The following is a 922746-nucleotide window of genomic DNA, read 5'->3' on the forward strand; positions in this document are numbered from 1 at the left end:
AATAGAATTAGCTTATGAAGGTAAGCGTTTCTGGGATGTACAACGTTGGATGTTGTATAGTGACGAAGCAGTTTCTGGAACAATTAATAACACTTGTACAAAATTGGATTTACCTCCAATTAATGGAACCCAACGTACAGGTTATAATTTAAGATATAAAATAGCAAATGCTACTACTATCGATCCATTAATAGCACAAAGAGCAGGGATTTCAGTGGATCCTGATGCGGCGAATTTTGCAGCTCAAATAACTGCATTGGCTAATTTTTATACTACAAATTTGGAAGTAGAACCTTTAGATACACCAATGGATAATGTCAATGGTACTGCTGTTCAAATTAAATGGAGACCAAATTACTATATTATGGGATTAAACAATGGTATTTTAAGTCAAAATACTTGGTTGCAACAAACCATAGGTTGGACGGGAGCCACGGGAGGCCCAGGAACTTACAACTATCAAGAATAAATAATTTAAATTAATAATAAACTCAATCACCTGTATTCTATCTCTAAGATGCAGGTGATTTAGTTAAAAATTGCCACAATAATGAAAATTTGTATCAAAAAATCAGTTTTTTTAATGCTCTTTCTATTGCTTTTAGGAAGTACAAAATCCTTTGCTCAATATCCAAAATTGAGTGCCGAGGTGCAAGCCAGAGAAAAAGCCATTAAAGATGAAGCCAACCGACTTTCAGATGAAGCTTGGGAAAAAGCTTTGATTGTTATCGAAAAAGAAGAACGTCAAGGAAAACCTTTTATTCCTTGGGCTTCAAGGCCTACTGATTTACCTCAAGCCGATATTCCTGCATTTCCAGGAGCAGAAGGAGGAGGAATGTACACTTTTGGAGGACGTGGCGGAAAAGTATATACAGTTACTAGCTTAGAAGATAGAGGTACAGGTACTTTACGTGAAGCTTGTGAACAAGGTGGTGCTAGAATCATTGTATTCAATGTTTCAGGAATCATCAAATTAAAAAGTCCATTAATCATTCGCGCACCTTATGTTACTATTGCAGGGCAAACAGCTCCAGGAGATGGGATTTGTGTTTCGGGTGAAACCATTTGGGTAGACACACATGATGTGATTATCCGTCATATGCGTTTTCGTAGAGGAGAAACTTTTGTAGGTCGTCGTGACGATGCTATTGGAGGAAATCCAATAGGAAACATTATTATGGATCACGTCTCAGGAACATGGGGCTTAGATGAAAATATGTCATTTTACAGACATATGTACAATGATGGTACACCTGGTTCTGCAGATAAAAAATTACCTACGGTAAATGTTACTATTCAAAATAGTTTGTTTGCAGAAGGTTTAGATACCTATAATCATGCTTTTGGAAGTACGTTAGGAGGAGAAAATTGCTCTTTTATTCGAAATTTATGGTCTTCTAATACGGGTAGAAATCCGTCAATTGGTTGGAATGGAATTTTTAATTTTGTTAACAATGTTATATTTAACTGGGTAAACCGCTCTATTGATGGTGGTGATTATACTGCTCAATATAATATTATTAATAATTATTTCAAGCCAGGTCCAGCAACTGATTTGAATGAACCTATTAGCTACCGTATATTAAAACCTGAAGCAGGAAGAAGTAAACTTCCGTACTTAGCTTTTGGTAGAGCTTACGTAAACGGTAATGTAGTAGAAGGGAATCCAGTAGTTTCTAAAGACAATTGGAATGGAGGCGTGCAAATGGAAAACAAAAAAGGAGAATTGATGAGTTTTGAAGAAGCTTCAACTTATTTTCCTAAAATGAGAGTTGACGAGCCGATGCCAATGCCTTGGTTTAACAAAATCATGTCTGCTGAAGCTTCTTATGATTATGTCATTAAGAATGCAGGTGCAACATTGCCACAGAGAGATCCTGTAGATACTCGAATTGTAAGAGTGGTCAAGACAGGAAAACCAGAATATGTGGAAGGACTTGACCCTAATTCTTTTTACCAATTTGAGCATAGACGTTTAGGTCCAGATTCTTATAAATTAGGGATTATCACTGATATTTCGCAAGTAGGAGGTTATCCAGAATACAAAGGAACTCCTTATGTCGACACTGACAAAGATGGAATGCCAGACGCTTGGGAGAAAAAAAATCGTTTGAATCCTAATGATGCTTCTGATGCGTCTATTGATTCAGATAAGGACGGTTACACCAATATTGAAGAATACATTAACAATACCAATCCTAAGAAAAAAGTGAATTGGAAAGATTTAAAAAATAATAAGGAGACTTTAACAAAGCCCTTAATCAATTAGTTTATAGTTAGTTTAGTAGTTAGTTTTTACCCAGCATTCTTATTTCACAATGTAAGTTGTGAAGTAAGGATGTTTTTAAAAAAGAGCAAATTCAAAATTTTTAAAAGCATGTTAATAAATAAAAAAATACAGTCTACGTTTTTGCTATTGCTTGTGTTCTGTACATTGCAAGCACAACAGCATTTAGATCCAGAATACATAAAAGTAACCAATGAAAGGGCTGCCAAAATTGTCGAAAAATTAGCACTTAACAATTCTGAAAAAGAAGCGAAAGTGTCTAGTATCATCGCACGGCAATTTCGTAACTTGAGTAAAATTCACGATGCTCGTGATGCTAAAGTCGAGAAAGTAAAGGCTTGTAGTTTATCCAAAGAAAAACAAAATACTAAAATTGAAAAGATTAAAATTAAGGCAGACAAAGCGGTTAGTAAATTGCATAAATCTTATGTCAAAGCCTTAGAAACTCAGTTAAACGAAGCTAAAGTTGTGGAAGTAAAAGACGGAATGACTTATGGTGTACTTCCTATTACTGTTGCGGGTTACAATGATATGTTGCCAAATTTAACTGAGGCGCAAAAAAAATACATTTATGATGCTTTGGTGGAAGCCAGAGAGCACGCAATGGACGGGGGAAGTTCTAAAGAAAAACACGGTTGGTTTGGAAAATACAAAGGAAGAATCAACAACTATTTGTCGGCACAAGGTTATGATTTGCACAAAGAAAGTGAAGATTGGCACAAGCGTGTTGAAGAACGAGAAAAGAATAAATAAAAAACATTAGTTCCTATTGCGAGGCTGTCCCGAAGTTTCGGAAAATGTCATTAAGTTAAGGAAAAACATCCTGCTTTGTCATTCCGAAGAATGAGGAATCACACTAGGTGTTCACGTTATGTGATTCCTCCTTCGTCGAAATAACATAAAATACGCCTGTCTTAATTATAATGAGCTTCGGGAGTCGTAGCCCATTTAAAAAAACGTTAACGGTAAACGTCTTGATATAGAATTTATCCTTGACTATCCTCAACAAAACTAGTTCACAAACACTAAGACTACTTTAAATATTTGTCATCATTATCATGAAAAATAACTTTCGAAATACCGCTCTTAAAAGAACATTTATGTTAGTTTCTTTCTGTTCCGTTTTTAGTTCAGTATATGCTCAATATCCTGAGATTCCACACGAACTGCAAGCAAAGTCAGATTCTCTTTGGGCAAAGGAAGAAAGAAGATTAGATAAAATTTGGGCTGACAATGCTCATATTATTAAAGAGCAAGCCAAGCAAGGACGTCCTTATATTCCGTGGGCGGCCTATCCTAAAGATTTGGTACAAGCTGAAATTCCTGCTTTCCCAGGTGCCGAAGGTGGCGGAGCTTATACTCAAGGTGGTCGTGGTGGAAAGATATTCGTCGTTACAAGTTTAGAAGATAGCGGAAAAGGTACTTTTAGAGAGGCCTGTGAAGCTGTGGGGGCAAGAACAATTGTGTTTAACGTTTCGGGAATTATTCGATTAAAAAGCCGCATCAGTATGCGAGCGCCTTATGTCACCATCGCAGGACAAACGGCTCCAGGTGACGGAATTTGTATTGCAGGGGAATCTTTGATTATTGATACTCATGATGTGATTATAAGACATATGCGTTTCAGACGTGGAGCTACTGATGTTACTCGTAGAGATGATGCCTTGGGTGGTAACGTTATCGGAAATGTGATAATTGACCACTGTTCTGTAAGTTGGGGGCTAGACGAAAATATTTCTATGTATCGTCATCAATTTCAAGCCAATGACAAATCAAAATTAGAGAAAATTCCAACGGTCAATATCACTATTCAAAACACCATTTCGTCTGAAGGTTTGGATACATACAATCACGCCTTTGGTAGTACTATTGGGGGATTAAATTCTACCTTTATGAGAAACTTATGGGCAAATAATATTTCTAGGAATTGTTCTGTCGGGATGTATGGCGATTTTAATTTTGTCAACAATGTGATTTTCAACTGGTGGAATCGTTCGGTTGATGGTGGAGATTATCGCTCCATGTTTAACATCATCAATAATTATTTCAAACCAGGACCAATTACTCCTAAAGATGATCCTATTCGCTACCGAATCTTAAAACCTGAATCGGGATATAGGGTTCCTAAAACTTTTGGAAGAGCGTATGTCAATGGAAATTACATTGACGGCGTGCCTGAAGTGACTGCTGACAACTGGAATGGCGGTGTACAAATTGAGAATTTATCACACGATAAAGCAAAAGACTATTTGGAACTAATCAAACAATCAAAAGCATTTCCTATGCCTACGATTACTATTATGAAAGCAAAGGAAGCATATGAATTTGTGTTGAACAATGCAGGAGCCACTTTACCAAAAAGAGATGCGGTGGATGAGCGTATTATAAAACAAGTACGTACAGGTAAAATTGAGTTTAAAGATGGTTTAGAAAACACTATCGGAAAAGAATTTATCAAAAGAAGATTACCTGCAGATTCCTATAAAAAAGGAATAATCACCAGTCCAGAGCAAGTAGGAGGTTACCCAGATTACAAAGGGAAAGCTTATAAAGATTCTGATAATGACGGAATTCCAGATGCTTGGGAGAAAAAATACGGTTTAAATCCAAAAGACGCTACTGATGCAAATCAGGACAGTAATGGTGACGGTTATACGAATATTGAAAAATATTTTAACGGAATTGATCCTAATCAAAAAGTGGATTGGTCAAAATTAGAAAATAATACAGATACTTTAGCTAAATTGAGCAATGGTTTATTGCAGTAATTTAGTTAACAATCCTTTAAAATGATAGTACCCTTGAATTGTATTTTTCGACATACTAAAAGAATAATTTTTTCAAACAAAGTATTGATTGCTTTGGTGTTGCAACTGTCTGTGCTAACAAATGGTTGGACGCAAAACAGTTTTCCAGATATCATAATAACCAAAGAAGGTAAAGTCATACGGACTTTAGATGCAAAAGGAAACCAAATCCCTGATTTTTCGTATGCGGGTTATAAAGCGTCTTCAGTTGCGATTCCTGATGTGGCTATTAAGGTTTTTGTACCTCATATTGAGGGTGATGCCACGGCCACAATTCAAGCTGCGGTGGATTATATTGCAAAGGCAAAAGCAGATAAAAATGGATTCAAAGGGACAATACTTTTAGACAAAGGAACTTTCAAAGTCTCGGGTGAAGTAAAAATAAATTCTAGCGGAATTGTTTTACGAGGATGTGGAGTTGATAAAACAGTTCTTTTAGGTACTTCAATTAATAGAAAAGCAATTATCAATATTAGCGGGATTAATAACCGCATTTTTAAGGAAACACAAGAATTAGCCAATAATTATACCCCATTGGGAGCAACGGAATTAACCCTAAAAAATGCTGCAGCTTTCAAAAAAGGAGACGCTATTGTTATCAATACGCCCATCACTAAAAAATGGATTGATATTTTGTCAATGAATGATTTTGGTGGTGAAACTGGCTGGATTGGTTGGAAAAGTGATGATTTTGTGATTCGTGCCGATAGAGAAATTACCGCAGTTCAAGGAAATACAATCACAATAGACGCTCCTTTAACCAATGCTTTAGACGAAGAATTATCAAAATCTACTATGGTAAGTTATTCTTGGTCGGGTAGAATTAATCAAGTGGGGATTGAAAATTTGAGTTTGAAATCGGATTATGATACCACAAATCCAAAAGACGAACAACACCGATGGCACGGAATTTCGATAGAAAATGCCGAAGATGTTTGGGTGCGACAAGTGAATTTTGAACAATTTGCAGGTGGTGCGGTTTCAATTTTAAAAACGGCAAAAAGAATCACCGTTGAAGATTGCTTGGCTTTAAATCCCATTTCGGAAATAGCCGCATTCCGCAGAAATACATTTTATACCGAAGGGCAACAAACTTTGTTTCAACGTTGTTATTCTGAATTTGGATATAATGATTTTGTTGTGGGAGGTTATGCCTCTGCAGGTCCCAATGTTTTTTTACAATGTGAAGCGTATTTGCCTTATAGTTTTAGTGGAGCTGTGGGAAGTTGGGCAACCGGAATTCTTTTTGATGTTGCCTTAATTGATGGAAACGCCATTAGTTTTAAAAACAAAGAACAAGACGCAAGAGGCTTAGGCTGGAATGTTGCCAACAGTGTTATCTGGGAAACATCAGCCTCTAAAATCGAAAATTACAATCCGCCAACGGCTAACAATTGGGCCTTTGGTGTTTGGGCACAATGGGCAGGAAACGGACATTGGAAAGACGTAAACAATCACATCAATCCAAGAAGTTTGTTTTATGCGTTACTCGAACAACGTTTGGGTAAATTACCAATGAAACCTCAAATTATGGATTTAGGTTCGGAGCCATCTTCTAGTCCAACTCTAGAACAAGCAGCGGTCTTAACTGCTGAAGCGTATCAATTAAACGAAACTCTTAAAGAATTCATCACTAATGCAGCGACTAGAAATCCGATTGCGATTGAGTATGGGAAAGCGAAACGTATTGATGAAGTTAAAACAGTTGCGGTTTCGACAACAAATACCAACAAAATCACCATCAATAATGGTTTATTAATTGTTGATAATGCAATACTTACTGGCGAAATAGTTGATGTACCTTGGTGGAGAGGAAGCTTGCGAGAATCTGATGTTGCCAAAGAAAGACCACATATTACTCGATTTGTACCTGGACATTACGGTTTGGGTTATACCGATAATTTGTCGGAAACTGTGGATTATTTGGTAGCGAAAAACAAAGCATCGCTAGACCATAATTACGGATTGTGGTACGAACAACGAATGGCAGATCACGAACGCATTCGCAGAATAGATGCCGATGTTTGGGCACCTTTTTACGAGCAACCTTTTGACCGTAGCGGACAAGGATTAGCTTGGGATCAATTGAGTAAATATGATTTGACGAGATACAACGCTTGGTATTGGAATCGATTAAAAACCTTTGCCGAATTGGCCACTCCAAAAAATAAAATATTGATGAATCAACACTATTTTCAACACAATATTTTAGAAGCTGGAGCACATTGGTCAAGTTCGCCTTGGCGTCCAGCTAATAATATTAATACAACAGGATTGCCTGAACCACCACCTTATGCAGGGGACAAACGAATTTTCATAGCTGAACAATTCTATGATGTTAAAAATGCTAACATCCGTAAGTTACACCAAGCATTTATTGAGAAAAACCTAGAAAATTTCAAGGACAATGCTAATGTACTACAACTAACAAGTGCCGAATATACTGGGCCTTTATCTTTTATGGAATTTTGGATAGATGTGATTGCCAATTATGAAAAGTCACATCAAAATGAATCAAAGACTGCGTTGAGTGCAACCAAAGATGTCCAAGACGCCATTTTAAATGATCCAATAAGAGTAAAAATAGTTGATGTAATTGATATCAAATATTGGTATTACAAAGAAGACGGCTCGGTTTACGCACCCGAAGGAGGAAAGAATTTAGCCCCACGCCAACACGCTCGAAAAATGAAAACAGGCAAAGAAACTTTGGAACAAACCTATAGAGCCGTTCGTCAATACCGAGAAAATTATCCTGACAAAGCAGTAATTTGTTCTACTCCTGGGGCAAATAGAATGGGTTGGGGCGTTTTGATGGGTGGAGGTTCCTTAGCGGCGATTCCGAAAATCGAATTATCCGATTTTCATTTGGCTGTTGCCAAAATGAAAACAGTTGCAGGAAGCCATTTTTCTGATTCGGTTTGGAAATTGGAAGAAAAGGGAGAAAACTATTTGTTTTATAAAAATAAAAATGAAGAAATTACAGTGAATTTGACTACGTTCAATGGACAATTTGATGTTTTTGCGATTAATGCGGAGACAGGAATCGTTTCCAAAATAGAAACCATTCGAGGTGGAAAAACAGTGACATTCTCAGATGCTATTACGAAAGAAAAAATACTATTCATACACAAAAAATAAATCCAAATGCTTACCAAAAACAACTATTTGTATCTATTCATTGCCAGTTTTGCTCTGCTTTTTACATCTTGTAAAGAGGATAAAAAGAGCAACGATTCACTTGCTTTAGAAGCGACATTACCCAAGTTGAAAATTTCTGAAAACCAACGTTTTTTCATGTCCGAAGATGGGAAGCCATTTTTTTGGCTGGGTGATACGGGATGGCTGATGTTAGGAAGATTGAATAGAGAAGAAATCAAAACTTATATTGAAGATAGAAAAGATAAAGGTTTCAATGTGATCCAAATTATGATTTTGCATAAATTGGATGTGAAAAATGTATACGGTGATTTGGCATTGACCAATGAGGATGTATCTAAACCTTTAACGACTGAAGGAAACGATTATAAAAACCTTCAGGAATATGATTATTGGGACCATTTGGACTATGCCTTAGAAGTGGCGGAGCAAAACGGAATTTACATGGCGATGGTACCTGTTTGGGGAACTAATGTGGCTAAAGGAAATAAAGTAAACGTAGCACAAGCACAAAAATACGCTCAGTTTTTGGCAGACCGCTATAAAAACAAAACCAATATCATTTGGTTAAATGGTGGGGACACCAAAGGAAATGAATTTCAAGACATTTGGAACGCTATTGGAAGTACAATCAAAAAAAGCAATCCTGACCAGTTGATGACTTTTCACCCCTATGGACGAACGGATTCCTCTGAAAATTTCCAGGAAGCAAAATGGTTGGATTTTAACATGTTTCAATCAGGACATAAAACCTACGATCAAGATACGGTTAAAACTTCTTTCAAAGAGGATAATTTCAAATATGTAAAAAGAGATTATGCACTAAAACCAACCAAACCAACATTGGATGGAGAGCCGTCTTACGAAGGAATTCCACATGGTTTACACGATACTTTACAGCCGAAATGGAATGCCAATGATGTAAGACGTTATGCTTATTGGTCTGTTTTTGCAGGCGCTTCAGGATATACCTATGGACATAGTGCCGTCATGCAAATGTTCAGAAAAGGAGACAATCCAGCTTATGGTAACAGAGAATTGTGGAACAAAGCCATCCATGCTCCTGGAGCTGGACAAATGATATACCTTAAAAAGTTGATGTTAGAATTCCCTTATTTTGAAAGAATTCCAGACCAATCCCTAATAGCCAATCAAGGTGATAAATACGATTATTTAGCAGCCACTCGAGGAAAAAACTATGCGTTGATTTATACCTATAATGGAAAAAAAATAGCTGTAAATATGGGCAAAATAGAGGGAAGCGATCTCGAGGCTAATTGGTACAATCCAAGAAACGGCGAAACAACTAAAATAGGAACTTTTGCGAATAAAGGAACTCAAGATTTTCAGCCTTCTGGCAAAAATGAAGAGGGTAATGATTGGGTATTAATTTTAAAATCAAAATAATCACTTTTTTGTCATTTCGAAAAAGGAGAAATCACATCCTTATAATCCACAATTTTTGTTGATTTTAAATTTGATTTATCCTTCTTTAACAAGGCAATAATAATATTAATAAATCTGCGTAAATCTGCGTGCCAAAACAAGCCTATGAAAATTAAGAATATCATACTAATACTCTGTTTTATAACAGGAATTAATGCTGCTTTCGCAAATGATGGCTGGTTGAATATCCTCAACGAAGGCGGGAACAACAAAGGTGTTATTTGTACGAAAGCCATTCAAGGCGCAATTGATAAAGCTTCTAAAAACGGAGGAGGAACGATATTTTTTCCTGCGGGAGAATACTTGACAGGGGCTTTAAAATTAAAAAGTAATATCACTATTTATTTGGATTCGGGTGCCTTGTTGAAATTCTCGGAGAATTTTGATGACTATTTGCCATTTGTTAAAATGCGTTATGAAGGAATCGTGATGCAAACCTTTTCGCCTTTGTTTTATGCTAAGGACGCTGAGAATATTAGCATCAAAGGTAGAGGTGTTATTGACGGTCAAGGGAAAGCATGGTGGAATGAAGTGTACCGAATTGAAGGTTCGAAAGTGCCTTTGGCTCCAACAAAATACCAAACGATGTGGGTAGAACAAAATAAAGGAATTACCTATGAACCATACTACAAAAGAACAATTGATAAACACTTTTTCAGACCTGCTTTTTTTCAAGCTTATGAATGTAAAAATATTTTAATCGAAGGAGTGACTTTTCAAAATTCCCCTTTCTGGACCATAAACCCAGTGTTTTGTGACAATGTGACCATTACTGGAATTACGATTTTCAATCCACATTCCCCTAATACGGACGGAATCAATCCTTCGTCTTGCAAAAATGTTCGTATTTCCAATTGCCATATCAGTGTAGGTGATGATTGTATTACAATCAAATCGGGTCGTGATGCCGATGGTCGTAAATACGGTCGTCCAACAGAGAATGTAACGATAACCAATTGTACGATGTTGAGCGGTCATGGTGGTGTAGTAATAGGAAGTGAAATGTCTGGTGGAATTAAGAAAATCACGATTTCTAATTGTGTTTTTGATGGAACCGACAGAGGTATTCGCATCAAATCGGCTCGTGGAAGAGGTGGAGTTGTTGAAGAAATCAGAGTGGATAACATTGTTATGAAAGACATCAAACAAGAAGCGATCGTGCTGAATCTTTTTTATGATAAAGATGCCAAAGAAGAACCTGTTTCAGAGCGAACACCTATTTTTAGAAACATTCACATGAGTAATATCACAGGTTCCAATATCAATAAAGCTGGTGCGATTCTAGGAATTAGCGAAATGCCGATTCAAAATATTTCTTTCTCCAATATCAATATGGAAGCCAAAGAAGGTTTTACCCTAAGTACAGCGACCGATGTAGAATTTCACGATGTAAAAGTGAATGCGACTATTGGGGCTTCTTTCAAAATAACAGATTCTAAAAATATCATTTTAGACAACGTCGGTTCTTCATCACCACAAAAAGGAATTCCAGTAATCAAATTGGAGAATGTATCGAATACCATGATTAGCAATAATTTTCCTTTTAATGCAACCGATGTTTTCATTGAAGCAGATGGAAAAGAAACAAAAGCCATTTTTCTGAAAAATAATGTTTTCCATAACGTTTCAACAGTTGTGAAAAGAGGTAAAGAATTAAATAAAAAAGCAATTATTGAATAATTGGGCTCCTGCAAGGTTTTCGAAACCTTGTAGGTGTAATTTTTGAATTTTATAGACCTGCAAGGTCAGGAAAAAACCTTGTAGGAAACGTAGATTCAATTGAGTTGGACTTTAGCTTGACCCATTTAATAATAAAATAATGAAAAAAATAATTTTAATACTAATAGTCATTTTTTTCCTGTTGAGTTGTTCTTCTTCGAAGCAAATCTATCTTTTTACTTCGTTTAGAGAGCCCGCAACAGAAGGGTTGCGTTTGGCGTATAGCAAGGATGGCTACCAATGGGAAAATTTAACAGCTACCTATTTAAAACCAGAGTTGGGTTCGAGCGATTCAAAAATCATGCGTGATCCATCGATTGTTAAAGGCAAAGACGGTGTTTATCATTTGGTTTGGACAACCGAATGGCGTGGGGGTAACGGTTTTGGTTATGCCAGTTCCAAAGATTTAATTCATTGGTCAAAACAAGAATACATTTCCGTAATGAAAAATGAGCCTGAAGTGGTAAACGTTTGGGCGCCTGAAATTTTTTATGATGAGGATGCCGATAACTACATCATCATTTGGGCTTCTACGATTCCGTTTCGCTATGAAAAAGGACAAGAAGAAGAGAAAAATAACCACCGAATGTATTATGTAACGACCAAGGATTTTAAAACTTTTTCGGAGGCCAAATTATTTTTCGAACCTGGTTTCAGTGTGATTGATTGTGTGTTAATAAAGCGTGCCCAAAACGACTATATTTTAGTACTAAAAGACAATACTCGTCCCAACAGAAACATCAAAGTGGCTTTTGGAAAATCGCCTCTTGGTCCGTTCGAAAATATTTCAGAACCCTTTACTGATTATTTGTCTGAAGGGCCAACTGTTTTAAGAAAAAATAAGGATTGGTTGATTTTTTATGACAATTATGGTGCTAAGAATTACAAGGCAGCCAAGACCTCAGATTTTAAAACCTTTGAAGATGTAAGCAACCAAATTACACTTCCAGAAGGACACAAACACGGAACAATTACCACGATTTCAAAGAAAATTTTGAGAGGATTAATTGAAAAAAGATAATTAAGGCTGAACCCTTTGAGAGTTTTATACTCTAAAAGGATTGGCTAAACAAAAGAAAAGAATAATGATTGCACTACAAAACATAAAGAAAAATTTAGCAACGGCATCTGTTATTTTAGTGACCTGTGGAGCTTTGAATACTACATTGGCACAAAATGATACTGTACGGTACGTTGGTAAAACCCTTTCAAATATTGATTACCACCACGGACAACTGAGTCCTGCGGTAGGAGTTCATGCCACACAAATTATGCGCGCCAGTAGAGAGCATCCTGAGAAATCAGATGGATTTGGTTGGACCTACAATCACCAACCCACCATGGCCTATTGGAATAATACCTTTTATTTAGAATATTTAAGTGACCCAACTGGAGAACACATTCCCCCAAGTCAAACTTTTATCATGAGTTCTAAAGATGGGGTTTCGTGGACAATGCCTAAAGTAATTTTCCCAATCTATCGCATACCTGATGGATGGAAAAAAGAAGGCGTTGATGGTGTTGCCAAAAATCTAGACGCTATCATGCACCAACGTATGGGGTTTTATACTTCTCAGGATAAGCGCCTATTTGCATTGGCCTATTATGGAATTGCGATGGATGCTAAAGACGACCCTAATGATGGAAAAGGGATTGGTCGAGTGATTCGTGAAATTAAAAAAGACGGTAATTATGGCGAAATCTATTTTATTCGTTATAATAAATCTTGGGATAAGTCAAAATCAGCTTTTCCATTTTATACCAAATCAAAAGACAAAGGGTTCAAAAAAGCCTGTGAAGAGATACTTTCAGAACCTTTGATTGTGCAGCAATGGGTGGAAGAAGCCGATCGTGATGACGAATTAATTCCCCTTCAAAAGCCTTACAAAGCGTTTAGTTACTACCATTTGCCTAACGGAAATGTAGTCGGTCTATGGAAACATGCTTTAACATCGATTAGTAAAAATGGTGGAAAATCTTGGGAATACATGCCTTTGCGTGCACCTGGTTTTGTGAACAGTAATGCTAAGATTTGGGGACAAAAAACATCTGATAACCGCTATGCAACAGTTTACAATCCTTCAGAATACCGTTGGCCATTGGCAATTTCAACTTCTGATGATGGCTTGAATTATACCGATTTGTTATTGGTACACGGTGAAATCAGTCCGATGCGTTACGGTGGAAACTACAAATCAGCGGGACCACAATACGTTCGCGGAATTACCGAAAACAACGGTACACCTCCTGATGGCAAACTTTGGGTGAGTTATAGTGTGAACAAAGAAGATATTTGGGTAGCCTCGGTTCCGGTTCCTGTGACCAGTGTGGTGACTAAGGATGTGAATGATGTTTTTAATAATTTACCTGATGGAGAAGAATTAAAAATGTGGAACACCTATGATTTGGCATGGGCTTCCACCAAATTGGAGACAAATTCAGACGGTTCGAAATGCTTGATCTTGCGTGATAAAGATGCATTTGATTATGCTCGTGCCGAACGTGTGATACCTTTTGCAACAAAAATGGAAGCGACATTTATTGTCAAACCAGAACAAAACAATCACGGTTTGTTGCAAATTGAATTCCAAAACAAACAAGGATTACCTGCTGTCCGATTGGTTTTTGATGCCGATGGAGAAGTGAAAGTAAAAAACGGGGCTCGTTTTAGTGGTATTGCTAAATACGAAGCCAACAAGGAATATAAAATCACGGTGAATTTAGAAGTCAAGTCGCGTTCTTATACCGTGAAAGTTAATGAAGGTAAAGAATCCACCAAGATATTTTATGCTCCCGTTGATGGCTTTGAGCGCATTATGTTCCGTACTGGTGAGCAACGTTACAGTCCGAATCCAGATACAGCTCCTGATACACCTGATTTTGATGATTTAGAGGATACTGGAAAAGAAATTCCTGAAGCAGTATTTAATATCAAATCATTGGTAACAAAGAAATTGTAAGATTTAAAAATAAAATCTGCGTAAATCTGCAAGATCTGCGTGAAACTAAATTATGAAGAATTTCAAAAACATATTATTCCTCTTTTTTTTCTAATATCGTTCATTTCTAAAGGACAAATTACTGCTGAACATTTAACATGTGAAATGGCCGAAAACCCCGTTGCTGTGGTACTAACACAACCTAGGCTAAGTTGGCAATTAGTTTCCAATGAATTAAATGTTTCTCAAAAAGCCTATCAAATTTTAGTCGCTAGTTCTGAAACCGTATTGCAAAATAATGAAGGAGATATTTGGGATTCGGGCAAAGTAAATTCAAGCCAAAGTCAGTTGGTTTCTTATAAAGGAAAAGAATTAAAAAGTGAGACCAAATATTTCTGGAAAGTGAAAGTTTGGAATCAAAAAAGTAAAGCTTCTAATTGGAGTGAAACGGCTTTTTTTAGAACAATTGCTGATAGAAAAGATTTGAATCCTACTTGGATAGGAGCGATTACCAAAGCCAATAGTCATTTGCCTGAAGGCAGAAATTACCATACCGCAACTTTCAAAAGAGAGAAGAAATTAGCACTAATTAATGCAGCAGATTCTCTAGCGACTCGAAGTATTTTGATGCGAAAGGAATTCGAAATCAAAAAAGAAATCCAAGAAGCCATGGTTTGTATTTCAGGTTTGGGACATTATGAACTGACATTAAACGGAAAGAAAATTGGTAACAGCGAGTTTGCACCTCTGTGGACAGATTATGATAAAACTATCAATTACAATATCTACGAATTAACGGAAGCCGACTTTCAAAGAGACAATGCCATTGGAGTTGTTTTAGGAAACGGGATGTACAATACCTTGGCAGATCGGTACACCAAATTTTATGTAAGTTTTGGTCCACCCACTTTGTTTTTCAAAATGAAAATCGTTTATAAAGATGGTTCGGAGGAAATCATTCAATCCGATGCGAGTTGGAAATACAGCAAAAGCCCGATTACTTTCAACAGTATTTTTGGAGGAGAAGATTACAATGCGAATTTGGAACAAAAAGGATGGGACAGTCCTCAATTTAATGATGCGAATTGGAAACCAGTCGTTATCCAAGAAGCACCAAAAGGAATGTTGAAAGCACAAACAGCTCCACCAATTACCATTCAGAAAAAATATGCTATTAAAGTAACCAAAGAGCTAAAGCCGAATTTCTTTGTTTTCAATATGGGACAAAATCTTTCGGGATTTCCAACACTTAAAGTAAAAGGAAAAAAAGGACAAGTGGTTCGAATGTGGACAGGTGAAGGTTTGAACGATGATGGAACTATTTCGCAAGGAAGATCTGGAAAACCCTATTATTTTCAATATACTTTAAAAGGTGAAGGAGTTGAGACTTGGCAACCTAAATTTAGTTTTTATGGGTACCAATACATTCAAATCGAAAACGTTAATTTTAAAAAAAAAACCAACGCTGATTTACCTACGATAGTCGATTTAGAATCTAATTTTATTTATAATTCGGCAGGTGAAGCAGGGACTTTTGAATGTTCAAATGAGATTTTTAACAAAGCACACAAGTTAATCAATAATGCTATAAAAAGTAATTTTCAGTCGGTGTTGACGGATTGTCCGCATCGTGAAAAATTAGGTTGGTTGGAAGAAATTCATTTGAATGGACCAGGTTTGATGTTCAATTACAACATGGCAACTTATTTTCCAGCCATCATGCAAAACATTGCCGATGCCCAACGCGATAATGGTATGATTCCTACCATTGCTCCCGAGTATGTAGTTTTTGGCGGGGATTTCACCGATTCGCCAGAGTGGGGTGTAACGGGGATTATCCTGCCTTGGATGCAGTATGAACAGTATGCTGATCGCTCTTTATTAGATAAATATTATCCCGTAATGAAGCAATATGTGGATTATTTATCGACCAAATCTAAAAATCATATCGTAGATTATGGTCTGGGTGATTGGTACGATTATGGGGATCATGCTGCGGGATATTCAAAGAATAGTCCGATTGCACTTTCAGCAACCTCGCATTTTTATTATGGTACGAGTCTGGTAGCCAAAGCAGCAAAATTATTGAACAAAGGGGATGATATAGTAAAATATGAAAAGCTAGCTTCAAGTATCAAAAAAGCTTTCAACAAGCATTTTTTTGATTCCAAAACCAAGCAATACGGTACAGGAAGTCAGTTCAGTAATGCTGTTGCTATTTTTATGGATTTAGTAGAACCGCAAAATAAAAAAGTGGTGATGCAAAATTTACTGGCAGACATCAAAGCCAAAGGCGACCGTTTGACAACAGGTGATGTGGGCAATCGTTATTTGTTTCAAGCATTGGCTCAAAATGATGAAAATGAAATGATGTACAAAATGAACAATCACTACGAGGCGCCAGGTTATGGTTTTCAAACTAAATTTGGCTTAACCACTTTGACCGAACAATGGGATCCACGCAAAGGAAATTCTTGGAATCATTTTATGATGGGGCAAATTGAGGAATGGTTTTACCAAAGTTTAGGCGGAATTGTTCTTGACGAAAATCATCCTGGATTCAAGCATTTTTTCATCCAGCCTGAAATTGTGGGTGATATGACTTTTGTGAAATCGAGTTACGAATCGGTTTATGGGAAAATAGTTTCCAATTGGGAAAAAAACGACAGTCAATTAATTTTCACAATTGAAATTCCAGCAAACACGTCTGCAACAATCAAATTACCAACGGATATCATGATGAAAATTAAAGTCAATGCAAAAAGATTGAAACAGTTTGATTTTGACCAAAAAGAGAAAAAAACAGTTTTTAAACTGGGTTCAGGAGTTTATAGGATTGAATGTATAAAATAAGATAAATTCTAATCTCTGCTGCAAGGTTTTCAAAATCTTGTAGGAAATAGAATCTAAAATAATGAAAATGAAGAATATAGTAGTATTGTTAATTTCAGTTTTGACAATAACATTTGCGAATGCGCAAACCCAAAACTCGGATAACGATTATAAAAGGCCATTGACAGAAACCATCAAAAAAATTGAAAGTATCTTTCATATCACCGTGACGGATAATCGTGGTTTGTTGAAAGATAAAGAACTCAATTATGCCGATTGGCGAATTGAGCCAGGGAATTTAGAATTGTCATTGGCGAATGTTTTAGGACCTTTTGAGTTGATGTATTTCAAACAACCTGATGGTTCTTATTTGATTCGAAAATACGAGCATTATAAAATTTCGATGGACAAAGCGGAAGGTAGGTTGAATTATTTGACACATTTGTACCCTAGGTTATCAGATTGGGAAAAACGAAAAGCCGAATTACAATCTTGTATTCGCACTTCTTTAGGATTGGACAAAGCGCCAGACATGCCTAAATCAAAACCTATTTTGACTCCTATTCGAAAATACAAAAATTATACAGTTGAGAATGTCGGTTTAGAAATTCTGCCTGGAGTTTACACAACGGGGTCGATTTACAAGCCGTATCCTTTAAATAAAAAAGCGGCGATTATTGTTACTCCAAATGGGCATTTTGGCGATGGTCGTTACCGTGCCGATGAGCAAAAACGTTGTGCTATTTTGGCACAAATGGGAGCCATTGTTGTCAATTATGATTTGTTTGCTTGGGGCGAATCCTTGTTGCAATTCCCGCCTGAAATGCATCGCAATAGTATTGCCGCTACAGTTCAAGCTTTGAGTGGTATGCGTCTGCTAGATTATGTTTCAACCTTAAAATATGCAGATGTTTCTCGAGTAGGAGTAACAGGAGGATCAGGCGGTGGTTCGCATACAATGTTTTTGGCGGCTTTGGATAATCGAATCAAAGTTTCGGTTCCTGTGGTGATGGTGTCTTCACATTTTTCGGGAGGCTGTCCTTGCGAAAGCGGTCGTGGAATTCATTTATGTGGCAACGGAACCAATAATGCCGAAATCGCGGCTATGGCAGCACCCAGTCCACAACTGATTATCTCTGATGGAGGTGATTGGACGATGGCTGTACCCGAATTAGAGTTTCCTTTTATTCAACGCACTTATAGCTTGTTTGGTAAAAAAGAATTGGTTCAAAATGCTCATTTCCCAAAAGAAGGCCACGATTATGGAACTTCTAAAAGAATGGCAATGTACCCCTTTATGGCCAAATATTTAGGATTGAATTTGGATAAAGTAAGGAATGCTAAAGGAGAAATTGATGAATCTTTAGCTGTGGTCGAACCTTATGAAAAACTATATGTTTTTGGTAACAAAGCAGAAAATTTGCCCAAAAACACACTAAAAGACATTCACAAACTATATGAAATGTTCGGAGAAAAAAATGAAAGAATTTATGAGGTTAAGAAGTGATATAAGTTTTAGATCGAGTTATTTACACTAATTCGGTAATTAGCTTTAAACGTAGTTTACAGAGCTCCGATGAAAATGAAAGTTTAGCTGAAGCAATAACTGACGCACTCAGGTAACTCTTTAATTATCCTGCAAGGTCTATTTTTGACCTTGTAGGTATGTAAGTTAAAAGAAAGGCACCTACAAGGTTTTGAAAACCTTGCAGGAATTCTTGAAATTTTTACGACAATAGAATTGGTGTTAGAAAAATAATTAGGGTCTTTGACCCAAAAACATAAAATATGAAGTTAAGAAATAGAAAACAGCTAATGCGTTTCGGAATTTTAATTGTTTTGGGAAGTCATAATATTTTGGCACAAATCAATAACGATTTAAAACTGTGGTACAATAAACCAGCAGCCATTTGGAACGAAGCTTTGCCTTTAGGGAACGGTCGTTTGGGAGCCATGGTTTTTGGAGATCCTGCTGTCGAACGCTTGCAGTTGAATGAAGAAACGATTTGGGCAGGTTCGCCAAATAGTAATGCACACGACCAATCTATTAAAGCACTTCCTGTAGTGCGTCAGTTGATTTTTGACGGAAAATATAAGGAAGCGCAAGATTTGGCAACCAAAGACATCATGTCGCAAACCAATAACGGTATGCCGTACCAAACTTTTGGTAGCGTTTATATTTCGTTTTCAGGCCATTCCAATTATACCAATTATTATCGTGATTTGAATATTGATAATGCTACGGCTACCGTAAAATATACGGTGGATGGTGTGGATTACAAAAGAGAAATCCTAACCGCTTTTGGAGATCAAGTGGTAGCGGTAAAATTAATGGCAAGTAAACCTGGAATGATTAGCTGTAATGTGATGATGAACAGTCCGTTTGATAAAACCTTTACCAGTTCTGATAAGGGCCAAATCGTACTTTCTGGAGTGGGCGGAACCTATGAAGGTCAAAAAGGGAAAATCAAATTCCAAGGACGTACAGCAGTGAAAAACATAGGTGGTTCTGTGACTTCCAAAAACGGAATTATCAGCATCAATGGCGCCGATGAAGCGACTTTGTACATTTCGATTGCAACCAATTTTGTGGATTACAAAACTTTGGATGAAAATCAAGAACAAAAAAGCAAAGATTATTTAGCGAAAGCTTTGACTAAAAATTATGATGCAATCAAAAAAAGGCATGTAGATTATTACCAAAAATTTTTCCATCGTGTGGCTTTGGACTTGGGGACCACTCCTGTAATGAATCAAACGACTGATGAAAGAATCAAAAATTTCTCCCAACAATTTGATCCACAATTGGCTGCTTTGTATTTTCAATTCGGACGCTATTTATTGATTTCGAGTTCACAACCAGGAGGACAACCTGCCAATTTACAAGGGATTTGGAACGATATGCTTTCACCACCTTGGGAAAGTAAATACACCATGAATATCAATGCCGAGATGAATTATTGGCCAGCAGAGTTGACTAATTTGTCTGAGATGCACGAGCCTTTTATACAAATGGCAAAGGAATTAGCTGCGACTGGAAAAGAAACCGCTAAGATGATGTACAATGCTGACGGTTGGGTATTGCACCACAACACTGATATTTGGCGTATTACAGGTCCAGTAGATTATGCAGCTTCTGGCATGTGGCCTTCTGGTAGTGCTTGGGTTTCACAAGATTTATGGGAACGCTATTTATACACGGGGGATAAAAATTACTTAAAAGAAATTTATCCCATCATGAAAGCTGCGGCAAAGTTCTTTTTGGATTTTATGGTCAAAGACCCTAATTCGGGTTACTTAGTCGTGGTGCCTTCTTCTTCCCCAGAGAACACCCATGCAGGTGAAGATGGAACTTCTACTATTGCGGCAGGAACTACGATGGATAATCAATTGGTTTTTGACTTGTTTACGCACGTGATTGAAGCGTCCAAATTGGTTGCGCCAGATGAAGTTTTTGCTAAAAAACTCAAGGATGCTTTATCTAAAATGGCTCCGATGCATATTGGAAAACACAGTCAGTTGCAAGAATGGTTACAAGATTGGGATGATCCAAAGGATAATCACCGACATGTTTCGCATTTGTATGGCTTGTTTCCGAGTAACCAAATTTCGCCAATCAAAACACCAGAATTATTTGAAGCAGCTAAAAATTCCTTAAATTACAGAGGCGATGAATCTACAGGTTGGTCAATGGGATGGAAAGTGAATCTTTGGGCGCGATTATTAGATGGAAATCACGCTTATAAATTATTGCAAGATCAATTGCATTTGGTAACCCCTGAACAACGCAAAGGTGGTGGGACCTATCCCAATATGCTCGATGCACACCAACCGTTTCAGATTGATGGAAATTTTGGTTGCACTGCAGGGATTGCCGAAATGTTGATGCAAAGTCAAGAAGGAGCAATTCATTTGTTGCCCGCCTTGCCTACGGTTTGGAAAAATGGTAGCATCAGAGGATTGGTTGCTAGAGGTGGTTTTGTGATGGATATGGAATGGAAAAACAACAAAGTTTCGATGTTGAAAATTACCTCTAAACTTGATGGAAACTGTAGATTAAAATTGGAAAATACTTTGAAAGCGGCTAAAGGTGTTGTAATGAAAAAGGCAAAAGGGAAAAATCCAAATCCGTTGTTTTATGAAGTGGAGGTAAAAAAACCAATCATTTCGAAAGAAGCGAAATTACCAAAAGTAAATTTGCCAAAATACAATCAATACGATGTGGAAATGAAAGCAGGTCAGACTTATGTTTTTTATGCCGACTAAATGTTATCCTGCAAGGTTTTAAAAACCTTATAGGTTGAAATTACACCTACAAGGTCAAAAAAGACCTTGCAGGAACAACAGGTAATTGTTTGACGTTTGCGTGAGTGATGGCAGTGGAGCTCTTTTATAGAGTGGCTTTTTTTGCCGCTCTATAAAAAGCGGGAACGAACAGCACGACCCGGAGGGGCACGCCCATATTAAAATTTTAAAATTAAAAACTAGAATATGTTACAACATTTTAAATACAAAATAATTCTTCTAGGTTTATCCATTGCGGCTTTGTCTAGCGGTTGTAAATCGGGAGCGAATTATTCCAAAAGGGAAAAAGGAGTTGTTTTACAGAAGGAAAATTTTAAACATTATGTGGATTATTTCAACAAAATGGAAGATGAAAATATCAAGAAAGCGATTCCAAATGACAGTGCTTGGACGTGGATGGAAAAAAATATTCCGCTTTTTGAATGTCCGCAACAAAATTTTGAGGAGATGTATTATTACCGCTGGTGGACGGCACGAAAACACATTACCAAAACCCCTCAAGGATATGGAATTACGGAGTTTTTGGTAGAGCGTTCGTATGCCGATAAATACAATTTGATTGCTTGTGCGTTGGGACATCACATCAACGAGTTCCGTTGGTTGCACGACCCAAAATACATTGAGCAAAATGTGCATTTGTGGTACCGTGGCAATGAAGGAAAACCCATGGGGAAATTGTATAAATTTAGTAGTTGGACTGCCGATGCGTTGTACAATCGTTATTTAGTGAATAATGATAAAATTTTTTTGATGGATATGATGCCCGATATGCTTACGGATTATGCGGTTTGGGAAAAAGACCGTCAGCGTAAGGATGGATTGTTTTGGCAACATGATGTAAAAGACGGGATGGAGGAATCGTTGAGTGGAGGTAGAAAAGTACAAAATGCACGTCCAACGATTAACAGTTATATGTACGGAAATGCAATTGCTTTGTCGAAAATGGCAGCGATGCAAGGTGATAAAAAATTGGAAGATAAATTCAAAGCTAAAGCAGCGGATTTGAAGCAATTAGTGGAAACCAAATTATGGAATCCAAAATCAGATTTTTTTGAGACATTTACTGAGAAAGATACTTTGGCGCAAGTTAGAGAAGCGATTGGATTTATTCCGTGGTACTTTAATTTGCCATCACAAGGCAAAGGTTTTGAGAAAGCATGGGAACAACTGAAGGACGAAAAAGGATTTTCGGCTCCTTTTGGATTAACCACTGCCGAGCGTAGAAGTCCACGTTTTAGAAGTCACGGAACGGGAACTTGTGAATGGGATGGTGCGATTTGGCCTTTTGCAACAGCGCAAACTTTGACAGCTATGGTAAATGTATTGAATAATTACAGTCAAAAAGTAGTCAATGAAGCGGATTATTTCAAGGAAATGAATCTCTATGTAGAGTCGCAATATTACAGAGGACGACCTTATATAGGCGAATATTTGGACGAAACCACTGGCTATTGGTTGATGGGAGACCGAGAAAGAAGCCGATATTACAACCATTCTACTTTTAATGATTTGATGATTACAGGATTGGTAGGATTACGTCCAAGAGCTGATGAAAAGATTGAAGTGAATCCATTGATTCCGCAGGAAAAATGGGATTGGTTTTGTTTGGATAATGTGTTGTACCACGGGAATATTATTACCATTCTTTGGGACAAAACAGGCGAGAAATACGGAAAAGGAAAGGGATTCCGAGTTTTAAAAAACGGAAAGGTAATTGCGGTTTCGGAAAAATTGGAACGAATAATTTCAGAATAAAAAAATGGCACGCAGATTTAAGTTGATTAAAAAAGATTTCTACAGATTTTAATCTCAATCTCATTAATAGAAAATCAGCCAGAATCAGCTAAATCTGCGTGAAAAAAAATAACGACTCATGAATAAAATAGTACAACATAGTTTCATCCTTATTGCATCACTTTGTTTTTTTATGGCGCAAGCCCAAACTAAAATCAGCGTAAACAATCTACAATGTGAAATGCTCACCAATCCTGAAGGAATTGATGTTGTGCAACCACGATTGAGTTGGTTGATAACTACTTCTAGTTCCAATGTACAGCAAACTAGGTATCAAATTTTAGTGTCTTCGACTAAAGAAAAGTTAAATGCTAATCAAGCCGATTTGTGGGATAGTGGAAAAGTTTCGAGCCATCAATCGATTAATGTTCACTACCAAGGCGAAAAGCTAAAAAGCAAGAAAGAGGCTTTTTGGAAAGTAAAAGTCTGGACAAACAAAGGGGAACTGGATTGGAGTGAAACAGCACATTGGAGCATGGGGATTTTAACCTATGCCGAATGGAAATCGACGCGCTGGATTGGTTACGATTATCCATTTGAAAGCGATAGTGTTGCCATGTACGCTCGATTATCGGCTCGTTATTTTAGAAAAGAATTTGAATTGACTAAAACGATTAAACAAGCTAAGGTCTATTTGATGGGTTTGGGTTTGTATGAGTTGTATATTAATGGGGATAAAATTGGGAATCAGGTTTTGGCTCCAGTTCCAACAGATTATACCAAGAATGTCAAGTACAATGTATTTGATGTGACTTCTCATCTTAAACAAGGTAACAATGCAGTGGGAACGATTTTAGGAAACGGTCGTTATTTTGCCATGCGCCAAGATTATAAGTTATACAAAATCAAAACGTTTGGTTTTCCTAAAATGGCAATGAAGTTAGAAGTCGAATACACGGATGGCACCAAAGAGGTGCTAACCACTGATGACACCTGGAAACTAACCGGAAACGGTCCAATAATTACCAACAACGAATACGACGGCGAGGAATACGATGCCCGAAAAGAAATGCCTAACTGGAACAAAGTAGGTTATGAGGATTCCAAATGGATTCCTGCCACTTATGTCCAAGAACCGGGTGGATTTTTCGAAGCACAAATGACGCCCAACATGCAAATTATGGAGGAGGTGAATCCTGTTTCTGTTAAGAAAACCAAAGCAGGAACTTATATTTTAGACATGGGACAAAATATGGTGGGCTGGTTGCAAATCAGGGTCAAAGGAAAATCGGGAGACAAAATTACCATGAAATTTGCCGAGTCCCTACAAGATGATGGAACGATGTATATTGCCAATTTAAGAGATGCTAAAACTACCGATATTTATACCTTAAAAGGAGATAAAGAAGAAATTTGGGAACCTCGATTTGTCTTTCATGGTTTCCGATTTGTTGAAATTTCAGGATGGCAAGGAACACCAACTTTGGCGGATTTTAAAGGAAAAGTGGTGTATGACAATTTGAAAACCACAGGGACTTTTGAATGTTCAAATCCTACGATGAACCAAATTTTTAAAAATGCCTATTGGGGAATTCGTGGAAATTACAAAGGCATGCCTATCGATTGTCCGCAACGAAATGAGCGCCAACCTTGGTTAGGAGACCGCACAACGGGTGCTTATGGAGAGAGTTTTTTATTCGATAACCAAACTTTGTATGCAAAATGGTTAGACGATATCAAAAATGCACAGACCCAAGACGGTGGAATCCCCGATGTAGCGCCAGCTTTTTGGCGTTATTATGGTGATAATGTGACTTGGCCAGGAACTTATATCACAGTTGCCGATATGTTATACGGCCAGTTTGCCGATGTGGAGGTAATCAAAAAACACTATCCTTCTATGAAAAAGTGGATGGTGTATATGGAAGAAAATTATTTGCAAAATGATTTAATTGGAAAAGACAAATATGGCGATTGGTGTGTGCCACCAGAATCTTTAGAATTGATTTTTGCCAAAGACCCCGCTTTGAAAACAGATGGAGAATTGATTTCGAGTGCCTTTTATTATTATTTGTTGCAAAAGATGAAAAATTTTGCAGAACTTATTGATGCTAATGAAAATGACATTCTGTATTATAATACGCTTTCAACTAAAATTAAAACGGCTTTTAATGCTAAATTTTTCGATAAAGAAAAAAATAAATACAGCAATAATACAGTTACAGCCAATGTACTTCCGTTAGCTTTTGATTTGATTCCTGCGGAAGCTAAAAAAAGTGTTTTCCAAAATATGGTACACGAAATTGAAGTTACCCACAAAGGGCATATCAGTACGGGAGTGATTGGTACACAATTTTTGATGCGTACTTTGTCTGCTTTTGGAAGAAGTGACTTAGCCTTACAATTGGCTTCTAACAAAACCTATCCGAGTTGGGGTTATATGGCCGAAAATGGTGCAACTACCATTTGGGAATTGTGGAACGGAAACACGGCTGATCCTAAAATGAATTCGCAAAACCACGTGATGTTATTGGGTGATTTGATGATTTGGTATTACGAAAATATGGCTGGAATCAAAAGCAATCCCGAGACTCCTGGATTCAAACAAATCATAATGAAACCCGATTTTAATGCAGGATTGACTTATGTAAATGCTTCTTACGAATCCGTTCATGGTTTGATTAAAAGTCATTGGAAAAAAAGTAAAAAAGGATTAGAATGGAATATTACTATTCCTGCTAATAGTTCTGCGTTGGTATATCTGCCAACGAATAATCCTAAAGATATTGTAGTAAATGGTAAAAAGTTAGAAACAACTGGAATAGCCTTTAATAACCAAGAGAACCAGCAAGTTTTAATCTTACCGTCAGGGGTTTATACTGTTAAATTATAAGTGTTAATGACGAATTTTGAGGTAAGAAGGACACTATAATTCAAAATAAGTGTTATATTTACATTTTTAAGTATAATATAAAAAGCGAATTATAATGAAAGTATTAAAAGCAACAGCTTGGCTTCTTGGAATATTGACTTTGGCAAGTTGTCATTCAGCACTTCAAAATAAAACTTGGAAAGAAGGTGTTGTCACAGAAGAGTTTCTATTTGAAGAAGCCCCTTATCCTTCTTGTCATGCTGCAACCATTGTGGAAGCTACTAATGGTGATTTAATAGCTTCTTGGTTTGGTGGAACCCACGAACGTAACCCTGATGTTTGCATTTATGTGAGTATAAAATCCAAAGGGAGTGACAAATGGAGTGAAGGCGTACAGGTTGCTGATGGTGTGATGAAAGAAGGGCCAAGATTGCCTACCTGGAATCCTGTGTTGTATCAAATCCCAAAGGGAGATTTACTACTTTTTTACAAAATAGGACCTAGTCCATCTACTTGGTGGGGGATGTTAATACGTTCTTCGGATAACGGAAAAACCTGGTCGAACCCTGAAAAATTACCAGAAGGTTTTTTAGGGCCAATCAAAAACAAGCCTGTTTTATTAGCTAACGGAACACTTTTATGCCCTTCAAGTATTGAAGGGGATGGATGGCATCTGCGTATGGAATCTACTCCTGATTTTGGTAAAACTTGGCAGATGGGGGATACGGTTTCAAGGGGGAAAGATACCATTAACGCTATTCAACCCAGTATTCTTTTTCACAAAGGCAAAAAGTTGCAAGCTATTGGTCGAACAAGAAACAGACATTTGTTTAGTACTTTCTCAAAAGATAATGGAATCACTTGGTCTGATATCAGCTTATTGAATATGCCTAATAACAGTTCTGGAACGGATGCGGTCACCATGAAAAATGGGCAACATGCTTTGATTTACAATCATGTTTGGCCAAACAAAGACCAAATAAAAGGAATCAGAAGTCCGTTGAATATTGCCATTTCAAAAGATGGAATTAATTGGGATGCCGCATTGGTTTTAGAAGATTCTAGAATTGGACAATATTCGTATCCGTCTATCATTCAGGGTGCTGACGGAATGTTGCATTGCATTTATACATGGAGAAGACAACGCATTAAATATGTCAAAATCGATCCGTCTAAATTAGTGTCGCTTCCTATTGTAAATGGAGTTTGGCCTGGACCAACAAAAGACCGATACAAAGTAGCGGTATGTGATTGGATGATTTTAAAAAGACAAAAACTAAGTGCTTTCGAATTAGCGAAAGAAATTAAATCGGACGGAATCGAATTAGACATGGGCGGTTTAGGGAACAGAGAAACTTTTGATAGCAAATTGGGTGACCCTGCTGAAAGACAAAAATTTATAGATAAATCAAAGGAAACAGGAGTTGAAATCAGTTCGATTGCCATGTCTGGTTTTTATGCGCAATCTTTTGCTGAGCGAGAAACCGTTGAAAAAATGGTAAATGACTGTATTGAAACCATGAAAAATATGAATGTTGAAATTGCATTTTTGCCATTAGGAACACAGAGTGATTTGTTGAAAAATCCTGAATTGCGACCAAAAGTTATTGAAAGACTTCGTTGGGCAGGAGAACAAGTCAACAAAATTGGCGGTGTGATTGCGGTAGAAACTTCGTTAGATGCGGCTGGTGATAAAAAATTATTAGAGGAAATAGGAAACCACAACATAAAAATTTCATTCAATTTTGCCAATGCGGTTGATAATGGAAGAGATATTTCTAAAGAATTGAAAACCTTAGGCAGAGATAATATTGCGCAAATCCACGCCTCCACAACAGATGGGGTTTGGCTACAAAACAATAAAGCAGTTAATCTTCCTGAAATCAAGAAAACCCTTGATGACATGCAATGGAGTGGTTGGTTAATCATTGAACGCTCCAGAGATGTCAATCAAGTTCGTGATGTGAAAGCCAATTTTGGTGCAAACGCTGCTTATTTGAAAAGTATTTTTAATAATTAGTTGAATAATATTAAGAGTTTTTTAAAGCCTTATAAGATTTTACAAGTATTAGATTATTTTAAGATTCAAATTTTTGGAATCAATAAACAATATACAATGCCTACACGGTTAAAAAAGACCCTGAAGGAAAAGTTAAACAACAAAACAATGAAATACCTAAGCTTACTTTTTTTATGTTTTTATAGTACAATCAGTTCAGCACAAAACGTTACGATTGTTCGGGATGCGAATGTACCTAGAATCCAATTTGGAGCCGAAAAATTGTCGAATACATTAACCGAAAAAGGCTATACTGTTACTTTTTCAGATAAAATACCAAGAAAATCAAAAACCAGTGTTATTGTTATTGGTGAAAAAGGAAGTGCGCATTGGAAAAAAAATACAGTCAAAATTTCTTTAGACGAAACTAAACTGACAAAAAAGGAAGGGTACCAAATCAGTTCTCAAAAAAATACTATTTATGTCGAAGGATTTGATGCTTCGGGCGCTTTGTATGGCGCTTTAGAATTAGAAGAGCAAATCAAAACCAAGGGCAAATTACCTTTAGCCATAAATAAAAATGACAGCCCAGAAATGGTGTTGCGAGGGACTTGTATTGGGGTTCAAAAACCTGTGTATTTAGAAGGTCGCGGTGTTTATGAATACCCGTATACTCCTAAAAGTTTTCCCTGGTTTTATGATAAAAAATTGTGGATTGAGTATTTGGATATGATGGTGGACAACCGAATGAATTCTCTGTATTTATGGAACGGACATCCTTTTGCCTCTTTGGTAAAACTAAAAGACTATCCATTTGCCGTTGAGGTGAGCGACGAAGATTTCAAAAAGAATGAAGAAGTTTTTCAATTTTTAACCGAAGAAGCAAATAAAAGAGGGATTTGGGTTATTCAGATGTTTTATAATATTATTGTTTCCAAACCTTTTGCGGAGCATTACAATATTAAAACCCAAGACAGGGAGCGACCTATTGTTCCTTTGATAGCTGATTATACTCGTAAATCGATTGCTGCTTTTATCGAAAAATACCCTAATGTTGGTTTGTTAGTGGCATTGGGTGAAGCTATGGGAAGCACAGAAGATGATGTGGAATGGTTTACAAAGACGATTATTCCAGGGGTTCAAGACGGTTTGAAAGCCTTAAAACAAACGCAAGAACCACCTATTATCTTGCGCTCGCACGATACCGATGCACCTGTAGTGATGGAAAAAGCTTTGCCAATGTATAAAAACTTATACACGATGAGCAAATACAATGGAGAATCCTTAACAACTTATCAACCTCGTGGTCCTTGGGCTGAAACACACAAACAGCTGAGTTCGTTAGGTTCGATTCATATTTCTAATGTACATATCTTGGCTAATTTGGAGCCTTTTAGATACGGTTCGCCTGATTTTATTCAAAAAAGTGTGCAAGCCATGCACAATGTTCATGGAGCGAATGCACTACATCTATATCCACAAGCTTCATACTGGGATTGGCCTTATACTGCTGATAAGACAGATAAACGATTATTAGAAATGGAGCGCGATTGGATTTGGTACAAAGCTTGGGCAAGATACGCTTGGGACAGCAAAAGAGACCGTAGTGAAGAAATTGACTTCTGGGATGCTCAATTTGCAAAAAAATTTGGTACCGATTCTGAAGGAGGAAAAAATATTTTGAAGGCTTATGAAGAAACAGGTGAAATTGCTCCAAAAACATTAAGACGTTTCGGAATTACCGAAGGAAATAGACAAACATTATTGTTGGGAATGTTCGAAAGTCAGTTGGTAAATCCAGCCAAATGGCGTGTGTATCCTGGTTTTCACGAATCTTGTGGACCTGTGGGAGAACTGCTTTTGGAGTATGCCAAAAAAGAATGGAACAAGGAAATTCACGTTGGGGAAACACCTTCGCAAATTATTGAGGAGATTGTACAACACGGAAAATTGGCTGTAGAAGCGATTGAAAAAGCTACTCCAAGGGTAACCAAAGATATAGCCGAATTCAATCGACTTAAAAACGACACCTATTGCTACCATGCATTTGCCAATTTCTTTGCAGAGAAAGTAAAAGCGGCGATGTTGGTTTTACGATACAGTTATTCCAATGATATTACCGATTTAGACAAAGCAGTACCGCATTTGGAGAAAAGTTTGAAGTACTATCAGGAATTAGTCAACTTGACAAAAGGTACTTATTTGTATGCCAATAGTATGCAAACTGCACAACGTCGAATTCCAATAGGAGGGGATGATGGTTTTCATAAAACTTGGGCAGAATTATTGCCACATTACGAACGCGAATTGGCTAATTTCAATCGGAATATTACCCTTTTAAAAGAAGCCAAAGGCGGAAAAGTGAAAGCAAAAGAAGTAACACCATGGAAAACGGCAAAGGTGACTATGGTAACACCAAAAGGAACTACTTATGAAGTAAAAGAAGGGACAAAAGTCTATGGAACCGCTATTTCAGAATTAGTAAAAGTAGCACCTGAACTTCAAAATCTAAACGGAATTTCATTAGTAGAAGACGAGCAAAACACAGAAGGAACAATACTAAAATTCAAAAGCCCTACAGATGTGAAACTGGTAGTGGGGTATTTTAATTCCGACCAAAAACGATTTTTATTGCCTCCAAGTTTGGAAACCAATGCCGCTGGAAACGAATACGGTCAAGCCGAAGTGATTTTGGCCAATGCCATGAATTTAAAAGAATTGCCAAGGGTAAACATTCATACCTACACTTTTAAAGCGGGTGAAAATGAACTGACCTTAGGGAAAGGTAGAGTACTCATTTTAGGATTTATTGATGCGAATCAAAAAATCATTACTCGCGATGTTGGTTTTATCGGTAAGGACGATAAAGAGGCTGTGGATTGGTTGTTTTACTAAAAAAACATAGTTAGTCAACCCTTTGAGAGTTTTAAACTCACAAAGGGTTAAATACATAAAAATGAAGGAATTAATTTATATATTTTTAGTTATCACTACTTTTTCTTGGTCACAAAACTTAGAAAAGGCTGCTTCATTTCGTAAAGAAATTTTGCTTAACGAAGGCTGGAAAACAACTATGATGGAATCCAGTCCAAAGTCGAAATTGGATTTTGTCAATCAATCTGATGCTGATTGGAAAATGGTAAACGTTCCCCACAACTGGGATCAATATTACGGCTTTCGCCAAATAAAACATGGTAATTTACACGGAACTGCTTGGTATTCTAAAAAACTAAAAATTGGAAAACAGGAAAGCGGAAAAAGACTTTTTTTGTTTTTTGAAGGGGTAAGTAGTTATGCCACAGTTTGGGTTAATGGTATAGAAGTGGGGCAGCATAAAGGAGGTCGAACGACCTTTACTATAGATATTACAGATGCTGTAAAATACAAAAGTGAGAACCAAATTCTAGTCAAAGCTGAGCATCCTGCTTTTATTGCCGATTTGCCTTGGGTTTGTGGCGGTTGCTCTGGCGAATGGGGATTTTCAGAAGGTTCACAACCTTTGGGAATTTTTCGTCCAGTGACATTAGTGGAAACTAATGACGTTCGAGTAGCGCCTTTTGGAGTGCATATTTGGAATGACAAATCGGTTTCTAAGGAGCAAGCGATTTTGCATACAACTACAGAAATACAGAATTTCAGTTCATCTGATAGAAAGATTATTGTTTTGAACACCTTTTTCGATAAAAATGGAAAAGAAGTTGTTTCCGTTAAAAAGGAAGTGGTGGTTTCGAAAGGGAACAAAGAAATTAAACAAACCCTTCCCGAAATTAAAAACCCCAATTTATGGTCGCCTGAAAGTCCGTATTTGTATACGTTGGTGACTACTATTTTAGAGAAAAATAAAGTCATAGACAAAATTTCGACGACTTACGGAATCCGTTGGTTCAGTTGGCCAATAGATAGAGTAGGAGAGGACAACCGATTTTTTCTCAATGACCAAGCTGTTTTCATCAACGGAACTTGTGAATATGAGCACCAATTAGGGAATAGTCATTCCTTTTCAGACACGCAAATAAAAGCCCGAATCGAACAAATCAAAGCAGCGGGTTTCAACTCCTTTCGAGAAGCGCACCAACCGCATAATTTAAAATACCAACAATTGCTTGATGAAAGCGGAATTTTGTTTTGGAGTCAGTTTTCGGCTCATATTTGGTACGATACTCCTGAGTTTAAAGAGAATTTTAAAACCCTTTTACGCGAATGGATTAAAGAACGTCGCAACAATCCGTCAGTGGTATTGTGGGGATTGCAAAATGAAAGTACGATTCCGAAAGAGTTCGCTGAAGAATGCACAGCTATTATTCGTGAAATGGACCCTTCGGCTTCCTCGCAACGTAAAGTCACTACTTGTAACGGTGGTGAAGGAACTGATTGGAATGTTGTTCAAAACTGGTCAGGAACTTATGGGGGAAATCCGCTGAATTATCATGTGGAACTTTCAGAGCAATTGTTGAATGGGGAATATGGCGCTTGGCGAAGCATCGATTTGCACACTGAAGGCGAATTTGACCAAAAAGGCATTTTGAGTGAAAATCGCTTTTCGCAATTGATGGAAATCAAAGTGCGTGAAGCCGAAGCGGTAAAAGATAAAGTAGCAGGCCAATTCAACTGGTTGTTTGCCTCGCACGAAAATCCCGGACGTGAACAAAATGGGGAAGGATTTAGAACTATAGACCAAGTGGGACCAGTGAATTACAAAGGGCTTTTTACGATTTGGGGCGAACCTTTGGACGCTTATTATATGTACCGAGCCAATTATGTTTCGAACAAAACCAATCCAATGGTCTATATCGTTTCACACACTTGGCCGAACCGTTGGGGAACAACGGGAATCAAAAACGGAATCGATATTTATTCGAATTGTGATGAGGTAGAATTGTTCAATGACGTGAACCAACAATCCTTAGGGAAATTGAAAAACCCAGGTCGTGGACAACATTTTCAATGGAATAATGTCAACATTGACTATAATATACTGTATGCTGTAGGGTATGTGAATGGTAAAAAAGTAGCTCAGGATTATGTCGTCTTGAACAATTTACCCGAAGCGCCTCATTTAAAAAATTTAAGTTCGAACGAAGAAGTGATTGCTTCTAAATCCAATTACAATTACCTCTATCGGGTAAATTGCGGCGGTCCAGATTTTAAAGATAGTTTTGGAAATCTATGGTTAGCAGATACCCATAAAACCGAAGAAAATAGTTGGGGTTCCTTATCATGGACGGATAATTTTAAAAACCTACCCGCTTATTTTGCGAGTCAACGTACCACTTCTGATTTGGTTGATGGAACTCAAAATGATGCCTTGTTCCAAAATTTCCGCTATGGGATGGATCAGTTGAAATACGAATTTTCAGTTCCCGAAGGCGAATATTTAGTCGATTTGTATTTTTCGGAACCTTGGTATGGAACAGGCGGTGGGTTAAATTGCAAGGATTGGCGCGTTTTTGATATGGCAATCAATGAGGAAGTGGTTTTAAAAGATTTTGATATTTGGTCTGAAGTTGGTTTCTCCAAAGCCATTAAAAAAACGGTCACTGCCAAGAGTAAAAACGGTCAGTTGGTGATTTCTTTTCCCAATATAAAGTCGGGAACTGCAATTGTTTCGGCTATTGCCATTGCTTCCAAGGATAAATCTCTCAAGGAAGTTGCTTCTTTGTACAAAAATATTATAAATACAAGTAGTAAGACTTCCTTCGAAATAGGTTCTTGGATGAATATCAATCAAAAACAATATCGGGATTCGGAAGCGGTTTTCACCTACTTGCCGCCACATTTATATACGGCTGATTATATCTGTTTTTCTAATGAAAATGCGACTTCAGGTTCTTTTGTTTCGAAAGAAAATGCCATGGTTTCTGTTTTGGTGGATTCGAAAATTAAAACGATTTTACCTTGGTTGTCGGATTTCAAAAAAAAGAGGAAACAGCTAAAAATAGCAACGGAATTGTCTTTTCAGTTTTCGAAAAAGAAGTAAAAAAAGGAGCGAAAGTAGTTTTTGGAAATAACGATTCGAATGCCTCTGCCATGTATTCTATTGTTGTGGTGCCAAGTTCAGACTTAGGAAAAACCAAAGATGATAGACCTTCTCTAAAACTAGAAGCTGAAGGCGCAAAAATAAAAGGAGACGGAATAGAAAAAGGAAATTTTAAGTCTGGTGATTATGTGGAATTTACTAAAAACACGGCTAACAGCATTGAGTTTGAAGTCAATCCAGGCGTTGCTAATGTGTACTTGATGCGTTTTAGATACATGAACATGACGGAGGAACCGATAAAAGTCAAATTGATTATTGAAGATGCGTATGGTATTTTGATGCGAAATGACACAATTGAATTTCCTTCACCTACGGAAAAGTGGAAGGTTTTAAACACCACTTCGGGAGGTTATATCAATGCAGGGAAATATAAAATAAGAATAGAATCAGAGAACATGAAAGGATTGCGTTTGGAGTCGTTTGAATTTCAGTAAATTATAGATTTAGTTTGTCACACTGAGCTTGTCGAAGTGTTTATATTGTCTTCGATTTTCTAAATTTTGGCACAGACTGACATTTGCAATGAATAGAATTAAACAAATATTAAATGAATAAAAATATTTTTAAAAAGAGTGTTTTTCTGATTTCGTTATTGTTGTTAGTGGCTTGTAGTGCTGTACAAAAAGAAAGCAGAATAATAGCCGATTTCAACCCCAATTGGAATTTTAAACTAGGTGATTATCCAACTGCGATTCAATCTGATTTTGAGGCTGCTGATTGGCGTACCTTGGACTTGCCGCACGATTGGAGTATTGAAGGGACTTTTGATAAAGAAAGTAAAACGAAACAAGCACAAGGATTTTTGCCTGCAGGAAAAGGCTGGTACCGCAAAGTATTTACAGTACCTGAAAATTGGACCAACAAATCCATTTCGATAGAATTTGACGGTGTTTTTAAAAACAGTGAAGTATTCATTAACGGACATTCTTTAGGAATGCGACCAAACGGTTACCTTTCATTTGCTTACGAATTGACACCGCATTTGATGTTTGGTAAAGAGAATGTTATTGCAGTAAAAGTAGATAATGATGCACAACCCAATTCAAGATGGTACACAGGCTCTGGAATTTACAGAAATGTACGATTGGTAGCGACCGAAAAACTACACGTAGCACAATGGGGAACTTATGTTACCACGCCTGAAGTTTCTAGTGAAAAAGCAACAGTAAATGTTGAAATTACTATTGAAAATAAGACAGTCACTCCAAAAGAATTCAAATTGGTAACTTCTATTGTTGATACACAAAATAAAGAAGTTAGTTATGCTATCACAACCGAAAAAATCGTAGCCAATACTCATTCAAAAAAAACACATAATTTAACTGTGAATCAGCCTAAATTATGGGATACAGAGAATCCGAATATGTACAAAGTGATTACTAAAATCTACGAAAAATCCAAGTTGGTTGATAGTTATGAAACCCCATTAGGATTCCGTTATTTTAGTTTTGATGCCGAAAAAGGTTTTTCATTAAATGGTAAACCAACTAAAATATTAGGCGTTTGTTTGCACCACGATAACGGTGCTTTGGGAGCAGTGGAAAATATTCACGCCGTAAAACGTAAACTGACTTTGCTGAAAACAATGGGCTGTAACGCCATCCGAATGGCACATAATCCACATTCGTTAGAAATGATGCAATTGTGTGACGAAATGGGTTTTATTGTTCAAGATGAATTTACTGATGTTTGGAAAAAGAAAAAAGTAACTAATGACTACCATAAAGATTGGGACGAATGGCACAAACGCGATTTAGAAGATTTTATCAAACGCGACCGAAACCATCCCTCAGTGATGATGTGGAGTATTGGAAACGAAATTCGAGAGCAATTTGATAGCACAGGAATTGCTATTACTAAAGAATTGGCACAAATTGTAAAATCTTTGGACAAGACTAGACCCGTTACAAGCGCTTTGACCGAGAATATTCCTGAAAAAAATTTCATTTACCAATCGGGTGCATTGGATTTATTGGGATTCAATTACAAACACGAAGATTACAAGGAATTTCCGTTGCGTTTCAAAGGACAAAAAATAATTGCTTCCGAAACAGTTTCGGCACTTGAAACTCGTGGACATTACGACCAACCTTCTGATTCGATAAAAGCGTGGCCTGTTAAATACGGCGCTACTTTTGATGGGAATGCCGATTTTACGGTTTCAGCTTACGACAATGTAAAGTCCTTTTGGGGATCCACACACGAAGAAAGTTGGAAAGCCGTAAAAAAAAATGATTTTATAGCAGGCACTTATGTTTGGACAGGTTTCGATTACATTGGTGAACCCGATCCGTATCCCTATCCAGCTCGCAGCTCCTATTTTGGGATTATCGATTTGGCAGGTTTCCCAAAAGATGTGTATTATATGTACCAAAGCGAATGGAGTGATAAGACAGTTTTGCATTTACTACCACATTGGAATTGGAAAGCGGGACAACTAATTGATGTTTGGGCGTACTATAATAATGCCGATGAAGTCGAATTATTTCTAAACGGAAAATCATTAGGGACTAAAGCTAAAAAAGGCGATGATTTACACATTGTATGGAAAGTTCCTTTTGAATCAGGAACACTAAAAGCTATTTCTAGAAAAGCAGGTGAAATAGTTAAAGAAACTGAAATTCATACCGCAGGTGAAGCAACAAGAATCAGTTTGAAAGCTGATAAAACTTTCATTAAAAATGATGGTTATGAATTGGTTTATGTAACGGTAACTTTGCAGGATATAAACGGAAATACATTACCTAATGCTGATAACCTAATTAATTTTAAAGTTTCAGGTGGAGCTAAAATTGTTGGGGTAGATAATGGCTATCAAGCCAGTTTGGAACCTTTCAAAGCTAATTATAGAAAATTGTATAATGGCAAATGTGTAGTGATTTTACAATCGAATAAGAAAGCTGAAAATATTACTTTAGAAGCTGCTACTGCTGGAAAAATTAATCTGGGTACTGTTAGAATCATAGTAGAATAAATAGGTTTAAATTTTTTAAAAATATAAGAATAATGGAAAGAGTTTATGCTGAATACCTAATCGAAACCCCTTATGAAGTAGCTCAAGCGGCTGCAGTTTTGGCGGGTGAACAATCCTCAGGGACCTTTGTGTCGGTGCCTGGAGAGACAGAAGAACTAAAAAAACGTTTTGCGGCAAGAGTAGAGGATATTCAATTATTAGATATTGCAGACGTACCTTCCATTCCAGGTGGAAGTATTCCTGGAAAAAAATACCAAAAGGCAAGGGTAAAAGTAAGTTGGTCCATTGAGAATTTCGGGTACAATTTACCGGTTTTAATCAGTACGCTTCAAGGGAATTTATACGAGATTACCCAATTTACAGGGTTGAAATTAATGGATTTTGAAGTGCCGGAATCTTTTGCTAATCATTTTAGAGGGCCAAAATTTGGAATCAAAGGTTCTAAATTATCTTGTGGTGTAGGAGATCGTCCGATGATTGGAACCATTATCAAACCCAGCATTGGAATGAGTGTAATGGAAACGTCCAGCTTGGTAGAATCTTTAATTGAAGCAGGGATTGATTTTATCAAAGACGATGAATTGATGGGTTCGGCGGCGAACTCTCTTTTTGATGATAGGGTGAAAGCCATTATGAAAGTCATTCGTGACAACGAACAAAAAACAGGAAAAAAAGTAATGTATGCCTTCAATATTAGCGATGAAATTGATGCCATGCAACGCAAATACGATTTAATTCAACAAGAACAAGGTAGTTGCGCGATGATTAGTGTCAACAGTGTAGGCCTTGCTGGTACTAAAAAAATATGTGACCGTGGGGAACTTGTGATTCACGGACACCGAAACGGTTGGGGAATGATGAACAGGCATCCTATGTTGGGAATTGAGTTTTCTGCTTACCAAAAAATCCAACGTTTATCAGGTGTCGATCAACTACATGTAAACGGGATTCAAAATAAATTCTGGGAGTCGGATGATTCAGTGGTGACTTCTATAAAATCTTGTTTGAAACCTTTTATTGGTGAAAATGAAATTTTGCCTGTAGTGTCTTCAGGACAATGGGGAGGACAAGCTGTAGAAACCTACCGAAGAACCCAAACGACCGATTTGCTGTATATGGCAGGAGGTGGAATCCTGGCACATCCTATGGGGCCCAAAGCAGGTGTAAATGCTTTGCAACAAGCCTGGACAGGAGCTGTTGATGGGCTTTCAGTAGTTGAAACAGCTCAAAAATATCCTGAGTTTGCCGCATCCGTTCAAAAATTCTCCAAATAATGAAACAACAAGAGCAATTGTTATTAGTTTATTACGGTGATGATTTCACTGGTTCTACTGATGCGTTAGAATTTTTGACTTTGGCAGGTGTTAAAACAGTTCTTTTTTTAAAACAACCAGAGTCAAATGATGTTGCACGTTTTGCTGGAATTCAAGCCATTGGTTTTGCTGGAAAAAGCAGATCGCTGTCCCCAGTTGAAATGGAAACAGAACTTGTTCCTACTTTTGAAAAGTTGAAGCAATTAAACCCAACTCAGGTTCATTATAAGGTTTGTTCCACTTTTGACTCGGCACCTCATGTGGGAAATATTGGGAAAGCAATTGAAATTGGCAGTCGGATTTTTGACCAAAAAACAGTGATGGTTTCTCCTGGAGCACCTCATTTAGGACGTTTTTTTGCTTTTGGGAATTTATTTGCCAGTATGGGAACAGCGGGAATTGGTGAAATCTATCGCATTGACCAACATCCTTCGATGAGCCAACATCCTGTGACACCTGCTTTGGAGGGTGACCTCAGAGTTCATTTGGCAAAACAAACCAATAAATCAATAGCATTAGTCAATATAACCCAAATCGAAAAAGGGAAAGAAGCAATTCTTACTTCTGTTTCAGAAAATAAAGAAACAGATATTTTGTTTTTTGATGCAGTAAATACGACCCATTTACAAAACATCGGTTCGGTTTTTAATGAATTGGCAAAAGAGAAAACACTTTTCTCTGTCGGTTCTTCCGGAATCGAGATGGCTTTAGGATTGGATTGGAAGCAGAAAGGGACATTGAACGACAAAGAAAAAGTATTTGAAATGGTAAGAGAAGTAAGTCTTTTACTGGTTTTGTCAGGAAGTTGCTCGCCTATTACGGCTAATCAAATCGAATATGCATTGAATAACGGATTTGAACAAATTGCATTGGAAACTAATACATTGAATGAAGATTTTCAGGCTGAAATTATTACGAGAACGGTTGTCCAATTGGTCGAAAATTTCAAACAGGGTAAAAGTACCATTTTGCACACCAGTACGGGTCCATCTGATATTCGAATTGCAGAATCGGAAGCTTATTTTGCACAAAAAGGTTTTGGAAAAAACGAAATTCAAAAACAATGTAGCAAAATATACGGTAAAGTTTTGGGACAAATCACCAAAGAAGTTTTGGCACGATTTCCACTTCCAAGAATCCTTTTTGCAGGGGGTGATACGTCGAGTTATGCGGCATCCGAATTGGATATTATTGCCTTAGAAATGATAGCACCTTTAGCGCTAGGAGCTCCGCTTTGCAAAGCCGTTTCTGATGATGTGTTGGTTGATGGAGTAGAAATGAATTTTAAAGGAGGGCAGGTAGGACCGCCAGATTATTTTATTAAAGTTTTAAAAGGTGAAAAAATATAAATTTTAAATATTATGAAAGCAAAAACATTAGGATTTGTACATACATCAGCCACTTTGGTTCCTTTGTTTCAACAATTGACCACCGAATTTTTAAGTGATGCTGAAACCTTCAATATAGTTGATGATAGTTTAATTAAAGATGTCATCAAAAAAGGAAAATTAATGCCAAATACGGCAGCTCGAGTAGTGAATCACGTTCAAGCAGCGGAAGCAGCGGGAGCAGATGTGATTTTAGTGACTTGTTCTTCAATTGGGGTAGCGATAGAAACCGCAGCTACTTTGGCAACTGTACCCGTTATTCGTGTCGATCAAGCCATGGCAGACGAAGCAGTGCAAATTAGTAACAAAATTGGTGTTATCGCCACCTTGCCTACAACGCTAGAACCTACCAGTGATTTAGTAAGAAGAAGAGCAATAGTAGCTGGCAAAGAAGTGACTATTGCCACCAAATTATGCGAAGGTGCATTTGAAGCTTTAATGGGTGGCGATGCGGCGAAACATGACGAAATGGTCAAGCAAGCTTTAATCCAATTAATGAAAGAAGTAGAGGTAATTGTTTTGGCACAAGCTTCTATGGCTAGAGTGGTAGATGGATTAAGTCCTGAAGAAAAACGAGTCCCCATTTTAGCCAGTCCAGCAATCGCAATGAAAAATTTAGCCGAAGTCTACTTTTAATTCAAAAACCACTATTATGCTTAAATATTTTCTTTGGCTTGCCCTAATTCTTTTTCTGTTTTCTGGGTTTGGCTATTTTCAGGAAATGGATTCTATTTGGAAAACAGGTTTGATTGTAGCCTTTTCTAGTCTGTCCATTGGGGTAGGACATCTGAAGGTATTGAGAGGTTATCAATATACATTTTGGATTATTACGTCCTTTTGTGCTGGGATTTTACATCCTGATTTTTTCTTGCATGTAGGCAGTTTTGATATGCGTAACAAATGGCTGATTTTGATTATTATTCAGTTAGTCATGTTTGGAATGGGGACACAAATGAGTATCAAGGATTTCATAGGCATCCGAAAATCAGGTAGAGGCGTGGCGATTGGCTTATTAGGGCATTTTACCATCATGCCGTTGACGGGTTTTTTAATTGCTAGAACCTTTGGTTTCGAACCCGAAATTGCTGCAGGAATCATCTTGATAGGTTCTTGCAGCAGTGGATTGGCTTCGAATGTGATGACTTATATTGCTAAAGGTGATTTGGTGTTATCCGTAACGGTGACAGCAATTTCTACTTTGGCAGCACCTATTATGACTCCGTTTTTAATGAAACTATTTGCAGGTACTTTAGTCGAAGTTCATTTTTTCAATATGATGATAGAGATAATCAAAATTGTGCTGGTCCCTTTGTCAGCAGCAATGATTCATGATGTGATGAAAACCTATGGGGTTAGTGTTCAACGAAAAATTAAATATTCGAGTGTAGTAGCCCTTTTATGGTTGATTTTCTTGTTGGTCGTAGGTGATTCTTTTGCATTAGAAGCAGGTAGTAGCTCGGCATTATTGATGGAAATCAGTGAGTTTATTGCGGGAGCGATTTTGGTTGGAGTAGGTTATCATTATATATATACCAAATATCCAAAGATAGATGAACACATGCCTCTGTTTTCAATGTTCGGGATTATCTATTTTACCTTGGTTACCACAGCAGCGGGTAGAGATAATTTAATCCAAATAGGGTTTTTATTGTTTTTTGCTTCTATTTTACACAATGGCGCGGGTTACTTTTTTGGTTATTGGTTGAGTCGCTTCAGTGGACTGGATGTCAAGAAAAGCCAAACTATCGCTTTTGAAGTGGGTTTACAAAACGGCGGAATGGCATCAGGATTGGCCGGTTCGATGGGGAAATTAGCAACCCTCGGTTTGGCTTCAGCGGTATTTAGTCCTTGGATGAATATTTCGGGTTCATTGTTGGCGAATTATTGGCGAAAAAGAGATGAGAGAAAGGTGTCAGTGACTTCTACTTAGAATATTTGTACTAAAAAAAAACGCCCCAAATAATCTAAAATTATCTGGGGCAATTCTATTTTTAATTACCTATTATTTAGTCGAAAATTTAAAAGAAGTTTTTGTTTGGTACTTTTCACCGGGTTTTAGAATTGTTGTTGGAAATGATTTTTGATTGGGAGAATCAGGATAATGTTGCGTTTCGAGGCAAAAACCAGTTCTATGAGCATAGGTTTTTCCGTCACGGGTAGGAAGAGTTCCATCTAAAAAGTTGCCTGTGTAAAGTTGGATTCCTGGTTCTGTGGTAAACACTTCCATATAGCGTCCACTTATTGGTTCGTAAGCTGAAGCAGCAAAGCGGAAACCTTTATCTTGATTGTTTAATACCCAACAATGATCGTATCCTTTACCTCTTTTTAATTGTTCGTTATCCGCTTTGATTTCTTTTGCAATAGTTTTTGGTTTTCTAAAATCAAAAGGAGTATTGGTAACGGCTTCCAATTTTCCAGTAGGTATTAAATCGGCATCCACTGGAACAAATTGGTCTGCATCAATGACTACTTCATGGTTGGTAATTGTTTTTGAAAAATCTCCTGATAAATTAAAATAAGAATGTTGTGTCAAGTTTACAACCGTTGTCTTATCAGTGGTAGCTTCGTATTGTACACCTAAAGTATTGTCATTAGTCAAAGTGTAAGTAACATAAACTGTCAAATTTCCAGGGAAACCTTCTTCCATGTCTTTACTAATATACTTTAATTGTAAGCTTGCATTTTGCCCACTTTCTGCTTTTTCTGCGGTCCAAATTACTCTATGAAAACCTTCTGGGCCTCCGTGTAAATTATTAGGACCATTGTTTGCGGCTAATTTGTATTCGATACCATCTATGGAAAATTTTGCTTTTGCAATCCGATTTCCGTATCTCCCAATAAGTGCTCCAAAGTAGGGATTGTCCTTGGTATATTGTTCTAAGTTGTTGAAACCAATCGCAACTTCTTCCGATACACCCGCTTTATTGGGTACTTTTAATGAAGTGATAATACCACCATAAGTAATGATATCGACTTCCATTCCGTTTTGGTTTTTTAATTTATAACTATCGACTTGATCTCCATTTGGAGTCGTTCCGTAAGCTGATTTTTCTATTGACACGGTTTCTGTATTTGTTGAAATAATAGTTTTGTTGGATTCTTTTTTATTGTCTTTGCATTGAGTTGTAAGACAAACTAAACTGAGAATACTGAGTCCAAAAATATAATTTTTTAGTACTTTCATAAGTGGTTTTGGTTAATTAAAAGTTTGAAATGCTTGCTGAAATGATACTTGCAAATGCCTAGGAGATAATTTACAAGTACTAATTAATTTTTTATTTACAAGCCGTGTTGAAAGATATGATAATAAGCTTCGTTAGCATTAATCGTATCTTTAAAATTACGGATGGTAGTATTTTCATCAATTACTAATAATTCAATACCTGCAATATCGGCAAAATCTTCCATATATTCGGTAGTTATGGCTTGGCTATATACTGTATGATGCGCACCACCTGCCAAAATCCAAGCTGTAGCGGCAATCTCTAGATTTGGTTTACAATCCCATAAAACTCTAGCTACAGGAAGTTTTGGTAAATCAGCCATTGGTTTCACAGCTTCTACTTCGTTAACAATTAATCGAAAACGAGTTCCCATATCTACTAAGGAAACATTTATTGCATTTCCAGCTGGTGAGTTGAAAACCAAACGGGCAGGATCTTCTTTTCCGCCAATTCCAAGTGGATGTACTTCACAAGCAACAGCTCCATCAGCAATGGATGGGCAAATTTCCAACATGTGAGAACCTAATACATACGATTTTTGAGGGGTGAAATGGTAGGTGTAATCTTCCATAAAAGAAGTTCCTCCTTCAAGTCCGATGTTCATAACTTTTAAAGCTCTAACCATAGCAGCAGTTTTCCAGTCGCCTTCACCGCCAAAACCATATCCGTCTGCCATCAATCGTTGTGTTGCTATTCCAGGTAATTGTTTCCAAACCCCTAAGTTCTCAAAAGTATCGGTAAAGGCTCCAAATCCGCCTTCTTCTAGGAAAGCTCTCAAACCCAATTCAATTCTAGCAGCATCTACAAGAGAATGTCTTTGATTTCCACCTTCCAAAAGCGAATCAGTAAGGTTATAGGTGGCTTCATAAGTAGCTAATAAATCATTAAGTTGTTTTTCGGTAACTTTTTCCATGTGTTTAGTAACATCTGAAGAATCGTATCCGTTAACAGACATACCAAAACGCAATTGCGCCTCCACTTTATCACCTTCTGTTACGGCTACTTCACGCATGTTATCACCTATACGAGCTACTTTTAGATTCTGTAATTCGTCCCATCCTAAAGCCACTCTTGTCCATATTCCCAATTTGTTTTGTACACGACTATCTTCCCAATGCCCTACAACCACTTTTCTTTTGGTACGCATTCGAGACATGATAAAACCAAATTCTCTGTCACCATGAGCGGATTGATTCAAGTTCATAAAATCCATATCAATTGAGCTCCATGGAATTTCGGCATTGAATTGTGTATGCAAATGGCATAACGGTTTTTTCAAAATTCGCAAACCACTAATCCACATTTTTGCAGGAGAAAAAGTATGCATCCAAGCTATGATTCCAATACAATTTTTATTCGAATTGGCATCCAAACATACGTTTAGAATTTGATCAGGTGATTTTACAACCTCCTTATAAACAATTTTCACTGGTATTTCAGAGGATAAATCTAATCCTTTTGCAATATGTTGTGAATGTTCGGCTACTTTTCTAAGTGTTTCTTCACCATATAATTCTTGGCTTCCTACAACAAACCAAACTTCTTTTTGAGAAATATCTATCATTAGGTATAATTTATTATTTTTTTAATTATTTACTGACCGTAATAAGCGTCTTTGCCGTGCTTACGGTCATAATGTTTTTTTATTAAGGAATCCTTTAATTTGGAAGCTTTTGGATTGATTTGCAATGTCAAATAAGCCATTTCAGCAACAACTTCCAATACTTTGGAATTATAGACAGCTTTGGCTGCATTTTTTCCCCAAGCAAAAGGACCATGATTTCCAATTAATACCATTTCGACTTCTTCATACGAGAGGTTTTTTTCTTGAAAGCAATCCAAAATCTGAATTCCAGTATTGTGTTCGTAATTTCCTTCAATAAGATAATCTGCCATGGGGGGAGCACATGGAATATCAGCTGTTAAGTGATCGGCATGAGTGGTCCCAAAAATGGGTATATCATACTGTGACTGTGCCCAAGCTACAGAATAAGTTGCATGTGTATGTGCCACTCCACCAATTTTTGGCCAATTTTTATATAAATATGCATGTGTTTTGGTGTCAGAAGAAGGACGCATATTTCCTTCGATGATGTTGTTGTCAAAATCAACAATAACGATATCTTCTGGTTTTAATTCTTCATAAGCAACCCCGCTTGGTTTGATGGCAAAAACTCCTTTTTTACGATCCACAGCACTCACATTTCCGAAGGTATAAACCACCAAATTTAGTTCATTGAGCTGCATGTTTGCTTCGTAACATTCTTGTTTTAAATCTTTATATATACTGTTCATGTGGAATGTTTTTTAAGGATGGATCGGCAAAACTGCTTAATTTATCGTATTGCAATAGCAATCTATTGTATGAAGCAACTTTGTCTAATTGCGGTTGGTATTCTGCGTCAAATGGACTTCCCATTTTTTGAATCGCCTCATTTACATTTGGATAAATTCCAGCAGCAACAGCAGCATAAATTGCCGCTCCTAAAGCTGGAGTTTGGTCTGATGCCGCTACTTTTATAGGCTTGTTTAGAACATTTGCTAAGGTTTGCATGATAAATGGTGATTTTCGAGCTACACCACCAATTCCTATAATACTGTCGATTTTTACACCTTCTTCTTCAAATCTGTCTACAATTTTTTTAGAACCAAAACAGATCGCATTTACAAGTGATTTGAATATATGTGGTGCTTTCGTACCTAAGGATAAGTTTGAAATGGCACTTTTAACTTCTTGATTAGCATCTGGAGTTCTTCTTCCGTTGATCCAATCTAATGCAATCGGAATATTTTCAGATAAGGGAATTCGCTCAGCTTCTTCAGTAAGTTGTATCATTAATTGGTCGCTGAGTTCATTTCGTAATTGCTCTTTTTGACTTTCGTCTAATACTTTAGAATTCGTTAAAATATTTTCCGTTGGCCACATTAATAATTCTTTGTACCAAGCTAGTAAGTCCCCAAAAGCAGATTGTCCTGCTTCTAAACCTATAAATCCTGGAATCACAGAGCCATCAACTTGACCGCAGATACCGCGAACACTTTTGTCTCCAATAGCTTCTTTTGAAGCCACAATTACATCACAAGTTGAAGTTCCCATTACGCGAACTAAGGTGTGTTCTTCAATTTTGGCACCTACAGCACCAGAATGCGCATCAAATGTTCCAACTGCTACCAGAGTTTCTGTTGAAAGTCCTAGTTTAGTTGCCCATTCTTTTGATAAATTCCCTGCAACAATATCCGAAGTATAGGTTTCATCGTACAGATTGCCTCTTAGTGAGGCAAGATAAGGGTCAAGTTTTGCTAAGAAATCGGTTGAAGGCAAACCGTTCCAGTCTTCGTGCCACATGGCTTTGTGTCCAGATGCACAACGACTTCTTTTGAATGATTTTAAATCTTTGTTTTCGATTAATAAAAACGTCATCAAATCACAGTGTTCCATCCAGGTATGAGCAGCTTTTTTTACCGTTTCATCTTCTCTAATAACATGTAGTATTTTTGCCCAAAACCATTCAGATGAGTATATACCTCCTACATATTTAGTGAAATTTTCACCGCCCCAATTTTTAGCAAGATGGTTAATTTCATTGGCTTCGTTGATAGCAGTATGGTCTTTCCACAACACCATCATAGCGTTTGGATTGTTTTCAAAACCTTTGGTTAAGGCTAATGGAATTCCGTCTTTGGTTATTGGAATAGGAGAAGAACCTGTGGTGTCCACACAAATCGCTTTTATTAACGAGGGAGCTATTTTACTATTGGAAATAACGTTTTTGATGGTCGTTTCTAAACCTTCTATATGATCCAAAGGATGTTGACGAAACTGATTGATGCTAGCATTACAGTATTCCTTATTTTGCCATCGTTTATATAGACAAACATCTGCTGCCATTTCTTGACCATTTTCGGTGTCAATTAATATTGCTCGTACTGAATCGGAGCCATAATCTAACCCAATAACATAATTTTTCATTCCGATTAATTTTAGTATGGTTACAAATATACTATTTTTTACAACAAGTGTTTAAAAAACACTTAATAAATAATATTGTTTATTTTGTTGTTATTCAGATTGTTATGTTTTGACTGTTTTAAAAGTGTGGTTTTAACGTTTAAAATTTAGTTGAATTATGTCTATTGAAGTGAATTTATTTTTTTTCAAAAATTATAATTTAAGGTGAATTATAATTTTATTAGTTTGCAAATTAAGTGTTACTTAAACACTAATAATTAATAAATTCTTGTAAAAGTTTTCTATATTTACAGTCTAAAAGAGAATAAAATGCTAAATAGTTATAGTAGTGTTGACAAAGTTTTACTTGCCGTAGATTGTATTATTTTTGGTTTTGATAATGAAGGATTGAAGATTCTATTAATCAAAAGGGGATTTGAGCCAGAAATGGGAAAGTGGTCGTTAATAGGTGGTTTTCTTAAAAAGGAAGAAAAATTAGATTCTGCAGCTATCAGGATTCTGGACACCTATACAGGGCTTCATAATGTTTATATGGAGCAATTGCATACTTATAGTGAAATTGATCGTGACCCTGTAGAAAGAACAATTTCGGTGGCTTATTATGCTTTGATTAATATTGAAAATCATAATCAAGAATTAATTAAGAATTATGATGCACAATGGTTTAGTGTAACCGATGTGCCAAAGTTAATTTTTGACCACGATTCAATGTTGCGCCACGCCATACGCAGATTACGTTACAGGACTTCAACAAAACCTGTAGGTTTTGAATTGCTCCCTGAAAAATTTACAATGTTACAATTGCAAAAATTATATGAAGCAATTTTAAGCAAAGAGTTGGATAAAAGAAACTTCATCAGCAAAATTAATTCGATGGATATTCTAATTAAATTGGAGGAAAAGGACATGCAGTCATCAAGAAAAGGGTCTTTTTTGTATACTTTTGATAAGGATAAGTATGACGAAAAATCTTTGAATGATTTTGTTTTAAATCTTTGACATAAGTTTTGAATCTGTATTTTAAGATGGAATAGGTTTAAGAGTTCGATAAAGTTTTATCGGACTTTTTTGTTGATTAAGAGGATCGTTTTTTAAATTTTTATGCTTACACTATTTTTTTATTGGAATAAAAATAAAAAAAAATATACAAATGTTATTTTTACATTTATTTATTTTACATTTGGAAATGAATTTTTAAGTTTAATTTTATAAGGTGTTTTTGGGAATGAGTAAATTTTTAGATTTGTTTTCATTCTATGAAATATTTTAGAATTAATAAAGTTTTAATTCCTATTGGGAAATACACATCAAAAACTGTATTTAAACTTTTTGTAAAATTAACTATTAATAAGGTATACAGGAAAATATTAAAACCAATTAACTAAATAAAAAAACATAAATAATGGGAATGATTTCTTTTATAGGATTTACACTTTTAGTAGCTATTATAGCTTGGTGGTCAACAAGGAATACTGATGAATCATCTTCTGATGGGTATTTTTTGGCAGGAAGAAGTTTAACAGGTCCGGTTATAGCCGGTTCGTTGTTGCTTACTAATTTATCCACTGAACAAATTGTAGGAATGAATGGTGTGTCTTTTAGAGATGGAATACCGATAATGGCATATGAAGTAGTAGCTGCAATTGCGATGGTTTTTACGGCATTTGTTCTTTTGCCTAAATACCTTAAAAGTGGGATAGCCACGATTCCTCAATTTTTAGAGAACAGATACGGAAGGTCAACCAAGACCATTGTGTCAATGCTATTTCTATTAGGTTACGCTATATCGATGTTGCCAACTGTTTTATATTCAGGTGCATTAGCTATTAATACAATGTTCGATGTTCCTCAAATGTTAGGTATGGCTCCCGAACCTGCACTTTGGGTTACTGTTTGGGCTATTGGTATTTTAGGTAGTATTTATGCCATTTTTGGAGGTTTAAAGGCTGTCGCAGTTTCAGATTCCATTAATGCCATAGGTTTAATTATTGGAGGTTCCTTAATTCCTATTTTTGGATTAATGAAAATTGGTAACGGAAATGTTTTTAGAGGTTTAAAAACACTTACAACGACCCTTCCTGAAAAGTTTGATATAATAGGAGGTCCAGATTCTGATGTCCCATTTTGGACTCTTTTTACAGGGATGATTATAGTAAACTTTTATTACTGGGGAACCAATCAAGCTATTATTCAAAGAGCACTAGGTGCTAAGGATTTAAAGGAAGGACAAAAAGGTCTTTTAATTGCTGCATTTGTTAAAATATTAGGTCCTTTTATAGTGGTTCTTCCTGGTATAATTGCGTTCTATATTTTTAAAGGAGATATAGCTAATGCTGATGAAGCATATCCAATGGTGGTTAAGGCGGTACTTCCTGTAGCATTTATTGGTTTTTTTGCAGCTGTGTTGTTTGGAGCTATTTTAAGTTCTTTTAATAGTGCTTTAAATAGTTCAGTAACATTATTTGGTCTAGATTTTTATAAAGAATATGTAAATCGCAATGCGTCTGATTTACTTGTTGTTAGAGCGGGTAAAATTTTCGGAATGATTTTAGCCCTATTTTCAATGGCCATTGCGCCTTTATTATATGGTGTTAAAGGTGGGATTTTTACTTATTTGCAGGAACTAAATGGTACTCATAGTGTGCCAATTTTAGCCATAATCCTTGTGGGAATATTTTCTAAACGCGTTTCTACTAAAGCTGCAAATATTGCAATCTTGTTTAGTGCTGTAACCTACTTAATAACCTTGTATATTATAAAACCTGAAATAAGTTTCTTGCATATCATGGGGATATTATTTGTTTTAACCGTTGTGATTATGTTTGGGGTGAGTAAATTTATTCCAAGAGAAACAGATTATCTTCAAAAATATACTGAACAAGTGGATATAACGGAATGGAAATATATAAAACCAGTAGGGTATGCTATTGTAGCTGCCGTAATTGGTCTTTATGTTGTTTTATCTTAAAAAAAGAAGTTTTCTTATTTAACTAAAGTTGAAAAATCAATACTGTTCTAAATAAAATTAGAACGGGCAAAATCTACCATTTTATTGAGTTAAACAATTAAATGATCTATTTTTTTAAATAAATTCTCTGTACTAGACTGCACCCAAAAGTTTAGACAAATTCATATTAATTTTGATATCCTTTTCTTGTCAATTATCATACTTTATATATGGCTTTGATTGGGCTTTGAAATACATCAACTTACCTTTAATCAACCTTATCGATGATTTGTAAATTTATGAAAAAATATACTTTATCTAATAAGGCATTGTCTGAATAAGTGTTCAGGGATTTTCTGATCTTTTCCATAAAGCTTTTGTATTTGTCAAAAGCTTCTTTGATTTGGAACATATCGAGCATGTGGATTTTTTCTCCAGTTGATGTTCTGTTGATGCATTTGGTGATATACGATAGCTCTCCTGATTGTAAGTAAATTAAACTTGATTAGACCGTATTAATACCAAAAACTTCGGGAATTCGCATGGTAAGATGTTGGTTTTCGGGCATTTTTGCAAAATGTTCTGAGGGTGATTTGAAGATATAGTTTCCGCATAATGCACCAACGACTGTTAATCGCCCTTTGTTTTCATCTTTAATAGTATCGTTTACTAGCTATAATGATAATTTTGGCTGTTCTCCCGGAATTGTGATGCTTCTTTCTACTACATTTTTAGCCAAATCAATCATTTGTTTCAAGGAATGTTCAAATAATGGTTGCTCTTTGCTTTCAAAAAAACAATAAGCTACATTGTTCGTGAAAATCACCAACAGTGTTTTATTCTAGTTTGTTGTAACAATAAAAACAATTTCTATTCTCCATTTTCTTGTAGTGTTGGTTGAGTACTTACAGCTCCGATACGATTTTGGCAGCATGCCAATAGTAATCCCATGCGGTCGTTTTGAATGATTTTCCAATTTTTAGTGGCAATATCTAATAGCCAACCTTCTGGAATTAGTCCTTCAAAAAAAAAAGGAATAAGCACTAGTACGTGTACGGTTTTTTACTAACTGGAATCGTTAATGTGATGCATTTTTTTGGGTGGTCTTTTACATATTTATCATCGTATTGAAATATGTATTCCCCTTCGTCGGTCTCTGTTAGGATTCCTGCCAATAGGTCTCCATAGTATTTGGTTGCTTTTCTCATCCTGTTTTATTTGTTCGTTTAAGATATCTTTATGAAAAGTACTTTGTGAAATTTATAATAGATTGTTCTAATTAAGTGTTTCTTTAAATTTATAAACGTTAAGGCAAATGAGGAATGGCTCATTTTTGATTATAAAATAACTATAGCAATCAATCATTTTCGAAATATATTCTGAAGGATTTGAAGTCTGTTTTAGGTGTAATTGAGTCGTCTATAACATCTCATTCTAGTCAAATTTTAGAATAAAAAAATATAAATACATCTTGAGGTATCACTATGTTTTTCTGTTAAAACAGTGATAAACAGTGTAATCGGTACTTTTGAATACCCTAATCAGTACGTTTTAACTCTGTGTTGTTTTTAAATTGCATTCGGTTTTTGTTTAATATTAAACTTTGAGCATTATGGAAATAATTAACTGTATAGACATTAGTAAAAAATCTATGGTACCGATGTATCAACAAATTGTAGATTCGATAACTAAAAATATTTCAAATGGAAATATAGCGTTAAACCAAAAATTGCCATCAATTAATATGGTTAGTGAAGACTATTATTTATCTCGTGACACTGTAGTAAAAGCATATAATATTCTAAGGGATCGAAAAATCATTGTTTCTATACCAAGAAGAGGAAATTATATTGCCAAAACGCAAGCTACAGATAAGTTAAAAATTTTGTTCTTAGTTAACAAACTAAGTTCTTATAAGATGGAGATTTACAATTCCTTTTTGGCAAAAATAGGTTTGCATTCTAATGTAGATTTAATTGTATATCACTGTGATGAGCATTTGTTTTTAAATACATTAAAAAACAAATTGGAATACGATTATTATGTGATTTTGCCACATTTTAAAAATGATAAATTACAACATGCTAGTTTTACAGATGCTACATCTAAAGCAATCAATGACATCCCAAAGGATAAATTATTAGTTTTAGACAATTTAATACCTAATTTAGATAATGATATTGCTACAGTTTATCAGGAATTTGATGATAATATATACGAAGCTCTGAATCAGGGTATTGAAAGGATTGCAAAATATGAGAAATTTGTTTTAGTGTATCCTGAAAAAACACTTTACCCATACCCTAAAAGTATTATAAATGGTTTTAAGAAATTTTGTTTGGAAAACGCAAAAGATTTTGATGTTATTGATAAGGTAAGTGAAGATTTAGTAATTGAGAAAAGAGATTTATACATTATTATTGAAGAAACAGATTTAGTGGATTTGATTAATAAAATGAGACAAAAGAATTTTAAACTTGGGAAAGATATTGGTGTGATATCTTACAATGACACTGTCTTGAAAGATTTATTTGGAATTACAGTGATGTCTACTGATTTTAAAGAAATGGGTGAATTAGCTGCTCATATGATTATGAATAATCTTAACGAAAGAATTAAAGTGCCTTTTAAATTTAAAGCAAGAAAATCGATATAGATTTTTCTTTTGGATAAAAAGTATTAAGCGTCTCAATGAATTTCATTGAGGCGCTTTTTTGTTTTTTGAATCGTTTTAAATAGTATTTTTTTAAAATTAATATATACCTTAGCATCTTTATGTTTCTTACTTTGTTTATGTTTAAATTTTAGCACCGAATTAATGCGAAAGTTGTTTTTTTTAATTTGTATTTTCAGCTTCATTTGGACTGGATATGCACAAACTGGAATCTATAAATTCAAGCATTTATCTACAGCAGATGGTTTGTCTCAAAATTCTGCAATAACAATTATTCAAGATGATTTAGGTCAAATGTGGATTGGAACCAGAGATGGTTTGAATAAATATGATGGCTCTAAATTTACCACCTATAGACACAATCGAACCAATCCTCAATCTATTAGCAATAGTGATGTTCTTTGTTTAGAACAAGATAGTGAAGGCTATATTTGGGTTGGAACCGCCACAGGTTTAAACAAGTACAATCCTAAAAAGGATTCTTTTAAGCATTATTTTAGTGATGAAGAAAAATTGTCACTTAGAGGGAATACAATTTGGGCAATTAAAGAGTTATCCAATAAAGATTTATGGGTAGGTACTCCTTCAGGAATTTCAATTTATGATAGAACTAAGGACTCCTTTAAGTCAGTATCTGATGAAGGTTTTATATTTTCCATTTTCGAAAATAAAAAAGGAAATGTTTTTATAGGCACTAAGAACGGTTTAAAGCAACTCGTTCATAAATCAATTAAAGGATACCAGTTTAAAACAATAAAAGGCACCGAAAAATTTAATATTCTTGATATAATTGAAAGTCCAACTGGTAGTTTATTATTAGGTACTAGAACCCAAGGGGTTTTAGAGTATAATAGTACGGAAGGAACGGTGAAACCTTATTTAAATGCATTACCAGCTAAGAATAAAAATGTGAGGCAAATGCTTTTGGATGATAAAGGAGTCCTTTGGATAGGAACTTACGGTGGACTTTTAATTGTTGATAAAAATAAAAAAATAAGAACTTTCAATAGTAATATTAATGATGATGAGTCTATCAGTGACGATTTTATTAAATTTTTATTTAAAGATCGAAAAGGATCTATTTGGATTGGGACTTATAATGGTGGTATAGACATTTGGGATAAATCCAATGTAAATTTTATTACTATTACTCAAAAACCCGGCAACTTAGGGATAGGTTTTAAGGTTGTTAGTTCTATTATTGCTTATAAAGATGATTTAATTTTTGGAACAGAAGGGGGCGGTATATCAATAGTAAATAAGAAAACTCGAAAAATTGAACATATTAATACTAAGAGTTTTCCAGCTCTTTTAAGTGATAATATCAAGTCTTTGTATGTAACTGAAGATAATAACCTTTGGATTGGAACTTTTGAAGATGCATTTGTAGTCTATAATTTAGAAACCAAAAAAAATAATACTTCTTTATATTCTAACTTACTTGATTATTTGCAAGGGGTAGGAGTATACGTGATTAAACAAGATGCTGATGGCAATATGTTGATCGGGACTATTGGAAAAGGATTAATTAGGTACAACCTTAATGATAAATCCATAAAAGTAATAGACTCTGAAACAAAACCAAAAGGGTTATTAGTAGGTATTGTTAGATCCATAAAAGTTGATTCTAAAGCTAATATTTGGGTTAGTACTATTAAAGGACTGAATGTTATTGACCCCCAAGGTAGGATAAAAGACTATTTTTACGATAGTAAATTACAAATAGGTTATAACGTAACCTCAGTTTTTGAAGATTCTAAAGGAGGTATTTGGGCAGGAACAGAAGGTGACGGGCTTTTTAAATTTGTCAAGAATCAATTTCAAGCTGTTGATTTAAAAATTAGTAATTCAAGTGCTGTTACCGGAGTGAGACGTATCATTGAAGATTCAAAAGGTAATTTTTGGATCAGCACAGTCAATCAGGGTATTGTTTATTTTAACCCTGTAAATAGTAAAGTTTTAGCAAACTATACCCGAAAAGAAGGATTGCCAAGTAATCAGTTTAATAACAATGCAAGTTTAAGTATTAGTAAATCAAAATTCTTTTTCGGAGGACCGTCAGGTGCTGTTTACTTTGATGCCGATAATTTGGTCAGAAATACCTATTCCCCTCAAGTTATCATTACTGATTTTAAGATTAAAAATAAATCTATTAATGCAAATGATGAAAGTCAGTTGCTATCAAAGACGATTTCTTTTACAAAGGAAATGGAACTTTCCTATGAACAAGGTAATTTTAGTATTTCTTTTTCTATACCAAATTTTATCAATTCTAGTAGCAATCATTATCAGTATCGTTTAAAAGGACTTGACAATGACTGGATTGAGACACATCAAAATTCGGTATCCTATACAATTCAGAACCCCGGTACTTATGTGTTTGAGGTAAAAGGAATTAATAGTGATGGGATTTCAAATGAAGAACCTACCAGTTTACAAATACGTGTTTTTCCTGCTCCCTGGAGGACATGGTGGGCTTTTGTGTTATATGGCATTGCGATTTTTATAGCGCTCTATTATTTGCTAAATATTTTAAAATCAAAAGAAAGACTAAAGCATCAATTAGTATTGGAGCAAAATGAAACCGAACAAACCAAAGCCCTAAATGCTGCTAAATTGGAGTTTTTTACTAATATTTCTCATGAGTTTAGAACACCATTGACTTTAATTTTGGGGCCTTTACATCAAATATTGGACAATTACAAGGGCAGCAGTTTGATGTATAAAAAGTTGAAAGTAGTTGAAAGTAATGCGAATCATTTACTGCAACTCATTAATAGACTGATGGATTTTAGAAAATTAGAAAACAACATTGTTAAGCTCGAAACGGCTGAAGGGAATATAGTAAAGTTTTTACGAGAAATATATTTGTCTTTTTCTGAATATGCTAAAGACGGTAATTATGATTATATTTTTCAAACTTCATCTGAAGAGATAAAAGTGTATTATGACAGGTATAAACTTGAACAGGTATTTTATAATTTGATTTCAAATGCGTTTAGATACACGCCTAAGAATGGTAAAATAGTGGTTAGAGTTACTGAGAAAAAACGTAAAATTTTTATTTCAGTTGAAGATACTGGGGTTGGGATTGCTCCAGAGTACCGTGATAAAATATTTGAACGCTTCTTTGAAGTAGCAATCAATAATAAGCCAAATAATGATTACAATAAAGGCACAGGAATAGGATTGTCTATTGTGAAAAATATAGTTGATTTACACAAAGGGGAAATAACCATTAAAGAAAATGAGAATCAGGTAGGTACTATTTTTATGGTGAAACTTCTTTTAGGAAGAAAGCATTTATCGGACACCGAAATTATTCAAGATTTTAAATTCAGTGATGATGTCTCTCAGTATGTAAATCAATTAGAAGAAAAAGAAGTTTTCTTAGAAGAAGACCTACTTGAGAATTTAACTTCAGAGGATAAGTTGACAGTATTATTGGTAGAGGATAATGTTGAATTGCGTAAATTTATGCGCGATTTATTGATAAAAAGGTACCATATATTAGAAGCCGAAAACGGTAAAGTAGGCTATAAAATAGCGCAGAAAGAACAAGTAGATCTTATTGTGAGTGATGTTATAATGCCAGTGATGACTGGTACTGAATTATGCTCTTTAATAAAGGAAGATATTAAAACGAGTCATATTCCTGTAATTTTATTAACCTCTCGATCCTCCTTGATTTTCAAATTAGAAGGTTTAGAAAGTGGCGCTGATGATTACATTAGCAAACCCTTTAATGTGACTGAATTTGAATTACGAGTAAAGAATTTATTAAATTCCATTTCTCGTTTGAGACAAAAAATGACATCAACTGAAATTGTGCAACCTGATGAAATAGTTTTGTCTTCATTAGATGAGAAATTATACAAAAAAGCCCTTCAAATTGTGGAAGCCAATATAGGAAACGAAGAATTTGATGTTCTTTTTTTCTGTGAAGAATTAGGAGTAAGTAGAACGGTTTTATTCAAAAAGATAAAAGCTTGGACTGATTTTACACCAAATGAATTTATTCAACACATTCGATTAATGAAGGGCGCTCAACTTCTAGAGCAAGAGAAATTGAGTGTTTCTGAAATAAGTTATTCATTGGGTTTTAAAAATCCAAAATACTTCAGTAAATGCTTCAGCAAAAAATTCGGAAAAACACCTACCGAGTACATTAAAAAGTTTAATGACTATTAGTAATTTCTCCACTGTCCTAACCATTCAATTTTATTAATAAATTTTGTTTATCCCCCCTTATTTGGGGGGTTTGGGATTATTGAAGGCCTTTTTGGTACTTTTTTACCCCTTCTTTTGAGTAATTTTGAAATATGACAAAAAAACAAATTTTGTCTTTTCTTTAATAAATGTTTTACGTCATTTTTTAAAGTAATAATTTCTAATTTATGAAAAATAAAAAAAATAACTTCATAGAGTTCGTATTGGTATTTGCGATAGCACTTATGTTATTAGTTGTTTTTTATTTTCTGCCTATTTGATTCACTTACCTTGTGTTTTTACAAGTGGATTTTTACAGTTATTTGAATTAATATTCAGCAAGATAAAATCTTATTGATTGTTGAATTCTTTTCCGAATTCAATTCAAATAAATTTGTTAATTAAAATATCAATTTCCTGTTAATTTTTACTCTTTTCTATTTTAATAGAATGATGGTAGAAATTGATGATTATGTATTTTAAGTCCTTTTTTTTGAATATTTATTTTAAAAAACAACTAAAAAAACGGCATTTAATAATTTTCACGCAGTACAGAGCAGTACAGAAGAACTGTTAATATTTTGTAAAATTGCAATTCTATACTTTTTGTAATTCTATTTTTTTTTATCAAAAAGTAATCTTTACTAATTAAATAATCAATTTTTTAAATTTAAACTACATTCAATTATGAAACAAAAAATTAAGAAACAAAGAACTGTTTCGGGTTTCCCATTTCCGTTGATGCTAGTCTTTCTCTGTTTTGCAATATTTAGTGCAGGAGCTCAAGAAAGAATTTCTGGTGTTGTAAAAGATGTTGGTGGAATGCCAGTTCCAGGCGTGACTATAATTCAAAAAGGAATTGCTGGAGGTGGTGTAACAGATTTTAACGGAAATTATACTATTGAGCTAAAACAAGGTGAAAAAATTTTAGAGTTTTCCTATATAGGTTTTAAAACAGTTCAAATTGTTGTTAAAAATCAAAAAACTATCAATGTAACTTTAAAAGAAGATATAGCAAGTTTAGATGAAGTTGTTGTTGTAGGTTATGGAACTCAGAAAAAAGAAAGTGTTGTGGGTGCAATCGGCCAGATAAAGGGTGAGGATTTACAGAAATTAACCATGGGTATTACTAATGTTGAAGAAGCTTTAGCAGGTCAAATACCAGGTCTTGTAGCTATTCAGGGTAGTGGTGCTCCAGGTCGTAATGATATGCAGATATTTATTCGTGGTAGAGCCTCTTGGAATGGTTCTGGGGGACCGTTAATTCTTGTAGATGGTGCTGAAAGAGATATTAATAATATAGATTTTAATGACATTGAAAACCTTTCTGTACTTAAAGATGCTTCTGCAACGGCGGTTTATGGTGTGCAAGGTGCTAATGGAGTAATTTTGATAACAACTAAAAGAGGTAAAAAAGGAAAAGCACAGTTGTCATTACAGACGAATACAACATTTAAAATTGTTTCGCAATTGCCAGAAAAACTGGATGCTTATGATGCTATTTTACAAGCAAACTCTTCAATTATGCGAGAACTTGCTTATGCTCCAAATTCTTGGGATCGTATTCGTCCGTTAGCAATTGCAGAAAAATATCGTAATCCAGCAAATGAAGAAGAACGTCTTTTATTTCCTAATACAAACTGGAGTGATTTGATTTTAAAGGATTTTGCACAGGACTATCGTGTTAATTTATCGGTTCGTGGAGGAAGTGATAAAGCAAGATATTTTTCTAGTTTAGCCTATCAAAAAGAAACTGATATTTTTGATGGAAAAAGTTTCGATAATGGTAAAGGTTATGCAAGTGAATTTAGTTATGATAGATTCAATTTTCGTAATAATATTGACTTTGATATTACAAGTTCTACAGAGCTTTCAGTAAATCTTGGTGGTTATTATGCAAAACAAGTATCTCCAGGTAACTTAAATTTAGTAACTAATGCTGTATATGAGCTTGCAGCCAATGCCTATTTGCCTGTTTATCCTGACGGCGCTTTCGGTAGGGATTTTAGTGATATTTTTGCCAACACGAATCCTTTGGTGACTTTGTCAAATACGGGTTACACTACTACAAATTATTTTCAGATAAATACGGATTTTATACTTAAACAAAAATTAGATTTTATTACAAAAGGACTAAAGTTTCAAGGTCGTTTTTCTATAGATAATAACTCTAGAAGTGAGCAAAAATTGAATGATCCAGGAGCTGATTCCCAAGAAAATGTTACGTACCGCATATTCAATCCTACTGATCCTTTTACTCCGATTATTGTTTCTCCAAACGGTGTTAACGATTTTGCCTACAGAACATTTCCTTGGACTGTTGGATCTGAAAATATTCTAAATAATTCAATTCGTTCCAATTCTTTGTATGATTTTTCATTGGATTATAGTAATACTTTTGCAAAAAAACATTCTGTAACGGCCTTGGCATTATTTAGACGTCAGAAACGAGGTGTTCCTAATAACTTCCCTATCCATCGTGAAGACTGGGTTTCAAGAATTACTTATGATTATGACAAAAGATATTTTTTAGATATCAGTGGTGCGTATAATGGATCTGAGAAATACGGACCAGGATTTCGTTTTGATCTTTTTCCTGCGGTCGCAGCGGGTTGGACGGTTACTAATGAAACCTTCATGAAAGACGTAAATTGGCTGAATAAGCTAAAATTTAGAGGTTCTTACGGTTTGATTGGTGATGACACAGGTGGTTCAAGATTTGAATATCAGCCAACATGGAATATTGGTGGAGGTGCTTTTATAAATCCAAATGCTGCAAATAATGCTTCCCCTTATGTGTTTTATAGTGAGGATAATGTAGGAAATGCAAATCTTCAATGGGAAACCGCAACAAAGTATAATTTTGGTGCAGAAATAGGATTTCTTAATAATGCAATTACTGCAGAATTTGATATATTTGGAGAGAATAGAAGTAATATTTTAATACCAAGTAGTCAAAGAGCGGTACCAGAATGGTTTGGTGCCAGCCCTCCGCCATTTAACAGAGGGGAAGTTGAAGTAAGGGGTTATGAAATTGTACTAGCAGCAAATCACACTTTTGGAAATGGATTAAATATTTTTGGTAACTTCAATTTTTCACACGCTCAAGATTTAGTAATTGATAGAGAAGATCCTGAATTTACTCCTTTCTATCAAAAAGACGCTGGATATCCTATTGGTCAACCAAGATCTCCAATTCCTGGAAACATCTTGGCAAGTTTAGATGATTTATACAGTTCAACACCAAGAGTTAATGGACAGAGTTTTATCCGTACAGGATATTATGATCAACTTGACTATGATGGTGATGGTGTATATAATGCGTCTTTTGATAATGTTCCTTTTGGTTATGCTAATCGTCCTCAGAATACATGGACGACTACAGTTGGTGCTAAATATAAAGGATGGAACTTGTCAGTACAATTTTATGGTACACAAAATACAAATAGAAATTATTCCAGCAGAACTTTCTCTAATCAATCTGATACTTTTTTTGTACACGAGCTAGATTATTGGTCTAAAGATAATCCAACAGGCACGCGAGTACAACCCGCTTATTCTTTTACACAAGGAAATAGCGATCCAAGATCTAACTTTTGGGATGCGTCTGTAACAAGGTTAAGAGCTATAGCTTTAAGTTATAATGTTAATAAAAAAACATGCGAGAAATTGGGAGTAAAATCACTTACTATTTTAGCCAATGGTAATAATCTATTCTTATGGACAGATTTACCGGATGATAGGGAGTTTAATGGTAGTTTAACTGCAGATTCTCAATTAAGAGGAGATTATCCTAATATGGCAAGATTTAATTTTGGGTTTAATATTGATTTTTAAAAATAAAAATAATGAAGAATTTTAAAATAAAAATAGTTTTACTTCTGGGTTTACTTATGACGTTTTCCTGCGAAGAATATTTAGACATTGCACCGGAATCGGAAATTGATGCTGAACTCGTTTTTTCAAACTTTCAGAACTCTCAAGGCTTTGTAGAAGAAATGTATAATTTGGTGGTGGAATATGGTACTGCTAGTCATTCCTTCCAAGAGTATATTTTAGGTGATGACGCCTTTAATAATCAATCTTCAGGTTTTTTTATGAGTGTCCAATTAGATCAAGGGCGATTGGATCAATGGGTAGGTCAAAAATACAATTATCTTGGTAAAGATACACACCAAGGTCAAGTCGGGAATACTAGTGATGATGAAGCAAGAAAAAGACCCCATGTTTGGAGAGGTAGTATGCTGGGTATTCGTAAGGCAAATCTGGTGATTGCAAATGAAGCTTTAATGGTCGGTTTAAGTCAAGAAGAAAAGAATGTTATTCTTGGTCAAGCTTACTTTTTTAGAGCTTTCTTTCATAACGAAATTATGAAGTTTTGGGGTCGTTTCCCACATATCAAAGAAGTGTATTCAGGTGCTGTTACTACTCCACGTCCAGAAACTTACAAAGAGGTCGCATTATCAATTAACGAAGATTACAAAAAGGCTATAGAATTATTACCAGTGAACTGGGATTCTCAACCTTATGGACAAAGAACCTTAGGGGACAATGCAGGTAGATTAACCAAAGGGGTTGCTTACGCATTTCAAGGTAAAAACTTGCTTTTTGCAGCCAGCCCTTTAATGCATTTTAATAATGAGCCTGGTATTGATACCTATACTTATGACAAAGAACTTGCAGGCATGGCAGCTGAAGCTTTTGCAGAAGTGCTTAAGCTAGAGCAAGCTGGTGAATATTCTTTAGCCAAAAATATGGAAGACTATAAGACTGTGCTATGGAAAACTAAGTCGAATAATGTTTGGCCTGGATTAGAACCTAATGCTAAAGAATTAATATTTGCTGGTGCTGCTGGATCCCATGTAGGTTCCCAAATTGCTTTTATGGCAGCTGGAATTCCTAGACCAATTGGTCAATCTAATTCAGGTAACGCAAGTGCAACTCATAATTTTATACATAATAATTTCGGAATGTCAAACGGTTTATCTATTGAAGACGATCTTAGCGGTGCGTATGGCGCACCATTGTATAATCCGCTTAGGCCTTTTGACAATCGTGACCCTCGTTTTTATGCATGGATATTTGCTGATCGCGATGAGATTGCTGATAGAGGAAGTGTGCCAGCGAATAATAAATTCGCTCAGTTATATTCAACAGATGCAGCTGGTAAGAGTGGTATACACCGTAAGGTTTCGACCGACAATGAAACTGGGTATATGTTTAAGAAATTTTATCCAGAAATTAATGGTGAGTATCATGTGCAAGTAGGAAACAATATTATTAGGAGATTTAACGGTATGCGTATACACATGAGATTAACCGATGTGTACTTAATGTATGCTGAAGCGCTTCATGTGGCAAAAGGTCCAAAAACAGCATCTGCTGGTTTTTCTTTAACAGCAGAACAGGCAATTAATACTTTAAGAACCAGAGCAGGTATTCCAAATGTTAACGCTTCTATTGTTTCAGATAATAATAAATTTATGGATGAATTGAGAAGAGAAAGAGCTGTTGAGTTGTCTTATGAGGGTCATAGATGGATGGATATACGTCGATGGGGTGTTGCTCATCTACCTAAATACAAAGTTAAAACAGCATTAAATTTTGATAAAAATTGGACATTTTTTGAAGAAGTGACATTGGTTGAGAGAGTATGTGAATACCCAAAACATTATTGGTTACCTTTTGAAGTGAATCAAACACAGTTTTATAGCGGTTTCCCACAAAACCCAGGCTGGTAAGGTTTGAACAGATTTGTTTTAATTAATACTAAATATTAAATAAAAAAAAATGAAGATAAATAAATTAAATAGGTTGTATGCTCTCATGTGCTTTACCATGTTATGCTTTTCCAGTATGATAACGGCTCAAACAGCAGGTGTGAAAAAATCTGCAACTATAGTTGATGAACAAGGAAACCCCCTATCAGGTGTTTATATTTATGGTCCAAATGGTGTTAAGTCCTCAACAAATAGTAAAGGACTATTTCAAATAGCCTTATCGAATGAAGAAACTGTAGTTATCGAGAAAAAGGGATATGAATCACAAATAATTAAATTGTCTACCCTTTCGGATTTGACAGGTAACATCACTCTAAAGAAATCTGACTTTTTAGCAACGGAAGATGACAAAATAAATATGGGCGTTGTGGTTAAAAATAGACGTGATATCGTAGGTGCAGTATCGTCAACAAATACTAGTGATAGATTAGTCTATGATAATACTCAATGGGTAAGAGATTATATTAATGGTTTAACTGTGGGGGTAAGAGGCTCGTCTAATATTAGGGGTTTAGGAAATGCTCTTTTTGTAATTGATGGTGTTTTTGGACGTGATCCAAATGTTTTAAACATGGAAGAGGTAGATCAAATCACTGTACTGAAAGATGCGAATGCTGTGGCTCTATATGGTAGTCAAGCACAAAATGGAGTGATTGTTATTAATACGAAACGTGGTAAAATAAATAAGAAAGAAGTGAATGTCAATGTGCGTTCTGGTTTTAGAACGCCAGTGGCATTGCCTAATTATTTAGATGCGGCCACCTTTATGGAACTTCGTAATGAATCTTTTGTAAATGATGGTCTCGACTTGAATGTGGTTGGTTTTTCTCAAGACAAAATTCAAAAGACAAGAGAGGGCTTAAATCCTATCGAGTTTCCAGATGTTGATTTATATGATTTTGTACAACCTTTGGTAAGTACAAACACTATAACTTCTGAATTTTCAGGTGGTAATGATAAATCACAGTATTATGTTAATGTTGGATGGAATTATTTAGAGGATTGGGTTAATATTAACGATGACATTAATGCTGCTAATAACCGTTTTAATGTAAGAGGTAATATAGATTTTAAGGTTAATGATTGGATTACAAGTAGTATTGATGGTGTGGCAATATTTAATAACTCTAAAAGTGCTAGGGCGAATCTATTATCTTCAGGTACTACCTTTCTACCTTTTGATTATGCGCCATTAATACCTATAAGTAGTATTGATGCAACGGGTAATCCTGAGCTTCAGTCTTTGTTAGCTGGTGCTACAGTTTTTAATGGGAATTTATTAGGAACTGCACAACAAATTGGTGTTAATACGCCTATAGCACGTTCTATTGCTGGTGGCTACCAAGAGAATGTTTTTCGTGTAACCCAATTCAATAATGCCATAAATTTTGATCTTTCTAGAATTACAAAAGGTTTAACAGCAAAAAGCTATTTAAGTTTTGACTTTTACGAGGGTTATACCACATCTATACAAAATGAATATAGGGCTTATGCCATAACAGGTATACAAGATGGTAAAGTAACTGGTTTGCAAAGTTTTGGTCAGGATAAAAGGGATTTAAAGGAATCTAATTCATCTAATGGATTTTCCTCTAGAGTAGGTATGTATGGATTGATAAATTATCAAAATACGTTTGCCTCCAATCATTCTATAAATACAACTTTTTTGGGTTATTTTAATTCTCAAAAAGAAGCTGGTACTCTACAAACAAATAAAGATGCGCACTTAGGATTTCAGATGACTTATGATTACAAGAAAAAGTTATATGCTGATTTTTCTGGAGCTTATATACACTCTATAAAATTACCAGAAGGAAACAGAGGTGGTTTATCACCAACAGTAGGTCTAGGATATGTTTTAAGTGAAGAACCTTTTCTAAAAGAAAGTAATTTTGTTAATTATTTGAAACTAAAGGCTACAGGAGGAATTATTAAAACTGACAGTGGGATTGATGGTTATTATTTATATGATGAAAATTATTCCGATGGATCAAACTTTACTTGGGCTGATGGAATATACTCCAATAGAAGACAGAATATTTCGCAAGGTGCGAATCCAAATTTAGGTTTTGAGGAACGTATTGACTTAAACTTAGGTTTTGAAACATATTTAATGAATTCGCTTTGGTTAGAGGCTAATTATTTTACAACGGAAATCGACAAACAATTGGTTTTTTTAGCCGATCAATATCCATCATATTATAATACGTTTCGACCAAGAAATAATTTTAATGCCAATTTAACTAAAGGTTTTGAATTAGGTTTAAATTTCAATAAAACGTTTAATGATTTTTCTATAGGTCTTGGAGCGAATGTTTTATACACGCAAACAGAAGCCTCAAAACGATCTGAAACAAACGAGTTTGATTATCAAAATAGACTAGGTAGGGAAGTTTCTACAATCTTTGGTTTTCAAGACTTAGGTTTTTATAAAGAATCTGATTTTACTACTGACACAGCAGGAGATTTAGTGCTAAATAGTAATTTACCAGATCAGAGTTTTGGAGGTGCTGTGAAACCAGGAGATATCAGATATGCTGATCAAAATGGAGATAACGTTATTGATTTAAATGATCAAGTTGCTATTGGACAGAATGCAAGTCCATGGAATTATGGAGTTAATGTTAATTTAAAATATAAAAGATTTAATTTATTTGTATTAGGTACTGGGCAGACAGGAGGAGATGGTAATAAGTTAACTGGTTTTAGTAATTATTATAGCCCAAATGGGGCGGATAAATATTCTGAAGAGGTATTAGGACGCTGGACACCTCAAACTGCTAATACTGCAACTTTCCCAAGGTTATCTTCAAAAGAGAATCAAAATAACTTTAGAACATCATCATTCTGGTTGTATGATAACAGTTTCTTTCAAATTAGTCGTGCACAATTAACTTACGAGTTTACTGATGCTTTATGTGATAAATTAGGCGTAGAAAACTTTAGTTTGAATTTTCAAGGTACCAACCTTGCTGAAGTAGCTAAAAATAGAGATATTCGTCAGCTAAATGTTGGTGGTAATCCCTTAGCTCGTTCTTATACATTTGGTGTAAGAGTGTCATTTTAATTAAAATATAAATTTAAAGAGATAAAATGAAAAAAATAATAAAATATTTATCAATTATATCGGTATTTGCTGTTATGACTTCCTGTCAGGATTTCTTGGAGCCTATCGATGAAAATAGATTAGACTTTGAATTTGTGAGTACCGATCCAGCTTCTGCCGAAGGCCTGTTGTTAAATGGTTACGCTCGTTTGGAGAATCAGTATACCTTTAATGAAGCTGCTACCGATGATGCCGTAAGTAATATATTAAATAACGGCGATAGGAGAATGGCGACTGGCGAATTGGCTGCGCAGTTTAATCCTGCTTCAGCGCTGGAATAATTATGAAAATGTATTATGGTTAAATCAATTTTTAAAGGTAATTGAAGCTCGTAAAATAGTATGGAGTAAAGATGCCGAGATAAATGAAATGTTCTACCTTCGTATGAAAGGGGAAGCTTTGCGCTACGTGCTCTGCATCATTTTTACATATTGCAAGCACATGCTGGTGTAGGTACTTCTGGTGAATTATTGGGGGTTCCTTACATTACAGATTTTATTGCTGCTGATGGTAATTTTAATATCCCTCGTTTATCATTCGAGGCTACGATTCAAAGGATTATGGCGGATTTTGATGAGGCACTCACCTTGTTGCCAACAGATTATGCTGAAGTTCAGGCTAATGTAGATCCAATTTATCAAAACTTTGATTTTAATAAATACAAAGTAGTTAATGGTAATCGTTATAATTTACGTATGTCAGGAAGAATTGCAAAAGCACTAAAAGCTCGTGTAGCTCTTTTTGCGGCTAGTCCTTCTTTTTTAAATGGTCAAGGCTATTACGAAAAGGCTGCAACAGACGCGAGTGCATTATTAAACACTATTGGAGGTGTTTCTGGTTTGGCAGCTAATGGAGTTGACTATTATGTTGCCTACGATGAAACCAAAAGTGGTGAGATGATTTGGAGAGGTACTATACAGGGGACAAGTTCGAGCATTGAGCGACGCATGTTTCCTCCTTCTGTAAATGGTAGAGGGGAAATAAATCCAACACAGAATTTTGTAGATGCATTTCCTATGTTAAATGGTTTTCCTGCAACAACTGCGAATGGATACAATCCGCAAGCCCCATATGCAAATAGAGACCCAAGGTTAAATAGATTTGTTGTTGTTAATGGATCTTCTTTTGGAGGTAAGACAATCAAAACTGGTGTTGGAGGTAAAATTGATAGATTAGATTCTATTCCGCAATTTTCAACAAGAACAGGATATTACTTAAAAAAATTGTTACGACCAGACGTAAGGCTTAATGATGATGGTTCTACAGTTAATCAAAGACGTTACGATGTGTATTTTAGATATACGGAGTTATTCCTAATTTTTGCCGAGGCAGCTAATGAAGTTGGTGGTCCAGATTATGCTGTGAATGGTATGACACCACGTCAAGTTATAAGTGCAATCAGAAAAAGAGCGGGACTTGGTCAGCCTGATAATTACTTGACATCGATTTCAACAAAAGTAGCAATGCGTGAACTTATTAGAAATGAGAGACGTTTAGAATTGAGTTTTGAAGGGCACAGATTTTGGGATTTAAGAAGATGGGGAGTATCTTTAAACGAGGTGGCAAGAGGTCTTTTCTTCAATGGAACTGATTATATTGAGATTCCAACTGTAGAAGGAAGAAATTATCCATCATATGCTACCTATATGCCAATTCCTAATGATGAAACTTTAAAGTTTCCAAATCTTGAACAAAACGCTGGTTGGTAGGGCGAGCGTACTTTTTAATAGAACTTAAAAAATATTTACCATGAAAATAAAAATAGTATTAATAATAGCCTTAGTTTTTAGTCTAGTGGCTTGTGAAAATCAAGATACGGAAGTTGCTGATTTTGGCTCGACCTCAGTCTTTTTTCCATATCAATTTCCAGTTAGAACTTTGGTTTTGGGTGACTATGACTTAGGGTTTAACGATAACGATAATAATGGTCGGTTTGAAATTGGTGTTTTGATGTCAGGTGTCTTTGAAAATAAGAGTGATAGAGTTGTTAGTTTTGAATTGGCACCAGAGTTGATTGACCCAGCTGCGTTAGGATTATCGGATGTTAATGTAAAAATATTGCCAGCAGCTTATTATAAATTTCTACAACAGAGCCCAATAATAATTCCAGCGGGTTCTACTAACGGACGTGTTACTATACAACTTGAAGATGCATTTTTTGACGATCCACTATCTTTTGCAGAATTTGGTTCGGTAAATTACGTAATTCCTTTAAGAATCACTACCAAGGTGGGAATTGATTCCGTTTTAACAGGAGTGCCTTTAGTGCCTAATCCTATTAAGGTAAGGTCTAGTGATTGGAATCCTTTACCTAAAGATTTTACAATTTTCGGGATAAAATTCATGAACAAGTATCAAGGTAAATATTTACGTCGAGGAGAAGATGTTATGACAAACAATTCCGGAGTGGTTACTACATCATCTTATAAAGCAGAATTTGTTGAAAGAGATGAGTTAGTTGATTTAATAACAACCGGTAGAAATAAAGTCAAATATGTAAATCGTGTACGTAGAGGAGCTCTTTCAAGCCCTGGAGACGTAAATATTGAACTGACATTTAATAGTAATAATACGTGTACGGTTTCTAGTTTTGGTAGCGACACCCATAGTGTCTCTGGTACAGGACGATTCGTTGATAATGGTGATGAATGGGGAGGTAAAAAACGTGATGTAATTTATTTAGATTATCAATATACAGATGCAGTTAATAATGAAACTCATGCCGTTAAAGATACTTTAGTAATAAGAGATAGAGATGTTAAATTCGAGGAATTTAATATTATATTAAATTAATATTATTATAATTCTAAATAAATCGAATAATAGATTTAACTTTTTGGAATATGTTAAGAACAGCTATCTAGATTTTGTAATCTAGGTAGCTGTCTTTTTTTTAGTAAGGCGATATCGAACTTTAAAGTTTTATGAAATTTCGGTTTTGTAATTGAATAGCCATTAATGTTATTTTAGTATTTGTGGTGTGTGTTTTAAAGATTTAATATTTATATTAGTTTAATTTTAGGTAATATTCTTAAGTGCTGAGACTTTAAGAGGAGCTAATTTGATATATTGTGAACTTTTGGTTCTTTAATAATTTTAAGCTACTATTTTTTTTTAAACGGGATAAGGCTTGATGATACAGGTTCTGTTTGGAACAAACATTGTTTTAGGTATGCTTATGAATAACAATATTTTATTTGTATCAGTTTAGCGTAAAAACCTCTTTAGAGTCATTGTTACTATAGTTTTTTTACTTTTTGTATCTATTTTTTTTGTAAAAAGTTGTATTTTAATGGTTGTTTTCAAGAAAAATGTAATTCAAATTTACGGTAGTTTATTCATTAAATTGGTTTTTTTGTAGTCTTTATTATTTTAATAATAGGGTGTTTTTAAAAAAATAACACTGTACCTAACAGACCAGAACAGAAGAGATTTTTATTAGTTGTAAAATTGTTCGTTATATCTTTTGATAAATCTGAAGTCAAATTATATATAACGATTGAACCAATTTATATGTTAAAACTAAACCAATTATGAAACAAAAAATGAAGAAACAGAGAGTAGTTTCGGGATTTGCGTTAATGCTAATGCTGGTGTTAACCAGTTTTTCAGTATTGAATGCACAAGACAGAATTTCAGGGACTGTTAGAGACGCTGAAGGCATTTCACTCCCGGGTGTAAATGTGAAACAAGTAGGAACAACAAATGGAGTTGCTACTGACATGGATGGAAAATTTGCAATAATTTTAAAGCCAGGTCAAAAGAAATTAGAGTTTTCTTATTTAGGATTTCAATCTGTGACTTTGGGCGTTGTTCCTGGTTCTAATATCACTGTAAGTTTGAAAGAATCTCAAAACATTCTTGAAGACGTAGTGGTTATTGGGTATCAAAAGTTTGAAAGAGAAAAAGTTATAGGTTCGACCTCAAGTGTTAAGGCAGAATCTATTTTACAAGCTGCTCCTGTGGATGTTTTACAAGGGGTTCAAGGTAAAGTAGCTGGTGTTCTGGTTACTTCCAATAATGGTCCTGGGGAAGGATTTGATATAAGAATTAGGGGTGTGGGTACCTTAAATGGTTCAACAAGTCCTTTGTATGTTGTTGACGGGCAGCAAACCTTCAATATTGATAATCTAAATCCTAATGATATAGAAAATTTTGAGGTATTAAAAGACGGTGCTTCAACAGCTCCTTATGGTGCTCAAGGTGCTAATGGTGTTGTGGTTATTACTACTGTAAGCGGGAAAAAAGGCAAAGCAAAAATTGCAATATCTAGTGTAACTGGTATGAGTTCTTTACTAGGTCAGGTAACTGTTGCAACAGCTCGCCAACGTGTTTTACAAGATCGTTTTCTGGCTCCAAATGGTCCAACTATGGTAGATTCATTGAGTACAGGATTCAGAAGCAATATAAATACCCAAGAGTTAATATCTCGTGTGGCTTTAAGAAATCAAATTAATCTAGCGGTAAGTGGTGGAACTGACAAGGCAACATATAACTGGAGTACTGGTTTTCAACAACAAGATGGAATTGTTTTAAATAGCGATTTTAGAAGAGTAAGCACCAGATTAAAAGTTGATGTAGTACCATCAAAAAAAGTAAGTTTAGGTACTGTTGTAGGTCTTACTTTTGAAGAAACAAATGGTATCAATTCTAGTCAGGTTTTAGCAAATGCAATTGGGCGTATACCTTATGCTGCAATTTTTGATAACGACGGTTCAATTTTGCCAACAGCAAATGCTGCGGGTACAGGTAATCCATTGCAACAATTATTGTTTCGTAGAATAAATTCAGAGCGTTATAGAATAAATGTTTTTAGTTATTTTCAATATAATATTACGCCTAGTTTGTCTTTTAAATCTACTCTGGGTATCAATGGAGATATTACAAAAGGAGAAGAGTTTGTCCCTTCAATATTGGGTAATGCAGGTACAGGTTTTACTACTGCCACAGAAAATCTTACATTTGATAATAACATTCAACAAGACAATGTTTTTAACTTTAATAAAAAATTTGGTAAACATAGTTTGGGAGTTTTTGCAGGTATGCAAATACAAAAAGGTAGAATAGAACGTATAGGTTTTAATACTCGCTTGGCCGATGATTTAATACCGACTTTTAATAATGCTAATCTAGATTTTCTTGTTCCGTTAAACAATACAGGCAATATAGATAGATCACAATTTTCTCTTTTTTCAGGTTTTAGTTATGATTTTAATAGCAAATATTTAGTAGGTGCAACCATTCGTAGAGATGGTTCTTCGAAATTTGGACCTGATAATAGGTATGGTTATTTTCCTTCCGCATCTGTTGGGTGGAGAGTTAGTAAAGAAAATTTCTTAAAAAATGTTAAAACAATTAATGATCTGAAATTTAGAGCTAGTTACGGTATTGTTGGAAATGATAGAATTAATGATTTCGAATTTTCAGATTCATATGAACCAGGTGCGATCTACAATGGAACTACTGGTTATGCACCAACTACTGTGGGTAACCCTGCAATTAAATGGGAAGAAACGATCTCTACTAATCTAGGTTTTGATTTGTCTATGTTTAAAAGACGTTTAAATTTTACTGCAGATGTTTGGCAAAGGGAAACTAAAGATTTGTTGTTAAATCTGCAATTACCAGAAGAGTCTGGTTTTTCTACTTCTAGAATAAATGCTGGATCGATCAGAAATCGAGGTATTGATTTATCTATAGATGGTACTGTTTTAAAGGCTAAAGATTTCTCTTTAAAAGCAGGCTTTAATATAGGTTTCTTGAAAAATGTAGTAACAGATTTAGATACACCTATTATTTCAGGAGTTTCCCAAATTGAAGAAGGGCAACCAATTGGTAATTTTAGAGGGTATAAAAATTATGGTGTTTTTCAATGGGATGAGTCTAATGCCTATCTTTCAAATGGTGAGCGTTTAAATCCTAATTTTGACAATAACGGGTTGTTTTTAGGTTCTTATACAAAGGCTAATGGTCAAACGTACTCTCAAAGTGCTGATGGTGATATAAGACAATTAACTTATTTAGGAGTTCCATTAAAGGGAGGAGATTATATTTGGGATGATAAAGATAATAATGCTAAGATTGATTCGGATGATATTCAAATTTTAGGGAATGGTTTACCTACTACTTATGGTGGTTTTACTACAGATATTAAATACAAAAACTGGACTATGGGGGTTCTTTTTGATTACAGTTTGAATAACGAAATTTACAGACAATATGATCATCTCCGTAATTCTTTTAGTGCTAATACAAGAACAGCAAGTCCTAACCGTTTGGAATATAGATGGACAAAGCAAGGTGATGTGACTCTTTACCCTAAAATTGGACCTGCATCTGAAACTGTGCAAAACAGATTTGATTACTCTACTAGTACTGCAAATAGTCAATATGTAGAAGATGGTAGTTTTATTAGATGGCGTTATATCAAATTAGGATATGCTTTTTCTAAGGATGCTCTAGATTCAATGAAAATTGGTTTGACAGGTTTTAATTTAAGTTTACAAGCAAATAGTCTTTTAACTTGGACAAAATACTCTGGATACAACCCTGAGTTTGGTACCAGAGGAAGTGTTTTACAGCCAAGTGTGGACAACCTTAGATATCCAAACAGCCGTGAGGTATTGCTTACTATAAATGTTCAATTTTAATTTTAATATTATGAAAATATATAAAAGTATAGTGTTTGCTGCTGCTTTTGCAACACTATCAATAGTTTACTCCTGTGATGATGTATTAGACGTACAGCCAGAGAGTTTTGTTGCTGATTTTAATAGAACACCAGCTGAGTTAGATGCTAGTTTGTTGGGTGTTTATGACGCTATGCAATCGGCCTATAATGAAGCAAATTTTGTATTTGGTGAGTATAGAACCGATAGTTATGATATTGCTGGAAATAACGTTGTAAGGGCTTCTATACAAAACAGTACGATGACTGAAAATATTTCAGAACTGAGTTGGAGAGACTTTTACAGAGTAATAGATAGAGCCAATAGAATTATTATATCTGGCGAAAAACTTCCTGGAGCAGATAAAAATACAATTGCTCAGGCTTATGCTATTAGGTCTAAAGTATATTTTGATTTGATTAGAATTTGGGGAAATGTGCCACTTTTATTAGAGCCAATAAAAACTGCTAGTGATGCATACAAACCCTTATCCTCTTTTGATAAAATAATGAATGAGGTGGTTATTCCAGATATGTTAACCGCCGAAAAATCAATTTCAGCTACTCCTTCGTCTTTTAATTTTTCATTGACGAGTGTTTTAGCACACCAAGCAGAGGTGTATATGTGGCAAAAAAGAGAAGATTTAGCTATTCCAATTCTATTAAAAATCAAGGCTAATGCAGCCTATCGTTTAGCTAATTCTCCTTCAGAATGGCAAGATATGTTCTTAAATCAACCAGTTAATCCACTTTATCCTAACGGCCAAAAAATTCAAAAAGGACCAGAGCTTATTTTTTCTATTGGTTATCAAGATGCTGACCCAACGGCTTCTAGACATTTTATTGCATGGACAGGTGGAGCTAAAATAATGGTTATTCGTAGAGCGGTAGAGGACAAATGGATTGAAAGATTTCCAAATGATGCAGCTGCATGGGATGCAAAGTACCCTGGTGTTACTCCTGCTATTGCTGCAGATCCTACTAATGCGACTAATCCTCGTTATTTTTATGGTGATTGGAGACTTTTTTCAACTAGAGAGACTGGTCTTTTTCAATCTTCTATTGGAACATTTTTAAATAATAGAGCGGTACCTACAAATACTACTGCTTTAGGTTTAGGAACTGCAGCTATTGGAGATGCTAGATTGCACAAATGGAATAAAGAAAGATCTGGTTTTGTAAATAATTTAGACCGTACGGATGTTGTAATGTATCGTTTAGCGGATATGAACTTATTGTTAGCCGAAGCTTATATAAAGACAGATCAGCCAACTTTGGCTCTAAATTTAATTAATGAGCTTAGAACTGCGCGTAAATTACCTGCAGTAATTGTTGCAGAATTTGGAACGACCAAAGATCAACAAATTAATTATTTGTTGGACGAACGCCAATTTGAATTGATGGGCGAAGGAAAACGTTGGTGGGATTTAGTGAGAAATAATAAGGTTTTAGAAATTATGAATCCAATTTTACAACAAAGAGGGGTTCGAGAAATAACACAAGGACGTATTGTGTGGCCAATTTCTAATAATCACATTTTAGAATCACTAGGACAATATGAACAAATTCCTGCTTGGAAATAATAATTAATTACATATATCATGAAAAAAATTAATAAAATAATAGTTGCCTTATTTTTGGTAACAATAAGTAGTTCTTGTAGTTTACCTTTACAAGATCCTTTTGAGTTTGAGGCTGAGGATTATATTAAAGAGGAGCCATTTAAGGATGTGACAGCTTGGGAATTTATTCAGACTAGAACTTCTCTAAGGGATCCTGATAATACTTTTGTATTACGTAGTAATGCTAATGATACTAATGCTTTAAATGCAACTGGTGACAATTTAGATATTTTTATTGCCGCTATTAAAAAATTAGGCATGGAATCGTATTACAATCAAACATCGACTACTAAAAGAACCTATTTATTGCTTAATAATAATGCTTTTACCGGTAATGGTAGTAGAGATGCTTTGAGAGTTATTACAGGTGTTACAACTGCAGATAATTCAAGGATTAATCCTGATACAATTTTTGATAGTTTTACACCAGAGCAACTAAACCAGCTTAGAGCTTTTTTGCTTTATAATATTATTGATGACTATGTTACTTTATTAACTGTTCCAAAAGTTATTGATGTTTTTGTATATCCAACATTGTTACCAGCTATCAATGTTGACGAAAATGGAGTGCCTACAACTGGTTTATCTGGTCTAAAAGCTCAAATGGGTATTAATAGATTAGTTGGGGCTACTAGAGAGAATCTTAATATTAATCCAGTAGGTTCTCCACTACCTAGTTCAGCTGATATAGGTAATGTTGCAATGAGACGTTATCATTATGTTTTTAAAAATGGTGTTGGTCATTTTGTTAATGATATGCGTTGGTTTCAGCCGTATTCATTGTATGCTAATATCACAGTGAATTAATTTTAATCCTTGAATAGATTACTCATTCTTAATTAAAAAATTATGAAAATATTAAAAAATTTAATAAGCTATTGTACAGTTGTTTTTGCAGCTGTATTAATGCTTTCTTGTACTCAACCAGTTGAGGAAGGGATTACTTCATTTGTTCCTGGAGAAGTTGAAAATCCAGTTACGATCTCACAAGCGATTATTAAAGATCCTAACTTTAGTACGTTAGAAAAACTTATGAGACTTATTCAGGATGCTGCTACAACCCCAGAAGGAAGAATACTGGCCAATTTGAATTTGCCAGGAAATACAACGGTTTTTGCTCCTACAGATGCAGCTTTTAAAGCATATATGAATGCAAACAACATTGCAGACATTAGTAAATTACCTATTGCTACAATAACGAACTTGGTGTACAACCATTTATTGACAGGTAAATTTTTAGCAGCTGATTTTTCTAACGGTTTTGTTTCAACACAAGCTTCTAGAGGAACTGGTGCTAGTAAGGTATTTTTAAGCATGTATGTAAATACTACAGATGGAGTACAATTAAATGCTGTTTCAAAAGTAGTGTCATCAAATTTGACTCTTAATAATGGTGTTATTCATACTGTTGATGCAGTAATAAATGTTCCAACTGTTAGAGATTTAATAGCTATGAATCCAGCAACTTCAACTTTTAATACTGCTATAAATCATGGTGATACCAGTACACCTACAAAAGTTATTTCTATTGCACTTTCAAATGCTACAGTTTCAGTAACTGCTTTTGCGCCTACAAATGCTGCATTTTCAAGTGTATTGTTGGAGTTAGACCCAACAGGTTTAACTACAAGTGTTACTCAATTAACTGCTGTTCGAGTTGCTAATATGTCAAGGATGCAAATAGTTAGTACTGCAGCTTCTACTCCACCAATTAGTTCTGATTTATTTGTACCTCGTTCTAATACTGCTTTACAAACATTATTAGCAGGTTCAGTAGGAAGAGTTAATTTTAATGGTACATTAAAAACAATCAAAGACCCAAGAGCTCGTACGGCAAATATTACTCCTTTGGATATTCAAGGTTCAAATGGTGTGGTTCATACCGTTGACAAAGTAATGTTACCAGTTACTTTATAATTTTATTAGATTGACTGAAATCGTTTTATTAAAAATTTGCTTTATGCTGAAATAATTATAAACAATTCAGTGAATCAAAACTCTTCACTATAGGTGCCACTTATAGTGGAGAGTTTTTTTACTATACCTCTCTCAAGAGGTTTCTTCATAATTTATACTATCTTATTAAGAGTTAGTATTTCAATTAAAATATAATTAAAGAAACGTTTCTATGTACAAAAAAAGCTTCTTATTAGTTCTATTAGGTGTATTATCCAGTACGAATACTGTTGTTTCTCAACAGCAAAGTACCCCAAAAAAACCGAACATTATTTTTATTCTAACAGATGATCAGCGCTTTGACGCCATTGGTTATGCTGGAAATAAGTATGTAAGAACTCCTGAGATGGATGAGCTTGCCCAATCAGGAACCTATTTTAAAACAGCCATAGCAACAACGCCTATTTGTGCCGCTAGTAGAGCTTCTTTATTGACTGGATTGTACGAGCGTTCTCATAATTATAATTTTCAAACGGGAAATATCAGAGGTGAATATATGGATAACTCGTACCCAACGCTATTAAAAAATAGTGGTTATCATACCGGTTTTTTTGGTAAATATGGGGTCAAATATGACGGTTTAGAAAAACAATTTGACGAATACGATTCCTATGACCGTAATAATAATTTCAAAGATAAAAGAGGGTATTTTTATAAAACTATCGACAAAGATACGGTTCACTTAACACGTTATACAGGGCAGCAAGCATTAGATTTTATTGATAAATCAACTAAGGAAAAACCTTTTTGTTTATCACTAAGTTTTAGTGCACCACATGCTCATGATGTGGCACCAGACCAATATTTTTGGCAACATTCTTCGGATCATTTATTAGCGGATACAACCATTCCTGGACCAGATCTTGGAGAGGCAAAGTATTTTGATATTCTTCCAAAGTTCGTTCGTGATGGTTTTAATAGATTGCGTTGGACATGGCGATATGACACTCCCGAAAAGTACCAACACAGTTTGAAAGGATATTATAGAATGATTTCTGAAATTGATCAAGAAATTGCAAAGATTCGACAAAAACTAAAAGAAAAAGGAGTTGATAAAAACACCGTGATTATTGTCATGGGGGATAATGGTTATTTTCTAGGAGAACGTCAATTGGCAGGGAAATGGTTGATGTACGATAACTCCATTCGTGTGCCTCTGATTATTTATGATCCACGTCAAGACAAGCATCAGGATATTAATGATATGGTATTGAATGTTGATGTAACGGCTACTATTGCTGATCTTGCTGGGGTAAAAGCACCTTCTACTTGGCATGGTAAAAGCTTGTTGCCATTGGTGAAACAAGAAAAAAAATCTATCGAAAGAGATACCATTCTAATTGAGCATATTTGGGATTTTACCGAAATTCCACCAAGTGAAGGTGTGCGTACTAATGAATGGAAATACTTTAGATATGTCAATGATAAGACCGTTGAGGAATTGTACAATCTAAAAAATGATCCAAAAGAAATAAAAAACCTTATCGGTAAATCAAAATACAGAAAAATCGCAGCGGAACTCCGTGCAAAATGCGATGAGTTAATCAAGAAAAATAGTGACCACTACAGAAATTCTCCAACGGATTTAACGGTTGAATTAATAAGAGATCCTAGCGGTAGCGTTAAGGTGTTGGATACAAAACCAGAATTTGGTTGGACGGTACCATTAGAATCTAAATACCAATCAGGATACCAAATTCTAGTAGCTTCTTCAAAAGAAAATATTGATCTGAATGTTGGTGATGTTTGGGATAGCAAGCAAGTGCGTTCTAATCAATCGACTAATGTCGAATATCCAGGTAAAGCACTCGAAATAAACAAAACCTATTTTTGGAAAGTTCGTATTTGGGATGAAGAAAACCGTTTAGTCGATTATTCACAGCCACAACAATTTACTACAGGCAAGAGTGATACCTATATGCTTTCAACTGAAAACAAATATATAGTGAACAAAATCAAACCTGTGAAATTTGAAAACCGTGGTGATTTCTATTTTATTGATTTTGGAAAAGCGGCTTTTGCGACGATGGATTTTAATTACAAAGCTAAAAAAGCCCATACCTTAACCTTCAGAATTGGAGAAATGGTAGAAGGGAATAGGGTAAACCAAACGCCTCCAGCTAAAAGTAGCATTCGCTACCAAGAAATAAAAGTGGAGGTAGTGCCAGGCAAAACCAAATACCAAATTGCGATAAAAGCAGATAAAAGAAACACCTTGCCAAACAAAGCCATCGCTTTGCCAAAAGGAGTTCCGGTTTTAATGCCTTTTAGATATGCTGAAATTGAAGGCGCTCAAGAACCCATTTTGGCTACTGATGTAGAACAATTGGCTTACCATACTTTTTGGGATGATAAAGCGAGTAGTTTTAAGAGCAACAACGATATTTTGAACCAAGTGTGGGATTTGTGTAAATACTCTATCAAAGCCACTACTTTCAATGGGTTGTATGTTGATGGAGAGAGAGAGCGTATTCCGTATGAAGCAGATGCTTATTTGAATCAGTTGAGTCATTATACCACGGATAGAGAATATGCGATGGCCAGACGTACCATAGAATATTTTATGGAAAATCCTACTTGGCCTACCGAGTGGCAACAACACGTAGCCTTGTTGATTTATGCTGACTATATGTACACTGGAAATACCGAATTGATTGAACGTTATTATGAAAAGCTAAAACATAAAACACTTTATGAGTTATCCAATGAAGAAGGTTTGATTACTTCGACCAAAGTAACGCCTGAGTTCATGTACAAGCTAGGGTTTAAAGAAGGCTATACCAAACCATTGACAGATATCGTAGATTGGCCGTTGGCTAATTTTAATGGAAGTAAAACCAAAGGTGAACATGATGGTTTTGTGTTCAAACCGTATAGTACTGTAATCAATTCTTTCTTCTATGAAAACATGAAGATTATGGCACAATTTGCCAGGCTTCTAGGAAAATCAGAGGAAGCTTTGGATTTTGAATACCGTGCTGCCAAAGTGAAAAAAGCAGTAAACGAACAAATGTTTGATAAAAAACGTGGCGTTTATATAGATGGTATTGGTACCGATCACGCTTCTTTACATGCTAATATGATGCCTTTGGCCTTCGGACTGGTTCCTGAAGAGCATTTAAAAACCGTAGTGGAGTTTGTAAAATCACGTGGCATGGCTTGTAGTGTATATGGTTCACAGTTTTTAATGGACGGCTTGTACAATGCTGGTGAAGCTGATTATGCTTTGAAATTATTAGCCAGTACCGACCAAAGAAGTTGGTACAACATGATTCGCATTGGTTCTACGATTACTTTAGAAGCTTGGGATTTAGAATTCAAAAATAACTTAGATTGGAATCATGCTTGGGGTGCTGTGCCAGCCAATGCTATTCCGCGTGGACTCTGGGGAATCAAACCTAAAACACCAGGTTTTGGAGTGGCTACAATTAAACCACAAATGAGTAATCTAAAAACGAGTACTATCGAAGTGCCAACGGTTTTAGGAACTATTAAAGGAAATTATACTTATAAAGGAGCAAGACTTCAAACTTATGAAATTGAAATCCCAGCTAATATGGTGGCCGAATTTTCATTAAATGATCTGAATGGTAAAGATTTGATTCATAATGGTGAAAAAGTACCAACTGCATTTCAAGTCATCCGATTGACACCCGGAAAACATATCATCGAATTAAAAATAAATTCTTTTTAAAGTGTATACTTTAGCTAAAAACATACTAATCCTACTATTGGTTTTGAATAGTGTGGTGGGAATATCCCAAAGTCAGCAGCGCCCTTTTATTTGGGTGAAACAAGAAGACAAAGCATCTATTTTAAATAAGATGGAAACTCAAGCTTGGGCAAAATCTTTTTACAAAGAGTTTAAACAAAGAGTGGATGGAGATATCCTATTGTATAAAAAATCGCCTGAGGATTTCTTGAATAAAATTCCTTTTGATTGGTCCAAACAAAAAACAGGAACAACTCCGCCATTAAAAACCTTTAAAGATTCTGATGAGTCAAATGCCTCAGATCGATCGTTACAAAATAAATTTTTGCAGATAGGTGTTGATTGTGGTGTCATGTATTTCTTGACTGACAATGAAACCTACGCCCAATGTGCATTGGATATTTTGAATGCTTATGTTCAGGGGCTTATGCCGTTAAAACCATCTGATGAAAAAGGAAATGGTGGTTGGATTTATTCAGACGATCATTTGAGAGAAGCCAGAATTATAGGGGCTCAACTGCCAATCATCTATGATTTTGTAGTCACTTATGCCGAAAAACACAAACTTGCCTACGATCTTGGAAAAAAAGAGTATGCGGCTTTTTCGAACGAAAATGCACAAAAGGTATTTTTGACTTATGCAAGACTAGCCGTAGAACATGGTCATACGGGTTCCAATTGGTCAGTTTTAGAATCGTTTAGCTTGGTTCAGAATGCATTGGCATTGAACGATGAAAATCTGAGAAAAAAATATTTGGATTTTTATTTGGTTAAAGGAACAAACCAACAGGATGCTTTGCCTGATGTGGCTCATAAATATAAAAACGAAGGTGATGTGTATCCCGAGACTTCACAGTATTCGAATGGAGTAGCCGAGTTTACTACCCGAATGTTAATCCTTTTAGACCGCTACAATCCAGATTTAAAATTAGGTCAAAAATATTATAAGATTCCATTTTCGTTAGACCGCTGGAATAGCATTCGTTATCCAAATGGAGAAATTATTCGTTTTGGGGATGGGCATCGTCATTTTGAAGCGCCTTATGATGCCTATGATATGGGGTATTTATTAGGGAAAAATGAAGGGATTCCCCAACTGGTTCAAAAATTTGGTCCCTTAGTAGCAGAGGGTATTCAATCCAATAAATACGATAGAGCTAAAGTTGGCAAACGTTCTGCTGGTATTTCGCCTTATTTCACTCCTTTACAATTATTGTGGTTGAACGATATAAAAGAAAGTTATGATGTCAATCAAACTACTTTACCAAGAACAGATCAATTTTCACATGCCGGTGTTTTTCTGCAACGCAATCTAAGTACTACCAAAAATCCAGAAGATGGACTAATGTGTTTTGTAGGAGGCGGACAAATGGTTCACGGTCATGCCAGTGGTATGGATATGGAATTGTATGGTTTAGGACAAGTATTAGGAGTTGATAATGGACGAGGAGCATACAGAACAGATTTACACGAAAATTATTCTAGACTCTTCGCAGCGCACAATACAGTTGTAGTCAATGGAGCAAGTCAAGGCGAAGGCGGTTGGGTGAACTTAGGAATCAATTCGGCTGAATTAGTTGCAATGGAACCAATGCCATTAGAAAAAGCTATTTCTCCCAATTATTCCTTTTCAAGAACTAATTTTTTGGATGATAAAGGTGATAAAGCCGAGGCAACTCAAGAGCGCACTTTGGCAATTATAAGAACATCACCAACTACGGGTTATTATTTGGATGTATTTCGTTCCAAGTCGGCTTTGCCAAATGAATTTCATGATTATTTGTATCATAATATTGGGGATAAATTGGAATTTTCGAATACAGATTTAAACCTTTCCTCTGACGAAAATCGTTTTAAATCGGAAGTCAAAGGAGAATATCAATACAATAAAAAATATAGAAATCCAGGTTGGCATTTTTTCAAAGAGGTGCAATCATCAGCCGAGTATCATTTAGACGTGAAAGCTACTTTTGAAATCAATAAACTCAAGGATAGCAAGCGCTACATGAACGTATTTGTTTTAGGAAATAAAAACAGAGAATATACAAAGGTAATGGCACCGCTCACTTTTGAAGCGCCAAAACCTTATGATAAATTACCAACGCCTACTGTTGTTATCCGTCAAAAAGGAGAGGCTTGGACCAATCCATTTGCGGTGATTTACGAACCTACTTTTGATAAAAATTCAAAAAACGGAATTCAATCGGTATCGAAATTAGAGGAGAACGGAATCTTTAAAGGTTTTAAAGTTAGTAGTGTCGTGGATGGCAAAGAAGTTATTCAATATATAATTAATCAAGAGCAGGATGGTGTGTATGAAAACAAGTCTTTAGGGTTGTATTTCAAAGGTTCGTTTGCCATTATTTCATTGGATAAAAAAGAAAAACTTCAAAATATTTATATAGGAAAAGGCAATTCCTTACGTTATAATAAGATAAATATTCAATCTAAAGACGCTAAAAGTATTGCAGTTAATGTCGACTTTGATTCGGCAGTTCCTACAATGAATACGCGGGATGTCGTTGATTTTAAGTATTAGGAAATTAGATTAATGAAGCTTTGTTTTTGTACAATAGTTTTAGATTTTTAAAATGTATAAATTATTGAAAGAGGCTAGTCATGGTTAATGTAAAAAAGCAGAACAAGCAGTACAGGACAGCACAGCTAGTTAATATTCAAAATGTATCTTTAGCAATTAAAAAATAAGGATCCAGTCTTTTAATATGTTTAAACCTAATTTATCTTATTCATTCATCATGTTATTCTGTATGGCAGTCAGTTTTTTTGGTTTCGCTCAGAAATCAAAAATCAAGATGCCAAAGGGAAGAATTGCTTTTAGTTCTGACGGAAATTTACATGATTCAGATGATTGGGGAGCTACTGCTTTTTCGTTAGCAATGATACATTATGCTGGATTAGAAAAGCGTTTTGTCCATTATGACTACAACAATCATTTGGGAGCCTCTAGAGAAAGTTGGGAGAGAATTATGGATGATGCTGCCAAAGGTGGGGCAAAACGTTTTGGACTTGATGTGTCAAAAGTATTTGATGATCAAACCCAAAAAGAGGCTGCAATTGCCAATTTTGTAAAAGAAGCCAAAAAAAGCAGTAAAAAAAATCCACTTTGGTTTATTTGTGCTGGACCAATGCAAATGGCATATAGCATGATAGCAGAGACTCCGGAAGATAAACGACAATTTATTTATGCTATTTCTCATAGTAAATGGAATAACGAACACAGTCATGGACTAACTAAAATGACTTGGCTAGATATGAAGAGAGATTTTCCTACTGTTACTTATTATGATATTAAAGATCAAAATAAATCAAACGGCGAAGATGATTTTCAATCTCATATAAAAAATTGGCAATGGTTAAAAAATAGCACTAATGAGAATTGGAATTGGCTATACAACCTAGACGACACTCATTTAGTAGATGAAGAGGAACATTGGAAGTCAGATACTGAAAAACATTTTGATATTTCAGATTCAGGAATGACTTATTGGTTGATCACTGGAGGGCCAAATGGCGGTAATGACCAAGGGGGATGGAAAGAGGTGAAAGCGCTTTTTGAAAATAGACCAATCGAAAATAAGGAGCCAACACCAGAGATTATTTTTAATGCTGATGATTTTATTTTTTTAGAAGCTGAAAATACAAATTCTGATTTGGGTGAATGGAAATTACTAAAATTGGGAGCGACTAATTATGTAAATAAGGCTTCAGGGCTAGCACAATTAGAATTTTTGGGTAACACCCCAACTTTGGGGCCGCCTAATTCTCCCTTAGATTATCATTTTACGGCACCTAAAGATGGTAATTTTAGACTGCTGATGATGACTAGTAAAAGGCTTGAGGGAGTAAAAGGCGATTGGTGTAATGATGCTTTTGTAAAAATGAGCGGTAATTTTAAGTCAGCAACCAATTTATCTAAAGATGATTTAGAACAATATATTAAATTTTTTCAAGAAGGAGATGCTGAAGCTTCCGAGTTAGAATGGCATTGGGCAACACAGGCTGAAAAAGGCAAACATCTGTTTTTTGAATTAATTTATGAATTAAAAAAAGGTGATAACTATAAAATAACCTTAGCGGGTAGGTCACAACGTTTCAGTGTTGACTATTTAGTACTTTACGATTCGGATAAATTTAGTGTTAGGAAAGCTAAAGAAATTTTAAAAAATAATTAATTATGAAATTACAAATAGTATTTAATTGCATCATTACTTCATTGTTTATGTGTACTACATCTGTTGTTCTAGCGGGATGTAGTGCTTCTGATTCTGATCCTATAATTATTAAAGAAGAAGTTAAGGAAGAGGTTAAAGAGGAAGCCCCTGCAGCTTGTACCACAGGCAAATTATATAATGAAAAAGACGGAATTGTTCGTGTAGATCTTGAAAATCCAAGTGCTACGCCAAATGGTTGGACAACAGAAAATACCTTGTCAGGATTTGAAGGGACTGGATATTTGGTTTGGACAGGAAATGATAATTTTAGTACTCCAGGTATTGGAACCATTAAATTTTCTGTAAAAATCACCAATCCAGGAACCTATCAATTTGTATGGAGTTCCAGAATTACACAAGGAACTAGCAATACTGAACACAATGACTCTTGGTTGCGAATTGCTACAGCCGCTGATTTTTATGGTGAAAAAGCCAGTACGGGAGAACGTGTTTATCCAAAAGGAACTGGAAAAACACCTAATCCAGAGGGTTCGAGTTCTAATGGTTGGTTAAAAGCTTATATGAACAGAGTTGGAGAATGGTTTTGGAGAACTTCTACCAATGATAAAGATCCATTTAATGTATTTGCTAAATTTGATACAGCTGGAGTCTATGATATCGAAATATCAGGACGCTCGAAAGGTCATGCCATTGACCAATTTGTTTTGTACAAAACTGATAAAACATTATCTGCAGCACAAACTGCAGTATTGAGTGAAATTACTTGTAAATAGATACTGAAACGGATTTAAATTTAAATCCTTAAATATAAATAGCAACTATAATGAAAAAAATAATAATCGTATCCCTTGTCACCCTAAGTTTTAGTTTACAGACAAACGCACAAACTAAAAAGGGGGGCAATAAATATAAAGATGCTTCTCTTTCTATTGATCAAAGGGTGGAGGCGCTCTTGCCTTTGCTATCCCTTGAAGAAAAAGTAGCTCAAATGCGAATCTTTCATGCCAATATAGGTGTGGATGCAGATAAAAACGGCGCATTAAAACTCTCTAATAAAGTAGTAGAAAAATTAAAATTAGGTATCGCAGGAATCAAAAATCCTGGTGAGCACATGACAGCGCTAGAAGCTGCTAAATTCAATAATGCACTTCAAAAGTACATTATAGAACACAACCGTTGGGGAATTCCAGCTTTGTTTGTAACGGAATCCTACAATGGTGTGGACGCAGAAGGCTGTACTAAATTTGGAAGACCTATTGCCTCGGCAGCGACCTTTAATCCAGCTTTGGTAAACAAGGTTTGGGATGTTGTGGGTAAAGAAGCTCGTTTGAGAGGAATGCACATGTGCCATTCTCCAGAAGCAGATTTAATCCGCGATCCGCGCTTTGGGCGTATGAGTGAAGCCTTTGGTGAAGATACTTATTTAGTTACTCAAATGGTTACCAATGCTATCAAAGGAGTACAAGGTAATTATGATGGTTTAGGTAAAGGAACGCATATTGGAGCGGTGGCTAAACACTTTGCTGGTTACGGCCAAGTTTTAGGTGGTACTAATTTTGCCGCTATCGAAATTTCACCTCGAACACTTATTGACGAAATTTATCCACCATTTGAAGCTGCTGTTAAAGAAGCTAAAACTTTAGGTATTATGGCTTCTCATGGAGATTTAAATGGAGTAGCTTCACATGGAAATCCAGAGTTGTTAACAGGTGTTTTGAGAGATCAATGGGGGTTTAATGGGTATGTAGTTTCAGATTCAAATGATATCGCCCGTTTATTTTATTTTATGAAAGTGGCTGAATCTCCTGAAGCAGCTGCTTTGATGGGGTTAGAAGCTGGAATTGATATCGATTTATATGCTGAGGATTCCTATGCTTATTTGCCAGCTATGGTAAAGAAAAATCCATCAATCGAGAAATTAATCGATCAAGCGGTAAGACGTGTTTTGAGAACCAAATTCATCTTAGGATTGTTTGATAATCCTTATGTGAACATTAAAGAAGTAGAAAAAGGTGTGCGTGCGCAATCTTCCTTAACTCTTGCCAAACAATTTGATTTGGAGTCTGTTATTATGTTGAAAAATAACAACGCTTTACCTTTAGATAAAAACAAATCATTGAAAGTGGCGCTACTTGGACCACTTCTAAAAGAGAATACCAAAGCAATGTTCGAAGCCGTTTCTGGTTCGAAAGTGAAGTTTGTTGCTCAAAAAGGATTTGACTTAACAGATGGAACTAAGGATGTACCCAAATTATTAAAAACAGATCCTAAAGTTTTAGATGCCATGGTAGCAACGGCCAAAGAGGCTGATGTAGCGATTATTTTTGTTGGTGGTGACGAGCATACTTCCAAGGAAGCTTTCTTTAACGGAGCTTTAGGGGATAGAGCGACAATTGATCCTCTAGGTTCACAGGATGAATTGGTAGAAAGAGTAAAAGCAACAGGAAAACCTGTTATTGTAGTTTTAAAACACCGCCGAACTTTGTCTATCAATACAATTGCTGAAAAAGCAGATGCTATATTGGATACATGGGATTTAAGTGAATTTGGTGACGAGTCAACTGCCAAAATAATCTTTGGCGAGGTTTCTCCATCAGGGAAATTACCGGTTACTGTTCCAAGATCTATTGGTCAATTGCCTTTTCATTATAGTATGAAAGAGATCAATAATAAGAAAGGCTATTTGTTTATGGAAAACGGTCCTCTTTTTCCTTTCGGATATGGATTGAGTTATGCTAGTTTTAAATATGCTGATATCCAAGTTTCCAATTCTGAAATCACACCAAACACTGAAATTCAAGTGAGTGTCAATGTTACTAATACTGGAAAAATAAAGGCTAAGGAAGTGGTTCAAATGTACATCAAAGACGAAATAGGTTCAGTTACCAGACCTGATAAAGAACTAAAAGGATTTGAAAAAATCGAGTTGAATCCTGGGGAAACTAGAAAAGTAACCTTCACAATAACACCAAAAATGTTAGAATTTACAGGACTTAAAATGGTTAAAATTTTAGAAGAAGGGGATTATAGTGTTAAAATTGGAACTTCGTCTAACGATTATATTGAAACAAAATTTAAATTAAAAAAGTAAGATAAAATGAAGCATAAATCAATAATTAGTACGGCTGCGGCAGTCGCTATTTTTACTATTTCGATTTTCGAAACTGCAGTTGCTCAAAAGAGCTTGAAAAAAGAAACTATTGAGAAATCAATGATCAAAGCACTAGAGTGGCAAGAAGCGCATCCCATTTTTGCAATTGCCCCAACCGATTGGACAGAAGGTGCTTATTATACAGGTGTTGCAAGAGCGCACAAGGCAACCAAAGATCAAATATACATGGCTGCTTTGAAAAATCAGGCTTATAACAATAATTGGCAAACTTATACGCGTTTGCACCACGCGGATGATATTGCTATTTCATACAGTTATTTATATATTGATATGAATGACGGTAGACCTAATTTTGTTGATTTAAATCCTACAAAAAAATTCATAGATGCTCATTTGTTTGAAGATGATAGATTTAAACAAGGGAAAGACAAGAGTGAAATGGGGCAAACCATCTTATGGTGGTGGTGTGATGCTTTGTTTATGGCTCCTCCAGTATTAAATTTATATGCCAAACATACCAAACAACCTAAGTATTTGGATGAAATGCATAAGTTCTACATGCAAACGTACAAGCAACTCTATGATAAAGAAGAACGTTTGTTTGCCAGAGATATGCGCTTTGTTTGGAAAGGAACCGACAAGGATTCTAAAGAACCAAATGGTAAAAAAGTATTTTGGTCTAGAGGGAATGGTTGGGTAATTTCAGGATTAGCATTGATTTTGGATGATATGCCAAAGGATTATGAGCACCGTCCTTTTTATGAAAACCTTTTTAAAGAATTGTCTGCTAGAATATTGGAACTGCAACCTAAAGACGGGCTTTGGAGAACTAGTTTATTGTCTCCAGAAAGCTATAATCATGGCGAAGTTAGTGGTAGTGGTTTCCACACCTTTGCTTTGGCTTGGGGTGTAAATAATGGTCTGTTGGATAAAGCTAAATATACACCTGCTATCAAAAAAGCGTGGGCAGCATTGGCAGCCTGTCAGCATGAAGATGGTAGAGTGGGGTGGGTACAAAATATTGGAGCTTTCCCAGAACCAGCAACTTATGATAGCTGGCAAAATTTTGGTACAGGTGCTTTTTTATTGGCCGGTAGTGAAGTCTTGAAATTGCAAAAATAATAATCTTACAAGATTATTGAAAACTGCCAAATCTGTGTGCCTAATTGCATGTAGATTTGGCAGTTTTTGTGTTAATAATTGATTGGATATAGATATAAGGGGCAGCTTTTAGGCTAACAGGACAAAGCGGTACAGAGAATTCTTTTTATTTATAGAAATTGTAATCGATTTGTGATTTATGTTAATTATGAGAACTACACATTAACAAGATGACGTTTCAAATGAAATTTATTTAACTCAGAAAATCAAAATTTTATACTAACATGAACAATCTATTTTTTAAAACAGCCGTAGCGATAGTTGTAATTGCTGTTTTTTCTTCTTGTAATACCAAGAAAAATGAAACCCTTATAAGTACAGGAAAAAATAAACCTAATATATTAATCATAGTTACAGATCAATTGAGAGCTCAGGCTTTAGGTTATAGCGGCGATCCTAATATAAAAACACCCAATATTGATAAACTAGCAGCCATGAGTGCTAATTTTACCAATGCGGTTTCGGGGATGCCAGTGTGTACTCCTTTTAGAGGTTCACTCATCACAGGACAACGACCTATTACTAATGGAATGTTTATGAATGATATTCAGCTCGATACAACAGCTTTAACTATGGGGAAAATTTATTCTAAACAAGGCTATGATACTGGATATATAGGCAAATGGCACATGGATGGTAATGGAAGAGAAAAATTCATTCCACCAGGTAACAGACGTCAAGGATTTCAGTTTTGGATGGCTAATGAATGTTCGCACAATTATAACAAGTCTGTTTATTTTGATAATAACGATCCTACACCAAGAATATGGAAAGGCTACGACACTTTTGCCCAAACGGATGCTGCTATTGATTTTATGAAATCAAAAAAAGAAACGAAAAATCCTTTCTTGTTGGTTTTATCTTGGGGAACACCTCACAATCCGTACAATACGGCTCCTAAAAAATACCAACAAATGTTTAGTCCAGAGAACATCAAACTCAGACCCAACGTTCCTGAAAAAATGCACGATGATGTCAAAAAAAACATAGTAGGCTATTATGCGCACGTAGCAGCCATTGATGATATGATTGGTAAATTGATTCAGAATCTTAAAGAAACCAATCAATTGGATAATACCATTATTGTATTTACCTCAGATCATGGAGATTTATTAGGCTCACATTCGGCTTATAGAAAACAACAACCTTATAACGAATCAATAAAAGTCCCGATGTTGGTTTATGTCCCTAAGGCTTTAGGAGTAAAAGCAGGAGTACGCGATGCGATGATTAATTCAGAAGATATTCTACCTACTTTATTAGGTTTGTGTGATATGTCAATCCCAAAGAGTGTTGAAGGTATCAACTATAGAAGATATTTAGAAGGTAAAGACGATACGGTTGGTAAGGAAACCATAATTACCTGTGTACAACCTTTTGGAGAATGGAACGGTGTAACTGGAAAAGGTAGGGAATACAGAGGTTTAGTAACAAGCAAATACACTTTCGTAAAAGATTTAAAAGGTCCTTGGTTGTTATTTGATAATGAAAAAGATCCATACCAAATGAATAATTTAGTTAACAATCCAGAGTATTCTAAAATACAAGTTGATTTGGATAATCGTTTGGTCAAACGTTTAAAAGATAATGGGGATGATTTTTTAGACGGTATGCATTATGTGAAAAAATGGAAGTATCCAGTGAATGAATCAGGGACAGTGCCTTACAATCATAAATAATATATGTTAAAGAAGTTTTTCACCTCATTTTTTGTGTTATTATTTGTGTTTGGAACTGCTCAAATAATTCCTTATGATTTGAAATTAGAATACCGAACCAACCCAGAAGGTGTGGATGTATTAAAACCAAGATTCTTTTGGAAAGTAGCATCAGATCAAAATGGACAATTTCAGACGGCCTATCATTTGATAGTGGCTACTTCCAAAGAAAAACTGGATCAAAATATCGGAGACGCTTTTGACTCTAAAAAAGTTAAAAGTGACCAAACAACGCAAGTGGTTTATAAAGGAAAAAGTTTGCAACCGTCCGCGGACTATTTTTGGAAAATAAAGGTTTGGGACAAAGATGGCAAGGAGTCTAAATGGAGTGAGATAGCTCATTTTTCTACAGGTTTGTTTGCTGCTAAGGATTGGAAAGGGGCACAATGGATAGCTTGGAAAGACCAAGCAGAATGGGAAACCGAGTGGTGGCGTAAAAAAGATGTCGAGTCTCAAGCCTTGCAATTTCAGTTGCCAAGTTACTTTGGTTCTAGTATGACCATGTTTGAGCGGTATCATTTTTTTCATGATAAACCTTACGATGCTGCGCCATTATTGCGTAAAGATTTTAAAGTAAACAAAAAAGTAAAAACAGCCAAAGCCTACATTAGTGGAATTGGTTACTACGAATTATACATCAACGGAAAAAGAATTGGCGACCAAGTCTTAGATCCAGGATGGACAGATTATAGAAAAACAATATTGTATGCTACTCATGATATTACGAAAGAAGTACAAAACGGAGATAATCTAGCGGGAGTAATGCTAGGACGTGGTTTTTATGGACAATTGGCTTATGATCATTGGGGTTTTTATAAAAAAGGTGGTTATGTAGGGCAACCTAAACTCATGTGTCGAATTAAAATCACTTATGAGGATGGAGCTGAAGATAATGTTATTAGTGATTTGAGTTGGAAAATTACTGCTGGGCCAATTATTTATGACGATCCACACATGGGGGAAATTTATGATGCGACCAAAGAAATTCCAAACTGGAACCTTTCTAATTTTGACGCTTCAAAATGGGCTAATGTAGTTTCGTCTCCTCATCCGGGAGGTGCCTTGATATCACAAATGTGTCAACCCATTCGTGTGACTAAAACATTTCAACCTATTGCAATTAAGTCCAAAGGTGCTTATGGGCAATGGATTGATACGGGGACCAACAGTTCGGGTTGGGTACGTCTTCGACTTAAAAATTTACAAAAAGGACAGCAAGTTCTGATTTTTTATGGAGAGCATGAAGACCCAACATCAGGTGGACAGCCTGGTCGTTGGCAACAAATGGGATACATTGGTAAAGGAGAAAAAGAAGAATTTGCCGAATGTCATTTCTCTTATAAAGGCTATCGTTATGTACAAGTTAAAGGGTATGGCAAGCCTCTTACTAAAGAGGATGTAGAAGTTAAGTTTGTGCATTCTGATGTGCCTCGTGTAGGTTACTTTGAATCTTCGGATAAAATAGTTAATGCTGTTGATGCTATTTGTAGAAAATCATTGATATTCAATTTACACAGTATTCCAACAGATTGTCCTAATAGAGAAAAAAATGGTTGGCTAGGAGATGCGGTGACGGGTATGGAATATGGTATGGCTAATTACGATTTGGCTGCTTTGATGACAAAGTTTGTCCGAGATATTTTTGATACGCAAGATACTGCTGGAGGATTGGCTGCTATTGCACCCGCTAATAATTATCGAAACGGAAAATCAACGATGTGGTCTTCAGCTGCAGTTCATTTGCCTTGGTATATGTACACCTATTATGGAGATACCAGATTGTTTGAGCAATACTGGGACAAGATGATGTTATGGGTTGATTATTCATGGAAAAATAACAATGATCCTGAAAAGGATGGTATGTTTAGCGAAACGTATAATGATTGGGTTACTCCTTATGATAATACTTACGAAGGACCGGGGAAACCTGGTGGAAATGAAGTTGTGGCTTCAATGAATTTCTATTTGGTTTTAAAACGCTTGGCTATTATAGCGGATAAACTAGGAAGGAAAGAAGATAAAATACGATTAGAGCAACAGCTAAAACGCATACATAATGGAATTCAGAAATGGGCATTTGATGAAAAGAAAGTGGAATATGCAGGATTAAAATCTTTTAGCGAATTTCTTCCAGTTGTGAATATTATGGCATTAAACTACGGCATTGTTCCTGAAAAATACCGTGCGCAATTGGAGAAAAAAGTAGTGGATAATATTATAAAGGATAAAGATTATCATTTGTGGGGAGGAGTTTTTACGGTACATTCCGCTTTTGAATATTTACCAAAACACGGTTATGGAGATTTAATGCATAAAGTAGTGGTTAATGAAAAGTGGCCATCCTTTGGTTGGATGATAAAAGAAGGGGCAACCACTTTACCAGAAGGATATAAATTCGAAGCTTCGGATATTCATCACTTTATGGGGGCTGTAGATAATTTCTTTTACCGTCATATAGTGGGGATTAATTTTGATGAAAGAATCCCAGGGTTTAAAAGGATTGTTTTAAAACCAAATTTTATCGAAGGAATGAATTTTGCAAAAGCCAATTACAATTCCATACATGGAGAAATAAAAGCAGAGTGGAAGAAAAAGACCGATGGTTCTTATGACTACTATGGTGTCATTCCAGCAAATTGTGAAGCACAAGTAGTACTTCCTAATAAATCGGTTGCTATAAAATCGGGGGCTTTTATGTTTACAGTAAAAAAATAAAGATTTTAATAAGGTTTGTGCTTTCAAAGTAGCAAGTCAAAACTAATAGGTTTTGACTTGCTACTTTTTTTATAAGATTTTACTTTTTGTTGTTAAGTTTTTAGTTATAAGACTGTTAAGATTTTCGTTTGCCATACAAAGCAGCACAGTAAAGTGTTTTTTACATTCTAATTTTGTTGAGTTTTAGTAGCTTATATAAGTACGGTTTTTATGCTGAAAATATTCAGAGTATTAAAATAATTGCATACTTGTTTCATGCTATTGTGCTGATTAACAACTAACCAATTAGATTGATATGATTAAAAAATTACTTTGTATCGTTTTACTTATCGGTGTTTCAATTTCGTCCAAAGCTCAGTTTTTTACACAGAATTTTAGTACTTCAACAAATGTGTCAGATTATATAAGTGCCTCGCCAAATAGCGGGCAGTTTAGTGATATCGTCGCTAATAGTGCTAATTTAACTGCAAGTATTCAAAATGGAGCCTTGCGGTTTAACAGAAATGCTTCTGCTAGTATCTACGCTTACCGAAATTTTAATTTTACTTCAAATCCTACATTTGTACAGCTCAAAATGGATTTTGAAGCTTCGTCTAATTCGGTAGGTACACAAACTCCTATTTTTAGTGTGTATGTAGGTTCTGGTTTTTCATCGGCATCAACAGGAACCAGCTCCGCTTATGCAAGTCGATTTGGAATTTTAGCCCAAAGTACCCCAGGAAATTATAAGGTGGGTACGATAGATAATATTGGAGGTGCTCCTCAATCAGCAGAGTTTTCGGGTAAACAAACCATTACTTTTATTGTAAACAATTCAGGGAGTGACAAAATCTATACAGCTCCAGACGGTACTAATGAATCCATTGCTAATGGAAAAATGGATCTTTGGATAGGTAACACTAGAGGTATTAATGAATTTTCTTTAAAAAACACTACAGGTTCTCTCGCAGATATTTCTGGTTTCAAAATTCAAGCGACATCGGCTTCAGGAACGGGTGTTTATGATTTCGATAACATAGAAATGAGAGATTTGTTAAACGATGCTCCACCACCTCCAACCATAGAATTACCAGATACTCCAACGGAATTTTTGTCTTTAAACCATCCGTTTATTTGGGCTTCTTATTCCGAAAGACAAAAAATAGTTGATAACATTAAGCAATATTCATGGGCGAGTTCATTGTACAGCCAATTAAAATCTCGTGTTGATGCTAAAAAAAATGCACATGCTTTAAATCCTGCTGCAACTTTGAATGCCATCCCACCCATTCCTGGTTTATACACTGATCGCACAGCTCATACAGATATTGTTGGTTCAATGAATGAAGCATCAATATTATATTATTTGACTAATGACGCTAGTTATGCACAATATGCAGCTGATATATTGAATCACTATATGAAATATTTGGTGATTCAACCAGTTCAAAAATATCAGGAGGGAGGACCAGGACTTGTGTTTGATGATGGTTGGTTGGAATCTAGAGCTTTGTTTCCAAGAATTGCGTTAACGTATGATTTTTTATATAACTATGTTAACAATTCCGCTAATAAAGTTTTTGATTTGTCATCGGGAAATAGTGTGCAGTTTAATGATGCTATAGCACAAACCACAGTTGCTAATTTATCGGATATTGTTTTTCAAAGTATTAGGGCACCTCACAGTAATCATTCAGTTCTAGCAGGCAATGGTAATTTGTTTAACATTTTGATGATTAGTGATGATGTAAAAAGAGAGCAATATTTTAATAGATTTTACAACAATACCAACGAATCATTTGACGCTTATACTTGGTCATTGAATAATTTTACTGAAAATGGAGTATGGCCAGAAACCTTTAGTTATGCCAAAGGTTCTCATGAACTTATCATTCAGTCTATGAATGTTATCGATCGTTATAAGCCTAGTTTAAATTTGATACAAAATAATTTAAATATTTTGGATGGATTTATTGGCTATGCCAATTGGTATTATCCATCTGGTGAATTAATGCGTTTTGGAGATAGCGATGATGAGGGAAATATGATTAAAGGGTACCAATGGATCTTAAAAATTGCTGATAGAAGAAATTACCCATCATATCAGCAATTAGCTAAAGAAAATCTAAAGTATAATTATGATAAGGCTGGAGGTTTTAATCCTCAGATCGAAACGGATAGATTAGAGTATAATAGTCCATTACAATTGCTTTGGGGAGAAAATATTGAAAGTACTCAGACGGCTGTTGCTCCCACGGTAGAGGCTTCTTATAATTTGGTTCATGCAGGTCTAATTGCACAAAGAAATTATAATACAGCCGACATAAAAAATGATGGTTTGATGTACTATTCAGGTGGAGCGGCCTATGTACATACCCATTCAACAGGAATTGACATGGAATTGTATGGAAAAGGGCAGGTAACAGGAGCCGAAAGCGGAAGTGCAACTTATGGAACTGATGAACATGAGAATTATAGAGTGCGTCATGCTGCTCATAATACCGTTATTGCTAATGGTTCAGGAAAACGCGGTGGCTCTAATTGGTTGACTAAGGTAGCTAATGTTAGTTTGTTGGCTGCTGAGCCGAAGTCTTATGGAACTCCTATTGCCAGTAATTTTTCATTCTCAACACAATATCTTGATGATTCCTTTAATGATTGTTTGCAACAACGTACCAATAGTATCATACGTACAAGTGCTACAACAGGCTATTATTTTGATATTCAGCGGTCAAAGGGTAAAACGATTAATAATTTTCATGATTATATTTATCATAATGTAGGGGATGCTGTAGCATTGAAATTTTCGGATAATACCAATGTTTCTTTAAGTACATCAACTAAATATGCGACTGATATAACGGGTAATGTGACTGGTTTGCCTTTTTTTGAAAATGTAAATTCATCGACTGCAACCACTCAAGGGGTCAATGCGACTTTTGCTTTGAATACCACTAATAAATACATGAATGTTAGTATTCCATCAGGGATTAGTCGTGAATATGCTACAGCTTTAGCTCCATATACAAAAGGAGCCTTGAATGGTTATGATAAAAAGAAAACACCAGTAATGACCATGCGGAAATATGGCGAAGCGTGGGATGCTCCTTTTGTCGCTATTTATGAACCTTCTAATACTAGTTTGAGTACCATTAAATCAACAACTACTATATACAATAACAATAAAGTAGTGGGTGTAAAAGTAATTTCTGAAATAAATGGTCAGCAAATTTCAGATGTAATTTTGTCAAATGATGCTGACAATGTTGCTCTCAATTTAACCGATTTAAAGATATCGTTCACGGGGAGATTTGCTATCGTTCGTACAGAGGTTAAGAATGGAACAACTGACGTTTCTTTATATATGGGTAAAGGGCAGCAATTGACTTTTATCGATAAAACAATTACTGGTGATGTAGATGGAAAAGCCTATTTAGAATACAACTTGAACTATCCGTTATCGACTTCTAAATTCTCAAAATATCTAGACAATATTACAGCGTTTCCAAATCCTACCAAAGGAACATTTGAAATTAACAATTTGCCTTTATCACTAAGCGTTATCAAACTAGGTATTTACAATAGCATTTCGCAATTAATTGAATCCAAAACTTATAATGTAAGCAATGGTACTGTAAGACTTGATATTAGTGGTTTAGCTAAAGGAATATACTTTGTAAAAGGAGATTCAAATATTCCTTTAGTTGTAAAAGTGATTAAAAAATAATTTAAAAATAGCAGTTTGCTTATTGGATTAGCGCTGTTGATTCTTTAAATGATTATAAAGCAGGACAAACGATTTACGATTTGTAGGTTCTGCTTCCTTTTTAGCAAAAAGTGCAATTGGTCTGTATAGTTTGGTTTTATTGAAAATTTTTAAATAAAGTCTATTTCAAACAGGACAAAGCAGTACAGAGATTGTTGTTTATTTATAGAAATTGCATTCTATTACTAACCTAATAACCTATATTTAAGTTAATTATGAATAAAATTACTCTTAAAAGATCTTTTAGTTTTATGATCTTCTTTTTTGCATTTTTACTTCAAGCGCAAGTTACTCTCGAAAAAGAGGTAAAGATTACTGATTTGGTCATGTATTTTAATGGAGTTAAAGTAGATCTAAACTATACTGCTAATTCAACCACAGGATACGATTATGTTTATGGTCGTTCACTTACGCCTCATGGCGATTGTATTAAAGTGTATGATAAATACGTATTCCTGACATGGTATCGAGGAGGTAAAAATGACCGACATGTGATGCTTACCCGTTACAATACCGAAACAGAAACAATGAAAACTATTGAATTTCCCCATCAGCATACGGGCTATGATGGGAAATGGTGGATTGGGGAAACACACAACACGATTTCAGTAGGGATTAGTCCAAAAAACGGAACTATCCATATGTTGTATGACATGCATAGAAATGCAAATGTACCTTTATTTGTAACAAATGATGATGTTTTAAGATATTCCTACACAGTTCCCGGTGCAGCAACAGTTCCAGATGCTGAATTTACGATTGAAAAATTTGTGCAATCACCCAACAACAATTACAAGCATGCATCCTTTCCGGGTATTAACGACGCAAACACTACAGGTTTACTAACCTACCCTGATTTTTTTACTAATGATCAAGGAGATTTGTTTATGAAAAACAGATTTGGTTATGCTGAAAATGGTAGGTTTTTATTCGCTAAGTATGATGGTACTAGTTGGGTAGGTTATACTGATTTTAATAGAAGTAATGCTTCAAGTTATGACAGTGCATACAACTGGGGACTTTATGGAGATATTAAATTCTTGAATGGGAAAATACGTGTTGGCTTTCAACAAAGAGCTAATCTAAATAATGATAAGTATGAATATCAAAATGGTTTTTACTATGCTTATTCAGATGATCCAAGTGGGCTGACACAATGGAAAGACCATGCAGGGGTAGGTTTTTCAAGACCGCTTTCAAATTCTAACCTTATTAAAATTTCTGAACCAGGTGATTTGGTGGCAACCACAGAAAAAGATAAAGTATATATGGTAAGTGGTTTTGACTGGACTGTTACAGACAATAACGATGTTCATTTTATAGGCAGAGTAAAAGATAACAGTACCACAAGCAGCACTGCTGGACAAACCAAACAAGTACATACTTACAAACCTGCTGGGGCAACGAGTTTTATTACAACAACTGACTTTTCGGGTGCTGAAACCTTGTATGCTTCTGGTAATTTTGTGTATATTATTGGTTTGACTTCTTCAGGCAGACCCTATGTTGAGAGAGCTCCGGGAGGAACAAATTCGTTCACAAGGATTTACGAAGCAAATTCAGGTAAAACTTTTGAAAAAGGACAAGTTTACATTTCTAATGGAAAATTATACTATTACCTATTAGAAAAAAGTGCACAAATAACAGGTGATGCAAGACCTACCTATTTACAAATCATAGATTTAGGAATTAACAATGGTCCTAAACCTTTTGCCGTTGATTTGGTAACACCTACAAACAATCAATCCTTTGAACAAGGGAAAACGGTAGCCTTATATGCGAATGCTACTACTGATGTGGGAGCTTTAACCAGAGTTGATTTCAAAATAAATGATCAAGTGGTGGCATCCGACACTAGTTTGCCTTATTCTTATAATTGGATTCCTCAAACCCCAGGTAACTATACCATTCAAGCAGTAGCCTATAATGATAGTAATGCAAATGTGAGTTCTTCAGTGGTAAATGTTACAGTTACCGTGGTGGATAAAACCAATTTAACAGGAGATGTTTATCGATTAAAAAATGTAGCGACTGGTCAATTCTTGCAAGCGCAAACAGCCTCATCTTCGGCTGTGCTTATGAATAATGCTAGTACAGGTCAGGACAAAGAATGGATTTTTACAAAAACTACAGTCAATAACACTACTTTATATAATATTGATAGCGAGGTTACAGGTATTTTGCGTGCTACAGGTAGTGGTTTTACTCCTGCTTATGCCGTAGTGAATACAACCAAAGCGTCTCCAGCCACTGATTCCGATAAGATTTGGACGGTACATTATATCGAAGCGGATAATACTTATAGATTTGAAGCAGGAACTGGCGGTCGATTTTTGTATCATGACGTGAATGGAAGTGTGAATAATAGTACGGTTCCAGATACTGATGCAAGGAGTAAATGGCAGGTAATTTCAACCACATTAGGGGTGGAAGATTTTGCTAAAAGCAATTCGGTTATAAAACTGTATCCAAATCCAGCAAAAAATGAATTTACCCTCGAATTTAAAGAGCTAGGTAAGGTTACTGTAAACATTTATGATGTGTTAGGGAGATTAGTGTATTCTAAAGTAACTAATGAAAGTAATCTCGTAGTGCCGAATAATGGAGTCTTTAAATCAGGTATCTATCTTGTAAAAGTGGCTACTAATGATAACAAGACCTATTTTACAAAACTTGTAATAGACTAGTTTTTTAATAAAGCAGAGAAATTTCTTTTTCTGCTTTATTTTATTTATCAGGCTGAGCATGTCGATATAGTATTTGATTTTCGAGCGGAGTCTCAATTAAAAGTAATTCTTAAAATAATCCTTTTTTATGAAAAAAAATACATTAAAGTCCTTTTTGTTTGCAAGTTTTTTACTCCTGTCATTTAGTTTGACAGCGCAAACAACAGCACCCGATGAAGATACCGGTCCTTATTCGACCTGTAACCCAGAAGGTGAAAATGCAGTCAGAGAAACAGATATTCCAAACCCTGTAAATGTAGGAACTATTGATGATCGAAGTTGTTATGCAAATTACAAAGAAAGCAGTGTTTATGGTAAAACTTGGGGGGTGTACAACATCACAGCAGGTTCGAATAAATTTGACACAACTTTACAACCTAGAATTGAGCGCTCATTAAGCAGGTCTCAACAGACAGGTGTGGGTAGTTATGCAAGATTTACGGGAATCGTAAGGATTCTTGAAGTGGGTGATACAACAGGGACCAGCAATGATGGGACTTACATAGCACAAGCCAAAGGGAAACATACAGGTGGTGGTGGCTCTGCAGATCCAGCTATTTGTTTGTATCTAGCAATGCCGATATATGGTACGGGGGCCGATGCTGGTAAGCAAGTGTCGTTCGATATTTATGCCGAGCGTATCTTGGTTCGTGGTGGAGAAGGAAGTAGCGGTAGGGAAATTGTTTTCCTAAAGAACATACCAAAAAATGTGGAAACTACTTTTCAACTTGAGGTAGGTTTTAGACAAGACCCGAATGATGCTACTAAGAAAATTCATTATTGTGATGTGATAATTGGAGGAGATGTTTTTAAATGGAACATACCCTCACCTGAAAGAGGTACAGAATCGGGGATTCGATATGGTGCGTATCGTGTAAAAGGGGGAAGAGCTAAATTAGATGGGCAAATACGACCTACCAAAAAGCAGAAGTTGTGGATACTAATCCTCCACCATCAACAGGAGACGTTTACAGATTGAAAAACGTAGCGACTGGGAAATTTTTAACTGATTCCGGACTAAGTGCTACTCCGGTGACGATGAGTGATTCAGGTGTAGAGGATAACAAACAATGGACATTTGTTGATAGTGGAAACTTTTATAATATAGATAGTAAAACCTATGGGGTATTGCGTGCTACAGGAGCTGGATTTGCTGCAGGAGCTTATGCTGTTGTAAGTACAGGAACCGGTCCACCATCAAGTGATGGTGATAAAGTTTGGACGATACATTATGACGAATCTGATGATACGTATAGGTTTGAATCGGGTACTAGCGGTAGATTTTTGTATCATGAAGCCAGTGGAAACGTAACACATATCATCGTGCCAGAGTCAGATACTAGGAGTAAATGGAAAGCTATTCCAATATCAACCCCTCTTAGTGTGGAAGATTTTGCCAAAAGCAATTCATTTATAAAACTCTATCCAAATCCAGCTAAGAATGAATTTACTCTCGAATTTAAAGAGCTAGGTAAAGTAGCGGTAAACATTTATGATATCTTAGGCAAGTTAGTTTATTCTACAACTACCAACCAAACTAACCTATTGGTACAGAATAATGGTGCTTTTAAATCAGGTATCTATCTTGTAAAAGTGAGTGCCAATGATAACAAAACCTATTTTACAAAACTTGTCATAGAATAAACTTTAAATCCCAATTTCAATAAAGCAGAAAGAAACTGTTTTTTGCTTTATTGAAATTTTTTAACGCTAGATTATTTTTTCTTTTTTATATCATTTGAAAAACAGTATTTAAAGACCAAATAGTCCTTTTTTTGAACATTATGTTAAACTAATTTTATTTCTTTTATAAATATAGCACAGCGATATATAAACGATTATAATATTTCATATAATATATAAATTGTAAGTTATTCATCTTACTGATGCATAGATGTTGTTTTGAATAGCCTTCAAAATGGAATTACACTAAAAAATATAACCAATTAACCTTAACTATTAATCAATCACTATTTCTTATGAAAAAAAATACTTTTAAAAACTGCGTTGGTTTTGCAGTCTTCTTTTTTACATTTTTATTGCAGGCACAAGTAACCCTAGAGTCCGAAGTTAAAATTACGGATAAGGCTATGTATTTTAATGGTGTAAGAATACCAATTACTACTACAACTAACTCTACGACAGGTTATGATTATGTGTATGGAAATGCATTATCACCACATGGAGATTGTATAAAAACATATAAGCAATATGTTTTTATGACATGGTATCGTGGGGGAAAAAATGACCGTCATGTGATGTTAACCCGTTACAATACTGTAACAGGAACAATGAAAACTATTGAGTTCCCGCACCAGCACACTGGTTACAATGGGCAGTGGTGGATCGGGGAAACGCATAATACCATTGCTGTAGCTATTAGTCCGTTAAACGGTACAATCCATATGGTTTATGATATGCATGCTTATGGCAACGGTGGCGCTTTTGTCAATGACTATTTTCGTTATTCTTATTCAGTAAATAATACAGCAGAACTTCCAGATGCTGATTTTACTTTGGATAAATTTGTTAAAGATCCATTAGATGGAGATTATAAACATTGTACTATGGATGGAGTTCGCGATCCAGGACATTATTCAAAGTTTTCCTACCCTGAATTTTTCTTAAATGACCAAAATGAACTTTTTTTAACCATGCGTAACGGAACTTCTCATGATGGAGCGCAGGCTTTTATTAAATATGATGCTTCAGCAAAAAAATGGGGACGTTTCAAATATTTTAATGCCTTAAAAGCCCAAAGTAAAGGAGAGACACATGATTGGAGTATTTATGGCAATATAAAATATGTTGATGGGAAGATAAGAATAGGTTTTCAACGAAGGTTAAATGATGGTACTGATAAATACGAAGCTCAAAACGGGGTTTATTATGCCTATTCAGATGATCCTACTGGTGAAACTCAATGGAAAAACCATAAAGGTGAGCCAATAACTTTTCCATTAGTAAAGGCGCAAGAAGTGTTGATTTACGAACCTGGTGATTATGTTCAAGCTACCAGTAGAAACAGTCTTTTTATTTCAAGTGGATTCGATTGGACGGTAACTGACAAAGGAGATGTTCATATTATTAGTAGGGTAAAAGATAAAGTAAATAATATTACCAAAAACATACACAGTTACAAGCCACAAGGTGCAAGCGATTTTATTATTTCAACTGATTTTACGGGTGCCGAAGCTTTATATACATCAGGAGACTATGTATATATTATTGGTTTGAATTCAACGGGAAGGCCCTTTGTTGAAAGAGCCTTAGGAGGTACTAATCAGTTTACAAGAGTTTATGATGCAACAACAGGTAGGCGATTTAGAAAAGGTAGTGTATATATTGCTGATGGGAAGTTGTATTATTATCTTTTAGAGAATAATGCTGCAAATACCACAGATACTCAAACGACTTATTTACAGGTTATAGATTTAAAAATTCAAGAAGGGCCTAAAACATTTGGAGTTAATTTAACCTCACCTACGGATAATCAATCTTTTCAGGAAGGTGAAAACGTGCAGCTATACGCAACTGCTACTACTGATACAGGGTTACTAACAAAAGTTGAATTTTTTATTAATGGTCAAGTTTATAATCAGGATACAACAGCGCCTTATTTATTTGATTGGATTCCTTCAGCTATTGGGAATTACACCATAAAAGCTATTGCTTACAATGATAGTGGTAATAGCATAGCTTCTTCAGAGGTTTCTATAACTGTCACGGCAGTGGATAAAAGCGATTTGACAACAAATAAATATAGATTAAAGAATGTTGGGACAGGAACCTATTTAACTTCACCCGGAACTAATTTAACAATGAGTTCTTCAGGTGTAGGAGATGATAAAATATGGTCTTTTGTTAAAACAACTTTTAATGGAGTAGAGTATTATAATATTGATAGCGAGGTTTCCGGTAGAGGGATTCTAAGGGCTACAGGTGGGGGGTATGTTATACCTTATGAAGTAATAAATACCAATGTATCTGCTCCAAGAGCTGATTCCGATAAAATTTGGACTGTATATCATGATGATGAAGATGATACCTATAGGTTTGAAGCTGCTAGTGGAGGACGTTTTTTATATATTTCGGAAATAGATGGTAAAATTTATAACATGCCAGTTGATGCTTCAGATGACAGGAGTAAATGGGTGTTAGAACTTTCAACAACTCCACTTGGTTTAAATAAAAACAAATTTGATTCTTCATTTTTGAAAGTATTTCCTAACCCTACAAAAGATAAGTTTGTTATTCTTTTTGATGGTTTGAATACAGCACATGTAAAAATAAGTGATATGTTAGGCAGAATACTCTATTCAACATTCACTTCGAAAGGAAGTATTGAGTTGACTAAATCAGATGTTTTTTTACCTGGTATTTATCTAATTCAAGTAATTGGAGATAATGGTGAACAGGCTACTAAGAAACTAATTGTCAATTAGTATATTGATAACTTTAAAGTAAACGATAACTAAAAATCTCAGTCTGAGCCTGTCGAAGTCCCTATTTAAAATACATTTCGACAAGCTAAATCTGATAAAATAGTAAACAATTAACTATTAAAAATAACTCAGTCAACGGGTTAACTTTTTAATATAAAGATTCTGTAAACAACTATTTATATATAGTGGATTATAGAAAAGCACACATGGATTTTGATTAACTAACCACTTATTTTATGAAAATTAATATTCAACTCAAAAATGTAAAAAGCACTGCTTTTTTTATATTTTTTTTCTTTTTTGCTGTTTCTTTTACTAATGCCATTTTAGCCCAAGTCAAATTTTTAGATAGTACCGTAGTAACTAGAGATGCCTTTTATTTCTGGAAGGCTGATGATCCTCAACCTTATCATTATGCAGCCAGTATCAATCCTCATGGGAATTGTGTTAAGGTGTCCAATGGCTATGTGTTTTATACTTGGTACCGTGGCGGATGGACCGATAGGACCTTGATGGTTTCCCGTAAAAAAATAGGTGAAGGCAATTGGGTGCATGTGGCTTTGCCAGCTAAATTAAGTTTGGTAGGAGGGAAAGGGGATACGCATCTCACTACTAATATTGGTATTTGTCCTATTGACGGCACTGTTCATTTGATGTTTGACCACCATAACGAAGATTTGAATTATATCCGCTCAAAGAAAAACATAGCCTTTGGTCCTGACAGTGAATTTACAGCTGCCAATTTTTTACCCCAACAAGATTATCTAATCCCTGGAAAGGTGGTTAGTGGGGTGACCTATCCCGATTTATTCAACAACGACCAAGGGGAGATGTATTTTGAAAGAAGATTGGGGGCGGCTGTAGGAGGTAATATAATAATGACTTATTACAATGGGGATACTTGGTCGCCTGAAACGACCATTATTCAAGGAACGGGAACTCAAGTTTCTCAAGGGGAAAGAAATTTTGCTTATGGTGAGGCGACATTAATAAACGGAAAATTCTATTATACCTACTCTGTTCGATGGGCGGAATCGCCTACAACATTAAATGAAGGGGTTTATTTGATGGAGCTTGGCGCTAGAATGGATAATAAAGCAACGAATATAGCAGGAAAAAGTTACGATTTACCAATTATCGACCACAAGCCCTTTTTGATTGCAGACCCCAGAAGTGTACCCGCAGATGCTGGGTGGTCAGGCGGTCCACGAGTAGCTATTTCGCCTAAAAACGATATTTATTTGTATCAAGCTCCAAAAAACACTACACATTATAATTATTTAAAAAAAGCAGGAGAAACTGAATTTACTGAAGAACGCGGCAAAGGAACTTTAGGGAATTTTTACGGCAACCGCATGTATAAATTTATAGAAAGTGGTGAAGATTTAGTAATTAGTAGTTGTTTGGCAGGTACCTACACTTGGCGTGAGGATTTCAGGATGACGGTAGGTTCACGCTTTAGAAAAAGCATTAAAATAATGAATAACGGAACGATTGTGGCCGTTTATAGTGGTAGAGAAAACAGTGAGAAAGTATCCATTTATTGCTATGTATTCCAAATTGAGAAATCAGAATATACACCGCAAATCATTACTTTTGATGCGATTGGTCAAAAAACAGAGGGCGATGCTGATTTCGCTTTGACTGCAACCGCAAGTTCTAATTTGCCTGTAAAATTTAGTTCGTCAGATACTAATATTGCTCGAATAGTGGAGGGGAACAAAGTGAAAATTATGGGCGTGGGAAGCTGTGAGATTACAGCACAACAAGTGGGGGACGGCACCTTTGATGCTGCACCCGAAGTCAATCAAACCTTAGTGGTCAATGCCAATACCAATAAAACAAATCAAACTATTGAATTTACGTTGTCTAAGTCGGTACATACTTGGGGCGACGCAGATCAAGTCTTGTCTGCTACCGCTACTTCAGGCTTGCCAGTGGTGTTTGAAAGTTCCAATCCAGATGTGGCTGTTATTGTTGATGGAAAATTACAAGCCAAACGAGCAGGAACAACAACGATATCTGCAATTCAAGTTGGTGATGCTATCTATAACGCAGCCCCAATTGTTAGTAGAGAATTTGAAATCCCTATTCGGTCACAACAAATTGTATTCAATGCTATTCCCGAAGTAACATCTGGTGATTCAGTCTTTGAATTAGAGGCAATAAGTAATAATCCAAATGCCAAATTGCGTTATGTACTACCTAACAATCAAGTAGCCATCGTGTGGGATAAGTATGTAACAGATGTTTTAGGGCCAGGAACCGCTACAATTACCGTTTCAGAGGAAGGGGATGATTATTTTACACCTGCTCAGGCTACCAGAACCATAACCGTTAAACCCAAAACGCATGTACTTCCCGCTGAAATTCAGGCTGAATATTTTACTACTAAAAGTGGAGTGAATGTCACAAGATGGAGTAATTCTATTTTTTATCTAAATGATTGGGGGGTAAATGATTTTGCAGAATATACTATTGATGTACCTTTAACGGGTACCTACCAAATTGAAGTATTTGCTGCCTCTCCAACTACTTCAAAGAGAATTGATGTAAAAAGTGGGAATACCACATTAGCAACCATGAATCTAACAGTAACTCCAAGTCTTACCGTTTTTAAAAGTACAAAAGCCACTATTACACTTCAAAAAGGAATTCAGAAAATCAGAATAGTTGGTGTCATAGGTGGGTTTAATTTTGATAAAATGAAGATTACCAGCGATCAAGTTGGCGGTGGAGGTGGGCCACAAGAAAATATTTATAAGTTGAAAAATGTAGCTACCGGAAAGTATTTAACATCCAGTGGTACTAATGTTGTAGGCAGTGATTCAGGTGTAGGAACTGATAAAGAATGGTTGTTTGTCGCAACAGAATTAGATTCTAAGTCCTATTACAACATAGATAGTAAAGTCAATGGAATTTTGCGAGCAACTGGATCAGGATATACGGTACCTTATAATGTAGTAGTTACAACTAAAGCACCTCCGTCACCTGATGTAGATAAAATTTGGACGGTTCATTATGATGAATATGACGATACGTATCGATTTGAGGCTAAGGATAATGGTCGCTTTTTATACCATCAAACAGACGGGTTGTTTTATAATCTTCCTGCAGATGAAAATGATGAAAGAAGTAAATGGCAAGTAGAGACTAATGGAGATCCATTGTTAAAGGTTAAGAATTTCGATTCAAAAGTTTCACGGGTTAAGGTATATCCAAATCCTTCAAATGGCAATTTTACCATAGCAATTGACAGTTCGGGTAAAGCTACAGTCAGTATTTTTGATATTCTTGGAAAAGTAAGGTATAGTGCGTCTACTACTGAAGGCAAACTAGAAGTGGCGGGTAATTTTGAACCAGGTGTTTATCTTATTAAAGTTACTGGAGACAGTCAAAAAAACGATTATGCCAAGCTTATTATAGACTAGGAGATTATGAAGTAATAAAAAAGCAGAGAAATTCAATTTTTCTGCTTTTTTAGATTTCAAAAACTAAGTTTTAGACGAAGTTGGTATTTTTCTACTTCCAATTCCGGTTTTTTGTTTAAAAAGTCAATGGAAATAATAGGTTTCAAATCCCAAATCATAGGTCATTTCATTTATGAGTTGGATTATTTATTAAAATGAAAAGTATTATTTTTTATTAAAAAAAAGATGAATTTATTAAGACATCAATTTTGCCTTCTGTTTTTATTTTTGTTCACTTCAAGCTATAGTCAAAATAACTTTTTTTTTAAAACAAAAATAGAGGGCAAAATTCATTTAGCAGGAAATGATTCCATTGCCAATCGTTATAAATATGATTATTCAAGACTGAGCACCGCTTTAGCTCAAACGTCTAAATCAAAAAATAATAATACTCAAACAACAGTAATAGGTTTTCCAGACAAAAAAGGCAATGTGATTGATTTTTTGATTTCTGAACGCTTTATTCTTGATGAAGAACAACAAAAAAAATATCCCGAAATACGATCGTATTTTGGTTACAATATGAAAAATCCATCAATAAAAATAAGTTTTAGTCTTTCACCATACAAAGGGCTTAGTGGAATTATGATTAATAATGGTGAGTTTGTTGTTTATGAACCCCATGATAACATCGAAGCTTTTAAAGTATTAGAAAAAAAGAACATTGAAAGTATAGATGCTAGTAATTGCTTGGCTCCCATAAAATTAAGCAAACTAAAAAAACAAGCCTATTCCAATAAGCAGGAACTAACTGCGGAAAAAAAGAAATACACAATTGCCATATCCACAACTAGTGAATATTCTAATTTTCACGGAAACACACTTGCTAGTGTAAATGCTGCCATTGTAGCTACCTTAACCAATGTAAATGCGGTTTTTGAAAACGATTTGAATATTAGTTTCCAATTAGCAGCAAACAATGACAGTATCTTATTTTTAGATGGTGATATTGACCCGTATTTAGAAGCAACGGATTTTGGTGAATCATTACAACATATTCTGGATAGTAAGATAGGCGATTCTAATTATTCCATTGGACATTTATTTCGAAGAGGTGGTATTTCAGGAAATTCAAACTGTATTGGTTGTGTCTGTCAATCGGGTTTGAAAGGAAGAGCATATTCATCAAGTAATTATCCAACTGGATATTTTTTTGATTACAATTTAGTTGCTCATGAAATTGGACATCAATTTGGTGCCAATCACACTTGGTCAAACAATGGTAATGAAGGAACAGGAATTCAAGTCGAGCCAGGTTCAGGCTCCACAATTATGGGGTATGCAGGTATCTCTAATTCGGCAAACGTCGAGTTAAATAATGATACTTATTTTCATGGAATTTCAATTAGTCAAATTCAGGAATATTCAAAGCATATTTCTTGCGGTGAATTCATAAACACCGCAAATACAAAACCTATTGTTAAAGATTCTCCAGATATCATTTTGCCTATATCCACTCCATTTAAATTAGAAGGCTTTGCATCAGATAATGAAGGGGATGAGTTAACTTATTGTTGGGAGCAAATTGACAATAGTTTTGGGAGGTATGTTTTTCCTGATCCTCAGGTGACCAACTCAACCGCAGTTTTATGCAGGTCTTATTTGCCTTCCAAAAATAATACAAGGTATATTCCAAATCTTGATGAGTTACGGTATGGCCTTAATGAAACAAAATGGGAAAAAGTTCCTAATGTGGGAAGAAAAGCTAATTTCAGACTGACTGTAAGGGATAATAATCCACAAGGCGGTCTCACAAACTACAATGATGTAGAAGTGGTGTTTGATGCAAATTATGGTCCTTTTGAATTTAGTTCATTTAATACCAAATCCATTTTTTTAATCCCTAATTCAAACCAAACGATTAGTTGGAAAGTGAATAAGACTAACCTACTCCAAGGAGGTAAAAGTCTAAAATTGTTATTATCTACAGATGGTGGAGTAAAATACGATTACGTTATTGCTGATAATATACCTAATAATGGATTGTTCCAGTTTAAGGTACCTAACATCACTGCAAAACAATGCCGTTTTTTGCTGGAAGCTAATGGAGGTTGTTTTTTTGCTATCAACAAAGAAGATTTTTCCATTGGTCAAGAAGTTATTAATACATGTAAAAAATATGAATCAGGTTTAGACTTATCATTGCCAATAGCCTATGAATTGCCTGATTCTAAACAAATAAACAGTATTGTTGTTGAAGATTCCGAAATTATTAGTGATGTTAATATTGCTATTAATTTATCACACGAGCAAATTAAGAATTTAGAAATTTTTATTGAAAGCCCACAAGGAACAAAAGTAGAATTAAAGAGCAATAATAGCTGTGGTCAAGAAAACATTCTAATAGGGGTTTTTGATGATGAGGCTGTTAATTTTGATTGTAAAAATAGTTCTGGCAACTTTACATACCGGCCGCAAAAAGATGCTTTGTCACTCTTTGACGGAGAAGACAAGAAAGGAAAATGGAATATAATTGTTAAAGATAATCAGTATTCTTTTGGAGGTGTGTTGAACTCATGGTCTATAGAATTTTGTAAAAAAATAATCAAAGAAGTGGACGAAAGAAAGGATTACTTTGATACTATTACTGTATTTCCTAACCCTAATAAAGGGACTTTTATTGTAAGTGCTCCAACGTTACATCCGTTAACTAATATAACAATGGAGTTGTTTGATTCATCAGGGAGACTTGTTTTCAAAAAAGAAATTAAAGAAACCAATTATTTAAACGAATCCCTTTCTTTAAATGAGCTACAATCAGGTATCTATATTTTGAAAATTACAGATGGTGATGGAATAATATCCCGAAAAATTAGTATTAATTAGGAGGAGTTCTAAGATACAAAGACTGTACCTTGAATTTCTATTAAGTTATAAGTAATAAAGAAAAACAGTTTACGGAATGTTGGTTACTACTTTTTATTGATCACATAAATAGTTAAAACTATTTGCTTTATTGCATTTTTGTTAGCTTCTAAAAATATTCAACAACAAATTGCTCCAATTTCTGCAAAATAATTTCTGTTCATTTGTAGTTAAAAATGCGCTCTGTAACCCTGCTAACTTTAAGTTTGCAAACCAAATCTATGGACTTTGAATCCATAATGGTTTAGATTGGCAAATATTTAAGTTTGTTTAATTTGTATTTAATCCGTTTGTTTTTTACGTATTAAATAAAAAAAATCTTAAATATGTTTGTAATGTTTAATTTTCCCCTACAGAGCAGTACAGCAGGTAGTTGGATATAGATTAAATTTGGATTATTAATTAACCAAATTTATCATAAAATGAAACCAAAATTAAATCAATTTGCTCTTTTGGGTTTTGGAGGCTTACTCCAAATCGGACTGTTAATGTCTTGTACAAATGATGTTCAAGAAACCAATAATGTAGCTACAAGCGACGAAGAAGTTGTTGTTCCTGTTAGTAATAATTTGACAGCAGCGGACTGTCCTCAGAGTCTTTATTCTTGGACTAATGGTACAGATTATAATGTTGGTGTAAGTCCAACCATTGATGATAGAAGTTGTGCATACAATTATACCCAAAGTACTTATGGTTCTAATTATAACTGGGGCGTGTACCGGATTGCTGCGCCTGATGTCAATGGTACTCTTCAAACCAGAATTGAACGTGAATCCAAAAAAGTAAATAAATTAAAAACGGGTAATAAAGTACGATTCTCGGGTTGGTGTCGTATTTTAAGTGTGGGTACTGTAGAGAGCCATGCAACCAAAAATCCTACTGATACTTCAGATAGAAACGGAACCTATATTTTTCAAGTAAAAGGGAAAGATGATCTTAGTCCAGCTGATAAATCTCCAGCGGTTTGTTTGTTTATTGCTAAAGCTGTAAGACGCCCAACGGGTTCAATAATAAAAGTTAATGGACAAATTGAAAAATTTGATATATTTAGAGAACAAATTGGAATTCGTAATGGTTATGGCGATGCCCAAAGAAGTTTAGTAAAAATAACAACTGTAGGTTATAACCAGGATTTTTATGTTGATGTAACAACTGGTTTTACAGTTAGTGGGACTACAGTGACCAATTATGTTAATGGAACAATCAATGGAGAAAATGTAAATTGGAACGCCCCTAATAATGTTAATCCTAAAGAAACGTTCTTCCGTATGGGGGCTTACCGTTGTTGGGAAGGTTCTGCAACTATTTTATGGAGAGAAGGAACTAAGATTGATGGTTTTGTAAATAACTAAATTATTTTATCTGCTAGTAGATAATGTAGTAAGAGTATATATGGAAACTGCACAGAAAGTAATTTTCGTGCAGTTTTTTTATTTTTAAGTTTCTATCTTTTGCGATTACTACCAAGAAAAAGCAGCTTGTTTTTATGTTGTCTTATTTTTGAAAATTTCTAAACTGCCCAGGTGTCAATCCTGTTTTTTGTTTAAAAAGACGGTTAAAATAAAAATCCGACTCAAAACCCAATTCATAAGCAATTTCTTTTTGGTTTTTATTGGAGTTTAAAAGCAGTTCTTTGGACTTTTCAATTTTAAGTAACAAATAATATTGTAATGGCGATACGCTTGTTTGGGTTTTAAAAATCAATTCAAAATTTTGAATAACTAACACCCAGTTCGGTTGCCATTTTTTCAAGGTCAATGGATTGATTAATGTTCTTATACATCAAACCTTTGGCTTTTGAAATCATAGAGTTGAGGTCTTCGATGTTGTTACCACCCTGTTTGATGTTGTGAAGTTCTGCCATTAGTTGGATGCAAATTCTAGAGGCTAATCTTTGAAAAGCAAAGGTTTCTTGGTAAAATAGTTTGAAAAGAGCATTAAAATGATTTAAAATAGCCTCATTATTACATTTTGAAATAATTGGTTCATTGGCACTGAAAAAACCGTTAGAAAGAAATTGACTGGCAATTTCGCCCGAAAAACCTACCCAAAGTTCTGTCCAGCCTGTTTTTTTTGAGGGTTTGTACCGATGCCAAACTCCGGGGAATAATAAAAATAAATCACCATCCTAAATTTTTTTACCCGTTTGCTCACTTTTAAACACTCCTTCTCATTTGGTGATTAAAACCAAATGAAATTAATTTGTTTTAAAACTATTTGTAAGCAGTACAAAGCAGTACAAAGAGTTGCCTTGACTGTTCTAACTTTAACAACTTATAATGATGGGTATTTGAAAAAAAAATGTAAAATATTTAAAAAGAATAATTGAATCCTAAGGATCTTCAATTAAAATTAATCATAAATGAAAGAATGATTTAATGTTTTAGTTAAACAGATATATAAAAAAAAAAACAGAAACAACCCTAGTTAAGTAAACTAAAACAAACAAAAAACTTCGAAACATGAAAACAATAATTTAATATGTAAGTCCTTCATTTTTTATTTTTAGAAAGACATTATTGGCTCTTTTCCAAGTAAAATAGGGTTATTTATTTGGTTTTAAAGGCGTTAGCTAATATTCAGCTGGACGACTTCCTAATATTACACAAAACTTATAATTGAATAGTTTTTCACTATTTAAACACATTTATTAAAATAAAAATCATGAAAATTTCCTCTATTGTATGCTTTGTATTAAGTATTCAGCTGTTTTTAGTAGGTTGTAAACCTCAAAAAACAGCTGTTGTTTCAGGAAAAAACATACCTGAAACAAGTCTTGAAAAATTAAAAAAAGGTTTTTCATCTCCAGAAATGCAATACCATCCCGAAACTTGGTTTCATTTTAACGGAAATAACATCAGCAAAGAAGGCATTACACTCGACTTAGAAGCAATAAAATATGCCGGTATTCAAGGAGTACATTTATTTAATAAAAACGGACAGGTATTTCCAGGGGTTAAACAAATCAAAGTATTATCACCAGAATGGGAAGACATGGTGCGCCATACCGCCGATGAATGCAAGCGTTTAGGCTTAAAATTTACGATGCAAAACTGCCCTGGCTGGTCCATGACGGGCGGTCCTTGGGTACCTGCCGAAGAAGCGCAAAGAGAAATTGTAGAAACAGTGTACAGATTAAAGGGTGGAGCGAAATTTAATGAAGTTTTATCAATTGATTCTTTGTATAAAACTCCAGATTATGATTATAAAGAGGTGCAGGTTCTGGCATTTCCAACTCCAGAAGGCGACGATACAGCCATACTCAATCCTTCAAAAGTAGAGACTAATAATACCATTGTACCTTGGGAAGATATTTTTAACCCTAATTCTAAAATCATTGTCACAGCCAAAACTACCATGCTTGACAAAGAATTGCCACAATACAGAGCCGAAGGGATTGCCAAAGTAGCTACAAAAAACAGCTGGGTAAAAACGATATTTAATAATCCCGTTACCCTTCGTTCTATTGAGTTGCCACCATTGCGCCATATTATAATGGATTCGCAATACCCAAAAGTAGATGTTACCTTAAAAATAGAAGCACTTATAGAAAATAAATTAACTCAAATTGCATTTATTAAAATACCTGATGGTCACTGGAATGACAGACAAAAATATTTAACATTGGCTGTTCCTGAAACTACAGCAAAAGAATTTGTTTTCACTTTTGAAGGGACTCATGTTATTCAACCAGAATTTATTCATCTAACTTCAAAACCAAGGCTTCATAATCACGAAGCCAAAGCAGCCAAAACCCTGCGTGGTATTAAAGAGGAAATGACCTATCATTATGCCCAAAACACCATTATTCCTGCGGATAAAATTTTAAATATTACAGATAAAATGTCCTCAGATGGAAAACTAAGCTGGGATGTTCCAAACGGAAATTGGACAGTAGTACGTTTTGGTCATATCAATATGAGACTTACCAATAAACCTGCCATGCCAGAATCTACGGGTTGGGAATCCAGTAAATTAGATAAAATAGCCATTGAAAATCATTTGCGCAAGGGGATGATTGGTAAAATGATTCAACCTGGTGGTCCCATTGGTGACGGAAAACTAAAAGGTTTATTGATTGATAGTTGGGAAAGCCATGTACCCACTTGGACGATGAACTCCGAAGATATGTTTCAAGAGTTTGAGCAACGTCGTGGGTATAGCATGAAAAAATATTTACCAGCCACCATGGGATATATTGTTGAAAGTCCTGAGGTAACTACCAAGTTTTTGCGGGATATACGCCAAACCATGGATGATGTGTATGTTGATAATTTTTTCAGCCATTTTGCAAAAGTCGCCCATGAAATGGGAACAGAAGTATATACCGAAGGAGCAGGTGGTGAAGTCTTACCTATTGACCCTATGCGTTATTATGGTGTCAGTGATATACCCATGACGGAGTTTTGGTATCCTACTGCACCTTCGAAGCAAAATGAAAACGATAAACTAGTATTTTCTGCCACCTCTGCCATGCATTTGTATAACAAACCAAAATTAGCCGCAGAAGCCTGTACACAATTAAACGTAAAATGGAACGAACACCCTTTTGATGTCAAATACTTGATAGATTATAATTTTACAAAAGGGATTAACCATTTGGTTTTCCATACATTTTCACATACCCCACAAACCAATGTTACTCCTGGTTCAAGTTTTGGAGGAAATATCGGTTTTCCTTTGGTTAGAAAACAAACTTGGTGGAAGCACATGCCAGATTGGATTACTTATTTGGCACGTGACCAATATATGCTACAACAAGGCGAATATGTAGCCGATGTACTTTGGTATTATGGCGATGATTTTGTACGTCCGCCTTCTGATTTGGATTATTTTCCGAAAGGCTATCGTTTTGATTATTTGAATGAAGAAATTTTACAAACTAAATTATCGGTAAAAGACGGAAAAATCAATGTAAAAGAGGCAGGTGATTACCGAGTTATTTTACTTAGAGATTCTGATGAAATGTTGCTTTCAACGCTTCAAAAGTTAAAAGAACTAGTGCTTCAAGGAGCAGTGATTGTTGGGAATAAACCAATGGGTTCTCCAAGTTTAATGGATGATGAAAACGATTTAATCCTACTCAAATCCATTTCAGATGAATTATGGGGAACTGAAAATAGAGGGGCTAAAAAAGTGGGCTTGGGTAAGGTGTATTGGGGGCAAACTCTTGATGAGGTTTTAAAAGCCGAAACCCTTGCGCCTGATGTTGTAGTGCCTGAAGGTTTGCAAATTCATTGGATTCATCGCCAAACCGCCGATGCGGATATTTATTTTGTGAGTACTACAAGCGATAAACCGGTAGATGTTTCGTTAAGTTTTAGAGTGACTAATACACATCCTCAATTGTGGGATGCTTTTACTGGAGAACAACAAGACGCCTTGGTTTGGTCTAAGGATAAGGAAAGAATTAATGTGGCCTTATCTTTTAGTCCAAGTGGTAGTGCCATAGTGGTTTTTCCAAAAGGAGAAAAGAAATCGAGTTGCTCCAAAATTGTTTTTGAAAACCAAACGATTTTGAGTTCAGAAATGGATTGGTATAGAATTCATAATAACAATAATTTAATAACTGTTTCAAAAACAGGAAATAACATACTAGCTTCAAAATCGGGTACTTATCAATTTTATGAAGGAGAAAAAGTAAATTCAATTCAGTTAAAGGTTGAAGAAAAGGCATTTCAAAATAATTGGAAAGCTGCTTTTGAAAAAGGTTGGGATACTCCTGAAACCATTCAAATACCAAAATTAGAATCATTATCAAACCACGAGAATAATGCAGTAAAACATTATTCAGGAACGATAACCTATACCAAAGATTTCAAGATAGAAAGTATAGGTGAAAATTGTAGCATTGATTTAGGTGAAGTAGCCAACATTGCCGAACTATGGTGTAATGGACAAAAAGTAGGTACACGCTGGGCACCACCTTTTACTTTTAATATAAGCAAATTTGTTAAAAAAGGAAACAATTCACTAGAAGTCAAAGTAACCAATACTTGGCGAAATCAATTGATTTTTGATAACACACGTTCAAAAGAAGATAAAAAAACTTGGACAACCAATCCACCGAAAAAGGATGATACAAAACTGGATTCATCCGGTTTAATCGGACCTGTTACACTAAAGACCTATTTTAATAAATGATTTTTTTTGAATAACAAACAGTCTTTTAAAATCTATTAAATTATAAAATATAAAATAACGATATAACATTTAGAAGTACAGAGAAATTTTAAAAACAAAAACAATCGGAAAAATCCTATTGAAGTAAACATATCAAACAAAAAACTACGAATAATGAAAAAAATAATAATTAAACATGTAAGATTTTTATTCTTTGTTTTTGGAACGACATTATTGGCCCAAGCCCAAGTAAAAGAGAGTTCTTTATGGGGGCCTAATGGTGTTAATTGGGATCCAGCTGGACGACTTCCTGATTTTTCTTATGCAGGATATAAATCATCAAATGAACCTTTGCCAGATATTCCCATAGTTTCTAATCTTAGCACAACAGGAGCAATACCTAACGATGCTATTGGTGATAGTGCTGCAATACAAAGTTTAATTGACCAGCAAGCTTCTTTGCCTAGAAATCAACGTGGGGCTATTTTCATTCCGAAGGGAACCTGGGTTATTGACACCCCATTGTTATTAAATATATCTGGTGTAGTGCTTAGAGGTGAAGTCGATTCAGAAGGAAAACCACTCACTACATTTTATTTTCCAAACGCAACATCTCCAACTACAGCTTATCACATAAACATGAGTGGCAGTTTTAAACGAATTAATATAGGAGGCGTGCAATCTGATGTTTCACAAGGTTTAAATCAGTTTAATGTTACTGCTGGAAATACATTGAGTGTGGGTGATTTTATTCAATTAGAACAAAAAGATCCTACAGATGAGTCTTTATCAAGTTATCTTCATGGTAATATTGATGCTATAGGGGCTAGCACCAAAGATCTTTCGATATATCCTACAGTATTTACCTGGTATGCGTACGTTACAGCAGTAAATGGGAACACGATTACATTTGATAGGCCATTGCCTATAGAAATTAGAACGGCTTGGACTCCATACATTAGAAAAATGAATATGGAAACGACCATTTCAGAAATGGGTATAGAAAACATTTCGTTTGTATGTAATAATAGCGAAGCTTTTGTACATAATATATACAGAGGATTCAAGATTTTACAATTAAATCAAGTAATTAATTGTTGGGTAAAAAATGTTGAATTAGTTGATTTAGAGTATGGTATTAGCATACGAGGAAAAAGCTGTTTTAATACAATAAGTGGTGTTGTAATACGGGATGAAAAAAGAAACATACCCTTACCACCCGTTGAACCAAAAAGTACATTTATTTATAGAATGAAACAACAAGCCGGAGGTGGGCATCACCCTTTAGAAGTATTTCAAGGGTATTACAATCTTTTTGAAAATTTTGAGTTTAAAGAAATTCATTGGCACGAATTATCGGTTGAAGGTACTGCTGCTTTTAATGTTTTTAGAAAGGGTAAAGGAGTTGCAATTGCTTTTGATAATCACAGAAATTTTCCATACGCCAACCTTTGGACAAACATAGATATAGGAAGACCAGAGCGTATGTGGTGGAATAGTGGTTCTAATCAAATAGGGATTCCAGGCAGAGAAAGAGGGCCTAATTGTGGTTTTAGAAACACCTATTGGGGGATTACCTATAAAAATATAGTTCCTGATATCGAAATAGAACCTGCTGAAACAGATGGATTTAGTTATTTAAATTACATAGGGGTTGAAGGTGCTCGTAAACAAAGTTCACCAATAGACAAAGTAAATAGTCAATTAGTCGAAGTTTCGGGTGTTGGAGAGTGGATAGCTCAACCAGATTTATTTTTGGCTCAATTAGAACGAAGGAGATCTCCTTCAGAATCTAATAATTTCTTAATTAAATCTATAGGAGAAACTTGTATAAATAAGAAAAATGGAAGTGTTAATATTAAAGCTGACGAAACTAGAAATTATATAGCAACATTAAAAGGAAACAATTTTAATTATACAGATAGTTTTAAAAACACTTTAAATATTGATAATTTAAGTCCAGGGACGTATGATTTATGTATAGCTGTTGAAGGTGTTACTTTTGAACAATGTTACAAAGTTTCCATAGCTGAAGCTTCTAACTTAAGCGGAAAAATACTTGTAGATAAAAAAACAGCATCTATTTCTATTACCGAAGGAACAGCTCCTTATACGGTTCTTAAAAATGGAAAAACCATTTTAGAAACATATCAAACCGATTTCTCTGTTGAAATAAATCATGGTGATCAATTGCAAATTCAAAGTAAATCAGCTTGTCAAGGTGTGCTTTCAAAAAGTATCGATTTATTAGAAAATGTGCGTGTATATCCTAACCCAACAAATGGTTTGTTTGAGATGTATTTACCAGAAGGTATAAAAACGGCAAACATAGAAATATACAATACACAATTTCAATTAATTTCATCACTAACATACAAAGTTCAAGGTGGTAGAGTTAGTTTAAATATTAGCGACAATCCTGTTGGTGTTTATTTTGTGAAATTGAATTTAGAAAAACCTTTATTTATTAAAGTAATAAAGAATTAAGATGAAAAAAACATATTTATATTTAGTTGTAATTTTAGGATTCATGGTTTCTTGTGGAGGTGGAGATGATAACGCTATTGAAGAAACACCAGAAAATAGACCTCCATCTGTTCCTGTGCAAGTTTATCCGTTAAATCAAACCCTTTGTATTAATAACTTTGTAGATTTTCAATGGAATAAATCACAGGATTTAGACAACGATTTATTGTCTTATAAGGTTGAAATTTCAGAAAACAGTGGCTTTACAAGCATTGTACAAACCAAGACAGTTACTGCATTGAGTACAACAATGTCGTTAGACAAAGGCAAGGTATTTTACTGGCGAGTAAAAGCAATAGATACTAAAAATGCACAAAGTGATTTTTCTTCAGCAAATCAATTTTTAACCGAAGGCGAAGGTGTTACCAATCACTTACCATTTTCACCAGATTTAATCACGCCAGTACATGATGGTATTATAGATGGAACAAGTACAAGTTTAAGGTGGTCTGCAAGTGATGTGGATAATGATTCATTAACATTTGATGTGTATTTAGATACAGCAAGCACCCCTTTAACAAAAGTGTCTGAAAACCAAACAGGAACCACTTACAATGCTTCAAATTTAATTGCAGCAACTACCTACTATTTTAAAGTAGTTGTAAAAGATGGAAAAGGCGGAGAAACGATAGGTCAAGTTTGGAGTTTTAGTACAAAATAACTTGAAATGAATTTGTTTGGTGTAATTGCTAATAATAATTACACCTAATAGGTAATAAATTAATTATTAAAAAATCGAATAAAAAATCATGCGAATTCTACTTTTAGGAGTGTTCAATGCAAGTCAATCAATGAAAATGTTCAAAAAAAACAGGCAGGCTCTGATTTTCAAAAGTTAAGTGAAGGATTTAAATCACCAGAAATGGTATATCACCCTGGAACTTGGTTTCATTTTAATGGTATAATATTAGTAAAGAAGGGATAACGCTTGATCTTGAAGCAATAAAATATGAAGGAATTCAGGGAATTCATTTTTTTTAGTAAAAACGGACGAACTTTTCCAGGAGTTAAGCATACCAAATTAGATTAAGCTGGTTTATTTGGATCGGTTACTATAAGAACAAATTCATATAAATAATTTTATTTTTTGAAATTCTTTTTAAATAAAGAAAAACACAGGGTGGTCAAATAATAAAAAAACAATAAATTTTTCAATAAAGTTAAGAAGTATTAAAAACATTACAATTAGCAAAATTATTATTATTACAATTATAGTTTAAATAAAAAAAATACAAATGATCAGAATAAGTAAAAAAACTACAAAAATTATTGCTTCTTTAGGTTTGATTTTAATGGCAACATTTTCTTTTGCTCAAACACCAAACTGGCAAGGCGCACAATGGATTTGGCAACAAGAAGAGGGGCCATCCAATACCTGGATGAGTTTCAGAAAAACAATAAATATAAATGAAGTACCGAATAAGGTAGAGGCATTTATTTCAGTCGATAGTAAATTTTGGTTATGGATTAATGGCGAAATGGTACTCTTTGAAGGAGGTCTGTCAAGAGGTCCAAGTCAAGCAGGAAATTGGGATAGAAAAAACAAAATAACACCAGCAAATTCGTGGTATGAGACAGTCAATATTCAGCCTTACTTAAAAAAAGGTGATAATACCATAGCAATTCTAGTTTGGTATTGGGGACGTGAAACACACAAAGGAACTCATATTGATAGTAAAAAAGGTGGTCTTTTGTTTTCAGCGAATATTGGAAAACAGAAACTGGTTTCAGATGCTTCTTGGAAAGCAAAACAGCATCCTGCTTATGATAACACCATTCCCCCTGCAAGTGATGCAGTGGTTCAGTATTGCGTTAAATTTGACGCACAAAAAGCCATGAATGATTGGTCAGATAAGGCGTGGTACACTTCAGGTTTTTTAGATAAAAATTGGCCTAAAGCCATTGAAAAAGGAGTGGCTGGGACTGCACCTTGGTATAACTTAGAACCAAATATTGTCCCTCATTTAATCAATCACGGATTACAAGATTATGCGAATTCTGCAGACTTAAAATTACCCTATATCAGTAAAGGCGAAACCATTAAGTGTAAGCTTCCTTTCAATAAACAAATTACTCCTTATTTAGAAATTGAAGCCAAAGCAGGTGACACTATTTTTATCACAACCGATAACCGATTAAATAGAATCAACGCTACTTATATTACCAAAGAAGGAACGCAATCTTTCGAGAGCTTTTCTTGGATGAACGGACACGAAGTGCGCTATACAATTCCAAAAGGAGTTAAAGTGAAAGCCTTAAAATACCGTTGGATGACTGTTGGTGAAATGGCAGGTACCTTTGAAGTTGATGACGCTTTTTATAATCGTTTATGGTCGATGGGAAACAACACCTTATTTGTTTGTGCCCGTGATAATTTCATGGATTGCCCAGATAGAGAGCGTGCTTTATGGATAGGTGATGTAGCTGACCAAACAGGCTATATTTTTTATTCGATGGACAATGCGGGTCGTCAGTTATTAAAGAAGGCTATTTTACAAACCCTGGCATTTAACGAAAATGGAGTGATTGGCGCATTAGGACCACTTAGGGTGCGTGAGTTGGTTGCACAAAGTTTGCAGTTTATTGCACAGTGCGTTTGGCCCTATTATTTAAATACAGGAGATAAAGAAACCTTGGAGAAAGTCTATCCATACATGTATAATTATCTAGCCTTATTCCCTATGAAAGAAAACGGACTGCCAGAATACCGCAAAGGGAAAAGTCCAGATGCTTGGGACTGGGTAGATTGGGGCGTAAAAAACACCATTGATAGCGAACCTATTCAAGCAGCTTTTTATTACCTAGCACTTGAAGAAGCTAAAAAAATGGCTGAAGTCTTAGGTAAACAGGATGATATTAAATGGTATACCAATAGAATGCAAACAATGAAACCTGCTTTTGATAAAGCGTATTGGAAAAATGGTTTTTATAGCACCAATGCTGAAACTTTAAAAGATGATAGAGCTAATGCTATTGCCATTGTTTCGGGTATTGCAAAAACAGAATATTACAATCAAATCGTAGATAATGTATTAATTCCAAACAAATTTTCTAGTCCGCATTTTGAGTGGATTGCCGAAGAGGCCATGTGTATGGCAGGCAGACATAAGGAGTCTTTACAAAGAATGAAAGACCAATATCAAAGTCAAGTAGATAAAAAGGAGATGACCACTTTGTATGAAATGTTTCCAAATGGAGGAAGTTATAACCACGCTTGGAATGCACCTAATACTATTTTATCAAAACACATTGCAGGAGTTGTACCTACTAAAGTGGCATGGAGTGAATATGAAATTATGCCAACATTTCTACATTTTAATCATTTAAAGAAAACCATTCCAACAGTAATGGGTGAAATAAAAATTGATATGAAAAAGACTGATAGCACATATACTTTAAATTTAAAATCTCCTGATGTTTGGAAAACTACGGTAATTGTTGGTATACCAAAGACAGGAAAAGAAATTAGTAAAGTAGCGTTTAATGGTGTTGTGTTGTGGGAAAAAGGGAAAGCAAACAAGGGTATGGATAGTGGGGTGGTGTCTGAGGATGATAAATTTTTAAAGTTTAGATTAACATCGCAAAATTGGCTTATAAAAGCAACTTATAAATAATTAAACATTTATCGAGTTGGGTTTTTTTATCTGAACATTTGAAATATAAAATATAAAATCTGTTCATGATAAACTAGCGATTTTAGGCGGTTTAAAAACTACAAATAGAATGATGAAATTATACATGAGAAAATTAATGCTATGAAAAAAACAAAAAAAAATATACTCTCAACGCTGTTTTTGTTGTTAGTAACCATCCAAGGATTTTCACAATCACTAGAACATCCAATAATATGTACAACAGATGCAGAAAGAACAGAACTATTAACTAAAATTAACAATAACAGTTGGGCGCAAAGCATTGTAACACAATTACGAAATAATGTGGATGCTAGTATGGCATCGCATCAAACCAATCCTAGTGCTGTTTTTTCAGGTTTATCAGACCTTGCAGAAAATGATGAGCTCTCTGAATCAGCCGCTTCAGCAAAGAACGCTGAACATTCCAAAATGCTGCAAAGAGCTTCCTTTTCAGGAATGCTTTATTTTATTACAGAAGATGAGCGGTATGCACAATTTGCTGCCGATATTCTTGCTCATTATTTTGATGAATTAGCAATAAGAACTCCACAAAACACGGCGATAGGAGGTAATTATTTTTATGATCCACGATCCACCTATCCACATTTAGCCATAGCTTACGATTTTGTTTTCGACTTTTTAAAAAAGACAGGAACTAAGGTTTATAGTAGAACAACAGGTACTTATGTGGATTACGACCATGTAAAAGCGCAAAAAGCAATAAAAAACATTGCGGAAAATACATTAGCAGAATATAAGGGTAGCGATAATAGAATTGGTAAACTAATAAGTAATCATCCGGTGTTAACGGCTCCAGGCTCCCTGTTTTCAATTCTTATGATTGATGATGATACCGATAGGGAACGCTTGTTTGATGTGTTTTGGAATAAAGGAACAGGTCGTCAAAACTCATTTACAAGAACCATATTACCCATGTTTGGAGAACAAGGGATTTGGCCAGAATCAGTAAGTTATAGTTTTATGCCAAACATTTCTTTAATATTGAATTTAGTTGATCGTATTAAACCAGAGCTTAATATTACTGTAAATAATATAAATATATTTAATGGAAACTTTTTATTCACTAATTTAAGACATCCCAATAGGCGTTTTGTGCGTTTTGGAGACTCTAAGCGAGATAATGATGCAACCACTACAAGTTTTCAATATGCCTTGGATATTGCAACACGCAGAAATCTTTCAGAACTAAAACAGCAAACTGAAATTGCATTAAATCAGAATTATAAGGCAGATGGCGGTTATAATCCAACCTTATCTAACGGTGTTTTTGAAAATTATTTTGGTCTTGAACTATTTTGGGGGCATCAAATACCTGCTGGTATTACCGAAGTTATTGATTATAAACCAACAGTTATTGTTAAGCATGCGGGCGTTGCTTTACAACGTAATTATGTAGAAGTAAACAATAATGAGTATGGCTTATGCGGAATCATTGGTGGCGCTCATTATGTGCATTCTCATGCTACAGGAATTAGCATGGAATTATACGGTGCTGGATATATCATGGCGGCAAATGGTGGTATGCCTATAACAGTCGCCGAAAGAAAGTTACCTGTGCATACCGATTATTTTCGTTTATATGCTGGTAATAACACGGTGATTGTGAACGGTTCATCACGTGGAACTCAAACTGGCGCATGGAGTAGCGATTCCTATCTTTGGCAGAATACCACTGTAAACATTGCAGCAGAACCAAGTCATCTGGAAGATCCAATAAGTAAAGATATTAGTTTCGCAACCCAATTTTTACCAGATAGAGTTAATAATTGTGATCAACAACGTACTTTAAGCACCATAAGAACAAGCCCAACAACGGCGTATTATTTTGATGTTTTTCGCTCTAAATCGTTAACAGCAAACAATTTTCATGACTATATTTATCATAATTTAGGTGATAATACGCAAATCACGCATTCAGATAATCAAACGTTTTCTTTTACGAGCACCCAACGTTATAATACTGATATTGGGGATCCTGTTGGTTCTCCAGGTTGGAAGTTTTTTGAAAACACACAAGTAACGCCATCAACAAATGCAAATGTTAATGTGCGTTTTGATTTAAATCAAAACAACCGTTACATGCACATGTTAATACCTGGTGGTGTAGATCGTGAATATACTAAAGCGCTTGCACCGCCAACACGAGAAGCCATTAATGGTTATGTTAATAAGAAAACTCAAGTCATAGCAGTACGTCAACAAGGTGAAGCTTGGGACAGACCTTTTATTAACATATTTGAGCCTTCAAATAATGCAATTTCTTCGGTAAAAAATGTTATTAATATTTTTGATGGTGATAAAGTTGTTGGTGCTCAAGTAACATCTGAAGTTGGAGGTGCTAAAATTATTGATTTTATAATTTCGCAAGAGAATGCAACATCTGTATATGATAATCCGCTTTCAAAAATAAAATTTGAAGGTCGATTTGCTTTGATTCGAAAAAGAGAAATTGGTGGGAAAACACAGCTTAGCTTATATATAGGTGATGGGAAAAGCTTAAGTTTTCAAGGCGAAGAACTTGTCGCAGATGGTTCTAATAAAGGATTTAAAGTAGTAGAATTTGATGGAATTTACCCTGATTATATAGCAATAGGAACAAGTCCCATTACAGTACAAACCTTAAGTGAAACTTGTTTAAACAAGGGAAATGGTAAAATTATTGTAGAAGTTATAGGAAATGAAGGTCATAAAGCCACATTAAATGGGGTTAATTATGATTTTAATGGCATGCTAACAATTGAAAACCTAACACCAGGAGTATATAATTTATGTGTAACAAAAAACGGCGGAAGTTTTGAGCAATGCTATGAATTAACTGTTGATGCAGCAAAATCATTAACAGGAAAAATATCTGTTGTGAAAAATAAAGCGACTGTAGATATTGATCAAGGTAATGCACCATTTACGCTAACTAGAAATGGCGAATTAGTCCTGACTACAAATGATACTCATTTTGAAGTTGATATAGCTCATGGTGATAATTTAGAAGTTAAAAGTGCTGTAGTATGTCAGGGTTTATTATCGGAAAAAATAAATATGTTGGATGCTGTTAAAGCTTATCCAAATCCAACAAAAGGTATATTCGATATCTATATTCCTACGGATAAAAAGTTTGTTAATGTAGAAATATATAACATCTATTCGCAGTTAGTATCAAATAAGGAGTATGAAGTAATTGGCGGCAAAGTGCTTATAGACGTTACAAACAAAACACAAGGTGTTTATTTTGTTAAAGTACCAGACATGCAAGGCGTAATAATTAAAGTTGTAAAACAATAAATATGAAATATATATATATAATAATAGTTTTAGGTGTAGTACTGTCTTGTGGAGGAGGTTCCGATGATGGTTTTGAGCCAGAACCAGAAAATATGGCACCTTCTACACCAATGCAAGTGTATCCTTTAAATAATACACTTTGTATTGATAATAATGTGGTTTTTGAATGGGTAGCATCTACAGATCCGGAACAAGGCGCTTTACGATATAAATTAGAAATAGCCGAAAACAATACGTTTTCGCCTTTATTTATTAACGAAACAATAACTTCAACGTCAAGAAATGTAAACCTTACCAAAGGCAAATTATTCTATTGGCGTGTAAAAGCAATAGATAATAAATCTGCAGAAAGTGCTTATTCAAATGTGGCGCAATTTCAAATAGAAGGTGAAGCTATTGTAAACCGTGCACCGTTAGCGCCAACTTTAGTGTTACCCACAATGAATTCGGAAATCCCAGGTTTTGCTACCACTTTAAGTTGGAAGTCCTCAGATCCAGATAATGATTCATTAACTCATGATGTTTATTTTGATACCGTTAATCCACCACTTGTAAAAGTTTCAGAAAATCAGTCAGCTACTACTTTTACTACGGGCTTTTTAACTGCTGCAACTACTTATTATTTTAGAGTAAATGTAAAAGATAATAAGGGAGTTACAACCATAGGACCTGTTTGGAGTTTTAAAACTAAATAATAAAATTATAAATGAACTAGTGCAAGTCCCTATTACCATAACGGAATAGGAAAGAGGTATATCGTAAATAAATTTTATACTTTTTTTGACATTAAATAGAATAAGAAATGAATTTAAAAAGAATAGTTAGCTGTTATTTAAGTGTTTTGTTTATGCTTGTTTTACTGAGTTCCTCTAAAACTTGGAGCCAAATGAGCAAACAAAACTTTCAACAACTAAAATCTAATTTTACCAAACCTGCCAATGACAATACTATTTGGTGTTATTGGTATTGGATTAATGATGATATATCAAAAGACGGTATCACCAAGGATTTGGAAGCCATGAAAAAAGCAGGTATTGGTGGTGCTCTCATTGGAAATATTAATCCAGCTCATAAAGACGGAAAAGTACCCATGCTTAGTGAAAATTGGTGGTCGCACATGGTACATGCTGTGGTCGAGGGCAAGCGTATTGGGGTAGATATTGGTGTTTTTAACTGTCCCGGATGGAGTCAAAGTGGTGGTCCTTGGGTCGATTATACTAAATCGATGCGTTATCTTACGTATAGCGAAACCAAAGTTTCGGGTGGAAAAAAACTTAGCATACAACTTGAGAAACCGAAAAATGAATTTCAAGATACGCACACCTTTGCATTCAAATCTTCGGAGGTCGAAAAAAGAAGTACACAGTTCATTCCCACCAAAGTAACTACCAATTGGAGCGATATTAACGTAAATGTTTTAACCGATGGGAATATAGAAGAAGGTACCAACTTTGAACCCAAGAAAGGAGCTTCTTTAGAAATTAATTTTGAACTTTCCGAGTCAATAACGGCACGTTCTATCGCCATTACACCAAGTAAAGCTTTCAAATGTAATATGACGCTACTTGTTGTGGTTGATGGCAAGGAGAAAATTGTAAAAGAATTTACTTTTGACCGTTTTAAAATAGAACCCAATGTGGCATTCATTAAAACGGGCGCTTATGCTACTGATTTACCAGATGTAAAAGGACAAAAGTTTTTATTAAAATGTACTGATTTTAGAACCAAAAGCGATGGATATGGTTTTGCTGAAATTACTATTTCTGAAGCACCTGTATTAGATAAATATATTGAGAAACAATTAGCAAAAATGAACTCCACTCCCGGTATTCAATGGGATTCGTATATCTATGGACAACAAGAAGCACTGAAAGATAAAAGTTTATGTATTAATCCCGATGCATTGATTACTCTAAACGATAAACTCGATAAAAATGGAGTGTTAAATTGGGACGCACCTGCAGGAGATTGGACTATTATGCGAATGGGAATGACACCTACAGGTACTAAAAACGCTCCAGCAGCGCCACAAGGTGTTGGTTACGAAATTGATAAAATGAGCAGCTCTTTAGCAGAGTACCACTTCGATAATTTTGTTGGCGAGTTGATAAAAAGAATTCCTAAAGAAAGCCAATCAGCTTTTAAATATGTAGTGGCAGATAGTTACGAACAAGGGGCTCAAAACTGGACAGACGGTTATGAACTTAAATTCAAAGAAAAATATGGCTACGATCCTGTGCCATTCTTACCTGTTCTTTCTGGTAGAATTGTGGGTAGTGTAGAGCTATCTGAACGTTTCTTGTGGGATTTGCGACGTTCTATTGCAGATGATGTTGCTTATGAATACGTGGGTGGATTACGCAAAGCCAGTAACAAGCACAACCTTAAAGTTTGGTTAGAAAATTACGGTCACTGGGGATTCCCGGGTGAGTTTATGATGTATGGCGGACAGTCGGATTTGATAGGAGGTGAATTTTGGAACGAAGGCACTCTCGGTAATATTGAGTGCAAGGCATCTTCTTCAACCTCACATACGTATGGTAAACCTATAACTTCGGCAGAGGCTTTTACTTCCTCCCGAAAAGCCTTCCTACGTCATCCTGCCATGCTTAAAAAACGCGGTGATTGGGCACTTACAGAAGGGATTAATCATTTCGTATTGCACCTGTATATTCAGCAACCTGATGATAATCGCAAACCTGGAATGAATGCCTGGTTTGGTACCGAGTTCAACCGTCATAATACTTGGTTTGGTCAGGCCGATACCTATTTTGATTATCTGCGTCGTTGCCAGCATTTATTACAACAAGGTAAATATGTAGCCGATGTTTGCTATTATATTGGTGAAGATGCTCCTGTAATGACTGGTGTTCGTAATCCAGAAATCCCTCAAGGGTATTCTTATGATTACATTAATGCAGAGGTGATTATGAATCGATTAACGGTTCAAGATGGCCGATTTGTATTACCCGATGGGATGTCATACAAAGTGATGGTGTTACCTCCATTCACCACCATGCGACCTGAATTATTGAAAAAAATCGAGGAGTTGGTACAACAAGGGGGCGTTGTTTTAGGTCCAAAACCTCAAAAATCTCCTAGCTTACAAAACTACCCAGCCTGTGATGAACAAGTAAAAGCATTGGCTAGCAAATTATGGAGTGGAACCTACAATCAAGGAAAAATGACCCTGCAATATGGAAAAGGAAAAGTGATGGATGGTTATGAATTGTCAGAAGTATTCGAGACTATTAATCTGTCAAAAGATTTCGAACTTTCTGCTGATGCTCCAGTTCTGTGGATTCATCGAACGATGCCTGATATGGATGTTTACTTCATCAGTAATCAAAGTGATAAAAACATTGAGCTGTCTCCTGTTTTTCGCGTGAATAAAAAACTAAAGCCACATTTATGGGATGCCGTAAGCGGCGAAGTTAGGGCGTTAGCCAACTATGAATTAACACCAACAGGAATAAAAGTACCTTTAAAAATGGAAGCCACTCAAAGTTGGTTTGTAGTCTTTACAAAAGAGGATAGAAATGTTGACAAAAAACAGCTGTATTCAACCAATTTTCCAGCCTTTGCAAAAATAAGTACTGTTAATGGTCCTTTTGAAGTCGATTTCAAAAACAAAGATATTGCACCACAAAAGCCTGTTGCTTTTAATGAGCTAATAGATTGGGCAAATTCAACCGATGAACAAATTAAATATTATTCAGGAACAGCAAACTATACAACAACTTTTCAAATAGATAAACTGCCCAAAAATCAAGATGTGTACCTTAATTTAGGACAAGTTTCGGTAATGGCAAAAGTCAAATTGAACGGAAAAGATATGGGTGGTGTTTGGATGGCACCTTATCGACTAAATGTAACAAATGCTTTGAAAAAAGGAGAGAATAGATTAGAGATTGAGGTGGTGAACTTGTGGCGAAATCAACTCATAAGAGACAAACAACGGTCTGATGATGAAAAATATACTTGGTTAGTTACTGATGACATTAAGCCTGATAGTGACATACAATCATCAGGTTTGTTGGGACCAATTATTATTGAAACAATTAAATAATAGAAGTTTAAAAAGATTATAATGAGAAATGTTTTAGTACTCGTGGGGGTACTTTTAATAGTATCCTGCAAATCAAATCAACAATTAAATCAACCCAATAAAGCCCCCAATGTAGTATTTATTTTAACCGATCAATGGAGAGCACAAGATGTTGGGTATGCTGGAAACCAGCAGGTTATTACACCCGCAATTGATGCATTGTCTAAAGAGGCTGTAGTATTTACAAATGCAATTTCAAATCTCCCTGTTTGTACCCCAGCACGAGCTTCTTTAATGACAGGGAAATACCCTCTTAGCCATGGACTTTTTTACAATGATAAGCCTTTGGGAACTGATGAATATTGTATTGCTGAAGTATTTAAAGAAAACGGATATGCCACAGCTTATATTGGTAAATGGCATATCAATGGTCATCCCCCAGGAATGACAAATTTTCAAGGGAGAGCATTACCTACCCCGGCAGATCGCCGACAAGGTTTTGATTTTTGGAAAGTAAGCGAAAGCTCTCATGATTACAATAATTCTGTGTATTTTGATAAAGACAACGTAAAACATAAATGGGAAGGATATGATGCTATTGCTCAAACAAAAGAAGCTGTCAATTACATAAAGTCGAATAAAGAGAATCCTTTTCTTTTGTTTGTAGGTTATGGTGCACCTCATTCTCCATACAACACAGCTCCTAAAAAATACCAGGATATGTATAAAGATATGGATATAAAATTACGTCCTAATGTTCCAAGTGACAAAGCCGAAAAAGCAAAAGAAGATTTAAAGGGGTATTATGCACACATCACTGCACTTGATGATTGTATTGCCGAATTACAAAAAGAAATTAAAAATTTAGGGCTTGAAGAAAATACTATTTTTGTTTTCACTTCAGACCATGGTGATATGATTTACTCTCATTCACAAGTAAATAAGCAAAAGCCATGGGATGAATCTATTTGTGTACCTTTTTTACTTAAATATCCTGCTAAATTAAAAGCAGGTACACAAATGACCAAAATGTTTTCATTTCCAGATATAATGCCAACATTGTTGGGAATGTCTAATTTACCTATTCCGGAATCGGTAGAAGGACTTAATTATACAGGTCAATTATTAGGTACACAAGAATTGGATGTGGATGCAGCTTTAATTACTTGCCCGGTTCCTTTTCATCAATGGAAATATAAAAATGGTGGTCGAGAGTACAGAGGTGTTAAAACCGAAAAATACACTTATGTAAAGGATCTTAATGGCCCTTGGTTATTGTATGACAATTTAAAAGATCCCTACCAATTGAATAATGTAATAGGTAAAGAAGGATACAAAACTATCCAAGCTGATTTAGAAGTTAAACTGAAAGCTATACTTGATAAACAAGGAGATCAATTTTTGCCTGGTGAAGAATATATGAAAAAATGGAACTATCAATGGGATGGTAGTGATAGTGATAAATAAGAATAAAATCTTTTTTAATGAGATTTTTTTAATGTTTCATTTCTAGTTTGTCTCAAACCTTAAAAATTAAATTTTATATTAAATTCAAATAGAAAAGTTATTTAATGAAAAAAATCATTGGCAATTTATTGCTACTAACATTCATGATTGGTCAATTTATGAATGTGCAAGCACAAGTCACGACAAAGCCTTTAGAATTAATAGTAAGCGAGCAGTTTAAAAATCCAATAGGTTTTTATGATGCTACCCCTTCTTTTTCTTGGAAATTACCTCAAGGTGTACAGTTGCAAACAGCATACAGAATTGTTGCAGCTAGTAGTCCAGATTTACTCTCTAATAAACCTGACATTTGGGATTCAGGTAAGGTAAAATCAAATCAAACTTTATATGTAAAATATGGAGGTTCTGAATTGACATCAAGACAAAAAGTGTATTGGCAGGTGCAATTTTGGGACGAAAAAGGTACTAAATCAGCTTGGAGTGAAGTTGCCCATTTTGAACTTGGTCTTTTAAAAAATGCCGACTGGTTAGGGAAATGGATAAGCATACCACATGATCAATTAGTTGAGAAAGATGATAAAGAATCTCTTTTATTCCATCCACAATACATCCGAAAGGAAATTAAAATTGACAAGGCAATTAAAAATGCACGTTTGTATATCACTGCCAAAGGAATTTACGAAGCTTATATCAATGGAAAAAAAGTAGGTACCGATATCATGCCTCCGGGTTGGGTGCCTTATCGAAAATACATTCCAACTCTTACTTATGATGTTACAGACCTATTGAAAAAGGGAACAAATACTATTGGTTTTGTAGTTGCCGAAGGATGGTATGCTGGTAAAATTTATTTGAGAGGTGGTAAAAAGAAGCAAATAAATACACCTGCTTTATTGTGCCAACTTGAAGTAGAGCATAAATCGGGAAAAACAGTAATCGTTTCAGATGAAAACTGGAAAGTAACTCAAGATGGTCCCATTCGAATTGCAAAAATTTATGACGGAGAAACGTACGATGCCAACTTCGAATTGGGTAACTGGTATAAAAATGGATACCCTGAAACCAAATGGCTCAAAGTACAAACTTCAGCTATTGATAATGCTGTATTATTGCTTCCAAAACGATTTGAAACCGTTAAGGATAGAGAAATCTTGGATGTAAAAAGTATGCATCAACCCCAAGAGAATGTTGCCATTTTTAATATGGGACAAAACAACGTTGGCGTGCCGGTGGTGAAAGTACCCATGAAAAAAGGCGATACGTTAAAAATCCGATTCGCTGAAATGCTTGATCGTGATAGTACAATGTATACTGCTAATTATCGAACGGCCAAATCTACCGATTACTATATAGCAGCGACAGATGGAACTATTGAATACAAGCCCACTTTTACTTTTCACGGTTATCAATATGTTGAGCTAAGTGGTTATGCAAAAGGAGCAAAACCAGAAAAAAGTTGGGTAAAATCTTGCGTACAGTATTCTAATTTCGAGGAGAATGGGACTTTTACATCATCCCATGATAAATTGAACCAACTACAAAGCAATATTAGTTGGGGATTAAAAGGGAATTTTTTAGATATTCCTACGGATTGTCCTCAACGCGACGAGCGTTTGGGCTGGACAGGTGATGCCCAAATCATTGCTCCAACATCCATGTATCATAATAACATGTATGCCTTCTGGGCTGGTTGGTTACAAAGTGTTCGTTACGAGCAATTCGAAGACGGAGGAATTCCTTGGGTAGTTCCCAATAATTTGGGTAAAAGACACTCGTCGGGTTGGGGAGATGCCATTGTAATTATTCCTTGGGAACTGTATTTCAGAACAGGTGATATTGATGTATTAGTAGAAAACTATGATGCCATGGAAAAATGGGTTAACTATTGTACTTCTCAGGCAGTTGAACATATTCCTGCTATTAGTTCTTTTGGCGACTGGTTACAACCTCTTACTAAAAATGGGCGTGCTGCAGGTGATGTGCCAAAAGAATTTATAATGATGGCTTATTATGCTAACAGTGTTGATCTCTTGTCGAAAAGCGCTCATGTGTTAGGCAAAATTCAAGATGCTGAGCACTATGCCATATTGCACGATTCTATCAAGACTGCTTTTGAAAAACGTTGGTTTAATGCCGATGGACGGGCAAATCATAAGGTTGAAACGCAAACACATTATTTAGTGGCTTTGGAATTTGACCTTTTGTCAGATTCTTTGGCCGCAAAAGCAATGGACCATCTAAAACGCCTGATAGCTGAGTGCGATAACCACTTACGCACTGGGTTTTTAGGGACACCTATTCTTCCTTTGGTGCTCGACAAAGCAGGTGAATACGATTTAATGTACGACATTCTCTTTAAGGAAACTTATCCTTCTTGGTTTTATTCCATTAATCAAGGAGCTACTACCATGTGGGAACGTTGGGATAGCTACACGTTAAAAGATGGTTTTCATAAAGACGGTATGAACTCATTTAATCATTATGCCTATGGCGCTATTGGTCGCTGGATGTACGAACGTATTGCTGGTATTAAGCCAATAAAGGTTGCCTACAAAGAAATTGAAATAGCGCCTGTGCCTGGTGGACCATTGACGTCGGCTTCTGCTGCTTATGATAGTCCTTATGGTTTGATTAGCTCTAGCTGGAAATTAGAGAACAAAAAATTTAGGCTTGAGGTATCAATTCCGCCAAATACTACTGCCAAATTGGTTGTGCCTGGCGATACACAAAAAGACTTAACCATTAATGGACAGAATATTAATGACAGTGAAGCTGTAAGGAGGATAGAAAAAACAGAGCAGTCATTTATATTAACTGTTGTTCCAGGTACTTATTCCTTTGTATCTAATTTTTCATTGATAAAAAACAATTAATATAAAACGGCTAAATATGCAAAATTCAACTATAAGGTTATGTTTAATTGGTATTTTGACTTTCTTATGTATAGATTGTATGCAAAGCCAAAAGAGGAACGAGTCTCAGGAGCTTTATCTTGGATTCCAAAATCCACCTGCAGAGGCGCGTCCTTTTGTGCGTTGGTGGTGGAACGGCAACAAGGTAAATACCGATGAGTTGGACCGTGAATTAGAGTTGTTGAAAGAAGTTGGTTTCGGTGGTGTGGAAATAAATCCTATTGCCATGCCAAATCATGCACTAGATAATGGAGACAAGGCATTGGTATGGATGAGTGATGAATGGATAGAGATGCTGGTACATGCCTGTCAGAAAACCAAAGACTTAGGTATGATTGCCGACTTGATTGTAGGCACGGGTTGGCCTTTTGGAGGTGAGTTTCTGGAAAAGGACGAAACCTCTCAGCGTATGCTCAATCATAGCCTCACATTTACAGAAGGAGCTACAATCAATATCGATGAGCAAATGCTTATTTCAAGGCTATATGAAGAGCAAAATATGCATAATTCCAAGAGTACGCACCATACGTTGTATTATCTCCACCTGGTACCGGAGCAATGCAGTACCGTTAGTGAAACGATTGATTTACTCGGTCAGCTAAAGCAAAAGGGTAAACTTATCTACAAAATTAATAAGACAGGGAACTATCGTTTGAGCTATGGCGTGTTGGAGCAGAATTTTAATAAGGTGTACCTGGGTGCTCCAGGTGGTGCCGGCCCTGTGATGGATCATTACAAAAAAGACGTGACCATAGCCTATTTGTCGCGATTGAAAAAAATTTCCGAGAAAACAGGCATTCCTTTAAGTGAGCTTTTGCGGGCTTTGTTTTGTGATAGTATTGAGATTTCGGGTGCTAATTGGACCGATGGTATGGCACAGTTATTTTTTGAAACCTATGGCTATTCTTTAGATGAGTGGCTTCCTTTTGTGTTTTATAGTCATAGAAAAGGGTATCTGGCAGAACAATATGAGCAGCAGTTTACCTCAGGGTTTAAAGACCAATTAAAGCGTGTGCGTTACGATTATAACAACTTATTGGTAAAGACCTTTTTGAAAAATTTCACACAAACCTTTCAAAATTTTTGTAAGGAAGAAAAATTGCTGTGTAGGTATCAAGCTTATGGCACTCCGTTTTTAATGGGCATGTTGGATGGTTATATGATTCCCGATATTCCTGAAAGCAACAACTGGATATACTCGGCTGAAATGAAAGGCGATGAATGGCAGTGGCATCAAGGACACGGTTATATGACGTGGAACATGTATGCAGCTGCAGGAGGTCATTTAACAGGTAAGAAAATCATCTCGTGCGAAGCTATGACCAATACAAAGGGGGTTTTCAAGACCACTTTGGAAGAAATAAAGCAGCATGATGATATGAACTTTATCACGGGGATTAACCATACCATATTACACGGCTTTAATTACTCGCCTTTAGATGTTGAATTCCCGGGATGGATAAGGTATGGTACTTTTTTTAGCGAACGCAATACGTGGTGGCAGCACCTTCATCATTGGGTGGACTATAACGCTCGTTTATCCTATGTATTTCAAAATTCAAAACCTCAGAAAAGCATTGCCGTTATAGGGCCAACAGCTGATATTTGGGGCGACGAGGGGCTGATACGAAGTAGTTTTCATAATAAACCAAACTACCTCTATAAGCTATGGGAGCCGATAAGTCAATTGGGTTATTCCTGCGAATACATTAATCAGGGCATTCTTGAAAATGCCAAGCTTGAAAATGGAACCATAGCTTATGGCGCAATGCAGTACAAATTACTGGTGTTAGCCAGCATGAAATCCATAAGCTCCAAAGCCGCCATGGCGATTAAAAAATATGTTGAAAATGGTGGAAAAGTGATTGTTGTTGACCAATTGCCATCAAAATCATTGGGCTTTGGTAATTATAAAAAGAACGATCAGCTTGTCAACACTACGCTTAACGAAGCTCTTTCAAAATACCCACAATCATTCATTCATACGGATGCTCCACAATCACTCAATGATTTAAGAAAATGGACTTATTCTTTTCTCACTAAATCAGGGCTTGCCCCTGATGTTCACATCAGTGAACCAAGTAGTAAAGTCTATCAAATACACCAAACTACCAGCGAGAAAGATATTTATTTCTTCACCAATATTCACCGTTTTGAGAGCACCCGTTTTGAGACAAAGTTTTCGGTAAAAGGAAAACACCCCTATGTATGGAATCCTGAAACGGGCGAAAGAAAGCCCTTTTATTACGCTTCAAAACCAAATGAATTATCAATCAACTTAGCACCTCTTCAGTCCTTACTTATAGTTTTTGAAAATGACAAACCAGAAGAAATGCCTAAGCCCAAGGCTACAATAATAGCCGAAGCTGAAACCCTTAAAGGCAACTGGAAAGTTGAGAGCATACACATAGACGGTAAAACAATGCACTGGGAAATGGAAAAGCTAATAGACTTTAGTCAGTCAAAAGATCAGTCTCAAAAATCTTTTGCCGGAGTAATCACTTATAAAACAACAATCACCAATTCTGACAACTTTACACATATCGACCTTGGAGAAGTTAATGGAGGAATAACAGAATTGTATATCAATGGAAAAAAGGTAGGGAAACAATGGTATGGAAAAGCGATTTACCCTATTTCCGATTTCCTTAAAAATGGAGAAAACGAAATTGAAGTGCACTATACTACGGTATTGGCCAACTATTGCAAATCCTTAAATAATGCGCAAACGAAAGAGTGGACCAAACACTACAATGACTTTGCGCCTACTGGTTTGCAAGGTCCGGTACAATTAATACGGTATGCTGATTAAAATGAATAAAAAAAAATAATATATGAAAATTAAAGTTCTAAGCATCGCTCTATTTGTAATGTGCGTTTTTCAGCTACAAGCGGCTCAACAGCTCCGCTATACCATTAATGAATCGTGGCAATTTATTAAGGACAATAACATTGCCAATGTAGATGAATTTTTATCACAATTAAAGCGTGCCGAGAGGGTAGATATACCTCATACATGGAACGATAAAGATGTGGTTGATGAAGAAAAGGGTTTTTACAGAGGTGCCGGATGGTACAGTAAAAATGTCCGTATTCCTTCGAGTTATAAAAACAAGCAAGTGTTTTTGTTTTTCGAAGGGGTAGCTACGGCAGCAGAAATCTATATCAATAAGAAACTAGTGCGTACCCACATAGGCGGTTTTACTCGTTTTGTGGTGCCAGTTACTCCGTACATTAACTTTGTTCCTAATACTGAATTTAGCACTTTTAATGTGGTAGTAAAAGCCGACAACTCTCATAATGAAGATTGGCCGGCTTTGCATGCCGACTTTACTTTCTTTGGAGGTATGTACCGCGATGTGAATTTGGTAGTGACCGAAAAAGTACACTTCAATGTGGAGGATTATGCTGCCAATGGGGTGTTTATTACAACTCCGAATGTCTCTGCAGAAAGTGGCGATGTTAATCTGAAATTGCGAATTAAAAATGATGAAGCAGCCACTAAAAAAGTGAAGGTATTGACTAAAGTATATGGCCCAGATCAGAAATTAGTAGCTGAAAAAAGTAAAGCGTTTAAGCTTATTGCCGGAGTATCTAATGAATTTAATTTAGAACTTGATCCGGTATTAAACCCACAACTGTGGAGTCCTGATGCTCCGAACCTGTACCGCGTAGTATGTGAGATTTTTGATGCTAAAACGGGAAATAAATTAGATGAGTCTATAAATCCTCTGGGATTTCGTTGGTTTCGTTTCGATGTGGAGGATGGTTTTTTCTTAAATGGTAAACCTCTAAAACTGATTGGTACCAATCGTCATCAGGATTTTGATAAAATTGGTAATGCATTACCTGATCATATTCACGTGGAGGATATAATGCGTATGAAAGCAATGGGTAGTAATTTTTTACGTATTGCTCACTATCCTCAGGACCCTGCCATTCTGGAAATGTGCGACCGCCTGGGTATAATTACCACAGTAGAGACTCCAATTATTGATACTGTAACTGAATCGGAGGCATTTACTCAAAACTGTATGAGTGCCCAGAAGGAAATGATTCGTCAAAACTTTAACCACCCAAGTCTCATAATCTGGGCTTATATGAACGAAGTTCTTTTACAGCCACGTTACAAAAACAATAAAGAGCGCTACGAAAAGTACACCAAATACATTGCCGATTTGGCACAAAACCTGGAAAACCTTACTCGTGCTGAAGACCCTTACCGTTATACCATGATACCTAACCATGCAGGTTTAGAACGTTACATGGAAGCAGGTTTGTGCGACATTCCAATGATTGTGGGCTGGAATATTTACGATGGCTGGTACGGAGGTGGTTACCAAAATCTACAGTCTAAGCTGGAAAAGTATCACCAGATGGTACGCAAACCAATGATTATTACCGAGTATGGTGCAGGTGCCGATCCTCGTTTACATACGCTTACCCCAACTCGTTTTGATTTTTCACAAGAGTATGCTGTGGAGTTCCATAATCACTATTTGAATTATTTCAAAAAAACACCATGGATAGCCGGTGCCAATGTGTGGAACTACGCCGACTTTAATTCCGAGGGCCGTGTGGATGCAGTGCAGAGTATAAATAACAAAGGTTTGGTGGGGATTAATCGTACTCCTAAAAATGTATTTTATTATTATCAGGCCGCTCTACTCAAAAAACCTTTTGTGGCCATTGCTGCCAAAACCTGGAAGCAGCGTTCATATTTGGAAGATGCTACTGGTAAAGGTATTTCTACAATGAAAGTGGATGTGTTTTCTAATCAGGAGGAAATCGAATTGTTTTTAAATGGAAAAAGCCTGGGTACAAAAAAAATGGATAGCGTATGGATACAGTGGGAAGTACCTTTTGTAGATGGAATTAACAGACTTCGTGCAGTGAATAAAACGACTGATTATTGCGAAGACTTTGCTGAAGTACGTGTGAATGTATTGCCTCTCAGTTTAAAAGAAAAGTTCCCTGCTGGTGGCCTATCAGTTAATCTGGGAGATCAGCGCTTCTTTTATGACGATCAGTTTGATCAAGCGTGGATGTTTGACAAGGAATACGCCGAAGGTTCCTGGGGTAGTATTGGTGGTAAACCTTATGTGCGCCCTGTACAAAATGTGCAGCAACCTTATGGAGCTAAGATGCCTGTCAACGGAACTTTCAAGGATCCAATTTATCAAACTCAATTGATAGGTATTGAGCAGTTTAAGTTGGAAGTGCCTGCCGGGAAGTATGAAGTTACACTACACTTTTCCGAATTAGAAGGAGCAACTGCCACTCATTTGCCTTATGATTTAGCCGGTGAGGATAAATCGATAAAAGGAGTAACTAACCGCACTTTCTCGGTGTCAATCAATGGACAAACAGTTATCGAAAAGCTCAATCTGCTTGCTCAATATGGCGAATATCAAGCTGTGAAAATTAAATCGGAAGTAACCGTCGATGATAAAGGTTTTATCATTGTTGATTTCAAAAAAATGGTAGGCGAACCGGTGCTTAATGCGATTGAAGTATATAAAAAATTATAATGTAATAGGTTGAGATATGAGAAAAATTATTACAACATTTATATTCTTACTTTTGGCAATCACAATGCAAGCTCAAGTAGAATTAATCGATCTTAAATGCGAATACCTAAGTAATCCGGAAGGGATAGATATGGTGCATCCTCGTTTTTTTTGGAAAATGAATAGTGACGAAAAAGGGCAATGCCAAACAGCCTATCAGCTTTTGGTAGCAACTTCATCGGAAAATTTAGATAAAAATATTGGCGATGCTTTTGATTCAAAAAAAGTAAATAGTGCAAGTAGCATACAGATAGAGTATCAGGGCAAACCATTAAAACCAGCCTCTTCCTATTACTGGAAAGTTAGAGTTTGGGATGCACAAAAAAAATTATCAGACTGGAGTAAACCAGCCCATTTCTCAACAGGTTTGTTCTCTCAGGATGATTGGAAAAACGCACAGTGGATAGCATGGCGCAATCAGGATGAATGGGCTAAAGAATGGTGGCGTAAAAAAGATATTGAAGCCGAATGTACCGAGTTTCATTTGCCAAGCTATTTTGGAGCTCGCATGAATATGTGGGAGCGTTACCATTTTCACCATGAAAATCCTTACGATGCAGCACCACTGTTGAGGAAAGATTTTGATGCATCGAAAAAAGTTAAAAGCGCCAAAGCATATATCAGTGGTATTGGTTACTACGAACTGTATATCAACGGACAAAGAATTGGTAATTCTGTATTGGATCCGGGTTGGACCGACTACCGAAAAACAGTTCTCTATGCAACACACGATATTACAAAGGAAGTTAAACAAGGAGAAAATACAGCAGGTGTAATGCTGGGAAGAGGCTTTTATGGTATGCTGTCCTACGATCATTGGGGCTTTCATAATAAAAATGGTTGGATCGGTCAGCCTAAACTCATTTGCCGTATAAAAATTGACTACGAAGATGGCACCAGCAAAGATGTGGTAAGTGATTTGAGCTGGAAAGTAATCGGAGGACCTGTAGTATATGATGGTCCACATTTGGGTGAGGTATATGATGCCACCAAGGAGATTAGCAGATGGAGCGAGCCGGGGTTAGATGTGTCGGCTTGGGAAAAGGTTAATCCTGCTCCAAGTCCAGGTGGTGCATTAATTTCTCAACTATGCCAACCCATCCGTGTCACCAAAACTTTCCATCCTGTTGCTACAGCCAAAAGAGGGAATTATGGTCAGTGGTTTGATGTAGGAACCAATATGGCAGGTTGGGTGCGTGTACGCATCAAAAATTCTCAACCAGGTCAACGTGTAACTATCTATTATGGCGAACACGAAGACCCAACCTCTTCCGGTCAACCCGGACGATTACAGCAAATGGCTTATAAATGTAAAGGCGATAGTGTGGAATATGCCGAGTGTCGTTTTTCGTACAAAGGTTTCCGTTATGTTCAGATTAAAGGCTTAAAAAATAATCCTTTGAAGCTCGAAGATGTAGAAGTAAAGTATGTGCACTCAGATGTGCCGCGTGTGGGGTATTTTGAGTCTTCAGACAAAACAATTAATGCCGTTCACGAAATTTGCCGTAAATCGCTCATATTTAACCTACATAGTATTCCTACCGACTGTCCGCACCGCGAAAAAAATGGTTGGTTGGGCGATGCCGTTACAGGAATGGAATTTGGTATGGCTAACTATGATTTAGCAGCTTTAATGACCAAGTTTACTCGTGATATTTTTGATACACAGAACAAGGAAGGCGGCATCAGTTCTATCGCTCCTGCCAACTCTTATGGCAATGGACGTTCTACCATGTGGTCGTCGGCAGCCGTACACATTCCATGGTATATGTATTCCTACTATGGTGATACACGCTTGTTTGAGCTCTATTGGGATAAAATGATGAAGTGGGTAAATTACTCATGGGAGAATAACAATCTTGCTGATAAAGATGGTATGTTTTCTGAAAGTTTTAACGATTGGGTAACACCTTACGATAAAACCTACCGCGGTGGAGGTAAGCCGGGAGGGAATGAAGCAATTGCTTCGATGAATTTCTACCTGGTGTTGAAACGCCTTGAAGAAATGGCGAGCGTCATTGGAAAGAAAGACGATCAGAAACGCTTGAAAAAGCAAGTGGAGCGTATTTACGCAGGCATTCAAAAATGGGCGTTCGACGAAGAAAAAAAAGAATATGTTGGGCTTAAGCCTTTCGATGAATTTTTGCCCGTTTTAAACATTATGGCCTTAAACTATGGCATCGTGCCTGACGAGTACCGTGCTCAATTAGAGCAAAGAATAGTGGATAACATTGTAAAAGATAAAGATTACCATCTGTGGGGTGGCATATTTGTCGTACACTCGGCATACGAATATTTGCCTAAAAATGGCTATGCCGATATCATGCACAAGGTGGTCGTTAATGATACCTGGCCATCTTTTGGATGGTTAATAAAAGAAGGAGCCACTACTTTGCCCGAAGGGTATGAGTTTGAATCGTCAGACATTCACCACTTTATGGGAGCAGTCGATAATTTCTTTCACCGACATATGGTGGGAATCAATATTGATCCTGCGAAAACTGGATTTCAAAACATCATTCTGCAGCCTAACTTTATAAAAGCCATGGATTTTGCCAAAGGGAGTTATAACTCCATTTATGGCGAGGTAAAAGCGGAATGGAGAAAAACAAACCCCAATACTTATGAATACAAAGTGGTTATTCCTGCTAACTGTGAGGCACAAGTGATATTGCCACAATTTAAAAAAACAGTAAAATCTGGTGAATACACGTTTAATGTGAGTTTGGAATAAATAGATAATAATGTAAATAGTGTCTTAAATGTTAAAAAAAAAATATCATGCTAAAAAAACAATTCTTCATAGCTATTTTGTTGTTTATTACATCGCATCAATTAGTTGCTCAAAAGCTTTCATTCGAATCCCTTACCTGTGATGCGCAAACCAAACCTACTGCTATTGAAAGTGAACAACCTTCTTTTTCTTGGGTAGTAAAAGCGAGTGGTTTTAATAAATCGCAGTCTGCCTATCAGATTTTAGTGGCTTCATCTATTGATAAACTAAATGAAAAAGATGCTGATTTATGGAATTCAAATAAAGTTTCCAGTAGTAAATCGGTGTATGTGAAATATATAGGCAAAGATTTGAAACCTACACAAAAGTATTATTGGAAAGTAAAAATTTGGGACGAAAAAGGTCAGGTTTCAAATTGGTCTTCGGTTACAAGTTTCCAGATGGGATTGATTGATACATCCAATTGGGGAGATTCAAAATGGATTAGTCTTAATAAAGATACTAGAACGTCTCCACACCGTTTTAGAAAATATCAAATTGGTAGAATGAAAGAGCCGGAAATGGTAGCAGGACATGCAGCAGCTTATTTTAGAAATGTGTTTACGCCCAAAAGGAAAATTAAAAGCGCCCAAGCTTACATCTGTGGTCTGGGATATTATGAATGGTATATCAATGGGAAAAAAGTAGGAAATCATGTTTTAGATCCGGCACCTTCGAATTACGATAAGCAGGCCTATTATGTTCATTATGATGTCACAAAGGAGTTAACATCAGGAAAAAATGCTATTGGTATTGTTATAGGGAATGGTTTTTACGGTCAGGACATTTGTTGGAGAACGAATATAGAATCTGAAAATAACTATTCTTATGGACAACCGTCGGTTCGCTTGTTGATTAAAGTGACTTATGATGATGGCAGTCAGGCCAATTTCTATACCGATGAAAGTTGGAAAGAATCTACCGGACCAATAGTGTTTAATAATGTTTACGGAGGAGATACCTATGATGCCCGTTATGAAATAGCCAATTGGAATACAATAAATTTTAATGATGCCCAATGGGGTAAAGTCAAAGTTGTTTCGCCTGAAGTCAATAAAATTAGCGCACAACAATTTCCTCCTATCCGAAAATTAAAAGAACTAGAGCCTCAAAACATTTTTAAAGGTACAAATGGTAATTGGATTGTAGATTTTGGTCAAAATATTGCCGGTTGGGTCAAGATAAATGTAAAAGGTGAAAAAGGACAAGTGATTGAAATTACCACCACCGAAGCCTTGACGCCTAATGGCAAAGATATTTTTCCGGGTACTACTGCCGGAAAAGCCAATGGAATGCGTCAATTTTTCAAATACATATGTAAAGGAGAAGGAGTTGAAACCTGGGAACCACAATTTAGTTACCACGGCTTTAGATATGCAGAATTAAAAGGTATCACAACAAAGCCAGATGCGACTATGATTAAAGCGATCCTGGTTGCTACTGATCTTCAAGAAAATGGGAGTTTTAGTTGTTCTGAGCCTTTGTTTAATAAAATGCACAGCGTTAGTAAATGGACCATTGTAGATAATATGCATGGTATTCCTGAGGATTGCCCGCACCGTGAAAAAAATGGTTGGTTAGGAGATGCACATGCTTATTGTGAGTATGCTTTATATAACTATGATATGCTAAACTTCTATAAAAAATTTATGGAAGATATTCGAACACAAATGGTTCCTGTCAAAGCAAACAATAATAAACAAGTTACGCACAAAGTTCCTACTATGATAGCACCTGGTAAAAGAACATCGGGTATTGCCAAATTAGATTGGGGAGTAGCAACGATGTATTTGCCTTGGTATAATTATTTGTATTATGGTGACGATTTAATTGTGAAGGAGTATTATGAAGAGATGAAAGATTTGACCGAATATTATCTGTCTTTTAAAGATGAAAAAGGAATTATTCAAAACGGAATGGGGGATTGGTGTCCTCCTGCTTGGAGCCGGGAAAAAAATCCATCCGCTATGGAATGTGATCCGATAATCTCTGCAAATGCCTATTTTTATGATGTTTTGGGTATTATGGAGAAATTTGCTGAAATGAATAATGACCCAACTTTCGAGCAAAAAGTTAAAAGTGAAAAAGAAAAATTATTTACCGCTTTTAATACTGAATTTTTAACAACGATTCCATCAACCCAGTTTAAATGGTACGGTAGTCAAACTGCAACGGTAATGGCTTTGCAATTTGGGATGGTGGCAGAGTCTGATATTAGTGCTGTGGTAAATGGTTTAGAATATAACATTAGTGTAATAAAAGGTGGGCATCATGCTACAGGAATTCACGGTAATCGCTATATCTATACTGTGTTATCAAACTATGGGAAAGCCAATTTGGCACATGAAATTTTAACTACACCTATCTTTCCAAGTCAAACTTTTATAATGAATTTCGGTTTTACCACTTGGCCAGAACGGCAAATAGATTGGAATATAAAGTTTGAAGACAATGGTGGCTCTCTAAACCACCCTATGCATAGTGGTTTTGCAGCTTATTTTTATGAGTCGTTAGGCGGAATAAAACCAATCTATTCATCTCCGGGTTTTAAAGAATTCACGGTAAATCCACAGTTTTCAAAAAATATCACTTCTTCTAGTGTTACGGTTCCAACACCTTATGGAAGTATTAACAATAGTTGGAAACTTACTGGTTCTAATTTTTCAATGACACTAGAGGTTCCTTTTAATACAAAAGCAAGGCTGGTACTATCCACAGAGGAACTCAAATCACTAAAAATAAACGGAGAAAAATGGGGTAAATTCCAGCAACAGAATCAAACGAAGATCGGCGATAAGTATTTTGTGCTTGGATCTGGAAATTATTCAATTGAATACCCAAAAACTGAAAACTAAATGTAATACCATTTTGTATGAATAGAATTTGTAAATCATTATTTATCATTCCTGCATTTTTACTAATGGGGAATCTCGTAGCACAGGTCAAGCTCACAGCTGACTTCACGGATGTGAGTAATAATAAAGATGAACTTCATAATTTGTGGAGTGTGGCTAACCGTATCAACACCCAACATGGGGCGGCAGTATGGGATTAAGGTAAGATTCCAGATGGGGACGTGCTGTGGAATGTTAAGGTGCAGATCTTTTTTTAATAGGTGAGATGGGAAAAGCACAAGTTAAGAGTATTCAATCGGCTGGAATGGCTGCTAATGCAAAGCATTTTGCAGCCTACAGTCCGCCTAGTGGAGGACGTTATGGAAATTGTCGTAAGGATCCTCAGGTTTCTTTTCGTGATATGCACGAGATATTATTGACACCTCACTGACTAAACATTACAGAAGCCGTTCAGGTAGGTGAAAATAATCTGGAAATTGAAGTAGTTAATCTATGGCGAAATCAACTCATAAGAGACAAACAACGGTCTGATGATGAAAAATATACTTGGTTAGTTACTGATGATATTAAGCCTAATAGTGACATACAATCATCAGGTTTGTTGGGACCAATTATTATTGAAACGATTAAATAATAAGAATTAGTGATGACTTTTTTTTACTGATTAGCCTGTAAAAGTGAGACAGTGCAGGATAGTATAAATAAATCAACAAATTATATTTACCAGTCATAAAATTCAAAAAACATAATTTAAATAAATGAATACCATCTATCAAAATCAAATAAAACTTCGTTTTGTTATCCTACTAGTTTTTACAATTTTTACAACTATTACCTATGCCAAACCCCCCAACTGGGGTAACGCACAATGGATGTGGCAAGAAGAGGCAGGACCTGCAAATACCTGGGTTGCTTTTCGTAAAACTTTTGACCTTAAAAATGTTCCTACTGAAGCTTTGGCACATTTAGCTGTAGATACCAAATATTGGCTGTGGGTAAATGGTAAAGCGGTTTTGTTTGAAGGTGGTTTGGCTCGTGGAGCGGCACCCAACACCAATTATTATGATGAGGTAGATTTAAAATCATATTTAAAACAAGGTAAAAACACCATCGCTGTTTTGGTTTGGTACTGGGGAAGAACACGAAAAGTTCATGATGATAGTGGCAAAGGCGGTCTCTTATTTCATGCCAATTTAGGAAATCAGATTATAGAATCAAATACAGACTGGAAGCTAAAAGTACATCCAGCTTACGACCCCAATAGCGGTGGCGGTGGCGATTCTGCCAATCGTGTTAATGCTTACAATGTAAAATTTGATGCACGTTTGGCTATGGGAGATTGGTCTGATAAGTCTTGGTACTCTCAAAATTATGATGATAGTAATTGGAGCAGTCCAACCCTAAAAGGATTGGCAAACAGTTTACCCTGGGGTAATTTAGTAAAAAGAGCTATTCCGCAATGGAACGACAGAGGCTTAACTAATTATGAATCACTTAAAATTAGCTCTAATACGGATAAGGTTGATGTTAAGCTACCTTATAAAAACAATACAAATGCTACAGTAATCATCCATGCTAAACTTCCTTTCAACAAACAAATTACACCTTATCTTAAAGTAAATAGTCCAGCGGGTAAAACCATTATTGCAAATACCGACAATCCATTTAATATGTTAAGTGGAACTTATATTACTAATGATGGGGAGCAGGCCTTTGAAAGTTATTCTTGGATAAATGGCCATGTTGTAACCTACAGCATTCCGCCAGGTGTTGAGGTTTTAGACTTAAAATACCGATGGACAGGCGTTGGAGAAATGACAGGTAATTTTGAATGTAATGATGACTATTTTACACGTCTTTGGTGGATGGCACGTAATACCTTGTATATATGTGCCCGTGATGGTTATATGGATTGTCCGGATAGAGAACGTGGGTTATGGATAGGTGATGTAGCCGATCAAACAGGTGCCATTTTTTACACTTTGGATGATGCAGGACGTCAGCTGCTGAAAAAAGGAATTGACAATACGATTACGTATCGCGCTGGTGATACGATTCAAGGGTTGGCACCCGGCTTTGGAGCTTACAGAAGAAAAAGTAGCGAACTTACCTGTCAAAGTTTGCAATTTATTGATCAAGTAGTTTGGCAATATTATTACAATACTGGGGATAAAGAAACATTAGCAAATGCTTATCCTGCCATTTTTAACTATCTAAATCTTTGGAAAATGAAACCAAATGGTTTACCCGAACATCGCAAGGGCTATGCCAATTGGGTAGATTGGGGAGAAGATACAGACCCAACTCCAACGAATGTTTGTTGGTACTATATGGCTTTAAAAGCAGCCAAAAAAATGGCAATAGCATTAAAGCAAGATAAAGATATTGAATGGTATAGCAATCGAATAACAAGTATTGAAAAAAACTTCGCAAATGAGTATTGGCAAGGAACACATTATGGAACAAAAGGGAAACCAATAGAAGAGCGTACCACGTCTTTGGCTATTGTAAGTGGTTTGGCTGACAAAGCCCATTATGACAAATTAGTAGATTCTATTTTACTTCCTGTTCAAAAAGCAAGTCCTCACATGGAATGGATTGCACAAGAGGCTATTATGTTGACAGGTCAATATGATAAGGGCTTGTTGCGAATGAAACAGCGTTATGAATCTCAAGTAAATAATAAAGAACTAACAACGCTTTATGAAAAATTTGATGATAAAAAACCTGGTACCCCTAACCATGCGTGGAATGCGCCTAATTATGTACTCTCTAGATATATTGCAGGGATAAAGGCAACTGATGTAGCTTGGAAATCTTTTGAAGTAAAACCAAATTTAGCGCATCTTACGAATGTAAAACAAATTGTCCCTTCTGTAAAAGGCGATATTTCTGTTGAAGTCAATAAAACAAAAGATATTTATTCAATTGATTTAATTTCTCCTAAAGAAACAACAGCAACCATTTATGTACCTAAAGCAGGTAAAAAGATTAGTAAGATTTTAGTAAACGGTAAAAATATTTGGAAAAATAACAAGAAGCTGAAACAATTGGAAGGGTTTGAATATGTTAGTGAAGATTCAAATGATATGATTTTTAAAGTTACTGCTGGCAAATGGTTAGTGGTTGCTCAATACCGATAGTGGAATGCCAACAAGAGATGAAGGTTTATGTGTTGTAATGCAACAATTTAAAATTCAAATTTATTCATAACTTTTTTATAGTATATTGGAAAAACAAGTTTGCATAAAAAAGAAAAGCGAGGAATTTTTTGAAATTAAATGTACGTCGGATTTGTTAATTTGAGTGTGCGGAAAGTTCAAAATATAGTTTAAGAATCAAGTTAAAAGAAATAGCTAAATGTTCTTATATCTTTAATTATTAATAGCCATTGGTATCTATATGATAAAATACATTTTAAACATTATAATATTAAGTACAATTTGTTCAATTAGTGTTGCTCTGGCTCAACAAAGTCTACCAGCACCAATAAGTCTATCGGTTTCCGAAGGTTTCCATAATCCAATTGGTTTTTATGATAGCAAGCCCACTTTTTCTTGGCAGCTACCACAAGCAAGTAACATAAAAAATCAAACGGCTTATGAAATAGTTGCGGCTTCTAGACCTGAATTATTATTGAAATCACCAGATGTTTGGTCATCAGGTAAGGTGATTTCAAATCAATCAGTGAATGTTTTATTTGGAGGTAACGAACTTAAATCAAGACAAAAAGTTTATTGGCAACTAAGGTATTGGAACCAAGAAGGTCATTCCTCAAGCTGGAGCAAGATAGCCAGTATCGAAATGGGGTTACTATCAAATTCAGATTGGAAAGCACAATGGATAAAAATTCCAGATCCAGACCAATGGAAAACAACTCATTATGGAACACGATTGTTTAAACCACAATATTTAAGAAAACAATTCAAACTGAATTCTAAAATAAAAAAGGCTCGCTTATACATTACCGCCAAAGGTGTTTTTGAAGCGAGTATCAATGGAAAAAAATTAGGGAATGATGTGTTAACACCTGGTTGGACTCCTTACCAAAAACGAATAGAAACCCTTACTTATGATGTTACAGACGCTTTACAAAAAAACAAAAACACTATAGGGTTGATATTGTCAGAAGGTTGGCATTCAGGTCGTTTTGGTCCACAAAGACGATGGGATACCGTAGTGGCTCCACCCCAGATTATTTGCCAATTAGAAGTAGAAGATATAAAAGGGAACTTAAAAACCATAGCGACAGACGGAACATGGAAAGCTTATAATAATGGACCAATTCGCACAGCAGGTTTGTATGACGGTGAAGTGTACGATGCTAATTACGAGATTCCAGGGTGGAATACTCCAAACTATGATGATTGTTTTTGGCAAAACGTATCCGTTGAAAATTTAGATCCAAAAACCAGATTATTTCCCAAAAAACATGCAACAGTTAAAAATAAATTGAAATTACAGGCTCTTAAAATGACTGTACAAGGGAATAGTCGTGTACTATTTGATTTGGGGCAAAATATGGTAGGTGTCGTTCAACTTAACATTCCTGTTAAAAAAGGTGATACCATTAAATTAAGACATGGCGAGATGTTATCAAGCAACGGTGAGCTATTTACTGGCAATCTTGGTTCTGCACCATCTATAGATTATTACATCGCAAAAGAAAATGGTAGCATTTCTTGGCAACCAAAATTCACGTTTCATGGTTTTCGTTATGTTGAAGTGAGTGGGTATATTAAAGAACAGCAACCACAATTAAATTGGGTTACAGGAATGGTTCAGCATTCTGACTTTGATATGTCTGGCAATTTCCATTCATCACATACCAAATTAAATCAATTACATAGTAATATACAATGGGGCTTACGAGGAAATTTTTTTGACGTGCCTTTGGATTGTCCGCAACGCAGTGAGCGATTAGGTTGGACAGGTGACGCTCAGGTTTTTATTCCAACATCTCTATTTCTAGCAGATACCCACGCTTTTTGGGTTGCTTGGCTTACTAGTATGAGAGAAGAACAGTTTGGCAATGGAGGTATTCCCGTAGTAGTACCAAATTTCACAGGCAACTTTGCTCAGGCAGGTTGGTCAGATGCCTGTACAATAATTCCGTGGGAATTGTATTTTAAGACTGGAGATTGTAAAGTACTAAAAGAAAATTACGATATGATGAAACGTTGGTGCGATTATCATGCATCCGAAGCAACAAATTACATTAGCCATATGTCAACTGTAGGGGATTGGCTTCAGCCTTTTTCTCAACAAAAAGATGACCGTAGAGGCGATACACCTAATACACTTATTTCTACGGCTTATTATGCCTATTCAGTCAAATTAACCATGAAGACTGCTGAGGTTTTAGGTTTGAAAGAGGATAAAGCACATTACCAACAACTTTTGGATTCCGTTTCACAGGCTTTTGAAAAAGAGTTTTTCGATGAAAACGGAAAAATAAAATCACCATATACGCCTACACAAACGGGTTATTTATTAGCGCTTGGTTTTGATATCTTATCGAAGAAAACCGCTGAGAAAGCCATTATTCATTTGGTTGAGCTTATTCAAGAGGCCGATACTCATTTGCGCACAGGTTTTATAGGAACACCTTTGTTGGCTAATGTTTTGGATAAAACAGGGAATACGAATCTACTTTACGATATTTTATTTAAGGAAACCTACCCCTCGTGGTTTTATTCCATAAATCAAGGAGCTACAACCATGTGGGAAAGGTGGGATGGTTATACCCATGATAAAGGTTTTGCTGATAGAGCTATATCATTCAATCATTATGCTTATGGAGCTATTGGTCAATGGATGTACGAGCGCATTGCCGGTATTGCGCCTTTAGCACCTGGGTATAAGAAAATATTATTTGCTCCAGTACCCAATCAAATACTATCTGAAGCTAAAGGGGAATATCATTCACCTTACGGAAAAATTTCATCGGAATGGAAGTTTGTTGGTAGTGATTTTATTTACAATATCAATGTTCCAGCAAACACAACCGCTAAAATACGTTTACCATCTTTTGGAATGAATAATCCTGATGTAATGCTTAACTGTAAAAAGTTTAAGGTTACCATTGATGATGACGGATTAATTTTAGACAATTTAGAAAGTGGCATTTACGAGCTTAAAATTTTAAACATAAAATGACATTCGATTAAACCAAAATGAAATATGAAATTAAAAATTTAGGATATGTTGGGTCTGTTGTTTGTTCCTCAGTATTTTTTGGTCAAATCCCAAGCAGAGGTATTGAATAGGCCTTATTCTTTATTTTTTACTCAAAAAAAACAGGAGTACACCACTTTCCAACTTAAAAAATCATCAAAGCTGAATAGGGTACTTTTTTGCCTGATGTTCTGATAGACATAACAGTAGTAGTGGCTATAAGTGTTCAAAACAATCAATTGAATGTACAGGCAACCAGAGACCTTTGCGGGGATGACCCTGCCTACAAAAAAGAATTGCGTATTAAATATAAAGTAGGTAATGTTATCCTGGGAAAAAAGCGTTGGAATGAGAATGGCTGGAAGTTGCTGCGTCTGAGAATGAAAATTAGAAATTCTAAAAGCAATTTTCGGGAAATTTGAACGAGGAATTGAAGGACTTCCTGCAAATAATCAGCTGTATGATGTTACTGAAAAAGTTAAAAAAATGGTGGACTCAGGAGTGTATGAAATTCCAGTAAATGAAAGCTTTCTTGAAGGAAATGAAATCCTGACCAAAAAATCCTTGCGCTTGGAGTATGCTACCAATGATGAGGTAAAAACCATAACGGTTTCTGATGGAGGTCTGCTCAAGTTGACCGAGGCTACAGCAGAACCCCAATTGATTTATAACCAAGAAAAATTAAATTGGATTACTCCTTGGGCAGGAAAGCTAAAGTATAAAACTGCTACGGGTAAAACTAAAACACTAAAGGTGAAATCAGTTCCTGAAGCTATTGAATTAAAAGGGGCTTGGGAGGTAAGTTTTCCGATGAAGAACAAAACGGTTTTAAAAGAAAGCTTCAACAATTTAACATCTTGGGCAACTGCAGCTAATGATGATATTCGTTATTTTTCGGGTACGGCCATTTATAAAAAGCAGTTTGATATTCCAGCGCATTTGCTAAAAGAGGAGTATTCGTTACAACTAGATTTGGGAACTGTAAAGGAAATTGCTGAAGTTCTTGTGAATGGCAAAAATCTGGGCGTTTATTGGAAAGCGCCGTTTAGCATTGATATCAATAAGTTAGTGGTGGCAGGAAATAATACATTAGAAATAAAAATTACCAACCTTTGGCCCAACCGTTTGATTGGCGATGAACAACTGCCTTTGGATTACGAACGAAAAGGGCCTAATGTTTCCAATTGGCCCGATTGGCTTTTGAACAATAGCCCGCGTCCCACAGACCGTTCTACTTTTGCCGCTTTTAAGCATTGGCATAAAGATTCAAAACTGCTGCCATCGGGTTTGCTGGGGCCTGTTAAAATTATAGTTTCAAAAGTGGCAGTGCTGAAATAGGCTTAATTAAAATGGAAATGCTTCTTAACGGCATCCATACAGTACAGGACAGTATTTTTTAAAGTTTGAAATATATTTGATTCTTGACATTTTTTTTGGGTAGTGGTGTCGTTGCTACCCGAAAATTATGTTTCAAACAGAATTAAGATTTTAATGTAAAAACTTTTATATGAAGCATATCCTGTCTATAGCTCTTTTGTCGATTGGTTTGTTTGCATTTGCGCAGCCCAAAAAGAAGATGCCCAATATTCTTTTCATTGCAGTCGATGATTTGCGTCCAGAACTGAATTGTTATGGGGCAAGCCAAATCAAATCGCCTAATCTGGATAAGTTGGCAGCAGAGGGCTTGGTATTTAACAGGGCCTATTGCAATATTCCCGTTTGTGGTGCTTCAAGAGCAAGTCTTTTGTCAGGTACCAGACCTACTCGTTACCGTTTTATTGATGCTTATACCGAAAAAGACAAAGACAATCCTGATGCGATGTCACTGCCTTTATTATTGAAGAATAATGGTTATACCACCATTTCTAATGGAAAAATTTACCACCATCAAAAAGATGACAACAAAGCTTGGGACAGCCGATGGTTTCCAAAAGGAAATATTCGCAATTATCAATTAGCAGAAAATATTGAAAAAAATGCCCAAGCCAATCTTTCAGAAGCGGGAGGGGTTGCCTTTGAAAATGCAAATGTCAGCGACACCGCTTATTTTGACGGCAAAATTGCTCAAAAAGGAATGGCAGATTTGAGCAAATTGAAAGGTCAAAATAAACCATTCTTTCTGGCACTTGGTTTTATGAAACCTCATTTACCATTCAATGCACCTAAAAAATATTGGGATTTGTATGATAGAAATACAATTCAACTTCCAGCAAATTATATGCAACCTGAAACAACTCCCAAAGAAGCTTTTCATAATTATGGCGAATTGCGTCAATACGATGGCATTCCAAAGAAAGGAGACTTGCAAGATGAAATGGCCAAAGAATTGATTCACGGTTATTATGCTTGCGTGAGTTATGTCGATGCGCAAATTGGTTTGGTTCTAGACGAGTTGAAACGTTTGGATTTAGAAGAAGATACGATAGTGATTTTATGGGGAGACCACGGTTGGAATCTAGGCGAGCACAAACTCTGGTGCAAGCATTCTACTTTCGAAAAAGCACTTAAAACGCCCTTAATCATCAAAGTACCAGGAAAAACAAAAGGGACTGTAAGCAATGATATTGTAGAATATATAGATGTCTATCCCTCATTGGTAGAACTAGCAGGTTTGAAAAACCCTACTACTGTGGAAGGCAAAAGTTTTGTACCTATTGTCAACGGAAAGAAAAGCGATAAAAATTGGGCAGTAAGTAAGTTTAAAGATGCCGTAACCTTGATAAAAGACGATTTGTTTTATACCGAATGGACAGATGACCAAGGTAAGGCGTATGCCCGCATGCTTTTTGACCACAAAACCGACCCCTTAGAACTGGATAATTTGGCAGAAAAACCAGTTTATCAAAACACAGTAAAGGAATTAGCTGCTGAATTAAGAGCAAAATGGGGTAAGGATTTTTTAAAAAAGAATTAATTGCCATCTAAATGTCAGTCTGTCCCGAAGTTTCGGGAGTCGAAGACTTCAACAACCTCAATAAGCTAAAATTTTATAAATAGTTACAAATGAAAAAAACGAAACGCTTTACTTTACTACTAATTTCCCTGTTTTCATTTTCAGGAAATGCTCAAAGTCAACCAAAATCAAAACCCAATATTGTATTGATTTTTGCAGATGATTTAGGATGGACGGATGTAAGCACAGGTAATACGAATTTCAATAATGGTTCTAAAATCTATCAAACTCCTGAAATCGCTCAATTAGCTTCCGAAGGAATGTCTTTTACAAATGCGTACACCAATCAAAACTGTGCGCCTTCTCGTGCGGCATTGATTAGCGGTCAGTATGCTACAGGAGTTGATAATGGGGTGTACAATGTTGGTTCGTTAAACAGACCCGACAAGCGTACCAAAGGATTTCCTAATTTACCTATTAAGCCGCACGAACAACAAAATGTTATAGCTGATGTAGGTACTAGTATATTTGATGTGCTAAAAACCCAGGGCTATACTACTGCTTTAATAGGCAAAAGTCATGGTACACCACACCCGCTGAAAGCAGGTTACGGCATTGATTTACCCGCCGATATTCACCATGAAATTAAGGTAATGGTAAACGGAAAAAAAACAGAATCCTCTTATTTGGCTTTAAAATCGGATAAGAATGGATGGACGTTCGATTCAGAATTTGTAGATAAATATGCCAATCCGTATAATCAAGAATATATTGACAAAACTTTATCGCCCTACAAAAACAATAGTGAACAATCGGTTTTAATGGGTACCCCCAAACACCTTACCGATGCCATTGGTGATTATGCTGTAGATTATATTAAAGAGAAAGCAAGGGGCGCAAATCCATTTTTTCTGTATGTGCCTTTTCATGCTGTGCACTCTGATGTGGTTGGCCGCAAAGATTTGACAGAGAAATATTTAAAAAAAGGATTAAGTCCTCGATTGGCCGAATATGGTTCGTTGATAGAACTTTTGGACCAAAACGTGGGTAAAATTAGTAATGCCTTAAAAGACCCTAACGGAGACGGCGATTTATCAGATGATATTACAAACAATACGATATTTATTTTTTATTCGGATAACGGAGGTTTGGTAGATAATGTCCCTCTTAAAGGAAAAAAAGGAAGTCTGGACGAAGGAGGAATTAGAGTGCCGCTTATTTTTAGATATCCAGGGGTAATCAAACAAAATAGTATTTCCAATCAAGCGGTTCATTGTATCGACTTTTTACCTACACTAGCTGATATGGCAGGGGCTTCGCTTTCTTCTATGAACAAAAACAATGGCGAAAAAGCCGTTTATGATGGTGCCTCTTTTGCATCTATTTTAAAAGGAAAGAAAAAATGTATAGACCGAGAAAACTTGTTTTGGCACTTGCCTGGCTACATGGACGAACGATTTAGACCCACCACACTCATTCAAAAACGCATTGGTAAAACCTACTATAAACTGTTTTATTATTATGAAACAGAAGAGTTCACCCTATACAATTTGAATAAAGATTTAGAAGAAAAAAATAATCTTTTGAAAAATCCATCTGCAAAAGACATGAAGATTGCCTTGAAAATGAATGTGGATATGGTCGCTTGGTTAAAAGCAAATAAAGCGCCTACGGGAACTTTTGTAAAAGATGGAGCAGCAGTACCTTACCCAAAAGCAGATGGAGTTAACAAATACAAACAATAATTAGTACAATAAAATGAGAAAAAATAATCTGATATTCTTTGTTTTTGGATGTATCGCTTTAACAATGACTTCTTGTTCGGCTCAAAAGAAAAATGAGCAAGCAAATGTTAAAAACACACAGCCCAACATTATATTTTATTTGGCTGATGACCAAGATGTCTATGATTACGGTTGCTACGGAAACGAAAAAGTAAAAACTCCTGCTGTGGACCGAATTGCCCGAGAAGGGATTTTGTTCGAAAATGCTTTTACCGCTCAGGCCATCTGTGCGCCTAGTCGATCGCAATTATTCACAGGAAAATATCCTTTGAAAAACGGTTGTTTTGCCAATCATTCCAAAGTAAAACCCGATATCGTAAGTATCACAAAGCATTTGCGAAAACTTGGGTATGAAGTGGTTTTGGCAGGAAAAAGCCATGTGAGTCCTGATGAGGTTTTTGATTGGGACAAAGAATGGCATGCGGTAGAAAGACCCGAAGGGCCAAGAGAATACATCCCTATAGACAGTATTCAGAGTTATTTTAAAAAGGCCAAGAAACCTTTTTGTATGCTGGTTACTTCCTATTATCCACATTCAGAGTATTTTAATGTAGAGGGAGCTACTGCAAAGGATATTAAGTTTTATCCTTTTAATGAAAGTAAAAAGAACAATGCTGCTTTTATAAAAGACAAAGCAGGTTATTACAGAAGCATTGAAGAAGATAACAAACAATTAAATCAAGTGCTTACAGCGGCCGACAACTATTTGGGAGATAATACACTTGTTATTTATAGTGCAGACCACGGAGTTTCTGGCAAATTTACAGTAAAAGATATTGGATTGAAAGTGCCTTTTGTGGCTCGTTGGCCAAAGGTGATTAAACCGGGAACCAAATCCAAACAGCTTATTCATTATACCGATGTGTTGCCTACTTTTATGGAAATTGCTGGTGGCAAAGCGACTCCTGATATGGATGGTACTAGCTTTTTGGCTATTTTAAAAGGTACGGACGCTGCCATTCATCAATACGTTTATGGGGTGAGAACCAATCAAAACATTCTTAATTCGGAAGTTTTTCCGTCGCGAATGATTCGTGATAACCGTTACAAATACATCCGAAACTTTAATTCTGTTGATGTGGTAGAACAGAATCTAACGAATAAACCCAATGTTGATTTTTTCATTCGTAGAGGTGCTAATGCTTTTAAAAACGAACCCTTTGAAGAATTATATGATTTGCAAAACGACCCTTTTGAACAGCATAATCTAATAAACAAACCCGAATTAAAAGAGATAAAGGAGCGATTGACAAAAGACTTGTTTGGCTGGATGAAAGCTCAAGGTGACTTTTTAAACGAGCAAGCAGGAACTATGCCTTTGATAAAAGGAAAGGGCAAAGCAGGTTTCAGACTAGACGAAGATACACCTCGAAGAAAAATTCCGGATGCCATAAAAAACACCTTAAAAGAAGAAGATTATTTAATTATTAAGCATTGGTAATTTTAAACGGATTTCACCGATTTTAAGTTTCAAGACAGATTAAAAAATCTGTGTAAATCTGTATAAATCTGTGTTCTAGTGCGGAATCTAAAAATTAAAATCCTGAAATATGGACACTTTTAATGATGAACTGATTTTAGTAGTGTATTTGAATCAATTTAAGTAATATTTTTTTATTCGGACTTAAAACCAGTACAGTGCAGGATAAGCCCCACGCATAATTGATTTATTTTAGCTTTTGGTTAGCTTTTGCTTTTAATGAAATTCAAAATCATTTGTTAGTAGTGTTTTTTCTTTATCCTTATAAACTTTTACAAAAATAAATAGGATTTTAGAGGTGGTCAAACTAATAAGTAATACAATTGAAAGGAACTAAATAACAAATAAGCTTTGGATATGAAATGGTTTCCAGATATAAGTAATAGAATAAATATAAAAAAATGAACATATGAAAAAATATTTAAGTATTAGTTGTTTTGCCCTAGCCGTATTTGGCTGTGTGTCAAATATAAGTCATGCACAAGTCCCTGAAAATAAAGTTACTTCAGAAAATATAGGACAAAAACAGCGTCCCAATATTATTTTTCTATTGACCGATGATCAGCGTTGGGATGCCATGGGGGCAATGGGGAATTCAATCATTCAAACCCCTAACATGGATAAGTTGGCTAATAACGGGGTTTTGTTTCAAAATGCCTATGTAACTACCTCCATCTGTTGTGTGAGTAGAGCCAGTTTGCTTACAGGTCAATACGAATCCAAACACAATATTCATGATTTTAGCACTGATTTGTCTGCAGCTTCTGTTGCTAATTCCTACCCGTCTTTATTAAAAAACGCGGGGTATTATACTGGTTTTATTGGGAAATTTGGGGTAGGTACAAAGCCACCACAACAAATTTTTGACTATTGGTTAAATTCTGAAGAAGGAGGAATAGCACAACCGGAATACATTACGGTAGACAAAAACGGTAAAAAAATCCATGATACCGATAAGTTGGGTAATGCTATTCAGGATTTTCTAACTGTAAACAAAAATAATGATAAACCATTTTGCTTGTCGGTAAGTTTTAAAGCGCCACATGAACAGGATGGAAATCCACCAACCTATCCAATACAACCTAAGTATAAAAATTATTATAAAGATGTTACTATTCCTGATCCCGTAACTGCAGATCCTTTGTATTGGAAACAATTTCCACCGTTTTTTCAAACGGATACCAACTTTGGTAGAGAGAGATGGAAAGGTTTATTTGGTACTCCAGAATTATACCAAGAAAACGTGAAGAATTATTACCGATTAATTACTGGTGTTGATGATGTTATTGGCGAAATGATGGTCAAATTAGAAAAATTAGGTATTGCTGATAATACGATTATTATCTTAATGGGCGATAACGGAATGTTTTTGGGCGAACATGGTATGGAAGGAAAATGGTGGGGTTATGAAGAGTCTGTAAGAGTGCCGTTAGTGATTTACAATCCTAAATTTCCAGATAAAATTAAACAGTATAGAGCGCCTCAAATAGCATTGAATATTGACATTGCACCAACTATTTTGGCAATGGCAAATGTGAAAGCACCAGAAACAATGGAAGGAGTTGATCTAGTTAGTGTGTTAAATAACAAAATACCAGAACGCAAAGACTTCTTTTACCAATATTATTTCCTAGGAGGTCCACAATTGCCTAGACAAGAAGGTGTAGTTACCGGAAGGTATAAGTATATGAATTACATCGAACACAATTACGAGGAATTATTTGATACTCGATTGGATCCGCACGAAACACATAATTTAGCAAAAGACGCTAACTTTAGCCTGACTTTAGAAGAATTAAGAACAAGGTATAAAGAATTGAAAACTTTACATGGCGTTCCTAAAGAAGTATGGGAGAAAAGTAAAAAGATTTTCTAAAATTTAATTTTAACCAAATGAGGCTGTCCAAAAAGGCAGCCTCATTTTTATTTTAAAGGATTAAAATATAGAGTTTCTTTTATCTCTAAACTTCCCTGGAGACAAACCCGTTTTTTGTTTGAATAGTCGGTTGAAATAATAATCCGATTCAAAACCCAGTGCAAAGGCAATTTCTTTTAGCGTTTTGTCGGTTCCCAAAAGTAGTTCTTTGGATTTTTCTACTTTTAGAAACAGGTAGTATTGCAAAGGAGCAATGCCTGATTGTTTCTTAAAATCGAGTCGAAACTTGGAATAGCTAACACCCAATTCATGTGCAATTACTTTTAAGTCGATTGATTTTTCAATGTTTTGATACATCAATCCTTTGGCACGAGCAACCATAGAGTTAAGGTCAGTCCTATTGTTTCCAACTAGCTTGATATTATGCAATTCGGCCATGAGTTGCATGCAAACCCCAGAGGCCAATCGCTGAAACCCAAAAGTTTCTTCATCGAATAATTTAAACAAGTTGTTAAAATGATGCAACACATCTGATGGTTGGCATTTGGAAATAACAGGATCACTAGCATTAAAAAAACCATTAGAGAGCAATTGATTGGCAATCTCTCCAGAGAAACCAACCCAGCGTTCGGTCCACCCAGTTTTTTTTGAAGGCTTGTAACGATGCCACACGCCAGGGAAAAGTAAAAAAACATCGCCATCCGAAATTTTAATTTTACCGGTTTCTTTGCTTTCGAAAACTCCTTTACCACGAGTAATTAATACAATATGAAATTCATCTAAAATCCGTCCTTTATTCCATGAAAAAGTATGGCTATCGGGATGGTCTTTGGAGGGGTATTCAGTGTTTTTATCAATAATCGTTCGTCCTAAATTATTAATGTAAAATCCCCATTTTTTGTCTTGATCGGAAACAAAGAGGTACTTTCGGTATTTATTTTCCATATCATTTTGTGCAACTAATTTATCAATTTGTCAATTGAAAGTATAACTGTTATTATCGAATTTTGTAAAGTTAACTATTTTTATTAGCCAATAAAAGGTTGTCTTATCATTAATTCCTCTGGTTTTATTGAGATGATGAGCTTTGCGGTTAAAGTGATGGATCGAAAATTAATATAAGCAAAAAATACATTTATAAAAAATAAATAGCAATACAATATTATGAACTCAAATTTAAAAATAGGACTTTTTTCCATCGGTTTAGATGCATATTGGGAACAATTCGAAGGACTTAAAGAACGCTTAGAAGGATATACTACCGTTGTTGAAGAAAATCTAAAAAGAACAGGGAATGAAGTTGTCAACCTAGGGCTTATTGATAATAGCAACAAAGCATTTGATGCTGGGTTAAAATTCAAACAAGAAGGTGTCGATATTATATTTCTATACATCAGTACTTACGCTTTGTCATCAACTGTTTTGCCGGTGGTGCAGAGAGCTAAAGTACCGGTGATTATTCTAAATTTAGCGCCCGAAGAAGCGATTGATTATACCGCTTTCAACCAATTGAAAAACAGAAAAAAAATGACAGGTGAGTGGTTAGCCTATTGCTCCGCTTGTCCTGCTCCCGAAATTGCCAATGTTTTTAAGCGTGTTGGAATTCAGTTTCATGAAGTAGTCGGGATTCTTAAAGATGACCCAGAAACATGGAATGAAGTTCAAGAATGGGTAGATGCCGCCAAAGTAGCCAATGTGATGTCATACAATCGATTAGGTTGTATGGGGCATTACTATAGCGGTATGCTAGATATTTACAGTGACTTAACGGCGCAATATGCTGCTTTTGGTGGTCATGTCGAAATTATTGAAGTAGATGAATTATCGGAATTACGAAAAGAAGTGACAGATGTACAAATTGATCAAAAAGTAGCTACTTTTCAAGATGTTTTTGATATTCAAGACGATTGCTTAGAGAGTGAATTAAAAAGAGCAGCCCGCACAGCAGTAGCCTTGGATGTTTTGGTAGATAAATACCAACTGGGATCTATGGCTTATTATTACAAAGGAATGGAGGAAAATGAAAATTATGACACTCTAAGTTCTATAATTTTAGGTACTTCGATGCTGACTGGTAGCGGAATTCCAGTAGCGGGAGAGTACGAAATTAAAAACGCACAAGCCATGAAAATCATGGATAGTTTTGGTGTGGGAGGTTCTTTTACGGAGTATTATGCTTTGGATTTTAAAGATGATATTGTACTTATGGGACATGATGGTCCTGGGCATATTGCCATTGCCGAAGGAAAAACCAGAGTCAAACCATTGGAAGTGTATCACGGTAAAGTAGGGAATGGACTTTCGATTGAAATGACGGTGAAAAACGGGCCTGTAACCTTGCTTTCGATTGTAGAAGATGGAAAAGGAGGATTATTTTTATTGGTCGCAGAAGGTGTTTCTGAACCTGGTCCTATTTTAGAAATTGGAAACACCAACAGCCGTTACCGTTTCTCTATTGGAGCTCGAAAATTTGTACAACAATGGAATAGCCATGGACCAGCGCATCATTGTGCCGTAGGAGTAGGACATATTTCGAGTAAAATTAAAAAATTAGCTTCATTGTTAAATATCGAATGCGTGCAAGTCTGTTAATTTTAATTATTTGTGTCCTCAATATTAATTAGCTATTCCAAATAAACCAATCCAAATGAAATTCATACCATCAAAGTTTAAAAACCTAGTTCACAGTGTTATTGTCGGTCTGCTATTGTTAGTGTTTACAACAACGGGCTACGCTTCGGTTCTGCCTGTTGATTTAAAATGTGAGTACCGCAACAATCCTCTAGGAATCGATAATCCAACACCAAGATTGAGTTGGAAAATAGTAGACAATACAAGTATACGTGGCCAAAAACAAACTGCTTTTCATATAGTAGTTGCTTCTAGCCTTGAAAATTTAAACAAGAATCGAGGGGATTTATGGGACTCTGGAAAAATAACCACAGACCAAACTGTGAATACTGTTTATGCTGGAAAAAAATTAAGAGCCAATCAAAAATGCTTTTGGAAAGTTTGTGTTTGGGATGTTGCAGGTGTCAGATCCGATTGGAGTACAACAGCAGTATTCTCTATAGGATTATTAAAATCAGAAGATTGGAAAGGCGAATGGATTTTTAAAGAAGGTCAAAATAAAAAAGATCATAATTGGTACAGAAAGAACTTTTCTCTTACGAATGTACCCAGTGCTGCATTAGTGTATGTAGCTTCTTTTGGGTATCACGAAATTTATGTTAATGGCCAAAAAGTGGGCGATGGTGTGATGAATCCGGTTATGTCAGCTATGAAAAAACGTTTGCCATACTTAACATATGACATTCAAAAATATTTAAAAAAAGGAAAAAATGTAATCGGGCTATGGCACGCTGGTGGCTGGACTAGATGGGGAAGAATGGTAGAGTATCATGATGCACCTTTTGTATTTAAAGCCCAAGCAGCTATCACAACAGCTAACAAACAGTTATTGTTGGTTTCTGATGCTTCATGGAAATGTAAAAAAAGTTATAGTTCGTATATCGGACCTTGGGATATATTGAATTTTGGAGGTGAAATTATCGACGAGCGTTTAAGAGAAGACGATTGGAATACTGCCGAATACAATGATATAAATTGGGCAAATGCGGTGGTTTTTGACCAATCCACAGCAAAAGAAACGGGTACAACCGATTTGTTTTTAGGATTGAAAGGCGAAGTAGTTGTAAAAAGTACCGATGCCAATCCGCCAACAAGCAAAATTACGGCAACCTTAAGTTCGCAAATAGTGGAGCCTCAAGTGAAGTTTAAAACCGTTACGCCAATAGGGGTAAAGAAAAATGCTAATGGAACCTATCTTATCGACATGGGTGAAAATTATACGGGTTTATTCGAAATGGATTTGTTTAATGGAAAAGAAGGAGATACACTAACTTTTGAAGTTGCCGACCAATTAACAACAACAAGTTCTTTTAAACAAAAAAGTCAATATATATATGGTAAAACAGGTAAAGGACATTTTACCAACCGTTTTAACGTAGCAGGTGGGCGTTGGGTAACCGTTTATGGATTGAATTATTTGCCAGAATTGAAACATATAAAAGGCCACGTTATTACCAATGATCGCAAACAAATTAGCAAGTTTGAAAGTTCTAGTAAACTGTTGAATACCATTTATCAAACCAACTTGAACACTTACATTGCCAATACAATGGATGGTATTTTGGTGGATTGTCCGCACCGAGAACGCCGCGGTTGGGGTGAAGTAACGGTTGCCGCGATGTATGGAGATGCCTTGCCCAATTTTGAAAGTGGTGCTTATATGGAGCAATACGCCCAATTTTTGCAAGATTCACAGGCAGATAGTGGTAAAATGCGCGCCGTAATCAATGGTGACGATTTTAATTTCTTGATGTGGATGGCAAACAGTCCCATTACCATGTGGGAAACCTACCGAATGTTAGGCGACAAGAAGCCTCTTGCAGATCAGTATGCGTCTATGGTAAAATGGATGAACTGGTTGTACGAACATTCAAATTCTAAAACGGGTGGTGCACTTATTATAGGAGAACAAGGCTCTATGGAATTCCCTGGTTTGGGAGATTGGTGTACACCTAGGGGAAATTTTTGGTCGGCAAGTAATTCGCCAGAATCAGCCCATTTTAATAATTGTGCCTATGCTTTTATGCTAGATTGTGCCCTAAATATTGCCAAAACATTAGATAAAATCGAAGATGTAAAAACATATACCGAACGTTTAAAAATACAACGAAAAGCAACTCACGAGCAATCGTACAATCCTGCAACAGGTAAGTATGGCGAAGGACATCAAGTAAACCAAGCCTTGGCTTTATTGGCGGGTATTACCCCAGAGTCAGAAAAGCAAAAGGTGTATGCTAATTTGGTAGATCAAGTGCTTTATAAATTTCCATATTATGACACGGGTAGTTCAGGACAAGGATTGTATACCCGTTATTTTACTGAATCGGGTGAACGTATGGATTTAATTTATGAATTGCTACAGGACAAACACCATCCTAGTTATGGTTACTTTATTGAACAAGGAAAAACGGTTTGGCCAGAGCGTTGGTCTGCTGTTGGGGGCAGCCAAATTCATACTTGTTATACTGGTATTGGTGGGTATTTCGTCAAAGGTTTTGGGGGAATTAGACCCGATCCTGAAAATTTGGGAATGCAAAAGATGCTGATTAAACCTGCATTGGTAGGTGATTTAACTTTTGCCAATACCGAATACGAATCCCTTTATGGAAAAGTAGTGGTGAATTGGACAAAAAAAGACAATACAGCAAGCTTTCATATTGAAATTCCAGTTAATACAATGGCTAAAATTTATCTACCAGCAGTCGCAAAGAATAATATCAAAGAAGGGAAATTTTTAGCCGAAAATGCAAAAGGGGTCACTTATGTGGGAACTGAACAAAGTGATGCGGTTGGAAATTATGTACTATTTAATTTAGAATCGGGTATTTATAATTTTTTAGTAGAGGAGTTGCCAGTTGTAGTCTATCCGATACCAAAAATAATATCTGAAAATTTAGCTACTATAGGTCGAATGAATGCATCAACTATGTATATTGTAAGTGATAAGTTGCCAGGTTTTGAAGCTTTTAAAGCAAATGATGAAAATATCGAAACCTCTTGGCAAGCCAATGAAACAAAAAATCAATATTTGGAAGTGGAATGGGTAAAACCTCAAACTTTTAATAAGGTTATCATTGCCGAATTAGGAAATAACATCACAAATTATAAAATTCAGTATTTTGACAATGCGGTTTGGAAGGATGTTGCAACGGGTACTTCTTGTGGGGCAAATAAGGAGCATAAATTTGATACGATAACAACATCAAAATGTAGAATTTTAATTGAAGATGCAAAGAAAAACCCAACAGTTCAAGAGTTTAAAATCTATAATTCAAAATAACAGCATTTTGTCTTTGAATTCAGCAGAATAAAAAACATTGTTTTTAGTATTTAAACCATTTAGAAATTAAGAATCATCAAGTCTAAAGTTCCTTAATATCTTAATGGTGTTAAACTATTGAAAAGGAAAAGGGTATAAGTAATTAATAAAAATGAGTAATAATTTGAATCGGTTTAAAAAAATATTTTTAAAATTTTCAATATCAATAATTGTTGTGTTAGTCATGTTTAGTTGTAAAACATCATCAACAGTGGTGACTAACGATCTTAAGTGCGAGTATCGTGAAAATCCTTTAGGATTAGACAATACAAAACCACGATTGAGTTGGAAATTGAAAGAAACAAATCAAAGCCGAGGACAACAACAAACGGCTTATCAGATTATTGTAGCCAGTACCTTAGGTAATCTAAATAATAACAGAGGCGATTTATGGGATTCAGGTAAAGTAGAATCCAATCAGTCTGTAAATGTGGAATATTCAGGAAATAAGCTGTCTAAACCTATTTTTATTGAAGAAATAAAAGTTTTTGGAGCTAAATAACAAAAGTTAAGTCAGTAACTATTGTTATTTAAAATACTAATAAAGTCCGTTGCGTACTATTATTAAAAGTCTGTTTTTAATAATAGTACGCAACGTTTTTTTTGTTTTTTTCTGAATAAATTATTACAGCACAGAGCAGAACACAATAGTTGAATTCTTATTGTATTATTGTGGTTACACTAGTTTATAAATTATTAGCTAATTAATCATGTTCAAAATCCGCTTAGTACACTTAGTATTTGTATTGTTATCGTTGCAGTTGTCGACTTTTAAAGTTGTTGCAAAAGAAAAAGATCCTGCTATTAAAATTGAATCACTTAGTTGCGAATCGCAAACCAATCCGTTAGCGATTGAAAGCAAACAACCGCTCTTATCGTGGGTGGTAAAAGCCAATGGATTTAATAAATCTCAATCGGCTTACCAAATCATTGTGGCAACTCGTGCTGATTTGTTAAACGAAAATCTTGCGGATGTCTGGAATTCTAAACCAATAAAAAGTGCACAATCTACCAATGTAAAATACCAAGGAAAGGAATTGGAAGCGATGCAAAAATACTTTTGGAAAGTGAGAGTTTGGGATGAAAAAGGAACTGTTTCTCCTTGGTCAACTACCAATACATTCGAAATGGGACTGATGAACGAAGCCAATTGGAACAATGCCAAATGGATTAGCTTAAACAAAGACACTCGTAAATCAGACTATCGTTTTAGAGAATACAAAGTGGGAAATCTGGCTCCCGAAATGGTGACAAGTAACCCAGCAGGTTATTTTAGAGAAGAAGTAAAAGTAGCAAAGAAAGTCAAATCGGCTCGTGCTTATGTTTGTGGATTGGGCTATTATGAGTTGTATCTTAATGGTAAAAAAGTAGGCGATCACGTTTTGGATCCTGCACCTTCCAATTATGACAAGCAAGCTTATTATGTGAGTTATGATGTCTCTAACCAAATAAAAACAGGAACCAATGCTCTTGGTTTGATTATTGGGAATGGTTTTTACGGTCAGAATATTTCGTGGAAAAGCGATAAAGAATCAGAGAAAAATATTTCTTACGGTGTTCCTGCGGCACGACTGCTCATAAAAGTAACCTATACTGATGGAAGTCGAACAGCATTTTATTCGAATGAAAATTGGAAAGAATCTACAGGCCCCATTGTTTTTGATAACATTTATGGTGGCGATACCTATGATGCTCGTTACGAAATAAATGGCTGGAATCAAGTAGGATATAACGATTCGAAATGGGGGAAAGCCAAAACTATTTCGCCATTAGTTAAAAAAATAAGTGCACAACAAATTCCACCTATTCGAAGATTAAAAGAATTAACGCCTCAAAAAATATTCAAATCGGCATCTGGAAAATGGATTATAGATTTTGGTCAAAATATTGCGGGTTGGGTTCAAATTAAAGTAAAAGGAAAAGAAGGACAGCTAATCGAATTGATTACAACCGAAGCTTTGACTCAAAAAGGCGATGAGGTTTTTCCAGGTTCTACAGGTGGTGGAGCTAACGGAATGAAACAGTTGCTACAATATATTTGCAAAGGAAAGGGAGTGGAAACTTGGGAGCCAAAATTCAGTTACCACGGGTTTAGATATGCTGAGGTTTCAGGATTAACAACAAAGCCCGATAAAAATTCGTTCAAAGCCATTTTAGTGGCTACTGATATTGACGAAAAAGGAAGCTTTCATTCCTCAGATGCGATGTTAAACAAAATGGATGCCGTGAGCAAATGGACCATTGTAGATAACATTCACGGAATTCCAGAAGATTGTCCGCATCGTGAAAAATGTGGTTGGTTGGGTGATGCACACGCTTTTTGCGAATATGCATTGTACAATTACAAAATGGAAAACTTCTATAAAAAATACATGGAAGATATTCGTACCCAAATGCAATCGGTAAAAGGACATAATGACGCTAGCAAACGATACAATGTACCCACAATGATTGCTCCTGGAAAACGAACTTCTAGCATAGCCAAATTGGACTGGGGAGTAGCTACTATCTATTTGCCTTGGTACAATTATTTGTATTATGGCGATGCTTCGATTGTATCTGAGTATTATGAAGACATGAAAGGATTGACGGATTATTACCTTTCTTTCAAAAATGATAAAGGCATTATTGACAATGGAATGGGGGATTGGTGTCCGCCGTTATGGGACCGAAAAGGAAATCCAAGCGCGATGGAGTGTGACCCTATCATTTCTGCCAATGCTTATTTTTATGACATTCTTGGCATCATGGAAAAATTTGCAGCCATGCAAAAAGACAAAACTTTTGAAGATAAAATGAAAGCCGAAAAGGAACAACTATATTCTGCTTTCAACAAAGAATTTTTGAAGGCAATTCCAAATACCAATCACAAATGGTACGAAAGTCAAACCGCAACCGTAATGGCATTACAATTTGGTATGGTTCCTGAAAACGAAATTCAGAATGTGGTGAATGGTTTGGAATACAATATCAACGTAATCAAAGGTGGTCATCATTCGACTGGAATTCACGGAAATCGCTACATCTATACGGTGTTGACGAAGTATGGTAAAGCCAAATTGGCTCACGATATTTTGACTACACCAACATTTCCTAGTCAAGCGTATGTTATCAACTATGGTTTCACCACTTGGCCAGAGCGCCAGTTTAATTGGGACAAAGAAAAAGAATTGAGTAACTCTCTTAACCACCCAATGCACAGTGGTTTTGCAGCTTATTTTTATGAGTCTTTAGGCGGAATCAAACCAATTTATTCTGCTCCAGGTTTTAAAGAATTTACGGTAAACCCACAGTTTCCAAATGATATCACTTCTTCTAGCGTTACAATTCCAACGCCTTATGGTATGATTAAAAATAGTTGGAATGTAAAAAACGCCAATTTTACTATGAATTTGGAAGTACCATTTAATACCAAAGCAAATGTTGTTTTAACGGATAAAGAATTGCAGTCTCTGAAAATCAATGGTGTGCCTTTTGCTGAATTTCAAAAACAAAATACGATTCAAATATTGAATTCTTCTACCTTAATTTTGGGTTCAGGTCAGTATCAAATGGAGTATGTTAAATAAGTTTCAGTAAGTTTCAGAAAAGTAGATACAAATTATTAATTATAAAGATATATGAATATTTTAAAATCAGTTACTCTCGGCCTGCTAATCAGTTGTTTTGGTTGTAAATCAGTGACCGAAAAGAAAGTATCAAATAAAATAGTCCAAGCAAAAAAAGGAAGCTGGGGAGATCAAGGAGATGGGACTTACATAAATCCTATCTTAAACGCGGATTATCCAGATTCTGATATTGAACAAGTAGGAGATACTTATTACATGATTACTTCTAAGCAACACATGTCACCAGGGATGCCTATTTTAGAATCTAAAGACATGGTCAATTGGACAAATGTTGGGCATGTATTCGAGAGTCTGTCTTGGGCGCCAGAATACAATTGGGACCGAATGAATGGGTATTCTTTTGGTGTTTGGGCTGGTGATTTGGCCTTTCATGAAGGTACTTGGTACTGCTATCAAATAGATTATCAACATGGTTTGATGGTTACTACTGCCAAAGATATCAGAGGACCTTGGAGTACTCCTATAATTATGCTTCCAAAATCACAGGTATTAGACGACCCAGGTGTTTTTTGGGATGAGGAAACGCACAAAGCCTATGTCATAATCAATACTGCAGGAAAACAAAAAAAAGCCAGCAATACTATAGAGGGCAACGAAAACAGAATCTACGAAATGAGTTGGGACGGTACCAAAATCCTAGATGAAGGTAAATTAGTTTACACAGGAATGGGTGCTGAGGCTGCAAAAATATATAAAATTGAGGGCACTTGGTATATCTTTTTGGCAGAGTGGACTATGGGAGATACTAGTACCTTACCAGGAGTAAAAAATCCAAAAAATGATAGAAAACAGATTGTATTGCGTTCTAAAGAAAGTATTTATGGGCCTTATGAAAGAAAGACCGTTTTAGAAAAGGGTACAGCATTTAATAATCGCAGCTGCAGCCAAGGTGGCTTAATGCAAGCGCCAGATAAATCGTGGTGGTATATGCATCAATTAATTCAAAATGATGACATTCCATTTCAAGGCAGACCACAATGTTTAGCTCCAGTGACTTGGATTGATGGTTGGCCAATAATTGGTGTGGATGAAGATAATGATGGTGTTGGAGAACCTGTAAAACAATACAAAAAACCAATAAATGGCTTTCCAATTGCAGCACCAAATTCTGATGACGATTTTTCATCAACCAAACTTGGTTTTCAGTGGGAGTGGAATCATAATCCTAGGAACACTCATTGGTCACTAACAGAAAGACCAGGCTGGTTACGTTTGAAAGCTAGTAAAGTTTTGCCAAATAAAACAGGCTATGGTCCAAACAAAAACGAATGGACAAATAATGATGGTTCTGATTCTGATTTTTGGAGAGCATCCAACACTTTGAGCCAACGTATTATGGGCATTACAACTGGGACAGCTGTAGCAAAATTTGATATTTCTGGAATGAAACCCCATCAATTAGGAGGTTTTGTGAGGTATGGTGGTGTGTTTAATTTGTTAGGTGTTATAGTGGATGAAAACGGGACAAAGAACTTGTTTTACATGAATGGAATGGCCCAAAAAACAATGGGGCCTAAAATAAATGGAAATGATTTGTATGTTAGAACATCCAATACTAGCAATCAGGCCAATTATGAGTACAGTGTAGACGGTAAAAATTTTAAAGCCTTTGGACCAACATTCACTATAGAATTTGGGAAATGGACAGGAGATCGTTTGGGTTTCTTTAGTTGGAACGAAAAAGGAGATGCTGGTTATATTGATGTCGATTGGTTTCAATATGATTATGATGGACCTAAAGGGCAAAAGTAATTTTAGGAAGTGCTTAGAAAAATAATCGATAATTCTGTAATTATTTAAGGTTCAGGAGTATATCAGATTGAATATTTAAAGAAAAAATGAAAAACAGTATATATTTAATTGGTCTTTTCCTTTTGTTGGTTGGACCGACTAGAGCACAAGTCAAAATTATTCAAAAAGGAATCACAACAGTAGACGAAAAAGCCTTGACTATTGATGGTAGATTTGGTACCGCTATAAATGGAAGAACCTATCAAAAAGACGCCCTTGCGTCGCATAATGGCTACCAATATATTGCGTATTACAATCAAAACCGACATGTTTGTATTTCGAGACGAAAACTACCCGCGGGTGATTGGAAGACCATTGAATTTTTGGATTATGATTTTAAAAGTGATGATTCTCATAATGTTGTTTCCTTGGGCATTTGCCCCAATGACGGAACGATTCACTTGGCTTTTGATCATCATGTGAGTCCTTTACATTATAGAGTTTCTAAAAAAGGACTCGCAACGCATCCCGAAACAGCGGATTGGAGTGTGGGTTCATTTGGTTCTATAGAATCTGAATTAGAGAAAGGCAAACCCATAAAAATAACTTATCCTAAATTTTGGAAAACTCCTGAAGGGAATCTTCAAATGAATTACAGAAAAGGTGGTTCGGGAAATGGAGACCGAATGTTAGTGGATTATAATGCCAAAACTGGAAAATGGGAAAACACCCGACAAATCGATTCTTCTTTAGGAAGTTTTGAAGATCAGTTAGGGAAAAGTGAAACTCGTTGTTCTTATCCTAATGGGTATGATTATGACCCTAACGGTAGATTGCATGTTACCTGGGTGTGGAGAGAAGACAGCCAAGGGGCTAATCACGATTTAATTTATGTTTATAGTGACGATCGTGGGGTTAGTTGGAAAACCAATGATGGTAAATTGTTAAAGGAAATTCCCAATGTAAATTCGCCTGGTGTCGTGGTAGAATCTATTCCTAGAGTATGGGGATTGATGAACGATCACGGACAAGTAATTGATTCAAAAGGGCGTGTTCATGTGGTAATGTTTCATGGAACAAAGGAGACAATTGAAGCGGCAGGAAGCACCTTGGGAGCAACTCGTTGGGGGCCTAAAGAAGCACAACGCTATTTTCATTATTGGCGAGATGAAAAAGGGAAATGGAATAGTACACAGCTGCCAATGGTAGTGGGAAATAGGCCTAAGATTTTTACCGATAAAAAGGACAATCTCATCATGATTTATGCTGGTACAGCTGATAAAGTTCAAAAAGGGAAAAAAATAAATAATGAAGACTTGATTATAGCCGTAGCAACAGCCAAGAATAATTGGCAGGATTGGCATATTGCACATACGGTAAAAGGTCCTTTTATGAACGATATGTTGGCGGATATTTATCGCTGGAAAAAAGAGGCTGTTTTATCTATCATGCTTCAAGAGGAACCTACTGAGATTAGAAAACCTAGCCCCTTAAAAGTGGTGGATTTAGAAATTGAGTTTAAATAATTAAATATCTATAGGTTGTTTGAGCTATTTACTGTTTAATAAATAGGAAAATTATGAAATTTTTGCAAAAAAAATGCAATTCTGCATGGTTCATGTTCGTATCAATATGTTTTTGTTTTGCTTTAATTTCTTGTTCAAAATCGGATGTTGAGCAGGAAATTGTCACGACACCTTCAAATCCAGAACCTCCTGTTGAAACCATCGACCCTGCTAAAATTGTAACGATTAATACAGGTGCAGTTGTGGGACAGATGTACAATTTTTGGTCCACTAGACCCATGATTAATCAAACTCGATTCAACAGTAGTTCTTTCAGGCAATCCATAGAGGAATTTAAATCCTATGTGGTCAGTTATAACTTAGTGCGAATGCTAGGCGGAAGAACAGATGATTTAAACGAATTCTATAAAGGGGTTGATGCCTCTGGTAATATCATTACCGACTTTAGTGGCTTGATTACTAGTATGCGTAATTTTAGATTGACGGGCTACAAACCAAGAATTGTTCTAGACAATGTGCCTTGGGCTATGAGCGGAACTCGAGTGGAGGAGACTTACGGTAATTCAAAACCTGCAAATGATTATAACCTTTGGCGAAAGTACATCCATGCTTTTATGACAGCACTAGTCAATGAATTTGGCGTGAATGAGGTGAAAACTTGGCGTTTTAGAGTAGGAACAGAACCTAATTATTCACCTGACCATTGGAGCGGTTCCAAAGAAGATTATTTTAAACATTATGACATTACAGTTGATGAGGTGCTAAAGGTGATTCCTGATGCAATCATTGGTCCTGGAAATATGCTTACTGAAACTGTTGCTAAATGGGATACGGATTTGATAGACCATTGTGCAAACGGAATAAACTACGCCACGGGAGCAAGGGGAACTAGAATGTCTTTCTTTTGTATATCGTATTATGAGAAAATAGATCAGAATACGATTAAACTTCCAGAGTTTATAGCCTTGTATAAAAACAAACTAGATAGTTATCCTCAATTTAGAAATATCCCTTTCGATATTCAAGAATTTGGGATGCTGAGGGATGAAAATGCCAAAAGAGGAACGAGCTTAAATGATGCTACGGAGTTAGGTGCCAGTTGGTACGCAGCCATTGCAGATATGGCCTACAAAAACAAAATAACCGAAATATATGATTGGGGGCAAGAAAGTGAAGGTTTGGCTACGGGACGAAGAAATGTGACTACCATGTTTGAAAAAATGAAGGAGGGTAGTAGATTACAAACTGTCACTTCAGTAACAGGTTTTTCTGGAATTATTCCTGTACTTAAAGACAATAAGATTTATTTATTGGTTTACAATCACCATCCAAGTCGGACAAGTACTAATAAAAGAACCCTGTATCCTAAAATTGAAGGAGGCTTGGTTTCGGCTACCAAAAATTGGAAAATGAACGAATGGACGGTAGATAAAACACATGGAGTATTTATGCACGAACTCTACAAGGATGTAAGAACAGCAGGTATTGCAAGCAAAAATGGTAGGATATACGGAAACAATGTTACGGATTATTTTATGGATGGTTGGCAAGCTGTGTTTGATGCGAACAAAGCAAAATACCAAAGTTTATCTACACTTCCGCAAACTCAAGAAAATGTTCTAGTAGAGACAAAAGATGGTAATATTACATTAAAGGTAGATTTAGAACCGCATAGTGTGAAGCTTATCGAATTAATTCCTCAGTAATAGACGAAGTTTGAAAATGATTTAGTCATAGGACACATTTACAAGAAATAATCATAAAATGTTTCTTGTAGATATGTCCTATTTTTTTGAAGTTAACTTGTCATTTTTTTTGTAAAAAGAAAATAATTATTAGTGTAATAATATTCGCTAATTAAATTTTAATTTCAAATTGAAGAATTTTGTATTTACCCCCACAAGCCATAATAGGAAAGTGTTTTATTACTATTATTTTTAACAATCTATTAACTAAATTAATATATAATTATGATTTCAAAAATTAAGTTTAAAACTTGTTTAAGTTTTAGAGAAAGGTATTTGTACCTACTAATGACACTGTTTTGTGTAGTTATCTCAAACGCTCAGACAGTTTCAGGAACAGTATCAGCTGAAGGAATGCCATTGCCAGGGGCTACCGTTTTAATCAAGGGAACTACAAAAGCAACAAATACCGATTTAGACGGTAGGTTTACCATCGCGGCAGATGCTAAATCCACTTTGGTTTTTTCCTATATTGGTTTTGCTTCCAAAGAAATAGTTGTTGGAAATCAAAAGCAAATTAAAATAAGTTTAGATCAAGACAGTAATAATAAACTGGAAGAAGTTGTAGTTATTGGATACGGAACACAACGTAAGTCGGATTTAACGGGTTCTGTTTCTTCTGTTAGTGCTAAGGATTTAAGAGCTGTTCCAGTTTCAAGGGTGGATCAAGCACTTCAAGGAAGAGCTACTGGTGTACAGGTTACTCAAAATAGTGGAGCTCCTGGTTCGTCTACTTCAATTAGAATTCGTGGAGGGAATTCAATAACAGGAAGTAATGAGCCTCTTTGGGTTATTGATGGTATCGTGGTAGGAAATAATTACAACTTAAATAATTTGAATTCAAATGATATCAAATCCATTGAAATTTTAAAAGATGCTTCATCTATAGCTATTTATGGATCACGTGGTGCTAATGGTGTTGTTTTGGTAACAACTAAAAATGGTTCAAGTGTTGGTGGGGGAAAACCACAAGTGAGTGCTGGGGCCTATACGAGTACACAATTAGTACCAGAAAGACCTGAGTTTTTATCACAAGCAGAACAAATTAAGTATACTAACGAGGATGCTCGTTTTAGAGGAGTTGCAGAACCACTTCCTGGAGATCCGTCTAGTTACCCTGACAACGATTATTTTGATCTTTTACTCAATCCAGCATCTATATTCAATGCGGATGTTTCTATTTCAGGAGCTTCTGAGAATGGAAATGTGAGTTATTATAACTCACTCAATTTTTTCAATCAAGATGGTTTAATCGAAAATTCGGGTATTGAAAAATACATTTTTAGGTCTAATATCGATTTTAAGCTAAGTGAAAAATTAAAAGCAGGATTCCGTGTTAATTATTCTAGATTAAAACAAGACAATGGTGTTGTAGGATATGGAGGACTTTTAAATATTTTACCTACACAGCCAGTCTATAATGATGATGGTTCTTACAACGGTTTTAATAACGTTGTTGGGGCACCATTTAACAATCCTGTAGCAACTGCTCAACTAGATACAGATGAAACTACATCAAGTAATCTATTGGGAACAGTATATTTAGAGTATAAACCTATTCCAAATTTAATTATACGTTCTACTTTTAATCCAGATATAACTAATTCCAAAAGAAATCAATTTGATTCTAGTCAAAGACCTGATTTCTTATCAGTTGGACAGACAGGAAATGCTAAAATTTCGAGTGTATCTTCATTTGGATGGAATAATGAGAATACGATTCAATATGATACTAATTTAGGTGATAATCATAATTTTACTTTTTTAGGGGAAGCTTCTTTCCAGAAATATACTTCTGAAGCTTTTTCTGCTCAGGCTTTTGGAATAACTACTGATGCCGTGGGATTTAATAATTTGGAATTAGGTACTGATCCATCAAGAAACTTGATTACTAGTAGTTATCCTAATCCATTTCAATTGGCATCATTTTTTGGTAGAGCTAATTACAATTACAATGATAAATATCTATTTACTTTAGTAGGAAGATATGATGGGACTTCGGTTTTTGCATCAGGAAATCAATGGGGATTCTACCCTTCTGTTGCTGGAGCTTGGAAAATTAGCAAAGAACCGTTTATGCAAAATCAAAAAGTCTTTCATGATTTGAAATTACGTACAAGTTATGGTCAAGCAGGAAATCAAGCCATTGGAGCTTATGCCACAAAAGCGATTTTAGTAGAAGCGAATACAACTTTGAACGGAGTACAGCAACCAGGATTAACTTTAGGAAGACCAGAAAATCCTAATTTAAAATGGGAAACAACAACTTCTTTTGATGTTGCGCTAGAGGCTTCTTTTTTAAAGGGAAGAATATTTACCGAGTTTAATTATTATCATAAAAAAACGAAAGATTTATTATTAGAAGTAACTATTCCTAGACAAACTGGTTTTACTAGTCAGTTACAAAATGTAGGTTCATTGCAAAATAAAGGATGGGAGTTTATGTTGAAGTCAACCAATATTCAAAAACCTAATTTTAATTGGAATTCTACTTTAACATTGTCTTCTAATAAAAATAAAGTATTGGATCTAGGTGGGAAAGAATTTATTGATGTAGTAGTAGATCAAATATTGGGAGCTGGTAATTTGAGAATAATTAAAGGAGAAACAGTTCCTGTATTTACAGGTGTACGTTATTTGGGCACTTGGAAAAGTCAGGATGAGATTAATGCGTCCGGTTTAGCTTCAGGTACTCAGGTTGTAGGTGGGCCTAGATTTGAAGATTTGAATAAGGACGGAATTATCTCAAATGCGGACAATGTTGTTTTAGGAAGTCCGTTTCCAGATTTGATTTTTGGTTTTGAAAACAATGTATCTTACAAAAACTTTGATTTGAGTTTTTATTTTCAAGGTACTGTGGGCAATGAAGTATATAATCTTAGAACAAAATCAGCGTATTTTACAAGAGGAGAGAATACTAAATATGCAGAAGTTGCAAATCGATGGACACCTGAAAATCCAACTTCGAATATCCCAAGAGCAGGTTCTGATGGTGTGACTGCTTCACCTAGTAATTCAGAATTTGTAGAAGATGGTTCGTATTTACGTCTTAAAAATGTAAGATTAGCATATAATTTTCCTGTAGAAAAATTGGGTTTCAAAGGAGTGAAAAATATGTCAATGTATGTGTCAGGAACTAATTTACTTTTATTTTCAAAATTTAGATTAATAGATCCTGAAACAAATAAGTATGGTAAAGATGGATTGGGTAATATTGCTCAAGGATTTTCAGATGGAGAATATCCTAATGCTAAGGTATTGACCCTTGGATTGAATGTAACTTTTTAAATTTAAATTATTATGAAAACAATAAATATATATGTATCTCTTTTTATTTTGATTAGCACTTGCTTTAGTTGCGAGTCTTTTCTAGAAGAGGTTCCACGTGATATTATTTCACCAGACAATTTTTTTGCTTCTGAGGCAGATGCAAGACAAGCCATAAATGGTGTTTATGCAATTTATAAAAATAACTCTCTTTATGGACAGGTAGGACTGGATCATTTTTATGATAATGGAGTAGATATCATAGAACCCAATCGTGTTGCTGATTTTGTTCAGGCCATTGGAAATTATACCATGAATGAGGCGTTAGCAGATGTGTCTATTCAGAAAATGAGTGTTTCTGATACTTGGAAAGACCTGTATAAAGTAATCTTAAACACAAATGTAATCATTGATCGAGTGGGCGGTAATAATGCAATCTCTCAAAATGTACAAACTGATGTTATTGCTGAGGCTCGTTTTTTAAGAGGTTTGGCATACTGGCATATTACCAATCTGTGGGGAGATGCACCGTACTATACTGCGAATCTTACTATTGATGCCATTAAAGTTTTGGGAAGGACTCCTAAGGCTACCATATTAGCTGGTGTTTTAGATGATTTAAAGTTTGCTCAAGACAATTTATCATCCACTTATCCAGCAGCTCAAAGAGGCCGTGCTTCTAAATGGGCAGCAGCAATTGTTACTGCTAAGATATATATGCAACAAAAACAATGGCAACTAGGATTGGATAAATGTCTTGAGATAATCAACCAATCAGGACATCAAATTTTGCCAACTTATGCATCAGTTTTTGATCCTGCCAATGAGTATAATAAGGAAATTATTTGGTCACTTGATTTTGCTAAAGACATTAGAGGACAGTTTGAAGAAGGTGTTGCAGATGCAAATGGAAATTTGAATCCTATTTTTGGAAACGGGAACTGGAGACCAAGTATGTTTAACCCTAGGTTGGGTGATGAGCCTAAAAACACCGCAGACCGTTCGGCATTAAGAAATGCCTTAACTGCCAGAGGTGAGGCTTTTAATGGAACGGGATTGCAAATTGCGTCAAAGGATTTTGCGGAAAAATTCCCAATGAACGACTTAAGAAGACCGTTGAATATCATGGATAATTATTTAGGTTTTGATTTAGCTTTTACCTACATGAGAAAGTTTATGAATTTATCCCTGACCTCTTCTCCTAGATTTAACCACTCAGAAAACAGATTGGTGTTTAGATTAGCAGATGTTAAATTAATGGCTGCTGAATGTGAGAATGAGCGACCAGGAGGAAACCCTACTGCTGCTTATGAGTATATCAAAGAAATACGAAACCGTGCGTATGCAACTACTGCCGAAGCCGAGGCAATTAAAGGACTTACTCAACAGCAGTTCAGACAAGCTATTTATAACGAACGTAAGTGGGAACTAGCTGGTGAATGTATCAGAAGATACGATTTAATTAGATGGGGGATTTTATTAGATGTAGTGCAAAATCTACAATATCGTTTTTGGAATCCAGCAGCAAATATTAGACCATGGCATGTGTTGTTGCCTATTCCATTGCAAGAGTTACAACAAAATCCAAATCTATTAAAGTCAGATCCAACAAATAATGGATATAGAAATAATTAGTTAAGTTTTTAGTTTTTTGTAAAGGCCGGAATATTTTTATTTCGGCCTTTTTTTTATTTTTTACAAATTAACCAGTACAATACAGAACAGGAACTATGTTTGTTTGGTTTAATTTGGTTCACTATTTAATTTATCTTATGGGATATAAAGTGATTTTTTGGTTGTGTTTTATTATATCATTCACAACTTTTGCGCAGATAAAACATGGTTTAAGAGACGAATCAGGTCGGCATATCATTCCAAGAGGGTTTGTAGTGAATACAAATGACGGCAAAGGAGAAGTTTTCTTTGATAGTGATGACTATATGAGAATGGTTCGGATGGGAGCCAATGCACAAGTAATCCGTTTGGAATTAGGGAAGTTAAGCGCTTTTCCTGGAGGGAAATTAGACCCGAATTATCTTTTAAAATTGGACTCCTTAGTGACTTTAGGAAGACAATCCGGTATGAAAACCGTCTTTAAAATGACCGTTTACGGAGTTGATAAATTTGTTTGGGAAGAGTTTTGGCTGAATAAAAAACAGCAATACAATACATACATTGACGCTTGGAAAGTGATTTGGAAAAGATATGCAGATGATACTTCAGTTTTAGGATATGATGTTGTCAACGAGCCAAGAAAATTGACCATGGACATAAGCTATAATGATCTTACTGAAAAATATTTAATTCCCTTGTACCGCCAAATTATCGACGAAAGTCAGAAAATAAATGCTAATAAGATGATATTGGTACAATCTGTTTTTATGAACAAAGGCGAAGCGATTGACAACAATCAATATGCCGAGATAGTAGCTCCTATCAATAGAAAAAATGTCATTTTTGCACCTCATATTTATCAAAACAAACCCGATTTAGTTAAACCTGTAATGGATCGTTTTGATAGAGAATCGGATATGTTAAAAGCACCAATTCTTATTGGGGAATGGGGTTTTCCTACTTTCGCAACTACCGATACCATCATGGACGGCAGAATTGGACAATTAAAATACCAAGAAATGTACATTAAAACGGCTGAGGTATTTGATCGTATGGGTGTTGGTTCTATAAAAGCTTGGTTTTTGGGAAATACAACGATGCAAAATTTTATGCCTGATGGTCCTTCTACTTGGTCCATTTTTAGTGATAAAAAAGCCGTTGGAACCATTGAGCGCAAATACATAACGGATATAATTGCAAGACCTTATCCACAAACTATTGCTGGTGATATTCAAACTTTTCTGTTCCATTTTGCAACTCGAACATTGGATATTAAAATCAATACAGATAACAGCAAAGGAACTTCTACAATTTTTGTGGGAGCCAACAGGCATTATCCTGATGGTTTTTCGATACTAATAGATACTGATGTAGTACTCTTTTACAATCCGTTAAAAAATGTTGGATTAGAAGTGTATAAATGTCCAAAAGATTTTGTCCCTTCTAATATTATTTGGGATGAGAAAACACAAAAAATTACCATATTGAACTGGCCAAAAGACAAAAAAACCACTGCTGTTAAAATTGTTCCCGGGCTAAGAAATTTTAAATAATAAAAGTATAACTCAATTGTAATGAAGAAGTTAATCGTTAAAAAGGCCTTTTTTGCTTTCCTTATTTTGACATCTGTAGCCATCATTAGCTGTAAGTCTCAAAAAGAAAATGCGAGTGGTGCAGTGGTAAATTTGCCCGAACGGCCTAATATTCTTTGGTTGGTTACAGAAGACATTGGGCCCTATTTACCGCCATTTGGAGATAATACGGTTGCGACCCCCAATTTAACACGTTTGGCTAATGAGGGTGTTGTTTACCCCAATTTATATTCAAATTCAGGTGTTTGTGCTCCAAGTAGAGCTTGTATTGCTACGGGAATGTATGCTTCATCAATTGGTGCCAACAATATGCGAACCAATTCATATATGAAAGAAACAGGATTGCCAGCCTATGAAGCGGTTCCGCCATCACAAGTAAAAATGGTAAGTGAGTTGCTTCGAATGAAAGGCTATTATTGCTCGAATAATTACAAAGAAGATTATCAATTCAATGCTCCAGTAACCGCTTGGGACGAGAGTAGCGCCTACGCGCATTGGCGAAATAGAGCCAATGGGCAACCTTTTTATGCTGTTTTTAATTTTACCAATACCCATGAGTCAGGACTTTTTGAGCCTTATGGCTTTAGAAATATAGAAACCAGACATTATCATGCAGGCGATCGAAATTACAAATGGAAGAATGGCAATATGACCGAGGCCGAAACGCCAATTCATTTGCCTAAAGATACGCAATTCAAAATTCCGCCTTACTTGCCAGACAATGCTGTGGTACGCAGAGATATGTGGAAATTGTACAATAACATTGCCGAAATGGATCAGCAAATTGGAGCGGTTTTGAAACAATTAGAAGCCGATGGTTTACTCGAAAAAACCATTATTGTTTTTTATAGTGACCACGGTGGGCCTTTACCAAGAGGGAAACGTTTGGTTTATGATTCGGGGTTAAACACCCCCATGATCATTCGTTACCCAAACAAACAAAAAGCAGGAACCAAAGACAATCAACTGATTAGTTTTGTGGATTTTGCACCTAGTTTACTTTCGATGATAGGCATTAAACCTCCTGAATATTTGCAAGGGCAAGCTTTTATAGGAAAATATAAAGCCAAAGAAGGACGAAAATACATTCATGCAGCTGCAGATCGTTTTGACGAAGTAACCGATGCCATCAGAGCCGTACGCGACAACCAATTCAAATACATTCGAAATTATAGACCCGAACAAGGCTATTATTTACCTTTGTCTTACAGGGAACAAATCCCAACCATGCAAGAATTATTGCGACTGCATAAAGAGGGCAAACTAAATGCCATTCAAGAGCAATGGTTCCGGAAATCCAAACCAAAAGAGGAATTGTTTGACTGTAAAGCCGATCCTTATGAATTGAACAATTTGGCTGATAATCCATTCTATAAAGATAAATTGAATGAATTACGAACCGAAATGGACAACTGGTTGAAAACCATAAAGGATACGCCTAACTTAGCTGAAAAAGAGTTGATTCATACGCTTTGGGGTGGTGATAGCCAGCCAATAACGGCAATGCCTGAAATAATGGAATCGAATGGTAAAATCACTTTGAGTTCTGAAACTAAAGGCGCTTCTTTAGGATACAAAATTATAGGTCAAGATGGCAAAACCCCACCATCTTGGTCTGTTTACCAAAACTCTTTTCCTGTGGAAAAAGGGGATAAAGTAATGGTAGAATCACATCGAATCGGGTATAAGTCCAGTCAACTAATATATGATGTTAAATGATAAGCAAATGAAAAATAAAATTGTTTTCGTATCCATATTATTTCTTTTTGCATGCTCCTTTGTGAAAGGTCAAAATCCGATTATAAAAGATTTTGGGATGGCAGATCCGCATTGTTATATTTTTAATAATAAGGCCTATTTGTTCACCACTAGAGATGAAGATCCAAAAGCCAAAGGTTTTGTGATGCCTGATTGGCAAATATGGTCTTCAGATAACTTGGTAGATTGGAAAATGGAACGCCGTATTTTACCAACCGAAACCTATATGGGAAAATCTACAAAATGCTGGGCAACCGAAACGGCTACCAAAAATGGCAAATATTACTTCTATTTTTCGAATGGTAATATTAATACTGGTGTGATGGTGGCAGACAAACCCGAGGGGCCTTATATCGATGCCCTTGGGAAACCCATGCTTGATGTTGACTTGACTTCTACCAAGGAATACGATCCTACAGTTTTGGTAGATGACAACGGTGAGGCCTATATCGTTTTTGGACATTATAGAGACGATGATAAGAATCTAAATTGGTATATCGCTAAACTAAATGAAGACATGATTTCATTGGCGGAGCAACCCAAAGAAATTGTTCTTAAAAATGTATTGGATTTTATGAAAGCTAACGATAAGCCCAACTTACACAAGCGCAACGGAATCTATTATTTGTCAGCAGGAACGCATTATGCCATTTCAAAAAATGTATATGGTCCTTATACCGTTGTGGGAAGTTCTGGAAATAATAAGTACGGATTGGACAGTAGAGCGCACGGTAATTATTTCACTTGGAACAACCAATGGTTTCATACTTGGTGCCATTTTCATTTAGGGAAAGAAGTGGCTTATTACAGAGAGTCGTACATGACTTATCTTCATTATAAAGACGATGGGTCTATGGTAGATGATGTGGATTATCTAGAGGCTCATTTTGCTACTGGTGTTGGTCAGTACGATGCCAACTGGGATTTCATTCAAGCCGAATGGTACATGAAAGCTTTGGGATTAGAAAAAAAAGAATGTCCTTTAGGAGGTTTTGAAATTCAGAAAATTCAAAATAACGGTACATTAGTTTATCCAAACATTAAAAATTTAGAGAAAAAAAAATCCATCAATTTTTATCTTTCTTCTAAAAATGGCGGAATTATTGAAGTACATGATAAATCAGCTAATGGGAAATTGTTGGGTACTTCCAAAATTCCTAAAACAGGTAATTGGTCAAGCTATCAAAACCTGAATTGTACCCTGAATAATTTGAAAGATGTAAAAGATATTTGTATCGTATTTAAAGGAGATACAGCTGATATAGCCCATTTGGATCGATTTCAATTCAATTAAAGTGATGAACTTTTAAATAAGGTTTAAATTAAAATAAAATCAAGAATATATAAACGCATGAATACCATAAAAAAAATAATGATTTTGGGTTTGACCTTTTTGCTAAACACAATCACAGCGCAATCCCTAAAACATCCAGTAATTTGGGTAACACAGGAAGAAAGACCTAAGGTTTTAGCAGATATCGAAAAATACGATTGGGCAAAAAGTATCTCAGATCAATTACACGAGCAAGTTGATGGCTCCTTAAAAACACATTTGTCTAATCCGAATGCGATTTTAAATGCAATTCCGGTTTTTGCAAAACATGATCGGGAGAACTCAGAGAAAAAAGCCGGTCCGCTCGCCGCAGCACACAATAAGATTTTGACATTGGCTTCGAACTCAGGAATACTTTATTACCTGACAGAAGACGAAAAATATGCTCAGTTTTCTGCTGATATTTTAGCAGCTTATTTTGATGTATTAGCACCATTAACGCCAGAAACTACAACCATTTGCGGGTATGAGTTTTTTGATCCAAGAACCACTTACGGGCCTTTGGCTTTGGCTTATGATTTTACCTATAATTATCTAACCAAACCTGGAGCCACTGTTTATAATAAAGCAGCTGGAAAACGAATTCCGTTTGACAATGCCAAAGCACAAAAAGCTATGGCAAATGTAGTAGGTAACGTATTGCAAGAGTACGGAAAGCCAGATAAACATGGAAAATTTGTTTCTAATCATCCCATTCTTACCGCTACAGGAGCCTTGTTTGGTATATTTTGTATAGATAATGATGCTGAAAGAGAACGTTTGTTTAATGTGTTTTGGGAAAAAGGAACAGCACATCAAAACTCTTTCACCAAAACGATTTTACCTATGTTTGGGGAACAAGGAATTTGGCCAGAATCAACCAGCTATAGTTTCATGCCCATTATCACTTTGACTTTAAATATTGTCGATCGCATCAAACCCGAAATGAATGTCATCGATGGACATAAAAATATTTTAGAAGGCAATTTCCTTTTTGATAACATTAGATATCCAAACCGCAAATTTGTACGTTTTGGTGACTCTAAAAGGAATAATGATATGACAGCCGATTTGTATCGTTATACCTTGAATATTGCCGATAGACGTGGATTAACTGATCTAAAACAACAAGCCTTAGTAGCATTAAGACAAAGCTATGATGCTGTAGGAGGATACAAACCAAAGGTGTCTGACAATATTTTTAATAATTTCGATCCACTCGAATTGTTTTGGGGAATTCCAGTACCTAAAAAAGTAGAAGGAAGTATCGATTTTCAAAAACCAACCGTATTAGTAAAACACGCAGGTTTGGCTTTACAGCGCAATTATGTGGAGAAAAACAACGAATTGTATGGTTTATGCGGAATCATTGGTGGCGCGCATTATGTACATTCACACCTAACAGGAATCTCCATGGAACTTTATGGAGCAGGTTATGTCATGGCTCCCAATGCGGGACTTCCTGCTACGGTGGCAGAGCGACAAATTCCTGTTCACGAAAATTATTACCGTTTGTATGCGGGTAATAATACTGTAGTTGTAAACGGAACTTCACACGGATTAGACAAAGGTTCTTGGAAAGGGGGGGCTTTTGTTTGGCAAAATACAGCAGTAAATATTGCTTCAGAACCTAAGCATTTGAAAGATCCTATTGCTAAAAACTTCAACTTTGCTACCCAATTTTTAAAGGATGAAGTCAATAATGCCGATCAAGAACGAACATTAGGAATCATTCGCACCAGTGAAACTACGGGCTATTATTTGGATGTTTTTCGATCTAAATCATTAGGCGAAAATAAATTTCAAGATTACATCTACCATAACATCGGAGACGCTACAGTTATTACCAATGCTACCGACAAAGAACTTGAAGTTACGCCAACCGATCGTTACCAAAACGATATAGGTGATGAAGTAAAATCTCCAGGATGGCGCTATTTTGAAGATACAAAGGTAACTGCACCAACAGCAGATCCGGTAAAAGTTCGTTTTGAAATTCAATTCGATAATCGATACATGCACCAATTTATTCCGGGTGGTCAAGCGCGCGAATACACCAAGGCTTTGGCGCCTCCTACTCGTGAAGCCGAAAATGGTTATGTGAAAAAGAAAACACAAGTGCTAGCAATTCGTCAACAAGGAGAAGCTTGGGACAGACCATTTATTTCTGTTTTCGAACCGTCTACATCTAAAAATTCATCCGTTCAAAATGTGGAAGAATTGAAAGACGGACAAAAAGTAGTTGGTGTAAAAGTAGTTTCAAAAGTTGGAAAAACAGAAATTACAGACTACATCATCTCACAAGACAAAGCCGATGCAACTTATTCGAACAAAAAATTAGACATTGAATTCAAAGGACGCTATGGTATTGTACGCACCGAACTAACCAAAGGGAAGACAGTAATTAGTTTGTACATTGGAGAAGGGGAGTCGATCAATTTTAAAGGAAACAAACTGACTGCAGATGCTCAAAAAAGAGCGTTCAAAGTTATAAATTAATAATGTAGATTATAACCCTCTCAGGGTTTTAAACCCTGAGAGGGTTGATTTGCAATTTAATATGGAATTTAAAGAATAAATAAAATAATATGATGTATAAAATAATAGTAATATTCCTTGGCATATTGTTGTCCACAACAATAGCATCAGCACAAAAAATACAACCACCAGTAGGTAGAATCGCCATTGTGGCCGACGGAAATTCTCCTGATCCAGATGATCTAGCAGGAACAGCCGTTTCATTAGCGTTGTTGCGTAGCGCTGGTTTAGAGAATCGCTTGGTTCATTATTCGCATAGTTGTGATTTGGTTAGAAATCAAAAAATTTCGGAACAAGCCGAAAGAGAGCGTCATGCCTTAATGCAAGGAAGTTGCGAGGTAACCTCCAGACGTTGGGGCGGATTTGACGGATTGACTTTTTTAGATGCCAAATGGAATCAAAAGAAAACGGTCAAAGATTTATGTAACGCTATCAATGCATCTTCGGAGGCTGATCCGCTTTGGATTGTAGAAGCTGGTGAACCAGATATTATTGGTTATGCCTTAAAAGCGGCCAAAAAAGACAAACGCCAATATGTGAAAGTAATTACCCACCATCCTGCTAATGATGATGCGGGTGATTTTTTCAAATGGAAAGAGATACTTGATTTTGGGGTTGAAGAAGTGCGCATCCCAGACCAAAACGAGAAATTGCAAACACCTCTAGCGGATTGGGATTGGGCAAAGAATCATAATGACCCACGCATACAAGGAATTTGGTTGCAAGGCAAACTAGCAGAAGTGGATAATATCGTAAAATTTCAAAAAGGAAAATTCGATTGCTCTGATGCGGGAATGATACTCTATTGGATTACTGGAGCTACTGCTGGTGGATTGCAATTAGGTACGGTGGATGATGTAAAAACACTTTTGCTAGAGTATGTGGCGCAACATCCAGAAAAATAATAGAAACTTATAAAAATGCTATGCAATAGGATTTTATTTTTAGATATATAATAAAGCTCGTTAACTAAACCCAACCAAACATAAATTAAATTATGATACCTAATTTTAAAACAGCAATAACACTATTGCTAAGTGTAATTCTTTACACGACTTCTATTGCGCAAAGTTTGCAGCATCCCGTACTTTATGCTACAGCCGCTGAAAGGCAACAAATAGTAACCAAAATAAGTACCAACAGTTGGGCTAATAGCATGGTGAATTCGATGAAATCAAACGTAGACTCTAAAATTACCACACATACTACTAATCCCGCTGCAATCTTTAGTACGGTAGATTTTTTTCCTGCTAATGACGCAAATTCAGAGGCCTATGCTTCTCCTTACACTTCAGCTCATGGAAAAGTGTTGTCTACAGCAGCCTATTCGGCGATGCTGTATTATATTACTGAGGATGTCAAGTACGCCAGTTTTTCGGCTGATATTTTAAATTATTATTTTGATAATTTATCGACTCGTACGCTCGCAACGACTACTATTAGTGGTAACTATTTTTACGATCCTCGTACTACTTATGCGCAATTGGCTGTCGCTTATGATTTTGTTTATAATTATCTAAAAACGCCAGGAATAACGGTTTATAACAAGGCTACAAACACTCGTGTTCCGTATGACCATGCCCGAGCGCAAACGGTGATTAGAAACATTGCTGGAAATACCTTAAAAGAATCAGGAGGATTGGATACACAAGGTCAAGTAGTATCCAATCACCCCGTACTTACTGCTCCTGGATCTTTGTTTTCTATCCTTTGTGTAGAGGATGATACCGAAAGAGAACGTATGTTTACTCTATTTTGGGACCGAGGTACCAAGCGTCAAAATTCTTTTACCAAAACCATTCTAAAAATGTTTACCGAACAAGCACTTTGGCCTGAATCTGTAAGTTATGGTTTTATGCCTAATGTTCAATTGATATTAAATTTGGTTGACAGAGTGAAACCGCAACTGAATGCAGGTGCCAATAATATCAAATTATTTGAAAGTGCTTCTTTAATGGAAAATCTGAGGCTTCCTAATAGAACCTTTGTGCGTTACGGTGATTCGCATAGAACTAGTGATGGTACGGATGAAATTAGTAGATACGCGTTGAATTTTGCAAAAAGACGCGGTTATGCCAATATACAAACGCAGGCAGAAATAGCATTAAAACAAAGTTTCCCTAGCACAAATGGTTATAATACTAGTGTTCCTGCTACTGGTTTTGAGAATTATGTTGCTTTGGATCTTTTTTGGGGTGAACCCCTGCCTAATACTTCTGTTGTAGCATTTGATTATAAACCAACAGTTATAATTAACCACGCGGGAGTAGCCTTGCAACGTAACTATGTTACAACGAATAATACGGAATATGGCTTGTGCGGCATCATTGGGGGTGCTCATTATGTGCATGCGCATTGTGCTGGAATTTCGATGGAATTGTATGGAGCGGGTGACGTTATGGCTGCAAACGGCGGCTTGCCTCCTTCGTTAGCAGAAAGACAAACCTTGCCTTTTCAAGGGTATTTTAATAAATATGCAGGTAACAATACCGTTATTGTAAACGGTACTTCTCGTGGGACTTCTAAAACAGGTGCTTGGGGGAATGACAAATTTTTGTACCAAGATCCTGTTGTAAATATAGCGTCAGAACCGAAACATCTAGAAAATCCATTGAGTGCCAATTTTAGTTTTGCGACTCAGTTTATGGATGATAATGTTAACAATTGTGACCAACAACGTACCCTAAGTACGATTCGTACCAGTGCTACTTCAGGTTATTATTTTGATTTATTTCGTTCTAAATCCTTAGCAACTAATAATTTTCATGATTATATCTACCATAATATTGGAGATGCAACCAGTCTTAAAGATGCTTCCAATAATACTCTTGTGGTTACACCAACAACTAAATATCAAATAGTTGTAAACGATACGCAACAATCTCCAGGTTGGCTTCAATATGAAAGTACAGAATCAACAACAGGAATTAGCGATGCCGTTAAAATCCGTTTTGACCTTACGACTACGGGAAAATACATGCACATGCTTATGCCTGCTGGTGTAACAAGAGAATATACGAAAGCGTTAGGACCAGCTACTTATGAGGCTAAAAATGGGTATGTGAGTAAGAAAACGCAAATAATAGCTGTTAGACAAACAGGTGAGGCATGGAACAGGCCGTTTGTATCAGTGTTCGAACCTTCCTCTAATGCCACTGCAACGGTACAATCAGTAGAGAATATTACCGTTAATAATGTAATTGTAGGGGCTATTGTAAAAAGTAAATTGGCAGATAGAGAAACCACAGATTATATTATTTGTAATGAAAATAATACAGGGAATATTAGTCTTCCTCAATTCAATTTAACTTTTAATGGACGTTTTGCTATTGTTCGTACAGAAGTGAAAGCGGAGAAGAAAGATATTACACTTTATATTGGTGAAGGAACACAACTTAATTTTGAAAATTACGCTCTTACAGGTGATGCTGATAAAAAAGGACTTTTGGAAGTAAAAGATGTTGATTTGAGTGTGTCTTCATTTGATAAAATGAATAAAATTGAAATTTTGCCAAATCCAGTTAAAGGTGAGTTTAGAATTCAAACAAAACTTATCGATTGGAAAAGTATAACGATTTATAGTGTTTTAGGAACTAAAGTTTATACAAACACTACTGGATCTGCTAGTGTAGTTGTTTATCCAAATAATCATAACATGAGTGCAGGGGTTTACATTGTCGAACTTATCGACAATCAAAACAATAGATATTCCGAGAAGTTAATAGTTAAATAAAATAATTACAAACTTCTCATAATTGAAACTTTTCACACTTTAAAACAATTAATGCTATACTAAGCAATTAGGTTATTTGTTTTAAAGTGTTTTTCATTAACGATAAAAAAAAAATGGAATTAAAAAAGATACAAAAACTAACAAATATTTTTTTTTACAGCTTTCTATTTTATAGCTTACAATCGTGTATAGGAACCAAGAGTATAGCAACAAATAATTATGCTGGTTTTGTTTCCATTTTTGATGGTAAAACACTTGCGAATTGGAAAGGAGATCCTAAATATTGGACTGTAAATGAGGGCTGTTTAGTAGGAGAAGTCACCCCCGAAACGATTCTAAAGAGCAATACCTTTATCATTTGGCAAGGTGAACATCCAGATAATTTTGAACTTAAATTGGAATACCGTATTTCAGCATCGGGGAATAGTGGTATTAATTATAGAAGTGAAGTTTTAGAAAATAATCCCTTTGCTTTGCGTGGATACCAATGTGATATTGATGGCGCACAAAAGTTTACAGGACAAAATTATGAAGAGAAAAAACGGACGACATTAGCGTATCGTGGTGAAATAGTTACGATCAACACCCAAGTAAAACCAGACCCATCAGGGGATTTAAAATCGAATATAGTTAAGAATTGCTGGCAAACTAGAGAGGTTGTTGGTAAAACAAGTCTTGATTTGGGACCAACAAATAAAGAATGGAATCAAGTGCATATTGTTGCAAATGGAAATAAATTACGACACTTTATCAACGGAATATTGATTAGTGAAGTAATTGATAATGATGTCGTCAATCGTGCAATGAAAGGTTTTATTGGAGTTCAAGTACATGTTGGACCTCCAATGAAGGTGGAGTATAAAAACATATTGTTGAAAAAACTATAATAGAATCATCCAGATTTGTGAATTGATTCTTAGAATTCATCATTATTATAAATAAATTTCATAAAATATATTAAAGAGATACTATGATTTTAAACACAATTAAAATAGTTGCTGTTACATTCTTGACTGCGCTATCTACAAATGCTATGGCAAACCATTTGTCTACAAAACAAGTCGTACACGAAAAAAAATTAACTGCGGTAGACTATGAAAAATTAGACTATGTAAAACAAAACCTAAATTCGCTTCAGTTTTCTTTAGCCTACAAAAATCTTTTGAAAACAGCCGATAAAGCAATGACCGAAGGCAGTTTTTCAGTAATGGAAAAAACGCAAACGCCTCCTAGTGGGAGCAAGCACGATTATTTATCTATAGGTCCTTATTGGTGGCCAGATCCGACCAAAGCAGATGGTTTGCCATGGATTCGTAAAGACGGAAAGGTAAACCCACTAACGAGAGAAGGCAGTACCGATTTTGAAACTGCCACTAAAATGTTCAAAAATACAAGCAATTTGGCTTTGGCTTATTTTTTTACAGATGATAAAAAGTACGCCAATAAAGCAGTCGAATTGCTAAAAGTATGGTTTCTCAAACCAGAAACTAAAATGAATCCCAACCTTAATTTTGCACAAGGAATTCCCGGAATGAATTCAGGTAGAGGAATTGGAATTATTGAATTTGGAGGAATTACCAATATTATTACGGCGATTGAAATTTTAGAAATCAATCACGCTATGGATGCCAAAACAAGCGAAGGATTACGACAATGGTTTGCCGATTATTTACAATGGCTGCAAACCAGTGAGAATGGCGTTTTCGAAAAAAACACCAAAAATAATCACGGTACTTGGTACGATGTTCAAGTGTCGAGTATTCTATTGTTTTTAGACCAAAAAGAAGCCGCTAAACAAGTTTTGGAAGCTGTGAAAACGGAACGTATTGCTAGCCAAATTAATGCCAAAGGCGAACAACCACACGAGTTGGAACGAACCAAAGCTTTGTCCTATTCGATCATGAATTTGAGAGGTTTTACACAGTTGGCTTATTTGGGGAGAAAAGTAGGGGTAGATTTGTGGAATTATAAATCCAAAGACGGTGCTAGTATCCCACAAGCCTATGAATTTTTGAAACCCTACACCAAAGGAGAAAAAAAATGGAATTACAAACAAATCCACGATCTCGATGGAGTTGTTGAAGACTCCAATGAATTGTTTATGATGGCTGGCAGTCTTTTTAATGTCAAAGAATATACTGCCATCGGTGCGCCTAAAGACGGGAAATCAAAATCACTATTCTATTTCGAAAAATAATTTTAAACTAAAAAACATAAAACCATGCAAAGATTAGCTTTCAAAATGAAACTAAACCCAGGACAAAAAGAAGCGTATAAAAAGCGTCATGACGAACTTTGGCCTGAATTACATCAATTATTAAAAGATAATGGAGTTAGTGAATATTCCATTTTTCTGGATGAAGAAACCAGTACGCTTTTTGCTTTTCAAAAGGTGTCAGGAACGGGAGGTTCACAAGATTTAGCTTCCAATCCTATTGTTCAAAAATGGTGGGCTTTTATGGCGGATATCATGGAGGTCAATCCTGATAATTCTCCTATTTCAATACAATTGGAAGAGGTGTTTTATATGGAGTAGTAGTTTTTAGAAACAGAACACCTAAATTTAGTAGTTAACAAACCTCGATTACGAATTAATTCAAGTATTCGAGGTTTTTTGGACTAAAATAAATAGAAAGGTATTTGTTTTAAAAAGCTTAACCTATAAAATTTATTTTAAATGTTTTTTGACATAATTTCCACGAACCAAATTATGCTTAAATTTTACCAATCAAACTAAAATAGATGAAATTGGTGAGAATTTTTTATAACCGTTTAAATTCGTGACAATTCGTGTCTGTTTTAAGCAGACAAACATTAAACACGAATGCCTTATATCAATACTTCCCATACATGAAAAACTACTTTTGTATTGTTCTTTTTATAGGCTATTGCTCCAATAGTTTAGCGCAGTATACTAATGTAAATCCCATCAATTGTAAAATATCAGATCACGAAAAAGAACTGGTAGAAGCAATGGCCAAATATCAAGTTAATTATTATAAAAGAATATTTGATTTCGAACCTACCACTGTTAATATTGATCTCATAGGGAAGCACAAAGATTACCTGAAACTATCGCACTCTAGTACAACAAAGTATAAAACAGCAGGTTTTTATAATCCTTCTGCTCAAAAAGCATTTGTAGATAAAACGAGAAATGCTTACTTGAAAACGATGTACCACGAAACGCAACATGCTATAATTCATCAAGTTTTACCCAATGTGCCTGCTTGGATAAATGAAGGAATGTCGGAACTTTTTGAATGTTTTGAAGTTAGTAAGGACCAGATAAAACCTGATATACAAGGTTACAAATTCTATAAAATGAAAGAATATGCAGGTAAAAACAGCTTGAATTTAAGAACGTTTTTAGGATTGACGCACAGTCAATGGCAAGAACTAAACGGTACTGAAGAAGGCTATTCTTATACGGTTTCTTACTCTTTTGTATCCTTTCTGTTTATGAAATATCCCAATTCAGTCGATATGATTTTGCAAAAATTAAAGCAAGGGAGAAATTCCATTCAAGCCATTGAATACGCTACCAAAAAAGAGTTCAATCAAATTGAGATGGAGTTTATTACGGCCATGAGATAAATTTAATAATTATGAAAAACAGTACAGAGCAGTACAAGAATGATTTGTAAGTAGGATATTTTTGATAATAATAATCAGAATGGGTAAGCTGCTTTTTAGGTTACTTCATTAATACTGTTGTGATGCAATCAATAGTTAGAATTATTATTTAAAAAAAAACAGTAAGCTGATTAAAACCTTTATCCAACACCATAAAATATGAGAATTATAGCTTTTTTCTGTTGTCTTTTATTGAGCACTATTTCCTATTCTCAAGTAAAGAAAGACAATTCCAATTCACAAAAAATTATAAACCTTTTAGGAGATTATTTTAAATTGGATCGTGAGAATTTACACGTACAATTTAATAAAGATGTTTATACAACAAATGAAATAATTGGTTGTAAAGGTTATGTTTTGAGTTTTAACAGTGAGGTTCCACAAAGCAATACCACTAATGTGAATTTAGTTGTTTATGATGATAACAATCAAGTGGTTAGAAAACAATTGATCTATGCTGATAAGGGGACTTTTTCATATTCTTTCAAACTTGATGCGTCTTTTAAATCGGGAATCTATCACTTTCGTTTTTATACCAATTGGATGAATAATTTTAATGAAGATTATTCCTTTACCCAAACCATTGAAATCATTAACCGTGACGAGCCTTATGTTTTTAAATCTAAGGAGCCTTTGTGGAAAACAGCAAAAGTTGCTTTTTACCCAGTATCGGGTAAAATTATAGATAACATTTACAATACTATTGGTGTAAAAATAACAGACTGCAACCAAAAAGGTATTGAAGTTAATGATGTGCTTATTCTGGATTCTAAATCCAATGAAGTAGCGAGATTCAATACCAATAGAGTAGGGAATGGTTCCTTCACTTTTATTGCTGATCAATCAGAAAAATATACTTTGAAGATCAATAATGACAAACTTAAATTAACCCAACCCTTACCTCCAGTTGTAGAAACAGGAATTGCTATAAGTTATAACAATAATCTCCCTAAAAACAAATTAGCGATTTCTATAAAAACGAACGAAAAAGGGATTCCTATATTCAACAATAAAACATACACCTTACTGATTCACCAAAATGAAAAATCGATTTTAAAAGAGTTTAGTTTTGCCAACACAGAAACGGAACATGTTTTGTTCTTTGACAAAATCAACATAGCAAACGGAGTGAACAGCATTCGATTAATAGACGAAAATTTACACCAAGTTTCGGAACGATTACTCTATCACTATGGCTTAGAAAAAACTAGCAATAGTCTTCAAACGATAAGAACAAGAAATGATAGTATTAAGCTATCTGGTAAAAGTGATTTTAAAAATGCCAATCTCAGCGTTAGTGTACTGCCTGCCAAAAACATTTGTAAACTGGAACAAAAATCAATCTTTGGGACATTTTATCTCAATAATTACCTCAAAAATCCAGAACCAAATAATTATTTCTACTTTGATCCCCAAAACAACAATAGAAAACAAGATATGGAGGCGTTAATGCTTGTCCAAAATCAAAATAAATTTTCATGGGATGATTTTAAAACCAAAATTCCTAAAATCGTGTATCCTTTCAACAAAGGAGTAACTGTTAGTGGAAAAATAGAGACAGATACAAATTTAAAATCAAAAGGAAAAATCACGCTAATTTCTACAAAAAACCAAGTTTTTGAAGACGCTATGATTAAACCTAATGGGGATTTTAAATTTGAAAACTTTTTTGCACAAGATTCTACTGTATTTGTTTTGCAAGTAACCAATGATAAAGGTGTGAGAAAGCATTCACGAATAGAAACTCATGTGATTCAAAATGAGTCGGATTTTGTTTTTCCGCTACAAATTCCAAAAAAAGATTGCCCTGTGTTTGTTGAGAGTAAACCTGAAGAAAAATTTACTTTCAGTAAAAACTTCATAGAGCTAGCGTCTGTGTCCATAACATTAGATACCAAGAAAATCTTAGTGAATAAGGATTTGGTTAGTAATATGGCTACAGGTTACAAAATAGACGAAGAGTATGGAACCATTATGGATTATTTGAACGGGGCTGGTTATAGGACAGGTATTGATAATGAAACCGGAGAACCTTTTGTAAGAAGTGTGGGAGGATTCAATAAAGATGTTAGGCCAACATTCAGAATAGACAACAACCCTATAGCCGATTTGAATGAACTCTATTCAATCTACCTTTCAGATGTTGATGAAATTTACTTTGACAACACCAATACTAGATACATAGGTTCACGAGTAGTAATCGATATTTTCTTGAAAAAAGGAATTGTAAGGAAATCCAATTTCAAGGTAAAACATGATTTGTTTATGGTTACTAAAGGCTATGCAAATAACACCAATTTTAAAAATGCCTATTTTGAAACAGATAAAGAATACGCTCTTTTTGGAACCTTAAACTGGAGCCCAACAATTCTGCTAGAAGATAATCCTAATTATGAACTGAGATTTCCAAGAGAAGGTCAAAAGGAAATTCAAGTTTTGATTGAAGGATTCTCTAATGATGGTCAGTTGGTATCTGAAATGCAAAGAATCACTGTAGAGTAAAGTTTTTGCCATTTCAAAAGAAGTGTGGCAGGATGAAAATATCTTAGTTACATTCAAATCTTAATTTTATTATTTTAATACAAATGCATCAATCTTACCAACTAAACAAACTCTTTATATTATGAAAACAACAATTAGCATGTTCATTTGCTTTATTTCTTTATGCTGTAGCGCTCAAAAAAAAGGTGAGACAGCTTTTGATTCCTTATCAGTTTCAGAATTAAATTCCAAAAAAATAGCATTAGAACTAGAAGCAAATTATGTCTTAGTAAACCATTATATGGAACAAATAGAACGTGAGGATGTAACGCACATGGCACTAACCAAAATAGACAAGGACCTGGTTAATCCTTACTGGAAAGTTGGAGTTTTGAAAGCAAGTCATGATAAATGGATGCAGGCAGCATCGATAATATCCGAATTTGAAAAAAAACATGCACCAGAACTATCTAAACTGGGTACACTGTTGCGAAATAAGACAATTACGAGAGACGAATATTTCGAGAAAAATAGGGAGTACAGGGGCAAATTGAGATTGGAGCACCCTTTAGAATATCCGAAACTTTCGGAGAATCATATTTCAAGTCTAAAATCGATGTGGAAATTAGCTGGGCGTTACATGTTGGAAGATTATAAAAATAAATCGATGATTTTTCCAGTAAATTGGATACCTGAAGACGATAGAAAAGATGCTATGAAACAAAAGACGTATAAAATGATAGCTAAGGACTTAATAGCAGTTGATAAAGAATTACTAATGAAAAAATCAAATTAGGATTCTTGCTAATAGACATTGAATAGCGCCGGCTTTAAGACAAACGTCTACCACACCAAAGATTTGAGCGATAGCCTTTAGATTTGTTCATTGAAAATTTGTAATTTTATTATTGTAATATTCGGATAAATATTCATTAAGTTTTTGGCGAAAATTACTATAAATAAATTTCAATTATTTACCGCTACTTATTTTAGATTTTTTTTGAAAATCATCAATATACCAATCATAAGAGGGTGTTTTATTAATTCAACTTGCCCTCTTTTTAGATGACTAAAATCGTTGCCAATTACTCCATCTTTAATAATTTTAGCAATGATTTCGACTAATGAATTATAACTGATTTGAAAACGTGAATTCTCAATTTTCACTTAAAATTACCACCAATTCATAAATTATACAAACCAAATCTTCCCATATCTCCCAAAACTGGGTTGTATTGGAATAGGATTCTTTCTTATAATCTATCCTTTTAAATATATTAAACTATTCTTATAAATAGTGTTTTTGAAAACAAGACATGAATTTTAGACCTGCTGGTTCCGAAGTCTCGGAAGACCCTTTATGGCTTTTTTATGAAGTCCTAAAGCTATAATGTCCCGAGGCGTCGGGATCAGGAGGAAAGGTTCTTGAGTAATCAAAACAGCTTGCTCTTAAAAACAAAAAAGTTGTAACCGTCTAAGGATTACAACTTTCTTTTTTATTAGCATACGCAACGTTTTGGGCAAAAGCTTTCTATCGTTGCTAATTTACTATGATGCTATTTTATAATGCAACAATAGAATAAATTATTATATTAAATGATTCTTAAAATCTTCAACAGTTTCACAATTTAATTGCTCCATTACTTGCTGTAATTCTGTTTTCAATAAAGACATTGTGTGATCTCCTCCTTTTTTACCTAAAGCAGCAACTCCGTACATAAAAGAGCGTCCCATAAAGGTAAACTTAGCGCCACATGCCATCGCTCTTGCTACGTCAGGTCCAGAGCGAACACCACTATCCATCATGATTTCGATTTGGTCACCATATTTTGCAACTAATCTTTTTAAGGAATTGATAGAAGATTCTCCGGCGTCTAATTGGCGTCCTCCGTGATTAGAGACTATAATTCCGTCAATACCCAAACGTATCGCTTCTTCGATATCCTCTTCAGATGCCACACCTTTCAATACTAATTTTCCTTTCCACATATCTCTAATTGGCTTAATTTTAGCCTCATTAAGACGTCCCGAAAAGGTATCGTTCATGAATTTCCCTAATTGTTTCAAGTCTAAACCTTTAGGCATATAAGGTAGTAAGTTTGCAAAACCAGGTTGTCCATGAATTAACGTTTGTAACGCCCATTCTGGTTTCCCCATAACTTGTAGGATATTGGCAACTGACATTTTTGGAGGCATTGCCAATCCATTTCTAACATCTCTTGGTCTAAAGCCAAAAGTAGGAACATCACATAAAATAACCAATACAGGACATTCTGCCGCTGCCGCTCTTTTTATAAGATCGTCTCTTAATTCGTCTTTGGCAGGGTGATACAATTGAAACCAAGATTTTCCTTCCGTTATTTCACTAATACGTTCAATATTACTGGTTGTTACAGTACTTAATACAAAAGGAACATTGTGCTCAAAAGCCGCTTTAGCTAATATTTCTGTTGCATTAGGCCACATTAACCCTTGCAATCCAACAGGCGCTACTCCAAAAGGAGCATCGTATTCAATACCAAAAAGTTTGGTTTTCATACTAGACCCGTTGTGGTCTCTTAGATAATTTGGTTTTAGTTGGACGTCTCTTAATTCAGAAGTATTTCTGTGTAAATTAACATCTTCATTACAACCTCCATCAAGGTATTCAAAGGCGAATTTTGGAATTTTCTTTTGCGCTTTGTTTCTTAAGTCGTCTATCGAAGGGTACCTGGAATCAATTTTTATTGCCATAATATGGTTTTTATATTAGTTAAAATAGAAATGTATTATGCGATTAACATAAATCAGCATACAATATTACAAGGAATACAGAAGCAAAACTTCCTAATATTTGATTAAAGGTAATACTATTTTTGCCTTAAAGTGAGTTTGTGTGGTTTTTTTGCAATTTATCAATGTTTTTATTGAAAAAATCTATTTTTTGTCCCCAATATTTCTCACTTATAAAGTATCATTTTTATGTTCTTTTACATAAAGGGAAGGAGTAGAATTCATGATTAATTTGAACTGTCGATTAAAGTTGGATATATTGTTAAAACCAGCTTCATAGCAAATAGTGGCAATAGTAGATTTGTCTTCCAATAATAATTTACAGGCATACCCAATTCGGATTTCAGATAAATATCTGGAAAAAGTTTTGCGGTTCATTCGTTTAAAAAACCGACTGAACGCAGAAGTATTCATGTGAGCAATCTGAGCTACTTCTTCGAGCGTTATGGGTTGATTGAAATTTTTAAAAATATAGGCATGTACTTTGTCTTGGGTTTCGTTTTTAGTAGGTTTAAAGGAATGTACAAAACCTTGGCTGGCCAAACTTTTGGTTTCCTTATGTTTGGCAAGTTGGTTTAAGATGTTGATAAAAGACATTGTTTTTTCAAAACCATTTTGCTCTGACATATTCTGAATGTCTTGAATCAATTCCGTATTGATATTCAAGAATTTTAAACCTAATCGGGCTCTATTGAATAAATCCCAAATATGGTTCATTTCGGGAGTTTCAAAAAAGGTGGTTCCGAGGTAATCTTTTTTGAAATGAATGGCTATTGCTTTGGCATTTTGATTCGAATTTTGTTGGAAATAATCCTCGTCGTTCAGCCACATATGCGGTAAATTTTCTCCAATTAAAATAATGTCTCCTACTTCAAATTTTTCGATACTATCTCCTACAAAACAGCTTCCTTCACTTTTTAAAATAACGACTAGTTCCAATTCGGGATGGTAATGCCAAATTTTTAAAAAATAAGGATAATCGTTTAATTTAGTAGTAAACGAACGGTTGTTGAGGTTGCTTCTGTCTAATAGATGGAGTTTCATGATTAGATGGTATTATTTTGTACAAAGGTACTTTAAATGGAGTGATTGAGCAAAAATTGTATCATTATGTCAAATGGACTGAGTTGAAAGCCCTCAATGAAAAATTAGCACAACCTATTTGGAAAACTTATCCATCCCCCCTTTAAATAGTGCTCTACTTTAGGTTGTACCCGCACAACACAGGACAACTTATTTTTGATTTTTAATTAATTTTATGCGGTTACAAATACTATTAATTAAAACCAAATTATGAAAAGACGTTCCTTCATCCAGTTATCGGCATTTGGAAGCATGGGATTAATGTTGCCATTGTACAGCTGTGGTGGTACTAAAACTTCTCACTTATTAAATACATCAGAAGGATTTACAGCCTTTGAAACCAATGCTTTCCAATTGTTAACCACTTGGTGCGATGCGATGATTAGGGACCAAATAAACAATCCAAATGATAAAGTGACCCATGGCGCTTTGTATTGTCATGCTTGTGAGAAGATTCATGGGCGATGCCAAGAGTCTGTTTATCCATTTTTGTACATGGCCGATAAAACGGGGGATAAAAAATACTTGGATGCCGCTATCAAAGTAATGGATTGGTCGGTGAACGTTGATTTACCAGATGGCAGTTGGACCAACATGTTAGACCCAAAATCGTGGTATGGTACTACTGTTTTTGGCGTAATTGCTTTAGGCGAAGCCTTACATTACCACGGACATTTGCTGCCCAAAGAGACTAAAACAAAATGGGATAACCGATTGAAAAGAGCAACCGATTTTGTCTATAAAACATTTGACGATCATTTTAGTCATATCAATTACCGCTTTACCGCTATTTATGCCCTTTCTTTTATGGGGGATTATTTTAACGAAGAAAAATATAAAACCAGAAGTAAAGAATTGGCCTTGCTGATTCCGAAATACCTAACAGAACCTAATAAATTATTATTTGGCGAAAATCATCCAGACGATAAAAAAAGTGCCAAAGGATTACTGCCTGTTGACATAGGCTACAATGTTGAAGAGAGTTTAAATGCAGTGGTGCAATATGCAGTACATACAAAAGATGAGGAGTTGTTAAAATTATTGACTCAATCTTTAAATAGTCATTTAGAATTTATGCTGCCTGATGGCGCTTGGGACAACAGTTTTGGAACACGACAAAATAAATGGACCTACTGGGGCAGTAGAACTACAGATGGTTGCCAACCTGCTTTTTCAATGTTGGCGGATAGAAATCCTGCTTTTGGAACAGCAGCGGTTATGAGTACCGAATTATTGCAACGTTGTACCGTCAATGGACTTTTAGCAGGTGGTTTGCATTATCAAACCCATGGCGTAAAACCCTGTATGCACCACACCTTTGCCCATGCCAAAAACCTAGCTTTTGTGATGGACAATGCCAAGAAACTAAAAAAGGTAAACAAAAAAACGCCTCTTCCAAGAAGTTCAAATGATGGAGTAAAGCATTTTCCGGAACTTGATGTTTGGTTAGCAGCCAGAGGACCTTGGCGAAGCACCGTTTCATCCTATGATCAGATTTTTAAGAAAGAAAAATCAGTAGCGGCTACAGGAGGTTCGTTAGCCGTTTTATGGCATGAAAAAGTGGGGCCTATATTCACCGCCAGTATGGTCGAATACTTGTTGGTAGAACCTTATAACCAACAAGAACAAGAAGGGGAAGATTTTTGCCTAACTCCCCGTGTAGAGCGATTTGTCAACGGAATTTGGTACACAAACTTACAGGATTTAAACGCCAAAGTAAACTTCAAAGACGAAAAAGGAATCATTGATTTTGCTATTGAAACAGCCCTGACCAACAATAAAAAAGAAACCCTAGCATCAGGCGGTGATTTCAAACTGAATTATCTTTTTGATAAAAATCAAACGACTATCAAAGCCCAAAGAACTACTTCCGAAGCAAATGGAGATACACTGGTATTGCCTGTTATTTCGCCTACAGGAGAGAAAGTAGTACAAGTTTCGGCTACTAAAATCGAAATTTATAAAAAAGAAGGGATTGTAGTTGTCGAATCGAGTGTGCCACTTACGATTAAAAAAATGGATAAAGAACGTATTTTTAATCAAGTACCCGGAATGGAAGTAGTACCAGTCTTAGTGTCTTTTCCTAAAAACACCAAAGAGGTGATTTGTATAATTTCGGTTGTTTAGAAAAAAGTAGGTTACGTTGATTAAAATAATCAAATTCAATTAAATAAACCGATTTCAAATTTGTTTCTAAAGCTATTGATGACCACAATGTCATTCTTAGCTTGTCGAAGACCTTATAAGATGTCTGTCGACTTCTTAAAATCTTTGATAATGTGATAATTGGGATTAAAATTAACTAAATAAAAAACTAATAGTAAAATATTTTAAAGATGAAAATTCATAAAATAACTGGTTTGCTTGCGTGCTTTGTGATGATGCAAGTATATTGTCAACACACAAATAAAACTGTAAATAAAACCAAACCCAATATTGTTTTTATCCTCACCGACCAATGGAGAGGTTCGGCCACAGGCTACAATGGTGACCCTAATGTAAAAACGCCTAATTTGGATAAACTAGCCAAAGAAGCTGTCAATTTCACCAATGCAGTTTCAGTTACCCCTGTATGTACGCCTCATCGAGCGGCTTTGCTCACAGGGAAATTCCCCACCACGACAGGGATGTTCTTGAATGATATTTATCTACCTTCAGAAGAATTATGTATGGCTGAAATTTTCAAGGCCGAAGGCTACAACACTGCCTATTGGGGCAAATGGCATTTAGACGGCCATGGTCGCGAAAATAATGTAGCACCCGAAAGACGTCAAGGATTTGATTATTGGAAAGGGACAGAATGTGATCACGACTACAACAAGGAACATTATTATGCAAATAACGATCCTGTGAAAAAATTCTGGGATGGCTATTCTCCATTTGCTATTACTAAGGATGCAAACCAATACTTGGCCGATCATGCCAAGGACAAAAAACCTTTTTTAATGCTTATTTCATTAGCAACGCCTCACTATCCGCACGACAGCGCTCCTGAAAAGTATAAAAATATGTATCCTCAAAAAGATTTAGTATTAGCACCTAATATCCCTGAAGAAATGAAGACTAAGGTTCGAAAGGAATTACAAGGGTATTACGGTCATTGTACCGCTACTGACGAGGCTATCGGAACGGTTTTGGAACAAATCAAAAAGCTTAATTTATCTGACAACACTATTATTGTATTTACGGCTGACCATGGTGAAATGATGGGTGGGCATGGCGTAAAACCATTTGTGAAACAATTGGCTTGGGATGAGTCTGTACGTGTTCCTTTTTTAATTTCTTACCCAAATAGTAAGAATAACAAAGGCAAAACAGTTCAGGCGCCTATCACTACTCCTGATATTTTACCTTCCTTATTGGGTTTAACAGATATTGCTATTCCAAAAGGTATTGAAGGTGAAGATATCTCTTCATTAATTAAAAATCCAGATCCAAAAGCGGATCGAGCGGCTTTGGTAATGAATGTTAGTCCTTTTGGGTCTAATTTTAATGACTCAGAGTATCGTGCTATTAGAACCAAACAATATACTTATATACGCACCCCTGAAGGAGCTTCTAATTTGTACGACAATTTAAAAGACCCTTATCAAATGACAAATTTGCTAGATAAATCAGATTATAAAAAGATTCAAATAGATTTAGAGAAGCAACTCAATAATGAATTAAAAAGGATAGGTGACGATTTTAAACCAAGAGAATTCTATATGAAAAAATGGAATTATACACTTGACTCATCTAAGAGAGCTATTGATTTTTGGAGTTGGGATAAAGGCGAAGGCAAGGTGATTTCACCAAAAAAACAAAATTAGTTCAAGAAAAAGGTTTAGTCGATAGCAATAATTAAATAGATGAAATCGCCATTACCTAGAAGTTTGCGCAAGCAAATGAAATTCGCAGAACACATATGAAAAATATAAACTCAGTGAAGCAAACACCAATAAATAAAAGCGATAGCATATATGACCGCAAAAAAATCAAATTTTACACATATGAAAATTAATTACAACAATTGGGTTTGTATGGCCCAATCTTTTCTAGCAGTTATTTTTTTGCTAGTATCCTCCTATACTGATGCTCAAGTTGTGTTAGAAAATGAAATTAAAATAACCGATTTTGGTTTGCATTTTGATGGTGTCGACGTTGGGACTAGTGCTCCTAATACTGGAGACTCAGCTCCCTATGACTTTTATTTTGGTAGAAATATTTCTGCACATGGAGATTGTATAAAAACCTACGGAGATTATGTATTTATGACTTGGTATCTAGGTGGTAAGGCAGAGCGAAATGTGATGCTAACCCGTTATAATTTGAAAACAGGAACATCGGCAACAATCAAATTTCCTCACCGTCATACAGGGTATCAAAATAAATATTGGATTGGCGAATCTCATAATACCATAGCTGTGGGGGTTAGTCCGTTGGATGGTAGTATTCACTTGTTGTATGATATGCATTCCTATAGTAGCACAAGGCCTTCGGATGGCAGTTTAAGTAACGACTATTTCAGGTATTCTTATTCAATCGCCAATGCCGCCAGCTTAGCGGACGCAGATTTTACTTTAGATAAATTTGTTAATAGCTCTAGTGGCGATTACAAACATTTAAGAATGCCTGGAAGCGCCCCTCAGTCAGCATTTGTGGCGTTGACTTATCCAAAATTTTTCTTGAATGATGCAGGAGATTTATTTATGTACATGCGAGAAGGTGGAAATAATAATGGTGCCTACAAATTTTGTAAATACAATGCAACAAATTCCACTTGGTCTAATTTTACCAATTTCAATATACTAAATGCGAAAGGTCAAGGCGAGCCTTATAATTGGGGATTGTATGGAGATATAAAATATGTGAATGGTAAAATGCGAATCGGTTTCCAAAGAAGATCGTCCAATGCAACGGATAAGTTTATATATCAAAACGGAGTATATTATGCCTATTCAGACGATCAAAACGGATTTACAGGTTGGAAAAACCATCAAGGACAAGGTTTTAATTTGCCCTTGATTAATGCCGACTTTATTAAAGTTATGGAGCCAGGTGATTATGTACAGGGCACAAATGTAGATGCGATTTCTATTGTGGGTGGTTTCGACTGGACAGTTACCGATAATGGTGATGTACATATTATTAGCAGTGTTAGGGATAACCAATTTAATGTAACTAAAAACCTCCATACTTATAAACCTGCTGGTGCTACCGATTTTATAACAACAACTGCGTTTTCAGGAGGTGAAGAGTTATATGCATCGGGAACTAATATCTATATTATAGGATTAAATTCGGCTGGACGCGTATTTGTTCAAAAAGCAGAAGGAGGAACCAGTAATTTCACAAAAGTGTACGAAGCTACTTCAGGAAAAGTGTTTGATCACGGTCAGGTGTACATTTCCAAGGGGAAATTATTTTATTATTTAATGGAAAAAAAGACAGGGAATGCTCAGCCGCTATACCTGCAAATTATAGATTTAGATATAGTTCCAAATCCATTTAGAGTTTCGTTGACATCACCTTCTGATGGTGCTAATTACAATATTGGAGAAACAGTACAAATTGCTGCAAATGCGGTGGATGAAAATGGAAATATTGCTAAAGTGGAGTTTAAAGTTAATGGTGCCGTTTTTGGTGAAGATACTACCGCTCCTTACTCAGTAGATTGGACTCCTACCGTTGCTGGGAATTATACCCTTCAAACTGTGGCATACAACGCAACAAACGCAACAGTAAGCTCTACAGAAATCAATGTGAATTTTAAAATATTTGATCCTACCGATTTGTCTGGGGATATCTACCGTGTCAAGAATTTTGTTACGGGTAAATATATGCACTCTGTTGGTTCTGATGTTGTTCAAAGTGATACAGGTACTAATGTAGTGGCGGGTGATAAAGAATGGGAGTTTGTAAAATCTGGTGTTTCTACTTATGTTAATATTGATAGTAGAAGAACAGGGATACTAAGAGCTGCTGGTAGTCCTGTAGGAGATGTTATAAATACTGGTTTTTCTGCGCCAAATACAGATTCAGACAAACAATGGGAAGTGATTTATAACAGTGATGGAACCTATAGTTTTAAAGTAGGTAGTGGTACTCGATATTTATACCATAGTACAAACGGAATCATAGAGCATATTGCCAATTCTGATGATCGTTCCAAGTGGATTTTAGAATCGACAACATTAAGCAATAAAGATTTTAGTACTAAAAAAGCGTCAATTACCATATACCCAAACCCAGTACGTGATTATTTTACCGTAGCCTTGGATGGGGTTACAAATGCAACCATAAGAATATATGATGTTTTAGGAAGACAATTGTATGAAAATAAATTAGAAGAGGGTAAAATTACGATAGAGAATAAAGGTCGATTTAAATCAGGTTTTTATTTAATCAATATACTTTCTGACAAACAAGAGTATTTTTCAAAATTTGTGGTTAAATAATTTTATATACGCACCCCTGAAGGAGCTTCTAATTTGTACGACAATTTAAAAGACCCTTATCAAATGACAAATTTGCTAGATAAATCAGATTATAAAAAGATTCAAATAGATTTAGAGAAGCAACTCAACAATGAATTAAAAAGGATAGGTGACGATTTTAAACCAAGAGAGTTTTATATGAAAAAATGGAATTATACACTTGATCCATCTAAAAGAGCCATTGATTATTGGAGTTGGGAACAAGGAAATGGAAAGGTAATTACACCAACGTTAAAAAATTAAATTAAAATGATAAATAATATTAAACGAATTAAAATTTTTATTAGTGCTATAGTTTTGTTGGTATTAAGTTCATTTACAAATGCTGTTTTTTTGAACACTGCTCCAATAAATTTAACCGTGAGTGAAGGTTTAACCAATCCTATTGGTTTTTACGACAGCAAACCCACCTTTTCTTGGAAACTGCCAGTAGGCGTTGAGTCGCAATCAGCATATACAATTGTGGTGGCTAGTGCGCCAAATTTACTGCCTAATAATCCTGATATATGGGATAGTGGTAAGGTAAATTCAGACCAAACCTTGTATGTGAATTATAACGGAAAAAAACTATCCTCAAGACAAAAAGTGTATTGGCAAGTAAAATATTTTGACAAAAAAGGTAACGATTCTCAATGGAGTGATACGGCTTATTTTGAATTAGGACTTTTACATAATAGCGATTGGAAAGCAAACTGGATTTCGATTCCTGCAACAGAATTAAATGAAATAAGCGTAAAAAAGTCAGTGTTGTTTAGACCGCAATACCTTCGTAAAGAAGTTAACATCAATTCAAATGTTAAGAAGGCAAGGTTGTATATCACAGCCAAAGGTGTTTTTGAAGCCTACATAAACGGTCAAAAAATTGGAACTGATTTTATGACTCCCGGATGGACTCCTTTTGACAAAAATATTAGTACTTTGACTTATGATGTGACAGATATGTTACAAAAAGGGGATAATACCATCAGTGCCGTATTGGCCGAAGGTTGGCATTCGGGTCGTATTCATTTGAGACGCGATGCCAAAACTGAAGATGCCCCTTTTTTATTATGCCAGTTAGAAATTGAAACAAACAAAGGAACGCAAACTATTGTCACAGACAAAAGCTGGAAAGTATCTATAAAAGGCCCTATACGTGCTTCAAATATTTATGATGGTGAAATATACGATGCTAATTATGATTTAGGGAAATGGAAACTAAATAAGTATGACGATTCGAATTGGCTTCAGGTGATTGAACAAAAACCATCGGAAACGGTTTTATTGTTGCCAAAACGTTATCAAACAGTCAAAGACAAAGAGATAATTACCGTTAAAAACATTACAGAACCCGTAGCAGGAAAACCAATTTTTAATTTTGGACAAAATAATGTAGGTGTTCCATTGATTAAAGTACCCATGAAAAAAGGAGATACTTTGACCGTACGATTTGCAGAAATGTTGAATACAGATGGCACTATGTACACTGGGAATTATAGAGGTGCCAAATCTACCGATTACTATATTGCTGCCAAAGATGGCGAAATAGAGTGGCGACCTGCTTTTACTTTTCATGGGTATCAATATATTGAGTTAAGCGGTTATGATGCAAAAGCAAAACCTCAAAAAGACTGGGCTACTGCCATTGTACAATATTCGGATTTTAAATTAAACGGAACTTTTACTTCTTCACATGAAAAATTAAACCAACTACAAAGCAATATTTCATGGGGATTGAAAGGAAACTTTTTTGATGTTCCTACAGATTGCCCACAGCGTGACGAACGTTTAGGCTGGACAGGAGATGCGCAGGTAATTGCGCCGACAGCCATTTATAACGCAGATTTATATGCTCTTTGGGCAGGTTATTTGCAAAGTATGCGAGTAGAACAATTGGACAATGGTGCTATCCCTCATGTGATTCCAAATGTACTTGGGACAGAATCCTCAGCAGGTTGGGGAGATGCTTGTACTGTTATTCCGTGGGAAATTTATTTTAGAACGGGAGACAAACGCGTGCTGGAAGATAACTATGAGATGATGAACAAATGGCTGGGGTATTATGCCTCCAAAGCCAAAGGAAATATTGTGAGCATGATGGCATTTGCCGATTGGTTACAGCCCTATACTGTTCCTAAGGATAATCCAAAAATGACGCGTCGTGGTGATACTCCAGGAGATTTTGTTTCCACGGCTTATTACGCAAGATCGGTGGAATTAACTATGCGCACTGCTGAAGTTCTTGGGAAAACAGACGATGTTCAAAAACTAAAAAAACTTCATGAAGAAATAAAATCGGCTTTCGAGAAAAAATTCTTTGATAATAACGGGCATACAACTAGTAAAATTGAAACCCAAACTCAATATCTCTTAGCGCTTGATTTTGATTTGCTTTCTCAAGAAAATTCAAAAAAAGCAGTACAACATTTAAAACGTGTAATTGCAGAATGTGACAACCATTTGCGCACAGGTTTTTTAGGAACACCAATTCTTCCTTTTGTTTTAGATGAAAAGGGTGAAACTGATTTGATGTACAGCATTCTTTTTAAAGAAACGTACCCGTCGTGGTTTTATTCTATCAATCAAGGGGCAACAACCATGTGGGAGCGTTGGGATAGTTATACGTTGAAAGACGGTTTTCACAAAGACGGCATGAATTCATTCAATCACTATTCTTACGGTGCTATCGGTCGATGGATGTACGAGCGTATTGCAGGTATCAAACCTTTGACAGCAGGCTATAAAGAATTTGAAATTGCACCTATGCCTGGAGGACCTTTAACATCCGCTAGTGCTACTTATGATTCTCCTTACGGTAAAATAAGTTCCTCATGGAAATTGGAAAACGGAAACTTTAATTTAGAGGTAACAATTCCTTCTAATACCATAGCCAAAATTGTGATACCAGCAGATACTAAGAAAGAATTACTAATGAATGGAAGCACTTTTAAAAATAATGCAGCCATACAATTAGAATCTAAAAACGACAAAGCATTTGTACTAAAAGCAGAACCAGGAACCTACTATTTTACATCAAAAAACAAAAAATAAAACCCAGATATGAAAAAGAATTTTAAAATAATTTTCGTTTTTTTATTACATACTATTTGTTGGCAAGTAACCGCACAAATTAAGTACACGGTCAATGATGCATGGCAGTTTGTTCAAGATAAATCGGTTACTGAAATTAACCAACTCAAAAATCATAAAGGGGTAAAAGTCGCTATTCCGCATACTTGGAATGACAAAGATGTGATGGATGAAGAAGAAGGTTTTTACCGTGGTGCCGGTTGGTACACTAAAACCATCAAAATCCCAACGGCTTACAAGGATAAGGAAGTTTTTCTGTTTTTTGAAGGCGTCGCTATGGTGTCTGAAGTGTATATCAATAATAAATTAGCCAATAAACATATTGGCGGTTTTACTCGTTTTGTGGTGCCTGTTTCTAAATTCATCGATTTTGATACTTCCAAAAATGCTACTTCATTTACGGTAGTAGTAAAAGCAGACAATTCGTATGATGATGATGTGCCACCCTTGCATGCCGATTTTACTTTTTTTGGCGGAATCTATCGCGATATCAATCTGGTAGTAACTGATAAAGTGCATTTTAGTATCGAAGAAGATGCTGCCAATGGGGTGTTTATCACGACTCCAAAAGTATCTGCTCAAAAAGGCGAGGTACAACTGAAAGTAAAAATCAAGAACGATGACAAAGCTAATCAGAATGTAAAATTGGTAACCAAATTAATTGGCCCAAATCAGCAATTGGTTTCAGAGAAAGTGCAAACGCTTAAGCTAAAATCAGGTATTGCCAATGAGTTTAATTTTGCGTTAAATTCGGTTACAAACCCCCAATTATGGTCGCCAGATACGCCTAATTTGTACAAAGTGGTTTGTGAAATTTTTGATTCAAAAACCAACCAAAAAATAGATGAATCAACCAATTCCTTAGGGTTTCGATGGTTTGCATTTGATGTTGACAAAGGTTTTTTCTTGAACGGAAAACATTTAAAATTGGTTGGAACCAACCGCCACCAAGATTTTAAAGACATTGGGAATGCCGTTCCTGACCACATTCATGTCGAAGATATTTTGCGAATGAAAGAAATGGGGAGCAATTTTTTGCGCATAGCCCATTACCCACAAGACCCCATTATCCTTGAAATGTGTGACCGATTGGGAATTTTAACTACGGTGGAAACTCCAATTGTGGATACCGTTACCGAGTCAGAGGCTTTTACTCAGAACTGTTTGAGTGCGCAATTGGAAATGATTCGTCAAAATTACAACCACCCAAGTTTAATTATTTGGGCGTATATGAACGAGGTTATTTTGCATCCTCGATATGGTAATGATAAAGAACGTTACAAAAAATACACGAACTATATTGTGGAATTGGCTCAAAAAATTGAAAATCTAACCCGTGCCGAAGACCCATACCGCTATACGATGATTCCGAACCATAATGGACTAGAACGCTATCATGAAGCTGGATTGACTGAGGTTCCAATGATTGTAGGCTGGAATATTTATCTGGGTTGGTACGGTGGTTCTTATGACTTACTGCCTGAGAGAATTGAAAAATTTCATTCGACCATAAAAAAACCAATGATAATTACAGAGTACGGTGCAGGAGTGGACCCAAGGTTGCATACTCTAAATCCGATGCGTTTTGATTATTCACAGGAATACGGAACCGAATTTCATAAATACTATCTTGAATATTTTATGAAACAAGATTTTATAGCTGGTGTCAACGTATGGAATTATGCCGATTTTAACTCAGAAGACCGTATCGATGCAGTGCAAAGTATCAATAATAAAGGTTTAGTTGGTCTGGACAGAAAACCCAAAGATGTGTTTTATTACTACCAAGCTTCTTTATTATCCCAACCATTTTTAGCCATTGCTACTAAAACTTGGAACCAACGTTCGCAAGTAGAAGATAAAGAGGGTTCGGGAGTAGCAACGATGCCAGTGCAAGTTTTTTCGAATCAAAATGAAGTAACACTTTTTATAAATGGAAAAAGTTTAGGAGCCAAAAAAGTAGAAGGTAAAATTGCAATTTTCAATGTCCCTTTTGTTGACGGAATCAATCAGTTAGTAGCAAAAAGTGGCGATATAGTAGAAGATTTTTCGACTATTCGTATCAATATTATTCCAATTTCGTTAAAAAACTTTCCAGCCTCAGGTTTTTCTATAAATGTAGGAGACCAACGCTTTTTTTATGATGACAAAATAGACCAAGCTTGGTTGTTTGACAAAGAATATACCCCAGGAAGTTGGGGGCATATTGGCGGAAAGCCTTATGTACGTCCTGAAAAAAATGTGCAACAACCTTATGGAGCGAAGCAAACCATCAAAGGAACTTTTAACGACCCTATTTACCAAACGCAGTTGGTAGGCATTGAGCAATACCGCTTTGATGTACCGCCTGGACTGTATGAGATAAAACTTCATTTTGCCGAATTAGAAGGTTCAAAAGCGAAGCATCTAGCTTTTGATTTAATTGAAGAATCGAAGGAGGTTACTAAAGTGACTAACCGTAAGTTTTCGATATTGATTAATGATAAAAAAGTAATTGAAAATCTGGATTTATTGGGAGATTATGGCGAATACCAAGCGGTCAAAATTAAATCGGAAGTGAGTGTCAAAGAAGGCGAACCATTGCTAGTGAATTTTAAAAAGATAGTAGGAGAGCCTGTTTTGAATGCAATTGAGATTTATAAAAAAATGTAAAACGAATACTAGTAGCTAAAGATGAATCATAAACCAACCCAGAAATTTTTTCTAATCGTTCATTTATTCCTATTAGGGTTTCTGAACGCACAACGAATAGAATCGAATCTTAACTCAAACTGGCGTTTTATTTTAGAAGATAAAACCCTTTTTTCAGCCAAAGAATTCGATGACAGTTCATGGCAAAATCTAAACATTCCGCACGATTGGTCTTTTGAAAAAGGGGTTCGAAAAGGGGGAGACCAAGGACAAGGTGGTGGTTACCACGATGGAGGCATTGGCTGGTATCGTAAATCGTTTGATGTTACTAAAGAAAGCCTTTCGAAAACAAACTACATCAATTTTGATGGAGTGTATATGAATAGTGAAGTTTGGATTAATGGAAACCATCTAGGAAAGAGACCTTATGGTTACATCAGTTTTAGATATGACATTTCAAAATATTTGAAAGAAGGAAAAAACACGATCGCTGTTAGAGTAGATAATAGTTTAGAACCTTCGGCACGCTGGTACCATCCTTGTGGAATTTATGCGCCTGTAAAATTGATAGAAGTTTCAAAAAGTCATATTAGTCCTAATGGTATATTTATTACTACGCCAAAAATTCAGACTAATCAAGCTCAAGTTAATGTGAAAGTGGATTACATCAATCCATCTAACGGATTACAATATCAGTTTACAGTAGTAACGCCAACAGGTAAAAAGATTCAGTCTAAGATTCAAAAATTAGATGGAAATAAAAGTAATACTAGCCTAACGGTTAATAATCCATCATTATGGAGTCCAGAAACACCGGTTTTATATCAGTTAATCACTCAAGTGATTCAAAACAAAAAAGTAATTGATGAAGTAAAGACAAACTTTGGTTTTAGAACCGTTGAATGGAAAAAAGAAACAGGGTTTTGGCTCAACGGAAAAAATGTGAAGCTAAAAGGCGTTTGCGAGCATTGGGAAGGTGGCCCCGTAGGCGGTGCTTGGACCAAACCGATGTTGCGCTGGAAATTGCAATTGTTAAAAAATATGGGCATCAATGCGATTCGTCCTTCGCACAATCCAACTCCTCCGATGTTTTATGACATTTGTGACGAAATAGGCTTGCTTGTTATGGACGAAATTTTTGACGGTTGGCACAAAAAAGCACCTCAAGATTACGGCAAACAAGCTTTTGACCAATGGTGGAAAGCTGATATGAAAGAATGGATTACTAGAGACCGCAATCATCCGAGTGTTTTTGTGTATAGTTTAGGGAATGAAACCCACAGTACCGTAGCTCCCCAATTAGTGAAATTTGGTAAAAGTTTAGACGATACTCGCTTGTTTTCATCAGGTGCAGGAAATCCTGAGGATATGGATATCACAGGGATAAATGGTGGTTCAGAAACCAAAACATTCTTAGAGTCTGCAAAATTTGATAAACCATTTGTATCCACTGAAGCACCACATACTTGGCAAACACGTGGATACTATAGAACGCAAACTTGGTGGCGTGATAACGAATTGCCAGGAACTTATCCGTTACCGAATTTAACCGAAAAGGAAATCTTTTTTTACGAAGGTTTAGACCCAAAAAAATGGAAGAACAGAAAACAACGTTATAATTCCTCTTATGACAATGCTACGGTTCGTATTTCTGCTCGTAAAAATTGGGAAGTCATGCGTGACACCCCTTGGCATAGCGGGCATTTCCGTTGGACAGGTTTTGATTATTATGGAGAAGCGGGTTTGGTTCACGGTGGTTTGCCTTTTAATTTGTTTATGGGTGGTGCACTTGATGTAGCGGGTTTTGAAAAAGATTTGTATTATTTCTACCAAAGCCAATGGACTAAGGAAACCATGGTACATATTTTGCCACATTGGACACATCCAAGAATGAAAAAAGGAACGGTAATTCCGGTTTGGGTCTATTCAAATGCTGATGAGGTAGAATTATTCTTAAATGGAAAATCTTTAGGAAAAGACAAACCTGGAACTGTTTGGAACGAAATGCAATGCGACTGGATGGTGCCTTATGAAGAAGGAAAACTAGAAGCCGTAGCCTATAATAACGGAAAAGAAGTAAAACGAGTATCAATTGCAACAAGTGGTGTACCTCAATCTTTAAAAAACAGTCTTAATAAGCTAAAAGCTGAGGACGGATTTTCGTCAAGTTATATTTTTACTAGCGAAGCTATAGACAACAATAAAACGCTTTATCCTTATGGAGAAAACAGAGTCTATTATCATATTTCAGGCGATGTTGAAAAAGTGTCTATGGAAAATGGAAACCCAATTGATTCGATTAGTCGCACTAAGTCAGATTTTAGAACCTTATTTTTCGGTAAAGGACGTTTATTTTTAAGAGAAAAAGAAAATGCTAAAAAAGCTTCGGTTATTACAGCTTCTATATTGGGTGACAAAGCATTGTATCTTTCTAACCTGATTTCAATTGATGTACAAGAAATGGGATTGATAGGAAAAACTTCCCCATCAAAATTTCAAATTTTATATACCACTAATGGCGCTGACCCTCAAAAAGAAGGAATTGTTTATACCAAGTCATTCGAAGTAAAAAACAATACTACAGTCAAAGCGATTGTGAAACAAAATGGTAAATTGATTTTACAGTTAGAAGAAACTTTTGGTGCTAACGAAGGATTGTTTTGGGGAGATGAAAAATCAGCTAATATTTGGAATGGTAGAGGAGTGAACATTGCAGCTGAAGAAGCTATTTTAAAAGGAGGTGCAAAAACGAGTAATGAAGCGCAACATTTTAAAGGAACAGGTTTTGTGAAATTTGATAATAAGGAAGGAAGCATCACCTTTTACCAAGAAAATGATGGTGAAGCTGGCGATTTTAGTATTCGATTCAGATACATGCACAACGACAAGGACAAAAAATACCCAATGAAATTATTTGTAAACGATACCTACATCAAAACCTTTGAATTTCCTGCCACAGGAGGCTGGATTCAAAACTGGGAATTTGTAAACACGATTGTAAATTTTAAATCAGGTGCCAATAACATCCGACTGGAAACAACAGGTCAAAGCGGCCCTTATATTGACGAACTTTTTATTGATTAAAATACTAAAATGAGAAAAATAATTTGTTTACTATCATTGGTGATTTTTAACGGCTCGGTTTATAGCCAAAAATCGCCAATTACAAATTTGGAAAGAAATTTTAAAAATCCACCACAAGAATCCAAACCTCGTACCTGGATGCATGCGCTAGATGGCAATATGTCCAAAGAAGGATTGACCAAAGATTTCGAATCCTTAGCAAATGTAGGCATTGGCGGGGTGCTGTTGTTCAACATTTCGTACGGCATTCCCAAAGGAAAAATAACCTACAATTCAACTGAACATAGAAGCTTATTAAAGCATGCTGCCAAAGAAAGCGAGCGTCTTGGACTTACCTTTGGTGTGCACAATTGTGATGGCTGGACTTCCAGTGGTGGACCTTGGGTAAAAGCCGACCAATCCATGAAAATGATCGTTTATCGTGATACGGTTGTAAAAGGAGGTAAATTAAAATTAATGTTGCCAATACCTACTATTAGAGAAAATTATTACAAAGAAGTAGCTGTTTTGGCTTATCCATCTCTATCATCTGAAATAGCCGATGCTCAAAATAAGTACGCAATAACAACTAGTGATAGTGATTTTAATATTTCATTATTAAATGACCATAAAACAAATAGTTCGTCTGTTATTAAAGGTTCAGAAACTAAGCCTGCATTTATAACTTATGCTTTTGAAAAACCGATTCTTTTACGTTCTTTGTTAATTAATACGCTCACACGCGGACCGAAAATTGTCCTATCAGTATCTGATGATGGACAAAATTTTAAAGACATTCCAGAAGCAGAACAAAAAAGAACAGGAAAAAAAGAGTTCAACTTAGAGGCACATTATGATGGTATAACGGCCAAATTTGTTAAACTAAAGGTTTTAAACGAAATAGCAATTCAAGAAATTGAATTAAGTGCTACCCAAACCATTTCTGATCGTTTGGCACGAATTTCTATGGCTCGTGAAGAAGCCTCTAGTTTGGATCGTATTGGCAGTCCAGCAAATGATATGATTATTGATAAAAATAAAATAATCAACCTTTCGCAATTTGTAGATGAAAATGGATTTTTGACTGCCAAATTACCCAAAGGAAATTGGACTATCATGCGTTTTGGCGTTACTTCTACAGGAGCTTTTAACAATCCTGCTTCTGATTCTGGTAGAGGTTTAGAAGTGGATAAGTTTGATAGAAATGCACTCAAATTACACTACGATGCGTTTGTTGCAAAGCTTGTACAAGAGTCTAAACCCGAAGCTCCAAATGCAATGAAGTATGTAGAAATTGATAGTTATGAAATGGGTGGGCAAAATTGGACAAACAATTATCCAGCCCTTTTTCAACAAAAGTTTGGCTACGATTTAACTTCTTTTTTACCCTTATATGCAGGACGTTTTGTAGAAAGTGCCAAGTCTGTCGAGGCGGTTTCTTATGATTTACGCAAATTGAACAGTCATTTGATGGTAGAAAACTATTATGGCTATTTTACAGAGCTTTGTCATGCTGATGGAATTCAAACCTATATTGAACCTTATGGTTTTGGACCAATGGATGATATAGCTGCAGGAGGAAAAGCAGATATACCAATGGGCGAATTTTGGACCGGACAACCCACAATAATGGTATCATCGGCAGTGCAATCAGCAAGAGCTTATGGCAAAAATATTATTTCGGCAGAGGCTTTTACCTCTGGTCCCGATACCAACTGGAAAGGACATCCAGCAATGAACAAAACCTCTGGAGATTATATTTGGACACAAGGGATTAATGAGTATATGTTTCACCGTTTTGCGCACCAGCCCAACACGCATGTAGTGCCAGGAATGACCATGGGACCTTGGGGCTCTCATTTTGACCGTACCAATACTTGGTGGGAAAATGCAGGAAAGGCGTGGTTCAATTATTTAGCCCGTGGGCAATATTTGTTGCGACAAGGTTTTGCGGTTTCTGACTTCTTGATTTTTCCAGGTGATGCTTCGCCAAGTCCTGTTTTTGATGTCAAATTGCCTGTTCAATTTAAGAGTGATGTAACAAATGCAGAGGTGCTTATTAATAGAATACAAGTAAAAAACGGCAAAATTCATACTCCTGAAGGAATTGAATATCGAGCACTTATTATAGGTAATTTAGAGAGAATTGAACTAAATACCTTGAGAAGATTAGACAAACTTTCCTCTCAAGGTGTAGTGATTATCGGAAAAAAACCTCTTGAAATTGCCCAGTATCAAGTGTCGAAAGAGCAACAAAATGAATTTAATGATTTAGTGGCTTCTATCTGGAATCGCAAGACTACATACGAAGTTTTGGATTGGAAAACAATTTTGCCAGAATTAGGAGTTACACCTGATTTTTCTCTAGAAGGTGTTGAAAGTTCTGATTTTATTCATCGTAAAACCGCCACTGAAGACATTTATTTCATATACAATCCCCAAGATTCCACAAAAATAATGCAATGTACTTTTAATGTCAATGGTAAAATTCCAGAACTATGGAATCCTATGACAGGAGAAATAGTCAAGTTAGCACAATTTGAGTCTTTAAATGGTAAAACAAAAGTGGCAATTCCTCTTAAAAGTTTAGAATCTACTTTTGTTGTTTTTAGAGAAAACACCAACAATTGTATTAGCGTAATTCCAACTTCTGAAAATAAATTATTGGGTAAATATAGTTTTGATAAAAACAATACGCTACAGGTTGAAGTCGCAAATAATGGAAGCTATACTACTAAACTCTCTGATGGTAAAGTTTGGAATTTGGAAGTTAATGATATTCCTGAGCCAATAACAATTTCAGGAGAATGGACAGTTCAATTTAGAAAAGAAGATGGTTATGAAGCCCAAGTGAAATTTCCACATCTGACCGACTGGAAAGACCATGCAATAGACAGCATTAAACATTATTCAGGTACCGCTATCTATAGAAAGAGTTTTAGTATAGATGGAAATCAATTAAAATCCGGTACTAAGTTTTATTTAAATTTGGGTAAAGTAAGTATTGCTGCAAAAGTTTATCTAAACGGAAAAGATTTAGGGGTGTCTTGGATAGCTCCTTTTGAAATTGACATTACCCAAGCACTGCAAAAAGGGACTAATGATTTAGTGATTGAAGTTACCAATCTTTGGACAAACCGATTAATAGGAGATGAGTATCTCCCTGATACAAGTGGTTACAAAAAAGAAGCCAATGAAATGCCAAAATGGTATACTGATAATGAACCCCAACCTGTTAGTGAACGAAGAACATTTACAGTGTTTAATTTTTATAAAAAAGAAGAAAGTAAAAAATTAGTTTCTTCGGGATTATTAGGTCCGGTACAAATTAAAGTAGTAAGAAATATCTATAAATAACAACATAATGAAAAAATACTTCTTATTACTACTAACAGTTTTCTTCTTAGTGGTAGTTCAAGCACAAAATGTACCCAATACAAAGCTTGAAAATAATTTTATAATTCCTCCAAAAGAGAGTAAACCACGTACTTGGTACCATATCAACAGTAGTAATGCCTCTAAAGAAGGTTTTACCAAAGACTTAAAAGCCATAAAAGAAGCTGGGATTGGTGGTGTTTTGGTTTTTAATGTTTCTATGGGTTTGCCAGAAGGCGATGTAATATACAATTCACAAGAACATCGAGATATTTTGACACATGCTGCAAAAGAGTGTGAAAAACTTGGATTGAGTTTTGGTGTACACAATTGTGACGGTTGGACTTCTAGTGGTGGTCCTTGGATCAAACCCGAAAACGCTATGAAAGTAGTGGTTAATAGTGAATTAATGGTTAAAGGTGGTAAAAATATAAAAGTAAAATTACCACAACCCTCTACTAGACACAATTTTTACAAAGACATTGCGGTTGTAGCTTATCCATCTTTAGAAACCGAATTAATAGACGCAAATTTAAAACCTATTATCACTTCTTCTAGTCCAAAATTTGATACAAAATTAGCTACAGACAAACAAACTAAAACCTTTGCCGACTTGAAAGCAAAAGATTGGGTGCAATATGATTTTGGAAAACCACAGACCATTCGCTCTATGTCGGTTTTTATTAACCAACGCAAAGGAAAACTAACGTTATTAAAATCAGACGACGGTATTAATTTTACTTTGGTTCACACACCAAATGAAGAGCGTATAGGCAAAGACGAATGTTATTTTCAAGAACCTTTTGATGCTGTTACAGCTCGTTATTTTAGAATAGTGACCGACTTGGATTGTGGGATTTATGAAATGAGTCTTTCAGCCAATCAATCACTAGGCAATGCTCTAGAATTTACGTCTTATCGAAGAAACAAACGCCCAATAGGTAAACCAGATGCAAATGCTTATATCAAAAAATCGGATATCATTGTTTTGACAGACAAAATGGATGCTTCGGGTGTTTTAAAAACAACTTTACCCGAAGGCAATTGGACCATTATGCGTTTTGGTTTTACGGCTTCTGGTGCTACAAACGAACCCGCATCTGAAGAAGGTACAGGACTTGAAGTAGATAAATTTAGTCGTGAAGCCTTAAAAATTCATTACGATGCTTTTGCTGGAAAACTAATCAAACAAGCCAAAAAAGATGCGCCAAATGCACTGCAATACGTAGAAATTGATAGTTATGAGGTAGGACCACAAAACTGGACAGACAATTTAGAAGGCATTTTTAAAGAAAAATATAAATACGATTTTGTACCGTTTTTACCACTTTTTGCAGGTAAGTATATTGAAAGTACCGAAACTGTTGAAGATGTTTTTTGGGATATGCAACGTTTGGTAAGTGATTTAATGGTTACTAATTATTTTGATTATTTTACAGAATTGTGTCATAATGATGGTTTAATATCCTACATAGAACCCTATGGTTTTGTAGGCCCATTTAATAGTTTGGATGCTGGTAGGAGTGCGGATATCCCGATGGGTGAATTTTGGTTAGGTAAAGACAATAATCATAAAATGGCACCCGTATCTTCTGGTCATATTTATGGAAAAAATGTCATTTCTGCAGAAGCCTTTACAAGTACCGAATTAAATTGGGCTTTTCATCCGGCCTTAGCCAAAGAAAAAGGCGATTATGAGTGGACAAACGGTATTAATGAATATATGTTTCACCGCTTTGCGCATCAATCGAATACACACGTAAAACCAGGTATGAGCATGAGTTTTGTGGGTTCTCATATTGACCGTACGCAAACTTGGTGGGAAAATGCTGGGTCAGAATGGTTCAAATACCTCGCTAGAGGATCTTATATGTTGAGGCAAGGAAACCCAGTATTGGATTTATTGGTTTTTGTGGGAGACAAAGCTCCTAATCATATCGTGAGTCCAACTCAGTTTAACCCCAAAATACCAACTGCTTACAAATACGATTGTGTCAATGCCGATGTAATTATCAATAGGCTAAAAGTAGAAAACAATCAATTAAAGTTACCTAATGGTATTACTTATAATGCCTTAGTATTGCCAAAAAATGATGTGATAACGCTTGCAACTTTAAGAGGAATTGCACAATTGGCTCAAAACGGAGCTGTCATAATTGGCGAAAAACCAAAAAAGTTAGGCGGTTATATCAAAACCAAAGCAATGCTAGAGGAGTTTGATGCATTGGTAAATACTATTTGGTCTAGTAAAAAAACATATAGCAAATACAATTGGGACACCATTTTTGAAGAAAACAATATCCAAAAAGATTTGATTGTTGAGGGGCAAGCTGATTTTAACTATTACCACAGACGTACAGATAAGGAAGATATATATTTTGTGTACAACCACAATCAAACCAAAGCAGAAACGCTTCATTGTAGTTTTTTAGTGGACGGAAAAATACCAGAACTTTGGAATAGTGAAACAGGGGAGATTACAAAATTAGCCGAATACAAACATGAAAACGGTAGAACTAATGTTTTAATTTCATTGAAACCACAAGAGTCTGTTTTTGTTGTTTTTAGAGAATCATCAGTAATATATTCAAAAGTAGTTTATCAAGAAAAAAATGAGTTACCAAAACCTGCATTTTCTGTCAATGAAAAAGATAAGCTTGTGATGCAGGTGTATAAAAATGGCAATTATAAAGCTTTTGTAAACAATTTAGAAGAATGGAATGTAAAAGTAATTGATATTCCTAATCCAATCGTAATAAAAGGAAATTGGATAATCGATTTTAGGGAAGAAGACAATTATAAAGCAAGCATCAAAACCGATTCGTTATTTGATTGGACTACCCACAAAGTTGATGAAATAAAGCATTATTCAGGAACGGCAATTTATACAACTACTTTTGATATAGAAAAAAAAGTACTCAAATCAGATAGAAAATTTGAACTCGATTTGGGAAATGTAAATGTTATTGCTAAGGTGATTTTGAACGGAAAAGAAATTGGTGTAAGTTGGTTATCTCCTTTTACTTTGGATGTGACTTCTGCATTGAAAAAAGGAAAAAACAAATTAGAAATTCAAATTACCAATCAATGGACCAATCGTTTAATTGGAGACGAAAAATTACCCAATCAAACGGGTTATGATGTTAGGAGAGGAAATACGGGTTTTGGAGACGAAAATTTTAGAGGAGATATGTATAAAATGCCAGAGTGGTATAGAAAGAACCAACCACTACCCGAAGGCCCAAGAAAAACCTTTAGCACCTATTCGTTTCAAAAAGCAAAAGACAAATTGCTTCCTTCAGGATTACTTGGGCCAGTTGTAATTAAAACCTCCAAAATTGTTGCCAAATAATATTTAATAATGAAAAAAAGCATCTTAGTACTCATTGTGTTTTTCTTTTTTAGCCAAGTGCAAGCGCAAAAAGTACCCAACACAACTCTTGCAAACGGATTTCAAAACCCACCCAATGCTGCCAAAGCCCGTACGTGGTGGCATTGGTTGAGTGGTAATGTTTCTAAAGCAGGTATTACTGCCGACTTAGAAGCCATGAAACAAGTAGGGATCCAAGAAGCGCAAATATTTAACGTGCATATTGATTTACCAAAAGGGGAGCTGAAATACGGTAGCCCGGAATGGTTGGACTTGTTTCATTTTGCAGCCACCGAAGCCAAACGCTTAGGCATGGAACTCGCTTTTCACAACAGTGCCGGTTGGTCTTCTAGCGGTGGGCCTTGGATTACGCCTGAAAATGCCATGCAAAAGGTTGTGTATGCTCAAATTGAAATTACAGGTGGTACAACGATTAAAAGAGAACTGCCAAAACCGGAATCAAAATTGAATTTTTATAAGGACATTAAGGTTTTGGCTTTCCCTAAACCTAAAGATGCTAAAAAAATAAAAGACATTGATTTTAAAAGTTTGTCAGGGCGTATTCGGAATCACTTATTGCCTGCTGTTCAAGAAATCACGACAGCTGCGATGATTGACAAAGCAAGTATTCTCGATATTAGCTCCAAAATGTCTCTTGATGGAGTTTTAAATTGGGACGCACCCAAAGGGGAATGGATTATCCTGCGTTTAGGGCATTCCCCAACAGGGAAAACCAATCATCCAGCCATTGATGGTGGGGTTGGTTTAGAATGTGATAAAATGAGCAAAAAAGCGGTAGATGCACATTGGAAAGGTGGCATACAACCCATTATTGATACATTGGGCGACTTAGTAGGGTCTACAGTAAATAATTGCATAATTGATAGTTATGAGGTAGGAACTACCAATTGGACAAGCGGTTTTGATGCCGAATTTGAAAAATTAAGAGGGTATAATATGGTGTCTTATCTGCCTACTTTGGCGGGTTATTATGTAGATAGTGCCGAAGTTAGTGAGCGTTTTTTATGGGATTTCCGTAGAACAATTGGTGATTTGATGGCGCAGAATTATTACAGTCATTTTGGAGATTTATGCCATAAAAACAACATGAATTTCTCGGTAGAACCTTATTGGGGACCCTTTGATAATATGCAAGTGGGAGCAACGGGCGATATTGTGATGTGTGAATTTTGGAGTGGCGGTTATCCGTTTTTTGATTCGCCTAAATTTGTTTCTTCTATTGCGCATTTGAGTGGGAAACATATTGTGGGAGCCGAATCTTTTACAGGGATCGGCGGATGGGATGAACATCCAGCAGTATTAAAATCGATTGGAGACCGTGCTTGGGCGGAAGGAATCAATCGGTTTATTTTTCATACTTATGTGCACCAACCTTGGAATGTAGGCCCGGGCTTGGCTTTGAGTTATCACGGAACCGATTTTAACCGTTTGAATACTTGGTGGACACAAAGTAAAAGTTATATGGATTACATTGCACGTTCGCAGTTTTTGCTTCAACAAGGGAAAAACGTGGCCGATGTATTGGTTTTTACAGGTGAATCTTCGCCCAATGATGCTTTTTTAATGCCCGAAATTAAGGCTATGGGATATGATTATGATTTAATTGGAGCCAATAAATTAAACGATATCAGGGTCGAAAACGGAAAATTGTACACCTCACATTCGGGTCCTTATGAAGTTTTGGTTTTAACCAATACTTCATGGATGAAGCCTGAAACCATTCAAATCGTAAATAAGTTAGTTCTTGCTGGTGCCAAAATAATTGGTAGTCAACCGCATAAATCGCCTTCGCTTCAAAATTATCCTGTTTGTGATGATGAAGTTGCTACTTTAGGTGTAAAACTTTGGGAGAAAGGTGCTATTCAAGACATTTCAGTGGTCGATTTTTTGAATAAAAAAACAATTCCAGTTGATTTTATTATCGAAAAAGGAGATGCTACCGATATTAATTTTAATCACAGAAAAATAGAGGATACTGATATTTATTTTGTGGCCAATGCCCAAAAAGAGTCGAGAGAAATAACAGCCAGTTTTAGAGCAAAAGACAAACAACCCGAAATTTGGAACGCTCAAACGGGGACAATAACGGAGCTCGCAGTATGGAAAAACAATCCAGATGGAACAGTGAGTATTCCGTTGACTTTAGAATCTGAGGGTGCTTTCTTTGTTGTTTTTAGAAAACCCATTAGTTCTAATATTAATTTGACCAATGTGTCTTGGAAACTAGATAATGTTCCATCTGAACCGCTTTCGAATCTAAAAATCATTAAAGCCAAATATGGTACTTTTTTGCAAGAAGGACTACTTGATATTACGGATAGAGTTCAAGCTGAATTAAAAGAAAACCAATTGGACTTTAGTGCTTCGAGACAATTTTGCGATTGCGATCCTGCTATGGGTTATGTCAAGGAATTTCGATTGGAATACCAATTAGGCGACAAAGTTGAACAAATTACGGCGGCCGAAAGAGAACAAGTTTTGATTAAAGGTGGTGATAAAGAATTGAAAGTCATCAGAGCTTTATTCGGGAAATTCAAACCTGAAACCAAAGGCGTACCCAAGAATTTTAAAACTTATGAGGTAACCGATAAAATAAATACGTTGGTAAACACAGGGAATAGAACAATTTTAGTTAACGATAAATTGATTGAAGGCAAAACAATTGATGGCGATAAGCGTTCGCTAAAAATTACCTTTTCAACCGATGGCGAAGAACGCACGCTCTTCATTCCCGAAGGGCAGTTATTAAATCTTAGTCAAGAAATTCCAAAACCAAAGGTGTTTACAGAGAATGGCAAACAGTATTTTAGTAGCCCGTTTTCTGGAACAATGACTTATACAAAAACTACAGGAGAACAAATTTCGACTAAAATTAAAAATGTTTATGAGCCAATTGTATTAACTGCCGATTGGAAGCTGCGTTTTCTTTTAAAAAATAAAGACGCATTAAATATAAAGTTGGATAAATTGATTTCTTGGCCTGAGTTTTCTAATCCAGAAATTCAGTATTTTTCGGGAACAGCAAGCTATAAGAATGAATTTGTAATTTCTAAAAAAATACTTCAAGGCAATAATTTATTAGAATTGGATTTGGGTAATGTGGCTGTGATTGCTGAGGTGATTATTAATGGCAAGAATGTTGCAACACTTTGGAAAGCACCGTTTAGAGTACCCATTTCTGATTTTGTCAAAAAAGGTAAAAACACAATTGAAGTAAGGGTGAACAACTTATGGCCAAATCAATTAATTGGTGACGAACAATTGCCTTTGGATTTTGAACGAAATAAAGAAGGAGTAAAAGAATTCCCGCAATGGTTGCTCAACAATACGGAACGACCAAGCAAGCGAACGACTTTTTCTTCGTGGAAACATTATAGTAAAGAAAGTCCATTATTACCATCAGGTTTGATTGGGCCTGTGCGCATTTACATAGCTGAGGTTAAGGTTTTGAATTAAAGTAAAAAAAATACGTATATAATATATTGAAAAAGACTAAAATGATAAATAGAAAATTAGCAGCTATAGCAATGCTTTTTACAATAAGTAGTACTGCATTAATAGCACAAAATAAATCGAATGTTACAGAAAACCCCAATGTGTTATTCATTGCGGTTGATGATTTGAATACTTGGTTGGGATGCCTAAATAATTATTCAAATACCAAAACACCCAACATTGACAGGCTGGCTGCAAGAGGAGTTTTATTCTCCAATGCGCATTGCCAAGCGCCTTTGTGTGGGCCTTCTAGAGCCTCTATTATGTCGGGTTTGCGTCCGTCATCAACGGGTATTTATGGGATGATTTCGGATGAGAAAATACGTTCCGAAAATCCTGCTACAAATGAGATTACTTTTCTTCCTGAATATTTTAAAAACAATGGGTATCATACTATGGGAATCGGAAAGCTTTTTCATGATTTTGCTCCCAAAGGCGTTTTTGATGAAGAAGGCGGAAGAGTAAAAGGCTTTGGCCCTTTGCCTGATAAACGTTTTGTTTGGGATGGTTTAGGCCCAGCAGACAAAACCAAATACGGACGCACTAGTACCGATTGGGGCGCTTTTCCTGAACAAGACGAACAAATGCCAGACCATCAATCTGTAAATTGGATTATGGAGCGTTTGGATAAAAAGTACAACAAACCTTTTTTTATGGGACTAGGATTTTTGCGTCCTCATGTGCCGCTCTATGTACCTCAAAAATGGTTTGATATGCATCCGTTGGAAGGCATTCAGGTCGCTCCTTATTTATCAGATGATTTGAAAGATGTGCCTCAAGTAGGATTGGATATCAATGATTTGCCGATGATGCCTTCTACCGAATGGGCGATTCAATCAGGCGAATGGAAGAAAATGATTCAAGCGTATTTGGCTTGTGTTAGTTTTGTTGATTATGAAATAGGTCGTGTATTAGATGCTTTGGATAAAAGTGAATATGCAACTAATACCATCATTGTTTTGTGGTCTGATCATGGCTACCGTTTGGGAGAAAAAGGAACTTTTGCCAAACATGGTTTATGGGATTCGGCTACCAAAGCACCTTTGTTATTTGTGGCACCAAATTTGCCCAAAGGTAAAGTAATTGACAGTCCAGCTGAAATGCTTTCTATCTATCCAACGCTTTTAGAGTTGTGTAGCCTACCTACTTACAGCCGAAACGAAGGAATTAGTTTGGTAGCAACAATGAAAAGTGATAAAGTCAATCATAAATCCTTTGCGCTCACTACTTATGGTGAAAATAATCATTCGGTTAACCAAGGAAGATTTAGATTTACACAATATGAAGACGGAGGACAAGAGTTGTACGATCATAAAATTGATCCTAACGAATTTACCAATTTGGCTAATTTTGCAGAGTATAAAAGCGAAATTAGAAAACTAAAAAAATACTTCCCTAAAACCAATGAAAAATGGGACAAGAATTCATCTTATACCTTCCAACCTTATTTTGTAAAACAAAAAGCGCAAAGCAATGGAGAGGAAGTCAAACCAGTGAATGTAATTGGAGCCGACCAGTAGTTATCTGATGTATTAAATCATTTTAGAACCATTTGGGTGAAATGGTTATTTTTTGGATGTTAGCATATATTTTGTCAGTCAGTCCCAAAATTTCGGGTACAGACTGACATTTTTTTGTCAATTTAGATTTAAATAAATTGAAATTCTGATTTTCATAAGACTAATGTTAATTTCAGCCAACGGTTTGTTAGATTTAATCACAATTGCTGGTGAAAATGTTTGTTATTATTTAAAAACACCTTTAAAACGATTTTATACAAACAGACCAGAACAGATATGTTTTTAGGATTCTGTTATTTTACATTTAAATATTTAACTAAACTTTATAATTTTTATGGAATCAATACTCGGTCTTCTTTTTCACTCCATCGGAGGATTTTCTTCAGGGAGTTTTTACATGCCTTTCAAAAAAGTCAAAGGATGGGCTTGGGAAAGTTATTGGATTGTAGGAGGTTTTTTCTCATGGTTAATAGTACCACCGATTGCGGCTTATTTAACGATTCCAAATTTTGTTGAAATTATTCAAGATGCTTTACCAGCGGTAAAAGCAGTTACTTATTTGATGGGATTAATCTGGGGTGTAGGAGGATTGACCTATGGTCTAGGTGTTCGTTACCTAGGGATGTCATTAGGAAACTCAATAACTTTAGGTTTTTGTTCCGCTTTTGGAGCCTTAGTGCCTTCTATATATTATAATTTTTACCCAACCGAAGGGAAGATTTCCTTTACCGATATGTTATCCACTACAGGAGGGCAATTAGTTTTATTTGGTGTATTTATCTGTATTATGGGTATTGCGGTTTCGGGAAAAGCCGGAATGCTGAAAGAAAAAGATTTCGCTACAGGTCACGAAGACAAAGACAAAGATTTCGACCTTGTGAAGGGATTGATTATTGCTACGATTTCAGGGATATTAAGTTCTTTTTTCAATTACGGAATCGAAGCAGGAAAACCAATGGCTGATGCGGCTGTTGAGTTAGGATCGAATCCGTTGTTTCAAAACAATGTGACCTATATCGTTTTGATGTGGGGAGGATTAACGACCAACTTTATCTGGTGTATGTTTTTAAACTTTAGAAATAGTACTTATTCTGACTATACCAACAAGCAAACACCAATTACTAAAAACGTTTTGTTTTCAGGCTTGGCAGGTACGATGTGGTTCTTACAATTTTTCTTTTACGGAATGGGGGAGAGCAAACTAGGAAATGGAGCAAGTTCATGGATTTTACACATGGCGACCATTATATTAACGGCCAATTTTTGGGGGTTCTATTTGAACGAATGGAAAGGCGTTTCGCAGAAAACCTTTAGAACTTTCCTTTTCGGAATCGGATTGATTCTGGCCTCGATTGTGTTAGTTGGAATTGGGAATTCACTATAAAAAACACCTTAATACAGTATTCATATAAAATTAAAACGATGTCAAATACAAATTCAAATACAATGACTTTTAAACATGTAAGCTACCTATGGGATGATGCTAAAGCTGCTGAACTAGCAGGAGATGAAGTAGCATTATTTATCTATCGCTCTAATTTATTAGGAGCCGATTTAAGATTAACAAACTACGGAGGAGGAAATACTTCTGTAAAAATTACGGACAAAGACCCATTAACAGGGGCTGAAACAGAAGTAATGTGGATTAAAGGTTCAGGTGGAGACATCGGTACATTGACAAAATCAGGTTGTGCAGCCCTTTATTTAGAAAGACTACGTAACTTAGAAAATGTATACAGAGGCATCGAATTTGAAGATGAGATGGTAGAATTGTTCAACCACTGTATTTTTGATTTAGCTTCCAAAGCACCTTCTATTGATACACCATTACACGGATTTTTACCATTTGCACACATTGATCACTTGCATCCAGATGCTGCTATTGCGATTGCAGCAGCCAAAGACGGAGCAAAAATCACCGAAGAATTATTCAACGGAGAGATTGGATGGGTAGGATGGCAACGTCCAGGTTTCGATTTAGGTTTGCAAATGCGTGCTTGCCTTGAAGAAGCTGAAAAGAAAGGGAAAAAATTAAAAGGAGTAATGTTGGGTTCTCATGGTTTGTTTACTTGGGGAGATACGGCTTACGAAAGTTATATCAACACGCTTGAGGTAATCGAGAAATGTGCTGAATTTTTAGAGTCAAACTACGGTAAAAAACGTGCTATTTTTGGAGGTCAAAAAATAGAAAGCCTAGAAGTAGAAGCTCGTAAATTACAAGCGGCTAAAGTAGCGCCAATCTTGAGAGGTTTCTGTTCTTCTGAACGTAAAATGATTGGTCACTATACAGATGATGCAAGAGTTTTAGAATTCATCAATTCAAATGATTTAGAGAAATTAGCACCTCTAGGAACTTCTTGTCCGGATCACTTTTTGAGAACTAAAATCAGTCCATTAGTAATCGAATTGGCACCAAACGAAGATTTATCAGATGTGGATGCTATCAAAGCCAAGTTAACCCCTGCTTTTGAGGCTTACCGTAAAATGTATGCTGATTATTACGATACTTGCAAAAAATCAAACTCACCAGCAATGCGTGATCCAAACCCAGTGGTTATTTTATACCCAGGAGTTGGTATGTTTACTTTTGCAAAAGACAAAACGATGGCTCGTTTGGCATCAGAATATTACATCAATGCGGTAAACGTAATGAAAGGTGCTGAAGCCGTTTCAGAATACACTTCATTGCCACGTCAAGAAGCATTTGATATCGAATACTGGTTGTTAGAAGAAGCAAAATTACAACGTATGCCAAAACCTAAAGCCTTATCAGGAAGAATCGCCTTGATTACCGGTTCTGCAGGAGGAATTGGAAAAGCTATCGCTAAGAAATTTGCTGAAGAAGGAGCTTGTGTAGTGATTAATGATATCAACGAAGAGCGTTTGAACGATGCTACAGCTGATTTTATCAAGACTTTTGGTAAAGATGCTATCTCCAGTACTTTGTTGAATGTAACCGATACCGATAGTACAGTTAGTGCATTAGATGCTGCTTGTTTAGCCTTTGGTGGAGCAGATATTATAGTAAACAACGCAGGAATTAGTATTTCAAAATCAATCGCTGAACATTCATTAGAGGAGTGGGATAGATTGTACGATATTTTAGTTAAAGGACAATTTATTGTTTCTAAAGCGGGTATTGAAGTAATGCGTAAACAAGGATTTGGTGGAGACATCGTAAACATCGTCTCTAAAAATGCAGTAGTGGCAGGACCAAACAATCCTGGATACGGATCGGCTAAAGCTGCTCAAGCACATTTAACTCGTTTGATGGCTGCAGAAGTAGGTGCTGATAAAATCCGTGTGAATACGGTAAACCCTGATGCTGTAATCTCTGATTCTAACATTTGGTCAGGTGGATGGGCTGAAGGACGTGCTAAAGCGTATGGTATTACTGTGGCTGAATTGCCAGCCTACTATGCCAAACGTACTTTATTAAATGAAATTATATTGCCAGACGATATTGCTAATGCATGTTATGCTTTTGTTGGAGGTTTATTAGGTAAATCTACAGGAAATGCACTTAATGTAGATGGTGGTGTATCTATGGGCTTTTATAGATAAGATTAGTTAGTTTTTTAGTTTGTTTAGTTTTTTGGTTAGAACTAGATAGTTTTTTGGTAATCTAACGTTCGATTCTTCGGACGTTAGGTTTTTTTAGCCTAAAAAGTAAACGGATTGAAGCTAAAGAGTTAAAATTAATTCATTGTAAAATCAAGAGTTTTTAGTGTACATTAGAGACTCACTTAAAAAATAAATGTTATGTTAATTGGAAAAAATAATATTGAAGCTCACAATGATGAGTTGTTCAAATCACATAAAAATAAATTGGTTTTCACAGCATCTGAGATTGCTGAATCAGAAAATATCATTGCAAAATTAATCGATTTCCAAATCGCCATTCCATCATGGGCATTGGGAACAGGAGGAACACGTTTTGGTCGTTTCGCTGGAGGTGGAGAGCCCCGTTCATTAGAAGAAAAAATCGAAGATGTAGGTTTGCTACATGCTTTAAATAATTCTTCAGGAGCGATTTCATTACACATTCCTTGGGATATTCCAAGCAATCATAATGCAATTAAAGCTTTAGCAGCACAACACGGTTTGAAATTTGACGCTGTGAACTCTAACACTTTTCAAGACCAACCAGGTAGTGAGTACTCTTACAAATACGGTTCATTACAAAATGTAAACAAAGCCGTTCGTAAACAAGCGATACAACACAATATCGAAGTGATTCAACAAGGGGTAGAATTAGGTTCTGATTCGTTAACCGTTTGGTTGGCAGATGGATCTTGTTTTCCAGGACAATTGAATTTCCGTAAAGCTTATGAAAATACTTTAGAGAGTTTACAAGAGATATATGCAGCCTTGCCATCAAACTGGAAATTATTTTTGGAATACAAAGGGTATGAGCCCAACTTCTATTCTACTACAGTAGCTGATTGGGGACAGTCTTATTCTTATGTGAAAAAATTAGGAGATCAAGCCAAAACATTAGTTGACTTAGGACACCACCTTCCAAATGCTAATATTGAGCAAATCGTTGCTTTATTATTAATGGAGGATAAATTAGGAGGTTTCCACTTCAATGACTCTAAATACGGAGATGACGATTTAACAGCAGGTGCTTTAAAACCATACCAATTGTTCTTAATCTTCAACGAATTAGTAGAAGGAATGGACGCAAGAGGAATGAATCACGCCACAGACTTAGGTTGGATGATTGATGCATCTCACAACGTAAAAGACCCGTTAGAAGATTTATTGCAATCGGTAGAAGCGATCATGATTGCTTATGCACAAGCACTTTCAGTGGATAGAAAAGCATTGGAAATTGCACAAAACGAGAATGACGTTGTCAAAGCACAAGAAATTTTACAAGCGGCTTACCGTACTGATGTTCGTGCCTTAGTTGCCGAGGCGCGTTTGCGTGCTGGAGCGGCTATTAATCCAGTAGGATTGTACCGTCAATTTGGTGTTCGTGAGGGTTTAATTGCTGAAAGAGGACTAAAAACCGTAGCTACAGGCTTATAAAAAACAGCAAAAATGAATGTAGTTGCAATCTTTGATATTGGCAAAACAAACAAAAAAGTATTCTTATTTGATGAGAGTTATCATATTGTTTGGGAAAAATCGGTAAACTTTGAAGAAACAGTAGATGAAGATGGTTTTCCCTGTGAAGACATTGATTTACTTCGAAACTGGATTTTGGATCGAATGGCCGAAATCAAACAATTAAAGGATTACGTACTCAAAGCGATTAATTTTAGTACCTATGGAGCGAGTTTTGTATATGTGGATGAAAATGGGCAACCATTAACTCCTTTGTACAATTACTTAAAAGAGTATCCAGAAGCGCTAAAGAATCAATTTTACAATAATTACAAAGGGGAAGAAAAATTTGCAGTAAAAACAGCTTCCCCTGTTTTAGGAAGTTTGAATTCGGGCATGCAGATTTACAGGCTCAAAGAAGAACAACCAGAATTGTTTGCTCAAGTGAAATACTGTTTGCACTTGCCACAGTATTTGAGTTCGTTGTTTTCAAATGAATATTTTACTGACATTACCAGCATTGGTTGTCATACCAATTTGTGGAATTTCAAAAAAATGAAATACCATAAATGGTTGAAGAAAGAAAATATTCTCGATAAAATCGCCCCCTTGCATTATGGGAAAGATGTTGTCATCAACAAAGAAGGATTGGCAGTAGGAGCAGGTTTACACGATAGTTCCTCGGCTATGATTCCCTACACGATTAACTTTACAGAGCCTTTTGTATTGTTGTCCACAGGAACTTGGAGTATTTCCTTGAATCCGTTTAACAACAAGCAACTGACTTTTGAAGAATTGCAAAACGATTGTTTGTGTTATCTGCAGTATACCGAGCGACCTGTAAAGGCAGCGCGATTGTTTTCGGGTAACGAGCATGAGATTCAAGCCAAGCGGTTGTCAGAACATTTTAAAGTACCTTTTGATAGTTTTAAAACGGTATTTTATGATAAAGAGATAATCAACAAACTAAGGTCTGAAAATAAAAAGCAAAAGAGTATAGCGGATGCAAGTACCCTTTTAAAAGAATGTGCCTTTGCAACACGTCATCTTTCTGATTATGAAAGTTATGAAATTGCCTATCATCAATTGATGATGGATTTGGTAGATCAACAAGTGGTCTCGACCAATTTGGTGATTCATAACAGTCCTGTGAAAAAGATATTTGTAGACGGTGGATTTAGTAAAAACACTATTTTTATGAATCTATTGGCTGAAGTCTATCCGCAAATGGAAGTGTATGCCGCTTCTATGGCGCAAGCCAGCGCTTTGGGGGCTGCCTTAGCCATTCATGAGAATTGGAATCCAAACCCAATTCAAAACGACTTAATCGACTTGAAATTTTACAAACATTAATTTCGTCAAAAAAAATATAGAAAAGCCTCAAATGAAAATTTGGGGCTTTTTGTTTTAATGTAATTGTATTGGTTGTATAGCAGTGAGTTAGCTTTTTTTGGGTGCATAATTTTAACATAATAGTAGGAACCAATACAAGACAGTACAGTTAACTATTTCTATTTATTTACTTTTATTAAAATAGCCATACATAGGTTTAAATTAATTAATAAATCATGAAAGAATTCGAATTTCAAATCGATACAAATAGTGACATTCCAAAGTTTCAACAAATCATAAATACAATAAATGATGCTATTGGTGAACGAATTTTAAACAAAGGCGAATGTTTGCCATCCGTTAATAGTGTTAGCAAAAGTACCGGTCTTTCAAGGGATACTATTTTTAAAGCATACACTGAGCTGAAGGATCAAAGAGTTATTAATGCAGTGCAAAGTAAAGGGTATTTTGTGGCTAGTGATGTTCGAAAAGTTCTTTTGGTATTGGATACATTCAAATCATATAAAGAAGTTTTGTATCATTCATTCAAAGAAAAATTGCCTTCTAATTTTATTGTAGATGTACAATTTCATCATTACAATATTGATAATTTTAGAACGATTATTAATAATAGTATAGGCAAGTATTACAAGTACGTAATAATGTCTTTTGACGACAATAGTATTCCGAAAGTATTGTCTAAAATTTCAAACGACAAGATTTTGATGATTGACTGGGGTATTCAAGTTGATGATAGTTATAATTTTGTTTTTCAAGACTTTGGTGTTTCATTTTATAAAGCACTTGAAAAAGGAAAGCATTTATTAAAAAAGTATCATCAAGTGCATTTTTTATATCCTTCTTATACGAATCACCCAAAAGAAACTTTGGTTTATTTTGAAAAATTTTGTCGGGATTACAACATAAATTTTGAAATCATTACCAAAGAAAATGATTTTAGTATACAGAAAAATGTCGCTTATATCAGTGTGAGTGATCGGATGTTGGGCTTGATTTTAGAACAATGTCAAGAAATGAATTACGAACCAGGACGGGATGTTGGAATTTTATCTTACAATGATTCACCCATGAAACCATTTATTTATAAGGGTATTACGGTGATTTCAACCGACTTTAAACAATTAGGTTATAAAGGTGCCGAGTTTGTTACGGCTATGGAACCTATGAGAATTATGATCAAAACAGATTTAATAATTAGGGAATCTTTGTAGTTATTTTAGCCCCTTATAACTTAGGAACCGTATTTTAAATTTCAAGGTAAAACAATGATAGTTATGATGGAAAAAAATATAAAAAATATGAAAATCCCGTTTCATTTCAATAATAGAAATCAAATTAGTTGTTTCAATTGCATAATTCTAGCTAGGGAGGAGTTTGAAACTTTTGAATAGATTTTCTTTTTTTAACTGATGATTCAATTTGATAGTTTTTTTGAGCAGTACAGTGCGGTATAGTTTTATGATCTTTTTTTCATTATTTTATAAAAAAATGAAATTGCTACTTTTTAATGTGAAATTTCATTGAAAAATAACAGTATAAAAATAAAAAATAATGACTAGGACTAGCTCCCAATTGATGATGTTGTCACTCCTTTTTTTTGTCAAGATAGTGTCAAATGCGCAAACAAATTCTACATCAGAAAGACCCAATATTATATTTATTCTAACGGATGATCAGCGATGGGATGCCATTGGTTATGCGGGGAATAAATTAGCATACACTCCAGAAATGGATAATCTGGCGAAGACTGGAACTTACTTTCACAACACTATTTCTACTACTCCTATTTGTGCAGCAAGTAGAGCGAGTATCTTTAGTGGATTGTATGAGCGTACTCATAAATATACTTTTCAAACGGGAGATATTAAACAAGAATACATGCAAGAGGCCTATCCCAAAGTGCTAAAAGATGCGGGCTATTACACCGCTTTTTTTGGGAAATTTGGCGTAAAATATAAGGGGCTTGCTTCGCTTTATGATAAATTTGACAATTACGACAGAGAGAATCGTTATAAAGATAGAAGAGGGTATTACTACAAAACTATTGGCAAAGATACGGTGCATCTAACGCGTTATACGGGGCAACAAGCTATTGATTTTATTGCGAATGCACCTACCGACAAACCTTTTTGTATGCAATTGAGTTTTAGCGCTCCTCATGCTCATGATGCCGCTAAAGAACAATATTTTTGGGACAAAGAACAAGATTTTGTTTTGGCGAATACGACAGTTCCTGCTGCTAAATTTTCAGATAATAAGTATTATGACGTGTTGCCACAAATTGTAAAAGATGGTTTTAATCGTTTGCGATGGACATGGCGTTATGATACTCCAGAGAAGTACCAACACAGCGTTAAAGGCTATTACCGTATGATTGCTGGTGTTGATATGGAAATAACGAAAATCCGTAAAGAACTGGTGAAAAAGGGATTGGATAAAAATACCGTTATTATTGTAATGGGTGACAATGGTTATTTTTTAGGGGAAAAACAATTGGCAGGAAAATGGTTAATGTATGATAATTCCGTTCGTGTTCCTTTGATGATTTACGACCCAAGAGTTAAAGAGCACAAAGATGTGACCGAGATGGCTTTAAATATTGATATTCCTGCTACTATTTTAGATTTGGCTGGTGTCAAACAACCTAAAAGTTGGCATGGTAAAAGTTTGGTTTCTTTAATAAATGCTAAAAATGTTACAATCAATAGAGATACCGTTTTAATTGAGCATTTATGGGAATTTGAGAATATTCCGCCAAGTGAAGGTGTACGAACAAAAGATTGGAAATATTTCAGGTATGTTAATGACCAATCGATAGAGGAGTTGTATAATTTAAAAAAGGATCCCAACGAGCTGCATAATTTAGCGAAAAATAAAAAGTACCAAAAAGTGTTGGTTAATTTGCGAAAACAATGCGATGCATTAATTTCAAAAGTTAAAGATCCCTTAACAGGAAAGCTTTCAGGATTGGCTGTTTCATTTAATCAAACGGATGTTCCAAATTTTAGTTGGATCATTCCTAAAGAGGCAGGTAAGCAATCGGCCTATCAAATTTTAGTAGCTTCTTCACAGGCTAATTTAGATAAGAATATTGCGGATGTTTGGAATAGCAAACAAGTAAAGGAAAAGGATTTCACCAACATAACTTATAAAGGAAAAGCACTTGAATCTGGGAAGACCTATTTCTGGAAAGTCCGTATTTGGGATCAGATTAATAGAACCGATGATTATTCAAATTGGCAGTCCTTTGTTATGAAATAGTTTGCGTGTTTTCAGAGTATCTCGCTGTAGCTGCTAAAAATAATATTGCCACAGATTAGTTTGATTTAAAAGAATTTAAATAGTGAACCAGAGCGAAAACGAACAGGTGAAGCAAATCTTTTTAATCTGCGGCAAATTTTAAGCATTTTGATATTCCAACATTTCAGATTTTCAGTCTGTACTACTAAATATATTGATTTTCAGTCTTTTGACTTAGGTGAATAGATCAGAATAACAGCTTTAGAATCGTATCGATGCTAAAGCTGTTGTTTTTTATGGTTTTAAGAGTTCGCTACAAGGTAGTTTTTTTCGTTTTTAAAGGATTGTAAATAAATATTTTACGGTTACCCATACAGAGAAGTACAGAGGGAATATTTGTTTGTAATAATTTAGTTTTCACAAAATATTAACTATTTAATTATAAACAATTATGAAAAGAAAATTACAATTTTTAAGTGTTGTTGCTATGACAACATTTTTGGGGACACAAGCGGTTATTGCGCAAACTGGAGGAACATACAATTCTATAGTGCACTTAGCAGGCGATGGTACAACTTCTACTAAAATTAATTTTGTAGACTTTGATAATGGGGCTAATCAAAATACAACTATAAATCCTACAGGTACTGCTCCATTTGGTTATTCTGATTCTAGCGCTGGAAACACCGCTGGTAATGGTACTACATTTTTAAATAACAATTATCGTCCTGGTACTGATGTCGATATAGCGGCTCCTGCTACGGGTCTTTCTGCAGGTGTTATAGCTCTAAATTCCGGAGGTAATGAGTTTTTATACTATACAGTAGAGTTTGCTGATAGTGGAAAGTACCATATTGATGTAAATTATGGTCATAGTAATGCGAATCCTAGAGCTATAAAATTTGAATTACTAGATGTTGCATTTGCCAATATTCCTGTTGTTTTAGCTGATGGTTCTCTTATAAGAACAAATATTACTGGAGTAGGTGGTAGTAGTGTTCTATATTCTAATGCGAATGGTGAAATTATTAACCCTGTTACTGATAGACCTGCTACTGCAGCAAGTGATATTAATGGTAATACTATTCAATTTGATGTAGCCGCTGGTACATATGTTATCAAAGTAACGACAATTAATAATGGTCCTAATTACGTTTGGTTTAAATTTGTAAGAGATGGTAATGCTACAACTCTTGGTGTAAACGACTTTGGAGCTAATAATTCTATTAATGTGTATCCAAATCCAAGTAGTACTGGTGTGTTTAACATTGGAGAATCTGCTAAATGGGAAGCGTATTCTGCTCTTGGGACAAAAGTAGCTTCTGGTGAAGGTTCAGAAGTTAATTTATCAGCTGCTGCTAAAGGAATTTATTTCATTAAAACAGCTAAAGGAACAACTAAAGTTTCTTTCCAATAAATAGTTATAAAACCTGCAATGTCTTTTAAATAAGGGAATTGCAGGTTTTTTAGTTAAGCCACTTAAAGTTTTATAAACATCTTTACGACAATTTAATCTCTGTTTTTGAGAATGAATTTAATAATTAAGATTATTAATTAATTGTTGTAGTTGAGATAAGTATATAAAATTTTTAGTGGTTTTTTTCTTTTTGAAATACTATTATAACGACCCTATAATAAACAGATTATGAAATGAGCATGACTCAAAATTTGGTTGCAAACACCAATGATGATATGCGAATTACATATGACCGATAAAAAAACAATAAATATCAACATATGAAAATGAATAAATACAGCCTTTTGATTTCTTTGTGCATCGGAGGGTTTTCAAATGTGATAGGGCAAACCTATCCATTTACATTACCAGCAACAGTTACTGCTTCTTTAAATGTAACTACAGGAGTAACCGAACCTGCCAATAATTTATTGCTAGGACTTAATTTTAGCCGATTTACTAGCAGCAGTGAAAAAACAATTTTCAGGTATTTAAATCCGGTTACGGTTCGTTTTCCTTCAGGTGTATGGTCCAATTGGTATGATTGGACTATCGATAGATCGACTTATAAAAGAGAAGTCTCGCCTGGGGTTTGGGAACCCTATGATAATTATGATATTGGAGATACGCATAGAAATGCTATGGATACTTGGGAAAGAAGTGACACTAAAACGGGTTTCCCTGGATTAAAGTCTTTATTTGATGAAAAAGCGTTTAATGTGGTTTGGACTTATAATTTGAATTATGATTCGAATGAAAAATCAGTTGCTCGCTTGCAGGATAGTGATGCCAAAGGTTTTAACGTGGGATATATTGAATTAGGGAATGAACAATTTTGGAAAGATCAGCGAAGTGAACGCATTTCCACTCCAGAAAAATATTATCCCATAGCTGTATCCTTATCTCAAGCTTTGAAAGTTGCGAAACCTAGTTTGAAATTGTCTGTACCTTTGAGTTGGAGAGAAAGTCATGCAAGTTACAATAATGCACTTACTCTTACTACTGGTTATTTTGATGCTATATCCTTGCATAAATATGTTGAATATGAAAAAGAGGTTGCAGTAAAAGCAACAGATACTTATAAACACATTTTAACCGCCAGACTTAAAATAGAAAACTCCAAAAACTGGGTACAATCTTATGCACCAGGTAAAAAAATATGGATGACAGAGTGGGGAGTAAGTTGTGATCCTATGGCGGCTTCCTATTTAGGTCAAGCAGATGCTTATTTGTATTTGTTTGAAAAACAAAATGCTTTTGAACGTGCCGAATGGTATGGAGCAACGACCGAATTAAATCCGTTGTATTATTTTACAGACGCTCAATTAGACGGTGGTGGTCGCCCCTTAAAAGTTCTGAGTAATATGCGAAAAACAGGCTTTGGTGCAGTTTATGAAATTTTACGTTCTGTTTTTGAGAATAGTACCTTACTGAAGAGTGATATGACCTGCAACGCAACATTGACGGCGCCTAAAGATACAAATTATGCAGCAACTTTGCCGGTAACAGTTGATGCAGTAAGTGCGAGAGCAGTAACTAAAAATGGTGCTACAGCTGTTTTTGTAGTAAATAAAACGCCAAAATCAGTTGTTTTTGATTTGAAATTGGATAATGTTTCCTATACAGGAACTTTTAAACATGAGGCATTGAGTTTTACCAGTTTGAGTGATGCACCAACCTTTGCTAATAACGAAGATCCATTAACATTGATCAAGTCAGGAAGTGGTGTGATTACTTTGCCTCCTTATTCTGTAAATAAATTATCTGAAATTGCAAGTACTCCACCGCCACCTATATATCCTGGAACGTATAACGGGATTAAAAATGTGCCGGGTCAAATTGAAATTGAAGATTATAATTTAGATAAAAATGTTGGTTTTTATGATACTACTGATGGGAATTCGGGTGGTGCTTATAGAACAGCTGCTACGGATGATGTCGATATTACAACTGGGGGAACAGGTTTTGTTTCTACCGCAATTGCAGGAGATGAATATACGCGTTATACCATTCGAGTTACACAATCAGGAAGCTATCATATGAAGGTGAATTACAAAACATCATCAACGACCTCTAAGCCTTTTTCAGCTTATTTATTGCCAGTTGATTTGTCGTCTTCTACACTATTGTTTACAAGTCCAAGTGGTTCTACAACTGAGGGGATTGTTAAAATAGGTACCACTGCGGTTTTTCAGGATTATCAATCGCCTAATTTTAACTTAATAGCTGGTGACTATGTATTAGAGTTAAAAATTCCAGCTGGAGGTGCGGGGCCTAATTATGATTATGTAACTTTAGTAAGAGATGGTGCTATTTTGGGGGTAAATGATTTTGATTTTTCTCGCTTAAAATTGTTTCCAAATCCAAGTACGGATGGCGTGTTTTACTTAACCGAAGAATTACCATGGGAGGTGTATAATTTGTCAGGTGCAAAACTGTTAGCAGGTAAGGGAATGAAAATTGATTTGTCTGCTTTCACAAAAGGAATTTATTTTATCCAAACAGCTAAAGGTAGCACTAAAGTTTCTTTCCAATAATTCTTCTAACACAAGTATTATTTTAGAATACTATTTTTTATGAACCCCTAAATCAAGTTTTCATGATTTAGGGGTTTAGGTTTTTTTTTTGGGGGCTTTTTATGAAACGATACAGTACAGGACAGTACAGGTTATCATGAGGCAATTAGTAAATTTATCTTTTGAAATAATGAAGCTTTCTAAAATGCTGTATTTGCATCCTTTGTTGGTGGCAAATTCATGGTTTTAAAAAAAAGAAAAGCTTGTCAATTATTTATGATTTAACTAATTCAATACAAACCGAATGAAACATTTTTTTAAAGTACCGCTATTGGTTATTTTTTTAAACTTTAGTGTTTATAATGTAAGTGGTCAAAAAAACACTTATAAAGACCCTAAACTTCCCATCGAGAGCCGAATAGAGCATCTATTAAGTCAAATGACAATGGAAGAAAAAGTGAATCAGTTGGTGAGTAGTTTTCCAAAATATACCAAAGGGCCTAACAATACTTACGTGATTGATCCAGTAATGATGGACCAATTAAAAAAAGGAATGGGTTCCTTGCAATACGTAAACCTTCCTCTTGGAGCAGAAGGGGATGTTCGCTTTCTAAACCAAATTCAGAAATACATTATCGAAAATAGCCGTTTGGGTATTCCAATTTTGGCAGTAACTGAGGCTTTGCACGGTTTTGTTGGAGCACAGGCGACTAGTTTTCCGCAAGCAATTGCATTGGCAGGAACTTGGGATACCGATTTGGTAAACAAAGTCTACACACAAGCAGCACTGGAAGCTCGTAGCCGTGGTTTGCATTTGGCTTTTAGTCCGCTTTTGGATTTGGCTAGAGATGCTCGTTGGGGACGCATGGACGAAACCTATGGAGAAGATGTACATTTGGTAAGCCAAATCGGTTTAGCGGCCATCAACGGATTGCAAGGAGGGGGAGAGACCGTTGGTAAAAACCACATTGTAGCCAGTCCCAAACACTTTGCGGGTTACGGACAATGCGAGGGAGGACGAAATTTTGCACCGACCATTATGTCTGATAGGCAATTTCGTGAAGAAGCTTTAGAGCCTTTCCGTCTAGCTGTTACACAAAGCCATATTTGGGGAGTGATGCCTTCTCATAGCGAGGTGGAAGGTGTTCCTGCTCATGGAAATGAACGATTGTTAAATAGTATTTTAAGAAAAGAATGGGGTTTTAAAGGCATTGTAGTGTCTGATTACAATGATATTGAACGATTGGATCACCTGCATCATGTGGTTCCAAATAGAGAAGAAGCAGCATTGTTAGCATTGAAATCTGGGGTGAATTTAGACCAACCTGTAGGTTCTAGTTATGTGTTGTTGCCAGAAGCTTTGAAGAAAAAACCAGAATATGTAAAAGATCTTGACGAGCGTGTGCGCGAAGTCTTGAGAGTGAAATTCATGTTGGGATTATTCGAAAATCCTTATGTTGTAGAAAAAGAAGCCAAAAAGGTTGCTGAAGATAAAAACAGAGAAGCATTAGCCTTAAAAGCAGCGGAAAAAGCAATTATTTTGTTGAAAAACGAAAAAAACTTATTGCCTTTGGATAAATCAAAATTAAAGAAAATCGCTTTGATTGGTCCGAATATCAAAACGACTGTTTTAGGAGGTTATACGCCTGCCAAAGTTCCTGCAGTTAGTATTTTCGATGGAGTAACCGATTATCTTAAAGGTTCGAAAGTCGAAATTATGTATGCCGAAGGTTGTGGTATTACCAGAGGAAAAACAGAAGCACAATTTGAAATCGGAAAATTACCTGAAGGAGATATTCAAACGATTCCTTACGAAAAAGAAAGAGCGACTATTGAAGCGGCAGCCGACATTGCAAAACAATGTGAAGTAGCCATAGTTTGTGTAGGAGATAATTATGCTACGACTCGTGAAGCGGCAACTTTAGGCGATCATAGAGGAGACCGTGCCAATTTGGATTTGGTAGGAAATCAAAATGCCTTAGTGAAAGCGATTGTAGAAACCGGAACACCGGTAGTAGTAGTGATGATGCACGGAAGGTCCTTGACAATCAATTATATCAAAGACAAAGCGGATGCGATTGTAGACGGTTGGTATTTAGGGCAACAAACAGGAAATGCAATCGCACGTACTTTATTTGGAGACAACAACCCAGGAGGAAAGTTGGCCGTAACGGTTCCAAGAAGTGTAGGTCAGATTCCGGTTTATTATAGCCAAAAGCCAACAGGAACCTTAAAGAAATATTTGTTTGAAGACTCTAGTCCTTTGTTCAACTTTGGATACGGATTAAGTTATGCTCAATTTTCATTAGATGCTATCAAACTATCGAGCACCGAATTAAAAGCTGGAGAATCTGTTGAAGTATCCGTAGATATAAAAAACACAAGCCATGTAGTAGGAGACGAAGTGGTTCAGGTCTATGTGAAAGATGTAGTAGGTACGATTACACGTCCCGTGATGGAATTGAAAGCATTCAAAAGGGTGACGTTGAAAGCAGGTGAAACTCAAACAGTGAAATTAACGTTGGATAAATCGGCATTTGAAATGTTAGACATCAATTTCAATAGAATCATTGAGCCAGGGGAGTTTAAAATCTTCGTTGGAACTTCGTCAAGAAAAGAAGATTTGAAAGAATTGACTTTGAATATGAAATAAAAAAAGGTCTGAATAACTGTTGAAACTGAATAATTAAGTTAAAGAGTTTTTTTCAGGCAATGATTTAAAAAGAAATTAATGTCAAAGGATCTTTTAGCCCATATTAATACTATAACAAAAATGAAAAAGAAAGTAATATTATTTGCCGCAATACTATTTGCGATTGTTAGACCTGTTTCTGCTCAAGAAAAACCCAATGTGGTGATTTTTCTGATAGATGATTTACGCGAAGAATTGGGCTGTTATGGCAATGAAATGGTCAAAAGTCCTAATATTGACAAATTGGCCAATGAAGGAATATTATTCAATAAAGCCTATGCCCAACAAGGAATTTGTGCCCCTTCTCGAATGAGTTTGTTAACGGGTTTACGTCCGGAAACTATTGGTGTTTATGATATTTTTACACCTTTGCGTAAGGTTCGAAAAGATATTGAATCGATGCCACAATTTTTTAAATCCAAAGGTTATAAGACCGTAAGTGTGGGTAAAGTGTTTCATCATAGTACCGATGATAAAGCAGTTTGGGATTTGTATTATCCAAAAGAAGACAACTCCTATGCATGCCAAGAAAATTTAGACTTAATCGAAAATTTAAAGAAAAAAGGCGAAAAGAATACCAACGGTCCTGCTTTTGAAAGTGCTGATGTTGCCGATGAAGCCTACAAAGATGGTAGAGCGGCAAACAATGCTATCGATGCTTTAAATAAGTTGAAAAATGATAAATTCCTGCTGATTGTAGGATTCAGTAAGCCGCATTTACCATTTAATGCACCCAAAAAATATTGGGATTTGTATTCTAAAAATGATTTCAAAGTCCCTTCAAGAGAAGTTCCCGAGAATGTCTATTTACCAGGAATGCCAAAATGGAGAGAGTTAGCAGGGTATTCAAATATCCCAAAAGAAGGGCTTTTGAATGATGATTTAACCAAAGATTTAAGGCATGGTTATTATGCTTGTGTGAGTTATATGGATGCCCAAGTTGGGAAAGTGATGCAAACCTTAGATAAATTAGACTTAAGAAAAAATACCATTATTGTCTTCATGAGTGACCACGGCTATAAAATAGGCGAGTACGGCGCTTGGTGCAAACAATCCAACTTAGAAATTGATGTAAAAGTGCCTTTGATTATTGCCAGAGAAACGGCTTTGAAAGGAAGTGTTAAAAACGTAAAATCGAATTCGATTGTCGAAAACCTAGATGTTTTTCCAACGATTATAGAAGCTATTGGTGAAAATAAAGTAGGATTAGAAGGGAAAAGTTTGCTACCATTGACAGTTAACAAGAAAATAAAAGAAAGTCCTGCGGCATATAATTTATACCCACATGGTAAAAAAGGCATGGGCGTTTCTTGTACTGATGGCATTTGGCGTTACACCGAATGGAAAAATAATGAGGGTAAACTTTTAGGAAAAGAGTTGTTTTTACACTCAGACGACACCAGAATTGCTAAGGCAAATGTAGCAGGAAAAGCAGACTACAAGAAAGTGGAAGAGAAAATGAAAAAGCTATTAGAAATCAAATTTCCAGAAAGTAGAAAGTCGTATTATGATGTAAATCTAAAAGCGACTGATGATGGAACACCTGTAAATTCAGAAGAATAAAATGAGAAAAGCAGTAAGTATTTTAAGTGGTTTGTTTGTAGGATTAACTGTCAATGCACAAGTTCTGCTTTCGACCGACTTTACAAACGTCACTCATAAAAAACAGGAGCTTCAAAATATTTGGACAGTTGTCAATCGCATTAGCCCAGAAAATGGAGTGAATATCGCCAAAGGGATGGAGCTGAATGTGGTGCGAATGATTGGTGGTGTGAATAAAAAGAAAAATGGAAAAAATGTTCCTAATTTAGAATACGATCCTTGTCGGTACGATTCGTTAACGAATACTTATGTTTACAATTGGAAGCCACTACTGTCTCGAATTGACAACATTCGAAAAGACAATATTAAAATTCTACAGCTTGTTCTAGACCAGCCTTCATGGGCTTTTCAGCATGGATATACTTTTATACCAAAAGGGACGACCGATAATATTCATTTTAGAGAAGACGAGAGAGTTTCCATCTATGGGAATTCTTTACCACCAGCAGATAAAAAAGCTTATACTGATTTTATCAAAGCCATGATGGAGAAATTAGTGGATACTTATGGAAAATCAGAAGTAGAATCATGGCGCTTAAGAATCGGTTCGGAGATTGAAACGCCTGACCACTGGAGAGGAACCAAACAAGAGTTCATTGATTATTTTGCTTATACCGAACAAGCAGTACGTTCGGTTTTACCCAATGCCAAAATAGGTATTCATACAAGACCACCAGACTTTTTATATCGAAAAGGAAAGGAGCTAAATTATAAAAGTGAGCCTTTTGCTTCCTTTGCTAAGGATTTAATCGAATATTGTTACGACCATAAGGTGCGATATGATTTTTGGGGAATTTCAGACTATGTGTTGATTAACAATGCAAAGTCTAGAAATCTTTCGACCAAATTTGAGGAATTATTTGCTGATTTGGTGCATCATCCCAAATGGAACAAAGACGCCATAATTGACGTGATGGAATACAGTGTGGTGATCGGGATGGCACCACCTGAACCTGATGGAGGTAATTTTTTGCGTTGTGAAAGTGCTCATTCGGAGTTGATGAATATTGGTTTTACCAATATGTTTTATAAACATGATGCTAGTAATTTACAGAAAATTTATAGATGGGGACAACGTGAGGGTGCTGTTGATCCACCAAGTATCGAAATCCTAAAAACGATGGAAGGAAAAACCAGATATGAAACTTTAATTACAGGAAAAGCCACTATTGACAATAACCAACTGGACGCTATTTTTGCGAAAAGTAAAAAAGACCACGACTATGACGTTTTGGTTTATAATGTCAATCCAAGTACATTAGTGGATCAAAAAGAAGAATTGGTAACCATAACTTTTACAACGGATTTAGCTGTTGGAACGGTACTAAATTGCCGTAATATTGTTTATTCGAAAGAGCAAAATGACTTGCAAACATTTTTGTTAGACGAACCAGCAACAGGATGGGTAAAGCCAAAATGGGATAAAAATGGAGATCCAAGCCGAATCTTAAACAAGGATGGCAAAACAGCTTGGGCGAAATTTAAAAATCCAAATTCCTATGAATTTACAGATTTGAAAAAAGTCGTTACAATGCCTCGAAAAGATGGTTTGAAAGGCTCTGTAGTCGAACTAACAACCACAATGCCTTCCTATAGTTTTAAAAAGTTTGAATTTTCAAAAAAATAAAATAAACGAACTGAAACTTTCCCTGTTTTGAGCAGAAAATTTATAAAGGCTAGTGCGAGCATCGTGATCGTACCCAATGTCATTAAGTTAAGGAAAAAACATCCTGTTTTGTCATCCCGACGAAGGAGGACTCGAGCGATAGCGAACAGGCGAAGCAATCACACTAGTTGCTCACGTTATGTGATTTCTCCTTCGTCGAAATGACACAAAAAACGCTTAACTTAATGACATTGTGCTCGTACCCACAATCAAAAATTCAATTGTACTAGTTCTAATTTTTACTCATATATAAAATTATTTTTTAAGCAATTCTCGTATTTTTAAAACAAAGAAAGTTGTAACCGTTTTAATGATTACAACTTTCTTTTTACTTTGCTTGCTTAGCTTTGTGGGTACGAGTTAGAAACTCGCGCTAGCCGTTGAGCTTATTTCTGCTCGCGCCAGCGGGGGAACGATTGAATACAAGTGCGCCATCGGGGTCAGGCACTAATTACGAAAATACAATAATCTTTTACTAGGCAAAACAAACCATATCAATTCCATTGTTTTAGTATCAGGATAAAAACTTAACTCATACTTATATATATCTTTGGTTTTGTTCTCAACAAGTTGTAAAACCCCTTCTTCTGGAATTGTCCATGTAAAAGTTCTTACTAGGTTACCTTTATAATAATCTTTGCAAATTCCCCCTGCTTCAAAAATTTTTTTTGAATTAGGGCTTCCTTCTGGAGCCCAAGTTCCTATAATTAAGTCTTTTTCATCTGTTTGGAACACAGTGAATTGGCAAAATCCCATAAATAATAACACTCCAAGTATTGCAATTTTAATTTGTTTAAATATATTCATTTATCTACAATTTTTAATATTATTTTTTACATTTTCATATTGTGTTTCTCTGTTTAGAAGACCAGTATCTCCACCATTTACTTTTAAAGTTACATCTAGAACAGTTGTATTCCCCGCTACCGCACGAATCCTTCCTGAAATCCGCATGTCTATGTTGAAAAACCCTGTAAAACTCTGCTTATTAAAACTTTACGGTTAAAGTGTTTTCACCTAAATTGGTGTTTTTACAAGACAAGGAATGAAAACAATAGAAGGATCTAATATCTCGGCATTCGGCGGATTAAATTTCCCCCCGCTACCGCACGAATCCTTCCTGAAATCCGCATGTCTAACATTTATTAATAGTTCTAATTGATTTAACAGTCTTTTTTGTTCTTAAAGATAAGTTATCAAGAAGACGCTAGGTTAAAAAAGTTTTCTATCCTCAAAATTCTCATAGAATTATAAGTAAAACATAAAAAACATCACTAAACTTTTCATTATTAGACACACGTATCCCTTTATAGCATTACTATTTAGATTTTTTTTCGTTAAATAAAACCGCTCTAGGTTACAAAATTTATTTTCCCATATAACTTGAGTTTATTTATTCTGGCTGAACGCACCCATTTAGCAGGAATACATATAAATCTGAAAATAAATTTTTTAATTCTAAATTTTGGTGACAGGAAACTTACCATTTTAGAAAACTTTTCTATGGTATGAGTATACAAGTTTCTGCACATTGCCATCATTAAAAGGTAAACGGCATTTTGTTCAAGTTTTGAAAATGGTAATCTATTCCAACCAAAATCATTTTTTAAAATATCAAATTCTCTTTCACTTGCTCCACGAGCGTTGTAAAACATGACTACTTGGTCGTTTGTCATTTCCATATCATTGGTCATAATCATACTGTAATTGTATGCTTCTCCAGTAAAAACATTAATTTGTCCATCCCTCCTTACTTCTTTAGTAACAATCAATCTATATCTTTTTAAAGATTCAGTTTTTCTTTTATTACCTCTTGCGTGACGCTCAAAAGGGATGAATGTGGTTGCTCCTCTCAATAGCTTAGTGCTATTCGTTGTTATCTCTTTCCAGTCTGTTATTTTAGAAATTGCATTCTCTAAAGTAGCACTCATTCTAGCTCTAACGAAAATTCGTTTTGTAGCTTTCTCCATAGATTTAATAATCTCATAAGTAAATGAAGCTGAGTCAGCTCTTATAGCATCTATGGTAATGCCATTTTGGTTTAACATGTTTACCATTCGGTCAATCGTTTGATGTTGCATAACATGAGCAGTACTGTCACCATTGCGATTTTCCACATAAACAATATGTTCTCCGACTATCCCAACGCCTGGATAGTAACCAGTTTCTTTTTGATAACTTTTTCTGGCATCCGCTTTTGCGGTAAAGATTAAAGTATTGTCGTAATCTAAAATGACATCATCTTTCCTGAATCCTGGCAACTTAGTTAGCATTTTCAGATTTAACTTGTTCATTTTTTCTGCCAAGGAAAATTGATGTTTTTTCTTTCCTCTTTCTGCTGTGTAATATTGCGGAATATCAGATAACCCTTTTATTCGTTCAAGTAATCTATCAGGACTTGGAATTTCAATAAAAGGGTTGTTTTTCAAGTTGTCTTTCAAATTTATATTTAAATCTTCAGCGCAATCACCTCCACAAAAAAATACTGACCAATAAGACATTATCACATCAAACCAATTGTATTTTGATTGACTCGGTAACTTTGGCAGTTCTTCGATTAGTAATTCTTTGATTTTTAAATCAATTGCTTCCTTTATTACGAAATTTAATCCGCCAAATGCTGAGATATTAGAACTTTGTATTATTTTCATACCATGTTTTGTAATAACACTAAACTAAGTGAAAATGATTTCACTGTAAAACATTAATAATTAAAGTTTTACATAGTTTTTTAACATAGACATGCGGATTTCAGGATCCTTTCGTGTGGTTCGTTGTCGTTATATCCCAAACATTTTAAAAACAACGACATCATCAATCAGTCCTTTTTGACTCGAATAATCAATAGCACTACTATAAATATACTCTTCTGCTTTGTAAACTAATCCTGCTTCTACAGGATTATTGTGTACATAATCTATTTTTTGCTGAATAACTTTATTGCTCCAAAGTTCAATAGGTTTGTTATCATGTCTCCAAAATTGATAGTGTTTCACATTAGAATTTTTTTCTGCTTCTTTCTTGAAAAAATCCAACAAAAAATCTTTTCTGCTTTCCCTTGGATTTTCTTGTATTCTTTTAACAATGGACTGACTGGTAAATCTTTTTAAATCTCCAATTAGTAACTCTGGTTTTTGACCATTGACACTCCTAAAAACTAAATGAACATGATTGCTCATAATACACCACGCATGAATTTCTAATCCTTTGTTTTTTTGACAAAATTCTAGACTTTCAATAAACAAGTCTTTATACTCATTTCTAGTAAAGACATCTAACCAGCCCACTACAGCAAAGCTAATAAAATACAAACCTTCAGGATTATGGAATTTGTAATTCCTGCTCATATAATACTATTTTTATCATTGTAAATATAGTAAGAAAAACCTTTGATAAAAAAAATCTGATTAGCAAATGAATGCCAACCAGACTTTTTTAATGTTTCTAGAGTTAGAATATAAAATCCTGACTCTAATTAACGTACCACACGAAAGGATTCGTGCGGTAGCGGGGGGTGCGAAGTCAGAGACGTTCGCATAGCAATCCCAACTTTTATCAACGTTTAGTTATTAAAGAACACTTCGAATAGCTGGGGTTTTTTATCCCATCGTCAACATTTTTTTCTTTTTCAAAACCCAAATATTTTTTTCTTTCACAAAGAAATATATATCCTCAATCATTCCAATTCCTCTTGTTTTTCGCACAATAATACTTGCCTTGTTTTCACTGATTTGTAAATCACAAAATTGTACAAATAATATATTGCTGTCATGATTTTTTTTAGGAACTAATTTAAGTTCATATTTAGATTTAAATTCTAAAATGTCATTAGAATGAATTTTAAGAGGAATAAAATTTTTTGATTTGTTTACATTATTATGTCGATCTTCTACAGTTATTGAATCAATTAAACCAATTGTAAAAATATCCTTCTTTGTCATATATTTACTCATGTCGAAACTTTCAACAGAGTCAATTAATACATTGATATTGTATTTAATAAATTTATGCTCTATTGAATGCGTTTCTTTATTGTTTTTGCAACTGCAAAAAAATATTAATATAATGATAAATTTATAAATTCCATCCATAATTAGAAGCTATTTGAGTTGATCCATTTATTCCTAGAACATGATTAAAAACAGAAGCTTCAAAAACATGTCCAGCTTCATCCCCGTTATGTTTTTGTGGTAAACCATTATGAAATCGACCATAATGTACTAATTCATGTAGTATTGTCATAGCTACAAAAAATGAAGTTCCATTTAGATTCTCTTTATTTCCTAATTTATCATTGTATTCTCCTAATTCTAATTGTGAAATTAAAAATTTATCAATATAAATGACATTTGGAGTTGTATGGTTAAATTCTCCCCGTTCAGGAATTCCATTAGTAACCCTAATCTTATTTATGATATTAGTTGGCTCTAATAGAGCTAATGTTTGTTCTGTATTATAACCAGACAATTGATTGAAGATACTTAATAAGTTTGGATTATTCACTGTATAAGTTTTAATTTTATTTATAGTTTGTATTAAGTTTGGAAACGGTTTGTCTTCTAAAGTTAAAATCTCAATGTTATTTGTTTCACACGGACACATAACTACCCCTGTTTGCTTGGTTACAGTTATTTTGCTAGTTATGCTGGATTGCGTTTCGGTACAAACTTTCATACATGGTTCTTGGGGTTGTTCCGTAGGATTTACTGGGTCTACAGGTTCTTCAATAACAATAATACTCTCTTCTGGAGGACTTATTGGACTAGGGTCTAGTGATATTGGTGTAACTCCAGTTGGGCAATCTTTACCAGTAAAGCCACCTATACCATAAAGTGTGCCAACTAAACTTGTAACAGCCGTATAACTCAAACTTGGTACTTCGATATAATTGCCATGCTGTATTACAATGCTACCACCAATCAAAGTTCCTGCAGTACCAACTCGTGAAGATTTAACCAATGTTTGTGGTATATCATTTATACCTGGGAAATAAAATGGTCCTTTTAAATTTATAATATCTCCTGGGTTAATTGTTAATCTGTTGGTAATGTCTGTTTCAGGCAAACTGTTTTTACAATCATCATCAACTTTTTTTATACAATTACCTTTTATGTCTAAAGTAAAACCTTCAGGGCATCTTATTATTTTTGTGCATTCACAGTTACTACTATCAGCATTAACCAAAACATATCCAGCATCACAAGATGTAATCGTGCAAGGAGGATCTTGAGGGTCCTCAGGTGGTGTTTCATAATCACAACTACTAGGGTCACATTCACAATCATTATGATAAGAACTGTTTGAGTCACAAGGGTCATACGAATCACAAGGATAAGCAGAACTTCTATTGTCTGTACAATCACCATTATCAACGTATTCTTCTTCAGGACAATTTAAGCCCCAATCAGCACACCAATCAACGTCATGATGATCATTAATGATAACAACTTCTTCTAATTCATAAGGGTCCTGCGCATACCCCATCTGCCCGCACAACATACATAAGAACGTAAGTACGAATATATAATAATTTTTTCTCATCACGCTTATTGTTTAATTAAAATAGTTCGTACTATTTGGTTGTTGTAGTATAAGTTCAGGATGTAATTGCCTGCTGGGGCGTTAAAATCGATGTTTTGCTCTTGCAGGCCTGTACCTGTGGTGGTAAGGTTTTGTTGGTGTTTGATTAGCCCCATCATGTCATAAATCTTGATGTTGATAGGGGTTTGCTCGGCTAGGTCAAAACTGAGTTTAAAGCTGTTGGTAGGTACCGGGTTGGGGTATATTACTAGCTTGCTTACTAGTATTTCGCCTGCTTGTTGTGTTGGCTCTTGGTTGTTTTGCCTAGAGAGTATGAGGTACATTGGTTTTTCGTTCTCACGCTCTTTTGTATTGTAGAGTTGGAGGTTGCCTACAATATAGATGTCGTCTTGGTTTTCTACCACTTGCAGTTTGGCGTTTTTGAACTCAAAGTTGTCTATGCTTGTTTGGCGGTCTATGGCTCTGCCTATTTGAGTGTTGTTAAACAAAATTTCGTTTGCTTGGATACTGGCATTAAAACTTATGCTGTCTCCCTCTTGTTCTAGCCAGTTGCCGGTGAGTTCTTTTCCGTTTTGGTCAAAAGATACTTCGATAGGCGTAGTAGTCAGTACGTTTTGCCCGCTCCAGTCGTAACGCAATAGCGTACCGGTATAGTTGCCGCTTAGGTCTCCTTTGGTCAACTTTTGTTTTACAAGCTGTAGCTTTTTTGGGGCTTGGGTAGGGGCGGTATCCAGTTCCTGAGTTGTGGGAGCCGATACGGTTTGTAGCTGGTTTGGTTGCTTGTTTTCTAGTTCTGGGTTTTCTAGGTCTTCTTGAGCACGTTTGAGGCCTTGTTTGGCTGCTTTTTCAAACAGGGTTTTGGCTTTGGCAGCATCCATAGTTACGCCATAGCCGTTTTGGTAGCAGTAGCCTAGCATATAGGTTCCCATAGCATAGTTTTTGGCATCGGCTTGTTCAAAAAGGTCAATGGCTTTGCTGTAATCTTGTGGCACGCCAAAACCTTTGTAATGCAAATAGCCTTGGGCATACAGACAGCCCGCACTGCCGTTTTGTGCACCTTCTGCAAAAATAGTCATGGCTTGGGTGTAGTCTTGTGGTGTGCCTATACCGTCTTTGTGCATTTCGCCCCAGCGTTGGTAGGCAGTAATATAGCCTGCTTGGGCTGCTTTTTGGTAATACCCCAGTGTTTTGGTTGGGTCTTTGGGTATGCCAATTCCTTCTTTGTAATACAAGGCTAGGTTGTAGTAGGCTTGGGCGTAGCCGTTTTGCCCTGCTTTTTCAAACCATTCTACGGCTTGGGTTTCGTTTACGGGTATGCCCATGCCGTTGCTGTACATCATTCCCAAGGCATTCATAGCCTGCGCATTGCCTTCGGCTGCTTTTTGGCTAAAGGTAGCAAAGGCGGCTTGTGGGTTGTACTTGCTCGTACCTTGTAGGAGCTGGATTCTGGCGGTTCGTAGTTGGTCTACTGGTTTTTCTTGCGAAAAACTGTGTATACTGCCTAGTAGCAGTAGTAGGGCAAAGCCCGTTTGGATTGGTTTTTTCATATATGAAAGGGGTTAAGATTGTTTAAAAGGTTAATTGTTTAAGAGTTTAAATTGTTTAATTGTTTAATCGTTCAATTGCTTAATCTTTAATTCTTTGGGGTAAGGCTTTTGTTGCAATGGATGTGTTCCCCCTTTGGGGGTTAGGGGGATTTACCATTTCAAAGCATTTTTGGTGCTTTTGGCGTTGGTTTCGGCGGCTTGGAGTTCGTCTAGTTTTTGGAGCAGTTCTGGTTTTTTGGTTTCTACATCTCTACGGGCAAAAAGGTTGATTTTGTTGTTGTCCATTTTGACTCTTTCATTGGCTACCAAGGAGCGTATTTTGTAGATTCGGAATTCTTTGATGGTGGTGTTTTTGTCTAATCCAGCTGTCCAGTTTTGCTCTTCTAGTTGTTTCCAACTTGCATTGGCATAGCTTTGGGCTTGGTCTTCGTTCTTTTTACTCAAGACCATCAGGAGTTGTTTTGGGGTCAGAATTTCTGAAATACTTTGGTTCACAAAAGGGAACAACCCTATAGGAGTATTGTTTTTTTGTTCGTTTTTCATTTGTTCCACCTTTTTACATTTCACCAGTAATGAATCTACTTGAGCGGGAGTCAATTCTAGTAGTTTTTCATGTCGAACTGCTATAGCAAAAATGCTGTTTTTGTATTCGTTATGCGCTAGTATGTTTTTGTGCATCAAGAACAGGGGTTGCTTGTCAATACTGAATTTCTGTTTTAGATCAGAAAGTATTTTTGACGGAAACTTTTCGGCATCTTCATCTAAGAATACATTACGAGCGGTGTTGTAATTCAGCAACTCGTTGTATGCTTTTTTAGGGTCTTGATTTTTAATGATTTGCAATTGGTTTATTTCTTGCCATTCTTGATTGGTTTGTGCCTTAGACGCATCAGTATATACATAATAGGTAAGTAAACTGTGTTGTTTTTTGTCTAAGATAGAGTCAAGTTTTTGACGGTAATAGGGGATTCGTTTTTCAGGTTTTTTGGTGTTAGAGTTTTCTAGTTTTTCTATTTGTTTTCGGATTGCTATGATTTGGTCTGAATTTAATTTTAATTGTGGCGCTTGAACCAATGCAAGCAACAAGCGATTGGTTTTGTCTTCTTGGTACAAAAATTTTTCTAACTCGGTATAGTGCAACACGCCTTCAAGCAATGCTTTGTTCAGGCTGTAGTATTGTTTTAACTTTTCGGGATCCAGATTGTTTTTTTTGGTATTGGCTATACTGTCATTTACCAACATGCGCTGTCCTATTTGGGTTAGTTTGTCTTCGGTTAATGCTATTCTGGAGTTTAAAGTTCCTAGGTTTGTAACAATATGTGCCGGAAATTGGTTAATTACTTTGGGGCTTAGTTGGGCATGAGTAAATTGTATGAAGCCACAAAGGCAAAGGGTGTGAAGGAGGTTTTTCATGGTTTTTGTTTTTTGTTTAATCGTTTAAGGGGTTAATTGTTTAAATGTTTAATTGTCTAATACCAGGTTCGCTCTCCTTTCTCATCTACCACAAAGGGGCGTTCGTATCCTTTGGAGTCACTGGCTACTAGGAGCAGAAGGGCGTTTTTGGGTACTTTTTCATAAATAAAAGAAGTAGTTGTAGGGGTGGCTTTTTGTGCACTTACTAGTTTCCATTGGTTGTCCCAATAATAAAGTTTGTAGGTTTCATTGGGTTTTATTAATAAATAGCTACCAAAGGAGGTTATGGTTATATCCTGCAATTGGCTGTAATTGGGTGTGAGTACTTTGTTTTCGTTTTCGCCAATAAGTAAGGGAGCTGCGGCAGGAATCATTTTTCCATCGATATAATATTGTGGTAAAACAATTGTTTTTTTGCAAAGGTTTTTAAATTCGACTTGGTTGTTTATCACATCTCCCCACCAATAGGTTCTCCATTTCAAGCCATTAAAAACAGCGGTATAGGCAATTTTTTGCGGTACAATTGGTTTGCGCAAAGCACATTTTACCGTGGTAGTTGCCCAGTAATCAGGGGTTACATCTATGTAATTTTGCTGTCTCAAAAAACTCTCAGGAATCAAATCACTACTTACTTTTGCCGCCAAAGTAGTGGCTTGCTTAGAGTAGGTAATGCGCAATACCTTGGCGGGTTCTCTTTTGAGTGGGCCAACAGCATTTTTTTCGCCATAATCAAACGGAAAAGCTGTTTGAGCATCCATAAAAGTATTGGTAAGATGTCCTCCTGTGGCGGTTGCCCAATAGGGTATGCTGTTTACGGTAGCTGGTATTCCTAGGGAACGCATGGTAAACACACCAAGGTCGGCTAGGTCTTCGCACGGGCCTTGTTTGCGCAGTAAGAGTTGCATACTGCCTAGTCTAGGCAAGGGTTCTTTGCGTCCGCCACTGCCCCAGGAATTTTTGAACCAGGTGTTGGCTTCGTCTTTGATATAAGGTAGCGTTTGGGCAAAGCCTACTTCTTGGATTTTATCGGTTATCCAATTAAATTTTTGGCTATAGGTTGTGTGCCATTCTTGTAGCGGCTCTACGCTTACTCTATAGGGCAAAATGTATTCGCAAAAATTTTCAAAAGATACATTTTTCAAAACCGAATTTTGCCAGGCCGCAAAGGCTTGATCTATGTTTTGAATCAAATAATCGCCTTTGATGGTTTCTAGGTCTGTATACGTTATTGGTTTGGGTTCTATGCCTGGGTTTTGTTCTTTGATGGTCTCAAAAGCCTTGGCTGCTTGGTCAAAATCAGGGTAGTCTAGCTCATTATAAGCTATTTTTTGCCCCCCTTTGTTTTCCCAATAATAGTTTGCGGTTGTGTGAATATCCATATTGGCAATCAAAAAATAGATGGCTTTCAACTTCAAAGGGTCTTTGGCTTTTTGGCAGTAGGTTATCGCTTTTTCAAGCTCAGTTCGGTTTATGCCTGCTTTTTTTAGGTTTTGTTCTACAGCATTTGGATGTTGTGCCAGCATAGGCAACGTACTAATTAATAGTATTGCTAGTGTTTTACAGGCGTTTTTTAGGCGTTTTTGGCAGTGTGTCATTGTGGTTATTTTGATTCTGGATTTAAAAAAGAGTAGTTGCTCTGTTGGGGCGTTAGTTTTGTTTTTGGAATAATTGTTTTTTTATTTGGTAGTTTTTCATAATAAAAGCGTGTTTTTTTAGCCATTTTTTTATAATAGACAACCTTTTTAGATGGAATTTTTGGTTTTAAATCTATAATTCCTTGAGCGGTTTTTAGGGCGTTAAGGCTGTCTTTTTGCATTACATAGATTTTCATGAGTTCAAAACGGTAGCTAAATTTGGATGGTTTGAGTAGTATAAGTTTTTGGTATTGGGCTATTGCTTGTGGGTATTGCCCTAGTTTATGGTAGCTTTTGGCCAAACCCAAATAAAAAGAATAGTCGGTGGTTAGGGCAGTTGCCTTGTTTAAGGCAATAATGGTGGCAGGGTAGTTCTGTAATTTGTAATAAACGCCTGCTATATTGTTCCAATAATCACTGTCTTGGCGTAAGGATGGTTCTAGTTTTTGGAGTAGTTTTAAAGCTTCGGTGTAGTTGCCTTGTGTAGTAAGTGCAAACGCTATTTTGTTTTGTCTATCAGCAATTGCCATAGGTACCGTTACGTACATCACAAAAACAGAAGTAGCAATTGTTAGAATTGTAAATAGGAATTTAAGGCTATTGTTAGGCTTGACCGCTATTGTTTTTATGCTGTTTTGCTTAGTAGTCAAAATAGCAGCATAGATTAATACTAATGCCATTACTGGTGCAACAATCAAGGTGGTATTAAACATTGACATGACTATATAACCCACAACAGCAGCATAACTTAGCGCATATAAGTTGCTTTGCAAAACAGGAATAGGTTTTTCGGCTGTGCTATTGCTATTTTCTATTGGTTTTTTTGTGCAAAACAACAACGATCCAAAGAAAAACAGCATCAAAACCAAGCCTACACTACCACCTTCTACCAGTTGTTGTAGTATCTCATTGTGTGGCATAGAGATAGCCGCTACATTTTGAAGTTCGTCAATAGAGGCTTTTCCGTCTTGTATGTATTGGGATTGAAAGGCATTATAATGGCTAGAAAAATAGCCGTAACCATGGCCAGTGATTGGCTTATTGGTGGCCATTTGCGTAGCTACTTTCCAAATAAAAGCTCGTCCGTCTGCAGAGGCTTTTTTGGCATGGTATAATTTGGTTGTGATAGGTATAATAAGGAGTAAACCAAAGATAAGCAACGCCTTGATGCCCACACGGTTTTTCTTATCCTTTAGCCAATGTACAAACTGGTATTTGAATCCGTAATAAACTATTACTTGTATAGCAACTCCTATATAAGCTGTTCTGCATTGGAGTAAAACAAGAGCTAGTAGTATAAGCACAAAGCCTATTTTCGCTTGTTTTTTCACTGAAGTTTCAAATAAATACAGAAATGCTGGAACTGTAAGGGCTAAAAATAAAGCGGTTACATTGGGGTTTGCCCAAGTACCTGTAACAGCAAAATAGGTGCTCAGACTGCTTATAATACCAAAGTATTGTCCAAAACAATACATAGATTCAGCCAAAGCCAGTAAGCCAATGCCTTTGAAGAGTATGTTGCAGTTGTAATTAGAATAACTAAATGCGGTGGTAGTTTTGTAGAAAAATAATCCCAATACCACAAAATATAGTGTGTAATAAGGGGTTGCTAGACCGCAAACAAATTGGCTTAGTACATATATAGTCCATAAACCAAAACTTAAAACAGGGAGTTTAAGTTTAAGTGATTGATTTGTAGTTAAATATGAATAGAGGGGGGTAATTGCAAAAGCTAAAGCACTAATGCAAAAACCATAAAAGGCAAAAGTAGTTTGGTTGTAAAAAAAATCAATATTGAGTAAGCTAATACTCAGAACAAGCAATAGAAAAAAATGAAATGAACTTTTGGTTAGAAATCTGGAGAGCATTTGGTTAAGTTTTATCTTACCAAATTTATCTTGGTGTTTAGATTATTCTGTGCTGTATTGTAGGGTTTTATTTGTTTTTTACGAACTTGCTATGTAATAAATATTTTACGTGTGAATAATGATGTAATTTTAGCTGAAAAGTATTAAAAAATAAGAATTTTACATTATTTCACATATTTATGACTTTTGTTAACAGATTCCCAAAACTTCAGTATGCCTATGTTCTTCAAATCGTAAACCAATAGCGATCTATTTATTTTTATAAACAAAAAAAGTTGTAACCGTTTTAATGATTACAACTTTCTTTTTACTTTGCTTGCTTAGCTTTATCTCATCCTGAAATAAGTTTACAATTGTTTTCTGATAGATTTTGGAAAAGAACGAATGGTTTTAATTTCAATGTTTTTATAAAAAGCCTCAGCTGCTTCCGATTGAATTTGGATTAGCCCTTTAGTTGCGGCTACTTCCTGTTTATCTGGAGTAATTCTTTTTAGATTTTCTAAAGCCATTACCACTTTTCCATTAACCACATGAATACTTTTATCTCCCAAACAATACACTTCAAGCGTATTCCATTCGCCTTCTGGTTTTTCGTTATCAAACCCTCTTTTTGCCATATTGAAAGGAGTTTTTTTACCACTCATAATTTCTTGTTTTGGAGCGTTTTTTTGATAACCAAGTAGTTTGCCATCATTCACAGGAGTTAATGGAATGGTTGCTTCCACACCTCCCAAGGCGTAGTAATCACCCATATCATGAATTTGAACTTGAAATTCATGAGATTGCATCCAAACATTCCAAAAAGTACGATAAGGTCCATTGGCATGATATAAAATGCCGTTGTCTTTGGGTAATTTTAATCGAGGTTCCCATATTTTATCTCCCCATTTGAATTGTAATTTTAAATGGTAATTTTCATATTCTAACTTAGAGGTTAAGGCACCGTATATTTCGCCAGATATATGTAAAATAGTTTCGTTTCCTTCTTTTTCCATTTTAAAAACTTCTTTGGGATCATTGTTTAATCCCAAAGGTTCTCCAGTTTTTCCGTTGCTAGTAGGGTCTACATTGGCTAGGTTTTGCACCGTTCCGTGTGGACAACCAATAAAAACGGCCCAATTATCATTTAAATTATCGGTAAGTAGTTTATTTGGTTTTTTTGTGGATGGTGCTGGATCATTTATTTTGCCACCTGCCCATAGAATTCCGTTTTGTAATTCTTTTAGAAACATAGCATCATCATATTGTTCTTCCCTATGTCCTAAACCAGTATAAAAAATGCGTCCTCCATCATAATGGTGGAACCAAGTAATTGGATGATTTTTATTCATTTTTCCTCCAGTATAGGATGCTTCGTCTAAATAAGTTAGGACTGTAACATACGATTTTACAGGTTCTTTGAAATTATACCATTCATCAGTGGTTTCTCTAGTTTTGTAATCATTAACCATAAAAGGAGCATAGGACGGGGAGGTAACGAGTGTTGCTTTTTGAATTTTAGGATGCTCATTAAATACTGCTCCAACCATGTTTCCGTACCATGGCCATGATTTTTCGGTATCAGTTGCAGCGTGCAATCCAACAAAACCTTTGCCTTGAGCGATATAATTTTGGAATGTTTTTTTTTGCTCGTTGTTAAATAAATCACCTGATGTGTTCAAAAAAATCAAAACATCATATTGATAGATACTCTCGTTAAAATCGTTAGAATCTTCAGAAAATTTCATTTCCCACTTGTTTTGCGCACCAAGAGTTTTTAAAGTTTCGATTCCTTTTGGGATAGATTTGTGTCTAAAAGCTTGTGTTTTCGAAAAAACAAATACTTTTAAAATATTATTTTTTGCGAATACATTGAAAGCAAAAAATAGCATTAATGCCATCAGAAGTGGTTTTGTGAATTTCATAATTCCTTTTTTGAGTTAATTTTAATTTATTGGTAATGATTCCCAAATATAACTATAAAACAAAAAAAAAGGATACAGCATAGAGCAGTACAGTTGTTTTCGGTTTTTCTGTTATTTTTAAATTTTAAAATATCTTTTTAGGATAATTACGTTTTGGTTATACTTGGATATTTAAGAGAGAATAACGAATCCTAATAAATTAATAAATGAAATTAATAAAAATGAGCATGCGCTTTAGTTTGGTTTTTTTACTTTTTTGTACGCAAATTGTCATCGGAGCACCGAAAAACAAAATAGTAAAAACCGTTTGTGAGTACCGTACCAATCCTGTTGGGATTGATGTTGTAAAACCAAGATTCAGTTGGCAAATTGTAGCTGAAGGACAAAATGTGAAGCAAGTTGCTTATGAAATTAGAGTAGCCAAAACGCAAGCAGCATTAAACAGTACTAAAAATCTGCTTTGGACATCTGGAAAAGTATCTTCTGATGAATCAGTAAATGTAGTTTATGGAGGAGTTCCTTTAAAATCTATGGAACGTGCCTATTGGCAAGTACGAGTTTGGGACAATAAAAACAAGGTTTCTGACTGGAGTACTCCTGCCTTTTGGGAGATGGGAATCTTAGAAACTTCTTCTTGGAAAGCCTCTTGGATTACAATGAAAGACGAACAAAAATCGACTACATCCCTGCCAAGTCAATATTACAGAAAAGAGTTCTCTGCGAATAAAAAAGTAAGTTCTGCTCGTGTATATGTGACTTCTTTAGGATTGTACCAATTATTTTTGAATGGTAAAAAAGTGAGTGACGATTTGTTTACCCCTGGGTTTACCAGTTATAAAAAACGCATTCAATACCAAACTTATGATGTGACCGATAGGATTGGACAAAAAAACGCCATCGGAGCCATTGTTGGCGATGGTTGGTATCGTGGGTATTTGGGTTGGGACGGATTGCGTAGTTATTATGGAGACCAATTGGGGTTGATTGTTCAATTGAAAATCAATTATACAGACGGAACTTCAGAAACAATTACTACTGATGAAAACTGGAAAGTGTCTTATGGTGCTATTTTAAAATCAGATATTTACAATGGGGAAAAATACGATGCTCGGTTAGAAATGGACAATTGGTGTCAATCAGGTTTTGATGATAGCAAATGGGCAAAAGCTGGCGTATTGAACCATTCGAAAGAAATTTTAGTAGCATCCAATAGTATTCCAGTTAAAGTTACCCAACAAATTACACCAATAAAAATAATCAAAACACCCAAAGGCGAATTGGTTTATGACCTAGGACAAAACATTGTTGGTTGGGCAAGATTGAAAGTAAAGGGAAAAAAAGGCGATGTGGTAACCTTAAAATTTGCTGAAGTTTTGGACAAAGACGGAAACTTTTTTACTAAAAATCTTCGTGCTGCCGAAGCTACAGATGTGTATACACTAAAAGGTGGCGCTGAAGAAGTTTTTGAACCTCATTTTACGTTTCACGGTTTCCGTTTTATCAAAGTCGAAGGCTATCCTGGAGCACCTCCAACAGTAGATCAAATTACTGGAATGGTCATCCATTCCGATATGAAACAAACAGGTACCTTAACGACTTCGGACCCATTAATCAACCAATTGCAAAAAAATATCCAATGGGGACAAAGAGATAATTTCTTGGACATCCCAACCGATTGTCCGCAAAGGGACGAACGTGTGGGCTGGACAGGTGACGCACAAGTATTTAGTATGACCGCTGCCTACAATTATGATGTGGCTGCTTTTTATACCAAATGGCTGAAAGATTTGGCTTTAGATCAACAACCTAATGGCGAAGTTCCGAATATTATTCCCGATATGTGGAAGAATAAATTGGGAGGTACTACCGCTTGGGGAGATGCCGCTGTAATCATACCGTGGACGGTTTACAAATCTTATGGCGACAAACGAATTCTTGAAGAACAATATTCAAGCATGAAAGCTTGGGTGGATTACATGGCCAAAAATGCAGGCGATGATTATCTGTGGAATCAAAACCGTTGGCATTGGGGAGACTGGTTGGCCTTTCACTCAGACAAACCCGATTATGCAGGTTCAGTAACCGAAAAAGATTTAATTGCAACCGCCTATTTCAATTATTCGACTACTATTTTGAGTAAAGTAGCTGCTATTATAGGGAATACAGCCGATGCTGAAAAATACAGCCAATTAGCGGACAATGTCAAAAAAGCTTTTATCCAAGAGTATATTACACCTAACGGAAGATTGGTTTCACACACGCAAACGGCCTATGCCTTGGCACTATCTTTTGATTTAGTTCCTGAGAAGTTAATTCCGAATGCAGCACAATATTTTGCCGATGATGTCAAGAAATTTGGTCACTTAACGACTGGTTTTGTTGGAACCCCATTATTGTGCAGTACACTGTCCCGAATTGGGCGTGATGATTTGGCTTTTATGTTGCTCAATCGCAAAGAATATCCGTCATGGTTGTATCCAGTAACCCAAGGAGCAACTACCATTTGGGAGCGTTGGGATACCCAAAAACCAGACGGGACTATCATTGACGGAATGAATAGTTTCAACCATTATGCCTACGGAGCCATCGGGGAGTGGTTGTACAATCATGTAGCGGGATTGAGCATCGATCCCGAAAATCCGGGCTACAAACACATTCTTTTTCACCCGCATCCAGGTGGTGGTTTAACGCATATGAAGGCGGAATTTGAATCCTTATACGGAAAAGTGGTTTCGAATTGGGAGATTAAAGGGGAAGATTTTATTTATAATGTAACTATTCCAGCAAATACAACAGCTACGGTTACCTTACCAAAAGTAAAATTAAATGATGTTATGCTAAACGGTTCGCCTTTAAAATCGGATATCAAGAAAAATGCTAAAGAGAATGGAGCCAAGGTTGAATTGAAATTAGGTTCTGGAAGTTATTCTTTCAGTTATGCATCGGGTAAAAAATTCAACGTAGCCCCCAAATAAATTTTTACAATCGTTTGTTAATGTTTATAAAACCTTCGCAGACTTGAAAAAAAACTTTAAAAATTGTATCGAGATCTGTTCTTGATACAATTTTTATTTAATTGATATTCCTTAAAAAAAATCCTTTACTATATGAAATCAAAACTAATTCTGTTATTGATACTATTAATTTCAGTAAAAAACTATTCACAAATAACAACTTCAATAAATAATTATACCGAAAACGACAAATTAATTTATTTGGATTCTGCAGGAAATATTACCTCAGAAATCGCTCATAAATACTATAGAATAATCAAAGATTACAATTTAGAAAAGAAAAACTATAGGGTATTTGATTATTATAGGTCTGGTTCCTTATTTATGGAAGGAACATCGGATAATAGAGAGTTGGTTTTAAAAAATGGTTTGTTCACTTATTATTATGAAAATGGTAATAAAAAAGGTGTTGCAAATTATGTGAACCGTGTTCAAGAAGGTGAGGAAATCAAATGGTATAAAAATGGGGTCAAGCAATCTGTTAAAAACTATGCGAATGGAAAATTAGATGGCAAGAATTCTAGTTGGTATGATAACGGTAATCAAAAATCTACTAGTTTTTATATACGTGGGGGTGTTAATGGTAAAGTTACAGATTGGTATGAAAACGGAAATAAAAAATCTGAAGTAGTGTATGAGTTTATTACAACCAAATTGAGTGCAACAACTACGTCAAAGACAACGGAAGTTAAAATTAATCAATTTTGGGATGAAAATGGAGTACAGAAAGTTATTGACGGGAATGGCGATTATGAAATAGACGAAAATAATTTTTATGCTCAAGGCAAAGTAAAAAATGGTTATTATGATGGCGTATGGAAAGGTAATTATAAAAATTATAATTACAGATACAACGAGATTTATAAGGATAATAGATTCGTTTCAGGTGAAGGTATTGACAAAGATAATTTGACTCATCAATATACTTCAATTCGAACAAAACCACAGCCAAAAAATGGAATTACAGATTTAAATAAATACATTGCTAAAAATTTTCAAATGAAAAATACTGATAATTTTTCTGGTAATTTATTCGTTTCCATTGAAGTTGAAGCAGATGGAACGGTAAGCAACGTTAAGATTATAAAAGATATTGGGAATGATGCCAGTCAGGAACTGATTAGAGTGCTAAAAGGCTATAAAGACTGGAATCCTGGAGAATTAAGAGGTAGAAAAGTGAAATCTACAATTACATTGCCAATTGCAATTTAGATTAAAATTTAACTACTACTTATAGACTTTTACCAAAATAACATCAAGCGCTATCAGGATGGTATAAAAATGAAATTTGTACCAATACAAAGACGATAAAGACAAATTAAAAGAAGTGGTATTTGTAGTTAATAAATAAAGATTCTAAAAGTATTTTCTTATGATACTTTAGGGTTTTTCCTCACGCAAAATCCTGAACCAAATTCTATTTGCGGTTAAAATTTACATTTTGGTACTTTAAATACAGTAATTAGATTCAAAAAAAATCAATATGAAAAATAAAATTTTCCTTTTCTTATTTTTAGTAGCCATGAAAACGAGCGCAATAAAAGCGCAAGAAACACCGACTTACCCGAATGAATTGAAACAATTTCGTGACAATGTCATTTCCGATTTTTTAAAAGATCCTGTAACCGAAAAATCGGCAGTAAAATTAATATCCGCTATCGATGAAAAAGGAAGATGGGAAAACATTGACTACACTAGCACTCGCCGAAGTGCTTGGCCCGTTCTGGGACATCTCAACAATTTGCAAGTATTGATAAAAGCCTATCGTACAAAATCATCTTCATTTTATAATGATAAAGCGCTTAGTCAAAAGATAAAACTTGCATTGAATTATTATTTAGACAATGACTTTCAATCTGATAATTGGTGGTACTCTCAAATTGGTTCCCCCAATAAATTATCCCCAATTTTAGTGACCATGGAAGACGAAATGACTCCAGAGCAATTGGCCAAAGCGATCAAGTTGATGAGTAGAGCCAAGATTGGAATGACCGGTCAAAATAAAATTTGGCTTTCTGGAAATGTCATGATCAAGTCGCTGCTGTTGCGCAATATCGATAGTGTGGCTATTGCTAGCAACACGATAAAAAATGAATTGAAGGTAACAGCGGGAGAAGGAATTCAGCAAGACGCTTCCTATCACCAACACGGAAAACAATTGCAGTTTGGAAACTACGGCATGCACTATCTAGAAGATATGGTTAAATGGATGGCGATTTTGAAAGGAACCCCTTTTGCTTTCGACCAAGAAAAAATAGTGATTCTGCGTGACTATGTTTTGAACGGACAACAATGGGTTTTTTACAAAAAAGCGATGGACATTAGCGGTTGCGGACGACAATTATTCAGAGGAGCTCCCGAAGCCAAAAAAGACACCATGCGCTATCAGATGAAACATTTGGCACTTATTGATACTGATTTTGCAAAACAATATGAGGACGTAAACGACTATTCAAAAACCAACGGAGATAAATTCTTTTGGCGATCGGATTTTCATGTCAATCGAACACCCAATTATTATTTTTCGGTTAAAACCTGTTCCTCTAGAGTCTTAGGTGCAGAATCTGCCAATTCAGAGAATTTGTTAGGTTATTATATGGGAGATGGCGTTACTTTTTTATACCAAACCCAAGAAGAATACCAAGATATTTTTCCGTTTTGGGATTGGAAAAAATTGCCAGGAACCACTCTAAAACAAGATGACAAACCGCTTCCTGTTTTAACAGCAAAAGGCTACTCAATAGATAGTGATTTTGTAGGCGGGGTTTCTGATGGTCAAAACGGAATTTCCGTGATGTGTTACAATAGGGATGGGCTGCAAGCAAACAAATCCTGGTTTATGTTTAACAACAAAATCATCTGTTTGGGTAACGGAATCAAAACATCTGAAAAAGTAGCCGTAGCCACTACAATAAATCAAACGTATTTAAAAGGGCAGGTTGTTGTGAAAACCAAAAAAGGAGTTAAGAACTTATTAGGAAATCAAATAATTGATAATCCAAATTGGATTTTGCACGATAACGTGGGCTATATTTTTCCAAATGGAGGTAAACTCAATCTAGAAGCACAAACAGTCGAAGGGTCTTGGAGTCGTGTTGCGGCTTCTTATCCTGATGAAAAAATAAAGGCCAAAATATTCAAGCTTTGGTTAGACCACGAAGTACAACCTACAAACGGAAATTATGCTTACATCATGGTTCCTAATGCTGATAAAGAAATACTGGCTAAGATGGAAAAAAAATCAGAATTTGAAATTCAGAATAATTTGGATTATCAATCGGTGATAACTAAAGATGGGGAGTTAATGGGAATCGTTTTTTATAAAGCTTCAAAAGTTCCATTCTTAGGCGGAATTGAAGTCGATAGTCCCTGTGTTATGATGATTGAGAAATCAGGTAAAGAAGTCACGATTTCACTAGCGGATCCTACTCATCAATTAGGTGAAATAGTAGTTACGCTATCCGGTAAATACATTGCTGAAAATGCAATTTCAAAAAATGGAATTACAAAAGTAAAAGCCGAATTACCGAAAAAGCTGTATGCAGGAAGTGCTGCCAAAATCGTATTTGAAATAAAATAATTTGCTAGCAGTACAATACAGCATAAGAATGTTAAATATTAGTTTTAATTTAGATAAAACTTAATCCAAAAACAATATGAAAAAACTACTTGTAATTGTCGTTTTAATGTTTGCAACCGTAACAGCGACAGCGCAAAAAAGATTTGAAGAAGCTGCTAAAGCAACCGTAGCCGAGATGGCCGGTGTAATTAAATTGTCTACTGAACAGTCGGATAAAATTTATGAGTTGCAATTAAATGTCAACAAAAAAATTAGTGAAATTAGAGAAAAGTACAAAGACGACAAAGATAAAATTAAAGAAGAAGTGCTTTTAATTAATAAAGAAAGTTATGCTGCAACTAAAGAAATAATAGGAGCTTCAGATTTGAAAACTTGGTCAGAATACAAAAAAGAACAAAGAAATAAAAAATAATTTTATTTTAAAGAACGAGTATATTTTTTAAATAATTATTTTAAATTAGACTTTGGTACAAAAACCGCCACATTTCATAAGAAATCTGGCGGTTTTTTTTACCCTAACTTTTGATGAATTATTTCTTTGCCGCGAAGCAGCACAATGCAGTACAGTTGTTTTGCTATAGATTCCTATTTTTAAAAATATTAAATAACACCCCTAGAATAAAACTAAAGATGAAAAAAGAAATTTTGTCAAATTTTAAATCCAAAATCAAACTATTTGTTAGTGTTGTTTTGGTCTTAACTGGATTTACGATTAATGCACAAGGCAATCGTACAAAATATAATTTTAATCCTGATTGGAAATTTATCAAGGATAATCCCAAAAATGCAGAATCTTTAGGTTTTAAAGATGCTTCATGGAGTACGATAAGTTGTCCACATACTTTTAATGACGTCGATACTTTTGACGATTATAGCTTGGGTGGACACCATGGCGAAAAAAACCAATGGAGAGGAACGGTTTGGTACCGTAAACATTTTAAACTTCCAGTTACTGATAAAGGAAAAAAAGTTTTTATCGAATTTGAATCGGTTCGTCAAATAGCAGATGTATATGTCAACGGCCATTTTGTAGGTCAAAATAGAACAGGGTTTATTCCTTTTGGGTACGATATTTCCAAGTACTTAAACTTTGGTAACCAAGAAAATATTATTGCGGTTAGAGTCAATAATGACCGTAAAAGTGATGACTTTAGAGACAATGATCCATTAGTGTGGAATCATGAACACTGGCATCCAACACATGGTGGAATTTATAGAAATGTGTTTTTACACGTAATGGATCCTGTGCATATCACTTTGCCTTTGTATGATAATTTGAAAACCGTAGGAACTTATGTTTATGCGGAAAATATCACCGAAAAAAATGCAGAAGTTACTATTACTGCCGAAACATTAAATGAATCTAACAAGTCTAAAAATATCACTTTTGAAGCTAAAATTATTGACGCAAAAGGCAAAGTTGTAGCGACTACCAAAGATACTAAAGAGATGAAAGCGGGAGAGAAATATACGTTCTCAACTAATACAAATGTTAGTAATCCAAATCGCTGGTACACCCGTAATCCTTATATGTACAAAGTACTGACGACTCTTAAAGAAGGAGATAAGGTGTTGGATACTTATGAAACGCCTCTTGGAATAAGAAGTTTTGAGTTTAATAAAGATACAGGTTTCCACAATAATGGAGAATATGCAAAACTGCACGGTTGGGGACAAAAACCAACCAACTCTTGGGCAGGTTTAGGCGCTGCATTACCAGATTGGTTGCGTGGTTTTACCTATCAATTAATGGATGAAGCAGGTGGGAATTTTATTCGTTGGGGACATTGCGCAGGTTCACCAGCTGAAATTAAAATGGGTGACGATTATGGTTTTGTAACCTTGATGCCAGGTGTTGCTGGAGAATCACAGGATGATGGAGAAACTTGGGATATTCGTATCGCAGCGTTTAGAGATATGATAGTTTACTACAGAAACCATCCATCAATTTTTATATGGGAAGGTGGTAACTGGGCAGAAACAGCGAAGCATTACGAACAAATTTTGGACGTAATCAATACCTACGATCCAAAAGGGAAACGCTTGATGGGAAATAGAAGAGCCGATGTTAAAAACGATTCTGAAAAATATGTTTCTATCGAAATCGGTACCGAAGGTTGGCAACGTGAGTATGCGCATTTACCCATTGTAGAAAGTGAATACATGCGTGATGAGGCACCAAGACGTAGTTGGGATAAAGAATCACCAGATGATAATTTTTATAGTCATCCTAACTTTTCTAAAAACACCTACCAAGTTAATTCTGAAGAGTTTGCTGTAAAACAAGCCGATCATTGGTGGAACAAAATGGGGAAAAAATCATACCATGTAGGTGGTGCCAACTGGGTGTTTTCAGACGGACCACACGGAGGTAGGAATCCAACAGAGGTTACTAGAGCCAGTGGTGAAGTTGACGGTGTTCGTTTGCCAAAAGAAGCTTTCTACGCTCTTAAATCGATGTGGAGACCAGAACCACAAGTGCATATTGTTGGTCATTGGAACTACACCAAGGAAACTAAAAAAGATATCTATGTAATATCTAATTGTACTGCGGTAAAATTATCTATAAATGGCAAACTAATAGGAACTGTTGATAAACCAGAAAACGGATATGTATTCAAGTTTCCAAAAGTAGCTTGGGAAGCTGGAGAGATCAAAGCAGAAGCTTTTGTTGCTGATAAAATGTTGGTAACACAATCTAAGAAGACTGTTGGAGAACCAGTTGCTATTAAGTTAACCTCTATGACTGGTCCAAAAGGATGGAGAGCAGATGGTTCTGATATTGCACTTATTGATTTTGAGGTGGTAGACAAAGACGGAAACCGTTGTCCATTAGACCATGATCGTGTTGATTTTACTATTTCTGGTCCCGGAATTTGGAGAGGTGGTTATAATAGTGGAAAAGAAAAAAGTACTAATAATTTGTACTTAGACACCGAATGTGGAATTAATCGTGTCGCTATTCGTTCGTTGCTTAAAGCTGGAACTGTAAAAATTACAGCGACAAGAAAAGGATTGAAACCAGCTTCAATTACTATCCAATCAAATGCTATTGCTCTCAAAGATGGATTGACCACAGAACTTCCTTTAGTTCCGGAGGTAGTTTTAGTGAAAGAGCCATTACCGGTGCATACTCCAGAGACTGTTGCTTATGAGCCAGGAGAAAGTACAAGAAGTAATTTGTTTACTAAATTCAGTTACACTGGTGACGGAAAAGCGATGTTGAGAACCGTATTGGATTGGGGTAAAAAAACCTATACAGATATGGAACATAATTATACCGTAATCCCAAGTTACCTGCGTGGTTCGGAATATGTCAGAACTCCAGATTCTGATAAAAAGTACTGGGCACGTGATCAATTGCAATTTATTGCGGGTACCGACATGGAAATTTATGTAGGACATGATGACCGTGTAAAACGACCAAACTTTTTGATCAAAGATTATGTAGATACAGGTGATGATATCAATTTAGGTGGAGTGATAATGTCCTTATTCAAACGTACTGCAAAAGCAGGTGAAAGTATCATTATGGCAGGAAATAGTGACGAACCTATCACGACTGATTGCCGTATGTATTTTGTAATTGGAAAGAAAAAGTAGTTGATGTAGGGGAAAAACGATACTGTCCCAGAAAGTATGTAAGTTTAAAAGTTCGGGCTTCGATTTTATAATCGAAGCCTTTTTTTGTTATTATAAAGCTATTTAAGGGTAATATAATCACTGCTTTATTAGCATTGTATATTGGTTTTTAAGCATGTGATTAAAATTCATTAAAGTTTTAGTATTCAATATGTAAGTAAAAAGATTGTAAATATTCTAGATTCCTATAAAATATTAATTCAGTAGTAGAACTATCTGTTCTCAGTTTTTTACCACAATTTTTAGTGAAGTAGATAGCAATAATCTTCTAGCTTTGTTGAGAGATATGATAAAATATTGAATTAATAATTCGGGGTAAGCAGTTGAGTTTTTACTATCATCTCCCACTTTTAGTCTAGAAGGTACTTTTTCGTTGCATGTAAAAAAAACTATGGGACAATTTTAGAGCCTTTTTCTTGTCAAAAAGTTTCTGTTTTTAGTAGTTGATTTAAAAAGGATTAAATCATTTTACAAACTTGATTTTATAGATTCAGTACTTTTTTTGAATTCTTAGTAATACAATCTAAAATCCAATAGTTTGCATAGGGCGTAGTTTTTTTCGTGTAGTTCTTCTACAATGCTAATCAAATCATCTTCGTCTTGACAAAGATTAAAAAAAGCATTATCGAGCATTTGACTAGGAAATTGTCGGTTTAGGGTTCCATATCCAGAAACGGCTCGAGCTCCCGTTACATCAAGGAAATATTGTGCTTCTTCCTCTGTTAAGTCAACGAGTTTGGTGTTGGCAAAATGAAGAATTTTTCCTTTCATCTTTCCTTCAAAAAGTTCGGCTATTTCTTCAAAGCTGTAATAATAGTTATTTAGGCATATATTGTTGGCACCTCCTGGCATGACCAAATAAATAATTTCGTAGTCTTTAAAGTGGTGGTCATCGTAGAGTAAGGCTTGCAGGCTTTCTTCCAGTCCTTCAATGGTGTCACAAGTTTTATGGATGCTTGTGATTCCTTGATGAAAAGCGATTTTCTCAAGGTTTTGGAGCACTTCAGTTGTGATTGCTATTTCTACGTCGGCTACAGCTTCCAGACAGAAGATAAATTTATCCTGATCCATTTTAGTTTGTTAATGGGGTTGGTTTTGCAAAAATAAGGGTTTGTAGAATGGGAACTTTAATTTATGAAAAAAAGATGTCACTAAAAAAAACGTCTTAAATTCTTTGTGATTTAAGACGTTTTTTCAACTTTCCTGACTTTGGGTCGCTAAAACCTTTGTAATCCTTTTAAAAATAAGGTTTTTTGTGACCATGGAGGGATTTGAACCCTCACGCCCTTGCGAGCACCACCCCCTCAAGATGGCGAGTCTACCGTTTCTCCACATGGCCTAAAAGTAAAAAAGGTCATTCGAAAAACGAACAACCTTTTGTGACCCGACTGGGGCTCGAACCCAGGACCCCATCATTAAAAGTGATGTGCTCTACCAACTGAGCTATCGAGTCAATGCATAAGAAAATAGTTTTGTTTTTGATCACCTTTTGTGACCCGACTGGGGCTCGAACCCAGGACCCCATCATTAAAAGTGATGTGCTCTACCAACTGAGCTATCGAGTCTTGCTATTTCCTTGTTGCGGGTGCAAATATAAGGACTTTATTTAGAGTTTTCCAAGAAAAATTGTTTTAAATTTGTCTTTTTTTCAATGTTTCTTTTAATTACTTAATTTGCAATGTTTTAAATTATGAGTAAAATAATATTATTGGGGTATATGGGTTGTGGGAAGTCAACAATTGCCAAATCTTTGTCCCAAAACCTTCAAATTCCTTTCATCGATTTAGATAATTATATCGAAGAAAGAGAGCAAATGGACATAAAAACTATTTTTGATACTAAAGGAGAGGTTTATTTTAGGAAAGTAGAACACCAATCTTTTTTAGAATTGCTTCATAAAGATGAAAATTGCATTATTGGTTTAGGTGGCGGGACACCTTGTTATGCTAATAATCACGAATTGTTAATAGGAGAGGGGAGGACCTCTATTTATCTTAAAGCGTCTATTGATACCTTATTTAATAGATTGGTCCTAGAAAAAGAGAAAAGACCTTTAATAGCAGGCAAAACAGATGAAGAAATGAAAGAGTTCATTGCAATTCATCTTTTTGAACGCAGTTACTTTTACAATAAAGCCCAATACACTGTATCAGTGGATCAATCTGTAGAGCAAATTGTAGCAGATATAAATAAGGTATTGAATAGCTAGTCTGTGAAAAAATACTATGAAGGCTCAAAATCACTATATATATGGTGATTTTGAGCCTTCGTAGTTGTATAGTTATAGTATATATGAAAAAATAAATTTAGTTTAAATAGGCGTAACTATCATTTTCGTCAAAAACTACATGTACATGCTCTAGTAATGAAGTGGAAAGGGAAATACCTTTAAAGTCTGCCTTTACAGGATATTTTTTATGGTTACGGTCCACTAGTACTGCGGTTTTGAATTTTTTCAAAGGCACATCTAGAAAGTGTCTTACAGCATATATGAGCGCAGTTCCTGAATTGAGTACATCATCCACCAAAATCAATCCTTTATTGCTATATTCTTCTTTGGTTAATGAAGTATGAATTGCTGATTCTGGTTTTTGCTTGTCTACTTGGACTTCGCACAACGATACTTTCAAAGTGGAAATGGTTTTTAGCTCTGCCGCAATTTTTTCAGCAAATACATAGCCGTTAGGAGCGATACCTGCCAAAACGACTTCTTCATTATCTACGAAGGTTTCATAAATTTGGTAAGCAATACGTTTGATTTTATGATTGATTTCTTGATGTGTAAGGATAATATTTTTGCTCATTTTAATTTGAGTTTGTTAGTTTTTTTTTCTTTTGTTAGCGTTTTTGTCTAGGTACTAGTTACTGTCTTCATCCTCATGGATGTCGTTTCCAAATTCGTCTATATCTCTACGGTCTTTTTTAGTTGGTCTTCCTGTGCCTGTTTTTCGATAATGATCTTTAGAAAGTTTTAATAGTTCAAGATGTTGATAGACTTCAGGAGCTGTATCATTGCGTCTGTAGATATCTACTAATTTAGCACCCACACGGCTTTCAGGAATGTCTAGAACGGTTATGGTTTGTGTAATTTGGTCCTTCCTAAAAGTGATAACATCAGTAGGGAAAACTTCTTTAGAAGCCTTAGCTACTTGACCATTTACGGTAATATGATTTTTTTTGCAAGCTTCCGTAACCATGTTGCGAGTCTTGTAGTATCTTACACACCATAAATATTTGTCTATTCGCATAATAATTGTAAAATCGGAGTTAAATAGTTTACAAAAATAAATCAATATTGTATCTTGCGCACTTAAAAAATCAGTTATAATGAACAAATTTAAGTTTTATTTTATTTTATCAATTACAACATTGTTACTATTTTCATGTTCGAAAGATGATAATTCATTTGTAGAGGTTCCATTGAGGGATTACCAAGTGCAGTTTACTCTTGAAAATCAAATGATTGAAGATTACTTAAGTACTCATTATTTTACTGTTGTCAATCAACCTGAGGAACAAACAGATCAGGATGTAACTATTGCTAAAATTGATAATAACCAACTTTCAATTATGTCTTATTTGGATAGTCCAACTTTTCCAAAGTTATTAAAAAGGGAGGTTAGTCTTCATGATATTAAATATACTGTGTATTATTTGGTTTTGAGAGAAGGTGTGGGGGAACAACCTACTAATGTTGATAATGTTTTAACGTCTTATAAAGGACATTATTTGTTTGAATCGACTGTTGATAATGTAAAAAGTGTAAATGCTACTTTTTTTGAGGAAGTTAAGTTTCCTCAGCAAATGTTTAATTTGTATAGTGATGTAATTAGAGGTTGGGGGGAAATTTTTCATAAATTCAAAACAGGTGAATACACGGAAGGTAAAAATGGACAGGTAAAGTATAGTGGTTTTGGAGCAGGTGTGATGTTTCTTCCTTCGGGATTGGGGTATTATGGCTCGGGAAGTTCGGCTATTCCTGCATATGCGCCACTGGTTTTTAGTTTTAAATTGTATGCTTTGCAAAGAGCAGATCAAGATGGTGACGGGATTCCTTCTTATCTTGAAGACTTAAATGGGGATTTTTATATGAATGATTATAGAAATACGTTTTCTTATCCAACTGCTATTGTTAATCCGGATGATACTGATGGTGATGGGATTCCTAACTTTTTAGATATTGATGATGATGGCGATGGGTATACAACGAAATTAGAAATCAAAAAACCAAACGGTCCTTCAAGTCTAGATGGTCCTAGTTTGTATTATCCTTACGACCCAATCCTTTCTGATCCTGTACAATCAACGGATGAAAAGAGAGGTATTCCTAACTATTTAGGGGATTATACAACTCCAAATCGTTTGCGATTGCATTTGGATAAAGATCATCATTTGATTCAATAATTATATTTATTAAATATTAAAGAAATGGAGGCTGTCTGAAAAGGATAGCCTCTTTTGCTTTGTAAAAGGTTTTTATTGTTTAAAAATACTTGAAAATATTGGAACGAATTGAGGGTTGATAAATCAATTAAAAAAACTTCAAGTGAATAGTTGGAAAGTGTGTATTTCATTAAGGGGAAAAGTGGTTATGTATTAGGTCTGAAAAAACTCCATTTATAGAACTTGTCAATCTGGAGTATCTGTTGTTTTACAATTAGTGAGGAGGTTTTTTGGGGTAAAATGAAGGTTTAGTTTAAATTATTATTTTTGGAACAATAAGGCTTCATTATATCTATTTGTAAAATAGCAGGAACTTGTTTTTGAAAATATGTTTAAAGAAAGTGGATGGGCATTAGTGGACTGTTGTTTGTGAAATGTGTATTGGTATTAATTTATTGAGATGATATTCATAAAGCATATAATCTAACACAAGGCTTACGCAATATCTTTGAAAACACGACTGGTAAGATAATTGCTTTTAATGTTATGGAAAAGTAAATCAATTAGGATTTAGGTCTTTCAATACAATGTCTCGAACCATAATCAATCATTATCAAAACATAGTAAACTATTTTGATGACAGAAGCACTAATGCTTCAGCGGAATCTTTCAACGCCAAAATAAAAGCTTTTAGAGCGCAATTTAGAGGAGTTAGAAACATTGTGAGTTGCTAGTAATATTTATGCGTAATTTTTCTCGCTCCACAGGTTTTAGGATTGATGCCACTTGATCCTTTTTTGAGACGGGACAATTTTAAAAATAAAAAAAGCTGCAATAATTGCAGCTTTTTTTGTGGGGAGAGCAGGATTCGAACCTGCGAAGTTTTCACAGCAGATTTACAGTCTGCCCTCGTTGGCCGCTTGAGTATCTCCCCATGACCAATGTGTGTTGCTTGTTGTTCTAAGCGGTTGCAAATATAAGAACAGTTTTGGTTTCTGCAAACTAATTTAGGCTTAATTTTGCGGCTATTTTGACTATTTTCTTTAAACTGTTGGTATTGAATAAAATAAAAAAATCTCCCTGAGGAGATTTTTTTAATATTGAATTAAGGAAGGCTACTTTTTATCTAAAAGTTCTATGACTTTAGCTCTAAGTGCATCTCCTCTCAAGTCTTTTGCGACAATATTTCCTGAAGCATCCAGTATAAATGTAGCTGGTATAGATTCTACTTTGTATTGTCTTGCAATTGGTTCGTCCCAAAACTTTAAATTAGAAACATGTGCCCAAGTTAATTTGTCTTTAGCTATTGCTTCTTTCCATTTTGCTTTGTCTTTGTCTAAAGAAACACCAATAATGTTAAGGCCTTTTGAGTGCAGTTCGTTATAAATTGCAACTACATTAGGATTTTCTTGTCTACAAGGAGCGCACCATGATGCCCAAAAATCCACAATTGTTACTTTTCCTAGATTTTCCTTCAGTGAAATTATTTTTCCTTCAGGATTAGGTCCAGAAAAATCTGTTCTTCATTTAGCTTCAGCTGCATTACCTGTTGGTGGAGTTGCTCCAACAGCAGGGTTTTTGATTTCGCCTAATCTAGTTTTTATAGCTTTACCAGGTTTTGTGTTTTTTAGAGACTCTTCAAAACTGTTGTAGATTGATTCTGCTTTTTTAACATCAGCACTAGGATCATTTAGCATTCCTTGGATAATTAGGGCACTAATAAGTGATTTAGGGTGCGTTTCAGCGTATCCAACATATTTAGCTTTAGAAGCATTTCCAACTTCTTCTTGGATTTTAGAAAATTCTTGCATCAAGCTATTGATAACTGCTGTATCTTTAGTTTGTTGAGCAGTATTCATTTTTTCCATATTTTGAGTTTGGAAATCCATTAATTTCTTTTGGATTCCTTTAATCTCTTCGTTGAATTTAACATACTCATCGTTGTTGTAAGTTCCAGAAACTTTAGCGTTTTGAATACTATCTTTATTTATAACGATTTTGATATCACCATTTTCTAATATAAACGGAACTTTACCTTGGATTCCTTCAATTTGTAAAGTATGGAAAGCAGGCTCTAGTGCTTTTCCTTCAAATACAAATTTACCATTTTCAACTTTTACAGTATCAATTGATTTTAATCCCATGCCACTTTCATCTTGTGTTTCAAGGATGATGGTTTTTCCGTTTTCCATTCCTTCAATAGTTCCAGAAACAGTATACTTATCTTTGTTACATGAAAATAATAAAAGAGAAGCAGATAGTAAAAAAAATATTTTTTTCATTACAATTAAATTAGTTATTATGTTAAGCCGACAAAAGTATTATAAAAATATAGAAGTCACTTAATATTAATGTCTAAATTTTTGTTATAGTTTTCTAATTTTAACATTAAGCTGGTTTTTTTGTTTAAAGACTAACTTTTTGTTAATAAAAGAATCCTTTTTTAAGAAAAAAATAGTGTATTAATAAAGTTGTTTTTAAGGATAATAGTGAAAATGGCTTCTCTAATGCCCAGAATCTAATTTTAGTATGTAAAAGAGCTTTAGAATTTGCAATTAGGAGCTTTTAAATTTTTTTGATGTGTTAGTGCTTTCAAAAAATAATGAATTTTGATCGCATTATTTTGAGTTTATTGTTATTAACAAAGCATTAAATAATAGTTTGATGTTGTGGATTTTGGATTGTAGAACGATCCAGTTAATTATAAATCAAGCTCTTTTAAAAGAGACCGCTTGAAACAGTATGCTTAAAATAATTGCTTTAAAATTTAAATGGAATTTCTGTCAATAAAATTAAAAGGAACTTTTACTTGTCCTTTTTCATTATTCAAAATCATTCGCGCTGCCGTTTCCCCCATTATGTTAAAATCAGTTGATATTACAGTGATTCCTAGCAAATCCTTTAACGGAGTATCATTATAGGAAATAACTCCAATGTCTTCCCCTAGAATATATTCTTCATCTCTGATTTGTTTGACCAAATTAACCAAATCTGATTCCTCGATAGTGATAAATAAATCCCCTCTTTTAAGAATCATATCATCATAAACCTCATTTAGGATTTCAAAGTTTATATCGAATTCAACACAAAACTTTCTAAAGCCATGTAAAATTCTTCGTGGATAAGGGTATACCGCTTTTTCAGGATAGATTAAGATGAGTCGTTTGTATTTTTGTATTTTAGAAAGTCCTTCTTTTAATGCATTGAATATATCGTTTTCAAAATCTTGATAAATCTTGATGATTTTGTCATCTGTATCCAATTTGATATTGTCCATTAGAACCAATTTATCTTTTGGAATTTTATTGATTGCTTTTGCTACTTCATTAGTAAAACTAAGGTGTTTTAAATCGTCATTCTTAAAATGTGTGGTAATGACATAATAATCATAAGCCCCTTCAAATTTATCCAACAAGTTTAAAAATAAAGTCTCATCACAATGATAAATATGTAGGTCTGTATGAGCATTTACCCCAATAGCGTTAATAAATGAATCATAAGTTTTCATTTTATAAGCACTCAGTTTATTAAATAAAAATAAGATATTGACTTTAGATACGAGTTTAGTTCTCGTAATATAATACCCTTTGCCTCTGATTGATGAAATTATTTTACGATCCTTTAAAATGTTGTATGCTTTTTCAACCGTATCTCTAGACAGATGAAATTCCTCGCTAAAGCTATTTATGGAAGGGATTTTTTGATTCATTTTTAAATTACCATTAACAATATTTTGCATAATAGAATCTACTATTTGCTTGTATTTAGGTATTCTGGAATCTTCATCTATTTTTATAAATTGAATCATGTTCATCAATGTCTTTATATATAAGGATGTTTTTTGAAATATTGTTTTCCCAAAAAATAGCCTAGAAAGAGAATTTAAGAATATTGTAGTTTCTTTTCAATAAAAAAAAATCAAATAAGTTTTATCAAAAACATAATCAATTGCCAAATATAAATTTAAAAATCGTTTTCAATACCGTTTTTCTATTTTATTTTTTTCAAAATCATAGTTCATTTTTTTATCAATTATTAGGATGTCTCTATAAAGTATATTTCTAAAAGAAGTCTTTTATCTCTCTATTAATTATGATTATCACCGTAGATTCAGGTGTTTTATTTTAGAAAAAAAATAACGTAATTGCCTAATTTTAAGTTAGTTATGTAGTTTAGTTGGTTTGTTGGAAATAAGCGTTAAACTAAAGGGAAAAGTGTTTTTTTTAATTTTTATGTAAAAAATAACGATTTACAAGGATAGTACAGGACAGTTTTTCTTTTAGTATTCTCTTATTTTACAAAACTATTTTAACTATTAACCTTCTAATTCAAATTTAATTTATGGAATCAATACTCGGTCTTCTTTTTCACTCCATCGGAGGATTTTCTTCAGGGAGTTTTTACATGCCTTTCAAAAAAGTCAAAGGATGGGCTTGGGAAAGTTATTGGATTGTAGGAGGTTTTTTCTCATGGTTAATAGTACCACCGATTGCGGCTTATTTAACGATTCCAAATTTTGTTGAAATTATTCAAGATGCTTTACCAGCGGTAAAAGCAGTTACTTATTTGATGGGATTAATCTGGGGTGTTGGAGGATTGACTTATGGTCTAGGTGTTCGTTACCTAGGGATGTCATTAGGAAACTCAATAACTTTAGGTTTTTGTTCCGCTTTTGGAGCCTTAGTGCCTTCTATATATTATAATTTTTACCCAACCGAAGGGAAGATTTCCTTTACCGATATGTTATCCACTACAGGAGGGCAATTAGTTTTATTTGGTGTATTTATCTGTATTATGGGTATTGCGGTTTCGGGAAAAGCCGGAATGCTGAAAGAAAAAGATTTCGCTACAGGTCATGAAGACAAAGACAAAGATTTCGACCTTGTGAAGGGATTGATTATTGCTACGATTTCAGGGATATTAAGTTCTTTTTTCAATTACGGAATCGAAGCAGGAAAACCAATGGCTGATGCGGCTGTTGAGTTAGGATCGAATCCGTTGTTTCAAAACAATGTGACCTATATCGTCTTGATGTGGGGAGGATTAACGACCAACTTTATCTGGTGTATGTTTTTAAACTTTAGAAATAGTACTTATTCTGACTATACCAACAAGCAAACACCAATTACTAAAAACGTTTTGTTTTCAGGCTTGGCAGGTACGATGTGGTTCTTACAATTTTTCTTTTACGGAATGGGGGAGAGCAAACTAGGAAATGGAGCAAGTTCATGGATTTTACACATGGCGACCATTATATTAACGGCCAATTTTTGGGGGTTCTATTTGAACGAATGGAAAGGCGTTTCGCAGAAAACCTTTAGAACTTTCCTTTTCGGAATCGGATTGATTCTGGCCTCGATTGTGTTAGTTGGAATTGGGAATTCACTATAAAAAACACCTTAATACAGTATTCATATAAAATTAAAACGATGTCAAATACAAATTCAAATACAATGACTTTTAAACATGTAAGCTACCTATGGGATGATGCTAAAGCTGCTGAACTAGCAGGAGATGAAGTAGCATTATTTATCTATCGCTCTAATTTATTAGGAGCCGATTTAAGATTAACAAACTACGGAGGAGGAAATACTTCTGTAAAAATTACGGACAAAGACCCATTAACAGGGGCTGAAACAGAAGTAATGTGGATTAAAGGTTCAGGTGGAGACATCGGTACATTGACAAAATCAGGTTGTGCAGCCCTTTATTTAGAAAGACTACGTAACTTAGAAAATGTATACAGAGGCATCGAATTTGAAGATGAGATGGTAGAATTGTTCAACCACTGTATTTTTGATTTAGCTTCCAAAGCACCTTCTATTGATACACCATTACACGGATTTTTACCATTTGCACACATTGATCACTTGCATCCAGATGCTGCTATTGCGATTGCAGCAGCCAAAGACGGAGCAAAAATCACCGAAGAATTATTCAACGGAGAGATTGGATGGGTAGGATGGCAACGTCCAGGTTTCGATTTAGGTTTGCAAATGCGTGCTTGCCTTGAAGAAGCTGAAAAGAAAGGGAAAAAATTAAAAGGAGTAATGTTGGGTTCTCATGGTTTGTTTACTTGGGGAGATACGGCTTACGAAAGTTATATCAACACGCTTGAGGTAATCGAGAAATGTGCTGAATTTTTAGAGTCAAACTACGGTAAAAAACGTGCTATTTTTGGAGGTCAAAAAATAGAAAGCCTAGAAGTAGAAGCTCGTAAATTACAAGCGGCTAAAGTAGCGCCAATCTTGAGAGGTTTCTGTTCTTCTGAACGTAAAATGATTGGTCACTATACAGATGATGCAAGAGTTTTAGAATTCATCAATTCAAATGATTTAGAGAAATTAGCACCTCTAGGAACTTCTTGTCCGGATCACTTTTTGAGAACTAAAATCAGTCCATTAGTAATCGAATTGGCACCAAACGAAGATTTATCAGATGTGGATGCTATCAAAGCCAAGTTAACCCCTGCTTTTGAGGCTTACCGTAAAATGTATGCTGATTATTACGATACTTGCAAAAAATCAAACTCACCAGCAATGCGTGATCCAAACCCAGTGGTTATTTTATACCCAGGAGTTGGTATGTTTACTTTTGCAAAAGACAAAACGATGGCTCGTTTGGCATCAGAATATTACATCAATGCGGTAAACGTAATGAAAGGTGCTGAAGCCGTTTCAGAATACACTTCATTGCCACGTCAAGAAGCATTTGATATCGAATACTGGTTGTTAGAAGAAGCAAAATTACAACGTATGCCAAAACCTAAAGCCTTATCAGGAAGAATCGCCTTGATTACCGGTTCTGCAGGAGGAATTGGAAAAGCTATCGCTAAGAAATTTGCTGAAGAAGGAGCTTGTGTAGTGATTAATGATATCAACGAAGAGCGTTTGAACGATGCTACAGCTGATTTTATCAAGACTTTTGGTAAAGATGCTATCTCCAGTACTTTGTTGAATGTAACCGATACCGATAGTACAGTTAGTGCATTAGATGCTGCTTGTTTAGCCTTTGGTGGAGCAGATATTATAGTAAACAACGCAGGAATTAGTATTTCAAAATCAATCGCTGAACATTCATTAGAGGAGTGGGATAGATTGTACGATATTTTAGTTAAAGGACAATTTATTGTTTCTAAAGCGGGTATTGAAGTAATGCGTAAACAAGGATTTGGTGGAGACATCGTAAACATCGTCTCTAAAAATGCAGTAGTGGCAGGACCAAACAATCCTGGATACGGATCGGCTAAAGCTGCTCAAGCACATTTAACTCGTTTGATGGCTGCAGAAGTAGGTGCTGATAAAATCCGTGTGAATACGGTAAACCCTGATGCTGTAATCTCTGATTCTAACATTTGGTCAGGTGGATGGGCTGAAGGACGTGCTAAAGCGTATGGTATTACTGTGGCTGAATTGCCAGCCTACTATGCCAAACGTACTTTATTAAATGAAATTATATTGCCAGACGATATTGCTAATGCATGTTATGCTTTTGTTGGAGGTTTATTAGGTAAATCTACAGGAAATGCACTTAATGTAGATGGTGGTGTATCTATGGGCTTTTATAGATAAGATTAGTTAGTTTTTTAGTTTGTTTAGTTTTTTGGTTAGAACTAGATAGTTTTTTGGTAATCTAACGTTCGATTCTTCGGACGTTAGGTTTTTTTAGCCTAAAAAGTAAACGGATTGAAGCTAAAGAGTTAAAATTAATTCATTGTAAAATCAAGAGTTTTTAGTGTACATTAGAGACTCACTTAAAAAATAAATGTTATGTTAATTGGAAAAAATAATATTGAAGCTCACAATGATGAGTTGTTCAAATCACATAAAAATAAATTGGTTTTCACAGCATCTGAGATTGCTGAATCAGAAAATATCATTGCAAAATTAATCGATTTCCAAATCGCCATTCCATCATGGGCATTGGGAACAGGAGGAACACGTTTTGGTCGTTTCGCTGGAGGTGGAGAGCCCCGTTCATTAGAAGAAAAAATCGAAGATGTAGGTTTGCTACATGCTTTAAATAATTCTTCAGGAGCGATTTCATTACACATTCCTTGGGATATTCCAAGCAATCATAATGCAATTAAAGCTTTAGCAGCACAACACGGTTTGAAATTTGACGCTGTGAACTCTAACACTTTTCAAGACCAACCAGGTAGTGAGTACTCTTACAAATACGGTTCATTACAAAATGTAAACAAAGCCGTTCGTAAACAAGCGATACAACACAATATCGAAGTGATTCAACAAGGGGTAGAATTAGGTTCTGATTCGTTAACCGTTTGGTTGGCAGATGGATCTTGTTTTCCAGGACAATTGAATTTCCGTAAAGCTTATGAAAATACTTTAGAGAGTTTACAAGAGATATATGCAGCCTTGCCATCAAACTGGAAATTATTTTTGGAATACAAAGGGTATGAGCCCAACTTCTATTCTACTACAGTAGCTGATTGGGGACAGTCTTATTCTTATGTGAAAAAATTAGGAGATCAAGCCAAAACATTAGTTGACTTAGGACACCACCTTCCAAATGCTAATATTGAGCAAATCGTTGCTTTATTATTAATGGAGGATAAATTAGGAGGTTTCCACTTCAATGACTCTAAATACGGAGATGACGATTTAACAGCAGGTGCTTTAAAACCATACCAATTGTTCTTAATCTTCAACGAATTAGTAGAAGGAATGGACGCAAGAGGAATGAATCACGCCACAGACTTAGGTTGGATGATTGATGCATCTCACAACGTAAAAGACCCGTTAGAAGATTTATTGCAATCGGTAGAAGCGATCATGATTGCTTATGCACAAGCACTTTCAGTGGATAGAAAAGCATTGGAAATTGCACAAAACGAGAATGACGTTGTCAAAGCACAAGAAATTTTACAAGCGGCTTACCGTACTGATGTTCGTGCCTTAGTTGCCGAGGCGCGTTTGCGTGCTGGAGCGGCTATTAATCCAGTAGGATTGTACCGTCAATTTGGTGTTCGTGAGGGTTTAATTGCTGAAAGAGGACTAAAAACCGTAGCTACAGGCTTATAAAAAACAGCAAAAATGAATGTAGTTGCAATCTTTGATATTGGCAAAACAAACAAAAAAGTATTCTTATTTGATGAGAGTTATCATATTGTTTGGGAAAAATCGGTAAACTTTGAAGAAACAGTAGATGAAGATGGTTTTCCCTGTGAAGACATTGATTTACTTCGAAACTGGATTTTGGATCGAATGGCCGAAATCAAACAATTAAAGGATTACGTACTCAAAGCGATTAATTTTAGTACCTATGGAGCGAGTTTTGTATATGTGGATGAAAATGGGCAACCATTAACTCCTTTGTACAATTACTTAAAAGAGTATCCAGAAGCGCTAAAGAATCAATTTTACAATAATTACAAAGGGGAAGAAAAATTTGCAGTAAAAACAGCTTCCCCTGTTTTAGGAAGTTTGAATTCGGGCATGCAGATTTACAGGCTCAAAGAAGAACAACCAGAATTGTTTGCTCAAGTGAAATACTGTTTGCACTTGCCACAGTATTTGAGTTCGTTGTTTTCAAATGAATATTTTACTGACATTACCAGCATTGGTTGTCATACCAATTTGTGGAATTTCAAAAAAATGAAATACCATAAATGGTTGAAGAAAGAAAATATTCTCGATAAAATCGCCCCCTTGCATTATGGGAAAGATGTTGTCATCAACAAAGAAGGATTGGCAGTAGGAGCAGGTTTACACGATAGTTCCTCGGCTATGATTCCCTACACGATTAACTTTACAGAGCCTTTTGTATTGTTGTCCACAGGAACTTGGAGTATTTCCTTGAATCCGTTTAACAACAAGCAACTGACTTTTGAAGAATTGCAAAACGATTGTTTGTGTTATCTGCAGTATACCGAGCGACCTGTAAAGGCAGCGCGATTGTTTTCGGGTAACGAGCATGAGATTCAAGCCAAGCGGTTGTCAGAACATTTTAAAGTACCTTTTGATAGTTTTAAAACGGTATTTTATGATAAAGAGATAATCAACAAACTAAGGTCTGAAAATAAAAAGCAAAAGAGTATAGCGGATGCAAGTACCCTTTTAAAAGAATGTGCCTTTGCAACACGTCATCTTTCTGATTATGAAAGTTATGAAATTGCCTATCATCAATTGATGATGGATTTGGTAGATCAACAAGTGGTCTCGACCAATTTGGTGATTCATAACAGTCCTGTGAAAAAGATATTTGTAGACGGTGGATTTAGTAAAAACACTATTTTTATGAATCTATTGGCTGAAGTCTATCCGCAAATGGAAGTGTATGCCGCTTCTATGGCGCAAGCCAGCGCTTTGGGGGCTGCCTTAGCCATTCATGAGAATTGGAATCCAAACCCAATTCAAAACGACTTAATCGACTTGAAATTTTACAAACATTAATTTCGTCAAAAAAAATATAGAAAAGCCTCAAATGAAAATTTGGGGCTTTTTTTGTGCCCTCCTTTAGTTTGAAGGGAAACTATTGGGATTTATCAGTGAAATTGAAAATAAAAAGATAAATTTGAAAACACGATAATTTATTTCAATGACCAATATCAGAATGATAGTAAATTTTAAAAGCTTCAAAGGGTTCACTGCTCTTTATGTTTTATTTTCCTCTACTATCGTTTTGGGACAAATTAAAAAAGATACTATTTCATTGTCGGAATTAGTGTTATTGCGTTCCCCTATTCAGAATACTATTCAAAATGCTGCAGCTGCCGTTTCAATTATAAGTGAAAGCGAATTGCGGCAAAATGATGGTTTGATTGTCACATCTATTTTGAATAAAATCCCTGGAGTGTATATGCAGCAAGGGGCATTGAATACCAACCGAATCACCATAAGAGGAGTAGGTGCTCGAACCCAATATGGTACCAGTCGCATAAAAGCTTATTTTGAAGATATTCCGCTTTCTACAGTAGAAGGAGAAACGGTTTTAGAAGATATTGATTTGGAAGCTATCGGGAGAATCGAAATTATCAAAGGTCCCAATGCGAGTAGCTTTGGAGCGGGTTTGGGTGGTGTCATAAGTTTAAGTGCCAAAAAATCGCAAGAGGAAAGGTTTTATCTAAAATCGGCTGCTACTTATGGGAGTTTTGGTTTATGGAAACAGGTTTTGTCTACAGGTTTTAATAATGCTGGAACCTCAATATTTCTGAATTATAATCATCTGAAACAAGACGGATATCGCGATAATAGCAATTACGATAGACAATCTATGAATCTGTTTGGGAAACATCAGTTTTCAGTAAATACTACGCTTTCCTTTTTCGGGATTAATACTAGATTAAAGGCTTTTATTCCAAGTTCTATCAATGAAACAAGTTTTAGAACTAATCCTAAAGCGGCAGCTTCCAGTTGGTTGGCGGCCCAAGGATTTGAATCTTATGATAAGTTACAGACAGGAATTAGTTTCGAGCATCAATTTTCAAACCATTGGACAACGACTCTTAGTCTTTTTGGAACGGTTCAAGAGGCTTTTGAGGCACGACCTTTTGATATACTAGAGGATGATTTAAAATCCATTGGTTTTCGTGCCAATACCAAGTATCAAACATCAGTATGGGATAAGCCTATAGTTTTCTGTATTGGTACCGAATATCTAACGGAGGGATATGACTATTCGCTGTTTAAAAATTTATATGCCTCTAATCCTGGACAAGGAACTGTTCAAGGAGATCGTTTTGCTGCTTTTGAACAAAATAGAGGCTATTGGAATGGATTTGTTCAAATGGAAATGGAGCTTTCAAATAAACTCCACTTGGAATCAGGTCTCGCTTTTAACTCCACGCATTACAATCAAGAGGCTGTTTTTGAAAATAATGGAAACCCTAAGGAATATTATACTTTCGGCACGATTTGGTCGCCTAGATTAGGTCTTTCTTACGAATGGAGTAGTGGTAATAATATCTATGCTTCCCTAAGTAAAGGTTTTTCAGTGCCAACCGTTGCAGAAACCTTAACTGCTGACCGAAAAATCAATAAGGGCATCCAAGCTGAAATAGGTCTTAATTATGAAGTAGGGTATAAAGGAAACTTTTGGAACAAGAAACTATATACCGAATTCATTCTTTATACTATGCAAATCAAAAATTTGCTTGTGGCTCAGCGCGTTTCCGAAGACCAATATGTTGGGTTTAATGCAGGGGAGGTTTTGCACCCTGGGCTGGAGTTTTTGTTAAATTACAAATATGTATTAGATGGTGACAATCAAATTACACCCTATTTTTCGGGTTCGGTTAATCGTTTTAGATTTCAAAATTTTGTAGACAAGGATACTGACTTTTCAGGCAACCTATTGCCAGGAGTTCCAAATTCGCAATTCAACCTTGGATTGGAATATAGGAATGCACTAGGCTTTGTATTCAATATGTCGTATCGCAATACAGCAAAGCGGTTTCTAGAGGACGCTAATTCAAAAGAAATTAACGGATACCAACTCTTGGATGCTAAGTTGCAATACGAATTTATGATCGTTAAAAATATCAAGCTAGAATTGAATGTAGGTGCTCAAAATATAGGCAACGAAAAGTATGCTGCCAGCGTATTGCCTAATGCTGTTGCCTTTGGAAATGCACTTCCTCGGTATTATTATCCAGGGAATCCAAGAAATTATTATGGAGGGATTGCAGCTACGTATTTGTTTGATTAAATGGAGGGGTAGTAAGCAAAAAAAAGCTCCAAATTTTCATTTGGAGCTTTTTAGTGACCTCGACTGGATTCAAACCAGTAACCTTCTGAGCCGTAATCAGATGCGCTATTCAGTTGCGCCACGAGGCCATTTTTGCAAGTGTTATAATAACTTGATTGCGGGTGCAAATATAAAGATAAATGTGTAATTTGCAAGCCTAAATTTGAATTAAAATAAAAAAAAATGTCAATCAAGAATTATATACGTGATATTCAGGATTTTCCGAAAGAAGGAATTTTGTTCAAAGACATCACTCCTTTACTTTTAGACTCAAAAGCAACTCAAGAATCGTTAAAAATCTTATCTGATTCCTTGCAAGGACAGCAGATTGATAAGGTAGTAGGGACTGAAAGCCGTGGGTTTTTGTTCGGAATTTTATTGGCGCAAGAATTAAAGGCGGGTTTCGTACCTGTTCGGAAACCTAATAAGTTGCCTTTTGATACCCTTTCGGCATCTTATGCTTTAGAATATGGAACGGATACATTAGAAATTCATAAAGACGCGATTCAAAAGGGAGATCGAGTATTAATACATGATGATGTTTTGGCTACAGGTGGAACTGCTAAAGCCGTTTGTGAATTGGTAGAACAATTAGGAGGAGAAATTGTTCAGTTGAATTTCTTAATGGAAATTAGCTTTTTGAAAGGTAGAGCACAATTCCCTGATAAAAAAGTATTCGCTGCAATCACCTACTGATTGATGGCTCTGGTAGTAACGTAGTAGCGATAACCAATTAAGGCTAATTGCCATTTTTTTGCTTTGGTCAAGTCTAAACCTTTTTTGGTAAAACTGGGTAAAAGAAGTTTGTTGAGTTGTGCTAGTATTTTGAACATCTTTTTTTTGACAAAGGTATTGCTTTTTAGGTTTTGATGTTTTCGTTATACATTGAAAATGTTCTCTTTGTGTCTTTCCTAGTTTTATACTATTTTTGCAAAATAAAAACTAAGAAAGGCTTCTTTTATGCCAATTTCTATACACTAGTGGATCTTTTGAAAATTAATGAAGTATTTCAACTTACATACACATCATTTTACCAATCAATCGGATATTCTCGAGTTGGTGAATCAGTATCCTTGGGAATTTAATCAAGATTTTTCGGTGTTTTCAATTGGGATTCATCCTTGGTATATTAAAGAAGAACGACTGGATTCCGACTTGGAATTTATTAAAGTAAAACTACAAGATGGTAATTGTTTGGCACTGGGAGAGTGTGGTTTAGATAAAAGAATAGAGATTTCAATGGAATTGCAACAAACTGTTTTTGAAAAACAATTGGTATTGGCTCAACAATTTCAAAAGCCTGTTGTTATTCATTGTGTAGCGGCATTTGATGAGTTGCTAGCGGCCAAGAAAAAAATGGGTATTACAGTACCTGTTATCATTCACGGTTTTTCTAAAAGCGCACAATTAGCTAAACAATTAATCGATAACGGCTGTTATCTTTCGTTTGGGAAATACCTGTTGAGGAACCCCGAATTGGAATCGGTATTTAAGGGTATTCCTAATAATCGATTTTTTCTTGAAACCGATACAATTGCCGAAAGCTTAGAAGAAGTATATGCTTTGGCAGCTAAATTTAAAAATATAACAGTGACGGAGTTACAACAATTTATTACAATAAATTATAAAACCGTTTTTAATCAATAAATCAAATACTGAATTAATAATACACATTATTATGGCAGAGTGGACAGAGAGAGCTGAGCTTTTATTTAAAAAAGAAGGATTAGAAAAATTACAAAAATCCCATGTGTTAGTTGTTGGGTTAGGTGGAGTAGGTTCTTTTGCTGCCGAATTTTTGGCTAGGGCAGGAGTAGGAAATATGACTATTGTTGATGGCGATGTGGTGGATATCACTAACGTCAATAGACAATTACCAGCGTTACATTCTACGGTGGGGCAACCTAAAATTGATATCGTTGGAAATCGATTAATGGATATTAATCCAGAATTAAAGTTGGTTAGAGTTCAAGAATTTCTTTCGCCTGAACGAGCTTATGAGTTGGTTTCCAGGGAGTACGACTATGTTTTGGATTGTATCGATAGCATCACTCCTAAATTGAACTTAATCGTCGGTGCTAAGAAAAAAGGAGTTAAAATTATTTCGAATATGGGAGCTGGAGGAAAGATGGTTGCCAGCAAAGTAGTCGTTAAAGATATCAGTAAAACGGATGTTTGCCCATTAGCGAAAGTGGTACGTAAGCGTTTGAAGAAAATGGGAGTGAGTAAAGGAGTTAAAGCTGTTTTTTCTATTGAAAAACCAGATTATGATAGTGTAAAAAAGACTGATGGTTCTAACTTTAAGAAATCATTTTACGGTACCAATAGTTATATGCCAGGTTTATTTGGTTTACATGCCGCAGAAACTGTAATTCGTTTTTTACTGTCGGATACTAAAAACTAAAAATATAAATTAGCGTCAAGCTGAAAATCAATTAAATGATACAAACAATAATTTTTGATATGGATGGTGTAATTGTGGATACAGAACCTGTACACCGTTATGCTTATTTTCAACATTACAAAGAATTAGGAATCGATGTTTCTGAGGAATTATATACTACTTTTACGGGACTTTCTACACGAAATACCTATCAAAAATTAAAAGATAAGTTTGGTCTTGATGGTGAGGTTGAAGAGATGATTTTAAGAAAAAGAGCCTTGTTCAATGATGCCTTTGACACGAAAGAAGATTTGCAGCTTTTGGATGGGGTAGAAGCATTAATCAAAGACTTTCATCAAAACGGAATGCAGTTAATCTTGGCTTCATCTGCTTCTAAAGTGACGATTGAGAGAGTGTTTACTAGATTCAATTTACATCCATTTTTTACTCATATTGTAAGTGGTGAAGATTTTCCTCAGTCTAAGCCTGATCCCGCAATTTTCTTGCATGCAGCTTCACTTTCTGTAGCGCCAAAAGAAAACTGTATTGTAATTGAAGACAGTACCAATGGTGTAAGAGCCGCAAAAGCTGCAGGCATTTATTGTGTAGGTTACAAAAGTATTCATTCTAAGGATCAAAATTTAGATTTGGCTGACCGCGTCATTGCTCATTTTGACGAATTAAATCATAGTACTGTTTCTCAATTGGTTTAGGGATTCTTTAACAGCCAAACGATTTTGTATTTCGTACTTTTGAAAAATAAAAAAATAGTAGATATGAAAAATATATGGATAGCCTTTGTACTTGTTTTATCACAGTTTACAATTGAGGCTCAAATTAAAACGCCACAACAAAGTCCTAAAGCTGTAATCAATCAACAAGTAGGACTTACAGATGTTGAAGTGGTTTACAACAGACCTTCTGCAAGAGGTAGAAATGTGTATGGTAATTTAGTTCCTTTTGGGAAACTGTGGCGCACAGGTGCCAATGAAAATACCGTGATAAGTTTTAGTGATGACGTAGTCATAGACGGGAAAACATTGCCAAAAGGGAAATATGCTTTATACACCATTCCTAATATTCAATCATGGGATGTCATTTTTTATAAAACTACTGACAACTGGGGAACTCCTAAGGTTTTTGACGAGGCTAATGTGGCTTTAAAAGCGAAAGCGAGAGAAATTGCACTGCCGCAATCTATAGAAACTTTTACAATTGGTATTAATGCCTTAGACAGCAATTCGGCCAATCTTGATTTGGCTTGGGAACATTCTTATGTGTCTTTAAAATTTGAAGTTCCTACACAAAAAAAGCTATGACAAGTATCGAAAAAGTACTGTCTGGACCTACTGGAGCCGATTATTATTCGGCAGCACAATATTATTATCAGTCGAATGCTGATATTGTTAAAAGCGAAAACTATATTGATAAAGCATTGGAATTAACTCCTGAAAAACCTTTCTTTTACCTGCGTTTAAAAGCATTGATTCAAGCCAAAAAAGGCGATCGTAATAGCGCTATTGAAACCGCAAAATTATCAATGGAAGCTGCTGAAAAAGCAGGAAATCAAGATTATGTGAAGCTAAACAAAGACAGCATTAACGAATGGAGTAAGTAATTGACGAAATTCATAAATATTAAAAATACCGTTTCAAAAAGGAATTTTGAAACGGTATTTTTTTTGGGTCAATTGTTTTTATTTTACTCAAAGAATTATCTCCTTGTTTTTATCTTGTTCATGCCTAAAGAAAATTTGTTGCAATAAAACAGATAAGATAATTGTTAGCATTGCACCAATGAAATTAAGCCACAAATAGCCTAAGGTTTCTTTGCCACTTGGATAAATACTATTGGTGAAATAATAGATGACAAAGATGGTCAGTTGGCTGGTAACGGCGCTATAAAAAATAGCTTTTGATTTTACAAATTTAAAGTAAAAACCAACTAAGAAAATCCCCAATACGGTTCCGTAAAATATAGAACCAATGATATTGACTAGCTGAATTAAATTTTCGAATAAAGTTCCGATACAAGCAAATAAAATTGCAATAATTCCCCAAAGTAAGGTAAAGAACTTGGTGGCATTCAAATAATGTTTTTCGGTTTTCTCTTCTTTTAAATTCCGTTTGTAGATATCGATAGCTGTGGTCGAAGCTAAGGCATTTAAACCTGATGCCGTTGAAGACATAGCAGCTGAAATGATTACCGCTAACAACAGACCTATTAACCCCTTAGGAAGGTAATGCAAGATGAAATGAAAAAACACATAATCTTTGTCATTCGTTTCACTGTTGCTGTCGGCTTTGGAAATGATTTCTTTGGCTCTGTCTCGTAAGTCCTTTTCTTTTAGGGATAAAGCAATCAGTTCTTTGCGTAAAATAGGGTTGTCAAAATCTTGGTTAAGTTGATCTATGTACAATAAATTGATAACTTTTTTATCCTCAGAAAGTGATTCTAATTTTTTCTCTAAGGAATGGTATTCATTTTTGTAGATTGATTTTTCAATGGTGATTTTGTTATTGGGGTTGAAATTTAGAGGTACGGGATTGAATTGAAAAAAAACAAATACCATTACACCTGTCAATAAAATAAAAAATTGCATCGGAACTTTTAGGAACCCATTCATAATTAATCCCATCTGACTTTCGCGTACAGATTTACCAGAAAGGTAACGTCCTACTTGTGATTGATCTGTTCCAAAATAGGCTAATGCCAAGAAAAAACCACCCGTAATTCCGCTCCAAAAAGTGTATTTGTCTTCAGGGTCTGTCGAAAAGCTCACGATGTCCATTTTAGAATTGGCTCCAGCAATATGCAGGGCATTTGTAAAAGTCATATCATTGGGTAAAAATTTTAATATCAAGAAAAAGGTAATAAACATCCCCGACATGATGACAAACATTTGTTGTTTTTGGGTAACGTTAACCGCTTTGGTTCCACCTGAAAAGGTGTATATAATCACCAAAACGCCCATGACAATGTTCATATAAGTCAAGTTCCACCCCAATAGGGCAGACAAGATAATCGAAGGTGCGTAGATGGTTAAGCCCGTTCCTAATCCTCTTTGAAACAAAAATAAAAGGGCCGCCAAAGAACGTGTTTTTAAATCAAAACGTTTTTCTAAATATTCATAAGCGGTATACACTTTGTATTTGTGGTAAATAGGGATAAAAGTCAATGAGATAACTATCATGGCAATGGGTAAACCAAAATAAAATTGTACAAATCCCATTCCATCATGGTAAGCTTGTCCTGGCGTAGATAGAAAGGTAATGGCACTGGCTTGCGTGGCCATTACGGATAGTCCTACGGTATGCCAAGGGGTTTCATTTCCTCCTAAAATGAAATCTTGGACGTTTTTACTTCCTTTGGTTTTCCAAGCACCATAAACTACAATAAAGAGCAAAGTGACTATTAGTATAATCCAATCAAATAGTTGCATTTGTTATGAGTATAATTTCATTATTAAATAGAAAATCGAGATGTAAATAGCATTGGCTATCAATACCCACGAATATTTCTTTTCCCATTTCTTTTTGTTATTTGTTTCCATAGCTGAGATTGTTAAGGTTTTATATGGGAAATTGTTTCTTTATCCCTGTTTTGAAGCGAAATAAGATTCGCCATTATTCGATAAGCTCCGGATATACCTTCGGGTAATTCTCTGAAAAAGCTCAATCCAGTATAAACATAATAACCTTTTCCATAGGGAGCGACTAATAAAGCACCATTTTTTGGAGTCTCATCAGTATCGTTTGAGGATAGTATAGGTGTGAATGCCGAATCAAATTCGTTAGGATAGTACAATCCTTGTTCTTGAGTCCAACCTTTAAAATCGGCTGCGGTAATCTTATTAGGGTAGTTTAATACGGAATGATTGGGTGCTAAAAAGCGAACGCTAGCATTTTCCTCCGTGACACGATCGTTTGAAATAAATAGTGGATATGGACCCAGTTGAACCCCTGGTAAAAGGCTAGGAGTATTGTACTGAACAATCATCGTTTTGCCATTTTTTACAAAATTGAATAAGATTTGCTGTTTGTTAATTAATGACTCAATGGTGTTGTAAGCTCTAATTCCTGTGATAATCACATCAAAGGATGCTAAATAATCATCACTAATATCGTCTGGATCAATGACAAAAAGGTCATATCCCATCTGCAATAAACTAGAAGGAACGGCATCACCAGCCCCCATGATGTAGCCAATTTTTTGTGGGCCTATATATAAATCCAGTTTTACGAATTTAGATTCAGCAGTTTGCAAAACTTGTTGTTTACTGATGTGGGGATAATCGATGGATACTTGTTCTAAGTCGTATTTTTTGTTATTGTAAGTCACGCTACTTTTTGCCCAGACTTCAGCAGGTTCTGTAGGTGGAGTCACTGTAAAAGTAAACGCTTTTTCTGCTCCCTTTTTCTTCAAATGAAAAGGGATTTCAGAAGGGGATACTTGCCAGTTTTTTGGCAACTCCAATTGAAGTAATCCGTTAATATCGTCTTTTCCTGCTTTTACTTTAACCGAAATCGTTTTGGGGTTGTTATTGTTAAATAAAACTACATTATCTGGAAAACTCGTAGTAACTTCTGGTACAATATCTAGAAACTGGTACAGTTCTCCTTTTACAGGATGATTATTTTTGTACACAATGGTACGTTCAATGGGGAAATCTACACCGTTAATGAGGGTGTGAAAAATTATTTTTGTCTGACGAATAATGTCTGGAACACCTATATTTTCCTGTTCTGTAACTGTGTACATTCCTAATGTACCTTTTTCTTTTAACCAATAGGGGCTAGTGTGTTCGAGTTCTCCCGAGAGCTGTAAACTTATAGAGGATTTTATTGGAATATTATTTTTCAACATTTTGCCTTGAGGAAAGCTTGTTTTAGAAGGTAATGCTGTAAGGTTGACTAATTCAATTTTGGCGTCAGAGCGGTTTATTGCCTCTATTTTAACAGTTATGCTGCTGCCAATTGTAGCCTCTTGTTGGTTTACACTAGCTTCTAGATATAGCCCAGAACAGTTAATGATACAATTTTTTATTTCCTCAGATTTTATAGTTTTCCAATGTGAATCTTCCAGAGATTGAATCATTTTGTAAGCTTTGATTAAATTAGAAACACTAGTGGATGGAGCATTAAAATCATAGTTGGAAATGATTTTATTGATGAGGTCACCAATGGGTTTTCCGCCTTTAATGCGATTCCAACTGGTGTCGATGCCTTCAAAAATATCTTTTTTATTTTTCAACGGAATCCCATTGATAAGTTCAAGGTACTCTGTTTCTTGTCCGCGACTTCCTGTACTTCCAAAGCCTTGGGATTGATGGCGACTTCTACTTAAAGCAGAAATTTCATTGTTTGATTGTCCTAAATTTGGATAAAATACTCCAATTGGGATAGTACAAAAATTGGATTTGTCCGCCGCTTCAAATTTTTCTTGGCTTCCATAAAACCAATAAGAGGGATTGAAAAATTGTCTCGTTACTTGCCAAGGTGATACAAATTGTAGTTGTTCAGGATAAGCATCAGAACTTGCTAAATTAAAACTTTCAACACTTAATAAGGCTGAAGCCGAATGATGACCGTGTGTATTTCCAGAAGTTCGATGGTCAAAACGGTTGATGATAATATCGGGTTGGAATTTTCTAATTGCCCATACCACATCTGATAAGACTTGGTTTTTATCCCAAATTTGAAGGGTTTCCTTGGGGGTTTTAGAATAACCAAAATCATTGGCACGTGTAAAATATTGTTCACCACCATCAATTTTACGGGCTTCAATTAATTCCTGAGTTCGAATTACTCCTAATTGTTCGCGAAGTTCTGGGCCAATGAGATTTTGTCCTCCGTCACCTCTAGTTAGTGATAAATAAGCCGTTCTTGCTTTTTTTTCATTAGACAAATACGAAATTAATTTGGTGTTTTCATCGTCAGGATGTGCGGCAATATATAATACGGATCCTAAAAAATTAAGTTTCTGAATTTGGTTGTAAATTTCGGCTGAATTGGGTTTTTGTGGTTTTTGTCCCCAAAGGATTTGAAGTGAAAAAAGAAATAGTATAAAGGTTTTATTAGAGTACTGATACATCTTTTTTTTTGGGATTTATTTACTATAGGTTCAAATGTAGTAATTATAATTTTTTATGTTTGTTTTTTCAAATATTCTTAACAAAAAAAGAGCACCATAGATGCTCTTTTGTCCTATTTCATTTAACAATCTAGAATGAATGTTTTTATGTGCTGAAAATAGGTATGCTACTTTTTATGTTTGTGATTTTTGTTTCCATTATTGGATTTGTGGTAATGTTTGTGGTTGTCAAAGTGACGATAAGGTTGATTTCCTCTATACCCTTTAAGAGCAACTTTATGACATTTTTTTAAATTATAATGTCTGTAATGTGCGGGCAATTGTCTAGCGCGAACCCAATTGTTTCCATTTAGGTAAATGAATACTGAGGCACGAGTATCGTAGTAAGCATGAATATCAGGAATGTAGAAAAAATCAACTGAGGCATAGCCGGGAGCAGGTGCCCAAACGGGTCGAGCGCCAATATTCACATTAACGGAAACTTGTGCGTCAATGGAATTTGATACTAAAAATAAGATACCAATGGCTAATAATTTTATTGTTTTCATGATTTCTAAAATTTAATTGTGTTTTTATTTTATTGCTATTTCATTTGTTTAGTAAAACCCAATAACTGTGCCAAAACATACTAAATAACTGCTATGAAACCTTATTTTTTAGTGTAAAATCTTAAAAATAAGCAGGTTGTGGTTTTTTTTTATTGATGTTGTTTGATGGTGTTGTTTTCGGTGAAAAATTACTGTTTTGATGGTTTGAGTATATGAAAAAGAGCACCAATATGATGCTCTTTTAACTAACCAAATTAACCTAAACTTACAATCTTATGTATTAATCTCTTCTGTTGTATTTGTTGTATTTTTTATATTTACCTTTTTTATACTCTTTGTAATCATCACGACAATCATATTTATCATATCTATCATGATCTCTGTCTACATATACTACACGTTGTTGAGCTCTGTGATTGCTGTAATGTTCGTAAGGACGGTATCCTCTATATCCACTTAAAGCAACTTTGTGACAATGGTTCAAATTTACATTTCTGTAGTGGTTGGGTAGGTATCTTGAACGTACCCAGTTGTTTCCATTCAAATAAACGAACACAGAGGCATGGGTATCATAGTATGCTTGTACTTCAGGAACATAGTAAAAATCGACTGCTGCATAACCTTGAGCAGGAGCCCATACTGGTCGAGTTCCTATGTTTAAACTTACTGATACTTGTGCTTGAATTGAACTTGTGGCTGCAAATAAAATTCCGATGGCTATTACTTTTAATGTTTTCATGATTTCTATAATTTAATTATTTTTTTAATTCTCATAGTTGAAAGGATATTTTCAACAACTGTGCCAAAACAATTTTATATATAGATCTCAATTATTGAGAAAACACAAAAATAAACACCTAAATACTTGATTAATAGTGTTTAAAAGTTTTTAAAAAAAATCCGAATTTTAATTTTAAAATTCGGATTTAAAGTAGTTTTGAGTTTTTATGCGTTCACATCTAATCCAAAAGTGGTGCGTAATAATTCAATATTTGGATTGATTTCGAGCAATCGATTATAGCGGTCTTGGTCGTTTAAGCTGCGTTTGTTTTCCATGGTTTCGTTCACAATGACTTCGATAGTAATGTCGTGATTGTGTAAGTGACCTCGTAAATGTCCTAAAAGGCCAATTTTTTCACTTTCAAAATCTAGTTTTGAGCCTTCATTAGGCAATTCAATAGTGATTTCAGTACCGTTAAGTTTGGGATCATTAATCAATAATAATGATTCCATGATGCGATAGCCTTTGTTACCAAGTTTTTTTGCGTAATTATTCCACTGAATTAGCATTTCAGTTTCGGTAAAAGGTTCTGTTGGTAAAACGGTATGATTAACGGGCTTTACAAAGTTTTTACTGCTTTCTTCCAATGCTTTTTTAGCCCGAATGCTTGCTAATGAAAAAGCAGAAACACTAGGTCCGTCAAAGTTAGGTGTTTCTTTTTTTACTGGAATTTCAGCTGCTGTAGGTGTTGATGCTGGCGCTGGAACGGATTTTGAACCTTCAAGAGTTTCGGCCTGAATTGTTGCAATAGGTTTCGTTTGGACAGCGATAGAATAATCTCGTTTTCTAAAATAAGTTGGAGGAATTATGAAAGACTCAACTTTTTTTTTTCTCCATCAAAAGTGATAGAGGCTAGTTGCATCAGGCAAAGTTCAACGAGTAATCGTTGATTTTGACTCAGTTTGTATTTCAAATCACACTCATTGGCTATTGCGATTCCTTTTAGTAGAAAATCGGCTTCGCACTTTTGTGCCTGTTGGCCGTACATTTTTTGTGCTTGCTCACCCGCTTCTAATAAAGTTAAGGTCGCTGGGGTTTTGCTTACCAATAAATCTCTGAAATGACTTGCTAGGCCTGAAACAAAATGATGTGCATCAAAACCTTTGGCCAAAATGGAATCAAAAGCCATCAATAAATCAGGGATTTTGTTTTCTAAAATTAAATCGGTGATGTTGATATAGGTTTCATAATCGAGAACATTTAAGTTTTCGGTTACGGCTTGTCTTGTTAAATTAGTACCACAATATGAAACTACACGGTCAAAAATGGATAATGCATCACGCATCGCACCATCTGCTTTTTGAGCTATGATATGCAAAGCATCATCTTCAAAAGTAATTCCTTGACTAGTGGCTACTTCCCCTAGATGTTCTTTAGCATCTTTAACAGTGATTCTTTTAAAATCAAATATTTGACAACGCGAAAGAATGGTTGGGATGATTTTGTGTTTTTCAGTAGTTGCCAAGATAAAAATGGCATGTTTAGGTGGTTCTTCTAATGTTTTTAAGAAAGCATTAAAAGCCGCAGAGGAAAGCATATGCACCTCGTCAATGATATATACTTTGTATTTTCCTGTTTGTGGCGGGATACGTACTTGGTCAATCAGGTTTCGAATATCATCGACGGAGTTGTTTGAAGCCGCATCCAGTTCGAATACATTAAAAGAGAAATCTTCCTCCAAATCATCATAACCAGGTTGGTTGATTTTTCGAGCCAAAATCCTCGCACAAGTAGTTTTTCCAACACCTCTTGGGCCAGTAAATAATAAAGCTGAAGCCAAGTGATTGTTGTCTATAGCATTCAATAAAGTATTGGTAATGGCCTTTTGTCCTACAACATCTTTAAATGTTTGAGGACGGTATTTTCGAGCCGATACGATAAATTGTTCCATAGATTTGTATATTCGAAAGCAAATATAGGATTTGATAAATCAATAACAAAATTTTAATTTAATCCAGTTTTCATTTCAAACAATAAAGATTTATTTTAACCATATAAGAGCTGTAAGTAAATAGCAATTGATTAGCATATTTGATAATTTGAATAAACTTAATTGTTTTGGTTTTTGAGCATATATTAAAGAATTAAAAGAACTCTTTAGGAGCAGATAATGGGTTGCAAGTGATGGTTCATGAAAACGTATAGATTATATTTGCTTTCCAATTAAGTCTCTCATGCAAATGTATCATTCGAAAAAAGTCAATTTAGAAAACAACCTAAAAAAAATAAATAAAAAATACAATTCCATTAGTGTTTTACGACTGCTTGTTATTATAGCCTTTATAATTAGCCTTTATAAGTATATCCAAAGTAGCGAAGCCGTTTTGGCGCTTTCTGCTGCAGTATTTTTTATTGGATTCATTTTTTTGATGCGAATTCATTCCAAATTGCAGTTCGAAAGAAAAATTCAAGAAGCACTGTTAAAAATTAATACTGATGAAATTGATTTTTTAGAAAACAAAAAGCTTTCTTTTGAAAACGGAATAGAATTCAATGATTTCCATCATCCGTATGCTTATGATCTGGATATTTTTGGCGAACATTCTTTATTTCAAAACCTTAATAGAACTGCTACTTATATCGGTAAGAAAACCTTAGCTAATCAATTGTTGAAGGTTGCAAAAGTGGTCGAAATCGAACAAAATCAAGAAGCAGTTCAGGAATTAACTCAAAAATTGGATTGGAGGCAAGAGTTTTCAGCTTTCGCCAAAATCACTCAAGACAACGAAAGTAGTTACAATGATTTATTGAAATGGAGTAGATTCAACAGCGAGTCTTTACCTCGTTGGTTAGCGTTTTTTTCGTTTGTAAGTCCATTGGTATTGATTGGAGTTTTTATCTCGTATTTGACAACTTCATATACCATTTTAATAAACAGTCTATCCTATTTATTCATCCTTAACTTAATTGTTTTGGGAAAATTTTTGAAACGAATTAAAATCGAAATTGCCAATTCTGATAATATTGATAACATTGTTAAACAGTACAGTTTGTTGTTGCAAAAAATAGAAAACGAAACTTTTCAATCTAAAAAATTAAAAGGGTTACAACATAAACTAACTTTTAAAACTGAGAATTCGAGTGCACACTTGAAGCAATTATCAGCGCTTTTTTCAAAAAATGATACGATTGCCAATTTGATTACAGCAGTTTTGTTCAATGGAGCGTTTTTATTCAATCTACACGTTTTGAAAAGCTTAATCCAGTGGAAGAAAGAGCACGCACAAGTATTGGAAGAATGGCTTGAAATCATTGGAGAAGTGGAGGCTTTGAATAGTTTGGCAAATTTTGCATACAATAATCCTGATTTTGTATTTCCTGTTTTGAATTCTAATTATAAAATTGATTTTGAAAACCTAAGTCATCCTTTGCTTAACGGAAAAACTAGGGTAGGGAATGATGTTGCTTTTTATCCGCAGTCGTTTATGATTTTAACGGGCTCGAATATGTCTGGGAAAAGTACTTTTTTAAGAAGTTTGGGTGTAAATATGGTTTTGTCTGGAATGGGAGCGGTGGTTTGTGCTACTAAGGCTAATGTTCATCCGTTACCCGTATTGGTTTCTATGCGATTATCAGATTCTTTGACCGATAGTGAATCGTATTTCTATGCCGAAATCAAACGCTTGAAACAAATCATGGATGAACTTGAAAACCAACCTGCTTTTGTCTTACTCGACGAAATCTTAAGAGGGACTAACTCAGACGATAAACGCAACGGAACTATAGAAGTTGTAAAAAAAGTAATCGCTCAAAAAGCTGTTGGAGCCATCGCTACCCACGATATTGAAGTATGCCTAACTACCCATAATTTTCCAGAATCTTTGATTAATAAATGCTTTGAAGTCGAAATTCAGAATGATGATCTTTATTTTGATTATAAACTAAGAGAGGGCGTTTGTCAGAATAAAAGCGCTTCGTTCTTGATGAAGAAAATGGGAGTTATTTAGGAAAAGAGTTTTGTAAAGATTCTCGAAGGAAACACTGAGATCCGATAAGTTTTTTTTACACAAAAGAAACAAGAGCAATTTGTTGAGCATAGAAACACAAAAGAAAGACAACTCTTTTTTTACCGTATTAGAGTTTGGTGTAATTAAAAGAACAAAAAAACCGCTTATCCCTGAGGAAATAGCGGTTTTTTTAAATATAAAAAATGGTTTGGTTAATAGCGCAATTGTTTTACAATGATAAGTATAATTATTGTCTCAACAAAATAATTCCCAATAAAATATTAATTTAATATTAAATCTAAGTTAATTTAGCTATTTAGCATTACTGGCATTACAAGCATAGTCACTGTTTCACCTTCATCAAGGCCGTCAACAGGTGTTAAAATCCCTGCTCTATTAGGTAATGACATTTCTAACATAATCATATCCGATTGTAGATTTGTCAACATTTCAGTTAAGAAACGAGAGTTGAAACCTATTTGCATATCGTCACCTTGATAGTCACAAGTTAACCTTTCTTCGGCTTTATTTGAATAATCAATATCTTCAGCCGATACATTCAATTCGGCCCCAGCAATTTTCAAACGAATTTGGTGTGTAGTCTTGTTAGAGAAAATTGCCACACGACGCACAGAGCTTAAAAATTGAGAACGATCAATCATTAATTTGTTTGGATTCTCTTTTGGAATAACAGCTTCGTAGTTTGGATATTTGCCATCTATCAAACGACACATTAAGTTGTAGTTGTCAAAAGTGAAAGTGGCATTAGAATCGTTGTATTCGATTTTTACTTCAGCATCAGATGTTGAAAGAATGTTTTTTAGGATAGTCAAAGGCTTCTTTGGCATGATAAAATCAGCAACTTCAGAGGCTTTTACATCTGTACGAGCATATTTTACCAATTTGTGAGCATCAGTGGCTACGAAAATCAATCCTTCAGGTGAGAATTGAAAAAATACACCAGACATTACAGGTCGTAAATCATCATTTCCAGCAGCAAAAATGGTTTTGCTAATTGCAGTCGCCAAAACTTCAGCGGGTACTAAAGTTACAGAAGGGTCGTCTAAGTTAACTGATTTTGGAAATTCGGCACCAGGAGCATACGCTAAGGCATACTTACCTGAATTAGAACTAATTTCGATAGTACTGTTTTCCTCTACAGTGAAAGTTAAAGGTTGTTCAGGGAAAGTTTTAAGGATTTCCAAAAGCAATTTTGCTGGTACAGCAACACTGCCTTGACTTGTAGAATCAATTGCTAATGTTGCGGACATGGTAGTTTCTAAATCCGATGCAGAAACCGTTAATTCATTGTTGTCTAATTCAAAAAGGAAGTTGTCTAAAATAGGTAATGTATTACTGCTGTTGATAACGCTTCCTAAAACTTGTAATTGTTTTAATAAGTACGAACTCGATACTATAAATTTCATCTGTTATGTTTTATTTTTTGTAGTATGTACTGCAATTTTATTAGATTGAAAAAGGAATACATTTTACAAATATATCGTAATCTAAATTAGTATTGAAAATTATTTATTAACACTATTTGCTGTATTTCTTTTTTCGAATATAAGTAGACAGAATTCCAAATATCCCCAATAAAACAAGGGGAAGTCCTATGGTTAGGAGTTGCGTTTGTGTATAATTCTCGTATACTTTTTCTTTATCCAGTAATGGTAGATCTAAATCTTTAGATCGAATGTTAATAAGTCCCGTGTCGTCCAGTAAATAATTGACACAATTTAGCATAAAATCCTTGTTGTCATATAGATTTCCAGAACGCTGGTCAAAACCTAGTTCTACAGGTTCTCCATTTTTATCCAGTTGATTTTTGATGATGTCTCCATCTGAAATAACAATCATTTTGTTTGGATTGCCTATTGCATGATAATCTTTTTGATCAAAAGGTAAAATTCGATTTTCAAAAACCGACTTAAACTTGCCTTCGAGTAAAATACTAAGAGGTTTGTTACCTGTATTAATGTAATGATTTGGGCTAGTTTCTTCGGTTACGATATTGAGGTTAATTTCAACAGGTGTTCCAATTTTTTTGGAATACTTGGAGGAGGTTAGGAGGACTGTTTTTTTAATATCATTTTTTAAAGTATCAATTGGATTGGCAAAATCAAACTTGATTCCTCCTAGGTTTTTGACAATTGGGTGTTGACTTTCAGAATATACCAATGGTGCAAATTTCCAATTGAAATCTTGATATTGTGTGGCGCTTCCTTGTTCACCAGTAGCTAATTTGATGGGGGTTCCTTGCTCGTCTTTGATAATATCAGGATTTATTCGAAAGCCGTATTTAAAGAACATATCGTTTAGCCCTAGATCTTTCGGAAACGCTAGTGTAGCACCAGCAGGATTGTATAAGCTGTCCATCTCCGCAGTTACTTGGTCAATTAACCATAAACTCTTTCCTCCGTTGATGATGAATTGGTCTAAAACTTGTTTCTCTGCATCGGTAAAAGTTTCCGTTGGTTTTGCGATGATGGCTAAGTCGTATTTTTTTAAAGCGTCTAATGTGCTAATTGGGTTTTTAGTTACAGAATCCAAAGTAAAAGGACCTATGTGGTAGCTTTCTCGTATTTGTAATAAAAATTTAGCCATCAAAATATCTTGCAATTCCCCGTTGCCTTTAATTACGGCAATTTTCTTTTGCTTGTCAATTGTAGCCTTGTTTAATGCGTCTGCAATTGAGTATTCTAGATGCTGTACCGAACCAATCACTTTTTCAGTGGTTGAAGCTCCCATAATGTTTTTTAGCAATGGGATGTTGATTTCTTTGTTTTTGTAGTATGCTATTGCCCACGGGAAAACCATTGCTTGGGATTGTTTTCCTCTGTCGTCTACAGTAATATTTACCGGTGTAAGTCCTTTGATGTATAATTGTTTAATGTTGTCCATACTAGAGTCTTCATTCTCTAATGGATTGATGAATTCAAAACTTATATTATTGTTATACGCCTGAAATTCTTCTAATAACTGTTTAGTTTCTTGTTGTAAGCGCTTGAATTCAGCAGGTAATTCTCCCTGCATATAAATTTTGATATATAAAGGCTCGTGTATTTGACTAATAATTTTTAGCGAAGTATCAGATAAGGTGTATCGTTTGTCTTTCGTTAAGTCAAAACGGTGAAAAAAGAAACTTCCAATTATGTTGATTAGAACTAAAAAAAGGATAGTTATGAATAATGACTTGCTATTTTTATCGAATGATTTTTCCATTACAATTGAACAGATTTAAGTTTGTAAACTGTAAATGATAAAAAGGTGATTGTAATACTTAGAAAGTAAATGACATCTCTAGTGTCTATGACACCTCGACTCATGCTTTTAAAATGTTCTTGCATTCCAAGAGCTGCTATGAAATTTGATAAAACTGGTAAAATAGTAGCGATACTTTCAAATCCAAAATAGAGAAAAAAGGTTAGGAATACCGCAATAAGGAAGGCTACAATTTGGTTATCGGATAAAGAAGACGTAAAAATTCCAATAGCTGAATAACTAGAAATTAAGAATAACAAACCAAAGTAAGAACCAACTGTGCTTCCCATGTCTATGTTCCCTTCAGGGAGTCCTAAATTAGAAATAGCTACGACATAAATAAAAGTGGGAATAATAGCAATTAGGATGAGTAAAAAAGCTCCTAAAAATTTACCACCCACAATTTGCCATAGAGACAGTGGCTTGGTGAGTAACAATTCTAACGTCCCTTGTTTTTTTTCATCTGAGAAACTACGCATGGTAACAGCAGGAATTAAAAAAATAAAAATCCAAGGTGATAAAGTAAAAAACGGACTCATGTCAGCAAATCCAGTATTTAATATGTTGTAGTCACCAGTAAAGACCCAAAGAAAAAGGCCGTTTAAGATTAAAAAAAGTGCAATAACCAAATAACCTATTGGGGAGCCAAAGAAGGATTTAATTTCGCGTAATAAAATGGATTTCATTATTGTTATTTATTTTATTTAAATTGTATCATCACAACATCTCTGTAGTTAAGTCCCAATAAGCTATTAGCAGAACCAACAGTTGATGGATTACTTCTGAATATGGCTATTTCAAGAAAGCCAGCTTCATTGAAAATTGCCAATTTTTCACCTTCATAATTTTTGATAGGATATTTATCTGAAATGGCAATATCTGAATAACGAGGCAAAATGGTTTTGATGTTCTTAGTTTTCATTACAATTTCATAAGGCCTACCTTTGGCTACGGCTATAAATTGTTGTTTGGAAATATTGGTTACCACGTTACCTAGGTGATCGATATAGATAACATGTCCTTTGAGTGAATTATTGTCTTCTGATACGATAGCTTGTAATTCTGTTACTTGTTTGATAGCGCTTATTTCTTTGCCAATAACATTTAACAAGCCGCCGCGTGCAATATGGCAAGCTACTTTTACGAAAACATCTAAATCAGTAGCATCATTTGGTAGACGATCATGGATGTTGATGGAAACTATTTTTTGTGGAACAATCTTTTGCGAGAGCATGCTTAAGATGCCGTTATCGGCAGCTATAAAATAAGAATCGTTCCATTGCATTGCAATATGTTGGTTTTCTTTGTTTAACTCTAAATCGACTCCTATTAAGTGCACGGTGCCTTTTGGAAAACTAGAATAAGCTGCGCTGATAACGTAACTTGCTTCAACAGTATTAAATGGGTCAATATCGTGTGAAAGGTCAATAATAGTAGCTTCAGGATATTCGGATAATAGCTTCCCTTTCAACGCACCTACAAAATGATCTTTCAAGCCGTAATCGGTAGTAAGGGTAATTATTGACATAATTTTGTTTATAACTATTACTGGATTCTAAAACTAATTTTTATTAAATTTGAGAAATGCAAAGCTAATAATAGTAATCTCAAAAACACAAAAAAACAAAAAACAAATTCCACTTATTTAGGAAATAGATTAAGATTTACATCCTATCAGTAGTAGAAAATTAGTTGTCTAAATGTTAATTTAAAACTGCACAATTTGAACGAAAGAATCATCGAGCTCATAGACATCGCACCAAAAGAGTTTTGGGGCGCTCAAGACACTCATCTTGAAATGATTAAGAAATACTACCCGAAACTAAAAATTGTAGCGAGAGGTACAACGTTGAAGGCTTTTGGAGAAAAAGATATCCTAGATGAATTTGAAAAACGGTTCCAACGCTTGTTATTGCATTTTTCAAGGTATAATAATATTGATGATAATGTTATAGAGCGCGTTATTCTAGGTGATGGAGAAGAGGATAGAAAAACAACTATTAATGATAAGATTTTAGTCCATGGTGTAGGTGGGAAGATTATTAAAGCCATGACCCCTAATCAACAATTGTTGGTAGATACGATCAATAAGAACGATATGGTTTTTGCAGTTGGACCAGCGGGAACGGGTAAAACCTATACAGGGGTTGCTATGGCTGTAAAAGCCTTAAAAGAAAAACAAGTAAAAAGAATCATTTTAACACGTCCGGCTGTGGAAGCAGGTGAAAATTTAGGGTTTCTACCTGGAGATATGAAGGAGAAATTAGATCCTTATATGCAACCGCTTTATGATGCCTTGCGAGACATGATTCCAAATGAAAAATTAGAAGATTATATCACCAAAGGAATTATCCAAATTGCACCTCTTGCTTTTATGCGTGGACGAACTCTTGATAGTGCATTTGTGATTCTGGATGAGGCACAAAACACAACTCATTCTCAAATGAAAATGTTTTTGACTCGTATGGGAAGAAATGCTAAGTTCATGATTACAGGTGACCCAGGACAGGTTGATTTGCCTCGCCGCACAATTTCAGGACTTAAAGAAGCGTTACTAGTTTTGAAAGACATTGAAGGAATTGGTATTATTTATCTCGATGATAAAGATATTGTACGTCACCGTTTAGTCAAAAAGGTGATTGATGCGTATAAGTACACCGAGAATAACGATTAGTCTAAAATTAACAAAGATTTGTAACGACCTCTTTTGAGGTCGTTTTTATTATTATAATATTGCAAAAAAAAAGATTAAAAATTGAAAACTGTACTCATAACAGGAGCCTGTGGAGGGATTGGTAAAGCAACTGCAATATATTTTGCTAATAAAGGTTGGTTTGTAATTGCAACGATGCTTTGTTTGGAACAAGCCAAGGATTTTGAAAATTATGAAAACATTGCGTGTTTCGCACTAGATGTATCTTCAACCGAAAGTATTAAAAAATGTAAAAACGAAATAGTAGAAAAATATTCCCAAATAGATACGGTTATTAACAACGCAGGAGTGGGCTATCGAAGTTTTGTAGAGTTAGCTCACGATAAAGAAATCGATAGAATTGTAGAAATAAATTGGTTAGGAGTTGTAAAAGTTTGTCGTGCTTTTATTCCAGTTTTTAGAAAACAAAAAAAGGGACAATTCATCAACATCACTTCTATTGCAGGATTGGTAAACTTACCATTAGGAAGCTTCTATCATTCGACCAAACATGCTGTAGAGAGTTTTTCAGAATGCATGGCTTATGAGTTGCTCGATTTCAACATCAGTGTCGCTACGGTTCAATTTGGAAATACACCTTCCAATTTTCAGAAAAATGTAGTCAAATCAAATACTACATCAATTACATCCTATAATGAGTTGATGAAAAAAATTGATGGGGTTTTGGCTAAAAAAACCAAAAAAAACACCGACTTAAAACAAAAAATTATTGAGGAATTGTTTAATATTGCGGAAAATCCTTCCAAGAATTTTAAACGATATACGCTAGGTTTTGATGCTAATTTTCTTCATATCGTTCGTAAGAGATTAGGGTATCAAATGTTTGCAAGTCTCATACGTCGATCCGTTTTTAAATAACAAATAAGAGTTAATTAACAGTAACAAGACACTCTTTATGTTTCATTTTTTAATGGAATAGAATAGCTTTGTAAAAAATGATTGAAAATGAATGTTTGGAATACAATTAAAGTAATAATTACAGATTTAGACGGAACTTTGCTAAATCCATCACATGCAATTTCGGACTATTCTAAAACGGTATTTAGAGCACTTCATCAAAAAGGTTATTTAATTATTGTGGCCACTGGAAGGCATCACCTTGATGCTATGCCGTTAGTGGAGCCTCTAGGTTTTCCTATTTATATGGTAACTTCAAATGGTGCTAGAATTCATGCCCCAAACAAGGAATTGCTATACTCATTTGATATTGCCAGCGAAACGATTCAGTCAGTTTTTAAAGTTGGAATACCAGAAGAAATCACAACTGTTTTGTACAAAGAAAAAGTATGGCAAACCAATAAACATAATGAAAAATTAAATAATTTTCAGCCCAAGATGAATTATCCGCCTGAGTTAGTTGATTTTGAAAGCCTTGAAGATTTAAGTACCATTAAATTGTTTTTTACTCATGGAGACCATACTAAGTTAACTGAGTTAAGAGATAGAATATTAGTGGAACATTCAGAAATTTTAGCGCATGCTTTTAGTTTGCCACATTGTTTGGAATTTATGGATGTCACTGTTGATAAAAGTGTTGCGATTGCTAAAATATTAGAAATGGAAAATTACAGTTTCAATCAAGCAATTGCTTTTGGTGATGGGTTTAATGATGAAAAAATGTTGAAAGCAGCTTGGAAAGGAATGATTATGAGGAATGCACCTGTGAGCTTAAAAAATGTGTTGCCCGATTTAGAAGTCGTTGGAGACAACACTTCAGATGGTGTTGCCCAATTTTTATCTAAAAAATTCTTAGAATAAAATAGTCAATGTCTGTTATGGGACAAGAATAACATTCGAGGATTTCTTGTGTTTCTTTCTAAAATAATCCTAAATTTGTGGCATCAAAAAAACAACACAACATTTTTACAAATGAGCAATACAATTACAACAACTAATTTTAATTTTCCGAATCAAAAATCAGTTTACAGAGGTAAAGTAAGGGAAGTTTATAATATCAATGACGAACTTCTGGTAATGGTTGCTACCGACAGACTTTCAGCATTTGATGTGGTTTTACCAAAAGGGATTCCCTATAAAGGTCAAATTTTGAATCAAATCGCAACGAAGTTCATGGAATTAACCGCTGATATTGTTCCAAATTGGTTGATTGCTACTCCAGATCCAAGTGTTGCTGTAGGTCACTTATGTGAGCCTTTCAAAGTAGAAATGGTGATTCGTGGGTATTTGTCAGGACATGCGTCTCGTGAATATGCTGCAGGAAAAAGAACTATTTGTGGCGTTGCAATGGCAGAAGGCTTGAAGGAAAACGATAAATTTCCAGAACCAATTATCACTCCAACTACCAAAGCTGATAATGGAGAACACGATGCCGATATTTCAAGAGAAGCTATTTTGGCTAACGGAATTGTAACGGAAGAAGATTATCTGGTTTTAGAAAAATACACACGTGCGTTGTTTCAAAGAGGAACTGAAATTGCCGCAAGTCGTGGATTAATTTTAGTGGATACTAAATATGAATTTGGTAAAACCAAAGAAGGGCAAATTGTTTTAATTGATGAAATTCATACTCCAGATTCGTCTCGTTATTTTTATGCTGAAGGCTACCAGAAAAGACAAGACAATGGGGAAGAGCAAAAACAATTATCGAAAGAGTTTGTACGTCGTTGGTTAATCGAAAATGGTTTTCAAGGTAAAGAAGGACAGCAAATTCCAGAAATGACTGATGCGTATATTGAAACCGTTTCTGATAGATACATTGAGTTATATGAAAATATTATTGGTGAGAAATTTGTAAAAGCAGATATCTCAAACATCAATGAAAGAATAGAAAAAAATGTATTGGCTTATTTAGCTAAATAATTTTTTATAGGTTGAGTCATTCTAAAATAGATTGACAATTATTACATAAATTAGTAAAAACCAGTGGAGAACTTTCACTGGTTTTTTTATTTATATCAATTAGAAAACGTCTAGACTCTAGTTAAGTACCCATTAAGCGCATTATTGAATATCAGTAAGTGTCTTCATAAAGGCAACTAATGCTTTTTTCTCGGTTTCGGTCAAGTTCAATTGATCAGAAGGAAGAGTTTGGTTAGGTACAGGCAAACCGAGTCCAACTCCGCCACCTTTATTATAGAAGTCAATGACTTCTTCTAGTGTTGCAAAAACACCGTTATGCATATAAGGAGCAGTTTTTTCTATGTTTCGAAGTGTTGGGGTTTTGAATGCGTTTTTCAATTGATCCATTTGGAACTGTGCATATCTTCCCATATCAGGACTTAGTTTTCTTCCGTTTTTATCTTCTGGAGAACCAATGATTTCATGTTCTGTTTTCTTGAATTGTGGAGGAACCGTTCCGTTAAATAAGGGTATGAAATGACAGGTTGCGCACTTTGCTTTACCCGCAAAAAGATTAAAACCTTTTAGTTCTTCAGCGGTGAAATCAGTCTTATTTCTCATATACAAATCAAATTTAGAATTGAACAAGTTTAAGGATCGGGTGTAGCTTGCCAGTGCATTTTGAATTTGCCATTCTTCTACTTTTGTTGCTTCAGGAAAAGCCTTTTGAAATAGGGCAAAATACTTTTTGTCATTTTGAATTATTGGAATGATGTCTTTGATAGAGCTATGCATTTCGTCAATATTCCCTACTACATCGGCACTTTGTTTTTCTAAATCCAATTGGCGCATATCCCAAAATTGCGCATTTTGAAATCCAGCGTAGGTAAGAGTAGGAGTGTTTCGTTTTAGTAAGCCTCCACCTAGTGAACGATTGGTTTTTAAACCATCCGTAAATGCTTTGTCTGGATTGTGGCAAGAAGAACAGCTTCTTGAATTGTCTTTGGATAATTTAGTATCATAAAATAATTGGTCTCCTAGTGCTTTTTTAGCATCAGAATACACGAACTCTTCGGAGGGTATAAAGGCGTTTACATTAAAGCTATTTATTGCAAAGTAGCTATTAGCATCAGGATTGATGACACTATTGCGGCTGATACTTTCAATTTTGTTCTCTTTTTTGAAAGTATTTAATAATGGAATTAAAGGATCTAAAACTGTTTTGATGTAATGTGCTCGGTCGAATGTGTCAAAATCGGGATGAGCGTTGCAGTATTTCTTTCCTTCGCGAATCAATATGTTTATTTTTTGAATAACTGCTTTAGATTTTTGATGATTGATAGTTGGGAGAATCTGTTCCATAGCGTTTAAGCTTGCAGCAGATTCGGGTATGGATAGTAAGGCAATAGGAGAGTCAAAGCCAGTTATTCCTAAAGAGATATTTCTCAAAACATCCATTTTTAAAGCATCCATGATATGGGCTGGCGTAATAGAGATAACTTCTAGTGCTTGTTTTACTTGTTTGATATTTCCTTGGAGAACCGTTATTTCTCGGATTAATGCAGCTTTGCTCTTTGCATCAAATTTAGGGTATAGTAATTCCTCTATTACCTGAAAACCGTTTGGAGGAACAAATTGATTTTCGGCTAGTTCTAATTCGTCAAGAGCAGGACCATTTATAAAACGAGCCGTTTCAGGGATAAAATAGGCAATGACCCATTCTGATTGCTTATATTGCAATCTGCAATTGGTAAATTCTTTTTGCAATATATGAGTATCATTACTTTCGTTTGCATTTTTTTTAAAATTGAGTAAAGCTTCGTTTAATTTTTCAATATCAATTAAAACGACTTGCTGGGCAGTAATCGGACTTGTTTTATTTTGGCAACTAGCCAAAATTAATAGACAAATTAGTAAATAGTATATTTTTGGACAGAATGAGCGGATGTTCATTGGGTATTTATTAAATAAGAAAACAACCCATAACAATAATGGGTTGTTTTAAATTGAATTTTATATTTGATTATCTCTGTACGTTACGAATAATTACAGTTTGGCCTCCTTCAATGTTTGAGTTTGTGCCACTTCCATCAGCATTTGCAAATTTTGAACTTTTCCAAGTATGAGGATGAATATTTAAAGTAAAAGTGTTAGGGACACCAATGATATCTGAAATGTCTTCCATAGCACCATATTCCCAACTTCCAAAACGAGTTTCATTACCAGGATTGTAAATGGCGTTCCAAGCAGTATTTGTACGATCGTGTTTCATGGTCATCCAAGGTTTGTTTACTTTGGTTGCAATATTGTATTGCCAGATGTAAGAATCGTGTTTTGCAGCAGTGTAGAAACTATCACCATCTTCTTGGATGTACACATAATTCTCAGTTACACAAATGTTATCAGGGTTGATAATTCCAGTTCCTGGAGTGGAATCCCCTTCAACTACTAATTCTAATTTTCCCTTTAAAGGATTATTAGCATCCAAAACCAATTTGTAGATTCTTCCCCACATCGTATAGCCTGTAACAGGATTGTTAGAAGACGATTGTCCTGTAGCGGTAAAATAAATTTCTCTGTTATTTGCAGCAGAACCTTTACGGTAATCAACATCTTCAACTCTTGAAAAACGAATCGCTTTCAATGCATTGACTTTAGTATTGATTTCTGCTCCAGTGCTACTTTTTGCATTTGGAATTTCAACAAAAGAAACATCAAATGAATTTCCAATAGTCATGTCGGTCTCTACTTGATTGTCGTCATTTCTTTTCAAAGCATATAATTTACCATTGCTTAAATCTCCTACGATACCACTCATATACATTATAACTTGACCTGCGCTAGTATGCGAAGAACCGTAAGATTGATCTTCTCCAATAAGAATAACGGTTTTTCCTGGATAGGCTTGCTTAGGAAGCGGTACAGCATTTTCCATACTTGCTTTTCCTAAAGCTGGTAAAACACGGTCAGTTCTTGATTTTTCTGATGTATCTCCAAAAGGATTTATTCCGTGTACCATACTTTCTTCACCACTTTCTCCTGCTGTTAAGAAGATTGGTCCAAAACCATGAGTTTCTGGAGTAGCTAATGTAGCAGAACACAATCTTGTCAATCCTCCAATACCATCAACAATGTATTCTCCTTTAATAGGCGTAAATGTTTTGTCTAAATAAACTCTAGATACTGATTTTAAAATTTCGTGATTGCTGATTAAGATGTAACCATCACTGTTTGGATCTTTTAGTAATCCAGCACCGTCAGGTTGTGCTCCAAAGATAAAACTTGGAGAATCTTTCAACACGTCACCACTACTAATAAGTGAAGAGATTTGTAAGTTTTCAAATCCTGTAAGTGGTGTAACTAAGGCCGGAGTTGTTGAAGCCGAGGCAAAGTTGATTTGAGAATTAACAGATGTTCCATTGTCTTTGTCGTCATTTTGACAACTAGCAAATGCTATAGTAATAGCAGTAAAAAAGGTTACAGGTTTAATCCAATTTGTTTTCATAAGTTGTTTTTATTTTTTGTCAAAACTAGCTTTACGAATTGAATTGGAGATTATGCCTATTTTTTATAAAAGTTATTTATAGGTAAATTAGATGTTGCTTTAATGTAAAAAAAGTTATCAAAAGGTAAATACATTTATCAACTAACAAAAAAGACCGCCTTTTCTGGAGACGGTCTTGTATTTGGATTAAAAACTAAAATTATTTTAACTTATTTTTTTCTTTTTTCTACTACTTTTCATGTTCAGCATTTCTACAAATAATGAAAACGAAATGGCAAAATATAAGTATCCTTTAGGTATAGGAGTAACATGACTGCCAAAAATTAGTGCATTGGACAAATGAGCTCCTTCAGTCAGTAACATCATTCCAATCAAAATCAAAAAGGCCAATCCTAATATCTGTATGGAAGGATTTTTGTTGACAAATGTTCCTACAGGAACCGCAAACTGCATCATAATGATTACCGAAATCACCACTGCAGTCACCATAATGTACAAAGCACCAGGAACTCCGTTAGTCATTCCTACAGCTGTCAAAATACTATCAAAAGAGAAAACCAAGTCAATCATAATAATTTGCAGAATAACATTCTGAAAGGATTTAGTGGCTGCTTTGCCTAAATCTTTTTCTTCCTCGCCTTTGTGATCTACTTTTTCACGTATTTCATTAGTACTTTTGTAAATTAAGAACAAGCCTCCTGAAAACAAGATGATACTTTGTCCTGTTATTCCAGCTTGAAACCAACTCAAATCGACAGTGAACCAAGGTTCTTTCATTTGGATTAATAAGTTAATTCCAAATAATAAGGCAATACGCATGAACATGGCTAAAAACATCCCGATTTTAGTGGCTTTTTTTCTGCTTTCTGGTGGTAATTTTCCAGTGGCAATCGATATAAAAATGATGTTGTCAATTCCAAGGACAATTTCCAGAAAAGTCAAAGTTAATAAGGCGATCCAAGCATCAGGATTTAAAAATACTTCCATTTTTTATTTAGTTTGTTGATTTTAACACATTAAGACATAGACTTTCATTGCCCTTATTGTAGTCGTTTTGTTCTCAGAGTGCAGATAGGAGCAAGCTGGTCATTTGTGTTTTTTTTATTGATTTTTGCAATTGCAATTGTAATTGACTTTTGCTATTTGTAATTTGGTTTTTGATTAAAGTTTCTCAGCAGTACCTCGTTGTTTATTATCACTACCTACCATACCGTATTCAAATAAATAACTATTTGCATCAGTGGATAAAATCTTGATGTTAATTGCCTTTTCCTCCGCCATGTTTTTTGGGTGTAATTTACGAAGCACATACTCGCAATCATTCACCCATCGAATGGAAGCTGTGTCTGTTTTGCCTTCGTAAGTTTCGATTTCTATGCTGTCATTACGTTCAAAATAAGTGGTTTTCATCACCCCATTAATTTTACTTTCAAACTTAAATTTTCCAATCTTAAAATCAGTACAATCTCTTGCGGGCTGTTTGCACGAAGCCAAAACAACTAACGCAGTTAGTAGAATAATCTTTTTCATTTTTATTTTTTGGGCCTTATCCAGCTGTTCACTACAAGTCCTCCGTGCTATTCCTATTTTTTTCTATTGCCATAAAAGGAGCTTCTTCCGAAGCGTCGGCACTACTCTTTTCTGTCAAGAAAAAATAGGAATATCCCGTGCGGGCTTTGCGTTTCCATCTGGAGCAATAGGCATTATTGCTTATCCATACGCTTTATTTCAGCATCGGTAAAGTTCTTAATTTCTTTGGCTTTTGCAAACTTATCCGAGTTATAATTTTGAGAATTATTTCGAGCAATTGATAGACTATTCCATGGTTTGTTTTTCAATTCCTTAGCATAAAAAACCAACTGTCCTACATGATAAGAATAGTGGGCTAATTGCCTGTTGATAGCTTCTAAAACGGTATGTCCTTCGTTGCGTATATAGATAATATCCAAGAGCTGTTCCGCATGTAAATTATCCAAAGTAGTTAAAAAGCATTCCCAACCTTTGTTCCAAGATTCAAAGACCGCTTCTTTGGTAGTTAAATTATTTTCAAACTCCGAATCTCGGTTGCGCCATTCTTTCTCTCCATCAGTAGTTAAGAAATCCGTCCAACGCGATAACATATTTCCAGACAAGTGCTTTACAATCGTAGCGATACTATTGGTGTCTTCGTTAGTTTGTGTAAAAAGCTGTTCGGGTTCGATTTGCTCAATGGCTTTTTCTCCCAAAGTTTTATAATAGAGAAACAGCTTTTTAGCGCTTTCTAAGTAAATTGTATTGGTTTCCATGATATACTTTTTAGTACTTAAAAATACTAAAAAATGAAATTAAAACGGAGTTAAAACAGAGGAAAAGTAACAGTGCATTTTTGAAACGAATCAAATATATGTAACCGCAGGGACCACAATGCTATGAGAAGCATTCCTAATGTTTATTGTGTTTTGAATTAAAAGTAAGCAAAGTATATTTGGTAGAAGGGAAAATGTTGTTAGATCACCTTAATGTCGTATTTATCTAATAATCCCGTAATCCCTTGCGTAGAAAAACGAGCTTTTTTCATAGGATTGAATTCGGGGTCGATACTGTAATTAAAAGCAGTTAAAAAGTTGACTTCCTTGAGTTGGGTTTCGTTGAAATTGGCGGCTTGAAGGTTGCAATTATCAAATATAGATTGGGTTAAGTCACAACTCATAAAGGCTACTTCTTTAAGGGAAGTATTGCTGAATTGAGTTTTAGGCATTTTCTTATTGGCGAAGGAAGAGTAATCCAAAACACAATCTTGAAAGCCTACACTAAACAAGAAATCATTGCAAGTATGAAACTGAATGCCCATCATTTTGCAATTGCGAAATTGCACCGTTTTGAAACTACTGGCTACGACTTGCATCATGGAGAGATTGCAATCGATGAACTCGCAGTCCATAAAAGTATTGTTTGAAAAATCGCTGTTAGCAAAATCACAGTTTTGGAACATACAGTTTTCAAATTCTCGGTTGCTGACTCTTTTACCTGAAAAGATAACTTTGTCAAAGGTTTTTTGAATATGAATTAATCCTTCCATTAGTCGTTGAATAAGCTTTTCATAATGAATTGCAAGCCTTTGAACATCAAAAATACAGCCGCAATACATGCAGTGATTCCAATTCCTAATACTAAATAATGCCAATTAGTGTGTTGATTCATAAAAGCATTATAAATCAAACTAGGACCTATAAATAACAAGGGTAAAGCACCGGATAAAAATTTAATGCCTCGAGATAATACATCTTTGTTAGTAGCCATAATTAGAATCTTAGTTGTAAGCCGCAGCCGTTTTGGTTAGCAATTACGTTCAGCTCTAGGTTGGAATCTTCATTTCCTGAATGTTTTAATCCTTCATTGTAAACATCTACAGCTCGTTGCGCTTTTTTATCTTTTCCCGCCAAAATAGGAAGTGAAACGAGTAAGGATGCTAATCCAATATAAGTGGCAGGCGTAGGGTAAACCACATCAGAAAAGAGACCTATAACTAAATCAACAGTAACTAAAGCGCCTCCTATACCAACAAAAAATCCACCTAGGGCTTCCTTGTTTTGTGCTTTTTTGAATAGCGCTAAGGCTTCAGTGTTTTTCGATAATAATTCTCGAGCCTGACGATGTGATATTTGGCTATTTTTGATAAAGTATCGTCCTTTTACCTTCGTGATTTCCTGAGAAAAAGAAGCAATTGATACTAAAATTAGGATTAGGGTAATTAAATTTTTCATGGCAATGTTACGGTGAATATTTTATTTCCAGTTGTCTACAGCTTTTCGGACGCTCCCAAATTTACGCAATAATTCTGCTGCTTGTTCATAATTTACTGGAATTTCCCCCATAATCATTTTAATACCACGATCGACTAACTTGTTATTACTCAATTGCATATCGACCATTTTGTTGCCTTTTACCTTTCCTAGTTGAATCATCGTCGCGGTCGAAATCATGTTCAAAACCAGTTTTTGAGCGGTTCCAGCTTTCATGCGAGAGCTTCCTGTTACAAATTCGGGCCCTACGATTACTTCAATTGGAAATTCTGCTGTTTGCGAAAGTGGACTTCCTGCGTTGCACGATATACTTCCTGTGATAATATTGTTTTCATTGCAGGATTTTAAACCTCCAATAACATAAGGAGTCGTTCCTGAAGCAGCAATTCCTACGACCACATCATTAGCATTGATGTTGAATTCCTGTAAATCTTTCCATGCTTGTGTTTCATTGTCTTCGGCATTTTCCACAGCTCTACGAATGGCAGTGTCACCACCGGCTATAATCCCAACCACCATATCAAAGGGAACACCAAAAGTAGGTGGGCATTCAGAGGCATCTACCACTCCCAAACGTCCAGAAGTTCCTGCACCAATGTAAAACAAACGACCACCTTGTTTCATTTTAGCAACGATTTGCGCAACCAAAGTTTCTATTTGTGGTAACGCTTTTTCGACTGCTAAAGGCACAGTTTGGTCTTCTTTGTTAATGTTTGTCAAAAGTTCACTGACAGACATTTTTTCTAAATGTTCGTATTTTGAGGACTGTTCGGTAGTTTTGGTAAAGGTCATTTTATTGAGGTTCTAAGTTGCAAAGATTCAAAGTTACTAAGTAATATTGAGATTTAACTTTCGGAATCATTTTTTGTTAGATTAGTTTTTAGGAATTCAATGATTTCTAATAACAATGTTTTGATTTTTGAGTTCGTCTTTCATCGCTAACCAAGTTTTGCTAGTAAGACTTCCAGCATAATAGCGTTCTGTTTTGAAATCAAAAGTTATTATGGTTAAACTTTTTGGGCGTTTACCATACCTTTCTTCAAAAACTATTTCTTTTATATCAGACAAATAGTAAATTTCTTTTTTCCAAAAATAATAATGATTTTTTATAATTAGATAATTTTGAGATACTTCAAAATAGTATAATAACCAAGAGTAAACTAACATTAAAAATACAGTAATAACAGAACAAGAGACAAATGTTTTTAGAGGATAAATTTTAAGGTGATACATAGAAGCACCAATTAAAAATAGAAATGGCATCCATATTATAATTCCAAAACCACAGAAAATCGGATAACCTTTGTAAATAATGAATTTTTCTTGGAAGAAATTTATCTGATGATTTGGTTTTTCTTTAATTTCTACAGCCTCTTTTTTATTCAATACTATTTCTTGAATAAAAAGCTTTATTTCAGATGAATTTGAATAAAAATCATCAAAGATTGTAATGGTCTTTGAATTGTTAAAAGTAAGCGTGGCACATTCTTCAGGAACAATAGACAGTCTCTTTTTTCCAGTTAATTTACAACTTGATAAATGTTTCCAGTCGTAGAAAATAGTATTAGATAATATGCCATTTTTATTAATTATGAGCTTTGGAGAGTTTCTCAAATAACTTATTATTACAAACAACGGAATTACTAAGGCAAACCATGCCCAAATGGATTGGGAATCGAGTTTTATTAATTCATTATGAAAAATGAGAATACTAGCTATTAAAAAAGAAATCCATAAAATGAGATAGAGGTAGAATTTTATAAAATGTCTTTTAGCAATAATTTCCATGTGTTTTTATAAAAAATAAGCTAAGACAACTCCTAAAACGATCATAGAAACTTTGGCAACATTGAATTTGTGTCCTTCGCTACTTTCAAAGATAATCGTTGAGGAAATATGAAATAAAATACCAATTACAACTGCGGTAATTTCGGTATTGTAAGCACTTAAAAGGGGAATGTAATCAGATACAAAAGTACCCAGCGGCGTCATGATGGCAAAGGTGCTCATGAATACGAAAATTGCATTTTTGTTGAGGTGTGAGTTAATGAAAAAGGTTGTCAAAATTATTGCAATTGGTAAGTGGTGAATGGCAATTCCGATAGCAAGATTATCTTCGTGATGTCCCACGGGGAAACCTTCTAAAAATGCGTGTATGCAAAGGCTAACAAATAATAGCCATGGAATATGCGTCATGTTGGGATGTCCATGAACATGTCCGTGTTCAGCACCTTTGGAGAAAAACTCTAAGATGATTTGGAATAAAATACCCACCATAATGAAAATTCCAATATTGGTATTCTGTGTTTCATATACATCAGGTAACAGGTGCATGACCGTCAAAGCAAGTAAAAAGGAACCACTAAAAGCTAATAAAAGCTTCAGGTTGCTTTTCTTTTTTGGTTTCAAAACCAAGGCGATGACGTAACCTATGAGTACTGAAAATAAAGGTAAAATGTAATTCATCTGTATTTGTTGATAGAGGTTAATCCGTTATTTGATTAATCGGTTAAATAATAACGATCATTAAAACAAACAAACAGTTAACCAAATAAACCATTTTATTTAAAAATCATAATCAGTCGTTCGCTTTCGTTTTTATGGAATTTTTTGAGTTTATAGTCACCAAAAATATCCAATAAATAAATTCCAGCCTCGTCCATCATGTCTTGAAAATCTTGTAAGGTTAGGGCTTTGACCTTTTCGGTGAAATGAAATTTTTGACCTTGGTCTTCAAAATCAATTTCTTTGAAGATATGGCCGTTTTCCACATAACGTTTGATATGAAAATCAATTCCGTCCACCGTTTTAACTTCGTCAGGAACCAAACCATTGATGACCTGATGCACATTCATAAAGTCTATGACGGCAAATCCATATTCAGATAAACTGCTTTGGATGGCTTTTAAAGTGGTTAAATTATCATCATCATTTTCAAAATAGCCAAAACTGGTAAACAAATTAAAGATGGCGTCAAACTTTTCTTCAAATGGTTCACGCATATCGTGTACTTTGAAATGCAAACTTTCATTGCTGTTTTTTGAAGCTTCAAGTATGCTGTTTTCGGATAAATCAGCACCAAGAACATCAAAGCCTAATTGATTCAAATAAATAGCATGACGCCCTTTCCCACAAGCTAAATCTAAAACTTTTGCTTTTTCAGGTAAGTTTAGATAGTGTGTTAAATTGTCCATGAATACTTGTGCTTCGCGGTAATTGCGTTCTTTATAAAGGATGTGATAATATGGAGTATCGAACCAAGAGCTAAACCATGCTGGTTTTGTTTCGCCTGGGTTTGAGGTAGTGGGTTTCTGTTCTGAGGACATTTATTCTTTTCTGTTTATTCTATCCGGCAAATTTAGTGTATTTTTGCTGAAAATTGGACTACTAACATTGAAGAAGATGGAATTGAGGTAAAAAAAAGGGCACGAATTACACAGATTAGTACAAATTAAAAATAATCAATCGATTTTCATTTGTTTAGACAGATTCGGGAAATTTTTAGGAATCGATTTTCGTGTAAATTTGTGATTAATTTTTATTCAAAACATAGTCTTTAAATTAAAAAATAGTGTAATTCTCTTTTCTGAATAGAAAAAAGGGTATTACTGGATACATACACATGGAAGATAATTTTAAAATGATTGCCAAAACCTTTTTTGGTTTTGAAGAAATATTAGCCAAAGAATTAACGCAACTAGGCGCTCAAGATGTGGAGCAGGGTGTGAGAATGGTGAGCTTTAAAGGTGATAAAGGTTTTATGTATAAGGCCAATTTGTCATTGCGAACCGCCTTGAAAATATTGAAACCTATTTATACTTTTAGAGCCAATAATGAACAAGCCTTGTATAAAGGTGTGTCTAGTGTGAACTGGTCTAAGTTTATCAATGCCAATCAGACTTTTGTGATTGATGCGACTGTTCATTCCACAAATTTTAATCACACGGAGTTTGTGTCACAAAAGTGTAAAGATGCTATTGTGGATCAATTTAGAGAAAGAACAGGGCAGCGACCGAGTATTGACAAAGCTTTTCCAGATTTAAGAATTAATATTCATATTGACAGAGATCAAGTATCTGTTGCTTTAGATACTTCTGGAAATTCGTTGCACCAACGTGGTTACAGAACAGCAACGAACATTGCTCCGATAAACGAAGTGTTGGCAGCAGGTGTTTTATTATTATCGGGTTGGGACGGACAAACGGATTTTCTGGACCCTATGTGCGGTTCTGGAACTTTCTTGGCTGAAGCGGCTATGATTGCCTGTAACATTCCAGCAAACATCAACCGTAAAGAATTCGCTTTCGAAAAATGGAAAGATTGGGATAATGACTTGTTTGACAAAATTGTGGATAGTTTGTTGAGCAAAGTACGTGAGTTTCATTACACGATAAAGGGCTATGACAAAGCGCCATCAGCAGTTCAAAAAGCCAAAGACAATATTCGTAATGCGAATTTAGAAGAATACATCACGATTCAAGAAGAAAACTTTTTTGATACTGAAAAAAATACTCAAGGGAAATTACACATTGTTTTCAACCCTCCTTATGATGAGCGTTTGGATATTCACATGGAGGAGTTTTACAAAAACATTGGTGATACCTTAAAGAAAAATTATCCAGGAACGAATGCTTGGTTCATCACTGGAAATCTTGAGGCTTTGAAATTTGTAGGATTAAAACCTTCTCGTAAAATCAAATTATTCAATGCCAGTATCGAATCTCGCTTGGTAAAATATGAAATGTACGAAGGAAGTAAGCGTACCAAGTTTCAGGAAGTGAAAGAATAGAGTTTCAGAGTTACTAAACTCAGAAGCATAGTAAGTCAGCAACTTACAATCTCTTTTATGCAGTACCTTCAAAACCTTAGCAACTTAAAATAAAATGACAAAATTACAAATAAGAGCTTTTTTATACCAATTGGGTTGTTTTGCAATCCTTTTTATTTCAGTACGCTATTTAGTAGCTTCCTATACCCATTTAACAGGTTTTTGGATTCCAGTGACGGCCTTTGTGGTGGCCACTTTGGTTGCACCAAAATTTAAAGCCATCAGAACTCAGGACGGCGAAAAACTATTTATGAAATGGATTTTCATGAAAGGAGTGCGAGAGATAGGTTAGTTTAAAGTGTTCAGTATCAGTATTCAGTTTACTCGGATTGGTATTTATTAGATTTCAATCATAAAAAAAAACGTTAGTTGAAATAGTTCCACTAACGTTTTTTTATGCTTTTATGTCGTTCTTTTCAATACTTTTACTTCATAACAGCTACTACTTTTTTCTTGTACAATGGTAAAAAGTAACTTACTGTATAATTGAAACCTACACCAAAGCTTCCGTTGTAAGTTCTGTTAAAACCAGGGATGTATAAGTTGTCAAAGTTGTCAGGTTTTTTATTAGTAATTAAGGTATTTAATCTTAAACTGAATCCCACAAACACATTTCTTATTACTTGAACTTTTAGTCCTGCAACAACTTCCACCCAACTGGCGGTTAAACCGTTGAATTTTTGTCCTGAAGTTAGGGTTTGATTTTCGCCAAAATATTGTGAAGAATTGTAAATGCGATAGTTATTTAATTCTTGGTTGAAGGTACTAAAACCATATCGCAACCCTATCGAGATGATGTTTTCCATATCTAGCCAATTCTCGTAACCATTATAATCAAAACCTGCTTTCAAATACGAACCTTGAGTGGTAAAGTTCAATCTGGCGTCGTCGGTGGTTTTGTTTTCGGTTCCTAATTCGGCAGCAAGGAAGTATTTTTTAGTCAAACGATAATCACCAACTAATTCGATTCCTTTATAATTTTTATCATAAAATCCTCGACTCAGTTTGTATAAATCAACACCTAGTCGTAAACCATAACGATTGGTTTTAGGCAATACTTGTATAGTATCTGCTTTTTGATTGGGATTCGTTTTTATGGGAGCGACTGTTTCGATAGGTACAAAACCTTTATCAGGATTTGCAACTGGTTTTTTGGCACTTGTTTCTTGGCCCTGAGCCATAAAAAGTGTTAATACAAGACCAATACTAAAAATAGACTTCAAGATGTGTTTCATTTTCGTTTGTGATTGATCTGTTTTTGATTGAGATTGTTTGCATCCATTTTCCATCTGCCGAAGCAACATCGGTATGGGTAAAAGGATTCAGCTGGTTTAACTCATAATTGGTTTTAAAGCCACAAGCTCTGGAAACAAAAAGCGTAGTTCTAGCGTAGTTGAATTCGATTTCATCCTCGTTTACAAGGGATAAATTGTCGTTGTTATAATTCAATATGAATTTAAACTTTACCACATCAGCTTCCGTTTTTAAAGGAATTGCCACTTTACTGCTATTAATTAAAGTGGTACCGTTATAGGAAACACCTTCTGTCATTCCATCAGCAATAATAGTCAAATCCGTCACATTTTTCTCTGTCGAAGGATCATTAATATCGTAAAAAGTAATAATCAATCGGGGAGTAGTACTCGTGTTTTCATCACAGATGTCATCTTTCTCGCAACTAGAGAAAGAGACCGTTAATGTTAAGAGCAGTATTAGAAGGTATTTCATATTATTTTATTAATGGTACATTTTTTTAGTATTCAGTTTTTAGCAATGATGCTGAAATACAGTATTCAGTTTGCAGTGATTGCAATCACCTACTTTATATCTAGCTAAAACTGATTACTGAAACTGCGACTGCGTACTAATTAACGTAGCTCTAGCAACACCACATTCTCCACATGGTGCGTTTGTGGAAACATATCTACAGGACGCACACGAGTTACTTTGTATTTCTCATCCATCAAAGCTAAATCACGGGCTTGTGTCGCTGAGTTACAACTTACATAAACGACTCGTTGAGGAGCAATTTTCATAATTTGTTCAATTACGTCTTTGTGCATTCCGTCTCTTGGTGGGTCAGTGATAATCACGTCTGGTTGTCCGTGTTGGGCGATGAAATGATCGTTGAAAACGATTTTCATGTCCCCTACAAAAAACTCGCAATTGTCAATATTATTACGCACTGCATTGGCTTTCGCATCTTTGATAGCATCTGGAACACTTTCAACACCAATTACTTTTTTTGCTTTTTTAGAAACAAATTGTGCAATCGTTCCAGTGCCAGTGTACAAGTCATATACTAATTCTTCACCTGTCAAACCTGCAAAATCACGGGTGATTTTGTACAATTCGTAGGCTTGATCCGAATTGGTTTGATAGAATGATTTAGCATTGATGCTAAACTTCAAGCCTTCCATTTCTTCCAAGATATAGTCACGACCTTTGTATAATTTTACATCGGTATCGTATAATGTGTCGTTTGCTTTGCTGTTAATTACATATAGTAACGAAGTGATTTCTGGAAAAGTCGCATGCAAATGATCTAAAATCAATTCTCTATTAGCTTGGTCGTCTTCAAAAAATTGAATCAACACCATAATTTCTCCAGTAGATGCGGTACGCAACATAACGGTTCTTAATAAACCTGAATGTTCTCTAGGGTTGAAGAAAGTCAATCCGTTTTCATTCGCAAATCTTCGAATTTCGTTTCTTATGGCATTGGATGGATCTTCCTGTAGATGACATTTTTTGATGTCTAAGATCTTATCCCACATTTTCGGAATGTGAAAGCCAAGGGCGTTTCTGTTTCCTAAATCTTCTGTACTATTGATTTCGTCTTCTGTTAACCAACGACTATTGGAGAACGAAAATTCCATTTTGTTTCTATAAAAGAACTTTTTCTCGGAACCTAAGATGGGTTCGAATTCTGGTAATTCAATTTTACCAATGCGTTGCAAGTGGTTTTTTACCTCATTGTGTTTGTAAAATAACTGTTGGTCGTAGTTCATATTTTGCCATTTGCAACCGCCACAAACTCCAAAATGCTCACAAACAGGATCGACACGATGTTCGGATAATTCATGAAATTTCACCGCTTTTCCTTCGTAATACGCTTTGCGTTTCTTGAATGTTTGCACATCCACCACGTCTCCAGGAACCACATTTGGAATAAACACTACTTTACCATCGGGAGCCTTCGCTACCGAAACGCCTTTTGCACCTGCATCAAGGACTTTTATCTGATGAAAGACAACTTTGTCTGTATTTTTTCTTCCCATGGCGCAAAAATAAGCGTTTGTAAGCTTTTATAAATTCAAATTTGGAAATATTTTTGAAAAGGATTGGAAAATATGAATAGATGTTCTTATAAAATCCTAAAAAAAGGTTTTATTTTAAGTCAAAAGAAACTAACTTTATTTGCAAAACATTGAATATGAGATTTAAATATAAGATTTTATGGGTTTTAGGATCACTTACTTTTAGTTTGTTTTTGCAAGGGCAAACGAAAAAAGTTCAAAAAATAGAGAGAAATGTTCCATTAGTAGTTTTAGAAGCCTTCAATAAAACATATCAAGGAAAAGATCCGGTTTGGTTTTCGAGTTATCAAGGAAGGGATAGTCAAAAATTAGTTTTCGAGGGTAAGTTCCTTTTAGACAATCGTTATTGTGTTGCGATTTATGATATCAACGGGAATCAGCTTGCTTTTGCCGCAAGCGTGGAATATAAAGAGGTGCCCGAAGCTGCGCGCATTTATATGACCGAAAACTATCCAACAATTCCCGTGGTACAAAGACTTCTGGTTACTAGTAGTAAAAAAATAATTACCTATGAATTGGGTGTTTATATTGACAATGAGTTTGTGATTATGGTATTTTCTAAAGAGGGAGATTTTATAAAAATCACTAGAGGTTAACAAAAGTGAACCTTTTGGCTGTAATTATTAAAAACGTTAGTTTGTCCCAAAGTGTCGAGAGTATCGAGAACCATTTTAAAAGCTAAATTTTCTAATTCTCAATATAATTTTCTATCGAAATTCTCCCAATGCTTAAAAACAAACTAACAAAAATTCAACTTCTAAAACTAATTTCACCCAACAAGTTAACTATCCTAAAAGTATTATCCCTTCGTTTCCTAAAGCTCTACTAGCTGGCGCCTCAAGTAAACTCAGAAACCCCTGTACTTATTTTTTTTTTTTGTTGCTCACATTTGGGGCAAATAGGGCAGTCGCTACTTTTGTAATATTCATGTCCGTTTTTGCATACGCGTAAACTTTTCATGTTAATTATTATTGCTTTGGAAATTTGGTAATATCCATATAAAATACTTCCCAAATGTTGCCATCTAAATCTTCAATACAACGTTGAAGCATGAAACCATAATCTTTTGACTCATAAGGTTCGTTACCACCAGCGGCAATTGCTTTTTCCATAAATTGATTTACTTCATCGTTATTTTGCATCGACAAGGCATTAATCACTGATGCCGTTTTTTTGGTGTCGGCAATTTGCTTGTTTGTAAATTGTTGAAACTTATCATGCGTTAAAAGCATTACATAAATTTCGTTACTTACCACCATACAGGCAGCGGTTTCGTCTGTAAATTGAGGATTGTTTATAAATCCTACAGCAGTATAAAAATCCATTGCCTTTTTTAAATCAGCTATTGGTAAATTGATGAAAACTTGTTTTTTCATTTTTTTTGATTTGTTTCTTTATTTATTTTATTATAATTCAGCAACCAATGATTGCCATATTTGTCTGTTAGGTTACCAAAAATAGCACCGCAAAAGGTGTTTTCTAGAGGGTGATTTTCGCTGCCACCAACCAAAAGTTTATTGTAACAACTATAAATTTCCTCTTCTTTAGTACAGTCAATTAGTAATGAAACAGCGTTCCCTTTTACTAGTCCGTTTTCGGGAGTCATATCCGTTGCCATAATTATGACATTGCCTATGGTTAAAGTAGCTTGCAAAACACATTTTTTCATCTTTATTGGCAATTGTACTGATAAAGGCGACTCTTCGATGGTTTGAAAGAGCAATTTTCCTCCAATACATTCTTTGTAAAAATGCATAGCTTCGCGACAATTTCCATTAAAAGTGAGATAGGGTATCATCGCTTTCATAATTTAAGCGTTGTTTAATTTTTCAATATCTAATTTACGCATTGTCATAAAAGCAGCCGTCACTCGTTCCGCTCTTTCAGGATTGCTCATCAATTCGGCCATATTATCAGGAAGTACCTGCCACGAAACGCCAAATTTATCTTTACACCAACCACACTGACTTTCATTGCCTCCATCAGCAATTAAGTTGTCCCAATAATAATCAATTTCAGCTTGGTCTTTGCATTCAATGACAAACGAAACGGCCTCTGATTGTTTAAACATTGAGCCACCGTTCAACCCCATTAATCGTTGTCCGTTTAGTTCGCAATTCACGACTATCGGACTCTCGAAAGTAATTTTGGAGTTTGGAAAAATGGAACAATAAAATGTTGCAGCTTCTTTGGCTTGACTTTCAAACCATAAACAAGGAAAAATTGGATTTGCCATTTTGTTTGTTGTTAAAGATTAATTGGATTCCGTGTATTTTTTAAAATTGTTTAGTATCGCTTGCCAACCTCCTTTTTGCAATTCGATTGAATTTTCATTTTCAGGATCAAATACCACGACAATTTCGGTTGTTTCGCCTTTTTCTTTTAATTCAACAGTTGCTTTTCTCTCTCCAAAGGAATAGGAGAAGCTTTGCCCAATATTTATTTTATCGTAAATTGCTTCAAAATCAAAACCATAACTTCCGTCTTTGGCTTCCATTCGGGCAAAATAGGTACCGCCCACTTTGAGGTCATTGGTAGCTTTTGGGCAATGCCAACTTGAATCAGCAAAATTCCATTGGGTGATGTGTTCTGGATTAGTATAAAAATCCCAAACTTTTTTTGAATCTGCATTTACGTTGGCAGTTACCGTGATTTGATTGTTCATGATTTTAGTATTAATTTTTTTCTGAAATTTCTTTTATTAATTGAATTGCCTTTGGAAAAGTGTTCGTAAAGTAGGACTCAAATTCTTCTCTGATATCCATTTCCATTCTTAATTCGGTAATTCCGTCTTTTTCCTTTAGAAAATATTCTTCCATTACTCCAGCCCAATCAGTAGTTGTTTCAACACCATTTTTTATTTCACCTAAATGTTTAAAAGACATTTGTTCAAAAGGGATCTTGGTCTCAATTATACTGTAGATTCCATTTCCATTTGCATCTAAGAATTTTATGCTGCTTCCTAGTTCCCAATCACTTTCTGCATGAGAATCAGGAGAAAAAACAGCAGTCCATTTTCTGTAGGAATCATCATTCCATAAAGTTTTCCAAACATTTTCTTTTGGGGAATTTATTTTGCTTGAAAATTGTATTTTTTTCATTTTCATATTTTTTTATGTTCCTAACTATACAAAGTTGCTAAAACAAATTAAAAATAAGGATGTGTAAAAAGGACTAAAAAAGGGTGATTTGCGACAAAATGTTTTTTATCTTTCCTAAATGAAAAATATAGCTATCTATGTACCAGAAAATTCGGTTATGCAAGCCATTGCAGATCCTCAATATTGCTTTAATGCAGTTAACCAATTTTTAGCAGTAGCAGGTAAAAAACCATTGTTTAAAGTGGAGCTGGTAGGCTTAAAAAAAGAAATTTTCATTAATGGAGGTAATTTTTCAGTCCATACCGATAAGTTATTAGTTGAGGTGGAGAAAACAGATTTATTGGTTATTCCTGCTTTGTCTGGTGATATGACTCAAGCAATAACTTCTAACAAAAAGGCGATTTCTTGGATTGTTGACCAATATAATGATGGAGCAGAAGTAGCTTCGCTTTGTGTGGGTGCTTTTTTATTAGCATCAACGGGATTGTTAAACGGAAGAAAATGTTCTACTCATTGGGGTTTTCAAAATGAATTTAGAGAAATGTTTCCAGAGGTTGCCATTCAAGACGGAAATATTGTTACCGAAGAAGATCGATTGTATTCCAGTGGAGGAGCCAATTCTTATTGGAATTTATTATTGTATTTGGTCGAAAAGTATACGGATAGAGAAACGGCCATAATTACTTCAAAATATTTTGCCATTGATATTGATAGGGAAAGTCAGTCGGCATTTGCTATGTTTCAAGGTCAAAAAAATCATACTGATCAAGCTATAAAACAAGCCCAAGATTACATTGAAAATAATATCTCTGAACGAATTACTGTAGAAGAATTGTCAGATACAGTGGCATTGGGGAAACGGACTTTAGAACGCCGGTTTAAATTGGCAACCAATAATACTGTTTTAGAATACATACAACGTATCAAAATTGAATTTGCCAAACGAAGTTTTGAGAACAGTCGTAAAAATATCAATGAAGTTATGTTTGACGTTGGGTATACCGACTCCAAATCGTTTCGATCGACTTTCAAAAAAATTACCGGATTAACTCCAGTAGAATACCGAAATAAGTATAATAAAATGTTAAAGGATGCCTAAGGTTTCGTATAATTGCTGGTTTTACTTTTTGTCCATTAGTAAAACATTAAATTTATGTCCATGAGAATCTGCAAATACAAAACCATAATAGCTGTCTTCGTTTCTGCGTAATTCCTGAAAGATCGTACCACTAGCTTTTTTACTTTGGCTTCATAATCATTTACTTCTTTCTCAGTCTTTGCAGATAGTGTAAATACAATTTTATCAGTTTTTGAACCTGATGGAAAATTCTCGTCTATTCTAGTGTCTTGTTCAAAAAAATGAATTACAAATTTATTTTCTCCAAAAAAGAAACTGGCAATTTATGAAGAATTTTGAAAAGTTCCGTTGGGAGTGAAACCTAGTTGGGTATAAAATTCATTTGTATGTTTTACATCCTTGACACTAAAATTTACCTAAATTAATTTTGATTTCAAAAGCCTGTTTTTTGGTTTTTACACAGTTTTAAATGTGTTTAATATTCTGGAATATCTTTAAAATAATTTAGCATTTTATTTAGAAAAGGGATAATTAATGGTTATACCAAAGAAATTATTTTTTCAATAATAGGCCCCATAACAAGATATCCATTTTTGTTTGGATGTACACCATCAGCTGAATATCTAGTTGGTAATCCATGATATTCATCCACTAAAGCTGAGTAATAATCCGCATATAGGATGTTGTGTGCACAAGCGTATTCCTTGATTTGTTTATTGAGAGCTATAACGGTGTTGGCAGGTTTTTCCTTAGGATTCCAATAAAAGTAATTGGCAGGTAAAACCGAACAAAGGATTACTTGAATCTGGTTTGCTTTCGCTAGTTCTACCATAGAGATGAGGTTGTTCATAATCATTTCTGGAGTTGAAGGTCCAGTATTGCCAGCAATGTCATTTCCTCCTGCTAGAATTACTACAGCTGTGGGTTTCAATTCAATTACATCTGCTCTAAATCGTATTAACATTTGGGGTGTCGTTTGACCACTGATGCCTCGATTAATATAATTTTTACCTTCAAAAAAGTCGGGATGTACATTTTTCCAAAATTCCGTTATAGAATCTCCCATAAAAATGATTCGGTTTGCAGTAGGATGCTTTTCACTAATCAAAGTATTTTCTTTTCGGTATTTATTGAGATAGGGCCAGTCTTGAATTACCGCTTGCTCTTTCATGTTGATTAATAGAAATGGATTGAAGTTCTTATAGTAACAAAGTTAAAGAATTTGGATGAAGTAATCTCTTTTAACATTTGACTTTGGTCAAAATCAGTGTTTGGTATTAGTTTTTTGGTTGTTAGGACTTGCAAACAAAGGGAGGACGTGTTTTAGAAGTTTTTACTCTCTGTTTTTCAGCGGGTTGCTTTCTTGTGGTGGATGTGTAGTATTGATTTTAGAGAATTATAAAAAGTAAGATTTTTTGTATTCAAAATCTTGTCTACCAATGTAGTTTATAGTTTTTTTTAACACTTTTATCGAAAACATTACAATTGAATTAACACAAAAGAAAGTTCTTCTCTAAATTAGAGTTCTATTTGATTCAAAACTGACAAATCAGTAAATTTTTAATTTTAGCTCAAAGAATTTTTTTTATTACACTGATTTTGTTGTAGATAGACTTAAGAAAAAAATACCACACTTTTTTCAGTTCATAGGATTCCATTGTTACGCATATAGTATTTGTTATTTTATTATTCCTTTAATTCAATAAGCATGAGAACAATTCTACGCAATTCCGGATTTTTGACTTTTCTATTTTTAATTTTCACCTTACTGTTTACCAATGTCTCTTTTGCGCAAGCAACGGTCACGACTGATAAGGATGATTATGTTCCAGGTGAATATGTTATCATTACAGGAACTGGTTGGTTGCCAGGGGAAACGGTGGATTTCCATTTTGATGAAACCCCCAAGCCCGCGACCTGTGTCAATTCGCATGATAATCATGCCATTGCAGATGCGAATGGTAATATTTATTATGATGGGTTTTTGATAAAGGAAAATCATTTAGGGGTACATTTTGTGTTAACTGCTACTGGCCTAAGTAGTGGTAGAATTGCTGTTACGGAGTTTGATGATGGGAATTTTGATTTCTCGGCAACTGGTTTGCCAAATGGGATTTCATTAACAGTTTCCTATTCTTATCCAAGTGCAAATGGACAGGTAATTATTAATGGTTCAAGAAATTTTACTACTCCAAATACATCTTCGACAGATGGAGTAAATAATAGATCTGTAACATTTGTCTATCCACCTACTATTACTTTTTTGGGTACAACTTATCAATATTCAGGAGCAAATCTTTCAAATCCTTTTGATTCTGGAAGTGGTAGTGTAGTTAATAATGTAGTTGGATCTTATGTTGTTTCTTGCACATCTCCTTCAATTTCAACAGCCCCGACATCCAAAACTATCACATATGGGGATGCTAATCCAACTTTTTCTGTAACAGTGAGTGGTGATGGATTAAGTTACCAATGGCAATATAATACGACGGCTGTTCCTGGTACATGGAATAATGTGGGTACGAATACAAATAGTTATACTGTTCCTTCTCCTGATGTGAGTTTTAGTGGTCGCACCTATCGTGTTGTAATTACCGGTTCATGTGGTAGTGTAACAAGTACGCCAGTAAGTTTGACGGTTAATAAAGCAGCATCAGTTACCACGGTAACGATACCAGCAGGGACTTACACATATACAGGTTCAGCTCAAACACCAGCTACGGTAAGTGTAATAGGAGCAGGAGGATTGAATTTGACTCCAGCAGCCAATTATGCAAACAATACCAATGCGGGAACAGCTACAGCTAGTTATTCTTATTTAGAAAGTGCAAACCACTTAGGGTCATCCGACAGTCAAGACTTCAGCATTGGTAAAGCATCAACCACAACAGTTGTAACAATTAATGGCGGACCATTCACATATACAGGTTCAGCTCAAACACCAGCTACGGTAAGTGTAATAGGAGCAGGAGGATTGAATTTGACTCCAGCAGCCAATTATGCAAACAATACCAATGCGGGAATAGCTACAGCTAGTTATTCTTATTTAGAAAGTGCAAACCACTTAGGGTCATCCGACAGTCAAGACTTCAGCATTGGTAAAGCATCAACCACAACAGTTGTAACAATTAATGGCGGACCATTCACATATACAGGTTCAGCTCAAACACCAGCTACGGTAAGTGTAATAGGAGCAGGAGGATTGAATTTGACTCCAGCAGCCAATTATGCAAACAATACCAATGCGGGAACAGCTACAGCTAGTTATTCTTATTTAGAAAGTGCAAACCACTTAGGGTCATCCGACAGTCAAGACTTCAGCATTGGTAAAGCATCAACCACAACAGTTGTAACAATTAATGGCGGACCATTCACATATACAGGTTCAGCTCAAACACCAGCTACGGTAAGTGTAATAGGAGCAGGAGGATTGAATTTGACTCCAGCAGCCAATTATGCAAACAATACCAATGCGGGAATAGCTACAGCTAGTTATTCTTATTTAGAAAGTGCAAACCACTTAGGGTCATCCGACAGTCAAGACTTCAGCATTGGTAAAGCATCAACCACAACAGTTGTAACAATTAATGGCGGACCATTCACATATACAGGTTCAGCTCAAACACCAGCTACGGTAAGTGTAATAGGAGCAGGAGGATTGAATTTGACTCCAGCAGCCAATTATGCAAACAATACCAATGCGGGAACAGCTACAGCTAGTTATTCTTATTTAGAAAGTGCAAACCACTTAGGGTCATCCGACAGTCAAGACTTCAGCATTGGTAAAGCATCAACCACAACAGTTGTAACAATTAATGGCGGACCATTCACATATACAGGTTCAGCTCAAACACCAGCTACGGTAAGTGTAATAGGAGCAGGAGGATTGAATTTGACTCCAGCAGCCAATTATGCAAACAATACCAATGCGGGAACAGCTACAGCTAGTTATTCTTATTTAGAAAGTGCAAACCACTTAGGGTCATCCGACAGTCAAGACTTCAGCATTGGTAAAGCATCAACCACAACAGTTGTAACAATTAATGGCGGACCATTCACATATACAGGTTCAGCTCAAACACCAGCTACGGTAAGTGTAATAGGAGCAGGAGGATTGAATTTGACTCCAGCAGCCAATTATGCAAACAATACCAATGCGGGAACAGCTACAGCTAGTTATTCTTATTTAGAAAGTGCAAACCACTTAGGGTCATCCGACAGTCAAGACTTCAGCATTGGTAAAGCATCAACCACAACAGTTGTAACAATTAATGGCGGACCATTCACATATACAGGTTCAGCTCAAACACCAGCTACGGTAAGTGTAATAGGAGCAGGAGGATTGAATTTGACTCCAGCAGCCAATTATGCAAACAATACCAATGCGGGAATAGCTACAGCTAGTTATTCTTATTTAGAAAGTGCAAACCACTTAGGGTCATCCGACAGTCAAGACTTCAGCATTGGTAAAGCATCAACCACAACAGTTGTAACAATTAATGGCGGACCATTCACATATACAGGTTCAGCTCAAACACCAGCTACGGTAAGTGTAATAGGAGCAGGAGGATTGAATTTGACTCCAGCAGCCAATTATGCAAACAATACCAATGCGGGAATAGCTACAGCTAGTTATTCTTATTTAGAAAGTGCAAACCACTTAGGGTCATCCGACAGTCAAGACTTCAGCATTGGTAAAGCATCAACCACAACAGTTGTAACAATTAATGGCGGACCATTCACATATACAGGTTCAGCTCAAACACCAGCTACGGTAAGTGTAATAGGAGCAGGAGGATTGAATTTGACTCCAGCAGCCAATTATGCAAACAATACCAATGCGGGAACAGCTACAGCTAGTTATTCTTATTTAGAAAGTGCAAACCACTTAGGGTCATCCGACAGTCAAGACTTCAGCATTGGTAAAGCATCAACCACAACAGTTGTAACAATTAATGGCGGACCATTCACATATACAGGTTCAGCTCAAACACCAGCTACGGTAAGTGTAATAGGAGCAGGAGGATTGAATTTGACTCCAGCAGCCAATTATGCAAACAATACCAATGCGGGAACAGCTACAGCTAGTTATTCTTATTTAGAAAGTGCAAACCACTTAGGGTCATCCGACAGTCAAGACTTCAGCATTGGTAAAGCATCAACCACAACAGTTGTAACAATTAATGGCGGACCATTCACATATACAGGTTCAGCTCAAACACCAGCTACGGTAAGTGTAATAGGAGCAGGAGGATTGAATTTGACTCCAGCAGCCAATTATGCAAACAATACCAATGCGGGAACAGCTACAGCTAGTTATTCTTATTTAGAAAGTGTAAACCACTTAGGGTCATCCGACAGTCAAGACTTCAGCATTGGTAAAGCATCAACCACAACAGTTGTAACAATTAATGGCGGACCATTCACATATACAGGTTCAGCTCAAACACCAGCTACGGTAAGTGTAATAGGAGCAGGAGGATTGAATTTGACTCCAGCTGCGAGCTACTCTAATAATGTGAATGCAGGTACAGCGAATGCGAGCTATACTTATGCAGAAACTACGAATTACTTTGGATCTTCTGACAATAAGAATTTCACGATATACAAGAAAGCATTAACCATCACTGCCAATGATAAATCTAAGTCTGCTGGCCAAGCTAATCCTATCTTCACGGCCTCTTATAGTGGATTTGTTTTAGGAGAATCAGCTGTAAACTTGGGAGGAACATTAGCCTTTATCACTGCTGCTAATGTTAATTCTTGTGCAGGCACTTATGATATCACACCTTCTGGTTCGACCTCTTCAAACTACCAAATCACCTTTGTAACAGGTACGCTTACTGTCACCGGAGTTACAATTGACGCTTCAGCTTCTGGTACTCCAGTACCAACTACTAGTACTTCGATTATACTAAAAGCTACGGTAAGCCCTATGGTTCCAGGAGTAAGTGTAACATTCTTTGTTGATGGAAGTTCAGTAGGTAATGTTACCACAATTACAGATGGTTTGGCAACGTTAAACATCGGGTCTCGAGTTCTAGGAGTATACAAAATTGAAGCTAAAGTAGGTTCAGGTTGCGGAATAGAGTCTACTGCATACCTTCCAGTATATGATGCAAGTGGTAGTTTTGTAACTGGTGGTGGTTGGATTAACTCCCCAGCAGGAGCTATGCCAGCTCATCCAAATGCTGTAGGCAAGGCTAGTTTTGGTTTTGTTTCCAAGTACAAGAAAGGCTCAAACCAAGTAGATGGTAACACTGAGTTCCAGTTTAACGCAGGTGACATTAACTTTAAGAGTACTATGCAAGATGCCGGATCTTTGGTAATCTCTGGTAAGAAAGCTACGTACAGAGGGACAGGGACAATCAATGGACAGTCAGGATTCAAGTTTGTAGTGGTAGCTATCGACGGAAACTGGAATGGAGCTTCAGATCCTGATCAATTCAGAATAAAAATCACTTCTACTTCAGGTACTGTTATTTATGACAATCAAATTGGAAAGGATGAAAATGGTAATGATGCTACGATTCTTGGAAATAACGGTCAAGGCGGTGGGTCTATCGTAATTCATGAAGTGAAAGGGAAAGGAAATGCTAAGGAAGCAGGAACCGAGAAAACTGAAATTGCAGAAGAGGAATCTTTATTCAATGCAATGGGATATCCAAATCCATCTACGGATCAATTTACAATTGCTGTTACAGGTGGTAGTAGTGAGAAAGTAACTGTTCAAGTGTTTGACTTGTTAGGTAAATTGATAAAAGTAATTGAATCTAGTAACGGACAGTCAATTACCTTTGGAGGTGAGTTACCAATGAGTACTTATATAGTAATTGTTACTCAAGGAATTAATAGTAAAACGATAAGGTTAATTAAACAATAGAATAATTTAAAATTTGGTAATCAAATCCAGTCTATTTTATTAGGCTGGATTTTTCTTTTGTGGATTAAATTGGTGTTATTTTTTTTGAAATAATAAATAGGCTAAAAAAAATCATTAAATTAGAGGATAAAAAATCATTACGATAACATAAAAACAATAATCATGAAAAGAAATGCAACAGCAATTTGGAAAGGTTCTCTTAAGGAAAATGGTGGTAAATTAACTACACAAAGTAAAACACTTGAAAACACTCAATATTCATTTCATTCCCGATTTGAGGAAGGAGTAGGTACTAACCCAGAGGAATTAGTGGCGGCAGCACATTCGGGATGTTTTGCTATGCAACTTTCTGCTTTTATAGGAGAGGCTGGTTTTCATCCAGAGAGTATCGAAACTAATTGTGAGATAAACTTAATAGACGGAAGTATAATCGGTTCACATTTGACGGTACAAGCCAAAATTGACGGAATCACAGATGCTACTTTTCAAGAATTGGTTACAAAAGCAGAAAAAAATTGTCCTATATCGAAATTGTTGAATACAGAAATAACTTCAACGGCCGTATTGCTATAAGTTAAGTTTTTAAGTTAAAAGGCTCGTTTTTACAGTGTAAAAACGAGCCTTTTAGTTTAGTTTAAATGATTTAGTCAAATAAATCCGAAGACAAATAACGATCTCCACGGTCACAAATGATAGCCACCACTACACCAGATTCCAATTGGTTGGCAATTTTTAAGGCAACTGCTACTGAACCGCCACTACTCATACCAGCAAAAACACCTTCTTCCAGGGCTAAACGTTTGGTCATTTCGCGGGCTTCAGCTTCAGAGACATCTATGGTTTGATCTACTTTGGAAGGATTGAAAATTTTAGGTAAATATTCTTGAGGCCATTTGCGGATACCTGGAATTTGAGAGCCTTCACTAGGTTGAGCACCAATGATTTGGATTGCTGGGTTTTTCTCTTTCAAAAATGTTGAAGTCCCCATAATAGTCCCTGTAGTTCCCATAGCCGAAACAAAATGGGTGATGGTTCCTTCGGTATCTCTCCAGATTTCGGGACCTGTAGTGTTGTAATGTGCTTTCCAGTTGTCGTTATTCGCAAACTGATTGAGCATGATGTAACCACCTTCGGCTACTTTTTTATCGGCATAATCTCTCGAGCCGATAATACCTTCTTTAGCAGAAGTCAGGATAACAGTGGCTCCATAGGCACGCATGGTTTGGGTGCGTTCTTTGGTGGAATCTTCAGGTAAAATAAGTTCAATTTCAATTCCTAATAATTGGGCAATCATAGCAAGAGCAATTCCTGTATTTCCACTGGTTGCTTCTATAAGTTTATCACCTTTTTTGATTTCGCCGCGATCCATTGCGCCTTTAATCATATAATAAGCAGCTCTGTCTTTGACGCTTCCACCAGGATTATTTCCTTCTAATTTTAAAAGTAGTTTTACGCTTTTATTTTTAACTAAGTTGACTGTTTCTACTAAAGGTGTATTGCCTATTAAGTCAACTAATTTTTGAGATTTCATACTAATGGAATTATTATATTGTTTAGAATTATGATAATAACAATTGAATGTTTTAGGTTTTTAAAAAGTTAAACCTTTAAGAAAATAAGAATCATTAAGTCTTAATACTCTTCATTTCTTAAGGTTTTAAAGTTAATGTTTATAAATTGGAGTTGTTTTTATTTCATTTCCTTAACTTTTACTTCAGTGGTTGTAGTATTCAATACAATTGATTTAGAAGGAATCGATTTAGTAATCCAGGCATTTCCCCCTACAATACTTTCTGATCCTATAATTGTTTCGCCACCTAGAATAGTAGCATTAGCATAAATACATACATTTTTTTCAACAGTGGGGTGGCGTTTGGCATTTTTCATATCCTTGCTGACACTTAAGGCACCAAGAGTAACTCCTTGGTAAATTTTCACATGTTTTTTTATAACAGAGGTTTCTCCAATTACAATTCCAGTGGCGTGGTCAATAAAGAAAGGTGAGTCAATTTGGGCTCCCGCATGGATATCGGTTCCTGTTATTTTATGCGCATATTCACTCATTAATCTTGAAAATAACAAAAGGTCTAAATTGTACAATTCGTGACTTAAACGGTAGATCGCGATGGCGTAAAATCCAGGATAAGCGAGATATACTTCTTCAATACTGTTCGAAGCAGGGTCATTTTCAAGGATAAACTGTGCATCTTGATTTAGTTTTTCAAGAACAGTGGGTAAACTTTCCAAAAAACGTTCCCAAATAGAATTACATAAACTTTCTGGTTTTTTACAAGCAATCTTAGAAATTTCCTTGAACAGTTTTTCTAGTTCTGCAATACTTTGATTTAATTCAGCATTCGAATCAAATAGTGTATAAAATAATTGTTCAGTAAATTTTTCGGTTGTTGTTTTAATACCGTAATTGATGTTTAGATGGCTTTTGAGTGCCCCAATATTTTGGATAATCATATTTTTTGTCATGATTATAAGGATTGAAAGGTTAATTTTTGAAAATCGAAATCTGTATTAGCAACAGCAGCAACATAATGTAGATGGTGTGTAAGCTTGTAATAAAAGTGAAACTTTTTGCTGTAACATTTTGAATGATATAATATAATTACTTCACAAATATATCGAACTATTTTGAATCAACAGTTGTATAGTGATTAAGATTTAGAATTGTAGAGGCAATTAATGTTTTATGTAATATCCAGTCATCATTATAAAAAGATTGATTATGCTTAGCTGTAAAATTGTTTGTTCGCTGGATAATTTTTTGTAGAAATAGTGAATTCCAAGATAGAATAGATAACAGCAGCAAGTATAGATGGCAGGATACATTTCAAATGCAGCTTTAAATTGACCTTGTAATAAAAGTAAGAAGGCACGTTGGAATCCACAACCTAAGCACTCAAAATTGAAGAGTATTTTACTAAAGCAAGGAAGTAGAAACTTTTCAATGTCCATCATGATTTTTTAAGGTGTAAATTACAAAATTTATTAGAAAGGTGGATTGAATAAAAGCGAGGTTGTTATTAATTTCTTATTTTTGGGAACTGATAAAAGAATAATGAAAGTAATAAAAATTGTAATACTCATTTTAGCAATACTTGTTTTGTTGGTTGGACAAATGAGTACTGATCAAATGATTTACCTGAAGGTTGGAGCGATTATCATTTTTATGTACGGAATGATGCGGTTAAGTGCTAAAACACCAAGTAAAAAACAAAATAAGGAAGAAGATGTTTAGTAAAGGAGATAGAGTTTCGGTCTTGGATGACGCTATAGATGGAGTAGTATTGTCTGTCAAAAATAATGAAGTTGAAGTGGAAACAACAGACGGATTTGTGATGACTTTTTTCACCAATGAACTTATTAAACTAAATGACTCCAGTAGTTTAGATAATTCTATCAAAAGAATTAATATAAGTGAGGTTCAAAAAGAAAAAGCGATTCCCAAACCGCGTAGTTTTGTAAAAGAACGCAAAAATAGAAATGAACAACCAGTACCTGAATTTGATTTGCATATTGAAAAGTTAGTCAAAAGCAAGCATGGCATGTCTAATTATGATATTTTGACAATACAATCTGAAACCGCTAAAAGACATATTGAATTTGCTATAAAAAACCGAATCCCGAAGATTGTTTTTATTCATGGTGTAGGTGAAGGCGTATTGAAAGCAGAGTTGGATTTTTTGTTAGGGCGCTATGATAATATCGATTTTCAAGAAGCTAATTACCAAAAATATGGACAAGGCGCAACAGAAGTTTACATCCGACAAAGTAAAAAATAACTAGATGTATTTATACAAAAGAGCGGCTTGTTTTTTAAAAACGAGCCGCTCTTTTTATTTTAGTGTTAACGTTAATTTGTTGTAAAAAGCTCTCCTAAAATATAACTGTCCCCTAAGGTAAAACTACTGTTTCCTTTCTTTAATGAGACTTTTTTAAGTGTTATAGTATGTTTAAACGCATTAGGTCCATTGGTTGTGGTAGTAACTTCAATAATGCCGTTTGAACCACTTACACCTGATACTCCGTTCCATTCTTCACTTAAAGTAGGGGTGGTTGGTGTAGTAGCATTGCAAAAGTACGAGCTACTTAGTAGTCCAGAAAAGTATCTATAAGTAAGTTTGTTTGTGCTAGTACCTATAAGACCAGTTCTAGGGGAATTAGCTGTTGTAACTTCGTTCACAATTAAACTTGGATCTATGTCTAACATAATCGCTTCAAAGCTTTTGAAATCGTAGATGGTATTTGAATTGCTACACTTAGTCAGTACTTTTTCAAAATTAAAAGGCAGTGATGTTGTTGTAGTCGTGTAGTTTCCAAATGGAAGTGATCTGAATGTTTGTTCCCCATTTTTTATAGAGAATGTAATATCTTTCAGGTTGATATAGTGGTTGTAACCAGTAATTTTTGTGCTGTTATCAGTAGTATTGGTTGTTTTTACTGCAGTAGTTGTTATTTGTATGGTTCCTGAAGTGGCGCTCCATTGGTCAACAACTACGGGAGTTGCAGGTTGGATTGTTTCACAAATATTATCAGCACTAACAGTTCCGTTGTAAAAACGATACACTACACGATTACTCGTTGCGCTTATGTTTAGCGTTCGTGGCGAATTATCAGCTGTAGGGTCGTTGACAAAATTGGTTGAAGGGATTTCAAGTATAAGTGCTTCCTTATCATTGATTTTGTATATAATATTGTTAGTACTACATTTTTGAGTGGTAAAATCTTCAAAATCGATGTCTTCTTGGACTAGATTTCCGTCATCACAACTGTTTAATAGGAAAGTTAGAAATAGGAGGCCTGCAATTTTTTTCATTAGGTATAATATTTGCCACAAAAATAGCGAAAAAAATGGCAATTGATATTGAAGAATACACAATTGATATTTCATAACTTTGTACCAATGAAAAAAGTATACCTCGATAACGCATCAACGACCTCTATTAGACCTGAGGTTGTGCAAGAAATGACCAAAGTGCTGGCGGAAGATTATGGGAATCCTTCCTCTACTCATAGTTTAGGACGCAATAGTAAAAGTATTATTGAACTTTCTAGAAAAGCAATTGCAAAATCCATTAACGTTACTGCTCAAGAGATTATTTTTACTTCATCGGCAACTGAGGCTAATAATTGGATATTACGTTCTGCTGTAAAAGATTTAAAAGTTACCCGTATTATTACCAGTAAGATAGAACATCATGCCGTTTTGTATGTGGTGCAACAGCTGCAAAAAGAATTTGGAATAACGATTGATTATGTAAAAGTGAATTCTGATGGCACTATTGATTTGACACATTTAGTGGAGTTACTATCTATGGGAGGAAAGACCTTGGTGAGTTTAATGCATGTAAATAATGAAATAGGTGTGGTTTTAGATCTGCAGCGTGTGGGCATGCTTTGTAAAGAGTATGGAGCGCTTTTTCATTCGGATACAGTGCAGTCCATCGGGAAACGTAGATTAGATTTACAGCTGATATCTGTTGATTTTTTGGTGGCTAGTGCGCATAAATTTCATGGTCCAAAAGGAGTTGGTTTTGCGTATATAAAGAAAAACTCAGGATTGCAACCTTTACTGTATGGTGGTGAGCAAGAGAAAGGATTGAGAGCAGGAACAGAACCGGTTCATCAAGTTGCTGGTATGGCGAAAGCTCTTGTTTTATCATATGCTAATCTAGAAGAGGAGATAAATCTAATTACAAGTTTAAAATCCTATTTAGTTTCACGTATAAAGGAGTTTTTCCCTCAAGCGACGTTTAATGGCGGTAAAGATGGAATAGAAACGATTGTGAATGTTACATTGCCTTTTTCGGTGGATAAAACAGCGATGATATTATTTCATTTAGATATGAAAGGTATTGCCGTTTCCCGAGGTAGTGCCTGTCAAAGCGGAAGTATTAAACCGTCACATGTTTTGGCAGAAATGCTTTCTGATGAAGATTTAAGAAAACCAAATTTACGTATTTCATTGAGTCATTACAATACCAAAGAAGATATTGACTTGTTGATTGATGGATTGCAAACCATCTAATATGGAAAGTTTTAGTTTTCCGTTGTTTACGATAAAATAATAAAAGAGCTTCAACTATAGACTACAGTTGAAGCTCTTTTATTATTCAACCAAAGTTGAAGTTAGGAATTTATAATTTCATCTATGGTATCAGTGTCGTCCGTATCGAGTTCGGTGTGTTTGGCTTTAATTTTTTCTTTGATAATAATTTCGCGATGTTTTGCTGAAGCCATCAAACCAATCATCATGGTCAATGCCGTTAATAAAATTACTTGAATGATAAGAGAATTGTTTACTAATGGCAGTACTTGATCCTTTGAAATAGATAAAAATAGCAATATGGTTATTAATCCTCTAGGCGCGACAAATAGTAGTGGAAAAACAGGCATTTTGGATAAATACAATTGTAAAAAACGTAATAAATAAATGGCTCCAACAATTGCAACCGCCCAAATGATAGTATCTGGATTTACGATTTCTGATGTTTTAATTAAATATCCAAAAAGCATAAAGAATAATGCTCTAATGATAAAAGTAGCCTCAATAGTAAGCTCTTTAAATTTTGCTACCTCTTTGTTCAGTAAATCCAATCGGAAGCTTTGTGTCCATTTTAAATGTTTAATTTCGTCTAAATTTCCAATTGATAATCCAAATACTAATATGAAAATTAATGCAGGTAGATGGAATATTTTTGAAATTTCATATATCAAAATCACCAAAAGGATGATAGGTACAAACTTGATATGATGGTCTATTTTATTTAATAGGAATGAGAGTAGAAAAGTTGAAATAAATGAAATTACAATAATGAACAGTATTTCAAGGAAAAAATACCCAAAGGTTTCTGCTCCAAAATCGGTGTTGTAGATTATAAAATTAAAAAAAATAACTCCAAATATATCGGATAGACTACTTTCATAAATTACAAATTCTTTTAAGTTTGAGCTTAAGTTTCGCACACTTGGAATGGCAATAGCACTACTGATTACACAAAACGGAATAGCATTAGCTAAACAGTCCTTAAAGTTGTATCCAGTGTAATATTGAAAAGCGTAAGCTAAGGAGAAAGCCAAGATTAGAAGCGGTACGAGCGCCCCTAAAAAAGATTTGTTAATTAGACCTCGTTTTGAATGATTGAGTTCTAGTTCTAATGAGCCTTCTAGTACAATCAAAATAAGTCCTATGGTTCCTAAAATGGGTAAGGTTGATGTGAGATTGGGGACTCTAATGTCGAAGAAAAAAGTAACTTCTTTTACAATCCATCCTAATAGCAACAAGAGTATTACGGAGGGTATTTTGGTAAAGCCTGCTGTTAAGTCAAATAAGTAGGCAATTAATAATAATATGCAAAGTGATATAATTACGGTCATACAATAGAATGTTTATTCCTTATGATTTGTGCATGTAAGATACAGTTTTAGATGGTTATAAAACAAAGTTTTTTAAAATTAATTGCTTTCACCCATATTGTGCATTAGAAATTTACCAGATCTGAATTCTTCTATTAAAACAAGTACTGGCTTCAATTTTTAAAATCAAAATACAAAAGCATTTCTTATTAAAGATAGTCCTTTAGTGTTTGTCTTTATTGAGTATTTATACTTCGTGGCAAATTCTAATGCAGTATCTGAATTTAATTTTAATTCTGTCAAAAAAAAAAATAGAAATACAAAATAAGACCGTTTAAATGAATTTGGGCAATGGAAATGGCTTTGTTTTTTTAACAAAACAGCTTGTATGTGCTCAAGAGGAGGTACTAACTTTTCTTTGACTGCTATATTTAACCATTTTTGGAAATCAGTTTTAATGAAAAAATCTCATTATATATAAGGTTTTAAATGGTATAAGTGCCAGTCAAATTTTGATGGGGAATTAAAATACTTGTAAGATTAGATTTGTAACTAAACAAAAACAAGAAAGCATTTTGATTCATCATCGAAATGCTTTCTTGTTTAATGGAAAATGTTCTTTTACTGCTGCATCTTAAAATAATAGTCCGCTGAGTTTTTTCCACTTCCATAAAACATGAAAAAAATACAGATTGCTAGGGTTAGAATAGCTAAGATAAGGTTTTGTGATTGCATTTCTCCCATAAAGTTAACCACGACAGCACCTAGAAGGATTGGGAGTTGTGCAATTATGGCCCATCTAGTTAGAAGGCCAAATACTATCATAATGCCCCCAATCATATGTGCTGGAGCGATATAATGAATTAGAAACATTCCACCACCAATTCTGTCTATAGGCGAAATCAAATCTACTAAATATTGAATGTTAGTAATGAATTCAACTCCTTTCATAAATAAAAATACCCCCAGAGCAATTCGGACTAAATCTATAGATAAATAAGTGTGCGCATTGGCCCATTTATTTAAGCTTTTTACGTTGTTCATAATACTATAGTTTTTTGGATTAATACACTAAGTTAGTGATTTTTAAAACAATAGCAAAGTGATGAGCTCGTAAATTTTATGGAATGGGTAATTGTTTTTTTGCTATTTTTAATTATACCTGTATCACACCTAAATTGAATTTTTTTTCAATAGGAGCATGATTTGCAGCTTCTATACCCATAGAAATCCAAGTCCTGGTGTCTAATGGGTCAATGATAGCATCCGTCCACAATCGTGCAGCAGCGTAATAAGGTGAGACTTGTTCGTCGTATCGAGCTTTTATTTTGGCAAATAATTCGTTTTCTTTAGCTTCGTCAATGGTTTCCCCTTTTGCTTTTAGGGAAGAGCTTCAATTTGGGCCAATACTTTGGCAGCTTGAGTACCTCCCATAACCGCTAACTCGGCGCTAGGCCAAGCAAAAATTAATCTTGGGTCAAATGCTTTTCCGCACATGGCATAGTTTCCAGCACCATAGGAATTTCCTATTACCACGGTGAATTTTGGAACAACTGAATTGCTCACTGCATTCACCATTTTGGCGCCGTCCTTAATAATGCCTCCTTGTTCCGATTTGGAACCAACCATAAAACCAGTGACATCTTGTAGAAATACCAATGGGATTTTCTTTTGGTTGCAATTGGCAATAAAACGAGTGGCTTTATCTGCACTGTCAGAGTAGATTACACCGCCAAATTGCATTTCGCCTTTTTTAGTTTTGACAACTTTTCTTTGATTAGCAACAATTCCAACAGCCCAGCCGTCAATTCGAGCATAGCCTGTAATAATAGTTTGTCCGTAACCGTCTTTATAAGCTTCAAATTCAGAGTTATCAACCAATCGATGGATGATTTCCATCATATCATATTGTTCGTTTCGAGCTTTAGGTAAAATACCATAGATTTCGTTTTCGTCTAAGTTTGGTTTTACAGCTTTGATTCGATTGTAACCAGCAGGAGTATAGTCTCCAATCTTGTCTAAAATATTCTTAATTTTATCAAGAGCATCTTTGTCATCTTTAGCTTTGTAATCCGTAACTCCTGATATTTCACAATGAGTGGTGGCGCCACCTAAAGTTTCATTGTCAATCGTTTCCCCAATAGCGGCTTTTACAAGATAACTTCCTGCAAGGAAAATACTAGCTGTTTTGTCCACAATAATAGCTTCATCACTCATTATAGGCAGGTAAGCTCCTCCAGCAACACAACTTCCCATAATAGCTGAGATTTGAGTAATACCCATACTGCTCATGATGGCATTATTTCTAAATATGCGACCAAAATGTTCTTTATCTGGGAAAATTTCGTCTTGCATGGGTAAGTATACACCAGCGCTATCAACTAAATAAATGATTGGCAAATGGTTTTCCATAGCAAGCTCTTGTGCTCGCAAATTCTTTTTTCCGGTAATAGGAAACCAAGCTCCAGCTTTAACTGTAGCATCATTGGCTACTACGATACATTGCTTGCCTCTTATATAGCCTATTTTTACAATAACACCACCAGAAGGGCACCCACCGTGTTCTGTATACATACCTTCTCCAGTAAAAGCACCAATCTCAATGGTTTTAGAATCCTTATCTAATAAGTAATCAATGCGTTCACGGGCAGTCATTTTACCTTCCTTGTGTAGTTTCTGGATGCGTTTTTCACCTCCACCTAATTTGACTTTAGCAAATTTTTGTTTTAAAGCAGATACTAATAATTTATTGTGATCTTCGTTTTTATTGAAGCTTAAATCCATTTGAAGAGAAGGTTTACTATTACAGGGCTAAATTACAAAAACCAATGAAAAATTAATAAAAGATTTTAGGATATGGTTTTTTGAAATTAAATAAAAAAAATATATTTGCAGCATCGGGATGTAGCGCAGCCAGGTAGCGTACTAGCATGGGGTGCTAGGGGTCGCTGGTTCGAATCCAGTCATCCCGACTTTCTTTTTTTCAGGGGATTACTTCTTCTTGATAAATCGCATCATTACTACATCATCAACAAAGAAAAGTAAGCTGTCATTTACTACAGAATATCTATTAATTTTTTGGAGTGTATTGTAAAAAGTTTGCTCTCCAGTACCTTGGCAAAATTTCTTAGTTCCAAAAGGAGGTTCAAATTGAATTTTGTGATTGTCTATGGTGTATTTACTTCCAAAAGAATTGCAGCTGGAATTCCCTTTGACCATGTTTGTATTTGTTTCAAAAATTATTTCAGGTGCATTATTAGGGTAGAGGCCCTTGAAAGCAATTCTAGATCCTGAAATATAATTTAAGGTCCAATTTCCTTCAATATTTTTCGTTGCGTTTTTAGTTTCTTTTGCAGATTTGCAAGCTGTTAGTGTGGAAATCAAAATTAGGATTAAAAATAAGCTGTGTTTCATGTTGGTAGTTTTTTATTTTTATTATTCTATCATAAAAAATTAAGACATAATGAAAATTGATAGTAATCTAATGAAAGTGTTTATCTTTTAGATTCGTTGACTAATCTTTTTAAAATAGCCCATTGTTTGAGTGCATCTCTTGCTTCTACAGCAGGGTAACCAAGCATGGTTTTTCCTGCAGGGATATCGCCTGTGACTCCAGAACCAGCTCCCACAATTGCGCCATCTCCAATGGTTGTGTGGTCTTTGATAGATGCGCTTCCACCAATCATGACGCCGTTACCTAGCGTAACTGAACCCGCTAAGCCACTATTTCCTGCCATGATGCAAAAACGTCCTAGTTTACTATTGTGACCTATTTGAACGAGGTTGTCAATTTTACAACCGTCACCAATTACGGTAGAGCTGAATTTACCACGGTCAACGCAAGTATTTGCACCAATTTCTACATCGTTTCCAATAATAACGTTTCCAATTTGTGGAATTTTGACCAATCCTCTTTCTGGACAAGGACGGAATCCAAATCCATCTGCACCAATAGTAGCATTAGGGTGAATGATACAATTGTTGCCTATATGGCAACGTTCTCGAACAACAGTTCCTGACCAAATTACAGTGTTTTCACCAATAGTTGAGGCATCTAATATGGTTGTATTAGGGTACAGGATTGCGTTTTTACCAATAGCTACTTTAGGTCCTATATAACAACCTGCACCTACTTTTACCCCAGAACCAATAGTTGCTGTGATGTCAATCGATGCTGAAGGATGAATTTCAGATTCAAATTCGGACATTGGTAAGGCAAAAAGCTCTAATATTTGAGACATTGCTAAATCGGCATTTTTAACTTTAATAAAAGCTCGGTTTTCTCCTGGTTCTATGCTTATGTCTTCGTTCACAATGGCAACACAAGCATTGGAATTGGCCCAAAGTTTTTCGTATTTTTTGTTTCCGATAAATGAAATCTCGGTATTGCTGGCAACTTCTAATTGCTCTGGAGCAGTTATTTTTTCTTGTGTATCGCCCAAAATAGTACCTTTAAGAACTTCGTTAATTTCTGCTATCGAATATGATTTCATGATATTGTTGGTTATAATAGAAACCAAATAAAGTGATTTGGTTTAGGTATTCCTAATATTTTAGCATTTTCTCTGTAAACGTTAACATTAGATTGTTTTTAGCTAGGGAAATGTAATGTTTTCTATAGAATATAGTAAAAAGTAAAGCAGCTTTTTCATATCCATTTTGCCTGATGAGTGAAAGCTGCTTTAATATTGTAATTAGGTTGTGTTTTATTCGTCTTCGTCCTTTTGCCCCATCATCATCAGATAGGCTTTCAAAAATTCATCAATTTCTCCGTTCATCACCGCATCAACATTACTGGTTTCAAAAGCTGTACGGACGTCTTTAACTAATTTGTAAGGTTGCATCACGTAGTTTCGAATTTGAGACCCCCATTCGATTTTCATTTTTCCAGCTTCTATGTCATTGCGTTGCTCTTGTTGTTTTTTTAATTCAATTTCATATAATTGAGAGCGCAACATTTGCATGGCTCTGGTTCTATTGTCGTGTTGTGAACGTGTTTCGGAACACTGAATCTGAATTCCGGATGGCTTGTGGACTAATTGTACCTTTGTTTCTACTTTATTCACATTTTGCCCACCAGCACCACTAGAACGAGCGGTAGTAATTTCGATATCAGCAGGATTGATTTCAATTTCTATGGTGTCATCTACCAACGGATAAACATAAACTGATGCAAAAGAAGTGTGTCTTTTGGCATTACTGTCAAAAGGCGAAATACGCACCAAACGATGGACGCCGTTTTCTCCTTTTAAGTATCCAAAAGAATAATCTCCTTCAATTTCAAGTGTTACGGTTTTTATTCCAGCAACATCTCCTTCTTGATAGTTAAGTTCTCGTATTTTATATCCAGATTTTTCAGCCCACATCATGTACATACGCATCAGCATCGAAGCCCAATCGCAACTTTCAGTTCCTCCAGCACCTGCAGTAATTTGCAAAACAGCACTTAAAGAGTCACCTTCGTCAGAAAGCATATTTTTGAATTCGATGGATTCGATATGAACTTCTGCTTTTCGATATTGTTCATCTAATTCATCTGAAGTGAGTTCGCCTTCTTTGTAAAATTCATAGGCTAATTGCAATTCGTCCGTTAGCTCAATGGCTTTGTTATAGTCTTCGATCCATTTCTTTTTGGAGGTCAGGTTCTTAACAATAAGTTGGGCTTCTTTGGCGTTGTTCCAGAAATCAGGAGCAAAAGTTTTCTCTTCTTCGTTTGCAATTTCGATTAATTTAGCATCAACGTCAAAGATACCTCCTCAACGCACCAAGGCGCTCTACAATACCTTTAATTTGTTCGGTAGTTGTCATAAAATTTGTAATTTTGTTGCGCAAAAATAGAAAAATTTAGCAATGCCACAAGCGGCGACTTGTGGGTATTTGTATATAATATAAAGATATGGAAATAAACTTGGTTAGTGATACTGTTACTAAGCCCAATTTCGAAATGCTGGAGTGTATGTTTAATGCTCAAGTGGGGGACGATGTTTACAAACAAGATCCTACTGTAAAGGAATTAGAAGCTACCGTAGCTCAAATTTTTGGGATGGAAGCGGGATTGTTTTTTCCATCGGGAACTATGGCTAATCAAACAGCGATTAAACTACACACCAATCCTGGAGATCAAATTATTGCCGATAAAAGTTCTCATGTGTATCTCTATGAAGGAGGTGGAGCCTCTTTTAATAGTGGAGCTTCTTTTAGTTTGATTGATGGAAATAGAGGAATGATTACTGCAGAACAAGTAGAGCAATCCATTAATGAACCTGAATTTTATCATAGTGCATTGACTAGTTTGGTTTGTGTTGAAAATACGACAAATATAGGGGGAGGTGCTTGTTATGAATTGGAAGAATTACAAAAAATCAAAGCAGTTTGTACGGCTCATAATTTAAAGTTTCATTTAGACGGAGCTCGTATTTGGAACGCGTTGATGGCTAAAAAACAAAATCCAAAAGCTTTTGGACAACTCTTTGATACCATTTCTGTTTGTTTGTCCAAAGGATTAGGAGCGCCTATTGGATCCGTTTTGTTAGGGGATAAAAACACGATTCATAGAGCATTGCGAATACGCAAAATTCTTGGAGGAGGGATGCGTCAAGTAGGTTATTTAGCGGCAGCGGGTTTATATGCTTTAGAAAATAATATTTCGAAATTGCCAGAAGATCACCGTAGAGCTCAAGAGTTGGCTCAGGTTTTACGAAAAACCCATTGGGTGGATTACATTGCTCCTGTAGAAACGAATATTATAGTGTTTACCGTTAAACCGCAGTACAACGAAAAGTTAATTGTAGAAAAATTAAAAAATAAAAACATATCAATTAGCAGCATGGGTCAAGGAAAACTCCGATTGGTTACTCATCTCGATTATCGGGAAGTGATGCATGGCTATGTCTTGGAGGCTCTAGGGAAATTAGAAGTTTAATAAACTAAAAAAAAAAGCATGATCAATGAAGTTCATGCTTTTTGTTTTTTTGTCCTTTGCGAAAATATTATTTGAATAAGTTGTCCATTCCGGGAATCATAGGCATGTCCATTTTGGCAACAGCATCTAGTTCAGCTTCATTTACTTTAGTCGCTTTTTCAATTGCTTTATTAAGAACTAAAATAATATAATCTTCTAATTGCTCTTTGTCTTCTAATAATTCGTCAGCAATGGATACTGCTGTTATTTTTCGATTAGCAGTCATGGTTACTTTTAATAAATTATCAGTACTGTGTTCGTCCACAAGAACAGTATCAAGTCTTTTTTTAGTCGCTTCTATTTTGTTTTGGGTTTCTTTTAATTTTCCCATCATTCCCATTAAATCCATTTTTTATTCTTTTAGCAGTTTATGAGGCTAAATTAATATAATCAAATTAAATTACAATGTTAAATTAGGTTAAAACAGACTGTGATTCCGTTGGCTTATGTTATTTTTGCCAACGTTCGTATCAAAATTCGAAATCATACCAATGATAAAAGCCATACATGCACCAGTTGCAAAAGTTATTCCCACCCAGTTAGAAAAATTTAACGATATCCGAATCGATAATTATTTTTGGTTAAATGACCGAGAAAATCCAGAAGTAATTGACTATTTAAATAAAGAAAACGAGTATTATCAAGAGATGACGGCTCATACTCAGGACTTTCAGAAAGAGTTGTACGAGGAAATGAAAAGCCGAATCAAGGAAGATGACCAATCGGTTCCCTATTTTTATAACGGATACTATTATATTACACGTTTTGAAACTGGAAAAGGGTATCCTATTTATGCACGTAAAAAAGGAAGTTTAACGGCAGTGGAAGAAGTCTTGTTTGATTGCAATGAACTAGCCCAAGGACAAGCCTATTTTAAATTAGGTGGACTGAGTGTTAGTCCAGATAATACCATGGCTATTTTTAGTACAGATGTTGTAGGGAGACGAATTTATACGATTCAAGTAAAAAACTTGATAACTAACGAAATTTTATCTGATAAAATTGAAAATGTTACAGGTTCGGCTGTTTGGGCAAATGATAATCATACTATTTTTTATTCCTCACAAGACGAAGTAACCTTGCGTTCTGATAAAATATTCAAACATAAATTAGGAACAACTCAAGAAGAAGATGTTTTAATTTACTTTGAAAAGGACGATACTTTTAGTGTAGATATTGCAAAGTCTAAGTCTCGCAAATATTTAGCTATTGAATGTGGTAGCACCATGACAACAGAATACCGTATTTTGAATGCGGATACACCGGATGGAAAGTTTAAAATGTTCCAAAAAAGAAAAAGAGGTGTAGAGTACAGCATCAATCACTACAAAGACAGTTTTTATATTCTAACAAATAAAGACGATGCCGAAAATTTCAAATTAATGAAAACCTATGAAGATACAACTTCGTCAGATAATTGGGTGGAATTAATAGGTCATAGAGAAGATGTATTATTGGAAAGCATTGAGATATTCTCCAAGTATTTAGTCATCGAAGAGCGTTTCAATGGCTTGAATAAAATTCGCATAATGCCCTGGAGCGGAGTAGGGGAGTATTATTTACCTTTTGAAAGTGAAACGTATTCGGCTTATACAACTACTAATATTGATTTTGAGACCGAAATATTGCGATATGGATATCAGTCAATGACTACCCCTTCTTCAATTATTGATTTCAATATGAGGACACTTGAAAAACAAGTTCAAAAAGAACAACAAGTATTGGGAGGTCAATTCGATAAAAATAATTATTGTGAAGAACGAGTATGGGCCACCGCTACTGATGGAACTAAAGTGCCAATTTCGATGGTGTATAGAAAAGGGCTAAAGAAAGATGGACAAAATCCACTTTTACTTTATGCTTATGGCTCTTATGGACATTCTCTTGATGCTCATTTTTCATCGACTCGTTTGTCGCTTTTGGATAGAGGCTTTATTTATGCTATTGCACATATCCGTGGAGGTGAAGATTTAGGGAGACAATGGTATGAGGATGGAAAACTTTTAAAAAAGAAAAACACCTTTACAGATTTTATCGACTGTTCTAAATTTGTTATTGAGCAAAAGTACACCAGTCCGGAGCACTTGTATGCTGAGGGTGGTTCTGCCGGTGGTTTGTTAATGGGGGTCATTATTAATGAAGCGCCAGAGTTGTATAATGGGGTTATCGCCCAGGTTCCCTTTGTGGATGTGGTGACTACCATGCTCGACGAGAGCATTCCATTAACAACTGGAGAATATGATGAATGGGGAAATCCAAATGTTAAAAAATATTACAATTATATGCGCTCATATTCGCCTTATGACAATATCAAAGAACAACGATATCCTCATATGTATGTGTCCACAGGCCTACACGATTCCCAAGTGCAATATTGGGAGCCTGCAAAGTGGGTGGCTAGGTTAAGAACAGCTAAAAAAGACAACACCGTATTGTATCTTGATACAAATATGGATGCTGGACACGGTGGTGCTTCTGGGCGTTTTGAGGCACTTAAAGAATTAGCAAAGGAATTTAGTTTTTTGCTAGATTTGGAAAAAAATAAAAACTAATTGGATTTTTTTGTTAAATTTGCAATGTATCACTGTTAAATAAAATTAACGTTGATTAACTATTTATTTATGAAAGAAGAAATAAATGCTTATAATAATGTTTTAGAGCTAATAGGCAATACACCGCTTATTAAACTAAATAAAGTAACTGAAAACATAGAAGGAAACTTTTATGCCAAGGTAGAGGCTTTTAATCCTGGACATTCTTCTAAGGATAGAATTGCATTATACATTATTGAAGAAGCAGAAAAAAAAGGCATTTTATCCCCAGGTGACACCATAATTGAAACTACTTCTGGAAATACAGGATTTAGTTTAGCTATGGTAAGTATTATTAAAGGATATAACTGCATTCTTGCTGTGAGCTCTAAGTCATCTAAAGACAAGATTGATATGCTACGTAGTTTAGGAGCTAAAGTATATGTTTGTCCTGCACATGTAGCCGCAGATGATGAACGCTCTTATTACAGCGTTGCTAAAAGATTGCATGAAGAAACTAAGGGTTCTGTTTATATTAATCAATATTTTAACCAATTGAATATTGATGCCCACTACAATACCACAGGTCCAGAAATTTGGAAACAAACAAATGGAAAAATTACGCATTTAGTGGCATGTAGTGGAACAGGAGGGACAATTTCTGGGACAGCAAAGTATTTAAAAGAACAAAATCCTAATGTTAAAATTCTTGGTGTAGATGCTTTTGGTTCTGTGTTGAAAAAATATCATGAGACTAAAGAGTTTGATACAGAGGAGATTTACCCATATCGTATTGAAGGTTTAGGGAAAAACCTAATCCCTACGGCAACCGACTTTGATGTAATTGACAAATTCATGAAAGTTACTGACGAAGAGAGTGCACACTCTGCTAGGGAAATTACTAGAAAAGAAGGGATGTTTGTAGGGTACACTTCGGGAGCTGTTTTACAAGCAATCAAACAATACGCTGAAGAAGGAGAATTTGATGCAAACAGTAATGTCATCGCCATTTTTCCAGATCACGGTTCACGATACATGAGTAAAGTATTTAGTGATGACTGGATGAACGAACAAGGATTCTTTGATAGTATCAATGAAGAAGAATCACAAAAAATTGAAATGATAAAATAACTTCTGCTTGTTTTTATAAAATTAAAAAACTCCAGTTATTCTGGGGTTTTTTTGGTTTTACAACCTTTGTGTTTTATATAGCATAAGATTATACATGAGTAATTATGTTGTCGTATTGTTTTTATGGAATTCATAAAAAACTATTTGGAAATAAATTGTATTAATTGAATGGCTTTAGGTCTAATGCAACAATTCTACTTGATGCAATAATGAGATGCATAAAAAAATAATGAAACATTTCAACTCTACGTTTGATTGTTTATTTTTGAGGACATAAAAAATGAAATATCATGTATAATTTATTAAAAGGAAAAAGAGGAATTATTTTTGGTGCTTTGGACGAGCATTCTATTGCTTGGAAAACCGCTGAACGCGTACATGAAGAAGGCGGCGTTTTTGTTTTGACCAATGCTCCAGCTTCGATACGATTGGGAAATATTGATGCTTTGGCTCAAAAAACCAATTCACAAGTGATTGCTGCTGATGCTACATCTGTTAGCGATTTAGAAAACTTAGTGGAGCAAGCTATGGGAATTTTGGGAGGTAAAATTGATTTTGTTTTGCACTCCATTGGTATGTCTGTTAATGTTCGCAAAGGAAATCATTATACGAACCAGAACTATGAATTCACGGAAAAAGGCTGGAATGTTTCGGCAGTTTCTTTTCATAAAGTAATGCAAGTTTTGTACAAGAAAGACGCCATGAACGAGTGGGGAAGTATTGTAGCTTTATCTTATATGGCAGCTCAAAGGGTTTTTCCTGACTATAACGATATGGCTGATAATAAGGCGTTTTTAGAATCTATTGCCCGTAGTTTTGGATATTTCTTTGGTAGAGATAAAAAAGTGAGAGTGAACACTATTTCGCAATCACCCACGGAAACTCGTGCAGGAACTGGGGTGAAAGGTTTTAAAGGTTTTATCGCTTTTGCAGATAAAATGTCTCCTTTAGGCAATGCAACAGCAGATGATTGTGCTAATTACGCCCTCACATTATTTTCTGATTTGACCAAAAAAGTAACACTTCAAAATCTATTACACGATGGTGGTTTCTCAAACATGGGAGTGAGTCAAGAGGTGATGGAGATGTTTGAATAATTTTGATTAAGGATTTTCTGTTATAGATGAATTTTTTGATTTTTCTGCATGATTAGATTGACATTAATCTGCCAATTCACACTTTTTGTCTCAGGGAGTAAATCTCAAATACTAAATCCCAAATCAAGATTCTTACATCAAAAAACTTTAAATCAATTGATCAAGTCTGTTCTAATATCAGTTATATTTGCTGTTTGTTTCTGTTTTTTAATTTAATCTTTTTTTGAGTATGTTTTTCTCATTGATAATACCAGTTTACAATCGTCCTGATGAAGTTGAGGAGCTTTTGGAAAGTTTAGCTCATACAACTTACAAGGGTAATTTTGAAATTATTTTGGTTGAAGACGGTTCAACTTTGAGATGTGAGGAAGTAGTAAAAATGTACTCCCATAAATTGACAATTTCGTATTACTATAAAGAAAATTCAGGTCCAGGTGATTCTAGGAACTTTGGTATGCGAAAGGCAAAAGGGGATTATTTTATCATTTTTGACTCTGATTGTATTATTCCAGCACAATATTTGAATGAGGTTGAAAAAGCGTTGGAAGCCGATTATGTGGATTGTTTTGGAGGCCCTGATGCGGCTTTGAAAAGTTTTACAGACATTCAAAAAGCGATAAATTTCACCATGACTTCTTTTTTAACCACTGGAGGAATTCGCGGCGGATCAGAGAAAATAGGCAAATTTCAGCCTCGCAGTTTTAATATGGGATTATCACGAAAAGCTTTTGAATCTTCAAATGGTTTTGGAAACATACATCCTGGTGAAGATCCAGATTTGTCCATTCGGTTGTGGGAATTGGGTTTTGAAACCCGATTGTTTACTGAAGCTTTTGTGTATCATAAACGCCGCATTGACTGGGATAAGTTTACTATTCAGGTGAGTAAATTTGGTAAAGCAAGACCTATTTTGAACTCTTGGTATCCAAAGTATAGTAAATTGACATTCTTTTTTCCATCAATATTTATTATAGGATTTTTTATAGCAGTTCTTTCCTTAATTTTTGCTAATGATTTACTGTTAAAGTTGTATTTTCTTTATTTCCTTATTTTATTTTTAGTATCCACTTATCAAAACAAAAGTTTGAAAATAGGTGGGTTATCAGTAAAAGCTGCTTGGAAACAATTTTATGGTTACGGTATTGGTTTTTTAGAATCATATATTAAGGTAATAGTTTTAAAGCAAAAACCAGAAAAAGCATTTCCTGAATTATTCTTTAAAAAATAAGTGATGACAAAAACGATTGGACTGACTGGAGGAATTGGTAGTGGAAAAACAACTATTGCTAATTATTTTAGATCAAAGGGAGTTCCTGTTTATATCGCTGATGATGAGGCTAGGAAAATAATGCAATCTGAAGTTATTATTGATGCTATAAGAAGCAGTTTTGGTGAATCTATTTTTGAAAATGGTGTTTTGGTTCGGCAACGTTTAGCAGAAATTGTGTTTAACGATGCAAACCAATTAGCACGTTTAAATGCGATCATCCATCCTGCGGTAAAAAAACATTTTAAAGAATGGCTAGCCCAGAAAAAAAAACATCCTTTTATTATCTATGAAGCAGCTGTTTTGTTTGAAAATGGTAGTTATGAAGATTTTGATAAAATAATAACTGTAACAGCTCCGTTAGAATCACGGATACAACGCGTTATAAATCGAGATGCAACTACCGAAGAGCAGGTGTTAAAACGCATGGCAGCACAATGGACAGACGAACAACGAATCTCAAAAAGCGATTTTGTTATAGAGAATTCTGACTTGGAGGAAACCAAAATAAAAATCGATGAAATTCTTAAAATTTTAAAGATTAAACAAAAAGATTCTTAAATGTTAATCTTTGGTTAATGCATTATTGTCTAAACTGTTAAAATGTTAATTTTGCTTTGATGAATAAATTATTTTTTAGATTACTGGTTTTGTTGATGAGTTTGTCTTTAATAGGCATAATTCTTGTTCAAGTTTATTGGTTTAACAGCTCATTTAAAAACAATGATGAACAATTTAAATTTCATGTCAAACAAGTAATTGGTAATGTTGCTGATAAAATTGAAAAGCAGGAAGCTTATAGTTTTTACGACAAATACAATCATTATAGAGATAGTACAGGGAAAATCCCTCAAAAAAATGATCTTTTGGAGTTTTATTATGTTCAAAAGAACCCCAAAACAAATGAAACAATTGTTTATTCTAACAGTATCATAGCTGAAGATTATAATATTTCGTCCTCGTTCTTTGATAAGCGATTCAGTAGTGAGCGTTTTAAAAATTTTAGTTCCAAGCGTGTAACAGAGATTTACAATAATAAAGGAATCGACAAGGCTAGTGTTCAACATAGCATAACACCTGACATAAAAATTGAAAAAACAGGAAGTTTAGATGTGCTAGATAATGCTCAATTTGAAATTTTTTTCAAGGATATCGCAAGTGTAATGCCTTTGGAAGAAAGAATTAGCAAAGAGCGTTTGCATAAAATGATTAAGAAAGAATTGGAGCAATACGGGGTAAAAACCCAATTTGAGTTTGCAGTGTTCAACAACGGAGAGGAGACAAAAATTCGTTCAAATGAGTTCTGCCACAAAGAAGAAGGCTATTCAGTGCCCATTTTCACCGATAATGAAGGAAATGAACGTTATAAACTTTTTGTGATGTTTCCTCACAAGAAAAAGTTCTTGTTGTCAGAATTATTAAGCATTACGATTTTATCCATTGTTTTTACATTAATTATTCTAATTGCATACACTAGTGCGCTGAATCAATTAATAAGACAAAGACAGATTTCGGAGATAAAAACTGATTTTATCAATAATATGACTCATGAGTTCAAAACACCTATTGCGACTATAAATTTAGCTTTAGATGCCATCAAGAACCCTAAAATTATAGAAGACAAGGAGAAAGTCTTTAAATATTTACAAATGATTCGGGATGAGAACAAGCGAATGCATGCTCAGGTGGAGAATGTATTGCGAATTTCTAAACTGGAGAAAAAAGAATTAGATATTGAAAAAGAGTCTACTAATGTTGAAGATGTGATTAATGATGCTATAGAGCATGTAAGTTTAATTCTTGAAGATAGAGGCGGAACGATAACGAGCCATTTTGAGGCAGCTCGAAATTGTGTTTTGATAAATGAAGTTCATTTTACCAATGTCATTGTAAATATTCTTGAAAACGCTATTAAATATACATCAGGAGTTCCTGAAATTAATATTTATACAGAAAATATCAAAGACATGATATTGATCAAAGTTCAGGATAATGGTCTTGGGATGAGTAAGGTAGCTCAAAAAAGAGTGTTTGAAAAGTTTTATCGTGAGCATACAGGCGATATTCACAATGTAAAAGGGCACGGTCTTGGATTGGCTTACGTAAAAAGAATTGTTGAAGACCATAATGGTCAAGTATATGTTGAAAGTGAAAAGGGAAAAGGAAGTACCTTTATAATAAAAATACCCCTAATAAATTAAGATATGGAAAGTACAAATAAAAGAATACTCTTAGTAGAGGACGATTTGAATTTTGGAGCCGTTCTAAAAGATTATTTAATGCTAAATGACTTTGATGTTACCTTAGCTAAAAATGGTATGGAAGGTTTTGAAAAATTTAAAAAAGACAGCTATGATTTATGTATCCTAGATGTGATGATGCCTTACAAAGATGGATATACATTAGCCAAAGAAATTAGAGAAAAAAATAGCGAAGTGCCTATTATTTTCCTTACGGCAAAGTCAATGAAAGAAGATGTTTTAAAAGGATATAAAGCAGGTGCTGATGATTATTTGAACAAACCGTTTGATTCCGAGGTATTGCTGATGAAGATTAAAGCGATAATTCAACGCAAATCATCTGACGTAAAAGCAGAACAAGTACAGTTTGAATTCAATATTGGAAAATTTCACTTGAACTCTAAACTGCGTTTCTTGACTTTTGAAGGTCAAGAACCTATTAAATTATCTCCCAAAGAGAATGAACTATTGAAAATGTTGATTCTACACGAAAATGATTTAATGCCTAGGGAGTTAGCATTGACTAAAATTTGGAGAGACGACAATTATTTTACATCTCGTAGTATGGACGTATATATCGCCAAACTTCGTAAATATTTAAAACAAGACGAAAATGTTGAAATCCTTAACATTCATGGAGAAGGTTTCAGATTAGTAGTCAAAAAATAACGCGCAGTAATAATAAAAACACCTAAAAAGCTTCGAGAAATCGAGGCTTTTTTTAGTTTTTTATAAATACCATGACTATTTTTAAGTGGTTGAAATTGAGTTTTTGGTTAATTAGTTTAGTCTAAAATTGGTGTTCTCTGTACTGGTTTTTAACTGCAACGGTATTTAATTCAAAAAGTGTTTAGAGTCAGCCTTAATTACTATAAGTCATTGACAGATGCACCATTTTTTGACCATTGTGTTAAATTACTAATGGTTGTTTCAGCGATTCCAGACAAAGCTTCTTTGGTTAAAAAAGCTTGATGTCCCGTTAAGAGAACGTTTTTTAGACTGTGAAGTCTCGCAAAATTTGAATCTGCAATAATGTCAAAACGGTGATCGAAAAAGTATAAGCCTTTTTCTTTTTCATATACATCTAAACAAGCACCTCCCAGGTGACCATTCTCCAAATATTTTAATAACGACTCTGTACAAATCACTCCTCCCCTTGCTGTGTTGATAAGAATGGCCCCCTTTTTCATTTTTTTAAATTCTGCTTCGCCCAGCAATTGTTTAGTATGTTCATTTAAGGGACAATTTAAAGAAATAATATCGCATTTTTCCAGCATTTCGACAAGTGAAGTGTAAGTCATGTTTAAGTCTTTGGCTTCTGGGTTTTCAACTAAATCGTAACCCAAAAGTTTACAGCCAAAACCATTCATGATTTTAGCAAATACCATCCCAATTTTTCCAGTGCCTATAATTCCAATTTTTTTGTTATTTAAGTCAAAACCTACTAACGAATCAAGTCTAAAATCTTGCATCTGAATCAGAAGTTGTGAATCGTACAACTTTCTATTTAACATCATCAACATGGCTACGGCATGTTCCGCAATTGCATGGGGAGAATATTCAGGAACATTGGCAATTTTTATACCAAGCATTTTTGCTGTGTGCAAATCGACATGATCATAACCCACAGATCGAAGTGCTATATATTTAACGCCAAATCCATAGAGTTTTTCTAGTATTGGTGCTGAGGCATTGTCATTAGAGAAAAGGGCAATAGATTCATATTCTTTGGCCATTTCTACCGTTTTACTGTCTAAGGGAGACTCTGTAAAAGTTAGTTGATGTTGGTCTTTTGCCGCTTCTTTTAAAAAAGGCATGTCATAGCCGTGGGTACTGTAAACTAGTGTTTTCATTTCTTCAATTTTTATTGCGGTTGTACTGATTAGTATTTGATTAATTTAAAGATAGATTTTTTTATATCAAATGGCATAAACTGTTTTATTTACTTTGCTTCACAGCAAGAAATAAAAATTGCTTACGATGATTTTACCACTAGGGGCTAAAATATTAGTGGTCATAAATAGGGAAAAATAGTAATTCCTCTTTATGATTTGTTTGGGTAGAGATTCGAGTCTCTTTTGTACAGCTCCCTTTTTTGTCTTTGGTGATGCAAGAAATTATAATTTCATCAACCAGTTTGTCGTTTTTATCTTTGATGATGATTTTATTCAATTCATTGTTAATGTAATAGTAATAATGGGTATAGAATGTTGTGAAATTATCGACAATCTTAGCTATGGTTCCATCAGTATTATAATGATAAATAGCTTCATTTTGCTTGTGTTGTTTTCTAGTGTAGCAGCTGATGCGTTCTCTTTGTTTGGGTTTCCATCTTGTTTTACAATAGTAGGATTCTTTGTCAGGGTATTTTTCAACCACAAACCATAATTTTTTTTCAGTTTCTTGTATAATGTTACCCGAAGGGCCCAGAGTTTTGGAGTATTTGATTCTGCCGTTTTTGGTAAATAGCTGTTCTTTTTTATACAGTAGTTTTTTCTGACTATTAACCACTTCATATTTCTCTTCAATAGTCGATTTTATTCCATCAGGTAATTGCCTAATGTCAGTATATTTCTTAGTTGCACAAGACGGAATAGTAAGGCATAGCATAAATAACAAGAAGACTTTCATAATCCTAGTTTAGTGATGACCTAAGTTACGGATTTTAAATGATCGATTTTTATTTATAGTGTATTAAAGATTGATTGTCGGTGTGATCGAATGTTAGATTGAGCAGATATATTACAATGAATTTATAAAAAGTAATTCATTATTGATTTATATTTAGAAGGTCATTTATCTTTTGTAAATCAATTGAGTTTTCAATTGAAAGATCAATAAAAGAATTGCATTGCCAAAGTTGTGTTTTTTGCGCTTGTTTATTACTTGTGTTATCCCAACTTGGATAGACTCTAAAGCCTCGTTTACCATCTCTAGAGTCATCTGATAAAATCCGTTTTTCGTGTAAAACGGTCTTATGGAAAATAAAAATACCAAAATTATTTTTCTGTCGTGTCGTAATGATGTAAAAGTCAAAATCATCTAAAATGCTATGTGACTCTGTAATTCCTTGAGGATTTCGTTTCCAAAGTGTTACAAAGTGTCCTGTTTTGGTTGGAGTGATTTTAGCAGTTCTAAATTTTGCTTTATGTTTACCGATTTGAAATGTATGTGCAAAATAATCCTGACCTTCTAATTCTTCTTTGATGTTAGAAAGTTCAAACTTTAAAGGTTTGAAAAGTATTTCGTTGAGAAGTTGAAGTTCGAGATACATGGTTTTAATACTTACACAAAGATGTTCAAAAGAGGTAAGAAAATTGGTTAAATATTATGGAATTTCTAAAAAAAAATACAGTTTTACACCAAATTCAATTTTAGCGCAAAACAGTTTTTATCTTCCTTAGTAATGCTAAAAACGATTGAATCTTCACCGATGTTTTCATGGATGACTACTTGGTCGCGTAAGGAAAGTTCTTTCATAAAGTTCATTTCAAAACTCTTTATTTTTTGCTTTAAAATAATGTTTTCATCAACTACATCCATACACCATTCGAGGTATTTGACATGATTGACATGATTGACTATATCCAAGTCGGAAAGGATGACAGTTTTACCAAAAACCTCTTCTTTTTCGGGATTGATGACAATTTTTGAAAAGCTTTCCTCGGTGGCTTTTAAATCAGGAAAAAGCTGAAAATGTTCGTGGTCTAAAGCAAGTGGTTCAGGACGTCGTTTTTCGGTATTGAATACTGCCCAAAAGGTTTCACATCCAATGATTTTTTCACCATTGAGATGGATTTCTAGGGCTCTTACTGAACGGGAATTTTCTAAGGTGTTAATCCAAGTTTTGACCGTTACAGTGTCTTTCCATTGCGGCAAAGATTTGATTTCAACACGCATGCGGCTCAAAACCCAGGCCTGGTTGAATTCCTGCATATCACTAAAACTAATGCCTCCTAAATCAGCGTGCATAGCTGCCGTAAGCTGTAGTAAATTACATAATTCGGTATATTTTAAACAGCCAGAAGGAAGGCATTGTGTAAAGTTGATTTCGAATTCTTTGTGTAATACAGAGGTGAAATTAGGAGCTAGTGGCATTTTTAAATAATATTCGATTTGTGGTTGTTAGTTTTCAGTTTATGACATGGTTTGATGCAAAAATAGGAAAAAGCAAGAGTTTAAATATAAAATTACACGCACTTTTAGTTACAGCTATAAACACTAAACTATTTTAATTATTGCAGTTTCTTATTGTTCTCAATTTTACTTTTAATGTAATCGATAATTTTGTGTGTTGGTGTTTGAAAGTCGAACCATTTTGTATTTTCATCTCGCTTGAACCAAGTGAGTTGACGTTTGGCAAAACGACGGGTGTTTTTCTTGATTTCTTCTATGGCAAAATCTAATTTTATTTCTTTATCAAAGTACTGGAACAATTCTCTGTAACCTACAGTTTGTAAAGCGTTTAAGTCTTTGTGAGTATAGAGGTTTTTAGCCTCTTCTAAAAGTCCTTCGTTCATCATTATGTCCACTCGTTGATTAATACGGTTGTACATCAAACTGCGTTCAGCCTCAAGTCCGATGAGGATAGGATTGAAGGAGCGGTTGTTTTTTTTTTGATTCAAAAAAGAAGAATAGGGTTTTCCTGTCCCAATGCAAACTTCAACAAATCGCATCATTCGTTGTGGATTCAATAGTGTTTGCGGATTTTCAGCAGTGATGGTTTCGTGGTATTTAGGGTCTAATGTTTTTAATTGTTCTTGTAAATAGCCAATTCCTAGTTTTTCATATTTTTCATTGACAGAAGTTCGGATGGAGGAATCTATTTCTGGAAATTCATCAAATCCTTTTAGAACAGCGTTCACGTATAAACCGGAGCCACCTACAAATACTACATAATCATTTGACTTGAATAATTTTTCAATGGTGGCGATGGCTTCTTTTTCATAATCACCCACAGTGTAGTTTTCAAAAATAGATTTGTTTTGGATGAAATGGTGTGTTGCTGCGGCTAATTCCTTTTCATTAGGAACAGCAGTTCCTATTGCCATTTCTTTGAAAAACTGGCGACTATCGCAGGAAACAATATCGCATTGAAAATAATTAGCCAATTGAATACTCAAGGCTGTTTTGCCAATGGCTGTAGGGCCGATAATGGTAATTAGGTATTTCATGTTTTTTAGTTTAGCTCAGTCACGATTCTTTTGGACTGGAGATAGCTTCAATAATACTATTTATCTAACGAATGTCCGCATTTATGGCAAAAACGGGAATTGTTTGGGTAATCGTCTGTTCCACATCCAGGGCAAGGTGTTTCAGGATGTGCAAAGGTCTTTTGATGCGATCGAGCAATTTCAGCAGTAACTATTCCCGTTGGTACAGCGATGATACCATAACCCAAAATCATGACGAGTGAAGCGATGAATTGTCCCAAAGGTGTTACTGGGGAAATGTCTCCATAACCTACTGTTGTTAAGGTAACGATGGTCCAGTAAATCCCTGCAGGTATGGACGTAAAACCACTTTGACTACCTTCAACAACGTACATAATTGAGCCAATCAGAATGGTGATGATGAGTACAAAGTAGATGAAAACGACGATTTTACCACGGCTTGCATTGATAGCTTGTTTGAGTTGAATAGATTGGCTGTGGAATTTTGGATGATTTAATATTTTGAAAAGTCTCAAAAGTCGTAAGGAGCGTACCACAGTAAAGATATTAGAGCCAGCTAAAACAAAGGTTAGGTACATGGGTAAAATGGCTAAAAAGTCGATTATTCCATAAAAACTAAAGATGTATCGCCAGGGTTTGTTGATGCTGAAAATACGCATAGCATATTCTATGGTAAAAAAAACAGTGATAACCCATTCCAAAAAAACGAGTTCAAAATGGTATTTGAAATTGAAATCGGCAACGGTTTCCATCATCACCAAAAGGACACTCAAAAGAATTAACCCTAGTAAAACAAAGTCAAAAATTCGCCCAGCCTTGGTACTTGTACCGTAGATTATGATGTAAGCGTGCTGTTTGAATAGGTCGTATTTTGACTTGATGTATCGCATAAGCTAAAATTTTATGATTTTCTGCCCCTTGTTTTTCTTAAGGTAAGTTTGTAGAATGTGCTTGGTGTCACGATTTGAAGGCATCGGAATCAAGATATTCTTGAGGATATCAATATTTGTAATTTGATAGTTTAAGTCAAAAAAAGCATAACCTTTCAATTGACCATTTTCAATCAAAACGGCAGAACGTTCACTGACTGTTCTTCCTCGATCAACAATGACCATATTTGTGTTGTCAAAATTATTCTTTTCGATATATTTCAGGACACGTTCGTTGTATTCCGCCGTGGTTACTTCGCCAAGACATGCACCGTCACATTCCTTAATTTTGTACTTAAAGCAACTAGATTTAGTAGGGTATAAGCCTGTTAGTTTTTGACATAATTGATAGTCGTCAGTAATACGAAAAAGAGCGTTTTTTCCATCAATTTCATTATTGTATGAATTGATTTCTTTTTTGCGTCCGTCTGTTTTTTGAAGCTTTAAATTTAAGTAGCCATTACGATCTTTTTCAGTATAAACAGACCAAGGTAGGCTATGTTTTCTTGGGATTCGGTTGTGTACAGGACGATTGATTTTAATCGCTTCAGCTTCTTTTAATATCGAAATCAATTCGTTACCTGTCTCTTCGTAAGTGACTTCGTAAACGTCTTTTTGAATTTTTTTGGCTGTTTTAGTAATGCCCGTGAAAATTTGATTGACACGTTTTTTGATATTTCTACTTCTACCAATGTGGATAATGTTTCCTGCTTGATTGTGAATGTAGAAAACGCCTGTTTTCGCAGGTATTTTATTAATGATGTCTTGCAGTTTAGGGGAGATTCCTTTTTCTATTTCGAGTTTGATAAAATCTTTTACGATTGTTTTTTCGATATCTTTTTCCAGTAACATTTTAAACAATTTTACTGTTGCTAATGCATCACCACTAGCACGATGTCTGTCAGTTACTGGAATCCCTAGTGCGCGAACTAGTTTTCCTAAACTATAGGAAGGTTGTTCAGGTATCAATTTTTTAGCTAAATCGACTGTACAAATGGTATGAGATTGAAAATCATATCCTAAACGTCGAAATTCAGTTCTTAAAATACGATAGTCAAAACTAGCATTATGAGCCACTACAACACAGTCAGCGGTCATTTCTACAATGCGTTTGGCAACTTCATGAAATTTAGGTGCCGAACGCAACATGGCGTTGTTTATCCCTGTTAGTTGTACCACAAAAGGCTGAATGGGTATTTCAGGATTGACCAAACTGATAAACTGATCTACAATTTCGTGTCCATCAAATTTATAGATAGCAATCTCTGTAATTCCTTCTTCGTTGAATTGTCCTCCAGTGGTTTCTATGTCTAGTATTGCGTACATTTTCAAAAGTCAAATTTCAAAAGTCAAATTCAAACCTCAGCATTTAAGTATTGTAATTGATTTTTTGATTTTTTTTTACAGTCAGTTAATAATCATTTTTGAAGCTATGGCAATTAATTGTTCAACTTCAATTAGTAAATCAGTTCTCTCTTGTTCACTCCCAACTTTATTATAATCAAGGATTTTAAAGAATTCCGTGATTCTTTTAGTCCTTTAACACTTAACGAAATTTTAAAAACAAAATCTTTGTCAGTGATAGTTCCTTGAGCTTCTCCATAATTTAAAGATGCACTTCCAGAGAAATGAATTAATTGGTTTTTGTTATAATCATTTTCAAAAGTCTTGTCTAGTTTGCGACTAAAAAGTATACTTTCTCCAGCAAATCTAATCAAACGATCATCAAAATCGAATATTTTAGGAAATCTTTGTTCGGGATTGTCCATTTCTAATACTTTTTAAATTGATTTTTATAACTAAAAAATGGATTATTATTTGCTTTTTCTTTAGCGTCCTCCAAATATACTACTTCCTATTCGAACCATAGTACTGCCGCAGTCAATTGCTAATTGATAATCACCAGACATTCCCATAGAAATGGTTGTAAGATTAGAATTTGCAGGATTTTTGGATTTTAAATGGTCAAAAATGGACTTTAAGTGTTTGAATTCTTTTTTGATTTGCTCTTGATTGTCTGTAAAAGTTGCCATTCCCATCACGCCTAGAATTTGGATATTTTGCATGGCTGCAAATTCTGGTGCAGTGATCAGTTCGTTTAATTCTTTTTCGTCTAAACCAAATTTTGTCTCTTCCTCAGCGATGTGTAATTGGAGTAGGCAATCAATCACTCGGTTATACTTGGTGGCTTGTTTGTTTATTTCTTGAAGTAATTTCAAGCTGTCCACACCGTGAATCAAACTCACAAATGGAGCCATGTATTTGACTTTATTGGTTTGAACATGTCCAATCATGTGCCACTGAATATCCTTTGGCATTTGTTCCCACTTATCGGCCATTTCTTGGATTTTATTTTCTCCAAAAACACGTTGACCTGCTTCATACGCTTGAGTTAGATCGCTTATGGGTTTTGTTTTAGAGACAGCAACTAATGTAACAGTTTCAGGTAATGAGGTTTTTATATGTTGAAGATTTTCGGCTATTGTCATGTTTTGTTTTTTTGATTTTTATCAAGAAATAATTTCTCCAATTTGCGTTCTAGTAAAAACTTCGATTTACGTACTGCTTTTTTTGTTTAACCACAAATTACGAAAATTTCCAAAATTAGATTTTGTAAAAAGGTAACTTACTTAGTGAATTTTACAAATTGAATCCAATTAAAATTTCTTTTTTTTATTTCTTTTATTTATACAATCAGTGTTCCTGAAAAAAAACTATTTAGAAAACTGTTGGGCGACTTTTTCTCCTTTTTTGTTTTCACTGTAATCATAAAAACCTTCTCCAGATTTTACCCCAAGTTTTTTGGCATTGACCATATTTACAAGTAGTGGACAAGGAGCGTATTTTGGATTTTTAAAACCATCGTGCATCACGTTTAAAATGGATAGGCAAACGTCCAAACCTATGAAATCAGCTAACTGTAAAGGTCCCATTGGGTGGCTCATGCCTAATTTCATTACCGCATCAATTTCGGCAACACCTGCTAATTGATTATAAAGTGTTTCGATGGCCTCGTTAATCATGGGCATTAAAATTCTGTTAGCAACAAAGCCAGGGTAGTCCTTTACGGTGACAGGATTTTTTTCTAATTTTTGTGCCAAAGCCAAAGTGATTTGAATTACTTCCTCACTGGTGTTGTATCCTTTGATTACTTCTACTAATGGCATTAACGGTACAGGGTTCATGAAATGCATGCCTATCACACGTTCTGGATGTGCTACCGCAGCTGCTATTTGTGTAATTGAAATCGAAGAAGTATTGGTTGCAAAAATAGTGTTATGAGGACATAGATCGTTTAATTGCTTGAAAAGAGACAGTTTTAATTCTAAGTTTTCAGTTGCCGCTTCAATCACAAAATCAACTCCAGTTACACCATCTTTCAAGTCGGTATAGGTGATAATATTGGTGATTGTTTTTGCAAAAATATCAGAAGTAATGGTGCCTTTGGCTGCCATTCGGTTCAAATTGTGGGCAATAGTATTCATGGCTTTGTCCAATGCTTTTTCAGACACATCTATTAATTTCACTACAAAACCATGTTGAGCAAAAGTATGTGCGATGCCATTACCCATCGTTCCAGCTCCAATAACCGCTATTGTTTTCATTCGTTTTTTGTTTAAAGTTGAAAAAGTTTAAAGTTTAAAGCACATATAGTAACCTTAAACCTTAAACTTCACATTAAATTTTAAATATTATTTCTTGAAACAATCAATAATTTGGTATGCAATTCTAAGTGCTTCCGTTGCTTGATCAAGGGTGACAATAGGTTCTGTATTGTTGTTGATGGCATCAGCAAAAGTTTCTAATTCGTCTAAAATAGCGTTATTCTGACTAACATCTGGATTCGAAAAATAGATTTGTTTTTTTACGCCTTCGGCATTTTGTAAAATCATATCAAAATCACCAGGAACTTCAGGTGCATCTTTCATTTTAACTACTTCACATTTTTTCTCTAAGAAATCTACCGAGATATAAGCGTCTTTTTGGAAAAAGCGACTTTTGCGCATGTTTTTTAATGAAATACGACTGGCTGTTAAGTTGGCTACACAGCCATTTTCAAATTCCAAACGGGCATTAGCAATATCAGGTGTTTCACTGATAACTGAAACGCCACTTGCGGAAACGTTTTTTACGGGTGATTTTACAACGCTCAATATCGCATCAATATCATGTATCATCAAGTCTAAAACGACAGGAACATCTGTCCCACGAGGGTTGAATTCAGCTAATCGATGGGTTTCAATAAACATTGGGTTTTCGATCATGTTTTTGGTCGCAATGAAGGCTGGATTAAAACGCTCCACATGTCCTACTTGTCCTTTAACGTTGTATTCTTTAGCTAAAGCAATGATTTCTTCGGCTTCTTCAACAGTGTTTGAAATCGGTTTTTCGATAAAAACATGTTTGCCCGACTTGATAGCTGCTCGTGCACATTTGTAGTGCGAAAGAGTTGGAGTCACAATATCAATAACATCTACTGCATGAATCAACTTAGCAATGGTATCAAAATGCGTGTATCCAAATTCCTTAGAGATTTTTTCAGCATGTTCTTGATTTGGGTCGTAAAAACCAACCAATTCGTATTTTTTAGATTGTTGTAAAAGTCGTAAATGTATTTTTCCAAGGTGACCGGCACCTAATACTCCAATTTTCAGCATAATGATGTAATTTCTACAAAAATAACAATTAAATACAAACACGGAACACCATTTGGATACAATTATTAGGTGATTTTTTTAAATTAAATGGGGCTATAATATTTGAATTTCTTTACTATTTTTACCAAAATATAAATACCTCACATTGAAAGATACTGCCAAACATCAAGGACTTCGCAATCAGCTAGTAAAAGTATTGCAAGAAAAAGGAATTACAGATAAAAATGTTTTAGAAGCCATTCGAAAAATACCAAGACACCTTTTTCTGAATTCTAGTTTTGAAGATTATGCTTATCAAGACAAGGCATTTCCAATTGGTGCAGGCCAGACGATTTCGCAACCTTATACCGTAGCTTTTCAAACGCAGTTGTTAGAAATCAAAAAAGACTATAAAATATTAGAAATAGGAACCGGTTCTGGTTATCAAACAGCGGTTTTGTGTTTGATGGGAGCCAAAGTGTTTAGTATTGAAAGACAAAATGAACTGTTCAAACAAACTTCTGCGCTTTTGCCCAAATTAGGAATTCGTCCTAAGCACCTCACCTTTGGGGATGGGTATAAAGGGTTACCAGGTTTTGCACCATTTGATGGTGTTATTGTCACGGCTGGAGCACCTTATGTTCCACAAGCACTTATGGCACAATTAAAAATAGGAGGACGTCTTGTTATTCCAATTGGAGACGATGTGCAAGTAATGACTTTATTTATTCGTAAAAACGAAACTCAATTTGAAAAACACGAACTGGGAGAATTTAGATTTGTTCCTTTGTTAGAAGATAAAAATTAAGGATTTAAATTATTTGGTCGAGGATTGCCTGAATTGTTGCGAATAATTTAGGTAATCACGGTCGTTAATAAATTATTGAATCTGTTTTATCTGTGTTTTCTAATTGCGAATCCGTTTAGAGCGACCTACCATAGGAACCATAATCAATTCAGCAAAAAGCAAAATAATTATTTATAAGCCTTTTTGATTCGGTCTAAATCTCTTTTGGTGTCTTGTTCTTTAAGAGACTCTCTTTTGTCGTAGGTTTTCTTACCTCTACAAAGACCAATTTCTAATTTGGCTAAACCTTTTTCGTTTGTAAATAAGCGCAAGGGAACAATCGTAAGTCCTTTGGACTGCACTGCACGAGCTAGGTTTTTCAATTCTCTTTTATTGAGTAGCAATTTTCTTTCGCTACGTGCTTTGTGATTGAATTGGTTTCCAAAAGCGTATTCTTCAATGTAAGTGTTGATGGCAAAAAGTTCTGTACCGTTAAATTCACAAAAACTTTCGGTGATATTGGCTTTCCCTAATCGGATAGATTTAATTTCTGTTCCTACTAAAACAATTCCAGCAGTGTACTTTTTGATTATTTCGTAATCAAATCGGGCGCGTTTATTAAGTATGTTAACAGTTTTCAGCATAGGTTTGCAAATGTAGGAACATTTAATAAAAGTCCACAACTTTTTAACCAATTTGAATTAAATTTGTCAAATGGAAAAACAAACTTCAAATGATCCCTTACATGGCATTACTTTAAAAGTCATTGTAGAGCAGTTAGTCAATTTTTATGGCTTTGATACTTTAAGTGAATTAATCAATATAAAATGTTTTAGTGAAAATCCCAGTGTGAAATCATCACTCACTTTTTTGCGAAAAACAGAATGGGCTCGAAAAAAAGTAGAAGAATTGTATATTATGACCTTACCGAAATTTTAAACGATTTCAATGGTAAATTGTGATTTAAACGTATGTTTTGGGTCTAAAATTAAAATGCCTTCTTTTTCAAAAATATTACCTGTGCAATCAACAGTATCTGCATATCCTAACCATGGTTCGATACATACAAAAGGAGCATCGGGGACAGTCCAAATTCCTAAACTAGGAAAGTCTGTGTAATGTACTCTTATAATAGGATTGTTGTTTTCTAAAATACTCAAGGTTTTAGATTGGATTGTTTTGAAAATTAATGCGTCATTTGCGAATAATTGATAGTTTAAGCCAACAGTATTTTGTTTACTCAAAGGCAATTCTTTGGTAGTTTCAGCTATTAAATTGTTTTCTAATAGATGATAATTCAAAGTTTCTTTTTCACTAAACTGGATAGAATAGTTTTCAAAATTATTTGGCAATGCTAAAGCGGGATGTGCACCAATGGAGAAAGGCATTTTAACATCATTTCGGTTGATGACCTTATATGTTATGGTTAAACTCTTTGCCTCAAGTGTATAGATAATCTGTAATTCAAATTCAAATGGATATTTCAACAGCGTATTTTTGGTAGACTGGATGGAAAATACTGCCTTAGAATCTGTTTTTTCGATTAATTCAAATTCCATTTCCCTAGCAAAACCGTGCCTAGATAAGTTATATTCAATACTATCACATTGGTAAGTGTCATTTTTCAAAGCGCCTACAATTGGAAAAAGGACCGGTGAGTGTTTGCCCCAAAATTGAGGATTTCCTTCCCAGAGATACTCCGTGTTAGTGTTGTTTTTTAGTGAAATTAGTTCGGCTCCAAGTGACTTTATTTCTGCAGAAACAAAGTTATTATTAAGTATTGTTGTCAATTAAAATGATTTAGATGGTAATGGAATAATAAAATTAAGCTAAAATATAGTTATAGAAATCAAATATAAGTTAACCATGCGTTTTTTTTTCATTAATTTGTTTTCAAAATCGAATTTATATGAAGAGAATTAAATATTCAGTCTTGTTTTATGTGGCTTTAGTGCTGGCGGCTTCAAGTTCTTTGGCGCAACAAGCAACGGTACCTACATCAAAGTATGATTATAACGAAGTGTTTGCTTCTAATTTTTACACAAACACTGCAACTCTAACGCGTTCAGCAAGTGGGCAACCTACAGCTGCATATTGGCAAAATCGTGCCGATTATCAATTGACAGCCAAATTAGACGAGCAAAAGAATGAAATTACGGGTACTGCAGTGATCAATTATACCAATAACAGTCCAGATAAATTGTCATTTTTGTGGTTGCATTTAGATCAAAATCTTTTTAAATCCGATTCAAGAGGTGAGGCTGTAGTTCCTGTTACGGGTAGTCGTAATGGTTCGCATGGGCAAATTTTTGACGGAGGACATAAGATAAAGTCAGTTACAGCTATTACAACTGTTGGTGGAAAGTTAACTGAAAAGGAAGTTAAGTTTTTAGTTACAGATACTCGAATGCAAGTTTTTTTATCTTCGGAAGTAAAAGCAAAAGGAGGTTCGGTAAAACTAAAAATAGATTTCTCTTATATTTCTCCTGATCAGGGGTCTGATAGAACAGGTGTTTTAGAAACGAAAAACGGTAAAATTTTTACTATTGCACAATGGTATCCGCGTATGTGCGTGTATGATGATATTAGAGGTTGGAATACCAATCCTTATTTAGGAGCAGGTGAGTTTTATTTAGAGTACGGAGATTTTGATATTTCAATTACCGCTCCTGTTAATCATTTCGTGGTATGTTCAGGAGAATTGCTAAACACTACAGCGGTATATTCGACTGTGGAACAAAGCAGATTGGCACAAGCCAAACTAAGTGACAAAACGGTTTTTATTAGAACACAAGAAGAAGTGGAAGCTTTGGCCAAAACAAATTCTGCTTCTTATAAAACTTGGCGTTTTACAATTAAAAATGCTAGAGATGTCTCGTGGGCTTCTTCTGCTGCATTTATTGTTGATGCTGCTAAAATTAATTTGCCTAGTGGGAAAAAATCATTGGCTATGTCAACCTATCCAGTTGAAAGTTCTGGAAATGAGGCGTGGGGAAGATCTACCGAATATACTAAGGGATCAATAGAGCATTATTCTAAAAAATGGTACGAGTATCCCTATCCTACGGCAATAAATGTAGCAGGAAATGAAGGAGGAATGGAATATCCTGCAATTGTTTTTTGTAATTGGGAATCAAAAGGTGCTCGTTTGTGGGGTGTAACAGATCATGAATTTGGACACACTTGGTTTCCTATGATTGTAGGTTCAAATGAGCGACTTTATGGCTGGATGGACGAAGGATTGAATAGCTTTATCAATGACTTATGTGGTGAAGAATTCAATAATGGAGAATTTAAAGGCGAGAAAGATGATTTGCATAAAAGTGCTGACTATTATACCAATAGCACTTTAGAACCAGTAATGAGTGCGCCTGATAATATTAAAGAATCCAATATTGGCGTTTTATTATACGCAAAACCTAATGCTGCTTTGACTATTTTGAGAGAACAAGTATTGGGCAAAGAGCGTTTTGATTTGGCTTTACAAACTTATATTGAGCGATGGGCTTTTAAACATCCAAGTCCAGAAGATTTTTTTAGAACCATAGAAAATGTTTCAGGTGAGGATTTAGGATGGTTTTGGCGTTCTTGGTTTTTCAATAATTGGCGTTTTGACCAAGGGGTGAGTTCCGTAAAATACGTTAAGAATGACCCTGCCAAAGGAGCGATTATCACTATTGATAATTTTGATCAAATGGCTTTGCCAGTGATTTTAGATATTAAATTGAAATCGGGAGAAGTAAAAAGAGTAAAGTTGCCTGTTGAGATTTGGCAGAAAAACAAACAATGGTCATTCAAAGAAAACACGACTCAAGAAATTGACAGTATTATTCTAGACCCAGACCACGTTTTTCCAGATTATAATGAGTCTAATAACATTTGGTCAGTGGCAACAGGTAACATTCTAAAAGATATTGTATTGGATGGATATTTGGGGACTTACAGCAATTCTAGAGCACCAATTAAGATTGTGATGACCGAAAAATTTAGTGCTATAAATGTTGATATTACTGGCTATCCTAAGTTTACCTTGGTTCCCATTGGAAAAGATTTATTTGAATCTAAATCGGCAGGGCTTAAATTTCAATTCAATGAAGAATTATCTGGATTTGATATGATATTGAACGACGGACAAAAGATACCTTTTACAAAAGATAAATAAATTTATTAAGTATACTCAAAAAAAATACCAGCTGGACGGCTGGTATTTTTTTTGAATTATATTAAGCAGGAATCTGTTGACTCAAACAATGTAGTGTACCGAATCCCCAAATTAAATCAATGGCACTAATGCCTATAATTTCTCGGTCAGGGAAACATTCTGCCAAGATATTCAATGCTTTTCTGTCGTTCACATCGTTGAATGTTGGAACCAATACACATTTGTTCAAAATTAAGAAATTAGCATAACTCGCAGGTAAACGCAAGTCCTCAAAATCCAATCTTTTAGGCATTGGTAAACTAACGATGATAGGCGATTGCCCATTTTCAAGTTTGGCGTTTTGCAAACGTTTCAAATTGTCTTGTAAAGGTTTAAAGTTGGCATCATTAGGGTCGGTTTCTACGATGGTTACAATCGTGTCTTCGTTTATGAAACGAGCCAAATCATCAATATGTCCGTGAGTGTCATCGCCTTCGATGCCATCGCCGAGCCAAATCACATTGGTCACGCCTAAATATTCTTTGAAAACCGCTTCGTAATCTTCCTTTGTAAATCCAGGATTTCGCACCTGAATATCAGGATGCATCAAGCATTCTTCCGAAGTCAAAAGCGTACCACGACCATTTACATCAATCGCACCACCTTCTACTATCACAGGTTTTCCTTTGTACGTCACTTGTGTCAAAGGTATTTGCAAAGCCTCTGTTACAAGGGCAGGAACATGCTTGTCTAATTGAAAGTTTTTATATTTTGCCCAACCGTTAAAGTTAAAGTTCAAGCCTTCTCTTTTCCCGTTGTTATACACCACAATAGGTCCCGAATCACGCATCCAGCTTCTATTGGTTTTATGAATAATATACTGAATTTGTTCCAAGTTCACGCGGGCTCTTTCGAGCATATCATTTACTTTGGCTTTTAGTTTTTCGTCAGCCACAACCAAAAAGACTTTTTCGTAGGTCGCTACTTTTTTAATAAACTCCACAAAAGCCCACTGAATCGCCTCGTATTTCCCCGGCCAATCATTTCCATTATGCGGAAAACAAAGTAAAATTCCCTCTTGTTTTTCCCATTCAGCAGGAAAACGTCTGTTTGTAGTAGTCATATAAACGAAGCTAAAATTTAATGACCGCAAATATAAGCATTCGCAAGGATTATAAAAACCAAAGCCCATAAAACAACCGCATTTCAGAATTTATCCTCCATTTATTTCAGGAGCTTATTCTCGCTATCCGTTACAAGCTTATTGTCGTAAACCCTTTTTTCTTGGGGCAGGCAGGAGCTTCCTCTGGTCGCTCTACCTATCCCCAGAAAAAAATGGGCTTACAACAACAAGGCTTTCCACTTCTATCAAGGCTAGGGGAGTTGTGTTTGTAGGAAAAATGTTTTTTAATGGAGAGGGACTTGTAGCTAAATGTTTATTATATTTGAAAATACTTTTTAGTACGAAACTAAAAAAAAAGTGTGGGGATGATGCTAGAACCAACCGAAAAAATCCGATATTAAATAATAAAAACAAATTTATGAAGAATTTAGTAGTGGTAGTTTGTCTGTTCTTTTTTCAAATAGGTATGAGTCAAGCCAGTTCAGAAACACAAACTGTAAATGACACGATATACACTGAAAAGCAAGTCGATATTAAACCTCAACCTCCAGGGGGTAAAGCTAAGTATTGTGGTGAATTTGCAAAACGTTTTAGTATTCCAGAAAATTATAATGGTAAAATATATGTGAATTTTGTAGTAGAAAAAGATGGAAGTTTGTCTGATATTAAAGTAAAAAACGGTGATAAAAATTTAACGGCACAAGTTCAGAAGATTTTAGAACGTTTCCCAAAATGGACACCTGGTCAATATAAAGAAAAAATTGTTCGAGTAAGTTCGTCAATCCCAATAGTTATTCATCAACTAAATTCTAAAGGTGAAGTTAAATCAGCATTTGATGATCCTTTTTTCAAAAATGAAAACAAGAGAAATGGGTATTGATGCAGTTCGACAGTAAAACAACAAAATTTCATTGTTATGTGTACTGAGATGAGTTAAAATGTTTGTTTTTGTTGTTCGTCTGTTGGAGTGTTTTAATAAAAAATGCGATAGAATTTTTTAATAAATTGTATTTAGAACGCTCAAATACTCAAAAATTTCTCGATACAATTTTGATTAGTAAAGCTGTCGCATTACTAATCAAAATCACTCGAAGTGACGAGAAGGAAAGATACAGAGAGTTTATATTAGATAAACGTTATGTTCACGTCAGTTCGAGTGTTTTAATAAAAAATGCGATAGAATTTTTTAATAAAATGTATCGAGAACCTTTGTGTGTATTAAAGCTTCTCGATACATTTTAGTATTATTTTTTAATTTCTAGCCACAAAATCACTTAAAGTAATATAGATTTTACCTGTTGCCATATCATGGTAAATATTGTATTTTGTTGGATAATTACCTGCTTTTTCAAAATGGTCTGGTTGTGAAAATGACATACTAAAATCTTCACCAGTCATTAGGTATTCTGTGGTAATCATGGGTTCAATAAACGTTAAATGACCATCGTAAGTTCCTAGAATCATGATTTTAGAAAAAGGTAATAAATCGAGGAAGTTTCCTGGTAACCAGTGTTTACCCATTTTTTCTTCGGCGGTGTCTGCTCCTGGGGGGTAAAATAATCGGCTGGCATATATCCTTCAGGGGGATAGTTGTTAAAATAGGCATCGGTACTTTCTGACCAAGCAGGTATATTCATTCGGTCTTGGTAAGAAATCAAATAAAAATGAATATCAAAATGCGGTACATCAAACATGCCTGGTGGTTCGTGACCTTCAGGGTTCCAGTCAAAGCCTATGTGGTCAAAAGGAGTGGCTTGTTTAGCTTTTAAGTGTAGTGGAATGGTATTCATTGAAGCTCCTAATGGTGATTTCTTTTTATCTCTTTCAGGGTTCATTAAAGCTTCTTTGGTCATTTCGATTCCAATTTCCATAGGGAAACCTTCTTTATTTAAACTTACCCAAGACCGTACTTTTCCAAATCCAATCGTTACTTCTGGGCCTTTGAAAACATTTAATTTTTCAACTTTCATCTTTTCGAATATAGAAGAAGTTGAATTCACTTGATAATCACTATCGATTTTCTCTTCCTGACTGCAAGAGAGGAGTGCTAAAATAGATGCCAAGAGCATCAGTCTTTTTGATAAAAAATACAAATTTTCCATAATCTAAATATTTAAAAGGGTTGATTTTTAATATTGTAGATAAGTTAAATTTGGGGTAATAAAGCGTTCTTACTACCAAATTTACAAAATTGAAATGCAACTAGCAGGCTAATAGTATTTGTTATGATTTTTTTATCATTTTTTGAAGGATATCGATAGTATTGTTATTTTTTAATCATAAAAGGTGATTATATTTCATGGATACCAATTAGTTATAAATAATAATGCAATGTTTTTTTATGAAACATTCTTATGGAAAAATAATCGTGCTAAATAGCCCCGGTAGTAGCGGCATCCTTTATGTTCTTTCTTTAAGAACATAAAGATATAGCGAATAACGGGAGCAATGTTGATTGAAATTACGATTCATTCTGCTCCTACTAATTAGTAGTATCTTATTTGTGAAATATTTTATTTGGTTTCCACATTTTTCAATGGCTTAACGCTAAAGAATTTTTGGAAACGATTTGCTAACACGATGAGTGTTCAACTTAAAGATTTTATAATACTGTGTTAATCCAAAATGAAAGGTGTAAATCTACTTTTGTCCCAAACACAAAAAAACACACACAAACATGAAAAATTTTGGTATTTCAGTATTGACTGCGCTTTTTATTTTAACGAGTTGTGAAAAAGACAGCGTTGACGGGAGCAATAATCAAGAATTGGAAGTAAATGAAGATGCGGCTACGTTTGCAGAAATAGGAAGCATCACGATAGGCGGCGAGGGCGCTGCTGAAATTAGTGCGTATGACGAAACGACTAAAAAACTGTTTACAGTAAACAACAGCGGGACGAACCAAATTGATGTGGTAGATTTGACGGATCCTACAAACCCAAAAAAATTGACTGCGATTAGTTTGGCTACCTTTAACGGTGCTTCGAACAGTGTGGCGACTTATGGCGGGAAACTGGCTGTGGCGCTTGAATCGACTACTAATAAACAAGGAAACGGTAAAGTGGTGGTTTTTAACACGGCGGATAATAGCTTGGTTAAAGAAATTACAGTGGGAGCTTTGCCAGATATGGTGACTTTTTCACCTGATGGAAAATTTATCATGTCGGCTAATGAAGGAGAACCAAATGCTGATTATACAGTTGACCCTGATGGCTCGATTTCGATTATTGATGTTGCCAATAATTATACGGCTACGACTTTGACTTTTGCGAGTTTTGAAAATCAGTTGGCTACCTTAAGAACCAAAGGTTTTAGAATTTCGAAAACGGCAAAAAGTTTTGCTGCAGATATCGAACCAGAATACATTACAATTTCAGCCGATTCCAAAACGGCTTGGGTAACATTACAAGAAAACAATGGTGTTGCCAAAGTAGATTTGAACTCAAAAACAATAACAGCAATTTTTGGATTAGGCTATAAAGATTTTAATTCAGTTGCGAACGGAATTGATATTAGCGATAAAGATGGAAGTATTGTTTTCAATCCTTGGAAAGTAAAAGGAATGTTTATGCCAGATGCTATTGCGAGTTATGCGGTAAATGGAATACCTTATTTTATTACAGCCAACGAAGGTGACGCTAGAGAATACGGAACTTATGCCGATGTGAAAAGATTGGCTAAAATGACGTTTGACCCAACAGTTTTTCCTGATGCTGCCACTTTTAAGGCAGATGAGAAAATGGGACGATTAAACCTGATTTCGACTGAAGGAGATACAGACGGTGATGGTGATTTGGATGAGTTAATCAGTTTTGGAGCGCGTTCTTTTACGATTTGGAATGGTAATACAGGAAGTTTGGTTTTTGATAGTAAAAACGATTTGGATAAGCGTTCGAATGATTTTGGAACCTATGATGATGGTCGTAGTGATGATAAAGGTTCAGAACCAGAGTCGGTTGTAGTGGCAAAAATGGGGAACAAAAATATCTTGTTTGTAGGTCTTGAAAGAACCGATACAGTGGTAGTTTATGATATTACGAATCCATCAGCACCCGTATATTTGCAAAGCATCAAAACAGGTGACGCTCCTGAAGGTTTGTTGTTTATTCCTGCTTCAAAATCACCAACAAAAAGAAGTTTGTTAGTAGTGAGTAGTGAAGGGGATGGAGCGGTGAAAATTTTCCAGCCTAACTTGAAGTAAAAGTTTAACTGCGAGTTTTTTAACCGCAAAGTTCGCTAAGGTTTTAAGCGCAAAGAACACAAAAGAAACACTAAGAACATAAAGGTTTTATTGACTGCAAAGAAGGTTGAGTTTTTTAACCGCAAAGTTCGCTAAGGTTTTAAGTGTAAAGAGCACAAAGAAAAGACTAAGAACACAAAGGTTTTATTAACTGCAAAGAAGGTTGAGTTTTTTAACGGCAAAGTTCGCTAAGGTTTTAGGCGCAAAGAGCACAAAGGAAACACTAAGAACACAAAGGTTTTAAAAAGAAATCTTTGTGAATCTTTTTAATCTGTGGCTAAAAAAAAGAATCTAAATACAAAAATGGACTAAGGCAAATATGCTTTAGTCCATTTTATATTTTAAAAACCTTTTGTGTTTTAACCAAACTTTGCGAAACCTTAGCGCAGTTTGCAGTTAATTTTTTACTAGTCGATTGCTCTTTTCGTAATATCTCCAAAGGCATCAATGCGTCGGTCTCTAAAGAACGGCCAGTTTTGACGTACATTTTCTTGTAAATCTAAATCCACTTCGGCAATCAAAATCTCTTCTTTATCGTGTGAGGCTTGTGCTAAAATTTCTCCTTGAGGTCCACAAATAAAGGAAGCTCCCCAGAATTCAATTCCCGCTGTTCCTTCGATGTATTGCTCTAAACCGATACGGTTGGCAGCTGCTACATAAACACCATTGGCTACAGCATGTCCTTTCATCACATTCATCCAAGCACCATATTGGTTTTCGCCATACTGCTCTTTTTCTTGTGGATGCCATCCAATAGCAGTTGGGTAAAACAAGGCTTCAGCACCTTGTAAAGCCGTCAAACGAGCTGCTTCTGGATACCATTGGTCCCAACAAATTAGTGTTCCAATTTTTCCTTTTTTGGTTGGAATGGTTTTAAATCCTAAGTCACCTGGAGTAAAGTAGAATTTTTCATAAAAATGAGGGTCGTCTGGAATGTGCATTTTACGGTACAATCCTGCTTCACTACCATCTGTGTCAATAATGTAAGCACTGTTGTGGTAGATTCCAGCCATTCTTTTTTCGAAGAAAGGAACAATAATAACCACTCCTAGTTCTTTGGCTAATTCGCTAAAAGCAATAAAAGAAGTACTATACAAAGGTTCAGCTATCGAGAAATTTTCGACATCTTCACTTTGACAAAAATAATGACTGCTGTACAATTCTGGTAGCGAAATCACTTCGGCTCCTTGATTCGCAGCATCACGTACCCAACTGATACATTTTTTTAAGTTGTTTTCGGCAACATCATTTAAGTTCAATTGGATGACCGCTATTTTATATTTTTTATTCGGCATGTTTTCGATTTTAGATTGCAAAAATAGGGATTTAATAAGTGTTGAAAAAGATGTAAAGAAAAATTTAAGTTCGAAAGTGGCACGTTTTCTGCAAAGTTTAACAAAATGTTAGGCTTATAAAATCATAGATGCTTACAATTGAATATAAAAGAGTGTATTTTTGTTTCTATCTAATTAAAATCAAAATTTATGAACCGAGTGACCACTTTCGCTTTTGCGTCGTTTTTTATCTTTTTCAGTACCCTTACCAGTTGTGCACAAGCAGAAGTAGATGTAAACACCATAGTCAAAGAAACGCAAGATGCTATGGGAGGAATGACCAATTATAATAATACTAAATTTATTCAATGGGATTTTGGAAAGCGAAAACTTTTTTGGAACAAATGGACGGGAGATGTACGGGTTGAAAATCCAGAAGCAAATCAAGTGATTTTGGTGAATGTAAATACACTAAAAGGGAAGGCTTTTGAAAATGGAACTTTGGTCGCAGATGCTACTAAGACAAATAGGTTATTAGAACAAGCTAAAAAATGGTGGATCAATGATTCGTATTGGTTGGTGATGCCTTGGAAACTACAAGATCCAGGTGTGACTTTGACCTATGTCAAAACAGAAAAGTTGACTAATGGAAACACGGCTGATGTGTTGCAGTTAACTTTTAATGCCGTAGGCGTTACACCTGAAAATAAATATTGGGTGTATGTAGATCAAAAAGAACATTTAATCAAGCAATGGGCTTATTATAAGAGTTATGATGATGCCGAGCCTAAATTTTTAAAACCATGGGATAATTATCAAAAAATGGGGAGCATTCTACTTTCCTTTAACAGAAGTAAAGATGGAGGTGGTCCTAAAAATGTAGAGGTGAAATCGGACTTTGATCCAACAATTTTTACTAAATTATAATTTATATAAGATCAAAAGGAGATTGTTTTAGCAATCTCCTTTTTTATTGATTTAAAATTCAATCGATTACATTAATTGATGTGTTTTGATACACAACACTTTGATTCTTTTGTTTAAGATGCCGTAAAAAGGGTGATTATCGTTATATTTGCTTTTCTCATTAAACACAATTTTCATGTCTTTGCAATCTAAATTTGATTCTTTGTCCAAAAAGTTAGAAGGAACACTTCTACAAGACGAACTTCATAAAATTTTATATTCCACAGATGCTTCGGCATACAAGTTAACACCCGAAGCGGTGGCTTTGCCCAAAACAGTTGAGGACATCGTGAAAATCATCATTTTTGCCAAAGAAAATCAATTGTCGATTACGCCTAGAACTGCAGGAACTTCCTTAGCAGGGCAAACCGTAGGAAACGGAATCGTAGTGGATGTTTCCAAACATTTCACCAAAATTGTTGCATTTGATAAAGAAAATAAAACCGTAACGGTGCAACCCGGTGTGATTAGGGACGAACTGAATTTGTTTTTAAAACCACATGGTTTGTTTTTTGGTCCTAATACGTCAACATCAAATCGTTGTATGATTGGTGGAATGGTGGGGAATAATTCCTCAGGAACTACCTCGATTCGTTACGGAGTAACTCGCGATAAAATTGTCGAAATCAAAGCCGTTTTGAGTGATGGTTCCCAAGCCGTTTTTGAAGAAATTACTTCAGCCGAGTTTATCGAAAAAACAAAAGGTGATACTTTAGAAAATCAAATTTATAGAAAGTTATACGAAGAACTATCTGTTCAAGCTACACAAGACGAAATCAAAAAAGAATTTCCAAAACCTGAAATTCACCGAAGAAATACAGGTTATGCCGTTGATGTTTTATTAAAATCAGATTTGTTTGGTGGCACGGAACCGACAATTAATGTGGGGAAATTGCTTTGCGGAAGCGAGGGGACTTTGGCTTTTACCACCGAAGTGACCTTAAAAGTAGATGATTTACCTCCCACAAATAATGTCATGGTGGTAGCGCATTTTCATAGTATTCAAGAAAGTTTAGAAGCCGTTGTAGTTGCTATGAAACATCATTTGTACACTTGTGAAATGATGGATGATACTATTTTGGATTGTACCAAAACCAATAGAGAACAGGCCAAAAATCGTTTTTTTATTGTGGGTGACTCCAAAGCGGTCATGATGTTTGAAGTAGGTTCATATGAAAGTATGGAAGATGCTGAAAAGCAAGCAGATGCTTTGGTTGCCGACTTGGTGAAAAACAACTTTGGTTATGCCTTGCCTAAAATTTACGGTAGCGATATTGACAAAATTAACGAACTTCGCAAAGCAGGTTTGGGACTTTTAGGAAGTATTGTAGGTGATGACAAAGCAGCCGATTCAATTGAAGATACCGCAGTAGAACTAAGTGATTTACCTAATTATATTGCCGATTTTTCAGCCATGATGGAACGTCACGGACAAAGTGCGATTTATTATGCTCACGCTGGAGCAGGGGAGATTCACTTGCGCCCCGTTTTGAATTTAAAAACCAAAGAAGGCGTCTTCCAATTTAGAAATATCGCTACCGAAGTAGCACATTTGGTCAAGAAATATAAAGGTTCTCTAAGTGGGGAACATGGTGACGGAATCGTACGTGGCGAATTTTTGCCCTTTATGATTGGCGAAAAAAACTACGAATTACTTAAACGTGTCAAATTGGCTTTCGACCCCCATTCGGTTTTGAATATGGGAAAAATAGTCAATGCTTTAAAGATGGATGAAAATCTTCGTTTTGAACCGGGAAGAGTAGAGCCAGAAATTCAAACGATTCAGGATTTCTCTGATAGTTTAGGAGTGTTGCGTGCTGCAGAAAAATGCAACGGCTCTGGTGATTGCCGTAAGTTACCATCGGCTGGAGGGACGCTTTGCCCAAGTTACCGAGCCACCCGAAACGAAAAAGACACCACTCGTGCTCGAGCCAACGCCTTACGTGATTATTTGACCAATTCTGATAAACCCAACAAGTTTAATCATGAGGAATTGTACCAAGTATTTGATTTGTGTGTGAGCTGTAAAGCTTGCGCTAGTGAATGCCCGAGTAATGTAGATATTGCTTCGCTAAAAGCCGAGTTTTTATACCAATACCAAAAAACCAACGGTTTTTCGTTGCGCTCCCGAATTTTTGCTAATAATGCCAAATTGAATCACCTAGGTAGTGGTTTTCCATCCTTTACCAATTGGGTTTCTAATCTGTCAGTAGTTAAAAGAATGATGGGTGTGGCTCCTAAACGTGAAGTGCCTCATTTAGCCAAAATGACTTTCAAAGAATGGTACCGTTCTAAGTCGGAATCTATTATTCAAGATACTTTAATTGATAATAAAGTGTATTTGTTTTGCGACGAATTCACCAATTATTATGATGTTTCAGTAGGAATTGATGCCTTTGAGTTGTTGACGACTCTAGGGTACGAAGTCGTAATTTTAAACCACGAAGAAAGCGGAAGAGCCTATTTATCCAAAGGTTTCCTTGAAGAAGCCAAAGAGATTGCCAATATCAATATTGAAATATTTGCTGAGGTAATTACTGATAAAGCACCATTAATCGGAATCGAACCATCGGCTATTTTGTCTTTTAGAGACGAATACATCCGTTTGGCAGTAGACAAACCTAAAGCCGAAAAACTCGCTAAAAATGTGTTTACCATCGAAGAGTTTTTCAAAAATGAAATCGCTAAGGGGAAAATTACAGCTAGTCAATTTTCTGATGAGGTAAAAGAAATCAAAATCCACGGTCACTGTCATCAAAAAGCTTTGAGTAGTATTGAAGCCACTTTTGCTATGCTGAATCTTCCTGAAAACAATACGGTAACCATTTATAATTCTGGTTGTTGTGGAATGGCAGGGTCTTTTGGATACGAAAAAGAACATTACGACATCAGTATGCAAATGGGGGAAGATACTTTATTTCCAAAAATCCGCTCCACAGCTGAATCTACCGATATCGCCGCTGCAGGAACCAGTTGTCGACACCAGATTTTTGATGGAACGAGCAGGAAAGCACAGCATCCAGTGAGTATTTTAAGAAGTTGTTTGAGGTAAAATTGATAGTAATTTTGCACATGAAAAAGGGAACACAGATTAAAGAAATTAGAGAAATATTTAAAATTATTTGCGACTTAGCGCCTTTGCGGTAAAACCTCATGCTCGACTTATTCACACCAGATATCGACCCCACTCACAATTTGTTACCCAAAGACGGAACCGTCAATTACTACGGTTTTTTGTTTTCGCAACGGGAAGCCAATCACTATTTAGAATTGTTGTTAAACGAAATCGATTGGAAGCATGATGAGGCCATTATCATGGGAAAACTGATTGTGACCAAACGTAAAGTAGCGTGGTATGGTGATAGTGCTTTTGAATACACCTATTCTAATAGAACCAAAAAAGCCTTGCCATGGACAGCTGAACTACTGGCTATAAAAGCTCGAGTGGAAGAAAAAACAGGAGAAACCTTCAATTCTTGTTTGCTCAATTTATACCATTCTGGTGAAGAAGGCATGGCTTGGCATAGTGATGCTGAGAAAGACTTGAAAAAGAATGGTGCGATTGCTTCGTTGAGTTTTGGAGCTACTCGAAAATTTACTTTCAAACACAAAAAGACAAAAGAAACCGTTTCAGTTATTCTTGAAAACGGAAGTCTGCTAGTGATGAAAGACGAAACCCAAACACATTGGTTGCATCGATTGCCTCCTACTAAAAAAGTATTGCTTCCTAGGGTGAACTTGACTTTTCGGACAATTGTTCTCTAAAAAAAAAGAGTTCAGTCGCAGTTTTTTAGCAATCAGTTTTGGAAGGTATTCTTCCTTACCAGTATTTAGTTTTCAGTCTTAGCGGTTACTTTTAGTATTTGCATTTTTACAAAATATTTGTGCACTTGGTATCTTCTTTGCGCACTTGGTGTTTAAATAACTTTAGGCGCAAATTCTTAACAAAAAACCTCAAACTTTGAAGTTTAAACAAAACTTAATTCCTTAATTTTGTAATCGCAAAAAAAAAATAATACACACATAAAAAATATACTATGAGTTCATTTGACGTTGTCATCATTGGTTCAGGACCAGGCGGATATGTATCAGCTATTCGTTGTGCACAATTAGGGTTTAAAACAGCCATTATCGAAAAATATTCTACTTTAGGAGGTACTTGTTTGAATGTGGGATGTATTCCATCTAAAGCATTGTTGTCTTCTTCGCATCATTATGCTGAAATCAAGCATTTTGAAGATCACGGAATCGAACTTTCGGGAGAGGTAAAAGTGAACCTAGAGAAAATGATTGCTCGTAAACAAGCAGTAGTTGATCAAACTTCTGGTGGTATCAACTATTTGATGGATAAAAATAATATTACAGTTTTCAATGGTTTAGGTTCTTTTGTTGATGCGACTCATATAGCTATCGCAAAAGCAGATGGTACTTCCGAAACTATTGAGGCTAAAAACACGATTATTGCTACAGGTTCTAAACCTTCTTCTTTACCATTTATCAAAATCGATAAAGAAAGAATCATTACTTCGACTGAAGCTTTGGCTTTGAAAGAAGTGCCAAAACACCTCGTAATCATTGGTGGTGGAGTGATCGGAATCGAATTAGGTCAGGTGTATTTGCGTTTAGGAGCGCAAGTTTCTGTAGTAGAATTCATGGACCGAATTATTCCAGGAATGGACAGTTCTTTGTCTAAAGAATTGACAAAAGTGTTGAAAAAACAAGGAATGAAATTCTATACTTCTCACAAAGTACAATCTGTTGAAAGAGCAGGTGATGCGGTGACTGTAAAAGCAGAAAGCGCTAAAGGTGAGGTGATTACCCTTGAAGGAGACTATGCTTTAGTATCAGTAGGTCGTCGTCCTTATACAGATGGATTGAATGCTGAAAATGCAGGAGTAAAAGTATCTGAAAGAGGTCAAATTGAAGTAAACGATCATTTGCAAACTTCAGCTTCTAATATTTATGCTATTGGTGATGTTGTTCGTGGCGCAATGTTGGCACACAAAGCAGAGGAAGAAGGAACTATGGTTGCTGAGATCTTAGCTGGACAAAAACCACATATTGATTACAACTTGATTCCAGGTGTTGTTTATACTTGGCCAGAGGTTGCTGCTGTTGGGCAAACAGAAGAGCAATTAAAAGCGGCTGGAGTAGCATACAAATCAGGAAGTTTCCCATTCAAAGCTTTAGGACGTGCAAGAGCAAGTGCTGACTTAGATGGTTTTGTAAAAATCCTTGCAGATGCAAAAACTGATGAAGTTCTTGGAGTTCATATGATTGGAGCTAGAACAGCAGATTTAATTGCAGAAGCCGTAGTAGCAATGGAATACAAAGCGTCAGCAGAAGATATTTCAAGAATGTCTCATGCACACCCAACATTCTCAGAAGCAATCAAAGAAGCAGCATTAGCAGCTACTGAAAATAGAGCAATCCACGTTTAATTAAACGGTTTTCATTCAAAAATATGAAACCCTGTTCAGCAATGGACAGGGTTTTGTTTTATAGGGATAATTGTTAGATTTTCGGTTCATTCATGATAAATAGACCCTTGTAGTTTTTCCAGTGAGAGACAATTAAAAAAATATTTCCTGCAAATGCAAAAATCCCAAGAGGAAGATTTTCTGGAGTCAAAAAATAGTTAATTAATAATATATTAAGAGAAACAGGAAGTATCACCAAATTAGCTAATGTTACATACTTTCCAGAAACAAAGGCTATTCCACATAGTAATTCGGTTATTTTAGCAAGTGGAATCAAATAAGTAGAGGCAATCAGTCCAACCTGAAAGGCTTTAAATTCGCCTGTAGAAACTGGTTCAGGATTCAAATGAAAAAAATAACTAATGGAGGTATAAAGGAACAAAAGCCCAAGCATCGTTCGAATGATAAGGGTAGCAATTTTCATAATATAAAGGTTTATGGGTTACAATATATAGTTCGCAAAATTTCCTATCGGCATTAATCAAGCATAAATATAAGAATTGGTTTTAAAGTATAATCGTATTAAAGCCAGTATCTTATTGTAAATTTACAAAAAAATGAATGGAATTTTCTTAATTTGACTGATTATAAGGTGATTTTTTATTGTAATTTTGAGTTTTAAAGCATAAATCAATTGAGATTAATAGTAAATAAACCGATTGACGACCCAAAAATGTTTAAAAAACAACTTTTGACTTGGTCGCAACAGTATCGAGAAATCACTTTTTTAGACAGTAATGATTACCCCCAAGAGTATTCTTCGTACGATTGTATGCTTGCTGTCGATGCGTTTACTTCTATTAAAACTGATTATCACAACGCTTTTGAAGATTTGAAACAATACCAACAAACCACCAGAGATTGGCTATTTGGGTATTTGTCGTATGATCTGAAAAATGATTCCGAAGATTTGCAGTCGGATAATTTTGACGGTCTCGAATTTCCAGATTTATTTTTCTTCCAGCCCAAGAAACTTTTTTTGATAAAGGGTAAAAGTGTTGAGATTCAGTATGTGCATTTTTGTGATGATGAATTGGAATCCGATTTTCAAGAAATTATAAATACGACAGTTCGATCTAATGAAGATCAATCTACTTTGGCTATTCAGCAACGAATTTCCAAAGCTGATTATTTACAAAAAGCAGCCATTTTATTGAAACATATTCATCATGGAGATATCTATGAAGCTAACTTTTGCATGGAGTTTTACGCTGAAAGGGTTCAAATCAATCCTCTGGAAACTTATTGTAAATTAAATCAAATATCAGAACCCCCTTTTTCTGTTTTCTTCAAAAATCACAAACAATTTTTGATGTCCGCTTCGCCAGAACGCTATTTGAAAAAGGATGGAGAAGTGATAATTTCACAACCAATAAAAGGTACAGCCAAGCGCTATGAAGATGCAGTAGCAGATGAAAAATCGAAAATTGATTTAGAAAACAACCCAAAAGAACGAGCAGAGAATATCATGATTACCGATTTGGTAAGAAATGATTTGTCCCATACCGCACAACGGGGTTCGGTTCAAGTGGCGGCCTTGTGCGAAATAAAAAGCTTTTTGCAGGTTCATCAAATGATTTCCACAATTACTTCAAGACTGGATGGTAAATTTTCTGTAGCTGATGTCATTAGGTTTAGTTTTCCAATGGGAAGTATGACAGGAGCGCCTAAAATTTCGGCTATGAAAATCATTGAAGAATTGGAAGAAACCAAACGTGGTTTATACAGCGGAGCCGTAGGTTATTTTACCCCTGAGGGTGATTTTGATTTCAATGTGGTTATCCGTAGTATTTTATACAATCAAGAAAATGAATACGTTTCCTTTTCGGTTGGGAGCGCAATTACCGCTCAGTCAATACCAGAAAATGAATATGAGGAATGCTTGCTTAAAGCTAAGGCTATGCGTCAGGTTTTGGAGTAATCTAATATTATTGTCAGTCTGAGCCTGCCGAAGACGTCTAATAGAGAAATTGATATTCTAAATTGCGCTTCGACTTCTAAAGTTTTCTGACAGAGTGATGATATTCCGGAAGATAATTGAGGTTTGATTCAAAATCAATATTTGTGTGAATTTTTGTAATTTGTAGTAAAATAATTCAAGATGTTAGAACATTTTAAAAAGCAACTGTCTACTAAATTTCCGTTTTTGGAAAACAAGAAACTATTGTTAGCTACAAGCGGTGGCTTGGACAGTATGGTGATGTTGGATTTGTTTCAAAAATCAAATTACCCAATTGCCATAGCGCATTGTAATTTTCAGTTGCGTGGATTGGAAAGTTTTGACGATCAAAAATTTATTCAAGAATACGCTGAAAAGAATGCAGTACCTATTTTTATCACACAATTTGACACAACTGCATTTGCCAAAGATTTTAAACTTTCAACTCAAGTAGCAGCGAGAGAATTGCGCTATAATTGGTTTTACGAATTATTAGAAACGGAAGCTTATGATTATATCTTAACGGCACATCATGCTGATGATAATTTAGAAACGTTTTTGATAAACCTCAGTCGCGGGACAGGATTGGAAGGCTTAACGGGAATTCCGGAACATAACGGAAATTTGGTGCGCCCCTTGCTTACTTATACCCGTCAAGAAATTTTAGATTACGCTCAGAAAAACGCGATTGAATGGAGAGAAGACAGTAGTAATGCCTCGGATAAATACTTGCGAAATAAAATTCGTCACGACTTAGTTCCTTTATTCAAAGAACTGAATCCTCAGTTTATGGAAACTTTTCAAAAAACACAATCCTATCTTCAAGATGCATCCGTTATGGTGGAAGATGCTTCTATAATGGTGTATCAGCAAGTGGTAAGTCAAGATGATGAAGTTTTTTATATTGATTTGCTACAACTTTTAAAATTACCCAATTACAGATCGTATTTGTACCAATGGTTGAAGGATTTTGGCTTTAGTTCTTGGGGGGATATTTATGATTTGGTTGATGGTATGTCAGGAAAACAAATTTTGTCGTCTCATTTTCGTTTACTGAAAGATCGAGAACAATTGATATTGAGTCCGATTTTTTCTAAAGAAGAGAGTGCACAATATCTAATCAATCAAGGTGAACAAGACGTTAATCTTCCCTTAAAACTGTCTTTACAAAAAGTGAATGCGGTTAGCAATCCTTCTAATACCAGTATATTTGTGGACGAAGATCAATTACAATATCCTTTGGTTTTGCAAAAATGGAAGGAAGGGGATGTTTTTCAACCACAAGGGATGGGAGGGAAAACCAAAAAACTTAGCAAGTTTTTTAAAGACGAAAAAATGTCTTTATTGGAAAAGGAAAACACATGGGTGCTATGGTCAGGCGAAAAGATTGTATGGATAGTGGGGAGAAGAGCAGACGAACGTTTTAAAGTACAAACAGGAACAGAAAATATATTAAATATTCAATTACGATAATGAAGAAATTATACTTTTTACTAATTGTTTTTTTGGCTTTCGCCAAGCTAGACGCACAAATTTTAGATCCAGCAAAATGGTCGACTTCTATCGAAAAAAAATCTGATAACACTTATGTTTTAACTTTTAATGCTGTAATTGAAAAGGGTTGGCACCTCTATTCGCAATTTACTCCTGATGGAGGACCATTGCCTTTGGAAGTTGTTTTTAAAAATCAAAAGGGAAATTACACGCTCATTGGTAAAGCCAAAGAAAGTAAGACTAGGACAGCCTACAATGATATTTTTGAAGTAAACGAGACTTTTTTTGAAGGGAAAGCGCAGATTCAGCAGGAAATTAAATTGGTAAATCCAAAACTGGCCAAAGTGGAAGCGGAGTTGAATTACCAAGTATGCAAAGAGGTTTGCATCAATCAAGAAAAGAAATTTAGCTTTGTCATTCCTGTTACGGCTAATGAAACTGTAATTCCAGTAGTTGAGAAACCAAAAGCAGATACAATTGAAACAGATTCGTTAACACCTAGTTTAGGAGTGGCAAGTAGTCTAGAAGTAAACAATTCAGATGTGGTGAATGAAACTACTCCTGTCAACCCAAATGAAGCTCCAAAAGGCTTGTGGACTATTTTTATCATTGCTTTTTTATCAGGTTTTGCAGCCTTGTTGACGCCTTGTGTTTTTCCGTTGATTCCCATGACGGTAAGTTTTTTTACGAAACAAAGTAAAACCAGAGCAGCTGGAATCCGAAACGCAATTTTTTATGGAATTTCAATTATAGTGATTTATGTTATTTTAGGGTTAATAGTCACTTCTATATTTGGTGCAGGGGCTTTAAATGCTTTGTCTACCAATGTTTGGTTTAATCTAATATTCTTTGCTCTTTTAGTCATTTTTGCGGTTTCTTTTTTAGGAGCCTTTGAAATTGTTTTGCCTAATTCATGGGCTAATAAAGTCGATGCAAAAGCAGATAGAGGAGGCGTAATCGGAATTTTATTTATGGCTTTGGCCTTAGCGATTGTATCTTTTTCATGCACTGGACCAATAGTAGGAACCTTATTAGTGGAAGCGGCTTCGAAAGGAGGAATTGCACCCGTAATTGGAATGTTTGGTTTTTCATTGGCACTAGCCTTGCCCTTTATGTTTTTCGCTTTATTTCCAGGATGGTTGCAATCGTTACCAAAATCTGGAGGTTGGTTGAATAGTGTAAAGGTGTTTTTAGGTTTCTTAGAGTTAGCGTTGGCATTCAAGTTTTTATCCAATGCGGATCTTGTATTACAACTTCATTGGTTAGAAAGGGAAGTGTTTTTAGCGATTTGGATTGCGATTTTTGGAGCCTTAGCATTGTATTTGTTTGGAAAAATAAGTTTACCTCACGATAGTCCGATAACACATATCTCGGTAGGAAGATTATTGATGGGCTTGTTGGTGTTAACGTTTACAGTTTATATGGTTCCAGGACTATGGGGAGCACCACTAAAATTGATTAGTGCTTTTCCGCCACCGATGGAATATAGTGAAAGTCCTTTTGGAGTGGGAGGAACAAGAACGATGTCAACCGAGAACTTACCTGAGGGGGCTAAAATAGGTGTTCATGGCTTGACCATTTTTGAAGATTATGACAAAGGATTGGCGTACGCCAAAACAGTAAACAAACCCATTCTCTTAGATTTTACAGGCTATGCTTGCGTGAATTGTAGAAAGATGGAAAATAATGTTTGGTCTGATCCTAACGTATTAGCTATTTTAAAAAATGAAGTCGTGTTGATTTCACTTTATGTAGATGACAAAAGAACCCTACCAGAAAACGAACAAACAGTATCTGAAACAACTGGTGCTGAAATTGAAACCATTGGTGATAAGTGGACTGACTTTATGATTTCACGCTACAAAACCAATACACAGCCTTTGTATGTTTTGACTGATTTGGAAGGGAGTAGTTTGAATACAGCACAGCCAACCATTAGTTATGTGGGAATTTCATCTTATGAAAATTGGTTAAAAGAAGGGATTTCCAAGTTTTAAGGTTTATTTTTAAATCCATAACTTTTAACTTTTTTAGGATAGTATATTGTGATACGTGATAAAAAAATAATTTTATTAATGAGTATTAGTATTTTCTAAGAACAGAGTTAAATAGCTCTTTTAGAGTTGCTTAGTTGGAATTGTGTCTATAAAAATGCTAACAGTTCTGAAGGATGATCAATAAGCGATTGTGCTCCCGTTGCTATGAGTTCTTCTTTAGGTCTGAATCCCCAAAGTACTCCTAAAGCATAAAAGCCAGCATTGATGGCTGTTTCCATATCGATGCCACTATCGCCAACATAAATAACCTCTTCGGGTTTGAAACCTAGTTCTGTAGCCATTTGTAAAGCTACAGTTGGGTTGGGTTTCTTTAATTCTTCGGTACTTAATCCTTGAATAATTTCAAAATAGTCAGGAAAAATAGTAGCCGTTATTTTCTTGGTCAATACATCTGATTTGTTAGAAAGTACAGCTAGTTTAACCCCTTTATTTTTCAATTGGTCAAGCATTGCGATAATTCCGTCATAGGGTTTTGTAGAAAGGGTACAATCACGACTGTAAACGATCATCATTTCTTGATAGCAACGGTCAATTTCTGCCTCGCTTTTGGCATGTTCGGGTAACGCTCTCGCTACGGTTGTTCTCAATCCACTGCCTACAAAAAAATTATAGGCCTCATAATTATGAATCGGATAGTTGTTATTTGCTAATACTTTGTTAGTGGCTTCACCTATATCTACCAATGAATTGACTAAGGTTCCGTCTAAGTCAAAAATAACTGCTTTGTAGTTCATTCCTTTTTAGTTTAATTTTTCTTTCAAATACTTCGCAGTAATTGATTTTTTGTTTTTAATGATTTCTTCGGGTGTGCCTTCGGCCAAGAGTTGACCACCATTTTCACCACCTTCAGGACCTAAATCGATGATATAATCGGCGCATTTAATCAAATCGAGATTGTGTTCAATCACCAAAATAGAATGTCCTTTTTCGATTAAAGCATCAAAGGAAGCCATCAGTTTCTTGATGTCGTGGAAATGCAATCCTGTTGTTGGTTCATCAAATACGAATAGTGCTTTCTCCTTAGTAGCTCCTTTGACCAAGAAGGAAGCCAACTTGATACGCTGTGCTTCACCACCAGAAAGGGTAGAAGAGGACTGACCTAATTGCACATAGCCCAAACCTACATCTTGCAAAGGTTTTAGTTTTTGAGTGATTTTGGTTTGTTTGTTTTTTTGAAAAACGCTACTGCATCGTCAATAGTCATTGTCAGAATATCGTGAATGTTTTGGCCTTCAAATTGCACTTCTAAAATGTCTTTTTTAAAGCGTTTTCCTCCGCAAGTTTCACAAGGCAAGGAAACATCGGCCATGAAAACCATTTCAACATTAATAGTTCCTTCCCCACTACAAGTTTCGCAACGACCTGCGTCTACGTTAAAGGAGAAATGCTTTGGTAAATATCCTCTTAATTTGGACAACTTCTCTTTGGCATACAAATCTCTAATGTCATCATAAGCTTTGATATACGTCACAGGATTCGAACGGGAACTACGCCCAATAGGGTTTTGATCCACATATTCTATATGCTTGATGTGGGAGAAAGAGCCTTTGATTTCGGTAAATTGACCCGCTTTTTCGCCTGCGTTGTCCAGCTTTTTTTGCATGGCTGGAAACAATATTTTTTTGACCAAGGTGCTTTTTCCACTTCCCGAAACACCTGTAATCACAGACAATACATCCAGTGGGAATTTGACATTGATGTTTTGCAGGTTGTTTTCGCGAGCACCTATAATTTCGATAAAATTCTTAAAAGGACGACGTTTTTTAGGTACTGAAATTTCGAGATCTCCGTTGAGGTATTGTGCTGTTAGCGAAGTTGATTTTAGGATTTCGTCATAAGTGCCTTGCGCCACTAGATTTCCTCCAAAAGTTCCAGCTTCAGGACCGATGTCGATAATCATATCGGCCGCTTTCATGATGTCTTCGTCGTGTTCTACGACGATTACGGTATTACCTAAATCACGTAACGAAAGCAATACTTTGATTAATCGCTCCGAATCTTTAGGGTGTAAACCAATACTAGGTTCGTCCAAAATGTACATCGAACCGACTAAACTACTTCCTAATGAAGTCGCCAAGTTGATGCGCTGTGATTCTCCTCCTGAAAGGGTTGAGGAGTTTCGGTTTAAAGTCAGATAACTCAACCCTACTTCGGTCAAGAATGACAGGCGGTTGTTGATTTCGATGAGCAAACGCTTGGCGATTTGCTGTTCGTATTTGTCTAAAGTTAAGTTTTTGAAAAAATCAACCAGATGTTGAATCGGTAAATCTACCAATTCGGATACCGTTTTGCCATTGATTTTTACGTAAGATGCTTCAATACGCAAACGCTTTCCTTTGCAGGCATGACATTTGGTTTTTCCACGGTAACGGGAAAGCATCACACGGTTTTGTATTTTATAATTTTTGGCTTCTAATTCTTTGAAAAAATCGTTCAGTCCTTCAAAGTGACTGTTTCCTGTCCAAATCAGTTCTTTTTGTTCGTCTGTGAGTTCAAAGAAAGGTTTGTGAATTGGGAAATCAAATTTGTAAGCGCTGTTAACCAATTGGTCACGGTACCAACCCATACTGTCTCCACGCCAAGGGAAAATGGCATTTTCATATATGGATAAGGAAGTGTTAGGAACCACTAATTCGGCATCTATGCCAATGATGTTTCCGTAGCCTTCACAAACTGGGCAAGCCCCATAGGGATTATTGAAACTGAATAAATGCACATTCGGTTCTAAAAACGTAATGCCATCCAACTCAAAATTATTGGAATACGAAAAACGCTTGTCGGTTTTTAGTTCTTGCAAATAGCAAATTCCTTTTCCTTCAAAAAAAGCGGTTTGCACGGCATCAGCTAAACGGTTGTAAAATTCTTCATCGTCTTTGACTACAATACGGTCAATGATTAGGAGGATATCTTTATTGTCTAATGAATGTTGGTCGAGGTCATCGAGACGAATCATTTCGTTATCGACTAAAATCCTTGCAAATCCTTGTTGTAATAATGCCTTTAATTTATGTTCTAATGTCCTTCCTTCTTCTAAATGAATTGGAGCAAGGAGTAACCATTTGCTTTCTAGTTCTAGTTTTTGAACATCGGCAATCACATCGGTCACCGTATTTTTTTTGACTTCTATTCCTGAAACAGGGGAGTACGTACGACCAATACGTGCGTACAACAACTTTACATAATCGTAAATTTCAGTTGAAGTTCCTACTGTAGAACGGGCATTGGTAGTGTTTACTTTTTGTTCGATAGCAATGGCAGGAGCAATTCCTTTGATGTATTCTACTTTAGGTTTGTCTAATCTTCCTAAGAATTGACGCGCATACGAGGACAAACTTTCTACATAACGACGCTGACCTTCGGCATACAAAGTATCAAAAGCTAAGCTAGATTTCCCCGAGCCTGATAGCCCTGTGATAACCACTAATTTGTTGCGCGGAATCACGACATCAACGTTTTTAAGGTTGTGTACTTGAGCGCCTTTGATAATGATATTTTTCTTTGGATCTAAAGTAGAAAGGTCAACTTGCATAAAAAATGAGAATTTGCACAAAAGTAAGCAATTTTGAACAGAGAAATAGGGTTGAACAAATCCTAAATAGGGTTAAAAGATGTGTTTTTTTGCTTTGTCAGGCTTAGTTAATAGTTGTATAGCTAATATATTCTAGTTTTTAACCAACCAATACTTTTTTAGTTTTAAATTTACAATATCCCAAAACCGAAATCTTTTGAAAACAAAATGTACTCTTTTATTGCTGTTTCTTTTTACAGCTGTATTTTCTCAGGACTTACCACCTATAGTAAAATATACGCCTGATGTTTATGGTGCTGGGAATCAAAACTGGATGATTAGTCAGGATCAAAATAAATTTATCTTTTTTGCTAATAATGAAGGGCTTTTAGAATTTAATGGAGCTTACTGGAAATTATATCCATCTCCAAATGAAACTATTATTCGTTCGGTAAAAGTAATTGATGATAAAATTTATACAGGCAGTTATATGGAGTTTGGTTATTGGAAGCGAAAACCAAACGGTTTGCTATCCTATCATTCTCTTAGTAGAGCGATTCAATCCAAGATTCTAGATGATGAACAGTTTTGGAATATCTTGAGTTACGATCAATGGGTCATATTTCAGTCTTTAAATCGAATATACATCTATGATTCCAAGAAGAGCAGCTTTAAGATTATTGCACCTAGTGCTGAAATTATTAAATCGTTCAAGACCGGAAATATTATTTATTATCAAACGATTAATCAGGGGTTATTTGAAATTGCAGCAGGTAAAAATAAGTTGGTTTCCGCAAACCCTATATTAAAAAGTAATCGTATTGTAAATATTTATGCCAAAGAGGATAATTTATTAATAGCGACTCAAAAAGCAGGTTTTTATAAACTGTCGGGGAAAGAATTAACTAAGATTACAACTGAAATCGACAATGAATTTTTAGACGGGAGTGTGTACAGTTGTATAGCGCTATCTGACGGCAATTATGCAATTGGAACGGTGTCTCATGGTATCTTTATTTTGACAAGTGAAGGAAAAAAGAAATATCATATTTCGCAACGTAAAGGCTTGAGTAACAATACAGCCTTGTCCTTATTTGAAGACAACGAGAAGAACCTTTGGATTGGTTTAGACAATGGGATTAACTGTATCAATTTAAATTCTCCTATACAAAGCTATGTAGACGATTCAGGTGTTTTAGGGACTGTTTATGCCTCCCAGCTATACCAAGGAAATCTCTATGTGGGAACCAATCAAGGACTGTTTTATAAAAAAAACAAAAGCAATGATGATTTTCAATTTGTGACAGGAACCAAAGGACAAGTCTGGTCGTTACAGGTACGTGATGAAACATTGTTCTGTGGGCATGATACAGGAACTTTTATAGTAATGAACGGCAATGCTAGATGTATTTTTTCTAAATCCGGGACTTGGCAAATAAATGAAGTACCAGGTCATCCAGAACTATTGTTACAGGGAAATTATTATGGACTTTCTGTTTTAGAAAAAAAGCAAGAAGGGTGGGGTTTTCGCAACAAAATTACAGGATTTGATTATTCTTCAAAATTTTTTGAGATAACAGATGATTTTGAAATTTATGTCAGTCATGAATATAAAGGGGTTTTTAGGTTAAAAACCAATCAAGAATTATTAAAAATTAGTTCGTTTACAGATTACAAGCAACCTACAAAAGGAAAGCACGTAAGTTTAGTGAAATTTAATAAAACTATTTATTATGCCAATAAAGAAGGTGTTTTTAAATTGGATCATAAAACAAAACAGTTTATAAGAGATCCAATTTTGAGTTCCGTCTTTGAAAAAGATGAGTACACCTCAGGAAAAATGATTGTAGACCAATCCCCAAAAATCTGGTTATTTTCCAAGAATTATATTAGTTATTTTGCTGCAAACACCATAAGTAATCAGCTCAAAAAGAACAGTATCCCTATTCCTGCTTCATTGACTAATTCAATGTTGGGATATGAAAATATTACACAGTTGTCGCCTTCTACCTATTTTTTTGGAACTACAGACGGCTATTATACTATGAATATTAATGATTTGGTCTTTGAAAACTACAAGGTCGCCATTTCAAGTGTAAGTTCCCATGCTTTGAATGGCTCTATTAAATTTAATTCAATAATGGAAGAAGGAAGGTTTTCGTATGATGAAAATAACATATCGTTCACTTATACCGTCCCAGAATACAATAAGTACATAAACGCTGAATATCAATATCTACTTGAAGGGTTTCAGGACGATTGGAGTGATTGGAATGTGAAATCTTCTGTGAATTTTAAGAACCTTCCATCGGGTGATTATGTTTTTAAGGTAAAAGCAAAATTTGCTAATACTGATTTGAATAATACCGTTGTTTATGCATTTACGGTTTTAAAACCTTGGTATAGTACCAATCTGGCGATTATCATTTATTTATTGTTGAGTTTTGTAATGATTAGAATGCTTCATAAAGAGTACAACAAGTATTATCGAAGACAAAAAGAAAAGTTAATTGAAGAGAACAATTTATTGCTAGAGATTAAGGAACTGGAAAATGAACAACAATTAATGCGCTTGAAAAACGAACAATTGTCTCAAGATGTTGATGCTATTAACAAAGAACTAGCTGCATCGACAATGAGTTTGAATAGTAAAAACGAATTATTAGCCTTTATTCAGGAAGATCTAAAGAATACAAGCGAAAGTGAAAGTAGAAGTGTGAAATCGGTTATTTCGACCATAAACAAGAATATTACGGGCAAAGATTCCTGGAGTGTTTTTCAAGAAGCCTTTGATAAGGCAGACAAAGATTTTCTTAAAAAGGTTAAAGAAGCACATCCTTCTTTAACAGCAAATGATTTGCGTTTATGTGCTTACTTGCGTTTGAATTTATCCTCTAAAGAAATAGCTCCTTTATTGAATATTTCAGTCCGTAGTGTTGAGATAAAAAGATATCGTTTGCGTAAAAAAATGGATTTAACACATGAACAAGGTCTTGTTGAATATATTCTAACTGTATAGGTAGGTAATAAATAGTAGTGAAAAACTATACAACACCACAACATTGACTAAATGTTGTGGTTTTTTTATTTTTTTTAACAAATAATAACAACGTTAATTTACTAGTGTTTAGGGTGTTTATTTGTGATATTGTCATTTATTTGGTATTTTTATTGTGTTGTATGTTTTTTGTAAAGGTTATTTTTGATAATAAAGAAATATAAGTCTCTAATTTTATAATTCACAAAAAACTAAAACCATATGAAGTCAGACTATCGAATCTTTCTATTAAAACTAATGGCAGTCTTTGACCTTTCTATCTTATAAGGTTGGCTAGTTAATAGGAGTTTTCCAATATTTATTTTTCACTACAGTTTGTATGACAAAGTGATAAGTAGCTAAAATGGTAAGGATTGGAATTCAAAATATACATACTAATCAAGACAATGGATTCTCTTTACTTATTAAAAAATCAAATTTTAATTTATATAAATATGAAAAACAATATTCTAAGATTAATACTTTTTTTATTGACAACAACGGTTTTTTCACAATCGAACAAAGTCTCTGTTGTCTCTAATGATAAAGGAATGAAATTAGTTGTGGATGGAAAAGATTTTATGATCAACGGTATGAACTGGGATTATTTTCCTATTGGCACTAATTATACGTACAGTTTATGGAAGCAATCAGATGATGTTATAAAAGCAGCATTAGATGCTGAAATGAGTTTACTAGAAAACATGGGAGTCAATACTATCAGACTCTATACTGGTGTACAGCCAAAATGGATAAAGTACATTTATGAAAATTATGGTATTCACACCGTATTAAATCACTCATTTGGTAGATACGGACTGACTGTAAATGGTAAATGGATTGTAAATACCGAATACAGGGACAAAGCTTCACAAGAAGTATTGATGGCTGAGGTTACTAAAATGGCAGATGAATACAAAAACACTCCAGGATTACTTCTTTTCTTACTAGGAAATGAAAACAACTACGGTCTGTTTTGGGCGGAGCTGAAACTGAAGATTTCCCAGATGAAGAGGCGAAAAAGATTGAAGTAGGCGAAAAACGTGGTAGACCCATGTATAAATTGATGAATGATGCCGCAGTTAAAATGAAGTCTATTGATGCATCTCATCCAGTAGCTATTTGTAATGGGGATGTACTATTCATAGATATCATAGCTGATGAATGTAAAGACATAGATATTTATGGTGTTAATATGTACCGAGGGGTATCTTTTGGAGACGCATTTGAAGTGGTCAAAAATAAAACAGGAAAACCAATCATGTTTACCGAGTTTGGTGCAGATGCATTTAATGCCATTGACAACCAAGAAGATCAAAAATCACAAGCTTACTATAATGTGGGGAACTGGAAAGAAATTTATCAGAACGCAGCAGGCTTAGGTAAAGCAGGAAACTCCATTGGTGGGTTTACGTTCCAATTTAGTGATGGTTGGTGGAAATATGGCCAAACAAAAAATTTAGATGTTCACGATACTAATGCCTCTTGGTCTAATGGTGGCTATCCATTAGATTTAAAGGGGAACGAAAATAATATGAACGAAGAATGGTTTGGTATTTGTGCCAAAGGCCCAACCAATTCTCGTGGTTTATATACCTTATATCCTCGTGCAGCTTATTATGCTTTGAAGGAAGCTCATAATGTTAATCCTTATGCTCCCGGTGCAACTCTGGAGTATATCGACAATGCTTTTGCAAATATTAGTCTTATGGACGCTGTATTAAGAGCCCGTGGTGACAAAGCAGCTCAAGGTGGAAATGAAAAAATCCGTTTGAGCAATATGAGAGCTGAATTTACAACTTTTAACACTGGTGGAAGCTTAATTACAACTCCTGAAGTAGCTGATCCAGAAAATTCAACCTATCCAAATAAATTAGGATTTGATCATATGCAATCTTATTTTATTGGAGTCGAAGGAAACCCTGATCCAAATATGAGAGCTAATGTAAACTTTAATATTCTTGGGAATGTAGCAGAGAACCCTATAGATGAAGTTTTCTACGAAAATAGAGGCCGTTCTCGTACAGTTAATACTGATGAAGGTAATTTAACCTTAGAAGATATCAATCGTGTTAAAGTTTATAATGCTAGTTATACCTGGAATGCTAAAGACTTTGAATTAAGAGGTTTTTACCGTACAGGACATTACCATTGGGGCTATGAAGGTGACTTTTTTGGATTGTATCCAGAGGCCAATTACGGACCTAATCTTGACATCTATAACGGGGAAGTTTCTGGTTTTGAGGTGGACGGTAAAAGGGGGTTAAAAGGCTTTAAAGCCGCTTTTGGACCTCAATTGTGGTGGGGAGCTAATCCTGCGGTATTGTTGAAATACCAAACAAATCTGGGAAAAATTGATTTAGCGGCTGTTTATCATGAAGATATCGCTGATGCAGCTACTGCTGTAAGTTCTATTGCGATTCCAATGCCAAAAACACGAAGAGCTACAATCTATGCAAAAACAAAAATTGGAGCAGTAGGTGTAGAACTTGGTGGAATTTGGGGAGGACAACCTTTGAATGGTAGAATGTTTCAATTGGCTGAAAACAATCCTAACTATGATCCGAATAATTCTAGCAGCGATTCAAAATACATTATTTATACTGATAAAGTAAATACAGAAGACAACTGGGGTGGAAAAGCAAAATTCACTTATTCAGCAGGCAAGTTTAACTGGTATGGACAAGGAGCTGCTATGGGATTAGTAGCCAATGGAGGGGCTGACAATACAAAAACATTTACAGGATGGAGATTGAAAGATAGTGGAAGCGGAAATCAAGTTAACTTTCTTTCAGGATTTACATATAGCATTGGAAATGTTCAAATTGCACCTAATTTTTTATGGCAGAAACCTATTGTAGAGGCAATGCCAAATGATGTAGATGGCCCAGGAAGACTGAGAAATATTCAGGCAGATCCCTTTGCCGTGAGAGCCAATAGAGAAACAGTTGCAGGAGAGCTATTATTGACTTATGACCCTACACCAGGAACGTGGATGTACGATTGGGACAATGACATGACTGAGGATGCAAAATTTGCTTTAAGTACTGGTTTTGTTTTTCGTCATCTGCCTACAGCTCAAGATGCTGCCATCGGAATTTTTGGGGATGGACGTACCACATTTGCTTTTGCTAATGCAGCACCAGCGCATGATTTATGGGAGTCCAATACCCGAATTGTCTCCAAACTAAGTCCTGATCTAGGGGTAATCGCTAATATCTATTTTGGAAATGCACAAGCAAATGGTAGTGATGCTCGATTAATAGAACGATATGGAGGAGATGTACGATTGGTTTATAGAAAAATGAAATTAATACATTCATTCAAAGTAAATGATTGGGGACCATTTGATTACCATCGTGATTTTAACCTTACTTATCCAGTACAATTGATGTTGGATTTGTCTACTTCAGTAGGAAAACCGAATTGGTTTATTTTACCTGATACTAAGATTGGTATTCGTGGCACTTGGCGTTCACTAGATCAATATTCACCGCGTTACAGTCCAAATGTTGCCGATGAATTTGCTAGTTCGCCTATTGTAAGCCCGGTAGGTTTTCCAAACGGAAGTGAATGGGAGATTAGAACGTACATACACATTAATATTGGTAAATAATTAAAACAGAAAAAATGAAAAAGTACAATTATATATATTCTAAAATTACGTTGCTTTTGGGATTGATTCTTACTATAGGATGTGAGCGAAATCTTTCTGATGAGGTTGCATTTGCCACTTATCCCAAAACAGCAGAAGTATTTATTGATGGATTTAGCGGAGGTTTGAATTATTTTCCATTTTCAGGTTCAGTAAATAATGCTTTTACAGTAGATACAGAAGTAAGATACAAAGGATCTGCCTCGATGCGATTTGATATTCCAAACGTGGGGAATCCTAACGGCTCTTTTGCAGGAGCTATTTTTCCAGATTCAGGACGAGATTTATCAGATTTTGATTCTCTAACTTTTTGGATAAAAGCCTCTCAGGCGGCTACTTTAAACGAAGCTGGTTTCGGAAATGATTTTGGTGAAAATAAATATCTGGTTACAAAGAATAATATTCCTTTAACTACTAATTGGACCAAAGTAATTATTCCTATTCCAGATGCTTCAAAGCTCATTTTTGAAAAAGGAATGTTTTGGTATGCCGAAGGACCTGAAAATGATAAAGGTTATACTTTTTGGATTGACGAATTAAAATTTGAGAAGTTAGGAACAATTGCACAACCTAAACCAGCAATACTCGATGGTGTTGATAAAATTGAACCGAGTTTTATCGGTTCAAATATTACGATAGATGGTCTTACTCAAACATTTAATTTGGCAACTGGGATTAACCAAACAGTACTCGCAGCACCGTCTTATTTCACATTCAAGTCCTCAAATATTGAAGTGGCTAGAGTTAGCCATTTGGGAGTTGTCTCAGTAGTTGGTTTTGGTACAGCAAAAATCACCGCTATCTTGGGTGGGGTGAAAGCTGCAGGTTCGTTAACAATTGATGCATCAAGTAGTTTTGGTTCGGCTCCAACCCCAACTCAAGCTTCCGCAGATGTGATTTCGTTATTTAGTAATGCCTATACTAATGTTCCTGTAGATTTCTTTAATGGTTTTTATGGAGGTTCTACTACCAAAACTTCCGATATAAAGGTGGGTAACGATGATTTTAAGTATTATACAGATTTAAATTATGTGGGTATTGAGTTCACAAACCCGGCAGTTAACGCAACGGCAATGAATTTTCTTCATTTGGATATTTGGATGAATAACACCGTCAATTCAGATTTTATAATAAAAATAAGGGACAGAGGAACAAATGGTGTTCTTAATACCAACGTCAATACGGGAGGACCTACGGAGGATGATAAAGAAATTAGTTATACAGTGGCAGCAAGTCAAATAACCAAAGGACAATGGCTTTCTGTAAACATACCATTAACGGGTGATATAGCTTCACAAAAAGCAAATCTAGCTCAGATTGTTTTTGTAGGAGAAGGGAATTTTATACTAGATAATTTGTATTTCTTCAAATAGTGAGCAGAGGTACCTAAACTAAAATAAACTAAGATGAATAAGATCAAGAAAATAATAAAAAGAAAGCAAATTCTGTACTCGGTATTGATAGTAGTTTCGTCGCTTTTTGTTATCTCAAGTTGTACTACTGATGAGAAACAAACCGTGACTACTTTTAATCAATTAGTTATGGCTGATGAGTTTGATATTAATGGGGCTCCTAACAGTGCTATTTGGAACTACAACATTGGTAGGGGAGATAACGGCTGGGGAAATGGTGAATTACAGTATTACACCGATCGCCCTGAAAATGTAACTGTACAAAACGGAGTGTTAATTATAACAGCTAAAAAAGAGTCTTATCAAGGCGCTTCTTACACCTCTGCACGACTGTTAACTAAAGGAAAATTTGATCAAGCTTATGGCCGATTTGAAGCACGTATTAGAGTACCCTATGGACAAGGAATTTGGCCAGCCTTTTGGCTTTTAGGAGCTAATTCAGATACGGTTGCTTGGCCACAATGCGGTGAAATTGATATTATGGAATTTCGAGGACAAGAACCTACTAAAATATTAGGAACAGTTCACGGTCCAGGATATTCAGCTGGGAATTCGATTTCTAAAAGTTATAGTTTGCTGAATGATCGGTTCGATACTGGATTTCATGTGTATGGAATTGAATGGGGCCCTAATTACATCAATTTTTATGTAGATGATGTACTCTACAATCAAATTACTCCAAAGGATGTTCCTGGAGAATGGGTATATGACCATCCTTTTTATATTATTATCAATTTAGCTGTGGGAGGAAATTTTGTAGGAGCTCCTAATAGTGAAACCGTTTTTCCACAAGTAATGCTGATTGATTACGTAAGAGTTTACAAACAATAAGAACTAACCAAATACAAAATAAAGATGAAACATTTAATTAAAATAGTGAAGCAAATTTCAATTTTGATCTTGACATTATCCCTATTTGGATGTACCGATGAAGATACTAAGTATCCTGAGGTGATAGCAGGCTATACCTATACTATCAATGCAGCAACTGGAACGGTTACATTTATTAATATATCAGAGAAAGCAACAAGCTATGTATGGGATTTTGGACAAGAGGAAACCTCTACTGAAATTAATCCAATTAAAACCTTTGCTCCAGGTACTTATACCGTAAGCCTAAAAGCAATGAATGTGGCAGGAGGATCTAATACGTTTGAAAGTGAAATTACCATTGAGGTACCAACAAAAACTTGTACCTCAGAGCTAGTCGAGTCCTATAGTGCCGCTAGTTTGAATATGACTTTCAAAACAGCGCCTGCTCCTGCAAGTATTGTTGCTGACGGGACTAGTTTTGAATGGGCAACTAACCCGAATTTTGAAGATGTTTTGAATGGTTCTTGTAAAGTAGCTAAGATTGTTAAATTGGGTGCCAACCCTTGGGATAATACGCAATTTAATTTAGATGCTAAATTGGATTTTGTTGCTAATGAAGGATTTAAAATAAAAGTATACTCTGCAAAAGCTGGTTTTAAAGTCAGAATTAAATTAGAAGAAATTGGGAATCCAGGAAACAGTACCGAGCTTGAAGTCGCTTCTACCAAAACAAGTGCATGGGAAGAGTTGACATTTCCTTTTGCAACTACAGATACTAATAAATTCAACAAAATTGTGATCTTTTTTGACTTAAATGGAAATAATAAAGATACCTATTATTTTGATGATTTGAAACTATTTACCAGAACAGGTGGAGGAGGAGGGACACCACCTTTTGATGACGGTTTATTGACTAATGGAGATTTTCAAAACGGAAGCAATTCGTGGACAATAGGTGTGGGTACTGACCCAGCTCCAGTTAAAACTGTAAGTGGAAATACATTTTATTCAGTTAATGTAACAGTTGCAGGAAACGCGTTTGATGTAAATCTAAGTCAAAAATTAGCTATAGTACAAGGGTCAACTTATACTTTAAAGTTCGATGCTTGGTCTGACAGAGCAAGAGCAATAGTAGCAGGAATAGGATTAAGCGGTGGGGATTTTTCTAATACCACACAACCTGTAAATATTACGACAACCCGTACAACCTATACACTTACCTTGGCAGCTACTAATTTTGGAGCGGTGGATGCTCGTGTCTTATTTGATTCTGGTGCTGCAATTGGTGAAGTAAACATTGATAATGTGTCTTTAGTATTAAATAATGGAGGTGGTGGATCAGGAGGAACTTGCCCTGCACCACCAGCTGGAGACTTAATCCCTAATGGTAATTTTGAAGCTGGTGAAGGATGTTGGGAGTTAATTAATAATGGAGGTACTGCGACAATTTCTTCTACTGTAAGTAGTGGGTCGGGTAGTAAGTCTGGACAAATTAGAACCGCACCTTTAAGAAACCCCGCTGTTAAACAAAATAGATTTGCAGTGGGAACAGCTCTACCAAATAGAATGTACACTGTCACTTTTGATATCAAAGCAAATGCTACAACTCCGCTAGTCGACGGTGCCGTATTTCAAGCATTTATGTTTTCAGAAGGTGTAGATGGTGGTACTACAGGCGCAACTCAGCACGTACTTGTGCAAGGACTTGGGTCTGTGTCAACATCATGGGAAACAAAAACGTACACGTTTAGATCTGGAGCAGCCGCTGCAAATGTAGCTGGAGGTTTCTCTTTCTTAGCTGAGCTTGTTTGTGGAGGAGCCGCTGGTTGCGACGGAATTATAAACATTGATAATGTTTCTATTAAACTTGTTCCATAATTGGATAAATTACAATTCTATTTTGGTTGATTAAATAAAAACTAGGATAGATAAGTTAGTAGTTCATTTTAGAAAAGGTTAGCATTGAAATATCTTTTTAAAGCTAACCTTTTTATTAAATAAATGTTTTGTCAAAAAAGAATGTCATTACGTTAAGTTGAGTGCGAACAATAAGTTAAAAGGTCAGGGGTATTCAGATCTTTTAGCAAAATAAAATATAGAAAATGAGAATAATAAAAAAACTATCATTTGTCTTGTCGACTGTTGTAATTATCAGTTGTAGCCAAAAAGTATTGCAACCCAAACTGGCTTTAGTATCTAAGAATAATTTGGAAACGAGAGTAGATTCGGTTTTAAAATTAATGACTCTTGAAGAGAAAATAGGACAACTCAATCAATACAATGGTTTTTGGGAAATAACTGGACCCACACCAAAAGAAGGACAAGCAGCCAAGAAATATGCCGATTTAAAAAATGGTTTAGTAGGTTCGATGTTAAATGTCAAAGGAGTTAAAGATGTGAGGGCTTTACAAAAAATAGCTGTTGAAGAAACACGTTTGGGAATTCCACTTATTTTTGGATTTGATGTGATTCATGGTTATAAAACCATAAGCCCAATTCCGTTAGCCGAAGCTGCAAGTTGGGATTTAAGTGAAATCAAAAAATCAGCTGCCGTTGCAGCCGAAGAAGCTGCTTCAGTAGGTTTGAATTGGACATTTGCACCTATGGTTGACATTGCCCGTGATGCCCGTTGGGGACGTGTAATGGAAGGAGCTGGAGAGGATCCGTTTTTGGGAAGCCAAATCGCTATTGCTCGTGTACAAGGTTTTCAAGGTGAGGATTTAAAAGCCAGAAATACTGTTTTGGCTTGTGCCAAGCACTTTGCAGGCTATGGATTTGCAGAATCAGGTCGTGATTACAATACCGTAGATATTGGAGAATCAACTTTACAAAATATTGTTTTTCCTCCGTTTAAAGCGGCTTTAGATTCAGGAGTGAGAACGTTTATGAATTCTTTCAATGAGCTGAACGGAATTCCAGCCACAGGAAACAAATTTTTGCAAAGAGATATCTTGAAAAAGGAATGGCAATTTGATGGATTTGTGGTTTCTGATTGGGGTTCAATTAATGAGATGATTGCCCATGGTTATGCCAAGGATAGCAAACATGCTGCTGAAATAGCCATCAATGCAGGCTCAGATATGGACATGGAATCTAGTGCTTATGTAGAACATTTAGCTGTATTGGTCAAAGAAGGTAAGGTTAAAGAAAGTCTGATTGATGACGCTGCTCGTAGAATTTTAAGAGTAAAATTTGAGCTGGGTTTATTTGATAATCCTTATTTGTATTGTGATGAAAACTATGAAAAAGAAACCATAGGGAAACCTGCTTTTCAAGAGGCAGTTTTAGAAATGGCAAAGAAGTCAATTGTTTTGTTGAAAAACGATAAAGAATTATTGCCGCTTAAGAAGTCAGGGCTAAAAATAGTTGTTATTGGAGCATTGGCAAATGATAAAACAAGTCCTCTAGGGAGTTGGCGTATTGCTGCAGATGATGATACAGCGGTCTCGTTAGTAGAAGGTTTACAACAATATAAAGGCAATAAGTTGTCCTATGTAAAAGGTGCTGACGTTGCAGTAGGCAGAACGCAATTTGTTTGGGAAACAAAAATCAATACAACAGATAAAAGTGGATTTGCCGAGGCAATTACAGCTGCCAAAGGGGCGGATGTAGTGATTATGAACTTAGGTGAACACGGTTTGCAATCGGGAGAAGGTAGAAGTAGAACTGAGATTGGATTGCCAGGTGTGCAGCAAGAGCTGTTGGAAGAAATCTATAAAGTAAATCAAAATATTGTATTGGTTTTGAACAATGGTCGACCTTTAGCGATTCCTTGGGCAGATGCCAATATTCCTGCCATCGTAGAAGCTTGGCAACTGGGTACCCAAAGTGGGAATGCTATCGCACAAGTGTTGTACGGAGATTACAATCCAAGTGGCAAATTACCGATGACTTTTCCAAGAAATGTAGGTCAAGTTCCTATTTATTACAATTATAAAAATACAGGACGTCCAGAATTGCCAGAGGCTGATAGTGTATTTTGGTCGCATTATATCGATCAGGAAAACACTCCATTGTATCCTTTCGGTTATGGACTGAGTTATAGCAAATTTGAATATTCTAATTTGGAACTAAGCCAAAACTCATTTGCAGGAGATGGACTAATTAATGTATCTGTAACGGTAAAAAATACGGGGAAATATAGAGGTAAAGAAGTTGTTCAATTATATATCCGTGATTTATTTGCATCGGTTACCAGACCTGTTAAAGAATTGAAAGGTTTTGAAATGATTGAATTACAGCCTAATGAGTCTAAAAAAGTGTCTTTTGTAATTAATAAAAAATCAATTGAATTTTTTACAGCCAATTCCAAATGGGAAGCAGAAGCAGGAGATTTTAAAGTCTTTGTAGGAGGCAGTTCTGCTCAAACATTAGAAAGTAATTTTCAATATCTGAACAATTAAAAAAATAATAAATTTATAATCCTACTTTTGATAACGACCTTCTAAATGGCACAACAAAAGGGAAAAAAAGTAGTGCGGGAAGAACAAATTAATGGAAATGAATTAAACAAAAAAAGGAACGCAATTTGTGTTCCTTTTTGTTTATAGCCTTTAAGGAAAATACGTAATATTTTAGGGAGTGTTTTTAGGAATAAGTTTAAAATTTACTAGTTAAAGTATATTTCATAATGTATATACAATTGAAGTAAATCTTTTTTTTTGTAGATATTACCACACTATAAAACCCTATTAGTTAGCATCTCTCAATAAATATAATGGATATAATTTGCGTATTAAAATAAATATTTGTTAAATTTGATTATTAATTAATCATAACAAAAGCCATAGCCTATTCGATAAAATTACTTTTTTAGAAAAATTACTTAAAAATTTTAACAAAACTAAAAGGTAAATTATGGCTACTATAGAACTCTCAGATGCTTTATTGGTTAAAGATTATGTGGCAGGGAACGAAAAAGCCTTGGAAATATTAATCAAGCGACACCAATCTAGAATATACGGTTTTATCTTCTCAAAGATTGGAGATACGGATATTTCAAACGATATTTTTCAAGACACTTTTATTAAAGTGATTAAAACTTTAAAAAACGATTCCTATAATGAAGAAGGTAAGTTTCTACCGTGGGTAATGCGTATTGCGCACAATTTAATTATTGACCATTTTAGGAGAAATAAAAAAATGCCTATGTTCAGAGAAACGGAAGCGTTTTCAATTTTTTCTATCATGTCCGATGACTCCCCTAATATTGAGAACCAAATTATTACTGATCAAGTAGAAAACGACGTTCGAAAATTATTAGACGCACTTCCTGAGGATCAGAAAGAAGTCTTGATGATGCGTATGTATCAAGATATGAGTTTTAAGGAAATTTCAGAAATAACAGGGGTGAGCATTAATACATCGTTAGGTAGAATGCGCTATGCATTGATGAATTTGCGTAAAGTGATAGATAAACATCAAATAGTTTTGACCAATTAAACAATATTTTGGTAAAATAGCCGTTTAAGTGTTGTAAATTAATATACCACGATATGGCAAAAATCTACTCTAAGAAAAATGTTGCACCAAAAGCAATTACACCTAAAAAAGAAGTTGTTTCTTTTTTATTGAATTACTCTAAAGTCTTAAATGTTGTCAAAGTTGAAAATGCAAAATTTGAAATTATTTCAAATTAAAGTTTTTCAATGGACTTTCGAGTACTAAGATTCATTTAATTGATTATTTCAACTAAGTGAATCTTATTTTTTATAATAGTTTTCAATGACGGTTTTGCGGCCAATGGTTTTGGTAATAATGTCCTTTTCTAAATCCCAACCACGAGCGGGTGAATATTCTCTTCCGTACCAGATCATTTGTAAGTGTAAATCGTTCCAAGTCTCCTCTGGAAAAATACGTTTTGCATCTTTTTCTGTTTGTTGTACATTCTTACCATTGGTTAAATTCCAGCGGTACATTAAACGATGAATATGGGTATCCACCGGAAAAGCAGGAACACCAAAAGCTTGTGACATCACTACACTAGCGGTTTTATGTCCTACAGCAGGTAATTCCTCTAATGCTTCAAAACTTTGCGGTACAATTCCTCCGTGTTTTTCAATTAAAATATGCGATAATCCGTGAATTCCTTTTGATTTCATTGGTGAAAGTCCACAAGGACGAATAATTTCCTTAATTTCCTCGACTGTCATTTTAACCATATCATACGGATTATCAGCCTTAGCAAATAAGATAGGAGTAATTTGATTGACACGTACATCTGTGCATTGTGCAGAAAGCAATACAGCAATTAATAAAGTGTAAGGGTCTTTGTGGTCTAGTGGAATCGGAATTGTAGGGTAAAATTCTTTTAACGTATTTATAACAAATGTTACACGTTCTTGCTTGTTCATTTTTGTAGTTTTATAAAAAAGTAAAAATACCATTTTCAATCACAAAAATCAAAGTCAAAAGTCATAAATCAATAGCAAAATCAAATTCATTCATAATAGAATAAAAAAAAAATATAAAAATAAAATTTGGAACTTATTGATTTCTTTGTGACTTTGTGATTAAATAAAAAAAAATATGACAACATTAAAACAAGGTGATAAAGCTCCAGCCTTTTCAGGGATAGATCAAGATGGAAACACACATACTTTGGCTGATTATGCAGGTAAAAAATTAGTAGTTTTCTTTTATCCAAAGGCCAGTACACCCGGTTGTACTGCTGAAGCTTGTGATTTAAGAGATAATTTTGAACGCTTTCAAGCCAATAACTATGCATTGTTAGGTGTAAGTGCTGATTCAGCCAAAGCGCAATCAAAGTTTCGAGATAAATATGAATTTCCGTTTCCGCTATTAGCAGATGAAGATAAATCAGTAATTGAAGCTTTTGGTGTTTGGGGACCCAAGAAATTCATGGGACGTGAATACGATGGTATTCACCGCACCACTTTTGTTATTGATGAAAACGGAATTATACTTGAAGTGATTGATAAAGTAAAAACAAAAGAGCATACTACTCAAATTTTGAAATAGTAGTCAACTGAAATTTGTAATTTTTCAGTATCTATAGCTAAGAAACAGTTGTAAAAATCATTTGCAACTGTTTTTTTATATAAATCACTTTTTAACTGAAATTGCTTAGTTTTTACATTTAATTGAGGTCAACAAATCTCAAAAAGTGTTACAGTTTAATAAAATGACCTGTTTTTTTTATCTGATATTGAACCGTTTCGATGGTGGTATCATTGACTGTTTTTTTGCCTATAATATCTCCTTCTTCATTATATAATAGGCTGTCAACTGCAATTTTTTTTATGTCTATTGTGCTATTGTTTTTAATTTTAAAAAGACGGTAGTATTCCGTTTCAAAAGTAAATCTGCAATCTAGTAATAAGGCATCAATTTGTTTATCTGATATATAGCTGTTTAATTGTACGTTTAGAACCTTTGAATCGTTTTCGCCATAAGAGTTATATGCTATTATTTTATAGTGTACCTTATCAATATCAAAATTTGATATAGTGTAATAATCAAAATCATTCGATTTGTTGTAATTGAAATCATTTTCTTTTACAGGAAAGTTAATGTCCTTTGATGTGAATGTACTAGAGTTTTTTAATCCTGTTAGTTCGTATTCACTGTATTCAGAATTGAATTTTAGATGGGGTTGTAACGCAGTCGAACTATAAACAAGACTGTCACTACTTTTTTTGGGTTTGTCTAAACCATTTTTCTCTTTAACTTCTTTTTTACATGAAAATAAAAGGAGAGTCGCAATAAGGAAGATAATGTTTTTCATTCTTTTATTTCTTTAAAATGAGGTTCATATTTTTGAACATGTAAATGGTGATGGTGATTTCTTGTTTTGTGAGAAATGTGATGGAGGTATTTCGTCTTTTTTTTGACGGTATAGGTCCATCCTAGCATTTTTTTCCAACCAAATTTGTACAATGCATCATTCCATTTATTTTGTCTGGCATAATCCAAAGAGTCTGGAGCACGGCTAATATTTAAACTAGTTCCAGAACCACATTCTAAAATTTTGTCAACTCTAAGGTATTTAAAATCTCCGTTATTACCATTAATATGACTTTTACTGGGTTTAGAAGAACCATCTTTATGACTGAACCCATTGCAACCAATGTCTAAAAAGCTAACGTCTAACATAGCACCAAAAAAACTAGCTAAGGTTTTTTCATTCACATAAGATCGTGGTGAATCGATATTAAAGTGATATTGCTTTTTTCCTTTTTTGTAGCTTTTGGGGACCTCTTCCAAGTTAATAAGATTTACGGTTTCTCCTTTGGGACCCTTATATTTTTGTGTTTTGTAAATAGTATAATTTCCTAAATCATGTTTTTTTCCTTTTTCGTCAAGGTAGATATACTTGTATTTGTTTTTAAGTTCTTTAGTTATGGTTTTTGGAATAATTTTATGAATTCTTCCGTCATGATATATTTGGTAAGTGACAATCGACTTATTTTTAATGGATCTGCTTTTTTTAGGATAAATACTGTCCCGTTTAGCACCAAAAATGGTGTCAATTTCAATTTTTGTAATTTTAAATAACAAATTTTTTGAATCTAGTTTTTCGATTGAATAATTACTAGATAAAGAATTTTTGTTCGTCGCACTACACAAGCTAGAAATGAGTAATACTATTATTATTGAGAAAGATTGTATTATGTTGTAGATTTTCAGAGCAATTTATTTTTGATTTGGATATATTAATTATGGTATCCAGTAATGATATTATATGAAAAAGCAAGAACAGTTACTATTCTTGCTTTTACGGTAATATTAATAATTTACAGATTTTGTTCCATAAACTTGCTTGGTTCGTAGCCAAACAAATGGTCTTTTTTAATGAGTTCTGCAATACCTACCGGCAACATGCGTTCCCATCCTGGTTTGCCGTTTTGAATCATTTTTAGAACTTCACGAGAAAAAACTTCTAAGTTATCTGGATCAAAATCCTCGATATCAATTACTTTTCCGTTGAATTTAAAGAATTTATATAACTCCTTCATTCTAGGATGTACTTTTAAGTTTTGTGAGGTGCTTATTTCTCCTTTTTCGTCCAACATAGGATATAAAAATACTTTCATATCACGGAAGAACAATTTACCAAATGCTTCAAGGATTCCACCGCTCAAATGGCGATAGTATTTTTCATCAAAAATATCGATAAGGTTGTTGACACCCATTGCAAGTCCCATACGGGCTTTGGTATAGTTAGAAAAGTATTCTACAACTTTATAATATTCTTGGAAATTAGAAATCATTACGGTTTGTCCTAATGAGCAAAGTAATTCGGCACGATCCATAAAGTCACGTTCGTCAATTTCTCCATCTGAACGTAAATTAGAAAGTGTGATTTCAAAAATTACAAGAGTGTTCTTCTCGTCAACTTTGTTTTCTTTGACAAACATATCCAACGATTTCTGGTACATGTCCATGTTTACCTTAGTCACCGGACGGAAACTCCCTCTTAGAGCCAGAATGTTTTTCTTGTATAAAATAGCAGCTGGAAGAATGTTTTTCCCGTTAGGATTAAACATTACGGCATCAGTCATTCCGTTTTTAACGAGTTGTAAACTCATCAAACGGTTGTCTACATCTGCAAATCGAGGTCCAGAGAAGTTGATAGTGTCAATTTCGAGTTGGTCTTTATCTAGGTGATCATAAAGATAACGCAATAATTTTTTAGGATCATTGTATTTATAATACGCTCCATAAATTAGGTTTACACCAAGAATCCCTAGAGTTTCTTGTTGCAATCGAACATCGGTTTCTTTAAAACGGATATGAAGGATGATTTCATTATACCCTTCGTCAGGTTCAATTTGGTAGCTAATTCCTACCCATCCGTGCCCTTTGAATTGCTTTGCAAAGTCTATCGTTGCTACTGTATTGGCATAACTAAAAAACATCTTATTTGGATGTTTTTCACGATTCAGCCTTTTTTCAATTAAACTTACCTCGTGTGAGAGCATTTTTTTGAGTCGGCTTTCGGTAACATAGCGACCGTCTGTTTCTTCGCCATAAACGGCATCACTAAAGTCTTTGTCATAAGCAGACATAGCTTTTGCAATTGTTCCCGAAGAACCTCCAGCTCTAAAAAAGTGCCTTACAGTTTCTTGACCAGCTCCGATTTCGGCAAAAGTTCCGTAAATATTTTCATTTAAATTAATGCGAAGTGCCTTGTCCTTTATAGAAGGTATTTGTTCGATGACTTTGTCACCCTTTAATTTTATCTCAGTACCCATTTTTTTTGTGTAAAATTGGCTAATATGTCACAAAGTTAATGAAATTGATAACTAATGAAAGATATTTAATATTATTTTTGTAAAAAAAATAAAGAGATTTGAAAGTATATTTTTTAGGTACGGGGACCTCTCAAGGAATTCCAATTATAGGTAGCGATCATCCTGTATGTTATAGTAGCGATGAAAAAGATAAGAGACTAAGAGTATCGATTTGGATTCAGTGGGAGGAACACTCCTATGTTATTGATTGTGGACCTGACTTTAGACAACAAATGTTAAAAGCCAATTGCAAGAAAGTAGATGGAATTCTTTTTACACACGAGCATGCTGATCATACAGCTGGTATTGATGATATTAGACCTTTTAATTTTAAGCAAGGGGAAATGCCTTTTTATGGCCATCCACGGGTAATTGAAAATATTAAAATGCGTTTTGATTATGTATTTCAAACTGAAAACAAGTATCCTGGCGCTCCTTCTGTAAAAACCTTTGAGGTTACTAACAATTATCCTTTTGTTTTAGGGAATAAAACCATCATTCCTATAGATGTAATGCATGGAAATTTACAAGTTTTTGGGTATCGAATTGACGATTTTGCTTATTTAACCGATGTGAAAACCATCGAAGAGATTGAGATTGAAAAACTACAAAATTTGAAAGTTTTGGTAGTCAATGCCTTGAGAGAGGAACCTCATTTCTCTCATTTTACTTTGCAGGAAGCGCTTGATTTTATAGCTTTGGTTAATCCTGAAAAAGCTTATTTGACCCATATCAGTCATGTGATGGGGTTTCATGAAGAAGTGCAGAAGAAATTACCTGAAAATGTTTTTTTGGCTTACGATAATTTAGAAATTACCTTATAAATACCCTATACGATGAGAAGATCATTTTTCCTTTATTCTTTTATATTATTGATTTTAATCAACATTTTTACATACTCTTTTTATAGTAAAGAAGTTGAATTTGAAAAAACGAGGTATGAAAGGGTTTCTAAGAAATTAAAAGACAGTCTAGTTTCAGTATCTACACAATTAAGGGATGCCAACTATTTTTCACTTGAAAAAAATGAAAATGCTCAAAATTATTTCGAAAATATTAACCCTGATAAAACAATCCAATACGAGAAACTAATACCGCACGTTACGGAAAAGTTGCTTGATTTGAATTCCAATCCCAAAGGAAACCCATACACAGGTCAAGATCAAATAGGAGCTAATAAGTTTGTAATTAACAAAGTAAAAATTCTCAATCACCGATGGATTATCGTAGATTATAGTGATGGAGAAATTTGGGGAGAAGCATTGCTGAAATATTTTGTCAACGACGACATGTCTATTTCTTTTGAAGTGATGCAATCGTTGTTATACCAAAAATAGACTGGGATATATTCCTGTTTTAGGGACAAAAAGTATTAAATAAAGGAGTTTTACATTTTTCTAAAAGTAAAACTCCTTTATTTGATTATGTAAATTGGCTTAGGATACAATTTTATCGTTTATCAACCAATTTCTAAAGTCATAGAAATTTTGAGGAGCCACACCGTGACCTACTGGGTATTCTTTATAAGTGGCATCGATATTTAAATTCTTCAAGAACGGACATGTTTTTCTAGCCCATTCTACTGGGATAACTTGGTCAACCGTACCATGAGAATGGAAAATACGCAGGTTGCTAAAATCATTGTTTTGGTAATTGGTTTCCATGATGTCATCGTTAGCGTAGCCACTTAATGCAATTACGTTTTTGATTTTTTCAGGATGTGAAAGCGCAATGGCATAACTCAATATCGCTCCTTGGCTAAAACCGAGCAGACTTACATTACTGGCATCAATAGGATAGTTAGCAATCAGTTCATCAATAAATTTTGCAATCAAATCGCGAGACTCACGAGCTTGGTCGTGGTCTGAAAATTTATTTTGATCTGCATCAAAGTTGATGGCATACCAAGCATAGCTTCCGTATTGTAGGTCATATGGTGCACGTGCTGAGATGATGTAATATTCGTCAGGAAGCTCGGAAGCAAACGAAAATAAATCAGCTTCGTTACTGCCGTAACCATGTAATAATAAGATTAACGGGTTTTTATCAAGTTTCGTTTTCGGTTCTCTGATGAGGTATTCTAGGGATAAAATCATTGTCATTATACGTTTTTGAATATTTTTTGGAACTGTGCTCCAAGGATAGGAATAAGTTTTGTTTCGCCTTGTAAAGCTCCAATAAATCCGTAAATCCAAAGAATAAAATAGAACAAATAAAAAGCTGAGGAAATGGTCCAACTGTCAAAATATCCAATAAAATAGCCTATTAGAAAAAAAGACAAAAAGATGCCCAAAGCTTGACGGATATGAAAAGCAGCAAAAGAACTCTTTTTTTCGCTATTCATAAAAAGGGCAATCACAGCACCTATAATGGTGAAATAGCTTATGATTGCAATGTTTTTTCCTTTTGTATCGTTATTCATGATGTTAGTCTGCTAAAATTAATTGTCCTTGATTGTAAATCCCGTATGCTTTGCCTTTCATTTTCATTCCTAAAAAGGCAGAGTTTTTAGATTTGGATAAAATGGATGCTGTTGTAAACGTGCTTTTTCCTTCTGGATTAAAGAAGCTTATATTAGCATTCGCGCCAACTTCAATAGGGTTTGGGGCAATTGCAAAAGTGGCCTTTCCAGCGGTTAATTTTTTGATCACCAGTTCTAAAGGTAAAACCGTAAGCAATGCACCAAAAGCGCTTTCGAGTCCCACGGTTCCGTTTTTGGCCATGTCGAATTCCATTTTTTTATGTTCGATATCAATAGGATTATGATCTGTTGTAATCATATCTATAGTTCCGTCGATTACACCCTCTATCAATGCTTTGCGGTCAATGTCGGTGCGTAAGGGTGGACTGACTTTGAAACGGCTGTCAAATTCTTCTAATTTCTCATCGGTAAAAACGAGATGGTGTACCGTAGCACTTGCAGTCACTTGCAATCCTTTGGCTTTGGCTTCACGTATCATTTGTACTGATTTAGCTGTTGAAACTGTTGGAATGTGCATTTTTCCTCCCGTGTATTCTAGTAAAAATAAATTACGAGAGATTTGTAATTCTTCGGCTAGGTTTGGAATCCCTTTGAGTCCCAAACGAGTCGAAACTTCCCCTTCATTCACCACACCGTTTCCTTTAATTTTTTCGTCTTGAGGAAAAGCTATTACCAATCCATCAAAATCTTGTACGTATTGCAAGGCAATTTTCAGCATATTAGCATTGTCCTGACTCTTGTTGTAGTCCCCAAAAGCAACTGCTCCAGCATTTTTCATGTCGAATAATTCGGCTAGGTCTTTACCTTCGCTACCTTTGGTCAAAGCACCAATAGGGTAGAGTTGCGTTGCACTTCCGTTAGCTTTGTTTTTCACAAAAAGAATTTGCGATTGATTGTCGATGACTGGAAACGAATTGGGTTGCAAAGCGATGCCTGTAAACCCACTTTTTCCTGCTACTTTAAGTCCGTTTGCAATGGTTTCCCTGTCTTCAAAACCTGGCTCTCCAAGAGAAACACTTGAATCAAACCAACCCTGAGATACATGAAGATTTTCGAGTTTTACTTCTTCTATTTTTTTAGGGTTTGGAAGTGAATTTCCTATTTTAGTAATGATGCCATCTTCAATTAAAATATCTACATTTTGAGTATCAAAACTACTTTGTGGGTCGATAATTTTTGCGTTTCGGATGATTAATTGCATAAGTAAGTGCTGTTTTTTTATTTCAAAAATCGAATAATCGCCATTTCAGCCAGTAGAAAAAGCAGTGCAAAGATAACAAACCATTTCCAAATTTGACTGTCTGTACGGTCGGTTTGTAATTGATTAATCACGGCTGTAATAGATTCAATAGTTTTATAGTCGGAAATATTGGCTGTGTTAGGAGTACTTTGTTGGCTTTCAGTTCGGTTGTAATTAAAGCTGATGTTTTCAACGGCCAGTTTTTGATTGTATATTTCAAAGTTTCCAGCTTTATGCGGAAAATCATAGAAGCTCAGTTTTACTTTATCATTAACGGCTTGTTGAATTGGAATAAATTCTTCTTCTTTATTTTTTACGCTCAATACGGCATCTTTGGCCATAGTGGTTGCCACTAAATAAGCTTGGCTGTCGCCAATAATTCGCGCATTGATGCCAGAATTTTGGTGTAAAGTTGCCAACTTGTAAAAAGTAGGAACAATCAAGGGAGATTGTTGGAAATTGGTATTGGTCGTGTTCAAAGCTGCTGCAAAGAAGGACACAGAACTTGTAGGATTGACAATCGAAGTTAAAAAGCTACTACCGTCTTCGTAATACAATGCCGCAGCACTAGTTCCTGTAATTTTAAAATTAGTTTTGGTTTTCGGGTATTGAAAATTACTTACTTTATTTTCAAAAACGGAGTTAAAAATAGGATGTGCAAAATTGATTTTAGTAATTTGCTTTTCATGCTTTTCCATTCCTGAGATTTGGATTTTTCCAATGGAAAGCAAAAAGTTATTTAAGTTGGGAATATCCGATTTTTGCGAAGGAATAACAATAAGATTTCCGCCTTTTTGAACAAAAGATTTCAAAGTGGTTTGCAGGGCAGTTGGAACAGTTTCCAGTTCGTTTAATACAATTGCCTCTTGATTTTCAATTGTATTATAGTTCAAGGAATTGGGAGTACTGCTTACAAAATCAAATTCATCACTAGTATAAATCCGACTCAAGAAATTGCTTTTTTCGGCCTCTCCAATGCTTAGAACGCTTGTCTTTTTAGGTTTTAGAATACTAAAATAATAATCATTGTCAAATGTCAACCCGTTGTCTTCGATGGAAACTTTTCCATGAAATTCTTGTTTCGGAATGGTAAATGGAATGATTTTTTTATTTTTATCGAGAGTAACGACTGTTTTAGCGATTAAATTCTTCCCATTGTAGATTGCAATGGAACTGTTTTGATTGACGTCACCATGACTAGATACAGTGACTTGCAACTCATAAAAATTCTCCAAGGTTTCTTGAATGTACACACTATCAATGGAGATGTTGTTTTTTTGTTCTGCTTTTGGAATAATGAAATAAGCATTGTCTTCTTTTTGAATGCTTTGCAATTGCTTTTTTTCTAAACCAATAGCATCAGTAATGATAATGATGTCTTTTTTGAAAGCTGATTTATGGGCTTGGACCTGTGTCAAAAGGGCTTCTATTTGAAATGGAATTCCGCTGTAATCGAGATTTTGTAAGTCAGACTGAATTTCTTTTTTGGTTGTATTCCAAAATGTTGTGGTGTTGGTCAATAAAGAAAAAGTAGTGTTTTCTGGGAGATTTTCAAGCAGTTCTTGCACAGCACGTTTAAACAATTCGCCTTTTTGACCTTTGGCTTGCATGCTTAAGGAATTATCAAGTATTATATAGAGTTCGTTTGAACTATTTTTGCTGTCATTGGCTTCAAAAAAAGGTTGGGCAAAAGCCAAAACAATAAAAGTCAAAAGGAGTAAACGGCAGGCAAGGAGCAACCATTTTTTTAGGATTGAACTTTTACGCGTTTGAATTGCTAATGCTTTTAAAAACCGAACATTAGTGAAATATTCTTTCTTAAAACGTCTTAATTGAAATAAATGAACCAAAATAGGAACGATTAATAAAAACAGGAAGTATAGTAATTCGGGATGTTTAAAATGCATTTACCGTTGCGTTACTTATTGAGGAATGAAAAATGATTTCCCAAAAATACAAATTTGAAAAGAGTTTTGAATAGGTTACTATTTTTTTTACCACGATTTTTCACAAATAATTACTGATTTTTGAAGTAATTAAATTAAACTATTGCAATTCTTGATTTATGCAATTACGAATTATCGAACTGGATTCAGGTCTTTTTTAAGTACATTTTTAATTATATATTCTGTATTTTAGCTTTTCTAAAAATAGTATATAATGAAGTCTTCTTTTTCTGTTGTTCTGCTTTTCTTGTGCTCTGTGTTAATTCAAGCACAATCCAATACTCATAATTTAATCATTGGAAGTTTTAATACAAATTGTGAAAGCAAAGGGGTTTATGTCTATCAATTCGATTCGGTAACTGGTGATTTTGAGTTTAGATTTGAATCTGAAAAAGTAGCCAATCCCGGGTTTTTGACGGTTTCAAAAGACAATAAATTTGTGTATACGGTAAATTCTGACGGTGCTAATAGTGGTGTTTCAGCCTTTGGATACGATTCCAAATCAGGTAGTCTGAAGTTGATAAACCAACAAAAAACGACCAGTGAAAATCCATGTTATATTACTAATGATAGTGAAAATGTTATTACGGCCAATTATACAGGAGGTAGTATTAGTGTTTTTGGAAAAAAATCAGATGGAAGTTTAACTGCCTTAAAACAATTGGAACAACATAGTGGGAAAGGTCCCAATACAAAACGTCAAGAAAAAGCACATTTGCACATGGTTCAATTTTCTCCAGACAATAAATTCTTATTGGGAACAGATTTGGGAAGTGACAAGGTCTATTCGTATGCCGTAAACAATCAGGCTGAGAAACCTCTAGAATTAATGGTTGCTAATGACATTAAAGCAGGTAGTGGTCCAAGGCATTTTACATTTAGCAAAAACGGAAAAAAAATATATTTATTACAAGAATTAGATGGTGGTTTGTCAGTCTATAACTTTAAAAAAGGAAAATTGAAACTGATTGAAGTACAAACAGTATTAGCTCCTGATTTCAAAGGGAAATTTACAGCTGCTGACATTCATTTGTCACCTGATGAGAATTTTATTTATGCTACCAATAGAGCTGATGCCAACGATATTAGTTGTTTTAAAGTATTGAAAAACGGAAAATTGGAATTTGTAGAAAGAGTTTCAACCATGGGTGACGGACCTCGTAATTTTGCGATTGATCCATCGGGAAATTATTTGTTGATAGCACATCAATATTCTAATTCGGTTGTGATTTTTAAAAGAGATAAAACTACTGGAAAATTGACAGACACAGGCAAAAAAATTGATTTGTGCGCTCCCGTTTGTTTGGTTTTTACTAAGCAATAGTCAAATTTCAAAGGGTAAAAGTCAAATTTTAAAAACCAATTTAAAAATAAAACCATTAAGAAATTTAGAGCTAATGCATCTGAATTTCTTAATGGTTTTAAAGTTTTAAAAACTTAGTAACGGATTGTCTTAGCAATATAAAAAAACTATTTTTTCTTTTTCTTTGCAGCTCTCGTTTTTAGCATATTTCTGTTAACCGAACCGTGTGTTTTCTTTTTGGTTTTAGAAGGTCCACCTAAGTTGACCTTGGTGTTTTTCTTGGCTTTTTCATGAAAAGCACCGTCACCATCTGGTTTTTTCTTTTTGGCATACTTGATAACTTGACGTTCTTTCTCTGGTTCGATTAGTTTTAAGGAAACTTCCACTTCTTCAGGGAATTCTTCGATATCGAGTTCCATATTCATCAAAACTTCTACTTCGACTTTAGCTTCTTCTTCTCTAGGTGTGATGAAACTAATTGCGGTTCCAGTTTTATCGGCACGACCAGTACGACCAATACGGTGCATATACAGTTCTCCAAATTCAGGCATTTCAAAGTTGATGACGTGAGTGATGTTGGAGATGTCTAAACCTCTCGCCATGATATCGGTGGTAATCAAACCACGAAGGTTTCCTTCTTGGAATTCAGCCATAGTAGTCAAACGATAATTTTGAGATTTATTAGAGTGGATTACTCCAAATTGTCCTTCAAAATCTTCTTCGATACGATCAAGAACCATATCCGAAATTTTCTTATTGTTCACAAAAACCAATACACGACTCATATCATCGTTTGTAGCTAGTAAATGTTTCAGTAAGTTAATTTTGGTGTTGAAATTGGGAACGTTATAGGTGATTTGAGTAATGTTTTCAAGCGGTGTCCCAGAGGCAGAAAGGGTAACTTCTTCAGGATAATCAAAGTAATCGTTCAAAACAGCATCGACTTCATCGGTCATGGTAGCCGAGAACAAAATGTTTTGACGTTTTTTAGGCATCATTGCTAAAATAGCGGTAAGTTGAGTACGGAATCCTAAATTCAGCATTTCGTCAAACTCGTCAATGACTAGTTTTTGCATTTCTTCAAAACGGATCACATTGTCTAATGTTAAATCCATTATTCTACCTGGGGTTCCAACCAAGATGTCACAACCTGTATAAACAGTAGTTTTTTGAGTGTTGATATTCACCCCACCAAAAATCCCGATAGTTCTAACCGACATGTATTTGGTTAGTTTTTCAACTTCCTCAACCACTTGAACGACAAGTTCACGGGTAGGAACAAGGATAACGATTTTTGGAGTATGTCCAGGTGTGAATTTATATAGTTTTAATAAGGGTAACAAATAAGCAAAAGTCTTACCTGTTCCTGTTTGTGCAATTCCCATCATATCACGCCCCGACATGATAACGGAGAATGATTTTTCTTGAATAGGTGTAGGGGTTTCAAATCCCAAATCATCAATTGCTTTTTGTACTGATTTAGGAAGATTAAATTGCTCAAAAGTGCTCATAAAACGTAAATTTTGTGCAAAGATACACTAAAATAACTAGTATGCTGACCTGAGGTGATTTTAAAGGTTTAGATCATGAATAAAATGGTTTTTTAAAAGACAGAAGTCATTGTAATTGCTTATTTAGGAAGTTGGAGTATTGTGATAATTTAAAGCTACTAAATTGTTAAATATGATTATTTTGTTTATACCTATCTTAAATTCTTTTCCATTAGATTGTTAGTATCTTTGTATATAGTTGAAATGACGAATTCAAAGATGTCTTTAAAATCAATATTATGAAAAAGATTGTATTAACCTTAGTCATCGCAATGTTCGCAATAATTGGATTCCCTCAGAATCATATAGATTCCACCCCCAAAAGACCCTTAAATAGTATTTTTATAAACCTCTTGGGCGATGCTTCAATAATTTCAGCTAATTACGAGAAATTATTTTTTGTTAATTCCAGTTTTATTTTGTCAGGAAAATTGGGACTTGGATACAATGAAGAATATGAACTTTGTATATTTGGTAGCTGTTCTTCATCCACTGAACAATATTTAACGATACCACATCATATAACTGGAAACTGGGGGAAAGGTCGAAATTTCTTTGAATTTGGATTAGGAGGAACGATTATTAATGGAAACACAAGTCAGAATTATTTGCTATATCCTATAGTCGGATATAGGTTACAACCTCTTAAATCAAATAAAGTTAATTTTAGAATATTTGGACAAATTCCATTTTCAGGTATAGAAACTGTAGATATTTTATTTATTCCTTTTGGAGTAAGTGCAGGTGTAAATTTCTAAAGAGGTGTCTTTCCAATAAAAAACTTAAAATTGGCTTTTCTTTCATGTTAAAATGATTCCACAAGGCTAGAGATATTTGTAAAACATGTATGTTATTACTTAAACCTCATATCCCAAGAAAGAGTAAAAGAGTAAATCCAGAAGTAGCTTCCTGGATCAAAACTAATTTCTTGATGGGTAAGATCAAACTGCGCTCCCCAAGCATTTTTGTTATTGTGAGTGGTGAAAAAGTAACTCAAATTAAAACGTTGTGACTGCAGGTTAATAATGGTGTTTTCATTATTTTCCACTTTGAATTGGTAAATTTCAGGAGAGAATCCCATACTGAAAGAGGTAGACCAATAATTGTCGGCATTGGCACGGTAACGACGATAGTTTAATAAACCTGAAGTACTTAATCCTCCGTCACCAGGAGTTAGATACGGACGCAAAGACCAATAACTATTGCCTGTGTACCAACCCAATGATCCTGTATATATCAATGTGGTATTGTCGTATTGTAAGGCTCTAAAACCTGCTGAAACTTCTAAACTATAGGGTAAGGATTGGTGTAATTCGGCTCCGTAACGAATGTCAGGAAACAGGAAAGAGTCTGCTACTCCAAAATTTACATAAGCATACAATCCTTTGGCAATTTTAGGGTACATATCGACTTCAAATTGGACTCCGTTCTCATTAAATCTTCGGTTGAAATTCAACTTTGTTATGATACTTCCGTATGGGGTCAATCGGCTATAATTGAGAGTATGTAATTGCATTGGGTCGAATACTTCGGAGTATACATCAACCACAGAACGCAATCCTATCGCATTTTTACGTAAACTTTGGTCTAAACTAGCTTTGAATGCTAACGCTTTAGAGTCTTCAGGATTTTTGGCTAATACAGCTTCAACAATTGTAGAGGCTTCCAAGGGTTTCTTTATGTTTTCAAGTGCACTGGCTTTCAATAATAATATTTCGGCATCATCAGGAAACACTTTCAAGGCATTGTCAGCCATTGTTATAGCTTCGTAATAAGCATTGCTCCAGGATTCGTTTTTGATGGCTGCAATCCAATTTTCTTTGTTTTTGAGGTCATTCTTAATCACATAAGCAAACTCTTTTCGGGCTTTTTTATAATCACCATCCCAAGAATAGGTGGTTGCTAGAAAAGTGCGAATATCACTATAATTAGGATATTTAGTCAGGATATGAACAAGGGTATCCTGAGCTTGCTTGCGTTGATCGTTGAAGGCCAATTTTCGAGCCGTCTCAAAAGAAGTATCGGGGTTTCCATTATAAAGTTTTTCTTGACCTTGGATTTGAAAAACTACTGTCAAAGCAAAAAGGACAGAAAATATAGTTGACTTTTTTAAAATCATTTTTATAACGTTTTTTTGATTTTGATTAACTCTTTGTTAGCTGGGTTTTTTTTCATAACACTGTCAATAACGGTGTTAGCCATAGCGAGATTGTTTACACGCTTATAAGCTTGTGCCAGCTTAATTCCTAGTTCAGGATTGTCTACTTTGTTTTTTAAACCTTTTTTTGCAATAGTAATCCCTTTGGTATCTTGATTAGACCACCAATATAAATCCATTAAAGCGATATAACTGTCACTATAAAAAGGAGTTCTTTTAACCACTTCAAGGAGTTCAGTTTCTGCTTTTGTGTATTGTTTATCCCATGCAAGCGTACGCCCTTTTAATGTTCTAACATCAGCATAATTTGGAAATTCATTCAAGATGTAATTACATAATAATCGCGCTTTGTCTCTTTCTTTATTAAAGGCAAAATCTCGCGCTAGAAAGAAGGTTTCATCATAAGTTAATCCCTTTGTCAATTTTTTAATTACAGCCAAATCTTCTTTGGAAAACTGGAAAGCTGGTTTTGTGTAAATATTTAGTGAATTGGGGATGATTTTATTTTTTTTGGTCAAATAAGCATTAAGTCTTTTGGCTTCCTTAAGACTGTCTTTCATCATTTGCAGCGTTTCACTGTCATTAATTTTAGTGATTTCAAAATCCTCGTCAATCTTGAATAGACTACCGTCAGAGTATAAAAAGTCTTTGTAAATCAATTCGTTAATGCTTCCTTTATTTTGCATAATTGGAATTTTGTGTATGTTGCGAAATTGCTTCACCGTATCTAATCCAGTGCTCATCCAAGCAGTTTTTTCCATTTTATTCATTTTGTAATTGTTCATTAAAAATGAAATCAAACTAGGAGTAATATCCCAATGTGAAGAAACCGATTTGAATGTTTGTGGTTTTTTCAATAATGGACTGTACATATATAAGGGCACGTGAAAACGGCATAATTTGTCTTTTTGAGCGATAGGAATCAAACGGTGGTCTCCTGTGATAACAAAGATGGTATTCTTATAATCAGGTCTTTTAGCATAATCATTCATGAATTTTTTAATCGAATGATCAGTGTATAACAAGCAAGCAAAGATATCTTTATAAGTTTCTACTTCTGATTTTGATATTTGAAGTGTTTTATTAGAACTGATTATGCTATCTACCTTTTTGAGATATTCTTTTTTTGCAGGAAAATCAAAAGGTTCGTGATTGGTCAAGGTCATAATGATGTCTAAGCGAGGTCCTTTTTTGGAGTCCAATTCAGATAGCGTTTTTTTGAAGATTTCACCATCAGGGTATCCCCAAGTAAAACCACCTTCGTTAGCTTGTGTTTTTTGGTAACTAGGTCCAAATTTATCGATGTCGATTACATGGTCTATGCCGTTGTATTCTAGAAAGTTTATTTTTCGGTCAAAACTGGATTCGTCCCCACAGTAAAATGAGGTGGTGTATTCATTGGCTTTTAAAATACTAACCAAAGAAATATTGGAGGGTAAAGGATTCATTTCTAAAAAACCTTTTTCGCCATAGGGTAAAGAGCCTAAAATAGATGGCAACGCTCCAAATGTCCTTCCTGCATTACTAACAAAATTCTCCCAGTACAATGATTTCGGAATCAAGGCATCTAGAAAAGGTGTAAAGCCTCTGTATTGATTTTTTCCAATGAATTCATTCCCTAGGCCTTCTACGATAATCATAACGATATTAGGTTTCTCTTCATTGATTTGAAAAAACGGAGATAGAACGTCTGGAGTGGCGTCGAAAGGTTGTACTAATGGAAATTCTTTTTTGTACACTAAATTATCAACATCAAAGGCGTTTTTATCTGATTGGAATCGGATGATTTCAGTAGTAAAATAAGCCAGTTTGTTTTGGTTTTCGGTATCTGAAAAATCAGTAACAATTAATTTTAAACCTAATGTTAGAACAAGCAAACTCGCTAAACCTATTTGGACTGGTTTGAAAGAACTGTGCTGACCAAAATATTTGTGGATGCTCAAAAAAGCAATTGGAAAAATGACAAAAGGAATAAAATACAAAATAGACAGTGACTCAGATGCAGTTACTGTAGTAAACATATCATCAAATGAATAGCCTAAAAAATCAGCTCCCAGATTGACCAGTGTCGTTAAATGGTATTTTGTTAATGCAAATTGACCAATTACAAGTAAAGAAAAAATGATTTTGATAAGAAACAAAGCCCATGATTTTCTGAAATAAGCAACAACTAAATAAATCGGAAAGCAAACTAATGTTATTATTGTAACCGTTCCAAAATCATGGAATAATTTATATATAAGTGTTATAAAAAAATTTGAAATTTCAATACCCGAAGTAATTTTTGATACAATTTCAAACAAAGTAATTATCCAAAATGTAAGTAGAAAAGAATATGATAAGCTGAAAAACGAGGACTTGTCGTTTACTTGTTCATTGGTTTTCATGTGTTTAGTATTTTTCGATGTTTTTAATTAATCCAACTGTTAGTTAAACGATGCCCAATATAGTAATTATACTTTGTTCGCTCACCATTAGTTGTGTATGAGGTTTTGGGAAAAATCAAAAAGAATCAATTAAATATAAATTGACGATGGTTTTCTAAAAAAAAGTTCAATGCAATTTACGTCAATACATAACGAAGTTTAGCGAACTTAATCGGTAAGGGAAACTGCGTTTTAGTGGTCTTATTTGGAATCGGAGTGCACAAAATTTATTTAATTATTAGTCATTCCTTTTCGGGTCATTTCTCCCCATTTTATTTTTTTGTTGAAATAATAATCAAAGTTTCCTTTAATGGCGGAATATAAAACAAAAGGATGGTTAACGAATGGTTCTAAGAAAGCTGTTTTTATTAATTGATACCCAATCCCTTTTTTCTTGTATTGATGGTAGGTAAGTTCTTCAGTAATGATGGTCACTACAGAAAAGAAAACCGTAAAAAGATAAGCTACAACCATAAATGCAATAGCATAATCCCATTGTACACTATTTTCAACAATCAGGTAGATGAAATAAAACAACCCAACGACCTCAATTAGAGGAGCTATTCTTTCAAAAATTAACCAATAAGGATAACTGATGGTTCCTAAAGCTTTATATTCAGAGTTAAAACCTATTTTTTTATGCTTTTTCAATGTTTCGATGGTACCACGTGTCCATCTGTTTCTTTGGGAAATGAATATTTTGTAACTGTCAGGAGCCTCTGTCCAACAGAGTGGATCAGGAATGTAAGCTACTTTGTATTTTACTTTTTGTTCCTCCATACAGCGTCTCATTCTCACGATGATTTCCATATCTTCTCCTACCGTTTTGGTGTCATAACCCCCCACTTCAATAGCTATTTTTTTGTCAAACAATCCAAAAGCTCCTGAAATAACTAATAAACCATTCAATTTACTCCATGCCATTCTACCTAATAAAAAGGCTCTCAAGTATTCTAATATCTGACCTCTAACGATAGCGCTTTTAGGTAAATTTACATCAAGTAGTTTTCCATCTTTTATTACGCAGGAATTTGCAATTCTGATGACTCCACCTGCAGCAATGACTTTACTATCAGTGGATTCTAAAAATGGTTTGATCATTTTTTGTAAAGCATCTTCCATTAATAAACAATCAACATCTATACAGGCAACATATTTATTGGTGCTGATATTAAGACCTGTATTTAATGCGTCTGCTTTTCCTCCATTTTCTTTGTCAACTACAATTAGTTTTTCAAATGCTGGATTAGTCGACTTAAAAATCCCTTCAGCGCAAAGGTTTTGTTGGGATTTGCTGGTTAATTAAGTAGTCAACTTTAACGAGATCATAAGCCTTAATCAATTTTTCGAGACTATCATCTTTACTTCCATCATTGACAATGATTACGTCATAGTTTACATAATGGGTGGAGAGTAATGACCTTACATTTTCAACAATATTTAAAGTTTCATTATAAGCAGGCGCTATAATTGAAATTGATGGAGAAATTGATGAAGATAAAATTTTATTGTAATTGACAAAGCTGTTTTTCTTCATATAATTTCCTGTCTCCACAACTGAAATTACAGCTAAAATAATATACGAAAGTATGGCTAGAAATGCAAAGCTATAAAAAATGAACTCTAGCGTAGCAAAGATGATTTCGGAAATATTTGGACTCATGACTAACTGGCTTTTATTAGATTAGAAACTTCTAAATTGTCATTTTGTATTCTATCAATATTTATTGTATTGGCTGCATTGATATCAATTAAACGGATGATTTTTTTCGCAGCATTTTTAATTTCAAAATTCTCATGATATACGTACTGCATGAGGAATGATTCTTCAAGAGTCATTAAGAAAGCTTCTTCTATTTTAAAGAACGAGATTTGCTCTTCAAGACTTCTATCCTCAATATTATCTTTCAATAGGGTTACTGCTTCAAAAATTCCTAAATGCGAAACAATTTCGATAGCTTCGATTCTTATTGCTTCACTGGGGTGATTTAATAATTCTAGTAGTTCCTCTTTTGCTTCAAATTGATTGTAAATTTTAGCTAATTTTAAAGCAAAGGATATTACCGAATAATTAGACGATTGTAACCAATCACTAATGTCAGGAAGTTTATGATTGTCTATTTTTTGAAGGATTTCTAGTAATTGAATTTGGTCCCATTCCGATAATTGATTTTCCAATACGTCCAAAAATCCTAATCCCTCGAATGAAAATAATTTAACGAGATAAAATTGAATTTCTCTACGAACTTCTTTTTTAGGATGATTGATGTGTACAATGATATCGTCATGAACTTCTTTTATTTCAAATTGTGCTAACTCTTTAATGGCTCTCGCAATTACGTCCCATTTTTTACTTTTTAGTTTAGCAGTAGCTTGGCTAATAAATTCAGTTTTATAGTAGAGTTTTTGAATAGCATCGGCTGTTTCTCCTGAAATTTCATTTCGTAATTTGAGTAAAGTACTGATGATAATTTTTCTTTTTAAACTACTTTTACCACATTTTTTTAAATAGTCGATTATTTTTTGTTGCTCAATACTAGTATCCTCTTCCTCATTTCCAGCATATAAATATTCGATTAAATCGGATTCATACTTTTTTTGATAAGTAGCTTCAATACGTTCTTTACTTCTCAATCGAGCTCTTAAATACTTTAAATAAGTGATCAAAAGTGCGATTGTAAGCAAGAAAGCAGCACTCAAACTCCAAGTCAATTGAATAATGATTGGGGCATGTTTGAGGTATTCAATAAAATATTGAGTTAAGTTGACCATAAAACTCTTAGATTAAAGGTTAACGAAGTAATCTTTTTGTTCTAATGATTAATTCATTCGGACTGAAAGGTTTACTCATGAAATCAGTGGCACCTAAATTAAAGGCATTCAGAACCATTTCCTCCTGACCTGCGGCTGAAAAAACCACAATAGGAGTACTCGAAGCAAGTTTATTTCTTACGTGACTAATTACTTCTAAACCGCTTACAAATGGCATCATGATATCGGTAAGAATCATATCAGGATTGTGTTCTTCAATGAGACTAATGGCTTCTTTTCCATTTCCAGCAATTAAAAGCTTGTAACCTTCTTTCTCTAATTTGAATTTGAGCAATAATGAAAGTATGGAGTTGTCTTCCGCTAAAACTATTTTTTTAGATGTAATCATTATAGGTTAAGTTATGGTTTATAATTTGGGTCATTTGGGCATTTCAAATATATAATATTTTCTTAAACTTTATCGATTAAATGTAAAAAAACATCGTTAAAATGCACTAAATACATATATTTAAAGATTATTACTACAGAATTGTTATTGAATTTAAAAAAATAGACTACGATTGAGTCTTGTGAAATCTAAAACATAGTTTTAGCCTTAACTTTTAGAGTTGTTTTTATTAAAAAAAAAGAATGATTAGAAAAGTTTAAAGAAATTATATTAAAATCCTTCAAAAACTCCTAAGCCAAACAAAGCAAAATCATACTTGGAGGGGTCGTTTGGATCTAACTCACGAAGTTTGGAGTCGAGTTCTTGTAATGCTTTAGCATCGTTTTGTTTACGGCTTAGTAATCCTAATTTTCGAGCGACATTTCCTGAATGGACATCTAATGGACATGATAGTGCTGCCATGGATATGGATTTCCAGATGCCTAGATCAACTCCTTTATTGTCTTGACGACACATCCAACGAAGATACATATTGATTCGTTTTGCGGCGGAACCGTTCAATGGGTCTGAAATGTGTTTTTGTGTGCGATGTAAATGGGGGATTTCAAAAAAGGTATTTTTGAAATCAGAAATACTTTTTTGCATCGAATGGGGCTCTTGGTTCTTTGCAAAAACAGCTTCTAGCCCGTTATGGTTGGCGTAAATATTACGAAGGCTTTGAATAAAAAAAGAAAAATCTTGACTGTTAAACGTTCTGTGTACAAAGGATTCTAATCGTTCTAAATCATTATCAGTATGTGACATGATAAAATCAAAAGGAGTGTTTCCCATCAAATCCATCATTCGGTGACTGTTTTTGATAATCATCGTTCGGTTCCCCCATGCAATAGTAGCACTCAAAAAACCAGCTATTTCAATATCTTCTTTTTGAGTGAACAGGTGCGGAATTTGTACAGGGTCACTCTCAATGAAATCAAGGGTATTGTATTGAAGGACTTTTTCGTCTAGGAATTCTTTGAGTTCTGTAGGAGTCATGATGTTTTTACTGTTATGTTTGCTATTTTTAAAAACATTGTTGTAATTACTCACTAATTATTCCGTCAACCATAACCAATTTTCTGTCCGCCATATTCGCCAGTTCCTCATTATGTGTAACGATGACAAATGTTTGTCCAAATTCATCTCTTAACTTAAAAAATAATTGATGTAAGTTTTCAGCTGAAACGGTATCTAAATTTCCTGATGGTTCATCAGCAAAAATAATAGCAGGTTTGTTAATTAGAGCTCTGGCAACCGCTACTCGTTGTTGTTCACCACCCGAAAGTTCATTGGGTTTGTGGTGTATGCGGTGCGAAAGTCCAAGGTATTCTAATAATCGTTTGGCTTCTTCTTCAGTTTCTTTTTTAGGTTTGTTCGCTATATAAGCGGGGATGCAAACATTTTCTAAAGCGGTAAATTCAGGAAGTAATTGGTGAAACTGAAAAATAAATCCCAAATTTAAATTACGAAACTGTGATAGTTTTTTGTCATTAAGACCTAAAATATTGTCGCCATTTATTTTAAGCTCCATATTGCTGTCTTTTTCAGGTTTGTCTAGGGTACCTAAAATTTGTAACAAAGTGGTTTTTCCAGCTCCTGAAGCGCCAACGATGGATACGATTTCGCCTTTTTGTATGTGTAAATCAACTCCTTTAAGTACATGAAGTTGATCGTAATATTTATGCAGATTTTTTGCTTGAATCATCGGAATCAATTTCAGCAAAGAAACAAAGATTTTAGAGAAAATCATATTCTTTTGCTCTTACAAAGGATAAAATTTAGTTAAATACGTGTTTTTTAAACTGGGGAATAGCTTAAATTTGAAAGAGTATCAATTCGCTTTGACGGCTGGTATTTGATATATGATTAGTAAAGGATAAAAATATGAATAATTCAAGAGCAACAGAAGTTGCAATTTTAGGAGGAGGTTGCTTTTGGTGTACCGAAGCTTTTTTTAAAGAACTGAAAGGGGTAGGGTCTATTGCTCCAGGTTATATAGGGGGTGAATTAGATAATCCGACTTATGCAGCGGTTTGCACTGGTGAGACAGGACATGCTGAAGCAATTAGAATCAATTTTAATCCGGATGAGATTAGTTATGAAAGGCTTTTGGAAGTCTTTTTTGCAACACACGATCCAACAACGTTAAACCGTCAAGGGAATGATATAGGGACTCAATATCGTTCTGAGATTTTCTATACAAATGAGCAGCAAAAAAAAATAGCTAAAGCATATATTGAATTTCTAACTCAGGAAGGCGTTTTTCCTAATCCTATAGTGACTAAAGTATCAGAAGCTTCTAAATTTTACGAGGCCGAGGATTACCATCACAACTATTATAGTGGGAATAAAGAGCAAGGCTATTGTGCGTTTGTGATTACTCCTAAACTAGAAAAGTTTAAGAAAGTATTTCAAAGTATACTGAAGTAAGGTTAAGATTTATCGGGTTTAAAGCATTTTATTTAAAAGTTATGGAAAAACAAACAAATGCTGCTCCTGCAGACAATAAAATAAGAGACCTAATTTTGGGGATTTTATTGGATGTCATTGGAATGTTATCCTTTTCAATTCCGTTTTTGGGAGAGTTTGGAGATTTAGTTTGGGCTCCAATATCAGGTTTGATTATGGTTTGGATGTACAAAGGCAAATCAGGAAAACTAGCGGGTATTGTTTCTTTTATTGAAGAGGTTCTTCCAGCAACTGATTTTATTCCTTCCTTTACTTTGATGTGGTTTTACACTTATATCATCAAAAAAAGCTAGTGTGTTTAGTTCTTTTCTTTTGGTAACAAAAAGCCCATTTTCAAGCTTCGAATCATTTTTTTACTAAAGGGTGTAAAAAAATGAGATTGTCCAAAAAGCCATCCAAAGAACATTAACATAAAAGGGTACAAGGGGAGTACTAGAATTAATAATAAAACATAGTATATAAGGATGTTGGTGTTCTCTTTAGTTATTCCTAATGCATCCAAAAAGAAAGCGGATATTTTTGCAGATAAGGATCCATTTATCGCAAAAACAATTATAATAACGATAAGTTGAAAATTAGAAGTTATTCTCCAACGTTCTTTTAGTTTCTTCATTTTACTAGTAATGTTTACAAATATAAGAACATTATCTTAGAGGAACATTACCAAAAAGTTTTTGTTTGAAGGTATTTTGAAAATAGATCATGTAATTGTAAATAAGATAATTTACTTCATAGCCATAATCAATCATAGGATCATAATTGATAGTCATTTCATATAAATTAGGGTTGTAGCGTCGTGGTTGTAAGACACGATTATTCCATTCGTTTATATAAAGGCGGTTTCTATTTTCTAAGAACTGTTGACTGTGAAAACCTCTAGGTAATGCTTGGCTGATTAGCCAATTATTAAATCCGTTATCTATAATAATCACCTCATACTCTAAGGAATCATTGGCAATTCTTACGGTGTCGTTTTTATTTGGACTGGAGTTATTAGATTTTGACGCAATAGTTTTAGAGGAATGACAGCTAACTACGATTCCTAAAATTATGATTATTATGTAAATACTGTTTTTCATACTTAAAACGATGAAGAGTAAATTTACGAATTAAATTATCGATAATTAATGTTGTATAGTGAAAAAGCCAACTATGGATTAGATAATTGGCTTTGAATAAGAATGAGACTTTGTTTTTATTTTCCAAAAAGTTTCCCAAAAATCCCAGCTATTCCTCCTTTTTTGGATAGTTCTACGGCGTCCTCAAGGTCTACTTTTCCATCTGCATTTTGATCCAATCCAAAATGTACGCCATAGGTATCAATAGCTTCCATAATTCCAGCTTGTTCAGCACTGCCATCACCGGTTAAAGAATTGACGATGTCTGAAATGCTTAAGCTGTGATCTTTAGGATCGTTTGCTTTTCCAATTAAACTATTTAATATTTTTGGAATCATGGATGTTGCGGCTCCAGAAGCTGCAGTGCTACTTATTCCTAGTTTTTGGGTAAGAGAATTAGATACCTGAGAAATAATTTCTTTTACCGTTGGATTGTTTATGTCTAAGTCTTTACCTTGTAACAAACCTAATATTTGTGCCAGATCTCCTTTATTGGCAATTTTTTGCAAACTATCAACTACAGAACTACTGGTTTCTTTTATTACAGCTTCGTTTTGTTCATTGGGAATACTGTCGTTTTTTACGATTGCATCAGCTCCAAATTGTTGTACTAATTGTGTGACATGATCTAACATAGGAATAAGTTTAGAAGGTTAGTATACCAAATTTAATAAAAAAAGGACTCATTACCAATTTGTAATGAGTCCTTTTATGTGTTAAGCTTTTAATTTATTAGCTTAATAAGCTAATAATTTGTGAAGCTAATTCAGTACCAATTCTATCTTGAGCTTCTCCTGTAGCTGCTCCAATGTGTGGAGTCAAAGAGATTTTTGAATGCATCAATAATTGAGTAGCTGGAGTTGGTTCATTTTCGAAAACATCTAAACCTGCAAAAGCAACTTTACCTGAATCCAAAGCAGCAACTAAATCTACTTCATTGATTACGCCACCACGAGCACAGTTTACAATTCCTACACCGTCTTTCATGATTGCAAATTCTTTTTCAGAAACGATATAACCGTCTTGAGCTGGAACGTGCAATGTGATAAAGTCTGCTTCTTGGAATAAAGACTCTAATGATTGAGAAACGATAGTAGTAGTGATAGATTGTCCGTCAAAGAATTCTACTTTTACGTCAACCTTAGGGATAAAACTATCCGCTGCGATAACTTTCATTCCTAATCCAAGCGCCATTTTTGCTGTAGCTTGACCAATACGTCCAATACCAACAATTCCTAAAGTTTTACCTCTTAACTCAACTCCATCAGCATAAGCTTTCTTCAATTCGTTAAATTTAGTATCTCCTTCAAGTGGCATGTTTCTGTTAGAATCGTGTAAGAAACGAACTCCTGTAAATAAGTGACCAAACACCAATTCAGCAACTGATTCAGATGATGAAGCAGGAGTGTTGATTACGTGAATTCCTTTGCTTTTAGCGTATTCTACATCAATGTTATCCATACCTACACCACCACGACCGATGATTTTGATACCAGGACAAGCATCAATAATGTCTTTACGAACCTTAGTCGCACTACGAACCAAAATAACACTCACGTTGTTTTCGTTGATGTAGTTCGCTACTTGTTCTTGTGCTACTTTTGTAGTGATTACTTCAAAACCACCTTTTTCTAAAGCTAAGATTCCACTTTTTGAAATCCCATCATTTGCTAATACTTTCATGTTCTTTTATTAAATTACGAGGTTTTTGCCTCAAATTAATTGAATGGTTTAGAAGCTGTTTCCCGCTATCCGTTTCAATCTTGTGTCGGCGTAGATGTCTGCCGCCACAAGGATTTCCACTTCTATCGGGGCTAGAGCCTCTGCTAGCGATGATGGTTTAAAGTTCAATTTATAAATTCCAACTACGAAATTCATTTTTTTTAAATCCTAATTCCTGAATCCTAATTCTGAATCCCGAATTTAAAATCCTTAATCAAAAATTTAAACCGCTTTTTCTAAAGCTTGCATTACATCTACCAATACTTGTACGCTTTCAATTGGCATAGCATTGTAAATAGATGCTCTGTAACCACCTACTGAACGGTGACCAGGCAAACCAGAGATTCCAGCCTCTTTCCACATTTTGTCAAATGTTTCTGTGTGTTCTGGATTTGTTAACAAGAATGTTACATTCATGTTAGAACGGTCTTCTTTAACTGCTGCTCCTTTGAATAATGGATTTCTGTCAATCTCGTTGTAAAGCAATTCTGCTTTCGCGTTGTTTAGTTTTTCAACCGCTGCAATTCCGCCTTTTTCCTTGATCCATCTCAATGTCAATAGAGACGCGTACACAGGGAAAACAGGAGGAGTGTTGAACATACTATCTGCTTTTACGTGTTTGGCATAATCCAACATGCTAGGAATAGCACGACCGCTTTTGCCGATTATTTCTTCTTTGATAATTACCAAAGTAGTTCCTGCAGGTCCCATGTTTTTCTGAGCGCCAGCATATATAATGTCAAATTGTGTGAAATCTAATTCTCTTGAAAAGATATCTGAACTCATATCGCATACTAATGGTACATTAGTTTTTGGGAATGATTTCATTTGTGTACCAAAAATAGTATTGTTCGAAGTACAGTGGAAATAATCTGCATCAGCAGGAATTTCATATCCTTTAGGTACATTGTTGTAATTGTCATCTTTTGAAGAAGCAACAATAACTGTTTCTCCAAAGAATTTAGCTTCTTTAATAGCTGCAGTAGCCCAAGTTCCTGAATCTAAATAAGCTGCTTTTCCATTTTCTTTCATCAAGTTATAAGGAATCATCAAAAATTCTAAACTAGCGCCGCCAGCAAGAAAAAGAGCTTGATATCCTTTACCCTCTAAACCTAATAACTCTAATGCTAGAGCTCTAGCTTCGTCCATAACGGCAACAAAATCCTTGCTACGGTGAGAGATTTCTAATATAGATAATCCTGAATCATTGAAATTTAAAATAGCTTGAGCTGATTTTTCAAAAACTTCTTGTGGTAAAATACAAGGTCCTGCGCTGTAGTTGTGTTTTTTCATGGTGTAGTTTATGTCCAAAAAATTAAAATGCAAATTTCGGTAATAGGAGTTGAATAAGCATTAAAATATTCATAATAATTATTAAATTTTTCTCTATGTTATTAACAAAAACGATATAGTATCGGTTTTATCCGCGTAATCCCATAATTTTGGCAGTTGTGTTTGTCCAAACGGAATGCTGTTTTTTATCAAATTATCACTCACGATGCATTGGAGATTGTCCTCTTCTGATTGCAATCTTTTATCTAAATCTTCAAGATTGTCATAATATTCATAAAACACACTCGAAATAGGTGAGGCGTGGCTAATATCTTCTTTGATAGTAAGAAAACCATTGTCTAATAATTTGAAGTTGCTCATCAAGAAAACGGCTTTGTTGTAATCATAATTATTAGCGTATTTTTCATAATGAATCACATCTTGGTATTCAAACATGGCTTCAAAAAATGGGTCGAATACGTAGTCTTTTGGTACAAAAAGTTTAGAGACATTGCGGCAACCTAGTCCAAAATATCTAAAAATATCTTCTCCCAATGCGACTAACTGTTCTTTAGTTTCTTTTCCGTTTAAAACAGCTACTGAATTTCGGCTTTTGCGAATGATAGAAGGTTTGTCTTTGAAATAATATTCAAAATAACGTGCAGTATTGTTGCTGCCTGTAGCAATTACGGCATCAAAATTCTCTATTTTCCCTTCGATAAAAGTGATTTTGGAGGCAAACTCAGGTTCAACATGTATGAGGTATTTTGCTAAAAAGGGTAGCAAATGCTGATCATTTGAAGATAATTTAACCAGTGCGTGATGTCCGCAAACCAAAACAGATAAAAAATCATGAAATCCAACCAAAGGAATATTTCCAGCTAGAATTAATGCAATATTTTTTGGTTTTACTTGACTGAAATCATAAGGATTCAACCAAGTATCGAGGTTTTCTTTGGTTAATGCATTCGACCAAGACTGTAGTGCAAAATATACCTGTTCAGGAGTGTACCAGCCGTTATGTGATTGACTCAACTGGATCAAATCAGTCATGAAATCAAAAAAAACGTCATTGCCTAAAACTCCTTCTTGTCGGCTGTTTTGGGCTTCTGAAAATTGACTCAAGAATTTTCCTAGTTCAATAAAAGCATTTTTTTTAGTTTCTAATGTCATAATGTTTGTTTATGAAATGTTTTGATTGTAATTTTGCACAAAAGTAAGATTTAATAATTCGAAAGTCAAAAGTCTTATGTCAAATGTTTGTTGACTTAAAACATTTCACTTAGATAAACATAAATTAAAGTAGAAAAATGGCAATTATCATAACAGACGAATGTATCAATTGTGGTGCATGTGAACCAGAATGTCCTAATACAGCAATTTACGAAGGAGCTGATGATTGGAGATATAAAGATGGAACCACTTTAAGTGGAAAAGTAGTGCTTCCTGATGGAACTGAGGTTGATGCTGAAGAGCTTAAACTCCAATTTCTGATGAAGTGTATTATATTGTTCCAGGAAAATGTACAGAGTGTAAAGGGTTTCATGATGAACCTCAATGTGCTGCGGTATGTCCTGTTGACTGTTGTGTTCCTGATGATAATCATGTGGAAGACGAAGAAACGTTGTTGAACAGACAAGCATTTTTACATAACGAATAGTTATTGTAGTTTTGATATATTAAAGTTGCCTTTTGGGCAACTTTTTTTTGCCTCATTTTCTCTACTGCAATTTTAAAATTACATGATTCTTTTGGTTTTATAGAAATGGGATTTACTGAACAAACTTTATAAATCTTGGTTTTGATATGGTAATTTTTTATTAAACACAATGCTTATTTATCAATAAAGTCTTAATTTGTATGTGATTAAATAATAAAAGTTATGAGAATTATTTGTGCTTTGCTTTCACTTTTGCTATTATTTGCCTGTAAAAACAACGATGTTAATGCACAGGTTAAAGGTGAATTAAGTCAAGAAATGAAAAGCTATTGGTATAACAATGATGCAGAATTGTCAAGTTATGACCTTGTGCAAGCGCGTTATGGTGAATTAAGGAAAGGGACAGCTGTTCTAGTATATGTAACGGAGCCTTTTAGTGAAAAATCATTTACCAAGGCCAATCAAGCTTCAACGAATACAATTTCTGTCTTGAAACTAAATTTTACTAAAAATTTTAATACTGGAATTTATCCTTATTCGATGATGAACTCTAGTTTTTTTCCTGTCAATGGAAACAGTTCTTTGAAAATTTCGAGTTCCACGCAAGAATGGTGTGGGCATGTTTATACAGAAGTTAAACCCGTTGATAAAGGATTTGAAGTAAATATAAGGTCTTATTTTGAAGGAGAAAGTATAGATAAAGTTACTATTAAAAAAGTATTACTGGAAGACGATATTTGGTCTATTATTCGTCTTAATCCTAATGCATTGCCAGAGGGTAAACTAGAGGTTTTGCCTTCTCTGTTTTATATGCGTTTGGCTCATAAAGATTTAAAAATATACCGATGTGAAGTGAGTAAGAAAATCGATAAGCAGATGATAACATACTCTATGAAGTATCCAGAACTAAGAAGAAACTTGGATATTACTTTTGAAAATAAATTTCCTTATAAAATTTTGTCATGGTCAGAATCCTATCCTGACGGTTATAATAATGATGCTGAGATTTTGACTACTAGCGGCACTTTGAAAAAAACAATCAAAATAGATTATTGGAACAAAAACAGTAATGCCGACTTAGAACTTAGAAAAGATTTAGGATTAGATTAAGCAAAAAAAAAGTCCTGAGCCATATAAAACTCAGGACTTTTCTCTTTAGAATTACCTATGTTAGAAATTAAAACCTAATCTAGCATAGTAATAAGCACCGCCAAAACCCATTTGTACAGCATCCCAATAACCTCCACCTTCAACCCAGTCATCTTGTTGGTCAGGGTAAATATTGAAAAGGTTGTTAGCACCAATACTTAGCTTTGAAGATTTACAAAGTTTAAATCCTAGTGTTAAATCGGTCACTACTTTTGGGGTATAAATGTCAGTTGCTGCTTTGATTTGGTTTGCAAAACTTCCTCCGTAATCGGCTACATCTTCAGCAACTTGATAATCAATTAGTCTTACTTCACTAAAGCGAGTGAAAGCTAGTCCTGCATTGAACCAGTTTTTAGCATAGTTTAAGTTTAATGCAAATTTATTATCTGGTGCTGAAGCCAAAAGAAAAGCTTTTTCTCTTTCTCCAAAGAAAATTTCCTTGTCTAATGTACCATTGTTTACATTGCCAATTTTCATGTTGTTTATGTTTCCGACCAAGGTGGCACTTACTGTTTGGTCATTAAAAGTCTTTTTCCAAGCAAAAACAACATCTAAACCAGTAGTTTTTGTATCTACGCCGTTTACGAAGAACTGAGCCGAATCTACACCGATGTTCAATGCCGTAGCATCAAAATAACCTGTCAATACAATTCTATCATTGACATTAATTAAATAACCATCAACAGTAGCGGTAAAATCACCAAAATTTGCTGTAAACCCTAAAGAAGCATTGATTGCTTTTTCTTCGTTTAGTTTTTGGATGCCAAATCCTTTGGTTACAGGGCTGTTGTTTGGGGAAAGTAAAACCTCAGATGCACCAGCTGAACTAAAGTTAGTAAAACGGAGGTTGTAATATATTTGAGCTAATGAAGGTGCTCTGAAACCGGTACTCACAGATCCTCTAATGTTGAAATTGTCTGATGCCTTGATTCTTGCAGCCAATTTTCCGTTAATAGTGCTACCAAAATCACTGTAATTTTCAAAACGTACCGCACCACTAATTAATAAAGATTTTGATACATCAAGTTCTACGTCCGTATAAAGTGAGATGTTAGAACGACTTTTGTCGACTTCGTTTAATGGGCTATAGCCAGGAAAACCTTGAGAACCACCTGGTCTAGGCTCTCCAGAAACAGGGTCGATTGGAGCAGATTGGGAGGAAGGGTCTGTTATAACTCTTCCATTTGTGTCGTAAGTAGCATACGAACCTTCGTCACCGGCAAAAATTTCAAACTTTTCTGTTCTAAATTCTGAACCAAATGCTACATTCAAGCCTTCTAATACGGTATCAAAATTTTTTGAAAGGTCAATATTAGTAGTGTTTTGAGTCAAACTGTGTCCTCCGGCATCAAATTCAGTTGGAGAAGCATTTTCAAGTGAAGCATTGATTGTTCCTTTTACGTAATAATGAAAAAGGTTTTTACCATTGGTGTTACTAAAATCGATTTTCCAACCGCTTGCTGTTTCTGTCCTAATACCTACAGCTAAGGAGTTATCTAAAATATTAGAGGTTATTCTAGGGGTGAAACCTCCTGGATAAATAGATTCTACGACTCTTTCATCCCGATTTCGAGTAAAAGCATATGCATCAGTGTCTCTAAAATTTCGACCTCCAAAAGCATAAAACTCTGTTTTATCTGAAATAGGAATAGCTAGGTTTCCAAACAGATTAAAGCCTTGAATAGCAGCTTCTCCAAAACCTTTTCTAAAGTCAAATCCAGGACGAAGTGTTTTGTTTTTGTTCAAATACTCCGCTGTAAAATTGGCAAAACCACCTTTTTCACCAATTGCCACTCCGTAATTGGCTCCAACTTTCACAGAACCACCATCAAAGGATTGGTCTTTACCAAAAGAGTTTCCGTTGCCATTTTGGTCTAATCTAAAACCATCAGTGTTGGCTGTTCCTGTTGGAAAATCGCCTTTCGCATTGGTGTTGTAAGCTCCATAAGTCACTGAACCAGTAAATTCATCTACATTGTCATTTAGCACAATGTTTACCACACCTGCAATGGCATCAGAACCGTATTGAGCGGCAGCGCCATCTCTAAGAATTTCGATTCTTTTAATAGCAGTAGCTGGAATGGCGTTCAAGTCTGTTCCCGTATTTCCTCTGCCTCGAGTACCAAATAAATTGATTAATGAGGATTGGTGTCTTCTTTTTCCGTTGATTAATACCAATGTTTGATCGGGTCCTAATCCTCTTAACGAAGCAGGGTCAACGTGGTCAGAACCATCAGAACCAGATTGTTTGTTGGCGTTAAATGAAGGTGCTACGTATTGTAGTAATTCATTTATTTCTAATTTTCCACTTTGAGTTGTTACATCTTTCACATTAATGATATCGATAGGTACAGCGGAATTAACAACTGTTCGTTTAGCGTTTCTAGAACCAACAATGACAATGTTGTCCAAAATTTCACCACCTTCAGCTGATAAGGTTATATTAAGAATTGCATCCGTCACTAGCTTTTCTATGGTATTGTATCCAATGTAACTAAAAACTAGCGTAGCTCCTTCTTTTACATTGATTTTGTATTTACCATCAAGATCGGTTGCGACTCCAGTATTAGTGCCTTTTTCAATAATGTTCACTCCTGGAATACCGCTTCCTGTTTCGTCTTTGACGATTCCAGAGATAGTTTTTTGTGAAAAAAGAACACTAGCATTGAATACTAAAAATAGTAGATAGATTTTTTTCATAATTTAATGTGTTTTTTGTTGCAATATAACAAAATTTTAACACTTTGATTGTGATACAATTGTTAAAAAGTAATCCTTTTGATGATTTGATATAATTTTGTTTTTTTTAAAGGACGCTTCTGTTTGATTGGAAGTAAAAAATGATAAAAATTACTTTAAACTCTAAATTATCACTTTTAAAACATTTATTAAATGGTATATTTGCACATTTTAAATCTAAATTTTCAGAAAGCATTTGTTATAAATGCTATTTATAAAATATAAAAACCATGAAAGCAGGAATTGTAGGATTACCTAATGTTGGAAAATCAACCCTTTTTAATTGTTTGTCAAATGCCAAAGCGCAAAGTGCAAACTTTCCTTTTTGTACTATCGAGCCAAACATTGGAGTGGTAAATGTTCCAGATCCTCGTATCAATAAGTTAGAAGAATTAGTAAAACCAGAACGCGTACAAATGGCAACTGTAGATATCGTAGATATTGCAGGTTTGGTAAAAGGAGCGAGTAAAGGAGAAGGTTTGGGGAATCAATTTCTGGGTAATATTAGAGAATGTAATGCTATTATTCACGTATTGCGTTGTTTTGATAATGATAATATCGTTCACGTGGATGGAAATGTTAATCCAATTCGTGACAAAGAAACCATCGACATCGAGTTGCAGTTGAAAGATTTGGAAACTGTTGAAAAACGTTTGGAAAAAGTGAATCGTGCTGCCAAAACAGGAAATAAAGAAGCGCAAACTGAAAAAGCACTTTTGGACCGTATTAAAGAAGCACTTTTGCAAGCTAAATCGGCTCGTACGGTTACTCCTCAAAGTAATGATGAGGAGGTTTTGATGGAATCTTTTCAACTAATCACTGCAAAGCCCGTTTTATATGTTTGTAATGTTGATGAAAATTCGGCAGTTAATGGAAACAAATATGTTGACCAGGTAAAAGAATTAGTAAAAGATGAAGAAGCTGAAGTTATCATTCTTTCTGTTGGTGCTGAAGCTGATATTACCGAATTAGAAAGCTACGAAGAGCGTCAAGTTTTCCTAGAAGATATGGGATTAACTGAGCCTGGAGCATCTGTGTTGATTCGTGCAGCATATAAATTATTGAAACAGCAAACCTATTTTACTGCTGGTGTCAAAGAAGTTCGTGCTTGGACTATCAATATTGGAGCAACAGCACCACAAGCAGCTGGAGTAATTCATACCGATTTTGAAAAAGGATTTATCCGTGCAGAGGTGATCTCATACGAAGATTATGTTCAATATGGTTCAGAAGCAAAAGCCAAAGAAGCAGGGAAATTTAAAGTAGAAGGGAAAGAATATATAGTTAAAGATGGAGATGTAATGCATTTCCGTTTTAACGTGTAATTTGTGTTAAGTATCAAAGTATAAGATATTGAAACCTGCAAAAGTGATTTTGCAGGTTTTTTTTTATTCCATTTGGAATTTCCTTCGAGATCTTTGTGAGTCCATCGTGTCTTTGTGGTTCAATCCATTTTCACTATTTTTATAAAAAAAAAGCCATGAAAATAATTGCCTTTGGAGCCAGTCCGAGTAAAAAATCAATCAATAAAAAATTAGCCACCTATGCGGCTTCACTTTTTGAGAATGCCCAAGTTGAAGTTTTAGATTTAAATGAGTATCAAATGCCCATTTTTAGTGTGGATATCGAAGCTGAAATAGGACAGCATGAATTAGCGAAAGCTTTTTTGGCTAAACTTGCTTCAGCTGATTTTTTGGTGGTTTCCTTAGCGGAGAATAACGGAAATTATTCAGCAGCTTTCAAAAACATTTTCGATTGGTGTACCCGAATTCAAAAAGAAATATTTCAACAAAAACCAATGCTTTTAATGGCTACTTCGCCAGGAGGCAGAGGAGGAGCAACGGTTTTAGAACTTGCTAAAAATGCTTTTCCTCGTTTTGGTGCTGATATCAAAGCCACTTTTTCATTACCTAACTTCAACGATAATTTTGATGTAGTAAATGGAATGATTTCTAATCCAGAGTGGGATAAGGAGTTAAAGAATAGTATTCAAGGAATTTAAGAATTAAGTGTTGGTTTAAAGTGATGAGAAAAATTTTTTACTGTTTAGTGGTTGTCAGTTTGTTGTTTCTCACTAAAGGCTATGCTCAAAAATATGATAAAGTTGATTTAATTGTAGATGGTTATCCTAAATCAATTACCAATGTAAATCAGTTGCTTGCTTTGATACGTAAAGATTTTTCTCTACCAGATGAAAAAGCTAGAGCTGTTTTTAGATGGGTTTGCACTACTATAGCTTATGACGTTGCTTTGTCCGAATCGATGAATCATTCTTATATAAAAGCTTTTTCGTATAAAACGGAAAAAGAAAAAGAGATTAAGGAGAAAAAATTTAAGCAGGATTTGATTCAAAACACTTTGATTACAAAGAAAGCCGTATGTCATGGTTATGCTGTTTTGATGGAAGATTTGTATGCAAAGTTGGGATTGGAAACTAAAATTATTTTAGGGAATTTGCGAACTGATGTATCTCAAATAGGAAAAATGCCTGATGAATTAAATCACGCTTGGAATGTAGTTAAAATTGACAACAAATGGGAATTTGTGGACGCTACCTTGGCTTCAGGTTTTGTTTCGGCCAAAACGAATTTGTTTAAATTTTATTTTAATGAAGGGTATTTTTTTACCAATCCTGAAAAATTCTTTTTAAATCATTATCCCTTGGATGAAAAATGGTTGTTTGTAGCCAAAAATAAATCGGATTTTGCCAAACTACCTGTTTTTTTTGGTGACTTTTTTGAAAAAAAGTATAAAATTGTGAAGCCTGAGTCAGGTATTTGTTTGTCTAAAAATAATAAAGAACTCCATTTTAGTATTACGGGTTTAAATGATAATGACGTCATTCAATACCTTTCAAGTTTAGACAATAAAAAGAAGTATTTAAAACTAGAGAAACAATCCAATTTTAGTATTCCTATTGAAGGAAAGGAAAATTCCGTTTTATACTTATTTATAAATGGTAAAGTCGTAGCGGCGTATAAAATCGTGTAAATTTTTCTAATAAACGGAAAAGAAAATGAATAAAGGACAACTAAGAAAATGGATTTTTTTGCTAATGTTAATCGGACAAGCAGTAGTGGCTCAGGGAACATTCGAATTTAATAAAAAATTTATCAATTGCGAGGAAAAATGGGTTGTTTTACCAATATCAAAAGATAGTTCTTATGTCTATGGTTTTGTATATATTGATACACAAGCAGGTTTAGCCATTGATATCAAAGGCAGTTTCAAGATGGATGCTCAAGATAAATTGGTCTCCATCAAAGAGAATACTACCTCCCGAATTGTACATCGATTGGAGCCAAATACCATGCAGGTTGCTATATTTCCAGAGGATAAATTCGCAGCGCTTCAAATAACTAAAACACCAGAATGGTTAGCAGTTTACAAAACGGATGAAAACACTGTTCAACGATTTTTCAGGAAAGGTTTTGTTTACAATGCATGGAATGAATGTGTGTTAGGGCTTTCATTTTTAGAAAAAGCTCAAAAACTTAACCCAGCATACAAAGGTCTAGCTACCGAATTAGCTTTTTCGTATAATTGTGCGGGAAGATACTCTGATGCGATAAAAATATTGGAACAGTCACTACAAGAAAATCCAGCCGATGCTTATACCCACAAAGAGTTAATCTATGCTCAAACAAAATCAGGGCAAATTGATAAGGCTATCGTTTCGTGTCAGCGGTCATTAAAAGTTTGTAAAGATCAAACTTATGCAGCCGAAAATTCTTTTCAAGTTTTACATGCCTATTTTACCAATAAGGATCACTCTAATTTTGATAAATGGTTGGCAAGTAATGATGAATTATTTAATAAAGACAAAAGATTCTTACCAATCATTGAGCAAATGAAAAATCAAGTTAAGAATTAAGAATTAAACTTAAAATCTTTTAACTCCTAACCCTAATCTCTCCCTTCCCTTTGTCAATATTATTCTTGATAACTTTGAATCTGCGGGCTTTTATAATAGTTCGAGAAATGCTATATTAGCACCAAATCGATAAATCCCCAAAATGTCAGATCAAAATCAATATACCGAAGATAACATTCGGTCACTCGACTGGAAAGAACATATCCGTATGCGTCCTGGTATGTATATCGGGAAATTGGGAGATGGTTCTTCGCCAGATGATGGTATTTATATTTTATTGAAAGAAGTTATTGATAACTGTATCGATGAATTTGTCATGGGTGCGGGAAAAACTATTGAAGTCAGTATCAAAGATAAAACCGTTGCTGTACGTGATTACGGTCGTGGAATTCCGTTAGGAAAAGTGATTGATGTGGTTTCAAAAATGAATACTGGAGGTAAATACGATTCCTTAGCGTTTAAGAAATCCGTTGGTTTGAACGGAGTTGGTACCAAGGCAGTGAATGCTTTGTCCCACTATTTTAGAGTCGAATCGGTTCGTGAAGAAAAACAAAAGGCTGCCGAGTTCTCAGCGGGGAATTTGGTTCTTGAGGAGGAAGTTATAGACACCACTAAGCGCAAAGGGACAAAGGTTACTTTTATTCCAGATGAGTCAATTTTTAAGAATTACAAATTCAGAAATGAGTATGTAATCAAAATGCTGAAGAACTACTGCTATCTTAACGCAGGTTTAACCATTATTTACAATGGTGAAAAATATTTTTCAGATAATGGTTTAAAAGATTTATTAGACGAAAATATCGCTGAAGAGGATAAGGTATATCCTATTATTCATTTGAAAGGAGACGACATTGAGATTGCGATGACACACAGTAAATCGCAGTACAGTGAGGAATACCATTCTTTTGTCAACGGTCAAAATACAACTCAAGGAGGAACGCACTTGGTGGCTTATCGAGAAGCCATTGTGAAAACGATACGTGAGTTTTACAATAAAAATTTTGAACCTTCAGACATTCGTAAATCGATTGTAGGTGCAGTTAGTGTGAAGGTGATGGAACCTGTTTTTGAGTCGCAGACCAAAACCAAACTGGGTTCAACCGATATGGGTTCTGACCCAGGAATGCCTTCGGTACGTACTTTTGTAAATGATTTTGTGAAAAATAATTTAGACAATTATTTGCATAAAAATCCTGAAACAGCGGATTTGCTTTTGCGCAAAATTTTACAAGCAGAGCGTGAGCGTAAAGAACTTTCGGGCATTCGAAAATTAGCTAAAGACCGTGCTAAAAAAGCCAGTTTGCATAATAAAAAATTACGAGATTGCCGTGTGCATTTGCCTGATATCAAAAATCCACGTTATTTAGAAAGTACCTTGTTCATTACTGAGGGAGATTCGGCTTCGGGATCGATTACCAAATCACGTGACGTGAATACCCAAGCGGTTTTTAGTTTGCGCGGTAAGCCATTGAACTCGTATGGAATGACTAAGAAAATCGTTTATGAGAATGAGGAATTCAACTTGCTACAGGCAGCTTTGGACATCGAGGACGATATGGAAAACCTGCGGTACAACAACATTGTAATTGCAACCGATGCCGATGTCGATGGAATGCACATTCGATTGTTGTTAATCACTTTCTTTTTGCAATTTTTCCCCGAATTAATCAAAGACGGACATTTGTATATTTTGCAAACGCCTTTGTTTAGAGTTCGAAATAAAAAAGAAACAATTTATTGTTATTCTGACGAAGAACGAAGAAATGCTATTGAAAAATTAAAACCAAAACCAGAAATCACCCGATTTAAGGGATTGGGAGAAATTTCGCCAGATGAATTTCAATTTTTCATTGGTGAAGATATTCGATTAGAGCCTGTAATGTTGGATAAAGCCACATCAATCGAAAAATTATTAGAATTTTATATGGGGAAAAATACTCCGGATAGACAAGAGTTTATCATTAGGAATTTGAAGGTGGAATTGGATGTGCTAGAGAAGGAATAACATTATAACTAAGAAAAAAGCTTAGTTAATAGCAAATAGAATTAGTGACCTTTGTATTTGGTGGATGGTTTTGTTACTTCCTATTTTGTTATTAATTTTTTGAAATCATAATGAATACTTGATCTTTACAATGTCCGAAAAACTTCAAAATAATGTTTTATTTCAGCAAGTAGTTGAGTTGTTGCAAACTGCTCGGCAACAAGTTTTGCGCACAGTAAATTCAACGATGGTGTATACCTATTTTGAAATTGGCCGAATGATTGTTGAAGAGGAACAAGACGGGAAAGATAGAGCAGAGTATGGTTCACAATTATTGAAGGGGCTTTCTCAACGGTTGAACCAAGAATTTGGTAAGGGATTTTCCATTGTTAATTTAGAGAACATGAGAAAGTTTTATTTGACTTACTCAATTTCCCAGTCAGTGACTGGGGTTTCTAAAATTAAAATTCCGAAGACACTGTCTGTGGAATTGAAGGATAATGAAAAGATAGAAACTTTCAAACTTACTTGGACACATTATATTTTTCTAATGCGCATTGATGACGAAAACGAAAGAAGTTTTTATGAAATTGAAACCGCTAAAAACAATTGGAGTGTTAGAGAATTAAAAAGACAATATGATTCTGCGTTGTATACTAGGTTGACTTTAAGTAGAGACAAAGAAGGAATTTTAAAATTATCTGAAGAAGGTCAAATAATTGAGAAGCCAAAAGACATCATAAAAGATCCTTACATTTTAGAATTTTTGGGTTTACCCGAACTTCATCAATATTCTGAATCTGATTTAGAAGCAGAAATCATCAATAAACTAGAACATTTTCTTTTAGAATTGGGTCATGGTTTTACTTTTGTAGCTCGCCAACAGCGGATTATTTTTGACGATAAACATTTTAGAATCGATTTGGTTTTCTATAACAGAGTTTTGAAAAGTTTTGTTTTAATTGATTTAAAAATAGGCGAATTAAAACATCAAGATCTAGGCCAAATGCAGATGTACGTCAACTATTACGATCGAAATAAGCGTATAGAAGGCGAGAATAAAACGATAGGAATTGTACTTTGTCAAAATAAAAGTGACTTAGTAGTAGAATATACTTTACCAGAAAATAATGAGCAAATATTTGCCAGTAAATACAAAACAGTATTGCCTAGCAAAGAAGATTTAATAAAACTAATTTCGGAATCAAAATAAATGAAAGACGAAGAAGAAGACGATATTATTCCCAATTCAGACGAAGAAAATAGTACTGAGGAGCAGTCTATCAATGAAAGTCAAGAAGAGGAAGAGGAGATTATAGAAGTGGATGCCAAGCATTTTGAAGGCGGACATTTTTATGATAATGCTAATGATGAAACAGATACCATAACCAAGGTTACAGGAATGTATAAAGATTGGTTTTTGGATTATGCTTCCTATGTTATTTTGGAGCGTGCTGTACCTGCGATAGAGGATGGGTTCAAGCCAGTGCAACGTCGTATCATGCACTCACTTAAAGAACTTGATGATGGCCGTTATAACAAAGTTGCGAATGTAGTAGGACACACCATGCAGTATCATCCACACGGAGATGCGAGCATTGGTGATGCCATGGTACAAATAGGTCAAAAAGATTTATTGATCGATTGCCAAGGAAACTGGGGGAATATCTTAACGGGAGATAGCGCCGCAGCTTCGAGGTATATTGAGGCACGTTTGTCTAAATTTGCTTTAGAAGTTTTGTATTCTCCAAAAATCACTGACTGGGGTGTTTCCTATGACGGTCGTCGTGCAGAGCCAAATAATTTACCCGTTAAGTTTCCATTGTTATTGGCACAAGGAGCAGAAGGAATTGCTGTGGGACTTTCGACCAAAGTCTTGCCTCATAATTTCAATGAATTAATTGATGCTTCTATAAAAATATTGAAAGGGAAATCTTTTACGCTATATCCTGATTTCTTGACAGAAGGGATTGCTGATGTTTCCAACTACAATGATGGATTGCGAGGTGGACGTGTTCGTGTGCGTGCGAAAATCGCTCAGTTGGATAAAAATACCTTGGTAATTTCTCAAATTCCATTTTCGACTAATACGACCACTTTGATTGATAGTATTTTGAAGGCCAATGATAAAGGCAAAATCAAAATCAAAAAAATAGAAGACAACACTGCCGCTGAGGTAGAAATTTTAATCCATTTGTACCCAGGGGTGTCACCAGATAAAACTATTGATGCTTTGTATGCTTTTACAGCCTGTGAAACTTCAATTGCGCCATTAGGATGTGTTATTGAAGACAATAAGCCATTGTTTATTGGTGTGTCTCAAATGTTGAAAATTTCGACCAATAGAACGGTCGATTTACTCAAACAAGAATTAGAGATTCAACTGGAAGAATTAAAGAATAAATGGCATTTTTCAACTTTAGAGAAAATCTTCATTCGTGAGGAGATGTACATTGATTTCAAGTTATATTCTGATAAAGAATCGTTGTTTAAATACATGTACGACCGTTTCGAGCCATTCAGTAAATCATTTGTGAGGGAGATTAATGATGAAGATTTACAGCGATTGACACAAATTCCGATGATTCGTATCACCCGATTTGATTCTGACAAAGCCGATGATTTTATTGCAAAATTAGAAGATGAAATGCGTGAGGTAGAGCATCATTTGTCACACCTTACTGATTTTGCAATTGCTTATTTTCAAAAATTAAAAGAAAAATACGGTAAGGGTCGAGAACGTAAAACCGAACTCCGTGTTTTTGATGATATTGAAGCGACTAAAGTGGTACTTAGGAATACCAAATTGTACGTCAATAAAACAGAAGGTTTTGTAGGAACAAGTTTGAAACGTGATGAATACGTGACCGATTGTTCGGATATTGATGATGTGATTGTATTTTTGCGAGATGGAAGCATGATGGTGACTAAAGTGGATGCCAAAACTTTTATTGGGAAAGATATTATTCATGTGTCCATTTTTGACAAAAGTGATAAAAGAACTATTTATAATTTGATTTACCGTGACGGAAAATCAGGACCGTCATACATCAAAAGGTTTAATGTTACAGCCGTTACCAGAGATAAAATTTATGATTTGACTAATGGAACCAAAGGTTCTCAAATCCTATATTTTACGCATAATCCAAATGGAGAAGCAGAGGTGATTACGATTTTGTTGCGTCAAGTGGGTAGTATCAAAAAACTGAAATTCGACCTTGATTTTGCGGCGATGGCCATTAAAGGACGTTCGTCTAAAGGGAATTTGGTAACAAAATATCCGATTAAGAAAATCGAAATCAAAGAGAAAGGAATTTCGACTTTATTGCCAAGAAAAGTTTGGTATGATGAAACGGTTCAACGATTGAATGTGGATGCAAGAGGAGAATTGTTAGGCGAGTTCAGACCAAGTGACAAAATCTTAATCATCCAGCAATCAGGGAAATTAAAAGTAATTACGCCAGAATTAAGTACGCATTTTGAATCTGATATGATTGTGCTTGAAAAATGGATTCCGAAGAAGCCTATTTCAGCGATTTATTATGACGGAGAAAAAGAACGTTATTATTTAAAGCGATTCTTGGTGGAAACCGAGAACAAAGAAGATATTTTTATAACGGAACATCCTAATTCACAACTTGAAATTGTTTCGACTGATTACCGCCCTGTGGCCGAATTGGTTTTTCCTAAAATAAAAGGAGTACAAAAGGAAAGTATCACTATAGATGTAGAGGCTTTCATTACGGTTAAAGGTTTTAAAGCACTAGGAAATCAGCTAACTACAGACAAGTTGAAACAAGTCAACTTGCTTGAGCCTTTGCCATACGAGGCTCCTGAAGAAGTAGTTCCAGAAAATCTTGAAGTGAAAGATGCTCACGATGGTGACGATTCAGATATTCAACTCGATGACGATGGGCAAATTATATTGTTTTGAGCCTCCCAAAAAGGGATTGACAAGTTTTTATAATTAATGTATTAAAACCAGTGGATAACTTTTCACTGGTTTTTTATTTACAAAAATATAATGCTTTTGTTATGAATTCCAAAATTCGTTATAGAAATTTCAATGAAATAATTGATGATTGTGGGTCGACTTATTCTTAGGAACAGATACATTAAAAAAATGAGCCACAATTCAAGGATTTGAGTTGTGGCTTTTTTTTTGAGAAATAATCATTTATTATTGTATTTTTTTTAACTGTTTATCTTGTAGTTTTGAAAACAAAGTTAAACCCGTTGTTGCTCCAATTGTTGCAAATAACATATCCGATTGGGTGTCCCAAATATACCCCTGTGTTCCTAGAAAAGCATCACCACTTTCGCCAGTTAGTAATGATACACCCCATTCAATCCATTCGTAAACGGCACTAATAGCCAGACAGATGCTAATAAGAATAAAATTGAAAAAACTTTTATTTGCAATTACATTTTTTCTAATAAATAGTTCTCTAATTATCATAACTGGAACAAAACCTTGCGCAAAATGGCCCACTTTATCATAATTATTTCTGCTTTGATGAAAAACTTCTTTGATATAATCAAAAAGTGGAACTTCAGCATAGGTATAGTGTCCACCTATAAATAAGATAATGCAGTGTGCTAATATTAGCCAGTAAGTGAATTCAGTAAATCTAAATTTATGAAAAGTTAATATCAAAATTATTATTCCAACTATAGCGGGAATTATTTCAAGAAAACACGTAAAAAGTTCTTTGGGATTAATAACTGACCAAATTAATGTAATACAGAAAAGGGAAAGCATTATGAGTATATTCTTCATTAATTAAATGATTTTATTTTTCTAATACTACTTTTAAGTTTTCTAAACCATTTTGTAAATCCTTGCCTAGCATTTCGTCCATTTTCATCATAGGTAACATTAAATTCATCGGGTAAGGCATTTTTCCGTTGAAGCCCCATTTGACTTTAGTTTCGTTTGCTCCAATAGATTCAGTTGTGAAATAAGCGTTATCAGTAGCTTCGAAAGGAACCTTGAAACGCAATTCCATATCAATACGTTGACCATCTGTGATTTTTATAATTTCTTGTTCGCCAACACCTACTTTTTCGTTATTACTTTCCCATCCTGCTGTTGCTCCTACAGTACCATCTGTTCCTGAAAATGTTTTTTTCATCTCAGGATCAATTTTTGACCAAACACTGAAATGATCTTGATTTTTTAAGTACTTAACGTAATTAAAAACCGAATCCTTGGGTTGGTTGATGATGATTTCTCTTTCAACAGCATAATCTTTAGGCATAAATAATGCTACAACGAGGGCTAACGCTATTAATCCCAAAATAGCGAATAGAATTTTTTTGATGATTTTCATGTTTGTTGATTTAAATGATTAAGGAATAGTTTATTTTTTGATTTGCTTTTCATAACAGGCAATCCAATCTTGTACGGACATTTTTTGGACTAATTTGGCAATTAATTCAAATGTCATTTCATCCATTTTTTTAAATCGAATACAACTTTTTCCCATGTCTAACTTCGACTTGCAGTAATTAGGATATTCATCTGAAAACCATTTCAAAAGATCAGGATTAGAATAAATTCCCATATGATATAGGACTATAAAGTTTTTTTGGGATGCGATGTTGATAAAAGGTAATGGGAGTTTGGGGTCGCAATGATAACCATCAGGATAAAGAGAGTGAGGGACAACATAGCCAATCATGCCGTAATTCATCTCCTCTACAAAACCTTTTGGGATATTAGCGAGTATATTATTTCGAAGTTTGTCCATTACTTCCTTTCTTTCCTGAGGAAGTTCTTTTAGGTAATCATTAACTGTAAGTGCTTTTGATTGCATTATATATTAGATTGGTAAGTAAATTTAATAAAAAAAGTCCGTAATTCAGTAACAGAATCACGGACTTTCTAATGTATAAACCAAGTGAATGGCACTTTGTATCTATTTGTGATTTATTTAAAATAAGAGAATGTTTCGTTGTTCTCTAGTTTGAGAATAGTCTCGTAGATTAATTTAATTACATTTTCCACGTCGTCCCGGTGTACCATTTCTACAGTTGTGTGCATATAACGTAAAGGAAGCGAAATTAAAGCAGATGCTACTCCGCCATTACTGTAGGCAAAAGCATCTGTATCCGTACCTGTAACTCTGGAAGAAGCCAATCTTTGAAAAGGAATTTTCTTCTCTTCAGCAGTATCTGTAATTAAGTCCCTTAGGTTGTTTTGAACAGCTGGAGCATAAGTAACTACTGGTCCTAGGCCAATTTTAGTTTCTCCTTCGATTTTCTTTTCAATCATTGGAGTAGTCGAATCATGACAAACATCAGTAATAATGGCAACGTTTGGTTTGATAGTTTGTGTGATCATTTCGGCACCACGCAAACCTACTTCTTCTTGAACGGCATTCGTAATGTATAATCCAAAAGGAAGGTTTACCTTGTTTTCATGTAATAATCGCGCTACTTCGGCAATCATGAATCCTCCCATGCGGTTGTCGATAGCTCGACAAACAAATTTATTTTCGTTTAAAATCATAAATTCGTCAGGGTAAGTGATTACACAGCCCACATGTACTCCTAATTTTTCAACCTCTTCTTTGGTTTCACAACCACAATCTATAAAGATGTTTTCCGTTTTTGCGGCTTCTTCCTTGGCTCGGTTACGGGTGTGGATGGCTGGCCAACCAAAAACACCTTTGACAATTCCTTTTTTTGTGTGAATGTTGACTCTTTTTGAAGGTGCAATTTGGTGATCTGAACCTCCGTTTCTAATCACGTAGATTAAACCGTCTTCAGTAATGTAGTTGACATACCAGGCAATTTCATCTGCATGACCTTCGATTACTACTTTATAAGGAGCATCAGGATTAATTACTCCTACAGCTGTACCGTAAGTATCAGTTATAAATGTGTCCACATAAGGTTTAAGATATTCCATCCAGATTTTTTGACCTTCAGCTTCATAACCAGTAGGAGATGCATTGTTGAGGTATTGTTCTAGAAATTTTAATGATGTAGGTTTTAATATCGATTTTGTGCTCATATATAATATTTTTTGCTAATTTATAAATTTGGTATTACACTTGCATATATAATGTATAATTTTACCTTATAAAATATACCCCATGAAGTTTGTTATAATATCAATATGTTGTTTTTTTTTAACCTGTAAGAGTATTGCACAAGTTATTCCAACGCATCCAGGAAACATAGTCAATGAAATAGAGGAGACTTACGATATTGAAAAAGATACGATTCAGTTAGAAGAGATTATTATTTCAAAAGAAAAATTAGACACCGAAGGACGAAAACAATTCTTAATTCTACAAAATAGAGTTTTAGTGACTTATCCTTATGCTAAACTAGCAGCTGAAAGGTTGGTGAATCTCAATAGAGGAATGGAAAGACTTTCAAGTGCAAGAGAAAAGAAGAAATATTTCAAAATAGTAGAAGACTATCTAACAAATGAATTTGAAGCAAGGTTAAAGAAGCTCTCACGTAGTCAAGGACGTATTTTGGTAAAACTCATTCACAGGCAAACAGGAGTTACAACATTCGAATTGATTAAAGAGTTGAAAAGTGGCTGGAAAGCTTTTTGGTCTAATACTGCTGCGAGTATGTTTGATATTGATTTAAAATCAAAGTACCAACCTTATGATGTAAATGAAGACTTCCTTATTGAGACTATATTGTTTAGAGCCTTCAATTCAGGTAGGTTGCAAAATCAACCACCAGCCAATCCAGTTGATATAGATGACTTAAGTGATCATTGGATGGCTAAGTCTCAAAAGGAAAAGTAATGCTTTGCGGTTTGTGTTGTTGAGATATGTTTTCTGGAGCACTTAGAATAGTTTTCATTATTGGCTTTTGTCCCGCTATTCGCTATATCTGTTGTTTATGCTTAGGCAACACAACAGGATGCCGCTACTATCGGGGCTAAAGATGAAGATTTATTTTTTACAAAACGATTTTATGTAGAGCGTCTGTATAGTGGGGAGTAAATAGTGTTACCTATATATTATAGGAATAAAAAGTGCTGTTTTGGTTTGGGGTAGGGTGTAGGTTGAAGTGGAAAAACACTGAAGTATCCTTATAATGATATAGAATTACAGTTCCGACCCTGAAATAATCAGACGCAAATACTGAAAATGGTCTAATAATACGAGTAATTACGATATAGTCCATAGTATTCTCGACAATAAAAACTCCAAATTCCTACAAATATAAAAACATAAACAATGCATTTCCAGCATATTGTAAAAAAGATTAAAAAAAGGTTGTTGTGGGGTATTGTTTAATTGGGAAGACTCACTACTTTTGCACCCGCAACAGCGAAGGCGTTCATCGAAATACTGACAGGTTTTAAGAGAAATAAAGAGGGAGAAATTCTTCTAGAAAAAATATCAAAAAAAGCTTGTGAGATTAGGATTTACGTTTTACATTTGCACCCCGCAAGAATAGAGAAGTTCATTGAGTTATTGATAAGAGAGGTTAAAGAAATAGAAATAAAATTCTAAAAAAAAACTTTAATTTTTTCTTGCCAGAAACAAAAGAGTTTTTTACTTTTGCACCCGCTTCGAGAAACACATTAAAATGTGGTTAACGAGGATAAAAAAAGAAGAATACGTTCCTAGACATATTGAATTGACAGCCGTTTTAACAGAGATGTTAGAACAAAAGAATAAGAGTAATAGAATCGATAGATTCGAATAAAAACCGATAGATACTGAGTCGACAATTAATAGTCCGCCACGGCGGACGCACAATATACGATGAAGAGTTTGATCCTGGCTCAGGATGAACGCTAGCGGCAGGCTTAACACATGCAAGTCGAGGGGTATAGGTTTTCGGACCTAGAGACCGGCGCACGGGTGCGTAACGCGTATGCAATCTACCTTTCACAGAGGGATAGCCCAGAGAAATTTGGATTAATACCTCATAGTATTATGAATTGGCATCACTTTATAATTAAAGTCACAACGGTGAAAGATGAGCATGCGTCCCATTAGCTTGTTGGTAAGGTAACGGCTTACCAAGGCTACGATGGGTAGGGGTCCTGAGAGGGAGATCCCCCACACTGGTACTGAGACACGGACCAGACTCCTACGGGAGGCAGCAGTGAGGAATATTGGTCAATGGACGCAAGTCTGAACCAGCCATGCCGCGTGCAGGATGACGGTCCTATGGATTGTAAACTGCTTTTGTACGAGAAGAAACACTCCTACGTGTAGGAGCTTGACGGTATCGTAAGAATAAGGATCGGCTAACTCCGTGCCAGCAGCCGCGGTAATACGGAGGATCCAAGCGTTATCCGGAATCATTGGGTTTAAAGGGTCCGTAGGCGGTTTAGTAAGTCAGTGGTGAAAGCCCATCGCTCAACGGTGGAACGGCCATTGATACTGCTAAACTTGAATTATTAGGAAGTAACTAGAATATGTAGTGTAGCGGTGAAATGCTTAGAGATTACATGGAATACCAATTGCGAAGGCAGGTTACTACTGATATATTGACGCTGATGGACGAAAGCGTGGGTAGCGAACAGGATTAGATACCCTGGTAGTCCACGCCGTAAACGATGGATACTAGCTGTTGGGAGCAATCTCAGTGGCTAAGCGAAAGTGATAAGTATCCCACCTGGGGAGTACGAACGCAAGTTTGAAACTCAAAGGAATTGACGGGGGCCCGCACAAGCGGTGGAGCATGTGGTTTAATTCGATGATACGCGAGGAACCTTACCAAGGCTTAAATGTAGTTTGACCGATTTGGAAACAGATCTTTCGCAAGACAAATTACAAGGTGCTGCATGGTTGTCGTCAGCTCGTGCCGTGAGGTGTCAGGTTAAGTCCTATAACGAGCGCAACCCCTGTTGTTAGTTGCCAGCGAGTCAAGTCGGGAACTCTAACAAGACTGCCAGTGTAAACTGTGAGGAAGGTGGGGATGACGTCAAATCATCACGGCCCTTACGCCTTGGGCTACACACGTGCTACAATGGACGGTACAGAGAGCAGCCACTGGGCGACCAGGTGCGAATCTACAAAACCGTTCTCAGTTCGGATCGGAGTCTGCAACTCGACTCCGTGAAGCTGGAATCGCTAGTAATCGGATATCAGCCATGATCCGGTGAATACGTTCCCGGGCCTTGTACACACCGCCCGTCAAGCCATGGAAGCTGGGGGTGCCTGAAGTCGGTGACCGCAAGGAGCTGCCTAGGGTAAAACTGGTAACTAGGGCTAAGTCGTAACAAGGTAGCCGTACCGGAAGGTGCGGCTGGAACACCTCCTTTCTAGAGCCTTAGTGTTAGCTTTTAGCACGCTAGGGAAAAAGACGAAGAATCTTTAGGAATTAGAATATTGAGAATTTATTACTCTTGCTGTTAATTTAAAGAAATTGAAAAAAGAATTAAGTAAAAACAGAGTCTCGTAGCTCAGCTGGTTAGAGTACTACACTGATAATGTAGGGGTCGGCAGTTCGAGTCTGCCCGGGACTACTATTTTATACTTAAGAGGAAATTTTAGAGGTTGAGTTACACGAAAAGTGAACCGTTTCAAAAAACTGTTAACTGAATACTGTTAACTGACAACTAGATACGGGGGATTAGCTCAGCTGGCTAGAGCGCCTGCCTTGCACGCAGGAGGTCAACGGTTCGACTCCGTTATTCTCCACAAAGGCCCCTCCTAACCTCCCCAAAGGGGAGGAATACAGAGCAATCGGCTCTCCCCCTTCGGGGGAGCTGGAGGGGGCTTAAAGTTCATTGACATATTGAGATAAGAAAAGTAAAAAATAAGTAGAAAGAGTTTTTTGCTAGTGATAGTAAAAGACAAAAAATAACGGTCATAATTAATTTTATGATTGGTACAATAAGCAAAATAAGGGCGTATGGGGGATGCCTAGGCTCTCAGAGGCGAAGAAGGACGTGATAAGCTGCGAAAAGCTACGGGGATTGGCACACACAAATTGATCCGTAGGTATCCGAATGGGGCAACCCACTATGTTGAAGACATAGTACACCGATAGGTGGGCAAACCCGCTGAACTGAAACATCTAAGTAGGCGGAGGAGAAGAAAACAAAAGTGATTCCGTAAGTAGTGGCGAGCGAACGCGGATTAGCCCAAACCAATGTTGTTACGGCAATGTTGGGGTTGTAGGACCACGAGATTTTATGTACAAGGAACCGGAAGTTACTGGAAAGTGACGCCATAGAGGGTGATAGCCCCGTATGGGTAACGAGTATAATAAATAGTGGTATCCTGAGTAGGGCGGGGCACGTGAAACCCTGTCTGAATTTGGCGGGACCATCCGCTAAGGCTAAATACTCCTGAGAGACCGATAGTGAACCAGTACCGTGAGGGAAAGGTGAAAAGAACCGTGAATAACGGAGTGAAATAGATCCTGAAACCATACGCTTACAAGCGGTCGGAGCCCTTTGGTGGGGTGACGGCGTGCCTTTTGCATAATGAGCCTACGAGTTAACGTTGCTGGCAAGGATAAGTGGTTAAGCCACGGATCCGTAGCGAAAGCGAGTCTGAATAGGGCGCTTTAGTCAGTAGTGTTAGACGCGAAACCGTGTGATCTACCCATGGACAGGTTGAAGCTTTGTTAACCCAAAGTGGAGGACCGAACCCGTTGACGTTGAAAAGTCTTGGGATGATCTGTGGGTAGGGGTGAAAGGCCAATCAAACTCGGAAATAGCTCGTACTCCCCGAAATGCATTTAGGTGCAGCGCTGGTTATAAGTTATATAGAGGTAGAGCTACTGATTGGATGCGGGGGCTTCACCGCCTACCAATTCCTGACAAACTCCGAATGCTATATAATGTTTACCAGCAGTGAGGGCTTGGGTGCTAAGGTCCAAGTCCGAGAGGGAAAGAACCCAGACCATCAGCTAAGGTCCCCAAATATATACTAAGTTGAAAGAACGCGGTTTGTCTGCCCAGACAGCTAGGATGTTGGCTTGGAAGCAGCCATTCATTTAAAGAGTGCGTAACAGCTCACTAGTCGAGCGGACGAGCATGGATAATAATCGGGCATAAGTATATTACCGAAGCTATGGATTTTGTAGCAATACAAAGTGGTAGGGGAGCATTCTAACAGGGTTGAAGGTTTTTCGTAAGGAGAGCTGGACTGGTTAGAAAAGAAAATGTAGGCATAAGTAACGATAATGCGGGCGAGAAACCCGCACACCGAAAGACTAAGGTTTCCACAGCTATGCTAATCAGCTGTGGGTTAGTCGGGACCTAAGGCGAACCCGAAAGGGACAGTCGATGGACCACGGGTTAATATTCCCGTACTACTAATTACTGTGATGGGGTGACGGAGTGATGAAAGCGCCGCGAACTGACGGAATAGTTCGTTGAAGTACCTACCTATAAGAACCGCAGGCAAATCCACGGTTTTTGGGGAAATACGATAGTACTCGGAGTCTTCGGACAAAGAGATAGTGCGCCTAAGGGCTTCCAAGAAAAACCTCTAAACTTCAGGTAATTAGTACCCGTACCGCAAACCGACACAGGTAGTCGAGATGAGAATTCTAAGGTGCTCGAGAGATTCATGGCTAAGGAATTAGGCAAAATAGACCCGTAACTTCGGGAGAAGGGTCGCCAGCAGCAATGCTGGCCGCAGTGAAGAGGTCCAGGCGACTGTTTATCAAAAACACAGGGCTCTGCAAAATCGTAAGATGAAGTATAGGGCCTGACACCTGCCCGGTGCTGGAAGGTTAAGAGGAGATGTTATCTTCGGAGAAGCATTGAATTGAAGCCCCAGTAAACGGCGGCCGTAACTATAACGGTCCTAAGGTAGCGAAATTCCTTGTCGGGTAAGTTCCGACCTGCACGAATGGTGTAACGATCTGGACACTGTCTCAGCCATGAGCTCGGTGAAATTGTAGTAACGGTGAAGATGCCGTTTACCCGCAGTGGGACGAAAAGACCCTGTGCACCTTTACTATAGCTTAGTATTGACCTTGGATAAATGATGTGTAGGATAGGTTGGAGACTGTGAAGTGGCGTCGCTAGGCGTTGTGGAGTCATTGTTGAAATACAACCCTTTGTTTATCTGAGGCCTAACTCCGCGTTGCGGAGGACATTGCTTGGTGGGTAGTTTGACTGGGGTGGTCGCCTCCAAAAGAGTAACGGAGGCTTCTAAAGGTTCCCTCAGTACGCTTGGTAACCGTGCGAAGAGTGCAATGGCATAAGGGAGCTTGACTGAGAGACATACAGGTCGATCAGGTACGAAAGTAGAGCATAGTGATCCGGTGGTTCCGCATGGAAGGGCCATCGCTCAAAGGATAAAAGGTACGCCGGGGATAACAGGCTGATCTCCCCCAAGAGCTCATATCGACGGGGGGGTTTGGCACCTCGATGTCGGCTCGTCACATCCTGGGGCTGGAGAAGGTCCCAAGGGTTGGGCTGTTCGCCCATTAAAGTGGCACGCGAGCTGGGTTCAGAACGTCGTGAGACAGTTCGGTCTCTATCTACTGTGGGCGCAAGAAATTTGAGTGGATCTGATTCTAGTACGAGAGGACCGAATTGGACAAACCTCTAGTGTATCTGTTGTCACGCCAGTGGCACTGCAGAGTAGCTACGTTTGGAAGGGATAAGCGCTGAAAGCATATAAGCGCGAAACCCACCACAAGATGAGATTTCTTTTAAAGGTCGTGGGAGATGACCACGTTGATAGGCTATAGATGTAAAGGCAGTAATGTCATAGTCGAGTAGTACTAATAACCTGTAAGCTTATGTACACCTTTCCAGTCCGCCACGGCGGACTGGGGAAACTTTCTAGTAATGAATTATTATTTTCTTTATCTCAGTATGTTAAGATATTGTGTAATTGTTCCCGATAGTAATCGGGACCCATTGCAAAACGACCTTAAGGTGGTTATTGCGGCGGGGCTCACCTCTTCCCATCCCGAACAGAGTAGTTAAGCCCGCCTGCGCAGATGGTACTGCAGTTATGTGGGAGAGTATGTCGTCGCCTTTCTTTAAAACCCTGTTTCTAACGAAACAGGGTTTTTTGTTTTATAGCTTTTTTGTTTTATTTTTAAAAAAAATAAGGGATCAAGTTTAAAAGTTGGGGATTAGCAAATAAAAAAAAGTCATAAACCTATGTAGGTTTATGACTTCATTATTTAATAAAATGATTTTTATTTTCTAACAAATGGAGGTAGTAGTTTGGTTGATACTTCTCCAAATCCTATACGGACTTGACTATTTTTGCAATACCCTTTCATGGTTACGGTGTCATAGTCATTAATAAATTTACGTTCACTTCCGTCATTTAAAAGGATTGGATTTTTTCCTCCCCAAGTTAGTTCTAACATAGAGCCAAGGCTTTCTTTTGTTGGTCCTGAAATGGTACCCGATCCCATCATATCTCCTGAGTTTATCCTGCAACCGTTAGAGGTGTGATGGGTTAGTTGTTGGTTCATAGTCCAATATAGATGTTTGAAATTTGATTTAGTAATGACTGTAGGTGTTGCATTTTCTGGTTGTATGGCAACTTCTAATTGAATGTCATAAGAATGTTTTCCTTTTTGCTGTAAATAAGGTAGCGGACTAGGGCTTTGTTTTGGTCCTGGAACTCTAAATGGTTCTAACGCGTCTAATGTTATGATCCATGGTGAAATGGAAGTGGCGAAATTTTTTGATAAAAAAGGACCGAGTGGTAGGTATTCCCATTTTAAAATGTCTCTGGCGCTCCAATCATTCATTAAAACCATTCCAAAAATATAATCTTCAGCCTCACTTATGGGAATCATTTCTCCCATTATATTAGCATCAGTTGTTATAAATGCTGTTTCTAGTTCAAAATCTACTGAACGTGACGGACCTAAAACTGGTGTAGTTTCACCTGTAGGTAATGTTTGTCCAATAGGTCTGTGTACGGGAATTTCTGTGGGAATAATAGAAGAGCTCCTACCATGGTATCCTAAAGGCATGTGAGACCAATTAGGTAACAAAGCATTTTTTTCATCACGAATCATTTTTCCTACGTTGGTAGCATGTTCTTTACTAGAGTAGAAATCCGTATAATCACCTATTAATACTGGTAATTGCATTTCTACTTCAGCAATATTAAAAATAACAACATCTCTATGTTTTGCATTGTCTCTTAATGTTGGATTGTTTTCGTCAAAAATATCCGCTATACGATTTCGAACCAATCTCCAAGTTTTTTTTCCATCTGAAATGAAGTCATTTAGGGTATCCTGCATAAACATATCATCGGTCAATTCAATGCCTGAGAAATAATTCATTTGTTGGAGTGCTCCTAGATCAATTGCATAATCTCCTATTCTTGTTCCTACAGTAACAATGTTTTCTCTTGTTAAAAAAACACCGAACGGAATATTTTGAATTGGGAAATCACTGTTTTCAGGCACTGACAACCAAGATTTTCTTTTAGTATCATTTGCGAATATTGGCATAGGGAGTTTTTTTGTTGAAAATTATTATATCAAATATATCATAATCTAGTTATTTCACAAACGTTTTTTTGTATTTTTGCCTCAAATTAACTAAATTGATAGAAATGCAACGCGACAAACAAATTTTTGACCTTATTCTTGAAGAACAAGATAGACAAATACACGGATTAGAACTTATTGCCTCTGAAAACTTTGTTAGTGACGAAGTAATCGAAGCTGCAGGTTCAGTTTTGACTAATAAATATGCCGAAGGGTATCCAGGGAAAAGATATTATGGTGGTTGCGAAGTAGTTGATATTGTTGAACAAATTGCTATTGACAGAGCTAAAGAATTGTTTGGTGCTGCTTACGCAAATGTGCAACCGCATTCTGGTTCTCAAGCGAATGCTTCAGTATTTCATGCTTGTTTGCAACCTGGTGATAAAATTTTAGGTTTTGACTTATCTCACGGTGGACACTTAACTCACGGATCTCCAGTTAACTTTTCAGGACGTGTTTACAACCCAGTATTCTACGGAGTTGAAAAAGAAACAGGTCGTTTGAACTACGATAAAATTCAAGAAATAGCTACTAAAGAGCAACCAAAATTAATCATCGCAGGTGCATCGGCTTATTCTCGTGATATGGATTTTGCTCGTTTTAGAGAAATTGCTGATAGCGTTGGTGCTATTTTGATGGCTGATATCTCTCATCCTGCTGGATTGATTGCTAAAGGTTTATTGAACGACCCAATTCCTCATTGTCATGTTGTGACAACAACTACACATAAAACGTTACGTGGACCAAGAGGTGGTTTGATCTTAATGGGGAAAGATTTTGAAAACCCATGGGGATTAAAAACACCAAAAGGAGAAATTAGAATGATGTCTTCATTGTTAGATTTAGCTGTTTTTCCAGGGAATCAAGGTGGACCATTAATGCATATTATTGCAGCTAAAGCGGTTGCTTTTGGTGAAGCTTTACAAGACGAGTTCTTTACTTATGCACGTCAATTGCAAAAGAATGCTAACGCAATGGCTGATGCTTTTGTAAAAAGAGGATATGATATTATTTCAGGAGGTACTGATAACCACATGATGTTGATTGATTTGAGAAACAAAGGGATTTCAGGTAAAGATGCTGAAAATGCATTGGTGAAAGCTGAAATTACTGTAAACAAGAACATGGTTCCATTTGATGATAAATCTCCATTTGTTACTTCTGGTATTCGTGTAGGAACTGCTGCTATAACAACACGTGGTTTAGTAGAATCAGATATGGAAACTATTGTTGAGATGATTGATAAAGTATTGACTAATCATACTAATGAAGCGGTTATCGAAGCAGTAGCTGACGAAGTAAATGAAATGATGAGCGAAAGAGCAATCTTCGTATTTTAAATTTAGCTTAAAAGTTTAAATTGTTTAAGGTTTAAAGTTTAAAGGTTTGTGCAAACATAAATTTGTCGCAAAGAATTTGAACTTTAAACTTTTTACTTTTTATAGAATAAGCTTTACCAAAATTAGACTACTTTAATCTTTTTTAGTTCTGGGTAGAATTTGACCCGAGACTGAAAGTCGAATTGGCATCGCAACTTGAAACTAATTTTATAAACTTGAACAAAATTAAAGATGGGTGTATTACGATTACAATTACCTACAGACCCAAGATGGGTAAATATTGTTGAAAAAAATATAGAGGAGATTTTGACAGATCATGCTTGGTGCGAACAAAAAGCGGCTACCAATGCGATTACTATTATCACCCACAATTCTGAACATCAAGATTTGGTGCAAGATTTATTAGCTTTAGCTAAAGAAGAAATTGACCATTTTGAACAAGTACATAACATCATTATTAAGCGCGGTTTAAAACTAGGTCGTGAACGCAAAGATGATTATGTAAATGAGTTGTATCAGTACATGAAAAAATCTATTGATGGAAGCAGGGTTTCAGGTTTGGTTGAAAGATTGTTGTTTTCGGCTATGATTGAAGCTAGAAGCTGTGAGCGTTTCAAAGTGTTGTCTGAAAATATAAAAGATGAAGAATTGGCAATATTTTATCGAGAATTAATGGAAAGCGAAGCGGGACATTATACCACTTTTATCACTTATGCTAGAAAATATGGTAAAGGAATTGATGTAGAAAAGCGTTGGAGAGAATGGTTGGCTTTTGAAGAATCAATCATTGCTAATTATGGTAAAGGAGAAACAATTCATGGTTAAACCATATTCTCTGGTTTGACCCATTGATCAAATTCTTCTGCAGTTAGATATCCTAATCGTATGGCTTCTTCTTTCAAAGTAGTACCGTTTTTATGTGCGGTTTGTGCAATTTCTGCGGCTTTGTAATAACCAATTTTTGTATTCAGTGCAGTCACTAGCATAAGTGAATTGTTTAGTAATTCGTTTATTCTTTTGTAATTTGGTTCTATACCTTGAGCACAATGAATGTCAAAGGAATGGCAAGCATCACTTAATAATTCTGCTGATTGTAAAAAATTATACGCAATCATAGGTTTAAAAACATTCAATTCGTAATGACCTTGCATTCCTCCCACACTAATAGCTACGTCATTTCCTATGATTTGGGCGCAAACCATTGTTAAGGCCTCGCATTGAGTAGGATTTACTTTTCCGGGCATTATAGAGGAACCAGGTTCGTTTTCGGGAATAAGTATTTCTCCAATTCCTGAGCGAGGACCTGATGCTAGCATTCGGATATCATTAGCAATTTTATTTAAAGAAACAGCAATTTGTTTTAAAGCACCATGAGATTCTACCATTGCATCATGCGCAGCCATTGCTTCAAATTTATTCTTGGCAGTTGTAAAGGAATGTCCTGTGAATTCAGATATGTATTCCGCTACTAAAATGTCATACCCTTGTGGTGTATTTAAGCCAGTACCTACAGCAGTCCCACCCAATGCAATTTCGGATAAATGCGGTAAAGTATTTTTTAATGCTTTTAATCCATGGTTGAGTTGGGATACATAACCAGATAATTCTTGACCCAAGGTAAGAGGAGTGGCATCCATAAGGTGTGTGCGTCCTATTTTTACAACCTCTTTGAATTGAATTGATTTTTGTTCAATTGTGGTTTTTAATTTTTCAATGGCAGGAATGGTACATTCGATTAGCATTTTATAACTGGCAATATGCATCGCAGTAGGGAAGCTGTCGTTGGACGATTGTGATTTATTGACATCATCATTGGCTCTAATTAATGGCTCGTCATTTTCGATACTTAATCCATTAATTACTTGTGCTCGATTAGCAATTACCTCATTAACATTCATGTTGCTTTGAGTTCCTGATCCCGTTTGCCATATTACCAATGGAAAATGTTCATTTAACTTACCCTCTAAAATTTCAGCACAAACTGTAGCGATAGCATCTCTTTTTTCGATAGATAAAACACCTAAGTCACAATTGGTATAAGCAGCTGCTTTTTTCAAGTAGGCAAAACCCATGATAATTTCGGATGGCATTGAGGCAGGCTTGCCAATTTTGAAATTAGCTCGAGAGCGTTCTGTTTGTGCTCCCCAATATTTATCATTAGGAATGGATACTTCACCAAGAGTGTCTTTTTCAATTCTAAATTTCATGGGATTGAGAATTATTAGGTTTGTAGTAGCGATTATGCATCTAATTCTAGTAGTTATACTCAAAAGTACGAAATATTATTTTTTATAGAAATTGATTTGGATTTTATTGTTATCAAAAGATTTTAAACCTATATTTGTGGCTACATTCAAAAATTCCGGAAAACATGTTTGAATTTTCACAGTATTTAGGCTTTTTACTTTTCTTAACCATTTTGACTATAGGATTTTGGTTAATGTTTTTCCTAGTAGGTTTTCTTCAGTATTGGATTGGAGGCGCTTTATGGGAAAGATACAAAGCAAAAAAAGCAAAGAAACAAGAATCACTTTAAGATTAATTTGATTTGAAGTAAAAAAGGACTCGATATTCGAGTCCTTTTTTTGTTTGAGATGCTTAAAAATCACCATCACCATTATCATTGCCTTGTGGTCTTTTACCTTTTTCAGTTTCTTCTTTCTTTTTATTGAAGCGGTAAGTAAATGATAGGTTAATTTGTCTGACTCTAAATTGTAGTTCAGAGTAGGATTCAATTTTTTTAGGAATAAATGTTTCAAATCTTCTTTTACCAGAATTAAAAAGATCACTAACATTTAGAGAGATGGTAGCTTTGTCTTTTAAAACATCTTTACTGAAGGCAAGGTTAACTGTTGACATGCTCAAATAATTTCCTTGAATACTTTTTTGAGGAGCAAAGTACATGGCATTTGTTTGCCAATCAATTTTATAGGGTAAGCTGATCTTAGAGTTTAATCTTGTAAACCAACCCAGTGTGCTACGGTCAAAATTTTGATAAAATTTTTCATTATTAATATCAGTATAGGTATAATCCCCCTTTACGTTACTGCTAAATAGGTTAAAATTACTATTTAATCTCCACCACTTGTAGGGAGAATAATTTAAATTAAACTCAAAACCGTAACGATCTTCATCAGATAAATTGATTGGAGTAGTTAGGATTACAGGAGTAATAACCGTTTGTCCGTCTACTTCGGTTTCGACGGTATCTCCGTTTGGTCTTCTGATGAATTGAAATACAGAAGTACTTTTGTTATAATATATAGAAGATGTCAATGTTGCTTTTCCGATTTTGGCTAGATAGGACAATTCATAGACATCAGTAAAAGATGGATTTAAATCTGAATTTCCTTGAAAAATATTTACATTACTGGAATATCTCGAAGCAGGGTTAATGTATCTCGAACGTGGGCGTGATATTCTTTTACTATAATTTAATGAGATGCTATTGTCATCTGTAATTTGATAAGTAAAGAAAGCACTTGGGAATAAATTGTCGTATTTTTTAGTGTTGAAGTTATTGGAAGAGAGTAAATTGATATCAATGTTAGAGTCTTCGTATCGTAATCCTAGTAAGTAGGAAAGTTTATTGATTTTTGAACCATACTGTGTGTAAACGGCATTGACTTTTTCTTTGTATTCTAGGATGTTACTGTAATTTGGGTTAGGAATGTTAGTATTGTTCTCATCAGTATTCCCTATTTCGTAATCAGTTGTAATTACGTTAAATTGTCCTTTGTAACCAGCTTCAAATTGACTATTTTCTCCTAAAGGTAATACATAGTCAACTTGGTAGATATCAGTGATGTCTTTTGCATTGCTAATATTATATTCTTTTTTTATTGTGCTTGGATCTCCTATTATTTGGTCAACGATATTCGTTTTGTCAATATCTCTGCTTGTTGCAGTTGAAAAATCAACCGTTAATTTATGTCCATCTTTTTCAAATTTTTTAGTAAAATTAGAGGAGTATTGGAAGTCTTCGTCTTTGGATAATTGGCTATTATAACGATTTCTTAGAAAAAATTCATTGTCATTATAATTGAATAAATTTACGTTTTCCGGATTATCACCGTCTTGTTTTCTGTACTTTATGGCATTTGTCCAAGTGATAGAGGGGGTTAGGAATAAATCTAAACCAATATTTGAATTATATCCTGTTCTTTTTCTTTCTCTTTTATTTATTTCGTTAATGATGTTATCTAGAGAACCATCCTCATTTAAATAATTAGTATTTGTTTTAATTCTTCCAGGAGAATTACTGTCATTATATCCAAAACTTGAAAAAATATTGTAATAATTTGTTTTGTAATTGAGATTGGTATTGAAATCTAAGTTTTTTGGATCTCCAATAGTAGCTGTTACAGAACCATTAAAACCATTGTTTTTACCTCTTTTTAAAACAATATTAATGATTCCAGCACCGCCTTCTGCATCGTATCTTGCAGAGGGATTAGTGATTACTTCCACTTTGTCCAAGGCATCAGAAGGGATAGAACGTAAGGCATCGTTAATATTTGTGGCATTGGTTGGTCTACCGTCAATCAAAATACGTACATTTTCATTTCCTCTTAAACTGACTGTTCCATCGGTATCTACGGTTACAGAAGGCACGTTGTTGAGTACATCACTTGCAGTTCCTCCTTTTACGGTCATATCTTGGCCAACATTGAATATTTTTTTGTCTAATTTTATTTCTACAGAAGATTTTTCGGCTCTAACGATTACTTCTTTCAATTGAGCGGCATCTTCTTCAAGTGAAAATGTACCTAATGAACTGTTTTTTTGTATTAATCGTTGATTAATGACAATTGGTTTGAAGGAAATGAATTCAATTTTGATATTATACAGTCCAGGATTTACTTCTATTAGAAATTCCCCTTTTGAGTCTGTAATTCCACCTGCAAGTGCTTTAGGATTTTTAGAGTTCATAAAGGTTATGGTAGCATACTCAAGAGGTTGTTTTGTCGTTTTTTCAACAACCATTCCTGATATTTTTATTTTTTCTTTAACATCAGGTTTTTGTTGTGCATTAATATTTAAAAAACTTAATAAAATACTGAGAGTAATGAGATGCTTGAGTAACTGTTGCATTGTTGTTTATTTGTTTATTAATTAGTTTTTAGAATGCTAAATTGCTTGAAAGTTTAAAGAGTAAATAGTTTTTTTAACCTTTTGATAAGTTTGATAAGGTTTATTCTTGCACAAAGGCTTCTAATTTATCAAACTCCCTGCCAATTATAGCGCGATTCTGATTAATAACAATTGGTCTTTCAATTAGTATGGGGTTTGCCACTAATATCTCTATAAGTTCTTGATTATTAAGATTTTTGTTTTTATATGTTTCAACCCATAGTTTTTCTTTTTGTCGCACAATTTCTTGAGGTTCAAGATTTAATTTTTTTAAAAGGATTGTTAATTGCTCAACAGTAGGTGGCGTTTCTAAGTATTTAATAATTTCAAACTCGATGTTCTTATTTTCCAAAAAAGCTAAACAATTTCTTGATTTTCCGCATCTAGGATTGTGATAAATTTGCATCATTAGGAGTGATTTTAGAGGGTGTGTTGTTTATTTCATTTTGCGTTTTTTATAATTTTATATTAAAGACACAAAAGAATTTGCTAAAATAACATTTGAAATTATATCTTAGTCCTAATTAAATTGTAAATTAATGTTTGTTGAGCAAGGAATTAGTAGGAAGAATAAATTTTGGAAATATTTAGTTGGTTCATTAATGATAATAGGGGTTTCATTCATTGGTCAAGTTCCATTATTGTTGGGGATACTTTACCAAGTTTTGTTCAATGATTCAAAATATCCATCAAGCAATAAAGAGTTAATGCAGATTTTTGATTCCAATCTTACTTTGTTTTTGATTTTGATTCCCTCCGTGATTACTTTATTTAGTATTTTTTATGTAGTTCGTCGTTTGCACCAACAAAGCATACGCTCTGTAACGACTTCAAGACAAAATATTGATTGGAAAAGAATATTTTTCTCATTTTCTATTTGGTCAGGATTTATTATTTTGATTACCTTGTTAGATTATTCTTTTAATCCAAATGAATTTGTCCTTAATTTTAAACCTATTCCTTTTATTGTATTAGTAGTCTTAGGTTGTTTTTTGATTCCTTTTCAAACCAGTGTTGAGGAATATATTTTTAGAGGTTATTTGATGCAAGGTTTTGCTAATCTAGCCAAAAATAAATGGTTTCCTTTAATAATGACATCTATTATTTTTGGAGTAATGCATCTATTTAATCCTGAAGTTTCTAGAATGGGTAATATCATTTTTATTTACTACATAGGAACTGGTTTGTTTTTAGGTACTTTAACTTTGATGGATGAAGGAATGGAATTAGCGCTAGGGTTTCACGCCGCCAATAATTTAGTAAGTGCATTATTAATTACTGCTGAATGGTCTGCTTTTCAAACAGAGTCGATTTTCAAAGATATTTCAGTGCCAGATACTAAATTTGATATTATTTTACCAGTATTTGTGATATACCCATTGCTTTTATTTATCTTTAGTCATAAATACCAATGGAGTGATTGGAAAGAAAAACTTACAGGAAAAATACACTAACTACATAAAAATAAAACACAACAAAAAACAATGAGAAATGTAACTTATAGAAACGTTCACAATCGATTTAGATTAAACGGAGTTTATTTAAACAAAGAGGATTTAGTTCACGTTTCCTATTCTTTAGTTAAGGAAGGGGATGAATTTGAAAAATCTATTGGTGATTTTTTGCTGGATTGGTTTGATAATAAACCTTATATTGACTTACAGACTTCTGGAACAACAGGAGTTCCTAAAGTATTAAGAACAGATAAGCAAACGATGGTGAATTCGGCTTTAGCGACTGGAGATTTTTTTGAATTAAAACCAGGAGATAAAGCGCTATATTGTTTGCCAACACGTTTTATTGCTGGGAAAATGATGCTTGTGAGGAGCTTTATTTTAGGACTGGATATTGATTTTGTTGCGCCAAGTTCAAATCCGTTGGAGCGAAATGAAACTGTTTATGATTTTGCTGCTATGGTTCCTTTGCAGGCTAAAAATTCCATTGCTGCTTTAAGAAATGTGAAAAAGTTAATCATAGGCGGTGCTCAAATGAGTAAAGAGTTAGAGAAAAGCTTACTTAAGTTAAAAACAAAAGTGTATGAAACTTATGGAATGACTGAAACGATGACTCATATCGCTGCAAAAAAAATAGGAGAGAAAGCGTTTACAGTTTTGCCGAGAATCACAATTTCTCAAAATGATCAAAAATGTTTAGTAATTGATGCGCCAAGAGTTGCTAAAGAACCGATTATTACAAATGATATTGTTGAAATTCTTAATGATAAACAGTTTATATTTTTGGGACGAATTGACAATGTGGTTAATAGTGGCGGAATAAAAATGCTTCCTGAGCAAATTGAAGAAAAACTCTCAAATGCTATTCCTACTCGATTCTTTGTAGGAGGAGTACCTGATGAAGTCTTGGGGGAAAAATTAGTTTTGGTTTTAGAAGGCGAGAAGAAAGAATTTGATTTGACCCTTTTTGATTTACTAAATAAGTATGAAAAACCCAAAGAAATTTTCTTTGTTCCAAAATTTTCTGAAACAGATAATGGGAAAATAAAACGTAAAGAAATATTAGCTAATTTATAGGTTTGAAGCCATCCTGTCCTAAAAAAAACATACAAAATCTGACCATTTCAATGAGTAAAATCAATGAAATGGTTTTTTTTAAATACTACTGTCTCAGAAAGTGTTTGATTTGAATAGTTGAGGCTTTTATTTGATAACTGAAAGAATTAATTTTCATAAAGACGTAAACGATTTCTAACCGCTTGCAACTCGGTTTTTAGCGCATCTATTTTTTTGAGTAAATTTAACACTACATCAATTCCTTCAACATTTACATCCAATTCTTGGTGCATTCTGATTATTTTTTCGATTTCATGAAGTGCGTCTTGATGGATGTATTGTGTTTGTTCTATTACTTCAATATCAATTAATCCATTATCATTTAAATTGTAAAAAAAGGACAATGTTACTTTATAATGAGTGCATAAAGTATCTAGCGGAATAAAGTTTTCGGTGCTCATGAGTTTAGGTCTTAGATAGTTCTTGAAATAATTGGATTTGTTTTTCCGTTAATTTTTTTGGAATTACAACATGATAGTTTACAAATAAATCACCAAACTCCCCTTCTTTTTTATAGATAGGAAAACCTTTTCCTTTGAGTTTAATTTGTGTTTCGTTTTGTGTTCCAGGTGCAACTTTTACCTTTGCCTTTCCGTCAAAGGTTGGAATAGTAATTTCTCCCCCCAATACAGCGGTGTATAAGTCTAAATTGACCTTACTAAACAAATTTTCTTTGTCTCTCTTGAAATTGGTATTGTTTAATATAGAAAATGTAATGTAAAGATCTCCTTTGGGACCGCCGTTATAACCATCAGCTCCATGTCCTGAAATTTTAATAATTTGACCGTCTTCAATACCCGCGGGAATGGTTAAGCGAATGTTTTTTCCATTAATAGTGAGTGTTCTTTTATGTGTTTTGTAAACATCGTTTAATTCTAATTGTAATTCGGCGTTGTAGTCTTGTCCCTTAAATGCGACTCGTCTTCCTCTCTGAGAATTGGAATATTGATTGCCAAATATTGATTCAAAGAAATCAGAATAGTCTTCACTGCTACCACTGGATTGTGTGTATTCAGGATTTCCTGAACTGCGGTACTGTCTTTGTTGCTGTTGTTGTCTGTTTATTTCATCAGCATGTTTCCAGTTTTCGCCATATTGGTCATATTTTTTTCGGTTTTCGGGGTTTCCTAAAACTTCATTGGCTTCATTGATCTCTTTGAATTTTATTTCTGCTTCTTTGTCATTTGGATTTACATCGGGATGGTATTTTCGTGCCAATTTACGATAAGCTTTTTTTATTTCGGCTTCGGTGGCTTTTTTGTCAATGTTTAATATTTTGTAATAATCTATAAAAGACATAGTATATTGATTTTATGTTCATAATTTTATTTCAGATACACTAAATAAATATTCGTGATTGTAAATTTTATTAGACAAATTTTATACAGATGCCTACCAAATTTACGAAAAAAGTACGCTAATTGTGCTTGAGTTTTAGTTTTAATTTTTATCCCAATTAAAAAAAAGTACCTTTGCGGCTCTTTATAATTCGTGATTTTTGCACGATTTTCAATTCACTATAAAAAATGAAACAGTACTTTAACTTATTCGACTTTAGTCAAAAGGTCGATTACAGAACAGAAATTTTAGCAGGGCTAACCGTTGCTATGACAATGATTCCAGAATCACTTTCTTTTGCAATCTTAGCTGGATTTCCTCCTTTGGTAGGATTATATGCTGCTTTTATAATGGGATTAGTAACCGCAATCTTTGGAGGACGACCAGGATTGGTTTCAGGTGGAGCAGGAGCTACGGTGATTGTTTTAATAGCTTTAATGAAATCTCATGGGCTTGAATATGTTTTTGCCGCTGTAGCTTTGGCTGGTGTATTGCAGGTTTTAGTGGGAGTATTCAAGCTTGGGAAATTTATCCGACTGGTGCCGCAACCTGTAATGTATGGTTTTGTTAATGGATTGGCTGTGATTATTTTCATGTCGCAATTAGAGCAGTTTAAAACAATGGTCAACGGACAAACTCAATGGCTTTCAGGTACTCCCTTATATATTATGGCAGGATTAGTAGCTTTAACAATAGGAATTGTATTGTTGTTGCCTCGATTTACTAAAGCTATTCCAGCATCTTTAGTCGCAATTCTAGTTGTATTTGGAATCGTATTAGGTTTCGGAATTGAAACCAAAACTGTTGCGGATATTGCTTCTGTAAGCGGTGGATTGCCTCCTTTTCATGTACCAAATATTGAGTGGACTTTGGAAACTTTACAATTGATTTTTCCTTATGCATTAATTATGGGGTCTGTAGGTTTGACTGAAGGTCTGTTAACCTTAAATCTTGTAGACGAAATCACGGGGACTAAAGGAAGTGGAAATAGAGAATGTATTGCTCAAGGTGGAGCCAATTTACTAAACGGATTTTTCTTTGGAATGGGTGGATGTCCGATGATTGCTCAAACATTGGTGAATTTATCAGCAGGATCAAGAGCTCGATTATCAGGAATTGTGGCAGCTTTAACCATATTGTTAATTGTATTAGTAGGTGCGCCAGTAATTGAGCAATTGCCTATGGCTGCTTTAGTAGGAGTTATGATAATGGTGGCAATTGGAACTTTTGAATGGATAAGTTTTCGAATCATTAATAAAATGCCCAAACAAGATATTTTTGTAGGGATATTGGTTGCAGTGATTACGATTATGCTACATAATTTGGCTCTGGCAGTGTTGATTGGAGTTATTATTTCTGCATTGGTCTTTGCTTGGGAAAGTGCGAAACGTATTCGTGCCAAAAAATATATTGATAGTAAAGGCGTAAAACACTATGAAATTTATGGTCCACTTTTCTTTGCCTCTACTACTGGGTTTTTAGAGAAATTTGACATATTTAACGATCCTAAAGAAGTTATTATTGATTTTAAAGAAAGTAAAATTGCTGATATGAGCGCAATTGATGCAGTAAATAAACTGACAGAACGTTACGCTAAAATTGGTAAGAAAGTACATTTGCGTCATCTTAGTGCTGATTGTTTGCAATTATTACACAATGCTGACGAAATTATTGATGTCAATATTATGGAAGATCCAATTTACAATGTTGCTGTAGATTGATGTCAATTGCTAGATTAAATCTAAAAAAGAGATTCTGATTTTTTAGGTAAGGTGATATAAACTAAACACTTGTAGTACACTGCCCCCAAAAAGTTAGACACTATTTGGGGGTATTTTTATGGAAAGAAAAGTCAAGTATGATTATGCATTTAAACTTGAATGTGTAGAATTAGTTATCAACGAGCATTATTCTTGTGAATCTGTAGGTAATAAAAAAGGGGTTAGTAAGTCAAATGTTGAAAAATGGGTGAGATTCTATAATCACTATGGTGAAAATGGTTTAGTACCGAGAAAGAACCGTAGTTATAGTTCTGATTTTAAATTTAAGATATTGCAGTACATTCAGAAAGAATCTTTATCGCTTCGAGATTGTTGTGTAAAATTTGACATACCTGATGCAGCAATTATAGTAAAATGGAAAAGAGATTTTATTAACTTTGGTTTTGAAGGATTAAAACAAAAACCAAGAGGTAGACCCAAGAAGATGAGTGATTTTAAACGTAAAAAACGTAAGTCTGATAAACCATTAACTAAAGAAGAAAAGCTATTACAAGAAATAGAGTTTCTTCGTTGCGAGAATGATTTACTAAAAAAGTTCCAGGCCTTAATTCAAGCCGAAGAGCAAGCCAAAAAGCGCAAGCCATAATGGAATTAAGGCATAAGTACGATTTAAATTTACTTTTGAATCAAACAAATATGGCACGGAGTAGTTTTTATTATTATGAAAAACGAAGTAAATCGATTGATAAATATCTTGAAATCAAAGAGTTTATAAAACGTATTTACCACAAACATAAAGGCCGTTACGGCTATAGAAGAATTACAGACGAACTCAACAATCAAGGAGTAATAATTAATCATAAAACAATTTTAAGACTAATGAAATCTTTAGGATTAAAAAGTGTTATTAGAGTTAAAAAATACAAATCATACAAAGGAGAACAAGGAAAAATAGCTCCTAATTTGTTAAACAGAAATTTTAAAGCAGCAGCACCTAACCAAAAATGGGCAACCGATATTACCGAATTTAATGTCTCAGGCAAAAAATTATATTTATCACCAATTATTGATTTATTTAATCAAGAGATAATTAGCTACGAATTGAAGGAACGACCTGTGTTTGCACAAGTAAAAGTGATGTTAGAAAAAGCTTTTAAAACAATACCAAACAACACGAGCTTAACCTTACATTCTGATCAAGGATGGCATTATCAAATGCGACAATATCAACAATTATTAAAAGAAAAAGGAATTAAACAAAGTATGTCAAGAAAAGGAAATTGCTTAGACAATGCTATCATTGAAAACTTCTTTGGAATTCTAAAATCTGAATTATTTTATCTTAAAAAATTTAATTCGATAAATCAGTTAAAACAAGAAATCAAAGAGTATATATTGTATTATAATAATGAAAGGATTAAATCAAATTTAAACAAAATGAGCCCGATAAAATACCGAGCTCATTATTATCAAAATTAATTATAAATTTGTCCAAACTTTTGGGTGCAGTCCATAGAAGTAATTTTGCAAGTGTTTTTTTTTTGTTTAAACAGGTTCTTCTTTTAAACTCTGCTATACCAAATGGAAGTTATTAGCCCTATGACTACAAGAATAGTAAATCCAAATAAAAGTGGTTTTCTGATGTTTTTTTTGGCTAGCGAAATACCATAAATCATTTTTAATAGATTATTACTCGTTACAGCATTGATAACTGCCATAGCTATGACGCTGTTGGGAATATTCCATTTTCCTTGAAAAATATTGATTATAAAAGGGTCAATGTCGGTGACACCTACGATGAAAGAAAGTACTTTTATCCCCTCTGTTCCGTAGTTGGTAGATACATATCCAGTCAATAGTGCAAAAACAATAAATAGGATTCCAAATATAAAAGCAGTTTTAATTTCAAGGGGATTTGCATTTGATTTTATAGAATAGGGAATTTTTGGATGTTGGTTATTTAATTTGTCTAATCGTAAATAGTAGAATGCAATCAATGCAGATACAATAGTAAATATTGCAAAAGACGGTGCCAGAATAACAGCAATAGCCTTATTGAATAAAATAGCAAGTATAAAAATTCTAATATACATCATGGTAGTGGCCAGTATAATGGCAGCACTTATTTTATAATCTTCATCAAGTTCTTTACTTTTTCGAGCCAGTATAAAAGTGGAAGCTGTACTACTATACAATCCGCCTAATACACCTGTTAGTACAATTCCAGAATTTGGAAAAACAAACTTTTTTAAAAGGTAACTTAAATAAGATATGGCAGATACCGCTACTATAGCTAGCCAAAATTTATAAGGCGAAATAGTAATCACATCTGAAATAGGTTGTTCTGGAAAGAGTGGTAGAATCACCCCTGTAATAACAAGGAATTTAGCCAAAGTAATAAATTCATTGGCATTCATACTTTCAGAGAACTTGAAGAGCGCTTCTTTCATTTCAACTAAAACGAGGATGGAAACCACTAGTAAAATGGTGAACCAAGCGGGTTGTGTGTAAACGATGGGAGCAAGACAGTAGGTAATAAGAGCTACTATTATTGAAGTAATTCCATAGGTGTTCTTGAGGGTTATTTTGTTATAATAAAAAATTGCCAATAGCAATCCTATAAGAAAGCCTCCACCTAAAAAAGGAATTAGTGTTGAAGGGCTAATGATGTATAAAACAAAGCCTAATATTCCAAAGAAGGTATACGTTCGGTCTGTCCCAAAAATGCTTTCCATTGTTGATTTTACAAAATGTCTTCGCTGTTCCAGTCCAATGATTAATGAAAAAAGAACAACCAATACAAAATTGATTAGTTCTTCAGGTAGTAGATTTATGATTTCGTTGTAGGTTACCATACTTAATAATTTAAGTTGCCTGCATTGCTGCAAGACCATGATTTTTAATCAGGTAATTTTTTAAAGAATTCAAAAAAAGGAGCTTACTTGTTAAATGTACAAAAAATTAATGGTGGATTAAATTTTTGTTATCTAAAAATATTGCTGTCAGGTATGATTAGTGGGCTGATTTAGCTTTGAATTTGAAATTGTTTTTACGAAAATAATTAGTGCGGTGGACGAAGAAATTACTTTCTAGCTAATTTTTATTGCCCCGATTAACCGAAAAAAAAATAAGTTGTTTTAGGTAAACAAAATAGAATTACAAATTCGATTATTGCGGGCTGAAAAGGATTCTATACAGTGCATTATTTGATTTTTTTTTCAAATAATGCACATCTGACTGAGCATTTAAAGATTCTAGTTGATCAAGCTTATGGTATATGCCGCCTTATGCTAGTTCTTTCTTTAAAAATTTCGCGGTATAACTTTTCTTGTTTTTAGCTACTTCTTCAGGAGTTCCTTTGGCTACAAGAGTTCCGCCACCTTTCCCACCCTCTGGGCCGATGTCGATGATATAGTCGGCTAGTTTGATAACGTCCATGTTGTGCTCGATAATAAGGATCGTGTTGCCTTTATCGACTAAGGTGTTGAGTACGTTCATCAAAACACGAATGTCTTCAAAATGGAGTCCTGTGGTAGGTTCGTCTAAGATGTAAAAGGTATTTCCAGTATCTTTTTTGGACAATTCTCCTGCAAGTTTTATACGCTGCGCTTCTCCTCCAGAAAGTGTGGTACTTTGCTGTCCCAAAGTAATATAACCCAGACCTACGTCCTGAATGGTTTTGACCTTGCGGTAAATTTTTGGGATATTTTCAAAAAACGGTACCGCTTCATCTACAGTCATTTCAAGCACATCAGAAATGGATTTTCCTTTGTACCGAATTTCGAGAGTTTCACGGTTGAAGCGCTTTCCTTGACAGGTTTCGCATTCCACATATACATCAGGTAAAAAGTTCATTTCGATGGTACGGACCCCTGAACCTTGACAAGTTTCACAACGTCCTCCACTCACATTAAAACTAAAACGACCCGCTTTGTACCCTCGAATCATACTCTCGGAAGTCATCGTAAAGAGCTTACGAATCTCAGTAAATACTTCTGTATAAGTAGCTGGATTAGAGCGTGGGGTACGTCCAATCGGACTTTGGTCAATATCAATCACTTTGTCAATGTGTTCCAGACCTTCAATTTTTTTGTAGGGTTGCGGTTTTTTGACACCATTGAAATAATAAGCATTCAAAATCGGGTAGAGGGTTTCATTAATCAAAGTTGATTTTCCACTACCTGAAACTCCCGTTACACAAATGAGTTTTCCTAAAGGCAATTCAATCGAAACATTTTTAAGATTGTTTCCTGTTGCACCTGTTAATTTAAGGGTTTTTCCGTTGCCTTCGCGACGTTTTTCGGGAAGTTCAAATTTTAATTTTCCGTTTAAATATTGTGCAGTAATAGTATCCGACTGTAAGATCTCTTGGGGCGTACCAATACTAATGATCTCACCACCAAATTTTCCTGCTTTGGGACCAATGTCGATTACATAATCGGCACGTTCCATCATATCTTTATCGTGTTCTACGACTAAAACAGAATTCCCTATGTCACGTAATTGTTCCAAAGAACGAATTAGTTTTTCATTATCCCGTTGGTGTAATCCAATGCTGGGTTCGTCCAAAATATAGAGTACACCAACCAATTGAGAGCCAATTTGGGTTGCCAACCGGATGCGTTGCGCTTCACCACCTGATAGAGATTTAGAGCTTCGGCTCAAGGCCAAATAATCTAAACCTACATTCATTAAGAAATGCAGGCGATCTTTGATTTCTTTCAAAACTTCACCCGCAATTGCCATTTGCTTTTCGGTCAGATGTGCTTCTAAACTTTCAAACCAAGCAGTTAAATCAGAGATGTCCATATCAACCAACTCGGTGATGTTTTTTTCATTGATTCTAAAATATTGGGATTCTTTTTTCAATCGGGATCCATTGCATTCCGGACAATTAATTTCGTCCATGAATTCTTTGGCCCAACGCTTGATGGTAGTAGAACCACTTTCGTCGTGCTGGTTTTTAATAAAATGAGCAATTCCTTCAAATTCAATTTTATAGTCGCGTGTGACTCCTAATTCTTTGGATTGCACACTGAATTTTTCTTTTCCACCATTCAGAATCATTTCCATAGCTTCAGGAACAATAGATTTGATGGGATCCGTGATTTTAAAACCATAACGTTCTCCAATTATTTCTAATTGTTTGAAAATCCAAGTTGATTTGTATTCGCCTAAAGGTAAAAAACCACCTGCTTTAATAGATAGTTCAGGATTAGGAAGTATTTTTTTGAGGTTAATCTCATTGACGGTTCCCAAACCTTTGCAATGGTCACAAGCTCCTTTGGGAGAGTTGAATGAAAATAAATTGGGTTCGGGATTTTGATAAGAAATTCCAGAACTAGGACACATTAAATTTCGACTAAAATAGCGTACTTCTTGGCTGTCTTGATCCAATACCATCAATACATTCTCTCCGTGATTCATAGCCGTATTAATGCTTTCACTTACTCTTTTTGCAGTGTCAGGACTGGTGTCAATTGCGATTCGGTCTACTACAATTTCAATATCGTGGGTTTTGTATCGGTCTAGTTTCATTCCTGGTGTGATGTCAAAAATGTCACCGTTGACACGTACTTTCAAGAAACCTTGCTTGGTAATTTGTTGGAACAATTCACCATAATGTCCTTTCCGGGCTTTTATGACAGGCGCTAGAATATTGATGCGTCTATCATTATAATCTTGAATAATCAAATCTTTGATTTGCTCATCAGAGTAACTCACCATTTTTTCACCCGAATTGTAACTGTACGCATCTGCAGCGCGTGCGTAAAGCAAGCGTAGGAAATCATAAATCTCAGTAATGGTTCCTACAGTAGAACGCGGACTTTTACTAGTTGTTTTTTGTTCAATGGCTATAACAGGGGAGAGTCCGTCAATTTTATCGACATCAGGACGCTCTAGTCCGCCAAGAAACTGTCTTGCATAAGCAGAGAATGTTTCTACATAACGGCGTTGCCCTTCGGCATAAATAGTGTCAAAAGCTAGGGATGATTTTCCAGAGCCTGAAAGTCCTGTAATAACAACGAGTTTTTCACGAGGTATGGATATGTCTATGTTTTTGAGATTGTGAACACGAGCTCCTAAAACTTCAATAGTATTGTCTTTATCTAGCATAATTATAGCAAAACAACAAAGTTACTATTTTGATTGTTTGTTTCCCATTGAACAACTTATAATCTTTGTGAAATTCCTTTTGGGGTTGCAATGATACATACCTTTTTTTTTGGCTGAAAAGAATTGTTTTACAAAGATTCAAAAAGCAGACACAAAGATTCGCAGAGAATTTAAATTAAAAAGGTTAAAATAGCTTCAGAAAAAGAAATATGAAGTTTCGCAGAGAAATGAATAATCAATTTTGAAAATCTCTGGGATTACTCTGTATGACTCTGTGGGATAGTCTTTTGGAATAGTTTTTAAGGGCTACTCGATCGTCATGGCTTTGAGTTTTGTTCGATATGCTTCTAAGGCTACAGATTTGTATAAATAGCCGTAATATTTACCGTTTTTCACAACAGGTAAATGGGTTCTTTTGGAAGATTCAAATTTATTCATGACCACTTCCATACTGTCGATGGTGTAAATAATGTCTGGTGGCGGTTTCATAATATCCTTAATCAAGGTATATTTAACTCGGTATTGATTAAAAATAATTTCACGAATGTCATTAAAATGCACCACTCCTTGGAGTGCATTATCTTTATTTATGACAGCAAAAACGGTTTGGTTTGAATGTGATATTAAATCTACTAATTTAACTAAACTATCTTCTGGAGCGACAGTTAAGCAATCAGTTTGTATTAACGATTCAATTTCCAAGGTCGAAAGGACGTTATGGTCTTTATTGCTAGTAAAGGCATGACCCTTTCGAGCTAATTCTTTTACATCCATAGAATGCTTTTCAAAACGTTTGGAAATAGCATAACTGATTGAAGCAACAATCATTAGCGGAAGCATTAAACTATAACCACTAGTGATTTCAGCAATAAGGAAGATGGCCGTAAGAGGGGCATGAAACAGTCCGCTCAAGATACCTGCCATTCCCACCATGGTAAAATTGCTGATTGGTAAATGGGTTAATCCAGTTAAGTTGATGGCTTTGGAAAACACATAGCCTACATAAGAACCTACAAATAAGGAAGGTGCAAAATTCCCTCCGTTTCCTCCAGAACCTAGAGTGATGGAAGTAGCAAAAACTTTGACCATCATAGTAGCTGCCACGAATAGTAATACAATCCATTTGTTATTTCTAAAGCTACTAAATAAGGTGTTTTCAACTAACTCACCAGCTTCATTATTGGCTAAAGTTCGAATGCTTTCATATCCTTCTCCAAATAAGGTAGGAAAAACGAAAATTAAAATTGCCAAAAGAGAAGCCCCTATAAAAGCTTTTTTGTAAGGATTGAGTCTTAGGTGTGAAAAAAAGTGCTCTGTTTTCTGGAAATTACGAGTGTAATAAATAGAAATGAAACCAGTGACAATTCCGAGAAAAACATAAAAAGGAATGTTTAAGTAATTGAACTCAGGTTGGTGTTTTACATTCAATAAAATTTCTTCATCCAAGGTAATAACAGAAACCAAAGCTCCCGTTGCCGCAGCTATCATGATAGGGGTAAAGGCTGAAATACTCACATCAACCAACAAAAATTCGATAGCAAATAAAACGCCCGCTATGGGTGCATTAAAGGCAGCTGCAATTCCGGCCGCAACTCCGCAACCAATCAATAAGGTTCTGTCTTTATAACTTAGTTTGTAATTTTGAGCAAAATTAGATCCAAACGCCGCTCCAGTAACTACAATTGGACTCTCAAGTCCTGCTGAACCACCTAAACCTACAGTCAAGGAACTCGTTACTATATGAGCGTACATTTGTTTGCGAGGGATGATACTGGCTTTTTTGGCAACAGCATATAATATTTGTGAAGTCCCTTTTTCAATGGTGCCTCCTAGCAGTCTTTTAATCACAAAAACCGTTAGGATTAGACCTGCAATAGGCAATATACTATTAATAAAGCTTAACTTTAAAATCCCATTAATATAAGTGGCAAATTTAAATACCCAGTGTGCAAAAGATTTTAGGACAATCACTGCAAATGCGGAACTAATACCTACTAATACACTCGAAAGGAAAATAAATTGTTTGTCGGTCATTATTGACTGTGATAAAGCAATTATACTTTCTAATTTAGAAATATATTTTTTGAACATTTTGGATTTTTTTGATAATGCTAAAATACTATTAATTTAGGCAACAGATAAATTTTTTAAGGCTTCTTTTCGGCTTAATGGCTTTAAGTTATTAACGAAAATAAAATCTTTTACAGCCTCAGGATTTGATTTTGCGTACTCCCTTAAAGCCCACCCAATTGCCTTTTGAATAAAAAATTCATTAGAATCTTTATGAAGCAAACAAACCTGCATTAATAGTGCAAAATCAGTTTTGGATTTATACCCGAGCTGAAATAAAATCGTACTTCGGTTGAGCCAGATGTCTGATTCATTATTGAATTCGGTTACTACATCTTCAATGTATTCTGGAAACTGAAGCAGATAATTTCCTAAGATGTGTTTCGAAATGATATCAACACTGTCCCACCAAGCATGAGTGGTTAGTAATTTTTTTATCAAATGAATATCTTCTTTTACGTATTTGTTTTTGAGTTCAGTCATCATGATTTCCATGGCACAGTAGTGGAATTCCCTTTCGTTTTTTGAAAATAGTTGGCTTACAATAGTTCTTGTATGTTGGCGAATTTCAATATGGTTTTCCCTCCAAAGCGATTTAAGAACGGCGCGTCTGGGTGTGGTTTTGATACCAAAAAAAGCAAATTTGTTTTTCATGTATTTGGCCATGGCCAATGCATCCTCTTGACGACTCATTGATTCAAATGCCTTTTGAAGTGAAGATACAAAACTCATGAGCTATAAAATATTTAATTTTTCTTGTGAATGTTTTTGAAGGTCTTCAAAAAATGCCGTGAATTCCTTTTCGAACTCCTCATAATATAATCGTAGTTCTTCCGTTGCGTAACGCATATTGGATTTGTTTTTGGTACGGGAATCCATTTGAGTTAAAATGTTCCCAATTCCTTCAATGGTTTGGTAACTTAACAACCAATTTTGTTTTTTCATATAAGGCATTAAGTAAAGGGTTCGCTCCGTTAAGATGTCTTTATTTTGTTCCAATGAATGATAAAAACGGTCAATGTAATCGGGTAGATTTTCATGGGAATAAAGGGACCAGTTTTTTGCTAAAAAGTGATCGTAATAAACATCGACGATTACACCCGAATAATGATGGTAACGTTCGTGAAGTTTTTTGGTGCTTTTTCTAAAAATAGGATGCGCATCTGTGAAACTATCAATAGCTCGATGAAGGATAATCCCTTTTTGTACCTCTTCAGGGTAGTTTTCAAAATGTTTCCCTCTAATACCATCAGCCATAAAATTACCGATTTTAATCAAATCATTATTTCCTGAAAGATAGATGTGTGCTAAAAAATTCATACGCCTAAATTATGAATTCTAAATGATTTATTTAATCCTTCAATTGTTATATTTGCGAAAACTAAATCAAAAAAAATAATTTTAAAAAGATAGGAATGACATTAATCAAATCAATATCAGGAATTCGTGGAACGATTGGAGGGAAAGTAGGCGATAATTTAACACCAGTTGACGCTGTTAAATTTGCTTCAGCTTATGGAACTTGGTTGAAAAACTACTCTGGTAAAGAGAAACTAACAGTTGTTGTAGGTCGTGATGCACGTATTTCGGGTCCTATGATTCATAATTTAGTAGTGAATACCTTGATAGGTTTAGGAATTGATGTAGTGGATTTGGGTTTGTCAACAACACCAACGGTTGAAGTGGCGGTTCCACTTGAAAAAGCAGATGGTGGAATTATATTGACTGCTTCTCATAATCCTAAACAATGGAATGCTTTGAAATTGTTGAATGAAAAAGGAGAGTTCTTAAATGGTGTTGAAGGAGAGAAGATTCTTCAAATTGCAGAAGATGAAGCTTTTGATTTCTCTGATGTAGATAGTTTAGGTACCGTAACTGTGAATGACGCTTATATGGATATTCATATTGATGAGGTTTTAAATTTATCATTGGTTGATGTTGAAGCAGTGAAAGCAGCCAAATTTAAAGTGGTAGTGGATGGAGTGAATTCATCAGGTGGAATTATCGTTCCTAAATTGTTGGAACAAATGGGAGTAGAAGTAGTAAAATTATATTGTGAGCCTAATGGTCATTTCCCTCATAATCCAGAACCTCTTAAAGAACATTTGGGGGATATTTGTGAGTTAGTGGTCAAAGAAAAGGCGCACTTTGGAATTGTAGTAGATCCAGATGTTGATCGATTGGCTTTTATCTCTGAAGATGGTGAAATGTTTGGTGAAGAGTACACATTAGTAGCTTGTGCGGATTATGTTTTGAGTAAAACTCCAGGGAATACCGTGTCGAATATGTCTTCATCGCGTGCCTTGCGTGATGTAACTCGTACCCATGGTGGAAACTACGAAGCCAGTGCAGTAGGAGAGGTGAATGTGGTTGAATTGATGAAAAAGAACAATGCTATTATTGGTGGTGAAGGTAATGGAGGAATTATTTATCCAGAGTCTCACTACGGACGTGATAGTATGGTGGGAATTGCTTTGTTCTTAACCCATTTGGCTAATAAGAAAATGTCTGTTTCAGCATTGAGAGCATCCTATCCTGAATACTATATGAGCAAAAACAAAATTGAATTAACACCTCAAATTGATGTGGATGCTATTTTGGTGGCAATGACTGATAAATATAAAAATGAAGATATAACGACCATTGACGGAGTTAAAATTGATTTTGCCGACCAATGGGTACACCTTCGAAAATCTAATACAGAACCTATTATTCGTATTTACACTGAAGCACCTTCACAAGCACAGGCTGATGCGTTGGCGATTCGTATTATTGATGAAATTAAAGTGGTAGCTGGAATATAAATTTTGGCTAGTTGAAATAAGAAACCCATTCTGAATTGTTTTCGGAATGGGTTTTATTTTTGCACGGAGAGTTTCTTAATTTATTTTTCGGTGTTTCCAGCGTTTGTGTGTCCAGAAATAATATTCAGGAGCTTCTTTAATTTGTTTTTCTACTTCATGAATAAAATCATGTGTGATTTTGAATTCAGGTTCTAGTTTTGGATATTCTGATATTGGAACAAAAGTAGCTTCATAATAACCTCTTTTTACTTTTTTTACTTTTACAAATACAACGCTTAAATCGTATTTTCGAGCCAGCATTTCGGCTCCGGTATGTACAGGGACTTCTACTCCCATAAATTCATGGTAATGAAAAATACGGTCTAATCGAGGAGATTGATCACTAGCTAGGCCATACATACACATCTTTTTTTCTCTTTGGTTTTTGGCCATCAACGGAATGGTATCTCTAGTGACAACTAGTTCTGTGCCGTATTTAGAACGAATATTTCGAACCAATTCATCAAAGTGTTTATTACTTATTCTTTTGTAGGTAGCAATACAATTAAAACTTGTTTTGGCATTGACAGTCATTAACCATTCCCAGCTCGCATAATGAGAAGCTAGAATGATCAAGCTTTTACCTTTTTTCTCGTACTCTTTTAAAACTTCAAAATTCGTTACTACAAAGCGTTTGTCCATTTCTTTAGGTGAGATAGTCATGGTTTTTACCATTTCAAGAAACATATCACAAAGATGATGGTACGATTTTTTTTCGATAACAAGACGTTCTGCTGCATTCAAATGAGGTAATGCTAATGCTATATTGGCTCTTACAGTTTGTTTTCGGTATCCAACAACATAATATACAATAAGGTAAATGAGGTCTGATAAGAAATAAAATATCCGAAAGGGAAGGATTGATATTAACCAAAGTAAAGGGTATGCCAAAATAAAAACAAAAAATTGCATGCAGTATTTTTTGGGCAAATATAAGGCAAAAATGCATAGCTTATAAAATTTAAAGTCGTGCCGCTTGGGTTTAGAAGATTTACTACATTTACAATTCACAATAATGAAAAGTATGAATAGTATCTTGATAGCAATAATTCTTGCCAATGTTTTAATGAGTTACAAAGGTTTTAATGACCATAATTTTTTTCGAAAATATGAGTTTCATATGGGGCGTGTTCTTTCTGGTCAATACGTTAGAGTTTTGTCTTCTGCATTTTTACATGCAGACATTGCTCATTTGGCATTCAATATGCTAACGCTTTATTTTTTTGCTCCTGTAGTAATGCATTACCTCGGTGACTTATATTTTGTTTTGATTTATATTGGGAGTTTGGTTTTTGGAAGTTTGCTCACGATTTATTTTCATAAAAAAGAATATCATTACAGGGCTATAGGTGCTTCAGGAGCGGTAACAGGAATATTGTATTCAGCTATTTTACTGCGTCCTGATATGATGCTTGGTTTGTTTTTTATTGTACCTATTCCAGCGTATATTTTTGGAATAGTGTATTTATTGTACTCTATTTACGGTATGAAAGCCAAGAATGATAATATAGGTCATACGGCACATTTTGGTGGGGCGGTAGGAGGTTATTTGATGACTTTAATAATCATGCCTCAATTGTTAGTTGACCATGTGCTAATGGTAGCATTATTGACTATTCCTATTGTCGTTCTTTTTGGGATGGCTAAAATGGGTAAGTTATAATGGCATAACTTTTGGGAAGAGATTACATGAAAATAATTAAACATATAAAATTTATGAAAAAGTTAATAGTGGCTGTGGCAGTATTGGTAATGACTATGTCTTATGGTCAAGAAGTGAAGCAAATCCCCCAAATAAGTGTTTCGGGAGAAGGTAAGGTAAAGGTGGTGCCTGATCAGGCCGTAATTACTGCTACCGTTGAAACCAAAGGAACCAATGCTAAAGAGGTGAAAAGACAAAACGACCAGCAAGTAGAAGCTGTTTTAAAAGGGATTAAAAAAATGAACTTGAATCCTGCTGATTATAAAACGGAACGTGTTAGTTTAAATCCGCAGTACGATTATGAAAAAAAGAAACATACTTATAATGCCAAGCAAACTATCGAAATTTTAGTAAAAGATTTGTCTATGTATGATGAGTTGATGGAAGGATTGGTAAATAATGGAATCAATAGAATTGACAATGTTGTTTTTCAATCTTCAAAAATGGCGGCATACGAATCACAAGCAAGAAAATTAGCGATGAAACAAGCTAAGCTGAAAGCGGAAGATTATGTGTCTGTTTTAGGACAAAAAATAGGTTCGGCACTTACAATTACGGATAATTCACAAACGTATCATCCACAGCCTGTTTATGCTCGAATGAAAACCATGGCTATGGCTGATGAATCGGCAACTAGAGAAACCTTAGCTGCTGGCGAAATCGAAATTACGGCTAATGTAAGCGTTAGTTTTTTATTAGACTAATTTTTAATTTTTGGAATGCTACAGGAAATTATGATCAAATAATAGTGAAACTATTTTGATTATGAAAATAAGGTTTCAGAGGCATTTTTTATAACAAAATAAAAAGCTTTAGATCATTGTTTCGATGATTTTTAGATAGTGACTTTTTCTTTAGTTACGTGTTTTTTAAAAGATGTTAAGTGGTATAAATAAACCGGTATAAACAAATCTAGTCTGTACCGGTTTTTTTTAAAAAACTATTTATTTTTGGATGCTCTATAGGTGTGACGCCTATATAGAGCTACAACCTTCAAACAGATTAAAGGTAGAATGAAAGAGAAATTTACTTCTGGAATGTATCCTGAAAGTTTAATATCTGAAAATCCAGTTCCTCCTAAATCTAAAATATATGCTTGCAAAACAGGTAACAACAGCCACTTACAATTACCATTACTAATTCAGTAGAACCAATTTTGGGCTCATCACCCATGTCTTTAAATGCGATACCGTAAATGGTTGAGAACATAATAGATATAAAAACACAAATTTTATACAAAAAAAACAATTCAAAGTATTTGTGGATCCAAATCGGTTGTTGAATGAAAAAGACATTATTTGGACAAAAAATTAAGATTTTAACCAAAGAACAATTACGATTGCTTATTATGTTTTATAACCAACAGATGAGGTTCAACTGGATAATAACAAGTACAATCTACAATGGTTTCCAGTAAACAAGCTCCTTGAATTGGGTTTTAATCATAAAAAAAATATTAATGAGGCTTATGCTGATTTAAAAGAAAAAGCATTGTACAAACCTATTGTTTTTGAATTGTTATTCGATAAGTTTACTATTAAAGACTTACAAGATACATTCGAAGTTATTTTAGGAGTTGGAATTGATAATCGAAATTTTAGACGAAAATTAATCACAAAGAAATATATTATAGCATTGGACGAAAAACAAGTGGGACTATTTTAAAAGCCTTCACAACTCTATATGTTTAGTAAGGATATTTGTCAAAATTAATTATAAATTTGTCCAAACTTTTGGGTGCAGTCCAAAATGAACCTTGTCCACATCATTTATTAGTAGTTTTTGGCAATCATGTAAAATTTTTCAAATATCGTAGATTGCTCAAAAAAAAATCAGCATACTACTTTAGTTTACAAAATTGTCAAAACAAAATCCTCTTTGAAATTTCTTTTCCTCACATGTTCTAATTCAGATTGAAACAAAAATCCTTTTGAATTGGTCGCAGGGTTCTGTAAATTTGTCATTCACACAATCAATTAGAGATTTTGTCGTTACAAAAAGACCGTTTTTAAATTTTGTAACACTTATCCAGATTAAAAATTATAGAATGAAAAGAGTAATATTAATTCTTTGTATGACTTTGTTTTTTGCTTGTAAATCAAAAAAAGTAGTAAATACCAAAATTCCAATTGAAACTACCCAAGGAAATGAAGAAATGAATGAGGTAAATGAAGAGAATAACGAAGATGAAAAGGAGAAAAGTGAATTTGTTAAATTAATGACCACAGCTGTAGATTACAGCAAAAGAAGGAAGGCATATGAATTAGGAAAACGAATGCTGATGACTTGTAATACTTCTAAATTTAAACCTTACAATACATCAGAAGCCACAACTAGTGTTATTAATAATATTACTATAGAGAAACTTTCAACGATTTGTACTCGATACCGTCAATATTATGGCACATTTATAGATCTTAAATTAATTGAGATTCATAAAAACACCAAAACCGGAAATAGTATATATAGATATAAAGCTTTGTATTCTAAACCTGTGGCTAATAAAGAATTACGTGTTACTATGAATGCAGAAAACAAAATTTCGGCTATCAAAACATTGGATTGGGTAAACGCTTTTTAAAAATCTAGTGATCATTTAAGATCCCTCTTAAAAGCGAAAAATGACTGCTAAACAAAGAATTTTATCTAAAATCAATCACTAAGCGGCACTTAAATCAAAAATCGTTAATAAATTACCACATTCCTAATCCTAATAGCAGTGGATGTTCTTTTGAAATAAACGCATTTGTTTCTAGGAAGGACAAAGCGACTTCTGACCCTTCGGAAGAAGCTTCTTGGTACCTCCTGTAGAAATTTCGATGTTTATGAAAAATATTGAAACGGATAGGAGGATAAATTTCTGAAAAATCATTTTTTAATTTGGATTTTTGGCAAAGATATTGCGCATGTTTTTTTTGAGAATAATATTTCTATTTTCTCTTATAAACTACACTAAAAAAACTATTTTTGATTTTGATAAAAAACATCCAGAAAATGACTCAGAACTTTTCACTAGCGGTACTTTCTTTCTTTTTTGCTACTTTCTTTTCAGTAACTCAAGCCCAAGTAAATTCCATGCATCCCAAAAACGAATTCAGAGCCGTATGGATTGCCACTGTAGTGAACATTGACTGGCCAAAAAGCAGCTTAGATGGTGTTGAGAAACAAAAAGCAGATTATTTAGAAATTCTAGATACCTATAAAAAACTTAATTTTAATGTGGTTATTGTACAGGTTCGAAGTGTGGGTGATGCCTTTTATCCTTCAAAATTTGCACCCTGGTCACGTTATTTAACTGGAAAAGAAGGCAAAGCGCCAGACCCTTATTACGATCCGCTAGAATGGATGATTACACAAGCACACCAACGCGGTTTCGAATTTCATGCGTGGTTTAATCCCTTTAGAGCAACATTCGATTTAAAAAAGGAAACCTTAAGTCCTAATCACGATATGATAAAACATCCTGAATGGATGATTAAGTATGGTGAAAAATATTACTATAACCCTGGCCTACCTGAAGTACAAAATCATTTGGTAGCTGTAGTCGAAGAAGTGGTTAAAAACTACGATATCGATGCGGTACATTTTGACGACTATTTTTATCCATACAAAATTCCTGGTCAAGATTTTAACGATATAGCCGCGTATAAAAAATACGGAAACGGCTTATCACTCCCAGAATGGAGACGTTTGAACACTAATAATTACGTGAAATGTACCAATTATGCCATTAAAAAAATTAAACCTTGGGTGCAATTTGGTATCAGTCCGTTTGGAGTTTGGCGTAATAAATCAGTCGACCCAAAAGGCTCTGATACCCAATCTGGGCAAACAAATTATGATGATTTGTTTGCCGATCCAATGGCTTGGATGGAGTACAAATGGGTGGATTACATTTTGCCTCAATTGTACTGGAGCATAGAGCACAAAACGGCTTCTTACTCTAAATTACTAAAATGGTGGTCTGAAAATTCTAATGGAAATGCCGCGGTTTATATTGGGAATAGTACCTATAAAATCAACACCGATTCAGATAAAAAATGGTTGAATCCGTATGAAATACCAAATCAAATTGATTTAAATAGAAAATACAATAACATCCAAGGAAACGGTTTTTTCAGTGCAAAATGGTTCATGAACAATCAAAACAAAGCAGTCACAGATATTTTGTCTCAAAATCAATACAGATATCCAGCTTTACCAAATGTAGTCCCTGGTTTTAGACAAAAAGTAGAAGACTGTCCTGTCATTTGGGACATCTCCATTCAAAATGAAATGGCCGATGTTATTTTGAAATTCCCTGAAATGGACAAAATGAGATATGTTGTAGTTTACGGAGCAAAAAATTGTACCCAAATAGATATATCTAATCCTGCTACTATCATTGATAAAATTGCGATTACAGAAAAGAAAGGATCTATAAGTGTCAATTTACCTAAAATTTATTTAGAAAAACACAACAGCTGTGCAATTTCCTATATAGATTACTTTGGTAACGAAAGTGAAGCTACTTTAGTTTCTATTTCAAAAAATTCAAAAACGATTCTAAACCAAATTTCTCAATATGAAGAATAACAAACCTTGGTACTGGATACCCGTCTTGAACTTTGCATCTGGACTGCCGTATGCTATTGTGATTTCAGTTTCAGTAATCATGTATAAAAATCTAGGAATCAACAATGAAGATATTGGTGTTTATACTAGTTTGTTATACTTGCCATGGGTGATCAAACCTTTATGGAGTCCATTTATAGATTTATATTCAACTAAAAGAAAATGGTTTATTGCCATGCAATCATTGATATCAATTGCTTTTTTGATTGTTGGTTTTACCTTACCGATGAATCATTTTTTCATGATTAGTTTGGCTTTCTTTTGGATGGCTGCTTTTGCTTCTGCTTCAAACGATGTGGCAAGTGACGGATTTTATATGATTGCTCTAGAGAAAGACCAACAATCGTTTTTCTTAGGTATCAGAAGTACCTTCTACCGACTCTCGATGTTAACTGGAAATGGATTGATTGTCATCATTGGTGGGTATCTCGAGCAATTATACGGTGACAAACATAAAGCTTGGTCTTACACGATGATAATTGTAGGATTGCTGATGACGGTACTAACGGTTTACAATTATTTTGCTACACCAAAAAGTGAAGCAGCTAATAATTCCAAAGCTTCCTACTCGGATTCTAAAAAGAACTTTTTTGTGGTTTTTGCTAGTTTTTTCCAAAAGAAACAAATTGGAATTATTTTGTCTTTCATCTTATTATTCCGTTTGGGAGAATCACAATTATTAAAAATGCTAACCCCTTTCCTGATTGATGATATTGCTGTAGGTGGCTTAGGTTTAACTACTCAGGATGTGGGAATTATCTATGGAACTTTTGGTGTACTCGCTTTAACGATTGGCGGTATTTTGGGAGGTATCGTTATTTCAAAAGACGGCTTGGGTAAATGGATGTTACCAATGATTTTAGCAATGCACTTGCCGATAATTGGATTTATATTATTAGCCTTTTTTCACCCTGCTTCGGTTTATTATATTTATGCAACCGTGATTGCAGAGCAATTTGGATACGGCTTTGGTTTTGCAGCCTTTATGATGTATTTAATATACGTTGCAGACGGTGAATCAAAAACCTCTCATTATTCTATTGCGACTGGATTTATGGCTTTAGGAATGATGCTTCCTGGTATGTTAAGTGGTTATATCCAAGAATACCTTGGCTACGGAAACTTTTTTATCTGGGTATTCTTAGCCACAATTCCAGGATTGATTTTATCGAGATTCTTGATTTATCCAAAAGATTTCGGGAAGAAGACGGAGGAAAAAGTTAAAGGTTAAGGGATAGAGAAAAAACACAACATTCAAGATTAGCAATGACATTAGAACAAAAAATAGGGCAATTTTTTTTCCCAGCAGTATTCATTAACGATACGGAAGAAAACATCCAAGCCACAGAAAAAATGATTCGAGAGCATCATATTGGCGGATTGACATTTTTTCATTCTCGTGCCAGTGCCGCTACCAATTATGAGAGCAAGAAACCGATTGTTTTCAACGACGATAGTTACGGTCAATTGAAAGATTTGATTGTACGTTACCAAAAAAGCGCTTCCATTCCGCTCTTGATGAGTATTGATGCCGAATGGGGATTGGCTATGCGCGTGGAAAAAACACCACAATACCCGTTTGCTATTACCCTTGGTGCATTGCCTGAAAGTGAATCCATTTTGGTTTACGATGTTGGAAAACAAATTGGCTTGGACTTAAAATCGGCTGGCATTCATTATAATTTAGCTCCTTTGGCAGATATTAATAATAATCCAAATAATCCTGTGATTGGCTATCGTTCCTTTGGTGAAAATAAAGAAAAAGTTGCTCGTTTTGCAACGGAATATTTAAAGGGAATGAATGAGGTAGGAGTTTTGGGCTGTTTGAAACATTTTCCAGGACACGGCAACACTAATGTCGATTCTCATTTAGGATTACCTATTCTGGAAGAAAGTTTAGAGGAATTAATGGCCAATGAATTGTATCCTTTTATTGAAGGAATTAAACAGGATGTTGATTCGATTATGATAGGGCATTTGGCGGTTCCAGCTTTAAATGACGGTAAAAATACTTCAGCAACTTTGTCTAAAGCAGTTATTGAAGATTTACTTCGTAATCAGTTAAATTATAACGGCTTGGTTATTTCGGATGCGTTAAATATGCATAGCGTTTCTAAGTTATACGATACTAAAGGTGAATTAGAATGGGAGGCTTTTAACGCAGGTAATGATGTTTTGTGCTTTGCCGAAAATGTTTCTGAAGGTATTCAAGAAATTCTTAAAAATGCGACACCAGAACGTATCGAAGCCAGCTACAACCGCATTATGAATTGCAAGAAAAAAGTTGGTTTATTGGATTCAAAATCCAAAACAGAATACCAACTTGATTTTAAAACGGCTTCACTTTTGAATAAAAAAATTGCTCAAAAGAGCATTACAACCATAAAAAATTACAACCATAAAAAATTACTATTAGAAGCTTCTAAAAATCATAATTTAGGAATTCTAAGTCTTTATAAAAATGCTGAAAATATATTTTCAACAACCATTAAGAATTCGATAGAAGCACAATCTTTTTCATTAGAAAATGGAGACGCTATAACGAGTTTTAATTTTAGTAAAATTAACGAAAACACAGATACTTTAATCATCGCTTTATTTGTTCCAAAGGCCAAGCCTATGCAAAATTTCGAAATAGAGGATGCTATTTTAGAACTGCTAGCCAACCTTTTTGAAACTAAAAAATGTATCTTGTGTCTTTTTGGTAATCCTTATGCATTGCAAGTGATTCCCAATCTAAAAAAAGCCACTGGAATCATTCAAGTCTATCAAGATTTTAACGAGTTTCAAGAAACAGCAGCGCAATTGCTATTGAATAATATCGTCACAACGGGCAGATTACCTGTAGCATTACAAAATATTTAAGCAAAACTAATATCCTATTTATACTTTTACTTATGGAGCCCAAAATTCACAGAAATAAAGAGTTATCAATAGGGGAGGCATTGATTCCTGTGCTAGCAATCGTTTTTTTATTAGGGTATAATGTGTACGTTTTTGGAGATGAAGCACTAAGTGGTAGCAACCAATTCGTACTACTAATTGGAGGTGCTATCGCAGCCATCGTTGGTTTTTTCAATAAGGTAACTTTCCATAAAATGATGGAAGAAGTGGCAAGTAATATCCAATCAACCGTTGGGGCTATCTTAATTTTGCTTATGGTGGGTGCTTTGGCAGGAACATGGTTGGTGAGCGGGATTATTCCTACAATGATTTATTATGGCTTGCAAATATTAAGTCCTGCTATCTTTTTACCCGCTACTTTAATTATTTGCTCTATTATATCTATTGCTACTGGAAGTTCCTGGACTACCAGTGCTACGGTTGGTATTGCACTTATTGGTGTAGGTGACGCATTGGGATTTGACTTAGGGATGGTGGCAGGTGCCGTGATTTCAGGAGCGTATTTTGGTGATAAACTCTCTCCTATGTCGGACACTACTAATCTAGCCCCTGCCATGGCTGGAACAGATTTGTTTTCCCATATTCGCTATATGACTTTGACGACAGTTCCAACATATGTTTTGACTTTAGTCATTTTTATTATCATGGGACTGAATGTTGAAAGTAAAGGCAATGTCAATATTGGAACATTATTAAATGACATCCAAAACACTTTCAATGTTTCTCTTTGGTTGTTTGTGGTTCCTGTCGTTGTTATTGGATTAATCATTAAAAAAACAGAACCTTTAATAGCACTTTTGATTGGAACGCTCTTCGCAGCGCTCTTTGCGCTCATTTTTCAACCCCACATCATCAATCAAATTGCAGGTGTTAGTCAAATGACCTTTGAATCAGGTTACAAAGGGGTTATGAATGCTATTACCCGTGATGTTGTCATCCCAACGACTAACAAAACACTAGCAGATTTGTTTGCTTCTGGCGGTATGCAAAAAATGTTAGGCACTATTTGGCTTATTATTTGTGCGATGGTTTTTGGGGGTATTATGGATGCCATTGGGGCATTAGCCCGCATCAGTCAAACACTTTTAAAAATGGCACATACTACTTTTGGTTTGTTTGCTAGTACGGTGGGTAGTTGTTTAGCGATTAACATAACCGCTTCTGATCAATATTTATCGATTGTAGTTCCAGGAAAAATGTTTGCCAAAGCTTATGAGAAAAAAGGCCTAGCACCCGAAAATTTGAGTCGCACTCTTGAAGATGCAGGAACTGTAACCTCGGTTCTAATCCCTTGGAACACTTGTGGAGCCTATCAGTCAGGGACTTTGGGAGTGTCAACCATTGATTACATGCCTTATGCTATTTTCAATCTTTTAAGTCCATTCACGACTTTGATTTTTGCAGCTTTCCAAATCAAAATCAAGCAATTACTACAACCTGAAACAGCAGTATAATAATAGACTTTTGTTTACTTGAGGATACCAGTTTTCTTTATGCGCTGTTGGATTGCAATTGCATTATGCTTTAAAGTTTTTTTTTTTTTTTGTAAACAGTTGATTTGTATTGTTTTAATTAATTAAAAAACACCGCAATAACCAAAACCTATTAACTCATAAAGATATATAATTGCAATTGATTGAAATAAACAATCAAGAACCCCTATTTTTGCCACCAGAAATTAATTAAAAATAATATCATTATGTCTTTAGTAGGAAAAAAATTCCCAAGTATTGCAGTTGATGCTATCTCAGAAATGGGTGACAACTTAAAAATTAACATCTTTGAAGAAGCTACAAAGAACAATAAAAAAGTACTTTTGTTTTGGTATCCAAAAGATTTCACTTTTGTATGTCCAACAGAATTACACGCTTTTCAAGCTGCTTTACCTGAGTTCGAAAAAAGAAATACTATCGTGGTTGGTGCTTCATGTGATACAAATGAAGTTCACTTTGCTTGGTTGAACACAGCAAAAAACAATGGTGGAATCGAAGGAGTAACTTACCCTATTTTGGCTGATACTACTCGTAACTTATCTTCAATCTTAGGGATTTTAGATATTGAATCTTCTGAGTACAATGAAGAAACAGATTCTTTAATCATCGAAGGTTCTAACGTAACTTACAGAGCTACTTATTTAGTAGATGAGACGGGAAAGATTTTCCACGAAAGCGTAAACGATATGCCATTAGGACGTAACGTAAACGAGTATTTACGTATGATTGATGCCTACACGCATATTCAGCAAAAAGGTGAAGTTTGTCCTGCAAACTGGGAAGCTGGAAAAGAAGCAATGAGTGCTGACAGATTGAGTACTGCTGCTTACTTGAGCGCTAACTAATTTTCTAGAAGTCACTAAGATTCTGAGTTTATGAATCGCTAAAATTCAAACTTAAATCTAATCTTCTAAATTACAACTTAATAATTAATTAAGTAAAAAGATTCTAAAGTTGCTAAGTCATTATATTCCAAAAGAATTTAAATAAACTTAGCAACTTAGATACTTATTCACTTAGAAATTCAAAAAAAATGTTAATCGAATTAAACGAAGATACTTTAGCCAATTTAGTGGCTGAAAATAATAAAGTGGTGGTTCAATTTTCAGCTTCATGGTGTGGGAATTGCCGAATTATGAAACCTAAATTTAAAAAATTAGCCACTGAAAACCAAGCGGTAACTTTTGCCTTAGTAGATGCTGAAAACTTCCCCGAATCTAGAAAACTAGCTAATGTAAGTAATCTGCCTACTTTTGCCACTTTTGTAAATGGAAAATTAGTCAATGAAACTCAAACCAACAAACAAGAGGTTTTAATCGAATTGGTAAACGAGATTCTTTAAAAACATTAAAGAATTAGGATTTTTAAATTTTGGATTTAAAACCAAATCGTTTTTATTCAAAAATCAGAAATCGTTGCTCTTAAATCGTCAATCCCAATTCACACATTCCCAAATCCCAATTAACAATGAAGCTACCTGTAATAAAACATCTGACTCAATTTATTGAAGAAAACGACCAAGACTACATCATTGAAACAATTGAAGTCTTGGAAGCTATGACTGAAATTAGCTCCTTAAAAGACGAAGAATTAGATGTGATTGGAGAGTTGATTTCAAATATGTATGGTGCCTTAGAAGTGCAAAAATTAGTCAAAAGCGGAACTGATAAAAAAGAGGCCTTAAACACTTTTATGAAGCGTGTAATGGGCTCTATTGATAAGTAAATAAAAAAAGTTTTATTTTTTTCTTGAGAAACGCACTCTATTTTAGGTGCGTTTTTTTAATTTATAAAACCTAATTCTTAAATAAATTTCATACTTTTGAACCTCAATAAAAACAAAAAATATGGCTTCAATTAGATTAAAAGGAAATGCAATAAACACTATAGGTGAATTACCAAAAGTAGGATCAAAATTAGCAGATTTTAAATTAGTTCAAGAAGATCTTTCAATTGTGTCTTTGAGTAATTTTTTAGGTAAAAGGCTGATTTTGAATATATTTCCTAGTATCGATACAGGGACCTGTGCGACTTCGGTTAGAACATTTAACCAAAAAGCTGCGCAATTAGACAATACAGCAGTATTGTGTATTTCTAGAGACTTACCTTTTGCACAAAAACGTTTTTGTGGAGCAGAAGGGATTACTAATGTTTTGAATTTATCTGATTTCCCTGAAGGAAGTTTTGGTAAAACTAATGGTTTACAAATTGTAGATGGCCCATTAGCTGGTTTGCATTCAAGAGTTATCATTGTGTGTGACACTGATGGAACAATTCTTCATACAGAACAAGTAGGGGATATTGTTGACGAACCTAATTACGAAGCTGCCTTAGCAGTACTTTAATCTGTTATCGATGGAGTTTCAAAAAGACAATTCTTTTGTTACTGGAAGATTAAAAAGCATTTCGTATGCCTTCAAAGGAGCCTTAAAGCTAATTACTACTGAACATAGTGTAATGGTTCAATTTTCATTAGGTCTGATTTTGACTGGAGCAGGCTTTTATTTTGGAATCACATCCACACAATGGCTATTTCAAACTTTTGCTATTGGATTGGTATTAAGTATTGAAGGCTTAAACACTGCAGTTGAGAAAATTGCCGACTTCATTCATCCTGATTATCATGAAAAAATAGGTTTTATAAAAGACATTGCTGCTGGCTCTGTCTTTTTTGCTGCTATCACAGCAATAATTATCGGTTTAATCATATATCTGCCCCTATTTCTGTAGGCAATAGCACATTCCCAAATGGCGAAATCAAGAAAAGAAACTTTAGACAAGAAAGCTAATGCTGATGCTAAAGAAACAAAAACATTTAAAATCACTAGACAGCACAAAATAGTTTTAGGCTGTCTTTTGGTATTGTTTTCAATTGCTTTATTAGTAGCTTTTATCTCCTTTTATATTTACGGACAAGAAGATCAAAGTGCTGTAAATGAACTCAGCAATAGATCTGAAACGGTTCATAACTGGTTAGGGAAATTTGGGGCCTATTTAGCAGATTTAATGGTATACAGAGGATTTGGATTGGCTTCGTTTCTATTTGTACGCCTTTTTTTCTTGACGGGCTCGTATTTGATTATTGGCTTACCAGCTGCTAAACTCAAAAGAATATGGTTTTGGGATTTATTTGCCTTGATTATCATTTCAATTTTGTTGAGCTTTTTTGCAACTTCTTTACCCGAATTGGGTGGAGTAGTGGGCTATGAACTGAATTTATTCATGCAAGATTACATTGGAAAAACAGGAACCTTACTGGTACTGATTTTTGGAATTGTCATTTACGCTATTTTTAAACTAAAATTATCTCCGGATAGAATTCAATCCTTTTTTGAAAACACCAAAAAAGATTTAACAGCTAATTTGGCCACAACAGCTGTTACAAACAACGATAGCTCCTACAATCTAGAAGAATTTGCTGTAGCTGATGAAGATTTAAAAGAAGAAGAAATGGTTTTAACCACTAGACCTTCACAGTTTGAAATCAAAAAAGAAGATTTAAAACCTACAATTCAAAATGCTTCTGAAATACAATTAGATACTGCGACACCACCTCCATTTGAGAAAAAAATAGCAGAACCAACCAATGGCACAGAATCATTTGTTATAGAATCTGCTCCTGAGGAAGATATTATTGAAGAGAATCTGGCTTCAAAATTGGTTTCTGATTTTGGACTTTTTGATCCGACTCTTGATTTATCCAACTACAAATTTCCAACCTTAGACTTATTAAAAGAATATTCTACTGGCGGAATTACCATCAACCAGGAAGAATTAGAGGAAAATAAAAATAAAATTGTAGATACCCTACGTAATTACAAAATTGAAATCGCTCAGATTAAAGCCACTGTTGGCCCATCTGTTACATTATATGAGATTGTTCCTGAAGCTGGAATCCGTATCTCAAAAATTAAAAGTCTTGAGGATGATATTGCCTTATCGCTATCAGCTTTAGGAATTAGAATCATAGCGCCTATTCCGGGAAAAGGTACTATCGGTATAGAAGTCCCAAATAAGACTCCTACCATGGTTTCTATGAAAAGTGTAATTGGTTCAGCTAAGTTTCAAGAAGCTGAAATGGAACTCCCTATTGCTTTAGGAAAAACCATTTCTAATGAAACTTTTGTGGTTGATCTAGCCAAGATGCCTCACTTACTAATGGCGGGAGCCACAGGACAAGGTAAGTCGGTAGGATTAAATGCTGTATTAACTTCATTGTTGTATAAAAAACATCCAGCTGAAGTTAAATTTGTATTAGTTGACCCTAAAAAGGTAGAATTGACTCTTTTTAACAAAATAGAAAGACACTACCTTGCCATGCTACCCGATACAGAAGATGCCATTATCACAGATAATGCTAAGGTTGTCAACACCCTAAACTCTCTTTGTGTAGAAATGGATAATCGTTATTCTTTATTAAAAGATGCCATGGTGCGTAACATCAAAGAATATAATGAAAAATTCAAGTCTAGAAAATTAAACCCCGAAAACGGTCACCGTTTTTTACCCTACATCATTTTAGTTGTCGATGAATTTGCTGATTTAATTATGACTGCAGGTAAAGAAGTTGAAATTCCAATTGCTCGTTTGGCACAATTAGCTCGTGCCATTGGTATTCACTTAATTATTGCTACGCAACGTCCATCGGTAAACGTTATTACTGGTTTAATCAAAGCCAATTTTCCAGCCCGTATTGCATTTAGAGTGACCTCTAAAATAGACTCTCGTACTATCTTGGACGCACAAGGTGCCGACCAACTAATCGGGCGTGGTGATTTATTATACACTAATGGAAATGATGTGGTTCGTGTGCAATGCGCCTTTATTGATACTCCAGAAGTGGAAAAAATCACTGATTTTATTGGATCACAAAAAGCCTATGCGACCGCTTATTTACTTCCAGAGTTTGTTGGTGAAGAAAATGGCATTAATCTTGATGTGGATATATCCGAAAGAGATACTCTCTTTAGAGAAGCCGCCGAAGTTATTGTTAGCGCTCAACAAGGCTCGGCTTCCTTGCTACAGAGAAAATTAAAACTTGGATACAATCGGGCTGGTCGTTTAATTGACCAACTCGAAGCCGCTGGAATTGTGGGCCCTTTTGAAGGCAGTAAAGCACGTTCGGTAAATATTCAGGATTTAACCTCTTTAGAACATTTTTTAAACAACGAACAAAACAGTTAACTACCATGCAATTCAAGTTAAAAAACACAAAAAGAGATACTAATACAACTATGATTAATAAATTTTCTCTAATATTTTTAGCATTTTTTATCAGTTTTTCAATTCAAGCTCAAGATAAAAGAGCAAAAGCGTTATTAGATCAAGTAACTGCAAAAGTTAAAAGCTATAACAACATTACTATAGATTTTAGATATTGCTTGACAAATGCTAAGGAAAACATCAATCAAGATAGTAAAGGGAATGTGACCATGAAAGGCAATCAATATGTATTGAACTTTATGGGTATCACTAAAATTTTTGATGGAAAAAAAACCTATACCATAGTTCCAGAAGATGAAGAAGTAACCATCTCTAGTTTTAATGAGAAAGATGACAATGCCATCACTCCCTCTAAAATGTTAACTTTTTTTAACAGTGGATACCGTTACAACATGGATATCATTCAAGATGTTAGAGGTCGTAAAATACAATACATCAAATTAGTTCCAATAAATACAAGAGACCAACGTAAAGAAATCTTATTAGGTATTGACGTGAACACGAAACACATTTACAATCTTATCGAAATTGGAAAAAAAGGAACAAAAACAACTTTGACCGTTAATTCTTTTAAAACCAACCAACCTTTGTCAAAAAATCAATTTACCTTTGCCGAAAGTAAATATCCAAATTACTACATCAATAAATTAGATTAAACAGGGTAAGTGAAAATACTTGACAGATACTTATTAAAAACATTTTTGGTTACATTTACAACGGTATTTGTAATCTTATTTTTCATATTTATATTACAAACCATTTGGCTTTTTATAGCGGAATTAGCAGGGAAGGACCTAGATACTCCGATGATCCTGAAATTCCTGATGTTTTCGATGCCTAGAATTGTACCTCTGGTACTGCCTCTTTCGATCTTATTAGCATCGATTATGACTTTTGGTAATCTGGCAGAAAACTATGAATTTGCAGCAATGAAATCATCTGGTATTTCACTTCAAAGAGCATTAGTACCGCTAACTATTTTTATCACAGTATTAAGTATTGTGGCTTTTTTGTTTGCCAATAACGTTATTCCGTACGCAGAATACAAGTTTATTAATTTTAGAAAAAATATTGCTCAAGTAAAACCTGCATTAGCCATCACCGAAGGTCAATTTAGCGATGTTGGTGTTTACAATATCAAAGTCAATAAAAAATCAGGAGACAACGGAAACAGTTTAACAGGTATTACGATTCATAAAAAGTCCAATATGGGCGATGGAAGCAAAACGGTTATTAAAGCCAAAGACGGTGAATTAATTAGTAGTGAAGAATCTAGTATTTTGAAATTAGTATTGAATAATGGTAACTATTACGAAGATATTGTACCAAAAAAATACGAAGACAGAGAAAAACTTCCGTTTGCTAAAAGTGCTTTTAAAAAATACACCATTAACATTGACTTATCCCAACTCAATAAAGTTGAAGTTGACCAAGAACATGTTTCCAATACGAATACCATGTTGAATGTGAACGAACTCAATTACACCTTGGATTCGTTACATAAAAATTTAGATAAAGAGGTTATTTCATTTGCCGAAAACATCAACAATCAAACAGGTATCACGGCTTTAAGCGTAAATACCAAAATAGCGGCCGATACCGTAAAAAAACTAAAACCAATACCAAAAAATATTTTGTCATTGTTTACAAATGAAGAAAAATCAAATATATTAAAAACAGCTGGAAGCAATATTGTTAGCACCAGTTATAATATCGATGCTTCCAAGTTAAATTTGGAAACCAAACAAAAAACAATCAACAGCCATTATCTTGCTCTTTATGACAAGTTTGTCATTGCTTATGCTTGTTTCTTAATGTTCTTCATTGGGGCTCCCTTAGGAGCTATTATCAGAAAAGGAGGGCTTGGTTTGCCTATAGTATTTGCTGTTTTTATTTTTATTACCTTTCATTTTATCAATACTTTTGGAAAAAGAATTTCACAAGAAGATGGTTTGACTCCATTTTTAGGTGCATGGATGTCCTCTTTTATACTAACTCCAGTAGCTGTTTTTTTAACCTACAGAGCTACTAATGATATCGGATTAATCAATCTGGACCTTATCACTACTCCAATTCAAAAAATTATTAAAAAACTGTTTCAAAAACAAATATAAATACCAATCATGGTTACAAGTAAAATACAACTAAACACAATTGAAGAAGCAATTGAAGACATTCGTCAAGGAAAAGTTATCATCGTTGTGGATGATGAAGATAGAGAGAACGAAGGTGATTTCCTTGCAGCAGCAGAAAAAGTAACCCCAGAGATGATTAATTTCATGGCTACTCACGGACGCGGATTGATTTGCACTCCTCTAACCGAAAATCGTTGTAAAGAACTAGGTCTACATGCCATGGTGACCAATAATACTGACCCTATGGAAACCGCTTTCACCGTTTCTGTAGACTTAAAAGGACATGGTGTTACTACTGGAATTTCAGCTTCTGACCGTGCTAAAACCATATTGTCATTAGTAGATTCCAATACAAAACCACATGATTTGGCTAGGCCAGGGCATATCTTCCCTCTTATAGCTAAACAAGGAGGTGTGTTAAGAAGAACTGGTCATACTGAAGCAGCCATCGATTTTGCTCGTTTAGCAGGGTTTGACTCTGCGGGAGTTATTGTTGAAATTATGAATGAAGATGGAAGCATGGCTCGCTTACCACAACTCATGAAGGTGGCTAAGAAATTTAATTTAAAAATTGTTTCTATTGAAGCTTTGGTTGCCTATAGAATGCAACACGACAGTTTGATTCAGAAAAAGGAAGATTTTGATATCGAAACTCGTTTTGGAACTTTCCGTTTACGAGCTTACCAACAAACCACCAACAAACAAATACACATCGCCCTTACTAAAGGTACTTGGAATCTTGGAGAAGCTATTTTGACAAGAATTCACTCCTCTCAAGTTAACAACGACTTATTAGGAACTTTAACTAATAATGTAGATCAACAACTAGACGACATGTTTAAAGTGATTAATGACCACGGTAAAGGCGCTTTTATCTTTATCAATCAAGACATGCAAGCTGTAAACTTATTGAGCCGATTAAGCGAATTAAAAGCTTTACAAGAAAATGGACAAATGAAAGCACCCAAAATTGTGATTGATAGTAAAGATTTTGGTATTGGCGCACAAATTTTGCATGATATCGACATTTCTAAAATACGTTTAGTGTCTAATTCTGTACAAGGTAAACGTGTAGGTATGATTGGGTATGGTCTTGAAATTACGGAATACGTAGGCTATTAGTATGTTTTTAGAATATTTTTTTTAAAAAATATTCCAAGCTAAAACAAAGGAAATGAAAGGGTTGGGAAATAGTTTTCAAAACAACTAAAAAATTATTTCAAATTGTTTTTGTAAATCGAAAAACCTGCTTATATTTGCACTCGCAATCACGAAATGATAGCGACATACTGGAGAAATGGCAGAGCGGTCGAATGCGGCAGTCTTGAAAACTGTTGACTGTAACAGGTCCGGGGGTTCGAATCCCTCTTTCTCCGCTGAAAGAAAACCCTAACCCTTGTAAATAAAGGAGTTAGGGTTTTTTATTTGCAATATATCCCCACATTATCCCCACAATTCAAATATTTCTAAAATGTAAAAACCGCTTATTTCTAAGCGGTTTTCAAAAGTATCTAGTGCCGTACCAAAAGCTTATTTCGAGATACTCTAATATTTAAAATGTTCTATCTTATAAAACTTTGCACATTTTCAAGTCTTAAGCTAGTATAATGACAAAACTCTTCTACTGATACAAACTCATTTTTATCCTTTTTAAGCTCTGTTCTTATTTTCTGCAATAATCTAGCGCTATACCTATAACTCTTCCCTGTAATGAGCTGTATGTCCTTCGGGTAAATACATAATCTTCTAGTCATGGTTTTCATACTTTATCTATGCCTTTGGCATAGCTTTACAATACTATAAATACACCCAGAAAGTTCCTAAATTTTAATTATTGATTGGGATACATTTCTTTTTTATTACTGAGCAATTTACGATACTCTGCAATTTTTTAGTCGGCAAATTTGTCTTTTGTTGCCTAATGTGTTCAATTATGACACATTAGATTGCTATTCTGCTTTAATGTTCGAATTTTAAATCAAAATCATAAGATTTAGGTATACAAACATCTAATTGTAAAACAATTAAAATTAAGAAATCATGGCCAGACAGAATGGTATTATTAAATTAAAAGGTACTATCGGGGATATTACTTTTTACAAAACTAAAGACGGACATTTAGCACGTGAGAAAGGTGGAATTGATGCCAACAGAATTAAAAATGATCCTGCTTTTCAAAGAACACGTGAAAATGGAGCGGAATTTGGAAGAGCAGGAACGGCAGGAAAAACTTTGAGAACTGCTTTAAGAACGTTGCTTTTAAACACAGCTGACAGTAAAATGGTTAGCAGACTTACGCAATCTATGGTTAAGGTTATCCAAGCTGACCAAACCAATGAAAGAGGTCTAAGAAACGTTATCGACGGAGAAGCCGAATTATTGACTGGATTCGAATTTAATATCAGAGGTAAATTGGGTTCTACAATGTTCGCTCCTTATACAGGCGGTATTAATAGAGCAACCGGTGAAATTACAGTAGATGTTCCTTCTTTCATCCCTGCTAATATGATTGCAGCTCCAAGTGGTACGACTCATTTTAAAATTATTTCGGCTGGTGCTGAAGTAGATTTTGAAGCTGAAACCTTTGTTTCATCCAATTCAGAATCTGCAATTTTACCTTGGGATTTTACTACAACCGCTGTGATTAGTCATATAAATAATGTAAGTCCGACAAGTACAAAACCGCTATTTCTTGCAGTAGGAATTGAATTTTTTCAACAAGTAAATGGCAGTATGTATCCTTTGAAAAACGGTGCTTTTAACCCTTTAGCATTAGTTCAAGTAAGCGGAATGTAATTTTAAGTTCTTCTTTTTTATAAAGCCTAGTCGTTAGACCAGGCTTTTTTTTTGCTTTTATCTTAACTGATTTTGTAGTAATACCCACTTTAATTTTTCAATCTGTTCAATTGTATTCGAATAATGCTGCTGCAATGTCTCTAATTGTCGAATTCTATTAACAAACTCTTGATGTTTTTGATGTTTCTTATACGCTTTAATAACTTCATTGCGAAAATTAATCTTGAATGTACTAATTCTAATAAAAGGAATTACAGAACCTATTTGGTATTGGTGCCAAAAGTTAGATTTCCAAAGTGTGTACGCTAACCAATACAATTTTTCTGATTCTTCCTCATTTTTTATCGTTATTAAAAAACAATTTGGACAACTTTCTTTTATTGGTTTTCCTGCATTTTTACCTTTACTTAATATAAAGAAATGGGGCTGATTAATAGCTCTTAGAGGCTGAAAGGTAATTACGTTGTGAAAAGTCATAATTCTGGATTTAAAATTATGCTGTCGCTACGCTCCGCCCCATATATTTTTTAAAAGAAAAAAGAAAAAAAGAAAGTCGTCCTTTCGGTGAAGGTTTCAAATTAAGTCAAGTTTTTTTGAAAAAATACTACCCAACTGTTCTTGCTTATTGTACACGTGAAAATTAATACGGGAGTTGAATTGGAAATGTAAGGGTGGAGATTTTTTCAAAAACCCGTAGGGCTTGAACTTTACTATTTGAAACCGTAGCAGACCTTTACTTTCTTTTTATTTATTTTTTTATAGCAGAGTCGTAATTATGTGGTTGGGATGTTTCTTATGGAAATCGGCAATCAAACACCCCCAAGCACCGCAAGGAGCAAATAAAGTGGTGCCCCTTTTTCGGGGGCAAGGAACTTTATTTGCGGATGAGGAGCGCAGTGGCGGGGTTGCGGCAATCGAACAGCCACCATAGACGCGAGAGTTGAGCGTAGGCACGGAGCGAAACGTAGCGGATATGAGCGTGTAACGGCGGGGAAAAAATAAAAGTCAGCCGTAGGCGTACCTTGATTTAGGGCATAGCGACCTACTAGTACTAAAGTTTAAAAGAAAAGATAATCGTCCTTTTACATGAAAAGTGATTGTATGCAGATTGTGGAGCGAGCCAACCCCGATGGCTGGGCGAAGGAGCAACCGCTGAAAAAATATAGGGCGGCAGACATAATACTGCTGGAATGTAGTGAAACGTAGCCTGCGGAGTGTAACGAAATGAAGCGGTATTGTGGATGCATAAGCCCGACCGAACGCAGGAAGAGACCGTGTGAAGATGAGGAACAAGCAGTGCAATAAAACAGCTGCTTATTTTCAAGCTGCTGTTTTATTGTGACTGCGCCGTGTCTGTGGAATGGAGGGAAACCTAACTAATGAATAGAATTAATAAATTGCTTATTTACCGATAAATCTTCTTATGGAAATGTAAGGTTGACCGACTGGAGCAGCCGAACGGAACAAAGGGAACGACCGTAGTGAGACCGCTTGATTACTATGTCTTTTGCAAATAAATATGTCTTTTTTTTTTCAAAAATAATTAAAGGTTTTTTTAGGCATATGTCGCCTCTGAATAAGTGATAAAAAAGGAAGATTTTAACCTCCCTTTTTCGTTTGACTTATTCGTCGGCACCATAGTTGTATTCCTGATAGGTTGCTCCTCAGCAGAGCCTAATTTCTGCTTAAACTAGGTAATTATAAAGATACAAATTCAATTTGTGGTTTTATTTGGTAAGTTCTATTTTCTCTAATGCAAGCACAAATTCTATGAATTAGTTTGTTTTTAACATTATTTAGAATAAGTAATTTGTTCTTATTTTCCTCTACTTTTCTTTGATAATATAAATTTAATTCTGGATCATACGTTGCAGCTGCTAGAGCACACATGTGTAGCTGCTTCTTTAATTTTTTATTTGCCATATTGTTTACTCTAGGTTTTGCTCTGATACTCTTTCCTGACGAATATTCAAAAGGAGCTACTCCAGAATAACAAGCTAATTGTCTAGGTGTTGAATACATTTTGAATTCATTTGTAAAACAAATTAGAGCTAACGTTGTTATTTTTCCGATTCCAGGAACAGATGTAGCTTGTGTATAAATAGTATTTAACGCTTCATCTTCTTTAATTAAAAGATTTAATTGATTTTCAATATTTTTTAAATCTTTATCAAAACCTTTGATAGCATTCTTTTGGTGATTGGTTGATAATTTAAAAAGTTCAGCGTCAAATGATTTTAGTTCATTAGTATGCCGCAATAAAGATCCTTTATATTGGATTAACTTATCACGAACTGAAAGAAGTATTCTAATTTTCTCAATCACTTTACGAGGTGCTTTATAAACAATTGCTTCATCTGCATTTTTCATAGCATAATAAGCAATCCTAAAAGCATCTACTTTATCGTTCTTGCCTCTTTGCATTCCAATGCTACGGATTATCTTTAGAGACATTTCTACCCACAAAGAAAATCCAAAAGAAAGTAAATGTTTGATAACCAATTTTCCATACATCCCAGTATGTTCTAAACAAATCAATGTGTTTTCGGAAGTTGCATCTAGCTCTTTAAGCCATTTACATAATCCCTTCAAGCCTGTTGCGTTGTTTCTAAATTGATTGTGAGTGCTTTGTTCTTTTTTACCATCTAAAATAATTACTGCATCAAAGAATTCTTTGGATATATCTATCCCAAGAAAATGTTTAAATTTGTTCATAATCAAGACTTTTTTAAGATTAGCAACCTGCATACTGAAAACTATCGAAACCTTGATATTAGGCCTTAACGCCTGAATTACTACTCTGATGCTTTTCCAGTAAAAACCGATAAAGTCCTAATCAAGCGATAAGTCGTTAGCTTCTATTGCCACGTAGGTTCACTTTATCGGTTGGGTTGTTGATTTAAAAATACAAATTTATTGCCTTGACAAAACTAAAGGATTGCCCGTGATGTTTGGAACGGAAATGTTATTTTGAAAATTATATTTTAGCTTTTTTTAAAATTTCAGACGCAATAGTTGCTTGCTTAGAAAAATTAATAGACTGTTTTTTTAAAGTATTGAAAGCAATTATAGTTGTAAAATTTTGTGCTACATTATCCTTTAAAATGGGGATTGATTTAATTTTTGAAGCCATATTTTAAAGCTAAAATTATTTTTTATTTAAATATAATTCTCCTCAAATAAGTCTTCATTGTGAAAATCTATAATTCTATCATCACATACCACATCAACATACTGATTGTAAAGTAAAAGAGCAGGTACGTTTGGTGGATTTACACAATATAAACGTTTATCTTCATTAAAAACATATTTTACTCTGAGTTCCATCAACAATCTACCTAATGCATTTACACCAACTAATTCATTGTTATTAGATGGTTTTGCTCCCCAAATTTTATTATCTGTCGCATATTCTACAATAGATCTATTTTGAGTTTCTTGAAGTATTGTGCTGAACTTATCCCAATTTTGAGCGAGTTTTAATTCTAATACCCAACGCATTATTTTTATTTGAATTTTTTCCCAATCAGGACGAGAATATTGAGATTTATATTTATTGCTAATCATCTTAGCTTTCATCGCATTATCTTGACTAATAATTTCAAATTGAATCTCTGGATTAGTTGGATAACGCATAGCTTGATATAAATGCTCCGAAGAAGGTATTATTACTTCGTTTACATACAAAGCATAACCCGAAGCCATATTGGACAAACCACCAAATGCTTCTGTTGTTTTTCTAAAAACAATCGCCTCTTTTGAGTTGTAATTTCTGATATCCATAGTGCAAACTTAAGTAAATATAAATAATTAATTTTTAAATTCCTCTATTATGTAGCGGAAAAAGCCCTTTCCAATTGTGTGCCGGATTATCCCACCAAAATACAATAGGGCAAGTATTACTAATATTACGCCAAGTAAAAAACAAAGTTCCAGTACCAAAAGTTTTATAACTAGGATAGGTTTTACCTAAAGGTCTATGTTTATGTTTAATACTTTTATCCTGAATTTTACTGATAATTTCAATTCCTTTATCTAAAAATATTTGCTCTAATCGATTTCTATTTGCTCTAGAAGAGAAAAACGCTTCTTGGCTGGGTTGAGTTCCTTTTCTATATGCTTTATCTGGTTGAAGTGTTGCAGTTTCTAAACTTACTAAATACGCATCGTATCCGTTTTTTGACTTTTCTGGATACACTAAATTCAATTTTGGATTAAATCCTTTTAAATTATTTTCAATTTTATAGTAACTACCTACTGGAAATTTGGAAACGTCTAAAAAATAATTTTCATCGTCAAACAACTTTTTTAACGAATATCTAGTATTGTCTAATCCCCAAGAATGAGTACAAAAGAAGAATGATAATATTCGTAACTCCTTGTTAATTAGTCTTTTTAATAAATTATTTTCTTCAATAAATTTTTTTATCGCAAATTTGAATGTACCACCACTAGCTAAAACATCATCTAAATAAATATAATTCCTTACTCCTAAAGAACCACATATTTCCATTTTGAAACCTGTTTTTTCAACCAATATATCATTAAGTAACTTTAATAAGACAGATTGGCTTTTATGTGCTGCTTGTGAATTAATAAAATGTGTTTCTCTTAAAAACATTTCAATACTTTGATAGCCAAAGAATGTCATGGCTTTATTTAAAAATTCCCATAGTATTTCTTTTGCTTTTGCTTTTGATATATAAACCCCTTGTTGTAAAATATGTAATACTTCATTCAAAACAAATACTCTATCCTTTTCCTCAAACTGATTTACCCATTCTAAAACGTGTTGTGGAGTCATTACAAAACCATTATTATAATCTGAATGGTAATCCTGGGTAATTGCAACGATATTTTCTATTATTTCTTTTATCATTACTCCCAATTTTCTTTACTATAATTCAACATTTCATACATTGTCAAGGCTACTGCACTGGCGTTACGACGAACATAAAATTCTTCTTGGTTATTTTTCTCGGGGTTTGTAATTATAATTGGTGCTGTAGCTTTGTCTTTTATGTGAATTAAAGCAATGGTTTTATTGTCAATAGTTTCAAACTCTACTTTGAATTTATGCACCATATTGTTGCCAAAATAGTTTTGAACCAAATTGTCAAAGTGTTTTATAAATTCGTCTTTTTTATTATCTCCTTTGAAACTTGCAAAGTCTGTATTTTCTAAACCTAAAATGTTGCCATCATCATCCACACCAATAAATAAAGTGCCACCTTCGCTATTAAGAAAAGCAGCTAAGTTTTTGATGGCCGAATGCTCTACATACTTTTGTGGGTTATTTTGACGTAAACAATAACGGAGTGTACTTTTAAATTCTACTGTTTTGCTCTCGCCTTTAGCTAATAATTGTATTATTTTATCATTGGCATTTACTTGTTGCAACTGTTTTTGCAATAATTCTTCTGCCGATTGATAGTATGCATATTTTGCTAATTTAGGATAACGGCGTGCAAACCAAGTTTCTACCTCATTTATATCATCTTCATTTAAGTCATACAATTCGTAAACCAATTGGTCTATTTCTTTTTGTTCATTGGCAAAATAATTATAACGAGGGTTTTTCTTTTGGTTTTCTATTATTGTATTTAATAATAATTCTAATTTTTCATTTTCTTGTGTAATTGCTATTGGTAATATTTTTTGGCTATCTACGTGAGAACTGATAGAATGATTTATATAAAGTTTACTAAAACATCTAATTAATTTTGAATTAAGTATAGTTAAAAGATTAACAGTAAAAAAACCAGAAAAAATACAAGACCCTTTTTGATCAAAAACACCGCCTGAACTTATTCTAAAAGTTGAAGCATATTCGCCAGAATCAGAAAATGAAATACCCAACTTATAATAAAAATCAATATTTTGAAATCTTGAAGCTATTTTATTGTTATTTTCTACTGTTTTAGTTTTCATATTATAAACTGCATCACAACTCCAATCAATAAAATAATTTGTAGGTACATAATAATTAGGTAACCAACCACTATCAGTGTCACTTTCTCCTCCTTTGTCATAAGGAGCAATAAATCGTCCATCAAAATAACAATCGTTATCAAAATTAGTTTCAGTATTTGTTTTATGAATTCCGTTTTCAATCACTTTTAAGCGAATGGTTTCATTATTTCTAATGGTTTCCAAATCTCCATCAGTCAATAAAAATTCTTTAAATAAATCAATATCTCTATAATTTCCTCTTGAATTTGCTTTTTGAAACAAATAATTTTTATTGTCACCTGTTTGCAAACCAACTTTTACATCGGCAACATCACCAAAACGTACTAATTCAATCGTTTTGTCATTAAATTCAACTTGTCTAACCGCTATTGTTGCGCCATTTATATCTTTATCTATTATAGGCACCGTAGTATCATTCATTAAAGCAAATAGCTTTGGGCTACCTACTATAATAGGATGGTTACTGTTAGTCTGCAACAAAGTTTGAGGATAAGAATACACAGCAAATTCAGGAGTGTATTGTCCAATATAATCTTCAAGATGAAATAGTTTTTCTCTAAACTCGGGTATTTGTTTTCGGGTGGAAATGTTGGTAAGGTCGGCGGCTATTATTTGTCCCTCGACTGCGCTCGGTATGACAGCGTTACTAACTACTGTTTTCTTTACTGTAAATATGCACGAATTTACAGTGGCATTAAAGCAGTCTTTATGCAGTCGTATTACATTTTTAAGGTCGTATTGCAATATTTGTTCCCGCAAAGGTTTATGACTTTTTATAGTAAGCCAAGTATCCGAAACGATGTAACACAAAATACCGTTTGGTTTGAGCAGTTTATTAAGTGCCATACTCATAAACGCACCATAAGGGTCTTTGCTGGCGAGTTTGTATTCTTCTTGTGTTTTGTCATCAATTTTTGTTCCGCCATAAGGAGGATTTCCAATAACAATATCAAAACCTTTTTTGCCTTCGTTCAATACATTACCAAAAAAATGATGCCAAAGAAAATAAGGTCTTTCGGAAGCGTCTTGCAGTTTATAGAGTTTTTCTATTTTAGAACCTAATAACTCTTTCTCTTTTAATAAAGGTTTTAGTTCTCTATCTAATTTTTCTAATGCTTTTATGTTTTTTAGTTTGGTAGCTTCAGGTTTATCTACATTAGAAATCAAACTCTTTTTGTATTCAATTTGTCCAATTTGTATGTCTAATGATTCCTTTTGAGCATCAAATAACAAATCTAATTTGTCGTGAATTTTAGCATCGATTTGACTTGCAATCTCTGCTTTTGAGATTTTTAGTTTTTTATAATCTTCTTCACTAAAATACAATTCGACTAAATCTTTAAGACTTTTTTTATCTGAATCTGAAAGATTTAATTGGGTTTGACTTTCTATTTCAGGTTCGCCAAACATTGATAACTGTGGTTTTACAATAGTTAGTGTTTTATCGTCTCCTTTTTCAATATCTTTTCCAAGAAAGACGCCTTCAAAGGATTCTACCAATGAATTGCCTTGCATAATTTTATAGTCAAGATTAGGCAAAGGTTTAGGTTCTTTTTCATCTACAATTAACGATAACCAAAAACGCAAACGTGCAATATCTACCGCACCTTTGTCGAGGTCCACTCCGTAAATATTATTTTTGATGATGTTTAATTTCTCTTTGAGATAAATAAAGTCTTCTTGTTTATAAATGACTTGCAATCCTTTTTTGAGACGCATAATTTCAAATACCATTCCCATCGGGAAAGCCCCTGAACCAATGGCTGGATCACAAATTTTGCAATCGGTTAAGGCTTTGTCAATTCGTTCCGCAAAACGTTCAATAATTTCAATATCAATCTTATTAGAAGATTGCTTAATATATACAGCAATTTCTTTTAATTCCTTTTCTGTAGCTGTAGCTTTTAAAGTATCAGCAACATATTGACTAATACTTTCTTTACACATAAAGTGAACTACTTCTTTTGGTGTATAGAAAGTACCTTTGTCTTTATTGTCTTCTAATAAGTTTTCAAAAATAAGTCCTAGCATTTCTGGGTCAATACCAATATCTTGGTCGTCTGGACTGTTTTCGTCTATTGTAAAGTTATACTGGTCGAAAAACTCAAATAAGTCGGCAAATAAATCAGGTTTTATTTTTATTTCATCAGGTTCAATTTGATCTTTGTCAAACAATCCACCATTTAGATAGGGGATTCTTGTTTGTGTTATTTCAAAAATATCATTAATAGTGTATCTTTCTTTATTTAAGGTATTGAAGAAAAGAGGTGCTAAACATTTGTTGTAAAAATCGTTTTTGTCTGTAAAAGAAGTAAATAATCTCGAAATAAAATCTTTTTCGCCATTACCCCAAGGTTCATTGGCAGGAACTCCCAACCAACCTTTCTTTTGCAAGAAATACAAAAAAACAATTCTCCCCATTAATTTTTTAACAAATTGGCGCACTAATTTTTCGGCATCTTCTTGTTGTTCTTTGTTAGGTTTGTTTTTATCTACTTGGTTTTTAAAAAACGAAAACGCATCAGGATTATCAGAAATGTAACCAACTAATAATTTAAAATGGTCAAAGTATTTTTTGAAAAAGTCATTTGATATCTTTTCAACCGAAAAGGTTTTAATAAGGTCTTTTATGGATATTTCCTTATTTCTAATCTCGTTAAACAACCAATCAAACTGATTAAGAGCTGTTTTAATACTTTCTCCTTTTCCTAAAACATAGGTGTATCTTTTAGGGTGTGTTTCTTCCTTAATTTGGTTGTATTCTTCATCCCAATACAATGATTTTGAAATAAATGTCAATCGCCAATCATTAGCTTTTTCATTGTAATACGTAGCTATAATACCATCTACATCACCTGGAATTACATCAGAGTGTATAATATTTCGTAACCCAACACGACTATTGATTTGCTTGTCATCTATTAGTTTGATTTCATAAAACAAGATTCTAGAATTATCATCGAGCTTTAAATCCCCAAATTCTAAAATTGAATCAGCTAATTCGTGTGCTTTTTTATCGTTTTCTTTTCTGTTTAATGCTGTTTTATAGAATGATGCCGATTTGTTTTTAAACAAAACTTTAAGCAATGATTTCCATTCTTCGGAATTGTACTTGTTAGCAAATAAATTATTTATGTTTTGGCTCATAGTTCTATTTATATTGTAAACGATTCAGATAAAATAATTGCAGGTTTATCTGTCTTAATAATTCTTTTAGGTACTATTTTCTCCTGTTCTACAAATTCTGAAACGGCTTCTAATAAAGGATATGACTTAAGTAACTTCATAACATTGTTATAGGTTTCTGATAAAGAGGGTTTTTTTGAAACGGCATCTTTAATCAGTTTGTTGATTTCCCTTGGCAGTTTTTGAAATTTACCTCGTCTAATTGCTGTAGCACCTGCATTTATTAAATCTTTATCATCGGGAGTAATGAATTCTTGTAATAATTGTTTTTCTATAAAACTAATTGCTCTACTTTCATTTGGCCCCAACTTTACATTTGCTTTATCTCCAAGATTGGTTATACTTTCGCCTGTAATAAAAGAGGTTAATGCAGTGTTAATTTGTTCGTGATGTAATGAATGTAATCCAACTGCTCTTTCGGATATTTCAGCTTTATACAATCGTGCTGCTTCAACAAAAGTTAGTTCTTCCAATGAAAAATCAGGATAAATTAAATAAAATGTATCTCTCTTTTTGTTTTTAATAAACGTTATTGTTTGTTCTTTTGCCGATTTATTTTTTCTTCCTGTTCTTGCTCTTGTAGGTATTTTGTTTTTTATTCTATGATACTCATCTGGATTTTCATCTCTGAATTTTCTCAAAAAGTTTAGGTATTCCAAACGTTCATCTTTTTCTTCTTCTGGAATTTTCTCAAATAAACCAAAAGAATCAAATTCTTCATCAGTAGAATATATTTGACTGTCTTCTCCTAAAGCAGAATGGAAAGCCTGTAATTTCATATAGGCTTTTTTGTTCAACTCAATTTCATTATCTGTTCTTGAAGTTGGGAAAAAGTTGTAGATATAAATATCTTTTGAAGGAGTTCCAATACGATTAACACGACCAATACGTTGCATTAAACGAGTTGCATTCCAAGGAATATCATAATTTAAAATAATATTGGAACGATGTAAATTGACACCTTCCGCTAAAACTTCAGTAGTAATTATTATGTCGTAATCGTTTTTTTGTTCCAATAACGGAATATTAGCATCAAAATTCAAGGCAATAGTTTCCGAATTGTCTTTTTGATTGCTACTATCAATTGCTAATATTTTAGTTATACCATCTTCTTTAAGTCTTTCAACAATATGTTTAGTAGTCTCTTTAGATTCCGAAAAGACTAATAATTTTTTATTATCGTTAAACTCTGCTTTTAATAATTCGTTTTTAATTTTATAAATAAAAGTATTGTATTTTGGATCATCGATTATTAACTTCCAATCTTCATACAACTGTTTTAAGATTTCATTATCACGCTTTATACCTTTAATAAACTCTTCATCAAAAGCTTCTGTTTCAAAACCTTGAATTAAATCAGGAGTTTCAGCATCTAACAATAACCTTTCTAATTCTTCTTCATTTTCATCAAGAATAAAATCGTTTACATTGTGCTTTTTTGAAATGTATATTTTACCATTATCTATCATTTTCATCATAGATTGATTAGCATTATAAAAACGCTCTAAACTCATTTTAAAAGCAAAGAAACTACTATCAATTCTTTTCACTAAAAGTATTCTCATTATATGAGCCAATTGTTCAGAAATCCTATCTGCTTTTTTTGGGTCTACTCCTGTAGCTTTTTGATATTGTTTTTTAGCTTCTTCATTTAAAAACTTAATGGCTTGATAACGATAATAACCAAGACCATTTTTTGTGTCTCGCACTAATTTCAATGTTCTGTCATACAACTCATCAGTAGTATTATCAAGTTGATATAGAATTTGTTTTGGAGGGTTAATATTGGGGAAAGTTACACCTTGAGCTACAATATCATCCCAATAATTTGGTGTGTTTCTAATATCGGTTCTTGTTCTTCTCACAACAATAGGTTCTATTATTTTATTTCTTATTTCGGTGTAAATTTCTTTAACTCCTTTTGCAATTTTATGCTGGTCTTTTTCTGCTTTTAATTTGGTATATCTGTCAATTAATGGTCTAAAAAAGTGTTGTAAGTTTCCATTAGGAACACCATCAATCGAAGATTTTTTGGAATCTTGGAATAAATACAATTGATTTCTGATATCATCTGGTTTATTGTTTAATGGAGTTGCAGTAACTAAAATTACTTTCTTTTGATTGCTTCCGTCATTCCCCTTTTTCTTTCTTGGAGTCTTGCATATTTTTTGTAGCTGATTAAATCGTTCCGATTCATCAGAACGGAATTTATGCGCTTCATCAACAATGATTAAATCATAATCTTCTGGGTGCTTAATTTGGTGTAGACTACCATTAGTAATAAAATCTACTCCAGGAACTTCAAAATCTCTAATAGTTTTTTTCCAACTGTTTTCTAAAGCTGGAGGATAAACAATTAATATTTTAGATCTATAACCATTAGCAAAATAGAATTTTTTAGCAATAATAGTAGCAATAATAGTTTTGCCCAATCCAACAACATCTGCTAAAATAAATCCGCTATGTCGTAGTAGTTTGTTATAACCATCATTTACAGCGTCTATCTGATAAGCTAATTTTTTATATCCTTTTGGTAAATCCGTAATTGACTCTGGATCATATTCGATACTTTTTCCGAAATATTCAATTAAGAGTTTTATGTATAAATCAAATGGAGAAAATTCATCATTTAAAAAAGTGTCTTTTTTTACATTAGCAATTTCATAAGGTAAAATATCAATTGCTTCCGACCATAAATTTTCAAAAGTTTCGTTTGCGAATACTACATCATCATAATCTCTTAATTCAACATTGAATTCAAAGTTTTTATCCAAACCATTTTCACTCAAATTACTTGAACCTGTTATAACTGAACCGCTATTGTGTTGGTTCCAATTTTTAGGTCTAAAAATGTAAATTTTAGCGTGAATATTTTTATCGGGATGCGCTTTTACTTTTATTTTTCCAATACCAACTTCATAAATGAATTGTAAAATTCCTTCTTCAACTTTTTGGTTGTATTCGGATTGTTGAATATCTTCTTTGAACTCTTTTATAAATTCCTCACGAGTAATATCTGTGTTGAAGTTAAACTCTAAACCTTTCTTTGCAGCATCACTAATTAAATGATCAACATCAATACCAACCAATATTCTAATTTCTTCAACATCTTTTAGAAACTCTCTAATTTTAAAATAGCCAGATGAACGAAAGTAGCCTACTAATGCATCAAAATAATGAATTGGTAAATGCTCAAATATTCCTTTAAACTTTTGTTGTAGTGTATTTTGGTCTTTGTTTGTAAAAAATTTTGTAGACATTTATTGAAAATAGGTTAATGACCAAAAATAATATTTTAAAACTTAATTATATGTTTTTTATTTTTTTTTAAAACAAAATCCTATACTGTGCAGTTTCCAAGTTTATAGTAGTTGGAATTTGCACACTTTTTAATAATTGTGTTTTGCGTTCTATTAATTTTTTGATGTTGGTATGCAGATTATCAGTACCTATTTTTTTATAATATAGCTTCTTTTGATTGTTGAATTTGTTTCGGTTTCCGTTTATTAGAATATCTTCCCAGAAGTTAGTATTGAAAAATTTATCATCAATAGTTTTCGATTTGTCAAATAGTAAAACATTATGCCATTCGTTTACTAATGAATTTATTAGTGCATTATAATATTTCATATCAGTTAGATTTTGAAGCGTAAACAGTCCTAAACTATGAATAAATTTAGCTTGTTTTGTCTTTACTTCAAATCGAAATGTATTCTTACAATGGTTTGGAAATTGCACACTTTTATCATACGCTTTTACTTGTTTATAAGCTTCATTTCCTGCTATTTTATAATTAAAATGTATTGTAGGTCTTGTAAATTGTCGCTTTTCATGATAGATTAAATTTTGCACTAGTTCATCAACTTTAATAATAGGATTGATATTTACACCATATTCTAAATTAATGAGTTTACACAGGTTCAAATCGAGTTTAAATAACTCTTTTATTAGCTCAATTGTTCCAATACAATCATATATATTGAAATCATTAGCATTGTGTAAACCATCATTAAAGAAATAGTGTAATGAGCCTTTTATCTCAAGTCTGTTTTGAAATTTTGTAAAATATAGGTTTTTGTAACTCTTTGAAAAGAGTTCTTTTATTTCATCATCAAATCGCTTTTCAGATTTACCTTCATATATTAAAATTTCATTATTCCATACTTGATTTATTAGAGCTTCATCCGTTATTTTTATTTTGATGAAATCTATCATTTATCTAAAAAATATATTTTAAATTACTTTTTAAATGGGCGATAGTTATCGTCAAGCATCTTATTGATATCTTCTATTTTATAGACAATTTTATTGTTTATTTGACTGTACGCAATTAATCCCTTCTCTCTCCAATTGGCAGCAGTACCTGGACTAATTTTAAACAATCTTTGAAACTCGTCATTATCAATAATAACTTTATCAAATATTCTTTCTTGTTTTTTAGATACAAGGCTTGTTAGCTCCTCTAAACGCTTTTCAATTTGGAATAGGTTTTCTTGAAATGGATGGCTCATTATTAGATCTTTTTAGGATTGATACTAATTAAAGCTTGCTCTATTTCGGAGCGTTTATATCTTATGAGATTTCCCAGACGATATGGATTTAGGATTTTCTTTTTATTCCAATCAGAAAGTGTAACCAAAGATACTTTTAGTATCTCAGCTGTTTCTTGTCGAGTAAGGTACTCTGTTGGAGTAATGGGTTGGAAGTTTTGAGCTAGAGATTTAATTTCAGCTCTAACATCTGTTAAGATGCTTTCTTTGAATTCTTCTGGAGAAACTCCAAATACCTGTGTCATTTTACTTTGTTCCATCGTGATATGTATTTTATCGTTATTGATGGTACAAAACTATTGTAAGGTTTGTTGTTTCTTATTGTTGGAGTAACTCCAAAAGGTACTCCAAAGGTTACTCCAAGTTATTTAAAAGTTGTTGTATTTTATCTAAATCCTTTTGATAATTAGGTTTAATTTCGCTTGGTTTTAATTCAAGTTTTTCAATTGCTGTTTTTATATTCTTCTCGTTTTTACCTATTAATTGGCTAATTAATTTGGCTTTTTTTGTGTTTGGTAAGTTTTCAAGTTTGGATGAACTAAACAAACCTAATCTGTCTAAAAGTATGACTGCTTGATTAACCGATAATTGATTTGCGGTTTCGGCTTCGGTTTCAATAATACTTTTTTTGGTCGTCATTTTTGATTTAAAATACTCAATCAGTTCATCCGCATAATACTTACAGAAATATTGGTGAAAATCTAATTGCAAATAGTAGACTTTATCAGTTTCTTGCGAAAATTTCTCCATATCTTTATAATGAGTGTTAATCATAATATAAATAGGATTATCTTGAATAGAATTACTAAATAAATCTGTTAAACTAATTTGATATTCATCAATCCACTTTTGGATATAATTAATATTTGCATTTTTAGCATAACTCCTTTTTTCGACTTCATTAATTTTAAACTCTAAATGATCGTTTCTATTTACTCCCTTCTCTTGAAGTTCTGCAAGTGTTTCGGATTTAATTTCTTTAATGCAATGTTGAAGATCAATCATTACACCGATTGCAGTGTATTTGTCCAAAACATTAATATCGTCAATCAATTCACAAAATTTATCAAAATAGGTATCTTTCATTTGACTTTTGGGTACTGTATTTATATTAATTTGTTCTTTATCATTCAAAGACTTTACTTTATATAGCTCAAGTATAAATTGCTGACCTATATAAAATAAAGAAAAAGGTAAAATACTTAAAGCCTTAGAACGTTGATATAAAAATCCCAAATAATAAAAACTTTCAACTTTTTTAAAATCTGAGCTGTATACTACTTCATAAATTTTTTTATCAATCTCTATATCATCTAGTAATTCTGCTTTTTTAGAATTTTCTTGATAGATAGTTTCTAAATCTATCAGCTGAGGATTGTCTTCAATAACTGAATAATATCGAGACTTGTTACTATCAATATAAAAATCATCTTTTAAAATATTTAGATGCAGTTTTATTGCCTTTACATTTAATTCGATATAGGAATTTAATTTTAAAGGATCTTGTGAAAGTAATATTGTTGAAACTTCATTTAAAGCATCCTGATAATGCTCTTTAATATTATTTATTATTTCTTTTCTTCTTATCAGAATTTCACTGGTGCTTAGTTCATAAAAATAAGTACCATTTAGTTTTACCAACATAATGTACTTATCAAAATCAACATATTCAGAGTTAATGTTGATTATAAAATCAGAATAATAATTTTTACCCAATAACTTAATAAAGGAACTTACTGCTTGCATATTGAAAAATAAAAGTCTAAATATAATAAACTTTATCTTACTTAATCACTTTCATTTTTTTCTCTTCAATATTTTGTTCTTCATTTTGCTTATTCCAGTATTCTTTGAGTTTATCAGCTTTCTCAGTATTTGTAATCTTGATGTATTTGAGGAACTGGGTCTCTGTTTGATGGCCAGTGATAGCCATAATAGTCAAGTTATCCAACTTGCCATATAAATTGGTAGCAAATGAACGGCGGCAAATGTGAGATGTAACTAATTCCCATTTTTCATAAACTCCTTCTTCCTTACGTTTTGTGTCAGGATTAATTTTTGAACCTTGAACTTTCTCTGTGAATTTTGCTACCTTACATAATTCCTTTACATGTTCATTGAATTTTTGGTCTGATATAGCTCTAGGAAAACCATTTCTTTTCTCTAAAATTTCTTTAACTTGTTTATGTAGTGGAATTGTAACGGTTTGACCAGTTTTTTGAGTTTCAATTTCAATATAGCCATTTTTGATATTAGCATCTTTCAATCTTAAAAAATCTGAAATTCTTAATCCAGTACGCAATCCAATTATAAATAAGTCCCTTGTGTTTTCTAATCTTTCTACTCCTTTAAAATCATGATTGAAAATTTTGTTGATTTCTTCATCTTTCAAATAAATACTATCAGCAGTAATTTTTGGAACAAAAAAGTTTGGATGCTCTATATGTGGATGTACCGGTAAGCCTTTCAATTTAGCGTCTCTAGCAATTGTTTTTACTGTACCAATATAGTTTCCAATTGTTCCTAAATTTATCTTTTGCTCTTGTGACAGGAAGTTTATGAATCTATCATAAAAAGTCAAGTCTAAATCAGTAAACTTTAGCTTTGTTTTAAAGCGTTCTTCGTACTCTTTTAACTTGTTGAGTGTTGTATTGTACTTTGTAATAGTTCCTTTGGCAATTGCCTTATTTTTACCCTTAATTATACGAGTTGGCGCATTTTTAATAAAGGTTTCTGTGAATGGAATAAAAAACACCTGGTCTACAGCTGTTTCGTCCATAGGTCTGTTAAAGAAATTAGCAATTTTCTTTTTGAGCCAGTGCTTGTCTATAAATTCTCCTTTGCTATTATCGGAATTGAATTCGTCAAAAATGAATTTCTCCAGCTCAGCCAGCTTATTATTAACTTCATCTTTAGTTGAATCATCAGCTGTCAGTTTGACTTTTTGTTTTGCCGAACTCCATCTTTTAGGCTCTACTTTTAAATCTGTAGATGCTGTTAAGTCGAATTTTCTTCCATTTTTGAAACGCAAAAGTATATTAGTCGCGTTTTTTTCACCTTTTATGAGGTAGTTTATTGTTGCCATTGGTACGGAACTATTAGGTTTTTCAATACTTTAAAGATACAAAAATATCCCCACATAATCCCCACATTGACTGAATTTATATATAATTAGCTTGTTTTAACTTAATCATCAAAAACAACAAAACCCTTATATAATAAGGGTTAACAGGTGTTTTGATAAAGTAAAATAAAGTACGAAAAAGCGGATTCTAGTCCCTCTTTCTCCGCTAGGTTTCTAAAAAACCTAATCAAAACCCTTTAAATCGTATGATTTAGAGGGTTTTTTCATTTTACACCTATACAAAATATTCATAGTTTCTCATTTTAAAGGTGTACAATTCGGGGTACTAGAATACTTGTTTAAAATAGCTACCCCTATCTCTTGTAACCCTTTAAAAACAAGGGGTTCAAATAACAGACATCTTGTTTTGTGTTGGTAATAAATTTAAATTAATTACTAATTAAAAAGGTCACCACCATGAACACAACAATCACTATTCTTTTTTACTTAAAAAGAGCCAAAGCCAATAGCCAAGGCTTAGCACCAATTTTCCAAAGAATAACTATTGAAGGGAAAAGATTAGAAAGCAGCACAGGTAAATACATAAATCCTGAAAGATGGTCTACAGAAATGTCGAAAATGAAAGGCAGTTCAGAAGAGACTAGAACGGTAAATAGTCATCTTGAAATGTTACGAGCCAAAGTTTATGAAATCGAGAAGAAATTGTTCATGAAACAAATACCAATAACATATGAAAACTTCAAGAACGAGATACAAGACAAAAAAGAACGCGAGCGTATGCTTATTCCAATCTTCGAAGAACACAACCGCAAAATCAAAGAACTAGTTGGACAAGAATATGCACCAGGAACATTAGAACGTTATCAAACTTCTTTAAAGCACACAAAAGACTTCCTTTTCTGGAAGTATAACATTTCAGATATCAATATTGAAAAGATAGACCATTCGTTTATTATGGAGTACGAATTCTATTTGCGTAGTGTCAGAAAGTGTGCTAATAATACAGCTGTAAAGTACATTAAGAACTTTCACAAAATCATTAACCAATGCTTGGCCAACGGATGGTTAAATAAAGATCCTTTTGCAAACTACAAATCAAAAGTAAAAGAAGTCACTCGAGAATTCCTAACCGAAAAAGAAATTGAAACCATATTGAACAAAAAGTTTGTTTCAGAACGATTAGAATTAGTTCGCGATATATTCATTTTCAGCTGCTTTACCGGACTTGCTTATATCGATGTGAAACAATTAACTTTTGATAATATTTCTTTGGGTATAGATGGTGATAAATGGATATTTAAAAACCGACAAAAAACAGAGACAACCTCTAAAATTCCATTATTACCAGTAGCGCAAGAAATCATTAATAAATATGCTGAGCATCCTGTTTGCAAAAATGAAAATCGTCTACTTCCCATCTTATCAAATCAAAAAATGAATGCCTATCTAAAGGAAATTGTAGATGTATGTGAAATCAACAAAGACTTAACATTCCATATTGCACGTCATACCTTTGCAACTACAGTAACGCTTTCCAATGGCGTTCCATTGGAGACTGTAAGTAAAATGCTCGGACATACAAATCTAAAAACAACGCAACATTATGCTAAAATTTTAGACAAAAAAATTAGCGAAGACATGATGATTTTAAAATCAAAATTTGCTTCTAGTGTACAAATTGATAAAAAGCTAGGTCCTGTCTGATTTGGTTCGATGTTGATAACTTTTTACAATAAAACTGAATAGAAAATTAATACAAAATGGTTTATTTTGACACTCTCAACTTAACCATTTTGTCATTTTATGAAGCTCTATGATTTCAACTATTTTTACGAATTTGAATGTGAATATGAAGCATTAAAAAATTCTAAATCTGATGTTTTAGAGCTTTGTCACAAGATGATTGAATTCATCCAAGAAAAACTTAAAGAGCTTGGTAAATGGCTTAAAAACCACATTTTTAGCACCATTCAAGAAGAAATTCAGTTCTTCAAAGAACTAAAACCAAAAATGGTTTCTAAAATAATATACCATCAGCAGCTATTAAAAATTGAAGGTTCATTACCGCCTACAAAAAAGAAGAAAAAAAAGCATTATGAAAAAGAATTAGTAAAGCTCTATGAATATGGTATGAGTAACAAAGAATTCTATGAATACTATCGTTCAAAAGGATCTTATAAAGACGAAGAATATTTTGTCCGTAAGCAATACAAAAACTTATGGGATAACTGTTCGCATTTAATTTCAGATTCAAAATTATGTACGTCACATGATTTCATTTTAGCAACATTTATTGCCAACGAAATTCTTGAAGGTTATTTAGAAAAGAAATTAGAAGAATTAAATGGGAATCATTTAATTAACAACTCTTTATTAAACAGCAACCTCAACTGGACCGCTTCCAAAGTAGATTTAGTAGAATTAATCTATGCACTACAACTGTCTGGGGCAATTAATGCTGGAAATTGTGATGTAAAAGAGATAGCAACATATTTCGGTAAAATGTTTAATGTGGATATTGAAGACAATATTTACAGGGCATTTATTGATATCAAGTCACGAAAAACCATCCAAACCAAATTCTTGAACACCATTACGGAGAACCTCAACCGTAAAATGAAAGAAGATGAACTATAAAATCCAAGGCTAAAACCTTGGATTTTTTTTCCCAACTTGTGTAGAACTTGTGAAAAGTTATACAGGTATACTTTTTTCAGAGTATCCAACGTGTTTTTCTCAAATTTTAAACGATGTAAATTTTCATTTCTCATAAAGTTTAATATTCAAACCCAACAACAGAAAGGTTTTATAAAATATTTAATTAAAAATCATTCCCAACTTGGGTACACCTTGTGAATTAAAAACAACCAATTGAAAGTAATTTGTACTATATCAAATCAAATACTTTCATCATGAATTTACATCCTAAAAAACTCTTCCCAGAAATCGACAACATCGAATTATTAAACCATCAAGTGGTAACAAAACGTGATTTACTAAACTTTGGTAACTTACTACTAAACGAAATAAAATCATCTTCTCAAAAAGAAGAAATACCACAATGGCTAAAGTCTTCTGAAGTTCGTAAACTACTTAAAATCTCTCCGGGAACACTTCAAAATCTACGTATAAACGGAACACTTAAATTCAAACGTATTGGTGGTATCATTTACTACAAATATGAGGATATTAATAAAATGCTTGAAAGATGATAGAAACAACTCAAACGAACTGCAATGGCACTTGCGAAGCTTGTGATTGCAAAAAAGTCTTAATACTTAATACTCCTATCTTAATACTTCAACCATGAATTACATAAAACACCTCACTGGCTTTTTTGACAAATTAGTCCATGATTATGACCTTAACCCTACTCATGTGAGTCTATACATTTCACTATTCCAGTTTTGGAACCTCAACCGTTTTGAAAATCCAATCAGTATAACTCGTGATGAGGTAATGAGAATTAGTAAAATTTGTTCAAAAGCCACCTACCACAAATGCATGAGAGAGCTACATGAAAAAGGATATGTTATTTACGAACCATCCTATAATCCATTTCGAGGAAGTTTGGTTCGAATGGTAAATCTTTCAAGTGAGTTAAAACCACTTCGAAAAAAAGAAGTAACCCAACTTAAAAATAAACAAGTTAATGAACAAGCAGTAAACAAGAACAAAACTTGTAATGATACAAGCACTGAACAAGCGCTGGTATCTTCTATAAACATAATAAACAATACAAACAGTATAAACAATTCAAACATAGAAGAGCAAGCAAAAAATAAAAAAAATAACCAGTTCAAAAATGAATCTAGTCATCACGAGCTTGGCGAGGCAACTCAAACCAAAAAAAAGTTGCGCGAAAAAAAAGTAATTGATAACACGAATGCCATTCCTCCAGAATTGTCAAATGTGATTGCTTTTTTCAAAGAAAAAAACACAACCCAAATCGATGCTGAAAAATTCTACAATCATTTCCAAAGTAACGGTTGGCTAGTGGGTGGGAAATCAAAAATGAAAGACTGGAAGGCTGCAGCTCGAAACTGGATTTTAAATTCAGAAAAGTTTAAAACTCAAAATTCAGAAATAATAAAACCAAATCACCTTCACGTGCCCAACGAAAAAAACTATTCAGAACCTCTTTAACCTGAACTCGTTTCAGGTTCTTCTGAACTATCATCTCGAGCGTAGTCGAGGAATATTCTCTCCCTAATCCCTATTTACTAATCTCTAATCCCTAAAAAATGAATATCTCAAACATCTCCGATTGTTTTACCATCCAAAACAATCAAAAAATATACGACTTCAACAACTGTTTACTATTCATAAACCATCAAGGAAAAATCCGTTATGGCCAATCCTTCAAAATTTGTCAAGAAGATATTCCAACAATTTACAAATTGATTATTTACATGATCAAAGACCAAAAAATAGCTGATAAATTAAAAATCAATCTTAATAAAGGTATTTTATTGTCTGGTCCAATTGGTTGTGGCAAAACATCCATCATGCAATTGCTAAAACCATTTTCCAATCATTACACAGACTATAAAATTAAAACCTGCAGAGAAATTTCTTTTGAATTTGCAAAACATGGTTATGAAGCTTTAAATCCATATACACATAAATCCAATAACCAAATCCGACTTCCAGGATTCTGTTTTGATGACTTAGGAGCTGAACAACAAATCAAACACTTTGGTAACGATTGTAACGTGATGGCAGAAATATTAATTACACGTTATGAGCAATATATTGAAAACAAATCAATAACCCACATTACTACAAACTTATCAGCTTCAGAAATTGAAAAACTATATGGAAACCGGTTACGCTCAAGAATGAGACAAATGTTCAATTTAGTATCATTCGATTTAAATACTAAAGACAAACGTTAAATAAATTGAACATTCATGAACTCCTATTGAAAAAATAAAAAACCTGTAAATATATGTTTAATGTGATCTCCTTTGATACGAATTCAAAAGACAAAAGATAATCTTTTTTCTTCAAATGTGGAAAACCGTAAAATTATTTTATTTATAGTATATATATTTACAGTCAATTAAATAACCGCCCATTAATATGTAGGAATGTATTTATAATTTTAACAACCTGTTCATAATTTGAATAGGTTTATTTGTTAAAAATATTTAGATTTACAGAGTATGAATTTAATACAAGTACAACAATAAATGAATAATTTAACAGTCATAGATTTCTTTTGTGGTGCTGGAGGTTTTTCCGAAGGTTTCAAACAAATGGGTTTTGAAATTAAACATGGTTATGATCATTGGAAACCCGCTATTGATACATATAACCATAATTTTAATTTAGAATGTCAAGTAAAAAATATTTTAGATTTCAAGAAATCAATTGAAGAAATAGAAAATCTACTTGACACTGACATAATAATCGGTAGCCCACCTTGTGTAAGTTTTTCAAGTTCTAATAAGTCTGGAAATGCAGACAAATCTCTAGGAGTTGAATTAACAGAAACATTTTTAAGAATAGTGGCAGTAAAGAAACATCAACCAAATTCCATTTTGAAAGCTTGGTTTATGGAAAATGTAGTAAACTCTAAAAGATACTTACAAACTCAATATACATTTAAAGATTTAGGATTAACTGAATGGGCAAATAAACACAGAATTAGTCCGTTAAAAATCGCAATTGATTTATTTGAAAATACATCAGTAATAAATTCAGCTGATTACGGTTCGATTCAATCAAGAAAAAGGGTTATCTCAGGTGAAATTATTAAAAAGAAAAAATTAATTATTCCTCAACCAACTCATCAACAAAAAGATTCTCAACTTAATTTACCACTTTACAATTCTATTAGTTTAATTAAGAGGAACTTTCCCTCACCTTTTGAAAAAAAGAGTAAAGTTCTAATTAAGGACATTCAATATCCTATAGAACTTGAACAAGATAAAATCACAGATCATTTCTATGATACAGGTGTTTACGAAGCAGAATGGCGATTTTCCAAACATTGGAAAACAAACCATCCATTTATGGGAAAAATGTCATTCCCTGAAAATGTAAATAACCCAAGCAGAACGATAACTGCTACTAAAATAGCCAATTCAAGAGAATCTATAATTTATAAATCAGAAATTAACAGAACTGGAGATGGTGAATATAGACTTCCAACAGTAAGAGAAGCTGCAATAATCATGGGGTTTCCTATTACCTATCAATTCGTGGGCTCTGAAAATGCTAAATGGCGTTTAGTGGGTAATGCGGTTTGTGCTTCTGTAAGTAGAGCGTTTGCATCAACAGTATTAAGTACTCTAGGTATTAAACAGGAATTGAAATTAATTACTAATGGTATTCCTAATTTAAAAGGTGTATTAAATTTAAATAATTATTCCAGAAAAACATTTGACAATCCTCCAATAAAAAATAAAAATGCTAGATGTAGATGGCAACCAGTAAAAGAAGGAAATCTGACAGTTACACTTTCAAATTACAATATTGAAAAAAATAATAAAGCTGATGGAAAATGGAGAACTTCAATACAATATGGCACTGGAAAAGGATTTCCTATTCAGCACATAGAGGATGAATATTTTAAAAAACTTGAGTCTATTATTTTAAAATTTAAAGGCGGGACTAAATTTTTAGAAGTCATAAATAACGGGTTTTCTGAAAAAATAGGTAGTGCTAACAAACTTCAAGAAATGTTTGAATTACAAAAGTCCATTGGAGATTTTTTGGAACCAACTCGTCTTGTTGATGAAGTAGGTAATATTATAGAAAAAACTATAATTGATGAACCAAACTTTGTCCAAATTGACACTACTATTTTTCTTAAAAAGACGGTGCCAACAAAACAACTTTTTGCTTTATATGCTATTAATAAAATAGCAACTATTGCTAATTCAAACTAAAAAATATGCCAATACATTTTATTGATAATTATGCTAAACAAAATTTAGAAGCTATCATTATTAATCAAGATGGAAATACCCTATTTGGTGAACTTTGGTTATATGAACAATTTCTTTCCTTTAATAAAAATAAATTTGTTCAGGATGAAATTTGGTATTTTAAGCATAACTATAATTTATCAACTCATCCATCTAGCAAAAGAAAAGTTGAAGGGCAAGTTGATTTTCTTTTACTTTCTAAACAAGGTTTGTTAATAATTGAAGTAAAAGGTGGCGGTCTAAGAGTTGACGAAAATGATTGCTATTTCTCTTCAGGTGAAGGTAAAGAATATGAAACTCAAAATCCATTTACTCAAGCTAAAGAATATGTTCATACTTTTAAAAAACTGATTGACTCTTCTGTTTTTGTTTACCGAGCAGTAGTTCTTCCACACGAAGCTGGTTTCATTTTAAAAAGTCCTCAGTTAATTGGTTATAGAGATATATTCTTTTCAAAAGCAGATATTACTGGTTTGGATGAAAGAGCAATTCAAAATATTTTTTTCAAGTTTATTAACGAATTAGGAAGAAAAGCAAGAATTAGAACGGTAAAGGAACTATTCCCTAATTTAAGTGCCGAAGCTATTTCAAAAAAAGCTTACGAGCAATATCCTGAATTGAGTTCAAAAGAATTAAAACGATTAAAATCTGAACTTTTCCCAACACAAACCACTTACGGTTATAATCCTGATAGAATAAATGCTGAATTAATTTTAAAAGAAAACTATGAAGTTTTAAAAGGTTTAAGTCGCAACAAAAATGTTATAATACAAGGAGCTCCTGGTACTGGAAAAACGGCACTGGCAATAAAGTTTTTAGCTGAAAAATTATTAAAACAGCAAAAAGGCATTGTTTATTGCGCAAATAAATTAATTAGATCCAAATTAGAACATATTATCCTTAATGATTATCAATTAGACCCTAACAACATAAATTTTAGAATATTTTCGGATGTAGTAACGCAAGAAAGTGTTGCAGCAGATATAGATTTTTTAATATTTGATGAGGCACAGGAATACTTTGATAAAGGATTATATGATTTCATCGAGAAATTAAATTCAAAATTAGGCAAACCTAAGATTTTAGTTTTATATGACCCTGATCAAGCAATTGCATCTAATCTGAAGGAATTAGCTTGGTATACAGATTTCTTTATTGAAATTGGATATACACACTATTATTTTGATGAGAATTATCGTTGCGCCCAGAATATAGAAATAGGAGAAATTTCAAATTGCTTATTGTATAATGAATATGGAAAAATAAAAAACAAGTATAAAAGCAGCTTGATTTGTGTTGATGATTTAAAGCAAAAGTTAGAATTATTTAGCTTTATTTTAAATGATGTAAATTTTACAAGTTCGGAAAAAATCATACTAATACATAGCCATTTAATTGAAGATTTTACAAAAATAGTAAGTGAATTCTTTTATAGAGATATTGAAGAATTAACAGAAGCTAACATTAATATTTCTTCAAATAAAGTTAGATATAGCAGTCCTATTAAATACAGAGGTTTAGAAAACGAATCGGTTTATTTAATTACTAAGGAATTAAATGACAGTACCAAAGTTCAAAATTATATTGGAGCAACTAGAGCAATGAATTCACTTAAAATTATATTATGGAAGTAATATTTAATAAAATTCATGATGTGGTTCTTGAGACTTTAGAAATTCAAGATAATAGACCTTATATTCTGGAAGTGATTGGTAAATGGTATTATAATTTTTTGATATCAAGCCAAGAAAAATTAACTCTTTACTTACCTAGTTATGATGAAAAGTTATTAAATATAATTTACGATTACGTTCGTCTATTTTCACTTACCTATAGACTTTTAAAAAAGAATCCAGTTTCGAATTTTGAAGGTACTTGTCTCTTAAACATCTTTGATTATAATACAAAAAGGAATAATTTTAGTTCTGGAAAATCAACAATTGACTTTGTGAAAAAGTCTGGTAATTTCTTGATATGGTCAGATAATATAGTAGTTGAAACAAATAGATTTTTGCCAATATTTCGTAAAGAACAAATTGAAAATTCCCATTGGCGTATCACATATAATACATTTAAATTATTTAAAAGCATAAGTAATCAAAGATTGATAAATCATCCAATTTTAATTGATTTTAATTTTGATTTATGTCTATCAATTCATACTGGAGAACAAATTAGATATTATGAGTATATTCTTTTTAATACATTAAAATATAATTCTGATATGTCTTTAGAAGAAGTTATTGAATATGAAGATGAAACTTGCAAACAAGACATTGTAAATCTAATTACACTAAAGTATCCTTATCACAAAAATATTCATGATTACCTGTCAAATATTGGAAAAAAGAAATTTGATTTAAATATTAATTCTCGCTTCTGCTACAATAATTTACAAGAGCATGATATTATTTTATTACCAGAGGAGATTAAACCTAACAATACTAACTTACCTGTATTAATTCCTGATTTTAAAATATTTGAGACTAATCATAATTTAGAAATATTTGAAATTTTAAGTAGTTTTAAAGTCCATTGGAATGAATATGAGTTTAATAAATTTACTAATCCATTCCCAAAATATTGGTTTTTATTTATTAATCCATCACTCCCAAAAGAGGATTGGTTTGAAATGTTTAAAATTGATTATCCTATTGTTGCGGAAAAACCAATAATTAATGAAATAAAAAAAATAATTTATTTATTACATGAATTGGACTGGGGTAAACAATTAATTAATGACATAAAAAAACCAGTACTATTGTTACCTGAAATAAAAGGGACTCGAAAGAAAAAACTAGAGAAATCATTAAATTCATTTAAACACTATTTACATGATTTAAATAGTAGGGTACTTTTTATTGATAATAACGAAATTGATTACTACCTCAATGAAAAAAATATATTATTATTAGATGCCTTTAATATTATTAATCTAGTCAATATACTTTCAAAAAAATCTGATTTTAATGTAATAATTCCTGATTTCATATATTTTAATTATCAACCTTGGATAAAATACCATATTTTAAATTATCAGTATGAACCATTATTGAATCCTATTAGAGAAGATATTGATGCCCAATTTTCTAACAACAAAGAAAAATATCAAAAATCTAAGTTAGAATTAATTCAAAATATAAAAAAAGACATAATAAATTACAGAAGGAAATACAAGCAAGAGAATATTGAAATTGAAATTGAAAATGTAAATATTGAAGGTGAGGATATTATTTTTTATAATGATGAAGAAATCGAGTTCAATAACAAAGAAAAAAAAGAAAGTGATAATAAGGAATATATAGTAAATACAATTCAAGGTATAGAATATGTTGAAAAAGGAAATACTACTATTTTAATTAGAAAAAACACTCTTATTTCAAGTTGTATTTCTCAATTAAATATTGGTGATGATTTTATATTACAAAGTGAAGTCAGTTCCGCAATAAGTAGAGATAAATTAGTAGACAAACTTAGTAAAGTACCTGATTCAGTAATCGAATTTCAAATACAATTATCAAAGTATGACAATGTCTATAATACTCTAGAGAAATTAGGTCTAGAATATATCCATAGTAGATATTTTAACCAAAAATATGTAATTGATTCAAAGGACTTTAGTTTGGATAAATTTATTCTACCAAAGAAAAAAGAGCACTGGAAAATCATTTGTGAATTTTTAGGAATTAATTCAAATGATATGTTTCAAGCATGGATTGCCCATTATGGAAGAAAACATTTGAATGAAATAAAAAAAATATACAAACAAATATATGATTTGTGTTTGAAAAACAATTATTTAAGTGAGATTGAAAACCCTGATTTAATATCAAAAGCTTCTATATATATTGAAAATAATATTTCAATATTCGAAAACGATGAAGAAATTAACACAAAAGAAATAGCAAAATCAATTCTATCTTCTATGACAAATGAAATAAATTTTCAAGAAGTAAAAGAAATAAAAAATTTAAATTGATGAATGATTTTAGAAAAAAAAGAAATAGTCTTGAGTTATTTGTTCGTGAGCAGATAATTGGACCTGGTGCTTTTAACAACCGCTTTTTCTTTATAGAAAAATGGGATACAAGTGAATTTAACGGAATTGACTTTAAAGTCAAAAATGTAAATCCAATAGATAACAAGAGTGAAATTTTAGCTGAGGTTCCTGCTTATCAATATAGTTCTGCAATTCTTTTTCCTGAAACAAGGGTGTCAAAAGGAACGGAAACACAACTCAAAGAGAAATTTTCAGAATCGGATATTGATGGAGAAAATCCAGATACAGAGGATATAGAAAAGGGTGGAGATGATGATAGAAATATTGACAATACTGAGGAAAGTTTAGTTAGTAAACAGCAGAACTATCCCAATTCATTTGGTCTCTCATTTGTTGTAGGTAAAGAAACTAATTTGCAAGATGATTTGAATGTGAGTGTTTCATTTAGAAAATATCATAATATAAATAAAAAGGAATGTTTTAGCAGTAAACTATCTTGTTTAGTTTCTGAATATGATAATGAAATTGAAATTGCAATTGAGAATTATTTTAAACCATTATTTTCATCAATTAGAAAAAATAACAACCTTTTTATATGTCTTAATCAAGAAATTAATAAGAATAATATTTATGATGTAGATTATATTCATTTAAATAATTATTTCCAAGCAACTCTTTTAAAAACTATAAGTGATGTTTTCAAAACAGAAATAGTCGAACTTAAACAAAAAAATGGTGTTATATATTATGGTATTAAAGGTGATTATGATTTTCAGTTTTATTCAATTTCAGAATCAATAAATTATAGCGGCAATGAATATAAAAATGTAGCTTCACTTTATGATAACAGCATAATTAATCATATTAAAAGTAAACTAAAAGAAGATTTATCTAATTATTCATATTATAAAAAACTTATAAAGGAAATTGAAATATTCAATCAGTTAAAAAATTATGTAACTGATTTAAAATCTGTATATAAACCAAGAAATTCTTCTCCAATTTGGGAGGCAAAAACTTTTGAAAACATTTCAATCTCTTTACCAAAACATGATGGAACCAGTAAAATATTTAGATTAAATAATCAAGTTATTGATAATAACATTAAAGAGGTTTCAGATTTAATATATTCGGTACAATATATTCGTAAAAATGAAGAAATTTTTGTTAAAATATTATTGATTAATAAGGCAAATATTATTCTTAAGGAAAATGAGCCTCCTCAATTAAACAAAAAAGATGAAGCAAACTTAAAGGCATATTTTGGTATTCAATTAAAAGTTGACGAGATTAAAGAAAATACACTAAAGCAATATAATCCTCCTCAATTATTAGATTTTGATGAAGAAGATAACTTTAATAAGTTACTCTACAGAAATTTCCATGACTTTGGTGAAGGATACAACACATCTGTAAATTGGGGTAATGTTAATAAATGTAAGTTTATTACAACAGAATTTCTTCCAGAGCAAGAAACGCCAAAAGTAGATTTTAAACCAAGTAAAATTGTTAATGGAAAAATAGTTTCAAGAATTGAAAATGATTCTATTTTATCTATGCGATACCTTTCAACTTTATCCGACGTTACGGATAGTGATGTTTTAGAGGGTTTAAAAGATTTTGTGAATGAATACAAAATATGGATTGAAGAGAAACAAAAGAATCTTAATAATGAAAATTTACTTAAAGGAGAAGAAAAGGAACTCTTAAAGAAACAACTATTAGCTTGTGATAAAGATTATATAAGATTACTAAGGAACATTAAATTACTTAGTAATGATTCGAAAGCAATGGCTGCATTCAGGCTAATGAATACAGCTATGTTTATGCAATTACATCATAGTATTAAGAAACCCTTTACTTCTACTTCAAATACAGAAGAATTTTATAAAAATATAAATCTTGGAGGAAATGATTATAAATGGCGTTCATTTCAAATTGCTTTTATTCTACTAAACATTGATGCATTTGTTAGACCAGATCTAGACGACAAAACTGTTGAAAACATATTTTCCAATGGTTGGCCTGAAAGAAATGAGATAGCAGATTTAGTTTGGTTTCCAACTGGAGGGGGTAAAACAGAAGCCTATTTAGGGATAATTGCATTCGTTATTGGATATAGACGTTTTACCAATGTTGAAAGAGGTACTGGAACAACCGTTTTAATGCGTTATACATTGAGGTTGTTAACATTGCAACAGTTTCAAAGAGCAACTATGTTAATTTGCGCATTAGAAGCCATCCGTAAAGATAGTTTTTCAATACCTAATTCTTATAGTCTAGGTGTTTCGAGAATTACAATTGGTTTATTTGTTGGTTCTGGCTCATTGCCTAATCAATGGAAAGGAACTGGTAATTCTAATGATACAAGTATGGAGAAAGAACTTGAGAAAATAGCAGCTTGTATTGAAGGCGGCAAAAAAGTGAGTACAAATATACCATTTACTGAATGCCCATGGTGTGGCAGCGATTTATTTATTGATAAAGAATTAAGTAATGTTTCTCATACTAGTAAACCATCACGAAATAATTATGGAATAAATGATCAATTAAACATTTGTTGCAATAATTCATCCTGTACTTTTAAGGGGATGGGAAGAAATAGACCTAGCAATGAATTTAGCCTACCTTTAAGATTATTTGATGAGGATATTTATAAATACCCTCCGACACTACTTTTTGGGACGGTAGATAAATTTGCTGCTTTAGCAAATAATGTATCCACAAATACTTCAGAAAGAAATAAAGATTCTAGGAGATTATTTGGAAAAGGATACAATCATGACACTTTACCACCAGAATTAATAATACAGGATGAGTTACATCTTTTACTTGGCCCTTTAGGGTCAGCTGTAGGACTTTTTGAAAAAAGTATAGATTACTTATGTACAGAAAATGGTATAAAACCTAAAATAGTTACTTCTACAGCAACTACAAGAAATACAGACAAACAAATATTTGCTCTATTTAATAGACGATCTGAAATATTTCCAAAACAAGGAATAGTATCAGACGATTCATTTTTTGCATATTATGAAAGATACATCGATGAAAATAATGATGAAAAGTATATTTCAAATCGAAAATATCTAGGGATTTTACCTGTTGGAAAAACACAAGTTTGGATACAATTAAGGATAGCATCAATTTCACTTACACATAGATTAAAATATCTTAAGGAGTGTTATACAAATGATGAAATATTTGAAAAACCTGAGTTAATAAACGAGCATAAAGATGTGTTTGATTATTATCATACTGTTTTATCTTATTTTAATAGTCTAAAAGATGTTGGTAAGACACAATCACAATTAAGTCATTATTTACCCGGAGATGTAAATTTTGTTACAAAAAACACTGTCTTATGGAGCTTTTTAGATAAGCTAATTAGAAACGAAAGTAACATTGATTATTCAGAACTTACAGGAAGATTGACAGGTGAAGATGTAAAGTCTAATCTGTCAAACATTGAAAAAAAATGGAGTCTAATTTCAAATGATGGTAATACATTAAAATTAAATTCTAATAATCCTCCAGAGTTTGTGATATCTACAAATATGATTTCGGTTGGTATTGATGTATCAAGATTCAATACTATGATAATAAGTTCAATGCCAAGAAATATTGCAGAATATATCCAAGCTTCAAGTAGGGTTGCAAGAAGTAAAGAAGGAATTGTATTTACTGTTCATCATCCATTTAGATCTCGAGACATTTCACACTATCAAAAATTTAAAGAATTTCACGAGAAATTTTACAGTTATGTAGAACCAATTTCAGTTACCCCATTTGCAAGTAAAGCAATGGAAAGATACTTAGCAATGTTTTTATCAGTTATGATTAGACATGATGAGACTTTGATGTTAATGAACAATGCAGATGCGTGTAATATTACCGATATTAAAATTAATCAAATCAAAGAGAGAATTACTAATCAAATTATTGAAATTGAAAACAATGCAATTAAACTAGACAATTATTTAAAATCAAGAACTCATAATGTAAAATCAAGTGTTGATGGTATCATTTCTGAAGAAGAGTTGATAGATTTAAATAATAAGGTTGAAAAACTTTTAAATAATTGGTTTAAAAAATTAGATGGAAGTGAACCTATTCCTGAATTATTTTTTTATAAAAAAGACATGATTTTGAATTCTTTGTTTATTAGATTAAGTGACAATAATAATCCTGATCACTGGAAAGTTGGTTATTCACTAAGAGAAATTGACCCTTCAGTAGTAATTAAAACAGTTCAACAATAAAATTATGGCAGCAAAACAATATTTTGATAATACACAGGCAAATGAAGCAATTAGTAAATTTAAACTTTTATCAGCATATGGTGGTCCTGGTTCAATTGTACATACTGCATATGGTAGTATCATTGTTTCATGTATCGAAGAATGGGGTTTTTTAAAAAAAATACTGGATATTCAAAAGGATGCAGTTGATACAGGAGTAAAAGAAAAGAATATAAAGGATTATGTTGTAAAACAAGCAAGACTAGAGAGAAACGGCAATATAGGTATTTCAAATGACGCTAGATTACTTGAGTCTTTAATAAATAGAAAAGGGTTAACTGAATTAAAATATTTAGTTCTTATTCCTGATATCGCTGTTCAAGATTTTTCTAATAAAATTAAAAATAGTGGAAATGAATTAGCAATTAATAGTTCTTTTATGCCAAAAGTATTTTTCGATAAAAGTAAACACTACAAGTTTTACAAAGAATGGTATAATGAATGGTGTAAAAACAAGAAAAATGATGATCAATATGGAGCAAAATTCTTTCCTCCAAAATATAATACTGAAAATAGTATATCAAATTTAACTCAAGATAATATTGTCCTAATATGTGATCATGGCCATATCAGTGATTTTCCATGGTCAAAATTTTTAAGATGGAGGACCGATTCTCCTATGGAAATAAATTCTGAAAAACCTATTGAATTATTTAAATCACAACCATGTTGTGGTACAGAAGATTCTAATACTTCCATAATTAAAATTACTTCAAGCACAGCCAACGCATCAGGTTTTGATGGAAAATGGCTAAAATGTGAAAGCTGTGGTAAACAAACCTCATTAAAAGGATTGATGAGTGTGAAAATTAAATGCCCAGGGCACAAACCATGGGAAGCCATAACATCTAATAATGGTGAACTTAAATATCATTCTGGTAATTCTAACTCAAGGTCTAAAATGCCTCCATTAGAAAATTGTTCATCAACGAAAGCGATGAAGGTAGCCTTAACAACAGGAAATAATTTATACTATTCTAGAATGCTTTCTAGTATATATATGCCTGACGAATTATTCTTAGATGAAAAAACATTAAAATTGAATTCTCTTGAAAGAGAATTGGAATTAGCGATGGATGATAAAAATTTTGAAGAGGCAATGAGAATAAATAGTATAATGACTTATCTAAAGACTGAAATTCAAAATAATTCTTTAGTTGAAGAAATTCAGGATTCTGAAAAAGATATACGATATCGCTTCGAAGAATATAGAGCTTTAGTATTAAAAGATGAAGATGAAATAAATGTTGATAAAGTTAATGAGCATTTAAAAGTAAAAGATGTGACTTCAAACATTACCGGTTCAAACTTAGAAAAGTATTTTTCAAGAATACTTAGAATAGATAATATGAAAATCACTTCCGCTCAACTTGATTTTTCAAGAGTTGTTCCTGTAGATTCTGATGCCGATAATATTTGCTCAAAAAATATTTTTAGCTCTAAACCTGATAGTGTCCAAGTATATCCGGTAGTTGAAAATTACGGAGAGGGAATCTTTTTTTCTTTTAATGAAGAACTAATAAATGAATTTTCAAATTCCAATGGAATAAAATCATTAAATGAAAATTTATATGAGTTGCATCAAAAGAGCGATACTTTTTCAGAAGGTGCTATTAAATATGGATTAGAGAATAATTGGCAGTTATATCTAGTACATACTTTTGCTCATTTAATTATGCGAGAATTAGAATTCAAATGTGGTTATCCAACAGCATCTTTGTCCGAAAGAATTTATGTCTCAAATGATGAAAAATACAAAATGTATGGTTGCATGATATACACAGCTGAAGGAGCTGAAGGAAGTATGGGAGGACTTATTGCGCAAACTAGACCAAAAAATTTATTAAATTTAATTCAAAGTGCATTGCGAAGATCTACTATTTGTAATAGTGATCCTTTGTGTTGGGAATCTGATGGTCAAGGATTATTCGAATTAAATTTCGCATCGTGCTTTTCATGTAGTCTTGTAAGTGAAACATCTTGTGAGCATCGAAATATTTATTTAGATAGAAGAATTTTAGTAGATGAAAATAATGGTTTCTTTAAAGAATTAATAAAATGAGTTTTTTTTCTAAAAATGAGAATTTCATTAAAATCAAGTTTCATAGTGATATGAGAGGAATGTCTTTAGAGCAAAAGATATTTCATTATAATAGATATTTAAAAAAAGATACCTTAAAAAGATTAAAAGAGTATTTAAAAAGCTCTGAAGAAGAACTTGAAAATGAAAATTTAAATAGTGAAGATTTTAACTTATTTACTTCATCTCAAAATGAGCTGCAAAATAAAACAAGAGATTATTTAGAAGTTATAGATTTATTAAAAGATTTTGAATTTGAATCAATTTTAAACTCAATTTACTTTGAAGATTCTAATAAACAATTACTATCTGTTCTTGGTGAACAATTAATTAAAAACAAACCTATTGATTTCCAAGATAAATTTTTGATTTTAAATTCATTAAAAAATAATGAAGATTTAACGAAAATAATTTTAACTGAACAATTAAACTTAACAAACAACGATTGGTTGATAGAAAGTGTTAACCAAAATCCAATAGTAAAAAAACTAATCGAATGGATAGGATTGAAATTAATTGAAAATAATTCAGAATCTGAAATTACGCTAGTATTATTTCATTACGCTAAATTTTGGAAAACAAAATATTCAAATCCTTATAATGAGATAAAAGGTATTGTATTATTAAATGATTTGATTTTAACTTTAAAAAAAGAACTTCAAAATTTGAAAATAAATTTAAAAATAGTTTTGAATGAATTATATCAGATACTTGACTCTTTACTTTTTAATATTAATTTACCTCCATTTTTAGAAAACGAATTCACTTTAAGAAACTCAAAAGTGCCAGGATATGGGAAAAAGTTGAATGAATTTAATTTATTACTAGAACAATCATGTAAGTATTTAGTTAACTATGATAAACTTTCTAATAAAGAGCTTTTTAAGAAATATTTTGATTCAGATGAATCAATTCAAAAATTGATTTTTGAAATTATTAAGAATAGATTTTCAAATGAATACATTCCAAATAGTAATGACATAGATTATTTTAATGAAAATTATTTGCAATGTATAAATGATAGTCAAAAATTAATTAATTATTTTATTCGTATTAATTATTTTTTTGATAAAATAGCTAATTGATACATTTTAATTTGACTATCTAATTAAATAATTTTTATATTAAATCAATAATGATACAAAACGACCTTGACAAAATCCTAGGCTTTTATGAACCTGGTGTTTTACATTTAAGAATTAATACTGATGAAAATATATTTGATTTAAATAGTCTGATATTTAGTAATCCTGAATTGTTTTCAACATTTCTACATGAATATATTCATTTCCTTCAAAACATTACAACTACTTTTGGTCTGTTTCAGACTAGTTTTTACATAAACTATATAAAAGATTTAAATAAAACTGTTCTACAACTTGATTCTAATTTATTTGAAACACCGGTAAAATTAAATGATGATTTCTATTCTAATACCAATATACAATTATTGAATTTATATACAGGAGATAATAATCCAATTGACTATATAAAATATGACTATTATATTGAAGAGCCTATAGAATTCACTGACAATGAGGATAATAAATTTTATCCCTTAAAATATAAAGTTTTTTATTACAACAAAAAAGGAAAGTCACTTAATTTTCATTTTGGCGCAACTTGCATTAAAGAATATGTTGCACATGCAATTCAATCAGATTATCAACTTAATGTTTCACACCCAGACGTTCCTTATTTAGTTGCGGAACTAATTGTTCAAAAAGAATATCCTGAAATTGGAAATAATAAAAGAATGATGATTGCTTTGTGTGACATCTCATTAATGGCATATGACCCAGCAAGACAATTTTTTGCAATTCTAAAAGAACTAAAGAATTCAAATTATGTTCCAAAAAATGAGAACGATTTAATCCTTTTTGTTAAAAAACAATTAAATTTTGTAAATAAAAATGGTACTACTAGTCAAAATGAACTATTCGAAGAAACGCAAAAACAGGTTATTTCACATTTAAATGATGCATTAAAATCAAAAATATTTGCAAAAGATCTTGCTTGGCTTATTCATATATTAAATAATGCTTATAGGATAAGAATAGATAATCCAAATTTTATGAATATGTTTATTGAAGAACCAAATAAATTAAGCTTGTATTTTTTAGATTTATTTAAAAAATTGGGCAGCCCATTTTATTCAAATATAAATTTCGAAAGCGGCTATGTTCCTCCTAGAGATACTGTTTTTGCTTCTCAGCCATATATGTTACTAGTTTTTAAACAAATCATAAATGTTTACAGCGGTGGATTAAAATGCAACCTGCATGAATTTTGTTTAAAATCCAATGAAGAAATTGTAAACGATTATTGCGTTTCTGCGCCATGGAAAAGGACAAAATTAGATGGTAAATGTCCTTTCATACAATTTTGGATAACTTGGGGGCTAGAAAATAAATCACCAATTGAAAAACATTGAAATAAAGTAATTAAACTAATAACAAAATGGGGATAAAAACAATATTTAACAAGAAAACAGTTCTGCCAAATTATGATTTTAGTGTAAAATATTGGCCAATAGTTACTCAAGAAGTCGAAAAAGAAATTGGCACGCTGGAAATTAAAGAGTCTACAATAGTACAGGGGTTGCTAAAGAAGTGTTTTTTTAAATTATGTAAAGTATTTGAAGATAAAATTTCGGAGCAAAAAAAAGTAACTTTTTTTATATGTTGTCAATACTTGCATGAAGATTCAATTGAATTATGGCAATTACAAACACAAGGGAAAACTTTAGGAATCAATGAGGAAGATTTTGCATCTAGTAGAAGAACACTAAAAATTATTTTGGAGCAAAGTACTAAACTAGAATTAATTGGGACACCTAGTTTTATAGACGAATTAAAGCAAAATGCTGATGAATATGTTGAAATTATTGAAGAATTATTATACTTAGGAGCTTGGTGTCATATTCTAAGTGAATATATCGCTAGAAGTCAACTATTTCCGAATTCAATAGGTTTAAAAATCGAAGATTCTGAACTTGTTATTTTAACCTATCAACCATATCCTGAATTATTTGGATTTATCTTTAAGGATATGCCTAAGCATAATTCTCATGTAGCATTATCGGATTCAATTAACCTATTTAAGGATTTGGTTAAGGATAATTTCAATATAAGTTATGATTATTTATCCTCATTTATTGTTCAGCAAATAAATCGTCCAATTTACAGATTTTCTCTATCGATGATTGAACCTCATATCCAAAAAATTACACATGAAAGTCCAGGTGATAAAAATTTTATTCGCAGTTTTTATTTAGGACTTACGGTCAGAAAAGATAATTGCTTATCGGTCGAAAAATGTTTTTACAATAACCAAGATTTAAATAGACATATTTACAGACCCATTTTAGAACTAATTGTTGATGGTAAAATTTATAATATAATTGGCTATAACAAATGGCTTGAAAGCTTTACAACTTTAACTACAAACTGTTTTCCTTTCGGGTTATATCCTGATGAATGGAAAGAATTCCCTGAGATAAAAAATTTTATTCAAAAGATAGATAATACACATGATAAGATATTACAAGATCCTATCATAAATATTTTAGATAAAAATAAACTTTATCATGAGATAGATATAGAGTCGTTTATACAAGATAATGGTACAAATATAAATATTAAGAATACAGTTGGTGATATAGATATATTATTTTTTGATAAAAAGTATAGGATAATTTACATATGCGAATGCAAACACAATAGATCAAGGTTTGATATGAATAATTGGCGTAGAGATTATGCCAATTTTAAAGATAAATATGAAAAACAATTAGATAGAAAAGTTCTATGGGCAACACAAAACAAAAAAGTTATTGAATCTCATTTTAAAAATAAATTTACAAACACATTTAATGAATCACTTGATGATTACGACATAAGAGGGATATTTATTATAAATGCTCCAACGATTTATATGTACAACGGAAAATATAGAGCTTTTACAATTTATGATGTTGAAAAATTAGTAACAACAGGTTATATAGACATAAAATTCAACTTCACTTCTGAAAGTACTGGAAAGTCATATATGATTCAACACCCTTATTTTGATGACATTGACAATAAATTTAATTTTTTATAAAATACAAAGTTTAACTTAAATAGATTTTTTTAAGTATCAATGACTTTATGATGATTTTCAATAATATGGTATATTACGCTTTTTTAAATATAAATTTCGGACATCTCACAAAAAAAATATTTGAATCTTTCAAATCAAAGACAATAATTGAAATTGTTTTTTTTTTAAATATAGTACCATTGGGTATAACTAAAGTCAAAAAAAAATCCAAATAGCCACTCCTTCCCAACGCTCCTAAAAAAATTACTGTCATGGTTTTTGTCCCAACGCACATCAAGCACTTTGCCTGTTGGCTAGAAATCTTTATTTAATAATGAAAATCCAATAAGCCATCAGTCAAAGAGCTTGCCCAACGCTCAAAACAAAAACGCGTACGCTACGCAACTCATGCCAGTAATTTTTTCTCCCAAGCTTAGTTACATAATGTGGCATTATAGTGCATAAACAAATATCCTGCATCTAATGAAACCAACGGATGCACTATAATAACATTATGTAAAAAAGCCGCTCATCCAACGCTCGTGTGGTTTGTTCCAGGACAACATTTTTTGCAGCTCCCATCGCATCACCCAGCTACAAAAAACACCGTCCTTCACAAACCACTTTCAATAGTCCGTAGAATATTTGTAGTAGTTTTAAAAATCTACTATCGCAAGACTAGTAGTATTGTTTTTATCAACTTACTGCAGACATAGGTAGTGTTCTCATTGCTTTTGTAAGTAATAAAATGGCTTTTGATTTTAGTTAATTTGCCTATGGTAAAAGCCATTTTATTACCCACAAAACCAAAATTCCCAGCAAGAGTATAATTTTTCATTTGCCAGTAACCACAAATTCCATTGCTTTCACGTTGGCCAGATGCCTTAATCCTTTCCACAAGAACTATTCACTAATCACTAATCACTCAAAAAAAGGCATCTATCCAACATAAAAGCAATCACAAAAATCCCAAAAGCAAATAAAAAATCATACACTTGCTTGCGCTACTGCCTCATCGCACTAGGTATCTTAATGCATTGTTTTTTGAAGATGCTTCCCATTTCCATAAGCACATTTTTACTGAGCACTAAAAACTGATTATTGAAGACTAGCAAAGCATCCTCAAAAATCAAATCCACAAAAGAGTATTAAATTTTAAAACAGGATAAAAGTATTCATTTTGATTAGCCTATGGTTATTTATCCTGTTTTAAAATTCAATACCCTTTAAACAACTCCTAAATTCCAAATGACAATCACGTTAGATAGAACGTATCCAAAACAACATCCGATTTCAAAACAATAATTGATTGGAAATTCAAAAAAAAATAAATAAAAAAAAGGAAGCAAAGATAAGTTCCAGGTTTACAAAAAAGCAAGTTCAAGCCCTTCGGGTTTTTGAAAAAAATCTCCACCCATACCGTTTCGCTTGAATTTATTACAATGATTCAAAAAACTCATTTCCGATTATATATTGGGTAGTATTTTTTCAAAAAAACTTGCTTTTTTGAAACCTTCCACTTGCAAATACGGCTTTCTTTTTTTTCTTTTTTTCTTTTGAAAAATTTATGTGTGCAGAGCATAGCGAGGCACACCTGCATTTCATAGGAAACACCGTAGAAAATTGAAAATATAACCAATTTTTAAAAGCCGATGTTATGTTAAAATTTGTCATTAAATCCTACACTAAAGGAACGATTTACAAAAATCCACACTTATTCATTTTAAACAAAGGATTGAACAGTGGAAAGCCTTCAAATGAGCCATTCACAAATAGTTTTGTTATCATTTTCGAGAATAAAGAAGATTTTGACAACATCAATTTAACAGCTTATGCACTTTGGAAAACGAAATTCTGGCATCAATTTCTTTGTGGTTCAGTAATACCATTTTTACGTTTAAATGATGTCAGAAAAGAATTTCCAAACAAAGTTAACCAAGAAATTAAAGACCACGAAGAACACCTTAAAAACGTGCAAACTTTAAAGCTTTTAGAACAATCTGAAAAACGTTTTAATGATAATTTAAACCTTATCAACGATATGCGTAAAGTCATTTTATATCGCTATTGTAATAGATAAAAAAAAGCCAGGTCTTTCGACTTGGCTTTCATTTTGTTTAACCCAAAGGTCACCACAACAAGGGCTAAACTTATTTTTTGTGCTTCTTTTGTAGGCTTTTAAGTAGTAATGAAATAGTAAAACTGACTATTGCTCCAACAGAAGCTAATATAATAGTTTTTGCAATATCTTCAGAATTTATATTTGGTACTATACTTAAAAATGTGCCTCCAGCAGTTCCCATTAAAGTATGGTTATTCGCTGTCATCAGTTGTAGTAAGCTGACTAGTTGCTGTCAAAACTCCTCCAGCAACAGCCATATAACCTCCAATAGTTGTAACTAATACTGGTAAGGCAATTGGAGCAGCTAAAATAGTTCCACCAACAGCAGCCAAAACCAAACCAACATTTCGAAGCACTTTAAAAAACTTTGGAGTAGGAGCTGTAGCTCTATTTACAATTTTTTTCATAATTTATATCTTTTCATTCCCATGAAAATAGGAATCTATTCAACAATCAATTCAACACTTTCTTTATTATCCAAAGCTTGATAAACTAACGTTTTTAGCTTTTCAAATGCTTTTCGTGACATCAATCCTAAACCTGGACCAGAAAGTTTTGTTACGGGGGCAATACAACCATTCAATTCTTTAAAAGCATTATTAGCAGGATGAAATAAAATAAAACTTCTATTTTCTACATCTAAAACTTCTAAATGCCATTTGAATTTTTGACTATATCGCTTTCTAATAAAATATTTCCCTACCAGAATGCAGGAAACTCTCTTTTCATTATTCTTCCAAGGTAATTCAATCGTATAACAAATAAATTTACCTTCACATTCGAGTTTTCCGTTTGTTCCGTCAGGGAAATAAGTTCTAGTTAAATAAATAACCATTACACACCACCATCAACTTTAGCAAGTGATAACGGATTATAAGCACCATTTTTCAACGGATACATTTGTCCATTAATTTCTTGATAAAATTCAACTCCAACAGCTAAAAACAATGGTTTTGTGCTTGCAGGAGTAACAGCATTCACTTGGTTTATTGCAGCGGTAGCTGTATTATCCCAAGGTAAAATCGCAGTTTCAGAACTAGAAACTACAAAAGTTTCAGTTTCAAAATCAACTTCTGCACCACCAGAAATAATTTTAAAGTGAGTTGTTCCACTAGGAGCTGCAATCATGTTCGCTGGAATAAATGATACCAAATCCACTTTAATTTCTCCAGCTGCACGGTCAATAGTAGCCACATAAGGAGCAAATAAAGAAGTTCCAAGCTTACCACGAATATTGAATTCAAAACCAAATAACAATTCAGCTTCTCCATCAATAACGTTTCTCAAACCTCTATCACTTACTAAATCCGCTTGAATAACTTTCACCATTCGTTGCGTTAAACGACTCACCATTCTACCATCAGCAGAGTTCAATAGTAATGGTCTAAAAGCTGTTCTTAAAAGCTTTCCAGCTTTTCCAGCTCTTCCAAATTCAGAGCCATTCTCACGTGTTCTTTGAAACGCAGGATCACTAACAATTCTACTAGCATCGATTCCACCTTTCTCACGAGCTAAATGTCCGTCTTGGGTTTTGTAAAAAGTAATATCTCCGATAGTACCTTTTAATTTAATTATGCCTTTCTGTCTAGCCATAACTTAAAAATTTAATTAAACAATCATTTAAAATCTCCTTCATTCTATCAACAGGTTGCAACCACTTTCCGAATGATTTGAATACAAAATTTAAAAGTTAATTGATACAATTAAACGAGCTTAGTTCCAAATGGCACAATTTGACATAAATGGCAATAATCAACTCATTTGTCCTACATATCTAATAATTTTTAGATTATTATTTTATATGTAAATACATATAGATAATATTATTTAAACTATTTTATATGCTTTTGCATATAATTTATTATATTTGTTCAAAATAGTTGTAAAAGCATATAATTATGATGACATTGGCAGAGTTTGTAAAAGAAAAAAGAAACGAAGTAAAATTAACACAAGAAGCTTTTGCTGAACGTGCTGGAGTTGCACTTACCGTTATTCGAAAAATAGAACAAGGAAAGGAAAACCTAAATCTTGAAAAAGTAAACCAGGTCCTCAAAATGTTCGGACATACCTTAGCACCAGTAAATGCTAGAGAATTATCTAAAACTAAAAAATAAAATAGGATGAGACAAGCAGCCATTTACTATAAAGACCACTTAGCAGGAATGTTAACAGAAACCGATGATGGAGAGTATACATTTCAGTACGAAGAAAAATATGTAAAAGAACATCCCAAAGAATGCATTACTTTAACAATGCCAGTAAGTTCTAAAACATATACGGATAAGCGTTTATTTCCTTTTTTTGAAGGCTTAATTCCTGAAGGTTGGCTGTTAGATATTGCTTCTAAAAACTGGAAAATAAATCAAAATGATCGCATGGGTTTACTATTGGCATGTTGCCAAAATTGTATCGGTGCTGTAAGTGTTCAACCAATACCGGATGAAAATGAAAAATAAGAAATGTCTATTTTGTTACAATGCATTGGAAGCAAATACAGTTGGTGATTTTCACGAGCAATGCAGCTTAACGTTTTTCGGTACCAAAGAACCACCCATATTTGAACATTCTCTAAAACAAATGGCCGATTTAGCCAAGAATGTTGTCGAACGAAGTGTTGCAGTTCCAGGAGTGCAACCCAAATTATCATTATCGGTAATAACGGACACAATGCAAGATGGCAGCAAAGGCCGTTTGACAGTAGTTGGTGCATTAGGTGGAAACTATATTTTCAAACCACCATCCGACCAATTCCCAGAAATGCCAGAAAACGAACACTTAACTATGCGAATAGCAGAAGCCTTCGGAATAAACACAGTGCCATCAAGTTTAATAAGGTTACAATCGGGAGAGCTATCCTATATCACAAAACGCATCGATAGAACACCAACTGGAGAGAAAATCCACATGCTCGACATGTTTCAAATTACAGAAGCCTTTGACAAATATAAAAGCTCTATGGAAAAAATAGGCAAAGCAATTGATGAGTATTCAAGTAACACGCTGTTAGATAAAGTCTATTTCTTAGAACTTGCGATTTTCAGTTTCCTAACCGGAAACAACGATATGCATCTAAAAAACTTCTCCATGATAAACTCAGGAGAGCAATGGACATTATCGCCAGCTTATGATCTTCTAAACGTAGCTATAGTAAACCCTGAAGACACCGAAGAACTAGCACTAACATTGGAAGGTAAAAAGAAAAAACTAAAATGGGAACATTTCAAAAGACTAGGTATCAGCCTTGGCTTAAACGAAAAACAACTAAAAGGAATTGCAAACCGTTTCAAAAAAAATAAACCCATCGCCCACCAGTGGATCGATAATTCATTCCTGTCTGATACTTTCAAAGAAAAATACAAAGCACTACTGGAAGAAAGATACCATAGATTATTTGAAACGGACTAAGCAAACACTTTTTTTTCATAAATTTATGCTTAATAAAGTCTAATAAATAGTACTTTAGAGTATATCAAAGCCGAGTCAAAGCAATAGATAGAGTATGAAAATAGAGAAACAAAGAATTTGCATTTATCCAAAGGACATACAACGCATAACAGGAAAGAGTTATCGTCAAAGCACAAGATTGATGCAAAAAATAAGAACAGACCTCAAAAAACTCGAAAATGAGTTGGTGTCCATTGAGGAATTCTGCCAATACACCAGCCTAAAAATGGAACAGGTTGAACCTTTAATTATTGGATAAAAAATAGAGTATTGATGTTCAAAAATTAAACCTATTCCCTATCATTTTTTGAGTATCTAAAGTCCAATTTTTGAACTTAATTTTGTAAATTTGAGTCATGCAATATAAGTGCTAAATGGAGTCAAAAAAAAGGGTGCACAATTCGGTGCACTTATTCTGAGAATTGTCTGTAAAGTCAACAAATACAAGGGGTTCATAATTCGAAACAGTCCCTCTTTCTCCGCTGAAATAAAACCCTAGCCCTTGTAGATAAAGGAGTTAGGGTTTTTTATTTGCAATAAATCCCCACATTTAGTCCACAACAATTAAAATGTATTTACAAATGAATACAACCTTTTCTTAGTGCTTCTAAGAGTTGTTTTGATTTAAATCTTGAAATGAGATCATTTTCATTTTACCCTTTATATTTTGGTAACTGATTTTTGGTGTCTTTCGAGGTATTACTAAATTATAATAATTTAAGTGACATCTCTCTCATAGAAAAGTTTAGTAATTGGTATAAATGAAAAGTCCCACCGAAGCAGGACTAAAGATTTTCATCTACGGCATATAGCCTTATTGTGATAAGATTAAAGATTAGAATTGTTTTAATCTGTTACAAATGTAAGTAAAAACTTTTTATGTTGCATTACGGAAAACAGTAATGGAGTTATTTTTTTTCTTACTATTTTTAGAAATTCTTACAAATACTAATTGTTATGGTAAAGATTTTAGGTTTAGATTTAGGGACAAACTCAATTGGGTGGGCGATAGTGGAAAAAGATAATAATGACTATACCCTTTTAGATAAAGGCGTTCGGATATTTTCGGAGGGAGTGAAATCTGAAAAAGGCATTGAAAGTTCTCGTGCAGCAGAACGAACTGGTTACAGAAGTGCACGAAAAATTAAAAATCGTAGAAAATTAAGGAAATACGAAACTTTAAAAGTCCTATCTATAAATGGAATGTGTCCGTTGTCAATTGAGGAAGTTGAAGAGTGGAAAAAATCTGGATTTAAAGAATACCCACTTAACCCTAAATTTTTGAAATGGTTACGTACTGATGACAATGAAAATGTAAACCCTTACACTTTCAGAGATAGAGCAAGTAAACAAAAAGTTACTTTGTTCGAATTAGGTCGTGCTCTTTATCATATTACACAAAGAAGAGGTTTTTTAAGTAATCGATTAGATCAGTCAGCTGAAGGAGTTTTTGAAGAACATTGTCCTCAAATTCAATCTGCAATTGAAGATTTGCAAACTAAAGATGAAATATTAATTGAATTGAAAGACTATTTCCTTAATACAGGGATACTTGATGAATCTATAAAAGGAGGTTTTAAGAAGGATTTAGATGAAGGAGAGAAAAAATTAAAGACACTTTATAATTCTTTGGTTGCAATAACTAAGAAAAATGAAAATGATATTGTAAAATGTAAAGACGAACTATTTGCTCGATTAAATAAAAAAGAAGATTTAGGTAAAGTTAAAGGCAAAATTAGTGAGATTTCGCAAGCAATGAATGACGGAAGTTTTGAAACCTTAGGACAATATTTCAATAGTTTGTATAATAAAGGAAAAATTAGAAACCAATATACAGCTAGAGAAGAACATTATTTAGCAGAATTTGAGATTATTTGCAAAATACAAGCTATTGAAGGTATTATTGACAATGAACAGTTGCCAGAAAAAAGATATAGAGGTTTAACTAAGGAATTATATAGAGCGATCTTTTTTCAACGTCCATTAAAATCTCAAAAAGGATCAATAGGTAAGTGTTCTTTCGAAAAAAGCAAATCGCGATCCGCTATTTCTCATCCTGATTTTGAAGAGTATAGAATGTGGACTTATTTGAATACTATAAAAATAGGAACACAAACTGAGAAAACATTGCGTTTTTTATCACAAGAAGAAAAGCTTAGTTTAATTCCAAAGTTTTTAAGAAAAAAGGATAATTTTAATTTTGAAGATTTGGCCAAAGAATTAATTGAAAAAGGGGCAAGTTTTGGATTTTATAAATCTTCAAAAAGAGATAGTTTCCATTATTGGTTTAATTACAAACCTACAGATACAGTGGCGGGTTGTCCAGTTTGTGCTTCTTTAAAAAATGTAATTGGAGAAGATTGGAGAATAAAAACATTTAGTTATCCAACTTTAAATTCAAAAGGTATTGAAGTTAATAGAACAGTAGATTATAAAGATTTATGGCATTTACTATCTGTTTCTACTTCTGATATTTACTTATATGAATATGCAAAAGATAAATTAAAATTAGAAGAAAAAAACGCTAAGTCTTTTAGTAAGATTAGATTGAAAAAGGATTTTGCAAGTTTGAGTTTGAACGCAATCAATAAAATTTTACCGTATGTAAAGGAAGGGTTACTGTATTCGCATGCCGTTTTTATGGCAAATATTGGAGGTATAGTTGATGAGGCTATTTGGAACGACTTAGCACAAAGAAAATATATACAAGATAAGATTGCTGAAATAATAGCCAATCATTCATTTGACAATGGGCTTTTAGAAATTGTAAACGGATTATTAAAGGATTGTAAAGTTGATGGTGCTTACTATTCTAAAGAAGCAGAATCTACATATAGAAATGATTTAAGTAAAAAACTAGTTTCGTTTTTTAAGTATCATAATATTACTAATATCTTACAACAAGAAGTAATCTTAAAGGAATTGTTTCCTGTTTTTATAGCGCAATTGGAAGCTTATGAATTCATAAAAGTAAAACGTTTGGACGAAAAAGTTTTAGAATTCCTAAAGGGAGAAAATGAAGATGGAGAGGTTTTTTGTAGTAATCCGAAGCAGTTAAATAAACTATACCATCCTTCAGATATTGATGTTTTCAAAAAGCAAAAAGTACGAGATGAAAACGGAAAGGAAACAGGCCAGTTAATATTAGGAAGTCCATTAACTTCGTCGATTAAAAATCCAATGGCAATGCGCGCTTTACATCAACTCCGAAAAGTATTAAATGCTTTAATAGTAGAGGGTCAAGTTGATGAACGAACAAGTGTTCATATAGAAATGGCTCGGGAATTAAATGATGCCAATAAACGAAAAGGAATTCAGGATTACCAAAATGAAAATAAAAAAGAACGTGAAAAATATAAAGAAGAAATTAAGAAGCTCTATTTAGCTGAATGTGGTAAAGAAATTGAGCCAACGGTTGATGATTTATTACGTTATCAATTATGGATTGAGCAAGATAGGAAGGAGATTTATGAGAATGGTAATAGTATTAGTATTTGCGATATTATAGGAGAAAACCCAAAATATGATATAGAACATACGGTTCCAAGAAGTATTTCACAAGATAACTCTCAAATGAACAAAACGCTTTGTAGTCAAGAGTTTAATAGAGATATTAAAAAGCAAAAAATGCCTATTGAATTAGTAAATCATTCAGAAATTTTGTCAAGAATAGCGCATTGGAAAGAAGAAGCTGAAAATTATACGAGAGAAATTGAAATGATTATTCGATCTACCAAAACAGCAGCAACCAAAGAAGCTAAAGATAAAAAAATTAGAAGAAGACATTATTTGACTTTAAAAAGAGATTATTTACAAGGAAAATACGATCGTTTTATTTGGCCAGAGCCTAAAGTAGGATTTAAAAACAGTCAAATTCCAGATACAGGAATTATTACAAGATATGCACAAGCCTATTTGAAGTCCTATTTCAAAAGGGTAGAAAGTGTAAAAGGAGGAATGGTTGCCGAGTTTAGAAAGATTTGGGGAATTCAAGGAAGTTATCAAAAAGATGGCAAAAAGTACTTTTTAGAAAAAGATAGAAGTAAACATACACATCATACCATTGACGCCATTACCATTGCCTGCATGACCAAAGATAAATATGATGTTTTGGCTCATGCCTGGACTTTGGAAGATAAAGAACAATTATCCGATGCTAGAAAATTATTAGCAGATTCAAAACCATGGAAAACATTCAAAGAGGATTTGATTAAGATTGAAGAAGAAATCTTGGTATCGCATTACACACCCGATAACCTAAAGAAACAATCCAAAAAGATAGTGAGAATTAGAGGTAAGAAGCAATACCTAGCAGAAATAGAAAGAGATGCAAATGGCAAAGCTGTTCCTAAAATAGATTCAAGCGGCAAAATTATTTACAAATTAGATAAAGACGGTAAAAAACTACCAAGGTTACAACAAGGTGATACTGTGAGAGGATCATTACATCAAGATAGTATTTATGGCGCAATTAAAAACCCATTGAATACAGAAGAAATTAAATATGTAATTCGTAAAGATTTAGAAAGCTTAAAAGCATCAGATATTGAAAATATAGTTGATGAAATCGTAAAAGAGAAAGTTAAAGAAGCTGTAACTAATGGGATTTTAATACTATCTTCAAATGCACAACAAAAAAATAAACTAGTTGGAGAAGTTTGGATGAAAGAACCAGATGAAGAACATAAAATAGTTGGTATTCCTATTAAAAAAGTGCGATTGTTTGCTAATTCAGTTAAAAACCCTTTAGAAATAAAAGAACATAGTTCTTTGTCAAAATCTCGTCATGAACATAAGCAAAAGGTTTACGGGCAAAATGATGAAAACTATTGTATGGCAATTTATGAGCTTGAAGGGAAGAGAGAGTTTGAATTAATTAATAATTTTAATGTTGCAAAATTAATTAAGCAGCAGCAAGGTTTTTATCCTTTGTATAAGGAAAAAGTTGTAAAAGGAAAGAAAATACAAGTTCCTATTGCGAAAAGAAATAGTAGGGATCTAGTATTAAAAAGAGGTAAACAAGTTGTTTTCTATGATAAGGATATAGAAAATCCTGAGGATATTTCGGATTTATTAGACTTAAGAGGAAGAATTTACATTATCGAAGGACTGTCAATTCAAAGGATAAAATCAGGTAATAATGATTTTGAATATGGTGTTATAATGCTTCGACACTTTAAAGAAGCAAGAAAATCTGATGAAATTAAAAAAGATAAATTTAAGCCAGATGGGGTTTTCAAATTAGGGGAAATAAAACCCACTCGAAAAATGAATCACAATCAATTTAATGCTTTTGTAGAAGGAATTGATTTTAAAGTGTTGCCAACAGGTAAATTTGAAAAAATATAATTATGATGAATCAAAATTAACGAGAGAGCAAATCAAAAGAATTCAAGTAAAAATTGATAGAGCTGAAAAAAGTGGATTTACTAAAAGGCAAACCAGAGAGGAAATGCTATTTGAATTTAAAAAGAGATTGAGCTTACTTTAAATATAAAAAACGTTCATTGACATAAGTTTTTAAACTCTTAAACATCTCAAACCACAACTGAAAGGGATGGCATCCGCCCAGCAGGGATGCAGTCGCTTTCAGTTGTGGTTTGATTAAAGATTAGAAAACACGATATTTAAAAATGTAACCGTAGCTAACAACGGTATGTTGTGGTTTGATTAAAGATTAGAAAACACGATATTAAAGATTGTTGTAGCTGGTACCTATGGTACGTTGTGGTTTGATTAAAGATTAGAAAACACGATATTAATCTCTGTTATTAATACAGCCATAGTTTAGTTGTGGTTTGATTAAAGATTAGAAAACACGATATTCTACCTTTTCAAAATCATTACACAAATATAGTTGTGGTTTGATTAAAGATTAGAAAACACGATATTAGTGGAAGCGTGAAACGTTGTGAGCCTGCTGTTGTGGTTTGATTAAAGATTAGAAAACACGATATTACTATGTGTTTGGTTGCATTCATTTTATTTGTTGTGGTTTGATTAAAGATTAGAAAACACGATATTAAAACTAAGTGGTTTGAAATGACTAAATCAGTTGTGGTTTGATTAAAGATTAGAAAACACGATATTAAAATAGAGACCGATGGCTTCAATGGAACAGTTGTGGTTTGATTAAAGATTAGAAAACACGATATTGGTCTGGCACGTAGAAAATCTGAGTCGTGTGTTGTGGTTTGATTAAAGATTAGAAAACACGATATTGAACACTCTAAATGGGTATCAACAGTATTGGTTGTGGTTTGATTAAAGATTAGAAAACACGATATTACTTGTTTGTTTGCTCAAGATGGAGAACATGTTGTGGTTTGATTAAAGATTAGAAAACACGATATTAAGAAAAGTTTAGAACTTAACTGGTATGTTGTTGTGGTTTGATTAAAGATTAGAAAACACGATATTTGTTGAGGATGCTACTTTATGGATGAATAAGTTGTGGTTTGATTAAAGATTAGAAAACACGATATTCGTAAAAAAATGCAAATAGGTTTGATGCTAGTTGTGGTTTGATTAAAGATTAGAAAACACGATATTAAAAGCTTTTTCTTTTTTAACAGAAATTAGGTTGTGGTTTGATTAAAGATTAGAAAACACGATATTTTTCTTTTGCCATGATATATAATTGTTAAGTTGTGGTTTGATTAAAGATTAGAAAACACGATATTCTCTAATTTGAATTTAACAAGCGTTACCGAGTTGTGGTTTGATTAAAGATTAGAAAACACGATATTATCCGCCAAAGTATAATGAATTTGATTCGTGTTGTGGTTTGATTAAAGATTAGAAAACACGATATTTTATTTTGGAATCTAAAATGAATAGTGATAGTTGTGGTTTGATTAAAGATTAGAAAACACGATATTTGTCCACATTGTTGATTCAATTACAGATATGTTGTGGTTTGATTAAAGATTAGAAAACACGATATTTTCGCCTTTTTTGCTAAGGCCTGCTGCCCAGTTGTGGTTTGATTAAAGATTAGAAAACACGATATTAGTTGGCTTGTTGGTTTCTGATAATCATTGTGTTAGGTTGAAATATCGTTTGAAAAAATACCTCTTTATTGGTTTGATAACCCAATATTGAGGCATTTTTTTGTTCCCAGGACTAAAAAAGTTCCAATTGTGTTGGTTGAGGCGCAGCAGGAACTTCGGCTTTGCCCCAGAAATTTTGGATATTACCAAATTGCTTGTCGGTAATTCGTAAGACGCTGACTTTTCCTAATGGTGGTAATAATTGATGAATGCGTTTTTCGTGAACATCTGCACTCTCACTACTGGCACAATGTCTAACGTAAACAGAGAATTGCATCATAGAAAAACCATCCTTCAAAAGATTGTTCCGAAATTGAGAAGCATTCCGACGGTCTTTTTTGGTTTCTGTTGGCAAATCGAAAAATACAAACAACCACATTATTCGGTATCCGTTAAGTTCCATAGCTTAGGATATTTTATTTTTTTCCTATTTCCTGTAAAACATTGCTGCAGCGAACTGGCTGTTTTTTGTAAGGCCACCATCAACGGACTTTTTTCGTCCTTAAAATAAACCGTACCAGTGAGTAGTTGTAAAAGCTCTGATTTAATAGCTGAATTCAGTTCCTGTTCTTCATATTTTTGCATGATTTCATATACTTTTTCGTCTACTATTGGACGAAACGGTTCCATAACATCGTCTGCTAATGCATAGGCATTGTATTTACTTTTGTGATGAATCCCCAGAGTATTTAATAATCCACTTCCGGATAAAGCTCGGGCAGTTGCTGCTCTTAAAATCGCATAGCCATAATTAAGGAAATTATTGGGATAATCTCCAAACCGCTCTCGCCTAAAATTGATGTCATAAGTGTCAAAAAATGTTTTCCAATATTGGCTTGCAGCTACTCCTTCCATATTGCTGGTATCACCACTCAAAACTTTACTAGCCAGAAAATCAAAACTATTTTTTTGTTTGGTAATCTTTTGCAATAAATATCCTTGATTATTTATTTTTTCGATAATGGTTTGTTGCCACAATTGTTTTTTGAGCGGGAGGGAAGCTTCGATTTGATTTCTAAATATTTCTTGTTGGATATGATGGCTGTTAAGGTTTAAAAACATACCATTAGGAAGATGATTTTTACCGCAAATTATGAGTGCTGAATTGTTTTCGACTAGCAAATTCATTGCAGGTATACTCAAGTAAATTTCAGCATTATCTAGCACTAAAAATCCAATATCTTCTATGGGAATAGTGCTTTCTCTAAGTTCGGTTTTGATAATTAACTGAAGATTTTTGGTCGAAATAGAGGCTTTGTTTTCGATTAGTAGTGTTCTTTTTATCATAATTAAATGGGAATAATTGATAATAAATAGTAACCTTCCTTTAAAAAGGATGTAAAAGGTAAGAAAAAGTTTTAAATAAAATGTAGTTTTAGGTAGAAATCAAATTGTATTAAAAGGGAAAATCTATATAAAACGCTTAAATTTGCCATTTGAACCAAATCTAAATTAATGTCTCACCACCATTTCATCCTCCACAAACCCTACGGTTATTTAAGTCAGTTTATTTATGAGTTGAAGCGAAAGAAGAAACTTTTGGGTGAGTTGTATGATTTTCCAGAGGGAACGATGGCGATAGGAAGACTTGACGAAGACTCTGAAGGTTTGTTACTATTGACTACAGATGGAAAAGTAAGCGAGCAAATACGCTCGAAGAAAGTCGATAAAGAATATTTTGTGCAAGTAGACGGCATTATTTCACAAGAAGCCATTGATTTACTCAAAGAAGGAGTCGAAATAGGCTTTGATGGCGGTAAATACAGAACCAAAAAATGCGAAGCTAGATTGGTTCCTGAAATCCCTGATTTTGGACCACGTGCTAAAAAAATACGAGACGAACGTCATGGGCCTACTTCTTGGGCATCGATAACGGTCAATGAAGGTAAGTTTAGACAAGTTCGAAAAATGACTGCAGCCGTTGGTTTTCCTACATTACGATTAGTGAGAGTTCGAATAGGAAATGTACATTTGCAAAACTTAAAAGCTGGAGAAGTAATCGAAGTAGCAAATTTCAATGATAATATCAATTTCAAAAGTCAAATTCAATACTAAAAATCGAAACATCAATATCTATCTGCAATCAAAAATCGTTAATTAAAAATCTGCAATCTAAATGTTAAACATCGTTTTAGTAGAACCTGAAATCCCTAATAATACTGGAAATATTGGCCGACTTTGTGTGGGTACCGAAAGTCGTTTGCACTTGATTCATCCTTTTGGTTTTGTGATTAATGATAAAAACTTGAAACGTTCTGGTTTGGATTATTGGGTACATCTTGATGTAACGGAATATCAAAACGTAGCCGAATGGAAGTCTCAAATTCCAGATTTGTCAAGAGTCTTCTTGATGAGTTCCCATGCTCATAAATCCTATTTAGAAATAGAATTTCAAGATGGAGATTGGTTGGTTTTTGGAAAAGAAAGTAAGGGGTTGAGTCAAGAAGTATTGGAACAATTTGAAAATCATTTGAAAATCCCAATGTCAGATAAAATCAGAAGTTTTAATATTGCTAATTCGGTCGCATTTGTAGTAGGTGAGGCGAAGAGGCAGATTCAAAATTTGTAATAAAAAGTATGTTTCCCTAAACGTAATTGGTTAAAAGATTAGACTCCTCTCTTGAAATCGAAAATTCAACGATTCGAAATGTAAATTTAAACTAGAGTTATAGTTTTTTTTGGGGGCACTATCACTATAAAGGGATTGTAGAAAAAAACGAAGTTCCTAGCCCTGATGGAAGCGATATCCTCTTGTGTGCGTTAGCAACACAAGAGATTTAGCGTACAGCAGGAGGAAAGCCTATTATGAAAATGAGTCGTTTTGCTACTAGTTAAGAGATTACAAACTTCCCTTTTTCTGCATCAAAACTAATGTGTTCGTCTTTGAAAATAGTATTAAAACTGCCTTTAGCAATAAAATTGCAGGGTTCATCTTGTACCACCGTGTCAGGTGTCATGATAATCATTTCGTCACTTAATTGAATCGCCATATCAATATCATGGGTTGAAAATAGGATGCATTTTTGAGTTTCGTGAGTCAATTTTTTCAACAGTTTGAATAAAGAAACTTTGTGTAATAGATCCAAGTGAGTGGTGGGTTCGTCCAAAATAATGAGTGCGGTGTCTTGTGCTAAAGCTCTTGCTACCAATACCTTTTGTAATTGACCATCACTGATTTCATAATGTTTTTTGGTTGCTAAATGATTGATTTGCGTCAGTTCCAAAGCACGGTTGACTTGTGTAATATCCGTTTCCGTGAGTTTGCCTATCCAGTTGGTATAAGGCTGTCTACCAAGAGCAACGAGTTCAAAAACGGTTAAATTACTAGGAGGTAATTTTTCGGTTAAAACCACGCTGAGGTTTTGTGCGAGGTCCAAAGGACTGTAATTTTCGATCTTTTTATCGTGGAGTAAAACAGCTCCAGAAAGTGGTTTTTGGATGCCTGTCAAGGTGCGTAACAAGGTTGATTTTCCAATCCCATTGGCACCGATTAACGCAATAAGTTTGCCTTGGGTTAGGGTCAAATCGATGTTAGTAGCAATGGTGTTGTTCTCTTTTTTTGCTGAATATCCGATGCTTAGATTGGATGCTTTTAGGATGGTTTTGTTAGTCATATCATTTTTTTAACACATAGAAACATAGATTTCTTTGTCTTTATTTTAGTCGTTTTACTCTCATAGCGTACATAGTGCTAAGTGTATTCAATTTGTTGAACTATGCACTCTTTTTTTTATGTGTTTTAAAAAAACTATTTCCTCTTTCGAACCAATAACCAAATAACTACCGGCGCTCCAAACAATGAAGTTACTGCATTTATAGGCAGTGTTGTTTCATAACCAGGCATTTGAGATAAAACATCACAAAGCAACATAATACTTGCTCCAATAATTAAGGTACTCCAAAATAAAATGAGATGATTGCTGGTTTGAAATATCAGTTTAGCAATATGTGGAACGGCTAAACCTATAAAAGCAATTGGACCTGCATAAGCAGTGATACTTCCAGCCAAAATACTAGTAGCTAAAATTATGATGAGTCGAGTTTTATTGAAATTCAATCCCATACTCTTTGCATAATTTTCACCGAGTAGTAATGCATTCAAAGGTTTGATACTGAACAAACTTAACAGTAAGCCAAGAAAAACAGCAATTGTCAAAACAAGAATGGATTGCCAAGACAAATTCCCTAGACTTCCCATAGCCCAAAAAGTGAATTTTTGAAGTTGGTCTGCGGTACTAAAATAAGTGAGCGTACTTACAATCGCTGAGGTAAAACTCCCAAACATCAATCCAACGATAAGTATCGCCATCGTATCTCTTAATCGTTGAGCTACGACCAAAACAGCAACCAAAACTATAGTACTTCCCAGTGTTGATGCCAAAACAATTCCGTAGGAAGACAATAAAATAGTACGCAAAAAAGGTGGGAGGAATCCTGCTCCCAATATCACAAAGGCAACCCCTAAACTCGAGCCCGAACTTAGTCCTAAAACATAAGGTCCAGCGAGTGGATTTCTAAAAAGCGTTTGCATCAATAAACCACTGATAGACAATCCCATTCCCACGAGAATCGCAGTAATGGCTTTAGGTAATCTATAATTGATAATGATGTATTCCCAAGTGGATTTACTAGCCTGACCTCCGCTTAAACTGTTGTGTATTTCTTTAAACGGAATAGTGATTGATCCTAAGTTGATGTTTAAGAAAAACAAGCCAAGAAATGCAATTCCAATCAAGGAGAATAAAATAAAAGTAGATTGTTTAGAAGCCAATGTTAGTTGAGTTTTTGTGCAAAGGTAAAGGTATAATTTGGAAGTAGGTCAGGATGAAAAATTTTGATATAATCTTTTAGAACCAAATCAGGTCGACTTGGGGCTAGTTCATAATAAATAGTCCCTCCAGTTTTTCCCAATTTGCCTTCAAAAGTATAAACTTGTTTTTGTTGGAATGCTTCAAATTGACTGTAATGCGGATTAGCATTAGTCATTTCGTTCAAACTTTTAAAGGAACTTGTCGCAATCCAGTACTGTGCATTTTTGGCTTTTTCTAAAACAGTTTCAAAGGATAAAGACAAACTTCCTGTACCTTCTGTATTGCTCCAGAGGTAATCCGCTTTGGCATCTTTGATAAATTGTGCCACCCAACTGTTTCCTCGGGCAACAAACCATTGGTCTTGGTACATTGATCCATAAAGTACCGTTTTTTTATCATTGGTCATAGAGGCCAGTGCAGCTGCATTTTCATAGTTTTGTACGATTTGGTCAAAATGGTTCTTAGCTTCTTTTTCTTTTCCCAGTAAGGCACCGTATAGCTTTATCCATTCGGCTTTACCAAGTGGCGTTTGCTCCATCCAATCTGCCTGAACAAGTGTTTTTAAACCACTTTTTTCCAGATTTTTTATCATCGGATTGTGGTTGTCCATACTAAAAATGACAATCAATTCAGGTGATAAATCAATTAATTGCTCCATGTTTAATTTTTCATTTTGCCCCAAATTCTTGACTTTTCCTTGGTCGATTAAAGCCCTTGTTTTCTCTGACGAAATGTAATCCGTATGTGGAAAACCTACTAATTTTTCCTCTACACCTAGCATTTCTAGAAACGGAATTATCGTTGTCGAAGTCACCACAATGGACTGTAAGGGAACGGTAATTATAGGATATTTTTGTAAGCTGTCAGGGAGATTAATTTGCCTTTCTTTTAGTATATAAGTTAAATTTTCTTTTGCATTGGGCCACGGATTGATGATTTTGACAATAGAAAATCCCTCATTTTTGTAAATAGCCAAACTGCTTGCGTGCTCGATGCTATTGGTGGCATGGATTGCAGTTTCGGGTTGTAATTTATCCGTCTTTTTACAACTAAATAACAAGGCAAAAGAAGTGATAATAAATATCTTTATAGTAATAAATTTCATTATTTAATTTCGATTTTGTTGGCAAAGGTAGGAGAAATTACAGAAAAGGCTACTTTTTTTTTGGAGCGTTCTATTTAGTTTGTTTGAATAATTCCAAAAAAAAATAAAATTTGTTTTTTATATTTTTTATCATTTACCTTTGTCGAAAATTGAGGTTGCTTTTTTTATAATTTTAAAATAGCATTAAAAGGGAAGTGAGTGATTGAAGATTGTTGATTAACGATTTTTGATATTAAATCAGAAATCAATAATTACAAATCAAAATTCAAAAATCTCGCGCTGTACCCGCAACTGTAAGCTATTATGCTTGTTGTTATCTACAAAACCACTGCTCGCCACGGCGAGTGGGAAGGTAAACAACAAGACGCAAGCCAGGAGACCTGCCTTTATTTTAACAAATACAAATCTCTCGGGAAAAAGAGATTTTAAAATGATGAAAGTAAAGCAAACATTTTTTTACGTCTTATTAGTAATAAGTCAATTGATTTTCGCCCAAAACAAAGAACCTATTTCTTTGGATGAGGTGGTGGTTAGTGATGTAGCATTGCTTAAATATTCGAATACTCTTCATGTTAAAAATATATCTGATACAGTAATTGAAAAAAATCACCAATCCTTAACGAATTTATTACGTTATAACAGTTTACTTTATTTTAAAGAAAATGGGAATGGTATGGTATCGTCAGTTTCTTTTCGAGGTACTACGGCAGCACAAACTGCAGTAGTTTGGAACGGAATAAATATCAATTCACAATTATTGGGTCAAACTGATTTTAACACAATTAGTCCTTTAGGATATTCATCGGTATCCGTACGGACTGGTGGAGGTAGCGGTATTTATGGTAGTTCAGCTATAGGAGGAACGGTGCATTTAAATAATGAACTGCACTTCAAAAAACAATTCCAAAATGTCTTACGCATAAATTTAGGGAGCTTTAATACCCAAGGCTATTACTATGACCTTCTGGTTTCTGATGATGAATTGGCCACACAAGTAAGTATTTCTAGAAATAGTTCTGATAACGATTACAAATATCTTAAAAGCAACCAAGTCAATCAAAATGGAGAATATTATAATACGACTTGGAATACAAACTTTGGTTATAAAATTAATGAAAGTCATGAAATTTACCTTTATAGTCAATTGTATGATGGTGAAAGAAATTTTTCGGGTACACTGGTTACCAGTTCATTAAGTCAGTATAAGGATTTGAATACACGAAATTTAGTAGAATGGACAGCTCAAAATATTGATTTTACCTCTAGTTTTAAAGTAGCCTATATTACAGAAGAGTACAAGTATTTTGAAAATAGATATAAGGATAATTTTAGTAAAGGTGGTGCAACCACTAAATTATTAAAATATGATTTGGATTATTCTTTCTCCACTGATTTTACTATCAATTCAGTGTTGACCTATTCCCATATAAAAGGATTTGGGAGTTCAATCAATAATGAAAAAAGAGAAGTAGGTGCTGTAGGACTATTGATAAAGTATAAAATGAGTCCTTTCTTAAAAGTTGAGTCTAGTTTACGTCAAGAGGTAACAACAAATTATAAAACGCCATTTTTATATTCTTTTGGATTGAGGGCTAATCCACTGGAGTATTACACTATAAAATTGAATACCTCAAAAAATTTTAGAGTACCTACCTTCAATGATTTATATTGGAAAGGAAGTGGTAACCCCAATTTAAACCCAGAATTATCCCATCAATTAGAGTTGGGACAAGAGCTGAGTGTAGGAGCTTTTAAGTTTTTGACAACCTTATATTATATTCATACTAGAGACATGATTCGCTGGATTCCAAATGAAGTGGGACGTTGGCAACCAGTTAATACAGATAGAGTTGTCAATAAAGGAGTGGAATTAACGGGTCATTTTAATAAAATAATTAATAAACACCGTCTCGATTTGGACATGGCTTACGCCTATACATCGTCTGTTGATCAAAAAAATGGAAAACAACTGATTTATGTTCCTTATCATAAATTGACTTCTAACATAGATTACTCATTTAATAATTGGTCGCTCAATTACCAATTTATGTTTAACGGTGCGGTATTTACAAGCAGTGATAATCTTTATCTACTTAAAGAATATCATGTTTCTAACCTTAGTGCCTTTTGTAAAATAGGTAAAAAAGAACATTGTAAAGTAGGATTTCAAATTTTTAACCTCTTCAATAGCAACTATCAAACCGTAGAAATTAGACCAATGCCTGGTATTAATTATAATTTATCTTTAACAATTAAATATTAAAAAATGAACTTTAAAAAAATTACAATTGCTTGTGTCGCCACTGCTTTAACTTTGGTTTCATGTACCGATGAAGCTAATGAAGAAAAATCATTAGGAACTTATGATAATGGGGTGATCATATTGAATGAAGGGAATTTTGGTAAAGGAAATACCGAGATTTCTTTTCTTGGATATAATGAAGTTACACCAGTAAATAAATTATTTTCACTGAATAATGCTGGAAGTTTAATGGGCGATACTGCTCAAGATTTTAATGCAAATGGAGAAACAGCTTATGTGGTAATGAATGGTTCGAACACTATCCAAGTGATAAATAGATATTCTTTAAAAAGTATTACAACAATAAACAAAGATTTAAAAAACCCAAGATACATCGTTTTTGCAAACGGTAAAGGATATGTGACTAACTGGGGAGATGGAGCAGATGCTACTGATGATTATGTAGCGGTTGTAAATTTAACTACAAATCTTGTAGAGTCTAAAATCCCAGTTGCTGAAGGGCCAGAAAAATTAGTTGTTTACAATAATAAGTTATATGTCGCGCACAAAGGAGGTTGGAGTTCCGGAAAAACAATCTCTGTTATTGATATTGCTACTGCTAAAGTAACAGCTACTATTGCTGTTGGTGATGTACCTTCTAATATCAAAGAGAATCAAGGTGTTATTTATGTTTTAAGTAGCGGTAAAGCTGCTTGGACAGGTGCAGAATCAGCTGGGAAATTACAAAAAATAAATCCTACTACTAATCAAGTTACTGCTAGTTATGATTTTGCATTAACATCACATCCGGGGAAAATGGATATTGAAAACAATAAAATCTATTTTACTCAAGCTAAGAATATTTATGTAATGAATACTTCTGATACCAGTTTACCAACTACTGCTCTTTTTACAGAAACATTTAGCCCTTATGGTTTCGCTGTTAATAATTCTAAGATCTATTTGTCAGATGCTGGAAATTACAGTTCAGATGGGAAAGTAGCAATTTATGATACCACTGGCAATTTAAAATCAACAATTACGGTAGGGATTACTCCCGGGGGATTTTATTTTAATAACTAGTTTGTGAATATTTACTAAAAAATCTCGTTCTAATACTTAAATGATTAGAACGAGATTTTTTTTGTTATTCTATTTGGATTCCACCACGGCCAGTGAGAGATTTGGAGTCGCCTAGATCTTTTAAAGGTTTTTCTCCAGCGGCAGGTTTAAGCGTTTTAGTTGTAATCGCAGTAATTTTACTTATCGCAGTATTCAATAAAGGTTCAGAGGGCTCTCCTAAAACGCCATAAGTACTTACAGATTCTTTTTGAAGAAAAGTGGGAGCCAAACCTGATTGGTAATCTCCAAAACCATTTTTGTTCACTGTGAGTGCAACAATAGGCTGCATGGCATACTTGTGATTTGGATTTCTGTTTTTGGAACTAAAATCAGAGGAGTCATACAGTGTTACGGAAGCTTGATTTTTCCCCACGGTAACATCTCCAATTTGGACCACATTAATATAAGGACTTAATCCATTAATAATAAGTTCGCTTGCAGAGGCAGTGCTGTTTGTGGTTAAAATATAGACCTTAGTTAGATTTAAACTATTAATAGGAGTGGAGCCTATTTTTTCAGGAAACAAATAACTGATATTGTTTCTGCTCTTTTTGGCGTTGTAAGTCAGTTTTGAAAATACTTGTCCAGCAAATTGACCTGTAATCATACTAGCTAATCTTGTAGCTGATTGTACGGAACCACCAGGATTGTATCTTAAATCCAATACAAGATCTGTAACTCCTTCTGTTTTTAGCACACCAAAAGCATCATTTAAAATAGTATCATAGGAAGAGTAAAATCCGTTGTACATTAAATATCCTATTTTGTGTCCTCCCGAGGGAATTACTTTGTTGATTAAAATTGGATTTTCGTTGAGGACTGTTTTAGTGAACTCAATCGATTTGCCATTGGGAACAATAGTATTAGCCGTAAAATCAGCAAAGTTCAAAATGTAATTTTCAGCAGCACTAAATAAAAGCGTGCGGTAATTACTCAATGTAAGTGTGATTCCATTTACACCATAAAAAATCTCACCTCTTTTGACATTTTTGGAAGCAGCATCTGAGTTTGGAATAATATAATTTATTATTCCTACCACATTAGAACTGTTTTTAGGATCAAGGCTAAGTTTAAATTCGATACCATTATTTTTGGTTGTTCCTTGAAAACTTTGTTCCAGAACTGTGTAATCATTCACAATCCAACTAAAACGATCAATGCTATTATCAAGTTTCAGTGCTTCAAATAAACTTTCAGGTGTATAACCACTAATGAAGTCTTGATATTGCGTATGATTTGCAAATCGATTATCGGCTAAGTCGGGTACGTCAGATTGCCATAAATAGTAGATATTGAGTCCTTTCCAAATAAAGTCGTTTATTTGAACATCTGGGGCAAAGTCGATATCATCATTATCTTGACAACTTTGAAAGCTAATAGCAACAACTAAGAGAAGAATAAGACTTTGGAATTTATATTTCATAATGCTTTTCATATAGGTAATTAACGTAAAAATACTATCTTTAGTTTTAAATTGAACTTATATTTAACATAATTAATAGTTTGTCAATCGTGAAAATGATACATTTTAAGCAAGTAAAGTTGGTTTCCAAAGGATTGATCCTAGTAGGAATCATGATATTGATGAGTTGTGGAAAAACGTATCAAACAGAAAGTTTAGGAACGATTGATAATCCAGAGCAAGCTTTTGAAGAAACTCAAAAAGCCCTAGACCTTATCGCTACAAACCTCAATCTTGGCATGAAAAGTGTAATCTATCTTGAAGAATTTGAAATGGCCAAAGCTAAAATATTTATTAAACAATAATTGTAAATTCAAATATAAAGAAATGAAAAATGTTATAATCGCTTTAGTAGTTCTGTTGTTTTCAAGCGCTGGATTTTCTCAGAATATTTTAGATAAATTCAATGAGCAAGATGAAATTACAGCTGTGATTGTCAATAAGAAAATGTTTGACTTGATGAGTAAAGTTAAAGTAGATGCTTCTGACAAGGAAACGCAACAATATATGAACTTGATTAAAAAACTTGATAATTTGAAAGTCTATACTACTACCAATTCTAAAGCTGCTGTTGATATGAAATTAACCGCAGATAAGTATATTAAGAGTGCGAATTTAGAGGAATTAATGAAGGTTAATGACAGTGGGAAGAGTATTCGAATCGTTGCAAAATCAGGTAGTACTGATGCTCAAATTAAGGAACTCTTAATGTTTATAGAAGGAAATAGCCGTGACAATGAAACGGTTTTGATGTCTTTAACAGGGAATTTTAGCTTAAATGAAATCACCATACTAACGGATAAAATGAAGATTCCTGGTGGTGACGAATTAAAAAAAGCGGCCAAGAATAATAAATAACTTCAAACTAATAGATACAAAAAAAGCTTCCTTATTTGGAAGCTTTTTTTGTGCTTAATCTAGAGCAGAAATAAATTTCTTTGATTTTTCTAACTCGATAATTATATTATATATTTCAATACTTTTTTTAGAAATTTGAGAACGAGAATATCTTTTGAATAACATATCAAAATAAGTTTTTGATTTTTCTAAGTCGTTTACCTTATAGTAATAGTTTCCTAAATAGTCAAACATTTCTAGTGATTCGTATCCTTTGGCTATAATTCTTTCATAAGTTTTAGGAACATCTACTGAAACGTATTTTTTATGAGAGGTGCTATCTGTTTTAACAGATTGAGCATTAGCGGTATAAGTGCCTAGAAATAGGAAAAGTAAAGGGTAAAATATAGATGGAAATATTTTTACGTGTAATTGGTCTTTTCTCATATTTTAACTAAGTTTTTGGTAAAACGGGATTCTAAAGTACGTTAATGTGTCGATTTTTCAAAAAATTAACTCATTATTAGCACAAAAAGATTGTTTTCAGCTGTTTAGATATTTTTTTTCTTACAGAAATTTTCTCAATAATAAGGAGGAATAGTGTTATATTTATTCGTCTTCATCATTCAAAAAGTCTTCAATATCGAAATCATCATCAAACTGATCTGTTTCACTGGGAGGAATCGCATGGGGAGGATTAAACAATTCCCATTCGTCCCAAGTATAATTTGAAGTATCAAAACTGTGCACCCAATCGATAAATAAAGAGCGAAATTCATCCAACTCTTTTCGGATAAGATTGAGGTATTCTGTGTCTTTATAGGATTCTTCAAAACGCAAACTACCTATTTGAACTTATAAATGCATCGCATGTTCTCGAATAATAGCGGCATTTTGCATTCTAATGCTGTAAAAGTCACCACCTTCAGCTCCAGCAATCTTTGCTGGTATAATCATGGCATCTACACGAATTAGTTCTTTCGTATGTTGTAGGTAGTCATCATTTTCTGGAATAGAAGTGATTAAACTTTCTATCAATTGATAAATTAGAATCGCTTTTTGATATATAGGAAGGTTTTCATGTGAACTGGGGTTAGGCATATAGTTTATTAATCAGAAATAATTAGTTATAGCAATAGTCGTCTAGTATTAGACAACGGTAGATTCTCCTAAACATTGTATGATTAGGTGAATTTTGCATTACAATTGCTTATTTTATTGCTTAAGGTTTGATTTTTTCCACTTCGGTAACTGTAACAATTTTAGTTTGCCTGTTGCTCCATGAATTCATAATGTAATTCATTACATCTGCAATTTCTTGATTGGTTAAACCCATTGGGGGCATCGCGTTGTTGTATTTTTTTTGATTGACATTTATTGGCCCACTTTGACCATATTTGACAGCATGGATGCTTTCGTTTCTTTTCTTAGTAAGCCAATCAGATCCATCTAGTGGCGGAAAGTTTTTGCCGTCTCCTTTACCATTTGCTAAATGACATTGAATACAGAAATCAGTGTATATTTCTTTTCCTCGCGTCATACTTTCTTGCAAAGGTGGATGTTTTTGGTTTAGGTTAGTTACTGAAATGTAATCTTTATTCAAATCAGTTTGTGGATTTAAATGAAATAGGGCGCTAGCTAAAATGATACTTAAAATAAATTGCATGTTTAATGTTTTAATTAGGGATGATTTTAATAATTCCTTTTCCTTCTACACCCATATAGATGTAACCATCAGGTCCTTCAATTACGTTTCGTAACCGACCGATGTCTGTGGCTATTTTTTGTCTTCCAACGATAGAAGTGCCATTTAACTTAACGAGTTCTAAATATTGAAATTTCAAGGAACCTACTAACAAATGCCCTTTCCAATTGGGGTACCGATTGCTGGTTACAAATGCCATTCCACTTGGAGCGATAGAGGGTAACCAGTAGTATAATGGATTTTCGATTCCTTCCTTTTCTTTTACACTGGTAATTACGGTTCCGTCGTAATTGAGACCGTAAGTAACCACTGGCCAACCATAGTTAGCGCCTTTCTTTATGATGTTAATTTCATCACCACCTTTAGGGCCGTGTTCGTGTTCCCAAATTGCTCCTGTAGTTGGATGCTTGGCCATACCCTGTGGGTTTCGAGCCCCATAAGCAAATATAGCTTCCTTGGCATTGGGTTGACCCACAAATGGATTGTCGGTTGGGATGCGACCGTCGTCATGTAAGCGATAAATTTTTCCATTATCTCGACTGATGTCTTGTGGGTTCACAAATTGCTCGCCTCGTTCACCTACGGAGAAAAACAAATAACCTTGATTGTCAAACACAATTCGGGATCCAAAATGTTGGCCCTTAGTCGTATTTGGAGCGCATTTGTATAAAGATTCTATTTGGGTTAAAGATTCGTTTTCTAGTTTTGCTCTGATAAGTTTAGTGTTTCCTCCTGTTCCTTCTCCTTCGGTTGAGGCATATGTAATATAAATCCATCCATTTTGAGCATAATTAGGGTGTAGCGCAATATCTAGCAAGCCACCTTGTCCACGAAGGTAAACTGTAGGTACATTTTTTACTTCTGTTTTTATTTTATTTTGAATGTGGTATAATTTGCCACTTTTTTCAGTAACGAGTAAGGAACCATCTGGTAAAAAAGCCATTCCCCAAGGAATTGGAATACCATCGGCTACGGTTTCAAAAGTGTATGCAATAATTTCATCGTGAAGCTGCATATCATTGGGCTTTTCTTGAGCATGACAACTCATGAGTAAAAATGAAAATAGTATATAAATAATCCTTTTCATAATTCAGTGGTTTATTAAAATTCAATTTAAAGATACTAAAAGAACTATGAAAACAAAACGATACGTTGGTTTTTATATTGGTATTGGCCGAGGAACAAGCTGCTTTTAAATTATAAAAAAAAGCATACTCATTTTTAGTGAGAATGCTTTTTCAATGACTTTGAATAAACGTAGTTTAAATGATCTCAGCACTAATACCCGCTTCTAATAATTGTAGGCATTGTGGTTTTAATTTGTCTAACGAATCTGTTTTTACAGTGCATTTTCCGTTATAATGAACAATTAACGAACATTGTTCTGCTTGTTCAGGAGTATGGTCACATACCCTAATTAAAGTATTAATGACATGATCAAAAGTATTTACATCGTCATTGTATACTACTATTTCATTATTTAAAGAAAGTGCTTCCTTTAGACTTACTCGTTCTCTTATTTTTTCTTTAGTACTCATTTGTTTTTAGGTTTTGTACTTGTGATTAATAAAAAGGTAATCTAATTTACGTATTTTAATGATACCCAGTTGTTTCTTTCGAATTTTTTAACATACGTCAAACCTTTTTCTGTGCATGAAGCATCAATAAACGGAATGTCTTCTGTGTAAAAACCACTCAATAAAAGTGTTCCCTTTGGATTTAAACAATCCACATAGGCTTGCATATCGTTCAACAAAATGTTACGATTGATGTTGGCAATAATTAAATCATATTTTTTACCTTCTAATAAGGCCGCCTCACCTTCGTAAACCGTGATATGTTTACAGTTGTTGCGTTCTGCATTTTCGATAGAGTTTAAATAACACCAATTGTCGATATCAATTGCGTCAATTGGTTGTGCTCCTTTCATTTCAGCCAAAATAGCTAATATGGCGGTTCCACAACCCATGTCTAATGTTTTCATTCCTTCAACATCCATTTCTAGTAAATGTTGAATCATCATATGTGTTGTTTCATGATGACCAGTTCCGAAACTCATTTTAGGTTCAATTACAATATCATATTGTGCTTCGGTTTTTGGATGAAAAGGAGCACGAACGTGGCAATTTCCATCTACATCAATTGGTTCAAAATTCTTTTCCCATTCTTCATTCCAGTTTACTTGTTCAATTTCTTCAAAAGAATAGTTGATCTTAAACTCATCTGATTGCAGGATTTGGATATTTTCCAATATTGTTTCGTCCCATAAGTCCTTTTGAACAAAAGCAGATATTCCAGTTTCTGTTTCCGTAAAACTTTCAAAAGCAGTTTCACCAAGTTCAGCAATTAAAATTTCAGAACCCAATTCTTTTGGTTCTACAGTAAAATGATATCCGATGTATATATTTGACATTTTTTTATTTTTTTGCAAAGGTAGTGTTTCTCTTTTATCGTTTTTGATTAAAATATTAAAAAGAATATTTTCATTTATACAGTAGATTTTGCATATAAAAAAAGCGGTAAAATTATGTTTTTACCGCTTTTAATTATTTTAATCTAAAGTATTAGATAGCATTTACAATTGCTAAGAAATCATCAGCTTTTAGAGCGGCTCCACCAATAAGACCTCCGTCTACATCCGGTTTAGAGAAAATTTCAACAGCATTTTCAGGTTTTACACTTCCACCGTATAGAATTGTCACTTCATCTGCAATATCAGCTCCGTATGCTTTACGAACAGTTTCTCTGATGAACTCGTGCATTTCTTGTGCTTGTTCAGGAGATGCTGTTTCACCTGTTCCAATTGCCCAAACTGGCTCATAAGCTAAAACAACTTTTGACCAAGATGCTTTTTCAATTTGGAACAAACCATCACGCAATTGGTTTTCAACAATATTAAAGTGTTGTTTGTCTTGACGGTCTTTCAGTTCTTCTCCAAAACAGAAAATTACAGTCATATCATGTTTCAAGGCAGTGTTTACTTTATCAGCAATTAAAGCATCGCTTTCATGAAAAATAGCTCTACGCTCAGAGTGTCCTAAAATTACAGTATTGACCCCAACACTAGTTAACATATCTGCAGTGATTTCTCCTGTGAATGCTCCGCCTTCAGCTTGATGTACGTTTTGAGCCGCTACTGTGATAGCTGTTCCTTTTAATTGGTTTACAGCTGCTGCTAAGTTTACAAATGTAGGAGCTACGATCACTAGCGCTGTTGTGCTTGCAGGTAATTTTGCTGTTAATTCATTTAATAATTCTGCAGTTTGAGCTGCATTTTTATGCATTTTCCAGTTTCCAGCAACAATTTTCTTTCTCATTTTTTTTGATTATTTATTTTTTTAACTTTATTTTAGTCTGATGATTGTTTCACTTATTTCCTTGAAATCTGTTTCAATCGCTCTGTATAGAGCAATATTTCCAGTTTTGTCAATAATGATATAACGAGGGATCCAGTCGAGGTCTATCGCTTTAGCAAATTTGCCTTTCATTTGATCATTTGCCATAAAATGAGATCCTTTCAATTGGTGTTTTTCAATTCCGTTTTGCCAAGCACGATCTGATTTATCCATTGAAATAAAAACATAATTTAGTTCAGGATGATTGGCTTGTAGTTCCTTTAGTTTTGGCATGGCTTGAATGCAATCTCCGCACCAAGAAGCCCAAATTTCAATTACCGTAGTTTTTCCTTTATTTTCCTCTAAAATCGATTCAAAACTAACTTGATTTCCTTTACGGCTGAGTAAAGTCTCTTGCAAGGCTTCTTTTGAGAAACTAGTTTTTTCTTTTACGGCATTTGAACAAGCCATAAAAACAAATAATAAAACTAAAAGTGAAGCAATTTTTTTCAAGAATTTAATTTTTTGCTAAGTTAAATAAAGTACAAAGAATGCCCTACTAAAAACGGTTAAAAATCACATTTTAGTTCTTTTTTTATCGTAAAATCAATGAATTCTTGATGATTTGATTGTGAAAACGTAATAGTTAGTTTTATTAATGAATATTTTTCAAAAGGAAGTCAATTTGATTTTTGAATCTATAATTTCAAATCCTCAATATCATTATGATGCACTTTTTGAATTATTGTCCCTTGATTTAATAGTATGATACTTGGATTGGCTCTTTCAATTGTTTTTAAAGTAGTAGCATCACAGAAATAGAAATCAAAATCGAAAGCATATTTTTTTTGAGTTTCTGTAATTTGTTCAGGTGTAGAAGCTGTCATCCCAATCACTTTGTATCCATTTGCTTTAGCTTTAATTGCCAATTCTTTTAGCTTTTTCAAACCTTCTGTGGAGGCTTTTGGTAAATCGTAGCTAACAAAAATTAAAAGTTTGGGTTCTTTTAGTAATTCTTCTTTATAATCCATTCCATCTTTTTCCATGGTAAAATCATGAATAGGAGGAATGTAACCTTCGGTAATTATTTTGTCTTTTCTATCAACAAAAGTCGCACCTTCAGGAATCTTCATTAAGTCATTTTCGGTAAATTCTTTGTCTACTCCGTTTACATTGTAAATAAAAATCATTTCTACAACCGATTGGGGGGCACCTTCAGGAATCTCCATTCCTTTTTGAATGTTAGTACCTACTTTATAAGCTCTAAAATCAATAATTGGTAAATGATTTAAAACATGATACCCCATAAAAGCAGATGCTATCAAACTTCCGTAGGCTACAAATAATTGCGTTTTTGGGTTAAATAAAGGTTTAACCAATTTTCTATTGAAGACTAATATTATTATAAAGAAAAGCAAAACAATGTCTTTTGTAAAAGATTCCCAAGGTGTAAGGTGTAGGGCATCTCCAAAACAGCCACAATCTTTTACTACATCATTGTAAGCGGAATAAAAAGTTAAAAATGAAAATTTGACAATCATTAATAACAAGACCCAGATTGTCCCTTTTACTTTATATCCAATTAATAAAAAGACACCTAAAACAACTTCAAGAATGACAATAAACAAAGCAATTGACAATGCGGAAGGTGTAAAAACAGGCATGTTGAATACTGGTTCACTAAAATACTCAGTTAGTTTATATGAAAAACCAACAGGGTCATTAAGCTTGATTAAGCCAGAAATAATAAACAAAACACCAACAAAAAGTCTCGAAAATTGAGTGATTATATTTTTCATTTAAATACGAAATTATTTATTGAATCCCATTAAAATTAAGGCAAACACCGAATAGTTGATCATGTCTTGATAATTTGCATCAATACCTTCAGATACTAATGTTTTACCTTTGTTATCTTCAATCTGTTTTACGCGTAATAATTTTTGCAAAATTAAATCAGTTAATGAACTTACTCGCATATCTCGCCAAGCTTCGCCATAATCATGATTTTTGGCTTCCATTAATTCTTTCGTTAATTGGTATTTTGCATCATAAAGTTCTGTAGCTTTTTCAACGTTCAAATCAGGTTGGTCAACAACACCCAACTCTAATTGAATCAATGCCATAATGGAATAATTGATAATTCCGATAAATTCTCCAGATTCATCTTCGTCAATTTTGCGTACTTCGTTTTCTTGTAAACTACGAATTCGTTGGGCTTTGATAAATATTTGGTCAGTAAGCGAAGGTAGTCTTAAAATTCGCCAAGCGCTACCGTAATCTTTCATTTTCTTAGTGAATAAGTCACGGCAAATTGCCATAACCTGATCATATTCTTGAGAAGTATTCTTCATTATTGATGTATATTTGTCACAAAAATAACGTTTTTTTTGGATTGAAGTGTTTCTCATTACTACAATCCAGTACGATGAAATGATTTTTAAAAAAGTATGACAATAAACTGCAAAGGACAATTAATTGATTTAATAACACCTAAAGTGATGGGCGTTTTAAATGTAACACCCAATTCTTTTTTTGATGGTGGAAAATACCAAGATCAATCTGCAATTCTTTCTCAGGTTGAAAAAATGTTGAAGGATGGAGCTACTTTTATTGATATCGGTGCTTATTCTAGTAAACCTAATGCCGAATATGTCTCAGAACAAGAAGAAGTACAGCGAATGATTCCTGTGGTTGAAATGATTACAAAAGAGTTTCCTACTGCTTTGCTTTCGATTGATACCTTTAGAAGTGAAGTCGCTCGTGTTGGAATCGAAAGTGGTGGTGCTATTATCAATGATATTTCAGCTGGACATTTAGATGCTAAAATGATGGAAATCGTTGCTAGATATAATGTTCCTTATATAATGATGCACATGAAAGGGACACCGCAATCCATGCAATCATTGACACAATATGACGATATCGTTAAAGAAATGCTTTTGTATTTTTCAGAAAGAGTACATCTTGCACGAAGCTATGGAATCAATGATTTGATTGCGGATCCTGGATTTGGTTTTGCTAAAACATTGGAACAAAATTTTGAAGTCTTTCAAAAATTAGAATTATTCAATATGCTAAATCTACCATTATTAGTAGGTGTGTCAAGAAAGTCAATGATTTATAAAACTTTAGAAAATAATCCTGAAGAAGCTTTGAACGGTACAACAGTCTTAAATACATTGGCATTAACAAAAGGAGCGAAAATTTTACGCGTTCATGATGTAAAAGAGGCAGTTGAAACTATAAAATTATGGAATAAGTTTAATCTATAGAAACTGATACCCAAAATTGATTACTGATGATGATAGGGTTCATTTCTCAAAATTGTAAATCCACGGTACAATTGTTCGATAAAAAACAAACGTACCATTTGGTGAGAGAAAGTCATTAGTGAAAGTGATATTTTCCCCTTGGCCTTAGCATAGACAGTATCTGAAAATCCGTAAGGGCCACCAATTACAAATACTAAAGTTTTGACACCTGAATTCATTTTCTTTTGTAACTCTTCTGAAAAACTGACACTTGAAAAGGTTTTGCCGTTTTCATCTAATAAAATTAATTGGTCAGTAGGGGAGATTTTTGATAAAATCAATTCACCTTCTTTTTCTTTTTGCTGGCTTTCTGATAAGTTTTTTACATTTTTGATATCAGGAATAATTTCTAAATCAAATTTTATATAAAAAGACAAACGTTTGGTATAATCGTCAATTAAAGTTTGTAATGCTTTATTATCGGTTTTACCAATTGCAAGAAGTTTGATGTTCATTGTTTTTTAGGTTTTTTATAAAAAAAGCAAAGATAGGAAACTAGTTTTGTATTCTAATTTTTCCTTCAGAACCTGTTGTGTTTGGTGTAAGTTCAAAAATTGAATTAGGAGCTAATAATTTTTCTATTCGATGGGAAACAAAAATGATAGTAATTGTAGTTTCCTTAGATAAATGAGCGATAAGTTGGGTAACTAAAGCCACACTTTCATCGTCTAGCCCTTCGGTAGGTTCGTCTAAAATTAATAAAGGAGGATGCTTTAATACAGCGCGAATAATCATAATTATCCGTTGTTGACCAACTGAAAGTGTAATAAACGGAGTTTTTCTTAGATGTTGCATTTCCAGAAAATCGAGCCATTCATTCATTTTCTTGATTTGCAAAGTACTTGGGCTAATATATAAACCGATAGAGTCAAAAAAACCAGACAGAATCATCTGCTCTACTGTATGTCTTTGTTGAAACATTTCAATCATAGCGGTTGAGAATTGACCAATTTTTTTCTTTATTTCCCAAATACTTTCGCCACTACCTTTCTTTTTTCCAAATAAATACAAATCCTGTCCATATCCTTTTGGGTTATCGCCAGTAATTAAGGATAGAATAGTGCTTTTCCCCGAACCATTAGGCCCAATGAGTTGCCAAAATTCGCCTTTATTAATGGTCCAGTTGATGTTATTTAGAATAGGCCTATCGTTATAGTGGACAGTCAAATTATTCATCTGTATTAAAGTTGAATCAGGACAATCTATAGTTTCGATTGGGTTTGGAACTGTTTTTAGGGCAAAATATTGGGGTTCAGGAATACTGGACAAAACTCTCAATTCAAATGAATTATCCTTAATCTGTCGTTTGTTTGGAATAAATGGTAGTAAGTCAGCGGAACGATTTACCAGTTGAATCAAAATGATGTTTTTCGCTAAGTCTTCGAGTTGAATATGTAGCTCTTTGCGAGAATTTTGATCTAAATGGTCTAACGGATTATCTAGGATAATATAATCCGGTTGCTGATTGATGCAGTATTTTAAAAAAGCTTTTTTGCGTTCTCCAGATGAAAAAGTTCGCAATTGTCGATTGGTTTCTGGTGCTGCTTCGATAGATTGGTATATAAATTCCTTTTCAATAAATTTTTCAATAGATAAATCTGAAAAAAGAATTCCTTTTTTACCAATAAAAGGAGTCAATTCTCCTTCAGTATTCCCTGATAGAAGTTTATTGATGAAATCTTTTTTGGCTACTTGGTTGTGTAAAAGGATATCCCAGTGCTGAAGTTGCTGCATGTTTTTAATGTAAAAAATAGTAATTCATTTTCAAAGATATAAATAGCTATGAAAATGAATTACTATTTTTTAGAATCATTTTAAAAAAATCCCAATTATAGAGTAAAAGAAAACTTAATGATATACCCGTTCAATTTTATTTTTTATAGGTGGAATTGTTTGGATGTAGTCGTATATAGCGCCAACTTCAGTATCTGTCAAAAGTGTATAGGGCATCATAGGGTAAACCATAATATGATCATCTACAACGCCAAATTTAACGGCTTTTATAAATTTTTCTTTAGACCAAGTTCCAATTCCCGTTTCCTTGTCAGGGGTGATATTAGGCGTTATTCTTACTTTGCCTTCTCGGTTCAATGGTTTGTTTCCTCCCGCAAAATAACCTTTACTATTTTCAGGATTTAGATAATCATTTGTTTTGAAATTGGCCGAATGACATGCAAAGCAATCTAAATTGGTAGTTAAATATTTTCCTAGTGCAACTGTATTAGTTGTGTCTGGTATAACTATTTTCTCTGTGGGCATTTCAAAAGGTTTCCATACAAACCTAGATAGAAGTTTAGTTAATGTAGAAGGTTTGGAAGGTTGGTCAGGAGTAGGCTCTGCAGTAACAAGTGGGTCGTCAGACCTTAAAAATGAAATGATTGCATTAATGTCTTCGTCAGCCATTTTAGGTAATTTGGCCATATATGGTGGAGCGTATTGACCGTCTTTTTTGATTCCTGTTCTCAGTAAATAAAGTATTTCTGCGTCGGTCCAGTTACCAATTCCGTAGTTTTTATCTTGTGTAATATTTGGCGCATAAATTTCGCCAAATTCTATTGGAGCATCTGTCATTTTACCGCCAGTAAGTTTACCAGATATTATATCAAGATGGCAACTAGCACATAACATAACAGCTAATTTTTTTCCACGAGCGACAGCGACTGAATCTGATTTAATTTTGTAGTCTACTTTAACCGTTTCATACTTGGGGATATCGGTATATTTTATATATAAGTATCCAATTAGGGCTACAATTGCAATTATAGATATAATTTTAATTGCTTTTTTTAAAATCTTTCTCATATTACAATCGTTTTTAAGATGAAAAATATTTCTTTTTGAAAAACTAAAATTACGAAAAAAACTAACAAACAGCAATTTTAAATCACTGTTTATTAGTTGTTTATGTTCTAGTTCGATTCTCGTGAATAAATAAGGCTTATAGTTAAATTAGTACTATAAATACATCGTTTTTTCAAATATTGATTTGGAAGATCTATTTCGTTTTAATGGGGTTTGTTCATTCAGACTTTTAAATCCATAAAAATATTCTAATTTAGCAGATATAAAATTTTAGAAAGAAATGATTACAGAAGCTCAATTTCAAGCCGAATTACAAATCCTAATTGCTAATGCCATCCGTGAAGACGTAGGGGATGGGGACCATAGTTCTTTGGCTTGTATTCCTGAATCGGCCCAAGGTAAAGCTAAACTTTTAGTTAAGGACAAGGGGATAATCGCTGGTGTGGAATTTGCGAAAATGATTTTCAATTATGTAGATCCTAATCTACAAGTTGAAACGTTTATCGAGGATGGTGCTCAAGTGCAATTTGGTGATGTAGTTTTTCATGTTTCAGGAAGCTCTCGATCCATTTTGAAAGCAGAACGTTTTGTATTGAATTCCATGCAAAGAATGTCAGCAATCGCAACTAAAACCAATAGTTATGTTGAGTTGTTAGAAGGTACAAAAGCAAAAATTTTAGATACCAGAAAAACGACACCTAGTTTTAGAGTAGCAGAAAAATGGGCTGTTAAAATTGGAGGAGGAGAGAATCATCGATTTGCTTTGTATGATATGGTTATGTTAAAGGATAACCATATAGATTTTGCAGGAGGCATTTCTTTGGCAATCGCCAAAACAAAAGAATACTTGAAAGCTCAAAATAAGGATTTAAAGATAATTGTAGAGGCACGAGATATTCAAGAAGTAAAAGAAATTATTGCTAGTAAAGGAGTTTTTAGGATTCTGTTAGATAATTTTGATTACGAAATGACCAAAGAAGCTGTAGCTCTAATCGGAAACGAATGTTTGACCGAATCTTCAGGAAATATTAACGAAGATACGATTCGAAAGTATGCAGAATGTGGTGTTAACTATATTTCTTCAGGTGCGTTAACACATTCTATTTACAATATGGATTTAAGTTTAAAAGCTTTTTAAAATTAATTCAAGTCAATAAATTACCAATTAATGTCAGCAGAAATTGAAGAAATAATCAATCGAGTCCCCATACTAAATAAGTTAGTGAAGGGATTGAAAAAAGTAAAACTTCCCCGTTTGGAAGGACTTACTTTGTATGATTTATTAGAACTGTATGGTCTTGGTATAACTGAGGGCGCTTTTTCTAATAGAGCAGGATCGATTGCATTTAGCTTTTTTATGGCATTATTTCCCTTTGCGTTATTTATTTTGAACTTGATTCCTTACATTCCAATTGAAGGATTTCAACAGGATTTTTTGGAATTTGTCGCTGATGGTGTTCCACCAAATACCTACTCAGCTATAGAAAGTATAATAGATGACATTTTGAATAATAGTCATTCGGGCTTATTATCCACTGGTTTTTTATTGTCTATTTTTTTAATGGCAAATGGACTTAATGCTATTATTGGGGGATTTGAAAAGTCGGCTCATGTTTTGGTGAAAAGAGGTTTTTTTCAACAGTATTTTGTTGCCCTTGGAATGTCTTTGTTTTTGTCTTTTTTATTGATTTTGACAGTCGCTATAATAGTTGTTTTTGAGGTTGTTATCCAACTTAAAGCTATTCAGGATGTGTTGAGTAATAGTATTCCTTTCATTATTATGGGTAGGTATGCTTTTTTGATTTTAATGGTATTGGTTACCACATCGATACTGTTTAAATTTGGTACCAAGCATAATTATAAAGGTCCCTTTATATCTATAGCTTCGATATTTACAACCGTCTTGACTATCGTGATTTCCTATGTGTTTGGAATTTGGGTTGTTCATTTTTCTAAGTATAATGAATTGTATGGTTCTATCGGGACATTGTTAATTGTTATGTTTTATATCTGGATAAACAGTATGATTTTACTCCTAGGTTTTGAATTAAATGCCACAATCGATAAATTAAAGAAGGAAAAAATAAAGAATAATAGCGAGAAGTAATTTTTGTCTGACGATGTATTTTTCCTTTTAAACCAATTAAATTTTACTGAATGCCTTTTTTTGTAGAAGTAATTATGCCGCTTTCTTTAGCAAAAACATTTACCTATAGTGTTTCTGAGATGGAGTACAATTATATCAAAAAAGGAATGCGATTAGCTGTTCCGTTTGGAAAAAGTAAGATCTATACAGCATTGGTAATTGAAGTGCATCAAAATCAACCTAAATTGTATGATGCTAAAGAAATCCATCAAATTCTTGATGAGAAACCTATAGTAACGGAGAATCAAATTGCTCATTGGCAGTGGATTGCTAATTATTATATGTGTGCTATTGGTGATGTGTATCGAGCAGCTCTGCCATCTGCTTTCTTGTTGGAGAGTGAAACTCAAATTCTCCAGAAACAAGGTGTTTTTGTAGATGAGGCTCTCTTATCAGACGAAGAGTATTTGGTTTTTCAGGCATTGCAACTACAATCTTCTCTCAAAATTCAAGAAATCAGTTCGATATTAAATAAAAAAACAGTTTTACCAATAATTCAAAAAATGATTGGTAAAAATATAATAGCTGTTCATGAGGAAATTCAAGAAACTTACAAGCCAAAATTAGTTAGGTATATTCGTTTGCATTCTAAATATAATTCAGACGAAGGTTTAGGTATTTTATTAGAATTATTAAAAAATGCTGCTAAACAAAAAGAAATTGTATTGTCTTATTTTCAATTGAGTGCGGTTGAAAAGAAACCCATTGCTGTAAAAAAGTTAATTGAATCGACCAATACGAGTTCGGCTATTATAAAAGCCTTAATCGATAAAGAGGTGTTTGAAGAATACTATATCCAAGTAGACAGAACGCAATTTAAAGGAGAAGCTGCAGAAGATGCTATTGTTTTAAGTGTAGTTCAACAAAATACTTTTGATAGTATTAATCAAATTTTTGAAACAAAAGATGTCTGTTTGCTACATGGAGTAACTTCTAGTGGAAAGACTGAGATTTATATCAAACTCATTGAGGAGTATATTGGTAAAGGAAAACAAGTTTTGTATTTATTGCCTGAAATTGCATTAAGTACACAATTGGTTAGTAGGTTGCGTGAGTATTTTGGAAACAAAGTAGCTGTTTTTAACTCTAAATACAATAATAATGAAAGAGTAGAAGTTTGGAATCAAGTTCTACATCAAGTAGATAAAGCTCAAATTGTGATCGGTTCGCGTTCGTCATTATTTCTGCCGTTTCAAGACTTGGGTTTGATAATTGTGGACGAAGAGCATGAGCAAACATTTAAGCAAATGGATCCAGCGCCTAGGTATCATGCGCGTGATGCTGCCATAGTTTTGGCAAATTTGTCCAAAGCAGCTGTTTTATTAGGTTCGGCTACGCCTAGTTTAGAGACTTATTTTAATACCCAATCTGGAAAATATGGTTTGGTTACAATTACGGAACGATATAGTAAGGTAAAAATGCCTGAAATAGAATTAGTTGATTTAAAGGACAAATATTTTCGTAAAAGAATGTCAGGGCATTTTAGTGATGTTCTTATTGAAAGAATTACTAACGCTGTTTCATTAGGAGAACAGGTTATTTTATTTCAAAATAGAAGAGGTTATTCTCCTTTGTTAGAATGTATGACTTGTGGGCATGTGCCTCAATGCCAGCAATGTGATGTGAGTTTGACTTATCACAAACATAAAAATCAACTGCGATGTCATTATTGTGGTTATTCAATCGCAAAACCAAATAATTGTCATCAATGTTCAAGTATAGATTTGACTACCAAGGGGTTTGGTACGGAGCAAATTCAGCAGGAGCTAATCCAACTTTTTCCAAACAGTAAAATAGGACGAATGGATCAGGATACAACACGAGGGAAATTTGGTTTTGAAAAACTTATCGATAGTTTCAAAAACCAAGAAATTGATATTCTAGTAGGGACTCAAATGCTTGCTAAAGGATTGGATTTTGAAAATGTAAGTTTGGTAGGGATTATGAATGCTGATAATATGCTACATCATCCTGATTTTAGAGCTTTTGAAAGAAGCTTTCAAATGATGACTCAAGTGGCAGGAAGAGCAGGGAGAGCTTCTAAGCAAGGAAGGGTAGTTATTCAAACTTATAATCCCAATCATAACACAATTCAGCAGGTTACTAGAAATGATTATATAGGAATGTATAAGGAACAATTGTATGATCGCAAAATTTATTATTATCCGCCTTATTTTAGAATTATTAAGTTGACCTTAAGGCAGAGAGAATACAATAAGCTAAATGAAGGCGCTACGTGGTTGTATAATGTCTTGGTTCAAAATTTAGCAATTCCAGTATTGGGGCCAGAGGAACCTGCAATTAATCGAATTCGAAATGAATATATCAGAACAATAATGATTAAGATCCCTCAAGATTCCTCTATTAATGGCACAAAAAAAACTATTCAAAAGATTTTGAATAGTTTTGATGCTGTTCCTCAATATAAAGCTATAAGAGTTACGGTAAATGTAGATTTTTATTAATTAGTCGATGGCGAGTGCTTTAACAAGATCTTCTTTTTTATTTCTACTTAATGGAATCTTTGTTGGACCAATTTCAGCAAATTTACTGTTGAAACGTTCTACTTTGTCAATGTTTATAATGTAGGATTTATGAACTCTAACAAAACGGTTTCCTGGCAAATCAGCTTCAAATGCTTTCATGGTGGAAAGTACTAGATTGCTGTCGTCTTCTGTTACTACACGAACATAGTCTCCAAAAGCTTCTATCCATTTAATTTTAGAAGTGTATATTTTTAATTTTTTCAAATTACTTTTGATAAAAATATGTTCACCTTCGTCATCTTTATTATCGTGTTTGTATAAATACTGATCAACAGCTCTTTTAACAGAAGCGTTAAATCGATCAAGTGCAATAGGTTTTTGCAAATAATCGGTAGCATCATAATCAAAAGCTTTCATCGCATATTCAGCTTTTGAAGTAACGAAAATAATCTGTGGTTTGGTTTTTAAACCATCTAAGAAATCAAAACCACTAATAACCGGCATCTCAATATCGAGAAAGATCAAGTCTACATTATGGATAGACATACAACTTTTGGCTTCAATAGCATTAGAAAAATCACCTACTAAATGTAAGTTTGGGTGATTATTTACTAACTTTGCTATAATCATCCGCTGTATGGAGCTATCGTCAACAACTACACAATTTAGTTTCATAATTATTATTTTAAGATTTGGTTCTGTAAAAATAAGACGTTTTTTAATATGAAACTAATTTTAATCGATTTTTTTTGCCGTTAAACGTTGTTTTGTGCATTTCAACGAATTTTAATACTTTTTTCTTGTGGATTGATTTTAAATCGATTATTTTTGCACGCAATTTAACAAATACATATATAATATGAATCATTATGAAACTGTTTTCATTTTAAATCCCGTTTTATCTGATGTTCAGGTAAAGGAAACAGTAAGCAAATTTGAAGATTTTCTTACTAGTAGAGGAGCAGAAATGGTATCGAAAGAGGATTGGGGTCTGAAAAAAATGGCTTACGAAATCCAAAACAAAAAATCTGGTTTTTACCATTTATTTGAATTCAAAGTATCTCCAGAGGTTTTACTAGCTTTTGAAACTGAATTTAGACGTGACGAAAGAGTTATGCGTTTCTTAACTGTAAGTCTTGACAAACATGCTATCTCTTGGGCTGAAAGAAGAAGAGCAAAACTTAAATCTCAAAAAGCTTAATTATTATGGCAACATTACAACAATCTGCTTCAGGAAAAAAAGACGGAGATATCAGATATCTTACTCCTTTAAATATAGAAACTAACAAACAAAAGAAATACTGTCGTTTCAAAAAATCAGGAATCAAATACATCGATTATAAAGATGCTGATTTCTTATTGAAATTCGTTAATGAGCAAGGGAAAATTCTTCCTCGTCGTTTAACAGGTACTTCATTGAAATACCAAAGAAAAGTGTCTGTAGCTGTTAAGAGAGCTCGTCACTTGGCTTTAATGCCATACGTGGCTGATTTATTAAAATAATTAAAAATTAACAGTTGTTGCCTCGCCACGGCGGGCTAACTTCTATAATACAAGGACAACAACATGGAACTTATTTTAAAACAAGACGTTCAAAATTTAGGATTTAAAGATGACGTAGTAACTGTAAAAAACGGATACGGTCGTAATTACTTAATCCCACAAGGATTTGCTCAATTAGCAACTGCTTCTGCAAAGAAAGTATTGGCTGAAAACCTAAAACAAAGAGCGCACAAAGAAGCTAAAGTAATTGCAGATGCTCAAGCATTAGCAGAAGCTTTAAAAGCTATTGAAATCAAAATTGCTGCTAAAGCAGGTGGTGAAAAATTATTCGGTTCAATTACAAACATTGATATCGCTGCAGCATTAGCTAAAGGTGGTCAAGAAATTGATAGAAAATTCATCACTTCTGGAATCGTGAAACGTACTGGTAAATACACTGCAAGTGTTCGTTTACACAGAGATGTTATCATCGAATTACCATACGAAATTATTGCTGAATAATTTATTTAGCATTTCAATATTGAATCCCGATGAAAATCGGGATTTTTTTTTATAAATTTTTTTTGAAAGTATTTAAGCTCTTAATATTCGAAGTCAAATTTTCATCAGCTCTAAGTAGTTATTTATTTACTTAATAAATCCTAAATCAAAATTCCTTAATTTAAAATGAAATACGCAAGATTAACCAAAGAACAATTTGAAGAATTAACGCAAGAGTTTACTAACTTTCTAGCTTCTCAATCTATAGATAAAGCAGAATGGGATAGTATTAAAGCTGACAAACCAGAAGTTGCTGAACAGGAATTGGATGTTTTTTCTGATTTGATTTGGGAAGGAGTGCTTTCTAGAGCGGAGTATTTAGAGCATTTTTCTAAAAATCATATTTTTCTTTTCCAGACTTTTGACACTTATATCAATTCAATTGTTTTAAAATCATTAGTTCCTGAAGTCGATTTTTTGACTAATGAAGGTTTGCAATGGCTTAGTGACAATATGTTTACTGATACCATCGAAATGAAAGTTGGAAAAAAAGAGTTTTCAGAGGAACGTAATGCTTCTTTATTTGCACTCATTAAACAAGGTGCATTTTTAAGTGACGGACAATTATACAAGCAAATAAATACGATTATTGAGTCGTAATTTGGATGTTATTTCTTTTAAATTGGTTATTTTAGTACGCAAAATTAAATACTAAAATAGCCGATTTTTTTTATGGATATGCTACCAAAAATACTTTTGTTAAGGGAAGAACTCAATCAACACAATTATAATTATTATGTGCTGGATAATCCAACAATTTCTGATTTTGATTTTGATTCCAAATTAAAGGAGTTACAAGAATTGGAAAAAAGTAATCCTCAGTATTTTGACTCCAATTCTCCCACCCAACGTGTAGGAGGAACCATAACCAAAAATTTTGCTACAGTTGCTCATGAGCAACGCATGTATTCTTTGGATAATTCTTATTCTAAAGAAGATTTACAGGAATGGGAAAAACGAATTCAAAAGGTACTAGGTGAAGTACCCCTGAATATACCTGCGAATTAAAGTATGATGGTGCTTCCATTAGCATTACATATGAAAACGGTCGTTTGGTTCGTGCCGTTACAAGAGGTGATGGTTTTCAAGGAGATGATGTAACTGCTAACATTAAGACAATACGTTCTATTCCGTTAAAGCTAAAAGGGAACTATCCCCTTAAATTTGACATTCGAGGTGAAATTATTCTTCCTTTTAAAGGCTTCGAAAAAATGAATCAAGATTTAATTGAGATTGGTGAAACACCTTATTCCAATCCGAGAAATACGGCTTCAGGAAGTTTAAAATTACAAGATAGTGCAGAGGTTGCTAAAAGACCTTTAGAGTGTTTATTGTATTCTATTGTAGGTGATAATTTGCCTTTTACAAATCAATATGATGGTTTAGAGGCTGCTAGGGAATGGGGGTTTAAAGTTCCTGTGGTGGCAAAGTTAGCTAACAATCTAGACGCTGTTTTTGAGTTTATTGATTATTGGGACGTACACCGCCATGAGCTACCTTATGAAACTGATGGTGTGGTTGTAAAAGTAAACAGTCGTGAGTATCAAGAGGAGTTGGGATATACTGCTAAATCCCCTCGGTGGGCGATGGCTTATAAATTCAAATCAGAGCAAGTGTCTACGGTATTAAATTCGATTTCCTATCAAGTAGGAAGAACGGGAGCCATAACACCGGTTGCTAATTTAGAGCCTGTGCAATTAGCAGGGACTATAGTAAAGCGTGCCTCATTACACAATGCAGATCAAATAGAAAAATTAGATATTAGAGTAGGAGATACAGTTTTTGTAGAAAAAGGAGGTGAGATTATCCCAAAAATTATTTCGGTGGATTTAGCGCAACGTCCCGCAACATTAGTAGTCACGCAATACATCACCCATTGTCCTGAATGTGAAACTGAACTAATACGTACTGAAGGTGAGGCCAATCATTACTGTCCTAATTTTTATGGATGTCCGCCACAGATTATTGGAAGGATTCAACATTATATTTCCAGAAAAGCCATGGATATTGAGGGGCTTGGTGGCGAAACGGTAGCTTTGCTTTTTAATAACGGATTGGTTCAAAATTATGCCGATTTGTATGAATTGACTGTCGACCAAATTATTCCTTTGGAACGCATGGCCCAAAAATCGGCGGAGAACTTGGTTAAAGGTGTGGCTGATTCAAAAAACATTCCTTTTGAGCGTGTTTTGTATGCATTAGGAATTCGTTATGTAGGGGAAACAGTGGCTAAAAAATTAGCCAAACATTATAAAAATATTCATGCCTTGGGGCAAGCGACTTTGATGGATTTGATTTTGGTAGACGAAATTGGAGAGCGCATTGCGCAAAGCGTGATTGATTTTTTTGAAAATGCAGAAAACCGATTGATAATTGAAAGATTAAAAGGATATGGTGTTCAATTTGAAATTGTTGAAAAAGTAAATTTGAATGCTACCGAAATTCTAGTTGGTAAAACATTTGTAGTTTCTGGTGTGTTCACCGAATTTTCTCGTGATGATTTAAAGAAAGCAATAGAAGATAACGGTGGAAAAGTAGGAAGTTCCATTTCGTCTAAAACGGACTATGTGGTTGCGGGTGATAATATGGGGCCTGCTAAACTGGATAAAGCTAATAAATTAAATATCCCAATAATCTCGGAAACAGATTTTATGGCGATGATAAAAGGATAGGATTTAGCACAAATTTCAAAAAAAATATGTTTGGGACTTAGTATAAGAGTTATTGAGTTTTAACCGCAAAGTATTTTGTAAGGTTCGCAAAGTTTAGCGAACCTTACGTTTTTATAGATAAGATTAATCTTTGTTTACTCCTATGTTTACGAAGTTATTGATTTTTCTAAATGTAACTTTGAAAATAATTCGTTATCAAATAGCCCCGGTAGAGGCGGTATCCTCTTGCTTCCCACCTTTAGGAAGCAAGAGATTGAGCCGAAAACGGGAGGTATGGTAAATAATAGAGGGGTCGTTTGCTCCTAAAAACTAAAATGGAAGTATATCTAACACTTCTTATTTTCAAACTTCGTACCTTTGCCGCTTAGAAAATTATAAGAAATGATTAAAATAGGAAAATATAATGCGCTGAAGATTTTGCGTGATACTAAAGTAGGATTGTTTTTGGGTGATCCAGAAAAAGATCCGGAAGGTGTTCATGATGTGCTTTTGCCTAATAAATATGTGCCCAAAGTTTTTGAAATTGGGGAAGAATTGGTTGTTTTTGTATATTTAGACCACGAGCAACGTCCTGTAGCTACTACCTTAGAACCTTATATTTTGTTGAATGAATTTGCGCTATTACGTGTGAATTATACCAATCAAGTGGGCGCTTTTATGGATTGGGGAATGGAGAAAGATATTCTGGTTCCGTTCAAAGAGCAAGCGCGTCCGATGGAGAAAGGAAAGCGTTACTTGGTTTATTTGTATATGGATGAAAAAACCAATCGTTTGGTAGCTTCGAGTAAGACCAATCAGTTTTTAAGCAATGAAGAATTGACAGTTGAAAAAGGTGAGGAAGTAGATTTAATCGTTTCGCATATTACCGAAATTGGGATTAATGTGATTATTAACGAGCAGCACAAGGGCTTGTTATACAAGGATGAAGTGTATGACGATGCGATTCGTACTGGTGATAGAATGCGTGGTTTTATTAAAAACATACGTCCTGATAACAAGATTGATGTGGCGCTTCAAGAACAAGGTTATGCCAGTGTGGAGCCTAATGCTGAATTGATTTTGAATGAGTTGCGTGCGAGCCGTGGTTTTTTGCGTTTGAATGATAAATCACATCCAGAAGACATCAAAACGGTGCTTAAAATGAGTAAAAAAATCTTCAAAAAAGCAATTGGGGCTCTGTACAAAGAAAAGCTAATTGAAATTAAAGAGGACGGGATCTATTTGATTGATGAAAAGCTTTAAGTATTAATAATCACTATGGATTTTCAGTCAGTAGATTAGATTTGGTAAACTTTCAGTCTGCAGGGTTACTGACTACATTTCTTAACCACGAATTACACGAATTGACACAAATGCGTTAGCAAAAATTTGAGCAATTTGTGGTGAAGTATTTTTAAAAGCAAAAGCAAGATGCACTGAAAGTGCCTATTTTAAACTTTATTTGGGACAAAAAAAGAAAGACTAATCCAAGTGGTTAGTCTTTCTCTTTTTATAGCTCCTCTTATTTTTGAAGTGCTATATATGTTTTACAATTGAAACATTATAGTTTCCCTAATTTGCTTTTCTTTATCTTTTTTAACATCTAATTTTATACGATTACCCTTTCACGTCATTGCCTTTGGTTTTGGTATCGTCTTTGGATTTTACTTATTCATTTTATTGATTTTTCAATCAAGTATAGTAATCCAACTTTTTAACCTTTGGTGTTACTCGTGGTTAACTGTATTAAATATTAGTGTTTCCCTCTTGGGCTCTTCTCGTCGGATTATTAAATTTAGTACCGTATAAAAAAGAGTGATAAAGCCTGTTGTGTTTTTCAATAATCTTTTTTTAGGTTAATAATTCAGTGAAGTAATCTATAGTTAGTCCGTATTGTAAATATTTGACCAATGCCTCAACTAACTATGCCTAAATTAATAAAAAAAATGTTTTGAAAATCATAATCATGTAATTTTTTGATGAATTTTAACAAAATTGAATGATTAACGGGAGAAGGATTACTTGAGTGATATTAAAATTAATATCTTCATTGGTCTCTTAATAAAATGAACGGATTTAGTTTGATTTATTTTTCATTACTGGAACGAATACTTTCTGACTTTGCTACAATATCTCTGATTAAACCGTCTAATTCATCAGTGCAACGATCTATATTTTCTATATAAAATATTTTTTCTTCATCCGAAGTGTCATAGTTTTTTAAAAGTTCTGTAATAGCCATTAATTTTGATAATGGTGCTCTAACTACATGAGATTGAATCCAAGTGATTTCTTTTAAAGCTTCGTTTTGTTTTTCAATTTTAAGATTGTGTTCGATACTTTTTTTAAAGCTTTCATCAAGTCCATTAAAAAGTTTTCGTATTAGGGCGCAAATTAAAAAACTTAGAAAAACTAAATTTGAAAAAACAGCAAATAGTTCAATTGTAGAAAAGTTTAAATTATTTGGAGGTGTTAAGTTTTTATAATGTAATGCAATATATCCTATCGAAATATACACGTTTATTAATGCTGGTGTATATTGATTTTTAAAAGTATATATACAGGTGGATATAAAGCAGGTTGCAAGTAAATAAAGACTACTATTCAGTCCTACATAATAGATAAGAAATGAGCTTAAAGTATAAACAGTGCTTATGAATAATAGTTTTCTGTATTTTATATTTATTTGTTCTTTGAACCCGATGAAAAAAACTACTAGTATGGCACAGATGTCTACTATAAACATCTTGTAAAGTTTAGGTTCAAAAGACCAAATTAGGGATGGGATTAAAGCAATGATACTAAAAGGAATAACGTAAATGATCGTATTGGTAAACATGTAATCTTGCCAATATTTCAAATCTTTGTTAGCGGTTGAAGAATTTAAGATATTATTTCTAATGAATGAAATGTAAGATTGCCATGTTTTCATAAGCAAATTTTATGTCGAATTTTCCGTAAATGAATTATTGTAAATATAAGAAATTAAAGTAATAAAATACTTTCTTTATTGTTAGGGCTCAATGTTAAATTTCTGTTATTCAAATTTTTTAAAATATTTGAATACCCTTTTGATGGTAAATAAGTCTTATAATGGTTAAAATGAAAAGAAAATAATTAATTTTACAGATCTAATAAAAACCCAAATAAGAATGAATTGGATTACAGCCAAAGAATACGAAGATATCACTTATAAAAAATGCGATGGAGTTGCTAGAATAGCCTTTAACCGTCCAAATGTACGCAATGCTTTCCGTCCTAAGACGACTTCCGAACTTTATGATGCTTTTTATGATGCTCAAGAAGATACTTCAATAGGTGTCGTATTGCTTTCAGCAGAAGGTCCTTCTACGAAAGATGGGGTTTATTCTTTTTGCAGCGGTGGAGACCAAAACGCTCGTGGTCATCAAGGGTATGTGGGAGATGATGGACAACACCGTTTGAATATTCTTGAAGTACAGCGATTGATTCGTTTCATGCCGAAAGTCGTAATTGCGGTTGTTCCAGGATGGGCTGTAGGAGGAGGACATAGCTTACATGTTGTTTGTGATATGACTTTAGCTAGTAAGGAACATGCTATTTTCAAACAAACCGATGCGGATGTTACTAGTTTTGATGGAGGTTATGGTTCGGCTTACTTAGCAAAAATGGTAGGGCAGAAGAAAGCCAGAGAGATATTTTTCCTTGGACGTAATTATTCGGCACAAGAAGCTTTTGAAATGGGAATGGTAAACGCTGTAATTCCACATGATGAATTAGAGGCTACTGCTTTTGAATGGGCACAAGAAATATTAGCAAAATCTCCAACATCTATTAAAATGTTGAAATTTGCTATGAACTTAACCGACGATGGAATGGTGGGACAGCAGGTTTTTGCAGGTGAAGCGACCCGATTAGCCTATATGACTGAAGAAGCAAAAGAAGGTAGAAATGCTTTCTTAGAAAAAAGGAAGCCTAATTTTGAAAAGAAATGGTTGCCATAGAAGGGGTTAAAAGTTTAATGTTGTTCAGATTAAACTTTTAAACTTTTTAAACTTTAAACAAAAAATATCATAATGAAACATTGGATTGAAGCCGCACGTTTGCGCACTTTACCATTATCTGTATCCGGAATCATTGTAGGAAGTATGTATGCTCTAGCACATCCTACAGCCGACATATTAACACCAACCGAAGTCTTTAATTGGAGGTTGTTTGGGTTTGCAATCCTTACAACCTTATTCTTGCAAGTCCTCTCTAATTTTGCTAATGATTACGGAGACGGCGTAAAAGGAACCGACAATGATGACCGAGTAGGACCTAAACGCACTATCCAAAGTGGGGCGATTTCAGCTCCAGCCATGAAACGAGCGATAATGATCACTTCGTTTTTAACACTAGTTTCTGCAGTATTATTGATCTACTATGCTTTTGGGAAAAGCAATATTTTCTATTCGGTATTTTTTCTAATATTGGGAATTTTAGCAATTGTATCAGCTATTCGTTATACGGTTGGGAATACTGCCTATGGATACCGTGGATATGGGGATGCTTTTGTTTTTGTATTCTTTGGTTTGGTCAGTACTTTGGGGGTGAATTTCTTGTATTCTAAAGAACTTGATGCTTTGTTGTTTTTACCTGCAATTGCTATTGGTTTGCTTAGTGTGGCAGTACTTAATCTTAATAATATGCGAGACGAAGAGTCGGACAAAAAATCAAATAAGAATACCGTTGTAGTCAAAATTGGAGGTGAAAAAGCAAAAAAGTACCACTACTTTTTAATCGTATCTGCAATGATTTCTGTTTTGCTTTTTGCAATTTTAGAAGGTTTTAAGTTTGATCAATATATTTTTTTGATAGCCTATATCCCTTTAATTAAACATCTAAATACTGTTGCTAAAAATAAAAATCCTAAAGAATTAGATCCTGAATTAAAAAAAGTAGCCTTGAGTACTTTTTTACTTGCAGTATTGTTGTCATTGTGTATGATTTTCTTTTTCTCAGATCTTTTAGTGAATTTGTTTTTAGGAGGACGATAGTTGGAATAGTCAAAAGTCAATATTAATAACATAGTAGCTGTTAAGCTAGTAACCAAAAGCTCATATATCATGAAAATAACATTTTACGGTCATGCCTCCTTGGGCATTCAAGTTGGCGATATTAATATTATAGTAGATCCTTATATTTCAGCTAATCCAAAGGCGGAACACATAGATATTACCACTCTTGAGGCTGATTATATTTTGATTACACATGCACATGGTGACCATATTTTGGATGTAGAGGCTATCGCCAAACGTACCAATGCTGTGATCGTTTCGAATGCTGAAATTGCTGGTTACTATGCTGCCAAAGGTTTTACATCGCACCCTATGAACCACGGTGGAAGCTGGGATTTTGAGTTCGGAAAGGTGAAATATGTCAATGCTATTCATTCCAGTTCTTTTCCTGATGGGACATACGGAGGTAATCCTGGAGGATTTGTAATTGAAGGCGAGCATAAAAACATTTATATCGCTGGTGATACTGCTTTGACAATGGATATGAAGCTAATTCCTATGAGAACCAAACTGGATTTGGCTATTCTGCCTATCGGAGACAACTTTACCATGGATGTAGAAGACGCTATTATTGCATCTGATTTTATACAATGTGATAAGATTCTAGGATATCATTACGATACTTTTGGGTACATCGAAATCAATCATAAAGAGGCAATTCAAAAGTTTTTTGACAAAGACAAAGATTTGATGTTATTGTCAATTGGCGAAAGTATCGAATTATAATTTTTAGGAGCTATTTCCAGCTATTCGTTTCAATCTTTTGGAAAGGCTGAAAAACGCCTTTCCAAAAGGATTTCCACTTCTATCTGGGCTAGGGCAGTTCGTAATTAATTTCATATCAGTGAAAAATATATATTTATTGCTATTTATTAGCATTTGTTTTCAAACGATTCAAGCACAAAAAGAAGGTTATTGGGATCGGGAACGAGCCATGACCAAAGAAATTTCGGTTGTTGCCCGCGACAGAATCGTCATCAAATCTGATGATTTTCCTGTAGGAACTACGGAGTTGATTTTTCGTATTACCTTACTAGATAATAATCAACAAATGGCAGGAAGTTTGGTTTCTGTCCTTAAAGCGATTCCAGACCCTACGGGAATCAGTCAAGGTTCTGCCGGAGCAGTTTTTTTGATGTCAAAAATTTCAGGAGATGATAAGTGTAAATACGCTGTTTTTACTAATAGTGAAGCGGCGGTTGATTATCAGAAATCAGGTAAAACAGCTGAAGCTTGTTTGGTTCAAGATACATCACTAAGTAAGGATGCTAAACGACTTTCGATTGAAAAATCTACTTGTTTGAAAAACAACAAAGGCAATCTTTGGTTTGGATTTGAGAGTTCAAATTGGATTATGAAGCAAAAAATAGTACTTGAAATAGTGCCTTGGGTGGATGCTAAATTGAGCCGTGGTTGGTCAGTTGAAAACCGAAAATATATTATTAACCTATGCAAAACTTCGGCTTTAGCGCAAAAAATGACTAGTTCGGATGATTTTTGTGTTTGCGTGGAAGAAAAAATCCAAAAGCAATACCGTTTTGATGAATTTCAAAAATTGCTTAACATCGAACAGGCTAAGGTGTACAAGGATTATGGAAATAGTTGTTATGGTGAAAGTAATGTTTCTAAGACTATTTATGCTGATTTGCGTGCCAAGGCATTAGCGGCAATGAAAAAGCTGCAATACGGTGCTGCAATCTCAGCTTTGACTACAATACTAAATGATGGTCAAGCAACAGCTATAGATGATGCTAATTTAGGGTATTGCTATATTGCTACAAAACAATATGGAAAGGCTTTAAAAGTGCTGGAAATGGGTGAAAAACGAGATGTGACGGAGTTGTTGGTCAAACTTCATTTGGCTCACGCTTTGTTGCTCAATGGTGATTATGCTAAAGCAAAAAAAATACATAAAGAATTCCGAACGCAAAATGTTACTGATAGTTTGAGTTGGACACAAAAAACCAAATCCGATTTTCAAACCTTTGTAAAAGCAGGAATTCAGTCCAGTGATTTTGAAAGAATTTTAAAAATACTGGAATAGTTTTTTGAAATAAAAGCAATTCGAAATCCTAAATACTTAATAAAAATGAAAGCTTCGTATCACCAATACATTCTTGACTTCAAACGACCCTCTGGAACTTCTAGAGGTGTTATGACGCAAAAAGAAACTTGGTTTGTAGTTTTGGAACAAAACGGTAAAAAAGGAATAGGAGAGTGCGGGATTCTTCGTGGTTTGAGTGCGGATGATCGTCTGGATTATGAGGATAAATTGCAGTGGACTTGTGATAATATTCATTTGGGAAAAGAGGCTTTGTGGAATGCTTTGTTGGAATACCCTTCGATACAATTTGGAATCGAAATGGCATTTCAATCTTTGGCTAGCGAAAATCCGTTTTTATTATTTCCATCTGCCTTTACTAGGGGTGAAAAATCGATTCCAATTAATGGTCTGATTTGGATGGGTGATGAGCAGTTTATGAAGGAGCAAATCGAGGATAAATTAGCAGCAGGTTTTCATTGTATAAAACTAAAAATAGGAGCAATAGATTTTGATAAAGAACTGCAATTGTTACGCTTTATTCGGGAGAATTTCAGTCCAGAACAGATCGAAATTAGGGTTGATGCAAACGGTGCCTTTGATTTAAATGAAGCTTTAGGTAAAATAAATCAATTATCTGAATTTAAATTGTATAGCATCGAACAACCTATTCAAAAAAGTAACACTGACAGGATGGCAGAGCTGTGTAAATCGACTCCTTTTCCTATCGCTTTGGATGAAGAATTGATTGGAGTGTTTACTATCGAAGAGAAAGAGCAATTGTTGCAAAAAATACAGCCGCAGTATATCATTTTGAAACCAAGTTTTGTGGGTGGTTTTAAGGGAACAATGGAGTGGATTATGCTGGCTGAAAAATACCAAATTGGTTGGTGGATTACCTCGGCTTTAGAAAGCAATATTGGACTCAATGCAATTGCACAATGGACGTATCTGTTGGATAATCCCATGCCCCAAGGTTTGGGTACGGGTGCTCTTTATACTAATAATTTTAATTGTCCGCTGACGGTTTCAGAAGGGAAGTTGTGGTATGAAAGTAGTTTAGACTGGGAATTTGAATTTGAGCAGTTGTAAATAATAACCAAAAAGTTTTTTATAACAATAATTACTTAATGGAAAATTAGTGATAATTGGTGAAATTCGTGTTTCATTTATTATCCTTTTTTCTTTGTTTTAAAAGCTTCAATTCTAACTCTTAAATTCTTATTTTTGCATAAATAGATTTTTTCATGCAACAATATATTTCCCAACTCAACGACGCCCAACAATTACCTGTTTTACAAAAAGAAGGTCCAATGATTATCATCGCGGGTGCTGGTTCAGGCAAAACCCGTGTATTAACCATTCGAATCGCTTATTTAATGAGTCAAGGGATTGATGCTTTTAATATTTTATCCTTAACCTTTACCAACAAAGCGGCACGTGAAATGAAGGAACGTATAGCTTCTATTGTGGGAGCTAGTGAGGCTAAAAACCTTTGGATGGGAACTTTTCACTCTATTTTTGCTCGTATTCTTCGTTCGGAGGCAGATAAATTAGGCTATCCATCCAATTTTACTATTTATGATTCTCAGGACTCCTTACGTTGTATTTCGGGGATTATCAAAGAGATGCAATTGGATAAAGATATCTATAAGCCAAAACAGATTTTGAGTCGAATCTCGAGTTTTAAAAATAGTTTGATTACCGTAAAGGCTTATTACAACGATCCCGATTTGCAAGAAGCTGATGCGATGGCTAAAAAACCTCGTATGGGGGAGATTTATAGAAATTATGTAGATCGTTGCTTTAAGTCGGGTGCTATGGATTTTGATGATTTGTTGTTGAAAACCAATGAATTGCTAACACGTTTTCCAGAAGTTTTAGCCAAGTATCAAAACCGTTTTCGATACATCATGGTGGATGAGTACCAAGATACGAATCACTCGCAATATTTGATTGTAAGAGCCTTATCAGATAAGTTTCAGAATATTTGTGTGGTTGGTGATGATGCGCAGAGTATTTATGCCTTCCGTGGAGCCAACATTAATAATATTTTGAATTTTCAAAAGGATTATGAAGGGGTGCAAACGTATCGTTTGGAACAAAATTATCGTTCGACTCGAAATATCGTTGAAGCTGCCAATACGATTATTGATAAAAATAAAGTCAAATTAGACAAAGTGGTTTGGACAGCTAATGATTTTGGTCCTAAAATAAAAATTCACCGTAGCATGACGGATGCTGAGGAAGGACGTTTTGTAGCCAGTACCATTTTCGAACAAAAAATGCAAAACCAACTTCATAACGGAGCTTTTGCTATTTTGTATCGTACCAATGCGCAATCACGTGCCATGGAGGATGCGTTACGTAAACGCGATATTCCCTACCGAATTTACGGCGGTTTGTCTTTTTATCAAAGAAAAGAAATTAAGGACGTGCTATGTTATTTGAGGTTGGTAATCAACCCCAAAGACGAGGAAGCTTTGGTGCGTGTGATCAATTATCCAGCAAGAGGAATTGGCGATACAACCGTTGAAAAGCTGACTGTAGCGGCCAATCACTATAAACGTTCGATTTTTGAAATCATGCAAAATATTGACAAAATCGACTTGAAGTTAAATGCTGGAACCAAGCAAAAACTGAAGGACTTTGTTTTGATGATTCGTAGTTTTCAAGTGATTAATGAAAGTCAAGATGCATTTTATTTAACTGATCATGTGGCTAAAAAATCTGGTTTGGTACAAGAGTTAAAGAAAGATGCCACTCCAGAAGGTATGTTGCGAATTCAAAATATAGAAGAATTACTCAATGGTATTAAAGATTTTACTGAAGGACAGAAAGAAATAGATGGTGCTAGAGGATCTCTAGAGGAGTTTATGGAAGATGTAGCTTTGGCAACGGATTTAGATAATGACACTACAGACCAAGATAGAGTAGCATTGATGACCATTCACTTGGCAAAAGGATTGGAGTTTCCTCACGTATTTGTGGTAGGTATGGAAGAAGATTTATTTCCTTCGGCCATGAGTATGAGTACTCGTAGTGAGCTTGAAGAGGAACGTCGTTTATTTTATGTAGCTTTAACGCGTGCGGAACATCAAGCATATTTAACGTATGCACAATCACGTTACCGATGGGGGAAATTAACTGATTGTGAACCATCCCGTTTTATTGAAGAAATTGACAGTCAATTTTTGGAATATTTGACACCGCCAGAAAGTAATTATCGTTACCAGTCTATGATTGACAAAGATATTTTTGACGATGTGGACAAGTCTAAATTTAGATTATCGAAACCTGTAGCTGGAAAGCCTCCTGTTAAACCGGCTGCTAACAATCCGAGCTTTGAAATGAATGTTCGAAAGTTGAAACCTGTATCAAGTAATGGTTCTGCTAGCAAAGCGAATTTATTTGACAATCAATTAACTATTGGAAATATTGTAATGCACGAACGTTTTGGAAAAGGACAAGTTTTAAACCTTGAAGGTGTTGGTGCCGATAAAAAAGCCGAAATTAAGTTTGAGGTGGGAGGGATTAAAAAGTTATTGTTGCGTTTTGCTAAGTTGGATATAATAGGTTAATTAATAATAGTTTAATTTTGTTTAAAATGGTTTGAAGTTGTTTAACGAAACTATATTAAACTTTTAAAACTATAAACTTTAAACAAATAAAATGGCAGAATTCATCAAAATATACGAAGACAAACCAAGCGAAGCGGCTATAGCTAAAGTCGTTAAGGTGCTACAAGCTGGTGGGTTAGTTATTTATCCTACAGACACGGTTTATGGTTTGGGGTGTGATATCACAAATAGTAAGGCACTTGAAAAGATAGCTCGCATTAAAGGAATAAAGTTAGACAAAGCTAATTTCTCTTTTATTTGTCATGATTTGAGTAATCTCTCTGATTATGTACGTCAAATTGATACGGCAACTTTTAAAATATTGAAACGTGCTTTACCGGGACCTTATACGTTTATCTTACCAGGGAATAACAATTTACCAAAGGAATTCAAGAAAAAAACGACTGTTGGTATTCGTGTTCCTGAAAATAATATTGTACTCGAAATAGTTAAATTGTTAGGGAATCCAATAGTAACAACTTCGATTCGTGATGAAGATGATGTGGTGGAGTACACCACTGATCCTGAATTGATTTTCGAAAAATGGCAAAATCTTGTTGATTTAGTCATTGACGGTGGGTATGGTGATAACGTAGCATCAACTATTATTGATTTATCCGAACACGAACCTGTTGTGGTTAGGGAAGGTAAGGGGAGTTTGGATGTTTTGTAGATATGAGCTAAAGGTTAAGGGTTTAGAGTTAATAATTAGGTATACAATTGTAATTTTTAAGCCATAAAGATTGTCAAACATTTACATAAATAAAAACGTCCCGAATTACTCGGGACGTTTTTATTTTAGATTTTAAGCCAATAACTTATTTGCTTATTTTCCTTGTTGTTTTTTCATTTCTTTTTCGATCATATCGTAGAATTGGTCAATTTTAGGCAATACAACGATACGAGTTCTACGGTTACGCGCTCTGTTTTCAGCAGAATCGTTAGAAACTAAAGGAACATAAGAACTTCTACCTGCAGCAACTAATTGCTCTGGTTTAACTCCTAATTGATTTGTTAATACACGGATGATAGAAGTAGAGCGTTTCACACTTAAATCCCAGTTGTCTAATAAAACACCGTTTCCAATGTAAGGTACGTTATCAGTATGTCCTTCAACCATACATTCAAAATCAGGTTTGTCATTTACTACTTTAGCAACTTTCGCTAAAACACCTTTTGCTCTATCAGTTACTTCATAGCTACCGCTTTTGAATAATAATTTATCAGCAATAGAGATGTAGACAACCCCTTTTTCAACATTGATTTCGATGTCTGGATCAGAGATACCCACTGTACTTTTTAAACTAGATACAAGCGCTAAAGTTACACTGTCTTTTCTCGTTAAAGCATCTTGTAATCTTGTGATTTTTAAATCTTTTTCTTTTAAGCTTTCTAAAGATTTCTCCAAGTTCTCAGCACCTTTGGAAGTTAACATGGTTAAATTCTTAGAAGTAGTGATCAAAGTCTCGTTATGATCTTTCAACCCTTCTACTCTTGCAGCAAGTCCTGCTTTCTCTTCAAGACAAGTGTTTAATTTTACAGTACAAGTATTTAATAAATCTTGTGTCTCCTTGTTGCGAGCTTCCAATTCTTGATATTTCTTTTTGGATACACATGATGCTAAAAGAGTTAATACTGATAATGCTACTACGATTTTTTTCATAAAATTCATTAATTAGGTTTGGGTTACAAATTTAGTTTTTAATGTTTAAAATATACTTATAAAATTCTGTTAAAATTAGGAAGCAAATACCTTGCCATTATTGATGTAGTACTTGTAAACAATGCTATTAGACTTGTAGTAGTTTTTAGATTGAAAAGGAGTTCTTTTTTTGTAAAAAACTGAAAATGAATTATAAAAACTAAAATGAGCTTTTAAAATAGCCCAAAAATGTTTCCATTTTCCTTGTGAAATAAATTTAATTGCCGCAATTCCATCTAGTATCATTCTCCCAAATAAAATAGGAATTAGTGTTTTTTTGGGTAAATTTTTCACCAACATAAACAAGGAGTTCCTAAAGTTTAAGTAGGTTTTTTTGGGGTTTGATTGGTTTAATGTGGCACCCCCTACATGAAAAACGGTAGAACTTGAATTGTACTTAATAGAGTAACCATTATTAATCACGCGCCAACATAAATCTATTTCTTCTTGATGAGCGAAAAAATCATCATCAAAACCTTTCATTTGATGGTAAACTGCTGACCGAATGAAGAAACATGCTCCCGAAGCCCAAAAAATTTCAGTTTCATCATCATATTGACCTTTATCTTTTTCAATGGTATCAAAAATACGTCCACGACAATAGGGATATCCATATTTGTCAATAAATCCACCCGCAGCACCCGCATATTCAAAATATTCCTTGTTTTTAAAATCTAAAATCTTTGGTTGGATAATAGCGGTTTGGGGTTCTTTTTGAAAAGTCTCTATAATAGGTTGAAGCCAATTTTCAGTTACTTCAATATCTGAGTTTACCAAAGCGTAGATATCAGCTTCAATATGTTGCAAAGCTTCATTATAACCTTGAGCAAAACCGAAGTTTTCCTTGTTTAGAACAATTTGCACATTTGGAAAATGTTCTTTCAAATAAGGAATAGAATTATCGGTAGAAGCATTGTCTGCTACATATAAGGTAGCTTCAGGGGAATATTGCACGATGGAGGGTAGAAATTTTTTTAATAAATCAACTCCATTCCAGTTGAGTATAACGACTGCTATTTTCATTTTCTAATTCTTGTATTGAGGTAATTGGGGTAGAAAATCGTATCTTTCATTTTCATAATCCATTTGGCAAAAGTAATGATTCAATCCATTGGTAACCATTAAATATTCGGCATTCATTGTTAGATTATATCGTGCAATTTGGTCAAAAACTCCTTGTGTTATTTTAACCTCAGGTGCCTTGCATTCCACTAAAATATGTATTGAACCATCCGAATTAAAAACAACTACATCATAGCGTTTGTTTAATCCATTGACTTTTAGGAGTTTTTCGACATTAATTAGGGATTTTGGGATTTGTTTTTCTTCTAATAAAAAACGAACCACATGCTGACGGACCCATTCTTCAGGAGTAAGAATGATGAATTTTTTCCTGATTTCATCAAAAATAGCCACTTTATTTTCGCTATTTTTGAATCGAAATGAATAAGGGGGGAATTGTAGCTTTTGCATGCCGCAAAAATAGTTAATTTTGTTTCAGGTTTCAAGTTTCAGGGTGCACAACCTAAAACTTGAGACCTGAAACCTGAAATAAAGAAATGGACGACGTAATAAAGATTGTAAACGATATTAAAGCAGGAAATATAAAACCTATTTATTTTTTAATGGGAGAAGAACCCTATTATATTGATAAATTATCGGATTATATTGAAGATACTGTTTTGTCTGAGGAAGAAAAAGGTTTTAACCAAACCGTATTGTATGGTCGGGATGTTTCCATTGAAGATATCGTGTCTACTGCGAAACGCTATCCGATGATGGCTGACAAACAGGTTGTTATTGTGAAAGAAGCACAAGATTTAAGTCGAACAATTGACAAATTAGAATCTTATGCCGAAAATCCGATGCCTACTACCGTTTTGGTTTTTGCGTACAAATACAAAACACTTGATAAAAGAAAAAAAATCACTAAAACATTGGCTAAAAATGGCTTGGTATACGAAAGTAAGAAATTGTATGAAAACCAAGTTGGCGACTGGATCAAACGTGTACTAGCAGGTAAAAAATATGCTATTGAACCAAAGGCTTCGGCAATGCTTGTAGAATTCTTAGGGACAGATTTGAGTAAAATCAATAACGAACTGGAAAAACTTAAAGTAATATTGCCTAAAGGGAGCACGATTACCGCCCATCATATTGAAGAAAATATTGGTTTCAGTAAAGACTTTAATGTATTTGAATTACGAAAAGCCATTGGTGAGCGCAATCAAGTAAAAGCTTATCAAATTGCAGAGAATTTTGCACAAAACCCAAAAGACAATCCTTTGGTAATGACTACGGGATTAGTTTTCGGTTTTTTTGTGCAACTGCTGAAATACCATGGAGCCAAGGATAAAAACCCAAAAATAGTAGCAGGTTTGATTGGAGTAAATCCTTATTTTATGAAAGATTATGAGGTTGCTATCAAAAATTACCCCATGCGCAAGGTGAGTCAAATTGTGGCTTCATTAAGAGAAATAGATGTAAAAAGTAAGGGTGTAGGAGCGAATGCACTTTCAAATGGTGATTTATTAAAAGAAATGCTCTATAAGATTTTTAATTAGCCTTAAATTTTAACGATATTTGCCTTTTAAAAATACCACTAATTTATGGGAATGAATAAAAACACGATATTAGGCTGGGCTACATTTATTATGTTAGTTATGGGCTTTTTGCTAATTGGTTTAGGAGCCTTTCGTTATGATGATGTAGCTGGCTGGGGCTTTGCCGCAGTAGGTGTTGGTTTTTTAGCTATTTCATGGGTTTTTAATTCATTAAAAGGAAGATTGTGATTTTTTGTCTATAGTTTGTTGTTAATCGTTTATTGTTATGGCGAAAATAAATAAATTTGAAGATTTAGAAATTTGGCAAAAAGCAAGAGAGATATGTCAGTATGTTGAATTATTGATTCAGACAACAAATTTAAAAACAAATTATTCTCTAAAAGATCAAATTGACAGAAGTTCGGGGTCTGTGATGGATAATATTGCAGAAGGTTTTGAACGAAACGGAAATAAGGAATTTATACAATTTTTAAGTGTTGCCAAAGGTTCGGTTGGAGAAGTAAAATCTCAATCTTACCGAGCTTTTGATAAGAAACTAATTTCAGAAGAGCAACATTTGGAATTAAATGAAATGACCGAAATAGAAAAAAATAAAATTGGAGCAATGATGAATTATTTAAGAAATTGTGATATTAAAGGACTTAAGTTTAAGTAATCCATAGCGAACCATAAACAATAAACCACAAACAATAAACTAAAAATAATAAACAAACATATGTCAGACGATAAGAAAGTAATTTTCTCAATGTCAAAATTGAGTAAGACCTATCAAGGAGCGGATAAACCTGTTCTAAAAAATATTTATTTGAGTTTTTTCTACGGTGCTAAAATTGGTATTCTTGGTTTAAACGGATCTGGTAAATCTTCTTTATTGAAGATTATTGCAGGTGTTGATAAAAACTATCAAGGGGATGTCGTTTTTGCTCCAGGTTATACTGTTGGATATTTAGAGCAAGAACCAGAATTAGACGATAGTAAAACGGTAATCGAAATTGTTCGTGAAGGGGTAGCTGAAACGATGCAGGTTTTAGAAGAGTACAACCAAATCAATGATTTGTTTGGACTTGAAGAAAACTATTCTGATCCAGATAAAATGGATAAATTAATGGATCGTCAAGCAGCTTTACAAGACAAAATTGATGCTTTGGGAGCTTGGGAAATCGATACCAAATTAGAGATTGCAATGGATGCTTTGCGTACTCCAGATGGTGACACACCTATCAAAAACCTTTCAGGTGGAGAGCGCCGTCGTGTAGCTTTGTGTCGTTTGTTATTGAAACAACCAGACGTATTATTATTGGATGAGCCTACCAACCACTTGGATGCAGAGTCTGTATTATGGTTGGAGCAGCATTTAGCTCAATACGCAGGAACCGTAATTGCAGTAACACACGACCGTTACTTCTTGGATAATGTTGCGGGTTGGATTTTGGAATTGGATAGAGGAGAAGGTATTCCATGGAAAGGGAATTATTCTTCTTGGTTGGATCAAAAGTCAAGCCGTATGGCATTAGAAGAAAAAGTAGCTTCCAAACGCAGAAAGAACTTAGAACGCGAGTTGGAATGGGTTCGTCAAGGTGCTAAAGGTCGTCAAACCAAACAAAAGGCACGTTTGCAGAACTACGATAAATTATTGAACGAAGATCAAAAAGAACTAGACGAAAAATTAGAGATTTACATCCCGAACGGGCCTCGTTTAGGCACAAATGTAATTGAAGCCAAAGGAGTTTCTAAAGCATTTGGAGATAAATTACTATACGACAATTTGAACTTCACTTTGCCTCAGGCTGGAATTGTTGGAATTATCGGGCCAAACGGTGCTGGTAAATCTACTATTTTCAAAATGATTATGGGGGAACAAGAAACTGATAAGGGAGAATTTATAGTAGGGGACACCGTAAAAATTGCTTATGTAGATCAGTCTCACTCGAATATTGATCCTAATAAATCAATTTGGGAAAATTTCTCTGATGGTCAAGAATTGATTATGATGGGTGGCCGTCAAGTAAATTCACGTGCTTATTTGAGCCGTTTCAACTTTGGAGGTAGTGACCAAAACAAAAAAGTAGCTACTCTTTCAGGTGGAGAACGTAACCGTTTACACCTTGCGATGACATTAAAGGAAGAAGGAAACGTTTTGTTACTAGATGAGCCAACGAATGATTTGGACGTTAATACATTACGTGCTTTGGAAGAAGGTTTGGAGAAATTCGCTGGTTGTGCAGTAGTAATTTCACACGATAGATGGTTCTTGGACCGTATTTGTACCCACATCTTAGCGTTTGAAGGAGATTCTGAAGTGTACTACTTTGAAGGTGGTTTCTCTGAGTATGAGGAAAACAAGAAAAAACGTTTAGGTGGTGATTTAACTCCGAAACGATTGAAATACAAAAAACTAATTAGAGGTTAATATTTCTAATTGTTTTAAAATAGAAAAGGATATCTTAATCACTAGATATCCTTTTTTTTATTTGTTGATGATTGAAAGCCTATTTAAGTTTCGTTTGTTTTTATTGAATATCCCAAAAAACTCCCGCAGTATAGGTTGGAGCTGCATAGGTGATTTTACCAGTCAGAATAGCGGTATAGTTTAATAATACACCAAATTTATTTGAAATATAATAACCTAGTTCTCCTCCTAGATTGGTAAATTCTACATTATTAGCAAAAATTCCCTGACCAGTTTGATTGTTTAAAGTTCCATTATTAAAAGAGCGAACATTATTGAACTTGGTGGCTACAAAAAGTTTATTAGCAATGGTTGTTCCTATTTCGGCACCAAAATGAAATTCATCAGAAAACCCCTTGGTACGATTGTTAAATCCAGAATATATTTTACTGTATAGGTTAAGGCTGTTGATTTTAAAAGGAATTCCTAAGTCCAATTGAACCAACTGATTAAATTCGCCATCTCCTGTTTGTAAACTACCGTCAGAGCCACCCTGTTTTTTACCTGTGGGTAATCCTAGTTTTAGGGTTGTCGAAAGTGCTATTTGGTCATTTTTAATCAAGCCGTAGCGAACACCTAAATCAATATCTCCAATAGTATTTACACTTTCTCCCTTTGCGATTTGATATCCTGTTGTAGCTGAAATTTGTTTGTTTTGATAAACTCTGGTCAATAGCGGTATATACGCCAAAACATCCCATTTAGTAGCCAGACCGTATTCTCCATAAGCACTCACGATGAAGTTTCCTCTGGTAATATTGGGATCTTTCTCCTTGGCAGAGGTGAAATGTTCATCAGCCACTAACAAACTGGTTGCTAGTTTGTAATAGGCATTTCCCTTTCCTTTATTCCATTGTCCAAAGGAAAGCTGTACGATAAAAAATAAAATAAAAATAGTGGTTGTAGACTTCATCATTATTTGTTTTTAATTACTGCTTCACCAACTTTGATTTTGAAAGGTACACACCAATGTGTCAAATAACCAAAATCATTGATCCCAACACCCATTACATCAAGAGTAAAGGCTCCTTTGTAAATTACTCCATCAGCATCACCTTGAGCATCTATTATTCGAGCGCCTTCGAGTGTGTTTGGATTGTTACTTAAATACATGGCATAACCTGGTAAACTAGAATCCGCCATATAATTACTAGCAAATGTTATTCGGATACCACCGCTGATTTCCGTAATTTCAAAATCACCTGCAGAAACATAAGAACTGGTTTTCATGATGGTACCTACTTTTACATTGTTTGTTGGAGTATCTCCTGATTCAATTACTGTAATAGCTGTACTGTTTTCAACTAATTTTCCTTGATAGGTTGTTGAAATGGTAATGGTTGCTGTTCCTTTGGATTTGGCAATAATTTTTTTGGTGTTATTATCTACTTCAATAACTGAAGAATTGTTAGTAGCCAAATCAAAAGTTACTTCTTGTTTTATTCCCAAATTATCGAAGAAAAAGGCATCTAAAGTTGCCTCATTACCCACAACAAAACTCGAAAAAGAATTGTTAATTCTGATAGTTTCTTCAATTTCGTCATTGACAATATCTTCTTGAATACAAGATGTAAATCCTATAAAAAGCAGAAAAAGTATTAGTTTGTTCCTCGTTTTCATGACTGTAATATTTAGTTAAACGTTTTTTAATAGTCGTTTGTCCTGAGTAAACCTGACATATTATATACGAATATTTTTCGATATCGGTTTTTACAACCTTTTGGAGGAACGTTTTTAATACAGATAAAAATTTATTTTACAGAGTGATTTTCTTGGTTATGCTAGAAATTTAGATTTTAACTCTGGTGTCGGAATCATGCAACTTTCTTTTTTTCCGTACCAACGATAACGGTTTTTTGCCACATAATCGTAAACCCAATTGCTAATTGAAGTGGGAATAATTTGAAAAAGAGCCAATAAAGGTAAAAAATCACTCAAATCACAGGCAATTTTCAGTGCTGCTTGCGATTTGTAATAATAGGCCTTTTGAGGAATATAAAGAATGATACTATCGGTCTTGGTTGTATCTACACCGATGTGATTAATGATTTTTTGCCCCAAGTCAGATTGAATCGCTACAAAACGAAAAACGTCTTTCTTATCATGTGCAATCACATAATTCACCGCCGAATTACAAAGATTGCAAACGCCATCAAAAAGAATTATTTTTTTGTCTTGTGGAAGGTTTAACATCTTAAGGGTTTGTTGTTTATGGTTAAGGGGGTATTTGGTTATTTGTTTAATTTGGTCAACTTTTTAATTGTTATTCATTAATCTTCAATCGTTTTCAATCGTTAATTTTATAAAAAAGCACCTCAACAAGCTCAGTGTGACAACTGGTTAGAAGATGAATTGTATTTTAAAAAATCAATCATGTAAACTTTTAATAACAACTAATCAACTAACCGATTAAACAATTAACCATTTTCTACTTTTTCTTAACAGCTTCCACCAACTCTAATTCATCTAAATTCACCTTAGAAGTAAACATCCCGTAATTCACTGTGGCTTTGTTTTTTTCAATGCTGTCAATGCTTCCCACGGCTTTGCCGTCAATCATACGTACTCGATCACCTAATTTTAAAATGTGTTTAGGTTTTAGAATTACAGGTTTGAGTTTCTTTTCTTTTTTCTCTTTTCGGATTTCCTCTACCTGAACTTCCACTTCTTTGATGACTTCTTTTTTCTTGGCGATTTTTTCTTTTGCTTCTTTTGGAGTCGCTTTTTTGCGTTTGGAATTTTCAATTTCAATGATTTTCAAAAACTCCCCAATTAAGTTTTTTTTATTTTTATTATTGAAATACTTCTCGGCTATATCTTCAATTTTCTGACCAATGTAAATCGTTTTTTGATTGCTGTCAAAAAGCTCTTGATAGCTTTCTAATTTTTGTTTGATTTTGACATTGATTGTCTCCATTTTTTTTCCTTCTTCACGCGCTTTGCTTTCTTCCTCTTTCAGTGTTTGAGACGTTTTTTCGAGTTTAGAACGTTCTTTTTGAAGCGTTGCAATTGTTTTATCAAAACGCACTTTCCCTACTTCAATTTTCTTTTTGGCACGATTGATTAAACTAAACGGAATTCCGTTTTTTAAAGCGACTTCAAAAGTGAAGGAACTTCCTGCTTGTCCTAAAACCAACTTATACATGGGCTCTAATGATTTTTCGTCAAAAAGCATATTGGCATTAGTAGCATAAGGCAATTCGTTGGCCAATATTTTCAAGTTGGAGTAGTGAGTAGTAATAATTCCAAAAGCTTCTCGATGGTAAAATTCCTCTAAGAATATTTCGGCCAAGGCACCTCCTAATTCAGGATCAGAACCTGTCCCAAACTCATCAATCAAAAACATGGTTTTGTGATTACACTTCTTTAAAAAGTAGTTCATGTTTTTTAATCGGTAACTATATGTACTTAGGTGATTTTCAATAGATTGATTATCTCCGATATCTGTCAAAATTCTATCAAATAGAAAAGTTTCAGAGCGCTCATGAACCGGAATTAACATACCTGATTGTAGCATCAATTGCAATAAACCGACTGTTTTCAGGGAAATAGTTTTTCCTCCCGCATTTGGGCCTGAAATAACAATAATACGATTTTCTTGATGAAGTTCAATGGTTTGGGGGTAGGTGATTTCCTTTTTTTGCTTGTTGTTCAAATACAAAATAGGATGATAGGCTTCTCTAAAATACAATCTTCTTTCATCGCTAATGGTTGGTAAAATACCGTTAATTCTGTCCGCATATTTAGCCTTGGCAGCAATAACATCTACATCGCTTAGAAAGTCTTGGTATTGTTTTAGCAAAGGTAAAAAGGGGCGAATTCCATTGGATAAATTCTTTAAAATTCGAGTGATTTCTTCCTTTTCTTCGTATTCTAAATTACTCAATTCACGGGAATAACGCAAGGTAGCTTCAGGTTCTATATAGGCAATACTACCTGTTTTGGAACTACCTAAAATCGTTCCACGTACTTTACGTCGATACATTGCTAAGACCGCTAAAACGCGTCGATTTTGAACAATACTTTCTTTAATATCATCCAAATATCCTAAACCGTTGTATTGTGTTAAGGCTACTCCAAAACTCTGATTTACTTTGCCACGAACAAGATTCATACTTCTTCGAATTTCCACCAAAGCCGGAGAAGCATTGTCTTTAATTTCACCGTACTTATCTACTACAGCATCAATTTGTGTGATAATTTCCTTGGTTAGTTCAACTTCCGATGCTCTTTTGTTAATATTTGGGTAATAGTCGTCAAATTTTCGAAGAAAATTCAACAGAAAATTAACAGTAGAGGACAAGTTGGCAATTTTTCTAAAACTACCTACTTCAAGAAAGCTATCTTCAATAGCCAAAAACTTAATTTCGTGACTAATAGCGTCAAAACCATGGTTAGGGATGGCATTGTTATTTTGAAAAGAAGAGACATACTCAGAGGTTTGCAACAAGGCGCTCATCAAAGTTTCTTTATCTCTAAAAGGGGTGATTTCTAAGGCTTTTTGTTTTCCAATATCTGTATTACAAATTTCCGAAATGGTTTCGAGAACAGTTGGAAATTGTAAGTCTTGTAAAGTTTTTTCGGTAATGGATATCATTATTTTATATAAGATTCTTTTATGCAAAAATAGTTAATCGTAAAGACTATTGCATAGCCATTCACGAAGTTTTCACAAAGATTAAAAGAGATAATTTTTAACCTTTGAAAATCTTAGAGTATTCTCTGAGTATCTTTGTGAAATAATTTTCAGAATATGCAATTAACACTTCCCTCAGACTGGCAAAAGATTTTAGAAGACGAAATCCAAAAACCTTATTTTAAAGAATTGGAATTGGCGGTTGCTAAAGAATACAAAGAAAACATATGCTTTCCACCACAAGATTTGATTTTTTCAGCTTTTGCAAATTGTCCTTTTTCCAATGTAAAGGTTGTAATCATTGGTCAAGATCCGTATCATGGAGTAGGAGAGGCTAATGGTTTGAGTTTTTCAGTGAATGATGGGGTGAAAATCCCGCCATCTTTGCGAAATATTTACCGCGAACTTTGCGAAGATTTGGATTCGATTTTTATGCCTACATCTGGGAATTTAAAACACTGGGCACAGCAAGGTGTATTGTTATTGAATGCGACTTTAACCGTTCTGAAAGATAGTCCAAATAGTCATAAACATTTAAAATGGAATCTTTTCACAGATGCAGTTATTCAGAAAATATCTGAAGAAAAAGAGAATGTAGTTTTTTTACTATGGGGTGGTTTTGCACATAAAAAAGGAGCCCAAATAGACCGCAACAAACATCTGGTTTTAGAATCGGGGCATCCTTCACCTATGAGTGCCAATCAAGGAAAATGGTTTGGAAATAAACATTTTAGTCAAACGAATTCCTATTTAAAAGAAAAAGGTTTGGAGGAAATTGCATGGTTGTAGTTGACTAAGGTTGACGCAGTATTTTTTCCATCTTTCTTCCTTTTGCCAATTCATCCACCAATTTATCCAAATAACGAATTTGTTGCGTCAAAGGATTCTCAATTTCTTCCACACGATAGCCACAGATTACACCAGTTATCAAAGATGCATTAGGGTTTAAACTAGCTTCTTGAAAAAACTCTTTAAAACTTACTTTCAGATCTATTAATTCTTGAATTTTTTTCTCATCAAAACCTGTTAACCATCGGATGACTTGATGTAATTCTGCTTTGGTTCTGTTTTTCTTTTCTACCTTGGTAACATAATGTGGATATACAGCAGCAAAAGTCAATTCTGCTATTTTATGGTGGTGAGCATCTGAAATGTTCATGGTTTCGATTTTTAGTATCAACTAAATTATTAAAATAAAAAAGAATGAAAAAGTGTTTTTTTGAGCAGAATACAATTTTATGCCTACTGTTATATTGAGATCATGTATTTGTTAATTGTAACTAATGAGTCCTTGTAAAGCAGGAAGCCGCGTGAGGGGGAGAAGCTGGCTACCGAAGTAGCGCGTATCACCCGACAGCATTACAAAAAATGGGCTCATCACCGTAAAGTGAGGAGCCCATTTTTGTAATGGTGGCACGCCCAGAAAAAGGGATAGCCTATCTGTAATTGTTATTTTTTAATGATTTCTTCGAGTGTAGCGCTTTCAGCTGTATTGCTTACTTTCAGAATAATTTCTTGGTTTTGGGTAGTTTTGCCTTCGATTACGTATAATTTGGTGTTTTTACCAAATTCGGTGTTGCTTTGGTCAAAATCTACGTCTCCGAATTGAAGGGTGTTTTTGATATCGATGGTGTCAATCCAAGATTCGGCTAAAACGGAGGAAGCTTTTTCAGAGTAATTAAAAGGTTTGCTCCTTAGGTCGTTTAAAACACGTGCATTGGGAAAGTAATTGCATCGGGTGTCTTTACCGCTGAAAACCAAACCAACAAAGAAAAGACCGATCACTAATCCTACCAAGTAGTAGGCAAAACGTTGAAAAAATTTCATGTATTTTTATTTTGTTGCAAAGGTAAAATAAAGATTCTTTAAAATACAATTAAATTGATATCGTTATTGGGTAAATTAAACCAGTCTCCAATGGCTTTATTGGTTAAGATACCGTGGTAGAGGTAAACTCCATTTTTGAGTCCTACATCACAACGAATCGCTGATTCGATTCCGCCATCATCAGCAATTTGCATTAAATAAGGCGTGATAATGTTACTGATAGAAAGAGAAGCTGTTTTAGAGTATCGAGAAGCAATATTTGGAACGCAGTAGTGCAGTACATTGCTTTTGATAAACGTTGGCTTTTCATGTGTAGTAACTTCTGAGGTTTCAAAACAGCCTCCTGTATCGATGCTTACATCCACGATGACAGCACCTTTTTTCATGTGTTCTACCATAGTTTCAGACACCACAATAGGGCATCGTTGTGCTCCTCGTAAAGCACCAATAGCCACATCACAGCGACGCAATGCTTTTGTTAAAGCTTTGGTTTGGATTGTAGATGTAAAAATCCTTTGGCTCAAGGTGTTTTGTAATCTTCTTAATTTTGTAATAGAGTTGTCAAATATTTTCACATTAGCCCCTAAACCGATGGCGGTTTTAGCAGCAAATTCGGCTACAGTTCCTGCACCTATGATCACGACATCAGTAGGGGAAACTCCGGTGATATTACCAAAAAGTAATCCTTTTCCAAAATCATTGGTAATCATTAGTTCGGCAGCAATTAAGATGGAAGCGGTTCCGGCAATTTCACTAGAAGAACGTACTGCTGGATAAGATCCGTCTTGATCTTTGATGTATTCAAATGCCAAGGCTGTTATTTTTTTCTTGCTCAAAGCTTCAAAATAAGCTTTGTTCTTTGTTTTTAACTGGATTGAGGAAATTAAAATCGATTTGTTATTCATCATTTCGATTTCTTCTAAGGTAGGAGCACCAACTTTTAAAACCATAGGACAACCAAATACTTTTCGGGTGTCATGGGTGATTTCGGCACCTGCATCACTGTATTCTTTGTCGGTATAACTGGAACTCTCTCCTGCACCTGATTCAATCATCACCCGATGTCCGTGATGGGTTAGCGAGTTTACGGCATCTGGAGTAAGGCAAATGCGTCGCTCTTGGTAACTGGTTTCGCTAGGGACACCAATAAAAAGCTCGCTTTTTCGTTTTGTTACTTCGAGTTTTTCTTCTTGTGGGAGTAACTGTTCTTTAGTAAATGGTGTAATTGCTACGGTTATTGACATTGCTAATTTGATAATTTAAAAGTAAAATTACGTAAAAAGATTAAAATAAGCCATTTCCATTGGTAGAATTAACCAATTGTTTTTGTTTGGGCTTCTTTTGAAACAATTGCAAGGTTAATTGAATTTAGACTGCATTTTTGTGTTGCGCTCTCAAAAAAAAAAAATCAAAACTTTCTGTGATGGCTGAGTTAGCAGGACCACTTTGTTTTTTTTATGAGTCATACGATTTATTTAATAAAAAAAAGTAAAAGGATGCTGAAAAAAAATAAATATGTAATAGCAACCCTTTATATGTTATAAATAATTATTTTTGCAAACGCTTAAAATTAAAATTATTACTAGAGATATTATGGTAAAAGATTTATTCGAAAGAATTCAGAACAATAAAGGACCATTAGGAAAATGGGCTTCACAAGCAGAGGGTTACTTTGTATTTCCAAAATTAGAAGGAGAATTAGGGCCAAGAATGAAATTTCAAGGAAAAGATATTTTGAACTGGAGTTTGAACGATTACCTAGGTCTTGCCAATCATCCTGAAGTACGTAAAGCTGATACTGAAGCAGCTATTGAGTACGGTGCAGCATATCCAATGGGAGCCCGTATGATGAGTGGTCATACAACTTACCATGAGCAATTAGAAAATGAATTGGCTGAATTTGTAATGAAGGAATCAGCTTATTTATTAAACTTTGGTTACCAAGGAATGGTGTCTATTATTGATGCTTTGGTAACTAAAAATGATATTATAGTTTACGATGTAGATTCACACGCTTGTATTATTGATGGTGTGCGTTTGCATATGGGGAAACGTTTTACTTACAAGCACAATGACTTGGAAAGTATGGAGAAAAACTTGCAACGTGCTACTAAAATGGCTGAGGAAACTGGAGGAGGAATCCTTTTTATTACTGAAGGTGTTTTTGGAATGCGTGGGCAACAAGGAAAGTTGAAAGAAATTGTTGCGATGAAGCAAAAGTACAATTTCCGTTTATTAGTAGATGATGCACATGGTTTTGGTACGCTTGGTAAAACAGGAGCTGGAGCAGGTGAGGAGCAAGGGGTTCAAGAGGATATCGATGTGTATTTCTCTACTTTTGCGAAGTCAATGGCTAATATTGGTGCTTTTGTGGCAGCTGATAAAGATGTAATTGATTACCTAAAATACAATTTACGTTCTCAAATGTTTGCTAAAGCATTGCCAATGATTCAAACTATTGGTTCATTGAAGCGTTTGGAGTTGTTACGTCAATCTTCAGAGATTAAAGACAAACTTTGGGTAAATGTAAACGCCTTACAAAATGGTTTGAAAGAAAAAGGATTCAACATTGGAGATACCAACACTTGTATCACTCCTGTATATCTTGAAGGAAGTATTCCTGAAGCGATGGTGATGGTGAATGATTTGAGAGAGAACTACGGTATTTTCCTTTCGATTGTAGTGTATCCTGTAATTCCAAAAGGAATTATCTTATTGCGTATGATTCCTACGGCTTCTCATACAATAGCTGATATAGATGAAACTTTAGTAGCTTTTGAAGCAATTCGTGAGAAATTGGTTAACGGTACTTATAAAACTATAGCTGAACAAACTACAGTTGATGTTTCATAAACTGTTTTGTTGTTATTATAAATTAAAAATCCATTAGTTTATGCTAATGGATTTTTTGTTTTAATAGACAATTAAATCCTAATTGAGCTAGTAGAAATTTACAAAATAAACTTAGAGAAGATAATAGTATAATGATTACCAACATCTAGTTCGTACTAATAGTTGTTTAGCCATGTTTGAAAATTTCAGTGACAGCGGCATCATAATTTTTAAAACTTTTTGCCTTTTTGATAAGCTTAAGTACTTTGTGTGGATTAGAAAATGTAGTAGAGAAATACTCCCATAGATGATACATTTTTAGTAAAATATGAGTTTGTCCGGATAGGGATTCGCTGTAGATTGCGTATAAAACATCATGGAACTCTTTAAAAACCTCTAGTTTGTTTTCTGGATACTCGTGCGTATTATTTTTAATCATACTTGGTAAAAAAGGATCAGCAATCAAGGCCCTTCCAATCATCCAATGGTCAATTGTTGGGAAGCGTTCTTGCATTTCTTGAAACTTCGCAACCGAGGTAATGTCACCGTTGTAGTATAATTTATGCTTGGATTTGTCAATGCAGTTTTGAAAAGCATCCAAATGTACGCCGCCTTTGTAGAGTTGCTTTCCCAATCGGGCATGAATAGCGATATTCTTTAGTGGGTATTTTTCTAAAATTGGCATCACATCTAGAATTTCTTGAGTATTTTCATATCCTAAACGCATTTTCATCGAAACAATAATATCAGTTTCAGAATGCGCTTTGTTTAAGATGTCATCAATTCTTTCGGTATTGCTTATCAGACCTGAGCCCATTCCTGATTTAGTTACCATGGGATAGGGACAACCTAAATTCCAATTTAGTTCATTATAACCTAATTCCTTGACGTACTTGGCAACAAATAAAAATTCCTCCGCATCATTGGTGATAACTTGCGGAATTACTTCAAGTCCTACATTATTTTCAGGTAACAAATCACGTTCGTACGAAGATTTAATGACCAATTTACCATTTAGCCGAATGTAAGGAGAATAAAATGTGTCTATTCCGCCAAAAAGTTTGTTTTGGGCATTTCTAAATCTAAAATCGGTAAAACCTTGAAGAGGTGAAGATAATAATGTGTAATCCATATCAAATTTGAGTTGTGCAAATATAGTGTACTTTCTATTTTTACGTCCTTTTAATTTTAGTAAGTTGGTTTTGGCTAAGAATTTTTTTATTATGCAACCACAAACGACAAACCATTAACTTTTTAACTCATAACTCTTACCTTTTTCCCTTTCTACTTTGTATATTTGTTTGCTTCAAATGAATACAATGATATACCCAAAAATACCTTTAGCACAAAGTATTATTGAACTCTGTTTGGCTAAAGGGGTTACCCAAATAATTATTTCCCCAGGTTCACGTAATGCGCCATTAACAATTGGTTTTGTAAATAATCCTAATTTTACTTGTTATAGTATAGCAGATGAGCGTTGTGCTGCTTTTTTTGCTTTAGGAATTGCGCAACAAACCAAGAAGGTTGTAGCTGTAGTTTGTACCTCTGGTTCGGCATTATTGAATTATTACCCAGCCGTTTCGGAGGCTTTTTATAGTCAAATTCCTCTGCTAGTAATTGCGGCTGATAGACCTCAATCTAAAATTGATATTGGTGATGGTCAAACCATTCGTCAAGAAAACGTATTTGCTAATCATTCACTTTACAACGCAAATCTCACAGAGGAGGCCTCAATTGAAAATGATTTGAAAATAAATGATGCGATTGATACCGCTATTTATCAAAAAGGCCCAGTGCATATCAACGCTCCTTTTGAAGAGCCTTTATACGAGACCGTTTCTGATTTATCGGTGGAGGTAAATGTTTCCGCTTTCGCAAAAGCGCCACAACTCATTTCGATTTCCGAATTGGAAAGTCAGGCTGCGATTTGGAATACTGCTACTAAGAAACTAGTGCTTGTGGGGGTAAATGATCCTGATTCGATTGATAAAGAGGTAATCGAATATTTAGCAACCGATCCCTCGGTTGTGGTAATGACTGAAACGACTTCTAATTTGCATCACCCTAGTTTTATATCCAATATTGATACAATTATTACACCATTTAGTTCGGAAGAATTTGAAGATTTTCAACCCGAAATTCTAATCACTTTTGGAGGTTTGATTGTCTCTAAACGTATCAAAGCTTTTTTAAGAAAGTACCAACCTAAACATCATTGGCATGTTGATAGCATCAGGGCTTATGATACTTTTGGAGTTTTGTCTCATCATTTTAAGCAAGAGCCTAATTCTTTTTTTAAAAATTTTATGCCGCTTACGCAAAAAGTCGTGAGTAACTATTTTGAAAAAATGAATAAAGTCGCTCTATTAAGGAATCAAAAAACCGTTGACTATTTGAATAAAATTCCATTTTCAGATTTTGTTGTTTTTGAAAAGGTAATCAAGCAATTACCTAAAAGTAGTCAATTGCAAATTAGCAATAGTTCTGCGATTCGGTATGCCCAATTAATCAAAACGGATTCTAGTATAGAGGTTTTTTGTAATAGGGGAACCAGCGGAATTGATGGAAGTACCTCTACAGCAATTGGTGCAGCAGTAGCTCATAAAAAACAAACAACCTTGATTACAGGTGATATTAGTTTTTTTTACGACAGTAATGCCTTGTGGAATAGTTATATCCCTAACGATTTCAAAATTATCATCATCAATAATGCAGGAGGTGGTATTTTTAGGATTTTGCCAGGACACCAAGAAACTCCTGTTTTTAATACTTTTTTTGAAACTTCCCATCAAATGACAGCGGAACATTTGGCTAAAATGTTTGGATTTGAATATACTGTAGCTACTAATTTAGAAACTTTAGAGGCTAGTCTACCGGTGTTTTTTCAGTCAAATGAAAAGCCAGCTATTTTAGAGATTTTTACGCCTACATTAATCAATGATAAGATACTTTTACAATTTTTCAAAGAATTAGTATAAATTGAATATTATTAGGTTTTCTGGCTGTTATTAATAAGAGGATTAATTGGTTATTTGTAATCATTTAGTTATATTTGAGATTATTAACTTAAATTTTAATTAGCAATATGAGTGCAAGAGAAGAATTAATAGCAAAATACGCAGCAGATTTAAAGGACAAATGTGGAGTAACTCCAAATATGGACTTATTAACTAAAGTGACGATCGGTTGCGGTCCATCTATTTATAATAAAGATTCGGCAACAGTAGCAGGTAGTCAGCAATCAGAATTGGATACGGTAAAAAACAATTTCTTGATCAAGAAGTTAGGATTGAAAGATAGTCCAGAACTAGATGCTGGCATTGATGCAGTAATTGAAAAATACGGTCGTTCTAATGCTAATAAATACAGAGCTGTGGTCTATTATCTTTTAGCAGTTCATTTTAAAAAAGAAAGTGTTTACAATTAAAATAAGTAAACAATAAAATAAATATGTAAAGCACCTTTTTGGTGCTTTTTTTACGAGTCATTTTTCTTTTAAAGCTTGATTTCTATGTTTTTATAGATATGTACAGTCGAAGCTGAGTGCAGTAGTGGCTATTTTTCAAAATCCTTGATGATATTTACATCCCATTAATTGTAGGGGCTAATAAGTGTCTAATTGTTAATAATATAACAAAAAGTTTCAAATCACAATTATACTTTTTTAGATTTGCGCCTCAAATTGTGACATAATTAATTAATTTTGTGGATTAGAAAAGAAATATGCTGTTGAATTATTTAAAGGGTTTTTTGGTAAAAAAAAGAGTGAAAAATAATTTACTCGCTGAAAGAACCGTTCCTAATTCAAATAAAATTAAAACAGTTGGTTTGTTGGTTGATGAAAATTATTTTTCAGATAAAAACGAATTGATAAATCAAATTGTTTCCAATGGAATTTTGAAAGAGGATATTCAGGTGTTAGTTTATAAAAACAGAGCCAGTAAGAATAAGGATTGTGAGTATCCAGTTTTTACTCCTAATAATTTAAACTGGAAAGCTGAAATAAATAATGAAGCTGTTAACGACTTTGTTAATCAAGAATTTGATTTATTAATAAGTTACTACGATGTTGAAAAAGCCTTATTATTATTGGTCACACATCATTCAAAAGCAGATTTTAAAGTTGGTTTCTCTTCTATAGACAAAAGATTAAATGATTTGATGATTACTATTAATGCCGAAAATCATAAAGTTTTTGTCCACGAGTTGTTTCGATACTTAAAAATATTAAATAAAATATAACCTAAACATGCAATCATTAATAGGAACTGGAGCTGCATTAATTACTCCATTTAAAGAAGATTTGTCAATTGATACGGAAGCTTTATGTAAAATAGTTGATTTTTCAGTAGATGGAGGAGTGGAGTATCTAGTGGTTTTAGGGACTACAGCTGAGACAGCTACTTTAACACCTACAGATAAAGAATTAGTTATTAGTACTATTGTTGCTGCTAATAAAGGAAGATTACCATTGGTTTTAGGAATTGGAGGTAATGATACTATGAAAGTAGTGGAGGAGTTAAAAACAAGAGATTTGTCTGCATTTGAAGCCATTTTATCTGTTTCTCCTTTTTATAATAAACCTACTCAAGAAGGGATTTATCAGCACTATAAAATGGTTGCTGAGGCATCACCTTTGCCAGTGATTATTTATAATGTTCCTGGGCGTACTTCTAGCAATATGTTGCCTGCAACTGTACTGCGTTTAGCTAATGACTGTAAAAATATTATTGGTTTAAAAGAAGCATCAGGAGATCTTGTTCAAGCCATGGAAATAATTAAAAACAAACCCAAAGATTTCATGATGATTTCAGGTGATGATATGTTGGCTTTGCCAATGATATTAGCGGGAGGTGTGGGGATTATTTCGGTAATCGGACAGTGTTTCCCAATTGCATTCTCTGAGATGGTTCGTTTAGGATTGAATCGTAAAGTTGATGAGGCTTACGAGTTGCATTACCGTCTTTCAGAATGTATTGATATGATTTTTGAACAAGGTAATCCTGCAGGGATTAAACAAGTTTTTAAATCTTTAGGAATATCTGAAAACCATCTACGTTTACCTTTGGTTCCAGTTGATGAGTCTTTAGCTGCAAGAATAGATACTTTTGTATCTAAATTTGATAAATAAGCACTCCTTTTTCTTAGGGAAAGAAATATTTTGAAGTGGCTAAATTAATAACTAAATTTGCACCGAAACTTCGGTACTGTTTTTTGTAGGTTGATGCTAACAATTGAATCGAAAAAAAAATAAAATGAAAAAAATTGTATCGTTATTACTTCTTATAGTTCTTTTTACTTCTTGTAATGAATATCAAAAAGCATTGAAAAATGAAGATATTGCAGTAAAGTATGAAATGGGGACTAAGTTGTATGAAGCAGGCAAGTATTCAAAAGCTATTCGATTATTTGAACAAGTAGCAACTACTTATAGAGGAAAACCTCAAGCAGAAAAGTTGTTTTATATGTTTTCTCAATCGTATTATAAAACCAATCAGTTTTATTTAGCGGGTTACCAATTTGAAAGCTTTACGTCTAGTTATCCTAAGAGTGAAAAAGTGGAAGAAGCTGCATTTTTAGGCGCAAAAAGTTATTCGAAATTATCTCCAGTATACAGCCTGGATCAAACGGATACTTTTAAAGCAATTGAGAAATTGCAAAACTTTATTGATACTTATCCTAATTCTTCTTATTTAGCAGAAGCTAATGAATTAGTGAAAAATTTAGCTCAAAAAATTGAGAAAAAAGTTTATGAAAATGCCAAAGGATACAATACAATTTCTGATTATAAATCAGCCTTAGTAGCATTAGATAATTTTATAAATGATTATCCAGGTACACCCTACAAAGAAGATGCTTTGTATTACAAATTGGATTCAGCTTATAAATTAGGTATTAATAGCGTTCAAGATAAAATGGAAGAACGTCTATTAGTAGCTAAAAAAGCATATTCGAATTTAATTAAATTTAAACCGGATACTAAATATAAAGATAAAGCTGATGATATGTTGGCTAGAGTTGAACAAGATTTACAAAAATTTACTAAATAAATAAAGTCATGGATTTAAAAAAGACGAACGCTCCAGTAAATACAATAACTTATAACAAAACAGTTATTGAAGAACCTACTGGGAATGTGTATGAAGCAATTACCATTATGGCTAAAAGAGCAAACCAAATCAATTCTGAAATCAAAAAAGAATTGACTGAAAAACTAGAGGAGTTTGCTACATATAATGACAGTCTTGAAGAAGTTTTTGAAAACAAAGAGCAAATCGAAGTTTCAAAATTCTATGAAAAATTACCTAAACCTCATGCTTTAGCAGTGCAAGAATGGTTAGACGGTAAAATTTACCACAGAGATTCAAACAAATAATATACTAGATGTCAGTTTTAAACGGTAAGAAAATTTTACTAGGAGTTTCTGGTGGGATTGCTGCCTATAAAACAGCTTCTTTAGTACGACTTTTTATAAAAGCAGGTGCACATGTCCAAGTGATAATGACACCTGCTTCTAAGGATTTTGTTACCCCATTAACCTTGTCTACACTTTCTAAAAACCCTGTTTATTCTAGTTTTTATAATGAGGATGATCAAGAAGCGGAATGGAATAATCATGTAGAGTTAGGACTTTGGGCTGATTTAATGCTTGTTGCACCTGCCACTGCAAATACTTTGTCAAAAATGACAAATGGAAATTGTGACAATCTCCTCATAGCAACTTATTTATCGGCTAAATGCCCTGTGTATGTTGCTCCTGCAATGGATTTGGATATGTACAAGCACCCTTCTACGATTGCGAGCTTCTCTGCTTTACAAAAGTTTGGAAATACCATTATTCCTGCCGAATCAGGCGAACTAGCTAGCGGTCTTTCTGGTGAAGGACGTATGGCTGAACCAGAAAATATCATTTCATTTATTGAAGCCGATTTAGAAAGTCAATTGCCCCTAAAAGGGAAGAAAATTCTAATTACCGCCGGTCCTACCTATGAAGCTATTGACCCAGTTCGTTTTATTGGGAACCATTCTTCTGGGAAAATGGGATTTGATATTGCTCATAGCGCAGCAAATTTGGGAGCAAAAGTAATTCTTGTTTCTGGACCTACACATTACAAGATCCACCATTCGTTAATTAAACTGATTCCTGTAGTTTCGGCTCAAGAGATGTATGAGGCTTGTCATGCTCATTTTAATGAGGTAGATGTTGCCATTGCTGCTGCCGCAGTTGCTGATTATAGACCAAAATTTGTAGCTTCTCAAAAAATTAAGAAAGCAGCTGGCAATTTTGTTATTGAGATGGAGAAGACTAAAGACATTCTATTGTCTTTGGGTGAAATAAAGAAAAATCAGTTCTTAATTGGTTTTGCATTAGAAACAGAGAATGAAATTGAAAATGCAAAGTTGAAAATCCAGAAAAAAAACTTAGATTTGATAGTTCTCAATTCTTTACAAGACAAGGGAGCAGGATTTAAAAAAGCAACAAATAAGGTAACTTTTATTGATAAAAATTTCAATATTGAACCTATGGAGTTAAAATCCAAAGAAGCGGTTGCTGATGATATTTTAAATAAAGTAAAAGCCTATTTTCATGAATAAATGGATTCTTTTTATTGCATTACTATTTTTTACAAACATTGAAGCCCAGCAGTTAAATTGTACGATTACTGTCAATTCTGAGCGAGTGGCCAATACTAATCAATCAGTATACAAAAGTTTACAAACATCCTTGACAGAGTTTGTCAATAAGACAGATTGGACTGGTAAAGCCTTAAAGCAAAATGAAAAGATCAATTGTTCGATGTATATTAATATTACTTCTAATAATTCTGATCAATTTGTAGCGACAATTCAAGTGCAATCATCAAGACCTATTTATAATTCCTCTTATTCCTCACCAATTCTAAATTTTAACGATAAAGATTTTAATTTTAGATATACCGAATTTGAAAATTTGATTTTCAATCCAAATGGTTTTGAATCAAATTTAGTTTCAGTTGTTTCTTTTTATGCTTATGTGATTTTAGGATTAGATGCAGAATCTTTTGTTGCAAAATCAGGTGATGTACACCTTACAATGGCACAAAATATAGCTAATAATGCCCAACAAGGTGGTTATAAAGGATGGAGCCAATCGGATGGTTTTCAAAATCGTTATTTCTTAATTAATGATTTGTTGTCTCCTACTTTTTCAGTGATTCGCACCACAATAACAGATTATCATACTGGTTTAGATACGATGACTAAAGATTTAAAAAGTTCAAAAGAAAAAATTAAAAACGCTTTAGTTGAGTTGAATAAATTGAATTCTTCTAAGCCAAATGCTTTTTTAACTCGAGTATTTTTTGATGCTAAATCAGATGAAATTGTTTCTATATTTTCAGGAGGTCCCAGTATTGCCATTACAGATTTGGTAGAGAGTTTGAATAAAACTTCGCCACTAAATACAGGAAAATGGGAAAATATTAAGTACTAAAATATCTTATTTACCTTTTTTATATTTTACAAAACGGATTAGATGATTACCACACTATCAATAAAAAACTACGCCTTAATTGAAAAATTATCTATTGATTTTTTACAAGGATTTTCTATCATTACTGGAGAAACTGGAGCTGGAAAATCTATTATTTTAGGTGCTTTAGGTTTGGTTTTAGGTAAGAGAGCCGATTTAACTTCATTGAAAAATAAAGAAGAAAAATGCATTATTGAAGCTCATTTTGAAATTTCAAAGTACAATTTAAAACCTTTTTTCGAAGCTAATGACCTCGACTATGAGGACGATACTATTATCAGACGTGAAATTTTACCTTCGGGTAAATCACGTGCTTTTATTAATGACAGTCCTGTAAACCTTCAAGAATTACAGGAATTGAGTTTGTATTTGATTGACATCCATTCGCAGCAACAAACTCAAGAGTTGTCTGATGAAAATGTACAATTCAAAATCATTGATGCTATTGCTAATAATGGTGAAACCGTCGTTGTTTATCAAAATGTATTGAAGCAATACAAATCAGAAAAATCTAAATTAAATTCACTGCTTAAAAAACAAGCCGAATCCTATAAAGAACAAGAGTACAATCAATTTTTATTGAATGAATTGTTGGAGGCAAAATTACAAGCAGGAGAACAAGAAAGTTTGGAGTCTGATTTTGAAAAACTAAACAATGTTGAGATTATCAAAGAGTCTTTAGACAAGTCATTGGCAATAATTAGTGCGGAGTCTATTGGGGTTTTATCTAGTTTGAACGAAATCAAAGCTGCTTTGCAAAAGATAGCTTCCTTTTCACCTGAATACCAATCGTTGCTCGAACGGGTAGTGAGTGTGTTGATAGAAATAGACGATATATCCAATGAGTTGAACGACAGTACCGAAAGTTTGTATAGCGATCCAGCGCAATTGGAGTTGATTAATCAAAAATTACAATTGATATATAATTTGCAAAAGAAACACCAAGTTTCTACTGTAGAGGAACTTTTAGAGATACAAAACCATTTAGATAATTCTGTTTTAGAATTAGGGAATCTTGGTGATGAAATTGAAAAGTTAACGGTTTCTATACAAAATAAAGCCACAGAACTGGATGTTTTAGCCAATACGATTTTGAATAATAGACAAAATGCAATTCCTGTTTTGTCTGATAAGTTAATTTCTATTTTAGCTACTTTAGGAATGCCTAATGTTCGTTTTGATATTAAAGTGACACCTACAACAACTTACTTTGAAAACGGAAAAGACGACTTGCAATTCCTATTCGCGGCTAATAAAGGAACCGATTTTGGACTGCTAAAGAAAGTAGCTTCTGGAGGAGAAATGTCTCGAATTATGCTTGCTGTTAAAGCAATTTTAGCGCAATATTCTAAATTACCAACCTTAATTTTTGACGAAATCGACACTGGGGTTTCAGGAGAAATAGCCATTAGAATGGGTGAAATCATGAAAGAAATGAGTCAAAGCATGCAAATTTTTGCCATTACACATTTACCCCAAATTGCAGCCAAAGGAAATGCACATTTTAAGGTTTTCAAATCTACGGTAGGTGAGGATACACAGTCAGAATTGGTTTTGTTAAATTCGGAAGAGCGTATTGTCGAAATTGCTCAAATGTTATCCGGTGCAGTGGTTTCAGATTCGGCCTTAAATCATGCCAAAGCCTTGTTGAACTAATATATTCAGTTATATTTGTACTTCAAAAATTTAAAATTATAAAGAGTTTTATACCTTACTATAAATAACGAATAAAAAAAGAAAAATGATTATAGAACCAAGAATGAGAGGATTTATTTGTTTGACATCACAACCTAAAGGATGCGAACAAAACGTAAAAAATCAAATTGAGTATGTAAAATCAAAAGGAGCTATTGACGGTGCTAAAAAAGTATTGGTGATCGGAGCTTCTACAGGTTTTGGTTTGGCATCTCGTATTACAAGTGCCTTTGGTTCTAATGCAGCTACAATTGGAGTGTTCTTTGAAAAAGGTCCAGCTCCAGGAAAAACAGCTTCACCAGGTTGGTACAACTCAGCAGCTTTTGAAAAAGAAGCTACTAAAGCAGGTTTATATGCTAAAAGTATCAACGGAGATGCATTTTCTAACGAAATCAAAGAGCAAACCTTAGCTTTAATCAAAGAAGATTTAGGGCAAGTAGATTTAGTGATTTACAGTTTGGCTTCGCCAGTTCGTACGAATCCTAAAACAGGAGTTACACATCGTTCGGTTTTGAAACCAATCGGGAGTACGTTTTCTAACAAAACGGTAGATTTTCACTCTGGAAAAGTTTCTGAAGTTTCAATCGAGCCATGTAGTGGTGATGATATTGAAAATACCATAGCTGTAATGGGTGGTGAAGACTGGGCCATGTGGATGGAGGCTTTAAAAGCTGCTAATTTATTAGCTCCAGGCGCTACAACTGTGGCTTATTCTTATATTGGACCATCATTGACTGAAGCAGTTTATCGTAAGGGAACTATTGGTCGTGCTAAAGATCATTTGGAAGCAACTGCTTTTGAGATTACTAAAAGCTTAGAAGACATCAATGGTAAAGCCTATGTTTCAGTAAACAAAGCTTTGGTAACGCAAGCGAGTTCAGCAATTCCAGTAATTCCATTGTACATTTCATTGTTGTACAAAATCATGAAAGCGGAAGGAATTCACGAAGGTTGTATCGAACAAATCCAACGTTTGTATGCAGATCGTTTGTATAACGGAACTGAAGTTCCTACTGACGAACAAGGTCGTATTCGTATTGACGATTGGGAAATGCGTGAAGATGTTCAAGCTAGAGTAGCGGCATTATGGCAAGAAGCTGTAACTGAAAACTTAGAAGAAATTGGAGATTTAGAAGGATACCGCAAGGATTTCTATAATTTGTTTGGTTTTGATGTGGACGGAGTTGATTACAAATCGGACACAGATGAAATGGTTACTATTCCAAGTATTAGCGAATAATATAAGTTTTAATATATTAAAAAACACCTTGTTCAACTGTAGTTGTGTAAGGTGTTTTTATTTTACAGATTGTTTGTAAATTTGATAATTAAAAACTGACGCCTTAAAATTTTAAAAGAATTTAACCTAATTGTATAATAGAAACGATTTGCGATACTCTTATCTTGACGAAAAAATTGAATAAATTAGCAATAGCTAGCAAATGTTTATAAATTAATTAATCTATTTCAATATTGAATAAAATTTTTAAAATTATTTTAAAAATAGGGTTAGGCCTCATAACACTTTTCTTAGTAATAGTGTTGGCATTGCAAGTACCATTTGTTCAAAATAAAATAAAAGATCAAGCCGTTTTTTATTTACAGAAAAAAATAAAAACTAAAATTGTTGTTGGTTCTATTACCATTGGTTTACCCAAAAAAATCATTCTCAGAGATTTTTATTTTGAAGAACAATCAAAAGATACCTTACTCGCTGGTAAATCCTTGAAAGTAGATATAGATTTAGTTCAACTATTGAATAACAAAGTCCAAATTAATACTATTGATTTAGAAGGAATTGTTGCAAAAATCAAAGTGAACAAAGATTCTGTTTATAATTTTGATTATATTATTAAGGCATTTGAATCACCAAAGGAATCTAAAAAGGAAAGTAAACCGATAGAGGTTTCAATAAAGAAGGTCAATCTAGATCATGTTAAATTTAGCTATCAAGATGCTGTTTCAAGGAATAATTTAGCCTTATATGTGAATCATTTTGATACTAAAATAAAGCAGTTCGATTTAGAGAATTTATTTTTTGACGTGCCTGATATTAATCTAAAAGGTTTTCAATTGAATTTAAATCAGGATGTTGTGCAAGCTACCGAAAAAGCTGCTAAAGAAATAAAAGATAAAGAAAAGACTAAAGGCAAAAGTCTAAAATTAAACTTAGAAAACATTCAACTAGATGACATTGGTATTAATTATATAAGTGCAGTTTCCAATATTACTACTCAAATCCATGTTGGTAAATTTCATACAAAGGTTCAATCTGTTGATTTAGAGAAACAGATTTTGGTATTCAATTCTATTGTTTTAAACAAAACAGAAGGTCGACTGACATTGCCTAAATCAGAAGTTAAGGAAATTGATAAGGCGAAAAGCGCAGAGGGTTTGCCTTGGAAAATGGAGGTGAAAACAGTTTCAATTGCTGATGTTAATTTTGTATTTGATAATAATAACACAGCTAAAACTGCTCATGGATTGGATTACAATCATTTGCAATTAAGAAATTTGAATTTGGAAGGAGAATCAATTGCAATCGATTCGGATAAATACAAAGGCAAAATAAATACTTTCCGTTTTAAAGAGAAAAGTGGTTTTGAATTAGATGAATTAAGTACAGAATTTGAATATACACCACAAACAGTTTCTTTAAAAAAGTTGTTATTAAAAACTCCTCAAACCTTCTTAAAGCAATCTATTGTCGTAACGTATCCTTCGATAAATACAATAAGTGAGAATTTAGAGAAGTTAACTATTGATGCGAATTTAAAAGACAGTAAGTTGGGTTTTAAAGATCTCTTATTATTAGTTCCTCAACTAAAAACCGTCGATATATTTAAAAATTACCCTAATGCAATTGTAAATTTTGATGCAGTCCTAAAAGGGAAGTTAGATGATTTAAATATTAAGACTTTCAATGCGAGTGGCATTGGAAATTCAAAAGTTGCTTTTAAAGGGACTATTACTGGTTTGCCAAAAGTGGAGAAAAGTAATTTTAATATCACGTATTTAGACCTTCAAAGCACAGCTAAAGATATTTATGCTGTAAGCCCAAAAAACACAATTCCTAATACTATTCAGTTGCCAGAACAACTGAATTTGAAAGGAAATTTTTTCGGAAGTATAGCTGATTTTAAAACAAAATTGGATTTAGTAAGTTCTTTTGGAATTGCCAAAGTTGAGGCTACTTTAGACCAAAGTAGAAAAAACAACGAAAAATATGAAGCTGATGCAACTGTCGAAAATTTTGACTTAGGCAAATTTATTAAAAATAAAAAGTTAGGTAAATTCACTGCAAACGCAACTGTTAAAGGCGTGAGTCTAGATCCTGAGACAGCCTCTGCAAAATTATCGTCAAAAATTGTAAGAGCTACCTTCAATGATTATGATTATAATAATGTCAAATTGAATGGATCAATTGATAACGGATTTTTTGCTGTGAATGCTGAGGCTGTTGATCCGAATCTTACTTTTAATTTGGACGCAAAAGGGACTTCTTTTCCTGAAAAACCTACAGTAGATTTAAAATTAAATGTAGATATTATAGATTTGAATGAATTAAACCTTCATGCTGGACCATTGAAAATGAAGGGTAACATCACTGCTAATTTTGATGATTTAAGATTGGATAATTTGAAAGGGGCTATCTATGCTTCTGATTTTTTAGTGGCTTTGGAAAAAGAACAGTTTCCATTAGATTCGATTAGTATAAGAGCCATTTCTAATCAGGAGAAAGATTCAATTGTCATACAATCACAGTTCGTTAATGGTTTGATTTCAGGGAATTATAAGTTGACCACAATAAGAGATCAACTGATGAATTCAATTTCAAAATACTATCAATTAGATAAAAAATTGGCAAAAACAAGGTCGCAACAAAACCTTAATTTTCGATTTACAATTAAAGATAACCCAGTCTTAAAAAAGATGATTCCTGAATTAAATGAATTGTCAAGTATTTCTTTGTCAGGTGGATATAATTCGGCTACAGATAGTATTGCAGTAAATGCTCATATTCCTAGGATTAATTTTGCTTCGAATGAAGTCACAAATGCAGAATTAAAAATAAATACTGATGAAAAGGACAAGGCATTATACTACAGTTTGTATCTGGGAGCGCTCAAAAACGAACAATTTGCAATCACAAAAACAGCTATTAATGGAAAAATTGCAAATAATACCGTCTATTATAATTTGAGTATAAAAGACTTGAAGGATAAAGAAAAGTATCTTATTGGAGGAATTGTCAAAGACAGTTTAGGAACTCCAGTTGTTTCTTTAAATCCTGAAAAATTACTTCTTAATTATGAAAAATGGCAGGTTGACGCTAACAATCATATAAAAATTGAACCAAAAGGAATCTTATTTTCTGACTTCCAAATTCAAAATGGTCAGCAATCTTTCCATATTCAATCTGAGAATAAGCAAGCGGTATCGCCTGTTGTTGCTAAATTTAAAAACTTCAAAATTGAAACTTTGACGAGCCTCGTCCAATCTAATTTTGAAATTGGCGGTATTATTAATGGAGCAACTACTATTAAAGACTTAACGAGCAGTCCATTATTTGAGTCAGATTTAAGAATTGATGATTTAAAAATAAAACAAGATTCAATAGGTAATTTACAATTAAAAATAGCCAATAAAAGCACCGGGATTTACTCTACTAATCTAACTTTATCAGGCTTAGGGAATCAATTAAATGTAGATGGGAATTACAACGTTACGAATCAGAGTTTGGATTTTGATGTGGCCATTGAGAAAATGCAAATGAAATTAATACAAGCCTTTTCTCTAGATAATATTAAAGATAGTGAAGGATATTTGAATGGGAAATTAACGGTTAAAGGTAAAGCCACTCATCCTTATGTTAATGGAAATCTTAAGTTTAATTCGGTTGGATTTGTAGTGGTACCCTTAAATTCAAAATTACAATTGATTAATGATGAAGTTGCATTTCAGGGGGATAAAATTATTTTTGACAACTTCAAATTATATGATGAAAACAAGAATCCACTTAAAATTGACGGATTTGTTGATAGTAACGATTATGCTAATCTAGGCTTTAAGTTAAGGCTAACAGCAAGTAATTTTAGAGCAGTCAATTCAAAAGTAAAGGATAACAAATTGTTTTATGGCGAATTGTATTTGGATAATAATTTGGGGATAAAAGGCACTCTAAATAACCCTATTGTTGATGGTACTGTTAAAGTTAATGCCGATACAAAATTCACTATTGTATTGCCACAAAGTGATCCTTCAATTACTGACAGAGAAGGAATAGTAGAATTTATTGATCAAGATCAACCAGTATTGATTACTGATAAAGATCCTATGAATGAAGTTATTCAAACTGAATTAAGAGGTATCAATGCCTCTGTCAATATTGTTGTGGATAAAAAAGCAGAAATATCAATTGTAATTGATGAAGCTAACGGAGATTATTTAAAACTTCAGGGAGATGCACAATTAACAGGAGGAATTGATCCTTCAGGAAAAACAACTTTAACAGGTAAGTATGAATTCACTGGAGGAGCTTACGAAATGAATTTTAACCTAATTAAAAGAAAGTTTGAAATCCAGCCACAAAGTTATATCCTCTGGACAGGGGAACCTACAACTGCTAATATTGATATTACAGCTATTTACAAGGTAGAAGCCTCTCCACTAGACTTAGTAGACGATCAATTGTCTGGTATCGATGCAGCGACTAGAAATACCTACAAACAAAAAGTTCCTTTTGAAACCAAACTAATGATGAAAGGGGAGTTGTTGCAACCTAAAATTACATTTGATATTGTTTTGCCAGATGGGAATAATGATGTATCAGCCGATATAATTAATACAACACAAGCAAAATTAACACAGATTAAACGAGATGAGGATGCGTTGAATAAACAAGTTTTTGCGCTTTTGTTATTGAATCGATTCATAGGAGACAACCCTTTTGAAAGTGAAGCGGGTGGAACTAGTGGAGCTTTTTTGGCAAAACAGAGTGTGAGTAAAATTTTATCACAACAGGCTACCAATTTAGCTGGCGATCTAATCAAAGGTTTTGAAATTGATTTTGATTTACAAACGTCTGAGGATTATTCAACAGGAGAACGTAAAGAAAGAACTGACTTGAACGTGGGGATTTCCAAACAATTACTAAACGATAGATTGAAGGTTACTTTGGGAAGTAGTTTTGGAGTGGAAGGTGTACAAAATGAAAACGAAGAGGCAACTAATATTGCTGGAGATGTCACAGCTGATTACCTCATTACTAAAGACGGTAGATATAAGTTTAGAGCCTATAGAAAAAACAATTATCAAGTAGCTTTACAAGGTCAAGTGGTTGAAACAGGTGTTGCCTTTATTATTACGATGAATTATAACAAGTTTAGAGAGTTGTTTCATTCGAAACGCAAACCAAGAGAAAGAAAAGCAAACCAGAATCGTAAAAAAAGATGAGAATTAATCATTATATAGAATTAGTTTTATTAGTTTCCTTTTTTATAGGTTGTAGTGGAACAAGTAAAATTCCAGAAGGAGATTTATTATATGTTGGACATACGATTACTGTATCAAAAGGAGAAGAAACGAAAAAAGTGAGAAAAAAAATTAAATCAGAATTAGATGATTTAATTCGGCCTATTCCTAATAAATCATTCTTAGGAATGCGACCAGCTGTCTTTTTTTACAATTTGGCTGGCGAAGTAAAAAAAGAAAAAGGGTTTCGGTATTGGCTCAAAAACAAAATTGGAGAGGCACCTGTTTTGATGAGTAAAGTTAATTTAAATTATAATAAAGATTTAATTCAAAATTATGTAGAGAATAATGGTTTTTTTAATGCCGAATCCTTAGCTGATTCTACTGCAAGAGGTAAAAAAGCCAAAGCCAATTATGAAGTAAAACTTCACAATCAATACAAAATTAAGTCAGTTCATTTTCCTAAAGATTCCTCGGTTTTGGGGAAAGAAATAAATTTGCTTCAAGAAAAAAGTATTTTAAAAGTTGATCAGCTTTATAGTTTAGATCGGATAAAAAAAGAACGCTCCCGTATTGATTTGAGACTCAAAGAACGTGGTTTTTATTATTTTAATGAAGACTATCTTTTGGTTCAAGTAGATAGTACTGTGGCTAAAAATGAAGTAGATTTAATTCTTAAAATAAAAAAAGAAACTCCTGAAAAAGCCAAAGTTCAATATAAAATCAATGATGTATTTGTTTACCCTAGTTATAACTTAAAAAGAGACACCGTTGCAACAAGAAGAATGGATTCCATTCATTACAATGATCTAACTATTATTGATAATAAAATGGTATTCAAACCCTTTGTCTTTGATAAAACTTTATTATTCAAAAAAGGGGATTTGTATAACAGGACTAACCATAATTCGTCGTTGAATCGTTTGATTACTTTGGGAACTTTTAAATTTGTAAATAACGAATTTAAAGTTGATGATTCTTTTAAAAATCAATTAAACGCCTACTATTATTTGACTCCTTTACCCAAAAAATCGATTCAAATTGAGGCTTTAGCAAAAACAAACTCAGCTAATTATTCGGGAACCGAATTAAATATTAGTTGGAGTCACCGCAATTTTTTTAAGGGAGCAGAATTTTTTAATATTTCGGCTTTTGCAGGATTTGAAGTCCAAGTTTCAGGTCAAAACAATGGTTTTAATGTGTATCGTGCAGGTAGTGAAGCTAGATTAGTTTGGCCTCGATTTATTACGCCAATCCAAATGAATTCGGGAGGGGGCTACGTGCCTAATACCAAGGCGTCATTGGGTTATGAATACCAGTTGAGAACACAATTGTATTCGTTAAAAACCTTTAATGCTTCGTTTGGGTACTTATGGAAAGAGAATGAAAGAAAAGAACATAACCTCAATTTACTCAATATTGCTTTTACTTCTTCTAATGATGTTTCCGATTTATATAAATCCCAAATAGCAGCAAATCCTTCCTTACAGAATGTAATTGACAAGCAATTTATTTTTGGAACGAATTATTCTTATGTTTACACCAATACCATGTTGAAAAATAAAAAAAACAACTTCTATTTTAAAGGCGGTTTGGATTTTTCAGGAAATGCTTTGGGGTTAATTATGGGTGCAAATGATAGTAATAACCCCAAAAGTATTTTTGGAGTTCCTTTTAGTCAATATTCAAAGATAGAAACAGAATTTCGTCATTACTACCATTTTAATAAAGAAACTACACTGGCGAGTAGGATTATTCTAGGGGCAGGTATTCCTTATGGAAACTCTGATAATTTACCTTTTATCAAACAATTTTTCATAGGAGGAACTAGTAGTATAAGGGCCTTTAGAGCAAGATCGATTGGGCCTGGAACTTTTGATGGAACGGTGGCAACCAATTCTTTTTTACCCGATCAATCTGGGGATTTGAAATTTGAATTCAGTACCGAGTTGCGAACAAAAATATATAGTTTGGTAAAGGGGGCTCTTTTTCTAGACGCAGGTAATATTTGGTTGCTGAACAAGAGTGATGAAAAATCTGGAGCAGAATTTTCTAATCAATTTTTGAATCAACTGGCAGTGGGAACAGGTGTGGGTTTACGATTTGATTTTAGTTTCTTGATACTTAGAACTGATTTGGCTTTTCCAATAAGAAAACCTTATTTGCCCAAAGGAAACGAATGGGTTATAGATGAGATTAACTTATCTGATAAATCTTGGCGCAAAGAGAATCTTATTTTTAATCTAGCTATAGGTTATCCATTTTAAAATCAATTAATTGTTTTGGTGATTTCTCGTTGGTATTTTGTGATTATATCTTTAAAAGTTTGTAAAATTTAAATTTTACTACCTCAAGATAGTGCTGCTAAATCTTATTTATAAAAAGTTTGATTTTCAAGAATTTTATAAAACAACGCTACCTAATAGAAAATAAATTCTTGTCGTTGGGATTTTTATTAGAACAACCAACCGAAAGAATCGGTCGGTATATATAATAGATTTCAGGATTTCCTTGTAATCTGATGGTTTTTCTCTCGAAGCTTTGGGGTCAGAAGACAAAGGATTTCAAGCCTTAATTTACTAGAGAAATTTTGCGCTAACGATTGACTTAAAATCTGCGCTATCTAAATTATGAAAGTTACTTGTTTTTAAAACCATATTAGACGTAAAAAGTTTTTTTGTTTTTTTGCCAACAAATAAAAAAGCACTTCCATTTTTCAATAGGAGTGCTTTGTATTATTTAAATTGGTTTTTAATACCAACGTTTTTTATTCTGTTTGGAAGCTGTGGATTTTCTGGATTTGTTTTTTTCGCCACTTCGGTTAGAATTTTTAGGTTTTGTTGAGCCACCAGGAGCAGTTTCTGGATTTCCAGAATGCCAAGGATAAGGATGGTCACTGACCGTTTTAACATCAACTTTGATTAATTTTTGAATGTCTTTCCAGTAACCGTGTTCGTCTTTACTGCAAAAAGAAATAGCAATTCCTCCGTTTCCAGCACGTCCTGTACGTCCTATACGGTGTACATAAGTTTCAGGGATATTAGGCAAATCAAAATTAATCACAAATGGCAATTGGTCAATATCAATACCGCGAGCTGCAATATCTGTAGCAACTAATACACCTACTTCTTTATTCTTAAATGCATCAAGTACGCGTTGTCTTGCATTTTGAGATTTATCTCCGTGAATCGCTTCGGCAGGAATATTTTTTTTACGAAGTGCTTTTACAACATTGTCTGCTCCATGTTTCGTTCTCGAAAAAACCAAGACATCTGTAAGGTTTTCGTTTTGAATTAAATTGTACAGTAAATTTCTTTTTTCACCTTTTTCGACAAAATAAATACGTTGTTCTACATTTTCAGCAGTTGAAGAAACAGGAGAAACTGTAACAGTTTCGGGATTGGTCAAAAACATTTCGGCTAGTTCTCGAATTGCTATTGGCATTGTTGCCGAGAAAAATAATGTTTGACGATTTTTAGGTGTCAATTTTACAATTTTTTTGACATCATTTACAAATCCCATATCCAGCATTTGATCCGCTTCGTCTAATACCAAAGTGTGTAAATGATCTAAATCTATAAATCCTTGTTTGTGTAAATCCAGTAATCTACCTGGAGTTGCTATTAAGATATCGACACCGTTTTTTAAAGTGTCAACTTGTGGATTTTGTGAAACACCGCCAAAAATGGTCAGTTGTGTTAAGTTCGTATATTTGGAATAGGTGTCAAAACTTTGTCCTATTTGTACCGCTAATTCTCTTGTTGGAGTAACAACTAAAGCACGAATTTGTTTGGCTTTTTTGGAAGAACCAACTATACGATGTAATTGATGTATGATAGGAATGGCAAATGCTGCTGTTTTTCCTGTACCCGTTTGGGCACAACCTATCAAATCATTTCCTGCTAAAATTAGAGGAATAGATTGTAGTTGAATAGGAGTGGGATTAGTATAGCCTTGTTCAAATACGGCCTTTTGAATACTTTTAGAAAGTGATAAATCTTCGAATAACATATTTTTGATATTAAATACACCGTAATAATTACAGCGATTGAAAGGCAAAGATAGTGTTATTTATTTACTCCCTATAAAATGGTTTATTTATGCTGATTCGATACTGTCTTTATATTATTGGTTGGCTTTTATAAAATCAGTTACAAGGTAAGCTATAAGTTGGCCAATGAGATGGTTGTTTTTATCTCCATCTAAATCAGGTGCTCCTTCGCAAATGTGGATATAGGTTGCATTTTTATGTTTTCCAAAATAAGCTATAAATTGTCGCAATTCTTCGATTGAAAAACCACTTAAAGTCATAGCGCTACTTGCAATATTAGGAATAGCATCTAGGTCAACCTCAATTCCGTAAGCATCAGTTTTGATAAATTCGTAGGCTGCTATAATTTCCTGAATAAAACTTTTCTCTCCACGAATTTTAATACTATCATAGGTATTGTATCGTAATCGGTCATCAGTTTTTTTGATTAAATCCAAAACATTTTTAGAAACATGGTTTTCGTGTAAACCAAAAATGAAGTATTTTTTCAAAAAACCTTCGTTGTAGGCATAAGAAAAAGCATTGCCACTATGACGACCTTCGAGAATTCTGAAATCAGAATGAGCATCAAAATTAATAGCGTTTATAGGTTTTCCCTTAGCTAAAGCAGCACCTTTAATGTTTCCATAGGCGTTATTTTGTCCTCCACCTATAATAATGGGTGTTTTTCCAGATTTAATAATACTGAAAATAATATGAGAAACTTCTTTATCAATTTTTTCAACTAGTTTGCTGAGTTTTAATCTGTGGTCAATGTTTTTGAAGTCCAATTCTTTGGCTTCCTTCATTTCTTCTTCAACATCAATTTCACCTAGGACAATAATTTGATTTCCTTTGCAAAAACGATTGTGCTGAATGTTTGCGATGCTTTTTAGTGCTGTTTTCCAGGCGGATGCGGCTCCTGGTCTCCCAAAGTTAGCCTGAATACCAACATCTTCAGGGATGCCTATTAATACATATTTTGCATCGGTATTCTTAATAAAAGTAATGGGGTCAACACCATTTGGGATGGTAATCATCTTTTCTCCAAATTTTATTTCACCACTTCTATGGTTGGTAATTTTTGCAAGATCCTTTATTGTAAAAGGCAAAAGCTTTTCCATAAAAAAAATATTTTTTCTCAAAAATACTATAATTGTCTAAACTTACGTTATAACTTGACTATATATTCCTTAAATTTGAAAAACTAATTTTATAAAAACAAATAAATTAAAAATGGAAAATCAACAAAGTAATTCAAGTCTAAAAGCAGTTATTGCTGTTTTAGCAGTTCTATTAGTAGGAAGTTTAGTTTATATATTTAAAGTGTCATCAGATGTTGAAAATGTTCAAACAGAATTGAAAACTACCGTTACTGAAAAAGAAACAGTAATGAAAGATTTGCAAGATTTAAAAGCAACTTATGATGCTGCAATTGCTGAAAACACTTCTATGTCAGAAGAGTTAATTAAAGAAAGAGACAAGGTGGTTAGTTTAATGTCAGATTTGAGTAAATCAAAAGGTGACGTATCAAAATTTAAATCACAATATATTGCTCTGCAAAATAACATGAAAGCTTTGATGGCTGAAAATGAAGGTTTGAAGAAGCAAAACACAAAATTAACGGTACAACGTGACAGCACTACAGTTGTATTAACTGCCGCTAAGAAAACTAACGAGGTTTTGGTTTCTCAAAATGATGAGTTGTCTAAAACAGTAGAAAAAGGATCTAAATTGTCAATTGTAAATTTAAAAACTTCTGCTTATATCGTAAGAAATCCAGGTTTATTAAGAAGTTCTGAAAAACAAATTGAAACTGACAAAGCTAGTAGAGCAGATATGCTTAGAATTAGTTTTACAATTGCTGAAAATCAAATTGCTAAATCAGGAGATAAAACTTATTATGTTCAAGTTATTGATAGTAAAAACAATGTTTTAGGCGATAAGAAAACTCAAAATTTTGGAGAAAAATCTTTGTCTTATAGCTTTGCAACAACGGTAAAATATGAAAATAAAACGGTAAATGTTTCTGAAAATTTACCTGGTAAAGACTTTGCAAAAGGAACGTACTATGTAAATGTATTTGATAAAGATGTTTTGGTTTCTAAATCTAGTTTTGAATTGAAATAAGGTTTAGTGATTTATAATAAAAAAGCAGTAATGATTTAATAAATCATTACTGCTTTTTTTTACAAGGTATTGTAAAAAGAAAGCGGTTGACAAACTTATTGAACAACCGCTTTCTTTTTGTATTGTTAAGAATGAACTTATTCAGAAACTGTAATCTCAAACATTTTATCCCAGTTTTTACCAGTTACAAAAATAGTTTTGGTTTTAGGGTTATAAGCTATTCCGTTAAGAACATCATCAAGAGTAACTTTAAGTGATTTTCTTAATCCGGATAAATCAAGGATTCCTTCAACAGCTCCGTTAGATGGATTTACCACTGCGATAGCATCTTTCATCCAAACGTTAGTGTAGATTTTACCTTCGATCCACTCGAGTTCATTAATGGCTTTTATTTTAGAATTTCCCGCATATACATTAATGTAATCAATCATTTTTTGAGTTGCTGGATCCATTTTCCAAATTTTCTCTGTTTTGTCTGTTTGGTATAAGTGGGTACCATCATTAGTCATTCCCCAACCTTCGATGTCTTTGTCGTAAGTAAAGGTTTTTTCTAATTTCAAAGTTTTAGCATCATAAATGAATCCCGTTTTTTCTTGCCAAGTCAATTGGTAAACTTTATCGTTTAGAATGGTTATACCTTCTCCAAAATATTTAGAATCTAAATCAACTTGTTGGAAAACTTTTCCCGTTTTATAATCATACTTTCTAATGTACGATTTACCTTTCAGCCCTGTACTTTCATAAAGGGTGTCTTTGTAAAATTCCAAACCTTCCGTAAATGAATTGGTGTCATGAGGGTAAGTGTTTACAATTTTATATTTTAATAATTTTGGACTTACATTAGAAACTAGTTCAACTCTTGCAGTAGCCTCAGAGTTGTCACCTTCAAAATATACTAAAGCTTTCAAGTTTTGGTAGCCTAGTTTTTGGTTTTTTAATTCTAATGGTAATTTAGTGTTTCCTTTAGTAGTTCCTACTTTGATGTCGTTTACAAAATAAACAATGCTATCGATTTCTTTTGAATTTGGATTTAAAATTTCTAAATCCAGTTTGTTCTGGGGCTGGTATTGAGCTGAAAATTGCGCCGAATTAAATGTAAATATTGAATTTTCACCTTTTTTTTTGCCACCACAATTAGAAACTGTTATCCCTAATAAAATGACATATAGTAAGTTATGTTTTTTCATGATTAAAAAATTTGTAAGACCAATATACAATGTTATTTTTAAGTCAGCAAAGCCCTTGCAAAAATATAAAAAGATTGTATATTTGCACCGGCAAGTCCTACACGACCAGCTCCTGCAGACTCCCCCAGGATGGGAACATAGCAAGGGTACGTGGTTGAGCGGTGCGATGTAGGTCGCTTGCCATTTTTTATTTAATCTGTCTACCTTGGTGAATCAGATTCTTTTATTTTAAAAATTGTAGTCTTCCTTAGGGGAGATTTTTTTATTTTTGAACCAATCAGAAGTTAGGTGTTATTGGTTAGAAGTTGAGTGTTTTACTAATTAAAGCCAAATTGAAAACGATCATCAAAAGCTTTTAACACATAGCTCCAAACTTATAACTAATAAAAATGAGTAAAGTAGTTTTAATCACAGGAGGTTCTTCGGGAATAGGAAAATCTATTGGTGAATTTTTACATCAAAAAGGTTTCACGGTTTACGGTACAAGTAGAAATCCTGAACGAATTTCCGATTCGGTTTTCCCTTTATTGACTTTGGACGTTCGAGATACTGAAACTATAAAAAATGCTATTGATCAAGTTATTGCGCGTTCGGGAAGAATAGATGTAGTAATTAATAATGCAGGTGTAGGGATTACGGGACCGTTAGAAGAAATTCCTAGTAAAGAAATCAAGAACAATTTTGAGACCAATTTTTTTGGTCCTATTGAAGTAATTAAAGCCGTTTTGCCACAAATGCGTGCGCAAAAAACAGGTTTGATTATTAATGTTACTTCTATTGCGGGTTATATGGGATTGCCTTATCGCTCAATTTATTCGGCTTCAAAAGGAGCTTTAGAATTGGTTACAGAAGCACTGCGCATGGAAGTAAAACAATTTGGAATCCAAATCACGAATGTTGCTCCAGGAGATTTTGCGACAAATATCGCTTCAGGGCGTTATCATGCGCCTATTATTTTAGGTTCAGCTTATGAAAAAGTATATAGTAAAATGTTACAAACTATGGATGCTCATGTAGATGAAGGGAGTGATCCTTTAGAAATGGCCTCTGCAGTTTATCTAATTATACAAAAAGAAAATCCAAAGATTCATTATAAGGTAGGAGCTTTTATGCAAAAGTTTTCTATTGTACTAAAACGTATTTTACCAGACAAAGTATATGAAAAAATATTAATGAGTCATTATAATTTGTAAGTTTGCATGGGTTTAGCGTGAGGGATAGTAGTGGAAAGCCCACAGTATTATGTAGCGATAGCGGAATAATACGAGGACTTGTAACGAATAGCCCGACCCGACTTTTTTTGGAGGGTCACGCCCAAATAATAAAAAAACAATTAAATATAGAATTATGAAATTTTTTATCGATACGGCTAATTTAGCTCAGATTAAAGAAGCACAAGCTTTAGGTGTTTTGGATGGTGTAACTACTAATCCATCATTGATGGCTAAAGAAGGTATTACAGGAAAAAACAACATCTTGAAACATTATGTAGATATTTGTAATCTTGTTGAGGGAGATGTTAGTGCCGAAGTTAACGCTTTGGACTTTGAAGGAATGGTGAAAGAAGGAGAGGAATTGGCAGACTTACACGATCAAATCGTGGTTAAATTACCAATGACTAAAGAAGGAGTTATGGCTGCTAAGTATTTCTCAGATAAAGGAATTAAAACGAATGTTACTTTAGTTTTCTCTGCAGGTCAAGCACTATTAGCTGCTAAAGCAGGAGCTACTTATGTTTCTCCTTTTATTGGTCGTTTGGACGATGTCTCTACTGATGGTTTGAACTTGATTCAAGAGATTAGAGAAATTTACGATAACTACGGTTACGAAACTGAGATTTTAGCTGCTTCTGTGCGTCACACGATGCACATTGTAAACTGTGCTAAAATTGGTGCTGATGTAATGACAGGACCATTATCTGCAATTTATGGATTGTTGAAACACCCATTAACTGATATTGGATTAGCACAGTTTGTTGCTGATTTTGAAAAAGGAAATAAATAATATTCCAAACACAACGCTAATAAAAGGCCTCGTTTTCAAATTGAAAATGAGGCTTTTTAGTTTAAGGTCAATGCTCCTAAAATTTCTTCAGAAAGGAAAGGTCCTCCAGGATATTTGGCGGTGTAATCGAGGTTTAACCAAATTTGATTGCGTTCATCAATGTGATAATGCAATTGTTTGCGATAACTTTCTTTGGTAAATAAAATGTTTTTAATCAAAAAATTGACGGTTTCTAGATCATTCATTTTTCCAATGAGTATTTCTGGATAAATATGTCCTTTGGTGTGAATGAGTCTCGGAGTACCTCCAATGGCTCGTACGCAAGCAGCCATCAAGATAGAATGGTCATCACAATCACCTGAAAAATAATTTAAAGATTCGCTAGCACTCGCAATATAGTCTTCGTCTTTAGGATCACTTACATAATTCCAGCGCTCGTTTATTTCTTTAAAAACAGCAAAACATTGTATAATGGTTCTATAATCAGCATAACCTCTGACGTTTTTAAAATGCTTTGTAGTTGCCATTACGGCAAAATTACGGACTCTAGGGTTTTGATATTCTATCGCATTTAGGATTTTAGTTTTGTTAGGAAAGGGAAGTAATTTGGATACAATGATATCTTGAGGATATGGATTGTCAGACATGGTGTAGATCATCGAATTGTAATCTTCAAAGACGCTGTTAAAGCCATAATTACCCAAAGTGGTTCCATAGAATAAAACCATTACGTATAAAAAAATACAAATGATAATGATAGTACGTAAGAGTCTTAGTAATAACTGGATTAATAGAATTATTCCAATAAATATTAAAATCCGATCTAGGTTGAAAACCCAATTGAGTTCAATAAGGTTTTCATGCGCAATGATGAATAATGGTATCGCAATTAAAACATTAAGGACAAAAATAATAACATCATCCCAAGGTTTCTTAACCTGCAGACTTTGCTTTATTTGAGTAAAAGAAATGTTTTTAAAGTTTAACATAAATAACCTGAAAAGGTAAAAACTAGATTGATTTTACAATTTCTTCAAAAGTACCTATTTTATCAATGATTTTCAGTTGAAAAAGTTGTTTTTGGACATTGTTTAACAGTTTTTCATCAATATTTTCTTGTGACCATTGGGTTAAGGAAAGCCATTCTTGGATGTCTTCTAGTTTTTGAAGGTATTCTGTAGCTAATACTGTATCAATGTTTGGGATGTTTTTGAAATTTTTGGTAGTTTGGTTGATCGTCGACAAAATGGATTTGATGATTTCTGGTTTTTCTGCTAAAATTTCTTCACGTACTGCAATCACAAAGCAGGGCCAAGGAGTAGGGCAGTCTGCTATTTTTCTAAAAATTCCTTTGTCAACCAAAGGTTTGGTCATAAAACGTTCCCACATAAAATAATCAGCCGTTCCGTTTGTTAATGCTTCTACCGCGCCATCAATAGTATTTACGATTTCAAACTGTAATTCATCTGTATTCCAACCTTGATTGTCGGCATTAACGTACGCCATTAATTGGGAGCCGGAACCTAATCTGGAGATAGCTGCTTTGGTATGCTGCAAATCGTCTAAGTTTTGAAATTTAGAATTAGCAGCTACATGAATTCCCCAAATAAGTGGTGACTGCACATAAATTTGGACCAATTTACTAGGATTTCCAGCATTGATATCCTTGATAATGCCTTCAGTTAAAATAACAGCAATATCAGTTTCTCCGGAGCGCAACATTTGGCACATTTTGCCCGTTCCCTCAGGAACATCAATCCATTGTAAATCGATATTTTGTTTCTGAAATTCTTTGTTTTCGATGGCTAAATGCCAAGGTAGATTGAAATGTTCAGGTACGCTTGCTATTTTTATTGTTGTCATCTATAATTTATTTTTTTTGGGAACTCAGATTTTAAAAATTAGAGAAATTTCAAAAATCGGTGTTACTCTTTACTTGTTATCTTTTGTCCTAGGAACCTATTTAAGTGTCTTATAAAATTATTTTAAATTTCTCAAATCTGCGTTCCTTTTTTGCTTATTTGAGTTAAAACGTAATCAATTAATTTTTCAATTGTTGCATCAGGATTACTGCTAAAAGTTCCGTTTGACCGATTGGCTATAATAGCATTAAGCGAAATCGCCTGATGTCCTAAAAGTGCCGAAAGTCCGTAGATAGCAGCAGTTTCCATTTCGAGATTAGTGATTTTTGTTCCTTTGTAATTGAACGAATCCATTTTACTATTCAGCTTTTCGTCTTGAAGGGCTAAACGTAAAACACGTTCTTGTGGACCATAAAAACCACCTGCGGTAGCTGTTATTCCTTTATAAATAGATGGATTTCCGAGTAGCTCCGCTAGTTTTTCTGAGCAAGCTACAGCATAAGGTTGTCCTTTGTTAGGGTTCCAATTTGTATATTTTACAAATGCATTTTCCAAGAATGGAATAGTAACGGTCTCCGATTGGTAGGAGCGAAGCATACAGTCTAATCCAAGTCCAATTGCAGATATTACAAAACTGTCGACAGGAATATCAGGTTGTAAAGCACCCGATGTTCCGATGCGAATGATATTCAGTGAAGTGAGTTTATCCTTTATTTTTCGGGTTTCTAAATCAATGTTAACCAAAGCATCCAATTCATTTAAAACAATATCTATATTGTCTGCTCCAATTCCAGTTGAAATTACCGTTAATCGTTTTCCTTTATAGTTACCTGTTTGCGTTTTGAATTCTCTTTTTTGAGTTGAAAATTCTATTGAGTCAAATAAGTGCGTGATTTTTTCCACACGATCTGGGTCGCCTACAAAAATAATATCATGGGCAATATTTTCGGGTTTGAGGTTCAGATGGTATACACTCCCGTCGGGATTCAAAATTAGTTCTGATGCTGCTATCATTTTACATAAATTATCCGCCTACGCGTTTTACCTTAAAACCTTTTTCTTTGAGAATAGTCATGATTTTATCACGGTAATCTCCTTGAATAATCAATGCTCCATCCTTGAAACTACCGCCAACACTAAGCTTTGTTTTGAGTTCCTTGGCTAGAATTTTAAAATCTTCGTCTTCACCTTCATAACCTTCAATAATGGTGGTTGCTTTGCCTTTTCTTTTTTCATATTTACAAATCATAGGTTCTTTTTGAACGTATAATTCGTGTGGTGTATCGTCAATTTCCTCAGGCTCGTTACTTGGAACGTGGTCAGGGAATAAGTTTTTTAATTGGTCTTCTAGGCTCATAACTGTTTTGTTAACCGCTAGGACGCAAAGGCGCTAGGAGTTTTGTTTAATTTTATTTATTTCGATCTCTTTGTTTCTTTTCTTATTTAAACTAAATTTCTATAATTTCTGCAATCTGCGTTCCCTATTTTTAAAATATGAAATATTATTTTTTAATCAATCCTAAATCAACCAAACGTTCGTAAAGAAACTCTCCTGCTGTTATGTCTTCAAACTGTTTTGGGTTTTCGCTATCGATACAGTTTTCCAAACAATTCAATGGCATGTCACTCACAGGATGCATGAAAAACGGAATGGAATATCGGCTGGTTCCCCACAATTCTCTTGGTGGATTGACTACCTGATGTATGGTTGATTTTAATTTGTTATTGGTGTGTCTAGAAAGCATATCACCAACGTTGATAACTAGTTCATCTGGTTGCGCAATAGCATCAATCCAGTCACCCTTGTGATTTTGAACTTGTAAGCCTTTACCTTGAGCTCCCATCAATAAAGTGATTAGGTTAATGTCTCCATGAGCCGCAGCTCTGATGGCGTTTTCAGGCTCAGAAGTAATAGGAGGGTAGTGAATCGGGCGAAGAATGGAATTTCCTTCTTCGGCATATTTGTCAAAATAAAATTCATCTAATCCCAATCGCAACGCCAAAGCTCTTAAAACATAAATTCCTGTTTTTTCAAGCATTTGGTAAGCTTCTTTTCCTACAGCATTAAAGCGTGGTAATTCATCAACCGTGATATTTTTAGGGTATTCGGCAGCGTATTTTGAATTTTCGCCCACATATTGACCAAAATGCCAAAACTCTTTTAGGTCACCTTCTTTACGACCTTTGGCATGTTCTTTACCAAAGGAAACATAACCACGTTGTCCACCAAGTTCAGGGTCTTCGTATTTCTGTTTGATTTCTAAAGGAAGGCTAAAAAAATTTCGAATTTCAGTGTAAAGTTCGTCAACCAAATTTTGCTCTAAAAAATGACCTTTCAGTGCTACGAAACCAATATCTTCAAAGGCTGTTCCAATTTCGTTCACAAATTTTTCTTTTCGTAACGGATTATTTGATAAAAAATCGCTTAAATCTACGCTAGGTATGTTTTGCATTTTGTTGTCAGTTTAGTGTTATTTGATTAATCGGTTAACTGTTTAAGAGTTTAAAGGTTTAAAAGAGGCTTAGTCTCTATCATTTTATTAGCTTCAAACTTCTATTTGTTCATCGATTATTTAATTTGGCTTTTTCTTTAATAATATCACCAATTTTACGATTTTCAATTTTACTTTCTAGCCATGAAATAATGTCAAGATATAAGAAAGCTCTTTTTTCGTATGGAATTTTTTCTAATTCGATAAAACGTTCTCTCATTTTGATGAATTCCTTTTTGATATCTGACGGATAAATGGAATTCAAATTTCTCATAAAACGAATAATTTCTTTTTGAACTTCGTGCAAATCATTCATCTTAAGTAAGAACTTGTAAGTGTTTTTGATTTGGGTTTCTAAGTGGAAATCTTTTCCTAATTCGTAATGTACAATCAAATACAACAAACGAGCAAAGCACATCAAATCCTCACGCATGGTCAGGTTTTTGTTGTTGATGATTTTTTCCAGATAAAAAATGGACTCGTTAAATTTGTCTGAACCAAAATAAATACAAGCAATTTTATAATAAAACAGCATTTCGTGGTGTTCGTCTAGGTGGTCACTATGTAATTTGATTTTGTCTAAAACTATCGGAATTAAGTATTCTCCATCTTCAAAGGAGCCTTCCAGGATATGATAATTCAATTTGTTGTTGTACAAATACAAAAACGATAATGAGGCAATATTGTCATTAACTGGAAAACGGGGATCTTCGATGGTATGTTCCAGTAGATTCAGGTATTTTTTAAATTTAGTTTGGTACTTCAACATGAATACCGACTCCAAGAAATAGTTGTTTCCTTTTAAGAAAAAAACAGGGTTCAAGTAAATCATATTGGGGTTGTCATAGAACAAAGTCACCCATTTGTATGCAAATTTATAACTAGAAAGAAAATCTTGTACAAGAAAACTGCGCCATAAATTAGCATTGTAAAACCAGTATTTTTCTCTGAATCCAAATTTGTTTTCGTCTAGTTTGGCAGTGTGTTTTACAAAATAATCATCAATGTATTTATACTCTTCGTCATTTTTGACATAGCCTGTTTTGAGCATAATACCATACAACTGTAACGATAAATTGGATAATTTACTAGAAATGGTATTGCGATAGTTGAGTTCTTTGGCTTGAATCACTAATTCATCTGCACGACCTTGAATACTACGTGTAATGTATTGAGATTCTATAAGTTTTTCAAATTCAACTATTTCAAAAGCAATGTATTTTTCGTCATTTTCCAGTGCTTGAATTTTGGTTTTGTCTAAAATCTTTAAACTCTGTTTGTATAATCCTTTGTTGTATAATATAGTTGCAAAATCAATTTGTTCTCTTAATTGATAACGAATGTTTTGGCTAGGAATATTCAAACGAATACTCACTAAAATTTGTTTGTATAAATACGATTTAAGGTTCGATAATTGAACCTTTTTAATTACACCACTTTTTAATATTAATTTTTCATCATAAACCTCTGATTTATCTAAAATATTGAATAATTCTATAAATTTTGTATTAGAACTCGTCTCTAATCGACTGGCAAAAATCTTAAACTGTCTTTTTTCAGACTTTGAAAGTGATTTTATTAATACAAATAAGAAATCTTTTTGATGGTTAGCCATTGTAAAATATATGAGCTTAATTACTTGTTTTATAATGCTTTACAAAGTTTTGATTCGCTTTATAAGCAGTATATTTCATTATTATGAGTTTTATATTCAATTAATGAAATCTACTTTTGTTATGAAGTTGTGAAATTACATTAAATAAATTAAAATGAATAGAGAGAAAGTTCAAATTTTTGATACCACTTTAAGAGACGGAGAACAAGTTCCAGGATGTAAATTAGATACCAAACAGAAACTCGTTATAGCAGAACGATTAGACGGAATGGGTGTTGATGTCATCGAAGCTGGATTTCCTGTTTCTAGTCCTGGTGATTTTTTATCTGTTTCTGAAATTAGTAAAATTGTAAAAAATGCAACCGTATGTGGCTTGACACGTGCTGTTAAAAATGATATCGATGTAGCGGGTCAGGCATTGAAAAATGCTAAAAAACCTCGTATTCATACAGGAATAGGTACTTCACAATCTCATATCATTCATAAATTAAATACAACTCCTGAAGATATTATTGCTAGAGCTAAATTTGCTGTAGCACATGCTAAAACTTATGTAGAAGATGTAGAGTTTTATGCTGAGGATGCGGGTAGAACAGACAATGCTTTCTTGGCACGAGTCTGTGAGGAAGTGATTAAATCAGGAGCAACAGTACTTAATATTCCTGATACAACAGGTTATTGTTTGCCACACGAATACGGTGAAAAAATAAAGTATCTTAAAGAAAACGTAAAAGGTATTGAAAATGTTACCATTTCTTGTCACTGCCATAACGATTTAGGAATGGCTACTGCTAATTCAATTGCTGGAGCCATGAATGGTGCTAGACAAATCGAATGTACTATTAACGGAATTGGTGAACGTGCAGGAAATACAGCACTTGAGGAAGTGGTGATGATTTTCAAACAACATCCATACTTGAATTTATATACTGATATTGATACAAAACAGTTGAACGAAATGAGTCGTTTAGTATCAGATAGTATGGGTATGATGGTGCAACCAAATAAAGCGATTGTGGGATCAAATGCATTTGCTCATAGTTCTGGAATTCACCAAGATGGTGTAATTAAGAATAGAGAAACTTATGAAATCATGGATCCACTTGATGTTGGTGTGAACGAATCTTCAATTATCTTAACAGCGAGAAGTGGTAGAGCAGCATTAGCTTACAGAGCAAAAAAAGTAGGATATGAATTGACTAAAACACAATTGGACATTGTTTATGTTGAGTTTTTGAAGTTTGCAGATATCAAAAAAGAAGTCATGGATGATGATATTCATCAAATCATTGAAGCTTCTAATTTAAAAGACGATTTAGTTAGAAATTAAACCTTAAAGCCATGAATTTAAAAATAGCAGTACTCGCGGGGGACGGAATAGGTCCTGAGATAGTTTTGCAGGCCATGAAAGCATTAAAAGCGACAGCTGTAATGTTTGATCATGAGTTTATTTTTGAAGAGGCTTTAGTAGGAGCTGCTGCTATAGATAAAACAGGGAAACCCCTTCCTGAGCAAACGTTGAATCTATGTTTGAATACAGATGCTGTTTTGTTTGGTGCAATCGGTGATTTGAAATACGATAATGATCCTGAGGCTAAAATTCGACCAGAGCAAGGATTGTTTCAATTGCGTAAAGCCCTTGGTTTGTATGTAAATATCAAACCGATAAAACCATATGAAGGATTATTGGAAAGTTCTCCTTTGAAAAAACAAATTATTGAAGGGACTGACTTTTTGATTTATAGAGAACTTTCAGGAGGAATTTATTTTGATGAAAAAACATTAAACGAAGAAGGTACTATTGCTACGGATTTGTGCAAATATACTGAAGAACAAATTTTAAAAGTAACTCATCTTGCTTTCAAAGCGGCTCAACAAAGAAGGAAAATTGTTTCTTTAATTGATAAAGCAAATGTTTTAGAGACTTCAAGACTATGGAGAAAGGTAGTAACTGAAGTTAGTAAGGACTATCCTGAAGTGGAACTGAATTACTTATATGTAGATAATGCAGCCAAGCAAATCATTGCGAAACCTAAGCAGTTTGACATTGTATTGACAGAAAACTTATTTGGTGATATTTTATCTGATATGTCGAGTATTATTACAGGATCTATCGGAATGCTAGCTTCTAGTTCATTGGGAGATACACATGCATTATTTGAGCCAGTACATGGAACTTTTCCACAGGCAAAAGGCAAGAATATTGCGAATCCATTTGCTTCTATTTTATCAGCAGCTTTGTTATTAGAGTATTTTGGTTTGCATAAAGAATCTAAAAAGATACACGACGCTGTTGAGAAAGCTATTGCGTTAAAAGTCGTCACCATGGACTTGAATCCAGAGTCAAAATTCGGAACAAATGAAGTTGGTGATTTTATTTCCAACTTTATTTTAGATAAAGATGATTTACTATACTTCAATAACGATAATGTAAGTATTGGACAATCAACAATAGTATAAAAAAAATAAACACACATACAAACACTATATAATGGAATTAAATAAATACAGCAAAACTATTACGCAAGATGAAACGCAACCAGCTTCTCAAGCGATGTTATATGCACTTGGATTAACTGAAGAGGATTTAAAAAAAGCGCAAGTTGGTATTGTAAGTATGGGTTACGATGGGAATCCTTGTAACATGCACTTAAATGATTTAGCTAAAGATATTAAAACAGGTGTCTGGAAAGAAGATTTAGTAGGTTTGATCTTTAACACCATTGGTGTAAGTGATGGTATTTCTAATGGAAATGATGGTATGCGTTTTTCATTAGTTTCTCGTGATGTAATTGCTGATTCTATTGAAACAGTTATGGGAGCACAGTGGTACGATGCGATGATTGCAGTACCTGGTTGTGATAAAAATATGCCTGGAGCTTTAATGGCTATGGGTAGAGTAAACCGTCCGTCTATTATGGTTTATGGAGGTTCTATTCATCCAGGTAAATGGAAAGGTGAAGATTTGAATATTGTTTCTGCTTTTGAAGCTTTAGGTAAAAAAATTAAAAACACCATTACTCCAGAAGATTTTAAAGGAGTAATTCAAAATGCTTGTCCTGGTGCAGGAGCTTGTGGAGGAATGTACACAGCAAACACAATGTCATCAGCAATTGAAGCATTGGGTATGAGTTTGCCTTATAGTTCATCAAATCCAGCTTTGAGTCCAGAGAAAAAACAAGAATGTTTAGATGCTGGTAAAGCGATTCGTATTTTGTTAGAAAAAGATATCAAGCCTAGAGACATCATGACTCGTAAAGCATTCGAAAATGCTATTACCATGGTGGCTGTTTTAGGAGGTTCTACCAATGCGGTTATGCACTTAATTGCAATGGCCCACTCAGTAGGGATTGAGTTGACCTTAAAAGATTTCCAAGATATCAGTGATAGAACACCATTATTAGCCGACTTGAAACCAAGTGGTAAATATTTGATGGAAGACTTACACAATGTAGGTGGTGTTCCAGGTGTAATGAAATATTTATTAAAAGTAGGTTTATTACACGGAGATTGTTTGACAGTAACTGGAAAAACAATTGCTGAGAACTTGGCTTCAGTTCCAGATTTGCAAGATGGTCAAGAAGTAATTTTTGAAATCCAAAAAGCATTAAAAGCAACCGGAAACATTCAAATTTTATATGGAAACATTGCCACAGAAGGATGTGTGGCTAAAATTAGTGGAAAAGAAGGAGAGTTCTTTGAAGGTACTGCGGTAGTTTTTGAAGGAGAGAAAGATGTCATTAGAGGAATACAAGCAGGTGAAGTTAAGTCTGGAAACGTAGTAATTATTCGTTACTGTGGTCCAAAAGGAGGTCCAGGAATGTCAGAAATGCTAAAACCAACCTCTGCTATTATGGGAGCTGGTTTAGGAAACACAGTGGCTTTGATTACTGACGGACGTTTCTCTGGAGGTTCTCACGGGTTTGTGGTAGGACACGTTACTCCTGAAGCTTATGAAGGTGGTGGAATTGCCTTAATCGAAAATGGCGATGTGATTACTATTGATGCAGTGAACAATACGATCAATATGAAAATTTCTGACGAGGAGTTTGCAAAACGTAAAGCAAACTGGAAACGTCCAGAATCGGATATCAAACAAGGAGTTTTACTTAAATATATGAGATCGGTCTCTAGCGCTTCAGAAGGATGCGTTACCGATAAATAATTTAATAAAAATACAAGTAACCAAGACTTTTGCAGTCTTGGTTACATAAACAAGTACAAAATGGAAACAACTAAAATAAGCGGTGCAGAAGCCGTTATTAGGTGCTTATTAGAAGAGGGGGCAGACTTGATATATGGTTATCCAGGTGGAGCCATCATGCCAGTTTATGACGAATTATATAAATTTCAAGATAAATTACACCATGTTTTGGTACGTCACGAACAAGGTGCAGCTCATGCAGCTCAAGGTTTTGCAAGAGCAACAGGTAAAGTAGGGGTATGTATTGCTACTTCTGGACCTGGTGCAACAAATTTGGTGACAGGTATTGCTGATGCTCAAATTGACTCTACACCTTTAGTATGTATTACGGGGCAAGTAGGAAAACATTTATTAGGGTCTGATGCTTTTCAGGAAACGGATATCATTGGAATATCTACTCCTGTAACAAAGTGGAATTACCAAATTACCGAAGCTCATGAGATTCCAGCAATTATGGCAAAAGCTTTTTATATTGCTAGATCAGGACGACCAGGACCCGTATTGATTGATATTACTAAAAACGCACAGTTTGATACTTTGGATTTTAGTTATAAAAAATGTACAGATATCCGTAGTTATCACCCAAAACCTATTTTGAATATAGAGAAAGTTAAGGAAGCTGCAGCTATCATCAATAAGGCTAAAAAACCTTTTATTGTTTTTGGTCAGGGGGTAATTCTTAGTCAAGCTGAAAAAGAATTGAAAGCATTTATAGAAAAAGCTGGTATACCTACAGCTTGGACTATTTTAGGACTTTCAGCATTGCCAACAGACCACGAATTAAATGTGGGAATGGTAGGAATGCATGGGAATTATGGTCCTAATATGTTGACTAACGAATGTGATGTTTTGATTGCATTAGGAATGCGTTTTGATGACCGTGTAACGGGTAATTTAGCAACTTATGCTAAACAAGCCAAAGTTATCCATTTCGAAATTGATTCAGCAGAGGTAGATAAAAATGTGAAAACAGAAGTTGCTGTTTTGGCAGATTTGAAAGAAGCTTTGACTGCTTTATTGCCACATATCGAAGAGAATTCACATCAAGAATGGCATAACGAATTCAAGAAGTACTACCAAATTGAACTTGACGCTGTTATCAACGAAGAGTTAGCTCCTACCAATGGAAAAGGAATTTCTATGGGAGAAACTATTGAAATGATTAACAAACACTCTAAAGGTGATGCCATTATGGTATCGGATGTAGGACAGCACCAAATGTTTACCTGTCGTTATTCTAAGTTCAATACTACCAAAAGTAATGTTACTTCAGGAGGTTTAGGAACTATGGGATTTGCTTTGCCTGCAGCAATTGGAGCGAAAATGGGTAGACCAGACCGTGAAGTAGTTGCTATTATTGGTGATGGTGGATTCCAAATGAATATCCAAGAATTAGGAACCATTCATCAAACTAAAGTTCCTGTAAAAATTGTGGTACTTAACAATGAGTTTTTAGGAATGGTACGTCAATGGCAAGAATTATTTTTTGATTATAGATATGCTTCTACAGTGATGATCAATCCTAACTTTTGTGCAATTGCAGAAGGGTATTATATCAAATCTAGAAAAGTAACAAAAAGGGAAGAACTAGACGAAGCTGTAGCTGAAATGTTAGCTTCAAAAGATTCCTATTTCTTAGAAGTTATGGTTGAGAAAGAAAATAATGTATTCCCAATGATACCTACAGGGGCTTCGGTTTCAGACATCAGATTATCATAAAATGGTTTAAAGTTTAAGGTTTAAAGTTGTTTAATAAAATGTATTGCTAAGACTTTAAACAATTTTAAACTTTAAACGATTTTAAACTTTAAACAAAAAAAAATGGAAAATAAAACATTCACCATTTCAGTATATTCAGAAAACAACGTAGGTTTGCTGAATAGAATTTCAGGTATCTTTTTAAAGAGACACATCAATATATTGAGTTTAAATGTTTCTGAATCAGAAATAGAAAATGTATCGAGATTTATTATCGTAGTAGATACTACTGAAAAATGGGTTCAAAATATTGTAGGTCAAATTGAAAAACAGATTGAAGTAATTAAAGCATTTTATCACGTAGATGAGGAAACGATTTATCTAGAAAATGCTTTGTTTAAAATCGAATCAAGTTTACTTTTTGACGAAAGACAAATTCAAAATATTATCAAAGAGAGTAACTCTGAAATAGTTACAGTTTCTAGAAAGTTTTTTGTGATTTCAAAGTCAGGAAGACGTTCAGAGATTGAAGAATTACACGAAAAATTAAGACCTTTTGGAATCATGCAGTTTGTACGTTCGGGACGAATTTCAGTTTCAAAAGAACCAATGGAAATATCAACGTTATTACAAGAATTAAATATAAATAAATATTAAAAAATGGCAAATTACTTCAATTCATTACCACTTAGATTACAGTTAGAACAATTAGGCGTTTGCGAATTCATGGATAAATCTGAATTTGTTGACGGAATTACTGCTTTAAAAGGAAAAAAGGTAGTTATAGTAGGTTGTGGAGCTCAAGGTTTGAACCAAGGTTTGAACATGAGAGATTCAGGATTAGATATTTCTTACGCTTTGCGTGCTGAAGCTATCGCTGAAAAAAGAGCATCTTATATGAATGCAGCTGATAACGGTTTCACTGTTGGAACTTATGAAGATTTAATTCCTACAGCTGATTTAGTATGTAACTTAACTCCAGATAAACAACACACTGCTGTTGTAACTGCAATCATGCCTTTGATGAAAGAAGGAGCTACTTTAGCTTACTCTCATGGTTTCAATATTGTTGAAGAGGGAATGCAAATTCGTAAAGACTTAACAGTTATTATGTGTGCTCCTAAATGTCCAGGTTCTGAGGTTCGTGAAGAATATAAAAGAGGATTTGGAGTTCCTACATTAATTGCTGTTCACCCAGAGAATGACCCTAAAGGTGAAGGTTTAGCTCAAGCTAAAGCGTATGCTGTAGCAACAGGAGGAGATAGAGCAGGAGTATTGCGTTCTTCTTTCGTAGCAGAGGTAAAATCTGATTTAATGGGAGAGCAAACTATCCTTTGTGGATTGTTACAAACAGGTTCTATCTTGTGTTTTGACAAAATGGTAGCTGAAGGTGTTGAGCCAGGATATGCTTCTAAATTAATCCAATACGGATGGGAAACTATTACCGAAGGTTTAAAACACGGAGGTATCACTAATATGATGGATCGTTTATCGAATCCAGCTAAAATTGCTGCATTTAAAGTTTCTGAAGAATTAAAAGACATCATGCGTCCTTTGTTCCAAAAACATATGGATGATATCATTTCTGGAGAATTCTCTAGCACAATGATGGCTGACTGGGCTAACGATGACGTTAACTTATTAACTTGGAGAGCCGCTACAGGAGAAACTAACTTCGAAAAAACACCAGCTGGAGATGTTCAAATCTCAGAGCAAGAATACTACGATAACGGTACTTTAATGGTTGCTATGGTTAAAGCTGGAGTGGAATTGGCTTTCGAGGCAATGACTGATTCAGGAATCATCGAAGAGTCTGCTTACTACGAGTCATTACACGAAACGCCACTTATTGCTAACACTATTGCAAGAAAGAAATTGTTCGAAATGAACCGTGTAATCTCTGATACAGCTGAGTACGGATGTTATTTGTTTGACCACGCTTGTAAGCCATTAATCGCTGAGTATGTGAAAAACGCACCATCTAACTTAGTAGGTCGTCCATTCAACGATGGATCTAACGGAGTTGACAACAAAGAATTAATCGAAGTAAACAACATCATCCGTAACCACCCGGTTGAAGAAGTGGGAGCTTGGTTAAGAGAGTCAATGACTGCAATGAAAAAAATCGTTTAATTCACGATATATTTATAAAACTAAAAAGCGGAGTAATTAATTTTACTTCGCTTTTTTTTGTGTCTATATTTTTTTTTCAAGAGCAGAACGTTTTGTGGTTTTCTGGAAGTTGAGTTCCCGCTTTTCTTTTCAAACGTAGTTCACTGAACTCCTATGAAAAATATAAACTTAGTGAAGTAATCTTGTGGCGGCGTATCCCGACGCTTCGGGACCAGCCGCCACAAGGATGTCACCTCAATCGGGGCTATGGAGAGAGGTTTATATGTCTTAGGAAAATTCCTCTTATTTATATTATGTTTATAGAAAATGTTATATATATTTGGTGTGATGCGAATAACAATAAGTAAAACTGTTTTGAAATGATGATTTTAATTATATTAATTGGAATAGTGGTTATATCAATTGTAGTACTTAAAGAAAAAAGTAATAAAAAGACCATTATATCCAAAAACAATAATTTTGAAGTGATTAAAGCTGATATCAAAAAATTAAATTTGGTTAAAGATTTCAATGTTAATAAACTTAATAGAATTGAAATTGATGAAATTGTTGGTTTTATTGGAATCACAAATTTTTCTCCCAATAACTTATTTGGCGTATCTTGTAATCCAGGATATAATGATAATGATAAATGGTTCAATGGGAAAATTGCAGTTTTTAATAATAAAAAGTTATTGTTTAAGAAAGATTTGAAAAGACCAAATAACTGTGCTCTTAGTAATAATGGAGTAACAATATGTTGTGACTGGTTAAGTTCAGATAAATTATCAGGTAAATTTTATGTATTTGATATAAATGGAAATGAAATATTTCATTTAGAAACGCAGGCAAATCTAGGCTCTTGTTGTATATCTGAAAATGGTGAAATCTCTGTGTTTGAAACTTACAATTCAGATAATGAAGATGGAAATAATCTTTTTATAATTGATATTGCAAAAGGCTCAATAATAAATAAAATTAAAAAACCTATTTCCTTTTCAAAAGCTATAATTAATACTGAGGTAAGAACTATTGAATTGATTTCTAAAAGTGAATTTATTTTTGAAATAGATTTTGATGGGCAACAGGTTAATTTACAGGAATATAAAAAAAAGTTACTAGATAAAGGGAGTACAAATGATATTCTCCTTTATTATTCAAATTTACCGAATGAAATTAAATTCCAAGACGAAGATTATTTAGCAGTTTTGGAGAAAGCAACAAAGAATGGCGACTCATTTATTTCATTAAGAAATGAAAAAGTTTACAGAGAAATTGGAGATTTCTATGAAGTTTCTGGATATGTTGAAAGGGCCATTAAATATTGGCAAAAAGCTATAGAAATTAATCCTAAAGTTGGAATTAAAAAGAAATTAAATAAGTATAAAGCCAATTTGTAATTTATCCTCATGATGGCGCGAGCGTACCGATCGTGTACGAAAACTATATAAAAAGCTAATTATCGTGTCCTAAAAATTATTTAGAAAATGGGCACGAACGAGACACTCGTACTAGGCTTGAGAATTAATTGACCTAACGCAATTTCTTGGAAAAAAAACTTAAAATGAAAGTAAAAATAATAAAAAATACACGTTGGATTTTACTGATCTTCTTTTTAGAAATATTTATAGTTAGGTTCATAACATCTAGAAGATTTTCTATAGAATATGGTGAATTAATATTCTTAGTTGTCATTGGATTGTCAATGTTTGTTGCTTTTAGGTTACTTAAAAATAAATATACTAATATGGCTCTTTTTAGTATGTTGTCTTTTTTATTAATTGGATTTTTTCCTTACTCACATTATTTGTGTTATTCTTCTAATAGAGATAATTATAGTTTTAATCCTGATTACTTAAATCAAAGAACTGAAGCTTACAAAAAGGAACTTAAATACTTTAAAGATTCTAGTTATGTTCAGGAACTATCAAGAAATTTAAACAAAATTGATGTTAGTCTAAAATTCGATTACTCTCATATAGGTAAAGAACAAAGGATTGGAAATTATACTTTCATATTAAAACAATTTAAAAAAGAATACTATTTAGTCAAAGGAGCACCTAGACCAAGAAACTTTCCAGAAGGTGAAACAAACAAATTTTTAATAATAAAAGGGAATGAAAAATTTAATTTTGAGATGATAAATGAAGATTTTATTAGTGAAACAAATCATTTTCTTAATCAAAAAAAAATGCTAACAAATAAAATCAAAAACTCAAAACAATATATTCCATTTTCAGACATTTGGTTAGATTCAGTCACAGGATTTGTTTTTGCTTTTATTAAACCTTTATCAAAAACATCTCAAATAATAAGATTATTACAATTAGTGACAGCTTATTTCTTTTTCCAAATGATTGCAAGTTGGATAAAACAATCCAGAAGTCTTAATATCGAAAAAGTAGAAAAATAACAAACATTCCCACTGCTCGATTGCATCGAGTACCCCTGCTTCGCAAAGTCTCATGACTTTGCGAAATTTTCAAAATCGTTTTATTAAATAAATTCGTCCCAAAGTCTCCTGACTTTTGACAAATCTTGTTAATTGCATTTAGTGCATGATGTTGGATTCAAAACGTCATTAATTTGTCAGTAGTTTTATCAATTTGTATACTCTTAAAAATAACATTTTGTGCATAAGTCAGGAGACTTATAGAACGATTTCGCTTATAATAACATTTTAAAATTGCGCAAAGTCGAAGACATTTGCGCAGTACATTTAATTTAGTTCCCGATTTACAGCTTCGCATTCTATGACTTTGCGAAATTTTCAAAACCTGAACCTTCTTAAACTAAATAATAAATCTTAGCGTTTGCAAGCCGGATAACTATATCAGTTGATCGGAGATTTTTTAGCGAGGTTTATAGCTAATATTTATTTAAAAGAGCATTGTATAGTTTCAAAATATATAAGTACATTTGGTTTACCATTTTGGTTTACCATTTTTAATTTCTTTCTTCTGACCAAGTAAGGATATAGCATTAAAATGGAGACAGAATTACTAACTATTAACTTTTATACAATGAACTTTATACGACGTAGTACGCTTTTCTTACTGGCTGTGTTTTTCCAAATGAGTACGGCACAAAGCATTCCTTCGGAAGCAATTATTGCCTCCAATAAATTGAGTGCCTATTTGAAACCTGAAGTGCAACAAGAATTAGGAGGAGTCAATGCTATCTCAACTGCCAAACTAGCGGATTACTTTAGAACTAAATTTTCTGAAAGGTATTTTTACGATTGGAAAAATGGAGAGCAACGTTTCAAACAATACACGAGCATTTATGAAAATGCCAAAAAGAATCATACCGAAAGAGCATTAGATCATATGGCAAAGTTTCCAGCAAATGCGCAATGGAAATTGCCGTACAATTACCAAAATGGAGAACCTGTCAATGCGTATGCTTTACGTCATTTGGCACGTCAGCACAAGATGGTGGATATTGCTTTTTATTACAAATACCAACAAAAAAATCCAGAGTACCTGCGGTATTTTAAAAATCAAATGGTTTCGTTAAATGCTGCTTTATTGGCTAATAAATACGAAACTATCGAGGACGGAAACGGTGTGTATGAAGCTTTTCGTTCGGGTTATCGCATATTGAATTGGTTGCACATTCACACTTTCTTTTTGGGTGAAAAAGAATATTCAGATGAAGACCAACTTTTGACTATTGCTACCTTATTGCAACACGCTTCCAATCTTTATGAAACTAATACCGAATTTGTACCCGGAAATCATCAAACACGTGGAATGTCGGCTTTGGCGATGCTTTCGCTTTTGTTTAGAGATTTTAAAGATTCTGATGCATGGTACCAACGTTCGATGGGATTGTTAGAGCAACATTTGTCTAAAGAAATTAATAAAGATGGATTCCAATTTGAACGTACCGTACATTATCATATCAGCGATATTGACACCTACTATTATGTGTATCAATTAGCCAAAAATAGCAATATAAAAGTGAATCCTTTTTGGGAAAACAAACTGAAATCGTTGTTTACTACTTTGACCAAAATTGCTTATCCAGACAAATCAGCTCCCGTTTTTTCAGATGATACCAATGAACCTTGGGCTGAGAAAAATAATATTTCAGGAGCGCTTACCTTGGGCTATCTGTTGTTTGGAGAACCAGAGATGGGTTATTTTGCGAATGATTTTGTAGAGTCGAATATGTATTGGTATTTGAATGATGCCCAATTGCAAATGCTAAAGGCTATTCAATCCAAGAAACCTGAGTTTAAGTCGGTTGTGTTTCCTGATACCGGCTACTATATCATGCGCCAAGGTTGGGAGCCAGGTGCAATGGTGATGGCCATTTCTAATGGATTAGATCCGGAAAAACCTGACCATCAGCATGGCGATATGTTAGGGATTCAAGCTATGGCAAACGGTCAGGTTATTTTACCCAATTATCAAGTGCGTTATTCGCTGAAAGACTATGAATTTTTTAAAAATTCTATGGTCAAAAATGTGGCTTTGGTTGATGACGAAGTTCAAGGGAAGGAGTATGGTGGTAATCAAGGAGGAAGTGGTTTTGGGAAGTTTAAGGTTTTACCACAACCAAAAACGATTGCTTGGGATTCCAATGATAATTTGGATTATTATGTAGGTAGGCACAATGGTTTCGAAAATATAGGTGTCAATTATTCAAGACAAGTTATTTATTTGAAAAATGATTTTTGGATAGTAAAAGACAATTTTCAATCTGGTAAGCCCCATATTTATAAGCAAGTTTGGCAAGGACACTACAGTTTTGAAAAAGCTCCTAAATTACTGCGTTCTAGTTTTGTTGATGGTTCAGGTAATGATATTTATCAATTGGTAGCCACCGATTCTGTAACGACATCTGGGAAAAACGGAAAAGAATGGTCTGTAGTTTCTAAAAACAATACTGCGAACTATAGTTTTATTACGGCTATTGTTCCTTTTAGAAAGTTTGATGACAGAATTGATGAAGATAAAGAAAGTCCACAATTAAAGGGCTGGGAGGTTAACAAATCAAAATGGACTGTTGAAGGACTAGGCGGAATTACATTGACAAAAGAAAATAGTACGGTGTTTTTCTCTGTAAAAAAACTAACTTTAAACAACATCCAAATTCAATTTTCTAGTGAAGCCGATGTATATGTAAAACAAGACAAAAATAGACTTAGCATTCAGTCTTTGAGTAATAAGGATGTACAAATGGATTTTGTCAATCAAATAATAAAGAAATCAACTTCAGTTAAACCTGGACAAGTTGTTGTTTTTGAAGTAAAGTAAAACTAATTTCAGTGCTATGCATTTCTTTCAGTATGGTACAGACAAAACATAAAAAACGTTGGTGCAATCACCAACGTTTTTCTGTTTTTGACTCAGTCTCAATTAATAACCTTATGAGCTTAATCTAACCTAAAGTTAGTTATGAATTTTGGGTTGCAAACAAATGAGTTTGTTTACTTAATAGCAATTTGTTTTACTGGCCTTGGTTTAGCTTCTTCCTTTTTAGGAATTGTAATCGATAAAATACCATTGTCGTATTTTGCAGTAATTTTATCGTCTTCTACTAATTCTGGTAAAGTGAATGAACGAGTAAAAGATTGGTAACTAAATTCATGTTTTGTAATACGTTCATCATCTTTTACCTCATCTTTAATTTCTTTCTCAGAAGAGATAGTCAACATATCGTTGTCAATCTCAATTTTGAAATCAGTTTTTTCAAATCCTGGAGCCGCAACTTCAACTAAAAATTCGTCTTTGTTTTCTTTAATATTAACGGACGGTAAAGTTGTGTTGGTGTTTGAAAAATTGTTTCTGTTCCAGTCTTCAAGTTCATTTGAGAAGAATCTGTCAAAAAAGCTTGGTAATTGGTTGTGGTATCTAACTAGTGCCATAACGTTTAAATTTTAAAAGTTCAACAATAATTTTTTCATTATTATTTTTGCAAAAAAAATACCAAACACAAAAAAATGACAATTAGGCATTTTTTAAATAGCTTAAAATGACCTTTTTACAGTTTTTTTAGAAAATATAATACAAAAACACATGGCTTAAAAAGTGAAATGGATACTTTTTTCTCTCGAAAACCAATATTACTGAATTTTCTATATTTTAAGATTTTTAATATGGATTTATAATTGGAACTAGCAATTGATAAAAAAAAATATTAGTTTTACAAACCTTGATTTTAGAGCATTTAATACAACCAAGAGAATTGCTTTTAAGAATCAAAAGAGTTTTAATACATTTATGCAAAATTTGAACAGATGAGTTATTATAAAATTGACAATTTAGAACAATACTTTAAGCATTATAATAAATCGGTACGAGAACCAAGAAAATTTTGGGGTAAAATAGCCGAAGAAAACTTCACTTGGTACCAACAATGGGATAAAGTGGTTGAATTTAATATGGCTGAAGCTGAAATTGAATGGTTTTCGGGAGCTAAAGTAAATATTGTTAAAAACTGTATTGACAGACATCTTAATAAAAGAGGAGAGAAAACCGCAATTATTTTTGAACCTAATAACCCAGAAGAAGAAGCGCTTCATATAAGTTATAACGAATTGCATCAAAGGGTATGTAAAATGGCAAATGTTTTACGTGACCAAGGTGTGAAAAAAGGGGATCGCGTTTGTATTTATTTACCGATGATTCCTGAGTTGGCTGTTTCTGTTTTAGCATGTGCTCGTATTGGTGCGATACATTCCGTGGTTTTTGCAGGTTTTTCAGCATCAGCGCTAGCAAGTAGAGTAATTGATAGTGGTTGTGAAATGGTTATCACTGCCGATGGAGGTTTTCGAGGAAACAGAACCATTGAATTAAAACCAATTGTAGATGAAGCACTAGAAAAATGCAAGTCGGTGTCTAAGGTATTGGTGGTTAAAAGAACCAATTCCATTATTAAAATGCAAGAGGGAAGGGATATTTGGTTGAAACCTTTACTGGAAGAAGCCTCTGACAATAGTGTAGCTGAGATCATGGATGCCGAAGATCCATTGTTTATTCTGTATACTTCTGGTTCTACAGGAAAACCAAAAGGAATGGTACATACTACTGCCGGTTATATGGTGTATAGTGCTTATACTTTTAAAAATGTTTTTAACTACGAAGAAAATGATATTTTTTGGTGTACTGCTGACATTGGTTGGATAACAGGACATTCTTATATTTTGTACGGTCCTTTATTAAACGGGGCTACTACAGTGATTTTTGAAGGTGTTCCTTCATATCCAGACTTTAGTCGTTTTTGGGAAGTAATCGAAAAACATAAAGTAACTCAGTTTTATACAGCTCCAACAGCCATTCGTGCCTTAGCAAAAGAAAGTTTGGATTATGTATTGAAGTACCCTTTTAAGTCATTAAAAGTTATTGGTTCTGTTGGAGAACCTATTAATGAAGAGGCTTGGCATTGGTATAATGATCATGTGGGGGCTAAGAGATGTCCAATTGTAGATACTTGGTGGCAAACTGAAACGGGTGGAATTATGATTTCGCCAATCGCATTTGTGACTCCAACCAAACCAACTTATGCAACTTTACCGTTACCTGGTATACAACCCGTTTTGATGGACGAAAAACGTAATGAAATTGAATCCAATCAACAAGAAGGTAGTTTGTGTATCAAGTTTCCATGGCCAGGTATTGCTAGAACAATTTGGGGGAACCATGAACGCTATAAGGAAACTTATTTCTCTCAATTCCCAGGTAAATATTTCTCAGGAGATGCCGCTTTACGTGATGAAGTAGGGTATTATAGAATCACTGGTCGTGTGGATGATGTGGTAATTGTATCAGGACATAACCTGGGTACAGCACCTATTGAAGACGCTATCAATGAGCACCCAGCCGTGGCAGAAAGTGCAATCGTTGGTTTCCCTCATGATGTTAAAGGGAAAGCTTTGTATGGTTTTGTGATTTTAAAAGAAACAGGAGAGCTTAGAAATAAAGAAAATTTATCTTTGGAGATCAACAATCATATTTCAGGACATATTGGGCCAATAGCAAAATTAGATAAAATTCAATACGTGTCGGGATTACCAAAAACACGTTCAGGGAAAATTATGCGACGTATATTGAGAAAAATTGCTGAGGGTGATTATTCTAATTTTGGAGATATTTCGACTTTATTAAATCCTGAAATTGTAGAAGAAATTAAGAAAGGTAGAATAGAGTAAAAACTATTTGTTAGATATAATTAAAAAAGGCTCAAGAAATATTTCTTGAGCTTTTTTAGTTTTCCTTAAACCTATTAATTTAGAATTTATTGATATAGAAAATCAGGCCTTAGAAAATTTCAGCTAGGGTAAGTTTTATAGCTAGATTAAAGAAGGAACCATTAAGAAATAGTATTCAGAATCTTATTTTCTTAATGGTTTTTTTATGTTAAATGATGATTTTTTTAATTTTTACTTCTGGTATTCCTTTTTCTTCAAAATATCCGATGCTGTTTGATAGTATGAAATTGTTTCCTTAATCAAATCATTTCGTTTTATCGCTAATGGTTTTTGATCGTAATAGATTTGGAAATCTGCTTCAACACCTTCTTTTGGGTTTAGTTTTAAACCATATTGCTTTACTTGTTTTTTTGGAGAAATAATGGTCAAGACATTATCTTTTAATAAACCTAAATCTTGATACGTAGCAATTAAAGCTCTTGGATGGTAATTAGGATTTAAGACATCTTGTCCAAAAAATTTGGATTGGTAATCAAAATGCAATAAGCCAAATAAAGTAGGCATAATATCAATTTGTGACATTAATTGGTTGTAGTGATGTGGTTGTATAAAACCTGGGCTGTAAATCATTGCTGGAATACGGTATTTATCAATTGGCAACTCAGTTTTTCCAGCACTAGAAGCGCAGTGATCTGCAACTATAACAAAGACAGTGTTTTTGAACCAAGGTTGTTTTTCTGCCATTCCAAAGAATTTTTTAATGGCATAATCGGTATATTTCACTCCGCCTTCACGTGATTTTGCATTCCCTGGTATGTCAATTTTTCCATTTGGATAGGTAAAAGGTCTGTGGTTTGAAACAGTCATCCAGTGATTGAAGAAAGGTTTTCCTGTTTGCGCTTCGGTATTTATGGTTTTAATGGCTTTGTTGACCATGTCTTCGTCGCATACACCCCAAACGTTTGAGAACGTTATTTCTTCAGGTTTGAAAGTTTTTTCATCCACAATGTCATAGCCATTTCCCGAGAAGAAATCTTCCATATTATCAAAGAAAGCATCACCTCCATATAAGTATTTTACTTGGTACCCTTTCGATTTAAAAACACTTCCAGTTGTAAATTTATTTTTATTATCTTCTCTTTTTACGACGCTTTCTCCTGCTGTAGGTGGCAAGCATAAGGTTACTGCTTCGAGTCCGCGCACGGTTCTATTTCCAGAGGCATAAAAATTAGTAAACAACAAACTTTGAGTAGCTAAACTATCTAAAAACGGACTGATGTTTTGTTTGTTACCGTACATTTTCATAAAATCAGCACTGTAGCTTTCAATAGTGATTAAAACCACGTTTTTGTGTATTTCAGCACTGTCAGATTGTATGGTTCTTGTGGATGAAAGTGGTTTCAAATTGTGTATTTGATTATTTAATAAAGCATACGCTTCTTGTTCAGGCAAAGTTTTGTAGAATTTAAAATAGTCTAATTCACTATTCATAAACGCTAAATAAAATCGATACATTCCATTAGCTTGCAATTCATTGGTAAAGACATTGGTGGCATTCTCAGTTATTGCAAGTTTAGGAATACTCCAAAGAGCTATTCCAAATAATGAGAAATAAATTACGGAAAGTTTTATTTTTTCCGAAACAGAAGGAATTTTTTCGATGTAAATTTTTGATTTTTGGATAACAAAATAAGAAATGATTCCCGCTACAAGAAACAAAGTGCCAAAAATAGGAATCACAGGATATGACTCCATAATATTTCCAATTACTTCATTGGTGTAAACTAAATAATTGACGGCTATAAAGTTATATTTTACACCAAATTCATTCCAGAAGAAATACTCACTGACGGCATTTTGAAGAATCAAAACAACATATAAGAACATAACAAAGGCAAATAGCCAAAATCTAATTCGCTCTCTTTTTTTAGGTACAAAAAGGAACAAACCAAATAAAAAGGTTTTAATCCCTACAAATATTAGCCCTATTATTGGCAAAGCACCACCGTATTCAGTCAAAATAGACTTGCCTGATAAAATATAGAGGAAAAGTGCAATGAGTAATCCAAAATGGATAAAACCATACGGTTTTTGGTACTTATCATTGGATATGAAAATAAGATATAACCATAAAAATCCACAGGCCAAACTGAAAACCAAAATATCAGATAGGAATCCTAAAGAGAATATTTTAAGGGTGTCCAAAAATGTAAAGGAGGATTGCGTAATTGGGTGAAAAAGCAATACTAGCCTGAGAATAAAACTGGTAATTACATAAAAAACAGTAAGAATATAAAATGGAGCTAGTTTTTTTATAAAAGACATAAAGTGTTATTTTTGGTTTGTAAAAGTAATAATTTTAATGATAATCAGTTAGTTAAGGTTAGTTAATTTTATACATTAAGCAGTTAAAACTACTTTATTTTTAAACTTTCTTAGTAAGAATATATAAAGAAAACTCTCTTTTGAACTATAGAAAATAGATTAAATAAGTATAATATTGTGTAAAATTATTACATTTACAAAGTGAAATTACTTCGAATCATATTATCGATTTATATTATCGCCTTGTCTTGTATGCCATGTGCGGATGCTGCTTATGGTACAGACGAGAAGAATCATATTGTCCAATCGGATGAGAATTCGGCTTCGGACCATCATTTAGAGGACAATTGTTCTCCTTTTTGTGTTTGCAGTTGCTGTCATTGTATGGGATTGTATAAATTCAATGATTTCACCAAAGACCTTTTGACAATCAATCCTTTTGTTGAAAGAAACACGGTAGCTTATACCACTACTTTATTCTCAAATTTTCAAAATGCCATTTGGCAACCCCCACAACTTAGCTAATTGATATTTTAGGTTTTGATGTTTCAAAACAAATTCTTTGTGAGGTAACCTACCTTGCAATATGTTTTTTTTGTCAATTATTTAATTTGTTATACATGCTAAACAAAATCATTGCGTTTTCTATAAAAAACAAACTGATTGTAGGGCTAATGGTTTTAGCTCTCATCGTTTGGGGTATTTTTTCAGTTAAAAATTTACCTATTGATGCCGTACCTGACATCACTAATAATCAGGTGCAAATCATTACTACATCACCTAGCAATGGCGCCGAGGATATCGAAAGATTTGTCACTTTTCCCGTAGAACAAACCATGGCAACGATTAAGGATATTGAAGAAATTCGTTCTTTTAGTCGTTTTGGGTTGTCTGTTGTAACGGTGGTTTTTAAGGAAGAAGTGGATGTCTATTGGGCTAGACAACAGGTTTCCGAACGCTTGACCGAAGCGATAAACCAAATTCCAAAAGGTATGGGTACGCCAGAAATGGCTCCTGTTTCTACAGGTTTGGGTGAAATTTATCAATATGTCATTCACACCAAAAAAGGCTTTGAATCCAAGTATGATGCCACCCAATTGCGTACTATTCAAGACTGGATTGTTCGTCGTCAGCTGTTAGGAGTGGAAGGGATTGCCGATGTGAGCAGTTTTGGAGGTTTTTTGAAGCAATATGAAATTGCTTTGAATCCCGATAAATTACGAAGCATGAACATTAGTATCGCTACTGTTTTTAATGCTTTGGAAAAAAACAATCAAAATACAGGCGGGGCTTATATCGATAAAAATCCCAATGCCTATTTCATTAGAAGCGAAGGTTTGATTAAAAATATTGATGATATTGAGAATATTGTCGTAAAAACCAATGCCAATAGTGTTCCAGTACTGATACGTGACGTAGCTGAAGTAAAAATTGGAGCGGCTACACGCTACGGAGCCATGACTCGAAATGACGAAGGTGAAGTAGTAGGAGGGCTAGTTCTGATGTTGAAAGGAGCGAATGCTTCTAAAGTAATTGAAAATGTAAAAAGCCGAATTTCACAAATTGAAAAAAACTTGCCTGAAGGGATAACTATTGAGCCTTTTTTGGATAGAACTAAGTTAGTGGATAACGCTATTCACACCGTTTCGACCAATTTATTAGAAGGGGCATTAATTGTTATTTTTATTTTGGTTTTGCTGTTGGGAAATTTACGTGCGGGCTTAATTGTAGCCTCGGTGATTCCATTGGCGATGTTGTTTGCCATTTGTTTGATGAATTTATTTGGTGTCGAAGGAAATTTGATGAGTTTGGGTGCGCTAGATTTTGGATTAATCGTGGATGGAGCTGTAATTATTATCGAAGCCACAATGCATTATTTACACGTTAAACATAAAGGTAAAGTTATTACGCAAGAAGAAATGGATCAAAGTGTGTTGAGTAACGCACGCAAAATGATGAGTTCAGCGGCCTTTGGTCAAATTGTAATTTTAATCGTGTATTTGCCTATTCTGGCTTTGGTGGGGATTGAAGGAAAAATGTTTCGTCCTATGGCGCAAACGGTTTCTTTTGCTATTTTAGGTGCTTTTTTATTATCATTGACTTATGTTCCTGTAATGAGTGCTTTGTTTTTGAACAAAAAAATAATTCACAAAGAAAATATTTCGGATAGAATCATAAATGCCCTCCAACGTGTATATACTCCCATGCTTTCATTTGCCATGCAATCAAAAGTTTTGGTAATTGGTATCGCTCTTAGTTTGCTACTAATTAGCGGGGTTATTTTTACCTTTTTGGGAGCCGAATTTATTCCAACTCTTGATGAAGGTGATTTTGCTGTGGAGACCAGAACGTTAACCGGAAGTAGTTTGTCTTATACTGTTGAGCAAGCGCAAAAAGCAGCGAAGGTGCTGAAGGACAATTTCCCTGAAGTGAAAGAGGTAATTGGTAAAATTGGTTCGTCTGAGATACCTACAGACCCAATGGGGGTTGAAGCTTGTGATTTGATGATTATTTTGAAAGATAAAAGCGAATGGACTTCAGCGGATTCCCGAGTTGATTTGGCTGAGAAAATGCAACAAAAATTAGAACAACATATAGCGGGAACGACCTTTGGGTTTCAACAGCCCATCCAAATGCGTTTTAACGAATTGATTTCTGGGGTCAAACAAGATGTTGCCGTAAAAATCTATGGCGAAGACTTGAATAAACTAACACAATATGCCAAACAAATTGGGAAAATCGCAGGAAAAATAGAAGGAGCAACGGATATTTATGTTGAGCCCATTGCTGGTTTGTCTCAGGTTGTTGTCAAGTTCCACAGGGATAAAATTGCTCAATTTGGACTGAATATCGAAGAGGTGAATACCGTCATCCGAGCTGGTTTTGCTGGAGAAATTGCAGGTTTGGTATTTGAAGGAGAAAAACGTTTTGACTTGGTGGTTCGCTTGGATAATGAGAACCGTCAAAGCATTGACGATGTCCGAAATTTGTATGTTACGGCTCCTAATGGAAATCAAATCCCATTAGAACAAGTGGCAACTATTGATTTTAAAGAAGGTCCGAATCAGATTCAGCGTGAAGATGCTAAACGAAGAATTATTGTAGGTTTCAATGTACGTGGTAGGGATGTAGAAAGTACGGTTGAAGAAATTCAACAAAGAATAAACAAACAAGTAAAGTTTGAAGCAGGCTATTTTGCTACTTATGGTGGCGCTTTTGAGAACTTAATCGCTGCCAAAGAACGTCTAGGAGTGGCAGTGCCAGCAGCCTTATTGCTTATATTTATTTTGTTGTTTTTTGCTTTTGGGTCTATCAAACAAGCCGTTTTAATCTATACAGCTATCCCGCTTTCGGCTATTGGAGGCGTATTAGCGCTTTGGATTAGAGGAATGCCATTCAGTATTTCTGCGGGTGTTGGGTTTATTGCCTTGTTTGGAGTAGCGGTTTTAAACGGAATTGTGCTGATTGCCGAATTCAATTCGCTTAAAAAAGAAGGCATGACGGATGTAAAAGCAATCATCATCAAAGGAACTTCCGTTAGATTGCGACCTGTTATTATGACGGCACTCGTAGCTTCATTAGGTTTTTTACCTATGGCCTTAACTCAGGGTGCTGGTGGAGAAGTACAAAAACCCTTGGCAACAGTCGTAATAGGAGGATTACTCACCGCAACCTTACTCACACTTTTAGTTTTACCAATATTGTATATGTGGTCTGAAAAAAATAACAAACCTATGAAACCTGTAAATCCTTTACTTGCAGTTGTGTTTTTCTTTTTTGTAGCTCCTACTGTAACGGCTCAAAACCAACCTCTAGACTTGAATCAAGCGATTGTGTTGGGGCTGAAGAACAATAAAGACATGATTCGTTCCCAGTTAGAAGAAAAACAGGAACAACAATTAAAAAGAACCCGAATTGAAATTCCTAAAACGGATGTTTCGGGGCAGTTTGGGCAATACAATAGTTATGTCACAAAAGATAATAATTTTAGTATCTCTCAAACCATTCCCTTTCCAACTGTTTTTTCGGCAAATGCGTCTTTAGGGGATGCCCTTGTCAAGAGTAGCGCAATAAAAATCATGATTACCAAGAATGAATTGGTCTATCGCATCAAACAGGTGTATTCTAATTTACAATATTTATATTCGCGACAAACACTATTGCAAAAACAAGACAGTATTTATCAAGGTTTTGTAAAAGCAGCGTCATGGCGTTACAAAACAGGAGAAAGTACCGTCTTAGAGCAAAGCACAGCCGAAACAAGGTGGCGTGAAACACAAAACTTACTCAAAGAGAATGACGCAAAAATTGAAGTGGGTTTGTCTCAATTGCAAACCCTATTAGGTACTGAAGAACCGCTTGTTATTGCAGATAAAAAATTGGACGAACAAGTTTTTTTAGGAACTAATAATGAAAAGGAAATAACTGGAAATCCTGTTTTAGCTTATTTTCAACAACAAATGACGATTGCTGAAAAACAGAAAAAAGTTGAACAAGCCAAAGTATTACCTGACCTTACTTTTGGCTATTTTAATCAATCGCTCATTGGGAGTTCGTTGAATGATACAGGTTCGGAAGTGGCTATGGCAGCGAATCGTTTTCAAGGTTTTCAATTGGGATTGTCTATCCCTATATTTTATGGTTCGTATGCTGCCAAAGTGCAAACTGCAACAATCAACAAAGAGATTGCTAAAACCATTTTGGACCACAATCAAATTAGTTTAAAAGGACAATACACACAAGCATTTGTAACGTTTCAACAAAATAAAAAGAGTTTGACCTATTACAAAGAGTCGGGAATGCCAAATGCAAATTCTATTTTAACCAAAAGTCAAAGTGCTTATAAAAATGGTGAAATAAGCTATGCTGAACATCTTTTGAATTTAAGAACGGCAATTGAAATAGAAGAAAATTATTTGTCGGCGATTTTAGGATACAACCAAAGCATATTACTATTGGAGTATCTTTCAGGGAAAACAAATGAACTAAAATAATACATGATGAAATCAATATATAAAACTATTAGCCTTCTTTTTTTAGGGATTAGCATTCTGAGTTGTGGTAATAAAAACGAAGAAGAAGCAACTACTGTAGAAGAACAAAATCAAGAAAGCTCAGTTGTAGAATTATCCGCAGAACAACGCAAGAGTTCGAACATTCAACTGGGAAATGTTGAAGAAAAAGAATTGAGCAGTACTACCAAAGTAAATGGTGTACTCGATGTACCACCACAAAATTTAGTTTCGATTGCAGCTCCCTTTGGTGGATTTGTAAAAAACACGACCATGCTCCAAGGGTTGAAAGTGCGTAAAGGGCAAGTGGTAGCCATGATGCAACATCCTGATTATGTGCAACCGCAACAGGATTATATCGATTTGAAAAGCCAATTGAATTATCTCAAACTGGAATATGAACGCCAACAAGAATTAGCTAAAGAAAATATCAATGCTCAGAAAACAGTACAAAAAGCGAAATCGGATTACGAAAGTGCAAAAGCAAGAGTTGCAGGCTTAAAAACGAAACTTCAGTTGATGAATGTTAATTTGGCTAGTCTGGAAAAAGGGAATATTCAAAGTACATTACCCCTGTATTCCTCTATTAATGGCTATGTGACTCAGGTAAATACAAATATTGGGGCCTATGCGGCGCCTACAGATGTGTTGTTTCAAATAGCTGATACAGAGCATTTACATGCCGAGTTGACAGTTTTTGAAAAAGATGTTCCAAAACTGAAAATAGGGCAAAAAGTTCGTTTTGTTCTAGCAAATGAAACCAAGGAGAGAATGGCTACGGTCTATTTAATTGGAAAAGAAATTAGCCAAGAAAGAACCGTTCAAATACATTGTCATTTAGATCAAGAAGACACCCATCTTTTGCCTGGGATGTTTCTTAAAGCATTGGTAGAAAAGGGGAGTCATAAAGTAGCTGCTGTTCCTAATAAAGCGATTGTCGAATTTGAAGGAAGCAAATATATATTCGTGATGACTAAAGAAAATCCTAAAACCAATACAACCCAGTACCGTTTGGTGCCAATTAAAGAAGGTGTTTCAGAGCTAAATTATACTGAACTCATTATGGAGAATAATTCCAATTGGAAAAACTGGAAAATTGTGACCAATGGCGCTTATGATTTACTTTCTAAAATGAAAAATAGCGAAGAGGAAGAAGAGTAAAATAAGTTGGGGATGTAAAAAAAAAGCTAAAATGTTTCTTTATTTTTCATTCCCAAAAAAACTATTCTATATTTGAAAGCAAAATAAAATTATTAATAGAAATAAGATAAATTAAAACGCTATTTATGAACGACGCACATTTGCACCTTATGGTAAATCATTTTCCAATTGTGGGATTGATTTTTGGTTTTGGAATATTAATTTCAGGATTGTATTTTCGAAATAATGGTATTAAAAATACAGCCTATTCGCTATTTGTAGTGGCAGCTATTACTGCTTTTTTAAGTATGGCCACAGGAGAAGGTGCTGAGGAAATAGTGGAAGACATGCCTAATATAGGACACCATATCATCCACGAACACGAAGAATATGCTGAAAAGTTTGCTTTAATTCTTTATGCTTTAGGACTTTTATCTATTTATGGTTTCTATTTGAATGTTAAAACACATACCAGAGCACGATTAATTTCAATCCTAGTATTGGTTACAGCTGGAATCGCTTTAGTATTTGCTCTAAAAACAGGTGAATCTGGCGGAGAAGTAAGACATACTGAAATACGCGATGTCCAAGTTGAGACCATTCCTGTGGAAAGTCCAGATGAGGATTAATTTTTTGTTTTTAAATAAAATAAAAATTGCTTCTATTTAAAATAAAAAGTATATTTGCAATCGAAAATAAAGACAGTTCAATTTTATAAAAATGTTATCAAATCAAGTACATCATCATCATTCTCACAATTGCTCTCAAGCGATGTGTTAATGGTATGCATGTAAGTCATCATATTAATAAACCCGTTTGAGTACATCAAACGGGTTTTTCATTGTGTGTTAAGTCCTTTGTACTCAAACACATTCAATAAAACATAAAAAAACAAAACAATGAGTACGTTAAAAATTGCAATTCAAAAATCAGGTAGGTTAAACGAAGAAAGTATTCAAATCCTTAAAGATGCTGGGATTTCTATCAACAACGGCATTGATCAATTGAAAGCAGAAGCTTCTAATTTTCCATTGGAAGTTTTGTATTTGAGAAATTCAGATATTCCTCAATATTTGATTGATGGAGTAGTTGATATTGCTATTGTTGGTGATAATTTATTAGTTGAAAAAGGAAAAAACATTGAGGTAATCCAAAAATTAGGATTTTCAAAATGTAAAGTTTCTATTGCGGTTCCTAAAGCATTTGAATACAATTCGATTCAAGATTTAGATGGTTTACGTGTAGCAACTTCATACCCAAATACAGTAATTGATTTTTGCAATTCAAAAGGAGTTACTGTGGATATTCACCAAATTTCTGGTTCTGTTGAAATTGCTCCCAATATTGGTCTTGCTGATGCAATCGTAGATATTGTTTCTAGCGGAAGTACGTTGTTTAAAAATAATTTGAAAGAAGTAGAAGTAATTTTCAAAAGTGAAGCGGTTTTAGCAGTTTCTCCAAAAGTTTCTCCTGAATCTCAAAAAATAATTGATACACTTAAATTTAGAATTGAGTCCGTTTTAAGAGCTCGTAAATCAAAATACATTTTGATGAACGTGCCTAATGATAAGATTGAAGCAGTGAGCAGTATTCTACCAGTGCTAAAAAGTGCTACCGTAATGCCTTTGGCAGAAGAAGGTTGGAGTAGTGTGCATACAGTGATAGATAAAGACACTTTTTGGGAAGTAATTGACCAATTGAAAGAAGCTGGTGCCGAAGGGATTTTGGTTTGTCCAATTGAGAAAATGGTTTTGTAAATTCCAATAGTAAAAGTTGAATTTGAATAAAAACTATTGAAACCTTAGCGATCTTTGCGTGTCATTCTGACTTGTCTTATGACTTTGCGAAATTTGCGGTTAAATATTAAAGTAATGAACAAAATATACAATCCAGCACCGGATACTTGGACTTCAATTTTAGAAAGACCAACGAAAACGGTTAACGATATCGAAGGAACAGTAAAAGAGATTTTCTCGGCTGTTCAAAAGGAAGGAGATGTGGCTGTAGCTAAATATACAACCCAATTTGATGGTGTAAGTTTTGAGAACATCGAAGTAACGTCTGCTGAAATTGAAACAGCAGTTGCTAGTTTGTCAACGGATTTAAAAGAAGCGATTGCTTTAGCAAAAGCCAATATAGAAAAGTTTCATCAAGCGCAAAAAACAACACGCGTTTCTGTAGAAACTGCCGAAGGGGTGCAGTGCTGGCAAGAAAAACGACCGATTCAAAAAGTAGGTTTGTACATTCCAGGCGGAACAGCACCTTTGTTTTCGACAGTTTTAATGCTAGCAGTTCCTGCTAAAATTGCTGGTTGTAACGAAATTGTGTTGTGTTCGCCTCCAGATAAAAACGGAAATATAAATCCTGCTATTTTGTACGCTGCCAATTTGTGTGGGGTGACTAAAATCATCAAAGTCGGTGGAATCCAAGCGATTGCCGGAATGACATTTGGTACCAGAGCAATTCCAAAAGTATATAAGATTTTCGGACCTGGAAATCAATATGTGACCGTAGCAAAACAATTAGCAACACAGTTTGGTGTGGCGATTGATATGCCTGCTGGTCCATCGGAGTTATTAGTAGTGGCTGATGATACGGCTGTTCCTGCTTTTGTAGCTTCTGACTTATTGAGTCAAGCAGAACATGGTGTTGATAGTCAGGTTATTTTGGTAGCTACATCTAAAGCGATGATTGATGCTGTTGAGAAAGAGATTGAAGCACAATTGGAACAATTACCCCGTAAAGAAATTGCTGAAAAAGCCATTGCTAATTCCAAATTAATCTATGTTGAAAACGATAAAATAGCTTTGGAGTTAATCGATGCGTACGGTCCTGAACATTTTATAGTCTGTGTGAAAGATGAAGATTTCTACGTGAATAATATTGGAAACGCAGGTTCAGTTTTTATTGGGAATTACACACCGGAAAGTGCGGGTGATTATGCTTCGGGAACGAATCACACCTTACCAACAAATGGATATGCAAAGAACTATAGCGGTGTGAACTTAGATAGTTTTATGAAATCAATGACGTTTCAAAAAATCTCTGAAAAAGGAATCCAAACTATTGGTTCAGCAATCGAATTGATGGCAGAAGCCGAAGGATTGCAGGCTCACAAAAATGCAGTTACATTACGTTTAAAAGCGATTGAAAATGAAAAATAATTTCAATATAAATACACTTGTTCGAGACAATGTAAAGGTTTTAAAACCATATTCGTCGGCCCGTGATGAGTTTGAAGATTTTGATACCGCTCAAATGGTATTCTTGGATGCTAATGAAAATCCGTTTCAAAATGGAGTCAATCGTTATCCAGATCCACAGCAGACTTCTGTGAAAGTAGTCTTGGGAAAAATGAAAAACATCAGTCCTAAACAAATTTTGTTAGGGAATGGAAGTGATGAAGTGTTGGATTTACTGTTTAGAGCGTTTTGTGAACCTAAAGAAGACAATGTGATTTCGTTGCCACCAACCTACGGAATGTATGGTGTTTTGGCTAATATCAATAATGTAGAACACAAAGAAATCGTGCTTTCTGAAAGTTTTCAACCACGAGTAGAAGCTATTTTAGAAGCGGTAACAGCAACCACTAAAATGATCTTTTTGTGTTCGCCAAACAATCCAACAGGGAATTCGTTTACCGAAGAAAGTGTAACGACTATTCTAGAAAAATTCAATGGTTTTGTGGTGATTGATGAAGCTTATATTGACTTTTCGGACAAAGCGAGTTGGTTAGCTAAACTATCCCAATATCCTAATTTAATCATCACACAAACGCTTTCTAAAGCATACGGTTTGGCAGGAATTCGTTTAGGAATTTGTTATGGTTCTGCTGAAGTAATAGCGGTTTTGAACAAAATAAAACCTCCATATAACGTAAACGAACTAACGCAACAAAGAGCTTTAGAACGATTGAAAGACCAAGCCAAAATTAACAGCGAAATCACTTCTATTATAGTACAAAGAGAGTCTTTACTTGAAGTATTAAATGAAGTATCTTTTGTGGATAAAATTTATCCTAGCGAAGCTAATTTTATTTTGGCTAAAGTAGATGATGCCAACAAACGTTATGATGAATTGATTGCTAAAGGAATCGTGATTCGTAACAGAACTACGCAGCCTTTATGTGAAAACTGTTTGCGTTTTACCATTGGAACAGAAAGTGAAAACACAGTTTTAATAAACGCTCTAAAAGAATTGAAATAAAAAAGACCACAGATTTCACAGATTAAACGGATTTTTATAATCTTTTAAATCCGTGAAATCTGTGGAAAAAAATATAAATAATGAAAAAAGTACTTTTTATCGATCGTGATGGAACGATTGTTTTAGAACCAGAAGGATATCAATTAGACAGCTTGGATAAATTAGAGTTTTATCCAAAAGCGTTTCAATATTTGGCTAAAATCGCTAACGAATTGGATTATGAATTAGCAATGGTGACTAATCAAGACGGATTAGGAACCGACTCTTTTCCGGAAGATACTTTCTGGCCTACACAAAATTTCATTTTGAGAGCGTTCCAAAACGAAGGTGTTTTGTTTGATGATATATTTATCGATCGTTCTTTCCCTGAAGACAATGCGCCAACACGTAAACCTAGAACAGGAATGTTGACGAAGTATATCGACAATCCAAACTACGATTTGGAGAACTCATTTGTACTTGGCGACAGACTTACCGATGTGGAACTAGCAAAGAATTTAGGTGCAAAAGCCATTTTCTTAAATACCACTGACGGAGCGGGAAGTGAAGAAATCAGTGCAAAAAGAGAAGAATTGGATGCTGTTATTGCGTTACAATCTACCGATTGGAAACAAATCTATGAGTTTTTAAAATTGGAAGAGCGTACGGCGTCAATCACTAGAAAAACGCACGAAACAGATATATACATCAAGTTGAACTTAGATGGAACGGGTCAAAGTAAAATTGATACTGGAATTGCTTTCTTCGACCATATGTTAGACCAAATTTCGCGTCATGGCCAAATGGACTTGGATATCAAAGTGAAAGGCGATTTGGAAGTGGATGAACATCATACGATTGAAGACACTGCGATTGCTTTGGGAGAAGTCTATGCAAAAGCCTTAGGAAATAAGTTAGGAATTGAGCGTTATGGTTTCTGTTTACCAATGGACGATTGCTTAGCACAAGTAGCGATTGATTTTGGAGGAAGAAACTGGTTGATTTGGGAAACCGAATTCAAACGTGAAATGGTAGGGAAGATGCCAACAGAGATGTTTTTCCACTTTTTCAAATCCTTCTCTGATGGAGCCAAAGCAAACATCAACATCAAAGCAGAAGGCGATAATGAACATCACAAAATTGAAGCGATCTTTAAAGCTTTTGCGAAAGCGATAAAAGTAGCGGTGAAACGTGATACTGAGAAAATGATATTGCCATCAACGAAAGGGATGCTTTAAATAGTTGATAGTTGTTGGTTGATAGTTGTTAGCTGTCAACCAACAACCGACAACCAACAACTAAATAAATGAAAATAGCAATTATAAATTACGGAGCGGGAAACATTCAAAGTATTCTATTTGCCATAGAAAGACTAGGTTTTACTGCTGTGTTGACTAACAATCCAGCCGAAATCAAAGCGGCAGACAAAGTGATTTTTCCAGGAGTGGGAGAGGCAAGTTACGCGATGAAGATGCTGAAAGAAAGCGGACTGGATGCTTTGATTCCAACATTGACGCAACCTGTTTTGGGAATATGTTTGGGAATGCAATTGATGTGCAAACATTCTGAAGAAGGTAATACTGATGGATTAGGGATTTTTGATGTGGATGTAGTTAAGTTTACACCGAAGGTAAAAGTTCCACAAATGGGGTGGAATGTCATTTACAATCTAAAATCAGATTTATTCAAAGATATTGCTGAAAATGAATACATGTATTTAGTACACAGTTTTTATGCGCCACTTTGCAAAGAAACGATTGCTACCACTGATTATGAAGTGGAATATTCATCGGCTTTGGAAAATAAAAATTTCTTTGGAACGCAATTTCACCCTGAAAAAAGTGGTGATGTAGGTGAGCAAATCCTTAAAAACTTTTTACTTCTAACCTCTAACCTCTAACTTTATCATGAGAATAATACCAGCCATAGACATCATCGACGGAAAATGTGTTCGTTTGTCAAAAGGAGATTACAATACTAAAATTATATATAACGAAAATCCGTTAGAAGTTGCCAAAGAATTTGAAGCACACGGAATAGAATATTTGCATTTGGTGGATTTAGATGGAGCGAAGTCAAGTAAGATTGTAAACCATAAAATATTGGAACAAATTGCTACTAAAACCAGTTTGAAAATTGATTTTGGTGGTGGTTTAAAAGCGGATTCCGATTTGAAAATTGCTTTTGAAAGTGGTGCCAACCAAATCACAGGTGGAAGTATAGCAGTGAAAAACCGTGCTATTTTTGAACAGTGGATTGCGAAATTTGGAGCCGATAAAATTATTTTAGGTGCTGATGCCAATAACGAAAAAGTAGCGGTTTCAGGTTGGTTAGAAGAATCAAACGAAGATTTAGTACCTTTTATTCAAAACTATCAGTCAAAAGGAATAGAATACGTAATTTGTACCGATATTGCTAAAGATGGAATGTTGGAAGGACCAAGTTTTGATTTGTATTCTAAAATATTGAGTCAAGCCAAAGGATTAAAATTAATCGCTTCGGGTGGAATTTCAACTTTTGATGAATTACCTAAATTAGCTGAAATAGGCTGTGAAGGAACCATCATCGGAAAAGCAATTTACGAAGGAAGAATTTCGTTGAAACAATTAGAGAATTATATAATAAGTTTATAGTTTGTTGTTTATGGTTTGTTGTTAACAGCGATAAACCATAAACTATAAACCACTAACAATAAACAATACATGCTTACAAAAAGAATCATACCTTGTCTTGATATCAAAAACGGAAGAACTGTTAAAGGCGTAAATTTCGTAGATTTACGAGATGCAGGTGACCCAGTAGAATTGGCTAAAATCTATTCCGATGAAGGTGCCGATGAATTGGTGTTTTTGGATATCTCAGCCACTGAAGAACGCAGACGTACTTTATTTGATTTAGTTCGAAAAGTAGCTGCCACGATTAATATTCCGTTTACTGTAGGTGGTGGAATTTCGGCTGTGGAAGATGTGGAAGTCTTGTTGCAAAACGGTGCAGATAAAGTCTCTATCAATTCCTCGGCGGTTAAAAATCCGCAGTTGATTAATGATTTGGCTCAAAAATTTGGTAGTCAGTGTGTGGTAGTAGCCATAGATGCTAAACAAATTGATGGCGAATGGATAGTGCATTTAGTAGGTGGAAAAGTACCAACCGAATTAAATTTATTTGATTGGGCAAAAGAAGTAGAACAGCGAGGAGCGGGAGAAATTCTATTCACTTCCATGAATCACGATGGAACCAAAAACGGATTTGCTAATGAAGCTTTGGCTAAATTATCGAGTTTGGTAAATATTCCGATTATCGCATCAGGTGGAGCGGGCAACGTACAACATTTTGTTGATACTTTTGTCGAAGGTAAATCGGATGCAGCCTTAGCCGCTAGTGTGTTTCATTTTAAAGAAATTGAAATAAAAGCGTTGAAAAAAGAACTAAAAAATAATAACATTGAGGTTCGAATATAGAGGTACGAATTACGAAGTCTAAAAACTTTTAATTTCTAACTTCTAATTTCTAACTTCTAATCTCAAACTTTAAATAATGGAAATAGATTTTTCAAAAAGTGCCCACGGATTAATTCCAGCCATCATACAAGATAGTGAAACGAAAAACGTATTGATGCTAGGCTACATGAATGCCGAAGCGTATCAAAAAACCATCGAAACAGGAAAAGTAACTTTCTACAGCCGTTCTAAACAAAGACTTTGGACCAAAGGCGAGGAGAGTGGCAACTTTTTAAACTTAGTTGACATCAAGAACGATTGTGATGGAGATACTTTTTTAATTCAGGCGAAACCAGTGGGACCAACTTGTCATACAGGAGCTGATACTTGCTGGCAAACGCCCAATAATCCTAATTACGGATTTATTTCAGATTTAGAATCAACTATTCAATCTAGAATCGAAAATGCGGATTCAGAAAAGAGTTATGTAGCTTCTCTTTTTGCAAAGGGAATCAATAAAGTCGCTCAAAAAGTAGGAGAAGAAGCAGTTGAAGTAGTTATCGAAGCTAAGGATTCGAATGATGAATTGTTTTTGAGTGAAAGTGCTGATTTACTATTTCATTATTTAATGCTTTTGCAAGCCAAAGGTTTTAAAATAAATGATGTGATATCTGTTTTGAAAAGTCGTCAAAAATAAAAATACACTCGTTAAATGTGTTAAACCCAATAGTTTTAAAATTAACTATTGGGTTTTCTAATTTTAGCTTATAAAAACTATCTTTACATTCTCGTTAAAATTACCCTTTGAATTTTGTAAAAAATGGAATCTGATAATACCACAATTGAAAATAAAAACACACTTCTTACAAATAAAAATAGTCTTTGTATTTTACTTACAACTGATGAAATAGACAGACGTCCGATTTATATAGCAGGGAATTTCAATAATTGGAATACTCAAGATCCGAATTGTGTATTAGAGCAATTTGGAGAAAATAGCTATCGTTACGAATTTAACCTTGACTTTACATACCCGGAACCTCTTTTGTATAAATTTACAAAAGGAGATTGGAGTGCGGTTGAAATTGGTGAAAATGAAGAAATAACACCAAATAGATCAACCTATTTAAAATCCGGTGTACAAATGGAATATGTACCAAAGTGGAGAAGAAACTGGTTACCATTCAAACCTAATTTTTTACCTCAAGTGGTTTTACTTTCTGATGAATTTGAAATTCCGCAATTGAAAACAACGCGAAAAGTTTGGGCTTTACTACCTCACGATTATGACGATAGTGAAGAAAGATATCCAGTGATGTATTTACAGGATGCTCAAAATTTGTTTAATGAAGACGCCCTTTATGGTAATTGGGAAATTGATAAAAAATTAGCCGTTATGGCTGAGTATCAAATTGGGAAAATTATAATAATTGCTGTTGAACATGCTGATGATAATCGAAATAAGGAATACAGTGTAGGGAAAACTGTTTTAGGAAAAGGTCAAGGGAAAAAATACATTCGTTTTTTAACGGAAACTTTGAAACCCTATGTAGATGCAAATTTTAGAACTAAAACAGATAGAAAAAATACAGGTATAGGAGGGAGTTCGATGGGAGGGCTAATCAGTATTTTTAGTGGATTGAGAAAACCTGAGGTTTTTGGAAAATTAATGATTTTTTCACCTTCTTTGTGGGTAGTACCACAGTTAAAAATTGATGTGGAAGTTGAAAATACCGACGATACAAAAATTTATCTTTATGCTGGTGGTGAAGAAAGTGAGCAAATGGTAGAACAAGTTGAAAAGTTTAAAGAACGTGTGTTGAATAGTCAGTTTGTGAAAGATAAAATGAAAATTAATCTGAGCATTAATAAATTAGGTACACACAATGAAACCTATTGGAGTGATGAATTTCCTAAAGCCATAGAATGGTTGTTTTTTAGCAATAAAGACTAAATCAAAAATATGAAGACAAAACAGTTGAAGGATTTAAAAGGATTTATAGGAACTATTGTGATTCCTGTCTGTGAAACTAGTGACACTTTCGTTTCTTTTGAAAATGTTTCCGTATCGTCCAAAATTTTCAATGGTAAAAAAGATACACTTTATTTGTCTGAGCAAAATGGAAGTATATATGTTTTTGTTGGAATAGGAAAAGATACTGACTATAAAGACTTAAAAACCATTTTTAGACGCATTGCCAAAAATCAAAAAACTTTTTTAGATGAAAAAGTAGCGTTGTTTATTCCTTCTGAAACTGATGAGATGGAGGTTGAAGCTATGGTTTCTGGTTTATTTTTGGGGACTTATAACATAGGTCATTTTAAAGGTAACGATCTACATCCTTTTTTAAAAACTAATTTTGAAATACATATTTTAAGTAACAGAGATTTTAGTTCTATAGTTAATAGAGCCTTCAAAATAGCAAGAGCACAATTGGAGACCTTGGCTTTGGTTGATTTACCTCCAAACATTGTAAATCCAAAATATTTGTCTCTATGGGCTCAAGATAAAGGTGTTAATTTTGGTTTTGAAGTTAAAATTTTAGGTCGTGAAGCCTGTGAAATTGAGTGCCTAGGAGCTTTTTTAGCTGTTGGTAAAGGAAGTGAGAATGACCCTCAGTTTGTTATAATGAATTACGAGCCAAGAGTCAGTAGTCCAGATTTAAAACATATAGGACTAGTTGGTAAAGGAATTACTTTTGATACAGGCGGACTTAATATTAAAACGACAGGAATGCTCCATATGAAATGTGATATGGCAGGCGCTGCTGCTGTTTTAGGAACCATGCAATTGATTGCTGATTTACAATTGCCTATAAAAGTAACAGCAATAGTTCCTTGTGCAGAGAATTCTGTAGATGCAAAATCTTTTTTTCCAAGTGATGTTATAACGAGTTATAGCGGTAAAACTATTGAGATCATTGATACTGATGCCGAAGGTCGTTTGGTTTTGGCAGACGGTTTATCCTATTTGATTAAAAATTATAATCCAGAATATATTATAGATGTAGCGACTTTGACAGGAAGTGCTGTGGGGACCTTTGGTTATGAATGTGCTGCTTTGTTTACAAATAATGAAGATATTTCTAATAAAATACAAGCTGCAGGAAATTTCGTGGGTGAAAGATTGTGGCCTTTGCCTTTGTGGGATGCCTATAAATCTGATATAGAGAGTGAAATTGCTGATGTTAAGAATTTTAGTGGTAAACCTGTAGCAGGAGCCATTAGTGCAGCTAAATTTTTAGAGTTTTTTACTAACGAACACCCTGCTTGGGCACATCTTGATATTGCAGGAGTGGCTTTTGGAGATAGTGAATTTGCAAAAACCAAACATGCAACCGCTTATGGTGTTCATTTATTGACTAAATTCATAGAAAATTTATAGTCTATGCCTCCATCCAAAACTTTTGTTTGTATATCAAATTTTTATAAAGGAACAGATTTTCTAACCCACTTACATCAATTAGGAAATACAATTTACTTGGTAACAAGTGAAAAAATGAAAGAGAAACCTTGGCCTACAGAGGCGATCGAAGAAATATTCTATATGCCAGGTCAAGATGTCGATTGGAATTTAGAACATTTATTGCTGGGAATTGGAAATTTAATGAAATCCAAAAAGATTGATGCTATTGTGGCTTTGGATGATTTTGATGTTGAAAAAGCCACTTATTTGAGGGAAAACCTTCGTATCGACGGAATGGGGCAGACAACAGGGCGTTATTTTCGAGATAAATTGGCCATGCGTATGCGATCTAAAAGTTGTGGTATTCCTATTCCAGCTTTTGTTTCATTATTTAACGATAATGATATTAACACTTTTTTAGAGGCTGTTCCCGCTCCCTGGATTTTAAAACCTAGATCAGAAGCCTCTTCATTAGGTATTGTTAAGTTAGAAGATAAAGAATCGGCTTGGATTCATATTAACGGCATGGGAAACAATCGATTTAAATACTTATTGGAAGAATTTATCCCTGGAGATGTATATCATTGTGATAGCTTGATAAAAGATAAATCGATACTTTTTAGTTTAAGTTCGCAATATTTAGCCACTCCTTTAGAGATTTCACAAGAAGGTGGTATATTTAGAAGCGCAACAGTTGTGAAAAATTCTGAGGATGACAAACGTATCAATGCTTTAAATGAACAAGTAATCAAGGGTTTTGGACTCAAACATGGCGTTTCTCATACTGAGTTTATTAAATCAAAAAAAACAGCTGAAATTTATTTCCTAGAGACTTCCTCAAGAGTAGGAGGGGCGCATTTAGCAGAAATGGTTGAAGCTGCTTCAGGTGTTAACTTATGGAAAGAATGGGCTTGCATTGAAGATGCTTTAGTAAAAGCCAACGAATATGCTATACCTGAAACCATTGAGGAAAATGCTGGAATAGTATTGACATTGGCACACGAAAAACATCCTGATTTATCTTCTTTTTCAGATCCAGAAATTTGTTTTATTGTTCCCTTAGAATTTCATGTAGGATTGATCGTGAAATCTCAAAGTCACAATCGTATTCGTGAACTTTTAGACGATTATACAGAACGATTGGCCAATGGTTTTTCAGCGATTGGTGTTCAGAAAAAGGTATCAAAATTACATTAAAAAGTAATATTTTAGATTCCATGAAGATTAAGTTGGTTTTTATAGGCCTTTTATTTTTTGTTGCAACTGTTCTATTTGCACAGAAACCTGATTCGTATTTAGGTGTGAATTTTACTCGTCAAGACAGTTTGCGCGGTAGTGTCACCAAGGAAAGAGTATGGTGGGATGTTAAAAAGTACCATTTAAATTTAAAAGTAAGCCCTAAAGATAGTGCTGTCATTGGTTCAAATAAAGTTACCTATGTAGTTTTAAATGAGTATAGTGTCATGCAAATTGATCTTCAGGAACCATTGCAGATTACCAAAATCACACAAAACAGTGCTGAATTGGATTTCACTAGAGACGGAAGTGTTTATTTTGTTTATTTGAAAAAAAAGCAAGAGCAGGGTGCTGTAGAAACATTGACTATTTATTATCAAGGAAAGCCTAAGACAGCTGTACGCGCACCTTGGGACGGTGGTGTGGTTTGGGGAAAAGATGAGAACGGAAAGTCATTTATAGCTTCTTCCTGTCAGGGGATTGGTGCTAGTGTTTGGTGGCCTAATAAAGACCATTTATATGACGAAGTAGAAAGCATGGAATTGAGTATCAATGTTCCTACTGATTTAGTAGCTGTTTCTAACGGTAGATTAAAAAATAAAGAGTTGTTACAAGATGGCACTGCAACGTATAATTGGTCTATTGAGAATCCCATTAATAATTATGGAGTTAATTTTAGTATTGGTGATTACGTTTCCTATTCGGAACAGTTTGTTGGTGAAAAAGGAGTGTTGGATTGCAGTTACTATGTTTTAAAATCTAATTTAACGAAAGCCAAAAATCAATTCAAAGATGTTTCTCGAATGTTAAAAGCATTTGAACATTGGTTTGGGCCTTATCCTTTTTATGAAGACGGTTATAAGTTAGTAGAGACTCCATTTTTAGGAATGGAACATCAGAGTGCGATTAGCTATGGCAATGGATATCGTAATGGTTATCGAGGTATTGATTTGAGTGGAACTGGTTGGGGAATGAATTTTGATTTTATCATCATTCATGAATCGGCTCACGAATGGTTTGGGAACAGTATTACCAATCAGGATCGCGCTGATATGTGGATTCATGAAAGTTTTGCGAGTTATGCTGAGAGTTTGTTTGTAGAGTACTACTACGGAAAAAAGGCAGGTTGTGAATACGTAATAGGCACCAGACAAAATGTAGTAAACGATAAAAATGTGATAGGCTTTTATGATGTAAATAATCACGGCTCAGGTGATATGTATTTTAAAGGGGCGAATATGTTACATACTTTAAGGCAGATTGTCGATAATGACAAGCAGTGGCGAACGATTTTAAGAGGGTTGAATGAGGCGTTTTATCATCAAACGGTCACTACAAAACAGGTAGAGCGCTATTTGTCAAAAGCTATAGGAAGAAATGTAACAGCTGTTTTTGACCAATATTTAAGAGATGTCCGCATTCCTGTTCTAGAGTATAAAATCCAAAAAAATAAGCTATTGTATCGATGGACTAATTGTGTTTCGGGATTTGATATGCCTGTTAGGATTTTTATAAGTAATAAAGGCATCTGGCTTAAGCCAAGTCATAATTGGAAATGTAAGTCAATAGCATCAGAAAAGGTAGGGATTAGGATTGATAACAATTTTTATATATCCGAAAATCAAATTAGAAACTAAAATTGATTAATTTTACCTAGTTATTGAATCATCAACTAGGTTTATTTTTTATGAAAAAAACAACTACTTTTTTATCCGTTTTTTTGTTGTTAACTATGGTTGCTTTAGCACAAAACAGTGCTAAGGTTAAGGAAGTATTGAAAAAAACTACAGTCTCAACTGAGGTAATTCCTGTGGTAGCATTTGATTCTATACATTTTGAAAAATCTTCTGAAATGCTTGATGAAGAGTTGTATTGGAGTATTATTGATAACATGATTAAAGAAAATTTAAGTCAAGAAGATCAAGAAATTTTCATTACAAACCAATTAGAACAATTAACTCCAAAGGAAATTATAGGTTTTAGATTGAGAACGGACAAGTTATTGTTTGATTCTTATACTTCTGATTTATGGTGTGCAGCATATATCATGAATGGAGGAAGTACTGATGGTGGTTTTGATTATTTCAGATGTTGGATAATTTCAAAAGGGAAAGAGGCTTATTATAATGCTAAAGCAAATCCAGACAGTTTGATTAATTTGGTAAATACGGCCCAAGATTCTTATGAGTTTGAAGGTTTTTGGTTTGTGGCAATGAATGCATTTTTAAATAAAACCGACCATGAAATATATAATTATATCGATTATAAAACTTTTGTAACTAATGATGAACACTATCCGTTGTTAACTTTCAATTGGAGTGTGGACGATCCTAAGACCATGGAAAAAATATGTCCTGTATTGTTTCAAAAATTATGGAAAAAATAATGCCATTAATTTTCAAATAACCCAATAGTTCCACCCACCCAGTCTTTGTCTTGGTTGTATTTTACACCAATCATTTCACCTCTGCTCAATCGTGCCAAATTACATAGTAAAGTGGGGTTTGTGTCTCCATTTTTCCAAGTACAAAGCATGCGAATCTCTACTTTTATTTTGTCGTCTGGAGCTTGAAGAATAGGAGTGTAGTTTACTTTTTTTTGTAAAATATATAGTTCTTTATCTGTTACAGCTTCAATATCTTCTTTTTTTACATGAAAAACAACTCCAGATCCTGAGAATGAAAAGAGTGGTTTTAAAACGTAATTTTCTAAATCTTCAGGAATTTCATTTAAATCACTCAGTAATACGGTGTCGATGAAGTATTTTCCTTTTAGCAAAGGAAGAATGAACTTACTGATTCTAAAAAACCAATTGGGATGTCCTGCCCATTCAACATCGAGTTCATCCGTAAAACTGAAATTTAGTTTTAAGTCGGTTCTTAAATTCAATTCGTCAAAAATAACACGATTATATATTCTTTTGATTAAAATTTCCTCTCCAACTTCATTGGTGTAAAACAATTGTTTTCCTTTTTTTATAATTTCGGTTACACATATAGTTTGGACTCCTAAATCTCTTTTGCAGTAATAAAAATCGATTTTGGTATTTTGTTTCTCTGGTTCGATTTCGAGTAAAATAACATTCTCTTTTGGGTGATTGTTACAAATAACTAAATCAAGATTTGCTAAATAATCTTCATTGGACATCGGATTTACAAAAGGAGAAAGCGTGCTTAAAAAGGGGTAATGATTTTTGAATTTTATAAATAAATTATTTTGGTAATTAAACAAAGAAGGAAAACCTTGTACTTCTATAAGTTTTGGAATTAGCTTTCCGTCTTCTTCACAGATACCAAAATCAATGGCAATAAAATTAGTATGATTGTCTTCGTTAGGTACTTTTTTGTTAAGTTCTAATGATTTATTAGTGAGTTCCTTAAATCTAATGCTTTGAATTAAAGCTATAACCTCATTACAGCCTTCGATTAGTTGTGACTTTAATTCTTTAGAAATAAAAAAAGGGGTTTCTGCAATTCTAAATGTAGGTGCATAATCAAAATCAGAAGCAATATCGTCTTTGAAATTTTGATATTTCTCTAAGGTGAATTGGCTATTGAATAACTCCCTGTATTTTGATATCATAAAAAATAGTTGTGATTAATTAGACATGATTTTTTTTGTTTTCATCAAATCATTGATAGCAATTCGAAGGAAATTGGGGATTAAAGTTTCGTTTGTTTTGTAAATTTTATCATCGTCTAATAAATCTTCTAGCATGTTTCTAAATTTCTTTTTCCCTTTCATATTCCGAATTTTGCTTTTGGCTTCTTTGTCTCTTAAATGAGCAATAAAACTTATAGGGTCAGCTTCAGGATGGAATTGTGTACCTACAAAATAATCTGAAAAACGTACTGCCATTATAGCTCTTTCGTATTGAACGTAATCTCTAATTTTTTCCAAAGAAAGTATTTTGGCACCTTTCTTTTTAAAAACTGTTAACTTTGGTTGTACGACTTGATAATCTCTGGAATCAATGGCGTAAAAAGGATCGTCTAAACCTTCAAAAATAGGATCAAGTTGACCGTCAGGGGTTTTATGAATGGTCATAACTCCAAAAGAAGTATCTTTTCTTTTGGTAATTTCAGCTAATCCAAAATGTTTGCAAGCCATTTGAAAAGAATGACAGATAAACAATACATGCTTTTTTACATTGTTTTCAAGATTCCAGCGGGTTAATTCATTAATGAAATGATAATACTTAACCTCCCAATTTCCATCTCCTTCTAATGGATTTCCCGGTCCGCCAGTAGAAATATAGATATCATAATTTTCAATTTCTGGTAGTTCGCATTTGGCTCGTACATCAAAAATATCAAATTTCACTAAGGGTGAAAACCGATTCACTATTTCAATAATACATCTCATCCCTTGGTTAGGCTGGCCGTTATACATGTCTAAAATAGCCATTCTGATTGATTTCTTATTGTTCATTATGTGGTATTTAAAATAAAGTACAAATATAAGTTATTATTTTTAGAGCCCTTTTTTAAATTGTTCAGTGATGTAATCAACGACTTTTTTTAAATCCTTGGTTTCTTCATAAACGGCAAGTTGCTGTGCCGCTCCCGTTCCGTTTTTCAAGATTTCATGAACATAATTTATGTGTTCTCGACTGTCTAGTTCATCTACAACATCATCAATAAAATGAAGTAGTTCCTGAATTAAAATTCGGGTCTCGACTTCTTTTTGCAGCCCAAAATCAATCATATGTCCTTCAATACCGTAACGAGCAGCTCTAAATTTATTTTCCTTGATTAAAGCCAGTCTGTAAATATTGAAACTCATATTACTTTGTTTCATACGGTATAATTTAGCTACTAAAGCCTGAATTACAGAGACGATACACATAGTTTCTTGAACTGTCAAACTCATGTCACAGATGCGAAATTCGATCGTATCATAAAATGGATGCAAACGTAGGTCCCACCAAATTTTCTTGGGATTATCAATACAGTTTGTTTTTACGAGAGTCTCTAAAAATTTATCGTAAGCGGCCGAACATTCAAAGTATTCAGGTAAACCTGTACGCGGAAATTTATCAAAAACTTTTGTTCGGTAGGATTTGTATCCTGTTTGTCTTCCTTCCCAAAAAGGGGAATTTGTTGAGAGTGCAAATATGTGAGGCAAAAAGTAACAAGCTTGGTTCATAATTTGCAAACCGATTTCTCTATTTTCAATTCCCACATGGCAGTGCATACCAAATATTAAGTTGGAGCGTGCAGCATCTTGTAATTCGTTTATAATAGTGTGGTATCGTGGTTCATCAGTTATCGGTTGGTCTTGCCATTTGGCAAAAGGATGTGTTCCTGCCCCCCCCACAATCAAATTTTGATTATCGGCTAGTTCTATAATTTTGGAGCGTAGAAATTTAATCTCTTTCTCAGCTTCCTGTACGTTTTTGCATATATTAGTACCTACTTCAACCACAGATTGATGCATTTCGGCCTTCACTTGTTCTTTTAGAAGTGTTTTAGCTCCGTCTACTATCTTTGATAAATGAGAACGTAGATCTCTTGTTTCAGGATCGATGATTTGGTATTCCTCTTCAACACCTAGTGTAAAAATTGGTAATTTTTTCATTTACATAAAAATTAAAAATATAAATTTAAAATTGGTTGGTTTTTTGGTTGGTTCAGTTTATTGCTGCTTTACAGCATCTTTGATAAAGGTACCCCATTTAAGATTTAATTTTCCAGGTTTTTGTTTTTTTGCAGCCGTAATTGCCATTTTAGCTGCTTCTTCAACCACCCACTCAAAATTATCAGGACCTACTGAGCTTAGTTCAGCATCAGGAGCAGGGTTTCCAAAATCTATAGCATAAGGAATGCCATCACGGACTGCAAATTCTACTGTATTGAAATCATAGCCGAGTCCTTTGCATAATCTTATTGTATAGTCTTTAACGGTGGCTAATAATTTTTTATCAGTAGGAGGGCCATCGTGAACGTATCTCAGGTGATGGGGATTTCTAGGTTCGTATTGCATAATTCTTACTGCTTTACAGCCTAAGCAATATACTCTAAAATATTCAGTAAATACAATTTCTTCTTGTAGCATCATGACAAGTTGCCCTGTTTCTTGATGTTTTTTCCAAAATTCTTCTTTATTTTCAAGACGATAAACGTTTTTCCATCCACCGCCTGCGTAGGGTTTCATATAAGCAGGAAATTGTACATATTCAAAAATTCCTTCCCAGTCCATAGGAAACTTTAAATTTCTAAAGGAGTTTGACGTAGTATCGTCCGGATGTTTGGCAGAGGGGAGGATAACTGTTTTAGGTAATGGTACTCCTAGTGTATCCGCTAAGGAATTATTGAAAAATTTATCATCAGCACTCCACCAAAACGGGTTATTGATGACGTTGGTCCCTGTAAGCGCAGCATTTTTTAAAGCGGCACGATAAAAAGGAACATCTTGAGAAATTCGATCTATGATTACGGCATATTCATTACCTTGGTTTTGAATTACTTTGTCAATTGTAACAGCTTCAGCGATAATTCCTTTTTCATTTTTAGAATTTACTCTGTCGATAAATGCTTGAGGAAAAGTGTTTTCCATTCCAAATAAGATACCAATTTTTTTCATAGTTGTATTTGTCTTTATATTTATTTGATATAGAAATTGGTTTAATGAAATTGAATTCTGGATAAATAGTGAGGAAACATTTCAGTCCATACAGGCCAATCGTGTTCTCGATTTGGTCGGATATCAAACCAATGGGATATGTTTTTATCGTTCAAAATTTTACTTAATTTGAGATTAGCATCAAAACAAATGTCCCAATTGGATGTTCCTAACGCTACATCTATATTCCAGAGTTCATAATCTTGAAGTCCTTGTAAATAATCTTCAGGATTGTTGTAATAAACAGCATCACTATAAAAACCATCCATAAAACTCTTGATGTTAAAAGCGCCTCCCATAGAGAACAAATGACTCACATATCCAGGATGTCTAAAGGTAAAATTAGCAGCATGATAGCCCCCAAAACTACAACCTGCCATCACTACTTTACCTGAAGGAGTATTGTTTTTTACTTTTTCAACAATTTCATGACATATCATTTTATCATACCAAATATGATTAGAGATACGATGCATCGGATGTATATTCTGGTTATAAAAACTATCCCTGTCAATACTATCTGGACAATATATTTGAATCAAACCATTTTCAATAAACCACCTAGCAGATTCAATTAAGCCCCTATCTTTATTCTCATAATAGGTACCCATAGAGGTAGGAAATAAAATCACTGGTTGTCCTGAATGTCCAAAAACCAACATTTCAATATCCCGACTCAGATTGGGAGAATACCATTTAAAATATGCCTCTTTCATGACTTTTTTTTTAGCAAGTATAGCAATAATACAAGTAAAAAAAATCATTTTTTGTTTAACTTTTCATATCCAAATGGATAAAAAATTAACAAATTATTAAAAGGTTAATAAAATTGTATTAGGTTTAAAAAAGTGTTAATAACTAATGTCTTAGGTTAAGAAACTGGGGCTGTATCAAATAATTGTACTTGACTTTTTAATCGTTCAATGAGCATATTCATCATTCGCTTGTTCAAGCTGGAAGAATTCTTAATATACTTTTCATATTCCTCTACTGTAAAAAGTGCAATGACCATTCCTTTTAGAGCGTTCCTGAATTTAATATCCTTTTGAATTGCATTTTCAATGGTGTATAACTTTTTCTCTACAGATTGTGAATAAAAATCATTCTTATATTTTGAAATGTAATTATGAAAAGAAGCTATAAACAAATCGTTTTGTAGTTTTAAAATGGGACGAAGTACTTGATTTTGGAAAATTTCATCCGAGGATGACTGTGTGCTTATTGATCCAATTGATTCTCCTCTAAACTCTTGTAAAAATTGATCTCTTTGACTCATTTTTTATTTAAAAATAGCTAAAAAAACTTTATGAAATAGTATTTTAGCATTATAAAATAAAATTTATGAGATTTCACACAAGGAAGTGGGTCAAACCACAAGATTTGAATCCAAATGGAACTTTATTTGGGGGGCAATTATTAGCATGGATAGACGAAGAATTAGCATTATACGCCATCATTCAGTTAGAAAATTATAGAGTAGTTACTAAAAGTATGTCTGAAATTAATTTTAGAACATCGGCTAGGCAAGGGGACGTTATCGAAATTGGAATTGATGTTGTTAAATTTGGAAATACATCGCTAACTTTAAAATGTGAAGTACGTAATATGATGACTCGGGAAACAATTATTACCATTGACGCAACAACCATGGTAAATTTGGGTGAGGATGGAAAGCCAAAAGCACATGGGAAAACAAAAATTGAATTCGTTAAGGATCGATTAGTATAAAATAAAAAGTTCTAATTCGTAGCATGATAAATACGAATTAGAACTTTAATTTTTGATGCATGTGCAATTATGCAGTTGCTAAATATTTTTTATCAATATAGAATGTTCCAAAAGGAACTAATGAAGCTGCAAGGATTATACCCAAAGTTTTCCAATCCCAGTTTTGGGCATTTTTCAAAAGAACAGCTAAACCAACATAACCAATAAACAATACCCCATGACTCATTCCTATTGGGTATAGTAAGGTGTGGTATAGGTCAAAATTTGTAGGTTTGATAAAAAGCATATTTGAAAATAATGCCAAATAGGAAATTCCTTCTAGTATCGCAGTAACTTTAAAAAGTTTGAACATAATTGTATTTTTTTAATTTGGCGCAAAAATAAGTAATATCCTTGGTATGAATGGTATGACTGGGAGTAATTTAACGTTGTGTTTGTAATTTTTAATTATGAGTAAGAGAGATTTAAAAAAATACTTGTCGGAATTGAGTAAAGAACAGCTCGAAGAACAAATTATAGAGTTATATGAAAAATTTCCAGCCGTTAAGGTGTATTATAATTTTGTCTTTAATCCGAAAGAAGAGACGCTTTTGCAAGAAAGTAAACTTAAAATTTCAAACGAATATTTTCCAATAAAGGCATCAGGAAGGAAGAGCAAGCCTAAAATGCGCCGTTCCGTGGCTCAAAAACACATCAAGCATTTTATACTTTTGGGAGTTGATCCTTTTGTAATTGCTGATTTGATGCTCTATAATATTGAAATTGCTCAAACTTTTTCCAGCGAGAATACCATCAAGCAAGAGCTTTTTTATAAAAGTATGCTTAATTCCTTTGAACAAGCCGTGCAATTTGCCATTGTAAACGGCATTAGCGAAGCTTTTAAAAAAAGAATTATAGCCATTTATAATGAAACTTTAGTGCAAAAATGGAAAAATCAGGCGCAATTTAATGCGATTATTGAAATGATTGAACACTAAATCAATTAGAATTCCTATTTATTTAAAGATTATCTATCTTTTTGTTTAATTATAACGCTTTAACTGTTTTTTAGCCGTATTTTTGCAAAAAATCAATATTACATAATGCTCGAAAACATTTTAGAAATAGAAAAAGAAGACAAAAAAGAACTTTATGCGTATCAACAAGGCGATATTGACGCTATTTTTGAACGTATAGACAATGGCCCAAAGCAACATCACCTTTTATATCAACTACCAACTGGTGGTGGAAAAACAGTGATTTTTTCTGAAATTGTTCGTAGATACATCTCAAAACACAACAAGAAAGTGGTTGTGTTAACCCATAGAATTGAGTTGTGTAAGCAAACCTCCAAAATGCTTAAAGGTTTTGGTGTAAAAAATAAAATTATCAATAGTAAGGTTAAAGATCTTCCAGACCAAAACGAATATTCTTGTTTTGTTGCCATGGTCGAAACCTTGAAAAACCGTATTAATGATGAAAAACTGCATTTGGATAATATTGGGTTAGTCATCATTGATGAGGCTCATTACAATTCTTTTAGAAAATTATTAAATTCTTTCAAAAACGCATTTATATTAGGAGTGACAGCGACCCCGTTGAGTTCTAATATTAAATTGCCGATGCATCAAAGCTATGATGAGTTAATTGTAGGAGATACTATTGCCTCATTAATTGACAAAGGATTTTTGGCTCGTGCTGTAACCTATAGTTATGATGTAGGTTTGACTTCTTTGAAAGTAGGTATTAATGGTGATTATACTGTGAAATCTTCGGATGACTTGTATACCAATACTTTGATGCAAGAGAAATTGTTGCATGCCTATACGGAAAGATCATTGGGAAAAAAGACTTTAATATTCAATAATGGTATCAACACCTCCTTGTATGTTTACGATACCTTTAGAGAAGCGGGATATCCTATTCGCCATTTAGACAACACGAGTAGTAACGAAGAACGAAAAGAAATTTTATACTGGTTTAAACACACTCCAGATGCTATTTTGACTTCAGTAGGGATTTTGACTACTGGTTTTGACGAACCTACAGTAGAAACGATTATTCTTAATAGAGCAACAAAATCTTTGACTTTATATTACCAAATGATAGGTCGTGGATCGCGTAAATTGGCTAATAAAGACGAATTCTCTGTGATTGACCTTGGAAATAATGCCGCTCGTTTTGGATTATGGAGTGAGCCAGTCAACTGGCAACACATCTTCAAATCACCTGAATTTTACTTAGAAAATTTACGTGATGATTCGGAAATTGAATTGCATTTTAAATATTCCATGCCTCCAGAACTACGAGCTAAATTTAGCAAAACTGCCGATGTGACTTTTGATGTTGATGAAGAACACAAACAAGCAATTGCTCAAAATTTACGTTCTAAAGTAGTTCTTGAAAAATCATTGGATCAACATGCTGCCATGTGTGTAGATAATACTGAGGAGTTAAAAGACGCCAGACTACTTTCAAAAGAATTGGATCAGGACATCGAATGCCGTATCAAACGTTATTCTAAATGTTTGAGTCAGTGTAGTAAAAATTACAGAGAGTGGTTAGTGGAAGATTACAAACAAAAATTGACCTTATTGATAGGGAAAAAATACAGAGAGAAAATATTACGTGAATTGGAAGATGAAGAAGATGAAGATTAATACTGGGTCCAAAATTATAATTGATATTAAAAATACATAACTTACCAATGCCAAAACAATTCTTAGATTTAGGAATTTCAGCACCAATTCTACAAGCAATTACTGAATTGAATATTGTTGAACCTACAGAAATTCAACAAAAAACAATTCCATTATTATTAAGTAATGCTACAGATTTAGTAGGTCTTGCTAAAACAGGAACTGGTAAAACTGCTGCTTTTGGTTTACCATTATTACAGCTAATCGATACTAATAATACAGCTGTTCAGGCTGTTATATTAGCACCAACTCGAGAATTAGGGCATCAAATTTTTAATAATCTAGAGTCGTTTGGTAAGTATATTCCAGGTATTTCTATTGCAGCTACTTGCGGAGGAATTCCCATTAAACCGCAAATAGAAAGATTACAAACGCCTACACATATAGTAGTGGCTACACCGGGTAGATTAATTGATTTGATTCAACGAAAAGCGGTCAATCTATCTTCAACACAATTTTTAGTATTAGATGAAGCGGATGAAATGGTTATCATTCTAAAAGAAAGTCTAGACGAAATTGTGGCAGAGTTGCCTAAAGCTCATAAAACCATCCTTTTTTCAGCGACCATGCCTGGAACAATCAAGCAATTGATTCAGAATTATTTGCATAAAAATGTTGTGCAAGTAAGTGCAAGTATGGAAACTATTGGAAATCAAGGAATAGAACATCAATATATAGTAGTTGATCCAATTGAGAAATTGGATGTGCTGATGCATTTCTTGAACAGCAGAGAAGGAGAGCGAGGAATTATTTTTTGTAAGACCAAAGCAGCAGTCAATAAATTAGCTAAAAACTTAGCAATAAATCGTTTTTCATCTGGAGCTATTCACGGAAGTTTGACTCAAGGAATCCGAGACAGAATTATGGATCAATTTCGTGAAGGGCATATAAATATATTGGTAGCGACTGATTTAGCAGCTAGAGGAATTGATGTAAAAGAAGTTTCATTTGTTGTAAATTATCATTTGCCTGATGTGTACGAAGCTTATGTGCACCGCAGCGGGCGTACCGCAAGAGCAGGTGCCAAAGGGCTTTCTTTGACAGTTTTACAACAGGAAGAAGTAGTTGAAATAGCAGATTTTGAAAAAGAATTAGGAATCAAATTTGAACTTTTTCAAAAACCTTCTGAAGCAAGTATTGAAAACAATAATACTTTGTTGTGGGCCAAACAAATTTTTAAAACTAAGCCCAATCAAGATGTTGATTCGGAACTGAAATCCAAAATAAAAACCATTTTTCATCATTTAACCAAAGATGAATTGGTAGAAAAAATACTAGCCAATTATTTATTGCAAAATAAAAATACTCCCACAGAGAAACCTGTGAAGAAACAAAAAAAGAACTAAAACTAGAATAAAGAAAAAGAAAACTTATGGAAATCGTAATCATCGGAGGTGGTTTTGCAGGTATGAATCTTGCCAAAGAGTTATTGAATCAAGACGGGGTTCATGTAACTTTAGTTGATAAAAACAATTATAATTTTTTTCCTCCACTAATTTACCAAGTAGCAACTGCTTATTTGGAACCTTCAAGTATTAGTTATCCTTTTCGTAAATTTTTTGCAGGTAAAAAGAATTTACAATTTCGTTTAGGAGAATTTCAGGAAGTGATTCCTTCTCAAAACAAAATTATTCTAAGCAATGGTGAATTGTATTATGATCAATTGATTTTTGCTACAGGAGCTGAAACAAGTTACTTTGGAATGGAGAACGTTAAAAAGAACGCTATTCCTATGAAGACGCTTAATGATGCGATTGTGATGCGTAATACGTTACTAAAAAACTTAGAAAAAGCGGCAATTACTAAAGACATTCGTAAACGTCGAAAATTATTAACGATTGTAGTTGCAGGCGGGGGACCTACTGGTGTGGAAATTTCAGGGATGTTTGCTGAAATGCGTAAAAACATTTTACTAAAAGAATATCCTGAATTAGCAACGACAGCTAGTAACATTTATTTGGTAGATGGAGCACCAGCTTTGTTAACTCCTATGAGTAAAAAATCGCAAGATGACACCTATAAAGCAATCACTGAACTAGGGGTTGTGGTGAAATTAAATAATAACGTAGTGGATTACGTAGACGATACTGTTTATTTTGCAAACGGTGAAACGATTCAAACTAAAAATCTAATTTGGGCCGCTGGAGTTACCGCAAGAGAATTTAAAGGTTTGTCTTCTGACTGTTACGGACGTGGAAAACGTTTAAAAACAGATGCATTTAACAAAATAGAGGGTACTGAAAATATTTATGCTATTGGTGATACTTGTATTCAGTTTAATGATGAGAGTTTTCCACACGGACATCCACAAGTAGCACAAGTAGCGATTCAACAGGGGATTAATTTGGCTAAAAATATTAAATCACAATTAAATAACAAACCTCAAGTTCCTTTTGTTTATAATGATAAAGGTGCGATGGCTATTATTGGAAAAAACAAAGCAGTAGTTGATTTGCCAAAGCCAGAGATGCATTTCAATGGTTTTTTTGCTTGGATTATTTGGTTGTTTATTCACTTAATATCATTAATCACTTATCGAAATAAGATCAAAACTTTCTATAACTGGATGATAGCCTATTTTTCAAAAGATAATTCTTTACGAATGATTATCAGACCGGATAAAAAAACGCCAAAGACCGTTACAGAAGTTTAATGATATATTTTTGTTTATATAAAAAAGACCAATTAATGCATTCTACTGCCTATTATTGGTCTTTTTTTATTGATGAAGATACTTAAAAGGTTCTGAATCCTGCTAGTCTTTCACTTTAATAGTTCTTTTTCCTATTTGAAGTACTAATAAAGCGGTTATTGTTGTTGTTGCGATAATCATTGCCATAGGCAAGATGGAATCGGTCACAAAAGTACTTACTGCAAAAGAAGCTATAGCACCAAGTCCTAATTGAATTGCCCCCATTAAAGCAGACGCACTTCCAGTATTTTTTGTAAATGGTGCCAAGGTGAGACCAGCAGTATTTGGATTTGAAATTCCTAAACATCCCAAAAACAAAAACAATAAAGCGATGGTTTCATATAAACCTAATAAGCTGTTAAATGCTGCAATTAAAAATAGTATACTCACTAAAGATTGCGTTATCAAAGCGGTGCGAACCATTTGCTCACTTGAAAACTTTCGCAATAATACAGCATTAAGTTGGCTAGCACCGATAAAGCTAACCGACATAAAGGCAAAAATCCAACCATAGGTTTTGGCGTCTACCTCATAAATATGCATAAAAAGAATAGGGGAGGCCGCTACATAAGTGAAAAGTCCAGAAAAAGAAATAGCCCCTGTAAATGCATAAGTATAAAATTGAGGTTCTTTTAATACGCTTTTGAAATTAAGGATAATTGGCTTGGGTTTTAATGAAATAGATTCGTCGGGTATGTAGGAATTTGGTAAGCCTAATTGTGCAGCCGTTAAAATTATTATTCCCAATAACATTAATATAAAAAATACAGATTGCCAACCAAAACCTGCGGTTACGTATCCTCCAACAGTAGGAGCGAGCATAGGCGATAATCCAACCACGAGCATCAGCATAGAAAATACTTTTGGTATATCCTTTACGGGAAATAAATCTCTAACCATGGTAATTGAAGTTACTGCCGCAGCACAACTTCCAACGGCTTGAATAAAACGTAAAACAATAAAAGTATCAATGTCTTTGACAAAAATGCAACCAAGCGAAGCGAAAATATAAACAGTTAGTCCTACAAATAGTGGTGTTTTCCTACCATAGCGATCTAGTAATGGACCGTACAATAATTGCCCTATCGAAATTCCGATGAAATAGCTAGACAAAGTCATGGCGACCTTAGCAACACTGGTATTCAGGTCTTTTGCGATTCCTGAGAATCCAGGTAAATACATGTCAATTGAAAAAGGACCAAGAGCTGTCAATGAACCTAATATTAAAATTGTTTTGATTTTATTAGACATTATCATTAAATAGTTTTTTATTTGTGAAAGATATAATTTTGCAAAATTATTTTATCTATAGTAAAGTTAAATTAGAAATTTAATTGCAATACTATTCTCAAAATGTTAATAATATGTTAAAATAACAATATAGATTAAACCAATTGATGTTTACGCATTCTAACTAAAAAATGTTTTTAAAAGTAATTTTAATAGTTTAAAATCCAATATTTAAAGTTGTAGTCGTATACAGTTTATTATAATTTTTTGAATAACATTTTGGAAAGTAATATTCATTGGTTAGTTTGACGATTCACCTTATTTATTAAGGTGGGTCGTTTTTTTTATAGAACAACGAACTTCATTATTTAATAAAAAAAAGCTGTCTATAATCAGACAGCTTTGGAACTTTATTTTCGATATTTTCTTAATCTTGATTGATTGTTTTTCTATATGGAAAAGCATTGAAAATATGTCTTTTAGCAAAACGTCCTGGAGAATCAGCATTCACCATCTTAACATAAGTTGCTTTAGGAACACTAATGTATTCATAAACACTACCATTTGAGAAGTTAACGATCAATCTACCTTCAACAAATTTATAATCTGTTATTGTAGCTGTAGTAATGGTTTCGTTATATTCAGGTAAATTAGCTTTGATAGTTTCAGGATTGATACTTACTAAAAAGTGGTAAGCTTCAATGATTTTTTTACTATTCTCTTCTGCTTCTTTAAGGCCAGCTTCGTCACCTTGAAACTTATCAGGATGTGAATCTTTCATCGCATTGCGATAAATGGTTTTAAGCTCTTTTAATTGTACTGTTTTATCTACATTAAGTAGTTTGCGGTATTCAACTATTTTTTTCATAAATTATGGTAACTGCTTGTCTATTAGTATGAAATTATATTTTTTTAATTTCATTATCAACAATTTTTTGCAAAGGTACACTTTTTTTTAAGTTTTAAGTAGTCTTATAAAAAATAATAAAAAGACTGTTCTAAATTAAAATTTACAGTACAATTTATGAATGTTCTGGTTTGTTATTGGCTTTGTCAAAATTTTTAGATTTTTTAGGGTATTTATTGTGACTAATGTCGCTTGGATTTTCAATAATTGACTTTATTGTAATCATATCACCCACAGCATGTTTGGCTATCACCATCTTGTAATCTAATAGGTATTCACCACAAAAAAAATTGTTATTTTCATCTTTCTCAATCTTACCAGTATATATTCCTTTTTGTAGCATTTCTTTATTTTTAGTGATGTGAATTATTATAAGTGGACAAAGTTAGTCAATTGGAGGGACTAATTTTAAGTTTCGTTACTTCTTATTATATTTGCTCATGGAAAAAAAATTCAAGCCTAGTCCCAATTCTTTCAAAAATACATTTTGTGTTTTTACTGAGGTTCCGATGCAGGAAATTACGAGCTTACCAGTTCAGTTTCAAAGTAAAGCAGGGAGTAGGTATTATTATACACCTGAGGGAATGTTTCGGTTGTCGAATCATTGGGGACGATTGGCTAATAGTAAATGGAGGTTAGTACCAATGGATCCCCCTTCTGCTTCAAAAACAAAAATAGGATTTGCCAAATGGAGCGCATTTTATCCAGACAATGCGGAGGAGAAAATATATTTCATTGAAGTGGATTACCTAAATAACACTGTGAATTATCAACATAAAAATTCTGAAACTTATGATGGTATAGCCGTTTTACGTACAAGTTTTGAAACAACTAAGAAAATAAAACAAATTCGAAATTTACAACAACTTACTTCTTGGGCGAAATATTTTGATTATGAAGACTTGGACGTTTTACGTAAAACAATAATTGAACAATTAGTATATACAGATCAAACTTTAGAAGAAATAAAAAGTAATTTGCTTTAAAGTTAGTACTAATTACTGCTGATTAAAACTAAATCTTCCAGTTTTATAGGTTTAGACATATAACCTAAAATGTATTTATTATTTTTAGCCTTTTCTTTATCCTCAGTAGCGATAGAAGAACTAGAAATATAAATAGAAATTGTACGCAATTGCTCAGGGTTTATTTTAGCAACCTCTTTCATAAATCCCCAACCGTCCATAATAGGCATTTCGATATCTAACAATATAAGATCAGGTATGTTATTGTTGTTGTTTAATGATTCATTGAGGGCAATTATGGCTTCTTTTCCATTTGAAAAAACTTTAATTGAAGAAAACAGATTAGACTTATCGATTATTTTCTTCATGATTATTTTGTAAATAGGATCGTCATCAATTACCCAAATTGTTTTTTTTGTCATGAGATGTAAACTTTAAAAGTCGTTCCAATATTAACTTCGCTCTCGATAGTTATTTTCCCTCCCATAGCGTCTATTTGATTTTTCGTAATGAATAAACCAACGCCTCTTGAGTCAGGATTGTTGCTAAATGTCTTATACATTCCAAATATTTTGGAACCGTTTTTATCCAAATCAATTCCTATACCATTATCAGTTATTTGAAGAACTTTTTTGTTGTTTTCAGTTTTCATCGCAATTAAAACTTCCGGATTTCGTTCTGGATGTCTGTAACGTATGGCATTTGAAATTAAATTGTACAATATGCTTTCTAAATAGGCAGGATTGTAAATTACTTCGATTTCATCAGAAACCAAAGTCTTAATTTTGACTCCCTGTGATTGAATTTTATTCGAAAGCACTTTTAAAGTATTGTTTACATATTGACTCACATTTATTTTTTCAGTTACTAAACTGATATTTGACTGAATATTTACTATTTCATTTAAGTTTTCTAGGGTTTCATTTAATGCACTGGATACTTTTTTTAACAGGTAAACATATTCATCAGTTTCTTCTTCAGATTCTGAAGTTTCTATTAAATCGGTTAGTGAAGTAATGTTACTCGTATGTGACCTCAAATTATGAGAAACAATATAAGAGAAGTTCAATAACCTTTTATTTTGCTCTGTTACTAATTTGAAAGAGTTGTTAAGGTCGTTTTGAATTTCTTTTGTTTTAGTAATGTCAATCATAATACCTCTCAATAAGGAAGGAGAACCGTTTGCTGAAATCACATTGACAATATCTCTTAGCCATACTGTTTCACCATTTTTTGCTACAATTCGGTATTCGAAATCATGATCTGCGCTTAGAGCTGTCTTTTCGCTACAAAAACCTAATACTTGGTTTTTATCATCAGGATGGATTTGGTTTTGCCAAAAATTTGGTGTAGCCAGCCATTCTTCGGCAGTAAAGCCTAAAATATCTTTTACTTTTTCGCTGACAAATGTAAAATTTAATGTTTCGGCATCACATTCCCAAACAATTCCATCTATGGTATTAATTAATGATTCAATTCGTTTTTGGTATTCTTTTGATTTTTTTTCGGCTATTTTACGCTTGGATATATTTTCAATGATTGAGATATAGCTAGATTCTTCATCACCCGTTTTTAATAGGTAAGAAACGGTGAGTTTCACCCATACTATATCACCATTTTTCTTGAAATATCTTTTTTCTAATGAATATTTATCAATTAAACCATTTTTGAGCTTCTCTAAATACACTAAATCTTTGTTCAAGTCTTCTGGATGAGTAATTTCCATAAAACTTTTACTTTTTAGTTCTTCTTCGGTGTAACCTAAAAGTTGGCAAAATTTAGAATTCAATTCGATAAACGCTCCTGTTTCTTTTTTGACATTGGCCATTCCCACAGCAGCTTGTTCAAAGAAGGCTTTGAATTTGAGTTCACTATTGAGTAAGTGAACAGCTTGCTCTGCCACTAACAATCGCAATTTTGCAGGTTTGTCTAAAATAGAAGTAGTTACTACCCCTATTAGTATGGAAATAATCAATCCAAAAATAGCTATAAGGATTAATTGTGAGTCTAAATAGGGAGATGAATTCTTTTCTATCAAATATAATTTCCAATCGCCATCAGGGATGATACTTGAAACATAATTTTGGCTTGAAAAATTATGGGATTCGTTTAGGAAGAATATTTCCTTAGAAGTGTTGGGGTCTTTTTTTGAAAGTTGCAGATAATATTTTGAACTGTCTGCAGGGTTCAGCTCAAAAAAATTAACCAATTTTTCTAACCGAATTACAACAGCCGAGAAACCCCAGAATTTATTATTCTTGTATACAGGTAACCTACCCACAATTCCCTTGCCTCCTTGAGCCAAATCAAATGGACCAGCAAAGTACATTTTTTGACTGACAATTGATTTTAAGGCTTCTTTTCGGTGTATAGAAGACTTTAATATATCTAAGCCAATTGCAGCTTTATTTTCTTCGTATGGATAGACGTATTTAATAATACCATTTGGAACGAGTTGTACTCCATTTATATTTTGATTTGAGGCTAAAAGTTTTTTAGCGATAGTGTCAAAATTTACTGGAATTCCATGATCATTGAGTGTGAGTGCTAAGGTTAGGGTAGTGGTGTAACTATTTTTTAATGACTTCTCAATGTCCTGTTGAATAACTTTTAAATAGTTATCCATTTCGTCTTGTTTTTGTTTCTTTAAAATTGAATATTGTTGAAAGACAACATATGAAACAATAAGACTTAAGAAGAAAAAAACACCAATGCCTATTATTTTTGGCTTACTTAAGTAACTTTTAATTTTTGATATTATTTGTTCTAAGCTCATGTATGGTTCAAGTCAAAGGAATATAGAAAGAAATTCTAACTTTGTGGTTCGTTCTACAGCAAATATAAGGATTAATAGATATTAATATGGTCAATTGTAAAATTTAACTTAGCGTTAATTCACTTTATATGAAGATGTACTATGGCAATACTATTACTTCTTAGGAGTCTATTTAATTCGCTCATTTTTTAATGAAATAGTAGTATGAAATGTGAAATGGTTTACTCATAGTTTCGATTTCCGTTGAGTTTGGTTATATTTGAGCACAATTACAAAATGAAATGCAATGGGGAGAAATAATGAAAGAAATATCAAAAAACACAATGATAAATTGCACAAAGCGCAAGATAAAGCCAAGCAAGCTGTCATTGCACGAAAAGAAAAGCTGAAAGAGATTACAAAAAAATATAACGAAAGTAAACCTAGTGAGAACTAGTATATAAGATATTATGGAAAAGAATAAATTTTCGGCACTAAAGGATAGTGTGCAAGAAGTGATTGATTTGATTGCGGTCAACGATAAAATTGAAGCAGGTAATAAATTAATTGTGATTAGTGAACAATTAGATGAATTACTTGATTTTGCTGAAGAGGATGAAGAGTTAATCGAAATAAGTAAATATCAAGTCTTGTTGAATCAATTGTTTTTGAAAGTAAATCCTACTATTGAAGATTAATTTTTGAAAGTTTAAGAAATGGAAAATATCGGTTGTTATTGTTGTTCAGGAAAATCATTTGTTGATTGTTGCGAACCTTTTTTAATTGGAACGAAAAAGCCAACAACAGCTGAAGAATTAATGCGTTCTAGGTATACCGCTTTTGCAACACAACAAGCAGAATATTTGGTTGAAACAACCCATTTTTCTACTCGAAAGCATCATGCTATTGAAGCTATCTTAGAATGGTCAAAAGCTAATAAGTGGTTGCAATTAGAAGTCGTGGAAGCAACAGAAACTATGGTCGAATTTAGAGCCTATTATCAAGATACTTCTGGTGAAAAACATATCCATCATGAATTCTCTACTTTCAAAAAAGAGATGGGAAATTGGTATTATGTTGATGGACGATTTTTGTAGTTTATTGGTTCTGTAAATAGTTAAAACGATACTTTTTAATGCATTTCGCTTCTAAAAAATGTACTCTATGATTCTTCAGACATTAAGTCCGCTAACATTAGAATTACTTTAGTATTAATGTATTCGCTCTAGTTCTAGTTTTAATTGGTAATTTTCATTTTCAATTTTCTCAATTTCTTTTTTCCAATACGATATTTGTTTTTGGGCATCATAAACCTCTTCTTCGCGTTCAGCCGCTGACCTAAAAAACTGAAAATTAGAAGCTTCCGCTAGTTGTTTTTTGGCTTCTTCAAAATTGGTATTGGCGACTATCAATAATTCTTGATTGCTGAATAATTTGTTCTGTATCGTTTCTTTTTTCTCTTTTAAAAGACGGTCCGCTTCAATTTTTTCTTGGATGGCCAATTGAATTTTCTGCTCCTCAATTTCTTTTTGCTGCAAACGATATTGAATGTTGTTTTTTTCAGTTTCCCTATTTTTTAATTCTAAAGCTTCACGTCGATTATCTTGGTAAAGACTCAAGAAAAAACTAGCAATAATTAAAATCCCAAAAAAACTAACAAAATAAAACACGCTTTTGTTCAACCCCAAAATACGTTTGTTTTTTTTGGTTTTAAAAGTTTCTTTTACAACCGTAGGATTCGGAGTTTCTTTTACAACTGTAGGATTATTTTTAATTGGAGGCGGAATAACCATTAATAAGCTTTTTAATTCTTCTACCTCAGCCGCGGTAGTCCAATCAGGCATTCCCTGACACCAAACCGGTGTATTGCCTTTGATGTTTTTAGTTTTTAATTCTTCTATTGTAAAAGGACCGCTACTTTCGGTACCGTTATGCAGGAAATAACTATTCATTTGTGATGGTTAGAATTTGTTTCAAAAATACAAAACAATATTCATTCCAAGCTTTAAAAAAATGGAAGAAAAAGTTGAAGGATAGCAGTTTTGTTTTCAGTCAAGGATAGTGAAGAAAAGCCCACAAAGGAGGAAGCCATTTTTGTTTAACTTAATTAATAATAGTGACTCCCAACACTTCTGGAGAAGCTCATTTTTATAGGCTTGTTCCTGTATGCTTGTATTGGATAGCCTGCTTGGACTGCCTCAAAATTTGATTTTAACTTAAAATTAATAAGCGTTTGTAGGAGTGATGCTTTAAAAAGCCGTAATTTTAAAATTATGAAAAATGAGATAAAAAAAGGTTTTTATTTTAAGCAATATTCGGCACCTGAACAGTCACCTTTTGAGAAACTTTTTGGTATTTTCAAAGAGTTAATTACCCATACATCTGGAGATTTTGATGAGGCCATTAGTTGGTTGCGTGAGTTGGATAAAGAATACAAACTCACGGACGAAAATTACACCATTGATGATTTTATCGAAGATTTAAAAAAGAAGGGATATATCAAGGACGAAGTTCGCGAAGATGGAAGTGGAGGTTTAGGTATTACGGCCAAAACCGAACGGGCCATCAGGCAACAAGCCTTGGACCAGATTTTTGGAAACTTAAAGCGTTCAGGTTCGGGCAATCATAAGACCAAACATTCGGGCACTGGAGACGAGCATACAGGTGAGTTTAGAGAATTTCATTTTGGGGATTCATTAGAGCAAATTTCGCTTACAGAGAGTTTGCGTAACGCTCAAATTCATCATGGCATAGGAGATTTCAGGTTGACAGAAGACGATTTGGTTGTAGAGGATACCCAACATAAATCGCAAATGAGTACGGTCTTGATGATTGATATAAGTCACAGTATGATACTATATGGTGAGGACCGTATAACGCCTGCCAAAAAAGTGGCGATGGCTTTAGCAGAGTTGATTACAACCCGCTATCCAAAAGATACTTTAGATATTTTGGTTTTTGGAAATGACGCTTGGCCGATTGCTATCAAGGATTTACCCTATTTAAAAGTAGGCCCCTTTCATACCAATACTGTTGCAGGTTTGCAGTTAGCCATGGACATGCTCCGTAGAAAACGCAATACCAACAAACAGATTTTTATGATTACCGATGGGAAACCAAGTTGTGTGAGAGAGCGTGACGGTTCGTATTACATGAACAGCAACGGACTGGATGAGTATATTGTTGATAAATGTTATACTCAAGCACAACAAGCCAGAAAATTACACATTCCTATCACGACTTTTATGATTGCAAGTGATCCTTATTTGCAAAAGTTTGTCAATAAATTTACCGAAGCCAATCAGGGGAAAGCTTTTTATACTGGTTTAAAAGGACTGGGTGAAATGATTTTTGAAGATTATGAAACCAATAGGAAGAAACGAGTAAAGTAGTTTGCAGTGTTCCGTTTTTAATAATCAGTTTGGAATTAAAAATCAAAATCAAAGTTCAATTTCAAAAGTCAAATTTAAAATTTTAAAGAAAAGCTTAACAACTTAAAAAAAAAAACATGAACATAGAAAACATAGAAAACATAGAAAACATAAAAACATTAGGAGCATTAAAAGCTTCGAACTATCAATCAAAGTTAATCAAGGACGAATTGAGAGCTAATTTAATTACCAAAATACAATCAGGGAAACCTACATTTGAAGGGGTTCATGGATTTGAAAACACGGTGATTCCTGAGTTGGAACGTGCGATTTTATCCCGTCATAACATCAATTTTTTAGGATTGCGTGGGCAGGCCAAAACGAGATTGGCCCGTAAAATGGTGGAGCTTCTAGATGAATACATTCCGTATGTGAGTGGGTCGGAGATTAATGATGATCCTTTTTGTCCGATTTCCAGATTTGCACAGGATTTGATTGCCGAAAAAGGAGATGAAACACCTATTTCATGGTTGCATCGAAAGGAACGTTTTTCAGAAAAACTAGCGACTCCTGATGTAACCGTGGCCGATTTGATTGGTGACGTAGATCCTATCAAAGCGGCTAATTTAAGATTGTCTTATGCAGATGATCGTGTAATTCATTTTGGAATGATTCCAAGGGCGAACCGCTGTATTTTTGTAATCAACGAATTACCTGATTTACAAGCCCGTATTCAAGTAGCTTTGTTTAATATTTTGCAAGAAGGTGATATTCAGATTCGGGGTTTCAAATTGCGTTTGCCATTAGACATTCAATTTATATTCACTGCAAACCCTGAAGATTATACGAATCGTGGCAGTATCGTAACACCCTTGAAAGATCGTATTGGGTCTCAAATATTGACACATTATCCAGAGAATATACAAATTGCAAGAACAATTACCGAACAAGAAGCCAAGCTGGATGCCACACAAGAATCTAGAGTTACTGTTCCATCCTTGGCTAAGGATTTGTTGGAACAAATTAGTTTTGAAGCTCGAGACAGTGAATATGTAGATTATAAAAGTGGGGTAAGTGCTCGAATGAGTATAACGGCTTTTGAGAATTTGCTGAGTACAGCCGAACGCAGGGCATTGCTAAATAATGAAACTAAAACAACAGTTCGATTATCCGATTTTATGGGAGTGATTCCAGCGATTACAGGTAAGGTAGAATTGGTTTACGAAGGAGAGCAGGAGGGAGCGGCATTTGTAGCGCAACGATTGTTAGGTGCTGCTATTCACAGCATGTTTCCAAAGTATTTCCCTAAAATTGAAAAACTAGAAAAACCCAATGAGAAAAATACCTATACGGATTTGGTCGAATGGTTTTTTGCAGAAAGTGGTTTTGAATTACTCGATGATTGTACTGATTCCGAGTATCAAAACATTCTGAATGGTATAGTACCGCTTGAAGTTTTGATTCAAAAGTTTCAAGCTGAACTTCCAAAGAAGGAACAGTTGTTTATGAAGGAATTTATTCTTTGGGCAATGGTAGAATATAGAAAACTGAGTAAAGACCGTATTGCAACAGGTTATCAGTTTAGAGATATTTATGGCAGTTATATAAACAAACTTTAAAAATACGGTAAAGCAAAAAAATAAAGGATTTGGATTTTTTCTGAATCCTTTTTTCATTAAAAAAAAATAATATTTTTTTGACTAGTCGTACTTTGATTTTATTTGTTTTTTAGGCACGCAGATTTTATGCTTTAAAAGTAATAACAATATCTGTGTAAATTGGTGGTGCCTGTCTGTCGGTTTATAGGGTTGTTTTTTAATGCTTTATTATAATTATCTCATGAAAAAGTTTAAAAGGAAAAGCGTCTTGGTGTCGTTCTTTTTAAATATTAAAAAAGACGCCCTTGTTCTAAAGTTGGTTTGGGGTTATCATTAAAATCAAAACGGTCAATTATTTCAAACTGTTTTTTTATGGGGTTGAAAAGTCGTAACGCGATGCTATCACATACAAATTGTATAGCAATCGGATTAGAAAAAAGGCGGTAAGCAATGGTGATATGTTCCGATTTCAACTGGCGACCAATTGTCAAATGCGGTTCGCTGTTTTTGAATAGCGTTTTTACTTTGAAGGACTGATTGATCTGTTTGAAAATGTATTTCAAGTTGGTTTTCGAGACTTCATCAGGTGCTAGAAAAAAAGCACCGTTGGGAAAAGTGTCAAAATGTTCTAAGGAAAACGTTTTAGGCTGAATGGCGTCGCAAATGTTGTAAAGTTGTTTTTTGATGTTTTCGATTTCATTTTCAGTAGCCATAAATTCGTTAATCGTAATGTGTGCCAGTGAGTTTTTACTGTGAAACCAACCTATTTCTTTCGCTAGAGCTTCCTTCATGGATTTCACTAACGCAATAATTTCATCTGGTGGGCTAATTACAATTGAATAACGGTTTTGCATGTGCTTTTTTAAACTAAAGAATTAATCATTAACCAACAAAGTTACGGAAATCAGTTTCGAGTTTCTGTCGTTTGTAGTCTCAGACAGCGTTCGGTTCCTAAATACAGTGGATTTCCATATTTTTCCGACCAAAAACCATCGAGTATATCTTTGGTAATGCAACGATAAACCGCCACTCCTTTGAATTTTACCTCTTCGTCACCAGTATAGTAAAAGTTAATAACCAAGATATTGTCTTTGAAAAAACCATGACCAAATTGCTCTTGATCCTTACCGATTAACCAATGAGCAACCACGCGGTTGTTTTCATCCAATGACAAATGCAGTTTACCACGATAAGCGATTCTGTTGCTCTCGTCTTGATTACTGCCTTCGATGGCATAACTGCCTACTAATTCGTGTACGGTCATGGAGGATTTTTTTGGGTTTTTATAAGTAGATTAAGTTAGATAGAGAACTACAATTTGGAGTACAAAAAAAGCTTTTTATTTTATTCCGTCAAAAACATATTGGTTCTTTGATTGATTAATTCAATGTAATTCGTCTTCTTTTCCTCGTTTAGAAATTATATTTCAATTAGGTTTATAGCATTTGGAAGCTATTTTTCTAATCATTAAAAATGTTTAATTATGTGCAATTGAATATAAAAGTAGCAAAAATGAAGAAATTATATGCTTATACATATAATTAGACTTGTTTTTTACTGGTATAACAGTGAAATAATCCGTTTTGAAATTCTTTGCCGTTTCAAAAAAGTGTAGTATATGAAGCTGTAGGGAAGAGTTAGAGTTGTTTTTTTAGACAAAATGAGCTGATTAAAACAATTATTCAGCTCATATTTTTTGTGTATTTGAGCCGAATAAAAACGATACATTCTTTTTTACTCAGTCACTTTAAGTCTGTCAACTAACCCTATAAGGCTTCAAGTCTATAGTGGTTTAGTTAAATTCAGCCCCTTCCGCGAACTTCAAATCTCTAACCTCTAGTCTCTAACTTTGTTGTTGCTTTCCGATACAGAAATTAGTTTTTCTTTGTTTATAATGCATTAAAAGGTGTCAGGTACATAAAAGGAATATTTTTTTAAAAAAACTTACAGAAATTAGCATTTTTTCGTAAGAAAAAACAACACTTGTTCTTTGTCTTGTTATCATTCCCTATTATTGTCAATTAAATCAGTACTTTACAAAGATATGATTGATTTATTTAATTTTTTTGGTGCTTTTTATAACCTTTTTTAACCAACAAATTTAACACAGTTTGGAGAGTTTTTAGGTGCTAATTTCTGTGAAATAATAGTTAAAAAATGATAAGTAATTGATTTGTAGTTATTTGTTGTTTTGTGAATTATGAAACTGTTCTAAATTTCAGGTCTTTTTATTGATTTTTGAGTGATTTAGAAGCAAAATTATACTGCGTAAGAAAAAGAAGTTAAAAATATTTTAAATACCTTTTTCAAATCGGTAACTTAATCTTCATATTAATAAAAATCAATTTAATTCTGGATTTTTTATTGCTATCTGAAATACTTAATTATTTTCAATATATTAGCAATCACTAACAAATGATGTAAATTCTTATTTATTCAGTTTAAATTGATGGCTTCAACATTCTCATTCCTAGAAATAAATTATCCTGAGTTGTTCACTATTAGTGAATTATCGGAGCGATTAATTTATATCGATCCTAGTTCATCCTTGTCTAAGTCTCGATTGTTTTCTGAGAAATTAGCGCAACTAATTTGGCAATTTGAAGATTTAGTCCCTTTTGATGGAAATCAAGTGGAACGCATCAACCAGTTATTTTATAAAAATTGTATTCCTGACGTAGTCAAAGATATATTTCATGTTATTCGAAAATCTGGAAATAAAGCCAGTCACGATGGAAGCGGTTCAAAACAAGAAGCCTTATATATTCTTAAAAAATGTTTTCAATTAGCGAAGTGGTTTTATGAAACCTATGAGAATGATTATATTGAAACTACAGAATATCAACTTCCTGAAGATGATCAGAAAGTTAGTTTAGACAAATTAAATGCTGAACTGGAGCGATTATCAAAACAAGTAGTCGATTATCAGGCAAAAGTGGCTACAATCAATGCAACACCTGAGTTGGTTATAGAAAGACAACAACGCGCTCTGACCAATGCCAATAATATAGGTAAAACGGAAGCTGAAACTAGAGCAATTATTGATGAACAGTTAAGAGATGCTGGTTGGGAATGTGAAACGGAAAAGCTTAACTACAAAAAGAATAAATCGTTACCTGAAAAAGGAAAAAACAAAGCAATTGCTGAATGGCCATGTAATGGGAAATGGGCTGATTATGCCCTTTTTGTTGGATTAGATTTATACGGAATTGTAGAAGCTAAAAAATTTGCTACCGATATTTCCACTGATTTACAGCAATCCAAGATATATGCAGAACGTATTGAATCGCATGATAATTTCAAATTATTAGGCAATTGGAATGGTTATAGAGTTCCTTTTCTTTTTTCTACCAATGGTCGTAATTATTTGGAACAAATCAAAACGAAAAGTGGTATCTGGTTTTTAGATATCAGAAATGACCGAAACAAATCAAAAGCTTTAAGAGGTTGGTTCTCTCCCCAAGGAATAATAGAGCAATTTAATAGAGATGTTGAAAAAGCCAATACTAGATTGCAGGAAAGTGAATACGATTATTTACAAAATCCAAGTGGTTTAGGATTACGCTATTATCAAATAGATGCTATCAAAGCAGTAGAGAACAAACTGATAAAACAACCTGAAGATAAACGATCTCTCTTGGTAATGGCTACAGGAACAGGAAAAACGAGAACAACTATTGGTTTAGCTTATCGTTTAATAAAATCGGATCGTTTTAAGCGTATTTTATTTTTAACGGATAGGCGTTTGTTAGCGTCACAGGCATTGGGAAGTTTTAAGGACAACAAAGTAGAAGACATTAACACCTTTTCTAATATTTATAAAATAGAAGAGATGAAAAATGTATATCCTGAAACAGAAACGAGACTTCATTTTGCTACCGTTCAAAGCATGGTGAAACGCCTTTTTTATTCGGATAACGAAACATTAGCTATTGATGCTTATGACTGTATTATTATTGACGAAGCACATAGAGGCTATAATCTAGACAAAGAAATAAACGAGGAGGATTTATTCTTTAAAGATGAGAATGATTATGTAGGGCAATATAAAAGGGTAATAGAATACTTTAATGCTTATATCATTGGGTTAACTGCTACACCTGCTTTACACACTACAGAAATTTTTGGAAAACCCGTCCATAATTATTCCTATCGCTGAAGCAGTTATTGATGGTTTTTTGACAGATCATGAGCCACCTTATATTATTAAAACTAATTTGAGCGAAAATGGTATTCTTTGGGAGAAAGGGGAAAAGCCAAAGGCTTTTAATCCTGAAACTAATTCTATTGAAGACTTAGCTGAATTAGAGGATGAATTACTAGTAGAAATTGAACAATTCAATAAACTAGTGATTACTGAGCCTTTTAATAGAGCGGTAATCAAAGAACTGGTTCAAAATATAGATCCTGAAGGGGATGAAAAAACCTTAATTTTTGCGGTTCGGGATTTTCATGCAGATTTGATTGTTGATTTACTAAAAGAAGAATATGCTGAAATAGGTATTGATGTACCGCAAGGGGCTATTCAAAAATTAACGGGGAATGTCTATGATGTTGAGAATTTAACCAAACGATTCAAAAATGAGAAATTCCCAAATATTGTAGTGACTGTCGATTTGTTGACCACAGGAATTGATGTCCCTCAAATAACTAATTTGGTGTTTTTACGCAGAGTTCGTTCTCGTATTTTGTTTGAACAAATGTTAGGTAGAGCCACTCGTTTGTGTCCTGAAATCAATAAACAATTTTTTAAGATTTATGATGCTGTTCGGGTGTATGAAGCCTTAGAAGATTTTACCCAAATGAAAACTGTTTCTAATCCTTCTATATCCTTTCAAAGGTTAATAGAAGAATTAGATTTCATAGATACTCCTGAACGTTCCAAAAAGCAATTGGAGCAGATTGTAGCCAAGTTACAACGCAAAAAGAAACAGATTAACGAAGGACAACTAGAACAGTTTATGTATTATGCCAAAGGGGATAGCCCAGAGGAATTTATCGAAAATCTGTTGGGTGTTGATGGAGCAGATGTTAAAAATGTATTAGCTAATTACGCTAGTCTTTGGGATTTCTTAGATAAAAAGGTCTATCAACCTAAAATGCAATTGGTTTCAGAACACCATGATGAAGTAATAGGTATTGAACGTGGGTACGGGAAAGCTTCGAAACCAGAAGATTATATTGAAGGTTTTAAAACTTTTATAGAAGAAAATCGCAATACCATTTTGGCCTTAAAAACGATTTGCACCAAGCCTTCTGAATTGGATAGAAAATCATTAAAAGAATTAAAATTACTATTAGACCAAGAGGGATACAATGAATTGACTTTGAACGCAGCATGGAAAAATGCCAAAAATCAAGTTATAGCAGCCGATATTATTTCTTATATCCGAACTTTAGCATTAGATACTGTTTTAGTAAGTCATGAAGACCGAATTAAAAATGCAATTACCAAGGTAAAGCAAATGAAAGATTGGAATATGCACCAGTTGAAATGGATTGAACGCTTTGAAAAGCAGTTGCTTCATGAAGATATATTTGATAAAGAATTCATCAACCAAACCTTTAAAGAAGAAGGTGGTTTAGCTCGTATTCAAAAGATATTTAATAACGAACTGGATCAAGTGATTGCTTTGTTGAATGATAATTTATTTACAGCCTAATGAGTGATATTATAATTTATACTTCGAAAGGAAACCATACTCAAATTGAAGTCCAGTTTGAAGATGAAACGGTTTGGTTAAATCAAAAACAGATTGCAGAAGTTTTTGGAACAGAAGTACCAGCTATAAATAAGCATATTAAAAATATACTTAAAGAGTCTGAATTGTTGCCTGAAGCAACTATTTCCAAAATGGAAATAGTTCAAATAGAAGGAAGCAGAAAAGTAACTAGAAAAGTTGATTTTTATAACCTTGATATGATTATTTCGGTGGGGTATAGAGTGAATTCGGCTAAAGCTACCAAGTTTAGAATTTGGGCAACCCAACGCTTAAAGGACTATTTAGTAAAAGGATATGCACTAAATGAAAAGAGATTAAAAGAACTCAATTATAAATACACCGAAATACAGCATGCTCTAAAACTGGCTACAAAAGCTGCTAATGTTGACAATTTATCCTCAAACGAAGCCAAAGGAATTTTAAAAGTATTAGAGCAATATGCCTATGCTTTAGAAACTTTAGATAAATATGATCATCAAAAATTAAGTATTGATTCGAATTATATCGCTACCGAAACAAAGCGCTTGACTTATGATGAAGCAATTAAGCAAATTCATATTTGGCGTGATTTTCAACAAACTGGAGATTTATTTGGTAATGAAAAAGATCAGTCCTTTAAAAGTTCTTTAGAAACTATTTATCAAACTTTCGATTTAGTAGATTTGTAACCCACAATAGAAGAAAAAGCAGCTAATCTTTTGTATTTCGTGGTAAAAAACCACTCTTTTTCTGATGGAAATAAGCGAATTGCAGCAGGATTATTTATTTACTTTTTAGACTTGAATAATAAATTATTAAACCAAGAAGGAAACAAAAAAATTGCCGATAATGCTTTGGTTGCTATTACTATTATGATTGCCGAAAGCAAATCAGAAGAGAAAGACATGATAACCAAATTGGTGGTCAATTTGATAAACGATAATAATTAATTGTTGGGTGTATGCAATACAATACACTGTAGTGAGATTGCTTCGTTCCTCGCAATGACAATGCATTAACATGAATACAACTATGAAACCAGGATTTGTATATATCATTACAAATAAGTATCAAACCGTGGTATATACTGGTGTTACTTCAAATTTGCCTAAAAGAATGTTAGAGCATAAAGAAAAAAAGTATCCGCAATCATTTTCAGCTAGATATAATGTGAATATTTTAGTTTACTATGAGCAATTTCAGGAAATAGGCGATGCAATAGCAAGAGAAAAACAAATAAAAGCGGGTTCAAGAGACGATAAAAATAAATTAATCCGATCTTTGAATCCAACTTGGAAAGATTTATATGAAGAGATTAAAGATATAATGACTATTTAAATATTTTTACACTTCGTCATTGCGAGCGATAGCGTAGCAATCACATTAGCAAGATCAAGTAAAACGAGCAAATAACCTGGAGCATTGGAGTGAGATTGCTTCGTTCCTCGCAATGACAAACACTAAATACTAATTGAGGAATGAGATTGCTTCATTCCTCGCAATGACAATAAAACAATGAGTGCACAAGAAATAGCTAATAAACTCTGGAATCTTTGTAATGTATTGCGTGATGATGGGGTAACCTACCACCAATATTTAAATGAGCTGACTTATATTCTTTTCCTGAAATTAAGTGAAGTAAAAGGATTTAGTCATGAAATTCCAGCAGAGTTTCAATGGAGCTACTTTGTAAACGAACATGATAATGCCGAAGCTTTTGCACGTTACCGTGAATTTCTAGCCACTGTAAGTGATAAGACTACAAGCCAAAGCATCAAGGAAATCTACAGCAATGCTTCAACGAGTTTGCGCAAGCCTGTCAACTTTAATTCGCTTGTTGTTGCTATTGATAAACTGGATTGGTACGAAGAGGACGATCGTGATGTCATGGGTGATATTTACGAAAGCCTATTAGAGAAAAATGCAGGTGAAAAGAAAAGTGGCGCAGGACAATACTTTACCCCACGACCATTGATTAATATTATGGTTGATTTGATGGTGCCAAAGATTGGAGAACGTTGGACAGATCCAGCTTGTGGTACTTTTGGTTTTATGATTTCAGCAGATCATTATTTACGTAGCAAAAACGATAACTATTACGATCTAACCGAAAAAGAAAGACAATTTCAAGTAAACGAAGCCTTCTCAGGTGTAGAACTCGTACCTGATGCGCACCGATTGGCATTGATGAATGCCCGTTTGCACGGAATGGAAAGTACCATACATCTAGGGGATACCTTGACCGAATTTGGTAAAACCCTCAACGGTTTTGATGGAGTGTTAGCAAATCCTCCATTTGGTACCAAACAAGGTGGAGAACGCCCAAGCCGTGATGATTTTACTTTTCCTACCAGCAATAAGCAATTGAACTTTTTGCAACACATATACCGTAGTTTAAAGAAAGACGGGAAAGCCAGAGCAGCAGTAGTCTTGCCCGATAATGTACTTTTTGAAGACGGTGACGGACAAAAAATACGCCGTGATTTGATGGACAAATGCAACTTGCATACTATTTTGCGTTTGCCTACTGGGATTTTTTATGCTGCAGGTGTAAAAACCAACGTACTCTTTTTTACCCGTGAAAAAACCGAAACTAACAATACTAAGAACGTTTGGTTTTATGACATGCGTACCAATGCACCTAGTTACGGAAAGCGCACCCCATTTACAGAGAAAGCCTTTGAAGATTTTGTTTTGGCTTACACAGGAGGAATTCCTTTTGATAAAGTAGAAAAGGATTATGATGGTTTGGTGTCTGATGACAAACGTAAAACGATAAAAGACGAACGCTGGAACTGCATTTCACGTGCCGAAATTTCAAGCAAAAACTACAGCCTTGATTTAGGTTTAATTGCTGATAATACGTTGACGAATAGTGATGATTTAGGCGAGCCGATTGATATTGCCAAGGAAGCTTTAAGCGAATTACAAAGCATTACCGAGCAATTGAATGCGATGATAAAAGAATTGAATTAGTCAAAAAGATAACCACCCTGTCATTGCGAGGAACGAAGCAATCACACTAAAATGAGTAGGAAGTTATGATAAAAGAATTGAATTAATGAAGAATAAATTGCCGAAAAATTGGATTGAAACCGATATAGAAACAGTTGCTGATATTTTAGATAATTTAAGAAAACCAGTTAGTTCTGATGAAAGAAGCAAGCGTATTGGAGATGTTCCATATTATGGTGCAACTGGTCAAGCAGGTTGGATTAATGACTATATTTTTAATGAAGAACTTGTTCTCGTTGGTGAAGATGGTGCTCCTTTTTTTGATAAATTTAAAAATGTAGCTTATAAAATATCAGGTAAATCATGGGTTAATAATCATGCACATGTTTTAAAAGGTAAAAATGGAATTTCTAATGACATATTACTTCATTTTTTTAATCAGTTTGATTATAGTGGTTTTGTTGGAGGAACAACAAGATTAAAATTAAATCAAGGATATTTAAAATCTATACCATTTCCCCTCCCACCACTTGCCGAGCAAAACCGCATTGTAGATAAATTAGATCGTTTATTTGCCCAACTGGAAACTATAAAAACCAGTATGGCCAAAGTGCCTGAATTGCTAAAGGATTTTCGTCAGCAAGTGCTTACGCAAGCCGTTACTGGGAAATTACTAAAAATTAATCAATTTACTGAATTAGGAAAACTGGAAATAGATATAAGAACAGGTCCTTTTGGTAGTGCACTTCACAAAAGTGATTATATAGAAAATGGTGTTTCTGTAATAAATCCAAGTCATATAAATAATGGTATAATTATACCAGATACTAATGTTTCTATTTCAAATGAGAAGTATCAAAAGTTAAAAGTATATAAGCTAATTAACAATGATGTAATATTAGGTAGGAGGGGAGAAATGGGAAGAGCAGCATTATATAATGAAAGTTATGGAAACTGTATTTGTGGTACTGGTTCAATCATTTTACGATGTGGTAGTAATATATATCCAAAATTTTTAACCTTTTATCTAAGAAGTCCTTTTTGTATTGAATATCTTAATTCCAATTCAGTAGGGACAACAATGATTAATTTAAATCAAAAAATAATTAAGTCTTTAAAGGTTCCAAATGTATCTTATCTAGAACAGCAAGAAATCGTTTCTCGAGTAGAAAGTTTGTTTGCCAAAGCAGATGCAATAGAACAACAATACAAAAGCCTAAAAAACAAAATAGATACGTTGCCACAAGCCATCTTGCATAAGGCGTTTAAAGGGGAGTTAAGTGAGCAGCTAGATACTGATGGAGATGCAAGCGAGTTGTTGCAATCCATCCAGTCATTGCGAGCGGAGCGAGGCACCCGAGCAAAGCGAATTGAGCCTTTGGCTAATCCCACTAAAAAAGGCAGGAAACAAGAGTCCAAAAACAAAAAACTAGACAAAAAAAGTACCAACAAAGAGCACGAAGATATGATTGCTTCGTCCCTCGCAATGACTGCGAAGAATTATCCTGAAGAGGATGAGGTTTTAGGGATGGTGGCGGAAGAGAAAATAGAATATAAGTCATGAAAGTATATAACCGTTCAGCCATTACCATAAGCTATAAAGCGCCTTTTGTTGATTGGAATAATCAATTGACACCTGATTTCCAAATGGATGCTGGAATGTTGGGCGAGTCCAAAACTTATTTAACCAAAGAAGATTTTGAAGATGCCAATCAACAAATCAAGAAGTATTTCAAAACAATTTTTGAATTAGAGTTAGAAGGAATCTGGACTGACGAAAACGATTGGCCTCAAAAAAGAGATTTCAAAACTTTTTGTGAATGGTTTCATTTTGAAGTGAGTGATTGGGTGGTGGATTTAGGTAATCAGCCTTTGATAGGGGATGATTTATGACTAAACCACTATTGACTGAAAGGCCATAGATTTGGTTGTCAGACTAAAAATCTGTATATGAAAACGCTATAATTAGCCACAGATTAAAAAGATTAGCACAGATTAATCCTTTGAATCTTTATAATCTTTGTCTAAAATTTTTAGAGACTAAAGCGAAATGCACTAAAGAGCATAGTTTTAACTATTTTTGGGACCAATAAAAAGCTATTGAGTAAGGAATCGTTTTCCCTGTCAAGGATAGTAACGAAAAGCCCGTAAAGGAAGAAGGCGAATAAAACAAACCCCAAAAGAGCGACTGCAAGAAGCTCCTTTTGGGGTTTTTAGTTTTATAGCCTGATGCCTGCGGACTTGTAGTGGATAGCCTGCCCGGACAGCCTTTTTATTTTGATTAAAAGATTAACTGGATACTAAAACTGTAGACTGAATACTATCTTTACTTTCCGATACAGAAATTAGCAAAAATATTTCCTAGTAATTCATCGTTGGTAACCTGACCCGTTATCATTCCAAAATGGTACAAAGCTTCCTTAATATCAATCGCCATCAGGTCGCTGGAAAGTCCAGTTTCCAGTCCGTACTTCACTTTTGATATTTCGTCCAGCGCTTTAAGTAAAGAGTCGTAATGTCTTGTGTTCGTCACGATTGTTTCGTTGTTACGTAGAGCGCCTGTATTTACAAAAGAGAGTAATTGGTTTTTCAATTCGTCAATACCAAGGTTTAGTTTGGCAGAAATAAATAGGGTTGTTAGTTGTTGTTTGTTAGTTGCTAGTTCTTCTTGGAATTGAGAAATCATTTCTTGAGGAATACTATCTTTTTTGTTGATTATTATTACCAAAGGTTTTAACGGATATTTGTTTTTTAATTTCTCAATTTCAACTTTTATAGGAGCCAAACCATCAACCAATAACTTATAACCATCAACCAATAAAAGAACCACCTGAGCTTGTTCAATTTTTTCAAATGTTTTTTTGATTCCGATGCTTTCTACTACATCTTGAGTTTCACGGATTCCGGCAGTATCAATAAAACGAAAACCAATTCCTTCGATAACCAATTCATCTTCGATAGTATCACGAGTCGTTCCTGCAATGTCTGAAACAATAGCACGTTCTTCGTTCAACAAAGCGTTTAAGAGCGTTGATTTCCCTACGTTAGGTTCACCAACAATCGCTACAGGAATTCCGTTTTTGATAACATTACCTACCGCAAAGGAGTCTATTAATCGTTTGAGAACAAACTCGATTCGGTTTAATAATTCATTGAATTGAGTTCTGTCAGCAAATTCGACGTCTTCTTCGGCAAAGTCAAGTTCCAATTCGATTAAAGAGGCAAAATTTAATAGCTCTTCACGGAGTTTGGCAATTTCGTTCGAGAAACCCCCACGCATTTGCTGCATGGCAATTTGATGACTGGCTTCGTTGTCTGACGAAATTAAATCGGCGACAGCTTCGGCTTGCGATAAATCAAGTTTGCCGTTTAGGAAGGCACGCAAGGTGAATTCACCTGCATCAGCCATTCTACAACCTTTTCGTAATAACAATTGAATGATTTGTTGTTGAATATAAGAGGAACCGTGACACGAAATTTCGATAGTATTTTCACCAGTATAGGAGTTAGGTCCTTTGAAAATAGAAACCAAAACCTCGTCTAACGTTTTATTTTCGTCTACGATATGTCCTAAATGTAAGGTATGTGTTTTTTGGGTAGTTAAATCCTTGTTTTTGATGGATTTAAAAACCGAATTACCTATGTCGATGGCATCTTGGCCTGAAACTCGAATGATGGCAATGGCTCCGGCACCTGAAGGTGTAGCAAGCGCTACTATAGAATCGTTGTTTAGCATTTTGATATGAATTGGCTGCAAAGGTACTAAATCTAGGGTAGTATCGTTCAATTGAGAAATATTTAGGATTAAATTACTGGTAATTAACGGGTTAAAATTGTATCTTTATAAGATGACTAAGTGTTTAATCTTTATAAAATGATTTAATATGAAACGCATTCTTTTCCCAACTGATTTTTCTGATGTCGCCACGAATGCCTTTGTACATGCCTTGGAATTTGTCAATGCCGTCAAAGGGGAGATTTTTGTATTGCATTCGTATGATTTGCCGCCTATGGATGATCAGTTTTTCCCTGAAAACTTTAACGAAGTCTACGATACCATGGAGTTAGCACATTTTGATTTATTCAAAGAAGAAATACCCAAACTTAGAGAGGTTATCGAAGAACATCATTTTGATAATATTAAAATGACACATCGCTTAATGGAAGGGAATTTAGCCGAAAACATAAAAAAAGCCATTGAAGAAGATGCTATTGACATTGTAATTATGGGAACAACGGGGGCTTCTGAATGGGAAGCGCTTTTTGCAGGAACTAACTCGGGTGCTGTTATTTTAAAATTAGCCGTTCCTATGCTCTGCATTCCCGCAGGGGTTAGCTATAAAAAAATAAACACCATTGGTTTTATTACCCATTATCGACCTGAGGAAAAAAAAGCGTTACACATCACCTTGGAAATCGCTAAAATATTTGAAGCCAAAATCAAATGTTTACATATCAAAAACATACATACTGAGGTGACTACGGGTACAATTAGAGTTTGGGATAATGAATTTGAGGATGAAGCCATTACTTTTTTTACTATTCAAAGTGACCAAATTAAACAAGTAACTCTAGATTTTATTAAAAATCATCATATTGATATTTTATCGATGTTGACGTATAAAAGCAACTTTTTTGAAGCTATGTTCGTGCCTAGTTACGCCGATAAAACACCTACAGATATAGAAATTCCAGTATTGGCAATCCATGCATAATAAAAATTAATGGCTTGCTTTAGATTAATCATGAAAAAAATATTAATTTTAAGTATGTCTTGCGAATAGTTCACTTTAAACCATTGTAATATGAAACGTATTTTATTTCCAACTGATTTTTCCGACGTGGCCAATAACGCCTTTGTACATGCTTTAGAATTAGCTAAAACCCTTAAAGGAGAGCTGATTGTATTGCATAGCTTTGAATTGCCTGTTGTTGATAATCAGTTTTTTCCAGAAAATTATATGGTTATTTACGAATCATTGGAATTGGCACAATTTGATATGTTCAAAGATGAAATACCAAAGCTCCGTTCCATTGCTGAAGAACGTCAATTAGATAAAATAAAAATGACTCATCGATTGATGGATGGTGATTTAACTTTTAATATCAAAAAGGCTATTAAAGAAGACCGAATCGATTTTGTGGTTATGGGAACTTCGGGAGCTTCGGGCTGGCAATCTTTTTTTATGGGAACTAATTCAGGTAATGTAATAACAGATATTACGGTACCAATGCTTTGTGTACCTCAAGATGTACCGTTTAGAAAAGCAGAGACTATTGGTTTTACAACTCGATTTAGAGCAAAGGACAAAAAAGCCCTGAAAAGTGTTTTGAAAATTGCACATAAGATGAACGCACAGATCAAGTGTTTGTATGTAAAAACTAATGAATCTGATGTTGATAACGCTACTGTAAAAGAATGGGAAAAAGAATTTGAAAAGGAGCCAATCACTTTTTATGTTACGATTTCAAATGATGTCAAAGACACTATTTTAGATTTTATATTGCAGAAGGATATCGACATACTTACCATGTTGACTTATAAAAGAGGCTTTTTTGAAAGTATATTTCATCCAAGCTTAACCAAGAAAATAGCAACAGAATATGCTACATTGGTTCTAGCTATTCCAATAGAATAATTTTTAAAACAAATACAGCCCTAAAATATATTGAGCTGTATTTGTTCTGAGGTAATGAGGAATAGTTTTTATAATAAATTTTTGTGACTTCCATCACAAAATGGGGGATTGCCTGTTTGTTTGCAGCCACACCAAGCTACTGTTTTTTCTTCTGTAATTTTTTCGATAATAGGATTTAAATCTGTTGTTTTATGTGACCCATCACAATAAGGTTGTTTTTTACTTTCGCCACAGGCACACCAAGCATAAGTACCTGGTGTAACTTTAATGACATAAGGGCCTTTTTGAGGGATATTTGGTTTTTTCATTTTTACTTGTTTTTAGGGTTGTACTTTAATAATTTTCGATACAGGGACTTGAGGTTTTTGAGTTTAGGATTGATTACATTTTGGCAATAACTAGCATCAGGATTGTTGATGTAATAATTTTGGTGGCGTTCTTCCGCTTTATAAAAATGTTCAAAAGGAACAATTTCGGTAACAATAGGATTTTTGTAAGCTAATTGTAGTTCCTGAACAACTTCTAATGCAGCTGTTTTTTCAATTTGGTTTCTGTAAAAAATAATACTTCGGTATTGCGTACCCCATTCCTTTTCTTGTACTGAAGATCGAGTAGGGTTGTGTGTGGTCAAATGAATCCGAATCAAATCTGAAAAACTAATTTGTGTAGGATCGTAGGTTATCTCTATAACTTCAGCATGTCCTGTAATGCCACTACAAACTTCTCTATATGTTGGATTTGCAATTTTACCGCCACTATAACCGCTTTCAACATTTACAATTCCTTTCAGTTGTTGGAAAATAGCCTCCGTACACCAAAAGCAACCACCACCCAAAGTACACTTTTTTTCATTAGAATCTATTGTTGCCAAAGCAATTGTACGGATATAAAAACGCAAACCACCTGGGAAAGGGCCATTGGGAAAAACAAGACCTAGATAAGCTCCGCAGTTCTTACATGTTACGTTTACTCGATTTTTTTCTTCATTGCTTTCTTTATAAAAAGCAAGGGCATTATCTGTGGTAGGTTGTGCAAAACTAGTCCATTGCATTTCAGCTCTAAGTATAGCATCTTCGTAAAATAATGGTGTCTGACAATACACACAGGCATATATTTTGTTGCTGTTGAATTTACAAGTTTCAAAACGACTAAATCCCTCCCCTTCATTAATGGAGTCAATACTGAATAGATATTGAGGTAGATCTAATATGTTGTCACTTTTTTTGTTATGTGCAGTCTTACCCGCATTTGGATTGCTGTTAATTGTAAATTTTACGATGTCGAGCCATTTTAGCATAAATTGGTATTAAAGAGCCTGTAAATACTGGATTGCATTTTGTGAATTAATATGAAAGTCATTGAATATAACGATTCCCTTCCTGTCTATAACTACAAACCATGGTGTTCCTCCCGTACGGTAAGCACTCATGGTTTTAGAAATAAAATGTGTAGATGCGTCGCCACTATCGTGACCAAATGGTATTTTTAAATTATATTTCGTCTGATTTATTGCTGTTTTTTCAACGGTGTTCTGGCTTTGTCCTTCAAAAACAGTTTGAATGGCAAAAAATGAAATGTCTTTAGTATCACCTAGAGCGGTTACCATTCGGACTAAGGAAGGAAAACCAACACTATGACATCCTTGACACCAATTTTGAAAAAAGAAAAGTACTTTTATTCTTCCGACATAATTTTCAAACTTGATGCTGTTGTCCAATTCTCCATACTTGTTTATCCAATGTGAAACTTCCCACCTTGGAGCAATTTGTCCCAAAATTCCATAGGTGTGATTCTGGTTCATAACGATTTTATTAGAATTGAAAAACTAGCATTTTTTAAAAACCTTTAAGTGGAATTAATAAAATTGTAAGTTCAAGTGTTTTAAGTTTAATCTTCAGAACTTAGAATCCTTGACTTTATCAGGTAGCGATGCAAACCTTTTTAAACAGTAGGTTTACTTGCTTTTTAGATGTATAAAAGGTCTTTTAATTTCGTCCTTTTATGCTCAATTTAATTAAGGTTTCATGGGCTTCGTTAATTGAATTTGCTGCAAAACCAGCTACATAAACGCCTTTTTTTCCTGAAGTAGACTTAATGCCGTATACGACTGCTTCATCATCAGGATTGGTGTCACCTTCATAACGATAAATATGTACAATTTCATATTTACTAGGATTTTTTACAATATCATCTTCATGAAGATTAAAATCATATGTAAAACCTTTTTCATTTAATTGGTCTAAAGCTTTAGCTACGGAAGTATAGTGATACATTTTGGTCATAATGGTAGTTTTTAAGTTGATGCTTAAAGATAACTATTTTAAAATTAAATCTTTACAAATCTCTTGTTAAAGTATGGTATCAGAATCGAAAAAAACGGTTGAAAAAATGTAAATTTGCATCACAGACCGCCTTATCGTCCCGATTTATCGGGGAGGAAAGTCCGGACACCATAGAGAAGCATAGCGGGTAACACCCGTCGGTTTGTTTTGGATTAATTTCAGGACGAATTAGGACTAGTGCAACAGAAAGTATGTACAGGTAATGCTGTAGTGAAACCAGGTAAACTCTATGCGGTGAAATATCAAGTATATCGGCATTTAAGGGTTTCTCGTCCGTTGCCGAAGGGTAGATAGCTTGAGCTTATGAGTAATTGTAAGCCTAGATAAATGATAAGGGTTCATTTCGATGAATACAGAATCCGGCTTATAGGTCTGTTTTTTTTTGTTTAATAGGTAATTGTTTAGGGTTTAATTGGTCGATTAACCAGTTAAAAAATTAAGCAGTTTACCAATATAATAAGTTGTCACCCCTTCTAATTATTCTTCCTCACCATCAGCTTCTACAATTTCCTCAGCAGTATTTAATTCAAAAAAACTAAAGATAGAACCGCCATAGCTTTTCTTAAAAGAGAAATGCATCATATGATCTAGTTTGGTGTATTTTGAATGTTCAATAATCATCATCCCGTCATCGTTTAAACTGTTTTTTTCTAAAATCATTAATACGATTTTTTCAAAAGTAGCTTGGTCAAAATCATAAGGAGGATCAGCAAAAATAATATCGTAAGTGGCATTGTTTTTTTCTAAAAACTTAAAAATATCACTTTTGATAGCAGCAATATTAAAGTCAAATTCTGCGGTTGTTTTCTTGATGAATTTCACACATCCAAAATCCCCATCCACTGCAGTAATAGGGGTACAGCCTCTAGAAGCAAATTCATAACTAATATTTCCTGTACCTGAAAATAAATCCAAAACTTTCAACCCATCAAAATTGAAATGATTGTTTAAGACGTTGAATAAAGCCTCTTTGGACATATCTGTAGTAGGGCGCACCGGAAGTCCTTTGGGAGGAGAGATGCGTCTGCCTTTGTATTTACCTGAAATGATTCTCATGAGTTGAAAAGTATAAAATGTTTTCTGTTTTCGGCCTCAGAAAAATAATTGTTCCATCGCAAATCTTCCACTTCTTTTAGATTGATATTGCGAATGTATTTATAAGCTATTTTGTAAAAAGGACTGTCCGTTGTGATATCTCCAATCAATTCCAATGGGAAATTTTCCGGATTCATCTGCAGTTGTTCTGCAGTAAATAATAGGTAATACAAAAAGTCTTCTGGTGTTTGATAATCAAAAGAATTGAATAACAACAATTTTTGGTTTTGAATCACAACAATTTCAAAATGTCCTTGGGCAAAATGGACCCACATGGTTTTGGTGTCATTGTTTTTGGATTCGTCCATCAATTTGGATACCAAGATGCTATTAGCATGTTTATAGTCAAAACTTCCAAATTTGTCAATAAAATAGTTGTTCATATTGACATAGGGGATATAAACCGAATTGATTTGGTAATTACTGATTTCATCAAAAGCAAAAAAATCAGTTTCAAAAACCTTAGTATTGTATTGCAAATAACTTCCAAGGTAATTTTCGTCAAATAAAGCAGTAGGTACAAAGGTTGATAGGTTGTTGTTATGAATGATTAAAACGTCATCATAGTCTTGATTCAATTCTGAGTATTTTTCAAAGGCTTCCGAAAACAATTCTTCAATTTTAATTCCTTTTTCAAAGGTATCAAAGTATACTTCATGAAATGAAGATACTGTACCATTTAGAGTATCAAAACAACAAAAAGAAAGTCCAGTCAAGGAAACCTGAATGGATAGTTTTTTGTATTTCTTTTCAGTAATGTTCATGAAAACTCTTGTTTTGTATTTGCTTGGACAAACTTACAAATTCAAAAGTCAATTGCCAAGGTGAAAGGTCAAAAATCAATTTCAAAAGTCAAAACCTTTGTGTCCCTTGCATAAAACCTTTACACTCATTGCAGTTATTTCAATACTTGTATTTCTTTTCATAAAAATGTTAAAAACCTTTAATTAGTTAGGATAACTAACTATATTTGTACTATGTAATTCATTTTACAAAGTATAAAGTCTAATTTAAAATTTAATGTCATGAGTAAGTCAGTTTTTTATCACGCAGGATGCCCTGTTTGTATTAGTGCAGAACAAGATGTTATTGATTTGATTGGTCAAAGTAACGTTGAAATTATTCATCTGGGAGAGGACAAGTCAAAAATTAGCGATGCAGAAAATGCTGGAGTGAAATCGGTTCCTGCTCTGGTAACCCCAAAAGGGAATGTATTGCATTTGAATTTTGGAGCCGCCATTCAAGATTTGAAAGGGTAATGTTCTAAAGTCCCTGTGAAATCTTTTTTTGCAGGGATTTTTTATATTTCTGCAGAATTTAGGAGGAAATATTTATTAACACTAGTTTGATTGAGGTGTTGTTAGAAAAACGATTACTTTTATCCTAACATAAAGATCTAAAACTTTATAAAAATGTCAGTATTCAATCTTAATCAGCAAAATTCAAATCTAGACCATAAGATTGTGGCTGGACTGGAACGTATTTCAAATGTTTTTAGAATATTGCTTTGGGACAAATCAAAAAGACACCAACTTTCTCCCATCCAAATTCAGTTGCTGATTTTTATTAATTATCATTCTCAAAAGTTATCCACTGTAAGTTATTTAGCTCAAGAATTTAACCTTTCCAAACCCACAATTAGTGATACGATTAAGACTTTGGAGCAAAAAGGTTACATTAAAAAAGTTCCAGTTCAAGATGACGCAAGAAGTTATACCATAGAAATTACAGATCTAGGCAAGAATGTCATTTTTGAAACTGAAAATTACACGGATCCTTTGAGTGCTATTGTATCAAAATCAAACGCAGCTGATAAAGAAATTCTTTGGAAAACCATTTCAGATATGATACTTCAATTGAATAGAATGGAAATCATTACTGTGCAAAGGACTTGTTACAATTGCAAGTTTTTTTCAAACGAAAAAAATGTTCCCTTTTGTGGTTTGTTGGGACAAGAACTAAAAAATGAAGATATTCGAATTGATTGTGGAGAATTCTGTCAAGATTGATTTTTGAAAACTTTGCTATATGTATTGGCTGTTAAACAATCATTAAAAGCTATCTTTGAAGTTCATTTTACAACTTTGCGCAAATAATGATTTCTTCCCAGTTTTACAGTCTTTTAAAAAATAAATTCCCATTTAACCCCACTTACCAACAGGATATATTTTTTCAAAAAATCGCTATTTTTTTAACAGATAGTTACAACGATACTATTTTTGTACTCAAAGGATACGCTGGAACTGGAAAAACAACAGTCATTTCGACTATTGTAAATAATTTAGCAGAAATAAATAAAAAATATGTTTTATTAGCTCCCACAGGTCGTGCGGCCAAAGTGATTGCTAATTATTCCGATAAACCTGCATTTACTATTCACAAAAAAATCTATTTTCCCAAAAAATCTTCAGGTGGCGGAGTATCATTTGTTTTGCAGCCAAATAAACATAAAAATACCATATTTATCGTTGATGAGGCCTCGATGATTTCTGACACCAACTCGGATTCAAAATTGTATGAAAATGGTTCCTTGCTGGATGATTTGATTTCGTATGTTTATTCGGGAACCAATTGCAAGATGATTTTATTAGGGGATACCGCTCAGTTGCCCCCTGTTAATTTAGATGTGAGTCCAGCTTTGGATATTGATACACTAAGTTTGCATTATAATAAAGAAGTCGAGCATATTGAGTTGGATGAAGTCATGCGTCAAGAGGAAGATTCTGGAATATTATACAATGCAACGGAACTCCGTGAATTGCTGAAAGATTCCTTTATAACCGATTTTCAATTTGATGTTCGAAAATTTAAAGATATCGTTCGTTTGATTGATGGTTATGATATTCAGGATGCAATCAATGCGGCCTATAGTAATTATAGTATTGAAGATACTGCCTTTATTGTGCGTTCCAACAAACGAGCAAATCAATACAACGAGCAAATTAGAACCAAAATTTTAGACAAGGAAAGTGAGCTATCTACAGGTGATTTCCTGATGGTGGTTAAGAATAATTATTTTTGGCTTAAAGATTCAGACGAAGCTGGTTTTATCGCCAATGGAGACATTATCGAAGTTTTGGAAATATTTAAAATCATCGAATTGTATAGTTTCAAGTTTGCTAAAGTGAAAATACGAATGGTAGATTACCCCAATCAAAAACCTTTTGAAACGGTGTTATTATTGGATACTATCAAAAGTGAATCTCCCTCGTTAACATATGAGGAATCGAATCGGTTGTATCAAGAAGTACTAAAAGACTACGAAGGAGAGACCAAATACAAGCAATTTCAAAAAGTGAAAGCCAATGAATATTTTAATGGTTTGCAGGTGAAATTTTCTTACGCTATTACTTGCCATAAATCACAAGGAGGGCAGTGGAATACGGTTTTTGTAGAGCAACCTTATTTGCCTAACGGAATTGACAGAGATTACATTCGGTGGCTGTACACCGCCATGACTCGTGCCAAAAACAAATTGTATTTAATAGGCTTTAAAGATGATAGTTTTGTTGAGTAAATAATAATACTGTTTTCACTGATTAACAAAAATCATTTCAGAGCCGATATGAGAAAACTGCATTTTAAAAAAATCCAATGAATACACTAAACGATTTACACCATATAGCAGCCAATTTTTCAAATACTGAAAAAATGCCTGTTTTGTTTCTAGGGCACGGGAGTCCAATGAATGCTATCGAGGAAAATCAGTTTGTAACAGGTTTTAGGGATTTAGCGCAAACTTTACCACAACCCAATGCGATTTTATGTATTTCGGCACATTGGTTCACTAAAGGAACGAAAGTTACTGCTATGGAAACACCCAGAACTATACATGATTTTGGAGGTTTTCCTAAAGAGTTATTTGAAGTCCAATACCCTGCGCATGGAAGTCCTGAGTTGGCCAAAAACGCTCAGAAATTATTACTACCAACAGAAGTAGCACTCGATCACGAATGGGGATTAGATCATGGCGCTTGGAGCGTAATAAAACATTTATATCCCAATGCAAATATTCCTGTTGTTCAGTTGAGTATTGACTATACAAAAAATACACAATTTCACTTTGATTTGGCACAAAAATTAAGTGTTTTAAGGAGAAAAGGTGTTCTGATTATAGGAAGTGGAAATATCATTCATAACTTACGATTGGTAGATTTTCACAATATGGACAAAGATAATTATGGTTACGATTGGGCTATTGAGGCCAGAGCAATAGTGAATGATTACTTACTAGATGGTAATTATAACGCTTTGATTGATTATGATAAACAAGGTAAAGCTTTGCAACTGGCTATTCCTACACCAGACCATTATTTGCCATTAATTTATGCTTTAGGCTTAAAAGAAAAACAGGATGAACTTCATCTTTTCAACGATAAATTATTAGGAGGTTCTTTGAGTATGACTTCGGTGAAGATTTTGTAATTATTGTGTTAATCGCATGAAACTCTATTTCTCATTTGAATCTATTATATTTGTCTAACCAAAAAAAAGTCTAATAAAAACTTTGTGCTTACCTGCCTTTATGGCGAACCTAAAATTTATATGAAAATAATAGCAGTCATTCCCGCTCGTTACGCTTCCACAAGATTTCACGCTAAACTTATGCAAGACTTGGGTGGAAAAACAGTGATTTTAAGAACTTATGAAGCCGCTTTAAATACTAATTTGTTTGCCGATGTGTTTGTAGTAACCGATTCGAAATTAATTTTTGACGAAATTGACAGCAATGGAGGAAAAGCTATTATGAGTATTAAAGAGCACGAATCAGGTAGCGATCGTATAGCTGAAGCAGTTGAAAGTATCGATGTAGATATTGTTGTCAATGTTCAAGGAGATGAGCCTTTTATCAATGCAGAACCTTTAAAAGAAATCATTGAAGTTTTTAAAAACGACCATGATAAAAAAGTAGATTTGGCTTCGTTGATGTATGAGATCAAAGACCAAGAGGAAATTAATAATCCTAACAATGTGAAAGTAGTTGTGAATCAAAATAATTTTGCTTTGTATTTTTCCCGTTCGGTAATTCCGTATCCAAGAGATCAAAATGTAGGAGTGCGTTATATGAAGCACATAGGAGTGTATGCGTTTAGAAAGCAAGCGCTTTTAGATTTCTATCATTTACCGATGAAATCGCTAGAAGCCTCAGAAAAATTAGAACAATTGCGTTATTTGGAGTTTGGAAAACAAATTAAAATGATCGAAACTACGCATGCAGGTATCGGTATTGATACTAAAGAAGATTTAGATAAAGCTAGAAAACTTATTTAATCAATTCTTTCAATCAATATTAGTTCATTATGTTTTTCAACTCTTGGCAATGATTTAATGGTAAAGTTCTCCTTATTGAAACTAGAAATATAAGTTTCGTTAAGGAGATTTTGTTTTTTATCCAATGGCATTGTATTAAACAAGATACAACCGTTCTTTTCAAGTAATAGACAAATTCGGTCTCTAAAGTGTATTTCATATACAAAACTCGGCATTTGAATGTCTTGAAAAAGATCGACGATGATTAAATCATACTTTACTTTCGTTTTAAATACAAATTCAAAGGCATCATCGATTACAATTTCCAATTGTGGAATTTTATTAATATTGAAATATTTATTAGCCAATTTGATAATGTTAGCGTCAATTTCGACCCCAGTAATTTTGCCTTCATATTGTACATCGTCAATCAAAGTTCTAACAACACTGGCGCCAGCCACCCCCAGGACTAAGACCTGTTTCATTGCTTTTACTTTTTCAAAACCAATAGCTTCCAATCCTAATTTTAAAAAATGTTGTAGGTGACCGTAGGAGTAATTGGTGTTTTCTGAATCGATTACTAATTCTCCGTTATTCCAATTTATATCTAATGATTTACTCACAGTTGATTTTTCTGTGTGAATGCTTACAGGTGTAAAATAACTTAGAATTTTCTTAAACATCAAGAATGGTTTTTCTCAAAAATAAGTTTTTATTCTTTATTGTTTGAAAAAAAAATACAATTCTAAAAGCTACTTTATAATCTTTAAAAAAAACTTTTTAAAAAAATAAAACCATCTAAGTTTCTTTCTCGTAAATAGAAACTAATCTCTAAATATAATTATCATGAAAAAAGTTTTGATTTGTATGTCGGCAGTTTTGTTAATTTTTTCTTCTTGTAATAGCAATGACGAAAACAACAGTATTAATTATAAAGAATTAGCGTTAGTCACCTCAAGTAACACTTCGGGAAAGGTAACTTATACTAATTTGTTAGCAGCTTCGCCAATGGTAAAATCTTTCACAATAGCATCCATTGATGCCGAAGGAGTATCCTATGATACAAATACTGACGCAATTACAGTAGCTTCAAGGACCAATAACAAACTTGAAATGTATACAGGAGTTAAATCCGCTGTCTCAGCTGGGACAGATAATCTATCATTGTCTTTGAGTAGCGAAATAGGTCATTTTTTAAACGCCAGAGAAACCGCCGTATATGGTGATAAAATAATTGTGACTCAAGATCAAATTGTAGCCAATGGAAATACAAATAAATTGTTTTTGTATCAAAGAACAAATGCTGGATTTTCTTTATTGAAAACATTTACCACAGATTTTAAGCTTTGGGGAATTCATATGGATGGAACGGATTTATATGCGGTTGTCGATTTGACCGGAGATATAGTACAATTTAAAAACTTTGAGTCAAATGCGTCAGGAGCTATAACAGCAACGAAAAGAGTGACTATTGAGGGCTTAATCAGAACACATGGTATTACATATTCAGCTGTTGATAATGTGATGGTTTTGACTGATGTAGCTAGTGCAGCCTCAGCTACTGATGGAGGTTTGGTGATTATTAAGAATTTCGCATCTGTATTTGCTTCAACAGCTGCTGCTGGTAAAATAACAATAGACAAACAAATTAGAGTTTACGGCCCTAATTCACTTTTAGGGAACCCTGTAGATGTGGCTTATGATAGCGTTTCAAAAAACATATACGTAGCGGAAAGACTTAACGGAGGAGGGCAAGTTTTGACATACAATACGCCAAGTGCTTCTGGAGATTATGCACCTACTAGCGCAAGAGCTGAAGCAGGAGTAACTTCTATATTTGTATTAAGAAAATAATTATCGTTTCGTTTTATATATTTGGTAAAAAAGACCAATTCAGTTTTTCTGAGTTGGTTTTTTTTATTCTGGAAAATAGGTTTTAAAAGTACCGTTTTTGTAAAAAACAACAATTTTTTCTATAGCACTTTCAGAAGTATGTTGAGTGTGTTTTACCCCTATATCGTTCTTAATCTTTGAAGAAGGAGGTGGAGGTATGGGGTTTTCAGAGCTAAACAAGTCATTTGGAGCGGAGGTTTCTGGCTTAGCAGGAATGTCCTTATTGATTTCTGAATTGGTTTCGGCATCTCTTGGAAATTGTCCTTTTCCATTTAAAACCCAGTATAAATCGACTTCAGGAAATTCCTCCAATATTTTTAATATAAAATCTAAACTAGGTTTGTTTCTGCCTGAAAGTAGGTGAGACAAACTGGAACGTTGCACGCCTATTTTGTCCGCAAAAGCAGAAGCGTTTAGACTGTAATAATCCAGTATTATTTCTAATCGTTTTATGAAATCCTCAGTGTTTACCATTGTAAATTAATCTATCCGTCAGGGTTGTTACAAATGTAATTAAAATGTTTTTGAATAGCAAAATATCGGTATTAATCCGTTAAAATATATTCGCAAACATTAAACCTTAACTACTTGTGTTTGTATTTAATAACTTGGTTTTCAATGTTTTTGTTTTTGCGTCAAAAGACAGTTACCATATGTAAACTCCTTAGTGGGTTGAGACGGTTAAAGAAAGGAATTCACTGTTTACATTTCTAAATTTTCCCAAAAAAACATTGTTTACAATTGTAAAAACAAAGATGTTTACTTTTGTAAATTAAATATTTGTATTATGAATTTAGAACAATTGTTCGAAGAGAATAAAGAGCAAACAATAAGTGGGAGGTATTTAACATTAGACGCGGTTGAGCCGTTATTAAAGGAATTAGGAAAGAAATGGGATTTGTCAATTATAGGTAAATCAGTTTTGGGTGAGCCTGTTTATAAGCTTCAAATAGGTGCTGGTAAAATAAAAATATTTCTTTGGTCTCAGATGCATGGAAACGAAAGTACAACGACCAAAGGTTTATTTGACTTTTTTAATTTACTAGAAAGTAAAACTGAATTTGCAAATCGATTATTAGGTACTTTTACTTTTTGTGCGTTGCCAATGTTGAATCCAGATGGAGCGCGATTATACACTAGAGAGAATGCTAATAAAGTAGATTTAAATAGAGATTCTCAGGATTTAACACAGCCTGAGAGTAAGTTATTGCGAGAGACTTTTGAATCTTTTCAGCCGGATTACTGTTATAATTTACACGATCAGCGTACTATTTTTGGTGTAGACATGACTGGGGAGCCTGCAACTATGTCTTTTTTAGCTCCTTCTTATAACGAAGAACGTGAGGTAAATACCTCAAGATTAAAAGCTATTGAATTGATAGCGGGTATCAATTCAGCCTTGCAAAAGTTTATCCCTGGAAAAGTAGGGCGATTTGACGACTCTTTTAATATCAATTGTATTGGAGATACGTTTCAGTATTTAGGAGTTCCAACGTTATTGTTTGAGGCAGGACATTTCCCTGGTGACTATAATCGCGAAGCGACTCGTAAATTTGTTTTTATCGCCTTAGTAGAGAGTTTTAAATTGTTGAGCGAAAACGATATAGTTCTTAATGGAATTGAAGATTATTTAAATATTCCTCAAAATAAACAGTCTTTTTATGATTTTATATACAAAAACATAAAAATAAATTATGATGGTATTGAAAAAATAACGAATTTTGCTGCACAGTATAAAGAGGAATTGGTCGATGGTAAAATTGATTTTAATGCTTATATTGTTGAGATTGGAGAATTAGAAAATCGCTTCGGACATTTTAGCTATGACGCAAAAGGTGCTAAGTATAGTGATCAGGAAGATGGAATTCCACAATTGAACAAAAAAGCCCATTTCTGTTTAGAAAATAATATTAAATTTGTTAACGGATTGATAAAAAAGTAATATTTTGCATCTGTTTTTCATTTTTATGTATATTTTTATACTTTGTAAGAACTGTTAATAAATTAATTAAAGAAATATGAGTAAGTTCCGTTTAGATGAAGTTGATCATCAAATTTTAGATATGTTAATTGATAACACTAGAGTGCCTTTCACAGATATTGCCAAAAAGTTATTAATTTCTGCTGGAACAGTGCATGTTAGGGTCAAAAAAATGGAAGATGCAGGGATTATTATGGGATCTTCTTTGGTTTTAGATTATGACAAATTAGGGTATTCTTTTATCGCTTATGTTGGTGTTTTTCTTAATAACACTTCTCAAACTAAATTTGTTTTAGAGCGTATTAATGAAATTCCCTTTGTTACTGTAGCTTCTGTAACTACAGGTAAATTTAATATTTTCTGTAAAATTAGAGCTAAAGACACTAAGCATGCTAAAGATGTAATCTTTATGATTGATGATATTGATGGAGTATACAGAACTGAAACAATGATTTCACTTGAAGAGAGTATCAACGATAAAAAGCGTTTGATGCACACTATCTTTAAAAACATGTAATCCAACTTAAAAGCTATATTCAATATAACCTTAAGTTAATTCTTGGGGTTATTTTTTTATAAAATCCAATCCAAAATAACGAAATTAATTATGTACACACTCCCGAAAATTGAACGGTTTAATCAAAATGTCCTTTCAAAATACAATATTTACAACAGTGTCTTTATTACGTTGCCTTTTGATTCGATAGATAATACTGGAGTAATGCTCCCTTTGTTTACAGAGGTCTGTGAAACAGGGTTTAAAAAACAAGAAACTCCTAAAGAAATCATGGAATTTTTCTCAAATAAATACTTACACAGTACAAATGAGAAGGATAAAATTGATATTATGTTTCGATTTATCCAGTATATCGAACGCCAAATTGTATTGTTTGATGCAGTTGAAGATGCAGCATTTCCTGTAGTAAACAATATGGAAGGTAGAGGATCTTTGAGAGATATTAAAGAAAAAGCAGATGCAAAAGGAAAACAAGAAGAGTTAATCGATTTTCTTAAAAATTTTAATGTTAGAACAGTTTTAACAGCACACCCTACACAATTTTACCCAGGGGCTGTATTGGGGATTATCAACGATTTGACACAAGCAATTAGAGAAAATAATTTACTTGGAATCAAACAGCTTTTGGCACAATTAGGGAAAACACCATTTATCAAAAATGAAAAACCTAATCCATACGATGAAGCTGTAAGTTTGATATGGTACCTAGAGAATGTTTTCTATCCTACTTCTAGTGATATGATTCATTATTTACAGAAAAATGTTTTTCAAGGTCAAAATGTAGAAAATCCAATTATCAAATTAGGTTTCTGGCCTGGTGGAGACCGTGATGGAAATCCATTTGTAACAACTGAAATCACTTTAAAAGTAGCAGACCGTTTAAGAACATCAATCTTAAAATGCTACTATATGGAAGTACGTAAGTTAAAGAGAAAATTAACTTTCTTTAATGTAGATGTACTCGTGGCTGAGTTGGAAAATAAATTATATCGTTCCGTGTTTTATTCTCAAGGAGATATTTTCATCACCTTAGATGAATTGAAAACGCAATTGAATAAAATAAGAAATATTATTGTAGAACAACACGAGTCTTTATATCTGGACGAATTAGAATCGTTGATTATAAATGTGAACCTATTTGGTTTCTACTTTGCAACTTTGGATATCCGTCAAAATAGTAGAATTCACGATGCTGTCTTTAAAGATATTTTTGATTTCTACCAAAAAACAGATCCATCAGTATTTCCAGCAAATTACTATGACTTAACCGAAGCTGAAAAGTTTAAAGTTTTAGAAAATGTAAAAGGAAACCTAGATTCTAAAGATTTTGAGGCAGAAATGACACGTGCTACAATCGAGTCAATTCAGGCTATTAAAGTGATTCAAGCTAATAATGGTGAAGAAGGTGCAAACCGATACATCATTAGCAACAACGAAAGTGCATTGAATGTGATGGAAACATTAGCTATGATTCACTTAACGGATTGGGAAAATCCAACGGTAGATGTTATTCCGCTTTTTGAATCTGTTGACGATTTACTAGATGCACACAATATTATGGAGAAGTTGTATACGAATCCAATGTATGCTGCTCATTTGAAAAGCAGAGGTAACGTTCAAACCATTATGCTAGGTTTCTCTGACGGTACAAAAGACGGTGGGTATTTAATGGCTAACTGGAGTATTTATCAAGCCAAAGAAGCTTTGACTGCTATTTCTAGAAGATATGATGTTGAAGTGATGTTCTTTGATGGACGTGGTGGACCTCCAGCACGTGGTGGTGGAAAAACACATAAGTTTTACGCTTCTTTAGGTCCAAAAATTGAGAATAAAGAAATTCAGATTACGGTACAAGGGCAAACTATTAGCTCTAACTTTGGAACATTGGATTCTTGTCGTTACAATTTAGAGAATTTATTAAGTGCAGGGGTTACCAATCAAGTTTTCAATAAGGAGAATAACATCTTTTCTCCTGAAGATAAAGAGGTGATGGAACAATTGTCACAGTTAGGATATCAGAAATACTTGGATTTTAAAAACCATCCAAAATTTATTCCTTATTTGGAGCAAATGAGTACTTTGAAATACTATGCTAAAACGAATATTGGAAGCCGCCCTTCAAAAAGAAGTAAATCAGCACAATTGGATTTTAAAGATCTAAGAGCTATTCCGTTTGTAGGTTCTTGGAGTCAATTGAAACAAAATGTTCCAGGTTTCTATGGAGTAGGTGCGGGATTGAAACATTATGAAGAAACAGGACAGTGGGATAAAGTACAAGCGTTATATGACAATTCTATGTTCTTTAGAACTTTGTTAGAAAATAGTATGATGTCTTTGGCAAAATCATTTTTTCCTTTGACTGCTTATATGAAAAATGATCCTGAGTTTGGTGAATTTTGGCAAATGATATACGATGAATTTTTGGATACCAAACGTTTGTTATTGAAAATTGCTGGACATAAAGAACTAATGGAAAACTATCCTGACGGTAAAGCTTCTATTGCAATTAGAGAGCGTATCGTATTGCCATTGTTGACTATACAACAATATGCTTTATTGAGAATAAACGAGTTGAATAAAGAAAGCAAGCCAGACGAAGCACTAATTAAAGTGTATGAAAAAATCGTTATGCGTTCACTTTTTGGAAACACAAATGCCAGTAGAAACTCAGCATAATTAAAAGATGAAAGTAAGCGAATTAAATACTTCAGAATATTCGAAATATTTTTCGACTTATATTAATGCATTGGAAAATGAAGATTTGATTGAAGACTTAGAAATAAGTCTTCATCAATTCATCAAGTTTGTTCAAAATATTCCAATGGATAAATTTGATTTTCGATATGCCGAAGGCAAATGGACCATCAAAGATATTATTCAACATCTTATAGATTCTGAAAGGGTGTTTTCTTATCGTGCCATGAGAATTTCAAGAAATGATAAAACTGCCTTGCCAGGTTTTGATGAAAATGATTATGTAGCGAACACTAATGCCAATACTCGAGGAATTCAGGATTTATTAACCGAATTATCAGCAGTGCGTTTTTCAACCTTATATTTTTTTAAGAGTTTGTCTGATGAACAATTAATCAGAGAGGGAATCGCATCAGGTTCGGCTGTTTCTGTTAGAGCTCTAGGTTTTTTGATAATGGGACATCAAAAACACCATCAAAAAATATTTAAAGAAAGGTATCTGTAAACTATTCCAAAATAGTAGTCCAGATTTTTAATTTATTTTCAAAAGTCATAGTATTAGCTGGGCTTGTAGAAGGCATCACATAATAGGTGATGCCTTTTATTTGTCCAAATTTCTTGGTAAAATACCGATGACTTTCTTTTCCGTTGAATACTAATTTATGAATAGAAGGATAATTTTGAAATAAGGTTTCAAAATCATTTTCTTTTTGATTTTTGATATGGATATCCAAACTTCCTTTGCGTTCGCAGTACTGTAGGACATCCCAGAGACCAATTTTATGAGAATCCAAAAGTTTAATTTTCTCTTCAAAAACTTCAGAAACTGGTAATTCGCTGAGAAGTGTGTACATGATTTTCCAAAAATGATTTCTTTTGTGTGCGTAATATTCTTGTTTTTCCAAAGATGCAATTCCGGGCATGGTACCTAGTATTAAAATCTCAGTTTTAGAATTTACATAAGGTGCAAAAGATTGAATCATGATTTTTATTATTTAGAACTTTCTTTTTCAATTATTGCTAATGCCAATCGGATTTTCTCATATGGTATTTGTTCTTCAAAATGATCGAAGTAGGGCTTTAAAGCCGTTGGACTTTCCAGAGATATTTTGGCTTTTGCAATTTTCGCTACTTCTTCTTTAGTAACAAATTGAAACAAATCTATAGCAACTCCTTCTTGGTATAATTTAGCCAGATGTGACATAATGGTACTAACACCCAAATTTCTTTTTTTAGCAATTGCTTCTGGTGAAAGTCCACTCTCAAATAGGGCTAGTGTTTCTTTATAAGTAGTCGCACCTTTTTTAGGTTTAGCTGCTTTGCTTTTATGAAAATCGATAATAGCTTTGATGAAAATATCGCCGTATTTTTCTGATTTCACCTTTCCAACACCATCAATGGCTAATAGTTCATCGTCACTCATTGGACGATTTATTTCCATTTCTTTTAATACGGCATCGCTAAAAATAACATAAGCCGGAACCGATTCCTCTTTGGAAATGTCATAACGTATTTTTCGTAACACTTCAAATAGAGAATCTTTTTTAGATTTAGTATTTTTTGATTCTTTGACAGCCGAATTTTCAACAACTACTTTGTGAACTGTGGTCAATTGAACTTTTTCGCCATTAAATAAAACCTCATGGGCTAGAGCGGTTAACTTGATATGGTTTTTTTGGTGAAATGCAATTTCACAATAACCTTGATTAATCAATTGAATGATATATTGATTCCAATCGTGCCAAGAAACATCGCTGCCCACTCCATAGGTTTTTAAATTTTGATATTCTTTGTCAAAAATAGAAGCGTTTTTTGATCCTCTTAAAAAATCTACAATTACAGGCAAAGGTTCTGATTCTTTCAAGCGAATTATTCCTGAAAGTGCTTTTTGGGCTAAGATTGTACCATCAAAAAATTCTGGTGGATTTTTGCAAACATCGCAGTTCCCACAGTTTTCGGTTACAATTTCACCAAAATACGATAACAATATTTTTCGACGACAACTTACAGCATCGGCATATTGTTTCATGCGTTCTAGTTTGGATAACTGTACTTCAGCATTCAAACCTTGTGAAGCAAATTTTTGTAATTGTATCAAGTCACCGTAACTTTCGAATAAAATTGTTTCAGATGGTAGACCGTCCCGACCAGCGCGACCAATTTCCTGATAATAGCCTTCAATATTTTTAGGAAGGTTGTAATGGATTACCCAACGGACATTGGATTTGTCAATACCCATGCCGAAAGCGATGGTTGCACAAACGACTTGACAGTCATCGTTTATAAATGTATCTTGGGTTTGAGCTCTTGTATTGCTATCTAAGCCCGCATGATATGGATTTGCATTTATACCTGCTTTTTGTAATTTTTCAGCTAGTTCTTCCGTTGTTTTGCGACTTAGACAATAGATGATGCCACACTCATTTGGTTTTTTATCAATAAAATCAATAATTTGTTTGACCCTATCCAAGGCTGGACGAACTTCTAAACTCAGATTTTTTCTATCAAAAGATGAAATAAAAACTGTAGGATTGATAAGGTTTAATTGCTGGCAAATATCCGTTCGAGTGGCTTTGTCGGCAGTTGCGGTTAATGCTAAAATAGGAGTGGAAGTGAAGCGGTTTTTAAGGTAACCTAAATTGGTATAGGCAGGTCTAAAATCATGTCCCCAAGAGGAAATACAGTGTGCTTCATCAATAGCTATTAAACTGACTGTTATTTGGTTAAAGGTGTTTTCTAAGTAAGACAAACTTTCAGGCGCTACATATACCAACTTAATTTTATTGTTAATAATAGCTTCAATGTGTAACTGTTGTTCTTGGTCTGATTGACTACTGTTGATATAGCAAGCATCTATTCCGTTGGCTTTTAAACTATCTACTTGGTCTTTCATTAACGCAATTAGTGGAGAAATGACTATGGTGATACCAGGAAGTAACAATGCTGGTAACTGAAAACAAATTGATTTTCCACCACCAGTTGGCATAATTGCTAAAACGTCTTTTTGAGACAAAATGCTGTTTATAATTTTTTCTTGGTTGGGCCTAAATTTTTCAAAACCAAAATTATCCTTAAGTGTTTGATGAAGGAGTGCGGAATTTATCATTGTATCAAATAAAAGTCATTGTAGATAGTATAAAAAAAGGAACTCTGATGGAGTTCCTTTTAGTATAGTTGTGGAAGAAATTAATCTTCGTCATCTTCATCATCGTCGTCGTCAGAAGCACTGTTTCTATCGTCAGCATCTTCGTCATCATCGTCTAATTCAGGTTTGTCGTCATTGTCATCGTCGTCGTCATCATCACTAATGTCGTCATCCAAATCCAGACCTTTAATTGGTGCAATTGGTTCGATTACATCATCAATTTCATCATCTTCGTCATAATTTTCGATTCTGTCTGCTAATTTAGTACTCACTTTTACTAAATAAATAGTGTCTTCAGTGCGTACTTCAACAGCTTCAACTAATTCGTTTTTAGCATTTCTAAAACGAATTATATCTGAATCGTCATATCCATCAGGGAATCTTTCCACTAACAGGTTTAGGATCTCGTTCGTAAGTTTTGCGTAATCAACAATTACTCTTTTCATAATGATATTCTATAAATCTAATAAATAAGCAAAAATTAATGGTGCTACAATAGTAGCGTCTGATTCTATAATAAACTTAGGTGTATTAATGTCTAATTTACCCCAAGTAATTTTTTCATTAGGAACTGCTCCTGAATATGATCCGTAACTCGTTGTCGAGTCAGAAATCTGGCAGAAATAACTCCAAAATGGTACATCATGCATTTCCATATCTTGGTATAACATAGGAACTACGCAAATAGGAAAATCACCTGCGATACCACCTCCAATTTGGAAAAAACCAATTCCGTTACTACTGTTTTTTGGGTACCAATCTGCAAGGAAAGTCATGTATTCAATCCCTGATTTCATAGTTGAAGCTTTCAAATCTCCTTTGATTACATACGATGCGAAAATATTCCCCATCGTACTATCTTCCCATCCTGGAACAATAATAGGTAAATTTTTCTCAGCAGCTGCATACATCCAGCTGTCTTTTAAGTCAATTTCATAATACTCTTCTAACACACCTGAAAGTAGCATTTTGTACATGAATTCATATGGAAAATAGCGTTCACCTTTATCGTCAGCGTCTTTCCATATTTTGTAGATATGTTTTTGTAAACGTCTGAAGGCTTCATGCTCAGGAATACAAGTATCTGTAACTCTATTTAATCCTCTTTCTAATAAATCCCATTCATCTTGAGCAGTTAAATCTCTATAGTGAGGCACTCTTTCATAATGAGAGTGTGCTACTAAATTCATGATATCTTCTTCAAGATTAGCACCCGTACAAGAAATGATTTGTACTTTGTCTTGACGAATTACTTCGGCAAATATTTTACCAATTTCCGCTGTACTCATCGCACCAGCCATAGTTACCATCATTTTAGCACCATTTGCTAATTGTTGTTCATATGCTTTCGCTGCATCCACCAAAGCAGCTGAGTTAAAATGCAGGTAATGCTTTTCTATAAATTGGCTAATAGGTCCCTTGCTCATTATATTTATTTTTAAAGATATTATAACCCGTCATTTGAAATAGATTATAATTTCAAATGTAAAGATTTTTTAATTGAACTATATATTAAATTGAATTATTATTTTGTGTTGTAACCTAAAATTTTCAAAACGTCTTCAGAAGTTTGTTGTTCTGAAAATACTTCCGTCCCTATAATTCCGTTTTCATCTCTATCAATCAAGATATGCTTAGGTTGCGGGATTAAGCAGTGGTGTAAACCTCCGTAACCACCAATGGTTTCTTGGTACGCACCAGTATTAAAAAAACCTATATAAAGCGGTTTTTCTTTGTTATATTTAGGTAAATAAATAGCATTCATGTTTTGCTCAGAGTTGTAATAATCGTCACTATCACAGGTTAATCCTCCTAGTAAAACTCTTTCGTAAGTGTCATTCCATCGGTTAACGGCTAACATAATAAAACGTTTGTTGATAGCCCAAGTATCAGGCAGAGTTGTAATGAAAGACGAGTCAATCATGTTCCATTTTTCTCTGTCATTTTGTTGTTTTTGATATAAAACTTGGTAAACCGCTCCACCACTTTCACCAACTGTAAAAGACCCAAACTCTGTAAAAATATTAGGAACGTCTACTTCAGCTTCATCACAAGCAATTTTGATTTGGTTGATAATTTCATCAATCATATATTGATAATCGTACTCAAATGTCAATGAATTTTTGATTGGAAAACCACCACCGATGTTTAATCCGTCAAGTCCTGGACATTCTTTCTTCAGTGCGATGTATACTTTGATACATTTCACTAATTCATTCCAATAATAGGCGTTATCGTTGATCCCAGTATTGATGAAAAAGTGTAACATTTTCAACTCCAATTTAGGATTGTCTTGGATTTGTTTTTTGTAAAAGTTTACAATGTTTTTGTATCCAATTCCCAATCTAGAAGTATAGAATTCAAATTTTGGTTCTTCCTCTGCGGCGATACGAATACCGATTTTGAATTTTCCTTTGATTTCAGCTTGAAGTAAATCTAATTCTTCATAATTATCAATAATTGGAATAGTATTTTTATGTCCGTTATTGATCAATCGAGCAATGTTTTCAATGTATTGATCTCTTTTGAAACCATTACAAATCACATAAGTACTCTTGTTGATTTTACCATTTTGAAGTAAATTTTCAACAATATTAATATCAAAAGCCGATGAAGTTTCGATGTGAATGTTATTCTTGAAAGCTTCATTCATAATGTATTCAAAATGAGAGCTTTTAGTGCAATAACAATAGTAATATTTAGCCTCATATTTGTTTTTCTCCATCGACTTACGAAACCAGTTTTTGGCTTTGTTAATGTTGTTGGAAATTTGAGGTAAATAAGTAAATTTTAAAGGAGTGCCATATTGTTCCACTAGTTTCATTAAATCAATATTATGAAACAATAGGTTGTCTTTATTTAAAGTGAATTCCTCTTGTGGAAAATAATAAGTTTGATTGATTAGATCAGAATATTTAGTATTCATTTTATGTTTGATTTTTTAAGAATGATTTATTTTTGGTCTAAAAAGAAACTATTCTGTGATTCAAACTCGAATGTTAGCGTAAATGATCTGTAGCTTTTGATTTTCCATTTTTAAGAATTGAAAAAGATCAAAAATAAAATTCCCTTTAATTAAATAGAAACGTCTCAACAAACTCATAAGTGAGTTATTGTTCGGGACTCTATTAGAACGGTAATTTTCTTGTTTTTGACTATTTTTCATTGAGGCAAATGTAAAAAATATTATATACGTAATGCAATGCTTTTAAGGTAAAAAATAATTATGATTGATAATCTTGGAAAGCTTTAAGAATCAATTCATTTTCAACCGTTTGATTGATGATTATTTTGCCAATGCCGTCAATCAAGGCAAACTGTACGGTTCCGTATTCATTTTTTTTGTCGTGAATCAATAATTCAAGTATCGGATCGATATCATTTTCCTCAAAACTAATGTCTTCGTATATCGATTTCAATGTAGTTTTAATCTGATTGAATTCAGTTTCGTTCAGTAAGTTTTTCTTCCATGCAATATAACTTTCAAGAATCATTCCTACCGCAATTGCTTCACCATGCAATAAAGTAGTTTTGTTTTCATTTTCTAAAAAATAACTTTCTATAGCATGTCCTAAGGTGTGACCAAAGTTCAAAGCTTTTCTAAGATTTTTTTCAGTTGGGTCGATAGTTACAATTTCGTTCTTAATTTCAACAGAACGGAAGATTAATTCATCCAATTGAGCAAAATCAATAGAGGCAATATCTAAAAATTGTTCCCAATAGTTTTTGTCGTAAATCAAACCATGTTTAAGCATTTCAGCTAGTCCCGAACGCATTTCGTTTTGAGGAACTGTTTCAAGGTAAGCAGTGTCTACAATGACCATTTTAGGTAAGTTGAAAACCCCGATTTGATTTTTTAAATTTCCTAAATCCACACCGTTTTTTCCACCTACAGAAGCATCGACCATAGATAATAAAGTAGTAGGAATGTTGATAAAGTCCACTCCACGTTTGAAAGTAGAAGCAACAAAACCACCTAAATCGGTAACAACACCACCACCAAGATTGATAACTAATGTTTTACGATCTCCGCCTAGTTCTGTTAAGACGTTCCAAATTTGAACGCAGGTGTCAATATTTTTGTGGATTTCACCTGCTTCGAATTCAATAATTTCGATAGTCAAATCGGTTTCTAAAAGCGGTAGAAACTTAGGCAAGCAAAATTCGTTAGTATTACTATCAACGATGATGAATAAATTAGAATATTTGTTTTGTTTTAAATGTGCATTTAAAGCTTCGTAACCTTTTTCATTGAAATGTATCGGATGATCAACGGCTTGAATAGTATGAGATTGTAAAGACATCTTTATATGATATAATTAACTATTTATGAAATTTTGTTTTTTTAGGAAAGATGTGCTATTAAAAGTGTTGTATGAAAGATTTTTTCATAAAACTAGCCCATTAGCAGTCTAAAAAATTTTTGCAAATCTACTGTTTTTTTGATTTTATTTGGGCGTTTTTTAAAAAATAAGCGCTTTTATTTCTGGTTTTGCGACTTCTAAATGATTAAGTATAAATTTGAGTTGGAATATCTCATTATTTAGTTATTTTTAGTACAAATATCAATTGCTATGGAGGGCTTATTTAAAAATACGGAAGTTGCTTTTGCGTTAAAATCGGATACAGAATTGGAACGTGCTTATTTTTTGTTTAAGTTAATTGCAAATGAACCCTTAGTGCGTATTGGCACAGCAGTAACTCGTTTTGCTCTCAAAGCGCATCTCCCTGTAGAAGGTCTTATTCGTTCTACTGTTTTTGATCATTTTTGCGGTGGTGTCAATGAAGAAGATTGCTTGAAGGTAGTTGATAAGATGTTTACCAAAGGGGTTTCTTCTGTTTTGGATTTTTCTGTGGAAGGGAAAGAAGAAGAAGAGCAATTTGAAGCTGCTACAAAAATGATATTAAGAACGGTTCTTTTTGGTAAAGAAAAATTAGCTATTCCGTTTGCGGTGTTCAAACCTACAGGATTGGGAAGGTTTTTATTATTTGAAAAAGTTTCTGCTAATGAAAAATTAGATATGAAAGAGCAGGAAGAATGGAGTAGAGTAGTAGCGCGTTTTGATCTGATTTGTAAAACTGGCTTTGAAAATCAGGTTCCTTTATTAATAGACGCCGAGGAAAGTTGGATGCAAAATGCAGTAGATGCATTGGTACTTGAAATGATGCGGAAATACAATAAGAAGATTGCAATTGTTTATAATACGGTTCAAATGTATCGTTGGGATCGGTTGGGTTATTTGGGAAAATTAAAGCAGCATTCAGAAAAAGATTCGTTTTTTGTTGGAATCAAATTGGTTCGTGGTGCCTATCTAGAAAAAGAACATGAACGTGCAGTGGAATTTGGCTATCCATCTCCAATTTGTTCCTCAAAATCAGAAACCGATAAAAACTACAATACTGCAATTACTTTTATACTTGACAACCTTGATAGTTTTTCTCTTTTTCTAGGGACTCACAATGAAGAAAGTTGTTTCCATTTATTAGAATTAATGAAGAAACGTGACATTGAATCGAATGACTTTAAAATTTGGTTTGGTCAGTTGTATGGAATGAGTGACAATATCAGTTATAATTTGGCGGCAAATGGCTATAATGTTGCTAAATATCTGCCGTTTGGCCCTGTTAAAGATGTAATGCCTTATTTGATACGACGTGCTGAAGAAAACACTTCCGTTGCAGGACAAACGAATAGAGAACTAGAGTTGATTAAGTTGGAACGTAAACGTAGAGAACAAAATAGAGCATAAAAAAACTCCATTTCTTCTAAAAAAAATGGAGTTTGATATGTTTAAAATTAGGTTTCTTTAAGAATGACTAAATTGAAGATTGCTTAAATTTTTATAAATCCCATTCTCTAAAGTAATCAGTTCTTGATGCGTTCCTTGTTCAGAAATTTTACCATTATCTAAAACTAAAATTTGATCAGCAGAACGAATTGTTGATAAGCGATGTGCAATGATAATGCTCGTTCTTCCTTGCATTAAGACTTCTAAAGCTTCTTGTACCAGTTTTTCGCTTTCGCTATCTAATGATGATGTAGCTTCATCCAGAATTAAGATACTAGGATTTTTAAGTAAGGCACGAGCGATTGCAATACGTTGCCTTTGACCTCCTGAAAGTTTGATTCCTCGTTCCCCTACAATCGTTTCAAATTTTTCTGGAAATCCTTCGATGAAATCCAAAGCGTTAGCTTGTTTGGCTGCGGCTATAATCTCTTCATTACTGGCGTTTGGTTTTCCATAAGCAATGTTTTCTTTGATAGTACCTCCAAACAGAATGACATCTTGAGGTACAATACTCATGTTGCCACGCAATTGTTCAAGGTCATAATCATAAATGTTTTTCCCATCAATAATAATTTCACCGCTTTCAATATCGTAAAAACGTAATAAAAGTGAGGCAATGGTTGATTTTCCAGCACCACTAGGCCCAACTACAGCAATTTTTTGACCGAATCCAGCAGAAAAATTAACATCCTTTAGTACCTTGATTTCTTTGCGAGAAGGATAACTAAAAGCTACGTTTTTAAAACTAAGTGTACCATTGATTTTATGTACCTGAGAATGATTCGGTTTTGTATTGATATCCTCAGGAGTTTCATCTAATAATTCGAATACACGTTCGGTGGCGCCAACTGCTTTTTGAATTTGAGCATACATTTCAGCTATTCCACCAAAAGAAGCACCAATGAATGTAGTGTATAAAATAAAGGAAATTAAATCACCAACACCTTCCACTTCTCCTTTGATTGTTAAGGTGATTCCATACCAAACAACTGCAACTACACAACCAAAAAGGCAAAGAATAATAAAAGAGGCAAAATAACCTCTGTATTGACCGCCTTTGATTGCAATGGATACAATTTCCTTGATTTTGTTTTTATAACGTTCTAGTTCATACCATTCATTGGCAAAAGATTTTACATTAGTAATCCCTTGTAAAGTCTCTTCCACGATCACTTGGCTTTCGGCTACTTTGTCTTGGGTCATTTTACCATATTTGCGTATGAATCGTCCAAAGATTACTGCTGCAACAGCCACTACAGGTACAATACAAAGCATCATAAGGGTTAGATTAGGACTGATACTTCCTAAGATGATAAAGCCACCGATGATTAAAATAAACTGACGTAAAAATTCGGCTATTGTTGTCGTAAGTGTATCTTGAAGTTGTGAAATATCAGCACTAATGCGACTGTTTAATTCTCCTACACGTTTTTGAGAGAAAAAAGACATCGGTAATTTTATCAAATTCTCGTACAACGCAAATCGGATGTTTGATAAAGTGTTTTCAGTAAAATTAACAAACAAAGATATTCTAAAAAAAGAAAAAATTGCTTGCAACATTAGAATTCCCATCAATGCCAAGGCAATTTGATTGGCTTGACTTAAATCTTTTGCAGCCACACAATCCACCAACATTCCCATTAATTTAGGAAATGCCAAGGCTGTAGCACTAGTTAATAGTAAAAAAACAAGTCCAATGAAAAACTTCCATTTTTGATTTTTTGCATAGTTGAAAATACGAAGTGCTTTTTGAAGCGAATTAGAAGTTAACTTCGCTTTGGGTAAATCATTTTCTTTAAAACGAGCCATTGTGGATTTTTATTTTTTGCAAATGTACTATATATATAGGTAGTACAAAAAAAATCTATTGTCTTATGGTTTTCTTAATCTACTGTAAGTGAGTTGCAAAGAAAATAAGGTTGTTTTTTTATTCAATTATTTTCAAAAAACAGTTGTAAATACAAAATCTCGTCTTATATTTGCACACGCAATGGGGCGATTAGCTCAGCTGGTTCAGAGCACCTCGTTTACACCGAGGGGGTCGGGGGTTCGAACCCCTCATCGCCCACAAAACTTCTCAAGAAATTGAGAAGTTTTTTTTTGCATAAAAATTTTAAAAAAAATCTCCTTTTTAGTATTCCTTTCCAATCTTTTTTATTAATCCATTATCTTTTATTTTTTCATAAAGAATACTGATATTATGTAATTAAATTATAAAATTATGTAATCTATATTATTGTATTTGCAGTAATTTTATTGAACAACTAACAATAATATTATGCAATCAAAACTACCTCTTTCGCATAAAAATTCGACAAATAATAAATTGGTCTTCAGTAAAATAAAAGAGATCTTTATTTTGTTCTTCATAAGACTGGCTAATGTTGTGAATTATTTAAAGAATATCTTTCGAAATCTTATTTCTAACAAATTAGAATTTCAAGAATTTTTAAAGCAATGCTACCAAATTGGTAATAAATCCGTTGGGTTAATTTCAGTAACTGGGATAATAATTGGTTTGGTTTTAACAATTCAATCAAGACCGCCACTAGTAGATTTTGGAGCAGTAGCAATGTTACCTGGAATGGTTGCTGTTTCAATAATTAGAGAAATGGGCCCTGTAATCACAGCTTTAATCTGTGCTGGAAAAATTGGCTCTAGTATGGGGGCAGAATTAAGCTCTATGAGAGTAACAGAACAAATAGACGCTATGGAAGTGTCTAACACAAATCCTATAAATTTTTTAATTATCCCAAGGGTTCTAGCGGTAACACTGATGATTCCGATCCTGACTTTATATGCAGATGCAATAGGGATTTTCGGGAGTTGGTTGGGAGTTAATATTAAAGATGATGTTAGTTTAAGACTGTTTATTTCACAAGCATTTAAAAGCGTCGAATTTATTGACATTATACCTGCTTTAATAAAGTCATTCTTTTTTGGTGCAGTAATTGGTTTGGTGGGCTGTTATAAAGGATTTAATGCAGGTCGAGGAACTGAAAGTGTTGGAATAGCTGCAAATTCTGCAGTAGTCACCGCATCATTATTATTAATTATTGTAGACTTAATTGCTGTACAAATAACTGATTTATTATAATGGAAAAGAATTATAAAAATGTAGTCATAAAGATTAAGGATTTAAAGAAAAGTTTTGGAGACCAAAAAGTTCTTGATGGAGTAACACTACAACTTCATGAAAAAGAAAACTTAGTGGTTTTGGGTAAATCGGGTTCTGGTAAATCGGTTTTGATTAAGTGTATCGTTAGTCTTTTAAAGCATGATGAAGGAAGTATTCAGGTTGGTAAACATGAATTGACTAATATTAATGAAGACGATTTAATAAAAGTACGAAGAAAAATAGGCTTTCTTTTTCAGGGTGCTGCTCTTTATGATTCTATGACCGTTCGAGAAAACTTAACCTTTGCACTTTCAAGGTTGAAAGAAAAATTTTCAAAAGCAGAAATAAATAGTAAAATAATAGAAGCTCTGGAGAATGTCAGTCTTCCTGATTCTATCGATAAAATGCCCTCAGAATTATCAGGTGGAATGAAAAAAAGAATTGGTTTGGCTAGGACATTAGTAGTTCATCCCAAAATAATTCTCTACGATGAACCCACAACAGGTCTAGATCCAATTACTTCAGATGAAATAAGTAATTTGATTAATGATACGAAAGCCAAATTTAACAATGCATCTATAATAATCACTCACGACATTAATTGTGTAAAAAAAGTCGCTGATAGGATTGTAATGATAAAGGACGGTAAAGTATATAAAGAAGGCAGTGTAAAAGAATTTATAGAAGATAGTGACCCATTTATTCAATCATTTTTTAATTAATTTATCATGGAGACAAGTAAAAACGCATATAAAATTAAACTAGGATTTTTTGTATCTGTAGGAATATTGATATTTTTTATAATCATATTTTTTATCGGCGCCAACCAAAACTTATTTAGTTCTAAATTTAAAATTAATACAAATTTTAAAAATGTAAGTGGCTTACAAGTAGGTGGTCAAGTTCGTTTCTCTGGAATTTCTGTTGGAACGATTGAAAATATAGCCATCATAAATGATTCAACGGTCAATGTTATTGCTATAATTGATAATAATGTAAAGAGATTCATTAAAAAAGACAGTAAAGCCTCCATTACCTCTGAGGGAGTAATTGGGGATAAAATTTTAACTATTTCACAAGGGAGTACAAAATCACCAGAAGTTAAAGACGGTGCTAGTATTAAGTCATTTGAACCGATAGAATTTGATGTAATTCTATCGTCTATTAAAGTTTCTACCGAAAATGCTGAAATTATTACAAATGAGCTCGCTTATTTATTAAGTAGTATTAACAATGGAGAGGGAGCTATTGGGAAGTTGATGAATGATAAAGGTATGGCTGAAGATTTAGATCGAACAATGACCAACTTAAGAAAAAGCTCTAAGGGATTAGAAGAAAATATGGAAGCAGCAAAACACAACTTTCTATTGAGAGGCTACTTTAAAAAGAAAGAAAGGGAAAAAGAAAAGCTAGAAAAGGAAGCTAAGGAGCAGGCTGAAAAAAGTAAATAAATTGATGAATTTACTCGGATTTTCGTCCCATAAAACTGCCCCCAGATAAAGTATGCCTTTTTGGGGGCAGTTTATTTTGGATAAACAAACTCTTTTTTATGCAAAAAAACTTTTATTCTTCTTTAAAATCAATAGATAGCGAATTCACGCAAAAACGTTCTCCAGTAGGAGTAGGACCATCGTTGAATACATGACCTAAATGCCCACCGCAATTGGCACATACGATTTCAGTACGAATCATTCCATGACTTTTATCCAATACATTTTTTACTTTTCCAGGAATAGCTTGATCAAATGAAGGCCAACCACAATGGGCATCAAATTTTGAACTGCTTTCAAATAAAGGTTCGTTACAAGCGCCACAACAATAAGTACCTTTGTCGTAATGTAAATTATACTCACCTGTATGCGGATATTCAGTGCCTTTTTGACGTAGAATGCGATATCTTTCTTCGCCTAGAATTTCTAGCCATTCCGCTTCTGTTTTTTCAATAGGATATTCCATGATTATTAATTTTATCAATTAAAAGTTACTTTTGGAAGTTTAAAATAAAAAGTTGAACCTTCATTGGGTGCGCTTTTCATACCAATAATTCCATTATGTAAATCTACAATTTGCTTTGCAATTGCTAAACCTAAACCGGTACTACTTTCTCCCTCTGTAGGTTGTGTACTGGTTTTTTGGAAATAATAAAATAATTTTTGTTGTTCTTGATCTGGAATTCCCTTCCCTTGATCAATAACTTCTGTTAGTATAAAATCATTTTGCATGATTATACGAACCTTAATTAGACTACCGTTGTATGAGTATTTAATAGCATTTGAAAGTAAATTGCCTGTTACCTCACTTAAATAATGATTGTCAAACATATAAGGGAAAGCCTCAATTTCAGTATCAAGAACGATTTCTATGTTTTTTTTGCTAGCCACAATTTGATTAAATTTAACTTGTTTTCGAATAAAGTCTATGTAATCGTGGTTTTCAATTTTTAAATCTATTTTTCCAGATTCTATCACGGATACATTTAATAAATTCTTTAAAACTCCTAGAGTGTTAGAACTTAGCTCTTTTATAATGTGAAGTCCTTCATTGATTTCTTCATTTATATCATCGGCATTACTTTGAATGAGTAAATCAGTAAAAGAATATATTGCTCCAATGGGATTTGCTAAATCGTGTGCTGCAATTCCAATGAATTTGTTTTTTTCAGTATTTAACTCCTCTAGTTTTTTATTGGCTACACGAATACGCCTGTCTTTCTCCTTGAATTTAAAGAATAAAAGTCCAATAGTTGTATAAATTGTCAATCGTACTAATGAATTCCAAATTGGAAAAAAAATATGCGATAATTTAATGTTTGAATATTCACAATACGACCAAGAAATTGCAGCTAGTAGGGCGCAAATAATAATTTCTAGTGATTTAACTTTAGGATGTAGCGCTAATAAAACAATTGGCAAGATATAAAATAAAGAGAATGCCATTTCTACTCCCGTAATTAAGTCAATGTAACCAATGGTTAAAATGGAACTTGTCGCTAGAATGATATTTATAAATCGGTATTCTTGTATGAACTGTGGTATTTTCATTGGTGTGTATTGTGGCATTTAAAAAAAAAATAACAAACTGTAATTAGTAATTGCAAAAAGTATTATTTGGTATTTTAAGGTAAAAGTACATGTTACTAAATGGTCTTCCAAGAGAATTATGAAAACCTTAAAAGTATTTATGGTCTTTAGTTTTCATTAGCAATATCATTTTTCTTGCCTACATTAATTTCATTGTTCTTGTTACAAAAAGGTTTTCTTGAATAATTTTCAATAAAAATGAAAGTTTCAGAAGAATATGTAAAATAAAATTATGTTCTAAATCATCATAGATTGCCGTAAAATATGGGATTTTATAATATAAACCGATGTGATTCGCACAATTTTTAAATGAATATGTAGGTTTTTTGATAATTTATTAAAACTTTTATTTAATTTTTGTTTCCTTAATTTTTTACTAAATTTAAAAAAAGATAATAGGGGTAAAATCTAAATCATTTCAGGTTTTGATATTTGAATAGCTGGTGATTTACCGTTTAAAATTGTGTAAAGTTATTGTAATGAAAATAATTCATATAAGTGCTGAATGTTATCCTGTAGCCAAAGTTGGAGGCTTGGCCGATGTGGTTGGTACCTTATCTAGGTACCAAAGTAGGGAAGGACATTTAGTTCAAGTAGTTATTCCTTGTTATGAAACCAATTTTATTAAAGAAAACGAATTTGAAACCGTTTTCTGGTCACAAGTTGAATTAGGCAATTTTAATTTTCCGTTTTCAGTTCTTAAAGGAGTTAAAAACGATTTAGATTTTGAACTGTATCTAATTGCTATACCAGAATTATTTGATAGAGCTGAGATTTATGGCTATAAAGATGATATTGAACGTTTTTTATCTTTCCAAAAAGCCTTCTTGGATTGGTTAATTACCGTGAATGATAAGCCAACAATTATCAATTGTCACGATCATCACACGGCGCTCTTACCATTTATGATAAATTATGCCAGTAAGTATGTTGCTCTAAAAGAAGTGCCAACTTTACTAACGGTTCATAATGCTATTTATCAAGGACAATTTGGATTCGATAAGTTACATTATTTCCCAAACTATGATTTGTCTAAAACTGATATACTTCAGTGGAATGGATGTATAAATTCTATGGCTGTAGGTTTAAGATGTGCAAGAGCGATTACCACGGTTTCACCTAATTATTTGAATGAAATTAATTATTCGGGAAATGGGATGGAAATGTTATTTAACCAAGTTAGATATAAGTCCAAAGGTATTTTAAATGGTATAGATATCGAAATATGGAATCCAGAAACGGATTCTAAAATAGCTTACAATTATACCGCCGAAAATTGTGAAGTAGGTAAGTCCAAAAACAAGCAAAAATTATGTAAAACGTTTGATTTGGATCCTGAAAAACCATTGATTTGTTTCATAGGCAGATTGTTTCCTGAAAAAGGAGCTGATTTATTGTGTGAATTTTCAAAAAAATCCTTGTCAGAAAAAGATAGAGAACTTAATATTCTTATATTAGGCTCAGGAAATAGAGATATCGAAGAGCAGTTGACAGATTTGGTTTCTGAATACAATGGGAATTATAATGTTTACATTGGTTTTAGTGAAGAGTTGGCTCATTTGATTTATGCGGGTTCTGATTTTTTATTGATGCCGTCAAGGACAGAATCCTGTGGTCTGAATCAAATGTATGCCTACAGATACGGAACTATTCCAATAGTCAGGAGTACAGGAGGATTAAAAGATACCGTTGTAGATCTAGATGAAGGAGGATGCGGGATTTGTTTCAATCAAGCTTCGGTAGAAGATATGATAAAAGCTAAAAATAGAGCACTAGAGTTCTATAAAGAAGAAGAAAAAGTAATTACAACAAGAAAATCAGGAATGAGGCTCAATCATTCTTGGAAAAAAGCATATCAAGAATATTTAGAAATGTATAATTTAATAATAAAATAAAAAGATGAAAGCGAAGAGAAAGAATGTGATTGCAATTATTCTAGGCGGTGGACAGGGTTCAAGATTGTATCCATTAACTGAAAGCAGATCAAAACCTGCTGTTCCGATTGGTGGAAAATATCGTTTGGTAGATATCCCTATTTCAAACTGTATGAATTCTGATATATATAGGATGTTTGTTTTGACGCAATTTAACTCTGCTTCTTTAAATGCACATATTAAAAACACTTATGTCTTTAGTGCTTTTAGTCAAGCTTTTGTCGATATTCTAGCTGCTGAGCAAACCCCTGATAATCCAACTTGGTTTCAAGGTACTGCCGACGCTGTAAGACAATGTATGCCTCACTTTTTAAATCATGATTTTGATTATGCATTAATTCTTTCTGGGGATCAATTGTATCAAATGGATTTGAATGAGATGATTGAAGAACATATCAAAAAAGAAGCTGATATTTCGATTGCGACCTTACCAGTAAATGACAAGGACGCACCTGAATTTGGTATTTTGAAAACCAACAGCGACAGTTTTATTGAATCCTTTATTGAAAAGCCAGCAAAAGAATTACTGCCAGACTGGACTTCAGATGTTAGTGAACAAATGAAATCAGAAGGGAAAAATTATTTGGCTTCAATGGGTATTTACATCTTCAACAAAGAATTATTGGTTGATTTGATGAGTAATCAAGAAACTAAAGATTTTGGAAAAGAAATTATTCCACAGGCTGTTAAAGAGAATAAAGTATTGAGCTACCAGTACGAGGGTTATTGGACAGATATTGGAAATATCGACTCTTTCTTTGAGGCAAATATCGGCTTGACAGATGATGTTCCACAATTTAATTTATTTGATAATGATAATAAAATTTACACAAGACCTAGGATGTTACCGCCTTCCAAATTTCAAAATACAAACATTGATCGTTCGTTAATATCTGAAGGTTGTATTTTAAATGCTAAAGAAATTAATAAGTCAGTTATTGGAATTCGTTCAAGAATTGGTAAAGATACAGTGATACAAAATTGTTACGTTATGGGTAATGATGTGTATCAAAGTATTGAACAAATGGAGAGAGATGTAAAAAATAATAAAACATTAATTGGAATTGGAGAAAGGTGTTTCATTAAAAATGCATTAATTGACAAAAACTGCCGAATAGGAAATGATGTTTACATCAGTGGAGGGCAACATTTAGAAAATACTTCTAATGAATTGTACTCCATCAAAGAAGGCATCGTGGTGATTAAAAAAGGTGTTGTAATACCAGATCATTTTGTTATTAAATAGTGTTTTTCAACTCAAAACAATCAAGTAAATTATAAAATTAGAATAGAAATAAATTTATAAAATGCAGAATCAAACCCGAATAATAATCGAAAATGTATTACCTCAGTTAGACGGTGGCGCTTTCGCAATTAAGAGAATTGTAGGTCAAACAGTAAGAGTAACAGCAGCAGTTTTTGCAGACGGTCATGATGTTATTGAAGCTTGTGTGAAATACAAACACGAATCACAGAATCATTGGGAAGAAGTCCGAATGACTTCGACTGTAAATGACGAGTGGTTTGCTGATTTTAAAGTTGAAATGCAAGGGAATTATGATTACTATGTTGAAGGCTGGGTTGATTATGCTTTAAATTGGCAACATGGTACCGAGCGTAAAATTTTAGACAATCAATATGTTAAGTCTGAATTGCTAGAAGGAGCAGAATATGTAAAAGCAATTCAAGACGAGGCAACAGCTGCAGAGAGGGAATATTTAGGTCACTTAGAACATCTTTTTAAAACCGAATCAGAATATAATCATGCCATTCCAGAGGTGACTTCGCCTAAATTGACGGCCATTTTTAAAAAATACCCAACCCGATTTTTAGCCAATCAATCACATCAATTAAAAGTATATGTAGATAGAAAAAAAGCTCTGTTTAGTACTTGGTATGAATTCTTTCCAAGGTCAGCTTCTGAGGAGGAAGGAAAACATGGTACTTTTAAAGATTGCGAAAGGTTATTGCCTAGAGTGGCTCAAATGGGATTTGATACTTTGTATTTTCCACCTATTCACCCAATAGGAGAGGTAAACAGAAAAGGGAAAAATAACGCTACAAATGCGGAATATGGAGATGTGGGGTCACCATGGGGAATTGGTTCTGTTCACGGAGGTCATAAATCTACTCATCCTGAATTGGGAACTATTGAAGATTTCAAACAATTAGTTAAAAAAGCACAAGACTGGGGTATCGAAGTGGCAATGGATTATGCTTTACAAGCTGCTCCTGACCATCCTTATGTTAAAGACTTCCCACAATGGTTCAAATGGAGACCTGATGGAACAGTGCAATATGCTGAAAATCCGCCTAAAAAATACCAAGATATTCAACCTATTTATTTTGAAAGTGGAGACTGGAAAAATTTATGGAAGGAGCTTTTAGATGTCGCTTTATTCTGGATTGAAGAATGCAATATAAAAATCTTTAGAGTTGATAATCCGCATACTAAACCCTTTTACTTCTGGGGTTGGTTGATAGGAGAAATCAAAGCGAAACATCCAGATGTACTCTTTTTAGCGGAAGCATTTACGAGGCCAAAAATTATGAATGAATTGGCCAAACAAGGATTTAGTCAATCTTACACTTATTTTACTTGGAGAAATTCTAAGGCTGAGTTCACTGAATATGTAACAGAATTAACGCGATCTGAACAAAAGGAGTTTTACAGACCTAATTTCTGGCCCAATACGCCAGATATTAATCCATTTGCATTGCAAAGCGGTAATGAATCTACTCATTTACAAAAATATTTTTTAGCAGCCACTTTAAGTTCTAATATAGGTATTTATGGACCCGTATTTGAATATATGGTTTGCGCTCCTTTGGCACCTGGAAAAGAAGAATATTTGAATTCTGAAAAGTATGAAGTTTACAAATGGGATTGGAATGTTCAAAATAAATTAATCAGTTTAATCACCAAGATAAACGGCATTCGTAAAGAACAATTTTCTTTACAACAGACTAATAATATTATTTTCTGTGATACCGATAATGAGCAGGTTATGGCTTATTATAAGTATGATGATGATAAATATAATAAGACATTGATGGTGGTTAGCTTAGATGCTCATCATACGCAACAAGCTATGGTTAGAATTCCTATTGAAGAATTAGGAATTAACCCTGTACATATTGTTGATTTAATCACTGGAAACAGCTATTTGTGGGATAAAGAATGGAACTTTGTTGAGTTAAGTCCTGATTTGCCTTTTCACTTGTTCAAAATTCAACAATAAGAATATAATTAGAAACAATTGTTTCTAAAAGAAGTATACACTAAGTAAAACACACCAAAAAATGAATAAAGTACAAACATATTCTCTTTTTACTGATTTTGACATCAATTTATTTAAAGCTGGAAAGCATTTCAGACTTTATGAAAAATTAGGAGCGCATCTTATTGAAGTGGATGGGGTAAAAGGAGTTTATTTCGCAGTTTGGGCACCCACGGCTCGTTCTGTTTCTGTTGTGGGGGATTTTAATTATTGGATTCAAGGGGAACACCAATTACAAGTGCGTTGGGATTCATCGGGTATCTGGGAAGGATTTATTCCAAACCTTGATAAAGGAGCCACATACAAATATAAAATTCAATCAAATAATGGCGGACTTATAACGGAAAAAGCAGATCCGTTTGCATTTTATTGTGAAAAACCGCCACACACCGCTTCTGTAGTTTGGGATCTTGATTACAAATGGAAAGATTCAAAATGGATGAAAACCAGAAAAGAACACAACAGTCTGGACAAACCATTTTCAGTTTACGAAGTACATTTGGGTTCTTGGAAGCGTCATGGTGAGGAGAACCGTTTTTTAACCTATCTAGAATTTGCTGAGGACTTAGTGAATTACGTAAAAGAAACAGGTTTTACACATGTGGAGTTTATGCCTGTAATGGAGTATCCTTACGACCCTTCATGGGGGTATCAGTTGGTGGGTTATTTTGCGCCAACTTCTCGTTTTGGAAATCCTCAGGAATTTATGGTCCTAGTAGATAAATTACACCAAGCTGGTATTGGAGTAATTTTGGACTGGGTACCTTCTCATTTTCCAGATGATGCACACGGTTTAGGATTCTTTGATGGGTCTAATTTATACGAACATCCTGATCGTAGAAAAGGCTACCATCCTGATTGGAAAAGTTTAGTTTTTAATTATGGGCGTAATGAAGTGCGTTCTTTTTTAATTAGTAATGCGATCTTCTGGATGCAACATTACCATATTGATGCTTTGCGTGTAGACGCAGTTGCTTCGATGCTGTACTTGGATTACTCTAGAAAAGATGGGGAATGGGAGCCAAATGAATTTGGTGGAAGAGAAAATTTAGATACTATTAGTTTCTTGAAAGAATTTAATGAAGCGGTCTATTCTAATTTTGAAGGAGTACAGACTATTGCTGAGGAAAGCACTTCTTTTCCAATGGTTTCAAGACCAACCTTTGTAGGTGGATTAGGTTTTGGAATGAAATGGATGATGGGTTGGATGCATGATACTTTAGAATATTTCAAAAAAGATACAGTTTATAGAAAATACCATCAAAATGATTTGACTTTCTCAATGACTTATGCTTTTTCTGAAAATTTCATGTTGCCACTTTCACATGATGAAGTGGTTTATGGTAAGCAATCTATCGCGGGAAGAATGCCTGGTGATGAATGGCAAAAATTTGCCAACTTGAGACTTTTGTACAGTTATATGTTTACCCATCCTGGTACAAAATTATTGTTTATGGGGGCTGAGTTTGGACAAAGTGCTGAGTGGAATTTTGAAGCTAGTTTGGATTGGCATTTATTACAATATCCAGTTCACGAAGGTATTAAAAAGGTTATTACAGATTTGAATAGTTTGTACAAATCACAACCAGCATTATACGAAAAGCAATTTAGCCCAGATGGTTTCGAATGGATAAACTATTCTGACCATCAAAACGCGGTAATGTCATATATTAGAAAAGGAAACGATCCTAAAGAGAACGTTGTAGTGGTATGTAATTTTACACAAGTTGTGCGTAAGAACTATAGAATTGGTTTGCCAAGAAAAGGAAAATTAGTTGAAATATTTAATAGTGATTCTGAAAGCTACAACGGAAGTGGTGTTTCTAATTTGAGCAAAATTAGTATTGAATCTTCACCTTATGATGGTAGAGATTATTCAGCTGAAATTACACTACCTCCTTTAAGTGTGGTCGTTTTTAAAATAACATAAATTTAACCTTATAATACAAAAATATCATGCTGCTATTAATGAAACTGATTTAATAGTAACATGGTATTTTTTTATGTCCTAATTTGGAATATGTATTTTGTTATAATAACCAATAATAAAATTCCTTCCAGCAAGAATTATTGTAAATTTGGACATTAAAAGTTTTTAAAAAAAACAGTGATAACATGATTACTAATACTTATTTAGAATATAAAGGAGATTTATATCCTTCTAAAATTGTTTCCCACGAACACGAAGTAGATTCTGTATATTTTTATACAGATAATAATGTTATTCTAAAAATAACAATATTGAGAGATAGTATGTTGCGATTTAGATATACTACAAAAGGATATTTTAGCAACGATTTTTCATATTCTATAGATAAGAACCACTTACATGGATATAATTTTCTGGAATTAATTGAAAAAGCTACCTATTTCCAGATCAAGACTAGTAAAGTTATTTGTAAAATCCAAAAAAACGATTTAAGAATTTCCATTTTTGACATAGAAGAAAAAGTCATTTTAGAAGATGAATTAGGTTTTCATTGGGAGGAAAGTTATGAGTTAGGTGGAAATATTGTCAAAATGAGCAAAACCTCAAAGGAAGGAGAATGTTTCTATGGTTTGGGAGACAAAGCCACTCATATGAATTTGAAAGGTAAAAAGTTAGAAAACTTTGCTACCGATCAATATGCATTTCAAAAAGACCAAGAGCCCCTTTATAAAGTAGTTCCTTTTTATATTGGGCTTCATCACAAGCAAGCCTATGGAATTTTCTTTGACAACACCTTTAGATCCTTTTTTGATTTTTCACATGAGCGAAGAAATGTAACCAGTTTTTGGGCAGAAGGAGGTGAAATGAATTATTACTTTATCTATGGACCAAAAATGAGGGATGTGGTTACTTCTTATACAGATTTAACAGGTAAACCAGAGTTACCTCCTCTATGGACTTTAGGTTTTCACCAATGCAAATGGAGTTATTATCCTGAGAGTAATGTCAAAGAAGTAACATCTAAATTTAGAGAGTTGGAAATTCCTTGTGACGCCATCTACCTTGATATTGATTATATGGATGGATTCAGATGTTTTACTTGGGACAAAAATCATTTCCCTGACCCTAAACGAATGGTTTCTGAGTTATCTGCTGATGGGTTTAAAACAGTGGTGATAATTGATCCAGGTATCAAAATAGATAAGGAGTATTCTGTTTATAAAGAAGCATTGGCTAATGATTACTTTTGCAAAAGAGCCGATGGACCTTATATGAAAGGAAAAGTATGGCCAGGAGAATGTAATTTTCCTGATTTTACAAATCCTACAGTGCGCGAATGGTGGGCTGGTTTATTTAAGGAATTAGTGGCTGATATAGGGGTAAAAGGAGTTTGGAATGACATGAATGAACCAGCAGTAATGGAGGTGCCAAACAAAACTTTCCCTATGGATGTAAGACACGATTATGATGGAAATCCATGTAGTCACCGAAAAGCCCATAATATTTATGGGACACAAATGGCAAGAGCTACTTATCATGGGATAAAAAAATATATCTACCCTAAAAGACCATTTGTGATTACGAGATCTGCTTATGCTGGAGCACAACGCTACACTTCCTCTTGGACGGGTGATAATGTTGCCACTTGGGAACATTTATGGATTGCTAATATCCAAGTGCAGCGTTTGAATCTTTCTGGGATGGGATTTACAGGCTCTGATATAGGTGGATTTGCTGAAAAACCTACTGGTGAATTGTACGCCCGTTGGATTCAGTTAGGGGTATTTCATCCTTTTTGTAGGGCTCATTCGTCTGGAGATCATGGAGATCAAGAACCTTGGGCTTTTGATGAAGAGGTGATTGATATTACAAGGAAATTCATCAATCTTCGTTACCAACTTTTACCTTATTTGTATACGATGTTCTGGCAATATATAGAAGAAGGATTGCCGATGTTGAAACCATTGGTGTATTTTGACCAAGAAGATATTCAAACACATTATCGAAATGACGAGTTTATTTTCGGGAATCAAATATTAGTTTGTCCAATTTTAGAACCTAATTCTTTAGGAAGAAGGATGTATATTCCCAAAGGTCAATGGTATAATTATTGGAACAATAAATTGGTTAAGGGCGGGAAAGAAATGTGGGTAGATTCGAAATTTGACGAAATACCAGTTTTTGTAAAAGCAGGTGCCATCATTCCAAAGTATCCCATACAGCAATTTGTAGGTGAATTAGATTTTGATGAATTAATTTTAGATTTGTATTACAAAGAAGGAATCGAAAAATCTGTGGTTTATGAAGACGCCCAAGATGGTTATGATTATAAAAAAGGGAGGTATAGTTATTTGTCTTTTCAAGTAACGGGTAAAGAGAAAGAATTAATTATACAATTGCATAAAGATGGAAAATACGAAACAGATTATTCTAAATATAAAATCAATTTAATAGGATTGCCATTCAAGGTAAAAAGTATACAAATTAACAATGAAGAAATAGACATAGATAAAAAAATAATAAATGAAAACAATTATTTAATAGTAGAAAAAGAATTTAGAGTCCTACATATTATAGGGGATTGATCCAAATTCTTATTTTTGTATAAAATTAAAAAATGATGAGAAAGAATATATTTATTGGTTTAGGTGTTGTAGGCTTAATGGTAGCTTGTGCAACCAATCCACTTACCGGAAAAAAGACATTAAATTTTGTTTCTAATAGCGAATTGTTTCCAACTGCTTTTCAGCAATATGGAGAATTCTTGAAGGAAAACAAAGTGATTACTGGAACCACTGATGCGAAACGTGTTGAAAGTGTTGGTACTAAAATCAAAGGGGCTGCAGAAAGATATTTAGCTTCTTTGGGACAAACGGAATACTTAAAAGATTACCGTTGGGAGTACAAACTAGTAGAGAGCAAAGATGTAAATGCATGGTGTATGCCCGGGGGAAAAATTGTAGTGTACTCTGGAATTATGCCAATTGCCAAGAATGATGCAGGACTTGCAACGGTTATGGGACATGAAGTTTCTCATGCATTAGCGAACCATGGTGCACAACGTATGAGTGCTGCACAAGTACAATCATTAGGTGCTGTAGGTGTAGCTGTTGCAACAGGAAATCAAAGTGCCGAAAAACAACAAATGTGGCAACAATATTACGGAATAGGAACTCAAGTGGGAGGGATGCTACCTTTTAGCCGCAGTCACGAAACAGAAGCAGACAAAATAGGATTAATATTAATGGCTATTGCAGGGTATAATCCAGAAGAATCTATTCAGTTCTGGACTAGAATGTCGTCTAATTCTGGAGGACAAGCTCCACCAGAGATGTTAAGTACACACCCCTCTGATGCGACTAGGATTGCTAATTTAAAAGCAATGGTTCCAGAAGCAAAAGCAGTTGCAGCTAAATTTGGAGTTGTATTTAAATAAAAAAATACATTTAGTATCAAAGAGAAGTTTATTCCTGTGAATGAACTTCTCTTTTTTTGACAAAAATAGATTCAATTCATTCATTCTTTTTATTAATCAATTATGAGCACTTTGCAAAAGGGAGACAAAAAATTATTAAATGCTTGGGCATTTTACGATTGGGCAAATTCGGCCTATCCATTGGTAATTAGCTCAGCTATTTTTCCGATTTTTTATAATGCTCTTTTTGATGCTAAAAATCCGTACTTAACCGTTTTTGGCTACCATTTTAAAAACTCGGCTTTAATTAGCTTTGTGACTGCTTTTGGATTTTTAGTTGTAGCATTTATATCTCCACTTTTATCTGGAATAGCTGACTTTGTAGGGAACAAGAAGATCTTTATGCAATTTTTTTGCTATTTAGGAGCCCTTTCATGTATAGGATTAAATTGGTTTAGTTTAGAAAATATTTATTTTGGGTTACTGTTTTATTTTTTAGGACTTATTGGTTTTTGGGGTAGTTTGGTTTTTTATAATTCCTACTTGCCTGATATTGCTTATTCGGAACAGCAAGATGCTATCAGTGCAAAAGGATATTCTTTAGGTTATTTTGGAAGTGTTTTGTTGTTAATTGTTAATTTGGGAATGGTGATGCAACCTCATTTTTTTGGTATCACTGGCACGAAAGGGACAGCAGCCATGAAGGCCATGCGTTACTCTTTTGTAACTGTTGGAATTTGGTGGATATTTTTCAGTCAATACACTTACTATTTTTTACCCAAAGGAAATCGAACTTTGGAACAGAAAATAACAAAATCGATACTCTTTAACGGTTTTAAAGAATTGAAGAAAGTATGGGAGTTACTGAAACAAGACACTATTTTAAAAGGTTATTTTACACTGCCCCCAAAAAGTTAGACACTATTTGGGGGTATTTTTATGGAAAGAAAAGTCAAGTATGATTATGCATTTAAACTTGAATGTGTAGAATTAGTTATCAACGAGCATTATTCTTGTGAATCTGTAGGTAATAAAAAAGGGGTTAGTAAGTCAAATGTTGAAAAATGGGTGAGATTCTATAATCACTATGGTGAAAATGGTTTAGTACCGAGAAAGAACCGTAGTTATAGTTCTGATTTTAAATTTAAGATATTGCAGTACATTCAGAAAGAATCTTTATCGCTTCGAGATTGTTGTGTAAAATTTGACATACCTGATGCAGCAATTATAGTAAAATGGAAAAGAGATTTTATTAACTTTGGTTTTGAAGGATTAAAACAAAAACCAAGAGGTAGACCCAAGAAGATGAGTGATTTTAAACGTAAAAAACGTAAGTCTGATAAACCATTAACTAAAGAAGAAAAGCTATTACAAGAAATAGAGTTTCTTCGTTGTGAGAATGATTTACTAAAAAAGTTCCAGGCCTTAATTCAAGCCGAAGAGCAAGCCAAAAAGCGCAAGCCATAATGGAATTAAGGCATAAGTACGATTTAAATTTACTTTTGAATCAAACAAATATGGCACGGAGTAGTTTTTATTATTATGAAAAACGAAGTAAATCGATTGATAAATATCTTGAAATCAAAGAGTTTATAAAACGTATTTACCACAAACATAAAGGCCGTTACGGCTATAGAAGAATTACAGACGAACTCAACAATCAAGGAGTAATAATTAATCATAAAACAATTTTAAGACTAATGAAATCTTTAGGATTAAAAAGTGTTATTAGAGTTAAAAAATACAAATCATACAAAGGAGAACAAGGAAAAATAGCTCCTAATTTGTTAAACAGAAATTTTAAAGCAGCAGCACCTAACCAAAAATGGGCAACCGATATTACCGAATTTAATGTCTCAGGCAAAAAATTATATTTATCACCAATTATTGATTTATTTAATCAAGAGATAATTAGCTACGAATTGAAGGAACGACCTGTGTTTGCACAAGTAAAAGTGATGTTAGAAAAAGCTTTTAAAACAATACCAAACAACACGAGCTTAACCTTACATTCTGATCAAGGATGGCATTATCAAATGCGACAATATCAACAATTATTAAAAGAAAAAGGAATTAAACAAAGTATGTCAAGAAAAGGAAATTGCTTAGACAATGCTATCATTGAAAACTTCTTTGGAATTCTAAAATCTGAATTATTTTATCTTAAAAAATTTAATTCGATAAATCAGTTAAAACAAGAAATCAAAGAGTATATATTGTATTATAATAATGAAAGGATTAAATCAAATTTAAACAAAATGAGCCCGATAAAATACCGAGCTCATTATTATCAAAATTAATTATAAATTTGTCCAAACTTTTGGGTGCAGTCCATTTGAGTAGTTTTTTTGTTTATAGTATGGCAGTACAAACCGTCATGCTGATTGCTACTTATTTTGGATCTCAAGAAATCGCTTGGACATCTCAAAGTGAAAGTACTACGGGGTTAATTATCTGTATATTGGTGATTCAGTTAGTAGCCATAGCCGGGGCTTTTTTAACATCTAAAGCTTCGTCTAAATTTGGTAATATCCCAACACTAATCGCTATAAATTCCTTTTGGGTTTTGCTTTGCATTACAGCTTATTTTATAACACAACCAGTCGAGTTTTATATTATGGCAGGATTAGTTGGTTTGGTCATGGGCGGTATTCAGTCTCTGTCACGCTCTACCTATTCCAAATTACTACCTGAAACTAAGGACACGGCATCTTTTTTTAGTTTCTATGATGTGGCAGAAAAAATTGGAATTGTAATTGGAATGCTTGTGTATGGATTAATCGATCAGATTACTGGCAGTCCTCGATTTGCGATTGTCTTTTTGGCGGTATTTTTCATAATTGGTGTTTTATTATTGAAAAGAATCCCTAAAAAATCAGAAATAATAGTTTAACTTTAATTATAGTCTACAATAACACTTGTATTGTGGCATAATGATTGTTTTTATTGCAAGAAGTTACTACTATATATGGAGCTAGTAATTGATTATCAATAAAATATAACACTATAACTTTAACTTTGTAATTGAATATCTTTATATTTAATGACAAAATGACTCAAAATAATTATGTCAAATCATAAAATAAGTACAATTGACAATTTGTCACTTCAAGAGCTTGATTCACAAGCCGAATTAATTCCGCTATTGACTCCGGAGGATGAAGAGGAAATGATGAATGAGGTATTACCTGAAACAATTCCCATTTTACCTTTGCGTAATATGGTACTTTTTCCAGGTGTCGTAATTCCAATTACTGCAGGTCGTGATAAATCGATAAAACTAATTGATGATGCTAACGCAGCGGGCAAAATCATAGGTGTAGTGGCTCAAATTGATGAAGATGTAGAGGAACCTAATAAAAATGATATCCATAAAATAGGTACTGTAGCGCGTATTTTACGTGTTTTAAAAATGCCTGATGGTAATACTACTGTAATATTACAAGGTAAAAAACGATTTGAAATAGCCGAGATTATAGAGGAAGAACCTTATATGATGGCTACGATTACAGATATAGTTGAGAAAAAACCAAAAGGGAAAAATACGGAGTTTTTGGCTATTCTAGATTCGGTAAAAGATGTGGCGATTCAAATCATAAAAGAAAGTCCTAATATTCCAAGTGAAGCTACATTTGCAATCAAAAATATTGAAAGTCAGTCATTTTTAGTCAATTTTGTAACTTCAAATTTGAATTTATCAGTTAAAGAAAAACAAGATTTACTTGCTATAAATAATCTAAAAGACAGGGCTTTAGAAACTTTGAAGTACATGAATATTGAGTTGCAAAAATTAGAACTCAAAAACGATATACAATCCAAAGTTCGTTTTGATTTAGACCAGCAACAAAGAGAATATTTCCTGCATCAACAAATGAAAACCATTCAAGAAGAATTGGGTGGCGCTTCGCAAGAAGAGGAGATGGACGAAATGTTGGTAAAATCTAAAACCAAAAAATGGGACGAAAAATGTCAAAAGCATTTTGAGAAGGAATTGTCCAAAATGAGACGTATGAATCCTCAAGCGCCAGATTTTGGAATTCAAAGAAACTATTTGGAATTATTATTGGATTTGCCTTGGAACGAATATTCTAAAGACAATTTTGATTTAAAACGTGCCCAAAAGATTTTAGATAGAGATCATTTTGGTTTAGAAGATGTTAAAAAACGTATGATTGAACATCTTGCAGTTTTAAAATTGCGTAACGATATGAAGTCGCCTATAATTTGTTTGACAGGACCTCCAGGAGTAGGAAAAACTTCGATTGGGCGTTCGGTAGCAGAAGCATTGGGAAGAGAGTATGTTCGAATTTCTCTTGGTGGTTTGCGTGATGAAGCTGAAATTCGAGGTCATCGAAAAACTTATATCGGAGCAATGCCAGGTCGTATTATCCAAAGTTTGAAAAAAGCAGGGACTTCTAATCCTGTTTTTGTTTTGGATGAAATTGACAAACTATCCAATAGTAATCATGGCGATCCTTCATCAGCATTATTAGAGGTACTAGATCCTGAACAAAATAATGCATTTTATGATAATTTTGTTGAACTTGGCTATGATTTGTCTAAGGTAATGTTTATTGCGACTTCCAATAATATGGCGGCAATCCAACCTGCTTTGAAAGATCGAATGGAGGTGATTAAAATGTCCGGTTATACAATTGAAGAAAAAGTTGAGATTGCCAAACGACATTTGTTTCCAAGACAACTAAAAGAACATGGACTAACATCAAAAGAGCTGACAATTGGTAAAAAACAATTAGAAAAGATTGTAGAAGGTTATACTCGGGAATCAGGTGTACGTGGATTAGAAGCTAAAATTGCACAAGTGATTCGTAATGCGGCTAAGTCAGTAGCAATGGAAGAGGAATATAACAAAAAAGTAACCGATGCAGACATTGTTCAAGTATTAGGGGTACCTCGATTAGAAAGAGATAAGTATGAAACCAATGATGTAGCTGGTGTAGTAACAGGTTTGGCTTGGACAAGTGTAGGTGGTGATATACTATTTATAGAATCACTAATTTCTCCAGGAAAAGGAGGAATGACGATTACAGGGAATCTGGGTACAGTAATGAAAGAATCTGCTACGATAGCATTAGAGTATATTAAAGCAAATACGGAATTGCTAGGGTTAAATCCAGAAATCCTGACCAAATATAATATTCACATTCACGTGCCAGAGGGAGCCACACCTAAGGATGGACCGAGTGCAGGAATAGCGATGTTGACCTCAATGGTGTCTTTGTTTACGCAAAAAAGAGTAAAGAAAAATATCGCAATGACTGGCGAAATTACCCTTAGAGGAAAGGTGCTTCCTGTTGGTGGCATCAAAGAGAAAATTTTAGCGGCTAAAAGAGCGAATATCAAGGAGATCATTCTTTGTCACGAAAACAAAAGTGATATTGATGAAATTAAGCCCGAATATATTGAAGGTTTAACTTTTCATTATGTAAAAGAAATGAGTGAAGTACTGGAAATAGCCATTACAAATCAAAAAGTAAAAAACGCTAAAAACCTATAAAACAAATTCTTTTTTATAGAATTAAAATAAACCAAAATTAAGGTTGAATAAACGCCTTAATTTTGGTTTTATTTTTAATATTTGATTTTCAGCAAAAAAAGCCACTAATTATTATATATTAATTTTATCTTCGCAAACGCGTTTTATACACAAAATGTATTCTAGTTTGACCTAAAGCATTTTGGTATAATGCTACTATTTTGACTAAATAATACATTGTAGACGTGTTGCTTATCAAATATATATTGGTATTAATCGAACCACTAGAGAAATTTAAAACATGTTAAAAAGGCATTTAGTTTATTTGTTTTTATTTTTTTGTTCTTTGTCTTATTCACAAATAGGAGGTAAGAGTGTTTATCAATTTTTGAGTTTGGTGACCTCTCCTAGACAAGCAGCACTGGGAGGAAAAACAGTAACTTTATATGATGAAGATGTTAATCAAGGAATATTTAACCCAGCATCTATAAATGCAGACATGCATAATCATTTAGCGATTAATTATGGAAATTATTACGGAGAAGTAACTTATGGTACAGCATCTTATGCTTATACTTATGATCGACATTTGCAAACTTTTCATGCAGGTGTAAATTATGTTAACTATGGTGATTTTGAAGGTTATGATGAAAACGGGCAACAAACTGCTTCCTTTACAGGAAGTGAAATAGCATTATCTGGAGGGTATTCGTACAACATCCCTAACACTAGTTTGTATATCGGAGCTAATGCTAAATTGATATCTTCTAATTTAGAGACCTATTCTTCTTTAGGAGGTGCAGTAGATTTAGGTGCAATTTACATCGATGAACAAAATGATATCAATTGGGGATTGGTAATTCGAAATATTGGAACGCAATTCACAACCTATTCTGGAATTAGAGAACAATTACCATTGGAAATTATTCTTGGAGTTTCTCAAGAATTAGAGCATGTACCTATTCGCTGGCATTTGAATTTAGAAAATATGCAACAATGGAATATTTCATTTTCAAATCCTAATAGAGCTGAATCCTCATTTGACGGTAGCTCCAAAGAAGAAAAGGTTTCATTTTTAGGAAATGCTTTTCGACATGTTATTTTAGGGGCTGAATTGTTTCCTCAAAAATCATTCAATTTACGATTGAGTTATAATTTTAGAAGAGCTCAAGAGTTAAAAATAGTAGAACAGCGCAATTTTTCTGGATTTTCTTTAGGATTGGGTTTGAAAATGAATAAATTAAAATTCAATTATTCGTATTCTAGATACACTTTGGCGGGAAATACTAGTTTGTTTGGCTTAACCATTAATTTTCAATAGAACATTTTGACTTCAAAAATCACGATAGCAATAGATGGATTTTCATCTACAGGAAAAAGTACTTTGGCAAAACAACTGGCTAAGGAATTAGGGTATGTATATGTAGACACTGGCGCTATGTATCGTGCTATTGCACTTTTTGCTATGCAAAACGGATATATCACTGAGGAGTTTTTTGACAAAGAATCACTAATTCATAGTTTGCCTTTTATTCGTTTGCAGTTTGAATACAAACCTGAATTAGGTTTTGCAATAATGATTATGAATGATATGGATGTTGAAAAAGAAATCCGTACCATTGAAGTTTCTGGCTTTGTGAGCAAAATTGCTACAGTAGACGAAGTTCGAGCAAAATTGGTTGAACAACAACAAGAAATGGGTAAAGGCAAAGGAATTGTAATGGACGGTAGGGATATTGGTACTGTTGTTTTTCCAGATGCTGAACTCAAAATTTACATGACCGCAACTGCAGAAACTCGCGCGCAAAGACGCTTTGACGAATTGACTCAAAAAGGAGATGCAGTAACTTATGAAGAAGTGTATGCTAATGTAGTCGAAAGAGATTATATTGATACCCATAGAGCCAATTCCCCTTTAGTAAAAGCTCCAGATGCTATCGAAATCGATAATTCAGATATGACAAGAGAAGAACAACTGGCCTTAGTTTTGGCCTTAGTGCAAAAAGCAAATAGCTAAAAGTTAACTCAAAAAAATAAAAGACCTTTTTAAATTCATTCGCAAAACTGTATTTTCAAAGGTTTTTTTATGCGCCAATTCCAGCACTCCGCTATAGCCCTCCATTCGCTGGCTTTTTTTACTAGCCACTAGAGGAGCTTCCTCTGGTCGCTCTCTATCGGCTGTAAAAAATAGCCATCAAATTCTCGGGGCTGCCGCTGCGGTCTGGGGCGAAAGTTGAGTACACAACAAAAATTAGATAATAAAAAATCGGAACAAAAATTCTTATGTCCCTATTTACAAAGTCAAATATGTTTAATAACAATAGATATTAGTATTTATAAATTTAGCCACAGATTAATCCTTTTAATCTTTTTAATCTGTGTTCCATTTATTAAATGATGCTTTGCGCTCTGGATTATTACAAAAAATGATTCCTAAAATTTCTAATAAAATGTTTACTCAAACAGTGAGCAAACTAGAAAAAGATGGTCTTATTACCAGAAAAATATACCCCGTTGTGCCACTAAAAGTAGAATATGAACTAACAGAACGAGGAAAATCACTCGAAGCTATTTTGAGAAGTTTGGATAAATGGGGATTAGAGGATATTTCTAATTAAGTTTTCTTCTTTAATTTAGATAAAAAAAGCCAGAGACCTATCTGCCGAGGCAGGTCTGTGGCTAATCAAAAGCTAAAACCATACAGACTTTACGTCTGCTTACCAAATCTATGAACTTTCAGCTGTGTGTTTCTTGTTGTTATAGAAACGCAAATTATTTAATTGCTATTTTTTTTATAGGTTTTGGTTTAGCTTCTTCTTTTTTTGGGATCGTAATTGATAAAATTCCGTTGTCGTACTTGGCTTGAATTTTATCTTCTTCAACTAGTTCTGGGAGTCTTATGGAACGAGTAAAAGATTGGTAGCTAAATTCTTGTTTGGTAATTCTTTCTTCCTCTTTTTCCTCATTTTTGACTTCCTTCTCTGAAGATATGGTTAATAGATCATCATTCAGTTCAATATTGAAATCTGATTTTTCAAATCCAGGGGCAGCAACTTCAACAAAAAAAGCATCACTATTTTCTTTGATGTTCAAAGAAGGTAAAGTTGTGTTTGTCATTGAAAAATTGTCTCTATTCCAACTGTCAAAATCATTATTAAAAAATCTGTCAAATAAACTAGGAAACTGATTTTGGTATCTAACAATTGTCATAATAATAAATTTTTAAGTTAAACATTAATTATCTTTCGTTTTAAGTATCGCAAAGAAAATACCAAACTCAAATAATTGACAATTAGTTAGTTGTATAGAAAAAATAGATGTTATTTTATTTAAAATTTTATTAAATTTTTAGAAAAAAATGACATTTTTTCAGTTTGTACTAATAAAGTACAGGAGGAATTATCGATGGGAATAAACAACACCCCTCATTTAAAAAAGATTTAAAGAGGGGTAGATTTTTACTTTGTGTCCCGTCCTGAAATAACTCCTTTAAACTTATTATTATTCCTTAGTCCAATAATCCATAATAAAAACATCCTCTAGTAACGGGCCTACTTTGCTTACCAATTGTAAATGGGCTTCGTGAAAAAGATATACTTCTCTTGCATGAGCATCTTTAAACGTAATAGTAAAACAATACTTAAAACCTTTGCTATGTCCTTCTGTACTGTCGTTTAATCCCCATTCTAAATTCTGGATTTCTGGAATTTTATTTTTTAAGTTTTCAAAAGTCGAAAGTGCCTCGCTAACTTCTTTTTCGTTTATATTTTCTTTGAATTTCAGGTTAACTATATGTCTTAAAACCTTTCCATTAGTGTTCGTGTTTTCAGGAGATACTTTATAGCTAACTAATTTTTTAGTATCAAATCTAACTGAGCCAGCGACAAAGAAAAGATTCTCGTCAATTTTTAAAGAGCTCAAACCATAATATATTGGATATCCCGTTTTTAAATAATGTAAAGGAGTAAGAATTCCAGCGGCGTCTAATTTACACAGTTGAATACTTTCGTCGTCTCTAGTTCCTACCGCAACAATAGCTTCTTTATCACTAATACTTAGGATTTCTATTCTTGTTTGCCCAGAAAGCATTGTCTTATCATCATCAATTAGAGTAGAGTGAGGGATAAGTGCTCCTTTGTTATTTATTTTGAAAACACTCACAGCATCACCATGGTATACAAAATCTTTCTTTTTAATAAAATTACCTCTTTTGTAATATTTATGATGCCTATGTCCCACCACTACATAGTGATTGCCTCCTAATGTAATACCTGTTACAGGATAGGTTCCAGTAAGATATCTATCGGTAGTGTTGTCATCTATATTGTTTATATTTTTGAAGGTTCCATTTTCGTATACTCTAAAACTACTAACGCCATTGTCTTGAAAACCGCCAGTATATAAAAACGTTTTACCTTTTATTTTATGGGTAAACATTCCTATAATACCATCGGTATGAATTTTATCGTCGTCTTTTTGCGACTGAATATGAGTCAATGATCCGTTACTATTTATCTTGAAAGAGCTTAATCCAGGATTGTCTTCTAATCCGCCAACAAAAAGATAGGACGATTGCTTCATATGTACCACTTGTAAAGTGATGACTACGCCTAAATGAGTTTGGTCAGTATCGTTAACTACAAAAACTCGGTTGAGAGAACCATCGTTTTGAATTTTAAATACTTCAACAGCATTAGCGCCTTTATTCCCTACAAATAGGTAGTCTGTACCATCAACCGAATCTGCAACAAGCCCCCTTGCAGGCCCTTTGTCATTAGTAAGTTTATGGTTGCTCACAGCAGTCAATGTTCCCGCTTTATCGATAGAAAAAACATCAATTGTTCCGCCGTCACCTCCTACATAAAGGTAATTTGTATTACCTTTTTTATAGTTTGTGACGGTTACTGTGTTGTTTGTAGTGTTTTTGAAATCCTGCCTTTGGAGTATTGGATTGTCAATCGTTTGAGCGATGCAAATGGTTGATAGCAATAAAAAACCTAATAGGATATTTTTTTTAATCTTGTTCATCATTATTGTTTTTATGAGTAGCCTTATTCAATTACAGATAAGGCTCCAATTGTTGCAATTTCGTGATCTTGTTCAATAGTACCACCACTTATTCCAATAGCACCAATAATTTTGCCTTCCTTATTTTTTATAGGCACCCCTCCTGGAAAAGAGATTAACCCATTATTAGAGAGTTCGATGTTATAAATAATCCCTCCTGGTTGGGTTAGTTTACCTAAATCTCCGGTGTCCATGTCAAAGTAGCGAGCCGTTTTTGCTTTTTTGATGGCTACATCAATACTACCTAAATAAGATCCATCCATGCGGAGGAACGCTTTTAAGTTGGCACCAGCATCTACAACAGCAATATTTACAGGTACCTTGGACGCTTCTGCTTTTTTCTTTGCTGTTAGTAAAGCTTTAAATGCTTCTTCATGACTAATGTCGTTTGTAATTTGTGCTTGTGCTGAATGGGTGTATAATGCAATTGTAAATACAACAATACAAAATTTTAATTGTTTAAGTGAATTCATCTCTTATTTATAATTGATTAAATAATAATTGTGCAACAGCTAGGGAGGAAGCCGGATTTTGACCTGTAATTAAATGACCGTCTTCAATAGCATAAGATTCCCAATCTTCCCCTTTGGAAAAATATCCTCCTTTGTTTTTCAATTCTTCTTCAACCAAAAAAGGAACAATCGTGTCTAAACCAATAGCCATTTCTTCTGAATTTGAAAATGCCGTTACTTTTTTCTTATTTACTAATGGTGTGCCATTACTGTCTTTGGCTTCTTTCAAAGCGATAGGTGCGTGACAAACAGCTGCTACAGGTTTTAGGGCTTTGTAAAAACTTTCAATAAGAGCAATCGAAGTTTTGTTTTCGGATAAATCCCAAAGCGGTCCGTGACCACCTGGGTAAAATATCGCATCATAATCGTTAGAATTGACAGTCTCAAGAGCTAAGGTTTTAGCCAATTTGCATTGTAGTTCTTGATCATCATTGAATCGGATGGTTGCTGGTGTTTGAAAATCTGGTTCATTACTTTTGGGGTCAATAGGAGGTTGGCCTCCTTTAGGAGAACTTAGTGCTACCTTAATTCCGTTGTCAATTAAATAGTAATAGGGAGAGGCAAATTCTTCTATCCAAAAACCCGTTTTTTCTCCAGTGTTTCCTAATTCTGAGTGGCTTGTTAAAACAAATAATACGTTTTTCATTTAGTTTAAAATTTTATAGTACAAAATTTGTAAAACCCTATGAGAAAATAGTTGAACAAGTTCAACTCTATAAAAAAACGGAATTTTATTTTAGTTGCCTTTTTTGATTTTACTTAGGAATTCATGAGTAATTCCAAGGTAACTTGCTATTTGTTTGTCGTTGATTTTTGAGGCGATGTTGGGGTAGTTTTCTATAAAATAAAGATAGCGTTCTTTTGCTGTATGGCTATGGTTTCGAATCAATCTTCTTTGCCATGCAACCAAAGCTTTTTGAGACATGACTCTAAACAGTTTTTCAACAACAGGCATGGATTCGTATAAAGCCAATTTATCAGTTCTATTTATCAAAAGGACTTCACTGTCTTCCAAAGCTTGAATATTTAAATCAGAGCTTGATTGATTCATAAAGCTATCAATATCCATTATCCACCAATCTTTAGCGGCAAAATAGAGCGTGTTTTCATTTCCTTTTTTGTCGATTGTGAAAATCCTAAAACAACCGTCTAGTACAAAACCTTCAAACTTACAGACTTCTCCTTGTACTAGCAGAAATTCCTTTTTCTTAATCGTTTTAGGATAAAAATATCGGCAAAACATTTCTAACTCAGTGGTAGAAAATGAAATATTTTTGGTGATGTTTTCTTTTAATAAATCGTTTATCATTGGGGTATTTTGAACTGTAAAAGCTTAGCGCTATTTTGTGTAATTTGTTTTTTAGGATTTTAAAATTCCAGAATTAACTTAAACGAAAGTACAAATAAAATGAGGTTCTCACAATCAAATCTTCTTAGCGTTTGATTGCTTTTGTTTACGCGTTGGTACGAAATGAAATGTGCCTTTTGACTAACCGTGTTGATTGTATTTTATAGCTATGTTAGGATCCAAATTATCAGCAATAAGATATAATCGGTATCGTTTGAGATTTTGACACCGCTAATTTTGGGGTTTAAAAAATGTTTTGTAGAAAAGTCAGGAGACTTTTAAGAAGGTTTCGTTTATATCAAACTATTAAAATTACGCAAAGTCAGAGACATTTGCAGCACTTGGAATAATATTTAGTACTCTGCGAGGAGTTTGGGTAAATACACGTTATCAGTCCATTTTATAAGCCACCCGAAAGGATTCGGGCGGGAGCAGCGAGTTATTCTTTAATCTTGTCATTGCGAGGAACGAAGTAATCTCATTAAGTAATTCTATAAAGCATTTCCATTCGTTATTTGCTTGTTATTGCGGGCACGGATTGCAAATCCGCGCTATAGATTATTCAATTTGGCTAATTTATCGAGTAATAAACTTCTGTAATTTTTTAAATAATCTGGATATTTAGCATTCCTAAAGCGCCATGATTTATGAAATCCATCATTACCTTGATATTCAATATAAAATCCTCCATTATCATTAGTACATTCAGTACAATCTAAAAATCCATTAGGTTCATTAAATATTTCAATAGGTAATTCAATTATCAATGATTTATAATCCTGATAATCTGCGTTATTCATTAGTTGAAAATTACCCTCAAAAAATGTTTTTTCTTGGAAATTATTATCAATGTTTTTATAAACATTTTGTGTGTCAATTTTATAAATTGTAGAGCAATCACCTGAACAGTTTGAATCTGTAAACCACCCAAAAATAAGTGTTCCTTTTCTTTGAGAGTTGTCATTATCAGTGTTGCATCCCGAAAGAAATAAAAGCGATAATAAACTTAAATTAAAAATCAGTTTTTTCATTTCGTAAAATTTGGTTTAAATTATTAACAAAGTTTGGTTACTTATTTAAGTAGTGGACTTTTCTATTTATTTGAAATCTTGTCTTTTCGATGTTGGAACAATCTCCGTGTATATTCAAGCAATTGATGACTTGATTTAATTTGTTCTACAATGCCACCCGAAAGGATTCGGGCGGGAGCGGGGGCAGGAACAAAGATAATATGTGTGTTAGTAGATAGTACCTTTATGTCCAATCAAAACCTATTTCATTTAACCGATCTATTCTCCATTTTCCCTCTTCAGATTTATCATTTTTATAGCTGTATTTGATGCTTGCTTTCATTTCTAACATTTTACTAAATCTAATATCTCCACGAACACCTTTTCCATCTGGATATTCTTTTTTAAATTCTAAATAAGTTTCAATAAATTTTTCAAGATTTGCTTTTCTTATATTTAGTTGATAGTCAAAATCAACTCCAAGATCAATTAGCCATTCTTCACGTTCTTTTGTTAATCTAATTATTTCGCCATTTGCTTTTTTCCTTCCAGTATTTCTTAAAGTTCTTTGGTCATTAACCCATTTACCTAATTTTTTTATTTCTAAATCTTTATCTACTTGTGATGGATTTGCATTTCCAGTTTTGGTTTTATATTCTTCAAGTTTAAAATAATTTTCAAACCATTTTCTATCTAGTGGTGTACCCGAAATTTTAGAACCAAATGTTTCCCATAGAAAATTGATTTCATTCATTTTTTGCTCTTCGTATTCTGTCCAAATTGGAGGACGTATACCTTTTCGTCTTAATTTTTGTAATGCACACCAAGTCCCTAATGAATAATAAGGGCTGTTTTGGTTTTTAGTTTGGGGAATATGTGCAAAATCCATTTTATGTTTAGTTTTGTATGCTACTAATTCCTCAAAACGTTCATTCCACCTTATTCGACTCTTAACAAGTTTTCCATCTTCAAATGGAAAATTACTTTCTTCGAGCTGTTTCATTATTGAAAGAGGAATTTCTCTATTATTATTGATTAGATATTTTATAATTCTAAACCAATTGAATAACGTTCTATCATCTACGTCTTTCTTAACAACTCCGCCACTTTTAGGGTTGTTTTTTTTATATTCTTTCCATCTTTCAAATAGAATTGGAAATCTTTCTAACTCATTATTGGTAAATTGTATATCATAAGTTCTGTCATTTTCTAATTCATCGGGCAAATCTAAATTACCTAATTCTAAATTTTTTAAATTTAGTTTTTCTATTTCTGGAAAAATCTCTAAATTTTCTAAACTTTCAATTTCTTCATCGCTTTTAACACGAGTATTTATTTCTTTCCTTACAAGACCTTCAGAAATCAATATATCTAAAAATTCAGTTGTTAGTTTTTCTATATTTTGATGAGTTTTATTTAATAAATCTTTAAAATAAAGTTTGACCTGATTTATGATTTTTATTCCTTGAGCGTCACTTGGACTAAAATCTAAAGAAAGTGCACCTTCTATATTGACAAATAATCCAGAACTGGTTAAATTAGTAGAACCAATAATTAATCTATTCCAATTTTTCCCTTCAAAGAGAAAAATTTTAGGATGAAAAATCATTGCTGATTGTGTATGAAAAATGTAAGTTTCAATTTCATTTCGGATAAGTTCTTCTAATGCATCTTTTGATGTTCCATTATCGTCAACACCAATGAAGAAATTTAATTTTTTATAATTTTTTTTTGCAATATTTATAGATGGGACAAGTTTTTTAACTCCTGCGTAAGATGCGAATGCTACTAATCCAGTAAAACTGTCAAACTTATTCTCTTCAAACGAAGTTGCTAAAATATTCCCAACTGTATTTTCGTTTTTAGGGTCTAATCCGTGTCCAATGAAATTAACTTGCATAAATTTTTTTTTGGTGTTTTTAGCTTTTTTTCTTTGTTGCGAGGGCATTTCTGCTAACTTGTATATAGTACCAAACAAACCCTCGTAATTACATCTGATTTTTGGTAGATTGGCGAAGTTATGTTTCGTTTTATTTATTTCTCAAATATATCAAAATATCTTTACAAAATAAATTATGATACAAAACCTAAAATACAGCCCTGATCGAGACGGTATCCTCGTAGTCCCGTCCCGAAATTTCGGGGTCGGGACGGAGAGATAAAGGCGTCCCGAAGCATCGGGAGCAGGAGGGGAGTGCGTTGTGAAAACAGGACATTCTGCTCCTAAAAACAGGAAAACGGTTTATAAATGGTGTTATGTTTTGGTTTAGTGGTGATTATCAGTAGTATTTTCTTTGTAATTAATTAAAAATGTATTAATTTTGCAGTCCTTTTGGTGAATAAGAGTTTCCACTAGGGTTCAATTAATTATACAAACAACTTCTGTTGTTTTCTCTCACTCAAGAAACTCAAGCGAACGCAGAATACAAATTTTTAATCAGCATGTCTGAACAAATCCAATCACAAGAAGAGTTTTTAGCAAATTTTAACTGGCACAATTTTGAAGAAGGAATTGATGTAGTAGACGAAAAAAACTTACAAGAATTCGAAGAATTAGTATCTAAGACTTTTATCGCTACAGATCAAGAAGAAGTTGTTGAAGGTGTAGTAGTTAGAATTACAGATAGAGACGTTATCGTTGATATCAATGCTAAGTCTGAAGGTGTTATCTCTTTAAACGAGTTCCGTTACAATCCTAACTTAAAAGTTGGTGATAAAGTAGAAGTATTAATTGATATCCGTGAGGATAAAACAGGTCAATTAGTATTGTCTCACAGAAAAGCACGTACTATCAAATCTTGGGATAGAGTTATCGCTGCAAACGAAACAGGTGAAATCGTTAATGGTTTTGTAAAATGCAGAACTAAAGGTGGTATGATCGTTGACGTTTTCGGAATCGAGGCATTCTTACCAGGATCTCAAATTGATGTTAAACCAATTAGAGATTACGATGTTTACGTAAACAAAACAATGGAATTCAAAGTTGTGAAAATCAACCACGAATTTAAAAACGTTGTTGTATCTCACAAAGCGCTTATTGAAGCGGATATTGAAGTACAAAAGAAAGAAATCATTGGTCAATTACAAAAAGGACAAGTATTAGAAGGTGTTGTTAAAAACATTACTTCTTACGGTGTATTTATTGACTTAGGTGGAGTTGATGGATTAATCCACATTACTGACCTTTCTTGGTCAAGAATTAACCACCCATCTGAAGTTCTTGAATTAGATCAAAAATTAAACGTTGTAATTCTTGATTTTGATGATGAGAAAACAAGAATTCAATTAGGATTGAAACAATTAAACGCTCACCCATGGGATGCATTAGATGCTAACTTAACTATTGGTGATAAAGTTTCTGGTAAAGTAGTGGTTATCGCTGATTACGGAGCTTTCATCGAAGTTGCTGAAGGTGTTGAAGGTTTAATCCACGTTTCTGAAATGTCATGGTCTACTCACTTACGTTCTGCTCAAGATTTCGTAAAAGTAGGAGATGTTGTTGAAGCTCAAATCTTAACTTTAGACAGAGACGATCGTAAGATGTCATTAGGTATCAAACAATTATCTCAAGATCCATGGACTGATATTACTTCTAAATACCCAGTAGGTTCTAAACATACAGGTATCGTTAGAAACTTTACAAACTTTGGTATTTTCGTAGAATTAGAAGAAGGAATTGATGGATTAATTTACATCTCTGACTTATCTTGGACTAAGAAAATCAAACACCCATCTGAGTTTGTAAATGTAGGTGAAAAATTAGACGTAGTAGTATTAGAATTAGATGTTGACGGACGTAAATTATCTTTAGGTCACAAACAAACTACTGCTAATCCTTGGGATCAGTACGAAGATTCATTCGCTGTTGGAACTATCCACAACGGAGAGATCTCTGAGATTGTTGACAAAGGAGCTACTGTAGAATTTGGAGAGGATATCGTTGCTTTCATTCCTACTCGTCACCTTGAAAAAGAAGACGGTAAGAAATTGAAAAAAGGTGAATCTGCTGATTTCAAAGTAATCGAATTCAATAAAGAATTCAAAAGAGTAGTTGCATCTCACACTGCTATCTTCCGTGAAGAAGAAGAGAAAAATGTGAAGGCTGCAACTGAAAATACTTCATCTGCATCTACTAACGCACCAGCTGCGACTTTAGGTGACAACAATGATGTATTAGCTGCTTTGAAAGCTAAAATGGAAAAATCTGAGAAAAAATAATTCTCAACTTTTTTATAATAGAAAGCCTCACAGGGATGTGAGGCTTTTTTTGTTTAAAATTATTTAAAGTAGGAAAATATTTAGCGTAGGTTTTTGTTGTATATTTACTCTAAAATCTTACATATGAAGAAAAACTACTTTACCCTAATTACATTATTGATACTCAATTATACATCTGCTCAGGTTGTTTCTATTCCTGATGCTAATTTTAAGGCATTATTATTGGCAGCTGATACTAATAATTCGATTGCCTTTTATGGTTGTAACCGCTTAATGCCTATAAAAATAGATGTTAACAATAATGGCGAAATTGAAGAATCAGAAGCCGCAGCGGTACAGGAATTGGTTATTGACAATGCAAATATTAGTAATCTTGAAGGAATCAGTTATTTTACTAGTTTGACCGAACTTAGTTGTCAAAATAACTTATTTAGTTCTATTGATATTAGTGGAATCAGTGAGCTTGTTAGTTTGAATTTAGACAATAATCCCAATTTGGTTTCCATTAATGTAAAAAATAATAAGATAATATTTTCATATCCTAACTCGAGTTTTACAGCTAAGCCTATGAATTCCTTTCCGCCAGCTCCGTGTGGTATTAACGGTGTCAGTATAATAAATTGTCCCAATTTAAATGCCATATGCATTGGTGAGTCATTTCAGGAGGATTTGACATCATATCTTACCTATTATAACATTACGGGGATATCCTATACTTGTACTACCCTAGAGAATTCAGATTTTGATTTTACAGACTATTTTACAATTTATCCCAATCCAGTAAAAGAAACTTTGCATATAAACTCAACAAAGACAACTGTCATTAAGGATGTGGTTATTTATGATACCTTAGGGAAATTTATAAAAAACGTTTCTAATTCAAATGATTATTCGGTTATTGACGTTTCTTACTTAGCAACTGGAAATTATATACTAAAAATTAGTACCGATAAAGGAATTTCAACAGCTAAATTTGTGAAAAAAAAGTAATTAAAAATTGAAATATCATGGAAGAAAATTTTAAAGAAGTAATTTCAAAGAAGAATTTTGAATTATCAGCTGAAGCAGAAGGGTTTTTAAGAGAAACTGCTAAATGGGGGTATTTCTTGTCTATTTTAGGATTTGTATTTCTGGGCTTAATGCTTGTCTTAGCATTATTTATTGGAACTGTTTTTTCTAAGTTAAATAGTTTTGGAGGAGGAATGAGTCCAATGATGGGAAGCGGAACCGGAATGTTTTCAGTGGTGTACCTCTTGATTGCATTGTTGTATTTTTTTCCAATTTATTATCTATTTCAATTTTCTTCGAAAGTAAAAAATGCGTTCAAGTTCAATGATAATGAACAATTGAACGCTTCCTTCGAATATTTAAAATCACATTATAAGTTTATGGGGGTATTAGCCTTGGTTATTATTTCTTTCTATATGGTGGTCTTTTTTATGACTTTTATTGTTGGGATTATTTCCGCAATGTAGCTTAGCATTTAAAATACTTTTAAAACTCCAATGTTTTCATTAACGTTGGAGTTTTTTTTTAAATGTAAAATACTGATTTACAGTTTTAAATTAAAAACATTTGTTTTTTTCTTCTTTTTTTAAAACCAAAACCTAAGTAATGGCGTAAATGCTATTATAACTTAATAAATAAATTTATGAAAACTAGAAAATTTTTATCAGTAGCATTTTTAGCATTAGTATTCGGAGCCACTTCTTTCGCTCAAAAAACAGTAATGGTTGGAGGAGCAGCGATGTATCCAACAAAAAACATTGTGGAAAATGCAGTAAATTCAAAAGATCACACCACCTTAGTTGCGGCAGTAAAAGCAGCTGATTTAGTAGAGACTTTGCAAACTAAAGGACCATTCACCGTTTTTGCTCCAACAAACGCAGCTTTTGATAAATTACCAAAAGGTACTGTCGAGACTTTACTAAAACCAGAAAACAAAAAAATGCTACAAACAGTTTTGACTTACCACGTGGTTGCTGGCAAAATGAATGCTAATGACATTATGAAAGCCATCAAAGCTGGAAAAGGAAAAGCAACTTTGAAAACCGTAAGTGATGGAACTTTAACAGCTTGGATGAAAGGTAAAAAACTATACATCACTGACGAAAAGGGTGGTATGTCAATGGTAACAATCGCCGATGTAAACCAGTCAAACGGTGTGATTCACGTAATTGATACTGTGGTTTTGCCTAAATCGTAATTAAAAATTTTATCCATCAAAAAAGCCAATTCTGTCAAGAATTGGCTTTTTGGTTTATATTAAATAAAAATAAATTACCTCAAAATGGCTCCTAATTCAGCTTCAAAATTGGATTGTAATTTACTCATGATTTTGTCAATTTGAACATCAGTCAAGGTCTTGGAACTGTCTTGAATTGTAAAACTCAAAGCATAGGATTTTTTACCTTCTGGTAATTTGTCACCTTGGTAAACGTCAAATAAGTTGATGTTTTTCAATAAGCTTTTTTCTGTTTTCTTTGCCACAGCATAAATCGAATCATAACTAACAGCTTGATCTACTAATAAAGCTAAATCTCGACGGACTTCTGGGAACTTTGGAATATCTGTGTACTTAATTTTCAATGAAATTGCCTTCAAAATTGCATCCCAATTAAAATCAGCATAAAATACTTCTTGTTTGATTCCGAACTGTTTTAAAATAGATTTTTTAACGACACCAAATTCCACCAAAGCATTGTGTCCTGTTCCAATAGAAATTCCCTCTGAAAACACATCAGAACTTACAGGTGAATTCAAAGTTTTTGCAATTCCAAGTCTTGCCAATACCGCATCTACATAACCTTTGAATAAAAAGAAAGTAGAAGGAGATTGTGGATTTGTCCAACTTTCACTGTTGCGGTTTCCTGTTTGAAATAAAGTCAAATGCTTTTGCTCTTCAAAACCTGATAAGAATTTATGATAGCTTTTTCCAAATTCAAACAATTTTAAATCACTATTCTTACGGTTGATATTGTATGACAAAGCTTCCAAACCTGAAAACAATAATGATTGACGCAAGGTTGCCAAATCATTACTCAAAGGATTCAACATCGTTACATTGTGTTCTTCTTTCAAATTCTCTGAAAGTTTTACATAATCGGCTGTTGTTAACGAGTTGGCCATCATCTCATGAAATCCTTGTGAATTCAATTGTGAAGCTACAATGTTTTGTACTTTGTAATCTTCGTTTCTTGGAGCGTTACAAACTGTAGCATTCAATTTCCCTGAGAAACCAATATTGTTATATCCATAGACTCTCAAGATTTCTTCGATTACATCAATTTCTCTTTGTACATCTACACGATAAGCAGGAATTGTAATTCCTAATCCAGCTTCTGACACACTATTCACTTTGATGTCTAGAGAAACCAAAATTTGCTTAATAGTATCTTTGGGAATTTCTTGACCAATGATTTTGGTAACATTGGCAAAATTTACAAAAACGGTAAAGTCTTCAATTTTCTTTTGGTAAACGTCACTTACATCTGAGGTGACAATTCCGCCAGCTACTTCTTGAATCAATAATGCAGCACGTTTCAATGCGTAAGCCGTAATCGTTGGGTCAATTCCTCTTTCAAATCGGAAAGAAGCATCGGTGCTCAATTGATGTCTTTTGGCTGTTTTTCGAATGCTAACCGGATTAAAATAAGCACTTTCTAAGAAGATATCTTTAGTGTTTTCTGTTACACCCGAATTTTTCCCACCAAAAACACCTGCAATACACAAAGGCCCTTTTTCGTCACAAATCATCAAATCTTCTTCGTGAAGTGTACGTTCGATATCATCAAGAGTTGTGAATTTTGTACCTGCTTCGGCTGTTTTCACAATGATTTTTCCATTGATTTTAGAAGCATCAAAAGCGTGAAGCGGTTGACCTAAATCATGTAAAACATAATTAGTGACATCGACAATATTATTTTTTGGTGTAATTCCAATAGCTTTCAAGCGATCTTGCAACCAAGCTGGAGATTGTTTGACTGTAATTCCGGAAATGGTTACTCCACAATAACGAGGTGCTAGCGTGATATCTTCAATTTTAGTATCAATTTTCAAGGTACGCATATCTACTCTAAAATTAGAAATAGAAGGCGTAATCAACTCTGTACTGATTCCTTTTTGCATCAAACCAGCTCTCAAATCACGTGCAGTACCTAAGTGGCTCATGGCATCGGCACGGTTTGGTGTCAAGCCAATTTCAAAAACTTCATCATTTTCTACCTTAAAAACTTTGGCTGCAGGAGTTCCAGGAAGGAGTGCTTCGTCCAAAACCATAATTCCGTCATGGCTATTTCCTAGACCTAATTCGTCTTCAGCGCAAATCATACCATAGCTTTCTTGCCCACGTATTTTTCCTTTTTTAATCGTAAAAGGATTTCCTTCTGCATCATACAAAATGGTTCCTATTGTTGCCACAGGCACTTTTTGTCCCGCAGCTACATTTGCAGCTCCACATACTACTTGAATTGGTGTATCAGCACCTATATTTACAGTCGTAACTTTCAATCGGTCAGCATCGGGATGTTGCTCACAAGTCAACACATGTCCTACCACAATTCCTTCCAATCCACCTTTCACGGATTGGTATTTTTCTACACCTTCTACTTCAAGACCTAAGTCCGTAAGTAAGTTCGAAACTTCCTCTGATTTCCAGTCGGTTTTAACGAATTGTTTTAGCCAATTATAAGATATCTTCATTTTGTGTTTTTTTCAAGGTTGCAAATATAAACATTGTCAACCGAGGTTCAAAGGGAATAAAGTCACTTTTTTCATTTAATCGGATAGCAATTGATAATTTGCATAGCATGATTTTTATGGACTTTATGATAGGATTTAAGTAAATTTGGTGTCATCATTTAAAACTTTCTATAAGCTGAGTTTGACTATTAATTCAAATTAAAAATATAGACTAACCATCTTTCGCCAATGACAGGCTTTATGGGCTTGCTCATCCCATTCGTACAATTGATAAGAAATGCCTTTTTCATCCAAAATACTACAAAGTTTATGATTGCTTTGCAAAAAAGGATCTTCTTTTCCTATGGCCAATATAATGTCCATTTGCTTCAATTGATGAATTAAGCAGGGGTCTTCTATATTTTTCAAATACTGATTTGGCATATTGAAATAAATAAAATCATTGTGATAACCACTCAATAAATCCTGAAAATAGCCATTCGATTTGGTAAGATCATAGCGACCACTCATGCCCACTACTTTACAAAACAATTGAGGATGACGCATGGCAACATTTACTGCATGATAAGCGCCTAAACTACAACCTGCTGAAATAGTATTAGGGTTTGGATTTATTAAATTAGCCAAGGGCAATACTTCATTAAGAACATATTTTTCGTATTGAATGTTTCTGTAAATACGATGTTCAGGATGGCAAAAACTATTGTAAAAAGATTCTAAATCTACGCTATCAACGCAGAAAATCTGCAATTCACCATTGGTGATTTTTTGTTCGATACTCGCAATGACTTTCCAGTTTTCATAGTCATAAAAACGTCCCATTCGAGGAGGGAAAAATAAGACCTTAGCACCTGCGTGACCAAAAATAAGGAGCTCCATGTCCTTTTGAAGATTAGGACTATACCATTTGTGATATTCTCTTTTCATAATACCGTTTTGCAATGTGATAAAAGGGCTTTTTGCTTAAATTTTTTGGTGCTTTTTTTGCGGAAAAATCTCAGGATGATTTTTTAAAACTTCAGTCCATAATTGATAACCCGCTGCGGACAGATGCAAACCGTCTTCAATATAATAATCAGGGTTTGGATTTCCCTCTTTGTCCAACATTAAATCATAAATATCTATAAAATGAAAATTCGGATCTTTTGTAGTTAATTTTTGTATATTATTATTGGTAAATTGAATACTTCCGGATAAGTGCCAACGGTTAAAACTAGGTTTAATTGAAATAATCGTACATGGAATATTTCCGTATTTATTTCTAATTTTAGCTAATATATTTTCTACAAACAAAATCACTTCTTCAGGATGTCTTCCTTCTCCTAAGTCATTTTCACCAGCATAAATAATGATAGCTTCAGGTTTTTTTATGTTCGCAAAAACACGATTAAAAAACCAAGTACAAGAAGCCAATGTAGAACCTCCAAACCCTAAATTAATAGGGGAATAATCATTAAAAACAGTAGTTAATTCAGTCCATAATGTAAAAGTAGAACTTCCATAAAAAATCAACTTTGGGTTGTTTTTTAATATTGCAATTTCATTTTCTAAACGTTGTAAATCTTCATTGAACCAAAACATTATTTCTAATTATCTAATATTAATTCTTTAAATATATAGTTTTAAAAATAAAGAAATGATAAGAAGTTGATATATTTAAGAAAATGTAGTAAAAAACCAATTTCAAACCTTTTGCTGCCAAAAAACAGTATTGAACAGAGTCTTCAAAATGTTGATTTTAGCATAAAAATACAGTAGGCAGGACTTTTAGATCAATTCTTCCACATGTTTCTTGATATTCTCAGCAATCTTTCGTGTAGGTAAATCATTGTCGTCATGTCCAAAAGGTTCTTCGATTTCTTCGGCAATTAATTCTAAACTGCCCAATACATAAAAGATAAATACGACTACGGGAACTACATAATAACCTAGGTTAAAAACATAACCAAAAGGCAAAGTCATCACGTAAAAAAAGATGAATTTCTTCAAGAAAACACTATAAGAATAGGGAATAGGTGTGTTTTTAATTCGCTCGCAAGCGCCACAAATATCTGTAAAAGACTGGATTTCACTATTAAGAACGATCAATTGGTCGCCAGTTATTTTTTGAACTTTATACAACTCATTGATTTTCAAATACATCATTTTAGCTACTTGATTTGGGCGATGCGTATGATGATCAACTGGAAAAGAAATTTCCTCTGACAACTGTTTGCCTGTTTCTTCGTCTTTCAAATGTTTGTTCAAAATAGAGGCATAACTCGGAATCATTTTTCTAAAAAATGCTTTGTCTTTTTCGTCTTCCAAAATAGCATTTAATTTTAATGCTAAATTCCTGCTGTTGTTGACCAAAGCACCCCATAATTTTCGACCTTCCCACCATCGATCATAAGCCGTATTGGTTCTAAAAACCAGTAACAATGAAATCACAAATCCTAACATTCCGTGCATCATCGAGATGTTTTTGACATGACTGTCATCTGGCAATTGCCAATATTCTAATTCTAAATAAGCTACACCAGCAGCGTACAAACCAATTAATACCATCAAAGCAAACAATTGCCGAAAAGTATCGGCTTTGTGGAAACGAAAAATAAAAGTAATCCAGTCTTTAGGGTTGTAACTTATCATGTTTGTTTTTTATTTTTTGTAAAAAGTAATGGTCTGAACTTTTGATAGCGCTTTTTGGGATAGAAATTGATTATAGATTTTTACCCCTTAAATACAGCGTTAGACCTATAGAGAATCGCTAACATAAAGAGATTTTAAACACTAATTTACAAAGTGTATAACTATGAAATTTTTATCTGACTCGCAATATATTACTAATCTTAAACTAAAATTTATCTTAACTCTAATACGCGTTTTCCGCTTGGTAAGGCTTTTATGGTGATGACAGAGTGTTGTTCAGGAATAAGGTTGGGGATATTTTCAGCCCATTCAATAAAACACCAGTTTCCTGAATAGAGATATTCATCTACTCCCATGTCCAAAGCTTCCATCTCATTTTTTAAACGGTAAAAATCAAAGTGATAAACCAGTTGATTGCTTGCTGCTTCATATTCGTTTACCAATGAAAAAGTAGGACTGCTAGTGGCAGCGGTAACTCCTAGTTTTTTAGCTAATGCTTTGATAAATGTTGTTTTACCAGCTCCCATTTCGCCATGAAAAAGTATAATCTCGTTTGGTTTAGCATCCAATACCTTTTGAGCAACCGAATCGATTTCGTTTAAAGAAAATATAAATTCCATTTTATAGTTAGTTATGTGTTATGAGTAATGCGTCTGCTGGATTTTAATAGTTCCTTTTAATTCATAGCTCATAACTTTTAATTTGATAAATTACTTAGGATTAAAAACCAAGCAAGGAATAATCATCTCTTCTAGAGAAATCCCCCCATGTTGATAGGTGTTTTTGTAATATCCTACATAATGATTGTAATTATTAACATAAGCTAAGAACAAATCATTTTTGGCAAAAATATAAGAACTGGTCATATTAATTACGGGCAAACCAATTTTTTTTGGGTCTTTGACTGCATAAACGTCTTTTTGCTCATAGGTGAGGCTACGCCCTGTTTTATACCTTAAATTCAAGCTAGTATTTTTGTCTCCTACTACTTTGGATGGATTTTTAACATTTATAGTTCCGTGGTCTGTGGTTAGAACAAGTTTGAAACCAAGAATTTGAGCTTGTTGAATGATTTCTAGTAAAGGAGAGTTTTTGAACCAACTTAAAGTCAATGAACGATAAGCTTTATCATCAGAGGCTAATTCTTTTACTACATCCATTTCGGTTTTAGCGTGAGAAAGCATGTCTACAAAGTTGTAAACCACCGTTACTAAGTCATTATTTTTATATGCTTTAAAGTTTTCGGCTAATTTTTTACCACCTGCTAAATTGGTGATTTTAAAATAATCTTCCTTAATATTCAACCCCAAACGTTTTAATTGTGCGGTTAAAAACTCCGCTTCAAAAAGGTTTTTGCCTCCTTCTTCTGGGTCGTTTTTCCAGTACTGAGGGAATTTTTTTTCCATGTCAGCAGGTAATAATCCTGAGAAAATGGCATTTCGAGCATACTGTGTAGCTGTTGGTAAAATAGAGTAGTAGGGTACTTCTTTTTCTAATTTGTAATAATTGGCCACTACATCTTCAAAGGCTTTCCATTGATCGTAGCGGAGGTTGTCAATCACTACAAAAAGTACTGGTTTTTCTTTTTTGACCAATTCGGGAACTACCAATTCTTTGAATAAAGTGTGAGATTGTATTGGTTTATCCGCTTTAGGTTCGAACCAATCTTCATAATTTCGTTCGATAAATTTTCCAAACTGTGAATTGGCTTCTACCTTTTGAGATTCCAAAATTTCAATCATCGCTTGATCGTTGATGTTTTCTAGTTTTAACTCCCAAAAGATTAATTTTTTATACAATTCAATCCAATCTTCATAAGAATTAACCATGGACATTTCCATTGCAATTTTTCGGAATTCCTTTTGATAATCTAAAGTTGTTTTTTCGGAAATTAGACGAGAATGATCTAAATTCTTCTTTAAACTCAATAAAATTTGGTTAGGATTGACAGGTTTGATAAGATAATCAGCAATTTTAGAACCTATGGCTTCTTCCATAATATATTCTTCTTCACTTTTGGTAATCATAATCATAGGAACTGCCGACTTTTTTTCTTTCATTTCTGAAAGCGTTTCCAGTCCACTCATTCCAGGCATGTTTTCGTCTAAAAAAACAATATCAAAGTTTTCGTTTTCAAATATTTCAGTAGCATCGCGACCGTTGTTACAAGTCGTTACGCTATAATTTTTTTTCTCTAAAAAAAGGATGTGTGGCTTGAGATAATCGATTTCATCATCAACCCATAGTATTTTTATTTTGTCCATATCGAAGTATTAAATGTGTGCAATATTTAGCAATCAATGTGCCAATTTACATTTTTTTAGAGTCTAATGTTCCTAATTTTTTTATAAAAATGGAGAAACTAATCTAGTTTTAAAAATTCACTCTAAAACTTAGATTAGGTGTCAACCCTAAAGAAGCGTTATTGACTTCTACAGCTTTGCTAGAATCGTTTGGATCTACTCTATAATAGCGATTAATCAAGTTTTCTTCATTGGTTAGATTAATAATTCCTGCTCTCAATATTCCTTTAACGGACTGGCTGAAAGGAAATTTATAACTCAAAGAGACATCTAAACGCTTAAAATCATCTAAATTCCTACTATTGGGATTGTCGTAATTTACCACAATTGTGTTTCCAGTTTGTAGCGTTTCATTTCCAGCTATTGGTGCAGTATAGGGATGGCCATTGCGCCAGATTCCACCCAAGGAAATGCTAAGATTCTCTATGATATTATAGTTAAAACCAAAAGTCACCGAATGTCGGATATCAACATTATTAGGGAATTGAGAAGGAGTAAAACTTTCAAATTCGTATTCGTTTTTGCTTAGAGTATAACTGGTCCAAATGCTATAATTTCGAGCGGTTTTATTCGTTAGAAACTCAATTCCTTTAGAGGTATAATTACCATTGGCATTTTTGTATTGAAAACTGTTGTAAAAACCTTGGTTGGAAGCAGTGATACCGTCTACAAATTTATAAAACCCAGTGACATCAAAGTTGAATTTCTTTTGTTTGAATTCAACTCCAAAAGAACCTTGTTTGCTAGTCGCAATAGGAATCGTAGTGTTATTAACAACTACCCAGCGTCTTTTTTCAACACCAAGAAAATCATCTTCAAAATCGATGATTTGAGTTGCAATTTGATTTTTAAATTCACCTTCAATTTTCAAAGCAAAATTCTTGGATAATTCCTGTCTGAAGTTAAGTCTAGGTTCTACAATAAATTTGTTGAATTTTTCAAAATAATTCAGACGAAGTCCCAATCTCAAAAAGGTTTGGCGGTTGTGGAATTCGGTTTCCGCAAAAACGGCTTGACTTAAGAGTACATTTTTCTTCGTACTAGAGTAAGCTGGTGCACTTACTGTAGTTTGATTGAGCATACCCGTTTCGGTAATTTGATAACCTCCTAGAAAATGAAGAGATTCATTTGTTGTAAATTTGGCATTTACTTTTGCTCCTGTTTCTAACACTTCATTGGCTTCACTAAGTAATTGGTCTGTCTGAAATCGATAATCAGTAGCGTCAATATTGTATTTGGAATAATACGTATTGACTTCTGATGACCATTTTTCACTCCATTTTCCTTTCCAATTAAATCCTGCTCCTAAGTTTTTTTGAGATAAAGTAGTCGATTTGGATTCGGGTTCATTTTGTTGACGGCTATTTTCATTGTATTCCAAATTGTTTTGGATGCCAATAATATTGGCTCTAAATTGATGATTGGCATTAAAATCAAAAAGGAGTTTGGCGGTATAATCAAAAAAGTGAAAATCAGAACTGGTATTGGAATCTTCAGCTTTTGCCTTAATCTCTGAATCTTGAAAACTACGTTCAAAATAATTGGTAAAAGTAGGTGTGTCAACAAAATCAGTTATAGACCGACGTCCTGATAGGTGTACGGACCATTTTTTTGTCAAAGGAATTTCTAGAAAAGCATCGGCATCAATTAAATTAATTCCTGCTCCACCCTCAAGTTTATTGCTAATATCATCTTTGGTAAACATAGAAATGGTACTAGAAACACCGTCGCTATAAGCAGCTGAAGTACCATTTTTGGTCACGATCACTTTGTTAGTTAAATTGGGATTGTACGCTGAAATTAAGCCAAAGAAATGCCCTGAATGATACATTTTAATATTATCCCAGATCATTAAGTTTTGGTCGTTTGTACCACCGCGAACATTGATATTTGCAATGCTTTCATTTGTGCTTTCTACCCCTGGAAGTACTTGGATGGACTGTAAAACATCGGGCTGTACTAAGCCAGGTAAAATTTCAAATTTTTTAGTGGTTAAGACAATGCTTCCATCTATATATTTTTGCAAACCCGCTGTTAAATAAACATTTATCAATACTGGATTAAGTTCTTCTTGAAGCGGTTTTAAGTTGATCCTTTTGCAAGGATTTGTTGTGGAAAAAAAATCCCGAGCTATCAATTGCTGACTCTCATAACCTAAATACGAAATCAAAAGGATGGTATCTGGAGACAGATTATTTAGGCTAAAATAACCTTTGGTATTCGCCGATGATTTTAAAACTGAATTAACCGAAATAGAAGCTCCAGCTAATGGTAACCCTGTATCAGAAGACAAAACAGTACCACAAATAGAAATGGTTTTATTCGCAGTTGTTACTGTAATATAGCGTTCGTCTAAGGCTTTAAAATTTAGTAAGGTATTGACGTTCAAATAAATTATGACCTGCTGCAAGCTCATTTTTTGAGTTGGTGGATTCAATTTCACCTGAACTACATCTTGAACAGCGTATGAAAATTTTACATCAAACTCTTGTTCAATGTGTTTTAAATAGTTTTCTAACGTAATCATGGTAGTTGATTTTTGTCCATAACTACAAAAACCAACTATCAAGATCAGATAAATAAGCCATTTATTATTTTGCATGATTGTAAAATATAACGGTTTTGCCTTCTATTTTATAATGAATTTGCAACGGAATTGTGATTGCATCCAAGGCAACTTTTTCATTTTTATGGGTAAAAGTTCCTGTAAATAAAACGGACGTATTAATGTCTTTAGTGTTGATTTTAAGGTCATACTGACGTTCCAATTCGCTTATTACTTGAGATAACGGAATGTTTTCAAAACTTGACTCTTGTTGTAGCCAAGATGGTGATTGTGCCACAAAATCAGCTACAGTTTCAATTTGGTCATTAATCAATCTAAAGGTTTTTCCTGGAGGTAATTTTACTATTTCATTGTCGTGTGTCACACTTACTAAACCTTCATAACAGCGTACCTCAAAGTACTGATCGCGTTGTTTTACATTAAAATGGGTACCTAATACTTTTACAATTCCATCTGTTGTATTGACACTAAAAGTTTTTCCTTTTTGAACTTGAAAATAAGCTTCTCCTTTTAAAGTTAATTCACGGCTTTTATCCCATTCTTTTTCTTTAAAACTGATTTTGGAGTCGGCATTCAAAACCACTTCCGAATGATCCGGTAGTTGAAAGCGCTCTGTTTGTGCTATTTGAGTTTCAATAACAGTGGTGCGATTATAAAACAAGAAATAAGCCGTAGTAAGCAACACCACAAAGGCAGCAGCCATGGATAACCAGAGCGGTTTGTCAAAGGCAATTAGTTTGCTTCTTTTCTTAGTTTTTTCACGTTTTTGAAAAGCTACTAAGGCTTCTTGAGCGTCTACATTTGGAGTTTCCAATTGGGCGCTATAATGGGCGATTTTTTCATAGATTTTAAAATCATCCGATTTTTTTAAATCTTCAATTTCTTGGCTAGAAAGTTCCCCGTTAAGCCATTTGAGTATTTTTTTATCATTTTCCATAATTTTCCCTTCTATTATAATAAGACAATTCAAAATAGAATTACCCTACCTTGTAATCACTTCTATTTAAATATTATCTACTTGTGATTTAAGTGTTTTAAGAGCTGCCGACATCCTTTTTTCAACGGCCTTCTGTGAGACACCGAGTAAATCGGCAATTTCTCTATATTTTTTTCCTTCTATTCTATTGAGTAAAAACACTTCTCTTTGCGCTTCACTTAAGGAACTTATCGCTTTTTGTAGTTTTAATTTAAATTCCTCTTCCTCTAAAAGGTACTCTGGACTTTGATTATTGGTATCTAAATTAGGAAGCTTCTTTTTGGTATTGGAAAACTACTTTTTGATGTTTAATGGTATTGAGAAATAAATTATTGACAGTAGTCCACAAATAAGTCTTGACTTTACTGAAGTCAATTTGGGCACAATTTTCCCAGATCTTCGTAAAGGCATCTTGAACTAAATCCAGAGCAGCATCACGATCACCACATTTGAAATAGGCAAAATTAGTGGCCGATTGAACATTTTTTAGGTAAAAGTCATTAAAATGATTTTCCTCACAAAGACTGTTTTTTTCTTCGTTCATCAGGGCAATTTGTTTTTTTTAGTAACAGTAAAATTACTTTTTTTTAAATAATAACAAGAATGAATTATTCAAATCAATTTTTTTTAGACTTACAAATATATGTAAGGTATTGATTAGTATGCTTGTATGCGCAAAACAAGGTTTGGATATAATTTTTTTTAAATCTTTAGGTAGGGTAAAATTAAAGATGGTTGTCTTATTAATAGAAACGGCTAAAAACGCCTTGATACTATTTATTTAAACAATTAATTTTTAAAAGTATGAAAAAGTTAAGAAATAATACAGCACCAGCATTAATTGTGTTATTAAGAGTTAAATCTCGTCAAAACCAAATAGATAAAGTTGAAGAAGTTTCTTCATCTGTTGACATGACTAAATGCAATTACATTAGAAATACAACAATATTATTAAGCATCTATGTATTAATCAACCTCTTTTTTTATTTTTTTTTTAAACTAGGGTAGGGTAAAATAAAAGTAGGTTGTCTTACTAACAGAAACGGTTTTAAATACCATTAAAAATAATTATAAAAACATTAAATTTGAAAATTATGAAAAAGTTAAGAATTATCACAGGAATGGCATTGGTAGCCTTATTAGGTTTTACATCTTGTCAAAACGAAATTGATGAAGTATCAGGAGATAATCCAAATGGAACGAACTCTACAACTGCTAATAACATCAGACGTACTACAATGTATGATGGTTCATTTGATGACTTTTTAGACGGAGCTTCCTGTTCTTCAATAGTTTTACCTGCTACCGCAACAGTAAACGGGATTAAGATTACTTTGTTTAGTCAGTTAGATTACCAACAAGTAATCTCCATTATAGGAAGATATAATGATGACCAAGATTCAGTAGTGTTACAATTTCCTTTGAAAGTTAAAACTAGTAATTATAGTGAAGTTACTGTTAACAATCAAAATGAATACAACGCTATTGTAAATGCATGTACACAAGCAGAAGCTGAGGGTAGGGATGCTATTAAATGTATTAAATTTAATTTTCCTCTTACATTGCTAACGTATAATTTGACTTTTGAGCAAACAGGAAGTGTTGTAATTACATCCAAACAACAATTATATACGTATATGAGCAATACCAACAACAATGAGTTGTTTGCGTTGCAATATCCTATTAGAATTACTTTTAGTGACAACACCACAATCTCTATTAATAGTGATGCGGAGTTACAATCAAGCATCAATGAATGTAGAGCTAAAGAGTCTGCAGAAGACGAAGCTGAAGCTAATGCTGCAAGATTGCAAAAAATAATGGTTGATGGAGCTTTCAAAGTACAGTCCTTTTTGAAATTAGGTGTAGAGAAAGCTAATGATTATAAAGATTTTACTGTTGATTTTACTAATGATTTTAAGATCAAAGCAACTAACGCACTTATTACAACAGTTAATGGTACTTATGCAGTAACCTCTGAAACAAATGTTTTCTTAGAAATGAATTTTTCAGGAAATGCTAACTTTAATTTACTCAACAACACATGGAAGGTTACTAGTTTTAGCGCTTCATCAATCACCTTACAAAGTAAAACAGATGCTGCTGTAACTTTGGTTTTGAAACAAATTTAATCTAAAATAGGAATAATTAAGGGACAACTATTTTAGTAATAGAATAGTTGTCCTGTTTTAACTATTAATTCATAGAATAAATACAATCAAAATGAAAAAAGAAATTGCATTAGTACTGATATTTTTTAGCCTTTTATTCTCTTGTAGCCAAGACGATAGCTCTGGAGAAACTGTAAACGGAAATCTGGTTTCCAATAATAAAAAAAGCACTGGAAGTTCTTCTCGAGATTTACTTTCAAGTGATCAATTTAAAAGTATGGTTTTAGAGGTTGTTTACATTCAAGGGAGTGAGCCTTCAACTACTGCAATCTCAAATTTAGTTGCTTTTTTGAATGAAAGATCGAATAAACCTGAAGGGATTAGAGTCGTTAAAAGAGCAATTAGTTCACCACAAAAAACTAGTTTCACTAACCAAGATATTATTGCTATCGAAGATGCCAACAGAACTTTGTACAATTCAGATTCTGAAATTGCGGTTTGGGCTTTTTTTGCTGACGGAGAATCAGCTAACAACACTTCAGATGGAGTAGTACTTGGAACAGCTTATCGCAATACCTCGTTTGCTATTTATCAGAAAACAATTCAACGACTATCAGGAGGACCTTTCCAACCCAGTCGAAGTTTGTTAGAAACAACGGTAATAGAGCATGAATTTGGACATTTGTTTGGATTGACCAATTTAGGAGCTCCGCTTCAAAGCAATCACGAAGATTCAGAACATGCTAAACATTGTAATGTGGAGAGTTGCCTGATGTATTGGGCAGCTGAAACTGGTGGAGGGATTGGCTCTATGCTTTCTGGCGGATCAGTTCCAAAGTTAGATTCACAATGTTTAGCTGATTTAAAAGCCAATGGTGGAAAATAATTTTTTGATACAAAAGTTTAACTAAAATTAATTTAAAATGAAAACAACACATTTAGTACTTGCCTTATGCTTCGCTCATTTTAGCGCTATCTTCGCTCAAGAAAACACTGCTGATAAATCTCATGTAGGGATTAAAGGAGGTTATAATTTAGCGGCTGTAAACTTTGATGGTGATGGAGAAACTGATCAACGCCATGGTTTTCATATTGGACTTTATGGAGAATCATTTGTTAGTGATAACTTCGCTATTCAACCCGAAGTAATGTTTTCACAACAAGGTTATGTGGTTAATAATGGTAATTCAAAATTCACTCAAAAACTAAATTACATCAATGTCCCTTTAATGTTCAAAGCTTATCCAGCAGATAATTTCTTTTTTGAAATCGGACCTCAAGTTGGTTTTGCTGTAACGCACAAAGAAGAATATTCTGGACCTTTATTTAGTAGTTCAAACGAATATGATCCAAGAAAATTTGACTGGGGAATGAATTTCGGACTTGGATTAAAATCAGATTCAGGAATCAGTATTGGTGTTCGTTACCATTTAGGTCTAGGGGAGTTGTATGAAGAGAACAAAACTTTTAACAGGGTTTGGCAATTTTCATTAGGGATTGATTTGTAAAACAAAAATCAAGTATAGATTAAAATTGAAAAGGGGTTGGCTTTTAAAGTCCAACCCCTTTTTCGTGGTATTTAGGATCGTTGTAATTGTATAACTCAGTTTGGTTTGTAATCTTTTTTTATTAGAAAGATTGAATTACTAGGTAATAAATTGGCATTCCTACTGTGATGTTTATAGGGAAAGTAACCGCTAAGGCCATTGGTAAGAACAGTCCTGGATTTGCTTTTGGAACCGTAATTTTCATGGCGGCAGGTACTGCGATATAGGAAGCACTAGCAGCTAAAATGGCGAATATGAATCGGTTAGCAATATCCTCTGTTACAAATGAGCTTAGAATTGCAAAGAGACAGCCGTTGAATAAAGGGATAATTATAGCAAATAGAAAAGGAAACCAGCCAAAGGAGAAAAATGATTTCAGTTTTTTACCGCTTGTAATTCCCATATCTAAAAGAAAGATAGCTAGAAACCCTTTGAAGAGGTCGTTTGTAAAAGGTTTGATTCCTTCTGCTTGATGCGCATTTGCCATATAACCAATTACTAAACTCCCCAAAATAAGTAGTACACTTCCATTTGTTAAAGAGTGTTTGATGACCATTCTTTTTTTGACTGCATTAGAGTCATTTTTATTAAAAATCGTAATCAATATTAATCCAATAATAATAGCAGGACTTTCCATTAAGGCCATGATGGCTACCATATGTCCATGTAGTTGTAAATTTTGTGTTTCAAGATAAGATACCGCCGTTACAAATGTTACCGCACTCACAGAACCATAAGCTGCAGCAATGGCTCCAGCATTGAAGACATTGAGTTTCTTTTTTAAGATAAAAAAAGTATAAAGCGGAATACTGAGCGAGATGAAAATTCCAAATACGATTGATAAAGCGATCTCGGTATTAAATGTTTCGTGTGACAATTCCTGACCACCCTTAAACCCGATGGCAAATAATAAATATAAAGAAATGAATTTTGAAGAATTTTGCGGTATTTCAAGATCGCTTTTTAAATAGGCCGCAATAATACCAAGGACAAAAAAAAGTAAGGCTGGGTTCGTTAAATTTTCTGTGAGTAGATTAAAATTCATTTTGTTTTTTTAGAAGGATTATAAAATGTTTTGATTTGCTTTTAAAGCAATTAGTTTTGCTCCAAATCAATATGTATAATAGATTTAATCGTTAGCTTTTGATTGTTACTTTCTGCCTTTTGAATTAGCATTTTGATCGTTTCCACATCAGCTTTTAGTTCCGGTATTCGTTGAACCGATTTTGAATCTGCGCTGCCGGTGCATACCTGCGTGCTAAAATCCTTTAACTCGTGGAAATTTATTTTTTTGTCATAAAGATTTAGCAAAATTTCTGTTGCCTCTTTTGGTAAATACGTTCCGTCAATTAATTTTAGTTCTTGTGGATTTTGCATGATTGAAAATTTTTAATTGTTATTTTTTTCTGGTGCAAAATTGAATAAACTATTCCATAAATTTTTATTTATATTTGTAATGTAATCCATAAAATATATTTATGAACTATACACTGAATCAATTACAGATATTTCTAAAAATTGTACAAACAAAGAGCGTTACCAAGGCTTCAGAAGAGTTGCATTTGACTCAGCCTGCCGTTTCTATCCAACTTCGAAATTTTCAAGACCAATTTGATATTCCGCTTACAGAGGTAATTGGACGGAAAATTTACATCACTGATTTTGGTCATGAAATTGCCGAAGCTGCCGAAAATATCCTAAACCAAGTTCAAGCCATTAACTACAAAACAATGGCTTACAAGGGGCAATTAGCAGGTAAACTAAAACTGTCTATTGTTTCCACTGGTAAGTACATTATGCCATACTTTTTGGCTGACTTTATGAAAGTACATACTGGAATCGAACTTCAGATGGACGTGACTAATAAGAGTAAAGTGCTGGAAAGTTTGAAAAATAATGAGGTAGATTTTGCCTTAGTGTCCATCGTTCCCACTTCTCTGGATATTGAACAATTGGATTTGCTTCAAAATAAATTGTACTTGGTTGGAAATACTGAAACCGAATATAATGGAGAAAAGAACATCAAAAAGGTTTTTCAAGACCTGCCTTTAATTTTTAGGGAAAATGGTTCTGGAACCAGACAAACGATGGAGAAATTCATTGAACAAAATGATATTGCAGTGCTTAAAAAAATGGAACTAACATCCAACGAAGCTGTAAAGCAAGCCTTAATAGCAGGTTTAGGGTATTCAATAATGCCTTTAATTGGGATCAAAAATGAGTTGCATAACAATGAGTTACAAATTATCCCAGTAGAAGGTTTACCTATTAAAACGAACTGGAGTTTGATTTGGTTAAAAGGAAAAAAACATTCCCCTATTTCCAAAGCCTTATTAGACTATATAAAAACCGAAAAGAGAACCATTGTACAGCAAAAATTTAATTGGTATGAGCAGTATTAACTTTTCGGTACGTTTTTATAAAAAGTAGTATTTGTTTTAAAATTTACTTATTTTTATCAAATGTAAATTTGATTCCTCAAATAATTCATAAGAAATAGTTTACCAGAATAATCTATTTTTAAACCGATAGGATTAAATATCTGCTTTTAGTAGGATATATTTAATTATCTGCTTTAAAGTAGATATATTTACAAATAAAATTCAATTTTATGTTTGCAGTCATTACAGGAGATATTGTTCATTCACGGAAAACCGCTGTAGAAGTTTGGTTGATAGCATTGAAAGAAATTTTAAGTCAATACGGGACTAGTCCTAAAGATTGGGAAATTTACCGTGGTGATAGTTTTCAAATAATTACTGCACCAGAGCAAGCCTTAATTTTAAGTTTTATCATTAAATCTTATTTAAAAAGTAAAGCAATCAATATTCGGATGGCGATAGGTATTGGAGAAATGGATTACCAAGCTGATAAAGCAACAGAATCTAATGGAACAGCTTTTGTAAATTCTGGGACTTGTTTTGATTCCTTAAAAAAACAAACTTTAGCTATAAAAACACCTTGGGAAAATTGCAATATTACTTTAAATATCATGCTGGATTTAGCTACTTTGACCATGGATAAATGGACTGTAAAGACGGCTGAAGTAGTCCTTTTTAAACTTCAAAATCCTGAGATGAATCAAAAAGATATCGCCGATAATCTCCACAAAAAAGGGCAAGGAAATATTAGCGAAGCATTAAAAAGGGGAGGGTACGACGAACTTCATCAATTGCTAGTATATTATCAACAAAGCATTTCCGAATTATGTTAAGCTTATTTATCTCTTTTTTATTAGCACATTTTGTCGGCGATTTTATACTTCAACCTGATAAATGGGTAAAAGCTAAGTTAAGCGCTAAGAATCAACTTAAATATTTATTTTATCATATTGGCGTACACGGATTGGTACTTCTAATTGTTTTGCAATTTCAATTCCAATATTGGTTGGGAATTTTATCAATTATGTTTAGTCACTTTATCATCGATTGGGCTAAAGTTAGTTTTCAAAACAAAAAAAATGAAATTCTTCTCTTTTTTGTGGACCAATTGGCTCATTTTATAGTTATCGCCCTGGTTGTTTATTTTTACGAACCCTATACGCTTGACACTACTATTATTTCTATCCCTAAACTCATGTTAGTAGTGATGGCAATCATCATGCAAACACAGGTGACAGCAATATTAATGCGGGTTTTACTTTCTAAATGGAAAATGAAAGACGAAAACCCCAATCAAGCTGGAAAATATATTGGAATGTTAGAAAGACTTTTTATTTTTTCATTTGTAGTCATGAATTACTGGGAGGGAGTCGGTTTTTTATTAGGAGCAAAATCTATTTTCCGTTTCGGTGATTTAAATAATGCTAAAGACCGCAATTTAACAGAATATGTACTAATAGGGACACTCCTAAGTTTTGGATTGGCCATGTTAATTGCTCGAGGCTATCAATATCTTAATCTATGTTTATAAAAATATGTCAAAAAATATTTTGAAATAGCATTTACTAGTAATTTACTCTTTATTATTTTGACCGAAGTAAAAACATTGACAATATAAATGCCACATTAAAAACGGATATGACATAAGTATTATAAAAGCAATTCGTTGTTTGTATAAACGTCTGTAAAAAGCTCAACTAATTAATTCTTGAGCTTTTTTTGTAGGTGATAAATTGCGTTAAAGACAAATAATTAACTAAAAATTATAACATTGAACAGATATTTTTATTAAATTTAAGGATAACATAAATCCATCTATTATGACTGTAAATCAAATATTAAACGAAAAAGATAGTAAGATACACTTCATTCCTTCAACCATTTCTGTATACGAAGCATTAAGAATAATGGGGGAGAATAACATAGGATCTGTTTTAGTAATTGAAGACAATATTTTGAAAGGCATTTTATCTGAAAGAGATTATGCCCGAAAAATTGTTTTAAAGAATAAAAGTTCAAAAGAAACCTTTGTTCATGAGATCATGGATGATGAAATCATTAGTGTTAAACCAACAGATGATATCTACTATTGCATGGATGTAATTACCAATAAAAGAGTGAGACATCTACCGGTTATGGAAGAAGATAAAGTAGTTGGAATTGTCTCCATTGGTGACGTGGTCAAATCCATTATCGAATTACAAAAAAACACTATTGATCATCTCGATTCTTATATTCACGGAACTAAAGCAAAATAGAAACCACTAGAAAACCATTATTATGACAACTATTCTTCTTTCTGTTCTGCTTTTGGGGTTAGCAATAGCTGGTATTGCAATCAAACTTCTAGTGAAAAAAAATGGAAGTTTTTCAGGAACTTGTAGCAGTAACAATCCCATGTTTCAAGGTAAGGAAGGGGAGTCTTGCAGTGTTTGTGGTGCAAAACCTCAAGAGAAATGCAAATCTTAAGGTATTTTTTTGATACGATTTTCTAAACTTTTGGAAGTATAGGTTTTCCATTTTCCATTTTCATCATAGATGAAATGAACTTCAAGGTTCATTTTTTTGTTTTTTTCAAGAAAATCGATTGACTTTTGTAACCCCATCACCATAAAAGCGGTAGCATAAGCATCAGCTGTAATACCATCATCAGCAATAACGGTGGTACTTAGTAAATTATGCTTAGCAGGATAACCTGTTTTTGGATTGATGATATGAGAAAACTTTTGATCGCCCTCAATATAAAATTTCCTGTAATTTCCTGAGGTAGCCAGTGCTCTGTTCTTTAAATTAATTATGGCTTCTAATTTTCTTTCAATTGCTTGTTCTTCGTTGGGTTGTTCAATTCCTACTTTCCAATCAATATCACCTTTTTTGCCTTTGGAGATTATTTCGCCTCCCAATTCGACTAGGTAATTATTGATTCCTTTAGTCTCTAGAAAACGAGCTAAAACATCAACTGAATAGCCTTGTGCGATAGCATTGAAATCTATTTTGATATTTGGATTTTCCTTACTGACTTGGTTATTCTTTAACGAGACTTTTTTATAATTCACCAGTTGCAGTAAACTATCTACTTGAATTTTACTTAAACTATTTTTATTTGTTGGACCAAATCCCCAAGCATTGACCAAAGGACCTACCGTTATATCAAAATCACCAGTTGTTTTTTCAGATACTTCAATTGATTTAGTATAAACGGTTTCGAAATAATTATCTATAACTACATTTTGTTCATTATTATTTATTCTGGAAATAATTGAAGTGGGAATCCAAGTAGACATTGATGCATCGATAACATTTAACAGCGAATCAATTTCTTTTTTATAAATAATACCGTTGTCAGACAGATAGGTAATGTGATAAGTGGTTCCTTGTGCTTTTCCTTCAAGTTTTATGATTTCAACTTTTTGGGAAGAACAACGCGTTAGTAAAAACAATGTAAAAAGAAGGATAAAAAAAGTTTTTATCATAAAATTATGTTTTATTACCACAAAGAAACTAAGGTCCAAAGGTTTTCCTAAAATAGATTAATTGAATGTTTTATTTTTTTGAGTCTTTTTGCCTTCGTGGCAACTTAATCCTCTAACCACCAAAATCATCAAAAGCAATATTTTCTTGTGGAACTCCAAGTTCGTCAAGCATTTTAAAAACGGCTGCATTCATCATAGGTGGTCCACAAATATAGTATTCTACATCTTCAGGAGCCTCATGATTTTTTAAGTAATTTTCGTATAAAACATTATGAATAAAACCAGTATATCCAGTCCAATTATCTTCGGGTAATGGTTCAGAAAGGGCAATATCGTATTCGAAATTTGGGAAATCTTTTTCAATTTCTCTAAAATCTTCCGTATAAAACAGTTCTTTGGCAGATCTTCCTCCATACCAAAAACTCACTTTTCGGTTCTTTTCTTTCAAAGTATGAAACAGATGAAATAAATGAGAACGCAAAGGAGCCATTCCAGCGCCTCCACCTATGTAAATCATTTCTCTTTGTGTTTGTTTGATGTGGAAATCGCCAAAAGGCCCTGCAATAGTGACTTTATCACCTGGTTTTCGAGAAAACACATAAGAAGAGGCAATACCAGGATTTACTTTCATGAATCCCCCCACTTTTCGGTCAAAAGGAGGAGTAGCGAGTCGAATGTTAAGCATAATAATGTTACCTTCCGCTGGATGGTTTGCCATGGAATAAGCTCTAAAAATAGGTTCTGAGTTTTTCATTGTCAAATCCCAAATCCCATATTTATCATAATCCTCTTTGAAACGGTCGTCAATTTTGTACAATTCATTTTTAAAATCGATTTCACATTCAGGCACATCCAGCTGAATATAGCAACCTGATTGAAAGTCTAGAAATTCTCCCTCAGGCAATTTGACTACAAATTCTTTGATATAAGTAGCCACATTATTATTAGAAACGACTTCGCATTCCCATTTTTTAATTCCCATTACTGTGGCCGGAACAACTATTTCCATATCCTGTTTTACCTTAACTTGACATCCTAACCTCCAGTTGTCTTGCTGCTCTTTTCTAGAAAAATAAGGGACTTCTGTGGGTAAAATGGCACCACCGCCTGATATAACTTGACATCTACACATACCACAAGTTCCTCCACCACCGCAAGCTGAAGGCAGAAATATTTTTTTATTAGACAAGGTAGAAAGTAGGGTAGAACCAGCTTCGGTTTCCAGTTCGTCCTCCTCATTGATGACTATCTTAACCAATCCTGAAGGACTCAATTTAGATTTTGCATATAAAATAATATAGACTAATAGCGAATTGAATAGTAAAAATACAATTATGCTACAGATTATTGTCGTGCTATCAATATTTAATAGTGTCATTTTCAATTGGATTATAGATTATAATGAAATCCCCATAAAGCTCATAAATGCTATTGCCATCAAGCCTGTCAAAATAAATGTAATTCCTAAGCCTCTCAAAGGCCCCGGCACATTGGAATATCTTAATTTTTCTCTAATGGCAGCCAAAGCTACTATGGCTAAAAACCATCCCACACCAGAACCAAGGGCAAAAGTAGTAGCTTCTCCTATGGAGGCGTATTCTCTTTCTTGCATAAACAAAGCCCCTCCTAGAATGGAACAATTTACCGCTATTAAGGGCAAGAATATCCCCAGACTAGTGTATAGAGCTGGGGCAAATTTTTCAACAATCATTTCTACCAATTGTACAATGGAAGCAATCGTAGCTATAAACATGATAAAACTTAAAAAACTAAGGTCAACTGACGCAAAGTCTGGAGATAACCATTCTAACGCTCCTGCCTTTAAGACATATTTTTCTAACATATAACAAACAGGAACTGATATAAATAGTACAAAAGTTACTGCAATTCCTAGTCCTAAAGCATTTTTTACCGTTTTAGAAATGGCCAAATACGAACACATGCCAAGAAAATAGGCGAAAATCATGTTCTCGATAAAAATCCCTTTTATAAATATATTGATATACTCCATACTAATAACTTTAAAGTTTCCTGTATCAAATTATTTTGATTCGATTAGTTTTTGATTTTTACTTCTTTGTATCCAAATAAGAACGCCTACTATAATTAAAGCCATAGGCGGCATAATGGCGAGACTGTTGTTGAAATAACCCAATTCATACATGGAATTTGGAACAACCCGATAGCCCATCAATTCACCCGAACCAAACAATTCACGAATCATTGAAACAATAACCAAAATCAATCCATAGCCAAAACCGTTACCTATTCCGTCCAAGAATGCTGGCCAAGGTTTATTAGACATGGCAAAAGCTTCTAAGCGCCCCATAATGATGCAATTGGTGATAATCAAGCCAACAAAAACCGATAATTGCTTACTGACGTCAAATACAAAAGCTTTTAAAAATTGATCGACTAAAATCACCATCGTAGCCACTACGGTCAGTTGCACAATAATTCGGATTCGGTTTGGAATAATATTTCGAATCAATGAAATGATAACATTCGAAAAAGCGCAAACTACAATCACAGCTAGTGCCATTACTAATGAAGGTTTCATTTTTACGGTAACCGCCAAGGCAGAACAAATTCCCAAAACTTGTACTGTGATGGGATTGTTGTCATTTAAAGGGTCGTAAAGCAGTCTTTTGTTTTTGAGTGAAAACAAAGGCTCTTTCTTTTTTTTAGGTTTTGCAGGAACTGCGATGGTTTCTTTGCTCATATCCTATACTTTTTTAATTTTTGATTGCTAGAGTTCCCTGTTTTTTGAAATAGGGAATATAGTTGTTTAAGGTGCTTTCAAACATTTTACTGACACCATCACTAGTAATTGTGGCACCAGAAACAGCATCAACACTGTGTAAATCATCTGGTTTTGCTCCGCCTTTGACTACACTAACAGAAACAAATTTTCCAGATTCATCAAATATTTTCTTCCCAACAAACTGTTGCTGAAACTTTTCCGTTTCAATTTCGGCACCTAAGCCTGGGGTTTCACTTTTGTGACCAAAACTGACCCCATAAACGGTATTCATATCACTTTCTAAGGAGATATATCCCCAAATAGGTCCCCACAATCCTTTTCCTCTTATGGGAATTATATAGAATGACTTTCCTTCCTTGTTGCAAATAAAAAGGGGAAACAACCGTTCCTGTGCTTTTCCAGTTTTAAGTTTGTCTAATTCCTTTTTGAGATCAATGTCAAATGCTTTCACACTTCCCGTTACCTCTTCTCCCTTGTTGTTTAAAACAATCTGTTGGGTAATATATTGATTGAAAGCAGTTTCGGTCTGCTTTGTTTCAGTAGTTATTGAAACACTAGTAAGTATGTTTTTCATTTTCTCAATTCGAATATTTTTCTCCTGGAAGGGAGCTAAACTGGTTGCTGTGAGAGATAGCAGTATAGCAATCACTACCACCATCACAGAGGAGAAAATAAATGTGGCTTTGTTGCTGTCTTTATCCATTTTGTTTCTGTATTGACTTTACTCTTTTTAATCTTTTTTTAATGTTGGCTTCAAGAACGTAATGATCAATTAGAGGAGCCATCACATTCATAAATAAAATGGCTAGCATCATTCCTTCGGGATAAGCAGGATTAAATACTCTAAAGAGAATCGCTAGCAATCCTATCAAAAAACCGTAGATATACTTACCTCTATTGGTTTGGGTGGCACTCACAGGATCAGTAGCCATAAATACAGCTCCAAAGGCAAAACCGCCCAATACCAAATGGTGCAGGGGACTGATTTGCATTAAAGTATTCAAGCTAAATAAATTGAAGATAAACGCCATCAAAAGGCCTCCTGCAAAAACGGAAGACATGATGCGCCAACTACCAATTCCCGTGTACAATAAAATAGCCGCTCCAATTAAGCAAGCTGCTGTTGAAGTTTCTCCCACCGAGCCTGGAATAGTTCCTATAAAAGACTCCATGATGGATGGAATTTTACCTGCATAGCCCGCTGCGGCATCGCCTAGTGCCGTGGCTCCTGTATAAGCATCCACAACGGTTTGACCAGGCTCAGTGCTAGTATTTATCCAAACTTCGTTTCCAGACATTTTAGTAGGGTAGGCAAAGAACAAAAATGCTCTGGCAGTTAGTGCTGGGTTTAATATATTCATTCCCGTTCCGCCAAAAACTTCTTTCCCGATGATAACGGCAAATATGGTTGCCACTGCCAACATCCACAAAGGAACATCAATTGGCATGATGAGCGGAATCAACATTCCAGAAACCAAAAAGCCTTCATTTATAGTGTGCTTTCGAATAATGGCAAAAACAAATTCAGTGGTCAAACCTGCGCCATAAGAAACTAAAACCAGCGGAAGTACTTTGATAGCTCCAAAAATAAAGTTGTCAATTAAGGTAACATCCGTCATTCCTAATGCACGGTAATGTTGGTACCCAATATTCCACATCCCAAAAAGCAAACAGGGAATCATAGAAAGTACCACCAAAATCATGGTGCGTTTCAAATCGATTGCATCGCGTACATGGGTGCCTTTACTTTTGGTGGTATGATTGGGGACAAATAAGAAAGTCTCAAACGCATCAAAGGCAGGGTAGAATTTCTCTAGTTTCCCTCCTTTTTCAAAGTTTGGTTTGAGATTGTTAAGTAAGTTTCTAAGTGGTTTCAAATTCAGATGTTTTTTTTAAATTATTAAATTTGGTAACTATTAGATTATATGAGTTTTGTGTTGCTTTATATTATGTTTTACTTATTATTAAAATAACCTTATATTAAATAATGATTTTATTCTTAAAAATGGCAATTTCAAAATGTGTATACTCGCTATCTCTCAGACAGCTTTTCTTTTTAAGGATTCTTCAAACATTTGACACTCGACTGCGGCAACGAATGATATTAAAAACTCCTTCTTAATTACGATTGCATTCAAATATTAACAACAATTTTAACTTTGCATCAAATCGACTTTTATGTTCTTCCATTAAGCCTTGCCTTAAGCTTAATAAATATTAAAAAAACTTATATGTCTTAATATGGTTAGATAAATATTTACAGCGTAAATACTATATCTAGTTATATGGTTTTTAAAAAAAATTAGCTAAACTCCTTTCGCATGATATCTAATCCTTTGCGAATGATTTCTTGAGATTTTATCTTAGATGTACAGACCAATTCACAAAGCGCAAAATCTTCTTCGGCTACTTCATAGATTCCTAGCTTTTCCATCATGTCAATGTCTTCTATCAAAATAGATTTTAGTAGTTGCACAGGGTAAATATCCATAGGGAAGACTTTTTCGTATTGTCCTGTCATCACAAACGGACGCTCTTCACCATGTAAATTTGTATTCAAATTGTGTTTTTTATCAGGTGTGAGCCATGAGAAAAATGTACGTGACATACTAAATTTATTCAATCCAGGTGCTAGCCAACCCATAAATTCGTATTTATTTCCTTCAGGTATTACCGTAATTTGGCTGTCATAAAACCCTAAAAAACCGTCGGCTGGAATTTGGCTTCCCGATAGAATAGAACCGCTGATGACGCGGTTATCGCCTTCTTTGAGTCCAGCATCTGCTAGTATGTTTTTGATGGTCGTACCTACTACTGTTTGGTAATACTGTGGTTGGTTCAGCTGCGCGCCAGTAACGGCAATGGTTCTGGAAGCATCAAAAACGCCTTCAGTGAACAATTTTCCAATAATCACTACATCTTGTGGCTGCACATACCAAACGATTTCTCCTTTATTGATAGGGTCAATGTGGTGAATTTGCACACCTACATTTCCTGCAGGATGCGGTCCTGAGATACTATTGATTTGCACGTTTTGAGCCTGAGTAAAAGCAGGAGCAGGGGAACTGTTGGCAGCTACATTCAAGTGAATTTTACCTGAAGTTAGTTGCTTTAAGGCATCAATTCCTGATTGAAAATGCACTTCCTTGCCCGCAATAACAAAATCGTTATCTGGGGCTAGCGGATTGGTGTCAAAAGCTGAAATGAAGATTGCTTTTGGAGTATCACTAGGATTGGCTATGGTTCCATAAGGACGCTGGCGTATAAAAGGCCAAACACCGCTTTTTAAAAGCTGTTGGATAATTTCTTTACGAGAAAGCTGATTGGGGTCACTTCGTTCAAATGGCGTGTATGTAATCTCTCTATCGGCTAGAATTTTAACTTCTAAGATAACTCTTTTAGCACCGCGTACAATTTCAATAATTTCTCCACTTACAGGAGCGCAAAACAGAATTTCTTCATTGTTTTTATCAAAGAATAAAGGAGTTCCTGCTAGGACATTTGTTCCTACTTTTACTAGTAACTTTGGGGTAAGCCCGACAAAATCTTTTGGTTTTATAGCAAATGTTTCAGCAATAGGCAAGTCCACCACTGTTTTAACAGCTTCTCCTATCAATTTGAGATTCAATCCCCGTTTAATTTTAATATATTCACTCATACATTAACCTATTTTTTTTGTGGGTATTAATTATTATTTTCTGGTATATGGACGCGATTCTAGTATGCTATAAGATTATGTTTATTAGTTATTTGTTAAAAAAATGAAGGATTAATGCACTAATTTAATGAATTTGCACAGAAAAAACAATATTAAAGAGAACTTTAATTAAAGAATAATATTCAATTGTAGATAAAGCTCATTTTTTGTTTGAATAGGTAAAAATCATCTAACGATTCTTTTTGTCTTTCCAAGATGAGAATTTCTATAAAAAAAGTTTTATGTTTTTCATTATAATTAGAATTGCAAGACCTTTATATTTTTTATCTAATTCAAAGTAAAGACAAATGTCCCCAACTTTGCGAAGCGAGTAAAATTACCGCGTTGCAAACGCTACGATTTGTTTATCCATTTAAGTAGGTACTCGTTGCAAACGAGCACCAGATTAGGGTAAAAAATCTTTTGCTAGTGAGCGCCTGGAGACTTGCCATCACTTAAAATTCAACTATTACAACGGTTCGTCAGTTCGATTTAATGAAAAATGCGATAGGATTTTTATTAATCCCGAAGCTTCGGAAGTATCGAGAACGCTTATGTGTACAAAACCTTCTCGATACAATTTTGACTAGTAAAGCTGTCGCGTTACTAGTCAAAATCACTCGAAGTGACGTGTCTGAAAGCTTTTTAGTAATCTTGGTTAATATACTTTATGAAGTTTCTTTGTATGAAGGTGTATGGGTAAAATTACCGCGTTGCAAACGCTACGATTTGTTTATCCATTTAAGTAGGTACTCGTTGCAAACGAGCACCAGATTGGAGTGACAGCGAGCTATGACTTCGTGCTATTATTTTTTTATCTTTTTATCATTTTTTTATAGTGCGCTTCATAACCTGCAATTTTAAAAAGTTCTGAAAAAGCTTCTTTGAAATCTTGATAATTAAATTCTTTAAAGTCAAATATATTTTGTCCTACGGAATGTGATTCTCGGTTAATATATCTGTAAAATGCTTGAAACCTATTACTGTTCAAAGGTCCTTGTAAAAAGAAATTATTTAAGTCTTTCTTTTCAACAAAATTAAAGAAATACTCAATTATGTTCCTCATACAATTGGCTATTAATGCGGGATGTTGCGATTCATCTTTAATTATAAACCAATATGCTTGATAATCGTTTTGTATTTCCTCGTAACTCATTGATGTAAAAGAACTTCCTTGTTCGTTTTTTGACAATCGAAAAAGTTTTTGTGTTTCTTTTCTTTCATCGTGTTTTGTTTCGGTAATTTCATAAAAGAAATACAAACTATGTGTTAAGATAAAAACTTGTTCATATTTATATTGCCATTCTACAATTTTTTCTCCTGCTGCATCTTTCTTACTTTGCTTTTTTCCGAAAAATTCATTTTTTATAAGTCTTCCTATATTGAAAATGTAAATGTGAGATAAACTTGAGATTGGGTCATCAATTACAATAATTTTCTTTTTCCCTGTTTCAGTTGCTTCTTTTTTTCCTCTGCATAATTCTATAAAATAAAGGAAACTAATAATCATTTTTTCTCCTTCACTTAATGAGCGAAAAACTTTGTCTTCATTTTCTCCTCGTACTATTTTGTATAGGTTTTCAGAATGCTTTTTGATTTCAAAATCTGTAATACCTAAATCAACCAATCCATTTTTTATATTAGCAACAGCTTCTCCAATATTAATAGTATGTTTTTGTTGTTTAGCAATAATTTCGTTTTGAGTAGTAATTTTTGTTGAAATTTCTTTTAACGTAACTACTAAAGAATCAGTTTTATTTTTTGAAGTTAATTTTTCAGTAACAATAGAACTGATTTTGTTATCATAATCCCAACGCATTATTTCCCAAAAAGTTTTTTTGATATTTCTTTTTACTGTTTCTTTTTGGTCAATATTATTATTGTGTTCAGTAATAAGCAAGTTGATTTTAGTAATAATATCGTTTAATTCATGTAATAAATCAGATGAATTATTAAGAGCAATAGAAACACTTGGCGTTCTTATTTTGTCTTCAATAAGTTTTCTATTGTTTTCAACAACTTTGATAAACTCATTATATTTAATTTCAAAGTCCTTGCTGTAATTTTCAAATTTAGGATTTGCTTCAAAATATGATTTACTTGGGATTTTTTGAATACATTCTGAATATTCTTCTAAAAAAGATTTCAATGAATTCACATCTGTTTCGTATGTAACATCAAAATAATTTTTTATGTTTTCAATTAATTCGTTTGAAATAGTTTTTTCTTGGCAAAAAGGACAAGTGGAATTTTCTTGAGTTTTTGTTTCTGGCAAAAAAAGCAAACCTGTTTTTACCCAATCTGAATTACCAAGTTCTTTGATTAATCGAGAAACAGAACTATTTTCATTACCTACAATTTGGTTGTTAAACAAACTTTCGTTTTCAACGCTTTGTGATGAAAATGTAATTTGTGACAAAGTGGTGAATTTTTGAGCATTGTCACCTGAAATTGATTGTAAATCACTTTTTAAATCGTCTATATTTTTTGCAGGCTTGGTATTTGGTTTAGTTAAGCTAATAATTTGATTGTATAAACTATCTTTGGAACCTTTGTGTCCTTCTAAACAAAATTCAAGAACTCTATCGCCTCCGCTATAATCTGTTTTAATTTTCCAAATAGAATCTTTTGCAATATTTTCTTTTTGGTTAATTGCAGTCTTTTCAATTTCAAGCTCTTTACTTTTTGTTTCTTCTTCAATTTTTAGTGTTGAAATTTCTTTTATTGCATTAGCAATATTAGTTTCCGCTTCTTTATTTTCTTTAGAAAGAGTGAAAATTCCTTTTTGGTTTTCAGGTTCAAAAAAGTTTTCTGAAATAAATTTTTGATTGTATACTATTATTTCGTGACTTTCGTCCAATGCTTCAATTGTACAGTCTTTATATTTTTCGTCACTATGTTGGTTTAAAAAATTTGATAAAGTACTTTTTCCTGTTCCGTTTAAACCATAAACAAGGTTTACCTTTTTGTCCGTTTCCAAAGCTGTTGGATTCTTGTAACTGGCAACTTTATTTATGTTTAATTTAGTAATCATTTCAAATTTTTGTTTTGTTAGCAGTGTCGGTTTTAGCATGACACACAACTTGTTTATAAATCTGTCAACATCAAACCTATCACCCCAAAATCAGGTAACTATGTCTGACAATCATAATATTTTACTTTCCCAAACATACAACTTAATCTCCAAAAATACTTACAACTATTCTTTCAGTTATTAACATTTTTCAAAGATAATTCCTTCTTTATTATGAGTGTTACAGGAAACCATAATGACGTTATTATTTATACCAATCGCCTTAGCCCCGGTAGAAGTGAAAAGCGAACGCAGGTTGAAAACCACTTTTTTCTGGTGGTGGTAGAGCGACTCCAAGAAGCTCCTGCCAGCGCCTAGAAAAAGGGTTTGAAACCAAGTTCCTTGTAACGGATGACGGGAATAGCTGCTGAGAAGTGGGGAGTGGGGAGTTAAGATGGGCTTCGACCCTTCGATATACTCAGGGCAGGCTTAGCTCAGTCTGACAACCTAAGACTATTTTAGTAATACCTAAACGAAAAAAGCCACTAGGAAAACCTAGTGACTTTTAATTAATCAACCAATTATAACCTAACTAAAGATTAACTTTTATTGCCATCCGCCACCTAAGGCTCTGTATAATTGAATAATGGCTTTGTATTGTTGGTACTTATTGTCTACCAAATTTAATTCGGCATTCAAAGCGTCATTTTTAGAAGTCAATACCTCCAGATAGTTAGCCAATCCATAGGTCAAAAGCTCATCAGAATAATTAGCGGCTTTGGTCAAAGCTTCGACCTGTTTTTCTCTAACCGAAATTTTATAGGTTTCGTTCTTATACAGTGCCATGGCATCTGAGACCTCTTTTCCTGCTGTTAAGAGCGATTGTTCAAATTGCAGATAGGCTTTTTCTTGATTGACCTTGGCGATTTCGTACCTTGTTTTGATTTGGCGTTGATTAAAAATAGGTTGGGTCAAACCTGTAATCACGCTCGCAAAAATCGAGTTGGCACTCAACCATTTTTGGATATCTATACTTTGCAAACCTCCTGTAGCGGTTACTTTCAAAGAAGGGTAAAAACTGCTTTTAGCTACATTAGTCATTTCAAAATTGGTAATCAAATTGTATTCAGCCGCAATCACATCTGGACGATTTCGGAGCAAACTACTAGAAACGCCAACTGTAATTTCAGGATTGAGTTGTGAGTTAGGAAAACTGGCTCTTTCAATTGATGTTGGTCCTTGTCCTAGTAGTGCGCAAAGTGTGTTCTCCAACAAAAGCGTGCTGTTTTTCAAATCGGCAATGATCAATTCTGTAGCATATTTTTGTGCTTCGGTTTGTTTGACACCTACTTCAGTAACCAATCCCGCTTTTTTCAGCGCTAAAATGGTTTCGATACTTTTGTCTCTGTTGGTCAAGGTGTTTTCGGCAATTTTGATTTGCTCGTCAATTGTCACCAACTGGTAATAAGTAGCTGCGATGGATGCGATTAATTGCGTTTTAATGGCTTGGTTGGCGGCTTGGGTTTGTAAAAAAGCGGCTTGGGCACCTCTTTTATTGCTTCTTATTTTTCCCCAAATATCGGCCTCCCAACTTAGACTTCCTGCCAATTGAAATTGGTCTACACTACGATCTCTCACAATAGCTCCAAACTGACTGTTTCTGGATAGTTCCTGATGCGTCCAGTCTGTAGAAACGCTTAGAGTAGGGAAGTAGCCTGCTTTGCCTTGCTTCATGGTAGCCTCGGCAGCGGTTAAATTCTGCATCGCAATTCGGATATCCAAATTATTAGATAATCCTTTTTGGATGTAAGCCTGCAAAACAGGGTCGGTGAAAATTTTGTTCCAACTGAGATTCGCCATCGAGAGAGAATCAGTAGTTGACAGTTCGCTACGATATAATTTATCAGTTTTTACTTCCGGTCGTTGGTAATCTTTGGCAACAAAACAAGATTGCAATAGGGTCGTAGTTAATACGAGGAAACCTACTTTATATATTTTATTTTTCATTTTAATTTTCTAAAGTTTTAACATCTGCTTTTGGAGACTTTGGCAGGGGTTTTATGGAAACCTTCTCTTGTAAAGTTTGGAAAACGATAAACAAAATCGGAATCACGAATACTCCCAAAACAGTACCAATTAACATTCCACCAATGGCTCCGGTTCCGATGGCTTTATTACCCACAGCTCCTGCGCCTCTCGCTAACATCAATGGCATTAATCCAAGAATAAAGGCAAAGGAAGTCATCAAAATAGGACGTAAACGAGCCACTGCACCTTGTACGGCTGCTTGTGTGATGCTCAAACCTTTTCGTCTAGCATCGGCAGCAAATTCTACAATCAAAATCGCATTCTTGGCCAAAAGTCCAATCAACATGATTAAGGTAATCTGGAGGTAAATATTGTTACTCAAGTTAAAGAAATAAGCAAAAATATAAGTTCCTGCTAAACCAATTGGTAATGAAATTAATACTGCAAATGGCAAAATATAACTCTCATATTGTGCAGCTAGTAAGAAATAAACAAAGACTAAACACAATAAGAAAATAAACAAGGTTTGACTACCCGAACTGATTTCCTCACGGGTCATTCCAGAGTATTCGTATCCGTACCCAAGAGGCAAACTCTGAGCTGCTACTTCTTCCACTGCTTTGATGGCGTCACCAGTACTGAATCCTTCATTAGGAGCTCCCACAACTTTTAATGATGTAAATAAATTAAATCGATCTATGGCTTGAGGTCCTAATACTTTCTCTAAGCTTACAAATTGTGAAATAGGAGCCATTTGTCCTTTATTATTTCTAACCAATACTTTGTTCAACGATTCAGGATCTCTTCTAAATCGTGGTTCAGACTGGTACATGACACGGTATTGTTTTCCAAATTTATTAAAATTGGATGCGTAAACACCACCATAATAGCCTTGCATGGTTCCTAAAACATCTGTAACACTTAAACCCGATTTTTTAATCGCTGCCACATTCAAATCCATTCGGTATTGAGGGAAATTCGGTGAAAAGTTGGTTGCTGCGTACTTCACTTCTGGACGACTATTTAAGTCGGCCAAAAATTTGGTTCTCACTTCATTCAGTTCTGCAATAGTACCTCCTTTTTGATCTTGTAATTGGAATTCAAAACCGTTTGAGTATCCAAAACCAGTCAAGGTAGGACGAGCAAAAAACAATACTTTTGCATCTTTAACAGTAGCAGAACGCTTGAACAATTCCTGTACAACAGCTGTTATTTCTTGATTATCACCTTTACGTTCTGACCAAGGTTTTAGTTTCAAAATAACCATTCCGTAATTACTTCCAGTTCCACTAATCAAACTTCGACCTGAAATACGCAAAACTTCTTTGACCTCAGGCATGTCTTTTACTTTATCTTCGATTTGAACCAAAATTTCTTCTGTTCGCTCTAGAGAAGTTCCTGGTGCTAAAGAAACGTCTGAAAGGATAGCTCCAGTGTCTTCACTCGGCACAAAGGCTTTTGGGGTGATATTTATTAACAAAATAAATATTCCAACAAAAATGGCAACTCCTAAGAAAGCCAGCCATTTTCGATTGATTAAAAACTCGACAGCTCTTTTGTATTTGGAAGTAGTCGTTTCAAATCCTGTATTGAAGGCAGAATAAAAACGGTCCATAAAACCTTTATGATTTTTCTCGCCATGATTTTTCAAGAAAATTGCACACAAAGCTGGAGATAAGGTCAAGGCATTAATAGCCGATAGTACAATGGCAATGGCTAATGTCAAACCAAATTGCTTGTAGAAAACTCCCGCCGAACCACTAATGAAGGAAACAGGAATAAATACCGCCGACATCACCAGAGTAATCGAAATAATCGCACTACTAATATCGCCCATGGCACTGTGTGCTGCTTTCCTAGGATCGTGTTCTCCCGCTTCCATTTTGGCATGGACGGCTTCAACGACCACAATGGCATCATCGACGACAATTCCGACGGCGAGTACTAGCGCAAATAGCGTGAGTAAGTTAATCGTAAATCCAAATAAACTCAGGAAAAAGAAAGTTCCAATAATCGCCACAGGTACAGATATCGCAGGAATCAAGGTTGATCTCCAATCTTGTAAGAAAACAAAAACTACAATAAACACCAAGATGAATGCTTCAATCAAAGTGTGTACCACCTTAGTAATTGATTCTTCCAAGAAATCATTGGCATTAATCAAAGTGGCGTATTTGACACCTTTTGGGAAATTAACGGCTGATTTTTCCAATACTTTTAGCGAGCCTTCAATTACTTCTTGCGCATTCGAACCTGCAGTTTGTGCAATTGCAATAGCTATAGATTGGTTTCCGTTAGTATAGGAATTACTAGCGTAATTAACAGCTCCCAGTTCAATTCGGGCTACATCACTTAATTTTAGCACTTCACCGTTAGGAGTAGAGCGAACGATAATATCTTCAAATTCTTGAGTGCTTTGCAAACGTCCTTTGTATTTTAAAGTATATTGAAAAGATTGATCGGCACTTTCACCTAATTGACCTGGAGCGGCTTCAATATTTTGTTCCGCTAATAGGGCCGTGATATCCGATGGAACTAAGCCATAGGCTCCCATAACATCTGGCTTAAGCCAAATACGCATCGAATAATCTCTTTGACCAAAAATAATAGCATCTCCTACACCGGGAACACGTTTAATTTTAGGCAAAAGATTGATATTCGCATAGTTTTGAAGAAAAGTAATATCGTATTCTGGATTTTCACTGTATAAAGATAAAATCAAGATATTATCACTTTGCTTTTTGGAGGTGGTTACACCGGCTTTGGTTACTTCTTGTGGCAATAACGAAGCAGCTCTTGCCACACGGTTTTGTACATTTACCGCAGCTAAATCAGGGTTTGTACCCAATTTAAAAAAGATATTAATGGATGCCGAACCATCATTATTGGAAGTAGAAGTCATGTAGGCCATGTCTTCTACACCATTGATTTGTTCTTCAAGCGGAATTACTACGGAGTTCATTACCACCTCGGCACTAGCTCCTTGGTAGTTTGCGGATACCGATACGGTAGGGGGAGCAATTTCTGGATATTGTGAAACGGGTAATGCAATTAACCCCAATATTCCTAGTATAACGATGATAATAGAAATCACCGTTGACAATACGGGTCTGTCAATAAATTTTGAAAACATGCTGTGTTTTTTAGGAGTTAGTTAACGGCTTTTTTTTCTGGATTGATGATGGTTGCGTAATTCACTAATTCAGGTTTGATTTCAGTCCCTTCTGCAACAATTCCTACTCCTTCAATCAAAATCTTATCCTTTGTATTTAATCCTTTGTCGACTACAAAAAATTGACCACCAGGGACAGCACGCACTTCTACTGGAACCGATTTCACTTTATTTTCCTTATCAGCCACTAACACGATACGTTTGTCTTGCAACTCCAAAGTAGCATTTTGAGGGATTAAAATAACATCTTCTAAATGTGTTGGAATTTGAATGGTTCCACTAACTCCTGAACGTAATAAACGATTAGCATTTGGAAAACGTGCTCTAACGTTGAAAGAACCAGTTTGCGTATTGGCTTGTCCGCTAAAAGTTTCAATTTTTCCTTTTTGCTCGTATTCAATTCCGTTACTTAGAATCAAGTTAACAGTTGGCATTTTGGCAATTTTTTGTTGAAACGTCTTTCCTTCAGCGTTCATCATAATATCCAATTGTTGTTTTTCATTCACTGAAAAATAAGCGTAAATGGTACTCACATCAGAAATTCGAGTCAAAGGTTCTGCTGTTTGACTACTCACATAACTTCCTATTCGCAATGGGAGCGTCCCTACAATTCCGTTTACCGGACTTTTGATAGAGGCATAATTGATTTTTTCAATGATACTTTGGTAAGTACTTTTGGCACTTGCTAAGTTGGCTTTGGCAGTTTCTAGTTGTACATCACTAATAATATTACGATCTACCAGTGGCTTTAATCTATTGACTTCTACTTGAGCAGCTGTCACTTTTGCTTTGGCAGCACTTGCTTCCTGATTGGCCGTTTGCGTTTCTAGTTTGAAAAGCAATTGTCCTTTACGAACTTCCTGACCTTCTTGCACATAGATTTTTTCAATATATCCATCCACTTTGGCACGTATATCTATATCCGTTGTACCTTCTAAAGTAGTAGGATATTCGGCCAATAGAGTCGTGCTGGAAGTTGCAACTTCCACCACTTTATAAGGCATTACGGGAGGGGTTTTAGGTTCTTCTTTCTTTCCACAAGCAACTAAGAGTACTAAACTTATAATGGTTAATGAAATTTTCTTCATTGGATGAATTATTTATTGTTGTTATTGTTAATTTCTATTTTTTTAAACTCGTTGATGGTTTTGGTAAATACATTGCCTACTTCTACAACATGTGCTTTATAAGCTTTGATATTTTCCAAATTGCATTTTTCTTCTGGGCAAGAAGCGGTCATTTCTCGATAATCAGTGAGTTTGTCTATAATAACCATTTCTGAATTAATCAATTTTAGATAATTAGCCAATCGATCACTTAAAGCCGCAGGTTTAAAATATTTTTTTCGGTCACCAGTAATAGTGAAATAGGATATTTTATCCATTTTAAGTAGTAAATTCAAATTAGTTGAAATAGAACTTTTACTCGCTCCCATTTTTTCTACTAATGAATCAAATGTCAATCCCGATTTACAACCATCAACGATTAGAATACCTAATATTCTGGCCGCTAGAGGCGGAATGTTGTAGAGTTTTTCAAAATGCACCCCAAACATTTCTATAATCTCTAATCTATCGTTTTCTATACTCATGTTTAGTATTTTTATTTTGCAAATTTACAACTGGTTCGGTAATTACCGAACTAAACGAACTTAAAGTTATGTTAAACATTTATAAAGGATGTTTATTAAGGATAAAAAATGATGCTTAATACAAATGATGCTATATTTCAAAGGGATTTAAAAGCTAAATTTTATATATTTGTCCACCTTAAAAAGAAGTTGTAGTGCCTAAAATCAATAAACTAAAAATATTCAATGACCCTATTTATGGGTTTATCACCATACCCAATGCGTTAATTTATGATTTAATTCAGCACCCGTACTTTCAGCGTCTTCGTCGAATAACACAAATGGGACTGTCATATTTAGTATATCCAGGGGCCAATCATACTCGTTTTCACCATGCTTTAGGCTGTATGCACTTGATGCAAAAAGCAGTAGATGTATTGCGTTTTAAAGGAGTTATGATTAATGATGATGAAGAAAATGCTTTATATATTGCAATTTTATTACACGATATAGGTCACGGTCCTTTTTCGCATACTATGGAAAAAAGTATCGTAGAGGAGGTACATCATGAAGAAATTTCACTAATGTTCATGCAACAGTTGAATGTGGAATTTGGAGGACAATTAGATTTAGCGATTAAAGTTTTCAAAGGTGAATACCACCGGAAATTCATGTTACAGTTGATTTCAAGTCAATTAGATATGGATCGAATGGATTATTTAAAGAGAGATAGTTTTTATTCGGGAGTCGCAGAAGGGAATGTAAACTCTGAGCGCTTGATTCAGATGATGAATGTGGTCGATGATGTTTTGGTTATTGAAGAAAAAGGAATCTACTCGGTTGAAAAATTTCTAATGTCCAGACGATTAATGTATTGGCAGGCCTATTTGCATAAAACCAGTTTAGCGGCCGAATTAATTTTGACCAAAGTTTTAAAACGTGCTAAGGAATTAACAACTAAAGGGATTGAGTTGCCTTGTAGCTTGCCATTATTGTTTTTTATGAAAAACAGAATCACAATGGAACATTTTGACGATAAAAACCTTGATTTATTTGCTCAATTAGATGATTTCGATATTATTAGTGCGCTAAAGGCTTGGCAGTATAACGAAGACTTTATTTTGTCATCTTTGAGCAGCATGATTATTAATAGAGATTTACTCAAAATAAAATTGTCTAATGAAAAACCTACCATTGATGATTTAGATTTTTTAAAGGAGAAATTCGCTGATCAAAATAATATTAGTTTAGGAGATACTAATTATTTTATTTTCAAAGGAAAGATAAAAAATCAAGCCTATAGCAAGGAAGCCGAACCGATTAAAATATTAAAGAAAGACCGTTCTGTGGAAGATGTTTTTGAATCACCAGATCAGCTGAATTTAAAATCATTATCGAAATCAGTAACTAAATACTATATTTGTTTCCCAAAACAACTCGAACAAATAAAGATTTAACATCAATTTTTTTATATTTTTGTCGAAATAAAAAGGGTTATCTTTTTTTTTAATACCATTAAAACTTAAACAAAAGTTAAGGGTATTGTAAAAAAATAATTTAAATAAAATGAAATTTACAGCAGAACAAATAGCGGGTATTTTAGAAGGTGAAGTAGTAGGTAATCCCAATGCTGAAGTATATCAATTAGCTAAAATTGAAGAAGGAAAAGAAGGATCTTTGACTTTTCTTTCTAATCCAAAATACAACAATTACATCTATACAACTCAAGCAACAATCACTATTGTTAACAAATCTTTCATCCCTGAAAATGAACTAAAAACAACCTTAATTAAAGTTGAAGATGCTTATTTGTCTTTTACAAAATTATTAGAATTTTACGATCAAGTAAAAAGTCATAAGGTAGGAATAGAACAACCATCTGTCATTTCAGAAGGTACTGTTTATGGCCATCATCTTTATTTGGGAAGTTTTAGCTATATTGGCACCAATGTCAGATTAGGTGATAATGTGAAAATTTATCCTAATTGTTACATCGGTGATAATGTAAAAATAGGAGACAATGTTACTATTTATGCTGGTTCCAAAATATATTCAGATACTGAAATAGGGAATCAATGTAAAATTCATTCAGGTACTATTATAGGTTCTGATGGATTTGGTTTTGCTCCCAATGCTGATGGAACCTTTAAAAAAATCCCACAAATTGGAAATGTTATCATTGAAGATGATGTTGAAATAGGCTCTTGTACTACTATTGACAGAGCTACAATGGGCTCAACAATTATTAGAAAAGGGGTTAAATTAGACAATCAGATACAAGTTGCGCATAATGTTGAAATAGGGGAGAATACCGTTATTGCAGCGCAAACAGGAATAGCAGGATCTACCAAAATAGGAAAAAATGGAATGATTGGCGGTCAAGTAGGTATCGCAGGTCATTTGACCATTGGAAACAACGTTCGTATCCAAGCACAATCGGGGGTAGGAAGAAATATCAAAGACAATGAAGTGTTACAAGGGAGCCCTACATTTGGCTATAATGATTTTAGCAAATCTTATGTACACTTCAAAAATTTGCCCAAAATAATTACTGAAATTGAAGAGTTAAAGAAACAAATATTAAACACAAAAAACGTAAACAATGGTTAAACAGAAGACCATCAAAACAGAAATTTCCCTAACTGGTGTGGGATTGCACACAGGTAAAGAAGTGAAAATGACTTTCAAACCTGCTCCAGTAAATAACGGTTTTACTTTTGTTAGAGTTGACTTAGAGGGACATCCTGTTGTTGAAGCAGATGCAAATTATGTTGTGAATACACAAAGAGGAACTAATTTGGAAAAATTAGGTGTAAAAATACAAACTCCTGAACATGTTTTAGCTGCATTAGAAGGTTGCGATTTAGACAATGTTATCATTGAATTAAACGCTTCAGAGTTGCCTATCATGGATGGATCTTCTAAATATTTTGTTGAAGCCCTTGAAAACGCTGGTATAGAAGAACAAAACGCGAAACGAAATGTCTATGTAGTCAAAGAAGTAATTTCCTTTACAGATGAAGAATCTGGAAGTGAAATCTTAGTTATGCCTAGCGATTCATATAGCGTAACTACAATGGTTGATTTTGGAACTAAAATTTTAGGCACACAAAATGCCACTCTTAAAAACTTAGAAGATTTTAAAACAGAAATCGCAAACTCTAGAACTTTTAGCTTCTTACATGAATTGGAATCATTATTAGAAAATGGTCTAATCAAAGGAGGAGACTTAAATAATGCCATTGTATATGTAGACAAAGATATTTCAGATAGTACCATGGCTAACTTAAAAGTGGCATTTGGTAAAGATACTTTGAATGTAAAACCAAACGGAATTTTAGACAATCTTACATTACACTATCCTAACGAAGCGGCTAGACATAAATTACTAGATGTTGTGGGTGATTTGGCATTAATTGGTACTAAAATTCAAGGTAAAATTATAGCCAACAAACCAGGACATTTTGTAAACACTCAGTTTGCTAAAAAAATGGCTAAAATCATCAAAATAGAACAACGTAATTTTGTTCCAACTTATGATTTACACCAAGAACCATTGATGGATATTCATAAAATCATGTCGGTTTTACCTCATAGACCTCCATTTTTGTTGATTGACAGAATCATCGAAATGTCTGAAAGTCATGTGGTAGGTATGAAAAATGTTACCATGAATGAAAACTTTTTTGTTGGACACTTTCCAGAAGCACCTGTAATGCCTGGAGTTTTAATAGTAGAAGCTATGGCTCAAACGGGAGGTATTTTAGTATTAAGTACGGTGCCAGATCCAGAAAATTATTTGACTTATTTCATGAAGATGGATAATGTTAAATTCAAACATAAAGTGTTACCAGGTGATACACTAATATTTAAATGTGACTTGATAACTCCTATTAGAAGAGGGATTTGTCACATGCAGGCCAATGCATACGCTAATGGAAAATTAGTAGCAGAAGCAGAACTAATGGCGCAAATAGCAAAAAAACCACAACATTAATTGTGTTTTTGAGTTATAGCTCTTTATAAATAAATTTAAAAAAAAGTAGATGAATCAACCATTAGCTTATGTTCATCCAGGAGCGAAAATTGCCAAAAATGTGGTTATTGAACCTTTTACAACCATTCATAATAATGTTATTATTGGTGACGGTACTTGGATAGGTTCTAATGTGACCATCATGGAAGGTGCTCGTATTGGTAAAAACTGTAACATCTTTCCAGGAGCAGTTATTTCAGCTGTACCACAAGATTTAAAATTTGGAGGAGAAGATTCTCTAGCCATTATAGGAGATAATTGTACTATTAGAGAGTGCGTGACTATCAATAGAGGTACTATTGCTTCAGGGCAAACCACTATTGGGAATAACTGTTTAATTATGGCGGCGGCGCACATAGCCCACGATTGCCATGTAGGGGATAACGCTATTATTGTTAATGGTGTACTTTTAGGAGGCCATGTTACTGTAGGTAATTATGCGGTAATTGGAGGCTTATCAGCTGTTCATCAATTTATTAGTATAGGAGATCATGCCATGATTTCAGGAGGTTCTTTATTACGTAAAGATGTGCCTCCTTATACTAAAGCGGCTAAAGAGCCTTTATCATACGTAGGTATTAACTCTGTAGGATTAAGAAGAAGGGGATTTACCACTGAAAAAATTAGAGAAATACAGGATATTTACCGAATTCTTTACCAAAAAAATTACAATACAACACAAGCAATCGGAATCATTGAAGCCGAAATGGAAGCAACTCCTGAGCGTGATGAAATTTTGGATTTTATCCGAAATTCATCAAGAGGAGTTATGAAAGGGTACACCAGTAGTACTTTGTAATAAATAAATAAGAAATAATTAAATATAAATTGCTAATAGCTAAAAGCTACTAGCCAAAAGCAAATAATAAATGGCATCTACATCAGATATTAAAAACGGACTTTGTATCAAACACAATCACGATATTTATAAAATTATCGAATTTCTTCATGTAAAACCGGGTAAAGGTCCTGCATTTGTGAGAACAAAATTGAAATCATTAACAAATGGAAAAGTATTAGACAATACTTTCTCTGCTGGACATAAAATTGATGTAGTACGTGTAGAAACGCATACTTTTCAATATTTATATCCTGAAGGAGATGATTTTCACTTTATGAATGCGGAATCTTTTGAACAAATTACTTTGAATAGAAATGTGTTAGATTCTCCAGATTTATTAAAAGAAGGTGAAAATGTAATGATCCAAATTAACACTGAAACTGATTTGCCTTTATCTGTAGATATGGCTCCATCAGTAATTTTAGAAGTGACTTACACAGAACCAGGCTTAAAAGGAAATACTGCTACCAATGCTACTAAACCAGCAACGGTTGAAACAGGAGCTTCTGTAAATGTGCCTTTGTTTATCAATGAAGGTGACAAAATTAAAATTGATACCGCTTCTGGTTCTTACATGGAGCGTGTAAAAGAGTAGTTTTTATAAGTTTCAGTTTTCATTCTCAATTGTTTTTCTAATTAGGATTGAAAGCTGAGATTGAAAACTGAAACTAAAAACGAAATTATATGAAATTTCCAAAGGGTAATACTTTACAAGAAATTGCGAATTTACTACAGTGTGAATTTGTTGGGGATGTTGATTTTCCTGTTTTAGGTATGAACGAGATTCATGTTGTGGAACCTGGAGATATTGTTTTTGTAGATCATCCTAAATACTATGACAAAGCGCTTCAATCTGCGGCCACTATAGTATTGATTAATAAAAAAGTGGACTGTCCGGAAGGAAAAGCACTTTTAATCTCTGATGATCCTTTTAGAGACTTCAATAAACTTACCAATCATTTTAAGCCTTTCCAATTTGCAAGTGTTGCGATTGCGCCTTCGGCAAAAATAGGAGCAGGGACTGTGATTCAACCCAATGTTTTTATCGGTAATCATGTAGAAATAGGAGAGAATTGTTTGATACATTCTAATGTTTCAATATACGATCATACCATCATTGGTGACAATGTTATCATTCATGCAGGAACAATTCTTGGAGCAGATGCATTTTATTACAAAAAGAGAGAAGCGGGATTTGACCAATTAATTTCTGGTGGGAGAGTTGTAATTCAAAACAACGTAGGTATCGGTGCACTTTGCACTATTGATAAAGGAGTAACTGGAGATACTACCATAGGAGAAGGGACTAAAATAGACAATCAAGTCCATGTAGGTCACGATACTATTATTGGTAAAAAATGTTTGATCGCTTCACAAACCGGAATTGCAGGTTGCGTAGTTATTGAAGACGAAGTAACTCTTTGGGGGCAAGTAGGAACTACTAGTGGAATCACAATTGGTACCAAAGCCGTAATAATGGGACAAACAGGTGTAACAAAATCTGTTGAAGGTGGAAAGTCCTATTTTGGAACCCCTATACAAGAGTCGAGAGAACAGCTTAAACAACTTGCTAATCTTAAAAAAATCCCTGAAATTTTAACCAAATTACAATAGTATATGACTGCAAAAGAATTAGTTGTTGATTTTTACAAATCAGACGCTTTAATCAATTGTGATATTATGAAGGAATTTATACATCCCGATATTACTTTTGATTGGAATAATAGCAATGGTTTTTCACAAATGGATTATGATGCAATACTGCGTTATACTGAAGAATTAAGTAAAACCTATATTCGCTCCAAAGTAAAAATAAGCCATATAGTTACTCAAGACAACCTAGTATCAGTTCGTTACACACATGGTGTCAAAATCATCGAAAACCCAAGAGAAGAAATCTTACTAGGATATTTCATGGTTATTTGGGAGATTAAGGACAGTAAATTATTTCGCGGGTTTCAAATCAGTCAAAAAGCTTAAATTTTGTGTCAAAAAATCGGATTTTCGACACAGATTACTGCTTACTATTTTATATTTTTGCAAGACAAAATTTAAAAACTACATAAAATATATATCATGAGTGTTTTAGTTAATAAAGATTCCAAAATAATTGTTCAAGGATTTACAGGAAGTGAAGGAACATTCCACGCTTCTCAAATGATCGAATATGGAACTAACGTTGTTGGAGGAGTTACTCCAGGAAAAGGTGGTTCTACCCATTTAGACCGTCCTGTTTTTAACACAGTGAAAGATGCTGTTGTTCAAGCAGGTGCAGATACTACTATTATTTTTGTTCCACCAGCTTTTGCTGCGGATGCAATTATGGAAGCTGCTGATGCAGGTATCAAAGTAATCATTGCTATTACTGAAGGGATTCCTGTAGCAGATATGATTAAGGCTAACAATTATGTAAAAGAAAGAAACGCAAGATTAATTGGACCTAACTGTCCTGGTGTTATCACTCCAGGCTGAAGCTAAAGTAGGTATCATGCCAGGTTTTGTTTTCAAAAAAGGAACTATTGGTATCGTTTCTAAATCAGGTACTTTGACTTATGAAGCTGCTGACCAAGTAGTAAAACAAGGATTAGGAATTACAACTGCTATCGGTATTGGTGGAGACCCAATCATTGGAACAACTACCAAAGAAGCGGTTGAATTATTGATGAATGACCCAGAAACTGAGTGTATCATCATGATTGGTGAAATTGGTGGTCAATTAGAAGCTGATGCTGCTAAATGGATTAAAGCTGATGGTAACCGTAAGCCAGTAATTGGATTTATCGCTGGAGAGACTGCTCCTGCTGGTAGAACAATGGGGCATGCCGGAGCAATTGTTGGAGGATCTGACGATACTGCTGCTGCTAAGAAACAAATCATGAGAGAAAACGGAATTCACGTGGTTGATTCACCAGCTGAAATCGGTAAAAAAGTTAGCGAAGTATTAAAAGGAGTTTTAAACTAAGCTTTTATTTCTTATAAATTTAAAGCCTCACATTTGTGGGGCTTTTTTAGTATAAAATGGAATTAAAGAATACCTTTGCACTCGATTAAAAATACTGATTTTTCAGTATGAATATAAATCATATCAATGAAAAACAAATGATTTTGACTAATCATCACGATTTTGTGGAGATTATTTTGTCGAAAATCACAAATAATTAACAAACAATTATGTATAAAGAATTAGAAAAATACAAAGAGAACAATAGTTTTACTTTTACGATTGATGACAGCTTAGAGGAAGCTTGCAATGCATCAGAAGGAAGTGGCGTTTTTGTTGTAAATGCAATCAGTGATGATGCTAAAGAATTAATCATGGTAGGTTCTACAGGAACAGTACAAAACGATGGTTCTCTGAAAAGTAAGAATGGAGGTTTGTACGATAAAATTGTAAACGGACACCAATTTGCTAAAACTGGAAGAAAATATTCTTGGCCAGCTCAAATGAAAATCGAAAACATCGAAAGATTAGAGGTACTTTGGTTTGAAACTTTTAATGAAAGTGACAAAGGAATTCCAACTTTTATAGAAGGACAGGTCTTGCAAAATTTCTTAGATAAAAACGGAAGATTACCAAGATGGAATGTGGCTTTTTAGTCCTTTCTATTTCAAATAAACAAAAGCTCTACTTCAGTAGGGCTTTTTTAATATAACTTATTTTATAAAACGCTTAAATAATCTATATTTGTAACTCCAAATACAAAAAATATACATCAAAAAATATGAAATTACTAGAAGGAAAAGTTGCCATAATTACTGGTGCAAGTCGCGGAATTGGTAGAGGAGTAGCTGAAGTTTTTGCAAAACATGGAGCTAATGTCGCTTTCACATACAGTTCGTCTGCTGCATCGGCATTAGAATTAGAAAATGAATTAAACGCTTTAGGCATTAAAGCCAAAGGCTATCAATCAAATGCAGCTGATTTTAATGAAGCACAAACTTTAGTAGATAAAGTTTTAGAAGATTTCGGGACAATTGATATCTTGATCAATAACGCTGGAATCACTAAAGATAATTTGTTAATGCGTATCTCAGAGGCTGATTTTGATGATGTTATTGCGGTGAACTTGAAATCAGTATTTAATATGACCAAAGCGGTTCAAAAAACATTTTTGAAAAAACGTGCAGGTTCTATTATTAACATGAGTAGTGTAGTTGGAGTTCAAGGAAATGCTGGACAAACAAATTATGCAGCATCTAAAGCAGGAGTGATTGGTTTTACTAAATCTGTTGCCTTAGAATTAGGTTCTCGTAACATTCGTTGCAATGCGATCGCTCCAGGTTTTATCGAAACTGAAATGACTGCTAAATTAAGCGAAGATGTAGTACAAGGATGGAGAGACGGTATTCCATTGAAACGAGGAGGGTCAACTGAAGATGTAGCTAATGCTTGTCTATTCTTAGCTTCAGATATGAGTGCTTACGTTACTGGTCAAACACTTAATGTGTGCGGAGGAATGCTTACTTAAAAAAAGTATTCTGTATTCAGTTTTTTAGTATTCAGTTTTGTGAAATACAATTAAATTATTCAAAATTAAATTGCTGACCACTTATACAACTGATCACTGAATACTTGATAAGATGACCGATTACTAAAAATCTGAATACTGAACACTAATTAAATATGACAATCAACTCCATTTTTTTGCTACTAGTTTCATTGATAGTATCAGCTGGTTTGTCTTATTTTCAATATTTACATAAGGCCAAAAGCAAATCCAATCTGAATTTGCTTTTGGCTTTTTTGCGTTTTCTAACTTTCTTCGGAATATTGCTGTTATTGGTTAACCCAATAATAACAAGAAACAATTTAGAAATTGTAAAGCCTGCTTTGGCTATTGTAGTAGACAATTCAAGTTCTATTATCAATTTAAATGCAGATAAAAGAAGCTTAGAAACGTATCAATATTTGAGTACAAATAAAAAGTTAGCAGAAAAATTCAATATTCAAACCTACCAATTTGATTCGGATTTTACTTCTTCTGGAACTATTGATTTCAAAGGAACCCAAACCAATTTTGGCGGTATATCCAAAAATTTAAAAAACTACAATCGCAATCAAATTTTCCCTACCCTAATTATTACTGATGGAAATCAAACATCTGGAAATGATTACACTTATTCTTTCGAGACAAATAACAAAGTTTTTCCCATTGTTGTTGGAGATACTACCCAAGTATTGGATTTGAAAATCAACCAACTCAATGTTAATAAATATGCTTTTTACAAGAATAAATTTCCTGTTGAAGTATTTGTAAACTATTCTGGCAATAAAAATATTCAGGCTGAATTAACTATTGAGCAAGGCAATTCAATTATTAGCAAACAAAAAATTTTTTTTTCAAACACCAAACGCACTGAGACGGTAAATCTACTTTTGCCAGCTAATAGAGTGGGGGTTCAAGTTTTTAAAGCCGCTGTTTCCTCAGTTGAAAAAGAAAAAAACACCTATAATAACATTAAAAATTTTGCAGTTGAAATTCTCAATCAAAAAACAAAGGTAGCTATTATTTCTTCGATTATCCATCCTGATATCGCTGCATTCAAACGCTCTATTGAAACTAATGAATTGCGTAAAGTAACCATTCTTAAACCAAAAGAAATCAAGGATTTAGAAGATTACTCTATTTGTATTTTATACCAACCGAATACAGAATTCAAGTCGGTATTTGACCAAATAAAAAATATGAGGATGAATACCTTTGTGATTACAGGAATACAGACTGATTTTAATTTTTTAAATCAAAATCAAAATTATTTTGAATTTAAAATGAGCGACCAACCAGAAGATTATACAGCTAAATTTAATAACCAGTTCAACTCTTTCGCTACGGAAAATATCGGATTTGAAAACTTTCCACCTCTTGAGAATCCTTATGGTAAATTCATCTCAAAAAATTCGAGTACAACTTTATTATCATCTAAAATCAGGAATATTGAAACAGAGCAACCTTTGTTGTCGTTTATAGAAAATCAAGGAAACCGAATGGCATTTTTATTTGGGGAAAACAGTTGGAGGTGGCGCATGCAAACCAATATTAACGAACAATCATTTGCTAAATACGACATTTTTATTGATAAAATCATTCAGTTTTTGGCCTCAAATAGTGCTAAAAAAGCATTGATTGTCAATCATGAAAGTTTTTTTAATTCAGGTGAATCCATCGAAATCAACGCACAATTTTTTAATAAAAATTATGAATTTGACGAAAAAGCACATTTAACCATTTCTGTTAAAAATACTAAAACAGATAAGCTCAAAAATTATGATTTATTAAAGTCAAATAGTTCATACAAAGTAAACCTAGACGGCCTTGAAGCAGGCAACTACGAATTTACAGTCAAGGAACTAAATACAAATAATAGTTACTCTAGTCGATTTGAAATTTTAGATTTTGATATCGAAAAACAATTTGTGAACGCCAATGCTGAAAAATTGAATCAATTGGCAAATCAAACAGGAGGAAAGCTTTTTTATCCAAACCAAATGGAAAAATTAGAGCAATACTTATTGAATCATTCTGAATATAAAGCTATTCAAAAAAACACATTAAGTCATTCTCCTTTAATAGAATGGTATTGGTTATTAATCTTAATTGCTTTATTTCTTTCTACAGAATGGTTTGTTAGGAAATATAATGGTTTATTGTAAAAATGGAAAAAGTAAAAGAAAATCATAATCCTTTGATTGATGTAAATCCAAATTTTCAAAAACTTGTATTTGTATTTCTATTAATCGTTTGTTTGAGCAGCAGTATCACACCCCCAATAGCTTTATTGTTAGGGCTAATTGTAGCGAATGTTTCTGGCCATCCATTTTTACCTTTTAATCACATTGCAATTCGGTACTTACTGCAAATATCTGTAGTAGGTTTAGGATTTGGCATGAATGCAATACAGGCTTTCGCTATAGGTTCAACCAGTTTTTTCTTTACTCTTTTTTCCATAATAAGCACTCTATTAATTGGTGTCCTGTTAGGGAAGTGGTTTTTGATTGAAAAAAAGACCGTTCATTTAATTTCCTGCGGAACTGCTATTTGTGGTGGTAGTGCTATCGCAGCGATTGCTCCTATAATAAAATCTGATGAAAAACAAACTTCAGTGGCATTGGGAGTGATTTTTATCTTAAACTCATTGGCTCTTTTTTTATTTCCAGCCATTGGTCATTGGTTGCAATTATCACAAGAAGAATTTGGGTTGTGGTGTGCTATAGCAATTCACGATACTAGTTCAGTTGTAGGGGCCGCTAATAAATACGGAGCCGAAGCTTTAGCCATTGCAACTACCGTAAAATTAGCACGAGCTTTGTGGATTATTCCAGTAGCATTATTGACTACAATTACTTTTAAAAATAAAAGTAGTAAGATTAAAATTCCATACTTTATTGGATTTTTTATTATTGCAATGCTTTTAAATACTTACGTGACTGAAATTGCATTTTTTGCTCCTAAAGCCGTTTATATGGCTAAAATTGGTTTGACGATTACCTTGTTTTTAATTGGTTCTGGATTGAATTTTAATGTTTTAATTTCTGTTGGTTTCAAACCTTTATTACATGGCACATTATTATGGTTTTTCATAGCAATTTTATCCTTGCTATCCATCATGTATCTTACTTAAGTCCCAATCTAGATTTTAATTTTAAAAATAATAAAGCTGTCTTATACGCGCATTCTGGAGATGAACCATTTTCATCTTCAGGAATTTTATACGTTTTTAATAATTCATTCAAACTAAAATCTTGATCTGTAATTTCAATGAGTTTTTGATGCATAATATTAACATCCAATGCTTCATTTTTCAAATGACCACACTCTAGGCGTTCTAGCGCAGCATTAATCATGTCCACACTAAAGTTGATATTGTGCCCCACCAAAATAGCATTTCCCAAGTAATCAATAAACTCTCTTATCGCATCGGGCTCTCCCATTTTTTTAAACTTACTTTCGACAATAAAATCAAAAGGAAGTTTGTTGTCATGGAAATATTTATACTGCATTAACACGGTTTCAAAACTGTCACCTACATGGATACTATCATCAATTACGGAAAAAGCTCCAATGGTTAAAATTACGTCACTATGCAGACTTTCACCCGTAGTTTCAGTAGCTAAAATAACGTAACGTTTTGATTTTTTATTGAATGTAGCCAAGTAGGATTTCCAAAAATCTGGATATTCTTTATTCATCGTTTTTAACCAGTCTAGCATAATTAAGAAAATTGAGTTAATTGAAATTTATGTTTAATTAAATCTTCCAATTCCTTCATTGGCAAGAGTGCATTTTTGAGTTTTTCACGATCAATTTTACTCAACTCTTCTATATTTATAAATTGACCTGAATCATCATTTTTGATACCTTCTAAAGTTCTAAATTTTACTAAGGTTAAAAAAGCATCTGCACAATCAAGATATATTTCAGAATGTTTAGGATCTGAAATAGCCAATTGTTTGAATCGTACATAAGTATTATTGATTCCCTTGATACCTTGGCTTAAAGTGAATAATCGCGCACCATCAATTAATGGCAGAATAGCACGTGTTTTAATATCAAATTTATTTTTATTTGGTCCTTCTTCTTCAATAATAAACTTTTTAAAGAATGTTAAAGACGAATTTTTTCGTAAAGCATCATTCCCCAAGAAATCGTAAAAAGAAACACTATTCAAAGCATTTTCAAAAACGATTGTATTAATAGCTTCTTCAATTCTTTGGTCTCCAAAAATAATTTCATAATCAAAAAACAAACTGCTTAATTCGTTGTTTTTCTCGCCGGGGTTTTGCATCCAATTATCAAATTGTTTCATCCAATCGGATAATGATTTACACCAAATCATGTTGCTAGCTAAGTGTCCATTGGGGCATAAAGCGTAACCTACTTTTTCTAATTTTAAAGTGGTTTTTTTGGCCAGATTAAGAAAATAATCCTTTATATCACGATATTTTTCGGGTGCAATATCTTCAAAGACTAAAAAACTATCCTGATCCGTTAGCAACAACTGTTCTTTTCTTGCTTGGCTACCAATACTAAACCATGCAAAACGAGCAGGAGGGGAGCCTAATTCCAAAATAGATTGTTCTACAGCCCTTTTTAAAATGGCAAAATTAACTTCACTCGCAATATTTGTGATATGGGTTAGTGGTATGTTTTTTTGAATGGAAGACTGAATAATATCAGCTAATCGGGAGCGAATTTGTTTTAACTCAGCTGCAGATTGTGAACGTTTAATTTCTTTAATTAAAATTCCAGGATTATTAGCTTGCGCCAAAATCAAATCATGTTCAGTGATAACTCCTTTAATTTCAGTCTTGTCCGAACCATCAATCGTAACACACAAATGAGTAACATTATTTTTTAACATTAATAATTGCGCCTCCGCTAGAGATACATTTTCAGAAACTGTTATGACTGGCCATGTCATAATTTTATCCACAGTACTAGTTATAGGGTAGCGACCTGTAGCTATTTTATAGGATAAATCGATTTCAGTAACAATTCCTACTGGTAAATTATTTTCAGCTACTATGGCATTATTAACTCTATTTTCGGCCATTAATTGCGCTACTTCTTGAACTACATTGTTTCCTTGTGTAATTAATGGAGAGGTATTAAAGGTTAGATTTTGAAAAAACTGCATACCAGATTGTTGGCCCGTGAAAAAAGCATTTTCAGAAATCAGATTACTTTCATAATTTGATTTGTCTTTAGTATTTCGTTTGTCTACTGCAAAATTTTCAAGTAACAAATTCAAAACTTCTGAATTACTAGCAACAAAAGGTCTAAAAACAGCGATAGGGATAGCATAAACAACACTTTCTTCACGTGCTTTAGCAGTCATCATATAATTGTTTTTGGCAAAAAATGGACGCAATCCAAAAATAGTTCCTTGGTGACATTTGTCCAAAATTGTTTCTTCAGCATCTAATATTACATAGAGATTGATTAAACCGGAAGCCACCACATAAAAACAATCTTGTAAAGGATCATTGACCTTGAATATTGTTTTATTTTTCTCTAAATTGATTACTCGAATACTGGAAGCTATTTCCGATAATTCTTGAATTGACAAATGATTAAATGGCACATATTCCTTTAAAAAATCAGCAATTTGAGCAGCAATTGTATTCATAGTGTTTTTTAATTGTGTGAAGCAAATTTAATAAATTAAAAAGTCATAATGCAGGCTTCTTTGGATGTTTGTCGCTCTTTTATTGAAAAAGTTTTTTATTATTCTTTTTCTCCGAAATCGTTAATTTTCTTTTGAAAAAAACACTAAAGAGAGGTATGTCATTATAGATTATTAAGATTAAGTGCTATTGTACTGCAAGACAGTTCTAAAATATTCTATTTTACATAATATAAATTATGATTCAAATTTAATTGTCTTAATATTGATTTAAATTCACTCCTACAACAAAAACAATTTGTTAGATTTGTATGAATATTAAATGTATTAAACTTAAATTATATTAAAAATTGAAAAAGAACACCTTTATATTTGATATGGACGGGGTGATTATTGATTCTGAACCTCATTGGCGTGAAGCTCAAATAAAAGTCCTTGCTCGACAAAAAATTTCCATAAATGCCGAAGATTGTATTCAATACACTATGGGAAAAAGAATTGATGATGTTGCTAAAATTTGGTGTTCGCTGTTTCAACTAGAAACAAATCCAAAAATCATCGAAAAAGAAATTATTGACGCCGTGGTCTTATTAATTAAAAACAAAGGTGTTGCTAAACAAGGATTATACGAACTTTTAGATTATTTAGCTAAAAATAAGTATAAAATTGCATTAGCTACTTCTTCAAGTTTTCCTATTATAGATGCCGTTTTTGACAAATTATCCATAAGGCATTATTTTAATGAAGTAAATAGTGCTGATGATGAAGAATATGGAAAACCCCATCCAGCAGTATATATACGTGTTACAAAGAAATTGAATATAAATCCAACGGATTGTATTGTGCTTGAAGACAGTGTTACTGGGATGATTGCTGGTAAATCAGCCAGTATGACAACACTTGTAATTCCTGAAGATCCAAATGATCCCAGATTTTCAGTTGCTGACCAAATATTTTCTTCTATGACTGAAATAATTGATTATTTAGAAAAAAATAGTCAGTAAGTTTTTATTTAAAAATAATCATTATTTTTACTGCTATACTTTTGCCCCAAATGACAACAAACGAAAAAAAAATTCACCAATTTTATTCTATATTATCTGCTGGTGATACCGCTTCTCTGTCAGAATTTTATGCCCCAGACGTGAAATTTAGAGATCCTATCTTCGGATTATTAACAGGAAAAGATGTATTTGCCATGTGGACTATGCTGATTGAAAAAGGAAAAGGAAATCTTCACATCAAATTATCCGATACTAAAGCCGATGATTATTTGGGTGCTACCCAATGGACTGCTACCTACACATACGGCCCTAATAATAATAAAGTAGTCAATACTATTCAAGCAAATTTCCATTTTAAGGACGGTTTAATTATTAAACATACAGATGATTTTGATATATGGAAATGGTCTAAACAAGCCCTTGGCTTCAAAGGATTTCTGTTTGGTTGGACAGGTTATATGCAGCACAAAATTCACAAAAAAGCACTAGAGTCTTTGCGTAAATACAAAGTACTACAAAGTGATAAAAACCAGTCTCCAACAACTGTTTAATCTTGATTTAAAACGAATTGAATCAGATAAAGTATTATTCCAGATTTATTTTTTCATGAACAAAAGTAACTGGACACTTGCTTATTGGGCTTACTCCCTCCTAGCCAGCCTATATTAATGTCAAATTTATTCCCATTGATGATTCTAGAAAATAAATTTAGAATGTTAATAAGTCAATATGACAATCTCTAGAGTAGAAAAAGTGTTTTAAAAAACTCTAAAAAAAACAATAATCTCCATCGAATTAAATTTTTAAGTAATTTACATTGGGAAATAATTAACAAACTATTACCTTGCGATGGATTATACCTTAATATTAAATAATGAAAAAAGTATTACACACCAAATTAAATGAATTACAAGCAACTGCAATTTGCGGTAATGATATTAGTTCTTCCTGTTTGTATGTTTCGGCTCTAACCATTATGTATGCAGGCCAATACGCTTGGATTTCATTATTATTGGTGGCGGTTGTACTTTTCTTGTTTAGAAAAATTTATGGTGAAGTTGTAGGTGCCTTACCTTTAAATGGTGGAGCTTATAATGTATTATTGAATACATCTTCCAAAAGATTGGCTTCTATAGCTGCTACCCTAACCGTTTTGTCCTATATGGCTACAGCTGTAATTTCAGCTTCAGAGGGCATGCACTATTTACACAATATTGCTCCTGATATCAATATCACCATTTCAACTATAGTAATATTACTTCTTTTTACAGGGTTAGCCATCTTAGGAATTGGAGAATCAGCAATAGTGGCAGTTATAATTTTCATTACTCATCTTACCACTTTAACTTTACTGGTATTGGCTTGTGCATGGTTCATTTTCATGCATGGGTTGGATATTTTTAATCTGAATTGGAGTCTCCCGATTACCTCAGGAGGTATCATTAATGCTTTGTTTTTAGGGTTTTCTGCGGCTATGTTAGGTATTTCTGGTTTTGAAAGTTCAGCTAATTTTGTTGAAGAACAAGAACAAGGTGTTTTCCCAAAAACATTGAGAAATATGTGGGCTATCGTGAGTTTTTTCAACCCTGTAATAGCCTTGTTACTTATTTGTATAATTCCTTTGGCTCAAGTAGGAGAACATCAAGAGTCATTATTAGCCCATTTAGGAGCTACAACTGGTGGTTCTTGGTTGGCTTATTTGATTTCTATCGATGCGGTATTAGTACTATGTGGAGCCGTTTTAACTTCATTTGTTGGGGTTTCGGGTTTGTTAAACCGAATGACTTTGGACAGAATTTTACCAAATTACTTTTTAAAACAAAATAAAAGAGGTTCTAATTACCGTATTATTATCAGTTTTTTAATTTTATGTATCTCTGTTTTATTAGTGACAAAAGGAGACATTGTAGCTTTAGCTGGAGTATATACTTTTTCATTTTTAGCCGTTATGGGCTTATTTGGAATCGGTAACCTTTTGCTTAAATTTAAAAGAAAGAAATTACCACGTCCTGAAAAAGCAAGAGGTATAGCCGTAGTTGTTGCTGTATCATTGATTATAACTGCTTTTATTGGAAATGTAAAATTGAACGTTTCTTCTTTCTATACCTTTATTGAATATTTGATTCCTGCTTATGGATTTGTAGCAATCATGTTGAATCGCTCCTTTTTAATCAAAGTATTGATTGAAGCTTTGGAGTATTTTTACAAGCCTCTTCGTAAAATGGTCATTTTTAGTAATCGCTATTTACTTAAAATGAATCTTAAAATTAAATCTCAAGAGTTTGTGTTTTTTACTAAAGGTGATGATGTTGCCATCATTAATAAGGTCATGCAATATGTACAAAATAACGAATCTACTAAAAAATTAAAGATTGTTAATATCAATAAGGACCATGATAATAACGAACTATTAATTTCGGATTTAAAAGTTTTGGATCGTGCGTATCCTGAAATTGATATTGAATTTATAGAATTAGAAGGTGTTTTTGGTCCTGAAATCATCGATCAATTATCTAATGAGTGGAATATCCCTAAAAACTTTATGTTCATTGGTTCTCCTGGAGATCGTTTTTCATACCGAGTTTCTGAATTAGGTGGGGTTAGATTAATTATGTAATTTTAATACCCTTTTAGAATTTAAGAAATTAGTATCAAAAAGATGAATGAAATTATAAATTATACCCTTTTTCAAGTTGGGGATTTTAATATAAAAGTCAAAGGGCTACTCTCTTTGGTGGTATTTCTCTTTTTGACTTTTCTTTTTTTAAAATTGATAAAAAAGGCTATTTATAAATCGGGGAAAATTGATTTAGCCAAGAAATACTCGATTTACAGTCTTTCGAAGTACTTGATATTCTTTTTTGCAATAATTTTTGGACTCCAAATTTTTGGATTCAATTTATCCGTTTTAATAGCAGGTTCTGCAGCTTTATTAGTTGGTGTTGGATTAGGATTGCAAAACCTCTTTAGTGATTTCGTATCTGGAATCATCCTATTGGTTGATTCTTCTATAAAAGTGAATGATGTCATAGAAACCAATGGATTAGTTTGTATAGTAAAAAAAATTAATTTACGTACAACCACCGTCCTTACTAGAGATGATAAATATATTATTCTTCCGAATACAGACTTAACAAGGAACCAAATTATTAACTGGACACACAGTGATTCTTCTTCTCGTTTTGAAGTAAACGTAGGAGTCGACTATGGTTCTGATGTGTCTTTAGTTATGAAGGTATTGCAGGAAGCTATAGATTTACAAGAAGGTGTCCAAAAAGAACCGAAACCTTTTGTTCGCTTAACCAATTTTGGAAATTCATCTCTTGATTTTGCGGTTATTTTTTGGACCGGAAATGTATTTAGAGTTGAAAGAGTTAAAAGCGAACTACGAATAAAAATATTTCACCTATTTAAAGAAAATAAAATAACGATACCTTTCCCACAAAGCGTTATTCATTTTGATAAACCACCAGAAAATCAATAAAAAGTAACTCAAGAACGTCAGGTTTTAGCTTTTATAACGACTAAATAATAAATTTATTTTTTATGAAAAAATCTGCCCTCTTTTTTACTGTTTTTATCTCATTTTTTATTTCGCAAAACACTCATTCTCAAAGTCCTTGGACTCAACAGAAAGGACATGCCTACATACAATTAGGAATTTCAGGATTGTTCTATGATTTAGCACAAATCAACGGACACAAATCAACGCTAAATGCTGATTATTCAGATGTGACTACGCAAGTTTATGCGGACTACGGTCTGACCGACCAACTGGAAGCTCAATTAATTCTTCCCTATAAATTCATCAATGTTAGTTCTAACACCAATTCAAATACAGCTAATCTCACAGGAATCGGAAACATTACTTTAGGTTTGAAGTACAAAATTCAAGATAAAGACTGGAAAATTAGTTCCGGATTACAGTATACTGCTAACTCAATTGTTAGAAATTCTGATATAGAAGGACAAAAGTTAACAACAGGTTTTGACGCCAATACTTATATGCCATATGTATCCGCAGGTACAAGTGAAGGAAAATGGTATTATTTTGGAACTGTTGGATTTGGTTATATGACTAATGACTTCTCGGATTATTTAAAACTGGATGCGGAAATAGGTTACCAAATTACTCCTAATGGTCATCTTATTTTTGCTTTGAATTCTAAAAATGTAGTTTCTAAAGAAAGTGCTTTTTTTAACAATTCTATACAATGGCCATCGTATTTAGATCGTCAAACATACAATGCCTTGGGACTCAAATATAATTACGAATTTAAACCCAATTATTTGGGGGCAAATATTGCCATATTTGGAGCATTTGGAAATGATAACGTCCCTCTAGCCCCTTCTATCAATCTTAGCTTTTATACTAAATTATAGTTTCCCTATCCAGAACAACAACCTTATTTCCTACCTTAAATAATGAAAAAAGTACTGTTCATTATCGTTCTTGCACAATTTTTATGTACCTCGTTATGGTTTGCTGGTAATGCAATATTGGGTGACTTAATCTTAAAACTTGGTGTTTCCAGTGATTTTTTGGCCCATAGCACGAGTGCTATTCAGTTAGGATTTATTTTAGGAACTCTTTTTTATGCCTTATTTTCAATCGCAGATCGTTTTTCGCCCTCTTTAGTATTTTTTATTAGCGCTCTTTTAGCTGCTTTGTTTAATTTGGGCGTAAATCTTACAGTCCTTACCCCTACACTACTTTTAACAGTTCGGTTTTTTACAGGCTTCTTTCTGGCTGGAATTTATCCCATCGGAATCAAAATTGCAGCTGATTATTACCAAGAAGGTTTAGAAAAATCCTTGGGTTACTTAGTGGGAGCCTTAGTTTTGGGAACGGCTTTACCGCACTTAATCAAAAGTTTCACACTCGATCTGCCTTGGCAATACGTCACTTATGCTACTTCTGTATTTTCAATTGTAGGTGGATTACTTTTGTTAGTATTAGTACCCGATGGACCTTTTCGAACCAAAGGCAGCAGTTTTCGAATAATGACAGTATTTGAGGCCTTTAAAAATAAAGAACTAAGGTCGGCAGCAGTAGGCTATTTTGGCCATATGTGGGAATTATACGCTTTTTGGACCTTTATACCGCTACTACTGAAAAATTATCAAGAACACCATCAATTAGAAGATATAAATACTTCAACTTGGAGCTTTCTGATAATTGGAATCGGAAGTTTGGCTTGTGTATGTAGTGGTTATTGGTCAACTTACATTGGAACTAAAAAATTATCTAGAATAATTCTTTTCATATCTTGTTGTTGCTGTTTAATATCACCACTATTTTTTCAGTCCAATTCCCCTATTTTATTGCTACTATTTTTATTTATTTGGTCGTTTTTCGTAATCGCTGATTCTCCACTTTTTTCGACCTTAGTAGCTCAAAAAGCACCTGCTTACATCAAAGGTTCGGTGATTACAATGGTAAATTGTATCGGTTTTTTTATCACCATTTTGAGTATTCAGCTGATTGGCTATTTATTGAATGAAAGCAATCAATTGTACTTGTTTACTATCCTAGCCATTGGACCTATTATAGGATTGTATTTTCTAAAAACAAAGGATAAATAATCTTTTATTTGTTCCAAAAAACATCGTAGGCAAAACGAATTAATGTCCCTACCACAACAATCAAAAAGAAAATTCTAATGAAGCTGTTTCCTTTGTTAATGGCCAATTTTGCACCAATCCAGCCTCCCAAAGCGTTACTTATTGCCATTGGAATAGCAATCGCCCAAATGATTTTTCCTTTTATCATAAACAAAACGATGGAACCAAAATTAGTCGATAAATTGACCATTTTAGCATTTGCAGAAGCGTGCAAAAAATCAAATCCCATCAAAGCAATAAAGGCTACCACAAAGAAACTCCCGGTACCGGGGCCAATAAAACCGTCATACATGCCTACTATGAAACTTATCAAAACAGCATTGATTATTTGCGTTTTCTTAGTCATGTTTTTTTCAATATGTTGACCAAAATTTTTCTTGGCATAGGTATAAATTGCCAATAGAGATAAAATAAACAACAATAGCGGTTTCATAAAGTCGTTGCTCATATATGTCAATAAGGTAGAGCCTGCAAAGGCTGATGGCAAGGCAACAGACATCATCAAAAACAGTAACCTCCAGTTCATCGTTACTTTTTTCAAATATTGAACTGCTGCAAAGGAGGTTCCGCTAAAAGCTGGGATTTTCAAGGTTCCAATCACGGTGGAAACAGGCAAATTGGGTAGTAAAATCAATCCTGCAGGTGTTTGAATTAATCCACCACCGCCTACAACAGCGTCAATAAATCCTGCCGCAAAAGCCGCTACGCATAATAAAACATAAATATAGATTTCCATAGTAGCTCTTGAAAAGTTAGGTTGGCAAAAATAACATTCCAAAATTGAAATCGACACACATTATCTATTCAAAAAAACATATTTTTGTCAAAAAAGATATTTTACATGGATTCTAATCAGATAATCGAACTTTTCTCCTACACTATTCCATCATTAATTACAGGTGGAGTGGCTTATTATTTATTCGACGCCCATTTTAAAGACCAACAAAATACCAGAAAGTGGTTGTTACAAAAGGACACCAAACCAGCCATTTTACCTTTGCGATTGCAAGCTTATGAACGCATGACTTTATTTATGGAACGTATTAATCCAGCGCAATTAATAGTTCGAGTGCATCCAATCTCTACAGATAAAACAGATTATCAAAATTATTTGATTGCCCAAATCGAACAAGAATTTGAGCACAATTTGGCACAACAAATTTATATTTCAGCTAAATGTTGGTCGATAATTTTGACGGCTAAAAATGCTACAATTCAAATGATTCGCTTGGCAGGGAAAAATGAAAAAGTCATAGATGCTGACAGTTTAAGAGAATTAATATTAAATGACTTAATGGAAAAAACAGCCCCGAGTAATACCGCTATTGCTTTCATCAAGGAGGAAGTAAGCGAAATGTGGTAAGACTACAACTCTTTTAATAACCGATTGAGTTGAAATTGTTCTGACTCATTCAACTGCGGTAAGATTTGCTCAAAGGATGATTTCATTTTCTCTTCTTTGAGCATTTTTCGTATCGTGTCTCTTCCAAATTTAGAAAACTGCCACATATGATGTGTAGTTGCTTTAACCAAATTAATGAGTACTTCTTCGTTTATGATCTTAAAGCCAATCAATTTTTCTAGTGCGTTTTCTCTAGTAATCGCTTCGTATCTTGGACTGGAATATTGTATTAATTCATCTATCAAAGGCTGTTTTTCGGTCACATAATTAGCAGTTGATAAAGCTAACGACAGCCACAATGTCCTTAAATTATAATCATTAAAACCAATCCATTCTTTGGATAGCGTTAGATAATAAAAACGTTTTTCTGGAAAGTTTTTCCATAAATAATACAAAGCTATTTCTTGAGTTTGATAGGAATTATCATTTAGTAAAGTCTCGAATTCTATTTGGAAATCTTCTGGGATTTTAGGGAGTGAAATCGCAATTTGTTGTCTTAGTTTAACATCATTTGTATTTAAGGCTATTCGAAACAACTCTTTTTTGTCTTCCCATTTCTCCGATTTTAATTGAGTGATGATTGTTTTTTTTACTAAAAAGTCAGCATCTGACATTAGAATATTCTTAAAAAAAAGTTCTTTTTCTGCCACCGTTTTTTTCTTTAGAACTTCTACTTGAAAAAGCAGTTGAATCATTTTATTTTTCAACAACAACTCATTGGCTTTTTGAGTGTTGAAACTATAATCCTCAAGCCATACTTTACTAAAGTTTTCTAAATCATAGTTGGAAACTTTCTTGATTTCGTTAAAAAAATCTTCCGTTTTTACGGTTTGATACTTGTATTTATTGAGGTAAGAATACACTGCCTTTGCAAAAGCTTTTTCACCGATTGCTTCTTGCAAAACAAACAAAGCCCATGCTCCTTTTTGATAAAAAGTCAAAGAACTAGCTTTGGCATTCAAAACAGGAATGGTATCGGTACGAGAAGCATATTTTAATTGTTGTGCTGACTCATACATTTTTGAATAAAAATAATCTTCTCCTTTTAGTTCTCGCTCTGCCAAAAGCGCATAATAGGTTGCAAATCCTTCTTGAAGCCAATGATGTTTTCCACTTTCTGCTGTAACCAAATCTCCAAACCATTGATGTGCTAATTCGTGGGCATTCACATTGGTATAACTTCTGTCCTCAAAGCCAGTACTATCCACCACATAACGACTCGAAAAAATAGTTGCAGTCGTATTTTCCATTCCAGCATACAAAAAATCGCGCACCGGAAGTTGACGATAAACTTTCCAAGGGTACTTCACTCCTATTTTTTGTTCTAAAAAATCAAAAATGGTTTTAGAATCTCTATAGGTTGTTTCAAATTTTGGCGCATCATTTTTTTCCAAATACATTTCTAAGGGAGTACCAGTTTTTGATTTTTCTAAATAGATATCATATTGTCCAATTCCTAACATCAGTAAATAAGAACTCATCGGTTTGTTCATTTGATAACTCCAAACCGTTTCTCCTTTTTGACTTTTTTTAGATTTCAGAACGCCATTGGAAACGACCTGATACTGATTATCAAATGCAATTTCGAGTTTAAAAACTACCTTTTCATTGACATCATCAATACTTGGATACCAATTGCTCGTGTATCTTCCTTGACCTTGAGTCCAAATTTGGGATGGAATTGTTGAATTTCCCGAAGTCTCAAAATCACCTACAAAATACAGGGCTTGTTTAGGGAAAGCTTTGTAATCAAATTCTACTTTGTAATTGCCTTTTTTAAAGGTTGATATAAGTTGAAGTTGTTTATTTGTGTTTTGGAAATTTATCTTTTTCCCATTTAATAAAACACTCTCAAAGCTCATTTTTTGAGCATCAATGCTAATGGTATCAATTGGTTTAACTACTTTGAATTCATAAACAACTTTTCCTGAAATAGATTTTTCTTTGGGATTTAAATTAATCTTACCACAAGAACTTTTAAAATCAACAGATTGTGTTTGTTGTGCAATGGTAAAATAAGAAAGGAATAAAAAAAGGTATTTCATGGACGCAATTGATTTTCTACAAACCAAAGTTACAAAAGGTTTGGAGAACATTCAGAAACTTATTTTGTAAGTTTACAACTTAATTTTTCTTAAAAATGTCATTAAAATCACAAGCATTATTCAACTGGAGCAGTGGAAAAGATTCTGCTCTAGCCTTATACAAAACATTACAAAATCCTGAAATAACCATAAACTGTTTGCTAACTAGCGTAAACCAGCAATACCAACGTATTTCCATGCATGGTGTGCGAGTAGAATTATTAGAACAACAAGCAGCAAGTATCGGTTTGCCACTCGAAATTATGACCATTCCTGAAATGCCTACGATGGAGGTCTATGAAGATGTTATGGCTAAAACTTTAACCAAGTTAAAAAATCAAGGTATTACGCATTCTATTTTTGGAGACATCTTTTTAGAGGATTTGCGTAAATATCGTGAAGACAAACTAGCAACAATTGGATTTACAGGCATATTTCCGTTATGGAAAATTCCAACTACCAATTTAATCAACGAGTTTATAACATTGGGATTCAAGACAATTGTTGTGTGTGTAAACGAAAAATATTTGGATCAAAGTTTTGTAGGTCGAGTAATTGATGAGAGTTTCATCAATGATTTGCCTGATAATGTAGATGTTTGTGGTGAAAACGGGGAATTCCACACTTTTACTTTTGATGGACCTATTTTTTCTAAACCAGTTGATTTTAAAATAGGTGAAGTTGTCTATCGAAAATATGAAAAACCTAAGGAATCAAAACCTTCCAATACGGCTTGTGATACTAACGACAATGCCTATGATTTTGGTTTTTGGTATTGTGATTTAATCCCTGAGTAATTTGTTGATTGTCATGAGATTTTAGTAGGAATTATTAAAATAAAGTCTATTTTTGAAATTGACTAACCAAAATAATAATTTATGGAAAACAAATTAGCAAACCCCGCACCCTTAGGTTTAATGGGTTTTGGAATGACAACAATTTTATTAAACATCCACAATTTAGGATTCTTTCCGGTGAGTGCAGTTATCTTGTCAATGGGCATATTCTATGGTGGTATTGCACAAATTATTGCTGGAATCTTATCTTTTAAAAGGGAAAAAACCTTTGCAGGGACAGCCTTTATATCCTATGGTTTTTTCTGGCTTTCCTTGGTGGCTATCTGGCTATTACCTGCTTTGGGAGTTGCAACCGCCGAAGAAACACCTGCTTCTTTTTTCGCTTGCTATCTTGGAATTTGGGGGATCTTCACCGGTTTTATGTGGTGGGGAACTTGGGGTGGTAGCAAAGTGCAACAATTTGTATTCCTATCACTAACACTTTTATTTTTTCTACTCACAATTGCAAAGGCAATAGGTAGCGAAACTGTTATGGTTATTGCGGGTGGATTAGGCGTAATTTGTGGATCTAGCGCAATTTATCTTGCGATGGCTGAATTACTAGAAGAAGTAAAAGGTAAAAAAGTACTGCCTTACTAATAATTAGAGAACTAAATTAAAAAATAGCCTTGGTCGAACTTAATTACGAACAAGGCTATTTTTTTATGACGAATTATACTAACGTTCTTCATACATTTTTAATAATTGTGTAACGGTATTCCAATTGCGAATAGTAGCCGAAACATTCAATTTCTTTTCAATATACTTTTGGTCAAAACGTGTTTTTCCTGCTCCAACAGCATATTTGATAAAAATACGATTGCCATCAATACGAGCTTCATCAGGTTTGAACTGACTTATTTTTAAATCATTGATATTTTCAGGACGTAAACTAGTGGAAACAAATGCAACATATAATTTCTTTAAGTCGACTTCTTTCTCTTTTAAAAAAGGGTTGTTGTTAAAGCATGCTTCCAAATCGGCCTTGTTGATTACAATAACGGGCACTTCATGTCCAAATTCTTTAAAAATTTCCTGTTTAATTTTAAATCCTACCGCTGCAGTACTTTCCTCCTCAGTGTCCACAAAAACATTTCCAGATTGGATGTAAGTCACTACATTTTGAAAACCAAAGGCTTCCAAACAGCTTTTTAAAGCTTCCATTTTCATCATGTTGTGACCAGATACGTTTATTCCTCGAAGTAGAGCTAGATGCGTTGTCATTGTTTATTGTGTTTTTTTAAATTACTTAACAAATCCGAAATTCAAGTTTTTAGAGATGTTTAACTTTAGTTTATTTTTTTTCCTCTATAAGAAGTTTTTTGTCTTTTAGCTGTTGGTAAATTTTAAAAGAAATCTGCATTCCCCATTTTCTTCCTGCTTCCATAGATTCATTCAGGATGTTAGGCATGGTTGCAATTACCTTTTTGCCTAAAGAGGTTTGGTAAAAAGCAATAAGTCCGTTGATTTCACTTTCAGTATAGTTAGATTCATAGATAGGAATGAGTAATTCAATCAAGTTTTCAGCATTAAATTCCTTTTGTGCTTCATTCCAAAATTCTTCGGGCACATTGGGTTGGCTTTTTTTAAAATTGGCTAGAATAGTTTGCCCCAGTTGAACACCCATTTTTGCTGAACCTGTAAGTTCTAATAATTCTTTTATTGCAGCTGTTTTCGTTTTAGAAGTTTGAGAAAAACCAATAGTAAAAAGAAAAAGGAACAATACTGTGTATATTTTGATCATGATAAATTACAATTTAAAAAAGATAATACTTTTCAAAAATATCGTTTCTTTCTTATAAATTTATCTTTGAATTGTCTTAGTTCTTAACAAAATCAAAAAAGTTTTCATTTTTAAAATTCCCAGTAAAAAACTATCTTCGTTTCCCAAATTATAATCGTATAACTACTTTTAACCAGTTAAACAGTAAACCAAATAATCTCCAACCTCAAATGTCAAACCTCCTTCTCACCCCTATCGAATACCTCAAAGGTGTTGGTCCTAGTAGAGGCGAACTTTTAAGAAAGGAATTAGGCATTCATAAGTATGGAGATTTGATTAATTTATATCCCAATCGGTACATTGATCGCACACGATATTATAAGATTAATGAATTACAAAATACTACTGCCGAAGTTCAAATTATTGGAAAAATCATCCACATTAAAACGGTCGAATTTGGTAAAAACAAAAAACGCTTAGTTGCCAGTTTTATCGATGATACTGGACAAATGGAGCTCGTTTGGTTTCAAGGTCAAAAGTGGATTAAGGAGTCTTTGAAACTCAATGAAGTGATTGTCATTTTTGGAAAATGTACTTCTTTTAATGGACAGTTTAACATGGCTCATCCAGAAATTGAATTGCTATCGGAACACCAACAAAGTCTGCGTTCCGCAATGCAACCTGTGTATCCTTCGACTGAAAAATTGGCTAATCGAGGAATCAGCAATCGTACCGTAAACAAGTTGATGCAACAACTTTTTATTGAAACACAAGCCTTATTTACAGAGACTTTGCCTGATTACTTAATTCAAGAGTTGAAGTTGATTTCGAAGCGAGAAGCCTTGTTCAATATACATTTTCCTAAAAGCACAAATGCTTTGGCGAAAGCCGAATACCGTTTAAAGTTTGAGGAATTATTTTATATTCAAATTCAGTTGATTCTGAAAAATTTGATTCAGAAACACAAAATCAAAGGACATTCATTTTCAAAAGTTGGGGAATTATTTAATGATTTTTACCAAAATCATTTGCCCTTTAATCTCACTGGCGCTCAAAAACGGGTAATTAAAGAGATTCGAACAGACATGGGAAGCAATGCCCAAATGAACCGCTTGTTACAAGGCGATGTTGGTTCTGGAAAAACAATTGTGGCCTTTATGAGTATATTATTGGCTCTCGATAACGGTTTTCAAGCTTGTTTGATGGCTCCCACAGAAATCTTGGCCAATCAACATTTTATAGGACTTTCAGAATTCGCTAACAAACTGAATTTAAACATCAAAATATTAACAGGTTCTACCAAAACTGCAGCACGTAGAATTATTCACGAAGAACTAGAAAATGGCAGTTTACAAATAATTATTGGAACCCATGCTTTACTTGAAGACAAAGTTAAGTTCCAAAATTTAGGTTTGGCAGTGATTGATGAACAACACCGTTTTGGCGTAGAGCAACGAGCAAAACTGTGGCGAAAAAACACAATTCCGCCTCATATTTTGGTGATGACAGCTACTCCTATTCCGCGAACCTTAGCGATGAGTTTGTACGGAGATTTAGATATTTCCGTTATTGACGAATTACCACCAGGTCGAAAACCCATCCAAACTGTGCATCGCTACGACAGCAACCGTTTGAAAGTCTGGAAGTTTTTACGGGATGAAATTGCTAAAGGTCGCCAAATTTATATTGTATATCCCTTAATCCAAGAGTCGGAGAAAATGGATTACAAAGATTTAATGGATGGCTATGAGAGTATTTCAAGAGATTTTCCGTTGCCGCAATACGCTATTTCTATTTTGCATGGAAAGATGAAACCAGCGGATAAAGATGCCGAAATGAAACGTTTTGCTGATGGGAAAACCAATATTATGGTGGCCACAACCGTAATTGAAGTTGGAGTAAATGTCCCTAATGCCAGTGTGATGATTATTGAAAGCGCAGAGCGTTTTGGTCTTTCTCAACTCCATCAATTACGTGGTCGTGTGGGTCGCGGTGCCGAACAGAGTTATTGCATCCTGATGACTAGCCATAAACTCAGTTCAGATAGCAAAATCCGAATGGAGACCATGGTGGGTACTAACGATGGCTTTGAAATAGCCGAAGTTGATTTGAAACTACGTGGTCCTGGGGACATGATGGGAACCCAACAAAGTGGTGTTTTGAATCTTCAGATTGCTGATATCGTTAAAGATAAAAACATACTGTCATTGGCTCGTAATTATGCACAACGGCTGATTGCAAACGACGCTCCTTTGTCAAAACCAGAAAATGAGATTATAAAAACAATTTATTTAGAACTGACTAAAAAGAAGAATATTTGGAATTATATCAGTTAAAATGACGGATTCCTGAACACTATTTGTCCTCTAGCCGCCAAAACTCTGTACAAGGCGAATATCTATCGTTTTTAAAAATATATTTTTTTTACTATGAAAAAAAAAACTTTCCATAAATTAATATAGAAAGGCCATTTTTCTTTTTAGAATACCTTTTATTTAATAAAAGGTACGGCAACCCGAATTGTTCCCCAACCTAAAAATAGCGTACCATCATTCTCAAAGGCCATTGAAAAAGCATCCAAATTTTCTCCAGAAGTCACTGGTGCAGAAACGCGGACAACATCATTGGCTTCGTTGTACGAATAAGCCCCCCAAACATTAATATCTTTGTTTAATATTATGGTCCATTCTTTTTCACCCGGTATGGTAAAAAGAGAATACTCACCAGCCTTAACTAATTTCCCGCCTAATTTGGTGTCTTTATACAAAGTTACATTTACTGCTTCATTTGCCCCAGTACGCCATATTTTCCCATAAGGTACTAGAGTAGTAAGTTCTCGTCCCTTTAATTGTGGTCTACTATATATTACCTTAATTAATTTATTCGTTTCTTTATTATTTGTTGGAAAAGCAACTGCATCCATCGGACTAGCATCCAGTCCTTTAAACTTTTGCGCCTGTAAATTAGAGGTTACTAAAAAAACAAAAACCGAAGTAACTGTTGTTAAGAAAGTGGATTTTTTCATGATATTGTCTTTTGTTTAATAATCTTCTAAAATTAGGTAAAGTTTTAAAAACCATTGTAAGAAATTTAATTTTTATTTTTTTAGTGACAAATAAATCGAATAACCAAACAAATCTATATCTGTAAAAAAAACAAAAACTCTCGTGATTTTATTATTTTTACATAAAAAAATCAATGCATGACTCAATACATCCTCGATATCCAATTCAACGATCAAATATACACCGAGGTAGCACTCCATTTTAAAGAATTTGAAGCCTGTAATTTTACGAATTGTGATTTCTCAGCTTGTAGTTTTAAAGCAGTTACTTTTATAGATTGCTCTTTTAACAACTGTAATTTTAACGGCACCAAAATCAATCATGTAGCGTTAAGAACAGTTCATTTCAATGGATGCCAAATCAAAGATGTGAATTTTGCCATGGTGGACAAACTCATTTTTGAGATTCATTTTAACAACTGCGTCTTGGATTTCTCCAAATTCTACGCACTCAAAATGAAGCGAACAAGTTTTACCAATTGTAGTTTAATAGCAGTAGATTTTATGCAAACCGACTTAAATGCTGTTTTCTTTAATAACTGTGATTTATATCGAGCTGAATTTGATTATGCAAATGCCAACAAAGCAGATTTTAAAAGCAGTAAAAACTACACAATCAACCCAAAGAAAACAAAATTAAAGAAAGCTATTTTTGCATTAGAAGAACTCAAAGGTCTATTGTATACACATGATATTATCGTGGAGTAAATTAAAGTTTTTTCTCCATCACATAATCTTCCATCCAATATCCCCGACCAATATCGATATTCTCTTCTTTAAGGATTTCAAAACCTATTTTCATGTAAAAATCCAATGCTTTATTAAATCGGTTAACATTCAAAAAAATGGAATCAGAATGGTTTTCTTTTGCTTTCTCAGCCACATAATCCACTAATAGCTTACCAATACCTTTGCCTTGAAAATTGAGCAAAAGATACAGTTTGTGAATTTTGGTAATAGGGCTATTTGGATAATGATGCTCGAAAGAGACAAATCCTATAGGTACGTCATGTTCTTTGGCAACAGCAAAATAATGACCATGTTTTAAGTCCATATTCATTTTATCAACCGAGTAAAACAAATCCAACATATAATCCATTTGTTCTTTAGACAAAATAGCACCATAGGTTTTGGGCCAAGTAGTCCTTGCTATTTCTTGTATGGCAGAAAAATCAGCTACAGTAGCAGGAATAATTTCAATCATTATTAATCCGTGAAAATTTTATTTTCTTGTTCGTTTACGCGGATAAAAGTGGTTCTTTTAGTCAATTCTTTTAACCTAGAAGCTTCCAACATAAGTACAGGTACTTCGCAATCCTCCCATAATATCCAAAACAGTGTGAATAACATTACCTTTATAAGGTATTTTTACTGTTTTTCCTTCACTGGCTCGGTATTCAGCAACACCGCCTACATGTTTGTTCATAGCCGTTGTTGAACTCATTCCGTAAAATTGTTTATAAGCTTTGCCTCCAATTTCAATTAAATCTCCCCCACTTTCCTCATGACCTGCAAGCATCCCACCAAGCATGACAAAATCGGCACCTGCTCCAAATGCTTTGGCTACGTCTCCAGGCGTCGAGCAACCACCATCACTGATGATATGTCCACCAAGTCCATGCGCCGCATCAGCGCATTCAATTATGGCCGAAAGTTGTGGATAGCCCACGCCCGTTTTGATTCTAGTGGTACATACCGAACCTGGACCGATACCTACTTTAATGATATCCGCACCCGCAAGAAGTAATTCTTCGACCATTTCTCCTGTTACCACATTTCCTGCAATAATTACTTTGTCAGGATATTGTTGGCGTGTCTGTTTTAAAAAATTCACAAAATGTTCTGAATAGCCATTGGCCACATCAATACAAATAAATTTCAGTAATGGATGTGCGCTAATTATTTCGGCTACCTTTTGTGCATCTTTTTTTCCTGTTCCTGTACTAATTGCAATATAATCATACCAATTTGTTGGAATAGCATTTAAAAAGACACTCCATTGTTCTAATGAATAATGTTTGTGAATAGCCGTAAAAATCTTCTCTTTGGCCAAAACTGCAGCCATTTCGAAGGTACCTACCGTATCCATATTGGCCGCAATTATAGGAACTCCTGTCCAAGTAGCCGTACTGTGTAAAAAATTAAAATTTCGTTCCAAACTGACCTGAGCTCTACTTTTAAGTGTGGAACGTTTGGGACGAATCATAACATCTTTAAATCCTAGTTTAAGGTCTGTTTCTATTCTCATAGTATTGGCTTTTGATTACTCTCAAATTTACCTATTTTGAAAACTAAAAAGAACCTATTAAAGTAAAACTAATTTGGTATTTATCAACAACGGTTGTTAGAAAACTAAAAAGTTATTCTTTTTCCAAACTCAAAAAAGCTTTACCAAGAAAATCTATGATATCAGATGCAATAAAAGATTGTGTCCCCATCTCGGGCAGAGCAAGATCTGCTGTCAAACCATGAAGATACACCCCAATAAGAGCCGCGTCTAAAGGCTCATAAGATTGTGCCAATAAACTAGTGATTATCCCAGTCAATACATCACCACTTCCAGCGGTAGCCAATGCAGCATTTCCCGTAGTATTTTGATACACATAAGAACCATTAATGATGAGTGTAGGTGCACCTTTCATAACCACAATCAGATTGTATTTGATAGAAAAAGTAATCGTTTTAGCTAATTTTTCTTCATCAGATTGCCAATCTCCTATTAATCTTTTAAGTTCTTTGAGATGTGGGGTTACAATCGTTTTAGGCGTTAAATATTTTAATCCTTCAGGATTTCTAGCCAGAATATTCAAGCCATCGGCATCAATGACCATTGGATAATGATTTTTTCGTAAAAATTTTAAAACTGCTTTCTGAGTCTGAGTTGACACTCCTAAGCCTGGACCCAAGCCCACAGCATCAGGATGTAATCCTAAATTTATATTAGAGATGCGTTTGTCTACGTCATCGGTATAAACCATCACTTCTGGATTAGCTAATTGAAGTATGTGGTAACCACATTTAGGAATAAAGGCGGTAACCAAACCACAACCTGATTTAATACACGATTTAGTTGATAAAACAGCTGCTCCTATCTTCCCATAACTTCCCCCTATAATTAATGCATGCCCTTGTATCCCTTTGTGCGTATCAAATGGAACAGCTTTGAAACGATTTAAAATTCCCTCTTTATCGATATGCTTAATCTCTCTCATATTTTGTAAATATTTACTTAAAATTACAAATTTATAAGAAACCATTAAATTTTTTTTGATCAAATTTAATTTGCTGTCTAAATTTACATTCTTATAAAAAGTTTCAGAAACTAGCAAAATTTCCCTAAAAGACGCATTAATTTCACTTTGGTTAGTCCATAAAAAAGCAATAAATTAGCCACTTCAAAATTCATAGAAAAACAAAATGAAAAATACTGCGCTAACGCACATACACGAAGCTTTGGGAGCTAAAATGTTGCCTTTTGCTGGCTACAATATGCCTATTTCATACGAAGGAATTAATGCAGAACATGAAACGGTTCGTACGGCCGTAGGTGTGTTTGACGTTTCGCACATGGGAGAGTTTTTGCTTTCAGGACCTAATGCCTTGAGTTTAATCCAAAAAGTAACCTCTAATGACGCTGCATCTTTAACTGACGGAAGAGCACAATATTCTTGTTTACCAAACACAACTGGTGGAATTGTTGATGATTTATTGGTTTACAAAATTAAAGACGAACAGTATTTATTAGTCGTTAATGCCTCTAATATTGACAAGGATTGGGATTGGATTTCGAGCCAAAATGATTTGGGTGTCGAAATGAAAAACCTTTCTGATGATTATTCTTTATTGGCCATTCAAGGACCAAAAGCCGTAGAAGCGATGCAGTCATTATCCACTATAGATTTGACTTCTATCGATTACTACCACTTTGTTGTAGGCGATTTTGCAGGAATTGAGCATGTAATCATTTCGGCAACGGGTTATACTGGTGCTGGAGGTTTTGAGATTTATTGCAAAAATTCGGAGGTAGAACAAATTTGGAACAAAGTATTTGAAGCAGGAGCTGATTTTGGCATCAAACCTATCGGACTTGCTGCTCGTGATACCTTACGACTAGAAATGGGATTCTGTTTGTACGGGAACGATATCAATGACACGACTTCACCTATCGAAGCGGGATTGGGATGGATTACCAAATTCAACAAAGAATTTACCAATTCTGAGAACTTAAAAGCACAAAAAGAAGCAGGTGTCAGTCGTAAATTAGTCGGTTTTGAAATGCAAGAACGCGCCATTCCAAGGCATGATTACGAAATTGTAGATGCTAACGGAAACGAAATTGGGATTGTCACTTCTGGAACCATGTCACCTTCTTTAAACAAGGGAATCGGATTGGGTTATGTAACCACAGAAAACAGTGCTGTAGGTAGTGAAATCTTTATTCGCATTCGCAAAAAAGACGCATTGGCTAAAGTGGTAAAATTGCCTTTTTACAAAAAATAGAGTTTTTTTTATAGAATTTCTAAGTTGCTGAGATAATAAGCTTTTAGGTTTTCAAATTTTAAACGCAAAGTTCATAAAGGATTTCTCAAAGTTCGCAAAGCTTTGCTTACTTTGCGTTTTATAAACAAAATAAACATAGCGAACCTTGCGGTTAAAAGATGCTATAAAAAAATATTTAGAATATATAAATCCAAATCCAGATATTGAGTGTACTAACCTAGAAACTTAGCCACTTAGAATCTTTGAAACTTACATAATAATTGTATTTTTGCATTCGTTAAATAAAAAATAGAAATGGGAAGAGCATTCGAATTTAGAAAAGGAAGAAAAATGAAACGCTGGTCAGCAATGGCTAAGGCGTTTACCCGTATAGGAAAAGATATCGTTATGGCGGTTAAGGAAGGTGGACCAAACCCGGAAGCCAACTCCAGACTACGTGCCGTGATACAAAATGCCAAGGCGGCGAATATGCCAAAAGATAACGTAGAACGCGCTATCAAAAAAGCAACTGATAAAGACACCGCCAACTATAAAGAGGTTCTTTTTGAAGGTTATGCACCACACGGAATTGCACTTTTGATTGAAACTGCTACCGACAATAACAACAGAACAGTGGCTAACGTAAGAAGTTATTTCAACAAATGCAACGGAACATTAGGAACACAAGGGTCTGTAGAGTTTATGTTTGACCATACTTGCAACTTCCGTATTCCTGCTGAAGGACTTGACCCAGAAGAGCTAGAATTAGAACTAATCGATTTTGGTGCCGAAGAAGTTTTTGAAGACGAAGACGGAATCTTAATCTATGCGCCTTTCAACAGCTTTGGAACCATCCAAAAAGAATTAGAAAACCGCAACATCGAAATCTTATCATCAGGATTTGAAAGAATTCCTCAAATCACCAAAAAACTAACCGAAGCTGAAATGGCCGACGTAGAAAAATTGATTGAAAAAATGGAAGAAGACGATGATGTCATGAACGTGTACCACACTATGGAAGAAGCTTAATCCCTTCTCTCCTACTTAGAATACAAAAACTCTAGCGAATGCTGGAGTTTTTTTTTGATGCTTCTTCAGGTTCCGAAGCTTGGGGACTAACTGGGCTAGGATTTTGGGAATTTTAAACGATTATTTATTACTTTCTAATTATGTTTAGCTGTAAACTTTAATGACTATCCTAGCATGGTAATTTATTATATTATTAAAAACCAGCTTAGCGAATCTCTGTGTAATAAAACTGCATTAAAAACCCATTACAATCACATTCTTTTAGCCTTTATAAATCAGTTGATTTATCACTTTAAACAATACAGTAGTTTCAAAAGGTTTTACGATAATATCATTCATACCAACAGATAAAGCTTCTTCAGTAATTTCATCTTTATTGAATGCTGTTAATGCGATGATTGGCGTTTTAACTCCCATGTCTCTAATAATTTTTGATGCTTCAAAACCATTCATTTCAGGCATATTAATATCCATCAAAATTGCATCAAAATTTTTATTTTTCACAAGTTCAATAGCTTCTTTACCTGACCCCACTACTTCACATTTATAGTTTCGTTTTTCAATAGTTTTTTGAGTTACCAATCGATTAATACTATTATCATCAACTACGAGAATTTTGAAAACCTGACTTTCCGACAAATCAACTTCAATATTATTAATAATAGCAGTAGTTTTTTGAGGATCAAAATCAAATCCAATTGTAAAAGTAAAAGTGGTCCCTTCCCCTAATTTACTTTCTATTGCTACAGTACTATCAAACAACTCTAATAATTTCTTGACAATAGGCAACCCTAGACCTGTTCCTTGATAATCAATATCCCTTCTTCCTACTTGTGTAAAGGTGTCAAAAACTTTTTCTTGGTCTTCTTTGGCAATTCCAATGCCGTTATCTTTGATTTTAAACTCAATAAAATGTTTAACTCCTTCAATCTTTACTAATTTGGCACTTATCACTACTTTACCATCATGTGTAAACTTCAATGCATTACTAATCAAATTAATTAAAATCTGCGAAAACCTCAATTTATCTCCTATCAATAATTCTGGAATATTAGGATCTAATTCAACATCAATCGCATTATTATGATTCTTCGCTATAAAGGAAAGTGATGTAATAATCATCTCTATTTCGTCCTCAATATTAAAGGTTAGTTCTTCTAAGACTATACGGTTTTCTTCTATTTTATTTATTTGTAAAACATCATTAATCAAAGACAATAAATACCTAGCAGAAAACTTCAAGGAGTTGAGATGCGGACTATTTTCTAATTCTTTGTGTTCTTCTAAAAGCATATTGGTTATTCCGACTACACCATACAAAGGTGTTCTCAATTCATGAGTAATCGTTGAAATAAATTGTGATTTTAAGTGCGAAGCCTCGTCTGCCTTTTGTTTAGCTACAATCAATTCAGCATTGGTCAAGGTCAATTCTTTATTGGATTTTTTCTTAAATAGATAGTTTTTATACAAAGTGTACATTTGTAATAATAACACCACAATCACAACTATAAACATAACCACAATGATTTTCGACTTCCTCAAGCTATGATTTTGTAAAATATTCACTGCTGTAATAGAATCAACCTTTCTCTTATAATCGTCCAATTCAACATTAACCCCTACTCTTTTAGCCCTTTTGATATTCTCCGAGTTTTGGATATCTGTAGACAGCTGATTGTATTTGACCAAATATTCATAAGCCTTTTTATAAGCACCAATCTTAAATAAATAATTAGAGTATTCTTGATACGAATAAGATAAATCTGTCTTATTATTTTCTTGAATACCTAGTTCTATTGCTTGTAAAAAATAGCTTTCTGCCATAGCATGTTTATTTCTATTCCCATAATACATCCCATTAAGCATATTCAAAACTACTACTTTTGAATTATCTACATATTGAGACTTATTTTGGTTTACAAAATCTAAGTATTCTATCCCTTCATTAAATAATTTAATATCAAAATAAGCCCAAGCAATTTTCAGTTTGGTTGTGACAATCTTAGTCGTATCCTTGTTTTCCTCATTAAAACGAAGAGATTCTTTGAGATATTCAATCCCTTCTTCATAGTTTTTTTTCTCAAAACAATATAAAGACCCTAAGTTATCGTAAATCCAATTTTTGATTGTATCATTTTTAGCTTTATAAGCAAAAGATAATCCTTTCTTATAATATAGAATTGCTTTATCATACTCAGACAACTGTTCGTAATTAGCTCCAATGGTATTATACGATTTCGCTATAAGATAATTATCTCCTTTTTCATAGGCATAACGCAATACTATTCTAGAAGCAGCGAATGATTTTTCAAAATTAGACTCATGAAGCAGATCAGAAGCTTCTTTAGCTAACTTCAAAATTTCTTTTCTAGGAAGTGAAGACTTTATGGTATCTAAAGTATTGCCATAGACAGAACAAGAAAATAAAATGAAAATTAATATTCTTTGTACTAGCATATAAGAGATCTAAGAGTTAAATGTAAATTTAAAGCGAACAAAAACCTTAAATTGTAATACATCAATGATTATAAATAACGAATTATATATTATTTGGAGTCTAATTTGCCCACAGATTTTGCTACTATTGTTGCTACAGTGGCATCACTTGTAACATTTACCACTGTTCTACACATATCCAAAGGTCTATCGATAGCAAAAATCAATGCCAATCCAGCTTCAGGAATTCCTGCTTGCCCTAATACGATTACTAACATTACCATTCCAGCACTAGGCACAGCAGCCGAACCAATCGAAGCCAAAGTTGCTGTTACAACAATCATTAATTGTGTATGCCAATCTAAAGGAAAAGGCAGCATGGCTTGTGCTATAAATATTGCCGCAACCGCCTGATATAAACTAGTTCCATCCATATTTACCGTTGCTCCTAAAGGCAATACAAAACTCGAAACTTCTTCGTCAACACCTAATTTATCAGTTACACATTCCATCGTTACTGGTAAAGTTGCTGCACTGGAACTTGTAGAAAATGCCAATAATTGTGCTGGAGCAATGGCTTTGAAAAATCGTTGCGGTTTAACTCCTGCAAATAACAGTAATAAACTAGGATACAACACAAAAGTCATAATCAGTAAACCTATAAACACTGTTAATCCATAGACCCCTAACGCAGCTAGAGTACTAAAATCTGGAATTTCAACCATTAAAGCAGCCATTAATGCAAATACTCCGTAAGGAGAAAACAACATAATAATGTCTATTATCTTCATAATGACATCATTTAATCCTTTAAAAAAATCTATTACAGGTTTCGCCTTTTGTTCCTCAATAAGAATAAGTCCTATGCCAATTAGGATTACAAAAAAAATCACTTGCAACATACTACCATTGTCTGATAGAGCGTTGAAAAAATTATCTGGAACAATATCTACTAAAGGTTGTAGTGGGCCACTTGTTTTTGCTTTATCTGCTAATTCAATTTTTTGTGAAGCCTCACCAGAAAAATTCTCCAATAAACTTTTTCTTGAAACTTCATTAATATAACTTCCTGGTTTAACTAGATTTGCCAAAACCAAACCCAAACTTACAGCAAAAACAGTAGTACATAGATAAAAAATAACGGTTCTACCTCCTAATTTAGAGAACTTAGAAATATCTTTTAAATCAGCCAATCCTACAATCAAAGAAACCACAATCAGAGGAACAGCAATCATTTTGAGCATGTTGATAAATATCGTCCCAAATGGCTTTATCCAATCAACCACAATTCCTTTTTGTTCCAAGTTTTTCATTAGTAATCCAAAAAGTAAGCCTATTATCATGCCTAGTAGGATCTTCCAATGTAATTCGAGCTTTTTTATCATTCTAAACAATATTTACAATCTGGCTACAAAGTACAAAAAAAGGTGCGCTTAATTTAAAATTAATGCCACACCTTTTTATAATTATTAAAATATCAAAAAAACAGTATCTGTATTTTTAATAAAATGATTTTAACCTTATTTATATGTTTTATTTATTAATGAGAAATCAGCTAAAACGATTGCTGCCATTGCTTCAACAATTGGCACAGCTCGTGGCACTACACAAGGGTCATGACGACCTTTTCCAGTCATTTCAGTAATATTACCTTTATTATCTAATGACTCTTGTTTTTTCATAATAGTTGCAACAGGTTTAAATGACACTCTAAAATAAATATCCATACCATTACTTATTCCACCTTGAATTCCACCTGACAAATTCGTTTTTGTTGTTCCATCAGCATTGTATAAATCATTGTGTTCACTACCTTTCATTTTAGAACCACAAAAACCGCTTCCAAATTCAAAGCCTTTAACTGCATTAATAGACAGCATCGCTTTTCCTAATTCTGCATGTAATTTGTCAAAAACAGGCTCACCTAATCCGATAGGCACATTCTGAATCACACAAGTTACTGTTCCTCCTACCGTATCTCCTTCCTTACGAATTTCGCGAATGTACTCTTCCATTTCAGCCGCTAAAGCTTCATCTGGACAACGTACTGGATTGCTTTCAATTTTAGAAAAATCCAAATCTTGATAGGGTTTTTCTAAATAAATAGGACCTACTGACGAAACATAAGCATTAATCTTTATATCAGATAACATTTGCTTCGCTATAGCTCCAGCTACTACTCGACTAGCAGTTTCACGTGCAGAGCTTCTTCCACCACCACGGTAGTCTCTAGCGCCATATTTTTGATCATAAACATAATCAGCATGACTTGGTCTATAATTATCTTTGATATGTGAATAATCGTCTGATTTTTGATTCGTATTAGGGATAATAAAACCTATTGGCGTACCAGTAGTCCTTCCCTCAAAAATACCCGACAAAAACTGAACATCATCTGGTTCTTTTCGTTGCGTTACAATTGCTGATTGTCCTGGCTTCCTTCTGGACATTTCCAGTTGAATCGCGTCAAAATCTAATGTAATACCTGATGGACATCCATCTATTATTCCGCCTAAAGCTTCTCCGTGTGATTCTCCAAAAGTTGTTAATCTAAATAGTGTGCCGTAGCTATTTCCTGCCATTATTATAAATTTTGAACAAAAATACTATTTTATACCGATTAAGTATTCAATAAACATTAAAAAATATGGACTATTTTACACTTGAATAGCGGTAAACTAACTTAGATAAGCTGATTATCACAACCTCATTTAATTGATTTACATATAGATATTGTTGTATTTTTGAATGTACTAATATTTAAAAAATGATTTTATGTTAATATTTGACTCTGTTTCTTAACTTAAACTTTAGTTTTAATTTTCTTCAATACACTTAATTTGCCAAAATTCAAATAAAGATTACATTGAAAAAAAGAAAAGTAGAGCTGGTTGTGATTTCAGACACACATCTGGGAACTTATGGAAGTCATGCTAAAGAATTGTACAAATACTTATCTTCAATAAAGCCCAACACCTTAGTACTCAATGGTGACATCATCGATATTTGGCAATTTAGAAAATCCTATTTCCCAAAATCGCATTTAAAAGTAATACAACAAGTCATCACACTTGCTTCCAAAGGCACCAAAGTTTACTATATTACGGGTAATCATGATGAAATGCTTAGAAAGTTTACAGACTTAAATATGGGCAATTTTTCATTAGTTGATAAATTAGTACTCGAACTTGACGATAAAAAAGCCTGGATATTTCATGGTGACGTTTTTGATGCCTCGGTTCATCATGCTAAGTGGATAGCAAAATTAGGAGGATTAGGATATGACTATTTAATCCTTTTTAATAGGTTAGCCAATTGGTTTTTGAATAAAATGGGAAAGGAGCCTTATTCTTTTTCAAAAAAAATCAAAGCGAGTGTCAAAAAAGCAGTAAAACATATCTCTGACTTTGAAGAAACAGCTACAGAGTTAGCCATTGAAAACAAATACGATTATGTTATTTGCGGTCACATCCACGAACCTAAAATACTTAAAAAATCAAATAAAAATGGGGACACTTTGTATTTAAATTCAGGAGATTGGGTTGAAAATCTAACCTCATTAGAATACAATAAAAAGAAGTGGAAAATGAGACGTTATGATGAATCCTATTTTATTGATTTTAAAAACCCTACAGATGAAGAAGAGGTCTTAAATCATAAATTGATTGCTTCCATTTTATTTTCTAAGTAACTTTTTATATGTAATTTAGTTAGGTTTGTAAAATATTCAATAACAAGTAAATAAATATCTGACCATAAATTCTTTATAAAATATTGAATAGTTTTTATAAAAATATAATAATTATAGACTAAATTTACCGTTATAATTTCAATATAACATTGTTAAAACTCAATTAAATTATGAAAAAACTTATTTTATCGGCTTTTATGTTAATGGGATTAGCATTCAGCACACAAGCTCAGAGCATTTCTAAAAATGCTTTGGGATTACGTTTTGGGGACAATGATGGATTTGGTGGAGAAATCTCATACCAAAGAGGTTTGTCAAGCAACAACCGCCTAGAATTGGATTTAGGATGGAGAAACAGCAACAACATAGATGCTTTTAAATTAACAGGGATCTATCAATGGGTTTGGAATATTGATGGGGGATTAAACTGGTACGCTGGTGTCGGTGGAGGAGTTGGAAGCTGGAGTATTAACAACAAAAATTTTGATGATAGTGGTTCATTTGCTTTTGCTGCTGGAGATATTGGAATCGAATACAATTTTGACATTCCATTGTTAATCTCATTAGACTTCAGACCTGAATTTGGTGGAGCAGGTTACTACAAAAACAATTACGGATCTGATATTGCTTTATCTTTGAGATATCAATTTTAATGAAACAATACAAAGTAAAAATGCCGCTATTCCTACATAGCGGCATTTTTTTATTTGAAGCGGATTGGTTTTTTAGAATTAATTTTTAACACACAATAAGGATAAGTTATCCCTTGAGTCAGCATATCAGTAGGCTTAGGAATGAACTCTTTTACTTGAACTACAATAGAGTCATTTTTTTGTACTACATTTTCAACTCCTATTGAATAACCTCCGGTAGCTTGCTCACCCATATTCAAAATCACAAAATTAGATTTCCGAACATCTTCTGATGATATTTTTTTTCTCAAAAAAACATCATTTTGTAGCATCTTGATTTCCCTAGGCTCGGTCAATATTTCATAAAACCGTATGTTGGCTCCTCCTGTAGATTGTTGCGTTAGCACTTCATATAAGGGAGGTGCTTCAAAAGTTTTTATTGCCTTTGAACCACAAGATACTACCATTAATATCAAAAAAAGGAAAGCTATTTTTTTCATTTAAATATTATTAATGAGAGCCCGATGGTAGTTTTCTTTTTTTGGCATACTTTTTTAAAGCTTCCTCATACAAATTCACATATAATGGCAAAATATTTTTTATATCAAATCTCTTAGCTACTTCTAATGCGTTTTTCTTGAACTCACAAAGAACCACATCATCACTCAAAATTTTAAGTGCATTTTCGGCCATTTCATCAATTTCACCTACATCACTCAAGTATCCAGAAACTCCTTCAAAGTTTACCTCAGGCAATCCTCCAGAGTTACTTGAAATTACAGGGACTCCCCAAGCCATTGCTTCTAAAGCCGCAAGACCAAAACTTTCAGTAGATGAGGGTAACAAAAATAAATCCGAATAACTTAAAATTTTATCAATCTCATGACTGTTCCCAAAAAAGATAACTTTATCTAAAATTCCAAGTTCTTGACATAATAGTTCTGCTTTTTCTTTTTCAGGTCCATCCCCTACCATCATTAACTTTGCCGGAATCTTTTGCTGAACTTTATGAAAAATTCGAATAATATCTGGAATGCGTTTTACTTTCCTAAAATTACTGATATGAGTAATTATCTTTTCTCCTTTTTTAGCCATTACAGAACGGCGACAAGGAATATGAGGGTCCAAAATATTTTTATCCAGTTCAATAAAATTAGGAATCACATGAATGTCCCGTTTAATATTCAACAACCGATAGGTATCTTCTTTTAGACTTTGGGATACCGAAGTAACTACATCAGATTTGTTAATACTAAAACTCACAGCGGGTTTATAAAACGGATGATTTCCCACCAAAGTAATATCAGTCCCGTGTAAGGTAGTCACCATCGGAATATGAATTCCCTCGTCTTTTAACATTTGTCTAGCCATATAACCTGCATATGCATGCGGAATGGCATAGTGAACGTGTAAAATTTCGATATTATACAATTTGACCATATCTACAAGCTTACTCGAAAGGGCCAATTCATAAGGTTGATAATGAAATAAGGGATATTCAGGAACATTTACTTCATGATAATGTACATTAGGATTCAACAAAGCCAGACGTACTGGCTGACTATAAGTGATAAAATGTACTTCATGTCCCATTCTACCTAATTCTAACCCTAACTCTGTAGCGACAACTCCACTACCTCCAAAGGTTGGGTAACAAACAATTGCAATTCTCATCTATTGATTTTAATATAGACCGCAAATTACTTAAAATTGCTACAATAAAGCGTAAAATTAAGTTAAAACTAAGGTCTTTGAAATAGAAGCAAAAACATTAAAAAAGCATTTGTAAAATCTATTCGCTTTTCAATGCTTCAATTCCCCATTGATCGAGGCTACGTAATATTGGCTCTAGCGATTTCCCTTTTGCTGTTAATTCATATTCTACTTTAGGTGGTACTACAGGAAATACATTTCTAACCACCAGACCATCGTTCTCCAATTCACGAACTGTTTGGGTAAACATTTTATTAGAAATACCTATAATTTTCTTTTGTAAGATTCCTGAGCGTAATCCTCCATCCAACAGATGGAATAACACCAATGGTTTCCATTTGGTTCCAATCAAATTCATGGTATAATTTAGTGGGCAATAATTAAATTCACTCATTGTAATATACTTAAACTACTATAAATCATCATTTCACTCCTTTAGGTAACTATAGCACTTTTAGGTAAGTTATTGCTATTAAGGCAAATATAGATTAATTTTACAATTCAAAACAAGACTTATGGAAACAAATAAAAATTATCCGAAATCATTTTCACACATTGGAATTACCGTTCCAAATATCAAAGAAGCCGTCAAGTTCTATTCAGAAGTTATGGGCTGGTACGTTATCATGGAGCCTTCTAAAATAAAGAAAGAGAAAGAAACCGCAATTGGACTCATGTGTATAGACGTTTTTGGGGATAATTGGGAAGAATTTGAGATTGCTCATTTATCCACATCAGACGGCATTGGAATTGAATTATTCTCTTTTCCTCATGGCATTAAAGAAGCGCCAGAGTTCAACCCCTTTAATACCGGTCTTTTTCATTTTTGCATCCAAGACCCCAACATTGAAGCCATTGTAGAAAAAATTGTTGCCTATGGAGGAAAACAAAGAATGCCTATTCGAGAGTATTATCCAAATGACAAACCTTATAAAATGTGTTATGTCGAAGATCCATTTGGAATCGTCTTGGAAGTATACACACACAGCTATGAATTGACCTACTCTTCAGGAGCATACAATTCATAATACTTTTTATGAGAAAATATAAAGACATACAATAACATAAAGTTAATTGCCTTTGATATCATTGGCTTATATTAGAATCATCCACTAAAATTTAAAAACAAACAAGAGGCCTTTTGGCCTCTTATTTATAATTTTATTTCCACTAAAAGAAACGGCTGTGCCAACTGTCAATCGCCTCTACCTCCCAAGATTCGTTGAATTCTTGAACATTATTGATAAGGTTATTAAAGACTATAGTATTTTCAGTAACTGATTTATCTTTGACCATTTTCTTAAAATCAAGCAATGGCTTGTGTGCAATATGCTCACCTTGTTTGAAAGTTACATTCATTTTATCCAACAAATCGACATTGTATTTCTTCTCTAAATGCTGAATAAAAACTACAGAAGCATCAATAGAACAACCTGTAGCGGCTTGCACTTCTTGATTCACTGCAATAATGATAAATCGATTGTACTTCAATAAGTACGATGACTCTAAACTGGTTCCATGAGCCGACCATCCTTCTAAAAAAGCTTTCAATTCTGTTTCTATTTCAGCAATCTCCACATCTGAAAACTTTCTATTGGACTGGTAAATCCAAATTCTGGATTCTTCTGGTAAACTTTCAAAAGGTACGTACATTAATTTAGGATTTTAGAATTTGTTATTTAGGATTTGAAATTTACAAATCCTGAGCATTTGCAATTAATTCGGCTATGTCTAATACTTTGACATCCCCTTCTTTTTCTTTGTTTTTGATTCCGTCTGTCATCATGGTATTGCAAAAAGGACATCCTGTAGCAATGATTTCTGGAGTTGTTTCCAAAGCATCCTCCGTTCTAAGCACATTCACCTCTTTGTTTCCTGGTTCAGCGTCTTTAAACATTTGAGCACCACCAGCACCACAACACAAACCATTTGCACGGGAACGTTTCATTTCGACCAATTCAGAATCTAACTTTTGAATTAAATCTCTAGGAGCTTCATAAACTTTATTTGCTCTACCTAAAAAACAAGGGTCGTGAAAAGTAATTCGCTTTCCTTTGAATTGACCACCTTCGATGGTTAATCTTCCATTATCTAGCAAAGATTTTAAAAACTCTGTATGATGTACTACTTCATATTGACCACCCAATTCAGGATACTCATTCTTCAAAGTATTAAAACAGTGTGGACAAGCAGTTACGATCTTCTTCGCTTCATAAGCATTCAATACCTCAATGTTCATCATCGCCTGCATTTGGAACAAAAACTCATTTCCTGCTCTCTTAGCTGGGTCACCAGTACAACTTTCTTCTGTACCCAAAACGGCAAATGAAACATTTGCACGATTTAAAATACGCACAAAGGCTTTTGTTATTTTTTTAGCTCTATCATCAAAACTTCCTGAACAGCCTACCCAAAACAAAACCTCTGGTTGTTTGCCCTGAGCAAGCATTTCAGCCATTGTTGGCACTATTAAATTTTCTGACATTCTGTTTTGTTTAAACTTTTCAACTATATTTCATTTTTCCAATTCAAGCGATCTTGTTGATTGTACTGCCAAGGAGCCCCATTATTTTCTACATTAGTCATCATTGCATTTAATGACATTGGTGCAGCACTCTGTTCCATTACCAAATAACGACGCATGTCCATAATAATTGAAAGTGGACTAATACTCACTGGGCATTCCTCGACGCAAGCATTACAAGAAGTACAAGCCCAAAGTTCTTCGGGAGTAATATAGTCATTTAATAAGGATTTATTATCTGGAACAAAAACACCTTTATTGGCATCAATATTTCGACCTACTTCCTCCAAACGGTCTCGAGTGTCCATCATGATTTTACGAGGAGATAATTTTTTTCCTGTTTGATTAGCTGGACACGAAGAAGTACAACGACCACACTCCGTACAGGTATATGCATTCAACAATTGCACCCAATTCAAATCTTGAACATCACTAGCTCCAAACTTAGCAGGAACTTCACCTTCTGCTGGTGCAGGTGCTGCAAACGGATCTGCATTTGGATCCATCATTAATTTTACTTCTTTGGTAACGGATTCTAAATTATCCAATTGCCCTAACGGATTCAAATCAGCAAAATAGGTATTTGGAAAAGCTAATAAAATATGAAGGTGTTTTGAAAAATATAAATAGTTCAAGAAAACCAAGATTCCTGTGATATGTAACCACCAAGCTGTTCGTTCTATCAAATGCAATGATTCTGGGGAAACTCCAGAAAATATTGGTGCAATATATTGTGAAATTATATTTCCAGAATTACTCATTTGAAAGTGCACATCAGTAGCATTCATTATCAAAAACAAGGTCATTAATAACATTTCAAAATACAAAATATAATTACCATCGTTTTTAGGAAAACCTTCTAAATCTGGATTCACAAAACGCTTTAACTTAATTACATTTCTTCGTATCCAAAAAATGGTAACAGCTATCAAAACCAATAAAGCTAAAATCTCAAAAGAACCAATAAGGACTCCATATAAAGGACCAATATTAGAGAAAACTCTATGAGTCCCAACTAATCCATCAATGACAATTTCTAATAACTCGATATTGATTATTATAAAACCTATATAAACCACAATATGAAGGATTCCCGCGATGGGTCTTTTAACCATTTTAGATTGTCCCAAAGCAATCATTGCCATATTTTTCCAACGAATATTGGCATTATCGCTACGATCTACTGCTATACCTAGGTTGATGTTTCTCTTTATTTTTTTTACATTAGAAAAAAAATAACCAAAACCAATTACCAGTAATGCGGCAAAAATTATATTATCTAAATAGTTCATACTATTCTTATTTATTATTGGTAATTGTATCTTTTACAGGTGCTTTGTACGGTTTATTTTTTTTACCAAAAAGGGAAACATTGACATAACGAGTTGGGTTCAATCGAAGGTCCTGTAGTAGTAATTCTAGTTCTTTAGATGACTTAGTAAAATTAGCATACATAGCCTCATCTTTCAACATTTTACCCATAGTTCCTTTTCCTGACTCTAACCCAGCCATTATTCCGTTTACTTTAGTCAGAGTTGTATTCAAACTTTTGATCGTTTTTCCAATATTCGCTTTATGAATAGAATCAGAAATTTTAGAGAAGTTACCAGATACTTTATTAAAGTTTGTCACCATACCTTTAATTTGAACTTTGTTATCATCCAAAATGCTATTCACATTGGCAGAAGCTTTGTGAAATTGTTCCAAGGTCTTGCTTAATTCAGCCAAACTTTTCTTTAAATCGTCTTGCCCTTTTTTATCTAGAACGTTGTTAATACCAACAATTAATTGGTCTGCACTTGTTACCAACTTTTCAATCTTAGTTTGCAACGGTACTAATTGATCCCCTATTTTTTGTGTTAATCCCAAACGAACATTTCCACTCAGATGATCTCCATTTGCTGCTAGGTTTTTATCTTCAAAGTTAGGTTCAATAGCAATTTGTTTCCCTCCAATAAAACCAGGTTCGTAAATAATCGCTGTACTTGTTTTAGAAATTGGAAAATCGGTTTTAACTTGTAATTCTACTAATAACTTTCCAGTTGTTGGGCTTATAGTGATTTCGTTAATTTTACCTATCACCAGTCCGTTCAAGGTAATAGCTGCAGACGGCGCTAAGCCCTCCACATTCTCATATTCAACATAAAAGGTCTTGTAGTTTGTAAAGAGGTCTTTCCCTTTTAAGAAACTATATCCCCAAATAAATAATAAAATAGATGCAATTACTAAGATTGCGGTCTTGATCTCTCTTGTTAGTCTCAAAATGTATGAATTTTGTACAAATTTAATATAAAATATTCAGAACCTGTCTTTATTTAATTGCTTCTTGAACACTAACTTTTTTACCTCCTACAAAGGCTGTAATAAATGCATGCTCGTAACCCTTTGATTTGGCCTCTTCTAACAAGTTTTTAGCTTCATTGTAATCATTAGTTTGGCCATACATATAACGGTATAAATTATCCTCATAAGATACTGAAATATTATTCAAACCTTTAAAGTTTTTGGAAACTAATGGTATTTTTTTACCAATGGCAGCAATTTGAACTTTAAAAACAGTATCTGCGCTCACCGCAGTACCATTACTCGAATTCACGGCATTTACAATTTTAGTTACTGGATTAGCGGTATCTTTTGCAACAGCTTTGTTAACAGCTTTTGGTGCTGTTTTTACTGATTCGGTAACATCATAACCATTTCCAAAATATTCATTTTTATACCTAATAATAGCATTTGTAATGGCTCGAGCGATTTCTCTTTGTCCATTTTCCGAATCCAAATAAGCTCCTTCTGCTGGATTCGAAATAAAACCAGTTTCAATTAATATTCTAGGCATATAGGCTTTATGGAGTACCATAAATGGTGCTTGTTTTACTCCTCCTCCTCTAATTTTTTTACCTAATTTTTCAAACTCGTCTTCTACTTTACTCGCTAATATAATACTATGTTCTAGATACTCTTCTTGCATCAGAGTCATCCCAATCATTGTTTCAGGAGAATTAGGGTCAAATCCTTCATACTTTGTTTTATAATCTTTTTCTAAAGTAATAACAGAGTTCTCTTTTTTAGCTACTTCTAAATTTGAACTAATTTTATTCATCCCCATTACGTAAGTCTCAGTACCATCGGCAGCTGTGTTCTTATTTGCGTTACAGTGAATAGAAACAAAAATGCTGGCATTTTCTCGATTAGCTATATTAGCTCTTTCTACTAAATCAATAAAAACATCTGATTTTCTAGTATAATTGACATTAATTTTAGGATAGGCTTCAAGCATCTCACCTACTTTAAGTACAATAGCTAAAGCAATGTTTTTTTCTACTCTACCACTGTAAACGGCTCCAAAGTCATGACCTCCATGACCTGCATCTAAGGTCACTTTAAAAACATTAGACTGACTATAAGTTAATTGTGATACTATAATTACAAGAAATGTAAAAATTACTTTAATTTTATTCAAAGTATTCATAAATTATAAAGTTAATTTAATTAAAAAGCTATCGCTATAATTTGTTCAATTGATTATTTTTGGCAAAAAATAATATGTAAGTTTGTCACCTCAAATAACAAGCCATAATTTTTTACAAAAATAGTATTTAAACCTTTGCAGACAAACTTATTTAATATCGTTTTATTATCATTCATCCTCTCCCTTGGATATAATAATTTGTATTCTCAGGAATTGCCAAAGCAACCAAAAGCAATCCCTATAAAGGAACAAGCAAATACTAGTCCAAAATCAAATTCTACGGCTTCAAAAGTTTCCGACACTTTAAAAAAAAGGGACACAATTAAGGCTAAAAAAGCTTTCTTAGACGGAATCGTAAAATACAAAGCCAATCAGTATACCAAAATTGATCAAAAGAAAAAATTAATTACGTTATATGATCAGGCAGAACTCTACTATCAGGATGTAGAATTAAAGTCTGGTATTATCGTTTTGGATTATGATAAAAATGAAGTGTATGCTGGTAGAATAAAAGATTCAACTGGTAAATTCACTCAATACCCTAATTTTAAGCAAGGCGCTAATGTGATTGAGCCAGACTCTATTCGGTTCAATTTTAAAACAAAAAAGGCTATAATCTGGAATTCTAGAACAGACCAAGGAGAGTTTAAAGTAAAAGCTCGAATTACTAAAAAAGAAAACGACTCTGTTTATTTTTTAAAAGGCGCACGTTTCACTACTTCAACCAATGTTGATAATCCTGAATACTACTTTCAAACCAGTAAAGTGAAATTTATTCCAGGAAAAAAAGTAATCACAGGAATGACACATATGGTGATTGCTGACGTGCCTACTCCAATTGCTTTACCATTTGCATATTTCCCAATGAGTAAGGAAACAAGTGTTTCAGGTATTATTTTACCTAGTTATAATGATTCCAACACACGTGGGTTTTCGTTACAAAATGGCGGATATTATTTTGCATTAACCGACAACTACGATTTAACCGTTATAGGTGATTATTACACCAATGGTAGTTATGGAATGCGTTTTGAATCTTCTTATGCTAAACGGTATCAATTTAGGGGAAATGTCAATTTTCGATATGAAAATTTAATCTCTAGCGAAAGAGGTTATCCAGATTACTCCAAACAAAAAATATACAACATCCAATGGTCCCATTCGAGAGACTCTAAAGCGAATCCTAATTCCAGTTTTTCAGCTTCTGTCAACTTAGGTAGTAGTAAATACTTTAACCAATCGATTAACCAAGCCAACATTGGTTCAAGACTAAACAATACCTTAAGTTCATCCGTATCTTATTCTAAAACATTCAATTCTGTTCCCGAGGTAAGAATGTCTTTGACTGCTACGCATTCACAAAACACACAAACCGAAACTATTGATATGACCCTCCCTACCTTACAATTAAGTGTAGACAGGATCTATCCATTTGCTGGAAAAAATGATACTAAAAAAGGTTTTATCAAAAACATCAACTTTCAATACAATTTGAACGGAAGAAATAGTTTTACGACTACTGATTCTTTGTTCTTTAAGCCTCAAATGTTTAGAGATGCTAAAATTGGTGCACAACATTCAATTCCTCTTAGTACCAATTTCAAGTTATTCAAATACTTCAGTGCTTCTACTTCTGCTAATTATGAAGAAGTTTGGTATGCCAAAACAATCAAAAGAAGTTATGACGTTGATAAAAGTGCCGTTGTAGACGAAGTTCAAAGTGGTTTTGATGCATTTAGAACTTATTCATTTTCATCGAGTTTAGGGACTACTATTTATGGAACTTTTAATTTTGGTGAAGAAAAAAGAATCAAATCGATTAGACACGTTATGCGTCCCAGTTTGAGTTACAGCTACACACCAAGTTTTGAAAAATACTATGACACTTATGCTACTGACGCAAGTGGTAATATGGCACAATATTCGCGTTTTGAAAATGGTATTTATGGCGCACCTGGATTAACAAATTCGAGTAACATAGGATTCAATTTAAGCAATACTTTTGAAGCAAAAGTAACCGATAGAGACAGTACTAAAACTGAACCTAAGAAAATCATGCTACTTAATAACTTAAATTTATCAACTAGCTACAACTTAAATGCTGACGGAAAAACTAGTTTAGCTTTTGCTCCTGTTCGAGTAAGCGGTGGCACACAACTCTTCAAAGACAAAATGAATGTTAATTTTGGGACAACCTTAGACCCTTATGCAATTGATAATTCTGGAAGCCGTATTAACACCTTCAATATCAATAACGGAGGAAGTTTGTTTAGAATGACTAGTGCCAATATGACCATTAACTATTCGTTGTCTAGCAAAGACAGTGAGAATAAGGGAAATCAAAAAGATTCCCAAACACAAAGAAATGGGGGGCGTGAAGACGATCTTTTTGGTACCGCTTCAGACTTTGGAAACAATAGAAAAAGCCTTTTTGACGGTAGTGAAGAAGAAGGAGAAGATGTTGTTTCAGAATTTTTCAGATCTAAGTTGCCTTGGGACATGACATTTGCCTATTCATTGACTTATAGTAACAATAATCGAGAAAAACAGATTTCAGGTAATTCATTGATGATTTCAGCCAACACCGACCTAACACCTAAATGGAAAATTGGAATTTCATCTGGTTATGATTTTGTTCAAAAAGGAGTTACCTATACTCAATTACGTTTAGAACGAGATTTGTTAAGTTGGAGAATGAGTGTGAACTGGACGCCTTTTGGAAATAATGCCAATTGGAATTTCTTTATCGGAATAAAATCAGGAATACTTAGTGATATCAAATGGGATAAAAACAGCACAACCAATCGATAAAAAATATTTTTTTATCTTTAGTCTTGTAATAAAAAGACAAATACAAGTTATAATCTCTAAAAAAGAAACTTATGAAAACAATAATTTTCACAGAAGAAGCTCCTGCACCAATTGGTCCATACAACCAAGCTATATTAGTTAAAGACACTTTGTATATTTCAGGACAAATCGCTATTAATCCTGAAACTGGCGACATTACTACCAATACTATCGAAATCGAAACCATTCAAGTAATGGAAAATTTAAAAGCCATTCTTAAAGCAGCCAACATGACCTTTGAAAATGTTATAAAATCAACTATATTTATTACTGACATGAAAGATTTTGGCAGTATCAATAGTGTGTATGGTTCCTATTTAAATGAAAAAACCGCTCCAGCTCGTGAAACGGTTCAAGTGGCAGGTTTGCCTAAAAATGTCAATGTAGAAATCTCTATGATTGCAATGTTATAGAGATAGCATTTAATAACAATTGTGCCGAAGCTTCATTAGTAGCGATAGGCACATTGTGAACATCACATACACGCAATAACATATTTATATCTACTTCATGTGCATGACTCGCTAAAGGATCTTTAAAAAACAAGACCATTTTTGTCTTTCCCTCCGCAACTCTTGCTGCAATTTGGGCATCACCACCTAGTGGACCAGATAGCATTTTTTTCACTTTAAAACCAGCTTTTACTGCCTTTCCCCCTGTAGTTCCAGTGGCAATAATTTTGATTTTATCATTTTGTAGTAAGTCAATATTTTTATTTAAAAATTGAACCATATCCACTTTTTTACCGTCATGTGCTATAATTGCTATTTCCATAAAATTTTTATTTATTTTCAGAATGGTGAGCAATTAAACCATCTATAGGTCTTCTCAAAACATTCCCTAATTGTAAACCATACTTATTAAAAACAACTTCCAATTCGTCTTTTAAATAAAAGGCGATTGAACCAACAAAATGAACAGGTACTTCGTAACAGTTATCATATTGCTGAATATAATTTTTAACAAAAGACTTCATTCCTCTACGAATAATTTTTTGACAAAATTTTGTGTCTTTATTTTGAATTAAAAATTTAGCAAAAGTGGCTAAATGAGCATTAGGATTCGGTTCTTTATACAATTTAGCTTTCAAATAATCTGGTTCAAGATTGTATTCTTTTTCAAATTCAACCGCTAATTCTTGTGGCATTTTATTAAAATAATACTTTCTTATCAATTCTTTACCAAACACATTTCCGCTACAATCATCCATTACAATGTACCCTAAAGATTGTACTTTTTGATGTAAAACAGTACCATCAAAATAACTGCAATTAGAACCTGTACCCAAAATACAAACAATTGCTTTTTCATCTTTTGGGGTGGTCGCATAGACAGCCGCATAGGTATCTTCTTCTACAATAATCGTAGCTTTAGTAAAATATTCATGAAAAATTTCTGAAAGATTTTTCTTCATTCTATCTGTACCACAACCAGCACCATAAAAAAATAAATGTGTTGCGATATCTTTGTTTTGCATCAAATCAAAACGATCATTGACACGTTCTAAAATTTCAGCTTTGTTTAATACTTCAGGATTCAATCCTAAAGTTTGAGTTGTAAACAAAACCTTTCCGTAGTCATCAATCGCTATCCAGTCGGCTTTTGTTGAGCCACTATCTACTAATAATCTCATCCTTTTAGTTTATTTTGGTTATTTTTTTTATACGAAATCTGATTTCTTAAATATAAAAAAATCCCGTTAATGATTAAAAACGGGATTTTTCAATATCGATTTTACAATCAATTGATTATTTCAAACCTGCAATGTGAACAGATAAATCGATTAATTTACTTGAATAACCATATTCGTTATCATACCAAGAAACTATTTTGAAGAAAGTTGAATTCAATCCAATTCCTGCAGTTGCATCAATGATAGATGTTCTTTTGTCAGAAATAAAATCTTGAGAAACAACAGCATCTTCAGTATATCCTAAAATACCTTTTAATGAAGTTTCAGAAGCATTTTTCAATACAGCCATAATTTCATCATAAGAAGTTTCTTTAGCTACTTTTACAGTTAAATCTACTGTAGAAACGTCAGCAGTAGGTACACGGAAAGCCATACCCGTTAATTTACCATTCAATTCTGGAATTACTTTTCCAACCGCTTTTGCAGCACCTGTTGAAGAAGGAATGATATTGATTGCAGCAGCACGTCCACCTCTCCAGTCTTTTCTAGAAGGTCCATCAGCAGTCATTTGAGTTGAAGTTGTAGCGTGAACAGTAGTCATCAAAGCTTCAACAATTCCAAAATTATCATTAATAACTTTAGCCAATGGAGCTAAACAGTTTGTAGTACAAGAAGCATTAGAAACAACTAAATCAGATGCTTTAGCTTCAGTATGGTTTACTCCCATTACAAACATTGGAGCATCGGCAGAAGGAGCAGAAATGATAACTTTCTTAGCACCACCTTTGATGTGCTCGTTTGCAGTTTCGATAGTTGTAAAGATACCTGTACATTCAGCAACTACATCAACATCAACTTCATTCCATTTCAAATCAGCTGGGTTTCTTTCAGCTGTGATACGAATATTTCTTCCGTTAACGTATAATTTTCCCTCTTTTACTTCTACATCACCATCAAAACGACCATGTACTGAATCATATTTCAATAAGTAAGCTAAGTGATCTACATCTAATAAATCGTTGATTGCTACAACTTCTACATTATCTCTGTTAAAAGACTCTCTAAATACAATTCTTCCAATTCTACCGAATCCGTTTATTCCTAATTTTACTTTTGACATTTCTCTAATTTATTTATTATTTATTATTAAGTTTAAAAAGTTACTTATTACTTCATTAAAGCAATAAATACTTCATTTAGTTTTTATGTAGTAATTATATCCGAAACTCTCAACAACTCTCTATCAATCTCTGATTTCCCTTTGATAGCTTGTGCCAATGGTGTAAGATTCACTTTATCATTATTCAATCCCACCATAAAGTTAGATACCCCATCTAATAAAGATTCTACTGCTTTCACTCCTAAACGGCTGGCAAGAACTCTATCAAAACAAGAAGGTGCACCACCACGTTGCATATGTCCTAAAACAGACACTCTTACATCGTACTCAGGTAAATTAGCTTCAACATAATCTTTTAATTCAAATACATTTTTACCAATTTTATCTCCCTCAGCGATTACTACGATACTTGAAGATTTTCCAGATGCTTTACTCTTCTTAAGAGACTCTAATAATCTATCTAAACCTAGGTTTTCTTCTGGGATAAGAATTTCTTCTGCTCCTGCTCCAATACCTGCATTTAAAGCAATATGTCCTGCGTCTCTACCCATTACTTCGACAAAAAACAATCGATTATGTGAACTGGCAGTATCTCTAATTTTATCAATTACTTCTACAACTGTATTTAAAGCTGTATCATATCCAAGTGTATGACTGGTTCCAAATATATCATTATCAATAGTTCCTGGAATTCCCATTACCGGAAAGTTGTATTCAGAATTAAATATCAATCCTCCTGTAAAAGTACCATCTCCTCCAATCACAACTAAAGCATCGATTCCTGCTTGTACTAGATTTTCGTGAGCTTTCTTTCTTCCTTCTGGAGTTCTAAATTCAGCTGAACGAGCCGACTTTAAAATTGTACCACCTTTATTAATGATATTATTAACAGATCGAGGTCCCATTTCTTTGAAGTCTCCTTCTATCATTCCTTGGTATCCTCTGTATATACCGATACATTCAATATTATGAAAAGCACAAGTCCTAACTACTGAACGAATCGCTGCATTCATTCCTGGCGAATCACCACCTGAAGTCAAAACTCCTATTTTTTTAATCTTATGTGTCATTATTTTTAGCTTGTTTTTAGTTTTAAAATGTAAATTTAGGAAACATATCTCAATATTCCCCTTTATAAAATGCTAATTTACTCAACCTCAGTAAATTCAAACGTTTTCGTTAATAAGTTTTCGAAAAATCAAAAAAAATTCAAATTAATTAACAGAAAACTATTTTTTAGATGATAAACTAACAATTAATCATTTTCTAAAAAAGTTTGTTTAAAAAAAAGAATTCTAATTAATATGCTAAAAAACTATTCTTCATCAGGTACAATCGCGTCTCGATTTGGTTTTGGCTCTACCGATTTTGGTTCTTTTGGCTTAGAAAAATTAATATATTCTGGCGCTAAGTTAGAATCCTGAAATTGATCTATATACTGTATCGTTGCATTCGACTTTTGGTTTTTAAATATTTTATGTAGTAATTCTCTAAAAGTATCAAAATCTACTTCATAAGTAACCCCTAATCCCTGTGTATATCCAATCCCTTGACCAATGTAATTTACATCATTTTCACGATTAAAAAGTCGTAAATTCAAGGTCCCATCTTCATTAACCCTATATTGTACTTCTAAATCTCCTACTACAGCCGATTCATTAATCCCTCCAAAAGGCACCCCTACTTTTCCATTGATAGTAAAGCGTTCGTTAATTTTAGACGAAATCGTAGCCACAACCCTACCATCTGTTTCTCTTCCTATACGTCTGTCTGCAGACACATAATTAAATCCTACTTTAAATTTATCATCATCCGTTTTGATAATTCCTCCAAGTAAGCTTGATGCCGTTTCAAACAAACTTCCTGAAAAATCAGACTGTGTAACTCCCTCTGAGCTTAAAAAACCGCCCGAAGACAATAAGTATAATGCTTGTGTTTGCCTTACGTCTTTATCGTACAATTTATATTGGATTTCAGACTTCAAAACATTACTAACCGTGGGGAACTCAATATTAAAATCGGGCTCTGGACTAGCCAAATCCCCCTTAACACCTATAACTACATTCACAGGTACTTTTCTATTAAAAGAAGAGTTTTCTAAAAGTACTGCCGGATTTGCAACCGTTTTATAGACTGCTTCTAAATTTAACTGAGCACGCATTGGATTTCCTTCCCAAGAAATAGAACCTCCTTTTCTTACATCAAACTTCTTATCTATAAGCCCTCCATACTTAAAATTATAAGAACCTTCATAAGCTTGGAAATCTCCCCACATGTTAAACTTACCTAGTGTATTGATTTTAAACAACAGGGAACCAAATCCTTTCCCCTTCATACCGTGACCAGAGTTACGATCTAATATTACTTCTACTTCGGCATCTGGAGTAATGTCTAAATCAAACTCAAGCTCAAGTCCTTTATAATTTCTAGAATTATCAATAATTCCCTTTTGGATATTTTTCTTTTCCTTTTCAGTAATAAAATGTAACAAACTATTATCACCAAGACTTTCTGCTTGATTGATAGGAATTTTCAAAGTAGAACCTTTTTCAGATCTTGCTTCCATCTTTATAAATAAAGCATTTGTAGGTCCTTTTATAGATGCGCTTCCATCTATAAATGCCGTACCATAATAAGCCGCGTCTTCACTATCAACTGTATTGAGTACTAACAATCTTTTAGAACTGATGGATAAATCTAACTTCCAGTCCATAAATTTATTATGTTGAATATCTCCTCTCAGCACCCCTTGGGTTCCGAACTTTGAATCTGTCAGCACATTATTTCTAATTAAAAAACTTTCGTCTAACAAATCGACTATGGAATTGTTTGCCAACTTATAATCTACATTTAGATATGGAATGGTCAAACCGGCACCATCCACAAAAAGACGCCCACTAATTTTAGGCTCATTTACCGTTCCCGCAATACGTGAATTCCCCGTAATAAAACCTCTTATATTTGACAAGACATCACCCCCTAGCGGATCGAAAATTCCTAGATTAAACTTCTCCAATTTTAAATTCAAATCTAAAGCGGCCTCTTTACCCACAATTGTAAAATTTCCTTTGGCATTGAAAGATTCGATGTTCTTGTTTTCTAAATAAGAATCAATAGAGAATTTCTCCAAATTTTGATCTCCTTCGATAGCAAATTTTAAAACACCTAAATTGGTATCGTTAATATTCAACTTATCAACAACTAAAGTTGCTGTAGGTTTGTACACAGCGTCATTTTGTAAAAAATGGACTTCTCCATTCAAATTTCCATTAAAAACAAATTTGTCATCAGCTGGAGTAATTTTAAACAAATCCACATCTTTAAAACTCAGTTTTAAATCCTTATTTTTGGTCCCCCCTAATTTCCCTTTTAGTGCAATTTCCTGACCTTGATGTGACAAAACAATATTATCAATTGAAAAGTTTTTCAAAAGCTTATCAAAAACCACCTGATTATCCGCTGTCTCTTTTTCATTTAAAAACCACATATTATCTTTAAAATGAAGCTCGGATTTACTGATACCTACTACATTTTCATTCTTCTTGTTTATAGTATGATACAAGTTCAAGTTAAAATAATCTTCGCCTTTTGAACCTCCTTTGAACTCCGATCTGAAAAACAAAGTATCTTTACTGGTCACATTAATCAAGCTAAAGTCTCTTATTTTATAATATTTGGTTTTTATACTATCTAACTCTAAATAGGCATTGTACAAAGGATTTTTATTATCAATTGCAATTCTAATATTATCAAAGGTATTGTCTGCAGCAACAATTTTTGGTGATTTAAAATTTAACTTAAACTCCTGTTTATCTGACTTTATACTCCCTTTAATGACAGTGTTAGTTCCAATAGCTATTTCGGGATAAAATATCTCAATGATTTTATTATAAACCGAAAAATTAAATTTTAAAAACTGCCCTTTACTGACTGGTTCTGGTTTAAAATTGGTATACAAACTCCCAATAGAATTACGAACTAAAATTCCCAAATCCCTAAATTGAAATTTCCCTACAATTTCCCCTTGAACGATATCAGGAGAATTTAAAATGATTGTTCTAATCTTTTCAGCATCAAAATTTGAACTAATTGAAAAATCATCAAACGTATAACTGTCTTTTGCGTTTTGATAGGAAGTGTTCCTAAAACAAACGTTTCCTTGAAGATTTTCGATTGTGTTCCCACCTACTTGGACCATTACATCACCTTTAAATACTGAGAGTGTGTCTTTGACCAAATTTAATTTATACAAATCGGCATTTCTCACATCGACATGAAAATCGTATCGACTGTCTTTTTTACTTAAATCGACTAAGCCATCAAAATCCATATTTAGATTTGGATCATCAACTGTCACTTTTCCTCTGTAATACGGAAATTTAAAATTTCCATTTAGCGCAACAGTTCGATAATTATAATTTCTATAATTTATTTTGGAAACCACGCCTTTTATCCCAGTATCAAGATATTTCCGAGTAAATCCAATTCCTTCCACTTCGACATCCATCGTGATTTTCCCCAAATCTTTTTCACCTAGCAATATCCCTGCATTAAAATCTTTGGTAACGACATTTCCTTGATAAGAAGCCTTATCAATAAAATCAATTTGATTCATGCTTAAAACTGATTTAACTTGACCGATATCCGAACTCAATGTAAAATCAGCATCTAGTTCTGATGCCGTCAATTGTACAATCCCATTCAAGTTAAATTTTCCTATTCGTTTCAGTTCAATTGGGAGCTTTTCTCCTAATATTCTAGGTAAAATAGGTACTAAATTATCGTAAGAAGAAGCAACTTTACTAAAGTTTCCATTCATACGAAAACGTTGATGTTCTTTTCCAAATATGTTTTTAAAATTAATAGCTCCAAACATTCTTGTATTACTTGAATCAAATAATTCCAAATTATTCAAAGTCAAATCATTCAAAGTTCCCTTTACTTTTGTTGCAAGGGTAAAAGACAAATTCTTTCCTAATTCTTTATAAAAATGCCGAATATCATTTGAAGCAATAAGCGATGGATATATAGTCCCATCAAACTTGACCTTATCGTTAAAATTGGCAAAATCAGTAATCTTATAATTAAGTACTAAATCAGCTTTAATCATAGATTCTTTAGTCTTTATATCGAGATTTTTTAGTTGAATTTGCTTTTTAGTATAACTAAAATTTGTATTTAACTCCGAGACATAAACCCCTCTGTGATCTTGAAAAGACATAGTTTTTATCACGGTTGTCACATCAGGACCATACAACTTAAAGTTAATTAGTTTTGCGTTTAATTTGGTAAAGTCAACATCTTTAGGAATTACTCTATTTTCATCTGTCAAAATAAAGTGACTGTTTACAATTGTAGCTTTGTCAGACTCAAAAAGCGTGTGTTTGCCTGTAGGTGGTTTGCCGTCCTCAAAAGATTTTATAAATACATCAATATTAGTATCATCTTCCCCTTTATAAGTTTTTAAATTAAATAGAAGGTTTTCTAATCTGATATCGCCAAATATTAAATCGCCATTTACTAATTTGTTTACATCTAAAATATTAGTATTTACAATCTCGCTATAAATCAAAGTATCTTTATGGTGGTCTCTAATCAATACATCTCTTAGTTTAACACCTCCAAAAACATTTATTTTAGCCTTACCTACATTAATATCCACACCGAAATCTTTGTTTAAAGTTTGGGTTACGTAGTGTGCAATTTTAGTTTGAACGAATGAAGTAGAAAGAGCAATTCCTAGCAATAGTATTAGGAGAATGAACCCAATAATTACACTTAAAAATATTTTAATATACTTTTTAATCTTCTTGATTTTTAATTTTTTATAAAAACAGGATAATGCAGAAGGAAAGAGTCTGTCCTTTCACAAAAATTCTTTAATTTTGGCTGCGCCGTAAAATTAAAGAATTTAAAATTCGGTTTGCCAAATATAATTCAAAATTTGTCCCTTTTTATGCAAAATTCCGAGGTTTTCATTCTTGCCATCGAAAGTTCCTGTGACGATACTGCTGCTGCTGTTTTACATAACGACAAAGTATTGTCAAATGTTGTTGCCAATCAGCTCATTCACACACAATATGGTGGCGTAGTCCCAGAATTAGCTTCCAGAGCACACCAACAAAACATAGTTCCCGTTATTGATACGGCATTAAAAAAAGCCAACATACAAAAAGAACAACTGAGCGCTATTGCCTTCACTCAAGGTCCCGGATTAATGGGGTCTTTGTTAGTAGGTAGCTCTTTTGCCAAATCCATGGCCATTGCTTTAAACATTCCATTGATAGCTGTCAACCATATGCATGCTCATATTTTAGCGCATTTTATTGACGAAGAAGGTTATAACAAACCAGAATTTCCATTTTTAGCTTTAACCATTAGCGGCGGTCATACACAAATTGTTAGAGTCGACGGCTTTTTTGACATGACCATCATTGGCGAAACTACTGATGATGCCGTTGGTGAAGCATTTGATAAATCTGCTAAAATATTAGGCCTACCTTATCCTGGCGGTCCACTTGTAGATAAAAACGCCCAATCTGGTAACCCAAAAGCTTTTTCGTTTACCAAACCTAAAGTTCCAGGTCTGGATTTCAGTTTCTCAGGACTTAAAACTGCCATTTTATATTTCATTCAAAAGAAAAAACAGGAAAACGAAAATTTCATTGAAGAGAATCTTAATGACATTTGCGCCTCTATTCAACATACGATTATCGAAATTTTGATGGACAAATTAAAATTGGCAGTTAAAGAAACAGGAATTATCCAAATTGCCATTGGTGGCGGAGTTTCAGCTAATTCTGGAATTCGCAAAACACTAAAAGAAGCCGAACAAAAATACGGCTGGAAAACCTTTATCCCTAAATTTGAATATACTACTGATAATGCCGCAATGATAGGAATTGTAGGGTATCAAAAATATTTAACTCAAAAATTTGAAACTGCCACTGTAGTTTCAAAGGCACGAATTCAATTCTAAACTATGCAATTATTTTACAATCCCACTCTAAACGAATCCACTTTTACTTTTACTTTCGACAAAGAAGAAAGCAAACATATAGTTAAAGTTTTACGCAAGAGAGATGGCGATATCTTACATGTTACTAACGGATTAGGATTATTATTCGAAACTAAAATTGTTTTAGCTTCAGATAACAAATGTACTGTTGATATTATATCGTACACAAAAAAAGAACCTTCCAAGTTTCATTTACACTTGGTTGTTGCTCCTACTAAAATGAACGATCGTTTTGAATGGTTTTTAGAAAAAGCAACAGAAATTGGCATCCAAGAAATCACACCTATTATTTGTGATCGTTCCGAAAGAAAAATAATCAACCAAGAGCGTTTTGAGAAAATTATATTATCAGCTTTAAAACAATCTAACGAACTGTATTTGCCAAAGTTAAACCCTGCTATTTCACTTAAAGATTTCATTATTAAAAGCGAAAAAAAAGGACTGCAATTAATAGCCCATTGTGAAGAAACAGACAAAAAAACACTTAAATCTGTTTTAAAACCCAATATAAATGTCACCATGCTTATAGGTCCAGAAGGAGATTTTTCCGAAAAAGAAATCCAATTTGCATTAGAGAATAATTATCAAGCGGTATCTTTAGGCAATACTCGATTAAGAACCGAAACTGCAGCAGTAGTAGCTTGTCATAGTGTGGTGTTTTTTAATGAAAACTAATCCTTATGAAGAAATTACAGCTTTTTTTTTATTAGTATCTATCAGTAGTTTTGCTCAAGAAATTGCACTATTGAAATACAATGGTGGTGGTGATTGGTATGCTAACCCTACTTCACTTCCTAATTTAATTCAGTTTTGCAACACCAACATTAATACCAAATTAAAAAGCAAACCTGCTACTGTTGAACCAGGAAGCTCAAGCCTTTTCACCTATCCATTTGTACATCTAACAGGTCACGGAAATGTCGTTTTTAACGATACCGAAGTTAAAAATCTTCAAAATTACCTGAACTCTGGTGGCTTTTTGCATGTTGATGACAACTATGGATTAGACCAATACATTCGAAAAGAAATAAAAAAAATATTTCCTAATAATGATTTAGTAGAAATTCCATCCAATCATCCCTTATTTCAAAAACCGTATTCCTTTCCAAACGGACTTCCCAAGATTCATGAACATGATGGCAAACGACCGCAGGCTTTTGGGATATTCGTAAAAAACAGATTGGTATTACTTTACACATACGAATGCGATTTAGGAGACGGTTGGGAAAATAGCGAAGTAAATAACGACCCTTTGATTGTAAGAGAAAAAGCTTTAAAAATGGGCGCCAACATCATTCATTATATCTTTAACAACTAATCTGATTGTTTTCTTTTTAAACTATATTTGAATTCACAAACCTGACATTATGATTACTTCTAAAATTATTGCAAGCGGAATCTTAAGAGCCCTAGGGTTCATACTGATTACCAGTCTGGGAGTATATTTTTTATACCAAATTCAAACTGTAATTTTGTACCTCGTGATTTCATTAATTCTTTGTTTGATAGCCAATCCTTTTGTTCGATTTATGAATACTAAGTTAAGGTTAAGCAAAACTATGGCTACGGTAATCACCCTGCTGTTTTTCATCGCCTCTCTCACGGGATTCATTCTGTTATTTGTCCCTTTAATTATTGCACAAGCTGAAAATCTGTCACTTTTAGATACTGATTTACTTCAAAGTCAATTCCTAACCATAGAAAGAAACATAGAGAATTATTTTAATATTAATCATATTGATTTGCAACAATTAATAAGTGAAACTAATTTATCCTCTAAAATCAATTACAATTATTTTACTGATTTCATCAATTCGATTCTTAATATTCTAGCGGGATTTGGTATGGGTTTAGCCTCCGTTTTTTTTATTACTTTCTTCTTTCTAAAAGACCAATTGCTTTTTAAAGAAAAAGCAAAAATGATTCTTCCTGATGAGAATGAAGACAAAATCCTAAACTCAATTGCTAAAACAAACCAATTGTTAACACGTTATTTTATCGGTCTGTTGATTCAGCTGACGGTTGTATTTGTATTGTACCTGATTGTATTATTACTCTTTAACTCAAAAAATGCATTTATCATTGCATTTTTATGCGCGCTACTAAACATTATTCCTTATTTAGGTCCAATAATTGGAACAGCATTAGCAGCAGTACTCACTTTAATAGGAGGTATTGGAACTGATTTTAGAACTGAAATGCTTCCTACCACCATTTATGTGGTTATTGGCTTTTTAATTGTTCAAATTATAGACAACAATGTTAACCAACCCATCATATTTTCAAAAAGTGTGAAATCTCATCCTCTTGAAATATTCTTGGTCATATTGATTAGCGGAATTACATTTGGTGTTTTTGGGATGGTAATTGCGATTCCAATTTATACTATTCTTAAAGTGGTTGCCAAGGAGTTTTTTCCAAACAATAAAATCGTTTCCGTTTTAACCGAAAATATTTAGATTTGAACCTCTCTATTTTAGCACCTAAAATCCAGGAATTGATCAACCAGAACATTGGTGTTTCTTTGTCAAAATTAGCTTTGCAAAAGAACCCATTTCCTGAAGTAGAATGGATTGAAATTTTAAAACAAATTGAAGCAAAAACCAAAGCAAAAGACAAATTGCCTACTTGGTTTCAAACAAAAAGCATTTATTATCCTTCTAAAATTTCTGTTGAACAAACCTCTTCTGAAAAAACAGCGCTCTACAAGTCGACACTAGTTTCTGGAGAAAGTCTAATCGATTTGACTGGGGGCTTTGGTGTAGATGATTATTATTTTGCTAAAAAAACAAAACATCTTGCGCATTGCGAAATCAATGATGAACTTTCTACGATTGTCAAACACAATCTGACACAATTAGAAGTAACCAACATTAACTGTTATAATGGTGACAGTACAAACATATTGAGCACTTTAAATCAACAATGGGATTGGATTTACATTGACCCTTCTAGGAGAAATGATGCTAAAGGCAAGGTTTTCATGCTCGAAGATTGCTTACCTAATGTGCCTGAAAATTTAGAGCTATACTTTACTTATTCTAATCGAATTCTGATTAAGACTGCCCCTTTGTTGGATCTTAGTTCAGGTTTGTCTGAATTAAAAAATGTAAAAAACATTCATATCATTGCACTTGAAAATGATGTAAAAGAATTATTATGGGAAATTCACAAAGATTATACGGGTTCTATTACTATTAAAACAGCCAATATAACCAAAGACAAAGTAGAAAAGTTTGATTTTATTTTGGGTGAGAATACCAACTTGCCAGATTATGGATTTCCTAAAAAATATATTTATGAGCCAAACAGTGCTATTATGAAATCGGGTGGATTTGATGAAGTGGCTTTACAATTTAAACTCCAAAAACTCCACAAACATTCTCATTTATATACTTCAGAAGAATTAATCGATTTTCCGGGACGCAGCTTTCAAGTCAATCAAATAATACCTCATGCTAAAGCAGAACTCAAAAGCAATTTACAAAACACCAAAGCCAATATTACCACTCGAAATTTCCCTGAAACAGTAGAAAATATTCGAAAAAAATGGAAAATAAAAGACGGAGGAAATACCTATTGTTTTTTTACAACCGTTGAAAATAACCATAAAATAGTTTTAATTTGCACCAAAACACTATAAAACTGACCATGAAAAACATATTTACACTATTCTTATTCACTTTAAGCTCATCTGTTTTTGCTCAAAAAGACTGTGAATACAGCGCAAATGTCACGGACTCTCTAGGTGTTTACAAAATGACAACCGAATATTTAATTTCGGAAAAAAACTTTGCTGGAAAGTCTGAATATATCTTTTGCTCTTTGATAACCAATAACGGTTTCCCTGCTTTGAATGTGCAATTGATCCAAAAAAGTAAAGAATTTTTATCTGCCAAATGTTTTGACAAAAATTCGAAATTGTACTTACAACTACAAAACGGTAAAATTGTTACCCTTTTACATCTTGATAAAGAAAGTTGTGGTTCATTAATTAGAAATGACCAAGGCTATGACAACAGAGTCAGTACGGGAACTTTCATGTTCCTCAAAGGAACATTCGAAGACCTAAAGAGTTCTCCCGTAAACTTAATGCGTATAAAATTCTTAACTGGTACAGATGATTATATTGTAAAAAAAGAAATCACCTCAGAAATGAATCAAAAAATATATTACCCTGAAAACTACTTTATCAATTATTTAAAATGTATTGAATAGTATACCCAAAACTATATAACCTCAATAGATTGTAACCCAGATACAGCATAGAAAATAGTGGCATATCTGGGTTTTACTTTACAATCTTGTTTTTGAGTATTTTTTTGCCTTTACATATTTGTTTATCATATAAACTGTAATAGGTTTTAATGGTTTATCATTCTCAGGATGAAAACCTGAATTATTAAAAAACTCTAAATCTTTACCATTTTTACAATACCAAACCATTGCTCTATGATCCTTAAAAAAAGTGGTCGTATCGCAAACTTCTATTTTTCTTAAAAATAATAACTCGTTGTTTAAAGGAACTTTTGATACCCTATTCAGGATTCCAAGACTCGTATTTTCTTGACAATCTACTACTTCATAATGATCCATCTGCCACTGCATGCATTCTTTTTTGGGTAAAAGAAAAAGTCCAACTCCACAAAACACAGAAGTTACCAATACGGCAAAAGTTATTTGTTTATAAAATATTCGTTTTCCTTTCGGTTGTTTAATCCCAATTCCCTGATTTGATTGAACTAAAATAGTACTTCCAACATCATTACCTTCCTCTTTTGTAGATTCAATCCCATTTGAAATCTCGTTTAATACATTATTTGCCTTTGAATATTTTAAAAAAGGCCTCCATTTATAATCTACCAAAATTGCTGCAATATTCACTGCTTCCAAATCAGCCAAATCAGTCTCTCCTTTAAAAAAAGTTTCTATAGGTCTAAATTTATCCGTAATCCCCTTAAGTTTATTTGAAGATACAGGAGTGAATTCAAAACCACAAAAAGAAGCAAAACTCATCAAATCATCTTTATTCGAATCATTCTTGAGCACTTCAAAACACAAATTTCTCAATTTGGCACGTGATGGGTTTAATAAAAAACTCGAATACTTTCCAAGTTTTTCAACTTCATATTTTGCTTTAATAGCAATTTTATATTCTTCTAAAGCATTGCTTTTCATAATCTAAACGGAATTTTCAGGATTTATAGGAATCTCAGGAATTCCTGAGGATTATTACTTCAAAACTAACTTTCCTTTGCCTCAGAATTAGTAGTTGTTCTATTTCACGACAAGAACAAATATAAAAAACTACATCATAAAAAGTGTGGCTAAGCAGAACTGAAATACAATTCGGGAAGTATTGTAAATCGTCCTGCATTAACTCACTTCACTTCCCGACAAAACGAGTATCCAAAATGGTTTGGTAACAAAAACACATTCGAACTTCAATATCGAACAGCCAAACCTATGTCCAAAATTAAAAATTAAAAATCATGAAAAAAATCTTTTTCGTTACTGCATTTGCAATGACTGCCTTAGTAAGTGCATCATCTATTACTGAAAACAAGAAAACTTTACAACTTTTGCCTACTCCTAAAGACGTAGACAAATATGTGATAGAAGATCAAAAAATAAGCAACCTGACATTACAAAATAATGATCCAGGAGATGACGAAATTATAATTACACCACCAAAAAAAAGACAACCCTAGTTTTCTTACTCTAAAATAATTATTACTTTCGGGGAAAGTTACAATTCATGCAGCATTCCCCGATTTTCATTTTACTACTATTCATTTCATTGGTCTGCTGTCAAAAGCGGTCCGAAGACAATACAGTTACACAATCAAAAAATCTAAACCACCGTCTTGCAACCCAATTATCAGTAAAAGCGGATTCTTACTACGTTAAAAATAAATTTGATAGTGCCTTTTTCAACTACGACAAATCCAAAGAGCTGTTTGAAAAAGAAAAAGACAGTGCTTTTATAGCCTACACCCTAATCAGACTGGCAAGAATCCAACAAACTTACGGCGATTACATCAACAGCGAGGAAACATTAACAGAAGCTTTAGAATTCACCAAAAAAAATACAGATTACCGTTATGCCATTCATAATTTACTGGGAATTGCAGCCAAGGAATTAGAAAACTATGACGATGCAATTGTTAATTACAATTATATTTTAAAAACAGTCAAAAAACCTATTTTAAGAGTTACACCTCTAAATAATATGGCAAAAGTTTATATCGATCAAAAGAAATATCCTGAAGCCATAGCTTTATTAGATCCTATAGTACAATCAAATCTTCTCGATAGTCTCCCAAACAAAAAAGCGATTCTCATGGATAATCTTGGGTTTGCTTATACAAAAAACGGAATGCAGAAAAAAGGACTCGCATTAATGATTGATGCTTTAACTTTAAGAATTAGGTCCAATGACAACTATGGTGCAATTGCAAGTCACCTACATCTTGCTAATTATTACCAAAATAGTGATGCTCAAAAATCAAGAAATCATGCTAAATTAGCTTACCAAAAAGCTTCAATCACCAATAGTGTTGACGAACAATTACAAGCACTTTCATACTTGATGCTCAACACTTTTGAAAGAAGGAATAATTCCTATTTACAATCTTTTCTAAAATTAAATGATAGCATCTTAAAGGTTAGAAACAACGCCAAAAATCAATTTGCTAAAATCAAATACGACGCTACCAAAGCCACATTAGAAAACATCAAATATAAAGAAGAAAGGGCTGGAATAGCTCTAGAGCTCCAAACCAAGAAAAACCAAAATTATATTTTTACTTTTGGAGTAATTCTATTGCTTTTGACAATCGCTTTTTTGGTTCATTATTTTAAAAACAAAAACAATCAAGCACGTTTACAGGCTAGTTATTTAACAGAAACACGTATAGCCAAACAACTGCACGACGAACTGGCTAATGATGTGTTTTTTGCTATGACATTTGCAGAAACTCAGGATTTGCTCAATCCAACAAAAAAAGAAATGCTGCTCGATAATTTGGATAAAATATACAAACGAACACGAAATATCAGTAAAGAAAACAATACGATTGACACTGGAGAAAGTTTCGAAGCTAATTTGAAACAAATGCTAACCAGCTATAAATCGACTGAAATAGCCGTTATTATAAAAAATCAAAATCCTATTGATTGGTCCAAAATTACAGCCGATAAAAAAATTGCAATTCAACGTGTGTTGCAAGAACTAATGGTCAATATGAAAAAATACAGTCAAGCAAATTTTGTTATCATTGGCTTTGACACGGTAGAAAACAAAGTAATCATCGATTATTCAGACAACGGAATTGGGTGTTCACAACAATTAATTTTGAAAAATGGTTTACGAAATGCGGAAAACCGTATTCATACAATCAACGGACTTCTTACTTTTGACACACAAACCCAAAAAGGCTTTAAAGCAAAGATTACCATTCCTAAATAAATAGTGTTTTTTATGTTTACAAAAGTATTAATTGCAGATGACATTGATTTTAATGACGTTGGAGCTGCACAAATCTTAAAGGAACTTGCAGTAGCTGACGTACAATATGCCAAATATTGTGATGAAGCTTTACTCAAAATAAAAAGAGCATCCCAAGACAACAATCCGTTTCAGTTACTCATCTCCGATTTATCATTTAAAGCTGACCATCAAATCAACAAAATAAACTCGGGTCAAGAATTGATTAAAGCTGTCAAAGAGCTATATCCTGATATTAAAATCATTGCATTTTCAATTGAAGATCGACCACACAAAATTAAGTCTCTTTTTGAGGATCTAGATATAGACGGTTATGTTCTAAAGGGACGCAATACTATTTATGATTTAAAAATAGCGATCCAAAAAGCCTATCAAAATGAATCAGACAACATTTCACCAGAACTGTTTTACCTCATGCAAGATAAAACAACAAGTGAAATCAATCAATATGATATTCTGTTAATTCAAAAACTGTCTGTTGGTATCAGTCAAGATAGTATGGAAACCATCTTTAAACAAGAAGGAATCACTCCTAATAGTAAAAGTTCGATTGAAAAACACATCAACAAACTAAAAATCTATTTCAAAGCCAACAATACGACACACCTTGTCGCCATTGCCAAAGATTTAGGGATCATTTAACAATTATTCATTTTTTTCATAACATCTATAAGCTTCTATTCGGAAGCTTTATTTGTTTAAATAATTAATTGATATAGTTGGCTACGGTTTACCGTAAGGATATCCTTTTTTATGAAAGTAATTTTGCAAAAACGAATGAAACACTCCATATAACATGGAAAAATCAGCAGTCGTTAGTAAAACAAAAAAAAATATAAAAAAGGTATCATGAAGAAATTTATAACTCTAATCGCACTAATATTATGCACGCTAACTATCATTTTGCTTCAAGAAAATGATCGAAAAGGTAAAATCAACTCTGCCAAAGCTGAAGGGAGTTCGATAGCTCCTCCACCTCCCCTAAATTAATTATCCAATCTTTTTTTTACGGTTTCCCGTAAGGAGATATTTTTTAATGAGGTAAGGGTAGATTTTCAAATCGTGCATTAGTACAAAAAGCAAAAAACGAAATGAAGAAAAACGAAAATTTAAGTGGTTCAAAAATTATTGCAAACATAACTTTTGATAAACATTTCAATGGATTTATTCCTTTTTTTCAAAAGTCCATTAACTGCACCAGCAAATATAGTTGAGTTTACAGAATAATCTAAAAACTTCGTATCGTTATTATATCTATACGAAGTTTTTTGTTTTATCTTTAAAAATTTCACTTTCTAGTAAAACTTAACTTCTAACATAAATTCTAATCTATTGCAATTTAATTCATTCACAAAAGTCCTTGTCCTTTTTTTATTCACCTTAACCTTTTCCGCCCAAACCAAACTCCTTTCTTGGAACATTGAAAACCTTGGGAAATCTAAATCGGAAAATGAAATTGCCTTTATAGCATATACTGTAAAAGATTTTGATATTATAGCTATTCAAGAGGTTGTAGCGGGATATGGCGGTGCACAAGCAGTGGCAAAACTTGCTAACGAATTAAATCGGAAAGGTGCCAAATGGGACTATATTATTAGCGAACCTACAAGTAGTAGCGCTTATAAAACGGAACGTTATGCTTTTTTGTGGAAAACACATAAAATAAAGAAAATAGGAAAGGCATGGCTCGAAAAAAAATACCATTTAGAGATTGACCGTGAACCGTACTTTTGCACTTTTGAATATAATAATAAGCAATTTACAGTGGTAAATTTTCATGCTGTTACCAAAAGTAAACAACCGGAAACTGAAATAAAATACTTTAAATTTTTACCTGATGAATACCCTACTCTTAACTTGATTTTTACAGGAGATTGGAATTGTCCGCAGTCACATACCGTTTTCAATCCGTTGCGAAAAATGGGGTACACTCCTGTTCTATCTAACCAAAAAACGTCTTTGAAACGAGAGTGCCAATTGGAAGATTGTTTAGCGTCTGAGTATGATAACCTTTTTTACAATTCGAATAAGGTGGTGGTAAAAAACTCGGGGGTCTTGTTATTTTACAAAAAATTCAATTCTTTGCAGGATGCTCGTTCTATTTCGGATCATATTCCGATTTGGGCGGAGATGGAGATGAATTGATTATTTTTCGCTAATTTAGAGTGCTGTTTGCGTGAAGGATAGTAGTGAAAATCCTTTTTTGGGGCTTTTTCTGCCCCAAAAAAGATTGTAACGAATAGCCTGACCCGCGTTTTTCAGCGGGGCACGCCCTAATAATCTTTATTCAATTCATTTGCTTAAAAAAATACTAATCTACTTCACAATCCCATTTTTCATTAGATACCTTATCCGTCAATGCCAACTTTAGATTGTAATGCCACCATTCTGAATCAAAGGAATTGAAGTACTTTGCAGTCATAATCGTTTTTAATAATAATCTATTTTTCTTTACTTCATCAGAAACCTTTTGATAATTATGGCTTGCTTCTACTCCAAAAAAATCAAATGGAGTTCCCATATCCAGTTCTTTTCCGTTTTTATCAACTAGAGTAATATCTACCGCTCCTCCTCTATTATGTATCGAGCCTTTGGCAGGATTAGCCACATATTCTGGATTGGGAACAATAGCCCACATTTTCTTTTGAATGTCCAAGGGACGATAGCAATCAAATAACTGAATGCGATAACCTTGTTTCATGAATTCTTTATTGACTAACACCAAGGCTTTTACGGTTTTTAATCGCAAATAACATTCGGCACAATCATACACTTTAGCTTTCAAGAAATTATCCTCTGACGCATATTTCATATTATAAACAAAATCAGCACTATAGTCTTTCAGATTCACAAAGGTAGTGTCGTTTTCTTGTGGCAAAGGATTCAAACTTTTGACACTAATAGACAAGCTGGAATGACAAGAGACCATCAGTATAGATACAAAAATGAATGCCAAGTAAAATAAAACGCTGCGCATGATTTTTTTTCATAAAATTAATAAATAAAAGCAAAATCCAGATACTTATTAACTGTCATTGATTTTGGGAAAAATCTTATTTCGGATTATGGTTCTAATCATAAATCAATCGTTTATCTCAACAAAAAAGTTAAGCAAAATGTATTTAAAACAACAATAAAGTAAGGATATAAAGCGGATATGTTTATACTCAAGGTAATTATCGAGTATAAAAAATAAAACCTTCACTCTAAAAGATATACTGAGTTCAAGAATTTTATACATTTCCAAGCCTACTTCAGTAAGTCAATTATTTATGTAAACGACTCAAATCAAACGAGATGTTTCTAATTTACACAACTACTTCAAAACAAAGAGGTAATTTTGATTTGTAGATTTTTGAATCTCTAATAAGATTTTGAAGCTATATTAAAAAGAATTTGGCTTGCAAATACAGTAACAACATTAGAACCCTACAAAAACAATGATTAACTAAAAAAAGCATTGTTATTTGTCAACTGATATACCAATTACAAAATAACATTCTTATTGATATCTTTTTAAGTTGACAGCTTTTGGATAATAATGTATTTTTAAAAAGAACAACGGTTTTAATGATTCGAAAATGGGACTGGTGTTAAGAAAGTAAGTACTTAACTTATTTTATTATAGTTACAAAAATCAATTTCTATAGATGAACCATCAGATTTAACACCGTATAGATTAAATTATATTTTTGCAAATATATTAGTATAATATTTTTTTCCAGTTTCTGGATCTGTTTTTATCGCTATTCCAAAATGAGTATAATTTCCAACAATATTTTCTTTGTGAGCTGGACTATTTAACCAAGCCGCAACTACAGATTCAGCAGTTTTAAAATTGTATGCTACATTCTCACCTACTTTTTTAGCACCCAATACTGCAATGATATTTTCTGAACGTGCTACAAAATTATTATGATTAACTACTTTATTAGTTATCATATAATCATCATGTTCTTCTGACTTAAATGAAATATGATTGATTTTTTCTAAAGGATTTAACCCTACACTAACTCTATACTCATTGATTAAATTCATTGTAACTAGTTCCAATTCATTGTAATTGTAATCCACAACTTTTGCAGTATAGTTAGCCGAATTTTCAGCAGTTGCTTCAGAAGCGTCAGAAGAGCAAGAATTCATTGTGAAGATAACTGTTGTAAGTAATACTAGACGAAGTAAATTTGCTTTCATAATGTAGTAGTTTAAGTTTAAAGTAGATTGTGGGGCAAAAAACTTTAATATGTTTATAATAATCTTTTGTTTATTTTCTTAATTCGAAAGTACACAAAACATCGATAAAAAACACAAAAAAATCGACGAAATACATAAAATATATCAAAACAATACTTAATTCTTACAAAATACACAAATCCATCTATCTTAATTTTATATAAAACCATACTTCTAATATAAAATATAACAAGGAAAGCCAATTTTCGAATTGAAAATTGGCTTTCCTTGTTTTGAAACAATAACTTTTTTGATTTTAGGGCGCTAGACGATCTATTTTCCAAGAATAATCGTCCTGTATGTGATATCGAATTCTATCATGCAAACGATTGGCGCGTCCTTGCCAAAATTCCACTTCAATAGGATTCACGAGGAAACCTCCCCAGTGTTTTGGACGTGGAATACTTGCATTTTCATATTGTAATTCTAATTTTTTCAAAGCTTTTTCCAAATAATCTCTATTAGGAATCACTTCGCTTTGATTAGAAACTACTGCACCTAACTTACTTCCGTCAGGTCTGGAATCAAAATAATTGTCTGAGATATTTTCAGGAACTTTAGTTGCAATTCCTTTTATGATAACTTGTCGCTCCATGGAATGCCAAAAAAAAGATAAACATACTTTTGGGTTTTCCAGAATTGCTTTTCCTTTTTCGGAATTGTAATTGGTGTAAAAAACAAATCCTTCTTCTGAAAATTTCTTCAACAAAACCACTCTTGCTTTTGGAAACCCGTCCAAACCAAAGGTAGATACTGTCATAGCATTAACTTCCGCTCCTGAACCATCGGTACCTCCAAAATCTTCGACTTCATGAAACCATCTCTTAAAAAGATTGATTGGATCCTCTGGAATAGTCGATTCTAGAAGGGCACTTTTTTCGTAAGATTTTCTATAATTACTTAAGTCACTCATTGTATTGGTAATTTATATTGTAGCATTTGATTCATCCTATCAAAATTCAAAACTTTTCCCATCATCCGCCAGTAAGACATTTTCAAAAATAGTTTGGGCTTCTGTTCGAAATAATTCAATACTTTCGTATCGAGTAGAATAATGACCTAAAATTAGTTTTTTTGCGTTAGCTTTCAAAGCTATTGTTGCCGCTTCAATCGCTGTAGAATGCATCGTTTTATTGGCCAATTCTTTTTCGGACTCTAAAAAAGTGGATTCATGATACAAAACATCCACACCTTTAATCACAGGTATAACAGCTTCATTATAAACAGTATCCGAACAAAAAGCATAGCTCATGGGCGGATCTGGATCAAAAGTTAATTCGGCGTTTTCAATCCACTGACCGTTATCCAACTGAATATCTTTTCCGTTTTTTATATTTTGATAAAAACAAGTCTCGATTTGATATTTCTCTACTGCTTGAATATTTAATTTTCGTTTTTCTAATTTTTCTTGGAACAAAAAACCATTGGTATACACACGATGTTTAAGCGGAATTGTTTGCACAACTACTTTATCATCTTCAAAAACAACTTCTGATTTTTTAGAATTTAATTCATGAAATAACAAATTGTAATTCGTCCAAGAATTTGATAATTTTAATTGTAAAAGTGAAATTTCTTTAATCCCTTTTGGACCATAAATATGTAAATCTGTAGTACGTCCGAGCAAGCCAAAAGTAGAAATTAAACCTATCAGTCCAAAAAAATGATCGCCATGCAAATGAGAAATAAAGACATGATTAATTTTTGAAAATTTGATTTTATTTTTACGCAATTGTACCTGTGTCCCTTCTCCACAATCAATTAAAAAAAGTCGGTTTTTAATTTCCAAAACCTGTGCAGTAGGATTGGTAATAGTGCGAGGTGTGGCTGCGTAACAACCTAAAATACTTAATTTCAAAGTGTATTGATATAACTGGTTATTTGAGAAAATCGAGCGATTAAACTTTTAAATGAATTAACATTAAACGATTTAAAACCCTAAATCTCTTTCAATTTCTTCCATATCAATAATGTCATTAGCTTCTAATAAAGTAGGTACTACAGTCAATTTTGTTGGAATTGCATTGTAATCAAAATCACCAACCACAATGACAAAAGATTTTTTAGCTTTTTTATGTTGTTCAGATAACGGTAAAAATGATTTAACATCATCAATACTGATGTTTTTATAAGCTAAAAGATCGATAATGATGTTGTGATTTTCATAGGTTTTATATTGATGAGTAACTTTCATCAAAAATGCAGTTAAATCACCCTGCGTATCTTTTAAAGTCATGACATTTCCTTTTTCATCTACTTTCATCAATTCTTTTTTTAAAAATTAAGTGTTGCTAATTTACTAAGGATTATTTAATTTTCGATGCTAAAAGGTAAATAACTGCCATTCTGATAGCTACACCATTTTCCACCTGATTTAAAATAACTGATTGTTGTGAATCTGCCACATCCGATGTAATCTCCACTCCCCTGTTAATTGGTCCAGGATGCATAATGACAATTTCCTTATCTAAGGAATCAAGCAAGGCTTTATCTACTCCGTATTGCTGAGCATATTCTCTTGTAGAAGGAAAGAAATTCACATCCATTCTTTCGTTTTGAACGCGCAACATATTGGCCACATCACACCATTCTAGGGCTTTACGCAAATTAGGTTCTACCTTCACTCCTAGTGATTCAATGTGCTTTGGAATCAACGTTTTTGGTCCACAAACCTTTACCTCTGCTCCCTGCATCTGCAAGGCATAGATATTAGATAAGGCTACTCTAGAATGCAAAATATCACCAACGATTACCACTTTTTTACCCGCTACATCTCCCAGTTTTTCTCTTATCGAATAACTGTCTAGCAAAGCTTGCGTAGGATGTTCATGAGCTCCATCACCTGCATTGACAATACTCGCTTTGACATTTTTGGATAAAAAGTAAGCTGCTCCAGGATTAGCGTGGCGCATCACCACCATATCCACTTTCATCGAAAGTATATTGTTCACCGTATCAATCAAAGTTTCTCCCTTTTTAACCGAAGATTGTGCCGCCGAAAAACTAATTACATCGGCAGACAAACGTTTTTGTGCCAGTTCAAAAGAAAGTTTTGTTCTGGTACTGTTTTCAAAAAATATATTGGCAATCGTAATATCACGCAAGGAAGGTACCTTCTTAATAGGACGATTGATAACTTCTTTAAAATGATCCGCTGTTTCAAAAATTAGATCAATATCATTCTTATTGATGTATTTGATACCTAATAAATGATTTACGCTTAATTCTTTCATTTTTATATTCTTAAATTATGAGCTTTTTATGGAATGTACCAATTGTTAATTTGTAATTAAACAGACAGAATCCTCACCTTCATTCTCTTCCCAGTTTACTTTTACTCTCTCATCATTAATCGCATCTACTTGACGCCCTCTATAATCAGGCTGAATAGGCAAATGACGACTAAAACGTCTGTCTATCAATACCAATAATTCAATTTCCGATGGACGACCAAAAGACTGAATTGCCGTCAAAGCGGCACGAATACTACGACCTGAAAACAAAACATCATCAATAAAAATGACTTTCTTGTTTTCGACAATAAAATTGATGTTGGTTTTATTAGCTTCCAATGGTTTTTCAGTTCTACGAAAATCATCTCTAAAGAAGGTAATATCCAGATATCCCAACTTAATCTCAGGCGTTTGATATTCTTTTTCTAGTAAAGCTTTTAAGCGCTCTGCTAGATAAGTTCCTCTAGGCTGAATTCCGACTAATATAGTATTCGAAAAATCCAAATGATTCTCAATGAGTTGACAAGCCAAACGATGCAGAATGATATTGACTTCCTTAGAAGTGAGCAATACTTTTTGAGTCATAGTAATTGTAGTGTTTGTACAGCAAATATACAAATTATGGTTTAGGAATTAAAGATTAAACTATTCTTCCATTTATAATTCTTTCACAGAAATAATCATTAACATTTGAAATCTGTTAATGTCATAACTTTTGATATTAATTCTGTAACAATAGTAAATTTTTCATTACCTAATTTTATCAAAAATTGAAACTCTAAAAAAACAATTAATTATGAAGAATTTAACTGTCAAAATAGCCTCTCTTTTTATAATTATTTCTCTTTTTACTAGTTGTGAACTAGTAGGCGGAATTTTCAAAGCAGGAATGGGTTTTGGAATCTTTATTGTTGTGGCAATTATAGTATTTGGAACATATCTAATCACCAAAATCATGGGAAGAAAATAGTGGTCAATCAAAACATAAAAAAACTCCTGAATACACTCAGGAGTCTTTAAAATTTTATTTTTATTAAAAATTAAGAATACATTTTCACTCTTAATTCTTGTATTTTTTCGTCATCCAAATACTCATCAAAAGTCATGTAACGATCAATAACCCCTTTAGGAGTTAATTCTACGATTCTGTTACCTACAGTTTGCGCAAACTCGTGGTCATGCGTAGTAAAAATAACCGACCCTTTGAAATTCTTCAAAGAATTGTTGAAAGCTGTAATCGATTCCAAGTCTAAGTGATTGGTAGGTTCGTCCAGCATCAAGATGTTAGCACGTTCCATCATCATTCTTGACAACATACAACGTACTTTTTCTCCTCCTGATAATACACGACTGGTTTTTAAAGCTTCTTCTCCAGAGAAAATCATTTTCCCTAAGAAACCTCTAATAAAAACTTCATCACGTTCTTCCTCCGTTTTTGCCCACTGACGCAACCAATCTACTAAAGTCAAATCATTTTCAAAAAAATCGTGATTTTCAACTGGTAAATAGGCTTGATTTGTGGTTACACCCCAATCAAATGTTCCAGCATCAGCCTTCATATTGTTATTAAGAATTTGATAAAAAGCAGTTGTTGCTCTCGAGTCTTTCGAAAACAATACAATTTTATCGCCTTTTGCCATATTCAAATCTACCCCTTCAAAAAGCAAATCACCATCTACAGAAGCTTTCAATCCTTGAACGTTCAAAATCTGATCTCCCGCTTCACGGTCTTGGTCAAAAATAATCGCTGGGTAACGACGACTAGAAGGTTTGATTTCAGAAATATTCAATTTCGAAATCATTTTTTTACGAGAAGTCGCTTGTTTGGACTTCGCCACATTCGCGCTAAAACGACGAATAAACTCTTCCAATTCTTGTTTCTTTTCCTCTGCCTTTTTGTTTTGTTGTGCACGTTGTTTTGCCGCTAATTGGCTAGACTCATACCAAAACGTATAGTTTCCTGAATAATGGTTGATTTTTCCAAAATCAATATCTGAGATATGGGTACAAACCGCATCCAAAAAGTGACGGTCATGCGATACTACAATTACTGTATTTTCATAATTAGCCAAGAAATTCTCTAACCAAGCAATGGTTTCAAAATCCAAGTCATTGGTAGGCTCATCCATAATTAATAAGTCTGGATTTCCAAACAAAGCCTGCGCCAAAAGCACACGTACCTTAATTTTTCCCTCCAAATCAGCCATCATGGTATAATGATTCTCTTCATTGATTCCAAGATTAGACAACATCGCAGCTGCATCTGAGTCGGCATTCCATCCGTTCATTTCCTCAAATTGCACCTGAAGCTCCCCTATTCTATCGGCATTTTTGTCGTTGTAATCCAAGTACAACTCATCCATTTCTTTCTTAACAGCATACAAAACCTTGTTCCCCATCAATACTGTTTCCAATACTGTGTGTTCGTCAAACATATTGTGGTTTTGATTTAAAACTGACATCCTTTTGCCTGGTTCCAAGTGTACGTGACCCGAAGTAGGATCCATATCCCCTGCAATAATTTTCAAAAAAGTAGATTTTCCAGCACCATTGGCACCAATCACTCCATAAATATTACCGTGTGTAAAAGTGGTGTTTACTTCATCAAACAAAATTCGTTTTCCAAACTGAACCGATAAATTATTAACTGTTAACATGAATGTTCTTTATTTATAAAATTTCGGCAAAAGTACAAAAAAATACCAATTTTATCGGTTCTTTACACAAGCATCTTAGATTGTTGTTTTTTATAAACTATACACATATCATAATATTAAGCAAAAATGCAATATGAACATTTTGTAAAACCAAAAAAGTTATATAAAATTGCATCCAATTTGCTAATTTGAAAATTAGGTATAAATATATAAATTGATTCGTTTAACACAATGATCACTCAAATTAGAAACAGCTCATTAATTACTATGCTATGGGGGCTAATGGGAGTTTTATTATTGAACCTCAGTGTTGATTCAGCCGATCCATACCCACCAAACATTCCCGAAAACCTAGCATTCAATGATCAAGAAAGTATTATTGAGATTGTCGTTGAAAAATTGTTAGGCTATGAGAATGCCATTGAAGAACACGACGACAATGATACCGAAAATCACACCAAAAAAAGCAACCACACAATTGATTTAGCCTTGTATCCTTTTCTTGATTCTGCTTGGTGCCAACAACTTTATGAAATAAAGCGAAAAATAAACCTTCATTTTAAATCAAATATAACAAACGGTTTTCGCCAGCTCGACACACCTCCACCAAATTAATGATACTTTTTACTGCTTAATATAAAAACAATTACAACCTAAAATGGTTGTAAGTATACTATTTAATGGTTTAAAAAATATCTACAAATGAACACAAAAAAAATAGTGACCTTAGTCACTGTAATAGTTTGTCATGCGCTTTCTTTTGCACAAATTACTGATTCCGAAAAAGATAGCATTTACATTCAGCAAGTAGAAAAACACAAGCACACTGCTAAAGTTTTACATGCTGAGCCCTTATTTATCGACCTGATTCGAGACCTAGGAGCAAGAAAAGGTGAAAAAGAATGGAATGTTGGTTTAAGTTTAACTGACAACCTCAAATTTGACTCCTATGAAGCTTTGATAGAATACGAATGGGCACCAATAGACAGATTGGGATTAGAAATCGAATTGCCCTTTACTTTCTATTCTGCAATAAACGGTACCGAAAAATTCACGGTTCCTTCTAATCAGCTGAACAGCATAAAAATGGCGGTACAATGGTCTTTTTTTGTCAATGTTCCTATGGCGACATCCATGGCAGTAGGATACATCAATGAACTAGAATTATCTGATTTTAGAAGCTTTGGAAAGCCGTTAATTAAAGGAAATGTCTATAACCCATTTTTTGTGGTAGCGAAACGCTGGGGAAATAATTTTCATAGCTTAGTTTATACAGGTCCTAAAGTTGAACATAGTTTTGCTACCAATAAACTCCACACGACTTATGACATCAACACCAGTTTTCATTATATGATATCTGGAACAAGAAACTTCATTGGTATAGAGTTTAACAAGACAATTAAGGATAGTGCCTTTGACATGATTCTCAGACCTCAAATGCGCTTAGATATTGCTGAAAATCTGCTTATAGGTATTGTAGCTGGGATTCCTGTAAGCAGAGAAAATGAAAGATTAAGTTCATTCATACGGTTAATTTGGGAACCAAAACATCATAAACATTAAATAACAAAAACAGATTAACTGTATCTTTTCTTGAGGAGCTTTGGCTCCTCTTTTTTTTAACATAAAAAAACAAGAAACCCTATTCCCCATATTTTAGACAATCGGTAGCGCAGGTATTAACTGTTCCACAATGATTTTCTACAAACCAGAAAGAGACCTCTAATAAATATAATGAATATCATTTCTTCAGAATGACAAGCTCGCAGTAATACTTTGCGTGTTTTTTCTTTTGTAAATCCGACATTACTACAAGATTTGTGACTTTTGTGTTTAAAAAAATTGTTAGTCTCTGGTTCCACTTAGAAAACCTCTGGGTAATAAACTCATGAATATTTTCAAAAGACATCCCTTTTTTGAAAATCTAATTTTAAATTCTACTTTTGTTTGCTTAAAAGAAAAAATTAACAATGAAAAAAATTATACTCCTTAGCTTTCTTGCTGTTCTAATGATTAATTGTGGGGTTAAAACCACTCGGAATTACCTAACATCTGGAAATTATGATGATGCCATCAATACGGCTCTCTCTAATTTACGTTCTAACAAAGAAAAAAAAAGCAAGCAAGACTACGTTTATATGCTCGAAGAAGCTTTTGCAAAAGCTAAAGAAAGAGATTTAAACAGTATTAATTTTTTAAAGCAAGATGCCAATCCAGCTAACCTCGAAAAAATCTACAATACCTATTTGTTGCTCAACAATCGTCAGCAAAACATTACTCCTATCTTGCCACTGAAATTATTAAAAGAAGGTCGAAATGCGAAATTCCCTTTTGATAATTACAACGATGAGATTGTAGAAAGCAAAAACGGACTAACAAATTATTTGTATGCGAATAGTAAAAAGTTACTCCTTTCTAATAATAAAATGGACTTCAGAAAAGCCTTTGACGATTTGAGTTATATCAACCAAATCAATCCTAACTACAAAGACGTCTTAAAATTGATGAACGAGGCGCAATTTAAAGGAACTGATTTTGTGATGGTGTCTACCAAGAATGAAACCAATATGGTTATTCCAACACGTTTATTAAATGACCTGATGGATTTCAATACCTATGGGTTAAATGACAAATGGACAGTTTATCATAGTAGCAAAACAAAAGGAATCTATTATGATTATGAAATGTTAGTGAGTTTCAGAGATATTCAAATCTCACCAGAACAAATTAAGGAAAGAGAATTTGTCAAAGAACGCGAAATTAAAGACGGCCAAAAGACACAATTAGATGCCAATGGCAAAGTAGTTTTGGACAAAAACGGTAAAGAGATACTCATTGACAACATGGTCAAAGCTACGGTTCGTATCTATGAAATACGCCAACTTAAAACTAGTTTAGTAACCGCTAAAGTGGATTTTTTCAACACCAAAAACAAGCATTTATTGCAGAGTTTCCCTATCAGTAGTCAGTATGTTTTTGAAAATATATACTCTAGGTACAAAGGAGATCGTCGTGCTGCTGATGATAACTATATGAACTATTTCAATAACAAAATCGTTCCTTTTCCTGATACACAGCAAATGATTTATGATACTGGTGAAGATTTAAAGTCAAAACTAAAAGCAGTAATTACGCAAAACAGATTTAATCAATAGTCTTTTAATTAATAAGAAACAACATCCCGTTAAAAAATTGTTAGAAAAAGTCAATTCGTACTGGTCTTTTTCAAAAATAATTGTACTTTTGCCCCATGAATAAAGCACGTGTACATATTACTTCAATCTCACGGATGAACCGACATGTTATCTCACCCGAGGTACGGATACTATTAGTTTAGTATTCATCATGTTTGGCTTAATAAATATTTATTCAATTATCATTTTTTTTGCTTTGGAATTGCAACTGTTATCTAGCATTGGATTAACAAATCCTAAAAACAATTATTATAACGTAGTTTTGTATTCATTTTTGTGGATGCTAACTATTTTATTGCCTGTGGCTATTGCCAAAAAGCAATTACAATTAGTATCACAACCCAATAAATCAACTCTTAAATGAATATAGATATCGTTATCACTCAGGAAGAGCATTTTAAATACGCACAAGAAATTTGCGATACAATAGAATCTTCTGCCCTTTTGAGAGGTACAGGAATTGCTAAAAGAACCCCTGAGTACATCATCAAAAAGATGGAAAACAAAGATGCTGTTATTGCATTAGCAGACGGTAAATTTGCTGGTTTTTGCTATATCGAAAGTTGGCAACACGGGAAATTTGTGGCACATTCAGGACTGATTGTTCATCCTGATTACAGAAATTTTGGATTAGCAAAAAAAATCAAGTCGTTTGTTTTTGATTATTCGCTAAAAAAATACCCAGAAGCCAAAGTATTTGGAATTACTACTGGCTTAGCAGTGATGAAAATCAATTCCGATTTAGGATACAAACCAGTTCCGTTTTCAGAGTTAACAACTGACCCTAGTTTTTGGAAAGGCTGTCAAACTTGTACCAACTATGAAATTCTAAAAAGCAAGGACAACAAAATGTGTTTGTGTACTGGAATGTTATACGATCCAAAAGAAAAGCCAAAAGACCCGCCAAAACACCCTTTCAATGTGAAAGTTTTAGACCGATTGAAAGCCATTAAACAGGCTTTGTTCTTAAACAAAAAAGACAAAAAGGATAATAAAGATAAAAAATAAACGTAATAATTAATTTTGCTCAAAGCCAAATGCCTAGAGCCAAAAGTCATAAAAAATGAAAAAAGTAGTATTAGCTTATAGTGGAGGTCTTGATACCTCATATTGCCTTAAATATTTAAAAAACGAAAAGGGATTTGAAGTACATACAGTATTAATCAATACTGGTGGATTTGATGACGAAGAACTAAACGCTATTGAAGAAAGAGCTTATGAGTTAGGAAGTGCGAAACACGCCAACCTTACTATTTTAGACAAATACTACGACAAAGCCATCAAATATTTGATTTATGGGAATGTATTAAAAAACAATACCTATCCACTATCTGTAAGTGCAGAACGTGTTTTTCAAGCGATTGAAGCGATTAAATACGCTAAATCGGTTGGAGCAAGTGCAATTGCGCACGGAAGTACAGGTGCTGGAAATGACCAAATTCGTTTTGATTTAATTTTCCAAACACTAGCTCCTGAAATCGAAATCATCACCCCTATTCGTGACTTGAAATTATCTCGTCAAGAAGAAGTAGATTACCTTATCAAAAATGGGGTTCACTACTCTTGGGAAAAAGCACAATACTCTATCAACAAAGGATTGTGGGGAACAAGTGTAGGTGGGAAAGAAACTTTAACTTCACACCAATCACTTCCTAACGAAGCTTACCCTTCTCAATTAACTAAAGACGGAGAAGAAAAAGTAACTTTAGAATTCAAAAAAGGAGAATTAGTAGCCGTAAACGGTGTTGCTGACAAACCTTCAAACAATATTGTTGTTTTAGAAAAATTAGCAAATGCTTACGCTATCGGTCGTGATACACACGTGGGAGATACCATCATCGGAATCAAAGGAAGAGTTGGTTTTGAAGCAGCTGCTCCACTGATTATCATCAAAGGTCACCATTTATTAGAGAAACACACTCTTGGAAAATGGCAACAATACTGGAAAGAACAATTAGGAAACTGGTACGGAATGTTATTCCACGAAGGGCAATTTTTAGATCCTGTGATGCGTAACATCGAGGCATTCCTTGAAGATACTCAAAAAACAGTAAACGGAAAAGTATTTGTCACTTTAAAACCGTATCATTTCATTTTGGACGGAATCGAGTCTGAAAATGATTTAATGAATACAGGTTTTGGTCAATACGGCGAAATGAACAACGCTTGGACATCTGAAGATGCCAAAGGATTTATCAAAATTTTGGGTAACGCTCAAAACATATTTTCGTCTGTAAACAACGAAACTTACGAATAACATAAATTGTCTTTTAAGGAGCAGAAACATTTTGCTTTTTAAAAAACATCCCTCCCGCTGTACGTTACAAACGAAGTTCACTGAACTCCGATAAAAATAAACGTTAAGTGAGGTAATCTTGTGGGGGCAAAACCAAAGCCCCCACAAGGATTTTCACTGCTATCGGGGCTAAGAAGAAAGTTTAAGTTTTTCATAGAAACTTTTACATTCATTTAAAACCATTAAAGAATTAAGATTATTAAACTTGATTCCTTAATGGTTTTAAACAAAAAAATATTTTAAAAATAGATTGCTTTTGTTCGGAAAGACAATCTTAAAAAAAGAAATTATGATTACTATTGGAATAATTGGAGGTTCAGGGTACACCGCAGGAGAATTGATCAGAATTCTAATGTTTCACCCTAATGCGAAATTAGATTTTGTTTATAGCACCACAAACGCTGGAAAACCGCTTACTACCGCACACCAAGATTTGATGGGTGATATCGAAATGAACTTCACTGACACTATCAACCCAAATGTGGATGTACTTTTCTTGTGCTTAGGACACGGAAAATCAATTGCATTTTTAGAAAACAACAAATTCTCTGATGCTACTAAAATCATCGATTTAGGAAACGATTTCCGTTTGACTAAAGACAAGGAATTTGACGGTAAATCTTTCGTTTACGGACTGCCTGAACTGAACAAATCCGATATTAAGAAAGCCAATTATATAGCTAATCCAGGTTGTTTTGCAACTGCAATTCAATTAGCCTTATTGCCTTTAGCAGCTGATGGCTTATTGAGCGAAGATGTTCATATCAATGCTACGACAGGAAGTACAGGTGCGGGTGTTGGACTATCGGCTACTTCTCATTTTAGCTGGAGAAACAATAACTTTTCGCACTACAAAGCTTTTGAACACCAACATTTGGGAGAAATAAACCAAAGTTTGAAACAATTGCAAGCGTCGTATTCTGACGAATTAATTTTTGTGCCTAACAGAGGTGATTTCCCAAGAGGAATTTTTGCTACACTTTACACTAAATCAGAGGAAAGTTTAGAAGAATTGGTAGCCAAATACGAAGCTTTTTACAAAGACCAACCATTTGTAACCGTTACAACGACGAACATCAATATGAAGCAAGTCGTACAAACCAACAAATGCATTATCAGTTTATTAAAAAAAGGAAACCGGGTATTAATAACATCAACCATTGACAACTTATTAAAAGGTGCTTCTGGTCAAGCCGTTCAAAACATGAATTTAATGTTTGGATTGGAAGAGACTACAGGATTGCATTTGAAACCGTGTGGATTCTAAAAAAGTTTAATTGGTGAATCGGTTAATTGTTTAATCGATTCACCAAATAAACGATTAACCGATTAAATAAAAAAAGATGAACTTATTTGACGTTTACCCATTATATCCTATTACACCTGTAAAAGCAGTAGACTGCACCATTACAGACGATAAAGGAATTGAATATTTAGATTTATACTCTGGACATGGAGTGATTTCTATCGGCCATACACAACCGTATTATGTGGCCAAAGTAAAAGAACAACTGGACAATTTGAGTTTTTACTCAAATGCGATTCAGAATCCGTTACAGGTAGAATTAGCTGATAAACTAGGGAAACTTTCTGGTTATGAAGATTACAGTTTGTTCTTGTGTAGCTCAGGAGCTGAAGCTAATGAAAACGCTTTAAAAATGGCGTCTTTTCATACCAATAAAGCAAGAGTGATTTCGTTTCACAATGCTTTTCATGGTCGTACATCTGCAGCAGTGGCCACTACGGATAACCCAAAAATTGTTGCTCCTATCAATGCGCAGCAAGTGGTAACATTTTTGCCGTTGAATCAAATTGATTTAGTGGAAGCGGAATTGAAAAAAGGAGACGTTGCTTGTGTCATTATTGAACCTATTCAAGGTGTTGGTGGTTTGGACCAAGGTACCACCGAATTTTTTCAGGCTTTAGAAAAAATCTGTAAACAATTCGAAGTCGTATTGATTTTGGACGAAGTACAGTCTGGTTTTGGGAGAAGCGGGAAATTCTTTGCACACCAATTTCACGGCATCACACCTGATATTATTTGTATGGCAAAAGGAATGGGGAATGGTTTTCCAATTGGAGGAATACTTATTGCACCACATTTTAAAGCAAGTTACGGATTATTAGGGACTACTTTTGGTGGAAGTCATTTGGCTTGTGCAGCTAGTATCGCAGTACTTGATGTGATAAAAAGTGAAAACTTAATGGAAAATGTCAAAAAAGTGGAAGCCTATTTTTATGAAGCAATCAAAGTCATTCCAGAAATAATAAAAGTTAAAGGAAGAGGCTTGATGCTAGGAGTAGAATTTGATTTTGACGTCAGTGCTTTGAGGAAGAAAATGATTATCGAAAAACATATTTTTACGGGTGGAGCAAACAACAAGAACTTGTTGAGAATTTTGCCACCATTAACGATTACAACAGATGCTATTGATACTTTTGTAGTAGCGTTGCAAGAGAGTTTGGCTGAGTTGAAGTAATTTTAAGTTATAAACTAAAAATAAAAATCTGCTAAAATCTGTGAAATCTGCGTGCTATTATTTTCACGCAGATCTCGCAGATTTAAAAAGATTTTAAATCAAGCTCCCTAAAGTGGTTTGGGTGAGATTTGAAATTAAAAGGAGGACAGCCAGTGGCTGTCAGGTATTTTTACGAAGGGTCACGCCCAAAATTGAATAACATATAGTAAAAAAGACATGAGCACATTATTATCCATAGAAAAAAGAAACGCTGTATTGACTACGATGGCGACACTTTTGGAACAAGAAAGAGAAGCTTTGAAAGCCATCAATCAACAAGATTTAGCCAATTATAATGGTGAAGACTTAGCTATGGAGAAACGGTTACTCGTGGACGATGCTAAGGTGGACGGAATGATCCTTTCGGTACAACAACTAGCAAGCCAGCAAGATCCTGTCGGACAAATTCGTTATGAATTTACCCACGATAACGGCATGCGTATTAGTAATAAAACGGCAGCTTTTGGAACGATTATGATTATCTATGAATCGCGTCCAGATGTAACAGTTGAAGCTGGTGGAATCGCATTCAAATCTGGAAACAAAATTTTGTTGAAAGGCGGAAAAGAGTCTTTGCTTTCGAACCAAAAGATTGTGAGCCTTTGGCACCAAGCTTTAGAAAGCAACGGGGTAAGTACTGAATGGGTAGAATACTTGAATTATGACCGAGCGCAAACCCAAGCTTTCTTAGAAAAACCAACTCAAAGAATCGATTTAATCGTACCTCGTGGTGGCGAAAAACTGATTGAATTTACTAAAAAACACGCAACTTGCCCTGTAATCGTTAGTGGTCGAGGAAATAACTTTGTATATGTAAACGCCGAAGCCGATATCGAAAAAGCATTGGCGATTATCATCAACGGAAAAACATCAAATATCTCGGTTTGTAATGCATTGGACAAGGTTTTAATTGATACAAATTTGCCTAATTGGGAAGTTTTCGCAAAACAAGTGATTACCGAATTACAGCTTGCTCATGTAACGGTTCTTGGTGACGCTGAGGTTGCAAAAGCCACAGGTATCAAAGAAATCGAAAATGAATTGATTTGGTATGAAGAGTTTTTGGATTACAAAATTGTAATTGGAACAGTCGCATCAAACCAAGAAGCAATTGCAAAAATCAATAAATATTGTGGCGGACACTCGGCTTCAATTATCACTAAGAATGATGAATTGGCACAAGAATTCATGGAAAATGTAGATGCATCTTCAGTATATCATAATGCTTCGACTCGTTTTACTGATGGTGGGCAATTTGGTTTGGGTGGTGAATTAGCCATCAGTACCGATAAATTGCACCAACGCGGACCGATTGGTTTGCAGCATTTGGTTACAAATAAATGGTATATTTACGGCGACGGACAGATTCGATAGTAATCAGTTGACAGTTATTAGTGTTCAGTTGATTTAATTGTAAGTTCGAGCACAGTAAAAAACATATTAAATATTTCAAATTTGTTTTGCGAACCTTGAGTTTACAAAGTTTAAAAATATAAAACCTTGCGCCCTTTGTAGTTAAGTAAAACACAAAGGATTGCTAATTTAAGATAGAGCTTTGCGAACGATACGTTTGTAAGGAACCAAAATAAAAAAATTGCGCCTTTGCGCCTTTGCGGTAAAAAAACCATGGCTAAAAAACGAATTTTATTAAAAATAGGAAGTAACACGCTCACCAAAGAAACCAATCATATTTCGAGAGGAAAGATTGAGGATATTGGTATGCAGATTGCAGCTTTAAAAGACGAATACGAATTTATTATCGTGAGTTCTGGTGCTATTGCAGCGGCAAAACAATTTGTGAAATTAGATAATAACGAAAAAGAAGTTTTTGTCAAACAAGCTTTGGCTTCAATTGGTCAGCCACATTTGATGCGAATTTATCAAGAAAATTTCAAAGACCTTGGATTAAACACTTCGCAATGTTTGCTTTCTTATTCTGATTTTGAAAAGGAAAACACAAAGGTGAATATCGTAAACACCATTAATGTTTTAGTCAAAAACAATTACATACCGATTATCAATGAAAACGATACGGTAGCGACGGATGAAATTAAATTTGGAGACAACGATAAACTAGCCGCTTTAACTGCTGTTTTGCTGAATGTTGATATACTGATTATTGCTACAAATACCAACGGTATTTACACCAAAGAATCTATTCATAACGAACTCCCTTCTACCATTTCTATAGTCAATGATTTAAAAACATTGGAAAAGGAAATTGGAGATTCTAAATCTTCTCACGGAACTGGAGGCATGCAATCCAAAATTGAAGCTGCAGCAATAGCAAAAGCAGCTAACATTGAAACTTGGGTTGTCAATGGATTAAAAGATAACTTTATATTAAACGCATTAGAAGACAAAATTCTTTTTACCAAAATTGTATAAATTGTTAATTTGGTTAATCGGTGATTCGATTAATCATATAAACAAATAACCGATTAAACAATAAAAAAATGAACTACATCTCAATAAAAAACATCGACAATCTATCACAATGGGTAGAAGATGCACTTAAAATCAAAAAAAATCCACTTAAACATAAAAAATTAGGAAAACACAAAACCTTAGGAATGTTGTTTTTTAATCCTAGTTTAAGAACACGTTTAAGTACGCAAAAAGCAGCCTTAAATTTGGGTATGAACGTGATGGTCATGAATTTCACCAATGAAGGTTGGACTCTTGAGTTTGAGGACGGTGCTATCATGAGTCAAGGAGCATCTGAACATGTTAAAGAAGCAGCAGAAGTAGTATCACAATACTGTGATATTATTGCAATTAGAGCCTTTGCAGGATTAGTAGAAAAAGAAAAAGACAATGCCGAAATTGTTTTATCTGGTTTCTTAAAACACGCAACAGTGCCTATCGTAAACATGGAAGGTTGCACAGGACACCCTCTGCAATCATTAGCTGATGCCATCACTATGGCAGAATTCAAAACTCCTCATAGACCAAAAGTAGTTTTATCTTGGGCACCACATCCTAAAGCCTTACCTCAAGCAGTAGCCAACTCATTCGTAGAAATGATGCAATTGCAAGATGCTGATTTCGTGATTACACATCCTGAAGGCTATGAGTTAAATCCAGAAATTACCAAAGATTGTAAAATAGAATACGATCAGGATAAAGCTTTTGAGAACGCCGATTTTATTTATGCTAAAAACTGGAGTAATTATATAGAGTACGGTCAAATCACTAATGCAGATACCAACTGGACTATTACTGCCGAAAAAATGGCTTTGACCAACAATGCCAAATTCATGCACTGTTTACCTGTAAGACGTAATGTAATTGTAACTGATGAAGTAATTGATAGCGAAAATTCAATCGTGATTCAACAAGCCAACAACAGAACGTATGCAGCACAATTAGTACTTCAAAAAATATTGAAAGATGCAAAATAAGCAACCTTTAACATTAGTAAAAATTGGCGGAAATATTATTGATGATGCCAAGGAACTAGAACATTTTTTAAGTGATTTCTCTAAAATTGATGGACACAAAGTATTGGTTCATGGTGGTGGAAAATCTGCAACAAAAATGGCACAAAGCGTTGGCTTAACTCCAAAAATGGTTGACGGTCGTCGCATTACCGATGCCCCAATGCTGGACATCGCAGTGATGATTTATGCAGGTGAAATAAACAAAAAAGTTGTTGCGCAATTACAAGCCAATAACACCAATGCAATGGGGTTTTCTGGAGCTGACGGAAATCTAATTGTTTCTGAAAAAAGAAACCACCCAACTATTGATTACGGTTTTGTAGGTGATGTCAAAAAAGTAAACTCCCCACTATTAGAAACCTTAATTAATGCTGGAATCACTCCTGTTTTTTGCGCCATTACACATGATAAAAACGGGCAGTTATTAAATACTAATGCTGATACAATTGCTAGCGAGTTAGCCATTGCTTTATCTGAGGTATACGAAGTGACCTTAAATTATTGCTTTGAAAAACCTGGAGTTTTAACGGATGTAGAAGATGAAAACTCCGTAATAACTCAAATTGATAGCAACTTATACGCTAAATTAAAAGACGAAGGCGCGATCCATTCGGGGATGATTCCTAAATTAGACAATTGTTTCAATAGCCTGTCAAAAGGGGTTCAAAAAATAAAAATTGGACACCATAAAATGTTGAAAAATGCTGACGCTATTTGTACAAGCATTCAACTATAAACAGTAGTCGTAATTATAAAAACGATAGCTGAAAATCTAGAAGAAAAACTTCTAAAAAACTCCAAAAAAGATAACACTTATTGGAAAAACAAAACAAAATGAAAAACATCGAAACACTTACTCAAGAAGCAATAACACTATTAAAAAACCTGATTGAAACCCCTTCATTTTCTAGCGAAGAGCAACAAACAGCCGTTTTAATAGAAAATTGGTTTAACCAAAATGAAATACCTTTCAAGAGAGAGAATAACAATGTTTGGGCATTCAACAAACACTTTGATCAAAACAAACCAACACTATTATTAAATTCACACCATGATACGGTGCGTCCGAATCAAGCTTACACCAAAGACCCATTCAAAGCCATTGTAGAAGATGGTAAATTGTATGGTTTAGGCAGTAATGATGCTGGAGGTTGCTTAGTATCTTTACTAGCTTCCTTCGTTTATTTCTATGAAAAAGAAAATCTGGCGCACAATATTGTTATCGTTGCATCTGCAGAAGAAGAAAGTAGTGGGAAAAATGGATTGAACAGTGTTCTCAAACATTTACCAGAAGTAGAATGTGCTATTGTTGGAGAACCTACCTTAATGCAACTGGCTATTGCCGAAAAAGGATTATTAGTCCTAGATATTAAAGTAAAAGGGACTCCAAGTCACGCTGCACATCAAAACGAGGACAATGTTATTTATAAAACCATGTCGGTAATTGAATGGTTCAAAAACTATACATTTGAAAAAATATCAGAGCAATTAGGTCCAGTAAAAATGACCGTAACCCAAATCAACGCTGGAAAACAACACAATGTAGTGCCTTCTGATTGTGATTTGGTGGTTGATATCCGTGTAAACGATTGCTATAACAACACACAAATATTAGAAATAGTTCGCGCTAACATCGATGCCGAAGTGACCCCACGTTCCATGCATTTGAACGCTTCTTCTATTCCTGTTTCACATGGATTAGTACAAGCAGGGATAGCTTTAGGTCGCACTACTTACGGTTCTCCTACCCTATCAGACCAATCGGTTTTGAGTTGTCAATCATTGAAACTAGGACCTGGAGATACCTTACGTTCACACTCTGCAGATGAATTTATCTACTTAAACGAAATTGAAGAAGGAATTGATTTGTACATTAAAATATTAGGAGATTTTTTAAGAAGCTAATCCCACTCACGACGCTTCGGGACGTTACAATCTTGTGGGGGCAAAACAAAAGCACCTACAAGGATTTTCACTTCTATCGGAGCTAGGGATTTCAGGTAACAAGAAAAAATTATCAAACATAAAATTTGCGAGTCTCTTAGAAAACTCTGAGTATCTTTGCGAAACAAAACATACAAATATGAAACTTTGGGAAAAAGGAATACCTACTGATAAACAAATTGATTTTTTTACTGTTGGTAATGATAGAGAATTAGATTTAATTTTGGCCAAACACGATGTTACAGGAAATATGGCCCAGGCAAAAATGCTTGCTAAAATCGGACTAATTACCAACCAAGAATGTGAGGACCTACTTGGTGCATTAGCGGAAATTCAAGGAGATATTACAGCAGGAAATTTTACGATTGAAGATTCTTTTGAAGACGTACATTCTAAAGTGGAATATTTACTGACTCAAAAAGTAGGTGAAGCTGGAAAAAAAATACATACTGCACGCTCTCGTAATGACCAAGTTATGGTAGACATGAACTTGTATTTAAAAGAAGAAGTGCAACAGCTAAAACAGCAAGTAAAATCACTTTTTGATTTACTTATGACTTCTGCTGAAAAATATCAAGACGTATTATTACCAGGATATACGCATTTACAAATTGCAATGCCAAGTTCATTTGGAATGTGGTTTTCTGCCTATGCCGAAAGTTTGATAGATGATATGAGTATGCTTAATGCTGCTTTAAAGGTTGTTGATCAAAATCCGCTAGGCTCAGCTGCAGGATACGGCAGCTCGTTCCCTATTGATAGAACATTTACCACCCAAGAATTAGGCTTTAGCACCTTAAAATACAATTCTGTTGCGGCCCAAATGAGTCGTGGAAAATCAGAGAAAACAGTTGCTTTTGCAATGGCAAGTGTAGCTGGAACGCTTTCAAAATTTGCATACGACGTCTGTTTGTATATGAGTCAAAACTTTGATTTCATTGGTTTACCTGCAAATCTAACAACAGGATCAAGCATCATGCCTCATAAAAAAAACCCCGATGTTTTTGAATTAATCCGTGGGAAATGCAACAAAATTCAAGCGTTACCTTTTGAATTAACTTTAATTACGAATAACTTACCAAGTGGATACCACAGAGATTTACAACTTTTGAAGGAAGGAATGTTTCCTGCTATTCAAAACCTTAAAGCTTGTTTGGATATTGCTATTTTCTCCATACCAGATATCAGGGTAAAAGAAAACATTTTAGAGGATAAAAAATACGATTATCTTTTTACTGTTGATTCTCTAAACGAAATGGTAACGGCTGGAATTCCATTTAGAGATGCCTATAAAGAAGTAGCGTTGCAAATCGAAGCTGGAAATTACAAGTCACCAAAAGCAACCAAACACACCCACGAAGGAAGTATCAACAACCTTTGCTTAAATGAGATAAAAGAAAAGATGAATCAAGCTTATTAAGAGCTTAAGAATATCTTAAAAAAAACAAAAGCCACGGAAATCAAATTCGTGGCTTTTTCAATATAAAATTTCTTCAATTTCTCTAATCTGCTTTTCTGGCTAAAATATTTAACCGTAAGGGACACAAAGATTTCTCCAATTTCTTTAATTTCTTCAATCTGTTTTTCTGGCTACAAAATTTAACCGCAAAGAACACAAAGGTTAAACGCAAAGGACACAAAGATTTCTTCAATTTCTCAAATCTGTGTTCCTCTATAAAAAAATAAGCCTTAAAGGACATAAAGCTTGCGCAAAGGACACAAAGATTTATTTAATTTCTTCAATCTGTGTTCCTCTTTAAAAAATAGGCCGTAAAGGACGCAAAGGACACAAAGATTTCTTTAATTTCTCCAATCTGTGTTCCTTTTAAAAAAATTAAACAGCACAAAGGCTACGCAAAGAACTTAATCATAAAATGAGTGGCGAAAAACTACAACAGCTCTTTCAATACCGCTGCATCAATATCAGAGTGCGAAGCATCATAAACAGCTTGCCCGTCTTTAATCAAAATCAACTGAGGAGACTGGTGAAAAACATCAAATTTTGACGCAATTTCGTTTGAAATAGCACGATTCTCCAACAAATCTAAATAATATGGAGTCACTTCGGATTCCAAGTCAAACTCGTTTTCAAATTGCTTCAAAGCCATACGACTAATACTGCAACGGGTACTGTGCTTAAATATAACTGCAGGCTTTTCATTTGAATTAAATACAATTTCACCTAATTGTTCTATATCTGTTAATGGTGTCCAATTTACTTTCTTAGACTCTTGGTTTGGAGTAGCATCACTCCCGAAGATATTTTTTAAAAAACTCATATTTTGACTTATTTTCTGACTTTTTGACATTTAAAACTGATAAAAATCAGTATTTTAACGACTTTTTGTCTCTAAATTTGAAATGGAATATAATTTGTCGATTAGTTGACAAAGTTAGTTAATAAAATATCAACCTTAATCATAAATTAAAATGAACATCAATAAATTTACCATTAAATCGCAAGAAGCTATCCAGCTCTCGCAACAGCTCACCCAACGGGCGGGACAACAACAAATAGAAAACGAGCATCTCTTTAAAGCTATTTTTGAAGTGGATGAAAACGTTGCGCCTTTTATTTTGAAAAAACTCAATGTCAATGTGCCATTGTTTCTACAAATTTTAGACAGCACTATTGAAAGTTTTCCAAAAGTATCTGGAGGTGAAATTCAATTTTCGAGAGCGACAGGAACGGCCTTGAACGAAGCCGAAAATATCGCTCATAAAATGAAAGATGAATATGTTTCAATCGAACATTTGATTTTAGCGATTTTTGCTTCTAAAAGTAAAGTGGCACAGATTTTAAAAGATCAAGGTGTAACCGAGAAAGGACTTAAAGCTGCCATTGACGAGCTACGAAAAGGAGAACGCGTAACTTCAGCCTCAGCTGAGGAAACCTATAATGCCTTAAACAAATACGCCAAAAACTTAAATCAGTTGGCCAAATCAGGCAAACTCGATCCTGTGATTGGACGTGATGAAGAAATTCGTCGTTTGTTGCAAATCCTTACCCGAAGAACTAAGAACAACCCCATGTTAGTGGGTGAAGCTGGTGTGGGTAAAACGGCTATTGCAGAAGGATTGGCACACCGAATTGTCGATGGTGACGTACCTGAAAACCTGAAAGACAAAATCGTCTTCTCTCTCGATATGGGGGCGCTGATTGCAGGTGCTAAGTACAAAGGAGAATTCGAGGAACGTCTGAAATCAGTAGTTAAAGAAGTAACCGCTGCTGAAGGTGACATTGTACTTTTTATTGACG

The 922746-nt window shown here is 34.1% G+C and carries 709 protein-coding genes, 10 tRNA genes, 3 rRNA genes, 2 other RNA genes, 14 pseudogenes, 1 CRISPR repeat array and 1 riboswitch (2 of these 740 cut by a window edge); of the genes and pseudogenes, 442 read left to right on the plus strand and 296 right to left on the minus strand.

The window, feature by feature from the left end; genetic code table 11:
- From ACNH59_RS10205 to ACNH59_RS10315, 23 genes are all read left to right on the plus strand, one after another.
- Nucleotides 1-469, plus strand: the 3' portion of a protein-coding gene (locus ACNH59_RS10205) for a RagB/SusD family nutrient uptake outer membrane protein (RefSeq protein WP_418262443.1). The gene continues 1517 nt to the left of window position 1, outside the view; only the last 469 of its 1986 coding nucleotides appear in the window; its start codon lies off the left edge, out of view; its stop codon occupies nucleotides 467-469.
- A gap of 81 nt (nucleotides 470-550) precedes the next feature.
- Nucleotides 551-2269, plus strand: coding sequence for a pectate lyase family protein (locus ACNH59_RS10210; RefSeq protein WP_418262444.1), 1719 nt, complete (start codon nucleotides 551-553; stop codon nucleotides 2267-2269).
- A gap of 108 nt (nucleotides 2270-2377) precedes the next feature.
- The gene (locus tag ACNH59_RS10215; RefSeq protein ID WP_418262445.1) at nucleotides 2378-3040 is read left to right on the plus strand and encodes a DUF3826 domain-containing protein; all 663 of its coding nucleotides are present in this window, start codon (nucleotides 2378-2380) and stop codon (nucleotides 3038-3040) included.
- A gap of 347 nt (nucleotides 3041-3387) precedes the next feature.
- On the plus strand, nucleotides 3388-5055 hold the full coding sequence (locus ACNH59_RS10220; protein ID WP_418262446.1) for a polysaccharide lyase: 1668 nt from the start codon (nucleotides 3388-3390) through the stop codon (nucleotides 5053-5055).
- 21 nt (nucleotides 5056-5076) lie between these two features.
- On the plus strand, nucleotides 5077-8235 hold the full coding sequence (locus tag ACNH59_RS10225; RefSeq protein ID WP_418262447.1) for a DUF6298 domain-containing protein: 3159 nt from the start codon (nucleotides 5077-5079) through the stop codon (nucleotides 8233-8235).
- A gap of 6 nt (nucleotides 8236-8241) precedes the next feature.
- Nucleotides 8242-9660, plus strand: a complete 1419-nt coding sequence (locus tag ACNH59_RS10230; RefSeq protein WP_418262448.1) for a glycoside hydrolase family 140 protein — start codon at nucleotides 8242-8244, stop codon at nucleotides 9658-9660.
- A 144-nt stretch (nucleotides 9661-9804) separates the two neighbouring features.
- Nucleotides 9805-11379 carry a glycoside hydrolase family 28 protein gene (locus ACNH59_RS10235; RefSeq protein WP_418262449.1) on the plus strand — a complete coding sequence of 525 codons (1575 nt, stop codon included), beginning with the start codon at nucleotides 9805-9807 and terminating at the stop codon, nucleotides 11377-11379.
- 139 nt (nucleotides 11380-11518) lie between these two features.
- Nucleotides 11519-12439, plus strand: coding sequence for a glycoside hydrolase family 43 protein (locus tag ACNH59_RS10240; RefSeq protein ID WP_418262450.1), 921 nt, complete (start codon nucleotides 11519-11521; stop codon nucleotides 12437-12439).
- Between the two features lie 64 nt (nucleotides 12440-12503).
- Nucleotides 12504-14378 carry a six-hairpin glycosidase gene (locus ACNH59_RS10245; RefSeq protein ID WP_418262451.1) on the plus strand — a complete coding sequence of 625 codons (1875 nt, stop codon included), beginning with the start codon at nucleotides 12504-12506 and terminating at the stop codon, nucleotides 14376-14378.
- A 39-nt stretch (nucleotides 14379-14417) separates the two neighbouring features.
- On the plus strand, nucleotides 14418-17210 hold the full coding sequence (locus ACNH59_RS10250; protein ID WP_418262452.1) for a glycoside hydrolase family 78 protein: 2793 nt from the start codon (nucleotides 14418-14420) through the stop codon (nucleotides 17208-17210).
- 67 nt (nucleotides 17211-17277) lie between these two features.
- Nucleotides 17278-18696, plus strand: coding sequence for an acetylxylan esterase (locus tag ACNH59_RS10255; protein ID WP_418262453.1), 1419 nt, complete (start codon nucleotides 17278-17280; stop codon nucleotides 18694-18696).
- A gap of 281 nt (nucleotides 18697-18977) precedes the next feature.
- Nucleotides 18978-21455: a glycosyl hydrolase family 95 catalytic domain-containing protein gene (locus ACNH59_RS10260; RefSeq protein WP_418262454.1), complete on the plus strand. Its 2478-nt coding sequence runs from the start codon at nucleotides 18978-18980 to the stop codon at nucleotides 21453-21455.
- 225 nt (nucleotides 21456-21680) lie between these two features.
- A complete protein-coding gene (locus ACNH59_RS10265) occupies nucleotides 21681-23249 on the plus strand; it encodes an MGH1-like glycoside hydrolase domain-containing protein (RefSeq protein WP_418262455.1) in 1569 nt (522 codons plus the stop codon).
- 118 nt (nucleotides 23250-23367) lie between these two features.
- Nucleotides 23368-26121: a glycoside hydrolase family 78 protein gene (locus ACNH59_RS10270; protein WP_418262456.1), complete on the plus strand. Its 2754-nt coding sequence runs from the start codon at nucleotides 23368-23370 to the stop codon at nucleotides 26119-26121.
- A gap of 94 nt (nucleotides 26122-26215) precedes the next feature.
- Complete coding sequence (locus ACNH59_RS10275) at nucleotides 26216-28120, plus strand: exo-alpha-sialidase (protein WP_418262457.1); 1905 nt, start codon at nucleotides 26216-26218, stop codon at nucleotides 28118-28120.
- 147 nt (nucleotides 28121-28267) lie between these two features.
- Nucleotides 28268-30994, plus strand: coding sequence for a hypothetical protein (locus tag ACNH59_RS10280; protein ID WP_418262458.1), 2727 nt, complete (start codon nucleotides 28268-28270; stop codon nucleotides 30992-30994).
- Nucleotides 30995-31055: 61 nt separating this feature from the next.
- On the plus strand, nucleotides 31056-34076 hold the full coding sequence (locus ACNH59_RS10285; RefSeq protein ID WP_418262459.1) for a malectin domain-containing carbohydrate-binding protein: 3021 nt from the start codon (nucleotides 31056-31058) through the stop codon (nucleotides 34074-34076).
- The gene (locus ACNH59_RS10290; protein ID WP_418262460.1) at nucleotides 33995-34570 is read left to right on the plus strand and encodes a hypothetical protein; all 576 of its coding nucleotides are present in this window, start codon (nucleotides 33995-33997) and stop codon (nucleotides 34568-34570) included. Before ACNH59_RS10285 ends, ACNH59_RS10290 begins: the two co-directional genes overlap by 82 nt.
- A 113-nt stretch (nucleotides 34571-34683) precedes the next feature.
- A complete protein-coding gene (locus ACNH59_RS10295; protein WP_418262461.1) occupies nucleotides 34684-37110 on the plus strand; it encodes a sugar-binding domain-containing protein in 2427 nt (808 codons plus the stop codon).
- Nucleotides 37111-37142: 32 nt separating this feature from the next.
- Nucleotides 37143-38384: a ribulose-bisphosphate carboxylase large subunit family protein gene (locus ACNH59_RS10300; RefSeq protein ID WP_418262462.1), complete on the plus strand. Its 1242-nt coding sequence runs from the start codon at nucleotides 37143-37145 to the stop codon at nucleotides 38382-38384.
- Complete coding sequence (locus tag ACNH59_RS10305) at nucleotides 38384-39772, plus strand: four-carbon acid sugar kinase family protein (RefSeq protein ID WP_418262463.1); 1389 nt, start codon at nucleotides 38384-38386, stop codon at nucleotides 39770-39772. The genes ACNH59_RS10300 and ACNH59_RS10305 overlap by 1 nt, the downstream gene beginning before the upstream one ends.
- A gap of 12 nt (nucleotides 39773-39784) precedes the next feature.
- On the plus strand, nucleotides 39785-40447 hold the full coding sequence (locus ACNH59_RS10310) for an aspartate/glutamate racemase family protein (RefSeq protein WP_418262464.1): 663 nt from the start codon (nucleotides 39785-39787) through the stop codon (nucleotides 40445-40447).
- 16 nt (nucleotides 40448-40463) lie between these two features.
- Complete coding sequence (locus ACNH59_RS10315; protein ID WP_418262465.1) at nucleotides 40464-41741, plus strand: bile acid:sodium symporter family protein; 1278 nt, start codon at nucleotides 40464-40466, stop codon at nucleotides 41739-41741.
- A gap of 72 nt (nucleotides 41742-41813) precedes the next feature.
- On the opposite strand, the gene ACNH59_RS10320 is transcribed toward ACNH59_RS10315, so the two are convergent.
- From ACNH59_RS10320 to ACNH59_RS10335, 4 genes are all read right to left on the minus strand, one after another.
- A complete protein-coding gene (locus ACNH59_RS10320; RefSeq protein ID WP_418262466.1) occupies nucleotides 41814-42995 on the minus strand; it encodes an aldose epimerase family protein in 1182 nt (393 codons plus the stop codon).
- 95 nt (nucleotides 42996-43090) lie between these two features.
- Nucleotides 43091-44599 (minus strand): L-arabinose isomerase, encoded by a 1509-nt coding sequence (gene araA, locus ACNH59_RS10325; protein WP_418262467.1) that lies wholly within the window; start codon nucleotides 44597-44599, stop codon nucleotides 43091-43093.
- Between the two features lie 29 nt (nucleotides 44600-44628).
- Nucleotides 44629-45330 (minus strand): L-ribulose-5-phosphate 4-epimerase, encoded by a 702-nt coding sequence (locus tag ACNH59_RS10330; RefSeq protein ID WP_418262468.1) that lies wholly within the window; start codon nucleotides 45328-45330, stop codon nucleotides 44629-44631.
- Nucleotides 45314-47005 carry a ribulokinase gene (locus tag ACNH59_RS10335; protein ID WP_418262469.1) on the minus strand — a complete coding sequence of 564 codons (1692 nt, stop codon included), beginning with the start codon at nucleotides 47003-47005 and terminating at the stop codon, nucleotides 45314-45316. Before ACNH59_RS10335 ends, ACNH59_RS10330 begins: the two co-directional genes overlap by 17 nt.
- 309 nt (nucleotides 47006-47314) lie before the next feature.
- Here ACNH59_RS10335 and ACNH59_RS10340 point away from each other — a divergent pair, with 309 nt between their 5' ends.
- Nucleotides 47315-48004, plus strand: a complete 690-nt coding sequence (locus tag ACNH59_RS10340; protein WP_418262470.1) for an NUDIX hydrolase — start codon at nucleotides 47315-47317, stop codon at nucleotides 48002-48004.
- Between the two features lie 403 nt (nucleotides 48005-48407).
- Nucleotides 48408-49973, plus strand: coding sequence for a solute:sodium symporter family transporter (locus ACNH59_RS10345; RefSeq protein WP_418262471.1), 1566 nt, complete (start codon nucleotides 48408-48410; stop codon nucleotides 49971-49973).
- Between the two features lie 652 nt (nucleotides 49974-50625).
- Here ACNH59_RS10345 and ACNH59_RS10350 read toward each other — a convergent pair.
- Genes ACNH59_RS10350 through ACNH59_RS10360 form a run of 3 tightly spaced genes read right to left on the minus strand, consistent with a single transcriptional unit; the run spans nucleotide 50626 to nucleotide 51160 of the window.
- Entirely contained in the window at nucleotides 50626-50778 is a 153-nt protein-coding gene (locus tag ACNH59_RS10350) for a hypothetical protein (RefSeq protein ID WP_418262472.1), read from the minus strand.
- A gap of 44 nt (nucleotides 50779-50822) precedes the next feature.
- A complete protein-coding gene (locus ACNH59_RS10355; RefSeq protein ID WP_418262473.1) occupies nucleotides 50823-50996 on the minus strand; it encodes a HipA N-terminal domain-containing protein in 174 nt (57 codons plus the stop codon).
- Entirely contained in the window at nucleotides 50996-51160 is a 165-nt protein-coding gene (locus tag ACNH59_RS10360; protein WP_418262474.1) for a HipA N-terminal domain-containing protein, read from the minus strand. Before ACNH59_RS10360 ends, ACNH59_RS10355 begins: the two co-directional genes overlap by 1 nt.
- Nucleotides 51161-51564: 404 nt before the next feature.
- Between ACNH59_RS10360 and ACNH59_RS10365 the strand changes: the two genes are divergently transcribed.
- From ACNH59_RS10365 to ACNH59_RS10505, 29 genes and pseudogenes are all read left to right on the plus strand, one after another.
- The gene (locus ACNH59_RS10365) at nucleotides 51565-52608 is read left to right on the plus strand and encodes a GntR family transcriptional regulator (RefSeq protein WP_418262475.1); all 1044 of its coding nucleotides are present in this window, start codon (nucleotides 51565-51567) and stop codon (nucleotides 52606-52608) included.
- A 162-nt stretch (nucleotides 52609-52770) separates the two neighbouring features.
- Nucleotides 52771-56817, plus strand: coding sequence for a hybrid sensor histidine kinase/response regulator transcription factor (locus ACNH59_RS10370; protein WP_418262476.1), 4047 nt, complete (start codon nucleotides 52771-52773; stop codon nucleotides 56815-56817).
- A 705-nt stretch (nucleotides 56818-57522) separates the two neighbouring features.
- Nucleotides 57523-60672 carry a SusC/RagA family TonB-linked outer membrane protein gene (locus tag ACNH59_RS10375; protein WP_418262477.1) on the plus strand — a complete coding sequence of 1050 codons (3150 nt, stop codon included), beginning with the start codon at nucleotides 57523-57525 and terminating at the stop codon, nucleotides 60670-60672.
- 56 nt (nucleotides 60673-60728) lie between these two features.
- A complete protein-coding gene (locus tag ACNH59_RS10380; RefSeq protein WP_418262478.1) occupies nucleotides 60729-62576 on the plus strand; it encodes a RagB/SusD family nutrient uptake outer membrane protein in 1848 nt (615 codons plus the stop codon).
- Between the two features lie 49 nt (nucleotides 62577-62625).
- Nucleotides 62626-65682, plus strand: a complete 3057-nt coding sequence (locus tag ACNH59_RS10385) for a SusC/RagA family TonB-linked outer membrane protein (RefSeq protein ID WP_418262479.1) — start codon at nucleotides 62626-62628, stop codon at nucleotides 65680-65682.
- A gap of 74 nt (nucleotides 65683-65756) precedes the next feature.
- On the plus strand, nucleotides 65757-66002 hold the full coding sequence (locus tag ACNH59_RS10390; RefSeq protein ID WP_418262480.1) for a hypothetical protein: 246 nt from the start codon (nucleotides 65757-65759) through the stop codon (nucleotides 66000-66002).
- A gap of 129 nt (nucleotides 66003-66131) precedes the next feature.
- Nucleotides 66132-66320 (plus strand): annotated as a pseudogene (locus ACNH59_RS10395) (RagB/SusD family nutrient uptake outer membrane protein); the annotation flags it as partial.
- A gap of 96 nt (nucleotides 66321-66416) precedes the next feature.
- Nucleotides 66417-67430 (plus strand): RagB/SusD family nutrient uptake outer membrane protein, encoded by a 1014-nt coding sequence (locus ACNH59_RS10400; RefSeq protein ID WP_418264889.1) that lies wholly within the window; start codon nucleotides 66417-66419, stop codon nucleotides 67428-67430.
- A 40-nt stretch (nucleotides 67431-67470) separates the two neighbouring features.
- The gene (locus tag ACNH59_RS10405; RefSeq protein ID WP_418262481.1) at nucleotides 67471-68514 is read left to right on the plus strand and encodes a DUF5627 domain-containing protein; all 1044 of its coding nucleotides are present in this window, start codon (nucleotides 67471-67473) and stop codon (nucleotides 68512-68514) included.
- A 752-nt stretch (nucleotides 68515-69266) separates the two neighbouring features.
- A complete protein-coding gene (locus tag ACNH59_RS10410; protein WP_418262482.1) occupies nucleotides 69267-72371 on the plus strand; it encodes a SusC/RagA family TonB-linked outer membrane protein in 3105 nt (1034 codons plus the stop codon).
- A gap of 10 nt (nucleotides 72372-72381) precedes the next feature.
- A complete protein-coding gene (locus ACNH59_RS10415) occupies nucleotides 72382-73971 on the plus strand; it encodes a RagB/SusD family nutrient uptake outer membrane protein (RefSeq protein WP_418262483.1) in 1590 nt (529 codons plus the stop codon).
- A gap of 18 nt (nucleotides 73972-73989) precedes the next feature.
- Nucleotides 73990-74817 (plus strand): hypothetical protein, encoded by an 828-nt coding sequence (locus ACNH59_RS10420; protein ID WP_418262484.1) that lies wholly within the window; start codon nucleotides 73990-73992, stop codon nucleotides 74815-74817.
- Between the two features lie 42 nt (nucleotides 74818-74859).
- Nucleotides 74860-75927 (plus strand): fasciclin domain-containing protein, encoded by a 1068-nt coding sequence (locus tag ACNH59_RS10425; protein WP_418262485.1) that lies wholly within the window; start codon nucleotides 74860-74862, stop codon nucleotides 75925-75927.
- Between the two features lie 211 nt (nucleotides 75928-76138).
- Entirely contained in the window at nucleotides 76139-79660 is a 3522-nt protein-coding gene (locus tag ACNH59_RS10430) for a sulfatase-like hydrolase/transferase (RefSeq protein ID WP_418262486.1), read from the plus strand.
- Between the two features lies 1 nt (nucleotide 79661).
- Nucleotides 79662-82217 carry a heparinase II/III domain-containing protein gene (locus ACNH59_RS10435; RefSeq protein ID WP_418262487.1) on the plus strand — a complete coding sequence of 852 codons (2556 nt, stop codon included), beginning with the start codon at nucleotides 79662-79664 and terminating at the stop codon, nucleotides 82215-82217.
- Between the two features lie 274 nt (nucleotides 82218-82491).
- A complete protein-coding gene (locus tag ACNH59_RS10440; protein ID WP_418262488.1) occupies nucleotides 82492-83871 on the plus strand; it encodes a hypothetical protein in 1380 nt (459 codons plus the stop codon).
- Nucleotides 83872-83873: 2 nt separating this feature from the next.
- Nucleotides 83874-84644 carry a hypothetical protein gene (locus tag ACNH59_RS10445; protein ID WP_418262489.1) on the plus strand — a complete coding sequence of 257 codons (771 nt, stop codon included), beginning with the start codon at nucleotides 83874-83876 and terminating at the stop codon, nucleotides 84642-84644.
- Nucleotides 84645-84694: 50 nt separating this feature from the next.
- Nucleotides 84695-86962, plus strand: a complete 2268-nt coding sequence (locus ACNH59_RS10450) for a glycoside hydrolase family 3 N-terminal domain-containing protein (protein WP_418262490.1) — start codon at nucleotides 84695-84697, stop codon at nucleotides 86960-86962.
- A 6-nt stretch (nucleotides 86963-86968) separates the two neighbouring features.
- Nucleotides 86969-88105, plus strand: coding sequence for a glycoside hydrolase family 88/105 protein (locus ACNH59_RS10455; protein ID WP_418262491.1), 1137 nt, complete (start codon nucleotides 86969-86971; stop codon nucleotides 88103-88105).
- A gap of 263 nt (nucleotides 88106-88368) precedes the next feature.
- Nucleotides 88369-89823, plus strand: a complete 1455-nt coding sequence (locus tag ACNH59_RS10460) for a sulfatase (RefSeq protein ID WP_418262492.1) — start codon at nucleotides 88369-88371, stop codon at nucleotides 89821-89823.
- Nucleotides 89824-89826: 3 nt separating this feature from the next.
- On the plus strand, nucleotides 89827-92577 hold the full coding sequence (locus tag ACNH59_RS10465) for a family 78 glycoside hydrolase catalytic domain (RefSeq protein ID WP_418262493.1): 2751 nt from the start codon (nucleotides 89827-89829) through the stop codon (nucleotides 92575-92577).
- 295 nt (nucleotides 92578-92872) lie between these two features.
- Nucleotides 92873-96283, plus strand: coding sequence for a T9SS type A sorting domain-containing protein (locus ACNH59_RS10470; protein ID WP_418262494.1), 3411 nt, complete (start codon nucleotides 92873-92875; stop codon nucleotides 96281-96283).
- Between the two features lie 254 nt (nucleotides 96284-96537).
- Complete coding sequence (locus tag ACNH59_RS10475; RefSeq protein WP_418262495.1) at nucleotides 96538-99009, plus strand: BNR-4 repeat-containing protein; 2472 nt, start codon at nucleotides 96538-96540, stop codon at nucleotides 99007-99009.
- 127 nt (nucleotides 99010-99136) lie between these two features.
- Nucleotides 99137-100027, plus strand: a complete 891-nt coding sequence (locus ACNH59_RS10480) for a hypothetical protein (protein WP_418262496.1) — start codon at nucleotides 99137-99139, stop codon at nucleotides 100025-100027.
- A complete protein-coding gene (locus ACNH59_RS10485; RefSeq protein ID WP_418262497.1) occupies nucleotides 99982-100692 on the plus strand; it encodes a T9SS type A sorting domain-containing protein in 711 nt (236 codons plus the stop codon). The genes ACNH59_RS10480 and ACNH59_RS10485 overlap by 46 nt, the downstream gene beginning before the upstream one ends.
- A gap of 335 nt (nucleotides 100693-101027) precedes the next feature.
- The gene (locus ACNH59_RS10490) at nucleotides 101028-103493 is read left to right on the plus strand and encodes a BNR-4 repeat-containing protein (protein WP_418262498.1); all 2466 of its coding nucleotides are present in this window, start codon (nucleotides 101028-101030) and stop codon (nucleotides 103491-103493) included.
- Between the two features lie 236 nt (nucleotides 103494-103729).
- Complete coding sequence (locus tag ACNH59_RS10495) at nucleotides 103730-106924, plus strand: BNR-4 repeat-containing protein (protein ID WP_418262499.1); 3195 nt, start codon at nucleotides 103730-103732, stop codon at nucleotides 106922-106924.
- Between the two features lie 225 nt (nucleotides 106925-107149).
- Entirely contained in the window at nucleotides 107150-109789 is a 2640-nt protein-coding gene (locus tag ACNH59_RS10500; RefSeq protein ID WP_418262500.1) for a reprolysin-like metallopeptidase, read from the plus strand.
- 461 nt (nucleotides 109790-110250) lie between these two features.
- Entirely contained in the window at nucleotides 110251-111180 is a 930-nt protein-coding gene (locus ACNH59_RS10505) for a hypothetical protein (RefSeq protein ID WP_418262501.1), read from the plus strand.
- Between the two features lie 142 nt (nucleotides 111181-111322).
- Here ACNH59_RS10505 and ACNH59_RS10510 read toward each other — a convergent pair whose 3' ends face one another.
- The 3 genes and pseudogenes from ACNH59_RS10510 to ACNH59_RS10520 form a co-directional block, all read right to left on the minus strand.
- Nucleotides 111323-111556 carry a helix-turn-helix transcriptional regulator gene (locus ACNH59_RS10510; protein ID WP_418264890.1) on the minus strand — a complete coding sequence of 78 codons (234 nt, stop codon included), beginning with the start codon at nucleotides 111554-111556 and terminating at the stop codon, nucleotides 111323-111325.
- Nucleotides 111534-111692: a hypothetical protein gene (locus tag ACNH59_RS10515; protein ID WP_418262502.1), complete on the minus strand. Its 159-nt coding sequence runs from the start codon at nucleotides 111690-111692 to the stop codon at nucleotides 111534-111536. Before ACNH59_RS10515 ends, ACNH59_RS10510 begins: the two co-directional genes overlap by 23 nt.
- 12 nt (nucleotides 111693-111704) lie before the next feature.
- Nucleotides 111705-111941 (minus strand): annotated as a pseudogene (locus ACNH59_RS10520) (AraC family ligand binding domain-containing protein); the annotation flags it as partial.
- 551 nt (nucleotides 111942-112492) lie between these two features.
- Between ACNH59_RS10520 and ACNH59_RS10525 the strand changes: the two are divergent.
- From ACNH59_RS10525 to ACNH59_RS10625, 21 genes are all read left to right on the plus strand, one after another.
- The gene (locus tag ACNH59_RS10525; RefSeq protein WP_418262503.1) at nucleotides 112493-115972 is read left to right on the plus strand and encodes a glycosyl hydrolase; all 3480 of its coding nucleotides are present in this window, start codon (nucleotides 112493-112495) and stop codon (nucleotides 115970-115972) included.
- A gap of 153 nt (nucleotides 115973-116125) precedes the next feature.
- On the plus strand, nucleotides 116126-118438 hold the full coding sequence (locus ACNH59_RS10530; RefSeq protein WP_418262504.1) for a T9SS type A sorting domain-containing protein: 2313 nt from the start codon (nucleotides 116126-116128) through the stop codon (nucleotides 118436-118438).
- A gap of 1 nt (nucleotide 118439) precedes the next feature.
- The gene (locus tag ACNH59_RS10535) at nucleotides 118440-119138 is read left to right on the plus strand and encodes a fibronectin type III domain-containing protein (protein ID WP_418262505.1); all 699 of its coding nucleotides are present in this window, start codon (nucleotides 118440-118442) and stop codon (nucleotides 119136-119138) included.
- Nucleotides 119139-119712: 574 nt separating this feature from the next.
- Nucleotides 119713-122091 (plus strand): hypothetical protein, encoded by a 2379-nt coding sequence (locus ACNH59_RS10540; protein WP_418262506.1) that lies wholly within the window; start codon nucleotides 119713-119715, stop codon nucleotides 122089-122091.
- 141 nt (nucleotides 122092-122232) lie between these two features.
- On the plus strand, nucleotides 122233-125412 hold the full coding sequence (locus tag ACNH59_RS10545) for a T9SS type A sorting domain-containing protein (protein WP_418262507.1): 3180 nt from the start codon (nucleotides 122233-122235) through the stop codon (nucleotides 125410-125412).
- A 2-nt stretch (nucleotides 125413-125414) separates the two neighbouring features.
- Entirely contained in the window at nucleotides 125415-126107 is a 693-nt protein-coding gene (locus tag ACNH59_RS10550; RefSeq protein ID WP_418262508.1) for a hypothetical protein, read from the plus strand.
- Between the two features lie 191 nt (nucleotides 126108-126298).
- A complete protein-coding gene (locus ACNH59_RS10555) occupies nucleotides 126299-129481 on the plus strand; it encodes a glycosyl hydrolase (RefSeq protein ID WP_418262509.1) in 3183 nt (1060 codons plus the stop codon).
- A gap of 21 nt (nucleotides 129482-129502) precedes the next feature.
- Nucleotides 129503-130927 carry a sulfatase gene (locus ACNH59_RS10560; protein WP_418262510.1) on the plus strand — a complete coding sequence of 475 codons (1425 nt, stop codon included), beginning with the start codon at nucleotides 129503-129505 and terminating at the stop codon, nucleotides 130925-130927.
- Nucleotides 130928-131031: 104 nt separating this feature from the next.
- On the plus strand, nucleotides 131032-133800 hold the full coding sequence (locus ACNH59_RS10565) for a family 78 glycoside hydrolase catalytic domain (RefSeq protein WP_418262511.1): 2769 nt from the start codon (nucleotides 131032-131034) through the stop codon (nucleotides 133798-133800).
- A 16-nt stretch (nucleotides 133801-133816) separates the two neighbouring features.
- Entirely contained in the window at nucleotides 133817-136651 is a 2835-nt protein-coding gene (locus tag ACNH59_RS10570; protein WP_418262512.1) for a glycosyl hydrolase, read from the plus strand.
- Nucleotides 136652-136673: 22 nt separating this feature from the next.
- Entirely contained in the window at nucleotides 136674-139370 is a 2697-nt protein-coding gene (locus tag ACNH59_RS10575) for a glycoside hydrolase family 2 TIM barrel-domain containing protein (protein WP_418262513.1), read from the plus strand.
- Between the two features lie 16 nt (nucleotides 139371-139386).
- Nucleotides 139387-142143 carry a family 78 glycoside hydrolase catalytic domain gene (locus tag ACNH59_RS10580; RefSeq protein WP_418262514.1) on the plus strand — a complete coding sequence of 919 codons (2757 nt, stop codon included), beginning with the start codon at nucleotides 139387-139389 and terminating at the stop codon, nucleotides 142141-142143.
- Nucleotides 142144-142190: 47 nt separating this feature from the next.
- Nucleotides 142191-145037 carry a family 78 glycoside hydrolase catalytic domain gene (locus ACNH59_RS10585; protein ID WP_418262515.1) on the plus strand — a complete coding sequence of 949 codons (2847 nt, stop codon included), beginning with the start codon at nucleotides 142191-142193 and terminating at the stop codon, nucleotides 145035-145037.
- Between the two features lie 265 nt (nucleotides 145038-145302).
- Entirely contained in the window at nucleotides 145303-145467 is a 165-nt protein-coding gene (locus ACNH59_RS10590) for a hypothetical protein (RefSeq protein WP_418262516.1), read from the plus strand.
- Nucleotides 145468-145795: 328 nt separating this feature from the next.
- Complete coding sequence (locus ACNH59_RS10595) at nucleotides 145796-148180, plus strand: alpha-L-rhamnosidase C-terminal domain-containing protein (RefSeq protein WP_418262517.1); 2385 nt, start codon at nucleotides 145796-145798, stop codon at nucleotides 148178-148180.
- Between the two features lie 259 nt (nucleotides 148181-148439).
- Nucleotides 148440-151196 carry a family 78 glycoside hydrolase catalytic domain gene (locus ACNH59_RS10600; RefSeq protein WP_418262518.1) on the plus strand — a complete coding sequence of 919 codons (2757 nt, stop codon included), beginning with the start codon at nucleotides 148440-148442 and terminating at the stop codon, nucleotides 151194-151196.
- 504 nt (nucleotides 151197-151700) lie between these two features.
- On the plus strand, nucleotides 151701-152552 hold the full coding sequence (locus ACNH59_RS10605; RefSeq protein WP_418262519.1) for a glycosylhydrolase-like jelly roll fold domain-containing protein: 852 nt from the start codon (nucleotides 151701-151703) through the stop codon (nucleotides 152550-152552).
- Nucleotides 152553-152721: 169 nt separating this feature from the next.
- Entirely contained in the window at nucleotides 152722-154128 is a 1407-nt protein-coding gene (locus ACNH59_RS10610) for a sulfatase (protein WP_418262520.1), read from the plus strand.
- Nucleotides 154129-154217: 89 nt separating this feature from the next.
- Entirely contained in the window at nucleotides 154218-155852 is a 1635-nt protein-coding gene (locus ACNH59_RS10615) for a sulfatase-like hydrolase/transferase (protein WP_418262521.1), read from the plus strand.
- A 13-nt stretch (nucleotides 155853-155865) separates the two neighbouring features.
- Nucleotides 155866-157332 carry a sulfatase gene (locus ACNH59_RS10620; RefSeq protein WP_418262522.1) on the plus strand — a complete coding sequence of 489 codons (1467 nt, stop codon included), beginning with the start codon at nucleotides 155866-155868 and terminating at the stop codon, nucleotides 157330-157332.
- Nucleotides 157333-157780: 448 nt separating this feature from the next.
- Nucleotides 157781-159247, plus strand: a complete 1467-nt coding sequence (locus tag ACNH59_RS10625) for a sulfatase (RefSeq protein ID WP_418262523.1) — start codon at nucleotides 157781-157783, stop codon at nucleotides 159245-159247.
- A gap of 60 nt (nucleotides 159248-159307) precedes the next feature.
- On the opposite strand, the gene ACNH59_RS10630 is transcribed toward ACNH59_RS10625, so the two are convergent.
- Nucleotides 159308-160192, minus strand: coding sequence for an AraC family transcriptional regulator (locus ACNH59_RS10630; RefSeq protein ID WP_418262524.1), 885 nt, complete (start codon nucleotides 160190-160192; stop codon nucleotides 159308-159310).
- Between the two features lie 219 nt (nucleotides 160193-160411).
- Between ACNH59_RS10630 and ACNH59_RS10635 the strand changes: the two genes are divergently transcribed.
- The 21 genes from ACNH59_RS10635 to ACNH59_RS10735 all read left to right on the plus strand — a co-directional run bounded on the left by ACNH59_RS10635 (nucleotide 160412) and on the right by ACNH59_RS10735 (nucleotide 196555).
- The gene (locus ACNH59_RS10635) at nucleotides 160412-161839 is read left to right on the plus strand and encodes a hypothetical protein (RefSeq protein WP_418262525.1); all 1428 of its coding nucleotides are present in this window, start codon (nucleotides 160412-160414) and stop codon (nucleotides 161837-161839) included.
- Nucleotides 161840-161894: 55 nt separating this feature from the next.
- Nucleotides 161895-165158, plus strand: a complete 3264-nt coding sequence (locus ACNH59_RS10640; RefSeq protein ID WP_418262526.1) for a family 78 glycoside hydrolase catalytic domain — start codon at nucleotides 161895-161897, stop codon at nucleotides 165156-165158.
- A gap of 223 nt (nucleotides 165159-165381) precedes the next feature.
- The gene (locus tag ACNH59_RS10645; protein ID WP_418262527.1) at nucleotides 165382-165699 is read left to right on the plus strand and encodes a hypothetical protein; all 318 of its coding nucleotides are present in this window, start codon (nucleotides 165382-165384) and stop codon (nucleotides 165697-165699) included.
- Between the two features lie 208 nt (nucleotides 165700-165907).
- On the plus strand, nucleotides 165908-168766 hold the full coding sequence (locus tag ACNH59_RS10650) for a family 78 glycoside hydrolase catalytic domain (protein WP_418262528.1): 2859 nt from the start codon (nucleotides 165908-165910) through the stop codon (nucleotides 168764-168766).
- Between the two features lie 51 nt (nucleotides 168767-168817).
- A complete protein-coding gene (locus tag ACNH59_RS10655; protein WP_418262529.1) occupies nucleotides 168818-170578 on the plus strand; it encodes a glycoside hydrolase 43 family protein in 1761 nt (586 codons plus the stop codon).
- An 86-nt stretch (nucleotides 170579-170664) separates the two neighbouring features.
- Nucleotides 170665-172083: a BNR repeat-containing protein gene (locus ACNH59_RS10660; RefSeq protein WP_418262530.1), complete on the plus strand. Its 1419-nt coding sequence runs from the start codon at nucleotides 170665-170667 to the stop codon at nucleotides 172081-172083.
- 53 nt (nucleotides 172084-172136) lie between these two features.
- The gene (locus tag ACNH59_RS10665) at nucleotides 172137-173789 is read left to right on the plus strand and encodes a GH39 family glycosyl hydrolase (protein WP_418262531.1); all 1653 of its coding nucleotides are present in this window, start codon (nucleotides 172137-172139) and stop codon (nucleotides 173787-173789) included.
- A 327-nt stretch (nucleotides 173790-174116) separates the two neighbouring features.
- The gene (locus ACNH59_RS10670; RefSeq protein ID WP_418262532.1) at nucleotides 174117-177116 is read left to right on the plus strand and encodes a SusC/RagA family TonB-linked outer membrane protein; all 3000 of its coding nucleotides are present in this window, start codon (nucleotides 174117-174119) and stop codon (nucleotides 177114-177116) included.
- 12 nt (nucleotides 177117-177128) lie between these two features.
- Nucleotides 177129-178730: a RagB/SusD family nutrient uptake outer membrane protein gene (locus ACNH59_RS10675; RefSeq protein ID WP_418262533.1), complete on the plus strand. Its 1602-nt coding sequence runs from the start codon at nucleotides 177129-177131 to the stop codon at nucleotides 178728-178730.
- 137 nt (nucleotides 178731-178867) lie between these two features.
- On the plus strand, nucleotides 178868-180262 hold the full coding sequence (locus tag ACNH59_RS10680) for a cellulase family glycosylhydrolase (protein ID WP_418262534.1): 1395 nt from the start codon (nucleotides 178868-178870) through the stop codon (nucleotides 180260-180262).
- A 21-nt stretch (nucleotides 180263-180283) separates the two neighbouring features.
- Nucleotides 180284-182020 (plus strand): sulfatase, encoded by a 1737-nt coding sequence (locus tag ACNH59_RS10685; protein ID WP_418262535.1) that lies wholly within the window; start codon nucleotides 180284-180286, stop codon nucleotides 182018-182020.
- A gap of 7 nt (nucleotides 182021-182027) precedes the next feature.
- The gene (locus tag ACNH59_RS10690) at nucleotides 182028-183353 is read left to right on the plus strand and encodes a family 43 glycosylhydrolase (RefSeq protein ID WP_418262536.1); all 1326 of its coding nucleotides are present in this window, start codon (nucleotides 182028-182030) and stop codon (nucleotides 183351-183353) included.
- 57 nt (nucleotides 183354-183410) lie between these two features.
- The gene (locus tag ACNH59_RS10695; RefSeq protein WP_418262537.1) at nucleotides 183411-185870 is read left to right on the plus strand and encodes a hypothetical protein; all 2460 of its coding nucleotides are present in this window, start codon (nucleotides 183411-183413) and stop codon (nucleotides 185868-185870) included.
- A gap of 89 nt (nucleotides 185871-185959) precedes the next feature.
- Nucleotides 185960-186814 carry a hypothetical protein gene (locus ACNH59_RS10700; protein WP_418262538.1) on the plus strand — a complete coding sequence of 285 codons (855 nt, stop codon included), beginning with the start codon at nucleotides 185960-185962 and terminating at the stop codon, nucleotides 186812-186814.
- A gap of 92 nt (nucleotides 186815-186906) precedes the next feature.
- Nucleotides 186907-189642, plus strand: a complete 2736-nt coding sequence (locus tag ACNH59_RS10705) for a T9SS type A sorting domain-containing protein (protein ID WP_418262539.1) — start codon at nucleotides 186907-186909, stop codon at nucleotides 189640-189642.
- 113 nt (nucleotides 189643-189755) lie between these two features.
- Nucleotides 189756-190529 carry a 3-keto-disaccharide hydrolase gene (locus ACNH59_RS10710; RefSeq protein ID WP_418262540.1) on the plus strand — a complete coding sequence of 258 codons (774 nt, stop codon included), beginning with the start codon at nucleotides 189756-189758 and terminating at the stop codon, nucleotides 190527-190529.
- 83 nt (nucleotides 190530-190612) lie between these two features.
- The gene (locus ACNH59_RS10715; protein ID WP_418262541.1) at nucleotides 190613-191839 is read left to right on the plus strand and encodes an alginate lyase family protein; all 1227 of its coding nucleotides are present in this window, start codon (nucleotides 190613-190615) and stop codon (nucleotides 191837-191839) included.
- A gap of 24 nt (nucleotides 191840-191863) precedes the next feature.
- Nucleotides 191864-192178 (plus strand): L-rhamnose mutarotase, encoded by a 315-nt coding sequence (rhaM, locus tag ACNH59_RS10720; RefSeq protein WP_418262542.1) that lies wholly within the window; start codon nucleotides 191864-191866, stop codon nucleotides 192176-192178.
- 314 nt (nucleotides 192179-192492) lie between these two features.
- A complete protein-coding gene (locus ACNH59_RS10725) occupies nucleotides 192493-193239 on the plus strand; it encodes a hypothetical protein (RefSeq protein WP_418262543.1) in 747 nt (248 codons plus the stop codon).
- Between the two features lie 198 nt (nucleotides 193240-193437).
- Nucleotides 193438-195780: a hypothetical protein gene (locus tag ACNH59_RS10730; protein WP_418262544.1), complete on the plus strand. Its 2343-nt coding sequence runs from the start codon at nucleotides 193438-193440 to the stop codon at nucleotides 195778-195780.
- Between the two features lie 121 nt (nucleotides 195781-195901).
- Entirely contained in the window at nucleotides 195902-196555 is a 654-nt protein-coding gene (locus ACNH59_RS10735; protein ID WP_418262545.1) for a hypothetical protein, read from the plus strand.
- A gap of 791 nt (nucleotides 196556-197346) precedes the next feature.
- Here the strand turns inward: ACNH59_RS10735 and ACNH59_RS10740 are convergent.
- Together ACNH59_RS10740 and ACNH59_RS10745 are read right to left on the minus strand one after the other, a co-directional pair.
- Nucleotides 197347-198492, minus strand: a complete 1146-nt coding sequence (locus ACNH59_RS10740; protein WP_418262546.1) for an alpha-hydroxy acid oxidase — start codon at nucleotides 198490-198492, stop codon at nucleotides 197347-197349.
- A gap of 210 nt (nucleotides 198493-198702) precedes the next feature.
- Nucleotides 198703-199575, minus strand: coding sequence for an AraC family transcriptional regulator (locus ACNH59_RS10745; protein ID WP_418262547.1), 873 nt, complete (start codon nucleotides 199573-199575; stop codon nucleotides 198703-198705).
- A 249-nt stretch (nucleotides 199576-199824) separates the two neighbouring features.
- Between ACNH59_RS10745 and ACNH59_RS10750 the strand changes: the two genes are divergently transcribed.
- From ACNH59_RS10750 to ACNH59_RS10855, 22 genes are all read left to right on the plus strand, one after another.
- Nucleotides 199825-201741 carry a hypothetical protein gene (locus ACNH59_RS10750; RefSeq protein WP_418262548.1) on the plus strand — a complete coding sequence of 639 codons (1917 nt, stop codon included), beginning with the start codon at nucleotides 199825-199827 and terminating at the stop codon, nucleotides 201739-201741.
- Nucleotides 201742-201950: 209 nt separating this feature from the next.
- The gene (locus ACNH59_RS10755) at nucleotides 201951-203426 is read left to right on the plus strand and encodes a sulfatase (protein ID WP_418262549.1); all 1476 of its coding nucleotides are present in this window, start codon (nucleotides 201951-201953) and stop codon (nucleotides 203424-203426) included.
- 180 nt (nucleotides 203427-203606) lie between these two features.
- Nucleotides 203607-206054 carry a BNR-4 repeat-containing protein gene (locus tag ACNH59_RS10760; RefSeq protein WP_418262550.1) on the plus strand — a complete coding sequence of 816 codons (2448 nt, stop codon included), beginning with the start codon at nucleotides 203607-203609 and terminating at the stop codon, nucleotides 206052-206054.
- 63 nt (nucleotides 206055-206117) lie between these two features.
- On the plus strand, nucleotides 206118-206336 hold the full coding sequence (locus tag ACNH59_RS10765; protein ID WP_418262551.1) for a hypothetical protein: 219 nt from the start codon (nucleotides 206118-206120) through the stop codon (nucleotides 206334-206336).
- 6 nt (nucleotides 206337-206342) lie between these two features.
- Nucleotides 206343-209123, plus strand: a complete 2781-nt coding sequence (locus ACNH59_RS10770; protein ID WP_418262552.1) for a family 78 glycoside hydrolase catalytic domain — start codon at nucleotides 206343-206345, stop codon at nucleotides 209121-209123.
- 9 nt (nucleotides 209124-209132) lie between these two features.
- Nucleotides 209133-211814 carry a glycoside hydrolase family 2 TIM barrel-domain containing protein gene (locus tag ACNH59_RS10775; RefSeq protein WP_418262553.1) on the plus strand — a complete coding sequence of 894 codons (2682 nt, stop codon included), beginning with the start codon at nucleotides 209133-209135 and terminating at the stop codon, nucleotides 211812-211814.
- A gap of 21 nt (nucleotides 211815-211835) precedes the next feature.
- Complete coding sequence (locus ACNH59_RS10780; RefSeq protein ID WP_418262554.1) at nucleotides 211836-214877, plus strand: glycoside hydrolase family 2 TIM barrel-domain containing protein; 3042 nt, start codon at nucleotides 211836-211838, stop codon at nucleotides 214875-214877.
- Nucleotides 214878-214886: 9 nt separating this feature from the next.
- Nucleotides 214887-218213, plus strand: a complete 3327-nt coding sequence (locus tag ACNH59_RS10785; RefSeq protein ID WP_418262555.1) for a glycosyl hydrolase — start codon at nucleotides 214887-214889, stop codon at nucleotides 218211-218213.
- 7 nt (nucleotides 218214-218220) lie between these two features.
- Nucleotides 218221-221583, plus strand: coding sequence for a glycosyl hydrolase (locus tag ACNH59_RS10790; RefSeq protein ID WP_418262556.1), 3363 nt, complete (start codon nucleotides 218221-218223; stop codon nucleotides 221581-221583).
- 9 nt (nucleotides 221584-221592) lie between these two features.
- Nucleotides 221593-225078 carry a glycosyl hydrolase gene (locus ACNH59_RS10795; protein ID WP_418262557.1) on the plus strand — a complete coding sequence of 1162 codons (3486 nt, stop codon included), beginning with the start codon at nucleotides 221593-221595 and terminating at the stop codon, nucleotides 225076-225078.
- 41 nt (nucleotides 225079-225119) lie between these two features.
- A complete protein-coding gene (locus tag ACNH59_RS10800; RefSeq protein ID WP_418262558.1) occupies nucleotides 225120-226637 on the plus strand; it encodes a sulfatase in 1518 nt (505 codons plus the stop codon).
- 334 nt (nucleotides 226638-226971) lie between these two features.
- Entirely contained in the window at nucleotides 226972-228021 is a 1050-nt protein-coding gene (gene rhaT, locus ACNH59_RS10805; protein ID WP_418262559.1) for an L-rhamnose/proton symporter RhaT, read from the plus strand.
- Between the two features lie 38 nt (nucleotides 228022-228059).
- On the plus strand, nucleotides 228060-230201 hold the full coding sequence (locus ACNH59_RS10810) for a bifunctional aldolase/short-chain dehydrogenase (RefSeq protein ID WP_418262560.1): 2142 nt from the start codon (nucleotides 228060-228062) through the stop codon (nucleotides 230199-230201).
- 198 nt (nucleotides 230202-230399) lie between these two features.
- The gene (locus ACNH59_RS10815) at nucleotides 230400-231674 is read left to right on the plus strand and encodes a TIM barrel protein (RefSeq protein WP_418262561.1); all 1275 of its coding nucleotides are present in this window, start codon (nucleotides 230400-230402) and stop codon (nucleotides 231672-231674) included.
- Between the two features lie 12 nt (nucleotides 231675-231686).
- The gene (locus ACNH59_RS10820; protein ID WP_418262562.1) at nucleotides 231687-233045 is read left to right on the plus strand and encodes an FGGY-family carbohydrate kinase; all 1359 of its coding nucleotides are present in this window, start codon (nucleotides 231687-231689) and stop codon (nucleotides 233043-233045) included.
- A 215-nt stretch (nucleotides 233046-233260) separates the two neighbouring features.
- Nucleotides 233261-234256 (plus strand): substrate-binding domain-containing protein, encoded by a 996-nt coding sequence (locus tag ACNH59_RS10825; RefSeq protein WP_418262563.1) that lies wholly within the window; start codon nucleotides 233261-233263, stop codon nucleotides 234254-234256.
- Between the two features lie 340 nt (nucleotides 234257-234596).
- Complete coding sequence (locus ACNH59_RS10830) at nucleotides 234597-236306, plus strand: sulfatase (RefSeq protein WP_418262564.1); 1710 nt, start codon at nucleotides 234597-234599, stop codon at nucleotides 236304-236306.
- 430 nt (nucleotides 236307-236736) lie between these two features.
- Nucleotides 236737-237702: a T9SS type A sorting domain-containing protein gene (locus ACNH59_RS10835; RefSeq protein ID WP_418262565.1), complete on the plus strand. Its 966-nt coding sequence runs from the start codon at nucleotides 236737-236739 to the stop codon at nucleotides 237700-237702.
- Nucleotides 237703-238022: 320 nt separating this feature from the next.
- Entirely contained in the window at nucleotides 238023-240278 is a 2256-nt protein-coding gene (locus tag ACNH59_RS10840) for a T9SS type A sorting domain-containing protein (protein WP_418262566.1), read from the plus strand.
- A gap of 283 nt (nucleotides 240279-240561) precedes the next feature.
- Nucleotides 240562-242910, plus strand: a complete 2349-nt coding sequence (locus tag ACNH59_RS10845; protein WP_418262567.1) for a glycoside hydrolase family 3 N-terminal domain-containing protein — start codon at nucleotides 240562-240564, stop codon at nucleotides 242908-242910.
- Between the two features lie 120 nt (nucleotides 242911-243030).
- Entirely contained in the window at nucleotides 243031-244512 is a 1482-nt protein-coding gene (locus ACNH59_RS10850) for a sulfatase (protein ID WP_418262568.1), read from the plus strand.
- A gap of 1 nt (nucleotide 244513) precedes the next feature.
- Nucleotides 244514-246178: a GH39 family glycosyl hydrolase gene (locus ACNH59_RS10855; RefSeq protein WP_418262569.1), complete on the plus strand. Its 1665-nt coding sequence runs from the start codon at nucleotides 244514-244516 to the stop codon at nucleotides 246176-246178.
- 486 nt (nucleotides 246179-246664) lie between these two features.
- Here the strand turns inward: ACNH59_RS10855 and ACNH59_RS10860 are convergent, their stop codons facing one another.
- The 10 genes from ACNH59_RS10860 to ACNH59_RS10905 form a co-directional block, all read right to left on the minus strand.
- Entirely contained in the window at nucleotides 246665-247024 is a 360-nt protein-coding gene (locus ACNH59_RS10860; RefSeq protein ID WP_418262570.1) for a hypothetical protein, read from the minus strand.
- Between the two features lie 545 nt (nucleotides 247025-247569).
- Nucleotides 247570-248868, minus strand: a complete 1299-nt coding sequence (locus ACNH59_RS10865) for an IS1380 family transposase (RefSeq protein WP_418262571.1) — start codon at nucleotides 248866-248868, stop codon at nucleotides 247570-247572.
- 129 nt (nucleotides 248869-248997) lie between these two features.
- The gene (locus ACNH59_RS10870) at nucleotides 248998-249564 is read right to left on the minus strand and encodes an REP-associated tyrosine transposase (RefSeq protein ID WP_418262572.1); all 567 of its coding nucleotides are present in this window, start codon (nucleotides 249562-249564) and stop codon (nucleotides 248998-249000) included.
- Between the two features lie 252 nt (nucleotides 249565-249816).
- Nucleotides 249817-250308 carry a hypothetical protein gene (locus ACNH59_RS10875; protein ID WP_418262573.1) on the minus strand — a complete coding sequence of 164 codons (492 nt, stop codon included), beginning with the start codon at nucleotides 250306-250308 and terminating at the stop codon, nucleotides 249817-249819.
- Nucleotides 250292-251758, minus strand: a complete 1467-nt coding sequence (locus ACNH59_RS10880) for a hypothetical protein (RefSeq protein WP_418262574.1) — start codon at nucleotides 251756-251758, stop codon at nucleotides 250292-250294. The genes ACNH59_RS10875 and ACNH59_RS10880 overlap by 17 nt, the downstream gene beginning before the upstream one ends.
- A gap of 5 nt (nucleotides 251759-251763) precedes the next feature.
- Nucleotides 251764-253305: a T9SS type A sorting domain-containing protein gene (locus tag ACNH59_RS10885; protein WP_418262575.1), complete on the minus strand. Its 1542-nt coding sequence runs from the start codon at nucleotides 253303-253305 to the stop codon at nucleotides 251764-251766.
- A 150-nt stretch (nucleotides 253306-253455) separates the two neighbouring features.
- Complete coding sequence (locus tag ACNH59_RS10890) at nucleotides 253456-254718, minus strand: hypothetical protein (protein ID WP_418262576.1); 1263 nt, start codon at nucleotides 254716-254718, stop codon at nucleotides 253456-253458.
- A 56-nt stretch (nucleotides 254719-254774) separates the two neighbouring features.
- Nucleotides 254775-256313 carry a hypothetical protein gene (locus ACNH59_RS10895; protein ID WP_418262577.1) on the minus strand — a complete coding sequence of 513 codons (1539 nt, stop codon included), beginning with the start codon at nucleotides 256311-256313 and terminating at the stop codon, nucleotides 254775-254777.
- A 5-nt stretch (nucleotides 256314-256318) separates the two neighbouring features.
- On the minus strand, nucleotides 256319-257929 hold the full coding sequence (locus ACNH59_RS10900; RefSeq protein WP_418262578.1) for an O-antigen ligase family protein: 1611 nt from the start codon (nucleotides 257927-257929) through the stop codon (nucleotides 256319-256321).
- 638 nt (nucleotides 257930-258567) lie between these two features.
- Entirely contained in the window at nucleotides 258568-260124 is a 1557-nt protein-coding gene (locus tag ACNH59_RS10905; RefSeq protein ID WP_418262579.1) for a ThuA domain-containing protein, read from the minus strand.
- A gap of 206 nt (nucleotides 260125-260330) precedes the next feature.
- On the opposite strand from ACNH59_RS10905, the gene ACNH59_RS10910 reads away from it, so the two are divergent.
- From ACNH59_RS10910 to ACNH59_RS10930, 5 genes are all read left to right on the plus strand, one after another.
- Entirely contained in the window at nucleotides 260331-263099 is a 2769-nt protein-coding gene (locus ACNH59_RS10910) for a glycoside hydrolase family 78 protein (RefSeq protein WP_418262580.1), read from the plus strand.
- 132 nt (nucleotides 263100-263231) lie between these two features.
- Nucleotides 263232-264350, plus strand: a complete 1119-nt coding sequence (locus ACNH59_RS10915) for an energy transducer TonB (RefSeq protein ID WP_418262581.1) — start codon at nucleotides 263232-263234, stop codon at nucleotides 264348-264350.
- Nucleotides 264351-264621: 271 nt separating this feature from the next.
- Nucleotides 264622-266718, plus strand: coding sequence for a polysaccharide lyase 8 family protein (locus ACNH59_RS10920; protein ID WP_418262582.1), 2097 nt, complete (start codon nucleotides 264622-264624; stop codon nucleotides 266716-266718).
- Between the two features lie 76 nt (nucleotides 266719-266794).
- The gene (locus tag ACNH59_RS10925; RefSeq protein WP_418262583.1) at nucleotides 266795-267130 is read left to right on the plus strand and encodes a hypothetical protein; all 336 of its coding nucleotides are present in this window, start codon (nucleotides 266795-266797) and stop codon (nucleotides 267128-267130) included.
- A gap of 218 nt (nucleotides 267131-267348) precedes the next feature.
- On the plus strand, nucleotides 267349-270321 hold the full coding sequence (locus tag ACNH59_RS10930) for a glycoside hydrolase family 2 protein (protein ID WP_418262584.1): 2973 nt from the start codon (nucleotides 267349-267351) through the stop codon (nucleotides 270319-270321).
- A 549-nt stretch (nucleotides 270322-270870) separates the two neighbouring features.
- Here ACNH59_RS10930 and ACNH59_RS10935 read toward each other — a convergent pair.
- The 4 genes from ACNH59_RS10935 to ACNH59_RS10950 all read right to left on the minus strand — a co-directional run bounded on the left by ACNH59_RS10935 (nucleotide 270871) and on the right by ACNH59_RS10950 (nucleotide 271925).
- Nucleotides 270871-271431, minus strand: a complete 561-nt coding sequence (locus ACNH59_RS10935; protein WP_418262585.1) for a DUF6642 family protein — start codon at nucleotides 271429-271431, stop codon at nucleotides 270871-270873.
- A 185-nt stretch (nucleotides 271432-271616) separates the two neighbouring features.
- Nucleotides 271617-271699: transfer RNA gene (locus ACNH59_RS10940), tRNA-Leu, on the minus strand.
- A 41-nt stretch (nucleotides 271700-271740) separates the two neighbouring features.
- Nucleotides 271741-271813 (minus strand) — tRNA-Lys (locus ACNH59_RS10945).
- Nucleotides 271814-271852: 39 nt separating this feature from the next.
- Nucleotides 271853-271925, minus strand: a tRNA-Lys gene (locus tag ACNH59_RS10950).
- Nucleotides 271926-272050: 125 nt separating this feature from the next.
- Between ACNH59_RS10950 and ACNH59_RS10955 the strand changes: the two genes are divergently transcribed.
- Entirely contained in the window at nucleotides 272051-272569 is a 519-nt protein-coding gene (locus tag ACNH59_RS10955; RefSeq protein ID WP_418262586.1) for a shikimate kinase, read from the plus strand.
- Nucleotides 272570-272666: 97 nt separating this feature from the next.
- Here ACNH59_RS10955 and ACNH59_RS10960 read toward each other — a convergent pair whose 3' ends face one another.
- Complete coding sequence (locus tag ACNH59_RS10960) at nucleotides 272667-273164, minus strand: phosphoribosyltransferase family protein (RefSeq protein WP_418262587.1); 498 nt, start codon at nucleotides 273162-273164, stop codon at nucleotides 272667-272669.
- A 54-nt stretch (nucleotides 273165-273218) separates the two neighbouring features.
- Entirely contained in the window at nucleotides 273219-273608 is a 390-nt protein-coding gene (locus ACNH59_RS10965; RefSeq protein WP_418262588.1) for an RNA-binding S4 domain-containing protein, read from the minus strand.
- A gap of 79 nt (nucleotides 273609-273687) precedes the next feature.
- Between ACNH59_RS10965 and ACNH59_RS10970 the strand changes: the two genes are divergently transcribed.
- A complete protein-coding gene (locus ACNH59_RS10970; protein WP_418262589.1) occupies nucleotides 273688-274764 on the plus strand; it encodes an FKBP-type peptidyl-prolyl cis-trans isomerase in 1077 nt (358 codons plus the stop codon).
- A 566-nt stretch (nucleotides 274765-275330) separates the two neighbouring features.
- Nucleotides 275331-275477 (plus strand): transposase, encoded by a 147-nt coding sequence (locus tag ACNH59_RS10975; protein ID WP_418262590.1) that lies wholly within the window; start codon nucleotides 275331-275333, stop codon nucleotides 275475-275477.
- Nucleotides 275478-275596: 119 nt separating this feature from the next.
- Here ACNH59_RS10975 and ACNH59_RS10980 read toward each other — a convergent pair.
- From ACNH59_RS10980 to ACNH59_RS10995, 4 genes and pseudogenes are all read right to left on the minus strand, one after another.
- Nucleotides 275597-275677: transfer RNA gene (locus ACNH59_RS10980), tRNA-Tyr, on the minus strand.
- Nucleotides 275678-275858: 181 nt separating this feature from the next.
- Nucleotides 275859-276248, minus strand: a pseudogene (locus ACNH59_RS10985) (peroxiredoxin family protein); the annotation flags it as partial.
- Nucleotides 276249-276266: 18 nt separating this feature from the next.
- Nucleotides 276267-277025, minus strand: coding sequence for a DUF4369 domain-containing protein (locus ACNH59_RS10990; RefSeq protein WP_418262591.1), 759 nt, complete (start codon nucleotides 277023-277025; stop codon nucleotides 276267-276269).
- A gap of 485 nt (nucleotides 277026-277510) precedes the next feature.
- The gene (locus ACNH59_RS10995) at nucleotides 277511-278551 is read right to left on the minus strand and encodes a GntR family transcriptional regulator (RefSeq protein ID WP_418262592.1); all 1041 of its coding nucleotides are present in this window, start codon (nucleotides 278549-278551) and stop codon (nucleotides 277511-277513) included.
- Between the two features lie 533 nt (nucleotides 278552-279084).
- Between ACNH59_RS10995 and rhaT (ACNH59_RS11000) the strand changes: the two genes are divergently transcribed.
- The 5 genes from rhaT (ACNH59_RS11000) to ACNH59_RS11020 all read left to right on the plus strand — a co-directional run bounded on the left by rhaT (ACNH59_RS11000) (nucleotide 279085) and on the right by ACNH59_RS11020 (nucleotide 287412).
- Nucleotides 279085-280134, plus strand: a complete 1050-nt coding sequence (gene rhaT / locus ACNH59_RS11000) for an L-rhamnose/proton symporter RhaT (RefSeq protein ID WP_418262559.1) — start codon at nucleotides 279085-279087, stop codon at nucleotides 280132-280134.
- 38 nt (nucleotides 280135-280172) lie between these two features.
- Nucleotides 280173-282314 carry a bifunctional aldolase/short-chain dehydrogenase gene (locus ACNH59_RS11005; protein ID WP_418262560.1) on the plus strand — a complete coding sequence of 714 codons (2142 nt, stop codon included), beginning with the start codon at nucleotides 280173-280175 and terminating at the stop codon, nucleotides 282312-282314.
- Between the two features lie 198 nt (nucleotides 282315-282512).
- Nucleotides 282513-283787, plus strand: coding sequence for a TIM barrel protein (locus ACNH59_RS11010; protein WP_418262561.1), 1275 nt, complete (start codon nucleotides 282513-282515; stop codon nucleotides 283785-283787).
- Between the two features lie 12 nt (nucleotides 283788-283799).
- Nucleotides 283800-285158, plus strand: a complete 1359-nt coding sequence (locus ACNH59_RS11015) for an FGGY-family carbohydrate kinase (protein ID WP_418262562.1) — start codon at nucleotides 283800-283802, stop codon at nucleotides 285156-285158.
- A 160-nt stretch (nucleotides 285159-285318) separates the two neighbouring features.
- A complete protein-coding gene (locus ACNH59_RS11020; protein WP_418262593.1) occupies nucleotides 285319-287412 on the plus strand; it encodes a TonB-dependent receptor in 2094 nt (697 codons plus the stop codon).
- A gap of 54 nt (nucleotides 287413-287466) precedes the next feature.
- Here the strand turns inward: ACNH59_RS11020 and ACNH59_RS11025 are convergent.
- Nucleotides 287467-287540 (minus strand) — tRNA-Arg (locus tag ACNH59_RS11025).
- A 94-nt stretch (nucleotides 287541-287634) separates the two neighbouring features.
- Here ACNH59_RS11025 and ACNH59_RS11030 point away from each other — a divergent pair.
- Nucleotides 287635-288147, plus strand: a complete 513-nt coding sequence (locus ACNH59_RS11030; protein ID WP_418262594.1) for an adenine phosphoribosyltransferase — start codon at nucleotides 287635-287637, stop codon at nucleotides 288145-288147.
- Here the strand turns inward: ACNH59_RS11030 and ACNH59_RS11035 are convergent.
- The gene (locus ACNH59_RS11035) at nucleotides 288141-288284 is read right to left on the minus strand and encodes an SsrA-binding protein (protein WP_418262595.1); all 144 of its coding nucleotides are present in this window, start codon (nucleotides 288282-288284) and stop codon (nucleotides 288141-288143) included. The genes ACNH59_RS11030 and ACNH59_RS11035 overlap by 7 nt on opposite strands.
- A 166-nt stretch (nucleotides 288285-288450) precedes the next feature.
- Between ACNH59_RS11035 and ACNH59_RS11040 the strand changes: the two genes are divergently transcribed.
- From ACNH59_RS11040 to ACNH59_RS11055, 4 genes and pseudogenes are all read left to right on the plus strand, one after another.
- Nucleotides 288451-289098: a TatD family hydrolase gene (locus ACNH59_RS11040; protein ID WP_418262596.1), complete on the plus strand. Its 648-nt coding sequence runs from the start codon at nucleotides 288451-288453 to the stop codon at nucleotides 289096-289098.
- Nucleotides 289099-289129: 31 nt separating this feature from the next.
- Nucleotides 289130-289855 carry a ThiF family adenylyltransferase gene (locus tag ACNH59_RS11045; RefSeq protein ID WP_418262597.1) on the plus strand — a complete coding sequence of 242 codons (726 nt, stop codon included), beginning with the start codon at nucleotides 289130-289132 and terminating at the stop codon, nucleotides 289853-289855.
- Between the two features lie 35 nt (nucleotides 289856-289890).
- Nucleotides 289891-290547 carry an HAD family hydrolase gene (locus ACNH59_RS11050; protein WP_418262598.1) on the plus strand — a complete coding sequence of 219 codons (657 nt, stop codon included), beginning with the start codon at nucleotides 289891-289893 and terminating at the stop codon, nucleotides 290545-290547.
- 63 nt (nucleotides 290548-290610) lie between these two features.
- A pseudogene (locus ACNH59_RS11055) lies at nucleotides 290611-291452 on the plus strand (DUF2911 domain-containing protein).
- Nucleotides 291453-291539: 87 nt separating this feature from the next.
- Here the strand turns inward: ACNH59_RS11055 and ACNH59_RS11060 are convergent.
- The 5 genes from ACNH59_RS11060 to ACNH59_RS11080 all read right to left on the minus strand — a co-directional run bounded on the left by ACNH59_RS11060 (nucleotide 291540) and on the right by ACNH59_RS11080 (nucleotide 297843).
- Nucleotides 291540-293276: a sodium:solute symporter gene (locus tag ACNH59_RS11060; protein ID WP_418262599.1), complete on the minus strand. Its 1737-nt coding sequence runs from the start codon at nucleotides 293274-293276 to the stop codon at nucleotides 291540-291542.
- A 122-nt stretch (nucleotides 293277-293398) separates the two neighbouring features.
- Nucleotides 293399-295927 (minus strand): PIG-L family deacetylase, encoded by a 2529-nt coding sequence (locus ACNH59_RS11065; protein WP_418262600.1) that lies wholly within the window; start codon nucleotides 295925-295927, stop codon nucleotides 293399-293401.
- 167 nt (nucleotides 295928-296094) lie between these two features.
- Entirely contained in the window at nucleotides 296095-296475 is a 381-nt protein-coding gene (locus ACNH59_RS11070; RefSeq protein WP_418262601.1) for a hypothetical protein, read from the minus strand.
- Between the two features lie 280 nt (nucleotides 296476-296755).
- The gene (locus ACNH59_RS11075) at nucleotides 296756-297214 is read right to left on the minus strand and encodes a hypothetical protein (protein ID WP_418262602.1); all 459 of its coding nucleotides are present in this window, start codon (nucleotides 297212-297214) and stop codon (nucleotides 296756-296758) included.
- A gap of 206 nt (nucleotides 297215-297420) precedes the next feature.
- Nucleotides 297421-297843, minus strand: a complete 423-nt coding sequence (locus ACNH59_RS11080) for a DNA polymerase III subunit gamma/tau (protein WP_418262603.1) — start codon at nucleotides 297841-297843, stop codon at nucleotides 297421-297423.
- Nucleotides 297844-297859: 16 nt separating this feature from the next.
- On the opposite strand from ACNH59_RS11080, the gene ACNH59_RS11085 reads away from it, so the two are divergent.
- Nucleotides 297860-297994, plus strand: coding sequence for a hypothetical protein (locus ACNH59_RS11085; RefSeq protein ID WP_418262604.1), 135 nt, complete (start codon nucleotides 297860-297862; stop codon nucleotides 297992-297994).
- 67 nt (nucleotides 297995-298061) lie between these two features.
- Here the strand turns inward: ACNH59_RS11085 and dnaX are convergent, their stop codons facing one another.
- Nucleotides 298062-299147, minus strand: a complete 1086-nt coding sequence (gene dnaX, locus ACNH59_RS11090) for a DNA polymerase III subunit gamma/tau (protein WP_418262605.1) — start codon at nucleotides 299145-299147, stop codon at nucleotides 298062-298064.
- A 283-nt stretch (nucleotides 299148-299430) separates the two neighbouring features.
- On the opposite strand from dnaX, the gene ACNH59_RS11095 reads away from it, so the two are divergent.
- Nucleotides 299431-301203 carry a MutS-related protein gene (locus ACNH59_RS11095; RefSeq protein ID WP_418262606.1) on the plus strand — a complete coding sequence of 591 codons (1773 nt, stop codon included), beginning with the start codon at nucleotides 299431-299433 and terminating at the stop codon, nucleotides 301201-301203.
- A 308-nt stretch (nucleotides 301204-301511) separates the two neighbouring features.
- Here ACNH59_RS11095 and dnaN read toward each other — a convergent pair whose 3' ends face one another.
- The 4 genes from dnaN to ACNH59_RS11115 form a co-directional block, all read right to left on the minus strand.
- Nucleotides 301512-302630: a DNA polymerase III subunit beta gene (gene dnaN, locus ACNH59_RS11100; RefSeq protein WP_418262607.1), complete on the minus strand. Its 1119-nt coding sequence runs from the start codon at nucleotides 302628-302630 to the stop codon at nucleotides 301512-301514.
- A 112-nt stretch (nucleotides 302631-302742) separates the two neighbouring features.
- Complete coding sequence (gene gldG / locus ACNH59_RS11105) at nucleotides 302743-304428, minus strand: gliding motility-associated ABC transporter substrate-binding protein GldG (RefSeq protein ID WP_418262608.1); 1686 nt, start codon at nucleotides 304426-304428, stop codon at nucleotides 302743-302745.
- Nucleotides 304428-305153 carry a gliding motility-associated ABC transporter permease subunit GldF gene (gene gldF / locus ACNH59_RS11110; RefSeq protein WP_418262609.1) on the minus strand — a complete coding sequence of 242 codons (726 nt, stop codon included), beginning with the start codon at nucleotides 305151-305153 and terminating at the stop codon, nucleotides 304428-304430. Before gldF ends, gldG begins: the two co-directional genes overlap by 1 nt.
- 14 nt (nucleotides 305154-305167) lie before the next feature.
- Nucleotides 305168-305995, minus strand: coding sequence for an SAM hydrolase/SAM-dependent halogenase family protein (locus tag ACNH59_RS11115; RefSeq protein ID WP_418262610.1), 828 nt, complete (start codon nucleotides 305993-305995; stop codon nucleotides 305168-305170).
- Between the two features lie 195 nt (nucleotides 305996-306190).
- On the opposite strand from ACNH59_RS11115, the gene ACNH59_RS11120 reads away from it, so the two are divergent.
- From ACNH59_RS11120 to ACNH59_RS11135, 4 genes are all read left to right on the plus strand, one after another.
- Nucleotides 306191-307141 carry a PhoH family protein gene (locus ACNH59_RS11120; RefSeq protein ID WP_418262611.1) on the plus strand — a complete coding sequence of 317 codons (951 nt, stop codon included), beginning with the start codon at nucleotides 306191-306193 and terminating at the stop codon, nucleotides 307139-307141.
- A gap of 81 nt (nucleotides 307142-307222) precedes the next feature.
- Nucleotides 307223-308038: an SDR family NAD(P)-dependent oxidoreductase gene (locus tag ACNH59_RS11125; protein ID WP_418262612.1), complete on the plus strand. Its 816-nt coding sequence runs from the start codon at nucleotides 307223-307225 to the stop codon at nucleotides 308036-308038.
- Nucleotides 308039-308125: 87 nt separating this feature from the next.
- On the plus strand, nucleotides 308126-308938 hold the full coding sequence (locus ACNH59_RS11130) for a Cof-type HAD-IIB family hydrolase (protein ID WP_418262613.1): 813 nt from the start codon (nucleotides 308126-308128) through the stop codon (nucleotides 308936-308938).
- A gap of 111 nt (nucleotides 308939-309049) precedes the next feature.
- Nucleotides 309050-310000, plus strand: a complete 951-nt coding sequence (locus ACNH59_RS11135) for a phosphoribosylaminoimidazolesuccinocarboxamide synthase (RefSeq protein ID WP_418262614.1) — start codon at nucleotides 309050-309052, stop codon at nucleotides 309998-310000.
- Between the two features lie 141 nt (nucleotides 310001-310141).
- Here ACNH59_RS11135 and ACNH59_RS11140 read toward each other — a convergent pair whose 3' ends face one another.
- From ACNH59_RS11140 to ACNH59_RS11195, 12 genes are all read right to left on the minus strand, one after another.
- The gene (locus tag ACNH59_RS11140) at nucleotides 310142-311875 is read right to left on the minus strand and encodes a cytochrome-c peroxidase (protein ID WP_418262615.1); all 1734 of its coding nucleotides are present in this window, start codon (nucleotides 311873-311875) and stop codon (nucleotides 310142-310144) included.
- 127 nt (nucleotides 311876-312002) lie between these two features.
- On the minus strand, nucleotides 312003-313484 hold the full coding sequence (locus tag ACNH59_RS11145; protein WP_418262616.1) for an alkaline phosphatase PhoX: 1482 nt from the start codon (nucleotides 313482-313484) through the stop codon (nucleotides 312003-312005).
- A 204-nt stretch (nucleotides 313485-313688) separates the two neighbouring features.
- The gene (locus tag ACNH59_RS11150) at nucleotides 313689-314471 is read right to left on the minus strand and encodes a TerC family protein (RefSeq protein ID WP_418262617.1); all 783 of its coding nucleotides are present in this window, start codon (nucleotides 314469-314471) and stop codon (nucleotides 313689-313691) included.
- A 174-nt stretch (nucleotides 314472-314645) separates the two neighbouring features.
- Nucleotides 314646-315014, minus strand: coding sequence for a DNA topoisomerase IV (locus ACNH59_RS11155; protein WP_418262618.1), 369 nt, complete (start codon nucleotides 315012-315014; stop codon nucleotides 314646-314648).
- A gap of 173 nt (nucleotides 315015-315187) precedes the next feature.
- Nucleotides 315188-315769: a DinB family protein gene (locus tag ACNH59_RS11160; RefSeq protein ID WP_418262619.1), complete on the minus strand. Its 582-nt coding sequence runs from the start codon at nucleotides 315767-315769 to the stop codon at nucleotides 315188-315190.
- Between the two features lie 200 nt (nucleotides 315770-315969).
- On the minus strand, nucleotides 315970-316542 hold the full coding sequence (locus ACNH59_RS11165) for a pentapeptide repeat-containing protein (RefSeq protein ID WP_418262620.1): 573 nt from the start codon (nucleotides 316540-316542) through the stop codon (nucleotides 315970-315972).
- Nucleotides 316542-316763, minus strand: coding sequence for a DUF6095 family protein (locus ACNH59_RS11170; RefSeq protein WP_418262621.1), 222 nt, complete (start codon nucleotides 316761-316763; stop codon nucleotides 316542-316544). Before ACNH59_RS11170 ends, ACNH59_RS11165 begins: the two co-directional genes overlap by 1 nt.
- A gap of 2 nt (nucleotides 316764-316765) precedes the next feature.
- Nucleotides 316766-317227, minus strand: coding sequence for a hypothetical protein (locus tag ACNH59_RS11175; protein ID WP_418262622.1), 462 nt, complete (start codon nucleotides 317225-317227; stop codon nucleotides 316766-316768).
- A 21-nt stretch (nucleotides 317228-317248) separates the two neighbouring features.
- A complete protein-coding gene (murQ, locus tag ACNH59_RS11180) occupies nucleotides 317249-318058 on the minus strand; it encodes an N-acetylmuramic acid 6-phosphate etherase (RefSeq protein ID WP_418262623.1) in 810 nt (269 codons plus the stop codon).
- A gap of 96 nt (nucleotides 318059-318154) precedes the next feature.
- Complete coding sequence (locus ACNH59_RS11185; protein ID WP_418262624.1) at nucleotides 318155-319054, minus strand: hypothetical protein; 900 nt, start codon at nucleotides 319052-319054, stop codon at nucleotides 318155-318157.
- 6 nt (nucleotides 319055-319060) lie between these two features.
- Nucleotides 319061-319732: a ZIP family metal transporter gene (locus tag ACNH59_RS11190; RefSeq protein ID WP_418262625.1), complete on the minus strand. Its 672-nt coding sequence runs from the start codon at nucleotides 319730-319732 to the stop codon at nucleotides 319061-319063.
- A 95-nt stretch (nucleotides 319733-319827) separates the two neighbouring features.
- Nucleotides 319828-320592: a class I SAM-dependent methyltransferase gene (locus ACNH59_RS11195; protein ID WP_418262626.1), complete on the minus strand. Its 765-nt coding sequence runs from the start codon at nucleotides 320590-320592 to the stop codon at nucleotides 319828-319830.
- Nucleotides 320593-320888: 296 nt separating this feature from the next.
- Here ACNH59_RS11195 and ACNH59_RS11200 point away from each other — a divergent pair, with 296 nt between their 5' ends.
- Together ACNH59_RS11200 and ACNH59_RS11205 are read left to right on the plus strand one after the other, a co-directional pair.
- Nucleotides 320889-322055 carry a THUMP domain-containing class I SAM-dependent RNA methyltransferase gene (locus ACNH59_RS11200; RefSeq protein ID WP_418262627.1) on the plus strand — a complete coding sequence of 389 codons (1167 nt, stop codon included), beginning with the start codon at nucleotides 320889-320891 and terminating at the stop codon, nucleotides 322053-322055.
- A gap of 94 nt (nucleotides 322056-322149) precedes the next feature.
- Nucleotides 322150-322386 carry a hypothetical protein gene (locus tag ACNH59_RS11205; protein ID WP_418262628.1) on the plus strand — a complete coding sequence of 79 codons (237 nt, stop codon included), beginning with the start codon at nucleotides 322150-322152 and terminating at the stop codon, nucleotides 322384-322386.
- Between the two features lie 133 nt (nucleotides 322387-322519).
- Here ACNH59_RS11205 and ACNH59_RS11210 read toward each other — a convergent pair whose 3' ends face one another.
- The 3 genes from ACNH59_RS11210 to rlmD all read right to left on the minus strand — a co-directional run bounded on the left by ACNH59_RS11210 (nucleotide 322520) and on the right by rlmD (nucleotide 325375).
- On the minus strand, nucleotides 322520-323329 hold the full coding sequence (locus tag ACNH59_RS11210; RefSeq protein ID WP_418262629.1) for a DUF6048 family protein: 810 nt from the start codon (nucleotides 323327-323329) through the stop codon (nucleotides 322520-322522).
- The gene (locus tag ACNH59_RS11215; protein ID WP_418262630.1) at nucleotides 323301-323822 is read right to left on the minus strand and encodes a DUF6452 family protein; all 522 of its coding nucleotides are present in this window, start codon (nucleotides 323820-323822) and stop codon (nucleotides 323301-323303) included. The genes ACNH59_RS11210 and ACNH59_RS11215 overlap by 29 nt, the downstream gene beginning before the upstream one ends.
- A 140-nt stretch (nucleotides 323823-323962) precedes the next feature.
- Nucleotides 323963-325375 carry a 23S rRNA (uracil(1939)-C(5))-methyltransferase RlmD gene (gene rlmD, locus ACNH59_RS11220; protein WP_418262631.1) on the minus strand — a complete coding sequence of 471 codons (1413 nt, stop codon included), beginning with the start codon at nucleotides 325373-325375 and terminating at the stop codon, nucleotides 323963-323965.
- A 155-nt stretch (nucleotides 325376-325530) separates the two neighbouring features.
- On the opposite strand from rlmD, the gene ACNH59_RS11225 reads away from it, so the two are divergent.
- Nucleotides 325531-326010, plus strand: coding sequence for a hypothetical protein (locus tag ACNH59_RS11225; protein WP_418262632.1), 480 nt, complete (start codon nucleotides 325531-325533; stop codon nucleotides 326008-326010).
- A 372-nt stretch (nucleotides 326011-326382) separates the two neighbouring features.
- Here the strand turns inward: ACNH59_RS11225 and ACNH59_RS11230 are convergent, their stop codons facing one another.
- The 5 genes from ACNH59_RS11230 to ACNH59_RS11250 are packed head-to-tail and all read right to left on the minus strand — an operon-like array spanning nucleotide 326383 to nucleotide 328515.
- Nucleotides 326383-326790 (minus strand): VOC family protein, encoded by a 408-nt coding sequence (locus tag ACNH59_RS11230; RefSeq protein WP_418262633.1) that lies wholly within the window; start codon nucleotides 326788-326790, stop codon nucleotides 326383-326385.
- Nucleotides 326787-327221 carry a VOC family protein gene (locus tag ACNH59_RS11235; protein ID WP_418262634.1) on the minus strand — a complete coding sequence of 145 codons (435 nt, stop codon included), beginning with the start codon at nucleotides 327219-327221 and terminating at the stop codon, nucleotides 326787-326789. Before ACNH59_RS11235 ends, ACNH59_RS11230 begins: the two co-directional genes overlap by 4 nt.
- Nucleotides 327222-327224: 3 nt before the next feature.
- On the minus strand, nucleotides 327225-327650 hold the full coding sequence (locus tag ACNH59_RS11240) for a VOC family protein (protein WP_418262635.1): 426 nt from the start codon (nucleotides 327648-327650) through the stop codon (nucleotides 327225-327227).
- Nucleotides 327651-327668: 18 nt separating this feature from the next.
- Nucleotides 327669-328079 (minus strand): SRPBCC domain-containing protein, encoded by a 411-nt coding sequence (locus ACNH59_RS11245; RefSeq protein WP_418262636.1) that lies wholly within the window; start codon nucleotides 328077-328079, stop codon nucleotides 327669-327671.
- A 10-nt stretch (nucleotides 328080-328089) separates the two neighbouring features.
- Nucleotides 328090-328515 carry an SRPBCC domain-containing protein gene (locus tag ACNH59_RS11250; protein ID WP_418262637.1) on the minus strand — a complete coding sequence of 142 codons (426 nt, stop codon included), beginning with the start codon at nucleotides 328513-328515 and terminating at the stop codon, nucleotides 328090-328092.
- Between the two features lie 118 nt (nucleotides 328516-328633).
- Between ACNH59_RS11250 and ACNH59_RS11255 the strand changes: the two genes are divergently transcribed.
- A complete protein-coding gene (locus ACNH59_RS11255; protein ID WP_418262638.1) occupies nucleotides 328634-329614 on the plus strand; it encodes a GlxA family transcriptional regulator in 981 nt (326 codons plus the stop codon).
- 517 nt (nucleotides 329615-330131) lie between these two features.
- Here ACNH59_RS11255 and ACNH59_RS11260 read toward each other — a convergent pair.
- Nucleotides 330132-330764 (minus strand): SGNH/GDSL hydrolase family protein, encoded by a 633-nt coding sequence (locus ACNH59_RS11260; protein ID WP_418262639.1) that lies wholly within the window; start codon nucleotides 330762-330764, stop codon nucleotides 330132-330134.
- Between the two features lie 537 nt (nucleotides 330765-331301).
- Between ACNH59_RS11260 and ACNH59_RS11265 the strand changes: the two genes are divergently transcribed.
- Together ACNH59_RS11265 and ACNH59_RS11270 are read left to right on the plus strand one after the other, a co-directional pair.
- Entirely contained in the window at nucleotides 331302-336476 is a 5175-nt protein-coding gene (locus ACNH59_RS11265; protein ID WP_418262640.1) for an MBG domain-containing protein, read from the plus strand.
- Between the two features lie 162 nt (nucleotides 336477-336638).
- On the plus strand, nucleotides 336639-337049 hold the full coding sequence (locus ACNH59_RS11270; protein ID WP_418262641.1) for an OsmC family peroxiredoxin: 411 nt from the start codon (nucleotides 336639-336641) through the stop codon (nucleotides 337047-337049).
- A gap of 70 nt (nucleotides 337050-337119) precedes the next feature.
- On the opposite strand, the gene cysM is transcribed toward ACNH59_RS11270, so the two are convergent.
- The 3 genes from cysM to ACNH59_RS11285 all read right to left on the minus strand — a co-directional run bounded on the left by cysM (nucleotide 337120) and on the right by ACNH59_RS11285 (nucleotide 339446).
- Entirely contained in the window at nucleotides 337120-338007 is an 888-nt protein-coding gene (gene cysM, locus ACNH59_RS11275) for a cysteine synthase CysM (protein ID WP_418262642.1), read from the minus strand.
- Between the two features lie 158 nt (nucleotides 338008-338165).
- Nucleotides 338166-338957 (minus strand): serine O-acetyltransferase EpsC, encoded by a 792-nt coding sequence (gene epsC, locus ACNH59_RS11280; RefSeq protein ID WP_418262643.1) that lies wholly within the window; start codon nucleotides 338955-338957, stop codon nucleotides 338166-338168.
- 210 nt (nucleotides 338958-339167) lie between these two features.
- Entirely contained in the window at nucleotides 339168-339446 is a 279-nt protein-coding gene (locus tag ACNH59_RS11285) for a DUF2752 domain-containing protein (RefSeq protein WP_418262644.1), read from the minus strand.
- 100 nt (nucleotides 339447-339546) lie between these two features.
- Here ACNH59_RS11285 and ACNH59_RS11290 point away from each other — a divergent pair, with 100 nt between their 5' ends.
- On the plus strand, nucleotides 339547-339726 hold the full coding sequence (locus ACNH59_RS11290) for a hypothetical protein (RefSeq protein ID WP_418262645.1): 180 nt from the start codon (nucleotides 339547-339549) through the stop codon (nucleotides 339724-339726).
- On the plus strand, nucleotides 339719-340270 hold the full coding sequence (locus ACNH59_RS11295) for a Smr/MutS family protein (protein ID WP_418262646.1): 552 nt from the start codon (nucleotides 339719-339721) through the stop codon (nucleotides 340268-340270). The genes ACNH59_RS11290 and ACNH59_RS11295 overlap by 8 nt, the downstream gene beginning before the upstream one ends.
- Nucleotides 340271-340341: 71 nt before the next feature.
- On the opposite strand, the gene ACNH59_RS11300 is transcribed toward ACNH59_RS11295, so the two are convergent.
- On the minus strand, nucleotides 340342-341304 hold the full coding sequence (locus ACNH59_RS11300) for a hypothetical protein (RefSeq protein WP_418262647.1): 963 nt from the start codon (nucleotides 341302-341304) through the stop codon (nucleotides 340342-340344).
- Nucleotides 341305-341391: 87 nt separating this feature from the next.
- Between ACNH59_RS11300 and ACNH59_RS11305 the strand changes: the two genes are divergently transcribed.
- Nucleotides 341392-342516, plus strand: coding sequence for a cysteine desulfurase family protein (locus ACNH59_RS11305; protein WP_418262648.1), 1125 nt, complete (start codon nucleotides 341392-341394; stop codon nucleotides 342514-342516).
- Between the two features lie 101 nt (nucleotides 342517-342617).
- On the opposite strand, the gene ACNH59_RS11310 is transcribed toward ACNH59_RS11305, so the two are convergent.
- From ACNH59_RS11310 to ACNH59_RS11320, 3 genes and pseudogenes are all read right to left on the minus strand, one after another.
- Entirely contained in the window at nucleotides 342618-343865 is a 1248-nt protein-coding gene (locus ACNH59_RS11310; RefSeq protein WP_418262649.1) for a sodium:proton antiporter, read from the minus strand.
- A 600-nt stretch (nucleotides 343866-344465) separates the two neighbouring features.
- On the minus strand, nucleotides 344466-344888 hold the full coding sequence (locus ACNH59_RS11315) for a DoxX family protein (protein WP_418262650.1): 423 nt from the start codon (nucleotides 344886-344888) through the stop codon (nucleotides 344466-344468).
- A 112-nt stretch (nucleotides 344889-345000) separates the two neighbouring features.
- Nucleotides 345001-346628 (minus strand): annotated as a pseudogene (locus ACNH59_RS11320) (acyl-CoA carboxylase subunit beta).
- A gap of 114 nt (nucleotides 346629-346742) precedes the next feature.
- Between ACNH59_RS11320 and ACNH59_RS11325 the strand changes: the two are divergent.
- Nucleotides 346743-346816, plus strand: a tRNA-Pro gene (locus ACNH59_RS11325).
- A 19-nt stretch (nucleotides 346817-346835) separates the two neighbouring features.
- On the opposite strand, the gene ACNH59_RS11330 is transcribed toward ACNH59_RS11325, so the two are convergent.
- From ACNH59_RS11330 to prfB, 3 genes are all read right to left on the minus strand, one after another.
- On the minus strand, nucleotides 346836-347258 hold the full coding sequence (locus tag ACNH59_RS11330) for an META domain-containing protein (protein WP_418262651.1): 423 nt from the start codon (nucleotides 347256-347258) through the stop codon (nucleotides 346836-346838).
- Nucleotides 347259-347338: 80 nt separating this feature from the next.
- A complete protein-coding gene (gene lpxD / locus ACNH59_RS11335; protein WP_418262652.1) occupies nucleotides 347339-348337 on the minus strand; it encodes a UDP-3-O-(3-hydroxymyristoyl)glucosamine N-acyltransferase in 999 nt (332 codons plus the stop codon).
- A 213-nt stretch (nucleotides 348338-348550) separates the two neighbouring features.
- Nucleotides 348551-349652 (minus strand): peptide chain release factor 2 gene (prfB, locus tag ACNH59_RS11340; RefSeq protein ID WP_418262653.1). Its coding sequence is split into 2 segments (ribosomal slippage): nucleotides 348551-349588 and nucleotides 349590-349652, totalling 1101 coding nucleotides; the frame shifts between segments, so codons are not numbered across the junction.
- An 88-nt stretch (nucleotides 349653-349740) separates the two neighbouring features.
- On the opposite strand from prfB, the gene ACNH59_RS11345 reads away from it, so the two are divergent.
- Nucleotides 349741-350766 carry a threonine aldolase family protein gene (locus ACNH59_RS11345; protein ID WP_418262654.1) on the plus strand — a complete coding sequence of 342 codons (1026 nt, stop codon included), beginning with the start codon at nucleotides 349741-349743 and terminating at the stop codon, nucleotides 350764-350766.
- A gap of 67 nt (nucleotides 350767-350833) precedes the next feature.
- Here ACNH59_RS11345 and ACNH59_RS11350 read toward each other — a convergent pair whose 3' ends face one another.
- Nucleotides 350834-351154 carry a YbaB/EbfC family nucleoid-associated protein gene (locus tag ACNH59_RS11350; RefSeq protein ID WP_418262655.1) on the minus strand — a complete coding sequence of 107 codons (321 nt, stop codon included), beginning with the start codon at nucleotides 351152-351154 and terminating at the stop codon, nucleotides 350834-350836.
- A gap of 142 nt (nucleotides 351155-351296) precedes the next feature.
- On the opposite strand from ACNH59_RS11350, the gene ACNH59_RS11355 reads away from it, so the two are divergent.
- The 7 genes from ACNH59_RS11355 to ACNH59_RS11385 all read left to right on the plus strand — a co-directional run bounded on the left by ACNH59_RS11355 (nucleotide 351297) and on the right by ACNH59_RS11385 (nucleotide 359740).
- On the plus strand, nucleotides 351297-353357 hold the full coding sequence (locus ACNH59_RS11355; protein WP_418262656.1) for a S9 family peptidase: 2061 nt from the start codon (nucleotides 351297-351299) through the stop codon (nucleotides 353355-353357).
- A gap of 69 nt (nucleotides 353358-353426) precedes the next feature.
- The gene (locus tag ACNH59_RS11360) at nucleotides 353427-354467 is read left to right on the plus strand and encodes a PLP-dependent cysteine synthase family protein (RefSeq protein WP_418262657.1); all 1041 of its coding nucleotides are present in this window, start codon (nucleotides 353427-353429) and stop codon (nucleotides 354465-354467) included.
- Nucleotides 354468-354757: 290 nt separating this feature from the next.
- Nucleotides 354758-355564 (plus strand): enoyl-ACP reductase FabI, encoded by an 807-nt coding sequence (locus ACNH59_RS11365; protein ID WP_418262658.1) that lies wholly within the window; start codon nucleotides 354758-354760, stop codon nucleotides 355562-355564.
- Nucleotides 355565-355793: 229 nt separating this feature from the next.
- Nucleotides 355794-356792 carry a glycosyltransferase gene (locus ACNH59_RS11370; protein WP_418264891.1) on the plus strand — a complete coding sequence of 333 codons (999 nt, stop codon included), beginning with the start codon at nucleotides 355794-355796 and terminating at the stop codon, nucleotides 356790-356792.
- 3 nt (nucleotides 356793-356795) lie between these two features.
- Nucleotides 356796-357392, plus strand: coding sequence for a dephospho-CoA kinase (gene coaE, locus ACNH59_RS11375; RefSeq protein WP_418262659.1), 597 nt, complete (start codon nucleotides 356796-356798; stop codon nucleotides 357390-357392).
- 59 nt (nucleotides 357393-357451) lie between these two features.
- A complete protein-coding gene (locus tag ACNH59_RS11380; protein ID WP_418262660.1) occupies nucleotides 357452-359032 on the plus strand; it encodes a sensor histidine kinase in 1581 nt (526 codons plus the stop codon).
- A gap of 3 nt (nucleotides 359033-359035) precedes the next feature.
- On the plus strand, nucleotides 359036-359740 hold the full coding sequence (locus tag ACNH59_RS11385) for a response regulator transcription factor (RefSeq protein WP_418262661.1): 705 nt from the start codon (nucleotides 359036-359038) through the stop codon (nucleotides 359738-359740).
- A gap of 200 nt (nucleotides 359741-359940) precedes the next feature.
- Here the strand turns inward: ACNH59_RS11385 and ACNH59_RS11390 are convergent, their stop codons facing one another.
- From ACNH59_RS11390 to ACNH59_RS11440, 11 genes are all read right to left on the minus strand, one after another.
- Entirely contained in the window at nucleotides 359941-360924 is a 984-nt protein-coding gene (locus tag ACNH59_RS11390; RefSeq protein WP_418262662.1) for an NAD(P)-dependent oxidoreductase, read from the minus strand.
- Between the two features lie 154 nt (nucleotides 360925-361078).
- On the minus strand, nucleotides 361079-361702 hold the full coding sequence (locus ACNH59_RS11395; RefSeq protein ID WP_418262663.1) for a hypothetical protein: 624 nt from the start codon (nucleotides 361700-361702) through the stop codon (nucleotides 361079-361081).
- 139 nt (nucleotides 361703-361841) lie between these two features.
- Nucleotides 361842-362345, minus strand: coding sequence for a MepB family protein (locus ACNH59_RS11400; RefSeq protein WP_418262664.1), 504 nt, complete (start codon nucleotides 362343-362345; stop codon nucleotides 361842-361844).
- 83 nt (nucleotides 362346-362428) lie between these two features.
- On the minus strand, nucleotides 362429-363169 hold the full coding sequence (locus tag ACNH59_RS11405; RefSeq protein ID WP_418262665.1) for an acyl-[acyl-carrier-protein] thioesterase: 741 nt from the start codon (nucleotides 363167-363169) through the stop codon (nucleotides 362429-362431).
- Between the two features lie 137 nt (nucleotides 363170-363306).
- The gene (gene miaA, locus ACNH59_RS11410) at nucleotides 363307-364245 is read right to left on the minus strand and encodes a tRNA (adenosine(37)-N6)-dimethylallyltransferase MiaA (protein ID WP_418262666.1); all 939 of its coding nucleotides are present in this window, start codon (nucleotides 364243-364245) and stop codon (nucleotides 363307-363309) included.
- 56 nt (nucleotides 364246-364301) lie between these two features.
- Nucleotides 364302-365135 (minus strand): ion transporter, encoded by an 834-nt coding sequence (locus tag ACNH59_RS11415; RefSeq protein ID WP_418262667.1) that lies wholly within the window; start codon nucleotides 365133-365135, stop codon nucleotides 364302-364304.
- 3 nt (nucleotides 365136-365138) lie between these two features.
- Nucleotides 365139-366500: an exonuclease domain-containing protein gene (locus ACNH59_RS11420; RefSeq protein WP_418262668.1), complete on the minus strand. Its 1362-nt coding sequence runs from the start codon at nucleotides 366498-366500 to the stop codon at nucleotides 365139-365141.
- A gap of 131 nt (nucleotides 366501-366631) precedes the next feature.
- On the minus strand, nucleotides 366632-366943 hold the full coding sequence (locus ACNH59_RS11425) for a four helix bundle protein (RefSeq protein ID WP_418262669.1): 312 nt from the start codon (nucleotides 366941-366943) through the stop codon (nucleotides 366632-366634).
- Nucleotides 366944-367003: 60 nt separating this feature from the next.
- On the minus strand, nucleotides 367004-367663 hold the full coding sequence (locus ACNH59_RS11430; RefSeq protein WP_418262670.1) for a YggS family pyridoxal phosphate-dependent enzyme: 660 nt from the start codon (nucleotides 367661-367663) through the stop codon (nucleotides 367004-367006).
- Nucleotides 367664-367888: 225 nt separating this feature from the next.
- A complete protein-coding gene (locus ACNH59_RS11435) occupies nucleotides 367889-368779 on the minus strand; it encodes a 3-hydroxyacyl-CoA dehydrogenase family protein (RefSeq protein ID WP_418262671.1) in 891 nt (296 codons plus the stop codon).
- Between the two features lie 87 nt (nucleotides 368780-368866).
- Nucleotides 368867-369832: a Gfo/Idh/MocA family protein gene (locus ACNH59_RS11440; protein ID WP_418262672.1), complete on the minus strand. Its 966-nt coding sequence runs from the start codon at nucleotides 369830-369832 to the stop codon at nucleotides 368867-368869.
- 145 nt (nucleotides 369833-369977) lie between these two features.
- Between ACNH59_RS11440 and ACNH59_RS11445 the strand changes: the two genes are divergently transcribed.
- Entirely contained in the window at nucleotides 369978-370619 is a 642-nt protein-coding gene (locus tag ACNH59_RS11445) for a protein-L-isoaspartate(D-aspartate) O-methyltransferase (RefSeq protein ID WP_418262673.1), read from the plus strand.
- Nucleotides 370620-370786: 167 nt separating this feature from the next.
- Here ACNH59_RS11445 and smpB read toward each other — a convergent pair whose 3' ends face one another.
- A complete protein-coding gene (smpB, locus tag ACNH59_RS11450; RefSeq protein WP_418262674.1) occupies nucleotides 370787-371242 on the minus strand; it encodes an SsrA-binding protein SmpB in 456 nt (151 codons plus the stop codon).
- A 70-nt stretch (nucleotides 371243-371312) separates the two neighbouring features.
- Here smpB and ACNH59_RS11455 point away from each other — a divergent pair, with 70 nt between their 5' ends.
- A complete protein-coding gene (locus tag ACNH59_RS11455) occupies nucleotides 371313-371537 on the plus strand; it encodes a VF530 family DNA-binding protein (RefSeq protein ID WP_418262675.1) in 225 nt (74 codons plus the stop codon).
- On the opposite strand, the gene ACNH59_RS11460 is transcribed toward ACNH59_RS11455, so the two are convergent.
- Nucleotides 371534-372388: an aldose 1-epimerase family protein gene (locus ACNH59_RS11460; RefSeq protein ID WP_418262676.1), complete on the minus strand. Its 855-nt coding sequence runs from the start codon at nucleotides 372386-372388 to the stop codon at nucleotides 371534-371536. The two genes, ACNH59_RS11455 and ACNH59_RS11460, sit on opposite strands and share 4 nt — an antisense overlap.
- A 119-nt stretch (nucleotides 372389-372507) precedes the next feature.
- Here ACNH59_RS11460 and ACNH59_RS11465 point away from each other — a divergent pair, with 119 nt between their 5' ends.
- Nucleotides 372508-374760, plus strand: a complete 2253-nt coding sequence (locus tag ACNH59_RS11465) for a M1 family metallopeptidase (protein ID WP_418262677.1) — start codon at nucleotides 372508-372510, stop codon at nucleotides 374758-374760.
- Between the two features lie 61 nt (nucleotides 374761-374821).
- Here ACNH59_RS11465 and ACNH59_RS11470 read toward each other — a convergent pair whose 3' ends face one another.
- Nucleotides 374822-375862 carry an agmatine deiminase family protein gene (locus tag ACNH59_RS11470; protein ID WP_418262678.1) on the minus strand — a complete coding sequence of 347 codons (1041 nt, stop codon included), beginning with the start codon at nucleotides 375860-375862 and terminating at the stop codon, nucleotides 374822-374824.
- A gap of 418 nt (nucleotides 375863-376280) precedes the next feature.
- Here ACNH59_RS11470 and ACNH59_RS11475 point away from each other — a divergent pair, with 418 nt between their 5' ends.
- Complete coding sequence (locus tag ACNH59_RS11475) at nucleotides 376281-376742, plus strand: energy transducer TonB (RefSeq protein ID WP_418262679.1); 462 nt, start codon at nucleotides 376281-376283, stop codon at nucleotides 376740-376742.
- Nucleotides 376743-377113: 371 nt separating this feature from the next.
- On the opposite strand, the gene ACNH59_RS11480 is transcribed toward ACNH59_RS11475, so the two are convergent.
- Together ACNH59_RS11480 and ACNH59_RS11485 are read right to left on the minus strand one after the other, a co-directional pair.
- Nucleotides 377114-377326, minus strand: a complete 213-nt coding sequence (locus tag ACNH59_RS11480) for a hypothetical protein (protein ID WP_418262680.1) — start codon at nucleotides 377324-377326, stop codon at nucleotides 377114-377116.
- Complete coding sequence (locus tag ACNH59_RS11485) at nucleotides 377323-377964, minus strand: DUF5602 domain-containing protein (protein ID WP_418262681.1); 642 nt, start codon at nucleotides 377962-377964, stop codon at nucleotides 377323-377325. The genes ACNH59_RS11480 and ACNH59_RS11485 overlap by 4 nt, the downstream gene beginning before the upstream one ends.
- Before the next feature lie 575 nt (nucleotides 377965-378539).
- On the opposite strand from ACNH59_RS11485, the gene ACNH59_RS11490 reads away from it, so the two are divergent.
- Nucleotides 378540-380063 carry a choice-of-anchor I family protein gene (locus ACNH59_RS11490; RefSeq protein ID WP_418262682.1) on the plus strand — a complete coding sequence of 508 codons (1524 nt, stop codon included), beginning with the start codon at nucleotides 378540-378542 and terminating at the stop codon, nucleotides 380061-380063.
- 446 nt (nucleotides 380064-380509) lie between these two features.
- Here ACNH59_RS11490 and ACNH59_RS11495 read toward each other — a convergent pair whose 3' ends face one another.
- Nucleotides 380510-381397, minus strand: coding sequence for a carbon-nitrogen hydrolase (locus tag ACNH59_RS11495; protein ID WP_418262683.1), 888 nt, complete (start codon nucleotides 381395-381397; stop codon nucleotides 380510-380512).
- Between the two features lie 189 nt (nucleotides 381398-381586).
- On the opposite strand from ACNH59_RS11495, the gene ACNH59_RS11500 reads away from it, so the two are divergent.
- The 4 genes from ACNH59_RS11500 to lpdA all read left to right on the plus strand — a co-directional run bounded on the left by ACNH59_RS11500 (nucleotide 381587) and on the right by lpdA (nucleotide 387783).
- Nucleotides 381587-382303, plus strand: coding sequence for a hypothetical protein (locus ACNH59_RS11500; RefSeq protein WP_418262684.1), 717 nt, complete (start codon nucleotides 381587-381589; stop codon nucleotides 382301-382303).
- A 175-nt stretch (nucleotides 382304-382478) separates the two neighbouring features.
- Complete coding sequence (locus tag ACNH59_RS11505; RefSeq protein WP_418262685.1) at nucleotides 382479-385394, plus strand: FAD-binding and (Fe-S)-binding domain-containing protein; 2916 nt, start codon at nucleotides 382479-382481, stop codon at nucleotides 385392-385394.
- Between the two features lie 101 nt (nucleotides 385395-385495).
- Nucleotides 385496-386107 carry an alpha-ketoglutarate-dependent dioxygenase AlkB family protein gene (locus ACNH59_RS11510; RefSeq protein WP_418262686.1) on the plus strand — a complete coding sequence of 204 codons (612 nt, stop codon included), beginning with the start codon at nucleotides 385496-385498 and terminating at the stop codon, nucleotides 386105-386107.
- Between the two features lie 272 nt (nucleotides 386108-386379).
- Nucleotides 386380-387783 carry a dihydrolipoyl dehydrogenase gene (lpdA, locus tag ACNH59_RS11515; RefSeq protein ID WP_418262687.1) on the plus strand — a complete coding sequence of 468 codons (1404 nt, stop codon included), beginning with the start codon at nucleotides 386380-386382 and terminating at the stop codon, nucleotides 387781-387783.
- Nucleotides 387784-387856: 73 nt separating this feature from the next.
- Here lpdA and ACNH59_RS11520 read toward each other — a convergent pair whose 3' ends face one another.
- A complete protein-coding gene (locus ACNH59_RS11520; RefSeq protein ID WP_418262688.1) occupies nucleotides 387857-388246 on the minus strand; it encodes a DoxX family membrane protein in 390 nt (129 codons plus the stop codon).
- 210 nt (nucleotides 388247-388456) lie between these two features.
- Here ACNH59_RS11520 and ACNH59_RS11525 point away from each other — a divergent pair, with 210 nt between their 5' ends.
- From ACNH59_RS11525 to ACNH59_RS11535, 3 genes are all read left to right on the plus strand, one after another.
- Nucleotides 388457-389743 (plus strand): anthranilate synthase component I family protein, encoded by a 1287-nt coding sequence (locus ACNH59_RS11525; RefSeq protein ID WP_418262689.1) that lies wholly within the window; start codon nucleotides 388457-388459, stop codon nucleotides 389741-389743.
- 180 nt (nucleotides 389744-389923) lie between these two features.
- Nucleotides 389924-391234 (plus strand): tRNA lysidine(34) synthetase TilS, encoded by a 1311-nt coding sequence (tilS, locus tag ACNH59_RS11530; RefSeq protein ID WP_418262690.1) that lies wholly within the window; start codon nucleotides 389924-389926, stop codon nucleotides 391232-391234.
- Nucleotides 391234-393252 (plus strand): cytochrome c biogenesis protein CcdA, encoded by a 2019-nt coding sequence (locus tag ACNH59_RS11535; protein WP_418262691.1) that lies wholly within the window; start codon nucleotides 391234-391236, stop codon nucleotides 393250-393252. Before tilS ends, ACNH59_RS11535 begins: the two co-directional genes overlap by 1 nt.
- 146 nt (nucleotides 393253-393398) lie before the next feature.
- On the opposite strand, the gene ACNH59_RS11540 is transcribed toward ACNH59_RS11535, so the two are convergent.
- Nucleotides 393399-394046 carry an HAD family hydrolase gene (locus tag ACNH59_RS11540; protein WP_418262692.1) on the minus strand — a complete coding sequence of 216 codons (648 nt, stop codon included), beginning with the start codon at nucleotides 394044-394046 and terminating at the stop codon, nucleotides 393399-393401.
- 6 nt (nucleotides 394047-394052) lie between these two features.
- Nucleotides 394053-396841: pseudogene (gene uvrA / locus ACNH59_RS11545) on the minus strand (excinuclease ABC subunit UvrA).
- Nucleotides 396842-397037: 196 nt separating this feature from the next.
- On the opposite strand from uvrA (ACNH59_RS11545), the gene ACNH59_RS11550 reads away from it, so the two are divergent.
- The 9 genes from ACNH59_RS11550 to ACNH59_RS11590 all read left to right on the plus strand — a co-directional run bounded on the left by ACNH59_RS11550 (nucleotide 397038) and on the right by ACNH59_RS11590 (nucleotide 411376).
- Nucleotides 397038-399839, plus strand: a complete 2802-nt coding sequence (locus tag ACNH59_RS11550; RefSeq protein WP_418262693.1) for a triple tyrosine motif-containing protein — start codon at nucleotides 397038-397040, stop codon at nucleotides 399837-399839.
- 473 nt (nucleotides 399840-400312) lie between these two features.
- Nucleotides 400313-400891 carry a hypothetical protein gene (locus ACNH59_RS11555; protein WP_418262694.1) on the plus strand — a complete coding sequence of 193 codons (579 nt, stop codon included), beginning with the start codon at nucleotides 400313-400315 and terminating at the stop codon, nucleotides 400889-400891.
- Nucleotides 400834-403473 (plus strand): hypothetical protein, encoded by a 2640-nt coding sequence (locus ACNH59_RS11560; RefSeq protein ID WP_418262695.1) that lies wholly within the window; start codon nucleotides 400834-400836, stop codon nucleotides 403471-403473. Before ACNH59_RS11555 ends, ACNH59_RS11560 begins: the two co-directional genes overlap by 58 nt.
- A 14-nt stretch (nucleotides 403474-403487) precedes the next feature.
- A complete protein-coding gene (locus ACNH59_RS11565) occupies nucleotides 403488-404885 on the plus strand; it encodes a glycosyl hydrolase family 16 (protein ID WP_418262696.1) in 1398 nt (465 codons plus the stop codon).
- Nucleotides 404886-404918: 33 nt separating this feature from the next.
- A complete protein-coding gene (locus tag ACNH59_RS11570; RefSeq protein ID WP_418262697.1) occupies nucleotides 404919-405755 on the plus strand; it encodes a family 16 glycosylhydrolase in 837 nt (278 codons plus the stop codon).
- Nucleotides 405756-405779: 24 nt separating this feature from the next.
- Entirely contained in the window at nucleotides 405780-407615 is a 1836-nt protein-coding gene (locus ACNH59_RS11575; protein ID WP_418262698.1) for a carbohydrate binding domain-containing protein, read from the plus strand.
- Between the two features lie 224 nt (nucleotides 407616-407839).
- Nucleotides 407840-410140 carry a beta-glucosidase BglX gene (gene bglX, locus ACNH59_RS11580; RefSeq protein ID WP_418262699.1) on the plus strand — a complete coding sequence of 767 codons (2301 nt, stop codon included), beginning with the start codon at nucleotides 407840-407842 and terminating at the stop codon, nucleotides 410138-410140.
- Nucleotides 410141-410594: 454 nt separating this feature from the next.
- The gene (locus ACNH59_RS11585) at nucleotides 410595-411179 is read left to right on the plus strand and encodes an RNA polymerase sigma factor (RefSeq protein ID WP_418262700.1); all 585 of its coding nucleotides are present in this window, start codon (nucleotides 410595-410597) and stop codon (nucleotides 411177-411179) included.
- A gap of 53 nt (nucleotides 411180-411232) precedes the next feature.
- Nucleotides 411233-411376 (plus strand): hypothetical protein, encoded by a 144-nt coding sequence (locus tag ACNH59_RS11590; RefSeq protein WP_418262701.1) that lies wholly within the window; start codon nucleotides 411233-411235, stop codon nucleotides 411374-411376.
- 63 nt (nucleotides 411377-411439) lie between these two features.
- On the opposite strand, the gene ACNH59_RS11595 is transcribed toward ACNH59_RS11590, so the two are convergent.
- Entirely contained in the window at nucleotides 411440-412090 is a 651-nt protein-coding gene (locus ACNH59_RS11595; protein ID WP_418262702.1) for an endonuclease III domain-containing protein, read from the minus strand.
- 175 nt (nucleotides 412091-412265) lie between these two features.
- Between ACNH59_RS11595 and bcp the strand changes: the two genes are divergently transcribed.
- Nucleotides 412266-412718: a thioredoxin-dependent thiol peroxidase gene (gene bcp, locus ACNH59_RS11600; protein WP_418262703.1), complete on the plus strand. Its 453-nt coding sequence runs from the start codon at nucleotides 412266-412268 to the stop codon at nucleotides 412716-412718.
- A gap of 148 nt (nucleotides 412719-412866) precedes the next feature.
- On the opposite strand, the gene ACNH59_RS11605 is transcribed toward bcp, so the two are convergent.
- The 3 genes from ACNH59_RS11605 to ACNH59_RS11615 all read right to left on the minus strand — a co-directional run bounded on the left by ACNH59_RS11605 (nucleotide 412867) and on the right by ACNH59_RS11615 (nucleotide 415954).
- Nucleotides 412867-413484, minus strand: a complete 618-nt coding sequence (locus tag ACNH59_RS11605) for a hypothetical protein (RefSeq protein ID WP_418262704.1) — start codon at nucleotides 413482-413484, stop codon at nucleotides 412867-412869.
- Nucleotides 413481-414257: a hypothetical protein gene (locus ACNH59_RS11610; RefSeq protein WP_418262705.1), complete on the minus strand. Its 777-nt coding sequence runs from the start codon at nucleotides 414255-414257 to the stop codon at nucleotides 413481-413483. The genes ACNH59_RS11605 and ACNH59_RS11610 overlap by 4 nt, the downstream gene beginning before the upstream one ends.
- Before the next feature lie 236 nt (nucleotides 414258-414493).
- A complete protein-coding gene (locus tag ACNH59_RS11615; protein WP_418262706.1) occupies nucleotides 414494-415954 on the minus strand; it encodes a TonB-dependent receptor in 1461 nt (486 codons plus the stop codon).
- 98 nt (nucleotides 415955-416052) lie between these two features.
- Between ACNH59_RS11615 and ACNH59_RS11620 the strand changes: the two genes are divergently transcribed.
- Both ACNH59_RS11620 and ACNH59_RS11625 read left to right on the plus strand, forming a co-directional pair.
- The gene (locus ACNH59_RS11620) at nucleotides 416053-416817 is read left to right on the plus strand and encodes an MBL fold metallo-hydrolase (protein WP_418262707.1); all 765 of its coding nucleotides are present in this window, start codon (nucleotides 416053-416055) and stop codon (nucleotides 416815-416817) included.
- 12 nt (nucleotides 416818-416829) lie between these two features.
- Nucleotides 416830-417330, plus strand: a complete 501-nt coding sequence (locus ACNH59_RS11625) for a hypothetical protein (protein ID WP_418262708.1) — start codon at nucleotides 416830-416832, stop codon at nucleotides 417328-417330.
- 99 nt (nucleotides 417331-417429) lie between these two features.
- Here the strand turns inward: ACNH59_RS11625 and ACNH59_RS11630 are convergent, their stop codons facing one another.
- The 4 genes from ACNH59_RS11630 to ACNH59_RS11645 are packed head-to-tail and all read right to left on the minus strand — an operon-like array spanning nucleotide 417430 to nucleotide 421622.
- Entirely contained in the window at nucleotides 417430-418089 is a 660-nt protein-coding gene (locus tag ACNH59_RS11630; protein WP_418264892.1) for an alpha/beta hydrolase, read from the minus strand.
- Between the two features lie 5 nt (nucleotides 418090-418094).
- The gene (locus ACNH59_RS11635; RefSeq protein ID WP_418262709.1) at nucleotides 418095-418415 is read right to left on the minus strand and encodes a DUF4870 domain-containing protein; all 321 of its coding nucleotides are present in this window, start codon (nucleotides 418413-418415) and stop codon (nucleotides 418095-418097) included.
- Nucleotides 418416-418419: 4 nt separating this feature from the next.
- Nucleotides 418420-419676, minus strand: coding sequence for a dihydroorotase (locus ACNH59_RS11640; protein WP_418262710.1), 1257 nt, complete (start codon nucleotides 419674-419676; stop codon nucleotides 418420-418422).
- A gap of 17 nt (nucleotides 419677-419693) precedes the next feature.
- A complete protein-coding gene (locus ACNH59_RS11645) occupies nucleotides 419694-421622 on the minus strand; it encodes a BatA domain-containing protein (protein WP_418262711.1) in 1929 nt (642 codons plus the stop codon).
- Between the two features lie 253 nt (nucleotides 421623-421875).
- Between ACNH59_RS11645 and ACNH59_RS11650 the strand changes: the two genes are divergently transcribed.
- Nucleotides 421876-422985, plus strand: coding sequence for a lactonase family protein (locus ACNH59_RS11650; RefSeq protein WP_418262712.1), 1110 nt, complete (start codon nucleotides 421876-421878; stop codon nucleotides 422983-422985).
- A gap of 146 nt (nucleotides 422986-423131) precedes the next feature.
- On the opposite strand, the gene ACNH59_RS11655 is transcribed toward ACNH59_RS11650, so the two are convergent.
- Nucleotides 423132-424475 (minus strand): DEAD/DEAH box helicase, encoded by a 1344-nt coding sequence (locus ACNH59_RS11655; RefSeq protein ID WP_418262713.1) that lies wholly within the window; start codon nucleotides 424473-424475, stop codon nucleotides 423132-423134.
- 278 nt (nucleotides 424476-424753) lie between these two features.
- On the opposite strand from ACNH59_RS11655, the gene ACNH59_RS11660 reads away from it, so the two are divergent.
- The gene (locus ACNH59_RS11660) at nucleotides 424754-425272 is read left to right on the plus strand and encodes a hypothetical protein (protein ID WP_418262714.1); all 519 of its coding nucleotides are present in this window, start codon (nucleotides 424754-424756) and stop codon (nucleotides 425270-425272) included.
- Nucleotides 425273-425367: 95 nt separating this feature from the next.
- On the opposite strand, the gene ACNH59_RS11665 is transcribed toward ACNH59_RS11660, so the two are convergent.
- From ACNH59_RS11665 to ACNH59_RS11700, 8 genes are all read right to left on the minus strand, one after another.
- Nucleotides 425368-426633, minus strand: a complete 1266-nt coding sequence (locus tag ACNH59_RS11665) for a YaiO family outer membrane beta-barrel protein (RefSeq protein ID WP_418262715.1) — start codon at nucleotides 426631-426633, stop codon at nucleotides 425368-425370.
- Between the two features lie 2 nt (nucleotides 426634-426635).
- Nucleotides 426636-429059, minus strand: a complete 2424-nt coding sequence (locus tag ACNH59_RS11670; protein ID WP_418262716.1) for a sulfatase-like hydrolase/transferase — start codon at nucleotides 429057-429059, stop codon at nucleotides 426636-426638.
- Nucleotides 429060-429329: 270 nt separating this feature from the next.
- Entirely contained in the window at nucleotides 429330-430361 is a 1032-nt protein-coding gene (locus ACNH59_RS11675; RefSeq protein WP_418264893.1) for a glycosyltransferase family 2 protein, read from the minus strand.
- Between the two features lie 4 nt (nucleotides 430362-430365).
- Nucleotides 430366-430761 (minus strand): glycosyltransferase, encoded by a 396-nt coding sequence (locus ACNH59_RS11680; protein WP_418262717.1) that lies wholly within the window; start codon nucleotides 430759-430761, stop codon nucleotides 430366-430368.
- Between the two features lie 2 nt (nucleotides 430762-430763).
- Nucleotides 430764-431870: a HEAT repeat domain-containing protein gene (locus ACNH59_RS11685; protein WP_418262718.1), complete on the minus strand. Its 1107-nt coding sequence runs from the start codon at nucleotides 431868-431870 to the stop codon at nucleotides 430764-430766.
- 19 nt (nucleotides 431871-431889) lie between these two features.
- A complete protein-coding gene (locus ACNH59_RS11690; protein ID WP_418262719.1) occupies nucleotides 431890-432258 on the minus strand; it encodes a response regulator transcription factor in 369 nt (122 codons plus the stop codon).
- A 270-nt stretch (nucleotides 432259-432528) separates the two neighbouring features.
- The gene (locus ACNH59_RS11695; protein WP_418262720.1) at nucleotides 432529-433293 is read right to left on the minus strand and encodes a TIGR02757 family protein; all 765 of its coding nucleotides are present in this window, start codon (nucleotides 433291-433293) and stop codon (nucleotides 432529-432531) included.
- 46 nt (nucleotides 433294-433339) lie between these two features.
- A complete protein-coding gene (locus tag ACNH59_RS11700; RefSeq protein ID WP_418262721.1) occupies nucleotides 433340-434002 on the minus strand; it encodes an ABC transporter ATP-binding protein in 663 nt (220 codons plus the stop codon).
- 179 nt (nucleotides 434003-434181) lie between these two features.
- Between ACNH59_RS11700 and msrA (ACNH59_RS11705) the strand changes: the two genes are divergently transcribed.
- Nucleotides 434182-434727: a peptide-methionine (S)-S-oxide reductase MsrA gene (msrA, locus tag ACNH59_RS11705; protein WP_418262722.1), complete on the plus strand. Its 546-nt coding sequence runs from the start codon at nucleotides 434182-434184 to the stop codon at nucleotides 434725-434727.
- Nucleotides 434728-434768: 41 nt separating this feature from the next.
- On the plus strand, nucleotides 434769-435059 hold the full coding sequence (locus ACNH59_RS11710) for a hypothetical protein (RefSeq protein ID WP_418262723.1): 291 nt from the start codon (nucleotides 434769-434771) through the stop codon (nucleotides 435057-435059).
- 5 nt (nucleotides 435060-435064) lie between these two features.
- On the opposite strand, the gene ACNH59_RS11715 is transcribed toward ACNH59_RS11710, so the two are convergent.
- The 6 genes from ACNH59_RS11715 to ACNH59_RS11740 form a co-directional block, all read right to left on the minus strand.
- The gene (locus tag ACNH59_RS11715) at nucleotides 435065-435379 is read right to left on the minus strand and encodes a DUF6787 family protein (protein WP_418262724.1); all 315 of its coding nucleotides are present in this window, start codon (nucleotides 435377-435379) and stop codon (nucleotides 435065-435067) included.
- Between the two features lie 31 nt (nucleotides 435380-435410).
- On the minus strand, nucleotides 435411-435845 hold the full coding sequence (locus tag ACNH59_RS11720; RefSeq protein WP_418262725.1) for a DUF6146 family protein: 435 nt from the start codon (nucleotides 435843-435845) through the stop codon (nucleotides 435411-435413).
- 116 nt (nucleotides 435846-435961) lie between these two features.
- Entirely contained in the window at nucleotides 435962-436519 is a 558-nt protein-coding gene (locus tag ACNH59_RS11725) for a hypothetical protein (RefSeq protein WP_418262726.1), read from the minus strand.
- A 97-nt stretch (nucleotides 436520-436616) separates the two neighbouring features.
- Nucleotides 436617-437567: a D-2-hydroxyacid dehydrogenase gene (locus tag ACNH59_RS11730; RefSeq protein ID WP_418262727.1), complete on the minus strand. Its 951-nt coding sequence runs from the start codon at nucleotides 437565-437567 to the stop codon at nucleotides 436617-436619.
- A 261-nt stretch (nucleotides 437568-437828) separates the two neighbouring features.
- Nucleotides 437829-438899, minus strand: coding sequence for a 3-phosphoserine/phosphohydroxythreonine transaminase (serC, locus tag ACNH59_RS11735; protein WP_418262728.1), 1071 nt, complete (start codon nucleotides 438897-438899; stop codon nucleotides 437829-437831).
- Nucleotides 438900-438992: 93 nt separating this feature from the next.
- On the minus strand, nucleotides 438993-440051 hold the full coding sequence (locus tag ACNH59_RS11740) for an acyl-CoA reductase (RefSeq protein ID WP_418262729.1): 1059 nt from the start codon (nucleotides 440049-440051) through the stop codon (nucleotides 438993-438995).
- A 137-nt stretch (nucleotides 440052-440188) separates the two neighbouring features.
- Between ACNH59_RS11740 and ACNH59_RS11745 the strand changes: the two are divergent.
- Nucleotides 440189-440538: pseudogene (locus ACNH59_RS11745) on the plus strand (4Fe-4S dicluster domain-containing protein).
- Nucleotides 440539-440760: 222 nt separating this feature from the next.
- Nucleotides 440761-441648 carry a septum formation inhibitor Maf gene (locus ACNH59_RS11750; protein ID WP_418262730.1) on the plus strand — a complete coding sequence of 296 codons (888 nt, stop codon included), beginning with the start codon at nucleotides 440761-440763 and terminating at the stop codon, nucleotides 441646-441648.
- Between the two features lie 60 nt (nucleotides 441649-441708).
- Here the strand turns inward: ACNH59_RS11750 and ACNH59_RS11755 are convergent, their stop codons facing one another.
- On the minus strand, nucleotides 441709-444387 hold the full coding sequence (locus ACNH59_RS11755; protein WP_418262731.1) for a TonB-dependent receptor: 2679 nt from the start codon (nucleotides 444385-444387) through the stop codon (nucleotides 441709-441711).
- A 269-nt stretch (nucleotides 444388-444656) separates the two neighbouring features.
- On the opposite strand from ACNH59_RS11755, the gene ychF reads away from it, so the two are divergent.
- The 7 genes from ychF (at nucleotide 444657) to ACNH59_RS11790 (ending at nucleotide 454218) form a co-directional block, all read left to right on the plus strand.
- On the plus strand, nucleotides 444657-445751 hold the full coding sequence (gene ychF, locus ACNH59_RS11760; RefSeq protein WP_418262732.1) for a redox-regulated ATPase YchF: 1095 nt from the start codon (nucleotides 444657-444659) through the stop codon (nucleotides 445749-445751).
- 155 nt (nucleotides 445752-445906) lie between these two features.
- Complete coding sequence (locus ACNH59_RS11765; RefSeq protein ID WP_418262733.1) at nucleotides 445907-446428, plus strand: NADPH-dependent FMN reductase; 522 nt, start codon at nucleotides 445907-445909, stop codon at nucleotides 446426-446428.
- Nucleotides 446429-446451: 23 nt separating this feature from the next.
- Nucleotides 446452-447417, plus strand: coding sequence for a transglutaminase domain-containing protein (locus ACNH59_RS11770; RefSeq protein WP_418262734.1), 966 nt, complete (start codon nucleotides 446452-446454; stop codon nucleotides 447415-447417).
- A 25-nt stretch (nucleotides 447418-447442) separates the two neighbouring features.
- Nucleotides 447443-448300 (plus strand): tetratricopeptide repeat protein, encoded by an 858-nt coding sequence (locus tag ACNH59_RS11775; RefSeq protein WP_418262735.1) that lies wholly within the window; start codon nucleotides 447443-447445, stop codon nucleotides 448298-448300.
- Nucleotides 448301-448442: 142 nt separating this feature from the next.
- Entirely contained in the window at nucleotides 448443-450305 is a 1863-nt protein-coding gene (locus ACNH59_RS11780) for a DNA topoisomerase IV subunit B (protein ID WP_418262736.1), read from the plus strand.
- 130 nt (nucleotides 450306-450435) lie between these two features.
- Entirely contained in the window at nucleotides 450436-451497 is a 1062-nt protein-coding gene (locus tag ACNH59_RS11785; RefSeq protein ID WP_418262737.1) for a PDDEXK nuclease domain-containing protein, read from the plus strand.
- Nucleotides 451498-454218, plus strand: a complete 2721-nt coding sequence (locus tag ACNH59_RS11790) for a DNA gyrase/topoisomerase IV subunit A (protein ID WP_418262738.1) — start codon at nucleotides 451498-451500, stop codon at nucleotides 454216-454218. It begins immediately after the preceding gene.
- Between the two features lie 246 nt (nucleotides 454219-454464).
- Here ACNH59_RS11790 and ACNH59_RS11795 read toward each other — a convergent pair whose 3' ends face one another.
- From ACNH59_RS11795 to ACNH59_RS11810, 4 genes are all read right to left on the minus strand, one after another.
- Complete coding sequence (locus ACNH59_RS11795) at nucleotides 454465-455064, minus strand: DUF2238 domain-containing protein (RefSeq protein ID WP_418262739.1); 600 nt, start codon at nucleotides 455062-455064, stop codon at nucleotides 454465-454467.
- Nucleotides 455065-455077: 13 nt separating this feature from the next.
- Nucleotides 455078-455617, minus strand: coding sequence for an SRPBCC family protein (locus ACNH59_RS11800; RefSeq protein ID WP_418262740.1), 540 nt, complete (start codon nucleotides 455615-455617; stop codon nucleotides 455078-455080).
- Nucleotides 455618-455647: 30 nt separating this feature from the next.
- Nucleotides 455648-456103, minus strand: a complete 456-nt coding sequence (locus ACNH59_RS11805; RefSeq protein ID WP_418262741.1) for a DUF1801 domain-containing protein — start codon at nucleotides 456101-456103, stop codon at nucleotides 455648-455650.
- Between the two features lie 113 nt (nucleotides 456104-456216).
- Nucleotides 456217-457305 (minus strand): M42 family metallopeptidase, encoded by a 1089-nt coding sequence (locus tag ACNH59_RS11810; RefSeq protein ID WP_418262742.1) that lies wholly within the window; start codon nucleotides 457303-457305, stop codon nucleotides 456217-456219.
- Between the two features lie 82 nt (nucleotides 457306-457387).
- Between ACNH59_RS11810 and ACNH59_RS11815 the strand changes: the two genes are divergently transcribed.
- From ACNH59_RS11815 to rrf, 6 genes are all read left to right on the plus strand, one after another.
- The gene (locus tag ACNH59_RS11815) at nucleotides 457388-458062 is read left to right on the plus strand and encodes a DUF4294 domain-containing protein (protein ID WP_418262743.1); all 675 of its coding nucleotides are present in this window, start codon (nucleotides 457388-457390) and stop codon (nucleotides 458060-458062) included.
- 969 nt (nucleotides 458063-459031) lie between these two features.
- Nucleotides 459032-460545, plus strand: a 16S ribosomal RNA gene (locus ACNH59_RS11820).
- A 130-nt stretch (nucleotides 460546-460675) separates the two neighbouring features.
- Nucleotides 460676-460749: transfer RNA gene (locus ACNH59_RS11825), tRNA-Ile, on the plus strand.
- A 101-nt stretch (nucleotides 460750-460850) separates the two neighbouring features.
- Nucleotides 460851-460924: transfer RNA gene (locus ACNH59_RS11830), tRNA-Ala, on the plus strand.
- Nucleotides 460925-461117: 193 nt separating this feature from the next.
- Nucleotides 461118-464000 (plus strand): 23S ribosomal RNA (locus tag ACNH59_RS11835).
- A 129-nt stretch (nucleotides 464001-464129) separates the two neighbouring features.
- Nucleotides 464130-464239 (plus strand): 5S ribosomal RNA (rrf, locus tag ACNH59_RS11840).
- The 16S, 23S and 5S rRNA genes sit together here with 2 tRNA genes alongside, the layout of an rRNA operon.
- Before the next feature lie 163 nt (nucleotides 464240-464402).
- Here the strand turns inward: rrf and fahA are convergent.
- The gene (gene fahA / locus ACNH59_RS11845) at nucleotides 464403-465686 is read right to left on the minus strand and encodes a fumarylacetoacetase (protein ID WP_418262744.1); all 1284 of its coding nucleotides are present in this window, start codon (nucleotides 465684-465686) and stop codon (nucleotides 464403-464405) included.
- A gap of 104 nt (nucleotides 465687-465790) precedes the next feature.
- On the opposite strand from fahA, the gene glyA reads away from it, so the two are divergent.
- Together glyA and ACNH59_RS11855 are read left to right on the plus strand one after the other, a co-directional pair.
- Nucleotides 465791-467065 carry a serine hydroxymethyltransferase gene (gene glyA, locus ACNH59_RS11850; protein ID WP_418262745.1) on the plus strand — a complete coding sequence of 425 codons (1275 nt, stop codon included), beginning with the start codon at nucleotides 465791-465793 and terminating at the stop codon, nucleotides 467063-467065.
- A 231-nt stretch (nucleotides 467066-467296) separates the two neighbouring features.
- Complete coding sequence (locus tag ACNH59_RS11855; RefSeq protein WP_418262746.1) at nucleotides 467297-467890, plus strand: tRNA-(ms[2]io[6]A)-hydroxylase; 594 nt, start codon at nucleotides 467297-467299, stop codon at nucleotides 467888-467890.
- On the opposite strand, the gene fumC is transcribed toward ACNH59_RS11855, so the two are convergent.
- Nucleotides 467887-469272 carry a class II fumarate hydratase gene (gene fumC / locus ACNH59_RS11860; RefSeq protein ID WP_418262747.1) on the minus strand — a complete coding sequence of 462 codons (1386 nt, stop codon included), beginning with the start codon at nucleotides 469270-469272 and terminating at the stop codon, nucleotides 467887-467889. The two genes, ACNH59_RS11855 and fumC, sit on opposite strands and share 4 nt — an antisense overlap.
- Nucleotides 469273-469436: 164 nt before the next feature.
- Here fumC and ACNH59_RS11865 point away from each other — a divergent pair, with 164 nt between their 5' ends.
- On the plus strand, nucleotides 469437-469601 hold the full coding sequence (locus ACNH59_RS11865) for a hypothetical protein (RefSeq protein ID WP_418262748.1): 165 nt from the start codon (nucleotides 469437-469439) through the stop codon (nucleotides 469599-469601).
- A gap of 62 nt (nucleotides 469602-469663) precedes the next feature.
- On the opposite strand, the gene ACNH59_RS11870 is transcribed toward ACNH59_RS11865, so the two are convergent.
- Together ACNH59_RS11870 and arsC are read right to left on the minus strand one after the other, a co-directional pair.
- Nucleotides 469664-472159 (minus strand): TonB-dependent receptor domain-containing protein, encoded by a 2496-nt coding sequence (locus tag ACNH59_RS11870; protein ID WP_418262749.1) that lies wholly within the window; start codon nucleotides 472157-472159, stop codon nucleotides 469664-469666.
- 100 nt (nucleotides 472160-472259) lie between these two features.
- Nucleotides 472260-472607, minus strand: coding sequence for an arsenate reductase (glutaredoxin) (arsC, locus tag ACNH59_RS11875; RefSeq protein ID WP_418262750.1), 348 nt, complete (start codon nucleotides 472605-472607; stop codon nucleotides 472260-472262).
- Between the two features lie 130 nt (nucleotides 472608-472737).
- Here arsC and ACNH59_RS11880 point away from each other — a divergent pair, with 130 nt between their 5' ends.
- Together ACNH59_RS11880 and ACNH59_RS11885 are read left to right on the plus strand one after the other, a co-directional pair.
- A complete protein-coding gene (locus ACNH59_RS11880) occupies nucleotides 472738-473652 on the plus strand; it encodes a lysostaphin resistance A-like protein (protein ID WP_418262751.1) in 915 nt (304 codons plus the stop codon).
- A gap of 30 nt (nucleotides 473653-473682) precedes the next feature.
- Nucleotides 473683-474729 carry an AMP-binding protein gene (locus tag ACNH59_RS11885; protein WP_418262752.1) on the plus strand — a complete coding sequence of 349 codons (1047 nt, stop codon included), beginning with the start codon at nucleotides 473683-473685 and terminating at the stop codon, nucleotides 474727-474729.
- Between the two features lie 146 nt (nucleotides 474730-474875).
- Here the strand turns inward: ACNH59_RS11885 and ACNH59_RS11890 are convergent, their stop codons facing one another.
- Together ACNH59_RS11890 and ACNH59_RS11895 are read right to left on the minus strand one after the other, a co-directional pair.
- On the minus strand, nucleotides 474876-475169 hold the full coding sequence (locus ACNH59_RS11890) for a chaperone modulator CbpM (protein WP_418262753.1): 294 nt from the start codon (nucleotides 475167-475169) through the stop codon (nucleotides 474876-474878).
- Between the two features lie 4 nt (nucleotides 475170-475173).
- On the minus strand, nucleotides 475174-476067 hold the full coding sequence (locus ACNH59_RS11895) for a DnaJ C-terminal domain-containing protein (protein WP_418262754.1): 894 nt from the start codon (nucleotides 476065-476067) through the stop codon (nucleotides 475174-475176).
- 227 nt (nucleotides 476068-476294) lie between these two features.
- On the opposite strand from ACNH59_RS11895, the gene ACNH59_RS11900 reads away from it, so the two are divergent.
- The 3 genes from ACNH59_RS11900 to ACNH59_RS11910 all read left to right on the plus strand — a co-directional run bounded on the left by ACNH59_RS11900 (nucleotide 476295) and on the right by ACNH59_RS11910 (nucleotide 479306).
- Nucleotides 476295-477827, plus strand: coding sequence for a SulP family inorganic anion transporter (locus ACNH59_RS11900; RefSeq protein ID WP_418262755.1), 1533 nt, complete (start codon nucleotides 476295-476297; stop codon nucleotides 477825-477827).
- A 118-nt stretch (nucleotides 477828-477945) separates the two neighbouring features.
- Nucleotides 477946-478473, plus strand: a complete 528-nt coding sequence (locus ACNH59_RS11905) for a helix-turn-helix domain-containing protein (RefSeq protein WP_418262092.1) — start codon at nucleotides 477946-477948, stop codon at nucleotides 478471-478473.
- Nucleotides 478473-479306: an IS3 family transposase gene (locus tag ACNH59_RS11910; RefSeq protein WP_418262091.1), complete on the plus strand. Its 834-nt coding sequence runs from the start codon at nucleotides 478473-478475 to the stop codon at nucleotides 479304-479306. The genes ACNH59_RS11905 and ACNH59_RS11910 overlap by 1 nt, the downstream gene beginning before the upstream one ends.
- A gap of 83 nt (nucleotides 479307-479389) precedes the next feature.
- Here the strand turns inward: ACNH59_RS11910 and ACNH59_RS11915 are convergent, their stop codons facing one another.
- The 5 genes from ACNH59_RS11915 to ACNH59_RS11935 all read right to left on the minus strand — a co-directional run bounded on the left by ACNH59_RS11915 (nucleotide 479390) and on the right by ACNH59_RS11935 (nucleotide 487334).
- Nucleotides 479390-480682 (minus strand): MgtC/SapB family protein, encoded by a 1293-nt coding sequence (locus ACNH59_RS11915; RefSeq protein ID WP_418262756.1) that lies wholly within the window; start codon nucleotides 480680-480682, stop codon nucleotides 479390-479392.
- Nucleotides 480683-481112: 430 nt separating this feature from the next.
- Complete coding sequence (gene uvrA / locus ACNH59_RS11920) at nucleotides 481113-483944, minus strand: excinuclease ABC subunit UvrA (protein WP_418262757.1); 2832 nt, start codon at nucleotides 483942-483944, stop codon at nucleotides 481113-481115.
- Nucleotides 483945-484250: 306 nt separating this feature from the next.
- Nucleotides 484251-486035 (minus strand): chloride channel protein, encoded by a 1785-nt coding sequence (locus ACNH59_RS11925; RefSeq protein WP_418262758.1) that lies wholly within the window; start codon nucleotides 486033-486035, stop codon nucleotides 484251-484253.
- Between the two features lie 36 nt (nucleotides 486036-486071).
- Nucleotides 486072-486746: a DNA alkylation repair protein gene (locus ACNH59_RS11930; protein ID WP_418262759.1), complete on the minus strand. Its 675-nt coding sequence runs from the start codon at nucleotides 486744-486746 to the stop codon at nucleotides 486072-486074.
- Nucleotides 486747-486749: 3 nt separating this feature from the next.
- The gene (locus ACNH59_RS11935; RefSeq protein WP_418262760.1) at nucleotides 486750-487334 is read right to left on the minus strand and encodes an ACP phosphodiesterase; all 585 of its coding nucleotides are present in this window, start codon (nucleotides 487332-487334) and stop codon (nucleotides 486750-486752) included.
- A gap of 95 nt (nucleotides 487335-487429) precedes the next feature.
- Here ACNH59_RS11935 and glmM point away from each other — a divergent pair, with 95 nt between their 5' ends.
- Nucleotides 487430-488818 (plus strand): phosphoglucosamine mutase, encoded by a 1389-nt coding sequence (gene glmM, locus ACNH59_RS11940; protein ID WP_418262761.1) that lies wholly within the window; start codon nucleotides 487430-487432, stop codon nucleotides 488816-488818.
- Nucleotides 488819-488893: 75 nt separating this feature from the next.
- On the opposite strand, the gene ACNH59_RS11945 is transcribed toward glmM, so the two are convergent.
- Entirely contained in the window at nucleotides 488894-489769 is an 876-nt protein-coding gene (locus ACNH59_RS11945) for a lysophospholipid acyltransferase family protein (protein WP_418262762.1), read from the minus strand.
- A gap of 112 nt (nucleotides 489770-489881) precedes the next feature.
- Here ACNH59_RS11945 and ACNH59_RS11950 point away from each other — a divergent pair, with 112 nt between their 5' ends.
- From ACNH59_RS11950 to ACNH59_RS12045, 20 genes are all read left to right on the plus strand, one after another.
- Nucleotides 489882-490520, plus strand: a complete 639-nt coding sequence (locus ACNH59_RS11950; protein WP_418264894.1) for a rhomboid family intramembrane serine protease — start codon at nucleotides 489882-489884, stop codon at nucleotides 490518-490520.
- 53 nt (nucleotides 490521-490573) lie between these two features.
- Nucleotides 490574-491263: an SIMPL domain-containing protein gene (locus tag ACNH59_RS11955; RefSeq protein WP_418262763.1), complete on the plus strand. Its 690-nt coding sequence runs from the start codon at nucleotides 490574-490576 to the stop codon at nucleotides 491261-491263.
- Nucleotides 491264-491572: 309 nt separating this feature from the next.
- The gene (locus tag ACNH59_RS11960) at nucleotides 491573-491707 is read left to right on the plus strand and encodes a hypothetical protein (RefSeq protein ID WP_418262764.1); all 135 of its coding nucleotides are present in this window, start codon (nucleotides 491573-491575) and stop codon (nucleotides 491705-491707) included.
- 283 nt (nucleotides 491708-491990) lie between these two features.
- Nucleotides 491991-492224: an NrtR DNA-binding winged helix domain-containing protein gene (locus ACNH59_RS11965; RefSeq protein ID WP_418262765.1), complete on the plus strand. Its 234-nt coding sequence runs from the start codon at nucleotides 491991-491993 to the stop codon at nucleotides 492222-492224.
- 382 nt (nucleotides 492225-492606) lie between these two features.
- Nucleotides 492607-493140, plus strand: a complete 534-nt coding sequence (locus ACNH59_RS11970) for a hypothetical protein (protein ID WP_418262766.1) — start codon at nucleotides 492607-492609, stop codon at nucleotides 493138-493140.
- A 413-nt stretch (nucleotides 493141-493553) separates the two neighbouring features.
- The gene (locus ACNH59_RS11975) at nucleotides 493554-495134 is read left to right on the plus strand and encodes a glycoside hydrolase family 10 protein (RefSeq protein WP_418262767.1); all 1581 of its coding nucleotides are present in this window, start codon (nucleotides 493554-493556) and stop codon (nucleotides 495132-495134) included.
- Nucleotides 495124-496404 carry an MFS transporter gene (locus ACNH59_RS11980; protein ID WP_418262768.1) on the plus strand — a complete coding sequence of 427 codons (1281 nt, stop codon included), beginning with the start codon at nucleotides 495124-495126 and terminating at the stop codon, nucleotides 496402-496404. Before ACNH59_RS11975 ends, ACNH59_RS11980 begins: the two co-directional genes overlap by 11 nt.
- Nucleotides 496405-496439: 35 nt before the next feature.
- On the plus strand, nucleotides 496440-498038 hold the full coding sequence (locus ACNH59_RS11985; RefSeq protein ID WP_418262769.1) for a glycoside hydrolase family 3 protein: 1599 nt from the start codon (nucleotides 496440-496442) through the stop codon (nucleotides 498036-498038).
- Between the two features lie 32 nt (nucleotides 498039-498070).
- Entirely contained in the window at nucleotides 498071-499531 is a 1461-nt protein-coding gene (gene nhaC / locus ACNH59_RS11990; protein ID WP_418262770.1) for a Na+/H+ antiporter NhaC, read from the plus strand.
- Between the two features lie 245 nt (nucleotides 499532-499776).
- Entirely contained in the window at nucleotides 499777-500415 is a 639-nt protein-coding gene (locus tag ACNH59_RS11995; protein ID WP_418262771.1) for a peroxiredoxin, read from the plus strand.
- Nucleotides 500416-500603: 188 nt separating this feature from the next.
- Complete coding sequence (locus ACNH59_RS12000) at nucleotides 500604-500912, plus strand: thioredoxin family protein (RefSeq protein ID WP_418262772.1); 309 nt, start codon at nucleotides 500604-500606, stop codon at nucleotides 500910-500912.
- A 125-nt stretch (nucleotides 500913-501037) separates the two neighbouring features.
- Nucleotides 501038-501295, plus strand: coding sequence for a DUF6952 family protein (locus ACNH59_RS12005; protein ID WP_418262773.1), 258 nt, complete (start codon nucleotides 501038-501040; stop codon nucleotides 501293-501295).
- Between the two features lie 121 nt (nucleotides 501296-501416).
- Nucleotides 501417-501914, plus strand: a complete 498-nt coding sequence (gene tpx, locus ACNH59_RS12010) for a thiol peroxidase (protein WP_418262774.1) — start codon at nucleotides 501417-501419, stop codon at nucleotides 501912-501914.
- A gap of 10 nt (nucleotides 501915-501924) precedes the next feature.
- Entirely contained in the window at nucleotides 501925-502299 is a 375-nt protein-coding gene (locus tag ACNH59_RS12015; protein ID WP_418262775.1) for a diacylglycerol kinase family protein, read from the plus strand.
- Between the two features lie 18 nt (nucleotides 502300-502317).
- Nucleotides 502318-504753: a DNA translocase FtsK gene (locus tag ACNH59_RS12020; protein WP_418262776.1), complete on the plus strand. Its 2436-nt coding sequence runs from the start codon at nucleotides 502318-502320 to the stop codon at nucleotides 504751-504753.
- A 50-nt stretch (nucleotides 504754-504803) separates the two neighbouring features.
- Entirely contained in the window at nucleotides 504804-505448 is a 645-nt protein-coding gene (locus ACNH59_RS12025; RefSeq protein WP_418264895.1) for a LolA family protein, read from the plus strand.
- A gap of 9 nt (nucleotides 505449-505457) precedes the next feature.
- Nucleotides 505458-506906: an LptF/LptG family permease gene (locus tag ACNH59_RS12030; RefSeq protein ID WP_418262777.1), complete on the plus strand. Its 1449-nt coding sequence runs from the start codon at nucleotides 505458-505460 to the stop codon at nucleotides 506904-506906.
- Nucleotides 506907-506915: 9 nt separating this feature from the next.
- On the plus strand, nucleotides 506916-508049 hold the full coding sequence (ribB, locus tag ACNH59_RS12035; RefSeq protein ID WP_418262778.1) for a 3,4-dihydroxy-2-butanone-4-phosphate synthase: 1134 nt from the start codon (nucleotides 506916-506918) through the stop codon (nucleotides 508047-508049).
- Between the two features lie 169 nt (nucleotides 508050-508218).
- A tRNA-Ser gene (locus ACNH59_RS12040) sits at nucleotides 508219-508303 on the plus strand.
- A gap of 664 nt (nucleotides 508304-508967) precedes the next feature.
- A complete protein-coding gene (locus ACNH59_RS12045) occupies nucleotides 508968-509723 on the plus strand; it encodes a hypothetical protein (RefSeq protein WP_418262779.1) in 756 nt (251 codons plus the stop codon).
- Between the two features lie 57 nt (nucleotides 509724-509780).
- Here ACNH59_RS12045 and ACNH59_RS12050 read toward each other — a convergent pair whose 3' ends face one another.
- From ACNH59_RS12050 to ACNH59_RS12105, 12 genes are all read right to left on the minus strand, one after another.
- On the minus strand, nucleotides 509781-510200 hold the full coding sequence (locus tag ACNH59_RS12050; protein ID WP_418262780.1) for a DUF6943 family protein: 420 nt from the start codon (nucleotides 510198-510200) through the stop codon (nucleotides 509781-509783).
- Nucleotides 510201-511421: 1221 nt separating this feature from the next.
- On the minus strand, nucleotides 511422-512438 hold the full coding sequence (locus ACNH59_RS12055; RefSeq protein WP_418262781.1) for an IS110 family transposase: 1017 nt from the start codon (nucleotides 512436-512438) through the stop codon (nucleotides 511422-511424).
- A 262-nt stretch (nucleotides 512439-512700) separates the two neighbouring features.
- The gene (locus tag ACNH59_RS12060) at nucleotides 512701-512856 is read right to left on the minus strand and encodes a hypothetical protein (protein ID WP_418262782.1); all 156 of its coding nucleotides are present in this window, start codon (nucleotides 512854-512856) and stop codon (nucleotides 512701-512703) included.
- A gap of 26 nt (nucleotides 512857-512882) precedes the next feature.
- Nucleotides 512883-513506: an NADAR family protein gene (locus ACNH59_RS12065; protein WP_418262783.1), complete on the minus strand. Its 624-nt coding sequence runs from the start codon at nucleotides 513504-513506 to the stop codon at nucleotides 512883-512885.
- Between the two features lie 34 nt (nucleotides 513507-513540).
- Complete coding sequence (locus ACNH59_RS12070) at nucleotides 513541-514602, minus strand: hypothetical protein (RefSeq protein WP_418262784.1); 1062 nt, start codon at nucleotides 514600-514602, stop codon at nucleotides 513541-513543.
- Nucleotides 514602-518843 (minus strand): Eco57I restriction-modification methylase domain-containing protein, encoded by a 4242-nt coding sequence (locus ACNH59_RS12075; protein ID WP_418262785.1) that lies wholly within the window; start codon nucleotides 518841-518843, stop codon nucleotides 514602-514604. The genes ACNH59_RS12070 and ACNH59_RS12075 overlap by 1 nt, the downstream gene beginning before the upstream one ends.
- Before the next feature lie 8 nt (nucleotides 518844-518851).
- Nucleotides 518852-522142: a helicase-related protein gene (locus ACNH59_RS12080; protein ID WP_418262786.1), complete on the minus strand. Its 3291-nt coding sequence runs from the start codon at nucleotides 522140-522142 to the stop codon at nucleotides 518852-518854.
- A gap of 67 nt (nucleotides 522143-522209) precedes the next feature.
- A complete protein-coding gene (locus ACNH59_RS12085) occupies nucleotides 522210-523097 on the minus strand; it encodes a hypothetical protein (RefSeq protein ID WP_418262787.1) in 888 nt (295 codons plus the stop codon).
- A gap of 23 nt (nucleotides 523098-523120) precedes the next feature.
- Entirely contained in the window at nucleotides 523121-523393 is a 273-nt protein-coding gene (locus ACNH59_RS12090; RefSeq protein ID WP_418262788.1) for a helix-turn-helix domain-containing protein, read from the minus strand.
- 2 nt (nucleotides 523394-523395) lie between these two features.
- The gene (locus ACNH59_RS12095; RefSeq protein ID WP_418262789.1) at nucleotides 523396-523692 is read right to left on the minus strand and encodes a helix-turn-helix domain-containing protein; all 297 of its coding nucleotides are present in this window, start codon (nucleotides 523690-523692) and stop codon (nucleotides 523396-523398) included.
- A gap of 94 nt (nucleotides 523693-523786) precedes the next feature.
- Entirely contained in the window at nucleotides 523787-525178 is a 1392-nt protein-coding gene (locus tag ACNH59_RS12100; RefSeq protein ID WP_418262790.1) for a hypothetical protein, read from the minus strand.
- A gap of 37 nt (nucleotides 525179-525215) precedes the next feature.
- Nucleotides 525216-526517: a tyrosine-type recombinase/integrase gene (locus tag ACNH59_RS12105; RefSeq protein WP_418262791.1), complete on the minus strand. Its 1302-nt coding sequence runs from the start codon at nucleotides 526515-526517 to the stop codon at nucleotides 525216-525218.
- Nucleotides 526518-526973: 456 nt separating this feature from the next.
- Between ACNH59_RS12105 and ACNH59_RS12110 the strand changes: the two genes are divergently transcribed.
- The 14 genes from ACNH59_RS12110 (at nucleotide 526974) to ACNH59_RS12175 (ending at nucleotide 549999) form a co-directional block, all read left to right on the plus strand.
- Nucleotides 526974-528221 carry a site-specific integrase gene (locus tag ACNH59_RS12110; RefSeq protein WP_418262792.1) on the plus strand — a complete coding sequence of 416 codons (1248 nt, stop codon included), beginning with the start codon at nucleotides 526974-526976 and terminating at the stop codon, nucleotides 528219-528221.
- A 99-nt stretch (nucleotides 528222-528320) separates the two neighbouring features.
- Nucleotides 528321-529154 (plus strand): RteC domain-containing protein, encoded by an 834-nt coding sequence (locus tag ACNH59_RS12115; RefSeq protein WP_418262793.1) that lies wholly within the window; start codon nucleotides 528321-528323, stop codon nucleotides 529152-529154.
- 275 nt (nucleotides 529155-529429) lie between these two features.
- Entirely contained in the window at nucleotides 529430-529729 is a 300-nt protein-coding gene (locus ACNH59_RS12120) for a helix-turn-helix domain-containing protein (RefSeq protein ID WP_341700908.1), read from the plus strand.
- Between the two features lie 94 nt (nucleotides 529730-529823).
- Nucleotides 529824-530663: a transcriptional regulator gene (locus ACNH59_RS12125; RefSeq protein WP_418262794.1), complete on the plus strand. Its 840-nt coding sequence runs from the start codon at nucleotides 529824-529826 to the stop codon at nucleotides 530661-530663.
- 98 nt (nucleotides 530664-530761) lie between these two features.
- Nucleotides 530762-531415: an ATPase gene (locus ACNH59_RS12130; protein WP_418262795.1), complete on the plus strand. Its 654-nt coding sequence runs from the start codon at nucleotides 530762-530764 to the stop codon at nucleotides 531413-531415.
- Nucleotides 531416-531712: 297 nt separating this feature from the next.
- Nucleotides 531713-533416 carry a DNA cytosine methyltransferase gene (locus ACNH59_RS12135; RefSeq protein WP_418262796.1) on the plus strand — a complete coding sequence of 568 codons (1704 nt, stop codon included), beginning with the start codon at nucleotides 531713-531715 and terminating at the stop codon, nucleotides 533414-533416.
- Between the two features lie 5 nt (nucleotides 533417-533421).
- Entirely contained in the window at nucleotides 533422-535089 is a 1668-nt protein-coding gene (locus ACNH59_RS12140) for an NERD domain-containing protein (RefSeq protein WP_418262797.1), read from the plus strand.
- Nucleotides 535080-537434 carry a hypothetical protein gene (locus ACNH59_RS12145; RefSeq protein WP_418262798.1) on the plus strand — a complete coding sequence of 785 codons (2355 nt, stop codon included), beginning with the start codon at nucleotides 535080-535082 and terminating at the stop codon, nucleotides 537432-537434. The genes ACNH59_RS12140 and ACNH59_RS12145 overlap by 10 nt, the downstream gene beginning before the upstream one ends.
- Complete coding sequence (locus ACNH59_RS12150; protein ID WP_418262799.1) at nucleotides 537434-541717, plus strand: helicase-related protein; 4284 nt, start codon at nucleotides 537434-537436, stop codon at nucleotides 541715-541717. The genes ACNH59_RS12145 and ACNH59_RS12150 overlap by 1 nt, the downstream gene beginning before the upstream one ends.
- Before the next feature lie 4 nt (nucleotides 541718-541721).
- Nucleotides 541722-543818: a DrmB family protein gene (gene drmB / locus ACNH59_RS12155; protein ID WP_418262800.1), complete on the plus strand. Its 2097-nt coding sequence runs from the start codon at nucleotides 541722-541724 to the stop codon at nucleotides 543816-543818.
- Entirely contained in the window at nucleotides 543815-544921 is a 1107-nt protein-coding gene (locus ACNH59_RS12160) for a hypothetical protein (protein WP_418262801.1), read from the plus strand. The genes drmB and ACNH59_RS12160 overlap by 4 nt, the downstream gene beginning before the upstream one ends.
- 50 nt (nucleotides 544922-544971) lie before the next feature.
- Complete coding sequence (locus ACNH59_RS12165) at nucleotides 544972-546270, plus strand: hypothetical protein (RefSeq protein WP_418262802.1); 1299 nt, start codon at nucleotides 544972-544974, stop codon at nucleotides 546268-546270.
- A gap of 26 nt (nucleotides 546271-546296) precedes the next feature.
- The gene (locus ACNH59_RS12170; protein ID WP_418262803.1) at nucleotides 546297-547940 is read left to right on the plus strand and encodes a hypothetical protein; all 1644 of its coding nucleotides are present in this window, start codon (nucleotides 546297-546299) and stop codon (nucleotides 547938-547940) included.
- A gap of 1636 nt (nucleotides 547941-549576) precedes the next feature.
- Complete coding sequence (locus ACNH59_RS12175) at nucleotides 549577-549999, plus strand: DUF6943 family protein (protein ID WP_418262804.1); 423 nt, start codon at nucleotides 549577-549579, stop codon at nucleotides 549997-549999.
- A gap of 70 nt (nucleotides 550000-550069) precedes the next feature.
- On the opposite strand, the gene ACNH59_RS12180 is transcribed toward ACNH59_RS12175, so the two are convergent.
- The 4 genes from ACNH59_RS12180 to ACNH59_RS12195 are packed head-to-tail and all read right to left on the minus strand — an operon-like array spanning nucleotide 550070 to nucleotide 551634.
- Nucleotides 550070-550222, minus strand: a complete 153-nt coding sequence (locus ACNH59_RS12180; protein WP_418262805.1) for a hypothetical protein — start codon at nucleotides 550220-550222, stop codon at nucleotides 550070-550072.
- 10 nt (nucleotides 550223-550232) lie between these two features.
- Nucleotides 550233-550448 (minus strand): hypothetical protein, encoded by a 216-nt coding sequence (locus ACNH59_RS12185; RefSeq protein WP_264558352.1) that lies wholly within the window; start codon nucleotides 550446-550448, stop codon nucleotides 550233-550235.
- A gap of 35 nt (nucleotides 550449-550483) precedes the next feature.
- Nucleotides 550484-550876 (minus strand): DUF5675 family protein, encoded by a 393-nt coding sequence (locus ACNH59_RS12190; RefSeq protein WP_418262806.1) that lies wholly within the window; start codon nucleotides 550874-550876, stop codon nucleotides 550484-550486.
- The gene (locus ACNH59_RS12195) at nucleotides 550876-551634 is read right to left on the minus strand and encodes a hypothetical protein (RefSeq protein WP_418262807.1); all 759 of its coding nucleotides are present in this window, start codon (nucleotides 551632-551634) and stop codon (nucleotides 550876-550878) included. The genes ACNH59_RS12190 and ACNH59_RS12195 overlap by 1 nt, the downstream gene beginning before the upstream one ends.
- 305 nt (nucleotides 551635-551939) lie before the next feature.
- Here ACNH59_RS12195 and ACNH59_RS12200 point away from each other — a divergent pair, with 305 nt between their 5' ends.
- From ACNH59_RS12200 to cas9, 5 genes are all read left to right on the plus strand, one after another.
- On the plus strand, nucleotides 551940-552158 hold the full coding sequence (locus ACNH59_RS12200; protein WP_338378058.1) for a helix-turn-helix domain-containing protein: 219 nt from the start codon (nucleotides 551940-551942) through the stop codon (nucleotides 552156-552158).
- Nucleotides 552159-552164: 6 nt separating this feature from the next.
- The gene (locus ACNH59_RS12205) at nucleotides 552165-552500 is read left to right on the plus strand and encodes a HipA N-terminal domain-containing protein (RefSeq protein WP_418262808.1); all 336 of its coding nucleotides are present in this window, start codon (nucleotides 552165-552167) and stop codon (nucleotides 552498-552500) included.
- Complete coding sequence (locus tag ACNH59_RS12210; RefSeq protein WP_418262809.1) at nucleotides 552490-553449, plus strand: HipA domain-containing protein; 960 nt, start codon at nucleotides 552490-552492, stop codon at nucleotides 553447-553449. Before ACNH59_RS12205 ends, ACNH59_RS12210 begins: the two co-directional genes overlap by 11 nt.
- A gap of 94 nt (nucleotides 553450-553543) precedes the next feature.
- Nucleotides 553544-553747: a hypothetical protein gene (locus ACNH59_RS12215; protein ID WP_418262810.1), complete on the plus strand. Its 204-nt coding sequence runs from the start codon at nucleotides 553544-553546 to the stop codon at nucleotides 553745-553747.
- A gap of 698 nt (nucleotides 553748-554445) precedes the next feature.
- Nucleotides 554446-558837: a type II CRISPR RNA-guided endonuclease Cas9 gene (gene cas9 / locus ACNH59_RS12220; protein ID WP_418262811.1), complete on the plus strand. Its 4392-nt coding sequence runs from the start codon at nucleotides 554446-554448 to the stop codon at nucleotides 558835-558837.
- Between the two features lie 243 nt (nucleotides 558838-559080).
- A CRISPR array of direct repeats spans nucleotides 559081-560501; the repeat unit is 36 nt; unit sequence GTTGTGGTTTGATTAAAGATTAGAAAACACGATATT.
- Nucleotides 560502-560613: 112 nt separating this feature from the next.
- Here cas9 and cas2 read toward each other — a convergent pair.
- Together cas2 and cas1 are read right to left on the minus strand one after the other, a co-directional pair.
- Nucleotides 560614-560943: a CRISPR-associated endonuclease Cas2 gene (gene cas2, locus ACNH59_RS12225; RefSeq protein ID WP_418262812.1), complete on the minus strand. Its 330-nt coding sequence runs from the start codon at nucleotides 560941-560943 to the stop codon at nucleotides 560614-560616.
- A complete protein-coding gene (gene cas1 / locus ACNH59_RS12230; RefSeq protein WP_418262813.1) occupies nucleotides 560919-561827 on the minus strand; it encodes a type II CRISPR-associated endonuclease Cas1 in 909 nt (302 codons plus the stop codon). The genes cas2 and cas1 overlap by 25 nt, the downstream gene beginning before the upstream one ends.
- A gap of 168 nt (nucleotides 561828-561995) precedes the next feature.
- On the opposite strand from cas1, the gene ACNH59_RS12235 reads away from it, so the two are divergent.
- Nucleotides 561996-562595 (plus strand): pseudouridine synthase, encoded by a 600-nt coding sequence (locus ACNH59_RS12235; protein ID WP_418262814.1) that lies wholly within the window; start codon nucleotides 561996-561998, stop codon nucleotides 562593-562595.
- Between the two features lie 61 nt (nucleotides 562596-562656).
- The gene (locus tag ACNH59_RS12240) at nucleotides 562657-563109 is read left to right on the plus strand and encodes a tRNA (cytidine(34)-2'-O)-methyltransferase (protein WP_418262815.1); all 453 of its coding nucleotides are present in this window, start codon (nucleotides 562657-562659) and stop codon (nucleotides 563107-563109) included.
- A 262-nt stretch (nucleotides 563110-563371) separates the two neighbouring features.
- Here the strand turns inward: ACNH59_RS12240 and ACNH59_RS12245 are convergent, their stop codons facing one another.
- The 3 genes from ACNH59_RS12245 to ACNH59_RS12255 form a co-directional block, all read right to left on the minus strand.
- Entirely contained in the window at nucleotides 563372-564154 is a 783-nt protein-coding gene (locus tag ACNH59_RS12245; protein WP_418262816.1) for an ABC transporter ATP-binding protein, read from the minus strand.
- Nucleotides 564155-564288: 134 nt separating this feature from the next.
- Nucleotides 564289-565251, minus strand: coding sequence for an iron chelate uptake ABC transporter family permease subunit (locus tag ACNH59_RS12250; RefSeq protein ID WP_418264896.1), 963 nt, complete (start codon nucleotides 565249-565251; stop codon nucleotides 564289-564291).
- Between the two features lie 62 nt (nucleotides 565252-565313).
- Nucleotides 565314-566456, minus strand: a complete 1143-nt coding sequence (locus ACNH59_RS12255) for an ABC transporter substrate-binding protein (RefSeq protein ID WP_418262817.1) — start codon at nucleotides 566454-566456, stop codon at nucleotides 565314-565316.
- 135 nt (nucleotides 566457-566591) lie between these two features.
- Nucleotides 566592-566859: riboswitch (cobalamin riboswitch) on the plus strand.
- A 27-nt stretch (nucleotides 566860-566886) separates the two neighbouring features.
- On the opposite strand from ACNH59_RS12255, the gene ACNH59_RS12260 reads away from it, so the two are divergent.
- A complete protein-coding gene (locus ACNH59_RS12260; protein ID WP_418262818.1) occupies nucleotides 566887-568719 on the plus strand; it encodes a TonB-dependent receptor in 1833 nt (610 codons plus the stop codon).
- Nucleotides 568720-568722: 3 nt separating this feature from the next.
- Nucleotides 568723-569781 carry a DUF5074 domain-containing protein gene (locus tag ACNH59_RS12265; RefSeq protein ID WP_418262819.1) on the plus strand — a complete coding sequence of 353 codons (1059 nt, stop codon included), beginning with the start codon at nucleotides 568723-568725 and terminating at the stop codon, nucleotides 569779-569781.
- Nucleotides 569782-569845: 64 nt separating this feature from the next.
- Here ACNH59_RS12265 and ACNH59_RS12270 read toward each other — a convergent pair whose 3' ends face one another.
- Nucleotides 569846-571243, minus strand: coding sequence for a S41 family peptidase (locus ACNH59_RS12270; RefSeq protein ID WP_418262820.1), 1398 nt, complete (start codon nucleotides 571241-571243; stop codon nucleotides 569846-569848).
- Between the two features lie 95 nt (nucleotides 571244-571338).
- Between ACNH59_RS12270 and ACNH59_RS12275 the strand changes: the two genes are divergently transcribed.
- Together ACNH59_RS12275 and ACNH59_RS12280 are read left to right on the plus strand one after the other, a co-directional pair.
- On the plus strand, nucleotides 571339-571587 hold the full coding sequence (locus tag ACNH59_RS12275) for a hypothetical protein (RefSeq protein ID WP_418262821.1): 249 nt from the start codon (nucleotides 571339-571341) through the stop codon (nucleotides 571585-571587).
- Between the two features lie 22 nt (nucleotides 571588-571609).
- The gene (locus ACNH59_RS12280) at nucleotides 571610-572140 is read left to right on the plus strand and encodes a DUF4252 domain-containing protein (protein ID WP_418262822.1); all 531 of its coding nucleotides are present in this window, start codon (nucleotides 571610-571612) and stop codon (nucleotides 572138-572140) included.
- Nucleotides 572141-572194: 54 nt separating this feature from the next.
- Here the strand turns inward: ACNH59_RS12280 and ACNH59_RS12285 are convergent, their stop codons facing one another.
- The 11 genes from ACNH59_RS12285 to ACNH59_RS12335 form a co-directional block, all read right to left on the minus strand.
- Entirely contained in the window at nucleotides 572195-572566 is a 372-nt protein-coding gene (locus ACNH59_RS12285) for a hypothetical protein (RefSeq protein ID WP_418262823.1), read from the minus strand.
- Nucleotides 572567-572728: 162 nt separating this feature from the next.
- Nucleotides 572729-572959: a hypothetical protein gene (locus ACNH59_RS12290; protein WP_418262824.1), complete on the minus strand. Its 231-nt coding sequence runs from the start codon at nucleotides 572957-572959 to the stop codon at nucleotides 572729-572731.
- A 15-nt stretch (nucleotides 572960-572974) separates the two neighbouring features.
- Nucleotides 572975-573220: a hypothetical protein gene (locus tag ACNH59_RS12295; protein WP_418262825.1), complete on the minus strand. Its 246-nt coding sequence runs from the start codon at nucleotides 573218-573220 to the stop codon at nucleotides 572975-572977.
- 121 nt (nucleotides 573221-573341) lie between these two features.
- Nucleotides 573342-573785: a c-type cytochrome gene (locus tag ACNH59_RS12300; protein ID WP_418262826.1), complete on the minus strand. Its 444-nt coding sequence runs from the start codon at nucleotides 573783-573785 to the stop codon at nucleotides 573342-573344.
- A gap of 10 nt (nucleotides 573786-573795) precedes the next feature.
- Entirely contained in the window at nucleotides 573796-574911 is a 1116-nt protein-coding gene (locus ACNH59_RS12305; protein ID WP_418262827.1) for a PQQ-dependent sugar dehydrogenase, read from the minus strand.
- A gap of 175 nt (nucleotides 574912-575086) precedes the next feature.
- The gene (locus ACNH59_RS12310) at nucleotides 575087-575362 is read right to left on the minus strand and encodes an ATP-dependent Clp protease adaptor ClpS (RefSeq protein ID WP_418262828.1); all 276 of its coding nucleotides are present in this window, start codon (nucleotides 575360-575362) and stop codon (nucleotides 575087-575089) included.
- Between the two features lie 41 nt (nucleotides 575363-575403).
- Nucleotides 575404-576237: a 50S ribosomal protein L11 methyltransferase gene (gene prmA, locus ACNH59_RS12315; RefSeq protein WP_418262829.1), complete on the minus strand. Its 834-nt coding sequence runs from the start codon at nucleotides 576235-576237 to the stop codon at nucleotides 575404-575406.
- A gap of 151 nt (nucleotides 576238-576388) precedes the next feature.
- Nucleotides 576389-577141 (minus strand): triose-phosphate isomerase, encoded by a 753-nt coding sequence (tpiA, locus tag ACNH59_RS12320; RefSeq protein WP_418262830.1) that lies wholly within the window; start codon nucleotides 577139-577141, stop codon nucleotides 576389-576391.
- Nucleotides 577142-577168: 27 nt separating this feature from the next.
- Complete coding sequence (locus ACNH59_RS12325) at nucleotides 577169-577672, minus strand: TlpA family protein disulfide reductase (protein WP_418262831.1); 504 nt, start codon at nucleotides 577670-577672, stop codon at nucleotides 577169-577171.
- A gap of 185 nt (nucleotides 577673-577857) precedes the next feature.
- Complete coding sequence (locus tag ACNH59_RS12330; RefSeq protein WP_418262832.1) at nucleotides 577858-578958, minus strand: BT_3928 family protein; 1101 nt, start codon at nucleotides 578956-578958, stop codon at nucleotides 577858-577860.
- 12 nt (nucleotides 578959-578970) lie between these two features.
- The gene (locus ACNH59_RS12335) at nucleotides 578971-579513 is read right to left on the minus strand and encodes a DUF1599 domain-containing protein (protein ID WP_418262833.1); all 543 of its coding nucleotides are present in this window, start codon (nucleotides 579511-579513) and stop codon (nucleotides 578971-578973) included.
- Between the two features lie 96 nt (nucleotides 579514-579609).
- On the opposite strand from ACNH59_RS12335, the gene folP reads away from it, so the two are divergent.
- Nucleotides 579610-580434 carry a dihydropteroate synthase gene (folP, locus tag ACNH59_RS12340; protein ID WP_418262834.1) on the plus strand — a complete coding sequence of 275 codons (825 nt, stop codon included), beginning with the start codon at nucleotides 579610-579612 and terminating at the stop codon, nucleotides 580432-580434.
- Between the two features lie 20 nt (nucleotides 580435-580454).
- Here the strand turns inward: folP and rlmH are convergent, their stop codons facing one another.
- The 3 genes from rlmH to ACNH59_RS12355 form a co-directional block, all read right to left on the minus strand.
- Nucleotides 580455-580928, minus strand: a complete 474-nt coding sequence (gene rlmH, locus ACNH59_RS12345; RefSeq protein WP_418262835.1) for a 23S rRNA (pseudouridine(1915)-N(3))-methyltransferase RlmH — start codon at nucleotides 580926-580928, stop codon at nucleotides 580455-580457.
- Between the two features lie 40 nt (nucleotides 580929-580968).
- A complete protein-coding gene (locus tag ACNH59_RS12350; protein WP_418262836.1) occupies nucleotides 580969-582207 on the minus strand; it encodes an ATP-binding cassette domain-containing protein in 1239 nt (412 codons plus the stop codon).
- A 114-nt stretch (nucleotides 582208-582321) separates the two neighbouring features.
- Nucleotides 582322-583275, minus strand: a complete 954-nt coding sequence (locus tag ACNH59_RS12355; RefSeq protein WP_418262837.1) for a c-type cytochrome — start codon at nucleotides 583273-583275, stop codon at nucleotides 582322-582324.
- Nucleotides 583276-583555: 280 nt separating this feature from the next.
- Here ACNH59_RS12355 and nadC point away from each other — a divergent pair, with 280 nt between their 5' ends.
- From nadC to priA, 3 genes are read left to right on the plus strand one after another with little or no spacing between them, the layout of a single operon-like run.
- Complete coding sequence (nadC, locus tag ACNH59_RS12360; protein ID WP_418262838.1) at nucleotides 583556-584413, plus strand: carboxylating nicotinate-nucleotide diphosphorylase; 858 nt, start codon at nucleotides 583556-583558, stop codon at nucleotides 584411-584413.
- Between the two features lie 30 nt (nucleotides 584414-584443).
- A complete protein-coding gene (locus ACNH59_RS12365) occupies nucleotides 584444-585382 on the plus strand; it encodes a YihY/virulence factor BrkB family protein (RefSeq protein ID WP_418262839.1) in 939 nt (312 codons plus the stop codon).
- 50 nt (nucleotides 585383-585432) lie between these two features.
- Complete coding sequence (gene priA, locus ACNH59_RS12370) at nucleotides 585433-587886, plus strand: replication restart helicase PriA (protein ID WP_418262840.1); 2454 nt, start codon at nucleotides 585433-585435, stop codon at nucleotides 587884-587886.
- Here the strand turns inward: priA and ACNH59_RS12375 are convergent, their stop codons facing one another.
- Nucleotides 587887-588582 carry a LytR/AlgR family response regulator transcription factor gene (locus ACNH59_RS12375; RefSeq protein WP_418262841.1) on the minus strand — a complete coding sequence of 232 codons (696 nt, stop codon included), beginning with the start codon at nucleotides 588580-588582 and terminating at the stop codon, nucleotides 587887-587889.
- A gap of 184 nt (nucleotides 588583-588766) precedes the next feature.
- Here ACNH59_RS12375 and rpsF point away from each other — a divergent pair, with 184 nt between their 5' ends.
- From rpsF to ACNH59_RS12405, 6 genes and pseudogenes are all read left to right on the plus strand, one after another.
- Nucleotides 588767-589108 (plus strand): 30S ribosomal protein S6, encoded by a 342-nt coding sequence (rpsF, locus tag ACNH59_RS12380; RefSeq protein ID WP_418262842.1) that lies wholly within the window; start codon nucleotides 588767-588769, stop codon nucleotides 589106-589108.
- A gap of 5 nt (nucleotides 589109-589113) precedes the next feature.
- A complete protein-coding gene (rpsR, locus tag ACNH59_RS12385) occupies nucleotides 589114-589410 on the plus strand; it encodes a 30S ribosomal protein S18 (protein ID WP_066077030.1) in 297 nt (98 codons plus the stop codon).
- A gap of 63 nt (nucleotides 589411-589473) precedes the next feature.
- Nucleotides 589474-589911 carry a 50S ribosomal protein L9 gene (rplI, locus tag ACNH59_RS12390; RefSeq protein ID WP_418262843.1) on the plus strand — a complete coding sequence of 146 codons (438 nt, stop codon included), beginning with the start codon at nucleotides 589474-589476 and terminating at the stop codon, nucleotides 589909-589911.
- Between the two features lie 165 nt (nucleotides 589912-590076).
- The gene (locus ACNH59_RS12395; protein WP_418262844.1) at nucleotides 590077-590550 is read left to right on the plus strand and encodes a DUF6495 family protein; all 474 of its coding nucleotides are present in this window, start codon (nucleotides 590077-590079) and stop codon (nucleotides 590548-590550) included.
- A 72-nt stretch (nucleotides 590551-590622) separates the two neighbouring features.
- Nucleotides 590623-592622: pseudogene (gene ligA / locus ACNH59_RS12400) on the plus strand (NAD-dependent DNA ligase LigA).
- A 381-nt stretch (nucleotides 592623-593003) separates the two neighbouring features.
- Nucleotides 593004-593864, plus strand: coding sequence for a S1 RNA-binding domain-containing protein (locus ACNH59_RS12405; protein WP_418262845.1), 861 nt, complete (start codon nucleotides 593004-593006; stop codon nucleotides 593862-593864).
- Between the two features lie 823 nt (nucleotides 593865-594687).
- On the opposite strand, the gene ACNH59_RS12410 is transcribed toward ACNH59_RS12405, so the two are convergent.
- A complete protein-coding gene (locus tag ACNH59_RS12410; RefSeq protein WP_418262846.1) occupies nucleotides 594688-595533 on the minus strand; it encodes a hypothetical protein in 846 nt (281 codons plus the stop codon).
- Nucleotides 595534-595753: 220 nt separating this feature from the next.
- Between ACNH59_RS12410 and ACNH59_RS12415 the strand changes: the two genes are divergently transcribed.
- The 7 genes from ACNH59_RS12415 to ACNH59_RS12445 all read left to right on the plus strand — a co-directional run bounded on the left by ACNH59_RS12415 (nucleotide 595754) and on the right by ACNH59_RS12445 (nucleotide 603974).
- Nucleotides 595754-596584, plus strand: coding sequence for a 1,4-dihydroxy-2-naphthoyl-CoA synthase (locus tag ACNH59_RS12415; RefSeq protein ID WP_418262847.1), 831 nt, complete (start codon nucleotides 595754-595756; stop codon nucleotides 596582-596584).
- 72 nt (nucleotides 596585-596656) lie between these two features.
- Nucleotides 596657-597619 carry a 1,4-dihydroxy-2-naphthoate octaprenyltransferase gene (gene menA, locus ACNH59_RS12420; protein WP_418262848.1) on the plus strand — a complete coding sequence of 321 codons (963 nt, stop codon included), beginning with the start codon at nucleotides 596657-596659 and terminating at the stop codon, nucleotides 597617-597619.
- A gap of 69 nt (nucleotides 597620-597688) precedes the next feature.
- Complete coding sequence (locus ACNH59_RS12425) at nucleotides 597689-598366, plus strand: metal-dependent hydrolase (protein ID WP_418262849.1); 678 nt, start codon at nucleotides 597689-597691, stop codon at nucleotides 598364-598366.
- Nucleotides 598367-598484: 118 nt separating this feature from the next.
- Nucleotides 598485-599684 (plus strand): tetratricopeptide repeat protein, encoded by a 1200-nt coding sequence (locus tag ACNH59_RS12430; RefSeq protein ID WP_418262850.1) that lies wholly within the window; start codon nucleotides 598485-598487, stop codon nucleotides 599682-599684.
- Between the two features lie 45 nt (nucleotides 599685-599729).
- Nucleotides 599730-600773, plus strand: coding sequence for an o-succinylbenzoate synthase (locus tag ACNH59_RS12435; protein WP_418262851.1), 1044 nt, complete (start codon nucleotides 599730-599732; stop codon nucleotides 600771-600773).
- Between the two features lie 155 nt (nucleotides 600774-600928).
- Nucleotides 600929-603262 (plus strand): ATP-dependent helicase, encoded by a 2334-nt coding sequence (locus tag ACNH59_RS12440; RefSeq protein ID WP_418262852.1) that lies wholly within the window; start codon nucleotides 600929-600931, stop codon nucleotides 603260-603262.
- Nucleotides 603263-603353: 91 nt separating this feature from the next.
- Entirely contained in the window at nucleotides 603354-603974 is a 621-nt protein-coding gene (locus tag ACNH59_RS12445) for an L-threonylcarbamoyladenylate synthase (RefSeq protein WP_418262853.1), read from the plus strand.
- A gap of 153 nt (nucleotides 603975-604127) precedes the next feature.
- Here the strand turns inward: ACNH59_RS12445 and ACNH59_RS12450 are convergent, their stop codons facing one another.
- The 3 genes from ACNH59_RS12450 to ACNH59_RS12460 all read right to left on the minus strand — a co-directional run bounded on the left by ACNH59_RS12450 (nucleotide 604128) and on the right by ACNH59_RS12460 (nucleotide 606476).
- Nucleotides 604128-604964 (minus strand): OmpA/MotB family protein, encoded by an 837-nt coding sequence (locus ACNH59_RS12450; RefSeq protein WP_418262854.1) that lies wholly within the window; start codon nucleotides 604962-604964, stop codon nucleotides 604128-604130.
- Between the two features lie 75 nt (nucleotides 604965-605039).
- A complete protein-coding gene (locus tag ACNH59_RS12455; protein WP_418262855.1) occupies nucleotides 605040-606026 on the minus strand; it encodes a glycosyltransferase family 2 protein in 987 nt (328 codons plus the stop codon).
- A gap of 3 nt (nucleotides 606027-606029) precedes the next feature.
- Nucleotides 606030-606476 (minus strand): type I restriction enzyme HsdR N-terminal domain-containing protein, encoded by a 447-nt coding sequence (locus ACNH59_RS12460; RefSeq protein ID WP_418262856.1) that lies wholly within the window; start codon nucleotides 606474-606476, stop codon nucleotides 606030-606032.
- A gap of 86 nt (nucleotides 606477-606562) precedes the next feature.
- Between ACNH59_RS12460 and holA the strand changes: the two genes are divergently transcribed.
- From holA to ettA, 4 genes are read left to right on the plus strand one after another with little or no spacing between them, the layout of a single operon-like run.
- Entirely contained in the window at nucleotides 606563-607567 is a 1005-nt protein-coding gene (holA, locus tag ACNH59_RS12465) for a DNA polymerase III subunit delta (RefSeq protein ID WP_418262857.1), read from the plus strand.
- A 45-nt stretch (nucleotides 607568-607612) separates the two neighbouring features.
- Nucleotides 607613-607795, plus strand: a complete 183-nt coding sequence (locus ACNH59_RS12470) for a CAL67264 family membrane protein (protein ID WP_418262858.1) — start codon at nucleotides 607613-607615, stop codon at nucleotides 607793-607795.
- Between the two features lie 37 nt (nucleotides 607796-607832).
- Entirely contained in the window at nucleotides 607833-608222 is a 390-nt protein-coding gene (locus tag ACNH59_RS12475; protein WP_418262859.1) for a four helix bundle protein, read from the plus strand.
- A 60-nt stretch (nucleotides 608223-608282) separates the two neighbouring features.
- Entirely contained in the window at nucleotides 608283-609977 is a 1695-nt protein-coding gene (gene ettA / locus ACNH59_RS12480) for an energy-dependent translational throttle protein EttA (RefSeq protein WP_418262860.1), read from the plus strand.
- Nucleotides 609978-610077: 100 nt separating this feature from the next.
- Here the strand turns inward: ettA and ACNH59_RS12485 are convergent, their stop codons facing one another.
- The 4 genes from ACNH59_RS12485 to ACNH59_RS12500 form a co-directional block, all read right to left on the minus strand.
- A complete protein-coding gene (locus tag ACNH59_RS12485; RefSeq protein WP_418262861.1) occupies nucleotides 610078-610932 on the minus strand; it encodes a hypothetical protein in 855 nt (284 codons plus the stop codon).
- Nucleotides 610932-611636, minus strand: coding sequence for a hypothetical protein (locus ACNH59_RS12490; protein WP_418262862.1), 705 nt, complete (start codon nucleotides 611634-611636; stop codon nucleotides 610932-610934). Before ACNH59_RS12490 ends, ACNH59_RS12485 begins: the two co-directional genes overlap by 1 nt.
- Nucleotides 611637-611792: 156 nt before the next feature.
- On the minus strand, nucleotides 611793-612209 hold the full coding sequence (locus ACNH59_RS12495) for a thiol-disulfide oxidoreductase DCC family protein (protein ID WP_418262863.1): 417 nt from the start codon (nucleotides 612207-612209) through the stop codon (nucleotides 611793-611795).
- A gap of 235 nt (nucleotides 612210-612444) precedes the next feature.
- Nucleotides 612445-614613 (minus strand): endonuclease MutS2, encoded by a 2169-nt coding sequence (locus ACNH59_RS12500; protein ID WP_418262864.1) that lies wholly within the window; start codon nucleotides 614611-614613, stop codon nucleotides 612445-612447.
- A gap of 156 nt (nucleotides 614614-614769) precedes the next feature.
- On the opposite strand from ACNH59_RS12500, the gene ung reads away from it, so the two are divergent.
- Nucleotides 614770-615441, plus strand: coding sequence for a uracil-DNA glycosylase (ung, locus tag ACNH59_RS12505; protein ID WP_418262865.1), 672 nt, complete (start codon nucleotides 614770-614772; stop codon nucleotides 615439-615441).
- 4 nt (nucleotides 615442-615445) lie between these two features.
- Here the strand turns inward: ung and ACNH59_RS12510 are convergent, their stop codons facing one another.
- From ACNH59_RS12510 to ACNH59_RS12520, 3 genes are all read right to left on the minus strand, one after another.
- Nucleotides 615446-615811: a DUF2200 domain-containing protein gene (locus ACNH59_RS12510; RefSeq protein WP_418262866.1), complete on the minus strand. Its 366-nt coding sequence runs from the start codon at nucleotides 615809-615811 to the stop codon at nucleotides 615446-615448.
- Between the two features lie 290 nt (nucleotides 615812-616101).
- Entirely contained in the window at nucleotides 616102-616479 is a 378-nt protein-coding gene (locus ACNH59_RS12515; RefSeq protein WP_418262867.1) for a DUF4258 domain-containing protein, read from the minus strand.
- 38 nt (nucleotides 616480-616517) lie between these two features.
- Nucleotides 616518-617723, minus strand: coding sequence for an alanine dehydrogenase (locus ACNH59_RS12520; RefSeq protein WP_418262868.1), 1206 nt, complete (start codon nucleotides 617721-617723; stop codon nucleotides 616518-616520).
- A 349-nt stretch (nucleotides 617724-618072) separates the two neighbouring features.
- On the opposite strand from ACNH59_RS12520, the gene ACNH59_RS12525 reads away from it, so the two are divergent.
- Nucleotides 618073-619332 (plus strand): aminotransferase class I/II-fold pyridoxal phosphate-dependent enzyme, encoded by a 1260-nt coding sequence (locus ACNH59_RS12525; RefSeq protein ID WP_418264897.1) that lies wholly within the window; start codon nucleotides 618073-618075, stop codon nucleotides 619330-619332.
- A gap of 166 nt (nucleotides 619333-619498) precedes the next feature.
- On the opposite strand, the gene ACNH59_RS12530 is transcribed toward ACNH59_RS12525, so the two are convergent.
- The gene (locus tag ACNH59_RS12530; RefSeq protein ID WP_418262869.1) at nucleotides 619499-620443 is read right to left on the minus strand and encodes a tRNA dihydrouridine synthase; all 945 of its coding nucleotides are present in this window, start codon (nucleotides 620441-620443) and stop codon (nucleotides 619499-619501) included.
- Nucleotides 620444-620630: 187 nt separating this feature from the next.
- On the opposite strand from ACNH59_RS12530, the gene menD reads away from it, so the two are divergent.
- The 12 genes from menD (at nucleotide 620631) to ACNH59_RS12590 (ending at nucleotide 638262) form a co-directional block, all read left to right on the plus strand.
- A complete protein-coding gene (menD, locus tag ACNH59_RS12535; RefSeq protein WP_418264898.1) occupies nucleotides 620631-622292 on the plus strand; it encodes a 2-succinyl-5-enolpyruvyl-6-hydroxy-3-cyclohexene-1-carboxylic-acid synthase in 1662 nt (553 codons plus the stop codon).
- 107 nt (nucleotides 622293-622399) lie between these two features.
- Nucleotides 622400-622741, plus strand: coding sequence for a DUF2853 family protein (locus ACNH59_RS12540; protein ID WP_418262870.1), 342 nt, complete (start codon nucleotides 622400-622402; stop codon nucleotides 622739-622741).
- Between the two features lie 296 nt (nucleotides 622742-623037).
- The gene (locus ACNH59_RS12545; protein ID WP_418262871.1) at nucleotides 623038-623556 is read left to right on the plus strand and encodes a DUF6913 domain-containing protein; all 519 of its coding nucleotides are present in this window, start codon (nucleotides 623038-623040) and stop codon (nucleotides 623554-623556) included.
- 7 nt (nucleotides 623557-623563) lie between these two features.
- Nucleotides 623564-624445 (plus strand): 4-hydroxy-tetrahydrodipicolinate synthase, encoded by an 882-nt coding sequence (dapA, locus tag ACNH59_RS12550; protein ID WP_418262872.1) that lies wholly within the window; start codon nucleotides 623564-623566, stop codon nucleotides 624443-624445.
- A 124-nt stretch (nucleotides 624446-624569) separates the two neighbouring features.
- Nucleotides 624570-625364 (plus strand): outer membrane protein assembly factor BamD, encoded by a 795-nt coding sequence (locus tag ACNH59_RS12555; RefSeq protein ID WP_418262873.1) that lies wholly within the window; start codon nucleotides 624570-624572, stop codon nucleotides 625362-625364.
- A gap of 8 nt (nucleotides 625365-625372) precedes the next feature.
- A complete protein-coding gene (locus tag ACNH59_RS12560) occupies nucleotides 625373-625690 on the plus strand; it encodes a DNA-directed RNA polymerase subunit omega (protein WP_026709525.1) in 318 nt (105 codons plus the stop codon).
- A gap of 8 nt (nucleotides 625691-625698) precedes the next feature.
- Complete coding sequence (gene coaBC, locus ACNH59_RS12565) at nucleotides 625699-626910, plus strand: bifunctional phosphopantothenoylcysteine decarboxylase/phosphopantothenate--cysteine ligase CoaBC (protein WP_418262874.1); 1212 nt, start codon at nucleotides 625699-625701, stop codon at nucleotides 626908-626910.
- A complete protein-coding gene (locus ACNH59_RS12570) occupies nucleotides 626903-627787 on the plus strand; it encodes a DUF4835 family protein (RefSeq protein WP_418262875.1) in 885 nt (294 codons plus the stop codon). The genes coaBC and ACNH59_RS12570 overlap by 8 nt, the downstream gene beginning before the upstream one ends.
- Before the next feature lie 42 nt (nucleotides 627788-627829).
- Nucleotides 627830-629482, plus strand: a complete 1653-nt coding sequence (gene recN, locus ACNH59_RS12575) for a DNA repair protein RecN (protein WP_418262876.1) — start codon at nucleotides 627830-627832, stop codon at nucleotides 629480-629482.
- Between the two features lie 85 nt (nucleotides 629483-629567).
- Nucleotides 629568-630761, plus strand: coding sequence for an enoyl-ACP reductase FabV (fabV, locus tag ACNH59_RS12580; protein ID WP_418262877.1), 1194 nt, complete (start codon nucleotides 629568-629570; stop codon nucleotides 630759-630761).
- Nucleotides 630762-630994: 233 nt separating this feature from the next.
- Nucleotides 630995-635977: a translocation/assembly module TamB domain-containing protein gene (locus ACNH59_RS12585; RefSeq protein ID WP_418262878.1), complete on the plus strand. Its 4983-nt coding sequence runs from the start codon at nucleotides 630995-630997 to the stop codon at nucleotides 635975-635977.
- Complete coding sequence (locus ACNH59_RS12590) at nucleotides 635974-638262, plus strand: BamA/TamA family outer membrane protein (protein WP_418262879.1); 2289 nt, start codon at nucleotides 635974-635976, stop codon at nucleotides 638260-638262. The genes ACNH59_RS12585 and ACNH59_RS12590 overlap by 4 nt, the downstream gene beginning before the upstream one ends.
- A 484-nt stretch (nucleotides 638263-638746) precedes the next feature.
- Here ACNH59_RS12590 and ACNH59_RS12595 read toward each other — a convergent pair whose 3' ends face one another.
- Together ACNH59_RS12595 and ACNH59_RS12600 are read right to left on the minus strand one after the other, a co-directional pair.
- Nucleotides 638747-640006, minus strand: a complete 1260-nt coding sequence (locus ACNH59_RS12595; protein ID WP_418262880.1) for a DEAD/DEAH box helicase — start codon at nucleotides 640004-640006, stop codon at nucleotides 638747-638749.
- Nucleotides 640007-640120: 114 nt separating this feature from the next.
- A complete protein-coding gene (locus tag ACNH59_RS12600) occupies nucleotides 640121-641149 on the minus strand; it encodes a formimidoylglutamase (RefSeq protein ID WP_418262881.1) in 1029 nt (342 codons plus the stop codon).
- 112 nt (nucleotides 641150-641261) lie between these two features.
- On the opposite strand from ACNH59_RS12600, the gene ACNH59_RS12605 reads away from it, so the two are divergent.
- Entirely contained in the window at nucleotides 641262-642155 is an 894-nt protein-coding gene (locus ACNH59_RS12605; protein ID WP_418262882.1) for a hypothetical protein, read from the plus strand.
- 137 nt (nucleotides 642156-642292) lie between these two features.
- Here ACNH59_RS12605 and ACNH59_RS12610 read toward each other — a convergent pair whose 3' ends face one another.
- Nucleotides 642293-643342, minus strand: a complete 1050-nt coding sequence (locus ACNH59_RS12610) for a glutaminyl-peptide cyclotransferase (protein WP_418262883.1) — start codon at nucleotides 643340-643342, stop codon at nucleotides 642293-642295.
- 88 nt (nucleotides 643343-643430) lie between these two features.
- Between ACNH59_RS12610 and ffs the strand changes: the two genes are divergently transcribed.
- The 3 genes from ffs to fsa all read left to right on the plus strand — a co-directional run bounded on the left by ffs (nucleotide 643431) and on the right by fsa (nucleotide 645346).
- An RNA gene (gene ffs, locus ACNH59_RS12615) (signal recognition particle sRNA small type) lies at nucleotides 643431-643528 on the plus strand.
- Nucleotides 643529-643731: 203 nt separating this feature from the next.
- Entirely contained in the window at nucleotides 643732-644535 is an 804-nt protein-coding gene (locus tag ACNH59_RS12620; RefSeq protein ID WP_418262884.1) for an SDR family oxidoreductase, read from the plus strand.
- A gap of 154 nt (nucleotides 644536-644689) precedes the next feature.
- Nucleotides 644690-645346, plus strand: coding sequence for a fructose-6-phosphate aldolase (gene fsa / locus ACNH59_RS12625; RefSeq protein ID WP_418262885.1), 657 nt, complete (start codon nucleotides 644690-644692; stop codon nucleotides 645344-645346).
- 56 nt (nucleotides 645347-645402) lie between these two features.
- Here fsa and ACNH59_RS12630 read toward each other — a convergent pair whose 3' ends face one another.
- The 6 genes from ACNH59_RS12630 to ACNH59_RS12655 form a co-directional block, all read right to left on the minus strand.
- Nucleotides 645403-646335 (minus strand): transglutaminase, encoded by a 933-nt coding sequence (locus tag ACNH59_RS12630; protein WP_418262886.1) that lies wholly within the window; start codon nucleotides 646333-646335, stop codon nucleotides 645403-645405.
- Between the two features lie 22 nt (nucleotides 646336-646357).
- Nucleotides 646358-647209 (minus strand): substrate-binding domain-containing protein, encoded by an 852-nt coding sequence (locus tag ACNH59_RS12635; RefSeq protein WP_418262887.1) that lies wholly within the window; start codon nucleotides 647207-647209, stop codon nucleotides 646358-646360.
- Nucleotides 647210-647340: 131 nt separating this feature from the next.
- Complete coding sequence (locus tag ACNH59_RS12640) at nucleotides 647341-648222, minus strand: nucleoside phosphorylase (protein WP_418262888.1); 882 nt, start codon at nucleotides 648220-648222, stop codon at nucleotides 647341-647343.
- A 10-nt stretch (nucleotides 648223-648232) separates the two neighbouring features.
- The gene (locus ACNH59_RS12645) at nucleotides 648233-648565 is read right to left on the minus strand and encodes a translation initiation factor (protein ID WP_418262889.1); all 333 of its coding nucleotides are present in this window, start codon (nucleotides 648563-648565) and stop codon (nucleotides 648233-648235) included.
- Between the two features lie 145 nt (nucleotides 648566-648710).
- Complete coding sequence (locus ACNH59_RS12650) at nucleotides 648711-649661, minus strand: isopenicillin N synthase family dioxygenase (protein ID WP_418262890.1); 951 nt, start codon at nucleotides 649659-649661, stop codon at nucleotides 648711-648713.
- 109 nt (nucleotides 649662-649770) lie between these two features.
- On the minus strand, nucleotides 649771-651315 hold the full coding sequence (locus ACNH59_RS12655) for a hypothetical protein (RefSeq protein WP_418262891.1): 1545 nt from the start codon (nucleotides 651313-651315) through the stop codon (nucleotides 649771-649773).
- Between the two features lie 154 nt (nucleotides 651316-651469).
- Here ACNH59_RS12655 and ACNH59_RS12660 point away from each other — a divergent pair, with 154 nt between their 5' ends.
- The 9 genes from ACNH59_RS12660 (at nucleotide 651470) to ACNH59_RS12700 (ending at nucleotide 664596) form a co-directional block, all read left to right on the plus strand.
- On the plus strand, nucleotides 651470-652645 hold the full coding sequence (locus ACNH59_RS12660; protein ID WP_418262892.1) for a 2-isopropylmalate synthase: 1176 nt from the start codon (nucleotides 651470-651472) through the stop codon (nucleotides 652643-652645).
- Nucleotides 652646-652656: 11 nt separating this feature from the next.
- Nucleotides 652657-653775: a 3-isopropylmalate dehydrogenase gene (gene leuB, locus ACNH59_RS12665; RefSeq protein ID WP_418262893.1), complete on the plus strand. Its 1119-nt coding sequence runs from the start codon at nucleotides 652657-652659 to the stop codon at nucleotides 653773-653775.
- Nucleotides 653776-653806: 31 nt separating this feature from the next.
- Nucleotides 653807-655480 carry a dihydroxy-acid dehydratase gene (gene ilvD, locus ACNH59_RS12670; protein ID WP_418262894.1) on the plus strand — a complete coding sequence of 558 codons (1674 nt, stop codon included), beginning with the start codon at nucleotides 653807-653809 and terminating at the stop codon, nucleotides 655478-655480.
- A 60-nt stretch (nucleotides 655481-655540) separates the two neighbouring features.
- A complete protein-coding gene (ilvB, locus tag ACNH59_RS12675; RefSeq protein ID WP_418262895.1) occupies nucleotides 655541-657238 on the plus strand; it encodes a biosynthetic-type acetolactate synthase large subunit in 1698 nt (565 codons plus the stop codon).
- Between the two features lie 102 nt (nucleotides 657239-657340).
- Nucleotides 657341-657874: an acetolactate synthase small subunit gene (gene ilvN / locus ACNH59_RS12680; RefSeq protein WP_418262896.1), complete on the plus strand. Its 534-nt coding sequence runs from the start codon at nucleotides 657341-657343 to the stop codon at nucleotides 657872-657874.
- Between the two features lie 3 nt (nucleotides 657875-657877).
- Complete coding sequence (ilvC, locus tag ACNH59_RS12685) at nucleotides 657878-659350, plus strand: ketol-acid reductoisomerase (RefSeq protein WP_418262897.1); 1473 nt, start codon at nucleotides 657878-657880, stop codon at nucleotides 659348-659350.
- A 359-nt stretch (nucleotides 659351-659709) separates the two neighbouring features.
- Nucleotides 659710-660729: a tetratricopeptide repeat protein gene (locus ACNH59_RS12690; RefSeq protein ID WP_418262898.1), complete on the plus strand. Its 1020-nt coding sequence runs from the start codon at nucleotides 659710-659712 to the stop codon at nucleotides 660727-660729.
- A 164-nt stretch (nucleotides 660730-660893) separates the two neighbouring features.
- Entirely contained in the window at nucleotides 660894-661742 is an 849-nt protein-coding gene (locus ACNH59_RS12695) for a hypothetical protein (RefSeq protein ID WP_418262899.1), read from the plus strand.
- Nucleotides 661743-662352: 610 nt separating this feature from the next.
- On the plus strand, nucleotides 662353-664596 hold the full coding sequence (locus tag ACNH59_RS12700; RefSeq protein WP_418262900.1) for a heparinase II/III family protein: 2244 nt from the start codon (nucleotides 662353-662355) through the stop codon (nucleotides 664594-664596).
- Nucleotides 664597-664769: 173 nt separating this feature from the next.
- Here the strand turns inward: ACNH59_RS12700 and ACNH59_RS12705 are convergent, their stop codons facing one another.
- Nucleotides 664770-665207, minus strand: a complete 438-nt coding sequence (locus tag ACNH59_RS12705) for an Hsp20/alpha crystallin family protein (RefSeq protein WP_418262901.1) — start codon at nucleotides 665205-665207, stop codon at nucleotides 664770-664772.
- Nucleotides 665208-665579: 372 nt separating this feature from the next.
- On the opposite strand from ACNH59_RS12705, the gene acs reads away from it, so the two are divergent.
- Nucleotides 665580-667490: an acetate--CoA ligase gene (gene acs / locus ACNH59_RS12710; protein WP_418262902.1), complete on the plus strand. Its 1911-nt coding sequence runs from the start codon at nucleotides 665580-665582 to the stop codon at nucleotides 667488-667490.
- Nucleotides 667491-667721: 231 nt separating this feature from the next.
- Here acs and ACNH59_RS12715 read toward each other — a convergent pair whose 3' ends face one another.
- The gene (locus ACNH59_RS12715) at nucleotides 667722-669815 is read right to left on the minus strand and encodes an LTA synthase family protein (RefSeq protein WP_418262903.1); all 2094 of its coding nucleotides are present in this window, start codon (nucleotides 669813-669815) and stop codon (nucleotides 667722-667724) included.
- Between the two features lie 201 nt (nucleotides 669816-670016).
- On the opposite strand from ACNH59_RS12715, the gene ACNH59_RS12720 reads away from it, so the two are divergent.
- The 17 genes from ACNH59_RS12720 (at nucleotide 670017) to ACNH59_RS12800 (ending at nucleotide 690617) form a co-directional block, all read left to right on the plus strand.
- Nucleotides 670017-670340: a DUF6660 family protein gene (locus tag ACNH59_RS12720; protein WP_418262904.1), complete on the plus strand. Its 324-nt coding sequence runs from the start codon at nucleotides 670017-670019 to the stop codon at nucleotides 670338-670340.
- 95 nt (nucleotides 670341-670435) lie between these two features.
- Nucleotides 670436-674809, plus strand: a complete 4374-nt coding sequence (locus tag ACNH59_RS12725) for a CusA/CzcA family heavy metal efflux RND transporter (RefSeq protein WP_418262905.1) — start codon at nucleotides 670436-670438, stop codon at nucleotides 674807-674809.
- Nucleotides 674810-674815: 6 nt separating this feature from the next.
- Nucleotides 674816-675988, plus strand: coding sequence for an efflux RND transporter periplasmic adaptor subunit (locus ACNH59_RS12730; RefSeq protein ID WP_418262906.1), 1173 nt, complete (start codon nucleotides 674816-674818; stop codon nucleotides 675986-675988).
- Nucleotides 675989-676113: 125 nt separating this feature from the next.
- Nucleotides 676114-676596: a DUF2231 domain-containing protein gene (locus tag ACNH59_RS12735; RefSeq protein WP_418262907.1), complete on the plus strand. Its 483-nt coding sequence runs from the start codon at nucleotides 676114-676116 to the stop codon at nucleotides 676594-676596.
- A gap of 270 nt (nucleotides 676597-676866) precedes the next feature.
- Nucleotides 676867-677724 carry an ATP phosphoribosyltransferase gene (gene hisG / locus ACNH59_RS12740; protein ID WP_418262908.1) on the plus strand — a complete coding sequence of 286 codons (858 nt, stop codon included), beginning with the start codon at nucleotides 676867-676869 and terminating at the stop codon, nucleotides 677722-677724.
- A 114-nt stretch (nucleotides 677725-677838) separates the two neighbouring features.
- The gene (gene hisD, locus ACNH59_RS12745) at nucleotides 677839-679131 is read left to right on the plus strand and encodes a histidinol dehydrogenase (RefSeq protein WP_418262909.1); all 1293 of its coding nucleotides are present in this window, start codon (nucleotides 677839-677841) and stop codon (nucleotides 679129-679131) included.
- The gene (gene hisC / locus ACNH59_RS12750) at nucleotides 679121-680173 is read left to right on the plus strand and encodes a histidinol-phosphate transaminase (protein WP_418262910.1); all 1053 of its coding nucleotides are present in this window, start codon (nucleotides 679121-679123) and stop codon (nucleotides 680171-680173) included. The genes hisD and hisC overlap by 11 nt, the downstream gene beginning before the upstream one ends.
- Before the next feature lie 80 nt (nucleotides 680174-680253).
- The gene (hisB, locus tag ACNH59_RS12755; RefSeq protein WP_418262911.1) at nucleotides 680254-681390 is read left to right on the plus strand and encodes a bifunctional histidinol-phosphatase/imidazoleglycerol-phosphate dehydratase HisB; all 1137 of its coding nucleotides are present in this window, start codon (nucleotides 680254-680256) and stop codon (nucleotides 681388-681390) included.
- 68 nt (nucleotides 681391-681458) lie between these two features.
- A complete protein-coding gene (gene hisH / locus ACNH59_RS12760) occupies nucleotides 681459-682052 on the plus strand; it encodes an imidazole glycerol phosphate synthase subunit HisH (protein ID WP_418262912.1) in 594 nt (197 codons plus the stop codon).
- Nucleotides 682053-682059: 7 nt separating this feature from the next.
- Complete coding sequence (gene hisA, locus ACNH59_RS12765; RefSeq protein WP_418262913.1) at nucleotides 682060-682785, plus strand: 1-(5-phosphoribosyl)-5-[(5-phosphoribosylamino)methylideneamino]imidazole-4-carboxamide isomerase; 726 nt, start codon at nucleotides 682060-682062, stop codon at nucleotides 682783-682785.
- A 69-nt stretch (nucleotides 682786-682854) separates the two neighbouring features.
- Nucleotides 682855-683610: an imidazole glycerol phosphate synthase subunit HisF gene (gene hisF / locus ACNH59_RS12770; RefSeq protein ID WP_418262914.1), complete on the plus strand. Its 756-nt coding sequence runs from the start codon at nucleotides 682855-682857 to the stop codon at nucleotides 683608-683610.
- A 76-nt stretch (nucleotides 683611-683686) separates the two neighbouring features.
- Nucleotides 683687-684286, plus strand: a complete 600-nt coding sequence (gene hisIE, locus ACNH59_RS12775) for a bifunctional phosphoribosyl-AMP cyclohydrolase/phosphoribosyl-ATP diphosphatase HisIE (RefSeq protein ID WP_418262915.1) — start codon at nucleotides 683687-683689, stop codon at nucleotides 684284-684286.
- 123 nt (nucleotides 684287-684409) lie between these two features.
- Nucleotides 684410-685543, plus strand: coding sequence for an alpha/beta hydrolase (locus ACNH59_RS12780; RefSeq protein WP_418262916.1), 1134 nt, complete (start codon nucleotides 684410-684412; stop codon nucleotides 685541-685543).
- Nucleotides 685544-685552: 9 nt separating this feature from the next.
- On the plus strand, nucleotides 685553-686974 hold the full coding sequence (locus ACNH59_RS12785; protein WP_418262917.1) for a leucyl aminopeptidase family protein: 1422 nt from the start codon (nucleotides 685553-685555) through the stop codon (nucleotides 686972-686974).
- 3 nt (nucleotides 686975-686977) lie between these two features.
- Nucleotides 686978-688192 carry an ATP-grasp domain-containing protein gene (locus tag ACNH59_RS12790; RefSeq protein WP_418262918.1) on the plus strand — a complete coding sequence of 405 codons (1215 nt, stop codon included), beginning with the start codon at nucleotides 686978-686980 and terminating at the stop codon, nucleotides 688190-688192.
- Between the two features lie 20 nt (nucleotides 688193-688212).
- A complete protein-coding gene (locus tag ACNH59_RS12795; protein ID WP_418262919.1) occupies nucleotides 688213-689868 on the plus strand; it encodes a M1 family metallopeptidase in 1656 nt (551 codons plus the stop codon).
- A gap of 50 nt (nucleotides 689869-689918) precedes the next feature.
- Nucleotides 689919-690617 carry a DUF4240 domain-containing protein gene (locus ACNH59_RS12800; RefSeq protein WP_418262920.1) on the plus strand — a complete coding sequence of 233 codons (699 nt, stop codon included), beginning with the start codon at nucleotides 689919-689921 and terminating at the stop codon, nucleotides 690615-690617.
- A gap of 5 nt (nucleotides 690618-690622) precedes the next feature.
- Here the strand turns inward: ACNH59_RS12800 and ACNH59_RS12805 are convergent, their stop codons facing one another.
- The 6 genes from ACNH59_RS12805 to ACNH59_RS12830 form a co-directional block, all read right to left on the minus strand.
- Nucleotides 690623-691813: a hypothetical protein gene (locus ACNH59_RS12805; RefSeq protein WP_418262921.1), complete on the minus strand. Its 1191-nt coding sequence runs from the start codon at nucleotides 691811-691813 to the stop codon at nucleotides 690623-690625.
- Nucleotides 691814-691828: 15 nt separating this feature from the next.
- A complete protein-coding gene (locus ACNH59_RS12810; RefSeq protein ID WP_418262922.1) occupies nucleotides 691829-692662 on the minus strand; it encodes a type 1 glutamine amidotransferase in 834 nt (277 codons plus the stop codon).
- A gap of 42 nt (nucleotides 692663-692704) precedes the next feature.
- Complete coding sequence (locus ACNH59_RS12815) at nucleotides 692705-693811, minus strand: carboxylate-amine ligase (protein WP_418262923.1); 1107 nt, start codon at nucleotides 693809-693811, stop codon at nucleotides 692705-692707.
- Nucleotides 693812-693868: 57 nt separating this feature from the next.
- Nucleotides 693869-694816, minus strand: a complete 948-nt coding sequence (locus ACNH59_RS12820) for an ATP-grasp domain-containing protein (RefSeq protein WP_418262924.1) — start codon at nucleotides 694814-694816, stop codon at nucleotides 693869-693871.
- 41 nt (nucleotides 694817-694857) lie between these two features.
- Nucleotides 694858-695571 carry an esterase family protein gene (locus ACNH59_RS12825; protein ID WP_418262925.1) on the minus strand — a complete coding sequence of 238 codons (714 nt, stop codon included), beginning with the start codon at nucleotides 695569-695571 and terminating at the stop codon, nucleotides 694858-694860.
- A gap of 155 nt (nucleotides 695572-695726) precedes the next feature.
- Nucleotides 695727-696131, minus strand: a complete 405-nt coding sequence (locus ACNH59_RS12830; protein WP_418262926.1) for a glyoxalase — start codon at nucleotides 696129-696131, stop codon at nucleotides 695727-695729.
- A gap of 65 nt (nucleotides 696132-696196) precedes the next feature.
- On the opposite strand from ACNH59_RS12830, the gene ACNH59_RS12835 reads away from it, so the two are divergent.
- Nucleotides 696197-696583 carry an acyl-CoA thioesterase gene (locus ACNH59_RS12835; RefSeq protein ID WP_418262927.1) on the plus strand — a complete coding sequence of 129 codons (387 nt, stop codon included), beginning with the start codon at nucleotides 696197-696199 and terminating at the stop codon, nucleotides 696581-696583.
- A 67-nt stretch (nucleotides 696584-696650) separates the two neighbouring features.
- On the opposite strand, the gene ACNH59_RS12840 is transcribed toward ACNH59_RS12835, so the two are convergent.
- Nucleotides 696651-696935: a DUF3817 domain-containing protein gene (locus ACNH59_RS12840; protein ID WP_418262928.1), complete on the minus strand. Its 285-nt coding sequence runs from the start codon at nucleotides 696933-696935 to the stop codon at nucleotides 696651-696653.
- Between the two features lie 97 nt (nucleotides 696936-697032).
- On the opposite strand from ACNH59_RS12840, the gene ACNH59_RS12845 reads away from it, so the two are divergent.
- From ACNH59_RS12845 to ACNH59_RS12860, 4 genes are all read left to right on the plus strand, one after another.
- Complete coding sequence (locus ACNH59_RS12845) at nucleotides 697033-697560, plus strand: DUF6155 family protein (RefSeq protein ID WP_418262929.1); 528 nt, start codon at nucleotides 697033-697035, stop codon at nucleotides 697558-697560.
- A 105-nt stretch (nucleotides 697561-697665) separates the two neighbouring features.
- A complete protein-coding gene (locus tag ACNH59_RS12850) occupies nucleotides 697666-699222 on the plus strand; it encodes a DEAD/DEAH box helicase (RefSeq protein ID WP_418262930.1) in 1557 nt (518 codons plus the stop codon).
- A 47-nt stretch (nucleotides 699223-699269) separates the two neighbouring features.
- The gene (locus tag ACNH59_RS12855; protein ID WP_418262931.1) at nucleotides 699270-700607 is read left to right on the plus strand and encodes a DEAD/DEAH box helicase; all 1338 of its coding nucleotides are present in this window, start codon (nucleotides 699270-699272) and stop codon (nucleotides 700605-700607) included.
- Between the two features lie 26 nt (nucleotides 700608-700633).
- Complete coding sequence (locus ACNH59_RS12860) at nucleotides 700634-701914, plus strand: NAD(P)/FAD-dependent oxidoreductase (RefSeq protein ID WP_418262932.1); 1281 nt, start codon at nucleotides 700634-700636, stop codon at nucleotides 701912-701914.
- A 102-nt stretch (nucleotides 701915-702016) separates the two neighbouring features.
- Here ACNH59_RS12860 and ACNH59_RS12865 read toward each other — a convergent pair whose 3' ends face one another.
- The 3 genes from ACNH59_RS12865 to ACNH59_RS12875 form a co-directional block, all read right to left on the minus strand.
- Nucleotides 702017-703204, minus strand: a complete 1188-nt coding sequence (locus ACNH59_RS12865) for a multidrug effflux MFS transporter (RefSeq protein WP_418262933.1) — start codon at nucleotides 703202-703204, stop codon at nucleotides 702017-702019.
- Between the two features lie 406 nt (nucleotides 703205-703610).
- Nucleotides 703611-704051, minus strand: coding sequence for a KTSC domain-containing protein (locus ACNH59_RS12870; protein ID WP_418262934.1), 441 nt, complete (start codon nucleotides 704049-704051; stop codon nucleotides 703611-703613).
- Between the two features lie 154 nt (nucleotides 704052-704205).
- Nucleotides 704206-704433, minus strand: a complete 228-nt coding sequence (locus ACNH59_RS12875) for a hypothetical protein (protein ID WP_418262935.1) — start codon at nucleotides 704431-704433, stop codon at nucleotides 704206-704208.
- 97 nt (nucleotides 704434-704530) lie between these two features.
- Here ACNH59_RS12875 and ACNH59_RS12880 point away from each other — a divergent pair, with 97 nt between their 5' ends.
- On the plus strand, nucleotides 704531-705076 hold the full coding sequence (locus ACNH59_RS12880) for a hypothetical protein (RefSeq protein ID WP_418262936.1): 546 nt from the start codon (nucleotides 704531-704533) through the stop codon (nucleotides 705074-705076).
- 8 nt (nucleotides 705077-705084) lie between these two features.
- On the opposite strand, the gene ACNH59_RS12885 is transcribed toward ACNH59_RS12880, so the two are convergent.
- Together ACNH59_RS12885 and ACNH59_RS12890 are read right to left on the minus strand one after the other, a co-directional pair.
- Nucleotides 705085-705477, minus strand: a complete 393-nt coding sequence (locus ACNH59_RS12885) for a response regulator (protein WP_418262937.1) — start codon at nucleotides 705475-705477, stop codon at nucleotides 705085-705087.
- Nucleotides 705474-707681, minus strand: a complete 2208-nt coding sequence (locus ACNH59_RS12890; RefSeq protein WP_418262938.1) for a PAS domain S-box protein — start codon at nucleotides 707679-707681, stop codon at nucleotides 705474-705476. The genes ACNH59_RS12885 and ACNH59_RS12890 overlap by 4 nt, the downstream gene beginning before the upstream one ends.
- A 436-nt stretch (nucleotides 707682-708117) precedes the next feature.
- Between ACNH59_RS12890 and ACNH59_RS12895 the strand changes: the two genes are divergently transcribed.
- Genes ACNH59_RS12895 through ACNH59_RS12905 form a run of 3 tightly spaced genes read left to right on the plus strand, consistent with a single transcriptional unit; the run spans nucleotide 708118 to nucleotide 708907 of the window.
- On the plus strand, nucleotides 708118-708267 hold the full coding sequence (locus tag ACNH59_RS12895; protein WP_418262939.1) for a hypothetical protein: 150 nt from the start codon (nucleotides 708118-708120) through the stop codon (nucleotides 708265-708267).
- 13 nt (nucleotides 708268-708280) lie between these two features.
- Nucleotides 708281-708508, plus strand: coding sequence for a hypothetical protein (locus ACNH59_RS12900; protein ID WP_418262940.1), 228 nt, complete (start codon nucleotides 708281-708283; stop codon nucleotides 708506-708508).
- 18 nt (nucleotides 708509-708526) lie between these two features.
- Nucleotides 708527-708907 (plus strand): YchJ family protein, encoded by a 381-nt coding sequence (locus ACNH59_RS12905; protein ID WP_418262941.1) that lies wholly within the window; start codon nucleotides 708527-708529, stop codon nucleotides 708905-708907.
- 114 nt (nucleotides 708908-709021) lie between these two features.
- Here ACNH59_RS12905 and ACNH59_RS12910 read toward each other — a convergent pair whose 3' ends face one another.
- Nucleotides 709022-709762, minus strand: coding sequence for a GYF domain-containing protein (locus ACNH59_RS12910; RefSeq protein WP_418262942.1), 741 nt, complete (start codon nucleotides 709760-709762; stop codon nucleotides 709022-709024).
- 321 nt (nucleotides 709763-710083) lie between these two features.
- Here ACNH59_RS12910 and ACNH59_RS12915 point away from each other — a divergent pair, with 321 nt between their 5' ends.
- Complete coding sequence (locus ACNH59_RS12915; protein WP_418262943.1) at nucleotides 710084-711202, plus strand: vWA domain-containing protein; 1119 nt, start codon at nucleotides 710084-710086, stop codon at nucleotides 711200-711202.
- A 116-nt stretch (nucleotides 711203-711318) separates the two neighbouring features.
- Nucleotides 711319-712800, plus strand: coding sequence for a magnesium chelatase (locus ACNH59_RS12920; RefSeq protein ID WP_418262944.1), 1482 nt, complete (start codon nucleotides 711319-711321; stop codon nucleotides 712798-712800).
- Between the two features lie 269 nt (nucleotides 712801-713069).
- Here the strand turns inward: ACNH59_RS12920 and ACNH59_RS12925 are convergent, their stop codons facing one another.
- Both ACNH59_RS12925 and ACNH59_RS12930 read right to left on the minus strand, forming a co-directional pair.
- Entirely contained in the window at nucleotides 713070-713633 is a 564-nt protein-coding gene (locus ACNH59_RS12925; protein ID WP_418262945.1) for a 2'-5' RNA ligase family protein, read from the minus strand.
- A 50-nt stretch (nucleotides 713634-713683) separates the two neighbouring features.
- Nucleotides 713684-714043, minus strand: a complete 360-nt coding sequence (locus ACNH59_RS12930; protein WP_418262946.1) for a hypothetical protein — start codon at nucleotides 714041-714043, stop codon at nucleotides 713684-713686.
- 1185 nt (nucleotides 714044-715228) lie between these two features.
- On the opposite strand from ACNH59_RS12930, the gene ACNH59_RS12935 reads away from it, so the two are divergent.
- The 8 genes from ACNH59_RS12935 (at nucleotide 715229) to ACNH59_RS12970 (ending at nucleotide 723329) form a co-directional block, all read left to right on the plus strand.
- Entirely contained in the window at nucleotides 715229-716938 is a 1710-nt protein-coding gene (locus tag ACNH59_RS12935; RefSeq protein WP_418262947.1) for a DEAD/DEAH box helicase family protein, read from the plus strand.
- Nucleotides 716904-718442, plus strand: coding sequence for a type I restriction-modification enzyme R subunit C-terminal domain-containing protein (locus ACNH59_RS12940; protein WP_418262948.1), 1539 nt, complete (start codon nucleotides 716904-716906; stop codon nucleotides 718440-718442). Before ACNH59_RS12935 ends, ACNH59_RS12940 begins: the two co-directional genes overlap by 35 nt.
- Entirely contained in the window at nucleotides 718442-719170 is a 729-nt protein-coding gene (locus ACNH59_RS12945) for a virulence RhuM family protein (RefSeq protein ID WP_418262949.1), read from the plus strand. Before ACNH59_RS12940 ends, ACNH59_RS12945 begins: the two co-directional genes overlap by 1 nt.
- A 6-nt stretch (nucleotides 719171-719176) precedes the next feature.
- Nucleotides 719177-719431, plus strand: coding sequence for a Fic family protein (locus tag ACNH59_RS12950; protein ID WP_418264899.1), 255 nt, complete (start codon nucleotides 719177-719179; stop codon nucleotides 719429-719431).
- An 82-nt stretch (nucleotides 719432-719513) separates the two neighbouring features.
- Nucleotides 719514-719819 (plus strand): GIY-YIG nuclease family protein, encoded by a 306-nt coding sequence (locus ACNH59_RS12955; protein ID WP_418262950.1) that lies wholly within the window; start codon nucleotides 719514-719516, stop codon nucleotides 719817-719819.
- A gap of 177 nt (nucleotides 719820-719996) precedes the next feature.
- Entirely contained in the window at nucleotides 719997-721457 is a 1461-nt protein-coding gene (locus tag ACNH59_RS12960; protein ID WP_418262951.1) for an N-6 DNA methylase, read from the plus strand.
- An 85-nt stretch (nucleotides 721458-721542) separates the two neighbouring features.
- Complete coding sequence (locus tag ACNH59_RS12965) at nucleotides 721543-723000, plus strand: restriction endonuclease subunit S (RefSeq protein ID WP_418262952.1); 1458 nt, start codon at nucleotides 721543-721545, stop codon at nucleotides 722998-723000.
- Nucleotides 722997-723329: a hypothetical protein gene (locus tag ACNH59_RS12970; protein ID WP_418262953.1), complete on the plus strand. Its 333-nt coding sequence runs from the start codon at nucleotides 722997-722999 to the stop codon at nucleotides 723327-723329. Before ACNH59_RS12965 ends, ACNH59_RS12970 begins: the two co-directional genes overlap by 4 nt.
- A gap of 433 nt (nucleotides 723330-723762) precedes the next feature.
- Here the strand turns inward: ACNH59_RS12970 and mnmE are convergent, their stop codons facing one another.
- Nucleotides 723763-725172, minus strand: a complete 1410-nt coding sequence (gene mnmE, locus ACNH59_RS12975) for a tRNA uridine-5-carboxymethylaminomethyl(34) synthesis GTPase MnmE (protein WP_418264900.1) — start codon at nucleotides 725170-725172, stop codon at nucleotides 723763-723765.
- 148 nt (nucleotides 725173-725320) lie between these two features.
- Here mnmE and ACNH59_RS12980 point away from each other — a divergent pair, with 148 nt between their 5' ends.
- Complete coding sequence (locus ACNH59_RS12980; protein ID WP_418262954.1) at nucleotides 725321-726151, plus strand: universal stress protein; 831 nt, start codon at nucleotides 725321-725323, stop codon at nucleotides 726149-726151.
- A 90-nt stretch (nucleotides 726152-726241) separates the two neighbouring features.
- Complete coding sequence (locus ACNH59_RS12985) at nucleotides 726242-727075, plus strand: universal stress protein (protein WP_418262955.1); 834 nt, start codon at nucleotides 726242-726244, stop codon at nucleotides 727073-727075.
- A 68-nt stretch (nucleotides 727076-727143) separates the two neighbouring features.
- On the opposite strand, the gene ACNH59_RS12990 is transcribed toward ACNH59_RS12985, so the two are convergent.
- From ACNH59_RS12990 to ACNH59_RS13005, 4 genes are all read right to left on the minus strand, one after another.
- Nucleotides 727144-727383, minus strand: coding sequence for a CDGSH iron-sulfur domain-containing protein (locus ACNH59_RS12990; protein ID WP_418262956.1), 240 nt, complete (start codon nucleotides 727381-727383; stop codon nucleotides 727144-727146).
- 2 nt (nucleotides 727384-727385) lie between these two features.
- Entirely contained in the window at nucleotides 727386-728372 is a 987-nt protein-coding gene (msrA, locus tag ACNH59_RS12995) for a peptide-methionine (S)-S-oxide reductase MsrA (protein ID WP_418262957.1), read from the minus strand.
- Nucleotides 728373-728381: 9 nt separating this feature from the next.
- Nucleotides 728382-728876, minus strand: coding sequence for a peroxiredoxin family protein (locus tag ACNH59_RS13000; protein WP_418262958.1), 495 nt, complete (start codon nucleotides 728874-728876; stop codon nucleotides 728382-728384).
- A gap of 184 nt (nucleotides 728877-729060) precedes the next feature.
- Nucleotides 729061-729357, minus strand: a complete 297-nt coding sequence (locus tag ACNH59_RS13005; RefSeq protein WP_418262959.1) for a hypothetical protein — start codon at nucleotides 729355-729357, stop codon at nucleotides 729061-729063.
- A gap of 118 nt (nucleotides 729358-729475) precedes the next feature.
- Here ACNH59_RS13005 and rnpB point away from each other — a divergent pair.
- Nucleotides 729476-729800, plus strand: an RNA gene (gene rnpB, locus ACNH59_RS13010) — RNase P RNA component class A.
- A gap of 94 nt (nucleotides 729801-729894) precedes the next feature.
- Here the strand turns inward: rnpB and ACNH59_RS13015 are convergent.
- Both ACNH59_RS13015 and ACNH59_RS13020 read right to left on the minus strand, forming a co-directional pair.
- The gene (locus tag ACNH59_RS13015; protein WP_418262960.1) at nucleotides 729895-730473 is read right to left on the minus strand and encodes an RsmD family RNA methyltransferase; all 579 of its coding nucleotides are present in this window, start codon (nucleotides 730471-730473) and stop codon (nucleotides 729895-729897) included.
- Nucleotides 730470-731276: a DUF3822 family protein gene (locus tag ACNH59_RS13020; RefSeq protein WP_418262961.1), complete on the minus strand. Its 807-nt coding sequence runs from the start codon at nucleotides 731274-731276 to the stop codon at nucleotides 730470-730472. Before ACNH59_RS13020 ends, ACNH59_RS13015 begins: the two co-directional genes overlap by 4 nt.
- Before the next feature lie 261 nt (nucleotides 731277-731537).
- Here ACNH59_RS13020 and ACNH59_RS13025 point away from each other — a divergent pair, with 261 nt between their 5' ends.
- The 5 genes from ACNH59_RS13025 to kdsB all read left to right on the plus strand — a co-directional run bounded on the left by ACNH59_RS13025 (nucleotide 731538) and on the right by kdsB (nucleotide 735783).
- Nucleotides 731538-731771 carry a thioredoxin family protein gene (locus tag ACNH59_RS13025; protein ID WP_418262962.1) on the plus strand — a complete coding sequence of 78 codons (234 nt, stop codon included), beginning with the start codon at nucleotides 731538-731540 and terminating at the stop codon, nucleotides 731769-731771.
- Between the two features lie 153 nt (nucleotides 731772-731924).
- Nucleotides 731925-732521, plus strand: a complete 597-nt coding sequence (locus tag ACNH59_RS13030) for a MarR family winged helix-turn-helix transcriptional regulator (RefSeq protein ID WP_418262963.1) — start codon at nucleotides 731925-731927, stop codon at nucleotides 732519-732521.
- A gap of 86 nt (nucleotides 732522-732607) precedes the next feature.
- Nucleotides 732608-734029, plus strand: a complete 1422-nt coding sequence (locus ACNH59_RS13035) for an ATP-dependent DNA helicase (RefSeq protein ID WP_418262964.1) — start codon at nucleotides 732608-732610, stop codon at nucleotides 734027-734029.
- Nucleotides 734030-734106: 77 nt separating this feature from the next.
- A complete protein-coding gene (ygiD, locus tag ACNH59_RS13040; RefSeq protein WP_418262965.1) occupies nucleotides 734107-734937 on the plus strand; it encodes a 4,5-DOPA dioxygenase extradiol in 831 nt (276 codons plus the stop codon).
- 120 nt (nucleotides 734938-735057) lie between these two features.
- Nucleotides 735058-735783: a 3-deoxy-manno-octulosonate cytidylyltransferase gene (gene kdsB / locus ACNH59_RS13045; RefSeq protein ID WP_418262966.1), complete on the plus strand. Its 726-nt coding sequence runs from the start codon at nucleotides 735058-735060 to the stop codon at nucleotides 735781-735783.
- Here kdsB and ACNH59_RS13050 read toward each other — a convergent pair.
- Complete coding sequence (locus tag ACNH59_RS13050; protein WP_418262967.1) at nucleotides 735780-736445, minus strand: spermidine synthase; 666 nt, start codon at nucleotides 736443-736445, stop codon at nucleotides 735780-735782. The two genes, kdsB and ACNH59_RS13050, sit on opposite strands and share 4 nt — an antisense overlap.
- A gap of 163 nt (nucleotides 736446-736608) precedes the next feature.
- Here ACNH59_RS13050 and ACNH59_RS13055 point away from each other — a divergent pair, with 163 nt between their 5' ends.
- On the plus strand, nucleotides 736609-737616 hold the full coding sequence (locus ACNH59_RS13055) for a hypothetical protein (RefSeq protein WP_418262968.1): 1008 nt from the start codon (nucleotides 736609-736611) through the stop codon (nucleotides 737614-737616).
- A 63-nt stretch (nucleotides 737617-737679) separates the two neighbouring features.
- Here ACNH59_RS13055 and ACNH59_RS13060 read toward each other — a convergent pair whose 3' ends face one another.
- Nucleotides 737680-738129 carry a helix-turn-helix domain-containing protein gene (locus ACNH59_RS13060; protein ID WP_418262969.1) on the minus strand — a complete coding sequence of 150 codons (450 nt, stop codon included), beginning with the start codon at nucleotides 738127-738129 and terminating at the stop codon, nucleotides 737680-737682.
- Nucleotides 738130-738442: 313 nt separating this feature from the next.
- Here ACNH59_RS13060 and ACNH59_RS13065 point away from each other — a divergent pair, with 313 nt between their 5' ends.
- The 4 genes from ACNH59_RS13065 to ACNH59_RS13080 all read left to right on the plus strand — a co-directional run bounded on the left by ACNH59_RS13065 (nucleotide 738443) and on the right by ACNH59_RS13080 (nucleotide 743352).
- Nucleotides 738443-739597 (plus strand): M14 family metallopeptidase, encoded by a 1155-nt coding sequence (locus tag ACNH59_RS13065; RefSeq protein WP_418262970.1) that lies wholly within the window; start codon nucleotides 738443-738445, stop codon nucleotides 739595-739597.
- A gap of 76 nt (nucleotides 739598-739673) precedes the next feature.
- On the plus strand, nucleotides 739674-740153 hold the full coding sequence (locus ACNH59_RS13070) for an Lrp/AsnC family transcriptional regulator (RefSeq protein ID WP_072943262.1): 480 nt from the start codon (nucleotides 739674-739676) through the stop codon (nucleotides 740151-740153).
- Between the two features lie 90 nt (nucleotides 740154-740243).
- Nucleotides 740244-742829: a phosphoenolpyruvate carboxylase gene (locus ACNH59_RS13075; RefSeq protein ID WP_418262971.1), complete on the plus strand. Its 2586-nt coding sequence runs from the start codon at nucleotides 740244-740246 to the stop codon at nucleotides 742827-742829.
- Nucleotides 742830-742836: 7 nt separating this feature from the next.
- A complete protein-coding gene (locus ACNH59_RS13080; RefSeq protein ID WP_418262972.1) occupies nucleotides 742837-743352 on the plus strand; it encodes a DinB family protein in 516 nt (171 codons plus the stop codon).
- Between the two features lies 1 nt (nucleotide 743353).
- Here the strand turns inward: ACNH59_RS13080 and ACNH59_RS13085 are convergent, their stop codons facing one another.
- The 6 genes from ACNH59_RS13085 to aroB form a co-directional block, all read right to left on the minus strand.
- On the minus strand, nucleotides 743354-743830 hold the full coding sequence (locus ACNH59_RS13085) for a DNA-deoxyinosine glycosylase (RefSeq protein WP_418262973.1): 477 nt from the start codon (nucleotides 743828-743830) through the stop codon (nucleotides 743354-743356).
- A gap of 8 nt (nucleotides 743831-743838) precedes the next feature.
- On the minus strand, nucleotides 743839-745953 hold the full coding sequence (gene recQ, locus ACNH59_RS13090; RefSeq protein WP_418262974.1) for a DNA helicase RecQ: 2115 nt from the start codon (nucleotides 745951-745953) through the stop codon (nucleotides 743839-743841).
- Between the two features lie 80 nt (nucleotides 745954-746033).
- Entirely contained in the window at nucleotides 746034-746438 is a 405-nt protein-coding gene (locus tag ACNH59_RS13095) for a DNA primase (RefSeq protein ID WP_418262975.1), read from the minus strand.
- 9 nt (nucleotides 746439-746447) lie between these two features.
- Nucleotides 746448-747419, minus strand: coding sequence for a deoxyhypusine synthase family protein (locus ACNH59_RS13100; RefSeq protein WP_418262976.1), 972 nt, complete (start codon nucleotides 747417-747419; stop codon nucleotides 746448-746450).
- 98 nt (nucleotides 747420-747517) lie between these two features.
- On the minus strand, nucleotides 747518-748918 hold the full coding sequence (locus tag ACNH59_RS13105) for an arginine decarboxylase (RefSeq protein ID WP_418262977.1): 1401 nt from the start codon (nucleotides 748916-748918) through the stop codon (nucleotides 747518-747520).
- Nucleotides 748919-749216: 298 nt separating this feature from the next.
- Nucleotides 749217-750296 carry a 3-dehydroquinate synthase gene (aroB, locus tag ACNH59_RS13110; RefSeq protein ID WP_418262978.1) on the minus strand — a complete coding sequence of 360 codons (1080 nt, stop codon included), beginning with the start codon at nucleotides 750294-750296 and terminating at the stop codon, nucleotides 749217-749219.
- Between the two features lie 270 nt (nucleotides 750297-750566).
- On the opposite strand from aroB, the gene ACNH59_RS13115 reads away from it, so the two are divergent.
- The gene (locus ACNH59_RS13115; protein ID WP_418262979.1) at nucleotides 750567-751742 is read left to right on the plus strand and encodes a proline dehydrogenase family protein; all 1176 of its coding nucleotides are present in this window, start codon (nucleotides 750567-750569) and stop codon (nucleotides 751740-751742) included.
- A gap of 57 nt (nucleotides 751743-751799) precedes the next feature.
- Here the strand turns inward: ACNH59_RS13115 and ACNH59_RS13120 are convergent, their stop codons facing one another.
- Nucleotides 751800-753590 (minus strand): ABC transporter ATP-binding protein, encoded by a 1791-nt coding sequence (locus tag ACNH59_RS13120; protein ID WP_418262980.1) that lies wholly within the window; start codon nucleotides 753588-753590, stop codon nucleotides 751800-751802.
- Nucleotides 753591-753774: 184 nt separating this feature from the next.
- On the opposite strand from ACNH59_RS13120, the gene ACNH59_RS13125 reads away from it, so the two are divergent.
- From ACNH59_RS13125 to ACNH59_RS13140, 4 genes are all read left to right on the plus strand, one after another.
- Nucleotides 753775-753849, plus strand: a tRNA-Val gene (locus ACNH59_RS13125).
- A gap of 210 nt (nucleotides 753850-754059) precedes the next feature.
- On the plus strand, nucleotides 754060-754878 hold the full coding sequence (locus ACNH59_RS13130) for an MlaE family ABC transporter permease (protein WP_418262981.1): 819 nt from the start codon (nucleotides 754060-754062) through the stop codon (nucleotides 754876-754878).
- Nucleotides 754878-755621 carry an ABC transporter ATP-binding protein gene (locus ACNH59_RS13135; protein WP_418262982.1) on the plus strand — a complete coding sequence of 248 codons (744 nt, stop codon included), beginning with the start codon at nucleotides 754878-754880 and terminating at the stop codon, nucleotides 755619-755621. The genes ACNH59_RS13130 and ACNH59_RS13135 overlap by 1 nt, the downstream gene beginning before the upstream one ends.
- A gap of 6 nt (nucleotides 755622-755627) precedes the next feature.
- Nucleotides 755628-756350 (plus strand): MlaD family protein, encoded by a 723-nt coding sequence (locus ACNH59_RS13140; RefSeq protein ID WP_418262983.1) that lies wholly within the window; start codon nucleotides 755628-755630, stop codon nucleotides 756348-756350.
- A 112-nt stretch (nucleotides 756351-756462) separates the two neighbouring features.
- Here ACNH59_RS13140 and msrB read toward each other — a convergent pair whose 3' ends face one another.
- Together msrB and ACNH59_RS13150 are read right to left on the minus strand one after the other, a co-directional pair.
- Nucleotides 756463-756855 carry a peptide-methionine (R)-S-oxide reductase MsrB gene (gene msrB / locus ACNH59_RS13145; RefSeq protein ID WP_418262984.1) on the minus strand — a complete coding sequence of 131 codons (393 nt, stop codon included), beginning with the start codon at nucleotides 756853-756855 and terminating at the stop codon, nucleotides 756463-756465.
- Nucleotides 756856-756869: 14 nt separating this feature from the next.
- Nucleotides 756870-757940, minus strand: coding sequence for a sensor histidine kinase (locus ACNH59_RS13150; protein WP_418262985.1), 1071 nt, complete (start codon nucleotides 757938-757940; stop codon nucleotides 756870-756872).
- Nucleotides 757941-758458: 518 nt separating this feature from the next.
- Between ACNH59_RS13150 and ACNH59_RS13155 the strand changes: the two genes are divergently transcribed.
- The 14 genes and pseudogenes from ACNH59_RS13155 (at nucleotide 758459) to ACNH59_RS13220 (ending at nucleotide 776654) form a co-directional block, all read left to right on the plus strand.
- A complete protein-coding gene (locus ACNH59_RS13155; RefSeq protein WP_418262986.1) occupies nucleotides 758459-759874 on the plus strand; it encodes a glycogen synthase in 1416 nt (471 codons plus the stop codon).
- A gap of 4 nt (nucleotides 759875-759878) precedes the next feature.
- Nucleotides 759879-761159: a glucose-1-phosphate adenylyltransferase gene (locus ACNH59_RS13160; protein ID WP_418262987.1), complete on the plus strand. Its 1281-nt coding sequence runs from the start codon at nucleotides 759879-759881 to the stop codon at nucleotides 761157-761159.
- Nucleotides 761160-761220: 61 nt separating this feature from the next.
- Nucleotides 761221-763155 (plus strand): alpha-1,4-glucan--maltose-1-phosphate maltosyltransferase, encoded by a 1935-nt coding sequence (locus ACNH59_RS13165; RefSeq protein ID WP_418262988.1) that lies wholly within the window; start codon nucleotides 761221-761223, stop codon nucleotides 763153-763155.
- A 61-nt stretch (nucleotides 763156-763216) separates the two neighbouring features.
- Nucleotides 763217-765124, plus strand: coding sequence for a 1,4-alpha-glucan branching protein GlgB (gene glgB, locus ACNH59_RS13170; protein WP_418262989.1), 1908 nt, complete (start codon nucleotides 763217-763219; stop codon nucleotides 765122-765124).
- A gap of 185 nt (nucleotides 765125-765309) precedes the next feature.
- On the plus strand, nucleotides 765310-767709 hold the full coding sequence (locus ACNH59_RS13175; RefSeq protein ID WP_418262990.1) for a glycoside hydrolase family 31 protein: 2400 nt from the start codon (nucleotides 765310-765312) through the stop codon (nucleotides 767707-767709).
- Nucleotides 767710-767744: 35 nt separating this feature from the next.
- Nucleotides 767745-768560, plus strand: coding sequence for a M48 family metallopeptidase (locus ACNH59_RS13180; protein WP_418262991.1), 816 nt, complete (start codon nucleotides 767745-767747; stop codon nucleotides 768558-768560).
- A 102-nt stretch (nucleotides 768561-768662) separates the two neighbouring features.
- Nucleotides 768663-769433: pseudogene (locus ACNH59_RS13185) on the plus strand (MFS transporter); the annotation flags it as partial.
- 45 nt (nucleotides 769434-769478) lie between these two features.
- Entirely contained in the window at nucleotides 769479-770006 is a 528-nt protein-coding gene (locus tag ACNH59_RS13190) for a helix-turn-helix domain-containing protein (RefSeq protein ID WP_418262092.1), read from the plus strand.
- Complete coding sequence (locus tag ACNH59_RS13195) at nucleotides 770006-770839, plus strand: IS3 family transposase (protein WP_418262091.1); 834 nt, start codon at nucleotides 770006-770008, stop codon at nucleotides 770837-770839. The genes ACNH59_RS13190 and ACNH59_RS13195 overlap by 1 nt, the downstream gene beginning before the upstream one ends.
- Nucleotides 770840-770871: 32 nt before the next feature.
- Nucleotides 770872-771432, plus strand: a pseudogene (locus tag ACNH59_RS13200) (MFS transporter); the annotation flags it as partial.
- 174 nt (nucleotides 771433-771606) lie between these two features.
- Nucleotides 771607-774057, plus strand: a complete 2451-nt coding sequence (gene lon / locus ACNH59_RS13205) for an endopeptidase La (protein WP_418262992.1) — start codon at nucleotides 771607-771609, stop codon at nucleotides 774055-774057.
- A gap of 280 nt (nucleotides 774058-774337) precedes the next feature.
- The gene (gene porQ / locus ACNH59_RS13210) at nucleotides 774338-775357 is read left to right on the plus strand and encodes a type IX secretion system protein PorQ (protein ID WP_418262993.1); all 1020 of its coding nucleotides are present in this window, start codon (nucleotides 774338-774340) and stop codon (nucleotides 775355-775357) included.
- Nucleotides 775358-775363: 6 nt separating this feature from the next.
- Entirely contained in the window at nucleotides 775364-776053 is a 690-nt protein-coding gene (gene cmk / locus ACNH59_RS13215) for a (d)CMP kinase (RefSeq protein ID WP_418262994.1), read from the plus strand.
- 361 nt (nucleotides 776054-776414) lie between these two features.
- The gene (locus tag ACNH59_RS13220; protein ID WP_418262995.1) at nucleotides 776415-776654 is read left to right on the plus strand and encodes a winged helix-turn-helix transcriptional regulator; all 240 of its coding nucleotides are present in this window, start codon (nucleotides 776415-776417) and stop codon (nucleotides 776652-776654) included.
- A gap of 154 nt (nucleotides 776655-776808) precedes the next feature.
- Here ACNH59_RS13220 and ACNH59_RS13225 read toward each other — a convergent pair whose 3' ends face one another.
- The 7 genes from ACNH59_RS13225 to ACNH59_RS13255 all read right to left on the minus strand — a co-directional run bounded on the left by ACNH59_RS13225 (nucleotide 776809) and on the right by ACNH59_RS13255 (nucleotide 783921).
- A complete protein-coding gene (locus tag ACNH59_RS13225; RefSeq protein WP_320888770.1) occupies nucleotides 776809-777246 on the minus strand; it encodes an Hsp20/alpha crystallin family protein in 438 nt (145 codons plus the stop codon).
- A 291-nt stretch (nucleotides 777247-777537) separates the two neighbouring features.
- On the minus strand, nucleotides 777538-779064 hold the full coding sequence (locus tag ACNH59_RS13230; RefSeq protein ID WP_418262996.1) for a Dabb family protein: 1527 nt from the start codon (nucleotides 779062-779064) through the stop codon (nucleotides 777538-777540).
- Between the two features lie 23 nt (nucleotides 779065-779087).
- Nucleotides 779088-779576 carry a GlcG/HbpS family heme-binding protein gene (locus tag ACNH59_RS13235; protein WP_418262997.1) on the minus strand — a complete coding sequence of 163 codons (489 nt, stop codon included), beginning with the start codon at nucleotides 779574-779576 and terminating at the stop codon, nucleotides 779088-779090.
- 7 nt (nucleotides 779577-779583) lie between these two features.
- Entirely contained in the window at nucleotides 779584-780261 is a 678-nt protein-coding gene (locus ACNH59_RS13240; RefSeq protein ID WP_418262998.1) for a type 1 glutamine amidotransferase domain-containing protein, read from the minus strand.
- A gap of 90 nt (nucleotides 780262-780351) precedes the next feature.
- A complete protein-coding gene (locus tag ACNH59_RS13245) occupies nucleotides 780352-780924 on the minus strand; it encodes a Crp/Fnr family transcriptional regulator (RefSeq protein WP_418262999.1) in 573 nt (190 codons plus the stop codon).
- 590 nt (nucleotides 780925-781514) lie between these two features.
- Nucleotides 781515-781994, minus strand: a complete 480-nt coding sequence (locus ACNH59_RS13250) for a hypothetical protein (protein WP_418263000.1) — start codon at nucleotides 781992-781994, stop codon at nucleotides 781515-781517.
- A gap of 223 nt (nucleotides 781995-782217) precedes the next feature.
- Complete coding sequence (locus tag ACNH59_RS13255) at nucleotides 782218-783921, minus strand: Helicase associated domain protein (protein ID WP_418263001.1); 1704 nt, start codon at nucleotides 783919-783921, stop codon at nucleotides 782218-782220.
- 494 nt (nucleotides 783922-784415) lie between these two features.
- Between ACNH59_RS13255 and rpsA the strand changes: the two genes are divergently transcribed.
- The 4 genes from rpsA (at nucleotide 784416) to ACNH59_RS13275 (ending at nucleotide 788397) form a co-directional block, all read left to right on the plus strand.
- Complete coding sequence (gene rpsA / locus ACNH59_RS13260) at nucleotides 784416-786191, plus strand: 30S ribosomal protein S1 (protein ID WP_418263002.1); 1776 nt, start codon at nucleotides 784416-784418, stop codon at nucleotides 786189-786191.
- Between the two features lie 123 nt (nucleotides 786192-786314).
- Complete coding sequence (locus ACNH59_RS13265) at nucleotides 786315-787181, plus strand: T9SS type A sorting domain-containing protein (RefSeq protein WP_418263003.1); 867 nt, start codon at nucleotides 786315-786317, stop codon at nucleotides 787179-787181.
- A gap of 17 nt (nucleotides 787182-787198) precedes the next feature.
- Entirely contained in the window at nucleotides 787199-787666 is a 468-nt protein-coding gene (locus tag ACNH59_RS13270; protein WP_418263004.1) for a DUF5362 family protein, read from the plus strand.
- Nucleotides 787667-787842: 176 nt separating this feature from the next.
- A complete protein-coding gene (locus ACNH59_RS13275; protein ID WP_418263005.1) occupies nucleotides 787843-788397 on the plus strand; it encodes a fasciclin domain-containing protein in 555 nt (184 codons plus the stop codon).
- Nucleotides 788398-788471: 74 nt separating this feature from the next.
- On the opposite strand, the gene pheT is transcribed toward ACNH59_RS13275, so the two are convergent.
- The 9 genes and pseudogenes from pheT to ACNH59_RS13320 all read right to left on the minus strand — a co-directional run bounded on the left by pheT (nucleotide 788472) and on the right by ACNH59_RS13320 (nucleotide 799912).
- Entirely contained in the window at nucleotides 788472-790892 is a 2421-nt protein-coding gene (gene pheT / locus ACNH59_RS13280) for a phenylalanine--tRNA ligase subunit beta (RefSeq protein ID WP_418263006.1), read from the minus strand.
- Nucleotides 790893-791090: 198 nt separating this feature from the next.
- Nucleotides 791091-791819: an esterase family protein gene (locus tag ACNH59_RS13285; protein WP_418263007.1), complete on the minus strand. Its 729-nt coding sequence runs from the start codon at nucleotides 791817-791819 to the stop codon at nucleotides 791091-791093.
- A 36-nt stretch (nucleotides 791820-791855) separates the two neighbouring features.
- Nucleotides 791856-792473, minus strand: coding sequence for a GDSL-type esterase/lipase family protein (locus ACNH59_RS13290; RefSeq protein ID WP_418263008.1), 618 nt, complete (start codon nucleotides 792471-792473; stop codon nucleotides 791856-791858).
- Nucleotides 792474-792659: 186 nt separating this feature from the next.
- Complete coding sequence (locus ACNH59_RS13295; RefSeq protein ID WP_418263009.1) at nucleotides 792660-793523, minus strand: bestrophin family protein; 864 nt, start codon at nucleotides 793521-793523, stop codon at nucleotides 792660-792662.
- Nucleotides 793524-793735: 212 nt separating this feature from the next.
- Complete coding sequence (gene tsaE / locus ACNH59_RS13300) at nucleotides 793736-794143, minus strand: tRNA (adenosine(37)-N6)-threonylcarbamoyltransferase complex ATPase subunit type 1 TsaE (protein ID WP_418263010.1); 408 nt, start codon at nucleotides 794141-794143, stop codon at nucleotides 793736-793738.
- A 90-nt stretch (nucleotides 794144-794233) separates the two neighbouring features.
- Complete coding sequence (locus ACNH59_RS13305) at nucleotides 794234-795787, minus strand: response regulator (RefSeq protein WP_418263011.1); 1554 nt, start codon at nucleotides 795785-795787, stop codon at nucleotides 794234-794236.
- Nucleotides 795788-795896: 109 nt separating this feature from the next.
- On the minus strand, nucleotides 795897-798428 hold the full coding sequence (locus ACNH59_RS13310; protein ID WP_418263012.1) for a TonB-dependent receptor: 2532 nt from the start codon (nucleotides 798426-798428) through the stop codon (nucleotides 795897-795899).
- Nucleotides 798418-799329 (minus strand): FecR family protein, encoded by a 912-nt coding sequence (locus ACNH59_RS13315; RefSeq protein WP_418263013.1) that lies wholly within the window; start codon nucleotides 799327-799329, stop codon nucleotides 798418-798420. The genes ACNH59_RS13310 and ACNH59_RS13315 overlap by 11 nt, the downstream gene beginning before the upstream one ends.
- A 66-nt stretch (nucleotides 799330-799395) precedes the next feature.
- Nucleotides 799396-799912: pseudogene (locus ACNH59_RS13320) on the minus strand (RNA polymerase sigma factor).
- A 550-nt stretch (nucleotides 799913-800462) separates the two neighbouring features.
- On the opposite strand from ACNH59_RS13320, the gene ACNH59_RS13325 reads away from it, so the two are divergent.
- The 3 genes from ACNH59_RS13325 to ACNH59_RS13335 all read left to right on the plus strand — a co-directional run bounded on the left by ACNH59_RS13325 (nucleotide 800463) and on the right by ACNH59_RS13335 (nucleotide 802987).
- A complete protein-coding gene (locus tag ACNH59_RS13325; protein WP_418263014.1) occupies nucleotides 800463-801500 on the plus strand; it encodes a hypothetical protein in 1038 nt (345 codons plus the stop codon).
- Between the two features lie 91 nt (nucleotides 801501-801591).
- On the plus strand, nucleotides 801592-802365 hold the full coding sequence (locus tag ACNH59_RS13330) for a membrane metalloprotease (RefSeq protein ID WP_418263015.1): 774 nt from the start codon (nucleotides 801592-801594) through the stop codon (nucleotides 802363-802365).
- Between the two features lie 37 nt (nucleotides 802366-802402).
- Complete coding sequence (locus tag ACNH59_RS13335) at nucleotides 802403-802987, plus strand: porin family protein (RefSeq protein WP_418263016.1); 585 nt, start codon at nucleotides 802403-802405, stop codon at nucleotides 802985-802987.
- A gap of 121 nt (nucleotides 802988-803108) precedes the next feature.
- Here ACNH59_RS13335 and ACNH59_RS13340 read toward each other — a convergent pair whose 3' ends face one another.
- Together ACNH59_RS13340 and ACNH59_RS13345 are read right to left on the minus strand one after the other, a co-directional pair.
- Nucleotides 803109-804071 carry a sodium-dependent bicarbonate transport family permease gene (locus ACNH59_RS13340; protein WP_418263017.1) on the minus strand — a complete coding sequence of 321 codons (963 nt, stop codon included), beginning with the start codon at nucleotides 804069-804071 and terminating at the stop codon, nucleotides 803109-803111.
- Between the two features lie 50 nt (nucleotides 804072-804121).
- Nucleotides 804122-804403, minus strand: a complete 282-nt coding sequence (locus tag ACNH59_RS13345; RefSeq protein WP_418263018.1) for a hypothetical protein — start codon at nucleotides 804401-804403, stop codon at nucleotides 804122-804124.
- A gap of 101 nt (nucleotides 804404-804504) precedes the next feature.
- On the opposite strand from ACNH59_RS13345, the gene ACNH59_RS13350 reads away from it, so the two are divergent.
- The 5 genes from ACNH59_RS13350 (at nucleotide 804505) to ACNH59_RS13370 (ending at nucleotide 807876) form a co-directional block, all read left to right on the plus strand.
- The gene (locus ACNH59_RS13350) at nucleotides 804505-805428 is read left to right on the plus strand and encodes a LysR family transcriptional regulator (RefSeq protein ID WP_418263019.1); all 924 of its coding nucleotides are present in this window, start codon (nucleotides 804505-804507) and stop codon (nucleotides 805426-805428) included.
- A 209-nt stretch (nucleotides 805429-805637) separates the two neighbouring features.
- Entirely contained in the window at nucleotides 805638-806240 is a 603-nt protein-coding gene (locus ACNH59_RS13355; protein WP_418263020.1) for a transcriptional regulator, read from the plus strand.
- Nucleotides 806234-806938, plus strand: a complete 705-nt coding sequence (locus ACNH59_RS13360; protein ID WP_418263021.1) for a DUF3307 domain-containing protein — start codon at nucleotides 806234-806236, stop codon at nucleotides 806936-806938. The genes ACNH59_RS13355 and ACNH59_RS13360 overlap by 7 nt, the downstream gene beginning before the upstream one ends.
- A gap of 289 nt (nucleotides 806939-807227) precedes the next feature.
- Complete coding sequence (locus tag ACNH59_RS13365) at nucleotides 807228-807665, plus strand: CBS domain-containing protein (protein WP_418263022.1); 438 nt, start codon at nucleotides 807228-807230, stop codon at nucleotides 807663-807665.
- 22 nt (nucleotides 807666-807687) lie between these two features.
- A complete protein-coding gene (locus ACNH59_RS13370; RefSeq protein ID WP_418263023.1) occupies nucleotides 807688-807876 on the plus strand; it encodes a membrane or secreted protein in 189 nt (62 codons plus the stop codon).
- On the opposite strand, the gene ACNH59_RS13375 is transcribed toward ACNH59_RS13370, so the two are convergent.
- From ACNH59_RS13375 to ACNH59_RS13430, 12 genes are all read right to left on the minus strand, one after another.
- Nucleotides 807873-808880 (minus strand): FAD:protein FMN transferase, encoded by a 1008-nt coding sequence (locus ACNH59_RS13375; protein ID WP_418263024.1) that lies wholly within the window; start codon nucleotides 808878-808880, stop codon nucleotides 807873-807875. The two genes, ACNH59_RS13370 and ACNH59_RS13375, sit on opposite strands and share 4 nt — an antisense overlap.
- 112 nt (nucleotides 808881-808992) lie before the next feature.
- Nucleotides 808993-810258: an NADH:ubiquinone reductase (Na(+)-transporting) subunit F gene (gene nqrF, locus ACNH59_RS13380; protein WP_418263025.1), complete on the minus strand. Its 1266-nt coding sequence runs from the start codon at nucleotides 810256-810258 to the stop codon at nucleotides 808993-808995.
- Nucleotides 810259-810276: 18 nt separating this feature from the next.
- Entirely contained in the window at nucleotides 810277-810891 is a 615-nt protein-coding gene (gene nqrE, locus ACNH59_RS13385; RefSeq protein WP_418263026.1) for an NADH:ubiquinone reductase (Na(+)-transporting) subunit E, read from the minus strand.
- A 30-nt stretch (nucleotides 810892-810921) separates the two neighbouring features.
- A complete protein-coding gene (locus ACNH59_RS13390) occupies nucleotides 810922-811602 on the minus strand; it encodes an NADH:ubiquinone reductase (Na(+)-transporting) subunit D (protein WP_418263027.1) in 681 nt (226 codons plus the stop codon).
- A 13-nt stretch (nucleotides 811603-811615) separates the two neighbouring features.
- Entirely contained in the window at nucleotides 811616-812347 is a 732-nt protein-coding gene (gene nqrC / locus ACNH59_RS13395) for an NADH:ubiquinone reductase (Na(+)-transporting) subunit C (RefSeq protein WP_418263028.1), read from the minus strand.
- Complete coding sequence (locus tag ACNH59_RS13400; RefSeq protein ID WP_418263029.1) at nucleotides 812340-813521, minus strand: NADH:ubiquinone reductase (Na(+)-transporting) subunit B; 1182 nt, start codon at nucleotides 813519-813521, stop codon at nucleotides 812340-812342. Before ACNH59_RS13400 ends, nqrC begins: the two co-directional genes overlap by 8 nt.
- A gap of 425 nt (nucleotides 813522-813946) precedes the next feature.
- Nucleotides 813947-815302, minus strand: a complete 1356-nt coding sequence (locus ACNH59_RS13405; RefSeq protein WP_418263030.1) for a Na(+)-translocating NADH-quinone reductase subunit A — start codon at nucleotides 815300-815302, stop codon at nucleotides 813947-813949.
- Nucleotides 815303-816155: 853 nt separating this feature from the next.
- On the minus strand, nucleotides 816156-818375 hold the full coding sequence (locus ACNH59_RS13410; RefSeq protein WP_418263031.1) for an AAA family ATPase: 2220 nt from the start codon (nucleotides 818373-818375) through the stop codon (nucleotides 816156-816158).
- Nucleotides 818376-818960: 585 nt separating this feature from the next.
- Nucleotides 818961-820361 carry an efflux transporter outer membrane subunit gene (locus ACNH59_RS13415; protein ID WP_418263032.1) on the minus strand — a complete coding sequence of 467 codons (1401 nt, stop codon included), beginning with the start codon at nucleotides 820359-820361 and terminating at the stop codon, nucleotides 818961-818963.
- Between the two features lies 1 nt (nucleotide 820362).
- Entirely contained in the window at nucleotides 820363-823515 is a 3153-nt protein-coding gene (locus ACNH59_RS13420; RefSeq protein WP_418263033.1) for an efflux RND transporter permease subunit, read from the minus strand.
- A 17-nt stretch (nucleotides 823516-823532) separates the two neighbouring features.
- The gene (locus ACNH59_RS13425) at nucleotides 823533-824642 is read right to left on the minus strand and encodes an efflux RND transporter periplasmic adaptor subunit (RefSeq protein WP_418263034.1); all 1110 of its coding nucleotides are present in this window, start codon (nucleotides 824640-824642) and stop codon (nucleotides 823533-823535) included.
- A gap of 8 nt (nucleotides 824643-824650) precedes the next feature.
- Nucleotides 824651-825145 carry a GbsR/MarR family transcriptional regulator gene (locus ACNH59_RS13430; protein WP_418263035.1) on the minus strand — a complete coding sequence of 165 codons (495 nt, stop codon included), beginning with the start codon at nucleotides 825143-825145 and terminating at the stop codon, nucleotides 824651-824653.
- 194 nt (nucleotides 825146-825339) lie between these two features.
- On the opposite strand from ACNH59_RS13430, the gene ACNH59_RS13435 reads away from it, so the two are divergent.
- The 12 genes and pseudogenes from ACNH59_RS13435 (at nucleotide 825340) to ACNH59_RS13490 (ending at nucleotide 837621) form a co-directional block, all read left to right on the plus strand.
- The gene (locus ACNH59_RS13435; protein WP_418263036.1) at nucleotides 825340-826581 is read left to right on the plus strand and encodes an HD domain-containing protein; all 1242 of its coding nucleotides are present in this window, start codon (nucleotides 825340-825342) and stop codon (nucleotides 826579-826581) included.
- Between the two features lie 109 nt (nucleotides 826582-826690).
- Nucleotides 826691-827734 (plus strand): UDP-3-O-(3-hydroxymyristoyl)glucosamine N-acyltransferase, encoded by a 1044-nt coding sequence (lpxD, locus tag ACNH59_RS13440; protein ID WP_418263037.1) that lies wholly within the window; start codon nucleotides 826691-826693, stop codon nucleotides 827732-827734.
- Complete coding sequence (locus tag ACNH59_RS13445; RefSeq protein ID WP_418263038.1) at nucleotides 827727-829121, plus strand: bifunctional UDP-3-O-[3-hydroxymyristoyl] N-acetylglucosamine deacetylase/3-hydroxyacyl-ACP dehydratase; 1395 nt, start codon at nucleotides 827727-827729, stop codon at nucleotides 829119-829121. Before lpxD (ACNH59_RS13440) ends, ACNH59_RS13445 begins: the two co-directional genes overlap by 8 nt.
- 49 nt (nucleotides 829122-829170) lie before the next feature.
- Entirely contained in the window at nucleotides 829171-829959 is a 789-nt protein-coding gene (lpxA, locus tag ACNH59_RS13450; RefSeq protein ID WP_418263039.1) for an acyl-ACP--UDP-N-acetylglucosamine O-acyltransferase, read from the plus strand.
- 70 nt (nucleotides 829960-830029) lie between these two features.
- Nucleotides 830030-830596 (plus strand): elongation factor P, encoded by a 567-nt coding sequence (gene efp / locus ACNH59_RS13455; RefSeq protein WP_418263040.1) that lies wholly within the window; start codon nucleotides 830030-830032, stop codon nucleotides 830594-830596.
- A gap of 89 nt (nucleotides 830597-830685) precedes the next feature.
- Nucleotides 830686-831615 carry a UDP-3-O-(3-hydroxymyristoyl)glucosamine N-acyltransferase gene (locus ACNH59_RS13460; protein WP_418263041.1) on the plus strand — a complete coding sequence of 310 codons (930 nt, stop codon included), beginning with the start codon at nucleotides 830686-830688 and terminating at the stop codon, nucleotides 831613-831615.
- 3 nt (nucleotides 831616-831618) lie between these two features.
- The gene (locus ACNH59_RS13465; RefSeq protein WP_418263042.1) at nucleotides 831619-831981 is read left to right on the plus strand and encodes a nuclear transport factor 2 family protein; all 363 of its coding nucleotides are present in this window, start codon (nucleotides 831619-831621) and stop codon (nucleotides 831979-831981) included.
- Between the two features lie 96 nt (nucleotides 831982-832077).
- Nucleotides 832078-832963, plus strand: a pseudogene (gene sucD, locus ACNH59_RS13470) (succinate--CoA ligase subunit alpha).
- Nucleotides 832964-833172: 209 nt separating this feature from the next.
- Nucleotides 833173-833598 carry a hypothetical protein gene (locus ACNH59_RS13475; RefSeq protein ID WP_418263043.1) on the plus strand — a complete coding sequence of 142 codons (426 nt, stop codon included), beginning with the start codon at nucleotides 833173-833175 and terminating at the stop codon, nucleotides 833596-833598.
- Nucleotides 833599-833723: 125 nt separating this feature from the next.
- On the plus strand, nucleotides 833724-834470 hold the full coding sequence (gene fabG / locus ACNH59_RS13480) for a 3-oxoacyl-[acyl-carrier-protein] reductase (protein ID WP_418263044.1): 747 nt from the start codon (nucleotides 833724-833726) through the stop codon (nucleotides 834468-834470).
- Between the two features lie 155 nt (nucleotides 834471-834625).
- Nucleotides 834626-836653 (plus strand): hypothetical protein, encoded by a 2028-nt coding sequence (locus ACNH59_RS13485; protein WP_418263045.1) that lies wholly within the window; start codon nucleotides 834626-834628, stop codon nucleotides 836651-836653.
- Between the two features lie 2 nt (nucleotides 836654-836655).
- Nucleotides 836656-837621 (plus strand): YeiH family protein, encoded by a 966-nt coding sequence (locus tag ACNH59_RS13490; RefSeq protein ID WP_418263046.1) that lies wholly within the window; start codon nucleotides 836656-836658, stop codon nucleotides 837619-837621.
- On the opposite strand, the gene ACNH59_RS13495 is transcribed toward ACNH59_RS13490, so the two are convergent.
- Together ACNH59_RS13495 and ACNH59_RS13500 are read right to left on the minus strand one after the other, a co-directional pair.
- Nucleotides 837614-838189, minus strand: a complete 576-nt coding sequence (locus tag ACNH59_RS13495; RefSeq protein ID WP_418263047.1) for a PolC-type DNA polymerase III — start codon at nucleotides 838187-838189, stop codon at nucleotides 837614-837616. The two genes, ACNH59_RS13490 and ACNH59_RS13495, sit on opposite strands and share 8 nt — an antisense overlap.
- 23 nt (nucleotides 838190-838212) lie before the next feature.
- Entirely contained in the window at nucleotides 838213-840129 is a 1917-nt protein-coding gene (locus ACNH59_RS13500) for a DUF294 nucleotidyltransferase-like domain-containing protein (protein ID WP_418263048.1), read from the minus strand.
- A gap of 347 nt (nucleotides 840130-840476) precedes the next feature.
- On the opposite strand from ACNH59_RS13500, the gene hxpB reads away from it, so the two are divergent.
- From hxpB to ACNH59_RS13530, 6 genes are all read left to right on the plus strand, one after another.
- On the plus strand, nucleotides 840477-841130 hold the full coding sequence (hxpB, locus tag ACNH59_RS13505) for a hexitol phosphatase HxpB (protein WP_418263049.1): 654 nt from the start codon (nucleotides 840477-840479) through the stop codon (nucleotides 841128-841130).
- Nucleotides 841131-841180: 50 nt separating this feature from the next.
- Nucleotides 841181-841681, plus strand: coding sequence for a nuclear transport factor 2 family protein (locus tag ACNH59_RS13510; protein WP_418263050.1), 501 nt, complete (start codon nucleotides 841181-841183; stop codon nucleotides 841679-841681).
- Between the two features lie 323 nt (nucleotides 841682-842004).
- Nucleotides 842005-843747, plus strand: a complete 1743-nt coding sequence (locus ACNH59_RS13515; protein WP_418263051.1) for an APC family permease — start codon at nucleotides 842005-842007, stop codon at nucleotides 843745-843747.
- Nucleotides 843748-843789: 42 nt separating this feature from the next.
- A complete protein-coding gene (locus ACNH59_RS13520) occupies nucleotides 843790-844614 on the plus strand; it encodes a mechanosensitive ion channel family protein (protein ID WP_418263052.1) in 825 nt (274 codons plus the stop codon).
- A 62-nt stretch (nucleotides 844615-844676) separates the two neighbouring features.
- Nucleotides 844677-845513 (plus strand): hypothetical protein, encoded by an 837-nt coding sequence (locus ACNH59_RS13525; RefSeq protein ID WP_418263053.1) that lies wholly within the window; start codon nucleotides 844677-844679, stop codon nucleotides 845511-845513.
- Nucleotides 845514-845555: 42 nt separating this feature from the next.
- Nucleotides 845556-846716 carry an MFS transporter gene (locus tag ACNH59_RS13530; RefSeq protein ID WP_418263054.1) on the plus strand — a complete coding sequence of 387 codons (1161 nt, stop codon included), beginning with the start codon at nucleotides 845556-845558 and terminating at the stop codon, nucleotides 846714-846716.
- Between the two features lie 4 nt (nucleotides 846717-846720).
- Here the strand turns inward: ACNH59_RS13530 and ACNH59_RS13535 are convergent, their stop codons facing one another.
- A complete protein-coding gene (locus ACNH59_RS13535) occupies nucleotides 846721-847491 on the minus strand; it encodes a sulfite exporter TauE/SafE family protein (RefSeq protein WP_418263055.1) in 771 nt (256 codons plus the stop codon).
- Nucleotides 847492-847596: 105 nt separating this feature from the next.
- On the opposite strand from ACNH59_RS13535, the gene ACNH59_RS13540 reads away from it, so the two are divergent.
- Nucleotides 847597-848118: a hypothetical protein gene (locus ACNH59_RS13540; protein ID WP_418263056.1), complete on the plus strand. Its 522-nt coding sequence runs from the start codon at nucleotides 847597-847599 to the stop codon at nucleotides 848116-848118.
- A gap of 2 nt (nucleotides 848119-848120) precedes the next feature.
- Here the strand turns inward: ACNH59_RS13540 and ACNH59_RS13545 are convergent, their stop codons facing one another.
- Nucleotides 848121-850202: a M1 family metallopeptidase gene (locus tag ACNH59_RS13545; protein ID WP_418263057.1), complete on the minus strand. Its 2082-nt coding sequence runs from the start codon at nucleotides 850200-850202 to the stop codon at nucleotides 848121-848123.
- 95 nt (nucleotides 850203-850297) lie between these two features.
- On the opposite strand from ACNH59_RS13545, the gene ACNH59_RS13550 reads away from it, so the two are divergent.
- On the plus strand, nucleotides 850298-851038 hold the full coding sequence (locus ACNH59_RS13550) for a diphthine--ammonia ligase (protein WP_418263058.1): 741 nt from the start codon (nucleotides 850298-850300) through the stop codon (nucleotides 851036-851038).
- Nucleotides 851039-851119: 81 nt separating this feature from the next.
- Nucleotides 851120-851677 carry an acetate uptake transporter gene (locus tag ACNH59_RS13555; protein ID WP_418263059.1) on the plus strand — a complete coding sequence of 186 codons (558 nt, stop codon included), beginning with the start codon at nucleotides 851120-851122 and terminating at the stop codon, nucleotides 851675-851677.
- A 78-nt stretch (nucleotides 851678-851755) separates the two neighbouring features.
- Here ACNH59_RS13555 and ACNH59_RS13560 read toward each other — a convergent pair whose 3' ends face one another.
- Both ACNH59_RS13560 and ACNH59_RS13565 read right to left on the minus strand, forming a co-directional pair.
- The gene (locus ACNH59_RS13560; protein WP_418263060.1) at nucleotides 851756-852301 is read right to left on the minus strand and encodes a DUF1697 domain-containing protein; all 546 of its coding nucleotides are present in this window, start codon (nucleotides 852299-852301) and stop codon (nucleotides 851756-851758) included.
- 70 nt (nucleotides 852302-852371) lie between these two features.
- Nucleotides 852372-852821, minus strand: coding sequence for a DUF2059 domain-containing protein (locus ACNH59_RS13565; RefSeq protein ID WP_418263061.1), 450 nt, complete (start codon nucleotides 852819-852821; stop codon nucleotides 852372-852374).
- A 209-nt stretch (nucleotides 852822-853030) separates the two neighbouring features.
- Here ACNH59_RS13565 and recG point away from each other — a divergent pair, with 209 nt between their 5' ends.
- Complete coding sequence (gene recG / locus ACNH59_RS13570) at nucleotides 853031-855136, plus strand: ATP-dependent DNA helicase RecG (protein ID WP_418263062.1); 2106 nt, start codon at nucleotides 853031-853033, stop codon at nucleotides 855134-855136.
- A gap of 155 nt (nucleotides 855137-855291) precedes the next feature.
- On the opposite strand, the gene ACNH59_RS13575 is transcribed toward recG, so the two are convergent.
- Nucleotides 855292-855825: a DUF2911 domain-containing protein gene (locus ACNH59_RS13575; RefSeq protein WP_418263063.1), complete on the minus strand. Its 534-nt coding sequence runs from the start codon at nucleotides 855823-855825 to the stop codon at nucleotides 855292-855294.
- A 177-nt stretch (nucleotides 855826-856002) separates the two neighbouring features.
- Between ACNH59_RS13575 and ACNH59_RS13580 the strand changes: the two genes are divergently transcribed.
- On the plus strand, nucleotides 856003-856572 hold the full coding sequence (locus tag ACNH59_RS13580) for a pentapeptide repeat-containing protein (RefSeq protein ID WP_418263064.1): 570 nt from the start codon (nucleotides 856003-856005) through the stop codon (nucleotides 856570-856572).
- A 1-nt stretch (nucleotide 856573) separates the two neighbouring features.
- On the opposite strand, the gene ACNH59_RS13585 is transcribed toward ACNH59_RS13580, so the two are convergent.
- The 3 genes and pseudogenes from ACNH59_RS13585 to ACNH59_RS13595 form a co-directional block, all read right to left on the minus strand.
- Entirely contained in the window at nucleotides 856574-857068 is a 495-nt protein-coding gene (locus tag ACNH59_RS13585) for an N-acetyltransferase family protein (protein ID WP_418263065.1), read from the minus strand.
- Between the two features lie 2 nt (nucleotides 857069-857070).
- Nucleotides 857071-858112, minus strand: a pseudogene (locus ACNH59_RS13590) (GMP reductase).
- A gap of 112 nt (nucleotides 858113-858224) precedes the next feature.
- Nucleotides 858225-859076: an NAD(P)H-hydrate dehydratase gene (locus ACNH59_RS13595; RefSeq protein WP_418263066.1), complete on the minus strand. Its 852-nt coding sequence runs from the start codon at nucleotides 859074-859076 to the stop codon at nucleotides 858225-858227.
- 205 nt (nucleotides 859077-859281) lie between these two features.
- Here ACNH59_RS13595 and gcvT point away from each other — a divergent pair, with 205 nt between their 5' ends.
- Both gcvT and ACNH59_RS13605 read left to right on the plus strand, forming a co-directional pair.
- On the plus strand, nucleotides 859282-860364 hold the full coding sequence (gene gcvT / locus ACNH59_RS13600) for a glycine cleavage system aminomethyltransferase GcvT (RefSeq protein ID WP_418263067.1): 1083 nt from the start codon (nucleotides 859282-859284) through the stop codon (nucleotides 860362-860364).
- A 294-nt stretch (nucleotides 860365-860658) separates the two neighbouring features.
- Nucleotides 860659-861372 carry a YebC/PmpR family DNA-binding transcriptional regulator gene (locus ACNH59_RS13605; protein WP_418263068.1) on the plus strand — a complete coding sequence of 238 codons (714 nt, stop codon included), beginning with the start codon at nucleotides 860659-860661 and terminating at the stop codon, nucleotides 861370-861372.
- Nucleotides 861373-861633: 261 nt separating this feature from the next.
- Here ACNH59_RS13605 and ACNH59_RS13610 read toward each other — a convergent pair whose 3' ends face one another.
- From ACNH59_RS13610 to aroC, 3 genes are all read right to left on the minus strand, one after another.
- On the minus strand, nucleotides 861634-863829 hold the full coding sequence (locus ACNH59_RS13610; protein WP_418263069.1) for a response regulator: 2196 nt from the start codon (nucleotides 863827-863829) through the stop codon (nucleotides 861634-861636).
- Nucleotides 863830-863918: 89 nt separating this feature from the next.
- Nucleotides 863919-865190, minus strand: coding sequence for a dicarboxylate/amino acid:cation symporter (locus tag ACNH59_RS13615; RefSeq protein ID WP_418264901.1), 1272 nt, complete (start codon nucleotides 865188-865190; stop codon nucleotides 863919-863921).
- Between the two features lie 138 nt (nucleotides 865191-865328).
- On the minus strand, nucleotides 865329-866390 hold the full coding sequence (aroC, locus tag ACNH59_RS13620; protein WP_418263070.1) for a chorismate synthase: 1062 nt from the start codon (nucleotides 866388-866390) through the stop codon (nucleotides 865329-865331).
- Nucleotides 866391-866674: 284 nt separating this feature from the next.
- Here aroC and ACNH59_RS13625 point away from each other — a divergent pair, with 284 nt between their 5' ends.
- Nucleotides 866675-867499: a UDP-2,3-diacylglucosamine diphosphatase gene (locus ACNH59_RS13625; protein WP_418263071.1), complete on the plus strand. Its 825-nt coding sequence runs from the start codon at nucleotides 866675-866677 to the stop codon at nucleotides 867497-867499.
- A gap of 170 nt (nucleotides 867500-867669) precedes the next feature.
- Nucleotides 867670-868152 carry a hypothetical protein gene (locus ACNH59_RS13630; RefSeq protein ID WP_418263072.1) on the plus strand — a complete coding sequence of 161 codons (483 nt, stop codon included), beginning with the start codon at nucleotides 867670-867672 and terminating at the stop codon, nucleotides 868150-868152.
- A gap of 50 nt (nucleotides 868153-868202) precedes the next feature.
- Here ACNH59_RS13630 and ACNH59_RS13635 read toward each other — a convergent pair whose 3' ends face one another.
- The 3 genes from ACNH59_RS13635 to ACNH59_RS13645 all read right to left on the minus strand — a co-directional run bounded on the left by ACNH59_RS13635 (nucleotide 868203) and on the right by ACNH59_RS13645 (nucleotide 870238).
- Nucleotides 868203-868631, minus strand: a complete 429-nt coding sequence (locus ACNH59_RS13635) for a protease complex subunit PrcB family protein (RefSeq protein ID WP_418263073.1) — start codon at nucleotides 868629-868631, stop codon at nucleotides 868203-868205.
- Nucleotides 868632-868641: 10 nt separating this feature from the next.
- Nucleotides 868642-869805, minus strand: a complete 1164-nt coding sequence (bshA, locus tag ACNH59_RS13640) for an N-acetyl-alpha-D-glucosaminyl L-malate synthase BshA (protein ID WP_418263074.1) — start codon at nucleotides 869803-869805, stop codon at nucleotides 868642-868644.
- A gap of 118 nt (nucleotides 869806-869923) precedes the next feature.
- A complete protein-coding gene (locus ACNH59_RS13645) occupies nucleotides 869924-870238 on the minus strand; it encodes a winged helix-turn-helix transcriptional regulator (protein ID WP_418263075.1) in 315 nt (104 codons plus the stop codon).
- A gap of 121 nt (nucleotides 870239-870359) precedes the next feature.
- Between ACNH59_RS13645 and ACNH59_RS13650 the strand changes: the two genes are divergently transcribed.
- Nucleotides 870360-870872 carry a VOC family protein gene (locus ACNH59_RS13650; RefSeq protein ID WP_418263076.1) on the plus strand — a complete coding sequence of 171 codons (513 nt, stop codon included), beginning with the start codon at nucleotides 870360-870362 and terminating at the stop codon, nucleotides 870870-870872.
- Between the two features lie 142 nt (nucleotides 870873-871014).
- Here ACNH59_RS13650 and ACNH59_RS13655 read toward each other — a convergent pair whose 3' ends face one another.
- Genes ACNH59_RS13655 through ACNH59_RS13675 form a run of 5 tightly spaced genes read right to left on the minus strand, consistent with a single transcriptional unit; the run spans nucleotide 871015 to nucleotide 875837 of the window.
- Complete coding sequence (locus tag ACNH59_RS13655; RefSeq protein WP_418263077.1) at nucleotides 871015-871497, minus strand: ABC transporter ATPase; 483 nt, start codon at nucleotides 871495-871497, stop codon at nucleotides 871015-871017.
- Between the two features lie 40 nt (nucleotides 871498-871537).
- Entirely contained in the window at nucleotides 871538-872329 is a 792-nt protein-coding gene (locus ACNH59_RS13660; RefSeq protein WP_418263078.1) for a (Fe-S)-binding protein, read from the minus strand.
- Between the two features lie 23 nt (nucleotides 872330-872352).
- Nucleotides 872353-873660, minus strand: a complete 1308-nt coding sequence (locus ACNH59_RS13665; RefSeq protein ID WP_418263079.1) for a 4Fe-4S dicluster domain-containing protein — start codon at nucleotides 873658-873660, stop codon at nucleotides 872353-872355.
- A gap of 7 nt (nucleotides 873661-873667) precedes the next feature.
- Nucleotides 873668-874630: an MlaD family protein gene (locus ACNH59_RS13670; protein WP_418263080.1), complete on the minus strand. Its 963-nt coding sequence runs from the start codon at nucleotides 874628-874630 to the stop codon at nucleotides 873668-873670.
- Between the two features lie 49 nt (nucleotides 874631-874679).
- Nucleotides 874680-875837, minus strand: coding sequence for an N-acetylmuramoyl-L-alanine amidase family protein (locus ACNH59_RS13675; protein WP_418263081.1), 1158 nt, complete (start codon nucleotides 875835-875837; stop codon nucleotides 874680-874682).
- A 135-nt stretch (nucleotides 875838-875972) separates the two neighbouring features.
- On the opposite strand from ACNH59_RS13675, the gene ACNH59_RS13680 reads away from it, so the two are divergent.
- A complete protein-coding gene (locus tag ACNH59_RS13680) occupies nucleotides 875973-878648 on the plus strand; it encodes a putative LPS assembly protein LptD (RefSeq protein WP_418263082.1) in 2676 nt (891 codons plus the stop codon).
- A gap of 71 nt (nucleotides 878649-878719) precedes the next feature.
- Nucleotides 878720-879100, plus strand: a complete 381-nt coding sequence (locus tag ACNH59_RS13685) for a Rid family detoxifying hydrolase (RefSeq protein WP_418263083.1) — start codon at nucleotides 878720-878722, stop codon at nucleotides 879098-879100.
- Here the strand turns inward: ACNH59_RS13685 and ACNH59_RS13690 are convergent.
- The 5 genes from ACNH59_RS13690 to ACNH59_RS13710 form a co-directional block, all read right to left on the minus strand.
- A complete protein-coding gene (locus ACNH59_RS13690; protein ID WP_418263084.1) occupies nucleotides 879081-879461 on the minus strand; it encodes a methylglyoxal synthase in 381 nt (126 codons plus the stop codon). The genes ACNH59_RS13685 and ACNH59_RS13690 overlap by 20 nt on opposite strands.
- 7 nt (nucleotides 879462-879468) lie before the next feature.
- Nucleotides 879469-880320 carry an N-acetylglucosamine kinase gene (locus tag ACNH59_RS13695; RefSeq protein ID WP_418263085.1) on the minus strand — a complete coding sequence of 284 codons (852 nt, stop codon included), beginning with the start codon at nucleotides 880318-880320 and terminating at the stop codon, nucleotides 879469-879471.
- 115 nt (nucleotides 880321-880435) lie between these two features.
- On the minus strand, nucleotides 880436-881440 hold the full coding sequence (gene gap, locus ACNH59_RS13700) for a type I glyceraldehyde-3-phosphate dehydrogenase (RefSeq protein WP_418263086.1): 1005 nt from the start codon (nucleotides 881438-881440) through the stop codon (nucleotides 880436-880438).
- 83 nt (nucleotides 881441-881523) lie between these two features.
- Nucleotides 881524-882510, minus strand: coding sequence for a 6-phosphofructokinase (pfkA, locus tag ACNH59_RS13705; RefSeq protein WP_418263087.1), 987 nt, complete (start codon nucleotides 882508-882510; stop codon nucleotides 881524-881526).
- Nucleotides 882511-882755: 245 nt separating this feature from the next.
- A complete protein-coding gene (locus ACNH59_RS13710) occupies nucleotides 882756-887186 on the minus strand; it encodes a translocation/assembly module TamB domain-containing protein (RefSeq protein ID WP_418263088.1) in 4431 nt (1476 codons plus the stop codon).
- 210 nt (nucleotides 887187-887396) lie between these two features.
- On the opposite strand from ACNH59_RS13710, the gene tsaD reads away from it, so the two are divergent.
- From tsaD to ACNH59_RS13740, 6 genes are read left to right on the plus strand one after another with little or no spacing between them, the layout of a single operon-like run.
- A complete protein-coding gene (tsaD, locus tag ACNH59_RS13715; protein WP_418263089.1) occupies nucleotides 887397-888419 on the plus strand; it encodes a tRNA (adenosine(37)-N6)-threonylcarbamoyltransferase complex transferase subunit TsaD in 1023 nt (340 codons plus the stop codon).
- A 3-nt stretch (nucleotides 888420-888422) separates the two neighbouring features.
- Nucleotides 888423-889133: a 16S rRNA (uracil(1498)-N(3))-methyltransferase gene (locus ACNH59_RS13720; protein WP_418263090.1), complete on the plus strand. Its 711-nt coding sequence runs from the start codon at nucleotides 888423-888425 to the stop codon at nucleotides 889131-889133.
- Nucleotides 889123-889776, plus strand: coding sequence for a DUF4159 domain-containing protein (locus tag ACNH59_RS13725; RefSeq protein ID WP_418263091.1), 654 nt, complete (start codon nucleotides 889123-889125; stop codon nucleotides 889774-889776). The genes ACNH59_RS13720 and ACNH59_RS13725 overlap by 11 nt, the downstream gene beginning before the upstream one ends.
- A gap of 49 nt (nucleotides 889777-889825) precedes the next feature.
- Nucleotides 889826-890917 carry an AI-2E family transporter gene (locus tag ACNH59_RS13730; RefSeq protein WP_418263092.1) on the plus strand — a complete coding sequence of 364 codons (1092 nt, stop codon included), beginning with the start codon at nucleotides 889826-889828 and terminating at the stop codon, nucleotides 890915-890917.
- Nucleotides 890918-890919: 2 nt separating this feature from the next.
- Nucleotides 890920-892101, plus strand: coding sequence for a THUMP-like domain-containing protein (locus tag ACNH59_RS13735; RefSeq protein WP_418263093.1), 1182 nt, complete (start codon nucleotides 890920-890922; stop codon nucleotides 892099-892101).
- An 8-nt stretch (nucleotides 892102-892109) separates the two neighbouring features.
- Entirely contained in the window at nucleotides 892110-892676 is a 567-nt protein-coding gene (locus tag ACNH59_RS13740) for a hypothetical protein (RefSeq protein ID WP_418263094.1), read from the plus strand.
- Between the two features lie 78 nt (nucleotides 892677-892754).
- Here the strand turns inward: ACNH59_RS13740 and ACNH59_RS13745 are convergent, their stop codons facing one another.
- Complete coding sequence (locus ACNH59_RS13745) at nucleotides 892755-893636, minus strand: hypothetical protein (RefSeq protein WP_418263095.1); 882 nt, start codon at nucleotides 893634-893636, stop codon at nucleotides 892755-892757.
- A 314-nt stretch (nucleotides 893637-893950) separates the two neighbouring features.
- Between ACNH59_RS13745 and ACNH59_RS13750 the strand changes: the two genes are divergently transcribed.
- From ACNH59_RS13750 to ACNH59_RS13770, 5 genes and pseudogenes are all read left to right on the plus strand, one after another.
- Nucleotides 893951-894169 (plus strand): hypothetical protein, encoded by a 219-nt coding sequence (locus ACNH59_RS13750; RefSeq protein WP_418263096.1) that lies wholly within the window; start codon nucleotides 893951-893953, stop codon nucleotides 894167-894169.
- 47 nt (nucleotides 894170-894216) lie between these two features.
- Nucleotides 894217-895929, plus strand: coding sequence for a tetratricopeptide repeat-containing sensor histidine kinase (locus ACNH59_RS13755; protein WP_418263097.1), 1713 nt, complete (start codon nucleotides 894217-894219; stop codon nucleotides 895927-895929).
- Nucleotides 895930-895941: 12 nt separating this feature from the next.
- The gene (locus tag ACNH59_RS13760) at nucleotides 895942-896610 is read left to right on the plus strand and encodes a response regulator transcription factor (protein WP_418263098.1); all 669 of its coding nucleotides are present in this window, start codon (nucleotides 895942-895944) and stop codon (nucleotides 896608-896610) included.
- 425 nt (nucleotides 896611-897035) lie between these two features.
- Nucleotides 897036-897182: pseudogene (locus ACNH59_RS13765) on the plus strand (DUF6567 family protein); the annotation flags it as partial.
- A 118-nt stretch (nucleotides 897183-897300) separates the two neighbouring features.
- Entirely contained in the window at nucleotides 897301-898113 is an 813-nt protein-coding gene (locus tag ACNH59_RS13770) for an endonuclease/exonuclease/phosphatase family protein (RefSeq protein WP_418263099.1), read from the plus strand.
- Nucleotides 898114-898279: 166 nt separating this feature from the next.
- Here the strand turns inward: ACNH59_RS13770 and ACNH59_RS13775 are convergent, their stop codons facing one another.
- From ACNH59_RS13775 to pyrR, 7 genes are all read right to left on the minus strand, one after another.
- Nucleotides 898280-898897, minus strand: a complete 618-nt coding sequence (locus ACNH59_RS13775; protein WP_418264902.1) for a M15 family metallopeptidase — start codon at nucleotides 898895-898897, stop codon at nucleotides 898280-898282.
- A gap of 755 nt (nucleotides 898898-899652) precedes the next feature.
- Complete coding sequence (locus ACNH59_RS13780) at nucleotides 899653-900162, minus strand: CAP domain-containing protein (RefSeq protein WP_418263100.1); 510 nt, start codon at nucleotides 900160-900162, stop codon at nucleotides 899653-899655.
- A 295-nt stretch (nucleotides 900163-900457) separates the two neighbouring features.
- On the minus strand, nucleotides 900458-901114 hold the full coding sequence (pdxH, locus tag ACNH59_RS13785) for a pyridoxamine 5'-phosphate oxidase (RefSeq protein WP_418263101.1): 657 nt from the start codon (nucleotides 901112-901114) through the stop codon (nucleotides 900458-900460).
- A 39-nt stretch (nucleotides 901115-901153) separates the two neighbouring features.
- Nucleotides 901154-902059 (minus strand): ribonuclease Z, encoded by a 906-nt coding sequence (locus tag ACNH59_RS13790; protein ID WP_418263102.1) that lies wholly within the window; start codon nucleotides 902057-902059, stop codon nucleotides 901154-901156.
- Nucleotides 902060-902131: 72 nt separating this feature from the next.
- Nucleotides 902132-902464, minus strand: a complete 333-nt coding sequence (locus tag ACNH59_RS13795) for a ribonuclease Z (RefSeq protein ID WP_418263103.1) — start codon at nucleotides 902462-902464, stop codon at nucleotides 902132-902134.
- A gap of 43 nt (nucleotides 902465-902507) precedes the next feature.
- Nucleotides 902508-903434 carry an aspartate carbamoyltransferase catalytic subunit gene (locus ACNH59_RS13800; protein ID WP_418263104.1) on the minus strand — a complete coding sequence of 309 codons (927 nt, stop codon included), beginning with the start codon at nucleotides 903432-903434 and terminating at the stop codon, nucleotides 902508-902510.
- 45 nt (nucleotides 903435-903479) lie between these two features.
- Complete coding sequence (pyrR, locus tag ACNH59_RS13805; RefSeq protein WP_418263105.1) at nucleotides 903480-904019, minus strand: bifunctional pyr operon transcriptional regulator/uracil phosphoribosyltransferase PyrR; 540 nt, start codon at nucleotides 904017-904019, stop codon at nucleotides 903480-903482.
- Between the two features lie 211 nt (nucleotides 904020-904230).
- Here pyrR and ACNH59_RS13810 point away from each other — a divergent pair, with 211 nt between their 5' ends.
- On the plus strand, nucleotides 904231-904404 hold the full coding sequence (locus ACNH59_RS13810) for a hypothetical protein (protein WP_418263106.1): 174 nt from the start codon (nucleotides 904231-904233) through the stop codon (nucleotides 904402-904404).
- A gap of 70 nt (nucleotides 904405-904474) precedes the next feature.
- Here the strand turns inward: ACNH59_RS13810 and ACNH59_RS13815 are convergent, their stop codons facing one another.
- On the minus strand, nucleotides 904475-906091 hold the full coding sequence (locus ACNH59_RS13815; protein WP_418263107.1) for an ABC-F family ATP-binding cassette domain-containing protein: 1617 nt from the start codon (nucleotides 906089-906091) through the stop codon (nucleotides 904475-904477).
- A gap of 231 nt (nucleotides 906092-906322) precedes the next feature.
- On the opposite strand from ACNH59_RS13815, the gene ACNH59_RS13820 reads away from it, so the two are divergent.
- The 13 genes from ACNH59_RS13820 to argH all read left to right on the plus strand — a co-directional run bounded on the left by ACNH59_RS13820 (nucleotide 906323) and on the right by argH (nucleotide 920907).
- Nucleotides 906323-906706: a hypothetical protein gene (locus ACNH59_RS13820; protein ID WP_418263108.1), complete on the plus strand. Its 384-nt coding sequence runs from the start codon at nucleotides 906323-906325 to the stop codon at nucleotides 906704-906706.
- 87 nt (nucleotides 906707-906793) lie between these two features.
- The gene (locus ACNH59_RS13825; RefSeq protein WP_418263109.1) at nucleotides 906794-907654 is read left to right on the plus strand and encodes an HAEPLYID family protein; all 861 of its coding nucleotides are present in this window, start codon (nucleotides 906794-906796) and stop codon (nucleotides 907652-907654) included.
- A 407-nt stretch (nucleotides 907655-908061) separates the two neighbouring features.
- Nucleotides 908062-909246, plus strand: coding sequence for a hypothetical protein (locus ACNH59_RS13830; RefSeq protein WP_418263110.1), 1185 nt, complete (start codon nucleotides 908062-908064; stop codon nucleotides 909244-909246).
- A gap of 399 nt (nucleotides 909247-909645) precedes the next feature.
- Nucleotides 909646-910293 carry a GNAT family N-acetyltransferase gene (locus ACNH59_RS13835; protein ID WP_418263111.1) on the plus strand — a complete coding sequence of 216 codons (648 nt, stop codon included), beginning with the start codon at nucleotides 909646-909648 and terminating at the stop codon, nucleotides 910291-910293.
- A gap of 55 nt (nucleotides 910294-910348) precedes the next feature.
- Nucleotides 910349-911542 (plus strand): argininosuccinate synthase, encoded by a 1194-nt coding sequence (locus tag ACNH59_RS13840; RefSeq protein WP_418263112.1) that lies wholly within the window; start codon nucleotides 910349-910351, stop codon nucleotides 911540-911542.
- Nucleotides 911543-911870: 328 nt separating this feature from the next.
- A complete protein-coding gene (gene argC, locus ACNH59_RS13845; protein ID WP_418263113.1) occupies nucleotides 911871-912848 on the plus strand; it encodes an N-acetyl-gamma-glutamyl-phosphate reductase in 978 nt (325 codons plus the stop codon).
- Between the two features lie 76 nt (nucleotides 912849-912924).
- Nucleotides 912925-914061 (plus strand): aspartate aminotransferase family protein, encoded by a 1137-nt coding sequence (locus ACNH59_RS13850; protein ID WP_418263114.1) that lies wholly within the window; start codon nucleotides 912925-912927, stop codon nucleotides 914059-914061.
- Nucleotides 914062-914277: 216 nt separating this feature from the next.
- Nucleotides 914278-915474 carry a glutamate-5-semialdehyde dehydrogenase gene (locus ACNH59_RS13855; RefSeq protein ID WP_418263115.1) on the plus strand — a complete coding sequence of 399 codons (1197 nt, stop codon included), beginning with the start codon at nucleotides 914278-914280 and terminating at the stop codon, nucleotides 915472-915474.
- A 252-nt stretch (nucleotides 915475-915726) separates the two neighbouring features.
- Complete coding sequence (gene proB / locus ACNH59_RS13860) at nucleotides 915727-916488, plus strand: glutamate 5-kinase (RefSeq protein WP_418263116.1); 762 nt, start codon at nucleotides 915727-915729, stop codon at nucleotides 916486-916488.
- Nucleotides 916489-916556: 68 nt separating this feature from the next.
- On the plus strand, nucleotides 916557-917504 hold the full coding sequence (locus tag ACNH59_RS13865) for an N-acetylornithine carbamoyltransferase (protein WP_418263117.1): 948 nt from the start codon (nucleotides 916557-916559) through the stop codon (nucleotides 917502-917504).
- On the plus strand, nucleotides 917494-918279 hold the full coding sequence (gene argB, locus ACNH59_RS13870) for an acetylglutamate kinase (RefSeq protein WP_418263118.1): 786 nt from the start codon (nucleotides 917494-917496) through the stop codon (nucleotides 918277-918279). The genes ACNH59_RS13865 and argB overlap by 11 nt, the downstream gene beginning before the upstream one ends.
- Nucleotides 918280-918377: 98 nt before the next feature.
- Complete coding sequence (locus ACNH59_RS13875; RefSeq protein ID WP_418263119.1) at nucleotides 918378-919448, plus strand: M20 family metallo-hydrolase; 1071 nt, start codon at nucleotides 918378-918380, stop codon at nucleotides 919446-919448.
- A 178-nt stretch (nucleotides 919449-919626) separates the two neighbouring features.
- Nucleotides 919627-920907 (plus strand): argininosuccinate lyase, encoded by a 1281-nt coding sequence (gene argH, locus ACNH59_RS13880; protein ID WP_418263120.1) that lies wholly within the window; start codon nucleotides 919627-919629, stop codon nucleotides 920905-920907.
- Between the two features lie 469 nt (nucleotides 920908-921376).
- On the opposite strand, the gene ytxJ is transcribed toward argH, so the two are convergent.
- The gene (ytxJ, locus tag ACNH59_RS13885; RefSeq protein ID WP_418263121.1) at nucleotides 921377-921766 is read right to left on the minus strand and encodes a bacillithiol system redox-active protein YtxJ; all 390 of its coding nucleotides are present in this window, start codon (nucleotides 921764-921766) and stop codon (nucleotides 921377-921379) included.
- 151 nt (nucleotides 921767-921917) lie between these two features.
- Between ytxJ and clpB the strand changes: the two genes are divergently transcribed.
- A protein-coding gene (gene clpB, locus ACNH59_RS13890; protein WP_418263122.1) for an ATP-dependent chaperone ClpB crosses the window boundary here: on the plus strand, nucleotides 921918-922746 show its start. Its footprint extends 1775 nt past the window's final position; only the first 829 of its 2604 coding nucleotides appear in the window; the start codon lies at nucleotides 921918-921920; its stop codon lies off the right edge, out of view.

The sequence above is a fragment of the Flavobacterium faecale genome, from assembly GCF_048320115.1.
GTDB lineage: Bacteria > Bacteroidota > Bacteroidia > Flavobacteriales > Flavobacteriaceae > Flavobacterium > Flavobacterium faecale_A.

What these genes read in the sequence shown, in the direction of transcription:
- ACNH59_RS10210 (WP_418262444.1), top strand. Translation starts at nt 551, where the DNA reads ATGAAAATTTGTATCAAAAAATCAGTTTTTTTAATGCTCTTTCTATTG.
- ACNH59_RS10215 (WP_418262445.1), top strand. Translation starts at nt 2,378, where the DNA reads ATGTTAATAAATAAAAAAATACAGTCTACGTTTTTGCTATTGCTTGTG.
- ACNH59_RS10220 (WP_418262446.1), top strand. Translation starts at nt 3,388, where the DNA reads ATGTTAGTTTCTTTCTGTTCCGTTTTTAGTTCAGTATATGCTCAATAT.
- ACNH59_RS10225 (WP_418262447.1), top strand. Translation starts at nt 5,077, where the DNA reads ATGATAGTACCCTTGAATTGTATTTTTCGACATACTAAAAGAATAATT.
- ACNH59_RS10230 (WP_418262448.1), top strand. Translation starts at nt 8,242, where the DNA reads ATGCTTACCAAAAACAACTATTTGTATCTATTCATTGCCAGTTTTGCT.
- ACNH59_RS10235 (WP_418262449.1), top strand. Translation starts at nt 9,805, where the DNA reads ATGAAAATTAAGAATATCATACTAATACTCTGTTTTATAACAGGAATT.
- ACNH59_RS10240 (WP_418262450.1), top strand. Translation starts at nt 11,519, where the DNA reads ATGAAAAAAATAATTTTAATACTAATAGTCATTTTTTTCCTGTTGAGT.
- ACNH59_RS10245 (WP_418262451.1), top strand. Translation starts at nt 12,504, where the DNA reads ATGATTGCACTACAAAACATAAAGAAAAATTTAGCAACGGCATCTGTT.
- ACNH59_RS10255 (WP_418262453.1), top strand. Translation starts at nt 17,278, where the DNA reads ATGAAGAATATAGTAGTATTGTTAATTTCAGTTTTGACAATAACATTT.
- ACNH59_RS10260 (WP_418262454.1), top strand. Translation starts at nt 18,978, where the DNA reads ATGAAGTTAAGAAATAGAAAACAGCTAATGCGTTTCGGAATTTTAATT.
- ACNH59_RS10265 (WP_418262455.1), top strand. Translation starts at nt 21,681, where the DNA reads ATGTTACAACATTTTAAATACAAAATAATTCTTCTAGGTTTATCCATT.
- ACNH59_RS10270 (WP_418262456.1), top strand. Translation starts at nt 23,368, where the DNA reads ATGAATAAAATAGTACAACATAGTTTCATCCTTATTGCATCACTTTGT.
- ACNH59_RS10275 (WP_418262457.1), top strand. Translation starts at nt 26,216, where the DNA reads ATGAAAGTATTAAAAGCAACAGCTTGGCTTCTTGGAATATTGACTTTG.
- ACNH59_RS10280 (WP_418262458.1), top strand. Translation starts at nt 28,268, where the DNA reads ATGAAATACCTAAGCTTACTTTTTTTATGTTTTTATAGTACAATCAGT.
- ACNH59_RS10285 (WP_418262459.1), top strand. Translation starts at nt 31,056, where the DNA reads ATGAAGGAATTAATTTATATATTTTTAGTTATCACTACTTTTTCTTGG.
- ACNH59_RS10295 (WP_418262461.1), top strand. Translation starts at nt 34,684, where the DNA reads ATGAATAAAAATATTTTTAAAAAGAGTGTTTTTCTGATTTCGTTATTG.
- ACNH59_RS10300 (WP_418262462.1), top strand. Translation starts at nt 37,143, where the DNA reads ATGGAAAGAGTTTATGCTGAATACCTAATCGAAACCCCTTATGAAGTA.
- ACNH59_RS10305 (WP_418262463.1), top strand. Translation starts at nt 38,384, where the DNA reads ATGAAACAACAAGAGCAATTGTTATTAGTTTATTACGGTGATGATTTC.
- ACNH59_RS10310 (WP_418262464.1), top strand. Translation starts at nt 39,785, where the DNA reads ATGAAAGCAAAAACATTAGGATTTGTACATACATCAGCCACTTTGGTT.
- ACNH59_RS10315 (WP_418262465.1), top strand. Translation starts at nt 40,464, where the DNA reads ATGCTTAAATATTTTCTTTGGCTTGCCCTAATTCTTTTTCTGTTTTCT.
- ACNH59_RS10320 (WP_418262466.1), bottom strand. Translation starts at nt 42,995, where the DNA reads ATGAAAGTACTAAAAAATTATATTTTTGGACTCAGTATTCTCAGTTTA.
- araA (WP_418262467.1), bottom strand. Translation starts at nt 44,599, where the DNA reads ATGATAGATATTTCTCAAAAAGAAGTTTGGTTTGTTGTAGGAAGCCAA.
- ACNH59_RS10330 (WP_418262468.1), bottom strand. Translation starts at nt 45,330, where the DNA reads ATGAACAGTATATATAAAGATTTAAAACAAGAATGTTACGAAGCAAAC.
- ACNH59_RS10335 (WP_418262469.1), bottom strand. Translation starts at nt 47,005, where the DNA reads ATGAAAAATTATGTTATTGGGTTAGATTATGGCTCCGATTCAGTACGA.
- ACNH59_RS10340 (WP_418262470.1), top strand. Translation starts at nt 47,315, where the DNA reads ATGCTAAATAGTTATAGTAGTGTTGACAAAGTTTTACTTGCCGTAGAT.
- ACNH59_RS10345 (WP_418262471.1), top strand. Translation starts at nt 48,408, where the DNA reads ATGGGAATGATTTCTTTTATAGGATTTACACTTTTAGTAGCTATTATA.
- ACNH59_RS10360 (WP_418262474.1), bottom strand. Translation starts at nt 51,160, where the DNA reads ATGAGAAAAGCAACCAAATACTATGGAGACCTATTGGCAGGAATCCTA.
- ACNH59_RS10365 (WP_418262475.1), top strand. Translation starts at nt 51,565, where the DNA reads ATGGAAATAATTAACTGTATAGACATTAGTAAAAAATCTATGGTACCG.
- ACNH59_RS10370 (WP_418262476.1), top strand. Translation starts at nt 52,771, where the DNA reads ATGCGAAAGTTGTTTTTTTTAATTTGTATTTTCAGCTTCATTTGGACT.
- ACNH59_RS10375 (WP_418262477.1), top strand. Translation starts at nt 57,523, where the DNA reads ATGAAACAAAAAATTAAGAAACAAAGAACTGTTTCGGGTTTCCCATTT.
- ACNH59_RS10380 (WP_418262478.1), top strand. Translation starts at nt 60,729, where the DNA reads ATGACGTTTTCCTGCGAAGAATATTTAGACATTGCACCGGAATCGGAA.
- ACNH59_RS10385 (WP_418262479.1), top strand. Translation starts at nt 62,626, where the DNA reads ATGAAGATAAATAAATTAAATAGGTTGTATGCTCTCATGTGCTTTACC.
- ACNH59_RS10390 (WP_418262480.1), top strand. Translation starts at nt 65,757, where the DNA reads ATGACTTCCTGTCAGGATTTCTTGGAGCCTATCGATGAAAATAGATTA.
- ACNH59_RS10400 (WP_418264889.1), top strand. Translation starts at nt 66,417, where the DNA reads ATGTCAGGAAGAATTGCAAAAGCACTAAAAGCTCGTGTAGCTCTTTTT.
- ACNH59_RS10405 (WP_418262481.1), top strand. Translation starts at nt 67,471, where the DNA reads ATGAAAATAAAAATAGTATTAATAATAGCCTTAGTTTTTAGTCTAGTG.
- ACNH59_RS10410 (WP_418262482.1), top strand. Translation starts at nt 69,267, where the DNA reads ATGAAGAAACAGAGAGTAGTTTCGGGATTTGCGTTAATGCTAATGCTG.
- ACNH59_RS10415 (WP_418262483.1), top strand. Translation starts at nt 72,382, where the DNA reads ATGAAAATATATAAAAGTATAGTGTTTGCTGCTGCTTTTGCAACACTA.
- ACNH59_RS10420 (WP_418262484.1), top strand. Translation starts at nt 73,990, where the DNA reads ATGAAAAAAATTAATAAAATAATAGTTGCCTTATTTTTGGTAACAATA.
- ACNH59_RS10425 (WP_418262485.1), top strand. Translation starts at nt 74,860, where the DNA reads ATGAAAATATTAAAAAATTTAATAAGCTATTGTACAGTTGTTTTTGCA.
- ACNH59_RS10430 (WP_418262486.1), top strand. Translation starts at nt 76,139, where the DNA reads ATGTACAAAAAAAGCTTCTTATTAGTTCTATTAGGTGTATTATCCAGT.
- ACNH59_RS10440 (WP_418262488.1), top strand. Translation starts at nt 82,492, where the DNA reads ATGCCAAAGGGAAGAATTGCTTTTAGTTCTGACGGAAATTTACATGAT.
- ACNH59_RS10445 (WP_418262489.1), top strand. Translation starts at nt 83,874, where the DNA reads ATGAAATTACAAATAGTATTTAATTGCATCATTACTTCATTGTTTATG.
- ACNH59_RS10450 (WP_418262490.1), top strand. Translation starts at nt 84,695, where the DNA reads ATGAAAAAAATAATAATCGTATCCCTTGTCACCCTAAGTTTTAGTTTA.
- ACNH59_RS10455 (WP_418262491.1), top strand. Translation starts at nt 86,969, where the DNA reads ATGAAGCATAAATCAATAATTAGTACGGCTGCGGCAGTCGCTATTTTT.
- ACNH59_RS10460 (WP_418262492.1), top strand. Translation starts at nt 88,369, where the DNA reads ATGAACAATCTATTTTTTAAAACAGCCGTAGCGATAGTTGTAATTGCT.
- ACNH59_RS10465 (WP_418262493.1), top strand. Translation starts at nt 89,827, where the DNA reads ATGTTAAAGAAGTTTTTCACCTCATTTTTTGTGTTATTATTTGTGTTT.
- ACNH59_RS10470 (WP_418262494.1), top strand. Translation starts at nt 92,873, where the DNA reads ATGATTAAAAAATTACTTTGTATCGTTTTACTTATCGGTGTTTCAATT.
- ACNH59_RS10475 (WP_418262495.1), top strand. Translation starts at nt 96,538, where the DNA reads ATGAATAAAATTACTCTTAAAAGATCTTTTAGTTTTATGATCTTCTTT.
- ACNH59_RS10480 (WP_418262496.1), top strand. Translation starts at nt 99,137, where the DNA reads ATGAAAAAAAATACATTAAAGTCCTTTTTGTTTGCAAGTTTTTTACTC.
- ACNH59_RS10490 (WP_418262498.1), top strand. Translation starts at nt 101,028, where the DNA reads ATGAAAAAAAATACTTTTAAAAACTGCGTTGGTTTTGCAGTCTTCTTT.
- ACNH59_RS10495 (WP_418262499.1), top strand. Translation starts at nt 103,730, where the DNA reads ATGAAAATTAATATTCAACTCAAAAATGTAAAAAGCACTGCTTTTTTT.
- ACNH59_RS10500 (WP_418262500.1), top strand. Translation starts at nt 107,150, where the DNA reads ATGAATTTATTAAGACATCAATTTTGCCTTCTGTTTTTATTTTTGTTC.
- ACNH59_RS10505 (WP_418262501.1), top strand. Translation starts at nt 110,251, where the DNA reads ATGAAACCAAAATTAAATCAATTTGCTCTTTTGGGTTTTGGAGGCTTA.
- ACNH59_RS10515 (WP_418262502.1), bottom strand. Translation starts at nt 111,692, where the DNA reads ATGGCAGAACTTCACAACATCAAACAGGGTGGTAACAACATCGAAGAC.
- ACNH59_RS10525 (WP_418262503.1), top strand. Translation starts at nt 112,493, where the DNA reads ATGAAAATTTCCTCTATTGTATGCTTTGTATTAAGTATTCAGCTGTTT.
- ACNH59_RS10530 (WP_418262504.1), top strand. Translation starts at nt 116,126, where the DNA reads ATGAAAAAAATAATAATTAAACATGTAAGATTTTTATTCTTTGTTTTT.
- ACNH59_RS10535 (WP_418262505.1), top strand. Translation starts at nt 118,440, where the DNA reads ATGAAAAAAACATATTTATATTTAGTTGTAATTTTAGGATTCATGGTT.
- ACNH59_RS10540 (WP_418262506.1), top strand. Translation starts at nt 119,713, where the DNA reads ATGATCAGAATAAGTAAAAAAACTACAAAAATTATTGCTTCTTTAGGT.
- ACNH59_RS10545 (WP_418262507.1), top strand. Translation starts at nt 122,233, where the DNA reads ATGAAAAAAACAAAAAAAAATATACTCTCAACGCTGTTTTTGTTGTTA.
- ACNH59_RS10550 (WP_418262508.1), top strand. Translation starts at nt 125,415, where the DNA reads ATGAAATATATATATATAATAATAGTTTTAGGTGTAGTACTGTCTTGT.
- ACNH59_RS10555 (WP_418262509.1), top strand. Translation starts at nt 126,299, where the DNA reads ATGAGCAAACAAAACTTTCAACAACTAAAATCTAATTTTACCAAACCT.
- ACNH59_RS10560 (WP_418262510.1), top strand. Translation starts at nt 129,503, where the DNA reads ATGAGAAATGTTTTAGTACTCGTGGGGGTACTTTTAATAGTATCCTGC.
- ACNH59_RS10565 (WP_418262511.1), top strand. Translation starts at nt 131,032, where the DNA reads ATGAAAAAAATCATTGGCAATTTATTGCTACTAACATTCATGATTGGT.
- ACNH59_RS10570 (WP_418262512.1), top strand. Translation starts at nt 133,817, where the DNA reads ATGCAAAATTCAACTATAAGGTTATGTTTAATTGGTATTTTGACTTTC.
- ACNH59_RS10575 (WP_418262513.1), top strand. Translation starts at nt 136,674, where the DNA reads ATGAAAATTAAAGTTCTAAGCATCGCTCTATTTGTAATGTGCGTTTTT.
- ACNH59_RS10580 (WP_418262514.1), top strand. Translation starts at nt 139,387, where the DNA reads ATGAGAAAAATTATTACAACATTTATATTCTTACTTTTGGCAATCACA.
- ACNH59_RS10585 (WP_418262515.1), top strand. Translation starts at nt 142,191, where the DNA reads ATGCTAAAAAAACAATTCTTCATAGCTATTTTGTTGTTTATTACATCG.
- ACNH59_RS10590 (WP_418262516.1), top strand. Translation starts at nt 145,303, where the DNA reads ATGGGAAAAGCACAAGTTAAGAGTATTCAATCGGCTGGAATGGCTGCT.
- ACNH59_RS10595 (WP_418262517.1), top strand. Translation starts at nt 145,796, where the DNA reads ATGAATACCATCTATCAAAATCAAATAAAACTTCGTTTTGTTATCCTA.
- ACNH59_RS10600 (WP_418262518.1), top strand. Translation starts at nt 148,440, where the DNA reads ATGATAAAATACATTTTAAACATTATAATATTAAGTACAATTTGTTCA.
- ACNH59_RS10605 (WP_418262519.1), top strand. Translation starts at nt 151,701, where the DNA reads ATGGTGGACTCAGGAGTGTATGAAATTCCAGTAAATGAAAGCTTTCTT.
- ACNH59_RS10610 (WP_418262520.1), top strand. Translation starts at nt 152,722, where the DNA reads ATGAAGCATATCCTGTCTATAGCTCTTTTGTCGATTGGTTTGTTTGCA.
- ACNH59_RS10615 (WP_418262521.1), top strand. Translation starts at nt 154,218, where the DNA reads ATGAAAAAAACGAAACGCTTTACTTTACTACTAATTTCCCTGTTTTCA.
- ACNH59_RS10620 (WP_418262522.1), top strand. Translation starts at nt 155,866, where the DNA reads ATGAGAAAAAATAATCTGATATTCTTTGTTTTTGGATGTATCGCTTTA.
- ACNH59_RS10625 (WP_418262523.1), top strand. Translation starts at nt 157,781, where the DNA reads ATGAAAAAATATTTAAGTATTAGTTGTTTTGCCCTAGCCGTATTTGGC.
- ACNH59_RS10630 (WP_418262524.1), bottom strand. Translation starts at nt 160,192, where the DNA reads ATGGAAAATAAATACCGAAAGTACCTCTTTGTTTCCGATCAAGACAAA.
- ACNH59_RS10635 (WP_418262525.1), top strand. Translation starts at nt 160,412, where the DNA reads ATGAACTCAAATTTAAAAATAGGACTTTTTTCCATCGGTTTAGATGCA.
- ACNH59_RS10640 (WP_418262526.1), top strand. Translation starts at nt 161,895, where the DNA reads ATGAAATTCATACCATCAAAGTTTAAAAACCTAGTTCACAGTGTTATT.
- ACNH59_RS10645 (WP_418262527.1), top strand. Translation starts at nt 165,382, where the DNA reads ATGTTTAGTTGTAAAACATCATCAACAGTGGTGACTAACGATCTTAAG.
- ACNH59_RS10650 (WP_418262528.1), top strand. Translation starts at nt 165,908, where the DNA reads ATGTTCAAAATCCGCTTAGTACACTTAGTATTTGTATTGTTATCGTTG.
- ACNH59_RS10655 (WP_418262529.1), top strand. Translation starts at nt 168,818, where the DNA reads ATGAATATTTTAAAATCAGTTACTCTCGGCCTGCTAATCAGTTGTTTT.
- ACNH59_RS10660 (WP_418262530.1), top strand. Translation starts at nt 170,665, where the DNA reads ATGAAAAACAGTATATATTTAATTGGTCTTTTCCTTTTGTTGGTTGGA.
- ACNH59_RS10665 (WP_418262531.1), top strand. Translation starts at nt 172,137, where the DNA reads ATGAAATTTTTGCAAAAAAAATGCAATTCTGCATGGTTCATGTTCGTA.
- ACNH59_RS10670 (WP_418262532.1), top strand. Translation starts at nt 174,117, where the DNA reads ATGACACTGTTTTGTGTAGTTATCTCAAACGCTCAGACAGTTTCAGGA.
- ACNH59_RS10675 (WP_418262533.1), top strand. Translation starts at nt 177,129, where the DNA reads ATGAAAACAATAAATATATATGTATCTCTTTTTATTTTGATTAGCACT.
- ACNH59_RS10680 (WP_418262534.1), top strand. Translation starts at nt 178,868, where the DNA reads ATGGGATATAAAGTGATTTTTTGGTTGTGTTTTATTATATCATTCACA.
- ACNH59_RS10685 (WP_418262535.1), top strand. Translation starts at nt 180,284, where the DNA reads ATGAAGAAGTTAATCGTTAAAAAGGCCTTTTTTGCTTTCCTTATTTTG.
- ACNH59_RS10690 (WP_418262536.1), top strand. Translation starts at nt 182,028, where the DNA reads ATGAAAAATAAAATTGTTTTCGTATCCATATTATTTCTTTTTGCATGC.
- ACNH59_RS10695 (WP_418262537.1), top strand. Translation starts at nt 183,411, where the DNA reads ATGAATACCATAAAAAAAATAATGATTTTGGGTTTGACCTTTTTGCTA.
- ACNH59_RS10700 (WP_418262538.1), top strand. Translation starts at nt 185,960, where the DNA reads ATGATGTATAAAATAATAGTAATATTCCTTGGCATATTGTTGTCCACA.
- ACNH59_RS10705 (WP_418262539.1), top strand. Translation starts at nt 186,907, where the DNA reads ATGATACCTAATTTTAAAACAGCAATAACACTATTGCTAAGTGTAATT.
- ACNH59_RS10710 (WP_418262540.1), top strand. Translation starts at nt 189,756, where the DNA reads ATGGAATTAAAAAAGATACAAAAACTAACAAATATTTTTTTTTACAGC.
- ACNH59_RS10715 (WP_418262541.1), top strand. Translation starts at nt 190,613, where the DNA reads ATGATTTTAAACACAATTAAAATAGTTGCTGTTACATTCTTGACTGCG.
- rhaM (WP_418262542.1), top strand. Translation starts at nt 191,864, where the DNA reads ATGCAAAGATTAGCTTTCAAAATGAAACTAAACCCAGGACAAAAAGAA.
- ACNH59_RS10725 (WP_418262543.1), top strand. Translation starts at nt 192,493, where the DNA reads ATGAAAAACTACTTTTGTATTGTTCTTTTTATAGGCTATTGCTCCAAT.
- ACNH59_RS10730 (WP_418262544.1), top strand. Translation starts at nt 193,438, where the DNA reads ATGAGAATTATAGCTTTTTTCTGTTGTCTTTTATTGAGCACTATTTCC.
- ACNH59_RS10735 (WP_418262545.1), top strand. Translation starts at nt 195,902, where the DNA reads ATGAAAACAACAATTAGCATGTTCATTTGCTTTATTTCTTTATGCTGT.
- ACNH59_RS10740 (WP_418262546.1), bottom strand. Translation starts at nt 198,492, where the DNA reads ATGGCAATAAAAATTGATTCCAGGTACCCTTCGATAGACGACTTAAGA.
- ACNH59_RS10745 (WP_418262547.1), bottom strand. Translation starts at nt 199,575, where the DNA reads ATGAAACTCCATCTATTAGACAGAAGCAACCTCAACAACCGTTCGTTT.
- ACNH59_RS10750 (WP_418262548.1), top strand. Translation starts at nt 199,825, where the DNA reads ATGAAAAGACGTTCCTTCATCCAGTTATCGGCATTTGGAAGCATGGGA.
- ACNH59_RS10755 (WP_418262549.1), top strand. Translation starts at nt 201,951, where the DNA reads ATGAAAATTCATAAAATAACTGGTTTGCTTGCGTGCTTTGTGATGATG.
- ACNH59_RS10760 (WP_418262550.1), top strand. Translation starts at nt 203,607, where the DNA reads ATGAAAATTAATTACAACAATTGGGTTTGTATGGCCCAATCTTTTCTA.
- ACNH59_RS10765 (WP_418262551.1), top strand. Translation starts at nt 206,118, where the DNA reads ATGACAAATTTGCTAGATAAATCAGATTATAAAAAGATTCAAATAGAT.
- ACNH59_RS10770 (WP_418262552.1), top strand. Translation starts at nt 206,343, where the DNA reads ATGATAAATAATATTAAACGAATTAAAATTTTTATTAGTGCTATAGTT.
- ACNH59_RS10775 (WP_418262553.1), top strand. Translation starts at nt 209,133, where the DNA reads ATGAAAAAGAATTTTAAAATAATTTTCGTTTTTTTATTACATACTATT.
- ACNH59_RS10780 (WP_418262554.1), top strand. Translation starts at nt 211,836, where the DNA reads ATGAATCATAAACCAACCCAGAAATTTTTTCTAATCGTTCATTTATTC.
- ACNH59_RS10785 (WP_418262555.1), top strand. Translation starts at nt 214,887, where the DNA reads ATGAGAAAAATAATTTGTTTACTATCATTGGTGATTTTTAACGGCTCG.
- ACNH59_RS10790 (WP_418262556.1), top strand. Translation starts at nt 218,221, where the DNA reads ATGAAAAAATACTTCTTATTACTACTAACAGTTTTCTTCTTAGTGGTA.
- ACNH59_RS10795 (WP_418262557.1), top strand. Translation starts at nt 221,593, where the DNA reads ATGAAAAAAAGCATCTTAGTACTCATTGTGTTTTTCTTTTTTAGCCAA.
- ACNH59_RS10800 (WP_418262558.1), top strand. Translation starts at nt 225,120, where the DNA reads ATGATAAATAGAAAATTAGCAGCTATAGCAATGCTTTTTACAATAAGT.
- rhaT (WP_418262559.1), top strand. Translation starts at nt 226,972, where the DNA reads ATGGAATCAATACTCGGTCTTCTTTTTCACTCCATCGGAGGATTTTCT.
- ACNH59_RS10810 (WP_418262560.1), top strand. Translation starts at nt 228,060, where the DNA reads ATGTCAAATACAAATTCAAATACAATGACTTTTAAACATGTAAGCTAC.
- ACNH59_RS10815 (WP_418262561.1), top strand. Translation starts at nt 230,400, where the DNA reads ATGTTAATTGGAAAAAATAATATTGAAGCTCACAATGATGAGTTGTTC.
- ACNH59_RS10820 (WP_418262562.1), top strand. Translation starts at nt 231,687, where the DNA reads ATGAATGTAGTTGCAATCTTTGATATTGGCAAAACAAACAAAAAAGTA.
- ACNH59_RS10825 (WP_418262563.1), top strand. Translation starts at nt 233,261, where the DNA reads ATGAAAGAATTCGAATTTCAAATCGATACAAATAGTGACATTCCAAAG.
- ACNH59_RS10830 (WP_418262564.1), top strand. Translation starts at nt 234,597, where the DNA reads ATGACTAGGACTAGCTCCCAATTGATGATGTTGTCACTCCTTTTTTTT.
- ACNH59_RS10835 (WP_418262565.1), top strand. Translation starts at nt 236,737, where the DNA reads ATGAAAAGAAAATTACAATTTTTAAGTGTTGTTGCTATGACAACATTT.
- ACNH59_RS10840 (WP_418262566.1), top strand. Translation starts at nt 238,023, where the DNA reads ATGAAAATGAATAAATACAGCCTTTTGATTTCTTTGTGCATCGGAGGG.
- ACNH59_RS10845 (WP_418262567.1), top strand. Translation starts at nt 240,562, where the DNA reads ATGAAACATTTTTTTAAAGTACCGCTATTGGTTATTTTTTTAAACTTT.
- ACNH59_RS10850 (WP_418262568.1), top strand. Translation starts at nt 243,031, where the DNA reads ATGAAAAAGAAAGTAATATTATTTGCCGCAATACTATTTGCGATTGTT.
- ACNH59_RS10855 (WP_418262569.1), top strand. Translation starts at nt 244,514, where the DNA reads ATGAGAAAAGCAGTAAGTATTTTAAGTGGTTTGTTTGTAGGATTAACT.
- ACNH59_RS10860 (WP_418262570.1), bottom strand. Translation starts at nt 247,024, where the DNA reads ATGAATATATTTAAACAAATTAAAATTGCAATACTTGGAGTGTTATTA.
- ACNH59_RS10865 (WP_418262571.1), bottom strand. Translation starts at nt 248,868, where the DNA reads ATGAAAATAATACAAAGTTCTAATATCTCAGCATTTGGCGGATTAAAT.
- ACNH59_RS10870 (WP_418262572.1), bottom strand. Translation starts at nt 249,564, where the DNA reads ATGAGCAGGAATTACAAATTCCATAATCCTGAAGGTTTGTATTTTATT.
- ACNH59_RS10875 (WP_418262573.1), bottom strand. Translation starts at nt 250,308, where the DNA reads ATGGATGGAATTTATAAATTTATCATTATATTAATATTTTTTTGCAGT.
- ACNH59_RS10880 (WP_418262574.1), bottom strand. Translation starts at nt 251,758, where the DNA reads ATGAGAAAAAATTATTATATATTCGTACTTACGTTCTTATGTATGTTG.
- ACNH59_RS10885 (WP_418262575.1), bottom strand. Translation starts at nt 253,305, where the DNA reads ATGAAAAAACCAATCCAAACGGGCTTTGCCCTACTACTGCTACTAGGC.
- ACNH59_RS10890 (WP_418262576.1), bottom strand. Translation starts at nt 254,718, where the DNA reads ATGAAAAACCTCCTTCACACCCTTTGCCTTTGTGGCTTCATACAATTT.
- ACNH59_RS10895 (WP_418262577.1), bottom strand. Translation starts at nt 256,313, where the DNA reads ATGACACACTGCCAAAAACGCCTAAAAAACGCCTGTAAAACACTAGCA.
- ACNH59_RS10905 (WP_418262579.1), bottom strand. Translation starts at nt 260,124, where the DNA reads ATGAAATTCACAAAACCACTTCTGATGGCATTAATGCTATTTTTTGCT.
- ACNH59_RS10910 (WP_418262580.1), top strand. Translation starts at nt 260,331, where the DNA reads ATGAAATTAATAAAAATGAGCATGCGCTTTAGTTTGGTTTTTTTACTT.
- ACNH59_RS10915 (WP_418262581.1), top strand. Translation starts at nt 263,232, where the DNA reads ATGAAATCAAAACTAATTCTGTTATTGATACTATTAATTTCAGTAAAA.
- ACNH59_RS10920 (WP_418262582.1), top strand. Translation starts at nt 264,622, where the DNA reads ATGAAAAATAAAATTTTCCTTTTCTTATTTTTAGTAGCCATGAAAACG.
- ACNH59_RS10925 (WP_418262583.1), top strand. Translation starts at nt 266,795, where the DNA reads ATGAAAAAACTACTTGTAATTGTCGTTTTAATGTTTGCAACCGTAACA.
- ACNH59_RS10930 (WP_418262584.1), top strand. Translation starts at nt 267,349, where the DNA reads ATGAAAAAAGAAATTTTGTCAAATTTTAAATCCAAAATCAAACTATTT.
- ACNH59_RS10935 (WP_418262585.1), bottom strand. Translation starts at nt 271,431, where the DNA reads ATGGATCAGGATAAATTTATCTTCTGTCTGGAAGCTGTAGCCGACGTA.
- ACNH59_RS10955 (WP_418262586.1), top strand. Translation starts at nt 272,051, where the DNA reads ATGAGTAAAATAATATTATTGGGGTATATGGGTTGTGGGAAGTCAACA.
- ACNH59_RS10960 (WP_418262587.1), bottom strand. Translation starts at nt 273,164, where the DNA reads ATGAGCAAAAATATTATCCTTACACATCAAGAAATCAATCATAAAATC.
- ACNH59_RS10965 (WP_418262588.1), bottom strand. Translation starts at nt 273,608, where the DNA reads ATGCGAATAGACAAATATTTATGGTGTGTAAGATACTACAAGACTCGC.
- ACNH59_RS10970 (WP_418262589.1), top strand. Translation starts at nt 273,688, where the DNA reads ATGAACAAATTTAAGTTTTATTTTATTTTATCAATTACAACATTGTTA.
- ACNH59_RS10975 (WP_418262590.1), top strand. Translation starts at nt 275,331, where the DNA reads ATGTCTCGAACCATAATCAATCATTATCAAAACATAGTAAACTATTTT.
- ACNH59_RS10990 (WP_418262591.1), bottom strand. Translation starts at nt 277,025, where the DNA reads ATGAAAAAAATATTTTTTTTACTATCTGCTTCTCTTTTATTATTTTCA.
- ACNH59_RS10995 (WP_418262592.1), bottom strand. Translation starts at nt 278,551, where the DNA reads ATGATTCAATTTATAAAAATAGATGAAGATTCCAGAATACCTAAATAC.
- rhaT (WP_418262559.1), top strand. Translation starts at nt 279,085, where the DNA reads ATGGAATCAATACTCGGTCTTCTTTTTCACTCCATCGGAGGATTTTCT.
- ACNH59_RS11005 (WP_418262560.1), top strand. Translation starts at nt 280,173, where the DNA reads ATGTCAAATACAAATTCAAATACAATGACTTTTAAACATGTAAGCTAC.
- ACNH59_RS11010 (WP_418262561.1), top strand. Translation starts at nt 282,513, where the DNA reads ATGTTAATTGGAAAAAATAATATTGAAGCTCACAATGATGAGTTGTTC.
- ACNH59_RS11015 (WP_418262562.1), top strand. Translation starts at nt 283,800, where the DNA reads ATGAATGTAGTTGCAATCTTTGATATTGGCAAAACAAACAAAAAAGTA.
- ACNH59_RS11020 (WP_418262593.1), top strand. Translation starts at nt 285,319, where the DNA reads ATGATAGTAAATTTTAAAAGCTTCAAAGGGTTCACTGCTCTTTATGTT.
- ACNH59_RS11030 (WP_418262594.1), top strand. Translation starts at nt 287,635, where the DNA reads ATGTCAATCAAGAATTATATACGTGATATTCAGGATTTTCCGAAAGAA.
- ACNH59_RS11035 (WP_418262595.1), bottom strand. Translation starts at nt 288,284, where the DNA reads ATGTTCAAAATACTAGCACAACTCAACAAACTTCTTTTACCCAGTTTT.
- ACNH59_RS11040 (WP_418262596.1), top strand. Translation starts at nt 288,451, where the DNA reads ATGAAGTATTTCAACTTACATACACATCATTTTACCAATCAATCGGAT.
- ACNH59_RS11045 (WP_418262597.1), top strand. Translation starts at nt 289,130, where the DNA reads ATGGCAGAGTGGACAGAGAGAGCTGAGCTTTTATTTAAAAAAGAAGGA.
- ACNH59_RS11050 (WP_418262598.1), top strand. Translation starts at nt 289,891, where the DNA reads ATGATACAAACAATAATTTTTGATATGGATGGTGTAATTGTGGATACA.
- ACNH59_RS11060 (WP_418262599.1), bottom strand. Translation starts at nt 293,276, where the DNA reads ATGCAACTATTTGATTGGATTATACTAATAGTCACTTTGCTCTTTATT.
- ACNH59_RS11065 (WP_418262600.1), bottom strand. Translation starts at nt 295,927, where the DNA reads ATGTATCAGTACTCTAATAAAACCTTTATACTATTTCTTTTTTCACTT.
- ACNH59_RS11070 (WP_418262601.1), bottom strand. Translation starts at nt 296,475, where the DNA reads ATGAAAACAATAAAATTATTAGCCATTGGTATCTTATTTTTAGTATCA.
- ACNH59_RS11075 (WP_418262602.1), bottom strand. Translation starts at nt 297,214, where the DNA reads ATGAAAACATTAAAAGTAATAGCCATCGGAATTTTATTTGCAGCCACA.
- ACNH59_RS11085 (WP_418262604.1), top strand. Translation starts at nt 297,860, where the DNA reads ATGCTTGCTAATGAAAAAGCAGAAACACTAGGTCCGTCAAAGTTAGGT.
- dnaX (WP_418262605.1), bottom strand. Translation starts at nt 299,147, where the DNA reads ATGGAACAATTTATCGTATCGGCTCGAAAATACCGTCCTCAAACATTT.
- ACNH59_RS11095 (WP_418262606.1), top strand. Translation starts at nt 299,431, where the DNA reads ATGCAAATGTATCATTCGAAAAAAGTCAATTTAGAAAACAACCTAAAA.
- dnaN (WP_418262607.1), bottom strand. Translation starts at nt 302,630, where the DNA reads ATGAAATTTATAGTATCGAGTTCGTACTTATTAAAACAATTACAAGTT.
- gldG (WP_418262608.1), bottom strand. Translation starts at nt 304,428, where the DNA reads ATGGAAAAATCATTCGATAAAAATAGCAAGTCATTATTCATAACTATC.
- gldF (WP_418262609.1), bottom strand. Translation starts at nt 305,153, where the DNA reads ATGAAATCCATTTTATTACGCGAAATTAAATCCTTCTTTGGCTCCCCA.
- ACNH59_RS11115 (WP_418262610.1), bottom strand. Translation starts at nt 305,995, where the DNA reads ATGTCAATAATTACCCTTACTACCGATTACGGCTTGAAAGATCATTTT.
- ACNH59_RS11130 (WP_418262613.1), top strand. Translation starts at nt 308,126, where the DNA reads ATGAATGTTTGGAATACAATTAAAGTAATAATTACAGATTTAGACGGA.
- ACNH59_RS11135 (WP_418262614.1), top strand. Translation starts at nt 309,050, where the DNA reads ATGAGCAATACAATTACAACAACTAATTTTAATTTTCCGAATCAAAAA.
- ACNH59_RS11145 (WP_418262616.1), bottom strand. Translation starts at nt 313,484, where the DNA reads ATGAAAACAAATTGGATTAAACCTGTAACCTTTTTTACTGCTATTACT.
- ACNH59_RS11150 (WP_418262617.1), bottom strand. Translation starts at nt 314,471, where the DNA reads ATGGAAGTATTTTTAAATCCTGATGCTTGGATCGCCTTATTAACTTTG.
- ACNH59_RS11155 (WP_418262618.1), bottom strand. Translation starts at nt 315,014, where the DNA reads ATGAAAAAGATTATTCTACTAACTGCGTTAGTTGTTTTGGCTTCGTGC.
- ACNH59_RS11160 (WP_418262619.1), bottom strand. Translation starts at nt 315,769, where the DNA reads ATGGAAACCAATACAATTTACTTAGAAAGCGCTAAAAAGCTGTTTCTC.
- ACNH59_RS11165 (WP_418262620.1), bottom strand. Translation starts at nt 316,542, where the DNA reads ATGGAAGGATTAATTCATATTCAAAAAACCTTTGACAAAGTTATCTTT.
- ACNH59_RS11170 (WP_418262621.1), bottom strand. Translation starts at nt 316,763, where the DNA reads ATGGCTACTAACAAAGATGTATTATCTCGAGGCATTAAATTTTTATCC.
- ACNH59_RS11175 (WP_418262622.1), bottom strand. Translation starts at nt 317,227, where the DNA reads ATGAAAAATTTAATTACCCTAATCCTAATTTTAGTATCAATTGCTTCT.
- murQ (WP_418262623.1), bottom strand. Translation starts at nt 318,058, where the DNA reads ATGACCTTTACCAAAACTACCGAACAGTCCTCAAAATACGAACATTTA.
- ACNH59_RS11185 (WP_418262624.1), bottom strand. Translation starts at nt 319,054, where the DNA reads ATGGAAATTATTGCTAAAAGACATTTTATAAAATTCTACCTCTATCTC.
- ACNH59_RS11190 (WP_418262625.1), bottom strand. Translation starts at nt 319,732, where the DNA reads ATGAATTACATTTTACCTTTATTTTCAGTACTCATAGGTTACGTCATC.
- ACNH59_RS11195 (WP_418262626.1), bottom strand. Translation starts at nt 320,592, where the DNA reads ATGTCCTCAGAACAGAAACCCACTACCTCAAACCCAGGCGAAACAAAA.
- ACNH59_RS11200 (WP_418262627.1), top strand. Translation starts at nt 320,889, where the DNA reads ATGGAAGATAATTTTAAAATGATTGCCAAAACCTTTTTTGGTTTTGAA.
- ACNH59_RS11205 (WP_418262628.1), top strand. Translation starts at nt 322,150, where the DNA reads ATGACAAAATTACAAATAAGAGCTTTTTTATACCAATTGGGTTGTTTT.
- ACNH59_RS11210 (WP_418262629.1), bottom strand. Translation starts at nt 323,329, where the DNA reads ATGAAACACATCTTGAAGTCTATTTTTAGTATTGGTCTTGTATTAACA.
- ACNH59_RS11215 (WP_418262630.1), bottom strand. Translation starts at nt 323,822, where the DNA reads ATGAAATACCTTCTAATACTGCTCTTAACATTAACGGTCTCTTTCTCT.
- rlmD (WP_418262631.1), bottom strand. Translation starts at nt 325,375, where the DNA reads ATGGGAAGAAAAAATACAGACAAAGTTGTCTTTCATCAGATAAAAGTC.
- ACNH59_RS11225 (WP_418262632.1), top strand. Translation starts at nt 325,531, where the DNA reads ATGAGATTTAAATATAAGATTTTATGGGTTTTAGGATCACTTACTTTT.
- ACNH59_RS11230 (WP_418262633.1), bottom strand. Translation starts at nt 326,790, where the DNA reads ATGAAAAAACAAGTTTTCATCAATTTACCAATAGCTGATTTAAAAAAG.
- ACNH59_RS11235 (WP_418262634.1), bottom strand. Translation starts at nt 327,221, where the DNA reads ATGAAAGCGATGATACCCTATCTCACTTTTAATGGAAATTGTCGCGAA.
- ACNH59_RS11240 (WP_418262635.1), bottom strand. Translation starts at nt 327,650, where the DNA reads ATGGCAAATCCAATTTTTCCTTGTTTATGGTTTGAAAGTCAAGCCAAA.
- ACNH59_RS11245 (WP_418262636.1), bottom strand. Translation starts at nt 328,079, where the DNA reads ATGAACAATCAAATCACGGTAACTGCCAACGTAAATGCAGATTCAAAA.
- ACNH59_RS11250 (WP_418262637.1), bottom strand. Translation starts at nt 328,515, where the DNA reads ATGAAAAAAATACAATTTTCAAGCAAAATAAATTCCCCAAAAGAAAAT.
- ACNH59_RS11255 (WP_418262638.1), top strand. Translation starts at nt 328,634, where the DNA reads ATGAAAAATATAGCTATCTATGTACCAGAAAATTCGGTTATGCAAGCC.
- ACNH59_RS11260 (WP_418262639.1), bottom strand. Translation starts at nt 330,764, where the DNA reads ATGAAAGAGCAAGCGGTAATTCAAGACTGGCCCTATCTCAATAAATAC.
- ACNH59_RS11265 (WP_418262640.1), top strand. Translation starts at nt 331,302, where the DNA reads ATGAGAACAATTCTACGCAATTCCGGATTTTTGACTTTTCTATTTTTA.
- ACNH59_RS11270 (WP_418262641.1), top strand. Translation starts at nt 336,639, where the DNA reads ATGAAAAGAAATGCAACAGCAATTTGGAAAGGTTCTCTTAAGGAAAAT.
- cysM (WP_418262642.1), bottom strand. Translation starts at nt 338,007, where the DNA reads ATGAAATCTCAAAAATTAGTTGACTTAATAGGCAATACACCTTTAGTA.
- epsC (WP_418262643.1), bottom strand. Translation starts at nt 338,957, where the DNA reads ATGACAAAAAATATGATTATCCAAAATATTGGGGCACTCAAAAGCCAT.
- ACNH59_RS11285 (WP_418262644.1), bottom strand. Translation starts at nt 339,446, where the DNA reads ATGATGGACATTGAAAAGTTTCTACTTCCTTGCTTTAGTAAAATACTC.
- ACNH59_RS11290 (WP_418262645.1), top strand. Translation starts at nt 339,547, where the DNA reads ATGAAAGTAATAAAAATTGTAATACTCATTTTAGCAATACTTGTTTTG.
- ACNH59_RS11295 (WP_418262646.1), top strand. Translation starts at nt 339,719, where the DNA reads ATGTTTAGTAAAGGAGATAGAGTTTCGGTCTTGGATGACGCTATAGAT.
- ACNH59_RS11300 (WP_418262647.1), bottom strand. Translation starts at nt 341,304, where the DNA reads ATGAAAAAAATTGCAGGCCTCCTATTTCTAACTTTCCTATTAAACAGT.
- ACNH59_RS11305 (WP_418262648.1), top strand. Translation starts at nt 341,392, where the DNA reads ATGAAAAAAGTATACCTCGATAACGCATCAACGACCTCTATTAGACCT.
- ACNH59_RS11310 (WP_418262649.1), bottom strand. Translation starts at nt 343,865, where the DNA reads ATGACCGTAATTATATCACTTTGCATATTATTATTAATTGCCTACTTA.
- ACNH59_RS11315 (WP_418262650.1), bottom strand. Translation starts at nt 344,888, where the DNA reads ATGAACAACGTAAAAAGCTTAAATAAATGGGCCAATGCGCACACTTAT.
- ACNH59_RS11330 (WP_418262651.1), bottom strand. Translation starts at nt 347,258, where the DNA reads ATGAAACACAGCTTATTTTTAATCCTAATTTTGATTTCCACACTAACA.
- lpxD (WP_418262652.1), bottom strand. Translation starts at nt 348,337, where the DNA reads ATGAAATCATATTCGATAGCAGAAATTAACGAAGTTCTTAAAGGTACT.
- ACNH59_RS11345 (WP_418262654.1), top strand. Translation starts at nt 349,741, where the DNA reads ATGGAAATAAACTTGGTTAGTGATACTGTTACTAAGCCCAATTTCGAA.
- ACNH59_RS11350 (WP_418262655.1), bottom strand. Translation starts at nt 351,154, where the DNA reads ATGGATTTAATGGGAATGATGGGAAAATTAAAAGAAACCCAAAACAAA.
- ACNH59_RS11355 (WP_418262656.1), top strand. Translation starts at nt 351,297, where the DNA reads ATGATAAAAGCCATACATGCACCAGTTGCAAAAGTTATTCCCACCCAG.
- ACNH59_RS11360 (WP_418262657.1), top strand. Translation starts at nt 353,427, where the DNA reads ATGAAAGAAGAAATAAATGCTTATAATAATGTTTTAGAGCTAATAGGC.
- ACNH59_RS11365 (WP_418262658.1), top strand. Translation starts at nt 354,758, where the DNA reads ATGTATAATTTATTAAAAGGAAAAAGAGGAATTATTTTTGGTGCTTTG.
- ACNH59_RS11370 (WP_418264891.1), top strand. Translation starts at nt 355,794, where the DNA reads ATGTTTTTCTCATTGATAATACCAGTTTACAATCGTCCTGATGAAGTT.
- coaE (WP_418262659.1), top strand. Translation starts at nt 356,796, where the DNA reads ATGACAAAAACGATTGGACTGACTGGAGGAATTGGTAGTGGAAAAACA.
- ACNH59_RS11380 (WP_418262660.1), top strand. Translation starts at nt 357,452, where the DNA reads ATGAATAAATTATTTTTTAGATTACTGGTTTTGTTGATGAGTTTGTCT.
- ACNH59_RS11385 (WP_418262661.1), top strand. Translation starts at nt 359,036, where the DNA reads ATGGAAAGTACAAATAAAAGAATACTCTTAGTAGAGGACGATTTGAAT.
- ACNH59_RS11390 (WP_418262662.1), bottom strand. Translation starts at nt 360,924, where the DNA reads ATGAAAACACTAGTTTACAGTACCCACGGCTATGACATGCCTTTTTTA.
- ACNH59_RS11395 (WP_418262663.1), bottom strand. Translation starts at nt 361,702, where the DNA reads ATGAAAGTCTTCTTGTTATTTATGCTATGCCTTACTATTCCGTCTTGT.
- ACNH59_RS11400 (WP_418262664.1), bottom strand. Translation starts at nt 362,345, where the DNA reads ATGTATCTCGAACTTCAACTTCTCAACGAAATACTTTTCAAACCTTTA.
- ACNH59_RS11405 (WP_418262665.1), bottom strand. Translation starts at nt 363,169, where the DNA reads ATGCCACTAGCTCCTAATTTCACCTCTGTATTACACAAAGAATTCGAA.
- miaA (WP_418262666.1), bottom strand. Translation starts at nt 364,245, where the DNA reads ATGAAATACCTAATTACCATTATCGGCCCTACAGCCATTGGCAAAACA.
- ACNH59_RS11415 (WP_418262667.1), bottom strand. Translation starts at nt 365,135, where the DNA reads ATGCGATACATCAAGTCAAAATACGACCTATTCAAACAGCACGCTTAC.
- ACNH59_RS11420 (WP_418262668.1), bottom strand. Translation starts at nt 366,500, where the DNA reads ATGTACGCAATACTAGACATAGAAACCACTGGAGGACAATTCAACGAA.
- ACNH59_RS11425 (WP_418262669.1), bottom strand. Translation starts at nt 366,943, where the DNA reads ATGGACAATCCCGAACAAAGATTTCCTAAAATATTCGATTTTGATGAT.
- ACNH59_RS11430 (WP_418262670.1), bottom strand. Translation starts at nt 367,663, where the DNA reads ATGACAATAGCCGAAAATCTTCAACATATAAAAACCTCATTACCTGAA.
- ACNH59_RS11435 (WP_418262671.1), bottom strand. Translation starts at nt 368,779, where the DNA reads ATGAAAACAATAGCGGTTATTGGAGCTGGAACGATGGGTAATGGCATC.
- ACNH59_RS11440 (WP_418262672.1), bottom strand. Translation starts at nt 369,832, where the DNA reads ATGCTGAAAATTGGAGTATTAGGTGCCGGTCACCTTGGAAAAATACAT.
- smpB (WP_418262674.1), bottom strand. Translation starts at nt 371,242, where the DNA reads ATGCTGAAAACTGTTAACATACTTAATAAACGCGCCCGATTTGATTAC.
- ACNH59_RS11455 (WP_418262675.1), top strand. Translation starts at nt 371,313, where the DNA reads ATGGAAAAACAAACTTCAAATGATCCCTTACATGGCATTACTTTAAAA.
- ACNH59_RS11465 (WP_418262677.1), top strand. Translation starts at nt 372,508, where the DNA reads ATGAAGAGAATTAAATATTCAGTCTTGTTTTATGTGGCTTTAGTGCTG.
- ACNH59_RS11470 (WP_418262678.1), bottom strand. Translation starts at nt 375,862, where the DNA reads ATGACTACTACAAACAGACGTTTTCCTGCTGAATGGGAAAAACAAGAG.
- ACNH59_RS11475 (WP_418262679.1), top strand. Translation starts at nt 376,281, where the DNA reads ATGAAGAATTTAGTAGTGGTAGTTTGTCTGTTCTTTTTTCAAATAGGT.
- ACNH59_RS11480 (WP_418262680.1), bottom strand. Translation starts at nt 377,326, where the DNA reads ATGATTCTAGGAACTTACGATGGTCATTTAACGTTTATTGAACCCATG.
- ACNH59_RS11485 (WP_418262681.1), bottom strand. Translation starts at nt 377,964, where the DNA reads ATGGAAAATTTGTATTTTTTATCAAAAAGACTGATGCTCTTGGCATCT.
- ACNH59_RS11490 (WP_418262682.1), top strand. Translation starts at nt 378,540, where the DNA reads ATGAAAAATTTTGGTATTTCAGTATTGACTGCGCTTTTTATTTTAACG.
- ACNH59_RS11495 (WP_418262683.1), bottom strand. Translation starts at nt 381,397, where the DNA reads ATGCCGAATAAAAAATATAAAATAGCGGTCATCCAATTGAACTTAAAT.
- ACNH59_RS11500 (WP_418262684.1), top strand. Translation starts at nt 381,587, where the DNA reads ATGAACCGAGTGACCACTTTCGCTTTTGCGTCGTTTTTTATCTTTTTC.
- ACNH59_RS11505 (WP_418262685.1), top strand. Translation starts at nt 382,479, where the DNA reads ATGTCTTTGCAATCTAAATTTGATTCTTTGTCCAAAAAGTTAGAAGGA.
- ACNH59_RS11510 (WP_418262686.1), top strand. Translation starts at nt 385,496, where the DNA reads ATGCTCGACTTATTCACACCAGATATCGACCCCACTCACAATTTGTTA.
- lpdA (WP_418262687.1), top strand. Translation starts at nt 386,380, where the DNA reads ATGAGTTCATTTGACGTTGTCATCATTGGTTCAGGACCAGGCGGATAT.
- ACNH59_RS11520 (WP_418262688.1), bottom strand. Translation starts at nt 388,246, where the DNA reads ATGAAAATTGCTACCCTTATCATTCGAACGATGCTTGGGCTTTTGTTC.
- tilS (WP_418262690.1), top strand. Translation starts at nt 389,924, where the DNA reads ATGTTAGAACATTTTAAAAAGCAACTGTCTACTAAATTTCCGTTTTTG.
- ACNH59_RS11535 (WP_418262691.1), top strand. Translation starts at nt 391,234, where the DNA reads ATGAAGAAATTATACTTTTTACTAATTGTTTTTTTGGCTTTCGCCAAG.
- ACNH59_RS11540 (WP_418262692.1), bottom strand. Translation starts at nt 394,046, where the DNA reads ATGAACTACAAAGCAGTTATTTTTGACTTAGACGGAACCTTAGTCAAT.
- ACNH59_RS11555 (WP_418262694.1), top strand. Translation starts at nt 400,313, where the DNA reads ATGAAAAACAATATTCTAAGATTAATACTTTTTTTATTGACAACAACG.
- ACNH59_RS11565 (WP_418262696.1), top strand. Translation starts at nt 403,488, where the DNA reads ATGAAAAAGTACAATTATATATATTCTAAAATTACGTTGCTTTTGGGA.
- ACNH59_RS11570 (WP_418262697.1), top strand. Translation starts at nt 404,919, where the DNA reads ATGAATAAGATCAAGAAAATAATAAAAAGAAAGCAAATTCTGTACTCG.
- ACNH59_RS11575 (WP_418262698.1), top strand. Translation starts at nt 405,780, where the DNA reads ATGAAACATTTAATTAAAATAGTGAAGCAAATTTCAATTTTGATCTTG.
- bglX (WP_418262699.1), top strand. Translation starts at nt 407,840, where the DNA reads ATGAGAATAATAAAAAAACTATCATTTGTCTTGTCGACTGTTGTAATT.
- ACNH59_RS11585 (WP_418262700.1), top strand. Translation starts at nt 410,595, where the DNA reads ATGGCTACTATAGAACTCTCAGATGCTTTATTGGTTAAAGATTATGTG.
- ACNH59_RS11590 (WP_418262701.1), top strand. Translation starts at nt 411,233, where the DNA reads ATGGCAAAAATCTACTCTAAGAAAAATGTTGCACCAAAAGCAATTACA.
- ACNH59_RS11595 (WP_418262702.1), bottom strand. Translation starts at nt 412,090, where the DNA reads ATGAACAAGCAAGAACGTGTAACATTTGTTATAAATACGTTAAAAGAA.
- bcp (WP_418262703.1), top strand. Translation starts at nt 412,266, where the DNA reads ATGACAACATTAAAACAAGGTGATAAAGCTCCAGCCTTTTCAGGGATA.
- ACNH59_RS11605 (WP_418262704.1), bottom strand. Translation starts at nt 413,484, where the DNA reads ATGAAAAACATTATCTTCCTTATTGCGACTCTCCTTTTATTTTCATGT.
- ACNH59_RS11615 (WP_418262706.1), bottom strand. Translation starts at nt 415,954, where the DNA reads ATGGGTACTGAGATAAAATTAAAGGGTGACAAAGTCATCGAACAAATA.
- ACNH59_RS11625 (WP_418262708.1), top strand. Translation starts at nt 416,830, where the DNA reads ATGAGAAGATCATTTTTCCTTTATTCTTTTATATTATTGATTTTAATC.
- ACNH59_RS11630 (WP_418264892.1), bottom strand. Translation starts at nt 418,089, where the DNA reads ATGATTTTATCCCTAGAATACCTCATCAGAGAACCGAAAACGAAACTT.
- ACNH59_RS11635 (WP_418262709.1), bottom strand. Translation starts at nt 418,415, where the DNA reads ATGAATAACGATACAAAAGGAAAAAACATTGCAATCATAAGCTATTTC.
- ACNH59_RS11640 (WP_418262710.1), bottom strand. Translation starts at nt 419,676, where the DNA reads ATGCAATTAATCATCCGAAACGCAAAAATTATCGACCCACAAAGTAGT.
- ACNH59_RS11645 (WP_418262711.1), bottom strand. Translation starts at nt 421,622, where the DNA reads ATGCATTTTAAACATCCCGAATTACTATACTTCCTGTTTTTATTAATC.
- ACNH59_RS11650 (WP_418262712.1), top strand. Translation starts at nt 421,876, where the DNA reads ATGAAGTCTTCTTTTTCTGTTGTTCTGCTTTTCTTGTGCTCTGTGTTA.
- ACNH59_RS11655 (WP_418262713.1), bottom strand. Translation starts at nt 424,475, where the DNA reads ATGAGCACTTTTGAGCAATTTAATCTTCCTAAATCAGTACAAAAAGCA.
- ACNH59_RS11660 (WP_418262714.1), top strand. Translation starts at nt 424,754, where the DNA reads ATGAAAAAGATTGTATTAACCTTAGTCATCGCAATGTTCGCAATAATT.
- ACNH59_RS11665 (WP_418262715.1), bottom strand. Translation starts at nt 426,633, where the DNA reads ATGATTTTAAAAAAGTCAACTATATTTTCTGTCCTTTTTGCTTTGACA.
- ACNH59_RS11670 (WP_418262716.1), bottom strand. Translation starts at nt 429,059, where the DNA reads ATGAAAACCAATGAACAAGTAAACGACAAGTCCTCGTTTTTCAGCTTA.
- ACNH59_RS11680 (WP_418262717.1), bottom strand. Translation starts at nt 430,761, where the DNA reads ATGAGTCCAAATATTTCCGAAATCATCTTTGCTACGCTAGAGTTCATT.
- ACNH59_RS11685 (WP_418262718.1), bottom strand. Translation starts at nt 431,870, where the DNA reads ATGGTCAACTTAACTCAATATTTTATTGAATACCTCAAACATGCCCCA.
- ACNH59_RS11690 (WP_418262719.1), bottom strand. Translation starts at nt 432,258, where the DNA reads ATGATTACATCTAAAAAAATAGTTTTAGCGGAAGACAACTCCATACTT.
- ACNH59_RS11695 (WP_418262720.1), bottom strand. Translation starts at nt 433,293, where the DNA reads ATGACTCCTACAGAACTCAAAGAATTCCTAGACGAAAAAGTCCTTCAA.
- ACNH59_RS11700 (WP_418262721.1), bottom strand. Translation starts at nt 434,002, where the DNA reads ATGATTCAAGCAAAAAATCTGCATAAATATTACGATCAACTTCATGTA.
- msrA (WP_418262722.1), top strand. Translation starts at nt 434,182, where the DNA reads ATGAATAATTCAAGAGCAACAGAAGTTGCAATTTTAGGAGGAGGTTGC.
- ACNH59_RS11710 (WP_418262723.1), top strand. Translation starts at nt 434,769, where the DNA reads ATGGAAAAACAAACAAATGCTGCTCCTGCAGACAATAAAATAAGAGAC.
- ACNH59_RS11715 (WP_418262724.1), bottom strand. Translation starts at nt 435,379, where the DNA reads ATGAAGAAACTAAAAGAACGTTGGAGAATAACTTCTAATTTTCAACTT.
- ACNH59_RS11720 (WP_418262725.1), bottom strand. Translation starts at nt 435,845, where the DNA reads ATGAAAAACAGTATTTACATAATAATCATAATTTTAGGAATCGTAGTT.
- ACNH59_RS11725 (WP_418262726.1), bottom strand. Translation starts at nt 436,519, where the DNA reads ATGTTAGATCATGTCACACAATTAGTACAACAATTTGGAGCTGATGCA.
- ACNH59_RS11730 (WP_418262727.1), bottom strand. Translation starts at nt 437,567, where the DNA reads ATGAAAGTATTAGCAAATGATGGGATTTCAAAAAGTGGAATCTTAGCT.
- serC (WP_418262728.1), bottom strand. Translation starts at nt 438,899, where the DNA reads ATGAAAAAACACAACTACAGCGCAGGACCTTGTATTTTACCACAAGAA.
- ACNH59_RS11740 (WP_418262729.1), bottom strand. Translation starts at nt 440,051, where the DNA reads ATGACATTAGAAACTAAAAAAAATGCTTTTATTGAACTAGGAAAATTC.
- ACNH59_RS11750 (WP_418262730.1), top strand. Translation starts at nt 440,761, where the DNA reads ATGAGAATTATTTGTGCTTTGCTTTCACTTTTGCTATTATTTGCCTGT.
- ACNH59_RS11755 (WP_418262731.1), bottom strand. Translation starts at nt 444,387, where the DNA reads ATGAAAAAAATCTATCTACTATTTTTAGTATTCAATGCTAGTGTTCTT.
- ychF (WP_418262732.1), top strand. Translation starts at nt 444,657, where the DNA reads ATGAAAGCAGGAATTGTAGGATTACCTAATGTTGGAAAATCAACCCTT.
- ACNH59_RS11765 (WP_418262733.1), top strand. Translation starts at nt 445,907, where the DNA reads ATGAAAATAATTGCCTTTGGAGCCAGTCCGAGTAAAAAATCAATCAAT.
- ACNH59_RS11770 (WP_418262734.1), top strand. Translation starts at nt 446,452, where the DNA reads ATGAGAAAAATTTTTTACTGTTTAGTGGTTGTCAGTTTGTTGTTTCTC.
- ACNH59_RS11775 (WP_418262735.1), top strand. Translation starts at nt 447,443, where the DNA reads ATGAATAAAGGACAACTAAGAAAATGGATTTTTTTGCTAATGTTAATC.
- ACNH59_RS11780 (WP_418262736.1), top strand. Translation starts at nt 448,443, where the DNA reads ATGTCAGATCAAAATCAATATACCGAAGATAACATTCGGTCACTCGAC.
- ACNH59_RS11785 (WP_418262737.1), top strand. Translation starts at nt 450,436, where the DNA reads ATGTCCGAAAAACTTCAAAATAATGTTTTATTTCAGCAAGTAGTTGAG.
- ACNH59_RS11790 (WP_418262738.1), top strand. Translation starts at nt 451,498, where the DNA reads ATGAAAGACGAAGAAGAAGACGATATTATTCCCAATTCAGACGAAGAA.
- ACNH59_RS11795 (WP_418262739.1), bottom strand. Translation starts at nt 455,064, where the DNA reads ATGAAGAATATACTCATAATGCTTTCCCTTTTCTGTATTACATTAATT.
- ACNH59_RS11800 (WP_418262740.1), bottom strand. Translation starts at nt 455,617, where the DNA reads ATGAAAATCATCAAAAAAATTCTATTCGCTATTTTGGGATTAATAGCG.
- ACNH59_RS11805 (WP_418262741.1), bottom strand. Translation starts at nt 456,103, where the DNA reads ATGCAATCAAAAGCACTTACAGTTAATGATTACCTAAAAGAACTTCCT.
- ACNH59_RS11810 (WP_418262742.1), bottom strand. Translation starts at nt 457,305, where the DNA reads ATGAGCACAAAATCGATATTAAAACCTACATCATTAAAATTTCTAGAA.
- ACNH59_RS11815 (WP_418262743.1), top strand. Translation starts at nt 457,388, where the DNA reads ATGAAGTTTGTTATAATATCAATATGTTGTTTTTTTTTAACCTGTAAG.
- fahA (WP_418262744.1), bottom strand. Translation starts at nt 465,686, where the DNA reads ATGCCAATATTCGCAAATGATACTAAAAGAAAATCTTGGTTGTCAGTG.
- glyA (WP_418262745.1), top strand. Translation starts at nt 465,791, where the DNA reads ATGCAACGCGACAAACAAATTTTTGACCTTATTCTTGAAGAACAAGAT.
- ACNH59_RS11855 (WP_418262746.1), top strand. Translation starts at nt 467,297, where the DNA reads ATGGGTGTATTACGATTACAATTACCTACAGACCCAAGATGGGTAAAT.
- fumC (WP_418262747.1), bottom strand. Translation starts at nt 469,272, where the DNA reads ATGAAATTTAGAATTGAAAAAGACACTCTTGGTGAAGTATCCATTCCT.
- ACNH59_RS11865 (WP_418262748.1), top strand. Translation starts at nt 469,437, where the DNA reads ATGTTTGAATTTTCACAGTATTTAGGCTTTTTACTTTTCTTAACCATT.
- ACNH59_RS11870 (WP_418262749.1), bottom strand. Translation starts at nt 472,159, where the DNA reads ATGCAACAGTTACTCAAGCATCTCATTACTCTCAGTATTTTATTAAGT.
- arsC (WP_418262750.1), bottom strand. Translation starts at nt 472,607, where the DNA reads ATGATGCAAATTTATCACAATCCTAGATGCGGAAAATCAAGAAATTGT.
- ACNH59_RS11880 (WP_418262751.1), top strand. Translation starts at nt 472,738, where the DNA reads ATGTTTGTTGAGCAAGGAATTAGTAGGAAGAATAAATTTTGGAAATAT.
- ACNH59_RS11885 (WP_418262752.1), top strand. Translation starts at nt 473,683, where the DNA reads ATGAGAAATGTAACTTATAGAAACGTTCACAATCGATTTAGATTAAAC.
- ACNH59_RS11890 (WP_418262753.1), bottom strand. Translation starts at nt 475,169, where the DNA reads ATGAGCACCGAAAACTTTATTCCGCTAGATACTTTATGCACTCATTAT.
- ACNH59_RS11895 (WP_418262754.1), bottom strand. Translation starts at nt 476,067, where the DNA reads ATGTCTTTTATAGATTATTACAAAATATTAAACATTGACAAAAAAGCC.
- ACNH59_RS11900 (WP_418262755.1), top strand. Translation starts at nt 476,295, where the DNA reads ATGAAACAGTACTTTAACTTATTCGACTTTAGTCAAAAGGTCGATTAC.
- ACNH59_RS11905 (WP_418262092.1), top strand. Translation starts at nt 477,946, where the DNA reads ATGGAAAGAAAAGTCAAGTATGATTATGCATTTAAACTTGAATGTGTA.
- ACNH59_RS11910 (WP_418262091.1), top strand. Translation starts at nt 478,473, where the DNA reads ATGGAATTAAGGCATAAGTACGATTTAAATTTACTTTTGAATCAAACA.
- ACNH59_RS11915 (WP_418262756.1), bottom strand. Translation starts at nt 480,682, where the DNA reads ATGGTAACCTACAACGAAATCATAAATCTACTACCTGAAGAACTAATC.
- uvrA (WP_418262757.1), bottom strand. Translation starts at nt 483,944, where the DNA reads ATGCTAGATAAAGACAATACTATTGAAGTTTTAGGAGCTCGTGTTCAC.
- ACNH59_RS11925 (WP_418262758.1), bottom strand. Translation starts at nt 486,035, where the DNA reads ATGTTCAAAAAATATATTTCTAAATTAGAAAGTATAATTGCTTTATCA.
- ACNH59_RS11930 (WP_418262759.1), bottom strand. Translation starts at nt 486,746, where the DNA reads ATGAGTTTTGTATCTTCACTTCAAAAGGCATTTGAATCAATGAGTCGT.
- ACNH59_RS11935 (WP_418262760.1), bottom strand. Translation starts at nt 487,334, where the DNA reads ATGAATTTTTTAGCACACATCTATCTTTCAGGAAATAATGATTTGATT.
- glmM (WP_418262761.1), top strand. Translation starts at nt 487,430, where the DNA reads ATGACATTAATCAAATCAATATCAGGAATTCGTGGAACGATTGGAGGG.
- ACNH59_RS11945 (WP_418262762.1), bottom strand. Translation starts at nt 489,769, where the DNA reads ATGCAATTTTTTGTTTTTATTTTGGCATACCCTTTACTTTGGTTAATA.
- ACNH59_RS11950 (WP_418264894.1), top strand. Translation starts at nt 489,882, where the DNA reads ATGAATAGTATCTTGATAGCAATAATTCTTGCCAATGTTTTAATGAGT.
- ACNH59_RS11955 (WP_418262763.1), top strand. Translation starts at nt 490,574, where the DNA reads ATGAAAAAGTTAATAGTGGCTGTGGCAGTATTGGTAATGACTATGTCT.
- ACNH59_RS11960 (WP_418262764.1), top strand. Translation starts at nt 491,573, where the DNA reads ATGAAAGAGAAATTTACTTCTGGAATGTATCCTGAAAGTTTAATATCT.
- ACNH59_RS11970 (WP_418262766.1), top strand. Translation starts at nt 492,607, where the DNA reads ATGAAAAGAGTAATATTAATTCTTTGTATGACTTTGTTTTTTGCTTGT.
- ACNH59_RS11975 (WP_418262767.1), top strand. Translation starts at nt 493,554, where the DNA reads ATGACTCAGAACTTTTCACTAGCGGTACTTTCTTTCTTTTTTGCTACT.
- ACNH59_RS11980 (WP_418262768.1), top strand. Translation starts at nt 495,124, where the DNA reads ATGAAGAATAACAAACCTTGGTACTGGATACCCGTCTTGAACTTTGCA.
- ACNH59_RS11985 (WP_418262769.1), top strand. Translation starts at nt 496,440, where the DNA reads ATGACATTAGAACAAAAAATAGGGCAATTTTTTTTCCCAGCAGTATTC.
- nhaC (WP_418262770.1), top strand. Translation starts at nt 498,071, where the DNA reads ATGGAGCCCAAAATTCACAGAAATAAAGAGTTATCAATAGGGGAGGCA.
- ACNH59_RS11995 (WP_418262771.1), top strand. Translation starts at nt 499,777, where the DNA reads ATGTCTTTAGTAGGAAAAAAATTCCCAAGTATTGCAGTTGATGCTATC.
- ACNH59_RS12000 (WP_418262772.1), top strand. Translation starts at nt 500,604, where the DNA reads ATGTTAATCGAATTAAACGAAGATACTTTAGCCAATTTAGTGGCTGAA.
- ACNH59_RS12005 (WP_418262773.1), top strand. Translation starts at nt 501,038, where the DNA reads ATGAAGCTACCTGTAATAAAACATCTGACTCAATTTATTGAAGAAAAC.
- tpx (WP_418262774.1), top strand. Translation starts at nt 501,417, where the DNA reads ATGGCTTCAATTAGATTAAAAGGAAATGCAATAAACACTATAGGTGAA.
- ACNH59_RS12015 (WP_418262775.1), top strand. Translation starts at nt 501,925, where the DNA reads ATGGAGTTTCAAAAAGACAATTCTTTTGTTACTGGAAGATTAAAAAGC.
- ACNH59_RS12020 (WP_418262776.1), top strand. Translation starts at nt 502,318, where the DNA reads ATGGCGAAATCAAGAAAAGAAACTTTAGACAAGAAAGCTAATGCTGAT.
- ACNH59_RS12025 (WP_418264895.1), top strand. Translation starts at nt 504,804, where the DNA reads ATGATTAATAAATTTTCTCTAATATTTTTAGCATTTTTTATCAGTTTT.
- ribB (WP_418262778.1), top strand. Translation starts at nt 506,916, where the DNA reads ATGGTTACAAGTAAAATACAACTAAACACAATTGAAGAAGCAATTGAA.
- ACNH59_RS12045 (WP_418262779.1), top strand. Translation starts at nt 508,968, where the DNA reads ATGGCCAGACAGAATGGTATTATTAAATTAAAAGGTACTATCGGGGAT.
- ACNH59_RS12050 (WP_418262780.1), bottom strand. Translation starts at nt 510,200, where the DNA reads ATGACTTTTCACAACGTAATTACCTTTCAGCCTCTAAGAGCTATTAAT.
- ACNH59_RS12055 (WP_418262781.1), bottom strand. Translation starts at nt 512,438, where the DNA reads ATGAACAAATTTAAACATTTTCTTGGGATAGATATATCCAAAGAATTC.
- ACNH59_RS12060 (WP_418262782.1), bottom strand. Translation starts at nt 512,856, where the DNA reads ATGGCTTCAAAAATTAAATCAATCCCCATTTTAAAGGATAATGTAGCA.
- ACNH59_RS12065 (WP_418262783.1), bottom strand. Translation starts at nt 513,506, where the DNA reads ATGGATATCAGAAATTACAACTCAAAAGAGGCGATTGTTTTTAGAAAA.
- ACNH59_RS12070 (WP_418262784.1), bottom strand. Translation starts at nt 514,602, where the DNA reads ATGATAAAAGAAATAATAGAAAATATCGTTGCAATTACCCAGGATTAC.
- ACNH59_RS12075 (WP_418262785.1), bottom strand. Translation starts at nt 518,843, where the DNA reads ATGAGCCAAAACATAAATAATTTATTTGCTAACAAGTACAATTCCGAA.
- ACNH59_RS12080 (WP_418262786.1), bottom strand. Translation starts at nt 522,142, where the DNA reads ATGTCTACAAAATTTTTTACAAACAAAGACCAAAATACACTACAACAA.
- ACNH59_RS12085 (WP_418262787.1), bottom strand. Translation starts at nt 523,097, where the DNA reads ATGATAGATTTCATCAAAATAAAAATAACGGATGAAGCTCTAATAAAT.
- ACNH59_RS12090 (WP_418262788.1), bottom strand. Translation starts at nt 523,393, where the DNA reads ATGAGCCATCCATTTCAAGAAAACCTATTCCAAATTGAAAAGCGTTTA.
- ACNH59_RS12095 (WP_418262789.1), bottom strand. Translation starts at nt 523,692, where the DNA reads ATGGAACAAAGTAAAATGACACAGGTATTTGGAGTTTCTCCAGAAGAA.
- ACNH59_RS12100 (WP_418262790.1), bottom strand. Translation starts at nt 525,178, where the DNA reads ATGCAAGCAGTAAGTTCCTTTATTAAGTTATTGGGTAAAAATTATTAT.
- ACNH59_RS12105 (WP_418262791.1), bottom strand. Translation starts at nt 526,517, where the DNA reads ATGGCAACAATAAACTACCTCATAAAAGGTGAAAAAAACGCGACTAAT.
- ACNH59_RS12110 (WP_418262792.1), top strand. Translation starts at nt 526,974, where the DNA reads ATGAACACAACAATCACTATTCTTTTTTACTTAAAAAGAGCCAAAGCC.
- ACNH59_RS12115 (WP_418262793.1), top strand. Translation starts at nt 528,321, where the DNA reads ATGAAGCTCTATGATTTCAACTATTTTTACGAATTTGAATGTGAATAT.
- ACNH59_RS12120 (WP_341700908.1), top strand. Translation starts at nt 529,430, where the DNA reads ATGAATTTACATCCTAAAAAACTCTTCCCAGAAATCGACAACATCGAA.
- ACNH59_RS12125 (WP_418262794.1), top strand. Translation starts at nt 529,824, where the DNA reads ATGAATTACATAAAACACCTCACTGGCTTTTTTGACAAATTAGTCCAT.
- ACNH59_RS12130 (WP_418262795.1), top strand. Translation starts at nt 530,762, where the DNA reads ATGAATATCTCAAACATCTCCGATTGTTTTACCATCCAAAACAATCAA.
- ACNH59_RS12135 (WP_418262796.1), top strand. Translation starts at nt 531,713, where the DNA reads ATGAATAATTTAACAGTCATAGATTTCTTTTGTGGTGCTGGAGGTTTT.
- ACNH59_RS12140 (WP_418262797.1), top strand. Translation starts at nt 533,422, where the DNA reads ATGCCAATACATTTTATTGATAATTATGCTAAACAAAATTTAGAAGCT.
- ACNH59_RS12145 (WP_418262798.1), top strand. Translation starts at nt 535,080, where the DNA reads ATGGAAGTAATATTTAATAAAATTCATGATGTGGTTCTTGAGACTTTA.
- ACNH59_RS12150 (WP_418262799.1), top strand. Translation starts at nt 537,434, where the DNA reads ATGAATGATTTTAGAAAAAAAAGAAATAGTCTTGAGTTATTTGTTCGT.
- drmB (WP_418262800.1), top strand. Translation starts at nt 541,722, where the DNA reads ATGGCAGCAAAACAATATTTTGATAATACACAGGCAAATGAAGCAATT.
- ACNH59_RS12160 (WP_418262801.1), top strand. Translation starts at nt 543,815, where the DNA reads ATGAGTTTTTTTTCTAAAAATGAGAATTTCATTAAAATCAAGTTTCAT.
- ACNH59_RS12165 (WP_418262802.1), top strand. Translation starts at nt 544,972, where the DNA reads ATGATACAAAACGACCTTGACAAAATCCTAGGCTTTTATGAACCTGGT.
- ACNH59_RS12170 (WP_418262803.1), top strand. Translation starts at nt 546,297, where the DNA reads ATGGGGATAAAAACAATATTTAACAAGAAAACAGTTCTGCCAAATTAT.
- ACNH59_RS12175 (WP_418262804.1), top strand. Translation starts at nt 549,577, where the DNA reads ATGTTAAAATTTGTCATTAAATCCTACACTAAAGGAACGATTTACAAA.
- ACNH59_RS12180 (WP_418262805.1), bottom strand. Translation starts at nt 550,222, where the DNA reads ATGGGAACTGCTGGAGGCACATTTTTAAGTATAGTACCAAATATAAAT.
- ACNH59_RS12185 (WP_264558352.1), bottom strand. Translation starts at nt 550,448, where the DNA reads ATGAAAAAAATTGTAAATAGAGCTACAGCTCCTACTCCAAAGTTTTTT.
- ACNH59_RS12190 (WP_418262806.1), bottom strand. Translation starts at nt 550,876, where the DNA reads ATGGTTATTTATTTAACTAGAACTTATTTCCCTGACGGAACAAACGGA.
- ACNH59_RS12195 (WP_418262807.1), bottom strand. Translation starts at nt 551,634, where the DNA reads ATGGCTAGACAGAAAGGCATAATTAAATTAAAAGGTACTATCGGAGAT.
- ACNH59_RS12200 (WP_338378058.1), top strand. Translation starts at nt 551,940, where the DNA reads ATGATGACATTGGCAGAGTTTGTAAAAGAAAAAAGAAACGAAGTAAAA.
- ACNH59_RS12205 (WP_418262808.1), top strand. Translation starts at nt 552,165, where the DNA reads ATGAGACAAGCAGCCATTTACTATAAAGACCACTTAGCAGGAATGTTA.
- ACNH59_RS12210 (WP_418262809.1), top strand. Translation starts at nt 552,490, where the DNA reads ATGAAAAATAAGAAATGTCTATTTTGTTACAATGCATTGGAAGCAAAT.
- ACNH59_RS12215 (WP_418262810.1), top strand. Translation starts at nt 553,544, where the DNA reads ATGAAAATAGAGAAACAAAGAATTTGCATTTATCCAAAGGACATACAA.
- cas9 (WP_418262811.1), top strand. Translation starts at nt 554,446, where the DNA reads ATGGTAAAGATTTTAGGTTTAGATTTAGGGACAAACTCAATTGGGTGG.
- cas2 (WP_418262812.1), bottom strand. Translation starts at nt 560,943, where the DNA reads ATGGAACTTAACGGATACCGAATAATGTGGTTGTTTGTATTTTTCGAT.
- cas1 (WP_418262813.1), bottom strand. Translation starts at nt 561,827, where the DNA reads ATGATAAAAAGAACACTACTAATCGAAAACAAAGCCTCTATTTCGACC.
- ACNH59_RS12235 (WP_418262814.1), top strand. Translation starts at nt 561,996, where the DNA reads ATGTCTCACCACCATTTCATCCTCCACAAACCCTACGGTTATTTAAGT.
- ACNH59_RS12240 (WP_418262815.1), top strand. Translation starts at nt 562,657, where the DNA reads ATGTTAAACATCGTTTTAGTAGAACCTGAAATCCCTAATAATACTGGA.
- ACNH59_RS12245 (WP_418262816.1), bottom strand. Translation starts at nt 564,154, where the DNA reads ATGACTAACAAAACCATCCTAAAAGCATCCAATCTAAGCATCGGATAT.
- ACNH59_RS12255 (WP_418262817.1), bottom strand. Translation starts at nt 566,456, where the DNA reads ATGAAATTTATTACTATAAAGATATTTATTATCACTTCTTTTGCCTTG.
- ACNH59_RS12260 (WP_418262818.1), top strand. Translation starts at nt 566,887, where the DNA reads ATGATGAAAGTAAAGCAAACATTTTTTTACGTCTTATTAGTAATAAGT.
- ACNH59_RS12265 (WP_418262819.1), top strand. Translation starts at nt 568,723, where the DNA reads ATGAACTTTAAAAAAATTACAATTGCTTGTGTCGCCACTGCTTTAACT.
- ACNH59_RS12270 (WP_418262820.1), bottom strand. Translation starts at nt 571,243, where the DNA reads ATGAAATATAAATTCCAAAGTCTTATTCTTCTCTTAGTTGTTGCTATT.
- ACNH59_RS12275 (WP_418262821.1), top strand. Translation starts at nt 571,339, where the DNA reads ATGATACATTTTAAGCAAGTAAAGTTGGTTTCCAAAGGATTGATCCTA.
- ACNH59_RS12280 (WP_418262822.1), top strand. Translation starts at nt 571,610, where the DNA reads ATGAAAAATGTTATAATCGCTTTAGTAGTTCTGTTGTTTTCAAGCGCT.
- ACNH59_RS12285 (WP_418262823.1), bottom strand. Translation starts at nt 572,566, where the DNA reads ATGAGAAAAGACCAATTACACGTAAAAATATTTCCATCTATATTTTAC.
- ACNH59_RS12295 (WP_418262825.1), bottom strand. Translation starts at nt 573,220, where the DNA reads ATGCCTAACCCCAGTTCACATGAAAACCTTCCTATATATCAAAAAGCG.
- ACNH59_RS12300 (WP_418262826.1), bottom strand. Translation starts at nt 573,785, where the DNA reads ATGCAATTTATTTTAAGTATCATTTTAGCTAGCGCCCTATTTCATTTA.
- ACNH59_RS12305 (WP_418262827.1), bottom strand. Translation starts at nt 574,911, where the DNA reads ATGAAAAGGATTATTTATATACTATTTTCATTTTTACTCATGAGTTGT.
- ACNH59_RS12310 (WP_418262828.1), bottom strand. Translation starts at nt 575,362, where the DNA reads ATGAGTACTAAAGAAAAAATAAGAGAACGAGTAAGTCTAAAGGAAGCA.
- prmA (WP_418262829.1), bottom strand. Translation starts at nt 576,237, where the DNA reads ATGTCAAATATATACATCGGATATCATTTTACTGTAGAACCAAAAGAA.
- tpiA (WP_418262830.1), bottom strand. Translation starts at nt 577,141, where the DNA reads ATGAGAAAGAAAATTGTTGCTGGAAACTGGAAAATGCATAAAAATGCA.
- ACNH59_RS12330 (WP_418262832.1), bottom strand. Translation starts at nt 578,958, where the DNA reads ATGAAAAATATAATCACTCAATTTTCGAGACTTTTTGTTGGTGTTTTG.
- ACNH59_RS12335 (WP_418262833.1), bottom strand. Translation starts at nt 579,513, where the DNA reads ATGAAGAATACTTCTCAAGAATATGATCAGGTTATGGCAATTTGCCGT.
- folP (WP_418262834.1), top strand. Translation starts at nt 579,610, where the DNA reads ATGACAATAAACTGCAAAGGACAATTAATTGATTTAATAACACCTAAA.
- rlmH (WP_418262835.1), bottom strand. Translation starts at nt 580,928, where the DNA reads ATGAACATCAAACTTCTTGCAATTGGTAAAACCGATAATAAAGCATTA.
- ACNH59_RS12350 (WP_418262836.1), bottom strand. Translation starts at nt 582,207, where the DNA reads ATGCAGCAACTTCAGCACTGGGATATCCTTTTACACAACCAAGTAGCC.
- ACNH59_RS12355 (WP_418262837.1), bottom strand. Translation starts at nt 583,275, where the DNA reads ATGAGAAAGATTTTAAAAAAAGCAATTAAAATTATATCTATAATTGCA.
- nadC (WP_418262838.1), top strand. Translation starts at nt 583,556, where the DNA reads ATGATTACAGAAGCTCAATTTCAAGCCGAATTACAAATCCTAATTGCT.
- ACNH59_RS12365 (WP_418262839.1), top strand. Translation starts at nt 584,444, where the DNA reads ATGTCAGCAGAAATTGAAGAAATAATCAATCGAGTCCCCATACTAAAT.
- priA (WP_418262840.1), top strand. Translation starts at nt 585,433, where the DNA reads ATGCCTTTTTTTGTAGAAGTAATTATGCCGCTTTCTTTAGCAAAAACA.
- ACNH59_RS12375 (WP_418262841.1), bottom strand. Translation starts at nt 588,582, where the DNA reads ATGAAACTAAATTGTGTAGTTGTTGACGATAGCTCCATACAGCGGATG.
- rpsF (WP_418262842.1), top strand. Translation starts at nt 588,767, where the DNA reads ATGAATCATTATGAAACTGTTTTCATTTTAAATCCCGTTTTATCTGAT.
- rpsR (WP_066077030.1), top strand. Translation starts at nt 589,114, where the DNA reads ATGGCAACATTACAACAATCTGCTTCAGGAAAAAAAGACGGAGATATC.
- rplI (WP_418262843.1), top strand. Translation starts at nt 589,474, where the DNA reads ATGGAACTTATTTTAAAACAAGACGTTCAAAATTTAGGATTTAAAGAT.
- ACNH59_RS12395 (WP_418262844.1), top strand. Translation starts at nt 590,077, where the DNA reads ATGAAATACGCAAGATTAACCAAAGAACAATTTGAAGAATTAACGCAA.
- ACNH59_RS12405 (WP_418262845.1), top strand. Translation starts at nt 593,004, where the DNA reads ATGATTAAAATAGGAAAATATAATGCGCTGAAGATTTTGCGTGATACT.
- ACNH59_RS12410 (WP_418262846.1), bottom strand. Translation starts at nt 595,533, where the DNA reads ATGAAAACATGGCAATCTTACATTTCATTCATTAGAAATAATATCTTA.
- ACNH59_RS12415 (WP_418262847.1), top strand. Translation starts at nt 595,754, where the DNA reads ATGAATTGGATTACAGCCAAAGAATACGAAGATATCACTTATAAAAAA.
- menA (WP_418262848.1), top strand. Translation starts at nt 596,657, where the DNA reads ATGAAACATTGGATTGAAGCCGCACGTTTGCGCACTTTACCATTATCT.
- ACNH59_RS12425 (WP_418262849.1), top strand. Translation starts at nt 597,689, where the DNA reads ATGAAAATAACATTTTACGGTCATGCCTCCTTGGGCATTCAAGTTGGC.
- ACNH59_RS12435 (WP_418262851.1), top strand. Translation starts at nt 599,730, where the DNA reads ATGAAAGCTTCGTATCACCAATACATTCTTGACTTCAAACGACCCTCT.
- ACNH59_RS12440 (WP_418262852.1), top strand. Translation starts at nt 600,929, where the DNA reads ATGCAACAATATATTTCCCAACTCAACGACGCCCAACAATTACCTGTT.
- ACNH59_RS12445 (WP_418262853.1), top strand. Translation starts at nt 603,354, where the DNA reads ATGGCAGAATTCATCAAAATATACGAAGACAAACCAAGCGAAGCGGCT.
- ACNH59_RS12450 (WP_418262854.1), bottom strand. Translation starts at nt 604,964, where the DNA reads ATGAAAAAAATCGTAGTAGCATTATCAGTATTAACTCTTTTAGCATCA.
- ACNH59_RS12455 (WP_418262855.1), bottom strand. Translation starts at nt 606,026, where the DNA reads ATGAAAATAGCAGTCGTTATACTCAACTGGAATGGAGTTGATTTATTA.
- ACNH59_RS12460 (WP_418262856.1), bottom strand. Translation starts at nt 606,476, where the DNA reads ATGCAAAAGCTACAATTCCCCCCTTATTCATTTCGATTCAAAAATAGC.
- holA (WP_418262857.1), top strand. Translation starts at nt 606,563, where the DNA reads ATGGACGACGTAATAAAGATTGTAAACGATATTAAAGCAGGAAATATA.
- ACNH59_RS12470 (WP_418262858.1), top strand. Translation starts at nt 607,613, where the DNA reads ATGGGAATGAATAAAAACACGATATTAGGCTGGGCTACATTTATTATG.
- ACNH59_RS12475 (WP_418262859.1), top strand. Translation starts at nt 607,833, where the DNA reads ATGGCGAAAATAAATAAATTTGAAGATTTAGAAATTTGGCAAAAAGCA.
- ettA (WP_418262860.1), top strand. Translation starts at nt 608,283, where the DNA reads ATGTCAGACGATAAGAAAGTAATTTTCTCAATGTCAAAATTGAGTAAG.
- ACNH59_RS12485 (WP_418262861.1), bottom strand. Translation starts at nt 610,932, where the DNA reads ATGATGAAGTCTACAACCACTATTTTTATTTTATTTTTTATCGTACAG.
- ACNH59_RS12490 (WP_418262862.1), bottom strand. Translation starts at nt 611,636, where the DNA reads ATGAAAACGAGGAACAAACTAATACTTTTTCTGCTTTTTATAGGATTT.
- ACNH59_RS12495 (WP_418262863.1), bottom strand. Translation starts at nt 612,209, where the DNA reads ATGTTAAACCTTCCACAAGACAAAAAAATAATTCTTTTTGATGGCGTT.
- ACNH59_RS12500 (WP_418262864.1), bottom strand. Translation starts at nt 614,613, where the DNA reads ATGATATCCATTACCGAAAAAACTTTACAAGACTTACAATTTCCAACT.
- ung (WP_418262865.1), top strand. Translation starts at nt 614,770, where the DNA reads ATGCAATTAACACTTCCCTCAGACTGGCAAAAGATTTTAGAAGACGAA.
- ACNH59_RS12510 (WP_418262866.1), bottom strand. Translation starts at nt 615,811, where the DNA reads ATGAACATTTCAGATGCTCACCACCATAAAATAGCAGAATTGACTTTT.
- ACNH59_RS12515 (WP_418262867.1), bottom strand. Translation starts at nt 616,479, where the DNA reads ATGAAATTTTTTCAACGTTTTGCCTACTACTTGGTAGGATTAGTGATC.
- ACNH59_RS12520 (WP_418262868.1), bottom strand. Translation starts at nt 617,723, where the DNA reads ATGTCAATAACCGTAGCAATTACACCATTTACTAAAGAACAGTTACTC.
- ACNH59_RS12525 (WP_418264897.1), top strand. Translation starts at nt 618,073, where the DNA reads ATGGTAAAAGATTTATTCGAAAGAATTCAGAACAATAAAGGACCATTA.
- ACNH59_RS12530 (WP_418262869.1), bottom strand. Translation starts at nt 620,443, where the DNA reads ATGGATTACACATTATTATCTTCACCTCTTCAAGGTTTTACCGATTTT.
- menD (WP_418264898.1), top strand. Translation starts at nt 620,631, where the DNA reads ATGATATACCCAAAAATACCTTTAGCACAAAGTATTATTGAACTCTGT.
- ACNH59_RS12540 (WP_418262870.1), top strand. Translation starts at nt 622,400, where the DNA reads ATGAGTGCAAGAGAAGAATTAATAGCAAAATACGCAGCAGATTTAAAG.
- ACNH59_RS12545 (WP_418262871.1), top strand. Translation starts at nt 623,038, where the DNA reads ATGCTGTTGAATTATTTAAAGGGTTTTTTGGTAAAAAAAAGAGTGAAA.
- dapA (WP_418262872.1), top strand. Translation starts at nt 623,564, where the DNA reads ATGCAATCATTAATAGGAACTGGAGCTGCATTAATTACTCCATTTAAA.
- ACNH59_RS12555 (WP_418262873.1), top strand. Translation starts at nt 624,570, where the DNA reads ATGAAAAAAATTGTATCGTTATTACTTCTTATAGTTCTTTTTACTTCT.
- ACNH59_RS12560 (WP_026709525.1), top strand. Translation starts at nt 625,373, where the DNA reads ATGGATTTAAAAAAGACGAACGCTCCAGTAAATACAATAACTTATAAC.
- coaBC (WP_418262874.1), top strand. Translation starts at nt 625,699, where the DNA reads ATGTCAGTTTTAAACGGTAAGAAAATTTTACTAGGAGTTTCTGGTGGG.
- ACNH59_RS12570 (WP_418262875.1), top strand. Translation starts at nt 626,903, where the DNA reads ATGAATAAATGGATTCTTTTTATTGCATTACTATTTTTTACAAACATT.
- recN (WP_418262876.1), top strand. Translation starts at nt 627,830, where the DNA reads ATGATTACCACACTATCAATAAAAAACTACGCCTTAATTGAAAAATTA.
- fabV (WP_418262877.1), top strand. Translation starts at nt 629,568, where the DNA reads ATGATTATAGAACCAAGAATGAGAGGATTTATTTGTTTGACATCACAA.
- ACNH59_RS12590 (WP_418262879.1), top strand. Translation starts at nt 635,974, where the DNA reads ATGAGAATTAATCATTATATAGAATTAGTTTTATTAGTTTCCTTTTTT.
- ACNH59_RS12595 (WP_418262880.1), bottom strand. Translation starts at nt 640,006, where the DNA reads ATGTTATTCGAAGATTTATCACTTTCTAAAAGTATTCAAAAGGCCGTA.
- ACNH59_RS12600 (WP_418262881.1), bottom strand. Translation starts at nt 641,149, where the DNA reads ATGGAAAAGCTTTTGCCTTTTACAATAAAGGATCTTGCAAAAATTACC.
- ACNH59_RS12605 (WP_418262882.1), top strand. Translation starts at nt 641,262, where the DNA reads ATGGAAAATCAACAAAGTAATTCAAGTCTAAAAGCAGTTATTGCTGTT.
- ACNH59_RS12610 (WP_418262883.1), bottom strand. Translation starts at nt 643,342, where the DNA reads ATGAAAAAACATAACTTACTATATGTCATTTTATTAGGGATAACAGTT.
- ACNH59_RS12620 (WP_418262884.1), top strand. Translation starts at nt 643,732, where the DNA reads ATGAGTAAAGTAGTTTTAATCACAGGAGGTTCTTCGGGAATAGGAAAA.
- fsa (WP_418262885.1), top strand. Translation starts at nt 644,690, where the DNA reads ATGAAATTTTTTATCGATACGGCTAATTTAGCTCAGATTAAAGAAGCA.
- ACNH59_RS12630 (WP_418262886.1), bottom strand. Translation starts at nt 646,335, where the DNA reads ATGTTAAACTTTAAAAACATTTCTTTTACTCAAATAAAGCAAAGTCTG.
- ACNH59_RS12635 (WP_418262887.1), bottom strand. Translation starts at nt 647,209, where the DNA reads ATGACAACAATAAAAATAGCAAGCGTACCTGAACATTTCAATCTACCT.
- ACNH59_RS12640 (WP_418262888.1), bottom strand. Translation starts at nt 648,222, where the DNA reads ATGATAGCAGCATCAGAACTAATTTTGAATCCCGACGGGAGTGTATAC.
- ACNH59_RS12645 (WP_418262889.1), bottom strand. Translation starts at nt 648,565, where the DNA reads ATGAGCCTAGAAGACCAATTAAAAAACTTATTCCCTGACCACGTTCCA.
- ACNH59_RS12650 (WP_418262890.1), bottom strand. Translation starts at nt 649,661, where the DNA reads ATGCAAAACATACCTAGCGTAGATTTAAGCGATTTTTTATCAAATAAT.
- ACNH59_RS12655 (WP_418262891.1), bottom strand. Translation starts at nt 651,315, where the DNA reads ATGGCTAACCATCAAAAAGATTTCTTATTTGTATTAATAAAATCACTT.
- ACNH59_RS12660 (WP_418262892.1), top strand. Translation starts at nt 651,470, where the DNA reads ATGAATAGAGAGAAAGTTCAAATTTTTGATACCACTTTAAGAGACGGA.
- leuB (WP_418262893.1), top strand. Translation starts at nt 652,657, where the DNA reads ATGAATTTAAAAATAGCAGTACTCGCGGGGGACGGAATAGGTCCTGAG.
- ilvD (WP_418262894.1), top strand. Translation starts at nt 653,807, where the DNA reads ATGGAATTAAATAAATACAGCAAAACTATTACGCAAGATGAAACGCAA.
- ilvB (WP_418262895.1), top strand. Translation starts at nt 655,541, where the DNA reads ATGGAAACAACTAAAATAAGCGGTGCAGAAGCCGTTATTAGGTGCTTA.
- ilvN (WP_418262896.1), top strand. Translation starts at nt 657,341, where the DNA reads ATGGAAAATAAAACATTCACCATTTCAGTATATTCAGAAAACAACGTA.
- ilvC (WP_418262897.1), top strand. Translation starts at nt 657,878, where the DNA reads ATGGCAAATTACTTCAATTCATTACCACTTAGATTACAGTTAGAACAA.
- ACNH59_RS12690 (WP_418262898.1), top strand. Translation starts at nt 659,710, where the DNA reads ATGATGATTTTAATTATATTAATTGGAATAGTGGTTATATCAATTGTA.
- ACNH59_RS12695 (WP_418262899.1), top strand. Translation starts at nt 660,894, where the DNA reads ATGAAAGTAAAAATAATAAAAAATACACGTTGGATTTTACTGATCTTC.
- ACNH59_RS12700 (WP_418262900.1), top strand. Translation starts at nt 662,353, where the DNA reads ATGAACTTTATACGACGTAGTACGCTTTTCTTACTGGCTGTGTTTTTC.
- ACNH59_RS12705 (WP_418262901.1), bottom strand. Translation starts at nt 665,207, where the DNA reads ATGGCACTAGTTAGATACCACAACCAATTACCAAGCTTTTTTGACAGA.
- acs (WP_418262902.1), top strand. Translation starts at nt 665,580, where the DNA reads ATGAGTTATTATAAAATTGACAATTTAGAACAATACTTTAAGCATTAT.
- ACNH59_RS12715 (WP_418262903.1), bottom strand. Translation starts at nt 669,815, where the DNA reads ATGTCTTTTATAAAAAAACTAGCTCCATTTTATATTCTTACTGTTTTT.
- ACNH59_RS12725 (WP_418262905.1), top strand. Translation starts at nt 670,436, where the DNA reads ATGCTAAACAAAATCATTGCGTTTTCTATAAAAAACAAACTGATTGTA.
- ACNH59_RS12730 (WP_418262906.1), top strand. Translation starts at nt 674,816, where the DNA reads ATGAAATCAATATATAAAACTATTAGCCTTCTTTTTTTAGGGATTAGC.
- ACNH59_RS12735 (WP_418262907.1), top strand. Translation starts at nt 676,114, where the DNA reads ATGAACGACGCACATTTGCACCTTATGGTAAATCATTTTCCAATTGTG.
- hisG (WP_418262908.1), top strand. Translation starts at nt 676,867, where the DNA reads ATGAGTACGTTAAAAATTGCAATTCAAAAATCAGGTAGGTTAAACGAA.
- hisD (WP_418262909.1), top strand. Translation starts at nt 677,839, where the DNA reads ATGAACAAAATATACAATCCAGCACCGGATACTTGGACTTCAATTTTA.
- hisC (WP_418262910.1), top strand. Translation starts at nt 679,121, where the DNA reads ATGAAAAATAATTTCAATATAAATACACTTGTTCGAGACAATGTAAAG.
- hisB (WP_418262911.1), top strand. Translation starts at nt 680,254, where the DNA reads ATGAAAAAAGTACTTTTTATCGATCGTGATGGAACGATTGTTTTAGAA.
- hisH (WP_418262912.1), top strand. Translation starts at nt 681,459, where the DNA reads ATGAAAATAGCAATTATAAATTACGGAGCGGGAAACATTCAAAGTATT.
- hisA (WP_418262913.1), top strand. Translation starts at nt 682,060, where the DNA reads ATGAGAATAATACCAGCCATAGACATCATCGACGGAAAATGTGTTCGT.
- hisF (WP_418262914.1), top strand. Translation starts at nt 682,855, where the DNA reads ATGCTTACAAAAAGAATCATACCTTGTCTTGATATCAAAAACGGAAGA.
- hisIE (WP_418262915.1), top strand. Translation starts at nt 683,687, where the DNA reads ATGGAAATAGATTTTTCAAAAAGTGCCCACGGATTAATTCCAGCCATC.
- ACNH59_RS12780 (WP_418262916.1), top strand. Translation starts at nt 684,410, where the DNA reads ATGGAATCTGATAATACCACAATTGAAAATAAAAACACACTTCTTACA.
- ACNH59_RS12785 (WP_418262917.1), top strand. Translation starts at nt 685,553, where the DNA reads ATGAAGACAAAACAGTTGAAGGATTTAAAAGGATTTATAGGAACTATT.
- ACNH59_RS12790 (WP_418262918.1), top strand. Translation starts at nt 686,978, where the DNA reads ATGCCTCCATCCAAAACTTTTGTTTGTATATCAAATTTTTATAAAGGA.
- ACNH59_RS12795 (WP_418262919.1), top strand. Translation starts at nt 688,213, where the DNA reads ATGAAGATTAAGTTGGTTTTTATAGGCCTTTTATTTTTTGTTGCAACT.
- ACNH59_RS12800 (WP_418262920.1), top strand. Translation starts at nt 689,919, where the DNA reads ATGAAAAAAACAACTACTTTTTTATCCGTTTTTTTGTTGTTAACTATG.
- ACNH59_RS12805 (WP_418262921.1), bottom strand. Translation starts at nt 691,813, where the DNA reads ATGATATCAAAATACAGGGAGTTATTCAATAGCCAATTCACCTTAGAG.
- ACNH59_RS12810 (WP_418262922.1), bottom strand. Translation starts at nt 692,662, where the DNA reads ATGAACAATAAGAAATCAATCAGAATGGCTATTTTAGACATGTATAAC.
- ACNH59_RS12815 (WP_418262923.1), bottom strand. Translation starts at nt 693,811, where the DNA reads ATGAAAAAATTACCAATTTTTACACTAGGTGTTGAAGAGGAATACCAA.
- ACNH59_RS12820 (WP_418262924.1), bottom strand. Translation starts at nt 694,816, where the DNA reads ATGAAAAAAATTGGTATCTTATTTGGAATGGAAAACACTTTTCCTCAA.
- ACNH59_RS12825 (WP_418262925.1), bottom strand. Translation starts at nt 695,571, where the DNA reads ATGAAAGAGGCATATTTTAAATGGTATTCTCCCAATCTGAGTCGGGAT.
- ACNH59_RS12830 (WP_418262926.1), bottom strand. Translation starts at nt 696,131, where the DNA reads ATGAGTCAAAGAGATCAATTTTTACAAGAGTTTAGAGGAGAATCAATT.
- ACNH59_RS12835 (WP_418262927.1), top strand. Translation starts at nt 696,197, where the DNA reads ATGAGATTTCACACAAGGAAGTGGGTCAAACCACAAGATTTGAATCCA.
- ACNH59_RS12840 (WP_418262928.1), bottom strand. Translation starts at nt 696,935, where the DNA reads ATGTTCAAACTTTTTAAAGTTACTGCGATACTAGAAGGAATTTCCTAT.
- ACNH59_RS12845 (WP_418262929.1), top strand. Translation starts at nt 697,033, where the DNA reads ATGAGTAAGAGAGATTTAAAAAAATACTTGTCGGAATTGAGTAAAGAA.
- ACNH59_RS12850 (WP_418262930.1), top strand. Translation starts at nt 697,666, where the DNA reads ATGCTCGAAAACATTTTAGAAATAGAAAAAGAAGACAAAAAAGAACTT.
- ACNH59_RS12855 (WP_418262931.1), top strand. Translation starts at nt 699,270, where the DNA reads ATGCCAAAACAATTCTTAGATTTAGGAATTTCAGCACCAATTCTACAA.
- ACNH59_RS12860 (WP_418262932.1), top strand. Translation starts at nt 700,634, where the DNA reads ATGGAAATCGTAATCATCGGAGGTGGTTTTGCAGGTATGAATCTTGCC.
- ACNH59_RS12865 (WP_418262933.1), bottom strand. Translation starts at nt 703,204, where the DNA reads ATGTCTAATAAAATCAAAACAATTTTAATATTAGGTTCATTGACAGCT.
- ACNH59_RS12870 (WP_418262934.1), bottom strand. Translation starts at nt 704,051, where the DNA reads ATGAAAAAAATAGTTGAATACCGCAAACTACTTAATGTAGATAAAACA.
- ACNH59_RS12875 (WP_418262935.1), bottom strand. Translation starts at nt 704,433, where the DNA reads ATGCTACAAAAAGGAATATATACTGGTAAGATTGAGAAAGATGAAAAT.
- ACNH59_RS12880 (WP_418262936.1), top strand. Translation starts at nt 704,531, where the DNA reads ATGGAAAAAAAATTCAAGCCTAGTCCCAATTCTTTCAAAAATACATTT.
- ACNH59_RS12885 (WP_418262937.1), bottom strand. Translation starts at nt 705,477, where the DNA reads ATGACAAAAAAAACAATTTGGGTAATTGATGACGATCCTATTTACAAA.
- ACNH59_RS12890 (WP_418262938.1), bottom strand. Translation starts at nt 707,681, where the DNA reads ATGGATAACTATTTAAAAGTTATTCAACAGGACATTGAGAAGTCATTA.
- ACNH59_RS12895 (WP_418262939.1), top strand. Translation starts at nt 708,118, where the DNA reads ATGGGGAGAAATAATGAAAGAAATATCAAAAAACACAATGATAAATTG.
- ACNH59_RS12900 (WP_418262940.1), top strand. Translation starts at nt 708,281, where the DNA reads ATGGAAAAGAATAAATTTTCGGCACTAAAGGATAGTGTGCAAGAAGTG.
- ACNH59_RS12905 (WP_418262941.1), top strand. Translation starts at nt 708,527, where the DNA reads ATGGAAAATATCGGTTGTTATTGTTGTTCAGGAAAATCATTTGTTGAT.
- ACNH59_RS12910 (WP_418262942.1), bottom strand. Translation starts at nt 709,762, where the DNA reads ATGAATAGTTATTTCCTGCATAACGGTACCGAAAGTAGCGGTCCTTTT.
- ACNH59_RS12915 (WP_418262943.1), top strand. Translation starts at nt 710,084, where the DNA reads ATGAAAAATGAGATAAAAAAAGGTTTTTATTTTAAGCAATATTCGGCA.
- ACNH59_RS12920 (WP_418262944.1), top strand. Translation starts at nt 711,319, where the DNA reads ATGAACATAGAAAACATAGAAAACATAGAAAACATAAAAACATTAGGA.
- ACNH59_RS12925 (WP_418262945.1), bottom strand. Translation starts at nt 713,633, where the DNA reads ATGCAAAACCGTTATTCAATTGTAATTAGCCCACCAGATGAAATTATT.
- ACNH59_RS12930 (WP_418262946.1), bottom strand. Translation starts at nt 714,043, where the DNA reads ATGACCGTACACGAATTAGTAGGCAGTTATGCCATCGAAGGCAGTAAT.
- ACNH59_RS12935 (WP_418262947.1), top strand. Translation starts at nt 715,229, where the DNA reads ATGGCTTCAACATTCTCATTCCTAGAAATAAATTATCCTGAGTTGTTC.
- ACNH59_RS12945 (WP_418262949.1), top strand. Translation starts at nt 718,442, where the DNA reads ATGAGTGATATTATAATTTATACTTCGAAAGGAAACCATACTCAAATT.
- ACNH59_RS12955 (WP_418262950.1), top strand. Translation starts at nt 719,514, where the DNA reads ATGAAACCAGGATTTGTATATATCATTACAAATAAGTATCAAACCGTG.
- ACNH59_RS12960 (WP_418262951.1), top strand. Translation starts at nt 719,997, where the DNA reads ATGAGTGCACAAGAAATAGCTAATAAACTCTGGAATCTTTGTAATGTA.
- ACNH59_RS12965 (WP_418262952.1), top strand. Translation starts at nt 721,543, where the DNA reads ATGAAGAATAAATTGCCGAAAAATTGGATTGAAACCGATATAGAAACA.
- ACNH59_RS12970 (WP_418262953.1), top strand. Translation starts at nt 722,997, where the DNA reads ATGAAAGTATATAACCGTTCAGCCATTACCATAAGCTATAAAGCGCCT.
- mnmE (WP_418264900.1), bottom strand. Translation starts at nt 725,172, where the DNA reads ATGCTAAACAACGATTCTATAGTAGCGCTTGCTACACCTTCAGGTGCC.
- ACNH59_RS12980 (WP_418262954.1), top strand. Translation starts at nt 725,321, where the DNA reads ATGAAACGCATTCTTTTCCCAACTGATTTTTCTGATGTCGCCACGAAT.
- ACNH59_RS12985 (WP_418262955.1), top strand. Translation starts at nt 726,242, where the DNA reads ATGAAACGTATTTTATTTCCAACTGATTTTTCCGACGTGGCCAATAAC.
- ACNH59_RS12990 (WP_418262956.1), bottom strand. Translation starts at nt 727,383, where the DNA reads ATGAAAAAACCAAATATCCCTCAAAAAGGCCCTTATGTCATTAAAGTT.
- msrA (WP_418262957.1), bottom strand. Translation starts at nt 728,372, where the DNA reads ATGCTAAAATGGCTCGACATCGTAAAATTTACAATTAACAGCAATCCA.
- ACNH59_RS13000 (WP_418262958.1), bottom strand. Translation starts at nt 728,876, where the DNA reads ATGAACCAGAATCACACCTATGGAATTTTGGGACAAATTGCTCCAAGG.
- ACNH59_RS13005 (WP_418262959.1), bottom strand. Translation starts at nt 729,357, where the DNA reads ATGACCAAAATGTATCACTATACTTCCGTAGCTAAAGCTTTAGACCAA.
- ACNH59_RS13015 (WP_418262960.1), bottom strand. Translation starts at nt 730,473, where the DNA reads ATGAGAATCATTTCAGGTAAATACAAAGGCAGACGCATCTCTCCTCCC.
- ACNH59_RS13020 (WP_418262961.1), bottom strand. Translation starts at nt 731,276, where the DNA reads ATGAACATTACTGAAAAGAAATACAAAAAACTATCCATTCAGGTTTCC.
- ACNH59_RS13025 (WP_418262962.1), top strand. Translation starts at nt 731,538, where the DNA reads ATGAGTAAGTCAGTTTTTTATCACGCAGGATGCCCTGTTTGTATTAGT.
- ACNH59_RS13030 (WP_418262963.1), top strand. Translation starts at nt 731,925, where the DNA reads ATGTCAGTATTCAATCTTAATCAGCAAAATTCAAATCTAGACCATAAG.
- ACNH59_RS13035 (WP_418262964.1), top strand. Translation starts at nt 732,608, where the DNA reads ATGATTTCTTCCCAGTTTTACAGTCTTTTAAAAAATAAATTCCCATTT.
- ygiD (WP_418262965.1), top strand. Translation starts at nt 734,107, where the DNA reads ATGAATACACTAAACGATTTACACCATATAGCAGCCAATTTTTCAAAT.
- kdsB (WP_418262966.1), top strand. Translation starts at nt 735,058, where the DNA reads ATGAAAATAATAGCAGTCATTCCCGCTCGTTACGCTTCCACAAGATTT.
- ACNH59_RS13050 (WP_418262967.1), bottom strand. Translation starts at nt 736,445, where the DNA reads ATGTTTAAGAAAATTCTAAGTTATTTTACACCTGTAAGCATTCACACA.
- ACNH59_RS13055 (WP_418262968.1), top strand. Translation starts at nt 736,609, where the DNA reads ATGAAAAAAGTTTTGATTTGTATGTCGGCAGTTTTGTTAATTTTTTCT.
- ACNH59_RS13060 (WP_418262969.1), bottom strand. Translation starts at nt 738,129, where the DNA reads ATGGTAAACACTGAGGATTTCATAAAACGATTAGAAATAATACTGGAT.
- ACNH59_RS13065 (WP_418262970.1), top strand. Translation starts at nt 738,443, where the DNA reads ATGAATTTAGAACAATTGTTCGAAGAGAATAAAGAGCAAACAATAAGT.
- ACNH59_RS13070 (WP_072943262.1), top strand. Translation starts at nt 739,674, where the DNA reads ATGAGTAAGTTCCGTTTAGATGAAGTTGATCATCAAATTTTAGATATG.
- ACNH59_RS13075 (WP_418262971.1), top strand. Translation starts at nt 740,244, where the DNA reads ATGTACACACTCCCGAAAATTGAACGGTTTAATCAAAATGTCCTTTCA.
- ACNH59_RS13080 (WP_418262972.1), top strand. Translation starts at nt 742,837, where the DNA reads ATGAAAGTAAGCGAATTAAATACTTCAGAATATTCGAAATATTTTTCG.
- ACNH59_RS13085 (WP_418262973.1), bottom strand. Translation starts at nt 743,830, where the DNA reads ATGATTCAATCTTTTGCACCTTATGTAAATTCTAAAACTGAGATTTTA.
- recQ (WP_418262974.1), bottom strand. Translation starts at nt 745,953, where the DNA reads ATGATAAATTCCGCACTCCTTCATCAAACACTTAAGGATAATTTTGGT.
- ACNH59_RS13095 (WP_418262975.1), bottom strand. Translation starts at nt 746,438, where the DNA reads ATGAAAAGAGTAATTGTTGATTACGCAAAACTTACGAACGAGATCCTA.
- ACNH59_RS13100 (WP_418262976.1), bottom strand. Translation starts at nt 747,419, where the DNA reads ATGAGCAAGGGACCTATTAGCCAATTTATAGAAAAGCATTACCTGCAT.
- ACNH59_RS13105 (WP_418262977.1), bottom strand. Translation starts at nt 748,918, where the DNA reads ATGAATACTAAATATTCTGATCTAATCAATCAAACTTATTATTTTCCA.
- aroB (WP_418262978.1), bottom strand. Translation starts at nt 750,296, where the DNA reads ATGTCTTTACAATCTCATACTATTCAAGCCGTTGATCATCCGATACAT.
- ACNH59_RS13115 (WP_418262979.1), top strand. Translation starts at nt 750,567, where the DNA reads ATGGAGGGCTTATTTAAAAATACGGAAGTTGCTTTTGCGTTAAAATCG.
- ACNH59_RS13120 (WP_418262980.1), bottom strand. Translation starts at nt 753,590, where the DNA reads ATGGCTCGTTTTAAAGAAAATGATTTACCCAAAGCGAAGTTAACTTCT.
- ACNH59_RS13130 (WP_418262981.1), top strand. Translation starts at nt 754,060, where the DNA reads ATGCAATCAAAACTACCTCTTTCGCATAAAAATTCGACAAATAATAAA.
- ACNH59_RS13135 (WP_418262982.1), top strand. Translation starts at nt 754,878, where the DNA reads ATGGAAAAGAATTATAAAAATGTAGTCATAAAGATTAAGGATTTAAAG.
- ACNH59_RS13140 (WP_418262983.1), top strand. Translation starts at nt 755,628, where the DNA reads ATGGAGACAAGTAAAAACGCATATAAAATTAAACTAGGATTTTTTGTA.
- msrB (WP_418262984.1), bottom strand. Translation starts at nt 756,855, where the DNA reads ATGGAATATCCTATTGAAAAAACAGAAGCGGAATGGCTAGAAATTCTA.
- ACNH59_RS13150 (WP_418262985.1), bottom strand. Translation starts at nt 757,940, where the DNA reads ATGAAAATACCACAGTTCATACAAGAATACCGATTTATAAATATCATT.
- ACNH59_RS13155 (WP_418262986.1), top strand. Translation starts at nt 758,459, where the DNA reads ATGAAAATAATTCATATAAGTGCTGAATGTTATCCTGTAGCCAAAGTT.
- ACNH59_RS13160 (WP_418262987.1), top strand. Translation starts at nt 759,879, where the DNA reads ATGAAAGCGAAGAGAAAGAATGTGATTGCAATTATTCTAGGCGGTGGA.
- ACNH59_RS13165 (WP_418262988.1), top strand. Translation starts at nt 761,221, where the DNA reads ATGCAGAATCAAACCCGAATAATAATCGAAAATGTATTACCTCAGTTA.
- glgB (WP_418262989.1), top strand. Translation starts at nt 763,217, where the DNA reads ATGAATAAAGTACAAACATATTCTCTTTTTACTGATTTTGACATCAAT.
- ACNH59_RS13175 (WP_418262990.1), top strand. Translation starts at nt 765,310, where the DNA reads ATGATTACTAATACTTATTTAGAATATAAAGGAGATTTATATCCTTCT.
- ACNH59_RS13180 (WP_418262991.1), top strand. Translation starts at nt 767,745, where the DNA reads ATGAGAAAGAATATATTTATTGGTTTAGGTGTTGTAGGCTTAATGGTA.
- ACNH59_RS13190 (WP_418262092.1), top strand. Translation starts at nt 769,479, where the DNA reads ATGGAAAGAAAAGTCAAGTATGATTATGCATTTAAACTTGAATGTGTA.
- ACNH59_RS13195 (WP_418262091.1), top strand. Translation starts at nt 770,006, where the DNA reads ATGGAATTAAGGCATAAGTACGATTTAAATTTACTTTTGAATCAAACA.
- lon (WP_418262992.1), top strand. Translation starts at nt 771,607, where the DNA reads ATGTCAAATCATAAAATAAGTACAATTGACAATTTGTCACTTCAAGAG.
- porQ (WP_418262993.1), top strand. Translation starts at nt 774,338, where the DNA reads ATGTTAAAAAGGCATTTAGTTTATTTGTTTTTATTTTTTTGTTCTTTG.
- ACNH59_RS13225 (WP_320888770.1), bottom strand. Translation starts at nt 777,246, where the DNA reads ATGACAATTGTTAGATACCAAAATCAGTTTCCTAGTTTATTTGACAGA.
- ACNH59_RS13230 (WP_418262996.1), bottom strand. Translation starts at nt 779,064, where the DNA reads ATGAACAAGATTAAAAAAAATATCCTATTAGGTTTTTTATTGCTATCA.
- ACNH59_RS13235 (WP_418262997.1), bottom strand. Translation starts at nt 779,576, where the DNA reads ATGAATTCACTTAAACAATTAAAATTTTGTATTGTTGTATTTACAATT.
- ACNH59_RS13240 (WP_418262998.1), bottom strand. Translation starts at nt 780,261, where the DNA reads ATGAAAAACGTATTATTTGTTTTAACAAGCCACTCAGAATTAGGAAAC.
- ACNH59_RS13245 (WP_418262999.1), bottom strand. Translation starts at nt 780,924, where the DNA reads ATGATAAACGATTTATTAAAAGAAAACATCACCAAAAATATTTCATTT.
- ACNH59_RS13250 (WP_418263000.1), bottom strand. Translation starts at nt 781,994, where the DNA reads ATGAAAAAACTGATTTTTAATTTAAGTTTATTATCGCTTTTATTTCTT.
- ACNH59_RS13255 (WP_418263001.1), bottom strand. Translation starts at nt 783,921, where the DNA reads ATGCCCTCGCAACAAAGAAAAAAAGCTAAAAACACCAAAAAAAAATTT.
- rpsA (WP_418263002.1), top strand. Translation starts at nt 784,416, where the DNA reads ATGTCTGAACAAATCCAATCACAAGAAGAGTTTTTAGCAAATTTTAAC.
- ACNH59_RS13265 (WP_418263003.1), top strand. Translation starts at nt 786,315, where the DNA reads ATGAAGAAAAACTACTTTACCCTAATTACATTATTGATACTCAATTAT.
- ACNH59_RS13270 (WP_418263004.1), top strand. Translation starts at nt 787,199, where the DNA reads ATGGAAGAAAATTTTAAAGAAGTAATTTCAAAGAAGAATTTTGAATTA.
- ACNH59_RS13275 (WP_418263005.1), top strand. Translation starts at nt 787,843, where the DNA reads ATGAAAACTAGAAAATTTTTATCAGTAGCATTTTTAGCATTAGTATTC.
- pheT (WP_418263006.1), bottom strand. Translation starts at nt 790,892, where the DNA reads ATGAAGATATCTTATAATTGGCTAAAACAATTCGTTAAAACCGACTGG.
- ACNH59_RS13285 (WP_418263007.1), bottom strand. Translation starts at nt 791,819, where the DNA reads ATGAAAAGAGAATATCACAAATGGTATAGTCCTAATCTTCAAAAGGAC.
- ACNH59_RS13290 (WP_418263008.1), bottom strand. Translation starts at nt 792,473, where the DNA reads ATGTTTTGGTTCAATGAAGATTTACAACGTTTAGAAAATGAAATTGCA.
- ACNH59_RS13295 (WP_418263009.1), bottom strand. Translation starts at nt 793,523, where the DNA reads ATGATAAGTTACAACCCTAAAGACTGGATTACTTTTATTTTTCGTTTC.
- tsaE (WP_418263010.1), bottom strand. Translation starts at nt 794,143, where the DNA reads ATGGAATTTATATTTTCTTTAAACGAAATCGATTCGGTTGCTCAAAAG.
- ACNH59_RS13305 (WP_418263011.1), bottom strand. Translation starts at nt 795,787, where the DNA reads ATGGACAAAATAAAAATACTATGGGTTGATGATGAAATCGATTATCTC.
- ACNH59_RS13310 (WP_418263012.1), bottom strand. Translation starts at nt 798,428, where the DNA reads ATGCAAAATAATAAATGGCTTATTTATCTGATCTTGATAGTTGGTTTT.
- ACNH59_RS13315 (WP_418263013.1), bottom strand. Translation starts at nt 799,329, where the DNA reads ATGGAAAATGATAAAAAAATACTCAAATGGCTTAACGGGGAACTTTCT.
- ACNH59_RS13325 (WP_418263014.1), top strand. Translation starts at nt 800,463, where the DNA reads ATGAAAAAGTTAAGAATTATCACAGGAATGGCATTGGTAGCCTTATTA.
- ACNH59_RS13330 (WP_418263015.1), top strand. Translation starts at nt 801,592, where the DNA reads ATGAAAAAAGAAATTGCATTAGTACTGATATTTTTTAGCCTTTTATTC.
- ACNH59_RS13335 (WP_418263016.1), top strand. Translation starts at nt 802,403, where the DNA reads ATGAAAACAACACATTTAGTACTTGCCTTATGCTTCGCTCATTTTAGC.
- ACNH59_RS13340 (WP_418263017.1), bottom strand. Translation starts at nt 804,071, where the DNA reads ATGAATTTTAATCTACTCACAGAAAATTTAACGAACCCAGCCTTACTT.
- ACNH59_RS13345 (WP_418263018.1), bottom strand. Translation starts at nt 804,403, where the DNA reads ATGCAAAATCCACAAGAACTAAAATTAATTGACGGAACGTATTTACCA.
- ACNH59_RS13350 (WP_418263019.1), top strand. Translation starts at nt 804,505, where the DNA reads ATGAACTATACACTGAATCAATTACAGATATTTCTAAAAATTGTACAA.
- ACNH59_RS13355 (WP_418263020.1), top strand. Translation starts at nt 805,638, where the DNA reads ATGTTTGCAGTCATTACAGGAGATATTGTTCATTCACGGAAAACCGCT.
- ACNH59_RS13360 (WP_418263021.1), top strand. Translation starts at nt 806,234, where the DNA reads ATGTTAAGCTTATTTATCTCTTTTTTATTAGCACATTTTGTCGGCGAT.
- ACNH59_RS13365 (WP_418263022.1), top strand. Translation starts at nt 807,228, where the DNA reads ATGACTGTAAATCAAATATTAAACGAAAAAGATAGTAAGATACACTTC.
- ACNH59_RS13370 (WP_418263023.1), top strand. Translation starts at nt 807,688, where the DNA reads ATGACAACTATTCTTCTTTCTGTTCTGCTTTTGGGGTTAGCAATAGCT.
- ACNH59_RS13375 (WP_418263024.1), bottom strand. Translation starts at nt 808,880, where the DNA reads ATGATAAAAACTTTTTTTATCCTTCTTTTTACATTGTTTTTACTAACG.
- nqrF (WP_418263025.1), bottom strand. Translation starts at nt 810,258, where the DNA reads ATGACACTATTAAATATTGATAGCACGACAATAATCTGTAGCATAATT.
- nqrE (WP_418263026.1), bottom strand. Translation starts at nt 810,891, where the DNA reads ATGGAGTATATCAATATATTTATAAAAGGGATTTTTATCGAGAACATG.
- ACNH59_RS13390 (WP_418263027.1), bottom strand. Translation starts at nt 811,602, where the DNA reads ATGAGCAAAGAAACCATCGCAGTTCCTGCAAAACCTAAAAAAAAGAAA.
- nqrC (WP_418263028.1), bottom strand. Translation starts at nt 812,347, where the DNA reads ATGGATAAAGACAGCAACAAAGCCACATTTATTTTCTCCTCTGTGATG.
- ACNH59_RS13405 (WP_418263030.1), bottom strand. Translation starts at nt 815,302, where the DNA reads ATGAGTGAATATATTAAAATTAAACGGGGATTGAATCTCAAATTGATA.
- ACNH59_RS13410 (WP_418263031.1), bottom strand. Translation starts at nt 818,375, where the DNA reads ATGATTACTAAATTAAACATAAATAAAGTTGCCAGTTACAAGAATCCA.
- ACNH59_RS13415 (WP_418263032.1), bottom strand. Translation starts at nt 820,361, where the DNA reads ATGAAAAATAAAATATATAAAGTAGGTTTCCTCGTATTAACTACGACC.
- ACNH59_RS13420 (WP_418263033.1), bottom strand. Translation starts at nt 823,515, where the DNA reads ATGTTTTCAAAATTTATTGACAGACCCGTATTGTCAACGGTGATTTCT.
- ACNH59_RS13425 (WP_418263034.1), bottom strand. Translation starts at nt 824,642, where the DNA reads ATGAAGAAAATTTCATTAACCATTATAAGTTTAGTACTCTTAGTTGCT.
- ACNH59_RS13430 (WP_418263035.1), bottom strand. Translation starts at nt 825,145, where the DNA reads ATGAGTATAGAAAACGATAGATTAGAGATTATAGAAATGTTTGGGGTG.
- lpxD (WP_418263037.1), top strand. Translation starts at nt 826,691, where the DNA reads ATGAAATTTACAGCAGAACAAATAGCGGGTATTTTAGAAGGTGAAGTA.
- ACNH59_RS13445 (WP_418263038.1), top strand. Translation starts at nt 827,727, where the DNA reads ATGGTTAAACAGAAGACCATCAAAACAGAAATTTCCCTAACTGGTGTG.
- lpxA (WP_418263039.1), top strand. Translation starts at nt 829,171, where the DNA reads ATGAATCAACCATTAGCTTATGTTCATCCAGGAGCGAAAATTGCCAAA.
- efp (WP_418263040.1), top strand. Translation starts at nt 830,030, where the DNA reads ATGGCATCTACATCAGATATTAAAAACGGACTTTGTATCAAACACAAT.
- ACNH59_RS13460 (WP_418263041.1), top strand. Translation starts at nt 830,686, where the DNA reads ATGAAATTTCCAAAGGGTAATACTTTACAAGAAATTGCGAATTTACTA.
- ACNH59_RS13465 (WP_418263042.1), top strand. Translation starts at nt 831,619, where the DNA reads ATGACTGCAAAAGAATTAGTTGTTGATTTTTACAAATCAGACGCTTTA.
- ACNH59_RS13475 (WP_418263043.1), top strand. Translation starts at nt 833,173, where the DNA reads ATGTATAAAGAATTAGAAAAATACAAAGAGAACAATAGTTTTACTTTT.
- fabG (WP_418263044.1), top strand. Translation starts at nt 833,724, where the DNA reads ATGAAATTACTAGAAGGAAAAGTTGCCATAATTACTGGTGCAAGTCGC.
- ACNH59_RS13485 (WP_418263045.1), top strand. Translation starts at nt 834,626, where the DNA reads ATGACAATCAACTCCATTTTTTTGCTACTAGTTTCATTGATAGTATCA.
- ACNH59_RS13490 (WP_418263046.1), top strand. Translation starts at nt 836,656, where the DNA reads ATGGAAAAAGTAAAAGAAAATCATAATCCTTTGATTGATGTAAATCCA.
- ACNH59_RS13495 (WP_418263047.1), bottom strand. Translation starts at nt 838,189, where the DNA reads ATGAATAAAGAATATCCAGATTTTTGGAAATCCTACTTGGCTACATTC.
- ACNH59_RS13500 (WP_418263048.1), bottom strand. Translation starts at nt 840,129, where the DNA reads ATGAATACAATTGCTGCTCAAATTGCTGATTTTTTAAAGGAATATGTG.
- ACNH59_RS13510 (WP_418263050.1), top strand. Translation starts at nt 841,181, where the DNA reads ATGACAACAAACGAAAAAAAAATTCACCAATTTTATTCTATATTATCT.
- ACNH59_RS13515 (WP_418263051.1), top strand. Translation starts at nt 842,005, where the DNA reads ATGAAAAAAGTATTACACACCAAATTAAATGAATTACAAGCAACTGCA.
- ACNH59_RS13520 (WP_418263052.1), top strand. Translation starts at nt 843,790, where the DNA reads ATGAATGAAATTATAAATTATACCCTTTTTCAAGTTGGGGATTTTAAT.
- ACNH59_RS13525 (WP_418263053.1), top strand. Translation starts at nt 844,677, where the DNA reads ATGAAAAAATCTGCCCTCTTTTTTACTGTTTTTATCTCATTTTTTATT.
- ACNH59_RS13530 (WP_418263054.1), top strand. Translation starts at nt 845,556, where the DNA reads ATGAAAAAAGTACTGTTCATTATCGTTCTTGCACAATTTTTATGTACC.
- ACNH59_RS13535 (WP_418263055.1), bottom strand. Translation starts at nt 847,491, where the DNA reads ATGGAAATCTATATTTATGTTTTATTATGCGTAGCGGCTTTTGCGGCA.
- ACNH59_RS13540 (WP_418263056.1), top strand. Translation starts at nt 847,597, where the DNA reads ATGGATTCTAATCAGATAATCGAACTTTTCTCCTACACTATTCCATCA.
- ACNH59_RS13545 (WP_418263057.1), bottom strand. Translation starts at nt 850,202, where the DNA reads ATGAAATACCTTTTTTTATTCCTTTCTTATTTTACCATTGCACAACAA.
- ACNH59_RS13550 (WP_418263058.1), top strand. Translation starts at nt 850,298, where the DNA reads ATGTCATTAAAATCACAAGCATTATTCAACTGGAGCAGTGGAAAAGAT.
- ACNH59_RS13555 (WP_418263059.1), top strand. Translation starts at nt 851,120, where the DNA reads ATGGAAAACAAATTAGCAAACCCCGCACCCTTAGGTTTAATGGGTTTT.
- ACNH59_RS13560 (WP_418263060.1), bottom strand. Translation starts at nt 852,301, where the DNA reads ATGACAACGCATCTAGCTCTACTTCGAGGAATAAACGTATCTGGTCAC.
- ACNH59_RS13565 (WP_418263061.1), bottom strand. Translation starts at nt 852,821, where the DNA reads ATGATCAAAATATACACAGTATTGTTCCTTTTTCTTTTTACTATTGGT.
- recG (WP_418263062.1), top strand. Translation starts at nt 853,031, where the DNA reads ATGTCAAACCTCCTTCTCACCCCTATCGAATACCTCAAAGGTGTTGGT.
- ACNH59_RS13575 (WP_418263063.1), bottom strand. Translation starts at nt 855,825, where the DNA reads ATGAAAAAATCCACTTTCTTAACAACAGTTACTTCGGTTTTTGTTTTT.
- ACNH59_RS13580 (WP_418263064.1), top strand. Translation starts at nt 856,003, where the DNA reads ATGACTCAATACATCCTCGATATCCAATTCAACGATCAAATATACACC.
- ACNH59_RS13585 (WP_418263065.1), bottom strand. Translation starts at nt 857,068, where the DNA reads ATGATTGAAATTATTCCTGCTACTGTAGCTGATTTTTCTGCCATACAA.
- ACNH59_RS13595 (WP_418263066.1), bottom strand. Translation starts at nt 859,076, where the DNA reads ATGAGAGAGATTAAGCATATCGATAAAGAGGGAATTTTAAATCGTTTC.
- gcvT (WP_418263067.1), top strand. Translation starts at nt 859,282, where the DNA reads ATGAAAAATACTGCGCTAACGCACATACACGAAGCTTTGGGAGCTAAA.
- ACNH59_RS13605 (WP_418263068.1), top strand. Translation starts at nt 860,659, where the DNA reads ATGGGAAGAGCATTCGAATTTAGAAAAGGAAGAAAAATGAAACGCTGG.
- ACNH59_RS13610 (WP_418263069.1), bottom strand. Translation starts at nt 863,829, where the DNA reads ATGCTAGTACAAAGAATATTAATTTTCATTTTATTTTCTTGTTCTGTC.
- aroC (WP_418263070.1), bottom strand. Translation starts at nt 866,390, where the DNA reads ATGGCAGGAAATAGCTACGGCACACTATTTAGATTAACAACTTTTGGA.
- ACNH59_RS13630 (WP_418263072.1), top strand. Translation starts at nt 867,670, where the DNA reads ATGAAAAAACTTATTTTATCGGCTTTTATGTTAATGGGATTAGCATTC.
- ACNH59_RS13635 (WP_418263073.1), bottom strand. Translation starts at nt 868,631, where the DNA reads ATGAAAAAAATAGCTTTCCTTTTTTTGATATTAATGGTAGTATCTTGT.
- bshA (WP_418263074.1), bottom strand. Translation starts at nt 869,805, where the DNA reads ATGAGAATTGCAATTGTTTGTTACCCAACCTTTGGAGGTAGTGGAGTT.
- ACNH59_RS13645 (WP_418263075.1), bottom strand. Translation starts at nt 870,238, where the DNA reads ATGAGTGAATTTAATTATTGCCCACTAAATTATACCATGAATTTGATT.
- ACNH59_RS13650 (WP_418263076.1), top strand. Translation starts at nt 870,360, where the DNA reads ATGGAAACAAATAAAAATTATCCGAAATCATTTTCACACATTGGAATT.
- ACNH59_RS13655 (WP_418263077.1), bottom strand. Translation starts at nt 871,497, where the DNA reads ATGTACGTACCTTTTGAAAGTTTACCAGAAGAATCCAGAATTTGGATT.
- ACNH59_RS13660 (WP_418263078.1), bottom strand. Translation starts at nt 872,329, where the DNA reads ATGTCAGAAAATTTAATAGTGCCAACAATGGCTGAAATGCTTGCTCAG.
- ACNH59_RS13665 (WP_418263079.1), bottom strand. Translation starts at nt 873,660, where the DNA reads ATGAACTATTTAGATAATATAATTTTTGCCGCATTACTGGTAATTGGT.
- ACNH59_RS13675 (WP_418263081.1), bottom strand. Translation starts at nt 875,837, where the DNA reads ATGAATACTTTGAATAAAATTAAAGTAATTTTTACATTTCTTGTAATT.
- ACNH59_RS13685 (WP_418263083.1), top strand. Translation starts at nt 878,720, where the DNA reads ATGAAAACAATAATTTTCACAGAAGAAGCTCCTGCACCAATTGGTCCA.
- ACNH59_RS13690 (WP_418263084.1), bottom strand. Translation starts at nt 879,461, where the DNA reads ATGGAAATAGCAATTATAGCACATGACGGTAAAAAAGTGGATATGGTT.
- ACNH59_RS13695 (WP_418263085.1), bottom strand. Translation starts at nt 880,320, where the DNA reads ATGAGATTATTAGTAGATAGTGGCTCAACAAAAGCCGACTGGATAGCG.
- gap (WP_418263086.1), bottom strand. Translation starts at nt 881,440, where the DNA reads ATGTCAAAAGTAAAATTAGGAATAAACGGATTCGGTAGAATTGGAAGA.
- pfkA (WP_418263087.1), bottom strand. Translation starts at nt 882,510, where the DNA reads ATGACACATAAGATTAAAAAAATAGGAGTTTTGACTTCAGGTGGTGAT.
- tsaD (WP_418263089.1), top strand. Translation starts at nt 887,397, where the DNA reads ATGCAAAATTCCGAGGTTTTCATTCTTGCCATCGAAAGTTCCTGTGAC.
- ACNH59_RS13720 (WP_418263090.1), top strand. Translation starts at nt 888,423, where the DNA reads ATGCAATTATTTTACAATCCCACTCTAAACGAATCCACTTTTACTTTT.
- ACNH59_RS13725 (WP_418263091.1), top strand. Translation starts at nt 889,123, where the DNA reads ATGAAAACTAATCCTTATGAAGAAATTACAGCTTTTTTTTTATTAGTA.
- ACNH59_RS13730 (WP_418263092.1), top strand. Translation starts at nt 889,826, where the DNA reads ATGATTACTTCTAAAATTATTGCAAGCGGAATCTTAAGAGCCCTAGGG.
- ACNH59_RS13740 (WP_418263094.1), top strand. Translation starts at nt 892,110, where the DNA reads ATGAAAAACATATTTACACTATTCTTATTCACTTTAAGCTCATCTGTT.
- ACNH59_RS13745 (WP_418263095.1), bottom strand. Translation starts at nt 893,636, where the DNA reads ATGAAAAGCAATGCTTTAGAAGAATATAAAATTGCTATTAAAGCAAAA.
- ACNH59_RS13750 (WP_418263096.1), top strand. Translation starts at nt 893,951, where the DNA reads ATGAAAAAAATCTTTTTCGTTACTGCATTTGCAATGACTGCCTTAGTA.
- ACNH59_RS13755 (WP_418263097.1), top strand. Translation starts at nt 894,217, where the DNA reads ATGCAGCATTCCCCGATTTTCATTTTACTACTATTCATTTCATTGGTC.
- ACNH59_RS13760 (WP_418263098.1), top strand. Translation starts at nt 895,942, where the DNA reads ATGTTTACAAAAGTATTAATTGCAGATGACATTGATTTTAATGACGTT.
- ACNH59_RS13775 (WP_418264902.1), bottom strand. Translation starts at nt 898,897, where the DNA reads ATGGTCTCTTGTCATTCCAGCTTGTCTATTAGTGTCAAAAGTTTGAAT.
- ACNH59_RS13780 (WP_418263100.1), bottom strand. Translation starts at nt 900,162, where the DNA reads ATGAAAGCAAATTTACTTCGTCTAGTATTACTTACAACAGTTATCTTC.
- pdxH (WP_418263101.1), bottom strand. Translation starts at nt 901,114, where the DNA reads ATGAGTGACTTAAGTAATTATAGAAAATCTTACGAAAAAAGTGCCCTT.
- ACNH59_RS13795 (WP_418263103.1), bottom strand. Translation starts at nt 902,464, where the DNA reads ATGAAAGTAGATGAAAAAGGAAATGTCATGACTTTAAAAGATACGCAG.
- ACNH59_RS13800 (WP_418263104.1), bottom strand. Translation starts at nt 903,434, where the DNA reads ATGAAAGAATTAAGCGTAAATCATTTATTAGGTATCAAATACATCAAT.
- pyrR (WP_418263105.1), bottom strand. Translation starts at nt 904,019, where the DNA reads ATGACTCAAAAAGTATTGCTCACTTCTAAGGAAGTCAATATCATTCTG.
- ACNH59_RS13810 (WP_418263106.1), top strand. Translation starts at nt 904,231, where the DNA reads ATGAAGAATTTAACTGTCAAAATAGCCTCTCTTTTTATAATTATTTCT.
- ACNH59_RS13815 (WP_418263107.1), bottom strand. Translation starts at nt 906,091, where the DNA reads ATGTTAACAGTTAATAATTTATCGGTTCAGTTTGGAAAACGAATTTTG.
- ACNH59_RS13820 (WP_418263108.1), top strand. Translation starts at nt 906,323, where the DNA reads ATGATCACTCAAATTAGAAACAGCTCATTAATTACTATGCTATGGGGG.
- ACNH59_RS13825 (WP_418263109.1), top strand. Translation starts at nt 906,794, where the DNA reads ATGAACACAAAAAAAATAGTGACCTTAGTCACTGTAATAGTTTGTCAT.
- ACNH59_RS13830 (WP_418263110.1), top strand. Translation starts at nt 908,062, where the DNA reads ATGAAAAAAATTATACTCCTTAGCTTTCTTGCTGTTCTAATGATTAAT.
- ACNH59_RS13835 (WP_418263111.1), top strand. Translation starts at nt 909,646, where the DNA reads ATGAATATAGATATCGTTATCACTCAGGAAGAGCATTTTAAATACGCA.
- ACNH59_RS13840 (WP_418263112.1), top strand. Translation starts at nt 910,349, where the DNA reads ATGAAAAAAGTAGTATTAGCTTATAGTGGAGGTCTTGATACCTCATAT.
- argC (WP_418263113.1), top strand. Translation starts at nt 911,871, where the DNA reads ATGATTACTATTGGAATAATTGGAGGTTCAGGGTACACCGCAGGAGAA.
- ACNH59_RS13850 (WP_418263114.1), top strand. Translation starts at nt 912,925, where the DNA reads ATGAACTTATTTGACGTTTACCCATTATATCCTATTACACCTGTAAAA.
- ACNH59_RS13855 (WP_418263115.1), top strand. Translation starts at nt 914,278, where the DNA reads ATGAGCACATTATTATCCATAGAAAAAAGAAACGCTGTATTGACTACG.
- proB (WP_418263116.1), top strand. Translation starts at nt 915,727, where the DNA reads ATGGCTAAAAAACGAATTTTATTAAAAATAGGAAGTAACACGCTCACC.
- ACNH59_RS13865 (WP_418263117.1), top strand. Translation starts at nt 916,557, where the DNA reads ATGAACTACATCTCAATAAAAAACATCGACAATCTATCACAATGGGTA.
- argB (WP_418263118.1), top strand. Translation starts at nt 917,494, where the DNA reads ATGCAAAATAAGCAACCTTTAACATTAGTAAAAATTGGCGGAAATATT.
- ACNH59_RS13875 (WP_418263119.1), top strand. Translation starts at nt 918,378, where the DNA reads ATGAAAAACATCGAAACACTTACTCAAGAAGCAATAACACTATTAAAA.
- argH (WP_418263120.1), top strand. Translation starts at nt 919,627, where the DNA reads ATGAAACTTTGGGAAAAAGGAATACCTACTGATAAACAAATTGATTTT.
- ytxJ (WP_418263121.1), bottom strand. Translation starts at nt 921,766, where the DNA reads ATGAGTTTTTTAAAAAATATCTTCGGGAGTGATGCTACTCCAAACCAA.